Origin of the sequence: Alistipes ihumii AP11 (assembly GCF_025144665.1) — a bacterium.
Lineage (GTDB): Bacteria > Bacteroidota > Bacteroidia > Bacteroidales > Rikenellaceae > Alistipes_A > Alistipes_A ihumii.
In genome coordinates this window covers 807402-1730147 of the sequence record NZ_CP102294.1, presented here as the reverse complement: position 1 = coordinate 1730147, position 922746 = coordinate 807402, and the positions used below count along the sequence as shown (strand labels likewise).

Here is a 922746-nt window from a genome sequence, read left to right as displayed (position 1 = left end):
TATATTTGCGCAAAATTGAGCGAAGGGAAAAATCAATAGGAATTTCCAAAATCTTACTTACGAAGATGGCACAGAAAAAATTCATTACTTGTGACGGAAACTACGCGGCGGCCCACATCGCATACATGTTCAGCGAAGTGGCTGCGATCTATCCGATCACACCGTCGTCCACCATGGCGGAGTACGTCGACGAGTGGGCGGCCAGCGGCCGCAAGAACATTTTCGGCGAAACGGTCAAGGTTGTCGAAATGCAGTCGGAGGCCGGAGCCGCCGGAGCGGTGCACGGCTCGCTGCAGAGCGGCGCGCTGACTACGACGTTCACGGCCTCGCAGGGACTGCTGCTGATGATTCCGAACATGTACAAGATATCCGGCGAGCTGCTGCCGGGCGTGTTCCACGTTTCGGCCCGCGCACTGGCCGCGCAGTCGCTGTCGATCTTCGGCGACCATCAGGACGTGATGGCCACCCGCCAGACCGGTTTCGCCATGCTGGCGACGAGCAGCGTACAGGAAGTGATGGACCTGGCCGGCGTCGCCCATCTGGTGGCGATCCGCTCGCGCGTTCCGTTCCTGCACTTCTTCGACGGATTCCGCACCTCGCACGAAATTCAGAAAATCGAGATGATCGACGAGCAAGCGCTCGCTGGCCTGCTCGACCGTAAAGCGCTGGACGCTTTCCGCAAGCGCGCGCTCAATCCGGAGAACCCCGTCACGCGCGGCACGGCTCAGAACTCCGACATCTACTTCCAGACCCGCGAGGCCTCGAACAAGTTCTACAACGCCATACCCGACATGGTGGCCGACGCGATGAAGCAGATCAGCGCGATCACCGGACGCGAGTACAAGCCGTTCACCTACTACGGCGACCCGGATGCCGAAAACGTCATCGTAGCCATGGGCTCCGTGAACGAAACGATCAAGGAAACGATCGATTACATGCGCAGCAAGGGCGAAAAGGCAGGTCTCGTCACCGTTCACCTCTACCGTCCGTTCTCGCCGAAGTACCTGTTCGACGTGCTGCCCGCTTCGGTCAAGAGAATCTGCGTGCTCGACCGCACGAAAGAACCCGGAGCCAACGGCGAGCCGCTGTATCTGGATATCAAGGAGGTATTCTACGGCCGCGAAAACGCTCCGCTGATCGTCGGCGGACGCTACGGCCTTTCGTCGAAGGACACGACCCCGGCCCAGATGCTGGCCGTCTACGAGAACCTGAAGGCCAACGAGCCGAAGGACCACTTCACGGTGGGCATCGTCGACGACGTGACTTTCACCTCTCTGCCCGTAGGACCGGAGCTGCATCTCGACAACGCCGGCACGTTCGAGGCCCGCTTCATCGGCTTGGGCGCCGACGGCACGGTGGGCGCCAACAAGAACTCGATCAAGATCATCGGCAACACGACCGACAAATACTGCCAGGCCTACTTCGCGTACGACTCGAAGAAGTCGGGCGGCTACACGGCCTCGCACTTGCGCTTCGGCGACAAGCCGATCCGCTCGCCCTATCTGGTCAACACGCCCGACTTCGTGGCCTGCCACGTTCCGTCGTATCTGGGCAAGTACGACCTGCTCAAGGGGCTCAAGGACGGAGGCACGTTCCTGCTCAACAGCGTGTGGGACGCCGAGACGACCAAGGAGCATCTGCCCGATGCGATGAAGAAATATATGGCCGAGCACCATATCAACTTCTACATCATCAACGCGACGAAGATCGCCGCCGAGATCGGACTCGGCAGCCGGACCAATACGATCATGCAGAGCGCTTTCTTCAAGGTGACCGGCGTGATTCCGTACGAGACGGCCAAGGAAGAGATGAAGAAGGCGATCTACAAGTCCTACGGCAAGAAGGGCGAAGAGATCGTCAACATGAACTACGCCGCCGTCGAAAAGGGCGGCGACGTAACCAAGGTGGAAGTCCCGCAGCAGTGGGCCTCGCTGAACCCGGCTCCGGCCGTCGGACGCGACGTGCCGGAATTCGTCCGCAACATCGTCGAGCCGATCGAGGCCCTGCGGGGCGACGACCTGCCCGTCAGCGCGTTCGACGGCCGTGAGGACGGTACGTGGGACGCCGGCACTTCGCAATACGAGAAGCGGGGTGTCGCGGTGAACGTTCCCGAATGGCAGGCCGAGAACTGTATCCAGTGCAACCAATGCGCCTACGTCTGCCCGCATGCCGCGATCCGTCCGTTCCTGCTCACCGAGGAGGAAGCCGCCGCCGCGCCGGCAGGCACCGAAACCAAACAAGGCGTCGGAGCGACGAAAGCCTATCGGTTCAAGATTCAGGTATCGCCGCTCGACTGTACGGGCTGCGGCAACTGCGCGAACGTCTGCCCGGCCCCGACCAAGGCTCTGCTGATGAAGCCGCTCGAAAGCCAGCTCGACAAGGGCGAGGCCGAGCGCTGGGAATACATGCACAACCAGGTCGGCTACAAGGATACCGTGGTCGACAAAACGAAAACCGTCAAGAACAGCCAGTTCTCCCGGCCGCTGTTCGAGTTCTCCGGAGCGTGCGCCGGCTGCGGCGAAACGCCATACATCAAGGCGATCACGCAGCTCTACGGCGACCGCATGGTGATCGCCAACGCGACGGGCTGCTCGTCGATCTACGGCGGATCGGCTCCCTCGTCGCCCTACTGCGCCAACGAGAAAGGCTTCGGGCCGGCATGGGCCAACTCGCTGTTCGAGGACAACGCCGAGTTCGGCTTGGGCATTCACGTCGGCATCGAGAAACTGCGCGAACGACTGATCGTGCTGATGAAGGAAGCCATCGAAGGCAATACCGGATGTTCCGACGAGCTGAAAGGCGTAATGCGGGAATGGCTCGACAAGATGAACGACGCCGAGGCGACCAAGGAGGTAGCATCCCGCCTGATCCCGATGATGGAAGCCTGCGGTTGCGACGTCTGCAAGCAGATCCTCGCAATGAAGCACTACCTGATCAAAAAATCGACTTGGATCTTCGGAGGCGACGGCTGGGCGTACGACATCGGTTTCGGCGGTCTGGACCATGTGATCGCATCGGGGATGAATGTCAATATCCTCGTACTGGATACGGAGGTCTACTCGAATACGGGCGGACAGTCGTCCAAGAGCACGCCGATCGGCGCGGTCGCCAAGTTCGCATCGGCCGGCAAGCGCGTCCGCAAGAAAGATCTCGGCGCAATGGCAATGACCTACGGCTACGTCTACGTCGCACAGGTGGCGATGGGGGCCAACCACAACCAGTACCTCAACGCGATCAAGGAGGCCGAGGCTTATGACGGTCCGTCGCTGATCATCGCCTACGCTCCGTGTATCAATCACGGCATCAAGGGCGGCATGGGCAAATCCCAGCTGACCGAGAAGGAAGCCGTCGAATGCGGTTACTGGCACTTGTGGCGCTTCAATCCGGCACTGGAGGCTCAGGGCAAGAATCCGTTCTCGCTCGACTCGAAAGAGCCCGACTGGAGCAAGTTCCAGCAGTTCATCCACAGCGAAGTACGCTACACTTCCCTGCTCAAGTCGTTCCCCGACGAGGCCAAAGAGCTGTTCGCCGCTTCGGAAAAGAACGCGCAGTGGCGCTACGAGACTTACAAGCGCTACGCCGCGATGGACTACTCGGATACGGTCGAGGAGAAGTAGTCCGAACGACGATTTTATTCCTGCCGGGGCGCGTCCGAAAACGACGCGCCCCGGTTTCGTTTCCGGCGGAGGAAACGGTCTCTCCGGATTCCCGCCGATCGCGCTCCCGGAGACCGACACGTCAGCCGGTTTTCCTCCCATACAACCGATTCCGTCGTCCGAGAGCGTTCTCAGGGAACGTATTCTCCACCCGAATCATACTGCAACATAAAAATTTTGAATCCCAACGTGACACGACCGGAAGCTCCGGCCCCGAAGTCCGGAGCGGGCGACCGCCGGACGGGATTCCCGTCTTGCCGAACCGACCAAAAGACAGGCGGCCCGCGCCAAGCGGAATTTTTTTGCCGGTTCATTGCACCAGTCGATTAAAAGACATATATTTATGGAACCGAATCGACCCCAACGCATATTCATTACCCGTCCCCTATGACCCGGACATCCATACTTTCCGTTATCCCGACTCTCGAGTCCGGACCCGGTTCGCAGCGGCTCCGCAGTCCGAATTGCGTTCCGGGGGCGGACCGGTCGCCCGCCCCCGGAAGAGTCGCGGAACGGAGTACGGCGGTCCCGACCGCACGCAGCGGGCGGAAAGCTTCCGAAACGACGGGGAAATCCTGCCGCTGTACCGATACGCGACAAAGCACCCGGAGAGATCGAGCCGTCCGACTCGGACGGAGGGTCCGGTCCCGGCGGGCCGCACCCGTCCCTGCCTGACGGCATCCGAAAACACGAACCCGAAACCTAAAATACCGCATCATGAAACATCTGCTTCTTCTGCTCGCGTTGCTGTGCCTCGCCCAACGCAGTGCGGCGCAAGGCGGCAAAATCTACCGAAGCCTGGACGACTACCGGAACGACCGGTACGAAACCGTGCCCGACCTGTATCTGAAACCGCCCGTCGACGAAGCCGTATTCGGACGCTTCGGATACAAGCTCGCCTGCACGGACCGGGAAACGAAAAAAACGCTCAAGGAAACGGTGTTCGCCGTCGTCGGCGATACGCTCTACGTGAGCCTGACCTATTTGAATGACAAGATAATTCGAAGCAGTCCCTTTGAATGTATTCCGGCAGAACGGGTTGGCGAATACATATTATTTCGGAATTTTTCTAATGAACAGAAAATTACGGTCGGTTTCAACTGGGCCATGTTCGGCTTGGCAGGAGCCGCAGCCTCTTACGACAGACAGCGGGATAAAGTACCCTACTTTTGCTTGGACCTGCAAACCGGAAAAGTAGAACTGATCGACCGCGAGGTCATGACCCGAATTATCGGCGGCTATCCGGACCTGCTGAAAAGCTATCTGAGCCTGCAGGAGCCCGAATCCCGTGCGACGATAGACGATTATCTGAACCTTTACAGGTATCGGAAGCTCCGGGGCGAGCCGGAACTTCCGATACCTGAGCGGCCGATCGCAACGGCCGGCCATACGGAAGACTCAATTCCCTCCATGACCGATTTTTCGGTCATTTATGCGACGGCCGAAGACTATCTGTGTAAGCGCGGCGAGATCGCTCCGGACATTCGCTTCGAACCGTTCGAAAGTCTGCATACGCGCGACGTGCGGAGCCTTTTGCTCTGGCCCGTACCGGTGACCGAGGACTTCGACCTGATCGCCAAACTGAAAAACAAAACGTTACTCATCGAACGGAACGACTCGCTCTATGTCAACTGTCGCCGCTTTCCGGCCCGCGGCTCGGGCTATGCTCCGGGACAGCGTATCGGCGACAGGATATTCTGCCGGTTGATACCCAGCTACTTGGCCAAGCTGCCCGAAGAGACGATTCGCGCCGAAAACGGCACGGCGTCGAACGAACTGCCGGACGAGAATTTGCCTTACTGGTTCCATATGGACCTGCGGACCGGCGAAGTCCGGGCGCTCGACAGCGGCTGCCTGTACGACCTGCTGGAGGAATATCCCGACCTATACGAGAACTACCTGGCCGAACCGGAGCCGAACAGGAAAGAAACGCTCGACGGTTATTTCGACGCCTATCTCGGACGGACGAGCGGACGGCCTTGATTTTCGTCCGGCAACCGAAGCCCGGGCGATCTTTTCGAGAAACAGTCTTTTCGGAAAAGGGACTGAGATCAAATAACCCCTGCCTCGGCATGCCGTATTCCGCCCACAGCCATTATTGCTTCCAAGCATCTGACGAGGACGAGCCGGCCACCCGTGCGCAAAGGCTCCCCGAACGGTCGAGCGAACGGACCGACAATCGAGGGGGACGGGCTTCCGAAGCGGAAATCGCAGAAGCGACATACCACACGAAACGTTATGAAAAAGCTCATCGTACTGATACTTTGCCTTACGGCATGCCGGACCGCCGACGCGCAGTCCGTCCGGTTCTTCGCCACGGCCGACGATTATCTGAACGGACGCTTCGACACGCTTCCCCGGTCGAGCCCGAAGATACGACAACTGTTCGTTTCCATAAACAAAACCGGCTTATCCGACAACGAACTGCGCGACAAACTGAAAACGAACGAGCTCCATCTTCTTGTCTTCGAAGACTCCTTATACGCTAATCTTTCGACGACAAGCATAGGAAAACCGAGCAATCGGTTCCGACGGGTCGAGCGATTCGGCGATCGGATATTTTTTTGGACATGGCCGGCTAATCACATGCTGTACGTAGGAATAGAGGGAGGTATCGGAGGCGGATTTTTCGGAGGTTTTCTCGCCAGTATGATGGCCTCCGGGTTGGCAAAGCCCTATTGTTGCTACTGGAATCTGCAAACCGGCGAATTCAGGCTTCTCGACAGCGGTTGCCTGTACGATCTGCTGGAGAAATATCCCGATTTATATGAGAATTATCTGGCCGAGCCAAAACCGAACAAGAGGGGAACACGCGAGGATTATTTCATCGAATATTTGGAACGGGAAAAACCGGAATTGCTGAAATCCGTTCCCCGCAAGACAGGTTCCGGTTACAATAGCCGCAACCATGCGAACGACCGGACAGGCGCCGAAACCAAAACGAAACGGACTACAACAGGTAGCGGACAACGAATGAAAACGAAATAAACGCCTTCCTATCGGGAAGGCAAACCGGAATACCCACCCCCGTTTTAGGAAATCGCTGTCATCCGCACCCCGGACCGTATCGGCAAATCCCTTCACCGCGCCGTCCGAACCGGATCGTACGATTCGACGAAATCGGGAAACCCGGTCCTTCGTATCATCATGGCAAAGCGCAGAAACTCCTGTAAAGACATACGGGAACCGGCCCATTCCTATCCGGCTTTCCTTTCCCACAGCTTGGCGACCGTGGCGAACTTATAGAATGCGTTCAGCACGGCATAGGCGAATCCTGCCTTGCCATCGCGGAAACCGCCTTTGACCATGTAAAAGCGCACGAAGCGCCATGTGCACTTGAGCCAGGCCGAGCCGACCGAGAAATCCTGCCCCTCACGGCGAATCATCTCCTTGTCGGTATACTGATTCGTCTTGGCGATCCGCGCGGCGACGCTTTCGTTGGCCAGGTGCTCCATAGCCAGCTCACGGCGACGGGCGGGAATCGTGAAGACACGGCCCTCGATGACCGGACGGGCATGAATCCGTTCGGGCCAGAAAGTCTTCGAACGGCGGATCAGACGGATGATATAGTCGGGGTAGTCGCCGTGCATGAAACGGCCCATGAAGTAGTTCTTCCGCGCCATTTTGAGCGCCGCGTATCCCCGGGCCTCGGCCGTCTCGGCAAAGCGATAGAGATAGTCTTTCAGCGCGGCGGGGATCACCTCGTCCGAATCGAGCACGAGCACCCACTCGTTGGCGGCCTGCGAAATCGCATAGTTGCGCGCCGGCTCGACAAAGCCGGTCCGCTCGTGATAGACGATCCGGCAACCGTGACGTTCGGCGATCGAGATTGTGGAATCGGTGCTGTGCATATCGCATAGCACGATCTCGTCGAAACCGTCGACCGAGCTCAGGCACCGATCCAGAAAACGCTCCGAATTGAACGTATTGACGACAACGGAAATCTTCATAGAAGCCGGGTATTTAGGAAAGTACAATAGTAGTAAAAATCCTTCAAAAATCCTCTTTCCGGAACAAAGATCCGGACGCAGGAACGGCCCCGGCCACAACGCGACGATAAAAGGCGGTCCCGGCCCGCAGCCCCCGGCGCTTCCCGCCGGAACACCCGGTCCGGCCTGCGGCCTCGGCGCTTTGTCTTCAAAAGCCTGCCCCGAGTCTGGTCAGCGGGGATGTCTTCGTAGCTTTCCGAACGTTGCGACGACTCGGTCCGCGCTCCGCATCCGACGACCCGGCCTGCAAGCTTCATAAAAAACGGATGCCGGCGCAAATACGGAAACGACCGGGCAGGGACTTGCCGCCCCCTCAAGAAATATCCGACGAAAAGACAGGGAAACGACCGACGGAGCAAAACGGTTGCCTGACCGGGCAGGGAGACGCCCTACCGGGAGGCGCCTCGCTCGGGCCCGTCGCAGGAAGCGGCCGTGCAGGACAAGCAGCTTCCGCCGGAGCACGCCCCGTCGTCCGCCGAGGAATCGCCGCGCAACGCGGCCTCCTCCTCGCGCAGTTGCTGCGAAGCGCAACGGATGCCGCGCGCTTTCATGTGCCGGTTCTCGCCGATCTCGGACTCCATGTAATGTCCCTTGAAAATAATCGTCAGAGACATCCCTACAACGAAAAAGGCGACGACCCCGACGGCGATCAGAAATATGAGCCAGCCCGATGACATGGTCGATTTGCGGTTTACAAAGGTTTTTCGCAAATTTCGTACAAAATTCCGGTAAAGCCAACGATATTCCGCCGGCGGTCACGAAAAGAGATTTTATCTTATATTTGTGAATCGGATTTTCACTCCGTTACGGTCACAAAATGGAAAAGACGACAAAACTCGCCCGGGCGGTTCCGCCGGCCACCGCGTTGTGCGTACTCTGCGCCTATGCCGCCGTAGCGAACGATTCCGCCGTCCCGATCGCCGGGAAACGGAACCGCAAGCCCGGCTCCGGCAGCATAAGCGCCGAAGGGAAGCGACCCGGGCTGCAGTTGCCCGAAACGGCCGTGCCGAACCGCGCGCCGTCGAATCCTCGTCCGGCCGAACAAGCGGCCGGATACGACGAGCGGAACCGCAAGTCGGGTTCGGTTTTTGAGAAAAAAACGGCAAAACGGCCTGCCTGCGCGGGAAGTTCCGACATCGGCGCGGAAAGCCGGCTTGCCGCGTGGCGGATACAAGGCGCGTCGCCGGACCGCGCGGCGAGCGAGCGGCCCGATCTTCCGGTCCGGATCGCCTGCATGGGAGAGGGAGCGCATGCCGGTTTCCGAAAACGAAAACTAACGTACAAGACATGAAAATCGTAATTGCCGGAGCGGGCGAGGTGGGCAGCCATCTGGCCAAGATGCTGAGCGGGGAATATCACGACATCACGGTCGTGGACGACGACCCCAAGCGGCTCGAGTCGATCGCCGGCATGGCCGACGTAATCGTCATCGAGGGAGACTGCACGACGTTCTCGGTACTGAAGAAAGCCTCGGTACGCAAGGCGGATCTGTTCATCGCCGTGCGGCCCGAGGAGACGTCGAACATCATCTCGGCCATACTGGCCAAGCAGCTCGGCGCGCGTAAGTCGATCGCCCGGATCGACAACAACGAGTATCTGGAACCGAACAACAAGGAGATGTTCATCGACATGGGCATCGACTACCTGTTCTACCCCGAGCAGGTGGCGGCCGACGAGGTGATCAACCTGCTCGGCCACACGAGCACGACCGAATACGTCGACTTCTCGGGCGGCAAGCTGTCGCTCGTCGTGTTCAAGATCGACGCCTCGTCGCCGCTGGTCAACAAGACGCTGCTCGAAATTACCGACGACCGCGAGTCGCAGCCCTACCGCACGGTCGCCATCTCGCGCGACGGAGAAACGATCATCCCGCGCGGCAGCGACCAGTTCAAGGTCGGCGACAACATCTACGTGATCGCGAACCAGCATGCGGTCAAAGACGTCATGGTATTCTCGGGCAAGGCCAATATCGACATCAAGAACATGATGATTCTGGGCGGCAGCCGCATCGGCGCGCGCGTGGCGGCCGAACTGCAGGACGAAGTCAATATCAAGCTGGTCGACTATACGCCCGAAAAGGCCTACAAACTGGCCGAGCAGCTCGAAAAAACACTGATTATCAACGAAGACGGGCGCAATACCGAAGCGATGATCGAAGAGGGACTGAGCAATATGGACGCCTTCGTGGCCGTGACGGGCCGCGCCGAGACGAACATTCTGGCCGCGATGCTGGCCAAACGGCTCGGCGTGAAGAAAGTGATCGCCGAGGTCGAGAACCTGAACTTCATCAACCTGGCCGAGAGCATGGGCATCGACACGATCGTCAACAAGAAGCTGATCACGGCGAGCAACATCTTCCGCTTCACGATGTCGACCGACGTACAGGCGATCAAGTGCCTGACGGGCTGCGACGCCGAGGTGCTCGAATTCATCGTCAAGCCCAACTCGCCGGCCACGAAAGTCAAGATACGCGACCTGAACTTCCCGCACGACGCGACGATCGGCGGCATCGTACGCGGCGACAGGACGTTCATCGCCGTAGGCAATACCGAGATCAACGCCTACGACCGGGTCGTCGTCTTCTCGCTCCCGTCGGCCATTTCGAAAATCGGAAAATTCTTCAATTAGTTTCCCGGAACCTTCGCCCCGAAGGCCCCGGCCGTAACACGACAAGCCTATGGCGCTCAAGACACGACTGATCCGCTTACTCTCCGCTCCCCGCCTGCGCGAGATCGACCGCTTTATGAAGCATCCGGCTCAGGTGCAGCAGAGACAGCTCCGCCGGCTGCTGGACCGGGCCGCTCCGACGCTTTTCGGCACGGAGCACGGCTTTCACGCGATCCGGACCGCGGAGCAATTCGCCTCGCGGGTACCGGTAACCGACTACGACGGTTTCACGCCGTACATCGAGCGGATGCGCCGGGGCGAAGCGGACGTCTGCTGGCCCGGCGAGGTCCGCTGGTTCGCCAAATCGTCGGGCACGACCTCGGCCAAGAGCAAGTTTATCCCGGTGAGCCGCGAAGGATTGCGCGGATGCCACATGCGGGGCCCGCTCGACATCGTCTGCCTGACCGGCTCGCTATGGCCCGACACGGACGTATTCTCGGGCAAAACGCTGACGCTCGGAGGCAGCCGGCGTCTCGAAACGACCGGAGGCCGCGCTCAGGAAGGCGACCTGTCGGCCATTCTGATCGAAAACACGCCCCGGCTGGCCGGCCGGATGCGCGTTCCGAAGCCCGAGACGGCGCTGATTCCCGATTTCGAGAAGAAAGTCGAGGCGATTTGCCGCGAGACGGTCGGACAGAACGTAACGGCTTTCGCCGGGGTTCCGTCGTGGAATCTGGTCATGCTGCGCAAGGTGCTCGAATTTACGGGCAAAAGCAACCTGCTCGAAGTGTGGCCCCGCCTGGAGCTGTTCACGCACGGCGGCATGAACTTCAAGCCCTACCGGGAGCAGTACCGGCAGCTCATTCCGTCCGACAGGATGAAATACATGGAAACCTACAACGCATCGGAGGGCTTCTTCGCCATACAGAACGATCCGGCGTCGGACGACCTGCTGCTGATGCTCGACTACGGCGTGTACTACGAGTTCCTGCCGGTGCGCGATCTGGACGATCCGTCCCGGGCAGTGCCGCTCGAGGGGGTCGCCAAGGGGATCAACTACGCGATGATCATCACGACCTGCAACGGCCTGTGGCGCTACCAGATCGGCGACACGGTCGAGTTCACGTCGCTCGCTCCGTACAAGATCCGGATCACCGGGCGCACGCGCCACTATATCAACGCCTTCGGCGAGGAGGTCATCGTCGATAACGCCGAAACGGCGCTCAAGGCCGCCTGCGACGCGACCGGCGCGCGCATCAGCGACTACACGGCCGGCCCCGTCTACATGAACGGACGAAGCAAAGGATCGCATCAGTGGGTCGTCGAATTCGACACGCCGCCCGACGATGCGGAGCGCTTCACCGACACGCTGGACCGCGCGCTGCAAAGCGTCAACTCCGACTACGAGGCCAAGCGCTTCAAGGATACGACGCTGATGCGCCCGACGCTGACCGTCGTGCCGCCGGGCACGTTCTACCGCTGGATGAAAAGCCGCGGCAAGGCGGGCGGGCAGAACAAGGTTCCCCGCCTGTTCAACGACCGTACCTACATCGACCAACTGACCGCCGACGAACGTTCAAACGACCCGAAATGAAAAGACCGACGAATGCCGTGCTGCTCGGCCCCGCCCACCCGTACCGGGGAGGACTGGCCGACTTCGACCATCTGCTGGCCCGCACGCTGAACCGGGCGGGAATACCCTGCCGGCTCTATACGTTCACGCTGCAATACCCGTCCTTCCTGTTTCCGGGCAAGAGCCAGTTTACCGACGCGCCCGCCCCGGAAGGGCTCGACATCACGCGCGTGCTGAACTCGGTGAATCCGCTGAACTGGATCCGTACCGGCCTGCGCATCCGGCGCGAGCAGCCCGACCTGCTGATCGTCCGCTACTGGATTCCTCAGATGGCCCCGGCGCTGGGAACCGTCTGCCGGATCGCCCGGCGCGGAGGCACCCGGACGGTGGGGATCATGGACAACGTGCTCCCGCACGAGAGCCGCCCGATGGACCGGCTGCTGACGCGCTACATGACCGGCTCGCTCGACGGCTTCGTCTACATGTCGCGCGAGATACGGGCCCAGCTCGACCTCTTCGACCGCACCAAACCGTCGGTCTTCTCGCCCCATCCGATGTATACAGGCTACGGCGATCCTCTGCCCCGAGAACAGGCGTGCGGCGAACTGGGACTCGACCCGTCGTGCCGCTACGCGATGTTCTTCGGCTACATACGCGACTACAAGGGACTCGACCTGCTGCTCGACGCATGGGCCCTGCTCCGCCGTCGCGGAGGGCTCGACGGGCGGCACAAGCTGATCGTAGCCGGAGAGTATTACAGCGGCCGCGAGCGCTATGCCGAACAGATCGACCGGCTCGGCATCCGCGACAGCCTGGTGATGATGGATCGTTTCATCGCCGAGGACGAAGTGGGCAAACTGTTTTCGGCCAGCGACCTGATCGTTCAGCCTTACCGCAGCGCGACGCAGAGCGGAGTCACGCAGATCGCCTACTGGTTCGACGTGCCGACTCTGGTCACGGATGTCGGAGGTTTGGGCGAGATCGTTCCCGACGGCGAGACCGGTCTGGTCGTCCGGCCCGACGCGGAGGCGATCGCGGAAGCGATCGGCCGTTTTTTCAGCGACGGGCTTTTGGAACGTTTCCGCACGAATATCCGCGAGTACAAGAAGCGATTCACATGGGAGCGGATGGTCGAAAACCTCGGAACGCTTTACGGACGGATCGAAGCGGGAAAGAACGAAGCGAACCGCTGAGCATCATCCGTATCTTCCGCCCGCCAGCCAAACGGACAATCGAAAGAAGCGAACGCCGCACAAAGGCGTCCGCGTCGTCTTGGCATGTCGCCGGCACGAATCCGCGCTCGGATCGGGCGGCCCGAAAACGCCCGTTCCGTCCCGGTCGGAACGATGCTTCCCGGGTTACCTCTCCGACGGGAACGACCTTACGCCGGACCCGGGGAAAAAACGGAGGCGGCCGCCTCTCCGAAACAAACCGTTCGCGCAAGCCGTAACCGAGACGCCCGCTGCCGGCAGACACGGCCACACAATTGCCCGTCGGACGAAATGCCGATCGGACAGTCATCGGAAAGCGGGAAGACTGCATGGAATCCCGTATCGGGCCATACTCCGGAACTTGCTCTTTTTCAAGACGGGAATCGCCGGTGCGCTTTCTGCGAAGCGGACGGAAACGGGCGCCCCGAACGCTCCGCAAAACGCCGGACGAACGGTTCGGACAATAGGCCGGAAAGACCCGAATTGATATTATCCGGAAAAAGCGCTAAATTTGTATTCACCCTATCCGTCGCGGCGATCGCTTTTCGCCGGGCGGGTCCAAAAACTATCGACATGTATATCGCCATAGCCGGAAATATCGGAAGCGGGAAGACCTCGCTCACGGGCATCCTGTCTCAGAGGACGGGCGCCAAAGCCTATTTCGAGGAGAGCGACAATCCCTATATCGGCGATTTCTACGACGATATGAACCGCTGGTCGTTCAACCTGCAGATTTACTTTCTCGGCCAGCGCATCCGGCAGGCTACCGAAATCCTGTCGACGGGCAGCGACCTGATTCAGGACCGCACGATTTACGAGGACGCCCATATCTTTGCGACGAACCTGCACGAAACGGGCCTGATGTCGACGCGCGATTTCGACACCTACATGAAGATTTTCGATCTGGCGACCGGGCTCACGCAGGCGCCCGATCTGCTGATCTATCTGAAGGCGAGCGTGCCGACGCTCGTGTCGCAGATCAAGAAGCGGGGGAGAGCCTACGAAATGAGCATACAGGAGGAATACCTCGAGCGGCTCAACCGCAAGTACGACGAATGGATCAGCCGAATCTACCGGGGCGAGGTGATAACCATCGACGTCGACCGCGTCGATTTCGTCGACGACCCGTCGTCGCTGGACGATGTCGTGGGACGGATCGAGTCTTTGAAAAAGTCGGGCCTGTAATGGACGGCGAATCCTTTTTCCCCGAAGCGTTCGCGCGTCGGATCGAGGAACAGCTCGGAACGCGGCAGGCTCGCCTGCTGCTCGACGCGCTGGACGGAGACCCGGTCGTCAGTGTCCGGTACAATCCTTACAAAACGGCATCGAAGCCTGCTCTCGAGCCTGTCCCGTGGAGCCGGTACGGCTTTTATCTGCCCGAGCGGCCCTCATTTACGCTCGACCCGTCGCTGCACGGCGGAGCTTACTACGTGCAGGAGGCGAGCTCGATGTTTCTGGAGGCTGTTTTCGGTGCCGTAGCCGACTCCGGAGCGCCTTTGCGGATACTCGACCTGTGCGCGGCTCCCGGAGGCAAGACGACGCTTCTTTCGAGCCTGGCCGGTCCCGAGAGCCTGATCGTCGCGAACGAGCCGGTCCGCGCCCGGGCGGCGGTCCTGTCCGACAACGTCCGGCGGTGGGGGATCGGGAATGTCGTCGTAACGAGCGCCGATCCGGCCCGTTTCGCTCCGTTCGGGCACTACTTCGACCTGATTCTGGTCGACGCGCCCTGCTCGGGCGAGGGCATGTTCCGCAAGGACCGCGAGTCGAGACGGCAATGGAGCGAATCGGGAGCCGAGCTGTGCGCGGCCCGGCAACGGCGCATTCTGGGTGAGGCATGGGACGCGCTCCGTCCCGGAGGCGCGCTGATATACAGCACCTGCACGTTCAACCCGGCCGAGAACGAGCAGAACGTCCGCTGGCTCGCCTCGCAATACGACTGCGAAGGGACGATCGACGTCGGGACGGCTCCGGAGTGGGGCATCGAGCGAGGAGAGACGGACGGCATCGGCACATTCCGCTTCTATCCGCACCGGACACGCGGCGAGGGCTTTTTCGCTGCCGTCGTGCGCAAAGCCGACGGCAGACGGCGCCTGCAGGTCCCGAAACCGCGTAAGAGCATATTCTCCGAACTGCCGAAATCGTCGGTGCGGGAGGTCGCGCGTTGGGTGGGACAGCCCGAACTCATGCGCTTCGCAACGGTCGACGACACGGTTTACGGTTATTACGGACGCGCTTTCGCAGCCGTCCGGGAAATCGCGGAGAATCTGCCCGTCGTCCGCTCGGGCATTCGGATGGGTCAGCTTTTCGGAGGCCGGCTGAAGCCGGACCACGCGCTGGCCATGTTCCACGACCTGAACCCCGAAGCCGCTCCGACCGCCGTTCTCGACCGAGAGCAGGCGCTCGACTATCTGCGCAAAAGAGAGACCGACCCGACTCTGCTGAGCGAGGGGATCAACCGGATCGCCTGCGACGGCCTGACGCTCGGATGGATCAAGCGAATCGGGAACCGGTCGAACAATCTTTACCCGAAGGAACTGCGCATCGCGACGCTCTGATTCCGCACCGACGATTTCGGCAGTTCGGAGAATACGCTCTTACGCAGTTTCAGGTACCGAATACGGGGAATCCCGGCCATACGGCCCGTTTGAACGCTCCGGTACGCTATCGTACCGGCTTTTCAAATCTCTTTTCTTTCGAAGAGCTTCCGGGAAACGGACATCGCAAGGCACTTACCGCGTTCTTGAAAATCCGAAGGCCCGGGAATCCGCCGCGCCGGATACCGACCGCCCCCCGCAACGGGCAGGCCGGAACCGGGGAAACGAAACGGGAAACCGGTCGTCGCAATACGAAAACGGATTTTTCTTTCGCCATAACGGAAAATCGAAGCCGAAAAATGTAAAACGAGTCCGGAATGAACGCAATCACCGTTCAAAGAATGCCCGATAGCGCCCGACGGCCTGTTCGACAAGCGCCGGATCGGCAGGTCCGAACGAATCGAAAAACGAGACTTCGGCTATCGGCCGTCCCTCCCGGCGAGCCGCGGACCAGTTTCCGGCCACCCGGCCGGCCGCAAGAACGACAGGATAGAAAATCCCCCACCGGTTATGCGCCGCCGGAGCGTGCTCGGCCCGAAGTACCGGTTCGCGGTCGCGGTAACCGATCAGGTACTCGTCGTAGGGAGGCAGCAGGTGCAACGCCGGGGCCGGAGCGGGAAAATCCGTCCAAGAGCGATGTATCAACCGCTCCCGATCCCCGAGCCGCAGCGTTTCCAACTCGTCCCGAATCGATCCGATCGCCGCGCGAACGTCCGATGCGGACAAGCCCGACCACCAGGCGAAATCGGACGCCGTCGCCGGACTGTGGCTGCGAAAATAAGCGCGGGCCAACCGGCCCAACGACTCGTCGCGCGTCAGCTCGGGAACCGGCGCGACCCGCTCCTCGAGCAGCGCATAGGTGAACTGCCCGGCCCGGTCGGGACCGCTGCAGACGATCCCGTCGGCCTCGGCCCGCATCAGGTAGCGCGTCATGAAATGCGTGTCGGCGGCAATGCCTGCCGCCTGGAAACGGTCGGCGATCTGTCGCTTGGTCAGGCAGAGGTTTCCTCTCAACATTTTTTCGATCAGGCGATTGCTGCGGGAGTACATTCCGTCGTCGATCCCCAGTCCCCGGCTGCGGGCCAGCGAGCTGTTGGCCGACCGGATGCGCCGGGCCGAGAGCCGCAGCATCCATCGAATATCCTCGGCCGCAACCAAATGCCACGTAGGCCGCATCACATGCGTCCGAAGAATCTCGCCCCGCTCCAGCGCCCGGTCGACGGCGCGCAGCGAGGCGGTGCGCAACCGGATTCCGACAGCCCAGCGGACCGCCTTGTAGTCCTGTGCCTGAACGGCTCCCATCCATCGCACGAGCGCACGCGGATCGTCGAAGCGCGGATCGGACAGCTGCTGGGCCGACAGACGGACAGCGATCAAACGATTTTCCATATCGTGAAAGGTTGCTCGGTTTCGAAAACGAATCTTCGACGGCATCCGATTCGCCGAATTTATCATGTATGCATGCGCGGCCGAATTCTGAAAAAATCCCGCTATGAAATCGGCAGAAAAAGCGCTAAGGATAAGGTAGTTGTCGATACTCCTCGTCCGAATCATCGCAGAAGTTCCCGTTTCGGAATCGGCCGGACAAACGGGAAACCGGATCGATCTTTCCGCTTGCCGGATCGACCGTCACCGAGGACCGTCCGTTCCGCCGACAAACCGACAGACGGGAATTTCCTCATTATTCGATATGAACCGCCATATCAAAGCCAGTCGGGCTCCTGAAAATATCCGAGGCCGGATCCCGGAATTTTCCGACAGTTCTCACGGGACCGTTTCGCATGCGTAGGATACTGTCGGGAACAAAAAGCGGCAACAAGGCCCGGCCGCCGTATCCGCATCCGCAAGCCCCGGCCCGGCGCACCGAAAACGGCCGCCGGGAACGCGGTCCCGCGTCAGACCAGCTCGATGCCGGCTTCCGAGCACTCGCGGCGCATCGACTCGGGCCAGATACTGCTCTGAATCTCGCCGATATGGGCCTTGCGAAGCAGGAACATGCACAGCCGCGACTGCCCGATACCGCCTCCGATCGTGCAGGGCAGCTCGCCGGCAAGCAATTTCCGGTGAAAATAGAGGCTCTCTTTGTCGCGCTCCCCGCGCAGTTCCAGCTGACGGGCGAGCGAACGCTCGTCGACCCGGATTCCCATGCTCGACACCTCGAAAGCGCTTTCGAGCAATGGGTTCCACAGCAGGATGTCGCCGTTCAGCCCCGGATACCCGTCCTCTCCCGGCGTACTCCAGTCGTCGTAATCGGCCGCGCGGCCGTCGTGAGGCCGTCCGTCCGACAGCGGAGCGCCGATGCCCATGACGAACACGGCCCCGTAGCGACGGACGATCTCGTTCTCGCGCTCCTTCGGCGTCTTGTCGGGATAGAGGTCGAGCAACCGTTGGGCGTGAATGAAGCGAATCTCCTCGGGCAGCATCGGCACGATCTGCGGGAACTCGACGTAGAGCCGGTTCTCGGTCACCTTGATCGCCTCGTAAATCCGACGGACGGTCTGCTTCAGGAAAGAGACGGTGCGCTGCTCGCGCGTAATGACCTTTTCCCAGTCCCACTGGTCGACGTAAAGCGAGTGAATGTTGTCGAGCTCCTCGTCGGGCCGCAGCGCGTTCATGTCGGTATAAATGCCCCGGCCCGGCGCGACGGCCATCTCGGCGAGCTTCAGCCGCTTCCATTTGGCCAGCGAATGAACCACCTCGGCCCGGCGCTCGCCCATGTCGCGGATAGGGAACGAAACGGGCCGCTCGACGCTGTTCAGATCGTCGTTGATACCCGTGCCGGAAAGCACGACCATCGGGGCGGTCACGCGCAGCAGCGCGAGCTGAGCCGACAGGTTCTGCTGGAACATGTCCTTGACGAGCTTGATCGCCTTCTCGGTATTCTCGACGTTGTCGAGCAGGTTGCGGTAGCCCGCCGGCTTGACAAGAGGCATGGCGCAGGGGGTTAATCGGTAACGACGATCAGGTAATAGTTCTTTTTGCCCTTCTGCACGAGCAGGTACCGGCCCGATAACAGATCGGCGGAGCCTACCATGCAATCGACGGCGGCGATCTTCCGCTTGTTCAGCGAAACGCCGCCGCCCTGAATCAGCTTGCGGGCCTCGCCTTTGGACGGAAAGACGGCGGCATGCTCGGTACACAGGGCCAAAAAACCGACGCCCCCCTCGATCAGCGGGCGCGATATTTCGAAACGGGGCACGCCTTCGAACACCTGCAGGAACGTCTGCTCGTCGATGCCGCGCAGCGCCTCGGCCGTCGCGCCGCCGAACAGGATTTCCGAAGCCTCGACGGCCCGGCGGTACTCCTCCTCGCCGTGCACCATGCAAGTCACCTCGCGGGCCAGCGCCTTCTGCAATCCGCGCAGATGCGGCGCCTCGCGGTGAGCGGCGACGAGACCCTCGATCGTCTCGCGGTCGAGCATCGTGAATATCTTGACGTAGCGCTCGGCGTCCTCATCGCTCACGTTGAGCCAGAACTGGTAGAACTTGTACGGAGACGTATAGCGCGGATCGAGCCAGACGTTGCCCGACTCGGTCTTGCCGAACTTCGTGCCGTCGGCCTTCTTGATCAGCGGGCACGTCAGCGCAAAAGCCTCGCCGCCCGTCTTGCGGCGGATCAGCTCGGTCCCGGTCGTGATGTTGCCCCACTGGTCGGACCCGCCCATCTGGAGCTTGCAGTTCTTATGCTGGTATAGATGCAGGAAGTCGGTCCCCTGAACGAGCTGGTAGGTGAACTCGGTGAACGACATGCCCTCGCCCTCGCCGTTGAAGCGCTTCTTGACCGAGTCTTTGGCCATCATGTAATTGACCGTAATGCACTTGCCGATATCGCGGATGAACTCCAGAAACGAGAACTCCTTCATCCAGTCGTAGTTATTGACCAGCTCGGCCGCGTTCGGTTCGTCGGACGAGAAGTCGACCAGCCGCTCGAGCTGCCTGCGGATACCCTCCTGATTGCGGCGCAACGTCTGCTCGTCGAGCAGGTTGCGCTCGAGCGACTTGCCGGAAGGGTCGCCGATCATGCCCGTCGCTCCGCCGACCAGAAAGATCGGCTTATGGCCGCAACGCTGGAAATGCTTCAGGATCATCACGCTGACCAGATGCCCGATATGCAGCGAGTCGGCCGTCGGATCGATCCCGACATAGGCGGTCGTCATCTCCTTGGCCAACTGTTCTTCGGTGCCCGGCATGATGTCGTGAATCATGCCTCTCCACCGGAGTTCCTCAACAAAATTCATCGTCTTGCGATTTTCGTTTGAACGGTTAACGGATTCGACGGCAAAGGTAGTCAATTTCCTGCGAAAAGCCTACCGGCGTGCAGATTTGATCATTTTCGGGAAATCATAGGGAAAATCGAACGCCCGAAGCCCCGGGTCGCGTCCGCTCCGTCCGGCACCATTCGCCGGAAAAGGTCGTAACCGGCCCGGACAGACCCGGCCGGTCCCTCGCATGGCAGGAATGCACGAGGAAAGCGCGGAACGGTAAAAAGACCGAAAGACCCCCGCTCCGGACCATACCGGATACCCCGGACGTCATGCGGCCGGAAAGCTATCAGGGAGCTCGCGCGCGCTGAACCGCACGCTACTCGATGTCCAGGTCGAGCGCCTGACGCAACTTGCCGATCAACGGATTCTTTTGCGAGAGATAACGCAGACGGTCCTCGACCTTGACCGGCTTGAGCCCCTCGCGGCTGGCCTCGATCACGACCTCGAAATCGACCGGAGTCCGTACGCCCGAAAGCTCGCCGAGCCGCTTGCGGATATCGGTCAGGTTGTTCATCACCTCGTCGTAAAGCGACTCGTTGGGCACCTTGAGCAGCACCTTTCCTCCGACGACCGACGCATCCTGAAACACGACGCTCAGGCGGGGCCGCTGCTTGGCCAGCTCGGCGGTCAGTAGCGCGCATCCTCTCTCGATCCTGTCGGGCGAAATATTTTCCTCAACCTCGTCTTCGGCATCTCCGTCCGGCTCGTCCGGCCCGTTGTCGGAAGCGAGCGAATCGTCGTCCGGACGGCTGCCGAGCAAAGAGAGGATCGAGCGGCCCGACAGAGAAACGGAAGGCTCCGGGCCGGCGGAAGCGGAAGCCGCCGTACCGCCGGAAAATCGGCCGGCGACGGAAACGGGAGAAACGGTCGGCGAGGAAACAGGCGAATTAGTCGGTGCGGGAGCAGGCGTCGCAACCTCAGGAGTTTGTCGTCCGGACGGCGCAGCCGACACCGGAGGGACGGAACCGGCGGAGGCAATCCTGCTCTCGCTTCGAGACAAGGAAACGGGTTCGCCCTGCATCTGACCCGAAAGGCTCTGAGCCCCGCCGGACACAGGACCGCGTCCGGCAACGGAACGGGCCGCGGTTTCCGCCGGCGCGGATGCCGGCGGAGGCGAAACCGGCGGAATCGTTCCGGAAGAAGCCTCTCCGACGGAAGTCGAAGAGACAGCCGACGGAGAAACGATTCCCTCGGCCGAAGGCTTCGGCGGCGCGGCAGGAGCCGTCGGAACGGAGCGGGACGACGAAAGTTCGGGCAGGGACGGGCTCAGCGCGCCGTCATTTTTTTTTTGACCGAGCCCGCAGAGTTTCATCAGACTCAGTTCGACGCGAAGCCGCTGGTTCACGGCCGTCCGCAGCGACTGTTCGACGGCCGTCAGCAGGTCGATTCCCTCGAACAGCAAAGGCACGGGGCACTCGGCGGCCTGCGACCGGTAGCGTTCGGCCACGCTGCCGGTCACCTCGAGCAGGGACAGCGTTTGGGGATTCTTGCACATCAGCAGGTCGCGGAAATGGCCGTTCAGCCCGGCGGCGAACGTCTGGGCCGAAAAACCTTTGCGCAATACCTCGTCGAACATCATCAGCGCCGCGGGATAATCGCCCGCGAGAATCCGCGAAGTCATGCCGAAGTAGGTATCGTAATCGAGCACGTTCAGCGTCGCGGCCACTTCGGCAGCCGTCAGTCTCTGGCCGCAGAACGAGACGACCTTGTCGAACATCGACAGCGCGTCGCGCATGCCTCCATCGGCTTTCTGAGCGATAATATGCAGCGATTCGTCGTCATAGGCAACGCCCTCCTGCGAGGCGATGTATTTCAGGTAACCCACGCCGTCCTCGACACGGATCCGGTTGAAATCGTAAATCTGGCAGCGGGACAGAATCGTCGGGATGATCTTGTGCTTCTCGGTCGTCGCCAGAATGAACACGGCATGCGCGGGCGGCTCCTCGAGCGTCTTGAGGAAAGCGTTGAAGGCCTGAAGCGAAAGCATATGGACCTCGTCGATGATGTAGACGCTGTAACGGCCTATTTGCGGCGGGATACGGACCTGTTCGGTCAGCGTACGAATATCGTCCACCGAGTTGTTCGATGCGGCGTCCAGCTCGTGGATATTGAACGAGCGGCCCTCGTTGAACGCCCGGCACGACTCGCACTCGTTGCAGGCCTCGCCGTCGGCGGCCGGATCGAGGCAGTTGATCGCCTTGGCGAAAATGCGCGCGCAGGTCGTTTTGCCGACGCCGCGCGGACCGCAGAACAGGTAAGCGTGGGCCAACTGCCGGCGCGCGATCGCGTTGCGCAGCGTCGATGTGATATGCGACTGCCCGACGACCGACGCGAATGTCGCGGGACGGTACTTGCGGGCGGAAACGATGAAATTATCCATGACTTTTCTTATCTTACAAAGATACGCAAATTCGGACGGAATCCGCAAGCGGCGCGAAAAATCCCGGACAGGGAACAAAGACACCTCCGCCTCCTCCAGACACAGGGCCGGACGACGGATACCTCCATGTGCCGAGGCCGCAATAGCCGCAACGGACCGGGAAGCTGCGTCGATTCCGCGCGATGCCGTCGAGCGCACCTCGGCTTCCGCCGGACCGGCGGTTTGTTCCGGACCGACACGCATTTGGGAGCGAACGGCATTCGCCAAAGATCAAAAACGCATGCTCACGTCCGACATGCCGTTACGCGCCGAACGCCCCGGCACGCCGCTTCCCGAAAGCATGCGCGGGGTGCTATTCTGTCATCCGGATTGCCAAGACGTCACCGGCCGGCAGCTTCGCCGCGACAATTCATCACATGCGCGCCGCCGGTCTGTCCGAACGAACTGACAAATTGCCCGATAAGCGTCTCTGGCAGCCGATTTGCAGGGTTTTCGACACAAAATCGGAAAACGAACGAAAGGAGACGAAAATATGAACATCAACAATCTGACCATCAAAGCGCAGGAAGTCCTGCAAAGCGCGATGAACCTCGCGCGATCGGACCGCAATCAGGCCGTCGAGCCGCTGCATATGCTCGATGCGATCGTCGCCGAGGACGACAGCGTGGGCGTTTTCCTGCTGCAAAAGCTGGGCGTCAACGTCGGCGCGCTACGCAGCGTGCTGCGGCAGCAGGTCGAGCGACTGCCCAAAGTCGAGGGCGGCGAGGTCTACTTCTCGCGCGAAAGCTCCGAGGCGATCCAAAAAGCGGGCGACTTCACGAAGACGTTCGGCGACAAGTACGCTTCGGTCGAGCATCTGTTGCTCGGCATACTGACCGAACGCAGCGAGGCGAGCCGGCTGCTGAAGGATGCCGGAGCGACCGAAAAGGAGCTGGTCGCCGCAATCAAAGAGCTGCGCAAAGGCGCGACGGTCGACAGCCAGACCAGCGAGCAGGAGTACGACGCGCTGGGCAAGTACGCGATCAACCTGAACGAGCAGGCGCGCAAAGGCAAGCTCGACCCGGTAATCGGGCGCGACGAAGAGATACGCCGCGTATTGCAGATACTTTCCCGCCGGACGAAAAACAACCCGATTCTGGTCGGCGAGCCTGGCGTCGGCAAAACGGCCATCGCCGAAGGCATCGCGCACCGGATCGTCGACGGCGACGTGCCGGAAAACCTGCGCAGCAAGCAGGTCTACTCGCTCGACATGGGTGCGCTGATCGCCGGAGCGAAGTACAAAGGCGAGTTCGAGGAGCGTCTGAAAGCGGTCGTCAAGGAGGTCATTTCGGCCGAAGGCGAAATTCTGCTGTTCATCGACGAGATCCACACGCTGGTCGGCGCCGGCAAGGGCGACGGCGCGATGGACGCCGCGAACATCCTGAAGCCGGCTCTGGCGCGAGGCGAGTTGCGCGCGATCGGCGCGACGACGCTCGACGAGTTCCAGAAATATTTCGAGCAGGACAAGGCGCTCGAGCGAAGGTTCCAGAAAGTCATGGTCGACGAGCCGTCGACCGTAGACGCGATCTCGATCCTGCGGGGTCTGAAAGAACGTTACGAGAACCACCACAAGGTGCGGATCAAGGACGAGGCGATCGTCGCGTCGGTCGAACTGTCGAACCGCTACATCACATCGCGCTTCCTGCCCGATAAGGCGATCGATCTGATCGACGAGGCGGCGGCCAAGCTGCGGCTCGAGATGAACTCGGTTCCCGAGGAGATCGACGAGCTGGACCGCAAGGTCCGGCAACTCGAGATCGAGCGCGAGGCGATCCGCCGCGAGAAGGATCAGGGCCGGATCGAGGAGCTGACGCGCGAGATCGACGAGTTGAATGCCAAGCGGACGACGCTTCGGGCCAAATGGCAGGGCGAACGCGACGTGCTCGAGAAGATACAGAAGAACAAGCAGGCGCTCGACGACCTGAAAGTGCAGGCGGCCGAGGCCGAGCGCAACGGCGATTACGGACGCGTGGCCGAAATCCGCTACGGCAAGATGCGGGAAACCGAGAACGAAATCGCCGGCCTGCAGGCCGAAGTATCGAAGAACGCCGAGGCCGGCGCGATGATCAAGGAAGAGGTCGACGCCGAAGACATCGCCGAGGTCGTGGCCCGCTGGACGGGCATACCGGTCAGCCGGATGCTGCAGAGCGAACGCGAGAAGCTGCTCAAGATGGAGAGCGAACTGCACGACCGTGTCGTCGGTCAGGATCAGGCGATCGAGGCCATATCGAACGCCGTGCGCCGCTCGCGGGCCGGACTTCAGGACCCGCGCCGTCCGATCGGATCGTTCATCTTCCTCGGCACGACGGGCGTCGGCAAGACCGAGCTCGCCAAGGCGCTGGCCGAGTACCTGTTCAACGACGACACGATGATGACCCGTATCGACATGAGCGAGTATCAGGAACGCCACAGCGTCTCGCGGCTGATCGGAGCGCCTCCGGGATACGTCGGCTACGACGAGGGCGGCCAGCTCACCGAGGCCGTGCGCCGCAAGCCCTATTCGGTCGTGCTGCTCGACGAGATCGAGAAGGCGCACCCGGACGTGTTCAATATCCTGCTTCAGGTGCTCGACGACGGCCGGCTGACCGACAACAAGGGCCGGACGGTGGACTTCCGCAACACGATCATCATCATGACGTCGAACATCGGCTCGCACATCATCATGGATAAGCTGTCGAAGTTTACCGAAACGAACGACTCCGTGCCGCAGAGCGCGCTCGACGAGACGAAAAAGGAGGTCTTCGACCTGATGAAACAGACGATCCGACCCGAGTTCCTGAACCGGATCGACGAAATCGTGATGTTCACGCCGCTGACGAAGGACGACGTACGGCAGATCGTCGTGATGCAGATCAGGCAGATCAACGAGATGCTCGCCCAGAACAACGTCTCGCTGTCGGTCACCGACGGAGCCGTCGACTGGCTGGCCGAGCAGGGCTACGACCCGATGTTCGGCGCGCGGCCGATCAAGCGGACGCTGCAACACTATCTGGTCAACGAACTGTCGAAGGAGATCCTCGCCGGCCGGATCGACCGGGGCAGCGTCATTACGGTCGACGCAGGAAAGGATGGACTGAAATTCGGCAACTGAACATAGCGGTAAGAGCGTTGCTGCACTCTGAAACCGAAGGCTTGCATGCCCCGGGGCGAATGCCTCGGGGCATGTTCGTTTTTCGGAACATGCCGATCGACGCGCGCGGCCGCTCCTTCCGCAGCAAAGAACCGGAAAACCGGGTTTCGGACCGAGCCGAAGCCCGACTTCCTTTCCCGACAGACTCCGTTCCGGACGACCTTTCCGTCAGCGGCCGCATGCGGTCGGACAGACATCGCCGGCCGAAAAGCGGGTCGACGGTCAGCTCCGGCTACCGGCGCACGACGGACCGACAGATCCGGACCCGATTCGCCATGTCTGCCGCCCGTACCGCCATAAGGGAACGATTCCCGCGACCCGCAACGTCCTTTACGGAAATCGGAGGCGCACGTTCCGGAAGCCGCGAAAGCGGACCCCTGCCGATAAAATGTGGATAACTTCCGGGACGCTTGCCGTTTTCGTACCGCCGTTTTCCATTTCTTTGTAAACGATATCGCACCTTAACAAACCCGCAAATCATGTCACTGACCGTCATCGAATTGGAAAACATGGAGTTTCAGGCGTTTCACGGCTGCTACGAACTGGAGCGGCAGGTGGGAAACCGCTTTCAGGTCAGCGTGCGGATCGAAGCCGAGCTCGGCGAAGCCGCCGACAGCGATCGGATCGAGCGGACGATCAACTACCTCGACGTATTCGAGACCGTCCGCGAGCAGATGGACATTCCGTCGCACATTCTCGAACACGTCGCAGGAAGGATCGCCGGCCGCATCCGCGAGCGGTTTCCGCAAAGCGTCCGGGTTCGGGTCAAGGTCTCGAAAATGGCCCCTCCTCTGGGCGGGAAAATCGAGAAAGTCTCGGTAACTCTCGAAAAACAAAGGGAGGAGAAAGGGTGTTGATAACTTCTTGATAAGATTCCCTGACGAAATTTCAACATCCGCCAAAGTGTTCGTAATCTTGTAACGCATTGTGCGCCGGAGCGCATATCTGCCGAAACGTCATAAATTCTTAAAATACAAGCAACACTGTCATGTCCACGGAACGAAACAAAGAGCAAGCCGGCGCGCTGAAGCAGTACGAGTACACCGACGCGGTGGAAACGGCCAAAGCCTATTTCAAGGGCGACGACCTGGCGGCCACGGTCTGGGTCAGCAAGTACGCGCTGAAAGACTCCATGGGAAAAATCTACGAGAACTCGCCCGAGCAGATGCATCGCCGCATCGCCCGGGAAATCGAGCGCATCGAGAAACGCTATCCGAATCCGATGTCCGAAAGCGAGGTATACGACCTGCTGAAGGATTTCCGCTATCTGATTCCGCAAGGAGGCCCGATGACCGGAATCGGCAACAACCTGCAGATCGCCTCGTTGTCGAACTGCTTCGTGATCGGTCACCGCAAGCCGGCCGACTCCTACGGCGGAATCATCCGTATCGACGAGGAGCAGGTGCAGCTGATGAAGCGGCGCGGGGGGGTAGGACATGACCTCTCGCACATCCGCCCCACCGGCAGTCCGGTGCTGAACAGCGCGCTGACCTCGACGGGCATCGTGCCTTTCATGGAGCGCTATTCGAACTCGACGCGCGAAGTGGCTCAGGACGGCCGGCGCGGCGCGCTGATGCTGTCGCTGTCGATCAAGCACCCCGACGCGGAAAACTTCATCGACGCAAAAGTCGAAACGGGCAAGGTGACCGGTGCCAACGTGTCAATCAAGATCGACGACGAGTTCATGCGCGCGGTGACCGAAAGCCGCAAATACCACCAGCAGTTCCCGATCGATTCGGACAAGCCGATGTACGAGAAGGACATCGACGCGCGCGCACTGTGGAACAAGATCGTCCACAACGCATGGAAGTCGGCCGAACCCGGCATTCTGTTCTGGGACACGATCCTGCGCGAGTCCGTTCCCGACTGCTACGCCGATCTGGGCTTCAGGACGGTCTCGACGAATCCCTGCGGCGAAATTCCGCTCTGCCCTTATGACAGCTGCCGCCTGTTGGCGATCAATCTGTACAGCTATGTCGACAAGCCGTTCTCGAAAGAGGCGTCGTTCGACTTCGGCAAGTTCAGGAGCCACGTCGCGGCCGCGATGCGCATCATGGACGATATCGTCGATCTGGAGCTCGAGAAGATCGAGGCCATCATCGAAAAGATATCCAAGGACCCCGAGGAAGAGGACATCCGTCACGTCGAACACAGCCTGTGGGAAAAAATCCGCGAAAAGGCGCTCAAGGGCCGCCGCACGGGTCTCGGCATCACGGCCGAAGGCGACATGCTGGCCGCGCTGGGCTTGCGCTACGGGACCGACGAGGCGATCGACTTCGCCGTCGAGATACAGAAAACGCTCGCGCTGGAAGCTTACCGGGCCTCGGTCGTCATGGCCGAGGAACGCGGCAAGTTCCCGATGTACGATCCCGAACGCGAGAAGGACAACCCGATGATCGCCCGCATCCGCGAGGCCGATCCGGCTCTCTACGAGGAGATGACCCGACACGGCCGCCGCAACATCGCGATGCTGACGATCGCCCCGACGGGTACGACGAGCCTGATGTCGCAGACGACTTCGGGCATCGAACCGGTGTTCCGGCCGGTCTACACGCGTCGTCGCAAGGTCAACCCGAGCGACAAGGACGTGAAGATCACCTTCGTCGACGAAGTGGGCGACTCGTGGGAAGAATACAACGTGTTCCACCACAAGTTCCTCGTCTGGCTCGAAACCAGCGGGTACGACCTGAACGAAGTGAAAAGCATGTCCGCCGCCGAGATCGAGAAGCTCGTCGCGCTGTCTCCCTATTACAAGGCGACGGCCAACGATATCGACTGGGTTAGCAAGGTCCGGATGCAGGGCGCGATCCAGAAATGGGTCGACCACTCGATCTCCGTGACGGTCAACCTGCCCAACGAGGTCACCGAGGAACTGGTCGGGAAAGTCTATATGACAGCGTGGGAGCACGGCTGCAAGGGCGTCACCGTCTACCGGGACGGCTCGCGCGCCGGCGTGCTCGTCGAGTCGAAAAAGAAGAAAAAGGGAACCGCCAAAGTCGAAGAGGGCGAAGCGGCCGAAGGAGGTTACCGGCCGCCCCGCAAGCGTCCGATCGAGCTCACGGCCGATATCGTCCGCTTCAAGAACGGCGAGGAAGACTGGATCGCATTCGTCGGCATCTACAACGGGCGGCCCTACGAAATCTTCACCGGCAAGATCGAGGAGGATGCGATGTTCATCCCGAAGAAGATCAAGAAAGGGGTGATTCTCAAGGTCGTGGACAGCGACGGTCGCAAACGGTACGACTTCCAGTACAAAGACAAGTACGGCTACACGAATACGATCGGAGGCATCTCCCGACTGTTCGACAAGCAATTCTGGAATTATGCCAAGCTGATCTCGGGCGTGCTGCGCAACGGGATGCCGATCCTGGACGTCGTGACGCTGATCGAGTCGCTCCAACTGGACAGCGAGAGCATCAATACATGGAAGAATGGCGTGGCCCGCGCGTTGAAGCAGTATATCGCCAACGGCACGAAAGTCAAGGAAAAGTGTCCGAACTGCGGACAGGAGACGCTCGTCTACCAGAACAGCTGTCCGGTCTGCATGAGCTGCGGCTACTCCAAGTGCGGATAGCCCGCCTTTGTTCTCCGGAAGAGACGAAAAGCGCTGCGGCCGGTTGCCGTAGCGCTTTTACAATTCACACCGGGATCGGGAAATCGGTCTCGCATTCCGACCTGCGCTGCCAGACAACGTGATTATTCCGCCTGCAACCGGCAGGCTGCTTCCCGATAGAATACGAGTCGCGGAAACGCACCGTAACGACGGAACGGCCTGTAACGAAGCCGGCCGCCCGTAAGCGGGCGAAAGCTATCGTCCCCACAAAACTTTCCTTCCGATGTTTCCCCTGACGGGAAAACGACCGGATGAAAACTCCCCGCCCGAGCGACCGAATTAGAGAAAGCGCGCGGACGGGACGGTCTTCCGCCCGAACCAAAAGCCGGCTCCGGAAGGCCGAACAAACCGCAAACGAAAGCCGGGCCTCGGAAAAGTTCGCGACACGCCGCCCGAAGCAGCGTCGAGGCAATCAACCCCGTCCGATCGGGCCGACAGACCGGAAATGTTAATAAATATCCGATAATTTGCCGCAACGAGCCGAAAACCGCCTCGACGAAAACACTATTTTTACCGGAAATCACAGTAGGGTATACGGCATATGGTGAAAAACGAACTTTCCAAAGGAATCGACATCGAACTCGGCGAGGAGATGGCCGAGGGCCAATACGCCAACATGGTCGTCATCGCGCACTCGACCTCGGAATTCGTGCTCGACTTCGTGCGGATCATGCCCGGCCTGCCCAAGGCCCGGGTCAAGAGTAGGATCGTGCTGGCTCCCGAACATGCCAAACGGCTTCTGCTCTCGCTCCACGAAAACATCGCCCGCTACGAAAACTCGATCGGCCCGATCCCGATCCCCAGCTCGTCTGCCGACGAAATAAAACAAGCCATGAGCTTCCCGGGAGGAGAGGCCTGACACGGCGAACGGTTCCGGAACGCCGGAAACGAACGGCAGCAATCCGCCGAAGACTCCGTCGTCCGAGTCGAAAGAAAGCCATGTTCCGGCCGCGGGCGGTTGCCAAACGTCTCCCGGGCGGTTTTTCGTCCGCTGCCGAAATACGGCGACACATCAATGGAACGGTAAGCACATAGGGAAACCGGCCCGGAAGATTCGTCCGTCGCACGGTCCCTGAGTCACGAGCCGACGGAGACCGACGATTCGGCCCGCTTTATCGCGCGGTCGTCGGACCGAGCCGGAACGGCGAATACGGATGCCGCGACGAAACGATAAGCCCGCCTTACGGGTTTTTCATGCCATCCCCGAACACATCGGACGGACGCGACGCAACAAAAAGCGGGTAAAATTGCAGGAACGGCATCCAGGCCATCCCAAGACGAAAGAAATTTCCGACACGCCCGAAACGATTCCGGACGGAGTTTCGATCTGCCCCGGACCGAAAACCGCGCGAGCGGAAAGCATCAGAACAGCGTCCGCTCGGATGCCGGAGGAACGAGCCCCAAATGCGTATAGGCCAATTCGGTGGCTTCGCGTCCGCGAGGGGTACGCTTCAGAAAGCCCTCCTTGATCAGGAACGGCTCGTACACTTCCTCTATCGTCCCCGTATCCTCGCTGACGGCCGTCGCGATCGTACCCAGCCCGACCGGGCCGCCGCCGAACTTGTCGATGATCGTGCGCAGAATCTTGTTATCCATACGGTCGAGCCCGCGGGAATCGATATTCAGCGCATTCAGCGCATAGCGGGTAATTTCCAGATCGATCCGGCCGCCACCCTTGACCATCGCGAAGTCGCGCACGCGGCGCAGCAGCGCGTTGGCGATCCGAGGCGTGCCCCGACTGCGGAGAGCCACCTCGCGGGCCGCCTCGTCGTCGATCGGAATACTCAGGATCGAGGCCGAACGGCGGACGATGCCGCTCAGTACGCGGCTGTCGTAGTACTCCAGATGACACTGTATGCCGAAACGGGCCCTGAGCGGGCTGGTCAGCAACCCGCTGCGCGTCGTGGCCCCGATCAGCGTGAACGGATTCAGCTCGATCTGGATCGAGCGGGCGCTCGGCCCCTTGTCGAGCACGATATCGATCTTGTAGTCCTCCATGGCCGAGTACAGATACTCCTCCACGATCGGGCTGAGCCGGTGAATCTCGTCGATGAACAGCACGTCGCCGCTGCCGAGGTTCGTCAGCAGACCGGCCAGATCGCCCGGCTTGTCGAGTACCGGGCCCGAGGTCATCTTCAGCGAAGCCCCCATCTCGTTGCTGATGATGTTCGCGAGCGTCGTCTTGCCCAGTCCCGGGGGGCCGTGCAGCAGCACATGGTCGAGCGCCTCGCCCCGCATCAGCGCGGCCTGAATGAACACATGCAGGTTATCGACGATCTTGTCCTGTCCGCTGAACGCTTCGAGCTGCTGCGGACGGATCTTGTTCTCGAAATCGAGGTCGGTCTCTATGTTGCGGATATCTTTCATCGAACGGACGGGGCGGAGGCTCCCCGCAAAGCAAAGATAAGCATTATTCGCCGAATTCCGAGCCCGGCGAAGCCTGTCCCCACTCGTAACGCGGCACTTCGACGCCGAGCAAGCCGGCCACGCGATCGACGATCGTACCGCACAGCTCCTCGATCGTGCCGGGACGGCTGTAGAACGAAGGAGAGGCGGGACAGATCACCGCGCCGCATTCCGACAGGGCGGTCATGTTGCGCAGGTGAACCGTGCCGAGCGGAGCCTCGCGCGTGACGAGCACCAGCCGCCGACGCTCCTTGAGCATTACGTCCGCCGCACGGCTCGCCAGCGAGTCGGACACGCCCGAGGCGATGCGCCCCGCCATGCCCATCGAGCAAGGCACGACGGCCATAGCGTCGTAACGGGCCGAGCCCGAGGCCGGGGCTCCGAACAGGTCGCTGTCGTCGTACAGCGTATAGCGCGGATCGTCCATCCAGTCGGTACGGTCCTCGTAGGCGGCGACCCGCCGCCCGTTCCCGGTCACGATCAGCGCGATCTCGCCGACCGCTTCGGAAGCGGCCAGCCGCCCGCACAGCAGACGCGCGTAAAGCGAGCCGCTCGCCCCGGTCACGGCCACGACGATGCGGCGTTTCGGATTCGTTTTCCTCATAATCCTTACAATTCGATCACGGAGCACTTGAGCCCCCTTTCATACAGGAAATCGAGCGTGCGGGGCAGCGCGTACCGCAAATTGCGGAACGACTTGACCGAGTCGTGAAACACGACGATCGACCCGCCCTTGACATGCTTCGTCACATTGTGCAGGCAGGTGCGGGGCGAAATCAGATGACTGTAGTCGCGGCTCAGCACATCCCACATTACGATATGATACCGCTCGCTCAGCCGGTGCGCCTGCGACGGCTTGATCCGTCCGTAAGGCGGACGGAACAGATCGGTCTGCAACAGCCCGTTGGCGAAGTCGACATCCTCCAGATAGCGCTCCAGACTCATCCGCCAGCCTTTCTGGTGACTGTAGGTATGATTGCCTATGCGGTGTCCCCCGTCGACCAGCATCCGGAACAGATGGGGATGCTGCTCGGCGTTCTTGCCCAGACAGAAGAACGTGGCCTTGGCGTCGTAACGGGCCAGCTGATCGACGATCCACTCGGTCACGCCGGGCGTCGGGCCGTCGTCGAAGGTCAGGTAGACCCGGTCCGTTTCCGGCATCGTCCAGATCAGCGACGGAAATATGCGGCGAATAAAGTTCGGCGGACTGATATACATAGCTCGTTCTGTTCATCTCGGGCGGGAAAGAAAACGTTGCGACGACTCCCGAGGCTCCCGGCTCGATCCGGCTTCGTCCGGCGGCGGAAGTCCGTCCGGCAGGACACCTCGAGGCATAGCGCGAATCCGGCCATCGGCGAACCGCCCGAAAAACTTCCGCAAAGTAAACGCTTTCGGACGAATTGTCAAAACGGCGGCGACGCGCAGGAACGGCCTCAGCCGTCCAATCCCCGCATCGACAGGCCGATGCGTCCCCGGCGCCGGTCGACCGACACGACGCGCACGCGGACCTGCTGACGGAGCCTCACCGCGTCGGAAGGCGACGCGACGTAGCGGTCCGACAGCTCGGAAACGTGCACCAGCCCGTCCTGCTTGACGCCGATATCGACAAAGGCGCCGAAAGCGGCGACGTTCGTCACGATACCCGGCAGTACCATGCCCTCGCGCAGGCCGTCGATCGAATGCACGTCGGCGAACTCGAAAATCCGGGCCTCGCCGCGCGGATCGAGTCCGGGACGGGCCAGCTCGGAAAGAATGTCCCTCAGCGTCGGCAGCCCCGTCCGCTCCGTAACGTAGCGCTGCAAGTCTATCTTAGCGCGAAGCTCCGCGCTCGACAGCAGATCGGCGACGCGCACCCCCAGATCGGAAGCCATTCGCCCGACGACCGGGTAGGACTCGGGGTGCACGGCGCTCGCGTCGAGCGGATCGGACGCTCCCGGAATGCGCAGGAAGCCCGCGCACTGCTCGAATGCCTTCGCTCCGAGCCGGGGCACTTTCAGCAGGTCGCGCCGGGAGCGGAACTCGCCGTTCGCAGCCCGATACTCGACCACCGAGCGGGCCAGCGCGGGCCCCAGCCCCGACACATAGGCCAGCAAATGGCGCGAAGCGGTATTCAGGTTGACGCCCACGCGGTTCACGCAGCTTTCGACCGTTTCGTCGAGGCTGCGCCGCAGCTTGCCCTGATCGACGTCGTGCTGATATTGCCCGACGCCGATCGACTTCGGATCGATCTTGACGAGCTCCGACAGCGGATCGATCAGCCGCCGGCCGATCGAAACGGCCCCGCGCACCGTCGCGTCACGGTCGGGAAACTCCTCGCGGCCGACCTCGGAAGCCGAATAGACCGACGCCCCGTCCTCGCTGACCATATACACCGGCACTTCCCGGCCGAACCGGATGCCGCGCACGAACCGTTCGGTCTCGCGTCCGGCCGTTCCGTCGCCGATGGCGACCGCCTCGATCCGGTAGGTTCCGACAAGCGCCGAAAGCCTCCGGACCGCCTCGTCGGCCTGCGGCCGGGGCGGATGAGGATAAATCGTCTCGTAATGCAGCAAGGCCCCCTGCTCGTCCAGACAAACCGTCTTGCAGCCGGTCCTGAAACCGGGGTCGATCGCCAGCACGCGCCGGCGGCCGAGCGGGGCCGACAGCAGCAATTGCCGCAGATTGTCGGCGAAAACCCGGATCGCCTCGTCGTCGGCCCTCTGTTTGGCCGTCGCAAAGCACTCGTTTTCGATCGACGGCACGATCAGCCGCCGGAAAGAGTCGCGCACGGCCGATTCGACCAGTCGCCGCGCAGGGGAATCGCCCCGGACGAACATCCGTACGAGCCGCGCTACCGGCGCCTCGGGGTCGGAGAGAGAAAGCGACAGTTTCAGAAATCCCTCGCGCTCTCCGCGAAACAGGGCCAGCAACCGGTGCGAGGGCATCCGCCGGAGCGGAAAGCTGCGGCCGAAATAGTCGGAATACTTAGCGCCCTCGTCCTCCCTGCCGGCGACAGCCCGCGACGAGAGGACCGCCGCACGGGCATACTCCGCGCGGACCGCTTCCCGGGCCCGGGCGTTTTCCGCGACCCACTCGGCCACGATGTCGCAGGCTCCGGCAAGCGCTTGTTCCCGGTCGGCGACCTCGCCCCGGACGAAACGGTCGGCCAGCCGCTCGGGCTGGCTGCCGTCCTGACGCATCAGCAGCGCAGCCAACGGCTCCAACCCTTTTTCGCGGGCCGCCGCGGCCCGGGTACGCCGCTTGGGCTTGTAAGGCAGATAGAGATCTTCCAATTTGTCGCCGTCCCAGCAATCGTCGAGCTGCGCGCTCAGCGCGCCGGTCATCTTTCCCGCCGCCTCGATCGCCGAGCGGACGGTCCGCTTGCGCGCTTCGAGCGCGTTCAGACGTTCGAGCCGGTCGCGGACCGCTCCCACCTGCACTTCGTCGAGCCCACCGGTCGCCTCCTTACGGTAGCGGGTGATGAACGGGATCGTCGCCCCTCCCTGCAACAAGGTCACGGTCCGCTCGACCCGAGACTCGGGCAGCGAACACAACCGGGCAATCTCCCGGATCATTCGTTCGTCGGTATCGGTCATCGTTCCGTTATGAATACAGAAAAGACAAAGGAATAAAATATTTCGGAAAAGCCGAACACGAAAGCTGCCCGTCTCGCTCTACCCGAAGAGAACAGACTACGGATCGCCGGGATCAAGCCGTAAAACCTCCGATCCCTGCACCGGCCGCCTCCCGACGAAACGGGGGCCGGAAACGACAAAAAGGAATGATTTCCAAAATCCCGGACAACCCGTTTCCCCCGCATCGGTCAAAATATTCGATCGTGCCTTAGAGCAACGGATCCGATACGGCGCGGGTCGGCATATACGGCAGGAAGCGGAGCCGTCGTCGATGCGCGGCTTTGCTCCGCAAAACGACCGCACGAACATTTCATATCCGGCCGGCGCGCGGTTAATTATGTCGAATCGCTTCGGATTCCCCCGAAAAAAGCTTACTTTTGGAGACGCATCGCCGATTTCCGCGGGCCTTCCGCCCCGAACGGCGCGAACAGACAAGAATCTAATAAAAAACCATACGCATCATGTTCCGCAAAGAAACATACGTCCGCCGCCGGAGCGAGCTCCGAAAGAGGATCGAGGGCGGCCTCGTGCTGCTGCCGGGCAACGGAGAGTCGCCGGCCAACTATCCGAGCAATCAGTTCCGCTTCCGTCAGGACAGCACCTTCCTATACTTCTTCGGCCTGAACCGTCCCGACTACGTAGGGCTGATGGATATCGACTCGGGCGAGGAAACGCTCTACGGCGACGACTACACGATCGACGACATCATCTGGATGGGTCCGCAACCGACCCTCGACGAGCAGGCCCGGGAGGTCGGCATCGGCAAGACGCTGCCGCTGTCGCAGCTCGGCAAGCGGATCGAAGCGGCCGTCGCCAAGGGGCGCAAGGTCCATTTCCTGCCTCCTTACCGGGGCGAAACGACGCTGCAGATCGCCCGGCTGCTCGGTCTCGCGCCCGAGCGGGTTCCGCTTTACGCCTCGGTCGAGCTGGCCAAGGCGGTCGTAGCGCTGCGCGAGATCAAGGACGCCGACGAAATCGACCAGATCGAAAAGGCCTGCGAGATCGGCAGCAAGATGCACCGCATGGCTATGAAAATGTGCCGTCCGGGCGTCGTCGAGCGCGAGATCGCCGGAGCGATCGAGAGCATCGCGCTGCAGCACGGAGCCGGCGTCTCGTTCTTCTCGATCGTCAGCCAACACGGCGAGACGTTGCACAACCACTGCCACGAGGGCACGCTGCTCAGCGGGCGTCTGATGCTCGTCGACGCGGGAGCCGAGACGACGATGAACTACTGCAGCGACTTCACGCGCACGTTTCCCGTCAGCGGCCGGTTCACGCAGAAACAGAAGGACGTGTACGACATCGTGCTGGCGGCCAACGACCGCACGTTCTCGCTGGCCGGTCCCGATTCGTACTACTATCGGATGCACAACGAGGCGTCGCTCGTGATCGCCGAAGGCCTCAAGTCGCTCGGCCTGATGCGGGGCGACATGCAGGAGGCAGTAGCCGTCGGCGCTCAGGCGTTGTTCATGCCGCACGGTTTGGGCCACCAAATGGGGCTCGACGTGCACGACATGGAGAACATCGGCGAAAAATACGTCGGCTACGACGAACAGACGCTCCGCAGCTCGACGCCGGGCTTGTCGTCGCTGCGCATGGGCAAGCGGCTGCGCGAGGGCATGGTCATCACCGTCGAGCCGGGCATCTATTTCATCCCCGCGCTGATCGAGAAGTGGGAGCGCGAAGGATTGGGCGGCGGCTTTATCGACTTCGCCAAAGTACGCGAATATCTCGACTTCGGCGGTATCCGGATCGAGGACGACATGCTGATCACCTCTTTCGGCAACCGGCTGCTCGGCGGCAACCGTCCGCCGGTCACGACGGCCCAGATCGAAGAATATATGAACGACTGACGGAAAACCGTCAGAAAAAGCAGGTCCCCGGAACGGATAGGGACGGGCGAAACGCCCGCGCGACGGTCCGTCCGAAACGAACGGGCAGGGCCACGGGCCGAACGGTCGATCGCCGGTTTCCGTCAAAGCGGATAAGCGGAAAACACGGCCGGGCCGAACGGGAACGCCATACCGTTTCCGCGACGACGGTCGCACCCCGCCATAGACGCTCGTACAAGCTGAAAAACAAGGAGGACACGAATCGAACGACGAGCGGGATCACGGTCGACTCCGGTCCGAAAACGAACCGATCGCGGCGGTACGAGCCGTACCGGTCGGACATAAAAACACAAGGCCCATGAAAACGAAATGGCTTTCCGTCGTCTGTTGCCTGCCGCTGATCTGCGGCTGTAGCGCACTGAGCATAGCTCCTACCGCCAACAGCCGGTTTACGAGCGAGACGGTTCGTCTCGGCATGACCAAGGAACAATTCGTCGAACAGTTCGGTCGGCCGTTCAAAGAGAGCTTTTTCCGCGACGAACACGGCGTGTTGCATGAAACGCTTTACTACAAGGAATTTATGGGATCGTGGTATGCCGTCAACACGCTCTTCCGGTTCGAGGATTCGGTACTCGTGGCTCAGGAGCAGGGCGACGAGGAACGCCTGTACTCAAGCGGCCGCCTCGAAGATTGACCGGGACCGGGCGATTCCCTTCCGCATCGGCAGCTTTCGGGCCGTCCCGCATCAAAACCGATCTTTCCGCAAGGACGGGGAAAAGGGTCCGGACTTCCGCCATGTCGCGCATCCGCGCGGTAACACCCAACGGGGTCAGGACCATGTCGGCGCCCCTGAGCTTCCGCCTGGAAAACGCAAGAAAAAAGGCTGTCCGGAAAATTCCGGGCAGCCCTTATTCCGAGCGTTCTATCTGCAATCCCCGTAACGGGGAGGCAGAGTCTATCAATACTCGACGGTAGCGAACAGCAGCTTTCCGCTGTAGCTGGCCTTCACCTGATGGCCGTATCCGTCCTTGAACGTAGCGTTGATCGTATAGAAATCGAGGCCTTCGTTCTCGATCTCGACGGTTCCCTCTTTCATAGCCGACTCGATGTGCTTGCCGGTCGAGTAGTACCATGTGCCGTAATAGCCGCCATATTCGTAAAGTCCGGCGATGGCCGTTTCGGGCTCGAGGTCGTCGACCTCGTTCATGTCAACGATCGTATAAGTCCCCGTCGGAATACCGTCGTTCGAACCCGGCGTTACATTGACCGAAATCTGAAGCGCGTCGGCCTGACCGAAGTTGGTTTCCAGGTCGTAGTCTTCGCCCGCCAGAATCACCATGTAAAGGTCGGAGGTCGTGGTAAACGCCTCGGGCTCGTACAGAGCCATGCCCTGAGTCAGACCGCTGATCTCGACGTTGTCCGTCAGGTTGCTCATCTCGCCCTCGCCGGCACGGTTATAGAACGGAATCGGACCGACATAGGTGAACTCGTACTCCTCCTCGCTCTCCGTCGTCATTTTGCATTCGATCGTATAGATGCCGTCTTCGTAGGCGATCTCCATCGTACCCGCCGTAAAGCTCGTCTCGGTCACGTTTCCGTTCGCGTCGTACCGGTTCAGGTACGTATCGTAGGAATCGGAGTTGATCGAGAAGGCGGGATAGTCGGCGCTCTCGCCGATCGTATAGGAGCCTGACTGGGGAACGGCCAGATCGGGGTTGGACGCCAGCACGGAATTGAAGTCGACGCACAGAATGAAGCCGGGACCGTAGTAGGTATCCTCCTCGTTGTCATACTCCATATCCTCGCTTACGAAATTGATCCAGTAGTTGCCCGTCCCTTTTTCGTATGCGTCGCCTTTGTAATAGCCTTCGGCAGAAATGCCTTCGGTCAGCTCGGGAGTCGAAGGACCCCCGCCTTCGCCCTCACCGCCGCCGCCTTCGCCGCCGCCGGGACCACCTCCGCCCGGTTCGTCGTCGGAACAAGCCACCGCCCCGATCATCATCAAGCACACGGCGAATCGGCTCAGCGTCTTCAGTGTGTTTTTCATCATCATTTCCTCTGGATTTTAAGTTTATATTAAAAATCGCTCAAATATAATTCCTGGATAAATAAATCGCAAATACTGCCGCACGAATCGCACTCGTTTTGGCCACGAATCCCTCGGCTTACATTTCCTCGTTCCCCCCGAAAATTCCATGTCTTTCCATTCTTTCATCGGTCTAACCCTGCCTTGCACCGAAACGAGTCGGTCCCGTCGAAATTCTATTTCCGGGACGGAGCGGCGCGCAGGATTTCCCGCCACGGCACGGGCAACGTGCCTCCGAAAAACGATGTTCGAAGACGAAGCCGAGCCGAAAGGAACATCCCGCCGGATCAAGACCGCTTTTCGGCAACCGGATGGACGGCAAAATCGGGGGAAAAAGAGAAAACCGTTTCCCGTTCACCAACGAGAAAGCGCGCCCGGACTATCGGACGCGCTTCTCGGATATGGCCCGGCAGAGCCGGCAAGCCTCGTTATTCCTTGATTCGCTCGCTGTACTCGCGAGTGCGGCTGTCAACGCGAATCTTTTCGCCGGTCTGGATGAACAGCGGCACGCGGATCGTCGCGCCGGTATCGACCGTCGCGGGCTTCAGCGAGTTCGTCGAGGCGGTATCGCCCTTGACGCCGGGTTCGGTATAGGTCACCTCCATGTCGATGATCGGAGGCAGCTCGGCCGACAGTACGGTTTCTTTCTCGGTATGGAACATGACCTCGACGATCTGCCCCTCGCGCATCAGATCCGAGTTCTCGATCAGGTTGCGGTCGATGTGTATTTGCTCGAACGTCTCGGTATGCATGAAATTGCAGCCCAGATCGTCCTCGTAGAGATACTGGTAGGGACGGCGCTCGACGCGGACCGGCTCGATCCGCTCGCCGGCCGAAAAGGTCTTGTCCAGAATACGGCCGTTCTCGAGGTTCTTCAGTTTGGTGCGGACGAAAGCCGGACCTTTGCCGGGCTTCACGTGCAGGAATTCGACGACCGAAAACGTCTTGCCGTTCAGCTCGATGCACATCCCGTTCTTGATATCAGCTGTGGTTGCCATTGTATTAGATAGTTTTAGTTTGCAAAAATAATTCTTTTTCTCCAAAAACGAAAACCGCGCTTTCCGGACGCGGGCCGCCGAAAGGACGAAACAGCCGGGCGCTCGCGACCCGCAACGGTCGAAACAATCCGGAGTTCCGAAACAAAAGGGCAGAAAACACCTTGCCAGCTAAGGTACAGGGCTCTCAGAACGGCCGTTAATTCTGTACCTATCGGTAAAATGTCGCTCTTTGTTCCAAGAGACAGCGGAATCACAGAACCATCGTAGTCGAGAGATTCCGATCCCAACCATGCGCCCGATCCCTTTCCGACGGAATACCCCGGAACCGCCTGAGCAAAAATCGATACGCAACCGCTATTTTCCCGATGCTCCAGCCCTTCGCCTCACCGGAAAAGACGCCCGGACAAGATCGCCGTCTACGGTTCCGGAATGTCCCGCCGCCCGGAAAACCCGCTCCCGGTCAGGGAAAGGATACCGCCCGCCATCAATAAAACAACCCGTTGCGATTGAAAATCGTGAAGCCGAAATTGAACGTCAGGAACCAGTTGTCGCGGTTCGTCGCGTCGTACTTGGAAACCGTCAGGCTGACCGGCCCGACCGGCGTCTGGTAGACCAGCGACGAGTTGTAGATGAAGCGCACCCGCTTGCGAATGTTCTCCTTCACTTCGTTGTGGTCGTTGGGCAGAAACAGGTAAAAACTGTTCTTCAGATAGAACTTCGGGCCGAACTCGAACGTAGGCATAAGACCCAGCCCGATGAACGAGCTGCTGCGGAAATCCTTGATATAAACGAACTTGCTGTGCGGAGTCGGCGTGAAGGCCGGCGAGGTGATATTCGTCGCGTACTCGTTCGTGAACGTCGGGTGATTCGTCAGTACGGCCTGAAGCAAATAGCCGAACGAGAACCATTTGCACACGGGATAATAGTGCTCGCGCAGGAACTGAGCTCCGAACCAGTGACGCGAATCGCCTCCCCGGGACGTATAGGTCACTCCGTCGGGCGGCCGCGTGCCGGGCCGGAACATCTCGTTGCCCGTGATGAAGATAGCCGAGATCGACTGCCTGATGCCGCGTGTCGGATAGAGCAGGTAGTTCAGCCCGTTGCGGTCTACCTCGAACTTCAGTCCGAAAAACGGGAAGCGCGTCTGGTCCATGTAGTCGTCGTCCTCGTAATCGGTCGTCTGAAAATAGCGGTAAGTGTCCCATCCTCCGTTCGCGCGCAGCGACAGCACCGTATAGCGCCCGATAGGCATCGTCAGCGCCGCCGTAGCATAAGTGTCGAAATACTTGGAATAGGTCAGGTCGTTGCGGCGCCCGATCGCACCGAAATTGCTCTTGAAATAGTTGTAGTAATTGAAGTTGAATCCGTAATCGAGCGACAGCAGCGAGCGAGCGAAAAAGTCGGTGCGGCCGCGTACCGACAGCGAAGTGTAGAGCGGACTGAAATAGCCGTCGAAATTGTAGGTCTGCGAACTCTTGCCGATCCGGCGATACTCGAGACCGACGTAGGCCTGATTCATCGACGTGGACGAAATGTTGCCGCCGAACATGACCCGAAAACTGGGTTTGGTGCGCATCTCCAGATCGAGCCCGAACAGGCCCGTCGAATCGTTGAACCGCACATCGGGATAGCTACCCTCGATGTCGTCGTCCGACAGCACCTTGAAATAACCCGACTTGAAGCGTTCGAAGTCGAAAACCGAATCGTTGCGGCTCTTTTTCAGCGGCAGGTCCAGCCGCATCAGCCGCTCGACGTATTTCGTCTGATTGCCGTTCAGACCCGAAATCTCGTACCTGTCGAACAGCAGCGGCGGAAGCGACGCCCGATAGGCCACGCGCCGGGCGGCCAGCGAGTCGGCGTCGACCCGGCGGCCGATCCGCTCCTTGATCTTCGGCATCGCGTCGATCGCGTCGCTATAGCCGCGGTTGATGATATAGTCCACCTTCGAAAAATCGAGCGTCGACACGTCCTCGAACGCATGCTCGATCAGCACGTCGCGCTCCGACGGCAGGTCGTAGTCGGTATTCATCATCGTCAGCGACAGAATCTGCTCGACCACGTCGTCCTCGTCGGGCTTGCTGTTGCCGGCCGTACACTTGCTTCCGATCAGCACGTCGGGATGAAAATCTTCCTGCAGGACCTGCCACGGAAAGTTATTGTACAGTCCTCCGTCGTAAAGCAGCGTCGAGTCTTGCTTGATAGGCTTGAAAACCAACGGTATGGTCATCGAAGCGCGGATCGCCTTGCCCAGATCGCCGCTGCGGTAGACGACCTCCTTGCGGGCGGCCGCATCGGTCGCAATGCAGCGGAACGGCACGAAAAGCCGGTCGAAATCGCCGCCGCACGCGGCGTTGGCCGCCGAGAAGAATTCGACGAAAGCCATGTCGATCTGGCCGGAGGGAATCAGGTTGGTCGGCAACCGGGCTACCTTCTTCGGATTGCGGAAGTCGAAGCGCAGCGTCACCATCGCCGCGCTGGGCCGCCTCTGCTTGAAGTAGTAGAGATACTCGGATTCGATCCGCCCCGACATCCAGTACGAGATCCGGTCCGACTTGAACAGCTCGGCCATCTGGTCCGGCGTATAGCCGATCGCGTACAGCCCGGCGATGATCGAGCCCATGGAGGTCCCCGACACGTAGTCGATCGGAATGCCGTTCTCCTCCAAAGCCTTCATAACCCCGATGTGATAGAGCCCCTTGGCTCCGCCGCCGCTCATCACGAGTCCTACCTTCTGAGCCCCGGCAGAAAGAGCGGAAAACAGCGTCAGCAGGGTAAAAAAGCTTTTAATGCGCGTCATTTACAAATTATTCTTAACTTTGTCTGTTAATCCACTTCGTAAAAGTAGAGATAAAAATATAAACCACCAACGATGATTGACAAAATAAACAGCCTGTTGAAACGGGTCGAGGAGTTCCGGCCGAAAGCCGAGGCGGAAATCGAGGAATTCAGAGTCCGCATGCTCGGCCGCAAAGGCGAGATGAACGAGCTTTTCGAGGAATTCAAGCAAGTGGCTCCCGAACTGAAAAAGGAACTCGGCCAGAGGATCAATGCGTTGAAAAACACGATCGCCGAAACGATAACGCGCTACAAGACCGAAATGGAGAACCGCCCGGAAGCCGCCGGAGCCGGTATCGACATGACCCGTCCCGGCACGGCCGACCGCATCGGCAGCCGACATCCGATCTCGCTGGTGCGAAATCAGATCGTCGACATATTCACGCGGCTGGGCTATACGGTGGCCGAGGGACCCGAGATCGAGGACGACTGGCATGTCTTCTCGGCGCTCAACTTTCCGCCCGAGCATCCGGCCCGCGACATGCAGGACACGTTTTTCATATCGAAGAGTCCCGACATCCTGCTACGCACGCACACCAGCTCGATCCAAGTCCGCACGATGGAGCGCAGCAAGCCGCCCATCCGCGTGATCTGCCCGGGCCGCGTGTTCCGCAACGAGGCGATCTCGTACCGCGCCCACTGCATATTCCATCAGGTCGAGGGGCTGTTCATCGACGAGAACGTCTCGTTCGCCGATCTGAAGCAGAGCATTCTCTATTTCGCCAAGGAGATGTTCGGCGAGAAGGCCCGCATCCGGATGCGCCCCTCCTATTTCCCGTTCACCGAACCGTCGGCCGAGGTCGACGTATCGTGCAACCTGTGCGGAGGCAGGGGATGCAACGTCTGCAAGCATACCGGCTGGCTCGAGATCATGGGCTGCGGCATGGTGGACCCGAACGTGCTGGAAGCCTCCGGCATCGACTCGGGCAAATACTCGGGCTTCGCTTTCGGCATGGGAGTTGAGCGTATCTCGATGCTCAAGTACGGCGTCAAGGATCTGCGTCTCTATTTCGAAAACGACGTGCGCTTCCTGCGCCAGTTCGATTCGGTGTTGTGAGCGGGAAACGCCGGGCAACCTAACGACCGAACCGTATGAACTTCAAAAGCCTTTTCCGCGTTTGCGTCCTTGCCGCCATGCTGCTTCCGATCGAGGCGGCCTGCTCGTTGTCGGCGCGTCCGAAAGGAAAACCGGCGGCGGATCGGGAATACGATCCTCAGACGACCGCTTCGTTCTTTTACACGGAGGGAATCAAGAACAACGTGATGGAGGGCGACACGGCCCGCTCGATCCGGCTGTTCGAGAAAGTGCTGGCGATCGACTCGACGCACGCCCCGTCGCTCTACGAGCTTGCCATCCTCTACGCCGGAGCCGGCGCGCCGGAAAAAGCCCTGCAATACTGCCTACGGGCCAACCGGCTCGACACGGGCAATCTTTGGTACCGGGGACAGCTCGGACGGCTGCTGATCGCCACGAACCGGCTCGACTCGGCGATGACCGTCTACCGTTCGTTGCTCAGAGCCGATCCGGATAACCCCGACAACTACCGCCTCACGGCCGCCCTGTACGATCAGAAGGGAGAATACGAGCAAGCGCTGGCGGTACTCGACTCGGCTCAAAGCCGGTTAGGGAGAATCGAGATTCTCTCGTCTTTCCGCCGTCAGATGCTGATGAGCATGGGAAAGTACGAGCAGGCGGTCGAAGAGGCGAAAGCGACGGTCGAGGACTTTCCCTACGAGGAACAGAACTATGTCGCGCTCGCCGAGCTGTACGCCATGCTCGGACTCGACTCCCTCGCCCAAAGGACTTACGACGAGGCGCTGGCGCTCAATCCGGGCAGCACGCCTACGATCATCTCGCTGAACGAGTTCTACAAGCAGCGCAAGGATAACGTCCGTTTTCTGGCGACGGCCGAGCTGCTTTTCCGCGCGCCCGAGCTGCCGCTCGAAACCAAGCTGAAATTCTACGACGACCTGATCCGGACGCCCTCGTTCTACCGGGACAACTACTTTCAGATAGGCAAGCTGGCCTCGGCGCTGGCGATCGCCTACCCGCACGACCGCCGGACGAGGGAGCTCTATGCCCGGCACTTGATCGCGGGCGGCAATCTGGAGGAGGCTCTCAAACTGTACAAGGCAGGAATCGACGATCCGGAAGGACGGCGCGAGGCGCTGAACAACGTGCTCGACATCGAAGCCTACCTGAACCGGCCCGACTCGGTAGCCAAGTACGCCGCCGAGGCGACCCGCTACTACCCATCCGATCCCGAGCTTTATCTGCGCAAAGGAGGCGTCACGGCCTTTTTCCTGAAGGACTACGCGGCAGCCGAGGCCGATTATAAGCAGGCGCTCAAGTACGCCCGCAGCGATTCGCTGCGCAGCGTGATCTACGGATCGCTCGGCGACAACTGCCAGAACCGGGGCGACTACAAGAACTGCTTCAAATACTACGACAAGGGCTTGCGCCTCGACACGACGAACGCCGTGATATACAATAACTACGCCTATTTCCTGAGTCTCCGGGAAGAACGGCTGGACGACGCGCTCGAAATGGCCCGGAAAGCCAACCGGCTGTCGCCGAACAATCCCACTTACCTCGACACCTACGCATGGGTTCTCTACATGCTGGGGCGCTACGAGGAAGCGCGCGAGCCGATGCGCCTGGCCGTCTCGCTCGACCGGACCGACAGCAAGGAGCTGCTGATCCACTACGGCGACATACTCTACAAGCTGAACGACCGCTTCATGGCCTCGATCTACTGGAAAAAGGCCTTGGAGAAAGGATACGATCCCGAAGAAATCGAGAAACGACTCAAACTGATCGAATAGAATGGCGACCGGACGACGACTGCTCATCATCTGCCTGCTGGCCTTTCTCGCACGGGAAGCGTCCTGCCAGACGCTGGAATCGTTGCGGGAAGACATCAAGCGGGCCGAGCGGGAAATCAGCATAACGAACGACCTGCTTTCCAAGACGCGCAAGAACCAGCAATCGGCCGACAAGGAGCTGAAGCTGATCCGCAACAAGATCCGCAACCGCCGCAACATCATATCCAACCTCGAGCAACAGGCCGGTCTGCTCAACCGGAACATCGACGAGAAGGGCTCGACGATCGCTTCGCTCGAACAAGACCTGGCCCGTCTGCGCAAGGAATACGGCGAGATGGTTTACAGCGCCTACAAAAACTACAAGCTGAACAGCTTCCTCGTTTTCCTGTTTTCTTCCAAGGATTTCAACGACGCGACACGGAGGATAGCCTACATGCGCCGCTACAACCGCATGCGCGAACAGAAAGCCGCCCGGATCGACTCGACGGCCGCATCGCTCGGACGCGAAGTCACCGACCTGCAGAACAAGAAAAGCGAGCTCGACAAGGTGTATCAAAGCCGCAACCGGGAACTCGCATCGCTCGGCAAAGACGAAACGCAGTACAAGGCTTCGTCGGAAAAATTCCGCAACGAGGCGAGCCGGCTCGCCTCGACGATCAAGCAGAACAAGAAAAAGATCGAACAGCTCCAGCAACGGATACAACGCCTGATCGAGGCCGAGTCGCGCAAGCATAAGGCCCAGCCCCGTTCGGCCGCCCAGAACGAGTACATAGCCAAGCTGTCGGGCCAGTTCGACCAGAACCGGGGCAAGCTGCCCTATCCGGTGCGGGGCGTTATCGTCGACGGCTACGGAAAGCATGCGCACGCCGTCCGTCAGAGCGTGACGGTCAACAATACGGGAATCAATATCGCGGCCGAGGCGGGCGCGCCGGTAAAAGCCGTGTTCGAAGGCGAGGTCAGCGTGGTGTTCTTCGTGCCCGGCATGAACAACGCGGTCATGATCCGGCACGGCGACTATGTGACCGTCTATGCCAATCTGGAAGCCGTCGGGGTGAAGACCGGCGACCGGGTCGCGCTGAACCAGACCATCGGCAAACTGCCGGCCGACGACGCCTTCCTGCATTTCGAGATATGGAAAGACCAGCAGAATCTGAATCCGGAGCTCTGGCTGCGCAAATAGGAAACACTAACTTGAAAGGGATATGTCCGTAAACTACTGCAACCAATCGTGCGAGTTCGCTTTCCGGGGCAAGCGCAAGACCTCCGCATGGATTCGCCGGACGGCAGCCGCCGAGGGATGGGAGACCGGAGCCGTGTCCGTCGTTTTCTGCTCCGACGAGGCGCTTCTGGAGATCAACAGGCGCTATCTGAAGCACGATTACTACACCGACATCATCACATTCGACTACAGTGATCCCGACAAGCGGACGATCGCGGGCGATCTGATGATCTCGGTCGACACCGTGCGGGACAATGCCCGGGAACTGGGCGTTCCGTTCGAAAACGAGCTGCAACGGGTCATTATTCACGGGATACTCCACCTGTGCGGTTACGGCGACAAGCAGCCCGGAGAGCAGCAACGGATGAGAAAGCTGGAGGACCGGTACCTGAAACTGTTTTACGAACAAACGAACTGACGGCGCGCGTGCGCCGGACCTTATAACGGCAGCGGCGGCGCCGGACTGCAATATGGAATTCGAATTCGACATTATCGTGATAGGAGGCGGGCACGCCGGATGCGAGGCGGCGGCGGCGGCGGCCAATATGGGTTGCCGGACGCTGCTGGTGACGATGGATATGACCAAGTTCGCGCAAATGTCGTGCAACCCGGCCATAGGCGGAGTAGCCAAGGGACAGATTGTCCGCGAAATCGACGCGATGGGCGGATACACGGGTATCGTGACCGATCGCTCGACGATCCAGTTCCGGATGCTGAACCGCTCGAAAGGACCCGCCATGTGGAGCCCGCGCGCCCAGTGCGACAAGGCCCGATTTTCGCAGCTCTGGCGCCGGACGCTCGAGCAGACACCCAACCTCAGCCTGTGGCAGGACAGCGTAACGGGCCTTTTGACGGACGATCGGCATGTGACCGGGGTAAGGACCCGCATGGGCGTCGTATTCAAGTCAAAAGCCGTCATTTTGACCGCGGGAACCTTTTTGGAGGGTCTGATGCACGTCGGGCGCTCGCAAGCCGAGGGAGGCCGGGCCGGCGATTCCGCGTCGCACGGCCTGAGCGCGCAACTCGCGGAGCTCGGCTTCGAAATCGGTCGCATGAAAACCGGCACGCCGGCACGCATCGACGGACGCAGCGTCGATTTCAGCCGACTCGAAGAGCAGAAAGGCGACGAAAACCCGGGTAAATTTTCGTATTCGAATGATACAGAGCCTGTTAAAAATCAATTGCCGTGCTATCTGGCTTACACGTCCGAGGCCGTGCACGACCTGCTCCGGACCGGCTTCGCCGATTCGCCCCTGTTCAACGGAACGATCAAGGGGATCGGCCCGCGCTATTGCCCGAGTATCGAAGACAAGCTCCGCACGTTCGCCGGCAAGGAGTCGCACCAACTGTTTCTGGAGCCCGAAGGAACCGATACGAACGAATATTATCTGAACGGATTCTCCTCGTCGCTGCCATGGGAAGTACAGATCGCCGCACTGCAGAAGATCGAAGGGTTTGAAAATGTCCGGATATTCCGTCCCGGCTATGCGATCGAATACGACTATTTCCCGCCGACACAACTCTATCATTCGCTGGAAACCAAGCAGATAGACGGTCTCTATTTCGCCGGGCAGGTGAACGGAACGACCGGATACGAAGAGGCCGCGGCTCAGGGACTGATGGCAGGAATCAACGCTTCGCTGAAGCTTCGCGGCGACGAACCTCTCGTGCTGAGGCGGGACGAGTCTTATATCGGCGTGTTGATCGACGACTTGGTGACCAAAGGAGTCGACGAGCCTTACCGCATGTTCACGAGCAGAGCCGAATATCGGATTCTGCTCCGTCAGGACAATGCCGACATCCGACTGACCCCCGTTTCGCATAAAATCGGTCTGGCCAACGATGAAAGATACCGGAATACGATGCAAAAAAAATCGTCCGTAGAATCGCTTATTTCTTTCGCCCGAAGACAGAGTGTCGCTCCGGCCGAAATCGAGAGCTATTTGAAATCGGTCGATTCGACGCCGCTGACACAAAGCCGAAAGATATACGACGTGCTTTTAAGAAATAAAATCACGTTTTCGGGGCTGATCGATCATCTGACATCGCTAAAAAATTATATCGAGGAAAACCGCTGCACTCCTGAAGCGATCGAGGAAGCCGAAATACAAATCAAATATCACGGTTACATCGAACGCGAAAGGCATATCGCCGACAAAATGGCTCGATTGGAAAATATTCCGATTCGACCCGATTTCAACTACCATCAACTAAACTCGTTATCGATCGAATCGCGCCAGAAACTCACTCGTATCAGACCTGCGACGATAGGGCAGGCATCGCGCATACCGGGAGTCAGTCCGGCCGATATCAACGTATTATTGGTATATTTCGGACGATAAAACAACAATGTTCCACGTGGAACATTGCAAACACAAACAATAAAGTCAAATTTGTTCCACGTGGAACAGTAACAATATGAAACGAATGGAAAATATTTTCGATCTTTCAAAAAACGGAGCGAAAAAAGTCTATATAGACGGAGAATTATTTCCGATTCGAGTCGGAATGAGGGAAATTTCATTGCAAAACGGAGAAAAAGTGCTCGTATACGATACGAGCGGTCCGTATACGGAGGAAAATCATACGATCGATATTCAAAGAGGTATCCGGAAAGTACGTGAAAACTGGACGCGCGAGCGATTCGACAAGCAGAATTTCCACACGCAGTTATGGTACGCGCGGCAAGGAATCGTCACCCCTGAAATGGAATATGTAGCCATCCGTGAAAATCAAGGTGTTACGGGCGAAAATCGGATCACTCCCGAAATCGTGAGAGAAGAAATAGCCGCAGGCAGGGCCATACTTCCTTCGAACTATCGTCATCCCGAAGCAGAACCCATGATTATCGGCAGCAAGTTCCTCGTCAAGATCAATGCCAATATCGGCAACTCGGCGCTCGGCTCCTCCATAGAAGAGGAAGTGGAAAAAGCCATGTGGGCGATCAAGTGGGGGGCCGATACCGTAATGGACCTATCGACCGGCAAGAACATTCATAAAACCCGCGAGGCCATTCTGCGGAATACGCCTGTTCCGGTCGGAACGGTCCCCATGTATCAGGCGCTGGAGAAAGTGCATGGCAAAATCGAGGACCTGACATGGGAAGTCTATTACGATACGCTCGTCGAGCAATGCGAACAAGGGGTAGACTATTTTACGATTCACGCCGGAATCCTTCAGGAACATTTGCCCGCCGCCTTGAAACGCGTCACCGGTATCGTCTCGCGCGGCGGATCGATCCTCGCCAAATGGATGAACATCAATAAGAAACAGAATTTCCTGTATACGCACTTCGAAGAAATCTGCGAATTGCTCAAAAAATACGACATCGCTTTCTCGCTCGGCGACGGCTTGCGCCCGGGCAGCATTGCCGACGCAAACGACGAGGCGCAGTTCGGCGAACTGAAAGTGCTCGGCGAACTGGCTAAAATCGCTTGGAAGCACGACGTTCAGGTGATTATCGAAGGTCCGGGACATGTTCCGATGAACAAAATTCGGGAAAACATGGATCGTCAGATCGTCGATTGCGCCGGAGCGCCGTTCTACACGCTCGGCCCGCTGGTAAGCGACATCGGAGCCGGATACGACCACATCACTTCGGCGATCGGCGCGGCGATGATCGGTTGGATGGGGACTTCGATGCTTTGCTATGTCACGACGAAAGAACACCTGGCCCTGCCCAATAAGGACGACGTACGCGAAGGGGTAGTGACTTACAAGCTGGCCGCCCATGCCGCCGACATCGCCAAAGGACATCCCGGAGCCGCCGAACGCGACCTTCAGATGAGCAAGGCACGGTACGAAATGCGCTGGTACGATCAGTTCAACCTGTCGCTCGATCCCGAACGAGCCAGGCGCATGCACTTCGAAATGATCAAGGAAGGAGCCGACCATTGCTCGATGTGCGGACCCGATTTCTGCGCAATGAAGATCACCAAGTCCATACTCTAAAATTCTAATTCTTGGCTTGTTTGTGAACGAAGCAAAATCGTAAGTGAACACAACGAAATAAATATCAGAATGGGAAAATAGTAATATAAAATTTGAATACAGGACATAACAACCTGATTTAAAACAAATTGACTATTTTTCACGATTTTCAAGATTCGTGCTTACGTCGAAAACTATAATTGGAAAATACGATAATCCTCTGAGCGGATCAAGAATGTTAGATGATCGTATCCGATGAAATTTTGTCGACAAAGCAAAATTCGCAACGTAAATAAATATACGATAATAACTTTTTACACAAACAGAGAAAAGACTTGAGACCGAATTCGGGATAACGAACAAAAAAGCGATAAAAATTCGAATCCGAACGAGAGAAAGAAAAAAGTCGCTATGAACGGAGAAATGTATCAAATTTGTTGTATTGTCGCAGCGGGTAAAAGAGCCTTGCAATACGGCGAGCCGATCCAATATACGCCGGCGCAATACGAAAATGCAATCACCTTTTCATGCCTACCCGGAAAACTCTTTTCGGAGACAAAAAGATGCATCGCACCGAGAATAGAAACGTGGTTTGAATTCCTCCAGAGCAAAGGACTGCAAGATATCGCATTGGCTTGTCCGACTGACGTAACGGACAAGACGATACTCGGTTTTTCGAACACGACGGAAAGCTCGGTTCTTTGCTTTTATCAAAGCGGCGAAACATCTTATTTCGCCCCAAATTGGCAGTTCGATCCCGAAAAGCGACTATGGAACACAGAGTATTCGGAATATCGCTGTCCCGATTCTCCATCGGAAAAACCCCGTTTCGAAAACAACACCGACTCTTTTCGACAAGCGTTGTCCGATATCGAAAAATTGGCTATTCAAATCCGGTGTGAAGGTTTTGCCCATATTTTCCATTCTGCGAAAAATCTTCTGGACGGTATCGGAGAATATCCGGATAAAAAATACGGATTGCAATTGCCGCCGATATCGCATGAAAAACTTCAAATCTTCGAGGCAGCCAGTCTGGCCGATGTATTCGGCGGAATGGGATCGTGGAACGATGACCCGCTCTGCGCGGCACAAGACATGGGATTGGATCAAGAATATCAAACCCTTTCCGACCGGTTGTTGAAGAACATAAGGCTTGCCATTCTATACGCCATCAATGAATGAAATGAATATCGATATTCCCAATCATACTCTTATACTGTACCGACTTTCGAGTTCCCGATATTTCCGGTTTTCCTATAGGAAGTCTTTTCCGACGGAGAAAACTTCATGGCAAGGGCAATCGGATACGCAACAGGTGGCCGCAAATCGCGGCTAACAGAAATAGAAATTCCGGACGCGAACATGTAAATATATGATTTCCATTCGGCATAACATGAGTAAAGTAAAGCCGTTAATTTCCGGCCTACGGACCAGAGTCTGAAACAATTTTCGCATATCAAAAACACCCTAATAGGGAACAAGAAGAGGAAACACGATCTGAAATCTGTAAGAAAAAGTGAAAAATTTCGGCCGAAAGTTCGAACAAATCCGGGCTGTGAGTCATTCCGAAACATGAAAATACTTAAAACCTTTTTGAAAAACTATAAAAAAATTCGACAAGCCGTGATTCGGCTTGTCGAATAACCCCGTAAGACGAATTCGTCCGGAAAGACTAATTCGATGGCTCCTCCTGCGTAGCATCGATATACTGCACCTTCCCGCTATAACTTCCGGAAAGCTCCGTCCGATCTCCCGACATTTCGACTCCGTCGAAAGAAATCGTGTAACTCTCCTGGTCGCGCGTAATGGTCACTTCGCCCCCGGTCAGCTTGCAGACGGCAGGAATCCCGCTGAAATACTCCGTAAGGAACGAGGTACAGTCGGCTCCCTCGCCGCCCCATATGCCTTCGCCGCTGCGGGAAGCCTGAACGGGGAAAGTACCTTCGGGCAAACCGTCGGTATAGAGATGGTCCGAGCCGGTCAGCAAATCGAAACGCAGAATGTTGCCGTAATAGTAATTGCCCACAGCATCGGCCGTCGTCAGATAACCGTTGTCGACCAAGGTAATGTACCAGTTATTATAGGTCGTCCCTTCTTTGGCGCCATACCATACCGCATAAGCCTCGACAGGTCCGACGGAACTTTTCTCGGTTACGTTCTCGTAATAGAACTCTCCTTCGAAATCGGCCCTGAAAGGCTCGCCGTATTCGTCCGTCGCATCCACGACGACCGTGTACCGGTCGCCGTCGCGGCTCACATCGACCGTACCCGACTCCAGAAAAATCATCGAAAGATCGGCCTCCATATCGTCGTAAGTCGGCCAAGTGATCGTACCGGGCTCGTCGTCTTCCGCAATGACATACCGTCCCGCAGGAATTCCCTCCTCGAAAGCGATGCCCGGATCGGCATTGATCGACATGAAACCGAGATGTTTCGTGAAATTTTCGTTATCGAAATCGATCGCCCAGGTCGTATATCCCTCTTCCTGCGAGTAGCCGCTGACGCCGGCATACACATAAGTCGCCGCAGGCTCTTCCGATCCGGAACCCGGAAGCGAAACAGTCAGGTCACCGCTGAATTTCCCGTTCACCGAATAGGCCGGCGACTGATCGTCATAAGCCGTGAACGAAACCTGATAATAGGTATTTCCCGGTTTTTTGCCCAGCACTTTGGTCAGATCGAGCAGCCCGCTGCAAAGGGGAGCCTCTACGACGGTCTGTCCGCTCGCATCGACGTACCAGCTATGCACTCGCTGCTCCTCGCTGTCGAGAGCGCCGGGCACGCAAGGTTCGCCGCCGTCCCCGATCAGATAACGACCGAACGGCGAGCCGCCCTTATCCACGCTCAGCTCGAACCGAACGCCCCGACCGGTCCGGAGCGAAGCATCGAATCCGGAAACGGACAAAGTCAGAAAATAGGTATCCGTCCGGGCCGTACTGAGTTCGGGCCGATAATCCAGCCGCGCCGACTCAATTTCCGGCAACGCCACGTTACCATTCAGATTACTGAGCGCCGTCTCCGGCGGGGGCGGGGGAGGCGTCTCTCCGCCCTTATCGTCCTCGCAACCGGTCCATAAAGCGGCTACGAATGCCATAGCCGTCATCCATAAGAAACATTTTTTCATAAACAATCGATTATTGATACGTTTTCCGGTCGGGCCTTCATTCCGTTGTTCTCCCCGACACCCGAACAGTACAAAGGTAGATTTTTCCTGGAAAATACCTCGCCGAAGGATCAGCAGCAACGGAATGATCCGATACTACTGCCCGTCTCCGAAAATACGGAAACCGCAATCCGCTTTTCCGATCCGATTCTTCATCGGGCGGAAAACATTTCGATCTCTCGAATGTCCGCCGAAATTCAAAGCCCGACAAGATACTGAACGACCGAACCCGAAAAAAGCCCTTCTCAAGCCATCCGTCGATCGAAATACGACCCTTTTATCGTCCGACTGCCGAAAAGCTGTCAAAAAGGCTTAAAACAAGCAAAAAAGGAGAAATCGGTCCGAACTTCTCCTGCACGAAAATTAGCCGCGGCTCCGCTTGCGATACAAAGCTTTTTTACTCGCTGCACCGGCGGCCAGACCATCAAAGCCTCTCCCGTACGGTAACGCAGAAATTCCGTCGAAGTCGCCATAGGCGAAGCGCCCTCATCCGAATGCGTTCTTCAGTAAATCAATAAAACGGCCGCCAGAAAATTCCGGCGGCCTTACGACCTATCACCTAATTTCTCTACCGCGTCAGTACGAACCTCAACTGGCATACCGTGCGGAACGGCACGCCGTCCTTCTTGGCCGGCTGCCACCCTCTGACAGCTATGTCGTACAGTTTGTCGATGAATATCTGAGAATATTGCCGGAGCGCCCCGTTCAGCTCGACTATCTTGTGTACGTTGCCCTGCTCGTCGATATCGGCTTCGAGCAGGAATACGTTCGGCTTGCCCTCTTCGAGCAGGCTGCGGTTTTCGATCAATCTCTCGATTTGCGGCTGCCATGCTTCGGAGAGCTTCTCGACCGTAAGGCCCTTGAAACTGGGAGCTTCGTAGCGAACGCCCTCGTGCTCGATATAATTGAATCCTATCCCCTTGAACTGCCGCCGGTTCCGGTCGTACGTCAGGCGTGCGACCGGCGATTGGGAAGTGATCGAAAAGACGAAATCCTTTCTTCCGATATGCAGCTTGAGCCGTTTGCAACCTTCCGAAAGAGTCGCATAATCCACCGTCACGCCTTCGATCTTGAAATCGCTGGCCATCTGCGCGGCAAACTCCTCCGGCGCATAACGGTATATGGAACCGTACCCGGGCGTCGTAATGATAATCCGGCAATCGGACTGGCCGAAAACCGCGGCCGAAGAGAAAAGACAAGTCAATAAGACGAGCGACAGCCGGAAAACCGGATCGGCCGCCCGGTTCATGCGAAACATTCTACGTTCGTTCATCGGGTCAGTATACTTTTGCGCTCGCTGCGCCGACAACTCATCGACGGCCCCGAGCGTTTCCGTCGGCGAAAAATGCTTTCGGTTTCCGCCTGTTCGGCCGAATCTCCGGAAAGTCGCACCGAGCTTTTACTTATCGGCTATTTTGGCCCAACTGTCTTTCAGCGTGACGGTCCGGTTGAAAACCGGCCTGCCGGGAGCCGAATCGCGGTCCATGCAGAAATAGCCCGTCCGTTCGAACTGAAACTTGTCGCCCACGGAAGCCTCGGCGAGCGACGGCTCCAGATAGCCGGTTACCTTGCGCAGCGACTCGGGGTTCAAGTAATCCAAAAAGGTCTTGCCCTCCTCCGGATCGTCGAGACTCGCGCGCGTGAACAGCCGGTCGAACAAACGGACCTCGGCCCGAACCGCATGCGCTGCCGAAACCCAATGAATCACGCCTTTCACCCGCCGGCCGTCGGACGACTTTCCGCCGGCCGACTCCGGATCGTACGTGCACCGGAGCTCCGTCACGCGGCCTTCCGCGTCGCGGATCACCTCGTCGCACCGGATCAGATAGGCATAGCGCAGGCGAACCTCGCCGCCCGGCGACAAGCGATAGTACTTTTTCGGAGGATTCTCCATGAAATCGCTCCGCTCGATCCATATCTCGCGGCCGAAAGGCACCCCGCGGCGTCCGGCCGACTCGTCCTCGGGATTATTGACGCATTCGACGGTTTCCTGCTTGTCCTCGGGATAGTTCGTGATGACTACTTTCAGCGGATCGAGCACCGCCATGCGCCGTTCGGCGCGCTTGTTCAGGTCCTCGCGCACGCAGAACTCGAGCAGCCCCAGATCGATCACGTTGTCGCGCTTGGCTACGCCCACCTTGTCGGCGAACATACGAATGCTCTCGGGGGTATAGCCCCGACGGCGGAGCGCGCTGATCGTCGGCATCCGGGGATCGTCCCAGCCCGTCACGATACCTTCCTGCACCAACTGAAGCAGCTTGCGCTTGCTCATCATCGTATAGGTCAGATTCAGCCGCGCGAACTCGTACTGGTGGCTCGGAAAAATCCCGAGTTTCTCGATAAACCAGTCGTATAGCGGACGGTGCACGTCGAACTCGAGCGTGCAGATCGAGTGCGTGATCCGCTCGATCGAGTCGCTTTCGCCATGGGCGTAGTCGTACATCGGATAGATGCACCACTTGTTCCCCGTACGGTGATGCTCGGAATGCAGAATGCGGTACATGATCGGATCGCGCAACAGCATGTTCGGATGCGCCATGTCGATCTTAGCCCGAAGCACTTTCTCCCCGTCGCCGAACTCGCCCGCGCGCATCCGCTCGAACAGATCGAGATTCTCTTCGACGGACCGGTTCCGCCACGGGCTTTCCGTACCCGGCACGGTCACCGTGCCGCGAGTCTGGCGAATCTGCTCCTGCGTCTGATCGTCCACATAGGCGAGTCCTTTTTTTATCAGCTCCTTGGCCCACTCGTACAACTGATCGAAATAGTCCGACGCATAGTGTTCGCCGGCCCACTCGAATCCGAGCCAGCGCACGTCCTCCTTGATCGAATCGACGTACTCGACGTCCTCCTTGACCGGATTCGTATCGTCGAAGCGCAGATTGCACAGGCCGCCGTATTTCTTGGCCAAGCCGAAGTTCAGGCAAATACTCTTGGCATGCCCTATGTGCAGATAGCCGTTGGGCTCCGGCGGAAAGCGAGTCTGGACACGCTTGTCGCCGCGCGCGATACTTTCCTCGATAATCTCTTCCAGAAAATTCAGGGGCCTCTCCACCGATGCCGCCGTTTCGTTCGGATTGCTCATGGTTCGATCAAATAGGGTTTCAGCCGCAAAGTGAACGACAAGGGTCCCGGACATGCCCGGCGCCAATACCTCCCGTCTTTTCCCAAAAGCAGCTACGTCGCAAAATTAATGTTATTTTCCAAAAAAACGCACGATCGGAAAATCCGGAGCCGCGCCTTTCCGAACGCCGGGCGAAAAAGACAAAACGGGAAAAAACCCACAAAGCCTGTTTTGGATTTTCAATCCGCAACACACGCCACGCCTCGGCACGGTCCGAACGAGTTCGACTCTGCGCCCGGCCCGCAGTCCGTTTTTACAAAGCCGGAAAACCCGAAACCGGCCGGTACGGACCCGCCGCCGAGCCTCTTTCCAAGATCGGAACCTATCGGATTCCCTACGCCCGCAACAGAAAACAGAAGAAGACAGTCAAGGAAAAGCGAACCTTCCGGAAAACAACGAAGGTACGGAAATGGTTCCGTACCTTCGTCTTTCATAAAGCGCCCGTCGTCCGGCACCGGTTTTCTCATTAGCGGACGATCGTCATTTCGTCGATCAGCCGAGTAGCGCCGGCATACTTGTCGATAATGAAAAGCACGTAACGTATATCGACGCTGATCGTTCGCTGCAACGCGGGCTCGAACGCTATGTCGCCGCTCATGGCCTCCCAGTTTCCGTCGAAAGCCAAACCGATCAGCTGACCTTTGGCGTTCATCACCGGACTGCCCGAATTGCCGCCCGTAATGTCGTTGTTGCTGATAAACCCGACGTGCAATACGCCCTTCTCGGCATACGGTCCGTAATCCTTCGTCCGGTACAGCTCCTTGAGCTTTTCGGGCACGGAAAATTCATAGGCATTCTCCGGATCTTCCTTGGCGATCACGCCGTCGAGCGTCGTGAAATAGTTATAGCTGACAGCGTCCTGGGGCTCGTAGGGCAGTACCTGCCCGTAGGTCAGCCGCATCGTGAAGTTCGCATCCGGGTAGAACACCTTGTCGGCATCCATCTCCATCAGCCCGGCGACATACAACCGGTGACCCCGTGCGAAGTCCTCGCTGAACGAATTGATCGGATCGATCAGCGCGTTATAGGTCTTCACTACCTCGCGACGCATTTTATAGGCCGGATCGTTGAGCAGCGCCTCGACGGTCGGAGAAGCGAGCAGCGCCTCGGCACGGCTCCGGTCGGCGAACGCCGAGTTGTCGTAAACATAGTCCACATAGGCATCCGCGTCGCCGCCGAACTGCTCCTCGATCACGACGAAGCTGCTGGGCAAATGCTCGGGCGCGATGCTGTCGCGCAGAATTCCGAACATCCGCTTGGCGATCTTGCGGTCGGTCGAAGGACTGTAATCCTTATAAAAGGCCTCCAGCTTTTTCTTCACGCTTTCGAGCTTCGACGAGTCGAGCCGGTTATCCTTGCCGACCAAAGGCCGGGCGATGCCTGCGGCCTGAATGATCTCGGTGCCGCGCAGCAGCGTTTCGGAGAAATACTGCAAACGGTCCATATACGGAGCCCGGCCCTCGACGGCCTTCCTGATCAGCGGCAGCGCCTCGCCGTACTTCTCCTTACGGGCGGGATCGGCGTTGACCCACTCGGTGAAACGCTTCTCGGTAGCGAGCTTCGTATCGCGCACCTTCAGCTTTTTCAGTCCGCGGCTCTCGCCGATCGAGTTTTTCCAGTAATTCGACGACATGGCATACTTCGACGCATACTGGATGCGAACCTCGTCGCTGGCCAGCATGTCCTCCATCATCAGTTTCTGACGCTCGCCGCGAATGAAAATGCGGTTCGGATTGTCCGTGCCCAACGTGTAGTCGATCTCATAGGAAGTCTTATAGCGCTCGGTCGATCCCGGAAAGCCGATGATCATCGCGAAGCTCCCCGGCTTGTACCCTTTCAGCGAAACGGTCAGATGGGCCGGAGCGGCGTAAGGCACGTTATCCTTGCTGTATTCGGCCGGTTGCCCGTCACGGTCCGAATAGACGCGGAAAACCGAAAAGTCGCCCGTATGGCGCGGCCACATCCAGTTGTCGGTATCGCCGCCGAACTTACCGATCGAGGAAGGAGGAGCTCCCACCAGACGAACGTCCTTGAATATCTCCTTGACGAACATCAGATACTGGTTTCCGCCGAAAAAGTCCTGAATCTCCACTTCCTGATGCTCGTTGTCGAGCTCGGTCTCTTTCTTGATCCGCTCGACGATCTCCGCCACCTTCGCTTCGCGGTCCTTCTCCGACAGCGTGTCGCTCAACTGAGGCAGAATACGATCCGAAACGTCGCTGATCCGGCGAATGAACGTCACGGTCAGACCCGGCGTAGGAATCTCCTCCTGATCGGACATCGCCCAGAAACCGTTCTTCAGGTAGTCGTGCTCGACGCTGCTGTGGCTCTGGATCGCATCGAATCCGCAATGGTGGTTCGTCAGCAGCAGTCCCCGGTCCGAAACGATCTCGCCGGTGCAGCCGTTCCCGAAAATTACGATCGCATCTTTGATCGCGTCTCCGTTCAAGTTGTAAATGTCCTTGGCCGACAGCTTGAAACCCTTGGCCTTCATGTCCCTGATGTTCAGTTTCTCGAGATACGGCAGCAGCCACATCCCCTCGTCCGCTTTCAGCGAAGGCGCGCCGAGCGCCAGCAGCAGACAGGCAATCAACAATTTTTTCATATTTAAGTTTTTAGATGAGTTGTGTCATATACGGTTGATCTTCTTCCGCGCCGCTTACTTGCCGATCTCGAGCATACGTCGGATCGAGCCCTCGGCCTTCCGCCGGATCTCCTCGTCGAGAACGACTTCGGGCGACTCGTCGAGCAACGCACGGTATATCTTGTCGAGCGTGACCATTTTCATGAACGCGCAGTTGTTGCATCCGCAGGAAGCGTCTTCGGGAGGAGCCGGAATGAAAGTCTTCCCGGGATTCTCCTTTCGCATCTGGTACAATATGCCCGCTTCCGTCACGACGATGAACGTATCGGCCGGATCGGTCGAAGCGAACCGCAGGAGCGCGGCCGTGCTGCCGATGTAGTCGGCCGCGAGCAGCACCGTCTTCTTGCACTCGGGATGAGCGAGCACCTTGGCTTCGGGATACTTTTTTTTCAGTTCGAGAATCTTTTCCAGCGAAAATTCCTCGTGCACGCCGCAGGCACCGTCCCAGACGACCATATCGCGGCCGGTCACGCCGCGGATGTAGTTGCCCAGATTGCGGTCGGGCGCAAAAACGATCTTCGCGTCGGAAGGCAGGCTGCGGATCACGTCCACCGCGTTGCTCGACGTACAGCAGATATCGGTCAGCGCCTTGACCCCGACCGACGTATTGACGTACGACACGACCGTATGTCCCGGATAGCTTTTCAGGAACTCGGCGAAATCCTCCGCCCGGCACGAATCGGCCAGCGAGCATCCCGCGGCAGGTTCGGGCAAAAGCACCTTCTTGTCCGGAGACAATATCTTAGCGGTCTCGGCCATAAAGTGCACGCCGGCGAACAGGATGATCCGCGCATCGGTCCGGGCGGCCTGTTGCGACAGCGCCAGGCTGTCGCCCGTGAAATCGGCTATGCGCTGCACTTCGGGCAGCGTATAGTAGTGCGCCAGAATTACCGCGCCTTTCTCTTTCTTCAGCCGGACGATCCGGGCGGCCAATTCGGTTTCCGGCGACGGAAGCTTGTTGTCGACAGTCATTTTTCTTTTTCTTTCGTTTTAATTCAATAAAAAGGAAAAATAAGAGTAATAATAGACGTTCATATTGTTCGTAACTTTTTTCCTTTGAACCGTAAAATTCGTAATTAAACTTCTAAAAACAATCGATTAACATTTATTTTCAGGTATATCGATTGATTTTCAATCTTTTTTATCGCTCGATCGACAGATGTAGACAATATTTGTCAACAGATCGGACACGTTGCCGAAAGGGGCGGATTATTGTATTCCGGCTTTCGATAAGCTGTCCGGAAAACGGAACGGATTTCCCTTGCTTTTCCGAAAAATTCTCTTCTATATTTTTTTCGCCGGAACGTCCAACTTTCGGCGGCCGGAAAAGAATCAATTCGGCGAACAGCTTGCCCGGGCCGAATGAACAGTTTATCAACTTTCCGACGTAAGAAAGAAACGCCTTGTGCGCAGCGAATTGTCATCGTAAAGGGAAAAAGTTATCGTCAGCGACTGCTTTCGCAGAGTTCGGCGACGACACCTTCGGCCAAAAGGTCGTAGAATTTTCCGTCCGGCAAGTTTTCTGAGGTGACGGGCCGTCCGCTGTCCGCCGCTTCCGACACGCTGCGAATCAGAGGTATGCTGGCCAGTAGGGGCAGCTTTTCTTGTTCGGCGATCCGGGCGGCTTCTCCTTCTCCGAAAATATAGTAACGATTGTCGGGCAGCTCGGCGGGAGTGAACCAGGCCATGTTCTCGACCAGTCCCAGGATCGGAATGTTCACTTTCTCGTTGCGGAACATATGTACCCCCCGTACGACATCGGCCAAAGCCACCCGTTGGGGAGTCGTGACGATCAGGGCTCCGTCCACCTTCATTTCCGAAATGACGGACAAGTGTACGTCGCCCGTTCCCGGGGGAAGGTCCAGCAACAGAAAATCGAGCGGACCCCACAGCGTCTGGTGGATCATTTGCCGGAGCGCATTGGTCGCCATGGGACCGCGCCACATCAGCGCGTCGCCCGGCGGGATGAAGAAGCCGATCGACATGACCTTGACGCCGTAGGCCTCGGCGGGAACGATCCACTCTTTCCCTTCGATGTTCTCTCCTTCCGGACGATAGTCTTCCACGCCGAACATCATCGGCTGTGAAGGGCCGTAAATGTCGGCGTCGAGCACTCCCGTCCGGTAACCCGCTTTGGCCAAGGCGACGGCCAGATTGGCCGTGACGGTGCTTTTCCCTACGCCTCCCTTGGCCGAACTGACGGCCACGATCCGGCGGATGCGGTCGTCGGCGCCCAGCGGGACCGTCTGCCTTTCGTTTTTTTTCTTAGGTGGGGCCTCCTTGACGAACACCGATATTTTTCCGGCGTATTGCGGGTAGCGGGAGGCGACGGCTTCCTCGCTGCGCTTGCGGATCGCTTGAGCGAACGGGTCGCGCGCCCGGGCGAAGACGATCGTGATGCGGATGCCTTCCTCGTCGATACGGACACCGTCGACCATACCGAGCGACACGATGTCCGACTGCAGTTCGGGATGCTGCACGCCGTGCAGCACGTCCAGTATTTCGTTTTCTGTCATATACTCTCCGGCTGTTGCATTATTCTTGCTGCAAAGATAACGTTAATGGAAATAATTCGTAAATTTACGCGCAAATATCCGGCCGATAGGCCGTTATCGCGAATAACAAACAATCGATAAATAGATGAACCAGTTTATTAAGACGTTTCTGGCCTGCCTGCTCGCTTTCGTGGTGGCCAATATTCTGATCGGGGTATTTTTCGTCATGGTGCTGGCCGGCATCGGGTCGCTTTTCAGCGAGAAGGCGGTTTCCGTCGAGCCGGGCTCCGTGCTGCGGATCGATCTTTCGGAGAGGATAGTCGATTCTCCCTCCTCGAATCCGTTCTCGGCTCTGGGAATGGAGGAGCTGTTGTCGATGGAAGTTTCGCGCAGCCTGGCGCTGATTGACGTGCTCGGCGCGATCGAGCGGGCCGAGACGGACGACCGGATCGAGGGAATCTACCTGAACGTGGCTCCTACGATGAGCCTCGGCATGGCGTCGCTCGAGGAGATACGCGACGCCGTGCTGCGTTTCCGGCAGTCGGGCAAATGGGTGATCGGGTATTCCGACTATTATACGCAGGCATCCTATTATATGTCTACGGCGGCCGAAAAGGTTTACCTGAACCCGGAAGGGGGGGTCGAATGGGTCGGCCTGGCTTCCGGCGTATTGTTTTACAAAGGTCTGCTCGACAAGATGGACCTGCAGCCCGAAGTGATCCGGCACGGAGAGTTCAAGGCGGCCGTCGAGCCGTTTATCACCGACCGCATGAGTCCGGCCAACCGACTTCAGATGGAACGTCTGCTCGGGTCGATATGGGGACATGTCGTGCAGAACGTCGCTTCGGCCCGGGGAATCGATTCGACGGACTTGCAGCGGTATGCGTCCGAGCTGACGCTCGCCGACGGCGAAAGCGCCGTGCGGACGAAAATGGTCGATTCGCTGGCCTATGCCGCCGACATGGAGCGGATGCTGTGCGAGCGGACGGGAGCGGACGACGAGCCGCGGTACGTATCTCTCGCGGAGTACGTCGATCAGCCTAAGGAGCCTATCAAGAAGCTTTCTAAGAATCATATAGCCGTCGTTTATGCCGAAGGGCAGATCGTGGACGGAAAGAGCAGGGAAGGCTTGGTCGGAGGAAACTCGCTGGCGGCCCGTCTGGCCGATGTGCGCCGCGACGACCGGGTGAAGGCCGTCGTGCTACGCGTGAACAGTCCGGGCGGCAGCGCGCTGGCTTCCGAAGTGATCTGGCACGAGATCGAGCAGATCCGCCAGGAGCGCCCGGTGATCGTTTCGATGGGAAATGTGGCGGCTTCGGGCGGATATTACATTTCGTGTCCCGCCGATGCCATCATGGCTTCGCCGGTCACGCTGACCGGGTCGATCGGCGTGTTCGGACTGATGTTCAACGGCGAGCAGACGCTCCGCAACAAGCTGGGCATTACGGTCGACGTAGCCAAGACCAATCCGTCGGCCGATCTGGGCATGACCGTATTCGGGGCCGTCGGGGTGCGGCCGCTCAGTTCCGCCGAACGGCAGTTCATGCAGAACGGCGTCGAGCGCGTGTATGAGACTTTCGTGGGCCATGTGGCCGAGGGACGCAATATGAGCGTCGCGGCGGTGGACAGTATCGGGGGAGGTCGTGTGTGGTCCGGGATCGATGCGGCCCGGATAGGTCTGGTAGACGGTTTCGGAGGACTGAGAGAGGCGATCGCGCTGGCGGCCGACCGGGCCGGAGTGGCCGGCGACTTCCGGATCGTGACGCCGGCCGACGAGCTCGATCCCCTGTCGCAGGTTCTGAGAATGATGTCGGCCGAGAGCCGCGCCGAGTTGTTCAAGGGCGAGTTCGGAGAGATCTACTCGCAGTACGAAATGCTGCAAAACATACTGGGGGCCGGCGGAGTGCAGGCCATTATGCCTTACGATGTCCGGATGCGCTGAGGCGCGGGACTTTCGCAGGGAACGCGGGTTGTCGGGCGGAGCGCTCCGCCCGACAATTATTTGCATAAAGTTTGATTTCCAATCTTTTTGAGTTATTTTTGAAAGTTGGAAGTTGTTCGCTATGAAGTTACCCGCTCTGATAGCGGCCCCGTTGGCCTGGATATACGGTCTGATAATCAACGTCAGGCACAAGCTGTTCGATCTGAAGATTCTCCGGAGCGAGGAGTTCGACATTCCGGTCGTGTGCGTGGGCAATCTGACTGTCGGCGGTACGGGCAAGACGCCGGTGACCGAATTTCTGATCGAGCGTCTTTCGGGCGAGCGGCGAGTGGCCGTACTTTCTCGCGGGTATCGCCGCAGGACCAAAGGGTTCGTGCTCTCTACTCCGCGCTCGTCGGTTAAGAGCATAGGCGACGAACCCAAGCAGATGAAGATGAAGTATCCCGACGTTCCGATGGCGGTTTGCGAAAAAAGGGCCGAGGGAATCCGCCGGCTGAGGGAAATTCACCCCGAGATCGAACTGGTTATTCTCGACGACGCTTTTCAGCACCGGTATGTCGAGCCTTGGGTCAATATCCTGCTGATGGACTACAATCGTCCGGTTTACCGCGACCGGCTGTTGCCGTGGGGCCGGTTGCGCGACACGCGAGGACAGATCGACCGGGCCAATTTCGTGCTGGTCACCAAGTGTCCCGAGGACCTCAACCCGCTCGACATGCGCATCGTGCGCAACTCGTTGGGACTCTATCCTTACCAATCGCTCTATTTCTCGAGAATGGAGCAGGGCGAGGCGCTGCCGCTGTTCGCCGACCGGACCGAGAGACGGGTTCGCCGGGGCGACCGGGTGATCGTCATGGCGGGAATAGCCGATCCCGGTCCGCTGCTTCATGAGACCGGATCCCGGTACGATGTCGTCGATACGCTGATTTTCAACGATCATCATACCTATCGCGTGAGCGACATCCGGAAAGTGGAGCAATTGCTCGGTCTGTACGAGGATGCTGTGATCGTCACCACCGAGAAGGATGCGGTCAAGCTGACCAACCGCAGCCGCATACCCGAGACGGTGCAGCGCAAGCTGTACTACGTGCCCGTGCAAGTTTCATTCGTGGGGGATTCCGAAGCCGAGTTCCTCCGTCAAATCGAGCTATATGTTAGAACGAATCAAAAGTACAGCGTCCTTCATCCGGAGTAAGGTCGATTTCGATCCGCAAGTAGGTATCATCCTCGGAACGGGCCTCGGCGGTCTCGTGAATCACATCGACATAGCCGCGACGCTCGATTACCGGGATATTCCCGATTTTCCCGTATCGACCGTCGAAGGGCATGCCGGACGCTTCATTTTCGGCTCGCTGGGCGGCAAGAGGGTCGTAGCGATGCAGGGAAGGTTCCATTATTACGAGGGCTATACGCCGCAGCAGGTCGTCTTTCCGGTGCGGGTGATGAAGTTTCTGGGCATCCGCTGCCTGTTCGTGTCGAACGCCAGCGGCGGAGTCAACCCGATGTTCAGGACCGGCGACCTGATGGTCATTACGGATCACATCAACCTGATTCCGAACCCTCTGATCGGTCCGAACATCGACGAGCTGGGGACCCGATTTCCGGACATGAGCGAGCCGTACAGCCGCAAGCTGATCGCCCTCTCCGACGAGGTGGCCCGCAAAGCGGGCATCCCGCTTCAGCACGGATGCTATATAGGCGTGACCGGCCCCACGTTCGAGACGCAGAAGGAATACTCGTTCTACCGGACGGCCGGCGCCGACACGGTAGGCATGTCGACGACGCCCGAGGTGATCGCGGCACGACATATGGGGTTGCCCGTATTCGCCGTTTCCATCATTACGAATATGGGACTTGCGGGACTCAAGTCGACGCACGAGGAAGTGCAGGCCGAGGGAGCCAAGGCCGAGGTCCGGATGACGAAGCTATTCACGGGTTTGCTCGAAGAGCTCTGATCTTCGATGTTTTTCCCGGAAGAACGTTTATAGGACGGGGCGCGGTGTCGCGACCGGCTGGAGGCGGCGGGAATCGGAGACGATACCGGAGGATCCGAGCGAGGGAGAAAGACCGTTCGTGTCTTTCGGGCTCGGGACCGCGGGCGAGAATTTCAAGGAACCAATAGAGACGATTATGGTAAACAAAGTCATTTTGATAGGAAACGTGGGCATGGACCCCGAAGTGCGCGCCCTCGAGGGCGGAGCCAAGGTGGCGCGGCTCAGGATCGCCACGACCGAGCGGATCTACAACCGCCAGACGCAGGAAACCAAGGAGCATACCGAGTGGCATACGGTGACCCTGTGGAGAGGATTGGCCGACGTGGCCGACCGGTATGTCCGCAAGGGCAGCCAGGTCTATATCGAAGGCAGCCTGCGCACGCGGGAATGGACCGATAAGGACAACAACAAGCGCTATACGACCGAAATCGTAGCCAATGACATGAAGATGCTGGGCCGACGCGCCGAAGGGACCGGCGCGCCGATGGACGGAACTACCTACGGCACGCCGGCCCGTCCTGCGGCCGCGGCGCCGCAGCCGTCTTACGGTACGCCCGCTCCGTCCTACGGCGGAGGAGAGATTCCGGCTGCCGCGCAGGACGAAGTCGACGACCTGCCTTTCTGATTTGCAGGACAGGCGATCGGCTTATAGGTTGCAGGCCGCACGCGAGACACGGCCGCGGCATGACTTTTCCGGAAGCCCGGATGCTCCGCAGGATGCCTTTGCGACAGGGAAGGTGCGCACGGTTTTTGACGGGGCGGATTCACAAAGCAGAAGAGCGATGAGCGATAACGATTGGAAAAGCCGGTTAGGTACGGTCTATTCGACCGATCCCGACTTCCGGTATCGGACAAAAGAGGAGCCCGAACCCGAGACGCTGCCTCCGCCGAGCCAGAACCTGCGTGTATGGATAGACCGCAAGCGGCGGGCAGGCAAGCAGGTAACGCTCGTGACGGGATTCGTCGGCAGCGAGGACGATCTCAGGGAACTGGGTCGCATGCTGAAGGGCAAGTGCGGAGTCGGGGGTACGGCCAAGGACGGCGAGATCGTCATACAGGGCGATCACCGCGACCGAGTGGTCGAGCTGCTGGCCGGTGCGGGTTACCGGGTCAAAAAGGCGGGAGGATAGCCTATGGCTCGTATGCTCGCGCGAGTCGTTCTGCTGTTTTGCGCCTTGTTGCCATCCGTCGCTTCGGGACAATACTACGACTGGGGTCGGTCGCCTCAGGGGATGCGCTGGATGCAGGCCAAGCTGCCGTCGGGAAAAGTCGTTTTCCCCGACTATTATTCGGACAATGCCGCGCGCGTGGCCCGCTACCTCGATACGATCCGTCCGTCGATTTCCTACGGTTTCGAGTACGCTCCGCTGAAGATGCCGGTCGTGCTCCATACGGAGAATTTCGTCGCCAACGGCATGGCGATGTGGGCGCCCAAGCGCATCGAGCTCGAGATGATTCCCGACGCCCAGCCTTTCGCCGAGCCCTGGCTCAAGCATCTGGTGACGCACGAGTACCGCCATGCCGTACAGTACGGCAATCTGTACCGCCGTTTTATGAAGGGGCTCGGGTACGTGCTCGGACAACAGGCCGGTTTCGTCAGTTCGGTGCTCGTTCCGGTCTGGTTTCTCGAGGGCGACGCCGTGATGGCCGAAACTCAGATGTCGTCGTTCGGGCGCGCGCTTCAGCCGTCGTTTACGGTCGAGTACCGGGCCTATCTGACCGAGGGGAAGCAGCGGTTTCCGCTCGACAAGTGGTTCTGCGGGTCGTACAGGAACTATATTCCCGACCATTACCAGTTCGGCTATCAGCTGGTGGCCTGGTCGAGGGAGCGATACGGCGACGACATGTGGTCGCGCGTGGCCGATTACGGGGCGCGGCGTCCGTATACGATCCTGACGACCAAATGGGCGCTGCGCAAGTATTACCGGACCTCGGTGAACCGGATCGCCCGCTCGACGCTGGACGACCTGACCCGCTTCTGGCGCTCGCAGCCCGTCGAGCCGAACAGCGCCTCGATTCTGCCGACGCCCCTGACGAGCTATACCGTCTACAGGTCGCCCATGCGGCTCGACGGCTCGACGCTGCTCGCGCTCAAAAAGGACATGGACCGTCCGAACCGTCTGGTGGCCGTCGATCTGGCGACTGGCCGGGAGCGGCGGATCGCATGGACCGGAAGCGTCAACACGCCTCCGGTGCTGGGCGACAGCGTGATCTACTGGAGCGAGTACCGCAGCAGTACGCTGTGGGAACAACGGGTGTTTTCGGTGGCTTGCCGATACGATCTGCGCACCGGGCGGCGCAAGACGCTGCGCAAGAGAGGGAACGCTCTCTATCCGACGCCGCTTCCGGGAGGCCGGCTGGTTACGGTCGGTTACGACTATACGGGGCAGTATCTGCTCGACCGAGGAGACGGGAGGCGATTCCCTTTTCCCCGCACGATGTCGGTACACGGTCTCGCTTACGACAGCCTGACCCGGACGCTCGCTTTTATCGGGCTGGACGACGAGGGAATGTCGATCGGAGCGATCGATCCCGAGAGCGGAGCGATCCGCACGCTTCTGAAGCCTTCCTACGTCAGTATCTATAATCTGCGCGCCGGGGCGGGCCTGCTTTCGTTCAACTCGATCCAGTCGGGCAAGGACGAGATCCATCTGTACGACCTGCGCGCCGGCCGGCAGTACCGGCTCAGCCGCTCCCGTTACGGCTCGCTGTCGCCGTCGGCTCCCGAGGCCGACAGTTTGTACTATTTCACGACCTATACGCTCGACGGCTACCGGCTCTCGACCCAGCGGGCTACGGCCGATTCGCTCGTCGAGGTCGAGTATTCGGAGCTTCCGGTCAACCGGGTCAATCCGCCGCGACGCAAATGGGACGTGATGAACATCGACACGGTGGACGTGTCGTTCGAGTTTGCCGAGGGTACGCCTGTCAAGCGGTTCCGTAAGGGGACGCACCTGTTCAACGTGCACAGTTGGGCTCCGTGGGACTTCGATCCGGTCAAGGTTACGAGCGAGACCCGCTTCAACGTTGGAGTCGGCGCGACCGTCATGTCGCAGGACCTGTTGAGCAGTACGACCGCCTACTTGGCTTACGGATACGTGGGAGGCGGTACGAGCCAGCTCCGGGGTGCGCTGAACTATTACGGTCTGGCGCCGAAGTTCGAGCTCGGTTTCAACTACGGCGGAGGGCGGCAGTCGCTGTACGGCTTCCTCAGCGAGGAGCAGGTGCCGAGACGGAAAAAGTATTTCGACCTGAGCCTGAAGGTCTCCCTGCCGATGACTCTGTCGTCGGGTTATCACACGCGGACGCTGACTCCCTATGCCGAGCTCCGCCACATCAACGCGCTGATTTGGGAGAACGATCGCTCGGAGACGGGCTATCAGCGCCTCGTGGCCGGGCTGTTGTTCTCCGACAACGTGCGGATGGCCACGCGCGACTTTCTGCCCCGCTGGGGCTATGCGCTGCGCTTTTCGACGGTGTCGGCTCCTTTCCGGGGCGGTTTCGGGCGCATCCTCTCGCTGTACGGCCGCGTTTACCTGCCCGGACTGATGCCGCATCACTCGCTGATGCTGCGCGGTAATTTACAACGCCAGACCGCTTCGGATTACATGTTCTATTACAAGGAGCTCTATCCCCGGGGAGCCGGATACGACTATGTGGCGTCGCGCTACGCCTCTGTGACGGCCGACTATCAGTTCCCCGTATGGTGTCCCGACGGCGGAATCAACAGCATCGTCTATTTCACGCGCATCCGGATGAATCTCTATTTCGACTACGCACGCTATCAGGAGAAGCGGGCGGCGATGGCGGGGCCGTACTATCCGATGCGGTCGGTCAACTCCTATGGAGGAGAGATTCTGTTCGACATGCATCCGTTGAGGATTCCTGCGAAGGAAGCCACACTCGGCGTCTATGTTTACAAGCCGGGAGACCGCAGCGGCGTGGTGACGGGAATCCATTTCTCGCTTCCGCTCTGACGGGGGCGCGGGCCGGCTGTCTCTCGGCTGCATTCGGGGGGAGCTCGCTTGCCGCAATGTTCCCGATGCGTGCTGATGGTCTTTTGCAGGGGCTGTGTTCTTTCGGGTCGGTTCGTTCCTTATGGGCGGCGGCCGATCCCTGTCGGCCCGGGTCTCCGCAGGCCGCCTTTCGATGCGTTTGTCGTCCGTTATGACCTTGTCCGGCGTGAGTTCTCGTACGTCCGCTCCGACCGCTGTGCGCCCGATCGCCAAAATAAGCGGGGAGGCGGATGCGTTCTTACTGGAAATAGCGATTAAAATCGTACCTTTGTTCCGTTAAGTTCGCATCGTTATGGATAAAAAGAAGATACTCGAGCGGCTTCAGACGCCGAAAGCCGTCAGGTGGTTCTGGATCATTCTGTGCGCGCCCGTCGCACTGATCCTCTTGCTGCTTCTGCTCACTCGTCTGGGGGTGTTCGGCAAATTGCCCACGTTCGAGGAACTCGAGAATCCGAAAAGCAATCTGGCTACCGAAATCTATTCCGACGACGGAGAGATGATAGGCAGCTTCTTTATCCAGAACCGGTCTTACGTCGATTACAACGAGCTTTCTCCCGCGCTGGTGGCCGCGCTGATATCGACCGAGGACATGCGCTTCTATTCCCATTCGGGAATCGATTTCATCTCGCTGGCCCGGGTGGCCGTCAAGACGCTCGCGCTGGGCAACCGGAGGCAAGGGGGAGGCAGTACGATCACGCAGCAGCTGGCCAAAAACCTGTATCCGCGCGATACGGCCGTCTATAACAATCCGATCTCGAAAGGTTCCAAACTCGTCATATCCAAGCTCAAGGAGTGGATTACGGCCGTCATGCTCGAGTATAACTATACGAAAGAGGAGATCATCACGATGTACCTCAATACGGTTCCTTACGGCAGCAATGCCTACGGGATCAAGTCCGCTGCGAGGACTTTTTTCAACAAGTTGCCTTCGGAGCTGAACGTGCAGGAGGCGGCGATGCTCGTGGGCGTCGTCAATGCGCCGACGCGGTACAGCCCGCGCAGCAATCCCGACCGGGCGCTCGCAAGGCGCAACACGGTCATCAGCCGCATGAGGGAGAAAGGCTATCTGACCCGCGCGCAGCGCGACTCGATTCAGGCGCTGCCCATCGAGCTGGACTTCCGCCCGATTTCCCACAACGCGGGTACGGGAACCTATTTCCGCGAAATGCTGCGCATGGTGATGACTTCCGGCAAGCCGTCGCGCGAGAGCTTCGGACCGGGCGCGGCCGGCGACTGGGACTACCGTCAGGCCGTCGAGCAGTGGGAAAGCAACCCGCTTTACGGCTGGTGCGACAAGAACGTGAAGGCCAACGGACAGCCTTACGACCTGTACCGCGACGGACTGAAGATTTATACGACGGTCAATGCGACGATGCAGCGATATGCCGAGCAAGCCGTCTGGGAACAGATGGGGGAAACCGTGCAGCCTATGATGGACCGGGTTACGAAGGCGCGGGGCTCCGTTTTCTCGGATATCAGCAAGGACGAGCGCGAAGCGATCATGAGGCGCGCGAAAAAGAACTCGGACCGTTACCGACAGATGAAGCGCGCCGGAGCTACCGACGCCGAGATCGACAAGGCGTTCGCTACGCCCGTGCCGATGCGCGTGTTCAGCTACAAGGGCGACCGCGATACGGTGATGTCTCCCGACGACTCGCTGATGTACTATAAGAAGTTCCTGCGGGCCTCGTTCATGGCAGTCGATCCGTCGAACGGCTATGTGAAGGCCTACGTCGGAGGAACGTCCTACCGCTATTTCAAATACGACATGGCCAAGCAGGGCCGGCGTCAGGTCGGCTCGACGATCAAGCCGTTCGTATACACGTTCGCGATCGAGCAGCTCGATCTGACGCCTTGCACGCAGGTTCCGAACCTGCCTGTGACGATCGAGACCGACAACGAGCCCTGGTCTCCGCGCGAGGCGAGCAAGGTCGTATACGACGGCGAGTGGAAGCCGTTGCGCTGGGGGCTGGCCAACAGCCGTAACAACTATTCGGCCTGGATCATGAAGCAGGCGCGGCAGCCGCAGGCTGTGGCCGACTTCATCCATAAGTTCGGTATCCGCAGCTACATCGATCCGGTTTATGCGCTCTGTCTGGGGACTTCCGACTTCTCGCTGTTCGAGCTGGTAGGGGCCTACGGTACGTTCGCGAACCGGGGCGTGCATGTCGATCCGATTTTCGTCACGCGAATCGAGGATCGCCACGGGAACGTGCTCGCGAACTTCACGTCGCCGTCGCAGGACGCCATTTCGGAGCAGTCGGCCTATACGATGCTCGGTATGCTCAAGCGCGTCGTGAACGCCGGTACGGCCGGCCGCATACGGGCTTTGGGGCTGAAGGCCGACATGGGCGGCAAGACGGGAACCTCGCAGAAGAACTCCGACGCATGGTTCGTCGGCGTGACGCCGAAGCTCGTGGCGGGGGCCTGGGTCGGCGGCGAGGACCGGAGCATCCATCTGTCGTCCGGCGGCGAGGGATCGCGGATCGCGCTGCCCATTTTCGCCAATTTCATGAAAAAGGTTTACGGCGATTCGAAGCTCGGCATAACGGAAAAGGATCAGTTCCCGATTCCGGTCAATGCCGTGTCGTACGACTGCGACGAGTCGGCTGAGCCGGCGGCGGCGCTGCCCTCTTCGGGAGGAGGAGACGAATTCTTCGATTGATGATGTGTCCGGTGGAATGATAAAATCTGTTTGTAAATAAACAAATTGAATAAAAATAAAACAATTCGTATTTTTATTCTCGATTTCGATTACCTTTGTCCGAAAATAAATCCTGTCGTTTTTCCAGTCGGTTCGGATTCCGGACCGCTGGAGCCGGGAGGGTTTCAAACTAAAAAGCTGAGTTATGAAAGTTGCGATTGTCGGAGCGAGCGGAGCTGTCGGTCAGGAGTTGCTGAAAGTGCTCGAGCAGCGGAATTTTCCTACGGACGAGCTGTTGCTGTTCGGCTCCGAGCGGAGCGCGGGACGCGTCTATCCGTTCCGGGGAAAACAGATCGGGGTGCGCCTGCTGGCTCATAACGACGATTTCAAGGGCGTAGACGTAGCCTTCGTCTCGGCCGGGGCAAGCACTTCCAAGGAGTTTGCCGAGACGATTACGAAGCACGGCGCGCTGATGATCGACAATTCGAGCGCGTTTCGCATGGACCCGGACGTTCCGCTGGTCGTGCCCGAAGTGAATCCGGAAGACGGAATCGATCCTCCGCGCCGGATCATTGCCAACCCGAACTGCACGACGATTCAGATGGTCGTTGCGCTGAAGGCTATCGAGAACCTGTCGCATATCCGCCGCGTCCGCGTTTCGACCTATCAGTCGGCGAGCGGGGCCGGAGCGGCCGCTATGGCCGAGCTGGAACGGCAGCACGCCCAGTTGGTGCGCGGCGAGGAGCCGACCGTGTCCAAGTTCGTTTACCAACTGGCCTATAACGTGATTCCGCAGGTCGACGTGTTTACCGAGAACGGCTATACGAAGGAGGAAATGAAGATGTTCAACGAGACGCGCAAGATCATGCATTCCGACGTCCGCGTCAGCGCTACGTGCGTCCGGGTTCCGGTCATGCGCGCCCATTCCGAGGCGGTTTGGGTCGAGACCGAGCGTCCCGTATCGGTCGAGGAGGCGCGCGAGGCTTTCGCATCGGCGGAAGGGGTCGTGCTGATGGACGAGCCTGCCGAGAAAAGCTATCCGATGCCGCTGCCTTTGGCCGGAGTCGACGCCGTATACGTGGGTCGTATCCGTAGCGATCTGGCCGATCCGAACTCGCTGACGTTCTGGTGTGTCAGCGACCAGATCCGCAAAGGGGCCGCGCTGAATGCCGTGCAGATCGCCGAGTATCTGCTCCGAAACGGACATTTGGGCTGATCGTTCCGTCGAATCGATATCGAAGGCCGCCTGACATGTGCAGGCGGCCTTTTCGTTGCCCGTTTGCCAAAGCGGATTCCGTATCGCGCTGGCGGACGGGAACGGGCTTTTTATCGTATCGGCCTGCCTTTTCGGGGTATTTTCCTGTTGCTTTTGTCCTGAAAATGAAATATATTTGTCATAAAGGCGGATTGCGGAAACGGAGCATTATTCCCGGATATAAATAGGGCGTCGAATATGTTTTTCTCAGGAGAGGGCATGCAGATGCCGAGTTTCCGTCGGTTCGGCATGGCGCCGGTCTCTCCGCATCGGACCGCGCAAAGCGAGGCGAATGCTTGTCGGAACGGATGCGGCCGTCCCGATCTCGAACGAAGCGGCCGTGTCCGGAATACGGAGCTGCGCTTGTTTGTCTGTTCCGGAGTAACGGGCGTGAGCGGTATATAAGTTATGCACGATCGAATCATCAATCCCAATCGATATGAAAAAGATTCTGTTTCTTCCGCTTCTCTTTCTGATGATCGCCTCGTTTTCCGATCTGGCGGCTCAGCGTTCCCGCTATCAGGGCGAAATTCAGGTGGGTTTCGGCGCCGGTGTGGGAAGCAATCCCTTTCTGCGCCAGAACCGTGTGACGGTGGATATGGTGAACGGAATACGCGTCAATTCCTATTTCTCGATAGGTCTGGGGCTCGGCTACCATACTTATCTGGGCCGGACGATCGAAGGTATCGATTTCACGGACGAGCATATCGTGCCGGTCTATGCGAACTTGAAGGGCTATATGCCTGCCGGACGCAGCATGTTTCGTGGATTCGTGTCGCTGGACGCGGGTTACGGGTTCTCGATGGAGTCCGATATCGGAGGTTTCCTGATCACGCCGGCACTGGGAGCCTGCATCGGACGAAATGTCACTTTTTCGGTCGGCTATCAGTCGCAAAACATTTCTTCCGGGGGACTGTCTGTGTCTTTCGGTGCCGTATTGATGCGCATAGGCGTGATGTTCTGACGTTCTTTCGTCCCGGGCGGCTTTGGTCGCTATCCGGCTCTTTTCGCTCGTGCGGTGGCGGATAGCTGCTGCGCTCTCCGGGTCGTGGATCGCATGCGGACGAAAGATGGAGTCCGGTCGCGTTTGTCGGAAAATCCGATTCGCCGTCGGTTCGAGGTACGGCATAGGGCGTGAGACGACGGAAGCCCCGTGGCCTGCCCATGTCTCTTGCGGCACGGTTTTGTCCGTGCGCGGAATGACGGAAAACGGCAGCGGCTTTCTTTCCGGGGAATGTCCGCTCGGAGCCTTCTGAAAGCGGCGGGCGGCGAGGAATCGTGCGAGGTGCGAAACAAAGGCGCGGAATCCCGGTGTCGTCTTTCGTGTCGGTTTCGGGGTCACGGACCCGGAATCCGGTCGGGATGCGATCGCATCTTCGGTCCGGAGCGGAAAGGAGACGTTTTTTCACGCTCCGAAAACGGCGCGAGCCATTTCCTCGATCTTGTTGACGTACGCGATCCGGATGCCTCCGGGCGGCTTCGGCAGGCTTTTGCGCAGATAGCCCGATACGACGATGCGCCCGAATCCGAGCCGGGCCGCCTCGCTGATGCGCTGCTCGCTGCGCGGCGCGGGCCGGATTTCGCCCGACAGGCCGATCTCGCCGGCGAAACAGGTGTCTTCTCCGACCGGGCGGTCGAAATAGGACGACAGCACGGCGGCCACGACGCTCAGATCGAGGCCGGTGTCGCTGATGCGGAATCCGCCCGCGAAGTTCAGGAAAACGTCCTTCTGGTACATTTTCAGCCCGGCCCTCTTTTCGAGCACGGCCAGCAGCATGTTGAGCCGCCGCGAGTCGAATCCGGTGGCCGAGCGCTGGGGCGTGCCGTAGGCGGCCGTGCTGACGAGCGCCTGCGTCTCGATCAGGTACGAGCGCGCGCCGTCGACGGCCGCGCCGACAGCGATGCCGCTCAGCGGCTCGTCGTAGTGCGACAGCAGGATTTCCGACGGGTTATTTACCTCGACCAGCCCTTCGGCCCGCATTTCGAATACGCCGATCTCGAACGTCGCGCCGAAGCGGTTCTTGATGCTGCGCAGCAGGCGGTACGCATTGTTGTTGTCGCCTTCGAACTGGAGCACGACGTCCACGATGTGCTCCAGAATCTTCGGCCCGGCGATCACGCCGTCCTTGGTGATATGGCCGATCACGACGACCGACGTGTCGGTCTGCTTGGCGTATTTCTGCAACAGGGCGGCGCATTCGCGGATCTGCGAGACGCTGCCCGGCGACGAGTCGATCGTGTCGGTATAGATCGTCTGGATCGAGTCGATGACAACCAGGTCGGGAGCCTGCTCGTCGATCTGGCGCAGGATGTTCTCCATGTTCGTCTCGCTGTATATGTAGCACTCGTCGTTGCCGACGCCGAGCCGCTCCGCCCGCATCTTGATTTGCTGGGGCGATTCCTCGCCCGAAACGTACAGCGTTTTCAGGCCGTTTGCGCGCAGCGCGATCTGCAAGCTCAACGTCGATTTGCCGATGCCCGGCTCGCCGCCCAGCAGGATCATCGAGCCCCGGATCAGTCCCCCGCCGAGCACCCGGTTCACCTCGGTGCAGGAGAGGTCGAACCGCCTTTGCTCGCTTTGCTCTATTTCCCGGACGCGCTGGGGTTTCGACCGGGGCCTGTTGCCTGTCAGAGCGGTTACGGGCGAGGCGTTCTCGCGGGCGATCACTTCCTCCGTGAAGGAGTTCCATGCTCCGCACGACGGGCAGTGCCCGAGCCATTTCGGAGCCTCGAATCCGCACTCCTTGCAGAAATATGCCTTTTTGATTTTGGCCATGTCGTTTCAGTTGTCGGTTAAAGATAGCGATTCTCGGGGAATCGTTCCGCCGAAGGCGAAATTCTTTCTTTCTCCGGTTCGGTTCCGTGCGGTTGCATGGCGACTCGTTCGGGGCGGACCGACCGATCGTTTGCCGGTTCGTGCGCCGGACTGCGCCCGGTCCGTCTCCGAAGCAGAATGCGCCCGGTATCCGGGATGCGTCCTGCACGGATCGTCCGCAAACCGTGCGTATCTCCGCGCGCGGCCCTCAGGTTCGCAGTCGGCCATGCTCGGAAGACTTGCGAGTCTCCGGCGCCCGGCTATTTGATGAAAAACCGGTAAATGTCGTTCCCGTTGGCGAAGATCAGCAGCGCGAGCAGGATCATCAGTCCCGCCATTTGGGCCCGCTCGAGGAACTTGTCGCTCGGCCGGCGTCCGGTGACGACCTCGACGAGCAGGAACAGCACGTGTCCGCCGTCGAGCGCCGGGATCGGCAGGATATTCATGATCGCCAGCACGATCGACAGAAAGGCCGTGATGTGCCAGAACTGAATCCAGCTCCAGTGGTCGGGGAATATGCTTCCGATCGCGATCAGTCCTCCCAGCGATTTGTAGGCTTCGGTTTCGGGCGTGAACATCAGCTTGATCTGCTTGGCGTAGCTGCCGATTTCCTCGCCGGTGCGCCTCACTCCGGCGGGTATCGCCTGCCAGAACGTGTAGTTGCGGGTGCTCAGGCTGAGCAGACGGTCCGGCGGAGTCAGCTCCACGCCGATCAGGCCGTCGTCGGAAACTCGTACGGGCAATGTCAGCAGCTTCGTGATTCCTGCCGAGTCGCGCATGACGCTAACATGGACGGTATCGCTTTTGAATTGGCCGAACGCGCGGCGATACTGGTCGAAATACCGCATCGGCTCGCCGTTCAGCGAAACGAGCGTGTCGCCCGCCACGAGGCCGGCCTTGGCCGCCTCTCCGCCTTCGACCGCCCGGCCTACGACGAACGGGATACGGGGTTCGGCAAAGTCGGCGCAGTTGAGCAGCTCGGCCATCGCCTCGGCGGGAATTCCGATACGCTCCTGTTTCCCGTCTCGCTCGACGGTCACGTATTCCGCCTGGTCGAAAACGATCGTCGGGAGCAGCTTGGCCGCGTCGTCGAGCGGTTTGCCGTTTATGTCCACGATCCGGTCGCCGTCGCGGAACCCGATCCGCTTGGCCAGCTCGCCGTAGGCGTAGCCGTACTTGACGTTCCGGTTATCGAGATAGGTCTTGCCCCACGCCCAGCTCATGCCGATGTATATCAGCAGGGCGAGCACGATATTCATCACGACGCCTCCGACCATAATCAGCAGCCGCTGCCAGGCCGGCTTGGCCCGGAACTCGTAGGGTTGTACGGGCTGCTTCATCTGGTCGGTGTCCATCGATTCGTCGATCATGCCCGATATTTTGACGTATCCGCCGAACGGAATCCAGCCGATGCCGTACTCGGTCTCTCCCTTGCGGAACTTGAACAGCGAGAACCACGGGTTGAAGAACAGGTAGAACTTTTCGACCCGCGTCTTGAAAATCCGGGCGAACAGGAAATGTCCGAACTCGTGGACGATGACCAGCAGGGAAAGGCTGAGAATGAATTGGAGAAGTTTGATCAGGATATCCATCGGTGTTTTGTTTTTCGTTTGTCAGATCAGCGAGAGCGCCGTCTCGCGTGCCGCAGCGTCCGTTTCGCGGTACTGTTCGAGCGTCGAGCACCGTCCTTGAGGCATTCTCGAGAGCGTCTGCTCGTTGATGCGGGCGATGTCCGTGAAGCGGATCTTTCCGTCCAAAAAGGCCGCTACGCCGACCTCGTTGGCCGCGTTGAGCACCGCGCCCGCGCAGCCTCCCCGGCGCAGGCATTCGTAAGCGAGCGCCAGGTTCGGGAAGCGGTCGGTATCGGGACGGCGGAACTCGAGGGTCCCGAGCTCGCAAAAGTCGAGCCGCCTGCCTTCGAGCGGCAGGCGCTGCGGGTAGGTGAGCGCATACTGGATCGGCAGGTGCATGTCGGGCGTACCGATCTGGGCCTTGACGGCTCCGTCCCGGAACTGGACCATCGAATGCACGACCGAACCGGGATGGATCACCACGTCGATCCGGCCGGCATCCACTCCGAAAAGCCAGCGCGCCTCGATCACCTCGAAGCCCTTGTTCATCAGCGAGGCCGAGTCGATGGTCACTTTGGCTCCCATGCACCAGCTCGGGTGAGCCAGCGCCTCGGCGACCGTCACGTGGCGGAGCTCGTCGGCCGAGCGGTTCAGAAAAGGTCCGCCCGATGCGGTCAGGATCACTTTCTCGACTTCCGACCGCTCGCCGCTCAGGCACTGGAAAATGGCCGAGTGCTCCGAATCCACCGGGATGATCGGAGCCCGGTGGCGCTCCGACAGCTCGGTAATCAGTTCTCCGGCCACGACCAGACACTCCTTGTTCGCCAGCGCGACCTTTTTGCCGCAGCGTAGCGCGCTGGCCGTCGGGAACAGTCCGCTGTAGCCGACGAGAGCCATGACGACCGTATCGACCTGTTCGGAACGGACGACCTGTTCCAGCGCGTCGTTTCCGGCGTAAACCTTGACGGGACGGTCGGCGAGCGCGTCGCGCACGGCCGGATAATACGTTTCGTCGGCGATCACCACGTTGTCGGGCGAAAATTCGATTGCCTGAGCTACCAGCGCCTCCCATCGGGAGCGGGCCGTCAGGGTAGTCACTTCGAACAGGTCGCCGTACCGGCGGACGATATCGAGGGTCTGGGTGCCGATCGATCCGGTGGAGCCGAGAATCGCCAGCCGCTGTTTCTTGTGTGTCATAATTCGTTTCGGGGCGGTAAGCGTTATCCGCCGGATGTCGTGTTTTCGCGGGTTCGGGTAATTCAGAAAACGATATATCCCTGCGGGTCGACAGGGGTGCCGTTGTGCCACAGCTCGAATTCGAACAGGTTCTTGTCTTGGCCCGGCGCGTTTTCGCCGCCGGTGTAGCCGATGATCTCGCCGCTCGAGACCCGGTCTCCCGCTTTTTTCAGCACGCTGACGTTATGGCGGTAGACCGAAATCATATTATTGGCGTGCTGCACGTACAGCACGAACCCGTCTTCGGGAGTCCATGGCGCCGAGATGACCGTTCCGTCCATCACGGCCATCACCTGCTGGTTGGACGTCGTGGCCAGCGATACGCCGAACCGGTTGTCGATCGGGCTGAACCGGGCCGTCACGACGCCTTTGACCGGCGCGAAGAGCTCCATGGCGCTGCGCAGATTCTTTCGGGCCGCGTCGGGATCGTACAGGCTGTACGGGCTGCCGGGGGTTTCCATCTGCGCCCTGAGCAGCGAGTCCTCGGCGATGGCGGCCACCGTAGCGCCTTTTTTCGCCGAGAGCGAGTCGGCTGCCTGCATGTCGTTGCGCGTGACCGGGTTGCGCCCGGCCATGATCAGCGCGATATTTTCGCTGTATACCTGCATGTTGCGGAGTTCCTGCTCGAGCGAGTCGAGACGCATGATGTTCTCGACGAGCATCGTCCGCGACTTTTTGCCGGGGTAGCCCGGGAGCAGGTCCAGCACAGGGGTATAGGCCACCGTGGAGGCAATGAGAATGAACAGGATCAGTATCAGAGCCAGCAATCCGGCCAACAGGTTCAGCGGACTGATATGCATGTACCAGATTTCCCGGTCGGTATGCTGGTTGCGGACGCTGAGCCGGTGCTTCTCGCGCAGGTGGCGTATGAAGTAGGCTATATTCTGACGGAAATTCATAGGTTTCAGCGCTGCTTTTAACTGACAAAAGTAACAATTTCCCCGTGCCGATCGCAAAAACGGCGAATATTTCCCCCGAAATATTTCGCGACGTTTTATCCGATCGCATTTTGAAAATGAGTTATAAAGTGTAAATTTGCGTAACGCTTCCGGGATATGAACGCGCTTCGGTCCCGTTTTATTCTGCGGGTATTGCCGTGCCGCGCCGTCTCTTCGGGAGGCGGTCGCGGAACAGGTCTCGCTCGGACGGCGAACGGATAAAATCATGATGAAAAAACCGACACTTTTGGTATTGGCGGCGGGCATGGGTTCCCGCTACGGATCGCTCAAGCAGATGGACGGCGTGGGGCCGAACGGCGAGGCGATCATCGATTACTCGATCTACGACGCGATCCGGGCCGGGTTCGGCCGCGTGGTATTCGTGATCAGACATCTGTTCGAGAAAGAATTCCGCGAAATTTTCACGCCCGAGCGCTTCGGAGGGAAAATAGCCGTCGATTTCGTTTTTCAGGAACTGGACAAGCTGCCCGCGGGGTTCGAGGTTCCGGCCGACCGGACGAAACCTTGGGGAACGAACCATGCCGTGATGATGGCTTCCGGCACGATCCGCGAGGAGCCGTTCGCAGTCATCAATGCCGACGACTTCTACGGCGAGGACGCCTACCGGACGATCGCCGACTATCTGCGCAGCGTGGCCGGCCAGAAAAACCACTATTGCATGGTCGGCTACGAGATACGCAATACGCTGTCGGATTTCGGCGCCGTTTCGCGGGGCGTGTGCGGCGTGGACCACAGTGGCAACCTGACTTCGATGGTCGAGCGTACGCGCATCGAGCGACGTATGGGCCGCATCGTCTATGAGGACGACCGGGGCGGGCTGGTGGAGCTGGCCGAGGACACGCCCGTGTCGATGAACATGTTCGGCTTCACGCCCGACTATTTCAAGTATTCGGAGGACTATTTCGCCACCTATCTGAAAGATAATATCGACAATCCGAAGTCGGAGTTCTACATACCGACGATGGTCAACAAGCTGGTGGCCGAAGGACGCGCCCAGCTCCGTGTGCTGCGCAGTTCGGCCCAGTGGTTCGGCGTGACCTACAAGGAGGACCGTCCCGCCGTCGTCGAACGAATACGCAAGCTGATCGACGAGGGCGTGTATCCCGCTAAGCTTTGGCCTTAGGCGGCCGTGTTGCGGCGAGCCCGGAGGGCCCGCGTCGGGAGGCGTTCTGAGCAGGAAGCCTGCGGACCGTCGCCGCTGCCGGTTCGGCGGGGCGAGACCGGCTGAGGCCCCGGAAAAACCGGTCCGCGATGTCCGGGAGGCTGCGGGGCCGTATGAGATGAATTAACGATGCGAAGATGGACATAGAGCAGAACATTTGGGGATTCACGCCCGAAGGCGAGGCCGTGATCCTCTATACGATGACCAACGGCGCGGGGGCGCAGGTGCGGTTGAGCAATATCGGCGCCGGGATCGTTTCGATCGTCGTGCCCGACCGCGAAGGCCGCATGGCCGATGTGGCGCTCGGATACGACGATTTCAAAAGCTATTTCAACGACGGGCCCTGCATGGGCAAGACGCCCGGCCGGTTCGCGAACCGTATCGGCTTCGCCCGCTTTACGCTCGACGGCAAGGAGTATCGCCTGACGCGGAATTGCAACGGACGACACCATCTGCACGGCGGGGATGCCGGTTTTGCCAACAAGCTGTGGGACAGTCGGGTCGAAACCGACAGGGTCGTCTTCTCGCTGCTGAGCCCCGACGGCGACCAAGGTTATCCGGGCGATCTGGATGCCGAGGTCGTTTACGACTGGAACGACGACTGCGAACTCGAAATCACGCTTTATGCCCGCACCTCCGCCCCGACGGTGGTCAACCTGACCAACCATGCCTATTTCAACCTGCGCGGCGAGGCCGAGGGCGGCGCCCTCGAGAATGTGTTGAAACTCAACGCATCGTGCTTTTTGGAGACCGACGCGGACCAGATCACGACCGGTCGCAGGACGCCGGTCGAGGGGACGCCGATGGATTTCCGCGAACCGAAGCCGCTCGGACGCGATATAAACGCCGACTACGAGCCGCTGCGGTTCGGCTACGGGTACGATCATTGTTGGGCGATCGACGGGTGGGAACCCGGCCGGCTGACCGATTTCGGATTTCTGTACGATCCGCAGAGCGGCCGGCGGATGACGATCCGCTCGACTCAGCCCGGAGTACAGATATACACCGGGAACTGGCTCGAGGGGTGCCCGAGAAGTATCAGCGGACACGAGTACCGGAACCGCGACGGCGTGGCGATCGAGTGCCAGGCCTTTCCCGACAGTCCGAACAAGCCCGAGTTTCCGTCGGTCGTGCTCCGTCCCGGGGAAATTTACGAGCAGAGGATCGTCTATCGCTTCGATACGTTGTAGCGCGCTGGACGGAATTCCGGCGCCGGAGCGTGACGGAAGCCCCGGTAGCCGGAGCCCGCATGCCGGACGGCGATTCCGGAAATGTCCGGGCGCGGCCGGTTCGGCAAGCGGAGACGGGAACCTACGATTACGCATGCACTCAAACCAAATAACCTAAAAAAACGAACTATGACCAATTCACAGAAACCGAACTACACGTTCGCGTTGACCGTCATGGTCGTGCTGATGTTCCTGCTGGGATTCATCACGACGATGAACAACTCGATGATCGCCTTCTGCAACAAGGCGTTCAGCCCGCTCGACGACGTCGAGCTGCAATTGATCAACACGGCTTTCTACGGAGCGTATATCCTGTCGATTCCGATCGCATGGCTGCTGGGCAAGATCGGATACAAGACGGCGCTGGTCGCGGGCGTGATCGTGATCGGGCTCGGCATGGCGCTGAATTATCTCGGCGTCGAGGCCGGCTTCTACGGTTTCCTCGGCTGCATGTTTCTCGTGGCCGTCGGCATCGTGCTGCTTCAGGTGGCGCTGAATCCATACGTGCTGGTACTCGGACCGCCCGAAACGGCCGCGACGCGCCTGACGGTCAACCAGACGTTCAATTCGCTGGCCACGTTCATCGCGCCGCTGTTCGTGTCGATGATCATCGTATCGAACGGTACCTACAACGTTTCGCAGATTCAGGTTCCCTTCCTCGGGCTGGGCATTTTCGCTATCGTCCTCGGCGTGATCGTCATGCTGCTCAAGCTGCCGGCGATCAAGGACGAAGAGCCTGCGGGCGATCAGGTCGCCGAGGACGGCAAGAGCTACAAGTCGAGCGCGTTCAAGTATCCGCACGTGATGCTCGGTGCGCTGGCGATCTTTACCTATCTGGGCGTCGAGGTGGGTATTCCGAGCTTCTTCCCCGCCAAATTCGAGTCGCTGGGACTCAGCGTGACCGACCCGACGTCGCTGCTGTCGCTCTATTGGGGCGGGCTGCTCGTGGGGCGTGCCTTCGGCTCGGCCATTCTGCGCAAGTTCAGCGCCCGCAAGGTGCTCTCGGGCGCTCTGCTGCTGTCGTCGCTCTGCCTGCTGCTTTCGCTGCTGACCTCGGGCTGGACGTCGCTCTACCTCTATATCGGGACCGGTCTGTTCCACTCGATCATGTGGAGCTGCATCTTCTCGCTGGCTACGGTCGATCTGGGGCCCAACATCAAGCAGGCTTCGGGGATCATCTGCACCGGCGTGATCGGAGCGGCCGTGCTGATGCCGATCATGGGAGGCGTGCAGGAAGGGTTCGGGCTCGTTCCGGCCTTGTGCTGTCTGTTCGTGTTCTACGCTTACATGGGCTGGTTCGCGCTGAAGGGATCGAAAATCCGCACGGCTTAAGTCCGTGTCGCAGTTTTTTACGGCGGCCGTCTCCTGCGAGACGGCCGCCGTCGTTGTCTGTTTTCGGGGGATGTTTCGGAACAGTTCTTGCGTAGAAGGGGCGTATCAATACGCAAGCGACATGAGAAAAAGAATACTGGTTACCGGCGGGGCCGGCTTCATCGGCAGTCACCTGTGCGAGCGCCTGCTCGCCGACGGGAACGAGGTGATCGCGCTGGACAACTATTACTCGGGCGACAAGCGCAATGTGGAGCATCTGATGGCCAATCCGCTGTTCCGACTCGTGCGTCACGACGTCACGTTTCCGTATTTCGAGGAGGTGGACCAGATTTACAATCTGGCCTGCCCGTCGGCGCCGGCCGACTACATGCACGATCCGGTGATGACGCTCAAGACGTCGCTGATCGGAGCGGTCAACATGCTCGAAGTGGCCCGACGCATGGGGGCGCGCATTTTGCAGGCCTCGTCGGGAAAAGTCTACGGCAAGGCGCAAGTGCCGTCGATTCCCGAACAGTATCGCGGAAACGTCAGCCCGGTCGGCGAGCGAAGCGCCTACGAGGAGGGAAAGCGGGCCGCCGAGTCGATTTTTACCGCCTATCATCATCAGTACGGGGTCGATATCCGTATCCCGAGACTGTTCAATGTCTACGGACCGCGCATGCCGCTCGGGAACGGACGCGTGATCTCCGCTTTCATCAAGAGCGCGCTTTCGGGAGAGAGCATATCGATCCGGGGCAACGGGATGCAGACCCGCTGTTTTCTCTATATCGACGACGCGGTCGAGGCGCTCGTGCGGATGATGAATTCGACCGGCAAGCTGTCCGAACCGGTCAATATCGGAGGCGTGGACCCGGTTCGGATCGATGCCTTGGCCGAGGACGTGGTTCATTTGACGGGAAGTCCGTCGAGAATCGTGCTGCTGAACCTGCCTACGGACAGTTCGCAGAACACGGTGCCCGACATCGAACTGGCTCGCCGCAAGCTCGACTGGGAACCTCGGATCCCGATCGAGGAAGGGCTCACGCGCACGCTCCGCTATTTCGAGGAGCGGATGCGCATGGAGAACCGCGCCTATCCGTTCATGAGCTGGGTCGAGATTATGTAAAGCGCGAATCCGACCGGCTCGGCTCGGACGGCGGTCGCGGTACGATCGTCTGCCGGCGTGCTCGGCCGAGGCGGGATTTTTCTCAGGAAGGCTGTCTGTGCGGAGTTTGCGGTTCGCATGAGGCGTGCGTCTGCATGCGGCCGGATGACACGCGCGAAAATTGCGGATTCCGTATCGTCAATGGCTTGCGCTTCGGACGATGCGAGCCGTGCGGCGCGTTTTCTGGACCAGAAAGACCCCTTCCGCTTCGGCATATCTGTCATAGGTTATCTGATCGTAGCCCCGAATCGTCAGCAATTCCATGTCGCGGTTGTACACGACGCGGAATTCGGTTTGGAGCGCATCGACGACTCGCTCCAAATAGCGCGAATCGTCGACGCACAGGCTCAGATTGACGGCCGAGCTCTGGATCAGGTTGATTTTCTGTCGGTATTGGCCGAATACCGAAAAAATATCGGCGAGCCGTTCTTCCAGCACGAACGAAAAATCCTTGGGACGGATCGAAATCAGGACCTGACGGCCTTTGAGAATGCGGACGGGCACGCCCGGCGGGACCGGGGGCGACGCACAGATCACGCTGCCCGGCTTCGTCGGATCGCCGAACGGACGGACGTAGAGCGGAATATTCTTGTTCTGGAGCGGCTTGATCGTTTTCGGGTGGATCACCTGTGCCCCGGCGTAGGCCAGCTCGATCGCGTCGAGATACGACAGTTCGGGAATCAGCATCGTGTCCGCGAACAGCCGGGGGTCGGCGCTCAGGATGCCGTCGACGTCCTTCCAGATCGTTACGCTCCCGGCATCGAGCAGATAGCCGGCCATGGCGGCCGAGTAGTCCGATCCTTCGCGGCCGAGCGTCGTCGGGCGGCCCGCCGGCGTCGCGCCGATGAATCCCTGTCCGACCAGTACGCGTTCGGGGGCTGCGTCGACGGCCCGGCGCAGAGCTCGAGCCGACCGGTCGACGTTGATGGTCGCCTCGCGGTAGCGGCTGTCGGTCACGAAAAGCCCGCGCATGTCGAGCCACCGGTTCGGCGTGCCTTGTGCGGCGAGGTATTCCGAGACGATGACGGTCGAGAGCAGTTCGCCGTAGCTTACGATCCGGTCGTACCAGCGATCGTAATCCTCCCGGCAGGTTTCGCTGCGAAGCAGTTCCCGAACCTCCGAGGCGAGTTTTTCGGTGCGTGCCTCGACGGAAGAGGGATCGGCGAACAGCGAGCGGACGATCTGCCGATGGTATCGTTCGATCTCCGCGAACCGTTCGATCGCTTCGTCCGAGCGGTTGCGCATGAACCGGTCGAGCACTTCCTCCAGCGCATTGGTCGTCTTGCCCATAGCCGAGACGATAACCAGTAGTCGTGCGGGTTCGGCGGCGACGATTCGCGCCAAATTCTCGACTCCTTCGGCCGAGCGGACCGAAGCGCCTCCGAACTTGTATATTTTGATGGGCGGCATGTCTTTCGTGTTTTCGTTTTCCGTGCGGAGCGCTTGCTGCCGGTCCGTTACCCGTTTCGGAGGGAGCCGGATTTTCCGCTTCGCCCGGTTTTGTCGTCCGGCAGAGGTATACAAAACAGATTGTCCGGCGCAAGGAGAAGGAATGAGCGACGGATGCCGCCGTCCCTGTCCGACTCCTGCCGGAAGCGGGAGCCGGGGGAGAAGCATCGCTTCGGAGAATTTTTGGCAGAAAATCTCCGTAAAGGCAATGCGGATATTGATCGGTGCGGCGTCGTCACCCGGGAACGTGGTCGTCCGAAATGACGGTTACCCGGAATTCAGGACAAAGCAGTGCCGGTCTTCCTTTCGCTCGTCGGCCGGGCAGGACTCCGGACCGATGCCGGAGCTCGCCGCATGGCCTTCGTTCTTTATTTATTCCACTTCCGTGCCGGTATTCCATAGCATGAACGACAGTACGTCGGTCATTTCGTCGATACGCTTCGACGTCGGCTTGCCGGCTCCGTGGCCCGCTTTCGTCTCGATGCGGATCAGCACCGGGTTGTCGCAGCCCTGAGCGGCCTGGAGCGTCGCGGCGAACTTGAACGAGTGGGCCGGCACGACGCGGTCGTCGTGGTCGGCCGTCGTGACGAGCGTAGCCGGATAGCAGGCGCCCGCATGAATGTTGTGCAGAGGCGAATACTTATAGATGTAGCCGAACTGCTCCTCGTTGTCGCTGCTGCCGTACTCCACGGCCCAGCCCCAGCCGCAGGTGAACAGGTGGTAGCGCAGCATGTCCATCACGCCTACGGCCGGCAATGCTACCGCGTACAGGTCGGGCCGCTGGGTCATGCAGGCTCCGACGAGCAGGCCGCCGTTCGATCCGCCGGCGATCGCCAGCTTCTCCTTCGACGTGTATTTGTTGTCGATCAGGTACTCGGCCGCCGCGATGAAGTCGTCGAATACGTTCTGCTTGTTGGCGAGCATGCCGGCCCGGTGCCACTTTTCGCCGTATTCGCCGCCACCTCGAAGGTTCACCATGGCATAGATGCCGCCCTGTTCCATCAACAGCACGCTCAGCGGCGTGAAGCCGGGCGTCAGGCTGATGTTGAATCCGCCGTAGCCGTACAGGTAGGTCGGATTGTTGCCGTCGAGCTTCATATCCTTGCGGTGTACCAGAAACATCGAGACGGGCGTGCCGTCCTTGCTGTCGAAGAAGACCTGTTCGGCTGTGAACCGGTCAGGATCGAACTTCAGATCGGGAGTTTTGAACATGCTCGACTCGCCCGTAGCGATGTCGTACCGGTAGATCGAGGCCGGACGAGTGAACTCCGAGAACGAGTAGAATGTGAATGGCTCCTGGTCGTTGTCCGCGAATCCGGCCGCCGCGCCGATTCCCGGCAGCTTCAAATCGCGCAACTTTTTGCCCGAGAGGTCGTATTGCGATACGGCGCTCTGGGCCTTGTCGAGGTAGAGCGCGAACAGCGATCCGCCGGCCACCGACGCCCCTTCGAGCAGCAGCTCCGACTCGGGCAGCAGCTCGCTCAGGACCGGTTCGGCTCCGTTGAGGTCCGCCTGCACCAGCCGGTAGCGAGGAGCGCCCTCGTTCGTGTAGAAGACGGCGCGGCCGTCGCGCGCGTGAACCAGTGCATAGTCGTTAGCGAAGCCGGGGAACAGTACCTCGAATTCGGGCGCGCCCTTCGACAGGTCGGCCCACAGCACCTCGTTGCCGCTCGTGCCCTCGGTCGCGAAAACGAACAGATGCCGGTCGTCCTTGCTGACTTCGGCGCTCACGTATCGCAGCGGGTGGGCGCGGTCCTCGTAGATCAGGCGGTCGGCGCTCTGCTCGGTCCCGAGCTTGTGGAAAAAGATTTTCTGGAAGCGGTTCTGCGCGACGAGCGCCTCGGACTGCTTCGGCTCGTCGTAGCCGCTGTAATAGAAGCCGTCCCGGGTCCAGACGGCGCCCGAGAACTTGACCCAGCGGATCACGTCGGGCAGCAGTTCGCGCGTGGCCACGTCCATCACGCGGATCTCGACCCAGTCCGAACCGGACGAGGCGGCCGCATAGGCGCAATACTTGCCGTCCTTCGAGAACGATATGTCGCTCAGCGCGACCGTACCGTCGTCCGACAGCTTGTTCGGGTCGAGGAATACCTCGGCCGGACCGTCGAGGCTTTTCTGGCGGTAGAGCACGCTCTGGTTTTGCAGCCCGTCGTTCTCGAAAAAGAAAAAGTAGTCGCCGTGCTTGCTCGGCACGCCGTATTTCGGATAGTTCCAGAGCTCGGTCAACCGGTTGCGGATCTTGTCGCGGAACGGGATTTGCGACAGGTAGTTCTGCGTGACTTCGTTTTCGGCCGTCACCCAGGCGGCCGTCTCGGCCGAGTTGTCGTCCTCCAGCCAGCGGTACGGATCGGGCACTTTCGTTCCGAAGTAGTCGTCGACCGTGCTGTCCATGCGGGCGACGGGATAAGGCAGTGTCGAGATTTTCATTTTCGTTTTACAGTTCGTGCACAAAACGCCTGCCGCGATCAGCAGTGCGGCGGGAAGCAAAGCATGTTTCATGGGTCTATCGATTTTACGTGTTTTCATTCTGCTGCAAGTTCCTCTGTTCCCTCTTCGCATGACGTCGGGAAGATTTCTCGCGGAAAACTCCGCAACCGGCCGGGCTTTCCGCTTCGCGTGCGCCGAAGACGTTTCCCCTGTTGCGAAGTCCGGGAGCCCGGTTAAATTTCGTTCTTTCGCGGGGCTTTTCCGTGAAAATTTCCGCAAGGTACGAAAGTCCGGGCTGTTTCTCAAATAATTCCGGCATAAATTTCGTAACTTCGCCGACGTAAAACCATGTGGAATAGCTTTATGTACGAAAATCTGAAAACGACCGTCGAGCGGGCGTGGAACGACCGCGAACTGCTCCGCGACGAGGCGGTCAAAAGCGCGATACGCGAGACGGTCGATCTGCTCGACCGTGGAGAGCTCCGCACGGCCGAACCGCTGGGCGACAGCCGGTGGCAGGTCAACGAATGGGTCAAGAAGGCCGTGATCCTCTATTTCCCCATTTGCGGGATGCGGGTGACCGAAGCCGGCCCGATGGAATTTTACGACAAGCTGGACTTGAAGACCGGGTACGAGAAGCTCGGCGTCCGCGTCGTGCCGCACGCTGCGGCCCGTTACGGCGCCTATCTGGCTCCGGGCGTGATCCTGATGCCGTCCTATGTGAACATCGGCGCCTATGTCGACGAGGGGACGATGGTCGACACATGGGCGACGGTCGGCTCGTGCGCCCAGATCGGCAAGCACGTCCATTTGAGCGGAGGCGTCGGCATAGGCGGCGTGCTCGAGCCGGTACAGGCGGCGCCGGTGATCGTCGAGGACGGCTGTTTCGTCGGGAGCCGGTGCATCGTCGTCGAGGGAGCGCACGTCTGCCGCGAGGCGGTGCTCGGCGCCGGGACGGTCATCACAGGCTCGACGAGGATCATCGACGTGTCGGGGCCGGAGCCCAAGGAGTACAAGGGATACGTGCCGCCCCGCTCGGTCGTGATACCCGGCTCGCGCGCGAAGCGGTTCCCGGCCGGCGAGTATCAGGTTCCCTGCGCGCTGATCATCGGGCAGCGTAAGGCTTCGACCGATACGAAAACGTCGCTGAACGACGCGCTGCGCGAATTCGATGTGCCGGTATAGGCGTCTTGCGAAAATTATCCCTAATTTTGGCGGAGCGCCTCCGGCTACTGCGGCCGGGGACGCTCCGCCGAGTCGTTCGGTGAAATCTAAGTACGCGTAGTGGATACCGCCGCCCTCATAGTCACGGTTCTCGGATCGGTCTGCCTGTTCCTTTTCGGCATGAAATGGATGGGCTCGGCCTTGCAGCGGCTTTCCGGCGGCCCGTTGCGGCGGGCGCTCCGCTCGATGACGCTTTCGCCCGGCCGGAGCGTGCTGTCGGGCACGCTGATTACGGCCGTCGTGCAGTCGTCGAGCGTCGTGACGGTCATGATCGTGAGTTTCGTTCATGCCCGGCTGCTGGGGTTGCGGCAGGCCGTCGCGATGATTCTGGGGGCTAATGTGGGTACGACGGTAACGGCTTGGCTCGTCGTGTTGCTGGGATTCGGATTCGATTCGACGTCGGTCGCTATGGCTTTGTTGATTCCCGCTTTCGGGATGTCGGCGCTGGGGCGGAAACGCACGCGGGATGCGGGGCGTATGCTCTGCGGCCTGGCGCTGCTGTTGCTCGCGATCGGGATTTTCGGCAGCAACGTGGCCTCGCTGACCGGTCGTCCTGCCGTAACCGACTGGTTGGCCGGACTGAGCGGCCGGGGTGCGGGGACGGCTCTGCTGTTCGCTTTGGCCGGCGCTCTGCTGACGGCTCTCGTGCAGTCGTCGAGCGCTATGACCGCTTTCACAATCGTATTGTGCGGCGGCGGACTGATTCCGTTCGAGTACGCGCTGGCCATGGTGTTGGGCGAGAACGTGGGTACGACGGCGACGGCCAATTTGGCCGCGGTCGTCACGTCGGCCGATGCGCGCCGGGCGGCCCTTTCCCATTTTCTGATCAATCTGTTCGGCGTGCTGTGGGCTCTGCCTCTGCTGCCGTGGCTTGCGCTCGGCATAGCGGACCTGATCGTCTGGGCAGGCGGGGTTTCTCCGCTGACGTCGGCCGTTTCCCAGCCCGTAGGACTCGCGCTTTTCCATACGCTGTTCAATGCGGTCAATGCGATGCTGCTGTTTCTGCTGGTTCCTCGGCTCGCCGGACTGACACGCCGGTTGATTCGGGGAAAAGGGCGCGCGCGTCAGGCCGGTTCGGGAGCGGTCCGCGTTCCGAGAATTCCCGAGGGCGAGTTGTCGGCCTATCCGCTGAGGGTATTGCTGGCGAAGCGTGTCCGCGCTGTGTACGGGATGTTTTCGGATGTTCGCGGTTATTTCGGGGAGACCGATCCGCAAAGGGCCGGGGAACGTGCGCGCGATTTCGAGGAACATAGGCGGCAAAGCGCGGAGGCGAGTCGGGAGGCCGAGGGAATGCTGTCCGCCTTCGGGGAGCTGGGCAAGGCGCTGGCCGGGGCTTTCGGTGCGGCCGATGCCTGCGCCGCCGCTTGCGGCGACGTGCTGGATGTGCTTTGCTCCAAACGGTCGGAAGGGATATGGTTCGCACCCGGTCAGCGGGCAGCGGCGCAGGAGAGGATGGAGCGCATAGACCGGGCGCTTTTGCGTGCCGTGCGGCGGGCGGAACGGCTTGCCGATCCGATCGCCGAACCTGAGGAAGAGCAGGCGGTCGGTATTCCGGTCGAGCCGTCCGAGGCATGGCCGGCCTGGGAAGAGGAGGAGGCTCCGCCTCGGTCCGAGGCCGTTCTGGAGAAGCTGCTGGCCCGGACGGAGCGCTTATCCGAAACCGTGGTCCGGCTCCTTGCGGGCTTGGACGGTATCTGAACGAGTTGCGGTATGAATGACAAGAATCGGAAAAGAGTCGTGAGACGACGATTGGAGGAATTTGCGAGCCGGACGGGCTTTGCCTTGGGCTTTTTCGATGAGCTCGCTTCGACGAATAACGAGGCGCGCGACGCGCGTTACACGAACGGGGCGGTCGTGATCGCCGAGCGGCAGAGCCGCGGACGCGGACAACGGGGCAATTCATGGAGCAGCGCGGAAGGGATGAATCTGACCTTTTCGGCCGTGCTCTGCCCTGCCGGCTTGCGGGCCGAGAGCCAGTTCTATCTGTCGAAGGCCGTCGCGCTGTCCGTTTCGGATACGGTCGATTCGTTCGGAATCGAGTCGAGGATCAAGTGGCCGAACGACATTTATGTCGGAGACGGCAAGGTGGCCGGCATTCTGATCGAGAACGACCTGATGGGTGCCTGCGTATCGCGCTCGATCGCCGGAATCGGGCTCAATGTCAACCAGACCGCGTTCGATCCGGCCCTGCCTAATCCGACCTCGCTGGCCTTGCAGAAGGGCGCGGAGTTCGACCGATCCGAGGTTTTCGAGCGTTTTTACGGTTTTCTGACAGTGCGTTGCAGGCAGCTGGACGGCGGCGATTACGGAAAGCTGGACGAGGATTATATCGCCCGGCTGTACCGCTTCGGAGAGCGGCATCCCTTTGTCGACGGTCTGACCGGCGAGCGTTTCCGGGGAACGATCCGGGACGTGCTTTACGGAGGGGAACTGCGAGTCGAAAAGGAAACGGGGGAGATTTGCGATTATCTGTTCAAGGAGATCGAGTACGTGCACGATCGGGACGGGGAAGTTTCGGCAAAATGATGTAACTTTACCCCTGCATTATGCGTTATAGTGTCAAATCCCGGACTTAATGACCGTTGCCGAGTACGATAAATGTGTCAGTCAATATTCCGATAACCTTTACCGTTTCGCCCTGAAGTCGCTTCGAAGCGACGACGAGGCGAAGGACATCGTACAGGAGAGCTTTCTGAGGCTGTGGGAGAACCGGGAAGCCGTGCTCGGCGGTAAGGAAAAATCGTACCTGTTTACGGTGGCTTACCGGCTGATCGTGGATAGAGTTCGCATGGGAAAGCGCTATACGGGGGACGAGTCGGTGCTGCGTACGAGTCCGGCTCCGGGGCGACCTGACTACAACGGCATTTCGGAGCTGATAGACCGTTTTCTGGACGAGTTGCCCCCGTTGCAGAAGTCGCTGATCATGCTGAGGGACTACGAGGGCTACTCGTATCGCGAAATGGCCGAAATGACGCGGTTGTCGGAGACTCAGGTGAAAGTGTACATATTCAGGGCACGAACCGCGCTCAGGAGGATCATAGGGGATATAAACAACATACTGTAATGAGAATCAGCATAGAGGATTACGAATCGCGGGCTCTCGATTACGTCGAGGGAAACCTGCCGGCGGACGAGCTTCCGGCTTTCGAGGCTTTCTTGTCCGAACATCCCGACTTGGGGCGAGAGATCCGTTCGATGCGCGGGAGCGTGCCGGTGCTCCCGGCGGAGAAATGGGTCTATCCCGATAAGAAAGCGTTGTTGCGGGGAGGCATAGGGGTGTCGGTGTGGCTGAACAGGGCCGGGTCGTTTCTGGGCGGCATGGCGGCGGCCTGCCTGTTGATCGGGGTGTTCGTGCTGGTCGACCGGCACGACTCGTCGCGCGACGACGCGCTGCTGGCCCGGGGTATTCCGGCCGGGCAGCCGGACGTCGGGCGGCGGCAGGAAAGTGCTTCGGCCTTGGTCTCGAAAGAGCCCGTTGAGGCTGACGTAACGGAACAGGCCGTGTCGCAGAAGCCCTCCGTGTATGTCCGCGTTGCGTCGGCTTCGCCCGTACAGGTCCCTCCTGTTCCGGAAAGCGCCGCCATGCGTGCCGCATTCGTCCACGAACGGATCGATCCGGTGCTCTCGGGAGAAATGGCCCGCGCCTGCCGGGAGCGGGTCGCTCCGGCCGATCTGAAAGACAGGCCGATTGCCGAGACGATCCGCAGCGTTCCCGTTGCGCTCGGAAGCCCCGATCCGCAGCCGGACATGTGGCGGTATGACGATTCCCGTTCGATGCCCGCCGCCTCGTTCCGCGACGGGAGGGCTTCGGAGGAGACCGCTACGGGAGGGATGCGCGTCCTGACATCGATTCTGGCTCCGCTCGACCGCATCATACCGATTAGGACTTACCGTACCGAAAACGAAAGCGGCGTAGAAATTATCTCGCTGATCCGCATTGGCAACAAGAATCCGAAAAACAATCCATAGAGTCGAAATGAAAAGAATTCTGTCGATCGTCCTGCTTCTGCCGCTCGTCGCGCCCGCCCGGGCCCAGTCGTCTTCCGATACCGTCGCGCAGAAGCGCGAAGTTTTCGTCGAGGACCGTTACCGCGATCCGGACCGACGTGCCGGAGGCGAAAACCAAAGCAAGTTCGTGCTGCGCATCAACGATTTCTCGAAAAAACGCGCCGGAGAACGCCACAACAAGCTTTTCTGGAACGACGGACACTGGGCCGGCATAGGAATCCATTACAGCGGGCTGATTACGAACCTCGGCAAGCTGAAGTTGCCCGATCATCTGCAATGTCTTTCGCAGAGCGCCAAGTCGATCGGCGTCACGTTGAATCCGGTCGATCTGACACTGCTCAAGAGCCGCCGTTTCGGTCTGATCACGGGTCTGGGTTTCGAGTTCAACAATTTCCGGTTCGAGAACAACATCGCGTTGAAATACGAGCACGGCGTGACGGTGCCCGACTTTCAGTACGAAGAGCAGCGGATCCGGCTGCAGAAGTCGAAGCTGTTCACCTGTTATCTGAACGTGCCGCTTCTGGTCGAGTTCCAGATGGGGCGGCACAATCTGTTCTATGTCAATGCGGGCGTCGTCGGCGGATGGCGCATGGGCTCCCATACGAAAATCAAGGCGAACGATCCGAACCTCAACGGCAAGTTCAAGGAGCATGGCAGCATGGGGCTGCGCAATTTTCACTACGGCTATACGATCAATATCGGCTACGACCATTTCGCCCTCTCGGCGACTTACTACCGGCCTACGATATTCAAGGAAAAGCACGGTCCGCAGGTCCAGCAGATAAATATCGGCCTGACGCTGATGCTTTAGCCGAGGACGGCCGGATGCGCGGTCGATGCGGGGCGGGTGCGGAAAGGCATCCGCTCCGCGTCGTTTTGTGCGATTATTTTGCGGCGCGGCGCGGGAACGACCTCTAAATTGACTATATTTGCAGGGAAACCCTTTCGTTAAATCCCGTCGGCTATGGAATACAGCAATACCCTGACCAAGTTCGGAGCCGCTCCTGCGGATGCCGAGATACGAGCGATTCTGGCGGACGTGCAGGCGCGCCTGCGGACGAACGGCAACGAAGAGGTATACCGGCGGTGTTTCCGCAGCATCGACCTGACTTCGCTCGGGGCGACCGACTCGCACGAGCATATCGAGCGGTTCGTGGCCAAGGCCGTTCGTTTTCCCGGGCATTATCCGGACATAGAGAACGTGGCCTCGGTATGCGTCTATCCCGTTTTCGTCGAGACGGCGGGGCTGGTCATAGCCGACAGCGGTATGACGATCACGAGCGTAGCGGGCGGTTTCCCGTCTTCGCAGACCTATCTGGAGGTGAAGATGCTCGAAACGGCGATGGCCGTCGAGAACGGCGCGGACGAGATCGACGTGGTTATCAGCCTCGGCGAGATGCTCAGCGGGGAGTACGACCTGATGGGAAACGAGATCGAGACGCTCCGCAACGAGGTGGGCGACGACGTCGTGCTGAAGGTGATTCTCGAATCGGGCGTGCTGGCCCGGCCCGAGCTGATTCACCGGGCAGCCGTGATAGCGATGGAGGCCGGAGCCGATTTCATCAAGACCTCGACCGGCAAGGCGGCCGTGTCGGCGACGCCCGAGGCGGCTGTCGTGATGTGCCTGGCGATCCGCGAGTTCGCCGAGCGGACGGGACGACGGGTCGGGTTCAAGGCGGCCGGAGGCATTTCGACGCCTCAGGACGCCGTGCTTTATTATACGATCGTCGAGCGGATTCTCGGCCCGCAGTGGCTGACTCCCGCTCTTTTCCGCATCGGAGCGAGCTCGCTGGCTGGCAATCTGCTGAATGCGATCGTCGGCCGCGAGGAGAACTATTTCTGATTTCCGCTTTTATCCGCAAGCCGTTGGCGTCGGAATCCGGAACTGCAAAGCGCCGGAGGGTCCGTTGTCCGAGGCGATGACATAAATATTTGGGACGAAATAATGAAGAAGATCGAAGTGGACGGATCGGGTAGACTGAACGTGCCCGATACGGTGGAGATTCCCTTTATCGAGGGAGACGGAGTCGGCGCCGAAATCACGCCGGTCATGCAGAGTGTCGTGGACGCGGCGGTAGGGAAAGCCTACGGCGGCCGCCGGCAGATCGAGTGGAAAGAGGTGCTGGCCGGCGAGAAAGCCCACAAGATAACGGGCAGTTGGTTGCCGGAGGAGACGATGCAGGCTTTCAGAGATTATCGGGTCGGCATCAAAGGGCCGCTGACCACGCCCGTCGGAGGCGGTATCCGCTCGTTGAACGTCGCGCTGCGGCAGGAGCTGGACTTGTACGTTTGCCTGCGCCCGGTGCGTTGGTTCCGGGGAGTGGTCTCTCCGGTCAAGGAGCCGCAGAAAGTCGATATGCATATTTTCCGCGAGAATACCGAGGATATTTATGCGGGCATCGAATGGATGGCCGGTACGCCCGAGGCGGAGAAATTCCTGAAATTCCTGACCGAACAGATGGGCGTGACGAAGGTGCGTTTCCCGGAGAGCTCGTCGTTCGGCGTGAAGCCCGTTTCAAAGGAGGGATCGCAGCGGCTGGTACGCTCCGCCATCGAGTATGCGCTCGAGCGGAAGTTGCCCTCGGTGACGCTCGTCCATAAAGGCAATATCATGAAATTTACGGAAGGCGGATTCAAGAACTGGGGCTACGACGTGGCCGAAAGCGAGTTCGGCGACCGGACCTTCACGATGCGCGCATACGAGGCGATCAAGAAGGAGAGCGGATCCGGAGCTGCCGACGAGGCGCTGAGCTCGGCCGTAGCGGCCGGGCGGCTGGTCGTCAAGGACGTGATCGCCGATGCCTTTCTGCAGAATACGCTGCTCGTGCCGCAGGAGTATTCGGTCATCGCGACGCTGAACCTGAACGGCGACTATATTTCCGACCAGTTGGCCGCCATGGTCGGCGGAATCGGCATCGCGCCCGGAGCCAACATCAATTTCCGGACGGGACACGCCATTTTCGAGGCAACGCACGGCACGGCGCCGAACATTGCCGGGCGTAACGTCGTGAATCCGTCCTCGATCCTGCTGTCGGCCGTCATGATGCTCGAGTACATGGGATGGACCGAGGCTGCCGCCATGATAACCGCCGCGATGGAACGGGCGTTCGAGAGCGGGCGCGCGACAAGCGACCTGGCTCGTTTCATGGAGAGGGGAACGCCGCTCGGCACGGTCGAGTTCGGCCGGGAAGTGACAGGTAATTTATAACATTTTGTAAAAAATCGCAAAGTTTTGTATATTGCGCTGTCGCAAAGTTAAAATAGGAGGAAAGATGAAGAGAGAGTACATCATTTACAAGTTGTCGGAGTCGATCAAGTCGACGAGCCATATCGAGGCGGATCTTTTCGTGAAATACAACGTCAAGCGGGGGTTGCGCAACGAGGACCATTCCGGCGTGCTGGTCGGGCTGACGCAGATCGGCAACGTCGTCGGATACGAACGGCAGCCCGAAGGCCAGATGAAGGCGATTCCTGGCAAGTTGATCTACCGGGGTATCAGCGTCGAAGACTTGGTAAGGGGTATTCAGGCCGAGAAACGGTTCGGTTTCGAGGAGACCGTCTTTCTTCTTTTGTCGGGCTACCTGCCCGACCGGGAGGAGCTGACGGCTTTCTGTTCGCTGATTCACGATTTCATGCCGCTGCATCACAAGACGAAGATGAACATTCTCGACATGGAGGGGCAGAACGTCATGAATATTCTGGCCCGCAGCGTGCTCGGCATGTACACCTTCGACGATAATCCGGACGATACCTCGCGCGATAACCTGATGCGGCAGTCGATCGATCTGATCGCGAAGTTTCCCACGATCATCGCCTATGCGTACAACATCGTGCGTCACAGCAATCAGGGGCGCTCGCTGCATATCCGCTTTCCGAAGGAGGAGCTTTCGATAGCGGAGAATTTCCTCTATATGCTCAAGGGCAGCTATACGGAGCTCGACGCGCGCACGCTCGATCTGGCGCTGATGTTGCATGCCGAGCACGGCGGCGGCAACAACTCGACGTTCACGGTCCGCGTGACCAGTTCGTCGGGAACCGATACCTATTCGTCGATCGCGGCGGGAATAGGATCGCTCAAGGGACCGCTTCACGGCGGAGCCAATCTGGCCGTCGTCGACCAGTTCGAGCATCTCAAGGAGAACATACGCGACTGGACCAGCAAGGAAGAGATCGATTCCTATCTGATCAGAATGCTGCGCAAGGAGGTGTATGACAAGTGCGGGCTGATCTACGGTATCGGACATGCGGTCTATACGATTTCCGATCCGCGGACCGTGCTGCTGCGCGAAATGGCCCGCGATTTGGCCAAGGAGAAAGGACGCGAGCGGGAGTTCGCCTTTCTGGAGCTGCTCGAAGAGCGGGCCGTGGAGACGTTCATGAACTTCAAGGGTCATAAGGTCAACAAGCGGGTCTGCGCGAACGTGGACTTCTATTCGGGATTCGTGTACGATCTGATCGGCCTGCCCCGCGAGGTGTTCACGCCGCTGTTCGCGATGAGCCGCATCGCCGGATGGACCGCCCACCGGATCGAAGAGCTGAATTTCGACAGCAAGCGGATCATTCGTCCCGCCTACCGGAACGTGTCGGGCGAGAAGGAGTTCGTTCCGCTCGACCAGCGAATCAAGTAAAGCGGGCTGCACCGGATTCCGGCGGGGACTGAAAAGGAAAACCGACGGAATGCGGAAAACTCGCAGTGCCGGAAAACCGGCGGAGCGATCGCTTCGGCCGGCTTTATTATTTCTCGTGTGCGGCGGGACCGGGACTTTTTCGCCGGATGGACCGCCGTTTGCAGGCCTTTTCGTTCCTGCGTTCTGTGCTGTTCGTTTCGGAAACGGCCGCGGGCAGGGTGCTTTGCCCGATATAATTTATTAATTTCGCCCCGGTACAGATACGAAGAACATGGACGAGCAACGCAATTATACGGGCAGCGCTTTCTGGATCACGCTGATCGTCGTCGTCATGACGGTCGGCATGTCGTTGATACCCGGTTTTCAGGTGGGCCGGGCGAGCGTGAAGAGGGTCAATATCCTGTCCGACCTGATCCGGCAGGAGGAGCATCCCCGGCTGGAGGAAGCCGATCTCTATTTCGATACCACGTTTTTGGCCGAAGGCCGGGCGATCGAGGCGGCTGCCGCTGCCGATTCGCTGGCTGCCGACTCGGCCGGAGGACGGCAAGCCGCCGAACCGGAAATACGGGAGTTGGTATGGGATCTGCCGGGATACCGGCCGATGCCCGGGCACGATCGCTCCGGGAACGAGGGAACGGGAATCGATTCGGCGGCGCTCGTTGCGATCGAGGATTTCGGCGGCGAGGTTCCGGCCATGGAGCATTTCTACCGTACGATGCTCGAAAAGGACCGCCGGCGGCCCGTCCGGATCGCCGTTCTCGGTGACTCGTTCATCGAGGGCGATATCGTGACGGCCGATGTGCGCGAGCGGATGCAGGATCTATACGGCGGCTGCGGCGTCGGCTTCGTACCTTTCTCGTCTCCGATCGCGCTGTACAGGGCTACGGTGCGGCATACGTTCGACGGTTGGAAAACCTACGACGTCAAGGCGTTCCGGAAAGTGCCCGAGGACGTACGGGACAAGTTTTTCGTGTCGGGCAACGTCTGCATTCCCCAGCAGGGCGCGACGGCGCGCATGGAGGGCGTGACTTTCCGTAGGCATATCGATGCGGCGCGCGTGGCGCGGATTCTGTTTATCAATCGGGGCAACACCTCGCTGCACGTCGTGGTCAACGACTCGCTCGAGCGCGATTTCCGGCCCGACCCGAGTCCTCTGGCGCAGCAGATCGTAATCAACGGTCCGGTCCGCACGATCGCCGTCACGTTGAGCGATCCCGAGGGATTCGTCGGGTATGGAATCGAGCTGGAGTGTCCGGATGGCGTAACGGTCGACAATTTCTCGATCCGGGGCAACAGCGGGCTGGCGCTGTTCGGGACCAATCCCGGAGTCAATGCGAGGATCGGCGAACTGCTCGGCTACGATCTGGTCGTGTTGCAGTACGGGCTGAACGTGATGTCTCCCGAGGTGATGCGCTACGGCTCCTATGCGAAGAATTTCGTCCGGGTAATCAACTACATGAAACAATGCTTTCCCGGCAGCAGCGTGCTGGTGATGGGCATATGCGACCGCAGTATGCAGCGAGACGGGGAGTTCGAGACGATGCCCTCGGTTCCGGGCATGATCGCCGCGCAGCGTTCGGCCGCCGAGCAGGCGGGCGTAGCGTTCTGGAATACGTTCGACGCGATGGGAGGGCATAACAGCATGGTCCGCTTCGTCGAGAAGCATTGGGCGGCCAAGGACTACACGCATATCGGTTATACGGGCGGCAAGTATGTGGCCGACCGTCTCGTCGATGCGCTGATAACCGGCGTGGACAGCATGCGGCGCGAAATCGAGTTGCGCGAGCGGATCGATCGATTGCTGAAGTACGACTCGGCTGCGATCGATTTCAGGGTTCCCGACACGGCTTTGCCCCTGCAGCCTTCCCTTTGACAGGAAGCCCGATACTCGGATCGCCTTTTGCCGGTCGAGAGCATGTTGCAGAAACGGGACCGGTCCGGACCGATTCGCACGTTTCGTCCGCATAGAAAAGATGCGCCGGAAAAGAAACTCCGCATGAGAACGGTCTGCCCGTAGCGGTTTCGTCCTGCTTATTGCATTCGCGGAATCTGAGCCGGTCGATGGGATCGGGCCGGGGCCGCCGCGAGACGATTTGTCCGGAACGGAACGCCGGGCCGGTCGGCCGCGCTCCGATTTTTTGGGACTTGAAGTAGCGTCCGCATAGGTTGATATCCGGTAGCGAAAGCATCGACAGCGGAAGGGCGAGCCGCTGTACGAGGGCGGAACGGGGCGGCTCGCCGGTGCTGTCCGGTTCTTAAGGGGAAAGACGGTACGGCGATCGGCCGGCGAGAGATAACGTTCGTGCGGAGCGTGCGAATGCGCCGCCGGTATTTTTTATTTTCAGGAATTTTCGTACCTTGCGGCACGTTTGGTCCCCCGAGGCGCGAGTCTGCCGGAGGGGTCTGTCAGGGAAAAGTGTCCGAGCGGTCGAAGGAGCACGCCTGGAAAGTGTGTATACCTCAAAAGGGTATCGCGGGTTCGAATCCCGCCTTTTCCGCCAGATATCCGAGCGATCCGTTAAAAGCCCCGCCGAATTTCGGCGGGGCTTTTCGTTTGTATGCGTCCGGCGAACGGAGTGAATCCTCGCAGGCGGTGTATCCTGCGGCGCGAATCTTACGGTCGCCGCGCCGGGCCGCGGAGAGATCCGGCCGCGCGCGGTTCGGTCCGGCCGATTCCGGATCATACGTCGGCCGCCGGTCCGGCAGCGGGAACCCGCGTCGAATCGATCCATACATTCTTTCGACTTGCCTTTCAGGTCTTCCTGAGGACGGGAGCTGACCGCGTCCGCCCGGAACCGTTCATGCCGGACAATCGGTTCGAATCCCCGTTTTTCCGATACGTGCAGAAAAAGGGATTTTCTCCTGCCGCGCGTTTTACAAGATTCAGGCTCAATATTTGAATGTTTCCGCATCGGACCGGGAAAAAATCTCCCGAGACTTTCGGCGAAAGCTCCGGGCGGCGTGTAAGTGTCGCGTTATGACGGATTTGTGATATAAAAGGGACAAGATGCCGCGCTTCCGGCCGGTCCCGGAGGCTCCGGCCCGGATGTTGCATGGGACGCAATTTCCGTGACGGAAACAAGAATAGATCGAGAACGAAGTGAAAAAAGGCATCCTAACCCGTATTTTCGGCGGCGGCCGGCTGGCTGTGCCGCTCGCGCTCGCCGTCGTGTCGTCGGCTGCGCAGACTCCGCTCGAGCGGGAGCTGCTCTCGTCGGGATTCGAGAATGTCAGGCAGTTGAAGGGCGAGACCGGGAGCTATGTTTTTCTCGAACCGGTCCCTTTCCGGTCCATGCGGGACGCCGTCGATGCGGTGACGGGACGGATCGGGGCGGCCGGAGACTCGGCAGGCGGGCCGATGACCGTCGTATGGACGGAGGACCGCATTCCGAAGTTCGTGCTCGAGACCGGAGGCTATCCCGATTCGGTACGGTGGAGGCTGGATTTCGATACGCGGGATGCGCGAGAGGCATGGAAACGTTCTTTGACAAGTCGTCCGGGAGCGAAAAGGTTCCTGAGGAGTTCGGCCGGGAGGGTCGATCTGATCCTGTATCCCCAGTTCCGGTTCCGCAATTCGCGGCTCGACGTGATGTACGAGGTGCAGATCAATCTGAATCCGACGCTGGAGGTCAACCTTTGGAGAGGCTCCAAGCTGACGGCGCAGCTGATCGTTCCGATCCTGAACGAGTTTTACAAGGAGGAAAGCCGGGTGAGGCCGGGCTACCTGACGCTGTCCCAACGCTTCCGCCTGCCCGCGAACGTGCTGGCGAAGGCTACCTTCGGAAATTTCAGTATGAACCGTTGGGGAGCCGACCTGAAGCTGTTCAAGCCTGTCGGCCGGCATTTCGGAATCTATGCCGAAGCCGGGCTGACGGGGATTTCGTATCTCTACTTCGACGGTTGGTCGTATGCCCCGATGAGCAAATGGACCTGGATGGCGGGCGGAAATTACCTGTGGAACCGGTTCGATCTGATGTTCGATGTAAGTGCGGCCCGGTATTTGGGGGACGACATCGGTGCGACGGCCAAGGTAACCCGGTATTTTCGCCGAGCCGCCGTAGGATTTTATGTGCAGAAGACGCAGAAGGTCGACTACAACGGCGGATTTTATTTCGCTTTGGCGCTTCCTCCGTACAGGATCAAGCGCCGCCGGCCTGTGCGGGTCGCGCCGTCGAGGTATTTCGAGATGGTGTACAATGCCAAAGCCTATCTGCATTACGGCCGGAACTACGAAACCTCGCCCGACGACAATTGCGCGGAGAATTTTTTCAACGCGACGCGATACAACCAGATAATTAACAATTATACCAATCATTAATTCAATCGTTATGGAAAAAAATCAACCCCGTATCGCCAAACTGTTCAAAACGGCTTTGCTCGGTTTGGCAACAGTTGTTCTGGCTACCGCCTGCAACAAGACGACCGAACCTCCCATTCGTCCCGACGAGACTGCGAAGTACAACATTTCGGGTCAGGTGCTGGGCAACAATCTGGAGAATTCCGATCTGACCGCTTTGGCCGGCGTGACCGTTTCGTATAAGTTCGGATCGGTTTCGGACGAGACGACGACCGACGCGAACGGCTACTTCTCGTTCGAGGGGCTCGTTTCGGCCGGGCGCTACGATCTGACGTTCTCGCTGGGCGGGTACAACACGACCTATTACAGTCTCGAGTTCCCGACGCTGCGCGGCACGATCATCGATTATCAACTCAAGATCACGATGGTCAAGCTTCCGGCGGGTATGACGACCGTCGATCCGGCGGCCGGCGGCACGGTTCCCGTGACCGGCGCGGTGACGGCTCAGCTGACGGTCAATCCGAGTACGACGGTCAAGGATGCGTCGGGCAAGGACGTGGCCGGGGAAATCAATATCACGGCCACTCCCGTGAACGACATCGTGACCGGACAGGCCGAATCGACGACCGGACTGGCCGTACTGCAATTCCTGCCGGAAGGCTACCGGTTCTCGCCGGCCCTGAATCTGGCGGTTCAGAACCCGATGACGAACCACTATTTCGGCAATACGTTCCTGCAGTATTACGATGCCGGAACCGGTATGTGGAACACGATGTCGCAACCCGTGACGTTCGCCAACGGCGCGTATAATACGACGATCGACCATTTCTCGATCTACAAGATCGGTTTCTCCAACGGCCGCAGCGAGGTGAGCAGCGAGTCGCGCAGCATCGACGTGATCGACGGCGTGATCGACAATACCGGCAAACTCGAGCCCGTTCCGGTGATCTTCGCGAAGGTTCAGCGTTTGACCGGCTACGTCTATACGACTCCGATCGCCGATGCGCTTCAGGCCGCAGGTATCACGAGCGACGTGGACGAGCTGACCGCCGAGATACAGAAGGTGATCAAGGCCTCCAACCAAGGCGTGGACGCTGTCGATCAGATGACTACGGTCGAGTCGGAAATTCCTGTGAATATTTCGGTTCCGGCCAACACGAAGCTGACGATGACCGCCCAGCAGGTAGTGACGACCGTGGCCTATACGTTCAACATCATGAGCACCTCCGGCTCTTCGTACAGCGTGGTTGTCAATACGCTCGTCCCGGCCAATTCGGTATCGGTCACGACCGACTTCACGCCCGGCGACACGCATACGGTTCCCGGCGGCGACGGTACGGGCGGCGGCGGAAGCAACTGATCGAGAACGACCGTAACCCGACTACGAACCCGATAGTTTCGACCGCATGATGATTGGGCCCGAATGGATCGTAAGGAGTGCCGTATCGATCGTTCTGCTCGGATGTATGTCCGTTGCATCGAAACTGTCGGCGCAGTCGACGCTGGGTGTCACCGGCTTGCTGAACAGTCCGTCGGCGGAAATGGCCGCCGACGGCACTGTCCGCATCGGAGCCAATTTCCTCAACGACCGGTTGACGCCGGCTACCTTCGACTACCACACGTTCAATTACTATCTGAACGTAACGTTCTTGCCTTTTCTGGAAGTCGCGCTGACCTCGACGGCGTTCATGAACGAACGTCGCACGGCCTTCGTCAACGAGGACCGTTCGGTTTCGGTCCGCGTGCGGCTGCTCGGGGAACGCAGAGTGCGGCCTGCGATCGCGGTCGGCTCGAACGACCTCTTCACGTCGTCGGACGGCGGACGGTTCTCGACCTCCGGCGGCGAGGGCAACCAGTATTTCGGCTCGACGTATGTCGCGCTCTCCAAGCATTTCGTCTTTTCGGGCCACCGCTTCGGAGTGCATCTGGCATATAACGTGTCGATGAACGACCGGTTTCGGATCGACAGTCCCGTCTCGGGCGGCGTCTCCTTCTCGCCTCGCTTCTGCAGGCAGATGAACTTGATCGCCGAGTACGACACGCGCTGTTTCAATCTCGGGGCCAATGCTTTGATAGCAAGGCATATTTTCGTTCAGGTGTTGCTTCAGAAACTCCGCTATCCGTCCTGCGGACTGTGTTTCGAGTTCGGGTTGTGGGGGGCCGGAAAAGCGGATCGGAACCGCAGGGGTCGTAGCTTAGCCGGAAAAGTTTCGGGCGGGTCGGCAAGCGAAGGTCCTTTGAAAAAAGCAAAGTATTAAAAACCATTGACGAATATGAAAAACAATTGTACAATCAGCGTGAAATCTTTGATCGTCGCGCTTGTCATGATTTCGGGATCGTCCGCGGCCTTCGCGCAGCATCACCGGCCGAAGGAGAACCCGTTCAAATCATACGAAAATTCCTACCTGACCAACCGGTTCTTCGATAACTGGTACATCGGAGTAGGCGCCGGCGGACAGGTGTTCGAGGGACAGGACAATTCCCGAGGCGCATTCCGCAAGCGGATCACGTCGGCTTTCGAGGTCTACCTCGGCAAATGGTTCACTCCGGCCGTCGGTATGCGGTTCAAGATGTACGGAACCCGCCCGCACGGGTTCTCGTACTCGAACAGCCCGTATATCTACGGGATGCCGGACCGCAACGGCCTTTACCGTGAGAAGTTCAACATGTGGAACCTGCACGGCGACTTCATGGTGAACTTCTCGGCAGCCGTTTTCGGCTACAAAGAGAACCGCGTGTACGAGATTCTTCCCTATATAGGCATAGGCTTCGCTCATGCCTGGTACAAGAGCGCTCCGACACGCAACGACATGACGGCCAACTTCGGTATCGTACAGAAATTCTGCGTCTCGCCGGCTATCGACATCAATCTGGAAGTGTCTCAGATGCTTGTCAACGATGCGTTCGACGGCGTGGATGAAAACGGAATCATCGACGGCTCGTCCGTTATCAGCGTGGGTATCACGTACAAGTTCAAGAAGCGCGGATTCGACCGGGGCATTCCGGCCGCGGTCGCGTTTGACGCTCTGTTGGCGCAACAGGCCGATTACGACGCGCAGATAAGCCAGTACGTCGCCGAGCGCGACGCCGCGCTGGCAGCCGCCGCCGTAGCCGCCGAGCAGGCCGCGATCGCCGAGAGCACGGAGCCCGATACCGTTACGCGTACGGTCGTCCGCGCGCAGCCGCTGGCCGTATTCTTTACCATTGGCCAGACGAATATCACGGACAAGGAGATGGTGAATCTGAAGTACGCCGCTCAGGTGATCAAGGATTCCCCGGGCCATGTGTACAAGATTACCGGCTATGCCGATACGCAGACGGGTACTCCGCAGCGTAACGAATACCTGAGCAACCAGCGCGCCCAGAATGTCTACGATGCGCTCGTGAACAAGTTCGGCGTCAGCCCGAAGAGCCTGAAGATCGTTCCCCGCAAGGGCCAGAGCGTGCCTTTCGACAACGCGGTGCTCGACCGGGTATCGATCGTCGAGTAGTCGTCGGTCCGAATCCTTTTGCAAGCGGTTGCCCGGTTTCCGGACAACCGCTTTTTTACGCGCGGTCGGAAAGCCGGGTTTTCTCCGCCGCGCGCGGTGTTTCGCTGTACGGGTTCTGCGGTCGGTTCTTCCTGTTGACCGTCACAAAGCTTGCCGACATGACGATGAATATCCGTTCGAAGGCAAACAGTTTGACATAGTGATTCTCATTCAGCATTCCGTGCGCCGACACGAACGATACGAGAAACGGTAGAGCTCGATTAAAGTAATGGAATTTCATACAAAAGTACCGTCCGTAATTTATGTAGCTCCAATACTTGTAGCTCCAATACTTATTGGGTCGGGTATGCAGATTGATTTACCCGATACATCCGAAAATTCCCGGATGAGCCCGTCGGCCGGTATCCGGGAAATTTCAGTATTCAGCAGCGATATCTCAAAGTCACCCCGAAGTATTCAATCGGGATGAATGATATGCATTCTTTTTACTTTAGGCTTTTCTTTCTTTTCTTTTTTTTCGTCTGTTTAGCACGTCTACTATTCCTACGGCTATGGCGGAAGGTACTACGACATTCCAAAAGTTATACGGATTGTTCGTAAAAAATTTGAATAAAAAACTGACCAACGAGCCTGCAGCAATGGCCGTGATATATAGCACGATATATGGGAAAGATTCCTTTGTTTTCATTTTGCTTCTTATTATTTAATTAAGCCATTTGTCAATAGTTTCAGAGATTGACCCCGAAGCGCCATTGCTCAATCCTCTTACGACGGCCCCCGGCCCAGCCCCTACGCCTCCTATACCCGAACCTAATATTGCTCTTCCTATCGTTCCTGCAAGAGCATCTCCTGCATCAGCGGTAAGGCTGCCGATTACAATAGACAAATTTTTCATAAGAACATAATTTAAGTAAACATTTGTGGACAAGATTTGTTAGCATAAACATATAAATAAATTAGGAAATCGAACGAATAATATTTCGATTTTTTCCGGATAGATAGTGCGTGACGAGACGTCGTCTGATCGGAGAATTTTCGCCATAATTTTCCGATGCGATAAAATTGGGAGTAGAATCCGGTCGCGGACTTTGTTACGACTGGTTTTATGACCGGCGAAAGCCGGGAGCGGCGGGCCCGTTCCTGCTCGCATGTTATGAAAAAACAGCTATCTTTGTCGCTTGTCCGTGCCGTTGCGGCAGCGGAGATAGACCATGGAGGATTTCTGTTCATACGTCGGTCAGGCGATCGATCTTTTCCGCTACGATCCGCGTAGCCCGATGCTTTTTTCGAGCGGCTTGTTCCTGTTCGTTTTTCTCGGGTTCTCGCTGATCTACGGCTTGCTGAAACGGCGTCTCACGCTGCGGATCGTCTATGTCACTCTGTTCTCGCTCTATTTCTACTACAAGACGAGCGGGCTGTTCTTCCTGCTGCTCGTCGGGCTGTCGCTGTCGGACTTCGCGATCGGAAGGCTGATGCACCGCTCCCGGCGTTCCGGAGCGCGAAAGAGCCTGCTCGTGCTGAGCCTGCTGATCAATCTGGGCCTGCTGTGCTATTTCAAGTATGCCGACCTGATCGTCTCGGCCGTAGCCGGGCTGATCGACCGGACGCTGACGCTGCCGGACATTTTCCTGCCTGTCGGCATCTCGTTCTTCACGTTCCAGTCGATGAGCTACGTGATCGACCTGTACCGCCGGCAGATCGAGCCCGTGCGGCGCTGGATCGACTACCTGTTCTACCTGTCGTTCTTTCCGCAGCTCGTGGCGGGTCCGATCGTCCGGGCCCGGGACTTTCTGCCGCAGATTTACCGGAATCCCGTTTTCGTTTCACGCGACATGTTCGGACGGGGAGTCTTTCTGATCCTGTCGGGCCTGTTCAAGAAAGCGATCATCTCGGACTATATCAGCCTGAACTTCGTCGACCGGGTATTCGATAACCCCATGCTGTACAGCGGCTTCGAGAACCTGATGGGGGTTTACGGATACGCCCTGCAGATTTACTGCGACTTCTCGGGATACTCCGATATGGCGATCGGGTTGGCCCTGCTGCTCGGGTTCCGGTTCCCGATCAACTTCGATTCGCCCTACCAGTCGGCTACGATCACCGAGTTCTGGCGGCGCTGGCATATCTCGCTGTCGAGCTGGCTGAAGGACTACCTTTACATTTCGCTGGGCGGGAACCGCAAGGGGCGAGCGAGGACGTATGCGAACCTGATGCTGACGATGCTGCTGGGCGGGCTGTGGCACGGAGCGGCCGTCCGATTCATCCTGTGGGGGGCGCTGCACGGAGCCGCGCTGGCCGTTCATAAGGCGCTGATGCACGCTTTCCCCTCGGTGTTCAAAGCTTCCGGAGAGCAGATGAGGCCGTGGCGGCGGGTTTTGGGCGTGCTGGTCACGTTCCATGTGGTCTGTCTGGGCTGGATTCTGTTCCGGGCTCCGGACATGCAGACGGGCGAGCGGATTCTTTCGCAGATTTTCGGCCATTTCCAATGGAGACTGATTCCTCAGGTCGTTTCCGGCTACGGGGCCGTCATGGCCTTGATGGCTGCGGGCTACCTGCTGCATATGCTGCCGCGCCGGGCCGAGGCGTGGGGCGAGCGGACCGTCGCGGGCGCTCCGCTCGTTGTCAAGGCACTGATGCTGACCGTGCTGATATGGTGCGTCATGCAGATCAAGTCGTCCGAAATCCAGCCGTTCATCTATTTCCAGTTCTGACCGGGATAGCGTCAGAGAATCTTCTGCGGTCCGATGCTTTTCGTCGCTCGCATCCGTTTGTATTTGATCGCGATGGCCGAGGCGACTCGTATTCGTGCCGTTTCGGCTGAGGACGCGATATGATGCCGAAAGCCCGACGGATTCGCGGCGCGTGGGGGCGGATAGGAGCATTTGACTTATTGTGAGGACAAGGTCTCTGTCTTGCCGGGCCTTGTTCCGATTCCGCTCGGGCCTGCATACGGAGTGCCGTGCGAGCCGGATTGTTCTTCGGTCAGGCCGGCGGCACGGACGGCACGGAGGACGGGGCCTTCTCCGTATGCGGACGGATAGTTGGCGATCCGCTTTTTTCGTCGTATTTTTGAGACCGAACGAAAAACACCGCTATGTGGCAATCGCTTCTCGATCTCGACCGGGAGCTCCTGCTCGCCCTGAACGGCGACGGAGGCGCTTTCTGGGACGCTTTCTTCTATTTCGTGACGGCCCGGCTCACTTGGATTCCGTTGTATGCCGTGCTGCTGTATGCCGTGTGGAGGCGGTTCGGAACGCGCGGTCTGCTGTGGGTCGTGCTGTTTCTGGGTGCGACGGTCATAGCGGACGACCAGATATGCAACTTCTTCAAGCATAACGTGCCGAAGCTGCGTCCGACCCATACGCCCGGCGTCGAATCGCTGGTGCATACGGTCCGGGACTACCGGGGCGGGCTGTACGGCACGGTTTCCGCCCATGCGGCCATCAGCTTCTCGATCGCGCTGTTCACTTCCGTGCTGTTCCGCCGGAGGTGGTATGCCATAGCCATTTTCGTATGGGCGGCCCTGCTGGCGTACAGCCGGATCTATCTGGGCGTGCACTATCCGATGGATATTCTGTTCGGTCTGCTGCTCGGCCTGTCGCTGGCGGCCGTCTCGGTCAGGCTTTGCCTGAGGCGGATGCGACGGACGGAGGAGGTTTCCCCGGGATCATCTGAAAAAGACGCTCTATGACACTTTCGCAAAGTTACTCGGCTCTCTCTCGAAAACTTTACGCTCTTCGCGGACGGCTGTCGCTGTGGCTGCTTCCCGCCAGTGTCGCCGCCTTGCTGGTGACGACGCCGTTCCGGATCGCCGACGGATGGATTCTGCTGGCGGTATGCGCGCTTCTGCTCGGCTCGGGATTCGCCCTGCGTGTCCGCTCGACGGCCGTCATGCTCTACAGGACCCGGCTTCGGGCTTCGGGGAATCCGCCCGCGATGCCTTTCCCGACGGAGGGAATTTATGCGCGGATGCGCTATCCGCTCTATGCCGGCAATTTCCTGATTTGGTCCGGAATCGTGCTTTACACGGGAACGGACTGGTTCGTAATCGGCGCGACCGCGCTTTATGCCGCTTGCTACCTGACGATTCTCGGCAGAGAGGAGCGGCTCATGCTTGGGAAATACGGAGCCGACTATCGCGCGCGCTGCCGGGAGGTTCCGGCCCTGTGGCCGTCGCGCCGGAGCCGGGGAGGCGCTGCCGTGCCGGTTTCCGCGACCGTTTCGGCCGTGCGCCGGGAGTTCCGGTTGCTGGCGGGAGCCGTGTTGGTTTTGCTGCTGCTGGGTATCGTCAAGTTCAGGGTCGTGTATCTGACTTGGGGGATTCCTTTCTATTGGCTGGTCGCGACCGGCACGGCGCTGGCGCTGTTTCTCGCGGGTTGGCTGCTGCGCCGCCGCCGTCGGGGGAAAGTCGCTGCGGAATGCGTCGTTCGACAGAGCCCGGAGGAAAAATAGCCCGATCGCGGGTCGCCCCTCGGGATGAATCGGAGTATGTTGCCTGCGGAGGGCGAGACGGAGGATTCTCTGGGTTCGGGCGTAATCCGCGAAAGCCGTGCACCATGGAAAAGGGGCTGTCTCGTAATCCGAGACAGCCCCTTTTCGTCGAGGCCTGAAGCGGAATTGAACCGCTGTAAGAGGTTTTGCAGACCTCTGCCTAACCACTCGGCCATCAGGCCCTGTATGGGACGGCAAATATAGAAATTATTTCCGAACCGTCAAAATTCACGGACATTTTCGTCCTTTTCCGAGGGGACGAGTTCGGGCCGGACTCGGCCCGATGCCGTATTCGAAAGTACGGGGTCGGTCCGAATGGGAACGGGCTTCGTGTCCGAAAAACATCCGGAGGAGCTGTTCGACGCTTGCATTGAAGAGGCGTGCAAGCGATATGGAATGGGTGTTTGTTCCGGGGCCTCGTCCTCGTTCGGGACGAATCGCCGTCGGCCGGGACCGTATTGTCCGGCGATTTTATTTCTCCTGCGCGGGAATAGGTTCGTGCCGATAATTTTCTATCTTTACGCAGCGGACGGCGCCGGGCGCCGCCCCGGACCGAGAGAACCGTTTCCCGAAATGACTGTCGACGACATAGCCCTTACGATGCACCCGGAGATAGGAAGCCGTACGGCCATTCATTTGGTCGAGTGCTTCGGCTCGGCCGAGCGGCTGTTCGCCGCGACGCAGCAGGAGATCGTGCTCCGATCCGGACTGAAACCCGAGCTGGCGCGGAGTATCAGCCGCCGCGAGTATCACGGGGCGGCGGAACGGGAGCTCGCTTTCGTCGAGAGGCACCGGATCCGGGCGATCGATGCGTGCTCGGCGGACTATCCCCGCCGGCTCAAGGAGTGCCCCGATTATCCGCATGTGATCTACGTGAGCGGCGGAACCGATCTGAACTCGCCCCGCTGGCTGTCGGTGGTCGGCACGAGGCGCATGACTCCTTACGGGGCGATGCTTTGCGAGCGCCTGATCGGGGAGCTGGCCGCGCTGGTTCCCGACGCGGTGATCGTCAGCGGGCTGGCCTACGGAGTCGATATCGAGGCTCACCGGGCAGCGATGAATGCCGGTCTGCGGACGGTCGGGGTCGTCGCGCATCCGCTGACGCGCATCTATCCGTCGCGCCATACCGAGAGCGCGCGCCGCATGGTGCAGCAGGGCGGAGCGATCGTGAGCGAGTTTCACAGCGGTTGCCGGTGCGACCGTTCGAGCTTCGTGCAGCGCAACCGGATCATCGCCGGACTGAGCGAAGGGACGCTGGTGATCGAGTCGGCGGCGAAGGGCGGATCGCTGATTACGGCCGAAATGGCCGACGGATACGAGCGGACGGTCATGGCCGCGCCCGGGCGGATCGACGACGACCGGTCGCAGGGAACGAACCGGCTGATCTGCAGCCTGAAAGCTCAGATGGTTTGCTCGGGGCGGGATATAGCCGATTGCCTCGGCTGGGAGCCGGTTCCGGAGGCGAGGCCGGCGGAGGGAGACTTGTTCGGCGGTTCGGAGCGGGCGCTTCCGGCCGGGCAGGCCGATCTGCTGAAATGGATCGACGGGGTAACGCCCCGTTCGGTCGAGGAGCTCGAGCTGCTGAGCGGACTGGAGCCGGGCCGGCTCAGCGAACTGTTGATGGAGCTGGAACTGGCCGGCATAGTCCGGGCGGTTGCCGGCGATTCGTATATCAAGATTTCGAAGTCATGCTGATCGATACGCATTCGCACATTTACGACGAGGTTTTCGACGGCGATCGGGACGCGGTCGTCGCCCGGGCCCGAGAGGCGGGAGTAGGCCGCATCTTGCTGCCGGCTGTGGACGGACACTCCTACGGGGCTATGTTCGAGACGGCGCGGCGCTATGCCGGCTATTGCTTTCCGATGATGGGGCTTCATCCGACCTCGGTCAACGACAATCCCCGTTACAGGGACGATCTGGAGAGGGTGGCCCGCTTGCTGGAGGCGCCGCCTGACGGCATCCGTTTCTGCGGCGTGGGCGAGGTGGGCCTCGACCTGTACTGGAGCCGCGATTTCGCGGACGAACAGCTGGAGGCGCTACGGTTTCAGATCGAGCTGGCTTTGCGGTACGGACTGCCGCTGGTGATTCACACGCGCGATGCTTGGGACGAGATGTGCGGCGTGCTGGAGGAGTACCGGGGCCGGGGCGTGCGCGGCGTCATGCACAGCTTTTGCGGGACGCGGGAGCACTACCGGCGGATTCTCGGATGCGGCGACTTCCTGTTCGGCGTAGGCGGCGTCGTGACGTTCAAGCGGTCGGCGATCGCGGGCCTGCTGCCGGAGATCGGAATCGAGCGGGCGGTGCTGGAGACCGACGCGCCTTACCTGACGCCCGTGCCTTTCCGGGGCAAGCGCAACGAGAGCGCTTACGTCCGCTATGTGTGCGCCAAGGTGGCCGAACTGTGCGGTACGGACGAGCGACGCGTGGAGGAAGCGACCGAACGCAATGTGCGGGCGATGTTCGGCGACTCGATTTTTTGCTAATTTTGCCGTAGAACCGCTCGCGTCCGATTCGGAGGCGGCATCATAACCGTTCGCTATGGCCGAGACATTCAGGGCTTCGATTCTGCTGATCTACACGGGCGGAACGATCGGCATGAAAACCAATCCCGAGACGGGGGCCCTTTCTCCGTTCGATTTCAACGACATGTACGAGGAGTTTCCCTATCTGAAGATGCTGAACGTCGATATCAGCGTGCTTCATTTCAAGCCGATCGACTCGTCGAACGTGACCCCCGCGCTGTGGATCGAGCTCGCTCGGCTGATCCGCGACAGCTATGCGTCGTTCGACGGCTTCGTCGTGCTGCACGGAACCGATACGATGGCCTATTCTGCCTCGGCGCTCAGCTTCATGATCGAGAATCTGGGCAAGCCGGTCGTCTTCACGGGCAGTCAGATTCCGATCGGCGTGCTGCGGACCGACGGGCGGGAGAACCTGATTACCGCGATCGAGATCGCCGCGGCGAAAGAGGGAGGGCGCGCCGTCGTTCCGGAAGTCTGCATCTATTTTCAGAACAAGCTGTTCCGTGCGAACCGCACGACGAAACACAGCGCCGAGCTGCTCAATGCCTTCCGTTCGGACAACTATCCGGCGCTGGCCGACGTCGGGGTGAATATCCATTACAACGAGCCTTTTATCCGCCGGGCGAAGGAGGATTCCGCCCCGTTGCGTATTGCGACCGCTCTGGAAACGGGAATCGAGATCGTCAAGATTTTTCCCGGTATGCGTCCCGAGACGCTTGGGGCGATGCTCCGCATTCCCGGCGTTCGCGGCGTCGTGCTGGAGACCTACGGGGCGGGAAACGCGCCGACGGCCGACTGGTTCGTGCGGGCGGTAGGCCGTGCGGTCGAGCGGGGAACGGTCGTACTGAACGTGACGCAATGTCAGGGCGGCAGCGTGTCGATGGATATGTACGAGACCGGCAGGCGCCTTCAGGAGTGCGGCGTAGTCAGCGGCCGGGACATTACGACCGAAAGCGCCGTTACGAAGCTGATGTATCTGCTGGGGCAGAACTGGGACGGCGATCGGGTCCGCGACATGCTGGGCCGCTCGATCCGGGGCGAGATCACGGTCTGACGGCAGCCTTTTCCGGTTCGGACCGGCGCCATCGTGCGAAAGGGGACGTGGCGGTTCGTCAGCACTGTTTCTGGCTTGCGACTCCATTCTACGGGCTTACGGGTCCGGCGCTTATTTCGTTCTTTCGGGCGTTTGGCCGTGCGGCTGTTTGCCCGAGGACGGTCATCCCGGTCGGGGATGCCGGAAAGCGGCTTGTTCATGCTTTTCGGACGTTTTTGTACGGGATTCCGATAATATGCGGCGGGAATGTCCGGTTTTCGTCCGTGCGAAGCGAAGCGTTGTCCCGTACCTGACGGCAGGTAGGCCGGGCTTCAATGCGGCCGTTGCAACGGAAACGGCCGGGAAAGCGTCTTCGTTATATGGCGGTTCGCAGAATCCGGCACGATTTTGCGGCGTTCGAACCGGACGGTTTTGCGGTTCGGACGGATTCGCCGGCGGTCGGCAGAACGGCAGGGAGAGCTGCGACCGGCTTTTCGTGATGCGAACGGATAATTTGCGCGCCGCCGTCGCCGTTATATTATTGGATTTTCAATCGTTGAAGAATGTTGCGCCTCGGCATAATCCGAACGAGTTCGGCTCTGCATTCGGCCTACGGTTTGTTTTTAAAAGTCGACCGGCTATGAAAAAGATTTTATTGATGGTCGCGCTCGCATCGCTCTGTGCGAGCGTCTCGGCCCAAAAGTCCGCGGACCGCAAGGCGGCCCGTGCGGCTCAGAAAGAGTATTACCGGGCATTGGATGCCCGCATGCACGATTCGGCCATGAAGGCGTTGCAGGATAGCGCGTTCATTCTGAAAGCCGATAAAGTGACGTTCCGGCGGGGCCGGATAGCCTATGTCAGCTCGACGACCAATTTCGTCTCGATGGAGGGCGAGCGTGCCGTGATCCAGCTTGCGTTCCCCAATTTGCCATGGCCCGGCGCCAACGGATTGGGCGGCATCACCGTCGACGGAATCGTGACCAACGTGTCGGTGAAAACCGACAAAAAAGGTTTCGTGCGCTACCAGATGAGCGTCGTGGGTTCGGGAACTTCGTCGTGGATGGCCGAAATCGTGCTCAATCCGTTGGACAACAAGGCCTCCGTAACGGTGTATCCCACGTACAGCAGCAATCGGGTGACGCTCAGCGGCGAGCTGGTGCCTTACGACCGGCGCAGCGTGTACAAAGGCCGCTCGCTGTTTTAAGGCGGCGGAGCGGGACGGCTCTTCTCGATTGTCGCCCGGAAGCGTTGGCCGGACTTATGTCCGGAAGTTGTTATTGCAAATTGAAACCGGTCGACCCGCTCCGACCGGTTCTTTATGTTTGCGCCGCTCCGTCCGTGAAGCCGATGAAGCGAGAACCGGAGACCGGGCGACCGGGGCTCTTGGGCAAATCGGAGCGGAGACGGATCGGCGGATTGCCCGGACCGGTACGGCGCGGGCAATCAGTAAGTCGAGATATTCCGAAGCACCTCGGCATCGGCCGCCGGTACGATGACGCCTTCGAGCGTGACGCCCCGGCCTCCCCGGAGCGAACGGACCGTTGCGGTCGCCTCGTTGCTGTCGGGGTACAGCGTCAGATATACGGTCGAAGAAGTCATCACGATGCCCGAGAGGTCTATTCTGCACCGGACGAAGCCTTTTTTGTCGGTCCTGATCCGCATGCGGGACACCTCGCCTCCCGTCTTGAGGACGGGATTGGCCGCGATGCCGCTCATCTGAATGCTGAAATGGCCGCCCTCCATCGAGACGAAGTTCCGATGAAAGTCGACCAGCTCTCTCGGGTAGTTCTCCAGAAGCACGGCGTTCGCCTGCAAAACGAACGCGCTGTCGAGGATCGCGTCCAGCGCCTGCTGGTGCCTTGCGCGGTCGATCGATTGCCTGAGCTCTTTTTTCTCCTTGCGTGCGGCTTTCTTGTCTGCGGCCTGAGCCGTTGCCTTTTCGGCCGTTCCGAGCAGGGCAAGCGCGAACAGGACGAGCATTTTGGTTTTCATGGCATTCGGAATTAAGTGAACGATATGCGGACGATTCGCTTCGTACTGCAAGATAATCATTATCGGGATATATTCAAGCCCGGTTTCGGCGAAAACCCGCGGTCCGGCTGCCGTGCGAAAGACCTTCCGAATGACGGCTTGCCGATCGGCGATCCGAAAACCATTTTCAAAAAACATCCTTACCTTTGTCGAAATTTCTGTCGCTATGTCGAAGGAACGTTTGGTCACATCGAGTTATTGCTATATCCTGTCCGCCAATTTCCTGCTTTTTTTCGGTTTTTACCTGCTGATGCCGGTCCTGCCGTTCTATCTGACGGAGGAGTTCGGCACGGGCAGCGGCATGGCGGGGGCCGTGCTGTCGTGCTATACGATCGCAGCGCTGTCGGTCAGGCCGTTTTCGGGTTATCTGCTCGATACGTTCGCGCGCAAGCCGCTCTATCTGCTGGCTTTTTTCGTCTTCACTTCCGTCTTCGCGGGCTATCTGCTGGCGGGGACGCTCACGTTGTTCACCATACTGCGCGTCGTGCACGGCTTCTCGTTCGGCATGGTTACGGTGGCCGGCAACACGGTCGTGATCGATATCATGCCCTCTTCGCGCCGGGGCGAGGGACTGGGGTACTACGGACTGGCCAACAACATAGCGATGTCGGTCGGTCCGATGGTGGGACTGTTCCTGCACGACGCTTACTCGTTCGAGGTGATTTTCGTTTGCTCGCTGATCTCTTGCTCGCTGGGCTTCGCAATGGCCTCGCTGGTCAAGGCGCCCGTCAAGGCACCCGTCAAGCGGGAGCCTGTCTCGCTCGACCGCTTCATCCTCGTCAAGGGGATTCCTGCGGGGATCGATTTGCTGATGCTGTCGATTCCTTACGGCATGACGACGACTTACGTGGCGATGTATGCGCGCCAGATCGGCATTACGCACGGCATGGGCGTCTTCTTCACGCTGATGGCCGTCGGCATGGCCATCTCGCGCATATTCTCGGGCCGTCAGGTCGATAAGGGGCGCGTGACGAGGGTCATTGCGTGGGGGATGTATCTGGTCTGCCTCTGCTTTTTCGCACTGTCGTCCTGCGCGATGCTGATGCGCCTGAACGAGACGCTCAGCCTGTGGATCTTTTTCGGCGTAGCCCTGTTTCTGGGCGTGGGTTTCGGGACGATGTTCCCCGCCTTCAACACGCTGTTCGTCAATCTGGCTCCGAATAACCAGCGGGGGACGGCCACGTCGACCTACCTGACCTCGTGGGACGTAGGCATAGGGATCGGGTTGCTGCTCGGGGGCTATATCGCCCAGATCAGCACGTTCGACAAGGCCTATTTGTTCGGCGCCTGCCTGACGGTCGCGTCGATCGTTTATTTCCAGTGGAAGGTGGCTCCGCATTTCGAGCGGAACAAGCTGCGCTGATTCTGCTTCGGCCGTTTTTCGCCGGGCGCGGCAGATCGACTTGCACCGGAACTTCGTCTCGATGAAAGGCGACCGTTTCGGTATTCGGATGAGCGGTATCGCGGCCGATCCCGTCCTCAAGACGGGAGGCGAGATGTCCCGCATGCGGATCGGGGTCGACAAGATCGGCAGGCCGGAGACGAAAAATATCGCCGGGAAAGTCCGAAGCGTTGCCGTGCCGGAATCGGACCGGATTTCGGCGATTCCTCGACGGCCCGATTCGTGTACTGAGCAGAAACGGCCTGCGATCGCTCGGACCGGACGAGTCCTTTCCGTGCCGGATCGGGGAGCCTTCCCGCGCGGATTGCGCGCTGTCGGGATATATGCGGCCCGAATCGTGCGGCCGACTGAAATTTGAAATCAAAGGATTATGGAAAAGGCGATCGATGAAATCATAACCCTTCAGCGGAAATTCTTTGCCGACGGCGCGACACGCGCTACGGCATTCCGGCTCGATGCGCTGACGAAGCTGAGAAAAGCCGTCCGGGAACGCACGGACGCGCTGAGCGAGGCGTTGCGCGAAGATCTGAACAAGTCGGCCGGCGAGAGCTATCTGACCGAGATCGGCCTCGTGATGCAGGAATTGGAGTGCCATATCCGGCACCTGAAGCGCTGGTCCCGATCCCGACGGGTATCTACGCCTCTGACGCTATGGCCGTCGCGGAGCCGGATACGGCCCGAACCGCTCGGCGTGGCGCTGATCGTCGCGCCGTGGAATTATCCGGTTCAGTTGCTGTTGTGTCCGCTCGTCGGCGCGATCTCGGCCGGGAACTGCGTCCTGCTGAAGTCTTCGCCTCTGGTTCCTCATGTCGAGGCGGCGCTGCGCGATCTGATCGCCGAAACGTTCGGGCCGGAATACGTGGCTTTCGTCGAAGGAGGAGGCGACGTGCTCGACGAATTGTTGAAGCGGCGCTTCGATTCGATCTTTTTTACGGGCGGGTCGAAATACGGGCGGGTCGTGATGGAGGCGGCCGCGAAGAACCTGACGCCCGTGACGCTCGAGCTGGGCGGCAAGAGCCCCTGCATCGTCGGGCGCAGCGCGAATATTCGGCTGGCGGCACGGCGGATCATGTGGGGCAAGCTGCTGGCTGCGGGCCAGACCTGCGTCGCGCCGGATTATCTGCTCGTTCATCGGGACCTGAAGGAAGGGCTGTGCCGGGAAATGAAGCATGCGGTCGGGGAGTTTTTCGGCGACTACCCGCTTCGAAGTCCGGCTTATCCGCGTATCGTTTCGGAGCGGGCGACCGCCCGGCTGGCCGGAATGATCGGCGCTTCGGGACGCGTGCTGTGGGGAGGCGAATTCGATGTGCGGCAGCGGTATGTCGCTCCGACGCTGATCGACGATCCGGACGACGACAGCCCGGCAATGACAGAGGAGATCTTCGGTCCGCTGCTGCCGGTCAAGACGTTTCGGCATATCGACGAGGCGATCGGCTATGTGAATCGCCGTGACAAGCCGCTGGCCCTTTACTATTTCGGCGATCGTCGAGAGGCGGAGCGGGTCTTGGACCGGACGTCGTCGGGCGGAGCCTGCGTCAACGATACGATCGTCCATCTGGCCAACGGCCGCTTGCCGTTCGGGGGCGTCGGCGAGAGCGGGTTCGGGAAGTATCACGGGCGGTCGAGCTTCGACCTTTTCAGCCATATGCGCCCGGTTGTCCGTTCGTCGAGGCTGATCGACCTGCCGTTGAAATACGCTCCGTACCGGCGTTTGAAACTGTACCGGAAGCTGTTCCGGTGAACGGCCTCCGTTCCGTCGAACCCGTCCTTGTCCGTCGCGAGAATCCGTGTCTCGCATCCGGTCCGAAGACGACTTGGGGGAACAGTGGCGCGTACCGTCGAGCATATTCGGGGCGGTCGACCGGGACTGCCGATCTATTTGTCGGCGCTCCGGGGGAGCGGCAAAAAGGCGGAATCGTGTGAAAAGACGCCGGCCGGGGAGCCGTTTCGTTACGCTATTCTCTTGCCGTACTCGATCGTCGGACGTTCGACGTCTCCGGCTTCCCTGTGCGGAAACTCGTCCGCCGAGGGGAAGGGACTTCGGACAGAATCGGGATCGGTTGCTCGGCCTGCGATTGCGCGTACCGGATGTATGAATTCCGAATGCGGGCCTTCGATACATCGAAAATCTGTCATTTATCTGTGCAGTACGCCTCAAGTGCAAATACGAGACGTTCCGCGCCGCCATATTTTCCCGGCGGCATGGCCGGGACGAGAGATGATTTTTCGTCCGTCAGCTCTTTCCGAAGATTCGCTGACGGGTACTGTACGAAACATTTCGGATGAATTCGGTCGGAATGTCCGGCGAAAAGCCGTTTCTTATCGGAGCGGGGCGGATTCCCGGTCCTGCGGCCGGACGGCTATTCGGATTCTCCATTATCGGAAGTCCGGACGGGGCAAGTCGTCATACGAATCGGTTCCGACGCACGGGATCACTTGCGAAAGACGCGGTCCATCTCGCGGCGGGCATCCTTTTCCTTGATGTACTCGCGCTTGTCGTAGCTTTTGCGTCCCTTGGCCAGTCCGATCTGCAGCTTGGCCAGCCCCCGTTCGTTGATGAACAGCTTCAGTCCGACGACGGTCAGCCCCTTGTCCTGCAACGAGCGCCCGAGCTTTTCGAGCTCCTTGCGCTGCAATAGCAGCTTGCGGTCGCGCTTGGGAGCATGGTTGTTGTAGCTGCCCCAGTGGTATTCGGCTATGTTCATGCCCCGGACGAAAAGCTCGCCGTTGTGGAAATAGCAGTAACAGTCGGTGAGCGAAGCCTTGCCCAGACGCAGCGACTTGATTTCGGTACCGGACAGAACGATCCCGGCGACGTACGTGTCGAGAATCTCGTAATCGTATGTCGCCCGTTTGTTGCGGATCGATATGTTTTTCTGTTCGTTCATGAGCGTTTTTGCATCGGGGAGTGCAAAGTTAGCAATAAAAAACGCAATCCCGTGCAGGTTCGGCCCGGGCGGACCTGCGAAAGACACGCCGCCCGGATTCTTCCCGGCGGCCGGGGATGTCCGGGATGGGGTAAGGCGCGCTGTCCGGCGCTATTTGTGCAATGCCTTGCCGATGCGCCGCTTGTTGCCCTGTTTGTTCGAATAGTTGTTCGCTTTGGAGCCGGAATGGCCGCCGGCCGAATAATTCTTCCGCTGGCGGTTGTTCATATAGGGCTGTTTATAGTCGTTTTTGAGATTGTTCAGGGCAACTTCGTCCAGAACGATCCGGTTATCGGACATCGAGCGTATGTCTTTCATGATAACCTCGTTGTTGGGATGCTCCTGATTGTACTCAAAGGATTTGGCGCGCATGAATTTGGCTATGTTGCCGGCGATCTGCGTCTTGGCTTCCTCGTCGTCGATCTCCTTCAGCGCGGCGAGCATGTTCTCGATATTCTTTCCGTAGTGCTTGCGGGCGATCTGGTGCTTCGGGTACTCGATGCGGTCGGGCTTGGGATAGAGGCTCTTGGCCGTCGGGATCGGATAGGGCGAGTCGACGTCCAGATCGAAGTCCGACATGATGAACAGATGGTCCCACAGCTTGTGCTTGAAGTCGGCCGACTCGCGCAGAATGGGATTCAGGTTGCCCATCACCTCGATGACGGCGCGCGCCTGCTGGTTGCGCAGGTCGCGGTCGTGGATCGTCTTCAGGTAGTCGACCATCTGATGCACATGACGCCCGTACTCGGGAAGCATCAGCTTCTTTCTCTCGAAATTATAGTTTTTATCCATAAGGATCAGGATGCGAACCGCGAAATCGGACCTCGGCCGCGAATCGTCCGAACGGGCGACTTCATCGATTCAAAAGGTTTACCGTAATGGTCGTTTCAGATTTGAAATTCCCTTGCCGGCCGCCGGAGAGCGCAGCCGCGTTGCTGTTTTTTAAAGCGGGAGGAATTCTTAACTTTGGGACAAAGCTACTCGGTTTTTTCGGAATAACCAAAAACCGTGCGCAAAAATATGAAGTTTACCATTATTCAATATTCATATAAAATATCAAAGTTATGACAAACGTATTGGTAGTAGACAGCGAACGCAGCATTCGCAATACGCTCAAGGAGCGTCTCGAATATGAAGGCTACCGGGTCGAAACGGCCGAAACCGGAGGCGAGGCCGCCGATAAAACCGAGCATTCCCGCTTCGACGTCGTGCTCTGCGATATGGCCGTACCCGATATCCGGGCGATCGATCTGCTCACTTCTTTGCACGGAAGCGGCAAATCTACGCCTTTTATCATGCTTTCGGCGCTCAAAGGTCTCGATCCCGCGATCGACAGCATCCGTCACGGAGCGTTCGATTACATTCCCAAACCGATTGATCTGAACAAGTTACTCCGCTCGATCCGCTCGGCTGTGGAGGATAAAAGCCAAAACCGTGCCACAGTCGAAACCCCTTCGGGTAAAAAGAGTTCCGCGGTGCGCACGGGAGACTCGGCGCGGGTTGTCGCCAAGGCTTCCTGCGCCCCGACCGAGATCGTTGGGACCTCGGTCGGTATCGAGCATATGAAGCAGCTGATCGAAAAGGTGGCTCCTTCCGACGCGCGCGTGCTGATTACGGGCGACAACGGAACGGGCAAGGAGCTGGTCGCCCACCGGCTGCACGAGCTGAGTCACCGGGCCGACCGGCCTTTCGTGGAGGTCAATTGCGCGGCCATTCCGTCGGAGCTGATCGAGAGCGAGCTGTTCGGGCACGAGAAGGGCTCGTTCACGTCGGCCATCCGGATGCGGAAGGGAAAGTTCGAGCAGGCCGACGGCGGCACGCTGTTTCTGGACGAGATCGGCGACATGAGCCTGGCCGCTCAGGCCAAGGTGCTGCGGGCTTTGCAGGAGAACCGGATCAGCCGTGTGGGCAGCGACAAGGACATCGAGGTGGACGTGCGCGTCGTGGCGGCTACGAACAAGAACTTGCGCCGGGAGATCGAGGCGGGCCGTTTCCGCGAGGACTTGTATCATCGTCTCAGCGTGATCGTCATTCGGGTGCCTGCGCTCCGCGAACGTGCCGGGGACATTCCGCTGTTGGTCGATTACTTCATCGGGAAGATCTGCGAGGAGTACGGCATAAAGCCCAAGGCGATCGAGCCCGGGGCGATCGAAGAGCTCGGGAAGATGGAATGGAGCGGTAATGTCCGCGAGTTGCGCAACGTGGTGGAACGGCTGATTATTCTCAGCGGGCAAACCATTTCTCTCGAGGATGTGCGGGCCTATGCGGCGGGTGCGCTGTAAGGCGGAGTTCATATATATTTTATAAACATACAAATATTTATTTTAATAAAATATATTGTGATCCGAGTGCAGGGCCAACTTGTTCGGACTATGTCGAGGGACCGCGTTTGTTGCAGGTTGAAAGCCTATATGGCAGGTGTGCCGACGTCGGACGGATCGTTCAGGCCGGTTGAGGGAATCGTTGCGATAAGGATGTCGAAAGGCATCCTTATTTTTTGCCGGAGTCGCGGTACGGAACCTCCTTAAAATAAGGATAGAGCGGTATGGTATGATCGCACGGTGATAGTCTTCGGGCGATTCCGAACGTTTTAAACTATTCTCCGGAATGCGCCGTATAAAATGTAATGAAATAGTGATTTGTCTGAAAATGCGCCATCCTGTATTTTTGAAAATCTTCCTAATCCGGATGGCATGAGAGTGTCTTTCGGGCGAGGTGCCGGGGCAGGGCGTATCGGCGGAGCCGTAAACCGGTCGCGCGAAACGTTTGTCCGGACGGTGCGGGCCGGGAAAGCGCGGCCGTCGCCGGGATTCGGGTCGCCCGTTCCGGAAACGCTTTGGGTGGCGAACGGTGCGGCCGCTTCTAAGCGGGTCGCCGCGCGTCGATTTTGCACGGGGGAAAAGCGCAGGGCGTTTCGTATTTGGAAATTAGTTCGTATTTTTGTACGCCGCTTCGCGCCTCGCCGTGTGCCGGGCTGCGGCGGTTTCCGGAAAAGATAACTTTGAAAGGCGCTGCCGCGTCGTTTTCGCTACTCGCTTTTGAAGAGCAGGGGTGCGCAGGCCGATAATCCGCAGGAGAATATGTTTGAAAATTTGACGGACAAGCTCGAACGGTCGTTCAAGGTCCTCAAGGGCGAGGGCCGGATCACCGAGATCAATGTGGCCGAGAGCCTGAAGGAGATCCGCCGCGCGCTGATCGACGCCGACGTGAACTACAAGGTAGCCAAGACATTCACCGACGAGGTGAAGGCCAAGGCGCTCGGACAGGACGTGCTCCGCTCGGTCAAGCCCGGCCAGATGATGACCAAGATCGTCCGCGACGAGCTGGCGGCGCTGATGGGCGGCACGATGACCGACATCCGTTTGGAAGGAAGTCCGGCCGTCGTGCTGATCGCGGGTCTGCAGGGTTCCGGCAAGACGACTTTTTCGGGCAAGCTGGCCAATCTGATCAAAAGCAAGAAAGGACGGCAGGTGCTGCTCGTGGCGGGGGACGTCTATCGTCCGGCGGCCATCGACCAGCTGAAGATTTTGGGGCAGCAGGTCGGTGTCGAGGTCTATACCGAGGAAGGAAACCGCAATCCGGTGCAGATCGCCGAGAACGCGGTCCGCTATGCCCGGGCGAACCATATCAATACGGTGATCGTCGATACGGCGGGCCGTTTGGCCGTCGACGAGCAGATGATGCAGGAGATCGAGGCGATCAAGCGGGCCGTTTCGCCGAGCGAGACGCTGTTTGTCGTCGACTCGATGACCGGTCAGGACGCCGTCAACACGGCCAAACAGTTCAACGACCGGCTCGACTTCGACGGCGTCGTGCTGACGAAGCTCGACGGCGATACGCGGGGCGGTGCGGCTATCTCGATCCGCGCGGTGGTCAACAAGCCGCTGAAGTTCATCAGCTCGGGCGAGAAGATGGACGCGCTGCAGGTGTTCCACCCCGAGCGCATGGCCGACCGGATTCTCGGCATGGGCGACATCGTGTCTCTCGTCGAGAGGGCGCAGGAGCAGTACGACGAACAGGAGGCGCGCCGGCTGAAGAAGAAACTGGTCAGGGACCAGTTCAACTTCAACGACTTTTTGAGCCAGATCGCGCAAATCAAGAAAATGGGCAACCTGAAGGACCTGGCCTCGATGATTCCGGGCGTCGGCAAGGCGCTCAAGAACGTCGAGATCAGCGACGACGTGTTCAAGCAGACCGAGGCGATCATCCAGTCGATGACTCCCGCCGAGCGCGAGAATCCGTCGATTCTGAACGGCAGCCGCAAGCAGCGCATCGCTGCGGGCAGCGGTACGACGATTCAGGAAGTCAACCGGCTGCTCAAACAGTTCGAGGACACGCGCAAGATGATGAAGACGGTGGCCGGCGGCATGCCGAAAATGATGCGCCACGGCAAAAGGCGTTGATTCCGGCCGGAAAGTTCCGACGCTCGTTGACCGGAATTTTTCAGGCCGTGCGGTCTGAAATCCGCAGGCTGGGTTTCCCCCTTCGCGGCGGCGTTGTGACGGATAGCGGGCGCGGCCGATGCCGAAACGGAGCCCCGTGTCCCGTCGGACGTAGCCGAAACTTTTCCGGAGTTCCGGTCGTAAGCGGATAGAACGTGCTGCCGGGTTGCGGGCCGGAACGTAAGTGTCTGCCGGGAAAGTTGCAGGACGGATTTCGGACGGTTCGGGCCGGCGGGTTGCCGGGGAGTCCGGGAGCGATGCGACGAGCCGCTCCGGCGGAAAGATGCGCGGGCCGGGTCGCGGAAGAACCGGCGGAAAACTCGGTTTCCTCGGGCAGGGGCGGAGGACGCTTTCACGTATCCGAATATTGTTTGAAAATTTTAAGATAGCGAGCTATGCAGATTATGGACGGGAAGGAGGTCGCAGCCAGCCTCCGCAAGCAAATCGCCTCCGAGGTGGAGGCTCTCGTGGCCGCCGGAAACAGGCCGCCGCATCTGGCGGCCGTTCTGGTCGGGAACGACGGCGCGAGCCAGACGTATGTCGGACATAAGGAGAAATGCTGCGGCGAGGTGGGCTTCCGCTCGACCGTGCTTCGCCTGCCCGAGGAGACGACCGAAGAGGCTCTGCTTGCCGAGATCGCCCGGCTGAACGCCGATCTGGACGTCGACGGCTTCATCGTGCAGCTTCCGTTGCCGAAGCACATCTCGGAGCAGAAGGTGATCGAGGCGATCGATCCGCGCAAGGACGTGGACGGGTTTCATCCGGTCAATACGGGGCGGATGATTTCGGGCCTGCCCGCCTATCTGCCCGCTACGCCCGACGGGATTCTGGAGTTGCTCGGGTACTACAAGATCGAAACCGCCGGAAAGCACTGCGTCGTGATCGGCCGCAGCAACATCGTAGGCCGTCCGATCGCCAATCTGCTGTCGCAGAAGGGCTGGGATTGCACGGTAACGCTCTGTCACAGCCGGACGAAGAATCTCGCGGAGGTCGTTCGCGGCGGCGACATCGTAATCGCCGCGCTGGGCAAGGCCGAGTTCGTCACGGCCGACATGATCAAGCCGGGCGCGGTAGTCGTCGACGTGGGTATCACGCGCGTGCCGAGCGACCGGACCAAGTCGGGGTGGAAATTGCTGGGCGACGTCAAGTTCGACGAGGTGGCTCCCAAGTGCAGTTACATAACGCCGGTCCCGGGCGGAGTCGGGCCGATGACGATCATCTCGCTGATGAAAAATACACTGAAAGCGGGTCGCGGGGAAGTGTACGGAAAGTGACGCTCCCGGGAGCCTGGCACGGGGAGGAATAAACGCTCCGGCCGGGTTCTTCGCGGTCTTGTGCGATCTTGCCCCTGTCGCGTCGGTGCGGCGGGGGCGAGTCGTTTCCGGGGAAGCGGCCGGCACTTCTTCCGTTTGCGGATGCCTTGGCCGTTGAGGGCCGAATGTCAGGTGCTGCCGGAGGCGGTTTAGCATGTTTGGAAACGGTGCTTGTCCGCATGATGCCGGAAGCGTCAAGACGCGCGGAGTCACGGTGCGGCCGGCCCGGCGTGGAATGCAGCGCCCGGAACCTTGCGGCGGCGAGCGGCTTCGGCCGTCGACAAGCGGTTTCGTCGCGTCGGACCGGCTCGGTCGTGCGCACGTAACTTGTTGCGCTACGCCCGCCGTTGTCGTGCGCGCGCTTTTCATGTAGGACCGCTGCCGCACGGTTGCAGTCCGGAGGCGCGGGCAGTCCGAGGATTCTCCCGGATCGGGCATGCGGGATGGCGGGGCCCGAGCGGAAACGGCAGGCCGGCGGTGATGCGAAGTCCGGAAGCTCGGAACCGGACGAGGCCCCGCCGCGCGATAAATTTCGGCGCGTAACGGTGTCCGGCACAAGAATCTCGACAATTTTTCGTTACTTTGCAGATCACTATCGATTAACCGGTCCCTATGGAGAACAAGCGCAATATCCGACGGTGGCTTCCCGTGGCGGCGGCTCTGGCCGTTTTCGTTCTGATCAACCTGTTCTATTTCGCTCCGCAGTTCAGCGGACAGACGCTGCTCCAAGGCGATGTTCAGCAGTACAAGGGCTCGTCGGAGGATATCATGCAGCACCGCGAGAAATACGGCGAGGACCCGCAGTGGGAAGGCAACATGTTCGGGGGTATGCCGGCTTACTTGATCAACGTGCAGTACAAGGGGACCGTCATCAAGACGCTGTCGAAAGCCTTCTACTTTCTCGGCCAGCCCGCCGCGCTGATCTTCATCGCCATGGCGGCTTTCTTTTTCATGCTGCTGTGCATGCGGTTCAACCCGTGGATCGGGATCGTTCCGTCGCTGGCCTACGGCTTTTCGACCTATTTCTTCATTATCATAGGGGCGGGGCATGTGACCAAGATGATGGCGCTGGCTTTCGCTCCGATGCTGTTCGGGGGAGTGTGGTACGCGTTCCGGCGCAACATGTGGGTCGGCGCGGCGCTGACGGGCGTCTTCGCGTCGATCGAGATCGGCGTGAACCATCCGCAGATCACCTACTATTTCCTGTTCATACTGGCCGCGTTCTGGATCAACGAGCTCGTGTCGGCCGCGCGTGCGAAAGCGCTGCCCCGGTTCGCCAAGACGACCGGACTGCTGGCCCTGGCCGCCGTATTGGCTGTCGGCAGCAATGCAGGCATGCTCTACTACATCAATTCCCATTCGGCCGAGACGATGCGCGGAGGCAGCGAGCTGCGCGAAGCCCGTACGGGCGAGAAGCAGCAGGGGCTCGACATCGAGTATGCGACGGCCTGGAGCTACGGGCCCGGCGAGACGTTCAATCTGCTTATTCCCAATCTGTACGGCGGCTCGTCCGAGGGCGGATTTTCCGAGGACGGAGCGGTGGCCGACGCGCTCGGCAAGTACAATGCGCGGCAAGTAGCAGCGCATCTGCCCGGTTATTGGGGCCCCCAGCCCGGAACGTCCGGTCCGGTCTATGTGGGCGCTGCGGCGTTGCTGCTCGCCGTGCTGGGACTGTTCGTGCTGCGCGGTCGGTCGAAATGGTGGGTGGCCGCGGTCGCGCTGCTCGCCGTGCTGCTGTCGTGGGGCAACCATTTCATGGGGCTGACCGAGCTGTTCTTCCGTCATTTCCCGATGTACAATAAGTTCCGTACCGTGTCGATGATTCTCGTGATCGTCGAGTGGTGCGTGCCGTTTCTCGCGGCCGTCGTGCTGCAGCGCATCTGGTGCGGCCGGATCGGGCACGCCAGACTGATGAAGGGGCTGAAATACTCCGTGTTGACGGTCGGCGGCATCTCGTTGCTGTTTCTGCTGTTCGGCGGCGCGTTGCTGTCGTTCTCGGGCGGAGCCGATTCGCAGATGCAGTTGCCGGACGACGTGCTTGCCGCGATGCGCGACGAGCGGGCGTCGATGATGCGTGCCGATGCGCTGCGCTCGCTGGTGTTCGCGTTGCTGGCGGCCGGAGCGGTGTGGTTGTTCGCGACCGACAGAATCAAGCGGGGCGCGCTGGCGGCGGCGCTGGCCGTGATCGTGACGGCCGATATGGTACCGGTCAACCTGCGCTATCTGGGACGCGAACGTTTCGTGCCCGAAAGCGCCGTACGGATCAGGCCGACGGAAGCCGACCTGCAGATACTGGCCGATACGGCCGGCGAACCCGGATACCGCGTGCTGAATCTGACCGTCAGCCCGTTCAACGATGCGTCGACTTCGTATTTTCACCGCTCGGTGGGCGGGTACCACGGGGCGAAGCTGCATCGCTACCAAGACCTGATCGAGCATCATCTGTCGAAGATGAACTGGAACGTGTACGACATGCTCAACACGCGCTACGTGATCGCTCCGTCGGACGACGGCCGAGGCGCTTCGGTGCAGCGCAACGACGGGGCCAACGGGGCCGCTTGGTTCGTGGACGAGGTGAGGATCGTGGCCGATCCGGACGAGGAGATCGATGCGCTCGACTCGGTCGATACGAAGCGTGTGGCGGTGGTGGACAAGCGATTCGCCGGGATGCTGGAGGGCGTTTCCGTTACGGCGGACAGTTCGGCCTCGATCCGGATGACCGAGTATCGCGTGAATCGCCACACGTACGAGTATTCCGCTGCGGCGGAAGGGGTGGCCGTATTTTCCGAGATTTATTATCCGCACGGGTGGACGGCCTATGTCGACGGGCAGGAGGCTCCCTATTTCCGGGCCGATTACGTGCTGCGGGCGATGAAGTTGCCTGCCGGCGACCATGTCGTCGAGTTCCGCTTCCGCGCGCCGCATTACGAGACGCTGACGGTCGTCACGCTCGTCTGCTCGCTGCTGCTCCTGCTGTCGCTGGCCGCGGCCGTCGGCGTGGCCGCCGTGCGCAAGCGCAAAACCGAACAAACCGCTACTGAGAATGGCTGTGGACAAGAATAAGAGAATCAAGCGCCGGGTGCGCAACGCCTACATCGTTTCGACGGTCAGCATCGCGCTGGTGCTGTTCCTGCTCGGAGCCGTGGGATATCTGATCATGGGCGCGCTGAACGCGACCGAACGGCTGAAGGAGAACGTGACCGTGTACGTGATGCTCCGCGACGACATAACGGCCGAGCAGAGCGCCGCGCTGAAGGGAAGAATCGAGAAGCACGAGGGCGTGCGCGAGGTGAAGTATACGTCCAAGGACGAGGCGGCGGCTGAGTTTCAGGCCTATCTGGGCGACGATTTCGTCGGCTTTCTGCAGGAAAATCCGCTTCCGGACATGTATGAGGTGAAGGTGGCTTCGACTTCGGCGGAAAAAGAAGCTCTCTCGGCGCTCGAGAGGCAGCTGCTGTCGTGGGAGGGAGTCGACGAGGTGGTGTATCAGCGCAGCGTGATCGATCAGATTACGTCGAACATCAACAAGTTCAACCTGATTCTGCTGCTTTTCGGCGCGACGCTGCTCGTCATTTCGCTGATTCTGCTCAACAATACGATTCGGGTGACGATCTTCTCGAAGCGCTATATCATCCATACGATGAAGCTGGTCGGCGCCACGCGCTGGTTCATCATGAAGCCTTTTCTGGTGACCAGCGTCCTGCAGGGAATTTATGCCGGGCTGATCTCTTGGGCGATGCTCGCGGTGATGATCGTGGGGCTCAGCGAGGGGCTGCCCGAGGTGAACTTCGTAGGCGAGCATGCCTATATCGCGGCGATCTGCGGCGTGCTGATGGTCGGAGGCATTCTGATCTCGCTCGTTTTCACGAGCTTCGCCGTGCGCAAGTTCCTGCGGATGAATACGAGTAATGCGAATCTGTATTGACTGTATTTTAGACGCGTATGCTGTTTGGCGAACGTTTGAAAAAACAGGGCGGCCGGCTTTCCCGGTTCCGGGAAGTCCTGCCGCTGGTCGTACGCGCTTTGCTAGTCTCCTTTTTTGGGCTGGCCGTCCGGGTCCGTACGGCGGGACATACGCCGGACCGGACTTCGGACCGCCGCACGGCGGAAGGACAGGTGGCCGACGAACCGAATACGACGGGAATCTATTCGGTGATGCGCAACCCGTTGTATGTCGGCGATCTTTTCAAGTGGCCGGGTATCGCGCTGCTGTCGATTTTCAGCCTGTTCGACTGCGCCGGCGAGTGGTTCGAAGGAGAGGGACCCCAATACGGTTGGCTGTGGGCCGCCGCAGGCTTGAGCGCTATCGTGTACGCCGTTCCGAAATATCTCAAGTGCCGGACTGCCCGGTTCGACGGGTCTTCCGTACAGGCGCGCGTGCCTGCGGGCAGCGTCCGTAAAAGACAAACCGTTTTATGACGATAAGATGAAAAAGAATGCGAAACCGTCCGCTCCGGCGGATAAGCAGCGCGAGATGCCGCTGACTTTTACGAACTACAAGCTGATGCTTATCGGGCTGGCGATCATCGTGCTCGGCTTCGTTCTGATGGCGGGGGGCGGCAGCGACGATCCGAACGTGTTCAACGAAGAGATGTTCAGTTTCCGCCGGATCACGCTCGCTCCGCTGCTCGTTCTGTTCGGCTTTGCCTTCGAGATTTACGCGATCATGAAGAAACCCGAAAAACGGCAGTAGGCGATGGAGTTCTGGGAAGCGATCGTTCTGGGAATCGTGCAGGGCCTGACCGAGTTCCTCCCGGTGAGCAGCTCGGGCCATCTGCAAATCTTCAATACGCTGTTCGGACTGCAAGGCGAGGAGAATCTGACGTTCGCCGTGGCGGTGCATGCTGCGACCGTGTGCAGTACGATTGTCGTTTTCCGTGCGGAGCTGGGACGGCTCATCGTCGGTTTTTTCCGGTTCCGCCGGAATGCGGAGACGGTGTACGTGGGTAAGATTCTGCTGTCGATGATTCCCGTGGCCGTAGTAGGGCTGCTGTTCAAGGAGCAGGTCGAGGCGCTGTTCGCGTCGGGACTGCTCGTCGTGGGAGTCTCCCTGATTCTGACCGCCGCATTGCTGACGTTCGCCTATTATGCCCGGCCGAGGCGCCGGAGCGATATTTCGTTCCGGGACGCTTTCGTGATCGGCATCGCTCAGGCGTTCGCCGCCGTACTGCCGGGACTGTCGCGCTCGGGCTCGACGATAGCGACCGGACTGCTGCTGGGCGACCGCAAGGAGGATGTCGCCAAGTTCTCGTTTCTGATGGTGCTGATCCCGATTTTGGGAGAGGCGTTTCTCGATGCGCTGAAAGGCGGTTTCGCTCCGGCCGAAAGCGGTATCTCGGCGGCTGCGCTGACGGGCGGATTCATCGCCGCTTTCGTCTCGGGCTTTCTGGCCTGCAACTGGATGATCGGTCTGGTCAAGCGCGGGAAATTGATCTATTTCGCCGTGTACTGTCTGGCGGTGGGAATCGCCTCGATCCTCTATTCTCTGATTTAAAACGCTGATATTTTGAGACAACCGCTTTCTACGGATTTGCCTTTCGCGGAAGGTTACGTGCTGCCTGTCGACAAGCCGCTCGGGTGGACTTCGTCCGACGTGGTGCGCAAGGTCAAGGTACTGCTTCGCAGGCTGGGGCACCGCAAGATCAAGATCGGTCATGCAGGGACGCTCGATCCTCTGGCTACGGGCGTGCTGCTCGTTTGCATCGGCCGCGCGACGAAACGGGCCGAGGAGCTGCAAGCCGAGCAGAAGGAATATCTCGCCGGATTGGAACTGGGAGCTACGACGCCGAGCTTCGATAGGGAGCACCCGGTCGACCGGACCTATCCTTTCGAACATATCACGCGCGAGAGCGTCGAAGAGGCGCTGCGAGGCATGGAGGGCGAGCAGTGGCAGCTGCCTCCCGTCTATTCGGCCAAGATGATCGACGGCAAGCGGGCCTATGAGTACGCCCGCCGCGGCGACGAGGTACAGATGCGGCGCGCGCTGGTCCGTATCTATGAAATGCGGATCGAGGAGTTCGAGCCGCCGCGGCTCGCGATTCGCATTCGGTGCAGCAAGGGGACCTACATCCGCTCGATCGCGCGGGATTTGGGCGAGCGGCTCGGCAGCGGAGCCTATCTGACCTCCCTGCGCCGGACCCGGAGCGGGGCCTGCTCGCTGGAAGACACCTATTCGCTCGCGGAAATCGAGCGGATACTCGGAAATCGCCCGGGCGTCGGAAACGATGACGCACCGGCCGGTTGACTCCCGGTCCTTCGCTTTTCGTCTCTTCCGGTGCGAAAAACGGAGGGAAAAGACGGCAAAATGAAACAAAACGGTTCGATTTGCGTATAAATATTACTGTGTTTATTCCGAATCAAGAACTAAAGATCGTCCGATCATGAAACTATCCCAGTACAATTACAGCTTTTCGCCCGATATGCTCGCGAAATACCCGGCCGAAAGCCGCGACGAGTCGCGGCTGATGGTGCTGAACCGCCGCACAGGCAAGATCGAGCATAAGGTATTCAAGGAAATGATCGATTATTTCAGGCAGGGCGACGTGTTGGTATTCAACGATACGAAAGTGTTTCCGGCCCGCTTGTACGGCAACAAGGAGAAGACGGGAGCCGAGATCGAAATTTTCCTGTTGCGCGAGCTGAACCGCGACCTGCGCCTGTGGGACGTGCTGGTCGATCCGGCGCGCAAGATACGTATCGGCAACAAGCTCTATTTCGGCGACGACGACCTGATGGTGGCCGAGGTGATCGACAACACGACCTCGCGCGGGCGGACGCTTCGTTTCCTGTTCGACGGCGATTACGACGAGTTCAAGGCGGCGCTGTACAAACTCGGCGAGACGCCGCTGCCCAAGTGGATACGCCCGAAAGTCGAACCGATCGACGAGGAGCGCTATCAGACGATTTACGCGAAGAACGAGGGAGCCGTCGCCGCGCCGACGGCCGGACTGCATTTCAGCAAGCACCTGATGAAAAGGCTCGAGATCAAGGGCGTCGACATGGCCTTTCTGACGCTGCACGTGGGATTGGGTAATTTCAGGACCGTCGACGTCGAGGACCTGACCAAGCATAAGATGGATTCCGAGCAGGTCGTCATTCCCGAGCGGACGGCCGAGGCCGTGAACCGGGTCAAGAGGGCCGGTGGCAAGGTGTGCGCCGTCGGCACGACCGTGATGCGCTCGGTCGAGAGTTCCGTGTCGACCGAGGGATTGCTGAAGCCTTTCGACGGGTGGACGAACAAGTTCATATTTTCTCCCTACGAGTTCAGCGTGGCCAACTGCATGATCACCAACTTCCATCTGCCGTACTCCACCCAGCTGATGATGGTGGCCGCCTTCGCCGGCTACGACGCGCTGATGAGCGCCTACGACGTGGCCAAGAAGGAAAAGTACCGTTTCGGCACTTACGGCGACGCGATGCTGATTCTCTGAGACGGCGCAATCGGAGGCCGGGTTGCGCGAATGGCTAAAAATTAGTACCTTTGTCTTCGGGTCGTAGCCCCTAATCCTGTAAAATTCCTTGGAAATGAGTCACTGCAAAATTCTTTATGTCTGTCAGGAAATCACGCCTTATCTTCCTGAATCCGATATGTCCGTATTGTGCAGGGCGCTTTCTCAGGGGATGCAGGAAAGAGGAAACGAGATTCGGACCTTCATGCCCCGTTACGGGCTGATCAACGAGCGCCGCAACCAGCTGCACGAGGTGATCCGCCTCTCGGGAATGAATCTGATCATCGACAACAACGATCATCAGCTGATTATCAAGGTCGCGTCGATTCCGTCGGCCCGCGTGCAGATTTACTTCATCGACAACGAGGACTATTTTCACCGCAAGGCCATGATCCGGGACGAAGACGGAGCGTTTTTTGCGGATAACGACGAGCGGGCGATCTTCTTTGCCCGGGGCGTGCTCGAAACGGTCAAGAAGCTCCGCTGGAGCCCGGATATCGTGCATTGCCACGGTTGGTTCTCGGCCATCGTTCCGGTATACCTGCGCAATGCGTTTGCCGACGATCCGGTCTTCAAGCACACGAAGATCGTACTGTCGGTTTACGACGATGCGTTCGAGGGGGAACTGGACCCGGGTTTCAAAAGCAAGATTCAGGGGGAGGGCGTCGGCAGGAAATATCTGAGCCATTTGGACAAGCCCACATACGAAAACCTGATGAAGTTCGTTATTAACTACACCGATGGCGTGATTTTCGAGACTCCGGAGCCTCCCGAAGCGATCCGGGATTTGCTCGTCGAGAAAAAGAAACGCTTTCTGGAGTATCAGGATAAGTCAACACCGGAATATCTGGACCAGTATCAGGCATTCTACAACAAAGTGCTCGCAAATGAATAGACGAGGTAGGCTTAGGGCCGGGGCGGCGGCGCTGCTCTTTCTGTCGGCGCTCGCGTCGTGTACCGAAGTGGATAACCGGCTCGGGGAAAGCCTGATTCCCGACGATCAGCAGATGAAAATAAAGGTGGATACGGTATACGGTATCGATACCTATCTGGCGAAGACCGATTCGTTTCCGAGCGAGAGACTGTCGTACATGTATCTCGGCTCGGCCGTAGACCCTGTTTTCGGACGCACCGCGGCTTCCGCGTCGAGCCAATACGTGCTCAGTTACTACTCCTCGTCGTACGACGACGGGGATATTTTCGGCACGGCGCCCGTGTTCGATTCGCTCGTATTGCTGTTCACGCTCGATTCGTCCTATCTGGGCGATACGACCAAGACGCAGAAGTTCAACGTATACGAGTTGGTGAACGATCTGGACGATTCGGTATATTATTCCAATTTCGACCAGTCGACCGTCCTCGGAGATCAGCCGCTGTTCGATTTCGAACTGACCGGGGTTCCGACTTCCCAGCGCCGGGTAAGGCTCGAGGGGCCGGCCGTCGCGGAATTCGCCCGCAAGCTGATGGACACGACCGGCGGGGCCTATACTTCCGACTCGCTTTTCTACGACAGGTTCAAGGGATTCGGTTTCGTGCCCGATCCGTCTTCTCCGGAAGACGCTTGCGTCTACCGGATAGGCTACTCGTCGATGGAAATGATGCTTTACCTCCACAATTATATCGACGAATCGGCGACGACCCGGCGGGATACCGTCAGCGTCTATTACTCGTTCGCCAACGGTTCGACGATATATAACAACAACAGCGTCAGCACGATCCGGCACGACTATACGGAGACCTCGATGGAGCATATCAACGATACGCTGTCCGGATCTCCGGTCGCGCAATTAGGGTACGTGCAGTCCTTGGGCGGGGTTTCGACCTATGTGCGTTTCACGGACCGGTTCGTCGACGAGCTGTTGGCCAAGGTGGAGGAACCCTATAACTCGATGGTGATCAACCGGGCCGATCTGGTATGGGAGATCGACGATCCGACCGCCGGAATTTTCGACCGGGCGCCGCAGAGACTCGGGTCCTATGCCGGCTACAGCGTTTCCTTCCCCGGTATTCCCGATTATAACTATGTATACGAAAGTTCCGCCAGCATCACCCTGCAATACGGCGGCAATCTGAACCGTACGCACGGCAACTATGCGACGGATATATCCAGTTTTCTGCAAAAACTGGTCAATTCGCCCTCCGAGGCTCCCCGTACGATGATGCTGGGGCCTGCCTACGACGAGCTGTACGATTTCAAGCAAGTCGTGCTCAAGACCGGGGTGAGCGATCCTCCGTTGAGGGTCATTCTCACCTATACGTTGATCAAATGACCGAGTAGCCGATACGCAGAAACCTAAAGCGGACACTTTAGGTTTTCTCGTTTTTTGGAGAATCCTCCGCAGCAGGGCTGTCCGGGTGCGCGAAAGGTCTGCCGGCCGGGAACGAAGCCGGCCGGAGAACGAAATAAAGAAATAGAGTTATGCAAGACAATCTGGTGATCGTAGAGTCTCCCGCCAAGGCCAAGACGATCGAAAAGTTTTTGGGCAAGGGATATGTCGTCAAGTCGAGTTTCGGTCATATCCGGGATTTGGCGAAAAAGGGACTGGGCATCGATATCGCCAACGACTTCGCTCCTCATTACGAAATTTCCGCCGACAAGAAAAAGACGGTGGCCGAGCTCGAAAAGCTCGCGAAAGAGGCCAAGACGGTTTGGCTCGCTTCCGATGAAGACCGCGAAGGGGAGGCCATCGCGTGGCACCTGTATCAGGTGCTCGGACTCAAAGACGACAATACGAAGCGGATCGTTTTTCACGAAATTACGAAGAACGCGATTCTGCATGCGATCGGAAATCCGCGCGGGATCGACCTGAATCTGGTCAACGCCCAGCAGGCGCGCCGTATTCTCGACCGGCTGGTCGGCTTCGAGCTGTCGCCCGTGCTGTGGAAGAAGATCAAGCCGTCGCTGTCGGCCGGCCGCGTGCAGAGCGTGGCCGTCCGGCTGATCGTCGAGCGGGAGCGGGAGATCATGGCTTTCGAGTCGAAGGCCTATTATCGGGTCGTGGCCGACTTTTTCGTCACGGACGCCGACGGCAAACAGGCCGTTTTCAAGGCCGAGCTCAGCAGGCGTCTCGATACGGAGCAGCAGGCGCTCGATCTGCTCGAGAAATGCAAGGCGACGACTTTCACCGTGCTCGGGGTCGAGCGCAAGCCCTCGAAAAAGTCGCCTGCCGCACCTTTCACGACTTCGACGTTGCAGCAGGAGGCGGGCCGCAAACTGGGTATGTCGGTGAGTCAGACGATGTCGGTCGCCCAGCGGTTATACGAAGCCGGATATATTACCTACATGCGTACCGATTCGGTGAACCTCTCTTCGCAGGCGATCGCCGCGGCGAAAGCCGAGATCGTGCAACTGTTCGGGGAACGGTATTCCGAGGCGCGCAACTATAAGACCAAGTCGAAAGGGGCTCAGGAGGCCCACGAGGCGATCCGTCCGGCCTACATGGACCGGACCGGCATCGAAGGTTCGCCGGCCGAGAAACGGCTGTACGACCTGATCTGGAAACGGACGATCGCCTCGCAGATGGCTTCGGCCCAAACCGAGCGGACCGTAGTCGACATCGCGGTCGACGGAACCGAGGAGCGATTCGTCGCGACCGGCGAGGTGGTCCTGTTCGACGGTTTCCTGCGACTCTATTCCGAATCGACCGAAGACGAACCCGCCGACGGCGAGGAGGCTCTGTTGCCGCCTCTGAAGAAAGGCGACAGACCGCAGGCCCGGAGCATTACGGCTTCGCAACGTTTCACGCAGAGTCCTCCCCGCTACAGCGAGGCATCGCTCGTCAAGAGGCTCGAGGAGCTCGGCATCGGCCGGCCGTCGACCTATGCCCCGACGATTTCGACGATCATCGCCCGGGGATACGTGGTCAAGGAGAACAGGGAGGGCGTCAAGCGGGAGTACGTGCAACTGAGACTGGAGAAGGGCTCCATCGCGCGCAAAACGCTTTCCGAGAACGTCGGCCGGGAAAAGAACAAGCTGTCGCCCACCGATATAGGAATGATCGTGACCGACTATTTGGACACGCAGTTCGGCGATATCATGGACTATAATTTCACGGCGCTCGTCGAGAAGGAGTTCGACGAGATCGCCGAAGGCGAGAAAAGCTGGGTGGACATGATCCGTGCTTTTTACGGCCGCTTCCATACGACGGTGGACCGAGCGTTGGAGCAGGAGCCCGTGCGGAGCGGTCAGGCCCATCTGCTCGGAACCGATCCGGCGAGCGGAAAGCCGGTTTACGTGAAAATCGGCCGTTTCGGCCCGGTGGCGCAGATCGGCGGAGACGACGGGGAAAAGCCCCGCTATGCCAGTCTGAAGAAGGGACAACTGATCGCGAACATCACGTTGGAGGAGGCGCTCGATCTGTTTACGCTGCCGCGCACGGTCGGAGAGTTCGAGGGCAAGGAGGTCGTGATCGGGATCGGTCGTTTCGGTCCCTATGTCCGTCATGACGGCAAGTTCGTGTCGCTGGCCAAGACGGACGACCCCTATACGGTCGGGCTGGACCGGGCCGTGGAGCTGATCTCTCAGAAGAGGGAAAAAGACGCCAAGGCCAAGGTGCCGATCCGCAGTTTCCCCGAGGAGCCGGGACTGGCGGTGCTGAACGGCCGATACGGTCCCTATATCGCTTTCGACGGGAAGAACTACCGCATTCCCAAAGGGTATGTGCCCGAGGAGCTGACGCTCGAACAGTGCCGCGAGATCATGGCGAAGTCCAAGAAGAAGTAAAATTGTACACGAATCGAAGTCATCCGATGAAAGAAAGGAAAGCCGAAAACAGGCCGGTCGTTCGTCCCGGCGCGGTGGGATGGATTCTGGAGGGCGCGGCGTTGCTGGTGCTGCTTGCCGATTTTTCGTTTACCGCGTGGGGAACGTTCGCGCTGCCGGAAATGCCGCCCGAGTTCTTCGAATTTCGCGGCGGCGGAAGCATGGCCTCGCTGCGTGCCGGATTGTGGGTCTTGCCTGCCGTCGCGCTGCTGAGCTATCTGCTGCTGACGTGGCTGACGAGTATTCCGCATCGGCTTCCCTATCCGAGACCGGTCACGGACGACAACCGGCAGAGACTGTATACGACGGCGACCCGCATGCTTCGGGTGCTGAAACTACTGGTCGTCGTATTGTACGCTTATGCGAGCTACAACCGGATCGCTTCGGCTTTCGGTCTGCCGGTCATGGATATCTATACGTTGTATGCGCTGGCGCTGGCTGTCGTGGTGATTCCGGTCGCCGCGATTATCAAGATGGCTGTCGGCCGGTAAGGATCGCGGCCGTCGCCGGTATGCGCTCGGCCGAAGGACGTATGAAAGAGATGCGGGAGGCAGGGCTTCCCGCATCTCTTTTATCTGCCATCGGACTTTCGTTTCTCTTCCGCTGGTTTTCCGATGCAGTCCGGCAAGCGGATTCCGTTTTCGGAAACCGGGAGAGACGATTCCATCCGGTGCCGGGTTGCCGTATCGGGCTAATCGGGTACGCTCTTTCTCTTTGTCGGGACGGGAGCGAGTCGGCTTCCGCGCTGAACCCGGAGTTTCCGTTCCGTCTCCCGGTCAGAGACGCAGGATATGCGGCAGGCAGCGCCGCTCGCGGACGGCTTGCTGTCGCGATCTGCGGATTCTCCCGTTTCGGAGACCGGAAGCGGTGCGGGGCCGGAAATGCGGATACAGACTGTTTCCGATCCGGAGGACCGGTCTGCGAGGACGCGGAAGCGTTCCGTTGTTCCAGTCGGCGACCGTGTGCCGAACTCCGTTTCCGGGGGGAACTTTGTCTGCCGGGCAGGGTCTTTGCTATGGGGTTTCCCTGTAAACCAGCGCGACGGCATGAGCCTCGACTCCCTCTTCCCGGCCGACGAATCCGAGCCGTTCGGTCGTCGTGGCCTTGACCGAAACACGCTCAGGATCGATTCCCATCGTCTCGGCCAGCGTTTCTCGCATGGCGGCGATATAAGGCTTTATCTTCGGGCGTTGCAGGCAAAGCGTGCAATCGACGTTGCCTATGCGGTAGCCTTTGTCGCGGAGCATTTCGACGGTATGCCGCAGCAGGATCCGGCTGTCGATACCCTTGAACCGTTCGGAAGTGTCCGGAAAATGAAGCCCGATGTCGCCCATGGCCGCCGCTCCGAGCAGCGCGTCGCACAGCGCGTGGATCAGCGCGTCGCCGTCGGAATGCGCGACGCAGCCGCGCGGATGTTCGATCAGGACGCCTCCCAGTCGGAGGGGGAGGCCGTCGGCGAGCGCGTGCACATCGTAGCCGTGCCCGATTCTGAAGTCGTTCATAGCATGGAGTTTGTTGACAAAGTAACGAATTTATCGCTATATTTACACGTAAAAACCAAATGAAAAGCCTATGTCGGATATAGTCAATCTGAAGCCTGAGGCCGTGTGGCGCTTCTTCGACGAGATTACGCGGATTCCCCGTCCGTCGAAAAAAGAGGAGAAGATCGTGGCCTATCTGATCGATTTTGCCAAAAGCCGCTCGCTGGAGTACCGCAAGGATTCGACGGGGAACGTCGTGATCCGCAAGGGAGCGTCGCCGGGTATGGAAAACCGCCCTGTGGTCGTTCTGCAGAGCCATGTGGATATGGTTTGCGAGAAGAGGGGCGACGTGAATTTCCATTTCGATACGGACCCGATACGGACCCGCGTCGAAGACGGTTGGGTGCGTGCCGAGGGTACGACGCTGGGTGCCGACTGCGGAATCGGCATGGCGGCCGAGCTGGCCGTGCTGGATGCCGACGATCTGGCACACGGTCCGGTCGAGTGTCTTTTCACCGTCGACGAGGAGACCGGTCTGACCGGCGCTTTCGGCCTTGGCGAGGGCATGCTGAGCGGGAAATATCTGATCAATCTCGACTCGGAGGACGAGGGCCAGCTTTTCATCGGCTGCGCCGGAGGAATCGACACGGTAGCGACGATGCGCTATCGTCAGGAGGAGGCGCCGAAGAACTACGATTTTTTCCGCATCGACATCGGCGGCCTTTTGGGCGGTCACTCGGGCGACGACATCGACAAGGGACGGGCCAACTCGAACAAACTGCTCGCCCGTTTCCTGTGGCTGGCGGCGCGGCAGACGGAAATGAGGCTGGTATACCTCGACGGCGGAAATCTCCGCAACGCGATTCCCCGCGAGGCTTTCGCCGTATTCGGCGTACCGTCGCGCGACGCCAAGCGCCTTCGGGAGCTTTTCGAGGAATACGTCCGAGGCGTCGGACAGGAGTTCGCTCCGGTCGAGAAGTCGATGGAAATCACGCTGTCCGAGATGCCGGAGCCCGATACGGTGATCGATGCCGATGCCCAGCGGTATTTGCTGTATGCCCTGTGCGGGCTGCCGAACGGGGTACTGGCGATGAGCCCGACGATGCCGGGCATGGTCGAGACCTCGACCAATCTGGCGTCGGTCAAGTTCGTCGGCGACCGTCTGATCGAGATAACGACCTCGCAGCGCTCGTCGATCGAAAGCGCGCGCGACGCAGCGGCCGCGTCGGTCGAGTCGGTCCTGCTGCTCGGAGGCGGAGACGTGACGCATTCGGACGGTTATCCGGGCTGGGCGCCCGACCCCGAGTCGCATTTGCTTGCGGTGACGATCGAGGCCTATGAGAAGCTGTTCGGCAACAAGCCGCTCGTGCGGTCGATCCATGCCGGGCTCGAGTGCGGGCTTTTCCTGAGGAAATACCCTTGGCTCGAAATGGTATCGTTCGGTCCGACGCTTCGCGGCGTTCACTCGCCCGACGAGCGTCTGGAGATCGCTTCGGTCGATAAGTTCTGGAAGCTGCTGACCGAGACGCTGAAGATGCTGGAGTAGTCGGAATGATCCGTATAAGCCGCAGCCCGTCGGAAGACGGGCTGCGGCTTTTTGACGAGGATCGGCCTTATGGAAGCGGTCCGTCCGTTTTCCGATAAGGCGCGTACCTCCTGTCCCCTATTTTGTCTCGGCTTTTGCCCTCCTGCACAGAATGTTACGGAATAGCGGTTTCTTTCCCGGGGCGTTGCCTGTTTCCGCGAAAAGCATCCGAGGCGGTCGACGAGTAAAAATCGGCGGGCAGCCGATGTCGCGCGAACGATCTTGTGGGTCCGGGAGCGCTCCGGCGCTACCGCTCGGCGCGGCCGGTCGGGGGAGTTTTCTGCTCGGGGGCCAGATAGTCCCGGCGCTCGACGTGTTCGTAATACTGTTGCAGGCGCGCTTTGAGCTGTCGCTCGGCCTCTTCGAGCAGCGGCGTGCGGCGGTCGGAAACGTCTTGCCGCTGCAGCGTGTCGTTGCGCAGATAAGCCGAGGTCGTGCGCTCCCCGTCGAAGAACAGCACGAGCGAATCGGTGATTCCCTGATAGATATCCCCCGCCGAGTTGGTCGCCATGGCCATCCGTCCGGTTTCGTGCAACACGTCCCGTCCGAACGCGAAGTAGGGCTTGTCGTAGCCGAGCAGGCCGAGCAGCGTCGGCATCAGATCGATCTGCTGTACCACGCCCTCGTGACGGCCGCGCACCGATCCGTCGGGCGTGTAGATCAGGCAGACGATCCGGGTATTCCCCGTAGGGGTCAGCGTTTTCGGAGCGAACGTCTCGGACGAGACGTGATCGGCTACGAAGACGAAAATCGTGCGGCGGAACCAAGGCTTCTTCGACGACGTTTCCATAAATTTCTTCAGCGCCATGTCGGTATAGGCGACGCCCTGATGCACTTTCGTTTTTCCTTTCGGCAGAGTGTCGGCGTAACGCTCGGGCACGACGAACGGGTGGTGCGAAGTGAGCGTGAAGGCCGACGCGAAGAAAGGTTCGGGCGTTTCGGACAGCGTACGGCTCATATATTGTAGAAACGGTTCGTCCCAGATGCCCCAGTATCCGTCGAAATCGCCCGTGCCGCAAACCTTTTCGTAGTCTTCCCTGCTGTAATAGCGTTGGACGCCCGCCAGCGTGGCATAGGCTCCGAATCCCATCGATCCCCGGCCCGATCCGTTGAAGAACGAGGTCGAGTATCCCTCGTCGGCGAGCAAGGCGGGCAGCGCTTTGGTTTCGGCCAGCGCCTGTGGCATCAGTACGAACGGCGTGCGGTAGGAAGGGATGGACGACAGAACCGAAGGCAGCGCCTCGATCGACTTGTGCCCGTTCGCGAAAGCGTTCGGAAAACAGTACCCTTCGCGCATCAGCGAGTCGAGGAAAGGCGTGAAGCCCCGTCCGTCGGGATAGAGATCCGGATTCAGCAGGGCCGAATGCTCGCTGCTGAAGCTCTCGAGCACGAAAATCACGATGTTGCGCGGCCCGAGCGCGGTCGTATCGGGCTTCGGATCGTGATAGGGAGAGTAGAGCGAGTCGAGCGTTTCGGAATCGAAGAAACGGGTATAGCTCAGCGAGCGGTTTCCGAGCGTGCGCAGCAGGCAGAACGGGTTGCTCAGAATCAGGTTCGCCTTGCGGTCCGACGAGGTGTAGAGCGTCGCGTTGCTCAGCGTGATCGGGCGGGTCTGGCGGCTGAATCCGCCCCGGATGCCTCCGAGCGTCAGCGCGACTCCGGCGGCCAGTACGCCCAGATTGACCAGAAAATACCGCCTGCCTTCCCGTCGCGCCGGAGCGAAGCGAATCCGCCGGTAGCACCGGACCAGACCGAAGATCAGCGCGGTGGCCAGCAGCACGACGTACCAGTTCTCGGCCATGGCTTTCAGCACGACCGTGCCCGTGTTGTCGTTGTTGCCCAGGTACGACAGCTCGTCGGCGGTGAAACGCTTTCGGGCATAGTGGAAATAGATGCCGTCCGAGAGGTTGATCGCAAGCGCGATACCGTTGACCGTCGAGTAGAGCCACAGCAGCATGCGCTGGTAGCCCTTCCGTTCGCGGAATCGGAACGGCAGCAGCGACAGCAGGATGAACGGCGCGTTGACGTACAGGATCGACGCGGTGTCGAACGCGAGGCTTCCCCACAGCAGGTGCGGCAGCTCGTTCAGGCCGACCGGTCCGATTATGGAGGCGTTCATCAGATAGAAAATCACGCGGCACACGGCCCATGCCGCATAGAGCAGCAGCATGCGCCGGACGAAAGCCCACAGCAGGCCGTATCGCGGGGCCGGGCGCGTTTCGCGAATTCGGTTCATGGGCGGGTCACTTTCCTTTGATGATGATTTCGGGCTTGTGGTAGACGGTCGAATGGGGCGGTACCGATTCGGTCAGCCAGACGTTTCCGCCGATCACCGTGTCGTGGCCGACGACCGTGTCTCCGCCGAGAATCGTGCTGCCGGCGTAAATGATGACGTTGTCCTCGATGGTCGGATGCCGCTTGACGCCCGTGAGTTCCTTCTCGACGAACCGCGCGCCGAGCGTGACGCCCTGATAAAGCTTCACGTTCCGGCCGATGACGGTCGTCTCGCCGATGACGATGCCCGTTCCGTGGTCGATGTAGAATCGCGGACCGATCGTGGCGCCCGGGTGAATGTCGATGCCGGTCTGGCTGTGGGCGTATTCCGATACGACGCGCGGCAGCACCGGAATGTTCAGCCGGTGCATCACGTGCGAGAGCCGGTATATCATAACGGCGTAGAAGCCCGGATAGCACAGGATCACTTCCTCGGTGCAATAGGCGGCCGGGTCGCAGCTCTTGTAAAGGTTCGCGTCTTTCATCAGCCCCGCGTAGATCAGCGGAATCTCGGCGAAGAACCGGGCCGTCAGCCGTTCGCAGCAGCAGTCCATGCCGGAGCAGAGCGGCGTGATGATATGCAGGAAATCCTGCTGCAGGTTCTCCCAGCGCAGGTCCATCTCCTTGAGCGACATGCCCCGCCGGTCGCGGACCGGGAAAAGCAGGTTCGCGAGCGAGTCGACGAATCGGCGCGCGGCGACCTGCGAAGGCACTTCGCGGTAAAATACCTGCGTCATTCGGTGCAGGCGGTTCGGGAAATTCTTGATCGTGTCGGTCATGGCGTTTGCGTGTTTCGGGAAAAGTCGGGATATCGCCTGCGGCTTCCCTGCGTCAGCTTGCTGACGTACCGTTCGATATCCTGCCGGAGTTTCCGGTACAGGAAACAGTCTTTGTACTGTTCGTTGTCGAGCAGCACTTCGCGCACGTTGCGCAGCGAGTTGTTGTAGTTGCTCAGTTCGTTTTTCAGCGAGATGCCCTGTTTCGTTCCGGCTGCAATGCGGTCGATGTTCATGTCGCGGAGCTTGTCGCAGACGGTGTGCAGCAGGATCAGTACGACATTATCCATCAGCGTGTGCCCTTGCATGAACAGATGCACGTTGTTCGGCTCGACTCCTCGGTTGCGGATGTGCTGTCCGAACGCTTCCACCTCGGCGGCCCATTGCGGGTTGTGCGTCTCGAGCATCCGGACGCGCTTGGAGACCTGCCGCTCGAGCCATTCGAGAGTCTGCTGCCCGTCTTCGCGGATGTCGAGGTAGTTGAGCCGGACGCTGCTGCGGAAATCGACCAGCGTGAACGCTTTCTCGCTTTTGCGGCGGGCGGAGTAGGCATACCACAGGAACAGCGGATAGATCGCTCGGGAGTAGCGACCCATGAAGCGCTCGAAATCGAAGATCATCGTATCGTTCTTGGTCGCCTTGACGCAGACCTTGTGCAGCGAAGCGGGCCAGCAGAGATAGTTTTCCGTCGCATAGGCATAGGTGTGGAACAGGTAAGGCGTCCGGTTGACTTGGCGCGACTGCTCGTTGAAGTCCTCGAACAGGTAGTCGAAGTCGCTGTCCACGCAAAGAATGCGGTCGTCGCAGCACTCGCCGATCATGCCTAACAGCACTTTCTTGCCCTTGGCCAGGTCTTGCCTCGGCGGAACGCTGATCTCGAATTTCAGCCACTCGGTCTCGTAGTCGTCGAAAATGCCGCGCCAGAACGCCACGTCGTCGTAGCCTTCTACGAATACTTGCACGAGTCGGTACTCTCCTGTCGAATACCGCGAGGGCATCGGCAGGGATTTCGGCGACGATTCCGCCGGCTGGATCGCGTACCGGTTTTTCTTGCGCTTGCTCATGGTTTTTCGGTTCGGTCTTTTTCGCCCGGGCAGGTCAGCGGGCCGGGGGAAGGGTTACTTTCTCCACCTCGATGCCGACGCGGCGCAGCAGCTCGATGCCGTCGCTGCTGTGATAGTCGTCGCAGAACACGACGCGGCGGATGCCGCTCTGAATGATCAGTTTCGCGCACTCGATGCAGGGCGATGAGGTGACGTAGAGCGTCGCTCCCTCGCTGCTGTTGCTCGACTTGGCGACTTTCGTGATCGCGTTGGCCTCGGCGTGCAGCACGTAGGGCTTGGTGCGGCCGGCTTCGTCCTCGCAGACGTTCTCGAAGCCCGACGGCGTGCCGTTGTAGCCGTCGGAGATAATCATCTTGTTCTTGACGATCAGCGCGCCGACCTGCCGTCGCACGCAATACGAGTTCTCGGCCCAGACGGTCGCCATCTTCAGGTAGCGGATATCCAGTTGCCGCTGTTTTTCTTCTTGGTATCCCATACGTTTGGCGTCGATAGAGTCAGTCTATGTAGATTTCGAGCAGCTTTCCCCGGCCTTCCAGCCCGATCTCCTCGATGCAGGCGGGTAGCAGTACGGTTTCGCCCCGGTCGACCGTTTCGGTCCCCTTGTCCCACGAGAGGGTCATCCGCCCGTCGAGCATCATGTAAACGGCGAACGAGTCGCGCCCGACGTGGTTGCGCTCGATCCGTCCGTCGAGCAGCAGCAGGTTCGTTGTGAAATAAGGGCATTTTTTCAGCGTGACGAACCGGTTTCGCTCCGGCGCGGCCGTGACATCGAACGACGTCCCGGAAGCGAAGTCGATCGCGTTGGCGGCCAGATCGGTCTGCAGTTCCCGCTTTCGCCCGTCCGGCCCGACCCGGTCCCAGTCGTATATCCGATAGGTGATGTCGGAGGCCTGCTGAATTTCGGCGATCAGCACGCTGCCTTCGATCGTGTGGACCGTGCCGGCCGGGACGAAGAACGTATCCCCCGGATGTACGCGGGCTTTTGCCAGAAGTTCGGGAAGCGTGCCCCGCTCGACGTGTTCGGCGTACTGTTCCCGGGTGACGGGCCCGTCGAATCCGACGCGGAGCGCGGCGTCGGGGCCGCAGTCGACCACGTACCACATTTCGGTTTTGCCGTAGGAGCCGTGCCGCTCGGCGGCCAGATCGTCGTTCGGATGCACTTGGACCGACAGGGGCTGCTGTACGTCGAGGTACTTGATGAGCAACGGAAACTGAAGGCCGAAACGTTCGTATACGCGGTCGCCGACCAGCTCGCCCATGTAGACCTCGATCAGTTCCTCCAGATCGTTGCCCTTCAGCGGACCGTTGCGGACGACCGACCGGTTGCCGTCGAGGCCGGAGAGCTCCCAGCTTTCGCCGACGGCGCGTCCTGCGGGAAGCCTTTTGCCCAGCTTCTCGCCGAGCCGGCGGCCTCCCCATATCTTTTCCTTGAGAATCGGTTTGAATTTCAGCGGATAAAGCATCTTATTCGGGATTTGCCCCGTCGTCCGCCGGTTCTCGGTGCGGAACCGGCGGACGGACCCCGGTGCGAGCGGTGCGGAGCGGGTTTAAAAATAAATACAAATCTAAGCATTTATGGCGAGATTTGCATACCTTTGTCCGCAGTGGACGATAAATAATAGCGCATGGATTTACTATGTGTCGAGCACGTGACGAAGCGGTATGCGACGCATACCGCGCTGCACGACGTGTCGCTCGCGATTCCCCGGGGGGCCGTTTACGGCTTGCTCGGTCCCAACGGCGCCGGCAAGACGACGCTGATCCGTATCATCAACCGCATCACGGCTCCGGACGAAGGCCGCGTTCTGCTCGGCGGCCGCTGTCTCGCGCCGGAGGACGTCCGCCGCATCGGCTATCTGCCCGAGGAACGGGGGTTGTACAAGAAGATGAAGGTCGGCGAGCAGGCGCTCTATTTCGCCCAGCTCAAGGGGCTTTCCAAGCGCGAGGCCACGCTCCGGCTGAAGCGGTGGTTCGAGAAGTTCGGCATTGCCGGCTGGTGGGACAAGAAGGTCGAGGAACTGAGCAAGGGGATGGCCCAGAAGGTACAGTTCATCGTCACGGTGCTGCACGAGCCCGAATTGCTGATTTTCGACGAGCCGTTCAGCGGTTTCGATCCGGTCAATGCCAATCTGCTCAAGAACGAGATACTCGCGCTGCGCGATGCGGGCGCGACGATCGTTTTCTCGACCCACAACATGTCGTCGGTCGAGGAGATATGCGACCATATCACGCTGATCGACCGCTCGCGGAACGTTCTGAGCGGTCCGGTCGACGAAGTGCGGCGCCGGCACGGCGGCAACGTTTTCCGCATCGACTTCGCGGGCGACCTCTCGGCGCTCGATCTGCAGGCGCTGGAGCGGGTGGCCCGTGTCGTGGCGGAGCCGAGACCGGAGGGCCGGTTGCTGACGATGCGGCTCCGGTTGCCTTCGGCCGATTCGGTCCGTAGCGCGCTCTCGCTGCTCAACGAGCGGGTCGAGATTCGCGGTTTCGAGGAGATCATTCCGAGTATGAACGATATTTTTATCCGTGCCGTCGGCGGCGAGCTGTAACGCGGACGTAACGAAAAGAGTTGACCTTATGAGCAAGATAGGACTGATCGTGAGCCGCGAGTTCAATCAGCGCGTGCGCAAAAAAAGCTTCATTCTGACGACGATTCTCACGCCTCTGCTGCTGGTCGGGCTGATGGTCGCTCCGGCGCTCGTCATGCAGCTTCGCAGCGATCAGGTGAAGCGGATCGCCGTCGTGGATCGCAGCGGAATCGTCGGCGACAAGCTGCAGGGCGACCGGGAGACGGTTTTCGTACCGGCCGATCGGAGCGAGGAACGGCTGAGGGAAGATAAGGACGAGTTTTACGGCTATCTGGTGATAGGACCCGACGTGCTGGCCGATCCCTCGGATGTCCGCCTGTATACGCACGAGGCTTCGACGCTCGATCTGGAGGGCGCGATCGCCGAGCGGATCGGGCAGATTCTGGAAGCGGAAAAGCTGAAGGCTTACGCTATCGACGATCTGCCGCAGATCATGCAGAGCGTCAAGACGGACGTGACGCTGCAAGCCTTCCGGATCGACGAGGCGGGAGGGGACCGGGCCAGCTCGAGCGTGTTGTCGATGGTGTCGGCCTATGTGTTCGGCTTTCTGATCTACATGTTCGTGTTCATGTACGGGGCGATGGTCATGCAGGGCGTGGTGGAGGAGAAAAGCTCCAAGGTGCTCGAGATCATCGTGTCGTCGGTCAAGCCTTTCGAGCTGATGCTCGGCAAGATTCTGGGCATCGCTTCGGTGGCGGTCGTGCAGTTTCTGATCTGGGTGGCGGTCGTGCTGGTGCTCGGGACTGCCGCCGTGCAGGTGCTGGCCGGCGACGCGCTGGCCCAAAGTGCCGCGCTGGCCGGACAGATGCCCTCGGGAATGGATGCCGATACGCTGTCGGCGCTCAGGGGAGTGACCGACTTCGGGTTTCTTGCCCGGATGTTCGGCGGTTTCCTCGTCTATTTCGTCGGCGGTTATCTGCTCTATGCGGCGATGTTCGCGGCGATCGGCAGCGCGGTCGACAACGTACAGGACACCCAGCAACTGCAATTGCCCGTGACCATTCCGATGATATTCGCGCTGATCGTGATGATGAACGTCATGCGCGAGCCCAACAGCTCGCTGGCCGTCTGGTGCAGCATCATCCCGCTGACCTCGCCGATCATCATGATGGCGCGCATGCCCTACGGGGTGCCTCTCTGGCAGATCGTCCTTTCGGTCGGATTGCTCTATGCGAGTTTCGTCGCGATGGTGTGGACGGCCGGCAAGATTTACCGGGTGGGCATATTCATGTACGGCAAGAAACCGGGTTTCAAGGAGCTTTACAAATGGATGAGATACAAGTAGCCGCATTCCGCTGGCCCGGTCCCGAGGGGCATCCGACGCCGGGAAAAAAGGACCGTGTCTGCCGGACGGTCGTTCGCCGGTTGGCCTGTCTGTTGAACTTCATCCTGTCTGCCGTTCCGGCTTTGACGGCTCAGTCGTTCGACGAGCGTTTCTCAGACTGTTTTTCCAAGGGCGATACGGCTGCCGCTCGGCGAGTGTTGCGGCAATGGGAGGCGTCTGCCGAGCGTCCGGCGGAGTTTTTTGTCGCCGGGCTGAACTATTGTTTCCGCATGGCCCGGCAGAGTCTGATCGTGTTGGGGGATGGTCCCGGGAACGGGCCGACTCTTGAAACGGTCGATCCGGCCGGCTCCTGCCGGGAACTTTCTCTGTCCGAGGCGGTGCGTTATGATACGGCGCTCGTCCGGCGGGGAATAGCGTATATCGATCGAGGAATCGAAGCGTACCCTTTGCGTCTCGACATGCGTTTCGGCAAAATCCATGCACTGGGCGAGATCGGAGACTACGGCCGCTACGTCGATGCGATCGTCGATGCGGTCGCAGCGTCGGCCGATAACGCGTGCCGCTGGCTTTGGAGCGATGACCGCCCGCTGGAGGACGGTCGGGAGTTCATGCTGTCGGCCGTTCAGGACTATGTGAATCGCCTTTATGAGCTGGGGACCGACGAGGGGCTCGACGGCATGGATCGGATCGCTTCGACCGTGCTGGGAATCTATCCCGATCATGTGGAGAGTCTGGATAATGCGGCTATCGTGCGGATCGTCCGCGGCCGTTACGACGAGGCGAAGCCTCTGTTGATGCGGGCCGAGCGGCTGGCTCCGCGCGATATGACGATACTGGCCAATCTGGCCGAGTTGCACGTTCGGCAGGGAGACCGTCCGGCCGCGGCGACTTATTATCGCAGAATGGCGGACTGCGCGGAAGGTTCCGACCGGGATTACGCTTTGCGGCGGCTCCGCGAGTTGGAGGAGAAAGAGTGATATTTCGCGGATACGGATACGGTCGCTGCGCGGGCGGTTTTGCGCGGAATGCCTTTCGGAGTCGTGGAAAATCGGCGGGAATCGTTCGATGGGCGAGCGAATTTTATAAGAACAGAACGGAACGTTAAAAAAGACTTATTATAATGAAAGAATGTGTATTGGTTGCCGGGGGGGCCGGCTATATCGGAACTCATACGGCCGTGGAGCTGATCGAGGCGGGATACGATGTCGTGATCGTCGACAATCTGTCGAATTCCGAAATGAAGGCGGTCGAGGGCGTTCGGGAAATCACCGGGCGGAACGTGCCCTTCGAGCGTGTCGATTGTGATGACAGGCAGGCGCTGGCGGACGTGTTCGGCCGCTACCGGTTCGGCGCGGTTATCCATTTCGCCGCGTCGAAGGCTGTCGGCGAGTCGGTCGAGAAGCCGCTGCTCTATTACCGCAACAATATCCTGTCGCTGCTCAACGTGCTCGACCTGATGCGGGAGAAAGGGGTACGCAATCTTGTCTTCTCGTCGTCGTGCACCGTGTACGGCCAGCCCGAAGCGTTGCCCGTCACCGAGCAGACGCCGAGGCAGCCGGCCACGTCGCCTTACGGCAACACGAAGCAGATATGCGAGGATATTCTGCGCGATACGGTGGCGGCTTATCCCGAGCTGTGCGGCATAGCGCTCCGCTACTTCAATCCGATCGGAGCGCACCCCTCGGCATTGATCGGCGAGCTTCCCAAGGGCGTACCGGGCAATCTGGTCCCGTTCATCACGCAGACGGCGGCCGGTATCCGCGAGTGCCTGAGCGTATTCGGCGACGACTACGACACGCCGGACGGATCGGCGATCCGCGACTATATCGACGTAGTCGATCTGGCCAAGGCCCACGTCGTGGCCGTAGGCCGGATGATCGACGGGAAGGGCAAGAACCGCTACGAATACTTCAATATCGGTACGGGTCGCGGCCGTTCGGTGCTGGAACTCGTCTCGCTGTTCGAACGGGCTACCGGCGTGCGTGTGCCGCACAAGATCGTCGGCCGCCGGGCCGGCGACATCGAGAAGATCTGGGCCGATACCTCGTATGCGAACCGAGAGCTCGGATGGAAGGCCGAGCGGCCGATCGAGGATACGCTTCGTTCGGCCTGGGCTTGGGAGAAACGGCTGCGCGGAATCGAATAGGCGGGAAACCGGTCCGCGGAGAAGATGCCGGTCTTTTTTCGGTGTGCCCGTGTGCGAACGCGTTGTGCTGCACCGACTTTCCGTGCGGAAACGATCCTGCCGTCGGGCAGTCGCAGTCTTCGGTAGCGTGCATGACGGTCGCAGGTTCGGGAAGCGAAAGCAAGGGATTTTAGATAAATTGTCCCGGAGGGGATTGCGTATGCGCAGGAAGGCGGATGCGGATAATTCCCGGATAGGGGCTTCGGTCCGGTTGCTGCCGACTTTTATCGTTAGATTTTTTCGCTTGTTCCTGTGCTTTTGTCGAAAGCACGGACGGGGATTCGGCGGAATATGCGGTCCGGTCGAATTTCGGCGGTCTTTTTCCTTCCGTCCGCTGTTGTGGAAAGTATATAAAAACGATTCGGGAACCGCTCTAAAGCGGTTCCCGAATCGTTTTTCGCTTTTGCGCGGGAAAATCGTCAGGGCTTCGGATGCGACGGATTGCGGGCAACGCCGAGTTTCCCGGTCGTCCATTCGATGCTTTCGTCGGGGCGGTCGTCGCTTGCGACGATCAGCGTTATCGGATCGTTCTCCCAATATGATTTGACGGTCTTTCCGCCCATAGCTTGCTCGGGTTTCGCGTCGTCGGGATTGACCAGTATTCTCAGGCCGACCGACTCGTGCATCATCTCCATGTCTCCGCGCGAGTTGCCGCCTACGATCAGCGGACGGGCCTTGATGAACGTGTGGATGACTTCGGCCTTGCCTGCGTCTTGGGGGATCGGACGCACGACCTCGTCGGTCACGATGCCGTCGCGGATGCACGACTTGACGCCCAGAATGCGGTCGACCGGAATGCCGAGCTGCTCGTGGACGAACCGCTGATAGAGCAGCTCCGTCGAGGCCGTTACGATCCATATCTCGAAGCCGTATTCCTCCAGATTGGCCAGCAGCTCCTTCATTTCGGGATAGAACTTGCCCGCGAACTTGTTTTGGTAGCAGACCCAGCCGGCATTACTCAGTTCGTCGGGCGTCAGTCCGGCGAAGAAGTCGATGCACCGCTGCGTGTAGGAGACGGCCACGTTATCGCCTGCGGCCAGTTCTTCGCAGATTTTCCATTTTTCTTTCGACAGCTTGTCCTGACGGTCCTGGTAGTTCGCTACGGCGAAGTCGTACATCGATTCCTCGCTCAGGTAGTGGGGCACTTGGCCGATCAGCGTGCCGTCGCAGTCGAATACGGCGACCTTCCGCTCCTTCATGGCGAGCGTCGAGTTCAGAAACGATTCGATTCGCCGGTTCGTCTCGTCCGGCCAGCCGGTTATGTGGCGGTAAGTCTGGCCGAAAGTCGCGGGCTGGCAGAGCAGCAGCGCGATGACGGCCGTTGCGATTTTTCTGAAAAAGTCGGTTCTTTTCATGAGTAATAGCTCGAATTTGACATGGTACAAAGTTAACGGATTATTCGGGAAAGCGAATGCCGTTCGCCTGCCGTTCGGCCGAGGAGTCGGTCCGCGTTCTTCGTTTTGTCGCTGCAGTACGTCTCGGCCTTTCCGGTCGTCTTGCGATTTCCGGCCGTCTTCGTCCGTGTCCGGTCGGGCGGTCCGCGGCTGTTGTTCGGCTGTTCGGGAGGGGGTCTTGCCGCTTGATACCCGGCCCGGATGATTGTCCGACGGACCGTGGAATGCTGAGCGGGATTTGCGCGAAAGATGCGGTATTCAAGGGAAGGGCCTTATCGCGCGGCGTCAGAAAACTTCGCGCAGGATCGAGATCGAGCGGACCGAGTGGATCGAATCGAAATGGTAGCCGAAAAAGGACAGCATCGCTTCCATGAATTCCGTACGCCGTGCGCGGGAAAGCGGGATCTCGGCCAAAGCGTCGGCTTCGCACTCCATCAGGGTGCCCAATAGCCGGGCGCACGCCTCGTTCATGCCGATGCGGTGGGCGGGCATCGACGGCGTGAAAAGCCCGCCCCGGATGTCGAAGCAGCCGTTTTCGATATACTCGTTGCCGGGATAGAAGCCCAGATAGGCGGACAACCGTACGAGGAACCAGAGGTGGTAGTTAGCGATTCCCTCCCGCATCGCGTCGAGCTTCAGCACGGCCTCGCAGAGAAAGTCGAACAGGGGCTCGTTGGCCTCGACCTCGCGGATCAGCCGGTACAGCACCTCGGCCATGAACATCGAGATCGTGCTTTTGCGCACATCGAACGGGACCGACATCAGCGGGCGGAGACTGCGCATTTCCCGGATGCGGTGCATTTGCGCGTGCGGCTGTTCGACGCCCTCGAATTCGACGAGAAACATCGGCTGGAGAAGCGCCGCCTTGTTGCCCCGGCCCCGCTTGCTGCGGATGCCCTGCACCATGTAGCTCATTCGGCCCAGCACGTCCGTGAACAGATAGGCGATCGCCGAACTGTCGCCGTATTTGATCGTATGGAGTACGATGCCGCGCGCTTTGTAGGTGCGCATCAGGGACGGCTGTTGAGGAAGGCGGCCAGCTTTGCGACGGCGCGTCCCCGGTGACTGATCGCGTTCTTGGCTTCGTCGCTCATTTCGGCGAAAGTTTCCGCATACCCGTCGGGAACGAAGATCGGATCGTATCCGAAGCCGTTCGTGCCGCGGGGAACCGTCAGCAATACGCCTCCGACGATTCCTTCGAAAAGATGCTCTTCTCCGTCGAGAATCAGCGAAATGACGGTGCGGAAGCGGGCCCTCCGGTCCGTTATGCCTTCCATATTGCGCAGCAGAAGCTCCATGTTGCGCTCCGAATCGTGTCCCGGTCCCGCATAGCGTGCCGAGCGAACTCCCGGCTCCCCGCCGAGCGCCTCGACCTCGAGGCCCGTGTCGTCGGCAAAGCAGTCGGCTCCCCCCGTGCACTCGTACAGGTAGTGCGATTTCTGGGAAGCGTTGCCTTCGATCGTAGGGCGGTCTTCCGGAATTTCCTCGGTAATACCCAGCTCGTAGGGCGTGACAAGCCGGTAGCCGTCGCCCAATACGGCCTGAACTTCCTTTAGCTTGTGTTTATTGTTGGTGGCAAAAATAATTTTCATAGTTTGGTAAAATAAATTTTTTCACTTCGTGTAATGACCTATGAATCCGATCAGTACGACCGCAATGAACAGGACGATGAATACCCCGAGCAGTATCCGCCGGTTGCGTTTCAGTTCCTCGTGCTCGGTCATGGCTCGGTCTTTCTGTAGAATTTGCTGAGCCGGTCGTCCGCATGGATCTTGTCGATGATCGTGCGCACCAGCGTGTCGATCTCCTTGTCGGGGCTGTAGTCCGCCGCGCAGATGTAGCTCACGCGGTTGTCGCGGATCAGCTGTTCCATCGTCTGCCTTTTTTGCCGCGAGCGCGGGTTGTATACCGCGATCGAGTGGCCCCCCTGTTGCTTGACGAGCTTCATGCACGGGATGTCGGTAGTCCCGTCGCCGAAGTAGATCATGTGGCGGAACTGGACGGGCCTTTTCTCCTCTTCGATGAACTCGTTGATACGTTCGCTGTCGTAGACGCTTTCGATACCCTTGTTGATCTTGAAGATGAACTGCGTCTTGTTCGTGTAGTTGACCGCCACGGCCGGCCAGTAGGCCACTCCGTCGACATCGTAGAAGAAGGAGCTGGCATAGATTTTCTTGAATTGCCGCGCGATCGGCGTGCCTTCGATCATTTCGCGCAGTCCGGACGAGTTGATATAGTGGTGCAGCTGAATGCCTTTCGCTGCGGCGTAGGCGTTGATGCGCGGGAACCATTCGCGGACCCCCTCGTACAGCCGGATGTTCTGTCCCGAGCGGGCGAACGATTCGCGCCGCAGCGAGATACCCGAATTCTTGGCTTCGTGCAGCATCCGGTACATGTAGGCGAGGATCGGGTCCCCGTCCTGCTCCATGGCCGTCTGGTTGCTCTCTTCCCAGAACTCGCGGTTGCTTTTTCCGACGGCCGGAATGAAGTCGTATTCCTGCATGTTGCCCGGAGAGAGCGTGCCGTCGAAGTCGTAGATCAGCGCTACGGTCAGTTTCTTCGCCATTGGATCGCCTTTTTGTTTTGCAGTAAAGATACGAAAAAAACGCGGAAAAAGGCGGGTGCTGCCGGAAGCGCCCGTACGTCATGGGTTTCTGTGCCGGCGTCTGCGGAGATCGGGAGTATGCGAGAGGAAACGGCCTGGCTGCGGGCGACGCTTCACGCAGCGGGACCGGATCGGTACGGCCGGCGGTTCGGCCCAATGCGGTCGGCGGTTCGGTCCGCCGGCTCGTGCGCTTGCCGGCCGCGATATCCGCGCCGGAGCCTTGTCGTTCCGGGGGCGCATGCGGAATAGGGGATTCCGTTGCGTTCTTTCGGGGAACGTGTTGCAACGACTTCCCGCACGGACTCCGTTCGGTGGAGAATTTGTCGAAAGGCGGTTCTCCCGGGGTTCGGCGACTCGCTGCCGGAATCTCGACCGGAATGCGGGTCGTAGGGGTAACCGTCGGTTTTCACGTTTCGGCTGACGGTTACCGGTCGGGGTTTTCGGGCGCGCGGCTTCTCGGGGCTGGCCTGCATGTTTTCATGTCGGGCACGGACATATTCCGCTTCGGGCGCTCGGGCTGAGAGCGGGGACCTCCGGCCTCGCTCAGCCGGCGACAGATTTTCCGGCCCCGGCTGCATAAGCCGGGAGAACCGTTGCAATCCATCAGATGACGGATCGTGTCGCCGAGCTGCTCGCCGATCCAAGGCCGCTTGTCGGCCAGCCGGGCCAGAATTTCCATGGCCCAGACTTTGACCGCTACCGGGACGGAGCGGTCGATCATCCGGTCGAACGTGACTTCGATCGTCCGGTCCAGCCGCCGGTCGTCCAGCCGCAGGGATTTCCGTCGAAGCAGGAGCGCAAGGATTTTCGAGAAATGCCGCTGCGCGCCATGACAGCTTACTTCCGCGTAGCGGTCGACGAACGCGCTCAGATGCGGTTCCATTCGTTTCGGGTCTGCCGCGAACGCGTATTCCAGAGCGTAAGACGCGCGGAAAGCGATTCTCGGGTCGGGATCGGTGCCCAAATCGATCGTCTCGGCGAGCAGGCCCTCACGAGCGATCAATCGGCCTATCCGCTCCCCGAAGCGGGACGTCGCTCGGACGGACAGGATCTTTCGCAACTGTTCGCTTGTCATAAGTGTAGCGGTTGAACGACGGACAGTACGGACGCCCGGCTACCTGCCGTACCGGCCGTCGGATTTCCGATGCTTCCGGTTTTACGGCTCGGAGTTTCCTTCGTCGGAAAAAATTCGGGCAGGCTCCGAATCGGACACGCAGTCTGCGTCTGCAAACCGCACCCGACGGATATGGAAATTCGCGCGCTGGCACATTGAAGTATATAATTGCCTGCGACTATTCGTCCGCGCATATCCGTTTCCCGACCGAGGGAAACGGAATACCTGCCAAACGAGCCGAGCGAATGTCTTACGGTTCGAGATAAGAGAATCGTGGCAGGAGGACCGGCGGACGAACGATATGCTGCACGAACTAACCCGTTCGGCCAGACCGAACAGATTGCACGTCCTGCATGCACGTTTCCGGCGAAACGGTCGCGCTTTCTCCGCCCGACCGTTACAATACGGTCATCCAGCCGTGGGTGTCCGGTTCCTCGCCGTACTGGATCGCGCGCAGTTTGTGGTAGAGTTTCTCGCACCAAGGACCCGGCTTGCCGTCGTTGTAGGCGAACGTGCGTCCGTTCTCGGGATCGTAGATGCTCCCGATCGGCGAGATCACGGCGGCCGTGCCGCACGAGCCCGCCTCGTCGAACGTGCCGAGCTCGTCGTAGTCGACCACGCGCTGCTCGACCTGCAAGCCCATTTCCGCGGCCAGCGTCATCAGGCTCATGTTCGTGATCGAGGGCAGTACCGAGTGCGATTTGGGCGTGATGTAACGGCCGTCGCGGATCGCGAAGAAGTTCGCGGCGCCGCACTCGTCGATATGCTTTTTCTCTTTCGCGTCGAGGTACAGCACGCTCGGATAGCCTTTCTCGTGTCCGATCTCGGCCGAAGTCAGGCTCGCCCCGTAATTGCCTCCGGCCTTGATGTGTCCGGTGCCGAGCGGCGCGGCGCGGTCGTGGTCCCGGTCGATGATGACCCGAATCGGGTTGAATCCCTCTTTATAGTAAGGGCCTACGGGCGTTACGAAAACGATCAGCAGATATTCGGAGGCGGGCTTCACGCCGACTTGCGGGCCGGTCCCGAACAATACGGGCCGGATGTAGAGCGATGCTCCGGTCCCGTAGGGAGGCACGAAGCGTTCGTTGGCGCGGACGACCTGCCGCACCATGTCGGTGAACAGCTCGACGGGCGGCATGGCCATCTTCAGGTAGTCGGCCGACGCGCGCAGCCGTTTCGCGTTCTCGTCGATGCGGAAGACGCGGATTTTCCCGTCCGCCCCCCGGAATGCCTTCTGCCCCTCGAACGCCTCCTGTCCGTAATGGAGGGCGGTGGCCGCCATGTGCATCGTCACGGTCTCGTCGGATGTCAGCTCCGGCTTCGTCCATGCTCCGTCGCGGAAATAGCTCCGTATGTTGAAATCCGTCCGGATATAGCCGAACGAAAGGTTTTTCCAATCCAAATTCGTGTCCGTCATATGCTTCGTTTTTAAGTCTTCAAAACTTTGTCCGGCATGGGCGCGGTTCCGGCTGTCGGACGGACCGGAGTTTTTGGAAGCCTTTACCCGATCGTCGCGCCGTTATCGACCCGATCTGCCGGCGACAGCAGCACGAGCTTACCGGACGAGTCCTGAGCCATCAGGATCATTCCCTGCGAAAGCACGCCGCGCAGCTCTCTCGGCTCGAGGTTCACGAGCACGAGCACCTGTCGCCCGACGAGTTCCTCGGGTGTGTAATGCTCGGCTATGCCCGACACGATCGTCCGCCGGTCGATGCCGGTGTCGATCACGAGCTTGAGCAGCTTTTTCGTCTTGGCGATCTTTTCGGCCTCGAGAATCGTCGCCGCGCGAATGTCCATTTTCTCGAAGTCGTCGAACGATATGCTTTCTTTCTGCGGTTCGGTCCGGCCTCCCGCCTCGCGGGCCATGTTGGCCTTTTTCGTGTCGGCGAGCTTCCGCAGCTGGGCTTCGATCACGCTGTCGTCGATCTTCTCGAACAGCAGCACGGGTTCGCCGATCCGGTGTCCGGCCTCGAGCAGCGACGTGTCGCCGAGCTGCTCCCAGCCCAGCTTGCCGATCTGCAGCAGGCCAAGAATCTTTGCGGCCGTGAACGGCATGAACGGCTCGATGGCGATCGCGATTGACGCGGTGATCTGCAGCGAGACGTTCAGGATCGTCTTCACGCGTTCGGGATCGGTCTTGGCCAGCTTCCACGGCTCGGTATCGGCCAGATACTTGTTGCCCAGCCGGGCGATGTTCATCGCTTCCTTGAGTGCCTCGCGGAAACGGTAGTTCTCGATATTCTCCTCCAGGTTCCTCTTGATCTGGGGCAGCTCGCCGAGTATGTCGCGGTCGTAGTCCGTCAGTTCGCCTCGCTCGGGCACGCTGCCGTCGTAATACTTGTGCGTCAGCACGAGCGCCCGGTTGACGAAGTTGCCGAGCACGGCGACCAGCTCGTTGTTGTTGCGGGCCTGAAAGTCCTTCCACGTGAAGTCGTTGTCCTTCGTTTCCGGAGCGTTCGCGCACAGCACGTAGCGGAGCACGTCCTCCTTGCCGGGGAAGTCGGCCAGGTATTCGTGCAGCCAGACGGCCCAGTTGCGCGAGGTCGAGATCTTGTCGCCCTCGAGGTTCAGGAACTCGTTGGCCGGCACGTTCTCGGGCAGGATGTATCCGCCGTGGGCGCGCAGCATCGCCGGGAAGACGATACAGTGGAAAACGATGTTGTCCTTGCCGATGAAGTGCACCATTTTCGTCTCCTCGTCTTTCCAGTACTTTTCCCAGTCGGGCGTCAGCTCCTTCGTGGCCGAGATGTAGCCGATCGGCGCATCGAACCAGACGTACAGCACTTTGCCCTCGGCTCCCTCGACCGGAACGGGAATCCCCCAGTCCAGATCGCGGCTCACGGCGCGGGGCTGGAGCCCCAGATCGAGCCAGCTCTTGCACTGGCCGTACACGTTGACTTTCCACTCCTTGTGCCCTTCGAGAATCCACTTGCGCAGGAAAGCTTCGTGCTTGTCGAGCGGCAGGAACCAGTGCGTCGTCTCGCGCAGCACCGGAACCGAACCGGTGATCGCGCTGCGCGGGTCGATCAGGTCGGTGGCGTTCAGCGTGCTGCCGCACTTCTCGCACTGGTCGCCGTAGGCGCGATCGTTGCGGCAGTGGGGGCAGGTCCCGACGATGTAGCGGTCGGCCAGAAACTGTCCGGCCTCCTCGTCGTAATACTGCATCGTCGTCTTCTCGGTGAACTCGCCCTTGTCGTACAGCGTGCGGAAAAAGTCCGAGGCCGTCTTGTGATGCACGGGCGACGTGGTGCGCGAGTAGATGTCGAACGATATGCCGAGCCCTTTGAACGCGTTCTTGATGATATTATGGTATTTGTCGACGATATCCTGCGGAGTGACCCCTTCCTGACGGGCCTTGATCGTGATCGGAACGCCGTGTTCGTCCGACCCGCAGACCGAGACGACGTCCTCGCCCCGGAGGCGCAGGTAGCGCACGTAGATGTCCGACGGAATGTAGACGCCTGCGAGGTGGCCGATATGGACCGGTCCGTTGGCGTACGGCAGGGCCGAGGTGACAAGATAGCGTTTGAATTTTTTCATGTGTTCGGAGTGATGTGTCGATTCCCGACAAAGTTAGGAATTTTTCGGCAAACATGGCTCGCCTGCACTCCATATTCGTGTTTCAACCGATTGGGTCCCGCGTTCTTCGCGGTCGCTTCGGCACGGCACCGGATGCCGGAAGTATCCCGTCGGGCGTATGCGCTTCCGTGGCATTCGGATACCGCGCGGTTCCGGTCGATTCGGGACGGTTTTCCGTGCGGCCGTTCGGACGGGGAGTCCGCAGCGGGCGAATCGGGCCTGCACGTTTACCCGGACTGGCGGGATGCCGGTCTTCCGCGGTCGTTTTCGGCTCTGCCCGGACGGGATACGAAAAAGTCCGGCAATCGGACCGGTAATGCGGCGGTGAGCGAATAATCGCTATCTTTGACCCGTTCGGAACGAACCGGACGAAAAACGGACTTTTGCTATGAAAACGAAAATGCTGCGGTGGATCGCGCCGGCCGTGCTGTCGCTGGCACTCGCTGCCTGCTCGGACGACGATGCGCCTTCCGATCCCGCCGGAACGGTGACGCTCAACATGCTCGATGCGGAAAACGGAAAGACCTATCTGGGAAGCACGGGATTCTATATCAACGAGGCCGACAATTTTTACGGTACCGGACCGTTCTGGATCGCCGACGTCGGTCCGGTACGCGGGATCGGCTCGCTCGGCGGTCCCTCGACGAGCGGGCTGACCGATGAGGCGGCCGTAATGCCCGGTAACGGCTACATGATCTTCGCCGACGATGCGCTGCTTGTCTTCCCTTCGGGGACGACGGCTGCAGTCGTCGGGTCCGAGTATTGCAAGGTCTACGTCGACTCGTGGCTCGCCGAGGACAAGGGAGCCGTCGTGAAGTATCTGTCCGACCGGGTCTCCGCGGACGGATTGCCCGGATACGACGATCCGGTCGGCATAATCGACTGGTCGACCGAGTCGCTCGAGATCGAGCTCGCATCTTCCGACTTCGAGGCTGTCTGCGAGCCGGGGCAGGAGGCGTTCGATCTGGAGGCTTCGGGCCGCGTGCTGAAGATCAGGCCCGCGACGATGTCCGTATCTTCCGGCGATTACGGTATCTATCTGCGCATCGGCGACCGCTACACCCGTATTCGCGTCGAGGTGCGGTGGTGATCCGATGCCGTGCGGTTCTCGTCATTTACGGTACAGCTCCGGGATTTCGGGTCGTCCGACGCCGACGGTCACGTTCGTGTGCCAGTCGAGGTTGTTGACGTACAGGTGGCGGAAGTCGAACGGCTGGGGGATCCATGTGCGGAACAGGTTGCCTTCCTGCCATGAGTTGCCCGCCGAGGCGTAGTCGCACATCGGCAGCAGATGCCGTCCGCCCGCTTCGTCGAGGCAGGGAACGTCGAACGTCATGGCGACTCCGGAGACGGGACTTTCCGTCGGCATCGCGTCGATGTATCCGTCGGCATCGCAGTCGAACTCGTAGCGATACATGGGCGGCTCGCTCACGCCGTCGCGCCGCGGTATCAGGCGCGTGTCGAACGCCAGCACGACCGGTCCGCGGACGATCGCCCGGTCGCCCGATCCCGACGGAGCGTCGACGACCCGGGCGCGCATGTCCAGGTCGAGCTCGATCCGGTCGCCCTCGTTCCATGTCCGCTCGATCGAAGCATAGGTTCCCGGAATCAGATAGCCGTCGTAGGGGGCGCCGTTGATTCGCAGCGAGGTCCGTTCGCTCCACTGCGGGATGCGCAGGCGGAGCGCGAAAGCCTCGCTTTTAGGCAGGCCGACGGCTATCCGTACGCGGCCGTCGGCCGGGTAGACCGTCTGCATATCGATTTTCAGCGATTGCCCGTCCGGCGTGGCGACCTCGGCCTGCAGCGGGGCGTACAGGTTCAGCGCTACGCCGTCCGGGCCGGTCATGGCGGCCCATGAGGGCGTGATCATCAGTCCGCGAGGACCGTTGGCCACGCAGCAGCTCATCACCACGTCGGGGAACTGCTGGTGGCTGTGCACCCGCTCGCCCATCAGGCCGCTGTAATAGGCCCACCACTCGCCGCGGGGCGACATGGCCCCGAGCAACGCGTTGTACAGGCTCGTCTCGAGCCGGTCGGCGCAACGGCTGTCGCCGGTGAGGCGCAGCATCTGATACATCAGTTTCATCCACGTTGCCGTGACGCAGGTCTCCATGCCCTGATAGAACGGCTCGCTCTGACGCACGGCGCCGTGACACCAGATTTCGGCTACCGAGCCCGACCCGGCGATCATGATCTCGTCGCGGACGAGCGCGTCGACCAGCCGCTGCACGGCTTCCAGATAGAGCGGCTCTGCGGTGACGCGGTACAGTTCGCACAGTCCCTCGAAACAGGACATCATTTCGTAGGCTTTCGGTGCCCCGCTCATCTTCCACGGTGCCGTTTCGCCGATAGCCTCCTGAATCAGGCGGAGGCCCGCCGGTGCCAGTCGGTTCGGCTCGTCCCACGAGCGGACGATATGCCGTGCGAAATCGAGGTAACGTTTCTCTCCGGTCCGTTGATAAAGAAGCGCTATGGGTTCGAGTACGGAGCAGGAGGCCAGTCCTTTCCAACCGATCCAGCCTGTCGCGGCGATGTTCGTCCCGCTCCCGGGGCCCGCCTCGGCGATCAGGTGGTCGGCCACGCGCCGGGCCGCTTCGAGCGCGGCGGTCTCTTTCGTCTGGTCGTAGTAGGCCAGCAGGCCGAGCAGCACGTACTTGCGGCCCCAGATGTCCCAGTCGCCCAGATGACAGCTGTCGGGATAGGTGCCGATGTAGCCGTCGGCGCTTTGCGTGGCCATCAGTTCGCGGACGGCCCGGTCGACCGTCGCTCGGTGCTCGGCGCTCGGCGCGTAGCCGTAGCCCATCATCGCGGCGGTGAACCACTTGCCCCAGAATTCGGAACGGAAACCCCAGTTGCCGTCGGGCTTGTCGCGGAAAGGTTGCACGAGACGCTCGATATCCTGAGCCATCAGCCGGTTATCGATGCACAAGTCGAGCTTTTCGCCCAGATAGCCGCCGATACGGACGGCTCCGTAAGGAGCGGGGAAGAGCGCATCGTGGACGCGGAGCGTCGCGGGTTCGTTCGCGGGAACGCGCCGGGAGGATTTGCCTTCGGCGCAAAGCGCCAGCATCAATATGCCGGCGAGCAGCAGAATGGTCGGTTTCATAAAAATCGGTTCGGGGTGGTTGAGGACAAGATACGGATTTTCGGCGGATTTTCCTCGTCCGGGGTCGGGAAGCCGTCTGTCGGCGGAATTTTTCGGGCACGGCGGCGACGTGCGTCCGGACCCGGATACTGTCGCGGCGGCGTTGGAAAAGCGAAGTCGAGATCGCCCGACGGCAGGGAACGAGGTCCGATCGGATGAGAGGGAGCTGCGCGGACGAGCCTTGAGGAACGGGTTGTCGCTGAAAGGGCCGTTTGCCCGGTTATGCGCCGCTGTCCGTTTGGCCGGCCGGTTCGGCATCGGGCGTTTTGTGCCTGCGGTAGATGCGGTCGACGATCAGCGCGATCGCGCCGTCCCCGGTGACGTTGCCGGCCGTCCCGAAACTGTCCATGGCGATGTAGAGGGCGATCATCAGTCCCTGAAGCGTCTCATCGAAGCCGAGCATCGACTGCAGCGGGCCGAGCGCGGCCATGATGGCGCCGCCCGGAACGCCCGGGGCGGCGATCATCGTAACGCCCAGCATGGCGATGAACCCGGCGTACTGACCCGTATGGATCGGCATGCCCGTCATCCACATGATCGCCAGCGCGCATGCGACGATTTTCAGAATGCTGCCCGAGAGATGAATCGTCGCGTTGAGCGGGATGACGAATCCGGCCAGCTCGGGATTCACGCCGTTGCGGATCGTCCGCTCCAGCGTGACGGGAATGGTCGCCGCCGACGATTGCGTCCCCAGCGCCGTCATGTAGGCGGGCAGCATCGTGCGAAGCAGTTTCAGCGGGTTGCGGCGCGAGACGATGCCCGCCAGACCGTATTGGAAAAGCAGCAACAGCAGATGCATCGCAAAAATGAGCGCGATGATTTTCAGAAAAAGCGACAGAATGCCGGCCACCTGGCCCTCGGCCCCCATTTTCAGGAAAATGCCGAAGATATAGAGCGGCAGCAACGGAACGATCGCCCGCTCGATGATCCGCCCGATCACGTCGCGAAACTCCGACAACCCTTTTTTCAGCGTATTCCCGCCGCCGCGCGCAGTACCCAGACCGAGCACGAAAGAGAGCAGCAGCGCGCTCGTCACGTCTGCGATCGGAGGCATCTCGACCGTAAAGTACGGGGCCAGCCGGGATACTCCGGCCGTCTCGAGCGAGCCGAGAGAAGCCTCGGAACCGAGAATCGGCGGGTAGCACCACAGGCATACGAAATAGGCGAAGAATCCGGCCAGCAGCGTCGATCCGTAGGCCAGCAGCGTCGTGATTCCCAGCAGCCGGCCTGCGCCGGTCCCCAGTTCGGCTATCCCCGAGGCGACCAGACCGAAAACGATCAGCGGAATGGCGAAACCCAGAAAGTTGCCGAACAGTTCGTTGAATGTGGCGAATACCCTTGACAGGGAGGACGGCATCCAAAAGGCGCACAAGATTCCCAACGCGATCGCCAGCGCGACGCGCGGCAACAGACCTATCTTTTTGATTCGTAACATTTCTCTGTCCGGTCGGAGGCATCGCTTGCGCTGCGGCGGACGACAGCTTGCCTCCGGCAGCCGGGTCTGCCGCAGCCCGCCGCTTTTTTGCACCGTCCGCCCGTTGCGGAATTTTCCTTTTCGGGGGGGCGGAGAGACGTAGTTTCCGTGAGGTGAAACTTACCCGCGACGCGGCTCGTTCCGGCGGAGGAACCGATTCGGGACCAAGGCGTTCCGATCTGAGCCGGCTTTCTTCTTCCCCCCGCCGGGAGGGAATGCATGTCGGCCTTTGTTCCGCTCGGGTCTTTGCAAGCCCGATGCCGCGCTTTGCCGCGCCGGGAAAGGACAGGTCGGTTCGCTTTTCTCGCTGTCGGCTCTTCCGGAAATCGTTCGGCAGTCCTCGCACCCTGTGTCGGCGGACGGATTCCGGAGGCTATTTTTTCAGCGCCTCGAATCCGAGGCCGTATACGCCCATGACGCTGCCGAAAGTCATGAAGGCATGCGGATCGACCTCCTTGATCACGCGGAACAGGATGCCGGTCTCGTTTTTCCGGCAGACGACCATGACTACCTTCGTCGGCGTTTTCGTGTACCAGCCCTCGCCGTCGAGCAGCGTGACGCCGCGGTGCATCTCGCTGAAGATGCGTTCGGCGATCTGATCGTACTTCGGCGAGACGATCAGTATCTGCGCCGACTGCCGGTTGCCGGCCATCACCGCGTCGATCGTGTAGCCGAACACGGCGACCATTACGTAGCCGTAAATGACCGAGGTAATGTTCTTGAAAATGAACAGCGAGCAGCCGATGATAATCAAGTCACACAGCATCAGTACTTTGCCATAGCTTACGGTCTTGTACTTGTTGATGATCAGCGCGATGATGTCGGTTCCGCCGGTGCTGCCGCCCTGAGTGAAGCAGATGCTGATGCCGGCTCCCGCCAGCGCGCCGCCCAGAATGGCCGACAGCAGCTTGTCGTCGGCCAGTCCGAGCACGTTGCCGGGAACGGCCTGCTGCATGACGGCCATCGCGACGGAGATAAAGCCGATCGCGTAGATCGTCTTGGCTCCGAACTTCAGGCTGATCAGCAGCGATGCGACTCCGACCAGCACGGCGTTCAGCACCAGAAAGGTCACGCCCAGCGGAATCCCGCCGTCGGTTCCCCCGGTCGCGTAGTAGATCAACAGGCCGATTCCGTTCAGCCCGCCGCCCATGACGCCGGCGGGGATCAGGATGCTGGTCCACGCGAACGAGTACATCAGTCCGCCGATCGAGATCAGCCCGTACTCCTTGAAAATCTTCAACAGGTCGGTTTTTGAGAAATTTCCTTTCATCTGGCTTCGTCGGATTGCTCCCGGCCGCTGTCGCGGTCCGGCGGGAAACGGCTCGCCCGGGACATTCCCCGCTGCTGCGGTTTTCCTATTCAAATATCGTCAACATTTTTCAATCCGCCAACACTTTTCTCTCTTTTCCGGCTTCCTCGCCCGCCGTCGAAAAAACGGACGGAGGCGCCGCGCCGATTCAAAAACGTCTATCTTTGCAGAATCAGTTCAGACATGCGACCATGAGCGATTCCGTACCAGACGAGCGGCTGTATGCCGATGTGATTCTTCCGCTGGCCACTCCGGCGATGACTTTCTCTGTCCCGGAGCATTTGGCAGGGGAGTTGGCCGAGGGGAGTTGCGTGATCGTCCAGCTCGGGGCTCGCAAGTATTATACCGGCGTGGTCCGCCGGATACACGGCGACCGTCCTGTCGCCGCGAAGGTCAAGCCGGTCGAACGGACGGTCGGAGACCGTCCTGCGGCGACGTCCGTGCAGTTAAGGCTGTGGGACTGGCTGGCCTCTTATTATATGTGTCCGCTCGGGCTGGTGATGCGAGCGGCCGTGCCTGCGGTGCTCAAGTCCGGAGGACTCTCGGTTCAGGAGGCGGTCGACGGGAGCTACTCGCCTCCGCAGGAGACTTTCGTCGCGTTGCATCCGTCGGTCCGCAACGAGGCGGATTTGCATGCCGCTCTCGATTCGCTGTCGAGGGCCCGGGGGCAGTACCGGGCGATGACCGAGTATCTGGAGCGGACCGGCCCGCCCGATTTCGACGACCCGAAATTCGTGCCGCGTCGTTTGCTGACGGCTTCTCCGGCCGTACTGAGGGCTTTGACGGATAAGTGCCTGCTCCGGTCCGTCCGTCGGGAGGCCGTCGGCAAGGAAGGCGACGCGGTCCGGTTCCGCCTGCCCGAACTGACTCCGGCGCAGCAACGTTGTTTCGAGCGGATCGGCGAGCTGTTCGCCGAGAAGGACGTCGTGTTGCTGCACGGCGTGACGGGCAGCGGCAAGACCGAGATATACATCCGGCTGATCGCCGAAGAACTGCGTGCGGGCCGCAACGTGCTGTACATGTTGCCCGAGATCGCGCTGACCGCCCAGCTGATCGGGCGGATGAGGGATCATTTCGGCGATGCGGTGATCGTGTACCATTCCCGGCTGACCGACAACCGTCGGGCGGACGTTTACCGCCGCCTGATCGGAGGAAGCGGCGGCCGGCTCGTCGTGGGCGTTCGCTCATCGGTGCTGCTGCCGCTCCCCCTCCTGTCGTTGGTGATTGTCGACGAGGAGCACGAGAACAGTTTCAAGCAGGCCGATTCGGCTCCCCGGTATCACGGGCGAGATACGGCCGTCATGCTCGCGGCGCTCTGCGGCGCCAAGACGCTGCTGGGCAGCGCGACGCCTTCGGTCGAGTCCTATTTTAACGCCGCGACCGGAAAATACGGGCTCGTAACGCTTGCCGAGCGGTACGGCGGCGCCGTGCTGCCCAGCGTGATCGTTTCGGATACGCTGCGGGCGGCCAAGCGGGGCGAAAAACGCTCGCACTTCAACAAAGTCCTGCTCGACCGGATCGGCGAGGCGTTGCAGGCCGGCAGTCAGGCGATCCTGTTCCAGAACCGGCGGGGCTTTTCGCCTTACGTCGAGTGCGGTCACTGCGGCTGGACCGCCAACTGCCCCGACTGCAACGTGTCGCTGACTTATCATAAGAGCGACGGCTCGCTCCGCTGCCACTATTGCGGCTACCGGATCCCCGTGCCTGCCGTATGCCCGTCGTGCGGGACGGGAAGCCTGCTGCCGCGCGGGTTCGGAACCGAGAAAATAGAGCAGGAACTCGCCGCCATTTTCCCCGAAGCCGCGATCGATCGGCTCGACGCCGATACGTCGCAGTCGGCGGGCGGATACCGCCGGATCGTGGAGGCGTTCGAGCAGGGACGGACCGACATTCTGATCGGCACGCAGATCGTTACGAAAGGATTCGATTTCGGAGGCGTGTCCCTCGTAGGCATTCTGAATGCGGACAACTTGCTGAACTACCCCGATTTCCGGGCCGGCGAACGGGCGTTCCAGCTGATGACGCAGGTCGGAGGCCGCGCCGGCCGCCGCAGCGAGCCGGGAACGGTGGTCATCCAGACCGCCCAGCCGCAGCATCCGGTGATCGAACAGGTCCTCCGCGGCGACTACGGGGCGATGGTCCGATCGCAGCTGGCCGAGCGGCGTGCCTTTTTCTATCCTCCCTACTGCCGCCTGATCGCCGTCGTGATGCGACACCGCGACAAAGAGCTGCTATGGCGGGCCGCCGGGGCGTTCGCCGAATCGGCTCGCGAGGTGTTCGGCCGTCGGCTGCTGGGTCCCGAGGCTCCGCCCGTGGACCGTATCCGGGGCCGCTTCCTGGTTCGTTTCCTGCTGAAAATCGAGCGCCGGAGCCCGTCGGCCGAGGCCAAGCGGCTGCTACAGGAGCTTTTCGGCCGGTTGCATGCCCGGGCCGAGTTCCGGAGCGTCGAGGTCGCGGCCGATGTCGATCCGATGTAACGCGCTTGCCGCCGGTCGTCCGGTTTTGCCCCGTCGCTCCGTTCGGACTGAACGATGCCTGCGGAACGGAGCCGGAATGTTTGCGGAACCGGGTTTTCCGGACCGTATGAGCGGTCGGGAGGCGCATGGATCGTGAAAAGCGTTAGCGGTTCGAGGACCGCTCCGGAAAAAATCGACGACATCCGAGCCTTTGCAGGGCGGAAGCTGAAAAACGGCGGATCGCTGACATCTTATTTTTTCGTATTTTTATTCCGAATCAATAAGGATTTTCGGAATGAGAACGGATGATAGATTCCGTCCGAAAGGGCGCGGGCGCAACCGGTGGAGGATCGCCTTTTGGATTTATCTCGCTTCGACGGCGCTTCTGTTTCTGTGGAAGAGTTACGTCGTGATCGATCAGGGGGTAACGATAGCTTATCTGGAGGAATCGTATGCGGATACGGACGCCGATCTGAGAACCGTCGCCGAGATAATCAACCGGGCCTGCCGGAGTAAGGCCGAAGTAGAACGGCTGCTTAGTCGGCACCGGCTGTACGGATATATGGATTTCGAAACCGACACGATCGGTCTCGAAAAAATGGTCCTGATTTTCGAGAACGATACGCTGAAGGCGGTTGCCGAATATCGATAAGTCCGTCTTTTACTTGAAATGTCGGCTTATGAATTATGCTTACGAAATATTCCGCCTGTTCTATCCCGAGCGTTGCGCGGCCTGCGGCCGCTCGCTCCCGGAGGGAGCCCGGCTGCTGTGCCCGCGCTGTCGCTGGGATATGCCGCTGACGGGTTACAGCGCCGAGCACGACAATCCGGTAGCGCGGAAGTTCTGGGGACTTGTGCCGGTGCAAGAGGCCTGCTCGATGATCTTCTTTACGCAGGGGAATGCCTATCGTTCGATGATTCACGGATTCAAGTACCGGGGGCAGTGGCGGACGGCGCTCCGGCTCGGCCGGTGGTTCGGGACCGAGCTGCGCGAAAGCGGGCTCTATGGGGATGTCGACGTGGTCGTGCCGGTTCCGCTGCACTACCGGCGCTTGCTGAGCCGGGGATACAATCAGGCCGAATACTTCGGGCGCGGAATCGCCGAGGCGCTGGGAGTTCCGCTCGACGCGCGCAGCGTCGTCCGAAGCGGGTACAACCGCTCGCAGGCCAAAACGGCCGATCGCAGCGAGCGCTGGGATAACGTGAAGGGCATTTTCTCGGTTCGTCGCCCCGCATCGCTCGAAGGCCGGCATCTCTTGCTCGTGGACGACGTGCTGACTACCGGAGCTACGCTCGCGGCCTGCGCCGAAGCGATCGTCGGGGCCGCTCCGGCCTGCCGTGTCAGCATGGCGACGCTGGCCGTTTCGGCTTACGAGCTTTTCGGCGGGAAAGGCAAGGGCGGCTTGTAGGCGTTTCGCGCATCGGGATTTCGTCGGGCGCTCGGCCGGCGGTTTCCTGTTTTTCCGACGCCGTTCCCGGCCGACGGAACATATGTCGGAGGGGACGGCGGCGCGATGTCGTGCAACGGGGCGGCGGCGCATACCGCTTATTCGCTCAGCCGGTAGGCTTTCGGCGTCATTCCGGTATGCTTCTTGAAAAAACGGCCGAAAAAGGAGGGGTTCGGGAAATTCAGGTAGTTGGCTATCTGCTGGACGGTCATCTGCGAGGTACGCAGCTGGGTCTTGGCATCGAGAATCACCGCCTCGGCTATCCATTCGGCCACGCTCCGGTTGCTGATCTTCTTGACCACCGAGGCGAGGTACTTCGGTGTCAGACACAGTTCCCGGGCATAGAAAGCCGTTGCCCGTTGTTCCCGGTAGTGGCGCATGATAAGCTGCATGAGCCGTTTGAAGATTTCCTCGTTGCGGGTCAGCCTGCGGTTGTCCTTCGGATGTTTGGCCTGATACAGCGCGCTGATCTCGAAAAACATCGACAGCAGCAATTGCAGCGTGATCTCGCGGGTATAGAGATGATTCTGCCGCGTTGCCTTTTCGCGCAGCCGGTCGAAGTAGTCCGCCAGCATGTCGGCGTCTTCGTGCGACAGCAGGAGGACCGGATTGTGGAACATATAAGGGTAGAGCGGGACGACCGATTGCGGAACGCCCTTCAGAAAGTCGGTCGAAAATCCCGCGGCGCGCAGGCTCAGATCGTCGCTTCGCTGCGATACGTGGACAATCGAGCCGGAAAACAGCACGATCAGGTCGTTTTCGACGATCTCGTAGATTTTCAGGTTGATCGAAATGCGGCATCGGCCGCCGGCGCACAGCACGAGCGCTCCTCCCCCGAGCCGGACGGGGCGGTCGAACGGTTCCAGCCCGTTCCATCCGTCGTCCGAGACGGCGAGATTGGCAGCCAGGTAGCCCCCGCTCTCGTGCCGGGCGAGCTGGGCGATGCGGACTGTGGGAAGCGCTGTTTTTTTTGCCATCGGGGGAACTTTTGTTAAATTGGAAACGAACCGGAACAAAGGTAGTCATACCGTAGCGGAGTTGCAAGCGAAACGAAAGCCCGAAAACGACTTTTAGGTCATCAATTAGGCGTGTCAGGACTTTTTTGTCCCGTTCAACTCCGTACCTTTGAACGTGTTTTAAACAGGATATAGAGTATGGAATCGGAAAAAATAGCAGGCGCTGCCGGCGGTCGTAAAATCACGGGACATATCTCGCAGATCATCGGCCCGGTCGTGGACGTGGCGTTCGAGGGACCGGAGAACGAGATCGTGCTGCCGAGCATCCATGACGCGATGGACATCCGCCGCGACGACGGCCGGACGCTGATCGTCGAGGTGCAGCAGCACATCGGCGAGAATACGGTTCGTACCGTGGCGATGGACAGTACCGACGGGTTGCGCCGCGGTATGGAGGCCGTCTCGTATTTCCGGCCGATCACGATGCCCGTGGGCGAGCAGATCAAGGGCCGCCTGATGAACGTCGTGGGCGAGGCGATCGACGGCATGAAGCCGCTCGACGGAAAGGGCGCCTACCCCATTCACCGCGAGCCGCCGAAGTTCGACGAACTGACGACGGTGCAGGAGGTGCTTTACACCGGAATCAAGGTGATAGACCTGTTGGAGCCGTACTCCAAGGGAGGAAAGATCGGCCTGTTCGGCGGGGCGGGCGTCGGCAAGACCGTGCTGATCATGGAGCTGATCAACAACATCGCCAAAAGACACCACGGCTTTTCGGTGTTCGCGGGCGTCGGCGAACGTACTCGCGAGGGCAACGACCTGTTGCGCGAGATGCTCGAGTCGGGCGTCATCCGTTACGGCGAGGCTTTCAAAGAAAGCATGGAGAAGGGCGAGTGGGACTTGTCGAAGGTCGATTACGCCGAGGTCGAGAAATCGCAGGCGACGCTCGTGTTCGGCCAGATGAACGAGCCTCCCGGAGCCCGGAGCTCGGTGGCTCTGTCGGGGCTGACGGTGGCCGAATCGTTCCGCGATGCCGGTACGGGGACCAAGGACATTCTGTTCTTTATCGATAACATATTCCGTTTCACGCAGGCCGGATCGGAGGTGTCGGCCCTGCTGGGCCGCATGCCGTCGGCCGTCGGCTACCAGCCGACGCTGGCTACCGAAATGGGCGCGATGCAGGAGCGGATCACCTCGACCAAGAAAGGGTCCATTACCTCCGTGCAGGCGGTCTACGTGCCGGCCGACGACTTGACCGACCCGGCTCCGGCCACGACGTTCACCCATCTGGACGCCACGACGGTGCTGAGCCGCAAGATCACCGAGCTGGGCATTTACCCGGCGGTCGATCCGTTGGAGTCCACCTCGCGCATTCTCGATCCGCTGGTCGTGGGCGAGGAGCACTATCGGACCGCACAGCGCGTGAAGCAGATTCTGCAGCGCAACAAGGAGCTGCAGGACATTATCTCGATTCTGGGCATGGAGGAGCTTTCGGACGAAGACCGCCTGACGGTCAACCGGGCGCGCCGCGTGCAGCGTTTCCTGTCGCAGCCGTTCACGGTCGCCGAGCAGTTTACCGGCGTGCCGGGCGTGATGGTCGGAATCGAGGATACGATCAAGGGATTCAAAATGATTCTCGACGGCGAGGTCGACGACCTGCCCGAACCGGCTTTCCTGAACGTGGGCACGATCGAGGAGGCTATCGAGAAGGGTAAGAAACTCAAAGCGCAGGCTGCCGTATGACGCTCGAGATACTCTCCCCCGAAAAGACGCTTTTCCGCGGCGAGGCGGAGCGCGTGACGCTGCCCGGCGCATCGGGGGAGTTCACCGTGTTGCGCAACCATGCCCCGATCATTTCGGCGCTCGTGCGTGGGAATGTGAAGTACGTCGAGAAGGGAGGCGAGGAGAAATCGCTCTCGGTCGAGGGCGGTTTCGTCGAGGTGAAAAAGAACAGGGTGACGGTTTGCGTCGGGTAGCGGCGCGGTTTTTGGCCATAGTCGGAAAGAGCGATGAACGATTCGGAACACAGATTCGCAAGGCGGTTCGTCATCGGGGTGACGATCCTCACGCTGGCGGCCGGATGGGGCGGCGCCGCGCTGATCCGGTCGGCTTTTCCGGGGCATTACCTGAGCGTCTTTCCGTACATTCCGTTGGGTTTTCTGCTGTGGGAGCTGCTGTTCATTACGCTGCTGGACCGCAACCGGGGACGCAAGCGTTTCATTTGGCTCTACATGGGCATGAAAGTCGCCAAGCTGTTGTTGGCGATCGTCGCCATCGGCGTCTATACGCTGGGCGTCGGCGTGCAGAACACGGATTTCGTGCTGACGCTCATGGGATATTATCTGATTTACCTGATCTATGAAACGGTGCTTTTCGGCAAGTACGGAAAGAAACCGGAAACAGGACGAGAAAACGATGACTAAGTTACGCTACATACTGATTTGCGCCTGCCTGCTCGTTTTCGGGACTCTGCCCGCAGCGGCCGCCCAAGGCGGGTCGGGCGAGACGGTCGATGTGAAAGGGATCGTCTTCGGACATATCGGCGACTCGTACGAGTGGCATATCACGTCGTGGAACGGACGCGAGCTGAGCGTGCCGCTTCCGGTGATTCTGCGAAGCGAGACGGGGCGCTGGGATGTCTTCATGTCGTCGCGTCTGGCTCACGGGGCCGAGTACGGCGGCTACCGGATTGCGGCGGAGGGACCTTACGAGGGCAAGATCGTCGAACGGATCGACGGAGAAGATGTCAGACCGCTCGATCTGTCGATCACGAAAACGGCTTTCGCGCTGATGCTCAACAGTCTGATTCTGATCTGCATCGTGCTCGGCGTAGCGAGATGGTACAAGAAGCGGACGGTCGAGAAGGCCGTGCCGAAAGGATTCGTCGGCGCGGTGGAGATGTTTGTGATGATGGTCCACGACGATCTGATCAAGAGTTGCGTCGGCCGGGATTACAAACGGTTCGCGCCCTATCTGCTGACGGTGTTCTTCTTCATTTTCGTCAACAACCTGATGGGGCTGATCCCGTTCTTCCCGGGCGGGGCGAACGTATCGGGCAACATCGCCGTGACGCTGGTGCTTGCGCTGTGTACGTTCCTTGCCGTGAACCTGTTCGGAACGCGGGAGTACTGGAAGGAGATTTTCTGGCCCGAAGTACCCGCATGGCTCAAGGTTCCCGTGCCGATGATGCCGGCGATCGAGCTGGTCGGGATTTTCACGAAGCCGTTCGCGCTGATGATCCGTCTGTTCGCCAACATGATGGCCGGACATGCGGTGATTCTGAGCCTGACGTGCGTGATCTTCGTGACGGTCAGCATGGGGGCGGCCGTGAATGCGTCGATGACGTTCGTGTCGGTGCTGTTCAGCATATTCATGAATCTGTTGGAACTGCTGGTGGCGTTCCTGCAGGCTTATGTCTTCACGATGCTGTCGGCCGTGTTCATCGGACTGGCGCGGGTTCGGCACGAGCCGCACGAGGAGGCGGAAATCTGACGTTTCGCACCGGAACGGAGGCCCGAGGCCGACGGCGGATCGAGGTAACGGAGGATTTCCTGAAAATGAGGAACGATGAGATAGGACGATTACTAATTCGAAACAATAACATTTAAAACAAAGAAGCTATGTTACTGACAATTTTGTTGCAAGTTGCTGCGGAGTTAAGTTTGGGTAAGCTGGGAGCGGCTCTCGGAGCGGGTCTGGCGGCGATCGGAGCCGGCATCGGCATCGGCAAGATCGGCGGATCGGCCATGGAGGCCATTGCGCGTCAGCCCGAGGCATCGAACGATATCCGGACGAACATGATCATCATCGCGGCTCTGGTCGAAGGCGTCGCCCTGTTCGCCGTGGTGGTTTGTTTCCTCGCGCTTTAACGGAAAGGATAAGCTATGGGACTCTTACAACCCGAGTCGGGCCTGCTGTTCTGGATGGTGATCTCTTTCGGGGTCGTCTTCGTGCTTCTGGCGAAGTTCGGCTTCCCCGTGATTACCCGGATGGTGGAGGAGCGGAGGGTTTACGTCGAAAAGTCTCTGGAAGCGGCCAAGCAGGCGAACGAGCAGTTGGCCGGCATCAAGTCCGAGAGCGAGGCTCTGCTTCAGAAGGCTCGCGAGGAGCAGATGCGTATCCTGAACGAGGCCGCCGCCGCCAAACAGCGGATCATCGAGGAGGCGAAGGCTCAGGCTCAGAACGAAGGCCAGAAGCAACTGGAAGAGGCGAAGCGCCAGATACGGCTCGAAAAGGAGGCGGCCATCCGCGAGGTGCGCGGACAGATCGCCATGCTGTCGGTCGACATCGCCGAGAAAGTGATCCGGGGCAAGCTCGACAGCTCGCCCGCTCAGATGACGATGATCGAGCGGATGCTGGACGAAATGCCCTCCATGAAACAATAGCGTTATGAATACAGGAATGATTCCGGTGCGGTACGCCAAGGCGCTGTTCGAATTTGCTGCCGAGAAAGGCTGCGACGAACGGGTCTACGGACAGATGGGAAAGCTGGCCGCCGCTTTCGTGCGCGAGCCGGAGTTGCGGCGCGCGCTGGACAATCCCGTGCTGCCGGAGTCCGAGAAGCTCAAGCTGGTCTACGCGGCTTGCGGAGGCGATCCGGGCGAGGTGCTCGAGTGTTTCGCGCAACTGGTGCTGCATAACCGTCGAGAGCGTTTCCTGCAATGGATCGCGCTGATGTATCGGGAACAGTATCGCAAGGCGCACGGGATCAGCACGGGCAAGTTGGAGACGGCCGTCCCGGTGGCGCCCGATACCGAGCGCCGCCTGAAGGAGCTGATCGAGGCGCAGACGCGCGGGAAGCTCGAGCTGGAGGCTTCCGTGAAGCCGGACCTGATCGGCGGATTCGTCTTCGAGATGAACTGCGAGCGGCTGGACGCCAGCGTTGCGACGCAGCTGCGCAGCATCAAGCGGCAGTTCGCCGAGAAGAACCGGCGGATCGTCTGAGCGGCAGCGGCCGGAAATGTTAACGAAAAAAATTGAAAGGTATGTCTGAAAGTATAAAGGCAAGCGAGGTGTCGGACGTGCTGCGGATGCAGCTCGAGGGGATCGATACGAAACTTCGTTTCGACGAGGTGGGCACGGTGCTCCAGGTCAGCGACGGCGTGGTCCGCATCTACGGCTTGCAGAACGCGGAGGCCAACGAGCTGCTGGAGTTCGAGAACGGCATCCGGGCTGTCGTGATGAACCTCGAGGAGGACAATGTCGGGGCCGTGCTGCTCGGTCCGACCGACCAGATCAGGGAGGGCGACACGGTCAAGCGGACGCGCCGCATCGCGTCGATCAACGTCAGCGAGGGAATGCTCGGCCGCGTGATCGACCCGCTGGGCGAGCCCCTCGACGGGCTCGGCCTGATCGGAGGGGAGACCACCGAGATGCCTTTGGAGCGTAAGGCGCCGGGCGTGATTTTCCGGCAACCGGTGAATCAGCCGCTGCAGACCGGCCTGAAGGCCGTCGACGCGATGATTCCGATCGGACGCGGCCAGCGCGAGCTGATTATCGGCGACCGTCAGACCGGCAAGACGGCCATTGCGATCGATACGATACTCAATCAGCGCAGCAACTACGAGGCCGGCGATCCGATCTATTGCATCTACGTGGCGATCGGGCAGAAAGGTTCGACGGTGGCGACGATCGTCAACACGCTGCGCGAGCGGGGCGCGATGGACTATACGGTCGTCGTGGCCGCTACGGCGTCCGATCCGGCCGCGATGCAATACTTCGCGCCGTTCGCCGGTGCCGCTATCGGCGAGTATTTCCGCGATACGGGGCGGCATGCGCTGGTCGTATACGACGACCTGTCGAAACAGGCGGTCGCCTATCGGGAGGTATCGCTGATTCTGCGTCGTCCGTCGGGACGCGAGGCCTATCCGGGCGATATTTTCTACCTGCACTCCCGTCTGTTGGAGCGCGCGGCCAAGATTATCGGCCAGCAGGAAGTGGCCGAGAAGATGAACGACCTGCCCGAAACGCTCAAGGGGAAAGTCAAAGGCGGCGGATCGCTGACGGCCCTGCCGATCATCGAGACGCAGGCGGGCGACGTGTCGGCCTATATCCCGACGAACGTGATCTCGATCACCGACGGGCAGATCTTCCTCGACACGAATCTTTTCAATCAGGGCAACCGGCCGGCGATCGACGTCGGTATCTCGGTGTCGCGCGTCGGCGGCAATGCGCAGATCAAGGCGATGAAGAAGGTGGCCGGTACGCTGAAAATCGATCAGGCGCAGTACCGCGAGCTGGAGGCTTTCACGAAGTTCGGCGGCGATATGGATCCCGTGACCGCGCTGACGATCGACAAAGGACAGAAGAACACGCGCCTGCTCGTTCAGCCTCAGTACTCGCCCATGCCTGTCGAGCAGCAGATCGCCGTGCTGTACTGCGGTACGCACGGATTGCTCAAGGATGTGCCGTTGGACAAGGTGCAGGAATTCGAGAAGGCGTTGATCAACAACCTGCAGCAGACGGACGTGTTCCCGACGCTGAAAAAAGGCATCATCGACGACGCGGTGAGCGCGAAGATCGAGGAGGTCGCCGCCGCTGTCGCGTCCGTGTATAAAAAATCGTAGGCTATGGCGTCGCTCAAGGAGGTCAAGGCAAGAATCGCGTCGGTCAACAGCACGCTGAAAATCACGTCGGCCATGAAAATGGTCGCGTCGGCGAAACTGCACCGAGCTCAGGCGGCTATCGAGAACATGCTGCCGTACGAGAGAAAGTTGCACGAGATACTCGAAGGCTTCCTTTCGTCCGAGGGCGCCGTCGCTTCGGCCTATGCCGAGAAACACAACGCGGTAGAGCGCGTGGCCGTGGTCGCCGTGTCGTCCAACTCGTCGCTTTGCGGCGCGTTCAACGCCAACGTAGCCCGGAAGCTCGGCGAGACGCTGACCGAATACCGGTCGCTCGGCAAAGAGAGGGTGTTGGTTTTTCCGATCGGGAAGAAAATTGCCGAGGCGGTCCGCAAGGCAGGCTATGTCCCGCAGGGAGACTACCAGTCGCTGGCCGAGCGTCCGACCTACCGGGAGGCGTCTCAACTGGCCGAGAGGCTGATGAGAATGTATGCCGAGCGCGAGATCGACCGTGTCGAGTTGGTCTATAATCATTTCAAGAGCACGGCCTCGCAGGTTCTCCGTCGCGAAGAGTATCTGCCGTTGCAGGTCGAGCCCGCCAAGACGAAAGGGGTGGCCGCCGACTACATCGTCGAACCGTCGCGCGAGGAGGTGATCCGGACGCTGGTCCCGCAGGTGCTGAGTCTGAAGATATTCACGATGCTGCTCGACTCGAACGCTGCCGAGCACGCCGCGCGGACGATCGCGATGCAGATGGCTACCGACAACGCGACCGAGCTGTTGCAGGAACTGACGGTACAGTACAACAAGTCGCGCCAGCAGATGATTACCAGCGAGTTGCTCGATATGATGGGTGCCGAGATCGGCAATGGCTGACCTTTCGGCGCGGAGAATTGGCAGCGGGGCTGCGACCGGAGGGTCGCGGCCCCGTTTTCGTCGGAGCAAGCCGGGCATCGTTATGTGCGGACAAGAATTTGCGGGAAAGGGGCGGCGACGAACGCTCTGTTTTGCGGAACTTCTTCGGTTGCTTTCCCGTCGTATTGCTTTGTGGCGGGCTCGCGGTTTCGGTCTTGTCGTGACGGCGGCGGGCGAGATGCGGATACGGAACGGCGTTTTCGGGAACGGCCGAGGTATGGGATGCTTCGGTTCGTCGTCGGCGAAAGCTCGGGTACAATGGGAGGCTGAACGATGCCTCTCGATTGCCGGGGGACGGCCCGGAGGTCTTTTCTGTCGCAGAGAACATCGGTCTTTCGGAAGATATTTTGTCCTTTCCGTGATATATTCCGTGATATTTTTCGTAAGTTTGTATCAAGATCGGGATTCTTTCCGTTTTTGTAAAAGCAACGAAAGTCGGTTTCGCGCATGTTATTTTTTAAACCCAAACGAAGAAAAGGAAAAATCCGCGATGAAGGCAGGAAGAGACGGTTTCTGCCGTGGGTCGCGTTAGCTGCTTTCGCCGTCGGCGTGAGCGTTACGATTGCTCTGAATCGCGTGTATGTGCATAGCTCGACCGACGAGTCGTGCCAGTCGTGCCATATTCATCCCGGCGCCGACCAGAGCTGGAAGCTGTCGGTCCATCACAACAGCCGCAGCGGCGCGGTTACCGGCTGCGCCGAGTGTCATCTCCCGCCCCGGGGGTCGCTCGAGTATTTCATGGCCAAGGCTACGACCGGGCTTCGGGACGTGTGGTCCTATCTGACCAAGGATAGCGCGTCGTTCGACTGGGAGAGCAAGGGACAGCTGGAACATGCTGTGAAGATCGTCTACAACGAGTCGTGCAAGGAGTGCCACAAGCAGTTGTATCCGTCGCGGATCAGTCAGGACGGCATCACGGCCCACCTTTATTACGAGGAAAACGAGCAGAAGCTCGACCTGCAGTGCATCAGCTGTCATCTGGACGTGGGCCATTACGACCCGAACTACAAGCACGAGCGGATGAAGGGCGTGCCTCAGCAGGCCGCCCGGCGCGGCGAACCGTATGCGGCTCCGGCCGAAGTCGTCGCGTTCGAGAATTTCACCGAGACCGTTCCGGGAACGACCGTGTCGTTCGACATGAAGGCCATACCGGGAGGTACGTTCTCGATGGGCAGTCCCGAGGACGAACCGTTCCGCCGCGACGACGAGGGACCTGTGCGCCAAGTGACCGTCTCGCCGTTTTTCATGGGCGAGACCGAGGTGACATGGGACATGTACTGGGCTTTCTATTCCGAGACGATGACCGAAGGCAGGACGCCGCCCGAGGTCGTCTATGCGAATAATTCCGATCCGGACGTCGATGCCGTGAGCGGTCCCACGCCTCCTTTCGGAGCGCCCGATCAGGGTTGGGGAAGCGGCGAGAGGCCGGCTATCACGATGACGCACTATGCGGCCGAGACGTTCTGCCAGTGGCTGTCGAAGAAAACGGGAAAGAAATACCGCCTGCCTACCGAGGCCGAATGGGAATACGCCGCACGCGGCGGTACGTCGACGCCCTATTTCTTCGAGGGGAGTCCGAAGGATTTCTCCGACCGCGGATTCTGGCGCAAGTTTTTCGATGCCGATACGGCCGGGATCAACCGCTATGTCGTGTATGCGAAGAACAGCCCGAACCGCACGCAGGAGCCTTCGGCCGTGCTGCCCAATCCGTTCGGACTGAAAAATATGCTCGGGAACGTCATGGAGTACTGCTCCGACTGGTACGCTCCCGACGCCTACTCGAAAATGCAGGACGGGGCCGTCGATCCGAAAGGACCCGAGACCGGTACCGAGCATGTCGTTCGGGGCGGGCAGTTCTCGGACGATGCGGCCGATCTGCGTTCGGCGGCTCGGGGTCAGACCGAGCACGACGCCTGGCTGAAGACCGATCCGCAAGATCCCAAGAGTATCTGGTGGTACTCCGATATCCGGAGCGTCGGTTTCCGTGTCGTATGCGAGCCGCCCGAGGGCACGGTCCGTTAGCTGCTCGTGTCTGAGACGGAGAAATTTTGAACGAGACTCAACCTAAAATAAACCGATATGAAGAAGAATGCAATGACTCGGAGGGAGTTCCTTTCCTACTCGGCCATGGCCGGCGTCGTAGGCGCGATAGGAGTATCCCCGATCCTCTCGGCCTGTGCGGGAGGCAAGAAGAAAAACGCTTACGAGCCGCTGAGGGCCGAGGGCGAGTACTATGTTCCGGATCTGCCCGACAAGGCCGTTGCGGGACGGGAACTGAAGGCCGGCGTGATCGGCTGCGGCGGGCGCGGCTCGGGAGCCGCCGAGAATTTTCTGGCTGCTGCCGACGGCGTGACGATTACGGCGATCGGCGATGTCTTCCCCGACCGGGTCCAGAGCCTCAAGCAGATGCTCCACGACAAGTATCAGGTCGATCTGGCCGACGAGAACTGCTTTACCGGTTTCGATGCGTATAAGAACGTGATCGATTCGGGCGTCGATGTCGTGATCATAGCCACGCCGCCGTTCTTCCGTCCCGAGCATTTCAAGTATGCGACGGAAAAAGGGGTGCACAGCTTCCTCGAAAAGCCGATCTGCGTGGATGCGGAGGGTTACCGGACGGTCATGGCCGCCGCCAAGCAGGCCAAGGCCAAGGGGCTGTGCGTGCTGACCGGCACGCAGCGCCATCATCAGCGAGCTTATGTCGAGTCGTTCAAGCGGATTCAGCAGGGCATGATCGGCGAGATCACGGGCGGCAACGTTTACTGGAATCAGCCGATGCTGTGGTATCGCTCGCGCGAGAAGGGCTGGTCCGACATGGAGTGGATGCTCCGCGACTGGGTGAACTGGAAGTGGCTTTCGGGCGATCATATCGTCGAGCAGCATGTGCATAACATCGATGTGTTCAACTGGTTCTTCGGCTATAAGCAGCCGATCAGCGCGACGGCTTTCGGCAGCCGCCAGCGTCGCGTGACGGGAGACCAGTACGATAATTTCAGCGTCGATTTCGAATACGAGAACGGCGTGCACGTGCACAGCATGAGCCGCCAGATCGACGGTTGCGACACGAATATCAGCGAGTTCATCCATGGTACGAAAGGCACATGGGAGAGCGGTCCGATGGTGAGCGGTGCCTGCGTGATCAAGGATCTGGACGGCAATGTGCTCTGGAGCTACGATCTGGAGGCGGAAAAAACCGAGCATCAGCAGAACGATCCCTATACGCTCGAGCATGTGAATTGGATCAGCAGCATCCGTAACAACACGCCTTTCGTACAAGCCGAGGAGACCGCCCTGTCGAATATGTGCGGCATCATGGGACGCGAGTCGGCCTATACCGGCAAGACGATCACATGGGAGCAGATGACGGCTTCGCCTTTGAGCTACGCTCCGGCCAAGCTCGAGCTCGGTCCGATGGATATGAGCGCTTATACCGTGCCCGTTCCGGGTACCGGCAAGTAAATCCGTTCGCGCAACGGGACGGGAACGAGGCGGGTATATCCCATACCCGCCTCGCCTGTCTTCCCGGGATGCGCTTTCGTCCCGTTACGCAAATAGGGGGCATAGCGCTATGAATCCGACGAATCATGCAAAAGGACGCGATGAATGAAATGGTATTGATCGACGACGATCTGCTCGATCGAACATCCGAAAAGGCACTCCGCGCTCCCCGTCTGCGAATGAATCATAACTTTCATACGCGGGAGGACGAGCCGGTCAATCGGTTGCTGAATGCCATGGAACCGGGAACTTATCTGCCGGTGCATCGACATACGGCTCCGCCCAAGAGCGAGTCGATCGTCGTGCTCAGAGGGCGCCTCGCCGCGTTCGTTTTCGACGACCGGGGACGAATCGCGCAACGGGCGGTCGTCGATCCGTCGCTCGGCGTGTATGGGTTCGACATCGCTCCGGGCGTATGGCACGGGTCGCTCGTGCTCGAGCCGGGAACGGTCGTTTTCGAGGTCAAGCCGGGCCCGTATGTGCCGGTCGGAGCGGTCGATCTGGCGCCGTGGACGCCGGCGGCGGACGATGCCGAGGCGGTCGGGCGCTTCCTCGCGTGGCTTCGCGAGCAAGTGCCGCCGTCGGAATGAACCATGTAAATCGTATTATATGAAAAGAAGAGAGTTTTTGAAGGCATCGCTGCTGGGCGCAGCGGTGGCGGCGGTCGCTCCGCTCGATCTGCTGGGCGGGACCAAAGGCCGTCCGAAAAAAGGAGGGGCCGAACTGAAAATCTCGTTGCAAGAGGGCGTTACGCCCGGCGAGACGCTGAAGGAGAAGCTCGACTTCATGGAAAATCATGGGGTTGTCGGCCTCGAGCCCAATGGGGCGGGTCTGGCGGGGCGCGTCGGCGAGTTGAAAGAGGCGCTCCGGGGTCGCGAAGTGAAAATCAGCGCGATATGCGCCGGATTCGGCGGATTTATCCTGTCGGAGGATCAGGCCGTACGCGACGAGTTCGACCGGACGATGCGGGAAATTATCGCCGCGGCCGGAGAGCTCGGCTCGACGGGCGTGATCATGGTGCCTGCGTTCAATTCGCAAGTGCCCGTCATGCCGCATACGCAATCTACGCGGGATTACCTGATCGAGCGTTTGCGTCTGCTGGGCGATTATGCCCGGCAATGCGGCACGACCGTTATTCTCGAGCCGTTGAATCGCAAGGAGGCTTTCTATCTGCGTCAGGTGGCCGACGCCGCGTCGATCTGCCGCGATGCGAAGAACGAAGGCGTGAAGTGCATGGGCGATTTCTGGCATATGACTTCCGAAGACCCTTCCGACTCGGGGGCCTTCCTGTCCGCCGGACCTTACTTGCAGCATGTGCATATCGCCAGCCGCGCCACGCGCAACATGCCCGGCGAGGACGGAGCCGTCGACAATTACGTGGACGGTTTCCGGACGCTCAAGCAAATGGGCTATGCGAATTACGTGAGCTTCGAGTGCGGCAGCAAGGGCGACCGCATGCAGACCGTTCCGGCGGCGCTGGAGCTGGTGCGCAGCCAGTGGAAAGAGGCCTGACCCGAGTCCGGAGATCGTAACGGGTCGGATCGTGCAGCGGTCCGAATGCCGGGATATGAGTTCCGGCGACCGGAAAATAATCTGAATAAAAAAGCGTTGACAATCATTGCATTGTCGGCGCTTTTTTCGGTTTTTCCGATATTTGTCGTAAAATAATGGTACTTTGTATTGCAAAGTATAAATTTTATTACATATATTTGCAATACAATTAAACGGGAACCGACAATTCATAATTCCGATCGATATGAAAAAAACAATCCATGTAAACATCGGGGGCATGCCTTTCGTTCTGGACGAGGATGCCTACGACGTGCTCAAGCGCTATCTTTCCGAAATCGAGATTCGCCTGGACGGAGTGGACGATCAGGAGACGATGCAGGACATCGAGACTCGCATCGCGGACATTTTCAGCGGCGCGATCTCCCCCCGCATGCAGGTGGTGGACACGGCGCTCGTCAAACGGGCCATGGCTGTGATAGGCCCTGCCCAGGAGTTCGGCGAGCCGCGTCGGAGCATGCCCGGACGCGAACAGACATGCGTCCGGAACGACGAGAAGCATCTGTACCGCAGCCGCCGCGACCGCGTCGTCGGCGGCGTATGCGGCGGCATAGCCGAATACTCGAGTCTCGACGCGACATTGCTGCGGGTGCTGATGGCGCTGTTCATCGTTTTCGGGGTCGGCCTGCTGGTTTATCTGGTCATGTGGATCGTCATTCCGAACGAGCCGCGCTCGGACGAGTCAAACGAATGGGGGAGGAAGTGATATGGGCGAGATGAATATCGACAACATCAAGGCGCAGATGCGCAAGGGCATTCTGGAATATTGCATCCTTTCGATCATCTCGCGCAACGACGCTTATGCGTCGTCGATCATTGCCGAGCTGAAAGAGGCCGAGATGATCGTCGTGGAGGGAACGCTTTACCCGCTGCTGACGCGGCAGAAAAACCAGGGACTGCTCGCCTATCGCTGGGAGGAGTCGCCGCAGGGCCCTCCCCGTAAGTATTATTCGATTACCGAGAAGGGGCGCCAGTGTCTCGAGCAGCTCGACATGGCGTGGACCGAGCTGATCTCGCAGATCCGCACGATCCGGGAGGGCGCTCCCCGTCCGGACGCTTCGCAGGAGGCTTCCGCCGAATGACACGGGCTTGTTCACAGGATTAAAGCATATGACGATGAACCATACGATAAACGTGAGCATTGCGGGCGTGGCCTTCGTGCTCGACAGCGAGGGTTACGAGCTTCTGAAGGACTATCTGGTCCGGATCGAGGTGGCATACAAGGACGATCCCGACGGCGCGGAGATTCTTTCGGATATCGAGGCGCGCGTGAGCGAGCTGATTCTGAACCGTCAGAGCTCCGATATGATCGTGTCGCCAGAGCTGATCCGCGAGATTATAGGACAGCTCGGGTGGCCGGACGGAGTGACCGCTCAGGGACCCGCCGGGGGAGCCGAAATACCTGAGAACGGCGCGGACAATGCCATATCCCGCCGGCTCTACAGGAATCCGGACGGCGCGAAGCTCGGCGGCGTCTGCAACGGGTTGGCCACTTATTTCCGCGTCGATCCGACGCTGGTGCGCCTGCTGTTCTGTTCGCCTCTGCTGATTCTGGTAGTTATCAGCGTGATTCCGGTGGTCAACGCGCTGTGCGGGTTTTTCGGCTCGCTGATCGGCGTGAGCTCTCTGCTCTACCTGATTCTTTGGTTTGCGATTCCGAAAGCGCGCACGCCCCGCCAGCGGCTCGAGATGACGGGCGAGCGGATCACCGCCTCGTCGATTCGGCGCAATATCAGCGCCGACCTGAACGATGCGAGGCCCTCGCCGCGCAACGAGCGGACGGCTTCCGTATTCTCCGAACTGCTGTATGTGACCGGCCGCGTGCTGCTGTTTTGCATCAAGGCGTTCTTGCTGCTGATCGGCGCCGTGCTCGGGCTCGTCGTGCTCGGACTCGTCGTGGGGCTCGTCGCCGTGTTGGTCGGGGGAGCGGCCGTAGGATTTCCTTTCGCTCTGGCAGGCGGATCGCTGCTGATTCCGGTGCTGATCGTACTGGGGATCGTGCTGCCGCTCGGGATCGTCGTATATTTGCTGCTGAAGCTCGTATTCAACCTGCGAAGCCGCCGTACGACGTTGTCGGTGCTGTTCGGCATCTGGGTTCTGATCCTGATCTTTCTGGGCGTCTACCTCGTGAAGAACTACGAGCGCATCGAGGAGGCGTTCGACCGGGGCGATGTCGAGTGGTATTTCAACAAGACTTCCGGTTGGCACGGCGCCGGCGTTCCGGACGATATTCCGATCCGGTACGACACCGTCCGCGTCGAGACGGTCACGCTGGGCGACTCGACGCTGCGGGATACCGTTCGGATCGAGTATTATACCGAATAGCCGGTCGCCGTTCCGGCAAAAGCGGAACGGGCGACTCGCCTTTCCGTCGGAACCGAACGAAAGACGATTATGTGCTTCGATATACCGAGCATGTTCGCACCCGGAAGAATCATTATGCCTGTTGCGGTCCCGGGTTTCGTATCCGGTCAGGTCCCTACTGTGAAGTCGCCTCTGTCGGAAGGGACTGCGTGCGGAGAAACCGGAACATCGGGAACTCGGAAACCGGTGCGGCAAAGTATGTGATTGGGATAGATAATGTACGACAATGGAAATAATGGATGACGACAAGCTGCGGCGTGACGAGCACGCCTCGGTGATGCGGTCGAGAAATCTGTTTCTCGGCGTCACGCTGATCGTGGTCGGCGTATTGTGGATGATGAATAATCTGGAACTGCTTTCGGACAGCCTGTTCGACGTGGTGTTCTCGTGGCAGATGCTGCTGGTGCTGATCGGAGGTTATTTGCTGGCGTTGCGCAAGTGGCTCGCGGGCGGTATCGTGGCGGCCGTCGGGCTGTGCCTGCTGCTGATCGATCAGCTCGATTGGCATATTCCTCTAGACAAGATCGCCGTTCCGACGATTCTGATCGCGGTCGGATTGTCGGTCGTGTTCAGTCGCAGGAAGTACGAATGAGAAAGCGTGCTGGGGCCGGCCTGCCGCTGCGACTGCAGCGGCAGGCCGGTTTGTGTCGTGTTCGGTTCGGGAGAAAGGCCGGATAGGAGTCCCTGTACGGGACGGTCGTGGTGACCGGGGGCGGCATCTCCGGCCGTCGGAGGACGGACGGTATTTCCTTGAGCGCGTTATCGCTGCGGATCGGGAGGGGCGCAGCGGTCCGGACTGCGAAAAATCGGGCATCGGATATGCGGTACGATAATTATTGCTACTTTTGCGGTGTCCGGAAGCCGATCCGAAATAGGCGTTTCGGACGGTTCCGGCCGCCGGTGGGCGGATACGGAAACGGCTAATAACAGGAGGAACGATTATGGAAGCAAACAAATGCGTGGGCATCTTGACGTCGGGCGGCGATGCGCCCGGCATGAACGCCGCGATTCGCGCGGTAACGCGGGCTGCGATTTACAACGGGTTCGAGGTGAAGGGAATCATGCGGGGATACAGAGGCCTGATTACCGACGAGATCATTCCGTTTCAGACGCAGAACGTCAGTAACATCATACAGCAGGGCGGCACGATCCTCAAGACGGCGCGCTGCGAGGAGTTCCGTACGCCCGAGGGACGCAAGACGGCTTACGACAACATCGTCAAGCACGGCATCACGTCGCTCGTGGTGATCGGCGGCGACGGCTCGCTGACCGGCGCGCGCATATTCGCCGAGGAGTACAATTTCCCGATCGTGGGCCTTCCCGGCACGATCGACAACGACCTGTACGGCACGGACACGACGATAGGCTACGACACGGCGCTCAACACGATCATGCAGTCGGTCGACAAGATCCGCGATACGGCGACTTCGCACGAGCGGCTGTTTTTCATCGAGGTCATGGGCCGCGAAGCGGGCTTTCTGGCCCTGAACGGCGCGATCGCGTCGGGAGCCGAAGCGGCGATCATTCCGGAAATCGCCATGGAGGTCGACCAGCTCGACCAGCTGATCGAGAACGGATTCCGCAAGTCGAAGAACAGCAGCATCGTGCTCGTGGCCGAGAGCGAGCTGACCGGCGGAGCGATGGGACTGGCCGAGCGTGTCAAAAACGAGTATCCTCAGTATGACGTGCGCGTGACCATCCTCGGTCACATCCAGCGCGGCGGATCGCCTACGGCGAGCGACCGGATTATGGCCAGCCGGATGGGCGAGGCCGCGATCAACGCGCTGCTCGAGGACCAGCGCAACGTGATGATCGGCATACAGAACGACGAGCTCGTGTACATACCGTTCAGCCGGGCGATCAAGTGTCAGAAGCCGATCAACCGTCAGTTGCTTACGACGCTGCGGGTGCTTTCCATTTAGCGGTAGGGCATTACTACCGCTTGTCCTGAAGCGTTCGGCAGATACGGCAGCCGGTCCGGCGTGATTGTCACGCCGGACCGGCTGCCGTATATTGTTCGGGAAGCGCTCGCCGTTGCCTTCGGATTCGGAGCGCCTGTCCCGTCGGGAGCCCGAACGGCGGAGTGGGTCGATTTCCTTTTCAGTGCATTGCGATTTCAGGCCGTGCGGATCGATGTTCCGGGTTCCGCTTCCGCATCTTTATGCCGGGACTGTCAGCCTTCGCGCCGCTCGTGTTGCGTTTCGGGCTTCTGCCGCGCAAATACCGTTCAGGGTAGGAAGCCACGCTTCGCGCCCACGGCCTCGGTGAAGAACAACTGCTCGGAAGCGGCTGTATGCAGGGCACGGTGCTTCTCAGCGGGTGCCGGAACTGTCCTCTTTCGCGCCGTCCGAGGCGCGTTTCGGGTTTCTGCCGCAATCGTGCCTTCAGGATCGGAGAGCCTGTTTGTGGCGCATAGCCTCGGTAAAAAACAGCCGCTCGGAAGCGGCTGTTGCAGGATGCGGCGCTTGTCGGCGCGTGCCGGGTCACCGTCCGATCGTGCGGCCCGGGTATACCTTGAGCGCCTCCTCGAGGCATTTGGCTGCGGCGAGCAGATCGTGGCGGTTGATTACGTAGGCGATGCGGATCTCGTCGTGTCCCAGATAGCACGAGGCATAGAAGCCCGTAGCCGGGGCGACCATGACCGTCTGTCCCTCGTACTCGAACTCCTCGAGCAGCCACTGCGCGAAGCGCTCGCTGCTGTCGATCGGCAGCTTGACGATCGAGTAGAACGATCCTTTCGGCATCGGCGTGTAGACCCCCTCGATCTTGTTCAGCGCCTCGATGATGCAGTTGCGCCGTGCGGCGTATTCGTCGTGTACCTCCTCGAAATAGCTGCGGGGCGCGCCGAGCGCGGCCTCGGCCGCCACTTGGGCCAGATAAGGGGGACATAGCCGGGCCTGCCCCATTTTCAGCGCGGCATCGATGATCCGGCGATTCCGCGATACGAGGGTGCCCAAACGCACGCCGCACATGCTGTAGCGTTTCGATACCGAGTCGATCATCACGACGTTCTGCTCAACTCCCTTGAGATTCATGACCGAGATGCACTTCGTACCGTCGTAACAGAATTCCCGGTACACTTCGTCGGCCATCAGATAGAGGTCGTGTTTCAGCACGATGTTTTTCAGTTGCTCGTACTCTTGCTCGGAGTAGACATAACCGGTCGGGTTGTTCGGGTTACAGATCAGGATCGCCTTGGTGCGCGTGGTGATCAGCCGCTCGAACTCCTCCATCGGAGGCAGCGCGAAATCGTTGGCGATCGTCGACGAGATCGGCTTGATGTTGACGCCCGCCTCCATGGCGAAGCCGTTGTAGTTGGCATAGAACGGCTCGGGCACCAGCACCTCGTCGCCCGGGTTGAGGCAGATGGTCATCGCCATGAAGATCGCTTCCGATCCTCCGACCGTGATCACCATGTCGTCGGTCGTCACGTCGATGCCGACGCCCCGGTAGTAATCGGCCAGTTTGCGGCGATAGCTCTCGTTTCCGGCCGAGTGCCCGTACTCGAACACTTGGTCGTGTATGTTTTTCACGGCGTCGACGGCGACCTGAGGGGTCCGGATGTCGGGTTGGCCGATGTTGAGGTGGTATACCTTGATTCCCCGGCGCTTCGCCGCCTCGGCGAACGGCACCAGCTTGCGGATCGGGGAGGGGGGCAGATAGATTCCCTTGTCGGACAAGTTAGGCATGATACGATATTTTGAACCTCGCAAAGCTACTAAATTATTTTGTCGTACCTTTGCGTCCGATGAAAATATTCGCCATTCCAAGAAAAACGGCCGTTGCGGTCGTCGTCGTATGGACGGTGCTCGGAGCGCTTCTGGGACACGACTATCCGACGGCAGGTCTGGTCGTGTCGCTCGGCTCGATCGGATATTACCTGTTGCTGGTGGGCCGCCGCCGGATTGGGTATCTGCTCAACCTGGACCGTACGACGGAGCGGCAGCGGCTGCTGGTCGCCACGGCCGCCTGCATGCTGTATGTCCTGATCCGGGCCGTTCTGACGGGCTCGGTCTCCTATTTTCTGCTGCTGGTCGTGCTGGCGGCGGATTATTTCGTCTACGACCGGCACGAGCGGGCCGGCAAGGGCTGATTCGCTTCCGCCGGTTACGGGAAGCAGGCGGGGACAGGCGTTTTTTGAAGTAAAAATTTGCAGGTTATTACTTTTTGATTACCTTTGCACCGCTGAATCTGCCAAAAGATGAGGCTATGGCCCATTCGTCTATCGGTTAGGACGCAAGATTTTCATTCTTGAAAGAGGAGTTCGATTCTCCTATGGGCTACCATCGAAATGTAAGTTATCATATAAAGTTACGGAAATGGCAAATCATAAGTCATCGAAGAAGAGAATACGCCAGACCGAGGTGCGGAAGATTCGGAACAAATATTACCACAAGACGGCTCGTAACGCCGTGAAGGCGCTGCGCAACACGACCGAGAAGGAGGCCGCTCTGGTATTGCTTCCGAAAGTGACCGCCATGCTCGACAAGCTCGCCAAGGTGAATATCATTCACAAGAACAAGGCGGCCAACCTCAAGAGCAGCGTACAGCTTCACGTCAACGCGCTGTAGCGGGTCGGGCGACCGTGCTTACGAAGCCGTTCCTTCCGGTGGGACGGCTTTTCTGTTATGTACCGATACGAAATCCTCCTTGTCGTTTTGCGGCAAGGAGGATTTCGTATCGGGCCGGCATGTTCCGCGAGGGTATCACGCCGCCATTTCCGTGCTTTCCTGTCGCGGGCGCATGAAGCCGCGCTTTTTTTGGCTCTGCGTTTCGCTCTGCCGGGCGAATCGGTAGTCAACCGGCAGGGTCGCTCGGTCGTTTCCGCAGAAAAGAATTGCGAAGTTTGTCGACGTGCTGAAATCGGGTCCGAGTCCGGTTTTGGATGCGGAACGGAGATCGGCGGATCGCCGGAAACGAAAAAAGGGGCACGGACTCGAAAAATCTTCCCCTTTTTTACCTAATCGGGAAGCCCAACTCTTCCCGTTTCGGCGGTCCGTGCCCCGATATGTAGACATAGGCCGCTCCCGCTGTTCGAAAAGCTCGGCGCCGCCCGCAAAGGGTGCTTCCCGGATCGTCCGTGCACTGTGTCGCAGACGGGCGGCAGACGATTCCCGTGCGCGGGAAACAGGGACTGGGCAGGTCCGCTTTTCCGACGTTTTGGCTGCGAACGGCACGGAAAAACGGATTCCGTGCGACTCCAGGCCGGATCGATTGTTCGGCGAGATAGCTAAAGAAAGAAGACGTGGGCGTCGCGCATTATCTACCGTGAGGCCCTAGGAAGCCTTGTCCGAATAAAGCACGAACAGCCCACGCCTTGAAGCATGCGCATAATACAGAATTGTAGCACGTTCCGTGCCGGAGCGTTCCGACCGAGATTCACCCACACTCGCCGGGCGGCATCCGTCATGCGGTGCCTCCCGACGCGGGCTCGTGCTTTAGCTCTGGACAACGAAATTTCCTAGGTTTCACAGTAGAGCTAAGACACGTCGTCTTTCGACGTATGTCGGAAGCAAATGTAAGAAGAAATATCCGATATGCAACGAATCCGAATAGAAAATCGATATAATTTTGCATTCGGCGATTCTTTTTGCGATATTTTTACGAATGTTTTGTTGTTGTGCGGGTATTTTGCAATATGTGTCGTTTGTAATTAATGCGAGGTTAGTCTGCTTGCGCTGTATATTCAATATTTTATTGAGATGCCGTTTCGTCGGTTTTCGTTGCATCGGCCGTTCCGAATGACGGAAATCCGCCTCTCCGGCCTGTTTTTGTCTCTCGATCGCCGTTCTTTGCCTCCGTTTCTTGCTCGTCTCCTCTCCTCTTTGCGTAGGTCTCCGTCCTTTAGAATTATATCCGAGGGGGAACGGACTCCGTGCCCTTGGAGTTTTTGTCTTGGATGGTCCGAGATCGGTCGCCGGCCGTGTTTATTTCCGGCCCTTTCTACGAGTGCCGTCGTCCTGACTCGCCGGCTGTTCGGGTTATCGGAAATACCCGGCTTGCGGATACGGGCTTCCCCGGTTCGTCGGCGGGATGTCTTGCCTTCTCGTTCATGCCGTTTGCCGGAGCGAGGACGTTTCGTGCTATCGGGCCGAGGAATCGCTTGAATCGAATGCAGGCGTTATTTCCTGTCCTCCGTGCCGGCCGATGAACGACCGGATAATTCGCTCCGAAGCTTCGGGTTCCTCCCAGAAGCCCATGTGGCCGGAATGTTCGAGCCATGCCACTTCGGCCTGCGGGTGTGCGGCTGCCAGCCGCTCGGCCGTCTCGACGGAAATGAATCCGTCCATGCGGCCGAAGATGAACAGTTGGGGTACTTGCAGCGCGTGCAGCATGTCGTTCATGTCGCGGCGTTCGATCATGCCTCGCAGCAAGGCGACGATGCCGTCGTCGTCGGTCGCGGCCGTCAGTTCTTCGAGCTGTCCGATCCGGTCCCGCAGACGCCGGCGGTTCTCCTCGGCGAAGCCTTTCGGAGCGAACTGCGAAGCGAGAAGCTCCTTTTTGTCGGCTCGGATCAGCTCGATCTCGCGCAGCCGGTCCGCCTTTTTCTGCTCGGTGTCGGCGTTCGGCGTCGAGTGGAACAGGATCAGTCCCTGAAGCATGTCGGAATGACGTTCGGCAAAAGCCTCTGCGGCATAGCCGCCCATCGAGTGTCCCGCCAGAAAGCAGCGACGGACGCCGAGCTTTTCGAGCACGGCCTGCAGCGTGTCGGCCACGAAGTCCATTGTGTGGACTTCGCCCCGAACCTGCGAGATTCCGTGCCCGGGAATGTCGATCGCGACGATCCGGTAATAGGGAGCGAGCCGTTTGGCGAGATCCTCCCACACTTCGAGCGACTCGAGATAGCCGTGCAGCAGCGCAAGCGTCGTTTCGCCCCGGCCGCTGTCGCTGATCCGCAGGGCCGTGTCGTTGGCCATGATGAACTTTTCCATAATTCGGATAGAGATATACGGGACGCTTTCCCTGTTCGAAAGGCAAAGATAATACACGCCGGGGACACGGTCAAGCGGAAAGGCTGTGCCGGTCCGGGGCTTGTCGGGAGGCAGGGGGGCGGGAACCTTGCAGAGCCGTCCCTCTGTCCGGTCCGGCGAAGTTCCGGAGGGCGCCCTGTGTCCGGGCAAACCGATCCGGTGTTCGCGGCGGACTCCGCAGCGGATCGAAAGCCCGACGTCGGCGCATGCGGCTATCCGTCTGCCCGAAGGGCCGTTCCACTTCCGGGACGATCCGCGCGGGAGACGCTTCGGACGGCAAGCGGCGGTTCCGGCTGTCGGCAAGGTCCGCTTGCCGTCCGGAGAGTTGGGGCGCATGGTCCGGAAGATGCCGGCTCTACCTTTCCTGCTCGTCGTCGAAGTAGTCGAGTACCGATTCTTGCTTGCGAAGCGCCAGCAACTCGGCATCCGCCTCGTCGTCGTCCATCTGGCTGTAAATGGTCCGCTTGTCCTTTCCGCTTTTCTTGATCGGGCTGAGCTTGGCCGCCCGCCTTAACAAATCCTCCGACCCGCCGTCGCTGGCTTTGTGCCGGAAACCCCGATTCGATTTCATGATGCGAGAAAACGTGATGAAGTTAACGATTGTTCTGTATTGGATTCTGCACAATTTGCGGGCCGCTTCGGCCTCCTCGTGCCATGTTAGGATTTTTTTTGGAATTCCGGCTCTCCGTCGCGCCGAAAATCGTTCGCGAACTCGCCTTCGAACACTTTCCGGGCCGGGCCGGTCAGCTCGATCCGCGTGAAGCCTCCCTTTCCGTCCGGTTCGAACGCGACGCGGAGCGTGCCTCCCTCGACGTCGACCCGGTAATCCCGGCACGGGCTGCCCGTGCGTACGGCCGCAGCGATAGCCGAGGCGGTCGCTCCCGTTCCGCAGGCGAGCGTCTCGGCCTCGACGCCCCGCTCGAAAGTCCTTATGCGGATATGGCCGTCGGAAACGATCTCGACGAAGTTGACGTTCGTACCTCCGCGGGCGGCGAAGGCGGCGCTGTGGCGTATCGCCGCGCCGCGCCCTGCGACGTCGACTCCCCGGACGCTCTCGACGAACTCGACGTAATGCGGCGAGCCGGTGTCGAGAAACAGATATTCGGGGTGCACCTCCACTCGCCGCACGTCGATCATCCCGAGGCGTATCTCGCCCTCGGGACCCTCGACCCGCAGCAGTTCGGCCGTATGGGGGCCGTCTACGCCGATGAAGCGCTTCCGCATTCCGCCGATGCCCAGATGGTGGGCGAACAGCGCGATGCACCGGCCGCCGTTCCCGCACATGGTCGCTTCGCCGCCGTCGGCGTTGAAATAGCGCATGCGGAATTCCTCCGCCGGGTCGCTCTCGAGGATCATCAGGCCGTCGGCTCCGATGCCGGTTCGGCGCCGGCACAAGGCGGCCACCCGCTCGGGCGTGGCGTCGAAAGGCTCCGTGCGGCCGTCGATCATGACGAAGTCGTTTCCGGCTCCGTGATATTTGCTGAATTTCCTTCCCATGCGTCTCGTGCCCGGCCGATAAGCGCCGCGCTTACTGCAAATATGGCAATTTTTCGGAGAAAGCCTTCCTGCTTTGGAAAAAATAACGGATATTTGTAAAAGGCGTCCGTCGTGCGTTCGCAATGCGGCGGAAGGGCCATAAATCACGAAAAACATGATCGAAACGATTTTCCGGCACCGCTCGGTGCGAAGTTATAAGTCCGACCCGGTCGACGAGCGGCTGCTGGAGCGGATTCTCGAGGCCGGAGTCCGAGCCTCGAATACGGGTAATATGCAGGTGTACAGCATCGTCGTGACGACCGATCCGGCGATTCGGCAGGAGTTGTCGCCTTGCCACTTCGGTCAGCCGATGGTGACCGGCGCGCCGGTCGTGCTGACCTTCTGCGTCGATGTGCGCCGTTTCTCGCTTTGGTGCCGTCAGAGAGGAGCCGAGCCCGGCTATGACAATTTCGTTTGGTTCCTGAGCGGAGCGATCGACGCGATGCTGGCGGCGCAGAACATTTGTTTGGCCGCCGAGTCGGAAGGGTTGGGCGTTTGCTTTCTGGGCACGACGATCTACAATGCCGACCGGATCGCCGAGGTGCTGCGCCTGCCCGAAGGCGTGCTGCCCGTGACGACCGTGACGTTGGGCTGGCCCGAGGAGATGCCTCCGCTGACGGACCGGTTGCCTCTGGAAGGGGTTGTCCACCGCGAACGGTACGAGGATTATACGCCCGAGACGATCGACCGTATCTGGGCGGAGCGGGAAGCCTCGCCCGAGACGGCCGAATTGCTTCGCGCGAACGGACTGCCCAATCTGGCCCGCATCTTCACGGAGCGGCGGTACACGGCCGAGGATAACCGGCTGTTCTCGCGCAAGTACTTCAACATGCTGAAAAAGCAGGGCTTTTTCAATCAATAGGGTCCGGCTGCCCGCCGCAGCGGGCGTTTCCCGGCCGGTCCGCGACGGACGGACCGGCGGCGGACCGCAAACCGACAAAACGAGATTGCTTATGGAAAGGATCATTCAGAAAGCCAGCGAATTGCTGAAACGTTGCCAGGCCGTTACGTTCGCTACGGTCAACGGAGAGGGGTTCCCGCGTCCCGTTCCGGTAAAGACGCTCCGGACGGACGATGCGCTGACGATATGGTTCGCTACGGGAATCGATTCGGAGAAAGTCGCTCACATCCGGCGCAATATGCGGACGGGAGCCTCGTTCTACGATCGAGACGACAGCGTTTCCCTGATCGGACACGCCGAGGTGGTGACCGATCCCGAGACGCTGTGCGACATGTGGCAGCCGTGGTTGGAGGCGCATTTCCCCGGCGGGCCGTCCGATGCGAATTATTGTCTGATCAAGTTTACTCCGGGCGAGGGTGCGTTCTACCTCGGAGGCGAATTCGTCAAGTTCCGTCTGGCATAGGCGGTCGGAAGGGCTCCGGAACTGGAAATGATTTTTCAGGGGAGCCGTTCCCGGCGCAAAGTCTTATCTTTGCGCCGGAATAGTACGCCGTATCGGGCAGGGGACGGCGAGACGCGGTTTTGTCAAAATGAAGCGATACGATGGAAGAGTCCAAGGCGAGCGTCCATAACAAGGAGGAGTATCCGCCCATGCATACGGCCGAGCACCTGATCGGCGGAGCGGTCGTCCGCATGCTCGGCTGCGCGCGCGCGTTCACGACCCATATCGAAAGGAAGAAGTCGAAATGCGACTTTCGCTGCGAGCGCGGCCTGACGCCCGACGAACTGGAACGAATCGAGCGGACGGTCAACGAACAGATCGCCTCGGGCGCGGACGTGCGTGCCGAAATCGTTCCGGTCGATGAGGCGCGGAAGCGTTACGACCTGTCGCGGCTGCCCGAAGGGGCGACCGAAGTCCGGATCGTCCATATCGGTTCTTTCGACAGCTGTCCCTGCATCGGAAAACACGTAAGCAACACGAGCGAGATTCCGCCCGTGGCGATCGTTTCGAGCGACTGGGCCGACGGCGTGTTGCGGATCAGGTTCAAGCTGGCGAAATAAATCGGAGGAAGAAAGGCGTGCCGGAACCACAGGAAAGAATATATCGGGGAGCGAGGCGATGCGCGAGGTTCGCCGCGGCGGTCGTATGCTGCTGGCTCGCGGGGGCATGCAGCGTGACGAAGCACGTCCCGCAGGGGAGCTACCTGTTGACCCGCAACGACATCCGGATCGAGCGCAACCGCGAGCTTTCCAAGCAGGAACGCGTCACGAAGGCCGATCTGGAGGAGTTCGTTCGCCAGCATCCCACGCAACGCCTGTTAGGAACGAACTTTTACCTTTGGGCGTATAACTCCTCCAACCCGAAACGGAAGAACACATGGTGGAACCGCTTCAAGCGCAAGATCGGGAAAGCGCCCGTACTGCTCGACTCGTCGCTGACGGCCCGTTCCTCTCAGGCGATGAAGATCTACATGGACGGCAAGGGTTTTCTGCAGTCCGAGGCATGGTTCCGTGTCGACACGGCCGGCAAGCGGGCCCGCGTCACCTACTTCGCCCGTCAGGGCGATCCGTACCGGATCGGAAAGATCGGCTATCGCTTCCGCGACCGGTCGCTGCGGCCGGTCGTCCTGAGCGATACGGCTTCCTCGCTGCTCCGTACCGGCGGCATTTTCGACGGCAACGTGCTCAACGACGAACGGTCGCGCATCGCGTCGTTCCTGAAGAACCGGGGATACTACAACTTCTCGATCAACAACATCGAGTATGTCGCCGATTCGACCGCCGGTGACCGCACGATCGACCTGACGATGGTCGTCAAGCCCTATATGGCAGGCTATACGCCCGAGGGGGAGCCGATCGTTGAGGAGAATCGAGTGTACCGCCTGCGCGATATCTATGTCTTTCCGGGATACGACCCGGCGAAGGCGGTGAGCGACAGCCTGTACAATTCGCGGCTCGACACGACTCTCTACAGGGGATTGAAAATCGTTTACGACGCCCGTCCGAAAGTCCGCTCCTCGATTCTCCGCCGTACCGTGAATCTTTATCCGAATGCGCTGTACAACGAGAGCGACGTCAAGAGAACTTATGAGAATATCATGCGGCTGGGATACTACAAAAGCGCCAGCGTGCTCTTTTCGGAAGCGTCCGACTCGGCCGGCCGGGACAGTCCGGTCACTTATATCGGCGGCCCCGGCGCCGCGACCGACACTTCGGCCGTCGCCTATTCCTCGGAACGGTATCTCGACTGCAACATCCTCTGCACGCCTGCGCTGAGGCAAAGCTACTCGGTCGAGCTGGAGGGAACCACCTCGTCGGACTACTTCGGGCTGACCGCGACGCTCGGCTACCAGAACCGCAATCTGTTCCGAGGCGTGGAGCTGTTCGACGTAAGCGTGCGCGGCGGGTATGAGTTCACGCGCGTGAAAACCAAGCGCAACTCGTTCGAGCTGGGCGTCACGACCTCCTTCTCGTTCCCGCGCCTGATTACTCCGCTGCGGGTGAATCGCTATAACCGGGCTGTCGATCCGCGTACGAAAGTCGAGGTTTCGTACAGCGTGCAGCGCCGCCCCTACTATCATCGGGCGCTGGCCAGCGCCGTCTGGGGCTACTCGTGGGGCAAGGGGCGCAACAGCTCGTTCGTGCTGCGTCCGGCCGACATCAGCGTCGTGAAGCTCCGTCAGGTCGACTCGGCCTTTCTGAACAGCCTGAAAAACCCCTATCTGCGCAACAGCTATACCTCGCAGCTGATCGCCGGGCTCTCCGGATCGTATATTTTCAACAATCAGAGCCGTCGCGTCGACCGGAGCTCGCTGATGATGCGCTTCAACTTCGAGACGAACGGCAACCTGATCGACGGTCTGAGCCGGCTGTTCGGCTCGAAAGAGAGGCTTGCGGACGGCGAGCCCTACCATCGCCTGTTCGGCATCCGATACGCCCAGTATTTCCGTATCGACGCGAACATCGCCAAGAAATTCGTGCTGGCTCCCAAGGTAAGCATCGTATACCGGTTCTACGGCGGATGGGGCTACGCCTACGGCAATTCGAGCTCGATCCCGTTCGAGCGGCTGTTCTATTGCGGCGGCAGCAACAGCATGCGCGGCTGGCTGGCCCGCACGCTCGGTCCCGGCGGCGACCCGAAGCGCGACTTCTCGGACTATCCGAGCCAGCTGGCCAATTTCAAGCTCGAGACCAACCTCGAGGCCCGTTTCCCGGTTTGGGGCATTCTGCAGGGTGCGCTGTTCTTCGATCTGGGCAACATCTGGTTCATGAATCAGGGCGGCACGGAAGAGACCCGGTTCAAAATCGACCGGTTCTACAAACAGCTCGGATTCAATACCGGTCTCGGCGCGCGCTTCGATTTCGGTTTCTTCGTCTTCCGTCTCGACTGGGGCATCAAGCTCCACAATCCGAACGAACCGGCCGGGGAGCGTTGGATTCAGCATTTCCGACTGAAGAATACGACGCTCAATTTCGGCGTGGGCTATCCGTTCTGAGAATGCGCCGCTTTTTCGGATAAGACAGATATTTCGAGTTTCGGATGCCATTCTTCCGAAAATATGCTATCTTTGCGGCTCGGGACGGCATGCGCCGGACCGTTTGTGGAAAGATTTGGCCGCTTGCAACCACGGAAAAAAATGCTAAAAACAGTATTTCTCCTATCCGACAGCTGAGTTTTTCCCATTGTTTAAAGTCATACGCTAAAATTTTAAAAAATGGGATTTTTGTTTACGTCCGAGTCGGTGTCCGAGGGACATCCCGACAAGGTATCGGACCAGATTTCCGATGCGATTCTCGACGAGTTTCTTCGTCATGACAATCATTCGAAGGTAGCCTGCGAAACGCTCTGTACGACGGGACTGGTCGTCGTGGCGGGCGAGGTGCGCTCGGAGGCCTATGTCGACGTACAGGAGGTGGCCCGGCGCGTGATCAACCGGATCGGCTACACGAAAAGCGACTACAAGTTCGACGGCAGCTCGTGCGGCGTGCTGTCGGCCATTCACGAGCAGTCGCCCGACATCAATCAGGGCGTCGTGCGAGAGAGCGAGGAGCTGCAGGGAGCCGGCGATCAGGGCATCATGTTCGGGTACGCCTGCTCCGAGACCCGTGAGCTGATGCCGGCTTCGCTGATTCTCTCGCATGTGCTGATGAAAGAACTGGCCGCCATTCGGCGCGAGGGCCGGGTGATGACCTATCTGCGGCCCGACTCGAAAAGCCAGGTGACGATCGAGTACGGCGATGACAATCGTCCGAAGCGCGTGCATACGATCGTCGTTTCGACGCAACACGACGAGTTCGTCACGCCGGAGCAGGCCGGAGGCGAGAAGGCGGCGGAGAAGGCCATGTGCGACAAGATCCGCGAGGACGTGCGAACCATCCTGATTCCGCGAACCAAGGCGCGGCTGGAGCGCGCCGGCGACCGCCTGAGCGAGCTGATAGGCGACGACTACATCCTGCACGTGAACCCGACCGGCAAGTTCGTGATCGGGGGGCCTCACGGCGATACGGGCGTGACGGGCCGCAAGATCATCGTCGACAGCTACGGCGGCCGGGGCGCGCACGGCGGCGGGGCCTTCTCGGGCAAGGACAGTTCGAAGGTCGATCGCAGCGCGGCCTATGCGGCGCGGCATATCGCCAAGAACATGGTCGCTGCCGGCGTCGCCGACGAGGTGCTCGTTCAGCTGGCCTATGCGATCGGGATCGCCGAGCCGCTGAGCGTGTACGTCGAAACGCGCGGTACGGGCAAGCTGGGACTTTCCGACGGCGAGATCGCAAGCCGCGTAGCGAAATTGTTCGACCTGCGCCCGGCCAAGATCGTCGAGCGGTTCGGCCTGCGTAATCCGATTTTCGAGGCCACGGCCTCGTACGGCCATTTCGGCAACCGTCCTTATAAAAAGGTGGAGACCGTTTACGAGGGCGGCAAGCCGGTGCAGAAGGAGATCGAGTTCTTCGGCTGGGAGAAGCTCGACGCCGTCGACGCGATCCGCAAGGAGTTCGGGCTGAAATAGCCTACGGCCATAGAAGCGCATGATCAGGAGCCGTTCCCGAGCAGGGGCGGCTCTTGTCGTCGCCCGTTCGGCCGGATCGGTTCAGACGGCCCGATGCGGGCGCCGCGCTCTTTCCGGGAGGCCGCTCCTTTAATTTATTAGGTTAGGACCGTCGCTGCCGTCATTGTGGCGGGGGGAGTCCGGACATTTTCTTGGGCGGCTCGGTATTGCCTCGGAGGACCGGAAGCGGTTTTCTGTCACGGAGGGCGGGGGCTGAAAACGGTAAAAAAACGAGATGATACACAATACGGGCGGCTCTTTCGGAGTTTGTATTGTGTCCCGGAAATTTTCCTTGCCGAGTCTGGTATGGATTCTGCGGGCCGGAAAAAAGACGGGGGCGGCTGGCCCGAACGTATGTCGAAACGGGAAAGCCGCCTGCCGGAAAACGAAAATTCGAACCGAAATGAATTGATTTTACCTTTTTTATTTTAATAATTTTAACACTTATTTCTATGAGAAAGGTTCTGTTATTTGCAGGCATGCTGGCCGCCTCGATGGCCGCCGGCGCAGCGACTGCCTACAGCGTGGCCCGGGCGACCGAGAAGGGCGAGGCCTATGCCGCTCCTTCGACCGAGTTCGCTTCGAACGTGGGTACGCATTTCACTTCTTACGAGCCGGGGAGCTATCCCGATCTGACGTATGCCGCCGAGAATGCGGTGAAAGGCGTCGTCAATATCGTCAATACGCAGGAGGTCGAGAACGACTATTACAGCGGGGGAGGCGGATTCGAGCAGTTTTTCGAGTTCTTCGGCATGCCCCGGGGGTATCAGCAGCAGCCCCAGCAGCCGCGCGAGCGCAAGAGCGGCGGGTCGGGCGTGATCATCAGCCCCGACGGATACATCGTCACGAATAACCATGTCGTGGAAAACGCCACGAAACTGCGCGTGACGCTGAACGACAACCGTTCGTTCGACGCGAAGGTGATCGGGACCGACCCGACGACCGACGTGGCGCTCATTAAGATCGACGCGACGGACCTGCCTACGATCCCGATGGGCGACTCGGACGACCTGCGTCTGGGCGAGTGGGTGCTCGCCATCGGCAGCCCGTTCGACCTGCGCAGCACGATTACGGCCGGCATCGTGAGCGCCAAAGGCCGTAGCCTGAAGGCGCTGCCGAGCCAGTTCAGCCTCGAGTCGTTCATCCAGACCGACGCGGCGGTCAATCCGGGCAACAGCGGCGGCGCGCTGGTCAACGCGAAAGGCGAGCTGGTCGGCATCAATACGCTGATCCAGTCGCGCAGCGGCACTTACATCGGCTATGCGTTCGCCGTTCCGACGTCGATCGTCAAGAAAGTGGTCGTCGACCTGAAGGAGCACGGAGTCGTGCAGCGCGCGATGCTCGGCATTCAGTATATTCCGCTGACCGAAGAGTTCCTCGAGACGGAGGAGGGTAAGAAAACCGGCATTCGGGAGCCGGGCGGAATCTATGTCGCCGAAGTCGATCCGGAAGGGGCGGCCCATGCGGCCGGCATTCGCTCGGGCGACGTGATCGTCGAGATCAACGGCATCAAAATAGACGGTTCGGCTCAGCTTTCCGAGGAGATCGCCAAGCATCGGCCCAACGATAAGGTGACGGTCGGAGTAAAAAAAGGCTCGGACGTGAAACAAATCGAGGTCGTCCTGCGTAATAAGGCAGGCAACACCGAGGTAATCACCAAGGATATCGTTTCGGCATACGACGCGCTGGGAGGTCAGTTCGCCGAGGTGTCCGAGCGGACCAAGAAGGCGCTGAAGATCGGCGGAGGCGTGCAAGTGGTAGGTATCGAGCCGGGCGGCATACTCGAAAGCGCGCGGATTCGCAAAGGCTATATCATCACGAACATCAACGATCGTCCCGTTCGCTCGATCGGCGATCTGAACCGGATCACGTCGAAGATCGAATACATCGAGGGCGTATATCCCGACGGTCGTGTGGTGGCCTACTCGCCTACCGTCAAGTAAGCGGCCGAAGTCATCCCCGGTGATTGCCCTGCGAGGGGTTGTCCGGCCTCCGGAATAAGGAGGCCGGACAATCTTTCCTCTCGAAGGCGGAAGACACGTAACAACGAAAGGGATAACATGAGACAATTAAAAATCACCAAATCCATTACCAATCGCGAGAGCGCGTCGCTGGACAAGTATCTGCAGGAGATCGGTAAGGAGGATTTGATCACCGTGGAGGAAGAGGTCGATCTGGCGCAGCGGATCAAGAAGGGCGACAAGGAAGCGCTCGAAAAACTGACACGCGCCAACCTGCGGTTCGTCGTTTCTGTTGCGAAACAGTATCAGAACCAAGGCCTGTCGTTGCCCGATCTGATCAACGAGGGAAATCTCGGGCTGATCAAGGCCGCCGAGAAGTTCGACGAGACGAGGGGATTCAAGTTCATTTCGTACGCCGTATGGTGGATACGCCAGTCGATCCTTCAGGCGCTGGCCGAACAGAGCCGGATCGTGCGGTTGCCGCTGAACCAGGTGGGGTCGCTGAACAAAATCAACAAGGCCTTCGCCCGTTTCGAGCAGGAGCACGAACGCACGCCCTCGCCCGAGGAACTGGCCGACGAGCTCGATCTGCCGAAGGAGAAAGTGACCGACACGCTGCGCGTATCGGGCCGTCACGTCTCGGTCGACGCGCCTTTCTCGGACGGGGAGGACAACAGTCTGCTCGACGTGCTGGTCAACAGCGATTCGCCGATCGCCGACCGGGGACTGATCAACGAGTCGCTCGGCACGGAAGTCGAGCGCGCCCTGTCGACGCTGACCGACCGCGAGCGGGATATCATCAAATACTTTTTCGGAATCGGATGTTCCGAGATGACGCTCGAGGAGATCGGCGAGAAGTTCGGCCTTACCCGCGAGCGGGTACGCCAGATCAAGGAAAAGGCGATCCGCCGGTTGCGTCACAGTACGCGGAGCAAGCTGCTCAAGTCCTATCTCGGATAATTCGGGCGGACTGCCGCCGGGTATGTCGTCATGCAGAATGACCCGGGCTTGCCTCGTTCGTTCTTAAGATTTATGACAGGTTGAGCGATCGATTTGTTGACGATCTTGGGAACGAACGAGGCAAGTCCGGGTCATTTATTGTCCGGCGTCAACGGTCTGCCGCATCGGCTGTCGACTGCGTATTCGAGGACGCGGGACGCATGGGAGGAAAAGTCTCGGGGGAGAGGTTGCGCGTCGGAGCGGGGTAGTTCGGGCTGTCGAGGAAAATAGGCGTTTGGCCGGACCGGTTTCGCCCACCGGCCGGCCCGATGTCCCAGATTCGGTTTTCTGCCGCGCGGACAGATGCGGCAGGAACCCGAGAGGTTTACTGTGCCGGCTCGATCCGAAGCCGGTCTGCGAAGGCGCGGTCGCGGATGACGGAATCGGGGCTATCCTGTCGATGGCACGGCGTACCGGACGGCTTTGGCGATGTAGTGCGGGGAAGGGAGCGCCCGGCCGGCGACCCGATTGTTCGGCAATTTCCGAGACGAGAGTTTGCGTCCCGAAGGCGCGGCTGGAGGCGGGTGATAGGGCCTCGTCTGCCCGCGCGATAAAAAATCGGAATGCCGAGAGCAGAAAGGCTCGATTATTGAATAGACTGTTCCGTAGGGATTCCCGATGGCGGCGCGTTCGTCTGCGGAATTTGGCCATACGAGCCCCGTGCGCACACATTCACCGAGGGTCCGGACTTCTCTCATCCGAGCTCTGGAACCTCGAGCAGCACGGGGCTTCGTGTGTCCGGACGAGACGTTGCCGTCGTAACCGGGTAAAGGCTCTCCGAGTTGATATCCTGCGAATCGGGTCGTACTTCCGCATCGGGAATAGAGACGTTTGGCCGCTTTCCCGATTCTCTCCGGAACGGTAAACCGCATAACGGCCGATGGCCGCTATGCGGTTTACCTATGAGCGGCCTTCGAGCGGCCGACGGTGCGATCAGTATACCGTGTTCTGCGGATCGAAGTTGGTCCATCCGTCCATCCAGTTCTCTCCGGTTCCGAAAGCGCCGGCGAAACCGTTGCCCGAGGCGTCGAAGCCTGAAGGAACCGTGTACGAAGCGTTCACGGCAGCGCTGCCGGCGCCTGGCCGGGGATCGAAGCCCGAGCGCGTGCTGACGGGTTGCGCCAGTCCCACGCCGTCGATCGCGTCGTAGAACTTGTTGGCATAGCTTTCCCGGAGCAAGATGCCGTCCGTGAAGCCGTTCCCCTTGAACCATGTCTTGTTTTGGTCGGACGAAAGAATCCCGACGACCGGATCGATTGCCGTGTTGTCGAACGATTCGAGTGCTTTGTCGTACCCCGAGAAGTGGACGTTACTGATTTCGAACAGGCCTGCTGTGGCCGCCGCGGGCGAATCGCCCTTGTCCTTTTCGATCATCAGCGCGACGGGCCATCCCGTTACGATCGAATTGTATAGACTGATGCGCGAGTTGCGCCGGATTTGCACGCCTGCCTGAAACTGGCCGAGGCCCGAGCCGTTGTTCGGGAACATTTCGCCCGCGTTGATGTAGGCTCCGGGATTTTCGGTCGAAGCCGACTGGTTATAGAATGCGGCGTCCTGACCCATCGGGCCGATCAGCGTCACGTTGCAGAAACGGGCCGTCGTGTAAGGCTCCTCGTCCGAACCGTCGGAGTTGTTGTCCGACTCGAAGCCGTTCGACAGCGATTTATCCGCGATGCGCGGATCGCGCACGCCGAGCAAAAACTGCAAGTTGCCCGAGAAGCCGTTGTCGGTGTCGAAATCGTCGTCCCAACCGTGATAAGCTACCAGGTATTTGCAACCGACCGAGCCGCCGAACCATTCGAACGAGTCGTCGTTCGAGTAGGATACTTGCAGGTGGTCGACCGTCGTTCCGCTGCCGACCGAGCCGAACGTGATGCCGTTGATCTCCTTGTCGGTTTGGAACGGGAAGCCGGCGAACTCGACGCGCACGTAGCTCAGCACGCCCGAGTTGTCGGTGTCGACCGGGTTGCTGCCTCCGCCGTGATACGAGCGGGGACCGCCCTCGATCTGCTGCTCGCCCTTATTGTTGCTGGCGCGGCCGCAGAGGATCAGTCCGCCCCAGTCGCCCGGCCGACGGTTGCCGGGAGCCTCTTCCGACGTGAAGACGATCGGCTTGGAAGCGGTCCCCCGGGCGAAGATCTGGCCGCCCCGCTCGATAATCAGCGCTGCCTGAGTCTGCTTGTCGCCCCGGATGACGGTACCGGCCGGAATCGTGATCGTCGATCCGTCCTCGATGTAAACCCAGCCGCGCAGTTTGTACTTGCGCGAGGCGTTCAGCACGTAGTCGCCTTTCGGTGCGGGAAAGTGCTTGTCGCCGTTGCCTATGTAGTAAACCGAGTCCGATCCTTCCTTTTCGCCGAATACGAGCCCCGTTTCGTAGACGCCCGAGGGGGCCGGACCGGGACCGGGATTTCCGCTGCCGTTGTCATCGTCCGAACAGGCCGCCAGTATGGCGACCGAGGCCATCATGGCCAGAATCATCTGTTTTTTCATCGTGTAGATAGTTTAAGGAATGAATGGTGTTTCCGAAGACGTGAGATTTACTCGTTTTTCGTATGCCGCGAGGGTCAGAACGTGGCCGTCAGCGACAGCGAGAAGCTGCGGCCCGGATAATAGCGCTTGGTTGTTTGGGAGCGTTCGTGCACGACGCCCTCCGAGTCCCTGAAGCGCGGAAACTGCATGAAGCGGACCGCGTCGCCGAGCAGGTCGCGCGCGGCGGCCTTCGCTTCGAGCCATTTGCAGAGGCGTTGGCCGACCGTCAGATCGAGCGAGTTGCGCGGCATCTCGTACATGTCCGGGATATTGCTGTTGAACGTGTCGCCTCCGCTCGTGCTGACCCGGCCGATGCCGACGATTCGTTTGCCGATGCGGTTGTAGAGAATGCCGGCCGCGAAGCCGATCCGGCCGTTCTGGTAAAACAGTCCGGCGTTGACCAGATAGGGCGACTGTCCCTGCATCGGCCGGTCGTGTTCGCGGCTTTGCTCGCCGAACAGAACCTTGCTTTCGATCCATGCGGCGTTCAACGTCAGCATGAAATTGTTCATGCCGATGAACGCAAGGCTTTTCCTGAGATCGATCTCGACGCCGTAGTTGCGGGCCGAGCGGGCGTTCTCGAACGAAAACTGGTAGGAGCCGCCGGCATCGACATAGTTCCATTCGATCGGATTCTTGAAATGCTTGTAGAAGACGGCGACCGAAATCGTTTCGCCGGCGGCCGGATAGAGTTCGTAGCGCAGGTCGACGTTCTGCACGACGGCCTGCCGGAGGTCCGGATTGCCGGTAATCGTGCTGAACATGTCGAAATCGTAGTAAGTCGACGGCGACAGCTCGCGGAACTCCTGCCGGTTGACGCTCATGCCGTATGCCAGCCGGACGAGCATCCGGGGCGTCAGGTTATACGTGGCGTTGAGCGACGGCAGCGCGTTGTTGTATCGGTAGGTGTTCGTCCGGGTCCGGAAATTGGTTTCCGACGGATAGCTTTCGAGCGAAGAGCGGTAGCTTTCGAAACGGACGCCGGCGTAGACGTTGAAGCGCCCGAGCGACATGTTCAGCGCCGCGTAGGCGGCCAGCACGTCGCTGTGGGCCGAGTAGTCGTCCGTGTTGTGCGTTTCGTCCTGAACGTGCAGCTTGTCGGGTGCGCCCAGATTTTCCGGTGCGAAGATCTGCTCGGCGGGCAGCGAGCCGAAACCGGCGGGCAGCTTGTTCTGATAGGCATTCCACTTGTAGAGGAAGTTGCGGGTAGCGTAGCGGCGCGTTTTGTATTCGCCGTATAGTCCGGTGCGTAACTCGGGGCGGAGCATCCCGTCGGGAAAGAGCGGCAGGCTCAGGTTCGCTCCGGCCGAAACGACGTGCTCGTCGAGCGAGGTAAAGTAGCGCGATACGCTGCCCTGATCGATCGAGTATTCGTAAATGCCGTTTTCGGGATTTTTCTCGCGCTCGACGATCCGGCGGTCGGGCTGGCGGCGGTTCGAGTAGGAGTAGGCTGCGTTCCAGTCGAACTTCGCGCCGCTGCGGATCCAGTCGTGACTGCCTGCGAACTGGCCCGTGTAGGCGCTACGGCTCACGTACAAGTATTCGTCCTGCTGCTGCTCGTAATATCCGCTGACGTTGCGCCATCCTTCGCGGTCGGTGAAACGGTTGCGTCCCAATTGGTTGAATATGTTGCGGAATTCGTAACGGCTTACGCACGAGCGCTTGTCGGCTGCCGGAACGTAAGAGAGATTCAGCATAGCGCCGAGCTTCACGTCGTTCGTGTATTGGTTGTCGGTGTATTTGAAGTTGTACAGAGGTTCGTCTTCGGTGTAGTTGTAGATGCCGAACTGCGAGTTTTCCATGCGCAGCAGGCTTTTGTTCGTGTTCGAGTAGTTCAATGCCGCGACCAGCCCGACCGCGTCGCGGCGGGCGGTCACGAAGCGACGGTTCAGCGCTATGTTCAGTTTCTGGTCGATTGTCGGGCGGCGGCTCAGCACTCTCCAGTCGTTGTTGAAGCCGGTGCGGGTCACGCGGTCGACCGTCGTGACGTCGTCGTTGTCCACGCGATGCGGAACGTTTTTCAGCGAGCGCATGCCGTTGTCGAAGCCGAGCCAGTCGGTTGCGCTGCCCGGGGCATAGCGGAAATCGTTCGAGTGCGTGACGCTGTTGAATCCTGTGCCGTAGCTGATCGTCAGCGAGTTTTCCTCGGGTACGACTTTCGTACGGATTCGGATGAAACCGCCCGAGAAGTCGGCCGGCAGTTCCGGTGCGGGCGACTTGACGATTAGCAGGTTGTCGATCTGCGAACTGGGCAGGACGTCGAACGAGAACGCGCGCGTGTCGGCTTCGGAGCTCGGCACGGCCGCCCCGTTGATCCATACGTTGTTGTAGCGTTGGGCCAGTCCGCGGACGATGACGAACTTGTCGTCGATGACCGAAATGCCCGGGACGCGGCGGATTACTTCCGAAGCGTCCTTGTCCTGAGTGCGGGCGATCGTCTGGGCCGATATGCCGCTGGCGACGTAGCGGGCCGATCGCATCTGCGCGATCAGTCCCGCGTCGCTGTCGACCTTGCGCGTCGCGACGACCACGGCTCCGTCGAGCTGCGACGATTCGGGCTCGAGCGTTACGCTCAACTCGCAAGATTCGTCCCTGCGCAGTTCGAGCGGTTCGCTGCGGAATCGTTTGTAGCCGATGAACGACACCGTGACAACGGCCGTTCCGGGTTCGGCGCCGAGAATCAGAAATTTGCCTTCGGAGTCGGTGATCGCTCCGAGCGTCGTTCCTTCGATGGCGACCGTCGCTCCGACGATCGGGGCGCTCGATACATCGACAACGGTGCCGTGCACGACGGCCGAAGCGGCTTGGGCGTCGGCCCGTGCCGGAAAGGAAAGCATGCTCAGCATGAAAAAGAACGATGTCAGTCGGGTCATGAGTTGATAGAGGCGTATTGGTTTTCGATGCCGCAAAGTTACCGGTCCCTGCGGTACGGCTGGTTAACGTACCGAGACCAAACCGTGAAGTTTAAGTTACGAACCGGGCTTCACGTAAAAAGAATGTTAAGAGGGAAAAGACCGGCGCGTGCTCGGTTTTTCCTGCGAAGCAAAGGATGAATCCGAAAAAAATCGTTAATTTGGGCTTCCATTGAACGATTTAAACGAGGAAAGCATGAATCGCAAACACATCCTGATCATTCTGTCGATCCTGCTGCTGCTCCCTTGGGGCGGATACGGGGCGAAGGCGAAAAAGGCGGTATTTATCATCGTGGACGGTGTTCCGGCCGATATGATCGAGCGGCTGAAACCGCCTGCAATCGGCCGGATCGCGGCCGAGGGCGGCTATTCGAGGGCCTACTGCGGCGGGATCGCCGGCACGTACTGCGAAACGCCGACCATTTCGGCTGTCGGGTACAACTGCATCCTGACCTCCGCATGGGCCAACAAACACAACGTATGGGACAATTCTCCGAAGCCCGATTACAGCTACTGGTCGATTTTCCGGATCGCCAAGGAGCAGAAGCGGGACGTGACGACGGCTCTCTATTCGAGCTGGACCGACAACCGCACCGTGTTGCTCGGCGAAGGGTTGCCCGAGACGGGAGACCTGAGGATCGACTATGTCGTCGACGGTTTCGATCTCGACCAGAAGAACTATCCCAAGGAGAAGGACGATCTGCAAGTCTATCGCATCGACGATACGGTGTCGAGGGCTGCGGCGGCCGGTATCCGCGAGCAGGCGCCGGACCTGAGCTGGGTCTATCTGTGGTATACCGACGATGCCGGGCATATCTACGGCAACGGCGATTATTTCGACGAGTACGTGATGAAGGCCGACCGTCAGATCGAACGCATTTGGGAAGCGGTCGAATACCGCGAGAAATATTTCGACGAGGAGTGGATGGTCGTCGTGACGACCGACCACGGCCGGGGCGACGACGGTCATCATCACGGCGGACAGTCCGCGCGCGAGCGGACCTCGTGGATCGCGACGAACGTTCGGGGAAATGCCCGCTTCGCCGAACCATGGCTGTCGATCGTCGACATCGCTCCGTCGCTCGCTCGCTTTTTGGATTTCGACGTGCCTCAGGAGGTGTTGTGGGAACAGGACGGAGCGCCTTTCATCGGGGAAGCCGATATCTGCGCTCTCGAGGCCGTGCGCGGCAACCGGACGATCGAGCTGACGTGGGAAAGTCTCGACGACCGGGCGCCGGCTACCGTTTACGTTTCGAGGACCAACGATTTCAAAAACGGACAGTGCGACCAGTGGACGAAAGCCGGCCGCGTGAAAGCGGGAGAGCGGCGCTTCGTGTTCGATACGGGCGACGATCCGAACGGTTTCTACAAGTTCGTCGTCGTGACGCCCGGCAATCATCTGAACTGCTGGGTTCCGGAGAAAAAGTAGTTTGCCGGAGCTGGTTGCACGGATTCCGGTGCGATCATAAGCTGGTCGCATCGCTCCGTCAAGTGTTTTTACGCTTCGGCGGGACGGCAAGAACTCGGTTCTCGCTTTTCCGGTCACGGATAGAGCCGTTTCCGGTCTGCCTCGCCGGGATGATTCTCGGCGGGTCGGTTTGCGGAATCGGACAAGAGGGAGGGAACCCGGATGCTTTTTCGCTTGCGGGGGCGTTTTCGGGTGTTTGTTCCGTTTTTATCGCGATACCCGTCTCGGGCCGGTTGCGGAGTGGATCGGATCGGATGCTTTTTAGGCGGGGCGACGGTTCTTTCCTGCCCGGGGCATGCTTTGATGGAGGAGATCGGAACGAGTGCGCCCGTCGGACATACCGCTGTATTCGGACGAAACGAATCGCCCGACGGAGCCGGTCGGTTCCGTGAGGCGCGGGGAACGCCGGTTGTCGTCGGAATAGAAAAAGAGCGCCTCGAATCTTCGAGGCGCTCTTTCGTAAACAGAATCAGGTGGCGGTTATTTGCCCGGTTCCAGACGTACTTTGACCCACTTGGTCGTTTCGCCGTAGCCGTATTTCACCGTAGCGGGGATGAAGACGTTGCAGGCTTCTTCGACGCCGGCTCCTGCGCTGTTGTTTGTGAATACGAGCTTGGAGTCTTTGGCCGTGATCGAGGCTCCGGCATAGACATCGGCAAGCGGCATGCTTTGCTCGGCTGTCAGCTGGTCGTCGGGCTTGATGCTGCCTCCCTCCCGTTTCATGCCGATCTTGGCGTTGTCGGTGTCCCATACCACGCTTTCGACTTCATAGTATTTCCAGAGCGCAGCGGCGTACTTCTCTTTCTCCTCCGCGTCGACGATGTCGCTTTCGGCTACGATATAGCCGTTAAAGTCGGTCATCGTGAAAGCGTTCGAGCAGTCGATCTCCGAGCCTCCGATCACGTGATCCCGGAACGAAGCGTTTTCCAGTTCGGCGTTGATCGTCAGCGGGGCGATGATGTTCGCGTTGAATTCGGCCACCTGCATCTTGTTGTATCCGTTCAGGTCGGCCCATACTTTCAACGTAACCTGCTTGGGCGTATCGCTGTCGATCAGGTTCTTGCCCGCGTCGTTTTTCTCGATCGAGAAGCTGACGGCGTTCGCGTCCGGATGTCTCGGCGCATACCAGTTGTCGACTCCGTCGGCGAAGGTCAGCTCAGCGGCCGTTTCCCCGCCTTTGAGCAGCGAGTAGCCCGCGTCATCGGCCGCTCCGGCCGGTTCGACGGAGAGGTTCGGAGCGTATCCCGTTACGGGTTGAGTCAGGGCGAACTGCAAATCCCATTTCCCGCACGGCGTAAGCACGTCTTTCACGATATCCGCGCCCGGCGTAAAGAGCTGCATCAGGTCGTAGTTGTAGACGCAGGTCGTTCCTGCCGGCATCACGTTCGTATCCGGGTTGTACTGAACCGGATAGATGTTGACCAGCTTGCCCGGAGTGAGCCAGTAATGGTCGTAGTAGCCGCTGATCGACGGCAGAGTGACGTTGACGGTGCACTTCAGCGAGAAGGTCACATCGCCCGCAACGCCTTTCGGATCGGTATAGGTGATCAGGATGCTGTACTCTTTCGACGTGGCCGGTACGATCTTGCCGATCGCCTCGGCGTCGAGCGTCCATTTCAGGGCTACGGCGTCCTCGGATACGTCCGAAGTCTGCTCGGTAATTACGCCGTCGCCTTCGCCGAAGGTACCCTCGCCGTTGACTTTCAGTTTGTAGATAGCTTCGAATTCGTCTTTCGACATGCCGCCTTCCTTCACCTTAGCATAGACGTACTGCGTCATGTCTTTCCAGAGGAAGTCGTTTTCGATGGCGGAGCAGCTCAGATTCTGGACATAAGTCTTGATCTCGCCCAGTTCGATCGGGTCGGGGCTGACGGAATTTTCTACCCACTTGATTTTGAAGTAGGCCACGTCGACTATCTGATTCTCGTTCGTCGTGTCGACCAGCGTTACCCGCACGATGGGCTCCTTGTCGATAGCCGCACGGTTGTTGGCCTCGCCGCCCGGAACCTGTGACGTGATCGTCGTTCCGTCGATGCGGGCGAATTGCTGCTGATCGGTCTGGTTGGGTCCCAGCTTGTAAGCATCGGGTGCCAGCTCGAAACGGAACTTCAGACCGTAGCCCTCGAGTTTGTCTGCGGTCATTTCATTGGCGTTCGCCCCGTCGTCGTAGCAACCCGTCACCATGCCGGCCAGGTCGAACGGCTCGTTGTACTTGATGCTCTTGGAGATTTTTTCGGCCTGTGCCGCACCGTAGATCGTAGCGTAGTCCGAAAAATGATGATGCGCGCCGTGAGCGCAATCGAAATCGGTAATCTGCTGCGAATTATCGAACTGCGCGGCGATAACGGGCGTTACGGTCGACTCTTCGAGCCGGACGTATTCGGAGTAGACATAAGCCTCGGTCTCGTTCTCGAACAGACAGTCGTCCGCTACGGGCACTTTCAGCGCGACGGTATAGATCTTGTTGCCGTCGAGCTTCAGCGACTCGGTCGAGGTCTTGGCCGCATTGACGGTCAGGATGCCGTTTTCGATGTCGTGGCCGACGACTTTCACAGGCGTATTTTCTCCCGTTTCGGCGGCTCGGGTCACGGCCGTCGTCGAAACGAACGAGGGCGTTCCGATATCCTCCTTCTGTACTCCGGTAGGATTCAGGCGATAATCGGCCGTTGTCGACTCGTCGGAGACGATCGTGGCTTTCGCGGCTTTCTTCGTGCTACCGTCCGGATTGATCGTCAGGGCATTGTACGATACGGACAGGAACTCGATCGTGGGGATTCCGTCGACATAGAGGCCGGGAACCAGCGTCACGCTCGTCAGCCGGGACGAAAGTACGCCGCTGAGCGAGGAAAGCTGTTCTCCCACTTTTTTCATGATCTCGGCGTTCAGGTCCTTCACGGCCTTTTCGAGGGTTGCCTGGTCGATCGCACTCTTGCGGATGTTTTCGATCAGTCCCGACAGTTTCTGATCGAGCGCCGTCAGATCGGCCGAGGAGGCCTTGTCGCCGAGCTCGTCGGCGTACTTCTCCAGCGCTTTCTGCTGTACTTCCAGCGCTTTCTCGAATTTCTGCATGTCGTCGATCGTGGCATAGTCCTTCAGCGTTTGCGACAGGTTTTTCTCGATACCTTCGATCTGGCTGGCCAGCTCGTCGAGCGCGCTTTGGTCGGCCTTGTCCGAAATCAGAGACTGGCATTGAGAAATAGCCTCCCGAATGGCCTCCGTCTTGGCATCGGCGACGGCTTTCTGAGCTGCCGCAGCCGTTTCGGCGGCCTCATCGGCGGCTTCCTTGGCTGCTGCGGCTTTCTGTGTCGCGGCAGCCGCCTCGTTCTGAGCTCCGGTCAGGGCCGTCTGCAAGGCACCCAGCTGCTCTTGCAGCGCGGCAGCCGTCTCGCTCAGTTCGGTCTGCACGTTCCCGATGTCGTCGTCGTAGTCCTTGCAGCCGGCGTAAGTCAGCGTCGCCCCGATCAGGAGAAACGCCAAAACTCGGTTGATAAAAATTCGCTTCATAGTCTTTTGGTTAAATTGTTTGAGTTGAACAAAATAGTGTCTGAGTGTGTCTCTCCCCCTCCATGATTTCGGCCTTTCGCGAATGAAAAATTGTTGAGTAAAAATTAATTGAAAATGTATATCTTTATCCGATTTATAGCCACGAGCGAACAGGGCCGGATTTTTGCGTGTCCAGCTTCGCCGACGAATAAAAACGGATGTAAAAGCACTGCAATAATACGAAGGATTTCGCCATTATGCAAGAAAAACGACGAAATATTTCGCCAGTTAAGGATAGAATTTTATATTATATTGAAAATCTGTCTATTAGCAAGCGAGAATTTTACAGTAAAACCGGTATATCCCGGGGGACCTTGGAGAGTCCGACCGGGATTACCGAGGATACTTTGGCGAAATTTATCGCCACATATCCGGAAGTTTCTCTGGAATGGCTGATACGGGGCGAGGGCGAAATCGTACGGCCGAACGGACCCGAAGAGGCTCCGGCCGACCTGCTGGAAATGGCCCGTCGCGTGATCGAAGCCAAAGACGAAATCATCGAATTGCAGAAAAACAGGATTGACTGGCTGACCGCACGCTTGTCGGAGAAGGGGTAAGGCCCGTTCCAGGCCGTTGGCGCGTGAAAAGCGCGCGCCTGAAACTCGAAATGGATGGGATTCTCCGTCGAACGGCGCCGTGCCGCGGTCCGGGTTGCCGTCGTTTCCCGCCGTGTCGTGCGGCGTTTTTGCGGACGGCTGTTTATTCGCGGAAGTTATGCCGCTTTTTTGAGGCCATTATACTCCTTATGTACCATACGTTCGCAACCGGAATTTTTTCATCGGCCGGTCGCGGTCAGCAACCGCCCGCAGGCCGTGCGTCCGATCGGGTCCTTATCCTGAATCCTCTCCGGCGGAGGGATGCCGGGGTGTCGGAAACATGGAGAACCCGAGGGAGGGTACAGGAGAACATATGAGTGGTTTTTCGTACGAGAACGACCATCGGTCGCGGCCATAGACCGTGACAGGCTGTCGGATAGAAAAAGCCGCTCCGCGCACAGCGCGGAGCGGCTTTTTCGCTTATTTGCCGGTCGTTATTCGGCGAGCAGGATTTCGAGTATCTTGATCGCGGCGGTCGCAATCGGAGTTCCGGGGCCGAAGATCGCGGCGGCGCCGGCCTTGTACAGGTCGTCGTAGTCCTGATGAGGAATCACTCCTCCGACGATCACGACGATGTCCTCGCGACCGAGCTTCTTGAGTTCGGCGACGATCTGCGGCACGAGCGTCTTGTGTCCGGCCGCGAGCGACGAGACGCCGACGACGTGCACGTCGTTCTCGACGGCCTGCTTGGCCGCCTCGGCCGGGGTTTGGAACAGCGGTCCCATATCGACGTCGAAGCCGATGTCGGCATAGCCGGTGGCGACTACTTTGGCCCCCCGGTCATGGCCGTCCTGACCCAGCTTGGCGATCATGATGCGCGGCTGGCGGCCTTCCTTCTTGGCGAACTGCTCGGCCATAGCCTTGGCTTGTTCGAAGTTCTTGTCGTTTTTCACTTCTGCTGAGTATACGCCGGAGATGGAGCGGATCACGGCCTTGTAGCGCCCGACGACCGCCTCGCAGGCGTCGGAAATCTCGCCCAGCGACGCGCGGGCCTTCGCAGCCTCGACGGCCAGCTCCAGCAGGTTTCCTTTTTTCGTTTTGACGCACTCGGTAATGGCCGCCAGCGCAGAGCGGACTTTCGCCTCGTCGCGGTTCGCCCGCAGCTCCTTCAGGCGTTTGATCTGAGCTTCCCGCACGGCCGTGTTGTCGACGGCGAGGATGTCGATCGGGTCTTCCTTCTCCAGACGGTAGCGGTTGATGCCGACGATCGTGTCGTTGCCCGAGTCGATACGGGCCTGTTTGCGGGCGGCCGCTTCCTCGATGCGCATCTTCGGAATGCCGGTCTCGATCGCTTTGGCCATGCCGCCGAGCTTTTCGACCTCTTGGATCAGTTCCCATGCCTTGTGCACGATCTCGTTGGTCAGCGACTCCACGTAGTAGGAGCCGGCCCACGGGTCGACGCTGCGCGTGACGTAGGTCTCCTCCTGAATGTAGATCTGGGTGTTGCGGGCGATGCGGGCCGAGAAGTCGGTCGGCAGGGCGATCGCCTCGTCGAGCGCGTTCGTGTGCAGGCTCTGCGTGTGGCCGAGCGCGGCGCCCATCGCCTCGATGGCCGTACGGGCCACGTTGTTGAACGGGTCTTGCTCGGTGAGCGACCAGCCCGACGTCTGCGAATGCGTGCGCAGGGCGAGCGACTTGGGATTTTTCGGGTCGAACTGCTTCACGATCTTGGCCCAGAGCAGGCGGGCGGCCCGCATCTTGGCGATTTCCATGAAGTGGTTCATGCCGATAGCCCAGAAGAACGACAGCCGGGGCGCGAACGTGTCGACGCTCATGCCTGCGTTCACTCCCGTACGCAGATACTCCAGTCCGTCGGCCAGCGTGTACGCCAACTCGATGTCGGCCGTCGCGCCGGCTTCCTGCATATGGTAGCCCGAAATGGAGATCGAGTTGAATTTCGGCATGTTCTTCGACGTGTATTCGAAGATGTCGGCGATGATCTTCATCGAGAATTCGGGCGGGTAGATATAGGTGTTGCGGACCATGAACTCCTTGAGGATGTCGTTCTGGATCGTGCCGCTCAGCTGCTCGAGCGTGCAACCCTGCTCCAGCCCCGCCACGATGTAGAACGCCAGTACGGGCAGCACGGCGCCGTTCATCGTCATCGAGACGGACATCTTGTCGAGCGGAATGCCGTCGAACAGCACTTTCATATCCTCGACCGAGCAGATCGACACGCCCGCTTTGCCCACGTCGCCCACGACGCGCGGATGGTCGGCGTCGTAGCCGCGGTGCGTGGCCAGGTCGAACGCTACGGACAGTCCCTTCTGTCCCGAAGCGAGGTTGCGGCGGTAAAACGCGTTCGACTCCTCGGCGGTCGAGAAACCGGCGTACTGACGGATCGTCCACGGGCGCATCACGTACATCGTGCTGTACGGGCCGCGCAGGAACGGAGCGATGCCGGCGGCGTAGTTCAGGTGTTCCATGCCCTCGAGGTCCGAGGCGGTGTAGGTCCCCTTCACGGCGATGTGCTCGGGGGTCATCCAAGGCTGCGCTTCGGCGCCCTCCTTCGCGTCGCAGGACTTTCCGGCGGCGCTGTTCGTATATGTCAGGTCTGAAAATTTGGCTCTCATGATTAATCCCTGTTTAGATGCCCAGCTCCTTCAGGTAGTAGTGAAGGGTTTCGAGCACGTTGTCGCGGATGCTGATGAAATTCTTGATGCCCTGCGCCTCGAGCTCCTCCTTGCAGGCGGGCGCTCCGGCCACGACGAAGATGGCCCGGCCGTCGAGCAGCTTGTAGGCTTCGGGGGCGAGCGTCGCGTAGTCGTCGTCCGACGCGCAGATCACGACGATGTCGGCTTTCGCCTCGACGGCGGCGCGTATCCCTTCCTCGACGCTGTGGAAATAAGTGTTGTCCTGCACGCGGATGCCGGCGCAGGCGAAGAAGTTGCACGAGAACTGGGCCCGGGCCCGGGCGAACGCGAGCGCTCCGACTGTCACCATGAAAGCCTTCGGGCTCTTTCCGCTCCGGTCGACCTTCAGACGCATCTGCTCGAAAGCCATCGCGCCGCGATAGGGCTTCAGCGTGCGGACGCCCTCGGGCGCCTGAGACGAGCAGCCGCAACGGCACGAGCTCTTGCCCGTAACGACCTCTTCGGTGATTTCGTCGCCGGCCACCTCGCTGAAGTTCGGGAACTGATTCGTTCCGAGCAGCGTCTCGCGCCGCTTGGCGATGTTCAGGTCCTTCTTGGCGGCCGAGGCTTCGACCTGATCCTGAATGAATCCGGCCTCGAACGCGGCGATGTAGCCTCCTTTTTCTTCGACTTGCTTGAACAGGCTCCACGCCTGCTCGGCAATCGAGGCGGTCAGGTTCTCGATGTAGTACGATCCGCCGGCCGCGTCGCATACCTGATTGAAATGCGACTCTTCCTTGAGCAGCAACTGCACGTTACGCGCGATGCGGGCCGAGAAGTCGGTCGGCTTCTCGTAGGCCGCGTCGAACGGCAGCACCTCGATCGAGTGAACGCCGGCAATCGCCGCGCTCATCGCTTCGGTCGTGCCGCGCAACATGTTGACGTAGGGGTCGTAGACGGTCATGTTCCACCGCGAGGTCACGGCATGCGCGAACATTTTGGCGGCGCACTCGCATGAGGGCTCGTACTGCGCTACGATATTGGCCCACAACATCCGCGCGGCGCGGAACTTGGCGATCTCCATGAAGTAGTTCGAGCTGACGGCCATCGAGAAGCGGATCGAGCGGGCCGCCTTTTCGACCGGCACGCCGAGCTCCGTGAGCCGCACGAGGTATTCGTGTCCGGCCGCCAGCGTGAAGGCCAGCTCCTGCACGATCGTCGAGCCGCTGTTGTGGAATGTCTCGCCGGAGACGGAGACCGTCCGCAGCTTTTTGTATTTGGCTCCCGCTCCGATCAGCGAGGCGAGGTTCTCGAAACCTTTGCACTGCCCGCTTTTGCATGCCATCGTGCCTTTGAGGGTCAGCTTCTTGACGATCGGATCGAGAACGAAGTTCGCCCGCGCGTCGTCGGGCCCTGCGTTTTCGCGGTCGAGTTTCTCTATGAAAAGTCTGGCGACCTTTTTCGTCGCGCAGCCGCTGAAAGTCAGCTCGGTGTTACGCAGCGAGACGCCGCCGAGCAGCGTGTCCAGATCGTCCGCCGAGAATTCCTTGTTGCCGATCACGAGCCCGATGGATTCGACTCCCTTGGTCAGCAGCGCGTGAATGCGGGCGTTGGCCTCGCGCGGGCACTCGACTTCGATCGTTTGCAGGATCAGCCAGTCGTTGTTTTTCTTGGTTCCCCGGACGTAAGGGAACTCGCCGCACTGCGAGCCGAGGAACCGGAGCCCCTCGAGATTCTCGGCGCGGTAGTACGGGCGGACGTTGAACCCTTCCGCCGTTTTCCATACCAGCTTTTTCTCGTAGTCGGCTCCCTTGAGGTCCGCTTTGATCGCCTCCTCCCACCGCTCGGTCGTGACCGGGGGAAATTCGGCGAAAAGCTTTTGCTCTTTATTTGCCATAGTGTTTTTGATTAGATAGTTTTTGGTTTTCCCTGTGTACCGAAAAGTACAAATGCTTACAAAGTTATAAAATTTTATCGACTCGAGACAAATCGGACGGAGATATAAACGAATGTTCCGGCATGTGAGTCTGCGGGAGGAAGGCGTTCGGGCGGCGGGGCTTTCTTCCCGCGGGATACAGGAATCCGGCAGCCCCGCCATCGTCCGGTTCGTCGCCCTTTTGATCCGGACCGTGCTCGGACGCGGCCAGCGCGGGCTGTGGCGGGAGCCCGGCCGGTTGAAATCGTAGCGCTCGTTACGGTTGCTTTTCTATGTTCGGGGCCATGGCGGTCCGGAAAATCGCGGATGCCCGGGGCGATGCGAACCGGTTTGCCTGTCCGGGCCGGACGGCATGACCGGACCGTACGGTGGAAGCGGTCCGGCGTTTATGGCGGTTCGGATCGCGGGCGGACTCCGGGCGCAAAGGCGCGGGTGCCGGATTCGATCGTCGGAGACCGGACGGCCGGTACGCGCCGTGTCGGACGGTCCGTTGCAGCAGTCGGAGCATCCGGCCGGCCGGAGGGTCTGCCTTGTGTTGCCGGCCGAATGAAGGCGAGGTATTCGGAATTTTGACAAAAAAAATTACTTTTGTACTGTTCACTACCGATTATGAAACCAAAACATCAATCTATGAAAGCCTTGTTCTGGCCGGTCTTCTGTGCCGGTTTCCTGTCGCTTTGTTCCTGCGGGCCGCGTGTTGCGCGGGTCGAATCGGTCGATATCGTGCCCCGTCCCGTGACGGTCGAAGCCTCCGACGGGGCGTTCGATCTGACCCGGTCGACGAAGATATGCCTGTTGTCCGACGACACGATGCTGTTGCGCAGCGCCGATTTCTTCAACGGATTGCTGCAACCTTCGCTCGGCCGCGCGCTGAAAGTCGAAACGGGAGCTTGCGCCGATTCCGACGCGATCCGCGTCGAGCTGGGCGATCTGGCGCCCGAAGCCTATGAGATCAGCATCCGTCCCGAGGGCGTGCGGATCGTCGGGGGCAGTCCCGCCGGCGTCTATTATGCGTTCCAGACGATACGCCAGCTGTTGCCCGAGCCCGTGCTCCGGGGCGAGAAAGCCGGCGTTGTCGAGCTGCCCGTCGTCGAAATCGCCGACCAGCCTTATTTCGCTTACCGCGGAGGTATGCTCGACGTGGGCCGGCACTTTTTCTCGGTGGACGACGTCAAGGAGTTCATCGACATTCTGGCCATGCACAAGATCAATCGCTTTCACTGGCATCTGACCGAAGACCACGGCTGGCGGATCGAGATCAAGAAATATCCGGAGCTGACACGCGTGGGCGCGTTCCGCGACCGTTGCGATCTGGACCCGGCCGCGCCGCTCGATTCGGTGCCTTACGGAGGATTTTATACGCAGGACGAAGTGAAAGAGATCGTGCGCTATGCGACCGATCGCTTCATTACGGTGATTCCCGAAATCGAAATGCCGGGTCATTCGACCGCTGCACTGGCTTCCTATCCTTATCTCGGATGCCGGGGCGAGGATTATAAGGTCTCGTCTGTCTGGGGCGTCAAGGAAGACGTGTATTGCGCGGGCAACGATTCGACGTTCGCTTTTCTTGAGGGCGTGCTGACCGAAGTGGTCGATCTGTTCCCCTCCGAGTACATCCATATCGGCGGGGACGAGTGTCCGAAGGTCCGCTGGAAAGCCTGCCCGAAATGCCAGAAACGGATTCGGGACGAAAAGCTCAAAGACGAGTTCGAACTGCAGAGCTATTTCGTGCAGCGTATGGAGAAATTCCTGAACGGCAAAGGTCGGAAGATCGTCGGTTGGGACGAGATCATGGAAGGAGGGCTGTCCAAGACGGCTACCGTCATGTCGTGGCGCGGCGCGGCCGGCGGCATCGAAGCGGCCAAGAGCGGCAACCATGTGATCATGGCTCCCAACACGCACTGCTATCTGGACTACTATCCGACGCGCGACATCGAGAACGAGCCCCGGGGAATCGGCGGATTCCTGCCCATCGAAATGGTTTATGCGCTCGATCCGTACGAGGGTCTCAACGCGCATGAGCGGGAGTATATCCTCGGCGTTCAGGGCAATCTGTGGACCGAATTCATTGCCGAGCTCGATCATGCCGAGTACATGTTGCTGCCTCGCTTGGCCGCGATTGCCGAAGTAGGCTGGTCGTACGACCGGAAGGACTATCCCGATTTTTACCGGCGTATGGCCTCGCTGCGCAAGCAATACGATATTAACGGGTACGACTACGGCAAGCACATGTTCGCCGCCGACAGCGCGGCGACGGCTCCTGCCGGTCGATAACGTACACGGGAAGCTGGCCTTTGTGTTCCGGAAAGCCTTGCGGACCGTCCGCAGGGCTTTCCGGTTCGTTCGGCCCGGGGGCGGGATGTTCTCGGGTTCAGGCTCGCACAGGTTTTCAGGATTTGTGCCGGCGTCGGACCGATACGCGCGGAACTTCGCAGGCAATACCGGAAAGGCGTCGGAAAATGGCCGGTACGCCGCCGGGCCGACCGACCGTCGGCCGAACGTTGCTCGATTATGAAAAAATGGATTTGGATATGGGCTGCCGCCGCGCTGGTGGGCTGCGGCCGGCATCTCGAGAGGGTCGGGTCGGTCGATATCGTTCCCGAGCCTTCGGATGTCCGTGTCGGCGAAGGCGTCTTTTCGCTGACCCGACGGACCGAGATCCGTCTTTCGGACGGGGACTCCGCGCTGGTCCGTACGGCCGAGCTTTTCGGCGGGCTGGCCGGAAAGTCGCTGGGCAGGCCGCTTGCGGTCGTCCGGGGCGGCGGACAGGAATCGGGAGCGATCTGCGTCGCATTGGGCGATCTGCCGGCCGAGGCTTATGTGCTGAGCGTGCGCTCCGACCGGATCGATCTGACGGGGGGCTCGCCGGCGGGCGTATTCTACGGTTTTCAGACGCTCCGACAGATGTTGCCGGAGTCCGCCCTGAGGGGAGAAAAGGCCCGGGCGATCGATCTGCCCGTGGTCGAAATCCGCGATGAGCCCCGCATCGGTTACCGGGCGTTGTTGCTCGACGTGGGACGGCACTTTTTCGGTCCCGAGGAGGTCAAGTCGGTTATCGACCTGATGGCGATGCACAAGCTGAATCGCCTGCAATGGCATCTGACCGAGGATCAGGGGTGGCGGATCGAAATCCGGAAGTATCCGGAACTGACCCGCCGGGGTGCCTGGCGCGACCGCTCCGACCTGCGGCCGGCCGAGGACGGGCGTCCCGAGAAGGACCCGCAGCCTTACGGAGGGTATTACACCCGGCAACAGGTGCGCGAAATCGTTCGTTACGCGGCCGACCGGTTTATCGAGATCGTGCCCGAAATCGAAATGCCCGGACATGCGATGGCCGCGCTGGCGTCCTATCCTTGGCTCGGCTGTCTCGGCGAAGGCTACGAGGTCCCCTCGCTGTGGGGCGTAAAGGAGGACGTGTACTGCGCGGGCAAGGACTCGACCTTCGTCTTTCTGGAGGATGTGCTGACGGAGGTGACCGATCTGTTCCCTTACGGGCTTGTTCACATAGGCGGCGACGAGTGTCCGAAGGCCCGTTGGAAAGAGTGTCCCCGCTGCCAGAGACGCATGCGGGACGAGGGCTTGGGCAGCGAGGAGGAGTTGCAGAGTTATTTCGTGCGCCGGATCGAGCGCTTTCTGGCCTCGAGGAATCGGCGGATGGTCGGCTGGGACGAGATTCGTCAGGGCGGACTGTCGGAGACGGCCATCGTGCTGTCGCGCAAGCGCGAGCAGGGGCTTCGCTCGGCGCTCGAAAACGGCAACGATGTGATTATGACGCCCTATATGAATTCCTATTTCGATTATTATCAGGGCAGTCGCGAGACCGAGCCGCTGGCTTTCGGCGGCTTTCTGCCGTTGCGGACGGCTTACGATCTGGACCCGTTCGAGGGCTTGAACGCAGAGCAGTCGCGCCGGATTCTGGGCGTGCAGTGCAACCTGTGGACCGAATTCGTTGCGACGCTCGACCATGCCGAGTATATGTTGCTGCCCCGACTGGCGGCTTTCGCCGAACGGGCTTGGACGGGAGGCGAAGGGAACTATCCCGATTTCCTGAGGCGTTTGGAGTCGCTGTCGCGGCTGTACGACGCGCAGGGATACGAGTATCGGGATTTCCGGCCGGAAGCCGATAGCCTGAGGGCATCGCTGGGATCGTAGGAACGTCGCTGCGTGTCGGTTTTGCCGGAACGCCGGTGCCGGACGGAACGGAGCCGATCCGGAAAAGATGCCCGAGCATTGCGTTCTGAGGCCGGTCGTCCGGTCGTCGCCTGTCGTGCGTGAGGCTGTCGGGAATGGTTTGCCGGGATGCGCATTCCGGCGGAGCGTAACTCGGGCGGGCCGGCTTTCGGATAGCGGGCGCCGTTTGGCCGTCCCGTCGCTCGGGCGGGCACGAGCGGGAAATAGGGATGTGTGCGGAGGAGTATTCCGGTCCTGTATGGCAATGCGTGAGAAATGAACATATCGAGTCGTGTATAGGAATCTTTGGGAATATGTCGCCGCGCTGGAGCGCGCCGGCGAGCTGGTGAGAGTCGCCGCCGAGGTCGATCCGGTGCTGGAGATCGCCGAGTTGACCGACCGCGAGTCGAAACGTCCGGGAGGCGGTCGGGCGCTGCTGTTCGAGCGGACGGGCACGTCTTTCCCCGTCCTGACGAACATGATGGGCTCCGACCGCCGGATCGCCCTGGCGCTGGGCGTGGAAAGTCTCGACGACCTGACCCGGCGGATCGAGAGCCTGTTTTCGGAGCTGACCGCTCCGAAAACGTCGTTGTCCGACAAGCTCCGCATGCTGCCGCTGCTGGAGCGGATGTCGCGCTGGCTGCCCCGGAATCGCCGGGGACGCGGGGCGTGCCAGCAGGTGGTCCGCACGGGCGACGAGGTCCGGCTCTCGGAGCTTCCGGTTCTGAAGTGCTGGCCGTTCGACGGCGGACGCTTCGTCACTTTCCCGCTGGTCCACACGGTCGATCCGGAAAGCGGCGTCCGCAACGTGGGCATGTACCGGATGCAGGTCTTCTCGGAGCGTTCGACCGGAATGCACTGGCATGTGCACAAAACCGGCGAGAGACATTACCGGGCTTACCGTCGGCTCGGCCGTCGGATGCCCGTGGCGGTCTGTCTGGGCGGCGATCCCGCCTACGCTTACGCCGCGACGGCTCCGATGCCGGACGATCTGGACGAGTATCTGCTGGCCGGGTTTCTGCGCGGCCGTCCGGTCGAGCTGGTGCGATGTCTGACCTGCGATCTGAGGGTTCCGGCCGACTGCGACTTCGTGATCGAGGGATACGTCGATCCGTCCGAGGAGAAGGCGGTCGAGGGTCCGTTCGGCGACCATACGGGCTTTTACTCGCTCGAAGACCTTTATCCTGTTTTCCACGTTACGGCGATTACCCGCCGCCGCGATGCCGTCTATCCTGCTACGATCGTGGGGGTTCCCCCTCAGGAGGACGCCTACATAGCGAAGGCGACCGAGCGGATTTTTCTGGCGCCGATCCGCCGGGCGATGTTGCCCGAGGCGGACGATCTGTGGATGCCCTGGCAAGGCGTGGCCCATAACATAGCCGTCGCGAATATCCGGACGGCCTATCCGGGACAGGGATTGAAGACGGCTTCGTCGCTGTGGGGGGCGGGACAGATGATGTTCAACAAGTTTTTGCTCGTGGTTTCGACGCCGGACGACGTCCGGCAAGCCGGCGTACTGGCTTCGCTTCTGCGGCGCGTCCGCCTGCCGGAGCAGGCGCTGCTGTCGCGCGGTCCCCTCGACGTACTCGACCATGCCTCGCCGCAGGCCGGACTGGGCGGAAAGATGGCCGTCGACCTGACCGGAGTCTCGCCGGAGGATGTCCCTGCCGAGATTCGGCTGCCCGACCGCTGGGAGTTTTGCTGCGGCGTGACGTCGGTCGATTGCTCGCTGGCCGAAATTTGGGGAGCTCTGGTGCTTTTCGCCGGCCGTTCGGCCGAAGTCGATGCCGAAAGGTTCGTCCTGCGGAACGAAGTGCAGGGGGTGAGCTGGGTCGTCGTTATGGACGCCGCCGCCGAGGAGTTTCCGTTTTCCGACCGGCTGTGGCTGGCCGCGGCGGCCTGCGATCCGTCGCGCGACGTGCGGCTGAGCGGCGGTATGGCTTTTTTCGACGCGAGGACCAAGGCCGGCGGGGTCGGGGGATTCGCCCGTCGCTGGCCGAATGTGGTGGCATCCTCTCCCGAGACGATCGCCCGGGTCGACGACCGGTGGGCCGAGTATGACCTGGGAGAATTCGTCGAGTCGCCCTCGCTGCGATACCTGAAATTGCAGGAACGCCCTGGCGCTGAATTCTGAGCGTTCCGGCAAAGGGCGGTCCGTAAACGCTCGGCGGGGTCGGAACGCGGCGGAAGATTTTCCGAGTGTCGCGGAGCGGTTCGTTCCGGGCTTCCGGAGCGTCGGGCGCGGGACCGGGCGAATACCGGCGAGGGTCGGAAGACGGAATGGAATGTGTTTATCCAATCATTTAAAAATATTCAGAGGAACTTAAATCTCAAATAAGAGAGAATAGAGTTTCATACTTTGCCATACCGAATCTCGAGAAACGAAACCTTTATATTAAATTCGGACATAATGTTCGGATTCCTAAAGTTATATTGACAGAAAAGGCCGAATAAAAAATTCTGGGATTTGTCGCTGTCAGATTATTTTATTACCTTAATCTCAGTTGTTCGGGACTGTGAATCCGGATGCAAAACACGGGAAAGAGAACCGTTGCCTTTTCGTTACTTCGTCTTATTTTAAAGAATGTAATAGCCCGATTAGCAGGATGTTGCATTAATTTAAAGGAATTCTGATATAAATTTCTTTTGTAATGAATGACGCGGAGCGGATGAAAGAGCGTGTACGGGATTTGTTACGGTCGCTCGCGGCCTTTTCCGACCGGGAGGGGCGGCGGATTCTGCTGTTCGTACCGTTGCTCGTCGCCCTGTCGCTGCTGTTTTTGTGGCTGGGCAAGCCGAGATTCGAGCGTAGCTTCGCCCTGTGGGCCGACGCTGCGGCCGATTCGGCCCGTCGGGTGCGGTGCGAGGAGTTCCGGAAAGCGGATGCCGCCGGAGGGAGATCGCGTGCGTCTTCCGCCTCCGATTCCCTGTTCGCGTTCGATCCCAATACGGTCCGCGAGGACGAGTTGATCCGTCTGGGCTTCACGTCCCGTCAGGCGGCGGGCATACTGCATTACCGGGAGGCGGGCGCCGTTTTTCGCCGGGCCGAGGACTTCTCGCGCTGCTATACCGTTTCCGACGAGATGTACCGGCGGCTGGAACCCTATATCGAAATCGGCGCGCCGTACCGAGATAAGCGGACGGAGTTCCGCTCCCGGCCCGAAAAACGAGGAAAGGGTCTGCCTGCCCGTGGGGTTTCCGTTCCGTTCGCCGTGCGGTCCGACTCGGCGGAGCTTTCGCCGGAAGCGGGCTCGGCGGCGGATGTTTCGGAACGACCGGGAAAGGACTCCCTTGCTTCCGACTCCCTATTCGCGTTCGATCCCAATACGGTCCGCGAGGACGAACTGATCCGTTTGGGCTTCACGCCGCGTCAGGCGGCGGGCATACTGCATTACCGGGAAGCGGGCGCCGTTTTTCGCCGGGCCGAGGACTTCTCGCGCTGCTATACCGTTTCCGACGAGATGTACCGGCGACTGGAACCCTATATCCGGATCGGGGCGGATGTCCGCTCCCGCAATGCCGGGGTGGCCGGATCGTCTCTTCGTCCGGAGACGGCGGCCCCGCTCGAACTGAATTCGGCGGATTCGGCCGTGCTGGTCGCGTTGCGCGGGATCGGGCCGCTGACGGCCGGTCGGATCGTGCGTTATCGGGAACGGCTCGGAGGCTATGCTTGCGTCGAGCAGTTGCAAGAGATCGAGGGTATGACCGACAGGAATTATCGGCTGATTGAGCAACAAATTTTCGTCGACAGTAGTAAAATTAAAAAAATTGATATTAACTTTGCGCTCCCGAATCGGATGAAAGGTCATCCCTACATCGGGAACAAGTTGTTGGACCGGATACTGAAATACCGGCAATTGAAAGGAGGTTGGCGTAGTATAGAGGATTTGACAGAGCAACATATTCTGACCGCGGAGCAGGCCGAGAGGCTGCTGCCGTATCTCTGTTTCAGAACGAAATGACTACGCGCGGTACGCGCATACATACGATCGAACGAATTTCAATTACCAGTTTAAACCGAAAAGCAAAATGATTATCATGCCGATCAAAGAGGGCGAGAACATCGAGCGCGCTCTGAAGAAGTTCAAAAGAAAATACGAAAGAACCGGCGTTCTGAAGGAACTCCGCCGTCGCCAGTATTTCACCAAGCCGTCCGTCGTGGCGCGCGAGAACAAGCTGCACGCGATCTACGTGGAACACATGGATCGCGACGACGAGTAGCCTTCGGCCGGCCCCGGAAAGGGGGCTCCGAGCATAGGAAGCCGTCCGGAAGCAATTTCCGGACGGCTTTTCGATTTGAAATTCCTATCTTTCGACATTGTTTCAGCCCTGTGTTCGAAGACTATCTGACATATCTGCTCGCCGAGAAGCGCTACTCGCCGCTGACGGTCCGCGCCTATGGCGACGACATCCGGCAGTTCGCGCTTTTCTGCCTGCGCGCAGGCGATCCGGAGACCTGTTCTGCCGAGGATTCCGGCAGCGAGGGCGCGGCGGAAACCCCTCTGGCCGGACCCCGGCTCGTCTGTCCGTTACCCGAAGGGTTCGATCCGGCTCGGGTGAGGGGCGACGATCTGAGGGCTTGGATCATGTATCTGACCGGAGAGAAAAAGCTGTCGGCCCGCAGCGTGAATCGGAAGATCTCGTCCGTCAAGTCGTTCTATCGCTTTCTTCGCAAGCGCAAGATCGTCGACAGAGACTTGTTCGCCCGCATTACGGCGCTGAAAACGCCGAGCAGGCTACCTTCCTTCGTCGAGGAAAGCCGGATGAATAGTCTGGTCGACGAGCTGCTGGATCCGTCGGACGACTTTCTGGCGCAGCGCGACGCGCTCGTGATCTTGCTGCTCTACGCTACTGGCATACGTCTTGCGGAATTGCTCTCTTTGCGGATCGATGATTTTTCCGACGATTTCGATATTTTGAAAATCAAGGGAAAGGGAGATAAGGAACGGATCGTTCCGGTGGTCGGGCCGGTGGCGGCGCTCGTGCGGCGGCATTTAGAGCTGATTCGTGCGGAGAATGTTTGCGAATCCGGGAATAATTGCCTATTTTTAACTCGTGACGGCAAGCCTATGAGCCGCACCGAGGCCTACCGCGTCGTGCACGGCGTGCTGCGCGAGGCCGGAGTGCAGGGCAAGAGCAGTCCGCACGTGCTGAGACATACGTTCGCGACGCATCTGCTGAACCGGGGGACCGACATCCGCGTGATTCAGGAACTGTTGGGCCATGCGAGTCTCGAGGCGACGCAGATCTATACGCACAACAGCATCGAGGCGCTCAAACAGGCGTACAAACAGGCCCACCCGAGGGCCAAAAAGAGATAAGGAGGACAAGCTATGAACGTGAAGATTCAATCCGTAAAGTTCGACGCCGACAAGCGGCTGGTCGATTTCATTCAGGCCAAGATGGACAAGATGGACCGTTTCGTCGAGCGTGCGATCGGGGCTCAGGTTACGCTGCGTATCGACAAGGACGACGAGCAGGGCAACAAGGTGGCTATCGTCAAGATCGACGTAGCGGGAGACGAGTTGCTGGCCGAGCGCCGCTGCAAGACGTTCGAGGAGGCGATCGACCTGTGTCTGGACGCGATCAAGAAGCAGATCGACAAGTATAAGGAAAAGCGCCGGTAGGCGGTGTACGGAAATGGAGTGCCGTTCTCCTCGCCGGGGAACGGCATTTTTCGTGCGGATTCCTTTCGGGCGGTATCCGGTAATCGCGGGCGTCCACGTTCTCTCCATCGACACGTAGCCTACATCGTCGAATGACATTTTGCTGTATTTGACTTTTCGGCGGACGATAGCAAGCCGATCGCGCGGGGCGTCATGCGAAGTCCGGAGCTCTTTTTCTGCCGTTCGACCCGATTTGCGCCGCTATCCGTAGTCGGGACCCCGAAATCTTTTCGGGCTTTAAACGCCGCGCCGGACGGCGGACCCTTTCCGTGCCTTCGGGAGGGCAGGAAAACGGGATGGAGAATGTACGTCCGGTTTCCGAAGTGAAATGGCGACGGACAGGTTGGTCTCCTACGATATTTTCGCTATTTTTATGGCAGCGCGAAAAAACGTTCCCGGTTTCCGGGCGGGACGAAAGGTTTCGATTGTCGCGAGGCGGTCCGCTCCGTTCGGATGCCGGGAATGTTACGAATCTTTTCGCGCGAACCGATGACCGAATGGACCCGAACCGAATATGACGACTTTCCGACATGCATTGATTCTTGTCCCGGCGGCGCTGCTGCTGACCGGGGCCAAGCCCGCCGACTCGCTGCGGGCGACTTTCGCCGATCCCGGCGCCGAATACCGTCCGGTGCCTTTCTGGCATCTGAACGGACGGTTGAGCTCCGACGAGATCGTCCGGCAAATCGAAGACGCGAAAAATCTGGCCGGCTTCGGCGGCGTGACCGTGCTGCCCGTTTCGCCCGGAGCGCAGCATCCGACCGGCAAGCCCTGCCCGGGCATGGAGCCGGCTTATTTGAGCCGGGAGTATTTCGACCGGTACGAGGAGATGCTCCGGACCTCGGAGAGACTCGGACAGAAGCTGATCGTGTACGACGACATCGATTTCCCGAGCGGTACGGCCGGCGGCCGGCTGTTGCGGGAATATCCCCGGTATACGCGCAAACTGCTCGAAATGCAGGAGTTCGAAGTATGCGGTCCGGCCCGTTTCGAGTATCCGTTGGCCGTCTCCGATACGTTGCGTTGCATGGCCGTTTCGGCCATGGAGACCGCCTCGCGCCGGATCGTCGATCTGGGTGCCGCCGTCCGCCGGGATACGCTGGCGTGGGACGTCCCGGACGGAGTGTGGAAAATCATGTTCTTCAATTGCCGGTATGCGGTCCATCCGCTGGTCGATTACATGGAGCCGGAGGCCGTCGGGTGCTGCATTTCGATGACTTACGACCAGTATGCGAAGCGTTTCGGACGCTATTTCGGCGGCGTGGTCGATAAAGTGTTTTTCGACGATGTGGGCTACGTGTCGATGGAGAGGACGTGGACGCCCGCGATTACCGGGCTGTTCGAGAGTCGGTACGGCCGCCCGGCCGCGCTCTACTATCCGGCGCTGTTCTACGACATCGGGCCGGAAACGGCCGCCGCCCGCGTGGCGTTCTACGATCTGAGGGCGGAGCTGATGGCCGAGGGCTATCCCCGTCAGGTCGCGCAGTGGTGCGCCTCGCACGGCCTGAGCAGCATCGGGCATCCGCCGGGCAACTATTGCACGAATCCGACCGATATGCACGGCGATATCCTGAAATTCTACCGGCATACGCAGATTCCGCTGACGGACTATATATTCTATTACGGGCACGGCCGCGACGGCTTCAAGCAGGTCGGTTCGGCGGCCGACCTGTACGACCGGCCGCTGGTCGGGGCGGAGCTGTGCGGAGCTTTCGACGCCGCGATGGACTCGCTGATGCTCTACCGCGTGACGCTCGATCTGTTCGCGCGCGGCGTCAACTATCTGGTGCCGCACGGAATGTGGTACGACCCCGCGCCGGAGCATGTGCGGATACCGCCTCTGATTTCGCCCTACAATCCGACGCTGGCTCCGGCGCTGAAGCGGTACAGCGATTTCGCCGCGCGTTCGTGCGCGATGCTGCAGGGCGGGCGGCGCGTGGCCGATGTCGCGGTACTTTACCCGATTGCGGCGGCTCAGGCCGGATTCCGTTTCGGCGGCGGGGACGAATGGGGCGAGAGCGCGCCTCCGGAGCTGGACTACCAGAGGGTAGGCGCCTTGCTGACCACCGTGTTGCACCGGGACTATACGCTGGTGCATCCCGAAATGCTGACCGACGGTCGCGTGCGGCCTGAGGGCCGGACGATGCTGCTCGACAACCGGGTGAATCGCCAGCGGTACGACGTGCTGATCCTGCCCGGCGGGAAGGTTTTCTCCGCCGAGGCGCTCGGCCGGGTCCGCGAATTCTACGAGCGTGGCGGCCGGGTGATCGCCACGAGCTGTCTGCCCGAGCGTTCGGCCGAGTTCGGCATGGACGACGCGCTTCGCAGCGAGGTAGAGGCTCTTTTCGGTTCTCCGTCCGAGCGGCGGGCGGGAACGATTCGCCGCAACGGGGCCGGGGGAGCGGCCGTCTTCGTGCCTGAGCCCGACGCCCGGTCGCTGGAGCGGGCCTTTGCCGCTTTGGAGGCCGATCCGGATGTCGTGATTGCCGATACGGCGCGGCATGCCGGCTCGGGGACCTCGTTCGGCTATCTGACGAAAATGGTCGCTTCGGAGCAGGAAGCCTCCGCCTCCGATCCGACCGGCGGAAACGGAGCCTCTTTCTGCTATATCCACAAGCAGAAAGACGGGCGGGATATTTACTTCTTTACGAACTCGTCGAACGATTCGATCTCGACGCTGGTTTCGCTGCGCGGCAGGCTGAAGCTGCAGCGGTGGGACCCGTTCACGGGCGAGACGACCGGGCTCGCCTCGCGCAGGGAGCGCCGCAGCGGCGGAACCTATACGCATTTCGAGCTCGATCTGCCTCCCGTGTCGGGCGTTTTCGTCGTGGGCGAGCGCCGCGAATAAGGAGCGGGATCCGCCCCTGCCGGGATTCCCGTGCAGGCGTCGGCACGGAGAATCGCCCTGCGCCGGACCGGATGCCGACGACCCGGCAGACGGCCGTCGGTACGGTCGGGCGTGTTCCGGAATTGCGGGCGGACCGTTCCGAATTTCCGATTACTTAACGCCCTGCGGGACGTAATCCGAACTATTTGCGTAACTTTGCTGCGATTAAGAGAGAGATTTATGGTTAAGAAAGAAAAAAAGTCCCCGAGGGGGGACAAGCGGCGGAAAGACGCCCCGGCTCTGATTGCGGAGCTGTTCCGCTCGCTGCCGGATAAGCGTTATTCGGTAAAGAGCCTGATGGCGGCGGTCGGCGCGACGACCCGGGACGAGAAGGAACGGGTGCGCGGAATCGTTCGCGATCTGGCGGCGGAGGGCGTGATCGAGCAGGTTTCGGAAGGAAAATACCGACTGAGTCACTCCGAGCGGGAGACGGTCGAGGGAACGGTCGACATGACTTCCTCGGGCGCGCTGTACGTGATCGTGGAGGGTATGGACAAGGATATTTACGTGAATGCCTCGCGAACGAGCCATGCGTTGCACGGCGACCGGGTGCGCGTGGCCATCACCCGCAAGGGCCGTACCGGCAATCCCGAAGGCGAGGTCGTCGAGATCGTCGAGCGGTCGAAGAAGAACTACGTCGGCGTCGTCGAGATGTCCGAGGGCGACGCCTTCGCGTTCGTTCGCGTCGACAGCCGCAAGATGGCGACGGATATTTTCGTGCCGGCGCGCGCCTTGCATGGCGCGAAAGGCGGCGAAAAGGTGCTCGTAAAGATCACGGGTTGGCCCGATACGATGCGCAGCCCCGAAGGAGAGATCGTCGACGTGTTCGGCGAGCCGGGCGACAACAATGCCGAGATGCATGCGATTCTCGCCGAATTCGATCTGCCGTACGGCTATCCCGAGGAGGTCGAGAAAGAAGCTGAGAAAATTCCCGAAACGATCACCGACGAGGAGATCGCCGCGCGACGCGACATGCGCGGCGTGGCGACGTTCACGATCGATCCGGCCGATGCGAAGGATTTCGACGACGCGCTCTCGATCCGCCGGCTGGAAAACGGGAACTACGAGGTCGGCGTACATATCGCCGACGTAACGCATTACGTGCATCCGGGCGACCTGATCGATACCGAGGGGCAGAACCGGGCCACGTCGGTCTATCTGGTCGACCGGACGATTCCGATGCTGCCGGAGCGGCTGTCGAACGGGCTCTGCTCGCTGCGGCCTCACGAAGAGAAGCTGTGCTTCTCGGCCGTGTTCGAGCTCGACGAGCAGGCGCAGGTGCTCGGAGAGTGGTTCGGCCGCACGGTGATCTATTCCGATCGCCGCTTCACGTATCAGGAGGCTCAGGAGGTGATCGAAACCGGTCGGGGAGATTTCGCCGACGAGATACTGAAACTGAACGGGCTGGCCCAGACGCTGCGCAAGGAGCGTTTCCGCAACGGATCGATCAGCTTCGAACGCGAGGAGGCCAAGTTCGATCTGGACGAGAACGGCAAGCCGCTGCGGGTCTATTTCAAGGAGATGAAGGAGTCGAACCAGCTGATCGAGGAGTTCATGCTGCTGGCCAACCGCAGGGTGGCCGAATTCGTCGGCCGTAAGCGCAAGGGCGCGCAAAACGCCGAGCGGACGTTCGTCTACCGAGTGCACGACAAGCCCAATTCCGACAAAATGGCCCAGTTCCGCAGTTTCGTGCTCCGTTTCGGCTACCAGATGAAAGCTGAAGGGAACAAGGCCGTGGCGAAAGAGATCAACCGGCTGATGAAGAAAATTCACGGCAAGAAGGAGGAAAACATCATATCGACGCTGGCGATCCGTTCGATGGCCAAGGCGACCTATACGACCGACAACATCGGCCATTACGGGTTGGCGTTCGACTACTACACCCATTTCACGTCGCCGATCCGCCGTTATCCCGACATGATGGTGCACCGGCTGCTGGCCCACTATCTGGCAGGCGGCAAGTCGGAGGATAAGGAGTACTACGAGCGGCTGTGCGAGCACTGTTCGGCGATGGAGGTCCGCGCGGCGGATGCCGAGCGCGCGTCGATCAAGTACAAGATGGTCGAGTTCATGCTCGACAAGCTCAACGAGGAGTTCGACGGCCATATCTCGGGCATCACCGAGTGGGGCATCTATGTCGAGCTGGAGGATACCAAGATCGAGGGCATGGTGGCGCTCCGCGACATGACCGACGATTTCTATCTGTTCGACGAAGAGAACTACTCGGTCAAAGGGCGCGAGCACGGGCGCACGTTCACGCTCGGCGACGAGGTGCGCATCCGCGTCGTAAGGGCCGACTTGCAGCGCAAACAGCTCGATTTCGATCTGGTCGCCTCGTACGACTTCGATACGAAGGAGGCGACGCCGGTCGAGTAGCGCCCGGGCGGAGACCGTCCGACGAATGAAAAGAGGGCGTGTCAGAACTGAAATGACCGCTCTCTCCAAAGTTGCAGATTGTAGCTACGAAATAGGGAAGAGTCGTATCATTGCTCGGAACAGAGCTTGATACGACTCTTCTTTTCCTTTTTAGAGATGTTCAGATTTCAAATCGAAAACCCATTTTGGCTAAAATGAGTTTTGACACACCCTCTCGTTCCGGAGCCGTTCGTTCCGGCGCTCAGCGACGCCAGAAGCGGGAGGTGATGTCCGTCATTCGGAAGAGGGATTCGGCGGGGCGGGCGGCCGTTCCGCCGTTCGGAGAACGGTCGTCCGGGGAGCCGTACCCGTCGGAATGGCTGCCGGTCCGGACGATCCGGTACAGCCGTTGGTTCGTCGTCCGGCAGTTCAGGCCGCCAAGCTTCTCCCGGTAGGGACCGAGCTTGACATAGTCGAACGCGAGCGGGTCGAACTCCGGCGGCAGCGCCGGCCGGCCCGAGTACCAGCCTGTGCGGATCGTGCCCCCGGTCGTGCGCGCGATGTGCCGCGCCAACGCGGCGACTTCGCCGGGCGCCGCGTCGCCGCCCATGAAGCAGACGCAGGTGATCTCGCGGCCGTACCGCTCCAGCAGTCGCTCCAGCGCGCCCGGGGTCAGCGCCTCTCCCTCGTCCCGTTGCAGATGGGGACTGTGGCACCCGGGGCATCCGTTCGGGCAGCCCGACAGGTTCAGCGCGAGTGTCACCTCGTCGGGAATTTCCTGAAAAACGATATCGTATCCGGCGTATTTCAGCATGATGTCGGGGTGGTTTCGGTTACGGCGGCCGGAGCGGTTTCCGTCTCTGCGGCAGCATGGTTGTAATGGCGTGCGGCGGCCTCTTTCTGACGCGGCTTCGAGAAGTTGCTCACGCGCTTCAGGTAGCCGATCACGCGCGTCAGATAGTCCGTGTTGCGGCTGTGGCAGACGGGGCATTCTTTCAGGTAGCGCTTGTCGATGTGGCCGCAGTCGTTGCAGACGGTGTTCGGAATATTGAACGTGAAATAGTTCGTCCCCTCGCGGGCAGCGACGCGCAGCAGCTGGCGGTACTGCGCTTTCGACAGATGCTCGTCGAGATTCATGTGCAGGGCCGAGCCGCCGGTCAGGTGCTCGACGTAGCGCCGTCCGTGCAGCCGGAACTTGTCGAGCACGTTCAGGGACGGGTCCTCGACCGCATAGAAGTAGCTGTTGTAACAGTCGCGCGGGACGACGTAGCCGTCCTCGCGGTCCCATTTGGCATGCTTGACGCCCACGTTCTCGGCGGGGATCATCTCGCAGTTGAACAGCACGTCGGCCGTCCGGTACTGTTTGTTGTACTTCTCGACGATTCCGAGCACGTCCTGCACGAAGGCGGCGTACTGCGGGTTGTCGCTGATCTCGATGCCGAGGAACTCGGCCGCCTCGACAAGTCCGTTGACGCCGATGGTCAGATACTGGCGGCCCATGGTGATGTATCCCGCGTCGAACAGCGGCAGCATGCCTTTCGACTGCAGATGCTTCAGGTTCTCGTTATAGGCGAGCTGGAATTTGTGCATGCGGTCGACGACGTCTTCCAGAAACTCGGTGTAAGGCCGTCCGTTGCGTACGGCGTATTGGATGCAGCGATTCAGATTGACCGTCAGCACGCTTTTCGACCCGGTCGATACGCCGCCCGCCCCGAGCGTGTAGCTGAAACCGTTGTCCTGAATCTCGTTGCGCAGCCGGCAACAGCTGCTCAGCGAGTCGGCATTGTCGCTCATGTAGGTGAAGAACGAGTGGCCCGCCGCATACATCTCGGCCGTCAGCTCGCCGTATTCCTTGTCCTTTACGTCGCCGTTCTCGGACAGCAGGGCCATCGTCTCGACGGGAAAGGTGAGCACCGTCTTGGTCCGCTCGTCGTTGAACCAGCGCATGAAGCGGCGCTGCAGCCAGTCGAGCGAATCCCAGTCGGGCCGCGATCCGTCGGGGAAGAAAAAGTTGCCGAACAGGCTCTCGAAATAGTAGCGGTCGTAGTAGGCGATGTTCCAGAAAACGGCTTGGAAATTCCGCGCGCCGGTCGGCTGGTTGATCGAGTAGACGACTTGCTCGAAGCAATCGGTGATGACCTTGTCGAGCGTACGGCGCTTGAGCGACAGGTCGACGACGCGATCCGGATCGCGGTAATAGTCCGGGCCGTACTCCTGCCCGATGAAGTAGTTCAGGTACATCAGGAACTCGGGCGTCGCGCAAGCGCCGCTGAGCATGCTGCTGACGATGAAGACCATGTTGACGAATCCTCCGCAGAACGATTTCAGGTTCGTCGGCTTGGTCGAGTTGCCGCCGATCGAGATCGTCCCGCCGACGAGCCAAGGGTACATCGTGATGCTGGCGCAGTAGTTGGCCATGCTCGTCTCGTCGTTCTTGTAGATGAAATGCCGGTCGAGCAGCTCGATGTAACTGTCGGCCATCTCGCGGCCGTACATCTCTTTGATCCGGTCGCACAGCAGCCGGCGGTTCAGCCGGATGAAGTTGCGCTTGGGGAGCTCGCCGATCAGCGTGGCGATGTTCTTGTTCTCGACGTTCGCGTTCGCGTCGTACTTGCTGCCCGTAGCCGGATTCTCGGCGTTGCAGTAGTCGACCAGAAAGGCGAGCTTGTCGCGTACCTCGCGGTCCTCGAAATGCTGCTGCCGGTAGATGATGAAGGACTTGGCGACGCCGTAGTAGCCGTGGCTCATCAGCGTCAGCTCGACCTGATTCTGGATTTCCTCCACGCTCGTCCCCTCGTGGATGTAAAGGCAGGAGGTCAGCTTGCCGAGCGTTTCCGCGGTCGGTGTCTGGCCCACGGAGCGGAATGCCTTTTCGATGGCCGCCGTGATTTTGTCCATCGAAAAAGGTTCGTGCTTGCCGTCCCGTTTGACGATGTTGAAACTGGTTCCGTTCATTGCAGTATCGTTTTTGTTCGTTGCATGTCGTTTGCCGGGGGCCAAGCCCGCGACCGAAAAACGGAAATCTGCCTTGCGGAAAAACTGGGGAGGAGGGGGAGGCGCGTCTGCGCGCGAGCAGACCGCACCGGTCCGCGTCGGTGTCTCCTTGCCTTAACTCCCGAAGGCGGAAATTCGTTTCTCGTGTCCGGCAGGTCTTCTGACTGATCCCTTCCCTTGGGCGCCTTCCCGCAAACGGATTTGCAGTGGCCTGTTGCCCTCGGTTCGGCGGGAATCACAGCAGCGGGTACTGTCGCCGAATTTCACGGCGTTCCCTCTTTCGGGCGCGAAGCGTCGCGCCGCCGAAACAATGTAAAGGTAGGCACAAATCCGGCCCGGCTCCGGTCAGGTCCGTGCAAAGTATCGACTTTTTATCAACAATTACGGGATTCGTCTTTCAATTTTTCGATAAACGGATGATTGCGTACGGTTTTGTGCCGGTCGGCGGACCGGGACCTGCAAAAATGTCCGGGCTGCGGCCGGGCTCGCTGTTTCGGCGGGCGAACACGGCGTTCCCGTGCCTTGCCGGAGCCGGGAGAGCTTCGGAAGTCCGCTGGCTCGGAGGCGGTCCCTGCCTCGAACGAACCGCCCTTTCGGCATGTCCGGGCGAGAGATTTCAGATCGCCGGCCGGTTTCCTGCTACCGGATAAAATTTGCCGATGAAAATAAAATAACTTGCTTCTCTCGCCTTTGTAAATTGATAAAGGGATATTCGACAGCGGGCTGACCGCTAAGGAAAATCTGTTTGCCGAAGGATTTTTACGGGTCCTGAGATCATGGCTTTCGAGAGTGCCAGAGGTGTCCGACACATCGTGCTTCCGCACCGGCTCGACGGAAGACCGGCGGATTCACTCGTGCCATAACCTTTGACCGGGAAGCTTTTCGAGAAACGCAATGTATTGTGAATTGGAAAAAAAACAAATTTACCTGAAAACGTCGATCCGATATTTATTCGGATTGTAACAGGACAAGTGCTTATGCGTTCTGTCAGCCAACGACCGTGGCGACGATCCTGCGTGCGCCGCCGTGATTGCGGAACTCGCACAGGTAGATGCCCTGCCACAGACCGAGATTCGGCCGGCCGGCCGTAATCGGGATCGTCAGCGATACGCCGGCGAGCGTCGATTTGGCGTGCGCCGGCATGTCGTCGTCGCCTTCGAGCGTGTGAGCGTAATAGGGCTCGCGTTCGCGGATCAGGCGGTCGAACACGGAGGCCATGTCGGAGCGCACGTCCGGGTCGGCGTTTTCGTTGATCGTCAGGGCGGCGGAAGTGTGCTGCAGGAACAGGTGGAGCAACCCCGCGCGGGGCAGCGGAGGCAGTTGCGCGAGAATTTCGTCGGTTACCAGATGGCAACCGCGCGGACGGGGGCGCAACGAGAACTCGGTTTGCGATACCATAGGGCAAGAAAGGTTTATGATCGTATTTTCCCGAGGGCGGAGGAGTGCCGTTTTTGCCGGCTGTCTTCCTGCGCGGGAGGGAAATTTCTGTCGGAGCGTTATGCAAATGTTTCTCCCGACGGAAACCTTTCTGCAAAATTAACGCTTTATTCCGGGAATGCGGCGGGACTCCGGGGCTTTCGGTCGCGATTGCGTCGCAATCCGTGCGGGAAATGTGGATAAAATGTTACAATTTTGATTCCGCAGCGCGTGTTTTGTATGAAAAATTTCGTTATTCCAAAAATCCGTTGTATATTTGAAGCCGATTTGCGCTCAGTAATTGCGCGATTATCCGGTGAGGCGAAGGGAATTTAGCCGAGACGGTTAAATTTTTAGTGCATTCCGTTTGTGCATTAAGAAATTATTCGTACTTTTGCCAACCCTAAAATGCTGTGAACTGCCGATGTAGCTCAGTTGGCCAGAGCAGCTGATTTGTAATCAGCTGGTCGGGGGTTCGAATCCCTCCATCGGCTCGGTGGCGACGACGTCTTTCCGGGCCGCGAGAGGGGAGCGGAAAGAGTCGGCGGAAACAAGTTCTTGAAATTCGAGTATCGGGCGGATACCAGAGTGGCCAAATGGGGCAGACTGTAAATCTGCTGTCTTTCGACTTCGGTGGTTCGAATCCATCTCCGCCCACACGGTCCGCCGGGCCGTCGCCTCCTCCCGAAAGGACGGAAGCGGAGCCCTGCGGAGAAACGAAAATTGCGGAAGTAGCTCAGTCGGTAGAGCATTAGCCTTCCAAGCTAAGGGTCGCGGGTTCGAACCTCGTCTTCCGCTCATGCTGCAACGACGGTTGCCCGGTTCAGGGAACGGACCGGCTGTCGACGGGTGCGGACGACGACTTAAGGATATTGAGGGACAATTATTCCTAAAATAGATTACAGATATGGCAAAAGAAAAATTTGACAGGTCCAAACCGCATGTGAACATCGGTACGATCGGACACGTAGACCACGGTAAAACTACTCTTACCGCTGCAATTACCACGGTTCTTGCAAAGAAGGGTCTTTCTGAACTCCGCTCTTTCGACTCGATCGACAACGCTCCCGAGGAGAAGGAACGCGGTATCACCATCAACACCTCTCACGTGGAGTACCAGACGGCTAACCGTCACTACGCTCATGTGGACTGCCCGGGCCACGCCGACTATGTGAAGAACATGGTGACGGGCGCCGCTCAGATGGACGGTGCGATTCTGGTCGTAGCCGCCACCGACGGTCCGATGCCTCAGACCAACGAGCACGTGCTGCTGGCGCGTCAGGTGAACGTTCCGAGAATCGTCGTTTTCCTGAACAAGTGCGATATGGTGGACGATCCCGAGATGCTCGACCTCGTCGAGCTCGAGGTGCGCGACCTGCTGAGCAAGTACGATTTCGACGGCGACAACGCTCCGATCATCCGCGGTTCCGCTCTGGGCGCTCTTAACGGCGAAGCCAAGTGGGAAGACAAGGTCATGGAGCTGATGGATGCCGTGGACAGCTACATTCCGCTGCCCCAGCGCGATAACGAAAAGCCTTTCCTGATGCCTGTCGAGGACGTGTTCTCGATCACCGGCCGCGGTACCGTGCTGACGGGCCGTATCGAAACCGGAGTCATCAAGGTGGGCGATCCGGTGGAGATCATCGGTCTGGCCGAGAAGTCGCTGACTTCGACCTGCACCGGCGTGGAGATGTTCCGTAAGCTGCTCGACGAGGGCGAGGCCGGCGACAACGTGGGCCTGCTGATGCGCGGTATCGACAAGAAGGAGGTAAAGCGCGGTATGGTCGTTGCCAAGCCGGGCTCGATCACTCCGCACACGAAGTTCGAGGCCGAGGTCTATATCCTGAAGAAAGAGGAAGGCGGCCGTCACACTCCGTTCCACCACAAGTACCGTCCGCAGTTCTATCTCCGTACGCTCGACGTGACGGGCGAGGTAGAGCTTCCGGAAGGCGTTGAGATGGTGATGCCGGGCGACAACGTGTCGATCACCGTGACGCTGATCTATCCGGTGGCCTTGAACGTCGGTCTGCGCTTCGCTATCCGCGAGGGCGGCCGTACGGTCGGCGCAGGCCAGATCACGAAGATCATCGAATAATATCGATACGGTTCTTTCCGAGGGCGGTTCCGACCGCCCTCATCTTACGAGTGTAGTTCAAGGGTAGAATAGCGGTCTCCAAAACCGTTGATGGGAGTTCGAATCTCTCCACTCGTGCCAAAAATCTACTGCAATGAGATTTATAAACTACGTTAAGAACGCCTATGCCGAGCTGGTTCAGAAAGTGTCCTGGCCGTCATGGAGCCAATTGTCGAACTCGGCGGTAATTGTTATGACAGCTTCCCTGTTATTCGCCGTGGTCGTGCTCGTGATGGACCAGGCGTTCGAGAACCTGATGAAGGCCATATATAGTATTCTTTATTAACCCTTTGTCGAAAGGAGAAGTAAAGATGAGCGAAAAAGAGCAGAAGCAGTGGTACGTGATCCGTGCCATTGGAGGCAAGGAGAAGAAGGTAAAGGAATACATCGAGACGGAAGTCCACAACAATCATCTCGAAGACTTTATTTCTCAGGTCCTGATTCCGACCGAGAAGGTTTACCAGATCAAGAACGGTAAAAAGATCAGTCGGGAGAAAGTCTCTTATCCGGGCTATGTACTGGTCGAAGCGGCTCTCGTAGGCGAGATCCCGTTTATGCTTCGCAATACTCCCAACGTTCTGGGCTTCCTCGGAGACACGAAGGCATCCACGATGGAGGCGACCCCTCTGCGCCCCCAAGAAGTGAGCCGTATCTTAGGCCGTGTCGACGAACTGAGCGTAGGGGAGGAGGAAAACGAGGTTCCTTTCTTCGTCGGCGAAACCGTCAAAGTGACCGATGGCCCGTTCTCGAGCTTTTCGGGTACGATCGAGGCGGTGGACAACGACCGGAAGAAACTGACGGTTTCCGTGAAGATATTCGGACGCAAGACTCCTATGGAGTTGAGCTTTATGCAAGTGGAAAAAGAATAATTAACCAAGGAAAATTATGGCAAAAGAGGTTGCTGCGTTTATTAAACTGCAGATCAAGGGTGGTGCCGCGAATCCTTCGCCTCCGGTAGGTCCCGCATTGGGCTCGAAGGGAGTCAATATCATGGACTTCTGCAAGCAGTTCAATGCGAGAACTCAGGATAAGGCGGGGAAGGTGCTTCCTGTCATTATCACCGTATATGGCGATAAGTCTTTCGACTTTGTCATCAAGCAGCCGCCGGTAGCCGTACAGCTGAAGGAAGCCGCGAAGATCCAGTCGGGGTCTGCCGAGCCGAACCGCAAGAAGGTCGCCAAGGTATCTTGGGACCAGATCCGCGAGATCGCTCAGGACAAGATGACGGATATGAACTGCTTCACGCTGGAGGCTGCCATGCGCATGGTAGCCGGTACGGCGCGCAGCATGGGCATCGATGTCGATGGTGAATTTCCTAACGCGTAATGGCTAAAAATTACAGACAATGAGTAAGCTGACCAAAAATAGAAAACTGGTGCTTTCCAAGATTGAGCCGAACAAGGTGTACAAGCTTGGCGAGGCGGCCGCTCTTCTAAAGGAGATTACCTTTACGAAATTTGATGCTTCCGTCGATCTGGACGTGCGGTTGGGTGTCGATCCCCGCAAATCCAACCAGATGGTGCGCGGCGTCGTGACGCTGCCCCACGGAACGGGCAAGTCGGTCCGCGTGTTGGTTCTCTGTACTCCCGACAAGGAGAAGGAGGCGACCGAGGCCGGCGCCGACTACGTAGGTCTGGACGAGTACGTCGAGAAGATCAAGGGCGGCTGGACCGATGTGGACGTGATTATCACGACTCCCAACGTGATGGCGAAGGTCGGAGCGCTCGGACGTATTCTGGGCCCCCGCGGCCTGATGCCTAACCCCAAGACGGGTACCGTGACGATGGAAGTCGGCAAGGCCGTCAAGGAGGTGAAGGCCGGCAAGATCGACTTCAAGGTCGACAAGTTCGGTATCGTTCACTCGTCGGTCGGCAAGATCGCGTTCTCTGCGGAGCAGATCGCCGACAATGCCAGCGAGTTCATGAATACGATTCTGAAACTCAAACCGACGACCGCGAAAGGCACTTACGTGAAAAGCATATTCCTCTCTACGACGATGAGTCCAGGCTTGCAGATAGATCCCAAATCGGTTGAAACTAAATAATTGAAAACAGATGAACAGGGAAGAAAAGAAAGTCATTATCGACAGTCTGGCCGAGAAACTGAAGGAATATTCTCACTTCTATATCACCGATACCTCCGAGTTGAATGCCGAGCAGACGGCCGCTTTGCGGAAGATGTGCTTCGAGCAGCAGGTAAAGCTGGTAGTCGTTAAGAATACGCTTTTCATCAAAGCGCTCGAGCAAGTCGAGAAAGCCGAGGCGGAGCTGATGCCGACGCTCAAGGGCGAGACGGCCGTCATGTTCTGCAATACGGGCAAGGGGCCTGCGAAGCTGATCAAGGAGTTCCGCAAGGCGAATCCGAAGCCGGTGCTGAAGGCCGCTTACGTGGAGCAGTGCGTTTATCTGGGCGAGGGCGCTCTCGAGGAACTGGTCAACATCAAGTCCCGCGAGGAGCTTATCGGCGATATCGTCGCTCTGCTGCAGTCTCCCGCCAAGAACGTCATCTCGGCTCTGCAGGGATCTGCCGGACAGAAAATCGCTGGGTTGGTCAAAACCCTCGAGGCAAGGGGCTAAGCGTGTTGCCTGACCGGATCGGCCCGACGGCTCGTCCGGAGCGGGGAAGGCGCGCCGCCTGAAAAAACAACAAAAACATCAATCATTTTAACGTAAAACATTTTAAAAACTTTATACTACGATGGCCGATATCAAGAAATTAGCTGAGGAGTTGGTAAACTTGACAGTTAAAGAAGTTAACGAACTTGCTAGTGTTCTGAAGGAAGAATACGGAATTGAGCCCGCTGCTGCTGCTGTTGCTGTTGCCGCTGCTCCTGCCGCCGAAGGCGGTGCCGCCGCTGCCGAGAAGACGTCGTTCGACGTGATCCTCGCCAATGCCGGACAGGCTAAGCTTCAGGTTGTGAAAGCCGTGAAGGACATCACCGGTCTGGGACTGAAGGAGGCTAAGGATTTGGTCGACGGTGCTCCGAAGGCAATCAAGGAAGGCGTTTCCAAGGAAGAGGCAGAACAGATCAAATCTCAGCTCGAAGAGGCTGGCGCTGAAGTTGAAGTTAAGTAGTAACTGCTTAGTTCTCAGAACATATCAGGTGTAGAGTCTATGAAGGTAGACTCTATACCTTTTCTCGTTTAACACGTAGGGGAGCCGTCCCGGCATCTCCTTTAGAGAGGGATGTTTTGTGTGGCGCGGCGCGCTATGACGAGCGTCGGCGCATGCGGAATCGCCGGATTTTGTTCCTTGCAAAGTCCGGGCCGCCATGGAAAACGAAGCGGATTCGCATTTCAGGTCAGTTTCTTATCTTCAACTTTAATTATTGGATACAATGTCTTTAAAATCAGATAATCAGCGTATTAGCTTTTCCTCGGTGAAAAATCGGATGCATTACCCCGATTTTTTGGAGGTGCAGCTCAAATCATTTCAAGACTTTTTCCAATTAGATACCACAGCCGAGAACCGCAAGAACGAAGGGCTGTACAAGGTGTTCATGGAGAACTTCCCGATTACCGATACGCGGAATAATTTCGTATTGGAGTTCATCGACTACTATGTCGATCCGCCCCGTTACAGCATGGACGAGTGCCTCGAGCGCGGACTCACGTACAGCGTACCGCTGAAGGCGAAACTGAAATTGTATTGTACCGATCCCGAACACGAGGATTTCGACACGGTGATTCAAGACGTGTACTTCGGCACGATTCCGTATATGACTCCGCGCGGCACGTTCATCATCAACGGGGCCGAGCGCGTGATCGTATCGCAGCTGCACCGTTCGCCGGGCGTGTTTTTCGGACAGAGTATCCACACGAACGGGACGAAGCTCTATTCGGCCCGTATCATTCCCTTCAAGGGTTCATGGATCGAGTTCGCGACGGACATCAACAACGTGATGTACGCGTACATCGACCGGAAAAAGAAGCTGCCCGTCACGACCCTGCTCCGTGCGATCGGGTTCGAGAGCGACCGGCAGATCTTAGAGATATTCGACCTGGCGGAGGACGTCAAGGTCACCAAGACCAACCTGAAGAAAGCCGTAGGCCAGAAACTGGCCGCCCGCGTGCTGAAGACGTGGGTCGAGGACTTCGTGGACGAGGACACGGGCGAGGTGGTTTCGATCGAGCGTAACGAGATCATCATCGACCGCGAGACCGTTCTCGAGGAGAGGCACATAGACGATATCATCGAATCGGGAGCCAAAAGCATTCTGATCCATAAGGAGGCTCAGAACGGAACCGATTTCTCCATAGTGTACAATACGTTGCAGAAAGATCCCTGCAACTCCGAGAAAGAGGCGGTCGTTTACATCTATCGCCAGCTTCGCAACTCGGAGCCGCCCGACGAGGCGACGGCGCGCGACGTGATCGAGAAGCTGTTCTTCTCGGACAAGCGCTACGATCTGGGCGACGTAGGACGTTTCAGAATCAACAAGAAGCTCAGTTTGGATATTTCGCCCGAGGTCCGCATCCTGACCAAGGAGGATATGATCGCGATCATCCGTTATCTGATCTCGCTGATCAACTCGAAGACGGATGTCGACGACATCGACCACCTGAGCAACCGTCGGGTGCGTACCGTAGGCGAGCAGCTGGCCAACCAGTTCAGCGTCGGTTTCGTCCGGATGGCCCGTACGATCCGCGAGCGGATGAACGTGCGCGACAACGAGGTGTTCACTCCGGTGGACCTGATCAATGCGAAGACGCTGTCTTCGGTCATCAACTCGTTCTTCGGGACCAACCAGCTTTCGCAGTTCATGGATCAGACGAACCCGCTGGCCGAGATGACGCATAAGCGCCGCCTGTCGGCTCTTGGACCGGGCGGCCTGTCGCGCGAACGGGCCGGTTTCGAGGTGCGCGACGTGCACTACACCCATTACGGTCGCCTCTGTCCGATCGAGACGCCGGAAGGTCCGAATATCGGTCTGATCTCGTCGCTTTGCGTGTACGCCAAGATCAGCGACATGGGCTTTATCGAAACGCCCTACCGCAAGGTATCCGACGGCAAGGTAGACCTGAACGATGCCGGCATTCAGTATTTCAGCGCCGAAGAGGAGGAGGGCCTCGTGATCGCTCAGGCCAACGCGCCGCTGAGCGACGAGGGCGAGTTCCTGCAGCCCGACAAGATCAAGGCGCGCTACGACGGCGACTTCCCGGTCGTGCCGGCTTCGGAAGTGAACTTGATGGACGTGGCGCCGAACCAGATTTCGTCGATCGCCGCCAGCCTAATTCCGTTCTTGGAGCATGACGACGCGAACCGTGCGCTGATGGGATCGAACATGATGCGTCAGGCCGTGCCCCTGGTGATGCCGGAGGCCCCGATCGTCGGAACCGGCCTGGAGAAGGACATGATCGCCGACAGCCGCATTCAGATCGTGGCGGAGGGCAACGGCGAGGTCGTTTTCTCGGACGCTACGCAGATACAGGTGAAGTACGAGCGCTCGGAGGACGAGAAGATCGTTTCGTTCGATCCGGAAGTGACGACTTATATGTTGCCGCGCTACCGCAAAACGAACCAGAGTACGTCGATGACGCTCAAGCCGATCGTCCGCAAGGGTGAGAAGGTCGTGCCGGGTCAGATTCTGACCGAAGGCTATTCGACTCAGAACGGCGAGCTGGCTCTCGGACGGAACCTGAAGGTGGCGTTCATGCCGTGGAAAGGGTATAATTTCGAGGATGCCATCGTGATTTCGGAGCGCATGATGCGCGACGATATTTTCACGTCGGTGCATGTCGACGAGTATATCATGGAGGTCCGCGATACGAAGCGCGGCGTCGAGGAGCTGACTTCGGACATTCCGAACGTCAGCGAGGAGGCGACGAAGGATTTGGACGAGAACGGCATCATTCGCATCGGCGCGAACGTGCATCCGGGCGACATCCTGATCGGAAAGATCACGCCCAAGGGCGAGAGCGATCCGTCGCCGGAGGAGAAGCTGCTTCGCGCGATTTTCGGCGACAAGGCCGGCGACGTGAAGGATGCTTCGCTGAAGGCTCAGCCGTCGCTGCATGGCGTCGTGATCGACAAGAAGCTGTTCAGCCGCGCGAACAAGGACGGCAAGAAGAGCAAGGCCGCCGAGAAGGCGCAGCTCGACAAGATGGACGCCGAGTTCGCCGTACAGGCCGACGCGTTGAAGCAGAAGCTGGTCGAGAAGCTGTGGGTTCTGCTCAAGGACAAGACTACGGCCGGCATTCACGACTATTTCGGCGTCGAAGTCGTTGCCAAGGGCACCCGTTTCACGCAGAAGATGCTCGGCGAGCTCGACTACCTGAACATCGGAGCCGACAAATGGACCGGGGACGCGCACCGCGACCATCTGGTCGAGCTGACGATCAACAACTATACGATCAAATACAAGGAACTGGACGCGATGCTCAAGCGCGAGAAGTACAACCTGACGAACGGGGACGAGCTTCCGACGGGCATCATCCAGCTCGCGAAGGTCTATATCGCCAAAAAGCGCAAGCTGCGCGTGGGCGACAAGATGGCCGGCCGCCACGGCAACAAGGGTATCGTGGCGAAGGTCGTGCGCGACGAGGACATGCCGTTCTTGGAAGACGGTACGATCGTCGACATCGTACTCAACCCGCTGGGCGTGCCTTCGCGTATGAACCTCGGGCAGATTTACGAGACCGTGCTCGGCTGGGCCGGCCGTGAGCTGGGGTTGAAGTTCGCCACGCCGATCTTCGACGGGGCCTCGCTCGACCAGATCAACGAATATACGGCGCAGGCCGGCGTTCCGCGTAGCGGTCGCACCTACCTGTACAACGGCGAGACGGGCGAGAAGTTCGACCAGCCGGCTACCGTGGGCGTGATCTACATGCTGAAGCTGGGCCATATGGTTGACGACAAGATGCATGCCCGTTCGATCGGTCCCTACTCGCTCATTACGCAACAGCCCTTGGGCGGTAAGGCGCAGTTCGGCGGTCAGCGTTTCGGCGAAATGGAGGTCTGGGCGCTCGAGGCGTTCGGCGCCGCGAACATCCTGCAGGAGATTCTGACGATCAAGTCCGACGACGTGATGGGGCGGGCGAAGGCCTACGAGGCGATTGTCAAGGGCGACAACATGCCGCCCGCCGGTATCCCCGAATCGCTGAACGTGCTGCTGCACGAGCTGCGGGGACTGGCCATCAGCGTCAAGCTCGACTAAGGATTGCGGCGGTTCGCAGGCGGGCTTCCGGGTGGCTGGCGATGCCTTCCGCCCTGTCAGGCTCCGCCCGTCGGGCCGGAAACGGATGAAAAAATAAATTGATTAAGAATATGTCATTCAAGAAAGACAACAAGGCACAGAGCGGCTTCTCCAAGATTTCGATCGGTTTGGCCTCGCCCGAGGAGATTCTGGAAAACTCGAGCGGAGAAGTGCTGAAGCCCGAGACAATAAACTATCGTACGTACAAGCCCGAGCGCGACGGTCTTTTCTGCGAGCGGATTTTCGGTCCGGTCAAAGACTACGAGTGCCATTGCGGCAAATACAAACGGATCCGTTACAAGGGCATCGTCTGCGACCGTTGCGGCGTCGAGGTGACCGAAAAGAAAGTGCGCCGCGAGCGGATGGGACATATCTCGCTGGTCGTTCCGGTAGCTCATATCTGGTATTTCCGTTCGTTGCCCTCGAAAATCGGCTATCTGCTCGGCATTCCGTCCAAAAAGCTGGAGACGATCATCTATTACGAGCGCTACGTGGTGATTCAGGCCGGAGCGGCCGCAGCCAACGGCATCAACGATCTGGACCTGCTGGCCGAGAAGGAGTATCTCGACATCCTGAACGCGCTTCCGAAAGGCAATCAGCAGCTGGACGACAGCGATCCGAACAAGTTCATCGCGCAGATGGGCGCCGAGGCGATCTATACGCTGTTGCAGCGCGTGGATTTGGACGAGTTGTCCTATTCGCTCCGCCACAAGGCCGGAACGGAGACTTCCCAACAGCGTAAGGCCGAGGCGCTGAAGCGGTTGCACGTCGTCGAGGCGTTCCGCGAGTCGCGCGAGATCAACAAGCCCGAGTGGATGATTCTGAAAGTGATTCCGGTCATCCCGCCCGAGCTGCGTCCGCTCGTGCCGCTGGACGGCGGTCGTTTCGCCACTTCGGACCTGAACGACCTGTATCGACGCGTGATTATCCGCAACAACCGTCTGAAGCGCCTGATCGAAATCAAGGCGCCGGAGGTGATCCTGCGTAACGAGAAGCGTATGCTGCAAGAGGCCGTCGACTCGCTGTTCGACAACTCGCGCAAGAGCAATGCCGTCAAAACCGAGTCGAACCGACCGCTCAAGTCGTTGTCCGACAGCCTGAAGGGTAAGCAGGGACGTTTCCGCCAGAATTTGCTCGGTAAGCGTGTCGACTATTCGGCCCGCTCGGTAATCGTCGTCGGCCCGGAACTGAAGATGCACGAGATGGGTATTCCGAAGGACATGGCCGCCGAGCTGTACAAACCCTTCGTGATCCGCAAGCTGATCGAGCGCGGCATCGTCAAGACGGTCAAGTCGGCCAAGAAAATCATCGACCGCAAGGACCCGGTGATCTGGGATATTCTCGAAAATGTCATCAAGGGGCATCCAGTGCTGATGAACCGCGCTCCGACGCTGCACCGTCTCGGTATTCAGGCATTCCAGCCCAAGCTGATCGAGGGCAAGGCGCTGCAACTGCATCCGCTGGCTTGTACGGCGTTCAACGCCGACTTCGACGGCGACCAGATGGCCGTGCACTTGCCGCTGGGCAATGCCGCCATTCTGGAGGCGCAGATTTTGATGCTCGGTTCGCACAATATCCTGAACCCGGCCAACGGAGCGCCGATCACGGTGCCTTCGCAGGACATGGTGCTCGGACTTTATTATATCACCAAGGAGCGTCCCGGTTCGCTGGGAGAGGGTCTGAGCTTCTACGGCCCCGAAGAGGCGATCATCGCCTACAACGAGAAGCGCGCCGATCTGCATGCGAAGGTGAAAGTGATGGTCGATACGGTCGACGAGAACGACGTTCCGGTGCGCAAGATCGTCGACACGACGGTCGGCCGCGTGCTGTTCAACCAAGTCGTGCCTAAGGAAGTGGGCTATCTGAACGAAGTGCTGACGAAACGTTCGCTGCGCGACATCATCGGTCTGGTAATGAAAAAATCCGGTGCGGCACGCACTTCGCAGTTTCTGGACGACATCAAGGCGCTCGGCTACCGGATGGCATTCCAAGGCGGCCTGTCGTTCAACCTCGACGCGGTGATTATCCCCGAGGAGAAAGAGTCGCTCGTCAACGAGGGCTACGAGCGCGTCGAGGAGGTGATGGAGAGCTATAACATGGGTCTGATCACGAACAACGAGCGTTACAACCAGATCATCGACATCTGGACGAATATCAACATGAAGCTGACCAAGACGGTGCTCGACCACCTGACCAACGACCAGCAAGGGTTCAACCCGGTATACATGATGCTGGACTCGGGAGCCCGCGGTTCGAAGGAGCAGATCCGTCAGCTCTCGGGTATGCGAGGCCTGATGGCCAAGCCCCAGAAGTCGGGAGCCGAGGGCGGTCAGGTCATCGAGAACCCGATTCTGTCGAACTTCAAGGAGGGATTGTCTGTGCTCGAGTACTTCATTTCGACGCACGGCGCCCGTAAAGGTTTGGCCGATACGGCCTTGAAAACGGCCGACGCCGGTTATCTGACGCGCCGTCTGGTGGACGTGGCTCAGGACGTAATCATTACCGAGGAGGACTGCGGCACGCTGCGCGGACTGACCGCCACGGCGATCAAGCGTAACGAGGACGTCGTGCAGACGCTCAAGGAACGTATTCTGGGCCGGACGACGGTACACGACGTGTACAATCCGCACACGGGCGAGATGATCGTTGCCGCCGGGGAGGAGATCACCGAATCGGTGGCCGACGCGATCGACGCGGCCGGAATCGAGTCGGTCGAAATCCGCTCGGTACTGACCTGCGAGTCTCGCAACGGCGTCTGCGCCAAGTGCTACGGCCGCAATCTGGCGACCGGCCGCATGGTGCAGAAGGGCGAGGTGGTCGGCGTGATCGCCGCCCAGTCGATCGGCGAGCCGGGTACTCAGCTGACGCTGCGTACTTTCCACGTCGGCGGTGTGGCCGGCGGCGTAGCGACCGACAACAGCATCGTGTCACGCTACGAGGGCCGTATCGAGATCGACGAGCTGCGCGTCGTCAAGAGCAAAAGCGACGACGGCAAGGAGATCAACATGGTCATCAGCCGTCTGGCCGAGTTGCGCATCGTCGACGAGCGTACCGGCATCGTGCTTTATACGCATAACCTGCCTTACGGCTCGATGCTCTACATGAACGACGGCGACACGGTCAAGAAAGGCGATCTGATCTGCGAGTGGGATCCGTACAATGCCGTGATCATTTCGGAGTACGACGGTAAGGTGGCTTTCGAGAACGTGATCGAAGGCGTGACCTACCGTGACGAGTTCGACGAGCAGACCGGTTTCCGCGAAATCGTGATCACCGAGTCGAGGGACAAGACCAAGAACCCGGTCATCAGGATTCTGAACAAACAGGGCGAGGAGCAGAAGCAATACAATCTGCCTGTAGGAGCGCATATCGTCGTGAAGGAGAACGCATCGGTCAAGGCCGGAGAAATTCTGATCAAGATTCCTCGGGCCGTCGGCAAAGCCGGCGACATCACGGGCGGTCTGCCGCGCGTGACGGAGCTGTTCGAGGCGCGCAACCCGTCGAATCCGGCCGTCGTATCGGAAATCGACGGAGAGGTCTCCTTCGGCAAGATCAAGCGCGGTAACCGCGAAATCGTCATCACCTCCAAGCTGGGCGACGTGAAGCGTTATCTGGTTCCGCTGTCGCGCCAGATTCTGGTGCAGGAGAACGACTATGTCCGTGCGGGCATGCCGCTGTCGGACGGCGCCGTGACTCCGAGCGATATTCTGGCTATTCAGGGTCCGACGAAGGTGCAGGAGTACATCGTCAACGAGGTTCAGGAAGTGTACCGCATGCAGGGCGTGAAGATCAACGACAAGCACTTCGAGGTGATCGTCCGTCAGATGATGAACAAGGTGCAGATCGAGGACCCGGGTGACACCCGTTTCTTGGAGGAGCAGATCGTCGACAAATGGGACTTCATGGCCGTCAACGACGAGCTGTACGACAAGGTGGTCGTGACCGACGCCGGCGATTCGGAGACGATGAAGCCGGGTATGATGATCACGCTGCGCAAGCTGCGCGACGAGAACTCGATGCTCAAGCGCAAGGACCTGAAGCCCGTCGAGGTACGCGATGTGATTCCGGCTACGTCGAATCAGGTGCTGCAAGGTATTACGCGCGCCGCATTGCAGACGAGCAGCTTCATGTCGGCCGCTTCGTTCCAAGAGACGACCAAGGTACTCAACGAGGCCGCCATTCTGGGCAAGGTCGATCCGTTGGAGAAGCTGAAGGAGAACGTGATCTGCGGCCATCTGATTCCGGCCGGTACGGGATTGCGCGACTACGACAACATCGTTGTCGGTTCTCAGGCGGAATACGACAACTTGGTGGCAGGAGCCGAAAAATAGCGATAGCTGACAATAAGATTTTTGAGCGAGAAAAGCGGGAATCTAGATTCCCGCTTTTCTCGTATTGTTTTTCGTCGTATATCGGCCTAGCGGCGACGAGCAGAAGAGTCGGCAGAACAACCCGGTATGTATGGGCGGAGTATCATGCCGGCAATTCGGCCAACAAAACCGTTGTTTCCGTACATGTTGACTTGCGAGGCAAGCGAGAGACTCCGTATCGGTGATATAGCGCTCCGGCAGAATGGATTCTTTCGATACTTTTCCTCGGTAGGAGACAATTCTATGATCCAGACAAGAAAGTCCGAATATTTGTGAGGGCGTTCATATGAGAGGCGTTCGTATCGGTGCGGATTTTTGGAATCGCGAGGGACAGGCTGATATTCAGTCTCTGTGGATAAAGCGAGAAGCACATATATTATATTTTAGTAAAATATAAATATTTATATTGTTAAAATAATATGATATTCCATACATTCCTCTTTGTTGTCGCCGTTCTTCTGTCTTATGTCCGGAACGGTTTCGGCATCATTCCGGTTATGCTCGATTGCTGTGCCGTTTTCAAAATACGGTTTGCGATAGTTTTTTGTCCGAACCGGCTGAAGACAGTTTCGGTTGCCGTACGGAATCCGCTTTCCCGGCTCTCGGGCGTGAGACCGTTCTTCGTTTCGGATACCGGCCGTTCCGGATATGCGATGCCTTCGGGTTTCGCGCCGCTTTCGCCGGCTTTCCCGGAGAAGCCCGAGTACGAGGGTCGCGATTGACCGTCATGCTGCCTCGTTTCCCGATTCTTTGTTGCGGTCGCTTCCATCCGTGTGGAAGATGTCGTGCCGGCCTTATCCCCAAAGGTCTTTTCCCCAGATGAACAATAAGGCCCAGCATACGAAGCGGGCGCCTTTCCCGACCAGCATCAAGACGGTCGATTTTCTGAAATTCACTCGATAGAATCCGAGCGCGACGGCGAACACGTCGCCGACAAAGGGCAACCATGTAAGCAGGGCGAGCCATGCGCCGAAGCGATCGACTTTGCTTTTATGGCGTTCCAGCGTCTCGTGTTTGACGCGCAGGTATTTCTCGATCCATTCCCATCGGCCGATCCAGCCGATCCAGTACGAAGTCAGTCCGCCCGCCCAGTTGCCGACCGTGGCGACCAGCACGCTGAGCCAGACGTTTCCTCCGGCGGCCAGCATGCCTACGAGCAGCACGTCGGAGCTGAACGGAACGACCGTCGCCGCGACGAACGAGCCGACGAAAAGACCGATGTATCCCCAGTCGAGCAATGCTTCCATGATGTTCTTACGTTTGTCAGCCGTCGCTTATACGCGCGGGAGCGCTTCGTTTCCGGGAACCGTACGAATCCGTGTCCCCGCCGTTTTTTCGCGACGAACGATTCGCCCGAACCCGGGGCGCGGTTTTCGCTCCCGGCCGAAGATTCGGCATGCGTCTGCGACTCTTTTCGTCTCGATTGCCCGTCGGGACCCGGGTTTCCCGTTTGTCCGGCGCTCGTGGATAGGGTTTCCGTTCTCCTTACGTCCCGGGTGTTCGGACCGGTTCCGTGGAGTTTCTCGCGCAGACTCGGGGCTCGTTCGTGCCGAAGGCCGTTTTCTGCCGATCGCTGCGGGCGACCGGTTGCGTGGCGTGAGGCTCGTAAATTTTGTCTGAGGCGTTCCGATGCTTTGGCAGCAGTGCCGGAGTCCTTGTCCGTCAGGTGTCAGGGATATCGTTCCGTAATTTCCCGGGGGAACGGAACGGCGAGCCGTGCGGACCACAGCGTCAGAACAGATAGCCGCCTGCTTCGACCCGGCGGATCAGTCGGTCGATTTCGGTCCATGTCTCGTCCGCGAGCGTCGTGCCGGTCACTTCGATTACGCGGCCTGCCGCGATCGCGCCGATCGTGCCGCACTGGACCATCGACAAGCCTCGGGTCAGTCCGACGAGAAAACCTGCCGCGTAAAAATCGCCGGCTCCGGTCGTATCGACCCGCTTGGCCTCGGCCATGATGCCCACATGGTCGACCTTGCCGCGGTGCTTGATATAGGCGCCTTGCATGCCGACCTTAACGACGGCGAGCGGACACTTGCGGGAAATCTTGTCGAGCGCCTCGAGCGGATTCCGCTCGCCGGTGAACGAGAATGCCTCCTGCTCGTTGGCGAACAGCACGTCGACGTAGCCGTCGGTCAGCTCGTTCAGAAAACCGAGGTTCTCGTCTACGATGTTGAAGCTGGCCAGATCGAGGGCCACTGTCAGGCCGCAGGCCTTGGCGAGCCGGACGGCCCGCCCGATCAGTTCGTGGTCCTGGACCAGGTAGCCTTCGATGTAGAGGCAGTCGTAGCCGTCGAACAGCGATTCGTTCAGTTCGTCGCCCCGCATCTCGAGCGCGGCGCCGAGAAAAGTGCACATCGTCCGCTCGCCGTCGGCCGAGACGAGCGAGACGCAGCGGCCCGACCGCTCGTTTCCGCGCAGGATATGGGGTTCGATGCCGAGGTTGACGAGGGCCTGCTCGAAGAAGTCTCCCGTCGTGTCCCGTCCCACCTTGCCGACATAGCCGGTACGGACGCCCATGCGGGCCATGGCCCGGATCGTATTCGATGCCGATCCGCCGAGCGACAGCGTGCGCGGCATGCCGGCTACGTATTCTCCGATTCGGCGTTGCCGGTCGCTGTCGACCAGATTCATGCTGCCTCGGGGCAGCGAGAACCGCTCGAGGACTTCGTCGGTTTTCAGGTTGATCAGAATATCCGTCAGGGCATTGCCCATTCCGATGACGCTTTTCATCTTCCGTCGGTTTAGGTCGTGTTTTCGGTTCGTCTCGCGGGTATAGGCTGTGGCGCGAGTAGTGCAAAGGTGCCTTTTTTTCGTCGGAATCGCAAATTCCCGGCGATCTGTGAAGCCGTTTCCCGATCGCTCGTGCGTATAATGCGTACCTGTCCGGAGACGGATTATCCGTCTGTGCCCGTTCGGTATCCGGGCCGTTCTTTGTTCGGCTCTGCATAGCGGCATGTTTCATGGGTCGTGTCTATTAGTCCGGCGGAAACCGTCGAGCCTAAATCGTCGAACGGAGCCGTATCGGTGCGGTTTACCCCCGTTGTTTTGGCGCGAAGCCGTCGCCTTCCGTATCGAACGGTGCGGGATTGTCCTTTCCGGCTGTCGTGAGAGGGATAGCGCGGCCGTTGGACGGGGCGCTTTCGTCATGGCTCGGCGACGGCCCGTCTGTCCCGTGGGCAACGGAAAGCTCTCCGGCTTTGCTGTAATATCGGATCACCTCGGCTGCGCGCTGCCGCCCGATCAGTCCGGACAACTCCTCCTCGCTCGCGCGACGGATGTTGGAGACGGTCCGATAATGGCGCAGCAGCTTGTCGACCGAGCGCGGACCGAGCGTCGGGATGCTCTCCAACTCGCTGCGAATAAAGGCCAGCGAGCGTTTTTTGCGGTGAAACGTGATGCCGAAACGGTGCGCCTCGTCGCGGATGTGCATCAGCACTTTGAGCGCCTCGCTGTTGCGGTCGATGTAGTAGGGCAGCGGGTCGTGCGGGAAATAGACCTCCTCGATGCGCTTGGCCAGACCGACGATCGCTATTTTGTGTTCCAGTCCGAGCCGTTGCAGCGTCTCGTAGGCGAATCGGAGCTGTCCCTTGCCGCCGTCGACGACGATCAGCTCGGGAAGCTCGGCGCCCTCGGCGAGCAGCCGGCTGTAGCGGCGGCCGATCACCTCTTCCATCGAGGCGAAGTCGTTCGCTCCGACGACCGTCTTGATGTTGAAATGTCGGTATTCCTTTCGCGACGGCTTGCCGTCGCGGAACACGACGCAGGAGGCCACCGGATTGGTCCCTTGCAGGTTCGAGTTGTCGAAACATTCGATATGGCGGGGCGGCATGCTCAGGCGGAGCTCCCGTTGCAGCGTCGAGAGAATACGGTTCGTGTGGCGGGCGGGGTCTTTGATCTCGATCTGCTTGAGCTTCTCGAGCCGGTACAGCCGGGCGTTGCGCTCCGACAGTTCCAGAAGACGCAGCTTGTCGCCCCGTTGAGGCACGGTGAACGCGACGTTTTCCCACAGGCTTCCCGATGGGGGGAACGGGACGATTACCTCGCGCGAGAGCTTGCCCGACAGCCGCTCGGCGATCGTCCCGATCGCATAGGTCAGCACGTCGCGCGGCGTGTCTTCGAGTCCCGGTTTCAGCTCGACCGTGAACGAGTTGACGACCGCCCCGTCGGCTATGCGCATGAAGTTGCAGAAGGCGGCGTCCTCGTCCGTGACCAGCGAGAACACGTCCATGTTCGTCAGCGTGTTGCTCACTACGACCGACTTGCTTTGGTAGGAGGTCAGGATCTCGATCCGTTTCTTGTACTGCGCGGCCTCCTCGAAGCGCATCGCCTCGGAGGCCTCGCTCATTTTCTCTTTCAGGTAGCGCATCGTGTCGCGGGTATCGCCGCGCAGCAGCGAAGCGACCATGCCGACGCTGCGGCGGTAGTCCTCCTCGCCCTGCAATCCGACGCACGGGCCCTTGCAGTTGCCGATATGGTACTGGAGGCAGACGCTGTAACGGTTCTTGGCGATTGCCTCGGGGGACAGGTTCAGCGAGCAGGTGCGCAGGCTATGGATACTGTGTGCCATGTCCAGAACGGCCTTTTGGACGTAGACCGACGCGTAAGGCCCGAAATACTGCGATCCGTCGCGCACGAGCCGCCGGGTCGACTGCACGCGCGGGAACGGCTCGTTGCGGATCACGATCCACGGGTAGGTCTTGTCGTCCTTGAGCAGGATGTTGTAGCGCGGCTGGAGGCTCTTGATCATGTTGTTCTCGAGCAGGAACGCCTCGCTCTCGCTGGAGACGACCGTGTGGCGCAGGTCGGCGATCCGGGAGACCATGACCCGCACTTTCGGGCTCTCGTTCGCTTTCGACGTGAAGTAGGAGTAGACCCGCCGGTGCAGGTTTTTCGCCTTGCCCACGTAGATCACCTGTCCGTCGGAGCCCAGAAACTGGTAGACGCCGGGCGACTGGGGCAGCAGGGCGACCTTCTCCTTGAGCTCCTCGATGCGCTTGGATGGTTTCATGGAGTTTAAATGGATGTTAACCGGCTTAAAAGTATCAAAAATTATTCTACATTTGTGTCGGAGCCTCCGGCAATCTTTTTGCAAAGGTAAGGTCCGAACGCAGAAAAGCGGCCTCGCATGCGGAAAGCCGTCACTCCGAAAACTATGGAACTGATCAAGTCGAGCGACTTATATTTCGGCCGGAAGGGCTTGTGGGCCCGGTGGCGGGCCCGGGCCATCATGAAGCTGGCCGCTCTGGACCGAATCAACAGGCTGTACAGCGACGCGCTCGCTTATGAGGGTCCCTATCCGGAAGGGCTGTTGCACGCTATGGACGTGCGCACCGAAGTCGATCCGCGGGAGGCGGACCGGATTCCGCCCGAAGGACCGGCCATCGTGATCGCGAATCATCCCACCGGCGCTCTCGACGGCATCGTGCTGATCGACTGGCTGTCGAAACGGCGTCCCGACGCGCGTTTCATGGGTAATTACCTGCTTTCGAGGATCGGTCCGCTGAAGCGCTATTTCATCAGCGTGGACCCGTTCGACGCGAAAGCCGCAGGGAACGTCTCCGGCATGCGCGAGGCGATGCGGCATCTGTCGCGGGGCGGACTGCTCGTGATCTTCCCTGCGGGCGAAGTAGCGACCTGGCGCAAAGGATTCCGCGACATAGGCGACCGCGAGTGGCCCCGGGGGGTGATGCGGTTTATCCGTCGGGCGGAGGTTCCGGTGATTCCCCTTTACATCGATGCGCGCAACAGCCCTCTGTTCCGTCTGGCCGGCAAGCTGCATCCGATGCTTCGGACGGCCCTGCTGCCGCGCGAGCTGCTCAACAAGAAGGGAGTCGGAGTGGAGCTGAGAATCGGATCGGCCGTTCTGCCGCGAAAGACCGCTTCGCTGACGGAAACCGACTATAACGGCTATCTGAGGGCTTCCGTCGAGTATTTCAAGCCGTTGGACGGCCGCCGTCGGCCGCCCCGAGCGGCCCGGCGGGCCGCTCGGAAGGTGCCCGACGAGGTGCTGGGCGCCGTGGACGTGCCGCTGCTCGAAGCCGAGTTGGACTCGCTGCGTGGCGGTCACCGGCTTTTCGAGTATGGAAGTTACGAGGTGTACCTGGCTCCTCCCGATAGAATTCCGCATATGATGATCGAAATCGGCAGTCTCCGCGAGCGGACGTTTCGGGAGATCGGGGAGGGAACCAAGAACGCGATCGATACGGATCGTTTCGACTCGTACTACTATCAGCTGTTCGTCTGGGACCGGGAGGCCCGGCGTCTGGTGGGCGCTTACCGGCTCGGCATGGGCGACCGGATCATGGAACGCTACGGTCTGAAGGGCTTTTATACGAATACGTTGTTCCGGATGAAGCCTGCGATGGGAGAGGTGATGGGCAAGACGATCGAGCTGGGGCGCTCGTTCATCGTCAGGGACTATCAGCGCAAGCCCGTTTCGCTGATGCTGTTGTGGAAAGGCATTCTGTACGTGCTGCTGCGCAACGGGCAGTTCCGCTATCTGCTCGGGCCGGTAACGATATCGGGCGGGTTCCAAAGCGCCTCGAAGCTGATCATCGCCTCCCATATCCGCGATTTCTATCTCGACCGCGAGAAGGCGGGGTGGATTCGTCCGCGCACCGGAATCGATATTCGGGTCCGGATCGACGAGAACCTGATCGCGGGTATCCGTTCGATCGATCTGATCAACAGGCTTGTCTGCGACATCGAGAAAAACGCCTATTCGATCCCGGTGCTCATTCGCAAGTATCTGCAACTCAACAGCAGCGTGCTGGGATTCAATACCGATCACGAATTTTGCGACTCGCTCGACGCGCTGATGCTGCTCGACCTGAAGAAGGTTCCCGAGGAGACGATTCTGATGCTGTCCAAGGAACTGGCCGACATCGACGTACTGGGTCGATTCAAGCATATCGTCGACTGAACCTTCCGCTCAAGCGAAGGCGATCGTGCCTCGGTATGCCGAACGTTCGAGGCCGAAACTTTTGCATTCGTTTGTTACGACTCGCGTTCGCAGGCCGCGCGTCCCGGTTTGATTTTGTTCCGAATCTCTCCGTCGGAGAAAATTTCGAGACGGAAATCCGAAGGCATTGAAAATGCGATGACTGCTATATGGTAAAATTGGTGGGGCTGGTCGTGCTGCACCTGATCGCCTCCAGCGGCGGAACGGTCACGGCCAACAACCTTCGCGAAAAACTCCGGATCGAGGCGATCGGCATGGTCGGGCACATGGCGGGAGAAGCGGACGGTAGGAAAAGCGGTGTACCGTCGTACTGCGGGCGTACCGGGAATCCGGGCGATTCGTTCCGATATGCCGGCGGGAGGCTTTTCGCATGCGGTCGGGGGGGCGTCGGGGCGACCGGGGAATGCGGTTTTACTTGACGGTTCGGCGCGGAAATCGGACATGGTGCTTTTCAGGCGGGCTCGCTTCTCAGACTGTCTCGCTGAGAAAGGCGTCGGCGTCGGTGACCTCGATTTCGAGCCCGTCGCGCAGAATGCGTTCCGATCCGGTCTCCGTTACGATCGTTCCCTTACGCAGGCCCGTCGCGCGCAGTGCGAACAGCAAACCGTCGATCTTGTCCTGCATCCGGTCGGAATCGTCTTCCCGACAGGCTTGGACGCAACGGATCGCACCCTCGGAGTCCGTTGCGACGAAATCGCATCCTCCCTGTTCGGTCGTATAGCGAATCAACGAACAGCTTCTTCGCAAATGATTGAAGATCATCGTTTCGAACAATCGGTCGCGGTCGGGCTGCGGCTCCGGCGAGAGCGCCGCGATCATGGCCGTATCGGCCGCATAGACTTTTCTCGGATTGATGGCTTGCCGGGCCGGGTTGTCGGTGAGGATCGGGACGAAAGCGACGAGTCCCGCCCGTTCGGCCAACGCCATGTGCTCGGCGGCCGTGCTGACCGCCTTGATCCGGAGTTTTTCGCGAAGGTTGTTGGCCGTGACCGTTCCGCCGCTGGAGGCGATCAGGTGCAGTACGACCCGCTGGAGCGTTTGCCTGTCGCGGATACCCCCGGCGACGATCAGGTCGCGGCAGACGATCCGGTCGTACAGCCGCAGCATCGTCCCGGGCCGGCTTGCCTGAACGGCTTCGGGCAGCGCGCCGCGCGCCATGTAGTCGGCGACGGCCTGAGAACTTCCTTTTTTGTGCGTGAATCCGAGAAACTCGTTGTAGGAGAGAGGTTCGAGCCGTCGCGTGACGAAGAGGCCGGATATCCTGTTCGACCGCATGTCTTGCTCGACGCCGAGCAGGGAGGGCAGCGAGACGGTGGCGATGACCTTGATGCCCTGCGCGGGCTTTTCGCTCAGGAAAGGCAGCCAGCCGGCCGCGCAGTCCACTTTGTTCAACAGCAGGATGCCTTTGCCCGAGTCGCGGATCAGGCGGTCGAGCTTGGCGAAATCCGATTCGTCGAATCCGGCCAGTCTCGGATCGTCAAAATCGGTGTACCATGCTTCCGGGTACTCGTCTTTCAGCATTCGGCCGAGGAGCGTCGCTCGACCGCTTCCCCGCATGCCGCCGATCAGCAGGGGACGGTCGGAAAGATAGGGGAGCGAGCCGGATATTTCCCGGGGGTGGCCCGCCGGCATGTCGTAGAGCGCCTTGCGCTGTTTCGCTACGATGTGTTCGATGGAGGCTTTCGGAAGCATCGGCTTTTCTTTTCGGCGAAGGTACGAATTTATATTTTAAAAACAAAAATTAGTTTTTTTTACTAAAATATATGACTAAAAACGTATTTGAGGAGTGCGGGTTAAGCGATAATTTTGCTCCGATGAACGGCGGAACGGAGCGTTTCGCCCGGTCGTAAACGAGTGAAAAACTTAGAAATATGAAGAAGACAATCGGAGGTTTGTTGCTGCTGCTGGCGGCGGGAGCGGCTTCGGCCCAGCCGGAAGAGGAGCGGTCCCGAACGGCGCAGGCGGAGACGCCGGTCTCGTACGTGCCGAAGATCGACGGGGCGATCAAGGCGAAGATGGAAATAGACCTGAACAGGGGCGAGTATCGGTTCAACGTGCGCAATTCGCGTTTCGGAGTGAGGGGAAACGTGAGCCGGAACATGTCCTATCGTCTGCAGGTCGATTTCAGTAACGAGGGGAAAGTGTCGATCCTCGATTCTTACGTGGCTTATAAAACTCACGGATTCGAGGCGATCATCGGTCAGCAGCAGTACCATTTCAGTACCGATCTGGACCGGGGGCCGTCGACTAACATGTTTGCGAACCGCTCCTTTCTGGCCAAATATCTGACCGGCTATTACGGCAGCGAGGTATCGGACGGGAAGGCGGTCGATTTCGTCCGGACGCTCGGGTCCCGCGATCTGGGCGCGATGTTCACTTACTCGTTCCGGGCGGGCGTTCCGATGAAGGTTTATGCCGGGTTGTTCAACGGCGCCGGGTCGAACAATCCGGAATGGGGCAAGAAGGTGAATGTCGTCGGGCGTTTGGAGGCCGGCGGCGAGGAAGGCTTGCGCGCGGCCGTTGCCTACTACGACGGTTTTGCCCCCTTGCATACGAAAGTCAAGGAAGAAAACGGCGAGCTGAAAAGCGAGGAGTTCGAGCAGAAGATGCGCATGGTGGGGGCCGAGCTGCGCTATGTCAAAGGCGGTTTTTTCGTCGAAGGCGAGTATGCGCGCCGGTATCTCGGCGTGGGCGCGGCCCGCGAAGTGATGACGACCGCGCTGATTCACGGCTATTATAAGATCGATCTGCCGGAGAATTCGTTCGCCGATCATCTGGCGCCGATCGTCCGTTGGGACGTGGGCAACGATGTCGATTATCTGAATACGGACGCCCGACGGCGCGAGGTTTTCGATGCGAACCGCATCACGGTCGGGCTCAACGTCGGCTTCGGCAAGAAGCTGATTCGATCCGAGATACGCTTCAACTACGAAAAGTACCTGCCGAGCCGGAAACCGTCGGATTTTGCTCGTAACAAGCTGTTGCACGACAAGTTTACGATCGAGGTCGTTGCGGCGTTTTAGCTGTGGCGAACGAATTTGGGGCGATCGGTTTCCGTGCGATTCCCGTCGTATGCGCTTCCGGCTCCGGAAATCGGTCGGACGGGATGCGTTCGGCCGGAGGATTTCCGTGCGGCTGCGGTCCGGTGCGGGCGAAAGGTAGGACCGAAAAGCTGGCCGGCGTCCGTGTTTCTGTCTTGGCGGAGCCGTCCCGGTGCGGCTCCGCGCATCTGCTTCATGCGTGGGTGTCGTCGTAGGGCTCGAGTCTTCGGGAAACGGCGGCGGTCGGTCTACTCGTATCTCAGTCCGATCATCTGCGTGCCGCCCCACCGGTTTACGCGGAAAGTGCGACGGTCGATCAGCGTGTCGTTTTTCCAGACCGAAAGCTCGAGCTTGAAGGCCGGCCACTCCGATACGAGGTCCGAAGCCGGGCCGTCGGCAGGAACGGCATAGAACGAGACGGAGGCAGCGGCGGCCGGTTCGGTCGCCGCTGCTTTGTATACCGTGCCGGCGACCGCGGGGACGGCGTCGGAGTGCGCCATTGCGGTTTGCCTGCCTTCCGCGTCGAAGGTAGCGACGCTCAGATGCAGGTTCATTTTTTCGACGGCCGCGTCGCGGCAGGTCAGCTCTGCTCGGAAAATATCGGTTTCTTTCACGCCCGCTCGTGTTTCTTGCGACAAAAATACGACAAAATAGCGGATCGCAAAAAGTCTGCCGGGCGCTTTGATATGCTTGTTGTTTTAGATGTTAATGATTTGATAATCATCAGTATATATTTATGTAAAATAAATGTGTTTATATTATTTCTATAATTATAAAAATTACTGATTATTCGTATGCTCTGAAAATGACTCGAACAGCATGAAAAACGCGGATTATCAGCTGAAAAAGATGCCGAAATGTTGCGGTTTCAAATTTTATTGGTATCTTTGCAGTCCGTTTTGTGATAAATGGAACAAGTTTAACCAAAAAAGTAAAGGAAAAAAGTAACCGAAATGCCAACCATTCAACAGTTAGTACGTAAGGGAAGGCTGAAGCCGAGCTTCAACAGCAAGGCGCCCGCTTTGGACGCATGTCCTCAGCGTCGCGGCGTGTGCGTGCGCGTGTACACGACCACTCCCAAGAAGCCGAATTCGGCTATGCGAAAAGTAGCCCGTGTGAGATTGACCAACGGGAAAGAAGTGAACGCCTACATTCCGGGCGAAGGCCACAACCTGCAGGAGCACTCGATCGTCCTCGTTCGCGGGGGCCGTGTGAAGGACCTGCCGGGCGTCCGCTATCACTTGGTTCGCGGCGCGATGGATGCCGCAGGGGTAGACGGTCGCAAGCAGCGCCGCTCGAAGTACGGAGCCAAGAGACCGAAGGCCGGCGCGCCCGCCAAGAAGTAAACGCAACGACAACCAAAACACAACAAAGACTTTTTGAACAATGAGAAAAGCGAAGCCTAAAAAGCGAATTCTACTTCCAGATCCCAAGTTCGGTGACGTGCTTGTGACCAGGTTCGTCAACAACCTCATGCTGGATGGTAAGAAGAGTATTGCCTATTCCATCTTCTACGATGCGATGGAAATTCTGGGCGAGAAGATGAAGGATGCGGACAAGGCTCCTCTTGATATCTGGAAGAAAGCCCTCGAGAACATTACGCCTCAGGTGGAGGTGAAGTCGCGTCGAGTGGGCGGAGCCACTTTCCAGGTACCGACCGAGGTGAGACCTGAGCGTAAAGTTTCATTAGCAATGCGGAACCTGATCCTTTACTCTAAAAAACGCGCGGGTCGATCGATGGCGGAAAAAATGGCTGCCGAAATTCAAGCTGCGTACAACGAGGAAGGCGCCGCCTTCAAGCGCAAGGAAGAGATGCACCGCATGGCCGATGCGAACAAGGCCTTTGCGCACTTCAGATTCTAATTTAGTGGAGAGAGGACAGACGTATGGCAAGAGATTTAAGATTTACGAGAAATATCGGCATCATGGCGCACATCGATGCCGGTAAGACGACGACCTCGGAACGTATTCTTTTCTACACTGGCAAGACTCACAAGATCGGCGAGGTGCACGAAGGCGCCGCGACGATGGACTGGATGGTTCAGGAGCAGGAGCGCGGCATCACGATCACGTCGGCCGCGACGACCGCTTTCTGGCACTACAAGGACCAGACCTACCAGATCAATATTATCGATACCCCGGGCCACGTCGACTTCACGGCCGAGGTGGAGCGCTCGCTGCGCGTGCTGGACGGAGCGGTGGCTACGTTCTGCGCCGTGGGCGGCGTCGAGCCCCAGTCGGAGACCGTATGGCGTCAGGCCGACAAGTACCGCGTACCCCGTCTGGGCTATGTCAACAAGATGGACCGTACGGGCGCCGACTTCCTGAACGTTTGCGCTCAGGTCAAGGAGCGTCTCGGAGCCAACGCGCTGCCGGTGGTTCTGCCGATCGGCGCCGAGGACAAGTTTGCCGGGCTGGTAGACCTTATATATAATAGGGCTATTCTGTACGACGATGCGAAGAAGGCCGAGCTGGTCAACTACACCTACGGCGAAATTCCGGAAAACATGAAGGCCGAGGCGGCCGAATGGCGCGCGAAGCTGATCGAGGAAGTCGCGTCGACCGACGATGCGCTGATGGAGAAGTTCTTCGAGGATCCCGATTCGATCACTCCCGACGAGCTGATCGCCGCGATCCGCAAAGCGACCATCTCGATGACGATCGTGCCGATGCTCTGCGGCTCGTCCTTCAAGAACAAGGGCGTGCAGTTGCTGCTCGATTATGTGATGGCTTTCCTGCCCTCTCCGGTCGACATCGACGCCGTGATCGGCACCGATCCCCGTACGGGCGAGGAGACCTCGCGCAAGCCGACCGAGAGCGATCCGTTCTGCGGTTTGGCTTTCAAGATCGCTACGGACCCGTTCGTAGGCCGTCTGGCGTTCGTCCGGGTTTATTCGGGCAAGCTCGAGGCCGGCACGTATGTGCACAACAGCCGTTCGGGCAAGAAGGAGCGTATCAGCCGTATTTACCAGATGCACGCCAACAAGCAGAACCCGATGGAAGTAATCGGCGCCGGCGATATCTGCGCCGCCGTCGGCTTCAAGGATATCCGCACGGGCGACACGCTTTGCGACGAACAGCACCCGATCGTACTCGAATCGATGACGTTCCCCGAACCGGTGATCGGTCTGGCTATCGAGCCGAAGACCCAGAAGGATCTCGACAAGCTTGGTATCGCTTTGGGCAAACTGTCCGAAGAAGACCCGACGTTCACCGTCAAGACCGACGAGGACAGCGGCCAGACCGTGATCAGCGGCATGGGCGAGCTGCACTTGGAGATCATCGTCGACCGTCTGCGCCGCGAGTTCGGCGTCGAGATCAGTCAGGGCGCTCCTCAGGTCAACTACAAGGAATCGCTCAAGTCGACCGTTCAGCACCGCGAGGTGTTCAAGAAACAGACCGGCGGTCGCGGTAAGTTCGCCGACATCGTCTTCGAGATCGGTCCCGCCGAGGAAGGCAAGATGGGGCTCGAGTTCGTCGACGTCGTGAAGGGCGGTAACATTCCGAAGGAGTATATGCCGGCTATCCAGAAAGGATTCGAGTCGTCGATGACCAACGGCCCGCTGGCAGGCTTCCCGCTCGACAGTATGAAGGTGACCGTTCTGGACGGCTCGTTCCACCCTGTCGACTCTGATGCTCTCTCATTTGAAATCTGTGCCCGTAACGGTTTCCGTGAAGCGGCAAAGAAAGCTTCTCCCGTAATTCTCGAGCCGATCATGAAGGTCGAGGTGGTAACTCCCGAAGAAAACATGGGCGATATCATCGGCGACCTGAACAAGCGTCGCGGCCAGATCGCCGGCATGGAGTCGCGCGGCAATGCCCGCGTGGTGGATGCCAAGGTGCCGCTGTCGGAAATGTTCGGTTACGTTACGGTACTGCGTACGATTTCTTCCGGCCGTGCGACCTCTTCGATGGAGTTCTCCCATTTCGAGGAAGTGCCTGCGAACCTCGCCAAGGAGATCGTCGAAAAGTCAAATGGTAAAAAGGAATAGTAGAATATCAGGATTATGAGCCAAAAAATAAGAATCAAACTGAAATCGTACGATCACAACCTCGTCGATAAGTCGGCCGAGAAGATCGTGAAGACCGTGAAGGGCACGGGCGCAGTGGTCAGCGGGCCGGTTCCGCTTCCCACGCAGAAGAAGATCTTTACCGTCAACCGCTCGACTTTCGTCAACAAGAAAGCGCGCGAGCAGTTCCAGCTGTGCACGTTCAAGCGGATTCTCGATATCTACAGCTCGACTCCGAAGACGATCGACGCCCTGATGAAGCTCGAGCTGCCCAGCGGCGTGGAAGTGGAGATCAAAGTGTGATGGAAGGCTCCGGAGCGTCTCGTGTCCGGGGCGTTTCCGGGAGCACGGATGAACGACCGAAACGAACAAACATACTTTTAACAAAGGGTAGAGGCTTGAAAGGACGGTTGCGGCCGGATACGGTCCGCGACCGGAGCCTTTCCAGTGGACTCTCCTCGATTATCAAACAATCAAGACAAAATGTCAGGACTAATTGGAAAAAAAATCGGAATGACTTCCGTTTTCAGTGCCGAGGGTAAGAATATACCATGCACTGTGATTGAAGCTGGTCCCTGTGTTGTTACGCAAGTGAAGACTCCCGAGAAGGACGGCTACGCGGCCGTGCAGCTTGCCTATGACGAGGTTTCGGAAAAGAATACCAGCAATCCGTTGATGGGCCATTTCAAGAAGGCCAACACCACTCCCAAGCGTAAGCTGGTCGAATTCACCAGCTTCGAAAAGGAACTGAATCTGGGCGACGTGGTTACCGTCGATATTTTCGAGGACGACGACTGGGTCGACGTCACGGGGATTTCGAAGGGCAAGGGATTCCAAGGCGTTGTGAAACGTCACGGTTTCGGCGGCGTCGGCGGCCAGACCCACGGTCAGCATAACCGGCAGCGCAAACCCGGTTCGCTGGGCGCGTCCTCGTATCCGTCGCGCGTGTTCAAGGGCAAGCGCCTTCCGGGCCGTACCGGCGGAGATCGGGTGAAGGTTCTCAATCTCCGGATTCTCAAGAAACTTCCCGAAAACAACCTGCTTCTGGTGAAAGGTTCGATTCCGGGCGCCAAAGGTTCATACTTAATCATCGAAGACTAACCATGGAAATAGCGATTTACAATATTTCAGGCCAAGAGACCGGCAAGAAGGCCGTTCTGAAAGACGAGATTTTCGGTATCGAGCCCAACAACCACGCGATCTACCTCGATGTGAAGCAGTATCTGGCCAATCGTCGTCAGGGCACGCACAAGTCGAAGCAGCGTAACGAGGTGGCCGGTTCGACCCGCAAGCTGAAGAAGCAGAAGGGTACCGGCGGGGCCCGTGCGGGCAGCATCCTCTCCCCGCTGTTCCCGGGAGGCGGCCGCGTGTTCGGTCCCGTGCCCCGCGACTACAGCTTCAAGCTGAACAAGAAGCTCAAGCAATTGGCCCGCAAGAGCGCGCTGACCTACAAGGCGAAGGAAGACGCCGTGAAGGTGGTGGAGGACTTCTCGATGGAAGCTCCGAAAACCAAAGAGTTCTTGGCCGTCACCAAAAACCTGAGCCTCGAAGGCCAGAAGATTCTGCTGGTGCTTCCCGAGACGAACCCGAACGTGGCTCTGTCGGCCCGCAACCTTCAGAACGTGAAGGTCGTGCTCGCCTCGAACCTGAACACCTACGACGTGATGAACGCGGGCAAGCTCGTGTTGTCGGAGGGCTCGGTCAACGTAATCAACCAAATGTTTGGACAGTAGCGATTTCTGCCGGGATATCCGACTCCCTGAAAGCCGCGAGGGCCGGGGGAGCGCCGGAAACCGGACATAAAAATTAGCATTACAGCAATGGACATATTAATTAAGCCAATTTTAACCGAGAAAATGACGGCTCAGGGCGAAAAGCTGAACCGTTACGGTTTCATCGTCGATCCGAGGGCGAACAAGCTGCAGATTAAAAGCGCCGTCGAGGCAATGTACAACGTGGTGGTCATGGACGTGAACACCATCAACTACATGGGGAAACTCAAGAGCCGCTACACCAAGCACGGGCTCTTGGTCGGACGCGCCGACAACTACAAGAAGGCGATCGTCACCCTGAAGGACGGAGATAAGATTGATTTTTACAGTAATATCTAAAAGCGATGGCAGTAAAGAAGTTCAAACCCATGACCCCGGGTACCCGTCACAAAGTGATCGGCACCTTCGACGATATTACTTCGTCTACACCTGAGAAGTCGCTGCTTACCCCTCTGAAAAGCACGGGCGGCCGCAACAACAGCGGCAAGATGACCGTCCGCTACATCGGAGGCGGTCACAAGAAAATGTACCGTATCGTCGACTTCAAGCGAAATAAGGACAACATGAGCGGAACGGTCAAGACCATCGAGTACGACCCGAACCGTTCGGCCCGTATCGCCTTGATTACCTATGCCGACGGCGAGAAGCGCTATATCCTTGCTCCGAACGGCCTGCAGGTCGGTCAGGTCGTTTCGACCGGCGCCGGCGCCGCTCCCGAAGTGGGCAACACGCTGTTCCTGTCGGATATTCCGCTGGGTACGGTGATTCACAACATCGAACTCTACCCCGGTCAGGGAGCCGTGATGGCCCGCAGTGCCGGTACCTACGCGCAGCTTCTGGCCCGCGAAGGCAAATATGCTATTATCAAGCTTCCCTCGGGCGAAACCCGCATGGTGCTCGTTACCTGCCGTGCTACGATCGGCGTCGTGTCGAATCCCGACCACAGCCTCGAGTCGCACGGTAAGGCGGGCCGCAAGCGCTGGCTCGGACGCCGTCCGCGCAACCGGGGCGTTTCGATGAACCCTGTCGATCACCCGATGGGCGGTGGCGAGGGACGTTCCTCGGGAGGTCACCCGCGCTCGCGCAAGGGTCTTCTGGCCAAGGGCTATAAAACCCGCGATCCGAAGAAGACCACTTCGAAGTTCATCGTATCCAGAAGGAAAAAATAATCTAAAAATAGTAGCATAATGAGCCGATCATTAAAAAAAGGACCATACATCGAACCCAAGCTGGAGGCGAGAGTGATCGCCCAGAACGAGGGAGGCAAGAAGTCTGTCATCAAGACTTGGTCGCGTGCCAGCATGATCTCGCCCGACTTCGTCGGACAGACGATCGCTGTGCACAACGGGAACAAGTTCATCCCGGTATATGTAACGGAGAACATGGTAGGTCACAAGCTGGGCGAGTTCGCTCCGACGCGTAACTTCCGTGGTCACTCAGGTAATAAGAAAAAATAGCAGGTAAAATGGGTGCAAGAAAAAGCATAAGAGCCGAAAAACTGAAGGCCGAAAAGAAGCAGAAGGCGATCGCCGTGCTGAACGACTGCCCGACCTCTCCGCTGAAGATGCGCATTGTCGCCGACCTGATCCGGGGAGTCGAAATCAACAAGGCGCTGGGTATCCTTCGCTACAGCAAGAAGCAGGCTTCGATCCGACTGGAGAAGCTGCTGCGCTCCGCCATCGCCAACTGGGAGAAGAAAAACGAGGGCGAGCGTCTGGAGGACAACCGCCTGATCGTAAAGGAAATCTTCGTGAACGGAGGCAAGATGCTCAAGCGCGTGCAGCCGGCGCCTCGGGGGCGCGCTCACCGCATTCGCAAGCGTTCGAACCATGTGACGATCGTCGTGGATAAAATGGAAGTAAAAGAAGCTAAAAAATAAGACAGATGGGACAGAAAGTTAATCCGATAGCAAACCGATTGGGTATCATCCGCGGTTGGGACTCCAACTGGTACGGCGGGAAGGACTTCTCCAGCAAGCTCGTCGAGGACGCCAAGATCCGCAAGTACCTGAGCGCCCGTCTGGCCAAGGCAAGCATTTCCAAGATCATCATCGAGCGCACGCTGAAGCTCGTGACCGTTACGATCTCCACGGCACGTCCCGGCATCATCATCGGCAAGGGCGGTCAGGAAGTCGACAAGCTGAAGGAAGAGCTTCGCAAGCTGACCGGCAAGGAGGTGCAGATCAACATTTTCGAAGTGAAGCGTCCTGAGATCGACGCCGTGATCGTAGGCAACAACATCGCGCGCCAGCTCGAAGGCCGCATTTCGTATCGCCGCGCCGTCAAGACGGCCATCGCATCGACGATGCGCATGGGCGCCGAGGGCATCAAGATTCAGATCTCGGGCCGCGTCGGCGGAGCCGAAATGGCCCGCAGCGAGACGTATAAGGAAGGTCGTATTCCGCTGCATACGTTCCGCGCCGACGTGGATTACGCGCTGTGCGAAGCGCTCACGAAGGTGGGTCTGCTGGGCATCAAGGTGTGGATATGCAACGGGGAGGTCTACAACAAGCGCGACCTGTTCCAGATTTCGGGCGTCAACGCGCAGACTTCCGCCGGTCAGGGCGGCTATCACGGCGACAAGCCCCGGGGCGGCCGCGACAAAAAGAGAAAAAACAACAAATAGGGACTTCTTAAAGCGATAATATCATGTTACAGCCAAAAAGAACCAAATTCAGAAGAATGCAGAAGGGCCGCATGAAGGGCAACGCCCAGCGCGGAGCTCAGCTCGCTTTCGGCTCGTTCGGCATCAAGGCAATGGAATCTACTTGGATAACCGGTCGCCAGATAGAAGCCGCACGTCAGGCAATCGTGCGTTGCATGAAGCGTGAAGGTCAGATATGGATCCGTATTTTCCCGGACAAGCCCATTACGAAGAAGCCTGCCGAAGTGCGTATGGGTAAGGGTAAGGGCTCGCCGGAAGGATTCGTCGCTCCGGTGACGCCGGGCCGCATCCTGATCGAGGCCGAGGGCGTGCCCTTGGCAGTGGCTCAGGAGGCTCTCCGTCTGGGAGCTCAGAAGCTGCCGATCACGACTAAGTTTATTGTCAGACGCGATTACACCGAAAATTCGATTTAGAGATGAAGACTGCTGAAATAAGAGAACTTACCGTGGCCGAAATCGCGGAAAGGATCGAAACGGAGAAGGCCAACCTGCTCCGGGCGAAACTCAATCATGCCGTTTCCCCGGTGGAGAATCCGACCACATTGAAGAAGGCGCGTAGGGATATCGCCCGCATGATGACGATCCTGGCCCAAAAGCAAAACGTAAAAAGTTAGTACCCATGGAAAGAAATCTCAGAAAGGAAAGAATCGGGGTCGTGGTCAGCAATAAAATGGACAAGTCCATCACGGTTGCGATCAAGCGCAAGGAGAAGCATCCGATCTACGGCAAGTTCGTGAACAAGACGACCAAGTTCGTGGCTCACGACGAGACCAACACCTGCAACCCCGGAGATACCGTGCGGATTGCCGAGACCAGACCGCTCAGCAAGACGAAGCGTTGGAGATTAGTAGAAATCATTGAAAGAGCTAAATAGTCATGATACAGCAAGAAAGCAGACTAACGGTCGCCGATAACAGCGGTGCGAAGGAGGTCCTTTGCATCCGCGTGTTGGGCGGGACAGGAAAACGCTACGCGACGATCGGCGATAAGATTGTGGTGACCGTGAAAAGCGCGACCCCTTCCGGAGACATTAAGAAGGGGACCGTGTCGAAGGCGGTCGTTGTCCGCACCAAGAAGGAGATCAGGCGCACCAACGGGTCCTACATCCGTTTCGACGACAACGCCGTCGTGCTTCTGAACAACCAAGGCGAAATGAGGGGAACGCGTATTTTCGGTCCGGTGGCCCGCGAGCTGCGCGACTCCTACATGAAGATCATTTCCCTCGCTCCCGAAGTATTGTAACCTTTAAAAGGATGTTAAGATGTCAGTGAAATTGCATATCAAGAAAGGGGACACGGTGATCGTGAACGCCGGCGAGAGCAAGGGGCAGCAGGGTAAGGTCCTCGAAGTGCTGGTCGGCAAGGAGCGCGCCATCGTCGAGGGCGTGAACATGGTCAGCAAGCACACCAAGCCCAATGCCAAGAACCCCCAAGGCGGTATCGTGAAGAAGGAGGCTCCGATTCACATATCGAACCTGCAGCCGGTAGACCCGAAGAGCGGCAAGGCGACGCGCGTCGGACGCCGGGTGAACGCAGACGGTAAATTAGTACGTTACTCTAAAAAGTCAGGGGAGGAATTGAAATAATGGCTTACGTTCCCACACTCAAGAAAATGTACAAGGAGCAGGTGGTGCCCGCCCTTGTCAAGCAGTTCGGTTACAGCAGCGTGATGCAGGTCCCCGTACTGGAGAAGATCGTCATCAATCAGGGACTCGGTCAGGCCGTAGGCGATAAGAAGATTATCGAGACGGCGATCGAGGAGCTGACGAAGATCACCGGTCAGAAAGCCGTTATGACCCGTTCCAAGAAGGATATCTCGAACTTCAAGCTGCGCAAGGGCATGCCTATCGGCGCGCGCGTGACGCTGCGTCACAACAAGATGTATGAGTTCCTCGAAAGGCTCGTGGCGGTGGCTCTGCCCCGTATCCGCGACTTCAAGGGTATCAACGACAAGTTCGACGGTCAGGGCAACTACACGCTCGGCGTCGCCGAGCAGATCATCTTCCCGGAAATCGACATCGACAAGATCACGAAGATTCTGGGCATGGAGATCACGTTCGTAACGACGGCGGCCAACGACGAGGAGGCATACGCGCTGCTCAAGGAGTTCGGCCTCCCATTCAAGAACATTAAAAAGAACTAAGGCGATATGGCAAAGGAATCAATGAAGGCCCGCGAGGTAAAGCGCCTCAAGCTGGTCGAGCGATATGCCGCTAAGCGCGCCGCGCTGAAGGAAGCGGGAGACCAGGAAGGACTCGCGAAGCTGCCGCGCAACTCCAACCCCGTGCGCTTGCACAACCGCTGCAAGATCACCGGTCGGCCCAAAGGCTACATGAGACTGTTCGGCATCAGCCGTATTCAGTTCCGCGAGATGGCTTCCAAGGGGCTGATCCCGGGCGTGAAGAAGGCGAGCTGGTAGATACGCTGCAAATGCAAATTAAAAATTGGGATGTGAAACTTACGAATATTATTCGTATCTTTAACGCCTGATTTTTAATTTGTATATTGCATTTTTCAGAACTTTTCACTTCAAACATTCAAACATGACTGATCCTATTGCGGATTTTCTGACGCGAGTCAGAAACGCGGTGAAAGCCAACCACAAGGTGGTTGAAGCTCCCGGCTCGAAGATGAAACAGGCGATCACGAAGATTCTGTTCGAACAGGGCTATATCCTGGCCTACAAGTTCGAGGCGGACTCCAAGGGACACCCGATCATCAAAATCGCTCTGAAGTACCATCCGGAGACGAAAACCAATGCGATCAAGGGCCTCAAGCGGGTAAGCCGTCCGGGTCTGCGCCGCTACGCGAGCGCTGCGGACATGCCCCGCGTGCTGAACGGCCTGGGCATCGCGATCGTATCGACCTCCAAGGGTATCATGACCGACAAGAAGGCGCGTCAGGAGAACGTGGGCGGCGAGGTGCTCTGCTACGTCTATTAATCGCGGGACGTAACCGCAGCAACCGGCGTCTGTATGCCGCGGGCCGTTCCCGATCGGGAGGCTCCCGGCCGAAAGACCAGTAATCAAAACATTAAAATTGCAGCAATGTCAAGAATTGGAAAATTACCTGTAGACCTGCCCGCCGGGGTGACGGTTACCGTCGGCCCCGGGAACGTGGTAAGCGTGAAAGGACCTCTGGGACAGCTCAGCCAAAAGGTTGACTCGGATATTACCGTGACCGTAGAGGGAAATCAACTGACCGTAACCCGCCCGACCGACCAGCCCCGCCATCGCTCGATGCACGGGCTGTATCGCGCCCTGATTCACAATATGGTCGTGGGCGTATCGAAAGGATACGAAATCAAGCAGGAACTCGTCGGCGTCGGTTTCAAGGCCGAGGCCAAGGGACAGATTCTGGAGCTCTCCTTGGGCTATTCCCACGATATTTTCGTACAGCTTCCTCCCGAGATCAAGGTCGAGGCCGTAACCGAGAAGAAAGGAAACCCGATCGTCACCCTCAAGAGCATCGACAAGCAGCTGATCGGTCAGGTCGCTGCCAAGATCCGCTCGCTGCGCAAGCCCGAGCCTTACAAGGGCAAAGGTATCAAGTTCGTGGGCGAACAGCTTCGCCGCAAGGCTGGCAAGTCTGCTAATGCTAAATAGTAAAATCGTAGAATTATGTCATTGACTAAGGTAGAAAGAAGAGCGAGAATCAAGATGCGTATCCGCAAGATCGTGAGCGGAACCGCCGAGAAGCCTCGCATGTCTGTGTTCAGAAGTAACAAGCAGATTTCAGTACAGCTTATCGACGACCTTCGCGGTGTTACGTTGGCAGCAGCCTCGTCGCTCGACAAGGAAGTGGCCGAAAAGGCCGCAGGCCTCACCAAGAGCCAGATCGCCGCACTGGTCGGCAAGCTGGCCGCCGAGCGCTGCGCGCAGAAGGGTATCGCCGAAGTGGCTTTCGACCGCAACGGATACTTGTACCACGGTAGAGTTAAAATGTTAGCAGATGCCGCCAGAGAGGGTGGTCTTAAATTCTAAGCGATATGTCAAACACCAACATAAAGAAGGTAAGAACGAGCGATCTGGAATTGAAGGACCGGCTCGTCAGCATCCAGCGCGTGACGAAGGTGACCAAGGGTGGCCGTACGTTCAGTTTTTCGGCGATCGTCGTGGTCGGTAACGAGAACGGCGTCGTGGGCTACGGTCTGGGCAAGGCCAGCGAAGTGACCTCGGCCATCGCCAAGGGCGTGGAGGATGCCAAGAAGAACCTCGTGAAGATTCCGGTGCTCAAAGGCACGATCCCTCACAAGCAAGAGGCTCGTTACAGCGGTTCCTTGGTGATGATCCGCCCGGCCGCTCCCGGTACCGGCGTTATCGCCGGCGGCGCCATGCGTGCCGTGCTCGAAAGCGTGGGCATCCGCAACGTGCTCGCCAAGAGCAAGGGCTCCTCGAATCCGCACAACCTCGTGAAGGCTACCGTCGCCGCTCTGCTCGAGCTGCGCGACGCCCGCAGCGTGGCTCAGGTGAGAGGCGTTTCGCTCGATACAGTGTTCAACGGATAATTCGGCAAAGAAATGGCTAAATTGAAAATAACGCAGATCAAGAGTCGGATCGGCTCGTCGGCTCTTCAGAAGAAGAACCTCGACGCGCTGGGGCTCCGCAAGATCAATCAGACCGTCGAGCACGACGATTCGGCGATCATATTGGGTATGGTCGAGAAGGTGAAGCACCTGGTCCGGATCGAAGAAGTAAAATAGTTATCAACTTATCCCGGGCGGGCTTCCGCCGTGCGAACGGCCGGCGCCCGCTCAGGGAACAACGTCAGAATAAGGATGAATCTCAGTAATTTGAAACCCGCAGAAGGGTCAACCAAGAAAGAGAAGCGGATCGGCCGCGGTCAGGGTTCCGGACGTGGAGGCACTTCGACGCGCGGACATAAGGGCGCCAAATCGCGTTCGGGCTACTCGTCGAAGATCGGCTTCGAGGGCGGCCAGATGCCTTTGCAGAGACGCCTGCCCAAGTACGGCTTTACCAATCTCAAGCGCGTGGAGTACAAGGGGATCAACCTCGGAGCCCTCGAGGCGCTCGCCGCCAAGAAGTCGCTCAAGGCAATCGATATCGACACGTTGGTCGAGGCCGGTTTCGCCTCGAAGAACGACCGCGTGAAGATCCTCGGCGGCGGAACGCTCTCGATGCCGCTCGAGGTGACGGCTCACGCCTTCTCGAAATCGGCCGTCGCAGCGATCGAGGCGCAGCAGGGCAAGGTTGTGAAACTTTAATTTTTCAGTAATGAAAAGGCTAATCGAAACCATCAAGAACATATTCAAGATCGAGGAGCTGCGCAAGCGTATTCTCTTTACGCTCTCCCTGATTCTTGTCTATCGCTTCGGTAGTTTTGTCGTGATCCCGGGGATCAACCCGGAAGCCCTCACGGACCTGCAGAGCCAGGTCAGCGGCAACGGACTGCTCGGCCTGCTGAACATCTTCTCCGGAGGAGCGTTCTCCAACGCCTCGATCTTCGCGCTCGGCATCATGCCCTACATTTCGGCCTCGATCGTGATCCAGCTGCTGGGCATCGTGGTTCCCTACTTCCAGAAACTGCAGAAGGAGGGAGAGAGCGGCCGTCGCAAGATCAACCAGTGGACGCGCTACCTGACGATTATCGTGCTGTTGTTGCAGGCTCCGGCTTATCTGGCCAACCTGCACGGAACGCTGCAACCCTATGCCTTCGTGCTGGGGCCGTCGAGCGTACTGTTTACCGTCAGCGCGACGATCGTCCTGATCGCCGGAACGATGTTCGTGATGTGGCTCGGCGAGAAGATCACCGACAAGGGAATCGGCAACGGCGTGTCGCTGATTATCATGGTGGGTATCATCGCCCGGCTGCCGCACGCGCTGATCGCGGAGTTCAATACGCGCTTCACGGAAGCCACCGGTGGTTTCGTGATGCTGGTCGTCGAGCTGGCGCTGCTGTTTTTGGTATTCGCGGCGACGATCGCTCTGGTGCAGGCTACGCGCAAGATTCCCGTGCAGTACGCCAAGCGGATCGTAGGCAACAAGCAGTACGGCGGAGTCCGTCAGTATATTCCGCTCAAGATCAATGCCGCCGGGGTCATGCCGATCATCTTCGCTCAGGCGCTGATGTTTATCCCGATGTTCTTCAGCCGTTTCGAGGCGACGAGCGCTATCGGCACCGCGTTCTCGGACTACCGCGGCTTCTGGTATAATCTGGTGTTCGGGCTACTGGTCGTGGCGTTCACCTATTTCTATACAGCAATTACCGTGAATCCCAACATGATGGCCGAGGATATGAAGCGTAACGGCGGGTTCATCCCCGGCGTGAAGCCCGGCAAGAAGACGGTCGAGTACCTCGATACCATCATGACAAGAATCACGCTTCCGGGTTCCATTTTCCTCGCGATCGTGGCGATTCTACCCGCTTTTGCCATGATTATCGGAATCAACGATCAGTTCGCGCTGTTCTATGGCGGTACGTCGCTGCTGATCTTGGTGGGCGTTGTTCTTGACACTCTCCAGCAGATTGAAAGCTACCTGCTCCTGCGTCACTACGACGGCCTGATGAAGACCGGACGGATCAAGGGCAGAACCGCTTAAGCGTTCGAAAGCGAGATGATATACTTTAAAACGGCGGAAGAGATCGAGTTGCTCCGTGAGAACAACCGGCTGGTCAGCGCTACGCTGGCCGAGCTGGCCAAGCACGTTCGCGCGGGAGTGACGACCCTCGAGCTGGACCGGATCGCCGAGGACTTCATCCGAAGCCACGGAGCCGTTCCGGGGTTTCTGGGGTACAACGGTTTCCCGAACACGCTCTGCATATCGGTCAACGAGCAGGTCGTGCACGGGATTCCCTCTTCCAAGGTCGTCCTGAAGGACGGAGACGTGGTTTCGGTAGACTGCGGCACGTTTATGAAGGGGTTTTATGGCGATTCCGCGTATACGTTCGCGGTTGGGGAGATCGCTCCCGAGGCGGAGCGGCTTCTCAGAGTAACCAAAGAAGCTCTTTATAAAGGGGTCGCACAGGCACAGCCCGGACATCGCATCGGCGACATCGGGTACGCTGTGCAGGAGCATGCCGAAAAGCACGGTTATTCCGTAGTGAGGGAAATGGTCGGACACGGCCTGGGCCGCAAGATGCACGAGGATCCTCAGGTCCCCAACTACGGAGCGCGAGGCAGAGGCCCGCTGCTCAAGGCGGGCATGGTGATCTGCATCGAGCCCATGGTCAACATGGGGTCGCGCGAGATCGTCTTCGAGAGGGACGGCTGGACGGTGCGGACCCGCGACCGCAAGCCGGCGGCTCATTTCGAGTTCGCCGTAGCGATCACGAAGGACGGGCCCGACGTACTGACCGATTTTGGAGTAATCGAAAAGGCACTTAACAACAATTAGGCTCTATGGCAAAACAAGCTGCTATCGAAAAGGACGGAACCATCATCGAGGCCCTGTCGAACGCGATGTTCCGCGTCGAGCTGGACAACGGCCACGTGATTACCGCCCATATCTCGGGAAAGATGAGAATGCACTACATCAAAATCTTGCCGGGAGACAAAGTGAAAGTGGAGATGTCTCCTTACGATCTGAGTAAGGGGCGGATCTCGTTCCGCTACAAATAGGTAGCCGGACTGCGCGCCGGAGTCGTCCGCACGGGGCGGAAAGCGGCTGCGGCAGGTTTTACAACACACAATTTTAAGATGTCTGAAAAATGAAAGTTAGAACATCCATCAAAAAAAGAAGCGAGGATTGCAAGATCGTGAAGCGCAAAGGCCGCCTGTATGTGATCTGCAAGAAAAATCCTAAGTTGAAAATGCGCCAAGGATAGTTTTGAAACCTAAAAGAGATTAGAATTTTATGGCACGTATAGTCGGTGTAGATTTACCCAAAAATAAACGAGGCGAGATAGGGCTGACCTATATCTACGGAATCGGGAGAAGTACCGCTCGCGCAATTCTTGAGAAGGCTCAGATCAGCTACGACGTGAAGGTGAAGGATTGGAGCGACGAGAACGTCGCCGCGATCCGTAACGTGATCGCCAGCGAGGGCTACAAGGTGGAAGGCGAGCTCCGCTCGACCGTTCAGCTCAACATCAAGCGCCTGATGGACATCGGTTGCTACCGGGGCATCCGCCACCGCTTGGGGCTGCCTGTCCGCGGGCAGAGCACGAAGAACAACGCCCGTACCCGCAAAGGTCGGAAGAAAACTGTGGCCAACAAGAAAAAAGCAACTAAGTAATCGTAGAGAGTTATGGCAAAAAAGACTGGAACAGTTAAGAAGAAGGTTGTCAAGGTGGAGGCTCAGGGCATGGCTCACGTGCACTCGACTTTCAACAACGTGATCATCACGCTGACCAACGCTCAGGGACAGGTCATCAGCTGGAGCTCGGCCGGTAAGATGGGATTCAGAGGTTCTAAGAAAAATACTCCCTACGCAGCCCAAACCGCAGCGACCGACTGCGCGAAAGTAGCGTACGATATGGGTCTGCGCAAGGTGAAGGTATATGTCAAGGGGCCGGGCGCGGGCCGCGAGTCGGCCATCCGCACGATCCACGGGGCCGGCATCGAGGTGATCGAGATCATCGACGTGACGCCGCTTCCTCACAACGGATGCCGTCCGCCCAACCGTCGTCGCGTGTAAGGGTGAAGCCGCGCAGCGGTCCGTTTCCCACGGGAAAAGGACCGGCGGTTTTCGTGCGCGCCTGAGCGCATAGGCTCGGCGACAATTTGACAACATCAGAAAAATTTCTACAAATGGGAAGATACATAGGACCAAAATCAAAAATCGCCAGAAAGTTCGGCGAAGCCATTTTCGGGACGGATAAGTCACTGGAGAAGAAGAACTATCCCCCGGGACAACACGGACTTGCCCGTAAGCGCAAGAAGGTCTCGGAGTACGGGACCCAGCTGCTCGAGAAGCAGAAGGCCAAAGCCATCTACGGAGTACAGGAGAAGCAGTTCTACAGGACCTACGAGGCGGCCGCCCGTCTGGGAGGCATCACGGGCGAGAACCTGCTCAAGTTGCTTGAGTGCCGTCTGGACAACGTGGTATACCGTCTGGGCATCGCTCCGACGCGCGCCGCGGCCCGGCAGCTCGTTTCGCATCGCCACATCGTCGTGAACGGACAGGTCGTGAACATTCCGTCCTACCGGCTCAAGGAAGGCGATACGGTCGGCGTGCGCGAGAAGTCGAAGGCGCTCGAGGTGATCGTGGATTCGCTCGGCAGCGGCCGTCGCAGCCGCTATGCATGGCTCGAATGGGAAGGCAGCCAGATGACCGGCAAATTCCTGTCGAAGCCCGACCGGGCCGATATCCCGGAGAACATCCGCGAGCAACTGATCGTTGAACTGTACTCTAAGTAGTAAATTAATCGAGGAGCAAAAATTATGGCAATATTAGCATTTCAAAAGCCTGAAAAGGTAATCATGCTCGAGTCCACCTCCTCCTTCGGACGGTTTGAGTTTCGTCCGTTGGAGCCGGGATTCGGAATGACCGTCGGCAACGCGCTGCGTCGTATCCTGCTGAGTTCGCTCGAGGGGTATGCCATCACGACCGTGAAAGTGTCTGGCGTAGACCATGAGTTTGCTGCTATCCCCGGTGTAATGGAAGGAATGCTCGAGATCATTCTGAATCTCAAGCAAGTGCGTTTCATTAGGACCGTCGAGAACGTCGACAGCGAGAAGGTGACGGTCAACGTGGCCGGGCAGACGGAGCTGACGGCCGGCTATATCTCGAACTTCCTTACGAATTTCAAGGTGCTGAATCCCGAGTTGGTGATCTGCCGGCTGGACCCCGACGTAAAGGTCCAGATGGAGCTCACGATCAACAAGGGACGCGGATACGTGCCTGCCGACGAGAATCGGCCCGCCGATGCAGAGTTCGGCTTGCTCCCCATCGATTCGATCCATACTCCGATCAAGAACGTCAAGTACTCGGTCGAGAACTACCGCGTGGAACAGAAAACGGACTACGAAAAGCTCAATATCGAGGTGACTACGGACGGCTCGATCCATCCGAAGGATGCGCTGAAGGAAGCCGCCAAGATACTGATCCACCATTTCATGCTCTTTTCGGACGAGAAGATCACGCTGAACATGGAGGAGAACAGCGCGACCGAGGAATTCGACGAGGACGTGCTCCACATGCGTCAGTTGCTGAAGACCAAGCTTTCCGATCAGGACCTTTCGGTGCGCGCGCTGAACTGCCTGAAGGCGGCCGAGGTGGAGACGGTGGGCGATTTGGTCCGTTTCAACCGGAACGATCTGCTCAAGTTCCGCAATTTCGGCAAGAAGTCGCTTTCCGAGCTGGACGATCTGCTCGCCACGCTGAACCTGCATTTCGGGATGGACGTTTCCATTTACAAGCTGGACAAAGACTAATGCCCGGGAGGGACCGGTCTGCGCTCCAAGAGTATCGACGCAAAAATTTAAGAACACGCAATTATGAGACACAATAAGAAAATCAACCACCTGGGTCGGCAGGCCGCTCATCGCAAGGCGCTGCTGTCCAATCTGGCCAGCTCGCTGATTCTGCACAAGCGGATCGAGACGACCGTCGCCAAGGCGAAGGCTCTGAGGATGTATGTGGAGCCTCTGATTACCAAATCGAAGCAGGACACCACCCACTCCCGTCGTGTCGTTTTCAGCTATCTGAAAAGCAAGGAGGCCGTGGCCGAACTGTTCCGCGAAGTGGCTCCGAAGATCGCCGACCGTCCGGGCGGATACTGCCGTATCCTGAAGACCGGTTTTCGTCTGGGCGACGCTGCCGAGATGTGCCTGATCGAGTTGGTTGACTTCAACGAGACCTACACGAAGGAGGTGAAGGCCGCTGAGAAGCCCAAAACTCGCCGCAGCCGCTCGGGTGCGAAGAAGAGTGCCGCTGCCGGAACCGCTGCCGCCGAGACCGTAGCTGCCGCCGAAACCGCCGCTGCGGAGCAGGAGGCCGCTCCGGCCGAGAAGAAGGCTCCGGCCAAGAAGGCCGCTGCCAAGAAAAGCGCCGCCGAGCCCGCCGAAACGGCCGAGCCCGCCGCCGAGCAATCCGCAGAATAATTTGCGTTTTACACGGCAATATATTACCTTTGGGGAGTTTTTGCGAACTCCCCTTTTTTATTGTCTTCTTGAACGTTGCGGGGGAGAGGCGGGCGTTCCGGACGGACCGGCAGCCGGCACGAAAACGACGCTATCGAAAGAAAAGAACATAAGGTTTAACAATTAAAAGGAAGAATCATGGGACAGATTATCAGTGTTCATGGCAGGGAGATCCTCGACTCGCGGGGCAATCCGACGATCGAAGTGGAAGTAACGACTGCAAGCGGCGCATTCGGTCGCGCGGCCGTTCCCTCGGGAGCGTCCACCGGCGAGAACGAAGCGCTCGAGCTGCGTGACGGCGACAAGGGCCGTTACGGCGGAAAGGGCGTGCTGAAGGCCGTGCAGAACGTCAACGATATCATTGCGAAGGAAATTATCGGCATGCAGGTAACCGATCAGGTCGGCATCGACAAGACGATGATCGCTTTGGACGGCACGCCGACGAAGAGCAATCTGGGAGCCAACGCTATTCTGGGCGTTTCGCTGGCGTGCGCGCGGGCTGCCGCCAATCTGCTCGGCATGCCTCTGTACCGCTATATCGGCGGTACGAATGCCAAGACGCTGCCCGTCCCGATGATGAATATTATCAACGGCGGTTCGCATTCCGACGCTCCGATCGCTTTTCAGGAATTCATGATCCGTCCCGTCGGCGCTTCGTCGTTCAAGGAGGGTCTCCGTATGGGTGCCGAGGTGTTCCATGCGCTGAAGAAGGTGCTGCACGACCGCGGACTGAGCACGGCCGTCGGTGACGAGGGCGGATTCGCTCCGGCGCTGAACGGAACCGAGGATGCGCTCGAATCGATCATCGAGGCGATCAAGAAGGCCGGCTACAAGCCGGGCCGCAAGTGCGAGGGCGGCGATGTGGCCATCGGAATGGACTGCGCCTCGTCCGAGTTCTACAAAGACGGCGTTTACGACTATACGAAGTTCGAGGGCGCCAAGGGTGCCAAGCGCACTTCGGCCGAGCAGGTGGCTTACCTCGAGGGGCTGATCTCGAAGTATCCGATTGACTCGATCGAGGACGGTATGAGCGAAAACGACTGGGAAGGCTGGAAAGTGCTGACCGAGAAGATCGGCGATCGCTGCCAGCTGGTCGGCGACGACCTGTTCGTAACGAATGTCGAGTTCCTGAAAAAAGGCATCGAAATGGGCTGCGGCAACTCGATCCTGATCAAGGTGAACCAGATCGGTTCGCTGACCGAGACGCTCGACGCGATCGAGATGGCGCACCGTGCCGGTTATACTTCGGTTACGTCGCACCGTTCGGGCGAGACCGAGGACTCGACGATCGCCGACATCGCCGTAGCTACGAACTCGGGTCAGATCAAGACCGGTTCGATGAGCCGTTCCGACCGGATGGCCAAGTACAATCAGCTGCTCCGTATCGAGGAGGAGCTCGGCGACGAGGCGATTTACGGCTATACGAAGATTTACAGAAAATAGTTCGATACGGCGGAGCGCGGATCGGTCCGTCGCTTCGTGACATATGGACCCGGACGGCCGCCTTCAAGAAAGGCGGCCGTCTTGCTTTCGGGGAAAAATGTGCGGGAAAATTCGCATATTCGGTCCGAATGTCGTACTTTCGTACTATCTTTATTTAATGTCTAAAGCAATGGAAAATTTCAGACCAACTCTTTTGCGCCGTCAGGCTCTCGATGCGCTTCGGGGACGGTGGACTCCGGCCGCGATCGCCGGTTTGGCGATGTTCGTTACGGTAGCCGTTTGCAGCGGAATCGCCCAGATTCCGTATGTCGGGTTCGTGGGCAATCTGCTGAACCTTTTCGTCGGGTCTTTTATCTGCATGGGGGGATATTTCCTGTTCTGGGATATGCTTCGGGGAGAAGATGCCGATATGAAGAAGCTCGGCGAGCCGTTCGGCGACTATGCGAGGTATCTGATCGGTATCGTTCTTTTGGTTATCTATACGTTTCTGTGGAGCCTTCTTCTGTTTATTCCAGGAATTATCAAAGGCATCTCCTATTCGATGACCTACTATATCATGCGGGAGAATCCCGGCATGTCGGGCGAGCAGGCCATCCAACGGAGCATGGCGATGATGCGAGGGCACAAGATGCAGTATTTCCTGCTGTTCCTGAGCTTTATCGGCTGGGCTATTCTGGCTTTGATTCCGGCCGGTCTCGGGTTTATCTGGCTGATACCTTACATGTATACGGCTCAGGCCGCATTTTATGAGGAGCTGAAAAAGGATTACGAGGCTCGGGAGGCTGCTTAGCCTGCGCCGGAAGGCATACCGTCGCTTCCCTTTCGAGACGACGGGTGTGGAAAGTCGGCTGGACGCGCAATGTGTCCGGCCGACTGCGTTTTCGGGAAACGGCTCGGCTATTCCGCTTCAGGCGCATGGCGGAGTCGGTTATTTGTTTTATATTTGGTAGCGAGAAGCCGAGTCCGTCCGTGCGGGACGGACGATTCTGTACCCAACGTTCGTCGTTGCGCAGGAAAGGAACGACTGGAAGGCGATTTCTCCCAAAAAACACGATCAGATGATGAAAAAACGGCTGTTTTCCCTTTGGCTGTCGTTGTCGCTGGCGACGGTTCATGCGCAAGGTCCGGTCGAGGGTCCCGTTTCGACGGGCTATTACCGGGTGACCCGCTTCGACCGGATCGAGACGGACAGAGACCGGACCGTAGCGGAAGTGACGTTCCGGTATTTCCCGAACTATTGGATCAGGTTCGATTCGCTGAAATGCTTCCTGCGCGACGGCGACGGTGGCAGGACTTACAGGCTGCTGGCCGCCGAAGGGTTCGAGCTGAACAGGGAGGTGTACATGCCGGAGTCGGGCGAAGTTTCGGCCCGGCTGATTTTCGAGCCGGTGGACGCCGATGTCCGCAGCCTCGACTTTATCGATCCGGCCGAAGCGCCCGAGAGCAATACGTACGGCATTCGCCCGGTCGGAGCTGAGGCTGCGGCGGTTCCGAAGTGGGCCGAAGGAAACTGGAGGGCGTCCGACGGCTCGAATCGCTGGGTGTGCGGGTTTCTGCCGACGACGGTGCTATACGACAGGGATTTTTGGAGCTATGACCGGATCGCTCGCAAGGGAAAGACGTTGGAGGTGCGGCTCGGGAAGCCGGGCGACGAGCGGACGTTGTGGCTGAGAGAGGGTAAGGGCGGCCGGATGCTGCTGAGCACCGACGGCCGGACGTTCGATACGCTCGGGCGCGATATGATCGGCGGCCGCGGCTGCTCCGAAGGGTGGCGCTACGATCCGCAAAGGTATCGTGAGAGCATGTATCGGCCGGGCCGGGTCGTATTGAGAGGCTACCTGTGTGGATATACGCCCAAGGTAGGATTCGCGACCTGTATGCTCGGTATGGAGGATGTCGCGCTGAGAAAGGAGATCAACCATGTGATCGAGATCGCTCCCGACGGCCGTTTCGAGATCGAGGTACCGGTCGATCATCCTTCGACGCTGTCGCTGAGCATAGGTCCCCGTATGTGGGACTATGTGTACGTGGAGCCCGGCGATACGTTGCTTTGCTGCTACGATCTCGCTGAGGCGGCCGACCCGAGGCGTGCCAGATATTGTCGCGATGCCCGCTTCATGGGACATGCGGCTCCTTACAACGCTTACGTCCGCCTGCTGGCGGATCGGTTGCCGGACGAGTCGTCCGCGGACGCCCGGCTGAGCGGGTATGTCGATCGGGGCGAGGTGCCGCAGTTCTGTGCGTGGATGGATACGCTCGGCGGGCGGATGAGCGACTCGCTCTCGATGCTGCTCGACCGCTATGCGATGGATGACCGGACACGGGATATGCTGTGTACGTATGTCGATCAGCGTCTGTTGTATTGCCGGCTGGATTTCGCAAGCCGGTACGAATCCAAGGAGAAACTGTTTACGCGTAACGAAGACGGTACGTACCGCGTGGAAGACAATCCCGATTACCGGCCGTTGCCCGATTCGTTCTACGATTTTCTGACGACGGACAGGCTCGACAATCCGCTGATGATCGTGAACGAAAATTTCTGGGCCGTCGTCAATCGGTTGGAGTACCGGCCTGTCGTGTCGTGTTTTCGGCCGAACGGACTGCAGAGGCAAATCGCCGTCCGGGCGGCCGATCGCGTCGGCAGCCGGTACGGTTCGCTGACGGATCGGCAGAGCCGGACGCTCGACAGTCTGCGGTTGGGGCGGCCGTTCGATTCGACCGGGTGCGATCCGGAGGTTGCGGAAACTTTCGCCTGGATCCGGGACGATATGCTCGAGTATGTCAGGCGCTACCCGAAGCGTACGAACGACGAAGTGTTCGCAGGGTTGCGGAAGCGCGGACTCGACCGGTGCCTGGCTGTGGATTACGTGCTGTCGCGCGATTTCGCGACGGAGCGATATGATGGCGACAGCGCTCGGCTGGCGGGACTGGAACGGCGGATCGCAGGAATTTCTACGCCCTATGTGTGCGGAAAGATGATTCGGTTCCATATCGACAACTCGACCATGCCTCGGCCGGATACCGTGGCGGAACGGACGCCTGACGACGAAGCGTTCGACGAACTGATCGCTCCCTATGCGGGCCATGTGCTGTTCATCGACTTCTGGGGGATCGGCTGCGGGCCGTGCCGTACCGGCATGCTGGCGGCGCGGAAGACGGTCGAGGAGCTCGGAGATCGGCGGATCAGGTTCCTGTATGTCAGTTGCGAGACCGATTGCACGAAAGAGGCTCACGACAGATTTCTGAGTGAAAACTCGATCCGGGGCGAGCATCTGCGCGTCGGTCGGGATGTTTGGAACCGGTTGAGCGCCAAGCTGTCGATAGGCGGCATTCCGCACTATGCGGTTGTCGACAAGCAAGGCCGCATTGTCGACAATAACGGGTGGTGCATGCACGGTCCTGAAGCCTGCAAGGAGAAGCTGATCGAACTGGAGAAACGATGAGAAGGAGTAACGGCAGCACGGCGTAACGAAAGACGGAGAAGCGTATTTCCCGCTTTTGTTACGCGATGCCTCCCGGTTGCGTAGCCGTCGAAAGGCACCGGATGGATGTCCGGGCGCTGTGTCTGACGGAGACGGAACCCTGCGGCGCGTTCCCCGGGGTCGTATCGGCGGTTTCCATACTTCCGTTTGATGCCTGATGTTCGTTGTTGCGGAAAAGCAGGCGATGGCCTAAAAAAAAACTATAAAAATAGTTTGTAAACTAAAAATATAGTTTTATATTTGTATCGAACCAACCGATCAACCGATGAAAAGACTGAAGACCGAGCCGGAAAAGGAATTGACGAAAGCCGAGCTGGAGGTAATGCAGATCTTGTGGAAACTGAAGAAGGCATTCGTCGGCGATATACTCGACCGGATGGTCGAGCCCAAGCCCGCCTACAATACCGTATCGACCGTCGTACGTCTGCTCGAGAAGAAGGGGGTCGTCGGGCACGAGTCGTTCGGAAAGAGCCACCGCTATTATCCGCTCGTCGACAAGGAGACCTATGCGGATAGCTATGTGCGGCGGGTTATGGGCAACTTTTTCGACGGCTCGCTCTCGAATCTGGTTTCGTTTTTTACCGAGCGGGAGGATTTGTCGCTGGCCGAGTCCGAGCGGGTGATCCGGCTCGCCGAGGAGGCGATCAGGAAAAGGAAAGACGCCGGGAAATAGTTTCGGGAGACGTTTCGTATTTCTTGTGATCAGATAAAGTATCGACCGGTATGCTCGATTTACCTTATATCGTCGAAGTGCAGATTGGCTTGGCCGTGCTGTGGACCGGTTACCGGACTTTTCTGAGCGGGCAGAGCTTCTTTGCACGGAACAGGGCTTTTCTGTTGGGCTCTTCCGTTGCGGCATGGATTTTTCCGCTGTTGTCGATTCCCGTTTGGACACCGGAGACGTCCGTGCAGGACGTGACACTCGGCGCGGCAGCCGTTGCGGATGCTCTGCCGTCCGGTGCCGAGACGGACGGCTTGCGAAAGCTTGCGCTCTATATCCTGTGGTTCGCGGGAGCGGGGTTCGTTTTGGGACGGTTCGTATGCTCGGGGGTGAAACTGTGGAGGACGGTTCGGCGGGCCGAAGTGGAACGTCACGGGAATATCCGCTTTTTCAGGCCCTCCGTGCCGGTCGGGTCGTTTTCGTTCTTTCATCGGATCTGGATCGAGGAACCGGCCGGCGATCGGGGACGGCTTTCCGAGATCATAGCGCACGAGCGGGGGCATGTGTCATCGGGACATAGCTGGGACCGGCTTTGGGCCGCCGCGCTGTGCGCCGTGCTGTGGTGGAGTCCGTTCGTATGGATGTGGAGTCGTTCGCTGAGGGAAGTGCACGAGTACCAGGCCGATCGGGCGGCGCTTGATCGAGGCTTTGATTCAAGGCAATATATCATCCTTATGCTGAGGCAATCTACGGACTTGCATCCGGAGCTCGTCAGTGGATTCGGCCATTCGCTCATTAAAAAACGTTTAGTTATGATTTCGAGATTTTCCCCGCGGCGGGCGAAATTCAGAATTTTGCTGTCGCTGCCGCTTGTCGCCTTGCTCATGGCGCTCGTATCGTTTACCGCAGCCCCGACTGACGGTGCGGATCGTTCCTCCGAGTCCGGCCATTCGGTCGCCGGACCCGGGTCCGAACGCTCCGATCGGGTCTACGAGCGGCCCGAGGTAATGCCCGAATTCCCCGGCGATGCTCCGAATGCTCTGATGTTGTGGATCGCCGGCCATCTGAAATATCCGGCCGAGGCGGCCGAGAAGGGTATTTCGGGAACGGTCGTCTGCCGGTTCGTCGTCTCGAAGACCGGTCGGGTCCTACAGCCCGAAATCATCGAGAGTCCCGACCGGTCGCTCAGCGAGGAAGTGCTGCGTCTGTTCGGACTGATGCCCGACTGGAAGCCCGGGAGTCAGGACGGTGTGCCTGTCGACGTTTCCCTGACCTTGCCCGTAAGGTTCTCGCTATAGGCGGTGTGTCGAAGGAAAATTTCTACCGGCCCGTAAACAGGCAGGCCGGGGTCGTATGAATGCAAGAACCGCGTACCGCTCCCGGCAAGGGGGCGGTATTTTTTACGATGCCTACTCCTCGCTGATGGCGATCAGTTGCTCGCGGTAGGCGGCCAAGATGCGCGATTTGGAGATGAAGCCGACGTATTTGTTCTCTTTCGTCACGACGGGCAGCATCCATGCTTTCGATTCCTCGAACGCTTTCAGCACGCTGCCGATCTGCTCGTTCGGGTAGATCTGCTCGGGCGGCGGGATCATGTAGTTGTCGATCGTCGTGCCGTACTTGCCCGTGTCGAACATGTCGGCGCGCAGGTCGTCGAGCTGCACGACGCCGAGCAGCGTGCCGTCGCGGCTGACGACCGGGAAAATGTTGCGCCGTACGGAGGAGATCAGCTTCACCACGTCGCCGAGCGTCGTGTTCATCGTAATCGGATGGAAGTCGGTCTCGACGAGCGATTTCAGGTCGAGGAAAACGAGCACCGAGCGGTCCTTGTTGTGCGTCAGCAGCTCGCCGCTTTGCGACAGTTTTTTCGTGTAGATCGAGTAAGGCTCCAGATAGTATCCTACGGCGAACGACAGGGCCGAGACGAGCATCAGCGGCACGAACAGCGCGTATCCGCTCGTCAGTTCGGCGATCAGGAAGATCGATGTCAGCGGAGCTTTCATCACGCCCGACATCACGCCGGCCATGCCGACGAGCGTGAACGGGATGATCGGCAGCTCGAGGCCGAGCAGGGCGTTCAGCATGTAGACCATCGTCGCGCCGGTAAACGCGCCGACGAACAGCGAGGGGGCGAACGAGCCGCCGACGCCGCCCGCTCCGTTGGTGGCCGACATCGCGACGACTTTCAGAAAAAGCGTCGCCAGCAGGTACAGCATCACGACCCAGCTGATACTCCGGTAACGGAAGAAAAGCGAGTTGTTGAAAAGCGCGTCGACGTTGCCGTGCATCAGGTCGACCAACGACTCGTAGCCTTCGCCGTAAAGCGGAGGGAACAGGAAGATCAGCGTACCGATCAGCAGTCCGCCGACGATCCATTTGCGGTACATGCCCCGGATGCGGGCGAACCGGGCCGCGATGCGCCCGTTGATCTGCGTGAAGTAGTACGACATCAGTCCGCAGATCAGTCCCAGCAGGGCGTAATAGGGCAGGTTGCGCAACTGGAACGCGTACTTGACGTCGAGGTTGAACACCGGCTCGAAACCGTTCAGAAAGAACATCAGCGTCGTGGCCGTGACCGTCGAGATCAGCAGCGGGATGATCGACGCGACGGTGATGTCGAGCATCAGGATTTCGAGCACGAAGACGACGCCCGTGATCGGAGCCTTGAAGACGGCCGACAGCGCGGCGGCCGCGCCGCAGCACAGCAGCAGCGTGCTGTTTTTGTAGTTCATCCGCATGAACCGGCCGATGTTCGACCCGATGGCCGAACCGGTCAGCACGATCGGAGCCTCGGGCCCGACGGAACCGCCGAAGCCGATCGTCGCCGAGCTGGCGATGATCGACGAGTAGCAGTTGTGAGGCTTGATGCGCGAGCCTTTCTTGCTCATCGCGTACAGCACGCGCGTGACGCCCTCGCTGATGTCGTCGCGGACGACGTACCGCACGAACAGTGTCGCGATGACGATGCCGACGACCGGGTAGAAAAAGTAGAGCACGCTCGCCTTGTCGATATCGAACCAGCTCGTCAGCGAAAAGCGAAAAAACTCGAGCGTATGCTGGAACACGTATGTCGCCAGCCCGGCCGCCAGTCCGACGACGATCGCGAGCAGAATCATCAGCTGGCGGTCGGTCAGCCGCTTGGTGGCGATAATCAGGTAGCGGTAGAGCAGCTCGGCTCGATGCTTGGTTCGGGACATGGCACAGTACCGGTCGCCCGGCTGAAAAATCGGTTTATGGGCCGCGCCGGCAGCGAGCTGCCGGGCACGGGCGTTCCTTGTCGTGTGTTATCGAACGTTTCCGGATTGCCTACGACCGTTTCCCGAAAGCAGAACCGCTTCCGGAAGCGTCTACGCTGTCGGGGGCTGCGGGCGGACCGGTCGCGGAAGTCAGAACGGCTTGATGCCCATGATCCGCCGCACGTCGGCCACGGTAGCCGAGGCGCTCGCACGGGCTTTCTCGGCTCCCTGTTTCACGACGCGGGCCAGATAGGCCTCGTCGGCGGCGATGTCGCGGATCCGCTCGCGGATCGGCGCGACGACCCGGATGATGTCCTCGGCCAGTTGCTTTTTCAGGTCGCCGTAGCGGATTTCGCAGCGGTTCCACTTGTCGGTGAAGAACTGCACCGTGTCGGGCGACGAGACGACTTTGAGCAGCGTGAAGAGGTTCGCGATCACTTCGGGCATCGGGCTGTCGGGAGCCGTAGGACCCGAGTCCGTGACGGCCTTCATGACTTTCTTGCGGATCGCCTCGTCCGTATCCGACAGGTAGATGCCGTTGCCTTCCGACTTGCCCATCTTGCCCGACCCGTCGAGTCCCGGTATCTTCACCAGCTCGCCTCCGAACCGATAGGGCTGGCACTCCGGGAAATAATCGACCCCGTAGAGCTGGTTGAACCGCCGGGCGAACCGCCGGGTCAGCTCCAGATGCTGCTCCTGATCCTTGCCTACCGGGACGCGAGTGGCGCGATGCTGCAGAATGTCGGCCGCCATCAGCACGGGATAGCTCAGCAGGCCGATGTTGACGTTGTCGGGGTGCTTGCGGATCTTTTCCTTGAACGAAGCCGTGCGCTCGAGCTCGCCGACGAAGGCGTGCATGCCGAGCAGCAGCGACAGTTCGGCCACCTCGGGCACGTCGCTCTGCACGTAGATCGTCGCCACGTCGGGGTCGAGCCCGGCGGCGAGATACTCGCAGAGCACGCTCTTCACGTTGACGTGCAGCATTCCGGGGTCGGGATGAGTCGTCAGCGAGTGATAGTCCGCTATGAAGAAGAAGCAGCGTTCGTCGTGCTGCATCCGAACGAAGTTTTTCAACGCTCCGAAGTAGTTGCCGAGATGCAGGTTCCCGGTCGACCGTATTCCGCTCAGTACAGTTTCCATTCGTCCTTGTTTGGTTCGAATGGCAAATCTACTAATTTTACGGCGAAATCGGACGGCCGCGCCGGAAATATAAGCCTGTATGTCGAAAAATTGGATTACTTTTGTCCGCATAATCCAACCCATACCGACCGAATGAATACCTACTGGAGACTGCTCGGGTTCGCCAAGCCCATCGAGAAATACGCCATCCCCTACTTTTTCTACACGCTTTTCTACGCGGCGTTCAATACGTTCAACTTCGTGCTCGTGATGCCGATCCTCGACACGCTGTTCCAGCAGGATACCGTCGAGGCGGTGCGGCAGATGCCCGCGTTCGCGCTGAACATGGACTATTTTCGCGGGGTGATCAATTTTCTGCTGTACAAGACGTTCGGGGCCGATTACTCGAAGATGGACGTGCTGGTTTTTCTGGGGCTGTTCATCATCACGTCGTCGATGCTGAGCAATTTTTTCCGCTACATGGGGCAGCGCACGATCGAGACGATGCGCATACGCACGCTCGAAAAGCTGCGCAACAGCGTGTACGACAATGTGATGGGTATGCACGCCGGCTACTTCAGCAACGAGCGTAAAGGCGACATCATCTCGAAAATATCGTCGGACGTGCAGGTCGTGCAGTTCTGCATCACGAACACGCTGCAAGTGGCTTTCCGCGATCCGTTCCTGATTATCGGCTACATGGTCGCGCTGGTGATGATCTCGTGGAAGCTGACGATCTTCTCGGCGCTGTTCCTGCCGCTGACCGCCCTGGTGATCGGGTCGATCGTCAAGCGGCTGCGGCGCTCGGCCACCGAGGCGCAGGAGCGCTTCGCCGACATGGTGAGCCTGATGGACGAGTCGCTCTCGGGCATCAAGATATTGAAAAGCTACAATGCGACGGGCTATACCACCGATAAGTTCCATCGGCTGAACGGTTTGTTCTCGCGCATATCGCTCGGCATGGCGCGCCGGCAACAACTGGCCTCGCCGGCTAGCGAGTTCCTCGGCATTTCGGCGGCGGCCGTGCTTCTGGTTTACGGCGGCAGCCTCGTGCTGAGCGGCCAGCTCGACGCCAGCGGGTTTATCGCCTATCTGGCGATGTTCACGCAGATTACGCGTCCGCTGCGCTCGTTCACGGACGCTTTCGCGAATATCAATCAGGGCATTGCGGCCGGCGAGCGGGTGCTGGCGCTTCTGGACGAGCGCAGCGAGATCGCCGATGCGCCCGGCGCGGTCGAGATGACCGGACTGAGAGACCGGATCGAGTTCCGCGACGTGCGCTTCTCGTACGAGAACAAGGAGGTGATCCGGGGTGTCAGCTTCACGATCCGCAAGGGCGAGACTGTCGCGCTGGTGGGCCCTTCGGGCGGCGGCAAGTCGACGCTTTCGGACCTGATTCCCCGGTTCTACGACGTGCAGGGCGGCGAGATACTGATCGACGGGGTCGATCTGCGCCGATACCGGATCGACAGCCTGCGCGCCCATATGGGCGTCGTGTCGCAGGACACGATCCTGTTCAACGACACGATCGAGAACAACCTGCGTTTGGGCAAGCAGGAGGCGACCGAGGAGGAGATTCGCACGGCGGCCAAGGTGGCCAACGCCCACGACTTCATCATGGAGACGGAGGACGGCTACCGGACCAACATCGGCGACCGGGGAATGAAGCTCTCCGGCGGACAGCGGCAGCGGCTGAGCATCGCGCGGGCCGTGCTCAAGAATCCGGAGATACTGATTCTCGACGAGGCGACCTCGGCGCTCGATACCGAGTCGGAAATGCTCGTTCAGGAGGCGCTCAACTCGCTGCTCAAGGGACGCACGTCGCTCGTGATCGCCCACCGGCTCAGCACGATTCACAACGCCGATCGGATCATCGTAATCGATCAGGGCCGGATTGCCGAGCAGGGAACGCATCAGGAACTGATGGCGCGTCACGGCATCTATGCTCGCCTGATCGAAATGCAGCAGGTCGAGGAATAGCTTTCGCCGCGCCGGAGAGTACCCGAGTCCCGGTTTCGGAAAGCATAAGCGGCTCGGCTCCCAAGGGGCGATAGCGTAGTCTCTTGCCGGGGCCGTTATCTATTGTCGTGTCCGAAAGAGTTTTACATGCTGTTTTTTGCGGTTTCGGGCCGCGTTCGGAACTGTGTTTCGGACGGATTGTCGGAGCGGTTCGGTTTTGCGGCGTCTCGTTCCGGAGCCGGGGCTGTTGTAGTCGGGGGACGAACCGGCGGTCCGGCGCTTCGTTTTCCCGCCCGGGGCTTTTCTCTGTATCGGTCGCCGAATGTAAAAAATCAGGTGCGGGCATTTTTCGCGATCCGCCGGCGCATGGAAATGTATGGTTACCGTCCGGAATCTCTGCGATCGCTTGTACGGAAACTGTTGGGCTAACCGGTACTATGTCCGAATGACGGAGACGAACGGCTGCCGTTTCCGTCCGTTCCGCCATAATCCCGTTTGCCGGCACTCCGCGTGTCCTGCGTAATTCAGACCGTATCGGGCTCCCGCCAGTCGCCGCAGCGGCGGATCAGTTCTACCAGCGCGTCGAGCGCCCGCTCCTGAGGAATGTTGCGCTCCATGATTTCCCTGCCTTTGTACAGCGTGATGCGGCCGGGACCCGACCCGACATAGCCGTAGTCGGCGTCGGCCATTTCGCCGGGTCCGTTGACGATGCAGCCCATCACGCCGATCCGGATGCCTCGCAGGTGGGACGTGCGGGCCTTGATCGCCGAGAGGGTCCGCTCGATGTCGTAGAGCGTGCGCCCGCAGCTCGGACAGGCGATGTACTCGGCTTTCGACACTCTCACGCGGGCGGCTTGCAGGATCGCGAGGCTCGTCGCGTCGATCTCGTCCTGCGCGACGGCTCCGTTGCGGTTTTCGATCCAGATGCCGTCGCCGAAGCCGTCGAGCAGCAGCGGTCCCAAGTCTGCGGCGGCCTTGACTTGCAGCGCTTCGGCATCGTGCTCGTCGTACGTGCGGCGGATCACGACGGGATTCGTCTTGCCTTTTTCGATCATTTTCAGAAAGAACGCCCGCTGCTCGGCCACGCCGTTGAGGTTGTCGGTCGAGAGCAGCACGACCCGTCCGTCGGGAATCGAGTCGATATCGGCGACGCGGGCCTCGAATAGCCGGGAGCGGACCACCCCGGGTATCTCGCTCGCAATGACGGGCGGAAGGTTGCCTCCGATGCCGTCCGTCTCGGCCGACATGCGGCGGCGGTACTCGTAGGGGCTGTACAGCGACTCGTCCACATCGGGGATCGGCGCGTGGTTCTCGCGGCCGGCGAAGTAGCCGGCCAGCGTCCGGGCGACCGGAATTTCCCGCTCGGGAGCCTCGGTGAGCGAGACGCGGATCGTGTCTCCGATGCCGTCGCAGAGCAGCGCTCCGATGCCGACGGCCGACTTGACGCGTCCCTCGCGGTCGTCGCCCGCCTCGGTAACGCCCAGATGCAGCGGATAGCGCATTCCCTCGCGACGCATCGCGGCGACCAGCATCCGATAGGCCTGCACCATCACGCGCACGTTGCTCGACTTGATCGAGACGACGACCTGTCCGAACGACGCCTCGCGGCAGCGGCGCAAATACTCCATGGCCGAGGCGACCATGCCTTCGACCGTGTCGCCGTAGCGTTCCATGATCGAAGGCGACAGCGAACCGTGGTTGACGCCTATGCGCAGCGCGACTCCGCGCCGGCGGCATGTCGACAACAGCTCGTCGAACTCGCCGCCCCGCTCGTTCCAGTTGCCGGGATTGATCCGTACCTTCTCGACCTGTTCGGCCGCCACGAGGGCGGCGGCGGGCAGAAAATGGATGTCGGCCACGAGCGGCACGCGGCATCCCCGGTTGTCGAGCAACGCGCGGATACGGCCCAGATTGGCGGCTTCGCGACGCCCCTGAGCCGTCAGCCGGACGATTTCGCCTCCGGCCGCCGCAATGCGTTCGACCTGGGCGACAGAAGCCTCCGTGTCGTTCGTATCCGTGTTGGTCATCGACTGGAGCCGGATCGGGTTGTCGCCCCCGACGCCGACCGTCCCGATCCGGACCTCGTCCGTCGGACGGCGCGAAAAACGGGTCAGCGAGTCGCAAAACTTGTCCATAAACGTTCGTATTTGCTGCAAAGTTACGAAACGTTGGCGGAAGATTCGGTATATTTGCGTTAAATTGCAGAAGCGCGGTGGGCTACATTCTCGACAATGACATCCAGTTTCTCAGCGGCGTCGGAGAACGCCGGGCACGGTTGCTGCGCTCGGAGCTCGGCATCCGGACGCTGGGCGATCTGCTCTACCATTTCCCGTTCCGCTACATCGACCGCAGCCGTATCTGGCGGATCAGCGAGCTGCGGGACGACTCGCTGACCTATGTGCAGCTACAGGTCCGCATCACGGGCTTCCGGCATGTCGGGGCGGGCGCCAAGAAGCGTTTCGTCGCGACGGTCGCCGACGCGACGGGTACGGCCGAGCTGGTGTGGTTCAAGGGAATCGGCTGGATCGAGAAGCGGCTCGAGCAGGGACGCGAGTACATCGTGTTCGGCCGTCCGGCCTTTTTCGGCGGGGTGCTCAGCCTGGTGCATCCCGAGGTCGAGTCGGTGCTCGACCAGAAAAACCGATTCCACTCGTCCGTGCAAGGCGTGTACAGCACGACCGAAAAACTGAGCAACGCGCAGTTGGGTACGAAGGCGATTCATTCGCTGATGTGCAATTTGTGGCCGCAGGTCGACGGACGGCTGCGCGAGACCTTGCCCGACGAGGTGATCCGCGAGTACGGTCTCGTTCCGCTGCGCGACGCGCTCTATAATATCCATTTTCCGACTTCGCAGCAGGCGCTGCGCGACGCCGAGCTGCGTCTCAAGTTCGACGAGCTGCTCGGCATCCAGCTCAATATTCTGCAACAGCGACATGCCCGCACCTCGCGGGAGGACGGATTCCTGTTCCCGACCGTGGGCAGGCTTTTCAATACGTTTTATAACGAGCGGCTGCCGTTTCCTCTGACCGGGGCGCAGAAGCGCGTGATCCGCGAAATCCGTCAGGACACCGTGACCGGGCATCAGATGAACCGCTTGCTGCAGGGCGACGTGGGCAGCGGCAAGACGCTCGTCGCATTGATGAGCATGTTGCTGGCTTGCGACAACGGCTTTCAGGCCTGCCTGATGGCTCCGACGGAGATTCTCGCGTCGCAGCATTATGCGTCGATCGTGCGGATGACCGAGGGGATCGGCCTGCGCGTCGGCTTGCTGACCGGCTCGACGAAGAAGAAGGAGCGCGCGGAACTCTCCGAAGGCCTGCTCTCGGGCGAGATCGACATACTGATCGGAACGCATGCGCTGATCGAGAACGGAGTCCGTTTCCGTAATCTCGGCTTCGTCGTGATCGACGAGCAGCACCGTTTCGGCGTCGAGCAGCGGGCACGGCTGTGGAGCAAGAATCCGCAGGCGGCTCCCCATGTGCTCGTGATGACCGCCACCCCGATTCCGCGAACGCTGGCGATGACGCTCTACGGCGATCTGGACGTGTCGGTGATCGACGAGCTGCCGCCGGGCCGCAAGCCGGTGAAAACCGTTCATTACCGCGATTCGCACCGGCTCCGGGTATTCGGATTCATCCGCGACGAGATCAAGCGGGGACGGCAGGTCTACGTCGTCTACCCGCTGATCAAGGAGTCCGAAAAAATGGACTATAAGGACCTGGAGGACGGCTATGCCGGCATCGTACAGGCATTTCCGCCGCCGGAGTACGTGACCGTCGTCGTGCACGGCAAGATGAAGGCCGCCGACAAGGAGTACGGCATGGACCTGTTCAAACGCGGCGTCGCGCACATCATGGTCGCCACGTCCGTGATCGAGGTCGGCGTCGACGTGCCGAACGCGTCGATCATCGTGATCGAGAGCGCCGAGCGCTTCGGACTCTCGCAACTTCACCAGCTTCGGGGCCGCGTGGGGCGCGGGGCCGAGCAGTCGTACTGCATCCTGATGAGCGGCGACAAGCTCTCGGCCGAGTCTCGCAAGCGTCTGGGTGCGATGGTGCAGACGACCGACGGTTTCCGGCTTGCCGAGATGGACCTTCAGCTTCGCGGTCCGGGCGATCTGAGCGGAACGCTTCAGAGCGGTTTGGCCTTTGATTTGAAGATAGCCAGTCTCGGCCGCGACGGACAGATTCTCTCGCTCGCCCGGAGCGCGGCCGAGCGGATTCTGGAGCAGGACCCGCACCTGGAACGGAATGCCATGCTGAAGGAATTGTCCGATAAATATAATTCGGCTGAGAACGCTGATTTCAGCATGATTTCATAACTTTACGCCGTTTCCCCCGTTATATTGACGAGGGAGGATGCGGCTTCCCGCCGCAAGGGGCGGGTGTCGCATAAAAAAGCTTTCTATGACACGATCGATTCTTACGGTGCTATCGGCGATGGCGGTTTGTTCCTCGGCGGCACAGATTGGCGGCACGGTTCCCGTGGAACACGCTTTCGCGCATGGCGAGGAGCTCGAGTATGCCGTAAGCTACAAAGTGAGCTTCGTCAATACCGACGTGGCCGGCGTGACGTTCCGAACGACGCTGGGCGACTACGGCGGCCGCCGGGCCTATACGGTCGATGCGCACGGCGTGGTGTATCCGTTTTACAAGTGGTTCTTCGATCTGAACGACCAGTATGTCAGCACGCTCGATTCCGCCACGCTGCGGCCGCTGGAGCTGCGCAGCGAAATCCGCGAAGGCAAGTACCGCTATTCGACGCGCTTCGTCTACGACTGGGACAGCCGCGTGGTCAATAACACGTTCCGCAACCACAAGAATCCGGACAGCAATCACAAGAGGCTCGATCTGTCGGACGGCAGCTACGACGCGCTGGCCTCGTTTTTCAATCTGCGTTGCGCTGACCTGACCGGTATCGAGCGCTCCGGATCGTCGCTGATGAATCTGGTGCTGGAGGATACGATCCGCCCGATCCGTTACCGCTTTCTCGGCCGGGAGGTCAAGAACATACGCGGAACGGGCAAGTTCCGCACGCTGAAGTTCCGTTGCGAGCTGGCTACCTCTACCGGCGAATCGTTCGAGGACGGCAGCGAGTTCACGATATGGATATCGGACGACCGGAACCGGATTCCGCTCTACGTCGAGTCGCCGATCCGCGTCGGGTCGATCCGCGCGCGACTGATAAGCTGGAAAAACCTGAAGTATCCGCTGGATAGCAAAATCAAATAAAATTTCTATATTTGTCCTGTGTAACCTTACGGCTTATGGAAGACTACAGCAATCAGAACGGCCATTCCGGCTACGACCCGAAGTACAATCCCCAAAACTACGGTCCGAACTACGACTATGGTTCCTACGGCAACGATCCGTACGGCGAGGGAGGTCCCAACAAGTCGGTGAAGGGTCTGAAGATCATGATCGTCATCATGGCGCTGATTCTGGCGGCCTTGTCGGCGATCTACTTCCTGCAGGTCAAGCAGATGAAGGACGATTTCGCGATCGAGCGCGATACGCTGACCCGCCAGCTTACTTCGCTGATGAACGACTACGATACGCTCAAGACGATGAACGATACGCTGGCCGTCCACTACGAGGGCGTCAAGCATCAGGCCGACTCGCTGCTCGACAAGCTGCAGAAGGAGCGGCGGCTGAGCTATTCCAAGATACGCAACTACGAGAAACAGATGAGCTACATGCGTACCGTGATGGAAGGATACATCCGTCAGATCGACTCGCTCGACCGGATCAACAAGAAGCTCGTCAACGAGAATACGACGATCCGCAAAATGATCACCACCTACAAGCTGCGGGCCGAGACGGCCGAGGAAAAGTCGCAGGAACTCTCGACGAAGGTGCGTCAGGGCGCCGTGATACGGGCGCGCGATATCCGTCTGCTGGCGCTGAGCAAGTCCGACCGCGAAGTGTCGCGCGCGAGCCGCGCGGAACGCCTGAGAGTCGATCTGGTGCTGGTCGGCAACGAACTGGCCGAGCCCGGCGAGCGGACGGTGTACGTGCAGATCATCGGTCCGGACGGCTATGTGCTGGCCAACGCGAGCAACGCGCTGTTCGACTTCGAGGGCGATAAGATCACCTTCTCGGCCGCCCGTCAGGTCGACTATCAGAACAACGATTTGAGCGTGAGTCTGTTTTATAACGGATCGGGCATTACCAGCGGAAAGTACCGCGTCAAAATCTATACGGACGGAAACCTGATCGGGTCCAACGAGATCATTCTCCGCTGATCGGAGTTCCGAATATACCGGCGAAGGGCCGCTTCCGGCAACGGGAGCGGCCCTGCCGTTTCATTCTCCGGCGTATCCTCGTCCGGTGCCGGCTAACGGCGTGGCGGCAGGCCGTACCGGGCCGGTCCTTTCCCTTTCGGGTAGGTTCTTGAGAAGCGGCCGGAGCCGGTTCCGCAGGCGGTAATCGATTCCGGAATGCCCGGGCGCGGCCGGCCGGTTCGGAGACCGGGACCGGCCGGGATACGGTTCGCTTTTCTTTCCGGGGCGACCGGCGTCCCCGAGTTCGGCCTGACCGCTTCCGGAACCGTGCGGCGTAGTTTCCGCCCTTTGGTCAGCTCCCATATGAAATAGGTGACGGGACCGAACAGGGGCATACAATAGATGACGACGACCCAGAGGACCCGGTCGGACCCGCTGATTCCGACATGGCGGGCCATGCGCAGAATCGCCAGCATGGGGAAAATCACCAGCAGGAAGAAAACGAACAGGAAACCGATCGTTTGTCCGATCAGAAAGGCGGTCGAGTCGGTGGCAGGCAGCATGGAATCGTTGTGGATTTAGGCGTCGGAACCGCTTCTCCGGCTGGGAAAGGGGAGAGGGGGATTCGACATGGCTAAGTTAGTAATAAATGCGGAAAATCCGGTGACGTCTTGCGACTGTTGAGAGAGATTGTCGGGACGGGAAGCGGGTGGAACGGTGTCGGGAACGCGTTTCTCTTTTTCATAAGGAACTTTCGTGTGCAAGGCATTCGGGAGGGGGACGGCGGGGTGCGGCGCGTCGGTCGGAAATGGAGTTTCGATGCTCCGAGAAGACCGGGCTCTCAATGGTTCGCACGGTCCGGATTCTGCTGCTACCGGTCGGAAAGCGGCGGGAATCGTGTCTGTGTGCGGTCTAACGAATAACGAGTCGGGCGCTTCCGCCCCTGTGTCTTCCGGCGGGTCGTTCAGCTTCGTAACGGCGTTGCTGTCTGTACGCCGAATTCAGAACCGGCGACGAACGGCGAGATAAGCCTCGCCTTCGGCCGGTAAAAACGGATTCCCCGAGCCGCAACGGCTCGGGGAATCGCGGTTTTGTTCGTTATGCGGAGTCTTATCGCCCGAGCGTTGCGATACGCTCTTTCAGCGCTTTGATCTTGGCCTCGGCGTCGTTCTGTTTGGCTCGCTCGTTCTCTACCACTTGTGCCGGGGCATTCTGCACGAAGCGCTCGTTGCCGAGCTTTTTCCGTACGGAAGCCAGAAAACCTTCGTAGTAGGCGAGGTCGTGCTGCAGCTTTTTGAGCTCTTCCTCAACATCGATCTTTCCGTCCAGCGGTACGAAATACTGCGTCGTCTTGACGATGAACGAGGCGGCGTCGGCCGGCTTTTCCGCGACGGTCTCGACGTCCGTCAGGTTTGCCGTCTTGCGCAGCAGCGCGCCGAGTTCCGGATGATAGTTCTCGTCGGCAATCACTCGGAGTTCCAGCGGCTCCTTGGCGGGCAGGTTGCGCTGCTTGCGAACGTTGCGCACGGCCGTGACGGTCTCCTTGAGCAGTTCGACCTGTTCGAGCAGCGTTTCGTCGCAGGGGGCGGGTTCGGGCATCGGTGCGAGCGAGACGCTCTCGCCGTCGCGCCGCGGCGCGATGTCCTGCCAGATTTCTTCCGTGACGAAAGGCATGAACGGATGCAGCATCCGCATCAGTTTGTCGAAAAATCCGATCGTGGCGTCGAGCGTCGGCCGGTCGATAGGCTGTCCGTAGGCCGGCTTGACCATCTCGAGATACCAGCCCGAAAATTCGTCCCAGAACAGCTTGTATATCAGCATCAGCGCTTCGGAAATGCGGTATTCGGCGAAATGCTCCTCGACCTGACGCAGCGTCTTCTCGAGCATCGAGTCGAACCAGCGGACTGCCGCGGCGTTGCATTCGCTCTGCGCGAGGCTTTCGTCGACCGGCCAGCCGCTTACCAAACGGTAAGCGTTCCATATTTTGTTGCCGAAGTTGCGGCCCTGCTCGCAGAGCGAATCGTCGAACAGCAGGTCGTTGCCTGCGGCCGAGCACAGCAACATGGCCATGCGTACGCCGTCGGCCCCGTACTGCGCGATCAGGTCGAGCGGGTCGGGCGAGTTGCCGAGCGATTTGCTCATCTTGCGGCGCAGCTTGTCGCGGACGATTCCCGTCAGGTAGACGTTGCGGAACGGGCGTTCGCCCCGGTATTCGTACCCGGCGATGATCATCCGCGCCACCCAGAAGAACAGGATGTCGGGAGCCGTGACCAGGTCGTTGGTCGGATAGTAGTACTTGATTTCCTCGTTATCGGGGCGGTTGATGCCGTCGAATACCGAGATCGGCCACAGCCACGACGAGAACCACGTGTCGAGCACGTCCGGATCCTGCCGCAGCTCGTGCAGGCTCAGGTCCGGGTTGCCGCTTTTCGCGCGGGCCAGCTCCAGCGCCTGCTCGGGCGTTTCGGCCACGACGTAGCCTCCCGTCGGGAGATAGTAGGCCGGAATCTGCTGACCCCACCACAGCTGGCGCGAGATGCACCAGTCGCGCACGTTCTCCATCCAGTGCCGGTAGACGTTCTTGAACTTCGAGGGAACCAGACGCACCGTGTCGTCCATAACGGCCTGCAATGCGGGTTTGGACAGCTCGTCCATCTTCAGGAACCACTGCATCGACAGCTTCGGCTCGATGGCGACGCTGGTCCGCTCGGAGTAGCCCACGTTGTTCGTATAGGCCTCGACCTTCTCGAGCAGGCCGGCCGAGGCCAGATCGCGCTCGATCTGCTCGCGCACGGCGAAACGGTCCATGCCCGCGTAGCGGCCGCCGTGCTCGTTCAGCGTGCCGTCGTCGTTGAAGATGTCGATCGTCTCGAGGTTGTACTTCTCGCCCAGCATGTAGTCGTTCACGTCGTGGGCCGGGGTTACCTTCAGCGCGCCGGTTCCGAACTCGATGTCGACGTAGCTGTCGCGGATGACCGGAATCGAGCGGCCGACCAGCGGCACGACGACGCGGGCGTCCTGCGGCAGGTCTTTGTACCGCTCGTCGTCGGGGTTGACGCATAGCGCCGTGTCTCCCAGAATGGTTTCGGGGCGTGTCGTCGCGACGATCAGATAGCGGTCCGTCCCCTCGAGTCGGTAGCGCAGGTAGTAGAGCTTGCCCTGAGACTCGCGGTAGACCACTTCTTCGTCCGACAGCGCCGTCTGCGCGGCCGGGTCCCAGTTGACCATCCGGACGCCGCGGTATATCTTTCCCTTGTTATAGAGGTCGACGAACACTTTGATCACGCTGCGGCTCATCTCCGGGTCCATCGTGAACTTCGTGCGGGCCCAGTCGCACGAGGCCCCGAGTTTACGCAACTGGCTCAGGATGATGCCTCCGTGCTTTTCCTTCCACTCCCACGCATGGCGGAGGAACTCTTCGCGCGTGAGCGAGCTCTTGTCGATGCCCTCGGCCTTGAGCTTTTGGACGACCTTGGCCTCCGTGGCGATCGACGCATGGTCGGTTCCCGGCACCCAGCAGGCGTTCTTGCCCTGCATCCGGGCGCGGCGCACGAGCACGTCCTGAATCGTCTCGTTGAGCATGTGCCCCATGTGCAGCATGCCGGTCACGTTCGGCGGCGGGATGACCACCGTATAGGGCTCCCGCTCGTCGGGCTCCGAGTGGAACATGTCGTGCCGCATCCAGTAGTCGTACCATTTCGGCTCGATCTGCTGCGGAGCGTATTTGTCGTCGATTTTCATGGCTTGTCAGAAATGTTTAGCGTTTATCCTCGCAAAAATAGCAAATTTATCGGACATTTACAGGTTCGCCTCGGCCCATGCCGTGATCAGCCGGTTTTCATCCGATTCCCATGCCTGCCGGTATAGTCGCCGGACGACGTCGAGCCACTCGATGCGGCGATCCTTGTCGCTGTCGCCCACCCGTTCCGTGCCGCCGCCGGCGCGATACTGCTCGCGCGTCGTGCTGGCGATCCGGGCGTAGCGGCCGGTGTAGGGTTTCAGGTCCGCATCGGTCAGCCTCAGGTAGAATTCGAGCTGCTCGTCCGTGCAGTGTCCGTCGGCAGGCATCCGGTTCGGATCGGCCACATAAACCGTCACGCCGTCCTTGAACACATAGGGATCGTAGCGTCCCGGCTCGTACATGGCCTCGTAGACGACGCCCCGCACGGGAAACTGGCCGCCCGACTGGCTGCGGATCCATCGCAGCAGTTTGTCGGTGTAGCGGTACTCGAGGCTGCCGCGCGCCTTCCAGCAGGCGGTGGCGATCCAGCGGGCCAGCTTTTCGGGCGACGGATTCAGCAGATAGACCTTCCCTTTTTTCGGCTGCCCGGTCCGGATGTCGGGTCCCGTACGGTATTCGTACAGCCTGACGGGCAGTCCTTCCCAGCCTGGCAGCGAGTCGGTCTCGCCGACCAGGCTGTCGGCCATGTAGGCCGTCTCGAGCAGTTGCCGGCATCGCTCGGCGAGCACGGGCAGGCTGTCGCGCACGTACTCCTTCGGCAGGGGTTTTGCGGATAGGCGGAAAGCTCCCGGCAAAAGGAGCAGGAGCAACAGGAAGTGTCGAGTCATGGCAGTCACGGTGTGAATGGAAACCGTAAAGATAATCATTTGCAATAATAGTGGTTTCGGTTCCGTTTATATTCCGGAACTTCCGCCGGAACGGCCGGCGGATTCGGCCCGATCTCCCGCCGTGCTTCGCCGGATGTCGGGCGGCTTGTTTTTTAATTCCGGTAAATTGCACTATATTTGCCGATTAAACGAAAGGAAAAGATGAATAAAAAATATAGCAAGAAAGAAGAGGAGTTTTCGGGCATATCGGATATGCTCGAAGGCCGTCACCATGTGATTCCGATCATGTCCAACGACGACGAGGAAGCTGCCGAGAAAGTGGATATACCCCAGATATTGCCTATTCTGACGCTTCGCAGCTCGGTGCTTTTCCCGGGCTCGATCACGCCGATTACGGTCGGGCGCGAGAAGTCGATGAAGCTCGTGCGCGAGGTCGAGGGCGTCGGGGGAATCCTCGGCGCCGTGCTGCAGAAGGAGCCGGAGGTCGAGCAGCCCGGGCCGGACGACCTGTATCGTATCGGCACGGCCGCCCGTATTCTGAAAGTGCTCGAAATGCCGAACGGCAACCTGACGGTCATCCTGCACGGGCTCGAAAAGGTCGAGATCAGCGAGTTCGTCGTGTCGGAACCCTATTTCAAAGCGTCGGTAGCGACGCTGAAGGATTCGACGCCCGACCCGAGCAACATCGAGTTCGAGGCGCTCGTCGATTCGATCAAGGACGTCGCGCTGAATATCATCAACGTGTCGCCGCAGATGCCCAAGGAGGCCACGTTCGCGATCAAGAACATCGACAACAAGCGCGGCATCATCAATTTCATCTGCTCGAATCTCGATCTGCCCGACAGCGACCGCCAGCGCCTGCTGGAAGCTCCGGGACTGCTGGCCCGCGCGCGACGTCTGCTCGAGATTCTGGTCCGCGAGCAGCAACTGGCCGAGCTGAAGAACGAGATACAGAGCAAGGTCAAGCAGGACATCGACCAGCAGCAGCGCGAGTATTTCCTGCAGCAGCAGATACGCACGATTCAGGACGAGCTGGGCGGCGATCCGGCCGACAAGGACATCGACGAGCTGCACAAGCGGGCTGCCAAAAAGCGTTGGAAAGCCGAGACGAAGGAGCTGTTTTTCAAGGAGCTCTCGAAGCTGGAGCGGATGAATCCGGCCGTAGCCGAGTATTCCGTGCAGCTCAACTACCTGCAGCTGATGCTCGACCTGCCGTGGGAAAGCTATACGAAAGACAATCTGGACCTGAACCATGCCAAGAAGCGGCTCGACAACGACCACTTCGGGCTGGACGAGGTGAAGGACCGCATCCTGGAGCATCTGGCCGTCATCAAGCTCAAGGGCGATCTGAAGTCGCCTATCCTGTGCCTGTACGGTCCTCCGGGCGTCGGCAAGACGTCGCTCGGCAAATCGGTGGCCGGGGCGCTCAAGCGTAAGTTCGGACGCATCGCGCTGGGCGGTCTGCACGACGAGGCCGAGATTCGCGGACACCGCAAGACCTACATCGGCGCGATGCCGGGCCGGATCATCCAGACGATCAAGCGCTGCGGCTCGTCGAATCCGGTCGTGATACTGGACGAGATCGACAAGATCACCGTCAGCAACCATGGCGACCCGTCGTCGGCCCTGCTCGAAGTGCTCGATCCGGAGCAGAACACGACCTTCCACGACAATTACCTCGATACCGAGTACGACCTGTCGAAGGTGCTGTTCATCGCTACGGCCAACAACATCGCCAATATCAATCCGGCCCTGAGGGACCGTATGGAGATGATCAACATACCGGGATACATTCTCGAAGACAAGGTGCAGATCGCCCGCAAGCATCTGATCCCGAAGCAGCTCGAGGCGCACGGCGTTTCGGCCAAGCAGTTGAGGATCGCGCCGAAGACCATCGAGAAGATCATCGCCGAGTATACGCGTGAGTCGGGCGTGCGGACGCTCGACAAGCGGATCGCGAAGATCGTCCGCACGCGAGCCAAGAATATCGGCTTCGACGAAGAATTCCGGCCCGAGGTGACGGCCGAGGACGTCGAGAAAATTCTCGGCGTGCCCCGCTATCAGAACGAGTCGTACGAGATCGCCGGGATGGTCGGCGTCGTGACGGGGCTGGCATGGACGGAGGTCGGCGGCGACATTCTCTATATCGAGTCCATCCTGACGCCCGGCAAGGGCGGTCTGACGATGACGGGCAATCTGGGCGACGTGATGAAGGAGTCGGCGACGATCGCGCTCGAGTGGGTCAAGGCGCACGGCGAAGAGCTGGGCATCGACCGCGAGAAGTTCGAGAAGTTCGACGTGAATATCCATGTGCCCGAAGGAGCCATTCCGAAGGACGGGCCGAGCGCCGGTATCACGATGGTGACCTCGCTCGTGTCGACGTTCACGGGGCGTCCGGTGCGGGACCGCGTGGCGATGACCGGCGAGACGACGCTGCGCGGACGCGTGATGCCCGTAGGCGGGATCAAGGAGAAGATACTGGCAGCCAAACGGGCCGGTATCAACGAGATTATCCTGAGCGAGGACAATCGCAAGGACATTTCGGAGATCAAGCCCGAGTATCTCGAGGGTCTGACGTTCGATTACGTGCGGACCAACGACGACGTGCTTCGCTTGGCGTTGTCGGACCGTTGAGTTTTTTCTGAAAATCCGGGGAACGCGGGGAAGCGGCTTTTCGCCCTGCCCGCGGCCCCGGATCGTCCGTTCTAATAACCCGAACCTGTGATTCTACCGTGAAAAGAGTCGTGGTGGGCCTCTCCGGAGGCGTCGATTCGAGCGTGGCCGCCTATCTGCTCAAGGAGCAGGGCTACGACGTGGTGGGCCTGTTCATGCGGAACTGGAAGGATACGACCGGCACGCTGGAGGGCGACTGCCCGTGGTACGACGACCACCTGTTCGCCGAACTGGTGGCCAAGCGGCTCGACATCCCGTTTCATATGATCGACCTGAGCGACGAGTATCGGCGGCGGGTCGTCGACTACATGTTCGCCGAGTACGCGAGGGGGCGCACGCCCAATCCGGACGTGCTGTGCAACCGCGAGATCAAGTTCGACGCCTTTCTGAATGCGGCTCTCGAGCTGGGCGCCGATTTCGTGGCGACAGGCCACTATTGCCGCCGCGAGGAGATCGGGGCCGAAGGCCGGACGATTCATCGCCTGCTTGCGGGCAGCGACCCGAACAAGGACCAGAGCTATTTCCTCTGCCAGCTTTCGCAGCGACAGCTTTCGCGCGCGCTCTTTCCGATCGGACATCTGCTCAAGCCCGAGGTCCGGCGCATCGCTACGGAACAGCATCTGGCTACGGCTGCCCGCAAGGACTCTCAGGGCATCTGTTTCGTGGGCAAGGTCGATCTGCCCGTTTTCCTGCAGCAGCAGCTCGCAGCCAAGGACGGCGACATCGTCGAGATCCCGTCCGGATGGCCGGGTTATCGTTCGCTGCCTGCGGACGCTCCGCTCGGGCGGCTGGCCGAGCCTTTCCGCTACGAACCTTCGGACGGCGCGCGCGTGGGATGTCACCGGGGCGCTCACTTTTTCACGATCGGACAGCGCAAGGGCCTGAATGTCGGGGGAAAACCCGAGCCCCTGTTCGTGATCGGAACGGACGTGGAGCGAAATATCCTGTACGTGGGACAGGGTCAGCGGCATCCGGGGCTGTATCGCCGGGCGCTGTACATGCTGCCGGACGAGATACACTGGGTGCGCCCCGATCTGGCGCTGAAGACCGGCGAAAGCCGCCGCTATCTGGTCCGTATCCGATACCGCCAGCCGTTGCAGGGAGCCGTGCTGTACCGGACTGCGGAAGGAGGATTCGTCGTATTCGACGAGCCGCAGCGCGGCGTGACGGCCGGGCAGTTCGCGGCATGGTACGACGGAGAGGAACTGATCGGGTCCGGAGTAATTCACCGGTAGAGCGTACGGGAGAGAGCGGCCGGCCGAAGAAGTTTCCGTTCTGCCGAAATGACGGGTCTTGTCGCCGGAAGCTCGCGTTTGTCGGTCGGGACCGGCAGTCCGGCAGCGGCGGTATGGAGAGGCCGTTCTGGAGGGGATGTGCCTGGAACACGGAATTTCCCGCGAACCCGGTAGCTATGCGAGATGCCGGTCGGGCGGCTTGTACGACGGAAATAAATGTATCGGCTTGTCCGATGCGGCTCCGGGAGAGAGAATCTTTCGGGGCCTTTTTATACGATTTTGTCGCTCTCTCCGGCCGCTCGTTCCCTGTCTCTTATTCTGTGCGGACAGTGGATTTTCCGTCTTTGCGGGCTTGGCCGCGATTCCGGTACGATTTTTACGGCGGAGTCCGTGTCGTAAAACCGTTCGCTTATGGTCGAGAGTATCGTCGTGAAAATTCTGGTCGGCATGCTGGGCGTGCTGATCTTTCTGCGCATTTCGGGCAAGACGCAGATGGCCCAGCTGACGCCGCTCGATTCGGTCAATGCCTTCGTGCTCGGGGCGCTGGTCGGCGGGTCGATATACAGTCCGGAAATGTCGGTCTGGTATTTGGTGCTCGCGCTCGGCGTGTGGACCGTTTTCAACATGCTGATTCGCTTCCTGCTGCGCTTCAAGCACCTGAGACGCCTGATCAAGGGCGATACGGTGATGATCGTTCGGGACGGGAAGATCGACCTGAGGGAGTTCCGGCGCAACGGGCTCGAAATGGAGCAGTTCCGGACGATGCTGCGCGAGAACGGTATTTTCTCGATGCTCGAGGTCGACGATGTCCGTTTCGAAACGAACGGACGGCTGACGGTCTCGCGCCGCGGAGACCGCTCGCAGTCTTATCTGCTGGTGAACAACGGCGCGGTGCTGGAGAGCTCGCTCCGGAACGCAGGCAAGAGCGAGCAGTGGCTGAAGGAAAGTCTCGGTAAGTTGGGGTACGACGATCCCGGCGACCTGTTCTGTGTCGAGTGGACTCCGTCGCAGGGATTTTACGTGACGCCGAAAAACGGCGATGCCGCTTCAGGCGATGCGGCCCGCGAGACGGTCGTCAGCAATTGAGTCTTGCCTTGCCGCCGGTTCTGCTTCCCGTTCTCGCCCGGCCTGAACGGAGAGGAAAGCAGCGACGATTCCGGTTCAGAGGCATATTCGTGGGTACGGGCCTTGCCGGTCCTATCGGCGAAATTTTTCGGGCGCACCGGAACCGGGGTAGGTGAAAGCGCACGCGACGGTACGGCCGGAAAGAAGATGAAAGATCCATTCCGGCCTGCTGCGCCGTCGCTCGCCCGGATCGCATGTTTTTCAGCCCAAAAGGGGACGTCGGGATTGCTGTGCGGTCGATTCGGGATGTTTCCTTGCCCGGCCTGTGGTTGGCAATTATATGCTTCCATGTACCAGGCATGTTCGCATCCGGAGTTTCTGTCATCTGTTGGGCCGCGCAGAAATAAAAAAGCGCGGCTAACACATGGCCCGATCGCCACAAAAGCGTTAGCCGCAGCCAATGGGCTGCGGCTTGCGTCCACAGCTTGCGCATCCGATTAGGCTGCTACCGATGAAGTCTCCGTCGGAAGTGATTTCATTCGGGGAAACCGGAAACATCGGGAACTCGAAAACCGGCTGACCTGCCGCCCTGCCCGGTACGGTTGTCCGTTGCGTGTTTGGCGTCGGTTTGCAGCCCGCGAGGCGTTCCCGTTTTGGAAACGCCTCGCGCGATAGGTTCGGCCTGCGGACTATTTGCCTCCGCCCATCAGATAGGCCTTGATGAACTCGTTCAGATCGCCGTCCAGTACGGCCTGCGTGTCGGAAGTCTCGTAGCCGGTGCGATGGTCCTTGACGAGCTTGTAAGGGTGGAGCGTGTAGCTGCGTATCTGCGATCCCCATTCGATCTTCTTTTTCTGACCCTCCAGCTCGTTCTGCAGCTCCATGCGCTTCTCGAGTTCCCGCTGGTAGAGCTTCGATCGAAGGATGCGCAGCGCGTTCTCCTTGTTCATGATCTGCGAACGCGTTTCCGTGTTCTCGACGACGATGCCCGAGGGCAGGTGACGGAGCCGTACGCCGGTCTCGACCTTGTTGACGTTCTGTCCGCCCTTGCCGCCGCTGCGGTAGGTGTCCCACTCGATGTCGGCGGGGTTCACGACGATCTCGATCGTGTCGTCCACCGCCGGCGAAACGAATACCGAGGCGAACGTCGTCTGCCGCTTGTTGTTCGCGTTGAACGGCGACAGGCGCACGAGCCGGTGCACGCCGTTCTCGCTCTTGAGATAGCCGTAGGCGAACTCGCCCACGAACTCGACGGTAACCGACTTGACGCCGACTTCGTCGCCTTCCTGCAGGTCGGCGATGCGTACCTGATAGCCGTTCGCTTCGCCCCAGCGCATGTACATACGCAGCAGCATCGCGGCCCAGTCGAGGCTTTCAGTGCCGCCGGCTCCGGAGTTGATCTCCATGATCGCGCCCAAATGGTCCTCCTCGCCCCCGAGCATGTTGCGCATTTCGAGCGCTTCGATCATGCCGAGCGTCTTGCGGTACTGCTCGTCGAGCTCGTCCGCCGACGCGAGTCCCTCCTTGACGAAATCGGGCATCAGCTGCAGGTCGTCGGCCGACTTCGAGATTTCGTCGTAGGCCGTGATCCAGTACTTGATCGACGCGACCTTCTTCAGTTGCTTTTCGGCCCGCTCGCGGTCGTCCCAGAAATCGGGCGCCTGCGTCTTGGATTCTTCTTCTTCCAGTTCGATACGTCGGTTGGCGACGTCAAAGATGCCTCCCCAGCGAATCCAGTCGCCTTACAATCTCTTTAATTTGGTCCGTGGTAATCATTTTTTCGCTATTTGGTTCGTAATCGTTCAAACGGGCTTTCGGTTCTCCGGCTCGCAGGCGGCTCGTCCGGCCGTCCCGGAGCGGGTTTCCCGGCTGTGTCCCGCCCGGAGCCTTCGGGCTCGGCGCGACCGTTTTTCTCCGGTCGTTCCGTCATGCCGGGGAATCGACGCAATTTACAATAAATTCTTGCAGCGGCGAAATTTCAGCCGCAAATTTTTCCGTCGGCCGGTCTACCTGCCGGTTCGCCGAGGAAGTCGGGCCCTTCGGTCGGTCGCAGGAAAGTCACGTAAATCATTCTCAGCCAAGTAAACGTAAAGCAGTAGATGTTCAGTTGCACGGTGTCGCACAGAAAGCGCATGACGGGCGACGGGCAGATCAGATCGACCGGGACGAACACCAGCAGCACGAGGTTGGCCCAGAACAGCGTCCGGTCGAGCCAGCCTTTGCGGGCTTGTACCCAATACCACATCAGATAGCCTGCCAGCGCGATCACGTAAGTGTGCTTCTCGGTCGATAGGCTGAACAGGATAACCCAGCCCATCAGGATGCCGAGCGATCCGAGCCGAAAGTCGAACCGGCCGAATTTACGGTAGTTGAGCACGAACAGCACGGCCAGCGCCAAGATCGATCCGATCTGGACCTGCGTCATGACCGGAGTCAGCAGGTCATGGATCGGGTAGAGGTTGAAGACGGCGTAGAACTGGAACTGGTCGACGTGGCCGGACAGCACTTCGGCCCATCGCTCGTAATGCGGTATCAGTCCGCCGAAGCCGAGATTCACCGCCGGCAGGACCAGCAGGACGGCGGCCAAAACGATCGTGAAGCCCAGATTGCGCCAAAACTTCGGATAGCAGAGCAGCAGGGCCAGCTCGAAGATTCCGTATATTTTGCAGAAGCCCGACACGAGAATCAGCAGAATGGCCGGGTAGGGCTTATCCCGCTCGAGCAGCGAGAATGCGAACAGAAACAGATAGGCCACCACCGGGTTGAACTGGATCGACATCTGCGTCGTGGCCAGAATCAGAGCCGTGTAGAGATAGGTCTTGCATTTCTGGACCTCGGTTATCCTGGGCACGGAGAAAATCGCGTAGAAGAACAGAGTGAAGTTCATCAGGTTCCACACGAACGGCCCGACGGTCGAACCCATGTAGGCGAACGGCGCGAACAGGATCGAGAACAGCGGGCCGTACAGGAAGTCGTAGGGCTTGCCGTAGGGAGACTCGCCGCTCCAGAAATCGATCGTCGACTGCTGGAACGTGAAAAAGTTGTGTTGCTTGCCGTGCGCCACCTCGAGCAGGGTCAGCACGAAAGTCAGGACGAACCCGATGACGAAGAGGTTTCTGCGGTTCAGAAAGAAGCGGCCGATCCGGCCGACGAATGCGTTCATATTCGATGTATTTGGGTATTCGGGCGTGTTATCCGGCCACCGAGCAGGGGATGCCGAGGCGCTCGACCCGTTCGGCGATCCGGCGGAGCTCCTCGACGGACACTTTGTGCAGGTCGTCGGCCGGGGTGTCGCGGTCGATCGTGTAAACCATCACGCTGCTAGGGGCGATTTCCTCGATCAGTGAGAGCCAGGCCGCCACCTCCCGCTCGGTCGTGTTGTCTACCTGCCGCCCTTCGAGCGTGCCGCGCAGGAACATCGTCTGCACGATCAGTCTGCCGTCGAAGAGTTTCATCGCTTCGACCGTTTGCCGGACCGAGTACGCTCCTTTCGGACGATCGACGAGGCGGACCGTTTCGTCGAAGGCCGAGTCGAGTTTCAGTATGTTGTTGTCCGCTTTCAGCAACGCCTCGCGAACGGTCTCGCGGCCGATCATCGTCGCGTTGCTCAGTACCGAAATCTTGGCCGACGGACACAATTCGTCCCGGACGGCGATCGTGTCGTCGATCACTCCTCCGAACTCCGGGTGCATCGTCGGTTCGCCGTTGCCGGCGAACGTAATGACGTCGGGGGGCGTGCCTGCGGCGACCATTTCGGTCAGCTTCTCGCGGAGCAGTCTGCGGACCGTTTCCCGGGAATTGAACCGGGGCTTGGCTCCAGGCTTGCCCCATCCGCACTCGCAGTAGATGCAGTCGAAACTGCACAGCTTGTCGTGCAGCGGCAGCAGGTTGACGCCGAGCGACAGGCCCAGCCGGCGGCTGCGAACCGGTCCGAAAATGACGCTTTCGTACAAGGCGGTACTCATAGTCCGAGGTTTGAGGAAGCAAAGATAGGCATTCGGAGCGGAATGTGCAAAGGAGGCTCTCCGGTCCGGCGCGGCATTCCGACGGCGGCGAGGCGAAACGAGAGAAGGGAGGCCGATGCTTGGCGGACCAGTCCGGTCCGCAGGGTCGGATCGGGTACGGGGCTTCCCGAGGATACTGTTGGGAAAGTTTGTCGTCGGGCGGGCCGTACGATTCCCGCCGCGTCCAGCCGCATGGACCGGCGTCGAGCGGCTTATCTCGGAGTGCGGAGAGGAGACCGTCGTTTCGGAATGCGGAGCCAGATGCTTTTCGGGCGGACAGGCGCGGAAAACCTGTCCGCCGGAATACCGTAGACCGGGCGGAGGGCGTCCGTCCCGACTCGATTTTTTCTCTCCCGGTAGGCTTCCCTTTCCGTCGACTGTTATGGGCATGGGTGGAGTCGTCTTCGCTGCATGGGAAGCGGCAGCCGGACCCGTGTCCGTGCCGTGCGGCGGAAGGAACTGCCGTACGGCGTAGGGACGTATTTTGCTGCCGAATCGAGGTCCGGCAGCGACGGCGGGGCAGAAGCGTCGGAAATCGGAATCTCGGTCTGCGCGTCCTCTCCGGCAAGAATCCGACCGCCCTGCCGGAGAGGACGCGCAAACGGCAGAAAGCCGGGGTGCGGGCCCGTCGTTTCGGATCGGCTTCCCGGACAGAAAGATCGCTCTATTCGGTTTCGGCTACGACCCGGACCATAGCCCGGGCGAGCGTTTCCAGCTCCTGATCCTTGATAATATAAGGAGGCATCGCGTAGACGAGCCGGCCGAACGGCCTGACCCAGACGCCCTCGTCGACGAATCGTTGTTGCAGCGTGGCCATATCGACGCTGCGGTGCAGCTCGATCACGCCGATGGCCCCGAGCGTGCGCACGTCGGCTACCTGAGGCAGGGCCGCTGCCGGAGCCAGTTCGCGTCGCAGGATGCCCTCGATCTCGCCGATGCGGGGCAGCGGAGAGTTTTCCGAGAGCAGGTCGAGCGAGGCGCATGCGATCGAGCAGGCCAGCGGGTTGCCCATGAAGGTCGGTCCGTGCATGAATTCGGGAGGGGAGCCCGACGAGATCACCTCGGCCACTTTCTCCGTCGCCAGAACGGCGGCGAAGCTCATATAGCCTCCGGTCAGCGCCTTCCCGACGCACAGAATGTCGGGCGTTATGCCGGCCCATTCCGAGGCGAACATCCGTCCGGTTCGGCCGAAACCGGTCGCGATCTCGTCGGCGATCAGCAGCACGTCGTACCGCGAGCAGGTTTCGCGCAGGCGCCGCAGGTATTCGGGGTGGTAAAACCACATGCCGCCGGCTCCCTGAACGACCGGTTCGAGAATCACGGCGGCGAGCCGGTCGTGCTCCCGCTCGATCAGCTCGCCCATCGGAGCGAAGCAGCGCTCGTCCCACTCGTCGCCGAAACGGATCTCGGGTCTCGGCGCGAAGTGCTGGAGGGGCAGCCGTCCGGTAAAGATCGAGTGCATGCCGGTCACGGGGTCGCAGACCGACATGGCGTGCCATGTGTCGCCGTGATAGCCGCTACGGATCGTCGCCAGCGTGTTTTTTGCGGGCGTCCCTTGCGCGTGCATGTATTGCAGGGCCATCTTAACGGCCACTTCGACGGCTACCGAGCCTGAGTCGCAATAGAATATCTTGTCGAGACCTTCGGGCGCTATCCTTACCAGCCGGCGGGCCAGTTCGACGGCCGGCGTATGCGTCAGGCCGCCGAACATGACGTGCGCCATTCGCTGGAGCTGCTTCTCGGCCGCTTCGTTCAGCTTCGGATGATTGTAGCCGTGAACGGCCGACCACCACGACGACATGCCGTCGATCAGCTGTCGTCCGTCGGCGAGCTCGATGCGTACGCCTTCGGCCCGGACCGCATGGAATACTCTGAGCGGGTCGCTCATCGACGTGTAAGGGTGCCACAGATGCTTCCTGTCGTAGGAAAGAATCTCTTTTGTCTGCCTTTCTTTCATTTGAGGCGTGATCTTTGCTGTAAAAGTAGGAAAAAATTACGGACAAAGGTCCGCTAACTGTTTCGTTCCACTCCGGACCGTTTCGGAAAACATACTTTAAAATCGTATGTAATATTTTTTGCCGCAAGTATTTAAATAGATAAAATTGAAACAATTAAATTTTTTCTTGCAAATTTTAGTAAAATAAATTGCATTTATGGGATCTGTATTGTATGTTTGTGATCTGCTATCGGGTATGACCCGTAAAGGAAATATCCAAATATCTATTCAACATAAACGATTTGTTATAAACTGTTAAAATTCGAAAAACTATGTCACGATCAAATCCGACATCGACCGCTCAGCAACCCATGATTGTCAAGTACGTTCAACCGGACCGCAGCGGAATCCAAGCCCACAATTTTACCCGTCACAGCATCGGCTACGTCGTGCGCGGCAAGAAATGCGTATACTACGGCGACGTCTGTCACGAGATTCCTCAGGGAACGCTTTTCTACATGGGTATGGGAAACCACTATACCGAGGACGTTCCCGAACAGGGAAAGAACTTCGAGCAGATCGTCTTCTACTATACCTCCGATCAGCTGTCGAGGATACTCAACCACCTGAGCGTCGGCTATCAGCTTAACATTACGAACGACCATAGCTGTCCCAACTGCGAGAATCAAAGCCATGTGAGCTATCCCGCGTCGAACATCATGAAGAATTTCTTCGGAACGGTCAACCAGTATCTCAAGGACGATGCTTTCTCGCAGGACAATACGGCGGAAACGATCAAGATGACCGAGCTGATCTATCTGATCCTGGCTCAGAAGGATTGTTGTCTCAAAAGCAAAATACTGAGCAATATGGACCTGATGAAGGAGAATTTCGAGCAAACGGTTCAGAGCTATATCTTCGACGATATTTCGGTCGAGGAGCTGGCCGGCAAGTGCAACCGGAGCCTGACCTCGTTCAAGAAAGAGTTCCGCAAGCACTTTTTCGAACCTCCCCACAAGTGGTTCATCCGTCAGCGACTGATGCACTCGCGCCTGCTGCTGATTTCGACGAACAAATCGATCTCTGAGATCGGGAACGACTGCAATTTCCCGAATACGTCCCATTTTATCAAGCTGTTCAAGAAGGAGTACGGCATGACTCCGGCCAGCTATCGTCACCGGCACGCTGCGGGCGGGGAGTCCGAGCCGGTTTTGTCCGCGAAGGCTTATTCCGCCCGCGATCAGCAGATGTCGACCGCGTCCCGTATGTAAGCGAAGCGGACGCGTTTTGGATCCCGGACAAGGATGCGAGGCACCGGTCGACCGGTGGAGAATCCGCATTATATAAGAAATTATGAAAGCATTTATGGAAAAATGTCAGTTCCTGCTCGATAGAAAAACAATCGAATATGTCTACGATGCTTTCTCCCCTTCGATTTCGCATACTTTGTCCGGTTTTCCTTGTTCGTCTCTGATCGACGGCCGTCGTAAGACGGAGAGCGATTTTTTTACCCGATCGCTTGATTATTCGGGAAAATGTTCGTATATTTACATTACCTAATCGATCAAGACTAACTAACCTTTTGTGAACAGCCGGCATTTTCGGAAGAAAATGCCGGCTGTTTGCGTCGGTTCTCGGTCTGCCTTTTGGCGGGCTTATCCGCTGAATCCGACCGCCCGGATACATTTTCCCGGTCCGGCGGACTCGGTCTCGACGATGCCTGTCAGAACGTCGGGCGCGTCGTCGCGCCGGTTCGAGCGGAAAAGCCGGCGGAACGAGACCACGTCTCCGTAAAATTCGCTCCAGCGACGATGCCAGTCTTCGGGCATCCGGATGCGTGCCGCCACTTCGGTCGCATTCGACAGCACGCGCGCTTCCTTGTTCCGGTACTGGTGGAACCACTCGATGCGCGTCTGCGGACACAGTTTGGCGACGGCCCGCGCGAAACCCCGCCCTCCGTTGTTGCTTTCAATGCGCGCCGTGCGGGTGCCGTTGCGTTGCAGCATGGCGGCGACGAGCGGTTCGGTCGCTTCCATGCCGAGCGGCGTATAAAGTACGTCCGTTATGTAAATGGTGTCGTCTGTCCCTGTTTCGTAGCAGACCGAGCACAGGTAGTCCTCTCCCGAGTCCGCCGTATCGGTGTAGTTCCCCTTTTTTATCGTCCGTTCGGGCAGTTTGTCGTAGGTGGCAAAACGGTCTCCGTAGAGCACGCCCTCGGCCGAAGAGGGATTTCCCTGATACATCGTTTCGAATAGCATGGGATCGAGCCGGCGCTTCTGCTCCAGCAGTTCGGACGAGTGCCGGGCCGGCCAGAGCGGCTCGCCCTGTCGGCGCGGGTCGGCGCTCGTGGACGGGCCCTGTTTGACAGCCTCGAAATTGAGTCGGAGCCACGAGGACGGCCCGGCCGGTCGCTGCCCGACTTCGTTTATGTCCGTTATGGGCTCCCGGGCGGCGATCCGGCCGATCAGGTCGTCCTCGTGCCAGCGCGTGAAGACGAGCAGTTCCTGCGAGTCGTTGTGCAGCCGGGTTTTGACGACGGCGTTGTACCAGTCCCACGCGTGGTCGCGGACGAGCGGCGAGTTGGCCTCCTGCGCATTTTTGTACAGGTCGTCCAGGATGAATACGTCGACCGGCCGGCCGGTCAGCGCTCCGTCGCGGCCGACGCTCAGCAGCCCGCCTCGGGAGCCGACCAGTTCGAACTCCTCGGCCGTGCGCAGAGTGCCGCGATCCTTGGCGGAAGAGCGTTTGAGGCGGGTTCGGGGGAAAACGCTCCGGTAAGCGGATGCGTCCATGAGCCGCTGAATCTGCCGGTTGAACCGTGAGGCCAGACGCAGGTTGTAGGAAGCCAGCGCGATCCGGCGGTCGGGCTGCCGGCCGAGCAGGTAGGCGGGCAGCAGGACCGACGAACCGAGCGATTTTCCGTGTTGGGGCGGAATCGACACGATCAGCCGGCGGATTTCTCCCCGGGCGAACCGGTCGAGCGTGTCGTAATAGCTTCGGTGGAACGGGGTCAGGTCGAGCGCGGGAATCATCGTTCGCGCGAAGTCGCTCAGCGAGCGGCGGGCGAGTTCCTCGGCCGCCTGGCGGGGAGTAGGTATGGGCATGGGCAAAGCGGGTCGTTGACGGGGTTGCGGAGCTTGCGGTCCGAAAAAGTTGGCGCTGCCGCTTCTTCGTTCCGATATGTGCCGGCTTTTGAAGACGGCGTATGGTAGCGAGCTATGGCAGTACCTGCCGGATAGACGGGCTGATCGTTCGTATGGAATGTGCAGGGGGAGGCCGGGCGTCGTATCGGTTCGCGGAATATTTTCGGATTCGGGTCGTATCGGTCCGGTATTTCGTGTGGAGATGCTCGTTACATGGGCGTTCGGCGGTTGGCCCGGTTTCGGGCTTCCCGGCCGACGGGCATCGGACCGGATTTTCAGCGAAGGTTTTCTGCCGGGGCATAATCTGACTGCGGGTCGGCGAGCGTTCTCTACGGGTCTTGCGAAGCCGGCCAAGGTGGACTGGCACGGCGGGCGGTGCCGACTGCGGGCGGAGGTGCGACTGCGCGCAGTGGCGTCGGTTTCGGAGCCGAAAAACGCAGGGGATCAAGGAGTTCCCGTTCCGGTGATTTCGCGCAGGGCCTCGTCGCTCCAGTCGCTCCAGTCGGTCGGGGAGGCGTCGGCTCCGGTTTCCGGCTTGGCCCGCCAATGCTGCGGATCGAGATTGGTCAGCGCGAAAGTAATGGCCGCCAGGTCGGGGCCGACCTGCTTCCGGATGACCGTTTCGCTTTTGATGCGCCGGGTTCCGTCCGGATCGTATTCGTAGATCGTCTTGATCTCCTTTTGCGTATAGCCGGTCATGCGGCGGGCCAGACTCTTCAGCGCTTTGTCGTGCAGACTGCGGATCGGGACGGCGGGTGTTTTGCCGACGGCGGTTTCGGGTTTCGGCCGTGCGGGCGTATCGGAGGCTGTGGGCATGGCGGTTCGTGTCGGGGAGTTCGGGGTTTTGGTCGGAGCGGCAGGAATCGAACCTGCATGATAACCGGCAGGATGGCGAAAACCGGCGCGGTTTCCGGCGGACGTCTCCGCGAGGGAAATCGGAAAAACCGCATAAGAGGGCGGCGGAAGCGTCCTTCCGCGAAGTGACGGCCGCCCGGTGCGTCGCCTCGACGCAATTCGCTCCGTCGTATGGAAATCGTCGTGATCCATCGTCGTTCGGTTTCGGTGCTCGCGCATGTCCCGGTGCGTCGGCCGGCTTGCCCGAATGCAGCGTCAAGCGGCCTGTGTCCGTGTCGGGTTACGGCGAAGTCAGAATTTTCGCTCGAGAAATCGGTTCAGTTCGTTCCAGCTGAAGTCGGTCGTCTGTTCCCCCTCGGCCTGAAACAGGCTGAAATCCCACCATACGGGCAGGACCGACAGAATGCGTCCGTTTTCCTGGTCGCGGCAGACGATCAGCGTGCAGACCAGCGACGAGTAGAATTCGTCCGTATCGTATTCGATCGTTCCGTTGAAAAAGTGAGTTTCTTCGATTCTCCGTAGCAGCAAGTCGGCGATTTTTTCGTACATTCGGTCGTTGATAGTAATCATGGGTCGATTCGTTTTGTGTAAAAGTAGGCCGGGTGCCGCCTCGAAGGGTTATACAATTTTTGAATGGTCGGGCTTTCGATAAGGATTCGGAGCTTCTTTTTTGGATTGTCTTGTAAAATTGTTTAACTTTGTTTCGCAAATATAAGTTCAAATTTTGAATATTATAACGATCGGATAGAAGTTTTTTTAAACTTTTTTCATCATCTATGATAAACAGCCGGTTACGTTCGATCCGCAAGGAACTGTCGTTGACACAGGAAAATCTGGCCCGTGTGCTGGGTATCGGAAAGAGCGCTCTTTCGATGATTGAGACGGGGAAAGCTTCCTTGTCGGAGCGGAATAAGAATATATTGGTTCAGGAATTGAATGTCAATCCGGACTGGCTCGAGACCGGCGAGGGGCCGATGTTTCTCGAAGTCCGGCCTGCGGCCGTCTTTGCGGGACGCTCCGATCGGACGCTTCCCTCGCAGAGCGTTCCTCTGTACAATATCGAGGGTACGGCAGGGCTGGTTCCGCTGTTTCTGGACAAGCGCTCGCTCGCGCCGGTGGACTACATTCACATTCCGAACCTGCCTCGCTGCGACGGGGCGATCTACGTGGTCGGCGACAGCATGTACCCGCTGCTCAAGAGCGGCGATATCGTACTTTATAAGCAGATAGGCGACGTAAACGATATTTTCTGGGGCGACATGTATTTGCTGTCGATCGACATCGACGGCGAGGAGTACGTGACCGTCAAATATATCCAAAAATCCGAGAAACCCGGCTGCGTCAAACTCGTCAGCCAGAATCCCCATCATGCGGATAAGGATATCGAAATCGGAAGAATTCGGGCGCTGGCATTCGTCAAAGCCAGTATCCGGATGAATTCCATCCGATGAAAGTACCTTAAAAAGCGATCGATATGGATGTCAAGATTTCTCCCAAATGGAAAGAGTGGATAGGCCGGGAGTTCGACAAGCCCTATTTCGGGCAACTGGTCGATTTCGTCAAGCAGGAATACGCCCAGAGGCGGGTTTTCCCGCCCGGACGCAATATTTTCCGGGCTTTCGATATGTGCGATCCCGATAATCTGAAAGTGGTCATCATCGGACAGGACCCGTATCACGGGCCGGGGCAGGCCAACGGACTGTGCTTTTCGGTCGGCGACGGCGTGCCTTTCCCTCCCTCGCTGGTCAACATATTCAAGGAGGTGCACGACGATACGGGCGCGCCCGTTCCCGCTTCGGGCAATCTCGACCGCTGGGCCGAACAGGGCGTGCTGCTGCTCAACGCCGTACTGACCGTGCGCGCGCACGAGGCGGCGTCGCATGCCGGGCACGGATGGGAACGGTTCACCGACGAGGTCGTGAAGGCTATCGCTCTTCGCAAGCAGGGGGTCGTTTACATGCTATGGGGCTCGTATGCGCAGCGCAAGGCTTCGGTTGTCGATCCGCAGCGCAACTGCATTCTCAAGGCGGTCCACCCGTCGCCCCTGTCGGCCTATCGGGGATTTTTCGGCTGCCGCCATTTCAGCCGCGCGAACGAGTATCTGCAAAGCATCGGCCGGGAGCCGATCCGATGGTAAGAATACGGGGCGGGGAGAAACTCTGCGTGTGCCGGGCGCATTTTGCCGGGGCCCGGGTCGCTCGGCGGTGACTTCGGCTCGGGGCGGAGGATTCTTTCGTTTCTCCGGATTCCCGATCTTTTCTTGCGCGGGCGGTTCTCTGCACTGACGGCGAAGGCGCAGTGGAAGGGGGCGCTGCTTGTCGGCTGTACGCGCGTATCGCGGAGCTGTGCGTGCGTCTTTGGCGATTCCCGGTCGGCGAGGATCGGTCAGGCGGCGGCATTCCTGTGCCGGACGGCGTTCGGCCGGGACGGAGTGGGGGGACGGCTCTCTGGAGCGGGGCAGACGAAGCCTTCGTGTCCGATAAGTAAAGCCTCGCCGGGATCATCGTTCGATCCCGGCGAGGCTTTTCGTACGGCAGCGGCTCCTCCTTCTCCGGTCGGAGCGCGGGACGGACCGTGGCTCAGTACCGGTAGAAATCGGCCTTGTAAGGACCTTCGACCGGGACGCCGATGTAGTCGGCCTGCTTGGGGGTCAGCTTCGTCAGTCGGACGCCCAGATTGTCCAGGTGAAGCCGGGCGACCTCCTCGTCTAGATGCTTCGGCAGCCGGTAGACGTCGACGTCCATCTTCCGGGTCCACAGTTCGATCTGAGCGAGGGTCTGGTTCGTGAACGAGTTGCTCATCACGAACGACGGGTGTCCCGTCGCGCAACCCAGGTTTACCAGACGGCCCTCGGCCAAAATGAAAATCGAGTGGCCGTCGGGGAACGTGTACTTGTCGACCTGCGGCTTGATTTCGGTCCGGACGATGCCGGGGTAGATTTCCAGTTCGGCCATCTGAATCTCGTTGTCGAAGTGGCCGATATTGCAGACGATCGCCTGATCGCGCATCCGCTCCATGTGATCGATGCGGATGATGTCGCAGTTGCCGGTCGTCGTGACGTAGATGTTGCCTTCGTCGAGCGCGTCCTCGACCGTCTTGACCTCGAATCCCTCCATGGCGGCCTGCAACGCGCAGATCGGGTCGATCTCGGTGACGATCACGCGGGCGCCGTACGAGCGCATGCTCCGCGCGCAGCCCTTGCCCACGTCGCCGTAGCCGCAGACGACCACGACCTTGCCGGCGATCATCACGTCCGTCGCGCGCTTGATGCCGTCGGCCAGCGACTCGCGGCAACCGTACAGGTTGTCGAACTTGCTTTTGGTCACCGAGTCGTTCACATTGATGGCCGGGAACAGCAGCTCGCCCCGCGCTTGCATCTGGTAGAGCCGGTGAACGCCCGTCGTGGTCTCCTCCGACACGCCGCGCAGTTCGGTCACCGTGCGGTGCCATTTGCCGGGGTCCTCCGACAGCAGCTCGCGGATCGTGTTCAGGATGACGGCTTCCTCGTGGCTTGCCGGTTCGTGCTCGATCGACCGGGCATCGTTTTCGGCCGCATATCCCTTGTGTACGAGCAGCGTCGCGTCGCCCCCGTCGTCGACGATCAGGTTCGGGCCCTTGCCGCCGGGGAAGCTCAGCGCCATAGCCGTGCACCACCAGTAGTCCTCGAGCGTCTCGCCCTTCCATGCGAAAACGGGCACGCCGGCCTTGGCGATCGCGGCGGCCGCGTGGTCCTGCGTCGAGAAGATGTTGCAGCTGCACCAGCGAACCTCGGCGCCCAGCTCGACGAGCGTCTCGATCAGCACGGCGGTTTGGATCGTCATGTGCAGCGAGCCCATGATCCGGGCCCCCCGAAGCGGTTTTTCGGCGCTGTATTTTCTGCGCACGGCCATCAGGCCCGGCATCTCCTTCTCGGCGATCTCGATTTCCTTGCGGCCCCAGTCCGACAGCGAGATGTCGGCTACCTTGTAGGGCAAGTCTTGGTTGATGAACATATTCGAAAATTTAAAGAGTGTTTCGTTGCACGGCCTCCCTCAGAGGTCCGAGTCCCGGCGGAGGCGTTCGCGCGCCCGCTTCTTGTCGGCTTCGATCTGGCGGGACAGCTCTTCGGTCGATCCGAAGCGTTGTTCCTCGCGCAGAAACTCCAATAGCTCGACTTCGATCGTTTGTCCGTACAGGTCGCCCTCGAAATCGAGCAAGTGAGCCTCGAGCACGCGGTCCGGTCCGTTGCCGACGGTCGGCCTGTGTCCGACGTTGACGACCGCTTCGTGCTCCGTGCCGTCGATCCGGACCCGGGCGGCATAGACTCCGTTGCGTACCGGATCGTCCTCTTTCAGCGGAATGTTGGCCGTCGGGAAGCCGAGCGTCCGTCCGAGCCTGTTGCCTCCCGCGACTTTGCCTTTGACGAGCGGATTCATCGTTTTTCGGATTCGTGTCGCGCGCTCGGGCTGCCGTCCGGGCCGGGTTCTGGACCGTCCCGGGGCGAGCGGCGGCGCTTGCGCGTTTTTGCTTGGTAATATTTTCTATTTTTGCAGCCCAAAGGTAGGAAGAATAATCCGGATTCCGAATATTCCGCCCGCATCATCTCCGGTGCAGGGGGCCGAGACTGCGCGAAGGTTGGGATTCCGGTTTGTTTTTTGTACCTTGCCGCTGAAAGCTATCTATTCCGAATGACGACGAGCGAGCGTAAAAGTCGCAAGATATATTATACGATGGGCGAGGTGTCGGAGATGTTCGACGTCAATCCTTCGCTGATCCGCTTCTGGGAGCAAAAGTTCGATATCCTGAAGCCCGACAAGAACAAGAAGGGGAACCGGCTGTTCACGCCGAAGGATGTCGAGAATCTGAAACTGATCTATCATCTGGTCAAAGAAAACGGCATGACGTTGGCCGGGGCGGCCAAGCGGCTGAGACAGAACCGCGAGGGAGTCAGCCGCGATCTGGAGATCATCGAGAAGCTGCAGCGGGTCCGCTCGCTGTTGCTGGACGTGCGCGAGGTGCTGAAGGCGGACGATGACGGACGCGAAGTGTTCGTCGATCCGGCCCCGGCCGACTGGGACGATACCCCGGTCTTGGAATACGGGGCGGGAAGCGACGGGGAACCGGCCGGCAGCCGGTTGCCGGGAGAATCGTCGCCCGGCGCAGAGACGATCGGCGACAGGGCTCGGTCCGTTACGGATACGGCCTTTCGGCACGAGGCCGATGATCCGACATCCGGTTCCGGCGAAGGGCAGGGGACCGTCCTGATGCGTGAGCCGCGTTGCGCGGAAGTGCCGGAAGGATTGGCGGAACTGGTCGCCGTGGCGACCGACAACGGATGCGAAGCCGGGCCGGCAGCGCCGTATTTTATCCAGCGCGAGATTCCCGTACCGCCTCAGCCTTTCCCGGAGCGGCTCTCGCATACGGAAGGACCCGGTGAGGATGCCGAAGAGCCGAAGCCGGAGCCACCCAAGGCGGCTGCGTGCTCGGTCGTCGAGCAGACGTTGTTTTAGCCGTCCGTTCTGTTCCGCCGGATTCGGCGGCGCGACAGGCGCACGGTGTCATAATCTTATACGGAAAATGAAAGTGAGAGAAGTGGCCGGAGCGATCGAGGAGTTCGCTCCGCTCGGTTTGCAGGAAAGCTACGACAACAGCGGCCTGAATGTCGGTTCGCCCGATGCGGAGGTGAGCGGCGTGCTGATATGCGTCGACGTGACCGACGAAGTCGTGGACGAGGCGCTGGCCGTCGGAGCGAATCTCGTCGTGTCGCATCATCCGTTGCTGTTTCACCCGCTGCGCCGGCTGGTGGGCGGCGATCCGGCGCAGCGCATCGCCGCCCGGTGCATGATCGCCGGCATCAGTCTCTATGCCGCCCATACCAACTTGGACAGCGCCGACGGCGGGATGAGCCATGCGCTCGGGCGCCGGCTGGGACTTCGCGACATGCGGCTGCTCTGTCCGCATGCGCCCGGCGGGCATACCGGCTACGGAGTGGTCGGCGAACTGGCCGAGGCCGTGCCGATCCTTCGCTTCCTGAGCGAGGTCAAGCGTTCGCTTCGTTGCGGCGCGATACGTTACAGTCCGCTTTGCCGCAATACGGTTTCCCGAGTCGCTCTGTCGACCGGGGCGGGGGCCTCGCTGATCGAGGCCGCGGCCGGAGCGAAAGCCGACGTCTATCTGTCGGCCGACTTCAAATACAACGATTTTTTCGGGCCCGACGGGCGTTTGGTAGTGGCCGACGTGGGGCATTTCGAGAGCGAATATTGCGCAATCGACCTTTTGTATGATATAATTACGAAAAAAATCGCTAATTTTGCAGTTCGCAAGAGCGAACGTTCCGTTAACCCGATCAATTACTTGGTTTAAGAAACACACACGAATATGGCGACATCGAGCAAAAAGAGCGGCGAGTCGAACGACTTTTCCGTCGAGGAAAAGATCGTTGCGCTGTACGAATTACAGAAAATCGATTCGAAGATCGACGAGATCAACAAGATCAAGGGAGAGCTTCCGCTGGAGGTTCAGGACCTCGAGGACGAGATCGCCGGTCTGGAGACCCGCATGGCCAATATCACTTCCGAAGTGGAGGGGCTGACTGCCTCGACCAAGCAGCGCAAGGAGGAGATCGAGCAAGCCAAGGTTCTGATAGCCAAATACGAACAGCAGCAGGATAACGTCCGAAACAACCGCGAGTTCGACTCGTTGTCGAAAGAAATCGAGTATCAGAAACTCGAGATCGAACTGTGCGAGAAGAAAATCAAGGAATACGCCGCCGATATCAAGATCAAGAAGAAAATGATCGAGGATGCTCAGGCCGTCGTTGCCGACCGCAAGATCGATCTGGCTGCCAAAAAGCAGGAGCTCGAGGGAATCGATCAGGAGACGGCCAAGGAGATGGAAAGCCTGACGGAGCAGTCGAATGCGGCCGAGGCGAAGATCGACGCCCGGCTTTTGGCGGCTTATAAGAGAATACGAGGGAATGTCCGCAACGGGCTGGCCGTCGTGACGGTCAAGCGCGACGCCTGCGGAGGATGCTACAACCGCATTCCTCCCCAGAGGCAGCTCGACATCCGGATGAGCAAGAAAATCATCGTCTGCGAATATTGCGGCCGCATTTTGGTGTCGGACCAGCTGGACGAAGAAGCCGCTGAGCAGTAGCGGTTCGCTGTTCCGGTCGCTTGCGGAACGGAAACGTACCGAATGGGGAAAGTAGTGCTTTCCCCATGTTTTTCTTTGATAGTATCAATTTTTTTTATACTTTTGCAAAAACGGTACGCGATTTGTATGAAGTCGGGCGAGTCCGCATCGGACGTGAAAATTTGCGGATTCGGGAAATATAGCGTATATTGCAAAAATTATTGTCTAACCGTTAAAGGGATTGCCTATCGAGAATATCTACTCTGAACTAATAATGAGTAGTATATGGATCTGAATCTTAAGAAATTAAGCGATAACCAATTGCTTAATGCTTATCTGTCAGGCAATGAGAACGCTATAACCGCGCTTGTAAACCGTCACCGCCGGAGGATTTTCGATTACGTCCATATGATGGTCAAGGATCGCGACGTGGCCGACGATATCTTTCAGGAGACGCTGATCCGCGTGTTGCGGTTCGTCAACGACGGTCGCTATACCGAGAACGGCAAATTCCTCTCTTGGGTGTTGCGCATCGCCCATAATCAGGTAATCGACCATTTCCGCCAGAAGAAGCAGCAGAACAACGTCTCGGAGGGCGAGGCTGGCTACGATCTGCTCAACAACAAGAAGTTCTCCGATACGACCGTCGAGGAGAAAATGGTGTCGGCGCAGATCGAGGCGGATGTCCGCAAATTGCTGGATTATTTGCCCAAGGAACAGAAGGAAGTCGTGATGATGCGCTATTACATGGGGTTGAGTTTCAAGGAGATCGCCGAACAGACCGAGGTAAGCATCAATACCGCGCTGGGACGCATGCGTTATGCGCTGATCAATCTGCGGAAGCTGATCGACGAAAAGCAGCTGATCCTGAACTGATCGGGCAATATTTCCCGGAGGCTGTCGTTATATAGGTAACAATCAAAACAGTTGCCTATGAACGATCAGTACGAAGAATGCGGATGGACTTCCGAGAAGCTTGCCGACGAGGAGCTTTTCATCAGAGAGGTGATACGCGAGGATACCGATCTGATGTTGGTGGATTGCTTGCTCAGAGAGGCTTTCAGAAGGTAAGTCCGTCGGATTGAAACGGAAGGCGCTCCCCAGGACGGGAGGCGCCTTCCGCATTTATTTCGTATCTGCGAAGCCGGCGATGTCCGATTCGTTTCCGGGAAACGGGCATCTGAAACGGATCGTGTCGGCATGGGATTCTGTCCCGTAGAGATTCAGAACTGCTCGTCCTCGTCTTCGGAATAGAGCTCGCCCATCAGCGAGTCGATCTCGCGGCGCTCGCGCTTCGTGGGCCTGCCGCTACCCCGGTCGCGCTGGACGAAAATGCTCAGCTTCGGGATGTTCAGCTTGTCGAGCTCCTCTTGCGGCGTGACGTTCTCGGCGTAGCGGGGGACTTCTTTGGCCGGCTGCCGCGACGAAACGAGCTCCACGACGCGGAACGAGTAGGTGACCGGCATCTTTTTGACGGTTATCGCATCTCCGGGCTTGACCTCGCGCGAGGGCTTGGCGTAGGAGCCGTTGACGAGCACCTTGTTCGTCCGGCATGCGTCGGCCGCGTCGCTGCGCGTCTTGTAAATCCGCACGGCCCACAGCCATTTGTCGAGTCTGACCGATTTGTCTTCCATTGCCCGAGTTCTATTTGCGGTTGAATCCGTTCATCGTGCGCTCCAGCCCCGCCGTGCCGAACGAGAGGACGGCCTCGGCGGCCGTTCCGATTCGCCCGGGCAGCGCCGCCCGCTCGTCGGGCGTCCATTCGCCGAGCACGTAGTCTACCTGAAAGCCTTTGGGAAAGTCGCCCCCGATACCGAAGCGCAGCCGCGCATAGTCGCTGTTGCCGAGCAGCTCGGCGATGCTTTTGAGCCCGTTGTGTCCGCCGTCGCTGCCTTTGGCCCGGATGCGGATCGTGCCGAACGGCAGCGCGATGTCGTCGACGACGACCAGCAGGTTCTCCTGCGGGATCTTTTCGGCTTTCAGCCAGTAGCTGACCGCCTTGCCGCTCAGGTTCATGTAGGTCGACGGCTTCAGCAGCACGAACGTCCGTCCCTTGTGCCTGAACTCGGCGACCGAGCCGTAGCGGCCCGTTGCAAAGACGGCGCCCGCCTCGGCTGCCAGTGCGTCGGCCACTTTGAATCCTATGTTATGCCGGGTTTCGGCGTACTCGGCGCCGATATTGCCCAGCCCGACGATCAGGTATTTCAATTTCGCATCTGTTTAAGGTGAAAATATCTTGCTGCATTCCCCGGAGGTTCCGCAGCAAGATATTTGTAAGAAAACCGGTGTGGCTCCGGACTATTTCTTGGCCGCGGCGGCCGCTTCGGCTGCAGCGGCCGCGCCACGGGCGGCGCGCGTCATCTTCACGGCGCAGATAGCCGTCGTGGCAGGCGTCAGAATCGTGATGTGGTCGTACTTCAGGTCCCCGACGAAAATGCTCTTGCCCAGGCCGAGCGTCGTCACGTCTACGACGATCTCGTCGGGCAGATTTTCCATCGTCGCGCTGATGCGTACTTTCCGCTTGCTGAGGATCAGCTTGCCGCCCTGCTTCACGCCTTCCGAGTTGCCGGTCAGCTTGACGGGCACGTCGATCGAGATCGGCTTGCCGGGAATCACATGGAAGAAGTCGGCGTGCAGTACCTGGTCCGTCACCGGATGGTACTGAACCTCGCGCATGACGCCCACTTCCTTTTTGCCTTCGATGTCGAACTCGATCAGGAATGACTGGGGCGTGTAGATCAGCGGTTTCAGGGAGCGGGCGTCCACCGAGAAGTGAACGGTCTCGCCGTTGCCGTAGATCACGCAGGGAACCTGCCCCTGCTTGCGAATGCTCTTGCTCTCTTTTTTGCCGAACGCTTCACGCTTTACGCCGGCGATTTTGATCGTTTCCATAACAGTTGATTGGTTTTGGTTCAGGCCCGCTACTCAGAGGCAGGGGAGAGATGAAACCCTGCCGCCCCATGGCGGACCGCATATTAGCGGTGCAAAGATAGGATTAATTGACGGTAAACGAAAAAAAACGATAAAAATATGCTCGAATATTTTGCGTTATCTTAATTTTGGTTACCTTTGCACCACTTTCCGGGGGATTCCGGGGAAGGCGTTCTTTCAAGCTGTCCGGCAAGGTCGGGAAATCCCGATTTTTTTGGAGAGTCGTAAATTTGTTCTATCTTTGCAACGAAGTTTTAGGTTCATTTTAGGTTAGTAGGTTTTAGGTTGAGTAGAAGGATAGCCGGCAGAATCGGAGACGCAAGTTCTCTTTCTGTAGCTTTCCTTTGAATTTTGAAGCCCGCGCCGCAACGTTCCCGTTGCCGATAAGATATAGGCCCAGATGGTGAAATTGGTAGACACGCTACTTTGAGGGGGTAGTGTCGGTTTACGACGTGCAAGTTCGAGTCTTGTTCTGGGCACGTTGAGTAACCTTCGGGTTCGATCGTTTTTTTGACATGTTGGACTGCCCAGGTGGCGAAATGGTAGACGCGCTAGTTTCAGGTACTAGTGTCAGTGATGATGTGAAGGTTCGAGTCCTTTCCTGGGCACCGCGAAGGAGCGGCGATGAAAATCGCCGCTCCTTTTTCTTTTATTCGGCATGTAAATCGCTTGAATTCATTCTGTTGTCTTGCCATGCGTTGCCGTGGTCCCTTAGGGAGGGCGAGGCAGACCGTTTCCCGGTCGATCGGGCGGGGCGCGCCGTTTTCTGAGTGAGGATCGGGGCGGGATCTGACGGCGAGGATCGTTGCTTGTTTTCGGTGTTCGCCGGCTTTCCTGCCGTTCGGGGAATGCGGTTTTACGGATCGTCGGACCAGGCTGCCGCCGAGTGCCGGTCGTTTCTCAGATACGGGGCTTTCGGATTCGCGGCGTGAAGCGGTTTTGTCCGGAACGGGGGAAGCGGTTTCGGGGTGCCGGTCGAGGCCGCCACGACGTATGCGGCGTATGCGAAAGGCGCGATAAGGCTCTCGGTGAGGCTTCGGCTTGACGGTATTGCCGACTTCGTTCGTGCATGGGACCGGGTTTTGCCCGGGAAATTCAGTTCGGGCTTCTATGATAGCGAACGGGAAAGGGGAAGAGCGCAGTCTTCCCCTTTCCCGTTCGCTTCTTATGTTTCAGGAATCGATTTGCGGATTGTCGCCCTTGATTTCCTGAATCAGCCATTTGAGCATGCCCAGATAGGAGTGCGGGTCCGACTCCGGTCCGACCGGCCGCTTGGCTCCATGCGCATGGGGAAATGCGTTGAGGTAATAGTGCATGTTCGGATGGTGTTTCGGGAGTCCCTCTTTCCAGAACCGGTACAGCCAGTCGCGCTCGATGAAATCCGTGTACTGGTCGAACTCCTTGTAGACGAACGGCCCGTAGTAGAAGATGTATTCCAGCCCCTGATCCAGCGTCCACCGGGCGCCCTTGACCAGTTGCTCCGGCCGGGTCCAACCGGTTTCGTAAGGCCAGTGCCGGTTGAACTGGTGCGATTCGTAGGCGATGCCATCCATCGTCTTGACGATTTTCACGGCTTCGGGGATCTCCATGAACGCGGAGGCATGCGTAACCATCTGGATCAGCTTGTAGTTCTTGTGTTTGGTCAGTCCCTGCTTGTAAGCCAGCTTGAACAGTTTCCGGTAGTCGTCTACGTCGCGCTGATAGAGAATGCGACTGTCTTCCTTGAACGGGCCCCATTTCCCGCGTCCCAGCAACTCGGCTTCGCGGCATATCAGAATGTGCTCTACTTCCATACCGATCTTTTCGCGGCTGCGTATTTTCAGGATCAGCGGATTGGTCTCCGGATTCATGTCGATCCAGTCGCGGTCCAGAGGCAGATAATGCTCGAAGAAACATTTGCGGGTGGCGAAAGCGCCGCGATAATCCTTGATGACGTCCGTGTATTTGGCGGTGAAGTCGTCCGGACGGAGTAGGGAGTCGTAATAGCCGATTCCCGACATCCAGTCGATCTTCGACTCGCCGGCCGAGCGGGGTAGCGGGCGGATTCCTACATAGCCCGACGTGCGTTCGGGACTTTTGGCAGAGGATGCCGATACGGTCAGTAACAGGCATGCGGCGCTCCAGAGCATGGAGCGGAGGATTGGGTTCTTCATGTGACCAATGTTTTGGGTTAGTAATACGCGTTCGGCTGACTGCCGATGCACAAGCGCCAAAAGCAAATTTAGCGCATTGCGTTAAGTTTTGCAACAAAAAATGAGGCTGCATGTGCCGAAAGGGCCTCCGGTAGGCTTGTATCTTTGTAGAATCGTTTGTATATTTGACAGATAAGCGGAAACGGACCGGAACGGATGCGGCTTTCCGGCCGGATAGATCGGCGGTGCGATGAAGTATTTCTCATATCTTTTGCTTTTGCAGACGGTGTTCTGGGCCGGGTGCGAAAAGTCTGACGGGGAGAACGGTCCGGCGGCCCGGGCTTTTCCCGACCCGGCTTTCCGGCAATGCGTGCTGGAGTATTTCGATTTCGACGGAGACGGCATGGTCTCCGACGACGAGGCGGCGCATGTAACGGTCATATTTTGTCAGGAGGCGGGCATCGTCTCGCTGAAAGGAATCGAGCGGTTCCCGAATCTGAGGGTGCTCAATTGTATCCGGAATCATATTTCCTCGCTGGACTTGTCGGCCAATCGCGCGCTGGAGACTCTCTGGTGTCACGACAACCCGCTGGTCGAACTCGATGTGAGCGGGTGCGAGGGACTGACGGAGCTCGATTGCCGGGGTTGGGGCCTGCGCCGTCTCGATGCGAGCGGATGCTCGTCGCTGGAGGCGCTCGATTGCGGCGATAACGCGCTGACTTCGCTCGATTTGGAGGGATGCCGTTCCCTGCGTCGCCTCAGTTGCGGAAAAAACGGCATGAGCGGACTCGTTTTGAAAGGAATGGCCGGGCTCGAATACCTCGACTGCCTGTCGTTGCCGCTCGACACGCTCGATCTGAGCGAGTGTCCCCGGCTGAGGGAGGCGTATATCGGAGGCGCGCGTCTGACGGCTCTCGATCTGAGAGGAAATCCCTCTCTGGAGCGATTGTTCTGTACGGACTGCGGTCTGAGGTCTTTGGGCGTGAGCGGCTGCTCCGCGCTTACGGCGCTGAACTGTTCCGGTAACCGGCTCGGCAGCCTGACGGTGGGACGACTGCCGGCCTTGGAGGCGCTCAATTGCAGTTTCAACGATCTCGTCTCGCTCGACTTGAGCGGCTGCCCGGTTCTCGACGAACTGGACTGTCGCGGGAATCCCCTGCTGGAATCGGTCGTGCTCGCGCCGGGGCGCGAGCCGGCCTTACTATATAAGGATCCGGGTGCCGAGGTAGTTTACTGAAGGCCGACTTTGTCTCCGTTCCCATTATGCGGATAATCTCTGTTTTGCTATGAAAAATCTGCTGTCGCTCTCCCTGCTTCTTTGCTCGCTGATATGGGGCGGGTGTTCGAAAGACGACGTGCCCGCGCCGTCTTACGACGCCGATGTCGTTATCCCGGACGAAGTATTCCGTCGGTTCTGTCTCGAAAACTACGATACGGACGGGGACGGACGGCTTTCCGCCGCCGAGGCCCGGGCGGTCAGAGAAATGTACTGCCATGATCCCGGTATCGGTTCTATGGAGGGAATCGAGCGTTTCACCCGTCTCGAGGTATTCGACTGCACGTACAGCTATGGCCTTCGCGGGCTCGATTTGAGCGGCAACGGAAATCTGGTGTCGGTCAGTTGCAAGGATTGCTGGAATCTGTCGAGTCTGAATGTTTCGCAGTGCGGAGCTCTGCGGAAATTGAACTGCGACGGGTGTAGTCTGTCGTGGCTCGATGTGACGCGAAATCCCGTTCTGGAACGCTTGTCGTGCAGGGGCAACGGTTTGTCGATGATCAATCTGAGCCGAAATCCCGAGCTGCGTGTTGTGGATCTGTATGGGAATCGTCTCGGAACGCTGAATATCAGCCGGAACTTCCGGCTGGAGGAATTGAACTGCGGTGAAAATTTGCTCACGCTGCTCGACGTCAGCATGTGTCTCGAGCTGGACAGGTTGAATGCAGGCTGGGTGCCGACGCTTTATTTGAATCGGAATCAGCATATAAGCTCTTTGATTCATTACGGAGAAATCGTCTACCGCGACTGACGGTACGGAAAGACCCTCGATGAATGCCGCCGCTAAATTCCTGACACTTCGGTGCGATGAATTTTATTATTAAATATTCTTAAAAATAATTTGTTTTTTCCGTTTCGATTCCTACCTTTGCAGTGAAGTTTTAGGTTCATTTAGATAAGTAGTTTTAGGTTAGTAGGGAGGGAAAAGCCGCAAGGTAGAGAGCGATCTCTATCTTGAAGCTTTTTCTTTTTTTTATGTTCTTTTCAGTCAGTCTGTTCGTGTGAAAATCCGGATGCGGAGTCCCGTTTCTTCGGGGCATCCGCGGGAGCGTTTCTTCTATTCGCCCGCTTCGAAAATCCAGTGAAAAAGGCTTTTCTCCCTGCTTTTGACAGTCAGCCGGTTGGATTTCGAGATCGCAATCTACACAAAAAAAATAGAGAATTTTATTAAAAATATTTAAGAAATTTGGAGTTTACCGATATTTATGCTTATCTTTGCAGACGAAGTTTTAGGTTAGTAGTTTTTAGGTTAGTAGGGAGGAAAAGCGGTAGACAAGAGCCTCGGGCTCTTTCTGCTGGCTTTTCTTTGTTTTTGTACCGTATCTTTTCGACCTCGACGAATAAAATAAAGGGAGGGCGCACACGGTTTGTCGTGCGCCCTCCCTGTCGTTTGCCCGAGGCCGTTACGGAATAATGAGCCGGCTGTCGGGGGCGTCCGGCTATTGAGGGCGTTTCGTCCGTCCTCGGGGGCCGTAGCGGATAATCAGCCATACGCCGGTTGCCAGCAAGGCCGTGTAGAAAATGTACTTCCATCGGCCCGTCGGGCGGACGGGAACGATGTTCTCGGTCCGTTGCTCGCTGATCGTCGTTCCGGCGCTATGCTCCGTTGCCAGTGCGATCGTCCGGTTCTGTTGCCGTTGGCGCTGTTCGTTTCGGCGGATCGTCGTCACGCTTTTCACGGCGGGCTGCGAGCCGCTGCCGTTGAGGCTGTCGGGAAGAGGGTAGTAGTCGGTTCGGACGATTTCCCAATTCCGGATCCGTTCGTCTTTCAGCGACCTTTCCGTTTCCTCGAGCGACCGGTCGATCGAGGCGCTGTCCGTGCGGATGACCGTCTGGCGCTGCGCTTTCCGCGCGCTCCGGCATCCGGTCGCGAGAGACAGCCCGAGTACGGTCCAGACGAGGACCTTGCACTTAAAAGAGAATGGAACGGAATTCATCGGGAAAGAGCTTGGGAAGCCGTCGGCGGAATTCGCCGGCGGTGATGCGGCCGTCCCGGTCGGTGTCGAACGCCGGATTCTGCCGGGCGATCCGCTCGGCGGACAGCTTCCGCGTTTGCAGCACATAGTCGTCTTCCTTGCCGATGGCCGCCGGGAAAAAACAGGCCATATAGAAATCGCCGAACGTACGGCAACGCGGGGCGTACGGGCGGAAAAAACGTTCGACGTAGTCGAGCTGATCCAAGGCGCTCATTTCCCGCAGCGCCTCGCAGCTGGTTCCGAGTCCTGCGGCGGTGGCCGGCATGAACTGAATCAGTCCGGTGGCTCCGCCTTCGGGGTTCGTGGCTGCCGGGTCGAGCCGGCTTTCGCTCCACATGACGGCCATCAGATAGTCGGGCGGCACGCCGAGACGCGAGGCGATCTGCCGGACCTTGGCCGCGAACGGAGAGGATACTTGGTTTTCGAGAATCATGGTTCGGGATGGTTTAGCTGGTTGTCGATCTTTTGTTTCATCAGTTTCTGAAGCCCGCGGAACAACGGATGATCGGACAGTTCGGCCGCGTTTTCCAGATAGCTCCACAGCTCGACGCCGCATACGAATCCGGTGAACAGATTGGCCAGATGCAGCTCTGCGAACGGCAGTACGAAGCGGTCGATCAGCCAAGTCAGCGCGATGCCGACCGTCACGAGCACGATCTTGTAGACGGTCCGCCATGCCTTCGCGCTTTCGAAGGCCCAGCGAGCCTGCTGCCTTCGGGCGCGGACGCGGCTCGCTACGACGCCGGTCACGAAATCGATGCAGACGAAGGCCAGCGCGCAGCAGACGAGCGTCTGGACCGGGGCGAGCAGACCGGCCAATGCGGTGAGCAGAACGGTAAGCTGCTTCATGGCCGGTCGTCGGGTAGGATGAGACCTCCTTTGAACAGGACCCGGCGGCGGATACCGAGGTCCGGATCGTACTCGGGAAAGTCTTCCGGATGCCGTTCGACGAATTCGATCGCTTCTTCGAGAAGCGTTTCCGCATCCCGGAGAGCCTGCCGGCGCAATCGCCCGGCCGCCTCGGCCGGGGCCGCTTCCGTGTATTGCGTACGTGCCTGCACGATACCCGAGGGACCGACGGCGGCCGCCCGCGCGTCGATCACCAGAGCGCGCACATAGCAGGCCAAAGCCGGCTTGACGTATCGTTCGACGAAGGCTTCGTAGCGCGGTTCGTTCAGGCAGTCGTACAGCGGGCCGAATGCCGGTTTCAGATAACGGAGCTGGGCCGTCTCGATCGTCACGGCCGGGATCAGCTCCTCGCGCTGGAACTCGGCCGGAGTGAATGCGAGCGACAATGCCTCGGCGGAAGAGATCAGCAGTGTATTCATGGCGTGAAGGTTTTAGTCGATGCTGCGCATCGCGTATTTGGTGATTTGGGCCAGATAGAGATTCTGCTCGGGGTCCTGCGGGTCGTAACTCAGTCCGTCGCACTTGCGCGCTTCCCACACTTTCATGTAGAGCGGCTTCGAGCGGGTCGGCGGCCGGTTGACGATCTGCAGTGACGAAGCGTCGCAACCGAGCCGCGTTTCGATAAGACGCCGAACAGGTTCCAGCAGTTCTTGCTGCTCGCCGAGAATCAGCGTGTTGAGCGCGATTTCGTACTCGTGCAGGATACGTTCGGCGCTGAATCCCGTCGAATAGTCGAGTCCGCTGAGCGAGCGGAACCACGAGTGAGCGACGACGATATCGGAGGTGGCCTGCTCGTGCAGCAGCTTCCAGTCGCCCTCGTTGGCCGACTCGATCGGGACGAATTTCGAATGGTCGGATTCGTCCGTGTTCTTGACCATGAACATCACCTGTCCGGGCTTGCCGGCGAACCGTTTCTCGGCGGCTTTGACGATCCGGTAGGCTTCCTGTTCGTTGTCGACCTCGCCGTCGAGCACCATGACGCCCGATAGCTGGAACGAATTGTCGAGCCGGCTGATGTTCCAGCGGTCGGTCTTGTAGGCGATCGCCGATACGTTCATTCCGGCGATGTAGGAGGGGAGGCCGTAGTGTTCGAACATCGGCTCGTAGTCCTTGTAGTGGATCAGGCTGCGCAGCGTGCCGTCTTCGGTGGGCTCGAACAGCGGGTAGAGCGGTAGCTGCCGGGCCCGTCGGGCGTCGTAGGCCGCCCAGTCGTGGTGCAGGATCGCATGCCGGTCGTCCCTTGCGACGCGGCAGCGCGAGGCGTCCTGATGGAACAGCGCGAGGAAGGAGCCCTGCGCGTCGGTCGCCGCTTCCAGAAAGGCGTTGCCGAACAGCGCCTTGTCGAAAGCCACTTTGTTGAATACCTGCCGCAGCGACTCGCCGCAGCCGTTGGCCCGCTCGACGAGTCCGATCAGAGCCGGATTTTCCCGGTCGCAGACGAATCCCTTGCCTGAAATGTAGTCGGCTTTGTCGTTGATAATCCGGCGGTGTGTCGTCGAGAGACGGGACATCGCCGCCAGCGCGTTGGGAAACAGGTTGTCCGATCCCCAGTGCCAGTATCCCGTTTCTCGCCGGGCCGGGCGCTCCGGGAACGACCCGGACAGCGGGCCGAGGGGAGAGCGATTCGTTTCAGTCTTTGTTTTCATAGGCGTGAAGTTATGACGGAGGGCGTGCCGTTAGCCGGCCGCCCTCCGTGCCCGGACGACTGACGGGGGATACCGTGCGGAAGAGTCCGCCGCGGCGGTTCCGCCTGCCGGTCGTCGCGTTCGGCCGAAAGACCGTCAGATTTTCGAGAACAGGTTGTTCAGGTCGTCCAGCAGCGGTCGGGCCTTCGAGACGTCTTCGCTCCGGAGCGTGACCGTCTCGCTCGTGGTTTCCGACAGCAGGCGGCCGGTGGTGGCCTGAGCCGATGCGATCCGCAGCGGGCGCTCCTTGCCGAATTCCTGCGAGTAGCCGAGCAGCAAGGCGTCTCCGTTGATCGTGACGACGACGGCGATCAGGCCGCTGCGCGATGCTTCGATGATCGCCTCGATCGCGGTTGCCGTGTCGGCGTCCATACGCTCGAGCGTGAAGGTCAGTTCGTGCGCTACGGTCGGAGCGCCGTCCTTCGCCGCGATCGTTTCGCGGTATTCGGCTCCGTCTTCCAGAAACTCGAATTTCGACAGGGAGGCTCCCTCGTCGAGCGTCAGCTCGGTAAATCCCTTGTCCAGCTCGCTGTACGTCGCGGAGACGACTTCCCGCTGGTCGATCAGGCCCAACAGGCGGATTCCGCCGTTTCGCCGGCGATGCTTTTTCGTGAAGTTGACCAATGTCATGTCGTGTCGTTTTAGTCGTGGGTCAGACAGTGTACTCGAGCGAGGCGCCGTTTTGGAGTTCGATCGTCAGCCGGACCCGGTCGATCGCCGTTCCCGCGAGCGTTCCGCCGTACGTGCCCTTTTCGCCGCTCAGCACGACCGGCTCGCCGTCCGTCTTCCCGTCCGCTTTCACCCCCTGAGCCGTCACCTGCCCGATGAACGAATAGCCCGGAATCCGGACGCTGAGCGTCCCGCCGGACGCGCCGACCGGCTCCGAGACGAGTTCCGGATCGAAGCCGCCTGCAGCCATCGAGACGAGCTCCGGAAGCAGGTAGTCGCATCCGGCCATAAAGACGGCCCGCTGACGATTTTCCATTTGGTCCGGGTTGTACCACATGCGCACTTCCGTACCCGGGAAGTCGGCGGTATTGACCGCCAAGGCCAGGTTGCGCCGGTCCGTGAGCAGCACGAACGACTGCGGAAGCTCGGGACAGGACCGGAGATAGGGAGCCACCTGAATGTCGATCACCGGAATGCCCCGGAACGACAGGCCCTCGCGTCCGTTCTGCTTGGCCAGATAGGCCGCTTCGAGTGCGACGCCGTCGAGCTCCTCTTCGTAGCGGGCGTATATGTCCGACGTGACCAGATAGACCAGCTCGCCCTGAGGCTTGAATGCCCTGAGTACGTCCGGGGCCTCGTCCCACAGCCGCTTGAGCAGCTTTTCGGCCGTTTCGCCGGCCGGATCGAATCCTGTGCAGCGAACGTCGTTTTCCGTGTCACCCGTATCGGCGAGCAGCCGCTTGAGGAAGCCGTCGAAAGTCGACAGCGCTCCTTCCCTTTCCGTGTCGCCGAGCCACATCGTCGCCCGGATGCTTTCGGCTATGGCTTCCTTGAACAGCGCGGTTTCGGCCGCTTCGAGCTCGGTTCCCGTCAGATCGTCCAGATTGACGTCCGGCCGTCCGGTAATCAGCTCATATACCATGTTGAAGTAGTCTTCCGCCGAGTAGCCGGCCTCGGCCTTGACTTTCGACAGCGCGATCTGCTTGCTGTACTTCGTCGCGGCGTCGCCTCCTTTCCAGCCCGCCGCCGTGTATTTCTGTAGGATGTCGCCCGCGCGCTTCCAGAATTGGAGCGTCGTGGGAACCGGTGTGTTGTACATTACCTTGATACCGAGGGCTCGGGCATCGGGGCCGCTGAGCATCGGGCGGAAGAAAATCGTCTCCAGATCGCGTCCGCTGTAGTTTTTGGGATTTTCGATTTTTGCCATGTTGCGATGAGTTTGGTTGATGTCGTTGTCTCGTTAACGAAAGTTACGCAGGTCGTCCTCGTAGGCTTTGGCGTTGGCCGACAGCGTCGCCTCGGCCGGAGAGGGGTCCTCGCGGGGCTCGGTCCGGGTGGCTCGCGCCGTTTCCCGGAGGTCGTTCGCCTCCGGATGCCCCTGTACGGCGGGATCCGTCTTTTTCGGGAGGTCGAGGCTTCCGTCGGCCGGTTCCGAGCTTGTGCTCGGATCGGAGCCGAGAGCCTCGTTCAGCCTTTCGACTTGCGCCGGCTCGACGCGGCATGCGTCGGAACCCGGCAGGCCGAGCCGTTCGAGCAGCGCCTGCCATTGTCGTCTGATCGTCATAGTTAGGATGGATTGTGTTTGTAGGATTAGGTGGATTTCCGGCCGGAAATCGTACGGCGAAGATCGCTCCTCGCCCGTTCGGATTTTTTCTACGGAATCCGACGGCCGTTCAGCCGATGTTCATATCGGTGTAGTAGTACATGCATTTGCGTACGTACTCGTAGGAGCAGGCGAACCGTTCGGTCGCCAGCCACATCGCGTCGGTCTTGCGGATTCCCGTCTCCATGATGCCGCGAACGTATTCGCGCACGGCTAGTACCTTGCACAGCGTGCTGTCGATCACGCCGAGGGCGACCAGCTTTTCGACCGTCTGTCCGGTCGTGAGCTCTCCGCAGCGCGTCCGCAGAATGCGGATCAGTTCCTTTTCGTAAATGGTCAGAGGCATGTTCCGGAAATCAGAAAGAGGCTTGTTCGACAACGGTTTTGACGGATCGCTGCGCGTCGGTGATATCCGATTCGAGCACGTAGACTCTCAGCGAGTTCAGCCGCGAGTCGATCATCTCGCCGATCTGTTGCCGGTCGAGACCTTGTCGCGCCTCGTGCTGTCCGTCGGCTTTTGCCTGCCGGTCGTTTCCGACGGAGCCGAGCGGGGATCGCCCGGCAAGGGGCCGGGCCGGGTAGATGCTTTCTTGCGGAGCATGTCTTTCGGCGTAGCCCGGGGGTATTGCGGGCGACGGGCTTCCGAATCCGGCTTGCATCAGCCGTTCCGGGGCATAGGTCCGATACCGGTCCGCGTCGGCAGGTTCGGCCGGATGAGACGCGGTGGGAGAGGCGATTGCTTGCGACGGCCGTTGCTCGGTCGTTTCGGACCGGACGAAGCCGGAGCCCGTTTTATCGGCCGAGCCGCGAGTAGTCTTGTCTGCCGGCATGTCCGGAGCGCCGGACGTCGGAGGCATGCCGTTCGACTGTTGCCGCTCGGCTGCCGGTCCGGCGTGGTTCCGGCCTGCCGCGTCCGGTGCTCGGTTTTCCGACGGCTGTGCATCGTGCCGGGGCGGGTCGTCTTCCCAGACGATCCGGTAAGTTTTTCTTTTCATATGCGATGAATTTGGATTGGATGATCCTTATGTCGTGCTCTGCGCGGTTGTTCCGGAACCGGTCGTCGAGAGGACAACGCGTGGACCGCAGCGTCCGGCGAGGGGCCGGTCGCGTCCGGTTTCGCTTCGGAAAATTTTGTTCGGCGGGTGCGCGGACGGACCGCTATGTTTCTTTGAGAAAGACGCACCGGGTCGATCCGGCCGACGGGTTGTAATCGCTGATCTCCTCCAGCCGGCACATGACCGTCTCGCCTTCGATCGCCAGCTTGAACAGGGCGCGGAAGTCGCGCCGAAGCCCGTTCGGGGAGATCAGCGGCTCGATGTCCTCCGGGTTGAGGCGCAGATAGAGCGTGATGCGTCGCCCGCTGTTGTACTGCTCGATGCTTCGGTCGTATCCGCCGTGCAGTCCGGTCGCGCCGTCCCTGTCTTCGAAGCAGAGGGTGAACGGCTCGTCGCCCGACGGATCGTGGAACGCGATTTCCGGATACTCGTTCCCGTAGCCGGGCCAACCCCAGCGTTGCGTGTCGGGTAAGGTCCGGACTCCGAGAAAGCGAACGATCTTCGGCGGAAAGTTCAGGTTTTCCGTGTCGGCCGGTACGCCCGTGCGGTCCCGGTCGCCTACTTGCGCGAGCGAGGCGTCCGGCGCATCGGGGTAGACTCCGGTTCGGTTCAGCGTGGGCGTGAAAAGGGGATTGGCGTAGACTCGCTCGCCCTCCGAGGCGAAACGGTTGAGAATCGGCGTACTCCATCGGCCCAGAATTTGCTTGTTGCGCTCGTCCCAGCGCGCGACCGTCCCGTCACCTTCCTGATAGCGGAGCGTAAAGAGTTTCGACAGGTCCGCTCCGAGCTCTTCGACCGTGACCGGCCGGCTGCGATCGATCCGGTCGTTCCAGTCGATGACCGTGTCGTCGCGATAGAAATCGTCGCGCGGCTCGATGTAGAGCGTGCCGGTCAGCGCGTCGCTGTAGAAGCAGAGATTGAACATTTGCTTCAGCGCGCCGATCAGGTCGATCTGGCGTACCCTATGCGCGGCCACGTCGGCGAAGCGGACGGTCGATCCTTCGCAAGGGTGGGGCAGGAAAATCGGCTTGAGCGTCGTGCGACGGCCGAGCGTCAGGTTCATTCCTTGGTCGGCTCCGCCGAAATAGACCCGGTCGAAGTAACGGGGCGACGACGGGGCGATCTCCCGGGCCGCGCTGCGGATCGTCAGGCGGATGTCGATCTGTCCCGTCTCGGCCACATAGCCGTCGTACAGCGCCCAGTCTCCCTCGTAAGGGATATATGTGCCGTTCGACAGGAACTCGAGCGACGCTTCGGTCGCCTGCTCGTCTGCGGGTACGTCGATCAGTACGCTCCGCTGCGAGAACGTCTTGAGACGGACGGTCTCGTAGTCGCCCGGTTGCAGGTCGGCGGTATCCGCTGCCGGGTTCGCGATGCGCCGGTACGAGAAACGGTATTCGGTTCCCGGTTGGTGCCCGAAAACGATCAGTCGGTACTGCCAGCCGCCGTGAAAGACCGTCCGCCTGTCTTCGTGCCGGTTCACGACGCGGAAGCGCCGTTCCACATCGTCGTCGAGAAGGACCCGGTCGAAGCATTTGAGCTCTTCCCTGCTGGCGATCCGGTAGTCCGTCCGGTAGGCGAGCGAGTATTCGAATCCGGCCGTTACTTCCTCGACCGGACAGTAGGCTATGCGCTGCCCGTCTTCCCGGAAGCAGTCGTTGCGGTTGTAGACCCCGGCGACCGTCGCGCCGTCCTGCGTCCGGTCCGGGTCGGCCGTATCCACGAGATTGCCGACCGACGAGACGGCGGTCAGCGGATCGGCATAGACCCGTCCGAACCGGTCGGCCGAGGCCGTAGCGTCGCCGAAGCGCCCGGCCAAGAAGCCCATTCGCTCCTTGAACGGCTCGGTCTGCTGCTCCGGATAACGGCCGCTCATGTAGAGCGATCGGAACGGCGCGCCGTCCATAAAGTCGGAGCGGATCGTATACCCTCCTGCGGCCGCGATCGCGTCGACGAGCGTGCGGACGTGCAGGAAAGGATGGTAGTCCGTGAAGGTCAGCATCCGTACGGTCGGCTCGATGCTGCCCGACGACACGCGGAACGTGTCCCGCAGTACCGGAAAGAAGCGCACCGGCTTCTCCCATGTCCAACTGTCGCGCACCATGCTTTCGGAAACCGTCTCCTCGAACGGAATGTCGATTTCGTTGAACATGTTCTCGCATGCCAGGCTCACCCATTGCTTGCCGGGTCCGATGATCTGCAACAGATAGGAGCCGCCTCCGGCCTCGCTCTCGTATCGGACCAGGCGGGGCGATCCCTCGATGACGGTGAATCCGTCCGCTTCGATGCGAGCCGTATGCGGCTGCTGGTTGAACAGCTCGGGAGCGTGGATCCGGTCCGCGTCGCCCAGCAGCGACCGGTTGCGGGCGGTCGCCGGGAGACGGACCGTTTTGCAGTAGCCGGTGCGGTTCGTCTCGATTTTCGTGATCGACGAAACGGCCAGCGTGATCGAGACGGCCGCATGCTGGTCCGTGTCCGCCTCGCGGTTGTCGATAAAGATGCGTATCATCGCTACCGGTTTTGAAAGGTTTCGGGTTGCGCCTCGCGCAGAACCATGTCGATTCTCGACAGCTCGTCCGACGCGACGACGGCCTCTGCGGTCAGCACGTCCGCTTCGACGAACCGGCTGTCTTCCGCGATCCATACTTTCGGCGCATTGAGCAGCCCGCACAGCCAGCGCATCGTCTTTTCGTTTTCGTAGTCCGACACGAGCCGCAGTCGGCTCTCGCGGCGGCTGGCCGTCACGGCGTATCCTTCGGCCGTCAGTACGCGCTCCTTCCCGATCGCGAAGCCTTCGGCCAGCGGCCTGCGCATCGTGTAGTAGTCGATCTGTCCGAACGTGTTCCACCAGCAAAGCCGGACGTCGCCCGCGTAGTGCGGAACGAACCTGTATTCGCGTGCCAGCACGGTCTCGTCGCCTGACGTGATGCGGATTTCCATTGAGCCGTACCGGTCCAACGAGTCGTTCCCGTCGTTTTCGACCTGAGCTTTCAGATCGCTCATCTTCAGGCAGAAAACGCTCAGATCGTCGGTCGGGGCCTGAGAGGCCAGCTCGATGCTTCGCTGAGTGCTTCCCCGGAGCACGGCTTGGGCGGTCAGCGCGCTGCCTCCGGGTAATACGGCGATCTCGTCGGATTCGTTCGGGGCGATTTTCACGGTCGTCGGCGCGGCCGACAGCGCGTCCCACTCGAACAGCGTGCGCGTCCCGGCGCAGAGCGGCGCCGAGGCTTGCGCCTCTGCCGAACGGACGGTCGTGCGGACGATCCGTCCCGCCGGCTTCGCGAACGTGCACTCTACCGCATAGAGCGGCAGGACGTCGAATTGGCTCCGGGCGTATCCGGCCACGTTGACGTCGTAGGAAGTCTGTCCCTTGAACCTCCGTCGTCCGACGATCCGCTGGTCGGCGTGGTCGTAAATATCCAGCTCGACGAGCTCTTGGGCTCCTGCCGTCACTCGGAACAGCGCGTCGCGGTACGCCGACGCATACGGAGCGGGAGTTTTCGTGATTTTCATGGCTTATCGTCCGGTTCGTTGGGGAAATACAGACGGGCGTCGAATTCGGCCTTCATCGACAGTTCGCCCTGCCGGGTCAGCGAGAATTCGGCGGGCGTCAGCGCGATGTTTCCGGTGCAGAAAATTCCCTGCAGCTTTCCGATCCGGCCGATCATAGCCAGCGCGTCGCGTTCCATCTCGGCCCATTGTCTTTCCTTGGCTTGCTCGTCGTATCGGCGGTCGAGCCGCATCAGATGCAGCGTTGCGCGATAGACGATCTCTCCCTCTTCGCGTCCTTCGACGCGTACGACGTGCGGGGGTACGAGCCAGACGGCCGGGAATCGGATCGGGACTTCGCCCATCCGGTACTCGAACCCTCGGCGGAAGCCGTACCCGAGTTCTTGTGCAGCGCTCTCGACGGCTGCGGATAGTTGGTTTCTGAGCATGATTTGAATCGTGTTGATTGGTTTCGGTATCCGGCGCCGGCTGTCACCGTCGTGCCCGTCGGAAAGGCGGGGCGCACGGCTGCGCTGTCGGCTGGCGGACGGTTCGTCGGCGCAGGCCGCAGGTCGGTTCCGGCATCCGATCCGCCGCGCTTGATCGGTTCTTGCATCCGCTCCGCGCTTTCGGGCCGGTCCTGACGGCCTCTACTGTCATACGAATAGCGGGGAACGACAGATCGCTTTCCGAACCGTTCGCATGACCGGAAGCGTCGTTGCATCGATTCGGCTTGTTTGGACTTGACCGTTTTGCCGGGCTATGTTCGCCTTGTCCGGATTGCCGGACCGATACGGTCCCGCTTGCATAGCCGGCAGCGCGTTTGACAGCGTATCCCGCTCGAACGGTGCGGATCTCGGTGCAGAACCGGTTCCGAGGCTTGATCGTGTTTCCGGACTTTCGGACAGAGAAGGGGCTGCGGTCTGATTGCCGAACCGTTCGGCCGTACGGATAGAGGCGTTCGCCGCTTGGATCCGAGCGTTTCCCCTCTGCCGTACTTTCCCCTGCCGCGCGATCCGGACAACGGCCCGGTCCGTAGTCGGGCGTTCGACTGTGCTATCCGTGCATTTTCAGTCTGCTGTGTACCAAGTCCATGAAATCCGGACATTTCATCTGACCCGTCCGTTCGATTTCCCCTGCGACATAGTGCCCGGTCCATGCCAGCAGGTCGCACCACGTAATTTGTTCCGTATCGTGGCCGGCCGGCCGGTGCGACGGCTTGAAGTAACAGAGCGGATAGGCTTTGCGGAACAGCCGGTGGGCCCGTTCGATCCGGGCGAAGCAGGCTGCGAAAAACGCCAGCGGTTTCCGCTTCAGAGTCTCGGCCTTGCGACGGATTCTTCGGTCGCAGTCGTTTCCCGCTACCGGCCAGAGCAGGGCCGCAATCAGCGGCGCGTACCGCCATTTGTCGTGTAAATAAAGGTCCGAGGCCCGGCACCAGGCCGAGGCCGTTATCCGGGACATCGGTATCGGGCTTCCCTCCCAATCCGTTTCGTCCTCGGGCGGCAGGCGGTTATCGTCCCGATTCGCTTTTTGACCGAGGTTTCGCGTCTCGTCGGACGGCCTGTTTTCGAGCCGTCGCAACTCGCAGGGAAGATACGAGACGAGGCACTCCGCGACGAGTATCCGGTCGTCCGGGTCGGTGCGGCGTGCCAGCGAGCGTCGGACACCCGCGATTTTCGTCAGCAGTTCTGCAGTCAGCCGGTCCACGCTTTGTCTGTCGCTTCGGCGCCTCTGCTCGTCGTAGCGGAGAATTGCGTGCAGCTTGTCCCAGTTCATGAGTTCCCAAGGTTCGCAGTTGTAGCGCCGGTTGTTGATAAGCAGCGTACTCATTTGTTGATAACCGTCTTTAGACTGTTGGCAGTTTGTCGATAATCCGGTCGATTCTCACTGCGGGCGAGCACTTTCTCCAGTTCTCGGAGTTCGCGCGCGACCCCGTTGGCCCGATTGCTCGACTGTTTGTACTGTTGCTGAACTTCGGCCAGCCGGACGACCGAGCGGACGGCCTGACGGATCTTTTCCAACGTGCGCTCGAGGTGCTCGTGCGGCTCGTCGCGCCGGTTTTCGGCATTCGGTTCGGACGGTGCGTCTGGATTCCGGTAGGCCGTTGCCGCAGCCGGAATGCCCATAGAAGGGTACTTTTTCATAGAAACGGGATTTGAAAAGCGAAGCGGTTTATGCACGGTTGTGCAAAAGCCCGCGAACGAAATGTTCATAACTCCGTTTTTGCACGAACGGAATATCGGGCGAACCGTGACGGAAATGTGGATAACTCGGTAGGGTGATCGGGAAACGGCGGAGAATCGGATCGTCGGCGACCGTGCCGTTTCCGGAACAAATATACGATGCGGAATACCCCTTTGTCAAGAGGTATTCCGCTATTTTTTTCGATGCCGATGTCCGAAGACCGTCCTGGATGCTTGTAAGATCAGTTCGGCTTGTATTTTTTCTCGGTTTGAAAGTTTTCGCCTTTCCGGTTTTTCGGCGGATCGCCGTTCCGCTCGTCCATTCGTCGGACAGACAGCCGCGTCCGTCGGGGTGTCGGACTTCTTCTGTCAGGGCTTCGTTGCTTGCTCCCGATCGCCGAACAGATCCGGCTGGGCGAAATGGCAGCTGAAGGATAGCCTGTGGTAGGGTGAGAGCCCGTACCGCATAACGGCCTCGCGGTGCTCGCGGGTCGGATAGCCCTTGTTCTTTTTCCAGTTATAGACCGGATATTCCTCCGCAATCCGGTTCATGTAGTCGTCCCGGTAAGTTTTTGCCAGAACCGAGGCGGCGGCGATCGAAACGAATGTCGCGTCGCCCTTGACGATGCACTCGTACGGAATGTCGAGCGACGTGCGGAACCGATTTCCGTCGATGAGCAGCATCTGCGGTACGACCTTCAGCCGGGTGACGGCCCGCGACATGGCGGCGAACGAGGCATTGAGGATATTGATCCGGTCGATCTCCTCGGGCGATACCATTTCGACGGCCCAGGCCACGGCTTCCCGCTCGATCGTCTCCCGAAGCAGATAGCGGTTTTTTTCGCTCATCTTTTTCGAGTCGTTCAGCAGCGGGTGGTTCCATCCCTCGGGCAGGATGACGGCCGCCGCCGCGACGGGACCGGCCAGCGGTCCGCGACCGGCTTCGTCGCACCCGGCTTCGATCCGGCCGGCCTGAAGACAAGTTCTTAACATGTGTCTTGGCATGGGTTTTATCCGCGACCGGCAGCCGCTTCCGCATATGTGCGGGAGAAGGACGGCTGCCGGTGGTCGGTAAGTCGTGCGCTCGGCATTTATTGATCGGTCAGTCCGATCGACTGGAAGTATTGATCGAGTCGCTCGATCTGTTCCTGCTGCCCGAAGTCGGCGGCAGTCTGATGAAGCTCGAGCAGATTCTGCAAATTGTCGTACAGTTGAGGCTCGACGAGTTCTTTGGTTTTTCCGGTGAAACGCAGGTAGTGGTCGATGTACTGCTCCAGATTCTGGGCGTAGTCTTCCAGTATCGCGTTGCCCTTATCGAAGGCTCCGGCCTTGTAGTACGACTCGATCAGCGGAATCGTCGTCAGATAGTCGTGCCGGATCTGGCTGAACGGAATTCTTCGCACGACGGAGTCGAGCACCTCGACGGCCCGCGTCGTGTCGCCTTCGGCGAGCAGCTGGTCGGCCAGTTGGGCGTACAGGCCTCTGGTGAACGTCGCCCGGAAGTTCGTCTGAATCGTATGGTCGGCGTAAACTCTCGGATCGTCGATATTGCCGTACCGAAACTGGTTCATCAGCTTGTCGTACAGATACTCGCTGTCGATGCGGCCGACCTTCAGGTAGTCGCTGGTCTTTTTAGCTGGCGCGCTGGGCGTCCGGATCGGCACGAAACGGTATGCGAAGCCGTCGAGTTGCAGATAATCCTTCAGACCGAGCGACGCGGGGGAGGAGAATTGCGTGAAGTAGATCGGCCGCTTCCAGTCGAAATTGGCCAGCAAGTCGATCAGCATCAGCTCGTCCCGCGTCAGATAGTGCTTGTTCGGGTTGATGTTCAGATAAACCGTGTCGACCATCAGGTGAGCGTCCTCGGGTTTGACGATACCGCTTTCGATCGCGTTCTGCTTATTGACCGGGATCGCGATCTGGCGAGAGGGCAGAAAGTCCATCTTCTCGCCGCTTGTCATCGGAAGCATGGTTCTCGGGTCTTCCGACGCGATCCACTCGATGAGCTGTTTGGCCGGAATGGGCCTGTTGAACAGCTCCTGAATGAGTACCGTTTCGTTCCGATAAGTGTACTTGGACCTCGGCAGCGAGAACGGAAGCGGGTCCGAGTCGTTGCTCTTGATGCGCATCTGATCGATGTACCACTCGGCGCCCAGGTAGCTCATGTTCATCACCCGCACGTCCTTGCGGACTCCTTCCACCTCTTGGGCGTACCACAGCGGGAACGTGTCGTTGTCGCCGTAATTCATGATGATGGCGTTCGGCAGCGTGGAGTTCAGGTAGTTTTCTCCGAAATCGCGCGCCACATAGCGGTGCGACCGGTCGTGGTCGTCCCAGTTCTGGGCGGCCAGTATCGTCGGTACGACGGCTCCGATGAGCGTGGCGGCGACGGCCGTCGCCGCTCCGTCCTTCTTGAACCAGCGCTTGAACGCCTCGTAGAGGGCAGGCACTCCGAATCCGATCCACATCGCGAAAGCGTAGAACGAGCCGGCGAACACGTAGTCCCTCTCGCGCGGCTCGGCCGGCGGCGAGTTCAGGTAGACGGCGATCGCGACGCCGGTCATGATGAAGAAGGCCATCACGACCGAGAAGTTACGGCCGTCCCGGTTGAGCTGGTAGATCAGTCCGATGATTCCCAGAATGAACGGCAGGAAGTAGTACGTGTTGCGTCCTTTGTTCGAAGCCTGTTCCTGCGGCAGATTATCCTGCGGCCCGAGGAAAATCCGGTCTACGGCGTTGATTCCCGACAGCCAGTTGCCGTCCGTGATCTCGCCGGTGGACTGTATGTCGCTCTGGCGTCCGACGAAGTTCCACAGAAAGTAGCGCCAGTACATGAAGTTCAGTTGGTAGGCGAAGAAGAATTTCAGGTTCTCGGCGAACGTCGGGACGGTCACCGTCTCGTCGTCGTACGGGATCTGGCGCCCTTCGATATCGACCCAGTTCTTGTAGGCTTTGATATCCGATTCCTTGTCCGAGTACATGCGGGGAAAGAAGAATTCGAATCGGGGATCGTATTCCCGCGCAGTAACCGTCTTGGCCGCCTTGTACTTTCCTTCGTCTTCGTAATATACCGTGCTCTCCTTGATTCCCGCCACAGGCGACGAGTAGTAAGGACCCTTGAACAGCGGCCGGGCGCCGTACTGGTCGCGGTTCAGCAGCGACAGCAGTCCGTACGGGTTACTCGGGGCGTTGCTATTCATCGGAGGGTTCGCCGCCGAGCGGATGATGACCGACGCGTACGAACCGTATCCGACGATAATGACTGCCGTGCATAAAAGAATCGTGTTGGCAAGCACTTTGCCCCGCTTGTGCGTCCAGTAGACGCCCCATCCGAGAGCCGCCAGCAGCGCGAGGGCGAAGAACGTGATGCCCGAGTTGACCGGCAGGCCGAGTCCGTTGACGAACATGCGGTCGAAGAAAGCGCCCAGATTGACCGTGCCCGCGATGATGAATTTCATCACGAAGATCAGCACGGCGGCCGAAACGAGCAGGGACTTGACGACGCCCCATTTCGTCACGCGGGGATACTTGCGGAAGTAATATATCAGCGCGATCGGCGGAATGATCAGCAGGTTCAGCAGGTGAACGCCGATGGCGAGTCCCGTCAGATAGGCGATCAGTACGATCCAGCGGTTCGCGTGCGGCTCGTCGGCCACGTTCTCCCATTTGAGGATCGCCCAGAAAACGAGTGCCGTGAACATCGACGACAGCGCGTATACCTCTCCCTCGACGGCCGAGAACCAGAACGTATCGGTGAACGTGTAGGCTCCCGCTCCGATGAGTCCGGCTCCGAGTACCGCGATCGTCTGCGGCAGAGTCAGCTCGTCGCCGCTTTTGCGCATCGCGCGCCGGGCCAGATGCGTGATCGTCCAAAACAGGAACATGACCGTCGCCCCGCTCGCCAGCGCCGACATCGAGTTGACGAGCACGGCCGCCTGTCCGGGGCCTCCGAACATCGTGAAGAAGCGCGAGATCATCATGAAGAGCGGCGCTCCGGGAGGGTGTCCTACCTCGAGCTTGTACGACGTCGCGATAAACTCGCTGCAATCCCAGAAGCTGGCCGTGGGCTCCATCGTCAGAAGGTAAACCGTCGACGCGAGGACGAAGCTGAGCCAGCCGACGATCAGGTTGAGTTTCTTGAAACTGTACTGCATGCTGTTGTTTTGCGTTATGTGAAATTCCGGAGAGCGTTCCGGCCGTATCGGCCGGAACGCCGGCGCATAATCCCTGCAAAATTAGAAAAATAACGGCATAATCCGCATTTTAGTCTGAACATACCGGGAAAGTTTGTAATTTTACGCCTCGTATCAAAGTTCGCCGAACCATGAAGTCCACGCTTTCCTTATACAATACGCTTTCGCGCCGCAAAGAGCGCTTCGAACCGCTCGAGCCGCCTTTCGTCGGTCTGTACGTCTGCGGTCCCACCGTTTACGGCGATCCGCATTTGGGACATGCGCGTCCGGCCGTTACGTTCGACCTGTTGTTTCGCTATCTGAAAGCGACGGGCTATAAGGTGCGCTACGTGCGCAACATCACCGACGTCGGCCACCTCGAGCACGATGCCGACGAGGGCGAGGACAAGATCGCCAAGAAAGCCCGTCTCGAGCAGCTCGAGCCGATGGAGGTCGCGCAGTATTATACCGACCGTTACCACGATGCGATGCGCGCCCTGAACGTGCTTCCGCCGAGTATCGAACCCCGCGCTTCGGGTCATATCATCGAGCAGATCGAGATGACGAAGGCCATTCTCGAGAAGGGCTTCGCCTATGTGAGCAACGGTTCGGTCTATTTCGACGTCGAGGCTTACGACCGCAAGTACCGCTATGGCAAGTTGTCGGGCCGCGTGCTCGACGAGATGCAGGCCAACACGCGAACGCTCGACGGTCAGGGCGACAAGCGGGGACCGTTCGATTTCGCGCTGTGGAAAAAAGCCTCGAAAGAGCATATCATGCGCTGGCCGTCTCCGTGGAGCGACGGATTCCCCGGTTGGCATATGGAGTGCTCCGCGATGAGTACGCGCTACTTGGGCGAGACGTTCGACATACACGGGGGAGGCATGGACCTGATGTTCCCGCATCACGAGTGCGAGATCGCGCAGAGCACGGCCGCTTGCGGCCACGACTCGGCCCGTTACTGGATGCACAATAACATGATTACGATCAACGGCCAGAAAATGGGCAAGTCGCTCGGCAACTTCATTACGCTCGAGGAACTCACGACCGGCCGGCACAAGCTGCTTGAGCAGGCCTATTCGCCGATGACAATCCGATTTTTCATCCTGCAGGCCCATTATCGCGGCACGCTCGACTTTTCGAACGAGGCGCTTCAGGCTGCCGAGAAAGGCTACGAGCGGCTGATGAAAGCCGTCGCTACGCTTCCGAAGCTGAAACCTTCCGCCGTCTCCACCGTCGACGTGTCGGACGTCGAACGGCGCTGCGTGGCTGCGATGGACGACGATCTGAATACGCCGGTGGTGATTTCCGTGCTGTTCGACTGCGTGCGGACGATCAACCAGATTTACGACGGTCACCGGACGATCTCGGAGGCCGATCTGAAAGAGCTCGCGCGCGTCGTGCGGCTGTTCGTGTTCGACATTCTGGGGCTGAGGGACGATTTGGCGGGCGACAACTCGCAGATGCTCGCCTCGGTCGTCGATATGGTGCTCGATATCCGCCAGCAGGCCAAAGCGGCCAAGGATTGGGCGACGTCCGACCGGATCCGCGACGGGCTTGCCTCGGTCGGCATCCGGGTCAAGGATCGCAAGGACGGGTACGACTGGGAAACCGAATAGTTTTGGGACCGACCGATAAAGCCCTTGCCGCCGGAAGCGTGCAAGGGCTTTTTTATCGGGGGATTGTCGGTTTGGCGTCGGGCGGATTTCGGGTTTGGACGGTCGGGAGGTAGGAATGTCGCTTTACTCGCGGCTGTCGTAGCTGCGCAGCCGGCTGCCCGGCATTTCCACGATCAATAGTTCCTTGTTGAAATTGCCGGGCGACGTGGCGATTCGGCCGTATTTGCCTGCAAAGGGCCTCCAGCGTACCTTGCCGATCGAATAATTCAGATTGATGTTTTTGTAAAATACTTTATATCCTTTCTCTTCCAGAGAGTTGCGGTATGCTTTCTCATCTTGGTAGGACAGGTGCGTCACGGATTCTACGCAGTACCGGTATTCGTCCGGACGGCAACGCTCGAATTCGTACGAGATCTTGCCCGTTCTGATCAGACGGTATCCTTCATGCGACATGGCGTTGAGCCACTTTTGCTGTCTGGCGGTGCGGTTGCCGAAAAAGCGATAACATTTCTTGATCATCCGTTTGCTTCCCTGCGGAATTACTTTTTCGGCAAAACCTGCCGGTTGTCCGATACGGGGCGGTTTGCCGTGGCCGGTCGTCGGTCATCTTCCCATCGTTTCATCCGCTCGAGCTGGCAGTAGTTGGTCAGGTCGACTTGGATCGGCACGATCGACACGTAGCCGTGATCGAGCGCCCACTCGTCGGTATCCTGCGCTCCGGGCTCCGTGTTGTGAAAATAGCCCGTGAGCCAGTAATAGTCCTGTCCCCTCGGGTCCTGCCTGCGTTCGAACTCCTCGCGCCAGAAGCCCCGGTTCTGCCGGCACGCCTTGATTCCCTTGATTCGGTCTGCCGGCAGGTTCGGAACGTTGACGTTCAGGCAGAGCGGCCGTCCCAGCGCGTCCGAGTTCATCGCCCGCTCTATGATCGGGCGCACGTACGAGAGGGCCGCGCTGAAGTCGGCGTCCTCGTCATGGTCGAGCAGCGAGAAGCCGATCGACGGAATGTCGTAGAAGCCGCCTTCGATCGCTGCGCCCATCGTGCCCGAGTAGAGTACGTTGATCGCCGAGTTCGAGCCGTGGTTGATGCCCGAGACGACCAGCGACGGCATCTCCTTGCCTAGCATCATGCAGTCGAAGGCGATTTTCACGCAGTCGACCGGCGTGCCGTTGCAGGCATACACGCTCAGGCCCGGCTCGTCGGTTACCTTTTTCAGATACAGCGGCCGCGTCAGCGTAATGGCGTGTCCCATGCCGCTTTGCGCCTGCTCGGGGGCGACGACCAGCAAGCGGGCCTCCTGGCGCAGCGTTTCGATCAGCATGCGCAGTCCCTTCGCGTTCACCCCGTCGTCGTTGGTCAGAAATATCAGCGGCTTGTTCGCCGTCTTCTCGCTCGTCTTTTTCATAGGCAGCAAAGATAGTAAAAAATCGGCGGCCGACCGCGCCGGTCGGTCAAACGACGGCCGCCTGCAATAGTCCGGTCCGGTTGCTTCTTCCTTCGGTTTTAGGGCGGCTTCGCTTGCCTGCGGATTGTCGGCCGGCTGCTTCCTCCGCTCTCCGAAAACGGCGGAAGCGGCTCGGCTTGCGATGCGGATCGGGGCCAGTGTCTTTTCCCCGTTCGTGTCGTACACGATCTATGTGTCGGCCGTTTCGGCCGCGTCCGGAACGCATAGGCGGGAAGCGGAACGGAAATCGAACGACGTGACGGCAAATATTCCTATATTTGCATAAAACGGGTGTTATGGAAAATAAATTGCTGGAGCTTATCAAAACGCGGCGCAGTTGCCGCCGCTATCGTCCGGTGCAAATCGAAGACCGCGAGCTCGCCGCCGTACTCGAGGCCGGTACGTTCGCGCCGACGAGTATGGGGCGGCAGGACCCGTGGATCGTGGCCGTGCAACGGCCCGATCTGCTCGACCGTCTGGCGCGCATGAATGCCGAAATCATGGGATCGAAGGGCAATCCGTATTACGATGCGCCTACCGTCGTGCTCGTTTTTGCTCCGGCCGACAGCCGGAATGCGGTTCAGGATGCCTCGTGCGTGCTGGAAAACATGATGTTGGCGGCTCACGCCTTGGGATTGGGCTCATGCTGGATCAACCGCGAGATCGAGATGTTCCGTACATCCGAAGGTCATGACCTGATGGTCCGTGAGCTGGGTTTGCCCGAGGGACTGACGGGTGTCGGCGCCATATCGCTGGGTTACCCCGACGGCGCGGTTTCGCCCTGCAAGCCGCGCAAGGAGGGATATGTCCGAATAGTCAGATAGGCGGTCTTTGCGCTTTGTCCGAGGGCGCAGGATGGGCCGTACGCCTGGCGGGCGGAGGGGTGTTCTCCGTCCGCGATGGCTGAACGGCCGCTTGATTTTTTCGGGGCCGGGTTCCGGCGTAGCGGTCGTTTCCTGCTTGTTTTGATCAAGTCTGTCGTGACGGGCCGTATCGCCTGACGTGCAGATTGCGGGCGCGCAACCTGTACGGAATATGCCGGCTGTCCCGGTCCGGGGGCGTCCGTTTTTTCGGTAAAGAATTGTTTTTTCGGCGAAAAGCGCTATCTTTGCACTCCGAAAGTGCAGGAATCTCTTATGAGGACGTAGGGGCCCGTAATATTCCCACTGTAAATTAAACGTTTATCGAAATGGATAATTTGATCAAGATCGCCCAAGACTCCATGTGGGTGAAGCCGGACGTCCCCTCGTTCAAGAGCGGCGACACGATTACCGTGACGTACAGGATCGTCGAGGGCAGCAAGGAGCGTCTGCAGAGTTTCCGCGGCACCGTAATTCAGATCAAGGGCAGCGGTATTACCAAAATGTTCACGATCCGTAAGATTTCCGACGGCATCGGCGTGGAACGTATCTTCCCGCTCTATTCGCCCCACATCGACCATATCGAGGTCAACAAGGTAGGCGTCGTGCGCCGGGCCCGCATCTACTATCTGCGCGGTCTGACCGGCAAGAAAGCCCGTATCAAGGAAAAGAAGAGAGTGTTTTCGAAATAGTCTCAGGGACTGTACCGTTTTCGGGGCAGGCGGTCGTACGACCGCCTGCCTTCGTTTTGCGCCGATTTGGCAATCCGCGCGTTTTTTGTTTTTTTTGTATGTCGGAAGCGCCGGCGATCGGACCGCACCGTGCGCGTCGTAGAGGCCGGGCCATGAAATTCGGAGCGGCGGTCGGGCCGGCGTCATGAGAAAGGGCTTATGGTTATCGAAATTCTGCTGATCATTTCCGTCGTACTGCAAATCGTGGCCGCCATCGTCGCGATCGGCCTGATACGCCGGACCAAGTACAATCTTTCGTGGATGCTGTTCACGGTGGCTCTTACGTGCATGGCGTTTATGCGCTTGGCCGAATACGTCCAGATCACGAGCCTGAAGACGATCCTGCGCCTGCCGCCTGAGTTTTTCGTGTGGATGGGCGTCGTCACGTCGCTCTGCGTCGCGCTCGGCATGCTGCTCGTCAAGCGGATTTTCAACTACATCGCCAGTACCGAGAACCAGCGCCGGATCAGCGAGCGCCGCATACTGAATACCGTGTTGCGCACCGAGGAAAAAGAGAGGCTGCGCTTCTCGAAGGATCTGCACGACGGGCTGGGGCCTTTGCTCTCGTCGGCCAAGATGTCCGTTTCGGCGCTGGCGGCCGATAAGACCGACGAGCGCAGCCGCGAGATTCTGCGAAACGCCAGCTACGTAATCGACGAGGCCATCCGCAGTCTGCGCGAGATTTCGGTCAATCTGAGCCCGCATATTCTGAAAGACTTCGGACTGGCTCGCGCCGTGTCCAATTTTATCGGCAGGCTGCCGCACAGCGGCATGCGGATTCATTTTTCGACCAATCTGCATGCCGAGCGTTTCGATGCCGACATCGAGGTGATTCTCTATCGGGTCATCTGCGAGTTGATAAACAACAGCATCAAGCATTCGGGCGCAGCCGAGGCCTCGGTGTCGCTGATCCGCATCGACAGCCTGATCCGGCTCGACTACCGGGATAACGGATGCGGTTTCGAAACCGGCGGGGTCGAGCAGCAGGAGGGTATGGGCATTGCCAATATTCGCTCCCGCATCAGTTCGCTCAAAGGCGACTTCACCCTGTCGAGCTCGCCCGGTCGGGGCATGAAAGCGCTGGTCGAAGTTCACATATGATAATCCGGAAATTATGAGCGTACCCTGTAAAATCGTATTGGCCGACGATCACACGCTGTTCCGCAACGGGCTTCGTACCCTGCTCGGCGGCATCGAGGGATTCGAGGTCGTCGCCGAGGCCTCCAACGGCCTCGAGTTACTGGAACTGTTGGAAAGAAGCCTGCCCGACGTCGTGCTCCTCGATATCGAGATGCCCAAGATGAACGGCATCGCGGCTGCCGAAGAGGCGCTCAGACGGTGGCCCGGCCTGAAGATCATCACGTTGTCCATGTACGGCGACGAGGACTACTATTTCCGCATGGTGTCGCTCGGCGTCAAGGGATTCATCCTGAAAAACTCCGATATCAAGGATGTCGTGGCCGCCATCGAGGCCGTCGTCGAGGGAGGGAGCTTCTTCTCGCAAGAGCTTCTTTTCAATCTGGTCAGCAACCTGAAGTCGGCGCCTTCGGCCGTTCCGGACGACAGTGCCGAGCAGCTGTCGCAGCGCGAGTCCGAGATTCTGCTGCATATCTGCCGGGGCGAGTCGAACAACGAGATCGCCGACGCGCTGTTCATTTCCAAGCGGACGGTCGACAAGCATCGCTCGAACATTCTGGCCAAGACGGGTTGTAAGAATACGGCCAATCTGGTCGTTTACGCGATCAAAAACAATCTGGTCGAGATCTGATCCGCCGGCTTTGCATTCCGTTTCCGGGGAAGCGTTCTCCGTTCGGCTCGTTTCAGCCCGCTCCTGCTTCGCATGGAGAAGGCGTGGAATTTTGATTTTTCTTGCTCTCCGCGTATGACTCTCGAGGAACCGGATGTCGTGGTCGTCATCGAGGTCGTCGGAAAGGAGCCGGAGCATCGTATGGGACTACAGTGGTTTTATAAGCATAATAATCAGATCGGCCGGAGCGCGTAGCGCCCCGGCCGATCTGTCGAATCGGGCGACGACGGGTCAGAACCTGACGCCTACCGACATCGTGATCGTGTTACGGCTCTGCTTCGTTTCCACGTTGCCCGGATTGACCACGTAGTCCGGATCGCCGTAATAGAACATCGTGTACGGCGCGTATTTATATTCGGTATAGATATAGGCCAGATCGACATACATGTTTTGGAACCGGAAGCCCAGACCGGCCGAGTAGTTTTCGTACGAGTTGATGCTCGACATGTTGTTGAACGCGTCTCTGGTCGCGATACACTCCCCGTAGTTGGCGTATCCTGCCCGGATGTAGAAATTCTGGGCAGGCGTGGCCTCGATGCCGACACGGAAATTGTTCGCCGGCTGGTAGAAGCTCGAGACCTCGTTGTTGATCGTCTGCTGGAAATCCCAGTTCTCGGTTCCCATGTTGCGCAGCTTCATCCGGTTGTACCAGACCCGCTCGTAGTCCGCCGTGATCAGTCCTACGCCCGGCAGCGTGTAGGAGATGCCCGTCAGGAGTCGGGTCGGGGTGTTGATATCGTACTCGTTCAGCGAGCGAGGACTGTCCAGCAGTTCGCCGCGCGCCGTGTTCTTGTAGTCGGCCGACATCCACTCGATGTATTCTTCGTTGATGCTGACCAGCGTCGGCGTATGCACGGCTACGCCGATGCGCAGGTTTTCGACGGGTCGGACGACGGCGCCGAACTTGAAGTTGACGCCCGTGCCGTCGAGGTGCAGCGAGCGGATATAGTTCATTCCGTTGAGCGGAAGCGGGTTGTTGTCGTATGTTTCCGCATAGTAGTTGTCGTTGCGGTAGAGAATGTCCTGAATGCCGATGGTGAATCCCAGATAGAGGATGTTCTGGATGTTGAAGCCTCCCGATATGCTGTACTCGTCGATGCTTCCCTTGTTGACGTTGCGCATCGACGGATTGATCCGCGAGCCGGTGGCCAGATTGTTCGCTACGGTATATTGCTTATTGTCCTGCGCGTCGCTCATCGGGTCGAGTATCCCCGTCTGGTATGCCAGAATGCCGCCCCACAGGCCGACGTCCGCGCGTCGGAAAGGCTGGTAGGGATCGTTGTCGGGGTGGCCCAGCGACGAGAGGGGGACGCCGTTCATGTATTCGGCCAGCACGTCCGTGATCGATTTGTCGATCCCCTGTCCGTAGGCGGCCGAAGTCGTGTTGAAGTCGGCCAGTTTCGAGTAGCCCACGCCGAGCGTGAAGCTCGTCAGCGTTCCGCTGCCCTGGTACAGGTTGAACGCCATGCCCAGATTGCCCAGCGTGAAGCGCGTTCTCGAGTAATCGCTTTTCGTGCCCAGATAGGTGCTTTGCATGTTGTTCCATGTCAGCGACGGGCTGATCCCGAAATCGGAGCTCATGTACATGCCCAGCCCGGCCGGATTGATGCTCATCGACGACAGGTCGGCGCCGAGCGACGTGAATGCGCCTCCCAGCGCGGCGCTGCGTGCCGTCGAGAACGAATAGTTGTATTGCGACAGCGCGAGCAGGTCTCCTGCCGCCTGAGCCGAGGCGCTCGTGCTCAACAGGCAGGCTGCGGCGCCGAACATAACGGATTTTGAAAGTTTCATGAATTCGGTCGTTTATATTTTCTGCTTCAGTTTAGCTGGAAATCGGTGAAGAACGGGGCCGGACGCACGTCCGCTTTGTCCGGACACTTATCTCCTGTAACCTCCTCCGCCACCCGAGGAGCCTCCCGTCGAGCGGCCTCCGCCTCCGCTATAGCCTCCGCCGCCGAAGCTTCCGCCCCCGCGGTTATAGCTGCTTCCCGACGAGATGCCGCTGTTTCCGCCTGTCGTGCTGCCGCGGCGATAGCTTCCCGACGAGCCGTTGCCCGGCATATAGCCGCTTTGGCTGTTGCCGATCGACGAACTGCCGCTTCCTCGACGGTACGAGGTGCCGCTGTTCCCCGACGAATTGCCTGACGAGATGCCGCCGGTAACTCTCGTACCGGAGGATCCCCGGCGATAGCCTGTGCCGCTCGACGAGCCGATGCCGGTCGACGAACCTCTCGACGGGCCGTAGGTCGCGGTGCCGCCCCGGCGGTATCCCGTCCGTCCCATGCTTCCCGTGACGGACGAGACGGTGCCGCCCGATCCGGTCCGGGGTCTTCCGTAGACCGTATTTCTGTGGTTATATCCGTAGTGAGGACCTCCTCCTCCCCAATGGTGGTGCGGATAATAGCCGCCCCATCCCCAGCCGTAGTAATAGGGGTAACCCCAACCCCATCCCCAGCTGGCATAATAGGGGTATCCCCATCCGTAATAGGGACCCCAACCCCAGCGGGCGTACCATGAGTAGGGGGCCCAGTTCCACCCCCAGCTCCATGACGGTCCTCCCCAGCCCCACAGGCCGAGGTTCACCGTTACGCTGCTGCCCCATGTGCCGTAGAGCGACGAGACGTACTTGGGCTCGACCCATACCTGATCGCCGATGACCGTTACGTTGAAATAGGCCGGGTCGTATGCCGAGACATAGACTGTCTTGGGGGCCGGTTCCTCGTCTTCCGACGGAGTGAAGCCGCGCAGCCGTTTCTCGTACGAGTCCGCATAGCCGTCCGACAGAATCCCGTCGTATTGCGCGTCTTCCGATTCCCTGTACTCGGCCAGTTGGCGTGCCGCTTCTTCCCGCTGGGCTTCGGCGGCCGCTCTGGCGGCCTTTTCCGCCGCGATCTCCTGAGCCCGTCTTTCGATTTCCGCCTCCATCAGCGCCTTGCGGTCGTGGGTGGCATACAGGTCGTCGCCGGCGACCGGGGAGGACGAGCTGTACATGCTCGAACTGCAGCCTGCCGTCGCGACGGCTGCCGCCATGATGCCCAGCATGTTGAGTATTCTTCTCCTTTTCATGATCGTATGCATTGATCGTTCGTTGTTCGGTTGCGCCGTTTTTGCCCGTGCGGCGGAACTCATCCCTTATTTCTGAATATAACGAAAATCATACCCGAAAAGTTATGCTTCCGTCCGGTTTTTTTATCGGCCCGGGGCTTTTCGTGTAAGATTCCTCCGCCCCTTGCGGCGTTGCACGGACCGTTTGTTTCTTACTCTTCCGGTCGAAAGAATCCGTATTCAAAGGTAGCTAATTTTTACGAAAAAGGTAAATTTAGCTTACCTTTGCAAGGTTGGAGCGGGCCGATCGCCGAATCCGGCCTTCGATTGCCGGCTTCCGGGCCGGCCCGACGGGATTTGCGGAAACAAACCAAGATTGACAGAATATGGCAAAGGAGCTCAAGGAACTGACTTCGCGGGAGGAAAACTACTCCCAATGGTATAACGATCTGGTCGTGAAGGCCGGCTTGGCCGAGAATTCGGCCGTGCGCGGCTGCATGGTCATCAAGCCGTACGGCTATGCGATCTGGGAGAAAATGCAGCGGGCGCTCGACCAGATGTTCAAGGATACCGGTCACGAGAACGCCTATTTCCCGCTGTTCATACCCAAGTCGTTTTTCAGCAAGGAGGCCCACCACGTAGAGGGCTTCGCCAAGGAGTGCGCGGTGGTGACGCACTATCGCCTGAAGAACGATCCCGAGGGAAAAGGCGTGATCGTCGACCCGGACGCGAAGCTCGAGGAGGAGCTGATCGTTCGTCCCACTTCCGAGACGATCATTTGGAATACATATAAGAACTGGATTCAGTCATACCGCGATCTGCCGATTCTGTGCAACCAGTGGGCCAACGTGGTGCGCTGGGAGATGCGCACGCGGCTTTTCCTGCGCACGGCCGAATTTCTGTGGCAGGAGGGGCACACGGCCCACGAAACCAAGGAGGAGGCGTTGGCCGAGGCGAAAAAAATGATCGGCGTGTATGCGGAGTTCGCCGAAAAGTGGATGAGCCTGCCGGTGATCGTCGGTCACAAGAGCGACAGCGAGCGTTTCGCGGGAGCCGAGGACACGCTGACGATCGAGGCGCTGATGCAGGACGGTAAGGCGCTTCAGAGCGGAACCTCCCATTTCCTTGCGCAGAACTTCGCCAAGGCGTTCGACGTGCAGTTCACCAGCCGGGAAGGCAAGCTCGAATACGTTTGGGCGACTTCGTGGGGCGTTTCCACCCGTCTGATGGGCGCGCTCATTATGGCGCACTCCGATAACAACGGCTTGGTGCTTCCGCCCAAGCTGGCTCCGATCCAGGTCGCGATGATTCCTATCTATAAAGGAACCGAGGAGCTGGAGCGGATCGCCGGGCAGCTTGAAGGCCTGGCTGCCGAATTGAAAAAGCGAGGAATCAGCGTCAAGATCGATACGCGCGATAACGTGCGCACGGGCTTCAAGTTCGCCGAATACGAGCTCAAGGGCGTTCCGGTTCGTTTGGCGATGGGACCGCGCGATCTGGCGGGCGGCACGATCGAGCTGTTCCGTCGCGATACGCTGAGCAAGGAGACCGTTTCGCAAGAGGGCCTGGCCGACCGGGTGGAAGGATTGCTCGACGAGATTCAGGCCAATATCTATGCGAAGGCCCTGCGTTTCCGCGACAGCATGATTACCCGGGTCGACACGTACGACGAGTTCAAGCGTGTGCTCGACGAGAAGGGCGGTTTCATTCTGGCGCATTGGGACGGGACGCCCGAGACCGAGGAGTTGATCAAAGCCGAAACCAAGGCTACGATCCGTTGCATTCCTGTCGATGCTCCGGCCGAAGAAGGCGTCTGCATCGTCAGCGGCAAGCCGTCCCACCGCCGGGTGCTGTTCGCCCGGTCCTATTGATTGAGCGGCTGATTGCCTCTCTTGATGTTTCCACGGTACGGATCGGAGAACCGATCCGTACCGTGTCTTTTTATAGCTTCTGTGTCGGGCGCCCTCTTCGTCTGCGACTTCTTCGTGATATTCCGGTTTGCCGATTCGGAAAAGGACACGTCTCCGCCGGTCGGTATGAGCGCGTCGTATTCGGGTGCGGGCCGATCCTTTGAGCTTTGTCCGATCCGCGGTTTTCGGGCCGTTTTTGTTTCCGTTTCCGGATAACGTAAAGCGATCTTTCGTATAGAGCGGGTCGATTCCGGACATTTTCTCCTCGCTTTTCGTGGATTCGGCCCGTCGGTCCACTCCGTTTTCGGAGTCTCGATAAGAAGCGTTCGCCGAATTTTTTGTAAACGGGGTCTTTGTTTGTTTTCGGGGGCAGGTTTTGCGCAGGATATGAGATTTGGTGGTTTCTATCTGTTAATCAGTGATTTGTTTGGGGTCGTGCGCAGGGACTTGTAGTATGAGAACGGGAAAAATGCACGAAAATCGCAAAAAAAGTTCCCGAAAATTTGGAGAGTCCGAAAAAGTCCCTACATTTGCACCCGCTAAACGAAAGCAACACGGTTTAGCGGGCAAGTTCTTAAAATGAGGTTCGCGAATTTTTCTCTGAAAAATTTGGAAGTTAAGATAACTTCTCTTATCTTTGCAGTCCGATTCGCTCAGAATTCCGAGCGATTTTTTTAGCGACTTTTGCGAACGTTTTAGAACGCGAAATAGGTTCTTTGAATTACTGGTATTGTTTGAGAAAAACAAGTAAAGTGCAGTATTTATCAATTCCTTTAAAGGAAATTTAAGTAGTCAGGACTCTAAAATCTTTATAATTTTTTTACAATGGAGAGTTTGATCCTGGCTCAGGATAAACGCTAGCGGCAGGCCTAACACATGCAAGTCGAGGGGCATCGGATAGAGTACTTCGGTACTCTTGCCGGCGACCGGCGGACGGGTGCGTAACGCGTATGCAACCTACCTTCAACAGGGGGATAATCCGAAGAAATTTGGTCTAATACCCCATAATATTCCGACAGGCATCTGTCGGAGTTGAAAGCTTCGGTGGTTGGAGATGGGCATGCGTTGTATTAGCTAGATGGTGAGGTAACGGCTCACCATGGCGATGATACATAGGGGGACTGAGAGGTTTTCCCCCCACACTGGTACTGAGACACGGACCAGACTCCTACGGGAGGCAGCAGTGAGGAATATTGGTCAATGGACGGAAGTCTGAACCAGCCATGCCGCGTGCAGGATGAATGTGCTATGCATTGTAAACTGCTTTTGTACGAGGGTAAACCCAGATACGCGTATCTGCTTGAAAGTATCGTACGAATAAGGATCGGCTAACTCCGTGCCAGCAGCCGCGGTAATACGGAGGATCCGAGCGTTATCCGGATTTATTGGGTTTAAAGGGTGCGTAGGCTGTTTTTTAAGTTAGAGGTGAAAGCTCGACGCTCAACGTCGAAATTGCCTCTGATACTGAGAGACTAGAGTGTAGTTGCGGAAGGCGGAATGTGTGGTGTAGCGGTGAAATGCTTAGATATCACACAGAACACCGATTGCGAAGGCAGCTTTCCAAGCTATTACTGACGCTGAGGCACGAAAGCGTGGGGAGCGAACAGGATTAGATACCCTGGTAGTCCACGCAGTAAACGATGATAACTCGTTGCCGGCGATACACAGTCGGTGACTTAGCGAAAGCGTTAAGTTATCCACCTGGGGAGTACGTTCGCAAGAATGAAACTCAAAGGAATTGACGGGGGCCCGCACAAGCGGAGGAACATGTGGTTTAATTCGATGATACGCGAGGAACCTTACCCGGGCTTGAAAGTTAGCGACGGATCGAGAAATCGGTCTTCCCTACGGGGCGCGAAACTAGGTGCTGCATGGTTGTCGTCAGCTCGTGCCGTGAGGTGTCGGGTTAAGTCCCATAACGAGCGCAACCCCTACCGTTAGTTGCCATCAGGTCAAGCTGGGCACTCTAGCGGGACTGCCGGTGTAAGCCGAGAGGAAGGTGGGGATGACGTCAAATCAGCACGGCCCTTACGTCCGGGGCGACACACGTGTTACAATGGCCGGTACAGAGGGTAGCTACTTGGTGACAGGATGCCAATCTCGAAAGCCGGTCTCAGTTCGGATTGGAGGCTGAAACTCGCCTCCATGAAGTTGGATTCGCTAGTAATCGCGCATCAGCCATGGCGCGGTGAATACGTTCCCGGGCCTTGTACACACCGCCCGTCAAGCCATGGGAGTTGGGGGTGCCTGAAGTACGTGACCGCAAGGAGCGTCCTAGGGCAAAACCGATGACTGGGGCTAAGTCGTAACAAGGTAGCCGTACCGGAAGGTGCGGCTGGAACACCTCCTTTCTGGAGAGTACGATTACTTAAAGATGAATACGAATCTTTACTGTTTTTCTCGATACCAGTTTTTTATGATATGTAAGTCCCACGATACACAACCAGTCCCGTAGCTCAGTTGGTTAGAGCACTACACTGATAATGTAGGGGTCAGCGGTTCAAGTCCGCTCGGGACTACCATAAAAGAGATTGGGGAATTAGCTCAGTTGGCTAGAGCACCTGCTTTGCAAGCAGGGGGTCAAGGGTTCGACTCCCTTATTCTCCACGAAATCCGACCGAGGATGCGGTTTCGACCGCATTTTTGGGAGAGGGTTGAAGTTCTTTGACAGATTTAAGGATGAGAAAGGGGCTCCTGTCCTGTAAGGGATAGGAGGCGTAAAGAAAGTAAGCAAGGGCGTACGGGGGATGCCTAGGCTCTTGGAGGCGAAGAAGGACGTGTTAAGCTGCGAAAAGCTGCGGGGATTTGCAAAAGAGAGTTGATCCGCAGATATCCGAATGGGGCAACCCGGCAGATAGGAGATCTGTCACATCGAGAGATGAGCGAACCCTATGAACTGAAACATCTAAGTAATAGGAGGAGGAGAAAGAAACATCGATTTCCCGAGTAGTGGCGAGCGAAAAGGAAATAGCCCAAACCGGTGTTGTTACGGCAACGTCGGGGTTGTAGGACTGCGAAATCTTAATACGAACGAACGAGAACATGCTGGAAAGCGTGACCATAGAGGGTGAAAGTCCCGTACCGGTAAGTTGTGTAAGCGGAAGCAGTATCCTGAGTATGGCGGGACACGAGGAATCCTGTCAGAACCCGCGGGGACCACCCCGCAAGGCTAAATACTCCCAAGAGACCGATAGTGGACCAGTACCGTGAGGGAAAGGTGAAAAGTACCCCGAACAGGGGAGTGAAAAAGAACCTGAAACCGTACGCTTACAACCTGTCGGAGCGGCTTAGTGCCGTGACGGCGTGCCTTTTGCATAATGAGCCTACGAGTTACTAATCACTAGCGAGGTTAAGGGCTATAAGGTCCGGAGCCGAAGCGAAAGCGAGTCTGAATAGGGCGCAAAGTTAGTGGTTGTAGACGCGAAACCTTGCGATCTACCCATGAGCAGGATGAAAGTTGGGTAAAACCACCTGGAGGTCCGCACCGGTAAACGTTGAAAAGTTTTCGGATGACTTGTGGGTAGGGGTGAAAGGCTAATCAAGCTGGGAAATAGCTCGTACTCCCCGAAATGCTTTTAGGAGCAGCGTTGCAATAGTATACTGGAGGTAGAGCTACTGATTGGATGCGGGGGCTTCACCGCCTACCAAATCCTGACAAACTCCGAATGCCAGTATTATGTTTTGCAGCAGTGAGCCGCCGGGTGCTAATGTCCGGCGACAAAAGAGGAACAACTCAGACCATCATCTAAGGCCCCGAAGAATACACTAAGTTGAACTAACGATGTGCGACTGCAGCGACAGCTAGGATGTTAGCTTGGAAGCAGCTATTCATTTAAAGAGTGCGTAACAGCTCACTAGTCGAGCGGTTGTGCGTGGATAATAAACGGGCATCAAGTGTATCGCCGAAGCTATGGACTCTACGGAGTGGTAGGGGAGCATTCCATCGACGTTGAAGCCGTGTCGTAAGGCATGGTGGAGTTTATGGAAAAGCAAATGTAGGCATAAGTAACGATAAGGCGGGAGAGAAACCCGCCCACCGCAAGACCAAGGTTTCCTGATCAACGCTAATCGGATCAGGGTTAGTCGGGTCCTAAGGGTAAGCCGTCAGGTGATCTCGATGGACAATCGGTTAATATTCCGATACCGATGCATACTGCGACGGAGGGACGGAGAAGCGTAAGCTGCGCCAACATACGGAATTGTTGGTTAAAGAGCGTAGGTATAGGACGACGTTAATAGCGACGTTTTGCTGAAACTCGACAGTACCGAGCGGCTACGGCCAATCGGATAGTCAGCCCAAGCAAGCTTCCGAGAAAAACTTCTAAGCTTCAGGTATGCATCGCCCGTACCGTAAACCGACACAGGTGGTCGAGGAGAGTATCCTCAGGTGCTTGAGTGAATCACGGATAAGGAACTAGGCAAATTGACCCCGTAACTTAGGGATAAGGGGTCCCCACGTGAGTGGGGCGCAGCGAAAAGGTCCAGGCAACTGTTTAACAAAAACATAGGGCTATGCTAATTCGAGAGAAGACGTATATGGCCTGACACCTGCCCGGTGCTGGAAGGTTAAGAGGGGATGTTAGCGCAAGCGAAGCATTGAATCGAAGCCCCAGTAAACGGCGGCCGTAACTATAACGGTCCTAAGGTAGCGAAATTCCTTGTCGGGTAAGTTCCGACCTGCACGAATGGTGTAATGATCTGGACACTGTCTCGTCCGTGAGCTCAGTGAAATTGTAGTCCCGGTGAAGATGCCGGGTACCCGCAACGGGACGAAAAGACCCCGTGAACCTTTACTGCAGCTTAACGCTGAATTTGGGTGCATGATGTGTAGGATAGGCAGGAGACTGCGAAGCGGTACCGCCAGGTATCGTGGAGTCGCCGTTGAAATACTGCCCTTTGTGTATTTGAATTCTAACCCTGTTCAGGGGACACCGTTTGGTGGGTAGTTTGACTGGGGTGGTCGCCTCCAAAAGCGTAACGGAGGCTTCCCAAGGTACCCTCAGCACGAATGGTAACCGTGCGCAGAGTGCAATGGCACAAGGGTGCTTGACTGCGAGACTCACAAGTCGACCAGGTGCGAAAGCAGGGCATAGTGATCCGGTGGTTCTGTGTGGACTGGCCATCGCTCAAAGGATAAAAGGTACTCCGGGGATAACAGGCTGATCGCCGCCAAGAGCTCATATCGACGCGGCGGTTTGGCACCTCGATGTCGGCTCGTCACATCCTGGGGCTGGAGAAGGTCCCAAGGGTTCGGCTGTTCGCCGATTAAAGTGGCACGCGAGCTGGGTTCAGAACGTCGTGAGACAGTTCGGTCTCTATCTGTTGCGGGCGTAGGAAATTTGAGGGGTCCTGACCTTAGTACGAGAGGACCGGGTTGGACGAACCTCTGGTGTATGAGTTGTGCCGCCAGGTGCATTGCTCAGTAGCCATGTTCGGACAGGATAAGTGCTGAAAGCATCTAAGCACGAAGCCTTCCCCAAGATAAGATTTCCCTTGAAGGCCGTAGGAGACTACTACGTTGATAGGCCGCAGGTGTAAAGGCAGCGATGTCAAAGCCGAGCGGTACTAATAGCCTGAGCACTTTCTGAAGAGGGCCCTTTTCTCATCCTGAATCGTCAAATGTTCCGCACGGGACGTTTGAGTCGAGGAACTTTACGACACAGGCCGCAGATGCGGTAGAGTTTTAGGTGGTTATAGCAGTGGGGTCCCACCTCTTCCCATTCCGAACAGAGAAGTTAAGCCCGCTTACGCCGATGGTACTGCAGTCACATGTGGGAGAGTAGGTAGCCGCCTCCTTAAGGAGCCTTGCAGCGATGCAGGGCTCCTTTTTTGTTCGTATTCGTCGTATTCTTCGAGGGCGGTTCGTTCCCGCGACCGGTCCGGCCGCTTCCCCTTCTCCGTTTCGTTACGGCGTCGGGACATAATCCCCGCCGCGCTCGGGCCGTTCCGGGTTTTGTTCCGGAACGGCTGCAGGTCCGGTTGTCCCGAGGGAAATGCTTGCAACAGCATACGTCCGAACATGCGTGAATCCTGCATTGCGATCGCCCTCGGCGGAATGTTCCGGACGTTCCGCCGGTTGTCCCGGAATCGGAATCTTTCGGGATCTGTTCCAGAGGGGCTGTTTATGGGACCCCCTTCGTTTTTTTTCGGCGGCTCGTTCGCTTCGGAGCGCAGTATCCGAGTGTCTGTGCCCGGTGCGCGGTCTGTCGGGTGTATGAGGCGTACTCCTGAATGTCCGTCGATCCTGCCTGTATCTTCCCGGAGTCCTGACAGGACGGACCCTAAGACGCATGCAAGGAGAAAATCTCGGACAAAAATGCAATAAATAATGCAAAATTGTTCATGCTGTCGTTGTCTTATCGGCGGGAGGGAGCCGTCGTTTCTGAAAGTGACGGAAGGTGAAGCTTTTGTCTTTTTCCTTTGTTGCAGGTGTGACGGTATGGTCGGAGCTTGGCCGGGCTGAGGCGGACAATTCGATAAGATCGATGAAAAAAACCGGGGTCGAAAACCCCGGTTTTTCATTGCTTTAAAGAAGCCCGCTATTATTTTGCCCTGACGGGAAAATCATTGCTCAGCGGATGACGGGGAGAGGAAGCCGGCAGTTTGAGCCTTGCGTCTTTTGAAGGAGCGGGCGCTATGCGCACGGAGTGTTCTTTCTGGCTACCGTTACCTTGCATGGCGGCTTTGCCGTTTGCAAAGGATTCGAGCGGCATGGGAGCTCCGTACATGGTGTAATCCGTTATCGGGAACGATCCGCTGTATGTGCAATGGAATGTTTCCTCGCGCAGCGTTTCGGCATCGAGCGTCAGCTGATAGCCGTCGCCCTGTTGCTCTATGACGATCGTTCCTTCGACGAACGACACGTTGGTTCGGTTTCCGGAAGCGTCGTATATGCGTCCTTCTGCACCCGTATTCCAAGTCCCGGCCTGTTTGCTGTCGCTCATTGTGAACGTGCCGACCGGCAGCCGCAGGTCGGATACGTCTCCGGGCGTGTCGGTATAGATGTCGAACAGGATGCAATGCCCCGCCTCCGTGTTGGCCGGATAGATTCCGCTCATGGTACCTTCCATCTCGATGTCGCTGAACGTCAGGTAATACCTGTAGGAGCCGTTTTGCAGTCCGTAGTAATATGCGTTGGGGACGTAGTTGGCTTGGAAGCTGATATTGCCTACTTCGGGACCGAGCAGCGTATTCTCCAATTCGATCTTTCCGTGGAAAGTACCTTCTACCGTGAAATTGTCGCTGGTCGTCGCGTTGACCCGGATGTCGTACGTTTCGTCCGCTTCGTTGTACGTGAAACTGATCGTACCGGCGGTGATGAAACTGTATGCGGATACTTCCCCGTTGACTTTCCGGCCTACGGTCGTCCCGGACAGATACGATCCGTAAAGCAGATGGCCCGGAGTGAAAGTCCCCGTTTCATAGCTGTCGGGAACGCCCGCGCCGTAATTGCCGTCCGGAATGACGGGATAGCGCAGGTTGGTCGCCGTTTGGGCATTGAGGTCGATATTGATGAACGTGCTCTGAGCCTCGTCGGTGTAGAGGTGGAGCGTGTAGTTGTCGTTGCCTACCGAGTTGTAGTCGCCCAAGTATTCGCCCTTGGCGATCGTGAAGGTCTCGTTCACGTTGCCGATCAGCGGCTCGGCCAGATTCTCGAAATCGATGGGTCCTTCGTACACGAAGTCGACGCTGTTTCCGTCTTCCAGTACGAAATGTCCCGTGAGCTTATAGCCTCCCGCGACATGCTCGACCTGAACCGATGCGTCCGAATAATCGAATTCGGCCATTTCCGGCGTCTTGCCCGTCAGATAGTAGTGCATGATGCGGGTTTCCTCGTAATTGATCGTTCTCGCTGCGTGCGTATCGGCCAGATCGTAGGTTCCCTCGGGCAATATGGCGTTGTCGTCGTCGGCCGATTTCTGATCCCAGAAGTCGAGTATCACCTGCCAGCCGGAGCTGGTCGTCGTGAAAGGATCGTCCGGATCGACCGTCACCGTACCTACCGAGAGGTAATAGTTGCCCGTATTGGCGTGATCCAGATCGCCGTAGTAGCGTGCCAGCAGCAGACTGGGATTCTCGATGGTCTGGTTGCTGCCCGTTCCGCCCGTTTTGTTGGCGATGACCATGGGACCCTCGTAGGATACTTTGTAAGTATGGCCTTCCTCGTCGGTCAGGTAGCCTACCACGCTATATCCGTCCTCGTTCGTTTTGACGGTGAGCGATCCGCCTGTGATGTAGAGGCCGTATCCTATGGGATACCCCTGATCGTCGGTCTGATAGATGTTGCTGTAGCTTTTTTGGAATGTGAAATGGGTGTAGCTGTCCTCTGCGTCGAACTGATAGGTACCTTGCGGAATGGTCGGATTCATGACGTCGTCGGTAAGGGAGCCGTAGAGGTCCAGCACGATCTTATAGCCTGCGCTTTGAGCCTCGCCGTATTCATCGAATTCGATGTCGGAGAACTGTACCATGTAATTTCCCGTAGGCTCCGCAGCCCATGAAATCGTGTTGTATTGCCCCATGCCGGAGGTGGCTTGCACCCATGTCTCGTAGTCGGGTTCGGGCAGCAATCCCGTTTCCATGCGCAGGGTGGTTACTTCGCTGAGCACGGAACCGTTCGAGGCGGCGGCGAAAACGATATAGGTACTTTCCGGATCCAGTGGCGACAAAGTGACCGGAGTGGCTTGTTCGGCGCTGACCTGCACGCCGTCTTTCAGAACGGTTTCGGCCGAGGGCTGCTCTACCTGTGCGTTCTCTTCCACTTTGGAGTAGAGGTAGGCGCATTTCTCGGCTTCGTCCGGCGTTACGGTAAAGGTGATCGAGGTGGTTGTGGAGGTTCCTTCTGTCAAGCTTACCTTGGGTTTTGGCGGCTCGGTACCCGGGTCGTCGTCCTTGCACGATGCCACGCCCGCGCAGATGAGCAAAGCGAGTAGAATTTTTTTCATAATCGTTCGATTTTATGGAGCTGTACCCGCCGTGCTCCTGGGTTGAAAGTAGATTTATCGGGCGTCTCGAAAAAGATACGGGCACCGAACCTCCGGCTGGCGAAGACTCTTATCTCGAAAAAACGCCGGATAAAGGTAGTTAATGTGAACCGAAATATCAAGAAAATAAGTCGAAATAGGAGATCGTATCGTCCGTCCGCATTGCGGCAGTCCTGCATACAAAACATAATAGTATAGGGATATCGTATTGTTTATATGCCGCTGAACGGATTTGTTCGCAGACGAATTCGGGCCGGTCGAGCCTGCACGGTATGACCCGAAACGCTCGTTTTCTGCGAATCGGTTTTCGGGAGGGGCTTTGCTTGGGGGAAGTCCGTGCCGGTTTGCGATTTTTTTGCTACCTTTGAAAAACGTCATATGAGGCATTTGTTATGGGAAGACTTGACCGGACAATACGTGTTGCGGTATGGGCCCTGGTTATGGGCTGGCCGGCCGTCGCATGCGGCTGGGGAAGGATAGGCCACGATGCGGTGGCCTACATCGCGGAGTGCAATCTGAGTCCGAAAGCTCAGAGAATAGCGGAAAAGTATCTCGGACATTCGATCGTATACTTTTCCTCATGGATGGACGATTATCGCCGCTCGCCCGGCTACGAGCATACGACTTATTGGCATATGGCGCCGGTCGACGAGCGTATGTACTATACGGACGAGGTGCGCAGCTCCCGGGGCGATGCCGTTTGCGAACTGGAGAACGCCATCGGGCTGTTGAAGAATTACAGACAGCTCGACGATTCGACGGTTGCGGCCAATCTTCGTTACGTGATTCATCTGGTCGGAGACATGCATTGTCCCGCCCATGTCGATTACCCCGGCGTCGAGCTGTGGTACGACGTTTCGTTCAACGGGAAAAAGCGCAGCTACCATAGCGTATGGGATTCGGGAATCATCGAGGCGAGCAGGAAATGGCATTATGTCGAGTGGCAGCAGCAGTTGGACCGTTGTACGAGACGGCAGAAACGCGAGATCATGGCCGGCACGCCGCGCGACTGGTTCCACCAGACGGCGGTCGAGTGCCGCGACATTTATGCGTTGGCTCCTCCGGGGTGCGAGCTCGGGCGCGATTTTATCAATGCCGCTTCTCCCCGTGTCGAACGTCAGATTCTCAGGGCCGGATATCGTTTGGCCAAAGTGCTGAACGACCTTTTCAAATAGACGGAGGGAGCAAGGCGCCCCCGGGCTGTATGGCGTGGCTGTCTGGACGCGATTTGCGGTGGAGTTTCGTACTCTGGAATCCGTGTCGGCGATGGCCTTCGCGCTCGTTCAGGGGCTTGAGCGCAGGGGCGGTCCGGAATCTGTCGGCGGCGAGGTGACGAATCTGCCTCGATCGGAGCGGCCGGGTGCAGGCAGGGGCGTGTCTCAGAGCTCGGCTACCTCTTTTTTACTAGGAGTTCGGGCAGTTCGGATATAGGGGAATCGTTTTTTGAATCGGAACGCGATTTCCGGTGCGGGCCGGTCCGTGCGAATATTCTTCGGCCGGACGATGGCCGTTCTGTAAAAAATCATACCTTTGCACAGTTTGTTGCTTAATCTTTTTATCCGATGCCGAACGAAATGGTCGAAACACCCCGATTCATCCCGACCGCCGAGAACACTTATGTGATCTCCTATCCGTCTCACGGTTCCGATTACCCGTACGATTTCGCGGCCATTCTGGCGCAGTCCCGTCGCTGCGAGCGCGAGGGCGATGTCGAGCGGGCGTGCAATCTGCGGTACGACGGGATTAAGAAGCTGATCGATCTGATTCCGGACGAGGACGAAATCTGGCTCGATTGGGAGGATCGGGGCAATCAGGCCGTACTGGAGTTGCTCAAAGGTTCCGCGATAGACCATTTTCTCGTCGGCGATTTCGAGATGGCGGCCGGTCTGTTCGAAATGGAACTCGACATGGATCCGGAGGATCATCTCGAAGCGACCAAACCGTTGGCTTATTGTTATGTGGCTTTGGGCGAATACGAGTCGTTCGACGAGATCGTCGACGATATCAGCGACAAGTATCCCGAGAAGGAGATTCTGAAGCTGTGGAGCGAGTTTCGCCGGACGGGCCGCCTGCCGTCGGGCGAGATGATCCATTTCAGGAAGAGCTTCCCTGTCTTTTATGCCGAGTTCACGTCGGACAAGCACGAAATCACGCCCGACTATTTGGCCGACATCGAGAGCGAGAGACCCTCGCGCGAAGCGCAGGCCCGTGAGCTGTGGCTGCAGACCGAGCACCTTTGGACGCAGTTCCCGGGATTTGTCGAGGCGTTGAAAAAGCAATGATTCCGGTCCGGCCGGTATTCCTTCGAGTGCGATGGCTTATCCTTGGGGCGACGACAGGCGCTATAACAGCTATTCCGGCTATTTCCGCCGTTTGTTCGGCTTTCGCGTGCAGAAGTTGTCCGTACATGCCGGGTTCACTTGTCCCAATCGCGACGGCACGCTCTCCTCGGGCGGTTGCACGTTCTGCGACAACGCGGCTTTCTCTCCTTCCTACTGCACTCCGGACAAGAGCGTCCGCCGACAGCTCGAGGAAGGGATCGAGTTCCATCGCCGTCGCTATCGTTCTGCCGAAAGGTATTTGGCCTATTTCCAGTCTTTTTCGAATACGTATGCTCCGCTGGAGAGGCTGAAAGAGGTTTTCTCGCAGGCTTTCGAACTGCCCGAGGTGGCGGGGATCGTCGTCGGAACGCGTCCCGACTGCATCGACGGGCCGAAGCTCGACTATTTCGCCCGGTTGGCCGAAACCCGTTACGTGGCGATCGAGTACGGAATCGAGTCGTGCTACGATGCGACGCTCCGCTCGGTCAATCGCGGACACGATTTCGCCTGCGCCCGCCGGGCCGTCGAGATGACTTCCGAACGCGGAATCCGTACGGGCGCCCATTTCATTCTGGGTCTGCCCGGCGAGACGCCCGCCATGATGGAGGCGTCGGTCGATGCGATCAACTCGCTGGCGCTCGATACGGTCAAGTTTCATCAGTTGCAGCTGTTTCGCGGCACGACGATGGCGGCCCAGTATGCGGCCGACCCGGGGCGTTTCCGCTTTTTCTCGAGGGACGAGTACGTCGATTTCTTTATCGGCCTGCTCGAGCGCTTGCGACCGGATCTGGTCGTCGAGCGGTTCGCCAGCGAGGCGCCGCCGCGCTTTCAAGCCGGTCCTACGTGGGGGCTCGTGCGCAACGAGCAACTCTGGTCGTTGCTCGAACGGAGGCTCGAGCAGCGCGGCACATGGCAGGGACGTTTGTACGTATAGCGGTCCGGAGGTAACGGCGAACGGCGTTGTCCGGGGCTGAACTTGCCTGTTCGGGCTGCGACCGGCGGCGATTCGTCAAAAAAAATGCGGCGGAAATTCGGTTATATAGTATTTTTTGATGACCTTTGTATTGCCATATAGTTTTTTGCAATATGACGATCGTACAATTGGAATATTTGCTGGCGGTAGCCAATTGCGGCAGTTTCTCGCTTGCCTCCGAAAAATGTTTCGTTACCCAGCCCTCGCTGAGCATGCAGATCAAGAATCTGGAGGAGGAGCTCGGCGTGGTGCTGCTCGACCGTAGCCGCAAACCCGTCATCGCTACCGATGCGGGCGAGGTCGTGATCCGGCAGGCCCGCGAGGCGATCAAGTCGTTCAAAATGGTGCGCGAGTCGGTGGCCGATCTGCGGGGGGAGATATCGGGCGTGCTTCGTCTGGGCGTGATTCCGACGATCGCGCCTTACCTGTTGCACCGTTTCGTGCCCGGTTTCGCCCGCGACTACCCGAACGTCGAGTTGCAGATTCGCGAGCTGATGACGGCCGACATCATCCGCGCGCTCGGCCGCGACATGCTCGACGCGGCGATTCTGGCGGGCGGGACCTCGCCCGACGGCATTCAGGAGGAGGAGCTCTTCAACGACCGCTTTTATGCTTACGTGTCGACCGGCCATCCGCTTTTCGAGCGGAGCAACATCCGCATCGAGGATATCGACGTGCGGCGCCTGCTGCTGCTTTCCGAGGGGAACTGTCTGAGGGATCAGGTGCTGGAGCTGTGTCAGGCTCAGAAAGGCGTGCAACGGCAATATTCGTTCGAGAGCGGCTCGCTCGAGACGCTGATACGGATCGTGGACAACTCTTCCAACATGATGACGATCGTCCCCGAAATGGTCGCCGACTTCATCGACGAAAGCCACAAGCCCCAGCTCAAGACGCTGGCCAAAGGCGCTACGTCGCGCAAGATCACGATTGCCGTACGGCGCACCTATGTAAAGCGTTCGCTGGTGGCTGCGCTCAAAGAATCGATTCTGGCCGCATGCCGTCCCGACCGTCATGTTTAGCAGGATATTTGCTGAAACTCCCGCCTCGGGGAGATTCCCGGTTCGCGGTTTCGGTGCCATTGCGTTCCGGAGCGAAAGGCGGGTCCGTATCCTGCCCGGTTTCCTATTTGTCAACTTTTTACTATCTTTACCCACTTGAAACGAAGCGATACGATTTATGAATGAATTGATCGACACGATTGTCAGTGCGATACAGGATAAGAAAGGCAAACGCATCCTGTCGCTCGACCTGAGCGGGTTCGACGGGGCGATATGCTCCGCCTTCGTCGTTTGCAGCGCCGATTCGACGACTCAGGTAGAGGCCATCGCCGGCGGAGTCGAGCAGAAAGTCCTCGAAAAGCTGGGCGAGAAGGTCTGGCGCGTCGAGGGGCTCGGCAACAGCGTCTGGGTGGTGATGGACTACGGCGACGTGATGGTGCATGTCTTCCAGACCGAGACGCGCGACTTCTACAAGCTCGAGCAGCTTTGGGCCGACGCTCCCGTCCGCGAATACGCGGAGGAGCAGTAGAGTTCATACTACGGCCCCGTTCCGTTGCGTTATGAGGTGTGGATGAGTAATTGAAATCAAGAAACAGCCAATGAAGCTAAATACCGGTAACGAAATGCCTCCCCAGTTGGGGGGCAAGCGTCCTAAGTTCAATATTTACTGGGTGTGGGCGGCCGTGGCCGTCGTCATTCTGTCATGGGGGCTGCTCGGCAGCGGCGAAGTGACGCATCCCACCGATTGGGACAGCGTCAAGACGATGATCGAGCAGGGCGACGTGCAGAAGATCGTCGTCGTCAACAAGGAGACCGCCGAGGTTTACCTGAAGCCCGACAAGGTAGCCGAGTACGCGGGGCAGAAGGACTACAAGGGCCTTTCGGCCCAAGGGCCCCAGTTCGCGTTCAATATCGGCTCGCTGGACTATTTCCAGCACAACCTCGAGAATACGCTGAGCGAGCGCGATCTTTCCGTTCCGCTGACGTTCGAGACGCGGCGCAATATGTGGAGCGACGCGTTCACGCTGATTTTCCCGATCCTGATCTTTTTCGCGATCTGGTGGTTCCTGTGGCGCGGCATGTCGCGCGGCGGGGGCGGCGGTTCGGGCAGCGGCATATTCAACGTGGGCAAAGCCAAGGCCCAGATGTTCGACAAGGACTCGAACGTGACGATCACGTTCAAGGACGTGGCCGGACTGGAGGAGGCCAAGGTCGAGATCATGGAGATCGTCGATTTTCTGAAGAATCCCGGCAAGTACCGCGATCTGGGAGGCAAGATTCCTAAGGGCGCGCTGCTGGTGGGCCCTCCGGGAACCGGCAAGACGTTGCTCGCCAAAGCGGTAGCCGGCGAAGCGAATGTGCCTTTCTTCTCGATCAGCGGATCGGACTTCGTCGAAATGTTCGTCGGAGTCGGGGCTTCGCGCGTGCGCGACCTGTTCCGTCAGGCCAAGGAAAAGGCGCCCTGCATCGTTTTCATCGACGAGATCGACGCGATCGGCCGGGCGAGGAGCAAGAACGCCGGATTCTCGTCGAACGACGAGCGCGAGAACACGCTGAACCAGTTGCTGACCGAGATGGACGGCTTCGGCACGAATGCCGGCGTGATCGTGCTGGCCGCGACGAACCGGGCCGACATACTCGACAAGGCGCTGCTGCGCGCCGGGCGCTTCGATCGTCAGATCAACGTCGAGCTGCCCGATCTGAAGGAGCGGCGCGAGATATTCGACGTGCACCTGAAGAATCTGAAGCTCGATCCGCATCTCGACCGCGACTTTTTGGCCAAGCAGACGCCGGGTTTCTCGGGAGCCGATATCGCCAATGTCTGCAACGAGGCAGCCTTGATCGCCGCGCGGGGTAACAAGAGTCAGGTCGAGAAGGACGACTTCCTCAATGCGATCGACCGTATTATCGGTGGTTTGGAGCGTAAGAACAAGATTATTACGCCTCAGGAGAAGAAGACGATTGCCTACCACGAGGCGGGACATGCGACCGTGAGCTGGGTGCTCGAACATGCGAATCCGCTGATCAAGGTAACGATTATTCCGCGAGGGAAGGCGCTCGGCGCGGCATGGTATCTGCCCGAGGAACGCCAGATCACGACCAAGGAACAGATGCTCGACGAGATGGCCTCCATTCTGGGCGGCCGTGCATCGGAGCTGATGAATTTCGGCATGGTGTCGACCGGTGCGCTGAACGATCTGGAGCGTGTGACCAAGCAGGCCTATGCGATGGTGGCCTATTACGGCATGAGCGAGCAGCTGGGCAACCGCAGCTTCTACGATTCGACCGGTCAGGCCGACATGGCGCTGACCAAGCCGTACAGCGAGATGACCGCGCAACAGATCGACGACGAAGTGAAAAAGCTGATCGACGGAGCTTTCGCGCGGGCCCTCGAAACGCTTGAGAAGCACCGCGACGGCCTGACTCAGCTTGCCGAGCTGCTGCTCGAGCGCGAAGTGATTTTCGCCGAGGATCTCGAGAAGATTTTCGGCAAGCGTCGCGGGGAAATTCGTGAAGAAACCGAAGTCAAAGTCGAAGAACCTTTGGACGGTGAGTTCGCTGCTGAATAAGAATTTTCTGGTCCGCACGCTCAGCGGGGCGGGCCTGCTCGTCATCGTGCTCGGAGCCGTGCTGTGGTCTCCGTTCTCTATGCTCGTTCTGATGGCCGTTCTGATGGCCGGGTCGCTCACGGAGTTCTTCCGCATCGCCCGGCTCAAGGGGGCCCGGCCGCTCGTAGCGTATCCCGTCGTAATCGGGCTGAGCGCTTTGACGCTGGCCTTCGCCGTGCAGACCGGGCGGTGTCCTGCGCCGGCTTTCGCGCTGCTGCTGCCGATGATCTTCGCGCTGTTCGTCGCGGAGTTGTACCGCCGGCATGAGAATCCGCTCGGCAATGTCTGCTGGGAGCTGGGAGGGTTGGTCTATATCGCTTTGCCTTTCGCGCTGCTTGCGACGATTCCGTTGCGTGGAGCTTGTTCCGCCGGTTCGTCCTATGTTCCGGGAGATATGCTTGCGATCATATTCATCGTCTGGGCCAACGATGTGGGGGCCTATCTGGCGGGTTCGCTGTTCGGCCGGCACAGGCTGTTCGAGCGGATTTCCCCTAAAAAGTCTTGGGAAGGCTTCGCCGGGGGCGTTCTGTGCGCTGTGGCCGTCGGGTGGCTGTACGGCCTGTACGCCGGGCCGGGCGATACGGCTCACGGGTTGCTGTGGAGCGGGGCGGGTCTCGTGGTGGCTGTCGTCGGCGTACTGGGCGATTTGGTCGAGTCGATGCTCAAGCGCTCGGCCGGCCTGAAGGATTCGGGAAACAGCATCCCCGGTCACGGCGGATTTCTCGACCGTTTCGACGCGCTGATTCTGGCCGTACCTTTCGTTTATGCGTATTTCGCTATATTTGCCTATATTTGTGTGCTGAGCGGCGGCCCGGTCGGAGCCGTTGCCGGCTGAACCAAACGATAACCCATGAGAATCCATAAGGAAGGAGCCTCTATCATACTGATTACCGCGGTTTTTGCGGCCGTCGTCATGGTTTCTGCGGCCTATCTGCTGCCGTCGGCCGTCGCATGGGCCGTTGCGGTTGCGGCGCTTGCCTGCGTCGTGTTCGTCACCTCGTTCTTCCGCTGTCCGAGCCGTCCTCCGGTGCGGGACGAGAACGGGGTCTACTCGCCGGCCGACGGGACCGTCGTGGCGCTCGAGGAGGTCGAGGAGAACGAGTACTTCCACGACACGCGGATCGTCGTTTCGGTTTTCATGTCGATTTGGAACGTGCACGTCAACTGGTTTCCCGTATCCGGAACGGTCGATTATTTCCGGCATCACCACGGGATGTTCATGGTCGCGTGGCATCCCAAGTCGTCCGAGGACAACGAGCGCACGACGACCGTGATCGACATGGGCGGGCAGAAGATTCTGTTCCGCCAGATCGCGGGGCTGGTCGCGCGGCGAATCGTTTCGTATGCCCGGGTAGGGGGCCGGGCCGAGCAGAACACTCAGTGCGGTTTCATCAAGTTCGGCTCGCGGGTCGATCTGTTCCTTCCGACGGACGCCGACGTGCAGGTGCGTTTGGGCGACAAGGTCGTCGGCACGCAGACGCTGATCGCGCGGCTGAAAAAGAAAGAGTAACTGACCCGGCCCGGACGTATTCGGGCGATTCCAGCGGAAAACCGAGCGGAACTCATGTCCAAGCTATACCGATATCTCGTTGCAGGCGCTATCACGGCAGTGGTTCTCTTTCTGGTGTGGTATTTCAGCAACGTGGTCGCCTATATTCTGGTGTCGGCCGTTCTGGCGATTATCGGCAAGCCGCTGACCGACCTGCTTTCGGGGCTGCATGTCCGGCGGACGCGGTTCCCTCGCTCGTTGGCCGCCTTGTGCACGCTGCTCGCGATCTGGGTCGTCGTCGTGGGAGTCTTCTGGCTTTTCGTGCCGATCGTTTTCCAGAAAATCCGCGAGTTCTCCTCGCTCGACGTTCCGCAGATCATCCAGTCGTTCCAAGAGCCGCTGATGTCGCTCGAGAGTTTCATCCGGCGCGTTTTCTCGATCAGCGAGAGCGAGTTCTCGCTGGTCGATGCGATTTCCGAACAAATCAAGCCGCTGCTCGACATCGGCGTGATCAATAACCTGCTCTCGTCGATCGTTACGACGGTCGGCGATACGGTGATCGCGGCTTTCTCCATTTCGTTCATTACCTTTTTCTTCTTGAAAGAAAGTCACCTGTTTACGGATATGGTCGTCATCATGTTCCCGAAAAAGTACGAGCCCAACATCACCCGGGCGCTCGACTCGGTGACCCATCTGCTGATCCGCTATTTCACCGGCATCGTCGCCGAGTCGTCGATCATGACGCTGATCGTTTCGCTCGGCTTGCTCATGCTCGGTTTTTCGGTTCATAACGCGCTCGTGATCGGGCTGATCGTCGGCGTGCTGAACGTGATTCCCTATCTGGGACCGTGGATCGGCGCGGCAGCGGGTATTTTCATCGGTGTGGCCGGAACTGCGGGGGGCGACGTGTCGACGGCCGGGCTTGCGATGCGCGTGGCCGGAACGATTCTGGTCGCTCAGGGTATCGACAACTTCGTTCTGCAACCGGTGCTCTACTCCAATCGGGCGAAAGCCCATCCGCTCGAAATTTTTCTGGTAATTCTGATCGCCGGATCGCTGGCCGGCGTGCTCGGTATGTTGCTGGCCATTCCGGCCTATAACGTGATCCGGGTTTTCGCCAAGGAATTTTTCAACAATTTCCGCGTCGTACAGAAACTGACCGAGAAAATATAGCGGAGTCCCGGAAAATTTCGTACTTTTGACTATCGGTCGTCGCTCCGTGCTGTCCGGTTTCGTCCGGATGCGCCGAGATAGCCGTTTCCCGTATGCGGCTCCGGACTTTACCTTACGAATGAAGAAAACAATGAAAAAACTGCTTGTTCTTGTATGGGGCCTGCTCGCAGCGGGACCGATCTTTTCCAAGGTGAAGCTGCCCTCGGTGCTGGGCAGCAACATGGTGCTCCAGCGCGAATGCGACGCCAATCTCTGGGGCTGGGCCTCGCCGTCGAAGAAAGTCACGGTCACGACCTCATGGGACGGTCGCAAATATGCGACTCGGGCCGACGCCGACGGCAACTGGTTGCTGAAGGTGGCGACTCCTGCCGCCGGAGGGCCCTATACGATCCGTATCAGCGACGGCGAGCCTGTCGTGCTCGAGAACGTAATGGTCGGCGAGGTGTGGATTTGTTCCGGCCAGTCGAACATGGGGATGCCCGTCTGCGGTTATCCGGGCGATCCGACCGAGCGGATGAACGAGCTGATGCTCGAGGCTGGGAAATACCCTTCCCTGAGACTGTTCCATGTCCGTCCGGAAGCCGCTTCCGAGCCGAAGGACGACTGCGACGGCATGGGAGGCTGGCAGGTTTCCTCGGCGCACAGCGTGCCCGGATTTACCGCGACGGGTTATATCTTCGGACGAAAGCTGTGCGAGACGCTGAATGTTCCGGTCGGTATGATCCAGTCCGATTGGGGCGGGACGCGGATCGAGGCGTGGATGACCGTTTCGGCCGCCCAGAAAGTATTGCCGAACATCTTGGAATCCGATCCCGCCTACGACGAGCAGAACAGAACCGCCCGGCTGTACAATGCGATGATCTGCCCGCTGACGAATTTCACGGCCCGGGGCTTCCTGTGGTATCAGGGCGAGGCGAACCGCGGTTTCGACGGCTATGCGCGCTACATGCAGGAGCTTGCGTCGCTTTGGCGCGGACGGTGGGGCGATGCCGAGATGCCTTTCTATTTCGTACAGCTCGCTCCCTATACCTATGACGATGCCGAGGGCCTTTCGCTGCCGCTGACCGTCGAACAGCAGACGCAGGCGCTCGACCTGATCCCGTTTTCGGGCATGGCTTCGACGACCGATGCAGGCTCTGAACACACCATTCATCCTCCTTACAAGATACGGGTCGGCGAGCGTTTGGCCTTGCTGGCGCTGAAGCGGACCTACGGCTACGGCGCGCTGATAGCTCAGAGTCCCCGTTACGAGTCGGTTCGCTTCGAGGCAGGTCGGGCGATCGTTCGCTTCCGGACCGACGGGATAATGGGACCGCAATGGAAAGGCCCGATCGAAGGTTTCGAGATCGCCGGGGCCGACCGGGTTTTCGTGCCGGCCGAGGCCGAGTATGTTCCGGGCGCACCGGAAGTGACGGTGCATTCCGACCGGGTTCCTGAGCCTGTAGCCGTCCGTTATGCGTTCCGCAACATGCCCCGGGCCGCGACGCTGGTCAATTCCGGCGATCTGCCCGCCTATCCGTTTCGGACGGACGACTGGAACGACGTACGCTGATCGATTGCGACTGATACAGAACTGCTAACAATAAAACGAAACACGCTATGAAAAAAATTCTGCTTGTCGGCCTGTCATTGCTGATGGCTTGCCCGACTTTCGCCAAGATCAAGCTGCCGGCGCTGGTCGGCAGCAACATGGTGCTCCAGCGGGAGCGCGAGGTGAACCTGTGGGGGGAGGCTTCTCCGTCGAAAAAGGTGACGGTCACGACCTCGTGGGACGGCCGCAAATATGCGACGCAGTCCGACTCCGACGGCAAGTGGTTGCTGAAAGTTTCCACTCCTGCTGCCGGCGGTCCTTATACGATCCGTATCAGCGACGGCGATCCCGTTACGCTGGAGAACGTGATGATCGGCGAAGTGTGGGTCTGCTCCGGGCAGTCGAACATGCAGATGTCGATGACCGGTAATTTGGGCGAGCCGGTCGACGGCGGGGTCGAGGCGCTGATCGAGGCTCCCAAGTACAAGGACATTCGTCTGTTCTACACCCCGATGGTGACCAGTCCGCAGCCGGTGGACACCTGCGGGGGCGAATGGAAGGTTTCGTCCTCCGAGTCGGTGGCTCCGTTCAGCGCGGCGGCCTATTTCTTCGCGCGCGATCTGAACGACGCGCTCGGCGTGCCGGTCGGTTTGATTCAGACGGCATGGGGCGGCACGCGCATCGAGGCATGGATGCCCGAGGCCACTGCCCGCGAAGTCGAGGCCGATATCGTACAGACGAACGACCGCTTCGAGAATCCGAACAAGGTCGGCTATCTGTACAATGCGATGATCCGTCCGCTGCTTAATATGACGGCGCGGGGCTTTATCTGGTATCAGGGCGAGTCGAACGTTCACACGAACAATTACCCCCACTACGCGCATTATATGGAGAAGCTGGTTTCGCAGTGGCGCGGCGACTGGGGCGATCCCGACATGCCGTTCTATTTCGTACAGCTCGTTCCGCATATCTACGAGGGGGGAACCGACGGTATCGTCCTGCCGCTGATGATCGAGCAGCAGTTGGCGGCGGCGGACCGGATTCCGAACTGCGCGATGATCGGTACGTCCGACATGGCCAATGCCGGCACGATCCACCCTTCCGAGAAAGACCAGATCGGTCGCCGGCTGGCTCTGCTGGCCCTTACCAAGACCTACGGTCTCCAAGGGCTGATCGCCGAGAGTCCTCGCTTCGAGTCGGTTCGTTTCGAGGGCGGCAAGGCGATTCTGCAATTCAAGACCGAGGGAACGCTCGGCCCGAACTATAAGGGGCGTATCAAGGGCTTCGAGATCGCCGGGGCGGACAAGGTCTTCATCCCGGCACGCGCCGAATACGTTTGGGGACAGCCTTACACGGTGGTCGTCTCCTCGGAATTGGTTTCCGAGCCTGTGGCCGTTCGCTATGCGTTCCGCAACGTGCCGGCTGCCGCCACGCTGACCAACACCGGCGGACTTCCCGCTTTTCCGTTCCGGACCGACGACTGGAATGACGTGAAATAGTCCGTCCGAAAACGATATGACGATCGAGAGGCTCCGGTTACGTATGTGCCGGAGCCTTTCCCGTTAGTTGAAATGCTATGAAAAAAATTCTGCTTGTCGGCCTGTCATTGCTGATGGCTTGCCCGACTTTCGCCAAGATCAAACTGCCGGCGCTGGTCGGCAGCAACATGGTGCTCCAGCGGGAGCGCGAGGTGAACCTGTGGGGGGAGGCTTCTCCGTCGAAAAAGGTGACGGTCACGACCTCGTGGGACGGCCGCAAATATGCGACGCAGTCCGACTCCGACGGCAAGTGGCTGCTGAAAGTTTCCACTCCCGCTGCCGGCGGTCCTTATACGATCCGTATCAGCGACGGCGATCCCGTTACGCTGGAGAACGTGATGATCGGCGAAGTGTGGGTTTGCTCCGGGCAGTCGAACATGCAGATGCCGGTCGAGGGCTTGCCCGGCCAGCCGACCGAGGGTGCGAACGAAGCGATGCTGCGTTCGCGTCTCTATCGCGACGTGCGTCTGTTCGGCGTTCCCCGGACAGCGTCGGCCGAACCTCGGGACAGCTGCGGAGGCGCATGGTCCGTGTCGTCTTCGCAGAGCGTTGCATCGTTCAGTGCGGCCGGTTATTTTTTCGGTTGCAGTTTGCACGATGCGCTCGGCGTGCCGGTCGGTCTGATCGAGGCCGATTGGGGCGGTACGCGCATCGAGACATGGATGACCGCTTCGGCTGCTTGCCGGGTCGATCCGCAGATACTGGAGACGGATGCGGCTTTCGACGATTACAATAAGACCTCCTTTCTGTTCAATGCGATGATCTATCCGTTGCGTCGCTTGACGGCCCGCGGTTTCATCTGGTATCAGGGCGAGTCGAATATCGACACGGGCAACTACCCGCTTTATGCCCGTTTCATGGAGGAGATGGTTGCCGAATGGCGCTCGTTGTGGGGCGATTCGTCCATGTCGTTCTATTATGTCCAGCTCGCTCCGGAACACTATCGGGATGTGAACGATATCGTTCTGCCGCTGATGGTCGAGCAGCAGCTCGCGGCTATGGACCGCATCCCGAACTGCGGCATGATTTCGACGACCGATGTCGGTCATGCCGTGGCGGTCCATCCGGCTCCGAAGCGCGAGATCGGAGAGCGGCTCGCCCTGTGGGCGCTGAGCCGGACTTACGGGCTCAAGGGACTGGTTGTGCAAAGTCCCCGGTATGAGTCTGTCCGCTTCGGAAACGGAGAGGCCGTCGTGCGCTTCCGGACCGACGGTACGCTGGGCCCGGTGTACGGAGGAAGGATCGAGGGTTTCGAGATCGCCGGGGCCGACCGGGTGTTCGTTCCGGCCGAAGCCGAATACCTGCCGGGCGGCTGCGAGGTCGTCGTCCGTTCCGTTCGGGTCCCCGAACCGGTGGCCGTTCGCTATGCGTTCCGCAACGTGCCGCGAGCTGCCACGCTGACCAATACGGGGGGATTGCCCGCTTACCCGTTCCGGACCGACAATTGGAACGATGTGAAATAAGGCGGCAGGGCGTGCAATGGCCGAAATGACCGTGCAGTGTCGGTGGCTCTGCTTCGGTTCATGCGGCAGGTTCTGGCATGCGTTCCCCCTTTCTGCGGACGGATGCGGAAAATCGCCGGACAGGGCAGGAGCCTCGACCGTGAAACGCTTGTCGAAAGCCGGACCTTTTTGTCAGGGAGCATATTGGCCGCGGTATGAGATTATGCGGTTTCCTGTATCCATGGTGGAAATGAGGTTCAGATACAGGAATGCAGGGACGTATGATATTCTGCGATAGCTTACCGGAACTCGAAAATGCAGGGCGTAGAAGGTGCAAAAAACAAAGCCCTCCGCCCTGAGCACGGCGAGGGTATTGCTTTTGTCGCGGCATGTGCCGCCGTTTACAGCTTCGCCCTAAAAATGCAGGATACCTGCCCGAAGCCGAATTTTTCGAAAAAACGGTGGGCGGAGTGGTTGTCTACTCCCGATTCGAGATAGCAGTCGGCGATTCCCTTTTCGCGGAGCGCGTCGAGGGCCGTTCGCACCAGCAGGCTGCCCGTACCCCGGGACCGGTGCCGGGGTAGGAGGCCCACGTCGTAAATCATGCCGTAGGGGGCGGCTCCGTCGCGATTGATTCCGTAGATGACGAACCCCGTCGGAGTTCCGTCCTGTTCGGCCAGCATGATCTCGGTTTCGGGATCGGCCGTCTGACGGTCCAAGTAGCGGAGCCACGCGTTCCGGAAATCGGGAGCGAGCTCGCCCCGGTCCGTTGCGATGCCCATTTGCAACTCTCCGTGCGAGATATATTCCTTGTGATTCTCGATCAGTTCGGCGAACAGGTCGCACAGTTTCTGCCTGTCCTGCGGCGCGTAGGGTCTTATTGTCATGATTCCTTGTCGAATAGGCGGTTCATTCTTTGCTCGTTGCGCTTGCGGCGGATGTATTGGCGCGTGGTTTTGCCGAATGTCCTCAGGGCGATCAGGATGACGGCGAAAGTAAATACTTCCAGTATGATGGCCGATCCTACGCCGAACCGGTAGGAAAGCAGCGACAGGATGGGCACGTCCTCGCTTTGGAGCAGAACCCCGAACAGCGAGGCGATCGATATGAACAGCAGGATGTACTTCGTGTCGTCGGCATGGCGGATCTCCATCATGTTGTTCACGTTCTCGAGCGACTTGTCCACCTGTTGCATCACTTCCTGCAACTGCCGCGAGTCCTCTTCCACGCGCAGATTCCGCTGCGTCAGCTCGAACATGTGCTTGTGCGACATGTAGCGCAAATAGCGTACCGAGTTCAGCCTCATCAGGATACCCGAAAGTTCGACCGTGAGCTGGGCGTTCTGCTCGATCATGTCGTGCACGTTCGAGCGGATCGCGCGGCGCGAGTTGTCGATGTAAAGGTTCAGCACGTAATTGATCGTCTGTTTCTTGGCCAGCACGATCTCGAGCAGCACGAGGTATTCCGGCCAACTGACGTGGTAGCGGTCGCGGCGGGCCAGATGTTCCTTCCAGTCGGTGGGGCTCCCTTTGCCCCGGCGTCCGTAGGTTCCGAACACGACGCTCATGTTCTGGTTCGCCAGCACCAGATCGTCCGTATCGATCGCGATATTTCGTCCGCACACGTCCTCGTAGCTCGAATCCATGCGGTAGGGCCATTCCATCGGATAGAGCGTCATCAGTCCGACCAGTTCCGCCCGGTGGGCCGTTTCGATGTGCTCGATGATTTCGTCCTCGGCCATTTTCCCGAAGTCCGTGTCGCCCGTATGGGCGATATCCTCCCAGACGTCGATATAGATATAGCGGTGATCCGGGGCCCGGAATTCCGCTTGCGGGGTCTTGTCGAAATAGTTGCGGTATCTGCGCTGCACCTCGTCGAAGGTCAGGTTTCCTTCGCCGGTGCCTTCCGGACGGAATACGGAGTCTTTGTCGAGCTTGAAGTCGCTGATCTCCACCTTGTCCAGCGAACCGTCGATCTCTTGCCGGTCCAGTTTCTCGTTATAGACCCAATGCTCTACGTGCTGTGCGATACCCGCCACCGAGATCAGCTGGTCGGTGTCGAACGGATGGTCCGTCGTGCAGAATTCCGCAGGGTCCAGTCCGTCGTACCGCTCGTCGGCCCGTCCCGGCTCGTCCGACTCGTTTCTCGGGATTTTCGGTACGATGAAGCGGTAGGAAATCTGAACGGTCCGGTTGAAAAAGACGGCGGCCCACACGTGTACCCGACCCTCGAGCAGTGCCGTGGTGGGCGGCGATTCGCGGTCCTCGCCCGCGCGGTAGCATACCTCGATGCGGATGCGGAAGTCTCCGAGCCGGTAACGGCAGATGTTATGCGTATAATGGGCGAACAGTTGCTCGTCGATGTTCCCTTCCGCGATTCTTTCGATGAACCGGTCCGGGCCGGTCTCGTGCCGGTTTGCTTTTTTCTCCTTGTCGGAAACGGACGAATGCGTATTTTGGATCGGAACGGATTCGAGGGGTATGAGATGCTCGGTGCAGAACGTCTGAAGCTGAATGATCGAAAAGCTATTGTACAGCAGCTTGCCTTCGCATTGTCCGTGGTTTCTCATCGTGGGCGCTCTTTGAATTCAAAGATAAGCCAAATCCGCCGAAATTCGAGCGAAACGGAACAAAAAGGCTCGTACGCTCGGGAAGAGTACCGTGCGGGGAAAGTCCGGCCGGCGAGTTTTCTGACGGCCATGGGAAATGTCGGGACCGTACGTTACGAGTCGTTGCCGGCGGTCTTCAGACGGACGGAGAGGCCCGGAGCTGTTTCCGTGCGTGGCGGCCGATGTCTTTCGTCGCAGCGGAGCATGCCGTCGCTCCGCTTGAGGGAGCGGGCGCCCGGACTGCGTTTCGTCGATTCCGTCCCGGCCGTTTCGTGGCGGAGACATGCGGTCCTCGGAGGGGACGGCGAAAGCGGAAGCCCGGCCCGGGTTGTCAGGGACGTTCTTCGCCGAGGAGGCTTTGCAGCGCGCGGGTCAGCTCGATCGGGTAATCCGACTCGATCACGTCCGGCAGGATGTCCCGGTCGCTCAGATAACCCTCCCGGCGCTGTTCGGGCGTTTCCCTGCGGTCGTAAGTCGGCGCCAGCGAGATCATGCAGCGGACGCCCTTGGCCCTCAGCCGCTCGTACAGCTCCCGGTTTTCGGGCAGCATGCGCGGGCCGACGTAGGCCATCACGTTCCGCCAGTCGATCGGGGTTTTCTCGAATGCCTCCAGTTGCTCGAGGCTCTTGATGTGGATCGAGAACATCGTCTTCCGGCTGAGCGCATAGTAGTATTCGGCCTGCTCGGGCGTATGGATCGTCAGCATCACATGGGGCGGGAATCCGAGGCGCTCGAGCAACGGGCCGAGCACCTCCTTGGGCGTGTAGACGTCCAAGTTGACGACCGTTTTGCCGGCGCTCCAGCGGATCGCTTCTTCCAGCGTGGGAATCCGCTCGTCGGTTACGTTTCCGTGCACGTCTTTCAGTCTCAGCTCCCGTAGTTCCGCCCACGTATGTTCCGATACCGGGCCGTGACCGGTCGTCGTGCGGTCGAGCGTCGGGTCGTGCATCAGCACGACCACGCTGTCGCGGGTCATGCGCGGGTCGATCTCGAAAAAGGCGGGGACCCGACGCAACGTATGTTCGAATGCCCGGATGCTGTTTTCGGGACAGCCGTCCTCGCGGCATCCGCGATGCCCGCTGACTATGGGCATGTCCGACGGACCCCGGTAGCGGAAATATTCGCGCACGGCGCGGATGCTGTTGACCGGCAGCGTACACAGCCGGGCATCGGGTGACTTTCCCGCCGCTTCGGTAGGAAGACCGGCGGCGAGGACCGCCGCTAAAACGATTCCGAGAATCGGTCCGAGGGGAGATTTCATGTTTCGATCGTTTGGGTTCGAAATAAAAAGTAGATTCCTGATTCTTGCCGGAGTATCGCGGAGCCGGAGAACGCAGCGGAGTCCATGTTGTCAGGCTTCGGCCGGTCCCGGGATCGGGTAGGGCCCGTCCGATAACTGCCGGAGATGCTTCGCTCGGAAAGTCCGGGCCGTTCGATACGGATGTCCCGGCGAAGCCTTTTGTCGCGGAAGCGGTCGGGATGTCGGGACATTCATTCTCCGATCTCGCTCAGTTCGAGCCACCGCATGCTCAGCTCGTCGATCCGTCCGATCAGCTCCGACACTTCCACCGAGCGGCGGGTCAGCTCGTCGATCGGCAGAGTCCCGCTGCAAAGCGACTGCTCCAGTTCGGCCTTGCGCGCCTCCAGTTCGGGAATTTCCTTCTCCAGCCGCTCGAGCTCGCGCTTTTCGTTGAACGAGAGGCGGCGCTTGTCGTTGCGGGCGGGCCGTTTCTGGACCGGGACCGTCCCGCTTTCCGCGTCGTGCCGCGTCCGGAGCTCGGCGTCGCGCAGCTGTTTCCATTCGAGGTATTCGTCGTAGTTCCCGGGAAAGTCTCTGATCCTTCCTTCGCCTTCGAATACCAGCAGATGATCCACGACTTTGTTCATGAAATAGCGGTCGTGTGAGACGACGATCAGGCAGCCGCCGAATCCTTGAAGGTATTCTTCGAGCACCTGCAGCGTCACGATATCCAGATCGTTCGTCGGCTCGTCCAGCACCAGGAAGTTCGGATTGCGCATCAGTACCGTGCACAGGTAGAGCCTGCGCCGTTCCCCGCCGCTGAGCTTCCCCACGAAGTCGTGCTGCGCCTGAGGCGGGAAAAGAAAATGCTGCAGGAACTGCGACGCGCTGAGGCGCCTTCCGTCCCCGAGCTCGATCTGCTCGGCGATCTCACTGACGACATCGATCACTTTCGCGTTCTCGTCGAACGAGAGTCCTTGTTGCGCATAATAGCCGAAGCGGACCGTCTCGCCGATGTCGATCGTTCCCGCGTCGGGCGGCTCCAGCCCCAGCAGCATCCGGATGAAAGTCGACTTGCCCGTGCCGTTGTCGCCGATGATGCCCATTTTCTCGTAGCGAGCGAAACGGTAGTCCAGTCCGTTGAGGATGATCCGGTCGCCGAACCGCTTGCGTAGCCCGCTGATCTCGAATATTTTCTTACCGATATAGGTTGCTTTCGTGTCGAGGCGGACGTTTCCGCTCTCCCGGCGCTTGCGCAGCCGCTCTTCGAGCTCGCGGAACGACTCGATCCGCGAACGGGCTTTCGTGCCTCGTGCCTGCGGTTGCCGTCGCATCCAGTCGAGCTCCTTGCGATAGAGGTTCGCGTCGCGCTCGCGTCGGGCGTCCGCCGCGTCGAGCCGCTGTTGCCGCTTTTCCAGATAGAGGCTGTAATTGCCCTTGTAGGAGTAGGTCGTGCGGTCGTCGAGCTCGACGATATCGGTGCATACGCGATCCAGAAAGTAGCGGTCGTGCGTGACCATCAGCAGGCTCATCCGCGAGCGGGAGAGGTAATCCTCGAGCCATCCGGTCGTCTCGAGGTCGAGGTGGTTCGTCGGTTCGTCCAGAATCAGCAGCTCCGGCTCGCGAATCAGCGCGCCTGCAAGCGCCACGCGCTTGACTTGTCCGCCCGACAGCTGCTCGGTCGGCTGGGCGTAGTCGGTGATACGCAGCCGGGTGAGAATCTGCTTGACCTGCGATTCGTAGTTCCATGCCTGCCGGGCATCCATTTCGGCCATGGCCCGGTGCAGACTCTCCTCGTCGCCCGAGCCGAGCGCCAGTTCGTAGGCCGCGATCGCGCGCAGGGCCGGCGAGTCGCCCGTGAGGCAGGCGTCGAGCACGGTCTTGCCCGCCGGAAGCTTCGGGTCCTGCTCCAAATAGGCGATTTTCAGGTCGCGTCTCCGCGTAATGCGCCCCGCCTCGTAGTCTTCTTTTCCGGCGAGAATGTTCAGCAGCGTCGTCTTGCCCGTTCCGTTTTTCGCGATCAGCCCGATGCGCTGGCCCTCGCCGACGGCGAGCGAAAGGTTCTCGAAAAGCACCCGTTCTCCGAACGACTTGGTGAGCCCCTCGGCCTGCAGATAACTTGTCATAGTCCGGTCGTTTGTCCTTACAAAGTTAACGATCCGCATCCAAACGGCCAAGCGGCGGAGTGCGGATCGGCCGTTTGGATGTTCTTCGGATGCAGGGGCGGTTGGGGGGCGGACTCGCGCTTTTGTCCTATCTTTGCCTTCGGTCGAGGTCCTGAAGCGTCGCCCGGACGGGATCCTGTCCGGGAATATTCGCGGCATGACCTCGCATAAAGTATCTATCGGAATGGAAATAGGGAAAGAGTCGTTGCTCTATTCGGAATGCTCGCGATGGGACTATGTCGATCGCTACCGGTTCGCGGTGGCGGATCCCGGCGACCGGATCGGGCTGTCCGATCTGGCGGAAGCGTTCGTCGGGCCGGGCCCTCGCTGGGTCGAGGGGCTGTTCGCGCTGCGAAACCGAATCGTGTCGGTTTTCGGGTTCAAGACTCCGGCGGCGCGAGGAAAGAATGCTGCCGGGCACGGTGGGGAATGGGAGTCGGGAGAACGGGTCGGGATATTCGAGGTACTTGCCCGCTCGACGGATGAGATCGTGCTCGGCGACAACGACCGGCACCTCGATCTGAGGGTTTCGCTGCTCGTGGAGCGGGGCGGCCGCGACGGGCGGGAAAAGACGCTGAGCGTGACGACCGCCGTCCGGCTGAACGACCGGCTGGGGCGGTGCTATTTCTGCTTTATCAAGCCGTTTCACCGGATGATCGTTCCCGCCGTCGTAAAGCGGAGCCTGCACCGGCTGGAATCGGAGGTTCGCGCCGGAAGCGCCGACGGATAACGAATGGCGACGACGGACCCGGTCGATCCGCTATCCGATCCGCGACCGTTCGGCCGCTTGCCGCGCGGAAACGAAGCTCCCGGTTCGGGAGGAACGGTTTTTCGGACCGGCCGGAGAAAAATCGATCCGCCCCGCACTATCGCGGGACGGATCGTATCGTCCGGCGCCGGTCGCGGTTATTTCAGCGTGCCGTCCTGCGCTTGCTGGATCATCTGGTCGTTGGCCGTGATGAGTATCTCCACGCGCCGGTTCTGCGCGCGGCCTTCCTCGGTCGAGTTGTCGGCTATCGGCGAGTCGTAGGCCAGACCCCGGGTCGTGATCCGCACGGGATCGACCTTCTGTCCGATCAGATAGTTCGCTACGGCCTGCGCGCGCTCTTCGCTGAGCTTCTGATTGACCGCGCGACTGCCCGTGTTGTCGGTGTGCCCGTAGATGGCTATGTCCGTCTCGGGCGACTGGGCGAGCGAGGCGGCGAACTTGCCCAGCGCGCTCCGCGAGGCGTCGCTCAGGTCGCTCTTGCCGGTGGCGAACAGGATCTTGTCGTTGAACGTGACTTTGATCGCCTGCAGGTCGTTTTCGTCCGTGACGGTTTCCACCTGCGCGCCCTCGATTTTCTCGAGCTCGGCTTTCTGCTTGTCCATCCGGCGGCCGATCAGCGCGCCTACTCCGGCTCCGAGACCCGCGCCGACCGCTGTTCCGATGGCCGCGCCCTTGCCGCCTCCGGCCATCGCGCCGATAGCCGCGCCGGCTACGGCGCCTCCGCCTCCGCCGATCGTGGCGCCCTGTCCCGTTTTGCTCATGTTCTGGAACGCCGCGCATCCGGTCGTCAGCAGCGCGGCCGCCATCATGGCTGCCATGGATCCTTTGGTCGTTCTCATCGTCGTATCGTTTTGTTTTACCTGACAATCGTTTCTTCGCGGTCGGGACCTACCGAAATAATCTTGACCGGCACGCCCGTCTCCCGCTCGATGAATTCGACGTACTCTTTGAGCTGACGGGGGAACTCGTCGTAGCTGCGCATCGAGTTGATGTCGCATTTCCACCCTTCGAACTCCCTGTACTCCGGAACTATTTCCCCGGCGGTCTCAAACGGGAACTCGGTCGTCCGCTCCCCGTTCACGCGGTAGGCTACGGCCACTTTCAGCCGGTCGAAATCGTTCAGCACGTCGGCTTTCATCATGATCAGCGACGTGACTCCGTTCATCATGACCGAGTACTTCAGCGCGACCATGTCGAGCCAGCCGCAGCGGCGGGGCCTGCCGGTCGTCGCTCCGAATTCCATGCCAATCTGGCGCATCCGCTCGCCGTCTTCGTCGAAAAGTTCGGTCGGGAACGGTCCGCTGCCCACCCGCGTGCAATAGGCCTTGAAGATGCCGTACACGTTGCCGATGCGCGACGGAGCTACGCCCAGACCGGTACAAACGCCGGCGCAGAGCGTGTTCGACGACGTGACGAAGGGATAAGTGCCGAAATCGATGTCCAGCATCGAACCCTGCGCTCCTTCGGCCAGCATCGTGTTATCCTCGTCGAGCAGGCGGTTCACCGCATGCTCGCTGTCGATCAGCCGGAAACGCTTGAGATTCTCGATTCCCTCGAACCACTTCTTCTCGTAGTCGGTCAGGTCGACCGGATAGTCGTATTGGCGGAGCAGTCCGAGGTGTTTTTCCTTCAGCCGCCCGTATCGTTCTCCGAATTCCGGCGATACGATATCTCCTATTCTCAGTCCGTTGCGTCCCGTCTTGTCCATATAGGTGGGACCGATGCCCTTGAGCGTCGATCCGATTTTGGTCTTTCCCTTGGCCGCTTCCGACGCCGCGTCGATCGCGCGGTGCGTGGGCAGGATCAGATGCGCTTTCTTCGAGATCAGCAGCTTGCCCTGTACGTCGATTCCGTCGGCTTCCAGGCCGGCGATCTCTTCGGAGAGGATGACCGGGTCGATCACCACGCCGTTGCCGATGACGTTGACCGAGCCGTCCCGGAAAATGCCCGAGGGAATCGTGTGCAGCACGTACTTCTTGCCCTCGAAGTGGAGGGAGTGCCCTGCGTTCGGGCCGCCTTGGAACCGGGCGATCACCCGGTAGGCGGGAGTGAGCACGTCTACGACTTTCCCTTTTCCCTCGTCGCCCCATTGCAAGCCTAAAACAACATCTACTTTTTTCATGCGAGTGTTCAAAAACAGGTTAAAGCGCAAAATTGCAGTCAAAGGTACGTAACTTTTTATTAACAGGAAACAAGTCGGCTCCGAATTTCGTCCGTGCGCCGTCCGTTCCGGGGAGAATCATACTAAGCGGGGCGGCGGAACGTTATTTTTGACGGATTCCGAGCGGAATTTCGGACCAAAAGTGTTAACTTAGCACCCTAAACCGTGTCGCGCATGCGTAAAATCTTCCTGCTCCTGCTCGTGCTGGCGGCTTGGCTGCCGGGGTATCGCGCGCAGGCTCAGCTCAACAAGGCTTATTTTTTCTACGCAGGGAGGAGTTTCCTGATCGAAAGCAAGTACCGGGACGCCATCGAGGTGCTCAACATCCTGCTGAGGGCCGACTCTACCGCCTACGAGGGCTATTTCCTGAGGGGCATTGCGAAGTACAACCTCGACGATCTGATCGGCGCCGATCAGGATTTCAGCGAAGCGATCCGGAAGAATCCCGTTTTCACCACCGCGTTCCAGTACCGGGCCATCACGCGGATGCGCATGGGCAATTACGACGACGCGCTGCGCGATTTTCAGGAAGCGATCGACCTGCGTCCCGATCTGCCGGGGCCCTATTACAGCCGGGGCGTCACCTACCTGCTGAGCCAGCAGTTCGAGAAGGCGATCGAGGATTTCGACACGTTTATCCGCTATGACAACAAGGTCTCGGACGCCTATATCAACCGGGGTACGAGCTACCTTTATTTGAAAGACACGACCCGCGCTCTGGAGGACTACAATACGGCGATCCGGACGAATTATTTCGATCCGGCGGGCTACAACCGCCGGGGTGCGCTCTACATGGCGCAGAAGAAGTACGACCTGGCTCTGGCCGATTTCGACAAGGCGGTCGGCTACGATTCGACTTACGTTCCCTCCTATTTCCACCGGGCTATGGTCTACTCGAGCACGAAGCGTCCGGTGCAGGCGATCGAGGACTTTTCGCGGGCCATCGCGCTCGACTCGACCAATGCGCTGACCTATTTCAACCGGGCGATCCTGCGCACGCAGATCGGCGACTATAATCGGGCGCTCGACGACTACAACCGGGTAGCGTTCTACTCGCCGAACAACGTGCTGGTTTATTATAACCGGGCCGCGCTCTACGCTCAGCTGGGCGACTACGAGGCCGCGATCCGCGACTACTCGCGCGCGATCGAGCTCTATCCCGACTTCGCGAACGCCTATCTGGGGCGCTCGTCGCTGCGCTATATGACCAACGATCTGGAGGGGTCCCGCTCGGACAAGCAGACGGCCGAGCGCAAGATTGCCGAGTATCGCTCGAAACTCAACGACAGCACCTTCTCGATCTATGCCGATACGAGCCGTCGCTTCAATCAGTTGCTGTCGTTCGAGAGCGAGTTCGCCGGCAACCGGTACGAGAGCCTGAACGCCAAGACCGGCAACATCGCGCTGCTGCCGATGTTCAAGTTCTCGCTGATGACTGCCGACACGCTTCCGCGTCCCAATCTCCCGGGACAGTATTACGTCGAGCAGTCCGAGCGGTTCCTCCGCGACGTCGGCGACCGGGGGCTGCGCTGGGTCAACCGCGACAGCGATCTGCCCGCCGACACGCTGTTCGTGATCGACGCCGCTTTCGTCGACCGGCTGCGCGGCGGCGACGACTCGTGGCAGGCCTATTTCCTGCGCGGCGTCTCGCAGTCGCTGATCCGTCAGTACACGAGCTCCATCGCGAACTATACGGCGGCGATCGACCGCAATCCGTCGAACCCGTTCCTGTATGTCAACCGCAGTACGACGCAGAGTGAGATGATCGATTTCATTTCGTCGATCGACAACGGCTACCAGCGGATCGCCGTCGACAGCGATCCGAGCAGCCGGCTGAAGACTCGCTCCGATCGCGTATACGATTACGACGAAGCGATCGCCGACCTGAACAAGGCGGCCAAGCTGCTGCCCGACTTTGCCTATATCTACTACAACCGGGGCAATTTGCTCTGCCTTTCGGGCCGGATGCCCGAGGCGATCGAGGACTATACGCGGGCGATCGAGCTGAATCCGTCGTTCGGCGAGGCCTACTATAACCGGGGGCTGATCCAGATATATTTGAAGGATACCCGCAAGGGATGTCTCGACATGAGCAAGGCCGGCGAGCTGGGCGTGGCCGACGCGTACAAGGTGCTGAGGATTTACGGCCAGCCGCCGGGCCGGACCCGATAGGAACGAAGCAACGACGGACCCAGTGCGCCTCTGCTCGGGCGCGGGCGGTGCGTCCGATGACGAATTATTAACTCAAACGAATCGAATGGTAGAATATTTACGCAAGAAGATCGCCGACTCGGCCGCCGCCCGCTGGACGGTGCTGGGGTTGGTATCGTTCACGATGCTGACGGGCTATGTCATGACCGACGCGATGGCTCCGCTCAAGACGATGCTCGAGCAGCAGCTCGGCTGGGACAGTACCGACTACGGCGTTTTTACCAGCGGTTACGGCTGGTTCAACATTTTCCTGCTGATGCTTATTTTCGGCGGGATGATCCTCGACAAGAAAGGCCCCCGCTTCACGGGAGTGCTTTCGGTCGGGCTGATGATCGCGGGCTCGCTGCTCAAGTATTGGGCCGTTTCGACCGATTTCGGAGGGGCGGTGACGTCGCTGAGCATCGGCTCGTGGCAGGTATTTTCGCTCAAATCGCAGGTGCTGTACGCGACGCTCGGCTTTGCGATATTCGGCGTCGGCATCGAAATGGTCGGCATTACGGCCAACAAGGTCGTCGTCAAGTGGTTCCGGGGGAAGGCCCTGGCGTTGGCCTTGGGGCTGAACGTCGCTGCGGGGCGTATCGGGACGGCGATCGCGATGTTCGGCTCGCTTCCGTTCGCCCGGGCGATGGGCAGTCCGAGCGCTCCGCTGCTGGTCTGCCTGATCATGTTCTGCATCGGGCTGCTGTCGTTCCTGGTGTTCTGCGTGATGGACCGTCGCTACGACCGCGAAACGGAAACGGAGCGTCCGCTCGACAACGAGAAGACCGACGAGGAGGAGTTCCGTTTTTCCGATATTTTCCGGATCGCCCGCATCAAGGCGTTTTGGTATATTACGATTCTCTGCGTACTCTTCTATTCGGCCGTGTTCCCTTTCCTGAAGTACGCTACCGAACTGATGATCCAGAAGTTCCATGTTTCGCCCGAGTTCGCCGGCTCGATCCCGGCGTTGCTGCCGTTCGGCAACGTACTGCTGACGCCGCTGTTCGGCAGCATCTACGATCGCAAAGGACGTGGCGCGACGATCATGCTGATCGGCTCGGCGCTGCTGGTGATCGTGCATGTGCTTTTCTCGATTCCGATGCTTACGAGCAGTTGGATCGCCGTCGTGCTGATCGTCCTGCTCGGCGCTGCGTTCTCGCTGGTTCCTTCGGCCATGTGGCCTTCGGTGCCCAAGATCATCCCGTACCGGATGCTGGGTACTTCGTACTCGATGATCTTCTGGATACAGAACTGGGGCCTGTCGTTCGTTCCGATGCTGATCGGCTACGTGCTCGACCGTTATTGCGTCAGCGGGACGATGCTGATCGACGGGATCGAGTCCACGAGCTACGACTATACGCTGCCGATGATGATCTTCGCGGGCTTCGGCGTGCTGTCGATCGTGTTCGCGCTGCTGCTCCGCCGCGAGGACCGCATCAAGGGGTACGGGCTCGAGCGGCCCAATATCGAAGAGCGTTCCGCGAGTTGATCCGAAACCTATTAATCTAAAACGATAAGCGATATGAAAAGACGAGATTTTTTGCGCGTCACGCTGCTCGGGGGCGCCGTCGCGACCGTTTTCCCGGCTGCTTTGTCGGGCAAGGGCAGGGGAACGGGAAAAGGAAAGCCGGGCTTCACGTTGTGGCAGCTTCCGTCGCAGGTCGATACGATCGGCAATTCCTACGTGCTGCAGACCGACGGGGGGCGTCTGGTCGTAATGGACGGAGGCATGAAGGACGAGACGCTTTTCCTGAAAGGGTTTCTCGCCGCGCTGGGCAACGAGGTGGAGGCATGGTTTGTTTCCCATCCCCACAACGACCATATGGGCGCTCTGACGGAAATTCTGAAGAAGCCCGGCGATCTGAAGATCAGAAAGATCTATCACTCCCGGTTTTCCGACTCGCTGCTTTCCGCCGAGCATCCCTACGATTCGTACGCCCGCGAGTTCTATGCCGAGCTCGACCGGCTCGACCCGGCCGCGACCGAGGTGGTCGATCTGCGCGAGCCGGGATTGGCGCTGAAGATCGACGGGCTGAACCTGAAAGTGCTGGGCGTGACCAACGAGGAGTTCCGAACCAATCCCTACAACAATTCGAGTACGATCATCCGGGCTTGGGACCGCGACAAGTCGGTCGTTTTCCTCGGTGATGCGGGTGTCGAGTGCGGCGACAAGGTGCTCGCCGGACCGTACCGGGACGATCTGAACTGCGATTACCTGCAGATGGCCCATCACGGCCAGCAGGGATGCAGCGAGGAGTTTTATAAGTCGATCCGTTTCCGCGCCTGCCTGTGGCCCACGCCGACCTGGGTCTGGAACAACGATAACGGGACGGGCATCAATACGCACAACCTCAAAACGTTCGACACCCGCCGCTGGATGGACGAGATCGGCATAACCGAGCATCATATCAGTTGGCAGGGGCTGACCCGGATCGGATAGTTCGTGCCTTTCGGCCGGAAATATTCCGGGGCGGTCGTCGCATGGCGGCCGCTCCGTTTTGTTTTACGGGGATATTTCGCGTGTTTATTGGTTCGGTATGCGTTTCTGAAAACTCGTCTTGCGATGGGGAAAGCCTGGTTGCTTGGCATGGCACGTCGGGGCGTCCTTTGTCTCCGGAGGTCAGGCACCGTTGAGGATTGTCTGCGAACGGGCCGACGGCCCGTGGAACGAGGTGCTCGGATTTCGGAGCGTGCGCATTTGCGTGTCTGCTGAGCGGCAATATCGGTGGGAAAAGCCGCGGCATGGCCGAGGGCTCCTGCCGCGGCGGGAAGTTCGTCTCGTGCGATCAGCTGTCGTTGCTCGGTACGGTGCGACTTTCCGATGCGGACACGTCGTTGAGGATCGCCTTCCTGTTGCGGGCCGTCGGTACCGACAGCGTGGATATAGGCATCCGGTTGTCGTCCTGTGCGGTCCGCAGCGGGTTTTCGTACGAGGCCGGAACCGGATTCTTCCTGTTGCTTGAGCCGGCGGCGCTGGCCGGATGCGATCCGCAACCGTCCGTACGATTCCCGTGACGCCAGTACGACCGGGATGCCCAGAGTCGGCGAATTCGGCGGGGAAAAACTGAACTCCGGCATTTCGACTTCCGCTCTATGCGCGACGATTCGGCGCATCCCCGCGGCTGGTACGATAAGTACGGTATCCGGCATTGCGTTCGGCGCGAGGTCCGGCTGGCCGATTGATCCGCTTGACTGCCGCGGCTGACGTTCGCAGAGCTCGATTCCCGTGCGGATCGCGCCGAAGGCGGATCGTTCGCCGGGTTCGTCCGGTTCGGCTTCGCAGAGAGTGTTCCGGAACATTTTTCTTTTTGCTATCTTTGCCTTAGTTTCCGTTCGAAACGTTTTGTCCGATGAGCGCTGCCGATCTGCATAACGAAGTCCGATACCTGATCTCGACCGAGGAGGACGAGCTCTGGGGACTGACCGTGACCGGCGTCGGATGTCAGACCATTTCGGCCGAGCAGAGCTATCCGCCCGAGGGGCATCCGCAGGGCTACCGCTTCGACGTCGACGAAGGTCGCGTGCTGAGCGAGTATCAGTTGCTGTACATTACCGACGGCGAGGGCATTTTCACCTACGGCGAGGACCGCGAGTCGCAGCTGATCACCGAAGGCAAGATGTTTTTCCTGTTTCCCGGCGTGTGGCATACCTACAAGCCGTTCGCCAACTGCGGGTGGAAGGAGTATTGGATCGGTTTCAAGGGCGCCACGATCGACCGCATCGTCGCCGAAGGCTTTTTCCTGAATCAGGCGCCGGTGTTCAGCATCGGGCTCAACGAGCGTATCGTCGACCTCTATATCAAAGCCGTCGAGATCGCCGACGAGGAGCGCTCCGGCTTTCAGCAGGCGTTGTCGGGTATCGTGATGCACATGCTCGGGCTGATGTACTACCGTCACCGCACCCGCGAATTCGTCGACGAGAATGTGATCGGCCGGATCAACAAGGCGAAAGTCATCATGCGCGAGGGCATATACGACAACCTGTCGGCCAAGGACGTGGCCGACAAGTTGCATACGGGCTACTCGGGATTCCGGAAAGCGTTCAAGGAGTTTACCGGGACGTCTCCCGCCCAATACATGCAGGAGCTGAAGCTCAACGAGGCCAAGAGGCTGCTGACGACCACGTCGCGTCCGATCAAAGAGATTTCGTTCAGCCTCAAGTACGACAATCCGGAGTACTTCTCGATCTTTTTCAAGCGGCGTACGTCGATGACTCCGGTCGAGTACCGCCTGCTGGCGCGTCGCGGCAAGGACGATCCGTCGCAGGAGTAGGCGACGGCTGTTCTGCGCAGACCCGTTTCCCCTTCCGTGGCGGAGGACCCGAGCGGGACTTGCTCTTGTCCGCTCGGTCTCGGCCGTTTCAGAAAAGCGTTCGGCCGGTGTCTCGCTCGTCGCGGGGATCGCGTTGTCGGGAAACCGCTCGGCAGGCGTTTGACCGGCATGGAGGACCGGCTGCCGTGCGGGAGCGGCGTTTTTCTTGCGTGGAGCGTCGGCAATTGCCGAAAAGTTTGATAACTTTGCAAGTATTGTAACCGAAACGGCGGGCGGCTTGCGAGAGACGCTCGCAGGCGCAGAACCGAAAGGCATGGAAAACGACGACATCGAAGTTATTCAGATCAATATTCACGGCGAGGACAAGCCCGGCCTCACCTCCTCGCTGACCGACATTCTCGCGCGCTACGACGCGGCGATTCTGGATATCGGTCAGGCCAATATCCACCAGACCCTCTCGATGGGCATTCTGTTCAAGACCGACTCGATCCGCTCGGGCGATATCATGAAGGATCTGCTGTTCAAGGCTTACGAGCTCGGCATTCAGATACGCTTTCAGCCGATCACCGTCGAGCAGTACGAACAGTGGGTCGGCATGCAGGGCAAGAACCGTTATATCATTACCATGCTCGGTCGTAAGCTGACGGCCCAGCAGATCGCCGCCGTGACGCGCGTCGTGGCCGAGCAGGGACTCAATATCGACTCGATTCTTCGCCTGACGGGACGCGTTTCGCTCGACGAGAACGCGCGGGCCCCTAAGTCGTGCATCGAGCTGTCGGTGCGGGGGAATCCTCACGACAAGGAGGGTATGCAGTCGCGTTTTCTGCAACTGTCCACCGAGCTGGGCATGGACATTTCGTTCCAGAAGGACGACATGTTCCGCCGTTCGCGCCGGCTTATCTGTTTCGATATGGACTCGACGCTGATCGAAACCGAAGTGATCGACGAGCTGGCCGAGCGTGCCGGCGTCGGAGCCGAGGTGCGCGCGATCACCGAAAGCGCGATGCGCGGCGAAATCGACTTCGCGGAGAGCTTCCGCCGCCGCGTGGCGATGCTCAAGGGGCTCGACGAGTCGGTCATGGCCGACATTGCCGAGCACCTGCCGTTTACCGAGGGGCTCGACCGGCTGATGCACGTGCTCAAGCGTCTCGGGTTCAAGACGGCCATTCTGTCGGGCGGTTTCACCTATTTCGGAAATTATCTGCGCCGCAAGTACGGTTTCGACTACGTCTATGCCAACGAACTGGAGATCGAGGACGGCAAGCTGACGGGCCGCTATCTGGGCGACATCGTCGACGGCAAACGCAAGGCCGAGCTGCTGAAGCTCATCTCGCAGGTCGAGAACGTCGACATCGCGCAGACGATCGCCGTCGGGGACGGGGCCAACGACCTGCCGATGCTGAGCGTCGCCGGCCTGGGAATCGCATTCCACGCCAAACCGAAAGTCAAGGCGACGGCCGGCCAGTCGCTCTCGACGGTCGGGCTCGACGGAATTCTCTATTTCCTCGGCTACAAGGATTCGTATATCGATGACAAGCAATTCAAACTCTAAGATTTCGCAAAACCTAATCTGAACTGAATAGAATGAAGAACAATTCCGCAGCCAGAAGCATCTACGTGATAGGTGCGCTCTTTTTCGTTTTCGGTTTCGTCACGTGGATCAACAGCGTGCTGATTCCCTTTCTGAAACAAATATGCGAACTCACCGATTTCCAAGCCTATTTCGTGACGTTCGCTTTTTACATTTCCTATTTCGTCATGGCCATTCCGTCGTCGTGGGTGCTGCGTCGCAGCGGGTTCGTCCGGGGCATGTCTTACGGGCTGCTGGCTATGGCCGTCGGTTCGATTCTGTTCATTCCAGCCGCATTGGACCGCAGCTATGCGCTGTTCCTGCTCGGACTGTTCCTGCAGGGGACCGGGCTCGCGCTGTTGCAGACCGCCTCGAATCCGTATGTGACGATTCTCGGCCCGATCGAGAGCGCTGCGCAGCGCATCAGTATCATGGGCGTCTGCAACAAGATTGCCGGCATGACCGGTATTTTCCTGCTGAGCCGTTTCCTGTTCTCGGACATCGAGGGAATATCGGCCAAGATCGCCGGTCTGACCGGCGCCGATAAGATTGCCGAGCTGCATGTGCTTGCCGAGAAGATCATCGTGCCCTATGTCTGCATCACGGTCGTGCTGATTCTGCTCGCGCTGGTGATCCGGTTCGCGGCGAAGCTGCCCGAGATCGATGTCGAGTCGAATTGCGAGGAGGCCGGTCATGAGCGCCGCTCGCTGCTGGACTATCCCTATTTCTGGCTCGGGGCGGTCAGCCTGTTCCTGTATGTGGGCGCCGAGGTCGTCGCGATCGATACGCTGCCGCTTTACGGCGAGTCTCAGGGGCTGTCGGGCGACGTGGCGACGAAGCTGGGCATATGTAGTTTGGTGGCTACGACGATCGGCTATCTGATCGGTATCGTGCTCGTTCCGAAATACGTGCCCCAGCGCAAGGCGTTCATCGCATGCCTGACGCTCGCGCTGCTGTTTCTGGCAGGAGCGCTGCTCACGTCGGGTATTACGTCGATCGTTTTCATCGTGCTGATGAGCTTCGCGCATTCGCTGATGTGGCCGAGCCTGTGGCCGCTGGCCATCGAGAATTTGGGCAAGTATACCCAGCTCGCTTCGGCTATCCTGATTATGGGTATCGCAGGCGGGGCCATCATGCCGATGCTTTACGGGGCATGGGCCGACGCGATCGGCAACCGTCACCTGCCGTACCTGATTCTCGCTCCGGGGTATCTGTTTATGATCTATTTCGCTGTTCGCGGCTATAAGGTCGGGCGCTCGTTGCCCAAGTAGGACGTTTTTATGAAGGTCGCGGTCGGGTCCCGACGTTTCGTCGGGACCCGACCGCGGAAATTCTTCTTATCGCCCCGACGGGTGTTTGGAATGGCCGGGCCGGTGCGGAGGCGGACTCGGTGCGGCCGGAACGCCGGCTATTCTCAGAATCCGGGCGACGGTTCCTGCGCTGAACCGTCGCCCGGATTCTGCGTTTGCTCCCACTGGACCGGGCGTTCGCGCGCTTTTCGCATCGGGACGGGAAAAGCTTCCGATCCGGGCTTGCCGGGACAGATGTGCGCTCCTTTCCCGTTCCGCTGTCCTGCGAGAGGGGGGCCGGAGCGGCGGAATAGCCCGGCTTTTCGGCCGATTTTAAATGGCGGCCGCGTTTGAAATTCGCCCCGAAACGCTATCTTTGCGCAAAAATCTGACTGTATGAGCGGCTTTTTCGGTTGTGTCTCGAAGCGGGACTGCGTGGCTGACGTCTTCTACGGCACCGATTATCACTCGCATCTGGGCACCAAGCGCGGCGGCATGGCTTTTTACGACGGAAAGGATTTCGTACGGACCATCCATTCGCTGGAGAACGCCTATTTCCGCAACAAGTTCGAGGACGATCTGCCCCGTTTCGAGGGCTCGCGGCAGGGGATCGGCATCATCAGCGACATGGAGTCGCAGCCTATCACGCTCACCTCGCATCTGGGCCGCTTTTCGCTGGTGGCCATCGGGCGTATCGACAATCTCGAAGAGCTGACGCGGGAGCTGCTCGGTCGCCGGCTGAACTTCGCCGAGCTGTCCGCCTCGCGGATCAACCCGACCGAGCTGGTCGCTACGCTCGTATCGCTGGGCGACTCCTTTCGCGAGGGAATCGAGCTGGTGCAGAGCAAGGTGAAAGGGTCGTGCTCGATGCTGATCCTGACGCCGGAGGGCATTTATGCTTCGCGCGACAAGTACGGCCGCACGCCGGTGGTTGTCGGCCGGGGAGGCGACGGCTATGCGATAGCCACGGAGAGCTCGGCTTTCGCTAACCTCGATTACCGTGTCGAAACCGAGTTGAAGCCGGCGCAGACGCTGTTCATAACGGCCGACGGCATACGCGAGATCACGCCGGGGGGCAAGCGCAAGCAGATATGTTCGTTCATGTGGGTCTATTACGGCTACCCTTCGTCGTGCTACGAGGGCGTGAACGTCGAGGATGCCCGCTATCGCTGCGGTTGCGCGCTGGCCCGCCGCGACGAGGACGTGCGCGATGTCGATTTGGTGGCCGGCGTGCCCGACTCGGGCGTCGGCCATGCGATCGGCTATTCCAACAGTCGTCGCCTGCCCTACAAACGGGCATTCGTCAAGTATACGCCGACATGGCCCCGCAGTTTCATGCCCCAGAACCAGAAAATGCGCGATCTGGTAGCGAAGATGAAGCTGCTCCCGAACGAAGCTTTCATCCGAGGTTCCCGCATGGTGTTGCTCGACGACTCGATCGTGCGGGGCACCCAGCTCAAGGACAACATCGTCAAGCTGACCGAGGTGGGCGCCCGGGCGCTGCATATCCGAATCGCCTGTCCGCCGCTGATTTATCCGTGCGTATTTCTCAACTTCTCCACTTCGCGCTCGACGTTCGACCTGTTCACGCGCCGCGTGATCAAGGAATTGGAGGGAACCGAAGAGTTTTCCGAGGAGCTGCTGCGTCAATATGCCGACCCGGACAGCCCGAAGCACGCCGCGATGGTGGAGGTCATGCGCCGGCGGATCGGAGCCGACACGCTTCGCTTCCAGCGTTTGGAAGATCTGGTCCGGGCGATCGGCCTGCCCAAGGAGGAGTTGTGCACTCATTGCTGGGACAATTCCAGTTATCTGTAGGTTCCCGAAAGCCGTTTCCGTTGCTTGCAAATACCGGGCAGGGGGCGCACGAGAGAAAACTTCAAAACTTTTTTCGTTTTTTCAGTTTTCTCCCTATCTTTGCAGCGGAGTATAACGACTGTATCATGCTTTCAAAAGATAGGATCATAGCGGAATCGACCGATCTGTTCGTACGCTACGGGGTCAAGTCGGTTCGCATGGACGACATCGCATCCCGGCTGGGCGTTTCCAAACGGACGATCTACGAGCTGTTCGGCGACCGCGAGTCGCTGATCCGGACTTGTGTCGAGTACTTTTACAACCGGCAGGAACGCAGGTATGAGGCGCGGATGGCTTCGGCTCGCAACGTCATCGAGGAGTTCATGCTTCTGCTCGAGGACTGGGAGAACTCGGTTACGGTCAATATGAACTTCATGAGCGATCTGGAGCGTTTCTATCCGGAAATTTACAGACGCATCTCTTCCGAGCGCCATCGCCAGGGGGCCGAGCGACTGAAGCAGAAACTTCGGCAGGGCGTTGCCGACGGTCTTTTCTTTCCCGATATCAACGTCGAGTTCTCCGCTGCGATCCTGATCGCATCCGTTTCGACGATCTTCACTTCGCCCTCGACCTATCACTCGGCCGAGATCTCGATGTCCGAGGCGTTCCGCTACATTATGATGTGCTTTTTTAGGGGCATATCCACTGCCGAGGGGTTGCACGTGATCGACGAAATGTTCGGAAAGTATTTCCCGCGACAGAACGGCGCTCGCTGACGGCGTTCTGAAGACTTTCGGCCGGTTCCGGTCGTTTCGTTTGCGTTTCCCGCGCGATGGACGGCGGTTCCGGCATACGATTTCCGGCGAATTCGCGTTCATATGCCAAACCTCTCTCTATGAAAGCCCTATTGTTTGCATTGTCTTTTTTTCTGCTCGCTTTTCGTTCGCCGGCACAGGTGCAGGGATTGAAGGAGCAGGCGCTCGAGAGTTTCCGCCGGGAACGGTACGACGAGGCGGTCGCGCTGATGGAGCGTGCCGCGGAAGCCGATCCGACCGATGCCGAAAGCTGGTATTACCTCGGTTTCTTCAACCATTACCGGGCCTACGACAGCCGCCCGCTCAAAGGATACGATTTCTCGTACTCCGAGCGTGTCTTCTCTTATCTGGACCGGGCGCTGGAGCTCGATCCGTCGTTGGGCGACGCCCGCTATTTCTACGGAGCCGAATGTAGCGCGAACGCGTTCCATGCGATGCGCGAGCGCGATCTGGAGCGGTTGAGGCACTTCTATGAGAAGGCGTTCCTCAAGGGGGCCTATCCGCCCTGGCTGCTCGAACTGGGGCGCAACATGCTCGACGGCTGCGACCGCGATGCGATCCTGTTCGCCGGCGGAAACGGCGATTTCGACGTCTGTTCCTACTTGCAGTTGCACGAAGGCTATCGGAGGGATGTTTCGGTTCTGCCGGTCGGCTATACTGACCGTCCGTGGTATGCCGGCTATCTGCGCGACGGGCTCGAAGGGGCGCAGCGTCCTCTTGCTCTTTCGCTGTCGGACGAGCAGATTCTCGAGATGCGCCCGTTCAAATGGGATACGCTCGAGGTCCGCATACCTGTGTCGGAAGCTCTGCGCGAGGAGTTTTCCTTGCCCGAGGATGCCGTTCTGGCATGGACCGTCGCGCCCGATTTCGCTTCCGAGCGGCTGAACGGCAAACTCAATGACGAAAAGGCCCGGCCGAGGACCTACCTGAGCCCGCAGCGGGCGGTCATGCTGCAGATCGTCGAGGATAATTACGCCTCGCGCCCGATTTTTTTCTCCCGTATGGGCAATCCGTTCTTTTTCGCCGGGCTCGACCGTTTCTTCAGCCATGGCGGCCTCGTGTCGCGCCTGCTGCCTTTCCCCACGGCGGGCACGGCGCATGAAACCGATGTGCCCCGGCTCGAAAGATTGTTGCGGGCCGACCGTCTGAAAGAGGTGCGGTCCGTCGCGACGACCGATATTCCCCGGATTTCGGGTTGTCTGTTCGTTTATACGGAAGCTTTGGCCCGGTTGGCGGCGTACTACCGGAAAGCCGGGCGGAAGGAGGATCTCCGCGCGTTGGCCGGATTGTATCGCCGTTACCTGATGCCGGTGCTTTCGTCCGGCAGGGAGGATGCTTTGTTGGAAGAGTTGGAGCAAGCATCCGGTTCTTGAGAGGACAGGCAAGCGCAAAGTCTTGAAGAACGGTCTCGGAGAGGTTCCTGTCGCATGTCGGGGATCTTCCCGAAGCGCTCGAATGCCCGCCGGGGCATGCCGGAAGGCGTTGCACGGGGTTCGTTTACCGGTACGTTCTGATGTCGGTCCGGTTGATCCGCTCGCTGAGCCGGACGGCCGCCGTGTTGAAATAGCGGCGGTCGCGGTAGCCCAGAACGGGAACGATTCCCTGTACGTCGACCGTCAGCGCCTCGTCGCAGCGGAGCAGCATCTGCCGCGTGAGCGGGTATTCCGTGACGGTCAAGCCTTCCTCGCGGCAAGCCGACAGCACGAGCCGGCGCATCGCCGAGTCGGTCGCTCCGGCCGACAGCGGCGTGGTGAGCGCCTGCCGTCCCGAGACGATGAGCAGCGGCTCGCCTCCGACGCCGAGCAGCACGCCGTCGCGGCTCTCTCTCGCGGCCAGCTCGCCTCCCCGCCGGCGGACCGTCCGTTCCGCATAGCGGTCGCAAAGCAGCGCGGCGGCGGTCGGATATCCTTCGTGAGGAGCATCGCACCGGACCGTGTCGAGCATCATGCGCTTGTGCCACAGTACGAAATGCGGATAAAGCAGGGGACGGTCGGTCTCGATCAGGTATTCGCATCGGTCGGAGCCTTCGTCGATTCCTTCGGGAAACAGCCGAAGCGTCACGCAGGCGCTTTGTCGCGGAAACCGGTTGATTTCGAGCAGTCGGGCGATCCGGTCGGCGATCCGGCTCTCGGACAGGTCGGTTTGCATGCCGTACAAACGGTCGAGGGCGCGGGTCAGGATTTCGAGGTGTACGGAAAGAAACGGAGCCGTGCCTCCGAACGTATGAATGCGTTGAAAGAGGTGATTCCTCTCCAGCATCGACAGCGGATCGGCCAGCTTGGCCGGCTCGACGAACGTTCCGTTGAGGCAGACGCTTTTCATGGGAGCCGTCAGAATTGAGTCAGGTTGCGGATGAACGCATGCCACAGCGAAGGCTCGAGCAGCAGGGGAAAGACAAAGCCGTACAGCGCGCCCCACAGATGGGCGTTGTGGTTGACGTTGTCTCCTCCCCGCTGGCTCAGGTACTGTTCGTACCCGACGTATAGCGCTCCGAAAAGGATGCCCGGTATGGGCAGTATGCCGAAAAAGTAGATTTTGCTCCACGGATTGAAGAAGATCGATGCGAACACGACGGCCGACACGGCTCCCGAGGCGCCGATCGATACGTAGCGCGGATCGTTGCGGTGGCGTGCCATGTCCGATGCGACCGATGCGATCAGCCCTCCGAAATACAGCAGCCCGTAAGCGAGGTAGCCGCTGGCTATCGTCCCTGCATGCTCGTAGGCCCGGAACAGCCGCTCGAGGTACTGTCCGAACGATAGCAGGACGAACATGTTGACGATCAGGTGCATGTAGTCGGCGTGGACGAATCCGTAAGTGACGGCCCTGTACCATTGCCGATCGTGCGCCACCCGGTAAGGAATCATCGCCAGCGAGTCGAACCACCGCCGGTTGCCGAAGCAGACGACCGAAACGACGGCCGTCAGGAAGATCAGAATGAAAGTCATCGCAGAACGAATATTTTCAGAAGCAGTTCCTTCAGAAGCTCGCCGTCGGTCGCTTGTCCCGAGTCGATCCCCTTGCTTTTGAGATCGTATTCGCGGATCAGCCCCATGATGGCGAATACCCGACTGTTCGGATAGAGCGAAGCCGCTTGCTGGTACTCCTTCAAAAAGAAGGCCGAGGATAGTTTCAGCATCCGCGCCAGTTCCGCATCGGGCGGCATGGGGGTTCCCTTGCGCCGGCAGAGCCATCGCTGGTAATTGACGATGAATATCCGCTGAAAATGCGTGAACAGCGTGCCGAGCGTTACCAGCAGCGGATTCTCCTTCGGGTTGCGGGCGAAGTGGTCGGCGATTCGCAGAGCCCGGGCCATGTCTTTCTCGGACAGCGCGCGTGTCAGTTCGAAATTGTTGAAATCCTTGCTGATGCCGATGTTCTGCTCGATGTGCTCGGCCGTGATGCGCGAGGTCCCTTCGGGCAGGAAAGTCATCAGCTTGTCGATTTCGTTGGCGATCTTCGCAATGTCGGCTCCCAGGTGGTCCACGAGCATCGACACCGACTTGGCGTCGATCGTGCAGTTCCGGCTCCGGATGTATTCCGCGAGCCACCCGGCGATTTCGTAGTCGCGCGGGCGCACCGACTCGAAGACGACGCCCCGTCCGGCGATCTGCTTGTAGAGCTGGGAGCGCTTGTCCATGTTGCGCTCTTTGTGACACAGTACCAGAATCGTCGTCGCGCAGGGCGAGGCCGTGTAAAGGGATAGCTGCTCGAGTCTGCGCAGGCTCTGCGCTTCGCGGACGATCACCACCTGGCGCGTCCCGGTCATCGGCATCTGGCGGCACAGGTTGATGACGGCTCCGGCGTCGGTGTCTTTGCCGTAGACGACCGTCTGGTTGAACGCGCGTTCGTCGGGCGGCAGGATGGCGTCGGCGAGCCGGGCGGTCAGCGAATCGATGAAATAGGGCTCGTCGCCCATCAGCAGGTAGAGCGGCTCGAAGCGGCGCTCCGCGATGCGCGCCGCCAGCGCGGCGTAGTCCGCCGCGCTTTCCCTGAACGTTTTTTTGCCGCTTTTGGCCATCGAAAGAATCGTTTGCACAAAGGTAGCGATTGTTGAGCGGCTTTGCAATGCCTCTCGCTGCGCGGATCGACCGGGTCGCCCGGCCGCCGCCGGCCGCCCCGCTTGCATGGGCGGAGTGTTCGCCCGGTCGTTTCCGGCGATTGCTCCGTTTCCCTTGCGTCGGATTCTTTTGCCGCTCGGGGCGTTTCTGTCCGACCAGCGGATGCAGCGGAAACTGCGGCGGGCCGCCCCGATGATGTCGGGGCTTGATCGCTTTGTACGGGTTTCGGCGTCGGCGCCGGTCGGAATCTCCGTTTCCGGCGGCCCGTCTCGCCGTATGCCGGGGCGGGCCCGCATCCTGCGGAAGAATGCTGCCGGACTGCCTCGCGTGCCGTTAAGGCTCGTTCTGGTGCTGCGGCCGGAGCAGGTCGTTGACGATCTTGACGGGGGCGAAGGTCGATATCGGCACTTCGACGAACACGGTATTCCATCGCGCCATCGCGCCGTTCCACAGGCCCGGCAGCTCCATGGCCCGCAGCGGTCTGCCCTGCTGCGACTTCTCCGAGACGAATCCCGTCTGCGGATCGGTCCATTGCCGCAAATCGAAGCGGCGTCCGAGGTAGTTTTTCAGGCCGCATGCGACGTCGACGGGGTTGAAGTGCGTGGCCCGGGCCGTCAGTTCTTTCTGTCCGGGGGCGATCTGCGACGACTCGACAATTTGGAGCGACTCGCCTCCGTCGGGCTCGGAAACCCAGAACGGTCCCCCGCCCGGTTCGCCTTCGTTGCGGACCATGCCGCAGACGCGGATCGGCCGGTCGAGCATGTCGCGCAGGTATCGCGTCTTCCGCTCGGCCGTCATATCGCGGAACGAGGCCGGGAGTTTCCGGCACAGCTTCTCGGTGACGAACGCCGCGATCTCGTCCGGATTCTCGGCGACTCGCCCGTCCGTTTCTCGTAAGTATTCGAAAGCCTGTTCCTGAAGCGAGAGCAACAGTCCGCCCAGCGTCTCCTTGCTGGCGACCGTATCGGCCTTGAGCCGGTCTGGAACGACGTTATCGACGGTCTTGACGAAGACCAGATCGGCATCGATTTCGTTCAGGTTTTCGATCAGCGCTCCGTGTCCGGCGGGCCGGAACAGCAGCCGTCCTCCCTCGCGGAACGGCGTATTGTCGGGATTGACGGCGATCGTATCGGTCGAGGGTTTCTGCTGCGAATAGCCGATGTCGTAGCGGACCCCGAAGCGTGCTTCGTACTCGGGCTTCACGCGCTCGACGAGCCGCTCGAACAGCGGCATGTGTTCCGGCGAGACGGTCAGGTGGATGTGTACGCTCCGCCCGGCGCCGACGGCGTACATCGCTCCCTCGGCCAGGTGTTCCTCGAGCGCCGTACGGCTGCCTTCGGGATATTTATGGAACAGGATCAGCGCCTTGGGCAGGCGGCCGTATCCGAGCCCGTCGCGCACGATTCCCTCGATCAGCCGGCGGGGCGAGCTGCTCCCTTCGGTCAGCCTGTGCAGCTCGTCGGCGAAGGCGAACCGGTTTATCCGCTCGATCACTTCGCGGACTTCCGGCCCGGCCTGTCCCGTTTCGAGATAGCCGAACAGGCTTTTGAACATGCGCGTGGCTGCGCCGGAGGCCGGGACGAACTTGACGATGCGCCGTTCGTCGCGCCGGCTGCGGTACAGTGCCCGGCAACGTTCGGCCTCGCTCGCGTCCATGCGGACGATTCCGTCGCCCGCGACGGCGGCGCGGGCCAGGTCCAGATAAGGGAAGCCTGTCCGGAACCTTTCCATCTGGCGTTCGATCTGTTCGGGACTCAGCCCGTGTTCTTCGATCTGTCGAATATCCTGTGGTGTAAGCATGCGTGCGTTTGTTGAAAGAACAAGTAAAGTTAGCGAATTTTCTGCAAAAACGGTTCCGTTCGCACGCGAACGGAACCGTTTCCGATCGTCCGGCCCCGGGCGGAGTCCGATTTGGCAAATCTTGTTTTAATGCGTAAGTTTGTCATTCGTATGATGGAAGTGCGGGAAAATATTTCGCTGCTCGGAATGAACAGCTTCGGGTTCGACGTTTCGGCCCGTCGGCTGGTCGAGTTCGCCTCGGCGGAGGATTTGCGGCAGGCGTTCGCTTCGATGCCCTCCGGCGAGCCGTGGTATGTGCTCGGCGGCGGAAACAATGTGCTTTTCACTGCCGATTACGGCGGCACGCTGCTCCATCCTCTCGACCGGAGCGTGACGCTTGAGGGCGGCGATGGCGAGCGGGCGCTGGTCCGTGTGGGAGCCGGAGCCGAGTGGGACGATTTCGTCGGCTGGGCTGTCGGGCAGGGACTGGGCGGCATCGAGAACCTGTCGCTGATACCGGGCTGCGCCGGAGCCGCTCCGGTCCAGAACATCGGCGCTTACGGCGTCGAGGCGAAGGATACGATCGAGAGTGTCGAGTGCTATCTTCCGGACGAGGACCGGGTTGTCGCGCTTTCGAATGCCGAGTGCCGTTTCGGCTACCGCGACAGCGTTTTCAAGCGTGAGTTGCGCTCTCGGGCGGTGATCCTGTCCGTGCTGTTCGGTCTGTCGCGCCGTCCCGAGTTCCGCTTGCGCTACGGAGACGTCTCGCGCCGGGTCGACGAGCTCGGGGGACCGTCGCTGAAAAACATCCGCGAGGCGGTGGTCGCGATTCGCCGCGCGAAGCTGCCCGACCCGAAGGTGCTGGGCAATGCCGGCAGCTTTTTCAAGAATCCCGTCGTATCGGAGGAGCAGGCCGCGAAGCTGTTGGCCCGTTGGCCCGACATGCCGCGCTACGGGGCGGGCGAGGGATTCGTCAAGCTGGCCGCCGGCTGGCTGATCGATCGCTGCGGCTGGAAAGGCCGTCGTATGGGTCCCGTGGGGGTCCACGACCGTCAGGCCCTCGTGCTGGTTCACTACGGCGGAGGAACCGGGGCCGACGTGATGCGGCTTGCCCGGGCCGTGCAGCGCGACGTGGCCGAGCAGTTCGGCGTCCGGATCGATATGGAAGTCAACTTGTTGTAGGATATGTTACAGGAGAAGTTCAGCAGCTATGTGCGCGAGCGGTCGCTCTGTACGGCCGACGAGCGGATTCTGCTGGCCGTCAGCGGAGGGGTCGACTCGATGGTGATGCTCTCTCTTTTCGTGCGCTGCGGCTACCGCGTCGGCGTGGCTCATTGCAATTTTCAGCTCCGCGGCAGGGAGGCCGACGAGGACGATGTGCTCGTCGAACAGCAGGCGGCCCGTTACGGAGTACCCTATTTCGGGGCTCGCTTCGATACGCTGGCTGAGGTCGCGGCGACCGGCGATTCGGTCGAAATGGCCGCCCGTCGGCTCCGCTACGGTTGGTTCGACAAGCTGTGCGACGAGCACGGATACGACAAGATCGCCATCGCTCACCACGCCGACGACTCGGTCGAGACCTTTTTCATCAACCTGATTCGCGGAACCGGGCTGCGCGGACTGACCGGCATCCATGTGGCTAACGGCCGGCTGATCCGTCCGCTGCTTTTCTCGACGCGCCGCGAGATCGTCGATTATGCCCTGGCCAATAAAATTCCCTATCGGGAAGACTCGTCGAACGCTTCGACCAAATACCTGCGCAACAAGTTCCGGCTCGGCATCGTTCCGAGGATCAAGGAAATATCCCCTCAGTTCACCGAAACGATGACCTCGAACGTCGAGCGGCTGACTTCGGCCCAGAGCTTCATCGACCGGGGGATCGAACTGATTCGCCAGCATGCTGTCCGCACCGAGGGCGACCGGACGGTGATCGAAATGAGTCTGATCGATCCGTTGCTGCCGCTGCATTTCGTCATCTTCGAGCTGATGAGAGGCATGGGATTCAACGGCGAGGTGATCGACAGTCTGGGGCGCGCGTTCGCCGAGGGGCACGGCTCGGGCAAGCGCTTCTTTTCCAAAGACAGCGTAGCCTATATCGACCGGGGCAGGATCATCGTCACGCCGATTCCCGACGACGAGAGTTGCGAGAGTCTGGTGACTCCCCGGACGGAGCGCATTCCCTGCGGCGGGGGCACGCTTTGGTTCGAGCATGCGGACGTCGACGATATCGACGAGCTGCGTCAGCCTCCGACCGTCGCGCTGCTCGACGAAGCCAAGCTTTCCTATCCGCTGAAGGTCCGGCGCTGGAGCGAGGGCGACGCTTTCGTGCCGTTCGGCATGGGAGGGCGGCGGAAAAAGGTCAGCGACATGCTGATCGACGACAAAGTTTCGCTGCCCGATAAGCGGCGGCAGTTCGTTGTCGTTTCGGGCGGGGATATCGTTTGGCTCGTCGGGCGGAGGATCGACGAGCGGTACGCCGTGGGTTCCGGAACCGAAAACGTGTTGCGTATCCGGATCCTGCCGGACGACGATCTGTAGGCGGTCCGGCGCCCGTCCGTGCGGCCGGCGGGAGGGACGGGCTTGCCGGCCGGGATATTTCCGGTGGCGGCGCTTCCTTTCGATCCGTACCGTGCATCCGTTCGTTTGTCTCGGGGCGTTTATGTGCCGGTACGGTCTCGGCAGGGACCTTTCCTCTTGGAATATTTGCCTGTTTCGCGCGCCGGAACCGTTTTTTCGGGGCGAATGTCTTGAAAAACTGGGCGAGCGGAGTCGAGTCTGCCGGTAAAGCCGGGCTTTCCCCCGATTTGCTCTCCATGGTCCGCGACGTTTCCCGGACGCTTGTTGCCGCCGGCTCGGGCGACCGCAGACGGGCGATCCCTGCCGTTCGGCTCAGTATCCGATCGTGAAGCGCTCGCGGTGATGGACCGGCTTTTCCAGTTCGTCGATCATCGCGGCGGCGTAGTCTTCGACCGAGATGCTGCTTTTTCCCGAGGCGTCCCGGATCAGCTCGTCTTTCCCGATTCGGAATTTTCCGGTCCGCTTGCCCGGGACGAGCTCCGCTGCCGGGGAAAAGAACACCCAATCCAGCTCGTTCTCGGGTTTGAGCACCGTTTCGTAAACTTCGGCCAGCGCTTTGACGCCCGGCAGCAGGCGCTCCGGGATACGGCCGCTGTCGAGCAGCCTCATGCCGGGCCCGACGTACAGGCTGCCGGCTCCTCCGACGACCAGCAGCCGTTTTATGCCGGCCAGCTTGACTGCCTCGACGATGCGCGGATAGACGCTCAGCGTCTGTTCGTAAATGTCGGGATTGTTCCGGCCCGGGTTGTAGGCGCTGATTACCGCGTCGTGGTTGCGGACGGCTTCCCTCAGGGTCGTCGGGTCGGCTGCGTCGGCCGTCCGCGTTTCGAGATTCAGGCTCCGCAGTGCGATGCTTTCCGGTCGGCGCACGATAGCCGTCACTTGCAGGTCCCGGTACAACGCTTCCTTCAGAATGGCCGAGCCGACGAATCCGCTCGCGCCGATCAAGGCGATTGTTTTCATATTTCGGTCGACTGACGATTTGTATTCTGCGGACGGCCGTGCGCCGTCCCGTCCGTCCCCAATGCCAATTTGCTGCCAAAACGGACGAAAACGCTCCGTTTTCGGTCCGTTCTGTCCGGGTCGCCTGCGGGCCGCTGTCCGGCGAGGCGCCGTCGCAGGCTCTGTTCTGCATTGGCCGGATTTGCGGCACGGAGGCGATACCCGGAGCGGAACGCCTCGGAACGAGGAGATTATTTGCAGAGTCGTTTTTTTTATCTATATTTGTTTCAATGTATCGATGCTCCGGCACGAAGTTCTAAATCATTCATTCCAAAACAAATAACTTACTGATCTTCAAATGAAAGACTTAACAACAAAGGCTGCGGACAATATCCGGATTCTCGCAGCGTCGATGGTGGAGAAAGCCAAGTCGGGCCATCCCGGCGGAGCGATGGGCGGAGCCGATTTCGTGAACATTCTCTACTCCGAGTTCCTGCGGTACAATCCCGACGACTCGCGCTATCCGTTCCGCGACCGCTTCTTCCTCGATCCCGGCCATATGTCGCCGATGCTCTATTCCGTACTGGCTTTGGCCGGCTATTTCAATATGGATGAGTTGGCGGCGTTCCGGCAGTGGGGCAGCCCGACGCCGGGTCATCCCGAGGTCGATCTCGACCGCGGAATCGAGAATACCTCGGGCCCGCTGGGGCAGGGCCATGCGATGGCTTTGGGTGCGGCGATCGCCGAGCGTTTTCTCGTAGCTCGCTTCGGCGACTGGATGGCGCACAAGACCTACGCGTTCATCTCCGACGGCGGTATTCAGGAAGAGGTTTCTCAGGGCGTCGGCCGCATCGCCGGGCATCTCGGGTTGAGCAACCTGATCATGTTCTACGACTCGAACAATATCCAGCTTTCGACCAAGGTCGAGGAGGTTTCGACCGAGGATATCGTGGCCAAGTACGAGGCTTGGGGCTGGAGCGTCATCAGTATCGACGGCAACGATCCCGCCGAAATCCGTCAGGCTCTCTCCCGCGCGGTGGCGGAGACCGAAAAGCCTACGCTGATCGTCGGCCATACGCTGATGGGCAAGGGCGCCGTCGGCAAGGAGGGCGAGGATTTCTCGAACAAGGTTTCCACGCATGGACAGCCTCTGTCGGCCGCGGGCGGCGACATTGCCAAGACGGTGGCCGCGCTGGGCGGCGATCCGGAGAATCCGTTCGTGATTTTCGACGACGTGAAGGAACTGTATGCGCGTCGCCGCGAGGAACTGAAAAAATGGTACGCGCTGCGCCGCGAGGAAGAGTCGATCTGGCGCGCTGCCAATAAGGAGCAGGCCGCCGAGCTCGACCTGTTCCTGTCGGGCAAGACGCCGGCGATCGACTACTCGCAGATCAATTGCGGCGACAACGTGGCTACGCGCGCCGCTTCGGCCGCCGTGCTCTCTTATTTGGCCGAGCATGTGCAGAACATGGTCGTCGCTTCGGCCGACCTGAGCAACTCGGACAAGACCGACGGTTTCCTGAAGAAGACCCATGCGATGCGCAAGGGCGATTTCACCGGCCGCTTCCTGCAGCCGGGCGTGGCCGAGTTCACGATGGCCTGCATCATGAACGGAATGGCGCTTCACGGAGGCGTGATTCCGGCTTGCGGGACTTTCTTCGTCTTCTCCGATTACATGAAGCCCGTACTGCGTCTGGCTGCTTTGCAGCGTCTGCCGGTCAAGTACGTCTGGACGCACGACTCGTTCCGCGTGGGCGAGGACGGTCCGACGCATCAGCCGATCGAACACGAGGCTCAGCTTCGCCTGATGGAGCAGTTGCGCAACCATCGCGGCGAGCGTTCGGTCGTCGTGCTGCGTCCTGCCGATAGCTACGAGACGGTAGCCGCATGGAAGGTCGCTATGGAAAACGAGCGTCCGACGGCTCTCGTACTGTCGCGTCAGAATATCAAGAACCTGCCGGCCGCCAGCGGCGACCGCCGCAAGGAGGCGATGCAGCTCGTCAAAGGAGCTTATGTCGTTATGGATTGCGAGGGTACTCCCGACGTGATCCTGCTTGCAAGCGGCTCGGAAGTGGCGACGCTTGTGGACGGTGCCGAAAAGCTGAAGGCCGACGGCGTGAAAGTCCGCGTCGTGTCGGTTCCGTCGGAAGGTCTGTTCCGCGACCAGAGCAAGGAATACCAGCAGAGCGTGCTGCCCTGCGGCGTACCCAAGTTCGGTCTGACCTCGGGCCTGCCCGTGACGCTGGCCGGTCTGGTCGGCTGCGACGGCGAGATCGCCGGACTCGACCATTTCGGATACTCGGCTCCGGCCGGCGTGCTCGACAAGGAGTTCGGTTTCTCGGGCGAGAAGGTATACGAGAAAGTGAAGGCCATGCTGGCCAAGAAATAGCGGTTCGCCGCGAGATGTCTGCCGGAGGCCGGCCCTTTCAAGGGCCGGCCTCCGGTCGTTTCGGACATAAGGGCCGGAAGCTGCCGGCGGGTCGCTGCGCGTGTCTTGCTTCCGTGCTGTCCGGAGCCGGAGTTTGTCTTGCCGTATGGCAATATATATACTTCAGTCGTACCTGCTTTCGAGTTCCCGATGTTTCCGGTTTTCGCATGAAGTCTTTTCCGACGGAAGGGGTTTATGGTAGGGGCCTCAGTAGGATACGCGACCTGCGAACACAAGCCGCGACTGACAGATATGGAGATTCCGTGTGTAACCAACCTGGTACGTTGAAATATATGATTGCCTCTGTGTCCGTATTCGCCGGAATCGGGAAGAGGCGATGCAGGGCCGATTCCGGGGGGCGGAGGTCGCTCGCACTTCCGTAGGTCTGTGCCGGGCATTTGTCGTTCGGCCGGCAGATTTTCCGCCGGGGCTTGAGCCGCGACCCTAAGCGCTTTCACGTAGAGGCTGTATGAGGGAAACGGGAATCTTTGTACCGCGTTTGGCTTTGCGCTGTTCTCGGTCCGAGACGGTTCCGCCGTAATAGGGAACGTATGGAAGACGAGGCGGGGATACCGGAGCGATTTCATGCGATCTTGCGTAACTATCGGCAGGGCGTAGCACGGCAACCGGGCGCTCGCCGCGATGGTTGCGCAATTGCTCTATCGGAGGCGGCACGGCATGCGCCGTCGCCGTACCGCATGTACGATAAGGACGGAGCTGACAATGTTCGCGGAAATGAGGATCGTGAGCGGTCCGGTCGCGCAGGCTGCCGAACGGGCTTTCCTGCTTGCGACTACAACTTCTCGGCGATCTTTTCCAGACGATTCGCGCGCGAGCCTTTGACGAGTACGAGCCGGTTACGGATCGGATGCTCGTCCAAATATCGGGCGAGCGCTTCCGTGTCGGCAAAAGTCCGGTAACGGCTTCCCCGGGCCGCTTCGGCGAAATGTCCGCCGACCAAATAGGCTTCCTCGATCCCGCCCTGCTCGAGTCGCTCGACGACGGTCCTGTGCTCGACGGCGGCATAGGGACCCAACTCGCCCATGTCGCCCAGTACGACCGCTTTGGGGCGCGGATCCGCCTCGCACAGGAAGTTGTCCAGCGCGGCCTGCATGCTCGAGGGGTTGGCGTTGTAGCAGTCCGAGATCAGCGTGTTGAATGCGGTTTGCCGCTTCTGCGACCGGTTGTTGTCCGGATCGTAGCTCTCGATGGCCGAGACGATCTCGGCACGCCCGATCCCGAAATAAAGGCCGACCGCTATGGCGGCCGCGATGTTGCTGCGGTTGTAGTCTCCGACCAAACGAGTGCGGACGGGCAGGCCGTCCCATCGCGCTTCGACGAAGGGTTCTGTTCCGATCGCCTCGGGCGCAGAGTAGGAAATAGCCCGCAGTCCGGGGCGCGATTCGACCATCGTTTTCAGACGGTCGCTGTCGTTCAGCCAAAAGGCGGTCCCTCCGTTTGCAACCAGGAAGTCGAGCAGCTCGCCCTTGCCCCGCATCACGCCCTCGATGCCCCCGAAGCCTTCCAGATGCGCCTTGCCTATGTTCGTAATCAGCCCGTAATCGGGCCGGGCGATCGAGCAGAGCAGCGCGATCTCGCCGGGGTGGCTCGCTCCCATCTCGACGACGCCTATCTCGACCGAGCGGTCCATGGCGAGCAGCGTCAGCGGCACGCCGATATGGTTGTTCAGATTGCCTTGCGTGACGGCCGTGCGGAACTTGCGCGAGAGTACCCGACCGACGAGCTCTTTGGTCGTGGTCTTGCCGTTGCTGCCCGTGATGGCGAGGATCGGAATGCCGAGCTCGCGGCGATGCCGGGCGGCCAGTTCCTGCAGGGCGGCCAGCGTGTCGGGGACCTCCGCGCAACGGTCCGGCCAATGTTGCCGGAGGGTTTCCGCTACGGACGGGTCGTCCACGACGGCTGCCGCAGCCCCGGCTTTCAGCGCGTTTTCCGCATAGCTGTTACCGTCGAAACGCTCGCCGTGCAGGGCGAAAAACAACGAATCCGGGACGATGTGCCGGCTGTCGGTCGAAATCCGGGAATGCCGGCGGAAAAGTTCGTATAGTTCCATGTCGAGTGTGAAGCGAATTGTCGTCGAGTTCGGTGTGCAAGCGGAATCGTCGCTCGGCATCCTTGCCGGGCGTCTCGTCCGAAAGCCGCACGTCCTCGCGTCGGGGGTCAGATGAAGCGGTCCCCGATCTTGAACTTGACGTCGTCGATGAATTTCTTGATGTTCTGTTCGCCCGATTTGGGACAGATCATCAGCACGTCGCCGCTGTCGACCACGATATAGTCCTCGAGGCCCTCGATCACGGCCAGTTTGCCTGCCGGAACCTTGACGATGCAGCCTTTCGTGTCGTAGAGCATGTTTTCGGCCGGAGCGACGTTCCCGTCGGCGTCCTTGGCCGAATGCTGGTAGAGCGAACCCCACGTTCCGACGTCCGACCAGCCGAAATCGCTGCAGCGTACGTAGACGTCGCCGGCTTTCTCCATAATGCCGAAGTCGATCGAGATGTTCCGGCACTCGGGATAGATCCTTTCGATGCTTTGCTGTTCCTGCGGAGTGCCGTAACTCGGAGCGATCGATGCGAACATCTGGTGCATGTCGGGCAGCAGTCGCTCGAAGTTTTCCATGATCGCATCGACTTTCCAGATGAATATGCCCGAGTTCCAGAAGAATTCGCCGCTCTCGACGAACGAGCGCGCCAGCTCCAGGTTGGGCTTCTCGGTGAACGTCTTGACCTTGTACACGTCTTTTTGCTCCAGCCTGACCTGATTGTCGACCTGTATGTAGCCGTAGCCGGTGGCCGGACGGTCCGGGCGGATGCCGATGGTCATCAGGGCGCGTTGCCGCTCGGCGAACTCCGCGCTTTCGACGATCGCCCGCCGGAACTCGTCCTCGTCGAGGATCAGGTGGTCCGACGGCGTGACGATCATCGTCGCGTCGGAGGCGGCCACGCGGAGCCGCCAGGCTGCATAAGCGATACAGGGCGCCGTATTGCGTCCGACCGGTTCCGAGAGAATCTGATCTTCGTCGATTTCGGGGATATGTTCCAGTACCAGCGGCTTATAGCTGCCGTTGGTGACGACCAGAAAGTTTTCGGGCGGGACGATTTTGGCGAAGCGCTCGTAGGTGTGCCTGATGAAGCTTTTGCCTGTCCCCAGCATGTCGAGAAACTGTTTGGGCATCGTGCGGCGGCTGATCGGCCAGAACCGGCTTCCGATCCCGCCGGCCATGATGATGCAGTAGCGGTTGTTGTCCATAAAAGTCGAAGGCGAGATTTATTATTACAATGATAAGGCATTTTCTCCGGATTGCCAAACCTTTCGGCGTCCTCCGGCCTCATGGGAAAAAAGGCGTTGAGGCGGACGAGCGCCCGCGAGTCCTCGCTTTTCGGCAGCACGGGGCGGCCCGCTGCGTTCGGCGCGGCGAAACGGATTGGATTTTGAAATTTAATTTCTATCTTCGCATATTCGCCCTGAGGAACTTCCGTCCGGAAACTGTCCGCGAGCTGCGCGGTTTGCTCGGCGAGCTTCGCTCCTCCGTTTCGGGACCGGTCTGCGGACGCTAACATCGGATGACCGTATGAAATTGAGACTGTTTACTTTCCCCAATATTCTGACCCTTTGCAATCTGCTTTCGGGTTGCGCGGCCGTGATCTTCGCTCTCTGCATCAACGACCTCGAGCAGGCTTTCTGGTGCGTGCTGGTCGCTGCCGTATTCGATTTTCTGGACGGATTCGCCGCCCGCCTGATGGAGGTTTCGTCGCCGGTCGGCAAGGAACTCGATTCGCTGGCCGACATGATCAGTTTCGGTCTGGCGCCCGCCAGCATTCTCTATTCGATTTATGTGGCGACGGGAGGAGACGAGCTGTCGGGCTTTGCCGTGTTCATTCTGGTCGCTTTTTCGGCTCTGCGGCTGGCGAAGTTCAATCTCGACGAGCGTCAGGCTACCGAGTTCATCGGACTTCCTACGCCGGCTTGCGCGATGTTTTTCGCTTCGGTGGGGTACATCATGCAGCAGAACGCTGCCGCGGCGCCTCCGGTCGCAGCTATTGTCGCCTCCGTCGTTTTCTCGCTGCTGCTGATCAGTCCGATACCTATGTTCGCTCTGAAGTTCAAGCATTTCGATTTCGCGGGCAACGAGCTCCGCTATATCTTTCTGGGTATTTCGCTCGTGTTGCTGGGACTCTATCAGGTCCGTGCCCTGCCGTTCATCATTCTCGCCTATATTCTGGTTTCGATCGTACGCTTTCTGATCCGTCGCGGTAAAAGTCCTAAAATCAGCGCATAGCGGCTCTGTCTGTTGCATGTGTAATATTTTTGCTACCTTTGCCGTTACTTTGTGAAATTGCCGTAGCTGATGTCCCTGAGTTTGAGAAGGCGGGTCGTGAAATGGTCGTTCGGAACGATTCTTGTTCTGAGTGCCTCTGTCGTATCCGCCCAAAGGCCTCTCAATATGAACGACTACGATCTCAGGAACCAGTACGGGACCATGCCGGGTCTGAACGACCGGAATCCTAATCAGATACAGTACGGAAACATAGGAGGAGTGGTCGATAACAACGCTCCTCAGGAGGCCGATACGACCCAGAAGCCGCCGAAGATACGCAAGCCGCTGGAGTCCTATTTCTTCGACGATTCGACTCGCTCGCGACAGAGCTTCGCATGGAGGGTCAATCTCGAACGGAACGACGTCGCGATCATCGAGGTCGACACGGCGCTCAACGGTTTCCAGAACGATTATCCGTTTTTGCAGAACAACGTGGGCTCGGCCATGCTGGGCAATATGGGCGGCGCTTCGGTTCCGCTCGATTTCTTTCTGAGACCCCAATATAGCGACTTTACGTTCGCTCAGGCTTTCGACGCTTATCTGATGACCCCCGAGCGGGCGCGGTTCTTCAATGTCAAAAAGCCGTTCACCCACCTTTCCTATTTCATGTCGGGCGCTACGCAGCATCTGGAAGAGGGCCTGTGGGTCACGCATGCCCAGAACGTTTCGCCCTCGACGGGTTTCAATCTGGACTACAAGAGCCGGGGAACGCGCGGCCAGTACGAATGGCAGGGCGCGAGGGAGAAAAATCTTTCGCTCGCCTTTTCGCATACGGGCAAGAAATACAGCGTTCATGCGGGTTACATCTATAACATGGGAAACCTGAAGGAGAACGGAGGTATCCTGCGCGACCGCGATATAACCGATACGGTATTCGAGCGTCCCGAGTTGCTCGACGTTCGGCTCAACGATGCCCGGAATCTGTTCAAGAACAATGCGTTCTATGTCGTCCAGTCGTATGGCGTGCCGCTGCGCCAACTGACCGACGAGGATTTCTCGATCGCCCGGAATTCGACGATCTTCTTCGGTTATTCGTTCCTGTACAGTCGCTTTTATAAAAGGTATACCGATACGAAAGCGGAAAGCGGCGATTTCTACGAAAACTGGTATGTCAGTCCCGAACGGTCGTACGACTCGATTTTCGAGAGCCTGCTTTCCAACCGCTTGTTCGTGCAGATTCAGCCGTGGGACCGGGACGGAGCCGTCGGCGTGATCAACGCCGGGATCGGGAACGACGCCCACCATTACTACCAGTTTCGCTTGCAGGACTACATGGGTTCGAACGAGGGAGTGAATCGCAACAGCACCTATGTCTACGGTTCTATAGAGGGAAACGTGAAAAGATATCTGGATTGGAACGCCGACGTGAAATTCCACCTGTTCGGCTACCGGAGGCAGGACCTTTCGGTGGGAGGCGACGTGGCGTTCAAGGTATATGTGAGAGGACGACCCATGACGCTGAAAGGTAGTCTCAGGCACGAAATTCGTACGCCGGGCTACTGGACGGAAAGTTATTTCTCTAACCACTTCGTGTGGAGCAACTCTTTCTCCAAAGAGTCTGAAACCCGTTTTTCGGTCACGTTCTCGGCTCCTCAGATCGGGCTCGAGCTCGGCGGCTACCAAAGCCTGCTGGGCGACCGTATCTATTACGGCGCCGATCAGTTGCCGGCCCAGTACGGCGGAACCGTGACCGTTTCGGGCTTGTATGCGCAAAAGGATTTCCGCTTCGGCGGACTCCACCTGAATCACAGGGTATTGTATCAGTATAGTTCAGCCGAGGAGGTTGTGCCTGTGCCTGCGATCAGTGCGTATCTCAGTTATTACTTCGAGTTCAACGTCGTGAAGAACGTGTTGCGGCTCCAGCTCGGGCTGGACGGCCGCTACAACACGTCGTACTATGCCTTCGGGTATAATCCGGCGACGGCGCAGTTCTACAACCAGCGCGAGAAGAAACTGGGAAACTATCCGATGATCGACGTGTTTGCCGCGGCCAAGTGGAAACGCATGCGGATACTGATCAAGATGCAGCATCTCAACGAGAACATGTTCGGGGACCGGAACTACTTCACGGTTCTCCACTACCCGCAGAATCCGCGGATGTTCAAGCTGGGGATCTCCTGGAGCTTCTACGACTGATCGGGAAAGCTGCCCGCGAACTTCAATCGTATGATCCAAAATCATTGTGTATCGATCAAACAAGCAACCGTTCTTTTTTTCAGTTCGTTTCTTTTGGCCGCCTGCGGCGAGCCGCAGCTCCGGACGAGCGTCCGCGAGAAGGGCCGGCTGACCGTCGTCATGGATGAGCCTTTGCCGGGGTATTTCGTGTTCGGCGGCGAAAGCTACGGCTATCAGTACGACCTGTTCAAGGCCTATGCCGATCATCTGGGCGTCGAGCTGCAGGTCGTGCGGAGCGAGCGCCCTTCCGAGTACGACGCCATGCTGGCCGACGGTCGGGCGGATATCGTGACCGCGCTTTCGGACCATGCGGCGGAGATCGCCTCGGCCTCGGCCGTTCCCATTTATCATACGTCCTATGTTCTGCTCGCGGGCAAGAGGAAAGCGGACGAGATTCGGAAGAAGAAGCGTTTCGAGCTGATTCCTTGCATCCGCGAGGGAAAAGTATTGATTTCTTCCGGCTTCAAGAGCACCCGGGCGTACAGCATGCTGCTCGACTCGCTTTCCCGCACGGCCGAAGTATACGTTTCGTCGCGCAATAGCTTCGAGTTGATCGGCGCGCTGGGCGACGGCCGATACGACTATCTGATCTGCGAAATGAGCGAGGCGCAACTCGGTTGCGCGTTTCAGAAAAACGTCGCGCAAATCTACCGGTTTGCCGAGCCGGTGGCGCTCAGTGCCGTCGTATCGCCGCAGGATACTTCGCTGCGGAGCGATTTCGAGGCATGGCTCTCGCATTTCCGCAACAGCGGGGAGTATGCGATGCTCAACTATCTTTATTTCGAGAAAGGGATCGTCCGTCAGATGCTGGGGCGCGGTCTGAGCGCCGCCCGGGGCGGAGGAATATCCGTGTACGACGAGCTTTTCAAGGAGGTGTGCGAGCGGGAGGGATACGACTGGCGTCTGATGTCCGCCATCGCTTACAGCGAGTCCCGGTTCAATCCGATGCTCGTCTCGAGCAAGGGGGCCTGCGGACTGATGCAGGTGATGCCCCGCGTCGCCCGTCAGCTCGGCTTCAAGGGCAGCGTGATGGACCCTGCCAGCAATATCCTGCTGGCGGCCAAGGTGCTCGGCAAGATCGAGAAATCGCTCGACTTCGGCCCTTCCGCTTCGGAGATGGACCGTCTTCGGATCGTACTGGCATGCTATAACGGCGGAATCGGTCACGTGATCGACGCCCGGAATCTCGCCCGGAAGTACGGGGGCGACCCCGACTCGTGGACCGACGTCTCGCATTACCTGACGCTGAAGTCCGATCCGGCCTATGCCGAGGACGAGATCGTCCGTCACGGGCGGTTCGTAGGGCGCCAGACGCTGGCCTTCGTCGACGGCGTGATCGATCGTTACAAAACTTATTGTTCGAGTGTCGGACGATAAGAGTGTCCGGCTGTGGATATGGAGAGCGCCGTGCCCGGTAGCGGGTGCGGCGCTCTTGCTTTACGCCCGGGGAGAGTTCGTGCGGGCAGGGGCGGAATCTTCTTCCCGGTGCGGGCGGCAGGGGGGCGTTCGGCGCTGTCTTCTCCGCTCGTCTTGTTCCGACTGCAGGTCTGCGTGCGGGTCTTTGGAAATTTCGGGGCTGGCTACTCCTTCGCCTTTCCCGTTCCGTAGACGTACCAGTAAAGCCCTCCGACGAAGACGGCTCCTCCCGCGACGTTGCCGAGCGTGGCCGGAATCAGGTTCCTCCCGATGAACTCGCCCCAGCCGACTTCGGCCCCCTGCATCATGCCCAGCGGAATGAAGAACATGTTGGCGATGCTGTGTTCGTAGCCGATCGCGACGAAGCACATGACGGGAAACCACAGGCCGAGAATCTTGCCGGCCGCGCCGCGCGAGCACATGCCGAGCCACACGGCCAGACATACGAGCCAGTTTGCGCCGATGCCTTTCAGCAGTACGACGTGCCACGGCATGGATACTTTGGCCAGAGCGATGTTCCGGATCGCTTCGTTCCACGGCTCCGAGGCCGCGACTCCGGTCAGGTAGACGAAAAAGTAGGCGAACAGCAGCGCGCCGGCGAAATTGCCGAGATAGACGAGCGCCCAGTTGCGTGCGACGGCTTTCCACGGATACCGGCGGCCGAGCGCTCCCGGAATCAGGACGGCGTTGTTGCCCGTGAACAGCTCCGCTCCGGCCAGAACGACCAGAATCAGCCCGAGCGGAAACATGGCGCCCGAGAGCAGCTTTTGTAAACCCGGATTGCCGGCGGCCGCTTGTGCGAAGCCGTAGCCGACGAGCAGCGACAGCGTGCCGCCTATGGCGATGTAGGCTCCGGCTAGCGCGGCCAGTACGAGCGTTTTGCGCGTTCCGAGCTTCGTTTTGGTCAGGGCGGCCTGTTCGGCGGCGGCCAGTGTTTCGGCAGAAGACAAGGTTTCCTTCATGATTGGGTGGCGATTGGTATATATGTGCCGGGCCCGATGCCCGTCATGCAAAAGTAGTCGTTCGGGGCTTTCGGAGGGTCGTTCCGGTCCGCCAGTTATCAACAACTTGCCGTCAAAGACGGGCGTCGGCCGCTCGACGGGACGAAGCCGGGGCGGCCTCCCTTCTGAGGCAGGGAATGTTCCGTCGATTCAGGCAGGGCCGACGGCCCGTTCGAACGCGAAACGTCTGTCCGAGAAGAAAAAAGACGATCCGCGCTTTGTTAAATCGCCAAAAAGAACTATTTTTGCACCCTGCTTACGCTATTGTAGGTTGTGTATAACTTTAAATTTTTTCAAAATGCCTGTAAAAATCAGATTAGCACGTCGCGGTAAGAAGGGCTATCCTTTCTACCATATCGTCGTTGCAGACAGCAGGGCGCCACGAGATGGTAAGTTCATCGAGAACATCGGGTCGTATAACCCGAACACCAATCCTGCCACAATCAACCTGGACTTCGAGAAAGCCCTGGACTGGTTGCAGAAAGGCGCTCAACCTACCGACACCTGTCGGGCCATCCTTTCCTATAAAGGGGTGCTGATGAAGAAACACCTGCTCGGCGGGGTAAGCAAGGGCGCTTTCACGCAGGAAGCCGCCGAAGCGAAGTTCGCCCAGTGGCTCGAGCAGAAGGCCGGCAAGATTTCCGCCAAGGAGTCGAAGCTTTCGAGCGACAAGGCCGCTGCCGTTAAGGCCCGTTTGGAGGAAGAGAAGAAAGTGAAGGAGGCTAAGGAGAAGGCTCTCGAGGCCAAGCGGGCCGAAGCCGCTGCCGCGCAGGCCGCCGCCGAGGCCGAGGCTGCTGCCGAGGAAGCCGCTTCGCAGGAGGAGGCCCCTGCTGCGGAGGAGCCCGCCGCCGAGGCTTAGTCCGACCCGAGGCCATGTCGGGAAATGCCAGCGTAGCCGTCGCCCGCGTGTCGAAGTCTTTCGGCTCGGAAGGGGAGTTGCTGGTAAGCCTTTTCGATACGTTTCCCGACGATTTTGATTTGAGGGAGCCGCTGTTCGTCGAGATCGACCGACTGGCGGTCCCTCTTTTTTGCGACCGTTTCGAGCGTCGCGGGCGCAACGGAGCGCTGGTCGTCTTCGCCGATTTTTACAGCGAGCGCCGCACGGCCGAGCTGATCGGCCGGGAGCTTTTCCTATGCGGCGGACGATTGGCGGACGGCGAGGAACCGCCCGGCGACGGGCTCGTCTATCTGGAGGACCTCGTAGGACTCGAGGCTTCGGTCGGCGATGCGTACGGCGGAGTCATCGAAGAGTTCATCGACGGCGAGAATCCGCTGTTTCTGCTCCGGATCGACGGCCGGGAAATCTATGTGCCGGCCGTCGACGAGTTTATCGTGGAGACCGATCTGGAAAACGGAGTGATCCGTTTCGACCTGCCCGACGGGCTGATCGATCTGAACGATTGACCGCTTGGGACTGTTCGATGTTTCCGGGTTCGGCGATATGCCGTAGCAGGGATGTGCGGCGCTTGTCTGTCGGTCTGCGTCGAAATTTTTAGATACCCCCTTGACTTTTCAGGGCTTATGTTTTTGAAAAATGGATAATTCGGGGGATACCCCCTTCCTTGGAATACCTTGTGTCGTTTTTTTGCGGATAAAAAGAGCTAAGAATCGGACGAATAACCGTATCCTGGAATATTTTTTCGGATAAAAAATTAACAATTCCGTAAATTATTGTTACCTTGCGCAGGATCGCAGAATATGTTGATTGATAATTTGTTAGGAAAACGTCTCGGAATGTGATAAATGTTCTGCGATGTGGGCGTTGTTGCTGTCGAATCGTAATGATCGGCGGAGTTTTTCGGACGGAATTATAATCCTGGCAGGACTTGCTGCCGGGATATCCGTGCCGGAAAAAGGCGGTAACAGAAGAGGGGAGGTTATTCTGGGAGGGAGATTGAGGTAAAAAATGGAAGGAAAATACTATTGGTTCTAAACAATTAATTTATGAAAAAATCTTTACTGTTATTAATCGTTTTTAGTTTTAGCTTCTGTGCCCTTTGGGCCCAGACTAAGATTAGCGGTATCGTGACCGACGCGGGGAACGGGGCGCCCATAGGCTATGCTACCGTTGCCGTGAAGGGAACGGCGGTCGGCGTCACGACCGATGCGAAAGGCGCATATACGATTCCCATTCCGAAAGGGACGCAGAACGCTACGCTGACGTTCAGCTTCGTCGGCTACGACCCGCAGGAGGTCGTCGTGGGCAATCGCACGAAAATCGACATAGCGTTAAAGAGCTCATCCGTAGATATCGACGAGGTCGTCGTCACCGGTTATCAGAACCTCAAGAAGCAGACCTTTACCGGTTCGTCGGTCAAGCTGAACGCGTCCGACCTGAACGTGGCCGGTACGTCGGACATCAGCCGTATGCTGGAAGGCAAGGCGGCCGGCGTATCGGTGCAGAACGTGTCGGGTACGTTCGGTGCCGCGCCCAAGGTGCGTATTCGCGGCGTCGCGTCGATCACCGGCGACAACAAGCCGCTGTGGGTCGTCGACGGTGTGGTGCTGGAGGATATGGTGAACGTGTCGAACGACCAGCTCTCGAGCGGCGACCCGACGACGTTGCTGGGCTCTTCGGTGGCCGGTATCAATGCCGAGGACATCGAGACGTTCGACATTCTGAAGGATGCCGCCGCTACGGCCATGTACGGCGCCCGCGCGATGAACGGCGTGATCGTCATCACGACCAAGCGGGGCAAGAGTACGCAGCTCGGCGAGCCGATCGTCCGCTACCACGGCGACTTCACGATCCGCACGAAGCCCTCGTACGATCAGTACAATATCATGAACTCGTTCGACCAGATGTCCGTCAATGCCGAAATGGAACGCAAGGGGTTGCTCACCTCGCAGATCGTCAATCAGTCTTCGTCCGGTATGTACGGCATCATGTGGAATTTGATCCATTCTTATGATGAATCGAAAGGTCAGTTCGGTTTGGAAAATACGAAAAACGCCCGCGAGGCATTCCTTTATAAATATGCTTTCGCCAATACGGACTGGTTCGACCTGCTGTTCCGCAATTCGCTGATCCAGAACCACAGCGTCAGCATCTCGGCCGGTACGGAGAAGTCGAAGACCTATGCTTCGGTAGGCTTCATGAACGATGCGGGCTGGACGGTGGCCAACGATAAGGTGGACCGCTACACGATGTCGTTCCGCAACGACTACACGATCAGCAAGAAGGTTTCGACCGCCTTCGCCGTCAACGGAATGTACCGCAGTCAGGATACTCCCGGTACGTTCGGCCGTCAGACCGACGTCGTGACCGGCGAGTACAACCGCGATTTCGATATCAACCCGTTCAGTTATGCGCTCAACACGAGCCGCGCGCTGCGTCCTTACGACGAGAACGGCAACCTGGAGTACACGACACTGAACTACGCTCCGTTCAATATCTTCGACGAGCTGAAGTACAACCGCATCCACATCGACGTAGCCGACCTGAGGTTGCAGGGCGAGCTGAACTATCAAATCATCAAGGGGTTGAAGTATAGCTTTATCGGAGCTTTGCGTTACGTGAAGACCGATACCGAACACCGGGTGCACGAGAAGTCCAATGCGGCCAATGCCTATCGGGCCGCCGGCAACTCGACGATCCGCGAAATGAATCCCTACCTGTACCGCGACCCGAACGATCCGTCGGCCGAGCCGGTGGTCGTGTTGCCCTACGGCGGTTTCTACAACCGCGACGAAATGTCGATGAGGGCCTATGACGTGCGTAACTCGCTTTCGTACAACAAGGTGTTCGACAACGGCGTCCGGACGCAGGAGCTCAATGTGCTGGGCGGCGTGCAGGCCAAGTTCGCCGACCGCCACTTCAACTCGAACAGCGGTTACGGCTATCAGTACGATTACGGCGGAGTGGTAGCGATCGATCCGAAGCTGTTCGAGATGCTGATCGCTCGTCAGTTCCCTTATTATAGTATGACGCAGACATACGACCGTCAGGCCGCCTTTTATGCGAATGCCGACTATACCTACGACCGTCGCTATTCGGTTTCGGCTACGTTCCGTTACGACGGAAACAACGGCCTGGGAAGTTCGAGCTCGGCCCGCTGGTTGCCTACGTGGAACCTGGGAGCCCGCTGGAACATCGCTAACGAGAAGTTCATGGAGAATGCCGAGAAGGTGGACGTGATGGGCCTGCGCCTGAGCTACGGTCTGTCGGCCAATACGGGTCTGGCGACCAACTCGAGCGTCGTGTATCGCTACAACGAGGTGTACCGCCCGGGAAATACCGAGAACGGCATGGTGATCGAGGAGCTCGAGAACAAGGACCTGACGTGGGAGAAGAACTATCAGTTCAACGTCGGCTACGACCTGACGATGTTCGACGGTCGGCTGAATTTCAGCTTGGACTACTATAACCGTCAGAGTTTCGACCTGATCAACCTGATCAAGGTGTCGGGTATCGGCGGCAACATGTGGAAATACGCCAACTATTGCGACCTGAGCGCTTACGGCTTCGACGTGACGTTGGGCGGTACGATCATCCGGACCAAGGACTGGAGCTGGACGGCCAACCTGACTTTCGGTTATTCGCACAACGAGATCAAGAACGCGAAGAACGAACCTCAGGTCTGGGATATGGTACGTCAGGAGGGCGGCAACAAGAACGGCTATCCGGTGCACAGCCTCTTCTCGATTCCGTTCGCCGGGCTCGATCCCGACAGCGGTATCCCGATGTTCTACGACCAGGACGGCAATCTGACGACCGACGTTTACATGCAAGGTACTGAAACCGACTTCCTGAAGTACGAGGGTACGGTCGATCCGAAGTACACCGGCGGTCTGAATACCACGGTCCGGTGGAAGAACCTGTCGATGAACCTGTTCTTCAGCTTCGCCGCAGGCAACGTGGTTCGTCTCGACCCGGTTTTCCGCGATACGTACAGCGACATCAACGCCCTTCCGAACGACTTCAAGAACCGGTGGGTGAAATCTGGAGACGAGTTGAAGACGAATGTTCCGTCGATTGCCGACCTGCTGACCGCGTCGATGGAACTGGGCAACGCCTATCCGTATAACAACTACAACTACTCGGACGTCCGGGTGGCCAAGGGCGATTTCATCCGCCTGAAGTCCATCTCGTTCGCCTATGACGTGCCGTCGAGCTGGATCCGCAAAAGCCATTTCTTCAAGAGCGCCTCGATCCGCGTGACGGGCAAAGACCTTTGGCTGCTTTACTCCGACAAGAAGCTGCACGGTCAGGACCCCGAGTTCTACAACTCCGGCGGCGTGGCCATGCCTATTCAGCCTCAGGTCGTATTCTCGCTCGATCTCGGGTTCTGATCTCGAATGGAATTATTAATATAGAATAAAAAAAGAACCATATATGAAAAGGATTTTCAAACTCGCTTCGATTTTGGGTCTGGGAGGGCTCGTCGCCGGTTGCAACAGTTTCCTCGACAAGGAGCCGGACAACCGCGCGTCGATCGACAACCTGGACAAGGTGAGCGCCCTGCTCGTCTCGGCCTATCCCAATCGGACGAACATGTCGCTGCTCGATCCGCGTTGCGACTATATCGTCGACATGGGCGCAACGCTCGACGGCTCGCAGCCTTCTTCTTCTTTCGATTTCGTCGTCAGCGGTTTCATGTGGGACGAGTACACCCGTTCGGAATCGAGCAACGATACCTACGAGCAATACTGGACGTCCGTTTACGAGGCCATTTCGGCGGCCAACCATGCGCTGGCGGCTATCGAGACGCTTCCTACCTCCGAACAGGCGAACGCAGGCAAGCAGCGCGCCGAAGCCCTGATGACCCGGGCATACAATCATTTCACGCTGCTGACGATGTATGCCAACATGTTCGACTCGAAGTTCGCGGACGTGAACACCAATATGAATCCGGGCGTTCCGTACGTGACCGAGCCCGAGGACGTCGTGATCAAGTATTACGACCGTGGCACGGTGGCCGGCACGCTGGAGAAAATCAAGAACGATTTCAATCAGGCCATCCGGGATATCGGCGGGAGCGCCGACTACGCTCAGCCCAAATATCACTTTACTCTGGATGCGGCCAACGCGTTCGGGGCCCGTATGGCGCTTTATACGGGCGACTACGGGGCGGTGATCGCCTATGCTAATGCGCTCGGACTGCCTACGGCCTCGAAGCTGAACGAAATGACCGAGGACGGAGAGCCGGTCAAGAATGACGACGGGACTCCCGTGCTTTACGTAGCCGAGGACGATGCGGCCAACATGTATTGCCTGAACAATATGAACGACTGGAATACGATTGCCGCTACGGGCTCTGCCGACGGCATGCGGATGGGCTTCTCTGGGACCAGCGCGCCGGGCAATCTGCTGATTTCCGAATGCGTGACCGTTATCGTGCGCGGAACCGCGGGTACGGCTTACGCGCGTCACGGCGTCAACCGGGCGACGATGATCGAGATGCTGTACGGCTCGCCGACGGGAGTCTATCTGAATCAGCCCGCTTTCAGCTATTCGGGCGACGATACGTTCATTATCCCCAAGTTCTACGAGGACTTCAAGATGGATAACGTGCAGGCTCAGACAGGGCTTCCGTATGCGAAGATTCCGCTGCTTCGCCGCGAGGAGGTGCTTCTGGCCCGTGCCGAGGCGTTCGCTCTGACGGGCCGCTATCAGGATGCGCTGAACGACCTGAATATCTGGACGGCCCTTCGTGCCGATGCGACGGAGTACGTATACGGAAAGCATGTCCTCTACAAGGATCTGCTGCTTTCGCATTACAGTGCGGACCTGGCCAATGAGGACCATTTCATCAACAGCCGTTACAATGCGTCCAAGTTCACTGCTACCGGCGACGAGCTGCGTTTCCAGAAGGCGTTGATACTCGCCATCCTGGATGCCCGGAAGCTGGAATTCCTGCGCGAAGGCATCCGTCATTTCGATATTCTGCGCTGGTTCATTCCTGTTTATCATGCGACAGCCGACGGGCAGCGCAGCGAGCTGACTCCGGAGGACGACCGTCGGGTGATTCAGTTGCCTCAGGTCGTGTCGCTTTCGGGAGTCGAGCAGAATCCGTGGAGCAACGTAGGTGCATGGTATTAAACAATCAATGAAAACAGATCGTTTTATGAAAAATATGAGAATAGCATTGTTGCTGATGGCCGTCGGTCTGATGTCCGTCTCCTGCGAGGAGGAGAAGCTGGATACTTCCATGAGGATTCCGGGCTTGGGCGGCGAAGAATACATTCCCAACGAAATCGACGAGTGGCTGTACGACAATTTTACGGCTCCGTACAATATTGAAGTGATCTATCGTTGGGACGCGTCGCAGGTGCAGTCGTCGTGGCTTCGCCCGATCGTTCCGGTCGAGGAGGATTCCGTCGTGACTTTCATGACGGCGATCCGGGACGTTTGGTTCGAGCCCTACGAGCGGGCCGTGGGCGATGTGTTTCTGAAGAAGATGACGCCCAAACAGGTCGTGCTGGGCGGTAGCGGCGAGTACCAGTTCGGCGCGATCAAGCTAGGTCAGGCCGAAGGCGGTCTGAAGATTCTGCTGCTGAACGTCAATAATTTCGATCGTAGCACGGATATTTCCGATCCGGAGCAGGAAACGTCGCCCGAGGGCGCCAACTGCATCCGTCAGTTCCTGCATACGATCGAGCACGAGTTCGCCCATATCCTGCATCAGACGACGATGTTCGACAAGACGTACGAGTCGATCAGCGCCGGCAAGTACAATCCGACGGGTTGGACCGACGTCGAATACGCCGAGGCTCAGTCTTTGGGCTTCATTACGCCTTATGCCATGTCGGGCAAGGACGAGGACTTCGTCGAAATGATCTCGGTCATCATGGTGTACGGCCGGGAGTGGTATGACGATATGGTGCAGAAGACCTGCTTCCAGAACGGCAAATTGGTCAACGAAACGGCCTACGACGCTTTCACCCGGAAAGAAGCGATCGTCGTCGACTATATGAAAAACGTCTGGGGTATCAAGTTCTATGACGACGCCGAGGGCAAGGGTATCGTTACTTACGTGCAGGAGGCGATCGAGCAGCAACTCGACTAATCGGAACCTTATGGACAATTTAAATGAGATCAAATATGAAAAGAATTATATATCTGCTGATTCCGGTATTGATTGCCCTGACCGTACTCTCCTGTAAAAGGGATTACGACGACGATTACATGGGCAATGTCGATGAACGGCTGAACGCGACGCTGACCGCCTATCAGAACGAACTGACGTCGGCCGAGCACGGTTGGATGGCCAACATTTCCACCAGCGAGGGTATCTATCGCTTCTGGATGAAGTTTTACGTCAACAATGGCGAGGTGATGAACGACCTGAAAGGAAATCGGGTCACGATGATCACCGACAATATGAATTACGATTACAGCGGAGTGAACGGGGGGACGGCGGTTCCGGGAACCTCTTCCTTCCGTCTGAAGGCGTTGCAGCGTCCTACGCTGATATTCGACACGTACAGCTATCTGGCCGTGCTCTGCGATCCGGACGACAGTGTCAGCCACGGGTCGGGCAATCAGGGGCTCCAGACCGACTTCGAGTACGAGATCGCCTCGTATGAGGACAGCGTTTTCACGCTGCGCGGCCGCACGCACCGCGCTAATGCGACGCTGGTCAAAGCGACCGCAGAGGAAGAACGGGCCGCCAGTCAGGCGGGTATGGTGAGGTCGATCGAAGCGCTGTCGAGATTCATCGCTGCCCAGAATTATTCCTACATCGAAACCCAGAAGTACGGGCCTGTGCTGTTCAATTTCAATCTGCGCTCGATGAGTACTTCCTACGAGGCCGCCGACGGGAAATCGCTGGTCCATTCCGACGTGACGGACTCTTATGTCGATTTCGATCAGAACATCATTCTGCCCGAACCGATCGAGGTGGCCGATCAGGTGGTCGTTACCCGTTTGAACTGGAATTCCAGAACCTCGAAATACGAAGTCGTACTGGCCGACGGCTCGACGACTCCGCTTCTCAGTGCCACTTATTCTCCGATTCCTCTGTCGGTGTGGATCGGTCCCGAGTACAATCGGGAGTATAACATGACCGGTATTCCGATCAGTTGGGTGGACGTGATTTATCAGAACTATCCGTTGATGGGGCAATATCTCGCCCTCTATGCCGATCAACTGATGGATTTCGGGCTGGAGCTGGCTCAGGTGAACCTGTATTTCCGTCAGAAATCGGACGGAAGCATGTACATGGAGCTGATGCCGTTATTCTTTCTTCCTAACGATGACTTGTACGGCGCCAGCTACAACTTCGACATGGCCATGCCCGAGCCGGGCGTACTGAGGTTGGGTAACTATACCTGCCCGTTCGACGCCAACGGCTTTAACACGACTTTCTTGGAAGCCGGCGCCGGCAAGGAATTGCTCGATGCACTGGCAGGCCAGACTTTCGAAATGGACTGGTTCGGTACGTTGAGCTCTACGTCCGGCGAGAAGATTCCGTTGATCTATTGGGAATGCAAATCGAATCCTTCGTTGGTCATCGTGGGCTATCCGGAGGTTGACAGATAGACAATCTGAATATCGTTGAGATACGGAGGGACGGCCGCAGGCCGTCCCTCCGTTTTTATGAATAACTTACGGCCGGAACAGAAAAGCCGTTTTTAATATGCGTAAGCCGCCGGTATAGGCATGCGATATCCGCGCCGGGTCCGATTCTGTAAAAGAAGGAGCTTTTCCTCTTATCGCTTTGCGGCGGAGTTTCTGTCCTGTACGGGAATAGGTTTTTCGTTCGGACGATAAACGGTGCAGCGATACGTTTATCTCAAAGAAAGATTAGATGGCGTCTTATGAGAGCATTCGGCGGCGAGGCGGAACGCGAGGTACGGACCTTCCTGAAAACGGAAATAATTTTGCTATTTTTGTTAAAACGGCTTGACAGATGAAAAGCATTTTATGGTTGTTTGTCGCTTTGATCGGATATGTACGGCTTCAGGGGAAGGAAATGACCGTTACGACGACCGACAGCGTCCGGCTTTATGTGAAAGTGAAGGGGCAGGGACCGTACTTGCTTTATGTTCACGGAGGGCCCGGATCGGGTTCCTATTGGCTCGAAAAGTTCTCCGGCGATTTTCTTGAACGACATTTTACGATGGTCTATCTGGACCAGAGGGGAACCGGACGTTCGACCGGTCCGGCCGACGGGGACTACTCGATGGAAAGAATGGTCGAAGACTTTGAGCAGGTGCGCAGCGTCCTGCATATCGACCGATGGCTTACGCTGGGGCACTCGTTCGGGGGAATCCTGCAAATGGGGTATGTGGAGCGAGTTCCCGATGCGATCGAAGGAATGATCATGCTGAACTGTACGCTATGTATCGAGGATAGCTTTGAAAACGGCTGGTTTCACAGAACGAGGGAACTGCTGGGGAAAAGCCGGTGCGCGTTCCTGAAAAACGATTCCCTTTCCGATATGGAAAAATTAGCGATAGCCGCCGGCAAGCTCGAGGAGAAGGAACTGCGATGGAAGATATTTTATGCTTCGCCGGAAAGCGATGCGGAGATGAACCGGTCGTTTCAGGAAATTCCCGATTTCAATAACGATTTCAGCGGCGAGTTCCGGTCGTTTCCGGAATATTTCCGGGACTACCGTCCGGCCACGGCCGGGGTTGAGATACCCGTCCTGTTTTTTTACGGTAAGACCGACTGGAGCGTCGGCCCGCGACATTACCGGAAAGTGCGTTTCCCGAATATGATTCTGTGGGGAAGCGACGTCGGACATATGCCGTTTCTCGAAAACGGGGAGGACATGCAAAAAGCCATACTCGCTTTTCTGGAAAAGAACGGTTTGTCCGATAGGAGGTAACCGTTAGGACATTTCCCGTTCGACCGGCCGACGAATATGCATTGTCCGAAGCCGCTTTCCGCATAAAGGCGGCATCGGATTTCGCGTCCGGAACGAGCGTAGCGAACGGTGCGTTTCAATATCGCCTGAACTTGTCCTGTTTGAACGGATTGTGAACCGAAACGTGTACATAAGGTGCAGATGCGTCTTTCCCGAAAGATGGCGACCGTTGTTTATCGGCATTATAAGGCTATGGGTTTGATGGAAGGCCGGCCCTTGAATTCTTCCGTTGAATCTTCTTTTAGAATGCTTGACTTGGAAGTTGTGTGGGCGGAAATTTGAAGCCGCCGATCAATACCGATAGTTCGATACGTTATCCCGATCGGGGGCATTCTGCTCATTGGGAACGAGCGGACATCATACGGATAAGATGGCTTAGCTTCCTGAAAGCGAGTCGGCCGCTGAATCTTCGCAATGCGCACGGAATGGCACTAATAGAATAGGCGGGTTTGCGAGCGGGGCGTCCGAACGATCGATGACGCGCCCGGAGCATGTCTGCCGGTTGTGTTGTCCGTCATCTTTTTCGGGTTTCTGTTTCTCAGAATATGCCGAAATCCGCGAAAGATCCGGTAAACGTCGATTTTTAGTCGTATATGAGAACTCTTGCGATGGTCTTGCTTCTGGCGAGTCTGTTTGCCGCGGGCTGCGGAACTTCCGTGCCTCCGTCGGACGGGGAAATGATACGGTTGTTCCGCACGCACGAGGCAGCGTTCAACCATGTGTATGAAATCATTTCGGAGAAAACGGAAGGCAGCCATTACTATCCGCCGTCCGAGTTCGATTCCATATTTATACGGGAACTTGCAGCCGCCGAGGGCCTGTCCTGCGGACTTCAGGGGCTTTACGGGGAGGATTCCTCGTATTTGCACGGGTTGTTCCCTCCGGACCGGGCGCTGCTCGATTCTTTGCTGGCGGTGACAGGCTGCGAGCTCGTCCGCTTTTATAGGCGGGAGTGCGGGGAGGACTCGGTCGAACTTAGCCTGACTATGGTGCATTACTCTCATGGACTTTCCGTTTCGGGAACGGCCAAATGTTTTGTTTGCGACCCCGGCTTGAGAAATTGTCCGTAGGTACGTATCGCAGAGCAGGGCGACTTGAACGAAATCTACCGCAGGACGTTCTGCGATACCACGCTATGCGAACCGATCGAGGGAAATTGGTACATTGAGCCGGATCATGAGAACTGGCGATGGCAATAAGCGGAGAATGGAACGGTTGTCGGCCCGTATGTTTAGGCTCTGCCTATGCGATTCCGGTCTGAACCTATCTCCCTCCGCGATGCAAATACGGACGGTACGATGTCGGGCGCTCGCTTATTTCGCTTTCATGAATTGAATAAGGGCGGCCCGGTCGGGCCGCCCTTTCTTCTGTCTGGCATGAAGTCGTTTCTTACTTCTCCCCGCCTTGTTTCAGCACCGCATGCGCCGCTGCAAGACGCGCGATAGGCACGCGGAACGGAGAGCAGGAGACGTAGTTCAGTCCGGCATAGTGGCAGAACTCGACCGAGCTCGGTTCGCCGCCGTGCTCGCCGCAGATGCCGCACTTGAGTTCGGGCTTTACACCGCGGCCCTTGAATACGGCCTCGCGCACGAGCTGACCCACGCCGTCCTGATCGAGTACCTGGAACGGGTCGTGTTTCAGGATGCCCTTTTCGAGATAGACGGGCAGGAACTTGGCTACGTCGTCGCGCGAGAAGCCGAGCGTCATCTGCGTCAGGTCGTTCGTACCGAACGAGAAGAATTCGGCCTCTTCGGCGATCTCGTTGGCCGTGACGGCTGCGCGCGGGATTTCGATCATCGTGCCGATCATGTAGTCGATCCGGTCGTTGCGTTCGGCGAATACGGCCTCGGCGGTGTTCTTGATGACTTCTTTCTGGTTGCGGAGTTCCTTCACGTTGCCCACGAGCGGCACCATGATTTCGACGTGCACGTCGATGCCCTTGTTCTTGCGCGTATTCAGCGCAGCCTCGAGAATGGCGCGAGCCTGCATCTCGGTGATCTCGGGATAGGTGATTCCCAGACGGCAGCCGCGATGACCGAGCATCGGGTTCGCCTCGGCCAGCGATTCGACCTTGTTCTTGATCGTTTCATAGGGAACGTTCAGGTCGGCGGCCAGCTCTTTCTGTTCCTTCTCGAAGTGGGGCACGAACTCGTGCAAGGGCGGATCGAGCAGGCGAACCGTCACGGGCAGGCCGTTCATCGCTTCGAACAGGCCCTCGAAGTCGCCCCGCTGGATCGGGAGCAGCTTGGCGAGCGCCTTGCGGCGTCCGGCCTCGTCGTCGGCGAGGATCATCTCGCGGACGGCCTTGATGCGGTCGCCTTCGAAGAACATGTGCTCGGTACGGCACAGCCCGATACCCTGCGCTCCGAAACGGAAGGCCGTTTTCGCGTCGCGCGGCGTGTCGGCGTTAGCGCGGACCTTCAAGTGTGCGTACTCGTCGGTCAGTTCCATCAGCTTGGCGAAGTCGCCGCTCACTTCGGCGTCCTTCGTAGCCACCTTGCCCTCGTAGATGATGCCCGTCGAGCCGTCGAGCGAAATCCAGTCGCCTTCCTTGTAGGTCTTGTTGCCTACGGCGATCGTGCGGGCCTTGTAGTCGATCTGCAGGTCGCCGGCGCCCGATACGCAGCATTTGCCCATGCCGCGGGCTACGACGGCTGCGTGCGAGGTCATGCCTCCGCGCGCGGTCAGGATACCGTTGGCCGAGTTCATGCCCTTGAGGTCTTCGGGCGAGGTTTCGATGCGGACGAGGATCGTCTGCTTGCCCTCGGCGGCCCATTTTTCGGCCTCGTCGGCGAAAAAGACGATCTGGCCCGTAGCGGCTCCCGGGGAAGCGGGCAGACCCTTGGCGATGATGTTGGCCTTTTTGATCGCGTTCTTGTCGAATACCGGGTGCAGCAGCTCGTCGAGCTTCTCGGGCTCTACGCGCAGTACGGCGGTCGGAGCGTCGATCACGCCCTGACGGAGCATCTCCATCGCGATGCGGACCATTGCGGCGCCGGTACGCTTGCCGTTACGCGTCTGGAGCATCCACAGCTTGCCGTTCTGGATCGTGAACTCGAGGTCCTGCATATCCTTGAAGTAATCTTCGAGATGCTGCTGGATTTCGTTCAGCTCCTTGTAGGCGGCAGGCATCACCTCTTCGAGCGACGGGTACTTGAGCGCCCGTTCGCTCTCGGAAATGCCTTGCAGTTCGGCCCAGCGGCGCGAGCCCTCGATGGTGATTTCCTGCGGCGTGCGGATACCGGCTACCACGTCTTCTCCCTGAGCGTTGACGAGGTATTCGCCGTTGAAAATGTCTTCGCCCGTAGCGGCGTCGCGCGTGAAGGCCACGCCCGTAGCCGACGTCTCGCCCATGTTACCGAACACCATCGCCTGTACGTTCACGGCCGTTCCCCATTCGGCGGGGATGTTGTTCAGCTTGCGGTACAGGATGGCGCGCTCGTTCATCCAGCTGCTGAATACGGCGCAGATAGCGCCCCAGAGCTGTTCCCACGGATTGGTCGGGAAGTCCTTGCCCGTGTTTTTCTTGATCGCGGCCTTGAAGCGTATGACCAGTTCCTTCAGGTCGTCGGTCGTCAGTTCGGTATCGTTCTTGACTTTCTTCTCTTCCTTGATCGCGTCGATGATCTCCTCGAACGGATCGACGTCCTCCTTGCTCTGCGGCTTCATGTCCAGCACGACGTCCCCGTACATCTGCACGAAACGGCGGTACGAGTCCCATGCGAAGCGCGCGTTGCCGGTTTTCTTGGCCAATCCTTCGACGGCCTCGTCGTTCAGTCCGAGGTTCAGGATCGTGTCCATCATGCCCGGCATCGACGCGCGGGCTCCCGAGCGGACCGACAGAAGAAGCGGGTTGCTGCTGCTGCCAAACTCCATGCCCATGTTCTTCTCGACGCCTTTCATGGCGGCCTCGACCTCGGGCTTGATCATCTTGATGATCTCTTCCTTGCCGTGCTGATAATATTCGGTGCAGACTTCGGTGGTGATCGTAAATCCCGGAGGAACAGGTATTCCCACCAGGTTCATTTCCGCGAGGTTGGCTCCCTTTCCGCCGAGCAGCTCCCTCATCTTTCCGTTACCTTCCGCCTGCTTGTTGCCGAAGGTATAGACTCTTTTAACGTTTGGCATCTTTTCCTGAATTAAGAATGATGTGTGATTAATAAATATTTTTAACAACCAATGTTCTCTTACTAAATTCTTTACGGGTCGTTTGAAAGTCCACAAAAGTACGTTTTTTTTTTAGAACATGCAAGGGGCTCCGCACGTTGTCTTCCGGCCTCCGCCTTATTCCGGTTCCGATGCTTCCAGCTCGACGTATACGGGCAGATGGTCGCTGTAGCCGCCGAGGTATTCGCGCGAGCGAAAAGTGCGCAGCGGATACCCTTTGAACGGGCCGGAGGAATGAAGCATCCAGTCGCGCACGAAGACTCCGCCGTGACTTAGCCGCAGTCCGGGACCGCGCGTCGCGGCCGGACTTGCCGCGATCCAGTCGTATAGGAAGCGCCTGTCGCGGTAGGCGTAGCTGCCGAAGCCTCGGCGGCTCGGCCCGAGCAGCGGGGTGTAGAGCGGAACGCGTCTGTACGTTCCCTCTCGGACGGTGTCGGCCGGATCGCGTATGCCCAGTTCCCGGACGGCCTCCGCCGATTGGGGCGTGCAGTTCATGTCGCCCATTACCAGCAATTTGCGGTCGGGATCGCGGCGCAAGATCGAATCGACGGCTTTCCGGAGCGTTCCGAGCGCCCGAAGCCGATACGAAGCGCGGTTCAGTTGCGAGGGCAGGTGGGCGCCGATCAGCGTCAGCGGTTCTCCGTCGAGCAGTCCGTCGACGACGAGCAGCTCGCGGGGAAGTCCCGGCCCGGCGATCTGACGGACGCGCCCGGGGAAAAACAGACTTCCGCGGTACAGCAGCGCGATGTCCATACCGCGCCTATCGGACGTGTGCCGGTGAATGTAGTTGTAGTCGGAGGAAGTTGCGAGCATCAGGTCCCTGAGGACGCTCTCGTTCTCGATTTCGGTCAGCAACAGCAGGTCGGCGTCCAGTTCGTCGATCACCCGGGCGATGTGTCCGATTTTGAGCCGGTAGCGCTCGCCGTTCCATTGCCGGGCGCCTCGCGGCGTGTAGTCGCCGTCGTCGATCAGCCGGTCGGGGATCGTGTCGTGCAGCGACTCGGCATTGTAGCACGCGATGCGGATGCCGGGACCGGCGGCATGCAACCAAGCGAGCGGGCAGAGCATCCATATCAATAGGAAATATTTCATCGCGGGAGCGGAGCTTGTCCGATAAAGTTAGCGAATTTTTCCTTCGGACCATTCGTTTTTCGGCCGTTTTTCAGCCGAATAAAGGACTGTTTCCCGTTTTGTCCCGGCTTGTGCCGGAAGCGGATCGCGCAAAATGGCGTTAAAACGCGTTTTCAGGGGGTAATTTTGCGGTTAGCCAAAAAAAGAGTAAATTAGCGGACCGTTTGGAGCGGCTCGTTTTACCGGGAAACGACCGAAATGCTGATAAAGCGGTCTTTCCCGTCTCTTCGGAAAGAATTTCCGCGGGACGGTCCGCACGGATGACAAAAGTTGAATTATGGCAGAAGCATCAGAAGAAGGAAGAATCATTCAGATCAATATCGAGGAGGAGATGAAAACCGCCTACATCGATTATTCGATGTCGGTGATCGTCTCCCGCGCGCTGCCCGACGTGAGGGACGGCCTCAAGCCGGTGCATCGCCGGATCCTCTACGACATGAGCAACGAGCTGAACCTCTATTCCGACAAGCCTCACCGCAAGTCGGCCCGTATCGTCGGCGACGTGCTCGGTAAGTTCCACCCGCACGGCGATTCGTCCGTATACGAGGCCATGGTGCGCATGGCTCAGGAGTGGAGCCTGCGCTATCAGCTGGTGGACGGGCAGGGCAACTTCGGCTCGGTCGACGGAGACGGTCCTGCCGCCATGCGTTACACCGAGGCCCGTATGCGCAAGATCGCCGACGAGGTGATGGCCGACATCGACAAGGATACGGTCGATTTCCGTCCGAATTTCGACGAGACGATTCCCGAGCCTACGGTCCTGCCGACGAAGATTCCGCTGTTGCTGGTCAACGGCGCGTCGGGTATTGCCGTCGGCATGGCGACCAACATGCCGCCGCACAATCTTTCGGAAGTGATCGACGCTACGTGCGCCTATATCGACGACCGTCAGGTCGAGACGTCCGAGCTGCTCAAGTACGTAAAGGCGCCCGACTTTCCGACCGGAGGCATCATCTACGGCTACGAGGGAGTGCGAGAGGCTTACGAGACGGGCCGCGGACGCATCGTGATGCGCGCCAAGACCGAGATCGAACATACGTCCACGGGGCGCGAGTGCATCGTCGTGACCGAGATTCCCTATATGGTCAACAAGGCCGAGATGATCCGCAAGATCGCCGACCTGATCAACGACAAGAAGATCGAGGGCATCGCCTATATCAACGACGAGAGCGACCGCAGCGGCATGCGTATCGTAATGATCCTCAAGCATGACGCGGTGGCCAGCGTCGTGCTGAACAATCTGTTCAAGCTGACCCCGATGCAGACCTCCTTCCCGGTCAACAACATCGCGTTGGTCGACGGCCGTCCGATGCTGCTGACGCTGCGCGACCTGATCCGCCATTTCGTCGAGCATCGCCACGACGTGGTCGTGCGGCGCACGCGCTACGATCTGGCTCAGGCCGAGAAGCGGGCCCATATTCTGGAGGGACTGCTCATCGCGGTCGATCATATCGACGAGGTGATCCGCATCATCCGCGGCTCGCAGAGTCCCGACGCGGCCAAGATCGCGCTGATCGAGCGTTTCTCGCTGACCGAAGTGCAGGCCGCTGCGATCATCGACATGCGCCTGAGGGCCCTGACCGGACTCGAGCGCGACAAGCTGAAGAACGAGTACGACGAGCTGTGCAAGCAGATCGCCTATTATAAAGAGGTGCTTGAGAGCGAGCCGTTGCAGATGAAGATTATCAAGGACGAGCTGCTGGAGATCAAGCAGAAGTACGGCGACGAGCGCCGTACCGAGATCGTATTGAGCGCCGAGGAGTTCAACCCGGAAGATTTTTACGCCGACGACGAAATGGTGATCACCATTTCGCATATGGGTTATATCAAGCGGACGCCGCTCACCGAGTACCGCACGCAGAATCGCGGAGGCGTCGGAATGAAGGGCTGCTCGACGCGAGACGAAGATTTCATCGAGCACATCTATGTGACGACGATGCACAATACGATGCTTTTCTTCACCGAAAAGGGCCGTTGTTACTGGCTGAAGGTGTACGCGATCCCGGAAGGAACGCGCGCCTCGAAGGGACGCGCGATCCAGAACGTGATCCAGATCGAACCCGACGACGCGGTCCGCGCCTATATCAACGTGCGCCGTCTGGACGACAGGGAGTACGTGACGAGCAATTACATCATCATGTGCACGAAGGCCGGTATCGTCAAGAAGACGTTGCTCGAGGCCTACTCGCGTCCGCGTCAGAACGGCGTCAACGCGATCACGATCAAGGAGGGCGACCAGCTGATCGAGGCCAAGCTGACCAGCGGCGACAGCGAGGTGCTGCTGGCGGCCAAGGAGGGCAAGGCGATCCGCTTCAACGAAAAGGCGGTCCGTCCGATCGGACGGACGGGCGCCGGAGTCAAGGGCATCACGATCGACGGAGACGACGAGGTCGTCGGCATGATCTGTGTTGAAAAGGACCGCAAAGAGGACATTCTGGTGGTTTCCGAGCACGGCTACGGCAAGCGGACCGATTTGGACGATTACCGGATCACGAATCGCGGCGGCAAGGGCGTCAAGACGCTTCAAATTACCGAAAAGACCGGTAAGCTAATCGCTATCAAGGCCGTGACCGACGAGAACGACCTGATGATCATCAATCGCTCGGGACTGACGATCCGCATTCCGGTGGGGGACATCCGTTTGGCCGGCCGCGCGACGCAGGGCGTCAAGGTGATCAACCTGCGCGGGGGCGATTCGATCGCCTCGGTGATCGAGGTTCCCAAGAGCGAAGAGCCCGAGTCGGAAACGCCCGAAGCGGAAGGCGGAAGTGTCGATGCCCCGGACGGACAAACGTCCGGAACCGAAAATATGAACGAATAATACCTTAAAATCATTGAATTATGAAACGTCTGTTATTGTCATTAACCCTTGCGCTGTTCGCGTTCTCCGGTTCCGTAAACGCTCAGGAGACCCGATTCAACGAGGAGGCCCTTATGAAGAAGCTTGCCAAGCTGGAGGCCGACAGCAAGGATGCGAAGAAAGGAGCCAAGGCCGCTACGTGGCTCGAGTTGGGAAAAGTTTACGAGAATGCTGCGACGGGCTTGACCAACGGTCTGTACGTAGGTTTGGACAGCATGACGACCGAGCTCGTCTTCCCGAAGCCCGAGAGAGGTGTGGAGACGATCAACGGAGTTACCTATTCCAAATGGTCGTATCCCGATTTCGATGTTTATCTGGAAAACGGCGTCGTTTCGTTCTGGTCCGTCAAGAAAGTCGTCGTAGAGGACGCGCTGGCGAAAGCTGCCGCTGCCTACAACAAGGCCTATGAGCTGGATAACAGCACGGCCGAGAAGGTCGCCGAGGGTCTGGGCAAGGTAGTGGACGGTTATAAGCAGGATGCCTCGAACTTCTTCGAGCTGCGCCAGTTCATTCCCACCGCCGAGGCTTTTGCCGCCGCTTTCGATCTGCAGCGTCACCCGACGCTCAACCGGATGGATACGGCCAGTTGCTATTATGCCGGTTATATCTATACGCTGGGTAAGAAATTCGATCTGGGCGAGAAATACCTCAAGGAGGCGATCGACAACGGCTATGAGAGCGAGGGCGACGCCTACTATTATCTGTTCCACAGCTACTACGGACAGAAGAAAATGGACGAGGCCAAGCAGATTCTGCTGGCCGGCGTGACCAAATATCCCAAGAACTCGCAGATACTCGAAATGCTGATCAGCCTGTACGCGGAAACGGGCGAGGATCCTCACGATATCATTCCTTACGTGCAGAAGGGTATCGAGAACGATCCGAACAATCCGGAGCTGTGGTCCGGCCTGGGTCGCGTGTACGACAAGCTGGGCGATAACCAGAAAGCGCTGGAGGCTTTCGGCAAGGCGGTAGGACTGACTCCGGACGACTTCAACGCGAATTTCAACTATGCCTTGATGGTGGTCCGCAGCGCCGACAACATGACGACCGAGTTCAACGGCAAGTCCTTTACGAGCCGCGAGGAGCGCGATGCCGAGATGGCGAAGCTGAACGCGGAATATGCCAAGGCGCTCGCGCCTCTCGAAAAGGCGCACTCGATCAATCCCGAGGAGCCCATTACCGTCGAGCTGCTCAAGAGCCTTTATTTCCGCCTGCGCGACGAGTCTCCCGAGATGATGGACAATTTCAACAAGTACAACGAATTGTTCAAGAGCATGCAGCAATAACCTGTCTGCCGACAGGACCGAAGGACCGTCCCATGGACGGTCCTTTTTATTTTGGACAAAATTTTGCAGTATAGACGGCGAAAGATTACCTTTGCGGGTAATGCGGCCGAATCCCGCTTGTCCGGACCGGAGGATCGTACCGCCGGGTTTTCGGTATCGTAACCGCAGGTTTCGCACATGGAGAGAAAAGACGACATACTGGACGAGGTCACGAGCGGCGAGTACAAGTACGGCTTCGTGACCGACATCGATACGGAGACGTTTCCCAAGGGGCTCAGCGAGGAGGTCGTCCGGCGGATCTCGCGGATCAAGGGCGAGCCCGGGTGGATGACCGACTATCGTCTGAAGGCTTACCGTCACTGGCTGACGCTTACCATGCCGCGTTGGCCGCATCTGGATCTTCCGGAGATCGACTTTCAGGACATCAGCTACTATGCCGCTCCGAAAAAGAAGCCTCGGCTGGCGAGCATGGACGAGGTCGATCCGGAGCTGAAGGCGACGTTCGACAAGCTCGGCGTGCCGCTCGAGGAGCAGATGCTGCTTTCAGGCGTGGCCGTCGATGCGGTCATGGACTCCGTTTCGGTGAAGACCACGTTTCGCGATACGCTGGCCGAGAAGGGGATCGTTTTCTGCTCGTTCTCCGAGGCGCTGAGGGAGCACCCCGATCTAGTGCGCCGATACATGGGCAGCGTAGTACCCTATACCGATAACTTTTTCGCGGCGCTGAACGCGGCCGTTTTCTCGGACGGGTCGTTTTGCTATATTCCCAAGGGGGTGCACTGCCCGATGGAGCTGAGCACTTATTTCCGGATCAATGCGGCCGGGACGGGCCAGTTCGAGCGTACGCTGATCGTTGCCGACGAAGGCGCCTATGTCAGCTACATGGAGGGGTGCACGGCTCCGATGCGCGACGAGAACCAGCTGCATGCCGCCGTCGTCGAGATCGTCGTGATGAAGGATGCCGAGGTGAAATACTCGACCGTTCAGAACTGGTATCCGGGCGATAAGGACGGCAACGGGGGGATCTACAACTTCGTCACCAAGCGGGGAATCTGCCGGGGCGAGAACGCGCGGCTGTCGTGGACGCAGATCGAGACCGGTTCGGCGCTGACGTGGAAGTATCCGAGCTGTATTCTCGCGGGCGACCGCTCGGTCGGGGAGTTCTATTCGGTAGCCGTGACGAATAACCATCAGCAGGCCGATACGGGGACGAAGATGATTCATCTGGGCCGCGATACGCGCAGCCGGATCGTCAGCAAGGGTATTTCGGCCGGCGTCAGCCAGAACAGCTACCGGGGACTGGTCAAGGTGTCGCCGAAGGCCGAGGGGGCGCGCAACTACTCGCAGTGCGACTCGCTGCTTATCGGCGACCGGTGCGGGGCGCACACGTTTCCCTATATCGAGGTGGGCAACCGCTCGGCCGTTGTCGAGCACGAGGCGACCACGTCGAAGATCGGGGAGGATCAGCTCTTTTATTGCAATCAGCGAGGGCTTTCGACCGAGGATGCCGTCGGGCTGATCGTCAACGGCTATGCGAAGGAGGTGCTCAACAAGCTGCCGATGGAATTTGCCGTCGAGGCTCAGAAGCTGTTGTCGATCAGTCTGGAAGGTAGCGTCGGGTAGGGCCTCGCGCATGGAGCCGGGCCGTCGGGTCCGCAGTCGTGCGGAGTTGTGTGAAAAATAGCGTTCCGACCGGGGAAATTTACCGGATTTCGCGGTATGGACGGGCGGGACGACAGGGCGTATTCGTCGCTCGGGAAGAGAATTAACGGGCCTCCGGCTTACGCGCAAGCGCAGGTCGTGCAGGCCGCATGAGATAGATGCTATGTTGGAAGTGAAAAATCTGCATGCCGCTGTCGACGGCAAGGAGATATTGAAGGGAATCGATCTGACGGTTCGTGCCGGCGAGGTCCATGCGATCATGGGGCCGAACGGCTCGGGCAAGAGCACGCTGGCCTCGGTGCTGGCGGGCAACGAGCGCTTCGAGGTGACCGAGGGCGAGGTTCTTTTCGAGGGGCGCGATCTGCTCGGCATGCCGGTCGAGGAGAGGGCCCGCGCCGGGCTGTTCCTCGGCTTTCAGTATCCGGTCGAGATTCCCGGCGTCAGCATGGCCAACTTCATGAAGTACGCCGTTAACGAGAAGCGCAAGTATCAGGGGCTCGAGCCGCTTACGTCGGCCGAATTCCTGCGGATGATGCGCGAGCGGGCCGCCGTCGTCGAACTCGACAGCAAGCTGACTGGCCGGGCCGTGAACGAAGGGTTCTCGGGCGGCGAGAAAAAGAAGAACGAGATTTTCCAGATGGCGATGCTCGAGCCGAAGCTCGCCGTGCTCGACGAGACCGACAGCGGCCTCGATATCGATGCGCTGCGGATCGTGGCCACCGGCGTGGCCAAGCTCAAGCGTCCCGATAACGCGACGATCGTCATCACGCACTACCAGCGCCTGCTGGATTATATCGTGCCCGATGTCGTTCATGTGCTTTACGACGGACGGATCATTCACTCGGCCGGCAAGGAACTGGCCCTGAAACTCGAGGATCAGGGCTACGACTGGCTGATTAACCAATATAAGTAGGCGCGATGGACGGTTCGTTGGAAAAAAGGCTGGGCGATCTGTACTGGTCGAACGCCGACATCATCTCCGAGAGCGCGCCCGTGTTGAACGCGCCTCGGGCCGACGCGCTGGTGGCGTTCAACCTGACGGGAGTTCCCGCGCGCGGCTCGGCCGGCGGCGACCGCTATCACTATACCGGGCTGAGGGAAGCGTTCGGTGCGGAGTACGAGTCGTATTTCACGCCTTCCTATGCGTCGGCTTCCGTTCGGCATCTCGACCTCGAAGGAGGGCGCGCAGGCTTTATGAACGGTTTTCATTCGGGAGCCGAGCCGCTGACCGAGACGCCCGAAGGGGTCTTGTACGGATCGTTGGCGGCGGCGGCCGTTCGCTATCCCGATTTGATCGGCCGCTATTACAACCGGCTGAGCGGGGAGCACGGCGATGCGTTGTCGGCTCTCAATACCGTGTTCGCGCAGGACGGAGCATTCGTTTATGTGCCGCGCGGCGTTCGGGTCGCCCGTCCGTTGCTGGTCACGTTCGCTCATTACAGCGAGGACGAGGCTTTGCGCTGCTTTGCCCGAAGTCTGTTCGTATTCGAGCGGGATAGCGAGGCCCAGCTCGTGATCGACGACCGTTCGGAAGGCGACGGAGCGGCGCTCGACTGCCAGGTCCGCGAGCTGTTCGTCGGCAGCGGCGCCCGTGTCGAGTTGGTCGAGCTGCTGAGACTCGGCGATCGCTCGACGCTCGTGTCGAGCAGCTTTGTCGAACAATGGGAGTCGAGCCGACTGCACACGCTTTCGGTCGCTCTCGACGGCCGGCTCGTGCGGAGCAATCAGCAGGTCCGCCTGCTCGGCAGCGGGGCCGAGAACCATACCAACGCGCTGATGCTCTGCGGGGCGGGCGAACATATCGATTTCAATACGAGCTTGGAGCACGCAGCGGCCGACTGCACGAGCTACGAGCTGGTCAAGGCCATTGCGGCGGACGGCGGCACGGGCGTGTTCGGCGGCCGCATTTACGTGGCGCAGGACGCCCAGCGGACGCAGGCTTACCAGCAGAACAACAATCTGCTGCTCGGCGATGCGGCGCATGTCTATTCGAAGCCTCAGCTCGAAATTTATGCCGATAACGTCAAGTGCAGCCATGGGGCGACGGTCGGCCGGCTGAGCGCCGAAGCCCTTTACTATATGCGGCAGCGGGGCCTGTCCGACCGCGATGCGCGCCGTCTGCAAATGTTCGGCTTCGCCAATCAGGTGATCGAGAAAATTCCTGTCGAGGGACTGACCGGAACGATCGAGGAATTGGCCGCCGCCAAAATAGACCGTATGTGATGGCTTTCGACGTAGAGAAAATACGGGCCGACTTTCCGGTCCTTTCCTGCGAGGTCTACGGCCGTCCGTTGGCGTACCTCGATAGCGGGGCGACGGCTCAGAAGCCGCGCGCGGTGATCGACAAGGTCGACTGGCTGCATCGCCGGATGAATGCCAACGTGCACCGGGGACTGCACTACATGAGCGAGACCTGCACCGACGAGTACGAGGCCGCACGCGAGGCCGTCCGCCGGTTCATAGGCGCCGGCTCGACGCGCGAGATCGTCTTCACGTCGGGGGCGACCGCCTCGATCAATCTGGTCGCGTACAGCTTCGGCGGGCGTTTCGTCCGGGAGGGCGATAACGTGATTACGACCGAGATGGAGCACCATTCGAACATCGTTCCGTGGCAGATGCTCTGCGAGCGCAAGGGGGCGGAGCTGAGAGTGCTTCCGTTCGACGATGCCGGAGCGCTCGAAACCGGCCGGCTCGACGAACTGATCGATTCCCGCACGCGCATCGTATGCGTTACGCAAGCGTCGAACGTGCTCGGGACGCGGCCCGACCTGCGCGCGGTCGTCGATGCGGCGCACCGCAAGGGCGTGCCGGTACTCGTCGACGGTTGTCAGGGGATCGTGCACGGCGGAGTCGACGTGACGGCGCTCGATTGCGACTTCTATGCCTTTTCCGGTCACAAGCTTTACGGTCCGACGGGGATCGGCGTGCTGTACGGTAAGGAACGGTGGCTGGAACGGATGCCTCCGTTCATGGGCGGGGGCGACATGGTGGCGACGGTCTCTTTCGCCGGAACGACCTATGCCGAGCTTCCGCTCAAGTTCGAGGCCGGCACGGCCAACTACATCGGCGCGATCGGGCTCGGCGAGGCGATCCGCTACGTGGAAGGCGTGGACCGCGAGGCTGCGGCTCGTTACGAGAGCGGGTTGACGGCCTATGCGACCGAGAAGCTCTCGGCCGTGGAGGGTCTGCGTATCTACGGCTCGCAGCCCGACAAGTGCAGTATCCTGTCGTTTACGATCGACGGGACGCATCCGTACGATGTCGGGATGATCCTCGACAAGCTGGGAATCGCCGTGCGGACCGGCACGCACTGCGCCGAGCCGGTGATGGCCCATTACGGCATCACGTCGATGGTGCGAGCGTCGCTGGCCATGTACAATACCTTCGGCGAGATCGATATGCTTGCCGAGGGCCTGAAGCGGGCGGCACGCATGCTGCGCTCCTGAGGCGGGGCCCGTCGTCCGCTTCGTTCCGGCCGGCGGGGAAGAGCGCGCTCCGGATAGCGCGAGTCGTTATGAGAACCGTTCGTTGTGCTCGAATGGATATGACCGTCCCGCTTGGCGACGAGCGCTTGCGGCGGCCCCGCACAGGAAGCTGAAAACGAAGGAAGAAAGCTGAAAACGACGGGCGACGGCCTACACCCTGCCCGGATAACTCGATTTGAAATACGGAAGAAATGCCCTTGCTTGTTTTGGAAGGCCTCGACGGGGCCGGAAAGTCCACCCAGATTCACCGTTTGCAACAAATGCTCGCCGCGCGGGGCATCGGGTACGAATACCTTCACTTCCCGCGTTTCGACGCGCCCGTGTACGGAGAGTTGATCGCCCGCTTCCTGCGGGGCGAGCTCGGCGGAGTCGACCGGGTCGATCCCTATATCGTGGCGCTGCTGTACGCCGGCGACCGGGCCGATGCGGCTGCGGCGATCCGGGGCTGGCTGGCGGAGGGAAAAAGCGTAATACTGGACCGGTATGTCTATTCCAACGTGGCCTACCAGTGCGCCAAGGTCGCCGATCCGCAGGCCCGGCGGAAACTGCGCGACTGGATCGTCGATCTGGAATACTGTCATCATGCGATTCCCGTTCCTGATCTGTCCCTGTTTCTCGACGTGCCGTTCGGCTTTACCAAAAGGAAGCTCGAGGAGGTCCGCGAGGGCGACGACCGCGAGTATTTGCAGGGCAAGAGGGATATTCACGAGTCCTCGCTCATCCTGCAACAGCGCGTCCGGGAGGTCTATCTCGAGCAGGAAGCGCTCGACGACCGGTTCCGGGTAATCGACTGTTCGGCTCCCGACGGCTCGATGCTCGATCCCGATTCGATTTTCGAGCGGATCGCCCGGCAGGTGGATCGGATGCTCCCATTACCCGAAGGGAAACGATAGCCCGAGACGCAGAAGTCGGCCTCGCGTGTCGCCGGCGCGCGGTGGGAGCACCGTCGCTCTGCGGCGGGTCGTTTCGCATGTCTTGTCCGGTTCTTACCGCATGCGTGTTTAATTTTTTACCCGGTTCCGATTTTTGTCGCGAGGAGGATTCTGTCCGATAATCGGCTGTCGCCTGCCGTGTAGGGAGAATCTTTGGGCACGGCGAGTCCGGGAGTTCCGCACCGTTTCCTGCAAATATGCTGCGGCGCTTTTTGTCGGGCGGTATCTTTCGGGCGGCCCGACGATCGGCCGGTTCCGGACAGCGCTTTTCTGCCGTGTCCCGTTATGCGAGGAACGCCGGAGTTCACTCTTGCGACCGAGGCGGTTCCATCGCGAGAAAATCTCCGGTCGTCGGTAAGCCGTTCGGAGCGATCTGCCCGCCTCGCGTACCGTCCGTGAATGGCTGCCGTCGCATGGACTACGCGCCGGGATGCTCGGTTGTCGGTGATGCGGGACTTCGCCTTATAAACTTTGTCGGGCGGAATTTTAAGCAAAGTTTTCCTGCGTGACCATACGCTCGGCGTGTGAGCGGTCTTCTGCGGCGGCATACGGTACGCGACCGTTGCGACTGCGTGAGCCGGTCGGTCTTCTGCGCGTCTCACTATTCTTCGGGGCTCTCGTTCGTTCGGTCCCGAATTCTTTCGACAGGGACCGATACGCGAAGATACGGATGCGGCTGCGCCGGCGGGCGAAGGAAAGGGCATGTTTCATTCTTCGAATAAATTGCATACATTTGCATGAACGACTGAAAGAGAATACGATATGAAAAAGCATGCCCTTTGGCCGGCCCTGTCGCGGTGGATCGTCGCTCTGGTGTTCATTTTTTCGGGATTCGTCAAGGGCGTCGATCCGTGGGGAACGGCGATCAAGCTCGGCGAGTACCTTAGGGCCTTTTCCATGGACTGGCTCGTCGGAGCTCAGTTCGCGCTGTCGATTCTGCTTTCGGCTACGGAGATGACCATCGGTCTCTGCCTGCTTTTCAGGGTCAGGGAGCGCGGCGCGGCGCGGCTGGCTTTGCTCTTTATGGGCTTCTTCACGGTGCTGACGCTCGTTCTCGCGCTGTGGAATCCGGTCGCGGACTGCGGTTGCTTCGGCGATGCGGTGAAGCTGACCAACTGGCAGACGTTCTACAAGAATGTTCTCTTGTCGGCTTTCGCGTTGCTGCTTTGGCGGGGCGTTCGCCATGAGCGTCACGGTCACGACCGGCAGCGCTCGATCGTGGAAAACAGCATGGTTTTCTTCTTTCTGCTTTTTTCGTCGGGCATAGGGATCTATTCGATGCGCCATCTTCCCCTCGTCGATTTTCTGCCGTTCAAGGTCGGCGCGAACATTCCCGCCCAGTTGGCTTCTGCCGGAGGGGACGTGACGACGACGTTGGTTTACAGGGACCGCCTGAGCGGAGAACTGCGCGAATTCGCGTTGCAGGATACCTCGTGGTACGATACGCTGCGCTGGGAATACGTCGATACCCGGATCGAGGAACGAATGCCGTCCCGTCGTCCCGCCATCGCCGATTTTTCCGTTTTCGATTCGGACGGCGACCATGCGACGGCTCTGCTCGCCTCGCCTCGCGAAGTCTTTCTGATCGTTATGACGCGGACCGAGGACGGGTTGAGGGACGGTTGCCGCGAGCGCATGGAGGAAGTCGTCCGGTATGCGGCGCATCACGGCTATCCGGCCGTATGCGTCACGACCTCGCCCTTGCCGGAAGGGGGCCTGATCGCGCTCGGCGAACGGGGCGTCCCCGTCTATAATATCGACCCTACGACGCTTAAGACGATGATCCGGGCCCGGACCGGCTTGGTGCTGCTCAAGGAGGGGATCGTTCTGGGGAAATGGAATTGCCGCGACATACCCCGCTTCGACAGCCTGTACGGCGACCGGACCGTGCTTGAGGCGGTCGTCGAGCGCGGTGCGGAGAACGGCCGGGCCTGGCTGCTGGGAACGCTGCTGGTTGCGCTGGCGTTGGCATACGTCGTATTTACGGCGCACAGAAGAAAGCGGTGACATCCGTTGACTCCTGCATATGGCTACGCCGGCAAACCGGCATGGTTCCCGTCTGAGTTTCCGGCCATCCTGTTCCGATTTCCTGCCTCCGAGTCGACCGGAGGAATAGAATCGTCGCTGCGTGCGGCTTGGCGGACGGTTCGGTTTTCGTGGCTTTGGCCTATCCGAATTCGTCGTCTGCATGTCTTTCCCGTTACAATCGCTTTTAACGCTTTTCTTTTTTTGAGGTATTCCGTCGGCGTTTCGCCGCCTTGCGTTTCTGGCAGGGGGAATCGGGCCCGGCATTGTCGTTCCCGGTAGGACCTGCGGTCTCGTGTGGCATGATTTTGGCTTATAATCAGGCTGTCAAAGAACGAGGTTTTCCGCTATGAGATACAGATTTCTGTTGCTCCTTGCCGGAGCCGCCGCGATGTGCGGCTGCGGGGATCCGGCGCCGAGGCAGGCGCCGGGCGCGGCAGCCAGACCCATCAAGACTTTCACGACCGAATCGCTCGGCGCCATAAACAAGAATTTCGCTGGCATGTCGACGGCCGACGACATTTCGAACCTGGCTTTCCGGGAGCCGGGCCAGATCGTCAAAATGAACGTTTCGGAAGGCCAGAGCGTCAAGAAAGGCACCGTCATCGCCGAGATCAATCCCCGCGAGTACATGCTGCAAATGGAGGCCGACAAGGCTACCTATCTGACGGCCCAGTCGCAGCTCGAGCGCAACAAGCGGCTGATCGAACGGCAGGCGATTTCGCGTCAGGACTACGAGACGGCCGAAGCCGCCTACGTCCGGGCGCGCACGGCTTACGACAACTCGAAAAGCATTCTGGCCGACACGAAGCTGGTCGCGCCGTTCTCGGGTGCCGTCGAGAAAGTCTATGCCGACAACTACCAGCGGGTTCAGGCGGGCGAGCCGGTTGTCCGGCTTGTCAATCCGCAGACGCGTTCGGTCAAGTTCACGATGCCCGAAAGCGGACTGCAAACCCTCAAACTGTCCGGCCTCGCGTTTACCGTCCGGTTCGACAACTATCCGAACGTCGTATTCGATGCCCTCCTCAAAGAGTATGTCCAGAGCTCGACGCAGGCTGCCGGCATTACCGTCGCGCTGACGCTCGACGGGCAGAACGTCGGGAAGTACGACATCGCGCCCGGCATGGCCTGCACGGTCAACCTGAGGGTGGACATCCCGGACCGGCGCGACATGACCGGCGTTCCGCTGACGGCCGTGTTCGACCGGGACGGCAAGGAGTATGTCTGGGTGGTAAGCGACCGCGCCGAGGCGGAGTTGCGCGAGGTGACTCTCGGTGATCTGTACGGCAGCGACATGGTCATGGTGACTCGGGGGCTCGTCCCCGGAGAGACGGTCGTGACGGCGGGCGTCTACCGGATCGAGCAGGGCGAGCGAGTCAAAATCCTGAAATAAGATGAAGATGAATCTGCCGCGATACTCGCTCGACAATCCGAAGGTGATCTGGTTCTTTCTGGCCGTGCTTTTCATCGGCGGTCTCGTCGCGTTCGGCCATCTCGGAAAGAAGGAAGACGCGCCGTTCGTGATCAAGAGCGCGTCGATCGTTACCCGCTATCCCGGCGCTACGCCCGAGGAGGTCGAGCAGTTGATTACCGAACCGATCGAGCGCGAGATTCAGTCGATGCGCCGGGTCTATAAAATCACCTCCGAGTCGTTCTACGGCATGTCGAAAATCATGATCGAGCTGTTGCCCTCGACTCCGGCCGACGAAATGCCGCAGATGTGGGACGAGCTTCGGCGGAAGATTCTCACCGTGCAGGCCGTCTTGCCCGAGGGGGCCTCGCCGATCTCGGTCGGGGACGATTACGGCGACGTGTTCGGCATCTACTACGGTCTGTCGGCCGATCCGGGTTTCACGTACGAGGAGATGCGCGACTGGGCGCAGCGGATCAAGACCGAGCTGGTGCCGGTCGACGGCGTGCAGAAAGTGACGCTTTTCGGCGAGCAGCAGGACGTGGTGAACGTCCGGGTCAGCATGGCGGCGCTCGCCAGCCTGTTCATCGCGCCCGACGAGATCATCCGGATTCTCGGCTCGCAGAACGCGCTGGTCGGAAGCAGCGAGAAGCTGGCCGGCGACATGCAGATACGGATCATCGAAACGGGAACCTATAAGAGTCTCGACGACATCCGGAACCAGCTGCTGACCTCCTCCCAAGGACTTCAGGTCCGCTTGGGCGACATCGCCCGGGTCGAGACGGGCTACGCGGAGCCTCCCTCGACGCTGATGCGCGTGAACGGGCAGCGGGCTATAGGCATCGGCATTTCGACCGATCCGGAGAAGGATGTCGTGCGCACGGGCAGGCTGATCGAGCGGAAGCTGGCGACGATCACGCCGATGATGCCGCTCGGCATCGCGCTTCAGACGCTCTATCCCGAAAACCGGATCGCCGCCGAGGCGAACCGCGCGTTCGTCATGAACCTGCTTGAGTCGGTCGCGATCGTGATCCTGCTGATCATGGCGATCATGGGATTCCGCGCCGGCCTGCTGATCGGCAGCTCGCTGCTTTTCACTATCGGAGGCACGCTGCTGATCATGCAAGGGCTGGATGTCGGGCTGAACCGGACTTCGCTGGCCGGGTTCATCATTGCGATGGGCATGCTCGTCGATAATGCGATCGTCGTGACGGACAACGCGCAGAACGCGATGTTGCGCGGCGTACCGAGAGATCGGGCCCTGATCGGGGGGGCGACCGTGCCCCAATGGGGCCTGTTCGGCGCGACGCTGATCGCCGTCTTTTCGTTCCTGCCGCTCTATCTGGCGCCGTCGGCCGTGGCCGAGATCGTCAAGCCGCTGTTCGTCGTGCTCGCCATCTCGCTGACACTGAGCTGGGTGCTCGCGCTGTCGCAGACGCCGCTGTTCGGTAGCTACATCCTCCGGGACCGCTCGGGAGCCGTTCCGCGCGACCCGTATGCCGGGAGATTCTACCGCCGCTTCGACCGTCTGCTCGGAGCGTTGATCCGTTGGCGCTATGCGGTGGCGGCCGTCGTGCTGGCGCTGTTCGCCGGCGCGTTGTACGCGATGAGCGTCATGCCCCAGAACTTTTTTCCCAACCTCGACAAGCCCTATTTCCGCGCCGACTGCTTTCTGCCCGACGGCTATAATATCCGCGACATGGAGCGTCAGACGGCCCGGCTCGATCGGTGGCTCCGCGACCAGCCCTCGGTCCGGACCGTCTCGGTTACGATGGGCAGCTCGCCTCCCCGCTACTATTTGGCCAGTCCGTCGTTCGGACCGAAGCCGAATTTCGCGAACGTGCTGGTCGAACTGTCGAGCAAGGACTCGACGGCCGCCGTCGAGCAGCGGTTCGACCGTTATGTCCGGGAGAATTGTCCCGATCTGCTCGTCCGCTCGTCGCTGTTCAAACTCTCGCCTGCCGTCGAGGCGGCTATCGAGATCGGCTTCATCGGTCCCGACATCGATACGCTGGCCGAGCTGACCGAGCAGGCGCAGCGTATCATGGCCTCGATTCCCGAAGTGGGGGATATTCGCAACAGCTGGGGAAACGCGGTTCCTATATGGACTCCCGTCTACTCGCAGGAGAAGGGGCCCCGGCTGGGCATTACCCGCTCGGCGATGGCTCAGCAGATGAACATCGCCACGAGCGGGTACCGGCTCGGGGAGTTCCGCTACAAGGATCGTCTCATGCCGATTCTGCTCGTCGACGAGAATCTGACCGACTTCAGTCTGGACAATCTGCGCTCGATCCCGATCTACTCGCCGAGCGGCAAGGTGTATCCGCTGGAGCAGGTGACCGAGCGCTTCGATTTCGATTACCGGTACGGGGTCGTGAAGCGCTACAATCGCGAGAGGGTCATGATGGCGCAGTGCGACCCGGTTCGGGGGGCCAATACGAAACGGGCTTTCGCGGAGGTCTTTTCCCGAATCGAGTCTGAAGTCCGGCTGCCCGAGGGCTATACGATGAAGGTTTTCGGAGAGCAGCAGAGTCAGGAGGACTCGAACGCCGCCTTGGCCGAGGGTATGCCGCTCACGCTGCTGCTGATCTTTGCGACGCTGCTGCTGCTGTTCCGGTCCTACAAGAAGCCGGTCGTCATTCTGCTGATGGTGCCTCTGATATTCATCGGGGTCGTGCTCGGCCTTTGGGTTACCGGCAAGCAGTTCGACTTTTTCGCGATGCTCGGGCTGCTCGGACTGGTGGGCATGAATGTCAAGAATGCGATCGTGCTCGTCGACCGGATCGGAGGCGAGTCGGCAGGGGGGAAGTCGCCTTACGAGGCGGTCGTGTCGGCCACGCGGTCGAGAATCGTTCCCGTGCTGATGGCTTCCGGGACGACGATTCTGGGCATGCTGCCGTTGCTGTTCGACTCGATGTTCGGCGGCATGGCGGCAACGATCATGGGCGGGCTGCTCGTCGCATCGCTGCTTACGATTCTCGTCCTGCCGGTCGCTTACTGCATATTCTTCCGCATACGGTCCCCGAGAGCGGCCGGACTGCAGGTGTCCGGTCCGGATACCGTCGATTCCTAAACGAATGAAATCATGAAAACTTTTGTCATGCTTTTGACGGCGACTTGCTGCATCGGGCCGTGCCTGCGTGCGCAGACTACCGTAACGCTTCAGGATTACCGGCGTCAGGTGCTCGAGTACAGTTACCGGCTGAAACAGGCGGCCGAGAACGCGGAAGCGGCCTACCAGTCCGCACGCGGTCTGCATACGGGTTTTCTGCCGCAGCTGAGCGCCGACGGCGACTTCTCGATCCATTTCAAGAACCGTTACGGTACGCAGGACGGGCAGGAAAAGCTGTTGAGGCCCTATTCGTTCAGCCTGCAGCCCGCCGTCGTCCAGCAGATATACGGCGGGGGAAGCGTTCGTAACGGTTACCGGCAGGCATTGGTCGGATACGATATGGCGACCCTCGAACAGCAGCTCACGGAACTGGACGTGACCTATCTGGCCGAGTACAACTACTGGAATCTGGCGTCGAACGCCGCGTTGTTAGAGGCCACGGTCCGCTATGAGCAGATCGTCCGGACGATGTACGATGTGATTCGCACGCGCTTCGAGGACGGGTATGTGGCCAAGAACGATCTGCTGATGATCCGGACGCGGCTCCGAAGCGCCGAGTTCTACCGGATTCAGGTCGAGAATCTCTACCGGGTGGCATTGCAGAACTTCAACGTTCTGTCGGGCGTCGAGCCGGACATGCCCCGGCGCATCGCCGATTCGATCACGGAGCCGAGCCCGCTGCCCCAGCCGGTCGATCTGGAGAGGGCGCTCGGAGAGCATCCCGACTACCTGATCGCCTCGCGCCGGATCGAATACGAGCGCTACGGCGTCAAGCTGGCTTCGGCTCGCTTCATGCCCCGTCTGTCGGCCGGCGTGCAGGGCGTCTGGAACAGCCTGTCGCCTAATTTCAATGGAGAGACCGAGGTGGACGGGCTGACCTTTCTCCGGCTGAGCGTCCCGATTTTCCATTGGGGGGAGCGTCGTCGGGCGGTGGCGGTGTCGCAGGCCGCTTTCCGCTCGGCCCAGTATGCCGAGCGACAGAAGGTCGACGACCTGACGCTGGCTATCTCGTCGGCATGGACCAACATCACCGAGGCGGCTATTCAGATCGAGATCGCGCAGGCCAACCTGGACGTCGCCGGCGAAAACCTGTCGCTCAATACGTTCAGCTACAATGAAGGACAGTTGGCCGTCCTCGATGTGATCTCTTCCCAGATATCGTGGATTCAAGCTTATACGAACGTCATCACGGCTCACTTTAACGAGAAGGTCGCTATTTCGGCCTATCGCAAGGCGGCCAATATCCGGCCCTGACGGGATAGGACGTATGGCGGAATCCTCCGTTTCCGGGCAGGGCCCGCTTTCGGGCGACGGCGTTCCGCGCCGGGTCGTTTTTCCGGAGAGAATGTCTTTTTGGAGGACCATATGCCTTGTATTCCCCCTTCTGAAATGCGGACAGATAAAGAAGACATGGACCCCGATTCTTGTCCCTGTTTATTCCTGTTGAAATAAACGGCGATCATAATCGACAGGCCCATGCCGGTAACGGACAAAAACCGTTATCGCTTCGCACCGAGAGAAGCGGTTCCCGGAAATAAATGCCCGTATTCCTACCTTATTGTCAGGTAAATAACATTCTTCTGAAACAAATATAGTAAAAAAATGTTCATCGGAATATATTGACAGAGATTATTTGCAGTAAAACCTTTCGGTCGGTTGTCTTATCAATACGTTTCATGATTTTGTCCCGTTTTTTCGCTCGTTTCCGGCGCTTTTCATGGATTAGAAACATGGACAAAATGGTCGGCCGATGTGTCGCCGTCTCTTTCCTTGAATGCCGGCGTACCGCTTTGCGGGAAAAGCGCCGGCCCTCCGATCGGACCGGCATGCGGGCGACGATCGGAGGGCCGGGAAAGGACGGCGCCCCTCGGGATCAGGCGCGTTGTCGGCGCTTGATCCAGCGCGACAGCTCGCCGGCCCACATGACGAGCGAGGTTCCCCCGACGATGATCGCCCAGTCGCGCAGCGTAATCGGAACCGTGCGGAATACTTCGCCGCCCCAAGTGACGATCGCGATCTGTCCGACGAGGATCAGCAGCAACACTCCGTAGAAGGCCGAGCATCCCTTCATATGGGTGCATACGGTCGATCGGCTCCCGAAGCCTTTGGCGTTGAACATGTTCCAAAATTGCAGCATGACGAAGACGGTGAAGAATACCGAGAGCTCGTACGGCGTAATGCCTTGCCCGAACCAGGCGAGCATGCCCAGAAGCGCGGCGACGAATACGATGCCCACGCCCACAATGGAGCGTATCATCGGTCGCGTGATGATGAAATCGCTGTTCTTGCGCGGCTTTTCGCGCATGACGCTGCGGCTCGGCGGCAGCGAAGCCAGCGCCAGCGCGGCGAACGTGTCCATGATCAGGTTGACCCACAGCATCTGCGTGACGGTCAGCGGCAGCTGGCTGCCGAAGATCGATCCGAGCAGCACGATGACGATTGCGACGAAGTTGATCGTCAGCTGGAACAGGACGAAGCGCTGAATGTTCTTGTACAGCGAGCGGCCCCACATGACGGCCGTCGCGATGCTGCTGAACGAGTCGTCCATCAGCGTGATGTCGCTCGCCTCCTTCGCAACCGACGTGCCCGAGCCCATGGACAGGCCGACCTGTGCGAAATTCAGCGCCGGAGCGTCGTTCGTCCCGTCGCCCGTCACGGCCACGACCTCGCCCCGCTGCTGAAGCAGGCGGACAAGCCGCTGCTTGTCGAGCGGCCGGGCGCGCGACATGATCTTGAGCGCCTGTACGCGACCGAGCAGCTCTTCGTCGCTCATGGCGGCGAATTCGGTGCCGGTCAGATGATTGTAGTCGGTGTCCTCGGCCGTCCACAGGCCGATCTGCCGTCCGATTTCCTTGGCCGTGGCCGGCGTGTCGCCCGTGACGATCTTCACGGCTATACCCGCGTCGAGGCATTCGCCGACGGCTGCCGGCACGTCGTCGCGTACCGGGTCCGAAATGGCCGCGATGCCGATGAAGGTCAGCGGGCCTTCGGAGAGCGCCTGCTCGCAAGTATCGGCCTCGGTTTTGCGATAGGCAAGCCCCAGCGTTCGCATGGCCATGTTCTGATAAGCCGTCAGTTGTCGTACGACTTCCTCTTTGTCGCCGAAGCCGCTGCACCGGTCGAGTACGATCTCCGGCGCTCCTTTCACATACAGCACGCGCCCTTCGGTCGGCGATTCGACGAGCGTGGCCATGAATTTGCGCTCGGTCGTGAACGTGAGCTGGTCGACGACCCGGGCCGCATCGCGCAGCGGGGCGTAGTCGACGCCCCGGTCGCGCAGCCAGAGCAGCAGGGCTCCCTCAGTCGGGTTGCCGATCACGCGGGCGTCGGCGTCCAGAAAAGCCGTCGAGTTGGCCGCGATGCCCTCGTCGACGATCGCGTCGGGCGTATCGCCGTAGAGCTTCGTTTCGAAGACGCGCATCTGGTTGCGCGTCAGCGTGCCGGTCTTGTCCGTGCAGATGACCGTGATAGCTCCCATCGTCTCGCTCGCGTGCATTTTGCGCACCAGGTTGTTCGTGCGCAGCATCCGGCGCATGTTGACGGCCAGCGACAGCGTGACGCTCATCGGAAGGCCTTCGGGTACGGCCACGACGATCAGCGTGACGGCTACCATGAAGTACTGCAATACCTCGGTGGCGATCGTCAGCCAATCGGAGCGGAGCAGATCGCCGATGATCATGCCCTTTACGAGCAGCGCGACGAACGTAACGATCGCCAGCGAGATACCTACCCGTCCGATCAGTTTCGACAACTTCTGCAATTGCAGGTTCAGCGGGGTTTGCTCCTCGCTTTCGACCGTGGCCTGTTCGGCTACGTGGCCGAACTCGGTCGCGTTGCCGACGGCCGTGACCGTCATCGTGCCGTGTCCTTCGATTACCGTCGTGCCGCGCATCGCATGATCCGACGGATAGGTAGCCTCGGGATCGAAGTGGGCCGGGTCGGTCGTCTTGTCGATCTGCGGTTCGCCGGTCAGCGTCGACTCGTTGATCTTCAGCGAGACGGCTTCCGTCAGTCGTCCGTCGGCTGGTACTTCCTCGCCGCTTTGCAGGATCACCGTGTCGCCGACTACGACGTCGCGCTTGGGTATTTCGGTCACGTGGCCGTCGCGGACGACCTTGACCGGCGTGTCGTCGTTGGTGCTGTTCAGCACGTCGAATTTTTTCATCGCGTCGTACTCGAACCAGAAGGCGACGCCCGTGGCGAGGAAGATTGCGCAGAAGATGCCGATCGCCTCGGCGAACTCGTTGTGGATGAATCCTATGCCGAGCGAAAGCAGGGCGGCGACCAGCAGGATGCGGATCACCGGATCGTTGAACTTCTCGAAAAAGAGCCTCCACAGCGACTTGCGTTTGGGAGGGGTCAGCACGTTGGCTCCGTACCGTTGCCGGCTCTGCTCGACTTCGGCTCCGGTGAGCCCTTTCGGGTGGTTTGACATGACTGTTTTACGTTTAAATGATGCGATAGCTTGGCCCGGGCCGTGTGTGCGGACCGGTCTTATGACCGAAGCTGTTCGATTCGGAGCGGACGGCATACGGATTTCAGCTCCGTTTTCCTTCGTTTCCGCACCCGGGCAAAGGTACAAAAATAGTGCAGGTGAAAAAAGAACGGTCGTCTTCAGAAAAACGGGCGTATACGGTCGCGAGCGAAAGATCGAAAAAAGCCTCGTGCCGCGTCCGGACGGAAAACCGTTCGTTTACGGAGTCTTTCCGATACGGTCGATCATCCATCGGGCCCGTTCGCCGGGCGGCAGGAAAGGTACAGTTATGGTGCGGTAGCCGAGCCTCTCATAGGTGTCCTTCAGAATTCGGCAGGTCTCTCGGGCTTCGTCCGGGCTCTGTTTCCTTTCGGAGTCGTTGACATAGATTTCTTCCCAAAAGGGGAAGAGGAAAACCCTTTCGTTGTATAGACACTTCTCGGCCGCGTTTTTCAGTTCCCGAAATACCGGCAGTCCGATCAGCCGGCAATAGCCCCAAACGTCGACTATCCCCCGGTCGAAAAAGCAGGGTTCGCCGAGGTCCGCGTGCTTTTTCGGGATTGGAGCGACATCAGGCGGGCATACCGGGCCGTGTCGGCCCACGGAACGGCATTCCCGCCGGTTTCGGCCTGACTGCGGATGATTTTCCTGCCCGCTTCGCGGACCGTATGGTATCCCATTCCGTCCAATATGTCGAGCACGGTCGACTTGCCTCCTCCGGGCCCTCCCGTGAGGACGTAAAGATTTCGGTTTCGCATACGGGTGTTGCGGTGTTCGTGAATCATATCGACAGCTCCCGCTTCGCCGCGTCGAGGCGGACGGCTACGAACAGCAGGACCGTGAACGCGATCAGCGACGAGCCGCCGTAGCTGAAGAAAGGCAGAGGTATGCCGATCACCGGCATGATCCCGATCGTCATGCCGATGTTGACCGCGACGTGGAACAGGAAGATCGACGCTACGCAATAGCAGTAGATCCTTCCGAACGGTTCCATCTGGCGCTCGCCCATGCGGATCAGACGCAGGATCAGGATCGCGAACAGCACGACGACGGTCAGGCTGCCCAGAAAGCCCCATTCCTCGCCGACGGTGCAGAAGATGAAGTCGGTGCTCTGCTCGGGCACGAAATTGAACTTAGTCTGCGTCCCCTCCAGAAAGCCCTTGCCGCTGAAGCCGCCCGAGCCTATAGCTATTTTCGACTGATTCACGTTGTATCCCCAGTGCTTGAGGTCCGACTCGAGACCCAGCAAGTCGAGAATGCGCTTCTGCTGGTGAATCTGCATCACGTTATGGAACACGTAGTCGATCGTGCGGGTAAAGACGAGCGAACCGAAAAACAGCAGTACGAAAGTCAGCGTATTGCGTATCTTGTATCGGTAGGCGTAGACGGCGACGGCCGCGGAGGACAGCACGACGGCCGACAGGATGGCCGCGTACCAGCCGATCGGAACTCCCGCCAGCGAAGCTCCGGCATAAATCAGGATCGCTCCGAGGGCGAGTCCCGCCAGATAGATCGCCTTGCTGCGCCACAGTCCGTTGGTTGCCGCTTCGCCCGCGACACAGACCAGAATCAGCACGATCAGCAGCATCGTGGGCTCGAGCAGGAACGACAGCACGAACAGGGAGATGACCAGGAACAGCGCGACGTAGACCCAACCGTTGAATCCCTCCCGGAAAAGCATGAATAGGAACGAGCCGTACACGAGGGCCGATCCGGTGTCGTTTTGCAGCATGACGATCGCGACCGGCAGTCCGAGGATAGCCCCTACGCGGAGCAGATCCCCGAACCGGTGTATGTCGAACGTGTAGGAACTCATGTATCGCGCCAGCGCCAGCGCCGTCGTGAACTTGACGAACTCGGTCGGCTGGAGCGCCACCGGGCCGATCTCGATCCACGACTTGGCCCCGTGGACCTCTTTGCCGAAAAACAGTACGCCGATCAGCAGCAGCAATGACAGCCAGTAGAGCGGGTAAGCCAGCACATGGTAATACTTGTCGTCGATCAGCAGGATCGACAGGGCGATGAAGGCCGAGATGCCGATCCATACCATCTGCATGCCGTAGCGCTGGCCGATGTCGAATATGCTCGCGTGCGCATCGTCGTAGACGGCGGCGTATATGTTGAGCCAGCCCATCAGCACGAGCGCCGCGTATACCGCGACGGTCACCCAATCGACGCGCCCGAGCGCGAGGCTATTTTCCCTTTCGCTGCTTCTCATAGTAAGGATAGGCGATCTGCATGTTCTTGACGTAATCGACCAGCGCCGGCCGCGTGATCGTGTCGGTCAGATAGAGTTCCGTGAGCAGGCTGGCGATCGGCGCGGCGATCGTCGCGCCGAAGCGGCCGTTCTCGACATAGACCGAGACGGCGATTTTCGGGTCGTTGCGGGGCGCGAAGCAGAAAAAGGTGCTGTGATCCGCTCCGTGCGGGTTCTGCGCCGTTCCGGTCTTGCCGCAGATGTCGAGGCCCGGCACCATCGCGATGCGCCCCGTGCCGCCTTCGTTGACGGCCTTGTACATGCCCTCGACGATCGGGTCGAAGTGGCGCGCGTCGACTTTCGTGTAATGGTCCTCGTAGAAACGCGCGTCGATCGAATCCCGGTCGTGGATGCGCTTGACGACGTGCGGAATACGGTAATGGCCCCGGTTGGCCACGGTGGCCACCATGTTGGCCATCTGAAGCGGCGTGCAGCCCAGTTCGCCCTGTCCGATCGACAGCGAGATGACGGTCAGTCCGTTCCACCTTCCCCGGTAGGCTTTGTCATAAAAAGCCGCTTCGGGCACGTTGCCGTTCAGCTCGCCCGTGAAGTCCGAGCCGAGCTTGCGGCCGTATCCGAAGCTGCGGACGTAGTCCGCCCACAGGTCGAACCCTTCGTCTATGTCGCCGTATTTCTTGTTTTCGATGACGTTGCGGAACACGTAGCAGAAATAAGCGTTGCACGAGTTTTGGATCGCTCCCTCCAGGTCGAGCGGAGAGTAGTGCTCATGGCATGCCATGCCTCGGCCGTACGGGTATCCGCCGTGACACGGATAAGTCTGCTCGGGGACGAGCACGCCTTCCTGCAATCCGATCAGGCCCTGCACGACCTTGAACGTCGAACCGGGCGGATAGGACGACATGACGGCCCGGTTGAACAGCGGCCGGCGCGGGTCGTCGAGCAGCTTCATGTAGTTGTTTCCCCGCTCGCGTCCGACCAGTTCGTCGGGATCGTAAGTGGGGCTGCTGGCCATAACCAGTATTTCTCCCGTAGCGGGCTCGATCGCGACGACGCTGCCTACCTTGCCCTGCATCAGCTCCTCGGCGAACGCCTGCAATCGGCCGTCGATCGTGCAGGTGATCGCGACGCCCGGCGAGGGCAGCGTGTCGTAAATGCCGTTCGCATAGGAGCCTTTGGGGATACCGTGTACGTCGACCATTTCGATCTTGACGCCCTTTTCTCCGCGAAGCACTTCTTCGTAAGCCTGCTCGATACCGCTCATGCCGATGTAGTCGCCGCTGCGGTAGTACGGGTTGCGCTCGAGGATGCGGTCGTTGACCTCGCCCACGTAGCCCAACAGGTTGCCTGCCATTTTGGTCGGGTAGGAGCGCACTGTGCGGTAGACGGTGAAGAAACCCGGAAAGCCGTGCTCCTCGAAGCGCAGCTTGACCTCCTTGGGTAGCTGTTTGAAAATGACCGAGGCTCTCCGGCGCGAGAAGTTGCTCGCTTTACGGAGCTCCTTGCGGATCTGTTCGACGCTGACGCCCAGTATGCGGCTCATCGCCGCTGTGTCGAACGGTCTGATCTCGCGCGGGATGGCCATCAGATCGTAGGCTTCCTTGCTCTGCACCAGAAAGCGGCCGTTGCGGTCGTACACTTCGCCTCGCGGCGGATATTGCACCGTGTAGCGCAGCACGTTGTTCGCCGCGTTCGATTTGTAACTGTCGTCGATGACCTGAATGTAGAAAAGCCTCAGCAGAAGCACGATCGCTACTGCGACAACGCTGATTTGTAGTGTCTTGACTCGCTTGAGACTGTCCACGGCTCAGATCTTTTGACGGTTGACCGAAAAAAGCTTCTGGCAGAAATAGACCAGCGGAAGCGTGACGGCCGAACTCAGCGCGATGCGAAGCGCCGTCCGGTAGAAGAAGCTCCACGAGAGGGCCTCCAACAGGAAAAAGGCCGTGCTGTGGATGAGGATCATCGCCGATGCGTAGCGGACGAACTTCTTGGCGCCGATCCGGTTGACGTTCGGCACGCCCCCGTCCTTGACTTCGTCTTTACCTACGAGCACGTTCAGCAGTGCCGGGCGGCAGAAAGCGGCCAACAGCGCCGCGACCGTATGGATGCCCGCCGTGGCCATGAAAAAGTCCAACGTGACGCCCAGCAGCAGCCCCAGTCCGAGCAGCGCCAACGGAGCGATCTCCATCGGCAGCAGGACGATGAACGCGATGCAGACCAGCGGATGGACGTACACGCTGATACCGATCCGGCTGAACAGGAAGATCTGCAGGATCACCATTACGATGAAAAGAATCGCGTATTGCAGCGTGCGGTGCATGGCTTCGTTGCGTTTTTATAAAAGTTGCGCTTGCGCGCCGGTTCGTCCGGCTTCCGTGTTTTTCCCGACGCTCGATGACGCGAGACTCGGGACCGCTTGAGGCCGGTGTATGTTTGCCCGCTTGCCGGTTTCGGCTTTGCGTCTGTTTCCCGCCGTCGTTTTCTCGTCCGGAAGACACCCTTGCATTCCGGCCCGTTGCGGTCGGGCGAGGTTCCGCCGCGACGCTTCCCGGTATCTTTTCCCCGCCCCGGGCTTGTTGCTTCCGGGAAAGCCGCTTGCCAGAGTGAGCGAACGGAGAGGGGAACGGAACGGCTTTCGTTCGTTCCTATTCGGCCTCCGGCGCGACGACGCTCTGCTCCAAAGCTCCGCGCTCGTCGGCGTCGATATAACGCACGGCCAATACGTTGTTCAGCGCCGCGATGTCGGTGTGCAGCCTCACTTTCACGTCGTAGTAGGTCGCATTGTTCAGCTCGAAACTCTCGACCGTGCCGATCGTCAGATCGGGCGGGAAAATCGACGAGTGGGCCGTCGTGACGATCGTGTCGCCCGCATGAATCTGCGCATATTTCGGAATTTCCGAAAGCGTCAGATGCCGGTAGCTCGTTCCGTCCCAATAGACCGAGCCGAAATAGTCGCCGCCCTTGATCTTTCCGCTGGTCCTGAAATTGCGGTTCAGCACCGACAGGCAGACCGAGAAACGGTCGGAGCATCCTACGATATATCCTGCGATCCCACCTTCGGCGACGAGCGCCATGTCGGGCCGCATGCCGTCGTCGGCGCCCCGGTCGATCGTGATGTAGTTTTCCTGCCGCGTGATCGAGTTGTTGACGACCTTCGCCGGATAGTATTCGTATTTCCGTCTCCCGGCCGTATCCGTCAGCGCGGCGGAGTCGGCGGGGCTCAGCACGGAATCGCGCGCCGTGGACGGAAGCAGTCCGTCGAGCCGGTTGCGCAGTGCGGCCAGTTCGGCGTTCAGCGCGGCGTTTTCCCTTTTGAGGCGGAAATAGCTGCCGATGCCCGACAGTTGAGAGTAAATGCCGCCCACCACGTAGTTGGAGGCGGTGATCAGCTTGGCTTTCGTGTAGCTCGTGCTGTTGGCGTAGTAGTGCAGCGCGAACGCCTCGAGCACGACGAACGCGAGAACGAAGTGAATCTTTTTTATGAACAGGAAGAACTTGATCATTCCATGTTTCTCGGACGGCCGTCTATCTCATCAGGAACGAGAAGCGGCCGATATTTTTCAGCGCGATGCCCGTTCCGCGCGCGACGGCCCGCAGCGGGTCTTCGGCGATGTGGAACGGAATGTTGGTCTTTTCCGACAGACGGCGGTCGAGCCCCTTGAGCAGCGCGCCGCCTCCGGCCAGATAGATGCCGTTGCGGGCGATGTCGGCGTACAGCTCGGGCGGGACCATCTCGAGCACCTTCATGATCGCCGCGTCGATCTTGACGAGCGACTTCTCGAGCGCGTAGGCGATCTCGTTGTACGAGACGGTCAGCACCGACGGCAGCGAGGTGAGGATGTTCGGGCCCGTCACGACGAAGTCCTCGGGCTCCTCGACCAGTTCGGGCAGCGCGGCGCCGACGGCGATCTTGATATCCTCGGCTGTACGCTCGCCGATGCGCATGTTGTGCTGCTGGCGGATGTAGGTCTGGATATCCTCGGTGAACACGTCGCCCGCGACGTTGATGCTCTCGCTGCAGACGATCCCTCCGAGCGAGATACAGGCGATTTCGGTCGTACCGCCTCCGATGTCGACGACCATGTTGCCTTCCGGAGCCTCGACGTCGAGCCCCGCTCCGAGCGCGGCGGCCATCGGCTCGTAGATCATGTATACTTCTCGGCCTCCGGCGTGCTCGGCCGAGTCGCGCACGGCGCGGATTTCGACGTTCGTCGAGCCGGAGGGGATGCAGATGACCATCTTCAGCGACGGGCTGAACAGCCGCCCGTTGGTCTTGACCATCTTGATCAGTCCGCGCAGCATGATTTCGGCCGCGTTGAAGTCGGCGATCACGCCGTCCTTCAGCGGGCGGATCGTCTTGATGTTCTGATGCGTCTTGCCGTGCATCTGGCGGGCTTTCTTGCCGATGGCCATCGGCTTGCCGGTATGCTGGTCGAGCGCGACGATCGACGGCTCGTCGACGACGATCTTGCCGTTGTTGATTATGATCGTGTTGGCTGTGCCGAGGTCGATGGCCAACTCCTGTGTCAGAGAGAATAAACCCATGTCGCTTAGTGTTTGTTCGTATTTATTGGGAAAACGCGGCGGAGCCGCCCTGCGGACGGCCGGAGCGGCTCGCCCCGTCAGTGCTTGAAATGGCGGAGCCCGGTGAACAGCATCGCCATGCCATGGGCGTTGCAGTAGTCGATGCTCTCGTGGTCGCGGACCGAACCGCCCGGCTGGATCACCGCGTCGACGCCCTCCTTATGGGCGATCTCGACGCAGTCGCCGAACGGGAAGTAGGCGTCCGAGGCCATGACGGCTCCCTTCAGGTCGAACCCGAAGCCCTTGGCCTTGGCGATCGCCTGCTTGAGCGCGTCCACGCGCGAGGTTTGTCCGATGCCGCTCGAAAGCAACATGCCGTTCTTGGCCAGTACGATCGCGTTGCTTTTCGAGTGCTTGACGATCTTGTTCGCGAAAATCAGGTCCGCCGTCTGCTCGGCCGAAGCGTGCTTCTCGGTCGCGTAGTGCGGCTCTCCGTCTACGCCGCCCACCTTCGCGTCGCGGTCCTGTACGGCGACGCCGTTCAGCAGCGAGCGGAACAGTTGCGGGGCGCGCTCCGTCTGCTTGAGGCGCAGGATGATGCGGTTTTTCTTGCTGCGGAGCGTCTCGAGCGCCGCCTCGCTGTAAGAGGGTGCGAGAATCACCTCGAAGAACAGCTTGTTGATCTCGTCGGCCGTTGCGGCGTCCACCTCGCGGTTGGTGATCAGCACGCCGCCGAAAGCCGAGACCGGATCGCCCGCCAAGGCGTCCTTCCATGCTTCCAGTACGGTCGGCCTGCTGGCGACGCCGCAGGCGTTGTTGTGCTTCATGATGACGAACGTGGGCTCCGTGAACTCGCCGATCAGACCCACGGCCGCGTCGATGTCGAGGAGGTTGTTGTACGAGATTTCCTTGCCGTTGAGCTTCTCGAACAGCCCGTCCAGATCGCCGTAGAACGTGGCGGCCTGATGCGGGTTCTCACCGTAGCGCAGCGTCGTGCCCCGGGTCAGACTCAGCTTGAACGAGTCGATCTTCTCCTGACGGTTGAAATAACTGAAGATGGCCGTGTCGTAGTGCGAGCTGACGTTGAACGCATGAGCCGCGAAACGGCGGCGCTGCTCGAGCGTCGTAGAGCTATGCTGCGCGTCGATGATTTCGAAGAATTCGGCGTACTGGTCGACCGAAGGTACGATCACGACGTCCTTGAAATTTTTCGCTGCGGCGCGGATCAGCGAGATGCCTCCGATGTCGATCTTCTCGATGACGTCCTGCTCGGGCGCGCCCGAAGCGACGGTCTGCTCGAACGGATAGAGGTCGACGATCACCGCGTCGATCTCGGGTATTTCGTACTGCGCCGCCTGTTCGGAGTCTTTCGGGTTGTCGCGGCGGGCGAGGATGCCGCCGAAAACTTTCGGGTGGAGCGTCTTGACGCGTCCGCCGAGGATCGACGGATAGCCCGTCAGGCTTTCGACCGAGGTGGCCTTCAGACCCAGCGACTCGATGAACGAGAGGGTCCCTCCGGTGGAGTATATCGCAACGCCGTCCTCGGCGAGCTTTCTGACGATCCGTTCCAATCCGTCCTTGTAGTAAACCGAAATGAGAGCGCTTTTTATCTTTTTCACGATCGTTTGAGTTTTGTTGTTCGTTAGTCGGACAAAGATAGGAAAAAAGAGCCGGACTCCCGACAGCGAGGCGGGAGTTTTTTTAGCCCGCGGCCGGGAAGCGTCCGTTCCGTTGCGTAATATAACGCGAAAAGCGCGCCGCGCGTTGCGTTTCCGTCCGGGAAATCGGCTTTCCGGGCGGAGGCGCGTTCTTTCCTCCGGTCTGCTTTCTGTCGGCAGACGACGGAATTAGCGAATAAGTTCGTACATTTGCCGGACGCGAAACTTTTTGGCATGGCTTTCAGAATCGACAGGCAGTCCCGCTGCGCCGTGATCGGATACGGCAGCTGGGCGACCGCTCTGGTCAAAATATTGCTCGAGAACGAGACATCCGTAGGCTGGTACATCCGCAACCGCGAGGTGCTGGAGTCCGTTCGCCGCAACGAGACCAATCCGCGCTATCTGCGCGACGTGCATTTCGACACCGGTCGTCTGAGGACCTCCGACGATCTGAACGAGACGGTCCGCTCTGCCGAGGTGATCGTGCTGGCCGTTCCGTCGGTCTACCTGAAGACGACGCTCGAGCCGCTCGCCGAGCCGCTTTCGGACAAGTTCGTGATTTCGGCCATCAAAGGGATCGTGCCCGGCGAGCTGGTGACCGTCGCCGAGTACGTCAACCGCCGCTACGGCGTGCCGTTCTGCCAGCTCGGCATCGTGTCGGGGCCGTGTCACGCCGAGGAGGTAGCCCTCGAACGGCTTTCCTATCTGACGGCCGTATGCAAGGAGCCCGAAAACGCGCGAGCGCTCGGCGAGAAGATCGGAACGCCCTATATCAGCGTCAGCTATTCGACCGACATCTACGGCATAGAATATGCGTCCGTGCTCAAGAACATCTACGCGATGGCCGTCGGCATCGCGCTCGGGCTGGGCTACGGCGACAACTTCGTCGCCGTGCTGATCAGCAACGCGGCGATGGAGATGTCGCGCTTTATGGCCGAGACCTATCCTGCGCAGCGCGATACGTTCGCATCGGCCTATCTCGGGGACCTGCTCGTCACTTCCTATTCGCAGTTCAGCCGCAACCGCCGGTTCGGGCTGATGATCGGCAAGGGCTACTCGGTCGAGGCGGCCCGCGTGGAGATGAGTATGGTGGCCGAAGGGTATTACGCGGCCGAATGCGTGATGAGGATCAACGAGCGCTACGGCGTCGAGATGCCGATCGCGCGGGCCGTCTATGGCATCCTCTACGAGGGAGAGTCTCCGGCGGCCAGCCTGAAGCTTCTGACCGGGAAACTGATATGAATCCAAATAACTTACTGTCATGGGTATTATCAATGTGAATATCGACAAGATCTACGGCCGCGCTTCGCAGGCCGAGGTCGATGCGCTGAAAGGCGAGATCGAGGCGGCCAACCGGATGCTGTACGACGGCAGCGGCAAGGGCGGCGATTTTCTGGGCTGGGTTTCCCTGCCGGGCCGGATCGGCTCCGAGGAGCTCGAAGCCGTCGAGGCGTGCGCCCGCTCGCTCGCATCGCTCGCCGATGTGATCGTCGTGATCGGGATCGGGGGATCGTACCTCGGGACGAAAGCCGTGTACGAAGCGATGAACGACTCCTTCCAGTTGTTGCGCAAGAAGCAGGACAGGCCGCTGCTGCTGTTCGCGGGGCAGAACCTGAGCGAGGACTATCTCTCGGAGCTCTTGGCCGCCGTGAAGCCCTATCGGATCGCTGCGATCGTCATTTCCAAGTCGGGCACGACGACCGAGCCGGCCGTCGCGTTCCGCCTGATCAAAGAGGAGATCGAGTCGCGCTACGGCAAGGCCGAGGCGTCCAAGCGGATCGTCGCCGTGACCGACGCCAAGCGCGGAGCCCTGCGGACACTTGCGACGCAAGAAGGCTATGCCACGTTCGTGATTCCCGATAATGTCGGCGGACGCTATTCGGTGCTGACGCCCGTCGGCCTGCTGCCGCTGGCCGCCGCCGGCGTCCGGATCGGCGAGTTGGTCCGCGGCGCGCAGGATATGGAGAAGGCCACCGGAACGGACGTGCCCTTCGAGCGGAATCCGTCGGCTCTTTACGCTGCCGCGCGGACGGCGCTCTATCGCAAGGGCTGCAAGATCGAGATTCTGGGCAGCTACGATCCGAAGCTGCTTTATGTGGCCGAGTGGTGGAAGCAGCTCTACGGCGAGAGCGAAGGCAAGGAGGGCAAAGGAATTTTCCCGGCCAGCGTGACGCTGACGGCCGACCTGCACTCGATGGGGCAGTACATTCAGCAGGGCGAGCGGACGCTGATGGAAACGATCGTCAGCATCGGTCATCCGAAGCATACGCTGAAGATCGCGTCCGATGCGGACAATCTGGACGGCCTGAACTATCTGGCGGGCAAGCGCATCGGCGAGGTGAACCGCATGGCCGAGATGGGAACGATGCTGGCCCATGTCGACGGGGGCGTGCCCAATATCCGGATCGAGCTGCCCGAGCTCGACGAGTATTATCTGGGAGCGTTGCTCTATTTCTTCGAGAAGGCCTGCGGCATGAGCGGTTATGCGCTCGGGGTCAATCCGTTCGATCAGCCCGGCGTGGAAGCCTACAAGAAGAATATGTTCGCGTTGCTCGGCAAGCCTGGCTACGAGGAGCAGGGCGAAGAGCTGCGCAAGCGGTTGTAGTTTGGGGGACGCCGACTGTCTTGTCCGGCGCATGACACGCATGGGAGGATGTCGGATCGGTTCCGGCATCCTCTCTTATATTCTGACGGCGAGGCCGGACGAGGGAGCCGGACGGCGGAGTTTTCGGTCGTTTGGCGTTTGGAACGCTCGCATGGTCGGGGGGGCGGGTAATCGTCGTCCGCCGTAGAAAGACGGGGGATTTCCGGCTATCGCTTTTGTGGCCGGGAGATCGATCGAAGGGCGGACGGTTCGGTCCGTTCCGCTATCGGAGCGGAACCGGGAAAGACCGTTCCGGATTTTGCTCGGGCCGGGCGATTGTCCGCCCCGGATACCGGCAGACGGAGCCTTGCACGGATGACGGATCGGACATGACCGAGCCCCGTTCGCTCCGAGCTCGGCGCGGCTTGCCGTCGTTTCGCGGCGAAATGAATTTTAAATAATTTTATGAAACCCTTCGCAATGCGACGAAATTTCGCTAAATTTGGGCCGCGAGGGAAATCCGGCCGCCTGTCGGCGGAAAAGCCCGGGACGGCTTCGGAAGGGCTTCGGCGACGGGTGTCGGGCGAAAGTTGCCGCGAGAGGACGAGTTACGCATTTACTAACATAAAACGAATCAGTTATGGTTAACTACAAGGATTTGGGTCTGGTGAACACCCGCGAGATGTTCAAGAAGGCCATCGCAGGGCAGTATGCGATCGCTGCGTTCAACTTCAACAACATGGAGCAGATGCAGGCCATCATTCAGGCTGCGGTCGAGACCAAGTCGCCCGTCATCCTGCAGGTGTCGAGCGGCGCGCGCAAGTACGCCAATCAGACGCTGCTGCGCTATATGGCTCAGGGGGCCGTCGAGTACGCCAAGGAGCTGGGCTGCGCCCATCCGCAGATCGTGCTGCACCTCGATCACGGCGACTCGTTCGAGCTTTGCAAATCGTGCATCGACATGGGCTTCTCGTCGGTGATGATCGACGGCTCGCACTTCCCCTACGAGGAAAATATCGCGTTGACGAAGAAAGTGGTCGACTACGCTCATCAGTTCGACGTGACGGTCGAAGGCGAGCTCGGCGTGCTGGCCGGCATCGAGGATGACGTGAAGGCCGAACATCATACCTATACGCAGCCCGAGGAGGTCATCGACTTCGTATCGCGCACCGGCGTCGACTCGCTGGCCATCTCGATCGGCACCTCGCACGGTGCCAACAAGTTCACGCCCGAGCAGTGCACCCGCGACGCGAACGGCGTTTTGGTTCCGCCCCCCTTGCGTTTCGATATCCTGAAGGAGATCGAGAAGAAGATCCCCGGATTCCCGATCGTGCTGCACGGCTCGTCGTCGGTGCCTCAGGATCTGGTAGCCATCATCAACAAGTATGGCGGCGCGCTGAAGGATGCCATCGGCATTCCCGAGGACCAGCTCCGCGAGGCTGCCAAGTCGGCCGTCTGCAAAATCAATATCGACTCCGACGGCCGCCTGGCCATGACGGCTGCCGTTCGCGAGGTGATGGCTACGAAGCCTGCCGAATTCGACCCGCGCAAGTACCTCGGTCCGGCTCGCGACTGGCTGCGCGAGCTTTATAAAAAGAAGCTGATCAACGTGTTGGGGTCGGCCGGTAAGATGGAATGCTAATCTGTAATTTCCGATAGGAAGGGGAGAGGGTCGCCGTCGGGCGGCTCTTTCTTTTTATACGGTTGATCCGCTTGAGACGATTGCGCAGCGGGATGGTCCGGGACGCGTTCTGCCTGTGATGCCCCGGATCGGCTTACGTCGTCGGTTCGTTTTCTGCGGGGATCGTTCCGGCCGGTCGCTCGGTCCGATGAGGATCGTGCCGGGGCCGACCGTTGATTCCGGTCTGCCGTACCGGATGGCTCGGGCCGGGAGCGTGCGTTTCGCGGAAAAGCGAGACTCGCTTCGTTGCTGTCCGTCCATTGAAATTCATTCGCTATTGGAAGGTACTCGTCGTTCCGGTCTTACGGTTCGGAATGCCGGATTTCGCTTCCTGCCTGCGGACGGACTGCTTTGTATGTGCAGGACCGGATCTTGCGAGTGCGTAGAGATACGTTCCTGCTCCTTCGCTTTGCTCGGAAAAACGGGGACGGACGCCGTCCTTAGCTGCTTTCGCTCTGTTTCTCGTCGACTGTCTTTGCGGCGATTGTCGGGAGCGGCCGTTTCCGGGCGTTCGGCAGACCTCTTGTCCGGAATCCGTTCGGGGATGAGCCGTGCGTGCAGGGATGCTCGCTCTTTCGGTCCGTCGTTCCGTTCGGCTCTCGTCGGAATCAGCCGCTTGGGACACGACCGCAGGAAAGTTCCGCTTTTCGTTCGTCAGGGGAAGCGCGGGGAAATTATCTTTCGTCCGTTTCGGAAATTCCCGAACAGGCGCGACCGGCCGAAACTCGGCCGGTCGCATGCTGATCGGGCTCATCGGAGCGGCTTTCTCCGGTATGCCGCCGGTTTTCGTCAGATCGAGATATCCAGGATTTCGAGGCGAAGCATGCCCGAGGGAACCTTTACGTCCACCTCTTCGCCCTTTTTCTTTCCGAGCAGCGCCTGCGCGATCGGGGTGCCGATCGCCAGCTTGCCTTCCTTGAGGTTGGCCTCGTTTTCCGAGACCAGCGTATATTCTACGATCTTGCCGGTCGTCATATTTTTCATTTTTACTCGGTTCAGGATCTGTACGGTGTTCGTGTCGATGCGCGACTCGTCGATCACGCGGGCATTGGCCACCGTGTCTTCCAGCTTGGCGATGCGCATTTCCAGCATGCCCTGAGCCTCTTTGGCCGCGTCGTACTCGGCGTTCTCCGACAAATCTCCCTTGTCGCGCGCCTCGGCGATGGCTGCCGAGATGGCGGGACGCTCTACCGAACGGAGGTGATCCAGTTCGTCCTTGAGTTTTTGCAGACCCGCCTCGGTCAGATAAACAATGTTCGATGCCATAATGTGATAAGATTAAATGTTTCGTGAAAAATTCCTTCGGCCGCTCAGTCCCTCAGGTCGATCATCTGGCGGATTACCTGAAAGAACGTTACCGAGCAGGCCAGAAAGATCAGCGCCGTCAGATAGTTCTTGGGCTGCCTGTCGATCATGCAGACTACCAGCGTGCCTCCGAGACATAATACCGAGAGCAGCAGGAACGTCACGCATATGTAAAATCGAGTCTTCGGTTTCATGTCAGGGGTTTATCGTATAAAAAAAGAAAAAATCCCGACCCCTTGCGAGGGTCAGAACTCTTTCGATAAGGCAAATGTAAGCAAACATTTCCGAATTTCCAACTTTCCTGTCGATTTCGGACGGGAATATTCCGGCATCCGATTTGATGAGCCGTCGGAGAGCCGGACGGATTGTTCCGGACAATCAGCGGATTGTTTTCCCGTCGCGCTCCGGATTCCGGAGTGGGCCGCTCTGCGAATGCCGGAGAAATGCGAACCTTCTGACTTTTAGTACGGAATATGGCCAAATTTTTCGTCGGGTTTATTATCTTTGCGTATTCCCCCATACGGAATCCGGATATGCAGGAGGTGATGCTGACCATAGGCTGGGCCGACCTGAAGTCATTTCTGAGCGTCGGCTATATTCTGTTCGTGATCGTTACGATCGCCGTGATCATCCACGACAAGCGCGAGCCGGTCAAGGCGCTGTCGTGGATCATCGTGATCTCGCTGCTGCCGGTCGTGGGATTCGTCTTCTACATCGTGTTCGGCCGCAATCACCGCAAGCAGAAACTGTTCAACCGCAAGGAGCTGCACGATCTGGAGCAGATCGATGCGCTGAGCCGGCAACAGATATACGAGATCAATCATCCGTCGCTGCTGCACAAGTCCGAGATCAGCGATCACCGCGATACCATTACGCTGCTGCTCAACAGCAACAAGGCGTTGCTGACCGTGCACAACCGCGTCCGGGTGCTGAACGACGGGGCGGAGACGTTCGACGAGATACGCCGGGCGCTGCGGCAGGCCCGCGAGTCGATCCATATGGAATACTATATCATCGAGGACGACGAGCTGGGCCGCGAGATCGCCGACATCCTGATCGCCAAGGCCGCCGAGGGCGTCGAGGTGCGGCTGATCTACGACGACGTAGGGAGCTGGGGGCTCGGGCGCAAGTATCTCGGGCGGTTGCGCCGGGCGGGCGTCGAGGTGCGCTGCTTCATGCCGGTCGTTTTCCCTTGGCTCACGAGCCATGTCAACTACCGCAACCACCGCAAGATTCTGGTCGTCGACGGCAGGATAGGCTTTACGGGAGGAATCAATATCGCGCAGCGTTACGTTACCGGTACGAAGCTCGGGCCGTGGCGCGACACTCATCTGAGGCTCGAGGGCGAAGCCGTCGGGATGCTTCAGATCGTTTTCATTACGGACTGGTTTTTCGTCACCAAGAAGCTGCTCGCCGATTACGACAAGTATCTGCCCAAGACGCATGTGCGGGACGAGACGATGATCCAGATCGTCACGTCGGGGCCCGATTCGGACTGGGCGTCGATCATGCAGGCCTTTTTCTCGGCGATTTCCCACGCTCAGCATCACATCTACATATCCTCGCCCTATTTCCTGCCCAACGAGGCGATCCTGACGGCGGTCAAGGTCGCGTCGCTGAGCGGCATCGACGTGCGGATCATGATTCCGAGCCGGTCCGACTCGAAGATCGTCTACTGGGCCTCGCGCTCATACATCGGCGAACTGATCGAGGCCAACGTGAAGGTCTATCTTTACCGCAAGGGCTTCAACCATTCCAAGCTGATCATGATCGACGGCCGGTTCGCCTCGGTCGGGACGGCCAATATGGACATCCGCAGCTTCGAGGACAATTTCGAGGTGTCGGCCATTTTGTACGACCGTGCGATTACCGAGAGCCTCGAGGCCGATTTCCTGCGCGATCTGGAGCGGAGCCGTCTGGTCACGCGCGAGTATTGGGAGAGCCGTCCCCTGCTGCACAATATGTATGAGGCGATGTCGAGACTCTTCAGCCCGCTGCTCTGAACGAAGGAAAAACCGTTGCTCGGCGGGATTTTTGCCGTTCGCGGAACAGCCGGGCGGTTCAGGTGAATATTTTTTAGTATCTTTGAGAGGTTAAATCAAACGTAACGGGAATTGTGGGTATGACAACAAAACGATGGACAGCGTGGGCGGCGGCAGCCGTCGTGTTCTGCTGCGCGGCCGGCAGCCTGTCCGCCAAGGGGCCGATCGTCTTCGGCGTGCGCGCCGGTCTGCAGACGCAGGGGCTCAATCCGTCGACGGGCGCCGATCTGGGAATCGCGAACGCCGATAAGGATTTCGGATACCAGCTGGGCTTTCTGGCCCGGTTCAACTTGCCGATCCTGTATATTCAGCCGGAGCTGATGTATACCTCCCACCGGTTCACGATGAATCTGGAAGGGGACGCCTCGGCCAAGGTGTCGATGAAGAATCTGGAACTGCCGGTGATGGTGGGTATGAAGATCGCTTTCCTGCGCGTTATGGCCGGGCCGGTATTCAACCTGATGAACGATACGAAGAACAAGCTCAAGAAAACGTCCATGGCCGTTACCGCCGACATTACGCGGCCTTTGGTCTCCTATCAGCTGGGCGCGGGCATCGAGCTCGGGCATATCGGGTTCGACGTGCGCTACGGGGGGCAGTTCAAGCGGGCCGACATGACGGTGGTCAAGGGCGAGAACCCTGCCTCGTCGGGCAAACTGGGCATGAATCAGTGGCAGTTCACGCTCAGTTATCTGTTCTGACGGCCGTTTGGCGAAAGAAGCTTTAACGATCGATGGAACGCATGACGGAAAAGGTGATACGCATCGAGGGAATCGATCCGGCCGAGCTGTACGGCGTGGCCGGATCGAACATCGACCGCATCGGCGGCAAGTTCCCCAAACTGAAAATGGTCGCCCGGGGCTCGTCGATCAAGGTGACCGGCGAGGCGGGCGAGATCGAGCGTTTCGACCGCAAGCTGTCGCAGCTGATCGAGTATTACGGCCGCTACGGCCATGTTTCGCCTCAGGTGATCGATCAGGTGTACGACGGCGGCATGCCGACGGGCGACGGCGATCTGCCGGAACCGCAGGATGTGATCGTGCACGGCAACGCCGGTCTCGTCGTCCGGGCCCGGACGGTCAATCAGCAGCGGCTGCTGAGGCTCTCCGAGCGGAACGACCTGCTTTTCGCCGTCGGGCCGGCCGGCTCGGGCAAGACGTATACGGCCATCGCGCTGGCCGTCCGCGCGCTGCGCAACCGGGAGGTCAAGCGTATTATTCTGACGCGCCCGGCCGTCGAGGCCGGCGAGAAGCTGGGCTTCCTGCCCGGCGACATGAAGGAGAAACTCGATCCTTATTTGCAGCCGTTGTACGACGCGCTGAACGATATGATCCCCGCCGCGAAGCTCGGCCGCTTCATGGAGGACGGGACGGTGCAGATCGCTCCGCTCGCGTTCATGCGCGGCCGCACGCTCGACAACGCCTTCGTGATTCTGGACGAAGCGCAGAACACGACCGTCTCGCAGCTCAAGATGTTCCTTACGCGTATGGGGCGCAACGCGCGCTTCATCGTGACGGGCGACGTGACGCAGATCGACCTGCCGCGTCGTGAAGATTCGGGTCTGGTGCCCGTGATCGACATGCTGCGCGGCATCGACGGCATCGGGATCGTCGGATTCGACAACCGGGACATTATCCGCCATCGGCTGGTCAAGCATATCGTCGAGGCTTTCGAGAAGCGCGGCGGCACCGAGGAAAAACCGTAAACTTAAATATTAAAATGGCAAAAGCGATTCTCAAGACAAATTTTCATTTCGACGGCCAGAAAAGCCTGTACGAGGGCAAGGTCCGCGACGTGTACAATATCGACGACCGCTATCTGGCGATGGTGGTTTCCGACCGCATTTCGGCGTTCGACGTGGTGCTTCCCAAAGGTATTCCGTTCAAGGGGCAGGTGCTGAACCAGATCGCGTCGAAGTTTCTCGATGCGACGGCCGACATCTGTCCGAACTGGAAGATCGCCTCTCCCGACCCGATGGTGACCGTCGGCTACCGGTGCGAGTCGTTCCCGGTCGAGATGATCGTCCGTGGCTATCTGACCGGCAGCTCGTGGCGCGATTATCAGGCGGGGGCCCGGTCGATCTGCGGCGTGCCCCTGCCCGACGGCATGCGCGAGCACCAGCGCTTCGACCGTCCGATCGTCACGCCGACGACCAAAGCCGAAATCGGCGCGCACGACCAGAACATCTCCAAGGAGGAGATCGTCGCGCAGGGTCTCGTGTCGAAAGAAGATTACGAAAAGCTCGAAGGCTATGCGCTGGCCTTGTTCGGCCGGGGAACGAAAATGGCCGCCGAGCGGGGCCTGATCCTCGTCGATACGAAGTACGAATTCGGCAAGCGCGACGGCGAGATCTACCTGATCGACGAGATTCATACGCCCGACAGCTCGCGTTACTTCTACGCCGACGGCTACGAGGAGCGTTTCGCGAAAGGCGAGCCGCAGCGTCAGCTTTCCAAGGAGTTCGTCCGCGAGTGGCTGATGGAGCACGGCTTCAGCGGCAAGCCCGGGCAGCAGGTGCCCGAGATGACCGACGAGTTCGTCGATAGCGTCAGCGACCGCTACATCGAGCTGTACGAGAAGATCACCGGCGAACGGTTCGTGAGAGACGAGGCTCCCGACGTGCTTGCGCGCATCGAGAGCAACGTGCGCAATATGCTCGCGCGCCTGCATTGATCCGAAGCGGCCGGACATGCCGGCGGGGTTGCCTGCCGTTCGTTCGGATCCGCTCGCGAAAGCGCCGGTTGCGGGAGCGAGTCTCGGAACCGTTTCCCTGCCCGGCGTTTGCGGTATTTCACTTGATTTTGATATACAGGGCCTACGCTTTCTGCGCCGCTTCGACTCTCCGGCTTTCCTGTGCCGGTCTGCGAAAGTCCTGTCGGAGCGGACGAGCGGCTTGTCCGGGCGGTCCGGGGAGATGCGGGCCGGAATGGCACGGCGAAGTACGGGAGGGCCCATCTTAAACAGCGATTATGGAAAAGAATCTGAAGGAGCTTTCGCCCCGCCGGGTGTGGGAGAAGTTTTACGAGATAACCCGCGTGCCGCGTCCGTCGCATCACGAGGATGCGATTCGCGAGTATCTGCTCGCCGAGGCGCACACGCACGGCATCGAGGCCGAGGCCGACGCGGCGGGCAACGTGATCATGCGCAAGGCGGCGACCCCGGGCATGGAGTCCCGCAAGGGAATCGTCCTGCAGGCGCATATGGACATGGTTCCGCAGAAGAACGGCGACAAGGCGTTCGATTTCGTCCGCGATCCGATCGAAGCTTATGTCGACGGCGAATGGGTGAAGGCCGACGGTACGACGCTCGGCGCCGACAACGGCATGGGCATGGCCGCCATACTGGCCGTGCTGGAATCGGACGATATCGAGCACGGTCCGATCGAGGCGCTGATCACCGCCACCGAGGAGACCGGCATGGTCGGCGCGAACGGTCTGAAAGGCGGAATGCTGCGGGGCGACATACTGGTCAATCTCGACTCGGAGACCGAGGGCGAGCTGTACGTGGGCTGCGCCGGAGGGCTCGATGCGTCGATGACTTTTTCCTATGAAGAAGAATCCGTACCCGCTTCCTCGACGGCTTTCCTCGTCGAGGTGAAGGGGCTTAAGGGCGGCCATTCCGGCATCGAGATCGTGCTGGAGCGGGGCAATGCGAACCTCGTTCTGTTCCGCTTGCTCAAAATGGCCGAGAAGGCATTCGGCCTGCGCCTGTCGAGCGTCGACGGAGGCGGGCTGCGCAATGCGATCCCGCGCGAGGCCCGGGCCGTCGTGACGGTGCCGGCTGCCGAAGCCGGGGCGTTCCGCGAGGCCGTGCGCGATTTCGAACGGACCGTGCGCGAGGAGCTCCGGAGCGTCGACGAAGGCGTGAGCGTGACGGCCGAAGAAACGGCCCTGCCCGCTTCGCTGATCGATACGGATACGCAGCGACGGCTGATCCGTGCCGTGCACGGATGTCCGAACGGCGTCGTGCGAATGAGCCCGTCGATGAAGGGGCTCGTGCAGACGTCCACGAACCTGGCCCGCGTCGTCTCGTCCGGCGGCCGGATCGCGGTACAGTGCCTGTTGCGCAGCTCGGTCGGCAGCGAGAAGCGCGATTTGGGCGAGCGCATCGCCTCGGTGTTCGAGCTCGCCGGGGCCGAAGTCGTCCTGAGCGGGGCTTACGACGGCTGGAATCCCGACATGGATTCCCCGATTCTGGCGGCGATGGTCGCGTCCTACGAACGCCTTTTCGGTCGCCGGCCGGCCGTGACGGCCATTCACGCCGGGCTCGAGTGCGGCATCATCCGTACGAACTATCCGCATCTGGACATGATCTCGTTCGGCCCGACGATCTGTTATCCGCACTCGCCCGACGAGAAGGTCAGCATTCCGTCGGTCGAGCGCTTTTGGAACTATCTGCTCGAAACGCTGCGCAGCGCGCCCGAAAAATAGAGACTCATGGAGATTGCCGACAAATGGTTCGCGATCGTCAACCCGGTGGCCGGCAGCGGCCGGGGGCTGACCGACTGGCCGCTGATCAGCCGGCTGCTGCGCGAGCGTCATATCGTGCCCGAGTATGTATTTACCGAGCGGAAGTACCATGCGATCGAACTGGCCGTCGAGGCCGTCAACAACGGTTTCCGCAAGATTATCGTAGTCGGCGGCGACGGTACGATCCACGAGGTCGTCAACGGGCTGTTCATTCAGAAGACCGTTCCGACGACCGATGTGTTGCTGAGCGTGATCGCCGTCGGAACGGGCAACGACTGGATCCGGATGTTCGGCATCCCGCGCAAGTATTCGGAGGCGATCCGCGCGATCGCCGACGGACACTCGTTCCTTCAGGACGTGGGCGTCATATCGTACTACAAGGCCAGCTACAAGCAGAGCCGCTACATGGCCAATGTGGCGGGCGTCGGCTTCGACGCTTTCGTGAACCGGAAGTACAATCACCTCAAGGAGGAGGGCAAGAAAGGCAAGTGGCTCTATCTGTGGAGCACGCTGAAAGCCGTGCTGCGTTATTCTTCGACGGGCGTCAAGGTGTACGTCGACGACGAGCTGGTCGTCAACGATCTGGTATACAGCGCGACGATCGGAATCGGTCGCTACAACGGAGGCGGCATGCTTCAGACGCCCGAGGCGGTAGCCGACGACGGTCTGTTCGACCTGACGGTGATCCGTAAGATGAGCCGGCTGGCGGTGCTCCTTCATTTCAAAGTGCTGTTCAACGGACGCATATACAAACTGCGTAAAACCAGTCTCAATCGCGGACGCCGCATTCGCATCGAGTCCTCGCCCGAGATCGCCGTCGAGGTCGACGGCGAGGCGCTGGGCTATTCTCCGTTCGAGTTCGAAATCATCGACCGGGCCGTGCGCGTCGTCGTAGCCGAGCGCTTCCTCTCGGAGTCGGCCGGAGCCTCCTCCGGCTCGCCCGCCCCGGAAACCAACAGACCAAGTACCAACTAACCTTCAAATTATTACACTTATGAAAAAACTACATTTGCTGATGCTGTGTCTCGCCGCGCTCGCTTTCTGCCGCTGCGACGACAAACGGGTGACCGTCGGCGACCTGACGGTCGAGATGCTCGAAAACCCGGTGGGACTGGACGAGCGGACTCCCCGTTTCGGGTGGCAGCTCCGCAGCGATCTGCGCGACGTAGCGCAGACTTCCTACCGGATCGTCGTGGCCGGTAGCGAGAACGATCTGAAAAAGGAACAGAATCTGATCTGGGATAGCGGCGAGGTTCCTTCCGGGGAGTCGGTATGGGTCGAGTACGGAGGTCCGCAACTCGAGTCCCGCAAGGATTATTTCTGGAAAGTGCACGTGACGACCAATACGGGCGACGAAACGTGGAGCGAGCCGGCCCGCTGGTCGATGGCCCTGCTCGACGATTCGGACTGGCAGGCCGGCTGGGTCGGCATCGACAGCGCGCTCAATGCGACCGACCGCATGGAGGGCGACAGCCGGCTGGCGGCCCGCTATCTGCGCAAACCTTTCGACGTCGAGGGCAAGGTCAAGAACGCACGGCTCTATATTTCGGGGCTCGGCCTGTACGAGTGCTACATCAACGGAAAGCGGGTAGGCGAGAGCGTGCTGGCTCCGACGGCTACCGACTATAGCACGAACGTCCCGTATAATACGTTCGATGTGAGCGAGTTTGTCAAGGACAAGCAGAACGCGATCGGCGTGACGCTCGGCAACGGCCGCTTTTTCGCGATGCGTCTGGGCGATCCGTCGGCCGGACTGCTCGGCTCGCTGAGGCAGTTCGGTTTTCCGAAGCTGCTGGCTCAGCTCGAGATCGAGTACGAGAACGGCGAGCGGCAGGTGGTGGTGACCGACACGACCTGGCGCCTGACGACCGACGGCCCGATCATTGCCAACAACGAGTTCGACGGCGAAGAGTACGACGCGAGCAAGGAGCTCGGCAAATGGTCCGAGGCCGGTTACGACGACTCGGCCTGGATGAACGCCCGTTCCGTCGGAGCTCCCGAGGGAGCGCTGCATGCGCAGCGCAATCCGAACATCCGGGTGATGGAGGAGATCGATCCGGTGGCGATCAGCCAGCTGAACGACTCGACCTATATTCTCGATATGGGACAGAATATGGTGGGTTGGCTGAACGTGACGCTCAAGGGCGAGAAAGGCGAGCCGGTCCGTCTGCGCTTCGCCGAGACGCTGAAGCCCGACGGCAGTCTCTATATGGACAATCTGAGGGGAGCGAAAGTGACCGACGTCTATATTCCGGCCGGAGACGACGTCTTCTCGTGGGAGCCTCGCTTCACCTACCACGGCTTCCGCTTCGTCGAGATCACGGGCCTGAAATACAAGCCCGAGCTGAAAAGCTTCGTCGGCAAGGTAGTCTACGACGATATGAAAACGATCGGCCGTTTCGAGACTTCCGATCCGACGATCAATCAGGTGTTCAAGAATGCCTATTGGGGCATTCGCGGCAATTACCGCAGCATGCCGACCGACTGTCCTCAGCGAGACGAGCGCATGGGTTGGCTCGGCGACCGTGCTACGGGCTGTATCGGCGAAAGCTTCGTGTTCGGCAATACGCTGCTCTACGAGAAGTGGCTGCGCGACATCGAAGCGATGCAGGATAGCGCGGGCTGCGTGCCCGATGTGGCTCCGGCCCATTGGACCTTCGACCAGCATTCGGGCAACGTGACTTGGCCGGCGGCCTATCTCTGCGTGGCCGACATGCTCTATAACCAGCGCGGCGACGTGCGGCCCGTCGAGCGCCACTACGCCTCGATGAAGAAGTGGATCGAATACATCCGCGACCGACAAATGAAGGACGGGCTGGTCATCAACGACGTCTACGGCGACTGGTGCATGCCGCCCGAAAGCCAGGAACTGATCCACTCTCAGGACCCCGCCCGCAAGACGGACGGCCGTCTGCTGGGCACCAGTTTCTATTACCGCCTGCTGAACATGATGGCCCGCTTCGCCGCCGTGAGCGGTCACGAGGCCGATACGGCCGAGTATCTCGACCTGGCCGCCCGGGTCAAGGACGCCTATAACAAGCAGTTCCTGAACGCGGAGACAGGCCAGTATGCCAACAATACCGTAACGGCCAACATCATTTCGCTGATGCAGGGCCTCGTGCCCGACTCGCTCGAGCAGAAAGTGTTCGCCAACGTCGTCGAAAAGACGAAAGGGGAATTCGACAGCCATGTCAGCACGGGGCTGATCGGCATCCAGTTCCTGATGCGCGGCCTGACGCAGCACGGAGCGGGCGATCTGGCCTATACGATCGCGACGAACCGCACCTATCCGAGTTGGGGCTACATGATCGACAAGGGCGCGACGACGATCTGGGAGCTGTGGAACGGAGACACGGCCGATCCGGCGATGAACTCCGGCAACCATGTGATGCTGTTGGGCGATCTGCTCACTTGGTATTACGAGAATCTGGCCGGCATCAAGTCCGATCCGGCGGCTCCGGGATTCAAGCATGTCGTCATGGCGCCTTATTTCCCCGACGGGCTCGACTGGGTGGATGCCGCGACCGAGTCTCCCTACGGCCCGATCGCAAGCCGCTGGAGCCGCGACGGGCAGGGCTTGTCGTGGAAAGTGGAGATACCCGCCAACTCGACGGCCAGCGTCCGGATTCCGGCTTCGTCGGCCGGGCAGGTGACCGAGGGCGGCAAGCCGCTCTCCGAGAATCCGGCCGTCAAGTCGGTGACGGAAGCCGACGGCTTCGTGACCGTCGAGATCGGTTCGGGCAAGTACGATTTCTTCGCTGCGGAGTAGGGCGGCGCATCGGATACGGAGGACCCCGGCCATTCGGCCGGGGTCCTCTTCGTTTTCCGGCGGCGGCCCCGGTGAACCTTTATCCTTTCGGGTGCGGATTCGGGCGATCCCGTGTCGGCAACGAATCCTGCATGGAGCAGGGGCTCTCGCGGTTGAAACGGCCGTCGGATTCCTTATGCTTTCTCGGGACGCCCGTCGCGATAGGCCGGCGCTCGGGCAGGGCATTCGGCTATTCGGTCGGAGCGGTACTTTTCATAGCGGAGTCGGGAGCGGCCGGCCGGTTCCGGCGAGTACGCATACCGGGTTATCGTGTCCGGGTCTGTCGGAGACCGCTCGTCGCTTCGACCGTCCGGTCGCATCCCGGTTCCGGAGCGCCGGCGCGAGGTCGGCACGGATGAAACGCGTTCGGTCGATGTCCTGCTCTCAGATTGCCGAGGCGGTCGGGGAAAGGACGGAACCTCCGTACCGGGGGCGAGGCTCGCTCTCGTTGCTCTCAGGGCAGGACCGTTCGCTTGTGGACAAGGCGATTGCGTCCGTCGAGGGTAAAATTTCGGCCGGCCGTACAACAAAACCCCGTTTTTTGTGTTATATTTGCAAAGTACGGAGATTGTCCCTTGATATAAGGCGGTGAGAATTTCCTCTCTTCGTGCGGAATTGTTGTAGAAAACTTAAACGATCATAAATTATGTCGAGCTTACCTTTGTTGATTTTGTTGGGAATGATAGGCGGATGGCAGTGGGTTATCATTATCGCATTGATTCTGGTGCTTTTCGGCGGCAAGAAGATTCCCGAGCTGATGCGCGGCATGGGCCGGGGTATCAAGGAGTTCAAGGACGCCGTGAGCAAGGATTACACGGCCGAAACGCCGGCCAAGTCGAACGAGACGACCAAACCGACCGACGAGACGACCAAATAGTTTCCCTCGCTCGTTTCCCGAGCGGCGTCCCGTCCGGTATGGGGCGCGTTCGTTTAATTGCCCGAATCTATGACCGATAAACTGGAAAAGTCATCCGATAACGAGATGACTTTTTTTGAGCACGTCGCGGCGTTGCGGCCTCATCTGCTGCGCGGAGGGCTGGCTTTGTTCGTCATTATGATCGCGGCTTTTTTGAGCAAGCGGTTCATTATCGACGTGCTGCTGATGGGACCGCAGTCGCCCGATTTCCCGACCAACCGCATCCTGTGCCATATCTCGCACCGGCTGCTGGGCGACGCGACGCTCTGCATCAATTCGATCAAGCTGAACATGATCAACACGGCGCTGGGCGGGCAGTTCAATCTGCATATGCAGATATCGATGGTAACCGGCGTCGTGCTGGCGGTTCCCTATCTGCTGTGGGAGTTGTGGCGTTTCGTCGCGCCTGCGCTGACCGACTACGAGCGCTACAAGAGCCGGATGTTCGTGTTTTACGTTTCGCTCTGCTTTTTTACCGGCCTGCTGTTCGGCTATTTTCTGATCGTCCCGCTGTCGATCAACTTTCTGGCCGGCTATCAGGCCAGTCCCGACATTGCGAACATGATCGACGTCAAGTCCTATCTTTCGACGGTGCTGACCGTGTCGGTCTCCTGCGCGATCGTATTTCAGCTTCCGCTGCTGATCTATTTCCTTGCCCGCATGGGACTCGTAACGGCCGCGTTTCTGCGTAAGAACCGCCGATATGCGATCGTCATTCTGACTATTATCTCCGCCGTGATTACGCCTCCCGACGTGTTCAGCCTGTTTCTGGTCATCGTACCGCTCTATTCGCTGTACGAAGTGAGCATTCTGCTGGCAGCCCGCGTCGAGCGCGCGAAAGCCCGGGAGGAGGCCGAAGCATAGGGATTGGCGTCCGGACGGGTCGGATTGCAACGGACGTTTCGGGTTCCGGTGATGCGGCTGTTCAGGCGGTTGCGAAGCATTCGCGGTTCGAGTTTGTTCCCGTTGTAGACGACGTTTCCCTCGGCCGATGGATGAAAGAATCGGAACATGTTTGCTTATGCGAATGCACGCTGATATTCCCGGATATGATGGTCGGAACCGCAGGCGAAGACGGGCGATTCTCTTATCGTCCGACATGCGGAGGGCGGGCGGTCCGTTTTCGGAAAGCGTTTCGATGAACCGTTTCGGATACCGCCTCATTTGTCGTTGCGGGATGCTGCTGTTCGTCTTCATTCTTTTTTCTTGTGCGGGGACGGATAGGACGATTGCCGGCGCGGAGCGCGGTGATTCCTCGGGGAGGACCGGGACGGTCGGAGACGGATCGACGCAGGACAGTACGGGTATCGAGAAGTATCGCAATCTTTGGGAGCGGCAGACGCGGGAAAAAGTGTATGACGAGGTCATCCGTAGCGCGCGATTTGCATTCGAGAAAGGAGAAAGCGACGGCAACCGTTCGCTGTCGGTCTATGCGACGGCCTATCTGGCCCAATCTTACATGTTGAAAGACGACGACGATAGCACTTGTTATTGGCTGGCCGAGTCTTTCGAGAGGATCGGGAAACTGCCGAGAGAAGACCTTTTCATCGTCGGTACGGTGAATAATATCGCCGGAATCCGGGCCATGAAGTCCGAATCCGACTATTCTTCGGCCCTGCGCTATTTCAAAGCGGCTCTGTCGGCCGTCGAAAAAGCGGGCGATACGCTCAATCAGGGAGCTATATTGCAGAATATCGCGCATATCTATCAGGTGCGGGAAGACGTGTCGGGATTCGATTACGCTCTGCGTTCCTACGAATTGGTTGCCGCCAGGGGAGGAGTCAATGCGCGGAGCACGGCCGCAGTGGTGCTTTCGTCGATGTATGTGCTGAAAGGGGATTATGCGCAGGCCCTCCGCTATGCGGATATATCCGTCGCCCGGATCGACGACAGCAGCTATTGGGATGCCAATAAAGCCTACGTATGGTATAACTACGGCGACGTATGCGCTTCTGCGGGCGACGATGCCCGGGCCGAAGCTTCTTATCGCAAGGCATTGGAATATGTACCGTCGGCCGGTACCGCGATCGGTATCCGGGCCTATGTATCTTTCGGAAACTTCTGTCTGAAACGGAAAAAATACCGGGGGGCGGTCGAGATGTACTGCCGGGCCGAGGAATTGCTCGGCAGCGGTAACGTGGAGTGCAGAGCTCCGGTTTATTCGGGACTCGCGCGTGCCTACGATGCCTCGGGCGACGGGGCGAAAGCGCTGGAGTATTACCGGAAGTACTTCGGAACCTGTTCGACGACGGTCAGCTCCGCCAAGGAACATGCTTTCAACGAGCTGCTGATGAGGTACGAACAGTCGGAACATCAGCGGGCCATGGGACTCAAAGAGATGGAACTGCTCCGGAAAGACCGCAATATCATGGCCGCCGTTTTCGCGATGCTGCTCGTAATCGGTTTTTTCCTTTATGCCTGTTTGCTTTATCGGCGGAAGAACGCGATGTACCGGGAACTCGTGCGGCAGAATCTCAATTATCGGGAACGTCTGAACGAATGCGAACGGCTCGAGGGTGTTCGGAAAGCGAACGCGCAGCAGGCGCAGTTGAAAATTTACGAACGGTTGGAGGCGTTGATGCGGAACGAGAAGATTTACCGCAGAAAGGACCTGACGCTCCAGATGCTGGCGGAAACGCTGGGCACCAATACGACGTACATGTCCCATATCGTCAACAGTTTCTCGGGTAAGTCCTTCCCTAATTATCTGAACGCTTATCGCATCGAGGAAGTGCTGGACGCTCTTTCCGATCCGTCCGACGACGAACCGATCCATGCCGTTTTCGAGAGAGTCGGATATACGTCCCGTTCCACTTATCTTCGGATTTTCCGGAAGGAGGTGGGGTGCGCTCCTTCGAAGTATCGTCAGGAGATACGGAAAATCCGTGCCGAGCGAAAGAATGTACGGATTTAAAAAATATGCGAAATGACACATCGGCCGAAGGGTACATTCTGATGGCGGCGAGTATCTTTGCCTGCAATCATATTGTTAATTGTAAACTTCATTGCCATGAAATCGAAAAATCGTATCTTCTTCCCGTCCGTGCGTGCCGCGCTGATCGCGCTTGCGGCTTCGGCGATGTTCGCCTGCTCCGACGACGACGAGGGTTTCGCCGATCTGGCCGTCGATTCTCCGTCGCTCGAGATTCAGGCCGGACAGACCGGTCTGGTTCGCATTCTCGCCGGAAGCGGAGAATATGCCTGTACGGGAAACGACCCGCAGATCGCAGACGTGCAACTTGCGGAGCAGACGATCTCAGTCCGGGGACTTGCCTCGGGGAGTACCTCCTTTGCCGTGGAGGATACCCGGACCGGACAGTCGGTGTCGGTCGACGTGACCGTGTCTCCGGTGCCGTTGGCACTGTCCTATACGGACGTGGCGCAGTGGTTCGCCGGCGAGCAGCCCGAGGGGGCCGGGTTCGCCCGATGGAAAGCGGATATGGTCGAAGGAATCGAGAGAACCGGCTTTTATCGCGTAGGGTTCGCAGAGGTGGCTGCGCAGTTGGAAGCGACCTCGCTGAATGAGAAAAACTGGATTTTTTCGGTGACTGCGACCGAATCGGCAGACGATGCGACGATGTTCGAAGAAGCGTTGACGGCCTATCTGAACGACGACGAATACACTTTCAGCGTCGGGCAATACAGCAACGAAGAAATTTTGGCCGAACACGGACGGCCGCAGAGCGTTTCGCTCGACGAGTTGCAGAGTGTCTTGGAGCGTGCGGATTTCAGTAAAGAAGCGTTGCGCGTAGGTTTTGGGACCGATGCGGTGGCCGTGGAAATTTCGATTTCGTACGGTGAGGCGGCGCTGATCGTCCGTCCGCTTTCTTTCGGGGATAATTGGATGTGGTATGCCGAAAACTTCATCGGTCGGGATTTCGACGAGTTGCTGACGGAATACTATTTCTCGGTCAAATCCGCGGGGATGATACCTCCTATTTATCAGTTGATGATTTTCGCCGGCGCTGATCGGAACGATATTCCGTTCAATCTGGTGTTGTTCGCCCAACCCGGTATGCCGGTCGAAAAGATCGAGGCGGCCTATACGCTGGACGAGGCGCAGATGAAAGCGTATTGGATCGCCATGTTGGAATCTCCGGATGCGGAAACGGAGATGGGCGTTTTCGAGCAGACGATCGTTTTTTATTCCGACAGTGCGCGGGAACCGATGATTCTGCGTTCGATCGCGGAAACCGTCGAGTGGATCCGCGACGACGACTTCGCCGGCGTGGAAAGTGTCATGCCGATTTTCCGAGTTTCGGACGAACGGGTGATTATCCCGCAAGTGAGCAGCGACGGTAGCGGACAGAAAAACCTGACGGTAACGATGGCGGTTCTTGCGGCGGAGGGAGCGTCCGCCGTCATGGCGCAGGGACTGACGAAGTGAGAAGTTGCCGTTTGCTTCGGAGAAAAAGGATAGCCGAAGGGCCGGATCGGGACGAAAACGATCCGGCCCTTCGGCGTTCTCGGGAGACCGGTTTTCGGCGCGGTGCCGCCGGACTCGCCGCAGTTCCGGGACGTCCGGCCGGAAATCAACGGTCGAATCGGAAATGCCGCTGCGATTTCTTCGGATATATGTCGCTGATCGTGATCAGGATGCCTGTTTCCTCGACATAGCCGAAATCGGGGTTGACGACCGTTCCGAATACCTTCATCGACGGGGAAAGGCTCATATAGGAGTTGATCAGAGGCGGAATGTTCTCGCGGTACTTGCGGATTTCCCGGATCAGGATCTTGTAGTCCTCCGCGTAGCTGCCGCCGCAGAACATCCGCTCGAAGCGCTCCTCGTCGAAGTGCAGCTCGATCGGATGAATCGACTCGACCAGATGCTCGCGGTCGGGGAAATATTTGCGGAGGAAGTACAGCAGGATGTTGCGCGCCTCCTTGTCGTAGCTGCCGTACATCGTGACCTTGCCGAAAAAGTAGCGCATGTCGGGGTTGTTCACCACCAGCGCGCCGAGTCCGTCCCACAGGTTGTCGAGCGAGAAAAGTCCTTTCGGATTGGCTCGCGATCCCTGATAGTGGGGCTGCACGAACGAACGTCCGAGCTCGATCGTGTAGGGAAGGTACTCGTTGCGGAACCGTTCGGTGAAGCGGAAGTAGTGCTCGGTCGAGAGGCATTTCGGATGCGTGCTCCGCGAGATGATGTAACGGTAGCCTCCGACGATCTCTTTCGCCTTGGGGTCCCAGACGAAAAGCTGCTCGTACCCTTCCGGGTCCAGGTCCAGCTCGTCGATGTCAACGTCGGCGCCGGTGCCGCCGCCGCCGTCGCGGAAAGAAAGCTCGCGCAGCCGTCCGATCTCCCTCATCAGGTTCGGACACTCTTGCGCGCGCATGACATAAATCTCGTTGCCTCCGTTGTTAGTACGCCGCAGAAGGCGCTCGGGCGTCAGTTCGTTTTCTATCAGATCGGCAGCTACCGGATCGATTACAGGCTTCATCCCCCAGTGTCTCAATTTGGGGCAAATTTATAAAAACAATTCCAAAATCCGCCGGACGCCAAGGATTTTTGACTATTCGCTCTCCAGCCCGTATACCATGTCGCGTATCCGTCCGGCCCAGACTTTGGCCGGCGCGTCGCGAAGGCTCTGCCACCGGACGGGCTCGCCGAACCGGATATCGAAGTGCCGGCCTTTCTGGCGGAACATTTCGTCGGGCAGGTAGAGCATCTCGATATTGGCCCGGATACCGAGGACCGAGCGCAGGTTCGACAGGTTGTAGAAAAACGACGACAGCTCGCCGTCGAAGCGGACCGGCACGATGTCGCGGCGGCTCTCGAGGGCGTTTTTGACGAAACTGTGCTTCCAGCGCGGATCGGCTACCCGTCCGTGATGTCTTCTCGAGCAGAGACCGGCCGGAAACGTGGCGATTTGGGCATTGCTCTCCAAGGTGTCGCGCAGCGTCTGCGCGTAGCGGGCGTTCTGCCGGCCGTGCTTGTTGACCGGGACGAACAGCGGCGCGAGGGGCCGGAGGTTCATCAGCAGGTCGTTGACGATGATCCGCACCTCGCTGAAACGAGTGCTCAGCTCGGCGCACAGCATCATGCCGTCCATGCCGCCGAACGGGTGGTTCGACACGAACAGGTAGCGGCCGTCGGCGGGCAGGCGGTCGAGCCCCTGCGAACGGTAACCGATCCGCATGTCCGCGAGCGTGGCCCGGACGAAGCCGATCGGGTCGAGGTGCGAATAGCTTTTCAGGATGCGGTTGATCTCGTCTTGGTGGATCGTCCGCTTCAGGTACGAAAGCAGCGGTCGCGGCAGCCAGCGGGCCAGCGACGGATTCTTGTCGCGAATGACCCGTTCCAGATCGACCTGCAGGCAATTTTCTTCGGTCATATCGAGGACGGTTTGTACGGCAAAGGTAGCAATTCGCGCGTTTTCCCGTGCATTTGCCCTAAAAGTTCGTACATTTGGGCCGTGTCGCCACTTGTTCGCTTATGGAAACCTATCATGTACCGGTAATGCTCGATGAGAGCATCGAATTGCTCGATATCCGTCCCGGCGGGACTTATGTCGACGTGACTTTCGGCGGCGGAGGCCATTCGCGGGGCATTCTCGAGCGGCTTTCCGACAGCGGGCGCCTGTTTGCCTTCGATCAGGACCGCGATGCGCGGCGGAACCTGCCCGACGATCCGAGACTCGTTTTCGTCGAGTCCAATTTCCGCTTCATGCGAGGATGGCTGCGTTGTCACGGCGTCGAGCGGGTGGACGGTATTTTGGCCGATCTGGGCGTGTCGTCCCACCATTTCGATACGCGGGAGCGGGGGTTCTCGTTCCGTTTCGACGCTCCGCTCGACATGCGGATGAATCAGCGGGCCGCCCTGACGGCGGCCGACGTCGTGAACAAGTACGATCATGCGGCGCTGACGCGCATCCTGCGCGATTACGGCGAGTTGGACGCGCCGCACCGGGCTGCGGCCTGCATCGTCCGCAGCCGCGAGCAGCATCCGTTGCGGACGATCGACGAGCTGGTCGCCTGCGTCGCGCCGGTCACTCCCCGGGGGGCCGAGAGCAAGTTCCTCTCGAAGCTGTTTCAGGCGCTGCGTATCGAGGTGAACGGCGAGATGGAGGCTTTGCGGATGATGCTCGAGCAGTCGGAGCGCGTACTTCGTCCGGGCGGGCGTCTGGTCGTGATCGCCTATCATTCGCTGGAAGACCGGACGGTGAAGAATTTCATGCGCAGCGGCCGTTTCGACGGGCTTCCCGAGAAGGATTTCTATGGCCGGGTCCGCTCGTGCTGGCAGGTGCTGACGCGCAAGGCCCTTACGCCCTCCGCCGGCGAGGTGGAGCGCAATCCGCGTTCCCGCAGCGCCAAGCTGCGCGCTGCCGTCCGGCTCGATGAGAGATAGCGGCCGAACTATTTGGGCACGGCGCGGAGCGGATCGATAAATTTTACTAACTTTGCTCGTTCGATAATCTGAATCGTTATGAGAAAGAAATCCTTGTGGGTCGCAGCTTGCCTGTGCTTTTGCCTGTGCGCTGTCCGTCAGGCCGCCGCGTCCTCCGCAAACCCTGAGTCCCATTACGACCGGGGCGTGTCCCTGTACGAGAAGCAGCGGTATGCGGCGGCTCAGGCCGAGTTCGAGAAAGCGGCCCGGGAAGCAGGGCAGGGCGATGCCGCCCTCCTCGAGAAGACGTCTTGCTACCGGGCCTTGTGCGCTTCGCAGATGCGGCAGACCAATGCCGAGGAGCTGCTCGGGCGTTTTCTGGACGACTATCCGTATTCGATCCGTGCCAACGACGTCCGCTTTGCGCTGGGCACGCTCTATCACGAGCAGGGAGATTACGGCAGGGCATACGACGAGTATCGGACGGTCGATCCCTACGAGCTCGACTTTTCCGATTACGACCAATATAATTTCCGGACGGGCTATGCCGCTTATATGTGCGGCGACACGGAGGCCGCCTACGGCTATTTCAAGAATTGCTCGTCCGATCCCCGATATCTGCCTCACGCGACTTACTATATAGCCTATATCGATTATGCGAGGGGCGATTTGGACGCGGCCAAGCGGGGGTTCTCGGCCCTGGCCGCCGATCCTTCCTATGAGCCGGTCGTTCCCTTCTATCTGTTGCAGATCGAGTTTCAGCAGGGCAACTACCCCTATGTCATCGAACACGGGATTCCGCTGCTCGCCAAGTCGACCGAGAGCCGGCAGCGCGAGATTTCGCGTATCGTGAGCGAGGCGTACTTCCATCAGGGCGATTATCCGCACGCGCTCGCTTATATGGATAACTACGAAAAGCTGGGCGGCCCGATGGGCCGCGAGGAGCTCTATCTGGCCGGTTATTGCTATTATGCGGACCGGGAGTACGACCGGGCGGTCGAGCGTTTGTCGCAGGTCGCCTCGGGGAGCGACGCGCTGGCCCAGAACGCTTGTTTCCATCTGGCCGACTGCTATTTGCAGACGGGCGACCGCGCGAAGGCGATGAGCGCTTTCGGTCTCGCTTCGGCCGCCGATTACGATCCCGAAATCAAGGAGGAAGCGATGTTCGACTACGGCAAGCTGCAGTACGAGCAGGGCGGCGGGGTTTTCGACGGTGCGATCGCCGTGCTCAACAACTACATCGAGTCGTTTCCTTCGTCGCCCCGCGTGGGGGAGGCGCGCGAGCTGCTGCTGGCCGCCTATTTCAATTCCCGCAACTACGACGCGGCCTACGAGGCGATCAAGCTGGTTCCCGATCCCGACAACAACGTGAAAATGGCCTTGCAAAAAATCGCCTATTTTCGCGCGCTGGAGTATTTCGAGGCGGGCGACTACGACCGGGCGCTCGAGCTGTTCGACGTGGCCGATGCGAACCGGTACACGGCCAAGTATACCGCGCTGACGAAATTCTGGCGTGCCGAAACGCTCGTCAAGAAGGGCGATTACCGGCAGGCCGAGCCGCTGTACCGTTCTTACGTGTCGCTGTCGCCCCGCGGCGAGCGCGAGAATCTGATGGCTCAGTACAACGTGGGCTATTGCCGCTTCAATGCGAAGGATTGGGGCGAGGCCGCCTCGTGGTTCAATCGTTTCGTCTCGGCTTATACGACCAAGGATGCCCTGAGGGCCGATGCGTTCAACCGGTTGGGCGACATTGCGTTCGCGCAAAGAGAGTATTACAAGGCGATCGAGAACTACGACAAGGCGATCTCGATCGGCGCTTCGGGCAAGGACTATGCGCGCTTCCAGCGCGCCGTGATGCTCGGGCTGGTCGACAAGTACGACCGCAAGGTCGAGTCGCTGATCGATATCATCGGGGGCGGCGACAGCGAGTACGTCGACGACGCAATGTACGAGCTGGGACGCACCTATGTACGCCACGAGCGGTTCAACGAAGGCGCGAACGTGCTCAAGAGGCTGGTCGCCGGCTACCCGCAGTCGCCTTACTGCGTCAGCGCGCTGTCCGAGTTGGGGCTGATCTACCGGAATCTGGGCAACGATGCCGAGGCGTTGCGTTACTATAAGCAGGTCGTCACGCAGTATCCGTCGTCGCCCCGGGCCAAGGACGCGATGCTCGGCATCAAGAACATATACGTGGACAACAACGACGTCGATTCCTATTTCGCTTTCGCGAAGCAGAGCGGCGTCGAGACGAACGTGACGGTCGTCGAGCGCGACTCGCTGTCGTTCGCGGCTGCCGACCGCGTTTACCAGAGCGGGCAGTATGCCAAGGCGCTGCCGCTGATGGACGGTTATCTGCGGCAGTATCCCAAGGGAGCTTATCGGGCCGATGCGCTGTATGCGCTGGGCGACTGCTCGCTGCGGGAAGGAAACCGTGCGGGCGCGCTGGCCGCTTTCGAGGAGGTGGCGGCCATGCCGAGCAACCGGTATCAGTCCGTCGCGCTGCGTAAGGCCGCCTCGATGCGAATGGAGGACAAGGACTACGCCGGGGCCGCCGAGCTTTACAGAAAGCTCGCTTCGACGGCTGTTCAGCGCAACGTGGCCGTCGAGGGACTGGACGGCTATCTGAAGGCCGTGACGCTGACTTCCGATATGGAGGCGCTCGGCCGGGCAGCCGACGAGGTGCTCGCTTCGCCCTATGCGGCGGACGATCTGGCTGCCGCCGCCCATTTCGCGAAGGCTCGTTCGCTCGATGCGGCCGGGCAGTCGGGCGATGCGCTCGGTCATTACCGTAAGGCGACGGAAGCCCGCACCCGCGAGGCGGCCGAGGCTCACTACCGCATCGCGTCGATTCTGTTCGGACAAGGCGATCTGGCCGGGGCCGAGAAGGAAGTTTACGCCCTTTCCGACAAGAAGCTGCCGTTCCAATACTGGACGGGTAAGGCATTCCTGTTGCTGGGGGATATCTATGTCAAGAAGAACGATGCGTTTCAGGCGAGGGCGACCTACCAGAGCATAGTCGACGGCTATGCCGATCGGACGGACGGCATAGTCGAGGAGGCCCGGCAAAAAATCGATGCGCTGAAATAATGACACTCAACCGAAATAAGTGAGATGAAAACGAACAAAGCGATCCTGTGCGCGGCTGTTGCGCTGGCTTTCCTGCCGGCCCGCGCCCAGAAACCCGAAGGCGACCTGAACCGAGAGATGGAGGTGACGCGCGAGTACGAGCCGTCGGTGGATGCCGCCTCGAAGCTGGGTGTCAAGCCCAATATGGTCGATACGGTCGCGCTGCGTCCCGAGGTCGATTTCTCGGTGACGCCACGGCCGGTCACCCAAGGGTTCGGCGTGACGCCGATCAAGCCCGTGCAGGTCAATCTGGATGACTATCGGACCTTCGGTCCGCTGTACGTCAAGGCCGGCGTAGGCGCTCCGCTGCAGAGCGTGCTCGATGCCTATTTCTCCTCGACGCAGAAACGCGACGGCAAGTGGGGGGTGTACGTCAACCATTACGGGAGCTGGAGCGACATCAAGAACGTCAACGGCATCAAGACGCCCGCCTCGCAGACGTTCAACAGCGTGGGAGCCTACGGCGAGCATCGCTTCGGCCGTTTCGGGATTTCCGGCGAGATAGGCTACGACTACGACAAGATCAGTCGCTACGGGTACGATACGACGTTTCTCGTCGAGGACCCGGACTACGATCCGGAGCTCTGGCCGCTCGACCGTTCCGCCTCGGGACTGAGACAGAATTTTTCGACCGTGCGCGGGCGCCTCGTGCTGGGGCATGCCTTCGAGGACCTTTCCTATTTCAATATCCGCTTCGGGGCCGAAGGGGCCTATTTTCAGGACCGTTTCGATAAAAAAGAAGGCGACGTAAAGGCTTTCCTCGATCTGGGCAAGCGTTTCGGCGGCCGTCACGAGGTGACGCTGCATGTCGGTTACGATTATTACAAGGGGGCAGGAAGTCTGAAAGCTCAATATTTCGAAGAGGTTCCGGAAACCGTGCCGATGTATGAGGACCGGATTCTGACGATAGCTCCCCTTTACCGGCTGCGCTCGGGCCGGGCCGAAATCGCGCTCGGTGTGACTTATGTGCTCGACAACGACGGTTTCCGCAACGAGAGCGCGCTGTTTCCGCAGGTCGAGTTTCTTTGGAATCCGGCCGGAGGCGGTTTCGTGCCTTATCTGAGAGTGGACGGGCGGTACCGCAACAACGGCTATCGGGCGACGGTAGCGAACAATCCGTACGTTTTCCAAGGCCGTTACGGAAAGAATACGGCCGAGTACAACGGCCGCCTCGGCATCCGGGGAGGCGTCGCTTCGTCGTTCGCTTATCATGTATGGGGCGGCTACTCCCGTTACCGGAACATGAATTTCTACGCGAACCGGTGCGAGGGGCTGGGTGCTTTGCATGCGGCAGGCAATACGTTCGACGTGCTGCATGCCGATGTGTCGATGTGGACCCTCGGGGGCGAGATCGAGGCCCGTTTTTCGAGTTCGTTCGGGGCCTTGCTATCGGTGCAGTATCGTTGGTACGACACGAAAGACCGCTTCCGCGACTCGCCCGATTCTCCGGGGCTCGCCTATTATCTGGGTCTGCCGGACCTGACGGCCGGCCTGACGCTCGAGTACCGGTACAGGGACAAGTTTCTGCTGAAGGCCGGAGCGGACGTACTGGGACCGCGCGACTTTACCGACTGGGTGAACGGCTCGCAGCCTTTTGTCCGTCAGCATGTGGACATGCAGGTCGACGTGCATCTGGAGGCCGAGTATAATCTGTCGAAGGCGATCGGCATTTTCGTCGAGGGACGCAATTTGGCCAATCAGAAAATGTTCTATTACAATATGTATCCCGCGCTGGGAGTGCACGCGCTCTTCGGCGTGAAGTTGCAGTTCTGACGCGAAAACGGGGGAAGAATTCGTCCGGCTCCGACTGCAAGTATGGAATGGCAGAAGGGCGGCGCAGCTCATAAATAGGGAGGGGGCGCTCTGACAAGTCCTGAAGCGGGGTCGTATGTAAAACGCCCGGTTCCTTGCGCCGGTTCGCGTAGAAATCCATGTTCCGGTAGGTGGCGGGAAGCAGCCGTCCCGTAGCGCATCGCAACCGTCGGAAAGTCGGAAACAAGCGGATAATTCGTATATTTGTCGGAAATATTGTTCGGAGAGTATGGGGAAAAAGCGGATCGGACTGATCGTCGCGGCGCTTTGGGCGGTGACGGGGCTCAGCGCCCAGAATTATCAATGCGCGGTCGGCGTGCGCGGCGGAGTTACTGCAACGGGGCTGAGCGTGCGCTATCATTTCGATCCGGTCAATGCGCTGGAGGGCATGCTCGACTTCGCGCAGGGGTTCAACATATACGCTCTGTACGAGCGTACGATTCCGGTCATCGGCGAGGGCTTCGAGTTCTATTACGGGGCGGGTGCTAACTTGGGCTCGTGGGATTACGACGACGGCGAATTCACGTTCGGCGTGAACGGGATCATCGGGCTGGAGTACAAGATTCGGGAGCTTCCTCTGGCATTTTCTTTGGACTACAAACCGAATCTGAACGTGATCGGAAAGACCGGTTTCCATGCGGCCGATTTCGGTCTGGGCATACGGGTGGCGTTCTGACGCCGGCCGGAGCCTCGACCTGCGACATAGACTTAATTGCTTTACGGTGATGAGAAAAATTTTACACTTGATGCTACTTGTGGGGCTGTTGGCCTCGTGCGGACGCTCGTCCGAGAACGGCTCGTCCGCGAAGCGGAACGACTCGCTCGAGCGGGTCGTCGCGCAGAAAGATTCCGTGATCAACGATGTGTTCGCGTCGATGAACGCCGTAGCGGAGAACCTGAGCGCGATCAAGCTGCGGGAGAACATTATCAACGCCAGCCTCGACAGCGGCGAGATTCCGAAGCAGTCGGCCGTCAAGATCAACGAGGATATCGCGGCGATCGACCGGTTGCTGCAGGAGAACCGCCGCACGATCAACCGGCTCCAGCAGTCGGCCGACCAGCTTAAGAAGGCCAATGTGCGGGTCGCGAGCCTCGAGAAGCTGATCGCTCAGTTGCAGTCGCAGGTCGAGTCGAAAGATCAGGAGATCGTCGTGCTCCGCAAAAATCTCGAGAATATGAACGTGCAGGTGGCTCAGCTCAGCGAGCAAGTGACAGGGCTTCATACGCAGGTAAGCGACCTCTCGGAGGAGAAGGCTTCGCTCGAGGGCGATCTCAAAACGCAGAGCGACATACTGAATACGGGTTACTACATGGTCGGACCCGAGAAGGAACTGCTTCAGAAAGAGATCGTCTATAAGAGCGGCTTCATAGGCCGTACTTTGAAAATCAACGAGAACCGCAGCCTCGAAAGCTTCACTCAGATCGATATCCGGAATTTCGACGGTCTGAAGATAGGTCACCGCAAGGCCGTGCTCGTCAGCTCGCATCCGGCCGGCTCGTACGAGTTCGTGATGAACGCAGACGGCGTGTTCGAAGAGTTGCAGATCAAGGACAAGACCAAGTTCTGGGAATATTCGAAGGTGCTGGTCGTCAGCTATAAGCCTTAGTCCGGCCGGCCGGACGACAAATTCTTCCGGGAATTTTGGAAAACCGCATTTGTTTATTACCTTTGCAGCCTCGCATCGCATTTACAGGAGTATTCATATATTTTAAAACAAACACCATGAAAAAGGGGATTCATCCGGACAACTACCGCGTTGTGGCTTTCAAGGATATGTCGAACGATCATGTGTTTTTGTGCAGGTCCGCCGTCCAGACAAAAGAGACCATCGAAGTGGACGGCGAAACCTATCCCGTGTATAAGATGGAAATTTCCAACACGTCTCATCCGTTCTACACCGGTAAGATGAAGTTGGTTGACACCGCAGGACGCGTAGATAAGTTTATGAGCCGCTATCAAAAACATTACGATAAGAAGGCTGCCAACAAATAACGACGGTACGAACGTACGCCGGGCGGGCACTCGCGGAGTGCCCGCCTTTTTTTGATGCCCGTTCCGTTCGGTCCGAACGGAACGGGCGAGCCGGCCGGGAATGTCTTTAGGTCGCATGCTTCGGGGCGGAGCGTGCGCAAGGAGTTTCCGGGCGGCTTTTTTCGTGATGCGGACGTTTGATTTTCCGGAAAAAAGCTTAATTTTGTGCAATTACGGCTGTATTTTCCGGCGACGGAAAGAACGAAAAATACCAAATAAATTCCATGATGAAGAAAACGTTGAAAATAGTTGTGCTGGCCAAGCAGGTGCCCGATACCCGCAACGTGGGCAAGGACGCTATGAAGGCCGACGGCACGGTCAATCGGGCGGCGCTCGCCGCTATCTTCAATCCCGAGGACCTCAATGCGCTGGAGCAGGCGCTCGTGCTCAAGGACATGTTTCCGGGCAGCCGGGTCGAGATCCTGACGATGGGGCCCGGCCGCGCTGCGGAGATTATCCGCGAGGGGATGTTCCGCGGTGCCGACGGGGGCGTGCTGCTGACCGACCGTAAGTTCGCGGGCTCCGATACGCTGGCTACCTCCTATGCGCTGTCGCGCGCGGCGCTCAAGATGAATCCCGACATCATCGTCGCCGGCCGTCAGGCCATCGACGGCGATACGGCTCAGGTCGGACCGCAGGTCGCCGAGAAGCTGAACTGGCCTCAGGTGACCTACGCCGAGGAGATCGTCGGCATCGAGGGCGACGAGCTGCTGATCCGCCGCCGGCTGGAGCATGGCGTCGAGACGGTCGCTTGCCGCCTGCCGCTGGTGATGACCGTCAACGGAACGGCTCCCGAGTGCCGTCCGCGCCATGCGAAGCTCGTGATGAAGTACAAGCATGCGATCACGCCGAGCGAGTGCCAGCTCGACCAGGTCGGCTGCTACGCACAGCTGCGCGAGTCGCGCCCTTATCTGAACATTACCGAATGGGGCGTGGCGGATGTCGATGCCGACGATACGCAACTCGGGCTTTCGGGCTCGCCGACGAAAGTCAAGAAGATCGAGAACGTCGTGTTCGCCGCCAAGGAGGCCAAGCGCCTGAGTGCCGACGACGCCGATATCGACTCGCTGATCAAGGAACTGATCGCCAGCCATACTTTGGGATAAGAGATCGTACAACGCTTAAATACGGGAATATCGATGAACAACATATTCGTTTATTGTGAGATAGAGGGCGGCAAAGTGGCCGACGTGTCGCTCGAACTGCTGACCAAGGGCCGCGCGCTGGCCGATACGCTGGGCTGCGAGCTCGAGGCGCTCGCGCTCGGACAAGGACTCGCCGGCGTCGAAAAGCAATTGGCCGAGTACGGCGCCGACATCGTGCACGTAGCCGACTGCGAGTGTCTCGCGCCCTACCGCACGCTGCCGCATGCTGCGGTCGTCTGCGGTATTTTCAAGGAGGAACAGCCTCAGATCGCGCTGTTCGGAGCCACGCCGATAGGCCGCGACCTCGGTCCGAGGGTTTCGTCGGCGCTGCACAGCGGTCTGACGGCCGACTGCACGAGCCTCGAAATCGGCCCGCATACCGAGAATAAGACGGGTAAGGTCTACGAGAATCTGCTCTATCAGATCCGTCCCGCTTTCGGCGGCAACATCATCGCGACGATCATCAATCCCGATCACCGTCCGCAGATGGCGACCGTCCGCGAGGGCGTGATGAAGAAAGAGAAAGCCCGCACGCCCGGCAAAGGCGTCGTCCGTCAGGTCGATGCGAAGAAGTACCTGAGCGACGCCGATTTCGCCGTCCGCATCATCGACCGCCAGATCGAGGAGCGCAAGATCGACATCAAGGGCGCTCCGGTCATCGTGGCCGGCGGTTACGGGATGGGCAGCAAGGAGAATTTCGATCTGCTGTTCGAGCTGGCCGGCGTGCTCGGGGCCGAGGTAGGCGCCTCGCGCGCGGCGGTCGATGCCGGCATGGCCGACCATGCGCGCCAGATCGGACAAACGGGCGTCACCGTGCGGCCGAAGCTCTACATAGCCTGCGGCATTTCGGGCCAGATCCAGCATACGGCCGGCATGGACGGTTCGGCGATGGTCATCTCGATCAACACCGACCCGGACGCTCCGATCAACAAGATAGCCGACTATGCCATTACGGGCGACGTGATGGAGGTGATTCCGAAGATGATCAAGTATTATAAGCAGAATTCGAAGTAGCGGCCGCGTTCTGTAACCGATATAAAATCCGATAAATTACTATGGCTAATTTCTTTTTGGACAACAAGGATCTCCAGTTCCACATGAATCATCCGCTGATGAAGAAGATCGTGGAGCTCAAGGAGAAAGGATATGCCGACAAGGACGCGTACGACTACGCGCCTGTCGATTTCGAGGACGCTCAGGACAGCTACCGCCGCGTGATGGAAATCGTCGGCGAAGTGTGCGGCGACGTGATCGCCCCGAACGCCGAGGGAGTCGATCACGACGGTCCCAAGGTCGTGAACGATCACGTGGAGTACGCTCCGGGCACGGCCCGCAATATCGAGGCGCTGCGTCAGGCCGGCCTGTTCGGGCTGACGCTGCCGCGCAAGTACGAGGGGCTGAACTTCCCGCTCGTCTATTTCGTGATGGCGAATGAGATGGTCGCACGCGCCGACGCCGGCTTCGAGAACATCTGGGGCTTGCAGGACTGCGCCGAGACGCTGAACGAGTTCGCGTCCGAGGAGCTCAAGGCCAAGTATCTGCCCCGGGTATCGCGCGGCGAGACCTGCGCGATGGACCTGACCGAGCCCGACGCCGGCAGCGACTTGCAGGCCGTGATGCTGAAGGCCCATTGGGACGAGGCGAAGGGGACATGGCTCCTGAACGGCGTCAAGCGCTTCATTACCAACGGCGACGGCCATATCTCGCTGGTGCTGGCCCGCTCCGAGGAAGGCACGACCGACGCCCGGGGGCTGTCGATGTTCGTGTACGACCGCAGTCACATGGCGGTCAAGGTGCGCCGCATCGAGAACAAGCTCGGCATCAAGGGGTCGCCTACTTGCGAGCTCGTGTTCACGAACGCGCCGGCCGAGTTGGTCGGCGACCGCAAGATGGGGCTCATTAAGTACGTGATGTCGCTGATGAACGCTGCCCGTCTGGGTATCGGTGCCCAGTCGACCGGTCTTTCGGAGGCCGCTTACCGCGAAGCGCTCAAGTATGCGCAGGAGCGCATGCAGTTCGGCAAGCCGATCATCGAGTTCCCGGCCGTGGCCGAGATGCTGTCGAACATGAAAGCCAAACTCTACGGTTCGCGTGCGATGCTGTACGAGACGACGCGTTTCGTCGAGATATACAAGGATTATACTCACCTGAGCCATGACCGCAAGCTGACGCCCGAGGAGCGCGCCGAGATGAAGACATACACCCGGCTGGCCGACGCGTTCACGCCGATGCTGAAGCTGATGAGCAGCGAGTACTGCAACCAGCTGGCCTACGACGCGATTCAGGTTTTCGGAGGCTCGGGCTACATGAAGGACTACCCGATCGAGCGCATTTACCGCGACGCCCGCATCACGAACATTTACGAGGGGACCTCGCAGTTGCAGGTCGTTGCGGCGATCCGTCACGTCACTACGGGCACTTACCTGAACCAAATCCGCGAGTACGAGGCGCAGACTTACGCGGCCGATTTGGGCCATGTGCACCAGAAGCTGATCGCGATGCGCGAGCTGTACGAGCGTGCCGTCGAAAAGGTGACCGCCGCGGGGAGCAACGAGTTCATCGACTTCCATGCCCGTCGGATGGTCGAGATGGCCGCTCATATCATCATCGGCTACCTGTTGTTGCGTCAGGCGAGCGAGGTCGAGGAATACCGCGTTTCCGCCCAGCTTTACGTCAAGCACGGGGAGGCTCAGAACGCCGCCGCCGCCGAATACATCGCCCAGTCGTCGTCCGACGATCTGGACCTGATTACCGCCGTCCGGCAGGCCGAATAGTCTGAAGACGGGAAATTTCCGATACAAGGGGGAACGCTATGAGGCGTTTCCCTTTGTTTTTCTTTTCCGCTGAAGGCGGTCGGAGGTTCCGGTGGGTTGGCTTGATAGAACCTGAAGGCAAGAAATCGTCCATCAGGGAGGGGCGCCTCGCAACGTTTCTCTTTGTCTTTTCCGGTAGAAAAGGTCGGAACCTTCGGTCGGGGCGGGTCTGAGCGTTTTGTTCCCGGTCGGAAACGAGCGGTTTGCAGTTTCCATGCAGGACGGGACTTCGGCGTGTGTCCTGGTCGTTTCGGTCGTTTCGGTCGTTTCGGTCGTTTCGGTCGTTTCGGTCGTTTCGGTCGTTTCGGTCGTTTCGGTCGTTTCGGTCGTTTCGGTCGTTTCGGTCGTTTCGGTCGTTTCGGTCGTTTCGGTCGTTTCGGTCGTTTCGGTCGTTTCGGTCGTTTCGGTCGTTTCGGTCGTTTCGGTCGTTTCGGTCGTTTCGGTCGTTTCGGTCGTTTCGGTCGTTTCGGCGGATTCAGGTGATTCGGTAGCGGACGGTCCGGTTGCCGTACTTCGGACACAGGGCGACAGGGCCGGTGTCCCGGTGGATTCTTACCGGCCATCCGCATTTTGTCGTCGTTTGCGGTGCGGCGTTCGTTGCGGCATTGCGGCGGGAATCGATGTCGTTGATGTCAGGCGCGGTATATTTGTATGCCGAGCTGGTTGCGACAGTTCGGGGAAGCCGTCGGCCGTTCCGAGACTCCGGCTTATGCGGGGAAAGGATGCGCCGGCCGGTTCTTTCGGCGGCTGGTGAAAAGGTAGGTGTCGGGGCGGGGAGGATGCGCCGTGTCGTTTCGTCCGACCGGAACCTGAGCTTTCGTCAGTCGGAGCGGAGCGTTCATTTAGCCTGTCGGGTCCGTTTGATCTGTTGGAGCCTGTTGTTCGGACCGTCTCGTCCGACCGGAACCGGAGCGGGGTTTTCGTCGGTCGGGATGGAATCTTCGCCTGACTTGTCCGGTACGTTTTGTCCGGTCGGGATGATCGTTTGGATTGCTTTGTCGGTTTGGTGTCGAGGCAGGTCCGCCGTCTGATTTGTCCGGTTTGTTTGCCCTTGTCGGAAATGTCGTTCGGATCGTCTTGTCCCCGGGTCGTCGGTTTCTTTTTTGCGTGAAAAGCGGTATCTTCGCCTGACGAACGTTGAACCAAACGACCGATCCGATGTATATCGCACAAAGCAAGCGCAAGGAAAATATCGCCGAGTACATCCTCTACCTCTGGCAGCTGGAGGACCTGCTCCGCGCGTTGCAGTTCAGCCCCGAGGCCGTCTATTCCCAGCTCGTGCAGAAGCAGGAGCGCCTGAGCGAGCAGCAAAAGCAGCAGGCGCTGGTCTGGTATATGGAGCTCGCCGGCCTGTTGCGCGAGGAGGGAAAAGAGCAGAGCGGACATTTGGAGCACACGATGCACCTGATTGCCGATTTGGACAACCTGCACCGCCAGTTGCTGACGCTTCCCGCCGGCGAGAACTACCGCCGGCTCTACGGGGCAGTCGCGCCCGAACTGCCGGGACTCAAGAGCAAGCTCGGCAAGCCCGGCATGTCGGATGTCGAACTGTTCTTCCGCGCGCTTTATGCCGTGATGCTGTACCGCATCAAGGGCGACCGGAGCAAGCAGGGCTACATCGACGATGTGATCGGCCTGATCTCGCCGGTCGTGGCCGAGCTCGCCACGATGTTCCGGCGCATCGAGCGCGGCGAGGTCGACCTGTTCGGCGATAAGAAGGAGTAGCGCGGGGCCCGGTTTCCCTGAAGCAGGGGAGGCGGGGCCTGCCTCACGGTGGCCGATATGCTGCCGGCCGGGTATTGGCCGGCCCGGTTTTCCGTTCCGTTTCTCGGAGCCTCTCGTCGATTGGGCGGTAGAAAGCTCGTTTCCGTTCCGCACTCCGGACCTTGCGCGCGGATGCAGCGGAGGGAGCGGACATGGGGCCGACGGGATACCGTCGGGTCTCGGTTTTCGCCCGTTTCGTCCGCGAATCGTCGTCGGAATCGGGTATTTTTTCGCCCGGAACGTAGCTGTGGCCGGTCTTGTTCCCAGAGGAGAGTCGGTGCCGGCAGAAGAGAGCGGAACCGGAGCGGATGCGGAGGTATCCCGGGAGGAAAGCGTGAAGGAATTACGGAATCGAGAAAGAAACCTTAACATAGCCGGAAATTATGAGTGATCGAATCGGGACGGTACGTGCCGTCAGTTTCAGCCCGACGGGTTCGACCCGCCGGGTGTTGAGAAGCATCGCGGCGGGTATCGGAGCCGCGCGTGTGCAGGAGGATTCGCTCGACCGTCCCGCATGGCGCGAGGCCGGCGTGCAGGTCGGGGACGACGAGTTGCTTCTGGTCGGCATGCCGGTGTATGCGGGCCGCGTGCCGGGACTGTTTCACGGCGGCTTGCCGGTTCGGGGAACGGGCGATGCCGTCTGCGTGGTCAGCTATGGCAACCGGGCGTATGAAGACGCGCTATCGGAACTGGTCGGGTTGACGCGCCGGGCCGGATTCCGCGTGGTCGCGGCCGGAGCGTTCGTGACCGAACATTCGCTGAACGGGCGGATCGCCGCCGGGCGTCCCGACGAGGCCGATACGGCCCTTATGGAGGCGTTCGGCCGACAGGTCGCCGCCAAGCTGCGCGACCGGGCCGCATGCGAAGTTCCGATCCGGGTCCCGGGACACGAGCCTTACAAGGCTTACGCTCCGATTCCGCTGGTTCCGGAGCTCGATCCGGAGCGCTGCGAGCGTTGCGGCCGCTGCGCGCTGGTGTGTCCCGTGCAGACGATCGATCCGGGAAACTATCGCGTGACCGACCCCTCGCGGTGTATCGCTTGTTTCGCCTGCGTGCGTTACTGCCGTGCCGGAGCGAGATCGCTGGCCGAGCCCGCGAGGTCCGCTTTCGAGCGGAAAATGGAAGCGCTCCGCGAGGCTTGCCAAGCGAGGCGCGAGCCCGAGATATTTCTGTGACCGCGCGGTCTGCGGACGGCCGCGGACGTTTCGGGCGGATCGCTTTTCCCGTACCGTGGACGATGGGTCCCCGGCCTGAGGAAAGGACGGCGGTGCGGAGGGTTTCGGCTCGCAGGCGGCGGAGCGTCTGTCCGCTTGCCGTGCACGGTCTCTGTCCGGCGCAGCCTCCGTTCTTTGTTACGAATGCTACGGTCATCCCGACGGATGCCGGAACTTAAAAACGATTTGTACAGTGATTCTTTCTACCGCCTATCTCGGAAACGTGCAGTACTATACGAAGCTGCTGAGCGGCCGGGCGCAGATCGACCTGCACGAGCACTACCAAAAGCAGAGCTGCCGCAACCGCTGCGACATTCTGTCGGCCGGCGGGCCCACGACGCTCGTCGTTCCGGTGTGCCGGCCCTCGGGCGAGCGCGTTCCGGTCCGGGACATCCGGATCGACCGCACGAAAAAGTGGCGGCATCAGCATTTTCAGGCGCTCGTGTCGGCCTACCGCCGCTCGCCCTATTTCGGCTATTACGAGGAGCGGTTCGCCGTCGTTTACCGGAAGCGGCACGATTTTCTGGTCGATCTGAACGAGGAGCTCCAGTCGCTCGTGCTCGAGCTGCTGCGCGCCGATCCGCCGGTCGGGCATACCGAGCGTTATGCCGAGCATGTGCCCGAGGGGGAGGACTTCCGCCGTTGCATCTCGCGCAAGCCCCGGCTGTCGCGCCCCGATCCCGACTTCGCGCCGCAGCCTTATTATCAGGTGTTTTCGGAGCGGATGCCGTTCGTCCCGAACCTGTCGATCGTCGATCTGCTTTTCTGCGAGGGACCCTCGGCCGCCGGCGTGCTGGCCGCTTCGGTTCCGTCCGCCGGCGTGCATCCGTCGCTTGCTCGCTGACGGAGGGCGGGACATAGCCGGACGACCCTCGGTTAGATAAAGTCAGGCGTAGGGGAGATTCCTTTATGTAAGGGCTGTGGAAGGCCGGATTTGGGGAATTGAACCTGCGCCTTTCTTTTTTACCGGTGCAGCGTTCGGAAATATAAATCACCCGGCCATGTTACGGTTCCCGCTCCGCACATACCGTTCGCTACTCGTTCCGGCGCGCGGGATTGTCGGTTTTCGGTTGTTTTTCTCAAGACTATGGATGTCGTGTCCGGTATTTCTTGGTTTTTGATGCCGTCGAAAAAGTCTTTTCAATATACTTGAATATCGGTATCTATCAATACTTGCAATTGAGAAACGCCTTTTTTCTTCCGGAACTCCCTGAGTCTGATTACAATTTCTTGCAACAGCATTTCGTCTCGTATTTCTTTCCGCATTAGTGTGAATCCCTATAACTAATACACATTGCAAGGGCGTTTATTTATGTTTTTTATGATTGTAGCTTGTCTCGCCAATAGGCATATCCTTGAAAAATTCTTCAAGAGTCAAGCCGTAATAGGTGCAAAGATCGGCAAGCGTCGACAGCGATATGTTCGTGGGGTTGTTTTCCAGTCTACCGACATGAACTTCCGTATCGACGAGGACCGATAATTGAGTGACTCCTTTTTCTTGCCGGATTTTCTTCAATTTCTCGGCTACGTTCTTCAGTAATATGTCGTTGCGTCTTACTTTTCTCATGATACAAATGTTGGAAAAATAGTTACAAAAAGAAATTACTAATTGGCTGATTCTTATTTGTATAGTATATTGGTAATACTAATTAGATGTGTTTATTTGTATTTGCGGAAGACTTTTCTTATTTTTGGACCAAAGCAAATTTTCAACCGACTTAATATTTTTGAAAAAGATGTTACTTTTGTACTGTTACATACAACAGTAGAGCCGTAACATATTTGGTTTAGGCATTTTTCGCAAAGTCCAACTTCCACATTATTGATTCAAAGGCGAAATCTGTCCGAAACCTGAGCTTTGCCCTATTTTTGATAGGGCAAGTTCGGGCGTAGGGGATAATTCTTTTGAATGGCTGTGGAAGGCCGGACTTGGAATTTGAACCTGCGCCTTTCTTTTTTCCTCGGGCGCGGTGTTCGGAAATATAAATCACCCGGCCATGTTACGGTTCCCGTTCCGCACATACCGTTCGCTACTCGTTCCGGCGCGATGCAGTCGCCGGACGGTCGGGCATTTCCCTTTATCGATTCATACGGACCGTGCGCTGCGGCGCTTTCTCTGCGTCCTGCGTCGGGTCCCTCTGCCGTTTCGCTTGCGGCAAATGCCGGGCGGACGACTGCCGGCCGCTTCTCTGTCTGGCCGGAACTTTCATGGTCCGTATCCGCTTGGGTCGGTCCGGCGTCCGTTGCCGGAGCGCGGCGGTCCGGCGGGTTCGGGACGGCAGAAAAATCGGACCGGACCGACCGTTCCCGCTCGTTGGTTCGCAATGCCGTGTGTCGGGAAGGCCGGTCTCCGGTCCGAAAGTCAGAATGTGCAAAAGCTCCGCGAGGCCCTAGGATTGCCTGGAGTAAGCGCGGGTCGTCCGTACGGCACCGAGCCGCTCCTGCGCGGCGACGGACGACCTGCGCTTTCCGTTTCGCTTTTTTAGGTAGCTAAGTTATGACATAATTTATAGAGTTATTTCGCAAAATATGAAATTTTGATAAAACGGTATGGCCTTCGGGCGAATGAGGCCATTCCCGAATGGCCGGGACTCCCTCACCCGGTTCCGGCCATTTAAAAATTCCGCTACCGCATGATCCGACAGACCGACCATACGATGCCTGCCTGCGACCCATCTTCCTGCGCCGGGACCGTTCCGGCCCGGGACCGGCTGAGGATCGTCCTGCAATATTCGGGCGAGCGCTCCTACAACGCTTTGGCCCTACGTCTCGGCCTCAAGCGCAGCGAAAACCTCTACCGGATACGGAAAGGCTACAACGGCATCAGCATGGATCTGGCCCTGCGTATCCGGAACATCTGTCCGTCGCTGAGCCTGAGCTGGCTTCTCGGAGGGGAGGGGGACCCCGAGGCTCCCGACCGGACTTCTGCCGAGGCCGCTTCCGCCGAGGTGCTCTACCTTCCGCTCTATCCCGACCTGCTCTCTTTGGACCGGGACTTTCGGCCTGGGGAAGATCGGCGAATTCCGTTTCCTTCCTGGCTGTGTCGCGAGGCCGAGGCGGCCGTTTCCTGCAGCAGCGACGCGCTGTCGCCCCGTCTCCTGTCCGGCGATTGCATGCTTCTCGCCCGGACGCCGGCCGAGTCCGTCGTGTTCGGCCGAGCTTATGTCGTCGTTGTCGGGGAGGCCCGGCTGTGCCGGATTATCCGCAAGGACGAGTCGCCGGAGCGCGTCCGGCTCGTTTCGCTGAAACCGGACAAGTACGACGAAATCGCCGTCCCGAGAACGGAGATCGACGGCCTTTACCGGATATGCGGTACTTTCCGGTACTGGGCCGATTAAGCGGGTGAGCGGGTGAATGAGCGGGTGAGGGTGAATGGGCGGAACGGGTGAGCGGCGGTTTTGCGACTCCGTCGGGCCGGTGGCCGAGGGGGACGATACCGGCGGCCCGGGTCCCATGCGCTTTGGGGCTCGACCGTTTTTGCGCCGTTTCCGTCGCCGGCCGTTCTCGCGTCGCCTCCGTTTCCTTATTGAGTTTGCGGCTCCTTCGTTTCTCCGGCCGGGCTGCCGCTACCGGATGTAAACGGTCGCTTCGTCCTCGCCGGCGTTCGTGCGGGCTTGCAACCGGTTGGCTCCGCGCCGCATCTCGACGCCTTCCCATACGAACGTGCCGTTCGTGCCGGTCTTCGCGCCCAGCGAGGCGCCGTTGAGCCACAGCTCGACCTGATCGGCGTTCGAGTAGACGCGTACGGTCTGCGTCGTCCGGGGCCGGCGGTTCCAGCGTTTCTCGGCGATCCATACCGTCGGTTCGGTACGGTTCCAGTTGGCCTTGTAGAAGTAGAAGGCGTCCTTGCGGTACTTGCGGTCGAAGGTGACCAACCCCCGGTCGTCGACGCCCGTGCCCTCGCCCCAGTTGCGGCCCGCGGCGCCGTAGTCGAACATGTTGGCGACGAACCAGCCCCACAGGAAAGGCGAACCGTCGATGTAGGGATAATACTGCTCGTGCAGGTAGGTCTGCCAGCGCTCGGGGTGCCAGTTGCCCAGATAGTCGGGGCGGTAGAGCGAGTCGTCCTGATGATAGATCGACGCTCCGGCTCCGTAGCTGATGCCCGAGCAGAGGCTGCCCCAGTTGGTCCGCAACTGGTCGAGCCATACCTTGATATCCGACGGCAGCCCTTCCTTCCATCCGTAGTTGTGGTCCCATACGACCAGATCGGTTACGAAATTGATCTTGCCGTCCTGGTTGCTCGTGGCGCTGGTCAGGCGCGAGGGGTCTTCCAACATGGCCAGCGAGTTCAGCTCCTTGACGTACGCGGTCGGGTCGTCGCCCCGGGGCGTCTGGTCGAAGAAGATGCCCCAAACCGCTACGGACGGATGGTTGAACTGCTGGAATATCATTTCGCGCAGCTGGTCGCGGCCGTTGTCGCGGAATGCCTCGGTGTTGATATAGCCCCTGTCGGTCATGTAAGCCGGGCCGATCAGCGGCAGCTCGCTCAGTACGACGAGGCCCCGGCGGTCGCATTCGTCATAGAAGCTCTCGTTATGCGGATAAGCCGCCGCGCGGACCGCATTGGCGCCCATTTCGGCGATCAGGTCCAGGTCCTCGGCGATCTGATACGGCGTCAATGCGTTGCCCACCGACGCCCGGTCCTCGTAGTGCGATACGCCCCGCAGCCGGTATGGCGATCCGTTGAGCAGGAAGCCTTGTTTCGGATCGACGCTGAAGTAGCGGAGCCCGAGCGGAACGGTCACCTCGTCGCATAGCAGACTGTCGTCCATAAGCCGGACGATCACGTCGTACATGAACGGATCGGCCGTGCCGTTCCACAGTCTCGGATTGTCCATCGCGATCGGTACGGAGACCGATCCCCGTCCCTCGGCCGGAACCCGGAAACGGGCGTGCTCCGAGGCCACCGTGTCGCGCATGGGCGTGACGACGGTCGCCGTGACGCTCAGCAAACGGTCCCGAAGGCCGTCGATGCGGACGACCGCCTCGAGCTCGGCTCGCTCGCGGGATACGCTTTTCTGATGCACGTACACGCCCTGCGAGCCGTAATGGTTGACCGCGATGTGCGAGGGCTCGGTGACGATCAGATCGACGTCGCGGTACAGTCCGCCGTAGATGTTGATGTCGCCCGCCGTCGGAAGCACGTCGAGCCGGGGCGCGTTGTTGACGATCGCCCACAGCAGGTTCTGTTCGCCGTAGCGCAGGTAGCCGGTCAGCTCGAACGTGAAAGCCCCGAACCCGCCGCGATGTTCCCCGACGTGACAGCCGTTGACGATCAGGTCGGTAACCGTCCCGGCGCCCGAGAAGCGGATGAAGACGCGCTTGTTGCGCCACTCGAGCGGCACTTGGATGTCCTTCATGTAGTTGCCCACGCCTCGGAAGTAGTCGTTCTTGCCGCCGAGCGCATCGTTGTTCCATGTGTGGGGCAGGTTCACGTTCTGGGCCCGGTCGCTGCTTCCCTCGCTGTAGCTGAAGAACCGCCAGTCGCGGTTGAGGTTGATGACTTCGCGCGCCGGCAGCCCGAGGCACGCGGTCAGCAGCACGAGGAGAATTCCCGCTTTTTTCATGTCGTTCGATTTACGGACAAAATTAATACAAAACCCGAAAAACCGTCCTCTGATCTCGTAAGTATTCTATTGTGTCTTCGATTAGGAATTCGAGAATATGCTATCGACGGCAAAAATATCGTCCATACCGCAACAGGCATTAGGTCCTGAATTTCCGTCGTCTCCGGCGGCGGGCGTGCCGCCGTACGGTTTCTCACAGGTGCGATGGGACCGTGTCCGGTCCTTTCCCGTCATGGCAGGGACGGCCCGCGGGGCCGGAAAGCGCGCCGAGCCGGTCCTGTGCGGCTGTCGTTTTTTCCCGCCTGAGGCCCGGACCGATACTTTATTCCCCGTATTCCTCGGCTTTCGGAGCGGAACGGGGCCGATTTTTCGCCCGGCCGTTTTGCTTTCACGCATAGTTGCGGTATCTTCGTACCGGGTATCGGTTTTTAAGGGGATGTCCCGTGCGTCCGGCCGGGACGCTCCGTACCCGCCAAGTAAAGAACGGAGAAATGCACGCTTTCGATATAATCGTCGGCATTCCGCTGGCTTATGCGGCGTACAGGGGATTCCGGAGCGGGATCGTCGCACAGTCTTGCGGCTTGTTGGGACTCGTCGCGGGGGTCTGGCTGGCTTCCCGGTACGGGGAGGCGGCCGGATTGTGGATGCGCGTCGATCCGTCGGCTGCCCGCGTGGCCGGATTCGTGGCGATCCTGCTGCTCACGCTGCTCGGGATCGCGCTGCTGGGGCATTTGCTGAAGGGCCTGTTCCGACTGGCCGGCCTCGGCCCGATAGACGCCGTGGGCGGACTGCTGCTCGGCGTCGTCAAAATGGCTCTGATCCTGAGCCTGCTGCTCGGCGCGTTCGAGACCGTGAACCGCAGCGCGGGCTGGGTGGGCGAGCAAAGTTATGCGCGGGCCGTTCTTTATAAGCCCGTCCGCGAGGTGTCGCGGTGGGTTTTCCCTTACCTGAGCCGGGCGGCGGAGAAGCTCGCCGACCGGGAAAACACGAGCGAATGAGCATGGAGAAGCGATCGACGGCATTGGTTATCAAGAGCACCGGCAGCTGGTACGCGCTCCGCGACGTCCGCAGCGGGCGCCCGCTTGCCGGACGGATTCGGGGCAGCTTGCGTTTGCGGGGCAGCCGCTCCACCAATCCGGTGGTGGTCGGCGATCGGGTCGAGTACGAGACGACCGACGACGGTACGGCCGCGATCGTCGGCGTCTGTCCCCGCAGCAACTACATCATTCGCCGCTCCCCGAACCTGTCGAAAGAGTCGCATATCATCGCGGCGAACGTCGATCAGGCTTTCCTGGTCGTGTCGCTGTACCGCCCGGCCACGAACAACGAGTTCATCGACCGCTTTCTGGTGACGGCCGAGGCGTATCGCGTACCGGCGACGCTCGTGCTCAATAAGTGCGATCTGTATGTGACCGACGAGCTGCGCGAGATCCGGGCCTCCTTCCTGCACGCGTATTCGCTGGCCGGCTACGAGGTGTTGGAGACGAGCGCCGAGCGGGGCGACGGAGTGGAAGCGCTGAAAGCGCGTCTGACGGGGAAAGTCTCGCTGCTGTCCGGCAATTCGGGCGTCGGCAAGTCGTCGCTGATCCGGGCGGTCGATCCCTCGCTGGACGTCCGCACGGGCGAGGTCTCGGCGAGCAGCCGCCGGGGGAAGCATACGACGACTTTCTCGGAGATGTATCCGCTCGAGGAGGGCGGCTATCTGATCGATACGCCGGGCATCAAGGGCTTCGGCCTGATCGACATCGCCGACGACGAAGCGTGCCGCTATTTTCCCGATCTGCTCCGCCATGCGTCGGGCTGCGCATACTACAACTGCACGCATACGCACGAGCCTTCGTGCGCGGTCAAGGAGGCCGTCGCGCAGGGCCTGATCGCTCCGTCGCGCTACGAAAGCTATCTCAAACTGCTCGAGGATGACAAGAAATACCGAAAATGACGACTCGCGGCGGACCGCGCGAATGATCGAATACCTGTCCGGGTTCATGCTGCCCGGACGCGAGAAGGTGCTCAGGGAAACGCTGGCGAACCGTACGCGCTACATGACGATCTGTCTCGAGAATACCTACCATCCGCAGAACGCCAGCGCGCTGGTGCGCAACTGCGAGGCGTTCGGCATACAGGATATTCATACGGTCGAGACGGTTTGCCGCTTCACGCCCAACGCGAATATCGTGCGCGGGACCGACAAGTGGGTCGATATACGCAAGCATCCCGATACGCCTTCGCTCGTGGGCGACCTGCGGGCACGGGGCTACCGCATCGTAGCCACCTCGCCGCATGCCGGCGACCGGACGCCCGAGACGTTCGACGTCGAGGCCGGGCCGTTCGCGCTGTTCTTCGGTACGGAGCATGCCGGGATCAGCGAGGAGGTCGTCGCGGCGGCCGACGAGTTCGTCCGCATTCCGATGTGCGGTTTCGTCGAGAGCCTGAACGTGTCGGCCTCGGCGGCCATCCTGCTTTACCTGCTCTCGTCGCGGTTGAGGGCGAGCGGCGTGCCGTGGCGCATTCCGGAGACCGAGCGCGACGAAATCCTGCTGCGCTGGATGCGCTCGACCGTGCGCGATTCCGAACGCATTCTCCGGCGGGGAGGATTTTAGACAGGCTTTCCGTTGCCCGCGCGCCTCTTTCGATATGGGGCGGCTCCGGTTCGGGGCGGAGTTTGGAAGCGTTGCGTGTCCGGTCCGTATCGCTCGTTCCTCGATCCCGAACTTTTTCGGATCGAAAGGCCCGCCGATACTTGCGTCCGGGGATCGTGCTCTGGCTGCCGGTCGCGGGGATTCCCGCGCGATGTTTCCGGGGACCGGTCGCTGTTGCGTGCCGCTCTCCGTTTCCCGTTGCGGGGCACGCTTCATGCAAGCGCTTTTCGACGGGACGGAGCGAAAAAAAGCCCCGAAAAATGGGTTATTCGCAATTTTTGGCTACCTTCGCAACACGGAAATGCGGCTCGTCGCCGAGGTAGCCTTCGCCCGACAGCCCGGCTCTGCGCGTTTGCGGAAGACCGGATATGGTTTAACGAACGTTTGATGCTGTATGGATGATGATGCGGAACAGAATAGCTGCGGTATCCTACCTGAATACCATCCCCTTTATCTACGGTATCGAACATGCCGGCGCGGGCCTGCATGCGGAGTTGCTGCTTTCTCCTCCGCGAGGCTGCGCCGAGGCACTGCGCGACGGTAAGGCCGATCTGGCGCTGATACCCGTCGCCGCCATTCCGGGGATTTCTGACCTGCGTATCGTGACGCCTTACTGCATCGGAGCCAGCGGCCCGGTGCGGACGGTCGTGCTCGCAAGCGCCGATCCGTTGGAGAACGTCGATACGGTCTATCTCGACAGCCATTCGCTCACTTCGGTCCGTTTGGTCCGCTTGCTGGCCGCCAAGCTGTGGAAAAGGGAGTTCCGCTGGCGCGAGCTCGACGATTTCTCGGTGTTGGACGATCCGAAGCCCCGCACCGGATACGTAATCATCGGCGATAAGGTGTTCGCCCGCGAGGCCGCTTTCCGCTATCGCTACGACCTGGCCGAGCAGTGGCGACTGCTGACCGGCCTGCCTTTCGTGTTCGCCGCATGGGTCGCGCGCGGCGGCGTGCCGGAGGTTACGGTCGACTCGCTGACCGAAGCGCTGGCTTACGGCACGGCCCATATCGACGAAGCGATCCGCCGCTACGGGTACGGCGACCGTCCGTATGCGCGCGATTATCTGACCCGGAATATCGATTTCGTTTTCGACGAGCAGAAGCGTCGGGCGATGGAGCTCTACTGGGAGGAGGGACTCCGCATAGAGCCTCCGATCAATCCCGGCTGAACTTCCCGCTGAAGGCTCGTGCGGGAAAGGGAAAGACCTCTCCGATTGCTCACTTCTAACGACCGAAAACATGATTACGATATACCTCAAGCAATATAACAAGATCGTACGCAACGCCGACGTCAGGCTGTTCGACGATCTGGGCTACGACGACATCCTCTGGATCGATCTGCTCTCGCCGACGATCAAGGAGCAGAAGGCCGTCGAGAATTTCATGGAGATCAATCTCCAGACCCGGCAGCAGGTCGAGGAGATCGAAAGTTCGTCGAAGTATTCCGAAACCGAGAACGCGATCATCTGCAACTCGAACTTTTTCATGCCGACCGGCGACTCGTTCAGCATCGAGCCCGTGTCGTTCATCATCGCCGAGGGCGTGCTCGTGTCGGTGCGCTTCAACGAATTCCGGACCTTCACCGAGAGTGCCAAGCGGCTGCAGATGAACTATCGGGCTTTCCCGACGGGCTATCATCTGCTGATTTCGATTCTGGAGGTCCGTATCGACTTCGATGCCGACCTGGTCGAGGCGCTGGCGAAGAACATCGCGGCGCTGAGCAAGGAGATCAGTCTGAGCGACTCGGTCGACAAGCAGATGCTTACGCGCATCAGCCATTTGCAGGAGAACACGATGCTGATCCGAGAGAACATCTTCGACCGCCAGCGCATCCTGTCCGGCATCCTGCGCAGCGAACGCTTCCCGAACGACATTTATCCGAAGCTGCAGCTGATGATCAAGGACGTCAACTCGCTGATCAACCATGCCGATTTCAGCTTCGAGCGGCTCGACTACATGCAGGACACGGCGCTGGGTCTGATCAGCATCGAGCAGAGCAACGTGACGAAGATCTTTACCGTCGCGTCGCTGTTCTTCCTGCCTCCGACGATGATCGCCAGCATCTACGGCATGAACTTCGTGGGCATTCAGGAGCTGCACTGGAAGTACGGCTACCCGTTCGCGCTCGGACTGATGGTGCTGGCCAGCGCGCTGACCTATCTGTTCTTCCGCTGGAAAAAATGGCTGTAAGCCGAATCGCCGCTGCGGGCCGCAATGCCTCGCAGCCGCTCGTAACGATAACCGCCATGAAAAGAAAATTCCTGTCGTTGCTGCTCGCGCTGTGCGCGGTCGCGGCGCTCCGCGCGGGGGACTCCTCTTCCCGTCCGTTGATCTATACGTTCCCGATCCGGGAGCCGATCATGCCTTCGGTCGAGCGTCTGACCGCCAAGTGTCTTGCCGAGGCACGGGAAATGGGCGCCGATGCGGTGCTGATTCAAATGAATACGTACGGCGGTCTGGTCGACGCGGCCGACTCGGTGCGCACGGCGTTGCTCGGAAGCCCGATCCCGGTTTGGGTCTGGATCGACAATCAGGCCGCTTCGGCCGGAGCGTTGATCGCGCTGGCTGCCGACAGCATTTACATGCGTCCCGGCGCATCGATCGGGGCCGCCTCGGTCGTGGACCAGTCGGGCAGGCCGATGCCCGACAAGTTCCAAAGCTTCATGCGGGCTACGATGCGTGCGACGGCCGAGTCCCACGGGAAGGTGATCGAGCGGATCGACGGAGGGGATACCGTCTGGCGCTGGCACCGCGATCCGCTCGTGGCCGAGGCGATGGTGGGCCGGAGCGCGGGCGACAGCACGACGCTCCGCGTGTTGACGCTGACGGCCGACGAAGCCGTGCAGAGGCATTTCAGCGAGGGCAGCGCCTCGTCGGTGGCCGAGGTGTTGCAGCGGGCCGGCGTCGAGGACTATACGCTCTACGTGTACGAGCCCACGACGCTCGACCGCGTGCTGGGCTGGCTGATGAATCCGGTGGCTCAGGGCATTTTCATCATGCTGATCATCGGGGGCATTTATTTCGAGCTGCAGACGCCCGGCATCGGTTTTCCTTTGGTGGTCGCCGTGCTCGGGGCGGTGCTCTATTTTGCGCCGCTCTATCTCGAAGGAGTAGCGCAGAACTGGGAGTTGCTGCTGTTCGTCGTCGGACTGCTGCTGCTCGCCGTCGAAATATTCGTGTTGCCGGGCTTCGGCATCGCGGGCGTCGCCGGAATCGCCGCCGTCGTCACGGGTCTGGCCTTTGCGGCGATCGACAACGAACTGTTCCGTCACGTTACCTCGGGCGAGGTGTCGGTCGCATGGGTCGTCCGGCCGTTCGCCGTAGTGATCGTCAGCTCGGTGACGGCTTTCGTGGCCGCGCTGTGGCTCGGACGCCGTTTCTTGACCGGCTCCTCGCCTCTCCGCGAGCGGATCGTTCTTACTACCCGCATGACGCCCGAACAGGGCTATGTCGGTCAGCAGCCGTCGCTGCCGGATCTGATAGGGCGGACCGGTACGGTCACGGCCGTGCTGAGGCCCTCGGGCAAGGTGCTTGTCGACGGGACCTATTACGAGGCGGTCGCCGAGGACGGACTCTACATCGAGCGCGGCGCCGTCGTGGAAATCGTTCGTGCCGAGGGCGGGCTGCTCTATTGCCGGCGGGCCGCAGGGCAGGCTTGACCGGGTGGCTTCCGATAGAGGCCGATCGTCAAAAAATATGCTTTTCTTGGACTATGTTGTTGGTTGCTTGATAAAAAAACGTTAGATTTGCAGTCGCTTTGAGAAGACTCTTCCTGAGGAAAGGAGTAGCCAAGGCGACGATAAAACTTTTAATTTCATTACAATGGGTTATTTGAATGCAGACAAAAAGCAGGAGCTTTTTGCGAACTACGGGAAGTCTAATACCGATACCGGCTCGCCCGAGAGCCAGGTGGCGCTATTTTCCTACCGTATCAACCACCTCACCGCACATCTGAAGAAGAATAAGAAGGACTTCGGCACGCAGCGCTCGCTGTTGCGTCTGGTCGGTAAGCGCCGCCAGTTGCTCGAATACCTTAAGAAGGTTGATATAGAGAGATATAGAGCTATAGTAAAGGCTTTGGAGCTCCGGAAATAGCCGGGTGTTCCCATGCGGAATGGAGCTGCCCTCCGGGGCAGCTTTATTCTCTTTTTAAGACGGTTTTCCCGCCGATGGCCCGTCCGCGTCGAAGGTGCGCACAATCAACGAAGTAACAGGACACTAAGAGAATTGAAATAATGTATTACAACGCAACACGAAAGGTGATTCCATTGAGCGGGGACCGCGAGATAATCATCGAAACCGGAAAACTGGCCAAGCAGGCCGACGGTTCGGTCGTCGTGAAGCAGGGCAACACGATGCTGCTCGCCACGGTGACCGCCGCCAAAGAACCCAAGGACGACTGCGACTTCATGCCGCTGTCGGTCGAGTACAAGGAGAAATACGCTTCCTGCGGACGCTTCCCGGGCGGCTTCCTCAAACGCGAGGCCCGTCCGTCGGACTACGAGATTCTCGTGTCGCGTCTGATCGACCGCGCTTTGCGTCCGCTGTTTCCCTCGGATTTCCATGCCGAGGTTTTCGTGACGGTCAATTTGATTTCGGCCGACAAGGATATTATGCCCGACGCGTTGGCCGGCCTGGCCGCGTCGGCGGCGCTGGCCGTGTCGGACGTGCCGTTCGGCGGCCCGATTTCCGAGGTGAGGGTGGCCCGCATCAACGGCGAGTTCGTGATCAATCCTACCTTCTCGCAGAACGTCGATTCCGATCTCGACATCATGGTCGGGGCGACGATCGACAACATCCTGATGGTCGAAGGCGAGATGAAAGAGGTTTCCGAGGCCGTGATGCTCGATGCGATCAAGTTCGCCCACGAGGAGATCAAGAAACACTGCGCCGCTCAGATCGAACTGAGCAAGGAGCTCGGCAAGGATGTCAAGCGCGTTTACTGCCATGAGACCAACGACGAGGAGCTGCGTCGTCAGGTAATCGAGGCTACTTACGACAAGGCTTACGAGATCGCCAAGGCCATGACCTCCAAGCACGAGCGAATGGACCGTTTCGACGCGTTGGAAGCCGAGTTCGAGGCTCGTTTCAGCGAAGAAGAGCTCGCCGAGAAGAAAATGCTGATCAAGCGCTATTTCCACGACGACGTGCTGAAAAAGGCGATGCGCAACATGATCCTCGACGAGGGAATTCGTCTCGACGGCCGTCGTACGGACGAAATTCGCCCGATCTGGTGCGAGATCGATTATCTGCCGGGAGCTCACGGTTCGGCGATTTTCACCCGGGGCGAAACGCAGTCGCTGACGACCGTAACGCTCGGCACGAAAATGGACGAAAAGCAGATCGACGACGTGCTGGTTCAGGGAACCGAGCAGTTCGTGCTGCACTATAACTTCCCTCCGTTCTCGACCGGAGAGGCGCGTCCCGCGCGCGGGCTTTCGCGCCGCGAGATCGGTCATGGCAACCTGGCTTGGCGCGCGCTCAAGCCGATGGTCCCCGTCGGAGAGGAGAACCCCTATGCCGTCCGCGTGGTATCGGACATTCTCGAGTCGAACGGCTCGTCGTCGATGGCTACCGTTTGCGCCGGCACGCTGGCGCTGATGGATGCCGGCGTAAAGCTCAAGAAGCCCGTTTCGGGCATAGCGATGGGGCTGATTACCGATACGAAGACGGGCAAGTACGCCGTGCTCTCCGATATTCTGGGCGACGAAGATCATCTGGGCGACATGGACTTCAAGGTGACCGGAACCAAGGACGGTATTACCGCGACCCAGATGGACATCAAGGTCGACGGCTTGTCGTACGAGGTGCTTGCCAAGGCGCTCGAGCAGGCCAAGCAGGGCCGCTTACATATTCTTGGCAAGATACTTGAGACGATTCCTGCTCCGAGGCCGGAGTTCAAACCGCATGTGCCGCGCATCGAGCAGATCATCATTCCGCAGGATTTCATCGGCGCGGTGATCGGTCCGGGCGGCAAGGTGATTCAGGAAATTCAGAAGAGCACCGGTACGACGATTACGATCACCGAGAAGGACAACAAGGGCTTCGTCGATATTTTCGGCGAGAACAAGGATGCGCTGGAGGCTGCCTTGGCTCGTATCAAGGGAATCGTGGCGATGCCCGAGGTCGGCGAGGTATACAAAGGTAAGATCCGCTCGATCGTGGCTTTCGGCGCGTTCGTCGAGATTCTGCCGGGAAAAGACGGGCTGCTGCACATATCCGAAATTGCCAACAGGCGTTTCGAGACGATGGAGCAGACCGGGCTTAAAGAGGGCGATATGATCGAGGTCAAACTGATCGGTCTCGATCCGAAAAACGGAAAGTTGAAACTCTCTCGCAAAGCGTTGTTGAACGGCAAGAAAGAGTAGACAGTCCGAGAAGAAGGGAGCAAGCCGAGTCCGCAAAAGGGGAAGTGCCAAAAATAAATTATTTTTCTATTGTAATTTAAAATATATTCTTATTTTTGTGAGACTCAACTATGCCTTTGAAAACGAACGAATTAAAAAGTAGGAATAAAACTAATTAACTTTAAAGCATTGATTATGAAAAGGTTTGTAAAAAGTTTCATGCTCGCTTCTTTAGCAGTTCTGCTTGCCAGCTGTAACTGCTACAACAAGATGTTGAAAAAAGTGGACAGAATCGATGTTTCCGCTACGCCTGCCGTTGTTACTCTCAAGGGCAATAACGCCGTGACGGACATCAAAGTAAACTTCCCCGCCAAATATTTCAACAAACGGGCCGTACTGAAGATCACGCCGGTACTCGTATTCGAGGGCGGCGAAATCGCCGGTACTCCGAAGTTCGTTCAGGGCGAGAAGGTGAAGGACAACTACGAGGTGATCTCGTACAAGCAGGGAGGTTCGTACACCCAGAGCGTATCGATTCCCTATGACAAGCGTGCGAAGATTTCGACGCTGGAGTTGCGCATCGAGTCCAAGTGCTCGAAGAACTGCGGCAAGAAACGCAAACAGTTCCTGCCGTTCGCTGCCATTCCCGTTGCCGAGGGCGTTAGCACCGTGCAGCTGCTGGCCGACAACGCCGCTTACCTGACGATCATGCCCGACAACTTCAAGCGCGTGACGACGATCACCAAGGATGCCGATATCATGTATCAGATCAACCGTTCCAACGTGCGTCCGGGCGAGCTGACCAAAGAGCAGGTCAAGATGTTCGAGGACTTCGTGAAAGAGTATTCCAACAAGGATCGCGCAACGCTGGGCAACGTATATGCCAAGGGTTATGCATCGCCCGACGGTCCGGTGAAGTTCAACGACGAGCTCTCGAAGAAGCGTAGCGAGAGCGGTCAGGAAGCGATCGCCAAGAAGCTCTCGAGCGTTAACCCGAAATACGACATCGCCGCTTACGGTGAGGACTGGGAAGGCTTCAAGGAACTGGTTTCCGCATCGGACATCGAAGACAAGGATCTGATTCTTCAGGTGCTGGCTATGCAGGACAACCCTGTAAAGCGCGACGAGGAGATCAAGAGCATGACGGCTGTGTTCGAAGTGCTGGCTAAGGAGATTCTGCCTCAGCTGCGCCGTACGAAGCTGATCGCCGACGTGGATATCGAAGGTCGCACCGACGCCGAAATCAAGGAGGCCGCTGCCAAGAATATCGACGTTCTGAGCGAGGAGGAGATGCTGTATGCCGCTACGCTGACCGACGACAACGCCGCCAAGCTGAAAGCATACGAGGCTGCCGCCAGCAAGTATAACAGCGTTCGCGGTTACAACAATGCCGGCGTGATCCTCGCCAAGGAAGGCAAGCTGGCACAGGCTAAGGCTCAGCTCGACAAGGCTGCCGCCATGAGCAAGGATGCCGCTATCACGAACAATCTGGGCGTAGTGGCGCTGATGAACGGTGATCTGGCTACCGCACAGAAGTACCTGTCGGCTCTGAACACCGCCGATTCGAAAGCCAACATGGGTCTGGTAAATCTGGCCGAGGGCAACTATGCCGAGGCTGCCAAGACGCTGTCGGGCTACGATCTGGCCGTGGCCGAAGTGCTGAACGGCAACTTGTCCAAGGCCAAGTCGATTCTGGCCGGCGAGAACTCGGCCGATGCCGATTATCTGAAGGCTGTCATCGCTATGCGCGAGGGTAACTCGAGCGCTGCCATGTCGAACCTCAAGAGCGCCGTAGCCAAGGATCCCTCGATGAAGGATCAGGCCGTGAACGATGTCGAATTTGCCAAGCTGTTCGGAACGAGCGAATTCCTCGCTTTGTAAGACAGACATAGCATAGAATATTTTCGAAAAAGTCCGCCCCGGTGGCGGACTTTTTCGTGTTGTTTTCGTCGCTATGACAGGAGGAAGAAACTGTTTTTCAGGACGGTTTTTGCCGGGGAGAGCAGGATTTGTTATGGACCGGAGAACCGATGACCGGAACCAATCTTGCTGGCAGAGCGTTCGGATTATATGGAATGTGCGAGGGCGCGCCATCCCTGTGCATGTGCGGGGATAGCGCGGGCTCTGACTGTCGAATCCGAAGGAAACTTCGGGAACTAAATAGCTGCAGAGTATGGAGCCTTATAGCTGCGGGGAGGAAATTGACAACTCGAACAGAATGCGGTCTTCGGACGATACTCGCTCCGGTCTGTTGTTATGTCCGGTATCCGGGTGAGGCGCCTTTTCTGAGTGGAGCCATCCGTTTTGTCGCGGTTGTGCTGCGGATCGTCCGAATGGCGAGGATGAGGGTTGACTATTTCGTTTTATCGAACTGCTTCGGGGCGGTTCGTTTTATCCCGGCAAATGAGGGCATCGATTCGGTGCGTATTCCGTTCTATTCGAAAACAATTCCAACAGAAGCTCCGAGCGGAAAGAGGGTAGTGATGCCCAGTCCTTGCCCGTAATCAGGATATAGTGGTAGCATAAGGCTGAGTGTGCAGTTGTTATGGAATTTCCCGAGTAGAAAGAGGGTCGGAACGGAGGTTTTCTCTTGTCCCGAGAATTTCGTGCCGGAGATAAGAACGGCCGGTAAACGGGTGCGGCCGACGGATGACGCTTGGGGAAAATAGGCTTGTATGAAAAGCGACGCGCTAACGCGTCGCTTAATCATGTTTTCGTTTTTTTGATCACATTTCTTTGCCCGATTATATACTTTGCCATACCGACTTTCGAGTTCTCCGTTTCCGGTTTTTACGCCTGAAATCCTTCTCCGGGGAATTTTGTAGTAGAGACCTAATCGGATACGCGACCTGCGGCTAACAGTGGAAGCTTCGGGTGCGAGTATCCGGGTACGTTGAAGTATATAGTCGCCTTTCTTTAGGCCGGACAACCGGAATGCGGCGTGCCGGTTGTTCCAAACCTTGCTCAGGCTTTGACGTTCAGGGCCGATCCGGCCTTGAACCATCCTATTTGCTGCTCGTTGTACGTGTGCGCGGCCTCGAAGCTTTCGCTCGTGCCGTCGCTGTGGAGCAGCGTGACGGTCATGCGGCTGCCCGGAGCGAACGAGCGCAGGCCCGTGATCGAGATGCGGTCGTCTTCGCGGATACGGTCGTAATCGGACGGATCGACGAACGTCAGCGCGAGCATGCCTTGCTTTTTCAGGTTCGTTTCGTGAATGCGGGCGAACGACTTGACCAGCACGGCCCGGACGTTCAGGAAGCGGGGTTCCAAGGCCGCGTGCTCGCGCGACGAGCCTTCGCCGTAGTTTTCCTCGGCCACGACGATCGAACCGATGCCCTGTTCCTTGTATCCTTTGGCTACCGACGAGACGCTCGCGTAGCTGCCGTCGAGCGTATTGAGCACCGAGTTCGTCCGTCCGTTGAAACGGTTGACGGCTCCCATCAGCAGGTTGTCCGAAATGTTTTCGAGATGGCCTCGGAACCGGAGCCACGGGCCGGCCATCGAGATGTGGTCCGTCGTGCATTTGCCCGAGGCCTGAATCAGCAGGCGTAGCCCTTCGAGCTCCCGGCCGTCCCAAGGGGCGAACGGGGCGAGGCGCTGCAGGCGCTGCGAGCCGGGCGCTATGACGACTTCCGTCGCCAGCGACGGGTCGGGCGCGGCATAACCGTTGTCTTTCACTTCGAACCCTGCCGCAGGCAGTTCGTCGCCCCGGGGCTCGTCGAGCCTGACGGGCCGGCCCGACTCGTTTATCAGCTCGTCGCGCAACGGGTTGAACGTCAGGTCGCCGGCGATCGTCAGCGCGACGACCAGCTCGGGCGATGCGACGAAAGCATGCGTGTTCGGATTGCCGTCGGCCCGCTTGGCGAAGTTGCGGTTGAACGACGTGACGATCGAGTTCGGACGCTCGTTGTCTTCCGCATGGCGGTCCCACTGGCCGATGCACGGCCCGCAGGCATTGGTCATCACCGTGCCGCCGATCGCCAGCAGATCGTCCAGCAACCCGTCGCGCTCGGCCGTTTGGCGGACCTGCTCCGATCCGGGATTGATAATCAGCTTGGCTTTTGCCTTCAACCCTTTCGCTTTGGCTTGCCGGGCGACGCTGGCCGCGCGGCTCAGGTCCTGATAGGAAGAGTTCGTGCACGAGCCGATCAGTCCCACTTCCATTTGCCGGGGATAGCCCTTTTCGCGCACGACCGCTCCGAAATCGGAGATCGTGTGCGCTGCGTCGGGCGTGAACGGCCCGTTGATATGAGGCTCGAGCGCCGACAGGTCGATGTCGATCACCCGGTCGTAATATTTCGCGGCGTCGGCTGCCGTTTCGGCATCCGGGATCAGGTCGGAGGCGATCCGATCGGCCAGCGAGGCTACCTCCTCGCGCCCGGTGGCGCGCAGGTAGCGGGCCATCGCCTCGTCGTAAGGAAACAGCGAGGTCGTTGCCCCGACCTCGGCGCCCATGTTACAGATCGTCGCCTTGCCCGTAGCCGAAAGCGAGGCCGTTCCTTCGCCGAAGTACTCGATCACGGCATTCGTACCGCCCTTGACGGTCAGCAGGCCGGCGAGCTTCAGGATCACGTCCTTGGGCGAGGCCCAACCGCTCAGCTTGCCCGAAAGACGTACGCCGATGATCTTCGGCATCTTCAGTTCCCAAGGCATGCCGGCCATCACGTCCACGGCGTCGGCTCCGCCGACGCCGATCGCGATCATGCCCAGTCCTCCGGCATTCGGCGTGTGCGAATCGGTCCCGATCATCATGCCGCCCGGGAAAGCGTAATTTTCGAGCACGACTTGGTGGATGATGCCCGCTCCCGGGCGCCAGAATCCGAGTCCGTAGCGGTTCGCCACGCTGCGAAGGAAGTCGTACACCTCGCGATTCGACTCGTTGGCCGCCCGCAGGTCGTCCGATGCGCCCCGGTCGGCCAGAATCAGGTGGTCGCAATGGACCGAGGCGGGAACCGCCGAACGGTCGCGGCCGGCGTTCATGAATTGCAGCAGAGCCATTTGGGCCGTAGCGTCCTGCATGGCGACCCGGTCGGGGCGGAAGTCCACATAGTCCTCGCCTCGGCGGAACGGTCTGGCCGACGAGGGGTCGAACAGGTGGGCGTACAGGATTTTTTCGGCCAGTGTCAGCGGAGCGCCTTTGGCGGCGCGCGCGCGTTTCACCTTTTCGCTGAACGAGCCGTAGACGGCCCGGATCAATTCGATGTCAAACTGCATGATATTACGGGGTTTAAGATTTTGAAGCCCGGTATTCCGGTTCGCCGGAGAAGCGACTCCTCCGGACGGCTGCCGCGAAACGCCGGCGTGCTCCGCAATGCGGATGTTGACAATGCAAAGATAAACATTCTGTTAAAAAACATTCTCTCCGCCCGGTATTTTTCCCGTATGGCGGAGGATCTCGGCTCTCTTGCGGTCGCGTGCCTCGATGACGAGCGTGATCAGCTCGTCGGCCTGTTCGCAACTGATGATGAAAGTGTCTTCGTAAATGTCTTCGATCAGTACCAGATTCTTGCGCTCGGAGGCGTAGACCTTGTACAGGTTCCACTCCCGGAAGCTGAAATAGTAGCCGAAGTAGCCCCAGAATCCGTAGCTGCCCAACAGCGGCCATAGTCGGCGGAATTCGTCCGGTTCGATGCGGCGGATCAGCTCGACGTCCTCCAGATGGATGCGGGTCAGATCGACGATGCAATGGATGTCGATCGACGTGTCGTCCAGCGATACGTAGCGCGGGATCGACAAAATATAGAGCAGGACGACGCAGAGCAGCAGAAAGAGCATCCAGGCCGGCAGGTAGTTCGCGCCCCAGACGAAGTGGAATGCGACGAACGCCGTGACGAGGAGAGTCGTCACGACGGCCGTGATGCGCCGGCCGCGCCGGTCGAGGCGGTATCGGTATTTCTTCTGCATGGCGTTCGCGGCCGTTTACGGTTTTCGGTCGAGCCGGTTTCTCCGTTCCTCTCTTTCGCGCTTCCAGCGTTCGTCGCGCATTTCGCTGCGGTGGTCGACCATCGCCAGAAAGATCGTGAACACGGCGGCGGCCACGCCCGACTCGACGAGTATCGAGCCGACGGGTTTTCCCCTGTGGAAAACCCAGGTCTCGCCTCCGTACAGGATGCCGAAGACCAGTGCGAACAGCAAGACGGCGTACAATGCGAAAAGGGCTGCTTTTTTCATGGCGTTTCGGTTTGGTGGCGGGCAGGCTTTTCTCGCGCGCCCTCGGTTTTAGTAACGGGAAAAACGGGCCCGGATTGTGCGGCCGGTCGCAGACCGCTCAGGCTCCGAAGTATTCCCTCAGGTATTTCCTGAAGTTCTCCAGCGTTTCGTTCATCGGAACGTACGATTTGCCTCCGGCCGCGTTGCGGTGCCCCCCGCCGTCGAAATAGCGCCGGGCGAACACGTTGACGTCGACCTCGCCTCTCGAACGGAGCGAGACGCGGATGCTGTGCTTGGTCTGTATGAACATGGCCGACATCCGGATGCCCCGGATCGAGAGCGGATAGTTGACGAATCCCTCGCTGTCGCCCTGTATGAAGTCGAAACGCCGCATCTCCTCTTCGGTCAGCGACACGTAGGCTACCCCGAACTCGTAGTCGGTAACCATCTTGTCGTTGAGCATGTATCCCAGCAGCCGCATCCGGCCCTCGGAAAAATTATTGTATACCGAGCTGTTGACGTAAGGTACGTTGACCCCCTTGTCGATCAGCACGGCGACGGCCCGGAACAGGTCCGAGGTCAGGCTGCTGAACGAGAAATTGCCCGTGTCGGTCATGATGCCCACGTACAGCGACTCGGCCATCGCCTGATCGATCGCATCGGTCCCGGCCAGCGCTTCGAGCAACTGGTATACGATGTAGGATGTCGAGCAGGCGTGCGTGTCCGAGAACTGGACGGCATAACCGTCCACCGGCGGATGCAGGTGATGATCGATCAGTACGCGGACGGCCGTCGTGTTGGCCGTTACCGTGTCGGTTACCCGGTCGAGCCGGTTGATCTGGTTGAAGTCCATGCAGAAGATCACGTCGGCTTCGCCGATGAAGCGGGCCATCGCGCCGTCGTGATCCTCCTTGAATACTCCGATGTGTCCGATGTCGGTCATCCATTCGAGGAAATACGGGTAGCGGTTCGGCGCGATGCAGCATGTCGTGTGTCCCAGCCGCTCCAAATAAGAGCGCCAGGCCAACGCGGCTCCGATCGTGTCTCCGTCGGGATTCGTATGCGACAGCAAAGCGATCTTCTTGGGCGCTCCGCCTATGATTTGTCTCAGCAGATTCAGTTTCTCTTCGGTTATGCTCATCCTTAATTTTCCTTTCGATGTCGTTTAATTCTGCGCTTCGTTTCCCGCGATCGCGCCCTGCACTCGGTTCAAATGCGAAGGAGCGTCGGCTACGGGGCCGAACGGTCCGGCGGACGAGCCGGCGACTGCCTTCGAGGCGGCGCTCTCGCTTCCGACGATCTCGGCCAGCGCTTGGCTCAGCAGGTATTCCTCGGGATCTCCCAGTTCGCGCATCTGGTCCTGATTCGCGTCGTCGTTCAGATAGATGTCGGGCATGAATCCTGCCGCATAGTCCGTCCAATGCTCTTTGTTGAGCAGTTGGAGCGTGATCGGGTGCAGCGTCAGGGCATACGTATCCGAGCGGATTTCGTACGAGCCCACGTTCTTGCCTTCGGTCCGGGTGCCGATCAGCCGCAGGGGCATGTAAGGCTTCAGCGCGCTGATCAGCAGCTCGCTGGCCGATGCCGTCCACGGACCGGTCAGCACGTAAAGTCTTTGCAGGTCGACGGTCGCTCCGCCGACCTCGTTCCGGCCCAGAAATTTCAGCTCGGTTTCCTGCCCCGTATTATACCGATAGTAACAAAAACTCTCGCCGAGACGGCTCTCGCCCGCGATCAGGCTGCTGAGCAGCTGACAGCACGAAATATAGCCGCCCGGATTGTATCGCAGATCGAGCACCAGCTCGTCGATCCGGTTGCGTGCGAATTCCGCGAAGACCGCTTTCAGCGCTTCGTCGTAGGCGTGGTCGCCGGCCGACGGGCCCTGCGGCCCGGTATCGAAGGAAGTGTAGGCCAGATAGCCGATCCGGTGCGCGCCGCGCACGATGACCGTATCGGTCAGAACCGGGTTGTAGGCGACCGGCTCGGCTGCATCTACGACGACCTCTTTTTCCCATGTGACATCGTAAACGAGGCCCGGTACGGAGTAGGCTATGCGTTGCACGAGCATGCGGGTCTTCCCGCCGCTGGTCAGCGCGCTCGTTCCGCCGACGGGAATATCGCTCCCGTTCACCTGCCTGATCCAGTCTCCCCGGCGGATGCCCGCCCGGTCTGCCGGAGAGCCCTCGACCACGTACATGACGCGGGCCGCGCCGTAGCTCTCGTTATCGGGATAGACGTACAGCTTGAACTCGATGCCGTAGGAGTCGCCGCCGAAACTGGCCGCTTTCGACGTATTGCTGCGCTCCATCGTCGAGTAGAAATAGTCGCGCCCCTCGGTATGTTTGCCGTCGTTGTCGTCGGGCGACGACGAGAGCAGGCTGAGGAAGAAACTTTCGCAGCTCTGTTCGTAAGACTGGGTCGTGATCCGAAGCCGGGCGATGTGGTCGTTGTAGAGGTACTGATCCTTCATCTGAGAATGGATCCAGCGGTTGGCTGCCGCATCGGCATGCTTGCCCGGCGCGGGCAGCGAATCCTCGGCCGGTCCTTTGGCGCAGCCGGCGATCCCTACCGCCCAGATCGCGACCCACAGCGTTTGACGAATGTTCATGGTAAGCGGTTCGGTTGAAGACCGGAACAGGGTTCGGTCGCGGTTACTCTACAAAGGTAAGCAATTTATTGCGATTGGCGCTGCGGCCGGCTACTTTTTGCCTCGGACCGCGCGAAGTAGCGACACCACGGTTTCAGTCCGCATGCCTCGCAGTGCGGCTTGCGGGCCGTGCAGACGTAGCGACCGTGCAGAATCAGCCAGTGGTGGGCCGCAGGCAGGTCCTCGGCGGGTATTCGTGCCGTGAGCTGCATTTCGGTCTGCAGCGGCGTTTTCGCGCCGGTGGTGAGTCCCAGCCGGTCCGATACGCGGAATACGTGCGTGTCGACGGGCATGGCCGACTGATGGAACGCGACGATCGCGACGACGTTGGCCGTCTTGCGCCCGACTCCGGGCAGACGCTGCAGCCGGTCGATGTCGGAGGGGACCTGGCCGCCGAACTCCGATACGAGCATTCGAGCCATGCCGCTGAGGTTCTTGGCCTTGTTGTTCGGGTAGGAGATGCTCTTGATGTAGGGGTATATCTCCTCGGGGTCGGCCTCGGCCATGTGCTGCGGAGTGGGGAAGCGGTCGAACAGAGCCGGCGTGGTCATGTTCACCCGCTTGTCGGTGCATTGGGCCGACAGGATCACGGCGACCAGCAATTGGTAGGGATTGTCGTACCGGAGCTCGCTCTCGGCCGAGGGCATGTGCTGCCGGAACCAGTCCAGAATGTGGGCGTAACGTTCTTCTATGCGCATAATGTCCGGATTTTGAAGTTTAAACGGGCGCAGGCCCGGTTTCGGTATGCGGGTGAGCGTTTCGTTCAGATGATTTTTTCGAGGATCGGAACCAGTACGGCCGTGGCGACGCCCATCAGGCCGATCGCCAGTCCGCTGATCGCTCCCTCGACGGCGCCGAGTTCCATTGCGCGGGCCGTGCCCATCGCGTGCGCGGCGGCTCCCATCGCCAGTCCCTTGGCGATCCGGCTCTCGACGCCTACTTTGCGCAGAACCCAAGGTCCTACGATGCCGCCGAATACGCCGACGACGATCACGACGACGGACGTCAGTGCCGGAATGCCGCCCGAGTTGGCCGACAGCGACAGCGCGATGGCCGTCGTGACCGATTTGGGCTCGAGCGACGCGACGACGGCCGGCTCGGCTCCCATCCAGCGCGCGATCAGCGCGACGCTCAGGATGCCGACGGCGCTGCCCGTGACGATCGCGATGACGATCGAGAGCACGTTGCCCCGAATGTTGTAGATCTGATCGTGCAGCACGTAGCCGAGCGCGACGACCGACAGACCGAGCAGAAAGTCGATGATCTGCGTCTGGCGCATGTAGTGTTCGTAGGGCATGCCGGTCAGCTTGACGAACGCGATCAGCGCGGCTACCGACACGAGGATCGGATGCAGCAGCGCGCAGTTGACCCGGCGGCGCAACTGCACCGCGCCCAGATAGACGCCTACGGTCAGCGTCAGCAGAAAAATCTGCGAATAGATGATCTCGTTCATCGCTTCTCCTCCCGTCTGCGTTTGGACTCGAGTTTCTGTTCGACGAGGCCGACCGCCGCGATCACGAGCACCGTGCTGACGAGCGAGGCGACGATGATGGCCGTCATGTAGCGGCTCAGCAGCGTGTAGGACGTGATCAGTCCTACGCCGACCGGGATGAAAAACAACATCATGTGATCGATCAGAAACGTCGAGACCTTTTTCACGTGTCCGGGCCGGACCCACTTGAGCGACAGCGCGCCGAAAAGCAGAATCATCCCGATCACGCTTCCCGGGATGAAGTTGTCGAGCAGAGCCGATACGAGACAGCCCAGCAGATAGAACAGCAAGATCAAAAACAGTCCGTACATAATGGTTAACGGTTATCTATAAATCGGTCGTTTCGAGTCATCCGTTTCGTATCGCCGCTCGGCGGCGGCCGTTTCGCGCGCAGGATTTTCCCTCCGCCCGCCGTTCCCCCGAGGGCCCGGCCGTGCCCGCTTTGTCGGGAGTCCCGGAGCCGTTCGGCCGAACTCGGGTTTTTCTCCGGTTTCCTTTCGGTCTTTCTCCGCTTTTCCGTACAGCCTCAGCGGTGGTACCCCGCTTTGTTTCGGACCTGCCTCGGAAGCCTCGGAGTATCCGGAGGGGGAGACGGACGGTCCGGCTTCGTTTCCCGGTTCCCTCTTTCCTCCCGTCCCGAAATGCCTCGCCGCGCTTATTTTTTCAGCACCGTCAGCTTGGCGAACTTGCGCAGCAGCGTCTTGCGTCCCGCGCCGCCGAACTCGACGGTGATCTTCTGGTCGCCCGACCACTCTTCGACGGCCGTGACCGTGCCGACGCCGAACTTGGCATGCTCGACGAGCATCCCCTCGGCATAGTCTCCGTCGAACGGCACGGCTGCCGCACGCTCCGCTCCGCCGGTCTCTGCGGCCGGACGGCTGCCCATGCTGCGGAAGCGCCCTCCCGGCGCCGGTACGGGCCGGGGCGTCGGGCGCTCCTGCGTCTTGGGCGGATAGTACGTGCGGGTCTCTCCGCCGTATGCGTCCGGCCGCTGCCCGTAACCGCCGGGGCGCCGTCCGTATTCTCCGCGCTGCGTTTCGGCGTTCCGTCCGCGTTCGGCGAAGCGGGTCCGGACCTGCCTCTGCGGCGTCGGGTCCTCGTTCTGACCGCCCTCGCCGAGGTCGAATTGCAGGTCGAGGTATTTCGGATCGATTTCGCTCAGAAAACGGCTCGGTCGGCAGAAAGTCATCTCGCCCCACTTGAAGCGCGACTCGGCGAACGACAGTACGGCGCTGCGCTTGGCTCGCGTCAGCGCGACGTAGAACAGCCTGCGCTCCTCCTCGAGTCCCTCGGGCGTGCCGAGGCTCATCATGCTCGGGAACAGGTTCTCCTCCAGCCCGGCCACGTAGACGTGCTCGAACTCGAGCCCTTTGGCGCCGTGGACCGTCATCAGCGTCACGCGGTCGCGGTCTTCGGACTTCTCGTTGTCCATGTCCGTCAGCAGCGCGATGTTCTGCAGCCACTCGTCGATCGTCACGTGCGACGTGCCGGTCTCCCCTTCGCCTTCCTCGCTCGCGGCGATCTGGCGCTGCTCGTCGGTATAGGCGCGGATCGAATTGAGCAACTCCTCGATGTTTTCGAGCGCGCTGACCGCTTCGGGCACCTGCTGCATCTTGTAGGTTCCCAGAATGCCCGACCGGGTGGCGATTTCGAGCCCCAGATCGTAAGCCTCGGCCGTCGCGCGCATGGCCGACAGGTCGGCGATCATGCCGGCGAACTCCTTGATCTTCTTCGCCGCCGCACCCTTGAGTTCCATGCTTTCGGGCGTCATCGTGCTGGCCGCCTCCCACAGGCTCGTTCCGGCCGCTTGGGCGGCTGCAGCGATCCGGCCGACCGTCACGTCGCCGATCCCGCGCGAGGGCGTGTTGACGATGCGGCGGAACGCCTCGTCGTCCTTCGGGTTGACGACCAGCCGCACGTAGGCGAGCAGGTCCTTGATCTCCTTGCGCTGATAGAACGACACGCCGCCGTATATCTTGTAGGGTATGTTCCGGTTGCGCAGCGCCTCCTCCAGCGCCCGCGACTGCGCGTTGGTGCGATACAGCACGGCCGTCTCGCTGTAGGGCACGCCTCCGCCGCGCACGGCGGCGTACAGGTCCGAGGCGATCAGCGAGGCTTCCTCCTTGTCGGTGTAGGCCTTGATGACCTTGATCTTCTCGCCCTGATCGCCCGACGAGAACGACTTCTTGCGGATCTGCTTCGTGTTCTTCTCGATGATGCTGTTCGCGGCGTTCACGATGTTCTGCGTCGAGCGGTAGTTCTGCTCGAGCTTGAAGACCTTCGCGTCGGGGAAGTCGTTCTGGAAGCGCAGGATGTTCTCGATCTTCGCGCCTCGGAACGAATAGATGCTCTGCGCGTCGTCGCCCACGACGCAGACGTTCGCATGGTTCTGGGCCAGGCGGCGGATGATCGCGTACTGCGCGAAGTTCGTGTCCTGATACTCGTCGACCAGAATGTAGCCGAACTGGTTCTGGTATTTTTCCAGCGCGTCGGGGAAGTCCCGGAACAGGATATTGACGTTCAGCAGCAGGTCGTCGAAGTCCATCGCCCCGTTTTCGCGGCATTTGCGAGCATAGAGCTTGTAGATGTCCAGAAACTGGGGCCGCCTCCGCTCGCGGTCTTCGGCCTGCAGGGAGGCGTTCGCCTCGTAGGCGGAAGGCGTGATCAGGTTGTTCTTGGCCAGCGAGATGCGGGCCGCGATGTCGCCGGGCTTGTAGGTTTCGTCGCTCAGGTTCAGCTCTCGGATCGCGGTCTTGACCATGTTCTTCGCGTCGGACGAGTCGTAGATCGTGTACGAGCGGGGGTATCCGAGCCGGTCGGACTCGTCCCGGAGAATGCGGGCGAAGATCGAGTGGAAAGTCCCCATCCACAGCCCGCGCGTCATCGCGGGGGAGAGCAGTTGCCCGATCCGCTCGCGCATCTCCCGCGCGGCCTTGTTCGTGAAGGTCAGCGCCAGCACCGACTGCGGCGGTACGCCCTGCTCGAGCATGTAGGCGATGCGGCAGGTGAGCACCCGGGTCTTTCCCGAGCCGGCCCCGGCCACGATCAGCGAGGGGAAGCGGTAGTTGACGACGGCCTCGCGCTGCACGTCGTTGAGCTTTTCGATGTATTCGGACACTTCGCTACGTCTTATGATACGGCCGCAAAGGTAGCGAATTGTAACCGAAATCGGATAGGACGGCGTCTTCTCCGGCGAAGTTTTCCGGGTACGGCCGCCTCCGCCGGGCCGATATTTTCCCTGCCCGGGGACGGAAATTGAATTTTTTACAATAAATTTGCGACTCAGCCGTTTAAAAAGCGCTTCGCCTCTTTCGGGAGGCGCCCAATGTGCGGAGAAACGTAACTTATCATCGAAATATGAGCGAGGTAATCAACATCAAGGAACTCAACGAGCGGATCGAGCGCGAGAGCGTCTTCATCGACACGCTGAATCTGGAAATGGGCAAGGTGATCGTCGGGCAGAAGCATCTGGTCGACACGCTGCTGATCGGGCTGCTGTCGAACGGGCATATTTTGCTCGAGGGCGTTCCGGGACTGGCCAAGACGCTGGCCATCACGACGCTGGCTCAGGCCGTCGACGCCCGTTTCAGCCGGATTCAGTTCACGCCCGACCTGCTGCCGGCCGACTTGCTCGGTACGCTGATATACAGTCAGAAGACCGAGGAGTTCTCGGTCAGAAAAGGACCGATTTTCGCGAACTTCATTCTCGCCGACGAGATCAACCGCTCGCCCGCGAAAGTGCAGAGCGCGCTGCTCGAGGCGATGCAGGAACGGCAGGTCACTCTGGGCGACACGACCTACCGGCTTCCCGAGCCGTTTCTGGTGCTCGCTACGCAGAACCCGCTCGAGCAGGAGGGCACTTACCCGCTGCCCGAGGCGCAGGTCGACCGTTTCATGCTCAAGGCGCGTATCACCTATCCCAAAAAGCAGGAGGAGCGCGATATCATGCGTCTGAATCTGGCCGGCGGCGGGCTGCCGAAGCCCAACCGGGTGATTTCGCCCGAGGACATCGTGAAGGCCCGCGAGGTGGTGAGCGACGTCTACATGGACGAGAAGATCGAGAAGTACATCGTCGACATCATCTTCGCCACGCGCGAGCCGTCCGAGTACAAGTTGCCGAATCTCGTTTCGCTGATCGCCTACGGCGGATCGCCCCGCGCGAGCATCTCGCTGGCGAAGGCGGCCAAGAGCTACGCGTTCATCAAGCGGCGCGGCTACGTGATTCCCGAGGACGTGCGGGCCGTCTGCCACGACGTGCTGCGCCACCGCATCGGTCTCACGTACGAAGCCGAGGCCGAGAACATCACTTCGGAGGAGATCATTACCGAGATACTGAACAACGTGGAGGTACCTTAGTCTGAACGGAGGATCGAGAGATGACGGACAGAGCGACGGAAAGCAGCAGCGAGATCCTGCGGCAGGTGCGGCGGATCGAGATCAAGACGCGCGGGCTGAGCAACGACATTTTCGCGGGCAAGTACCACAGCGCCTTCAAGGGCCGGGGCATGGCCTTCAGCGAGGTGCGCGAGTACCGCATGGGCGACGATGTCCGCGACATCGACTGGAACGTGACCGCCCGCAGCATGAAACCTCATATCAAGGTCTACGAGGAGGAACGCGAACTGACGATGATGCTGCTGGTGGACGTCAGCGGTTCGCGCATGTTCGGTACGACCGACCGTCTCAAGAAAAATACGATCACCGAAATCGCCGCCGTGCTGGCTTTCTCGGCCGCGCAGAACAACGACAAGGTAGGGTGCATCTTTTTCAGCGACAGGGTCGAGAAGTTCATCCCGCCGAAAAAAGGACGCTCGCATGTGCTGACGATCATCAAGGAGCTGATAGGGTTCCGCCCCGAGAGCGGAGGGACCGACCTCGCGGAAGGGCTGCGCTGCCTGACCAACGTTCTTAAGAAACGCTCGACGGCGTTCGTGCTGTCCGATTTTCTCGATACGACGGGCGACCGGGCCGATTTCGAGGATGCGCTGAAGATCGCTTCCGGCAAGCACGATCTGGTCGGCATCCGGGTTTACGACCGGCGCGAGGCCGAGATGCCCGACGTGGGGATCGTCGAGCTGCGCGATGCCGAAACCGGCGAGCGGGTGTGGGTCGACACGTCGTCCAAGACCGTGCGCGACCATTACGCGTCGAGCTGGCGGCACACCGAGTCGGTCGTCGAGGCGGCGCTGCGGCGCAGCCGGGTCGACAGCGTGGCGGTCGCTACCGGCGAGGATTACGTCGCTTCGCTGATGAAGCTTTTCAGACGGCGGTAGCGTCCGTCCGATTTCTGTTTTTGAAAAACGTTACGCGAGTTTATGCTGCATATGCTTAAAATAGGAGCTCTCGCCGCGCTGACGCTCGGCGCTGCCGCCGTCCGGGCGGCCGATCCGGTCGTCTCGGCCCGTTTTTCGGCCGACTCGGTAATGATCGGCGACCAGTTCAGTCTGGACATACGGGTGGACAAGGACGTGATGGAGGTCGTCGACTTTCCCGTGTTCAACGGCTTTCTGAGCGATTCGGCCGACATCGAGATTCTGGCCGAGAGTCCCGTGGACACGCTGAAAGCCGAAGGAAGGCGGATCACTCTCGGCAAGAGCTATCTGCTGGCCGGTTTCGACGAGGGACGCTACCGCATGGGACGCTTCCCCGTGCTGCGGGTCGATAAGAACCTGATCGACACGGTCTGGTCGCGCGATTCGCTGGCGATCGATATTCATACGCTGCCGGTCGATACGCTGACGCAAACGATCCACGACGTGAAGCCCCCGCTGCGGACGCCTTTGCGTTTCGCCGAGATACGGGGATGGCTGATACTGGGCTGGCTGGCGGCTGTGGCCGTCATTGCGGCCGTATTGCTCGTTCGGCGCCGGATGGAGCTCCGGGCCCTTCCCGGCGGCCGGCGGCCCGGCGAGCCGCCCCATGTGTGCGCGATCCGTCAGCTTGAGACGCTGCACAACCAGAAGCTGTGGCAGAGCGGCAAGCAGAAGCAGTATTATACGGGCATTACCGACATTTTGCGTCGCTACATAGGCGACCGCTATCGCGTCAAAGCGATGGAGCTGACCTCGCAGGAGATTCTCGACGAGATGGAGCGGCAGCGGTTGAGCGGCGAGGCCGCCGACCGGCTGAAGAACATCCTGCTGACGGCCGACTTTGTCAAGTTCGCCAAGTTCGTCGCCGATGCCGAGCGGAACGAGGAAGTGTACAGCGATGCCTACTATTTCGTCGAACAGACCAAGGAGACGGAAGTAGAGCACACGCCGGCCGAGCTGGAGCCGGTGCAAAAGCAGGAGGAGGAGAAGCCATGATACGAAGAACGATTTTGACCGTATTGCTGCTCGTCTTCTGCGGCGCGGCTGCGGCTCAGAAATATCCCGAGCGCCGCGCGATCCGCTCGGGCAACCGGCAGTACGAGAAGGGGGCCTATCCCGAGGCCGAAACGGCCTATCGACGGGCTTTGGAGAAGACGCCCGACTCGCCCGAGGCGACGTTCAATCTGTCCGATGCGCTCTATAAGCAGGAACGTTACGACGAGGCGGGCAAGCTCGCCGCCTCCGCCGCGCAGCAGCTGGCAGCCGACCCGTCCCGGCGCGAGGAAGCCGCTCAGGCATTTTTCAATCAGGGAAACGCGCTGTTCAAGCAGCGCAAGTTGCAGGAAGCCCTCGAGGCTTACAAAAATTCGCTGAAGCTGAACCCCGGCGATATGGAGGCCAAGTTCAACTACGCCTACACGAAAAAACTGCTCGATCGGGATCAGAACAACCAGAACGATCAGAACAACCAGAATAACCAGAACGATCAGAATAATCAAAACAATCAGGATAATCGGGATAATCAGAATAACCAGAACGACCGGAAGAACGATAACGATCGGAACAACCGAAACGACGACCCGAATCGGGACCCGAACAAGGACCCGAACCGGAATCCGGACGGCGATCCGAACGATCCGAACGATCCGAACGATCCGAGCGATCCGAGCGACAAGCCCCGTCCGGATTCGGGCAAGCAGCCGCAAGACGGCGGCATGAGCCGCGAGGAGGCCGAACGTCTGCTCGATGCCGTGCAGGGCAGCGAGGACAAGACCAAAGAGAAGGTCGACGCGAAGAAGGCGAAAGTCGTCGGACGGTCGGGCAAAAACTGGTAGTTCGGCCGGGGGGAACCTGTTCCGTGCGACAGAAAAAGGACGCTTTCTCTGAGGACGAAATATCGGGACGGGACGGAGCCGCTTCGGACTCGGGCGGGCGTTTCCCGCAGGGCGCTCGGCGGAGCGGAAAGTCCGGGAAAGGCAGAACCGCGCTGTCGGGAAAAACGGATAGTAATGAACGGGAATAAATCGGAAAGTAAGTGGATATAGTGAGATTTGCCAATCCGAAGCTGCTGTGGCTGCTGACGCTGGTCGTCCCGATGACGGCCTATTACGTTTACCGTTTGCGGCAGGGGCGCGCGACGATGCGCATCTCGACCGTGTCGGGGCTTCGGGGCGTGCCGCGCGGAGCGCGCTATTATCTGAGGCATATGCCTTTCGTGTTGCGCTGCGGAGCCGTTGCGCTGTTGGTCGTTGCGTTGGCCCGTCCGCAGAGTTCCCAGAGCGATTCGAGTCGGACGACCGAGGGAATCGACATCGTGCTGTCGCTCGACATTTCGGGCAGCATGCTCGCCCGCGATTTCCAGCCCGACCGGATTTCGGCCGCCAAGGAGGTGGCCGCGAGCTTCATCGCCGACCGGCCGAACGACCGGATCGGTCTGGTCGTTTTCGCCGGGGAAAGTTTCACGCAAAGCCCGCTGACGACTGATAAGGCTTCGCTGCTCAATATTTTGGGCACGGTCCGCAGCGGCATGATCGACGACGGCACGGCCATAGGAAACGGGCTGGCCACGGCCGTGAACAGGCTGCGCGAAAGTCAGGCCAAGAGCAAGGTCGTGATCCTGCTGACCGACGGCGTCAACAACAGCGGCCAGATCGCTCCGCTGACGGCGGCCGACATCGCTTCTACGCTCGGCATCCGCGTCTATACGATAGGAGTCGGCAGCGAGGGACAGGCTCCCTATCCGGCCCTCGACATGTGGGGAAACCTCAGTTTCGTCCCGATGAAGGTCGAGATCGACGAGAAGATACTCTCCGATATAGCCGAGAAGACCGGAGGGCGCTATTTCCGCGCTACCGATAACGAGAAGCTCCGCGAAATCTACAAGGAGATCAACCGTTTGGAGAAAAGCCGGGTCGAGGTCGAGAGTCAGACGCGTTACGACGAGCGTTTCGCCCCTTTCGTTCTCGGCGCGTTGCTGCTGCTTGCGGCCGGATTCGCCATGCGCCGGCTGTGGTTCCGCCAGATTCCTTAAAAACAGAGATTGTCATGTTCCGATTTGCAACTCCCGAATATTTCTATCTGCTGCTGATTCTGCCTCTTTTGTGGGGCGTACACTTGCTTTCGGCCCGGGCCCGGCGGCGGGCGATCGAGCGCTTCGGCGATCCGGCGACCGTTTCGGAATTGATGCCCGAGGCTTCGACGGCGCGGCCGCGCTACAAGTTCGTGCTATTCTCGGCGGCCGTGCTGCTGCTGGTCGTCGCGCTGGCCCGTCCGCAGTTCGGTTCGAAACTCAAGGAGGTGACTCGCACCGGGATCGAGATGATGCTGGCGGTCGATGTGTCGAACAGCATGCTGGCTCAGGATTTCGAACCGAGCCGTTTGGAGCGGACCAAGTTCGCGATCGACAGGCTGACTCAGCAGCTCGAGCAGGACCGTATCGGGCTGATCGTGTTCGCCGGTGACGCCTACATGCAGCTTCCCATTACGTCCGACTATGTGGCCGCGCGCAGCTTCGCCGCCCAGATATCGCCTACGATGGTGTCCAAGCAGGGTACGGCGATCGGCGCGGCGATCGATCTGGCCGCCAGCTCGTTTTCGTCCGGCAGCGAGGGTAGCCGCGTGATCGTCGTCATTTCCGACGGCGAGAACCACGAGGACGACGCGCTCGCGGCGGCGAAGGCGGCAGCTGAGAAGGGCATCAGAATCTACACGATCGGCATAGGCACGCCCGAGGGCGCTCCGATTTCGATCGACGGCGAGTTCATCAAGGACGAGCAGGGCGACATGGTCGTGTCGAAGCTCGACGAACAGATGCTCGAACAGATCGCGCTGACGACCGGCGGAGCCTATATCCGGGCTACGAACCGCAGTTTGGGGTTAGACGAGATCGTGCAGAAAATCAACGAGGTCGAGAAAAAAGAGCTCACGTCGACCGTGTTCGAGGATTTCAACGAGCAGTACCAGTATCTGATCGGTCTGGCGCTCGCCTTGCTGTTGCTTGAGTTCGCGATGCTCGAGCGTCGGAGCCGCCTGCTGGCCCGTTTCAATATTTTCAGAAAACGCTGAAATATGCGGACGAACCCCGTACTTTTGGGGATCGTTGTCCGTTCCGATTCCATTGTCGTATGTTGGACCGTTTTACGGATCGACCTGTCGGGACGAGCTCCGTATACCTGCGACGGATAACAACCGGGAGCCGGTCGGGACGAACATCGGAAAAGCGGAATCGTTGTCCCGGAATATGATCCGGGCGGTTTCCCCGTTCAGACTCGACGGCCGGGCGTGCTTGGTTCCATGTATGGAAATTTCGTGTGGATGGGACCGCTCGTTGGATAGGGAACGGGAAATCGCGTCCCCGCTTGTCCGGACAGATCGATCCGGATGGGATTCGGAAGAATAGCCATGCGGATCGTCTCTTTTCCCGTTTCGTTTTCGTTCGCGAGCTTGCCGGGCGGCTGCGGTGATGAAGCTATGATTTTTGAGACGCTCCGGCGGAAATTAGCCGAAAATCACGTACATTTGTACCGTATGGGCGCTGGCCGTCCGTGCGTGAACGAATTTGGAAGAAGCCATGACCGGAGACGAGAGGGAATTCGAGACCTTGCAGGTCCATGCGGGCTATACGCCCGATGCGACGCACTCGCGCGTGACGCCGCTGTATCAGACCACCGCTTATACTTTCGACAGTGCGGAGCACGGAGCCGACCTGTTCGCACTGCGCGAGTCGGGCAATATCTATACCCGTTTGCAGAATCCGACGACCGATATGCTCGAGAAGCGCGTGGCCGCGCTCGAGGGCGGACCGGCCGCATTGGCCGTTTCGTCGGGGCATTCGGCTCAGCTCGTCGCGCTGACGAGCATATTGAGCCCGGGCGACAATTTCGTCAGCTCGCCCTATCTGTACGGGGGCACGCACAACCAGTTCAAGATCGTGCTGCGCAATTTCGGGCTCGAGTGCCGCTTCGCGCCGGACAACGATCCGCAGCATATGGAGTCGCTGATCGACCCGCGCACGCGGGCGATCTATGTCGAGACGATCGGCAATCCGAGCTTCGCCGTGCCCGATTTCGGCGCGCTTGCCGCGCTTGCACGGCGCTACGACCTTCCGCTGATCGTCGACAATACGTTCGGAGCCGGCGGCTACCTGTGCCGTCCGATCGAGTACGGCGCTGCCGTCGTCGTCGAGTCGGCGACCAAGTGGCTCGGCGGGCACGGCACGTCGATGGGCGGCGTGATCGTCGAGGGCGGAACCTACGATTGGAACAACGGCAAATATCCGATGCTGTCCGAGCCTTCGGAGAGCTATCACGGTCTGCGTTTTACGGAGGCCTTCGGACAGTTGGCTTTCATCGCCAAGTGCCGGGCCGAGGGAGTGCGCGATTTGGGGTGCTGCATCTCGCCGTTCAACTCCTTCATGATCATGCAGGGCATCGAGACGCTGTCGCTGCGCGTGCAGCGCGAGGCGGACAACGCGCTGGCGCTGGCACGCTACTTCAAGGCTCATCCGCTCGTCGAGCAGGTGTTCTATCCCGGGCTGGAGGACGATCCGCACCACGAGCTGGCCGCCCGCTATCTGCGTCATGGCTTCGGCTGCGTGCTGTCGGTCGTGCTCAAGGGCGACAAGCGGCAGACCGAGTCGCTGGTGGACCATTTGCGGCTCGTGTCGCATCTGGCCAACGTGGGCGACAACCGCACGCTGATTATCCAGCCGGCGGCGACGACCCATTCGCAGCTTTCCGAGGAGGAGCAGCGCGCGGCCGGCGTCCTGCCGACGCTGTTGCGTATCTCGGCCGGTATCGAGCATATCGACGACCTGATTCGCGATTTCGAGCAAGCCTTTTTTTACGTGAAAGCCTGACGGACGGAAATGCCGGTACGTTACTACAAATACGACAAGCCTTTCGTGCTCGAGAACGGGGAGCGGCTCCCCGAGCTGCAGATCGCCTATCATACCTACGGCAAGTTCAAGGGAAACAATGCGATTTGGGTCTGCCACGCGCTGACGGCTAATTCGGACGTGGCCGACTGGTGGCCGCGGACCGTCGAGCAGGGGCGCTTTCTCGATCCGCGTCGGTACTATGTCGTATGCGCGAACGTCATCGGGTCGCATTACGGCTCGACGGGGCCGCTGAGCTTGAATCCGGCGACCGGAAAGCCCTATTACGGGTCGTTCCCGTTCATCACCGTGCGCGATATGGTGAACGCGCATCTGCTGTTGGCCGACCATTTGGGGGTCGGGTCGGTCCGGGCCGTGATCGGCAGCTCGATCGGAGGGTTTCAGGCGCTCGAGATGGCGCTCGCGAGGCCCGGTTTCGCCGAGCGCCTCGCTCTGATCGCTACGGCCGCACGCAGTCAGCCGTGGACGATCGCCTTCAACGAGTCGCAGCGAATGGCCATCGAGGCCGACGGAACGTTCGGCGCCGAAGACGGCGAGGCCGGGAAGCGCGGCATGCGCGTCTCCCGCTCGGTCGGACTGCTGAGCTACCGGGGCTCGTCGGCCTACAACGCGACGCAGCAGGAAAACGACAACCTGTACAAGGTGGCCGGCTTCCGGGCCACCACCTATCAGCAGTATCAGGGCGACAAGCTTTGTCGCCGCTTCGACGCCTATTCCTACTACCGGCTGACGCAGGCTTTCGACTCGCACAACGTGGGCCGCTACCGGGGCGGCGTCGAGAGCGCGCTCTCGACGATCCGGTGTCCGGCGATGATCGTCGGCATCTCGTCCGACATGCTGTTTCCCGTGTCGGAGCAGGTGTTCCTGTATCGGCACATTCCGAACAGCCGGCTCCGGCTGATCGATTCTCCGTTCGGACACGACGGCTTTCTGGTCGAGTACGATAAGCTGAATGCGATCCTGAAGCCGTTCGTGAACGGCTCGATATAGCGCGGCGCGGCAAGTCCGGCGGCAACGGAATTTTCGGACAGGCGGCGGACCCGGCGGGGCGGAAACGGCCCGCTGCGGGACAGGATAGATAACCCGACAGTGTGCGGAAAACGACGATAGAATAATACGAATAACCCACTAAACCTAAAGCTTATGACACCGAAACCATTCTTCCGTTCTGCGGGACCGCTTGCGACTGCCCGGCGCATTCTTTTCGCCGGAGTGTCGCTGCTATGCGTGGTTCCCGCCTTTTCCCAGAAAGTGCACGATGCGATCCGTCCGCTCCCGGCCGGGGCCGTGCGTCTCGACGGATTTTTCGAGAACGACATCCGGAACTCGATCGACCATTGGAACAAGGGCGTCGTGCCCTATGCCGCCATGGTCGACTTTTTTCGCAACGGACGCAGCCAGTTCGCGCTGGGCGAGATGTGGGGCAAGGCGGTCCGTTCGGGCTGCATGTTCTACCGCTACACGGCCGATCCGGAGCTCAAGGAGATTCTCTCGCAGACCGTGAAGGACCTGCTGAGCACGGTGCGGCCGAACGGCAGCATCAGTTGCGTGCCTCCCGAGAAGCAGCCCGACGGGCCCGGCGGCGATCTGTGGGAACGGAAGTACGTGTTGCTCGGCTTGGACCGCTATTACGATCTGGTCGAGGCCGATCCGGCCGTGCTGCGGGCGATGACCGATCAGGCCGATTGCATCATCGAGCAAGTGGGCGAGCCGCCCAAAGTGCCGATCACGTCGCTGGGCTGGAGTCCGAACCATATCGAGTCGAGCACGCTGCTCGAACCGTTCATGCGTCTTTACAACCGCACGGGCGAAAAGCGCTACCTCGATTTCGCCCGCTATATCGTCTCGACCGGCGGCTCCGAAGGATACGATATTTTCCGTCAGGCATATGACAACGTGCCTCCCCATGAAATGGGCGGTCCCTATCCGAAGGCCTACGAGATGATGTCGATGTTCGAGGGGGCGGTGGAGTATTACCGCGTGACGGGCGACGAGTACGTCCGTCGTTCGTTCATGAATCTGTACGACAATATCCGCCGCAACGAAATCACGATCGTCGGCAACGGCGGAGGCGACCAGCCCTATCATCCGGCCGTGATGGGCGAGGGGTGGGACCATACGGCCGTCGAGCAGACCAATCCCGACATCACGCGCATGATGGAGACCTGCGTCGGCGTGACGTGGATGAAATTCTGCAGCCAGATTCTGCGCCTTACGGGCGACCCGTCGGCCGTCGACGAGATCGAGAAGTATATCTACAACGGGTTGCTTGGCGCGATGAAGCCGTCGGGCGACGGCTTCAGCTACGTCAACCTGTTCAATGGCGAGAAGGTCACCAATTACGGTTGGGGGACGACGTTCGGCTCGCTGCCGGTTACGTGCTGCAACCTGAACGGTCCGATGGGTCTGGCCTATATTCCGTTCGTGGCCGTCATGGAGTCGGATCGCGGCCCGGTCGTGAACTTGTACAATGCCGCGCGTGCCGAGCTCTCGACGCCGCAGGGCGACTCGCTGAGTCTTCGCATCGAGACCGACTTTCCTCTTTCCGATCGGGTGCTCGTGCGGGTCGATCCGCATGCCGCGTCCCTTTTCACGCTGTCGCTGCGCATTCCGTCGTGGAGCGAACGGACCGTCGTCAAAGTCAACGGCAAAAAGGTCCGGAGCGTCGAGCCGGGCGCTTACCTCTCCCTCGAACGGACTTGGGAGCCGGGCGACCGCGTCGAGCTCGCGTTCGACATGCGCTGCCGGCTGCTGGACGCTCCGCGCGGCAGCAACCGGGCCGGAGACTCGTTTCAGGCTTTGGTCTGGGGGCCGATCGTGCTGGCCCGCGACGAGAACATCGATCCGGACTACGATGAACCGGTGCGCGTCGTGGCCGGCAAGGACCGTGTCGTTCGCGTGAAGCGCGTCGCTCCGACGCTTGCCTCGACGCGGCTGGAGTTCGAGGTCCCGACGGACGACGGGCCGATCCGGATGACCGACTACGCCTCGGTGAACGGATGGGAGGGAGCTCATATCTGTACATGGCTGCCGGTGAAGTAGCCCCGGACCGGAGCGGCGGATAGGTTGCCGGAGCGGTCTCCTCGTTCGGCAACCATGCCGGAAAGCCCTTCGCGGGACGGGAGCCGCCGATGTCCATATTTTGTTTACTTTTTTCGATCGAATCCGCGAAAGTACGGATGAATCTGCTTATTTTTGCAACGCTGTTTTTTCGTATCTTTAACCTCGTGCGACTGGACGTCAGCGTTCGGGCGTCGGGGCAGGGGCCGCCGCGAAGGCGTTCGTGGCGTCGGCTCCGAGCGAGACAGCCTGTATGAATTTAAAGGATAAAGGATAACGATGAGACTACCCGAATCAGCCAATGTTCTCTTGCTGGGCTCCGGAGGGCGCGAGCACGCCTTCGCATGGAAGATCGCACAGAGCAAGCGCCTGGCGCGCCTGTTCATCGCTCCGGGCAATGCCGGAACGGCCCTTTGCGGCACGAATGTCGATATCAATCCGACCAATTTCGGCTCGGTCAAGCAGTTCGTGCTGTCGAACAACATCAACATGGTCGTCGTGGGGCCCGAGGAGCCGCTGGTGCGCGGGATATACGACTTTTTCCGGGAGGACAGCCAGATCAGCAACATCCCGGTGATCGGGCCGTCCGCGCTCGGCGCGCGTTTGGAGGGTAGCAAGGAGTTCGCCAAGGATTTCATGACGCGGCACGGAATTCCGACGGCCCGTTATCGCAGTTTCACCAAAAAGAACGTCGAGGAGGCGTACGCGTTTCTGGAGACCCTGCAGGCTCCCTATGTGCTGAAGGCCGACGGTCTGGCCGCCGGCAAGGGCGTGCTGATCGTGCCTTCGCTCGAAGAGGCGAAGAGGGAGCTCGGAGAGATGCTGTCGGGCCGTTTCGGCCATGCCGGCGATACGGTCGTGATCGAGGAATACCTTTCGGGTATCGAGTGTTCCGTTTTCGTCGCGACGGACGGCAAGAGCTATCGTGTATTGCCCGTAGCCAAGGACTATAAGCGCGTAGGCGAGGGAGATACCGGACCCAATACGGGCGGCATGGGCGCCGTGTCGCCGGTCCCGTTCGCCGACGAGGCGTTCATGGGCGAGGTGGTCCGGACGATCGTCGAGCCGACCGTCGAGGGACTGCGCAAGGACGGGATCGACTACAAGGGATTCATCTTCATCGGTCTGATGAACGTGGGCGGCAAGCCTTACGTGATCGAGTACAATGTCCGCATGGGCGATCCCGAAACCGAGGTCGTGTTTCCGCGTATCGAGTCGGACCTGATCGATTTGTTCGAGGCGATCGCTTTCGGCCGGCTCGACCGGCATGAGCTGGTCGTTTCGCCCCGCACGGCCGTGACGGTCGTCTGCGTATCGGGCGGCTATCCGGGAGAGTATGCCAAGGGAATGGAAATATCCGGACTGGGAAAGCCTTCCGACAGCATCGTTTTCCACGCCGGCACGTCGGCCAAGGGGGCTAAGGTGCTGACTGCCGGAGGACGCGTGTTGGCCGTCACCTCTTTCGGGGACGGTATCGAACAGGCCGCCGCCGCATCGTATCGGACGATCGAGACCATCGACTATCAGGGGAAATACTGCCGCACCGATATAGGCCGGGACCTTTTATAGCGTGCGGCCATGGGCTACGACGTGACCCGGCAGGGATTGGGGTGGACCCTGTTCTTCTTCGCTTTGCTGCTGTTGCTGTTCTGGAAGCATTCTCTCGCGGAGCCCGTGCCTTTCGATCCGCTTTCGGCCGGCGACATGCCTCTCGGCGCTGTGCTGGCCGGCGTAGCCCGGCGTCTGCCGGTCTTTTCGGGAATTCTGTCGGCCCTACTGGCGTTCGCAGGAGGAGTCGTGCTCACGCGCATCGTCTCGCGGAACATGATCCTGCTCGAGCGGACTTACATGCCGATTCTGTTGTATCCTGCCGTCGGATGCAGCGCCTATTTCGGTCCCGAGTCGCTGCCTGCGCTCGCTGCCTCTTTTTTGACGATCGTTTCGTTCGATACGATGCTCGTGTCGTTCCGTCGGACGGCCCGTTTCGGCAGTCTGTTCAACGCGACGATTCTGGCAGGGGCGGCGCTGTTGGTCTGGTCTCATACGATTGTGTACGTGCTGTTGCTGCCTTTTGCGCTGGCCGTATTCAAGCGAAGCGGCCGCGAGTGGATCGTGGCCTGGGTCGGGATGCTGTTGCCCCTGGCGATTTGCTCGTATATCGAGTGGGGAACGGGACGGTCGTTTCTCGGGCCCGTTTCGAGACTGTGGGAAGGCGTGAGGGGGGCTTTCGCCGGTCCGGGGTTCGATCTTCCGACGATCCGTCCGGCCCTTTGGGTGTTCTGGAGCATGTGCCTGACGGTGACCGTGCTGTCGCTCGTGGCGCTTTGGCGGCGCAGCGGCACGATGCGGACGCGCGCCTACAAATCCTCCGTCTATTTTCTGTGGATTCTGTTCTTCTCCCTCTTGCCGTTGGCCGCGCCCGGACGCGCGATGACGGACCTCGTGCTGCCGGCCGCTCCGCTCGCCGTCGTGATGCCCGCCTATTTCAGCCGCCGCAGCGGCTGGATTCCCGATGCGGTCTATCTGCTGTTGTTCGGCAGCGTCATTTGTTACGGCCTACTCTCTTGGGCGGGATATTGAGGCCATTGTTCGTCCCTCGCCAATGGCCGGACGATTCTTTGGACTTGCCGTGCGGCCGTTGAATACGAAAAAAGTCAGCGACGCTTCCTCGTAGGTGCCTCTTTTCTTTCGGTAGGGAGCGGATGTTGCCGCTGCACTGCGCGCGGTGTGTCGGCGTTGGGAGAATCCGTGGCTTGGCCTGTCGGCCGGGCGCCCGTCGATCTTCGAGGCAGTAAAGTGTGCGAGGTCTGTACCGGAGCCTCTATTTCTTCGGCTTCTTTTGAGGGCAGATCACGCGCAGGGCTCCCGGTTCGCACGCGATGCGCACCGGAAACCGGGGACCCGGCTGCCCGTCGATGTCGGTCGTTTCCTCGTTGTAGGAGTGCAGCAGGATGTCGCGGCTCTTGAAGTGGACGATTCCGGCCGGATAATCCTTCGTGTTGCGCTTGATGAAATGAAAGATCGTCCGGACCGTCTCGATCGGCCGGTCGCCCTTGATGACGATCACGTCGAGCAGCCCGTCGTCGATTTCGGACAGATAGGCGAAACGCATCTGGCCTGCCGTGCGGCCGTTGAACACGAAGAAAATCAGCGACGGTCCCTCGTAGTTGCCTCCGTCGGACTCGATCGAAATGTGCATCTTCCGGAAGTTGGGCAGTTCGCCGAGCCCTCCGAAATAGTAGGCCAGCTTGCCGAAGGTGTTCTTGAGTATCGTCGGCGTCTTTTGCGAGACGTCGGTAAAAAGCCCGCAACTGAATACGTTGACGAAATACTCGTCGTTGGCCCGGCCCAGATCGACGCGTCTGATCTCTCCGCCGAGAATTCTCCGGCAGGCCTTCTCGATGTCCGACGGGACGCCCAGCGTGTTCGCGAAGTCGTTGGCCGTCCCGGTCGGCAGCACGGCTACGGGCAGATCGAGGTTCCGCCGTTTGAGCAGGTTGACCACGTAGTTGACCGTGCCGTCCCCGCCGGCGACGAGGATATGGTGGTAGCTGCCGTCGATGTCGTCCAGCAGGTCGGTCTCCTCGGTTTCGGTGAACGCCAAACGGTAGGGCATGATCGAGTACCCTCCTCGCTGGTAGATGTCGATGATGTTGTCGAGCCAGTCGGTGATTACCGTCTCGCCCGCTTTCGGATTGTACGCGAAACGGACTTTTTGCATCTGTTTTTGCTTTTTGCGTGCGGGAATGCGAATTTCCTGCCGGATTACCGGGCGATCGTTCGGCCGAGTTCCGGGGTGACGTATGTTTGGAAACGTCCCTGCTCGTCCGAGTAGATCAGATAGGCCTGTATCTCGGGATGGGCGGCGAGAAATTCCTTGCCGCGCTCGAGTCCCATGACCATCAGAGCCGTGCCGTAGGCGTCGGCCTCCGCCGAAGTTTCCGCGACGACCGTGGCCGAAAGCAGGTCGCTGGTTACGGGCTGCCCCGTTCTCGGATCGACCGTATGGACGATCTTTCGGCCGCTCGAGTCGGTGCGGAACTTGCGGTAGTTGCCCGATGTGGCGAGTCCTTTCCCGCTCAGCGAGATTTTGACCTGCAGGTCGGCTCCCGGCGTGAAGTTGCCTTCTTTCGGCCGGTCGATCCCGACGACCCATGGCTTGCCCTTGGCGTTGAGGCCCCGGCAGAAAATCTCTCCTCCGACCTCGATCATGTATTCCTCGATTCCCAGTTTTTCGAAATAGGCTGCGATATAGTCCGACGTAGCCCCCTGCGCGATCGAGTTCAGGTCGATCTGCATGCGGGGATCGGCTTTCCGCAGGCGGCCGTTCTCGACGGCGATCTTGTCGTATCCGACCAGCTTGAGCAGCGAATCGACGTCGGGGTTTTGTACCGGTACGTCGCCCGTGAAGCCATAGGCTGCGGTGAGCGGCTTGACGGTGATGTCGTAGGCTCCGTCCGACTGTTCGCTGATACGCCGGGCGGTCCGGATACATTCGGCGATGAAGCCGTCTGCCGAATCCGTTTCGTTGCGGTTCAGCCGGCTGAGCAGCGATTGCGGGTTGTAGAGCGACATCGAGTTGTCCACCTCGGTCAGCAGGCTGTCGATCTCTTTTTCCATGTGTAGGGGCCCGTCGCTTTTTACCAATATATGATAGGTCGTTCCCTGCGTGAAGCCGTCGAAGCGGCTGACGGTCGGGCCGTCTCCTGTTTTCCGTCCGCACGATACGGCGAGCAGGGCGGTCATGATGTATAGTGTCGTTCTGATATTCATTGCGGTTTCGGGATATGAGGATTCTTCGTTCGCGTCGGTGCGCGCGTTGCTCTTGCGGAGCGCTACGAATTTTTACAAATTTATGGTTTTTATGCGATATGCAAATTATTTTTCGTTACTTTGCTGCAGACAAATTTGTAAGGAAGGAAGACGGGGGTGCCGTGCGGCGCCGCGCCGCGACCCGGAGGGACACGCCGTTCGAGGCGGATGTCCGGCCGAGCGGCGGCGGGCGGGAAGAAGCGGCTGAGATCAAACCCCAAGACCTGATACGGTTAATACCGTCGGAGGGAGTTTTTCCGGTACGTTCCGCGCGTCATGGCCGCCGCTTCCCTTTCTCATAGACGATCTTTTCAGATGGAAGTGTTTTTGAACGGGACGAAGATCCCGACCGAGGCGGCTACCCTTTCCCAATTGATCGAGCAGCAGCGGATTCCCGTGGCCGGCATTGCCGTGGCCTTGGGCAGCCGCGTCGTCCGCCGCGAACAGTGGGAAACTACGCCGCTCGAGGAGGGCTGCGAGATTACGGTGATCCGCGCCACGCAAGGAGGATAGGCATGACGACGACGGATCGATTGACGGACGCGCCGCTGCTCGTTACGCTGCCGCGCGTGCTGAAAAGCGAGGCGGAAACGCTCGCGGCGCTGTGCCGCGCGGGCGCGGGACCGATTCATATCCGCAAACCCGAGTCCTCGGCCGCCGAAGTGGAAGGGCTGCTGCGCGATTTGTGCGCGGCGGGAGCGGACATGGATTGTTTCACGCTGCATTACGACGAGCCTCTGGCCCGGCGCTACGGGTTGGGCGGAGTGCATTTGCGCGGCGAGCGGATCGCGGCGGGAGCCGGCAAAGGTCTCCGGCGCAGTTGCTCGACGCACGGCTGGGACGAGGTCGAGCGCTACGGCCCGGTAGCCGATTACGTTTTCCTCAGCCCGTTGTTCGACTCCATATCCAAGGCAGGATATCGCAGCGCCGTTTCGCTGGAAGAGGCCCGCTCGCGGTTGCCGCTGAGCGAGGGGCGCGTCGTCGCGCTGGGCGGAGTCTGCGCGGAAAATATCGCATGGGCCCGCTTGGCCGGTTTCGACGGAGCCGCGTCGCTCGGCGCCGTCTGGGTCACGGAGGGCGACCGGCTCGATGCGCAGGCTACCGTGCTCCGGTTTCTGAAGCTGCGCCGCAAGTGGCGGGCTGCCGGGGGATGTCTTCAGCTCATATCGGACGGGAACATGTCTGTTGCCGAAGCGTTTCTGCGCGGCGGCGGGCGCTGGGTGCAGCTTCGCATGAAGGATACGCCTGCCGGGCAGATCGTCGGCCGGGGCCGCGAATTGCTCGCGTTGTGCCGGGCATGGGGCGCTCTGCTGATCGTCAACGACGCGCCGGAACTCTCTGCCGAGATCGGGGCCGACGGCGTGCATCTCGGACAGGGCGATATGGCGCCCGCCGAGGCTCGCCGTATCGTCGGCGAAGGAGCGATTGTCGGTTCGACGGCCAATACGTTCGAGCAGATCGCCGGGCGCTGCGACGGGCAGACCGACTATATCGGCCTCGGTCCGTTCCGCTATACGACGACCAAAAAAAATCTGGCTCCCGTGTTGGGGGCCGAGGGATACCGGTCGATTCTGGAACGGATGCGGCGGGAAGGGATCGCGCTGCCGGTCGTTGCGATCGGGGGCATTTTGCCCGAGGACGTGCCCGGGCTGATGCCTTCGGGAGTGATGGGCATAGCCGTGAGCGGAGCCCTCTCGCGGGCCGCCGATGCCGAACGGCAGACCGTCCGTTTCGTCGAGTCGCTGCGGGCCGGTGTCCGCGGTCGGAAAATCGGTCCGGAGAAAAAGAGCGGACAATAATGAATCGAGTTTTAATTTAGAAGAATAGATGGAAAAATTGCAAATTGCCGACAAGAGCTTCTCGTCGAGGCTGTTCGTCGGAACCGGCAAATTCTCGTCGAGCGCTCTGATGAGCGAGGCCGTCCGGGCCAGCGGGAGCGAGCTGGTGACCGTCGCGCTGAAGCGCGTCGAGCTGGAGAATCCTCAGGACGATATCTTGAGTCATTTGGATACCGGGCGCGTGGGTCTGCTGCCCAATACCTCGGGCGTGCGCAATGCCCGCGAGGCGGTTTTTGCCGCTCAGCTGGCCCGCGAGGCGCTCGGAACGAACTGGATGAAGCTGGAGATACATCCCGATCCGCGCTATCTGTTTCCCGATCCGGTCGAGACGCTGAAGGCCGCCGAGGAGCTCGTCAAGGACGGCTTCGTCGTGATGCCCTACGTTCATGCCGACCCGGTGCTGTGCCGGCGGCTGGAGGACGTCGGCGTCGCGTGCGTGATGCCGCTCGGCGCGCCGATCGGGTCGAACCGCGGGCTGCGGACCCGCGACCTGCTGAGGATCATCATCGAGCAAAGCACGGTTCCCGTCGTCGTGGATGCCGGCATCGGAGCCCCGTCGCACGCTGCCGAAGCGATGGAGATGGGAGCCGACGCGGTGCTCGTCAACACGGCGATCGCCGTGGCGGCCGATCCCGTCGCCATGGCCGGAGCGTTCCGCATGGCCGTCGAGGCCGGACGCACGGCTTTCGAGGCGCAGCTCGCGCCGGAACGTGCGGGCGCGTCGGCCACGAGCCCGCTGAACCCGTTTTTGGACAGTATCAAAGAGTTGGAGCAATGACGTACTACGATCTGATTCTCAAATACGACTGGGAAACGACGCGGCGCAAGATCTACGCCTCGACCGATGCCGACGTGGAGCGGGCGCTCGCTCACGATCGGCCTTCGATGGATGATTTCGCCGCGCTCGTTTCGCCGGCGGCCGACAAATATCTCGACGCGATGGCGGCCGAGAGCTACCGCATTACCCGCCGCCGGTTCGGCAACGTGATGCAGCTCTATATTCCGCTCTATCTGGCCAATATATGTCAGAACCACTGCGTCTACTGCGGTTTCAACTGCACGAACAAGATTCATCGGGCCATCCTGACACCCGACGAGATTCATGAGGAGTGCCGCGCGATCAAGAAAGACCCGTTCCAACATATTCTGCTCGTGACGGGCGAGGCTCCCCGCTCGTCGAGCGTACGGTACATGGCCGACTCGATGGAGATCGTCAAGCAGTACTTCCAGCAGATTTCGCTCGAGGTGCAGCCGCTCGAGACCGACGAGTACCGCCTGCTGATGGATCACGGGCTGCACTCGGTCTACGTCTATCAGGAAACGTACAACCGCGAGCGCTATCCGGTCTATCACCTGCGCGGCCGCAAGGCCGACTACCGCTACCGGCTCGAGACGCCCGACCGCTTGTGCGAGGCCGGCGTCTACAAGGTCGGCGTGGGCAACCTGATCGGGCTGGAGGACTGGCGCACCGAGGCGTTCTTCACGGCGCTGCACGTCCGCTATTTGGAGAACCGGTACTGGCGCACGAAGTATTCGATCGCCTTCCCGCGCCTGCGGCCTTATTACGGCGAGGACGGGTTCAATCCCGAGCATCCGACCACCGAGCGCAACCTGCTGCAGCTGATCTGCGCCTACCGCTTGCTGAGCGAGGACGTCGAGCTCTCCATATCGACCCGCGAGAGCGCCGCTTGCCGCGACACGGTGATGCCGTTCGGCGTGACGGTCATGAGCGCCGGATCGAAGACGACTCCGGGGGGATACGCGCATCCGATCGACGAGCTGGAGCAGTGGGCCGTCAACGACTCCCGGACGCCCGCCGAGGTGTTCGACGCCGTCCGGGCCAAAGGGTTCGAGCCCGTGTGGAAGGATTGGTCGCTTTTCATGCAGGAAGCGAATATTCCCGCGTAAATTTTGCTATATTTGTCACAGTCGAGCCAAGCTGCGGACAGTATTCCGGCGGGGATGGACCTTATCTCACCCATCGATTCCCCGAAGCGGGCTGTCCGCAGTTTTTCGGGGCGGCGGACCAAGGGAAGGAACATGCGAATACTGATTCAGCGCGTACGGCGCGCATCGGTCGGGATCGGGGGAAGCGTCCGATCCTCGATCGGACGGGGATTGTTGGTTTTGGTCGGAATCGGACCGGACGACGGCGAGGACGATGTCCGCTATCTGTGCGAGAAGCTCGTGAAGCTCCGCATTTTCGACGATGAGGCCGGCGTGATGAACCGCTCGGTCGTGGACGCGGGGGGCGATGTGTTGGTTGTCAGTCAGTTCACGCTGTATGCCTCGACGCGCAAGGGCAACCGTCCCTCTTATGTCCGAGCGGCCGGGCCCGAGGCGGCCGTGCCGCTTTACGAGCGTTTCGTCGCCGTGACGGGGAAGCTGCTCGGACGGCCCGTGCAGACGGGCGTGTTCGGAGCCGATATGCAGGTCGAACTGGTGAACGACGGGCCGGTAACGATCTGGATCGATTCGAAACGGAAAGAATATTGACAACGTACAAAGGCGGTAGGATATGACGATCAAGGAGGCGCAGGAACTGGTAGACGCATGGGGCGACAAGCATGCGATCCGTCACAACGAACTGGCGAACATGGCCTTGCTGACCGAGGAGATCGGTAAGCTGGCGCGCGTGATGGTCCGCCGCTACGGCGAGCACGCGGCCGATCCCCGTTTCCGGGGCGAGGTGACCGACGAGATCGGGGATATTCTGTGGGCTCTGATCGGCGTGGCCAACCAGACGGGCGTCGATCTGACCGCCGCGCTGATCCGCGCGCTGGAGCGCAAGAGCGAGGAGTCGGAGGCTCCCTCGGGCCGGAAGGCGTGATTTCGGGCGAACGTTGCGAGGTGGTTGCGGCTTTTCTGCCGATTCTGGTGCGGATCGGAAGGATTGTCGCTTGCTCGGGCGAATGAAAATGAATCGGACAGTTGCATACTTTGAGGTGCCAAGGTTCGTACGCGGATTTCCATATCTGTTGGCTGCGGCCTTGCGGTCGCGGATTGCGTATCCGATTGGGTCTCTATCATGAAGTTTCTTTTATAGATTAAAGGGTTTTCATACGAGGAAACCGGAAACGTCGGGAGCTCGGGAACTCGCGGAGGTGTCGGGGACGTCGGCGAAGCTTTCGAGGTCTGTTGTTTCTTTCGAAGCAAAGACCCGAGAGCGGGGAAGGGCGGAAAACATTGGACGGCAAGGATTTTTCTCGTGCGGCTCCGAAGCGGCGGGACGGCACTCGCTGCCGGTCGGGAGCGGCCCGTTCGTTGCCATGCGGTTGGCGGTTTCGGAACGCTTCGCCGGGTCGGTCGCGCATGGAGGAAAGGTGCCGGATTCCGATAGCGCGGCCGAGCGACGGTATGCTTCGTGCCGGACGGGGAATATGCTGCGGGGCGGACGACGGTTCGCTCCGATTCGCTATCTTTGCAGTCGAAGAAAACGAACCGTGCTATGACGACCAATCTCAGACAACTCTTTCTGGAACATGTGGGCCAGACTTCCGACAACCCGATGATGCTCGAAGTGGAGCGCGCCGAGGGCGTGTACCTGTACGGCCCGGACGGACGGCGGTGGATCGATCTGATCTCCGGCGTGTCGGTCAGCGCCGTCGGGCACGGCAACCGCCGGGTGATCGACGCGATCTGCGCTCAGGCGCGCGATTACCTTCATCTGATGGTCTACGGCGAGGCGGTCGAGTCGCCGCAGGTGCGCTATGCCGAGCGGATCGCTTCGCTGCTGCCCGATCCGCTCGACACGGTCTACTTCGTCAATTCGGGCAGCGAGGCCGTCGAAGGGGCGCTCAAACTGGCCAAGCGCTATACCGGCCGTACCGAGCTGGTCTACTACCGGAATGCCTATCACGGCAGTACGGCCGGTTCGCTGAGCGTCATGGGAGGAGAAGAGTACCGCAATTCCTATCGTCCGCTGCTGCCCGACACGCGTTGCATTCGCTTCAACGAGCCCGGCGACCTGAAATACATTACCTCGCGGACGGCCTGCGTAATCATCGAGCCCGTTCAGGGCGAGGGGGGGATCGTCCTTTCGGAAAAGGGCTATCTGGAAGCGTTGCGCCGCCGTTGCGACGAGACCGGCGCGCTGCTCGTTTTCGACGAGATACAGACCGGGCTGGGCCGGACCGGCACGCTCTATTTTTTTCAGCAGTACGGCGTCGTGCCCGATATACTATGTACGGCCAAGGCGTTCGGAGGAGGCATGCCGCTCGGAGCCTTCATCGCTCCGAACCGGATCATGTCGTCGCTGAAGACCAATCCGGTGCTCGGGCACATCACGACTTTCGGCGGTCATCCGGTCTGCTGCGCCGCCGGCTTGGCGGCCCTCGAGTTCATCCTGTCGGAGGGGCTCATGGAGCAGGCCGACGCGAAGGGGGCGCAGTACGAGCGTCGTTTGGTCGGGCATCCGGCCGTGCGTGAGATTCGGCGCACAGGTCTGCTGATGGGCGTCGAGTTCGGCGATCCGGCCCTGACGCAGCGCATCGTGCTGCGCGCGGTCGAGCGCGGTCTGATGACCGAGTGGTTTCTGTTCCGCGATACGGCCATGCGGATCGCTCCGCCGCTGACGATCACCCCTGCCGAGATCGACGAGTCGTGCGACATCCTGCTCGACGTGCTGCGCGAGGTGACGGGTTCTTGACGGTGCCGACTCGATACGTACGCTACGGTATAACGGCCTCTCCGAAAGAGTCGAGAAATGAAGTTTTCATAAACTCATGTATGGCGAACGAGTCCGTACGGATAGTTCGGATTCCGTTCCGTGGCGGGGCGATACGGTCGTGTCGGGATTTTCCGATGAACGGTTTGCGCTCGGAACGTTCGTACCGGCAGCGATTTTCGTATATTTGATTTTCCGAAAATTGAAAATTCGTCGTTATATGGGCCGATATGTGAATAAAAAGCTCAAGATATCTTGGAATGAGGAGCTGGCCGAGCATTATGGGATCGTATTGAGTAAAGCCGGTTATCAAGTGGAAAAGTACGGAGACGATGGGTCGGACGAGGGTTCGTTGGACTTCGGTTGCGAAATTACCCCGGTGGAAGGTAAGACCATAAAACAGGATATCGTTTTGTATGGTGTGGTTTTGGATTCGAAGGGAAGAATAATATGCAGGAGCGATTCTTGCCGTTTGTATGCGGAGAATTTCTATGTTGAAAAGCTTTGGTCCACGGGTATGTGCGTTAATCTGAAGAAACTGAGCGAAATAAAAGTCTACATCGAAGCTCTTTAGGATCGCATGGCTTCAGTGTATGGCGATATGAAATGATGAATCGGTAGGATTCGCATGGTGTCCGTGGCTTGCAATGGGTTTTGCCGCCAATTGAAAATAGAAGAGATTTTCCTGACGATATATCGTATGGTCCGTTACCGTCTTACGGATTGAAGAACGATTTCACCTCTTCGGAATCTGGCTGTCGACAGGCTTCGACATGAATTTCGGTAGAGACGATGCGCCGTTTTTGTCGGAGTTTGCCGGGTGCCGAGCAGGCGATCGGGGGTGAGTCCGTATTCCGGAGCCCGCTGTCGTTCGTTTGCCTTGTCGTATTTGCTGTCGGATGCGTGTGGCCGGTCCCGTGCATCGCCGGCTCGTGCTACCGGAAATAGCTGCCATTATTGAGAAAAAGAGAAACCGAACGCTGCGGCGAGGAACACTCTTCGCCGCAGCGTTCGGTCTTACCGGTTCGCCCGAACGGAAGTCGGGCCTCTCATATTACCTGTTGGGGATAAAGGGCAGCTTGACGATCCGGGCGGCTACCGGCTTTTCGCGGATGACGACCGCTATCGGCGTGCCCGGCTCGGCATAGGCCGTTTCGACGTAACCCATGCCGATGCCTTTTTTGAGCGTGGGCGACATCGTGCCCGACGTGACGGAGCCGATCGCGCGTCCCTCGGCGTCGGAGAGCCGGTAGCCATGGCGCGGCACGCCGCGCTCGGTCAGCTCGAAACCGACCAGCCGGCGGCTCACGCCCTCGCGCTTCTGCCGTTCGAGCAGCGGGCGGTCGATGAAGTCGCGGTCGCCGCCGGTCTTGGTGATCCAGCCCAAACCGGCCTCGACGGGCGACGTCGTATCGTCGATGTCGTTGCCGTAAAGGCAGTAGCCCATTTCGAGCCGCAGCGTGTCGCGCGCGCCGAGCCCGATATTCTGCAGCCCGTCTCTCTCGCCGGCTTGCCACAGCGCTTCCCACAGGCGCGGAGCGTCCTCGTTCGCTACGTAGATTTCGCATCCGCCCGCTCCGGTGTAGCCCGTTACCGATACGATAGCGTCGGCGATGCCGGCGACCTCGGTCTTGACGAACGTATAATAGGCGAGTTTTCCGAGGTCGGCGGCAGGGCACAGGCGCTGGACGATCCGCATCGCCAGCGGTCCCTGAACGGCCAGCTGGGCGATCTCGTCCGATGCGTTGTAGAGTTCGCGTCCGGGCCGGAGACCGAAACGTTCGCCGGCGGCGACCAGATGGTTCCAGTCTTTCTCGACGTTGGCCGCGTTGACGACGAGCAGGTAGGTCTCGGCGTCGATCCGGTAGACCAGAATGTCGTCGACGATGCCGCCCCGGCCGTTCGGCAGGCAGGAATACTGTATCTTGCCGTCGTACAGCGAGGCCGCGTCGTTGCTGCCGACGTAGCGCAGCAGGTCGAGCGCCCGAGGCCCCTTGACCCAGATCTCGCCCATGTGGCTCACGTCGAACACGCCGGCACGGGCGCGCACGGCCGTGTGCTCGTCGTTGATCCCGGTGAATTCGATCGGCATGTCGTAGCTGGCGAACTCGGCCATCCGCGCGCCGTTTCGGATATGATACGGAGTAAAGGGAGTCGTTTTCATAGAGAAAAGGTTTTGATTTTTCGCGAAATTACGTGTTTTTATTCTAATTTTATACCCGATTCGATGAAAAACCGATGTTGTTGAAAATTTTGCTCATAGCGCTGATCGTCTACGTGATCGTCGTCACGCGGGCTCGCGTACGGCTGCCTCATCCGGGGCTTCAGGCGACCGTCGACGTGCTGCAGGCCGCCACGCTGCGCGACGAGCACGTCGTGGCGACGGCCCGCCGGTTCGTCGAGTACGCCGACGCGCAGCAGCCGGCTCTTCCCGCGGGCGATCCGTATGCCGAACGGCTCGAGCGGCTGACTTCGCGCTATGCGGCCGTGAACGGCGTGCCGCTGAATTTCCGCGTCTACCGGACGCCGCAGGTCAATGCGTTCGCGACGGCCGACGGCAGCATACGCATCTACTCGGGTCTGATGGACCGCATGAGCGACGACGAGCTGATGGCGATCGTCGGCCATGAAATGGGACACATCCGCAACAGCGACTCGCTCGGCGCGATGCGCAAAGCCTGTCTGACCTCGGCGATCCGCAACACGCTGGGGGCCGCCGGAGGCGTGATCGGCGCGCTCAGTTCGTCGCAATGGGGCGCGCTGGCCGAGCGGCTGACCTCGGCCGGTTTTTCCCGGAAGCAGGAGTATGCGGCCGACGACTTCGCCTTCGGTTTTTTGCTGCGTAACGGCTACGACCCGTATGCAATGGCTACGGCTCTCGACAAGCTGGCGCGGCTCGCCTCTGCGGAACAAGGCGCCGGCAAGGAGCTTCTGCAGCTTTTCTCGACTCATCCCGACAGCGCGGAGCGTGCCCGGCGAATGCGCGAAAAGGCCGATGCCGCGCGCTCCGGTACGGCAGGCTGAGGCGCTTGCGGCGCCGATCCATCGGATTCGCCGGAGCTTTCTGGCGAAGAGGGCCGCGCACGGGGCACGCTTCAGGAACGGAGGCTTTCAGGAACGTGTTATGAAGAACTTTATTATTACTGTCGTTTTTATTGTAACGACATCCATTTCATTTGCCCAAAGTGAACCCGAAACAGCAGGACCTTTGACAGATATGGAAATTGTTCGTAAAGTAGCGTTCCTTGATATTGAAAGAAAAAGTTATGAGAATGTTGTGATATCCTTTAAATCGGTAACTCCCGATTATCTTATATCTGATTAAATATAGAGTGAAAGTTAAGGTCCTTGATGAAAACGGTAAATCGATCTATAAAAAAAACATTTAGGAATGTCTTTTTGTATGTATTCTCAGATGGGCAAGTGCAGGTAGGGCAACCGACGGGTAAAAAAAAGAGTTTTAACCAAATAATCATTACTAAATCAGCATCGTCAGATGATTATGTTGGCATGATCAGAGAAAAGGAAGGTATTTACTAATTGATTTTTTACTATATTACAACCTCATGGTTACATGGTAAGCATTCCCTCCCTGCCCCGGGTGGGAGAGGGCTTGCCTCGTGCCGAAAACAGTCCGTCGTTGCCCGGACGAATCTTCCGACGCGCTGTCGGATGCGGCCGGCCTCTTGACGGGACCTGCGCCGGCTGGCCCGTTTCTTGCACGCGCTCCGATGCAACCGTTTTATTCCGTGAGCAGTATGAGCAACGTCGTCAAAGCCCATCTGGGCCTGATCCTGTCGTATGTGATCTGGGCCTTCAACTACCCGCTGTACAAAATCGTCATGCCGCATTACATATCGCCCTATGCGATGACGATGCTGGCCGTAGGCGTCGCGGCGTTGCTGGCTTTCGGGTCGATGCTTTTCGTGCCGATCGAGCCGGTCCGCAGGCAGGATATCCTGAAACTGGTCGCGGCGGCCGCGCTGATGGGGATCGCCAAAAAACTGTTCCTGATGGTCGGCATCCAGCATACCAGCCCGATCGACGCGTCGATCATCGCTACGCTGGGGCCGATTCTGGTGCTCGTCATTTCGGTGATGTTTCTCGTCGACCGCTTTACGCCGATGAAGGTGCTGGGCATGGCGCTCGGTCTTGCGGGCGCGCTCGTAGTGATTCTCAGCGGAAGCGGGATGCAGGCGCCGTCGGACAAGCTGGGGGGCGATGCGGTCGTACTGCTGGCTATCGTCGCCTCCTCGTTCTCGATGGTGTGGCTCAAGGAACTGATCATGCGCTATAAGCCGGTCACGCTGCTGCGCTGGATCTATCCGGTGGCGGCCGTGATGATGCTTCCCATCGGGCTTGGCCCGTTGCTGCGTACCGATTTCTCGGCCATGCCGGCTCATGTCGCGTGGATCGTAGCCTATGTTGCCGTCGTACCTACGTTCGGGCCGAATTACCTCCTGATTTACAGCCTGCACTACGTGAAGCCCACGATCAGCAGCATCTATTTCTATCTGGAGCCCGTCATCGCGACGGCGATTTCCGTGGCGATGCATATGGACACGCTGTCGTGGGACCGCGCGCTGGCCTCTCTGGCGGTATTCGCCGGCGTTCTGCTCGTCGTGCTTTCCTATAAGAATCGTCCCTCGACGCCGCGCCATGCCGGGGAGTAGCCCGGTGCTTCGGGCTGTGGCTTTCCTGCGGGTCGGCGAGCGGCCGTCCGTCCGGGCGTCGGGATGCGTCGCCGGCGCGATCGGTCGGAGTCCGAATTGATAATCTGCCGAAAAATATCTAATTTTGCATTTTCATGAGCAAACGAGGATATTTCAGTTATGGGCAGTTCTAAATTCAAGGAATACAAAGGGCTCGACCTCCCGGCCGTCAACAGCGAGGTGCTGGAGCGGTGGGACGCCGTCGACGCGTTCGGCAAAAGCATCTCGACCCGCGAAGGGCATCCGACGTTCGTGTTTTACGAGGGACCTCCCTCGGCCAACGGCATGCCGGGTATCCACCATGTGATGGCCCGCACGATCAAGGACGTCGTCTGCCGCTACAAGACCCAGCGGGGCTTTTTGGTCCATCGCAAGGCCGGATGGGATACGCACGGACTGCCCGTCGAGCTGGGCGTCGAGAAGAAGCTCGGCATCACGAAGGAGGATATCGGGACGAAAATATCGATCGAGGAGTACAACCGCATCTGCCGCAAGGAAGTGATGACCTATACCGACGCATGGGAGCGGCTGACGCGCCGGATGGGCTACTGGATCGACATGAAGGACCCGTACATCACCTATGACAACAAGTATATCGAGACGCTGTGGCATCTGCTTGCCGAACTGTACAAGAAGGGGCTTCTTTACAAAGGCTATACGATTCAGCCGTACTCGCCGGCGGCCGGTACGGGCCTCAGCAATCACGAGCTGAACCAGCCCGGCTGTTACCGCGACGTGAAGGACACGACCTGCACGGCCCTGTTCCGCATCGTGCGCGACCAGCAGAGCGAACGGTTGTTCGACGGGGCCGACGGCGACGTGTACTTCATGGCATGGACGACGACGCCGTGGACGCTGCCTTCGAACACGGCGCTGGCCGTGGGGCCCGCTATCCGCTACGTGCGCGTGCGGTCGTTCAATCCCTATACGGGCACTCCGCTTACCGTCTTTTTGGCCAAAGACCTGTGCCCGGCCTATTTCCCGAAGAAGAACGAAGACCTTCCGATGGACGGCTACGAGGCCGGCGGCAAAAACGTACCGTTCCGTGTCGAGGGCGAGTACGTGGGCAAGGACCTGGCAGGCATCCGCTACGAGCCGTTGCTCCCTTGGATCGCGCCCGACGGCGATGCGTTCCGCGTCATCACCGGCGACTACGTGACGACCGAGGACGGTACCGGCATCGTGCATATCGCGCCGACGTTCGGCGCCGACGACGACCGGGTGGCCAAGCAGAGCGGCATCCCGCCGCTGGTGGTCGTCGATCGCGCGGGCAAGCGTCAGCCGATGGTCGACCGCACGGGCAAGTTCTTCCGTCTGGAGGACCTCGATCCCGAGTTCGTCCGCACGCACGTCGATGCGGCGGCCTACGGCGAGTTCGCGGGGCGGTTCGTCAAGAATGCCTACGACCCGGCGCTGAGCGAGGCCGATCCGACGCTCGACGTCGATCTCTGCATGAAGCTCAAGTTCGAGGGCAAGGCGTTCCGCATCGAGAAGCATACGCACAACTATCCCCATTGCTGGCGTACCGACAAGCCTGTGCTGTACTATCCGCTCGACTCGTGGTTCATCCGCACGACGGCCGTCAAGGACCGCCTGATCGCGCTGAACCGTACGATCGACTGGAAGCCCGAAAGTACCGGCTCGGGCCGCTTCGGCAAGTGGCTCGAAAACCTCGTCGACTGGAACCTTTCGCGCTCGCGCTACTGGGGAACTCCGCTGCCGATCTGGGCTACGGAGGATCACGGCGAGCTGAAGTGCATCGGGTCGGTCGCCGAGCTGAAAGCCGAGATCGACCGTTCGGTCGAGGCCGGCTTCATGTCCGAGAATCCGCTGAAGGATTTCGCCGAGGGCGATTTCAGCAAGGAAAATTACGCTAAATTCGACCTGCACCGTCCGTATGTCGATCAGATCGTGCTCGTGTCGAGTCGGGGCGAGCGCATGATGCGCGAGCCGGACCTGATCGACGTGTGGTTCGACTCGGGAGCCATGCCCTACGCGCAGGCGCATTATCCGTTCGAAATCGACGGAGAGGAGTTCCGTCGGGTTTACCCGGCCGATTTCGTGGCCGAGGGCGTCGATCAGACGCGGGGCTGGTTCTTCACGCTGCATGCGCTGGCCACGATGCTGTTCGACAGCGTCGCTTTCCGGCATATCATCTCGAACGGACTGGTGCTCGACAAGAACGGCAACAAGATGAGCAAGCGGTTGGGCAATGCCGTCGACCCGTTCGAAGTGATCGAGAAGTACGGCTCGGATGCCGTGCGCTGGTACATGATCTCGAATTCCCAGCCGTGGGACAATCTTAAGTTCGACGTCGAGGGCGTGGACGAAGTGCGCCGCAAGTTCTTCGGCACGCTTTACAATACGTACAGCTTTTTCGCGCTTTATGCCAACATCGACTCCTTCACCGGGGCGGAGCCCGAAGTGCCTGTGGCGGAGCGTCCCGAGATCGACCGTTGGATCATCTCGCTGCTTCATACGCTCGTGCGCACGGTGACCGATTCGCTCGAGTCCTACGATCCGACTCCCGCCGCCCGCGCGATTCAGGAGTTCGTCTGCGAGAACCTGTCGAACTGGTACGTGCGGCTGAACCGCAAACGGTTCTGGGGCGGCGGACTGACGCGCGACAAGCTGGCGGCCTATCAGACGCTGTACGCCTGCCTCGAGACCGTAGCGCAATTGGCCGCTCCGTTCGCGCCGTTCATTACGGATCGGATATTTACGGACCTGAATGCCGTCAGCGGCCGTCACGGCGACGCGTCGGTCCACCTGAGCGACTTCCCGTCGAGCGACCCGTCGCTGGTCGATGCCGATCTGGAAGAGAAGATGTCGCTGGCTCAGAAGGTTTCGTCGATGGTGCTCGCCCTGAGGCGCAAAGTGGGTATCAAAGTGCGTCAGCCGCTGTCGAGAATCGTCGTTCCGGTGCTCGACCCGGCGCTCAAGGAGCATATCGCGGCGGTCGAGAGCCTGATCCTGAGCGAGGTGAACGTCAAGCGGCTCGAGTTCATCGAGGATACGACGGGCGTTATCACCAAGCGCATCAAGCCGAACTTCAAGACGCTGGGGCCCCGCTACGGGAAGCAGATGAAGCGGATCTCGGCTTTGGTCGCCGCTTTCTCGCAGGCCGACATCGCGCAACTGGAGCGTACGGACCGTTGGACGGCCGATGTCGACGGCGTGCGGGTCGAGGCTACCGCAGCCGATTTCGACATCACGTCGGAGGATATGCCGGGATGGCTGGTGGCTACGGAGGGCAAACTGACCGTCGCTATGGATATCACTGTGACAGAGGAACTGCGGCGCGAAGGTGTGGCACGGGAATTGGTGAACCGCATCCAGAACATTCGCAAGGAGAGCGGCTTCGACGTGACGGACAAGATCCGCGTGACGATCGGGCGCCACGAGGCGCTTGCCGGGGCGGTCGAATCGTTCGGCGACTACATTGCCGCGCAGACGTTGGCCGTTTCGGTCGCTATGGCCGATGCGTCGGCGATGCCCGGGGCGCAGGAGATCGAGATCGACGATCTGAAAGTCGGTTTGTCGGTCGAAAAGGCATAGCCTGTCCGGCATTATTCGCGGAGCCGTGCGAAATAGTTTGTTTATTCATAAAATAGCGCTATTTTTATCACCGAACAACTAAAATGCAAGGCCATGTCTGAGAATGAAAAAACGCGGTATTCTGACGAGGAGCTCCAAGAGTTCAAGCAGATCATACTGGAGAAGCTGGCGAAGGCAAAGGCTGACTACGATTTGCTACGTTCCACGATTACGCACACTTCCAGCAATGACATAGAGGATACCTCTCCTACGTTCAAGGTATTGGAGGAAGGGGCCGCTACGTTGTCCAAGGAGGAATCGGGAAGGCTGGCGCAAAGGCAATTGAAATTTATCCAGCATCTGGAGGCGGCGCTCGTCCGCGTCGAGAACAAGACATACGGGATTTGTCGCGAAACGGGCAAGCTGATTCCCAAGGAGCGTCTGCGGATCGTGCCGCACGCCACGCTCTGCATCGAGGCGAAAGGCGAGTCGCACAAGTAGCGCGTCCGCAGGCCGCCAGATTCGTATTCTTTATAAAAGGAGGGTTCGAGAACCCTCTTTTTTATGTCGAAAGCAGATTATGTCGAAAATAACGATGTATACCGACGGCTCGTCGCTCGGAAATCCCGGTCCCGGGGGATTCGGGATCGTGCTGATGAGCGGGCCGTACCGCAAGGAGCTCAGCGCCGGTTTCCGGCTGACGACGAACAACCGTATGGAACTGATGGCCGTGATCGTCGGTCTGGAAACCCTCAAGAACGACGGTTGCGAGGTGACCGTGTACAGCGACTCGCAGTATGTGGTCAACGCAGTCGAGAAAGGCTGGGTGTTCGGCTGGGAGAAAAAAGGGTTCAAGGATAAGAAGAATCCCGACCTGTGGCAGCGCTTCCTACGCGTCTATCGGCGTCACAGCGTGCGTTTTGTTTGGGTCAAGGGACATGCCGACATTCCCGAGAACGAACGTTGCGATCGTCTGGCCGTTGCCGCTTCGCAGTCGCCGAACTTGTTCGAGGATCGCGGATACCGTCCGGGAGACGAGGCGTAGGCAGTTCGTTTCCGGACCGCTTTCCGCGTGCGGGACTTTTCCCGCCCGTGTCTTACCGAAGGGAGGGTGCTCGGCTCGTCGCTCGGCAATGCCGGTCCGGGGATTCGGAATCGTGCTGATGAGCGGACCGTACCGCAAGGAGCTCAGCGCCGATTTCCGGTTGACGACGAATGACCGCGTGGAACTGATGACCGTGATCGTCGGTCTGGAAACGCTCGAGAACAACGGTTCGGAGCGGTCGATGCCGCGATCGGCATACTGCCGTGACGTGTCGATCCGCCGATGCCGGGCGAAAAGGTGCCGCGAGAGGGTCTCGTCTCTATTTGGAACATGATTTTTTTGGTTTAACGAAAAAACTGGTTATCTTTGCACCACCGAAAAAAACGGAGAATCAGTAGCTCAGCTGGTAGAGCACAACACTTTTAATGTTGGGGTCCCGGGTTCGAGCCCCGGCTGGTTCACAAGAATGGCGTACAAAAGTACGCCTTTTTTGTTTTTTCGTTGAAAAACAGTCTTTTGCCGGTCGTTTTGCATGGCCGGAAAAACGGAATCGAGTCCGAAAATCCGATATTAAGTACACATTTTGTTCCCGTTTGGGAACGTTTTGTCTTGTCGGATGCGTTTTCACGCGTCCGATTGCATCCTGTTTCCCGCTAATCCCGAGCCGGAGGCGCGCGTTGTTCTATGAGGGAGGCTGCCGGGCGCGGGTCATTGACGGATACGGCCCGTTGGCGGGCGAAAATTTCCGGCGGATCCATGCCGGGGACGTAAATTGCCGGTCGAACATAGCCTCGCGCCGCAGGATGTGAATATGGAAGGCGTTAGGATAAGCGGAAGTTCCGATATTATTTTATGTAATTTGTTTCAACCGGTTGAAAAGGATGCAACGTTCGGATTTATCCGAACATCTATTTATTCGGAATTCCAAGACAGTCGACTGCTTAACTGTAATTGTATTTTAATTTAAGGTATAAGAAAAATTCTTATGAATACGAAAATTCAAGCCAGCAGTTTGCTCGCGGGCAGCCTTGCTCGTGGTCGGAACAGTAGGATTCGCATCGTGCGATGATGATAACGGAGGCGGAGGAACGCTTCCCTCTGCCAGCGATATGTACGGGAATTATGTCGGTACCGTGCGGACGGCGGAGGTCACCCACAACGAGAAAACGGAGAGCAGCGAAGGCGGAACCTCCGAAGGAGCCGAGGTGAGTGTCAAAGTGGACAGGGATACGATTTATTTCGATGCTTTCCCCGTGAAGGACATCATTGTTTCTCTCTATGGAGAGGAGGAGGCGCCGGCGATTGTCGAAATGCTGGGCGACATAAAATACAGCGTAGGCTATACTCCGGCGCTCAGCGAGGCTCAGGATAGCGTTTCTTTCAGAATGGCTCCCGAACCGTTGAAAGCCACGGTGCCCGTTCCGTCGGAAAGTCCGGATGCGGAGCCTGCCGTACTGAATATCGAAAGCCGGATCTCAGCGGAGGATGTCGGAGATTATGAACTCGAGACCTCTAATCTGAAGTTCACGCTGACGGTAATGCGGATTTCCGTCCAGGACGAGGAGGGAGCGGACGTGTCTATTCCGAATTTCGAGCCGATGTCTATGGAATTTAGCATGGCGAAAGCGCAATAACTCCGGCTTATCTTCGAGCCGTTTCGGACAGAAAGCCGTAGCGATAAGCTACGGCTTTTATTGTTTCGCTGCAATCCGGGCTTGGCGCGTGACGAAAGGGAGGCGTTTCCTCGCGTCGTTTGGCGCGGAGGCTCGGAAGCTATCGGTGATTTTCGCACGGCGCTTTGTGGCTTTGTTCGGCCGGCATCGGTACGGTCTTACGGTCCGGGGAGCGGCTGCCGGCTGTTCGGTTCGGCCGCAAGGGGGCGGTCCCGGCTTCGGTCGGATGGAAGAAGCCGCGCGGACGGCGGGCGTGTCTTGTCCGTCGGGTAAAGCCGGCGGCGAGTCTCGTATCGGAAATAGAAGCCAGTCGTACTCTTGCCTCCTGCGGTTCCGCTATAGGACGGTTCCTGCCGTCTCGGCCGTCGGAGCGTGAGGCAGGCCGCCGCCGGATCTGGTCAGACCTTGCCGGACAGAAACGGTGTTGAGGCGTGATAAGGCTGCCTCGCTACCATATCGGTTTCGTCGGCAATTCGGGGCGATGAGGGCCGGGGCTTACGCCGATTTTCCCGAGGCGTATTGCCGTGTCCGGTGACCGCGCATCTCTCGTCATACCGAAGTCGTTGCCGAAAGCGGGCTGCTGACAAAAAGGGGCTCTGAAAGGATAAGGACCGGAAACGACGGGCGCGGGAGTATCTGCCGAATCGTTGCCTGCGATTCGGACCGCTTTTCGGCCGATATGGTCCTTTAGTGAGCGTATGCGGAGATTCGGTACCAGCAGTGAATACTACCGAATGACAATCAGTGAGAAAGATCTTGCGTAAGCGCGGTTGCAACTCGAGCGGCTGCTCGAATTGTCCTGCCGTTTTTGTCGTCCCCGTGTTTTCTGGGTCCGTTTCTATGGCTGCTTTCCCGCGCAGGCCGACGATGTGTCCGCCGGGTTTCGCCGTATTGTATAGGCACGGGTCTATGGGGCCTATACGACTGTCGTGGCGAGGGCGCGTTTCCCCCGTGACGGACCGTCCGTAGCAGATATTCCGAACCGCTTTATACGACGAATCCCCGCTCTTTACGAGAGCGGGGATTGCATTCGGTCGCTACCGGCAAGTCGCGATCAGTATTCGAGGCGGATCGAGGCTTCGCCGTCGAAGTCGTCGATGAGGACCGACTCCGTCGTCTCGTCATACCGGCCGCCGGTTACCCGGACGGGTTTTTTGCCCTGAGGATGCGGCAGGCGAACCGCCAACCGCGACGGTTTCCGCTTCGGGTCGCACGTGACGGTCGCCTCGATGTATCCCTCGCCGACATGGGAGCGAACCCGGGCGTCGATCCGTCCGAAATAACTCCGGACGCCTTCGAGGTCGATCCGCTCGCCGTCGGCGAACCAGGCCCGGGGAGCGACCCGGAACAAATGCAGCGTGTCGGCATCCTCCATGTAGAGCATCCAGCGGGTTTCCATCAGGAAGTTGGCCTCCTCGTGGGTCTTGTGGGCCGACAGCTTGTACATGTGTTCCCAGAACGTATAGGTCTGCCGGTCGGCATGGGGGGCTACCGTGTGGTAATATGTGCTCAGGAACGGTTTGACCATGTCCGTTTTGGCCTGATACCAGTTGTGGCGGCTGTAATAGGGTTGGCTGAAGGCCGAGTTTTCCTGAAACATCAGCTCGCTGTGGTAGTCGAGCAACATGCGCGCCGCCGGCTCGTCGGGTTCGATCACCTCGCAGAATACCAGATACATCGGGCCGAGCAGTCCGTCGGGGACGGTGAAGGTTCCGTGCGAGCGGAACTTCTCGTTTTTCAGGAACAGCAGGCGGGGGCCCGGGGCCTCTGCCCATGGAGCGGCGGTGGGGCACCATGTGCCGTCGCCCAGCGGTACGACGGGCGACCGGGCCAGCGACTGGAAAAACGACTCCCTGACGTCCTGTCTCCATGCCTCGGCCTCGCGGCGGAGACTGTCGCCGCAGGCGGGGTCGATGGCACCCAGCGTTTCGGCCATCCGGCTCAGTCCCAGATAGCCGTATCCGTTGAGCATGAACTGGTGGAAAGGATCTTCCGGGTCGGCCACCTTGCCGTCGATCATGCCGTAGCCCTTGCCGCGCAGCTTTTCGTCGAAACTTTTGGCCCGCCAGCGCATCAGGTAGTCGCAGGCTTTGAGTAGCTTGGGGCGTATCTGCTCGATCCATGCCCGGTCGCGCGTGTAGCGGAAATATTCGCCGACTGACCACAGCGCCGCTCCCGTTTCGACCGTGTAGCCGTTATAGTTTTCGATGTTCCCGTCGGGCTGCTGGGTGTCCAGAAAGTAGTTCAGCGCCCGTTTGGCCTGCTGCTCCAGTCCCATCGAAGCGTAGAACTGAATGATCGGGGCGCTTTCGGTGCCGATGGGCGAGTATACGCCCACGTTCGCGGCCAGCGTTCCGTCGGGTTCCGTCCCGAACGTAATCAGGTCGAGATGGAGCAGGCCGGCCCGGAGCATCTCGTCGATTCGCTTTTCGGGCAGCCGGATGCGGGCGGCCCGGCCGAGTTTTTTCTGCCAGTAGGCCTTGCATTCGACTTGCCGGTCGGAAAAGTTCTCCCGGGTCAGCGCATCGGCCGTTTCGGCCGAAACCGGCTCGTGCGGGATGAGAAAATCGATTTCTATCCGTTGGCCGGGCCGGAGCAGTATGGCGGTTTCTTCTTCATGCAGGGCTTTCCCGTCCACTTTGGATATGCAGCTTATGCGGTTTTCCGAAAAGCCGGTGTAGCCCCGCCCGCTGTCGAAGCGGTAGGCGGCCGACGGACGCGGCGCCTTGAACCATGCGTAACGCGGGACGGAGCCCGTGTTTTCCGCGATCGTCCGGATATACAGCGCTACGAGCGGTTTGGCGGCCGTGTCTTGCCGTTGTACTTGCTCCAGTTGCTTCGACTGTTCGTCGGTGAATACCCGGCCGGCGGAGTGCCGGTCGGAAATCAGGTAGTGCGTGCCCCGCACCGTCCGCTCGTTCAGAGGCGTTCCGGCGAGCGACACGAACGACGTGCTGCGGTAGACGATGTCGTCGTCGGTCATTTCCGAGTGATAGATCGGCAGCACTCCGTCCTCGAGTCTTCGGCGGATATTGTCCATGACGCCCACGCCGCGCCCCAGCGCGTAGCGGTATTCGATATGGGTCGGAGACGTTTCGGGCAATACGACGGCCGAAGAGGAGTTCATCGGCTTGATCACTTTCTCGTCCAGATAGGTGTCCTCGAGTTCCTCGGCGATCTCGAACATCCGCATGTCGCGGCTCAGTCCCAGCCAGATCGGGACGTTGGAGCGGCGTGTCCGGGCCGAGGCCGACGCGAAGGACGTTTCCGGCTCGCGCTCGATCCGTTGGATCTTGGTCAGATTTTTTCTCGACAGGATGTCGTTTTCCGCTTCGTCGTAGCTTCGGTCGTCTCCTCCGGGCAGTACGATCGTGCCGTAGGCCGGGATGTAGATCGGGTTCTCGGAGCCGACGTCCCGCAGGAAGAAGGAGAACGAGCTGCTGCCGGCCCGGACGTGAATCAGCGTCGATTCGGGGCCGGCTTGCGTTCGCGCGCTGTCGATCCGGCAGGCGACGGCGGCTTCGGCGCCCGGCGCGAAGCGGAGCGCGTCCTTTCGACGGGTCGCCTGTCCCCGGACGGCGCGGACGGAGCCTATCCGGCCGTTTTCGGCTTGCAGGGAGACCTCGGCCGGAGCATTTTTCCACAAGACGGTGATCGTTCGTTCCGGAGCGTCGCCTCCGGTCAGAAGGGCCGGAAATGCGCACAGTCCGGCGAAGATCAGGGCGAAAAGTTTTCGGTTCATTCGTTTTGGGGTTAGTTCTACGGTACAAAAATAACATATTTCCTCGCTTGGGCAAACGGCGGCCCAACTGCGATGTGCCGTTCTTGCGGACCGTTGTTCGGGGAAAATTTGCTAACTTTGCGTAAAACGATCAATAACGAAGATGCCATGAGTCTCGAAAAACAGATCAACGATGAAATCAAGGCCGCTATGCTCGCCAAGGAAAAAGTGCGCCTGACCGCGCTGCGGGCCGTCAAGTCCGAAATCCTGCTGGCCAAGACGGCCGACGGCTCCGAAACGATAGCCGACGGCGCCGTGCTGAAAATCGTCCAGAAGCTGGTCAAGCAGCGCCGCGAGTCGGCCGCCGTCTATACCGAAAGCGGTCGTCCCGAACTGGCCGAGAACGAACTGGCCGAAGCCGCCGAACTCGAAGGTTTCCTGCCTGCTCAGATGAGCGGGGTCGAGCTGGAGAGCGCTCTGAAAGCCATTATCGAACAGGTGGGAGCCAAAGCGCCGTCCGACATGGGTAAGGTGATGGGCGTCGCTACGAAGCAGTTGGCCGGCCGTGCCGACGGCCGCGCGATTTCCGAAGCGGTGAAGAAGTTGCTCCAGCAGTAGAAACATCGGAGCCTCCGGAATATGCGGTTTGGCTGGAGCGGGGTTCGCTTTGGAACACGGGTTTCGGAGATGTCCGGAAAGGGACGCAACAAGACGATACGTCCGCTTTCGGTATAGAGGGCAGAAGGGAACGTGGAGTAGCCGGTGTGAAAGTCTTTTCCCCGATTGTCGGATGACGATTATGTAACTTCCATGTGCCGAGTATGTTAGCATCCGGAATTTCCGTATCTGCTGGCTGTGGCTTGCGCCCGCAGGTTGCGTATCCGGTCGGGCCGCTGCCAATGAAAAGTCTCTTCCGTCGGGAGCGGTTTCATACGAAGAAACCGGAAACATATGGAACTCGAAAACCGGTACGATAAGGTATGCAATCGGTTGTCGGATATGCCGGAACGCCGGCGGGCGGAAGTCGCGGGGATGTCCGAGCTTGCGGCGGATGCCGCGAGAGAATCGCCGGAGGCCCGGTGCGGACCGAATCGGAGCGAAGGGTCCGCGTTTTTTCGGGTACGGTGCCCGATGTACGGTTTTTTTCGAGAAAAACGGGAACCGTTGCGAATCGGAACGGTTGACGAAGACGGGCGGATCATGCCGGAATAATAAAAAGCGGGACGCAGCGCGTCCCGCTTTTTTATTTGTCGTTTTGCGGCCGGCCGCTAATAGTAGCTGATGTTGCGTCGGTCGCGGAAAGTAAAGGTATCGCCGAATAGGACGGTCGTTTCCGTGCGGTCGTACCAGTTGTTCCGCTCGTCGCGCTGCATCGTGAAGTCGCTGACCAGCATATCGCTCTCGATGTGGATATACTCCCCGAAGTCGTCGTAGGTGTAGACCGTGTTGCCCTCGCGGGCGATCGTGTTGAACAGGTCGTCGTTATACAGGTTCTGAGTCCGGCTCGTCGAGGTCGTGTTATCCTCGAAGGTTTTGACCACCTCGTCCTGGTACGAGAGCAGGTTGCCGTTCTCGGCGTTAAACTGGAACGTCTCGGTCGCTACGGCCGTGTAGCTGACTTTGACGTATTGCCCGTCCTCCTTGACATAGTTTCCCTCGTCGTCCGTCTTGTATTCCTCGCCGCTGTACTCGGTCACCCGCTGCGCGGGAAACTCGCCTGCATAGGTCGTCTCGGACCAGACCGTGCCGTCGGGGGCCTTGACCGTCATCCGGTCGCCGCTGACCTCGAACCCGAATTCGAGCCGCTGGCCTTGGGCATTGATGACGACGGACGTCAGGTTTTTCAGGAACCGGGGCTGGAAAACGTACAGGTAGTCGAGCTGGTTGTATTCGAAAATATCCTGCTCGACCTCGATGTACTTGCCGTGATCGCCGTACAGGAACGTGACCGTCATTTGGTCGCTCGTGATCGACGTAACGAGGCTGTCGGCATTGTACGTGCATTGGAAAGCGTATTCCACCGGGTTGTTCGCGGCGTCGTACCCTTTGATCTTGTACGAGGTAATATAGCCGTTGCGGTCGAACAGGGCCGTGTTGACGCCGTCGAACAGCGTGTCCACTTTCTGCACCTCGCCGAACAGCTTGGCGAAATGGAGGCTGTTGCTGTCCCATACGGTCGTTTTCTCGGTCGGCACGGGCGGATTGGGATCGCCTCCCTCTCCGCCTCCGTTGCCTCCGCCGTTTCCGTTGTCATCCTTGCCGCACGAGAGCAGCAGCAGGGCAGCGGAAAGGACCAGAACCGGCGCGAAATATTTCTTTATGGTCGTCATATGTTTAAAATTGAATTGGTTGCGCATTCTTTCGAATGCGTCGTCCGGTTAAATAAAGCTGCCCTGCATTCGCATGCAGGGCGGCTGAGTATTTCCTGCGAAAAGGATTAGTAGGTGACGGTTCTGTCGAGCACCTCGCCGTTGTGCGAGCCGCCGGAATAGGTGGCCTTGATCCAGTTCTGGTGCTCGTCGTATTCGTATGCGATGTCGAAATTCTTGCTTGCGTCGTCTATGTCTTCGACTCTCGTCATATCCAGATTTTCGTTGTAGACGGCTTTCTGCTGGATGTTGCCTCCGCTCAGCTCCGAAATTGAGTTGATCCGGTCGTCGTTGTATTTACGGTCCATAGGGCCGAAGAAATCTGTGATATGGTGGACCAAAAGATTCCCGTTTTCCGGGTTGACGGTGAAGGTTTCCGTGGTGGCATAGTCGCCTGCGCCCTGATATTCCGACATGAACTCGCCGGAGAAAGCGATGGGCGTGGCGCTTCCCTCGTTCCCGTCATAGACGATATTGCCCTGATCGCCCGATACGTTGATGGCGATCGAGGTGCTGTATCCGGCATCCGCAGCCGTGATACTCGACAGGTTTTTGATGAAACGGGGCAGCCATACGCTGAAATCCGTGATGAACATATTATAGCTGAGGTTGGTGAATATGTTGTCCGTGCTGACGTATTTCCCGTGATCGGCGTAGCCCAAATCGATGGCGAACTCGTCCGTCGCGATCTTCGTCAGGCGGTTCTCTCCGTCGTAGGTGAGCGTGAAGTGGACCGTCTTCGAGCCGTTCATTCTGTCGTAGGACGAGAGCATGCCGTTATCGTCGAATGTCAGGTTGTAGATGAACGTGTCGTCCAGATGGTTGCCGAAAACGGATACCGTTTTCACGTCGCCTTGGAGATTCATCCGCGAGCGCGAGCTTCTGTCCCAGATAATGGCCGGTTCGGTAATCGCGGGCTCGCCGGCATCCTGGGTAACGGTGATCGTTACGTCGTCGACTCCCTCGGCCTTGATGACGATCGTGGCGTTCTGCGGGTCGGTCGTCGTATTGCTCTGTGCTTCGACCGTGATCGTGCCGTCGGCCGTGCCTTCCGCGTTTTTGAGAGTCAGCCAGCCCGCCTCGGTCGTCGCTTTCCAGCTGACGTTCTCGGCCTTGACATCGATCGTCTTGGGGGTGTCGGGAGTCGCCGTGAAAGTCAGGGTTCCCGGAGTGGCGCTCAGCGAGCGTACCGGCGCTTCATCGTCGTCGTCGCACGAGACGGTGCCCAGAGCCAGCAGGCTGGCGCATGCGAAATAGAACAGTTTTTTCATAGAAAATGTTATTTAAGATAATGATAAGGAAATAACAGACCTCGGATTTCGACTTTATGTTCGATACATGAATTTTTCTCAACGACCGGAACTCCTGGGTGAATCCGATTTGACCGAATTGAATCGGAATCGCACGGTGCGTTGATTCTACATGCAAAGATAATTAAAAAATTGTAACGGACGGCCGATGTGCGTATTTCGGTCGGAACGTATCGTAGGTCCGGAAGGTCCGTTCGATACTTTTAGAAATAAATCGACCTTGTCGGGTGATATTTCGTAATATTTTCAGTGATTTTTCTTGCGAATCAAAAGGCGATTCTTCGGACGAATTTTATGCCCGTTCGTCGTCGCGGGTAGAATTGTTGCGGTTTTCGGATGCGCGGTCTCCGGAAAACCGACATTCCGGTCTCGGTCGGCGACGTAATCGGGGATGGGATTTTTACGTTGATTTCTTGCTTGTTAGCCTGTTTTTGCTATATTTGTACAAAACGAAAAAGGAGCGTTTGCTTGTTGCGGGGAAAGCCGGGTCCGCGTCCGGCATACGCCGGACATCCGGTGCGGAATACGGGCGCAGGCCGGCGGGTTTCCGTCCGGGCAGGGAGCGTTCCCGATCACGAATCACCCGACAAATGAAAACGATCCTGTCGCTTGTCGCGCTGCTGGCCGCGACGGCCGGCCTTCGCGGTCAGGGCGGCGCCTCGGCCGACGATTCGGGACCGGCGCCCGACGCGTTGCGCGAGTGGAGCGTCGAAGAGACCGATGCCTTGCTCAGCGGACTATTGGCCGCATACGACGATTCATGGGAGGCCTTGTCCCGTTTCCGTTTTTCTTTCGTACGCTATGCACCGCGCGGTTACGACCGTAGCCGCAGTCGCTTTCTGCTTGCCGGGGTCGATCTGGCCGATCCTGCGACGGGGGCGGTGCGTTGGGGCGCGATGACGGCTCTCCGGGAGGCGCGCGTGTCCGGCTCGGTGTGGGGCGGCGTGCTTCCCGGTACTTTCGCACTCGGCGCCGAAGCGGGACTCGGCGAGTTCGAGGCCGATCCTGCGGCCGACGTGCGGGGCGGGCGCTTCGGGTGGATGTTTGCCGAACGCAGGTTTCGCTACGGCCTGCGTGTCGGCGGAAGCACCGGGCTCATGCGCGGAGGCTGGGCCGTTTCTACGGCCGTGTCGCGCCGTTGGGGACACGACGCCCGCATCCGGGGCGTCTATTCCGACGATTGGACCGTCTATGCGGCGGTCGCCAAACGTTGGGGCGAGCGTCATTCGCTGACGGCGTCGTTCGTCGAGGCTCCTTCCGAGCGGGGGCTTCGCAGTGCGACGGTAGCCGAGGCCTTCTCGCTGACGGGCGATCCGCTTTACAACCCGGCATGGGGCGTACAGCGCGGTCGGACGCGCTCCTCGCGCGTGAGCGTCGACCGTTGTCCGCTGGCTCTGCTCACATGGCGGTTCGATCCGCCGGACTCGCCCTGGCGGCTGACGACGACGCTCGCCGGCGCGTGGGGACATTCGTCGCTCAGCTCGTCCGACTGGTACGACGCTTCCAGTCCGCAGCCGGATTATTACCGCTATCTCCCCGGCTTCCTCGACAATCCGGAAGCGGCCGAAACGGTGCGCGAGGCATGGACCGGCGGAGATCCGCTCGTGACGCAGATCGATTGGGAGGAACTTTATCGGGCCAATGACCTGCGGGGCGATTCGTCGGCCGCCTATGTCGTGGCCAGCGACGTCAGCCGCCGCAAGAGCGTGCAGCTCGTGTCCAGTTTTGCTTACGATCCGTCGACATGGGTGAGCCTGACGGGCGGACTGCGGGGGCATGCGGGCCGGACGACCTGCTTTCGCCGGCTCGACGATCTGCTCGGCGCGGCCTATCTGACCGACATCGATCCCTATCTGATCGACGACCGCTATTTCGGCGACCGTTTGCAAAACGATCTGCGTCGTCCCGGCCGCCGGGTCGCCGAAGGCGAGGCTTACGGCTATTTTTACGATCTCGATTACATGCGCTTGGAGTGCTGGCTGCTCGTACGGCTGCGCCGCCGTAACCGGCCCCGCTGGAGCGGATACGCCGGTTTGCAGGCGGCCCGGATCGGATTCTCGCGCAACGGGCGCTATGAAAAGGAGCTGTATGCCGGGCGGGCTTCGTTCGGCCGCTCCGAGCCGTTGCGCTTCACCGACTGGACGGTCAAGGCGGGCGTCGGATACCGTTTTTCGCCCCGGCATGGTCTGGCGCTCGATCTGGCCTGCGGCCGGCGGGCGCCGCTGGCCGGCGACGCGTTCGTGTCGCCCCGCTATCGCAACGAGACGGTTCCCGGGGTCGGTCAGGAACGTTTCCTGAGCGGCGAACTCGGCTACCGGCTCGACGCAGGGAGCGTGTCGCTGACGCTGAGCCTGTACGGAACGTTGTGCTCGGACGGGACGCAGGTCAGGCGCTATTACGACGATCTGGCCTCGGTTTACTCGGATATGATGCTATCTGAGATCGGACGGCTTTACGCCGGGGCGGAACTCGGCGCCGAGTTCCGGCTCGCTTCGCGGCTGGCGCTCCGTGTGGCGGCGGCCGAGTCGCGAGCCGTTTATCGCAGCGATCCGGTCGTTGTGATCCGCTCCGACAAGGATGGGCACGTAATCTCGGATCGCTCGCGCACGCTGCTCCGGGGGCTCGATTTGGGCGGTTCGCCGCGTCGCGTGGCTGCGGCCGAGCTGCGCTACGAGGGTGCGGGGATGTGGACTCTTTCCGCCTCGGCGGCTTATGCGGGAGAGCATTACGTGTCGCCGAGCCCGCTGTACCGGATGCGGCGCGTGTGGGACCGGGCGGCCTCGCCCGAGGCGGTCGGGACGCTGACGGGGCAGGAGCGTTTTCCCGGGGCCGCGACGGTCGGACTGTTCGCCAGCAAGACGTTCCGTCTCGGGGCCCGCTATCTGTCGCTGAGCGGATCGGTGGACAACCTTTTCGATGACCGCCGGATCGTTCACAGCGGCTACGAGTCGATGCGCCTGCGCAAGATCGGCTCGGGTGCGGGCGCGGGAGTCGAGCCTTTCGGATCGAAATATCTGTACGCTTATGGCCGCACCTGTTATCTGACCCTTAATTTCCGTTTCTGATGAGATTCTTGTTCGGTTGGTTTCTTCGTTTTGTCCGGCTGTCGTCCCGCTGTGCCGGGGAGAGGGGGCCGGCGGGTCGCGATCTCCCGTCCTGCGGGTCCGCGAGCCGGTTTCCTGCGGCGGGAGCGATTCCCGGTTGCCTCGTTTCTCCGGAGCTTTCGGGCGATGGGAAACCTGTGCGACATTCCGGCCGGCTCCGGGGGAGCGGGAAAAACTCGTCTCCGTTGCCGGAACGGCCGATTGTCCGCAAAATGACCTGCGTAAAACGGGTTCCGACGGTATTGTGCGATCGACCGTCGCCGTTTCCGGAACGAAGAAAAGCTCGCAATCCGGGTATATCGTTCTCCGTCTTGCCTCCGGCGGCCCGAAGTTTTTGCTTCGCAGGGCCGTTGCCGCCGATTTCCTGTTGTCGTGCCGACTGTTTTCTACCTCAGGAAGCGGATATGCCGGGGACGGGGAGCCGGGCCGATGTCGCAGAACGCGCTCTCCGTGGCCGGGCGGTCGGTTTCGTGTCGCCTGTCCTGTATGCCGGGCAGTGCGGGTCCGTGCGGCTCGCGACGGGGCGGTCTTCTTCTCCCTCGGTCCGGGTATCGGTAAGAACGGTCCGTGCGCAGGAGCCGCTGTCCGTGTTCTGCCGCCTCGACGCGTTCGTCGGCCGGGTTTTCTGGCGCGTGCGGCGGTCCGAATTTTCGGAGCCTGCGCGACGGATACTTCCGAAAGCGCTTCCCGTCTTCGGAGCCGCCCTGCTCGGGGCGTGCGGTTACAACGAGTTCGGGCCGCCGGGAGACGGGCGGCCCGCCGCGCCGCTTCCGAACATGACGGTCTCGTCGCTCCGCTCGCTCTGCGCCGACGGTCCGATACGTATCGAGGGAAGCGGGGCCGTGCTGACCGGCTATGTGACAACCTCCGACCGGGCGAACAATTTTTACCGCAGCTTTTTCGTCGAGGATCGGACCGGAGCGCTCGAGGTGCGGGCCGGACTGTACGACCTGCACAATATGTACGGCCTCGGGGAACAGGTCGCGCTGCGCTTGGACGGACTGTCGGCGGCGCTCGACGACGGCCTGCTCCGCATCGGGTTGCGGGGGACGGATTACGAGCCTGTGCTGGATATGGAGAGCCGGGTCGTTGTCGCAAGGCATGTCGTTCGTACCGGCCGGACGATCGATCCCGCACCGATGCCGCTCGCTCCGAGCCGGTTCGCCGAGGCGAAGCTCGGATCGCTTGTCCGGGTGGCCGGTTTGCGCATGGAACCGGTGCGCGATACGACTTGGGCCGTGCCGGCGCGTCTGTCGGCGGACGGAACGCCCCGGACGGCCCTGTTGAAGTTCTTTACGGACGGGGGCGATTCGCTTTATGTCTCGACGAGCGGCTACGCCTCGTTCGCCGGCGATACCGTTCCGCGCGGGCGGCTGGAACTGACCGGTATTCTGCTTCGGGGCAAGGTCGGCGGCAAGATAGTTTACGAACTCAAAATGAGGGATCGGTATGACATACAGAGCGATTGAGTGGAGTCTGGCGGCGCTGGCGCTGGCCGGTTGCGTGGAGAAGCATGCGTTCGTGGCGGACGACGGGCCGTTGCCTGTCCCGCCCGGGACGACCGGGGTGAGCGTTGCCCGGCTGCTTTCCGAATATCGGGGATATCCTTCGGAAGTGAAAGACGATTGGCAGCTGGACGTCGTCGTGACGGCCAACGACCGCTTCGGGAGCTTCCGGAACGCCCTGTGGGTTCGGGACTCGACGGGAGGGATTCAGATCAAGGTTTCGGGCGACGAGTTGTTTCTCGATTTCCCGGTCGGGCAGCCGCTGCGGGTCCGATGTCAGGGGCTGGTGCTGGGCGACTATGCCGGAGAGGTGTCGCTCGGTGCGACCTCGGACGATCTGGCCTATCCGAACGGGTTCATCGCTCGGGACGACCGAACCTATTATCTGAAACCTTACGGCGAACCCGGAGAGGCGTTGCCCGATACGGCGACTTTTGCCGGGCTCGACGACCGGCGTCTCGGCTCGTTAGTCGCTTTCGAGCGCGTGCAGTTCGTCGACGAGGAGCTTTCGCTCGCGTGGTGCGATCCGGACGCCGACACGAACAGGCATCTGGTCGACTGCCGGGGCGACACGCTCGTCGTGCGAACGTCCTGCCGGGCCGATTTCGCGTATCGGCTGCTGCCTGCCGGCAGCGGCTACGTCGAGGGTATTCTGAGCCGGTTCAATCGGACTTATCAACTGAAAGTCTATACGGACCGGAACGTCGTCATGGATTCGCCGAGGTTCGTGCCGGTTTTCCGGTCCGAAGCCGGTCGTGTCGCTCCGTGACGACGAGGAGTCCGTTTCGGAACGGGTTTGCGAGGGACCGGTGCGAGCTTCCCCGCCGAAGCCGGCAAGCGATGGCCGAGGTATCGTGCGAGAGGCCGTGAGATTTTCTGCGGCGGGCAAGAGTGCCCGCAGTCTGAACGGGTACGTTCGGCGGAGCGGTCGGAGGATCGATCCCGCTCAGGCGTTCTCCTTTTGGAGGGCTTCCCACAGCATGTCTTTCAGCGTCTGGAGATTGTATCCGCTGACGGCCGAGATGAAAACGGACGGAACGTCCGGCAGTTCGGAGCGGATTGCCTCGGTCAGCTCTTCGTCGAGCAGATCGCTCTTGGTGACGGCCAGCAGACGCTGCTTGTCGAGCAGCTCGGGATTGTACTGTTCCAGTTCGCCGAGCAGGATGCGGTACTCCTCGCGCACGTCTTTCGAGTCGGCCGGAATCATGAACAGCAGAATCGAGTTGCGCTCGATATGTCTCAGAAAGCGGGTGCCGAGTCCCTTGCCCGTGTGAGCCCCTTCGATGATTCCGGGAATGTCGGCCATGACGAACGATCGGTGGTCGCGGTATTCGACGATACCCAGGTTGGGTTCGAGCGTCGTAAAGGCGTAGTTCGCTATTTTCGGCTTGGCGGCCGACAGGGCCGCCAGCAGCGTCGATTTGCCTGCGTTCGGGAAACCGACCAGTCCGACGTCGGCCAACAGCTTCAGTTCCAGAATGAACCAGCCTTCGGTGCAGTCTTCGCCGGGCTGGGCGTAGCGCGGCGCCTGATTGGTCGCCGTCTTGAAGTGCCAGTTGCCCAGACCGCCCCGTCCGCCCTTGAGCAGTACGGCCCGCTGTCCCTGCTCGGTCACTTCGCAGACGATCTCTCCGGTCTCGGCGTCGCGCGCGATCGTTCCGAGCGGGACGTCGATCACCACGTCGGCGCCGTTCTTGCCCGTGCTGCGCGCGCCGCTGCCGCTTTCTCCGTCGCCGGCGAAGATGTGGCGCTGGTACTTGAGGTGTATCAGCGTCCAGTATTGGCTGTTGCCGCGTAGGACGATGCTGCCTCCGTTGCCCCCGTCGCCCCCGTCGGGACCGCCGAACTCGACGAACTTCTCCCGGCGGAAATGGCGCGAGCCGGCGCCGCCCTTGCCCGAGCGGCCGAATATTTTCACGTAGTCTACGAAGTTGGACGATGCCATGTTCGATGCGTTTTGGTGCGGTTCGTACGGGGGCCGGCGCAAATACCGTTCCTCCCCTGCGGCGGTGGGTGCGTTCCTCGGCGCGCCGTGCAAAGATACGTTTTTTTTTCGGACTGTGCTTTCGGAATGCAGGCTCGTCCGGAGCGGCTGAGGCTTTCCGGTTCTGCCGTGCGCACGGTCAGGTCCCTTTGCCGGGAAGGCACGGGTTTGCCAGGGCAGCCTGATGTTCCCGTCGCCTGCGGTTTCGACCCGTCCGGCGGTCGCAGCCGCTTTCCCGGTTTGCGCGGACTTCGCGGCTTTCGGGATGATTCCGGAATTTGCTACCTTTGTCTCGATATGTATTCCTATGCGAAAGCCCCCGCCGATCAGACTCTCTAAGAAGGTCCACCGAAAGCTGATTTTCTCGCTGCTGCTCCTGCTGGCTGCGGCCGTCGTCGTTTTCCGCTGCATGGTTTCGCGCACGGGAGGCGCCGTGTCGGTCGTGCCCGTGTTGCCTCCGGCGGAGAAGGCGGACGGGATGCCGTCCGTCCCGGGGCGGATGCCTGATCCGCAAAGACCGTGCGCCGGACTGGAGCTGCCGGCTTGTTCGCGCGGCGAGTTTCTGATCCGTAACGAGGCGGGACGCTATACCCTGCTGTACGATACGGCCTATCGCCAGGCGGCATGGGTCGCTTATCTGTTGACGAGGGAAGACGTGCGCAGGCGTGGTGCGAAGCGGCGGAACGCGTTCTGCAGCGATCCGGAAGTCGTCGCGCGCGGCTGGCCGACAGCCGTCGACCGCGACTATGCGGGCAGCGGTTTCGACCGGGGACATTTGCTTCCTTCGGCGGACCGCGACGACAGTCGGGCCGAAAACGACGCTACGTTCTATTTGTCGAACGTATCGCCCCAGTATCCGAAGCTGAACAGGAATCAGTGGCGGCTGCTCGAGGAGCAGGTTCGCCGCTGGGCCGACCGCTACGATTCGATCTATGTGGTGACCGGCGGCGAGCTGGAGCCGGGACTGAGGCGCATCCGGGGCGGGACGGGGATCCCTCGGCATTATTTCAAGGCGCTTCTGGCGCGAGCCGAAAAGGGTTGGCGTGCGATTGCCTTCAGGCTTCCGAACGTCGCCTCGCCGGAAGGAAGCTGGACCGACTATTCGCTGAGCGTCGACCGCTTGGAGGAACTGACCGGAATCGACTTTTTTCCGGCGCTGCCCGACAGCATCGAGCGCCACGTAGAGAGTCGGGTCGATGCCGGGTTTTGGAAATAGGCACGGGCGTTTTCTTTCATCGGCGCGCTTCGCTTAGCCGGGAGCATTTTCGGTATTCGATGAGGCTCGGATCGGTCCGGGTCGATATGAATTTAGCCGGGCGGGTTTCCGCCCGATTCGTTGCTGCCGCTCGGGGCGCACCGTGTTTCCCGGCGAGGTTGCGTCAAACGTTCGCGGGGCCCGGAAGGCGTTTCGCGCGCGGAATTTTCCGGTTCACGGTTTTCCCGGCTCGTACGGAGGGTTACGGAGCTATTTTTGCAATTACGGTATAAAAAACTGAAGGTATGAAAAGCATCGTAAGAATGGCCGTCGCGGCAGCCGTACTGCTGTTCTCGGCGGGGAGCCTTGCGGCTCAGGGTCCTGACAGACAAAAAATGACTCCCGAGCAGCGGGCCGAGAGAATGACTCAGCGCATGACCGAGCAACTGTCGCTTTCGGACGAGCAAGCCCGGCAGATCGAGCGGATTTTGCTCGATCGTTTCAAGGAAATGCCTCAGGCGCCGCGGCGTCCCGCCGGCGAGCCGTCGGCTCGGCCTTCGGACAGGCGTTTCGGTCCCGGCGCCGAGCAGCGGCAGGAAATGGACGAGCAGATCAAGTCCGTGCTGACCGATGCCCAATACCAAAAATGGACCGAGATGTGCTCCGCAATGAGGACCCGGCACGGTCATCGGCGAGGGTACGGGCCGGGGCAGGGAAAGCGAAGCCGGCCGATTTGCGATTCGGTCTGTCCCTGTGCGGAGGCCGTTTCGGACTGATCGTTTCGTGCGGCCGCTTGTCCGTTTCCGGATCGGAGGTGCGGTCCCCCCTGCGGCAGGGGCGGAAAACAGTCGGCATTCCTGCATGATAGAGCAAAGAAGTCCTGTCGAGAAAGGTTTTCGAGGCATGTACGTCCTTGGCTCCTTGCGCCAGTTGCGGTCGTTTGGGCCTCGTTCCGGGAGTCTCCGTTTACGAATGTCAGCTTTTAGGCCGTATCGCCGATGACGGCGTTGAGAACCGTACGGATAAAGATGTCCGATCCGCATTGGCCTGTTCTTCACTCCGGTCGTTAGGGCGGCGTAGCCGTCGTTCTTTTAAGGGCCGGCAAGACGAACGTCGGTTGGGCTCGGGACGAGCGATGAATATATCGTGGCTGTCGAAACTGCCGGCAGCGTGCGAATACGGAATTCCGTCCGGTTCGCGCATATAATTATTGTAAATCAGATGATCGGTCCGGTCAGATTTGTCAATATGTAATAATTGAATACACATAAAAGATTGAGTATATATCTTTTAGTCTTTTGATTCAGACAACAGACTGTAAATTTCATTTTTTAACAATTTGGATTTTTTATAACCCGCATTTTTCTCTAAAGATTTATCAATCCAACTTTGTGCTTCCTGAAAAGCTCCCAATCGAAAATATCCCAAGGCGATATAATAAAAAACATCGCACAAAGGATACAGTCTGTACGATTCATTATAATTCGACAGGTATTTTTGCAGAAAAGTTATACCTTTTTCATTATTAAATTCGCTCTCGATATTGAACCTTCCTCTTTTGAAATATAAATCAAAATCTCCGGGCATTGAACTCATAGCCTTTTCGTAGATCAGGTCCACGTTAGACGACGGTTCTTTCTTCTCTACATATAATTGAATCAGTCCGTCATAAGCGTTGTTCATGAAATTCCTCGCCCCTTCTTTTATATATAAATCAATAGCTTGATTGAAATACGCTTCAGCTTTATCATAACATTTTAAATTCAAGTACTCGAAAGCGATTATTTCATGGTGATTCCCATTAGTTGCCGGTAAATGTTCCAGAACCGTTTCAAATTCTTCTACAGAACAAGGTTTGGACAATTCCAGAAGGTCTAATATGGTCCTTGCATCATTTCTCAATTTACAATGATAAAAGGCATTGAAGGAACACAATGTCTCATAATTTTCTACAATGCTTTTCTTCCTGTTGATAAATTCGGACATATTATCTTTGTTCACCAAATCCTTGTATAGGTAGTTGATGCCAGAAGTAAGTGCTACGGGAATAATTGACATATGGGTAGCAGTGTTGAAAATCTGCATCTTTACGTTCGTATTGTCGGCAACCCTTTTTACAGCCGTCGATAGATGTCGGGAGAACTTGACTCTCCTTTTGGCATCTTGATTTCCAATAGCAATATAGATTCGTTTATCGGCAACATCGCTTTTCTCAAAAATAGGTACCATGCCACTTTCAGGAGCCAAAAGCAAATACGAATCGAACATTTCAGACTTATTCTTCATCAAAAAACAGCCATAATCAGCCAAATAGGAGTGTCCGAAAAAAATGTTGTAACATGAAGAACATTTTATGATGTCCTGTACTGCCGGGAAAACGTCATCCTGCATATAATGCAAAAACGATTCACCCGTAGAATCCAGCGTCATGTTGTCTTGATTCAATCCGACGCATGCCCGGCCTCTTTGTCCCGGGTAATAAACGCCGACAACACAAACAGGGGGTATCGTGCGGCACATATTGAAAAGATAATTGACATGAGACGCGACTATGTCGAAACAATAATCCGCATCAAAAACATATAACACATTTGTTATTGTATCCCGTTCTGTCGTATGAGGAATCCATACCCTGACAGTAGCGGTTTCGTTTCCCGTTTTGATATTTCGTTCAACAACCGTTTGGGACAATACGAACTCAGGGGATAAGCAAATGAATAAAAAACAGAGAAAATACTTATTCATAAAAACGGTTGGTGAAATTGAAAAGTTAAAGGACTTATGTCTGACGGATCGTGTAGATTGTTGGTGTTAATGAATTGGATGAATTGCAATTCATCATATGTACTCTTACATGCGATATTTGCAAAAAAAATCGGCATTTGCAAACAAATGGCAGGAAACCGGTCAATGAACATGACAATATGCCACGTTGTAAGGTCGTCCCAAAATTCTCCGATTTGGAAATTATCGCATTGAATATGATATCCGAAGCGAATGGAAGCCAACATTCTCTCGCTTTGCCAAAGCAAGAAAAAGGATAGAGATTCTATTCTCGCAGCTGTGCGACCGGTTCATGATTGTACGCAATTATGCAAAAGATACATAAGGGTTTTGTTCACTCGAATCGTCGGAAAGATTAGCGTGTTGACAATCTTTCAATACCTTAACTGCAAAAATGAGCAACCGATCGGAAGAATCAAATATGCGCTAATTTAATTCTGCAAACAGGGCGTATACGCTTTTATCATAAATTTATTTTTGGCAATTATATACTTCAACATACCGAGCATGTTCGCACCCGGAAAAGTCATTATGTCTGTTAGCTGCGGCATGCGGCCCCTGGTTTCGTGTCCGGTTAGGTTCCTGCCGTGAAGTCTCCTCCGTCGGAGGAGATTGCGTACGTGGAGCCGGTTATATGATTGGAATGTCGATTGTCGGAGCCGTGGCCGTTATTTGCCGCATTCGATCGCCACTTTGATTACTCCGTCCTGCCGGTTTTCGAAAAGGCGATAAGCCTCGTCGATACGGCTCAGTGGAAAACGGTGCGTAATAAGCGGCACGGTGTCGATCCGGCCCTGTTCGATCAGGCGTAGAATCTCGGCGCAGTCGCAGCCGTCCACGCCGCCGGTCTTGAACGTGAGATTCTTGCCGTACATGTCCGGCAGAGGCAGTGTTTGAGGCCGGTCGTAGAGCGCCACTACGGTAACGACGGCATGGGGACGGGCGCACTCCCATGCCAGACGGAACGTATCGTCCGCTCCCGCCACTTCGAGCACTCTGTCGGCTCCGCCGTGATCGCTGTGGCGGGATACGAAATGCCGGCATTCCTCGGGCCCGCAGACCAGCACTTCGGGATAATGCTCTTGCACGAAACGGATTCGTTCGGGCGACTTTTCGCAGACGATAATGCGTTTCGGATGCCGGAGCATGACGCAGAGCAGGGTACAGATGCCCGTAGGCCCGGCGCCGATAATAAGCACCGTGTCTTCTTCGGCGATTTCCGAGATCCGGGCGGCCCAGAAACCCGTGGCCAGAATGTCGCCTACGAAAAGCGCCTGTTCGTCGCCGACCGTGTCGGGAATACGGTTCAATCCCTGATCGGCATGGGGCACGCGCATGTACTCGGCCTGGCCGCCGTCGATACGGCAGCCTAACGCCCAGCCGCCGACCGGATCGGCACAGTTGTTCACATACCCGCGCTTGCAGAAAAAGCACTCGCCGCAGAAAGTTTCGACATTGACCGTTACCCGGTCGCCGGGCTTGGTCGAAGTGACGGCCGGGCCGACTCGTTCTACGATACCCACCATTTCGTGGCCGACCGTAACGCCCGGTACGGCGCGAGGCACGCTGCCGTGCTTGATATGCAGGTCGCTGGTGCAGATACTGCCCAGCGTTACGCGCACAATGGCATCGCGCGGATCTTCCAACTCCGGCTTCGGTTTGTCCAGCAGCTCGAACTTTCCTCGTTCGATATAAGTATAGGCTCGCACGGGTAAAAACGTTTTTCTCCACGAATTTAAACAATTTTTCGACGATATATCGAAAAAAGACGCGCTCTGTTGTTTTTCACGGTACCGGATCGTATCGTTCGGACGGTCCGTCAGGTTGCCCGTCTGTGTCGGTGAGGATCGTCGGTCCGTATTCTCCGACGGCGTGCGGTCGGAAAAATCCGATGTACGGCGGAAGGGATTCAAACCGGGGAGATGCGAAAATCGGGACCGATTCGGAAATAAACGCAGTGAATTTTCGCACGGTGATTGGGCGGGCTTTTCGCTCCCGAGATCGCAAGGACGTTCCGAACGGGGCGCGGAGGTCTCAGTGCGGCGGTCCGGCCGTGGCCTCTCCTGTACGTTTCGGTCGTGCGGCGAAAGAGAATTCGGGCGCCTTTTCGGTAGAGGTCGTACGGCGTCCGCTATGACGGCGTATATGGTGCCGACGGGCGACGGCAGGGCTTTCGCACGTTGTTTTCCGGTGCGGTCTGTTCGGCCTTTCCGATAGGCCGTTCCGTCCGATCGATGGATGCCGACATGCGAGGAACTGTGCCGGAAAGGCAGGAATACGCCGTTTCGGCCGCACGGCGGTCTGCCGTATCCGGTTGGTCGTTCTGTCGTTGTGCCTTTTCTGCCGCCCGGCTGCGACATGCGGGAAGCGCTGCGGAGCGTGGCGACGCCGATTTTCGCATCCCGCAAATAAAACCTATCTTTGGGCTAAAAATACGGCTATGCATAGATCAGGTTTCGTCAACATCATAGGCAATCCGAACGTGGGCAAGTCGACGCTGATGAACGCGCTGGTCGGCGAGCGGCTGTCGATCATCACCTCGAAGGCCCAGACCACGCGCCACCGGATACTGGGCATCGTCAACGGCGACGATTTCCAGATCGTCTATTCCGATACGCCGGGCATCCTGAAGCCCAGCTATAAGCTTCAGGAATCGATGATGCGCTTCGTGCAGGGGGCGCTCAAGGACGCCGACGTCATCCTGTACGTGACCGACGTGGTCGAAGGGACCGACCGCCGCAGCGAGATTTTCGACCGTATCGCGCGCAGCGGTATCCGGACGATTCTGGTTATCAACAAGATCGATCTGACGACGCCCGAGCGGCTCGAGGAGCTGGTCGGGCAGTGGCGCGGGATTCTGCCCGACGCCGAGATCGTTCCGGTCTCGGTCCTGAACGATTTCAATATCGGCGGGCTGTTCGACCGGATTCTGGCCGCTTTGCCCGAGGGCGAGCCGTTCTATCCGAAGGATGCGCTGACGGACAAGACGCTGCGCTTCTTCGCTTCGGAGATCATCCGCGAGAAGATATTCCTGAACTATGAGAAGGAGATTCCCTATTCGGTCGAGATAGCGATCGAGGAGTATAAGGAGGAGCCGTCGATCGACCGCATATCGGCCACGATCTACGTGGCGCGAGAGAGCCAGAAAGGCATCGTGATCGGTCATCGGGGCGAGCGCCTGAAACGGGTCGGAACGCAGGCCCGCGAGGAGCTGGAACAATTTCTGGGCAAGAAGGTTTTCCTTCAGCTGTTCGTCAAGGTCAACGACAACTGGCGCAACGACGACCGTCAGCTCCGCCGGTTCGGCTATATCGAACAGTAGGTACGGGGCGTTGCGTGGCGAGCGGGGCCGCGCGCTGGCGGCCGGGGCGGCATGTGGGGGAGGCGTCGGTCCGCTGTATCGTTCGGGCCGGTTCGCTTGCCGTAACCGTCTCCGTATTCGTCCCGTTCGTCGCGATCCTGAATTTCCGGTAATTATAATGCCTCTTTGCAGCCGTTCCGGACGGTCCGACCGCTCCGGACCGCTCATGGAAAAGAGTCCTGTGGTTCGGTAGCGTATCGATAGTCTGATTGAGATTATGAAAGTTGCGACAACAGGGTGTGGGAAGCGGCAGGGCAGAATATGTATGTGATCGGTCGGAATCGTCGCTCCCGATGCTTTTTCATTCAGTACGGTCTTTATGAATCGCGCGGGCAGATCGTCTTCTCGTCCCGGGGCGTCTGCAACCCGAGTTCGAAGTGTTAAGAGTGCGGAAGCACCCGCCGCCGGCCGACAAAGATCGAAAGTGATATGATCGGGGGACGATCGGTCGTTATACGTTGTTTCGATTCGTATCGGAGCTCGGGCCGGACAGGACTGCGTCCTCCGTACCGGAGCGTTTCCTCGCTTCTTGTCGACCCGTTGCCGGAGGCGGCCGGCGACCGAGAATTTTTTACCGATTGTCCGTTTAAATTGCTACCTTTGTGACTCTTGAAACCTTAATCAGCAAATAAAAAATGGAAAAGGGACCTGTTTCACAGTTTATCACGCATCACTACCGCCATTTCAACGCGGCGGCCCTGATCGACGCCGCGAAAGGATACGAAGCCCATATCGACGCCGGCGGCAAGATGATGATCACGCTGGGCGGCGCGATGAGCACGGCCGAGCTGGGCATCTCGCTCGCCGAGATGATCCGCCGGGACAAGGTGCAGATCATCACCTGCACGGGCGCCAATCTGGAGGAAGATATCATGAATCTGGTGGCTCATTCGCACTATAAGCGCGTACCGCATTACCGCGACCTGACGCCTCAGGACGAGTGGAACCTGCTCGAGAATCATATGAACCGCGTGACGGATACCTGCATTCCGGAGGAAGAGGCGTTCCGCCGCCTGCAGGGGCATATCTTCAAGATATGGAAGGATGCCGACGACAAGGGCGAGCGCTATCTGCCCTACGAGTTCATGTACAAGCTGCTGCGCAGCGGCGAGCTGGAGCAGTATTACGAGATCGATCCGAAGAACAGCTGGATGCTGGCCGCCTGCGAGAAAAACATCCCGATCATCGTTCCGGGCTGGGAGGACAGCACGATGGGCAACATCTTCACTTCTTATGTCATCAAGGGCGAGCTGAAAGCCTCGACGGTCAAGGGCGGTATCGAGACGATGATCTTCCTGACGGAGTGGTATCGCGCCAACAGCGGCGGGAAAGGCGTCGGCTTCTTCCAGATTGCCGGGGGCATTTCGGGCGACTTCCCGATCTGCGTCGTGCCGATGATGTATCAGGATCTGGAGTGGGAGGACACTCCGTGCTGGGCCTATTTCTGCCAGATTTCGGACTCGACCACTTCGTACGGTTCCTATTCGGGCGCCGTACCCAACGAGAAAATCACCTGGGGCAAGCTGCTGCCCGATACGCCGAAATTCATCGTCGAGTCGGACGCCACGATCGTCGCCCCGCTGATCTTCGCCTATGTGCTCGGCTGGTAGCTTGCCCGTAAGCCGGGCGGACCGGGTGTAGAGACAGACCGGTTTTCTGGAGACGGGATATGGATAGGCAGCGGCGTCTTATGCGGACGCCGCTGTTTTTTTCGTAGGTTTGGTTCTGTATTTTATCAGGTGTTCGGCAAATAACGGAGAGGGTTGGATGGATGTAGCGCGGTTCGGTCTCTGCTGTGCGGACCGTTTTTTTTCCGTGATGCGGGATATAGTCGGTCTTGTACAGGGACGCAGGGGCATAAATTAAGGAAAAGCGGGGATAACCGGGGATAACCGTGTGCCGTAGGATACTCCGGGTCGTGCCGGGGCAGGCGTTGGGGTTTCGGCACTGCCGGCGGGGCGTCGTCCTTGTTTTGTTTGGCGAAATACGGGCCGTTTCGGGTCGGAATCGGCGGCATGGAAGGCGAGGACGTCAGCGTGTCGTTTCTTTGGCGGGATGTCGCGTGCATGTCGTCTCTTTCGGGGAAAGGCTCGGCGGTGTCGGTCTGTCGCGGCATACGGTTAGTCCCGCTTTTTATCTTGAGGTCGAGAGATCGCCCGCTCGTTCGGTAGGTCGCGGATGCCTTTTCCCTGCAAGCCGTCCGGGGGCGGCAGAATATCCGTGATCCTTTGCCGCACGCTCCCGGGCATGCCAGTTCTTTCGACCGGACGGTTGTAACGGCGCGTTGGGAAAAAGCAAATGGATTTTGTCCCTCCGACTGTCGTGCGGTACGTAGCCGTCACCGGCCCGGAACCGGCGGCCTTGCCGGGCGGGTAGGGGAGCTCTGGTCGGGGCCGGTAAAGGCGCGTTTGCTCAGGGCTTCTTGCGCCGTTTGGCGCTCTCCGTGTCGAATTCTTCCTGATCGAATCCGGCAGCAAGGATCTCCTCGGCCTTCGCGGCATCGGCCTCGTTGACCACGAGACGGATTTTCGACAGGTCGCCCGGAATCGGCAGAATGTCCGAGATGCCTTCGTTGAGCAGTTCGCACCGGATGCCGTTGCTCTCGAGCAGGCTCTGATAGATCGAGGCCTCGCCCGCCGATGAAAAGGTTTTCAGAACCGATAATTTCGAGTTGTCCATGGCTTTGCGTATTGAGGGTTTGTTCGGTCGGGGACCGCGCGGATCCGGATGCCGGATTTCGGTCCCTTTCCCGATACAATGTACGAAATATTGTTGATAAAATGCACTTTCCGTGCCCGGTATTTCCGTTTATTTTTCGTTACTTTTGTATCGAGGCATAATATATGGGAAACAATGGGGCAGTTCACTCATCTTCATGTACATACGCAATATTCGATTCTGGACGGCGCGGCGGCTATCAAGCCGCTGCTCAAGCGAGCCAAGGAACTCGGCATGACCGCGCTGGCGATCACCGACCACGGCAATATGTACGGGGTCAAGGAGTTTCACGACGCGGCCGAAAAGGAGGGGATCAAGCCGATTCTCGGCTGCGAGGTCTACGTGGCCGGAGGCAGCCGCTTCGACAAGAGCGGCAAGGACGACCGGGGCGACCACTTGATTCTGCTGGCCAAGAATCTGGAGGGGTACCACAATCTTTCCAAAATCGTGTCGTATGCCTTTACCGAGGGGTTCTACTACCGTCCCCGGGTCGACAAGGAACTGCTGCGCCTCTATCACGACGGGATTATCTGTTGCTCGGCCTGCCTGGGCGGCGAACTGCCGCAGGCTATCATGAGGGGCGACATGCAGGAGGCGCGCCGCGTCGTCGAGGAGTTCGTCTCCATTTTCGGCGAGGATTACTACCTCGAGCTGCAGCTTCATCAGAGCGGTATTCCGCGTATCGACGAGCAGGTGTACGAGAATCAGAAGAAGGTGAACGCCGCGCTGTTGCAGCTTGCCGCCGAGTACGGCGTGAAATATATCTGCTCGAACGACGTGCACTTCATCATGGCCGACGACGCGCCGGCCCACGACCGGCTGATCTGCCTCAATACGGGCCGCGATCTGGACGATCCGAACCGTATGCGCTATACGTGGCAGGAGTACCTCAAGAGCGAGGAGGAGATGGCCGCGCTGTTCCCCGATCATCCGGAGGCTCTGGCCACGACGGCCGAGATCGCCGGGAAGGTCGAGGAATACTCGCTCGAGCATAAACCTCTGATGCCGAACTTCCCGATTCCGGACGACTTCGACGTACCGCTGGATCAGCTCAAGGAAACGTTCCGCAAGAAGATCAAGGACGAGGCCGTGCTCGCCGAGATAGACCGATGTACGGATTCGCTCGACGAGGTGGTCGGGCGGCATCCCGAGCTGTCGGACCAGCTGACGATCGCCAAGCAGTTCCGCTATCTGGAGCATCTGACCTACAAGGGGGCCGAGAGACGCTACGGCACGCTGTCGGACGCTGTCCGCAAGCGTATCGAGTACGAACTGTCGACGATCGAGTGGATGGGTTTCCCGGGGTACTTCCTGATCGTGTGGGACTTTATTCGCGCCGCCCGGGAAATGGGCGTCTCGGTGGGGCCGGGCCGGGGCTCGGCGGCCGGGTCGGTCGTCGCCTACTCGCTGACGATCACCAATATCGACCCGATGAAGTACGACCTGCTGTTCGAGCGCTTCCTGAATCCCGACCGGATTTCGCTTCCGGACGTGGACGTCGATTTCGACGAGGACGGCCGCGCCGACGTGCTGCACTACGTGGTCGAGAAGTACGGCAGCAAGCGCGTCGCGCAGATCGTCACGTTCGGCACGATGGCGCCGAAGGCCGCGATCAAGGACGTCGCCCGCGTACAGAGGCTGCCCCTCTCGGAGAGCAACCGCATCTCGAAACTGGTACCCGAAAAGCCCGGGACCACTTTCGCCAAGGCCTACAAGGAAGTTCCCGAGCTGGTAAAGGAAAAGGAGTCGGACAATCCGCTGATCCGCGACACGATGAAGTACGCAGAGAAACTCGAGGGCTCCGTGCGCCAGACCGGCGTGCACGCCTGCGGCGTGATTATCGGACAGGACGATCTGGAGAAGTTCGCTCCGATGGCCATAGCGAAGGACGCCGAGTTGAACGTCGTGCAGTACGAGGGCAAGCTGGTCGAGAGCGTCGGGCTGATCAAGATGGACTTTCTGGGTCTCAAGACGCTGTCGATCATCAAGGATGCGCTCGAGAACATCGAGTCGACGACCGGCAGCCGGCCCGACATCGACGCGATCCCCCTCGACGATCCGCTGACTTACGACCTCTACAGCCGGGGAGAGACGACGGGGCTGTTCCAGTTCGAGTCGCCCGGCATGAAAAAACATCTGCGCAACCTGAAACCGAACCGTTTCGAGGACCTGATCGCGATGAACGCGCTGTACCGGCCCGGTCCGATGGAATATATTCCGAACTTCATCGCCCGCAAGCACGGTCTGGAGCCCGTCACGTACGAGATACCCGACATGGAGGAGTATCTGAAGGACACGTACGGCATTACGGTCTATCAGGAGCAGGTCATGCTGCTGTCGCAGAAGCTGGCCGGCTTTACCGGGGGAGAGGCCGACACGCTGCGCAAGGCGATGGGAAAGAAGAAGCGCGACGTGCTGGACAAGATGAAGCCCAAGTTCATCGAGGGCGCGAAGAAGAACGGGCACGACCCGAAAATCTGCGAGAAGATATGGGGGGACTGGGAGGCGTTCGCGTCGTACGCGTTCAACAAGTCGCACTCGACCTGCTACGCTTACGTTTCCTATCAGACGGCCTATCTGAAGGCCCACTATCCGGCCGAGTTCATGGCCGCACTGCTGAGCCGCAACCTGTCGGATATCAAGAAGATCAGCTTCTTCATGGACGAGTGCAAGCGGATGGGCCTCTCGGTGCTGGGGCCCGATGTCAATCACAGCAAGATCCGCTTCTCGGTCGACGAGGGGGGCAATGTCCGTTTCGGTTTGGCCGCTATCAAGGGCGTGGGCGAGTCGGCCGTGCAGAATATCATCGACACGCGCAAGGAAGGAGGGCCTTTCAAGTCCGTGTACGATTTCGTAGAGCGGGTCAATCTGCAGACCGTCAATAAGAAAACGTTGGAAAATTTGGTGCTCGGAGGCGCGTTCGACGCGATCAGCGACCTGCCGCGCAGCGCCTATCTGGCGCGGGACGAGCACGACGGTACGCTGCTGGATGCGCTGGTACGGTACGGAAACCGCGTGCAGAGCGAGAAGAACAACGTGCAGCAGAGCCTGTTCGGCGGCATTACCGAGGAGTCGTCGGTGCAGAAGCCCGAGCCGCCGCAATATACGCCTTGGACGAAACTCGAGACGCTGAACCGCGAGCGCGACGTGATCGGGATCTACCTGTCGTCGCATCCGTTGGATGACTTTTCGTTGATTATCAAACATTACTGTACCTGCTCGCTGGGCGATCTGGCCGATCTGCCGTCGATGAACGGGAGAGATTTCGTCGCGGCGGGCATGGTCACCTCGGTCATGCACCTGACCACGAAGACGGGCAAGCCCTACGGACGCTTCACGATCGAGGATTACAACGGCTCGCACGAATTCGTGCTGTTCTCGAAGGATTACGAGAATTTCCGCCGCTTCCTGTTCGAGGGTTACTATCTGCTTATCAAGGGGAAGGTCGCTCCGCGCATATACAATCCCAACGAGCTGGAGACGCGCATTACGTCGATCATGATGTTGGCCGAAGCGCAGGAGACGCTGATGAAGGAGGTGACCGTGTCGGTTCCCGTCGACGAACTGACCGAGGAATTGGTCGGCAGGCTGTCGGCCGCCGCGAAGGAGAACCGGGGCCAGGTGATCCTGCGTTTCAAGGTGTACGACCCGGCAGCCGAAGTGGCAGTGAATTTGTATTCGAAGAGCGTCAAGGTCGCGCTGACCGGCGACCTGATCCGGACTTTCGACGATTACTCGCTTCGATATACGTTGATGTAGAGCGTATCTCGCTGAAGTTCGGCGCGATGCGGAAAACGTAAATAACTTGTTGACCGTTTTGTCCGCCGCGATGCGTTTTTTTCGGAAGGAATTGTCAACTTTGCGACAGACAAATCATTTAAAATTCACCGATATGGCACTTGCTATCACCTCTGAAAATCTGAAAACCCTGATGGATTCGGGCAAACCGCTGGTCGTCGATTTCTGGGCCGAATGGTGCGGACCCTGCCGGACGATCGCTCCGATTATCGACGAACTGGCCGCCGAGTATGAAGGCCGCGTAGCGATCGGCAAATGCGACGTGGACGACAACAATGCCGTCGCCACGCAGTTCAGCGTTCGCAACATCCCGACGATTCTTTTTATCAAGGGCGGTCAGGTGGTCGATAAGCAGGTCGGCGCCTGTCCGAAGAGCGTGCTCGAGGAGAAAATAACCAAGCTGTTGTAAGGAGGTTCCGCCGCTTCCCGTTTTCGGGAAGGGAGGGGCGGACGCGCCGAGCGTTTTCCGATCGAATGTCCGGATGGCGACGAGCTGTCCGGACATTTCTCGTTTGGAGAGGACCGGTCCGTTCGAGCGTTTCCGGCGGGCCCGTAGGCCGGAAAGCGCCCGGCTTTTTCCGTTTGCGCAAGGCGTTCGTTGAGGTTTCGGCCGTTATTGCGAGAGTTGGGCGGAGAACGCGGCGGAGACGTATTCGCGGGAACCGGTCCGCAACGTGCTTTCGCCCGGCGGCGCGGCTTCCCGTTGAAAACGGGGTTTTTCCGTTATGCGGACCGGCGCGGATGCCCGTTTCCTCCTGTCGTGTGGCGGCGGATACGTGGCGGTGGAAGCAGCGGATAGCCGGGTTGCCGGTCCCGTTCCGCGGTCGCGTCCGTCGCTTCCTTCCGTTTTCGCCCGGGCGTTGCGCAACTATGGAACGGAGCGTCCGGCCTGTTTTTCGCCGATCTCTTCGAGCCAGCGTCCTAGCGAGGCGGTCAGTTCGTCATGATATCTGAACGACGGGTTCCAGCCCCATCCGTGCTTGCCGCGAGGGTAGGCGTGCAGCTCGGCCGGGACGCCGTGCCTTTTCAGCGCCGTATAGTAGCAGATGCTGTTGCTGGGCAGCACGTTGTCGTCGTCGTCGCTCATGGCGAGGAAGGCGGGCGGCGTCCGGGCGGTCACTTCCTTCTCGCAGGAGTAAAGCGCGGAATCCGCCGGCACGTCGGCTCCGAACAGGTTGCCCATCGTCTCGCGGTCGATCATCCTCTCGTCGCGCGAGATAGCGGCGTACATCAGTACCGTGAAGTCGGGCCGGTCGTCCGTTCCCGTGAATCGGGTCGATGCGGCCGCCGCCAGATGTCCTCCGGCCGAGAAGCCCATGATGCCTATGCGGTGCGGATCGACATGCCACAGCCGCGCCTTTTCCCGGACCATTCGTATGGCCGCCAGCGCGTCTTCGACCGGAATGTCGGGATGTCCGTTCGGCATCCGGTAGCGCAGCACGACGGCCGTGATACCCCGCTCGTTCAGCCACCGGGCGACCTGTATCCCTTCGTGGTCGAAACAGACGGCCGCGTAGCCTCCTCCCGGACAGATCACGACGGCTTGGCCTGTGGCCCGGTCCGCATCGGCCGGGTAGGCCAGGTAGTCGGCCTCCGTAGCGCCGAAAACGATGTCCTGCGTCGTGCGTACGTTTTCGGGCGGCAGCCCGTTGCTGTCGGGTGCTCCTTGAGGGTAGAGCGGCCGGGCTCGAGGCGTCTGGGCTTGCAGGTGGCAGAGGCTCAGCAGACAGGCTGTCGCCAGAATCGGTCGGATGCGATATTTTCTCATGGCGTTCGATATTGGTCTGTTTTCCCCGGAGCAATCGGCAGCCGTGCGGTCCGGCCTCGGAGTTTTTTTCTGGCTCGTCCGCCGTCGCGTCTGCGGTCCGGTCGTCCGTTTATGCGGATAACGCTTGGGGCTCCTCGGTCGTTACGACCGAAATTTCTCGCCTCGCCGGAACGGGTCGGAATGCAGGGAGGGCCGGCGGAACTTCGCGCGCTTTGCCGAGCGCCGGCCGAGTCGAAGCAAGGACGGCGCACTTCCGCTCGCAGTGCGACGATCGGAATGCAGCGCATCGTCCGAGACACGATATGCGATTTGTTTGGAACGATTCCGCCCGCCGGTTCGCGAACCGGCCGTCCGACCGGTCTTATCCCGTCCGTGCGGTGTGTCCGGCGCGAGGCGCTGCGACTGAGACTGCGACTGAGAACTGAGACTGAGACTGAGACTGAGACCGGACTACTTCCGTATCTCTTTCAGCCAGCGGTCGAGCGATGTCCGCAGCTCGTCGTGGTACTTGAAGGTTTCGAGCCAGCCCCAGCCGTGGCCTCCCGACGGGTAGACGTGCAGCTCCGCCGGTACGCCGTGGGCCTTCAGCGCTTCGTAGTACATCGTACTGTTGACCGGGGGCACTCCTCCGTCGTCATCGCTCAGCGCCAGAAACGTGACGGGCGTGCGGTCCGACACCTGCTTCTCGTTCGAGTATCGGTCCACGAGCTCGATCGGAGCGTCCCGGCCGATCAGTTCCTCGCGCGATACCTTATGCGTGTAGCGCTCGTCCATCGTGATGACCGGGTAGATCAGGATCGAGAAATCGGGGCGCTGCGAGTCGTTCTCGAAATGGGTCGAGACCGTCGAGGCCAGATGCCCTCCGGCCGAGAAGCCCATGATGCCGACCTGATGCGGGTCGATCCCCCATTCGGCGGCGTGATCCCTCAGCAGCGCGATCGCCGTCCGGGCGTCGTGCAGCGGAATGTCGTGATGTCCGTTCGGCATCCGGTAACGGAGCATCAGCGCCGTGATCCCGCGCTCGTTCATCCATTGGGCGACCTGAATGCCCTCATGGGTGTAGGCTACGCCCAAGTAAGCCCCTCCCGGACAGATGACGACGGCCTGGCCCGTTGCCTTGGACGGATCGGCCCGAAACAGCATGTAGTCGGCCTCGGCGATCTTCTCCGCATGGCTTTCGGCATAAACGGCCTTGTCTGCGGGCAGTCCGTTGTTGTCCGGCGCGCCTTGCGGGTAGAGCGGCTGCGCTTCGGGAATCTGAGCTGTCGCCGGAAAAATCCAGAACAGGGCGCCGGCGAACAGCGATAAGGTCTTTTTCATAGGTATCTCTCGTTTGAATTGATCGATAAATGTAGGAAATTCCGGGCGATTTCGCAAGGGCGGCACAGCTTGCGTCCGCATCGGAGCGCTCGGTCGCTCCGATGGGGGGGGACAGGGGCGGCCCTTAGAGCATAGAATACGGCCTAAATGTGATATGCCGATCGGTCGGAAATAGAGCGGGAACATCCGTATTTTTCGGTCGTTTGATGACAATTTTTACACGGAAACCGCTTACGCACCGTTTTTTATCATTAATTTTGTTCTTCACAGACCGGGGAATAATAAATTGATTGGCAAAATGATATGGGACGAAATCGGATTTTCGCGTTTGCACTGGCTTTGACGGGTTTTCTGGCGTCCTGCGGAAAATTCAACGACCGGATGGGAGGAATTCTCTCGAGGGCCGAATCCGTGATGGACTCGTGTCCGGACAGCGCCGTCCTGACATTGGGCGAGATTACCAACCCGAGGTGGCTCAGCCGGCCGAACCGGGCTCTCTATTGTTTGCTTAGCATACAAGCAGCCGACAAAGCCGGACTGCCTCTTCCTTCCGACTCGCTGATAGACGTTGCCGTGAACTATTATTCGAGGCATCTGAAAGATTCCCATGCGGTTATGGCGTATTATTACCAGAGCAAGGCTCTGAATTCCGATGAGACGGCTCGGCTGGAGGCATTGTTAAGCGCGGAGGCGTTGATTCCTGAATGCCGGAATGACGGAGCGGCCGGTACGATATACTATTATTTGGGTGAGGCTTATGAAAAGCAATACGTTGATAGCGTAGCAAGACGTTATTATGAAAAAGCTCTCCTACATTATAGAAGGTCGGGACAGGCGAAAAACGAATTCTACGCATTGCATAGTTTGGGATGGTCGTATTTGTACGTGAAGAACTTTGTCGAAGCGGAAAAGAATTTTAGGGCGGCTTTGGCTATCGCCGAAGATATGCGTGACACGTCATGTCTGAACAAAATTTTCAGGTCTTTAAGCAACTTGTATAATTGGTTGGATGAATATGACAAAGCGAAAGAATGTATTATCAAGTGCACCGAATTCAATAAGGAGAACACGAACCATCATTATGTTTCTTTAGGTGATGTCTACTTCAGGCAAGGTCTGTTGGATTCGGCGAAGTTCTTTTATAACTATTATCTATCGAATAGGCCCCTCGATACGGCGAAGGTTGCGAGCGTTTTATATAGTTTATACCGGTTGGAAAGTCAGCAATATGCTTTCCAAGAGGCATTAAAGACTTTCGAGGAATACCATAAGATGTATCTGGCAATAAACGACAGAAACGAGCGGAACTCCATTATTGAGATTCGGCAGAAATATGACAGCGAGAGATTGAACTCGCAAAGGCAGCAGCTGATTATCCGTAACAGAACCTTGTTGATCGGTTTTCTGGTCATGCTTCTGATCGCGGTGGCTTCGGTCAGCACTTACAAGGTCGTTGTCGCGAAAAAGAACAAGCGGATCAGCGACGATATGGTCAAGCTGCGGGAGGCGGAAATCGCGAATCAGCAAAAGACGATCGACAATCAGCAACTGGAAATGAAAATCGACAAGCTGAATCTGCTGAAGTCGAGCGCGAAGACGCTGATCGAGTCCAAGCTGAGAATCATTCAGAAAATGAACGATATCCTGAAGCTGTGGAGCGACGACCGACGCGACAATCGGCGCTTTGCGCTGGCGGCCAAGGAGTTTTTCGACGACTATAAATTCACGCAGGACAGTTGGAAGGATATATACGAAATATCGAATCATATCGTCAGCGAAGATTTTCTGCACCGTCTGCGCGCGACGGAGTTGAAGCTGTCCGAGGACGATCTGAAGCTCTGTTGCATGGTCCTCGTCGAGATCAAGACGAACCAGATCGCCGATATTTTAGGCATTCAGCCGGCTTCCGTATCGAAAAAACGGAACCGTTTGAAAAAGAAAATCGACGGAAACTCCGACAAGACGCTCAAAAAGCTACTGTCCGCTTGGATTTGATTTAGGATAAATTATTGATATATAGTATATTTATGCGTATTCCGATTTGTCCGCATATGAAATTACAGGCAAATTTCAGCCTGTTTTAATTGTCTGATAATTAGGATATAAATTTTTCGAAAAATTCCGTTTTTTCGTATTTGTCATATGTCCGGTATCGTGTGTTCGGGTATCAACACTGAAAAAATTGGATATGTTTGCAACGGGTTTCGGTTCTGCTGTATGACGATGTCGTTTCTTTTTCGACTATCCGTTAAGAGTCTGCGACCCGGAAATTTTTTCAGGATGAGATTATGAAAATGCGAGTTTTGTTTTTGGCCATCGCGGCGGTATTGGCCGGCGCTTTGTCGGCGGGGGCCGAGGTCCCCGATACTCCTGTGACGAGAGGTCCTACCGATGAAAGAATAGAAATGGGGGGTAGGAAACCTGACGATGGGGAGGGTCCCAAACCGAGCGGAATTCCTGTCATAACGATTCGAGACGGCGAGTTCTTAGGATGGTATTACGATGGGTCCGCCAACGCGATCTACGTTACTTTCTCCGAACCCGTGAAATATGCGGAAGTGGTGTTCAAAAAAGGGCTCAGCCCCATAGGCTCGTTCAAAATGCTCTATCCGTCGCAGGGACTTTACGGGAAGATAAGTACCAATGGTTTGGGCTCGGGTAAAATGACGGTTCATTTCTATCCGATCGATATGAACGGCGAGCCCGTCGGGAGTTTCTACGGAGAGTTTACGAACAGATAGGAGTTTTATTTAGAGGTTTGCATAGATAAAATTAGGGGGCACAAAGGAAGGGTATATGTAATGGGTGAGCGTATCCCTTCCGCCCCCTAATCTTTTCAGTCTGTCGGTCGAGCGTTTCGTCCGCTTTTTTTGTTTGAACAAGGCCGGTAGGGAGGGTATCGGCCATATAAGGGATGGATTTCATGGAAGACAATCCCTGGATAGCGGATTGAAACCGCATTTGAATCCAGGAAAGAAACGATATTCATATCTTTCTGTGACTTTGCATGTAAAATGATGTATCAAGTCGTTAATATGGAAAATCTCCGGTCGGGTGAGTTGTACGTGTTTTCTGACAACGAGTTTTTCAATCCTCCCTCTTATGCGGTCGTGAGCGGCTGGGCATGCGACGGGATTTCTCTGAGCGTGCTGATGACCGAGTCTCCGTTGCCCGAACCGAGCATGAGAATCGATTGGGACTGCCGTTTGCCTCACGGACTCTCGTATTCCCGTTTGCCGACCGATGCGGAACGCGACAGGTTTTTCCGCATGCTCAAAGTATGCGATAGTCAGCAGAAACTGGTCGAGCATTGTTTCGCCGATCACGGCGATCGTTGCGAGATACGGTTTAAGAGAGTTTTTCTGCGTCCTGCGACTTTGGGGGAATCGGGCGACTGTTGAGATTCGTCCGGATTGCCGCGCAGGACCTCCTTATTTTTGCAGCATCCGAAATCGTTATGTTCTCGACCGGGGCATGGTCGGACGGTTGCCGTTGAAGCGAATGTCGCGGCGGTCGGTCGGGAAATCGGCGGACGACAAAAGGGACCGGCCGTGCCGGTTCGTTTCATTGCCGTTGCAAGCAGTTCGCCGGGGGGAGGGCCTTGCGCAAATGCCGCGATTCGATTCCGGGGCGATAGATCGGGCGGCTTTAGGCAACGGCATAGTCTTTTTTTTATATAGGGCGCGTTTCAGACGGGCAGATAGGCTTGTAAACCTTGGCTGTCGGATTCGAGGTTTCCGAACGGTCTGTCGTACGGATGTATCCTGCTTTCGGCAAGCGAGTTTGGCCCGTTTCGCTTTCGTTCCGAATAATAATTTCCATTGGAAATTTGTTTTATTGGAAAATAGTCGTATATTTGTCATGTGGTTTCCGATGGAAATTATTGATGTGGGAAATTTTCGAGCCGAGAGCTTCAAGCTTAAACGTGGAAAAGATGGAGATAGCATGTCTTATGCGCGATATATTGAAGGCGCTGAACGATTTCGAACGGGATTTCGAGCGGACGCACGGCGTCTGCCTGAATGAAGCGGCCGTACTCTGCTCGTTGAAGTCGGGGCGGCTTTCCGCTTCGGACATCGCGGCTAAAGTCGGACTCACTCCGTCCCATGCGTCGAAGGTTATTCGCAGCATCGAGCGCAAGGGACTCGTCGAGCGCGTGCTGGGCCAGCAGGACCGCCGGCAGATGTATTTCGACCTGACGCCCTGCGGACGCGAGCGTCTGGACGGAATGCGCTGCGGCAGCGTGGAGGTTCCGCAGTTGCTCAGGCCCGTGTTCGAGAAGCGTTGCGGCGCGTCGGAAAAATGAGAAAGAGATGAGAAAGAGAATGGAGAAATACGGCTTGACGCTGATCGGCGTAGTCCTTGGGGCTCTCGCCGGATATTTTTATTACCGGCAGGTCGGATGTGTGGACGGGAGTTGCCCGATTACTTCGTCGCCTTGGCTGAGTTCGGTATGGGGTGCGGCGTTCGGCGGCTTGCTGGCGAGTATGTTCAAAAGAAAGCCGAAAGAGGATGAGAACGGCCGTTGATGTGAAAAGGCAGAACGGCCTGCGGAAGCAGCGGTTCTATCGTGCGGGGCAGGAGTTCGGTCCGAAGGGCTGCGGCGCGGGAACCGGTCTTCCATGCGGGCGTGTCGTAATCGGTTACGTCGGCGAGGCCGGTCCGGAAATGCCGGTTACCCGTTTGCAACGGTCGGGATACGAAGCTTCGGTCGGGTCGGGAACGATAATTGAAAACAGTAAATCATAGTGTAATGAAAAATCTTTGGATCGCCGCTTTGGCCGCCGTACTGCTTGTCTCGTGCGGGGGCCGCGAATCGCAAAACCGAAACAAGCAAACAACTAAAACAGAGAAGAAAATGGGAGTACAGCATTTGACCAAAGCCGAGTTTTTGACCAAAGTGGCTAATTACGAGGCGTCCCCGAAAGAGTGGAAGTTCTTGGGCGACAAGCCCTGTATCGTCGATTTCTATGCGAGCTGGTGCGGCCCGTGCAAGATGATCGCGCCGATTCTGGAAGAACTGGCGAAAGAGTATGACGGGAAGATCGACATTTACAAGGTCGATACCGAGAAAGAGCAGGAATTGGCGGCCGTTTTCGGCATCCGTTCGATTCCCACGCTGCTGTTCTGTCCGACGGACGGACGGCCTCAGGTCGCTCAGGGAGCGATGAGCAAGGCCGATTTTGAAAAGGCGATCGACGAGTTGCTGCTCAAAAAGCAGTAAGAGCGGCTTGTGTCTCGCCGGAGAGAGCGACCGCCGGTCCCGTAAAACGGGACCGGCGGTTTCGTTCGGCATAGCGAGGGACGATTCGGCCGTCGTTCGATTCCGTTTGTATTTTCGCCGGCTCGGGCTTCGGACATAGAGGTACGTTACGATGCGAGACAGGATTGAACGGGATGCAGGATCGCCGTTTCCTCCGGAGCCGGCGGCCGGGTATGCTTTTCTCGGAACAGCGGCGGACAAGGAGCTTTCAGGGGCGGCGTCGGTTCTGGCATGGAACTCGCGGGCCGATGCGGCCGCTCGGACGAGACCGAAGCCTCGGGAGACAATGAGGATTTTTCGTACCGGCTACATGCCTTTCTTGATTCCGTGCCGGATCAGCCATGCGTTGACCGGGTAGGAAAATGCGAATCCCCAGCCCATGGCGATCTGCATCATGAACCAGAAGGTCCATGAGGTCCTTGGCAACGGGTGATCGGCAAAAAACGCGAAATGCACCAGAGCCATCCAGCCGTACATGCCTATTTGCCATGCCGTAAGCGACAGCGCATCGGCTTTAGCTGCCCGGCCGAGAGCTTCCCTGACGCCGACGGGCTCCATCTCTCGTATGGCGGCATATTGGAATCCGATGCCGATAACCAGGGCCAGCGCATAGTCCAGCACCCAGCTTCCGGCCAGCAGGCTACCTCCGAGCGAGACGGGCACGAGCCATGCGAAGCATTCGCCGATCAGGTCGGCCAACGTGCAGCCGGCTCCGCAGTGGAGGGTCGAGAGCACCGTCCGTTGCCATGAAGAGCGCTTTCCTTCGACAGTCATTTTCATGCCCTTCATGCCGGCCATGCCTGGCATGATCGCGTCCTCCATCGGACTCGCGCCCTCGGGCCCGACCGTTTTCGGCATCGGGGCATGGCTGAGGGAATTATCGCTCTTTTGTTGGCCGTTCCGTATGGAGCGTGCGTGCTCGACCGGTATGGCTGGCATGGCCGTTTGGGGCCGTTGTCCGGCCGGTGCGTTGCCGGAGGCCGTTTCGCAGAGGCCGCCGAGATGTTCCGTTCGGCTTGCGTCGTCCGGGTATGTCGTGCGTTCCCTTTCGGCTGACGCGGCGGTCGGCCCAGCACTCGGTTCGGTCTCTCTGAGCTTCGGGCCGCAGTCGGTCTGCGGCCGGATGGGGTAGGGAGCCGGCCTCGGTCCGGACCGGCCGTCGGAGGTTGCCGGACCGGAGCGGCCGAACGAAAAGTAGGCCCATAGGGCGGCCGCTCCGGCCCATAGGCCCGTCAGAATCCAGACCGGATTCATGATTCGCATCGGCTGGCGGCGGCGAGTCAGGTCGAGACCGATGATCAGCGCGGCGATCAGAGCCGAGACGACGATCAGAACCGAGATGATTTGCAGTAGGATCATGGCTGAAAGTATAGAGTGCATGGCATAAACCGTTCGGCAAAATATCCCCGGGACTTCGGTTCGGTCCGGCTTCGGACGCGGAAAACCGTCGGAGCGAACCTTCCCGGGCATTCGTCCGGTTCCGCTGTTTGCCTCCTAAGGCCGTGTCAGGCGACCAGCAATACGATGACCACGCCCCAGATAATCAGCAGCGTATTGCCTATGGCGTAGGTGATCGTATAGCCCATCGCGGGCACGTTGCTCTCGAGGGTTTCCTCGACGGCGCCGAGAGCGGCCGTCGTCGTGCGCGAGCCCGATACGCAGCCGAGTACGATGGCCTCGTTGAAGCGGAACAGGTATTTCCCGATGAAAATGCCCGCCACCAGCGGAATCGTCGTGGCGACGGCTCCGACCAGAAACAGGCTCCAGCCCACTTCCTGAAACCCTCGGACGAAGCTCGGACCGGTCGTGATGCCGACGATGGCGATGAATACGTTCAGGCCTACGTTGTTCATGAACCAGACGGCCGGTTCGGGCACGCCTCCCAGCGTCGGACGCTTGGCCCGCAGCCAGCCGCAGATCAGCCCGGCGATCAACACGCCCCCGCTGACGGTCAGGCTCAGCGGTACGTTGCCGATCCGGGTGACGAACGCCCATCCGAAAATCAGCCCGCCGAGGAAGATTCCCATTCCCACGAGCGTCATGCTGCTTTTCTCGGTCGGCGCGTCGCTGAATCCGATCTCTTCGGCCGCCCGCTCGACGTCCTGCCGCAGTCCGACCAGCTCGATCCGGTCGCCGGCGTCGAGCTTGCCGCCGCCCAGCACGGGTATCTGCACGTTCGCCCGACGGATCGAGCGGATCGATACGCCGTGCATGTATTTTTCTTTCAGCAGGGCGCGGACGGTCTTGCCCGCTACCCCTTTTTTATTGACGACGACCGGCAGCGTTTCGACCGAGAAGTTGACCAGTTCCTTGTCCTCGACCTCGCGTCCGATCCATGTTTCCTCTTCGATGACGAACCGGCGGCGCCCGCTGACGACGATTTCGTCGCCCCGGCGGATGACGGTTTTCGGGGAGGGATCCTTGACCGATCCCTGCTGTCGGAGGCGCTCGACGAAAATCCTCTTCTGCTGCCCGGCCATGTATTGCTCGAACTCGCGTACCGTCCGCCCCGGCTCGAACCACTCGTTGTCGGCGCTGAAGGCGCGGAAAACGATCGTACGCGCCGCCGGGTCGAATCCCGGACTGAGGCTCATGTCGTCCCCCATTTGCGATTCCATCTGCTTGGCCGCCTGCTTTACTTTCGCGACGCCGCCGAGTAGCCTCGGGCCGAGGGTGCCGAGTACCCAGGCCGATCCGGCCGTGCCGTAGATGTAGGTGACCGCGTAGCAGACCGGCATCACGCTCAGGTCCGTGTCGCGTCCGCCGGGCAGCTCGTGAATCGTATCGGTGGCGGCTCCGATGACGGCCGACATCGTCTGCGAGCCGGCCAGCAGGCCGGCCGCCTGCGCCGCGTCGTAGCCCATGACGATCGCGCAGCCCCATACCGAGAGCAGACACATCACGCAGACGACTACCGCGAAGCCGACCTGCGGGAGACCGTCTTTTCTGAGCCCCCTGAAGAATTGGGGCCCTACCGAGTAGCCGATCGAGAATAGAAACATCAGAAAGAAAAGCGTCTTGGCCGGCTCCGGTATCCGGATGTTCATTTGTCCGACGACGACGCCTACGAGCAGTACGCTGGTTACGATGCCGAGCGAGAAGTTTCCGAAGCGGAACTTGCCGATCCAGAAGCCGATCGCTACGGTCAGAAAGACGGCCAGCGCGGAATTCTCTTGAAAGAATTTGACGATATCGGTTCCCGTAAACATATTTCGTAGGGTATTTGGTTGCGTTCCATGCGGCGGAGCGAGCGCTCCGTCCCGGACTTCTGAACAATCCGTGTGCCGGAATGGGCTGCTGTGTCCGCAAGTCGCTAAAGCGAGACCTTATACGGTAACCGGGCTGGGAAATATAAGAATGTGCTTTGTGCGTCTTTCATACGGTGAGTCCGGCGACGAGCGTACGTTTATAGAAATTTTCGGATTATATGTTAGGAAGGAAAGCGAAATGAGATGGAGCAACGGTATTGTATGACGAATTCGTTCTTGGGTTTAGCAGACATAGTCTCGGAACGAAAACCGTTTCGACGGTTAAGGTAAATATTGCCCGATTTTTAATAGGTCGGGATTCGTTTCTTGCGACCGGTTCCCCCCGAAAACCGTTCTTGTCAATTTTTCGCTGGGGAGCACCGTGCTTTCAAACGCATAAATGGTATACGTTGAAAATAAAAAAGCAGTTGTTTCCAACTGCTTCTGAGCGGAAAACGAGACTTTAACCTCGTTCTTGCATTTATCTTATTTCCAGCTCTTTATGGATTGTGTTTCTATCTAAACAAGCCAAGTGGTACGATTTGGGATACTAAATTTTGACGCACTCAACCTTTCTTTAGAACGATATTGTAAAATTAGTAAATATTTTTTTATTTCAAAAGCTTATGACATAAAATCGAATATATTTATCACTTGCCACCATATCCGTTAATGGGAATGGTGATAAATTATTCTTTGCATCGTACTTATTACAATGACGGTGTGAAACGTGATTTGCAAAAGCCATATCAGTATACATTTTATAATTGTTTCGGTTTGTACCGTCTCCTTTAGTTCGATCAGGTGATATTTGGTAATCATAAATATTGTTGCGTAATTTGTGTAACGATAAATGAGTAACAAATAAAACGTAATGATATGAAGCCGAACAATCCTTTTCTGGTGACCGGATACCACAGCCCGGAATATTTCTGCGACAGGCGGCAGGAGACTGAAACCATGATCCGGGCGTTGTACAACGGCAGGAACGTGACGCTGATCGCTCCGCGCCGTATGGGAAAAACGGGCCTGGTCAAAAATGTTTTCTACAAACTCCGTGAACAGGAACCGGATATCGTGACGTTCTATATGGATATTTATTCGACACAGTCATTGGGCGATTTCATCCGGCTTTTCGCCGGTACCGTACTCGGTAAGCTGGACTCTGTTCCGCAAAAGGCGCTCGGTCGCGTGGGCAAGTTCATCAAAAGCTGCCGCCCGGTATTTACGTTCGACGAGCTGACCGGACAGCCGAAAGTCACCATCGACATTGTTCCTTCATCCGAGGAAGCCACGCTCAGGGAGATATTCGACTATCTGCGATCGTCCGAGAAGCGGTGCTATATCGCTATCGACGAATTCCAGCAGATCGCGGAATATCCGGAGAAAGGGGCCGAGGCTCTGTTACGCTCGTACATCCAGTTCGTCCCGAATATCAATTTCATATTCGCCGGCAGCAAGCAGCATATCATGCAGCAGATGTTCCATTCGGCCAAACGTCCTTTCTACCAGAGTACGCAAACGCAGGTCATCGACCGGATAACCAGAGAAGAATATTATCGTTTCGCAGCCGAATTTTTCACCCGGCAGGGCAGGAAACTGGCCGAAGAGACGTTCGGGTATCTTTACGACGCTTTCGACGGGCATACATGGTATATCCAGGTCTTGCTCAACCGGCTTTACGGATATACCGAAAACCCGGATATCGGAATGACAGACTATGCCATTGGGGAGGTGGTCGCCGAATCGACCTATACGTACGAGAACCTGCTGGCGGCTTATCCGGCGAGCAATATTCGATTGCTTAAGGCCATCGCCAAAGCCGGATGCGTCAGGGAGATCAATTCCGGGGATTTCATTACAGAATACAGACTCCGGGCGGCCAGCAGCGTGAACAGCGCCCTCAAAAGGCTGATCGACCGGGAAATGGTCTACAAAACGGCGGACGGTTATATCGTCTACGACCGCTTTATGGCTATATGGTTGCGGCAGCAACCGTTCTGAAACAGTGTCGGGGAATTGCATCGCATTAAGATGCCGGATATACATACCATGAAGGTAATTACCCCACAGTATATTTTACCGGGCATAATCAATAATGAGGGGAAAACAATACCCTAAAGGATACAATTAAAATATTTGTATTGATTTTATCACCTAAATGGTACAATACAAAACGCTTATGTAATCTGTCTGCTACGGTGAAATGTTGCGAAAGCAGTATAATTCGACACGAGAGGGATTTTCATTGAAATCCGGTGCATAAATACGTATTGTTCGTAACCTTTAACCAGAAAAGGAATCATTTCGTATGGTAATACATCGGAAAGTATAACCCTCTCCTTTTTATATTTCAACCGTATCCGCTTTTTTCTGTATTTCATACTACCATATTTTCTTTATCTCTATTAATTCCTTGGCGGTGTAATTATGAAATCTTTTTTGCTTAAATCCGTTATAAAAATCGAAACGACGAACAATCTGCTTTTTCAATTTATTAACATCAAAACTATATTCACAATGGGGCTTGAGATTAGTATATACCATTCTCATTAGAAAACAATTCAGTGCCTTTAAGCTACTCAAATTTGATTCCTCAAGAAGACTGTTTGAGTAGTATACGCCTACTTTTATCCCTTCTTTACTGTTTAATAGTTTGGTGTTTCCACATAAAAAACGTAAGCGATCAAAAAGGAGTTTACGTGCTCTTCTTTCGTTGTATTTGCTCTGTATTATAGCAATCAAAAGCTTTGATTATTCGGTCTTTATACTTTTCTGTCTTACTGCGAGTTAAATTGATTGTTAGCTTACATTGATTAAGCACAAAAGAGTATCCAAGATAATCTATAGAGATTTGCTTCGGTGTAGTCTCCATAACTTTAACCACTTTAGTTTTGGCTACTTTCATTGTAAGGCCAAATTTTGTACAAATATCTTCAACAGGTTTCTGATAGTCTGTATCATCCGTTTTCGAGGGCGGTGTTATTATAATAAAGATATCATCCACATAGCGAGCATAGAATGTCACGTAGGCAATTGATTTAAGGTCTCGATCAAAATCACTCATGTATAACTCTGACAAATATGCACTGATTCCCACCCCGCGTGGCACTCCGTATCCAGAGCGTTCCAGACTCTTATCTTTTAGTTTTTCATACTCCGTGATAATGTTGGAAATGAACTGCTTTGATTTGTGGGTTAATAAAGTGCTGTCCAGAACTTTGTTTAGCAACTTATTTTTGAGGAATACTTTCGTAAAAAGATTCGATATCAGTTCTAATAACTATTTTGGGAAAACCATCAGACAGCAAGAGTTTGATCTGTTTTAGAATTCGATATCGGTCTGCTTGTTTGACTTTAAATGTTTTTCGTATGTTGTATTGCAACTGTTTAATTGCATAAAATTGAGCAACATTATTCCCAATTTCGTATGTAGGTTTCCCGTTATGGTCGCCAACGTTAAAATCAAATCGAAACTTCGATGAATTAACTTCCTCGCTGATCTTCTTCAAATTTTCATATAGAATGGTTTCTTTTTCTGACTGAAGCTTTTTAATCTTGTCATTCTGAGCATCCCTCTCCTTCAGAAAGTCATCTTTAGAGATCTCTTCGCGTCTATATTTATCTCGCAACTCGTTGATATTTTCTCTTATTTCTTTTATCCGAACAAGCAGAGTAATATACTCCGTAGGTAGAGTATCTTTATTAATATTACCTTTGCGATTCTCAATATTAAATATCTTTTCGAAATTCTCGGCAGAGAAAGATTGGTCGATCATAATTGTCAATATTAGTCATTACCCTCCTGGTATCGTTAAAATCGTGATTATGCCATGATAATATGGCAACAGCGTTGCCAAAAATTGTTGCAGGACCGGGCTGTAGATATACTCGGGTGCCACCCTATCGTAAGTTATTTCTGTATCATTTTGAATATTCATTTTCAAGAACTTTCCGTCATTAGAAATAATACTTCCCAAACCGTTCAACAGGTAGCGACACATAAGGTTGATCCTATTGACTATACCCAATATCGCCCAGGCCATCAGAATATCATTCCTTATGTCTTTACTTATGAAGGCAAGGAACATCGATTTTATATTCCGGAAAAAGTACTTGACTGTTTCAATGACGAATTTGATTACAGGTTTATTGCCAACTGTCAGGAACTTACCGATATGGCTGTAGCTATATTTGTCGGACTGATAGATACCCCCGACGTAACAACCGGTGGAGGCTCACAAAGCGACCTTCCGTGGAGAGACAAGGACGAAGACGATTTGCAATGGGCTCGCAGATGCGCTCGTGCCGCCAGCCGTTCGTTAGGGAAGAAACCGAAAACAGGACTAAAACGATAAGCCATGAAGGAGAAATTTGATTTCACAGCTGAAATGAATGAAGCGGAAACCATAAAAGCCACTCCCAAGAATGAATATCTGGAAGAAGAAAAACGGCTACTCGATGTAAATGCCAAGGTACTTGCCAGCCTGAATGACAATGTATATAAGCTGAGAACAGAAGTTGAAAATCTGTCCGGCTCTATACGAGAGTGTAAACCTATCATTTCTGAAGAAATGCAGAAGATGGCAGTTGAATTTGGAGCAAGGCTTCTATGTGATTTTCTCAGTCAGATTGAGAGCAAATGCAAGGAAGCCGAGCGAAGAATGAAGAAAGCCGACAATGCCATCCCCATTCCAGATACGGCATTCTACATTTTGATTATCATTGTAGTCGCTCTATCTTCCTTTTTCGTGTGCATGATAGTGGCTAATGCAGAGATTTTGCATTCCAGATTGATTTGGAAGGCTGTTATTGGTTGTATTCTGGAGATTGGTATAGCGTTAATAGTACAGAAGTTTTTGGATAGAGGTAAATAAACGAAAAGTCTCAATCGGATAGGGATTGCTATCGGTTGAGACTTTATTCTGTATTGTGTCAAAAGCTAACTTTTACTCCCCTTGCTCTAACACCCCTTTGATTTGCTTATCAAAATCAGAATCAATCGGTTGAGTAAGATTAAAAATATCATATTCCTGTTCCGCCTTGGCTTTTGCCTGAACAGCAGAAATACGTCCTTTATCTGGCAAAATCTGATAATCCATAAATGAGAGGAACTTAGCTACACTTTCAGAGAATTGCTCCATACTGAAAGTGTTCCGACGTCTAATAAGGTTTTCAATATATTCGAAGAATGCTGATACAGCAAGTTCCAATTCCTTTATCTTTTTCTCTGGCAGATAGTTCTTTGCAACAGTAACATCCGATTTTAAGATGCGTCCATTGGGAGAGTTCTTCCAAGTAGTCAAACCCATATGCTCTTTGGTATGATCTGCATTGTGATACACAATTTCGGCTGCCGTCTACCCTGTAATTGCATAATGAAACCGATTCTGAATCATCGCATAGAAATCGTGTGTAGTTGGCGAGTCTTTGTCATAGTCAATGCTTCAATATCCGTAATCTTCTGCCATATCCTACGCTCACTGGCACGGATGGAACGTATCCGTTCAAGCAACTCCTGAAAATAATCCTGCCCAAACACCGTTTCACCTTGCTTCAAACGGTCTTCATTAAGAACAACCCCTTTTTTAATGTATTCATTCAGGATTTTCGTAGTCCATTGACGGAAACGAGTAGCTTGTAGTGAATTTACACGATACCCAACCGAGATAACAGCATCAAGGTTATAAAATTGGGTGTTATATATCTTGCCATCCTCGGCAGTATGTGCAAATTTTGCACATACTGAATCCTGCTGCAACTCAGACGACTCGAATATATTTTTGAGATGCTTGGAAACAACTGTCCTATCCACGCCGAAAAGTTGAGCCATCGCCTTTGGGGTACACCAAAGGGTTTCATCCCTGATGATTACCTGCACCTTACCTTCCTTTTCAGGAAGATTGTATAATATGAATTGAATTTCATTCGGCATAAATACTGATTTATCATGTATAGTTTATGCGATTGTTTGCATAAAATCTACATCTCTTTAATAAGAGTAATAAATTCTTCTTTAGAAGATACCTTCTCTTTGAGTTTGACAAGCCCATAAATCATTAAAATTCTCACATATCTATAAGGTGTAGCACAGTTGGGATATATTTCTCTTACAACGGTGGCAATCTTGCCATCAGGGTCAATTCCACCAGCACTATAATTTGAGCCATTATTATTATAAATATCCGACTGCACCTTGCTCGCAATAAGAGACTCTATATCTATTTCATCACGACAATATTTTAGGGCATAAGCCATCCCTAACTTTGCAACATCTTGATTATCATCAAAAAAATATTCTTCTGCAAAATCATTAGCGATTTCTGTGGCTATAGAAGAAAGCCTAAATTGTACTAAATCTTCCATGGTTACTTTATTTCTGTTTCAAACTCAGATTTTTGTTCAAGATGAATATCTTTCAAGTATTTTCCCGACAACAACTCTTTGGCATCACTCTGAGTAACCTCATTCGGATATGCAAGCACGATGATTTGTTCCCCAAGGACAGGTAACGATCTCAATGTATTATTCCTATGCCTCGGATCAATTCTCTGGAATGTAGAATCCATAACAATGGGACCTGAGATAGGTGCATTCTTATGCAAAGCTCCTACAAGGGAAAGGGCCACAACCTGTTCATATCCAGCTGAACGATTGGGGACAACCCGTCCATTGCTTGTCACAATCTCAAGTCCATAGTTATCGTTTATTTTCAACCCCGTATAGGCTGGCATGTGGGATATCTTTGTAAATATATCTTCAGCATCAGCTTGCACTCGAGATTTCAAATCCTCTCTAAACTTCGACACGGCCTTTTCAAATATTTCTTGAACGGCCTTACAAAGTGCAAGATCTTCAGAAGCCTTTTTGCCATCAGCATTTGACTGTTTTAAAATCTTAGCATTTAATTTATCAATTGAAGCCTGATTTTCTGAAATCTCCGCCTCTTGCTTAGCTATGCCCTCCTCCAACAAAGTCAATTCTTGGAGTTTTTTCTTATACATTGGCTGTATCTCCAAAATTTCTTTATCCGTAGATAAGTTATGAAAACTTGCTTTTTTCTTTTTAATCTCAGCTAAATCAACCTCATCCAAACTTATCGCAGATTGTTTAGAATTAACATTATCTAATAATTTTATGAGGGATTCTTTATCAACATTCCTTTTGAAGCCACTAAATCTGTCTATAATTTGCTTGGCATACATTATTTCCTCAGAATTCTTTGATTTAATAGTGCTCTTTAGAATTGCCAAGTTTTCACGCAAGCTAGATAAATCTTCAATAGTTAGATTATTATTACATATCGGACACGATGAAACTTCTCCATTAACAATTCTGTCCAATATTGAAACAATAACCTCTTTCGTCTTAATATCTCCAATGTGGGACAATAGAGAATTTAATTCTTCATTCTTTGTATCAATAATCTCTTGAATAACTTTATCAAAAATAACAGCCCAGGCAAATTTCATTTTCGCCTTAAGATCTTTTACGTCATTCTCCAAAAGCAGACGATTTGTCTCAATGTGAGATCTTTTTTCTCTTTCTTGAACAAGTAATTCAGCATACCTCTGATTGGCAGCAAAAGCATCCTCAAGTTCAGAAATTTCTCCTTGAAGTCTCTTTTTTTGCTCTTTCATCTCGTTTAGAGATTTCTTAAGTTCTTCATCATGTAATAAGAACCCGGACAGAGCAGATGAATCATTTTTTGTTCTCTCGTTCGCTGCTGAAACCTTCGTGTATGCCTGCTGGTATATCGTAGTTATACTAATAAGGTTTTTATTTGCCCCTTCAAGAATGGGAAGACCTAAAATATTTTCGATAGAAGTCTTGATAACATCACTTGATGATGAATCATCAAGAAGATTCTCATACTGTCTTAATAATTCGCCATCAAACAAATAAAAACGAGATATTTTTTCTGGCAAAACTGTGTTAAGGAAGTGTTCTGCTTCATCTTGGCTCATCATAGAACCAAAATGTTTTAGATATAACTTATGCTCATAATCCGAATCATTTTTCCCAGAAGTGCCTGGCAGCCTTTTAAGCATACGGGTAAGTTCATACTCTTCATTATCATATGTCATAAAAAGCTTAACACTCATATTCTTTTGAGCCTCAACAGCGTCAATATTTACGAATTTTGCTAATTGGCACTCCTCGTAATTTCTATTGTATACGATTCCCCATAAGGCAAAACGAATACAATTAAGTAGCGAAGTCTTTCCCACACCATTTTCGCCCCAAACAAATGTAACACCATCACCGATAGGTAACTCCAAAATCTGCTTATTTTGGTATGGGCCAAAGTTGTCGATGATAAGTTTATTAATTCGTAACATTATGACTTCGATTTAATAGCGTTATCTATAACTATTCGAATAGTATTTTGTGATTTAGAACTATCATCCATATTCTCAATCTGAGCATTGAGAACAGCCTCAATAAGTTGTAAAGGAATGCCAGGATGTTCATTCGACCGGATTTCTTCTAAGATATCCCTGATCTTATTTAATTCGTCACTCATTTTCATATCCAATATCAATTAGTAATGTGTCATCTATGTTATGTTGTAATGCAATAATTCTTAATTGAGTAATACAAGACGGATCTTTTGACCACATTCCAAACTGTATACATCTAGCCAACTCTATCACGACCATACTATTCCGTCTAATTTCATCATCCCCATCTGAAAAGTCAGGGACAACAACCGCATCATACAACCAAGAATAATACTTCCCTGCATATTTCCTCAAAATTCGACCTCTTCGTTGAATGAACTCTCTCGGATTCTGTGAGGAGGCCAAAATTATGGCATGTGTAGCAGCGGGAATATCAACTCCTTCATCCAAACATTTTATAGAAACAATTACTCCACCACAATCATTAAAATAGTTCAATGTTGCACTCCTATCCCCTGGCATATCTGCATAATATTCATATGCATCTATATCTGGGATTGTTGATATTTCTTTTAATACATCATGTAATTGATCCTTGTCTTCACAATATATAATCCACCTCTGACCACCACTATATTCTTTCTCAAGTATTTGCTTTGCCAATGCGACTTTTCCACTTGCCTTTTTGATAATACGACATCTTTTTAATAAAAGAGATTGCATATACTGATCATTGGACAAAGAATATGATGTATCATGGGCACACCTCGCATATCGTATACCTATTTCCTCCGTAAGTTCATTCCATGCTTGCTGCTCAAATGAGGACAATTGCACAACCTTAGGCCGATAATAATAAGGAGTTAACACCTGATCATCAATGGCATTTTTTAAAGTATATGGCGGTTCGATTATTTTTCCAAAGTACTTTATAATAGCTTGAGTTCCTACAGGATCACCATATCTACGAGGAGTTGCAGAAAGCCCCAAGCGGCAACCAGCATCTATTACGAAAAAATTTCGTCTATTTAAGCTACCCATTCTATGGACTTCATCAGCAACAACAAACAAATGCGCCCCTTGTTTTATTCGTTGTATGAATCTTGGCATAACAGCCGTATCCATTGTTGATACGACAATCGTATTGCTTTTATCATTTTTTTGCGTTGCTGCCTCTAACACACCTTCTTTATCCCATGCATTATGACCATCTCCACATAAAATAATTCGGAGGTCAACATCCGACAAAGCAAGTCTTATTTCTTTATCCCACTGCGATAATAAATCAGTTGATGGAACTAAAACAATAATGCTCTTATGTTCTTCTAAAGCTTTCCTTACTGCACAAATTGCAGTATATGTCTTACCACTACCAGTCGCATGTTCAAAAATACCACGATGCTCTTGTTTTACCCATTTTTCCAACGCATCGATTTGATGCTTTCTTGGCAACCTCTTGAATGACTTATCGGCAGACCAATATCGCGCCAAATCGACTTTAACCTTAATCTCTTCGACTAATGTTTCCCAATGTACTTTAGCAATTTTGTCTTTAAACTGAATTTTAATATCCTCCGGCAATGGGGTTATCTCTATCCTTGGAGCTTTATTGTTCCAAAGCATTTCAAAATAATCTTGAGTATCTACAACTCTTTCTCGGTCATTGCTTTCTTGCCAATTAGTGAATACATCTATTGATTCAAAATTTCCATCATCAGAAAGGCCCTTAAACGTTTCATTTAATGAACCTCTAAACATTATAGCATTATCACCTTGATAGAATATACCTGCTTTATCATGGAAAAGCCGTTTAATATCACCTTCTCCTTCTCCATACGCAATTTTTATTTCAATCACATTCATAGCAATTAGGCACGCAAGGACTTGACTTGGTTTTTCTAAATCGCTACTAGCAAAAAGAGAGTCTATTTCCTCTACTAACGCACGATGCAAGATTTCATCTTTTTTTGCTAACTCTCCTGTTTTAATCGCTTTAATATCTTCATCAGATAAGCATGGAGAACAAATAATACGCATTTTACCTCCATTATGGACAAAATCCTTAAGAGCATTCCATGCAATTATATAAATTGTACTACCAAAATAACCTGATAGACGATCATATGAGGTTGCAGCAGACATACAGGGGATATAAAACACCTCTGCAATATTATCATTTACCTTGTTATATGTCCTCTTTAAAACAAGGTCCTCATATTTGATCATCTTGTTCATTCTCCAATTAATCTTGCTTTAATAGCCTCAGATAAATACTCTGCCCGTGCAGCATACAACACCTCTCCATTTGTTTTAATGCCCCTAGCAACTTTCTCTTGCATGGCGTGAAGGATTAAATCATCTTTACACTGGACATTAGCATTATAAGAAAAGTTCTTGTGTTTTTCCGCATCATATAAGACAAATACGTCATAATCTTCAACATACGAGACTAACAGAGTATATGCAGAAGAATCAAAATTACCTTTTTGTCCTTTTTCTTGATTGGGAACATTCAAATTAAATTTATACTCATGAATACTCCGTCCTCCTGGTGGATTCGTTGCAGGAAATGCATAAATAAGCAATTCGATTGGGATTGGTTTCGAAAGCTTAAGTCTTAAAGGTCTTTCATTAAGAGCACTATGTTCCACAACTGCAATTCCCAAAGCCTGAACAAACTTCCGCTGAATGGACTCCCTTTGTTTGGATATTTTGCTTACCATAGCCAATTCCTCCGATAAGATATCTAATGAATGACTCGAATATTCAACATACTCCTTGCTAATGTCATATCCGGCAAAACGTCGTCCAAGTTTCAAACACTCATACCCAGTAGTTCCGGATCCAAGCCATGGATCAACCACCAAATCTCCTTCCTTCGTACATGCTTTAATATATTTAGCAGGAAGATACCCTGGTTGCACAGCCTGATGCTCTGATTGTTTTGATGACACACTTCCCTTTATAACATTAAGAGGAAGCGCCCCTTTGGGATTCGGTTTTATATGTTTGGCTTTCCTTACATAAGAAAGCCCATTAGCACGAGGTTTAAATTCATTATGAGCATACGCCTTTAATGTCTCTGCATCATATTCTCTTCGAATATCATCAATATTTATTTTCCATTGTGGGCTAACAGAAAACCATAGATTCTGTTCATAGGCATCTTGACAAGCTACACGGAGACCCGTAGGGACAGGATTATCTTTAATCCATATTTCAATGTCCACACAATATAGATGCCATCTTTCCTCCAATTCAATCGCCAATTTTTCGACAATAAGGGACCGAGTACTATTTATTCCTTTGCGCGGTTTTTCTCTATTGGCTTTAACATTGATAACCAAGAAACCATCGTCACGGAGCTTAGCACAAGCAGCATCAATAAAAGGCGATATTTTATCTATATACTCCGCAGAAGACCAATTACCGTAATTACGATCGGCATTGGGGTATGGAGGCGACCCATAAACCAATTTGATAGATTTCGCAGGAAGAGACAAAATTCCTTTTGCTCCATCTACACATTCAACAATATATTCTTTATTATTCCCTTTCATTCTCCTCACGCTCAATTCTTAATGTTGCGAGTTCACAATAATCATTATTAGCATCAATTCCTATCCAACGTCTATTATACAGTTTTGCAACTAAACAAGTTGTTCCTGAACCAGAGAAAGGATCCAAAACGATATCGCCTTCATTGGTTCCAGCAAGAATAAAGAATGCCGCTAGCTTTTCTGGAAATCTTGCCGGATGACTCACTCCTCTTTCTTTACAAAGTTTAAAGAATAAATCATTACTATTCGTATTGCCAATAGAAATTACACTTCCGGGATCAGACCCTCCGTTATTTTTCCATTTTACTCCACAATTAAAATTATGGGTACTGGGGCGAGTATTCTCAGTTCTCCCCCCTTTCCCTTTACCGTCAAGAAACTTCTGCATATCCTTGCTATAAGGTTTCCGAATCGGATCCATATTAAAAGTCCACTTCATAGATTTACTAAACCAAAAACAATATTCATGAGATTTTTTTGTTCTCCCATATTTCCCCGTAGAATAAATATTGGGCGGAGTTGCCGGGTTATACCAAATATAATCGCGTACTAAATGAAAATGGAGTTCTCTACAAAGATATACAACCAATTCAAAAACATATATTTGCTGAATGCCATTTACTACCTTATCACTAATATTCAAAACAAAACTTCCATTGTTTTTTAAAACACGATGAATCTCTTTTGCCATTGGCTTAAACCAATCAAGATATTCTGCAGGAGATGAAGAAGTATTTTCAATAGCGTAATCTCTTTTATCAGCATATGGCGGGGATGTTAGAATGAAATCAATACTATCATCATCAAGATCTTTTAATACCTCTTCACATCTTCCGTTTATTATCCTATTTTGAATCTCCTCTGGCCTCATATTTATCTAATATATCAATCAATTTATGGTTGCAACTCTGATTATACAGTAAATCAATCAAACATTATCTCATCAACTCAATTATATATTTCGGCAACATCGTATTCCCAGCATCATCTTTCGGAGCGTTCTTAAGGAACAGCACTGGAACGACGGTGTAGTTCTTGGCAAACGGCAGCAGATTAGCTTTGCGGAGAAGTTCGGCTGTCAGTTGTTTGCCGTTCTCTTGGGTTGTCCATTTGCATTCACCGACCAAAAGATACTTTTTATCAAGCGATTCTGCCATCACATCAAATTCAACTTGTTCCGGCTTTTTGTCCTCATTGAGAACAGAACCCCACCAACGTTTTGCCTTGCCATAAACTATTCCGTTAACAAGATTTCCTGTTACGGCATCCCGACACAGTTTTTCCCACTGCATACTCACATACTCAGAGAAATGAGCAGTCAAAGCCTGTTCTATGGGCAAACGACGTCCAAACTCGATAAACGAGCGATTAGGAACAACAAACTGATAGTAGAATGCCATAAACGGATCGGCTATCTTGTAGAGGCTCTTTTTCGCATTCTTCTCATCAATACCGAACGGAACATCTTTTTCCAAGAATCCGAGATCGATAAGTTTCTTCAACGGACGCGACAGATTGGTTGCCGGCTCATTGCATCGTGCTGCAATCTCAGAAAGCCGGTTTGCACCAGTCCCGATATAAGACATGATCGTTGAAGTCTTGACAATATCCTTGACATCATCCTGAAACAGTTTTATAGGCTCTTCATAAAGAGTTCCATTTACAGAAAGGATATTGCGCCACAGGGCATCATCAAGCGAACTTCTGTTTTCCCTCAATTCCCAATAACGTGGTACACCGCCCCATACGGCATACTCTTCAATGGCATTCATCGCATTAAGAAGCAAAGCCTCTTGAATATACGGCAAACGTATCGGTGCAAGCCTCATTATTTCATCAGCACGCCCATATAGAGGTGCAGTAGAATCAAGGAACAACCCATACATCATATTTTGTGATGAACCGCAAAGTACCAGGTTATACTTCAACTGCTTCTCATCAACAAGTTTCTGCAATACAGACGGCAGCTCTGGTGATTGCTCTACAAGATACGGAAATTCATCCAAACATAGAGTAAAACGCTTGTCTGTTCGATAATTGACCGCACGAAATATAGATTCCCAATCTGGATATGTCAATTTGTCGAAATCTGGAAACACCTGTGCTATCACTTTTGCAAGCAATATCCTTTGGTGTTGGCCTTCAGAACGATCGGCAAGGAAATAAACATCCGTATCCGACAACACCCTTTTGATAAGCGTTGACTTACCCAACCGTCTGCGACCGTACATCACGACTAATGAGGACTTCTCTCTTGCAAGAGCATCCTTTAATCGTGCAGCTTCATCTATTCTATCAACGAATTTCATATATATTATTTATTATGCAATTCAAACATAATGCTTTTGTTGCATAACACAAAATTTTGAGCCATATTTTTTTATTCCAACAGAGCAAATTGCAGCTTATGTATAGGAGGACATACGCCCTATTCCTTTTTTGAAGCTCGTTTCCTTGTCTTCAAACTCAAATCCTGCAAAGCTTTTCCCAATTTGTCTTCTCTGGCTAACCACAGAATATCATCGTCAAGCTGCAAAGCATACAACACTCGCAAGTAAATTCCGATTGCTACTGTTGGTATACCTTTCTCTATTCGGGACACGGTCAACGGAGAGCAAGTAGCACGTTCTGCAATCTGAACCACACTCAAATTCCTGCGCAAACGAGCTAGTTTAATCTGCTCTCCTACAATCGACATCTTCTGCACCAATTTTCGAGGCAGTTTGGTTCCCATTGTATTCTTTGTCATAGTCAACTCATCATATAATATACAAAGATATTAGATTTTATCTATTTAATGATTATTAAAAGGGAAAATCTCAAAACTAGAAGAGATGGCTAAAACAAGTACAATATAACGGTTCTACACTTTTTCAAGCGAATAAATCTTGTTCGCGACACTTTTTCAAACGAATCACAACCATTATACAATATTTTTCCAAGCGAATCCAATGTCTTTGCAGCCGATTCCGAGAAGCATTTTTGGAAAAGTGCGAAAGACAAGGTGATTTTGCTTTGAAAAAATGTAAATGCCATCATATTGTTTGTAAGTGCCAATACACCCATATAACAACAATATATTATTCGTTACATAAACACAAATCTCAAGATTAGATTGGCTATTCAAAATGAAAACCAACTTTACTTTATCCTCGTATTCATATATACGTGCATTAAAGTAAAGCTAACAGAGGGAGAAAAAGAAATGGCTTCGCCAAAGCCGAACCGAACGATATCTGCCGACTTTCTTTTTTTGGCTGCAAAAGACACAGAAATCCTGCTCACAAAACAGACATGATTCGAGCCCTTGTCAAGACACAAGAGCCAACCCCAAAATCCGTAAAACCATCTCTGATTTTGCAACTCGAATCGGAGAAATAATCACCGATATGCCTTATCTTTGCGAACCGGAGGTTTCGGAGCAAAAGAGAGCCATTTTTCTCTTTTTCCCTTCGTTTGAAGATAAATTAAGGTTAAAAGTGTTAAATCTTCGATTTTTCTCGAAAAAACAAGTAAATTTTCGAGCAGTTTATCTTTTAGGCTGTAAACTATTGATAGTCAATTAGCATAATATGCTGATTACGGAATTCTTTATTGGCCGATGTTGGGATAAGGTCAACTGCATGGAGTTCCATATTCCCATAGCGTCCGGTTCTGAGGGCAACAGATTGTCCAATACCCGATAAATTTTCTCCGGATGTTTTTTGTGCTGTGATTCGCCGGTAATGTAACGGATGTCGTTTATACCATGCGATATGGCTTTGGCTTTTGCTATCATTCTTCTTCGGATTTTGGGTTAGACGGAATTTTGTTCTTCTCTTTTACCGCATTCAGGAACTGACAGACACTTTCGGCCACATTGCCAAGTTCCTTGAGCCAGCCGACCATGAACGGAATCTGATTGAACATTGCCATGCGTTGTTTTGTGGACATTCCGTGCAGTGCCGAGGTGTACTTTACGAGGTCAGACCGACAATCGTCCAGATTCTGTAACAGGGCCGCCTCTTCTTTCGTGAGCCTTGCTTTGGGCTTGAAGTTATAGGCACACGACAATAGGTAATCGCTTACGGTCATACCGCATTTTGCAGCCAGTGATTTTATATGCTCCTTCTGAGTAGGAGTTACTTTTGCCCCGATGAAGACGTTTCTTGTCTCTTTCGAGGAGTCCGATGTATTGAAAATATCTTCTTTCATTTGAATCGTTTTATAATGGTTGAATAGGTGCGAGCTTGCGAGTACCGCACTGGCGAGGGAACTGAGCAGGCGAGAGTGCCAATGTACAACCGTAACGCAGTGAGGTTATACCTTGGCATATCTCGTAACAGTTACCTGTTGATGTTTCCCGACACGCCATATAGGATGCGTATAGTGAACTGGCACTCGGATAGGAAACATAGGATGATACTAGCCTCTAAAAGAGGGGAGAATATGAATATCTCACATGATGTCTTCCTCCGACTTTGCTTTATTCTTATATATACGCCCCGACAATAAAGTAAAGTTGAAATCAATAATGATATTCTGGATTGAAGGCATAATCTTTCCCTTCTTTTATAACCATTTGTTTGTCGCTGAGCAATGTTGCGACCTTTACCGCCTTGTTATAACCGAGTTTTATACCCTGCAATCCGTAACCCTCTTTCAAGCGTTCTATATAATCATCGTAATTGCTGATGTTGCCATTGGCAAAAACGGTATCCAATGCTGGACGATGTACATTCTTTGGAATCTCCTTGTCCGGATCGAACGGTCCTTTGGTTGGTCGTCCAGTCTTCTTCTCTTTGGGCAGATAGAACTCTACCGGTTCGGGCATGGCTTCCTCGTTTATGCGGAAGGCGAAAGGCTCAAACTCACGGTCACGGATATGGACGGCTTCGACCACGCTTACAGTCTTGTCCTCTTTGTCCACTTCGACCTGCATGATGGTTTCCGCTTTATTGTTGAGTTCCGTGCCGATGTGACCACGGGCATGTTCATCATTCTTGTTCTGATGCAAGACAGTATGGATATGGATTTGCCTGTCATCTGTCCACTGCATGAATTTGGAGATGATGTCGGTAGATTCACCGGGAGAATTGATGTCATACAGGAAATCACGGATGCCATCAATTACCACCAATCCCAAATCTGGTATCGTGCCAATGGCCTGTTCGACTATCGCCAGACGTAGTTTAGGGGAAAACTTGCGCAGAGCCAGCATAATCAGATTATCCGGATTCTTGTATTCCGGCAAGTCGGCCAAACGGTAAGATGCGTTTCAATACCTGCTGACAATGATACCGCCCCTGCTCTGTGTCTATGTATAGAATCTTCCGCTTATTTTCGGGAAATGTAGACCGATAATGAAGTACGGTACTGCCACTCAATGCCGATGCGACAATGGCTGAAACGTTGAAAGTTTTCTTGCTTTTGGCTTTTCCGATGGAAGCACTGAAGTTTCCCAATGTTCCGATAATGGTATCGTCCACCATCAGAACCACCGGGAGTGTTCGTAATCAGAAAATATTGTGTTGTGGTATATTGTTGACATTCAATTTATTGTGATGATTAAAAATATGCTGAGGGACGAACTGGGGGCGGAATTTTGCTGGCCAAAAGAAAAAAGATCAAATATAAAATAGCTTTTACCCCATATCGGAGGTTGTGTCTCCCAAAGACATGAAAGATAAATGTAATCCGCACAAAAGGTCAATCATAGGAATTTAGTCTGGTTTGTTGTATATCTATTCAAGTTCTAAACTAAACGTTCTTCATAACGTCGAAATGGCGGACATTGGTAGCAAGAACGCTCATCTCTTTTTCTTTTGGCCAGCAGCTTTTGTCATTTTGTTTTTAGTAAGTAGTTATTGATGCTAGACAGATTGATTTAGAAAAAAGGTTGTATCATTACAACCTTTTAGGTGTTTTTTGTATCTTTGTACTGTTTGTTGATAAATATGAATATGAAGTATCTTAATATAAAGAAAGCGTTGACTGCATGGCAGAATTTGCAGCCGCTGTCGGAGAAGGATAGGGAAAGGCTCAGTCGCCGTTTTACTGTGGATTTCAATTACAACAGTAATCATATTGAGGGTAATACGTTGACTTATGGCCAGACGGAAATATTGCTACTTTTCGGCAAGGTGATTGGGGAGGCAGACGTGCGTGACGTACAAGAAATGACCGCGAGCAACGTAGGCCTGCGAATGATGACGGAAGAGGCTACGGTGAAGGGAGTGCCATTAACACAGAATTTTATCCGGACATTGCATAAAACCATATTACGAGAAGATTATACTGTTTATCGAGATTTGCCTGGTGGTATGCAGACGAGTTATGTAATTCATGCCGGCCAGTATAAGACTCGGCCTAACAGTGTTATCACCCGATATGGGGACAGATTCGAATATGCCTCACCTGAGGAGACACCCGGACTGATGGGAGACTTAGTGGACTGGTATAATACAGCAGAACAAGAAGGGAAACTATCTCCAGTAGAGTTGGCCGCACTGTTTCACTACCGTTATATACGCATTCATCCTTTCGAGGACGGTAACGGTCGAATTGCCCGGCTGTTGGTCAATTACATCCTAACGCGCCACGACTATCCAATGATTGTGGTTCGTAGTCGTAAAAAGAGCGAATATCTGGAAGCTTTACATCAGGCTGATCTTGAAGTAGGTCCTGTTCCTAGTGATGGAGCCCATGCAGGGATCAAGGATATCCGTCCTTTTTTGAAATATTTCAATGACTTGGTGGCTACAGAAGTGTATAATGATGTGCTGTTTGTGAGCGAGAGGAGTGAGAATGTGTGGTGGTATGATGGGGAACGGATTGCATTCCGAACGCCCAATTATACAAAAATTCTGAACGCTATGCGAACACAACCCACTCTGACGTTTGCAGACATGAAAGAGGAAACAGGTATCAGTGTTGCGGCCATTCAGAAGTTGTTGGATCAATTGATTTCAAAAAAGTATGTGGAGCGAGGCGAGAAGGAAGGGAGCTGGAGAGTGTTTGTGTCGCAATAATTCCAAATTAAATAGACTTGAGTTTATAACTTTTTGAGGCGAATTTCTCTTGCCCAAGTTATCGATTACGTTACTTGCATGATTCGGCTGTAGACTTTGATACTGATGTCTACCTATCTGTAGAATAAACAAAAAATAGATTACAATGTATCTTTCCATTCTTAGACTCTGGAATTTCAGGAAATATTGCGCTGGTGCAGATAACAAACCGGGACTAGAAATTCATTTTCAGAAAGGCGTAAATGTGTTGATTGGTGAAAATGATTCCGGGAAAACAGCCATAGTAGATGCCATACGTTATGTACTGAGAACTCAAAGTGGAGAATTTATTCAATTTGAAGACAAAGATTTCTATCAAGATTCTGATGGAAACAGAAAAGATGAATTTAAAATAGAATGTGTATTTGACGGGTTAAATGAGCAGGATGCTGGTTTATTCTGGGAATGGTTGTCGTGGAGTGAAGACAAGACAAAATATTTATTAAAAGTATGGCTATACGTTAAGCGAAAAGATAACGTAATAATGCCTACTTTCTCCGCAGGAACCGAAGGACAAACTGATAGGATGGATTCTGAAGCAAGGGAACTTCTAAAAGTAGTATATTTTAAGCCACTTAGAGATGCGCTCACAGACATGACTCACGGTTACAAGTCAAGGCTGGCACAAATCCTTGGTGCACACGAACTTTTCAAAACGAAGAAAGACGCCCACGGCAGCATCACAAAACATAAACTTGAAACAGATTACGAACATCTGAAAAGAGAAATAGAGAACTATTTCAAGGTTGGTGGTAATGGCCAAAGTATCACAGACGAAATCAATAGTTTTTTAAAAGATCATTTTCTGCTGAATGGTGACGCACGGAAAGCTGAAGTCAAGCTAACTGGAGGGGAATTGACAGAAATATTGAGACTGCTCGATCTGATTATGGAAGGTAATAAATCGGGGCTTGGTACACTTAACTTACTATGTATAGCAGCAGAAATGCTACTCTTTAATAATCAGAAGAAAGGATTGAAGTTGGCGCTTGTAGAAGAATTAGAGGCACATCTTCATCCTCAGTATCAATTGAGGCTGATTGAATACATTTCTTCTCAGCAGAAAAATGGACAATTTATTCTTTCCACTCATAGCATTACATTGGCCTCAAAAATGAAGATTGCAAATTTGATTGTGCTGAAAGGGAAGGAAGCATTGCCAATGTCGTCGGAATATACGTTGATGAGGCCTGCTGACTACAAATTTTTAGAACGATTCCTTGATGCTACAAAGGCCAACTTGTTTTTTGCCAAAGGGCTAATCATGGTAGAGGGGGATACTGAAAATCTACTAATACCTGCTATAGCTCAATTGATTGGTAAAAATCTTTATCAATACGGTGTATCTGTTGTGAATGTGGGAAGTACAGCGTATAAGAGATATGTTAGTATATTCAAACGCAAGGATGATAAATCATTTGGGATGCCTATAGCCGTTGTTTCTGATCTTGATGTCAGAGCTCTTGAATATTACGATGACAATAGTAAAGATCGAAGAACGCCGAAATATTGGTTGAGAGATACTCTGAGGCCTGAGTTGGAGAAGATCTCTGCCGAAGTGAATTATGATGCTATGGCAACTATTTTCGGAAGTAAATCTGCTTTTGAGAAAGAAGTTAAATTGCACAAAACAGAAAATTTCAGGCCTGTTGTTGAAACAATGAATCGCATGAAAGTTGTCTTGACAGATGATAAAAAGACTGTCTTGGATGAAGAAATGTTGGCGCAGATCAGGAAAGAAAAGACAAAACGGTTAGAGAGTGACATCAATGCGGATAGGATAAAAATATTTCTGCCCCAAGCATGGACATTGGAGTATGAACTTGCTGGTAGTGGTTTGTATAGGTTGCTGGCAACAGCGATAAAAGCTGCCCAAAAAGAAGAAATCGACCCGGAGCAGGAAGTAACTGACGATATCTTAAAGGGTATCTGGAATGAGGTTATAACCGATTATCCGGAAGGACATACACCAACCAAAGAAGAGGCATATAAGATTTTTAAACCCTTAAATGAAGGGACTGTCAGCAAAGCCATTACTTCGCAGTATTTATCGGGAATGCTTGCTGGAGAATTACCTCCCACTAGTGTTGGAACAGTAGATACTAATGAGGTAAAACGCATCGTTAAAACTGACGAGAAACTTAAATATCTGGTGGATGCGATCAAACATGTTACAGAATAACTCTATAGAGAATATTTATGCCATTTGCTACTGACGAAGAAATAAAAATCGCACACGATATTCTATTGAAAGGCAAGAAACAGTTCGATATCTCTAGGGTAAATATTATCAAGGAGGATCGCAGTTGCTATGTCCAGGCAAGTCCTGGAAGTGGCAAAACAACGGTATTGTTGGCCAAGTTGATTATTCTTGCCAATAAAATGCCTCTGCCTGAAGGAAAGGGCGTATGTGTGTTGACACATACTAATGTTGCCATTGATGAAATAAAGGCAAAGCTGGGACAAAAAGCCGATGTACTTTTCAGCTACCCTAATTTTTTTGGAACCATACAAGCCTTTCTTCATAAATACATTGCAGCAGCCGCACTTCATTATTTTTATGGTAGTCAAATAGCATATGTGGACGATGATGTGGCCAATGCTGTGTTTCTAAAGAAATATAGCAAATTACCCTTCCGTGAAAGTAAACTTAGGAGACAGGTATTTGCGCAAATCGTTTCAAAGGAGCATATTATTGATGCTGCTGAAATAGAAGCGTTAGGTGGCGTGGATAGGTTGATGGCTGCCAACGTGATTAAAAAGAAGGGAAAGAGAATTGTTAAATACGATTTTCAATTAGCAGGATATAATTTGGATAATATTCCACATGAATACAAATCTTTGATTCGAGCAAAGAAAGATAAGATTCTAAATAGTCAAGGAAAAGAAATCGTTCTCTCGTTTAAAATTGATTGGGATAATCGCCAGATAAAGACTAATTCTCGCCCAATTGCAATGACTTCTGGCGCAGGCTCTGAATATATGAAGATAAAAGAGGAAATGTTCGGCGAAGGCATTTTATCCTTTCAAGATGCTTATGATTTGGCATTTCGGTATATTCGGGAGAAGAGTCTCAATTTCAGTAGGTTTTCAGACAAAAGATTTAAATATTTGTTTATAGACGAAGTTCAGGACTGTGACAATCAGCAAGTAGCCCTCATACAAAAGATATTTGATGAAAATAAAGTAGTCATTCAGCGTTTTGGAGATTACTGCCAAGCTATTTATGAGAGAGATGAAAGTAGCGGACCTGAAAATGATAGGTTGAAAGATGAGCAAGTATTATATATACGCAACAGCAACCGCTTCGGAGAAAAAATTGCCAAACCGTTGCGGACATTATGTATTGAGGATAATCATCAACTTATAGGAAATGAAGAAGTTCCATCTATAAAACCCATTATTATTGCTTATGAGGATCCCTTGTCTGTCCTTCCCAAATATGCAGAATTGCTCAACTCTATATTAATCCCAGAGATGGACAATCGTTCTGTTTTGGAAATCGCGAATAAAGAGAGACAAGAAGACCCATTGCATAGAGTAAATGTTAAAGCTTGTGGATGGGTAGGTAAAAAAGGTGCTAATGATCAAAAAAGATTTATAGAATCGTACTTCCCAGCATTTGAAAGGAAAAATGCAAGACTCAGAACGGAAGGTGATTCTTTCAATGATTTTATACTCAAAAAAGAACATAGATATGTTAAAGATTATGTCATATCCATCATTCAGGGTATATTAAAGTTTTTGGATTTATGCGATATAAGAAATGGTAACCGGCGTTACACCAAGGCATCTTTATTAGAATTCTTGTCAGCGAATAATATTGAGCAGAAAGAGAACTTTCTAAAAGATGTCATGAATTGGGCTTTACTTATAATAAATAGTAATAGCGACAATGATATACAATCCTTAAAAGAAGCTATTTATCAGTACATGACAACAACTATACTGCCTTTGTATGGAAAAAGCGTAACACGTGATGCCCGCAACTTCTTTAATGTTATAGGAGAAGGGATTCACGAAGCACCTGTTGCTGAGCATGGGAATATTTACCACGGGGATAAGATAGATATAGAGGTGGCTACAGTCCATTCTGTAAAAGGAGAAACTCATGCTGCAACGCTCTACTTAGAAACATTTTATGATAGACATCATGAATCAGATCGTTTATCTGAACAATTTAAAGGTATAGCATATACAAGAGCCGATAAGAAAGTACTCAGCAGTTTAAGAGTTATTTATGTCGGCATGAGCCGTCCTCGTTATCTGTTGTGCGTTGCCATACAGAAGGATAGATTTGATAATATGGATTGTCGTGAACTGAGAGAGATTTGGGACGTGGTTAAAGTTTGAAGTATATATTTTAATGTGGTAATATCAGGGCATGAAACTGTAAACTAAGAGTGAAGAGGTCTTTATTGCAGACTTTTCTACTTCAAATATATCAATGTATTTAGTTCAATATAAAATCGGCAATAAATTTATTTTATTGCCGATTTTATATTTGTTTATAAATAATAAGGACATACTTTAGTTGTCAATATTTACCATTCAAAAGCTTAGTTACTAATTAATAGATGTACATAATATGTTAAACTTGCGTTTTTACAAGTCTTCTGAGTCGTTTAGAAGCAATCATAAAGGAATATGTGGCATGATAGATATATGATTTCCATCATCTCGGTTAAACCTTACATCTTGTGTTCTTGTAAGTTCATGCCACAAAGTTGAGTTAAATTTTGATTGTCTTAAAACTTCAATCTACCAGCATTTTTAATAACAGATAATATTCTTTCTTATATCTTTCCATCTTCGCTAAGTCTTTGTCTGTCGGGTGTAGAATGCGGGTAATATCCATATTGTGCTGAAGGTCATTTAATTTGACTTTGATGGCCAAACGATGTCCGCGGAAACGCTCGATATATGTTTCACGATTGGTAGTTGTGCGGAAGTCCATCAGATCAGAGCCTCTTCAATCTCGTCCCATTCTTACTTTGTTAATTTGTGGTATTTTTGATCCTACGATATCTTCAAATTCATAAATCCAGTCATATTTTTCCTTGTTCTGCTCCCAGTCATCCAGTATCGCTTTCAGTTTTCTAATGATCTCTTTTACGGTATGACCTGTATCTTCAACTGCATCGTGTAGAAATCCCACAGTTTTTTCTTTCCAGTCGAAACCGTTTCGTCTGACAGACGATAAATGTCCTTCAAAGTAATCTTTACCTGCTTGATCTACCTGTCCTTTGTGCAATTCTTTGGCCAATCGTGCCGCTGCGTATGCTACATGTATCTTATATCCCATGATATCTTCATAGGCATCTTTTGTTTTTTTGCAGCTTGAAGGTTAAACGTTCCCAAGTATTTGATATATTTCATATAAGTCCGTTCTCCCGCACCTGATAGCCCTGGCATAGTGTCAAGTGGCTGGTCTGCAATTCGATACAATACATTAATATCTTGGATATTGTTGCGCATTGCTTCATTCAGCCGTTTTCCCGCCTGTTTCGCCATTCGTTGTTCCAATGCGACGCTCTGCTTGCAGAATGCTATAAAATCTGCGTCAAGTTCCATACTTTCACACGCTTCTTAATAATTCCTCTTGTTTTTAATTATGTAACTAATTATAGCATATTTGGCAGACTATCATTGTCTGCCAAATATGTTGCTAATAATTATGGGATTATATCCCGTTTTTGTTGATGTTTACTTTTTCTATTTCATCCCATTCTGCCAGAGAGATGATTTCATGGTATTGTTCCAATGATAAAACATTCTCTTCGCTATTCATACATTCGTACTCCCATGGAAGTTGATAAACGGTTCCTTCTTCATGATGGCCCATGTAATCGTGGAATGTGTACGGAATCAATTTCACATGATCCTCCTCCTTGAGTATTCGCAAAAGTTTGCCAGCGTCGTGTATTTCCAAAGGAACGCCAGATTTGTATAGTGCAGTGGCGACTTCTACCGCAACATCCACATACGCCGAGTAGCTGTTGGAAACAATGATTCTCCATCCGGGGCTGTCAAAATCCGATGCGAGTACGTTCAGCCGCGACAATCCCAGTTCCCCATAATGGTCCGAGGCGAATTTGTTGAAATCCGTTTCACTGTCGAGATCGTATTTATCCTGCAAATCACAGAATTTAACCATGTTGTAATATGCGACATCCTGTAATTCCAATGGTACTCCATTCGGAAGGGTACGCTTCTTTCGTGTAGTATCAAACTTTTCAAAATACCGGTCATAGGCTTCATGAGCGATCCGATAGTATTTGCAATACGAACGTATCGTCATTGTATCTAACGGCCGCCCGAAATTTTTGCAGACGGAATCCTCCAGTGCTTTTATTGCCGTCGTCTCGTCTTCGACCTCAATTTTAAATCTCGGTTCGATTCTGTTGAACTCCTTTCTCGCAATTTTCCCGTCTCGCTGCTGATAAGGAAGATGATTCGCCACATAATCATTGAACCCTTTCGGATCTTGTATGATAGCATCGATTAGTTTATGAAAATATAAGGCCAACTTTGCCAAGAAATCCCTTTGCCATTCATTGGGAAAATTGTTGCCTACTCGGTTTATATATCGAGAATAATTCGCAATAGTAAAATACGAGTGTTTCCTATCCGTGAATTGTATGGTGCGATTTTCTCTGTACATGGCGGAGCTGACATGATACCATACCGTTTTTCTGGGATTTGACAATTCCCAATCCCGGAGGTATTCTTCCTTACTCTCATATTCTCCGTCTGCAATCGACGCTTCGCAATCTCCCCATTCTTCCGGAGTAGGGCGGAGCAATTCGATATAAAATCCTCTGTATTCGTCGTCACCCATTTTTTCCAGTTGGGCAAATTGCTCTTGAAGTTTAACTAACATCTTCAATGTATCGTTATCAACCACGATTTCTGTATCGCGCCCGCTTCCAAGCTGTTCGAATATCGTAGCATTCAAACCGTATTCCTTTGCCAAGTCTATGAAAAAATGCCTGGTAAAGTTTGTCTTCTTAATATGTTCTTTCTTGTCAAATGGTTAAAAATTTCCCCGGATCAAATCCGTTGATTACATGTTCGTTTTCAAATACATATCCCATCTGGTTGCTAATCACTTTTGTACTCCCGATTTCCGTGTCGATATTGGTATGTGAATGACCGTAAATCCATGCATCGATCCTACTGCTGGCTATCAGTTCTTCATATTCAGTAGCAAATGCACTGTTCAATACGGAACCTTTATGCTGAGAAGCAACAGCCTGCAAAGTAGGCAGGTGGTGAGTCACGACCACTATATGTTTTGCCGTACTTTCGGCAAGACTTTTTTTGATATGACCTAAACAGAAGTCATGCATCTGATTATATGCTTCCGTTTGGAGCAGTTTCCCTTTATACAAGGTCTGACGGAAATCGTTAAGTCCTTTCCAAACAAAATATTCGTCTGCCGGTTCGATATGCGACCAGAGTGTGCTCATTATGAAATCGGTATCGTCTATTCTCAATACCTGATTTTGATAATAACCGACATTCTCTTTGAACATCCATCGCCATTGTAACCCCCGTTCCATCACATCACAATAATTGTAATACTCGTGGTTCCCGGGAACAATAAGAACCTGCCTATAGTTTTTAGAAGCCCATTTCCAGAAATTCCCCAAAGGAGCCACTCTGTCTTTCAGATAGAAAATGTCTCCGGCCAATACGAGTATATCGCCCGTTACCGGGAATTCGTTATGTTTTATGTATCTGCTGTTCTCCCGGAACTCAAAATGCAGATCGCTCATGTATTGTATTTTCATATTACTGTTTTTTATTTGATTGTTCAATCTGCTTTTGGATTATCCTTTTTACCTGCGCGAATGAGACCGGAGTAAAGTCATTATTATCCACTCCCACATCATATTGCGTCGGAAAGAGCATATCCAGTCGTGAAGCGTCTTTTCCCGTGTTATATTTGCTCGTATGCACGTGCCCGAACAGTTGCCACGTATTCCCGTAAGCACCTCCATAACAGAGGAGCGGACAGTGGTTCAGGTAGATTTTCTGCTTATCGACTTCTATGTGCATTTGCATGCTTGTCAATTCAAACCTGCTGGTGTATCCTTGCCTGATATTTTTTAGATCATGATTACCGAGAACAAGATAGATTTTCCCATTCAGTCTGTTAAGAATCTTGGTCCATTCATGGGATCCTCCCATGCAAAAATCCCCCAGATGAAACACGATATCATCTTGACCAACTACCCGGTTCCAATTTTCGATCAGTGTTTCATTCATATCTTCTACATTCTTGAATGGCCTCTTGCAAAAGCCAATGATATTCGAATGATAAAAGTGCGTGTCCGATGTAAAATAGACCTTGCTTCCGTCAAATTTGTAATTCATTTTGCTCTCTTTTGTGCACATCGCTGTGCGGTTAATTAAAATTGCTTGTTCTTGCGCTCATTGGACGGAAATGACGGGAGAGGAATTGCACGGAGCAAACAGTCACCAATGGGCATAAAACAAAATAGTTGGAAAGTTCGGTAAGGACTCTCCAACTATTCTGCTGTTTATTCTAAGATCAAGATGCGAACATCTATCGCATCTTATCCCCTATATGTGTTCGCTGGAAAGTATTTATGAAATTTGCAGACGTTTCAATGCTCCAAACATGAAGAACATACGACCGAACTCCGAAACATTTGTTGCCTCGAATTGTCGTTTGGGATAATATGTCTCTATTTTGCAGCATTGTAAATTTTCAAAAGTGGCGCAAATGTACAGAATAATTTCGCAATACTCCAAATATTTTTTATTGAATTCTTTAAATTACCCTATAAAAATCGCTGTGAGACTTAAGAGGATGTTCAATATGCTATGATTCGAATACTTGCGAATAATGGTTGGGAATATTTATCAAATGTATTATATGAAATCTCATTGGTGATGATTTCTGCTGTTATATTCAAATATGTCAATCGCTTGATTATCAGAATCTATTTTGGCTGAAAAAACAATTCAGTTCTATTCGAATATTATCTGTAACTTGGATAAGTTTAAGAGGTACTGATAAAATTTGCCTATTTTACCTCCGTTAAATTGTATGAGGGACAGAATTTGTCCCTTGTATCCGTTCAGGGAACAAACGGGGGACAAAATCAGGAAAAATTGATACAATACTTTATTATTTCTGTGTGTTTAATGTGTTGATTATCAATATTATCTAAGTTGGATTGTTCCTTCTTTTGTTTTTTATTGTTTATTGTGCAATATATTGATAATCAATTAATTACATGCAGTTATTTGCCAATGCAAAACGTGAAATTAAATCATTATATTGCTGTATTTGAACGTGTTGTTTTACTCTGTAAAATCTGTGAGCAACAAACCAGCAACAGAATTGAAAGCCTTGCTATTGAAAGCGGTTGCATTAGGGAATAAAGATAGCAATTTCAAAGTTACTTGTATAACGTTCGTGATTATTTCACCGATTGTTTCTCTCCAATGTCGGATGCAGACACGAAAAAGGGCGGTCGCCGCCGCCCATAGTTTTATTTGTAACTTGTCTTCTTGTCTGCCGTAAATAGGTTTTTATAAACGTCAAAAGCAACTTCAAAATAGCAACTTTCGATGAGTTCTGACATAGCGTGAGGATATAATAGGAACCGGACAACATCACGCCCGTCAGACCCGACTACACGTTTTAATACGATAAAGTATAGCAGGGGATATTCCGATTTCCAATAACGCTCTGCATAATCCTCGCCATTGGTTCGTGCGTATGATTTATACATTGTTTCAGATGACGAGCAAAGGGTTTCGCCGAGCGATAGGAAAAACGGGAATGAATATTCGGCATGGCCTTTGAACATTTTATGATAGAATCGAGGTGTGATTGTAATTACCTGTCCGGGTTCAATATTGCTCATGCTGCTATAATCGGCTTCGGATAAAAGAGCAGCCATTATCATTCGTGATACAATCCATTCCGTTTGTAAAACAGGGTAACGCCAGCTGTATTCTTTGAAATCACAAAAAAGGTATCGTCGTCCTGCATACTCTCCGATGAATAGGCTGTTGAAATTATCGACAGCAACACCCTCGCCAAGATAAACGAGTGTCGTGTTTTTGCGGCTTTCCCATTTCCCTGTTTTTCGGTCTTGCTGCCAATATAAGGCCGATTTTATTTCCTTTGATTTTGTCGCCAGTTGTGCCGGAGCTGCATTGTTTCTATCCTGCGCCATACAGTTTGTAGAGAATGCAATTACGGCCAAAATAATTATGGACAGTTGTTTCATATTATATACCTGATTTTAAGATTAAATATTCGACTTTTCTCAACCGGTCGAGGTATTCCATTTCCGCAGGGAATACCTCTAACGCCCTTATAATTACTCGCCTTTCGTTGTGGTAATCTTTCTGTTTCCGGTATAATATCATCAATCGTTTGTATGCGTGGTGGGCTGTATAACCGATGGATATATTGATTTCATACGTGGCTATGGCATCTTCTATTTTCCCCATTTTTTCATAGGCAATACCCCTGTTGTTGAGTTCTACACAATGTTGGAGAGCTGTTCCACGCTTGCGGTTCTCTGCTTGAATATGGGATAATTGTTCCCGTGTGATTGAACCTCCGAGGCTAAATTTTTTGTTTAGAGGAGGTGGGGATTGACGCTTTGAGTTGTGGATGCCTTGCAACACGCCGCCGATAACGGCGACAACCAACCCGAATAATATGAAATAGAAGAATGCGCCCATATTTTGTCGTTTTGGCGATACTATCGCCTTGACAGAGCGCACGCAAAAGAAGCGTGGGCATTCCTGTTGGTTTAGAGGTATCGCCAAACACCAGAAGCCCTAACAAGGAAAATGCCCACGCATATACGCAGGCATCTACCATTGCTTTTAAGGGCTTCGATGAAATTGGCGATTTCCTAAACCTCAAAACAATAGCAAACGCTATATTACAATATTTTGCCCCAAATATAAACAAAGTTTTTGATATGGACAGGGGTTCCGGTTTAGAATATTGTTTGTTGTTCAATCAGATAAATCGCCGGACAACGGCAAAAATCTTTTTCCGATACACGACCACAATAATTGCCAGCACAATCCAAAAGCCTCTCATCTGTGTTTGTTGCCACCATGTCAATTCTCGTTCGACCGGTACGGCCTTTTCTACAATTTTGTCCCTATACACAAGACTATCTCGGTAGACTACCTCTTTTTCGGTCGGTACGGGCTTTTTCTGCGGCTTGTTTGCCAGCGAGTGGAACAATGCCCCGTCGGGAGTTATTCGAGCGTCAGAAACGGCGTATGACGTTTCCAAATGGCTCGTTGTATCTCGGACTGTCTGACGCTCGCTTTCAATCGGAACCTCGACAAACACCGTGTCAGGGATATACTCGGTACGGACAACTGTTTCCACCCGCACGCTGTCTTGTGTAGAGGAGGTAAGGTGGCGGGTCGGGCAACAGCCGACTACCGCCAGCAGGATTATAAAAAATACTATAATTTGAAGTCGTTTCATGTTTGTTTGTTATTTTTGTGTCATTATGGAAACAAAGGAGTTTTATCAGTCGCTTATGGCTGTAATCGAATACATTGCGGCGGGGCATTCGGAAGTTACTTGCGAAAAAGGCGAGGAACTATCCGGGGAGTATTGGCCTCGTATATACCGGCTGTTCTCGAATGAGCATGTCGGGGTCGGAATCAGCGGTGGCGATTTCCATATTACTCAGCCCCAATACCTCAGTCCTATTTACGCCGATTGCGGCCATGCCCTCGAAGAAATCGGAAAGAGGGAAGCGGACAGGCAACTTGATAATAGGGTGAAAGAATCCAATATCAAATATGCCCGTCGAGCCTTTTGGATTTCAGTAGGGGCACTCATAGTGGCTGCGACCTCGCTTGTTTGGCAACTCATCCAAGCGACAGCATGAACGATAGGAAAGCCAATGCTAATGCTGTCAAAGCTATGATATATGCCCTATCTACAATCTGTTCGTAGGTCGGTTTCTTTTTCTTCACGTTTCTCATACGATTTCGATTTTGATAGGCTCCCCTCTGTCGGAGGCTGCTTTGAGTATCTCGTACACCTTACGGAACGTGGCCGTCGAGTTCAGTACCTTGCCGACCTCTTTGTTTTCGCCGACCAAGATGCATCCTGCGCTGTCCTTTGCCGTGTTCCCGATGTGGATTAGGATGCCGTCGAAATGGGGAACGTCAAGCAGTCTCGGCAAGTATCCGTCGCAGAACTTGTACTGCGCCTTGTCTTTGTACTTCGGCGACTGTACTTTCAGCGTGATGTCGTATGTCCCGTATGGGATAGCGGTTTCGGCGTACACTTTCTTTTCCCCGTTGTCAAAGACCCCGTTTTTGTTCAGGTCTCGCACGGTGTCCTCAATAGTGTCGCATACTTTCTGCCCGTCGATATATAAATGGCCGATAGTGTAGGCCGGTTTCAGGGCAATTCGTTTGAGTGTAAGTTTCATATCTTAGATAGTTAGTTGGATAGTAATGTTGCGATTTGAACTCCGCACTTTCGGATAGTTTTCCCTACGGCAGATGCGTCCATTTGTTTATCTCCGCAGAATGATATTCCCAATACGCCGAGCGGTTTATCACCTTGATATAAGGCAAGTAAGGCTATCTCGTTTACGTCGTTGGACTTGAATTTGTAATAAAGCCGTTCGTCAAATTCACGCATTGATTCTATATGTCCGTAGAAATATCCGTCCTCGAAAATTTTAGCTATAAAAGGGTACTTTGATAAACTGAAATCGGTATATTCTTCATCTACATTCAGCACACCGTCGGAAACCGCTTCAATACGCATATCGCCGTACAGGAATGGCAATCCCGTAGTGAGATTTTTCGCTCCGTTGTGTAGTTCGATGAGCCAGACCCGGTCAGCATCGAGCGTTGGTAGTATGCGGTTAAATATCATCCGTATATTTGCATCGGCACTCATACGGCGTGATACAGCGTCGTTGTGTTGCTCTGTTTGCACCTGTTCCATTTTGTCGAGCAGGTAACGAGGATTCAGGGCAAAAAATACGACATATCCCGTGATTAGTAGGATAAATAAACTTTTCAAAATGGAGAAGAAGCCGAACTTCTCTTGCAAGTGGAGTAGCTTTTGAAGCCACCCGATACCCTTTTCGATTTTTTCCTGCATATCGTTTTGTTTTTAATGATAAGGCAAAGGTAAATAAAGTGATTGTATTATAATCATTATTGCGCAAAAATTAAAGCACGAGCCAATCATTAAGGTTGATGATTTGAAACATGAATGAACCGTCATTGGCGGAGGAATCATTGCTGACCTCTGCGATAAAATACGACGTTCCAGCTTCGAGTAAAGTAGCTTTCATCAGACCGCTGCCATATCCGGTCATCATCACGATATAACTCCCGGTTATCAGCCCCCAATTTGACGGAAAATTTACTCGGTATTTCCCTGTTCCTTGACGGCTTACGCTCAATGTACTTGCATTGTCGTATGACTTGTAGCTAATAGATGCTCCCGATGAATATCCGGTTACAATACCTTGGGCAAGCACGTTCAATTTTCTGCCGTATTTTGATGTGGTCATCAAATTGATTCGGTTCAATACAATCCAGCCATAAAACTGCGTCGATGTACCATATCCCATCAACTCTACACACTCACGAGATAGCGATATGGCCTTTTTTTGTGTTCCGTCTTCATAGAAATACTTGCCACTTGGAGCCGAATATTCTATCGATCCCGTTGTAATTTCACTGCCCCACCTATAATTGGCGATGCACATACGCCTACCGCTTTGTTCTACTCCCCATTCCAAAGTACCAACTGTAACCCAACCGCCGCCGGAGGCAATCGGCACTACGTTGTCGTGAGTGGATTGTTTGCCTATCACGATAGAATCAGTTTCCCTGACAAACGGTGAGCGGAGAGAACCTTGTATCAGTATGTCTGTAAATGTTCCTCCGTTGGCTTTGATGTTTCCAGCAGAATCCCATGTGATGTTCCCTTTGGCGAGTTGGCCGGAACCGTCCACGCCGCTGAAATAAATCATCGTTTGCCCTGCGGTGTTTGCAATCTGTATGGTCGCATTTTTCATCGACAGCACATTGGCGACTGAGGCGTTCCAATCTATGTAGGTCTTGTCATTGCCGATGCGGAACGCATTGTTCAGAAAATCCATGAAATTCTTGCCGTTGGCCGATGCCACTTTGTTCGTTATGACTTGCCCCGGCAATACCTCCGTAAAACCGTATAGAGAAACGTAGCTGCGCTCTCCGTCATACTCGCTGTTCAGTACGCCCATGAGCAAGTGATAATATCCGGCCACGCCCTCCATTGCGATAGCCTGTTCGCTGATGTAAAACGTGCCGGTCTTGGCCGTTTTGCTGACTTTTGCGTAGAGGTAGTATTTTTTTGTTCCGTCGGTCAGCGTCGGCGTGGTAAAGGCGGGGAGCGACCAAAACTTATACTCGTCGGCTGCATGGCTTGACGATATGGTGTCGATGCCGAGCGTGTAGTGCTGGATGATACCGGCAGGAACAGACAGCACCTTTGTCGCCTGATTGTACGTTACGTTATGGACAACGGGGGACGGGTTCGTCATGCTATTGACGAACTCAAATTGCAGGCTCTTGTCGCCGATAAGCATAGCCATAGTTTTTACGGCTATGGGGTTTATGGAGTTCGAAAAATTATCGAGCAAGGCATCGCCTAACATTTCGATAGTTTCCATAGAATCCCGATACCGGCGTTTGGTGAACTGCAAAGCCTCTTTGTGGAGGGTATCCATAACCACCTCGTTACTTTCGATTTTCCGCAGATCACTCGATACCGTTCGCCCGACGGTAGAGTTTGACAATTCTATTTCGGGGCTGTGGGGATTATTGATGTAATCCTTTATCCCGATAATCCTGACAAGCACTCCCTCCGGCTGGAACCGCTCGTCGGAGAATTGAACGAACCCGCCCAACTTTATCATACCGCCGATATTGAGCCAATCTTTCTTCGCCCATATCCCGTCCAATTCGCCCGTGAACGTGAATTTCTGTTCTTCGTTATCGTACAGGTATTTCACCCCCTGCCGGAACATGTCCCACGATGCTCCGGTTTTTGTGGCGTTGTCGCAGATGTACGCTGCAGGCAGCATACAATGAAATACGGCGTATGTATCTCCGACTTGGGGGATATAATTTCCGCCTGGCATCGTTTGTCCGTCTATATCCTGCGGGACGATTTCAAACCGGCGGGCGGCTTTCCCTTCTTTGGCATTGTGGATATACTTTGCCTCGAATTCCTTTCCGGCCAACATTCCCGTCTGTGGAATAATTGTCAGCGTTTCGCCCTCAATCAGACAGTCCTCGAAATTCAGCGATGCCGGTATGCTGCTATCTACAATGTCGTAAAAATGCTTGCTGGCATCAACCACCGTAACGGCACTTATTGTCCCCACACGGGAGGGGTATATTTCCGAACAATCGAGGCTATCTTCTGCCTGTGAGGATAACGGTTTATCGGCACGGCGTATGGAGAACCCGTCCGCATCCGTTTGATAGGTTCGAGCCTTACTGCTGTCAAATCCCTGTTCGCCTTCGAAGTGTTCACCGTCGAACCGGATTGTTTGGCTTTTGGGCAACAGCAATTCGGAACTTCCGTATTGGCTGGCGTCGATGTTTTGTTCCCCGCCCTGAATATATAGAATTTCGATAGGCGTAGAATCTTCGTAGTTGGAGCGTCCGATGCCGGGCTTAAATCCGTTCCCTTTACCATACGATAACGGCAGCGGGTTGTCCCTGTTGTACTCGACTTTCCACAACGACACCTGCTTACCGACAAATTCGTACTCCGTTTCCCATTCATCAGCCATTTGGGATAGTGCGTCGATGCAATACGCATGATTGTACGATATGGTCTTTTCGGGAGCGTCAATGCACCGTCCGATAGTCCAACCGCTGTCCCGCTGGTTCATATTATCCACGAACATTTGCAGGTGTTCGATAGGTTTGGCCGTCAGCGGGAATTTCAGCCGTCTATCTACGGGGTTCCTGAATTTCCACTTGCCCGCCTTTGCCTGCGGTGAATCGAATACGACGGTGTACTCGAAATAGCGGCTGTGCTTCATCGTCAGGCTCTCGGGCTTTTCGAGCGTGTAGGTCTCGTTCTCATAGACACAATACGCCCCGACAGGTATTTCGACGTGTTCCGCCAGCGAGAAATAGAGCGTCAGATTATGGTCGCCCTTTATAGCCCGATAGCGGTAGCTGCTGTCATCGACCTGTATGTTGAGTATTTCGATGTTGTTATGGAGAATTTTCATCACGTAAATTGGTATATCTTCCCGTTGCCACACTTGGTGCAGCGGATTGTGGTTATAAACGGAAATTCCTCTTTAGGAATTTGATCGAGAACACTTTTAATGGCGGATGAGTTTGTGAAAAACTTACCCTCCGTACCGTTCTGCGTGAACTTAATGAGATACCGACCTTCCCCGTGTTGTGTTTTCATTCCGGGGATAAAGTCGATAACTTCTATTTCGCTGTTCAGAACGTCCGTGATAGACACCTGTTGGCAGTTGAAAATCTTGCGGTCGTCCTGCTGCTTGATACCGAGTTCGCTGAAACGCTTTGCCATATTACTGGATATTTAGGGTTGCACAATCGTCGTCGATTTGACGTTTGATAGCTGCCCGCTCGGATAAAAAGGCTTTGTATGCAGCGATTTTCGGCTGGGCATCGGTACTCGATTTAGCCCCGTATATCCCCATTGTCGCAGCGTTGTACTCGTTGATAAGTTTCTGCTCGTAATCCCTCGGCCATAAATGGTTGATTACGGCCTCGGTCAGTTTGTCGCTCGTTACCGTACCCCACACGACAACCTCCTGACACTCCCATTTCGTTGTGGTTTCCTCCGTGTCAGCTCCGGCGGGTATTTCGACTTCTTTAATGTCCCAACGGTAGGTGTAAGAACCGTCCCCGTTTGCCTCGTAGATAGAGGGCTTTTTGTCATAGATTGCCATAGAAACTCGGTTTAATTATGGTTTTCAATAAATGTTTGGAATTGCTGTGTTTTGCCCAGCCGAGCCAACTGCACACTCCCTGTTTGTAGTCTTTGGCAGATAGGTTGGGCTGCTTGTTAAGCCGGGCAACGGCACGGCAAAAATTCTTCTTGATGCTCTTGCGGATTAGCTTGTGTTCGTGGTAGAAAACGAACCCGACGAAATCCAGCCCCCGCCCGTGCTTATCGCTGCGATTTTTAGCGATAGGGAATACCTGGTAATTTGCCTTTATCGTCAAATGCAGGTTGTCACGGAGATAGGCATCTATCTGTGTGAGTAAATCATGCAGGAACGCCTTGTCCTTGTGCAGAAAAACCATGTCGTCGGCATACCTGAAATAATATTTGACACCGACCTCCTCTTTTATCCAATGGTCAAAGTATGCGAGGAACAGGTTGGCGAAATATTGCGACAGGTAATTGCCGATAGGGACACCGGCGGCACTATCTATGATTTGGTCGAGTAGAGCCAGCGTGTCCGGGCATTTGATTTTACGGCGCACGATTTGTTTCAGCACATCATGGTCGATACTCGGATAGAATTTCTTAACGTCGATTTTCAGGCAATATCGGGTGTTCTCCACGTCTTTCAACGCTTTATCTACTTTCAGCATACACCCGTTTATACCCCTATTTTTGATGCAAGAAAACGTGTCCGTCGTGAACACCGAAACCCATATTGGTTCGAGAATGTTCATTATAGCGTGATGAACGATTCTGTCGGGGAAATACGGCAGCCGATATATCTCCCGCTCTTTGGGGTCTTTGATGATAAATGTTTCGTACTTTGATGTTTTGAACGTCTTATTTTTGAGTGCTTCGTGCAAAGCGAGGGTATTGGCTTCCCTGTTTTTGTCGTGGCGACGTACCCCGTAAGAACGCAGTTTTCCCCGTCTCGCTTTTTGGTCGGCGAGTTGGAGGTTTTCTACTGCGATAATCCTTTCGTATAAATTCCCTATCCGTTTCATTGCTTTGCTTTTCATACTTGGAGCCGTCGGTTTCCCTACCAGCACCTTTTTGTGGTTCGTGTTTTTTTGCCAAGAGGCACGGTCGTCGTTCTATATTTTGTTTCTTATTAACCTATGAAAATCAGAGGTGAGAGCCGATGTTCGCATTCGTATTCGAGGGGGTGTTATTCGAATTCGCATAGCTGAAGCCTGCATTCGCACCGTTATTCGCATTACCGCTGAACAGGACACCACGAAGAACGACCAACCTTTTCTATCTTACGTCATAACTATCTATTATTAAATTATTTACAAATTGGGTATAAAGCAAAGGCGAGAGCCGACGAGCGCAGTCGCAGCCGAGGGGGCGTAATACGAACTCGCACAGCCGAAGCCCGCATACGCACCGTCAGCCGCACTACCGCCGAACCGGACACCACGAAGAACTGTACCCGATGCAGGAATGTTGGTATAGTGGTAGTCCGCCCAATAGGTTGTTGAACCGCCGCCCACCACCGCTGGCATGATGTCGCCGAACTCACCGAAGACAAGTTCTTTGACGTATGCTTCGGTTCGGGCTTCTTCTCCTCGCAGAGTGTAGCCGTTGTAGTTGCTGTCGTTGTAGTTTGTGGGGTCGTCAGCAACATATACTTTTGATGTCCCGCCGTCAGCAGCCGAGGCGATTTGAATATTGATGCCGTCCGTCCATTTCCAAATGTGTCCGAACGGATTTTCAATACCTCGGTAGCGAGGAACATATACCGTTCCGTGTGTACCTCCCTCGGCGTTCTGCATGACGTATGCAACCTCGCCCGAAGCGTTGCCGAGTTCATCGGTATAACCGCAAGGGACAAACGGATAATAACCGTTAAATCCGTTCCAATCCGGGGTGTTGGTTACTCCGTTGCCGAGGCCGCCTTGTGCAAAGCCGTTTGTGTCCTTTTGGGCGTTGAATGCCGTCTGACAGTTACGGTTGGCGTACTCCACATAGTAAAGCCAAAATACGGCCTTGTATGCGTTGTAGTCAAGGCAATTCCATTCGTTCGTCGCCGATGCGTTACGGAGGCGGGCTGCATTGCGGAAAGCCGTGCGGCTCTTGACTGTAACCGGACGCCCAAGAACAGAACGATACGTTCCGTCCCAATCCGCCTGATTGTTTCCACCCCTGTAATCTGTTCCCATATTGACGACAGAACAGAGTTTGCCCGTGCTGCGTTCCATAGCGGCCTCATACGCCGAAATATACATTTTGGGAACGGCGTGATAGCCCGGCAACGGGTATTCCGATAGTTTGCACCGGCGTATTGTTCCCTCTGTCTCGAACTTGCGATAATGTGCTGGGATTTCGACCATGACCTGACCTTTGGAGCCGTCGAGGGTATGCGCCCTCCAATTTGTCGGGTTCAGGTACTCAACGACCGTTCCGTTATCGCTCAACAAGCAACCCCGCATCCGGTTTTGAATGGGGAGGCTTTTATGGAGAGCGATACTGCCGATACGGGTACACGTCGGCGTCGATACGGTCGTGTCCCATTGGATGCCGTAGGCGCATTGATCTTCGAGGTATGGGAGCATGGTTGCGAGTTTAGCTTGTTTGCTCTCTCCGTCCGTGTCCATAACCTCTACGATGAGTTCGAGAGGATTTACCTCCCCGATATGGGGGAGTTCATTCAACCGCTTCCCGTTATCGAAAGCTGTGATAATTTGAAGCACTTTTGCTTCCTGTTCAGGTGTTAATGCCATAATTGTCTTGTTATTAAGTTAATCTAAAACTACCGTTGCCCATGAGCCGCAATGAGTTTGATTTTACTCGTCGAAGTTCCGGTTCCGCCACCGTAATTTGTATGGTTCGGTAAATTGACGTATTCTCGGTCGGGATAACGTGGATTTTGCTGATACCTGTCCGATTGACTGTGAGGCTTCCGTCGGGTTGAACCGAAACGGCATTATCATCGCCGAGAAACAGCACATTGCGTCCCGTGTTCGTCGGGAGCAGTTCGTATGTTATACGTCTCGGCACGGTGTTTCGGAATGTTATGCGAGGCGGATAGTCGAGGTTCATGCCTGTCGGAATCATTTTGTACTGCCCGACGAGCGATTCTTCCAATTCCTCCAACCTTACGATTGTGGCTCGTGCTTCCTCTGCGGTCTCCCCGGCGAGATTTGCGGCGTTGTCGGCGGCTGTGGCCTTTTGGTCTGCGAGGGCGGCTTTGGAATTGGCGGTGTTCGCTGCTGTCGTTGCTGCCCCGGCAGCTTTGTCCGCTGCATCGGCTTTTGTGTTCGCATTTTTGGCTGCCGTGTCTGCTGCTGTTGCTTTATCCGTAGCATTTTTAGCGGCTGTATTGGCCGCCTCCGTTGCGGTATTGGCATTTTTTGTGGCTGTTTTTGCCGCTTCTGTCGCCGTCTCTGCGGCTGTTTTGGCTTTGTTGGCCGCCGTAGCAGCGTCGTTGGCCTTATCCGCTGCGGTTTTCAGAAACTCCAAACTCACTTTGACGCTCTTATTCAGGGCGTTTACCCCTATGGTATATAATCCGACAAGGGTATCGGCCAAAGGCAATGCGCTGATTTTTATTTTCTTGACACCCATATTGTTATTGTTTTATTTCTGTTAAATCAATCGCAAAATCACCCTCCTCCGTTATAATCCATTCTCCGGATTCGGCTGCGAGGAGGTAATGTTCATCTTCAACTCGGAACGACGTAAAGACCAGCGTAATGGTAAATTTCAGCCAAATTTTCCCTGACGCATAGAACTCCGAAACTGAACCGCTTTTGTAATGACACGGATATTCCAACCCTGTCGCATCGACGTATAACAACCGTTCGTCGGGGCGTGCCAAGTCGTACAGGAAAGCGTCATAATTGCGCCATAATTCGGTTTGTGTAGCCGCCCGCATGAGGCAAGTTACCTTGACCTCTTTTGTCTTGAATGTAACACGTTCCCCGTCGTATATTGCGCCGCCTTGTGTCCCTATGTTGCGGAGCAAGTTTTGTTTCACGGCGGGAGATTTCTCTATCTCGGATAGCGTTCCCTCCAAAACACGTATGCCATAATCCGTCAACTTACGCCCGTCGAGTTCATAATCTCCGTAGGGAGGAACCGTGCTTGCCGGAGCGGTATAGGTGTAGCCGTCCAACGGAAAATCATCAGCGAGGCGAAGCGTAACAAAACCGAGGAACAGAGCGGTATCGAGATTCGTATGTGATACCATGCGGAGGCGGTAAGTACGCCCGATTTCCTTGAAATTGAACGTGTGGTAGGCTTTGTCGGACAACAATTCTATAAAGCCCCCGAAGCGGTAATTATCACCTGTAAATACGAACTTCATGGAAAATTCTTTGGTGTCCAATACCGGAGCGGATAAGTCTGCCTCGATGCCGTCCTCCTCCTGCCAATCATTGCTCTTGACGGATTTCAATGACGGAAAGGCCACAAGCTCGTTGTAGCCGTCCTCCTGCACGAAAACACCGTATTCCGTGAAAGCGTCTTTCCCGTCTATGTAAAACCTATCCGTCATAAAATCATCGCCCTGTCTGTTGCTTTTTTGATAACTTGACACCCGTGTTCGCCTGATACGAAAACCACAGCCCACGCCGAGGCCTGAATCGAGGCTTGCGCTCCGTGCATTAAAATCACCTCGTGGCGGCCTTTGCTGTCGTATGACAGGCAGGCCGAGGTTTTCCCGATAAGCACTACCGTCCGCTCGTTTTCGAGCCGTATATGCCCTGCATCAATGTAAATCCCGTAGCGTTCCACGTCGTACTGCTTGAACCGCCGGAGAGTGGTTATGTCGGGGAAGTGGTATTTCTGACAAAATTCTACTCCCTGCGGAGAAGTGAACAGCCGGATGATTTGTTCGAGGTCTTCCGTCCCTTTGAACATGGTGCAAGCACGATATTTCTCTGCCATGTTGAACAAAGCACGGTTTTCGCATTCCTGCTGTGCCCGTTGCTTGGCAGATTTCCATTGTGCATATATTTCATTGAGTAGTGTCCGTTCCATACGTGTCATTCACTATTTTTTCAGTTTTATTCCTTTCAGGGCAATGTCGTTTACCGTGTTTTTGACGGCCTGCATATCGCCCTCAATGCTTTCCAACTTCGACAGGTGCTTCGTGTTATCTTCGATGCCTGCGAGGTGATCGAGTATTCGTGCGCTGTTGGCAACAAGGAGTTTGGCACTTTCCATTAGGGAGTATGTATGCCCCTGTATGGCTGTCGCCCGCCCGTTTAGTTCATCGACGCTCTCCTGTGAAGCGGTGGCAATACCTTTCTCCGAAGCCTCACGGGTGGATTCAATATCACCCAGCAATATTTCTTTTAATTCATCGGGGAGGGCATCCATACCCGCTTGGAAGTTGTTTACATACCCGTTTAATCTTGCGGCAAATTCGACCATACTATCATTGACAGCACCAAAGCCTGCAAATGTTCCGTCCTTGCTGAACCATTTATCTTTGTATTCATTGAAAAGGTCGCCAAGAGGTTCTTCGAGTAACTTTTGGACGAGCATTTGTTTGACGATATTGGCAACAATATCATCTACCTTTTCGCCCCACGCCTCGGCTGCATCTTCTCCTGCTCTGAAAGCGTCGATAAAGGCATCGCCCAATTCATTTGCAATGTCTGTTGAACTACCCCCAATTATGCTCTCGACGAGTTCGTTTATTATTGCGCCTGCTTCCGCTCCAAGTTCCTGTATTTGCCGTTCCCAATCTGCTATCTTCCCGTGATCGGTGTCCTTTTTGTTGTTCTCGTTTCGGATTTGCTCTTGCAGGAGCAACTGTTGTTCTGCGAGGTTTTTGAGTTGTTCTTTCGCTTCATCATATTTCGCATAGCCAAGTGCCTTATCCGCAGTATATTCGATGCTTGCGTAAGCCTCTGCCAATTTCTCCGCCGACTTCTGCATTATCTCGTTTTGATAAACAACCCGCCCGATAATCTGAAACAATGAGTTGGCATATCGGTTCGTGGTAGCATGGAGACGGAGTACCTCTTGTGTCGTTTCGGCGTACACCTGCTTGACCTTTTCCAGTACATTGAACGTATTGTTCTGCAACCGCACCACATCGGCATTGTCGAGTTCCCATTGGAGTTGGTCAATACGGTCTTGCAACCTTTCGATTTCCTCCTGATATTTGTCGTCATTGTTGAACAGCCCGATAATCGCCGTAGCAATAGACATCGCCGCAGAAATAATCGTCAGGATTACGCTGGCTTTCTCTACCGTCTGAATGGCTTTTGAAGATGCCAACGCCGCAGTCTGCATACCTGTTGTAGATGCAGTTGTGAGCGAAACAATGCTATTTATCATGCTCAACGTCGAGGTAAGAACCGTCCCTGCCGTGTCGATTATCTTACCCGCCGTTCCATCAACAGTGTCGCCGATGCTTTCAAATTCCCGTTCTGCCTCCTGCAATGTCTTGTAGAGGTCTTCCCACTCTTTGATAGAGCGTTTCCCCGGCGACACCTCATTTTCGGCCTGCGCCTGCGTTACCTTTTTACGGGCGGTGTTCACTTTCGCCCGAGCGGTTGCCATTTGTTTGCTGTCAGCGGTTCCCGACGTTTCAAGAGCTGCTAACTCCCGCTCGGCCTGCGCTAAAACTTGCTCCAACTGCCGCAACGTCATATTGGCTATGGCGTTCATCCATGCCTGATAAGTTTCCTCCCGTGATGCGAATTGTTCATCAACGGCTTTCAACGCCTCTTGCTCGTTGCGGTTGAGTTCATCAACATTACCCTGCGTAACCCCTTGCCGCAGCGTACCGTCCTCATTATACAGGGCTTTCCGCTGCCGCTCGTATTCCTCCGTGATTTTATTCCGTTGCTGTTCGTAGGTCATAAAATCCGCCAGCATTTGTTCGAGCGAGGTTTTATTTGCCTTATTGCGTATCTCCTCGGCCACTTTGTAATACTCGGCAATTTGCGCTTGCTGTTCCGGTGAAAGGTCAGCAGCGGTAACGGTTGAGCGGTCGAACGTCTCTCCCTTTGCTTTCGCTTGTGGATTTTTGTTCTCCCATTCGAGTTCACGGGCATCACGTAACGCCTCGACCATTTCTGCCTCCCGCTGCTGGTTGGCGAAAATCAGTCGTTGGTAGGCAAGTTCAATTTGGGCTTGCTCTTTGGCAAATCCCTCCTCCATAGCATCAATACGGGATTGGGAAATATCCAACTCCGCCTGCTTTATCTGCTTTTTGACACTCTCCTCGTACTCCTGTATCTTCTGATTCCGCTCGGCAGTTTCTCGCTTTATCCTTGCGGCTTCATTTTCCGCCTTGCTGGTCTGTCCCGCAGTTTGAGGCAACTTTGTTTTCAAAGCATCTATACGGGTTTGCAATGCCTTGTATTCGGGGTCGTCTTTGCCGTAGCCGAGTTGCTCTTTCTCCAACGCCTCGATTTGTTCTTTCACGTCCCGAATGACCGACAATTCCTTTTCACGAGCGAGGGTTTGGTCTTTTATCAGTTGTATTTCCCGCTCTTTGGCTGCAATAGCCGCAGCATCGGGAGTGTCGGCCTTTTTTAAGGCGGCGAGGGCATCCTGCGCTTTCGGTAGCTGTTCCATGAGTTGTTGCAGGGATGCGGTCATCGCATCGAACTGCTTTGCTTCGCCGTCGGTCGCAGCCGGGGCAGAGCCGAATTTTTCCGTTGCCTCTTTGACGCTTTGTTCGGCAGCCGCCCGTACTTTGGCAAGGGATGACAGTTCTTCCCTGAGGGCATTTGCCGTGTAGGTGTATGAACCTATCCCCGTCATTGGGTCGCCCGGTATGTATCGAGTTCTGTCGAACTGTTTGATAATAGCTTCGATGTCGGACGTGATTTCAGCCCCGCCCATTATGACGGGTTTCAATTTGATAAGATATTCATCGGCAAGGTCAATTTTCCCGTCAGAACCTTTTTGCCCTTTGAACTCTTTTCCCAACATCTTCTTTACCTCGTCATATACGTCGCTCTGCTTTTCTGAAACGATGTTGCCGGCTTCCTGCGTTACCTGCTGTATCGCCCTTGCATTGGCTGCTTTGGTGGCTTCCTCTGTTATCAGGGAGTAAGCCGCAGCAATATCGTTCAGAGCCGTTTTTTCGTCTCCGAGTTTTTTCAGATACTCTCCGTACTGGCTGATAATCGCCTGTTTCGCATCTTTATATTCGTCCGTGCCCTCTTTGGCTGCTTTCAACCGTGCGAACATCAAATTGATTTGGTAGAGTTCCGATTGTAGAGACTTATCGGCCTCTTTTATCGTCTCGTTCAATTTGCTTTGAGCCTTTTCCGCCTCGGTCTGATAGGTTACGAGTTTATACAGTCCATAACCGAGTGCAATGGCGGCGGCAGCAGCCAACGCATAAGGGTTCGCCATAATTACGGCGTTCAATTTGGCGGCAACAGCCATAAGGCGAGTTTTGGCAACAGTCAGGAATCCCGTTGCCGTAACATTGGCCGTCTGTGCTGCGGTATTGACCGCTGTTGCGGTCGTGTTGGCTGTGCGGGCAGCTGTTTCCACCGCCGTTTTCTTGGCGTTGAAATCACGGGCGGCGGACTGATAGGCAAGGGCGGCGGTTTCCCGTTGGGTTTCGGCGGTTGCCAATTTCCTTTGAGCCGTTTCTATCTGTTTGGCTGTGCCGGTTGCACCAATGTGCATAAGTTCAGCCAACCGCTGCTGCTCCATTTGTTTGGCTGCAACATATTCCGCCCGTCGAGCTGCGACGGCTTGGCTGGCCGCAGTAACGTCGGCACGGGCTTTCGTCAATGCACTTTGGGCAGCCTGTACGTTCGCTGCGGTTTCGGCTTTTACAAGGGCGTAATATTCGGCAGAAGTTTTCGCCAATCCTTGCTTGGCTATCTGCGCCTGCTGCTCCACCGTGAGGAGTTTATACAATTCGGCAGCCTCCTCTGTATGCTTTACGGTGGCAACCGAATTCTGTATAGCGGCAGTTGCAATAAGAGCAGCTCGATATGTGCCATAGGTTGCAACGAGGGCGGCAAGGGTTTCTCCAACTTCCTGATAATTCTCAATCAGGTACGATGCCCCTGAAATAGCACCGCTTATGACATCCTCATTCGCACTTCCGATGTCATTGAGCATCATATCGAAATTATCTTTCAAGTTCGATATTTGCCCCGTGATGGTCTTGCTCTGTTCTTGCATGAGGTTGTAGAACTTACCACCCTCGGACGTCATATTTTTGAACGCCTGCTCGACTTCGGGAAATCCGACCTTACCGGCGGATATGTACTTATTTACCTCGCTGACGGATACGCCGAGGACTTTGGCGAGTTCTTCGTAGATAGGTACACCACGTCCGGCGAACTGACGAATATCGACCAGCATAGCCCTGCCTTGCGATTTCAGCGTACCGTATAGGTACACCATGTCACCCAACGGGACGGACAGCCCCGCCGAAACATTGCCCAGCATTTCTACCGTTTCAATGGCATCTTCGGCGGCGGTTCCGTATGCGAGCAGTTGTTTGATTCCGTCAGCTACACCCAGTAAATCGTATGGTGTTTTTGCTGCGAAATTTACCGCCTGCGACAGGAGGGCATCTGACTTTGCCTTTGAATTGAGCATCGTGGTAAATGCAACGTCGAGTTGCTGCATTTCCCCTGTTACCTGAACGATTGAACGAGCAAAGGCAGTTGCTTGCTGGGCGGAAAATGCAACAGCGAGAGCAGCACCTATCCTGTGGGATATGCTGTCAATACGATTCCCTTCCGAAACAGCCGTGTCGCCGATACCTTTGATGATGTTGCGAGATTCGGCGGCGTCTGCTCGCAGTTGGTTATTATCCAACCCCAAACCGTAGTATAATTTGCCTTTGTCGTTATTCATTACTCACCGAATAAAATTGCGTGAACTTTATCCCTGTTGCGGGGGTCGCTTGCGTTTATTATTTCCTCCTCTTTGCTCTCTTTTTTACCGTCTTTGGGCTTTTTATAGCTTGGCAGAACTGCCCCGTACATAATCATATTGGCATAGCTCATATCGTACAGGACATATTCCAGCGGAAGATTAAACCCTTTGACAGTCCCTGCGATTACTGCCCAGATGCTGTCGTTTCCACCTCCCTCGTCTGTCGCAGCAGATTTATCTCGGTCAGGAAAGTGGTAAGCCCGAAAAAATCGGCAACCTGCGACCTTTGTAACAGCCGTGCGGCCAGGTTGTGGAGTTCTCTCGGCGTAATATCTTCCAACAGCGATTTTGCGAGGGCTGTTTTATGGTCTATGACTTCCTCGACCTCCACCTGCTCGGCTTCCTTGATAAGTCCCCAAAAACGGCGTTTTTCAACCGTTTTGACGGTCTTTCGTGTCTCGGTTAATCCTTTTGCGCCGAGTATCATAATGGCGACGATTTCGCCCATAGGACGGCAATCTTTACCGATTGCCAATACCTCGTCCACGATTCGTTCCGTGTTGAGTTGAATTTTAGGCATCCGAGCAACGGCTTCCGATGCCAAAATCAGAGTTGCGGCACTCGGCGGGGCTGCTTTATATACTTTATCGCCAACGGTGATTTCCTCCGGCTGTTGGAGAATTGTTTGGGCGACTTTGGTTTCAATATTTTCCGGCATAACTGTATTTTATTTATGGCGAATTCGCCGTATTTTGTTTGTAGCGGGAGTTGGATTTGCACCAACGACCTCCAACCTATGAAATTGGCGAGCTGCTATCTGCTCTATCCCGCTATGTGCGGAGGTTTAACCCCCTCCGCATAGGGTTTACGCCGACTTGGTGTACGGTTTGAGGGTTTTACCCGTTTCCGGCTTTTTTGCGTCGAACGTGTATTTCCACAACTTACCGTCAGCCGAAGACCACGATTCCGTTACCGATACCGTTGCATTCTCGATAAGGAAGCCCTCGCATGCCTCATCCTCCGGCGTCAGGCGGACGGCATAGTTATCGACGATAACACCGTCCTCGTCCTCGATAGGCTTCTCATCGCCTTTCTTGACGAAAATCTCCAACTCGAAGACGTACTTGTTTTTACCCCTGCGGGTATCGACGACATCGCCGCCCTCCTCGGTCGCTTCCTTTTTCGTTCCCTCGGTTGTCGTCAGTTTGGCCGTGTCTTCCTTGATTTCGGGAAATGCCGTCCATGTGGGCGTCGGTTCCGTCGGAACTGCGCCATTTACACTTTTGGTAAACTCTACCGTCGGTTTACCCCAGCTTAATACAGACATATTCTTAATGTTTTAATGGTTTGTTAGTCAATGTATTCGTACTGCAATTTAACCACGACGAAATGCTGATGTATCTCAGGCTCTTCCTCCGTGTAAATTGTCTGCTGCAACTTGAACTTGTAATTCGATACGGCAGCCGTCAGGCTATCCACCCAATCCGCTGCGGCTTTTTCGAGCGTTTCGCAGCGTTGGCCGTCCTCCACGAGAACTCCGTTTTCGTAAGGGTCGATATCGGGACAATAGATATTTATGGTTACGACGCCTGTTTGTATTTGGCCGGGGAGGCCGGTCGTGAAAATCACGATAGCGTCCTCGGCTTTTGAATCCCTCGGGCGACAACCCTTGCGATATACTTTCCCCGATATGATTGAGGGGAGGGTGCTGCTTTTCAGCAACGCCAGCACATCGCTTTGTATCTGTTTCCCTGTCTTTGCCATTACCGTTTTGTAAATCCAAGTTGTTTCATAAGGCTCGGTACGAGTTGTTCTGCCAACAGTTCTGCGCTATCCAACACGTTATATCCCCTTGCCGATACATGGGCAGCATAGTTCATCCCTGCCACCACAATCAAGACAATGCCGGACGGGAACTCTTTGACGAGTTGGCGGGCAAATGCCGCCCCGCCTTGCGTTCCCTCTCGTCCATTTTTGACGGTAGTAAAATCGCTCATTTGAACAATCTTGCCGTCTTTGACTATCACGTAGCCGATAGAACTTCGGAGGTTTCCCGTTTGGTCTTTGTAGGAGTTGGTCGAACGGGCTTCGTTCAAGCAGCGTTCACCGACGTAGGACAGATTGTAGATGGTTTGTTGCTCAATCCTCTGTATCTGTTCTTCGAGGTACGCATCGACCTCGGACATCGGTGTTATCTGTTTTGCTCCCATATCAGACCAAAATCCGGATTTGACATACTCCCTGTAACGGCTCGACTTCGATGACGGAGAATTCTCCGAGGATTTTCCCGCTGATGTCCCGCAACCGCAGCATTTCAGCATTGTAGGGCTGTTCGTCTATGAGGATTTCATAGGAGGCGATTGTAAATGCTTCGCCGTTTGCCTTGCCTTTGTTGCTGTATTTATTTGCTCGGTATTGGCACTCGATAGGGTTGCCCCAAGAAACAGACGGGGCGATAGGATAGTCTGTATCAGGGTCTATCCCTCCGCCTGTCTTTATCTTCGTTTCGATTGTGCCGTTTGCAATAATCATAGTCTTGAACCTTTGTACCCGTAAATGGATTTCGGTTTGTTGCTCTCCTCCTGACATTCCCCGTACAGCCGATTTGCCCTGTTGCGGAACTGTATCCGCTGCTCGTCCGTGAAGCTGTATGACTGCCCGCCCTGCGTGACATCGGGAGCGAGTGAAAGCCATAACAGGAGGTCGGCTTGGGCGAGTTTATATTTCGCCGTTTGCATAATCTCCTGCGAGACTTCTACCGTCATATCAAGCCCACGATATTCCGCTGCGTCCACGAGGGTACGCAACGGAATAGGGTAAGCGTTGATGCCTTTCAGCGATTCGAGAACTGTTGCCATGATGATTACTCTCCTGTGGCCTGCGTTACCGTCACTTCGGCGGAGTTGTTCTCCTTGTCAGTTACGGTAATTTTGGCCGTTCGTTCTGCGGTTGAGTTGGCCGTTACTTTGACCGATACTTTATCGCCCTCGACGGTGGCTGTCGCCCATTCTTGGCTGGACTGCACCGTTACGTCGCTGTCGCTATGCACGGTGAACGTCTTGGTCGATGCCGATTTCGGGAATGACAACGACGTGGGTTCGACACTCAGTTTGCCGGTGGAGTTGGCATGCAGAATGTAGATGCCATCCACACCGTCGATAACCGGTAAGGCCAAAGCCTGTGCGGTCGTGAACTCTTTGAGCGGGTCGGTCTTCGAGTACTTCGCCACGAGGATATGTGAGCCCGATTTCTGATAGTTTACTCCGGCAACGGGGTTGGTTTCCTCGGCCAGCGTACCGTACACGAGGCGGCCTACGTTTTCGCCGGGCAAACCTACAATATTGGCCTCTGCCCACGGCTTCACGGACGTATAAGAGCCGTCCGGCTTTTCGATTCTGAACGAGGAATCGACGATGCGGAACGTTGCGCCGTATTCGTCGGCCAACGCTTCCAGCATGGTTTCCCTTGACGGAACCGGCAGCAAGGATTCGTCCGTGATGACCTGCTTGTTGTAGTTCGCAGCGAGCAACTTGCCCTGCTTTGAGTTACGGAACAGGTTGAAATACTTTTTCGACAGCATAACGAGGGTGATAGAGTTCCCGTCTTCCTGTGCCTTGTCGAAAAGCTGCTGCACGTCGTCCTGCGGAACTGCGTCGGCCTCGCCCCATTTGGCTTTGGTTACGTGGAATGTGTTTTCGGCCTTGTAACCGAAATCTGCCCGGATGCCCGTACCGACGTTTTCATCGTCGGGGACGAGAGTTACGCCGGTGGACAGAGCCTCTTGGAACATAATTTCCTTACGGACATCCACACCCTTGATTGCTTTCGGAGCGTCGTCGAAGATTTTGCCCACGACGGTTGTTTCGTCGGCTCCTCTTGCTCGCATTACGTTGATGTCGGAGATGGCTTTCTCGCCCTTGCTGAACTTGATACCGATTTTCGGGATAACGCCACTTGCGTTGCTGATTTTATCCCGCTTTTTCAGGGGCAGCGAGCTGTCCATAGCCACGACATCAGCGGCAACGACGGAGGTGTTCAGCTCGGTCGAACCCCAAGTGAGGTCTGCGGAGTATTCCTCCGTGAGCATCGTTTTGTGCAGTAGCTGCTCCTCCGTTTTCTTGCCGTTGATTTTCTCGGTAATCTTCCCGATTACGAGACGGAAGTACTTGTCGATGTACTCGATGAATAATGACGGATTCATAATTTATTCTCCTTTCTGTTTTAGGCGTTAAGGAACTCGATGCGGGGCAATCCCGTTTTGATTGCCGCCGTTACGGGGTACGGACTTGCTGCGGCATTGACCTGACCGATAGTCAGGATTGCTGCCCTCGGGTCTTTCTTCAGCACGGAGGCTTTCAGCACACCGAGGTACGAATGTCCTTCGGGCAGCGTATCATACGCCTCGGAGGTTACTCCGAGAGGCTTTACAGCTTTCGTCGTGTCGTTCTGAATCAGGATATGCCCCGACCTGATGACCTCGACATCAGTTGCCAGCCCCGATACGTCAAGGGTACGTCCGCCGGGAACATCGCCCAAGTCATTCACAATGACGATGGCATCCAGCCCGTCATTTACCTCAATAGAGGCTCTTTTCAAATCTGCGGTAGGCATTGTCTTTGAATTTTAGTGGTTTAACCTATGTTCATCCCGTCCACGACACGCTGCGCCTCCTCGTCCGTCGCCTCTTTGACGCCGTTCGTTGTGGTTTTTGTTGCGCCGCCTGTGGCCGGTCTGCCGAAAACAGCACCTCTCGCATTTGCAGTCTTGGCGAGTTCCTCTACCTCCGTACCGACTTCGGACAAAAGGGTGTCGAACTCCTCGTCCGAAATGCTTTTGATGTCCGTGCGGGCATAAGGCTTACGGAGGTCTTCCGGTAGCTTGCCAATGATTGCATCGAATTTCTGTTTCCGGCTGGCGGTAACTTTGTCGCCCTCGATTGCGGCAAGGCGGTCGGAAAGACTTTTCTGCCCGTCGATAATTGCCTTTGCCCACGCAGGAGTATCGTTGTCTCCGTTACCGTGTTGATTGTCGGGTTCGTCGTTGTGTTCAGCAGATGCGCCCCCTTTGACCTGCTTGCCGTCTTTCAGACCGTGTTTCTTCTCGTAATTCGATACTGCGGTCTGCTGGGCTTCCGTCGCTCGGCTGTCGCCATAGCTTTCGAGAACCTGCTGGAACGTTACCCCCTCTACTGCGGTTGCAACCTGTTCCGCTGTTGTCGCAGTCTTCGCCAACTTGTCGGCTATCCTGCCCAAGATTGCGTCGCTGACCCCCGTAAATTTGGCTTTCAGCGCATCCAAAATCTCTTTTCTCATACTGTTCAAAAATTAACTGATTAGTTTGCTTGCGACAAATATACTCAAAAATCGAATAGTGATTATAAAACAATCATAAATTTTATTTCAAATGATTGGTTGTGAGTATTAATCCCATAACAAATAGGGAAATATAAATAACCTTTTCAGTTAAAAATTCTCCGTGAAAAATTTGTTATAGCAAATATACTTCACTTACTTTGCAATATGATTATAAAACAATCATATTTGAACAACCCCAAAATAGCAGAGATATGAAACAGTACACAGTTTATTTCAGCGAACCGGTTTGCCACAAGTACATCGGCGATAAGTTCAATAAAGAACTCAAAAAATGGGAGTATGATGTTGAATGCGAAGAATGGAACGATACATTCACTTTCTACTCGTTGAAGCCTGCAAAGGATTTAATCAAAGCTAATATCAACAAGTACAAAGGTTCTTGCATCACCAAAACATGGGCAAATGGAGATTGGGAGAATCTCGGTGAAATCAAACTTGCCGGCTCCAATAAAACCTTTGTAGCCAATACCAAACAGCGAGTAGCAAACTATTAAAGCTATAATTATGGCACAGATAATTGAAGCGGCATATATGGCAGGGTTCGAGCCAAGCTCGGACAACCTGCCCGCCGAGGAACTCTACAATGAAGCCCTCGCATATCTTACGGATTTAACAATCAATTAAAACATACCGAAATGAACAGCGAAAGAAGAAAACGTCTCGCCAAAATATGCGAGCAGCTTGAAGAGATCCAAGTCGAAATTCAAGCTATTGCAGATGAGGAACAAGAGTGTTACGATAATCTGCCTGAATCTCTCCAATATGCAGAACGAGGAGAGCGCATGAGTGAAATAGTCGATACGCTCAATGATGCCGCAAATGACATGGAAAGCATCACTGAGAATTTGCGGGAAACACAAGAGTAGTTACAAATATCTAAATAACAGGATTATGGAAACAGCAATGACAACGCAGCAAGGATTGAACGAAGTTGTAATCAACAAGGTTCAGCGCATGATTGAAAACAAGGCCGTCGGCGTACAGGCCACAATGGAACGCTTGGTAAACGAGGGGAAAATCGCACAGGATTATATCGCCCCTATCGGAGTAGAACTGCGCCGCAACGATCACTCCCCGATAATCACGTTCAGCGAAAACGGGCACGTCCTGATGAATATGCAGAGCGGGCAATACACTCTCCACGGCAACGCTATCGGACAGTTGGCCGACAAAATGGGCATCCCCTCTCGCTATCTACGGCAGCTCGCCTCTGGCGACGAATGGCAACGACAACTCGCCGCAACGGTTCTGAACGAGCATAGCGGCTGGACGCAGCGCACACGGGTTCTTATCCGCACGGTCGGCCAGCAGGTTCGAGGTGTGTTGAGCGACAGTTACCGCCGGTTGAACAGCGTTGAAATCCTGACCGCTTTCGTACAGGAGGCGAGCCAGCAGGGAGCAGTTATCGCCGATGCCTATATGAGCGACACGAAAGTATGGGCGGAAACGATACTGCCGCAGCCTATCGTGGTTCCGACAGTAAAGAACGGCGAGGTGGTGATTTTCGCAGGGGCGAGGTTCAGTACTTCCGATTATGGCGACGGGGCAGTTGATATGCGGGCATTTTTGCTCAACGGGGCTTGCCTCAATGGTATGGTTCGGGAGAGCGTGATGAAACAAGTACACCTCGGCTCCCGCCTCCCTGACAATCTGCAACTCTCCAACCGCACCTACGAACTCGACACCCGCACGACGGTTTCCGCAGTTCGAGACCTGACGAGGGGATTGTTCAGCAAGGACAATATCATGCAAAAGGCCATCGAGATTCAAGGAGCGGCCGAAATCGACGTAGATTTCGACCAAGAACTGAAACGGCTGGTAAAGGCTGGTTCGCTGCTGAAATCGGAGGGCGAGAGTGTTGAAAAAATCCTCATGCGTAATGACCCCGACGACGGAGTACAGGGCGGAGCAACCCTTTGGAAGCTGACGCAGGCTATCACGGCACACGCACGGGAACTTGAACCCCGCCGCAGCCGAGAGTTACACGAGATTTCGGGGGCTTTGCTCAATCGGGTAAAAGTAACCGCATAAACATCAACCGCCCGTGAATCCGCCCGAAAAGCGGGTTTGCGGGCTTAAACTCAATACAAGATGAAAAGGACAGATTTGAAATTTATCGGCATCGACGGCTGGGACAGGCCGGTTTACCAAGACCCCAACGGGTTGTTGTGGAAAGATACCACGCTGGGAAGTGATACGCCCTCTTTCGCTTCCGCCTGTAATAACGAGTTCGAGGGAGAACCGGATATGCCTATCGAAATGACATATCCCGATTTCGAGTAGTTATGGCACGCCGAAACCCTGCCATAATACACTAATTGATGAATTACGGCGGAGTTTCGGCGTTTCAATACCCCATAGTAGAGTAAAGGAGAGTATAGTATAGGAAAGTATATAATAATACCCTTACGGGTATTTGTCAAACCGCCTGCGATTGTCAGGCAATAAAACCTGAAATTATGAGCGACAAAAAGAGAATTTATACCGTCCCTGTTCGGTACGTGTTCAGGGGCGAGTTCAAAATCCAAGCCGCCAGCAAAGCGCAGGCAGAAGAATATGCCGAGAAACATTGCGGGCTGGTTCTCGGAGGCGACATTCATTCATCGTTGCCTGATGAAATGGTTAATTGGGATTTTCCCGTACACCCCGAAAAAATCGTAGGACATGGCAAGGTTGAACATTGAGCGACAGGAGCGGCTGGAACCGGAGCGCATAGCCCATGCAGTCAGGCGAATTGAGCAGCTTGGCTACACAATCACGCTGCGGGATAACAAGAAAATACAGTTCACTCACAAGGGCAAGACCGTTACGTTCTTCCCGTACAGCGGGTGGGCAACCGGCAAAACGATACAGGACGGACGAGGGCTTGATAAACTGATAAAACAGTTAAAAAATGAAGACGATTTTAGAACGAGCGAAAGAAGCCGTAATTGACCCTTTTGACCCTGACGAAATGCTTCCGGTCAGGATGGGATATTTATCTATGCTGGAAAGACGTGGATTTGTTGCAGGTGCTATGAGTGAACTGAACGAACTGCTCCGTTGGCATAAGATTCAGTCAGACAAATCGGGATTTGCTACTGATGAAGCCCTTGATGAGATTTTTCGGGAACTGCCACGTCTTGTCAAAGACAAGCGGGACGGGTGCATCGAACTCATCGACTATGATAATGCCGCTGAATGGCGAGGCGATTTGGAACGCAAACCGAGCCTATACCAATGGCGGCCTATTCACGAAATAGAACAGATGACATGAGAACGAAAACACTATACAAAGCGGACGGAGACCGTCTGAAAATCGACCGGTTCCCCTGTTTCCACATAACCGGCAGCATCGCAGGAATGAAACGAATGTTCTATGGCAAGGATGCCTTGCTGGTACGTTGTGGAAGTTGGATTTACAACGTGTCGAAAGAACCGAGGATTTATCATATAGCACATTAGTTATGAAACGAAGTCATAAAGCTGAATTTCAGCGTTGGAGAGCCGAATTGGAAGCAAAACACGGCATGATGATTTACGACCGCCTTTCGGACGTGATAGACACAAACGACGATTTAACCGTCGGGGATATGGTTCTGTTTACCAACGATTATGGGGTAACATTTGGTCCCCATGAAATATTGGGATTCTGTAAGCCGGATAGTTTTCTATGCCCGCACCGTTACCCCAAAGACGAGGATTGTGGCATTGTCTTTTTAGACAGCGACGCATATTGGTTCCCCGACCGGCTCAACCAACTGACGCTGGTATCGAAAGGAGGGCAGCAATGAGTGAGTTGGAGTTTATCTATCGTGTGGCATTCAATGAGCCTCCCCTTGAAAACGACGACAGTTGGGAGTTTTACTTTACCTCCTTGTCAGCAATATACGAGAAGTTCACGCCCGAACAGGTGGGCTGCAAGGTGTCTCGCCTGTGGAATCTGAAAATCACTCCCGATAAACCATACAATGGTCGGCGGTGTCGTATCACGAAAGAACCCGTACTGCGAAAAAAGCGGAGAAAATAGGCACATTTCTTGTGAAAGATTTGTATAAGTGTAACTAATTAGTTACTTTTGCAGTGTAGAAATAACGATAAGAATGAAACGAAATTTGATATTTTCGCCGGAATACATTGAGTTTGAACAGAGTTCGAACCCTCGCACTCGTGAAAAACTACGCTATGCGGTAGCGATTTTGGAAACCGTACAGCCGATACCGACCAAGTTCGTGAAGAAACTGACGAACACCGATTTTTACGAGCTGCGAGTTTCGGTCGATAACGAGGTTCGGGTTATCCTGTTTTCGGCGGACAATGAAAATATCAATCTTGCATCGAGCGTTATCCTATTGAACGGCTTTGTGAAGAAAAGCACAAAGGATTACGATAAGGAAATTACAAAGGCTATCAATATTCTAAGAAAATTGCTATGAGTACGACAAACAACCGATTAACAGCAGAAGAATTGCAGAAACTCCGGCAGACGGATTTCAGCAAGAAGCCGGGGTTCGTAAAGGCCGAAACGGTACTTGCCAAAGAGGTTGGCGAGGTCGGCACTCCGGAACGGGCAGAGTTCGACGCAAAGGCTCGTGCCTGGTATTATGGCGAAATGTTGCGGGAGCGGCGCAAAGAACTTGGTATGACGCAAAAGGAACTTGCCGAGCGTGTCGGGCGGGAACGCACCTACATCAATCGTATCGAGAAAGGCGAGACCGATTTGCAACTCTCCTCGTTTATCCGTATCGCCGAGGCTTTGGGAATTATGCTTCGCCTTGATGTGAACTTGGCGTGAGGTAGAATCTGAAAAAATGAGGGCGGTCGATTTGTCCGCCCTTGTTTTGTGCTATGCTGCGTATTGTCTGTTGTCTTTCAGGAAATAAGGCAGCGTCCCATTCTTGGTTGCCTTTTGAATCCTGTCGTGATTCCTGATTCTCCACTCCTTGAAATTAGGCGGTACGTCGGACACCTTGTTTGCGCTTTCCCCGTTCAGCGGTTGTCCGAGCATTATCCGCTCGTTGTCGGCTTTGATTTCCTCCAATGTTTTTAGTATTACTACTGCGTGGCAACGACAATACGGATGCCAGCCCGTGAACTTGAAATTCTTGGGGTAGCGTCCGGCCAACTCATCGCAAATGTCGGTAAACGCTCGTCCATTGAGGGTGTGGTTATTCGATAACCTGATTTCGATGCCTACCACAAAATCGAGTTGCTGCCAACGTGTGTAATCCGATGTACGGTAAGCGATGTTCGTTTCTGTGGCAGCCAAACGGTGGGCGTTCTTGTACGACGAGCGATAAACTCCTTGGCCGGGATGATACACCGCCGCCCGTTGCGACAGGTGCAGTTGCCCGTGCTGGTCTCGTACACGGCGGAACAGTTTATCGGGGTGTTGGAGGTATTGTCGAAGTGTCCGGCTCATTTCATCGGCTGAAAGCCCGTCCCGCAGGCCGAGGTCGATGCCCATTTCTATCTCCGTTTTGAATTGCTCCGTGTACCGCCATACCCTGTCAGACAATTTCAGTCCACCGATTTTGCGTTCCGTGAACGCTTTGCAGGCTTTGTCGTTGGTGTTGTAATACTTGCGAGCCTGTTCCGGTGATAATTTCGTGGCGTATTCCCCGAATACGACGTTGCACAGTTCGTTGTTTTTGTTGTTCGCCAACGTCCATTCGGCCTCGATGCCGTTCAGAATAACCGTCGATATGCCCGTTTTTAGCGTTTGTAGCAACTTTTCGATGCGAGCCTTTGTGCTTGGGTAGTTGGCGAACGAAAAGGGCTTGTTGGGGTTGAAATTGGGTATTGTCGCCCCGATAGCGGCAGCCTCACGCACGGCAGACTGATAAATAGCTTCAATCTGCCGTGCATAACGCTCCACGTCTTTCAGGTGCTTACTCTCCCATTTGTCCAACCGTGCCATTGTTTCTCAATTCAAATACGTTGCATTGCGGGTCGTCCAAGAATTTCGAGAACTTCCCCTCTTTGTAGTGCGGGCAGCGGCACATAAACAGTTCGCCCCGCCAATTCTTTTCGTGCCAATCGTAACTATGGATGCAGTCCCGACACGAGTATTTCGGTCGTTCCCGCTGTTGCTTTTTCCTCGCTGCGGCCATTGTTATTCCTCCTCTATGCGGTCGGGAGCGGGCATTTCCTCCAACCGTATCGCTTTTATGGTTTCACGTCCCTCCAAAATCGCTTTACATAGGCGGTGATAGCCGTCGGCAATCTGCCCGCAATCGTCGAGGATAATAGGATAGTTCAGCGAGCAGTCCTGCACCCGCTTACATTGGAAGATGAACTGCGAGAGGTTATCCGCAGGGAACGGATGGTCGGTTAAATCTACCGCCCACAGCGGGAGGTCTCGGACTTCGTAGCCTTTGGCCTGTGCGAACAGGTATAGCGATTCAGCCCTCCAAACCTTGTTGCCTCTGACAAATTCGCTTTCCCCGAATGTCATTTGTGATATGCGTACTTTCGTCATGGGGCTATTCGGTTAAATGGAACGCATCGACGGTTTTTTCTTCGCCGAGTTCTTGCATCGTTTTATCAACGTCATTGCTCCAGCCGAGCATTTCGACGCTTTGCCGCTGTGAAATGATAGGTTTGCCGCCGTTGGCCGTCGTGAGGTTCGCAATGGTGTCCTTATCGTCTGTAATCGTGAACGGCGTTATCTCCATTTCCACTTGCAGGCTGTCCACGTCTTTCCATTGCTTTTCGGGCAACATCGTTTTGAGGAACGCTTTGACGACGTTCATTTCACGGTCGAGGAATTCAATCAGTCGCCCGCTCTCGTCCTTGACTTTGAGTTGGGCGTCGATGAATAGCTGCTTGCGGCTTTCGCCCGACATAGGGTTGGATTTCATACTCTCGTAACTCCAATCCGGCAGTTGCAACTGCGTGAAGAACGATTGCCGGAGTTCGGTAACAAAGAATTTCAGATTTTCAACCGCCTGCTCCCATGTGACATACCCCGCAGAAGAACCTTTCGGATATTGGAGGATGCTTTTGAACTCCTTGTTTTCGGGTTGTTCCTCGCCGAATTGTATTTCTTCGTCCGCAAACACGCAGAATACCGGTTTACTGTTCTTGCGGAGGTAATTACCGTTGCGGCTCAACGCCCATTCAATCTCGAACACGATTTTCGAGGTGTCCTCCCAAATGGGGGTCGGGCGGAACATATACACCCCGGGGATTTTGCCGAGGGTAATATCCTCGTCCTCGATGAGCTGCCAGCCGTTGTTCTCGTTCGACCATTTCAGGTGCTTGCTGTCGGTATAGGTGTCGAAGTACGAAACGGTTTTGCCGAGTTTCTTTCGGGTATAGCCCACCGATAGAGCAATCATATCGCCGTACTCATCGAACAACGGGTACAGTTCGTCCCCATGCATCGGCGAATAGTTTTTGCATCGCAGTTTCAGCGGGCAATTGAATCCGTAAAGGTCGTGCCGTTGCTCGACAGCGTACCACAGCGTCATAACCTCGCAACCGGCGAACAGCATATTACTCCGTTCGATGTTCACGCTGTCGATGCGGTTCCGCTCGTAGATTGCCTCCAACATTTTGGCGACTTTCTGCTCCCCGTCGTTATTGGGTTTATAGATGCGCTTGACAGGTATGCCGAAGCATAGTTCCGTCATACGTTTTACAGCCAATCGTTGCAGGTCGTATGTGATACGGGTAACGTAGTCGATAGAGCCGTCCTCGTTCACAATGTCGGGGTATTTGGCTTTGTTCATCACAGGATGTCGCTTGGGGTCGTATTCGTGTATCAATCCCCAGCGTCCTGTCCACGGCTGCACGTAAACGGCCTTTTCTTTCAGGTCGGAAATAATCTCTGTTACCGGTCTGTTCTTGTCGATGATTTCTTGAATTGTTGCCATAAATGTTTGTATTATAATCATTTTGTTTGCAAAAAAATTAGTACACAGCCTGTGCGATACGTTTTTTGTCCACCGGACGCTTGATGACAATCGGATAGAACGTGTTGGCCAGCGCATCGAATTTGTCGGTAGAGCGTCCGAGCCGCTTTTTGATGTCCTCTTTTGGTTCGATGACTATTTTGCCGTCGGAGCGAAATGACCACCGAATTTCGGTTGCCTCCTCTGAAAATTCTTCGTCCGGAGGTAACATGGCTCCCGTGTTATTTTTCGGATTGAGCCAATCTCGTATGCACCAAAACAGGTATGCCCGCATATTGAGGAACTTGTATTGCCCCGTAATGTCGGTTAGTTCTTTATCACGGGCTTTTGCTCCCTCGCTGTATTTGCAGCTGATGATATACGGGCTGTCGTCAATCTCGTGTGCCCGTGCATAGACACCCGCACCCTCGCCGATTGTGTCGATGCTAACGAACGATGTAGGGTGTTGGCGGCGGTGATTGATGATGTCGCCCGCAACCCGCATGTGGTCTGCCGTGCCGCCCGAATTGTGCTTTTTGAACGGCGCAACCCAATTCTCGATGCGGTTGCAATAGACCGTTGCGTCCCGTCCCATTCCAGCCACATCGACACCGAGCCAATTTGTTCCCGTGCGTTCCCCCTTGTATTTCCGCCAGCGTTCCTGCGCTGCTTCAATCCATTGCATCGGGATAAGCACATCATCGGCCACTTTCGGAAATTTGCCGAGAACCTTTTTGCGGAACAGGTCTTCGGGGCGATACCATTTTCCCTCGAAGCAGAAGTCGTCGAGTTCTTCCTGCACCTCCGATTTGTCGATACGGGTACACCATTGTTCGAGTTTATCGACAACCCATTCGTAATCGACCTGTCCGGGGATGATGATTTTATGTTCAATGACGTTCGGAGCGGTCAGGCTGTTCAGCCGGAATTTCGTCCAGCGTTCCCCTCGTTGGCTGCGGGCAGCATATCCGATAGGAGTGTTGGGGTTGAATACCAGCAAGACACGGCTGTTGCCTTGTAGGTTTCCCTCAATCGCTTCAAATGTGTTGTCGCTGATACCGGACGCCTCCGTGATGACGAACATCGTATTTACAGCGTGAAAGCCCGACCACGCCTCGTGGTTGTTCTCGTCGGCCTTGAATCCTGTCAAGAACCATTCATCGCTGTCCGTGCGAATGTCATAGGCGTTCAATCTGCCGGGCAGCACGATGCCTCGTGATTTCGCCCTGTTGTAGAGCCGTGAAATTTCCGGCATCATAATGTTCTTTACCTGCCTATCGGTCGGTGCGGTGAGGGCGACTTTCGTGTTCTCTATGAGTTGGCGTTGGGTGTTCCAACGTGGTGTCAGGTACAGAAACGATATGGCGGCGCAGGCAGCGACGAAATCTTTACCACGAGCCGTGCCGGAGGCAACAGACGTGCGGGGATTGAATTGGACACTGGATAAAATCTCCTGCTGCTCCCTGTCAAGGGTAACGCCGAGACCGTCCCGGACAAATCGGTTCCAATCCTCTCTCCACGAACGCATCAGGTCGATGCCCCGCCGCCGCAATATGTCATTATTTCTGCTCATTGTCGTCCACGATGCCACTCTCTATCAGGAACGCCGCAAAACTCATATCGCCCGAAATATCTTTCTTTTCAGGGGCGTACAGGCCGAGCAACTTCCGGCGTTCTGCAAGCTGCTGTCTGATTTCCGCAATGTACGACGGGTCGCCGAGGCGTGTTACCTCGGTTTCCGTCCGCTCGGTTTGATAGGTGCGGATAGATGTCGCCCCCGTTTGGCTGTCCCGTGTCGGCGAACCTTTCTGTTTGCGGGCGGTCTTGGTGTAGTCAGTTTTCGACTTTTCCCATTGTTCCCACAACTCCCTGCACGTTTCGTCGATACGCTCCAATTCGAGTTGTAAGGCCAAATCCATGTTCTCCAAGCGGCTTTCCCGCCACTCTTTGAGGAGGGTTTGGATGTCCCTGTTCACGGTGGCCGTCGAATAGGTTTCCAGCCCGAGACGTTTCATTACCTCGGACTGGATTTTCCGTATGCTGTAACCCCGTTTGTAGAGTTGCGCCACGATTTCGAGGCGGGATAGTTTCAACTGCCGACGCTTTCTCTGTTGTGCCTCGCTCATTTTACAACTCCTTTGTCATTTCCAAAAAACGCTGGTAATATTCGAGGTTGCAACTCGACAACTCGATATACGTCTTGCCATACTCAGGGAACGTGTGTACGGCAAAATGGCTTTCCGAGAGCAGCCACAGGGCAGTATATCCCTGCGGTTTGAAATTATGCGCCGTAAAGCGGAGGATATTGAACCCCGCTTTGCGTAACAGCGCATCGAAATGTTCCCTAATCTTCTGCGGGTTCGTCTCCGCTATCCACTCTGAAAAGTTCCAAATCTTCGCTTGCATATTCAATTTTTTTGTAGTTGTTCTTGATTTCCTTTGTGTTGCCTTTGTAGAATACGAGGATATTTTGGTGCATCTTGGCAACCTTGCGGCTCTCCATATAACGGGCGGCACGGAGGGCTGTGCTGGCTCCCGTCTCAATGAGGATGAGTTCGTTATACAGGGCGGCTCCGTTTTCTTTGAAGATGCGTTTCATATCGTCGATGAAATTGTAGTAGAAGCCAGTTTTCTTATCCCGAACGTCTCCGACAACAATAACCGCAAACCGGTTTTCTTTCAGACAGCCGAGGGCGGATTTGAAAGCGTTCGTCAGAATCGTAAGGAACTCCTCGTATGTTCCCTGATTGGACGCATCGTTTTCGAGGTCGGAATATTTTTCGAGGTCATAGTACGGCGGACAGCTAAACAGCAAATCCATACTGTTCGGCTCAATGTGTTGCCCGACGTTTTGCCCGTCATCGCAGATGTAGCGGGCGGCCATACCCTCCACCCGTTCATTGTTGAGTTGAGCCTGTTCCGGCCGGAGTTCGATGCCGGTAAATTCATTGCCGAGATAGGCCGATACATATCCGAATACGCTATCGCCAGCGAAACAGTCGAACGTCTTGCATTTTTCCAACCCGAACCAACGGCAAATGAGTTCAGCCATAACAGGGTCGAGCAATGATACGCCCGCCGACAGCACTTTGGCCGCCTCCCGCTCTTTGACCTCCTCCGGCACATATTTGTCGAGGTATTCTTTGAACGACAGGCCGAGCGATTCTCGATGCTCCCGTGTCTTTTGGTAGATGTCCTTGTACTTGATTTCGGGGCTTGTTATTAACGTGTCGTTGCGGCTTTCGCCCATGTCCCCGATAAGTTCCCTCCAAACCTTTTTTCGGGCTTGCCAATAGCCTTTGCGGGTGTCGAGAATTGAGAACGGAGGGATAACGAAGCGGTCGGCCAAAGAGCCGTTGGCTGGTTTGCTGCTTTCGCCTGCACTGTCGCCGCCGTCGTTGTTGTCGGACTGCCATACGTCCAGCCCCCAATCTTCGAGGTCTTCTGCCTCCCAATCATTCGCCAGCATATCGTAGTCCCATTCGCCATAGCCCACGTTGTCCTTGATGATAAACTCCTTTTGTTCTTCATCCGATAAGTCGGCAGCACGGATAATGGGAGCGGTCGGGTTATCCTGCCAACGTTCCCAATGTTCAACCAAAGCCTCTTTCTCGGCTTCGGTTTTTTTCTGAAAACCTCGAATATCGCACAGTCGAGATTTCAGGTCGTCAATAGGCATCTCGGCTATGAAAGTCAATGCCCGGTAACGCATATTTCCGCCCAAGCAAACGAGTGTATCGTCCACCACAATCGGGCGAAGTTCCAGCATCTTCGGAAAATCGAGAATCGAGTTTACCAACTTGGCAAACTTGTCGTCTTTGATGATACGAGGGTTTGCCCCGTTCACCCGTATTTGAGAGAGTTTTACGAGTTCCGTTTTCATAGTCCTATTCCCATACTTTGTCTTGTTGATATTCGCCGAACAGCCCCCAGCGGCACATAGACGCATAAATCGGGGTGTTCAACTTGAACTCCTTGCATATCTCCTGTGGATTGATGTCCATTGTCCCCTCGGCCAACGTGTTTTCCGCCGTGTCTTGAACGATGAAATCCACCGCCTGTTTGCCGATGCAGCAGGCGAGGGCGGTCGTTACGTCCGTTTTGTATTTCATCGAGTAGTTGATAGCGAGGCGGCGGGCGGCGAGGTTCAGCGTGAGGTCAGCCTTGCTTGCATCTTTCGTCCAAGGGGAACCGCCGCCGAGTTTACTGTTGCCTCCATAGAAATCCACCGCCAATTTGCGACCGGTTGTACCGCAGTCTGCGATAGACGAGTGTTTGACGTATCGGCCTGTGCCGTTGATGATGAGCTGATACCGGCCTTTGATACGTGAGCGCACAAAGTGTTTCACGGTCTTTTTGCTCGTGTCATCGAGCAGCGGGATTGCAACGATGACCTTTTCGACCTTATCATTGCGGGTAATGACCTGCGTTTTGATGTCGAGGCCTCCGATGCCACTCTCGAACAGGTCTTTGCATAATCTTTTGGCGAGGGTATGGTCGAGAGGCATTCCGCAGGTATCGGGACGGTACTCACAATAACCGAAGAAAATGCCTTGGTCGCCCCAGCCGGACAACCCTTGTGCAATGTCGTTGCTCTGTTGGCAGATATAGATAGCCACGTCGAGCAGGTCGCCACAAATGGTATTGTCAGCACCCCATTTCTGCTGATATTCTCGTGTGTACCCGATTTCGTTTACAGATGCACGGACAAAATCCCGTATCTCCTGTGCTGAAAAATGGTGCTTACTTGATACCTCGCCGCCGAGCGTTACCTGGTAGCCCTTGATTTGCACTTCAACCGCATAACGGGTTTGCGGGTCGTGTTCGATGTACCGGTCGAGGAGATATTGCGAAATATAGTCCGCAATCTTATCAGGGTGGCCGAGCGATACGAATTCTGAAAATTTTATCATCCTTTGAATTTGTTAGTTTCGACAAAATTAGCCAATATGATTGTATTATAATCACTTTTTGGGCAAAAAAATGAGTTTTCAGACGGAAATAGCCTGTTTTATCAATTCCAGCGTCTTCAACCTGCATAAGTCGTCGGGCGTTACTCTGAATATCCGCCAGCCGAGCAATGTTCCGGCATTGTACTTTTCGATGTCGCTGAGAAACCCTTGCGGGCGGGTATGACGTCCACCTGTCCACACACCACCCTCGACTTCGAGGGCTATTTTATGGTCGGGTATGGCATAGTCGAACCTCCATTTGCGGGTGGGGTGGAATAGGTATTCTTTGACGACCTCTATTTTTAGGTCGCTTTTGCATATAGCCGTGAACATATCCATTTTTGGCTGTTTCTGCGGCTTCTGTGCTTTTCTTTTTGGCTTGTCGGGTGTTTGCTTATCTGTTGTCATATCGTTTGAATTTGGGGCTGAATTCGGGCAAGACGACAAAACGGGGATTGCTCCCCGAATTGTGCCGTGCTTTTGTTCGCCGAATGTCAGAACGGGAGGTCGTCAGGGTCTTCGACTGCCTCTGCTGCGTTGGTAGTCTGCGTTACTTCCATTTGCCGCTGTTGGCTTTCGATAGGTTTCAACGCCCCGAATATGGGCTGTGCCATGCGTTCCTCTTCGCTCATGGCTTGGTACACCTCTTTTGCGAGGCTTTGTTTGAGGACGTGCGTATCGCCGTAACGCTGTTCCCGCATTTCAACGGCTGTGAGGTTCAGATACACCCCTTTCTCGCCGAGGTAAACTCCGCTGTCGTCGATAGGGATAACCAAGCAGCGTTTCGTGGCAGCCTTGCCTTTGAGGTTGGTTACGAAACTGTTTTTCAGTTTCAGGAGGTCGATTTTAATTCCAAAGTTTCCCATAATTGTTGTATTATTTGTTGTTGGGGATTATGTCGTCGATGTCGATAATTATACCCTCGCAGTAAGGTTCTCCGTCCTCCTTGATTGTGAACGAGGCGTAGGGAATATTGGAGGATATACGCCAACTCAAAGCCGGTTGGTCGTCGGGACACCACTCGGCTCGAATGAGGCGGGGATTGTCGTCGTTGTCGCACTCGTCCGAAATGGGAAGAACCTCGTTGCCTATGGCCTTGTGGTAGGTGTTTTCTTCCTCGCCGTCGGCATACAGTTCGCCGTCCAATGCCAGCGCATACTCTCCGCCGTCATAGGCTCCGACTTCATCACGGATAGCCCCTCGCATTTCGAGCAGGTCATCCGATGCACCGAACAGCACCAGCAGATTGTTTTGCTTGGCAGCCTGTTCCTGTTCCTTTGTCATTTCATCACGGTACTCATTACCGTTCAGCAGCTCCGCAAGCTGCTCTTTCGTCATTGTTTTCATTTTTTACGTTTTTGTTTTGTGAGTTTTTTGATTATCCTATTGAGATAGGCGTTTTCGTGTTCCAAATCCTTTATTTCCGCCCGCAGAGCCTTGACGGTTTCATTGTACCGTTCCCGCTCGAAAGCCGCAAAGGTCTTTTCAGTGCGGCAGGTGCATTGCGACATATCCCCCGAAAGAACTACCGGCCAACAGTATGGGATAAGCACCTTTTCGCCGTTTTCGGTGTATATGTAGTGGCATTTCATTTGGGGCTTTTCTTGTCGAGTTTGATTTTCAGCCGTTGGAAGTTTCGCAGTTCACGAATAGCCCCGTCAATAGCTATCCCCAATTCTTTGGGGTTGGGCATCGGGAGGTCAGCCCCTCGCCGCCACTTTTGGTAGTTGTGCAGATACTTGATGATTTCTTTCACTTTCATAATTCGATGATTTATAGTGCGTTTTTTTTATTTGCGTTTCGTTTTGGCTATGCAGCCGCCCGAATCGGCTTGATGTCCTCCTCAATCAGTCGAGCGCAAAGAGCCTCGCAGAGAACCCGTGCCATATTGACTTCCACGGCGTTACCGATGAATTTCTTTTGGTCGGCCTGTGTCCCGACGAGAACATAGTCGGAGGGGAAACCCATAATCCGTTTCAATTCCGGTATGCGGAGCATTCGCATTTTGATGTCGATAATGCCGTACAATGCCATAAATTGTTTGATTTTTACCATTGCGGGGCTGTCGTCCGGTTCGATAACGATAGCCATTTCGCCCTGTTCTGTCTGAATGAGGTACGGAGGCATTTTATCCATACGAGCGATGAGCGTAAAACATGGGCTATCGACTGAACCTCCTGCGGATTGGAATTGCGGGTTCATCAGGTAGTGCCATTTCCGGTTTGCCGTTACTGTCTGTGCCGGTTCGTCGATGCTGCTCCCTGTGTTTTTGAAACTCGTGTTCATTATCCACGGTTTGCAGGTAACGAGTTGGTGTTTGGGGTTGGTGGTAACGGTCGGAGCGGGTGTTTCGATGTCGCAGGGTGTCCCGTTCCCGTACTGCATATCAACAAATGCGAGCCGGTCTTTCGTCGTCAGTGTCGGAGCGGGTTCGTCGATGCTGTGGTTGTGCCCGTTGCCATAGTAGGCCGTGATGAACGAGTGGTGGTCTCTTGTGGTTATTGCTCCTGCCGGTTCCTCTACCGATACACTCTTGCCCTCCGGACTACCGCCATAATACTTGGAAAGGAAACTCACCTGTGCCACGCCGAGCCGACTTTGCGTTGCAACAGTCGGACACGGCTCGTCAATGCCCGGAGCATGGTATTTACCTGCTCGGCTCATGCTGTTCCATTTTACCATGAATGCCTCCTTGCCGCCCGCAACGAACTTTATCAGTCCCGCATATATCCGTTCCAGCGTCGCATCGACGAGCGGTTTTTTGCGTCCGAAGATGCTTTCTCCCTCGTCCGAAAAGTCCAACACCTCCCGCACGGGTTTCCAGCGGTGTAATCGGCCGAACAGCCCAGCCGCTCCCTCTTTGCTGTGCGTCGGTTCGGGAAACACAATCGGGAGGCTCCCTTTTGCGAAGATGCCGAAGAACCGGCGACGGGAGGTGTACGCCCCATAGTCGGCAGAGTTGAGTATGCGATGAACAAACCGGTAACCATACCCGCAGACGTTCGCCACCCATTGTTGGTACAATCGCCCTGCGTCCTTGCTTATCGGTTTGCCGTTTTCGTCGAGGTCGCCCCAGCTCATAAACTCCTCGACGTTCTCAATCTGAATGTAGTCGGGATTGATAGCCTCGATATAGCGGAACAGGTGTTCGGCCAGCGTCCGGCTGTCGGCATCACGGGGCTGCCCACCTTTGGCCTTGCTGAAATTCGTACATTCGAGGCTCGCCCATAATACAACGAATGCGTCGGGATAGAGTTTCCGCATTTTGGCAATATGGGCTATCAACGGGGAGAGTTCCAGCGTCCGAATATCCTCCGTGAAGTGCATAGCGTCGGGGTGGTTGGCGGCGTGTGAGGCTATGGCGTTGGCGTCATGGTTTACGCATCCGATGACCTTTGCACATTGCCGGCCTTCGTACCGAGCGTTCTCAACGCCAGTAGAGGTTCCGCCCGCCCCGCAGAATAAGTCGATATAGAGCAGTTTCATGGGCGTCATTTTTTAGGGTTAAAACCGAGTCCGGTCATTTCGTCGAAAACAGCCGCCACAACGTCGTGAACCATTGTACTCAAATGGAGCCGCCAATAGCTCGGCTCAATGAGCGTGAGGGGAAGTGTCGTATCTTTTTTGTAAACTTGTTGCTGCGTATCGAGAACTATTATTCCGACATTCAACATGGTGTCAGATACGCCGATAAACAGGAGTATGGTTTTCGATAGATATTTGCTGTACTGATGAATAGAGCCGTCGAAATCTTCCTCTCGGAGTTTGAAATTGTGGTCTTTGCAGTACTGAATTATATGTTCTTTTGTCGTTGCCATAGTCTATTGTTTTTTTATCCAAATTCCGCTCTGTTTTTTCTCGTATCCTTGTAAGCGCATAACCTCGGCATGCTTGCTCGACAGCAAATGATATACGCCCTTGTAATCCTGCTTTTCATACAACTCAACGAGCGTTTCCCAACTGTCTATAATGGGCTTGTACCAAGGAAAAATTTCACAAATGCGGGGCAGGTCATAAGCCGGTGAAACCTCTGCAAATGTTACGAGGTCATAGCAGCGTGAGAAGTCGTCGGCATCGTGAGGTATGTCGAATCTTCCAGCCGAACCGGAACCAACACCCATCAATCCGCACCACATTGTTCTCGATGAAATGCCGACATTGTGAGTGCCTATCCATTCAATCATTTTTTGTGTGTTCATATCAGTAGCGGAATTTGGTGAAGTGGATGATTGCCATAGGCTGTGCGAGGTCGTAGTTTTTGAACCAATTCTCCCAATCCTCGAACGATAAACCGTCGTTCAGAGCAATTTCGTTTTTTCGCTGATACACAATTCCGATACGAGGCAGCCCGAGTTTGCCGTTCACAAATTCCAGCCGTTGGATTCCCACGCCGTCCTCCTTTGTCAGCCGGGCAATTTCAACCTGTTTGCTGCGATAAGGTTTACCCGTCCATTGCCGGATTGATAGGCAAGCCTCACCCCGTTCAACCTCGGCGATACGTTTCTTCCAAAGTGGGTAGTTCGCACGTATCGTGTGGATTTTTGGAATCGTAGTTTCCCAAAAATCTCGGTAAATGCACGAGTAGTTATCTCGGCCTTTAATGAATTTTTCCCAAAAATGTGTTGGCTCGCCAGCCCGATTATGTCCGGTTGGGAACCGCTTTGAAAGTGTAATTACATACGTTTTCATACTGTTATTGAGGTTAAATGAATAATCCGAGTTCTTTTTTCAGTCGTTTGTCGGCGATTTGTATGTATTCGGGATTCAACTCGAACCCGATGTATTTGCGGTTGAATTTTCGGGCGACTATGCCCGTCGTTCCGGAACCCATAAATGGGTCGAGGACGATTCCATTTTCAGGGCATCCGGCCAAAATGCAGTCAGCCACCAATTTTTCGGGGAACGTCGCAAAATGCGCTTCTTGCAGGGGTTGTGTCGGGATTGTCCATACGTCTCTTTTGTTCCGAAATTCCCTGTCGATATATGCGTTGCCGCTTTTTGTCCGGTAAAACTTTTCGGGGGTAGCCGTGTATTTGTTACCGCCGTAGCGAGGTGCATTTGTCGGGATTGTGCCGCTTGTTACGGCTTTTTCATGGATAGCCTCACAGTCGAAGTAATATTTCGGGGATTTGGTGAGCAAGAAGATATATTCATGGGATTTCGTACACCGGTCTTTCATACTTTCCGGCATGGGGTTAGGCTTTGCCCAAATAATATCCTGCCGCAGAAACCAGCCGTCCGCCCGTAACGCAAAGGCCAGCATCCAAGGTATGCCGATGAGGTCTTTGCTCTTGTAGCCATCGAATTTCTTGACTATGGCCGAACGCCCGACAGTCCCTCGATTTGTCCCCTGTTTGTATTTCATGGCATTGTCGGGATAGTTTGCTGCCCCTTTTCCGCTGCCAGCATAGCAATCCCCGATATTTACCCATAATGTTCCCGCAGGGGCTAATACCCGCCTTACCTCGTGGAATACGCCGACCAGCTTTTGAATGTATTGTTCAGGCGTATCCTCTAACCCGATCTGACCGCTCACTCCATAATCCCGCAGGTTGAAATACGGCGGGGAGGTAACACAACAATCTATGCTATCGTCGGGCAGATTGCGTAACCCCGTAAGGCAGTCAATGTTATATATTATATTCGCTTCCATATTGTTAGAATGGGCAATCGTCGTCCGGCATATCGTCGTCTCGGAAATCAAACACGCTGCTGCGGTATGCCTCCTCCAACAGCTCTTGTTGGTGTTGTTGCAGGTGGTTGGTATTGTCCCATGCAATAGCGTCGAAACTTGCGCCGTCGAACGGTGTGTACCGCCCGTTGTTGATGTTGTACTTGAATAGGCAAGTCCCGCACTCTCCGAGGTGTCGGAACTTGACTTTCTGAACGTGAACCTCGACCGTATTTTCAAGGCGGTTCCGGTGAACCACGATGCCGAAATCTGCTTTGTTGTAGAAGTTGGCCGAGCCGCTGATGTCATACAGCGTCGGGGCTTCAATTACTCCGTCTTTGTTCTTCGGCTGCTTGGTCGGGTGCGCCATCAGAATTATGAGGATGTCATTGATTTGAGCGAAATTCGTCAGCTTGTCGAGCAGTTCGCTGATGTACTGCGTTTCATTCCGGTTTCCCTGTTGGCTCTCCAATCGGTTGTATGGGTCAATTACGAGGGCTTTAATGCCCCGCCGCCGGACGAGGAATTTGGCTTTTTCGAGGATTGTATCTACTCGGAAATTATCTGCTGGGCTGATGAAGTAAAAGTTATCTTCGAGGTGTTCTTTTACCAGCCGATATTCCCCGAATTTAAGCGTTTCCTTGCTGAATTTCTTGCCGGTAAACTTCTCTATCAACTTGGATGCGTGATAGGCGAGCGGGGCGTTTTCGGGGCTGAAATATGCGAATCTCCACCCGTACCGCATATTGAGCCGTTCGGCAATTTCGTCGATGAACTCCGATTTACCGCTGCCCGGAATACCTGTTACGATGCAGAGGCGTTTGGTCTCGAATGAACACAACCGGTCGAAATTGTCGTGCCCGATTGTTACGCCCTTTTGCAAGCCGTGTTCAAAAATGGCGTCCAGCGATTGCTCAAAGTCCGAAACCGTAAAAATACCCTCTACCTTTACCTCCGGCGCATCGTCGAGGCATTTCAGCAGGCTATCCCGTCCGAACTTCATCAAATGCTCGTTGGCGTCCTTGCATCCCTCCCCATATTCGAGAATGCGACAGCGGTCAGCTCCGAAACGCCGTAACAACTCGTCCCGTAAGATAACGCCTTTGGTGTCGGTGTCCGATGCGATGAAAATCGTATCTTTGTCGTCGAAATACTCCTCGATATAATCGTCCATGTAAGAGAGGTTGGCATTTGCCCCGTTCGGAACGCTTACAACGTCGGTACGGCCACACTCAATGAACGAAAGGGCATCCATTTCGCCCTCCGTTATGATACACTCTTTTTGCCCTTTGATAGCGTCGATATTGTATGGCAGCAATTCTGCCCCCGATACCATTTTGAAACACTTGTCGCCCGTGCGGAACTTCGTGTTTACCAATTCGCCCCTGCGGTAGTAGTTGAATTGGATTGTGTTGGCCTGACCGTTTTTCTGTGGCATCCATTCCATACCCTCCGTAACCCGCATTTGTTCGAGCGTCTTTTTGCTGATACCCCGCCCTGCAAACCAAGCAATGGCCTTGCTGCTCATAGCAGTATTGCCTGTCTGTTTGGGTTTTTTGTATTCGGGCTTCTGTCGAGCCAGCGGGCGAGGGTTGTAAAACGGTTTGTCCCACCGCTGCTCTTTTTCGACGGCGCAGCCTGCCCACCCGCAGTAGTGGCAGTTGAATACACCTGTCGCCAAGTCCACCGATAGGCTTTTATCCCGTTTGTTGTGGCGGCTGTCCCTACATTGAGGGCAGTAGGTCTTGATGTTGCCGCTCGTGCGATTGTACGGGATTTCTATTCCCAACTCTCTCCACCGCATCATAACAGCACCCATTTTTGCGTTGAACTATCCCAAGCGTATTTATCGCCCGGACGGGGAGGAGCGTTCATCGGGATTGTAACCTTTCCCGACCCATACGTCCGGCGTCCGTTCTCGATGCGCTCATCACAGCCGAGGGTGGTGGAACCGGTTTTGTGTTGCTGGCCTTTGTTGGTGTAGTTGCCCTCCATGACCTTAACCCAGTTCGTGCCGTTGCTGAACAGCCAATCGAACGTCGCTTGCCAATTCGATTTGTTTTCGCCCCGCAAGAAACTGGATGCCTCGACTGCCTCAAACAAAGCCTCGCAGGTCGGCATCCAACTTTCGGGCTTGCCGAACTCGTTGAGCCGGGCTTTTATCTTAGCCCGACGAGGGTCTGATAACTTCGATATTTTCGGTAGGCTCTTGCATATCGAATTCCACAGGTCGGCAATATCCTGATAAGGATATTTTATTTCTCCTTTCTTTTCCTCTCCTTTGCTCTCCTCTCCTTTACTATGTTGTTTCGGGTTGCCGCTTGCATCAGTTTCATCAGTTTTTACGGGGTTTTGGCTCGCCATAACTCCGCCATTATTCGGCATACTTGCGTTTTGCCCCTCTGAAATGCGCTTCCGTTCACGGTTTGCGAGCAAAGAGGAGAACCGTTGCTGGTGGGCTTTGGAAATGAGTTTATTCCCAGCCCGCTGCAACAACCCGATTTTTACGCAGTATTCAACAATTTCGGTCAGCTCGCTAACCGATACGTCATAATCCGCCGCAAGGAGTTCGATGTTTATTTCCTCCCACTCAACCTCGAAAAAATCGCTGTCGGTGAGTGTTTCCAACAGGTAATTCCATACGGCATACCCTGTGTGGGAAAATTTACGGCGGAGAGCCTTTATTTTCACGTCATTCCGCATATCAGCGTCATGCGTGAAATACTCTGCATTATTTTTCTTGGGTCTTGCCATATCCTTAATTTTTAAGTGTAGCTAAGAGTGATTGCCGGAGGTTTTCGTTGTGGGCTTTCCACTCGAAATTTGCCAAACACCATTGTCGATAGCTGGCCGGAATGTCGGCGATGCGCTCGCCTTTATACTTGCCGAAAGGCATGACCTCGATAACGGCTTTCCGCCCGGCATCCATTGCGTCCACGTCCTGTTTCGTTACCCGTCCGATGTCGCTGATAGGTATGCCGCTCAACAGCTTCCCGCCGCTGCCGAACATTCTCCATATCTTCCCCCGTTCAAATGTGATGTCCTCGACCTTGCCGAAACGGGCTACATTGCCGCCGAGGTCGATAATGAGGGCGTCCTGTTTGCCCTCGTCGATACGTGTAGCACGCCCGATGATTTGGTAATACAGGGCGATTGAGGCCGTTGAAATGCCGAGAACAATACAATCTATCCCCGTGTAGTCGAAACCCGTTGAAAGCACCCGCACGTTGAAAATTACCCGTATGCGTCCGGCTCGGAACTCCGATATGACGAAATCCCGTTGCCGCTTATCCATATCGCCGTATATCACGGCTGAATTTTCATACCGTTGCGATAGGTCGATAGCGTCCTGTACGCTTGGAACAAACACGAGGATATGCTTGCGGTCTTTGTTGCTGTTGAGTGCGTCGATTATGCCGCCTGCGCCGTTGTTGGCATTGTATGCTTGTTGAACGCTGTATTCCGTGTATTCGGATTTGGAGGAGTTGAACACGAGCATACTGTCGTCAAAATCGGCAGCCTGATACACGAGTTTGCTCCAAAATCCGAGTTCTACCATTTCCCGAACTTGCCCGACGTGGATAATGTCCTTGAAAAAATTGCCTTTCTTGCTGCGGGAGGTCAGCATCACAAGTTTGGAAAAGGTGTTGCCGTCGAGGTCTCGGTTGGTCTGTAATTTGACAGGCGTGGCCGTTATGCCGAGAACGTGTGTGATCCCGCTTTCTTCGAGGAACTTGCCGAGCATACTATCGGATTCACGGGGATATAGATGCGCCTCGTCAATGAGCATTTTGGTAAAGCCCATTTGTTTGAATGTCGCTCCGAGCGACTTTATGCTGCCGATAGTGGCGTAGGTAATTTGTGCGATGTCCTTTCGACCGAATGATGCGGAGTAGATACCGGCGTTGGTTACGAACCCGCATAGCGATAGGTATTTTTTGTAGTTCTGCTCCAACAGCTCCTTTGAGGGCTGTAAAACGAGCAATTTATCCGTGCAGTTCTTCGCAACGAAAGCAGTAAGGATTGATTTTCCCCACGCTGTGGGGAGTACTATCAAACTCGGTTTCGGCTTCTTTTCGTTGAAGAATGCAATCGCCTTGTTTATCGGCTCTGATTGATTGGAACGTAACGTAATCATAGCCGTATAGTGTTAAAAAGCACCGTATTTAGGGCTACCACGCATAACAGGAGCGTAGGGAGGCCTTTCGGCCACTCCCACCCATATACAGTGCTATGTTCTTTCTTATTCATACTCTGTTACTTTTGGTTTTGCGAAAATAATAAAATGATTATAATACAATCATATTTTGAGCGAAGAAAATTTAACTGTTCAGTTTATACTCCCATAATTGCCCTAAAAAATCATTTGGTGTCATTGTCTATCTGCTTTTTATTGTTCAACTTCCTTGTCAGTATGACCGCTCGGCGTTTGATATTGATAGTCTTGGTATCTTTGTCGGGCAGGTCTTGTAAAGCAGCGAGAAGTTTGATAATTTCCTCTCGCTGCTGGTTTGATATTGCATACATTCCCTCTATTTTAGGATAAATCGGCGTGTGCCCGGTACTATCTTCGTGAACTCTTGTGCAAGGTCGGGGTGGACTTTCCCGAAAGCCTTGCTATCGAATTTTGCGCTGTCTTTGGACGTTTTCCACGTTGCGAGGGTTTGGCCTCCGTAACTGATGGCTTCTGCATCCCCGAAGCCCATTTTGATTTTCGATTCGAGTTCTTCTTTGGTGGCTTCGAGTTTGGCAAGTTCTGCTTTTACCACTTTCAGTTGATTGCAGGCCGAGAGGATGTCATCGCTAACCTCAATGATTTTTCCCTCCGTATGGCGGGCGTATTTCGTGATAACGTCCGTAACGGTAGTCGCATCCGGTTCCACGTTTCCGATGATGTTATCAACCCAAAAGCGTTCAACCTCCTCAATCATCCATCCGAAGAAGTCCGGAACAAATGCGATGTCCTTGTACCCGAATTCTCGGCCGGAACAGAGCCAAGCCAGCGAACCTTGCTTAAATTCCGAAACTCCGAGCAGGTATTGAACCTGGCAGAACCAATGCTTCGGCAGGTCGTCGGGGTCGATTGACATTTGGGTTGTTTTACACTCCAATATCCCTTTGTTGTTCGGGTTTCGGTGGCCGTCCAGCCAATAAGTACGGTCGGGGGAGGCTTGCAAGAACCCTTTTTCGTTGTTCTTGAACAACCAATCTCCGGCTGAACTTTTGATGACCTCTCGGCCTGTTGCGTCAGCCCAAAACTGCGATACGGCATCTTCGAGATAATGCCCGGCTTTCATCGCAAAGGTTTCGTCTTTGGGGGCGTCCAGCCCTTTTTTGCGTCTCCATAGCTGGTAAGGAGTTTCCCACGGATTGAGGCCGAGGATTGTCGCTACTTCGGAACTACCGATACCGTCTTTGCGGTATTCGAGCCATTCGGCTCGGTCTTTGGGTCGTATTACTGTATTGCTCATACTAATTTACGTCTTTAATGGTTTGGGAAATTGTATCTATTGCCGCAACTTTTGTGGCCTTACGGAGTAGGTCGATGAAATCGGAGTGTTGGGTAATGGCATTTGCAAGGGAGGGCACGAGCATCCCTTCTGAACCAACAACCCCTATGAGAGATGCGCTGGTGCGTTTACCCCCCCCCCTCGGATTTTGCGATACATTCAGAGGTAATAATGATTACGCTCCGGTTTTCTTTGTTTTCCTCCTGCCACTTTTGCAGGTCTTTTACGATGTTTTGAATATCCATTTCTGTTAATTTTGAGGTTTTGAAAATAGGGAGGGTGAAAATCCCTCCCTGATATTTTTATTTGCGGGTTAAGTTGAAATCAGCCCATAATTTGATGAACTGCTTTCCGCAGTAAATGGCGAGGTCGCTGCTCCGCAAGCAAAGGCGAGAGCCGAAGGCCGCATACGTAAACGAGGGGGCGTCATTCGAATACGCATAGCCGAAGCCCGCATATTCAGTTACATAGTCAGCGGTGTCAATCATTCGCCGCTCCTGCTTTTCCCCGTTGCCCATGTCGTCGAGTTCCGCCTGTGTGTAGAGGTAAAACCAAGGATAATACCGCCACTCATCCTCTGTAAACTGTGGTTCCCAGCCCTCGTTTAAGGCAGCGCAGATGATGCGGAGTTTGAGATACGCCAGCATATCAGGGCTGATGTTGTCGGATTGGGCGCAAAACGCTCGGGAATCGCATACAAATGGGTGGTTGCTGTCGAGTGCAGCCATTGCGTCCTCGAACGTCTTGATACGCTCCGTTACTGGGCGGTCGTCTTTGGTTGTTACCGCATCGCCGAACAATGTGGCGAGCAGTTTTTTCGTGTTGTCGTCAGCTTGTTTGTACGCTGCTTCGAGATTCGATTTTTTGATTTCTACGTTATCCATTGTTATATTGAATTATGCTCTTTCGAGCGGTTATTTTTTTGTTACTTCGCCTGTTTCGGGATTCACGGCCTCCGATGTTTCGGAGGGTTGTCCGCCACCTTGTGTTGCAGCCGTAGCTGCGGCGGCAGCCTCTGCCACCTTGCGGCGTTTGGCCTCGGCTTGTTTTCGGGCGTCCTCGGCCAACTTCTCTGCGTCGGCGGTGTTCTGCTTGAATGTTTCGGCTACGGTCGTTGTGCCCTCCTTTATGGCGTTTTTCAAGCCGCTCAACTCGAACACCATTTCGCTGGTGATTTCCTCGATACGTTTCACGCCGCAGTAGGTGAGGATGTCCGTCTGCGATACACCCAGTTTGCCGAAGTAGGCAATCATATTCTGCCTGCGGGTTTCGAGGTCTATGGCTTTGCCGAGCGCAACCTGTTTGATTTCGTCGATGACCCGTTTTGTTACGGCTTTGGGAACTACTTTCAGAACTGCATTTCGGAAAGCGATTGCCGATGCTGCGTTGCCGGTTGTAACCTGCATATCTTCCGAGTAGGTTTTGCCGCTTTTGTCCGTGATACGGCGTTTCACTTCGACCGAAACGGCAAGATTGGTTTCAAGGTCATGGCATACGCCCTGTGCCGTGATCGTCTTGCCGTCGTTGCCGATGATACGGGTTTGTACCCGCATATTTCCCCACGCTCCGGCGATAATCTCTGCGAGGCGTACCGATACGCCCTCGATGAGTGTCCCCTGTCGGCGCAGGGCATAGAAACAATCTTCTGCCGTCGAATTGTCGAGCGTGGCGATTGTCTTGATGTTGTTCAATGCCCCGTAAATATCACGAGGGTACTGCTTTGCGGTGGCGATTTGGGTATCTACCTCCGCCCGGTTGATTGCTTGCAGCATCTCAGCCTGTTTGATTTCGATGATGTCACTCATAATTGCTGATTTTTTTTGCCCTCTTACAGCTTCGGGCTTTGCTTGCGCTGGGGGCAGGGTTCGAACCTGCGAAATAGAGGTGGCGAAGTCCGTGAGCGCACTTAAATCACCACCTTAGCGTAATGCCGCCTCGCCTCCCCAGCCGGTTTATAATTGCAGTTTGGATTGCCCCAATTCATTCATGCGTGTCCCTTTCTGCGGCAGCGGGTATTGGTGGTAGTAGGTTTTCCAACGCCGCCCGTCCTTTTCGTTCCAATAGCTTTGTATGTCGAATCCCTCGCTTTTGAGGAGCGATACAATTTTGCGGAAATCGACGGTTTTGCCGATGCGGTTTCCCTGTGCCGTTGTCATCCTGATTCCGGATTCAAAGGCTGCCCGGATGCGGGCTTTCGCTGTATTGAGGCTATCGTCCATAACTCACTTTTTTTTGTTGATTGCTGTGTAGGTGGTGGCTGCACTTTCAATCTCGGTGTTTGTTTGTATCTTGTTTTGCAGCATCCAATCTTCGATTTCCTCTTTCTTGAAATAGAGAGTACGTCCGTTGGGCTTGTAGTGCGGGATTTTTTGCCCGCTTGTCAGGCGATATATGTGCCCTTTCGTGAACCCTGTTATTAGGGCAACATCATCTATCGTCAGGACGTTTTTTGCCCCCAATAGGGCTATTTTTTCGAGCCGGTCTATTTTGGAGGTTAGTTCTTGAAATTCCTCCGAGCGGTGTTGTTTGTCTTTATCATTCATTGCGTTAGTCATAATCAAGTCCGTAAATATCTTCTATGCTACCTGCCCCGTAGCATTCTTCGCAACTTTCAACCTCTCTTGCATCGGCGGGCAGCAGGGCGTATTCTTCCTCGGAGATTCGGTCTCCGTTCTCGTTGTAGTAGATTTCGCCCGTTCCGTTGCAGGCAGGGCAGGTTATCATTCGAGGTTCCGGTGTGCAACTTGGGCAACCGGGGTATCCGTTACATACCGGGCAACTCATATCTCACAATCATTTTCATCGTCCATATCAGGCAGCAGTCCTGCTTTATCGAGCCTTTTTCCTACGAGGCAGCATAACCCCAGCGATGCCAGCCCAATTCCTTTCAGCAAGCAGAATTTTCCCAAAGCCATATCGTCTATTGGTTCGCCGGAAAGCCAAATGATGGATAGGATTCCCCATAAGCCTATTGCATACAGGCGGGTATATTTTGCGATTGTCTGTTTGTTCTTTTTCATAAAGCCGCAACCGTTGATTGAGCGATAATTTTCTGATAGTTATGCAAAAGCCTCACGAGCCGTCGATTTTCGCTGTTGAGTGTTTTGTTCGAGGCTTCGAGAGCCGTGATGTACCGTTGGTCGTCCATACCATTGCGGGAAACCGAAACCGGTTCCGTCTGTATCTGTTGTTGGGCAGCAGCCCGTTTTGACGCAGCTTTTTTCTCCCAATACCGTTGCTGGTATTTCTTGTTGTACTCGTACTTGGCTCGTGCAGCTTCGGGGCTTAACTTTGTACTCATAATTTTCCCTCCCTTTTAAGCCGTTTTTCGGCTCTTTTACGCATAACCCAAATAGTTGATGAAGAATGGATGTTGTACTTCTGCATCAAATGTTGGGTTACGCCTGTTGCACTTTGTCCGGGAACGGACATTAACTCGTTCCATTCGTTGTAGATAGCCATATCTTTGGCTTCCTGTTCCTCTTGATAGGCCGTTTTGAAAACCTTTTGTTCCATTATTTTTGCATTTACTGTTTGGTTTATTTTCGATTTCAAATTTTTCTTCATATTTTTGAATGCGGTTTTATTAAAACCCGTGTGCAAATATAAACTTTGTTTCGATTTCAAACAAAATTTTCGACACAAAGTTGCGATTTAATTTTAAGTTAGTTTGCAAATGACAGAAACACAAAGGGTTAAAAAGGTGATAAATTGGCTCGTTTTTATGGAATACGCCGAAAACGAGCGAGAATTAGCCGAGAAGTTAGGCTATACAAAGTCATCATTCTCACAGATAGTAAATGGAAAAGTGCCTTTGTCGGAAAGATTTGTGCAGAAATTGGCGTCTGTCGATAGAAATATAAACGAAGTTTGGATAATGACAGGCGAGGGCAATATGCTGAACTCCGTGGAGGCGGGAACAAGTGTCGTAACTATTCCGGCAAATGTTTGGGAGGTGATACAAACGCAGGCCGAAAGCCTGAAAAGCAAGGACAAGCAGATAGACGAGTTGGTTGCCTTGTTGAAACAGCAAATTGCGGAAGGCAAAAAAATGCCTGCCCAGCAGGGAGGCAATGCCACCTCTGCCGTTGCAGGATAATAGAGTTCGGACAAATCCGATATAAAGTACCGTTATATTGAAATTTATGAACACAAGGTTACTCGAAATAATCAAATATAAAACAGGCGGGCGACAACGGGAGTTTGCTGATTTGTTGGGCTGGACGCCTCAATATCTTGCCAAGTTGCTAAAAGGGGAAAATTTCGGTATCACGCCGGTAATGACAATCGTATCGAAGTTGCCTGACATCAACGCCCGTTGGTTTTTGACCGGCGAGGGGGATATGATTGAAGAACCCAAGTATGCGGACATTCGGAAAACAATGCTCGAAAATATGCTTGCATTGCTCGACATTGAGAAATATATGCCTGTAATGACCCCCGAAGAGTTGCGAGACTACGAGTTGATAGTTATCGGACACAAAAAGCCCGATTTCAGCCCCGAATTGGTTGCAAAATGGCAAAGATTATTACAGGAGCGAGAAAATAAAATAGACGCAAAATTCAAGGCCGCAAACGCCCATTCAGAAAAGATATGCATCAAAGCGAAAACGAAAAAATAACAGCCCGATTTTTCGAGGCTTTATACGCCCTGAAAGCAAAGGGGGTGATACGAGGGAAAAAGACGTTTACCGACCGATATAATATCAACCGGTGGAACCTGAATGCCCTCGAAGCGAAAAATCCCAATACCACGCAGAATAGCGCACAATTACCGTGGTTGGTGTACCTTGTCAGAGATTACGGCGTGTCCGCCCATTGGTTGCTAACGGGGCAGGGAGAAATGTTCAGGAAAACGCCGTAGCCGCTATTCTTTGTCGGTTTCTTCCGGCAATATGTTCGGTATCATCGACACGGCCTCTTGCTTCTTTTTGTCGAGAATCTTGGCGTATATTTGGGTGGTCTGAATCTCTTTGTGTCCGAGTAATTTTTGCAGGGTATAAATTTCTGCTCCGAGGTCGAGCATCAAAACGGCGAAAGTGTGCCGGCCTGAATGAAAGGTTATATCCTTTGTTATACCAGCACGAACTGCCCACATTCTTAACTCCGTTATCATATAGGAACTATATTTGAAGCCGACAAACACTCTGTCGTCGGGCTTACCTCGCTCGCCCAAGTAGGAGGCTGCCTGTGGATTGATGTCGAGATATTCTTGCCCGCCCGTTTTCTTCTGCTTGAAAATAATACGGGTGAACTCCCCGTGCTGTTGGACTTCTTTCCACCGCATTTTTTCGATGTCGCTCTTACGGATTCCTGTCAGGCAACTGAACATAAACGCCTTTTTCAAAGCAGGGTATTTGCAATGCGCCGCAGCCATAGCCTTTACTTCGTCGAGGGTGAGGTAGCATCGTTCCGATTCCCCCGCTTTGAACCCCTCGATACCCCGCAGGGGGTTATGGGGCATAATGCGGTCGTCGAACGCTTGATTTATACATGCCCGCAGTTTGTTGAAATAACTTACTTTGGAATTTTGCGACAACGGCTTTGAAATCTCGTCCGTTACTATCTTCTTGCGCTTATCCCTGCAACGGGCGGTTTTATCCAAATACTCCCGAAAGCCCTCTATCCATTCCGGCGTAATGTCCTTGAACGTGGTGTTCGGTTTGCAATATCGTTCGAGGTGTTTCAGGCAGCTATGCCAATTTCCCCAATTCCCGTTGCTGTCTGTGCTCCCGTGTCGTTTTTCGCACATTGCCCGGTAATAATCGAGAAAATTGGTTTCGAGTTTGTACGCTGCATTGAACCCAAATTCGCCGTTCTGTAATTCGACAATCCGTTTCGCTTTGACGGCTTCGGCCAGCTGCAAAGTCTGCCGGTTCTTCTCTTTGTCGGCTTTTGTCTTTTCGGGGACGAGATACATTTTCAGGTATTCATACGACCGCTTGCCGTTCAAATATATGTCCAGGTATAACGACACATTGCCTGTCGGCGTCGTCCGCTTCCGGAGGCGGATAGGTTCTTTTGCTGCTCCCATATTTGTTGCTTTTGTTGCTCAAATTATTTCGAGCAACAAATTAACAACAAAAAATCGACAAATCAAATACAACGTATGTAAAAAGAAACGCCCCTTAATAGGAGGCGTTAATCGTTCATTAATAGATGTTTATTTGACTTTATTAGCGGTTTATTTGTGCATTGTTTGACATTTGATTTCCTCGCTTCATTTGCCAATGCAAAAGTATTAAAAAATATTAGAGAAGATAGAAAAATTATTGAGGTTTTTATCGCTAATCAGAATGCACAAGCAGATGAGAACGCTAAAAGACTTTCTGGCATGAGATTCTTAGAGAAATACATGTATTTAGGAACCTGTAATTTATTTTTTGCCGATAAAATAATTATGGTTGAGGGAATAACAGAAAAAATCATATTACCTCAGTTATTGAAAAAAATACGATATATTCAACTAAACATGGTGTGAAAGGAACTGAGTTTGACAACGTTTTAGTTATTGTTGATGATAGTGCATGGAGAAATTTCAATGACAATGACGCGTTTAGCAACAACAAGCACAATATCAATCGTTATGACAGATCGCGCAATTTATTGTATGTGTGTTGTTCACGTCCTAAAAAGAGGCTAGCCCTCTATTCGATTACTCCAATGAGCACCGATGCTCAAAAGACAATAAGTAGTTGGTTCGGATCGGATAATGTGTATAAATAATGGAAATATAATTATACGCTTTTACCCCCAGAAATAAATCTTCAAGATTGCCGACAGAATGACTGCACTCCTGCTGAAGCAGATGGTTTTTCGTGCTAAACGTTTCAGATGAGTCCGAATCGTTAAATTATGTCGTTCGATATGATTGGTCCCGTATAATGATGTCCGATGGATCTTTGTCTCGATCAGAGAACGGTAATTTCTTAGCCTATCGGTATAAACTCGTTTGGCATCGGATAGACGGAGTGTTTCGAGAACTACGTTAAGGGTGGCGTTTGTCCGTGGACCGATATTGTAACTAACGACTTGTTTGGATTTTCTGTCCAGGGCATATGCTATCCAGATGTGTTTGGACTTTCTTCGTACAAAACTCTTTATTTCATCTACTTCATAGGTTCTTTGATTGATGACCGGAGGACGCGAGATCGTATGGGCAATCTGAACAATTCTGCTGAGTAGGGTTGTAGGAGAGATATTCAGTATTCGTGCTGTGCTACGGATACCGACTCCTTCTTTGGTCAGTGTTACAATCTCATCGTTGATTCCTTTCTGGTAGGCGTTGTAGCTATATAGAGCCTGTTGTTTCCGATGACACGATTTGCACTTATAGCGTTGCCTGCCGTTGTTCTGCCTTCCGTCTTTTACGCATGTGCCTCCGCAATATTTGCATTCCATTTTTGCTATCCCCTAATTTGAAACATGAAGGTTGAATTATCCGTTTTGAAAACTCGTTTTCGAAGGATTTAAGGGTGCAAAAATACAAAAAGCGACTGTAATAGTCGCTTTTATTTTACTAGCTAAAAATAAAAATATCTTAAAATTCAGCGTGTTAATTATTGGATTTTGCCCATCCCCTAATTTAAAACACTACCCTTTTTCGAGGGGTTTGGAGCGGAAAACGGGACTCGGACCCGCGACCTCAACCTTGGCAAGGTTGCGCTCTACCAACTGAGCTATTTCCGCGTTGCACCTTTAAATTGAAAGGCGGTTATTTCTTAGTTCGTGGACCCGTAGGACTTGCTTCCTCCCGTGTCCCTCGCTTTTGGTGATGCAAATGTACGATGAAAATTTAATTTTCCAAATTCTTTCCGGAAAAATATTTCGTTTCTTGGAATTTTATTGTGTGGCGGAATAGGTTTTGTCGCTGTATATCTGTATTCTATGATGCAATGCGGCAGACGACTCCGAAACGAAATACGGTACGATAGATGCTCGCTTTACCGGAATGAAACGGATTGCCCGAGCGAATCCGCTTTCGCTGAGCTCTTATCATACGGGAAGCGCTTCCGCCTCGGCGATCCAGAGCTGGGCCGTAGCGTCGCTAGGCATGCGCCAATCGCCGCGGGGGGAGAGGCTGATCGAGCCGACTTTCGGGCCGTCGGGCAGGGCGGACCGCTTGAATTGCTGGGAAAAGAAGCGTCGCAGGAACGTGACGAGCCACTTTTTGACTGTCGCGCGGTCATACCGGCCGTCGAAGGCCCGGCAGGCCATGAAAAACAGTTTGGCCGGAGAGAATCCGTAGCGAATGAAGTGATACAGGAAAAAGTCGTGCAGTTCGTACGGCCCCACCGTGTCCTCGGTACGCTGGGCGATCTCGTCACCGTCGCCGGCCGGCAGCAGTTCGGGACTGATCGGCGTGTCGATGATGTCGAGCAGATAGGGACGGGCGTCGGCTTCCGTACCGTTGTCGGCCGCCCAGCGGACGAGATACCGAACCAGCGTTTTGGGAATACCGCAGTTGACGCCGTACATCGACATGTGATCGCCGTTGTAGGTGGCCCAGCCCAAAGCCAGTTCCGACAGGTCGCCCGTCCCGACGACCAGACCGCCGGTCCGGTTGGCGAAGTCCATCAGAATCTGGGTTCGCTCGCGGGCCTGTGCGTTCTCGTAAGTCGTGCTGCGGTCGGAAGGGTCGAGGCCTATGTCGTTGAAATGCTGTTCGCATGCGGCCTTGATTCCGATCTCGCGCATGTCGACGCCCAACGTTCGCATCAGGTTCAGCGCGTTGCCGTAGGTGCGGCCGGTAGTTCCGAATCCGGGCATCGTGATGCCGGTGATACGGCGGCGCGGGATGTCCAGCTTGTCGAAGGTGCGCACCGTCACGAGCAGCGCCAGCGTCGAATCGAGTCCTCCCGATATGCCGATGACGGCCGAGCGCGCCCCGGTGTGGCGTATTCGCTGGGCCAGACCGCTGACTTGGATGTTGAATATTTCGCGGCAGCGCTCGTCGCGGCGCGAATCGTCGGACGGGACGAACGGATGCGGGTCGAACGTGCGGAGCAAAGTGTCGGATCCGGCATACCGGGGCCATTCCACCGCGATGCGCCGGAAGGAGGGGGCGCTGCCTTTCAGCCCGAATGTGTTGGTTCTGCGCCGCACGGCCTGCAACCGTTCGATGTCTACTTCGCGAATGAGCAGCTGTTCGTCGAACGAGAAGCGTTCCGATTCGCCCAGCATGGTTCCGTTTTCGGCGATGAGCGCATTGCCGGCGAAGACCATATCGGTCGTCGACTCGCCGAATCCGGCCGAGCAGTACAGGTAGGCCGACATAGCGCGAGCCGATTGCTGTTCGACGAGCGAGCGCAGGTAGGCGTGCTTGCCGGCCATTTCGTCGCTGGCCGACAGGTTGACGATCAGATGCGCGCCGGCCGCGGCCTGAAGCGACGAGGGAGGTACGGGCACCCAAAGGTCTTCGCACAGCTCAATGCCGAAGCAGAGAGCGTCATCTCCGAAAAGCAGTCCCGTCGACATCGGAACCCGCTGCCCGCATAGCGTCGCGCTGTCTCCGTCGAGGTCGGCTCCCGAGGCGAACCAACGACTCTCGTAAAACTCGCCGTAGTTGGGAAGATAGGTTTTCGGTACGATTCCGAGCACGCGTCCCCGGCAGAAGACGACGGCCGTATTGTAGAGTCGGTTGCCCGCGGCCACAGGCATGCCTGCAATGCAGACCGTCGGGCAGTCGGAGGTCGATTTCAGCAGATCGGCCAATGCGCTTTCCGCTCCGTCGAGCAGCGCGCGTTGGGTGAAAAGGTCTCCGCAAGTATATCCCGTTACGGCGAGCTCCGGGAAAGCGACGAGCGCTGCCTGTCGTTCGGCGGCCTGGCGGATCAGCTTTTCGATGCGTGAGACGTTATGACGGCATCCGGCGATTTGGACCGAAGGTATGGCGGCGGCGATTCTCAGAAATCCGAAATCCATGGCTTTGGCAATTGTTTGACAGGACAAAATTACGAAAATAGCGGAATATCGCGTACGCTTTTAAACTTCTCGGCTGTAATGTAGGTTGCGTTTGTCCCGTTCTCAAATCGTAGGGCGAAGTGCCGGTGTCTTCGTTATTTCTGTTTTTGCGGTCGGAAAGAGAGTCCGCTATTGGTAAGATCGTTGCGAGGAAGGTTTTCGCGATGCAGGGGCGGGACGTTTCGGGCGATTTCTGTCCGCTCCTGCCGTGTGAGAAAAGAGAATGATTCGGATACGAATCCGGTTTTCGTAACGACGGCTTTGCCCTGGGTTGTGGCGGAAACATCTGATTACGGTAGCTTCCTGTCGGCATTTCTCCTTTCCTTCGCTTGGTCGGCGAATTCAGTAAGCCCAGGAATCTACATGCTCAAAGAAAAAACAATCGTTCCGATGAAAATCGCTATGAAAAGGATCGTTATCAGAATCTTGCTTTTGTTGTCAGATTGAGCTGGTGTCGATTTTTTGGGATCCATCGTTTTGTATTTTGCCGATAGGGGGGCGTCGTTCTTACTTATAAGATGCTCCGTTCGGCTTATTTGTTGCAAGTCATTGAAAATGATTTTCCGTTTGCTTATCTGTTCCTGTTCCGGCGGCGTCGTGTGCGAGTGTGACCGTACCGGTCGCCGGATGATGAAAATAACTCGTTTTACGGAGTGTTCGCTTTCGGAACCGTTATTTCCGCAATGGCTCGGGCGATTTTCCGGTAGCCCCGTTCGTTGGGATGCAATCCATCCATAAAAAGCCTGTCGTCGAGGCGTCCCGTTCGGGGATCGAGCAGATAAATGCCGACGTCCTGAAAGCAGGCAATTCCCTGATTTCCGATCTCCTGCTCGATCCGGTCGTTGATTTCGGCGATCCGTTCCTGCTGGCCGGCGGCGGGCAAAATGCCGATCACCTTGATGCGGGCTTTCGGCTGTCGGGAGCGAACGGCTTCGACCATGCGGGCGATGCCTGCGGCGATTTGGGCGGGCGCGTCTCGGCCGACGTTGTTCGTACCTGCCATCAGCACGATCCGGTCGATCGTACCGCAGTCCAATTCGTCGTGGTAGATTCGCCACAGCATGTTCTCGATCCGGTCCCATCCGCAGCCCATGTTGCGAAAACCGGCCGGCGCCATGATTCTTTGCCAACTGCGGGAGCCGTTCTCCGGATAGCGTCCGCCGGTACCTCCCCAGTAATGGGTAATCGAGTTGCCGATCAGTACGGCATGCGGTTTCTGCTTGCGGTTTGCGCGGATCAACTCCCGATGCCGCTCTTGCCAATCGTATCCGGCTGCTTCGCGCCGCTGCGTGACGGCCCGGGTGGTCGGGTAGTCTCCCCGAGGTTCTTTCAGTATTTCGCGTAGCTTCGTTTCGTAGGCCGTCGCGATGATTTCCATGCCCCAGTCCGTAGGATGAATTCCGTCCACGGTGGCGTCTTCCGGCAGAGCGATCCGTTCCGCGCTCAGGTAGTGAATGTTTCTCGTGTTTTCGGCGATCAGTTTTTCATAACAGGACTTCAACAGCCGGTTCTTGCGCAAAGTGGCCTGATCGGCGTAACCCGTCGATGCCGTGGCGCTCTCGACCAGCAGGATCGGCGCCTCGCTGCGGTTGCGGATCAGCCGCACGCCTTCGAGATAGCGGGCTTCGAACAACGAGTCCTCGAGATGGTTCATGTTGGGTACGCAGTCGATGATCCATGCTTTCGCGTCGTTTTCGGCGATCAGCTCCACCGTTTCCCGTTCCATCCTTCCGCTGCCCGAGAATCCGAAATTCATGACGGTCCGGTCGATCTTTCTCGACAGGATGTTGGTCCATGCCATGCCGGGACGCGAGGCGCATCCGCCTTGCAGAATGGAGGTGCCGTATGCCACGACGGGCCGTTCTTCCCTTAGGGGCAGCCATTCGAACCGAGCAGCCGAATCGATGCCCACTTCGATCCATTCGACTTCGTTGTAGAGCGGAAGGTAGAGCCGGAATTCGTATCCCAGCCGATCGTATCCTTCGCCCGGCACCGGGCAGAACCGATAACTCACCGTGTCGGAGAATGTCTCGTCGATCAGGCGCGGAACGAACAGCCATGTTCCGTCGTTGTCTATTTGGTACAGGTCGATGCCCGATACGCCCGTAGCGGGCATATGGCTCATGTCCACGGGGCCTTGCACCCCGTAACGTACGCGGATCTCGGGCGAGTTCGTGACGAAATGGAGGGCCTCTCCGGCCGAGTGAGCGGATAGTTTCCATACGGCCGGCGGTACGAGAACCTCGGCCCGGTCGGGCAATCTCCGGTAGCTTCCGCCCAGTTCCCGAGTCCATCCCTGTCCTTGAACGACAGGGAATTCGGCCTGTTCGGGCCGTTCCCATTCCGGCGGGTTTCCTGCGGACAGGCCGGTTGCGGCGGAAAGAAGGACGACCAGGGTCGTCAGCGTGCGTATCATGGTCGGACGGTTTGATATCAAAGTTAGCCAATTCCGGTTGAAATGCAAAGCCGACGGCAAAGATAAGGCATGACTTCCCCTCCCGGCCTATCGCTTCTGTGACAGCCGGCCCGGACCTTTTTTGTTCTGTAATTTCGAGGCTCGGCGGGGCGTTCGTGCGCGAAACCGGCAGAACGATTGGTTGGGCTACCGTGCCGCGCTCGTTCTTTTCCGTTCGTTGCGATGACGGGCAGAGGACCCTTCGGCAAGGAGGAAGTCGTTTCTTTCCGAATGGCCCGAAAGTTTTCCCTGTCTTGAATTCCGTTCAGGCCGTACTGGGCCTTGCCCGAACGAAAGGGAAAAATCCGCGAAAGCGACTCGGCAGATCGATCCGAAGAATCGATCTGCCGATAAGTAGGATTCGTCACTCATCTACATGAACAGTGCAACAAGTTATCGTAACTTGTTGCACTGTTCGACCGCTTTCCCGGAAGGAGCGGTTTGGGATATGTAGAAACGATGCTATTTGTTCCTTTCGGGACGCAGGCTGCGCACCGTAGCGCCGGCCTGCCACATTTCGCTCTCGCGCATTTCCTTGAGCTCCTCGTTCAACTTCTCGCGATAGTCGGGTTTGCTGTTCGAGTCGATCGAACGCTGAGCCTCGTTGCCTGCGGCCACTTCGGCATAGAGCTTCTTGAATACCGGCAGCGTCGCATCGCGGAAAGGCTTCCACCAGTCGAGCGCGCCCCGCTGAGCCGTCGTCGAGCAGTTGGCGTACATCCAGTCCATACCGTTCTCGCCGACCAGCGGCATCAGACTTTGGGTCAGTTCCTCGACCGTCTCGTTGAAGGCTTCCGACGGCGTATGGCCGTTCTCGCGCAGCACCTGGTACTGTGCGGCGAAAATACCCTGAATAGCGCCCATCAGCGTGCCCCGTTCGCCGGTCAGGTCGGAATATACCTCGCGCTTGAACGTCGTCTCGAACAGATAGCCCGATCCTACGCCGATGCCCAGCGCGATCACGCGGTCCATCGCCCGTCCCGTAGCGTCCTGCATTACGGCGTAGCTCGAGTTCAGTCCCCGTCCCTCGAGGAACAGTCGGCGCAGCGAGGTGCCCGAGCCCTTGGGGGCGATCATGATTACGTCGATGTCTTTGGGCGGCACGATGCCCGTGCGGTCCGAATAGGTGGCGCCGAAACCGTGCGAGAAATAGAGCGCCTTGCCCGGGGTCAGGTGTTTCTTGACCGAAGGCCATACGGCGATCTGGGCGGCGTCGGAGAGCAGATATTGGATGATCGTCGCGCGCTCGCACGCCTCCTCGATCTCGAACAGCGTCTTGCCCGGGACCCAGCCGTCGGCTACGGCCTTGTCCCATGTCTTGGAGTTCTTGCGCTGGCCGACGATCACGTTGAACCCGTTATCCTTCAGGTTCAGCGACTGGCCGGGGCCCTGCACGCCGTATCCGATGACGGCTATCGTTTCGTCTTTGAGGGTTTCGAGCGCTTTGCTCAGGGGGAATTCTTCGCGCGTGATCACGTTCTCGATGACTCCTCCGAAATTCATTTTTGCCATGATTCTCTGGTTTTAAATCCGATATTCGTGTTTCGTTGTTGTTTCCGTTACAGATTGGCCTGCAGCTTGTCTTCGACCGAGTCGCGGTGCAGCACGACGGTTCCCGAGCGGGTGAACTCGGTGAGCAGCTGCTGTTGCTCCAGCTCGGAGCGCATCGCGTCGATGTCTTCCCGGGTTCCGGTTTTCTCGACGACGACGTATTGCGGGTTCATCTCGATGATGCGGGCGTTCCACTCGCGGACGATCCGGTCGACCGTGCCGCTCTCGCGGAAAATCTTCGACGTGATCTTGTACAGCGCGATTTCCTGCGTGATCAGTTCTTCGTTCGAGTAATACTCGACCTGAATCACGTCGATGATGTTGCGAAGCTGTTTGACGAGCTTGTCGATCGTCTCGCGGGTCGTGAAGGCCGAGATGACGAACATGCTGATACCCCGGATCGAAGATTCGGACACTTTCAGGCTTTCGATGTTGATTTTCCGCCTCAGATAGAGGGCCGTGATGCGGTTGAGCACTCCGATCTGGTTTTCGGTGAAGGCGATGACGATATATTCCTTGGTCATAGTCGGTTCGTTTTTAGTCCGTGCAAATGATGTCCGACAGCGAGGCGCCGGCCGGTACCATCGGGAATACGTTCTCCTCGGGGAGCACGGCCACCTCGAGCAGGTAGGCTCCCGGCGCGGCGGCCAGTTCCTCGATGGCCTCCCTGAGTTGTCCGGGCTCGGTGACCCGGCGGTTCGGGATGCCGTAGGCTGCGGCGATCAGCGTCAGGTCGGGGCTTTCGATATGCGTGAACGAGTAACGCTTCCCGAAAAAGAGTTGCTGCCATTGGCGCACCATGCCCAGATACGAGTTGTTCAGCACGATCATCTTGACGCCGATGCGGTTCTGCATGATCGTGCCCAGCTCCTGCATCGTCATCTGGAAACCTCCGTCGCCCATCACGCAGACGACCTCGCGGTCGGGCACGCCGAGCTTGGCCCCCAGCGCGGCCGGCAGGCCGAAGCCCATCGTGCCGAGCCCTCCGGAGGTGATGAAACTGCGTGTCGAGTTGAATTTCGAGTAGCGGGCGCTGAACATCTGATTCTGGCCGACGTCCGTGACGATCACCGCGTCGCCCTTCTCGACCTCGGCCAGCGTGCTGATCGCGTCGTACATCGAGATAAACCGTCCCTGCGGGTCGCTGCTCGGGCGGACGACTTCCTCGTACTCGCGCCGGTCGCAGCCTTTGGCCACGTCGATCCACGCTGAGCGGTCCTTGTGCCGGATGCCCGATTTCATCGCCTCGAGCGCTTCGCCCGCGTCGGCATGGATCGGCAGCTCGACGGGCAGATTCTTGCCCAGCTCGGCCGAGTCGATGTCGATGTGGATGATCTTCGCGTGCGGGGCGTAGTTTTTCACGTCGCCCGTCACACGGTCGCTGAAGCGCATGCCGACGGCCAGAATCAGGTCGCTCTGCTGTGTCATCTCGTTCGCGGCGATGTTGCCGTGCATGCCCAAATTGCCGACGAACAGCGGGTGCCCGCTCGGCACGGCCGAAATGCCCATCAGCGTTGAGGCCATCGGCGCGCCGGCCGCCTCGGCCAGCTCGACGAGCCGGCGCTCGGCTCCGGCGAGCTTGACGCCCTGTCCGACCAGAATCAGCGGCTTTTCCGACGCATTGAGCATTTCGACGGCCCGGGCGACGGCTTGCTTGTCCAGTTCCGGTTTCGGATGATAGCTGCGCAGGTAGATGCACGGTTTGTAGCTGAAGTCGAACTCTTCGACCTGAGCGTTTTTCGAGATATCGATCACGACGGGGCCCGGCCGGCCGGTCCGTGCGATGTAATAAGCCCGCGCGATCGCTCTCGGAATCTCGGAAGCCTTGGTGACCTGATAGTTCCATTTCGAAATGGGCATCGTCATGCTGATCGTGTCGGCCTCCTGAAACGCGTCCGTGCCGAGCAGTGCGGCGGGAACCTGCCCCGTGATGCAGACGATCGGCGTCGAGTCGAGCATCGCGTCGGCTATTCCGGTGACGAGATTCGTCGCGCCGGGACCGGAGGTGGCCAGACAGACGCCCACCTTGCCTGTCGCACGGGCGTAGCCTTGCGCCGCGTGTACGGCGCCCTGTTCGTGACGCGTCAGGATGTGGTGCAGCCGGTCGGTATGATGGTACAGATGATCGTAGATCGGAATGACCTGTCCGCCGGGATAACCGAAGATCGTATCGGTTCCCTCGGCGATGAGCGACAGCAGCAGCGCTTCCGCTCCCTTTATTTTTTGCTTGTTAGCCATAAGTCAATCGGTTTTGACGGCGTCGGACGTCCGCCCGCTGGCGGAGCCGTCGGGGACGGCGGTCGTCCTCGGATGTCCGGCGCTCGGATAGAACGTGGAATGGTCCTTTGTCAGATGTCTTCGCGCACTCCGCCCCGGTCGGCCGACGTGACCATCGACGCATAGGCCTTCAGGGCCCGGCTGACGACTCGGTTGCGCCCGACGGGTTCGAAGCGGACGATCGCCTCGCGGCGGCGGTCCAGTTCGCCTTCGGGCAGCACGACGTCGATCGTGCGGTTCGGTATGTCGATGACGATCCGGTCGTCGTCCCGTACCAGCGCGATGTCGCCTCCGGCCGCCGCTTCGGGCGATACGTGTCCGATCGACAGTCCGGACGTGCCGCCCGAGAATCGTCCGTCGGTCACCAGCGCGCAGGCCTTGTCGAGCCGGACGCTTTTCAGATACGAGGTCGGGTAGAGCATTTCCTGCATGCCGGGACCGCCCTTGGGGCCCTCGTAGCGGATGATGACGACGTCTCCGGCGTTTACCTTTCCGCCCAGAATGCCGGCGCAGGCGGATTCCTGCGACTCGAACACGCGGGCTTTCCCCTCGAAGCGGAGGATCGACTCGTCGACGCCTGCCGTCTTGACGATGCAGCCGTTGCGGGCGATATTGCCGAACAGCACGGCCAGACCGCCGTCCTTCAGGTAAGGATGCTCCAAGTCGCGTATGCAGCCTTTTTCCCGGTCCAGATCGGCCGACGGATAGGTGGCGTTCTGCGAGCCGAGCTTCAGGTTATGCTTTTCGGCCGGCGCGACCCGTGCGCGGACTTTCGCTTCGACGGACACGTCGGGACTTCGCAGGTCGTTCAGTCGGATCGCTTCGGCGAGCGTCGCGCAGTCCACTCGTCCGACCGCCGTGTCGATCAGTCCCCCCCGGTTCAGTTCGCCCAAGATGGAGAGAATGCCTCCGGCCCGGTTGACGTCCTGTATGTGGTAATGCGAGTTGGGCGCTACCTTGCAGATGACGGGGATGCGGCGCGACAGGCGGTCGATGTCGCTCATCGTGAAGTCCACGCCCGCCTCCTGAGCGACGGCCAGCAGGTGCAGCACCGTGTTCGACGAGCCGCCCATGGCGATGTCCATCGACATGGCGTTCAGAAAGGCCGCCCGCGTGGCGATCGAGCGCGGCAGCACCGCGTCGTTGTCGTCGAAATAGTATTCCCGCGCGTTTTTCACGATCAGCTTGGCCGCCTTGCGGAACAGCTCCGTGCGCGCCTCGTGCGTCGCCAAGACCGTGCCGTTGCCCGGCAGCGACAGCCCGAGCGCTTCGGTCAGGCAGTTCATCGAGTTGGCCGTGAACATACCCGAGCACGACCCGCAGGTAGGGCAGGCCGCATGCTCCAGCGCGTCGAGCTCCTTGTCCGGATAGCTCGCGTCGGCTCCCTTGACCATCACGTCGATCAGGTCGTAGCTGCTCTCGCCCATGCGTCCCGCCTCCATCGGCCCGCCCGAGACGAAAACGGTCGGTATGTTCAGCCGCATGGCGGCCATCAGCATGCCCGGCGTGATCTTGTCGCAGTTCGATATGCAGACCATCGCGTCCACCTTGTGCGCGTTGCACATGTACTCGACGCTGTCGGCGATCAGGTCGCGCGACGGCAGCGAGTAGAGCATGCCGTCGTGACCCATGGCGATGCCGTCGTCGATGGCGATCGTGTTGAATTCGGCGGCGAAGCAGCCTTCGCGTTCGATCCATTGCTTGACTTGCTGCCCGATCTCGTGAAGGTGCACATGCCCGGGCACGAACTGCGTAAACGAGTTGACGACGGCGATCACCGGCTGGCCTATCTGCTCGTCTTTCATTCCGTTCGCTCGCCATAGGCTTCTTGCCCCGGCCATTTTGCGCCCCTGCGTCGTAGTGCCGCTTCTGAGATCTTTCATGATTTTCGTTTTTTCTTCGTGCTCCTCTTCGATTTTCGCAAAATAAGCAAATGTTTTCGTTTTTGAACGCCTTTTGCCGTGCGCCCTATGACGCTCAATCCTGCATTGGACGCATCATTTGTATGATATACAGTCGCTTACTTGCAAAAAGAACACTACGACTAACCTTCCGGAAATGTCGTCGTGTTAATTTTATACGGCAAAGGTAGAAATTTTTACAAAAAAGCGTAAAAATTTTGCTTCCTTTTTTCTCCGTCCGGCGTACTGTCGCGGCGAAATCCGCGGTTTTTTGTAACTTTGCGACATTCGTATGCACGAACGGTAAAAATTGAAAAGAAAGTATGAAACCGGAGTATATACCTTTTACGAACGATCTGATCGAACTGGCTATCCGCGAGGATATAGGCGACGGAGACCATTCGTCGCTTGCGTGCATCCCTCCCGACGAGCGGGGACGTATGAAGCTGCTTGTCAAGCAGGAGGGCGTTCTGGCCGGAGTCGAGGTGGCCGAGATGGTGCTCCGCCGGCTCGATCCGGACGTGGCGTTCGACAAGCGGATCGAGGACGGCGCGCATGTGCGGCCGGGCGATGTCGCCTTTTATGTCGAGGGACGCGTGGTCTCGCTGTTGCAGGCCGAGCGCATTCTGCTCAACATCATGCAGCGCATGAGCGGCGTGGCGACGCAAACCGCGCGCTACGTGAAAGAGCTGGAGGGCCTGAAGACTCGCGTTCTGGATACGCGCAAGACGACGCCCGGCATGCGCGTACTGGACAAAATGGCGGTCAAGCTGGGCGGGGGCGAGAATCACCGCATGGGCCTGTTCGACATGGTGATTCTGAAAGACAACCACATCGATTTCGCGGGCGGCATCACGGCTGCCGTCGAACAGACGAAGGCCTACCTCGAAGCCAAGGGCAAGCGGATTCCGATCGAGGTCGAGGTCCGCTCGCTGGACGATGTCCGCGAGGTGCTCCGCCTCGACGGCGTCGACCGCATCATGCTCGACAATTTCACGCCCGAACTCACGCGCGAGGCCGTCGATCTGATCGCGGGCCGCTGCGAGATCGAGTCCTCGGGCGGCATCACGCTCGACAACCTGCGCGAGTACGCCGCCTGCGGCGTCGACTATATTTCGGTCGGTGCGTTGACGCATCAGATCAAGAGTTTGGACTTGAGTCTGAAAGCCTGCTGAGCGATTGTCGCCGGCCGAACCTGCATAATATTATGAAGATACCATGCGGAATTTACTGACCGTTTTTTTTGCACTCTGCACCTTGAATACGATAACCGTTTCGGCGCGACCCGCCTTCGATTACTCCGCCCTGCGCGACGGGACGTTCGAGCAGAAGACCGTGAGCGGCGTGCGCAGCCTCTCCGACGGCGAGCGCTACACGACGATGAGCGACGGCCGCGTGCTATGCTTCTTGTACCGCACCGGCGAGCCGGCGGGCGTCCTGTTCGACGCTTCGGCCGCCGAGCCCCGGATCGAGTTTACGGATTACGTCCTGAGCGCGGACGAAAGACGGTTGCTGCTGACCACGGACGTCGAGCCGATTTACCGGCATTCGTTTACCGCCGAGTACTGGATTTACGACAGGCAGGACGGATCGCTGCGGCGGCTTTCGCAGGGCGGGCCGCAGCAGCAGGCGCAGTTTTCGCCCGACGGCAGCCGGGTGGCTTTCGTGCGCGGAGGCAACCTGTTCGTCGCCGATCCGGCGGCCGGATCGGAGCGGCAGCTGACTTTCGACGGTCGGTTCAACCATATTATCAACGGCCTGCCCGATTGGGTCTACGAGGAAGAATTTTCGTTCGCGCGGGCGTTCGCCTGGTCGCCCGACGGCAGGAAGATAGCCTACCTGCGGTTCGACGAGAGCCGCGTGAAGCAGTATAACATGAACCGCTTCGCCGGCGGGCTCTATCCCGAGAACTATACGTTCAAATATCCGAAGGCCGGCGAGCAGAATTCGGTCGTGGAGCTTTATTGCTGCGATGCGGCGGACGGGAGTACGGTACGGATGGATACGGGGGAGCAGACCGACCAGTACATTCCCCGTCTGTTCTGGACCCCGACGGGGCAGTTGGGCTTTTATCGGCTGAACCGTCTGCAGAACCATTTCGAAGTGTTGTTGTGCGATTCGTCGGGAGCGTCCCGCGTCGTGTACGACGAGCGCAACGACCGCTATGTCGAACGGGTAGACGGGCGGACCGTGACTTTCCTTCCCGACGGCGACCGCTTCGTCGTCCGCAGCGAGCGGGACGGATTCATGCATCTTTACTTATACAGCGTTTCGGAAGGGCTGCTCGACCGGATCACGTCGGGCGAGTGGGAAGTGACCGAGCTGCTCGGCATCGAGGGCGACCGGGTATATTATCTCTCCACCGAGACGTCGCCGCTGCGGCGCGACCTGTATACCGTCCGGCTCGACGGCCGCGGCAAGCGGCGGCTGACCGGCGGCGACGGGACGTACCGGATCGCCCCTTCGCGCGGATTCCGCTATTTTATCAGCTATTTCTCGAACGTGCGGACGCCCAACCGGGTGACGCTGCACCGCTCGGACGGGCGTTTGGTGCGTACGCTGGAGGACAATGCGGCGCTGCGGACCAAGCTCGACGAGTTGCAGGTGCCCGTCAAGGAGTTTTTCCGGTTCGCTACTTCCGAGGGTGTGGAGCTGAACGGTTACATGGTCCGCCCGAACGGCTTCGACTCGTCGCGCCGGTATCCGGTGCTGATGACTCAGTACAGCGGCCCCGGCTCGCAGCAGGCGGCCGACCGCTGGACGATCGGCTGGGAAGACGTGCTCGTGCAGCAGGGATATATCGTAGCCTGCGTCGACGGACGCGGAACGGGTTTCCGCGGCGAGGAGTTCAAGAAGTGCACCTACGGCGAGTTGGGAAAATACGAGACGGTCGACCAGATCGAGGCCGCCCGCTACCTTGCCTCGCTGCCTTACGTCGATCCGGACCGCATCGGTATCTACGGCTGGAGCTACGGCGGCTTCATGGCGCTGAACTGCATTCTGAAGGGCAACGACGTGTTCCGTGCCGCGATCGCCGTCGCTCCCGTCACGTCATGGAGGTTCTACGATACGATTTACACCGAGATCTACAACGGCCTGCCTCAGGATAACCCGTCGGGATACGACGACAACTCGCCGATTCATTTCGCCGACCGCCTGAAGGGCAAGCTGCTGATCGCGCACGGTACGGGCGACGACAATGTGCATATTCAAAATACGTACGAGATGATTACCAGACTCGTCGAGTACGACAAGCCCTTCGAGCTCTACGTCTATCCCGACCGGAATCACGGAATGGGTCCGTCGCGCCATCACCTGATGGAGCGCTGCATCGAGTTCGTGCAAAGGAATCTGTAGCGCGCCCGGCTTGTTTCGTCCGTGCTCGCCGTTTTCCCCTTCGGCCGGCGCCCTTTTCAGACCGGCCGGAATAGAAAGCGGGAGCGTTTTGGATGTCGGTCCGTCGTTTCCCGGTTTGCAGCGGTCGCTACGGCGTCGGAAGTCCGGGATATAATCGGGCCGGGCCGGCTCCACCGGCTGTTGGCGCCGGCATTTGTCGGAAGTCCTCCGTCGCCGCGTGGGCGCGAGCGGTCCGCAGGACGGTTTTCGGAAAGACCGGGCCGTCCGCAGACGGCCCGGTTTCTGTATGAGAACATTAAAACGACTGAAAAATGATGGAGTTTCTGATCGAGTACCGCCTGCTGGGCTTGTTTATAGGTGTCTGTACGTTTTTGATTATCGGCCTGTTCCACCCCGTCGTCGTCAAGGCGGAGTATTACTGGGGAACGCGATGCTGGTGGGTTTTTCTGTTGCTCGGCTTGGGCGGCATGGCCGTTTCGCTGCTGACCGACAACGTGCTTCTGGCCGCGTTGGCGGGGGTATTCGCCTTTTCGTCGTTATGGACGATCAAGGAACTGTTCGAGCAGCGCGAGCGGGTGGCCAAGGGCTGGTTTCCCGCCAATCCGAAAAGGAAGGGAAAGAAATCGTAAACGCCGGGGGCGCTACGGGGATGCCTGTCTATGGCTTTCCCTTTTTGCGACGGGTATCGTCGGCTGCAAGCGCTTGTCATCTCCGGTCTGCGAAGGAATTGTCTTGTCGGGGCGCATGGATTCCGCTGCGTGCGGGTTTCGGTCGCTTGCGGGCGGAAGCGGCCCGTGTGGCAACTCACGGTTCGGAACGGTTCCTCGGCTTATGCGTATTGTGCGTACGGGGAAGGTTCGGTGCACGGTTCCGTTCTGTTCCGGCGGACGAATTATGCTGCGGTTGTCGCTCTTTTTGCGAAAATTATTGATGTGCAATATGTTAATCGGTCGAATCGTCGGGTCTTGGAATCCGGTGTCGGGAACGTTCAGTCCGATCCGATCGGCCGTCCCGTTCCCGTTTCCCGCTTGATCGGACCGCGGCGTTTCTTCTTTTCCGATTGGTTGAGAAAAGTCCGGCCGCCGTTTGTAAAAAGCAGAAATCCGCCCCCGATCAACGTTCCGCCGACGATCAGGAACCAGACCCATGCCGGCGTCGGGGATTCTTCCGCGCCTTTCCCCGTGTCCCCGTCGATCAGGCCGAGCGCATAGTTCAGTATGGCGTCCCCGTTGCGGTAGTTGAGTTCGTCCAGCGTGAGCGGAACGATATGATCGGGTATCACGCCCCGTCCGTAAGGGATTCTTTCGGTAACGGCCGTATCGAATCCCAGCTCGATCAATGGCGTTTTGATCTTGATTTGCGAATGCGGCAAAAGCGTTTCCGCGAACTTCTCGGCTGTCATGTGATGATAGCCCGTACGGGTTTCTCGGCCGATGATCGTTCCGCGGCCTTCTTTCATAACCAGCGCCGCGATCGAGGCGGCCGCCGAAGCCGAACGTTCGTTGACCAGTACGTACACCCTGCCCTTGTAGTTGGTCGCCGAATCCGGCACGATCAGCCGTCCTTCCGCCGAGCGGTTGTAATAGCCCTCTTTCCCTTCGACCGGTTCGAAATCGGGAAACAGTTCGGTCATTCCTGCGTAGTTCGTCGAGAATTGCAGGGTTTTCATCTCCTTCGTCTTTTTCGCTTTTTCATACGCGCTGACTACGACCGGCTTGTTCGCGATAAACGAATAGATCTTCTCGGTCACGTCGCCCAGTCCTCCGTCGTTGTTGCGCACGTCGATAATCAGGTTGGGTTTGTCCGCGATCGACCGGATGAAAGCAGCGATCTCCTCTTGCTGGGGCGCTCCCTGCGAAAGGTTGGTAAAGCCGATATAGGCCGTCGAATCGTTCAGGATACGCAACGTATAGGATTTAGGATGCGTATTTGTATAGAAAAACCGATCGCCGTACACATAGGCGGGAGTTCCGTTTCTCGTATCGTGCCCCTTGATTTCGACCGTTTCGCCGTCCGAAAACCTGACGTTCATATCGAATGTTCCGTCTCCAACGGGCTTCTCGAAGAGTATGCGGTCGGCTTCCGTCGCCAGTATGAAATTCTTATACTCTGCCGCCTGCATGTCGTAGCCGCCGATCCGGGCGGCCGCTGCGGCTTTCATCGAATCGGCCGACAGACCGTTGACCGATGCGACGGGCTTTCCGATCAACCGCTGGTAACGGAGAGTCGCGTTCGTGCAGATCAACGTATCGCCGATCCAGCCGAGACGGATTGCAGGCAGGTGCGAAGGTCCCGTTTGTGCGGTAGTCGGAGGGAACATGTAGATATGGCTGTCGTGAATCTTGGCTACGGCTTCCCGCATCAGGTCGCGGAACTCGCCGATCGGCCATTTGCCCGGACGGGCGTCGATCCGGGCGACCGTCGCATCGACATACCGGTCGAGTTCTTCGGGGGTAATAACGTTGTAGAGACCGGGAAACAGTTCTTTCAACACCCCGATGTGAAGCAGGAAATCCTCTTTGGCCTGCTTGCTTGTCACTTCCGTGACCGGCGGCGTAGTTTTCGGAGGAATGAAACTGCTCTTCAGCCCGAATGGCGTCATCGGATCGGAGGATTTGTCGTTGTGCCCGATACTCAAGCGGATGGACGGTCTCTTGATTTTATGATAGCTGTAGGCGACCTCGCCGATCGGATCGCCCTTGCCGATCCGCTGGCCCTTCTTGAAGGCTATATCTCCGTTTAGTCCCTCTATGTAGATTTTGATTCCGTTACCGACGCTTATCGTTATGTCGCCGCACAAGTATCGGGGATCGAGCGACCGGTCGAGATAGGGTTTTACTTCTTTTATCTTTTCATCGAAATTCGGTTTATCCGATTTATAGCCAATCGATTGATATAGGGTTGTGTGATATCCGACGCCGAAATCCGTAATGACGCCGCCGGTCGGGGCCAGAACTGTCGTTCCTTCCTCGGCGCCGATGAACAGATAGTCGAAGTTGAATTCATCGCCGATATATCCCTGCGGAGCACAGATGATATTCTCTCCTGCTTCGGCCCCTTTGATCGGCCAGAGGTAATTGCTCGTTTGGTTCTCTGCGTCGCATATGCCTGCGGATATCAGGAGCCATGTCCCGAATAGGAAGCGTTTCATACTGTTATAGGTTAGTTCGTCTTGGAAAAGGGAAATCGTTCGATGGACCGGAAAGATAAAATCATGCCATGTGTGTAATTTTCTTGTTTATAGTCGTTTGTGTAATTTGGAACGACATGCGATTGTCTGATTTCTTTACAAGAATGTCTAATTGTTTGACACGAACGGATCGTACCCGTTCCGTTCCGGATGCGAGGGGACGTCTGTTGCCTTCGGAGCGGACGGAATGTGGCGGACGGGAAAGCGACCGAAAGCCATGTAACGCTTCTTCGATGCGGAAGGCGGCTTGCGAAACCGGAAAAGACGCGGCCCGGCGCAACTGCGCCGGGCCGCTGTGTCTCGGTTGGCCGGGATTCTATTTTGCGAACCGTTCTTCGACTGTTTTCCAGTCGATCAGGTCCCAGAAGTTTTTCAGGAACTCGGCCCGCCGGTTCCGGTAGTCGATGTAGTAGGCATGTTCCCACACGTCGACGGTCAGCAGCGGCGTCAGTCCGTCGCGCAGCGGATTGCCCGCATTGGGCATCGGCCGGATCGACAGCTTCCCGTCCCGGTCTTTGACGAGCCATGTCCAGCCCGAGCCGAACAGCGCGGCGGCGGCCGACGTGAACTGCTCTTTGAAAGCGTCGAGAGAACCGAAATCTCGGTCGATCGCCTCGGCCAGCGGACCGCTTGGCATCGATTTTGGAGTGGGTGATAGCGTGAAAAAGAAAAACGTATGATTCCAGTCTTGAGCCGCATTGTTGAAAATCGGACCGTCGGCACGGACGATAATCTCCTCCAGCGACATGTTTTCGTAAGGCGTGCCGACAATCAGCTTGTTCAGGTTGTCCACGTAAGTACGCTGGTGCTTGCCGTGGTGGTACTCGATGGTCTCCTTGCTCATCCTCGGAGCCAGCGCGTCTTCCGCATAGGGAAGCTGTGGTAAGGTGTGTGTCATGATCAGTAAAATGTTAATAAGTGACGTCATGGGTGAATGCTTGAATGGTTTCGGGAAACCCAAACAAATTTAATACCAATTGCAGGGTTTGCCAATATAAATAATTTTTAATCAAATTCTTGACTGACTATGGAAAAAAACGATCTGAAGGGGAGCCTGACCGAGCAAAATCTGCTGAAAGCCTTTGCCGGCGAGTCTCAGGCTGCCGCCCGCTATCGCATGTACGCCAAACAGGCGCGCAAGGACGGATTCGAGAAAGTAGCCTGCTTTTTCGACGAGACGGTGCATAACGAGCTGAGGCACGGGAAAATCTATTTCGAGTTTCTGCAGGGCGGCATGGTGGAGATCACGGCATCGTATCCCGCCGGCGTGATCGGTACGACGCTCGAGAATCTCGACGAGGCCGCTCAGGGCGAGTACGACGAGTGGCAGAATCTCTATCCGGCCTATAGCGAAGTCGCCAAGCAGGAAGGATTTTCCGAGATCGCGAGACAGTTCGCTATGATCGCCGAGATCGAGCGCACGCACATGGAACGGTTTCGCGGCCTGTACGACACGATGAAGGACGGGCACATTTTCGTCAAGGAGGAAGACACCGTTTGGCGCTGCATGGAATGCGGGCACATATATATAGGTAAGAAAGCGCCTAACCGGTGTCCGGTCTGCCAGCATCCTCAGGCGCTTTTCGAAATCAAGTGCGACAGGTATTAGCCGGATTCGTTCCGTGAATCCGTGAAAGGGAAGGCTTTCGGGCCTTCCCTTCGCTTTTCCCGCCGCTATATATACGGGCATTCGCCGCTTGTCCGGGGAATCGTGTTCCCGTTTCCCGCGAAGTCGTATCTCGGGGGAGTCGGATGCGGCGCGCCGGATATGTTCCTGCCCAGATGGATTCGACTGGACGGTAAAGGAGTCGGGGATGCCGCGCGCGTTAAAAAATTATTTTCCTGTTATTTTTATCCGCTTCCGGTCTTTTTTTAATACTTTTGCAGATTGTAATCCATTGGAAAAAGGCGGCCGGATACCGCCGCTAATTTGTCGTTTAAATTTTTAGCTGGTGAAATGACAATCGATGATTTTGATGTTTTGGTAGCCACGGAGGAGCACACCCGCTTCGCTCAGGCTATCTGCGACGAAATGGCCGAGTCGGCCAAGGCGCGCGGTACGGGTATTGCCAAGCGCACGGCCGATTACGTGTCGCGCAAGATGCGCGAGGGGAAGGCCGTAATCGCTTTCCACAAGGACGGGACCTGGGCCGGATTCAGCTACATCGAGTCGTGGGGACACGGCGGGTATGTGGCCAACTCGGGTCTGATCATCAACCCGAAGTTCCGCAAGCTGGGGCTTGCGAAAGCGATCAAGACCAAGACGTTCTTCCTGTCGCTGAAGAAGTTCCCGGGCTCGAAACTGTTCGGCCTGACGACCGGTCTGGCGGTGATGAAGATCAACTCCGAGCTGGGCTACCGGCCCGTCACCTATTCGGAGCTGACCGACGACGACCAGTTTTGGGTCGGCTGCCAGAGCTGCGTCAACTACCCGATCCTGCAGAGCAAGCAGCGTAAGAACTGCCTCTGTACGGCCATGCTGTTCGATCCCGAGCACGATACGGTGAAAGTGCCCATCGACAAGGGCCTGCTCGAGAAGTAGACGAGTTTCGGAAAGAGAAGAAATATTCAGGTGCTCCTCCTTCGGTTTAATCAAACAAAAACGAAAAAGAGAAAATGAAAAAAGTAGTATTGGCCTTTAGCGGCGGTCTCGACACCTCTTACTGCGCTATCTATCTGGCTAAAGAAATGGGACTCGAGGTTCACGCGGCTTTGGCGAACACCGGCGGCTTCTCGGCCGAGGAGCTGGCCCGGATCGAAAAGCGGGCGTACGCCTTGGGCGTCAAGAGCTACGTCGCGCTCGACGTAACGCAGGATTATTACCAGCACGCGATCAAGTACATGATCTTCGGCAATGTGCTCAAGAACTCGACCTATCCGATTTCGGTCAGTTCCGAGCGGATCTCTCAGGCGACGGCTATCGCCCGCTATGCCCGCGAGATCGGAGCCGACTACCTGTGCCACGGCAGCACCGGGGCAGGTAACGATCAGGTGCGCTTCGACATGATATTCAATATCGTAGCGCCCGAAATCGAAGTGATTGCGTTAATCCGCGAGAAGCGCCTGAGCCGCGAGGAGGAAATCGAGTACCTGCGCAGTCACGGAGTCGATTTCGATTTCAAGAAGGCCGAATACTCGATCAATCAGGGTATCTGGGGTACGTCCGTAGGCGGCAAGGAGACGCTTACCTCCGGCGAGACGCTGCCCGAGGAGGCCTATCCGTCGCAACTGAAAGAGACCGAACCCCGTCGTGTGACGCTGACTTTCGAGCGGGGTGAATTCGTCGCGCTGGACGGTAAGCGTTACGACGACCGGATCGCCGCGATTCAGGCGTTGCAAGCCGTTGCTTCGCGCTATGCGGTCGGCCGCGACATGCACGTAGGCGATACGATCATCGGCATCAAGGGACGCGTCGGCTTCGAAGCGGCCGCCCCGATGGTCATCATCAAGGCGCACCATATGCTCGAAAAGCATACGCTGACGAAATGGCAGCTTTTCTGGAAGGACCAGATTTCGGCCTTCTACGGCAATCATCTGCACGAAGGACAGTATTACGATCCGGTCATGCGCGACATGGAGGCCATGCTCGAGAGCAGCCAGCGGACCGTCAGCGGCGACGTGTACGTCGATCTGCACCCCTACCGCTTCGTAGTCGTCGGTATCGACAGCCCGCACGATCTGATGAGCAACCGCTTCGGCGCCTACGGCGAGACGATGAGCGACTGGACGAGCGAGGACGTGAAGGGCTTCGGCCGGATTTTCGGCAACCAGAATAAGATTTACTATCAGGTCAACAAGGAGAAGCTGTAGCATGAAGTGGGTCTATCTGTTGATCGCGATCCTGACGGAAGTCGTGGCGACCGGCGCGCTCAAGGCGTCGCACTCGTTCACGCGGCTCGGGCCGTCGCTGCTGACCGTCGCGGGTTACCTCGTCGCGTTCTACTGTCTGAGCCTGACGCTCCGCGAGATGCCGGTGGGCGTTGCGTATGCGATCTGGTGCGGCATGGGTATCGTGCTCGTGTCGCTGGCCGCCGCGCTGCTGTTCGGGCAGAGGCTCGATATGGGGGCGATCGTCGGCATGGCGCTGATCATAGCCGGCGTAATCGTGATCAACGTATTCTCCAAAACCGTCGAAAATCATTGATATGGTAAGAGTTGGCATTATCGGAGGCGCGGGATACACGGGCGGCGAGGCCATCCGTATCCTGCTGAACCATCCTGAAGCCGAGTTGGTATTCGTTCACAGCAACAGCAACGCGGGCAATCGCCTGTGCGACGTGCATGTCGATCTGCTCGGCGAAACGGATATGCGCTTCACGGGCGAGCTGCGTACCGACGTGGACGCGCTGCTGCTGTGCGTCGGGCACGGGGACGCGCGTAAGTTTCTGGAGGCGACGCCGCTTCCCGATTCGGTGCGCGTGATCGATCTGAGTCAGGATTTCCGCTTGTCGGCCTCGTCGTCCATCGGCGGCCGTCGGTTCGTTTACGGCCTGCCCGAGATGAACCGCGAGCGGATACGCTCGGCGCGCAATATCGCCAATCCGGGCTGTTTCGCGACCTGCCTGCAATTGGGCATGCTGCCGCTGGCTGCGGCCGGGCTGCTCCGTTCGGACGTGCATGTGACGGCCCTGACCGGTTCGACCGGAGCGGGGCAGAAACTCGCTCCGACCTCGCATTTCAGCCAGCGGGTCAACAATCTGTCCGTGTACAAGGCGTTCACGCACCAGCATCTGAACGAGATAGGCGAGAGCGTCCGCAGTCTGATGCCCTCGTTCTCGGGCGAGATCGATTTCGTACCGTATCGGGGCGACTTCGCGCGCGGCATCATCGCGTCGATCTACACCGACTGCGATCTGTCGGAGGAGCGGGCCCGCAAGCTGTACGAGGATTACTATGCCGATGCCGCGCTGACTTTCGTCAGCGACCGGTCCGTCTGCCTCAAGCAGGTCGTCAATACGTCCAAGTGCGTGCTCTCGGTCGAGAAGCATGGGGACAAGCTGCTTGTCGTCAGCGCGATCGACAACTTGCTCAAGGGCGCTTCGGGACAGGCCGTGCAGAACATGAACCTGATGTTCGGCCTCGACGAGCGCGCGGGACTGCGTCTGAAGCCGGTGGCGTTCTGAGGCATGCCTGTTCGGAGTTTGGAAGGTTGGGCGCCTGCCGGCAGCGGAGAATCGCCTCGGACGGAAGTCGCAAGTAGTCCGGGCTGCGCGGGTTTGCGAATCTCCGTGCGAAGGACGTTTCTTTCGTGCGGGTAAGAGCGATTCGGAAGCGGCGAAGGGCTTGCGTTTGCGGCCGGACGGCGAAAGCCGGGGCCGGTCTGCGGGCCCGGTTTGGCAGGGAATCCCTGCGACGGGCTTCCGACGCGTCGGAGCTTTCTCCTGCGGACGGATGTGAATCAAGGAAAAACGGCCGGCCCGTTCGCGGAAGGCCGGGGCCGCGCTTGCGGCCGCAAAGGAGTCGAACCGGGCGCGAGACCGCCCGAAAAAATGTCAGTTATGGATTTGTTCAAAGTTTACCCGTTGTGGGATATCGATATCGTCCGGGCCGAGGGCTCGTACGTGTGGGACGACAAGGGAACCCGTTATCTCGATATGTACGGCGGACATGCCGTCATCTCGATCGGCCATACCCATCCGCACTACGTGGAAAAAGTGGTCGACCAGTTGAAGCATATCGGTTTCTATTCCAATTCGGTCATCATCGATCAGCAGCGCGAGCTGGCCTCGAAGCTGGGCGAACTGTCCGGCAAGCGGGATTACCAGCTTTTCCTGTGCAATTCGGGAGCCGAGGCCAACGAAAATGCGATGAAGCTCGCTTCCTTCGTCACAGGCAAAAGCAAGGTGATCGCGATGAAAGGCGCTTTTCACGGCCGCACCTCGCTGGCCGTCGCGGCGACCGACAATCCGTCGATCGTGGCCCCGGTCAACCGGACGGACCATGTCGTGTTCGTTCCGCTCAACGACGAGGCGGCGCTCGAGGCCGCTTTCGAGGGCGGGGACGTTTCGTCGGTGATTATCGAGAATATTCAGGGCGTAGGAGGCGTTCGGATGGCCGGCGAAGGGTTCGTTCGCAAGATCCGCTCGCTGTGCGACCGCTACGGCGCTCTGTACGTCGCCGACGAGGTCCAGTGCGGTTGCGGACGTAGCGGCAAGTACTACGCCGCCGACTGGGCCGGCGTGGACGCCGATATCTATACGATGGCCAAAGGCCTCGGCAACGGTTTCCCGATCGGCGCCATATCGATCGCGCCGCACATCGCTCCGAAGTTCGGCATGCTCGGCACGACGTTCGGCGGCAATCATCTGGCCTGCGCGGCCGCGATCGCCGTGGCCGACGTGATGGCTGCCGACCGGCTGGTCGATCATGCCCGCGAGCTGGGAGACTACCTGATCGGAGAGTTGAAAAAGCTGCCCCGTGTCAAGGAAGTACGCGGCCGGGGGCTGATGATCGGCGTCGAGTTGTTCGAGGATGCGGCTCCGTTGCGTCGCAAGCTGCTGTTCGACGAGAAGATTTTCGTCGGCTCGTCGGGCGATAAGAATACGTTCCGCCTGCTTCCGGCGCTCAATATCGGACGCGAGCATGCCGACCGGCTGCTCGAGGCGTTGAGAAAGTTGTTGACGACAAGCTGTTGAAAAAATGTTGAAAGTTGTTAAAATAGGCGGCAACGTTGTCGATAACCCCGAAAAGCTCGATGCTTTCCTGCGCGATTTCGCCTTGCTGGACGGACCGAAGATACTGGTTCACGGCGGGGGAAAAATCGCTACGAGCATCGGTCGTGCGCTCGGTATCGAGGCCCGGATGATCGAAGGACGCCGTGTGACGGATGCCGAGACGCTGAAGGTCGTGACGATGGTCTATGCCGGACTTGTCAACAAGACGATCGTCGACAAGTTACGAACGGCCGGCTGCCGGCCGTTCGGCCTGTGCGGCGCCGACGGGGGGCTGATCCTGTCGCGGCGGCGCAGTCCGGAGCCGGTCGATTACGGTTTTGTCGGCGATCCGCTGCCCGACCGGTTCGGGCTCGATGCGGCCCGCATGCTGATCGACGCCGGCTATACGCCGGTCGTCGCGCCGATTACGGCCGATGCCGAAGGCGAAGGCCTGCTCAATACGAATGCCGACACGGTGGCGCAAACCGTAGCCGTCGGCATGTCGGCCGTTTACGAGACGGAACTGGTTTATTGCTTCGAGAAGCGGGGCGTGCTGCTCGACGTGAACGACGACGACAGCGTGATCGCCGAAATCACGCCGGATCGCTTCGCCGAGCTCCGGACCCGGGGCATCGTGGCCGACGGCATGCTACCCAAGCTGGAGAACGCCTTTCGGGCGATCGACAGCGGCGTGCGCTCGGTCGCGATCTGCTCGGCCGACCGGATCGCGTCGCCGGGCTACGGGGGAACGACGCTGCGGAAGTGAGTAGTCGGGTCGCGTGAGTCTGAGACTTTCGCGGGGATGCGGCTGCGGACGGTTTCCCGGAGGCTGACGATCGGTGAAGACTCGGTCGCATGGCGCATGTCGGAGACTGAGGCCGAGGCGCGTTCGTTTTCGGTTCGGGGGATTTTCGGGGGAGCGCTTGTTCGGTCTTCTTCGATGGACCGAAACCGAAAAGAGCGGTCGGTTGCCGGAACGTTCTGCCGCACGGATTGTGCCGGGATCGGGAAAACCGGCGCTCGGAGCGGGGAGGCGACATACCGGATAGTTAGGGATATATAATGCTAATGATAGGAAAAATATGGAACTGAAGATTGCACTTTTGCCCGGGGACGGTATCGGTCCCGAGATCGTGGGCGAGGCGGTGAAGGTCCTGGACCGGGTGGCCGCGAAGTACGGACATGTTTTCAAGTATGAGAAAGCGCTGGTCGGCGCCTGCGCGATCGATGCGACGGGCGACCCGTATCCGGCCGAGACGCACGCCGTCTGTCTGCGTTCCGACGCCGTGTTGTTCGGCGCGATCGGCGACCCGAAGTACGACAACGACCCGTCGGCCAAGGTGCGGCCCGAGCAGGGACTGCTCCGGATGCGCAAGTCGCTCGGACTGTACGCCAACCTGCGCCCGCTGGCCGTGTTCGACTCGCTGGCCGGCCGCTCGCCGCTGAAGACCGAGATCGTGCGCGGAGCCGACTTCCTGTGCGTGCGCGAGCTGACCGGAGGCATGTACTTCGGCCGTCCTCAGGGACGCAGCGAGGACGGGAACACCGCTTACGATACTTGCGTTTACACGCGCGAGGAGATCGAGCGGATTCTGCGTCTGGCCTTCGAACTGGCCCGCAAGCGGCGCAAACATCTGACCGTCGTCGACAAGGCCAACGTGATCGCCACCTCGCGGCTGTGGCGTCAGATCGCGGGCGAAATGGCGCCGCGATATGCCGATGTGCAACTCGAGTTCATGTTCGTCGACAATGCGGCGATGCAGATCATCCAGCGGCCGACCCATTTCGACGTGATCGTGACCGAAAACCTGTTCGGCGATATCCTGACCGACGAGGCCAGCGTCATCAGCGGCTCGCTCGGCATGCTCCCCTCGGCTTCGGTCGGCGCGGAGGTGGCGCTGTTCGAGCCGATTCACGGAAGCTATCCTCAGGCCGCGGGCAAGAACATCGCCAATCCGATGGCGACGATCCTTTCGGCCGCCATGCTGCTCGAGCACGTGGGGCTCGAAAAGGAGGGAAAGACCGTCCGCGAGGCGGTCAACCGGGCGATCGAGTCGGGCGTCGTGACCGAGGATCTGGTCAGCGACGGCGGCAAGGCTTATTCGACGACCGCCGTAGGCGATTTCATCGCTGCGGCTGTCTGAACGTCGTTCCGATCGGCAGGGTCGGTCCGGAACGGAGATTTTGAGATAGACAGAGGGCTGTCGGGCAATCGCTGACAGCCCTCTGTTTGCGTATTCTTTCCGGGCTGCGCGGCTCGGTTTCGGCGGAGCGATAGCGGCGGTCGGCTTCTCGTGCTTGTGCGGTTATGCCGCCGGGGGACGTGCCCGTTCCGTTCTGTCCGTCGAAAATATGTCCGAATGACCTTTCCGAGCGGATTGACAGGCGGCGGCCCGATCGAAACCGCGCGCTTTACCCTCGCAGGTCGAATTCTTATGCCGGCGGCTTTCCCTTTCGCGGAAAATCCGCATGTGTACGGCAGATTTTCTCTGCCGTGTCATCCGTAATCTCCCCGTTCCGGTTGTGCGGATAACGCTTTTCGGAACCCGGTTATATACTTTTCCGTACCGGTTCTCGGGTTTTCGATGGTTCCGGTTTTCCCGTATGAAATTTTTCTCTCGGCGCAAGGGTTTTATGGTAGGAGCTCATTGTATGCGCGTTCCGTAGCCGCAGCCGGACTCGGCGAATGTGAAAATTCCGGGAGCGAAGACGTTCGGTAATCGAAATATGTAATTTCCTTTCGGAAGAATGTCCCCCCGTTCCTCGATTCTTGTTCCCCGAGCAATAATTGTCAGGTGTTTGCGTTTTGATAATTAGGGATAAGCGAGGGTTCTGTTCGCTCCCGCTCGTCGTATTCCCGTATGCCGGTTATGGCCGCAGTTGAGCGAATATCCGGCGCGATGCCGCACCGGATTTGGGAAATCGTGACGATAAGTTTCTCATCGTCACGATTCCTGCCGGGGAAATGCTTGCCATGATATGATCTTGAGGGACGATAGTAGGCTCCTCAAAAAAATAGGAATTTATGTACACCCAAAGAATCGAACCCTTGCAAAGTAGAATTCTGATAGCCCTTCTGTTATTTGCGGTATTTCCGATCTGCGGATTCAGCAAGAAAAAGAATGTTCAACCGCCCGTTATGGACAGCATACAAGCTGCCCGGTTTATGGATTCGATTCACCGTTTGTATTTGAACGAGGTCGATTTTATTATCGACCGCATAGAGAATACCTATATATCCGGCCGCCGGGGCATGAGCGACGAGGAGTGGAACCGACGTGTGAAAATTGCTCGAAGTAAGGCCGTACAGTCCAACAATAAACGGGAGTATCTTTATAACTGGAGCTATCTTGGCGCTTTGATACAAGACAAGCATTTTGATTTTCCCGACGGAGGAGTGTACAATCGGTACCGTATATTCATCGAAAACGATTCGATCCTCCCGCTTTGGGTTCAGACATGGAAAGACGGAAGGGTATATAATGTGAAAGACTATACGGGGGTGATTCCGGCTCATGCCCAGATTCTGAGCGTCAACGGTCTTGATGCACAGGAAACCGCCCTGAAAAAACGGATGATGTTCCCGGGCGAAGAAGCCTATGCCATGGCATGGATGAATGCCGACGAAGAAACCGATCCACGCGGCTGGAATGCTTTCGCCAACTTTTTCTTGATGCACGGGCACCAACCTCCTTTCAAAGTGGTCTACAAGGCTCAGGGCAGCGACCGTCCCGATACCGTTGTCTTGAACGGAATGGCACGGGGCGACATATATAAGGAGTTCAAAAAATCGGGAGATAAACATCGCGCACGCATCCGTATAGGTAGTCACCTCCGTCCCATAAAATACCGGAATATGAAGGACGGTATCGGTGTGCTATCGATCAATAGTATGTGGGGGAAAAGATACGCTCCACTGATTCTGTTCCAACGCGATTGGCGCTACCCCCGTATGCTTCGGCGTGTGATGCGCCGCATCGACCGGGACAAGATCGAAAATCTGATTATCGACTTGAGTATCTGTCCGGGAGGCATGATTGAGAATGTCTATAAGACATTGGACTATTTCACGGACCGTCCGGTCGATCGGACGGAAATCTACCGGGTGACGGACGACAACCGCGAGATCGTGCAGGCCCTTATGTCCAATGATCTTCTTACCCCCAAGGCCGACCGTCGCCGACTGTCGGATTTAGTCGGAGGTATGAAGTCCGGAACGCTCTTTCGTACGGATTCTCTTTTCTCTATGCAGTACCAGCCCCGACCTCGAAAACATAGCTATCGTGGAAATGTGTATATCTTGACGGGACATCCGACCTATTCTGCCGCACAGATACTGGTACAATACTTCCAACATCTCGGCATCGGTCGGGTAGCCGGTCAACATTGCGGAGGCTTCACGGAAGTGACTTCTGGTAGTGCACCTAATATTCCTCTACCCCGGAACTCGGATATGCCGTTTTGGGTTCCGGTAGGCAAATTAGCGCTGTTCTCGGGCAGGGAGGATTCGTATCGCTATCCTCCGGTAGACATTCCGATCGACCATCCGTTCGAGGAGTGGCTGAAGCGGGAGAACCGCAGTCTGGACCGACTGATCGGGATGATCCGGAACGGAACGGCCGCCGCTTCGGCTTCCGGAACTGAAGTGACCGAATAGTGAGGGCGTCTTCCCGATTGTCGGGTGAGCCTGATGTCCGGTTGGGTTATGAGGTGGGTGAAACGTAGGTCCGGCTTCTTTCGCTGTTTTGAATACAGAGTTTTATTTTTATCTTTAGAATTGTTGTGCAGTCTTTTTTGTTCTTATGATGTCGAAGTCGACGAGTCCGGAATTAGGATAATTGCTGATAGGATAGGTTCGTAGAGAGAAATGTGTTTGTGTCCTATGGACGTGAAATGCCGGAATACTGAATATGAAGTTCACTTTCTGCGGGGGGCGGAAAGATGCAGAAGTGAAAAATACGGAGAATCCCATTATTTGTGCGCAGCATATAAAGATAAAGACATTTTCAACAAGTATCTGGATTTACATTATGAAATCAAAAAAAATCACGTGCATAATCTTTAAAAAGAGTAAAAGATTATGCTTTCTGTTGTCGATTACAATTTTTCTGCCTCTATTGGGGCATGCAGGGAGCGCATACAGTAACTATTCGGATTCAGTCAAGTACATATGTAACGATGAAATAGCATTTATTATCGATCATATCGAAAACACATATATATCCGGTCGGAGAGGTATTGAGGACGAAGAATGGAACAATAACAAAAGCATCGTCTATAACCGATTGCAAAACTTTTTGGATGAAAAAATAGATGGGTATTACGTTTATGTTTGGCGCTATTTGAACCTGCTTAAAGACGATGCCCATTTCAAATTCCCCGACGACGGTATGTTCAATCGATGGGAATATTTCAAAAAGGACGATTACTTGTTTCCTTTGTGGGTTCAGACTTGGAAAGACGGATCGATTTACAACGTAAAGGATTACAATGGCATTATTCCCCGTTTCGCTCAAATTCTCAGCATCAACGGTCGCTCTGCTAAGGAAATGGCGCTGATGAACAGGGCTATTGGACCCGGCGAGGAAGCCAATGCGATGGCTATGATGAATGCTAAGTACGAGACGGACCCGGCATACTGGCCGAACTTCGCCAATTTTCTATTCATGGAAGGTATTCGTGCACCGTTCGAGGTCGTTTATATCCGACCTGACAATAACCGACAAGACACCGTTATATTAGGGAACATATCTCGTGAAGAAATGTATCGTCAATTTAAAAAATCGGGCGACAAACGTAAAGTCAAATCCGAAATCGGCTTTGGGAAAAAACCAATCGTTTATGAAAATCTCGGCGATGGAATCGGAGTACTTTCGATCAATTCCTTCTGGGGAAAACGTTGGTCGTCCATGTTGCTGTTCGGCAAAGACTGGCGCTACAAACGCTTGCTTCGTCGAGCCATGCGCCGTATCGATCGGGACAATATAAAAGATCTGATTATCGATGTAAGCCTGAACTGCGGCGGAATGACAGAAAACGTATATTATACGCTAAATTATTTTACGGATAAGCCGATCGATATAAACGCCAAATACCGTGTAATCGACGAAGGCAGAGAAAAATTGCAAACGAACATAGAGAGAAGCCCGTATATAAAAGAAAGCGATCGGGAGCGTTTGATTGAATACATCGGAACACTGAAAGACGGAACCGTTTTTTGCACGGATACGGTCTGCGATCTGCAATACGTTCTAGATCATCCGAAACACGGTTTTAGAGGAAACGTATATGTCCTGACCGGCCCTCTTACTTACTCGGCGAGTCAGATGTTCGCCCGTTACTGTCAGACATTGGGAATCGGTCTGACGGCCGGACAACATTGCGGTGGGTATACGGAAATTTCTACGGGAAATACGGCTAAAATCACATTACCTCAGTTAAAACAATTAGAGTTCGAAGTTCCGTTCGGCGTTACCCGGATATGCAAGGAGGACGATCCCTATGATTATCCGCCGGTAGACATTCCGATCGACCATCCGTTCGAGGAGTGGCTGAAGCGGGAGAACCGCAGTCTGGACCGACTGATCGGGATGATCCGGAACGGAACGGCCGCCGCTTCGGCTTCCGGGCCCGCTTCGCCCAAATAGCGAGGGTGCTTTCCCCGTCGTCGGGTGTGTCCGAACGTGCCGTTTCGCGACGAAAAGGCAGGGTATTATTCTGTGCGCATAGTTGCCGAATGACAGTTTGCGATAACGATTCGCTCGATTTCAGACTCGAAAAATTGATATCCGAAAGTAAAATGCGGGTTTGCTCTTGTTGTTTGTAAAGTGTTGTTTGGTAGTCTGTTCCGTTCGGAAAATGAAAATAGTTTGAAAAAAGTTGCCGAAATATTTGGAAAGAACAAGCGAATGTCTCTATATTTGCACCCGCTAAACGGAAGAGACGGTTAGCGGGACGTTCTGAAAAGGTTGAAAAGTTTTCGAAAAAGATTTTGTCGTTTCCGAAACAATATCTATCTTTGCGCTCCGTTAGCTTGTACGATCGAGTATAGCGATCAGTTCTTAAAAAAGTTTCTCGAAGTTTTTCGCAAAAGATTTGGCGGTTTGAAAAATAGCTTTTATCTTTGCAGCCCGAAACCTCTGAAAAGAGGGCGGGTGATGAAAGACCCGAGAGGTTTATTGAAAGAAAAGTTCTTTGAAGTAATTAAGCAGCTAAAGTTTATTCTTACTCGTTTCGAAAGAAACGGTAATAATTTTCAAAATACCTTTGAGTATAGCCAAGATATTTAACGAAACATTTTTTACAATGGAGAGTTTGATCCTGGCTCAGGATAAACGCTAGCGGCAGGCCTAACACATGCAAGTCGAGGGGCAGCGGATGGAGTGCTTCGGTACTCCTGCCGGCGACCGGCGGACGGGTGCGTAACGCGTATGCAACCTGCCTTCAACAGGGGGATAATCCGAAGAAATTTGGTCTAATACCCCATAATATTCCGACAGGCATCTGTCGGAGTTGAAAGCTTCGGTGGTTGGAGATGGGCATGCGTTGTATTAGCTAGATGGTGAGGTAACGGCTCACCATGGCGATGATACATAGGGGGACTGAGAGGTTTTCCCCCCACACTGGTACTGAGACACGGACCAGACTCCTACGGGAGGCAGCAGTGAGGAATATTGGTCAATGGACGGAAGTCTGAACCAGCCATGCCGCGTGCAGGATGAATGTGCTATGCATTGTAAACTGCTTTTGTACGAGGGTAAACCCAGATACGCGTATCTGCTTGAAAGTATCGTACGAATAAGGATCGGCTAACTCCGTGCCAGCAGCCGCGGTAATACGGAGGATCCGAGCGTTATCCGGATTTATTGGGTTTAAAGGGTGCGTAGGCTGTTTTTTAAGTTAGAGGTGAAAGCTCGACGCTCAACGTCGAAATTGCCTCTGATACTGAGAGACTAGAGTGTAGTTGCGGAAGGCGGAATGTGTGGTGTAGCGGTGAAATGCTTAGATATCACACAGAACACCGATTGCGAAGGCAGCTTTCCAAGCTATTACTGACGCTGAGGCACGAAAGCGTGGGGAGCGAACAGGATTAGATACCCTGGTAGTCCACGCAGTAAACGATGATAACTCGTTGCCGGCGATACACAGTCGGTGACTTAGCGAAAGCGTTAAGTTATCCACCTGGGGAGTACGTTCGCAAGAATGAAACTCAAAGGAATTGACGGGGGCCCGCACAAGCGGAGGAACATGTGGTTTAATTCGATGATACGCGAGGAACCTTACCCGGGCTTGAAAGTTAGCGACGGACCGAGAAATCGGTCTTCCCTACGGGGCGCGAAACTAGGTGCTGCATGGTTGTCGTCAGCTCGTGCCGTGAGGTGTCGGGTTAAGTCCCATAACGAGCGCAACCCCTACCGTTAGTTGCCATCAGGTCAAGCTGGGCACTCTAGCGGGACTGCCGGTGTAAGCCGAGAGGAAGGTGGGGATGACGTCAAATCAGCACGGCCCTTACGTCCGGGGCGACACACGTGTTACAATGGCCGGTACAGAGGGTAGCTACCTGGTGACAGGATGCCAATCTCGAAAGCCGGTCTCAGTTCGGATTGGAGGCTGAAACTCGCCTCCATGAAGTTGGATTCGCTAGTAATCGCGCATCAGCCATGGCGCGGTGAATACGTTCCCGGGCCTTGTACACACCGCCCGTCAAGCCATGGGAGTTGGGGGTGCCTGAAGTACGTGACCGCAAGGAGCGTCCTAGGGCAAAACCGATGACTGGGGCTAAGTCGTAACAAGGTAGCCGTACCGGAAGGTGCGGCTGGAACACCTCCTTTCTGGAGCTAATTCAAAGGTATTGGCTGCTTTTTACTTCAAAGACTATTATAACAGTATCCGATTCCAAGTCGGTGGCGGAGCGAAACCGCAATACTGTACGATCCGCGAGGCATGTCCGGCGACGGGCTGCCGAGAGGAAAAGTTCTTTGACAGATTTAAGGATGAGAAAGGGGCTCCTGTCCTGTAGAGGGATAGGAGGCGTAAAGAAAGTAAGCAAGGGCGTACGGGGGATGCCTAGGCTCTTGGAGGCGAAGAAGGACGTGTTAAGCTGCGAAAAGCTGCGGGGATTTGCAAAAGAGAGTTGATCCGCAGATATCCGAATGGGGCAACCCGGCAGATAGGAGATCTGTCACATCGAGAGATGAGCGAACCCTATGAACTGAAACATCTAAGTAATAGGAGGAGGAGAAAGAAACATCGATTTCCCGAGTAGTGGCGAGCGAAAAGGAAATAGCCCAAACCGGTGTTGTTACGGCAACGTCGGGGTTGTAGGACTGCGAAATCTTAATACGAACGAACGGGAACATGCTGGAAAGCGTGACCATAGAGGGTGAAAGTCCCGTACCGGTAAGTTGTGTAAGCGGAAGCAGTATCCTGAGTATGGCGGGACACGAGGAATCCTGTCAGAACCCGCGGGGACCACCCCGCAAGGCTAAATACTCCCAAGAGACCGATAGTGGACCAGTACCGTGAGGGAAAGGTGAAAAGTACCCCGAACAGGGGAGTGAAAAAGAACCTGAAACCGTACGCTTACAACCTGTCGGAGCGGCTTAGTGCCGTGACGGCGTGCCTTTTGCATAATGAGCCTACGAGTTACTAATCACTAGCGAGGTTAAGGGCTATAAGGTCCGGAGCCGAAGCGAAAGCGAGTCTGAATAGGGCGCAAAGTTAGTGGTTGTAGACGCGAAACCTTGCGATCTACCCATGAGCAGGATGAAAGTTGGGTAAAACCACCTGGAGGTCCGCACCGGTAAACGTTGAAAAGTTTTCGGATGACTTGTGGGTAGGGGTGAAAGGCTAATCAAGCTGGGAAATAGCTCGTACTCCCCGAAATGCTTTTAGGAGCAGCGTTGCAATAGTATACTGGAGGTAGAGCTACTGATTGGATGCGGGGGCTTCACCGCCTACCAAATCCTGACAAACTCCGAATGCCAGTATTATGTTTTGCAGCAGTGAGCCGCCGGGTGCTAATGTCCGGCGACAAAAGAGGAACAACTCAGACCATCATCTAAGGCCCCGAAGAATACACTAAGTTGAACTAACGATGTGCGACTGCAGCGACAGCTAGGATGTTAGCTTGGAAGCAGCTATTCATTTAAAGAGTGCGTAACAGCTCACTAGTCGAGCGGTTGTGCGTGGATAATAAACGGGCATCAAGTGTATCGCCGAAGCTATGGACTCTACGGAGTGGTAGGGGAGCATTCCATCGACGTTGAAGCCGTGTCGTAAGGCATGGTGGAGTTTATGGAAAAGCAAATGTAGGCATAAGTAACGATAAGGCGGGAGAGAAACCCGCCCACCGCAAGACCAAGGTTTCCTGATCAACGCTAATCGGATCAGGGTTAGTCGGGTCCTAAGGGTAAGCCGTCAGGTGATCTCGATGGACAATCGGTTAATATTCCGATACCGATGCATACTGCGACGGAGGGACGGAGAAGCGTAAGCTGCGCCAACATACGGAATTGTTGGTTAAAGAGCGTAGGTATAGGACGACGTTAATAGCGACGTTTTGCTGAAACTCGACAGTACCGAGCGGCTACGGCCAATCGGATAGTCAGCCCAAGCAAGCTTCCGAGAAAAACTTCTAAGCTTCAGGTATGCATCGCCCGTACCGTAAACCGACACAGGTGGTCGAGGAGAGTATCCTCAGGTGCTTGAGTGAATCACGGATAAGGAACTAGGCAAATTGACCCCGTAACTTAGGGATAAGGGGTCCCCACGTGAGTGGGGCGCAGCGAAAAGGTCCAGGCAACTGTTTAACAAAAACATAGGGCTATGCTAATTCGAGAGAAGACGTATATGGCCTGACACCTGCCCGGTGCTGGAAGGTTAAGAGGGGATGTTAGCGCAAGCGAAGCATTGAATCGAAGCCCCAGTAAACGGCGGCCGTAACTATAACGGTCCTAAGGTAGCGAAATTCCTTGTCGGGTAAGTTCCGACCTGCACGAATGGTGTAATGATCTGGACACTGTCTCGTCCGTGAGCTCAGTGAAATTGTAGTCCCGGTGAAGATGCCGGGTACCCGCAACGGGACGAAAAGACCCCGTGAACCTTTACTGCAGCTTAACGCTGAATTTGGGTGCATGATGTGTAGGATAGGCAGGAGACTGCGAAGCGGTACCGCCAGGTATCGTGGAGTCGCCGTTGAAATACTGCCCTTTGTGTATTTGAATTCTAACCCTGTTCAGGGGACACCGTTTGGTGGGTAGTTTGACTGGGGTGGTCGCCTCCAAAAGCGTAACGGAGGCTTCCCAAGGTACCCTCAGCACGAATGGTAACCGTGCGCAGAGTGCAATGGCACAAGGGTGCTTGACTGCGAGACTCACAAGTCGACCAGGTGCGAAAGCAGGGCATAGTGATCCGGTGGTTCTGTGTGGACTGGCCATCGCTCAAAGGATAAAAGGTACTCCGGGGATAACAGGCTGATCGCCGCCAAGAGCTCATATCGACGCGGCGGTTTGGCACCTCGATGTCGGCTCGTCACATCCTGGGGCTGGAGAAGGTCCCAAGGGTTCGGCTGTTCGCCGATTAAAGTGGCACGCGAGCTGGGTTCAGAACGTCGTGAGACAGTTCGGTCTCTATCTGTTGCGGGCGTAGGAAATTTGAGGGGTCCTGACCTTAGTACGAGAGGACCGGGTTGGACGAACCTCTGGTGTATGAGTTGTGCCGCCAGGTGCATTGCTCAGTAGCCATGTTCGGACAGGATAAGTGCTGAAAGCATCTAAGCACGAAGCCTTCCCCAAGATAAGATTTCCCTTGAAGGCCGTAGGAGACTACTACGTTGATAGGCCGCAGGTGTAAAGGCAGCGATGTCAAAGCCGAGCGGTACTAATAGCCTGAGCACTTTCTGAAGAGGGCCCTTTTCTCATCCTGAATCGTCAAATGTTCCGCACGGGACGTTTGAGTCGAGGAACTTTACGACACAGGCCGCAGATGCGGTAGAGTTTTAGGTGGTTATAGCAGTGGGGTCCCACCTCTTCCCATTCCGAACAGAGAAGTTAAGCCCGCTTACGCCGATGGTACTGCAGTCACATGTGGGAGAGTAGGTAGCCGCCTCCTTAAGGAGCCTTGCAGCGATGCAGGGCTCCTTTTTTGTTCGTATTCGTCGTATTCTTCGAGGGCGGTTCGTTCCCGCGACCGGTCCGGCCGCTTCCCCTTCTCCGTTTCGTTACGGCGTCGGGACATAATCCCCGCCGCGCTCGGGCCGTTCCGGGTTTTGTTCCGGAACGGCTGCAGGTCCGGTTGTCCCGAGGGAAATGCTTGCAACAGCATACGTCCGAACATGCGTGAATCCTGCATTGCGATCGCCCTCGGCGGAATGTTCCGGACGTTCCGCCGGTTGTCCCGGAATCGGAATCTTTCGGGATCTGTTCCAGAGGGGCTGTTTATGGGACCCCCTTCGTTTTTTTTCGGCGGCTCGTTCGCTTCGGAGCGCAGTATCCGAGTGTCTGTGCCCGGTGCGCGGTCTGTCGGGTGTATGAGGCGTACTCCTGAATGTCCGTCGATCCTGCCTGTATCTTCCCGGAGTCCTGACAGGACGGACCCTAAGACGCATGCAAGGAGAAAATCTCGGACAAAAATGCAATAAATAATGCAAAATGACCTGTCAATATTGATATGATTGCCTTAATCGTGGCGAGAAAATCCTCGTGTTGTATTGTCCGTAAGGCGATAGCCTCTTTCGTCGTTCAATCGGATGACATGTCCTTTGAATTCTCAGAGGCGAATTGGCGTATTTGACGGATAAATCATATGTTCGTATAGTGTGTTTGTTCCGTAAAAATGAGGAGAACCGGTTATGTGTTTTGCTATCGGCTCTTTAGTCTTCTGTGTTTCCGGTTTCGAAACGTCGAGCGGCGGTTCGTCCCGGATACGGTTTGCCTGCATGGTGTTTCCCATCGTAATCTGTCGGGCTGTGGAAGGTACGATATCCAGACGACCTGCGCTTGGATCATGCGTGAGAACGTTTGGACGAATATTTTTGTCCGACTGCCCATGATGGACGCAAATTTGCATCGCTGAGCAGAAGCGTCGCTTGGGGCGCGGGATCAATTCATTCGGGAAATGATGGAAAAGCGAAAGACCGATACGAGGTGGGGAAAAATAGCATGGATCGTCGCCTGTTGCGCGCTGGGGGTGCTGGTGGTCAAGGTGGGCGTCGAGGTCTGGCTCGGCAGCAAGATTCGCCGAACGATCGTTTCGAAAGTTTCCGAAGCGAGCGACGGAGCCTACCGGGCCGAGGTGGGCGGTGTCAGAGTCGGCCTGTTCAATCGTGCCGTGCGCGTCGAAAATTTTACGCTTCATTCCGACAGCGCGCGGTTACGGCTAAAAGGCTCGCCGCTCGCCGGGCTCAATGTGCGGGTCGCGCAACTGTCCCTCGGCGGAATCCGCTGGGACAGGAAGGGTGCGTCGATGCGGATCTCGGCCGATGAGTTGGAAATCATTTCGCCGCGTATCGTGCTGAGTCGGAGTCCCGATGCAGAGGCCGACACGTCCGCCGGCTCGCGCAGGTCATGGCGCGACCGGCTCGATTCGACGGGGATCTTGGCCGAGATCGGACGTTTCGATATCCGGAACGCCCGGGTCGAGGTGTGCGACTACCGGAACGGCCGGAGGGTCTGCCATCGCATCGAGGGACTGAGCCTCGGCTCGGATGACCTTTGCTTCGACATGTCGGCCGATTCGCTGTCGAGACCATGGTTTTGTAGCGACATGGAGCTGGCAGTCGACAGGCTCGACTACCGGATCGACGAAGGGGCGGTACTGCTCGAAGTCGATACGCTTCGATTCGGCGCGGGCGACGGCTCGCTTTACGTTGCGGCCGTTCGTCTGGAACCGCAGTATCCCAAGGATATGTTTGCCCGGCGGGCACCCGGACATATCGACTGGACCCGCGTTTCGGTTCGGAGCATCGGATGCACCGGTATCGATTGGGCCGCATGGACGGACGGCGGAGGACTTCGTATCGACAGTTTGAGCATTCCGCAGGCGGAAGTCGAAAGTTACAAGAATCGTCAGGTACCCCGGCCGCAACGTGTGAAACAACTGTTTTACCGCTCGTTGCAGCGGCTGCCGTTCGCTGTCGACGTGCGCCGTATCACTCTGGGCAACGTGCGGGCCCGTTACGACGAGCTGTCGGAAAACGGAACGGAGCCCGGAATCGTGCAATTCGACAGCCTGAGCGGCGAGTTTTACGGTCTGACCAATCGGGGCGGAGCGGACGACTTTTTCCGGTTGGAGGCCCGGGGAAAGTTGTACGGGGCGGGTCTGCTGAAAGCGAGCTTCCGGTTTCCGTCCGACTCGTTGAACCGCCGTTTTGAAATCGACGGCTCCCTCGGGCCGATGAGCCTGCCGTTGTTGAATCGCGTCGTGACGCCGCTTGCCGGTATTCAGATCGATTCCGGACGGCTCGAGCGGATCGAATTCCGCGTGACGGGAAACGATGCGCGGTCGGAAGTTCAAATGACGATGCTATACGACGGGCTCGACGTGGAGATGGTCAAGCGGCAGCCGGACGGTCGGCTCAAGGAGCGGCGCCTGATGACGTTTGTCGTCGACAAGATGCTGATCCGGCCGAGCAATCCGGACGGTCGAGGCACGCGTACGGCGGACGGCAGCGCGGAACGCGACCCGTACCGCTCGCAATTCAACTATTGGTGGAAATCGTTGCTGCCCGGTATTAAGAATACCGTTTTGGGCAAGGATTCGTACAGGTAGTGGGCCGAGCGAAAAGAGCCCGGATCGGTTGTGTAATACATGGTTTCATCGTATGGACCAGGGGACCGTTCCCCGAATCTTTACGATTTCGGGACGACAACGGACATACATATCCACACCGCTACATGCCCGGCCAATAGACCGTTATTTCCTTTGCCCGTCTTCATAAGACCCATTCACTTCATTGTTCACGGGGTGAGCGGGACGTCCTTGTGATATGTCGCTCACGTTTCTGTCGCGCCATTTTTTATCAAATGCGCTTTTTCTTGTTCTCGCATAAAATTTTTGAGCCGTTCACCGGAATCGGTCCATTTCAACGGCAGGTTATAACGTGAATCGGGAACATTCCGTAAACGACAGATCCCATGGCAAGCATTTGCGGCGAAAGACGGGCCGGGCAGGCTTGGAACGCGGGAGCGGATCGTCCGCAGCGGGGGAGCGATTCCGCACAGGTTTTCGGTGCGGACTTGGAGCGTTCGCAAAGATCGGATTGGGCGAACGATTACTCCCGACCGCACCGGGTCTCGGCGGCGTTCTCTCGAGCCTGCGCTTCCTGCGGCAGCAAGTCGTATTCCTTATAGTAGATTTTCATCAGCAGCAGGAAGCCCGAGATCAGCAGAGGGCCGAAGATAATGCCCCAGAACCCGAATAGCGGGATACCGAGTATCACGCCGAAAATGACGATCAGCGGGTGCGTATCCGCCACTTTGTTCATCAGGATCATCCGGCAGAGGTTGTCTACGTTGGCGATGACCAGCACGCCGAGCGCGATCATCAGGATGCCCTGCCACAGCTCGCCGCTATAGATCATATATGCGCCGAGCGGCACGCTGACGATGACCGTGCCGACCATCGGGATCAGTCCGCATACGGCGGTGACGAATGCCCAGAAAACGATGTTGTTCATGCCCAGCAGCCAGTAGATCAGGCAGGCCGCGAGCGCCTGCGACAGCATGACGATCGGGATGCCGAGCGCGTTGCTGAAGATGATCGTCTTGACTTCCTGCTTGAGCAGGCAGAGGCTCTTGCCCTTGAAGGGCACGTAGGAGTTGATGTGCCTCTCCATCTTGCGACCCTTGAGCAGCATGAAGTAGAGGATGACGAGCATCATGAATACGTTTGCCGCGAAGCTGTAGGTCGTGTTGATCAGCGACGATACCATTTTCGTCAGGAAAGCTCCCGAGTTCTCGAGCAGATCCTTGGGGATGGCTTCGAAACCGATCAGTTCGTTCAGCCGGATCACCTGCTTTTCGAAAAAGCCGACGATTTTCGACGTGTCGACGTTGGGAATCTCGGCCGCAATCACTTCGTAGATCAGAAAGCCGAGTCCCAGCAGCAGGACCGTCGTGCATAGCACAAGCAGGGCCGCCGCGAGCCATGATCTCCAGCTGTGTCGCTCGGTCAGCCGGAAAAGCAGCGAGCGCAGTACGACGTAGAGCGTCGAAGCGCCCAGAAAGGCTCCGACGAAGAAGCCCAATTGCTTGAGAATGACCAGTCCGATCGTAATCAGGATACCCAGAAAAAGCAACTGCCGGAAAAAAAGATTGTTCTTTTGCAGCGTATCGGTCGGGAGGTCGGGTCGGTTCATAGGACGGGCGGTTATTGGTTCCGACGCTCGTTCTGCAAAAATTTCTCCAAGTTTCGCGCGCCGCGCCGGAAGAGTCCCGGTTTGCCATATACGGAGCCATCGGGCGCGTGTCTCCCTGCCGCTTGCAACATATGTCCTATATTATTATGGACCCGATTGTATGCTTTATAATGTCCCCGCTTCGGTTCGTCGGATTTCCGGGGAGTTTCTTTTCTCCGAGTTTCCGAGTGACGGCTCATCCGGTTGCCGTTCTTTCTATGGGGCTGTTTCAAGCCTGCCGGAAACATATCGATCGCTTCTGTGAGCGCGATTCATCGAATTGTATTGATTTGTGTAATTACGAGGTGCTTTTATGGAGGCTTTGTATCGGATGGAAAGTCTGTGCTCGGCGGCTTTTTTCGGACGTTGCAGGCGGCTTGTTCGTTTTATTGCGTTATTTCGATCGGTTTTCCGTGCAGGAACGGTCATACCGTTCTTAGACAATATGGAATCGTTTGCCGGAACGATTCTTTTTTGCCAAATTTGTCCTTTGACGGTACGGCCGTCACCGATGCCCGATGAAACCGAACAACCCGACCGAAAAGCCGCTCGCCGTGCGGACTTACGCTTTCGCTTCGCTTCTTGTCGAAGAGTATATCCGCCGTTATCGCGACGCGGAGCGGTTCGCCGACTTGTGCCGCCGGTGCGGCCGGTACGGACGTTGTTGGGCGTGCCCGCCTTTCTCGTTCGATGCGGAGGAGTATTTATCGGGTTTCGGGACGGCTCATCTGATCGCTGCGCGAATCGAACCGGGCAAGCGGTTACGCGCGCTTTGCGCCGATGCAGGGCAAAGCGAGAAACAGGGACGCGCTTTGTTGAATGAAGCCCGTTGCGAGCTGGACGCGCGATTGCTTGCCTTGGAAGAGGCATGGCCGGACAGCCGTGCCTTTTTTGCCGGTACATGCTTCGATTGTCCTGAGGGAACCTGTACCAGACCGTCGGACCTGCCTTGCGTGCGGCCCGGGAAAATACGCCCGTCGCTCGAGGCGCTTGGCTTCGATCTGGGGCGGACGGCTTCGGAATTGCTCGGCATCGAGTTGCGCTGGAGCGTCGACGGGAGGTTACCGGAATATTTCACGCTGATCAGCGGATTTTTCACCAATCATTCGATCGATTCACTGTCATGGTAGAGCAGAGGCGACGGGCGGTTTTCAACTGGAGCGGAGGAAAGGATTCCGCGCTGGCGTTGCAGACGGTGCTGCGGGAGGACCGTTACGAGGTCGTCTCGCTGCTTACGACGGTCGATGCGTCGAATGACCGCTCGTCGATGCACGGCATTCCGGCCGAGCTGCTCCGGATGCAGGCCGACAGCATCGGGCTGCCGATCCGTATTGTCCCGACAGGGAAGGGGATCGAGGACTACGAGCGGGCGATGGCTGAGGCCGTCGGCGATTTCGTCGCCCGGGGAGCCGAACATTTTATCTTCGGGGATATTTTTTTGCAGGACGTGCGCGCGTACCGGGAGCGTCAGTTGGAGCCGTATGGCGTGACGGTGGTCGAGCCGCTGTGGGGACAGGGGCCGGAACGGATTATGGCCGCTTTTCTCGCCTCGGGACTCGAAACGGTCGTTGTAACGACCGATGCTTCCTGCCTCGGTGCCGATTGGATCGGGCGGACGATCGACGGAACGTTTCGAGACGATTTGCCCGACGGTGTCGATCCGTGCGGCGAGAACGGCGAATATCATACGTTCTGCCATGCGGGCGGAATGTTCCGCTATCCGATTCCGTTCCGTTTGGGCGGGCCTGTCCGCCGGAGCTACACGGTGACGCTCGAAGACGGTGCGGTGAAGTCCTACGCCTACTGGTTCGCCGCTCTGACGACTCCTTAGACCGGTCGATTTTCCTGTCGGTTAGGTGAAGATGTGCGCTGTATGGCAAAGGAATGCCCCGATTTGCCGGTCGGCTGTCCGTTCTGTTATTGTGCGGACCGTGCCCGGGGCTTCCGTCGGAACGATTTCACGGAGGCGGAATGAAGCTGGCGGCTGGCATTTCCCATGACTTCTCGCGGAGAGGGCTCCGGTCTTGCCGGCTTTGTCCTGCCGGATCGCGGACCGAGCCGCTCGAAACCGGATTTCGTGTCTTCGGGCATCCGCCCCGGCCTGCGATTCGCCGCGCGGTCCTTGAAAAGAATTTCGTTCGTCGGAAAGCCCGCATGAAAAAAGCGCCGTTGCTATACGGCGCCTTTCTCCGGCATGTCTTACGACGGCGTAGACGTGCCTATTGTTGCTGTTGCCGGATCAGCTCCTCGGCCCGCGCTCGCATCCGCTCGGCGCGTTTCTGGTTGTCGGGATGCGACGAGAACATTCTTTGCAGTCCCGACGACTGGGAGCCTTGCGACAGTTCGGCCAGTTTTTCGAGGGCCGAGGCCATCGAATAAGGGTCCAGACCGTTCTGGACGCAGAAATCGAATCCGAAGTCGTCTGCGGCCGACTCCTGTTTTTGGGAGAATTGCGCGTTCGAGAAAGCCTGCACGAGGTCGCCCAGTTGCGAGTCGGTCAGTTTGGCCAGCGTACCTCCGGCCGAGCCGGCCGCATTGCGTGCGGCCGAGGCCATGTATGCGTTCTTCATCGCATCCTTCGTGTCGGCATGCACGACGTGTCCTATCTCGTGCCCGATCACGCCCATCAGCTGCCGGTCGTCCATCAGATCCATCAGCGAACTGAATACGCGCACGCTTCCGTCCCCGCAGGCGAACGCGTTGACGTCGGCCACTTCGTAAACTTTGAAGTTCAGTTCCAATCCGTCGACTTTGACATTCTCGGTCAGCCTCTTGAGCCGTTGGCTGTAGGCCGAAGTGTCGGGTGACACGGGATTGTTGTTATCCATCCATTCGACCGCCTCGCGGCTGAGGGCCGCGATGTCGGCATCGGAAAGCGTGACGGCTTTTATCATGTCGGCGCCCGCTTGGACGAGTTTCTGCGCGTTCAGCGTTTTACCGCCCAGCTTGATCTGGGCCTGTGCCTCCGTCGCGCAGAGCGTGCAGACGGTCAGCGCCAGCATTGTCATCTTCTTGATCATGGTCTTTTGCTGCGTTTCGGTTATTTTTTGTTCGGCGACCGGACTTTTCTCCGCCCATATCCGGAATAGAACGCAAATATATGCATTGTACGGTTATCATGTCCTTTATGGCGGAAAATAGGGACGGATTTTTCTGATCGATAGGGTAAGATCGTGCATGGGCAGTGCGGTTTTCGGGCGTATGATTCGCCAAAGCAGGTGCGGACGCAAGGATATTTTTTGTCCGTATGATTTTTTTATGTCGTCGGTTTGAATCTTAAGTCTTTGCAATACAGGATGTCGCTTTTGTTCATGGGCGTTTTTGCGATGCCGTCCGGCGATGTAGGACGGTCGACGGCCGGTTCCGGGAAGTCTTCTGCGAATTTTGCGGCGAAACCGGAAAACTATTTTTGTTTTATCAGTTTTCTTGTTACTTTTGCTCCGTAATTTGTCATGAGAAACCTATGCCAGGTTATTTTAACGTATTCATTTTGATTTCGATACAATTTTTTTTATGAGTTTACGTTAATGCAAGCGTATGGGGATCGGCGTGGATGAAAGCGCCACGAGGACAAATTGCCTGAATTATTTGTATTTTTGCAGCTTGCCGGCGAGCGGTTTTCGTGCCGGGAAACGACGTGATGTTTGAAAAGGAGTATAATTTAACGGATAAGAGAATATGAACAACAGGAACAGAATGAGAGTCGTAGGAACTCTGTGTAAGGGGCTGACATTTTTGTTGTCGGGCGTTGCCGCCGTTTCGTGCGGTAATTCGAATGCAGGCCAGAACATGGCAGGAGGCGTTCCCGAGTTTGCGGTAGAGACGCTGGAGCCTGTCTCGGTCGATCTGAAAACGACTATTCCGGCCACGATCCGCGGGTTGCAGGACGTAGAGATCCGTCCGCGTGTCAGCGGCTTCATCACGAAGCTGTGCGTGGACGAAGGGGCCGTAGTGAAAAAAGGTCAGCCTTTGTTCCTGATCGACAAGGTGCAGTACGAGGCGGCCCGGAATGCGGCGGAGGCAGCCGTGAAGGTAGCCGAGGCCAACGTAGCTACGAATCGCCTGACGGTAAAGAACAAGACCGATCTGCAGGCGCAGAATATCATCAGCGAGTACGATCTGGAAATGGCTCAGAACACGCTGAAGACTGCCGAGGCCCAGCTCGCGCAGGCGAAAGCCCAGCTGGTGTCGGCCGAACAGGATTTGGCCTATACGACCGTAACGAGTCCTTCCGACGGCGTCGTCGGGTCGATTCCGTTCCGTGTGGGCAGCTTGGTCAGCTCGTCTTCGGCCGAGCCGCTGACCGTCGTGTCGGATATCTCGAAAATGTACGTTTACTTCACGATGAACGAGAAGCAGTTGCTGGAGATGACGCGCCGCGACGGAGCCTCGCTCGGCAAGATGGTCGGCAACATGCCCGAGGTCGAGCTGATGCTGGCCGACGGAAGCGTCTATCCCCAGAAAGGGCGGATCGAGACGCTGACCGGCGTGATCGATACGAAGACCGGCTCGTTCACGCTCCGGGCATTGTTCCCCAATACCGATTATGTGCTTCGCAGCGGCGGAACGGGCAATGTATTGATTCCGAGCCAGCTCGATTCGGCCCTGATGGTGCCGCAGAAAGCCACTTCCGAAATTCAGGACAAAAAGTTCGTTTACGTGCTTCAACCCGATTCGACGGTCAAGAATACGCCCGTCGAAGTGTTCAACCTCGACGACGGTAAGAACTATGTCGTGACATCGGGGCTTCGTGCCGGCGACCGGATCGTCGTAGAGGGCGTGGCGACGCTGAAGGACGGCGCCAAGATCAAGGCCATTACGCCCGCCGAGGCGGCCGCGCGGCTGAATGCCCTTTCGGGTGCGGCCGGAGCCGCTCAGCAGCAGGCCAGACAATAATTCATACATGGACAGAATAAGGTGTAAGAGATATGAAGCTAGATAGATTTATCAATCGCCCGGTGCTTTCGACGGTCATCTCGGTCGTCATCGTCATTCTGGGTTTGCTGGGCTTGGTTTCGCTGCCCGTTACGCAATACCCCGATATCGCGCCGCCGACCGTCCGGGTGAACACGAGTTATCAGGGAGCCAATGCGCAGGCCGTGCTCAACAGCGTGATCGCTCCGCTCGAGGAGCAGATCAACGGTGTCGAGAACATGATGTACATGACTTCGACGGCGACCAATACCGGCGATGCCTCGATCGAGGTGTATTTCAAGCAGGGAACCGATCCCGACATGGCAGCCGTCAATGTGCAGAACCGTGTCTCGAAGGCGCTGGGGCTGTTGCCTTCGGAAGTGACTCAGGTCGGCGTGACGGCCGAGAAGCGGCAGACGAGTATGTTGCTCGGTTTCGCGTTCTTCAGCCCCGACGACCGTTATGATATCAAGTTCCTCGAGAACTATGCCAACATCAATATCATTCCCGAGATCAAGCGTATCCCCGGCGTGGGCGACGCGATGGTGATGGGTGCCGACTACTCGATGCGTATTTGGCTGAAGCCCGATGTGATGGCTCAGTACGGCCTGATGCCGACGGACGTAGCTGCCGCGCTGGCCGAACAGAATATCGAGGCCGCTCCCGGACAGTTCGGCGAGTCGGGCGACCAGTCGTTCCAGTATATCATGCGCTACAAGGGGCGTCTGCAGACCGAGGAGGAGTTCGGCGACATCGTCGTGCGCGCCACCTCCGACGGCGAGGTACTGCGACTCAAGGATATCGCCAATATCGAGCTGGGACGTCTGACCTATGGCTTCAGTAACCATGTGAACGGCCATGCGGGCGTGACTTCGCTGATCTTTCAGACGGCCGGATCGAATGCGACGCAGATCATCAATGAAATCAAGAGTTATTTGGAGCGAATCGAGCCGACGCTGCCTCCGGGCATGGACTATGCGGTTCTGCTCGATACGAACGAATTCCTGTTCGCTTCGATCCACGAAGTGATCAAGACGTTGATCGAGGCGTTCATTCTCGTGTTCTTGGTCGTTTACATTTTCCTGCAGGATTTCCGTTCGACGCTGATTCCGGCGATCGCCATTCCTGTCGCGCTTGTCGGTACGTTCTTCGTGCTGTACCTGATCGGGTTCAGCGTTAACTTGCTGACGTTGTCGGCTATGGTGCTTGCGATCGCAATCGTCGTCGATGACGCGATCGTCGTCGTGGAGGGAGTCCACGCCAAACTCGATCAGGGGTACACTTCCGCCCGCAAGGCGTCGATCGACGCGATGAGCGAGCTGAGCGGAGCGATCGTATCGATCACGCTCGTGATGATGGCCGTGTTCATTCCGGTGAGCTTCATGACCGGAACCTCGGGTACGTTCTACCGCCAGTTCGGTCTGACGATGGCGATCGCTATCGGCTTCTCGGCCGTGAACGCCCTGACGCTGAGTCCTGCCCTTTGCGCCGTGTTCCTGAAGCCTCATCGCGAGGAAGGCGAAAAGAAGATGAGCCTGATCGATCGTTTCCACGCATCGTTCAATGCCGCTTATGACGTAACGCTGAAAAAATACAAGAAGAGCGTGCTGTTCTTCATCCACAAGCGGGTATTGTCGTTCCTGATCGTCGCAGGCAGCATCGTGGCGCTTTTCCTGCTGATGAAGATCACTCCGACGGGTATGGTGCCCAACGAGGATACGGGTACCGTCTTCGCTGCCGTCAATCTGACCCCCGGAACGTCCAAGGAACGTACCGAGGCCGTGATGCAGCAGATTGACAGCCTGGTCGCTGCGCATCCGGCCGTCAAGTCGCGTACGTCGATCACCGGCTACAGCTTTATGGGCGGACAGGGTAACAGCTACGGTACGTCCATCATCAAGCTGAAGGACTGGAGCGAGCGACAGGGCGAGGGTCTGTCGTCCGACGATGTCGTCGGAGCGTTGACGATGCAGACCCGGCAGCTGGTCAAGGACGGGCAGGTCATGCTGTTCGCGCCGCCTATGATTACCGGTTACGGTGCGTCCAACGGTTTCGAATTCAACCTGCAGGATAAGACGGGAGGCGATCTGGACCGTTTCTTCGAAGTGGCGCAGCAGTTCCTCGGCGCGCTGAATCAGCGTCCCGAGATCATGTACGCCATGACTACGTTCAATCCGAACTTCCCGCAGTATATGGTTGACATCGATGCTGCGAAATGCAAGCAGGCGGGCCTGAGTCCGAAAGATATTCTGACGACGCTCCAAGGATACTTCGGCGGTCTGTACGCATCGAACTTCAACCGCTTCGGTAAGCTGTATCGCGTGATGATCCAAGCCGATCCGGAGGCCCGCATAAGTCCCGAATCGCTCAACGGCATCATGGTCCGTAACGGGACCGAGATGGCTCCGATCACGCAGTTCATGTCGCTCAGAAAGGTGTACGGTCCGGATAATATCAACCGTTTCAATATGTATACCTCGATGAAGGTCAGCGGCATGCCGAAGCCGGGCGTCAGCTCGGGCGAAGCGATCAAGGCGATCGAGGAGGTGGCGAGCCAGATGCTCCCGACCGGTTACGGATTCGAGTTCTCGAGCCTGAGCCGCGAGGAGCAGAGTACGGGTACCAGTACCACGGCCATGATCTTCTTGCTCTGCTTGGTATTCGTCTACCTGTTGCTGAGCGCCCAGTACGAGAGCTATATCCTTCCGCTGGCCGTGATTCTCTCGATTCCGTTCGGTTTGCTGGGGACGTTCATCTTCGCGCAGATTATGGGCGTCGAAAATAATATCTACTTGCAGATCGCGCTGATCATGCTGATCGGTCTGCTGGCCAAGAACGCGATCCTGATCGTGCAGTTCGCGCTGGCCCGCCGTGAGAGCGGCATGTCGATCGCTTCGGCGGCCGTTTCCGGTGCCGCCGCCCGTCTGCGACCGATTCTGATGACCTCGTTCGCGATGATCATCGGCCTGTTGCCGCTGATGTTCGCTTCGGGCGTAGGTGCCAACGGTAACCGTTCGCTGGGAGCCGGCTCGGTCGGCGGCATGCTTATCGGTATGATTCTGCAGCTGTTCGTCGTGCCCGCGCTGTTTGTCGCATTCCAAGCGCTGCAGGAGAAATTCAAGCCGATCCAGTGGAAGGATCCCGACTCGAGCGAGCTGGATGCCGAGATGCAAGATTTGATTAAGTAAAGCGTTTAACTAAAGAGCAATGATGATGAAACGAAAATATAGCGCGTTGCTGGCCGTGGCGGGTGCGGCGGTGATGCTGGGCGGCTGCAATATTTACCGTCCCTACAGCCGGCCTCAGATGGAGACGGCCGGACTGTACCGCGACACGGTTTCCGTCACCGACACGCTTTCGGGCGATACGGTCAACTTCGGGAACAGGCCGTGGCAGGAGGTGTTCACCGATCCGAAGCTGCAGTCGCTGATCGAACAGGGGTTGTCCAGCAATATCGACTTGTTGTCGGCAGCGTTGGTCGTGCAGGAATATCAGGCGCAGCTGACTGCGGCTCGTCTGGCCTACGTTCCTTCGTTTACGCTGGCGCCGAGCGGCGAGCTGTCGTGGGTTCAGCACGGGTCGCTGCAGAAGACCTATACGCTTCCGCTGTCGGCCAGCTGGGAAGTCGATCTGTTCGGCAAACTGCTCAATTCGAAGCGGGGAGCCAAGGCCGCATGGCTTCAGAGCGAGGCGACGCTGAGAGCCGTTCGCACGCAGGTGATTTCGGGCATAGCTACCGGCTATTATACGTTGCTGATGCTCGACCGTCAGTTGGAAATCACCGAGCAGACGATCGAGAACTGGAGCCTGACCGTCCGGATGATGAAAGCGATGAAGCTGGCCGGCAATGTCAATGAGGCGGCCGTTGTCCAAAGCGAGGCCAATTACTATGCCGTGTGCGCGTCGAAGACCGATCTGTTGCGTTCGATTCGCGAGACGGAAAACGCTCTCTCGTTGCTGCTGGGACAGCCCGGGCAGCATATCGACCGGGGCGCGTGGGACGAGCAGCAGCTTCCGGACGATTTCTCGGCGGGCGTTCCCGTTCAGCTTTTGTCGAACCGCCCCGACGTGCAGGCAGCCGAGATGGCCTTGGTCGCTGCAACGGCCAATACGAACGTAGCCCGTTCGGCGTTCTATCCGCAGTTGTCCATAGGCGCTAACGGCGGATGGACCAATAATTTGGGCGCGATGATCGTCAATCCGGCTCAGGCGATTTTCAACGCGACGGGCAATCTGGTGGCTCCGTTGTTCGCCCGGGGCCAGAACCGGGCGCGTCTGAAAACGGCCAAGGCGCAGCAAGAGGAGGCTCGGCTGGCTTTTCAGAAAAGCCTGTTGAGTGCCGGCAACGAAGTGAGCGATGCGCTGTTCCAGTATAACAGTGCTGCCGAGAAAGAAGCCTTCCGCAAAGAACAGATCGCTTCGCTCGAGCGTTCGGTCAGCTATTCCGAGCAGTTGCTCTATTTGGGGACCTCGACCTATCTGGAAGTCATCACCGCACAGCAATCGCTGCTGAGTGCTCAGCTTTCGGGCGTACAGGACCGGTTCGAGCAGATGCAGGCTGTCGTCTATCTCTATCAGGCATTGGGCGGCGGCAGATAAGGACCGTCTGACAAAGCAGGGGAAGAGCCGCATTCGTTTCGATGCGGCTCTCCTTGTTGTTTACAGCTTGGATAAGCTGTAAATATTTATCGGTTTTTTGTTTTGTTCTGCGGCTTTTTTACGTATTTTTGAAGCCGGGTCTATATCGTTCCGGACCGTTTTTTGCCGGACGAAACTCTAAATTATCGGAGTTATGGAAGATTCGAGGATTCGTTTGGCCGGTTCGGCCATGCTGGCCGTAGGGGTGATCGTAGCCGGTTGGTTGTTGAGCGGAGGTATCCGCCATTTCAAGGACAGTGAGCGCGTTGTAACTGTCAAGGGCCTTGCCGAAAGGGAAGTAAAGGCCGACCGGGTTATTTGGCCTCTGTCTTATAAGGAGGTGGGAAACGACATGCTCGCGCTGTACAATGCGATGGAAAGCGCGAACGCGAAGATCGTCGGTTTCTTGAAATCCAACGGGATCGCCGAATCCGAGATTTCGGTGGCTCCCGCCGAAATCGTCGACATGCAGGCCGAGCGCTATGTCCCCGAAGGCGTGCGTTATCGCTATAATGTGACCGGTGTCGTGACGGTAACGACGACCAACGTCGAGCAGGTGCTGAAGCTGATGTCGCGGCAGAGCGACCTGCTCAAGCAAGGCGTGGCGATCGCAAGCGGCGATTACCGTTATACCCCTCGCTTTATCTATACTTCCGACGCGCTGAATGCGCTGAAGCCGGCGATGATCGAGGAGGCTACTCGGAATGCCCGTGCGGCCGCCGACAAGTTCGCGCACGACTCCAATAGCGAGCTGGGCAAGATCAAGTCGGCCAGCCAAGGTCTGTTCTCGATTTCCGACCGCGATGACAATACGCCGAGCATCAAGACGATACGGGTCGTTACGACGGTCGAGTATTATCTGAAGGACTGATTTTTTACGGGGGTGCCGCACGATTTCCCTGCGAAAAGCGTTTGTCTGAAGAAATATACTATCCAAACTTATTGACATATAAATAAAAGTTAACCTGTTATGAAGAGAAGGGAATTCCTGAAAACGTTCGCCGGCATGGCCGCGCTGACCGTCGTCCCGCGTCATGTTCTGGGCGGCGTCGGTTACACGGCTCCGAGCGACCAGCTGACTAAAGGTATCATCGGCGTAGGCGGCATGGGCCGAGGCCATTACGGATACGCGGGTACGCGTCTGGTCGCGATCTGCGACGTCGACAAGAATCATTTGGAGGCCGGACGGCAGTTGGCCGGCGAGAAAGTGGCAACCTATTCCGACTATCGTCAGCTGATCGCCGATCCGAACGTCGATATCGTACATATCGCTACGCCGCCGCACTGGCACGGCATCATGTCGGTGGAGGCCGCCGCGGCCGGTAAGGATATCTGGTGCGAGAAACCGATGACGCGCACCATCGGCGAGGGCAAGCGGGTTAAGGAGGCCGTGGAGCGTAACGGCAATATTTTCCGTTTGAATACTTGGTTCCGCTTCACCGATACGTTTTACGGCATGAACACGACTGTCGACAAGATCAAGAAGCTCGTCGACAGCGGCATGCTCGGTTGGCCGCTGAAGGTGACCATCAGCAAGCATACCGGTTTCGACTGGAAGTTCTTCTGGGTGGGGCAGCCCCAGCTCGAAGAGATGAAGGTCCCCGCCGAGCTCGACTACGACATGTGGCTCGGTCCGGCTCCCTACAAACCCTACAATCCGCATCGAGTTCACGGGACGTTCCGCGGATACTGGGATTACGATGCGGGCGGACTGGGAGACATGGGGCAACATTACATCGACCCGGTTCAGTATCTGCTGGGCAAGGACGATACGAGCCCCGTCTCGGTCGAGATCGACGCTCCCCAGCAGCATCCCGATGCCGTGGGCACTTGGCGCAAGATCGAGTATACCTACGACGACGGCTGCAAGATCGTTCTCTGGGGCGAGGACAACGGTGATCCGAACGACGCTTATATCGAAGGACCGAACGGGAAGCTTTACCGCAATTTCCGGTGCGACATACCCGATTGGGAAGCCAAGCTGGCCGAATATCCCGATCCGATGCCCCAGCAGACCGATTTTCTGGACTGTGTGCGTACGCGCCGGAAGTTTGCGCTCAACGAGCAGAACGGATTCCGCTCGGCGACGATCGTCAACATGGGCGCCGTGGCTCTCCGGCTGGGACGGTCGTTGCGGTTCGATCCCGAGAAGCTGCAGTTTATCGACGACGATGCGGCCAACCGGCTGATCGACCAGCCGATGCGCGCGCCTTGGACCATTTAACCCAACCTTAAACCGATGAAAAGAAAATGAGAAAGATAGTTTTGATACTGGCCTGCGTGGCGATGGCCGTTCAGGCGATGGGGCAGGCGGCGCCGAACCGCACATGGAAAACCAAAGTGTCCGACGCGCTCGGACTGATGCCCGCTCCCGACCCGGCCGAGTATAACCGACTGATGGGCGATCTGCTTTCGACGGGTTCGCAGGGCGTCGACATGCTCGTGTCGATGTTCGACGGAACGAATAATGTACCGGTCGCTTATGCGCTCTCGGGCTGGGCTGCGTTCGTCAGTTCGGGACATGAAGCCGACCGGAAGGTATTCGCCGAGGGAATCGTTCGCGGGCTCGACGGGAGCGACGATCCGGAAATAGCCGCTTTCTATATCCGCCTGCTTCAGCAGGCAGGTGGCGACGAGAGCGTCGACGCACTGGCCGCGCGGGTGTCCGATAAGCGTTTGGGCTCGCCTGCGCTCGTAGCGCTCGCTTCGATCGGCACGCCGAAAGCGAAACAGGCGATTGCCGGGGCCGTGAAGACCGGCGAGGGCGATCGCGTGGCCTTGGCGCATGCCGTTGGCGACGCTGCGGTGGCTTCGCCTGAAATCGAACAAGTCTTGCTTTCCTGGCTCGGCAGCGACGACACGCTCGATAAAGAGGCGTATTACGCTTTGTCGAAGATAGGTACGTCCGCTTCGCTGCCTGCCTTGCGTGCAGCGGCCGAGAAGGCGCAGTATACGGGCGAGCCGACCAATGCGACGGAGGCCTATTCGCAGCTGATAGCGAAACTGTATGCCGACGGCCGGACGAAGGAAGCCGGCGCGGAAGCTAACCGACTGCTCAAAAAGGCGACGGCGGCCGGTGCCGAGCAGAGCAGGATCGCGGCTGCGCGCATTCTGGCTTCGCAGCCCGGAAAGACGACGACCGCATTTGTCGTCAAGGCAATGAAGGATACGAACAGAGCTTATCGCAATGCCGTGCTCGATGCGACCCGCCCGTATGCCGATGCGGCGTTGTACGAGGCGTTGATCCCGGTTCTGACCAAGTCGAAAGATGCGGCCGCTCAGACCGATCTGATCGCTTATTTCGGATGCCGAAAAGCCGCTCAGGCGCTTCCTGCGGTACTGGATCGTTTCAATGATGCGGATGCCGAGTTGAGCGCGGCCGCGATGTGGGCCGCTACGAGGATCGGAGGCATGGAGGTTCCGGCTGCGCTGGCTGCCGTGCTGGGTGGTGAGGATGCCGCCCGGATTGCTGTGGCGGAAGCTTGTCTTGCCTCCTATAAAGGCAATATAGATGCCGTTGTCGCTCCGGTTGCCGAGAACGGCAGCGTACAGGGACGGGTCGCTGCGCTCGAGCTGCTGGGCCGTCGCGGGGCGACTTCCCGGGCGGGTGGCGTGCTCAAGGCTGCCGGGGACCTGAATCCGACTGTGGCGAAGGCCGCCTCCGACGCGCTGGCAGGCGTGGTGACGGATAAGGACCTGCCTGCGCTGTACTCGCTGCTCGAGGGCATGAGTTCGGCGTCGGACGCCAATGCCGCTGCCGTGCAGCATGCCGTAGCCGTGGCGATGAAGAATATGCCGGTCTCGGACAAAGCCGCAGCCATCGCGTCGCGCATGAAGACGAACGAGTCCAAAAAGTCTCTGTATTACAGCGTGCTGGCCGAAGCAGGCGTTCCCGAGGCCGTCGATATCATTTCCGAGGGCTTCTCGGACGGAACGCCTTCCCAGAAAGACGATGCGTTCCGCGCGCTGCTGAACGTGCAGGGAATGGCTGCCGCCGATCGGCTGCTGGGGATCGCTTCCGGATCGGAGGCACGCTATGCCGTCGATGCGCTCGGCCGTTACATCGAGTTGGCGGCACAGTCCGGCGCTACGGCGGAGAATAAGGTGCTGATGCTCTCCGGCGCGTTGGACGTTTTGGCCTCGAATCCGGCGATCGGGCCCGAAATGGCGGCCCGACTGAGGGCGATCGTTCTGGGTAAGGTGGAGCAGAACAAAACGTTCCAAGGCCTGATTTTGGCTGGCAGGTATCTCGACGATCCGGACGGAGCGGTCCGTCAGGCTGCCGCAATGGCCGTTCAGAATACGGCGCTCGCTCATACCGAGTATTACGGCCCGGTGGTGGAGAATCTGCTGAAAAAGGCCTGCGATGCCGATCAGAGCGCCGACAGCGGCTATCATCGGGAGGCGGTGAACAAGCACCTTGCCTCGCTGCCTAAGAACGGCGGGTATGTGTCGATGTTCAACGGCAAGGATCTCAGCGGCTGGAAAGGTCTGGTCGAAGACCCGATCGCGCGTGCGAAGATGAAGCCTGCCGAGCTGGCGAAAAAACAGGCTGTGTCCGACGAGGCGATGCACCGCGACTGGAAGGTCGATAACGGCATGCTCGTGTACGTCGGGCAAGGCTTCGACAATATCTGTACGGAGAAGCTCTACCGTGATTTCGAGATGTACGTCGACTGGAAGCTCGACGCCGAGGGGCAGGAGGGCGACGCAGGCATTTATCTGCGCGGCACGCCTCAGGTGCAGATATGGGACACTTCGCGCCGCAACGTAGGCGCCGAGGTCGGCTCGGGCGGTCTTTACAACAACACGGAGAACCCGAGCAAGCCGACGAGCGTGGCCGACAACAAGCTGGGCGATTGGAATACGTTCTACATCAAGATGGTCGGCGACCGCGTGACTGTCGTTCTGAACGGGCAGAAAGTCGTCGATAACGTGATGCTCGAGAATTTCTGGGACCGCAGCCAGCCGATTTTCCCGATCGAACAGATCGAGTTGCAGGCTCACGGGACGAAAGTCTACTTCCGCAACCTGTATATCAACGAACTTCCGCAGATCGAACCGACGAAGCTGTCGGCCGAGGAGCAGAAAGAGGGCTTCCGATTGCTGTACGACGGTACGAACATGCACGGCTGGATCGGAAACACGCGCGACTACGTGTCCGAGAACGGAGCGATCGCGCTCTATCCGGGCAACGGCGGCGGCGGAAACCTCTATACGAAGGAGGAGTTCGGCGACTTCGTGCTGCGGTTCGAGTTCCAGCTGACCGAGGGGGCCAACAACGGAATCGGTATCCGTACCCCGCTCGAGGGCGACGCGGCCTATGTGGGTATGGAAATTCAGGTTCTCGATAACGAAGCTCCGATTTACAGCCAGCTCGAGAAGTACCAGTATCACGGGTCGGTTTACGGAGTGATCGCGGCCAAACGCGGTTTCCTGAAGCCGGTCGGCGAGTGGAACACTCAGGAGATATGGATCAAGGGCGACGACATTCGCGTGACGCTCAACGGTACGGTCATCACCGAGGGCAATATCGCCGAGGCGAGCAAGAACGGCACGCTCGACCACCGCGATCATCCGGGCCTTCAGAACAAGAAAGGCCATATCGGATTCCTCGGTCACGGTTCGGAAGTGCGTTTCCGCAATATCCGAATCAAAGAGTTGAAGTAAACCCTGTCTTTTTCCGATTGTCAGATTCCTGCCGGACGCCAAGAGCGCCCGGCAGGATTTTTTCGATACCTTCGGCAAAGGAGCGTGGAGGTAGTCGGATACTTTAGTATGCCGAGTGTTCGCGTCCGGAATTAGGCAATTATATGCTTCCGTGGCCGTATGCTCGTCTTTGGATTTCCGATATCTGTTAGTCGCGATTTGCGACCGCAGGTTGCGTATCCGATTAGGCTGCATGGAGTCCCTTGCGTCGTAGGGGACTCCATACGGGAAAACCGGACATGTCGGGAACGCGAAGGCCGGTACGGACAGTAAAGCATAAACCGGGCGGAATTCTTACATCCGCCGATCATGCCCGTGACTACCTGTCGCGCATTCCGAGTCGATCCTGCCTCGCGTTTTCCGCGCCGTAGGAGATTTCGCTTCGGAAAGCCGAATGTGTTGATAATCATACGGCCGGTACGGCGAAGTCCTTTGGATACGTACTTCCCCGTTGGGCTTTACCCATGTTTCCGCGACCGGTACGCGCTTGTCGGAGCCTCGCGGGCAGGCTTGGGACCGGAGAGAGCGGAGGGGCGTTCGGTCCGGGCCCGGTCCGGAGTCCCGATTTCGCCGGAAGTTTCGAAAAAATCCTGCCGGGCGCTCGTGGCGTCCGGCAGGAATCTGACAATCGGAAAAAGACAGGGTTTACTTCAACTCTTTGATTCGGATATTGCGGCCGGCGGCCGGAGAACGGTTGCAGTCCGGATGGAATCCTGATTGAGCGGCTTGTCGCGCGCATCGGTGAAGTTTTGCATGTCCGGTCGTAGCTGCCCGGCGCGGGGCGGATGCGATCTCGGACATTTGGTTCGGGCGCGCGGGCGGCTTGCTTTTCGGGGGCCTCATCCGATTGCGCCGATGAATTCGGCTTCTTGCCGTCGCTTTGCCGGAAGCGGAACCTCTGCAGTGTTGCGACAACGGCCTGCTCGCACGATATGCGGGAACGTGCCCGAAACGAGTCACTCGTTGCCGGAAAGGTCGCTCGTCAGCGTGCGGATTCGTCCGAGCAATTCCTCCCCTGTCCGGTCGTGTCGTCCGCCGGTCGACCGGTTGCCGACAGCATGCGGATCGTTGCAGATGCCGACGAGTCTGCCGAGCGCCGAGGCGGGTTCGGGCGACCATGTTTCGCCGACGGCCGTTTTCCCCTCGTTGTCCGTGCTTGCGAAAAAGTGGGTCGTTCCGTTCAATCCCCGGTGCGCTTCATCAGGGGAGGGTTCTTCGATCTGTCGGATCAAAAGCCGGAACAGTTCGCGCAGGGAGACGGCCATGCTTTCCGAAATGTGTTTTTTGCTGACCTGGGCCTTTACGCTCTTCCGCCGCGTTGCATACCGATAGTTGGCCGTGAGAGTGGTCGAGACGATGCGGTATCCCTTTTTGTCCTTCTCCAACGAAAAAGCGTATTCTTCGGTGAAAGACGGCAGCGAAGCGTACCTTGCTTCGGGCTTTTCGGAGAAGCCGCCGAAAAGCAGCGCGAACACGTTGTCGTAATAGGTCTTGCAGGCGCTCGGCGAGGACTGCGCGATGTCTTCGGCCGGCTCCAGCCGGCATTGTCCGGCCGCGACCGACGCTACGACCGAAAAAAGGAGTCCGAATACGATACGTTTCATAGCCGTTCCGTTTTAGGTCTCGTTCAAAAATAGCGTTTGGGGGCGATAACGGACCTGACGGTCGGATATTTTCGACCGATGGAATGATGGAGGATCGGTCCGACGGTATCTTAAGGTTGCGAAATGCGGTTGTGTCTCAGGCAGCTTTCGGCACGTGCATCCGATCCGTTCGCCGATAAAAACGGCCCGGCATGAGAGATTTGCCGGGCCGGTCCCCGAAGGGGACGACAGAGTGTAAGTTTGGGTTGGTGGTTGGGTAGGAATGCAGTTAGTTTTTCGTTGAGGTATGTTGATTCGATCGGATTTTCTCTACCAGAAACAGCGAGCGGTTCGGTTCGATACGCAGTCGGACTTCCGTCGTGCGGTCCCGGCTCGTGCGGCCGGGCTCGGAATCGGCCGAGGCGATCTCGCCCGTATGCGGGTCCCATATCTCGAGCCGTTTTTTCCCGCGTAGCGCGACGGTCGAGTCGAAAACCGAGTCCGACAGGTTGGCCAGATAGTAAATGTCCCTTCCGTCGAGCACCTTGTGCATGCAGCGAAGCGGGACGGCTCCGGCGGCGAAGCCGATGTCCGGGGCCTCGCCGGGTATTTCCAGCGCCTCGGCCAGCGCTTCGACCGACGGCGAAGGAATGAAGCGGACCGTGCCTCCCTGCCGATTGCGGCGGACGATCGAGCCGTCCGGTTGCCGCGACGCCTCGGGCAGCATCCGGCCGATTCTCTCCGCCACTTCGGCATCGCGCCCCGGTTCGGACGAGCGGGCTGGGAGCCGCGTTGTGAAGATTACTTGCCCGCCGGCGTCGAAGAACGCCTCGATCTTTGCGAGTCCTTCGGCGCTGACTACCTCCGACGACGGCACGACCAGCGTGCGCAGCGACTGGGGCTGATGCTCGCCTTCCAGCAGAAGGCGCCGCTTCGCGACGCTCGTCCGCTTGCTCGCGAGCACTTCGGGGTGCAGATAGATGAAGTCGCGCCCGAGCCGGTCGGTCAGCCGGCAACCTACTTGCACGTAATCCATGTCCGGCACGCGGACTCCGCCTTCGTAGGCGGCCAGCGGGCCGTCGAACCGGTGGCCGGCCTGCATCGTCTCGATCGGATAGAGTACGGCGATGTCCGTCGCCAGCCGCGCGTCGTTTTGCAGCAGGACGTTCAGCCGGCCGAGAAACGTGTTGAACTCGTACAGCCCGTCGCGGTACAGCGGGTTACGGTGCGACAGCTCGGGCAGGAACGTCACGTTCCGGTCGTCGTACCAGACGGCGTGCGGGATCAGCATGTTGATTCCCTTGGCGTACTGGTCCTGCGCGATGCGGTAGATCGTGTCCCAAGGGATGTTGCCCATGGCTCCGTAGGTTTCCGACATCGCGAGCGAGCGGTCCCAGTTGACGGCCGCCGAACTGACTACCTTGTAGAACCGCTCGGCCGGCCGGTCGCCGCCGATCTTGTCGATGCCGGGAATGTCTTGGTATTTGAAACACTTCATCAGGTCGGCCGACGTGCCGACCGGATTCTCGCGCTCCTCGTTGTCCTGATGTCCGGTGGCCAGCGTTCCGTGCGACCGGCTCCACTCGCTGACGAGCTTGGGATAGGCCGCCGCGTACAGCTCGGCCCGCAGCGAGAACATCGCGTTCCGGGCCGAAGCCGTTTCGGGACCGATATCGTACCACAGGGCGGGGTAGAGCAGCGTCGGGCTGCTGCCGTACGCGCGGACGAAGTCGTCGTTGAACGAAGGAGTCCAGCAGCGTCCTTCGGCACGATATAGCGTCGGCTCGTCGAAGAACGTGCCGGTGATCGTCGTCCCGAACTCCTCGGGCATCCGTCCGTAGTAGGCTTCGTGCGTCATTTCGATGTAGGCCCGCGCCGCATCCGCGCTCAGATAGTCCATGTTTCGGTCCGGGTCTTCGACGCAGACGAACTGCATCACTTTCCAGCGTCCGTCCGGGACTTGCCAGACGATCCGTCCGTCGGCGATCCGGTCCGACAGGTCGATCCGACGTTTGTCGGAGGTCTCCATCGCGACGACGGCCATCAGCGTGCCCGCGTCGCTGAGAGGACGGTCGTAGACCGCGCCGCCGTCCAGCTCCTCCTCGATCTTGTCGAGCCGCTTGAGCGTCAGATCGGGGTATCGGTTCGCAAAGCGCGGAACGCCGTCGGCGTTGACCCACCCGCCGCTGCCGCTCGGAAATCCGTATTCGTCATACAACGACAGCGTGACGCCCAGTTCGGCGGCCTTCCGGGCGGTATGCCGGTACAGTTCGAAATAGTCGCCGCTCAGGTATTCGGGGGCGAGCCGGGGCCCGAAAGGCAGGATCGAGAAACCTCCGTAGCCGCACCGGCGTACGAAGCCGGCCATCTGTTCGTCGATGCCCTCGCGCGTGATGCGCGTATCGTTCCAGAACCAGAGCGGCTTGGGCCGGTAGTGGGCGGAGGGGTTTCGGAACTCTTGTCTGTCCTGCGCGGCGAGCGATAGCGTCAGACAGAGTGTGAACCCCGTCAGCGAGATCGGTTTCATGGTCGATGAATTTGCTTTTAACAAAAAAACGAAAAGGAATCCGTTCCATGTTCCGATTTATGACCGGATCGTTCCGATTTTTGTTGCGTCTTCTTCGGCGGAAGACGGATCGGTCTCCGCAAAGCGGCACGGCGGACAGGGGCACCCTGTCCGCCTTTCTCCGGTCCATCGGACCGTTTTCTGTCGCGGGCGGAGAAGACCGCCCGTTGGTTCTGCGGCCTCGGTCGGGTTGCGTTCGGGGTCGATCGGCAGACCCGCTCATGGCGGCACGATGCGGGAAAGCCTGTTTCTGGCGTCGGAAACCGGTACGGCCGAAAGCGCGGCCGGAATCCGGCCCGGCGACGGGTTTTTTATTTCGCCGCGAAACGCTACCTTTACGGGCCGCATGCCGAGGCGGACCTTAAACCGATATGCCATGTCCCCTAAAAGTTTTCGCGTCAGCAGAGAGAGCCCGTTGCTGCCGTTTCTGCTCGAGGCTTGCCGTTCCTGCAGCCGGACGACCGTCAAATCGTATCTGTCTCACAATCAGGTGGAGGTGAACGGTCGGATCGTTGCCCGGTTCGATCATGCGCTTTCGCCGGGGGACGAGGTGGCCGTTTTCCCGGGGCGGCGGGTCGAGCCGCTGCGGCATCCGATGCTGCGGATCGTTTACGAGGACGAGTGGCTGATCGTGGCCGACAAGCGGAGCGGCTTGCTGTCGGTCGGTACGCAGCGCGAACGGACCCGTACGGCCTACTATATCCTGAGCGAGCACGTCAAGCGGAGCGACCCGGCCAACCGGATATTCGTCGTCCACCGGCTGGACCGCGCCACGTCGGGCCTGTTGGTGTTCGCCAAAAGCGAGCGGGTCCAGTCGCTCATGCAGAGGACATGGAGCGAAACGGTCCGTCGCCGCACTTACGTGGCCGTCGTGGAGGGCGCGTTCGACAAGAAGAGCGGAACCGTATCGACTTATTTGGCCGAAAGCAAGGGATATAAGGTGTTTGTGACCAAGGACCGCTCGGCCGGGGAGCGGGCCGTTACGCGCTATCGGGTGCTCCGTTTCCGGGACGGCTTTTCGCTGGTGGAGCTGGAGCTCGAGACGGGCAAGAAAAACCAGATACGAGCGCACATGGAATACATAGGGCATCCGGTGGCGGGCGACCGCAAGTACGGAGCGCACGGCGATCCGGCGGGTCGGGTGGCGCTGCATGCGAGCAGGCTCTGTTTCGTGCATCCGGTGACGGGGCGCGAGCTCGATTTTTCGTCGCCCGTTCCGGCCGCTTTCGGGCGGATCGTGAAGTGAAACGCTTTCCGGACCGTGTTTATGAGGAACGACGAGTTGCGCCCGATTGCGGAATTTTTGAAAATCGTTCCGGTCGGATGAAAAAAATGGAGCGATTTTTTGGATTATTCGAAATAATGTCTACCTTTGCACCGAATTCATGCTGCATTCGTCTAACGGTTAGGACGGTAGATTCTCAGTCTACAAATACTGGTTCGATTCCTGTATGCAGTACGGTGAGCCGACGCAAAACGCGTCGGCTTTTTCGTTTGTCCCCGGGACGTACGAGGCGACCGGTCTGCCATGGAAAGCGAAAACTTCGATGAAGATGCGTGGAAAGGCGGTGCCGGGCCGATCGGGTATCTGTCCGCCACGATAGGATTCCTGTTGTCCGTTGCCGGCTGCCGGAGACTTCCTCGCCGGACGGACCTTTCTTGCGCGGTGCGCCGGTTTTTGCTGCGAGGTTCGGCTTGGCTGCCGCATTTGTTTCGCCGATGCCGTCGGACCTGTCTGTCGGGCGGTTCGCTGCCGGACGAGGTTCCGTTCGGCGCTTCGGTTCTCGGCAGGAGACTCTTGTTGATATATCTTATCGCTCGGCCGGATGGGGGGCGGTTATTTGAAAATCGTTCTGACGCGAGCGGATTCCGTGCGGGCGGACCGAGGGCGACCGTCGGGCGACGGCCGGCCGGATGTCCGTGCGAAGGTCGCTGCCGTCTGCCTCGGGCAATGACGCTTCGAGCGAATTTTCGGGCGGGACAGCGTTCGCGACGCATTCGGCTTCTTGTCTTATCCCTGTGTTCGACGACGGGCGCGGAGTATCCGAACGGGTCGTATTCGGCCGCTATCCGGCCGCCGCGTCGGATGCCTTGTGTCCGACATCGGTGACAATGCCTGAATGGGCGATCCGCGGGCGGAAATCCGTTCGGCCCCGATACCCGCTCGCTCACGGCCGGCTCCGGTTTCTTTTTGCGCGAGTCGGACCGGAGCTTGCCGTCGCTTTTCGTCGCGAAATCCTGACGCTTCGGCCGTCCGGGGCCGGACTTCTTCCGTTTAGGGATCGTACCCTCGCCAGAGGACTGTTTCAGAGGGCGGAGCGATTGGATATTCCGGCCCGATTTTTTACATTTGCACGATAAGCGGATATCATATGATCGGAGGCATGTTTTGGGATTTCGCATGGCGGCTGTTGCTGGCCGGCGTTTTGGGCGCCGTCATCGGACTCGACCGCGAGTACCGGGCCAAAGAGGCCGGTTTCCGCACGCATTTTCTGGTCGCGCTGGGCAGCGCGCTGTTTATGATCGTTTCTCAATACGGATTCTCCGGCGTGCTTGCGGGAGCCGACGTGAAGCTCGATCCGAGCCGCGTAGCGGCTCAGGTCGTCAGCGGCATAGGCTTTCTGGGGGCGGGAACCATCATTTTCCAGAAGCAGGTCGTCCGGGGACTGACGACGGCGGCCGGCCTTTGGGCTACGGCTGGCATCGGGCTGGCCGTAGGCGGGGGTATGTACTGGGTAAGCGTTTGCGCGACCGTGCTGACGCTTTTCGGGCTGGAGATCCTGACGCTGCTTTTCAAAAGCGTCGGGATTCGCAACGCGCTGTTCGCGTTTTCCACCGCCTCGCGCGAGGAGCTGAAGAAGATTTCCGGAGAGGTACTCCGGCGGGGGCATCGCGTAATCAGCTACACGACCCGGGAAGAGGAGCGCGACGGACATACGCTCTATCGGGTCACGCTGGTGGTCCGCATCCGCAAGCAGAGCGACGAGCGATCGTTGTTCGAGTTTATCCAGTCGTTGCCGGACACGATGCTGGAATTGATGGAGTAGGCTGCTCCTTCGGGGCGAATGGGCGAAGATTTTGCCTGAGGGCGCTCCGTGAAAACTCCGCCGGAAAGTCGGCCGGCGAGTTCCGGACCGCCGTCGGGATACGCTCGTCGGACGAATGCGGGACATGCCGTTCGCCGCTATCCGTGCAATCCGTTCTTTTAACAATCGTTTATGAATCGTTGGATCGGGCGGTTTCTCGACCGCCGCAGGCATCATCCCGTCTCGGGCGGGTTGGAAATATTCAAATATATCGGGCCGGGATTGCTCGTGACCGTCGGTTTCATCGATCCCGGCAACTGGGCGTCGAATCTGGCCGCCGGGGCCGAGTACGGTTACGCGCTGCTGTGGATGGTCACGCTGTCGACGGTCATGCTGATCGTATTGCAGCATAACGTAGCCCACTTGGGTATCGCGACAGGACTTTGCCTGGCCGAGGCGGCCTCGGTCCATCTGCGTCCCCGCTATTCGAAGCCGATTCTGCTGACGGCCATGCTGGCTTCGGTCTCGACGTCGCTGGCCGAGCTGCTGGGCGGAGCTATCGCGTTGCAGATGCTGTTCGGAGTTCCGGTCCGGATCGGGGCGGCGCTGGTGCTCGCCTTCGTGCTGATCATGCTTTTTACGAACAGCTACCGACTGATCGAAAAGTGGATCATCGCCTTCGTCTCGATTATCGGGCTGTCGTTCATCTACGAGCTGTCGCTCGTGACGATCGACTGGCCTGCGGCGGCGGTCGCATGGGTGACGCCGTCGTTCCCCGAAGGCTCTATGGTAATCGTCATGAGCGTGCTCGGGGCCGTCGTGATGCCGCACAATCTGTTCCTGCATTCCGAGGTGATTCAGAGCCGGAAATGGAATCTGAGCGACGAGCGTACGATCCGCAGACAGTTGCGTTACGAGTACGTCGATACGATTTTTTCGATGCTCGTCGGCTGGGCGATCAACAGCGCGATGATCCTGCTCGCGGCCGCGACGTTTTTCGTCTCGCGGACTCCGGTTTCGGAATTGCAGCAGGCCGACTCGTTGCTGCGTCCGCTGCTCGGTAGTCATGCGACGGTCGTTTTCGCCGTAGCGTTGCTTTTGGCCGGTATCGCCTCGACGATCACTTCGGGCATGGCCGCCGGAACGATCTTCGCCGGAATGTTTCGGGAGCCCTATGACAGGAAGGACCCGCACTCGCGCTTCGGCGTAGCGCTCTCGCTGGTGGCGGCTTTCGTCGTCATCATCGTGATTTCCGATCCGTTCAAAGGACTGATCTATTCTCAGATGGCGCTCAGCATTCAGCTCCCGTTCACCGTTTTCCTGCAGGTTCGCCTGACTTCCTCGGAGAAGGTGATGGGAAAATTCCGCAATTCGCGCTCGACCAAGTGGTTGCTTTACGCCGTCGGCGCTCTCGTGACATGGCTGAACGTCATGCTGTTCGTTAGCTTTTTCTGATTTTCGGAGGTTTTCGTGCTGGAATAAGATTTCTGCGCGCCCGTTTCCCCGGCTTGTCCCGCGATAGTTCGCCGAGGGACTTTGCGTCATGCTTCGGCCGGAAGCCGTCGGGTCCTGCTTGGTCCGATGCGCGTCGGACGAAAGTCGTTCCGTGCCGTTCCGGCCAGACCGGAATCGGTATCCGCCGCGCGGCTCGCCCGAGGCGGTCTCTGTGCTTCGTCGCCGGGATAATAGGCGAGAGCGTCTGCGGGCCGGCTTATGCAGCCGTTCCGCAGACACGCTCGGATACCGTCGACGACCGTGATGGCGCGATGAGCGGTTGTCGACGGCGGAATGGTCAAGACGACTTGCGGCTGTTTCTGCCCTTTCTCCGCCGGGTTGACGGATCGGGAGCCTGCGCCCGTCTGTTGAGCGGGATGCGCTCTTTCGCAGGAGCCGAAAGTCTGTACCGGTCCGGGGTAAATGTCTGTCGCATACCTCGCTGTGCAATCGCGGCATGAATTGTGCTGACAGTCTGGCGGCGGGCTTCGGCCCGTCTTCTAACCGATTCTCCGCGTATGAAAAGAACGATTATCTGGATCGTGTCGCTGTGTGCCGCGACATCCGCCGCAGCTCAGGAAATATCCGACACGACATGGACGGGCAAGGGCGTCGCCGGCCTCAATCTTTCGCAGGTGAGCCTGAGCAACTGGGCTGCCGGCGGCGACGGAAGCGTCGCGTTCGACGTATTGCTGAATTACGATCTCGTGTACAGGCGCGAGCGCCATCTGTGGCAGAACCGGCTCGAGCTGGCCTACGGGCTCAACAACACCTCCTCGAACGGGATGCGCAAGACGAACGACAAGATTTATCTCTCGTCGGTTTACGGCTACCGGATCGCCCGGGCGTGGTATGCCAGCGCTCTGCTGAATTTCAACACGCAGTTCGCCAACGGCTACGACTACAACTCCGACCCGCGCGACTACATCTCGCGTTTCATGGCGCCGGGCTATCTGATGATCGGCGCGGGCGTGACGTGGATGCCGAAGAAATGGTTCACGATGACGTTCACTCCGGCCACATGGCGCGGAACGTTCGTCACCAGTTCGCGGCTGTCGGCCGAGGGGGCCTACGGCGTCGATCCCGGCAAAAGGCTGCTGTCCGAGTTCGGCGGCAATCTGAAGCTGGAATTCAATTACGAGTTCCTGCCGAACATGACGCTCTATTCGCGGGTCGATTTCTACTCGAACTATCTCGACAAGCCGCAGAACGTCGACGTACGCTGGGATACGCAGATCAACATGAAGATCAATAAGTGGTTCGCGGCCAATCTGAATCTGAACCTGATCTACGACGACGATACGAAGATACTTCAGAAAGACGGGCGCCAGGGCGCTCGCATCCAGTTCAAGGAGGCGCTCGGCATCGGTCTTCAGGCGGCTTTCTGAGTCCGGCGCTCGCGGTGGCGTTCCGTTTCCGGGGCTCGGCCCCGGGTTGAGTGCCGGTTAGTCCCTGCATAGCCCTTGCCGGATCGGGGCCCCATGCTTCGGGTCGTTCGCTTCGGCTTTCGGCCTCGGCCGTTTCCGGAGGGGGAAAGTCGTTTCCGGTCCGCCGGCGGTCCGCGCCGGTCGCTGCAAGGAAAGCGGAGTGCGTCGGTATCTATCCGAAGCGGTCTATCTCTTCGGCCGGCAGAAAGGCCATGCCGGCGTTGCGGGCGAACTGCCGGTCCGATTCGCTGTCGCCGATCATCAGCGAGCGGGCGAAATCGATGTCGGGAAAGTCGATGCGGGCCTGCTGCGCCATGCCCGTCTGCGGCTTGCGGTTCGGATCGTCGGGCGAGAGAGCCGTGCAGAAGTAGACGCGGTCTATCCTGCCGCCGTGGTGCTCGATTTCTTCGATCATCCGGTCGTGTATGCGATTCAGATCGTCGAGGCTCATGATTCCCTTGCCGACGCCCCGCTGGTTCGTGACGACCAGAATGCGCCGGAACCGTCCGCTCCAGCGGGCCAGACGGTCGAGCATGCCCGGCATGAACTCGAACTCCTCCCAGTTTTTGACGTAATCGTTCGGCCGAAGACGGTTGATGACTCCGTCCCGGTCCAGAAACAGCGTGTCGAACGCTTCGTCGTCGAATCTTCCCATTGTCAGAATAGCTTGCACAATTCCCGGTTGGCCCGCTCGTAGTCTTCGGGAACTCCGATATCGATGAAATAGCCGTTGTCCGTGTAGCCGTGGACGAGTCCCCGGCCGGCGAGCGGCTGGAGCACGTCCGTCTCGAACGAGAACCGCTCGGGGAGGCCGTCGAGCACTCCGCTGTCTCGGCGGAGCAGATAGCATCCCGCGCTGATCGTCCCTTCGGCGCAATGCCGCTTTTCCTCGAACGCTTCGACGCGTCCGTCCGCATCGAGCCGGACGTTGCCGTAGCGGTCGAAGTCGCGCATCGGCTTGAGCGCGATGCTCATCGGAGTGCCGGCCGACGCATGCGACGCCAGAAACGCGTCGGTGTTCATGTCGAAGAAAGTATCGCCGTTGAGGATCAGCGCCTGAGGGGTCCGCACGCGGGTCATGGCCAGCGCGATAGCGCCTCCTGTGCCCAGCGGCTGACGCTCGACCGAGAAATCGAAGTCGAAGTCCGGTTTCTCCCTTTCGACCCATGTCTCGACCTGCTCGTGCAGGTAGCCCAGCGACAATACGATTTTCCGGAATCCGTTCCGGTGGAGGCGGCGCAGCAGATAATCGAGGAAAGGCCGGCCGCATACGGGGGCCATACATTTGGGGACGGGACCTATCGTATCCCGCAGGCGTGTTCCGAGGCCGCCGGCCAGAACGATGCAGGTCGTATCTGCGACGGTTGCCGGGCGGGCGTTTGCGTGTGTGTCGTTCATGCGTTCGTAAATGGTTCGTGCGTCCGGTCGCTGCGGGAAAGGCGCGCTTCGGTTCGGCTTATAGACTCCATGTGCAGAGGCCCTCCTCGACGAAGTCGTACGAGTGAAAAACGCCTCCGAAATGTTTCAGTCGGTCCATGACGTCGTAGCGCTTGACGTCGGGGCAGTAGAAAGCCATGAATCCGCCTCCTCCCGCGCCGAGGATCTTCCCTCCGATCGCTCCGGCCCGGAGCGCCGTGTCGTATATTTCGTCGATCAGCGGGTTCGAAATGGCCGAGGCGAGTCGCTTCTTGTAGACGAACCCTTCGTGGAGCAGTTCGCCGATCCGGTTCAGGCGGCCGGTCAGCAGCGCTTCCTTCATTTGCGCCGCCTGCTGCTTGATGACGTGCATGGCCTCGACCGAGGAGCGGTTGTCGCTGAGGACGTTCTGCTGCTGCTGCTCGATGATTTCCGCCGACACGCGGCTTTTGGAGGTATAGTACAGCAGCAGGTTGTTCTCCAGCTCGTTGATATACTCCCGCTTGATGCGCAGCGGATTGACGATCACGCGGTCGTCGTAGAACTCCATGTAGTTGAATCCTCCGAAAGTGGCGGCGTATTGGTCCTGCTTGCCTCCGGCCATGCCCAGCTCGTCGCGCTCGATCCGATAGGCCCGCTGCGCGACGTCGTAACTTCCGAGCGGCAGCCTCAGCCACTGGGCGAACGCTCCGAGTATCGCGACGACGAGCGTCGACGACGAGCCGAGTCCCGAGCCGGCCGGCGCGTCCACGAACGTGTTGAGCGAGAAGCCGCTTTCGATCGGGCCGAACTGCGACACGACATGGTTGTATATTCCCTTGTGCAGGTCGAGCACCCCGTCGATCGGCAGCTCGGATTGCAGCTCGTAGCGCAGCGTCTGGTTGCGGTCCAGAGCCCGCAACACGATCTGCGGCTCGTCCGTCGGCTCGATCGTGGCATGGGCGTACAGCGAGACCGTCGCGTTGAGAATGGCCCCTCCGTACAGGTCCGAGTAGGGACTGACGTCCGTTCCCCCTCCGGCCAGACCGATTCGAAGCGGGGCTTTGCTTCTGTAAATCATGGCTATGCTTTTGGGCCGGGGACGGACCTGCGGCCGGCCGGGCCGCGCCGCAAGTGTCGCCGGCGGGATAAAGATAGCGATTGCACCCGGTTTTTCCAACCCTCCCGGCTCCCCGCTTCTCTGCCCGGAAGACGATGCTTTGCCGGAACGAACCGTCCGCGCTTTGCCGGAATGAACCGTCCGCCCGTCGGGAAAGAGATGCGTCGCGGCACGAATGGGGCCGTACTTCTCTCTTGTGCGGGAAAGTTTCCCGGATCGAAATCGAAATTTGTTGCAACGCATGAATGCTCGATGTTTCCGAGATAAGAACCGGTTTTGGGAAAATCCGGGTTCTTGAATGGGCGGACGGGGGGCCGAAATCCTCGCAAGGATCGAGAGTGCCCGAAGATCGAGGAGGGCGAGCGGTTTTGTCGTTTGGGATCGGTCGGACCGGAAACCGGTGCCGGTCGCGCGTATCTTCCCCTTCGGCCGATGCGAAAAATGCGAATTTCGGACCCGAAATTTGCTGTTTTGCGAAAAAAAGTTTACTTTTATCGTTAATTTAACCGGTTAAGCAGTCCGTTTCGGTATTCCCGGAAGACTGGACCGCTTCCGTTTGTCAAGTTGTGCCGAACGTATGGGGACTTCGCTCAAGGACATAGCCGAGACGCTGAATCTGTCGAAGACGACGGTTTCGTGGGTGCTGTCGGGCCGCGCGGACGAAAAGGGGATCAGCGCCGCCACGCAGCAGCGGGTTTCGCGCTGCGCCCAGCGACTCAACTATCGCCCGAACCTGCTGGCCCGCAGCCTGAATACGGGCGAGTCGGGCATGATCGGCCTGATCCTGCCTTCGATTTCCGATTCGTTTTACTCGCAGGTGGCGCGCGAGGTCGAGATGGAAGTGGAAGAGCACGGCTATTCGCTGATGATTTGCAGTTCCGAGTCGGAGCCCGAGCGGGAGAACCGGATGATCCGCCTGTTCCGCGCCAAGCAGGTCGACGGGCTGATCATAGCGCCGACCGTCCGTTCCGGCGAGGAGATCCGTCGTCTGGTCGACGAGTCGTTTCCTTTCGTCGTGTTCGACCGCCGCTTCCCGAAGCTCGATACGCATTGCGTGCTGATCGATAACGAGCGCAGCAGCTATGCGCTGGTCCGTCGCCTGACCGAGGACGGATTCCGCCGGATCGCCGTAATTACGACCAATCCGCACTTGGAGACGATGGATGCTCGCCGTGCCGGCTACGGGCGCGCCTTGGCCGATTCGGGTATCGCCTTCGACGAGAGTCTGTACGGGGAGGTGGAGTTCGCCGGATACGAGCGGAACTTGCCCGGCGTGCTCGACCGCATTTTCGCGCGGGACGAGGGCGTGGACGGGTTTTTCTTTACGACTCATATTCTGGCGCTGGAGGCTTTCCGCTACTTCCATGACCGGGGGGTCGACATCAACGACGGCTACGGACTGGCCTGTATTCACGAGGTTCCTTTCATGTCGGTGCTCGCGCCCGGCATGCATGTGGCCCGGATGCCGGTCGGACGGATCGGACGCGAGTCGGTCCGTATGCTGCTTGAGGATATGCGCCGCCGCAAGTCGGCGGGCGAGGTTCCCCCGGCCGAGACGGTCGAGCTGGAGTGCGAGCTGTGCTTCAGGGGCTGACGACAGGCAAGGAATTTTATATGAAAACACTTAAATAAATGAGCTTATGAACTATGGTACTTTCCGATCGATGACCGTCTTGCTGGGTGCGGCGGCATTGTGGGGAACCGGCTGCTCGGACAGCGGCTCCGCGCAGATCGAAGACATGCGGTGCGAGTACATGCGCTCGCCCGTGGGGATCGGCCTCGACATGCCGCCCCGTTTCACATGGACCTATGCGGGCGACGAGGATTTCGTGCAAGGCAAGTGCCGCGTGCGGATCGCTTCGACCAAAGAGGCGCTCGCCGACTCGCTGGCTCCGGGCGACGTATGGACCTCGCCCGAGATCGTTTCGGGGAACGGCTTCGTAGAGTGCGACGCCGCTCTGGCGCTGGAGCCCCGCACGCGCTACTACTGGAGCGCGACGGCATGGGACGAGGCCGGACGGATCGTCTGCTCGCCGGTCGACAGCTTCGAGACGGCGATGGCCGACGGTGGCTGGACGGCGAAATGGATCACCGACCGTCACGATAAGAACTTCGCTCCCTCGCCGATGCTGCGCAAGTCGTTTACTGTGAAGGACGGCGTCCGCGAGGCGCGGCTGTATATGAGCGCCGCGGCCTACGGCAAGATGACGGTCAACGGCGAGCCTGTGACCGAGAACAAGCTCGAACCCGGCTACACGCATTACGACAAGCGCAACCTGTATGCGACCTACGACGTGACGAAGCTGTTGCGTCCGGGCGAGAACGTCGTGGCCGCCGTGCTCGGCAACGGCTTCTACAACGAGATAGCGCCCGTGGCGACATGGGATTTCGAGGACGCCCGCTGGCGCGACCGCGCGCGGATGATCTGCGAGCTGTATATCGTCTACGGAGACGGCACGAGCGAGGTGATCGCTTCGGACGGGTCGTGGAAGACGGCTACGGGTCCCTATCTGCAGAACAACATTTACAGCGGCGACACCTACGACGCCCGTCTGGAGATTCCGGGCTGGGACCGTCCGGGCTTCGACGACCGGGCATGGAAGCCGGCCCTCGAGGTAGCGGCTCCCTCGCCCGTTCTGACGGCGCAGACGATGCCCGGCATCCGTCCCACGCGCGAGATCAAACCCGTCGGGGTGCGTTCGTTCGGCGATACGGTCTATGTGTTCGACTTCGGCGAGAATATGTCGGGATTGTGCCGGCTGAAAATTTCGGGCGAGCGGGGCACGAAGGTCGAGATGCAGCACGGCGAACTGCTCAAGGACAACGGCCGCGTCGAGATGCGCAACATCGACATCTATTACGATCCGATGCCGGGACTGGGCTTCCAGACCGACTACTATACGCTCAAGGGCGACGGCGAGGAGACCTTCACGCCCGATTTCAACTATCACGGCTTCCGGTGGGTCGAGGTGCGCTCCGACCGCCCGATGAAGCTCGACGAGAACAGCCTCACGGCGCTTTGCATGCATACGGCCGTCGAGCCGGTGGGCGAGTTCCGCTGCTCGAACGACATGCTGAACGAGGTGTGGAAAGCCACGCGCCGCGCCTATCTGGCGAACCTGATGAGCATTCCGACCGACTGTCCGCAGCGCGAGAAGAACGGCTGGACGGCCGACGCGGCGCTGGCGATCGATCTGGCGCTGCTCAACTACGACGGTATCCTGTTCTATGAGAAGTGGTTCGACGATGTCGCCGACAATATCCGCGAGGACGGTCGGATCGCCGGCATCATCCCGACCTCGAGCTGGGGGTACGACGACTGGATCGGTCCGGTCTGGGACGCCTCGATACTGATTATCCCGAACGCGATATACAACTATTACGGCGACAAGCGCACGATCGAGAAGATCTATCCGACGGTCGAGAAGTACCTGACCTATTTGAAGACCCGCGAGGATTCGACGGGGCTGGTAACTTACGGTATCGGCGACTGGGTGTTCTACAAGACGCAGACGCCTACGGCCTATACGTCGAGCTGCTTCTACTACCTCGACTATGCGCTGATGAGCCGTTTCGCGGAACTGACCGGCCGCGACGCCGCTCCGTTCAGGGAGAAAGCCGAGCGTATCCGCGAGGCGGTCAACCGAATCTACTTCGACTCGACCGCCGCGTCGTACGCCAATGGCTCGCAGGCCGCGCTGGCCGTCGCGCTGGGACTCGGCATCGTGCCCGAGGGCTACGAGCAGCGTGTGGCCGACAATCTGGCCAAGGCGATCGAAGACAACGATTTCCATCTCGACTTCGGCACGCTCGGCAGCAAGTACGCCTTGCGCATGCTGACGCGCTACGGTCACGGCGACGTAGCCTACAAGATGGCCTCGCAGAAGGACTGCCCCTCTTGGGGATGGTGGATCGAGCAGGGCTTCACGACGCTGGCCGAGACGTGGGCCCTGTCGCCCGAGTTCCGCGACGCGTCGGTCAACCATGTTTTTCTGGGCGACGTCAGCGCCTGGATGGTCAGCGACATCGCGGGCATCAACTTCGATCCCGAACGGCCCGGCTACCGCCACATCGTGTTCCGCCCGCATTTCTTCGACGGGCTCGACTGGGCCGAGGCCGAGTATCGTTCGGTCAGCGGTCCGATCCGTTCGCGTTGGGAACGCAAAGGCGACCGCGTCGTGCTGACGGTGACCGTTCCGGTCAACTCGACCGCGACGGTCGAGGCCGGCGGCAAGACGGTCGAGGTCGGAGCCGGGACGCACGATTTCAAGTTTTAGCGCCGGATGCGGCTTCGCTTCGGACATTCATAGCATTAACCGATAAAACGCAATAAGAAAAAACGATGAAAAGAAATCCGATAATCCGATGGTGCCTGAGCCTGCTGCTCGGGCTGGCGTTCGCTCCGGCGTGGAGCGGGCCGGTCTCGCTGAACGGGACGTGGGAACTCTCCTACTGGAAACAGCCTGCCGAGGCCATTACCGATCCGGCTGAACTGAAAGGGGTCGAGGTAAAGACGATTCCCGCCCAGGTTCCGGGCAATGTCGAGCTCGACTTGCTCGCCGCCGGCCTGATCGACGACCCGATGATCGGGGCCAATGTCAATAAGCTGCGCGCGTGGGAAGGACATCAGTGGTGCTACGCGCGCCGCTTCACTGCTCCTAAACTTTCGGAGGGACAGCGTGCCGAGTTGTGGTTCGGCGGCATCGACTGCCTGGCCGACATCTGGGTCAACGGCAAGCACGCCGGCAGCTCGGCCGACATGCTGATCGAGCGCCGCTTCGACGTCACGGACCTGATCGAGCAGGGAGGCGAAAATACGGTGCAGGTGATCATCCGCCCGGTCGTGCCTGCGTCGCAGGACCATCTGCTCGGCATGTTCAGCCTGGGTAATTTCGCGACCGAGGAATCGGTCTATATCCGCAAGGCGCCGCACATGTACGGATGGGACATCATGCCCCGTCTGGTGAGCGCAGGGCTGTGGCGCGGCGTCGAGCTGCGCGTGCTCGAGCCCGCCCGCTTCACGGACGTTACGTGGGTGACCACGCATATCGATACGGCTACGCGCAACGTGAGCCTGTTCGTCGATTTCCAGACCAAGCTGCCTTTCGATCTGTACGACAAGGCGAAGCTCCGCTTCACGCTGACGCGCAACGGCAAGGAGGCATGGCGGGGCGAGCAGATCGCATTCATGCACGCGGGCCGCATCGTGGCGAATCTCGAGAAGGCCGACCTGTGGTGGCCGCGCGGCTATGGCGAGCCGGCTCTCTACGAGGCCAAGAGCGAGCTGATCGGTCCCGACGGCAAAGTGCTCGACACGGACGTCAAGCGTATCGGCCTGCGGATCGTGAAGCTCGACATTTCCGACATTCATCTGCCCGACGAGCGCGGCAAGTTCTGCTTCGTGGTCAACGGCGAGAAGATTTTCGTGCGCGGTACGAACTGGGTGCCTCTCGACGCGCTCCACAGCCGCGATGCGGCGCAATACGAGAGCGCGATCAAACTCGTGACGGACGCTAACTGCAACATGATCCGCTGCTGGGGCGGCAACGTCTACGAGGATACCCGTTTCTTCGACCTGTGCGACGAGAACGGCATCATGGTATGGCAGGACTTCGCGATGGGATGCGCTTTCTATCCGCAGCGCGACGATTTTCTGGACCAGTTCCGCGAGGAGGTCACCTCGGTCGTGCTGAAGCTGCGCAACCACGCGTCGCTCGCGCTGTGGGCCGGCAACAACGAGGACGACGCCAATCTGTTCTGGAGCCGTCTCCAGCCGTTCCACCTCGATCCCAACCGCGATCAGGTTTCGCGTCACGTGATTCCCGAGGTGCTCTATGAGTTCGACGGCACGCGTCCCTATCTGCCCAGCTCGCCCTATTACAGCGAGGCCGTATGGGAAAAGGGCAGCCTCGAGCAGTATCTGCCCGAAAACCACCTGTGGGGCCCGCGCGGATACTATAAGGACAAGTTCTACACGACGGCTCCCTGCACTTTCGTCAGCGAGATCGGCTATCACGGCTGTCCGAACCGCAGTAGTTTGGAGAAGATGATGACCGCCGAGGGGCTCTATCCGTGGACCGAGGGCCGTCAGTGGAACGACGAGTGGATCACCAAGTCGACGCGCCGCTTCGTGGCTTGGGGTCCGACGATGGATCGCAACAATCTGATGCTGAATCAGGTGAATATCCTGTTCGGCTCGGTTCCCGACGATCTGGACGAGTTTATCTTCGCTTCGCAGTCGGTTCAGGCCGAGGCAATGAAATACTTCGTCGAGATGTGGCGCGGCCGCAAGTTCGAGCGGACGGGCATCATCTGGTGGAACGTGCGCGACGGATGGCCGATCATTTCGGACGCCGTGGTCGACTACTACGGCTCGAAAAAGCTGGCGTACTATTTCCTGTCGAACGTGCAGAAGAACGTCTGCGTGTTCGTCAACGATCCGGTCGACGGAGCCTATCCGCTCGTGGCGGTGAACGATACGCGCCATCCGGCCGAGGGAACCGTGACGGTGACCGATGTGGCGACCGGGCGCGAGGTGTTCAAGGGAAGCTACCGCGTGGGCGCCAATGGCCGCGAGACGATCGCCCGGTTGCCCGTGCTGGAAGGGCAGGGTATGCTGCAGATCCGCTACGAGGCCGACGGCGAGCGTTTCGGGAACCACTATTTGTACGGAGAGCCTCCCTACGATCTGAAAGAGTACCGGAACTGGCTCGACAAGACGAAACTCTACGCGAACAAGGACAAATAGCATGAAAATGAAGAAAAATATCTTGGGCGTCGACATAGGCGGAACCAAATGCGCCGTGATCTACGGACAGAAAGAGGGCGATACGCTGCATCTGGTCGAAAAGGTGAAGTTTCCCACGACGAGCGTCGACGAGACGATCGCCAACATCTGTTCCGAGATCGAGCAGATGATGGGCCGGCACGGCCTCGACTCGTCGAACACGGGCGCGATCGGGATCAGTTGCGGCGGGCCGCTCGACAGCAAGCGAGGCGTGGTCATGTCGCCGCCTAACCTGCCCGGGTGGAACGATATTCCGATCGTCCGGATGCTCGAGGAACGTTTCGGGATCAGGACGGGAATCCATAACGACGCGAACGCGTGCGCGCTGGCCGAGTGGAAGTTCGGCGCCGGCGTCGGGACTCAGAACATGGTGTTTCTGACGTTCGGCACCGGACTCGGCGCCGGGCTGATTCTCGACGGCAAGCTCTACGCCGGGACGAACGACAACGCCGGCGAGCTGGGGCATATCCGCCTGTCGGAGTTCGGTCCGGTGGGATACGGCAAGTGCGGTTCGTTCGAAGGGTTCGCCAGCGGCGGCGGCATCGCCCAGCTGGCCCGTTTCAAGGTGAGCGAGAAGCAGCAGATGGGCGAGAGCGTCGCCTGGTGCCCGCCGGGACAGCTCGACTCGATCAGCGCGCATACGGTCGCGCTGGCCGCTGCCTCGGGCGATCCGCTGGCGCTCGAAATCTACCGGATTTCGGCGACTTACCTCGGACGGGGACTGGCGATGGTCATCGACCTGCTGAACCCCGAGGTGATCGTCATCGGCAGCATCTATGTCCGCAACCGCGAGCTGATGGAGCCCTTCGTGCTGCAGGAGATCGAGCGCGAGGCGCTTTCGCACGCGCGCCGGGTGTGCTCGGTGCGGCCCGCCAAACTGGGCGAGCAGATCGGCGACTACGCTGCGCTGTCCGTAGCGGCCAACCTGATTTAGTCGAACTTTATGGATGAATAGAGCAATGGAAGATATTATCAGCAAGAGCCTCAAGCAGGCGCAGGATGTGCTGCAGGCGTTCGTTTCGAATCCGGACACGGTGAGCCGGATGCGTCAGGCGGTCGATATGCTCGCGGCCGCTTTGGAAAACGGAAACAAGATTCTCAGCTGCGGCAACGGCGGGTCGCTGTGCGACGCGGCGCATTTCGCCGAGGAGCTGACCGGCCGTTTCCGCCGCGACCGCCGGCCGCTGCCGGCCATGGCGATCAACGACGCGGCTTATATGACCTGCGTGGGCAACGATTTCAGTTTCGATCAGATTTTCGCGCGCTGGGTCGAGGCTTTCGGACGTCCGGGCGACGTGCTGCTCGCGATCAGTACGAGCGGCAACTCGGGCAATGTCGTGATGGCCGTCGAAAAAGCGCGCGAGGCCGGTATGAAAGTGCTGGCGCTGACCCGAGAGGGGACCAACAAACTGTCCGAAATGGCCGACGTGGCGATTTGCGCGCCGACCGCGCCGTATTCCGACCGGATTCAGGAGATCCATATCAAGGTGATCCACATCCTGATCGAAGCGCTCGAGGCCGCGGTGATATACAAAGACGGAACGGGGGAGCGGTAGACTTTCCGGGTGGGGCGCTGTCTCTTTCGGGTTTTCCCGAATCCGGGTCCGGCGAATCGAATCCGGACCGGGGGGATGGCGCGGATGACCGCATGAAGACCGCAGGAGACGATTCCTGCGGCTTCGTCGGTTTTCCGCAGTTCCCTTTCGCTGTATTGAAATTCAACCAATAACTTAAATAGAACCGATTGATGAAACCGTTTTTCAGAACCTTTTTCAGCCTCGTGCTGCTGGCATTGGCTCCCGTCCTTGCAGGGGCTCAGGTTACGGTCCGGATGAGCGACGATCCCGTCGACGTCGCCCGCTGGATCGAGACCCGATTCGGCAAAGGACAGATTCCTCCTTTCTCGTTCGTCTACGGGGGAAAGCACTCTTCGGCACTGTTGCCGCGCTGGAGCTATTCGTCGACGAAGCTCGAAAGCGACGATCCCGATCGTATCGAGTATCTTTACGCTTACACCGACCGCTCGACCGGCCTGAAAGTGGAATGCCGCGTGAAAGGCTATCCGTCGTTCCATGCCGTCGAGTGGGTACTGAACTTCACGCAGACCGGTAAGAAAGACACGCCGATTCTGGAGGACGTTCGCGTAACCGATTTCCGGATGACCTATCCGCACAGCGGCGAGGTCATCGTGCACCATGCCGAAGGCAATCACATAACCAAGAACGACTTCGCGCCGCACTCGACTCCGCTCGTAGCGGGCGAGACGTTCGCTATGATGCCCGAAGGCGGTCGCTCGTCGCAGGGACAGTTCCTGCCTTTCTTCAACATTCAGACGCCGGGAGGTCAGGGCGTCGTCGTGGCGATCGGCTGGACCGGTACTTGGTTCGCCGATATCGACAAGGTGGGCGACCGGGGTTTTGCGCTCCGTAGCGGAATGAAGACGATGCGCCTGTATCTGCATCCCGACGAGTCGATCCGCACGCCGAGCATAGGCCTGCTTTTCTGGCAGGGGGACGACCGCATGGTAGGAAATAACGCGTTCCGCCGTTTCGTGCGGGTTCATCAGGCGCGCAAGGTCGATGGCAAACCGGCCACGTATCCGCTCTCGTTCAGCTTCAATTACCGCGATCCCGCGCCTTGTACCGAGTATTCGTGCCTCACGGCCGACTGGGCCATCGCGATGGTCAACCGCTACAAGCGGTTCGAATTGGTGCCCGATGTCTTCTGGCTCGATGCGGGTTGGACGGCGGGTGCTTCCGACTACCGTAACGGCAAGTCGTGGGCGAACACGAACGGCAACTGGACGATCGACTCGACCCGCTTCCCGGAGGGGCTCAGGCCGGTGGCCGATGCGGTGCATAAGGCAGGGGCCAAGTTCATGGTCTGGTTCGAGCCCGAGCGCGTCGTAAAGGGCACGCAGTGGGCTGTGGACTATCCCCAATGGATGCTCGACAAGGAGTTGCCCGCTACGGATAAGTCCGAGTCCCGTGACTGGCTGTTGTTCGACATGGGCAATACCGAGGCTCGCGAATGGTTGCAGGAGTATATCGGCGACATGATCGAGCAAAACGGTATCGACTACTACCGTCAGGACTTCAATATGGAGCCCGATAAGTATTGGGCCCGTTACGACGAACCCGACCGCATCGGTATGAAGGAGATCCGTCATATCGAGGGACTCTACGCGTTCTGGGACTATCTGCTCGAGCGCTTCCCGGGTCTGTTGATCGACAACTGCGCGAGCGGCGGCCGACGGCTCGACCTGGAGACGATCAAGCGCAGCGCTCCGTTGTGGCGCAGCGACTATTACCACTACGACGATCCGGACGGCTATCAGTGCCATAACTTCGGACTGAGCTTCTTCCTCCCTTTCCACGGTACGGGTATTCTGCAGACCGATCCCTATTCGTTCCGGTCGAGCATGTCCAGCGCGCTGATCTGCAACTGGAAGATTACCGAGCCTAACGTTTCGTTCTTCGACATGCAGGCTCGAATCGACGAGTACCGCCGGGTGCGCGACTATTTCCTCGAGGACTATTATCCGCTCACCGAGCTGGAGGGCACTACGCGCGACGATATCTGGCTGGCCTATCAGTACGACCGTCCCTCGGACGGCACGGGAATCGTCGTGGCATTCCGCCGCGCGGCTTGTCCCGACCCGGCGCTGACTGTCAGACTGTCCGGGATCGATGCCTCGCGCAACTACTCGGTATACAATTTCGATACGGGCGAGAGCGTGACCGTTCCGGGAGCCGAGCTCGCGAGCGGCTACGTGCTGACGCTTCCCGAGCCGCGCGGCTCGATGCTGCTTCGATACAAGCTCGCCGAATAACCTCTTTCACGACGAAAACAAAATGAAGAAAACGATGATATATCAGATCAAAAAAAGCGGAGCGGTCCTCCTCGGCTGGGCGCTTTCGCTCGTGCTGCTGACTATGATTCCGCTCGCGGCCTCGGCCCAGTCGAGCTGCACGCTTTCCGATACGCCGACGGACGTGAGCCGCTGGATCGAGTCCCGTTTCGCGAAAGGGAAGGTACCGCCCTTCTCGTTTGTCTATGACGGCAAACCTTCGGCCGGACTGCTGCGCAAGTGGAAATACACGGCTCAGCGTGTCGAAAATTCCGAACCGGGCGTGCGCGAGTATCTGTACTCGTATCAGGACCGCCGCAGCGGCCTGAAGGTCGAATGCCGCGTGAAAGGGTTCGCCGATTTCGGAGCGGTCGAATGGGTGCTGAGCTTCAAGAACCTGTCGGATGCCAATTCGGCGACGATCGAGCAGGTCAAGGTCGTCGATCTGAACTTGACGTCGCCCGGCGAGGGCAGCTTCACCGTACATTATGCCGATGGCAGCCATGTGTCGAAAGCCGATTTCCATCAGCGGACGAAAGTGCTGGCTCCCGGCGATTCGCTCTATATGGCTCCCGAGGGCGGACGCTCGTCGCAGAACGCCTTCCCGTTTTTCAACATCGAGGCTCCCGACGGCCGGGGCGCGATGGTAGCCGTCGGCTGGTCCGGGACATGGTTCGCCGATGTGGCGGCCGGCTCGAAGGGAGGCGTCGCGCTGAGCGCCGGGCAGAAAAATCTGTCCGCCTATCTCTATCCCTCGGAGGCGATCCGCACCCCGAGCGTCTGCCTGCTTTTCTGGCAGGGCGAGGACCGCTTCGCCGGGCATAACGCTTTCCGTCGGTTCATTTTGGCGCATCATACGCGCAAGATCGACGGCAAGCCGGCCCGCTATCCGGTCAGCACGAGCTTCAACTACGGCGATCCGGCACCCTGCAACGAGTATACCTGCCTGACGACCGACTATGCGATCGCGCTGATCCGTCGCTACGAGCAGTTCGACATCGTCCCGGAGGTATTCTGGCTCGATGCCGGCTGGTACGAGCAGGCCGCCGACTATAAGAATCAGAAGAACTGGGCCAATACGGTCGGCAACTGGAAGGTCGATCGGGAGCGCTTCCCCGACGGACTGAAGCCGGTCGCCGACGAGGTCCATCGCGTCGGAGCGAAGTTCATGGTCTGGTTCGAGCCCGAGCGCGTGGTCAAGGGCTCGCAATGGGCCGTTGAGCATCCCGAGTGGATGGTCGACGTGGGAGCCGGCGAATACCTGTTCGATCTGGGCAATCCCGAAGCCCGCGAATGGATGTGCGACTACATCGGCGACTTCATAGAACAGAGCGGCATCGACTACTACCGTCAGGACTTCAACATGGAGCCTGCTTGGTTCTGGGCCAAAAACGACGAGCCGGGCCGCGCGGGTATCCGCGAAATCCGCCATATCGAAGGGCTCTACGCGTTCTGGGACTATCTGCTCGAGCGCTTCCCGAACCTGCTGATCGACAATTGCGCGAGCGGCGGCCGGCGGATCGATTTGGAGAGCGTTTCGCGCTCCGCTCCGCTGTGGCGTACCGACTACAACTACGGGGAACCGGTCGGCTACCAGTGCCATACTTATGGGCTGGAGCTCTATCTGCCGCTGCACGGAACGGGCGTGCAGAATACCGACAAGTTCACGTTCCGCTCGAGCCTCGGCACGTCGATCGTGTTCAACTGGAAGATTTCCAATGCTTCGATGTCGTTCTACGATATCCAGAACTGCATGGCCGAGTTCGAGGAGGTGCGTCCTTATTTCTATGAGGACTATTATCCGCTGACCGGAGCCGGCGACATCACGGCCGACAATATCTGGATGGCCTACCAGCTGTTGCGCCCGTCGGATCAGAGCGGCTATATCGTCGCTTTCCGTCGCGAGGCTTGTCCCAGCGGCAGCGTGACGGTGAAACTGATGGGGCTCGATCCGTCGCGCAACTACCGGATCACGAACAAGGACAACGGCGAAAGCATTGTCAAGAGCGGGGCCGAGCTGGCTTCGGGTTTCGATCTGCGTTCGGATCAGCCGCGCAGCTCGCTGTTGCTGAAGTATCAGGCCGAATAGCCGACAGGCGGTCGGAACTGTTCTTATGGCGTAAAGCCGCAGACCTCGGATTTTCCGGGTTTGCGGCTTTTCGCGTTTCGTCGGCTGAACTGCCGATCAAAGGACGAAACGGTGTTTGCGAGCGGTTTTTCGTAAAGGACCCTGGCGGCGGAAAACGTACCGGCCTCGGCGTAAAGCGCCGTTTCGGCTCGGGCCGTCCGATAATTCCGCGACAAGGGTTGCCTACCGGAACGCTTGCCCCTTTCCGGCCGTCTTGTCTGGACGGTCACGGCGCCTTTCGGTCCGGAAGCGGTCGAATAGTCGACAGGGCATCTTCGTTTTAAATTTTATTTTTCTATCTTTGTTTTCGCTGTCCGTCGGGAAAGGCGGGCGGGGTGTTTGTGCCGAAAAACGAAATCTGGTAAATTTTGAGACCGGCAAGCACCGCATACCGTTCGGAGCATACGGCTCCGGAGCGGTCGTGCGATTGTTTCCATGCATCAGGCGTGGGCAATGTGCTTGTACGGTCTCGGGGTTTTACCAGTGCCTGTTTTTCGTATGAGTCGCAGAGCTCACGTCTTTCTTTGGGCAGGGAATAATTTTGTCGAATTTTAAGAAACTTAATCCAATGATGCTATCTTTGTAAAACGATTCGTCGGATGGACGAGTTGCCGTTTTGCCACAACCGAATCTAGCAAATTCAGCGACAGGCAAAGCACAATGAGGCCCGATGGTCGGAAGCTCACGCTTTCCGGCATAGGGTATGCTCCGTATACTCATGCTCAGGCGTGGGCTATTGTGCTTATCTGTTGCGAGGTCTTGCTAGAACCTGGTTGTGATAAGTGGCAGTGGTTCCACGCCTTTTTTTGCTCCGGACGATTCTTGACGACTGCTTCAAAAGGGTTTTTATTTGCCGAAAACGGAGTCGGCGCGTGCCGGAAACGGTCCCGGACATAGTCCGAAAGACAGCCCCCGGGCCGGAAATCGGCCGTCGGAGCGTTTCAGAGAGAAGGCTCGCCACGGCTCGGACACGCTTAAGCGGTTGTCCGGACGCGCTTTGCGGCAATAAAGGGCTTCATGCGGTCCGAATAAAGTCGCCCGCATCATCCGCGAAGACATATATATGCGCGATTCGGTTCCATATAACCGAAACTTGCGTTATATTTGCAGTAGATTAATGCGGCGAATGTCGTATATCGTACAATGAAAGGATTCGCATCCTTTGTATCGAGATACTAAATCTTGCGACCTCTCCCGACGAGGGGAGGTGATTTACGAGTGGTACAAGGCTTGCCGGTTCTGAGTCATACCCTTGGCCGAAAGGTCAGGGAGGACTTGGACGTAGGGCAGTTTCTCACTCGTTGGTTCGCAAGGCCGTGTGTCCGGGAGATTGTTCCTACGTCCTTTTTTATCTGTTCCCTTGTTGTAACGCTAATCTCTCAATTCCTTGGACGTGTATCACTCGTTTCCTCATACGGATTGGCAGCGTATCGAGCGGATTGTTCGGGAGTGCCGTACCTCGGTGCTTTCCTTGGCCTTGAGTTTGGGTTTCAAGCGGCCCGATCCGCTCTACCGGATCAAAAGTAACGAACGTAAGATTACGCTGGCTCTGGCGGTCAGAATACTTCGCAACTGGCCTCAGTTCAATCTCGGCTGGCTGCTTACCGGGCAGGGTCCGGTTCGATTGGAAGTCGGTTCCGCTTCGGGGGAGGGAAATCTTTCCGCGCTTTCCGGCGACGCAGTCAGGCCGCAAAGAAAGTTCGGCGCGCCGCCGACGGCCGAGTCGATTGTCGGTCGGTGGGAATTGACTCACGCGTTCTCTCTTGTGGACGAGTGGCAGTCCGACGGGCAACCCGATGCCACGTTTGCCTGCAACGAGATCGTGTGGGATTTCGGCCCTGACCGGATTGTCGTTCAGTACGAATGGGGCGTAGAGGTAGCCCGGGAGGGTTACCTCTACGATCCGGTTTCCGGACAGCTTTTCGTCGAACACAGCGTGATGCAGATCGTCCGGCTGAATGCCGAGACGCTCGAGTTCCTCGACCGCTCCGATAGCGAGAAAGGCTCTGCGGCGGTTTTCGTTTTTCGTTGCGTTCGGTAACTCCGGTCGTACGGTATGCCGCTATGTTGCTCTGTGCGTCGGTACGACGCGGGTTCATTTTTGTCGTACATCCTGGAATAAGGGGCGTCGAGACCTTTTCTGCTCCAGACGTTCTTCCAGTTCCGAGGTATCCGTATGCAAGTAGCGCAGGAATGTGTGATAGTTGATCCCGAATTCTTCCTCTACATGATGCTTCCAAACGGCACGCAGGCATTTGGCACGGCACTCTTTTTCATAATGTTGGGTTACGGTTTCCTGAATCTTTCGGGCGCGTGCCAGCAGACTTAGTTGTTTCATTTTATCGTTTTTTTGATTGGGTTTCCTCGCTTGTTAGCGGGAGACAAGGAGGGGAATGCCTTGTCTTTCGCGTTTTCATTCTGCAAAGGTTATCGATAATTCATATCTGTCAAACCGTATTGCCAGGGTTTAAAAAAATCATAAACATGCCCTTTTTCTTCATATTTGTACGTGGCGTTGTGAAATCTGAGTGTGAAATTATACATAAAGATACGAATTATTCGGAGTAAATCAATGTAAAAGGGTTGTTATTTTTTTTATTTTGCTAATTATATGTCTGAATGTATGGGGACTATGAATAGTAAATCTTGGGGAGGGCCGCGATTTTTCTGACGGTTATTCGATTCCGACCGCATCGCGCAATATCCTTTCCGAAAGAGGTTTAGAGAGTGTGATTGAGAATGATCGCCATGCCTTTGCCGATAAAGTTTGGCGCACTATATATAAATCGGGTCTGTTTTAATATGTCTTGCGGCTACCATGGCGCCCGTGCGTAAGGCCCGTTGTGGAAAGACCGAATTGCGGCGGAAATCCCGATGCGCGGCTCGCGGTGAAAAGTTTTGGATAAAATCTTGTTCCGGAAAGGCTTCTTTTCTGACGGAACAGGATTTTTCCGTCTTCGGTTCGGACATGCGTATGGGAGATCTTCCGCCGGTAATACGTTCTGTCCAAAGATCGTTTGTCTGTCGCTCCGCTATGGTTTTCTACCGTGCCGGGAGGGTGGGGAGGCCCGTCGCTGGAACGGCATTTGCCGAGCTTCCCGGTAAAATTAACCAATTAAAACCATTCGTTATGAAAAAAATTATTCTTGTTCTCGCATGCGCTTTCGGAGCGCTGGCGCTTAACGCTCAGACCGAGAAAGTGGTTTTCGGCAAGATGCCCAAGAGTGCGCAGGAGTTCGTACAGACTTATTTTGCCAAGGAGAACGTGCAGGATGTCGAGCTGAATCGTGACGACAAGTCCGAGAAGTACACCGTATCGTTCGCCAACGGCAATCAGGTCGTTTTCGACAATAGCGGCGACTGGACGGAGATCAACATGAAAGTGGGACCGGTGCCTGCCAATGTCGTCCCCGCCAATATCAAGGCTCATGTGTCGAACAACTACTCGAAATACCAGATCGTGCAGATGATGCAGAACGATAAGGGGTATCAGGTGAAGCTCTCCAACGGAACCGATCTGTATTACGACAAGGATGGCAATATTCTGAAGACAAGCGACTAAATCGTTTGTAGCGATGATTCAAAGGGCGGTCTTCCTCTTGGGGAAGACCGCCCTTCGCATAGTTGGCTGCGCATGGAGCCGGGGAATGGCTCCTGCGAGACCGGGATTATTCGATTTTGACGATACCCTGCCAGCTCGGATAGTGCTCCTCGATACCGATCTCGTCCATCCAGCGTCGGGTGTCGATGGTTTTCATCCATGCGGTGTTGAAGCCCTCGCCGACATCGTTGTTCCAGACCCACAGCGGGGTAGGCCACAGGCAGGCGCGGAAACGGATCGATCGGTAGAAGCGCTCGTCGCATCCTTGCTGGCCGTGGTGGGCCATTTGCAGATAGTCGCAGTCGAGCAGGGGCTTGTAGGGACTTTCGAGCAGGCGCTCGCCGCTTTCGACTCCCGTGTCTCCCAGAAAGACCATCGATTTGGTCTTGTCCCAGACCCGGAGCACGATGCTCGCGTTGTTATAGGCGTTGGTCAGAATGTCGGGATGGGCGACGCCGATCACTTGCATGTTCATTCCGTCGATTTTCATCTTCAGTCCCGGCTCCGTCAGGTTTACGACCGGCAGGCCCGAGCTGTCGAGCGCGTGGAAATAGGCGTCGGCCAGTTTCTTGCGGTTCATGTCGGTGCGGAGCTGCTCGTCCGTCATGGGCGACTGGTAGACCGTGTCGATGGTCATTTGCTGCGGCGCTTTCAGTATCTCGGTCAGCGCGCCCATATGGTCCGCATGGGGATGGCTGACGATCCACTTGTCCACATGATTCCCGAGCGCCGCGATGAATCCTCTCAGGAAAGGCGCGTCGTCGGCCGTCCCGCCGTCGAGAACCACCACACGGCCTTTGTCGGTTACGAATACGTAGGAGTTCATTTGAGACGGGCCTTGCGGGCTCAGTTGCCAAAGGGCGAATCCCGGTTTCTTGGCCGAAGCCTGACAAACCAGCAGCAGCCCCGTAAAAAATAAAAGAATGGTTTTTTTCATCATTCGTGTAAGTTTGGTATGTTTTGACGGCTCTCGGCCGGGGGCCGGAACAGACCCGCGTAAAGTTAGCGATTATCCGGCAAAAAAGAATATCCGGCACACGGACATTCTGCTCGGAACGTCAATCCGGACGATTCCGCCGGATCGGAAGGGATTCTTCCGCTGCGGGGCCGGAGCGGCACGGAGGATTTCGGACCGACAGCGCTCTGAGATGTCGGTTCTCTCAGGCCGGCATTTTGCCGGAACATGGTGAAAACAGAGGACTTTTATAGGGTTGTCCGGGGGCCGTCTCCGCCCGGTAGAAATCGCAGCCGGCCGCTCGTGCAGCCGGTGACGGTTCGGCCGGCCGTTCGCAGTCCGTCAGTTGCAGACCAGAATGTATGCGTTCAGATAGGTGGCGAAAAGCAGCCAGAGAACGTAAGGGGCGAACAGGGCCGAGGCCGCCTTGCTCGCCCGGCGGCTTTGAACGACGTAGGCCGCAACGAGCGCATCGAGGATCAGGATGTCGACGAGTCCTGCCAACGGGCTGCGGAAATAGAAAAAGGCGACGCTCCATGCGAAGTTGAAAAGAAGTTGGACGCAGAACAGAGCGATCAGTCGTTTTTTCCGGGGCGAGTCGCCGCTGAGGATCAGTCCGGCCGAAATGCCGATGCACAGATAAATGACCGACCATGCGATCGGGAACACGATGTTCGGCGGTGTCAGGGCCGGCTTGTCGAGCAGCGGGTACCAGTTCTCGATGGCGTCCGACTGGATTCTGCCGGCGATGAACCCCAGCAGGAAGCAGACCAGTACGGGAATCAGGTAGTACGGCGTTTTTTTCATTTTCGGGTTCCTTTTTGCCGCTTATGTGCAACAATCGTGCGCAAAGGCTCGGTTTTTCCGGTAGGACGGGCATGCGCTCGCATATGTCCCGGGCGTAACGAAAGCGGTCCGATGCTTGTCGTTGCGATACCGTGCGAAAGCGTAGGGGAGACGCCGGGCCGCTCGCCCGGGCCGTCCTATGGCAGAGCGGACGTCCGGTAGCGGAGGCATTCCCGGACGGATATCCCGCCTGCGGATGCGGAAGCGCTCAGAACTCGACCGTGACCCCGAGCGCCGGGACCAGCGTGCCGCTCTCCTGTTTGATGTACTTCATCCGGTAGCGCTGCTCGGAAGCCGGAGCCGACGGGTTCTCGACGGTGCCGGTGCTCATCAGCACGTCGGGTTGCCGCAGCTTGCTGCCCGTGACGTTCTGCAGGTCCACGTAGATTCCGAGCGTGCAGCGGCGGAAGTAGAACGCCTTGTCGATCCTCAGGTCGATCTGGACGAAAGCCGGCAGACGCCCCTCGTTGTACCGCGAATAGTCGTAGTAGGGGCGCCCTCGGGCGTCCCATGCCTCCTTGAGCGACGACTTTTCGGTGTCGTAGGGCGTGTAGGGCGCTCCGCCTATCGCGCTCAGTTTCGCGCCGATGCTCCATGCCTTGGGCAGTTCGTAAGTTCCGCTCAGGTTCAGCACGAAGCGGTTGTCCCAGGCCGAGGCGATATACCGGGCCCGTCGTCCGCTGCGGTACTCGCTGCGGTAGACCGTGACGGAGCCCACGACATGCAGCTTGTCCGGGATCTGCCATCTGACCATCGCCTCGATGCCGTAGGCCCGCCCTTCGGCTGTCGGGGCGAGCGGCTCGTCGCCGACCGTGCCGTAATCGTTGCCCTGACAGGTCAGCGGAATGCTGTCGGCGAGCGAGAGCGGGACGCCGGTGTAGAACTTGTGAAATCCCTCGATCGATACGGTCAGCCGGTCGCGCAGCCTCCAGTCGAAACCGGCCGAGGTCTCGGCCACGCGCATGTATTTCAGTCCGCGGTTGACCCTTTCCCCCTGCCCGTTTTCGAATCCGAGCGCGGTGAAGGGAGGCAGTTGATAGTACAGTCCGGCGCTGGCGGCGACCGTCCATCGCTCGCTCAGAGCGTAGCGGACCGATGCCCTCGGCGAAAGCTGATGCCATGGCCGGGCGGTTTCCGCCGAGAAGTCGCTCCCGTCGGCCCGGATTCCTGCCGATACGGTCAGCCGGTCGTCGGCCGAGGCATAGTCGGCTGCGACGAACGCTCCCCAGCCGGTCAGTCCGAGCCGCGTGCGGTAGTTCAGCGTGCCGGCCTGTTCGGCGAAGAAGCGTCGGAAAGTACGGTTCGTGTAATGCGAGTAGCTCAGCTCGACGCCCTCGCGCAGCGTCCAGCGTCCGAGGTGCGAGCGGTTCTCGGCCCGCAGCGACGTTTTCTGCTCGACGGCCCGCAGGCGCAGGGTCAGATTGTCCTCCGACGACTCGTCGTTGCCGAGGTATTTCGTGTTCCGGTTATTGAGATAGGAGTGGCTCAGCGTGACGGTCTGCGCGTGCCGCCCGGCATAATGCCGGTACGACGCGCCGACGGTGAAGGTTTCCTGCCGCAGCCGGGGCAGATAGCTTAGCAGGTATTCGGTCTCCTCTCCCTTTTCGTCCGTATTGAGCCGCATATTGTCGATGCCTGCCAGCGCCAGCACGGTCAGCTCGTCGCGTTGCGAGAAGCGGATTCTGACTTTCGCCTGAGCGTCGATGTAGTTCGGCAGGAAGGGTAGGCCCAGCAGCTTGAACAGCATCTGAAGGTAGGATTGCCGGGCCGAAAAGAGAAAGGTCGCTTTCTTGCCTATGTGGCCGCTGCCGCTCAGGCCGACCTCCGAGGCGCCGAGCGTCGCCTTGAACCGCTGACGGTCGGGATCGCCGTCGCGGAGCCGGAAGTCCAGTACCGAGCTCAGCGCTCCGGCCCGGTCGGCGGGGAAGGCTCCCGTATAGAAGTCGATTTCGCGGATCAGATCCGAGTTGACGAGGCTCACCGGGCCTCCGGAGGCTCCCTGAGTCGCGAAGTGATTGATGTTGGGTATCTCGATTCCGTCCATGAAGAAGCGGTTCTCCGACGGCCCGCCTCCGCGCACGATCAGGTCGTTGCGGTAGCCTACGGGCGAAAACGAGACTCCGGGATAGGAGCGTACGATGCGGGCGATGTCGCGGTTCGAACCCGGGCTTTTCTCGATTTCGCGTAACCCGATCGTTCGGACGCTGACCGGACTTTCCGCCGTGCGGCGGACGGGAAAGGGCATGACCGTGACCGTTTCGATTCCCTGCGCTTCTTTTTCGAGCTCTATTTCGATGAACGGCGTGCCGGCCGAAACGATGTATTCCGGAGTGAGCGCGCTCCGATAGCCCAGCATCGACGCCGACAGCCGGTATATGCCGGGCTTCACCTGAGCGATCGTGAATTTGCCTGCCGAGTCTGCCATCGCCCCCTTGCCCGGCTGTCCGGAGATGACGACGGCGGCGAACGGCACGGGCTGCCGTGTCAGCCGGTCGATCACCCGGCCGCTGACCGGATAGCTTTCCGTCGCGCCGTACAGCCGGCATACGGCCGCGAGCGTTAGCAGAATCGGAACGAGGAGCTTGTGCATGATTCGTCGGTTTTGCTTTGGTAAAAGTACGAATTAACTCCCGATTTACGGCCGGCGCACGGCGGTCCGGGCCTTTCCCTGCAGATTTAGAGCTTCCGTACGTATCGTTCGCGCCTCGGGCCGGCATGTATGGAACTGACGCATCGAACGGTTTCCCGGCCGTGCCCTGCTGCAATTTGAAATGATCTGATTTTGATAAATACGTTCAAGATGCATTGGAAATATAATTTATTTGTTCGTAGCGCCTTGAAATAATCTTTTAAAGCGATTATTGGTTGCTGTACTCTGAAGTTTAAGTGTTATGAAAATACTGAAATTCAGATTTGAAAGCGTGAGTCCGTTATTGCAACATGATGACAAGATGGCCAACCCGTTTAACGACTACACGAAACGAATGAAAGCCATCTCGTCTAAAAGGAAGAAAACGGATGATGATCTGATGGAAATGGCCAGGATCGAGTGGATGGCAAGTCTGTACCACACCGAGAGAAAAGGCTATTACATGAAAGCCGAATGTATCGAAGCCGCCATGTTGGCTGCGGCAAAGGATAAGAAACTGGGTAAAGCGTTTCAGGCGGCCGTAAGCGTTCCGGACGATCCGGTCTTTCATTTCGAGCATGAATCGTTGCCTCCGGAAGAACTTTTCCGAATGGACGCATACAGGGATTTCAGGACTGTGAAGGTTCAGCGTGCCAAGATTTTGCGTTGTCGGCCGATATTCTGCGACTAGCATTGCGATGTGGATATATGGTATGAAGAGAGCCGCCGGAACGAGCGGGAACTGAAAGATGTCGTGGATTTTGCAGGACGGTATGTCGGTATTTGCGATTACAGGCCTAAATTCGGCAGATTCAAAGCCATCGAAATAAAACAATGAATCGGTGGTTATCTGTTTGGGACCGCCGGTATTACCATAGGTGAAAACTTGTCCGCAGGCCGATGATTCCTTCGCGTCGGAATTTTTGATCTTATCATACTTATGGTATGGCGGGGCTGGGTCCGGTTAGGCGTGGCGAAGAGAGGCAAGGTTTGACACGTTCGGGCTGGGTGCGGTACGGCTGGATATGGTCAGGCACAGTCAGGCGGGGCGAGGCTTGGTTTGGAGTGTTGAGGTTCGGTCCGGCATGGCATGGTAGGGCTCCGCGGCATATGGAGTGGCTTTAAAAGATAGCTTGGAGCATGCGGGGGTTCGATTCCCCTGCTATCTGCGGAGATGCAAAATCAACGATTTATGGAACGGATGGAGATCGGATCGGCCGAACGGACGCGACTCAAAGAGACGATCGTGTGGAAATTTATACCGGGGCAGCTCATAAAACACGAATGGCTATGGACAGCGTTTCGGTTGGAAGATTTCAGCAGAGCGGAGTTCGGGGATTATGAAAAACCGGCCGATTTGATCGCGGCGGTAAGGAAAGCGGATATGGACTATATGGACTTCGTGTCGGAACTGCGACATGAGTTGCAGGTGGAACGGAAAGGACTTTTGGTCAACATATTCGGTAAGGGATACAGTATGTTGCCTGCCGACGAACAGGTCGGGCATGCGTTCGATAAGTTTGTCGGTATGGTTAACCGGCTGATCCGAAAGACCCGGTTTATCATGAATCACGTTCTTCCGGTTTCGGCAGAACAGAGTAAGATAGACCGCGACCTCAAAGCGAAGTTTTCTCTGCATGAACAGATGTTCGCCGGAATGAAAAAATAATTGTCGACGCTGAGGCATAAGGCCTACACGACAGTTACGAGAGCTTATGTCTGCTTTATAGGTCTGATTCGGAAAGAGATAACGGTAGATGCCGAATATTTGTTTAAAAGACGAGGGAGGATAGGTTTTTATTAAAAGAATTTTTGCCCTGTCTCTTACTCGGCCCGGCAATAAGGTCTTTCTTTTCGGAGTTTCGTTATGACATAAGTCGTTACATGCGACCTTGTTGCCGTCAATAGGTAATTTGAAGTTGTTTTCACATAGCGCAAATTGTATATGGTTGTCAAAATGTTTTCGGCGAGACGGGCCGTTCGGGGTAATTCGGAAACGTTTTTCAATAAGAATTATGTTGCGGATGTTGTACCCCTTATCTTTGCAGTTTCTCCTCCCGTTTCGGCATACGGTGGCCGGTTATAACGTTTCCGGAATCGGAGCGGGATTTGCCGGGCGAATCTTCCGAGGAAGACGTTCGTACGGTTCCGTTTGAACGTCAGCGAAATTTGGTGCCGGCTTAACGATTCCAAGAGGTTGCAGCGCCTGTTTCTTTCTTGTTTTTATCCGTTCGGCAGGGGGCGACCCGTCGTTCGCCGGGCGAAAAACGTCTGCTTCCCGTGCATGGTTCGGACGACTCGTCCGAGCGTTTTCGCCATTTTTTTGCAAGAACCTTTGGGAGAATGAATATTTTGATATATATTTGCACTCGCAAAACGGAGATGCGGCAGAGTCGTTCTCGAAGCATTCCGCAGAATATTCCTCAATAGCTCAGTTGGTTAGAGCACCTGACTGTTAATCAGGGGGTCCTAGGTTCAAGTCCTAGTTGAGGAGCAAACCGAATAAAGTAAATCAGTGAAAAACCCGATAAATCAGCGATTTATCGGGTTTCTTATTTGATCTCCCCGAGGGAAAAAATGCAATTTTATGTATTGCAACGGGGGCTAAATCGGGTACAATTCAAGTGACCGAAAAAATGTACCCGATTTGGCTGTTAGGTTGCGAATTAACAGATATTTGCATCTTTCTCAACGGCCTTCGATGTTGTCTTTTCACTCGCAAAATACCTGCGGATCATTGAGAGCCGAGGTGGTCGTTCGATGTTTGAATTTTGTGTCGGCGAGTTGGCAGTTCGCTTATTACCTTGAGAGAAAAGATTCCATGCTTTCTTGTAAAACGGAACAATTGGCTGCGTAATACGAACGGAGCAGTAAGGTACATCGATTGACCGATGACCAAAGGGGAAATAGGCGTCGAATAAATTATTGTCGCAAACTGGCTTGCAGCAAAAGACGGCCCTTACCGCTTCTCGTCGGCCGCGTCCGGGGCTTCTTGCAGTCATAGGAGTTCCGTTCGCTCTCCAACGTTTCTGCATCTGGACGCAGGCGATAAATCGTTGGTTTTCACGGCCGAAGTTAAAAATAATGCCGATAATTTACAAAAAAATCCTAAAATATTATGGAACAGCCGATTGTATCCTGGCGTGATGTGCGTGTTCCGCTTCCGCTGCGCTTTCTGTACTATGCTTTTTTAACGAACGTATAAAAAGCAATTTTTCTATGTATTTATTATATAATCAGTTGATTATGTCGTTGTTGCCGGTTGTGTCCGTCGGTTTGCAGAACCGGCTGAAAAGAAGATTTGGATGCTGCGAAAGACGGAAGGTCTCAAAATATTGCATCGATTATGAAGATTTCCAGTGACAAACCCGGTCCTGTCCGCCTCATTGAGGCGTTTCTGTGCGCATTGTTCGTTTTCTCGTTCTCTCTTGCCGAGGGGATGATGGTGCCTCCCGAAACGGGATCGCCGTTTTCGGTCTCCGACTCTACGTACCGCCGTGTGATTCGGGATGGTGCTCGGAGCATGAGTTGCTACCTGAATTATCCTCAGGGTAGTGCCAAGGTGCAGCCCGACTATCGTAGCAATGGAGAGGAGTTGGACAAGCTCGACCGATTTATCCGTCAGGTTTTCCGCGACAGTCTGATCTATGTGGATTCGATCTGTCTGAGCGGTTATTGCTCGATCGAGGGAGCGTTCGATGTGAACGACCGCCTGGCAAGGAATAGGGCGACCGGATTCGGGAAATACCTCGATGACCGGTACGGGCTGTCCTCGCGCTATCCTGTCCGGATCACTTGGGTGGCCGAAGACTGGGACGGATTAAGAGGGGCCGTCGAGGCTTCGCGCATGAATTACCGGGACGAAGTGCTTTTTCTGATCGATCAAACCGGAGTGTTCGAGGGAAGGGAGAAAAAACTGATGGACTTGGGCGGCGGCGAACCTTACGCTTATATGCTGAAAGAGTTTTTTCCGGGGCTCAGGCGGGTCGAGATTACCGTCAGCTACGATCTGCGTCGGATTATGGAGGAAAAGCTGCATCGTAAGCTTGACGAGGCGGAGTTTGAAACCGCTTTGAGCAAGGAAAGAGCTGCGGCCGAGGCCGAGGAAAGGAGACTGGCTGAACTGGAACGCCAGAAACAGCAAGCGCAGCAGGCTGCGGAGCAAGCAGCCCGTATGGCGGCCGAACGAGCGGCTTTGGCAGAGCGGCAGCGTCAGCGGGAAGCCGAGCAAGCGCGTATGGAAGCGCAGCGTCAGGCGGCTGAGGCCGCCCGACTGCAAGCCGAGCGAGAGGCGGCCGAGGCTGCCCGGCTACAACGGCAGGAGGAGCGCAAGCTTTATCCGTTGGCCGGCGTAAAAACCAATCTGCTTGCATGGACCGGATTACTTCCCGATTTCAAAACGGCTGCGTTCATGCCTAATCTCGAAGCGGAGTTCTATTTTGCCGGCCGGTGGTCGGTTTCCGCCTCGGCTCTCTATGCTGATTGGGAATACGGCGGGGGCAAACAGTTCTGGGGAATATCCTCTTATAGCATGGAACCGCGTTTCTGGTTTCGCGACGACGGCTTGTTTCGGGGCTTCTTCGTCGGCGTATACGGAGAGGCGGGAGATTTCAACGATCAGAAAGATCGCCGCGACGACGCTGCGACCGCGACCAACTACACGGGAACGTTTTGGAGCGCCGGCGTATCGGCCGGGTATCTGCTTCCTTTGTCGCGGCATTGGGGTCTCGAGTTAAGCCTGAGGGTCGGATATCGCGGCGCCAAGTACGACGTCTATGATCGTGAGTTGCCTTATCTCTATTACAATTACTCGGACAAGGAAAACAAATTTACGCTGACCGGTCTCAGACTGAATGTCGTGTACCGTTTCGGACACGGCCGCCCTTGAGACGAGGCCCGGCCTTCCCGGGACGGGAGTGGAAAAGGACCGTTCCGGAACGAAGGCGGCCGGGAGGCTGTCGTCCGTTTTGAAAAGCGAATGAAACCAATATTTTGCCGGTTATGGGAAAACGATTGACATATGTGCTGAGCGGCTGCATGCTTTTGATCATGTGGGCGGAGAGCGGCTGCACGAAGCAAAGCCTGGACCACCGCAAGCGGGAAGGGCACGTTCATATAGCCTTGCAATGGGACAAAGGTTATACGCCGGCTGGCAGCCGCTTCTATTTTTATCCCGAGGACGGAAGCGAGGCGATCGTGCGCGATTGTCCGAAGGAGGGCTTCAGCGGAACGCTGCCGGAGGGCAGCTATCGGGTCATTGTGCTGAACAGCGATGCCCGGAATATCGCGCTGCGCAACGAACAGCAGCATCAGACCGCAGAAATCTACGTCTTGCCCGAAGAGGAGGGCTTGTCGGCAGTCCCGTGCATTTGTCAGCCCGGCAATCTGCTGCTGGCTGGTGGCATCAACGAGGCGGACAAGCTGGAGGTTCCTTATCGGGATACCGTCAGTGTATCGGCATCGCCTCATTCCCGTGTCAAGAAGATCCGCTTCTTTTTCAAGCTCGAGAACTTCGTGCCGGTCGTCCTGTGCAGCGGGACGCTTTCCGGAGTTTCCTCGTCGATCTTTTGCGCTACCGGTGCCTGTTCGGACGCTTCGGCAAACGTTCGTTTCGCCGCTTCGCCAGCCGAGGGGGAGTACGATTTCTCGGCCGATGTCTCTGTTCTTGATCTGGCGCGTCCCGAAGAAGCCGGCCGAACTCATTTGTTGGATCTGACCTTACAAGGAGAGGACGGGACGCTTTATCCGGTAATCCTCGATCTGACGGACACGATCGCTCGCCTGATCGGCGAATCGGGAGGGACGGTTCCTGTCGAGATACCGTTGGATATCACCTTGGCTTTGATCGACAATACGCTCCATGCTTCCGTACGGATCTGGGATATGGGGGGCTCGGGGTCCGGAGAGTTGTAATCCTGCGGAATGCAGCGCTGAATCGAACATACGTAAACCAAAAGAAAATCATAATAGAGCATGCGAACACTCATACTGCTTTCGATGGCGGCCTTCTGTCTGCTCGGAGGATGTTCCCGGACGGAAGGGGAACGGAACTCTCAAACCGAAATCCGTCTCGGGACCAAGGGCGTTACCCGGGCTGTCAATACGCTCGGCGACCTGTCCGATGTCGGCGACCGGATCGGTATTTACGGCGTTCGGATTGCCGGTACTTCGGCCGGCGCTTCTGGAAAAGAGAGCTGGGGCAACGAACTGGTCATGGATAACGTGCGTACCAGCGACGTCGATCCTTCGACGGGAAGCATCGGCTGGGCTGGGCATTACTATTATCCGCTGGAGGAAGATCGTTCCGTCGAATTCTGCGCCTATCATCCCTATGCCGCAGCCGGTTCCGACGGAGATTGTTTCGTGGAGGCGTCGGCGCCGGGGAAAGCTCCCGCGCTGCATTTCACCTTGAGTGGGCAGGAGGATGTCATGTGTGCCGAGCCCGTCATAGGCAGCCGCAGCCGAGTACCCGGTCCGCTCGAGTTCCGGCACGTCCTCACCCAGTTGCGTTTTAGGCTGGTCGATCCCGAAGGTGCGTTCGCGGGGGAGACTCTCGACGAGATCGCCTTGCTGGATGTGAATACGACGGGAGTCATGGATATCGAGACGGGAGCGCTGGGCGCATGGGGCGATCCGGCCGAGCTGGCGGTACCCGGGATCGAAACCGTGCCGATTACCGGCTCGGAGGAGCTTCCGCAGGAAGTTGGCGGCGAGGTCATGCTGCAACCCGGTTTGTCCTCTTTCGTCATTCGGGTCGTCACCTCGCGCGGGAGCTATGATCGTGTCGTCATTCGTCCGACCTCCGTGATGGGGGAGACTGTCGAAACCTCGTTCGCCGCCGGTCGCTCATATTTGATTACGCTGACTTTCCGGCCTCTGACCGGTATTTCGCTGAGCGCTACGGTCGTCCCGTGGCAAATGGGCGGAACCGGTTCCGGTGTCGTGCAGTAGGCGTCGTCTGAGTCTACCCTTTGAGATCGATATTTTGATGGTTCACTTAACTTTTATTAGCAATCCTTAAAAATTTTCCGAAATGAAAAAGGTATTTCTTTCCGCGCTTGCCATAGCCGCTATGGCAAGTTGCTCGAAAACCGAGTTGTCGAACACTCCGGACGGCTCGGTCGAGATCAAGGCGAAATCGACGGCTTTGAGCATTTCTACCAAAAGCCCCTACGAAGGTACGATTTCTTCTGGGAACCCGCTTACGGCTCAGGTGTTGGTTTCTAAAACCGACGGCAACTACACCTCACGGTATTGCAACGGCGAGATGACATTCTCGGACGACGGCACGACCGAAGCGTCGTTCGCTACGCCGCAGTATTATCCGGCAGATGGTAGCGTCCTCTACCTTTGCGGACTCTATCCTTCCGATTTGGGCGGTTGGGGCACTGTAACCGAAAGCGCTTCCCGCACGTTCGATGGCAAAACCGACATCATGGCTGCCGCTCAGCAGCAGTCATCCAAAAGCGAGGCCCAGGCGGGCACTTATCCCACGATGCAGTTTAAGCATCTGTTGACCAAGCTGGTCGTCAAGCTGGTTGCTGAAGACGACGCGGCCGTTACCGCATGGGGCAATGTGACCGATATCAGTTTGGTCGGGGTCAACGGCTCGCAGAAGCCCTATTCCAAGGTGGAGGTTACTTTGCAGGATGGCACGGCCGTGACCGGCTCGGCTTTCTCGACTACCGTGGAAAATTTTTCGTTTTACACGATGACGGAGAACGCGTACAATGATGTGGCTTTTTCTGCTCAGACGCTTGCGTTGACCAAGACTGCGGCCAATGCCGCTTATTCGCTGGTAGCGCCTATTACTGCTACGGGCACCGGGGATTTCAAACTGAAGATTACCACGCAGAAGGATGCCGAGTCGCCTCTTGTCAATGAAGTGGCCGTCGACCTGAAAGGTACGTCGAGCTCGACTTTCACTGGCGACACGCAGGGCAAGGCTTTCGAGATCACGCTGACTTTTAAGGCTACCAAGATTCAGGCCAAGGCTTCCGTAAAGGAATGGGAAAAGGCCGGTACGGCTACGGGTGAGATCAAATAGCCGCAACCTCTTTGTCCCGGGCGGAGCTTTTCCCCGGACTCCGGGACATGCCAAGGGCGGAAGGGGTTGGAGCTCCCCTTCCGTTCGCGATGAACAACAACCAAATCGATTGTTATGAATGCACATGCAGGAAAATGGATCCCTTGGATCTGGGGATTGCTGGCCGTGGCTTTGCTGGGCGGCTGTTCAAAGGATGAGTCTTTGAAGTCGGAGCCGGGTCCTATGCCCGGTCTGGACAGAATCGAGATTCGTTTGAGCGGCGGAATCGCCCTTTCCGATGCCGGGTCCAAAGCTCTCGCTTCGCTGCCGGCCACCCGCGCGGTCGTCGATGCGAATCATGAGGCCGATCTGCGGGTTTCTTTCGCCCGCATCGATCAGAACGGGGCGGACGGCGGTTGGCCGTCTTACACGACGGCTTCCGTGCTTGGCGCGACTTGCAAAGGGAATGCGGCCGGCGTGACCGGAACTACGTCGATCGTGTTCGACGTGCCTCAGTATTACCTTGTCCGCGAGACTGACAACGGCACGAAGCTGGTCGGTTGGTATCCGCAGGCGGAGGCAGCCGGCGGAGTCGTCGCTTGGACGATCGACGGCGTGAGCGACGTCATGCTGACCGATGAGTTGGAAGGCAACAAGAATGCCGACGCCCGGTTCGGAACTGCCGGCAAGATTTTCGAGTTCGCTCATTGCTTGACCCAGTTGAAGGTTTGGGCCTATGCGGTCGACGAGGCGGCCAAGAATGTCTGGGGAACGATTCCCGAGGGCGGGATCGTGCTGAAAAGCCAGTTCCCTACGTGCAAGGTCGAGTTGCCTGCGACGGTGACTTTCGAGGGTATTCCCGCCGATCTCGCGCTTCCGGCCAAGAAGGCGGCCGACGACGGCGCGATCGGCTATCCGCTCGCACTTCCTGTGGCTGCCTCTTTCGATGAGGCCGACGCGGCGGCGTGCGGTTACGCTTTGGTGGCTCCGATCGCTGTCGGCGGGACGCTGACTTTGTCGGTCGCCACCTCGGAAGGCGGTACGCGCGATGTGCCGCTGACGCTTCCTGCGGCGGGATTCGGGGCCGGCAAGGCTTACGATGTGGTGCTGAAATTCACTTCGACTCAGATTACGCCCCAAGCCACGATCTCTCCATGGGAGGAAGCCGGCGACCGAATCGAGGTGATTCTTTAGGACTCTCTTGCGATCGGGACGGTCCGATAACGGAAAATGTCTCCTTCTCCGTCCGGCGGAAACGGTCGGGGGGAGGAGAGTGCGGGGGACGAAAACCCGAAACAAAAAAAGTAGAAAACACGTCATGAAAAAAGCGTTCATCATATGGTTGGCGTTGGCCGTCGCGAGCGGATGCAGCAAGGCGGACGGTCCTGCGCCGGATACGGGTGGTACGGAGGTCGGCTTCAGTCTGGCCGGCGTGAGCGCCGAGGTCTCGTCGTCCGGCGCCGTGTCCTCGGTCTCCCGGGCGGGGGCGTCCGGTCTTTCGTCCGGCGGTGCGACGCGCGCTATGCCGGAAAATCTGGCGCCCGGCAGCACCGTGCGCGTGCTGGCTTATACGCGCCGTGCCGCGGGGGCGGCTGCCGACATAGAACGGGATACCTATGTGGCCGAAGCCACTTATCGGGTGAAAGACGATTATTCGCTCGAACCTTGCGTGGTGGATGGGATGACCGGCGTCGCGACGGGCACGGCCGGAGCTTCTCCGATGCGGCTGCGGGCGGGAGCATATGATTTTTATGCGCTCACTCCGGCTTTGTCGCTTACCGGGCACAAGGAGGCGAGCGTCGCTCACGGGACGGACTACGCCTGCTCGCTGACCGCCGCCTGCGCCGTGGTGACGCGGCAGGACGTTTCGACCCAGACCGTCGTGCTGGCTACGCTCGAACGGAAGTGCAGCCGGCTGGCTTTTTCGATCACGCGCAAGGCCGAGAACGTCGCCAAGGCGGTTATCAATTCGGTCGAGTTGTCGGGCATCGCCCGTTCGCCCGCTGCGGCGCTTCTTTGCGAGAACTTGCCGACCGGAACCAACGACGGCGGCTATGAGTTTCCGCAGGGGACCTTCGTGCAAGGGGCGGAACCTTATCAATATTCGGGTACGGACGAAGTGCTGCCCAAGAGCGATGCGGTTTTCGATCTGCAAATGAGCGTGACCTTCAACGAGGCGGATCGGGCGACCGACTTGCAGGCGACCGTGCCGGCCATGGCCTTCGATCCCGGTAAGCGCTATAATTTCGACCTTTCGCTGCAAGGCGGCTTCATTGTGCTGACTCTTCAGGTCACCCCTTGGAACGTCGATCCCGTGTGGGATACCTCCGTGGGCGAGCCGCCCTATGCCAGCGTCGTGGTCGGCAGTTGGGAGATCAGGGAGTGGAGCGGCGAGATCGGGGGGAATTTCGTCCCGGTGCTCGATCCCGGCAGCTGGTCGGAGAATCCTCAGTGGGATTCGGAGATCGGTGGCTGAGCCGCAGCGGCGGCTCAGTCGCAAGCGATAAGCGAATGAAACGAACGAATCATAAACGAAAACAGTGAAGATCATGAAAACTTTCAGGGAAACGGCGCTGCTCCTTTCCGCCGCCTTGTTTTTGACCGCCTGCGGCAAGGAGGCGGTGCAGGAGACCGGGCCGTCCGGTTCGGTCAGCGGCAGGAAAGTCGAGATGACTTTCGGGCTGTCCGCTTCGGGCATGACGAGCCCGGCTGCATTCATCCCCGTGACGGCTAAGGCGGCCGGCGCGGACGAGGCTCTCGTTCTGGAGACCGGCGCGCAGGAGCCTCTCACGCGCGGCGCCTCGCTGAGCGGCGATGAGGAAGGCAAGCTGCACGGGTTGTGGGTGTTGCAGTTCGACAATACGACGTCTGCCGGCAAGCTGGTCTTGCGCGAATACCATGCGGCCGGAGAAATTCAGAATGACAAGTTGAGCGTCGCGCTTTACGATGCCGCTGCGACGAAGGTCTACTTCGTGGCCAACGTGGCCGACGACAAATTTTCGTCGCTTCCGCTCAATACCACGACGCTCGGCGCGTTCGAGACCTCCGTGCTCGACTTCGCCGACGAGGCTGCGGCAGGCAGCAGCGGCAACGGCCTGCCCATGGCGGGAGTCTACGAAGGCGCCGCTTCGGCCGCTACGGCGGATATCTCCCTTCGCCGCATGGTCGCCAAGATATCGTTCACCTGCAAGGTCGATCTGGCTATGAGTTCGGAATCTTTCGTATTGAAGAAGATCGGTCTGAAAAGCGTGTCGAATCGGACGAGCTATAAGGACCAGACCGTTCCCGGCGGGACGACGGGTCTCTATCCTGCCGCCGAGGCCGGTAATTTCGCCGATTACGCCGAGGTGGACGTGACGGCTCAGGGCTCCGATCCGACGGCCATGGCGACGACGGGCGTTACGCAGGTATGGTATGTGCCGGAGAACCTGCGGGGTGTCGTCGCCGGACTGACCGAGAAGCAGAAGGGAAGCCGGAACGCTCCGGAGTACAGTACTTTCATCGAGATGTCGGGCGACTATACGCAGGGCGGCGAGACATTCGAGGTGACGTACCGGATTTACCCCGGGGAAAACGCCTCGACCGACTTCAATGTGGTGCGCAACTACCGGTACGCGATCGCTACGACCATCAAGGGCATCAACGAGAACGACAGTCGTGTGACGGTCAACAAGGGCGAGGATCTGAGCAAGGACGGCGAGACGGCCAATTGCTACCTCGCACACAAGGCGGGTACGGTCTATAAGTTCGACGCCACCGTCAAGGGCAACGGGGCCGTGACCGCGGCTTACAACGCCAATGGCCAGAACGCACCGGCCATCGACGGGACTCAGACTCTCAGCCCGGTTTCGGCCAAGGTGCTGTGGGAAACCGGCAGCAAGGGGAGCGTCATCGCGGACGGTTCGTTGAAAGTCGATAACAAGGGATACGTCTATTTCACGACGGCTGGCGACAAGGGGAGCGACATCGCCGAAGGCAACGCGCTGATCGGTGTCTTCTCCGGTGCCGACGGCAGCGGGACGCTGCTTTGGAGCTGGCACGTCTGGGCGACCCGTTACGATCCGGAGACCGACAACGATACCTATGTTACCCGGGCCTTGGCAGCTTCGGGTTCGGGGAACGGCAGTATTGTCACGACATCTTCCCGCAGCTATACCGTGATGCGGTTCAATCTGGGAGCCGACGCCTCTTCGGCCGAGGGAACCGTCGGTCGCTACGGCCTGTTGTACCAGTGGGGCCGCAAGGACCCGTTCGTCGGTGCGGCTGCGTTGAATAGCACGGGAACGAGCTATGCCGCGACGTCCAATGCGACGGGATACGAATGGAAGAACAGAAAGAACAGCGAGGCGGTCGCTGCCGCTACTGCCGATGCCAGCATCGGTTATGCGGTTCAGCATCCGACGGAGTTCCTGTTTTATAGCGGGTCGCCCTATGATTGGTTGAACGTCTCGGCCAATTCGGATCAGCGCGACAATCTGTGGGGCAATCCCAACACGGCGGTTACCCGCCCCAATGCTTCGCAGGGCAGCAAGTCGATCTACGATCCCTGTCCTCCCGGCTGGCGCGTGGCTCCGCAGGATACTTGGACCGCTTTTGCCAAGAACGGGACCGGAGGGAGCAGCCAGCAGAATGTCTATCCGGATACTTTCAGTGCGGGTTATTCGTTCTATTACGATGCCAATGACGCCTCTTTGGGAAAAACCGCGTTTTTCCCTGCTGCGGGCCTGCGTAGCGACAGTAGCGGCGAGTTGGCCAACACGAGCTCCATCGGCTACTATTGGTCCTCGTCGCCGTACTACGGAGGCAGCAACTACGCGGGCAACCTCTACTTCACCTCGGGCTACGTCAGCCCGCTGGGCTACAACAATCGCGCCTACGGCTTCAGCGTGCGTTGCGTCCAAGGAAAGTAGCGAGCGAGCGTTAGCGAGACGAGCGTATTCGATTGATTCGATTATTTGGCCGGAGCGCTGGAGCGCTCCGGCCTTTTTTACCGCCGAAGGCGGTAATTTTTTTTTGATTTTTTTTACCGTTTGGGAAAAAACATTTTTGCCGGCAAATCGCTCGGAAAATTCAATAAAATCGAGAAAAATTCTACTTTTACATTATAAAATTTGCTGCCAGATGAGGATTTTTGAAGAGATCGCCTCCAGGGAGGATGCTAACCGGGCGGAGATCGCGCTTTACCCGGAAGGACTTTTCTACAAGGCCTACGAGAGGTCGGCCTTCGCTTTCGTCACTCGGATCTCGGCGTTCAAACCTTCCAAGAAACGGATCAAGTACCTCGGCCGCGACATCGTGTCGATCGGCTTTCCGGCCGGTTATCTGACTCGTTATTTCCCGGCTCCGCCGCAAGCTCTTTCCGACGGGCGGCTGGTCATTCCGCTGGACGAGGCGATCGACGCGGCCGCTTTCGAGGCTTGGAAGAGCTCGCTGCCGCTCAAGGAACCCAAGGCCCGGACCGTCCCGGCAGCAGAAGCCGGTCTCGCTGAGCTGCATGGAGCCCCTTGTCCGGTCGCCGGGTCGCCGCAGTCGCTGCAGGTCGGACTGCCGAAAGGTGCGGGGGAGGCCTCGGCGGAGCGGATCGTCCGGATGATCCGCGATTTCCGGCTCGAATCGGCTACTCCGGTGCAGTGCGTTATGTTCATTGCCGAGCTAAAGCAGAGAATCGATGGCGATTTATGATAACCTGCCAGTCTTCAAGCAGGCTTACGACCTGCTGCTGCAAATTCTCCGCTTCACCTCCTCCGTGCAGCGCGATTTTCGTTATACGGTGGGCGAGACGCTCAAGAAGGATGTGATCGAGCTGTGTCTGTGCATCTACCGGGCCAATGCGTCGGTCGAGAAGCTGCCGCAGATCGAGGCGGCACGCGAGCGGATGGTATCGATCAAACTGATGGTGCGCGTGCTCCACGACATGAAGCAGATTTCGACCAAGCAGTTCGCGCTGACCTGCGAGCGGATGGAGTCTGTCTCCAAACAGCTGGCGGCATGGCAGAAGTACATGGCTAAGGACAAGAGCGCGGGGGGCCGGCGGGAAAAGCCTGCCGAAGTCTCTCTGATAAAATGAATATGGACAGAATGATTATGGTGAACGTCGAGGACGGTTCCGATGGACCCGGAGTGCCGGCGGGTCAAGGCTCCCGGCAGAGCGGTTCGTAGATCCAGCAATCCGCTGGCGGCGTAAGGACGCACCAGGAATATTACCGGCGTGCGGTGCCGTCAGTTATCCATTCCAGTCTGTCCCGGGGTCGGGTCGTTGCCCCCCTCCGGGCCATTCATCCCAGCGATTGCTGAGGTTTCCCTGCTGCGGGCCTGCGTAACAACAATAGCGGCGAGTTGGCCAACACGAGCTCCAACGGCTACTATTGGTCCTCGTCGCCGAACTACGGAGGCAACAACAACGCGGGCAACCTCAACTTCAACTCGGGCAACGTCAACCCGCTGAACAACAACAATCGCGCCAACGGCTTCAGCGTGCGTTGCGTCCAAGCATCTGCAAGACCGTCCTTGCGTTCACCTATTTTACCCGACATGCCCGACGAAAAACTGCTGGCGGACGTTTTCTCCGCCTATTACGATGCCCGGCGCAACAAGCGGAACACTTATAGCCAGCTCCGCTTCGAAATGAACCTCGAGGAGAATCTCGTCGAGCTCTACCGCGAGATCGACGAGAGACGCTATCGGGTGGGGCGCAGCATGTGCTTCATTACCGACATCCCGGTCAAGCGCGAGATTTTCGCCGCCGACTTCCGCGACCGGGTAGTGCATCACCTGCTGTTCAACTATATAGCTCCGATGCTCGAGCGCACCTTTATCGCCGACAGCTACTCCTGCCGCAAGGGCATGGGGACCCTTTACGGCATCCGGCGGCTGGAGAGGCACATCCGCTCGTGCTCGGACAACTTTCGCAGGGAGTGCTACGTGCTCAAGCTCGACATTCGGGGCTATTTCATGAATATCGACAGGCGGAAGCTCTACGGGATGCTCGTGGACACGTTCGCGCGCTTCGCGCGAAGACCGGCCCGGGACGGCAAGACGTGGGAGCAGTTGCTCGACTACGGTCTGATCCGCTACCTGACGCGCGAAATCGTTTTCAACGATCCGACGTGCAACTGTTACGTCCGGGGTCGACGCAGCCAGTGGGAAGGGCTGCCTCCCTCGAAAAGCCTGTTTCACACGCCGGAAGGGTGCGGGCTGCCGATCGGCAACCTGACTTCGCAGCTGTTCAGCAACGTCTACCTTTCCAAGCTGGACGATTTCGTCAAGCGCTCGCTGGGCGAAAGACACTACGGCCGCTATGTGGACGATTTCTTCATAGTCGGCAACGACAGGCTTCGCCTGCTGCGACTGATACCCGTCATCCGGGACTTTCTCAAGAACGAACTGGGACTTTCGCTGCATCCCGACAAGATGCACTTGCAGGAGGCCGTCAAGGGAATCAACTTTCTGGGCGCGGTGGTCAAGCCCTACCGCCGCTATTTGCTCGACAAGACCAAACGCCGCGTCAACCTTCAGGTGCGTTGCGCGGTGTGTCAGCCCGTGCGGCAAATGACCTCTACGCTCAACTCCTACCTCGGCTACATGCGCCATCTCAACTGCAGAAATTTCACCCGGAAACTGGTCGAACGCAATCCCGGTCTCTGCGAACGGGGACGTTTCGCTGCGGACTATCTGAAATTTATCCCTTATAAGCGCTCGCCGGGCGATGACAGGCGCGGAGAGGTGGCTGGGGCCGAATCCCGAGGCGGACTGCAGGGGCGGGACGCGAACCCGACGGAAGTCGGCATACCGGTCTCCGCCGGCTTCCCCTGAGACCGGGGGCGGATTATTCTTCTGTCCGCTCGTAGACGAACTTGGGTATCGCCGCAGCTTCGCGGACCCGTGCGGCAGGTTTCGGCACGACGAGATCCATGCGCGGGACGCGGGTGAAACATTGTGATGCTTGCGGGTTTTCCCGCGTCGGTATCCCGTTGGCGCGGGTTGAGACGGTAAGGACGGCAGTCCGCCGTGAACTCGGCCTCGTGCTCGTCGTCCGTGCGGGAGCGGTCGATTTGATGCGATATTTCGTAAAATTATATGCTGTCCGTGTCGGTTTGATAATCTTTGCCGGAATATGGTTGCGATTTCGTGACTCGCACTGGTCTGGATTATACTCGTTGGACCTTGTTGATTTCTTAATAGACAAATCTGAGAACGGCAATCGTTTCCGACGACCTTTTCAAAACGCGAAATGTCGCGAAAATGGCTTTTATATATCCTGTGCTGAATATTAGGCGGATATGTTTTGTCCGTTTCAAATTTTCCGTAGGAAAATCCTTGTCCCGACCCGAAGGAGTATGACGGTCTCACACAATAGGAATGACCGTCCGAGAGGTGTTTTTCTCCTATAAGGTGAACGGGGTATTTATTCCGATATCTCCTCTATGTCCTGTTCTTGTTCCCGTTAAGATTGGGCCTGTATGTTCTGAATGGTTGCCAAAGTATTTTTGGACCGCCGCCGTTTTTCACAAGAATGAATACCGGCCGTGTAAGCGCAACTTGTTTTTTGTCGTGGCCTCTCCGAAACGAAGCGATCTAGCCGAGGCATTCGAAAATACGGGCTGGGGATCGTATCCGGATCGGCGCGGGGTCCGGTCCCGGTCGCAAGCGGGCTCGTTCGGCGGACGATATGGGGGCGGAAGCTCGCCGATCAACGGGAATGCGGGATAAGGTCAGTCGATATAGGTCAGATCGACGAATTTGCCGCGCTGCCTGCGCTCCTCGATCAGTCGCTTCAATTGTTTCTGACGTTTCGGAGCGATCCAGCGGCGCGCGAAAATATTCGGAATGGCGACCCCGACAGCGATGCAGAGAATAATGAGAGAAGCCTGAATGGCATTGTTCATCGCGATGGTCACTTCGCCTACGACACCGCTCATGTCGATGAAGGCGAAGAGCGCCCGATACATCAGCACGCCCGGAATCATCGGAATGACGCTCGGAATCGAGAGGCAGTGATGGGGAGTATGGAACCAGTGAACGGCCCTCGTAACGATTATGCTGATCAGGGCGGAACCGACCAGAGACCCGATTACCGGCCCCCAGTCCAGACCGATGTTATGATTGCTGGGCCCGAGATTGACGAAGTTCCGGGTACAGACGGCGATGATGCCTCCGACGGCTACGACCCAGAGCAGGCGGCGCGGAATATTGAAGATCATGGAGAATCCGACGGCCGATATGGCCGCGGCGACAGCGAACTCGAGATAGGTGTGATGGGGCGTCATACTCAGGTCTTTCACGAAGTTGTCGATTCCGCAGACATGGATGGCCAAGGCGATGCCGAACGCCATGGCGACGACGATCAGCAGCGTATTGACGGCTCTCGTAATGCCTATCTGTACATAGCTGTCGAGCATGTCGCTGACGAAGTTGATCAGCGGGACTCCCGGCACGATGAAAAGGGCGCAGGCCATCAACGGATGCCACGGCGTGTCGGAGTGGAACAGCGTATGAAGAGGGGCGGGCAGATCGAGCGTCGAGATAAAGGCGGAAGCCCATGCCAGCAAAGTGGAAACGAATGCGGCGACGGCGATGTTCATATAATGATTGGAACCCAGTTCGTTGAGTACGGCCCGCAGGCGGAATCCGAGAATGGCTGCAATGGAAGCATAGAGGAATGCCGGCCAGTCGCAACCGAACTGGATGCAGAATCCGCCGCAGGCAAACCCGGCACCGACCGCTACTTGCCAAGAGGTGTAATTGCGTTTCCTGCTCCGGATGTTTTCCAGCTCTTCCTCGTATCTTTCCAGCGAATAGTCTTCCCGGATCGCCCGCCATGAAAGTTTGCTGACGGCCGAAATGGCCGTCATGTTGATCCCGTGTTTCTCGCAGCGCTGGAACTTGGAGAACGAATGCTCGCTGTCGCTCAGGTTGACCATGAGCATATTGTAGTTGATGTAAATGTGCAGATGCTCGTCCGGCAGCCCCAGGTAGGCGGCCGTGCGTTTCATATTGCGCATGATGCGGCTCGTGTCCGCTGCGCTTTCCATCAGCAATTTACCCGTGCGCAGCAGCAGATCGAGCTTCCGTAACAGAAGTTTTTCCGAGTGTTGCGTCTTCTCCATAGTCGTTGTTTCCATTGAGAGTGAGCAAAAAACGTATGTCGGTCCGTGACGGTCGGCCGTCGGCGAGAGGCCATGCCTCGGAAAGCGGCGTCGTGCGGCGGCGAACCTCTCCGCGGTCTGTTCCTTTCGCGGACTTCCCGTTTTTTATCGAACTAAAAAACGGTCGCATGCCGTTCCCCTCCTATGCCTTCGGGCGAGAACGGCCTTTCGGTGAATCGGCAGGTTTTCCGGCCGGACTCTTTTCTCGAAGCCTTCCCTGTCTCGGGGCCGGCGGCAATCCGATTGATCTCGAGACATTGAACGGAACTTCGCGGCGGCGGGACTTTCCGGGACTTCCTCCGCCGATGCCCTTTTCATCCGGACGACGGAGAAATGTTCCTGAAACCGATCCGGCCGCAAAGATATTAAGATTCGGATTATTCGCATCCGGGTTAGGGTAAAATCTTATACTTCGACAGACGACTGCCTGCCTGTCGGGTTTCCGGTAGTAAGAACGTTTGATCGGACGGCGAATACGGGTGAAAATATCCGATGATTTCAGTCCGGGCGATAGAGATCGACCTGTATTGCTGCAATACTTACATGATATTTCGATTTTCTGTAGCCCTCGTATCTCCCTGAATCCGGAAAAGTGACTTCTTCTCTTTGAAAAGCAGGCCTCCGCTTCGGAGCCCTTAAAAAAACAGGACAGGAACAATAGAGTATAAAACGCACGCCGATAATGTTTTAGCGATATTGCACCGGAGGTAAGCGAGCGGTTTGACCGCACGAAAAGGCATAGTTCGGAAAGAGTTGCGTTACAAATCGTTACCGCGACTTTTTTTTGGGGGGGGCTTTGTTTTTAATGTGTTGATTTTCAGTTTATTGCATCGGTTTTCACGACAACAAATAAGTCTGACTAACGTATTATTACTAAAAGTTTTAGAGTTATGGCAAGAAGCACGTTTGGAGGTCCGCTTTTCTATAATTCAGACGCAAAAGGTAGCTTAGGGGTCGTTTTTCCTTCTCACCACCCCCGCCCCTCCTTTCTCCGTCTTGACGAGCTCGTATCGGTCGAGCCTCTCGTACAGCTCTCCGAGCGTTTTGCGGCCGTAGCGCTTGATGCGGTACTTGGGCATCAGCTTCTTGAGCGCCGTTCCGACCTGCGAGAACGGCGCCTCGTCTTTCCCTGCGGCGGCCGTCTCGAACGCCTTCTCGAACAGAGGCATGTCTCGGCGGATAAAGTGCTCCGGCGTGCTCGGCAGCAGCTCCGGCTCGACTCCTTGCTGCTGCCCGGCATAGCGGCACTCCCGGCACGAGGCGACCGGCACTTCCGGCGTCTTGCCCTCTCCGAAGCCGAGCACCGTGAGCCCGGCCTCGCGTATACGCTGGGCCAGCATCGTGTAGTCCCCGTCGCCGGCGGCAATACAAAAACAGTCTATTTTCCCCTCGTGCAGAATATCCATCGCGTCGATGACAAACGCCATCTCGGTCGTGTTCTTGTCCGCCGTGTGCACGAGCCTTCACCGGTCGGAACGAGTGCGCTTGGGCTTCCTCTTCCCGTTGGGCTCGCGTCCGTCGGGTCCAAAGCCTTGGCTATCCTGCGCTCGGTTATCGTATGATAAGGGGGATTCCATTACGGGATGCCGCAGCTATTCCGTTCCGCATCATCGTCCATCCCGCATCGCGATTGAAATGTTCCGCACCTTGAATGGAATATGAAAGGACGAAAGCTCTAAACGCTCTATGTCAATGGAATATCTGATTTTGCAGCGATCGCGGCGTTTCATTGCTTTTGCGACGGCCGCCCGGAAAATGCAATGTGCCGAGCCCTGCTCGTCGCCTGTTCGAGAAAATATCCGACCCGCGGCCCGTATGAAAATGCCCGTCCTGTTTAAGACGCTTCTTTCCCGCTCAGGGACGGTCGGGGCCGATCAACTCGTAGCGGTCGTTGACCTCGAGCCATCGCGCGGCAGGGAAGCGGTCGGCGAGATAGGCTTTCAGATAGGTCCGGGTGTCGCGGACGATCGGCTCGGGAGCGGGCGGGTACAGGTTGTACGCGACCGCCGCCACTTCGATGTTCCGGTTGCGGCAGGCTTCGAGGCTCAGCAGCGTGTGGTTGATGCTGCCCAGCCGGGGCGAGGTGACCAGAACGACCGGCAGGCCGTGCTCGGCGACGTAATCGATCGTCCGGTATGCTTCCGACAGCGGAACGTACAGCCCGCCGGCGCCTTCGATCAGTACCGTGTCGTATTTTTGCAACAGCTTTTCCGTGCTCCGGCCGATCAGCGTCAGGTCGATGTCGCGTCCGTCGATCGCCGCTGCCAGATGCGGCGAGGCCGGATAGGTGAACACGATCGGGCAGGTCGTGCCGTCCTCGTCCTCCGGGAGCAGGCCGATACCCATGATCCGGCGGTGGGTTTCGATATCCTCCGACAGGCCGTCGCAGCCCGTCTGGATGAATTTCTGCGTGATCACGCGTTCTCCGCGCGCACTCAGGGCTCGGGCCAGCACGCCTGTGACGATGCTCTTACCTGCGTCCGTGTCGATCCCTGTGACGAAATAGGCTCTTTTCATATTTCCCGGCGAACGTTATTCGGTCCAAAAATAGTACCTTTGCCGGTAGGATGCAAATATACGCGGACATGGATAGGATCGACCGGATCGAAAGCGATATGGCGAACGGCCTGAAGCCGGGCTACGAGCAGGTGTCGGAGTGGATGGAGACGCTCGGGGACGAACGGCTGTACGAGTTGGCGCGCCGGATCAGGATGCGCCGGGACGGACGCCGGATCGACATGTGCTCGATCATGAACGCCCGCAGCGGCCGTTGCAGCGAGGACTGCAAGTGGTGCGCGCAGTCGAGGTTCCACAAGACCGACATAGAGGTCTATCCGCTGGTGGGCGAACAGGAGGCCCTGCGCGAGGCGGCTCACAATGCGGCCAAAGGGGTGGGGCGCTTCTCGCTGGTGACCAGCGGAAAGGCCCTGAGCGACGGAGAGACCGACCGCGTCTGCGGCATTTACCGCCGGATCGGCTCCGAGGTGGACATTTCGCTGTGCGCTTCGCTCGGGCTGTTGTCGAAAGAGCAGCTCGTCCGGCTGCGGCAGAGCGGCGTCAGGCGCTATCATTGCAATTTGGAGACGGCCCCTTCGTATTTCGGAGAGCTTTGCACGACGCATACGCAGCAGCAGAAACTGCAGACGATCGCATGGGCCCGCGAGGCGGGGCTGGAAATCTGCTGCGGGGGTATCATCGGCATGGGCGAGAGCGAGCGGCAGCGCATCGAGTTCGCGTTGGCGATCCGCGACACGGGAGCCGTGTCCGTGCCGATGAACGTGCTCAATCCGATTCCCGGCACGAGGCTTGAAAAGGCATTGCCGCTGTCGGACCGCGACGTGCTGCGTGCCGCCGCGCTGATGCAGATCGTCAATCCGGACGCCTCGGTCCGGCTGGCCGGAGGCCGGAGCCGGATCAAGCATCTGGAGCCCGAGCTGTTCCGCTGCGGCGTCAGCGCCTCGATCGTCGGCGACCTGCTGACGACTTCCGGATCGGATATCGATACGGACAAGGCGATGTTCAAAAAGTGGGGGTTCGGCATATGATTCGTTAAAAAAACGTCTCGCACGCCTGAATCGACGGCGAATGTATAATTTTGCAACGGAAAATGGGTCGGAGTATGGGAAGGATATGGACGATCGGAATGATTCTGTGCGGCATGCTTTGTTCGGAAGCGAGCGCTCAGAACTCTCCGCTGAAATTCGCGCAGCAGTCGTGGGATTTCGGTCGGATCAAGGAAGACGGGGGGAAGGTCTCCCATGCCTTCGAGTTCGTCAACGCGTCGTCCGCTCCGGCCGTGATCGAGCAGGTGACCGTGTCGTGCGGTTGCACGAAGCCCGAATACAGCCGCGCGCCGGTCAAGCCTTCGGAGAAAGGGACGCTCGTGATCAGCTACGATCCCGAGGGGCGGCCCGGGGCATTCCGCCGCGATATCGTCGTGCAGAGCGGGGGCGCGACGGGCAAGACCGTGCTGACGATTACCGGCGAGGTTTTGCCCGCCGAGAAAAGCTTCGGCGAGATGTATCCGGTACGCGCGGGCGACCTGATGCTTGCGTGGCGGAACGTGAATTTGGGGTATGTGCCCCGGGGGGGCGTCAAATCGACGGCGATCGAGTATTACAACCCGACGCGGCAGCCGCTGACGCTCTCGCCCGTGTACCGCGACCGGAAGCCTTATTTCGATATCGCTCTGTCGAAACAGCGGCTCGCTCCGGGCGAAAAGGGCGTGATGACGCTGAGCTATGATCTGCGCGACAACGACGTGTGGGGCATGCTCAAGGACAGCTTTTCGCTGATCGTGAACGACATTCCGGTCGATGTGCTGTTCAGCGCCTCGGGCGTTGCCTGCGAGGATTTTTCGGGGATGACGCCCGATGAGAAGGAGCGGGCTCCGAAAGCGGTCTTTTCGTCGCAGTATCACGGTTTCGGGACGATGAAGGCCGGCGGCGAGCCGAAACGGGAGTTCACGATAACCAACCAAGGGAAAGAGCCGCTGCGTATCCGCGACATGAAGCTGGGGGACCGGATGTCGACGACGCTCGATCCGGACCGGGCGATCGCTCCGGGCGAGACGGTGTCGTTCGTCGCGATGCTCTCTACCAAGAATGCGCCCGCCGGACGGTTGATGGATCATATCGTTCTGATACTGAACGATCCGTCCCGTCCGTTGCGCGAAATACGGCTTGCGGCTACGATCGTGCCTTAGGACAAGGCGGGGCGAGATCGCCGGGACGACGGAGCCGGAAAACAGGAAAAGACTAAACCAAACAGATAGCATGTACAAGATTGTCAAGAAAGAACTGCTGGCGCCCAACATCTACCTGATGAACATCGAGGCTCCGCGCGTGGCCCGCTCGGCCCGGCCGGGACAGTTCGTCATCGTCCGGCTGGACGAGCACGGAGAACGCGTTCCGCTGACTATTTCCGATTACGATGCCGAGCAGGGGTGGGTGACGATCGTCACGCAGACGGTCGGCTATTCCACCTCGAAGCTGTGCGCGATGAGCGAGGGCGACTCGCTGGCCGATTTCGCCGGTCCGCTGGGCTGCCCTTCCGAGTTCGTGCACGAGGAGCCCGAGGCGTTGCGCCGCCGCAGGATCCTTTTCGTGGCCGGCGGCGTCGGGACCGCTCCGGTCTATCCGCAGGTCAAGTGGCTGTCGGAGCGCGGCGTGAAGGCCGACGTCATCATCGGGGCGAAGAACAAGGATACGCTGATCCTTACCGATAAGATGCGCGCCGTGGCGGGCGAGGTATTCATCGCTACGGACGACGGCAGCGCCGGATTTCACGGTATGGTGACCGATCTGATGCGCGATTTGATCGACCGGCAGGGCAAGCGTTACGACGAAGTGATCGCGATCGGCCCGATGATCATGATGAAGTTCGTCGCCCGGACGACGAAGGAGTACGGCATCCGGACGATCGTCAGCCTCAATACGCTGATGGTCGACGGAACGGGCATGTGCGGAGCCTGCCGCGTGACGGTCGGCGGCCGCACGCGCTTTACGTGCGTCGAGGGCCCCGAGTTCGACGGTCATGAGGTCGATTTCGACGAGGCCATGCGCCGTCAGGGCATGTACAAGACGATCGAGAGCCGCAAGGCCCGTATGGCGCAGGAGCGGGCCGAGGGCCACGCCTGCCGCATCGGACTCGATCGATGACGTAAAACCCGCGCCGGACCCGTCGCTGCGGGCCGGCTTTCGCTTACCCGAAACAAAGTAAAGAAGATGGCAAACAAGATACCCCGCGTTCCCGTCAGGGAACAGGACCCGAAGGTAAGGGTCACCAATTTCGAGGAGGTCTGCTACGGGTACGACCTCGACGAGGCCCGGCTCGAGGCGAGCCGTTGTCTGGGCTGCAAGAAGCCGCGCTGCGTCGAGCATTGTCCCGTGTCGCTGCAGATTCCTCAGTTCATCGCGCAGTTGCGCGACGGAAACCTCGCCGAAGCAGCCCGGATCATCGCGCAGGACAGTTCGCTGCCGTCGGTCTGCGGACGGGTCTGCCCGCAGGAGACCCAATGCGAGGGATCGTGCATTCTCGGCGTCAAGGGCGAGAGCGTCGCGATCGGCAAGCTCGAGCGCTTCGTGGGCGACTGGAGCATCGAGCATGGCGCGGAAGCGACCGCCCCGGCCCCGTCCAACGGGCGCAAGGTAGCCGTTGTCGGCAGCGGTCCGGCCGGTCTGGCCTGCGCGGCCGATCTGGCCAAAATGGGTTACGAGGTGAAGATTTTCGAGGCGCTGCATAAGGCCGGCGGCGTGCTTCAGTACGGTATTCCGGAGTTCCGCCTTCCGAAGGACAAGGTCGTCGCCCGGGAGATCGAGAACGTGCTGAGGCTCGGCGTGCGGATCGAGACCGACGTGATCGTCGGCCATACCGTGACGGTCGACTCGCTGCTCGACGAAGAGGGCTACTCGGCCGTGTTCATCGGCTCGGGAGCCGGACTGCCCCGGTTCATGGGCATTCCGGGCGAGAATCTGAACGGCGTGGTGTCGGCCAATGAGTTCCTGACCCGCGCCAATCTGATGAAGGCTTACGACGACACCTACGATACGCCGATTTATGTCGGTCGTCGCGTTGTCGTGGTCGGCGGCGGCAATGTGGCGATGGATGCCGTGCGGACGGCCGCCCGTCTGGGTGCCGAAGCGCATATCGTCTACCGCCGCAGCGAGGCCGAGCTCCCGGCCCGGGCCGAGGAGGTGCACCACGCCAAACAGGAAGGCATCGAGTTCCGGATGCTGACCAATCCGGTCGAAGTGTTAGGCGACGAGAAAGGTTGGGTCCGGGGCCTGCGCTGCGTACGTATGGAACTCGGTGAGCCCGACGCGTCGGGACGCCGCTCGCCCGTCGCGGTCGAGGGGTCGGAGTTCGAGATCGGGTGCGACGTCGTGATCATGGCGCTCGGCACGTCGCCCAATCCGCTGATCGCCTCGACGACGCGCGGTCTGGAGACCAACCGCCGGGGCTGTCTGGTGGCCGACGAGGAGCACGGGCAGACCTCCCGCGAGGGTATCTTCGCCGGAGGAGACGCGGTGACCGGTGCGGCCACGGTGATTCTCGCCATGGGAGCCGGACGCCGTGCGGCCCGTGCGATCGACGAATATGTCCGCGCCAAGTCCGGAATGAATTAGTCGAGTAAAGAGGGCGGCGGGCGGTGTTCCGCTCTCCTCTGAAGAAGAAGGCACGGCGGTCCGGTTTCGGAGACTACCGTGCCTTTAAATTTTCGGTATATGCGATGACGAACGAATTTTTCCCCGATCTGCGGACGGTGCGGCTCGACGAGCCGGGCGGAGCCGTCGTTATTCTGGACCAGACCCGGCTGCCCGGGGAGGAGACTTATGTGGAGCTGCGGACCCCGGAGCAGATATGGGAAGCCATCCGCGAGCTGAAGGTGCGGGGCGCGCCGGCTATCGGCGTGACGGCCGCCTACGGCATTTACGTGTGTTGTCGGCGGGCCGGCGGTTCTTGTTTCGACGACCTTTGCGAGACATTCGACCGGACAGCCGCCTATCTTGCCTCTTCGCGGCCGACGGCGGTCAACCTGTCGGCCGCGCTGGAGCGCATGAGAAATTGCCTGTTGGCGCACCGCGACGAACCGGCGGCCGGAATATGGGACCGCTTGCGCGACGAGGCCGAGGCGATTCGGCGAGAGGATGCCACTGCCTGTCGGCAGATCGGCGAGTACGGCCTGTCGCTGCTCGAGCCCGGAGCGGGGATTCTGACGCATTGCAACGCCGGACATCTGGCGACGTCGGAGTACGGGACCGCGCTGGCTCCCCTCTATCTGGGGCAGGAGCGGGGCTACGGCTTTCGGGTCTATGCCGATGAGACGCGTCCTCTGCTGCAAGGAGCCCGGCTGACGTCCTACGAGCTGATGAGGGCCGGGATCGACGTGACGCTGATCTGCGACAACATGGCTTCGCTCGTGATGAGCGAGGGCCGGGTGCAGGCCGTGCTGGTCGGCTGCGACCGTATCGCAGCGAACGGCGACGCGGCCAACAAGATCGGCACGTCGGGCGTCGCCGTGCTGGCCCGCCATTACGGCATCCCGTTCTATGTGCTCGGGCCGACGTCGACGATCGATGCGGACTGTCCGACCGGCGCCTCCATCCCGATCGAGCAGCGCGATCCGGCCGAAGTGACCGAGGCCCATTATGCGCAGCGCATGGCGCCCCGTAACGTCAAAGTATACAATCCGGCTTTCGACGTGACGCCTTGCGATCTGATTACCGCCATAGTGACCGAGCGCGGCATCGCCCGGCCGCCTTTCGACGATGCGCTGCGCGCATGGAGCCTTCCGGGCAGGGCAGGGCGATAAGACGCGGTTGCGTGTGCCGGGCCGTGATTCGAGGGTCGTTCCGGCGGGCGCGGTTTGTCGCGGATCGGGCCGGGCCCGCCGGAAAATACGCATGCGCTTGGTTAACCGGAAAATTGTCGTTATCTTGACTCGTCTAACCTTAAAAAATATCGAGTTATGGAAGTTCTGGACAATCGATCCGCCGCGGACGCCGCCGTCCGCGATTCTCGGCAGCAGCCCGTCGCTCCGGTCATGTCGGTCGGGGAATGGATGCTGACGCTGTTGATTCTGGCTCTGCCGCTGGTGAACATCATCATGCTGTTCGTCTGGGCGTTCGGAGGAGGCACGAATCCGACGAAAGCCAACTATTGCAAGGCGTCGCTGATCTGGATCGCGATCGTTATCGTGCTTTATGTGTGCTTCTTCTCGTTGATTATGGGATTGTTCGCAGCGATCCGGTAGCCGACGGACGACAGGCCCGGAAGACCGCATGTTTCCGGGGGCTTGTCTTCCTCGTTTTCGGTCGTGGGTACGGGTACGAGCGCGCGTGACGATGACCGGCGGGAACGGTTCTACGGTACGGGGCGGCAATCGTTGCGATCTCCGCTCGAGAAATGTCGAGGGGGCCGTTTAAACGTCGGCCTCCTCGAGCCGTTTCAGCGTGACGAGCACCTTGTCGATCCGCGCTCCGTCCATGTCGACGATCTCGAAGTCGAAGTTGCGCCACGACAATTTCTCTCCCGTATGGGGGATATGTTCCAGCTTTTCGAGGATCAGACCGCTGAGCGTGTTGTAGTTGTAGTCGTTGTAGAGGTCCTCCATGTCGAAATGGGCCAGAAAATCGTAGAACGAGAGCTGGCCGTCGATCAGCAGGCTGCCGTCCTCGCGCGTGACGATTTCCTGTTCCTCGCCCGCTTCGGGCATCGAGCCGAGCAGTGCCTTGATGATGTCCTTGAGCGTGACGATACCTTCGATGCTGCCGAACTCGTCGGTCACCAGGCCGTACCGGCCGCCGGTGCGGCGCATCAGGTCGAGCGCGTTGTACACGCTCAGGTTCTCGGGTATGTACTGCGCGGGGCGCATCACCTGCGACAGCGTGAATCCGGGTTCGTCGAGCCGGCCGAACAGGTCCTTGAGGTGGACTACTCCGACGATCGAGTCGAGGTTGCCGTCGGCTACGGGGTAGGTGTTGAACAGATTATTCTTGACGATATCCTCGACCTGGTCGCAGGTGGCGTTCGTGTCGAGCCATACCATGTCGCTGCGGTGGGTCATGATCGATCCGACGTTGCGGTCGCTCAGGTTGAACACGCGCTCGACGATGTCCTGCTCGACCTCTTCGATCTCGCCTTCGGCGGCGCCTTCCTGAATGATCGCCTTGATCTCTTCCTCGGTTACCCTGTTTCCGTCGACCGTATTGATACCCAGTATGCGAAGCATGCCGGCCGTGCTTTTCGACAGCAGCCAGACGAACGGCAGCGCGATCTTCGACAGCAGGCTCATCGGCCGCGCCACGATCTTGGCTACGCGTTCCGAGGAGCTCATGCCGATTCGCTTGGGAACCAGCTCGCCCAGAATCAGCGTCAGATAAGTGACCGTGACTACGATGATTACCTGAGCGATCGCCACCGAATGCGCCTCGAGCGCTGGAATTCGCGCGAGCACTTTCCCGAAGCTCTGGGCCAGCATGTCGCCCGAGTAGATACCCGTCAGGATACCGATCAGCGTGATTCCGATCTGAATCGTGGAGAGAAAAACGTCCGGATTGCCCGAGAGTTTCAGCGCGGTCTTGGCGGCCCGGCTTCCGCGCTTGGCGTCGGCTTCGAGCCTCGGCTTGCGGGCCGAGACCATCGCGATTTCCGACATCGACAGGATTCCGTTGAGCAGAATCAGCCCGATGATGATGAAAACTTCCATGTATGGCGTTTGGTTTGGCGACTAAGATAATCAAGTTACGGAATATTATCAAAAAATATTCCGGCGGCGGTCCGTTCCGGTACGAAAACGGTTTTTCCGGTCTCGGAATATACAGGATATTTTATTATATTTGTTAGCGACTGTTTGTTACCGGGTTAACGACCCGAAACCATCTGCCAACCTAAAACCGAATCGTTATGGAAAACAAGTATTCGATCATTCTGGGCAATCTGGGCAACACCTGCGACCGTTTCTGTAAAAGCTACAAGACGAATCCTTCGTCCGAGCGGATGCTCGAACTGGCTGCCGAGAACATGCCCTATATCGGCGGCGTCGAGCTCGTCGGTACGTGGGACATCCGTCCCGACAATGCGAAGGAGATGAAAAAGCGCCTCGACGGCTACGGTCTGGAGTGCGCGTCGATCATCCCCGATACGTTCGGCGACAGCGATTACGGCAAAGGCTCCGTCTCGAGCACCGATCCGGCCGTGCGGCGCAAGGCGCTCGACTATCTGAGAAGCATGTGCGAAGTGGCGTTGCAGGTCGACTGCCGGATCGTCAATCTGTGGATGGCTCAGGACGGCTACGACTATCTGCTGACGGCCGATTACGACCGCGAGCGGGAGTGGATGACCGAGGCGATCCGGGCGCTGGCTTCCGAGTTCCCGTCGCTGAAGATCGCGTTGGAGTACAAGCCCAAGGAACCGCGCAACTTCTCGTACCATGCGCGCATGGCCGATACGATTCTGGCTGCTCAGGAAACCGGCTGCCGGAACGTGGGCGTGACGATCGACACGGGGCACGGCTTCGTCGGCGGCGAGAACGTGGCCGAATCCATCGTGCTGGCCAAACGGGCGGGCGACAGGCTGTTCCATATGCACTTCAACGACAATCACGGCTGCTGGGACGACGACATGATCGTCAGCAGCGTGCATATGACCACCTATATCGAAATGATGTTCTGGCTTCGCAAGACCGGTTACGACGGCTGGCTGTCGATGGACCAGTATCCCTACCGCGAGGATGCGATCGGCGCTATTTCCGAAAGTCTGCACTGGATCAAGAAATACGAGACGATCGTCGACGAGCGCTACGACGAAATCGAACGCCTGATCGGGTTGAACGACGCGGTCGAGACGTCGCGTTTCCTGCGCTCGTTGCTGAAATAGCGGACCTCGGCCCTCTGTTCTGCTGTCGTCCGGACCGGACGGCAACGGACCGATCGATAATCCAAACCGAAAGCCTGTTATCATGATGAAAAAAACTACTTTGTTTTCGCTGCTCGTGCCGGCTGCGCTGCTGGTCGGATGTCACGAGCGTTCTGCCGTGAACGGCCTGACCGTCGAGATGCTCGACTGCCCGCTGGGCGTCGCGGCCGAGCATCCCCGCCTGTCGTGGCGGATCGAATCCGCCCTGCCGGCTACGGTGCAGACCGGCTACCGGATCCTTGTCTCGACCGATCCCGGGGATCTGGAAACCGGAGAGAACCTGATCTGGGATTCGGGCGACGTTCCGTCCGACCGCTCCGTGCTGGTGCCCTACGAAGGGCCCGAGCTCGAATCCCGACGCGACTATTACTGGAAAGTGCGCGTGGCGACCAATCACGGCGACACGTTGTGGAGCGAGCCGTCCCGCTGGTCGATGGCGCTGCTCGACGACTCGGACTGGCAGGCCCGGTGGATCGGGTACGACAGCTGCCTGAACCGGACCGACACGCTCGGCGTATTTTCTCGCCTGGCCGCGCGCTATCTGCGCAAGGAGTTCGATGCGGGGCGCGATATCGCGCAGGCGCGGCTCTACATCAGCGGGCTTGGCCTCTACGAATGCTATCTGAACGGTTGCCGCGTAGGCGAGGACGTGTTGGCGCCGACGGCTACCGACTATACGAAAACCGTTTGTTACAATGTGTATGACGTGACCGACCTGCTCGACGAAGGAGTCAATACGATCGGCGTGATTCTGGGCAACGGCCGCTTTTTCTCGATGCGTACGGTCACTTATACGATTCCGTTCACGCAGGTCACGATTCCCGGAGTCCGCAACTACGGCTATCCGAAGCTGCTGGCCCAGCTCGAAATTACGGACAGCGAGGGTAACCGGACGGTCGTCGCGAGCGACGAAAGCTGGAAGCTCACGACCGACGGCCCGATCGTCGCCAACAACGAGTACGACGGCGAGACGTACGACGCCCGTCTCGAAATGCCGGGCTGGAGCCGCAACGGCTACGACGACTCGTCGTGGCGCGATGCCCGAAGCGTCGCGGCTCCCGAAGGCCGGCTGACTGCTCAGGCGAATCCGAATATCCGGGTTATGGATACGGTCGAGCCGGTTTCGATCGCCGCGCTGAACGACTCGACATGGATCGTCGACATGGGACAGAACATGGTCGGCTGGCTCGCCGTCGAGCTCGAGGGGAGGAAGGACCGACCCGTGCGGCTGCGCTTCGCCGAGACGCTGCAGGACGACGGGAACCTCTATGTCGACAACCTGCGCGGGGCGAAGGCGACCGATCTGTACACGCCCGCCGAGGACGGAACTTTCTCGTGGACGCCGCGTTTCACCTATCACGGTTTCCGTTACGTCGAGATCGCCGGAGCCGCCGCGAAGCCCGACTTGGAGAAGCTGAAAGGAGAAGTCGTCTACGACGCGATGCCCACGACGGGACGTTTCGAGACGTCCGACTCGACGATCAATCAGGTGTACCGGAACGCCTACTGGGGCCTGAGAGGCAACTACCGCAGCATGCCGACCGACTGTCCGCAGCGCGACGAGCGCATGGGCTGGCTCGGCGACCGCGCGATGGAGTGCATCGGCGAGAGCTTCATGTTCCGTCAGGCGCTGCTTTACGAGAAATGGGCTCGCGACATTCGCGACTCGCAGCTTCCCGACGGAATGATTCCCGACCTGTCGCCGACTTACTGGCCGTTCTACAGCGAGAACGTTACGTATCCGGCGGCCTACCTGTGCGTCGTCGATATGCTGTACAACCAGTACGGCGACGAAGAGGCGGTCCGCGAGCACTATCCGGCGATGAAGAAGTGGATCGACTATGCCAACGAGCGTCTGGTCGAGAACGACATCGTCGTCAAGGACGTTTACGGCGACTGGTGCATGCCGCCCGAGAGTCCCGAAATGATCCACTCGCAGGACCCTGCCCGCGTGACGGACGGACGGCTCGTCGGGACGAGCTTTTTCTATCGTTTGCTGAACATGATGGCGCGCTTCGCCGCGGTGGCCGGCCATGAGGAGGACATTCCGGCCTATCTGGAGCAGGCTGCGAGGGTTAAGGATGCCTATAATAGAATGTTCCTGAATCCCGAGACGGGACAGTACGCCAACAATACCGTATCGGCCGGCCTGCTCTCGCTCGTGCAGGGACTGGTGCCCGACACGCTGAAGCAGAAAGTGTTCGACGAACTGGTCCGCCGGACCGAGGTCGATTTCGACAGCCACGTCAGCACGGGCATGATCGGCATGCAGTTCATGATGCGGGGCCTGAGCCGCTACGGACGGCCCGATCTGGCGCTGACGCTCGCGACGAACCGTACCTATCCGAGCTGGGGTTATATGATCGACCGCGGCGCGACGACGATCTGGGAGCTATGGAACGGCGATACGGCCGATCCGGCGATGAACTCGGGCAATCACCTGATGCAGTTGGGCGACCTGATCGCATGGGACTGGGAAAACCTGGCCGGTATCCAGGCCGACCCGGCGGCTCCGGGCTTCAAACACATTCTGATGAAGCCCGACTTCCCGCAGGGGCTCGAGTGGGTCGATGCGTCCTATGAGTCGATGTACGGCATGATCGGCAGCCATTGGAAACGGACCGGCGGCGGTCTGTCGTGGTCGGTCGAGATACCGGCCAATACGACGGCCACGCTCCGCGTTCCGGCATCCGACGTTTCGCAAGTCGAAGCCGACGGCAAACCCCTTGCCGAGAATCCGGCCCTGACCGACGTCCGCGCGTCGGACGGCTTCGTGACTTTCGAGGCCGGATCGGGTTCGTACCGCTTCCTCGTCGGAAAATAGAACGGAACGATGCGACGGGAAGACTTCGCGCACGAGCGAAGCCTTCCCGTCCGCATGACGAACGAATACACCGGAAAGCGATGAATGGAAAAATCGAGAAACTGGTCTTCTGCCTTTTCCTGCTGATACCCTGTTCGGGATTCACTCAAAGAGTCATGACTCTTTCCGAGTTGATGACCGACATGCAAAATCGCAGGGAGCACTATATCGACAGCATGACCATTCTGATTGAGAATTCATGGAAAGTGAGATGGAAATATTCGCGTTCCCAAACGAGAGAATTGGTACGCGATGCGGATTTTCTGTTCATTCCGAGCATGGAAATCAAAGAAGAAGACTCGGTCGAGCGCGATTATACCCGTTTGGATCAATTACTCTCTTCGTTAGAGTTTCAGAACGATTTTTTCCCTGTTTATAATATTTTACTGTTTAAAAATGATCGTTATTTCAGCAGTTATTTCGATTCTGGTATAAGGATTATCGGCGCTCGAATTCCAATACGTCCGTACCCAATACCGATAACGCCTGAATTAAAGCGAGAGGCTGAATTGATCTGGAGCCTGAAACCCGTAATGTGTTTTGGTATCGACGTATTCCCCGGATCGATACTATGGATAAAAACCGAAGATAACCGATGGCTCGTGGTAAATCAGAAAACCGAGCAAGTATCCGATGCTCAAACCTATTTGGATTCTTTAGATGCCGACAAACTTAAGAAAGAGATTGAGCAAAAGAACGCTATACCTATACAGAATCGTTATTTATGGGATTATTGTAAAATTGGACCGGATGGGAAGGTAATAGAATGGACAAAAAGGTTTTATTGGCGTTAAAATGCAGGACAGGCGGAATAATTTCCGCCTGTCTTTTTTAGATATTGCATCCTTACAATCTTTCTAATTCTTTTTCCTTCTCACCATCCCCGCCACCCCTTTCTCCGTCTTGACGAGCTCGTACCGGTCGAGCCTCTCGTACAGCTCTCCGAGCGTTTTGCAGCCGTATCGCTTGATACGGTACTTGGGCGTCAGCTTCTTGAGCGCCGTTCCGAACTGCGAGAGCGAAATTTGTATTGATCTGAAAAACAGGCGTTGGGGTTGGTTTCACCTTCCCTAATGGGTATTTGCAGGAGACGAGGAAGTTTCCTACATTTACAGTGCTACGGGCGAGAAACTCGCGTAGTAATATGAGATTTTTTCATTCCGAAAATATGGGATAAGTGATCGGATGATTATGACCAGAAAAGAATTGGAGCGAAAACTTGAACAATTAGGATGTTTAGATTGGTATTCTTTAGATGGTTCTCTTTGTTCTGATCGTCGTATTTTGACCGAAAATACTCCATCCTATAAGGACTAAGTTTTGAAGTTTGTGCTTCATCAATATCGTCCCGCCAATCAAAAATGATTTAAGATGGAACGGAAATTTACTTTCATGATTTGTCTTTTTATGTTCATGATTTCTTCCGCGATAGGACAATCATGTGAACAAAAGTTCATTGATGAATTACAAAAAGAATATGCAACGCTTGTTCCGTACTATGTAAAGGGTATTAAAAAGGCAAAAATGAAATATCCCCTAGATATTCCGGATAAATGGCATGAAATTGAAATTCCTGATGAACTCATTGTGAATCAAAACACTTTTTTTATCCTTTATGTTTATAGTCCTATCGATTCAACAAAAACAGGAGAATCTTTATGGTGTTATTTAGACCCCTTGCTTATTAATAATTTAGGTGGATATTTTGCTTATGTCCTTATCGGTGATTCTATATATGGGGTACGTGAGTCAGGCGGATGGGGTAGAGGGTTGTTTAAGAGGATATGGTATGATCTCTATCAAGCCAATGATTCGGCGGATCGCAGATTAGTCCATGCTATGCGAACTTATCAACCGAATGTAGTTTTCCACGTAGAGGATGCGACTATCAAAGATAAATATGTATATTTTTTGAAAAACAATAAACTTCAGATATTCAATATCGAAACGGAATGTTTTGAAGAGATCCATCCAGATCATCCTTATGTGCAACGGTCTTTGAATTTTTATCAATATTTTCAACGTTTAAAACCAGTATCTCCTGATTTAACGGTTGACCGTCAATTTTTTCGGTCTCATGCCAATTTTTAGAAGCAGAAAGCGGTTTTTCGGTGACATCATTCAATCTTTAAAGTCAATATGACAAGAAAAGAATTAGAGCGAAAACTTAAACAATTAGGTTATCTTGACTTATACTCTTTAGATGGATCGGTTGGGCCAGATCGTGTAGTCCTTTATAAAAATTATGCTGTATGGGAAGTTTTTTATATTGACGAAAGAGGGAATCGCACAGTGCCGAAATTATTTTCTTCCGAAGAAGAAGCATATGATTATCTATATAAAGAGGCTGTTGACATGTATGAACTTCTCCATAAAGACTATGGTACGCCTCAAGGTGAAATACAACCATCTATCACCGTACAAGGAGATAATTTCGAAATGACCTGTACAAGGCCGACGTCTGAAACATCCGAAAAGAAAGATTGAAGAACGACAGAACGAGTCGGTGTTCTTTGAAGTGGGGACCTTGATCTTGCAGTGAATATTTTTGAAGTTGAGGTTGTTGGGGGACATGAAAGGATTTGGAAAAGATGCTGAACTCTTGTTAAACGACACAATCATATGGCAATCCGATTGATGGCTCCGTTGGCTTTTGGGTATAAGATCTTACAGAACATTGTGAATCAGGTATAAAATAGAGTCGGATTCTGTGTCGATAGAATCCGACCGTTAACGAAAGTCTTTTGGAATTATTCCGAATTCTTTGATCTATCATATAAAATACTCCAAACAGAATAAAGAGGACAGACGAGTTAAAAAATGAAATACGATGAAAAAGGGAATGCTGTATTTTTTGCGGTACCGTTCATTATGATACTGGTAGCGTTTACATGTACAAAGGATGAAGGACCTGATTGCCACAAGCGGATTACGGTGAAAAATGCGTCGGAGATACCGTTGTATGTTGTCCATGAGTTATTTTACAATTGGACCTCGGTACCAACATATCCCGGCAGATATGTTTTGCTAGATATTTCGGATACGGTCACGAGAAAACAATATCTTGTTCCTCCTTTGACATTAGACAGTGACGTTGTATCAACAGAAGGTATTTGTTACGAACAGAGAATTAGGGAAAGTCCGGGCGGTGCCTGTTTGAAAATTTTTTTATCGATGCCCGGATGGTCGATTCATTGAACACCTTGGATAAATTGATAGAGCATAACAAGGAGATCTGTTTGGGTACTCGAACATTCCGAACGATGGATGAAATGAGAGAAGCGAATTTTACGGTAACCTATCAGTAGTAGAACGATGTTCTTGTTAAGAGACGACATTTAAGACATGAAAACAATGAAATGGATTAGCTGTTTTGGTCTGTTATTATATTGCTGCACCTCATGTGAGGGGATTAGCGATATATTGTATGTTCGTAACGATTCTGATGAGGCCATATATGTTTACTGCATCTGTGGAGATAAGGATTCTTTGCCCTCGCATCCGAAATTAGAATTATTCCATTTTTCATCTGCTGACATGAAAGATGCTTATGGTAATTCTGTCGAACCTCGATTTGCTTCGCCTTCTTATAGGATAAACGCCTATGATATTGGCTCATTAAAGGGCGGATTGGAAGGAAGATTATGGAACACCTCCTCCCAAAAACGACTCTCATGTAAAGAAAATAAAATGACGCTTTTTTTTATTACAGAAAAAACAATGCGTAATTATGACTGGGGAGATATTTACAGGAATCAATTATATGTAAAAAAAATAACATTAACAGAGGATGAGTTAGTGAAAACCAATTGGTTGTATGTTTATAAACCTTAATAAGGTTATAAGAAGACAAGCAAGAAGAATTCCGCCTGTCTTCTATAATTAGATATTGTATTATTACAATTCCCCTAATTCTCTTTCCCTTCTCACCATCTCCGCCCCCCCCTTTCTCCGTCTTGACGAGCTCGTACCGGTCGAACTGCTCGTACAGCTCTCCGAGCGTTTTGCGGCCGTAGCGCTTGATACGGTACTTGGGCATCAGCTTTTTGAGCGCCGTTCCGACCTGCGAGAGCGAAATTTGTATTGATCTGAAAGGTAGGCACTTGTGTTAGTTAAGCCTTCCCCGACGGATATTTGCAGGAGACGAAGAAGTTTCCTACATTTACAGTGCTACGGGCGAGAAGCTCGCCAAGAAGGCAGGGGGTTCTTTCACATATTACCGTGGAGTCATGGTGTATCCCAGCAATACTACGTTGCTGTATATGCAACATCCCGAAGGCACAGTAAGCATGGCTTCCGACGGATACACCTACAATTATTTCAAAACAGACCATACAGGCAGTACCCGTGTATTACTCAGCGCAGTAAACGGATCCTTGCAGCAGCAGACGACGGATTATTATCCGTTCGGGCTTGCATGGGAATATAACAACTTGAATAAGAATAAGTATTTATTCTCGGGCAAGGAATTGCAAGACGATGATATCGGCACTTCGGGGCTGCTCGGGTTATACGATTTCGGAGCCCGTTATTACAACCCGGTTCTCGGACGTTGGTTCAATGTCGATCCGGCCTCTCAGGTAGCCAATTCTTATCTATTTTGCGGTAACAGTCCGGCGGTATACGTCGATAAAGACGGTCGGGTCTTCGCAATCATACCGGCTATCGCTATGGGAGCAGCTATCGGTGCGGTTTCCTATACTCTGGATGTTGCTTTCAGCGACGGCGGTTTTCGTAATTGGAACTTTGGTAAATTCATAAAGTCTATGGCCCTAAGTGCCGTGTCTGGAATAGCGACTGCCGGAGTAGGAGAAATATTTGGCCCTACCGGTGGTTTTTGGAATGAAGCAGGTCGAGGTCTGGCACATGGTATAGCTCAAGGTGGATTATCGGCTATAGACGGAGGGAATTTTTTGAGTGGCTTTACTGCCGGCGCCCTCAGTTCTTGGGGTGTTTCGGGTTTCCAAGAATGGAAAGGTGTCGGAAATACCATAGCAGGAATGTATATTTTCGGCGGCATATCGGGAGGGATAGGTTCCGCAGTCTCCGGTGGAAACTTTTGGGAAGGAATGGCCAGAGGTTTAACGATTACAGCACTGAATCATGCTCACGCAGCATGGGAAACAGTAGCCGCACTTAAAGGCGAATTGCCCGTCTATTCGGGTAAAGCAATGGAAAATGGAGATATGGGAGGATGTACATACGCTGTATTAAAATCAAATGCTGAGTATTCGGGAAAGGAATTACCTGCTAATTTTCAAATAGAAGCAGACGGTGCCGATTATAACCAACTCGCAAATAAAAATGGTTTACAAACCGACAACATAAAAGTAGATGAAATTGAGGCTACATTAAAGCAAGATCGTCCCATTGCCGTTTCTTACACTGTACAGGGAAGAGGACATACGGTCGGTATCCAAGAGTTTCAACAGAAAACATTGCCCAGTGGGAAAACTCGACAAAGATTCAAAGTCATGGATCCGGATGTAGGGAGTATCGTATTTAAATCAGACATCATAGTCAAGCTTTATAATCCTTTTGTATTGCGTATTCTAAAATAATTTATTATCATGAAAAGAAACTTGTGGATCGTTTTGTTCTTGTGTCTTCTTCATGAGACGCATGCCCAATCCGTCTCGTATCCTTGTTTTGACCAGTTGCAGCAAGAGCGGTCTTTTCTACAGGAATTCGCCCGCAAGGAAATCGTTCGAGCATGGAAGGTTTATTATGATTACAGTAAGCGTTATAGTGAATCCATTTTGGATACGATCGATGTATTGTGTATCCCTACGCTCCACATCAATATTTACCAATATCCGGAGAGGGATTTCACGGTAATGGATTCCTTGTTTTCTTCTTTGTTATTTTCCAAAAAAAAGCGTCACCCCGGTTGTGTGTATAAAGAAATTATGTGGTATAAGGATACCTTGTGTTTAGGGAACTTCGAAGGAATTTATATCCGTGCCACCAATGCATTCGATTCTTTGGCTCATATCCGGTGGGCTGGTCGGACCGGAAATGAAATAGCATTCCGGGCAATTCGGAAAATCAAATACAAATTGATTTTTGCTATTGAATGGTTCAATGCATGGTGGCTGTTATTGCCGGATAATTCGTTATTAGTTTATAACAGGAAAGATAATCATTTTTATCAGCCACAAGAATATTTGGATAAATATGCACAACGCGTACATGACCCATATTTTAGGGATTTTACACGTTGGGATCAAGGAATGTGTTGCAAATGGAGAAAATACAGAAATAAAGCCAACCGACACGACTGAAATCGAAACGCTGGGTGATATTTTATAATGGTAGAAAACAATTAAATGCACATTTGACCTGAAAAAATAAAATGATCCCAAGCATAATTCTCTTTATAAAAAGGGACTGTCTAAGATTTGTTAGACAGTTCCTTTTTAAGAATGCTAATTACGAAATCAAACAGGTCGTTGCAGGCAATCAAAGTTTAGCTATATTTATAGCGCATCGGGCGAAAAACTGGCCTGCGATGCGAACAGTTCTTTAACCTATTACTGTTCCGTAATGATCTCCGGCAGCGACGACAAGTTGCCGTACATGCTCACTCCGGAAGAGACTGTATCGGAGATCGTAATGACGAAATTAGATTATCTGGAGGATTCTCATTCCGTAAATTTTCTTCTCACCATCCCCGCCACTCCTTTCTCCGTCTTGACGAGCTCGTACCGATCGAGCCTCTCGTACAGCTCTCCGAGCGTTTTGCACCCGTAGCGCTTGATGCGGTACTTGGGCATCAGCTTCTTGAGCGCCGTTCCGACCTGCGAGAGCGGCACTGTCGTATGGAGTTCCGGAGAACCGGATTCGGGAAAACGGCGGAAAAGATTACCCGGAAAAACGGACTGGGCGTCCTGACCTGCTTGTCTCTCCGCCTGTGTCCGTGCCGGAGCCTTTATTCCCCGAGAATCCGTCGGGCTCTTTCCAGCGCCGCATTGATGTTCGGGCAGATGTTGTCGGGGCCCAGCAGTTCGTAGAAGCCCGAGCGCTGCAAGGCGGCGTGTACCGTGTCGTTGACGCCCGACAGTACGACCTCGATCTTCTCGCGGCGCGACATCACGCACAGGTTCGTCAGGTTGTGGATGCCCGTCGAGTCGATGAACGGAACCTTCCGCATCCGGATCACGCGCACCTTGGGCCGGTCGCCGAGTTGGGCCATCAGCTCCTCGAACTTCGTTGCGATGCCGAAGAAGTACGGGCCGTTGATCTCGTATACCTCGACTCCCCGGGGGACGGTCAGGTGTTCCTCGTGTACGGCGACGTCCAGGCCGGAGCCCGGGTCGATCTCGTCGCGGATTACGGAGATTTCGGTCGTTTCCATTACGCGCTTCATAAACAGCACGCAGGCGATCAGCAGACCGACTTCGATAGCGACGGTCAGGTCGAACAGCACGGTCAGCGAGAAAGTGAGCAGAAGCACCGTCACGTCCGCGCGCGGATTGCTGAGCAGCGCCCGGAACGTCCGCCAGCCGCTCATGTTGTACGACACGACGATCAGTACGCCGGCCAGACAGGCCATCGGGGTGTACTGCGCCAACGGCATCAGGAACAGCAGGATCAGCAGCAGCACGACCGCGTGGACGATTCCGGCTACCGGCGTCCGTCCCCCGTTGTTGATGTTGGTCATCGTGCGGGCGATCGCTCCCGTTGCGGGAATACCGCCGAACAGCGGCGTTACCAGATTGGCCGCTCCCTGCGCGATCAGTTCGGTATTCGAGTCGTGGCGGTCGCCTGTTACGCCGTCGGCTACGGTGGCCGACAGCAACGACTCGATGGCGCCCAGCACGGCGATCGTCACGGCTACCGGAAACAGGTTCTTGATCGCTTCCCAGTTCAGTTCGGGCACGGCGGCGCCCGGCAGGCTCGATCGGATCGTGAAGCGGTCGCCGATCGTGTCGATGCCTTCGATGCCGCCGTACCGCTTCAGAAAGTAGACGCCGACGGTCACGACGACGATGGCGATCAGCGATCCCGGTATTTTCTTCGAGAATTTCGGACTCAACGCGATAATCAGCACGCTCAGCACGCTGATGGCGGCGTTCCACCAGTCGACCGTGCCGAAGTGGCGGAAATAGAGCAGCCACTTGCCGACGAAGTCGCCCGGAACCTTCTCGCCTCCGAAGTCCAGACCGAACACGTCGGCGATCTGCGTCGTGAAGATCGTCACGGCGATGCCGCTCGTGAAGCCGACGACGACGGGGTAGGGGATGAACTTGATGACGGCTCCGAGCCGGAAGACGCCCATCAGCACGAGCAGCACGCCGGCCATCAGCGTGGCGACGATCAGGCCCGCCTCGCCGTATTGCTGGATGATGCCGTATATGATGACGATGAATGCGCCCGTAGGCCCTCCGATCTGTACGCGGCTTCCTCCCAGTAGCGAGACGACCAGTCCGGCGAGGATGGCCGTGACGATGCCCTTCTCGGGCGATACGCCCGAGGCGATGCCGAACGCGATAGCCAGCGGCAGCGCGACGATGCCGACGATGATGCCGGCCATCAGGTCGGAAGCGAACGTGCGTTTCGAATAGTTTTTCAGACAGTCGAACAGTTTGGGTCTGAACTCCAAAAGTTTCATGATGCGTTTGAATCGATTTTCCGTGATAGTTCGGTAAAGAGGCTGCAAAAGTACGCAAAAAATCGGAAGATGCGTACCGTTTCGCACGTCGTTCCTCGTGTTTATTCTTTCTTCGTCAGGGCGGGAGGCGTCCGCCTGATTGCCGGGCGGGACGGAGCGGGCCGCAGCCGTGCGGCGAATGTCTTTTCATGCGGTCTGCGGACCGTAGGGCAAAGGAGTGTCGTGCGGGAGCGGATGCGCCGTTGTCTGTCGGAGTAAAGGGCGCCGGATCTTGTCATTGCAAGGAAGGGGCACGGTCCGGTTGCCGGCATCGTCGTGCAACCGTGGCCGGGCTACTGCCGAGCGACCGTTGAGGATTCCGTGTCCGGCCCGGATCGTTGCAGGGGGCGGGACCGTGTCCGGCCGGAGTCCGTACCGACGGATTCCGCGGCGGGGAGGCGATTCGGATACGAGGAGAATCGGTTTCGCTTCCGAAATATAAAAAGGCGGCCGAATGCGTCGATGTACCAAGTATGCCTGCCCTCGGATTTCTATATTCGCCAGTCGCGGCTCGCGACCGCAGAATGCGCGTCGGATTTGGCTTCTGCCGAATCTTCTCCGGCAGAGGAAATTTCGGGCGGAGAATCCGGAAGTGTCGAAAATACGAGAATGGGTACTGTTGAGTGTAAACAATAAAGAAAGGCCGGCCCCCATCGGGTTCCGGCCTTATGCGGTAAATCGAACGGCTTACTTGAATGCCTTGCCGATCGCGATGAAGTCGTCGGCCACGAGCGCCGCGCCTCCGATCAGGCCGCCGTCGACGTCCTCTTTCGAGAAAAGCTCGGGAGCGTTGCCCGGCTTCGCGCTGCCTCCGTAGAGGATAACGGTCTGGTCGGCTGCGTTGCCGAACTTCTCGGCGAGCACCTGACGGATGAAGGCGTGCATCTCCTGTGCCTGATCGGCCGTAGCCGTCTTGCCCGTACCGATGGCCCATACCGGTTCGTATGCGACGATCAGTTTCGAGAACTGCTCGGGCGTCAGGTTGTAGACCACTTCTTCGATCTGGGCACGTACGACGTCGAAGTGTTTGCCGGCCTCGCGGTCCTCGAGCTTCTCGCCCACGCAGTAGATCGGTGCGAGGTTGTTCTCGTAAGCCTGAGCCATTTTCTTGTTCAGCGTTTGGCTCGTCTCGCCGTAGTATTCGCGGCGCTCGCTGTGGCCGAGGATCACATATTCGACGCCCAGCGAGGCGATCATCTTGGCCGATACCTCTCCGGTATAGGCGCCCTTGGCTTCGGCTGCGCAGTTCTGGGCCGACACGGCGATGCCCGTTCCTCGGGCGGCCTTGACGATCTCCGAAAGGTGGGTGAACGGAGGAGCCACGATGAAGTTCACGCATGAGCAAACCTCGCCCTTCTGGGCGGCTACTCCCTTGAACAGTTCGACACCCTCCGCCGGAGTGGTGTTCATTTTCCAGTTTCCTGCGACAATTTTCTTTCTCATAATGATATATCGGTTAAATGCAATGTCTTTTTTGTTCTCTGCCGTCCGTGCCTGCTCACGCTCGCTTGCGGATGTCTATGTAGTTGCCCGTCGCCTGCTCGACCGCCACCTTGCCCGTCCCGTTGCACTGGGGACAGCGCACCTTCCCCTCGTAGAGTTCGTGTTCGCAAACGCCTTTGAATACCCAAGATTTGACGTATACGTCGTTCCGGGCTACTGCTCGGGCGATCCTCTCGCGCAGAGCGTTGTCGCTCGTTTGGGCATAGAGCCCGTCCGCTACCCGGACGTATGAGGACAGGTCGCGGACCCCCATGGCCTGCAAGTAGCGGACCGGATGGATTCCGACATCGCCCCATATCTGCTTGCGACACAGAAAACCCTTCCCCTCGCATCCGAGCGCATAACTCCCGTAATCCCTGTAATCGCACGGACTCGGCAGCATGGCCGTCTCGGGTACGATAAATCCCCGGTCGCCGCAATGGGGACATACCCGGGCGTTCACGGACATCTTCCCCCCGCAAGTGGGGCACAAAACGAGATAAGACATATCGGGTCGTTTTTATGTAACGTATTGCGAAGTGTTTCTTTTCCGCTTTCCGCATGTTGCTCGCGGGACAGCCCGGCGACCGTGCGGAGACGGCCGGGCGCTCGCTTATCCGGCCGTCCAGCCTTTCACTTCGTCGAGCGTCGGATTCTGCAGTCCGAGCTTGTTCTTCTTGTTGTAACCGCACAGGTCGTTGTGCAGCTTGCCCGGCGCGAGCTTCTTCAGCGCTTCGACCGTCAGAAAGCCCATTTTATGCAGCACGGGGACCCATTGCTCGGGAATGCCTGCGGCGGCGTATTTCTCGGGACCGTCCTTCTGGGCGGCCTTTTCGGGACGCATCTGCGGGAAGAACAACACGTCCTGAATCGTCGTCTGGCCCGTCATGAACATCGTGAGCCGGTCGATGCCGATGCCCATGCCCGAACAAGTCGGCATGCCGTACTCCAGCGCGCGGACGAAGTCCATGTCGATGAACATCGCCTCGTCGTCGCCTTTCTCGCTCAGGCGCAGCTGTTCCTGAAAGCGCTCCAGCTGGTCGATCGGGTCGTTCAGCTCGGAATAGGCGTTGCACAGCTCCTTGCCGGTCACGAACAGCTCGAACCGCTCGGTCAGGTCGGGATTGCTGCGGTGGCGCTTGCACAGCGGCGACATCTCGATCGGGTAGTCCGTGACGAACGTCGGCTGGATCAGATCCTGCTCGCAATAGGCGCCGAAAATCGCGTCGATCAGCTTGCCCTTGCCCATGGTCTCGTCGGTCTCGACGTTCAGCTTGGCGCAGGCTTCGCGCAGTTCCCGTTCGCTTTTGCCGGTGATGTCGAAGCCGGTCTTCTCGCGGATCGCGTCGGTCATCGTCACGCGGCGGAACGGGCCGGCGAAATCGACCGTGTGCTCGCCGATGCGCACTTTCGTCGTGCCGTGCAGCGCCAGTGCCACCCGTTCGAGCATCTGCTCGACGAACTCCATCATCCAGATGTAATCCTTGTAGGCGACGTATATTTCCATGACCGTGAACTCGGGATTGTGCGTGCGGTCCATGCCCTCGTTGCGGAAGTCCTTGCCGAACTCGTATACGCCGTCGAACCCGCCTACGATCAGCTTCTTGAGGTACAACTCGTTGGCGATCCGCAGGTAGAGCGGAATGTCGAGCGCATTGTGATGCGTGACGAACGGGCGGGCCGACGCTCCGCCGGGAATCGACTGCAGGATCGGCGTTTCGACCTCGACGTAGCCCCGTTCGTTGAAAAAGCGGCGCATCGTGTCGATGATCTTCGTGCGCTGCAGGAATACCTGACGCACCTGCGGATTGACGATCAGATCGACGTAGCGCTGGCGGTAGCGCAGCTCGGGATCGCTGAACGCGTCGTACACTTTGCCGTCTTTCTCCTTGACGATCGGCAGCGGCCGCAGCGACTTGCTCAGCAGTTTCAGCTCCTTGCAGTGGACCGACAGCTCGCCGGTTTTGGTGACGAACGCGAATCCGCGCACGCCGACGATGTCGCCTATGTCGAGCAGCTTCTTGAAGACCTTGTTGTAGAGCGTCGCTTCGGGATCGTCTCCGCACACTTCGTCGCGCTTGATGTAGACCTGTATCTTGCCCGTATGGTCCTGCAGCTCGAAAAACGACGCGCTGCCCATGATACGGCGCGAGAGGATGCGCCCCGCGATCGATATGTCGGAGAAGTTCTGCTTTTCGGGCGAGTACTCCGCGGCGATCTGCGCGGCCGTGGCGGTCACCTCGTACCGGGCGGCCGGATAGGGGTCGATTCCCAACTCGCGCAGCTGCGCGAGCGAGTTGCGGCGGATCTGTTCCTGTTCACTGAGTTCTGCGATGCTCATGGCGGTTTCTTTCAGAATTTAATACCGGCGCAAATGTACGAAAATTCTCAGAGTTTTTTGCCGCCGGCGGGCCGAAAACGCGCATTTTCGGCCTGCCGGCGGCTCCGGTCCGCTACGGCTTGGCCTTCAGCTTGCCCGTCTTGTTGAACTTGTATCCGATGCCGATCGTCCAGTAGCGTCCGAACATGCGCGACCAGTTGTTGGTCACGTAGTCCGACATCATGCTCGAGGTGAAGCTCTCGTTACGGTTCAGAATGTCGTATACCGTCAGGCTGATGTCGCCCGAGCGGTTCTTGAACAGCTTGATTCCGAGCGAGAGGTTCCACGTATGCGTGTCGACGTCGCCGCCGGCATACGAGAAGCTGTGGTAAAGGTAATAGGCGTAGTTCGTTTCGAAATAGGCGTGCTTGAGGAAGTTGACGCGCACTTGGGCTCCGGTCTGCTGCGTGATCGTGCTGTTGTCGTCGCGGAGCGAGTTGGAGGAGTGGTTGTACGAAAGGTTCGCGCTGAGCGAGAACTGGCAGACGGTCGATTGGTTGCCTGTCAGATGCACTCCTATCCGGGGCGACAGCGAGTTCGTGTAGTCGAGCTCTTCTCCGATATACGAGGGCCGGCGGCTGTATCCGATGCCGGCCGTGCAGTTCAGAACCGACTTCAGCGGCTTGAGCGGAGTCGAGAAGTTCCCGTTGGCCTGAACCGATCCCGAGCCGTTCACGTTGACCGGCGTCGTCAGCGTCGAGCCTTTCGGCGCGACGTAGCCTCCGTATTGCTCGAGCGGGGTATCCTCGGCGAAAAAACGCTGGCGGGTGGCGATGTCGCGCACGGTCAGGTCGGCCGACAGGTTGAATCCCACCGAGCGCGAGCTCTTCGTGTCGGTATGGTAGTAGCCGAGCGAGACCGAGTGGGTGTAGCTCTGTCTGAGACCGGGGGTTCCGCCTGTGAGGCTCAGTCGGTTGCGCGTGTCCAGCTCGGCACGGAGCTGCTCGACCGAGGGCTGCCGGGCCGAGCCGCTGTAATTGAAGTACAGATTGCGGGTCTGTCCGATCGAATAGTGGAACGACAGCGACGGCTGCAGGCTGCGGAACGTGCGTCGGTCGTCGTGCGTTTCGGGGAAGGTCTCGTCCCGGTTTTGCCGGGCCGACTGGTAGCCCATGCGCACGAACAGGTAGCAAGTCTGACTGTATCGGTTGAATCCGAGTTCGGCGGTCTGAGTCGTGTAGTTGCGCGTGTAGTCGTAGGTCGAGGTCGTGTCGATCAGTCCGGTGAAGCGGTCGACGGCCATCCGCTTCGAGTGGCTGTTGTCGACCGAAATGCCGTAGCCGGCCGTTACCGAGCTTTTTTCGCCCACAGGCTCCGTGTAGCTGAAGTTTCCTCCCAGCGACCGGCTCCATCCGCCGGCAGTCGTCTCCAAAAAGGTCCGGTCGTTGTCGGTCGAGAGCGAGTCGATCCGCCAGCCCGATGCGTCGTCGCGACTCGTGGAGCCTTGGACGTTCATGTGGATCGCCCGCTTCGGATTGCTTTTGAACGAGTGGGCCCAGATCAGCATGCCGGACAGGTTACGACTCTTCTCGCGGTTGCGCTCCGTCGCGCCGACGCGGTTGGTCGTTTCGCCGTCGAGCTCGTTGCGGGCTCCCCGATAGCTGTGCGAGAGGTCGTCGGAGTATTGGACACTGGTCGCGAAGACGAGGTAGTCGTTCTTCGGGTTATAGCGCAGATCGAGATTGGCCGAGTGTTGCCTGCCGAGGCGCGAGGCTCGGGTCGTGTCGGTGTAGCTGCGCGACCGGTAGGCTTCCGACGGGAAATAGATCTGTTGCGTGATCCGCTGCGTTTCCGACCGCTCGTTGGCGAAGCGGTAGTTTCCCGACAGGGTCAGATGCTTGCCGTAGCGGTGCGTCAGGCTGGCGCCGAGCGTCGTGCTGCGGCGGTCTCCGTCTCCGCCGCCCGCGTATGAGGCGAACCTGTCCCGGATGCGGTTGGACGACTGATTGTTGTTGTTGCTGTTCGCCTCGACCGAGTAAATGCGCCGTTCCGAGAAATAGTTGTACGAAGCGCCGGCTCCGTAGCGTCCCTTGCGGTGTCCGTCGGGGCCCCGGTCGATGTCGGCTCCGTAGCCGGCCAGCGCCTCGACGTTGACGCTTTTCTCGGGCTTGCTGCGCGTAACGAGGTTCATTACCGTGCGTTTCTTGCCGTTCTTGTTGCCCTTGAGCCGCTCCTCCTCGGGCAGTTCGTCGTAGACCTGAATGTCGACTACGTCGTTGGCCGCCAGAAAGTCGAGGGCCGAGCGGGCGTTCTCTCCGAACAGCGGACGGCCGTCGACGTAGGTCCGCTCGATCGTTTTGCCCATGAAGCGGACTTCCCCTTCCTTGAGCTCCATGCCGGGCAGGCCCCGGACGATCTGAAGCGCCTCGTCGCCGGGCAGCACGCGGACGTTCTCCGCATGGTAGACGATCGTGTCTCCGCGTTCGCTCATCAGCGGGCGCCGTCCCTGCACGACGATCTCGCCCAGGCTGATCGGAATCTCTCCGAGAAAAACAGTATCTATCCGGTTCGTTCCGGCTGTCATGCTTACGTTTCGGGTCGTGCCGCGATAGCCGAGGTAGCCGATGCGGAGACGGACCGACGAGTCGCGCACGCTTTCGAATCGGAAGGCTCCCCGGCTGTCGGTTATTCTCAGCAGCGTATCGCCCGGGGTCATCAGCAGTACGGACGCTCCGACGAGCGGGCCGCTGCCGGCCGAGTCGGCGACGACTCCCTCCAGCGAACGGACGGGCGGACGGCCTTGCAGGTCGGTTTGCGCCCACAAGGCCGCGAGAGCCCATAGCATCAGGTATCGGAACATAGTCGGTCTGCGTTGAGGTCCCCAAGGTACGAATTTTTGCCGGATCGGTCGCGCGGCCGGGCATCGCTCCTTCCGGTCTTTTCCTGCATGACCGTCCTGCGCGGCCCGTTCGGCCGTGCAGGCTTGCGGACTTACGGCGGGTTGAGAGGACGGATATTTGCGGACCCGATCCGTTTTGCCGGCTCGTGCATGATGCGCCGGATGAGTGCGTTCGTTCCGGAATAGTCGGTCCTTGGGAACCGTTCCGAAGAAAGCGCGGCTTCCGTCGATTCGGAAGCCGCGCGGTTTTCTGCGCATATGCGCTATTCGACCGGGTCCGGACGGTCGAGCACGGCGTTGCGGATTCGGGCGTCGGGGCCTTTTATGCCGAGGTAGTACGTGTCGTCGGCGACGGCGTCGATCACGATCCGCCGGGGGGTCCATTCGTCCGTGTCGAAGGCGAGGCTTTCGACCGTTTGCCCGTTCGTCGCGTTCTCGACGAACAGTTCGCCTTTCGAACGGACGTCGGCCGTGAAGACGTGCCGGCCCTTTTTCAGGTATAGTCCTTCGTAGAGGCGTCCCTCGCCTCGGGCGTATCCCGAGCCGTCCTGCTCGCCGGCATCGCCCTCCATCGTCCAGTAGGTGTGGCCGTGCGCGAAGTCGCCGTTACGGAACGTCTCGCTGCTGTGCAGCCCGCAGTCGGTGATAAAGTTGGTCGGCCTGATGCTCAGCAGGTCGCACGGGCTCAGGTACTCGTTGTTCACGATACGGAAGTTCTTGACCGGGGCGTAGTCGTTCTCCTCCGTGTTGTCGAAAGGCTTGCCGTCGAACGGATTGTCGCACCATGTGCCGACGGAGTATCCTCCCATGAGCACGTTGTCGTAGACGTTCACGTTATCGGTTTCCTGCTTCTGCTGGTCGGGGTTCGTCGAGCCCCAAGGAATCAGCGCGATGGCCTTGCCGCCGCCCGAGTTGATATAACTGTGGCACACCTCGACGTTGCGCACCGAGCGGTCCCAGTCGTTGTCGCCCCACCACCAGACGCCTCCGCGCGGATCGGCGTAGCTGCTGGTCATTACGATGCCGTCGTCGTTCGACTCGAGGAAGATGCGGGCCACCTTCACGTCGTGCGTGCCGATGCTCAGGCCGATGCCGTCGCCGCTGACGCATTTCACCTCGTGCATCTTCACGTTGCCTATGAACAGGTTCTCGCAATAGTAGAACGACGTGTGGTAGTTGTTGGTGCGGACGATCTCGACGTCGCTCAGCTCGATGTTGCGCACTTTCCAGAATCCGATCGGGATCACGTGGATACGGTCCGTGCAGACGCGGGCGTAGTGGTCGAGCCTCGGATCGACGCTGTACGTGTCGAGCGAGCGGATTTTGCCCTGTCCGGTGATCTTGACGTTCTCGATGTCCTTGCCTTGGATCAGCGGCAGGTTCACGTACAGACTGTGCGTCCACGGAACGCGCGGTATCACGACGTCGTGGCCGTAGGCCGGAGCGTAGGAGTAGTCGCTTTCGTCCTGCGACTGCCACAGGATCGCGCCCTTTTCGATGTGCAGGTCGACGTTGCTGCGCATCATCAGATGCGTGGCAACGTAGCGCCGTTCGTACAGGGATCCGCTGTCTCCGGGCAGCACGACCCGGCCGCCACCTCGAGACGAAACGTCGTCGATGGCCGCCTGAATGCTCCGCGTGTCGTCGGTGAACGCATCGCCTTTCGCGCCGTAGTCCAGCACGCTGACGCTCAGCTCGGGCAGTTCGAACGAGTAGGGGTTGTCCGTAAAGTCGCGCCAGTTCTCGATATAGAAGTAGGGCGCGATTTTCAGGTAATCGTCCGGCCCGTTCAGCGCGACGGCCAGCAGCCGGCTGCTCAGGTGCGTCATTTTCTCGTTCCGTTTCGTCGGAATGTCGTCGATGACGAACTGCCGGTCGAGCGGACCCTCGTAGAGCTTTTTCAGTTTTTCGATACCCCGGTCGCCTTTGTACATCGGCGCTTCATAGACGGCGATGCGGGCGTATTTCGATGCGTATTCGGGCGAAATCGTGCCCCGGATTTCGATCCGCTCGGGCGTAGCCGTACAGCGGTCGATGCTGCCTGCGAAAGGTTCCAAGACGGTTTCCTGCTCGAACGTAATGCGGTCGATCGACAGTTCGCCCGCACCTCCGAGCGGTTCGATGCGGAAACCGGTCAGAGCGCCTTCGGCCTGCGGCAGATCGGAAAAATTGAAGAAATATCCCTTTTGGGGCGAGTTCGGGTCGATATCGAAAATTTTCGATTTTTCGTCGTTATAGACGGAGTCTTTCGCCGTGACGAAGCGAATGCGGAGCCGGTCGGCCGGACTGCGGTTCTCCATGACGAAGAACATCGTGTTGCGGTCCTCGAGCTTCGGATTGTAGATGCCGTTGCGGCTTCCGGCGAGCGACGGCGTACTGAGCGAACCTCCCTCGTCGAACGCGAACTCCAGCGTTCCGTCGCCCTGAGAAACGGCGCCCCCCTCGGCCGTGAACAGCTCGGTCGAACCTTTGAGCCCGAACGACAGGTCGATCGGTTTGCCGGCCTCGAATCCGTCCAGCTGGTAGAGCGCGTTTTCCCATACCGAGTCGCTGGCGTTGCAGAGCGCGAACTCGACCCGGTCGATCCGGTCCGCGAACGGGCACTCGCTCAGATCGAAGATAGTCACGTTCCACTCCTTGGGCGTCACTTTGGCCATGCTTTCGAATTTCCGTCCGCCGCGGCCGACCGTCAGCCGGACGTAGTAGTCGGCCCCGTAAGCTCCGCCTTCGGTATGGACGGCGAACGACACGAAAGGCGTATCGCTCAGGTCGAGTCCTTCGGGATATTCCCGGAAGACCGTTCTCCAGCGGTTGGCGGGCATGTCGGGACCGCTCACCTGCAGGCAGTGCGATCCTTCGTGCAGGCGTCCCGACCAGGTCGGTGCCGAGGCGATCAGTTGGAGCGAGTCGGCGTTCTCGCCGCAGACGAATCCGTCCGCGCCGTCGTTGAATCCGGCCAGAGGGCGCGTCTCGGTCAGCGAGCATTTTTTGGAGCAGTTGTTCGGCGTGGCTCCGGTCTTTTCTTCGGACCGGCAGGCCGACAAGACGGCGAGAGCCGCTACGGCGAGGGCGGCGGCGCGCCCCGTTCGGGTGGAGAAAGTCATGGGTAGAGAGTTTGGTTAGTATTCGACCGTCCGCATATCGTGCGGCGGTTCTCCGACGAAGTTAAGCATTTTGATCGGAAAATGAAAATCGCCGCGATACCGTGCCCGGCGACAAGAAACCGAACGCCCGCGATCTTTCGGCCATCCTTCCGTCGGAGCCATGTCCGAAGGGGAAACCTTATGCCGTCGGGCGGACGGAACCGGCGCCGTCCGTACGGTTCTGAAATCAAGGATTCCCGGTTTACCGTACCGGCCGTCGGGTTTTCGACGCTTCCGGTTTTACGGCACGAAGTTCCCTCCGCCGAAGGGAACTTCGCGGTAGGGTCTGGCCGGATGCGCGGCCTATGGCTGCAAGCCGCGGCTGCTGGCGAATATGAATGTACCGGGAGCGAGCGCTCCCGGTACATTGGAAAATATGGGTTCTCTGATTGTTTTGCCGTCGGCGCGGCCGAGCGGCTTCTCGGTATTCCCGGGCGCTCGAAACGGTCCGGGCGCTCCGGATACCTGCCGCCTCCCGGAAACGGTTCCTGCGGCTCCGGTCAGAATTCGCTGGTGAAGTGGAACCGGATGCCGGGAAACTTTTCCTGAGCGAGCGACAGCGCGTAGGACGTGTCGGCCAGAAAGACCTCGCGGCCGTGCTTGTCGAACGCCATACTGTTGAACTTGCGCTTGCGGAAGTCGTTCATCTGCTCCTCGTCGTCGGACTCGACCCAGCATGCCTTATGAATTTGGATCGGCTCGTAGCGGCACTTGGCGCCGTATTCGTGCTGCAAACGGTACTCGATGACCTCGAATTGCAGGGCTCCGACCGTGCCGATGATCTTGCGCCCGTTCATCCGGCTCGTGAACAGCTGCGCGACGCCTTCGTCCATCAGCTGGTCGATACCCTTGGCCAGTTGCTTGAACTTCATCGGATCGGCGTTCTCGATGTAGCGGAACAGCTCGGGCGAGAAGCTCGGAATGCCGGTGAATCGCAGCGTCTCGCCTTCGGTGAAGGTGTCGCCGATCTTGAAGTTACCCGTGTCGTGCAGCCCGACGATGTCGCCGGGGTATGCCTCGTCGATCACCGATTTTTTCTCGGCCATGAAGGCCGTGGGCGACGCGAACTTGATCGTTTTGCCCGAAGGCACGTGCAAGTAGGGCTTGTTGCGCTCGAAGCGACCCGAGCAGATTTTCAGAAACGCGATCCGGTCGCGGTGGTTCGGGTCCATGTTCGCATGAATCTTGAACACGAATCCGGTCAGTTTCTCCTCGTAGGGCGACACGTCGCGCTGGAGCGTATGCGACTTGCCGGGCGACGGCGCGATGCGGACGAAGCAGTCGAGCAGCTCGCGGACTCCGAAATTGTTCAGCGCGCTGCCGAAAAAGACCGGCGCGACCTCGCCCTTGCGGTAGCTGTCGAGGTCGAACGGAGGATAGACGCCTTCGACGAGCTCCAGGTCGTCGCGCAGGTGCTGCGTGAACGGATTGATGTACTCGTCGATCGCCGGGTCGTCGAGCTTTATGTCGAGCGTCTGTCCTTCGGCCGTCTGCCTGTCTTCGGCGAAGAACAGCGAAAGCCGGTCGGCGTACAGGTCGTACACGCCCTTGAACGTCGGACCCGTGCTGATCGGCCAGGCCAGCGGCCGGACCTGAATCTTCAGCTCGCGCTCGATCTCGTCGAGCAGGTCGAACGGGTCCTTGCACGGGCGGTCGAGCTTGTTGACGAAGACCATGACCGGCGTGTTGCGCATCCGGCATACTTCCATCAGCTTGCGCGTCTGCGTCTCGACGCCCTTAGCGCCGTCGATCACGATGATCACGCTGTCGACGGCCGTCAGCGTCCGGTAGGTGTCCTCGGCGAAGTCCTCGTGGCCGGGGGTGTCGAGGATGTTGATCTTGACGTCTCCGTACTCGAAGCCCATGACCGACGTGGCGACTGAGATGCCGCGCTGCCGCTCGATTTCCATGAAGTCGGACGTGGCTCCCCGCTTGATCTTGTTCGACTTGACGGCTCCCGCCACATGGATCGCGCCGCCGAAGAGCAGCAGCTTTTCGGTCAGCGTCGTCTTGCCCGCGTCCGGGTGGCTGATGATGGCGAAGGTTCGCCTACGCTCTATTTCCTGTTTCAGTTCCATCGTTTTTCTTTGTCGTTTGCCGGTTTACGGCGTTTGCCGCGCCGCGATTCTGCCGCTGCGCTCCGGACGACGATCCGACCGTGTGTCGCCCGATTCCTTTTGTTCTCTGTCGCTCGGCGGGAAAAGGGGCCCGTTTTGTTTCGCCGGCCTTATCGTCGGTCTCGACCGCCCGGAAGAGATTCTGCCGCAGTCGGCCCGCAGGCGGACGGCCGTTCCCCGACGGGATTGTCAGACGGCCGCCTCGTTCCGGCTCGGCGGTTTCGTAATGCCGTACCGTCACTCGGCCGTTTCTGTATCGCGCGCTTGGCCGGCCATGATCCAGCGGAGCCCGCCGAGCACCTGCTCGCGGTAGAGCGTATCGGCATAGTCGGACGGGCGGTGTCCTGCGGCGGTGTACCAGATCCGGCCGCCGTCGAACTCGCTGCACCAGACGGCCGGCAGGCTCGGCGACATCACTTCGGGCTTCGGCCCCGAGCCCCAGTCTACCCCGGCCGTTTCCCACACGGCCAGTACGCGGGCCTGCGGGTCGAGCCGCTTGAAACAGTACAGCTCGTCCTCGGTTGTCAGCGTATCGGGAAGCATCGAAGCGGAGGGGTGGGTCCGGTCGACGACTTTCATCGTCAGACGCTGGAGCGGGGGATGAAAGTCGAAGCGACCGCCGATCATCCGCGTGAACCAGGTCCAGTCGTTGTCGGTGCAGGTCGCTGCGTGCAACCCGGCGAATCCTCCTCCGCGCCGGATGAAGCGCTCGAAGGCCGACCGCTGCGCGGAGTCGAGCCCGACGTAGCTGGCGTTCGCGTAAACGATCGCATCGTAGCGTTCGAGCGAGTCGTCGCAGAAGACGCGCTTGTCCGATGTCGTGTCGGCTGCGAAGTCTTCCTGCGCGGCCAGCTCGAGTATCATGGCGGCCGAGGCCGCGATATTTTCGTGCACGTAGCCTTCGCCGTGACCGGTGAAGACGAGTACGCGCTTGCCTCGCAGGTCGGCGGTCCGGTTGTCGGGGCCTTGTGCGGAGCAGCCTGCCAGCAGGCAGAGCGAGGCGATCAGAGCGAATCGGGTTTTCATTGGATCGTCGGTTGAGATGGTCAGATTTCGACCGGTTTGGCCGGATAGTCGATCGAGTAGTGCAGGCCTACGCTCTCGTGGCGCGCCTCGGCCTGCTTGATGATCAGGTAGCCTACGGCGATCATGTTGCGCAGCTCGCACAGATGCTGGCTCAGCGTGGACTTCAGGTATAGCTCCTCGGTCTCCTTGAAGATGATCTCGAGCCGCCGCTTGGCCCGCTCGAGGCGGACGTCCGAGCGGACGATGCCCACGTAGTTGGTCATGATCTGCTGCATTTCCTTGTAGTCCTGCGTGATCAGGGCCATCTCCTCGGGTACGGCCGTACCTTCGTAGTCCCATGCCGGGATATCGCGCTGAAGCTCGATCGAGTCGATGACCGAAATGGCGTGACGGGCCGCCGCGTCGGCGTAGACGGCCGCCTCCATCATCGAGTTCGACGCGAGCCGGTTGCCTCCGTGCAGTCCGGTCGACGAGGCTTCGCCCAGCGCATACAGGCGACGGATCGACGATTCGCCGTTGAGGTTTACCTTGATACCCCCGCAGCAGTAGTGCGCGGCCGGGACGACGGGGATCATGTCTTTGGTCAGGTCGATGCCGATCGACAGGCACTTCTTGTAAATATTCGGGAAATGGCTCATCACCTCTTTGGGGTCCTTGTGCGTGATGTCGAGGTAAACGAACTCCTCGCCCGAGATCTTGAGCTCGTGGTCGATGCTGCGGGCTACCACGTCGCGCGGAGCGAGCGATCCCATCGGGTGGTACTTCTGCATGAACTCCTTGCCGTTCTGCAGTCTCAGCAGGCCTCCGAAGCCCCGCATCGCCTCGGTGATCAGGAACGACGGGCGCTCGCCGGGATTGTAGAGCGAGGTGGGGTGGAACTGGATGAACTCCATGTTCTCGATCACGCCCTTGGCCCGGTGCACCATCGCCACGCCGTCGCCCGTGGCTACGGACGGGTTGGTCGTCGTGTGGTAGATATTGCCCACGCCGCCGGTCGCCATGACGGTCACTTTGGCCAGCACGGTGTATATTTCGTGTTTCTTGAGGTTCAGCACGTAGGCTCCGAAGCAGGTGATGTCGGGCGTGCTCTTTTTGACGAGCCGGCCCAGGTGGTGCTGCGTGAGGATGTCGACGGCGAAATGGTGCTCGTAGATGTCGATGTTGTGGTGGCGTTTGACGCGTTTCATCAGGGCGCGCTCGATCTCGTGACCGGTCAGGTCGTCGTGGTGCAGGATGCGGTGCTCGCTGTGCCCGCCCTCGCGGTTCAGATCGTACCGTCCCGACGCGTCCTTGTCGAACTTGGTCCCCCACTGGATCAGCTGTTTGATGACCGAAGGGGCGCGCGTGACGACCTGCTCGACGGCCGCCGGGTCGCAGATGCCGGCCCCGCAGACCATCGTGTCGCGGATGTGTTTCTCGAACGTGTCGGGCTCGTACATGACCGAGGCGATGCCGCCCTGCGCATAGTCGGTGTTGCACTCGCCCAGCTCGCCCTTGGTGACGATCGTGACCCGGCCGTATTCGGCCGCTTTCAGCGCAAAGCTCAGTCCGGCGATGCCGCTGCCGATAACCAGAAAATCCGTTTCGATGTTCATATGCCTTTATAAAATCAGCTTCTTGAATTCCTGCTCGCTTCCGGCAAAAACGTTCCGGTCGACCTTTCCCCGGATGCCCGGCAGCGAGTGCGAGTCGGTATGCTGCCATATCCGCCATTTTATCCGCGGACAGCCCCGGTAGTCGGCGATCCACAGCGTGTACCGGTCGGGGCTGAACTCTTTTTTCAGATAAGTCTCGTAGAAGTGGGTCGAGCAGTAGATGATCGGGTCGGCGCCGTAGTACCGGCGGATTTCGTCGCAGAACGCCTTCGCCTCGCGTACGGAGCGTTTCGGGTCGGTCATGAAGCGGTGCTGCTCGATATCGAGCACCGGGAGCAGGTTGCCTTTTTCGAGGCGGGCCGTGCGGATGAAGTTGCGGGCCTGCTCGCGGCCCGGCGTGCGGTGCCCGAAAAAGTGGTAGGCGCCCCATGTAACGTCCGTCCTTTCAAGCTCGCGGCGGTGCCGGTCGTAGGTCGGATCGACGATCAGCGTGCCTTCCGTAGCCTTGATGAATACGAACCATGGCTTTTCGTGCTCGACGACTTTCTCCCAGTCGACGTTCTGCTGGTGGCGCGAGACGTCCAGTCCCCAGACGGGAAAGTCGTCCGCGGTTTTCTCGCGGCATGACGCGAGCGCCGATAGCAGCAGCAGGAAAAAGAGACCCCTGACGTTTCGCATGGACAAGTGAAATTACACCAAAATGCAAAGTTACAAAACAGTTTCGGTTTTTACGTTTCGTCGCGTCGTTTTTCTCCCGAAACGACCGAGATGCCGCTGCGCGGAATGCCGTGCGCATGTCCGGAATCAATGTTTCCGCGGGCCCGGCGCTCGTTCGGCTTTGCGGAATTTATCGGACGGAATGCGGCCCGGCCGGCCCGGTGCCGTCGTATTTCCGGGTCGGGCGCGCATATGGAGAGCGGTATCGAAAGCGCGACCGCCGACCGCGATGCGCTTCCCGTATTGACCCGGATTGTCCCGGCGGAGGTTTTTTCGGTCCGTTATAGTTATTTTTACCGATAAAAAAGGTAGCTTTGCAGTCCGGGCGTTTCATAGGCGTCCGGGCCGGTATTTCGACCTGCGTTTAAACTAACGATCCCGTAGATGATGAGAAAGTTCGTGTTTTGTTTGGCCGTGTGTTCGGTATGGGTTACGCAGGGAGTGTGCGGCAGCGGCGTCGAAATGCCCGCATTGTCCGACGACAGCCTGACCGTCGACATGAACGAGGTGGTGGTCACGGCGACGCGGACGCCCTTGCCGCTGAAGAATACGCCGGTCATCACCCGGGTCATCACTTCCCGCGACATCGAGCGCAGCGGGGCCGTTACGCTTCAGCAGGCGCTCGAACGGGAGCTGGCCGGCGTGGAGTTCCATCAGGCGGGCTACGGCTCGTCGCTGTCGTTTCAGGGGCTCGATTCGCGCTACGTGCTTTTCCTGCTCGACGGCGAGCGGATCGCCGGAGAGACCTACGGCAATATCGACTATTCGCGCATTCCGCTTTCGATCGTGTCGCGCATCGAGGTGGTGCGCGGTGCCTCGTCGGTCCTGTACGGATCGAATGCGATGGGGGCGGTCGTCAATGTCATAACCAAAGAGCCCCGCCATAAATACGAGGTCACGGCTTCGCTGCGATACGGCACGCCCTACCAGCGCAACGGCGGCGATTCGCTGGCGGGAAACGCGTCGGCGAGGGACTCGCGCGAGTATCGCAACAAGCTCGATCTGCCGAACCTGAATGCCGACATGACGTTCGGGGTCAATCTGGGCAAGTTCCGTTCGCTGACCGCCGTGGCCTATCGGACGAGCGACGCCTACAGACTGGTCGGCACGCGCGACGAGGTGCGCCATTACAAGGAGCTGAATATCATGCGGCCGAAGATGAACGGCTCGCGTCCGGAGATGGACCCTTCGACCGGCATGCCCGTATTCGTCGTCGGGCGGACCGTCGCCGATACGACGATCAGCGTGGGACCCGATTCCCGGGGACTGAGCGTCAGCGGCTGGCGCGACCTGAACCTCAGCCAGCGGTTCGACTACGAGCTGTCCGACCAGTTCCGGTTCCAGCTTTCGGGAAGCTATTTCGGCAAGAAACGGTTCGATTTCAACGGCAGCATTCTCGACGAGAATCCGCTGGCGAATAACAGCAAGCCGTGGACCTACGAATCCTACAGCGGGTATAACGTCAAGGCGCTGATGGAACACTCGCCCGACGAGCGCAACAAGATTTACCTCTCCTACGTCCGGGACGAGTATTTCCGCGATCTGGACAGTCTGTCGGGCGTCACGGTCCCCAAACAGCGTCACACCTACAACGTGCCCCGGCTGCTGTGGACGCTCGACGCGGGCAGCGCGAACCGGCTGACTACGGGGGTAGAGTGGGTCAACGAGCAGCTTCGGTTCGACATGAACCCGTCCGGTTACGACGACCGCAAAAGCATGAATACCGGTTCGCTCTACGTACAGGACGAGATTCTGAGCGGCCGGCCGCTCAGTTTCGTCGTCGGCGTGAGGGGCGATTACAACAATCATTTCGGCTGGAGCGTAACTCCGAAGCTCTCGGCCAAGTACGCTTATCGCGATTTCTCGCTTCGGGCCAACTACGCCAGAGGTTACAGGACTCCCTCGCTCAAGGAGATGTACATGGATTTCACCGTTCCGATTCCGGGTCAGACCTCCGTCATCCGGGGCAACGACCGGCTGCGCAGCGAGAGCAACCATTACGTTTCGCTGACGGCCGAGTACAACCGCAGCGGACTGAACCTGTCGGCTACGGTCTACAACAGCTATTTCCGCAACAAGATCGACGTGCGCGGGCATATGGAAGGGACGACGACCGTCCTGCAGTACGAGAATATCCGGCGCAGCGAGTTCAGCGGTCTCGAGCTGATGGGCACGCTGCGGGTGACGACCGGCCTCTTCGTGAGAGCCAACTATAACTATGTCTACCAGAGCGACGATGCGCCAGAAAGCTCGACTCAATACATATTCCCGAGTCCTCATACGGCCGTGTTTCAGGTCGACTACGGCTTCGACGTGCGCAAGTGCCGTATCGGCATCGACGCGACGGTCCGCTACGTGGGGGCCAAGACTTACGAAGACTTCATGCCGATCGTGAATCTCGACTTCCAGTCGATGCAGAACATGAAGTATTGGAGCGGAACCTATACGGCCCGTCATAAGGGATACGCCGTGTGCAACGCGGCGGTCAATGCGTCGCTGCCCGAGGGCATGACGCTGACCCTCGGCGTGGACAATATCTTCGATCGCCGTCCCTCGGTCGTCAACTTCAATTCCGATATCACGGCCCGCCGCAATCTGTTCGTCCGGCTCGCCTACGCGTTCGGATGCGATTGACCGCTCGGCGACATGGGGCGGAAACGGGCGGAGTCTTTCCGCTCCGCGTCTGCGCATTCGATCCGGTCTTGCTCAGGGTGCCGGATCGTTTGGCATGGCGTGACACGGTCGGCCGTTCTATTGTCGGATCGCTTGTCGCGGCGTTTTTGTCTGTAATTTCTCTCCGAAGAGCCGGAACAGCCCGTCTGCCGACGATACCGGCGCGATAGAAGACGGTATGCTCTCGGTCGGAGCGCGATCTGCCGGAACCCGACGACACCCTGCCGGGAAACGTCCGCCGGCGGTCGGATTACGCATCGTTGCTCGCTCGCGGGGGAGGGTTTGGGGTATGCTGGTAGTGTCGCTCCGTCTTTCCTTGTTTTGGACTTTTATGTTTTCTTTTTATCCCCTTGTTTCATAGAGATCGTTTGCGCCGATTTCCGTGCCTCGGTGCATATGTTTTACGTCCCGGTCCTCGATTTTCGATGCTTCCGGTTTTTCCGCATGAAGTTCTCTCCGGCGTAGGGGATTTACGGTAGGGGGCCGATCGGACACGCGGCCTGAGGTTGCAAGCCGCGAACCGCGGATATGAAGATTCCGGTTGCGAATGCGCTTGATACATCGAGATATATAATTGCCTCCCGGAAAAAATTGTTCCGGCGGGCTGTCCGGAGTACGGCTCGGAACGGAATCCGGCTCTGCCGGGGCGGGTCTCCTTTCTCCGTCGGTTCGGGCTGCCGGATCGGGCCGGACAGGGCGAAAAGCGAAGCGTGCGATGCGAAACGGGCACTTTTTTTGCTCGCTTCACCGCGTCACTCAAAATCCGGCTTATGAACGATTCGGCTTCGCTTCCTCACTCTTCTTCCCCGGCCTCCGTTTCGTCCGTCCCGGCGGACGACCCGCGCCGGCACGGGCTGCGACGGGACATAAAGAGTATTCTGAACGTGCTGGTGCTCTTAGGCAGCATCGTCGTGATCGTCAGCCTTTCGCTCGAGGTGTTTCACGGTGCGGCCGAGAGCTATTACCGGCTTTACATGCGCGTGCAGTTTTGGGTCTGCATCGTGTTTCTGGTCGATTTCTTCTACCGTTTTTTCCTGAGCCGCCGCAAGTGGAGGTTTTTTTTCGGCAACCTGATTTTTCTGCTCGTGTCGATACCTTATTTGAATATCGTCGACGCGTTTCATCTGAGCCTCTCGGCCGAGGCGTATTATCTGATCCGTCTGATGCCGCTGGTGCGGGGCGGGTACGGACTGGCCATCATGGTCGGGTGGATCGCCCGGAACCGGGTGACCAGCCTGCTGATTTCTTACGTGCTGATGATTTTCGCGCTGAGTTATTTCGCCAGCCTGGTATTCTACTCGCTCGAGCATACGATCAATCCCATGGTCACATCCTATGGGAAGGCCCTTTGGTGGGCGTTCATGAACGTGACGACCGTCGGGTCGAACATCGTGCCCAAAACCGCGACGGGCGAGGTACTCTGCGTCGTGCTCGCTGCGGCGGGCATGATGCTTTTCCCGATTTTTACGGCTTACATCACGGCCCGTTTCCAGCCTCACAGGCAGAAAAAGCAGGACGACGACGCGCCGGCCGCATGAGTCGGGGGCCACGGAATACGCACGTCGTCCACACTCCCGCCCCTGTAAACGGAGCTGAAAACGGCTGTTGTAGGTGAGGGCGACGGCTCGAGACCGTTCCCCGGGCGACCGAGGGACTACGCTTTCAGCGCGCGGATTTGCTGCGGGCCGATTTGGGTGAAATCGTCGATCAGCAGGTCGTAGTCCGACAGATCCTCGCGGCGGAACGTCGTGGCGACGCCGATCACGGACATGCCGGCCCTGCGGGCCGCCTCGATGCCGACCGGGGCGTCCTCGGCCACGATGCACTCGGCCGGAGCGAGACCCAGCTTGCGAGCGGCGAGCAGGTACACCTCCGGGTCGGGCTTGCCCCGGCTGATCATGTCGCCGTTGGCGATCGCGTCGAAATACTTTGCGATACCGCAGCGCTCGAGCACGAAGTTGACGTTCGGAGTGTTGCCCGACGAGCCGAGACCGACCAGAAAGCCGTCCGCCTTCAGGGCGCGGAGAAAATCCACCAGTCCTCGGGTCGGGGCGATCGTCCTCTCGAAGATCTCGCGGTAGGTCTCCTCCTTCTCGCGGGCGATCTGCCGCCAGTCGGTCCGGCGGATCACCTCGGGCATCAGCCGTTCGAGGATCAGGTCGTTGGTCATGCCGAACGACGGCATGAATTTCTCCCGGTCGAACGGAACGCCGTACTTCCGGCAAATGATTTCGAACGCTTCGATGTGCGCGTCCCGATTGTCGACGAGCACGCCGTCCATGTCGAAGATAACTCCCTTTATCATGGCTTTTCCTGTTTTTTCGCCGCAAAGATAGCCGTTTTCGGCGATTTCGGACAATCGTTCCGGCCGCCCTGCCGCAGGATGGTTGCGTGTCCGCGGCGAATTGGCTATCTTTGCATGACCCATACCACAGAAGTGCGCCATGAACGCGATACCGGAAAAAACGATCGAACGCCTGAGCGAGTACCGCCGTACGCTGCTCGAGTGCCACGCCCAAGGCATCCAACATATATTCTCGCATGTGCTGGCCGGCATACACGGCATTACGGCCGTGCAGGTGCGGCGCGATTTGATGCTGATCGGTTTTCAGAGCGACACGAAAAAAGGATACGACGTCGAGGTGCTGATCGAGTTCATCAGTTCGATTCTCGACGGGAAAAACGTCGTGAACGTCGGCGTAATCGGGATGGGAAACCTGGGACAGGCGCTGACCAAATATTTCAACGGACGTCGCTCGAAGCTGCGCATCGTCGCGTCGTTCGACGTCGATCCTCAGAAAGCCGGACATCGCATCGACGGGATTCCGTGCTATCCGATGGCCGATTTCGAAGAGCTGGTGCAGAAGCACGACATCAAGATCGTGATCCTGTCGTCGCCTACGTCGATCGCCTCGCAACTCGTCGTACCGATCATCAATGCAGGGATCAAGGGCGTACTGAACTTCACGTCGATGCCGCTGAACTTCCCTCGCGGGATTTTCGTCGAGAACTACGACATCACGACGTTGCTCGAAAAAGTGGCCTATTTCGTCAAGGAGGCCGAGGAAAATTCCGATTCGTCGTCCGAATAGCCAGAGACCATGCTGATTCACCGCAATTTCGACAGCCTGCCCCCGATTCGCCGTCCCGCCGCTACGATCGGTTCCTACGACGGGGTGCATGCGGGGCATCGGGCCATTCTGGGCCGGATCGCGGACATCGCGCGCGAGCGGGGAGGGGAGAGCGTCGTGGTGACGTTCGATCCGCATCCGCGTTCGGTGGTGGGAAGCGCGCCCGTCATGCTGCTCAATACGTTGCCCGAGAAGCTGGCGCTGCTCGCCGGTACGGGGATCGACCATGCGGTCGTCGTCGATTTTACGCCCGAATTCAGCCGTCTCTCGACGGAGGAGTTCGTGGAGCGCGATTTGGTGGGGCGCTTGCACGTCGATACGCTGCTGGTAGGGTACAATCATCATCTGGGACGCGACAAACGGGGCGATTTCGACTCGCTGTCGGAACTCGGCCGACGCTCGGGCTTCGATGTGCGGATGATGCCTCGGCAGGATGTGGATGCGCACAAGGTCAGCTCGACGGTGATCCGGGGGCTGGTGGCAGGAGGCAACCTCCGCGACGCGGCCCGCTGTCTGGGCGCGCCCTATTTTCTGAGCGGCCGCCTTGCCGCCGACGGGACGGTACTCGGCGTGGAATCCGGCAAGCTGTTGCCTCCGGCGGGGGAATACGCCGTGCGGGTGGGCCGGGATTTTTCCGATGAGGGAGCGGATGCCCGGCTTACGATCGGACCCGGCCGCGCTCTTCGCTTGCACGGCGGCGAGGAATGCCTCGTCCCGGGAAACGCGGTCGTGACGTTCCTGTGACCGCGTGACGCGGCGACAAGACGGCCGAGGAAGCTCCGCTCCGTTCGGGCGGCGGTTCGCAAGCCGGGCCGGATAACGGGCATGGTGCGTTGCGGATCGGCCGGTTTTCGAGAACGGATGTTGAAATCTCGGTAAAATGACAGGACGGGCGTTGTAATTCGTCGGAATTTTGTTAATTTTGCCCAAATTTTAATATCCCAAAACCATGTCGTTCCTTGAAGATAAAATTCAGACCGAGGGCCTGACTTTCGATGACGTACTTCTGATCCCCGCCTACTCCGAAGTGCTGCCGCGCGAGGTCAGCATCATTTCCCGCTTTTCCCGCAACGTTCAGATCAACACGCCGATCGCTTCGGCGGCCATGGATACGGTGACCGAGGCCGAAATGGCGATCGCCATCGCTCGTGCCGGGGGTATCGGGGTGATTCACAAGAATATGACGATCGCCGAGCAGGCGGCCCAAGTCCGCAAGGTGAAGCGCGCCGAGAACGGCATGATCTACGACCCGGTCACCATAGGCAAGGACAATACGGTCGGCGACGCGTTGCAGCTGATGAAGGAGAATCGCATCGGCGGCATTCCGGTCGTTACGCCGGAAGGCGTGCTGATCGGTATCGTGACCAACCGCGACCTGCGTTTCCAGCGCGACATGTCGCGCCGCATCGAGGAGGTGATGACCAAGGAGAATCTGATCACGACGCATAATCCCGACCTTCAGACCGCTTCCGATATCCTGCTGCAGAACAAGATCGAGAAGTTGCCGGTGGTGGATGCCGGGGGCCGTTTGGTCGGCCTGCTGACTTACAAGGACATCACGAAAGTGCAGGCCAATCCGAATGCCGCCAAGGACGACAAAGGGCGCTTGCGGGTGGCCGCCGGGGTCGGCGTGACGTATAATACGATGGAGCGCGTCGGCGCGCTTGCGGAGGCTCAGGCCGACGTGATCGTGATCGACACGGCTCACGGCCATTCCAAAGGCGTGATCGACATGCTGCGCCGCGTGAAGAAGGAGTATCCCGATCTGGAGGTAGTCGTCGGCAACATCGCTACGGGCGAGGCCGCCAAGATGCTCGTAGCTGCCGGGGCCGACGGAGTGAAAGTAGGCATCGGTCCGGGGTCGATCTGCACGACGCGCGTGATCGCCGGCGTCGGCGTGCCCCAGCTTTCGGCCATTTACGACGTGGCCAAGTCGGTCGCCGGTTCGGGCGTTCCCGTGATCGCCGACGGCGGACTGCGCTATTCGGGCGATATCGTCAAGGCGATCGCCGCCGGAGCCGACGCGGTGATGGCCGGGTCGCTGCTGGCCGGCGTCGAGGAGTCGCCCGGCGAGACGATCATCTACAACGGCCGCAAGTTCAAGTCCTATCGGGGCATGGGCTCGCTCGAGGCGATGCAGCACGGCTCGAAGGACCGCTATTTTCAGGATATGGAGGACGATGTCAAAAAGCTCGTCCCCGAGGGAATCGCCGCCCGCGTGCCTTACAAGGGTACGTTGGCCGAGGTCGTCTACCAGATGGTCGGCGGCCTGCGGGCCGGTATGGGCTATTGCGGCGCGAAGGATATCGAGGCGCTGAAGAAGGCCCGGTTCATCCGGATCACCAATTCGGGTATGCTCGAAAGCCATCCCCACGACGTGAGCATCACGCGCGAGGCACCGAATTACAGCCGGGGCGAGTAGCCGGAACGCGGTCCGCGACCCGGGATTGGAGGGAACGCATGGCGGCCGGTCGCCGGATTGCCTGCGGTTGCCGGCGCGGCAGAGGACCGGGCCGTTGCCGTTTCGGTCGACGGGCGCGACTTCCTGGCAGACCGGCTTCCCGGGACCGAGACAGGCCGCGACGAGGGATTTGCGGACCGATTCTGTTCGACTGGAGCGCGCAGCGTTCACGGGACAGTCGTTCCGGATGCAAGGAGAAGCGGCTGGTTATGACCGGTATGGATGCTGTCCATCCGGCAGCGGTCTATGTCCGGCCGGTCGAATTTTTGGTTATGAAAAACGATAACCGATATGGATAACCGGGAGTCGTCGACAGGCGGCTCCCTTTTTGCTTATAAACGATGATTACCCGAGACATTCCGATCCGCGTGCGCTATTACGAAACCGACTGTATGGGTTTCGTCCATCATTCCAACTATGTGCGCTATTACGAGACGGCCCGTACCGAGATGCTCCGCGAGTTGGGTATGACCTATCCCGAGCTGGAGGCGCAGGGAATCATGCTGCCCGTGATCGATGTGCAGAGCCGCTACGTGTCGCCGGCTTTCGACGACGATCTGCTGACGGTCCGGGTGACGTTGACCGAGATGCCGAAAGTGAAGATGCGCTTCGATTACGAGGTTTTCCGCGAGAACGGGGAACGGATCAATACGGGCTCGGTGACGCTGGCGTTCATGAATGCCGCGACGAAACGGGCCTGCCGGGCTCCCGGCTCGTTTCTGGAGCGGTTGAAGCCCTATTTTTAGCGGAAACTTTCCGTGCAATACCTACCGTAAAGCAGGATGGGAAGCGGAGCTACGGCCGGTCCTTTCCGTCCTTGTTTATGCGGCAGACCCCCGGAGGTCCGGTCGACGCCGCGATGGTCGGAAGCGGCTTCCTCTTTTATCCGTCGGATGCCGTTTCTACCGCATACCGGCCCGAGCGGCCTCGTATGCCGGTTCCTCCGTTCGCATGCCGCCGGCCGGTCGAGTCGGGCTGTCGGCGGTTATAGTTCCATTCTGAGCCGAACCATGTCCCGGCACTCGATTCCGTTTTCGTAGATCGGCTCCGGGTAATGCCTGACGAAATAGTCCTTTTCGATCGACTCGATCGAAAAGCCGCAACGCTGGTAAAGCGCCAGTTGGCCGATCCCTGCGTTGCCTGTTCCCACTTCGAGTATACGGCACTCCGCCGCGCGCGCCCTTTCTGCGGCATGGGCGATCAGCCGGGTGGCGATGCCTTGCCTCCGGTACGGTTCCGCGACGCAGAGATTGACCAGTTCCATGGTGAAAGGACGGGTTCGCAGCAGAACCGATACTCCGACGGTACGGCCTTCGATCCGGGCTATGTAGCATGAACCCCGTGCGATGTAGTCGGCGACGGCTTCGCGCGAGGGGTCGGCCTCGTACAGCAACTCGTAAGGGATCGCTTCATGCGGGCCGGTCTGTTCGATCGTCAGGTCGATTTCCATGTTCGCTCCGTTTTCCGCGAAGATAGCCATTTTTGCCGAGTTCGATACTCGAAGCCGGTCTTTGCATGCTTACGGAGGATTCTCCGGCGAGCTCGCCTTTTCCGCGTGGAAGCGCATGCCGGCACGACCCTCCTGCCTGAGCGGTTTTTCGTCCCGTCCCGGCGTGCGAAAGCCTGCCGACGCTCCGGCAGGGATCACTCCTTGCCGGAGTCTTTCTTGCCGGTCGGTTGCTTGCCGGGATCGGAAGCGGGGTCGGCTTCGGCCCCTGCCCCTGCCTCGACAGACTCTCCGGCAGAGGCGTTTTCTCCGGCGGGCGAGGCCAGCCTCCTGATTTCGCGGATGCGGCGGATCAGTTCCTCCTGCATCGGGACGATGTACTGACGCGCTTGCATCATCCCGACGAACAGAGCCGACCACGAGGCGAGCACCTCGATGACCTGACGGCGCTCTTTCTGCGGCACGTCGTTTTTCATCAGAAAATAGCCGCAGGCCCGGTGTATCGTGGTTACCTGATCGAATGCCGCGTGTTCGTTGAGCGTCGTGAACAACCTGCTCATTCTCTGGCTCGTCGTATGGAGCTTCCACAGCCATGCGTTCTCGCTTTCGGGATTCTCGGGAGGCGAGCAAAGCCGGTGGGCCAGCTCGAGATAGAATTTTTTCAGATTGTCGTCGGCTACCGCCTGTTTTTTCGAGGAGACGGCGGAAGCTTTTTTTGCAGTACTCATGATTGCTGGGTGATTTACGGTTATAATTTTATAGTAGGATGTTGTTTCGTGCTGAACGGGCCGGCTTTCTCGTTCCGGAGGCCGGAGATCGCTTCCCTTCTCCGATACGAAAGGAAGCATACGCACTTTAAAAATATGGAAAAAAGTCGAAATAAAAAAATATCTTGCTGAAAACTCGGAAATTGCATCCTGTCGGGACGCGGGATAGCGTTCCTTCCGTTGCGGATGAGGTTTCGGCGGCGGGGAGAGCGCGCCGCTTTCCGCCGCCGGCCGTGTCAGTCGGCTGAAAGCCTTTGTATGTCAGTTTGTCAGCTTCCGGTGCAGTGGCACATTAATTGTTCTGGCAAAGTCATGTTGAAAATTAATTCGTAAAAGCACATACAGTCATGCAAAACGGCAAAATTGGCGTAACGACCGAAAACATCTTTCCGGTCATTAAGAAATTCCTCTATTCGGACCAAGAGATTTTCCTGCGCGAGCTGATCTCCAACTCGGTGGACGCGACGCAGAAGCTCAAGACGCTCTCCTCGACGGGCGAGTTCAAGGGCGAGCTGGGCGATCTGACGATTCGCGTGAAGCTCGATCCGGACAAGCGCGTGCTGACCGTGTCGGACGAGGGAATCGGCATGACGGCCGAGGAGATCGACAAGTATATCAACCAGATCGCTTTTTCGGGGGCGGAGGAGTTTCTCGAGAAGTATAAGAACCACGCGATCATCGGGCATTTCGGCCTCGGATTCTATTCGGCTTTCATGGTGGCCGACAAGGTGGAGATCGTCACCCGCTCCTATAAGGAGGGCTCGAAGACGATGCGCTGGACGTGCGACGGCTCGCCCGAGTACGCGATGGAGGAGGCGTCCGAGGAGCGAGGCCGAGGTACGGACGTGATCCTGCACCTGAGCGAGGAGAGCAAGGAATTCGCCGACAAGGGCCGCATCCGGGAGATACTGAAAAAATATTGCAGCTTCCTGCCCGTGCCGATCGCGTTCGGCAAGAAGGAGGAGTGGAAGGACGGCAAGTACGTCGAGACGGGCGAGGACTACATCGTCAACGCCACCGATCCGCTATGGACCAAGAAGCCGACGGACATTACGCTGGAGGAGTACATGGAGTTCTACCGCACGCTCTATCCGATGGCCGAGGACCCGTTGTTCTATATTCACCTGAACATCGACTATCCGTTCAATCTGACAGGCATTCTCTATTTCCCGAAGATACGGAACAACTTCGAGATACAGAAGAACAAGATCCAGCTCTATTCGAACCAAGTGTTCGTGACCGATTCGGTCGAAGGCATCGTGCCCGAGTTCCTGACGCTGCTGCACGGCGTGATCGACTCGCCCGACATCCCGCTGAACGTGTCGCGCAGCTATTTGCAGAGCGACTCGAACGTCAAGAAGATTTCGGGCTACATCACCCGCAAGGTAGCCGACCGGCTGAGCGAGCTGTTCACGCAGCACCGCGACGAGTTCGAGAAAAAGTGGGACGATCTGAAGATTTTCATCGAGTACGGCATCATCACCGACGAAAAGTTCGCCGAGAAGGCCGCCGACTTCACGCTCGTGAAGAATACCGACGGCAAGTATTTCACGCTCGCCGAGTACAATGCGCTGGTCAAGGAAAACCAGACGGACCGTCACGGCAACGTGGTCTGCCTGTATACGACCGATCCGGTCACGCAGAACGCATTCGTCGAGGCGGCTCGCGGCAAAGGGTACGACGTGCTGACGATGGACGGCCAGCTCGACGGTCATTTCATCAGCTGGTTCGAGAACAAGAATGCCGGTACGCGTTTCGTGCGTGTCGACGCCGATGTCGTCGAGCGGCTGATCGACAAGGAGAGCGATCTGAAAATGGCGCTCAGCACGGCTCAGCAGGACCTGCTCCGTCCGGTGTTCGAGTCTCAGCTTCCTCCCGAGGAGAAGGTCCGTTACACCGTCGCTTTCGAGCCGATGGACGAGAGCCGTCCGCCGGTAGTCATCACCCAGAACGAGTTCATGCGTCGGATGAAAGACATGGCGGCGATGGGTGGCGGCGGCATGCAGTTCTACGGGCAGATGCCCGATAACTTCAATGTGGTGGTCAACGGCAACCATCCGCTCGTGGCCGAGATTCTCGGCGAGGTCGAGAAGAGCTACGGGGACCGTCTGAAGACGATGAACAAGAAGCTCGACGCGGCCTTGTCGGAGCAGAATGCCATAGAGGAGAAGCTCAAGGACAAGAAGCCCGACCAGCTGACCGACGAGGAAAAGAAATCGCGCGAGGAATCCTCGGCCAAGGTGGATAAGCTGCGCGGCGAGCGGACGGCCCGCCTGACCGAAATCGGCAAGGAGAACAAGCTCGTCAAACAGGTGATCGATCTGGCCTTGCTGTCGAACGGTATGCTCAAGGGCGAGAACTTGACGAACTTTATCCGTCGCAGCATCGAGCTGATCGAAAAATAGCCGTCGATCTGCTGCCGGAACGGCGGGGCGGGGCATTCGACCGAATGCCCCGCTCTCGTTGTTTTTATCTGTCCGCTCGGTGTTCGTCCGGGCGCTGCCGCTCGGGTGTTATTCGCTCCGTTACGGCCGTGTATCGGACGGGGTTCCGCTATCCTCGGGCCGTTATCCATGCGAAGGTGCGGCTGTCCGACAGGCGACGGACCGGGCGATCCCGTTGCCGGGGTATCCTCGGCGGAGGTCGATGTCTTTTCGCCGGATAAGAAATGGGGCGGTCTCGTACACTTCGTGCGGTCAAGGCTGCAAAAAAGCGAGCTGGATTCTCTCGAAAAAGAATCCGGCTCGCATCCGGCTGTACGGAATGCCGCTAACGCGACCGGCAGCGGATACGGATGGCATGCGCTGACCGCGCCGCAAGAAAGAATCCCGGTTCCGGTAGCGGCTTTTAATCCAGCGTGAAGGAGAAATGGTCGTAGGGTTCCGTGCGGAGCGATATGCCGACCGTCGAGGGAATGATGCCCAGCAGCGGAGAGAACGTGTGTACGGTGACCGTCCGCCCGTCGGGATGAAACTCGAGCACGCGCAGCCAGCCGTCGCCTCCGTTTCCTTCCCAGCCTCCTCCTTCGGCCTGGGCGTTGAACATCATCTGGTGCACGTTGCGTCCCGCGCGGTTCTTGTCAGTGCGGAAACCTACGTGTCCCCGGTGGCTCATGTCGTCCACGACATGGCCGCACAATACCATCGACGAGTTAGCCGAGGGCTCGATCAGTTCCCGCCACAGCGCGTCGCCGAGCGTGACGTCGGTCAGGGTGGGGTAATCGTTCTGCGAGATCAGGCTGTTGCCGAGCACTTCCGAGTTCATGTAGCCGTGAGTGAGCCAGATGACCCGGTGATCGCGGTACTCGGGACGCGCGACCAGTTCGCGGGCGGCCTCTACGATCGCGCGGCGCGGCTGAAACTCGAGCGATACGATCAGATAGTTCTCGCCCGTCGGCGCCTTGAACTCGTACCATGCGTTCTCGATCGTCTTGACGCCCGCCGCATTCTCGAACATGCCGGTCAGCAGCTCGGCGTACCGGCTATCGCGGTTGGGCGGGAAATAGGAGTTCAGCTGGCTGTACCGGTTCTCGGAGCTTTTGTAGCCGTAATCGTGGTTGCCGGTGCACAGAATGTAGGGAATCGTGTCGTCGAGCATGCCGAACGAGCGCGAGACGGACTCCCACTGCTCGGTCGACGGCTGGTCGCCGGGCCAGCCGTCGCCTCCCGACACGGTCCGGAAATTCTCCTCGACCATGTCGCCCGTGCAGAGTACCAGACGGATATTCAGCCGCTCGACGTTATACCGGATCCAGCGCGTCATCACTTCCAGCAGCGGCTGGTTGTAGCCGTACTTGACATAGGATTGCGGGTCCGGTAGCAGCACCATGCTCCACGAGGCGCTGTCCTCGAGCATCAGCGGTTCGACTTTCTGGGCCCGAGCCGTCAGGCACGGACCGCTCAGCAGGGCAAGAAGCAGGAGAATTCGGATAGGTTTCATTCGTATCGTGTTTTTAAGGTAATCGTTTCGGTTTTGTCATGGGTCGGGCCCTGCCGGTCTCTGTGCGGTTTTGTCGGGAAGCGGTATTCTTCCGTAGGAAAGAGGTACCCTCGCTGTCGGCCTGTCGGTCGCGGGGAGAGGATGTCTTCCCGGTGGACATTCGGCTCCGCGACCGTATCGGAACGCTTGCCGGAGCCTTGGGTGAGCAGGGTCGGGCGACCGTCTGCCTGAGACAAGAGAAGCGCCGGATTTTTGCGATGCCGGCCGTTCATTTTGAGTCTGCACGGCGGTTCGCGGCTCCGCGGGAACTACCTGACTTCGATCGTATAGTTGTTATTGTAGCATACCAATGCCCATTCGCCGTTCTCGAACTTACGGCCGGGAGCTTTCTGCACGAAGCGGTAAGGGGTCTGCAACAGCGGTAGCTCGGCTTCGTTCAGATACCGTACGAAATCCGATCCGTGCAGCTTGACCGTCCCGACGAAAAGCTTCGTCACGTCGTATCCCCGGTATGCGTAAAGGCTCGGAATCGAGCCGAAGTCGGCAATGTAACGGCGGTCGAAGTTCAGAACTCGCTGATTGCCCCGGTCGGCGTGGTACGAGGTGACGTAACGCAGGTTCAGTTTGAAAAAGAGGTTTTTCTCGATGTTGCGGAACCGGGCCCAGCGCGACGAACCGACGACGCGGATCGAAGGGTTGAGGGCGCTGCGCGCGATCAGACTGTTCTGGATCGAGCTGATATAAGCCAGAATGGCGTCGGTCGTCGTTTCGTCCGATGACAGCACGACGATCACGTTCTCCTTGTCGCCGCTCAAGACGTTTTCCAGCGCGCTTCCTCCCATGCCCTTGGCGTAGTGCAGCCGGTGGGCGGTTCCGGGCAGCAAAGGCAGTATTTCCTGTTGGAACTCCGTGTCGTTTTGGGCGGCCGATATGACGACCACGTTGTTCGTGTCCGAGAACAGTCCCCTGAGTTTGTCGTACTTCGATGCCGCATCGGGAGCCGCTTGGAACAGCAGCGAATGATCGGCGCTCTCGATCGCGCCGAGCGGAGATACGGCCGGGATGCCGTACCGGGCGGCGAAATCGGCTACCGGCGTGAAAGTCTCGTCGTAGACGGGGCCGACGATCAGGTCGGCCTCCCTGAGTTCGGGACGTTGCAGCAGGGTTTGCGTTTCGGTTACCGAACGGCCCGTGTCGAACAGGTCGAGCCGGGCGGATACGCCGTTGCCTTTCAGATCGCTCAGCGCGAGCAGAGCCCCTTGGTAGAATTCGAGAAACTGTCTGTTCGGAGTCCCGTCGGCCTGCAGCGGCAGCAGCATGGCGACGCGTACCGGCGCATTCGCATCGAATCGCTTGACCGGCCGCTCGCCCGCCGTGGCGTCCGGCAGGGGCGGCGTATCGGTCGGGAAGACCGGTCCCGTACCGGGAATGCCCGCATGTGGGTCGCTCTCGCTCGGATATTCGGACTGCGGAGCGACGGGTATGCGCAGGATGGAGCCTACCTTGAGCCCGTCCCGGAGGTTTGCCTCGTTGTACCGGACGATCGAGTCGACGGGCAGTCCGTATCGCTTGCCGAGCGAGTAGAGCGTTTCCCCGCGTGCGACCATGTGGTGCGTGAAACGATCCGAAACGCTGTTGAGCGCGTCCTTGTACGATTCGATCTGCTCCTTGATCTCGGCGTGGTCGCTCGACCCGACGCTCGATTTGCGGATGTTGATCTGCTGGCCGATCGACAGGTGCGTGGGGTCGAAGCCCTCGTTGTCTTCCATCAGCACATCGAGTCCCACGCCGTACCGCTTCGAGATGGAGTAGGCCGTCTCTCCCTGATTGACCGTATGTATCTCGAACAGTCGCTTTTTCTTCCGTTCCGAAAGGGGCTTCTGAGGCTCCTGCCGCACGACGGGAATCTTGAGTACCTGTCCCGTTTTCAGGCCTTCGGCCGTGTGCGGGTTGTTGCGGCGGATCGCTTGCTCGTCCGTGCCGTAGGCTTTACCGAGCGAGTAGAGCGTTTCCCCGGGCTCGACCGTGTGCACGTAGTAGCTTTCGCCTGCGATCGTGACCATGCTCTCCGACTTCCGGGTTTGCGCGCGGGCCCACGAAAAGCCCAATAGAATGCAAAGCAGCAACCAAGCTGTTTTTTTCATTTTCGGTTCTATTTTCTGCAAATATAGGAAAAAGTCACGATCGTTCGTCTTGCCGGGTGCGCGCCTTTCTTCGCACTTATCGGGCTGCGCCCGCCTGATGCCCGATGCGAATTTTGCGGGCGCTTGTTTTGCGGAAAGGCCTGTTTCCCGCGTTGCGGCCGTGCGTCCGGGAGAAATACCGTTTCCGGAGCGAGCCCGGCGGCATATCTGTCCTCTGTTCGGCAGAGTTATGACGCACCTTTCCCTAAGTCGTTCGAAGGACCGTTCTTTCCTACCTCGCGGGATATGTCCTGCTTAGGCGAATCGGTGATCCGGTTATCTACTTTCCTGTACCAGCCATCGAACTCTCCGTGTCTCCGGTTTCCCGGTATGAAACTCCCTCCGCCGGAGGAAATTTGGAATAAGGGGCCTGACCGGATGTACGGCTGTGTACCGACCGCGCCCGGCGGATAGAAAAACTCCGGCTGCGGGCGCGTTGGCATATGGAAGTATGGGATTGCCTTCGGTGGCGGAAGGTCTTACTCTTTGTTGTTGAGTTCGCGCAGGCGAATCGCGGTGATGACTTTTTTCGTGTAAAGAGGGAAGTCGCCGTTCATCATCCATGCATAGTAACTCGGTTCGGTTCGGAATACCTCGGCTACCGGGCGTCCCTTGTGCTTGCCGAAGCTGAACACTTCGACCCCTTTCTCGTCGAAGACGATTCTGCCCGCGTAGTCGGCGCACTTGCCGCGCGACGAGAATTCGGCCAGATAATCCACCTCGTTTTTCAGCTCGGGGTAACGGTCCAGCTGCGCGAGCAGCACTTCGTAGGTGGCCAGCGTGTCGGCTTCGGCCGAGTGGGCCTCGTCGAGCTCTTTCCCGCAATAGAATTTGTAAGCGGCCACGAGCGTGCGCTGCTCCATCTTGTGGAAGATATTCTGCACGTCGATGAAACGGCTTTTGTGCAGGTCTACGTCGAGTCCGGCACGCAGAAACTCTTCGACGAGTACCGGAATGTCGAATTTGTTCGAGTTGTAGCCTCCGAAGTCGCATCCTTCGATGTAAGCCCACAGCGATTTGGCGATCTCGCGGAAAGTGGGGCAGTCGGCGACATCCTTGTCGTAGATGTGGTGGACGGCCGAGGCGGCCTCCGGAATGTGCATCTGCGGGTTGATCCGGCGCGTCTTGACTTCCTTGCTGCCGTCGGGCATTACTTTGACGAGCGATATTTCGACGATGCGGTCTTTGCACGGATCGACGCCGGTGGTTTCCAGATCGAGAAAGACGATCGGATTTTTCAGGTTCAGTTTCATTCGTTTTTCTATTGCGGGTCGCCCCGTTGGATTCAAGCCGGAGACCGACGACACCCGGCCCGGTGCCGAAAGGCTGGGCCCGAAGCTTTGCCTTTTGCTGCCGGCTTTCCTGTTTCGTTCCGTTCGACGGCCCGGCACCGGAATTCGTCCGGTCCGGCGGTTACGGTCGGACGTGCAGTCGCGCCGGCGCTTTTCGGGAATCCTCGGCTACCGGGCGGAAGTCCCGGCAAAAGCGCTGCGGTCCGCTGCCTGCGACGGGTCTTGGACGGACTTTATGCGTTGATCATCATCGGCATGAGCAGCATCAGCGTCTCGGTGTCCGGAGCCTCGTCGTAGACGGGCTTGAACACGCCGGCGCGCGTCGAGTCGGCCAGCTCGACCGATACGTTCTGCGTCTCGATGTTCGAGAGTATCTCGACAAGGAAGGTCGACCGGAAGCCGATCTCGATCGCCTCGCCCTCGTAGTCGCACGTGAGCGACTCCTGAGCCGACACCGAGAAATCGAGGTCCTGAGCGGTCAGGTTGATCGTATTGGGCTCGATCTCGAACTTGATCAGGTTCGTGGCCTGATTCGAGCAGACGGCCACGCGGCGGATACCGTTCAGGAGCTCCGTGCGGTCCACGAGCACCTTGTTCGGGTTGTTGGCCGGAATCACGGCGTTGTAATTGGGATAGTTGCCCTCGATCAGCCGGCAGACGAGCGTATGGTTTTTCAGGTGGAAGACGACGTTTTTGTCGTCGAATTCCATCCGGATGTCGGCGTCTTCCTTCCCCAGTACGCCCCGGAGCAGGTTAGCCGGCTTTTTGGGCAGGATGAAAGAGGCGGTCGTACCGGTTTCGACCGAGGCGGCGTACTTGACCAGCTTGTGGGCGTCGGTCGCCACGAAGGTGATCGCCTGCGGTTCGATGTTGACGTACACGCCGTTCATCACCGGGCGGAGCTCGTCGTCGGCCGTCGCGAAAATCGTTTTGTTGATGCCCGTAAGCAGCAGGTTCGTGTCGACGGAGATTTCCTGTTTCGTCTCTTCGTCGAGCGCGGGCTGCGTCGGGTAGCTCAGTCCGGAAGTGCCGGGAATGGCCAGCTTGCCCGTTTTCCAGCTGATCTGGATTTCCCACGTCGACTCGTTGGCCTCGATCGTCAGCGGTTGCTCCGAGAACTCTTTCAGCGAATCGATCATCAGTTTGACCGGAGCGGCGATCACGCCTTCCTGCTCCATGCTGTCGACTTTCAGCGTGCCGATCATCGTGGTCTCGAGGTCCGAAGCGGTGATCTTCAGCACGCCGTCCTTGAGCTCGAACAGGAAGTTGTCGAGAATGGGCAGCGTGTTCTTGTTGCTGACCACCTTGTTGGAGGTCTGCAGCACGTTCAGCAGTGCGGTGGAGGATACGACGAATTTCATATGTTATGCGCTTTAATGGTTTGACAATGAATGTGTCGGGAACGCGGTTCCGGCCGGTCGCGCGAAACCGCGCTTTCCTCCGGCGAACGGAGAGTCGCCGAACGGAAATCCAACTTCAAAGATAGTCCAAATTTTCAGATTCCGGCCAACTTTTCCAAGCACGTTGCTATCATCTTATCAACAAACGGCCGATAGTCGGTGTCGGATTCGAGCGCGACCCGTTGGGCGATCACCGTGCAGATCGTGACGGCATCGTGCCCCATCAGACGAGAGAGTCCGGCCAGCGCGGAGCCTTCCATCTCGAAATTCGTGAAGCGGTGGCCGCCGTACTCGAACGACTCGATTTTCTCGTTCAGGCGCCTGTCGGCCGGCGCCAGCCTCAGGTAGCGTCCTTGCGGGGCATAGAATCCCGGCGCCGAGGCGGTCATGCCCTCGACGGTATCCGGCGCGAACAGCTCGGCGAGATAGTCCGAGCAACGGACGAAATAGGGGGTGGCGAGCCGCGAGTTCCAACCGGTATGTTCGACGAACGCCCGTTCCATTTCCCGGTCGCAGACCGCTTCGCTTCCCTCGTAGAAGTTCAGCAGGCCGTCCAGCCCGACCGATATGCGCGAGAGAATCCGGTCGCCCAGCTGCAGCTCGGGCCGGATCGCGCCGCAGGTCCCCAGCCGGACCAGCGTGAGCCGGGTTTTCTCCTCTTTTTCCGTGCGGGTCCTCAGGTCGATGTTCACGAGCGCGTCGAGCTCGTTGACGACGATGTCGATGTTGTCGGTTCCGATGCCTGTCGACAGCACGGTCATGCGCTTGCCCGCATAATATCCGGTGGCGGTCACGAATTCGCGGTTCGCTGCCCGGTGCTCGATTCGGTCGAACCGGGAGGCGACCTGCTCGACCCGTCCGGGGTCTCCGACCAGTATGACGGTCCGAGCCAGCTGCTCGGGGCGCAGGTGCAGATGAAAGACCGAACCGTCGGAGTTGACGATCAGTTCGGAAGGGGCTATCATTCTTGTCATGTTTTTTATGGTGTTTCGGACCGGTTCCGGATCGTTCCGGCCGGCCGGTTGTCGTTGTTTTCTCGATCCGCCGTTTCCGTGCGGGTCCGGACGACGGACCGGCTTCGTCGCTGCGGTTCTGCGTGCGGTGTCGTTTCCTTTTTCGGATCGGTTTCCCGTGCTCGGGCATCGGAACGACCGCTTTGCGCGTGCGGGTTCCCTCCGCCTTGGCTCGCTGTCGCTTTCGTGCGGCCGGGCTTCCCAAGGCGTATCAAAGATAAGCTAAGAACCGGTAACAAGCAAGGAACGGGCCGGGAAATCGTTTCCCGAATCCGCACCGGCGGCCCGCAGGAAAAGCCGGGACGACATCCGGCCTGTCGTGCGTAGGTTTTCGGGGGACGGAGGGCCGCTTGGCTCTTTGCCGGACCTCTTCGGCGGAGACGCTTCCGGCCGGCGTGCCGGCGATATGCGTTCCGGAACTGTCAACCGGGAGCCGGAAATTGTCAGGGCGATGCGGCTGGCGTTCGTGCCGGGTCGGCGTGCCGGATCGTCTCGATATGGATTTCGTTGCAGCCTTGGATATGCCTCTTTCGGCGGGGGCGCTTTCCTCGTTTGCGGGTCCTGTCGAAACGGTCGGAAGCGACCTTTCCCGGGACGATTTCTCGACGGATTCGCCGGCGCTTCTCCTCGTGTCCCGGTCGGCATTCGGCGGGATGCCGCGCCCTGCCGATTGGGTCGGCGGAGCGGCGGCGACCGGTTGCTCCGAGCGTGTCGGTGGGCATTCCGGGGCCCGGCGGTGCGGTTCCGGTTCTTATGGCCTGCGGTCGTGATACGGTGCGGACCGGATGCTGTGCGGTATTTATTTTCTTTATTCGTTTTGTCGATGTATAGGTTTGTGTAATAAGTGGCCGTTATTCGTCCGAAACCGTTTTCTTTGTAAAAATTATTTAAGTAGGGAGAAAGCATGACACTGATAAAATCCATTTCGGGTATCCGGGGTACGATCGGCGGAGCGCCCGGCGAAAATCTGACGCCGCTCGACCTGGTCAAGTTCACGTCGGCTTACGGCCGGTGGTTGCGGGAGAACAACGGGGCGGGCCGGCGCCTGCGGGTCGTCGTCGGACGCGACGCTCGCCTGTCGGGCGAGATGGCCGCCTCGATCGTGACGGGTACGCTGTGCGGCTGCGGGATCGACGTGATCGATATCGGGCTGGCCACGACGCCGACGGTCGAGATGGCCGTGACGGGCAAAGGAGCCGACGGAGGGATCATTCTGACGGCCAGCCACAATCCCGGGCAGTGGAATGCGCTGAAGCTGCTCGGATCGCGCGGCGAGTTCCTCAGCGACGCCGAGGGCAAACGGGTGTTGGCTATTGCGGCGGACGACGCCTACGATTACCCCGGGGTGGACGCGCTGGGGCATGTCGTCTTTCGCGGCAGTTACGACCGCGAGCATATCGACCGCGTGCTGGCCCTGCCGCTGGTCGACCGTGAGGCGGTTCGTCGGGCCGGGTTCCGCGTCGTCGTCGATGCGGTCAACTCGGTGGGAGGAGTCGTGATGCCCGTACTGCTCCGGGAACTGGGGTGCGAGGTGGTCGAGATGAACTGCACGCCCGACGGGAGGTTCGCCCATACGCCCGAGCCGATCCCCGAGAACCTGACCGATATCGCGGCACGGGTCCCCTCCGAGCGAGCCGATTTGGGCGTGGTGGTCGATCCGGACGTGGACCGGCTGGCTTTGGTCTGCGAGGACGGTACGATGTTCGGCGAGGAGTATACGCTTGTCGCGGTGGCCGATTACGTGCTCTCTCATACGAAAGGGCCGGCCGTGTCGAACCTGAGCTCGTCCCGCGCGCTGCGCGACGTGGCTGAGCGTCACGGCTGCCCGTATTGTGCGGCGGCGGTGGGCGAGGTGAACGTCGTGGCGAAGATGCGCGAGGTCGGAGCCGTAATCGGAGGCGAGGGTAACGGAGGGGTGATCTATCCGGAACTTCACTACGGCCGCGATGCGCTGGTCGGCGTAGCGCTGTTTCTGACTCATCTGGCCCGGACGGGACTGAGCGCCTCGGCGCTGCGGGCCACGTATCCCCCGTACTTTATTTCCAAGAACAAGATCGAGCTGACGCCCGATATCGACGTGGACGGCGTGCTGTCCGCGATCAAGGCCAAGTACGCCGGCGAGCGCGTGACCGACATCGACGGCGTGAAGATCGACTTTCCGGCCGAGTGGGTTCATTTGCGTAAGTCCAACACCGAGCCGATCATCCGCATTTACAGCGAAAGCCGCGACGAGGCTTCGGCCGAGGCGCTCGCGCGCCGGATCATGGCCGATATCCGCGAGGCGACCGGACGATAGCCGGATAAATAGGGCGCGCACGATCCGGGCGGACAGGTTCGGAGAGGATTGACCGGAATTTAATCGGACGGCCGGTCCGGGCGGGGGAGTCCGGGAGCGACGGGCGGCCCGGTTCTTTGCACCGGCAGTGTGGTACGAGCCTATTCCGGACCGTTATTGTACTGTTTCCCGTGCGGGGATGCTCGGTATCGGCCGGCGTTTTTTATCGGCGCGTCTTGTGTCTCATACTCGCCGGTTCTCCCGGGCGGATGCCGCTGTCCGCAGGTAGACGCAGTCGGCTTCGCGACTGCTGTCGCGTGTGCCGGACGGCAGGCGATGGGGCCGGGACGGCCGGTTTCGCCCGGAGCTTGGTTTTGTTCGGCGATATCGTAACTTCATACCTAATACTTTTGCCGCATGATCACCGATTTCCGACTCAGGGTATTCCGAACGGCTGCCGAGAAGCTGAGCTTCACGCGCGCCGCCTCCGAGCTTTTCATTACGCAGCCCGCCGTTACGAAGCACGTCGGCGAGCTGGAAAGGCAGCTCGGCGTGGCGCTGTTTCTGCGCCGGGGAGGAACGATTTCTCTGACTCCGGAAGGCGAACGGCTGCTGGGCTATGCCCGCCGGATCCTGTCGCTTTACGGAGAGCTGAACGAGGCTTTTGCGCCGGACGGAGCCGTGCCCGGCGGAGAGATAGCCCTCGGCGCGAGTACGACGCTGTCGCAGTACGTGCTCCCTGCCGTATTGTCGCGTTTCAGGAAACGCTATGCCGACATCCGCGTGACCGTGGCCGACGGTAACACGGAGCGGATCGAGCGTCTGGTCGCCGACGAGCGGATCGATGTCGGCCTGATCGAGGGACAGGCCGCCCGTCCTTCGCTTCGCTACGAGACTTTCATGCAGGACGAGCTGGTGCTCGTGACTTCCGCCGGCAATCGCGCGCTGGGCCGCGACGGGATGTGCGCGGCCGATCTGACCTCGGTTCCGCTCGTAATCCGCGAGACGGGCTCGGGCACGCTCGATGTCGTCGAGCGCGCTTTGGCGGCCAAGGGCCTTTCGCTGCGGTCGCTGAACATCGAAATGCAGCTCGGCAGCACCGAGAGCATCAAGCATTATCTGTACGACTCCGGAGCGGCGGCCTTTCTCTCCGTGCAGGCCATTCGGGAAGAGCTGCGTCATGGATTGCTGCGCGTAATCGGTCTGTCCGACTTGTCCGTTACGCGCTGTTTCAGCTTCGTTTCCCTGCGCGGCCGCCGCAGTCGTCTGGTCGATTTGTTCGAGCGCTTCTGCGTCCTTCATACCCGTTCGGGAAACTGACGCCCCGTTCGTGTCGGGCATGGGATTCAGACAAGGCTTTTGCCGGCGATCTCGGAAGCATGTCCGGCAAGATTCTGCCGGAACCGTAACCGTGTCCGTTCGGGAAACGTGTCGGAGACCGCAGGTGTCCTTGTCTTCGGTTGCCGCCCGTGACAAATATGTAAAATTGCCGCCGCTGCGCGAAGATCGTCCGCTGTGCGGATGCCGGGATCGGTTTGGTCCGAGCGGCATGGCGACCCGGCAGGATCTTGCGCCGGAAACGGCGGGCGGCGGCTTCTTTTTGCCGGAACCGCTTGTGTTTCACCCGTCGGTTCGTTATCTTTATCGCCTGACCAAAACCGAATCTGTTATGGAAAAAGTAAAACGATACATCGACGAGCATCGGGAGCGTTTCGTCGAAGAGCTTTTCTCGCTGCTGCGCATCCCGTCGATCAGCGCCGACAGCGCGCATCGGGGCGATATGGTCCGTTGCGCCGAGCATCTGCGCGACGCGCTTCTTTCCGCCGGCGCCGACCGCGCCGAGGTGATGCCGACCGACGGCAATCCGATCGTTTACGGCGAGAAGATCGTCGATTCGGCTGCGCCGACCGTGCTCGTGTACGGTCATTACGACGTGATGCCGGTCGATCCGCTCGACGAGTGGAAGACCGATCCGTTCGAGCCGGTTTTGCGCGACGGACGTATCTGGGGGCGCGGGGCCGACGACGACAAGGGACAGTCGTTCATGCACGTCAAAGCGCTGGAGGCGATGATTTCGGCCGGCGAGCTGCCGTGCAACGTCAAGTTCATGATCGAGGGAGAGGAAGAGATCGGCTCGGCGAGCATTACGACATGGTGCGCCCGGCACAAGGAGCTCCTTCGTTCCGATGTGATTCTCGTTTCGGACACCAGCATGCTCGGCTGGGACGTGCCGTCGATCACCTGCGGTCTGCGGGGCTTGTGCTATGTGCAGGTGACCGTTACGGGACCCGACCGCGATCTGCATTCGGGTCTGTACGGCGGAGCGGTGGCCGATCCGGCCGTCGTGCTCTCGAAGATGATCGCGTCGTTGACCGATGCCGACGGCCGCGTGACCGTCCCCGGATTCTACGACCGGGTGCGGGAGCTCTCGCCGGCGGAGCGGACGGATTTCGGCCGGGCTCCGTTCTGCGAGGCCGCTTTTTGCAAGAGCATCGGCGTGCGGGAAACGGCGGGCGAGAAGGGGTACTCGACCATGGAGCGCATCGGCGTGCGGCCGTCGCTTGACGTAAACGGCATTTGGGGCGGATATACCGGCGAAGGCGCCAAGACGATCATTCCGTCGAAGGCTCACGCGAAAATTTCGATGCGCCTGGTACCCGATCAGGACTATCGCGAGATCGGCCGTCTGTTCGCCGAGCATTTCCGTTCGATCGCTCCCCGCAGCGTCCGTGTCGACGTAGAGGTGCTGCACGGGGGCTTTCCGTACGTGTGTCCGACCGATCTGCCCGCCTATCGCGCCGCTGCCCGGGCCGTCGAGCGGACGTTCGGCCGGAAGCCTCTGCCGTACTATTCGGGCGGCAGCATCCCGATCATCAGCACGTTCGAGAAGGAGCTGGGCGTCAAGTCGGTTCTGCTCGGATTCGGGCTCGACCGCGACGCGATCCACTCGCCGAACGAGAGCTACGGACTTGAGAACTTCCTGCGCGGCATCGAGACGATCGTCTGGTTCTACCGCGAGTTCGCGGCAGGCAGGTGAACGCTGTCGCGCCGGTTTACAAGTCTGGTCATGAAGTTTTGTGAATAAGTTTCGGTCGATCTTTTTCCCGATTTTTCTGTTCGCAGGGATACGGATATGTGATAAATTATTAAAGTGTGGCTAAATAAAAAGCTATGTTTTGTTGTGAGGGTAAATTCTATTTGGTATATTTATTCCATGCTCTTATCCCGATCTCGTTAGGCGGTTGCCGGAACGATGGATTTATTCTATCGGAGCGAGAGGAGCGACCGGGATGGCGCATGGATGCGATCGAATGATTCATTGACACTTTTTGTAGTGAGGCGAATAGCAGCGATGCCATTGATTGCGAACCCCCGTTGTATAGCTTTCATGAAAGGCGCGTTGGTTGGGGGAAAGAAACGGGCTATTGTCCGATGTTCGATTGCCGATGGTCAATCCATCCCGAAATAATACGGACAAAGGGATATGGATTTGTTTGGGTGTCGGGAGCGGGAAATGCCATGAAGTTTAACGAGAAGATGCAAGAAACATAAGAGAGGAGGACCATGCCGGAAATCGGACAGACGGACGTCCTGCCTGAAAACGAGATCGAATATCATTGGTCCGGTTAAAATCTTTTTTATGAAAAGTGTGCGAATCGTGTTAGTGCTGGTTCTTGCTGTCATGCTTGGAGGATGCTCGGGGCAGTCAGGCAGCGATTGTTCAAGTCGGGAGCAAACTTTGGCGGAATTCGCGTTCTGTCCTCAGGCGCTCGACAAGTGTATCTACTTTGAAATGGATGCGACGGCCGTAGATGCGGCAGAACCCGACTTGGTCGTATGGATTGTTAGCAGGGAGAGTCAGATATCCGATTCGGCCGGTTGGGAAAGACTCGGCTCGGTATGCACTCCCGAGAAGCTGCTCGACCTGTATGAAAATAAGGCGGCCGGTTGCGGCGCTAAGGGATTTCAGATGAATATCGATGCCGCCGACGAGCAGGGATGTCGGCAAGTTTTTCTTCGGGTGTCCGCTGAATAATCTCGAAGGGAAAGTGCCGGAAGTGGATTCGCCTGTCGGAATCATGTTGCGATGCCCGGTTTAGCCGGATCGATCTTTCTGCGGAAGGTTTCTGTTCATCGTTGGAGCGTCGATCGTCGCCGAACGTATGGCGGCTGCGGACGATGCGCTCCAAGCGGTCGGTCCGCAAATCGGGATGCCGGTGTCGGTCGCATGCGTATCGAAAAACGGAATACGATCATTCTGGAGGCAGCCGCCGTCGTCACGACGGCGGCTGCTATCGTTCGGACGGAACAGACGGAACAGACCGTTTGAAGTCGGAGAGAATCTTTCCGATGCTTATTTCTCCGGTTGGCCGCTTTCTTTATTTCTGTTTTTAGTAAGTTCATTCGAATATCGAATAGCTGTCGTAGACGATTCGATATTCGGGTTTGGAGATGGGGTTACTGTCGGATCGACGGGTTCGGGAAAACCGGAAAACGCGTAGAGTCGGCAGTGAAAATGTGTCTTAGTCGTCCTGTCGCTCTGTCTCGGATTGGATTTTATGATAAGGCAAGTCGGAAAAACGGGCGTTAGAACCGGTTCGAGGATTGCTCGAAAAAACGGTGAAGTTCCGAATACGAAACCGACAAGTTGATTCATTAGATTGCGGGGGCGGATGCCCGTTCCTATGGAGACTCGGGTCGCGATGTTGGCCGGGCCTAACAACCGATCATCGCACGATGTCAGGGTAATTCGTTTGCCATGGCAGATTTCTGTAATGAAAAACTCGGATGATTTTCCCGGCGGTCCCGATCGGGAAAATTCTCTTTCACATGCGGCAAAGATCAGACTTTCGGTAACTGACACGCGAGTGTAGGGCGTTTAAAAGACACGCTGGCCCGAAATTACTCGGGCCAGCGTATGGTTGCGGATTCAGGAGTGTCTATTACTCGAACAGCGCCTCGACCTTCTCTGCGACTTCTTTGGGGTCGGGGTCGATATCGAACACGTGCGACGGCTTCAGGAAAAACAGCTCCTTGCCTTCCATGAAACGCTTCTCTCCGCCTCCGGTCACGTTCAGCATGACGTATTCCTCGGGAGCGATCCTTCCGTCGCGGACGGATTGGATCAGCGTAGCCAGCGCTACGGCCGGAGCCGAGTAGATGTCGACGCCTTCCAGTTCGGCGAACAGCTTTTTGGCCGCACGGGCTTCGTCGTTCGTCGCGACGAGTATGTCTCCGCCCGTGTCGAGCAGCGCGTCGAACAGGCCGCCCTTGATTCCGTAGGGGGGCTTGCGGTTCGAGAGTACCTTCGCGTCGATTTCCTCGACGTCGAGCCGGGCCTGATCGTCGTCGTAAGGGAGCATTTCGCGCGAGCGCGCTTTCCATGCGTCGTACATCGGAACGAAGGGCGCATTCTGGGATACCATGAGCTTCATCTTGTGATTGCCGAACCGCCCGTCCTCAATCAGCCTCAGGTTGGCTTCCCATGCGGCGATCGCGCCCGTGCCGCTGCCGACGGCCTGAAAGTAATAGTCCGGAATGCGCCCGATGTGCGTGACGGCCGACAGCACGGTCGTCGCCATTCCGTCGCGTCGCGCGACGTTCTTGGCGCCTCCCTCGGCGAAGAATTTGTCCGACTGCAGCGCCATGTCGCTCAGCTTGATCGCGTCGTAATAGTCGGCTCCGTGCCGGGGCGAGATCAGCTTGACGCAGTCGTCGAGCGGAGCCTCGAACCACAGCGCGTCGATATTTTCCTCGGGTACGCTGAGCAGCAGCGGAATATGGTTGTCCGAGCACACCTTGGCGAACGCGCGGGCCGTGTTTCCGGCCGACGCCACGACGAGTACCTTGTCCTTGTGTTTGCCGTTCAGCCGGCCGCAGACCGAGTAGGCCTCCGTCTCTTTGAACGAGCAGGTCGTCATGCGCGCCCCGATTTCGGGAAAATATCCGTTGAAAGTGATATACAGGTTCTTGAGTCCCAAATGCTCGGCGAGCTTGCGGCTGCGGTAGGTGACCGGAGCGCACGATCCGCTGAGCGTCCGTTTGACCGGCAGCCAGTCGGCAAAGCGGTAGATGCCGTGTTCCTCGCCTTTGGGGCGTATCTGTTTCGACTCGTAGACGGCCCGGATCAGCGAGGGGACGTGGCTCTGCTTATCTTCGAGCGTCCAGCCTTCGTCGTCGAAGACGCGCTCCGTAGCGATGTTTTTCAGCTTGTACCGTGTGGCGTTGAAATCTTTCATTGGTTCGGTTCGTGTAGCCGGCGGTCCGTTCCGGGTTGTCCGGGGACCTCCTTACTCATGCAAAAGTAGGACAATTTTCGCTCGCTGACAATACGAAAGGCTCCGTATCGGGCTCGCAACGACCGTTCGGAGCGTAAAATACGACTTTATACTTATCGCCCTTCCGGATCGTTCCCGCTTCCTTTCCTCGTTTGCGGAACGGTTGTTGCCGCAGACGAAATTTAAAGTTCGCGCTACCTCGTTTTCGCCTTAAAAAGCGTATCTTGCGAACGATCAATTCCACGGCAGCAGACCATGAAAACACCGAAGACCCTGGATCGCGACCTGAGCTGGATCTATTTCAATCATCGAATTTTGCAGGAGGCGCAGCGCGCGAACGTGCCGCTCTTGGAGCGGCTGTCGTTTCTGGGCATTTACAGCAACAATCTGGACGAGTTCTTTCGCGTGCGCGTCTCAACGATGAAACGCGTCGCCGAGTACGAGAGCGGCCGCAGTCCCGGCGCACGCAGGGAGCTGCGCGAGATCAACCGGCTGATCCATGCCTATTCCGAGGAGTTCGAGCAGACGTTCGCCGGCATTCTGGCCGAGCTGGAGAAAGAGCGTATCGCGCTGCTGGACGAAAGCCGCCTTTCCGACGCTCAGGCCGCCTATGTCCGCGCGGTCTATCGCAACGAGCTGGACAGCGCGACTTATCCGCTGATCCTGACACGGGGAGCGCAGTTCGGCGAGCTGACCGACTCGGGCGTTTACCTGGCCGTCCGTTTGCTGAGGCGTACGCGTACGGGACGCGTGGCCCGGGATTATGCGCTGATCGAGTTGCCGGTCAAGGATTTCGGCCGGTTTCTCGTGCTGCCTTCGAACGACGGGAGAACCTGTCTGATCTTTCTCGACGACGTCGTGCGGTTCTGTCTGCCGTTCATTTTCGCCGGTCTCGGCTACGAGTCGTTCGAGGCTTATGCCGTGAAGTTCACGCGCGATGCCGAGATGGAACTCCGCGGCGATGCCGGCGAGGGCCTCGTCGAGAAGGTGGCCCGGGGCGTGAAAAGCCGCAAGCGGGGCGAACCCGTGCGTTTTGTCTACGACCGGCGGATGCCCGACGAGATGCTGCGATATTTCAAGCGCAGGTTCGGCATCGATCGGTACGATATCTGCGTCGGCGGTTCGCGTTACCACAACATGAAAGACCTGATGCGCTTCCCCGACGTCGGACGCGGAGACCTGCGCTTCGAACCGTGGCCGCCTGCGCCGGTCCCCGACTTCGATACGGCCGACAGTACGCTCGACCGGGTGCGGCGGGGCGACGTGCTGTTCCACTATCCCTATCAGAGCTTCTCGAACTATCTGCGTCTGCTGCGCGAGGCGGCCCTGAGCCGCGACGTGCGTACGATCCGGACGACCGTCTACCGACTGGCCAGAAACTCCAAAGTCGTCAAGGCGCTGATCTGCGCCGCGCGGCACGGCAAGCAGGTGACCGCCGTCGTCGAGTTGATGGCGCGTTTCGACGAGGCGTCGAACATCGACTGGGCGAAGAAGATGCAGGAAGCCGGCATTCGGGTGATTTTCGGCGTCGAGGGACTCAAGGTGCACGCCAAGCTGACGCACATCGGATCGTCGAGGGGCGACATCGCCTGCGTGAGCACGGGCAACTTCCACGAAGGCAACGCCCGAACCTATACCGACGTCGCGCTGCTGACGGCCGACCGGCGGCTGACGCGCGAGGTCGAGCGCGTGTTCGAGTTCATCCGCCAGCCGGCCCGGCCGTTCGCCTTCGACCATCTGGTCGTATCGCCTCGGGACATGCGCCGTAAGCTCAATGCGCTGATCGCCGACGAGGTGCGCCGCGCCCGGCAGGGCGAGGAAGCCTATATTCTGGCGAAAGTGAACCATATTACCGACGCGAAGCTGATCCGTCGACTCTATGCCGCCGCCGCCGTTGGCGTCCGGCTGCGCCTGCTGGTGCGCGGCAACTGCTCGATCGTGGCTTCTGCGCACGATCGCGGGCGGATCGAAATACGCGGCATCATCGACCGTTACCTGGAGCATTCGCGCATTCTGATCTTCGGTCACGGCGGCGACGAGCGGATCTATATCGGTTCGGCCGACTGGATGACGCGCAATCTGGATAACCGCGTCGAGGCGTATGCGCCGGTTTACGACGAAGCGGTCCGCCGGGAGCTGCGCCGGATCGTGGACGAAGGATTGGCCGACAACGTGGCCGCGCGGGTGGTCGACGGCACGGGCGACAACCTGCTTTACGACGACGGGCGGCCTCCCCGGCGCTCGCAGCAGCGACTTTACGAGCATTACCGTGCCGAATCCGGAGAAAAATAGCTATCTTGTCTTCTCTGATTGCATAGACATGTTGAATAAGAAACTCAATTTCGCCGCGATCGACATCGGGTCGAACGCCGTGCGATTCCTGATCAAGAGCGTCGCGGAGGGCGAGCCTCCCTCGGCGATGACCAAAACGGTCCTGATCCGCATTCCGCTGCGGTTGGGCGAGGACTCGTTCCGCCGGGGCGTCATCACGACCTTCAAGGAGAAACAGCTCATGCGCACGGTCAAGGCGTTCCGTCTGCTGATGAAAGTATACGGGGTGACGGCCTACCGGGCTTGCGCGACCTCGGCCATGCGCGACGCGTCGAACGGTGAGCGAATCGCCCGTAAGATTCACAACAAGACCGGCATCCGCCTCGAGATCATCGACGGACAACAGGAGGCCCGTATTGTGTACGACAGTCATGTGGCCGATCTGCTCGACCGGGAGGGTACGTATCTCTATGTCGACGTCGGCGGCGGCAGTACCGAAATCAGCCTGATCGCCGACGGAAAGCTCGTCGATTCGCATTCTTTCGACATCGGCACGGTCCGTCAGCTGACCGGCACGGTCCGTCCCGACGACTGGCAGGCGCTCGACCGCGAACTGAAAGTGTGGGCCGGTCGCTACGGGAACTTGCAGATCATCGGCTCGGGCGGAAACATCAACAAACTGTACCGCATGGCCCGCGCCTCGCATGACAACCGTCTGGAGATCGGGCGGCTTCGCGCCTTGTACGACGAACTGAAGGACAAGACCGTCGAGCAGCGCATGGAACAATATTCGCTCAACGGCGACCGGGCCGACGTGATCGTTCCCGCTGCCGAGATTTTCCTGCGGATCGCGTCCGTGACCGGCGATCGCCCGATCATCGTGCCTACGATCGGCATCATCGACGGTATCGTGCACAGCCTTTACGTGCGGCATCTGGAGCAGGAGGCGCAGGACTTGTAACACGGGGCGGAAGGAACGGGCGAGCGGGTTTCCGCCTGCATGTTTGCGTCGCGGACGGTGTCTCGGCGGAGCGATCGGCTTTCGGGGCTTTCCCGTACGCTGTGGCCGGCAATCGTTTGCCGGGCTGAGGTCGCGGATACCGGCGAAAAGAGACTTTCGGACTTCTTTTGTTGGGCTTCCCTCGTGTTTACGGTCGGCTTGAGGCTTTTTGCTTCAAAATTGTGCTCGCCGGTTTTCGATGCGCACTTTTCGGAGCATTTTCCGGTTGCCTGCCGCCTGCCCGATCTTCTCTCCCGGACATCAGGTTACCCGCTTATTTAGGCGGCGTTATCGGACGGTACAATGGAACTTTGCGGCGAGGAAGCGGACGCCGGGGAGTGTCGGTACGATGCTCGTCCGTGCCCGAGGCGTTACGGTCCGCGTTATGCGCTTCGTCGGCCCGTTCTGGCAGAGCCGCTTGGGGCTGCGGGCGGAACGGGCGCGGACGGTTGCGGAACAATATTTGAAATACCGTGTGGCGAACGGTATCGAAAACATCGATTCTATGCGTCGCTTCTTATTTTGGATTCTTTTGTCGGCGCTGCCGGCGGGTCCGCTAACGGCACAGAGCATGAAACCGCTTACACAGGAAGAAAAAAGGGTGATCGTCGACAAGGGCACCGAGCGGCCCTTCTCCGGCAAGTATTACGACCACAATGAGCCGGGCGTCTACCGCTGCCGGCAGTGCGGCGAGCCGCTTTACCGCTCTGCGGACAAGTTCGATTCGGGCTGCGGCTGGCCCAGTTTCGATGACGAGATCGAGGGAGCGGTCCGGCGCGTTCCCGACGCCGACGGACGCCGGACCGAGATCGTCTGCGCGAAATGCGGAGGACATTTGGGCCATGTGTTCGCCGGCGAGGGATTCACGCCCAAGAATGTCCGCCATTGCGTCAACTCCGTTTCGCTCGATTTCGAGAGGACGGCCGGCGAAGAGCGCGCCGCGACCGATACGGCCGTTTTCGCAGGAGGCTGCTTTTGGGGCGTCGAACATCTGATGCAGCGGGCTCCGGGCGTTCTGTCGGTCGAGTCGGGCTATACCGGCGGCCGGACCGAACGTCCTACCTACGAGCAGGTTTGCAGTCACGAGACCGGCCATGCCGAAGCCGTCCGCGTCGTGTTCGATCCGTCGAAAACGTCGTACGAGGCGTTGACGAAACTTTTTCTGGAGATTCACGATCCGACGCAGGTCGATCGTCAGGGCCCCGACATAGGCGACCAGTACCGCTCCGAGATATTCTATCGGACGCCGGAACAGAAAGCGGTCGCCGAGCGGCTGCTCGATACGTTGCGCGCCAAGGGTTACCGCATCGCGACGAGGGTTACCCCGGCCGGAACGTTCTGGCCCGCCGAGGCCTATCATCAGGACTATTACGAGCGCAAGGGCACGCAGCCTTATTGTCACGGCTATACGAAGCGTTTCTGACGGGTATTCTCCCCTTCGCGCCGATCCGGACGTTTTTGTCCGGACCTTTCCCGTTTCGCGTTGTTCCCGGAAAGGCAGGCATGTCCCGGAGAATTCATCCGTTGGCGAGACCGGAACGCCGCGCGCCTCGTGTCAGGTGGCATTTTTTTTGCGCTGGCATCGCGGAAAAATTACGTATGAAGCAGTGGCAGGTCCGGCTGCAGAAGAGCCGGAGTTACAAATGGTGGGTACTCGCCGTGATCATGGTGGGTACGTTCATGGCGGTGCTTGACGTGACGGTCGTCAACGTAGGACTTCCCACGATCATGAATGTCTTTCACATCGGCCTTTCGACGGCCGAGTGGGTCGTCACGGCCTATATGATTACGATGACGATCATGTTGCCTACGGCCGGCTGGCTGGCCGACCGCTACGGCAACAAGCGGATATACGTGCTCGGCATGATTCTGTTTACGTTCGGATCGTGGTGTTGCGGCCGGGCCACCGTCGACGAGTTCCTGATTTTTTCCCGGGCATTGCAAGGGGTGGGCAGCGGCATTATCCAGTCGCTGGGACTGGCCATCGTTTCGCGCGAATTTCCCGCCAAGCAGCTCAGCACGGCGCTCGGTCTGTGGGCGGTCGCTGCTGCGGCGTCCATCTCCTTCGGACCTCTGGTGGGCGGTTTTCTGGTGGACGATTACAGTTGGCATCTGATTTTCGATGTGAACGTGCCGATCGGCATACTGGGCATTGCCGCCTCGCTGCTGATTCAGAAAGAGTGGAGGAATCCCGACATAGGCCGGTTCGACTGGATCGGCTTCGTGAGCGTCGCTCTTTTCATGCCGTTGGTCATCTACGGGCTGGCCCGGGGCAATGCGTCGGGCAACCCGCACGGCTGGACGGCCTGGGACGTGGCCGGCTCGTTCGCCGTGGCGGCCGTCGCGCTGGCCGTGTTCATCGTCCGCGAGCTGCGGACGGACCATCCGCTGCTCGACATCCGCCTGTTGGGCGACCGTCATTTCGGCGTCTCGATGCTCGTGTTGATTATCTTCGGCATCGGCATGTTCGGCGGCACTTATCTGCTGCCGCTTTACATGCAGAACGGGCTGGGCTATACGGCGCTGATGGCAGGTATGGTTTTCCTGCCGGTAGGACTGATTCAGGGAGTTCTGTCGACCGCTTCGGGCATTCTTACTCGCTATGTCGGCGCGCTGCCGCTCGTGTTCGCCGGCATCGCCGTGATGGCGCTGAGCTTTTTTCTAGCCAGCCGGTTTACGGTTCGCACGCCCCATTCCGCTATCATGGCCGTCGTCTATCTGCGGGGATTCGGCATGGGGCTGACCTTCGCGCCGCTGAACGCTTTCTCGCTTCGGAACCTGAATCAGAACCAGATGGCTGCTGCAGCGGGCATATCTAACAGTATCAAGCAGTTGGTCGGAAGTATCAGCATCGCGCTGCTCACGGCGGTCATGACCTCGCGCATCGCCTACCATACGGCCCGCGATGCGGGCGACCGGACCGAAGCCTACGTTTCGGGAGTGACCGACGATTTTACGATCGTCGTGATGCTGACGCTTGCCTCGGCGCTTCCTTTTCTGCTCCTGCTGCGCAGACGTCATAAAGGAACGGATTCGGGTTCCGGGCTGTTTTGACGGATATCCGCCCGCGCCGTTGCGGAAAATTTCCCGCTCTCAGCGGGGAAGAAGGTCTTCGGAATCGGTCGAACAAGGTGTTCGGGAATAGGTTGGATATTCGGAAATAATTCTTATCTTTCGCTCGATGTCTAAAATCTTTACCGTTATGAAACGAAGCTTGCTCGGTCTGTCGTTGCTGCTCTTTTCGCTGATGTCGTTCTTTCCCGCCGAGGCCAAGAAGCCGGTGACGGATCCCCGTCAGGCGGCGATCGTCGAGAAAATGCTGGATAGCAGGGATTACTGGATAGCGGTCTCGAGCGTCTATCCGCTCAAGCAGAGGAGTTTTACCGTCAGCGGCTATACGATTCATGTCTGCGGGGATACGCTGCAGACGGTTCTTCCCTATGTCGGTCAAAGCTACCGGGCTCCGTTGGGAGCCGACGAGGGCATGAGCTTCAACGATGCGCCGATTACCAACTACCGAGTGAAAAAAATGAAGCGGGGCAATTGGGTGATTACCTTTTCCGCCCGGACGAGTACCGAGTCGTGCTCGTTCACGTTCCGCATCGAACCGAACGGCCTGACGAGCGTTTCCCTCGTTCCCGAGAGCTGCGAGAGCATCACTTACAAAGGCGCTCTATCTGCCCGAAACGCAGCGGGTTTCTGATAGCGAGGGGATTTCCGGGGTGCGGCATCGTCTTTGTCGCTCGGCCGCACGCCGGGTCATACCGTCGGTTTGGAGCCGCATTTCCCGTTTCGCTTGCTTGCCGGCGAGCGAATCGTTCCGTTTTCCGGTTATGTGCTTTGCTGTACCGGCCCTCGAGTTCTCGGTGTTTCCGAGCATGAAATCCCCTCCGGCGGCAGAGGCTAATCGGACGGTGCCCGGTTGATGGTAGTTAACCGAGACAGGGCGGATATAAAAACTCCGGTTGCGAATGCGCTTGGTACGTTGAGGCATCGTATCATTGCCTTCCCCTTTTTCGAGCCGTTTTTGTCGCATATCGTCGGGCTTGTCGTTTCTCGGGGCGTTCGGAAGCGTTGCGGTTTCGTGCTCGCGGTGCTTCGCTTCGGCTATGGCTGCATGGGCCCGAGGCGCCTGAGTACTCGGATCTATTGCCTCTTTTTTCGGCTTCGGGCCGTGTCGAGCAATGTCGGAGCGCTTGCCGGGATTCGTCTGCGGTCCTTCGGTCCGAGCGGTTCGGGGCGGCGGAATCCGGCCGGATGCGATCCGGGCGGAGCAGAGGTGCGACAAGCGTCGTCGGACAACCGTCGCTCGGCAGGGGAGAGCGCTCGTTATCTGTTTTATCCGTACGCTAAATGACGACAGGGGCCGCGAAAGCGGCCCCTGTCGTCGGTCTGCGCCCGATTCGGTCAAATGTCGATATTCGCGTATTTGGCGTGCCGCTCGATGAATTCGCGTCGGGGCGGCACGTCGTCGCCCATCAGCATCGAGAAAATCCGGTCCGCCTCGGCGGCGCTCTCGATGTTCACTTTGCGCAGAATGCGCGTCTTAGGCGACATGGTCGTTTCCCACAGCTGTTCGGGATTCATCTCTCCCAGACCTTTGTACCGCTGTACGTGAGCGCCCTTGGCTCCGAACTCCTCGAGCGCGGCCTCGCGTTCCTCCTCGGTCCAGCAGTAGCGGCTGTTCTTGCCTTTCTTGACCTGATAGAGAGGAGGCGTCGCGATATAGACGTGTCCGTTCTTGATCAGGTTGTTCATGTAACGGAAGAAGAACGTCAGCATCAGCGTGGCGATGTGGCTGCCGTCGACATCGGCATCGGTCATGATGATGACCCGCCCGTAGCGCAGCTTCTCCAGATTCAGCGCCTTGCTGTCTTCTTCGGTGCCTATGGTCACGCCGAGCGCGGTGAAGATGTTGCGGATTTCCTCGTTCTCGAAAATCCGGTGCTCCATGGCTTTCTCGACGTTCAGTATCTTGCCCCGCAGCGGCATGATCGCCTGAAAATTCCTGTCGCGGCCCTGCTTGGCCGATCCGCCGGCCGAGTCTCCCTCGACGAAGAAGATTTCGGCCTGATCGCGGTCGCGCGACGAGCAGTCGGCCAGCTTGCCCGGCAGGCCCGAGCCCGACAGTACGGTCTTGCGCTGCACCAGCTCGCGGGCCTTGCGCGCCGCGTGGCGTGCCGTGGCGGCGAGGATCACTTTCGATACGATCGCTCGGGCGTCCTTCGGGTTCTCCTCCAGATAGTGCGTCAGCGCGCCCGATATGGCCTGATCGACGGCTCCGGCCACCTCGCTGTTGCCCAGTTTCGTCTTGGTCTGTCCCTCAAACTGGGGCTCGGCCACCTTGACCGATACGATGGCCGTCAGTCCCTCGCGGAAGTCGTCGCCGTTGATCTCGAACTTCAGCTTGGCGAGCAGGCCCGAGTCCTCGGCGTATTTCTTCAGCGTGCGCGTCAGCGCGCGGCGGAAGCCCGTCAGGTGCGTGCCGCCTTCGATCGTATTGATGTTGTTGACATACGAGTGGACGTTCTCCGAGAAGCTCGTGTTGTATTGCATCGCCACTTCGACCGGTACGCCGTCCTTCTCGGTGTCGATGTAGATCGGCGTTTCGGTCAGCGGCTCGCGGCTCGCGTCGAGGAACTGGACGAACTCCTTGAGCCCCTCGGTCGAATAGAACGAGTCGTGCACGAACTCTCCCTGCTCGTTGCGGTTGCGCCGGTCGGTGATGTTCAGCCGCACGCCCTTGTTCAGGTATGCCAGTTCGCGCATGCGCGACGAGAGCGTCTCGTAGTCGTATTCGGTGACCGAGAAAATCGTGTCGTCGGGCTTGAACGTGATGATCGTTCCGTGATCCTCCTCCGAGGTTTCGCCGATCACTTCCATCGGAGCCAGCGGAGTGCCCTTGCTGAATTGCTGGCGGAAAATGCGGCCCTGCCGGTGCACCTCGGCCGTGAGCAGCGTCGAGAGCGCGTTGACGCACGATACGCCCACGCCGTGCAGACCGCCCGAGACCTTGTAGCTGTCCTTGTTGAACTTTCCTCCGGCGTGCAGTACGGTCAGCACGACCTCCAGCGCCGAACGTCCCTCCTTTTCATGGAAGTCGGTCGGAATGCCCCGGCCGTTGTCGCGCACGGTGATCGAGTCGTCCTCGTTGATCGTGACGTCTATGTCGGTGCAGTATCCGGCCAGCGCCTCGTCGATCGAGTTGTCGACCACCTCGTAGACCAGGTGGTGCAGTCCTCTCACCCCGATGTCCCCGATGTACATGGCGGGACGTTTGCGCACCGCCTCGAGCCCTTCGAGAACCTGAATGCTGGATGCCGAATACTCTTCCGGCTGATGAACCTGATTTTTTTCCTCTGTGCTCATAGGATGTGGTTAATAATCTTCAAAAGGTTGAAATGCAATGAACTGCATGTCCGCGCGACGGTTCGGAAAAAACGGCCCGGCCGTTTCGGCCGACGGCGCGGAACAATTCAAGCAAAGATAACGATTTTTTCGCTAAATGCCAAGAATCGACTGCATGTCGATCTCCTCGACGCGGCCCTGATTGAACCGTAGCGTGCGGGACGGATATTGCTGGATGTTGCTGATGTTGTGAGTGGACATCAGTACGGCGCAGCCTCGCGATACGATCCATCGGAGCAGTTGCATCAGCCCGTCGGCGGCGGCAGGGTCGAGGTTGCCGGTCGGTTCGTCGGCCAGGATCACCTGCGGGTCGTTGAGCAGCGCCCGCGCAATGGCCAGGCGCTGCTGTTCGCCGCCCGAGAGCTCGTAGGGCATCTTGTACTCCTTGTTGTGGAGACTGACCATGTCGAGCACCTCGGCGATCTTGCTGCGGATCTGCAATTCGTTGCGCCAGCCGGTGGCCCTGAGCACGAAGTGCAGGTTCATAAAGACGTTGCGGTCCGTCAGCAGGCGGTAGTCCTGAAACACGATGCCCATGCGGCGGCGCAGATAGGGCACGTCCTTGCGCCGGATCCGGCGCAGGTCGAAACCGACGACGCTGCCGTACCCTTCCCGCAGCGGCAGCTCGGCGTACAGCGTTTTCAGAAGCGAACTCTTGCCCGATCCGACCCGGCCGATCAGATAGACCATTTCGCCCGGGTAGACCGACAGGTTCACGTCGGAAAGGATCAGGTTCTGCACGCCTTTGTGTCCTTTGAATGAAGCCTCGCGGAACGCGTCGTTGGCATGATAGATCGCCGCGTCCCGCAGCTCGACAACCGTGTTCGGATTCATCGTGTTCGTCATTTTGCATCCCAAAGATAAGCAAATGTTCCGAAACCTCCGCGCGGCCCGGGAAAGAGAGCGGGCCTATTCGCCGGCTCCTTTTTTCAATGGGTTGATCCTTAACGGGTAATCGTTCGATCCGATGCCCGTTTCGGGGAGACGGCGCGAAGTCCGTCGTGCAAAATTTCCTGCGTGGAGGATGTAGCGGAGGATTTCGTCGAGCGGAACGAGGGAGGGCTTCCGCTGCCCTTTTTCTCTGCCGGCCGCTGTGAGATGCGGCTCGCGTCGGGAGGCGAATCCTGCTCTCGGCTTGTCCCGGCTAGATACGGAAAACGGTCGCTGTTTCTTTTTTGACCGAAAGCGGGAGATTCTTGACAAACAAGCGGCCGCGCCGCCGGTTCCGGAAATTTTCTTGTTATCTTTGGAATACTGACTCCAAACTCTGCTTGCCATGTTTTTCTTTTCCGTTTCGTCTCGTTTTTTGGTCCGATTCTGGACCGTCGTATTGCCGATGTCTTTATATTGCGGCGCTGTTTTTGCCGCCGAGCCTTCGTCGCCCGAGCGCGGCGGCTGGTTCGAGATGCCGCTGGAAGCCTCGGCGGAGCCGCGCGACGGAGGCGACCTCTATCTGGTCGGAGGCTACAATTCGATCGATGCGGGTACGGTTCCTTGGGGCGGGATCGTCGAATCCGAGAACCTGTATGTCGGCGACCGGGCCGGCGAGGTGGTTATCGTCTACGAGGACGGCTCCCAGGACGAGGTCCCGCTCGTTTTCGGCTGTACGATGTGGTTCCGCGCCCATTGGCTCGACGGCGGCGCGCCCTTCAAGACCGACCGGGCCGAACCCGAGATGACCGCCTGCCTTCGGGAGGCTCTTTGCCTGAAGGGCGCTTTCGAGGGCGAGCCGCAGTGCGTGCTGAAAATTCGCCTGCGGAACGAACCGGTCAGGGAGATATTCGTCCGGGACAATCCCGACAAGCGGGGCGAGCCTGTTTTCACGGGCGGTTATCTGGTTCCCGCGGGGACTCGCGGGACGCTTTCGGGCGGCGTTCCGGTACGGGCCGACGATCCCTTTTTCGATATGCATGCGGTCGACAGCCGGCGCCCCGACCTGCGGACCGACTGCTTGGAACGTATCGTCCGCCGTCTCTATACGTTCGGCGACGACTGCCGCCGCGTGCCGCCTTTCGTCTATCCCGAGGAGTATGCTCTGGCGAGAATCGAGTTTACGGGAGACAGCTACGCGAATATCCTGACCCGTGTCTTCCACGACAACGTGGAAGATATCGTCCGCAACAAAATGCTTCCCGACGGCATGATCTGCGAGTCGTCGCGCGGGGCCGACTCGTGGCGCTACGACGGGTTCGGCACGTGGGTTCCCCGGGCGGAGAGCTACACGAGTTGCATGTACTCGCGCAACCGTCCGCTGGTTCTGCTTTCGATGCTGGGGCTCGGGGCCGAGGCGCTCCGCACGGCCGATTTCCTGAACCGCTGGCTGATGTACTATCCCGAGCAGGAGCTCTATTTCGGCGAGGTAGCCATCCCCGGGCATTGGAGCGTGATTCCGAACAAGCCGCTCGAGTACTCCCGGGTACTCGTCGGGGTTGGATGGCCCACTCGCTATACGAAGGAGCGTTTCGGCGAGGATTTCCAGAATTACGGCAATGCCGAGCCCGACGGTCACGGCATGACGATGATGAGCGTGGCCAACGCCTGGCTCTGCGGCGGAGCTTCGGCCGCGTGGGTGCGCGATAACTGGAAGTACGTGCGCGAAGCCGTCCGGTGGATCGACTGGACGATGGCGCACCCCGATCTGTCGTTCAACGAGCACGGGCTGATGTACGGCGAGACCGAAGGCGGTATGATGGAGTTCACGATGTTCAACAACATGTCCTGTTTTCTGGGCCTCCGCATGTACGCCGCAATGGCCGAGAAGGCGGGCCGTTCGATCGAGGCGGGCCGCTGGAATGCGCTCGCCGACAGTCTGGGCGAGGCGATCCTGCGCTACTGCGTCCGGGACGGAAAGTGGAATACGGAAAAGTTCGGCTTCTTTCACGATCCCTCGCTGACGACATGGGCCGAGTACGTCGGCTGGGATGTCGGATCGGACGTGCCCGAGCGCTGGTACGAGCTCAGTCGCGACACCTACCGCGATGACCTCGCGCGCTACGTCGGCGATACCTACATGGGGCCCCGGGGACTCGGCTACGATCATAACCTGATCTCGCAGAACGCGCTGTTGCTCGATCGGAGCGCCGATTACGACCGCTTCCTGCGGAATCTGGCCCGGCTGTGCTATGCGCCGCGTCTGCCGAAGCCGTTCATCGTGCCCGAGTGCGCGTCGTACAGCCGCGAGAAAGACATGATCCGGCGGCAGGGCGATCTGGGCAATTTCGTGCAGCAGAACGAGACGCTGCGAACCGTGATGATCGCGGCCGGAGCGTCGAAGGCTGCGGACGGCGTTGTCAAGGTGATGCCCCGTCTTCCCCGGGGCTGGAATGTCCATGTGAGCGGTCTGCATGTATGGGGCGGCGACGGCGCCACGATCGACTATCGGGTCGATTATCCGCGGGGAAGCCGCCAGCGGGCCGTGTTCCGCGTGACGGACAGGGGCGATCTGCGTGCGCTGAAATTCCGGGCCGGTCCGTTCGACTGCGAAACGGTCACGGTGAACGGCCAGAAGTGCCCGACCGAACTGTCGGGCGACGCCCGCTGGGCATGGGTCACGATCGATGCTCTCGAGGACGGCCGCGAGTATACGGTGGACATCCGTTGACGGGAAGCATGGGCCCGGTCGTTCGGCCGGACGACCGAGGTTCGCGATTCTTCGTTTCTGCGGTCTGTATCGGACGTTCTTCCCTTGTCGCTTCGTCCGCTCGTGCTATGCCGTCGGAAGACCGGTGCCGGCAGATCTTAGGCAATAGCCGTACGGCGCGGTGTGTGCCCCGTTCTGGCTTTGTGCGGCAGGGCGCGTCTTTCCCGAAGGGAATGTCTCGCGCCCGTCATGCCGGCGCATGGCTCGCCGTGCGGACGACCGTTGCTCGGGGAGCCGGCGTCCGGCCCGTTTCGGCGCTCGGGGCCGGGCCGGCGTGTCCGCTCATTCGATGCGCAGCGCCATGATGTAGTCGTTCATGTAGTAGCCGTTGCCGATCGGAAAATCTCCCTGCCGGACCTTTTTCATGCCCATATGCTCGTAGAATCCCAGCGCCGGATTGTCGCGGTTTACGTTCAACTCCATCGTGCAGGGGCCGCAAGCGAATTCCCGGACAACGGAGACCGCGTGCTCGAACAGCTTGCGCCCCAGCCTGCATTTCTGAAAGGCGGGCAACACGTAGATTTTTTGCAGATGGAACAGCCCGGGACCCTGTCGCTGGACGGAGACATAGCCGGCCGGCTCGTTGTCCTCGCAGGCGATGTAGTAGACGTGCCCCTGCCGTTCCATCTGGTCGCGCAGGCTTTCGGGCGAGTACATCCATTCCATCATGTAGTCCGTCTGCTCCCGGCTCAGAATCTCGCTGTACGTGGCCGGAAAAGTCTTCCATGCCATTTCGCGAATCAGGGGTATGTCGGACGGCGTCGCTTTTCGTATCGTGGTCATTGCGGTAAGTATTGAGGACCTCCGATTGCAAAAATAGCCTATTTTTTCGAGTCGCGCTTTCGGTCGGATCGCGTCTTACTCGGCAGGAACTCGGAGGTCTTTTCCCGGTCCTCTGCCGCTTTTCTCGCAATTTTTCCTCCGCAGGCGCCGTTTGTCGGGAAAAATACGTTATCTTTGCATCAAGCTTTGTGTGCCGTCTTATGGAAAGACGGTCCGCAGGGCGATCAGGGACTGACCGGTTTTGACAGCAGGCAGAGTCTGATGGTAAGCACGCCGAGCGTTGTGTGGGCTCTCGTAAAACTGAATGCTCGAATTACAAATGGCAATAATAGCTACGCACTCGCTGCTTAATTTTACAGAGTAAAATGGCTTAATTCCGCGGTCCGATGAGTCCGTGGAACGAGTACCCCGCCGAGCGCTCCGTCCCGTAGCGCGAGGAATCCGGGGTATCATCGAAACGGGAATGGCGGTTGCGACGCCTATAAGCGGCCGCGAGATTTCATAGGCTGCGGCTGCGACTGGGTCGCCTTCGGCCAGGTCGCGGCAAGAGGATCAATCGAAGGATAAGCGTGTAGAAAGCCCTCGGGTTCCTTGTTTGGACGAGGGTTCGACTCCCTCCAGTTCCACCGATATGCGGGCACAGGACCGACCGGTCCTGTGCCCGTTTTCGTACGGGCTGTCGCCGGTCGCCGATCCGCTCCGGCCGGCAGCCGCGGGCTTTCCCATTGCCGGTTTATCCGACAGAACGGTCTTCGGGTCTTTCCGTGCCTGTTGCCGGCAGGTCCGGCGGGACGACTTTCGGTTTTTTTCGTTCTTTGTCGCCGTTTTGGTAGACGGGACGGCTTTGGGGCCGCCCGGTCCGAAGGGGCCGCCTGCGTGTATCGTCGCTTCGTGCCGTCATTTTCTTCCTGAGCGTCGTTTTTAGGAAAGGGCGGTTCATGGCGTTCCTTTCCGTTTCCCGATCGTTATCGGATAGGACCGGGCATTTTCGGAATGCGCTCCGTTTCTCCCGTTCCTTCCGGTTCGTGTTCGGTCGCTTGCCTCGTCCGGTCTTTCTGCGGCTCGGGAGGGGGCGAGGTGGCATCGGCATGCGCCGATTCGAGTCGGCTTGGGATGTTTTCGGGATACCGATTGTATACTTTCCTCTACAGACCTTCGAGTTCCCGATGTTTCCGGTTTCCCGGTATCAGGCTCCCTACGGCTGAGCGGTTTGGGGCAGAGGCCTGATCGGATGCGCGGCTTGTGGTTGCCGACCGTGGCCGGCAGATGTAAAAGCTCCGGTTGCGAATGCGCTTGGCACATGGAAGATAATCGCTTTTTTACGTTCGGAAAGTCCTCGCTAATGCTCGGTCCTCGAGCGCCGCACTGTTTTTCGACACGGCCCGAAAAGTCGGCAGGCAGGTCGGGCCGCTTGTCCATGTCCGGAGAAGATGCGGGCGGGATGCCCTGACGTGCAGGCCGGAGCCTGTGCCGCTCCGCATCCGGATGCCGTTTTTTACGTTCGGCTCCATAAGCGGCGACTATTCGGAGCGATTATGAACTATCTTTGTCTTCCGACTAATACGATATGCCTATGAAAACGGAGAAACCCGGCGTGTTCCGGGCTTGGGTGCTCGCCTCGCGTCCCAAAACGCTGGCTGCGGCCGCCGTTCCCGTGCTGGTCGGGTGCGCGCTGGCCTATTCCGACGGCTGTTTTCGCTGGCCGGAGGCACTGCTGTGCACGCTGTTCGCTTTTCTGATGCAGATCGACGCGAACCTGATCAACGACCTGTTCGACTATCTGAAAGGCAGCGACCGGGGGGACCGGTTGGGGCCGCGAAGAGCCTGCGCGGAAGGGTGGATCGCTCCCCGCGCGATGAAGCGAGGCATATTCTGCACGACCCTTGCCGCCTGCGTGGCGGGACTCGGACTGCTCCGTTACGGCGGACCGGAACTGATCGCCGTCGGGGCCGTGTGCGTATTGTTCGCGTTTCTTTATACGGCGGGTCCCTATCCGTTGGCGTATCACGGGTGGGGCGATCTGCTGGTCGTCCTCTTTTTCGGCTTCGTTCCGGTAGGCTGCATCTATTACATAATGTGCCACAGTTGGACGGCTGACGCGGCGGTTGCCTCTTTGGCCTGCGGTTTGGCGATCGACACGCTGCTGATGCTGAACAATTACCGCGACCGCGAGCAGGACGCGCTGAGCGGCAAGCGCACGCTGGTCGTGCGCTTCGGAGCCCGTGCCGGCCGGATTCTCTATCTGGCGGCGGGCTCGGCGGCCGTGCTGCTTTGTCTGTGGTTCGTGCCTCGGGGGCGACTGTGGGCCGGTCTCCTTCCGTTGCTTTATCTGCCGTTCCATGCGGCGAGTTGGCGCCGGATGACGCGCATAGGCAGCGGCAAGGCGCTCAACGGCGTGCTGGGCGAGACGTCGCGCAATATGTTGCTGTGGGCCGCGCTGCTTTCGCTCGGACTGATACTCGGCTGAATCGTAGAGACTGCCGTTTCCTGCCGATCCGGGTATTCGGGCTATCCGGTTTTTCTCTGAAAATGAATGGATTCGTCCGATGAAAGAGAGTATGAGCGGTAAAGTCGGAGTATCCGGCTTTCTGTGATGTATGTCAATGGTCTTCGTTCCGTTCACTGGTTGCGCAAATGGTAGCAACAACAAAAGGAAATGGGGCATTGCGTCTTTGATCCAAGACCATACGAGAAAGGGAAAAAGGAAAAAAATCGTTTGCCGGGTGTTTCATAAATTCCGAATTAGAGACTATTTTTGAATCATAGCGTTTCTAATTGCTCCGGTTATGAAAAGCAAATTATCGATTGCTGCATTGTGCTGTTTCGTTTCGGTTATTTGTCTGTGCTACGGGCAAGAAAGGAAAGCCGATATTCCGGTGGTAATCGACACGAAAAAGGATTATGGTCAGGGAAAATCGCGCATTTGTCTGAGTTATCCCGGTATTGAAGATACGTTAATTGTTCGTCCGTATATTAGGGTTGATTTCGAATATCCATTGAGTGATGTATCGAAACCGATAGTTGTTCGGTCTGTTATTTTAATGGGTTTGAGGATATATACAAAAGAAATGGATCACATCATGAATTTATTTTATTTCGATCATAAAGGAAACGAAAAACTTTGGGATCTTTTCGATGCGAAAGTAGCCGTATGGTATAGAAATCAACCCTATGAAGATATTGCTGCAAGACCTGATGATATTTCAATTTTCTGTGGCCCCCGTATCTACCTGGCTCCAGAAAAGTGACTTCTTATCTTTAAAAAGCAGGCCTCCAAACGAGGCCTGTTTTTCTACATTCAGACGCAAATGGTAGCTTAGTAGTCGTTTTTCCTTCTCACCATCCCCGCCACCCCTTTCTCCGTCTTGACGAGCTCGTACCGATCGAGCCTCTCGTACAGCTCTCCGAGCGTTTTGCACCCGTAGCGCTTGATGCGGTACTTGGGCATCAGCTTCTTGAGCGCCGTTCCGACCTGCGAGAGCGGCACTTCGTCTTTTTTTTGACTATGTTCATTGAGTCATACCATCGACGATTGTTCTATGAGTACGAAGGGAATCAGTTGAGTTATCTGACCGAGCGTGCCACGGCTTCCATGGCAACGAACGACGTGTACGTTCCCGGTCCTACTGCGCGGATGGGTTATAGCTACGACTCGAACGGCAACATGACGAACGATTACAGAAAAGGACTGAAATTCCAATATAATTTTGTAAATTTGGTTCGGAGGGTGCAGGACGACGGCGGATCGACGCTTGTGGAGTACACCTATTCGGTCGACGGTCGGAAGCGTCAGGCGGTCGGAGGCGACGGAAAAGGCTTCCGCTATCGCGGCGATTTGGTCTACACCGTCGAAGGAGGTTCTTTGTCATTGGAGAGCGCCGCATTCGGCGAGGGACGTATAGCGAAGACGAGCGGGAGCTATTCCCCGTTGTATTTCGTTACGGATCATCTGGGGAGCGTCCGCGTAGTGGAGGATCAGTCCGGAACGGTCTGCGAGTCGAACGACTATTACCCTTCGGGAAGTCGCTGGAAGGACCCGACGAGCAAAGTGTCGACGAACCGTTACCGTTTCAGCGGCAAGGAGGAGCAGACGCTCGGAGATCTGGGGTATCTCGATTTCGGAGCCAGAATGTACGACCCGGCGCTGGGAAGATGGTTCACGCAGGACCCGATGGCGGAAAAGCACTTTTATCTTTCACCCTATAACTATTGCGCTGGAAATCCGGTTTCTTTGATTGATCCCGATGGTAAAGAGTTTGTGGATCATAATGGTGTCAAAATTGTTATCACATACAATAGAAACGGTACATTGAGTTTTTCAAAGAATGCAACAATAGATGTGATGAGAGCTGCCAAAGCATTGTATGGAACACCTACAGGAAGAACCCAATTGAGGAGGATGGACCAGTCCGACATTAAAGTAAAATTGAGTATTAGCCCTGAATCAAAAACGGGGAGAACAGTGGACGGAAAACTTACCCAGATTTATGGGAAAGCTGTTCAAGGAAATTTTAACGAAAGTGATAATTACGCTCGAAAGGTGAATTCAGATGGCACATATGGCATTACGGAAGCTTCCATAATCATTTACGAAGGCACCATAAAAGGACAGCTCGAACAAGGGCAGGGAAAACATCAAGGTTTGACTTTAGAGCAAGCAATCGGTGCAGTCGTCGCTCATGAAGGAGTCCATGCAACGGATAAGTCTGAAATACATAAGGATATAAAGGAGGAAATGACAAAGTACCAAGTTAGGGAAGACAGGGAGGTCAAGCCGAATGCGGTTGAGCGGCAAATTATGAAGGAGTATAAAATTTTAAATAAATCACGATGGTGGATAGATTTTTAATGTTGATTTTCTTTACTTTGTGCATATGCAATACATATGCGCAGAACGGGAAAGATAATCCTTTTCCGAGAGTTATCGTTCCCGACAGTATCGCTGTAAAACTAAGGGAAGCATATAAATCGACGACTACAACTCGATGCAATGCAGAAGCTAATGTTTATAATTACATCGATCCTACCGATTATGATTTTAAAAACGGAATCTATTCTTTTAAGGGAATGGGACCGCATTTTCCAAGGAGGATATTTATATTCAATGATGGACGATTATTTATCTTTGACAATGCAGGTTTCGATGCTCCCAAAGAAGTTATACATGAATTTACACGAGCGATGGATTCACTGCATTTGTCATCGGATCAAGTCGTTCAGTATGTGAAAGCAATTAGTGAATATTTAGAATTGGAATCCGATCGAACATATGGAAGAGAAATAATAGAATAACTTTTAGGACAAAAGCAAAGGAGGCTGACTAACGTTTAAGATGTTAGTCAGCCTCTATTTTTATCCGATTATAATTATTTCCTTCTCGCCATTCCCGCCACCCTTTTCTCCGTCTTGACGAGCTCGTACCGGTCGAGCCTCTCGTACAGCTCTCCGAGCGTTTTGCACCCGTAGCGCTTGATACGGTATTTGGGCATCAGCTTCTTGAGCGCCGTTCCGACCTGCGAGAGCGGCATTTCGTCTTTATTGACACGGCCTTGGGATGAGCCTGTCGTAAACGGGCGAACGGAAACGTTCCGGCGCCTTCCTCGTTTGAGATATATGCGAATTCGCGACGCTCCGATGCGCTTCGCCGATCTGACCGAAGGGAATGGACGGACCCGTAAACGGAAAGGGACAGGCGGGAGCGGAAAAGACGGAGGTTCCGGAGTATCCGGCCGGGTCGTCTCAGCGTGACCGTCGTCGGGCGCTCCTCTCTTTTCGGTTCGGGGCTCCGATTCCGCGTTTTTCCGGCGGAGCTTGCGTGCCGACGATGAAGATCGCCGGTCGCTTGTGTATGTCGGGCGCGTGGCCGCGCCACTGGCGGACCGGGGCCGTGCGGATCAGCTCGTCGGGTTGCAGGATGTCGGCCGCTACGGTCAGCAGCGTGTCGTCGGCGCACAGGCTCGTCAACTCGTCGAACAACCTCAGGTTTCGGTACGGAGTCTCGATGAACAGTTGCGACTGTCCCTCGGTCCGGGCCCGCTGCTCGAGGCGGCGGATCGCCTGTCCCCGCTCGGGGTGCTTGACAGGCAGATAGCCGTTGAATGCGAACGACTGCCCGTTGAGGCCCGAAGCCATCAGCGCGAGCAGGATCGACGACGGGCCGACCAGCGGCGTTACGCGGATTCCGTGCCGGTGGGCCAGCGCCGTCAGGTCGGCTCCCGGATCGGCCACGCCCGGCAGACCCGCCTCCGACAGTACGCCCGCATCGGCGCCGCCGAGTACGGGAGCCAGCAGTTCCGCTACCTGTTCCGGCGTCGTGTGCTCGTTCAACTCGGCTATCCGCAGACCGTCTATCGGCTTGCCGATGCCTGCCCGACTCAGGAAACGGCGGGCCGTGCGCTCGTTTTCGACGATGAAATAGTCGAGCCGCGCCATGACGGCACGGTTGTATTCCGGCAGGACGTCGTAGACCGGCCGGTCGCCGATCGGGGTCGGCAGCATGTAGATCGTTCCGTAAGGCATGCCTTTGCTGTTTTGTCGTTTTCCGTGTTTCCGGGGCCGTCCCGTCCGCCTGTCGCTCCGGCGCATACGGACGGGGAAGTCCGTTTCCTGCCGTTCCGGGACCTATTCTCTTTTCTGCCGGCGAAAAACGGACGTCTTTTGCGACGGAGCGAGGCCGGATGCGGCATGACGCTTTTTCGCCGTAAACGGTCGTTTCGTCGAGGTTTTACGCGTCCGTGTGCCGGCCGGCGCACAGCGGAGACGCTTCGCTTGAGCGGACAGGCGGATGCGGATATCGTGCGCGCCGAAACGTCCGGTCCGTTTATTCCTTGGTGTAGACGCGTTTGACGCGGGTCGATACGCTCGTCATGATTTCATAGGGTATCGTCCCCAGCGCTTCGGCCATTTCGATGACAGTGGCTCCGTCGCCGAAAATCGTTACCGTATCTCCCTCCCGAGCGTCGATGCCGGTGATGTCGATCATGCAGGTGTCCATGCAGATGTTGCCGAAGATCGGAGCCTTGCGTCCGTTCACGATGAAGCTCCATCGGCCGCAGCTCAGGCGGCGGTTCAGTCCGTCGGCATAGCCGATCGGGACGGTCGCGGTCCGTACGGGACGGTCTTTCGCCACGCCGTGGCGTCCGTATCCGACCGTGTCGCCGACGGGAATCTCCTTGATCTGCACGATCCGGCTGCGTAGCGTGCTGACGGGCAGCAGGTTTTCCTGATGCACGAAGCCGATTCCGTACAGCCCGATGCCGAGCCGGACCATGTCGAACTGCGCTTCCGGAAAGCGCTCGATGCCCGCGCTGTTATCGATGTGACGCAGAATGTGCAGTTCGGGAAAAGCGGCTGCGATCCGGTCGCTCAGCTCGCGGAACAGCGCGATCTGCGAGCGCGTGAAATCGTCGTGGCGCACCTCGTCGCTGCCCGCCAGATGCGTGAAGACCGTCCGGACATACACTTCGGGGGTCTCGCGCAACGTGTCGATCAGCGGTTCGATGTCGGCACGCTCGAATCCGAGCCGGTGCATGCCCGTGTCGAGCTTGATATGGATCGGACTGCGGCCGGCTCCGTGACGGCGGACCGCCTCGGTGAACGAGCGCAGCGACGAGCGGCTGTATATCTCGGGCTCGAGCCGGTAGTCGAGCATCAGGTCGAAACTGTCCGAATCGGCGTTCAGCACGACGATCGGCATCGTGATGCCCGCCTCGCGCAGCGTGACGCCCTCGTCGGCGAAAGCGACGGCCAGAAAGTCGACGCCTTGCCGCTCGAGCAGGTTCGCCACCTCGAACGTGCCGCTGCCGTATCCTGCGGCCTTGACCATGGCCATCATCCGTTCGCCGGGACGCAGCAGTCCCCTGAAATAGTTCAGGTTGTGCTGCATGCGGTCGAGATCGACTTCCAGCACGGTCGTGTGAATCTTGTTCTCGAGCACGCGGCCGATCCGCTCGAACCGGAACCGTCGTCCGCCCTTGAGCAGAATGCTTTTTCGGACGAAGCGCGCCCGCTCGCCGGCCTTCAGGAAATTGTCGGTCGACAGATAGAATTCCTTCCGGCAGTCGAACAACGCGGCATGGCGGAATATCTCTTCGCCGATGCCGATCAGCTCCGATATGCCGTTCGCGCGAACGAGCTCCGCCACGCGGGCATACAGCTCGTCCGACGGCAGTCCGCTCTGGTCGATGTCCGAGAGGATCAGTACCTTATCGCGGTTTCCGCTCGTTGCCGACAGGTATTGCAGCGCGATTTCGAGCGAGTTGATATCCGAGTTGTACGTGTCGTTGACGATTTTGCAACCGTTTATGCCGTCCTTGAGCTCGAGCCGCATGGCGACGCTTTGCAGCCGGGGCAGCCGCTTCCGGATCGGCTCCGTGTCGAAGCCCAGCGCGCCGTACAGCGCGAGCGCGAGCGCGGCGTTCGCGCGCGAGGCCGGATCGTCGAACGGTAGTCCGTCCAGCTCGCGTTCTGCCGGCTCGACGCCGATCAGCTTCCGGTCATCGTAGCGTTCCGGGACGAGGCGGGCGAGCAGCGGGTCGGCCGCGTTGTAGACGATCGTCGGCGTATGCTCGAACAGCGTTAGCTTCTCGTCGGCCTTCTGCCGGGGCGAGTCGAAATTTTCCTGATGCGCGTCGCCTATGTTCGTGACGATGCCCAGATCGGGGCGGATCATCCGTTCGAGCCGCGCCATTTCGCCCCGCTGCGAGATACCCGCCTCGATCAGCACGATCCGGTCGTCCGGCTCGGCCATTAGCAGCGACAGCGCGACGCCGATCTGCGAGTTGTAGCTTTTCGGACTGCGGAACAGCCTGATCTGCGGCGGACAGAGCTGGGCGATCCATTCTTTCACGACGGTCTTGCCGTTGCTTCCCGTGATGGCGACGACCGTTCCTTTCAGGCTGGTCCGGTGATCGGCGGCCAGCCTTTGCAGCGCTTCGAGCGAGTCGGCGCAGCGGACGAATCCCGCCAGCGGGTAGGCTTTCGCATCGACCGGCGAGTCGGTCAGAAAGGCGCGTACGCCCCGACGGTACAGTTCCGCTATGTATCGGTTTCCGTCGCGGCGGGCGCTCCGTAACGCGACGAACAGCGTGCCGTCCGGTTCCGACAGCGTTCGGCTGTCGGTCGATACGCGCATGACGGTCGCGTCGGTGCCAAGAAGTTCGCCGCCGCAGAGCGAGGCGAGCTCTTTCAATCGGTATTTCATTTTTTCGAGCTAAATAGGATACAAAGTAAGCGAATTTTTCGCAAAGGTATTTCGCAGCCGTTTGCGGACCGGCGAAATTCGGAATCGCTTTGTTCCGATGCGATGTCTTGTCCGGCGGATTCGGCCGGTCTGAGGCCGGCCGGTACGGAAGGCTTTCCTCGCCGCTCCGTCGTGCCGCGTGCCGGAGGCGAACCGTTCTGTGCGGACGTTCGGGGAGCTTCCGTTCGGAGCGTTCGGACGTTTCTCGGAGAAGGCTTTCCCCCGGATTTTCGCCGGCCAGGTCTTTTGCGCTTGGAAATGGGCTGTATAAACCTTATATTTATCGTTCGGCTCGGCTAAACCCGGCTGCGCTTCTGAACAGAAATAGCATGAAGAACTTGTTTGCGCTGGCAGCGGCTTGTATGTTGTCGGCTTTCGTCTCTTTGTCCGGGCAGCCCGGATCGCCGACCGTCTTACTGTATCGCTGCGAGTGGAAAGATACGTCCTCCTTGGCCGACTTCTCGTTCGAAGGCGTCGAGCCCGTGCTTTCGTCCGATGGACTCCGGATCGTCGAACCGGGCGGTTTGATCCGGCTGAACCGCTACTATTCGCTTGCCGAGCGCACGGTGCGCTACCATGTGCGTCTCGACTCGGGCTGCAGGGCTGTTTTCCGGAGCGATCAGGGCGACTTCAAAGCCTATGTGGATATGGCCTCGAAGAGCGTTTCGATGGCTACCGATCCCGTCGTCGAGACCGTCGCCGGGTTTTTGACTCCCGGTCACGAATACCTCGTCGAGATCGAACGAGACTATCAGACCGTCCGGTTGCGGGTTGCGGATCTTCATACCGGCGAATCGGCCCGTCTCGAGGCTACGATGGACGGCTCCGGCGGTTGCGGAACCGGGGCGGTTCAGCCTGTAGGCTTTTTCGTCGGACGTCAGTACGACTATTATTGTTTCGGTCTGGAGAGAGGCTCCGGCATGCTCGTGCGCAGTATCGTCGTGACGGCCGCTGCTTGCGACCTGACGTTGCTGCTCTATGGCGATTCGATCACCGAGCCCGAGGGCTACTATCCGGCCCGGGACTTTTCTCGAAGCTGGGTACAGCTGATCCTGGCCCGGATCGGCGGTCGTGCCATGTCCAGCGGGCGGGGCGGAACGACGATCGACGAGCTGCTCGAGCGCATCCGCAACGAACTGCCGTACGTGCGCGCGAAGTACGTCATGGTGACGATCGGCACCAACGGCGGCAATACGGAGCGGAAGCTGTGCGAGTTGGTCGAGTACATTCGTTCGCAAGGAGCCGTGCCGATTCTGAACAATATACCGTGCAACGAGCATGGCACGCAGGTCGAAACAAACGAATTGATCGAGCGGGTGCGCCGCCGTTACGCGATCCGGGGCTGCCGCTTCGATCTGGCCACGTCGGTGGATCGCGACGGTTTGCAGGTCGATACGTCGACGATGTGGCGCGAGGACTATGGGGGCGGCCATGTTTATTATCATCATCCGAACGTTCGGGGATCGCGCTTGATGTATCTTCGGACGCTGCTCGACGTTCCCGAGATTTACGAATGAGAGGCCGGCCTGTTGCCGTAGCCCGGTCGGTCGTTTGGGGTACGATTCTGCCGAACATCCGGAAAGTGGCTGCTATTTGTGTCGGCCGGGCGTTTCGAGCAGGGGCCGGCCAGAAGCGCGAAAGGGAAACGGACCGAATGAAGTGCCGGTGCGCCGGAAGGAATCCGGGTTTCGGCTCTGCCGGTTCGATCGGGGAGAGCGCGCATGATTGTACGGGCGAATTCCGTGCAGGAGAGACGGGTTCTTGCAATCCGGCCGGCGCCTTTGTCGGTCGGTATGTTCGCATGGCTGTTTTTGTTCCCTGTTTCCGGGCGACGGTTCTTCCGGTCATTTGACGGGCCGAAGCGCGCGACGGGTCGGTTTCGTGGCAGGGCACAGGAGCCTCAAATGTCCAGCTTGACGACCGTGATGCCCGCTCCGCCCATTTCCTCGTGCTCGTCTTTCGCGCTGCGGACGAGCGGTACGGTCCGCAGGTAGCTGCGTATCTCCTCCTTCAGCGCGCCGGTTCCCTTGCCGTGCAGGATGCGGATTTCGGAGAACCCGAGCATGATCGCCTCGTCGACGAAGTCCTGCACCGTTTCGACTGCCTCGGCTACGCGCATGCCGCGCACGTCGATCTGTTCGTGAAACTGGAGCCTCCGCTCGGCCGTACTGAAATTCGTCGGCGGAGCCGCGGGGCGCAGCTCGCGGGTCGCCTTTTTGTATTCCGCGTTCGATATGGGCTCCAATCGGTTCAGGTCGATCGTCGTCAGGATCTGTCCGAAACCGACCGTTGCGCGCTTACCGCTCAGGCCGATCACCTCCCCGACGGCGTCCTGCCCCTTGATCCGTACCTTGGCGCCCGGTTCTACCGCGCGCGGCTTTTGGGCCTCTTTCGGCTGTTCTGCCTGCTTTCCGGCCGTTTTCGCATTTTTGCGTTCGGAGCGGCGCTCTTCGCGGCGGCGGAGCTGTTCTATCTTGCGGTCGATCAGCGAACTGTCGGCCTCCTGCTGTTCGAGCCGTTCGCGGAAATCGTCCATTTTACGGCGGACGAGCAGGGTTTTTTCCTTATCGGCCTGCGACTCGCGGATCGTGCGGATCGTCTGCTCGATCTGCCTGTTGGCCTCCGAGGTGATCTGCTTGGCCTCGCTCTTCGCTTCCTTGATCAGGCGGTTCCGCTCGGCCTGGATCGCTTCCAGTTCCGAGCGGTATTTTTCGGCCAGCTCGTCCACACGTTTCTCGGTCTGTCGTATTTTGTCGCGCTTCTGCTCCCAATAGCGCCGGTCGCGCGCGATCTCGCGCAGCTGCCGCTCGATATTGACGTGGTCGCTGCCGGCCTTGTCCGCCGCATTGCGGATGATCTCCTCGGGCAGCCCGATCTTCCGGGCGATTTCGATCGCGAACGAGCTTCCCGGCTTGCCCGTTTCGAGCCGGAACAGCGGCCGGATGTTCTGCACGTCGAACGTCATCGCGCCGTTGAGGATGCCCTCGGCGTTGCTGGCGTAATATTTCAGGTTCGAGTAGTGGGTCGTGATGACTCCGAAGCAGCGCTTCTGCTCCAGCTTTTCCAGTACCGCCTCGGCGATCGCGCCTCCGATGACCGGCTCGGTTCCGGTTCCGAATTCGTCGATCAGCACCAGCGAGCGGCCGGTCGCGCCGCGCAGGATGTTCTTCATGTTCAGCAGGTGCGAGCTGTACGTGCTCAGGTCGTTGTCGATCGACTGCTCGTCTCCTATGTCGATGAACAGGTCGTCGAACAGGCCCATTTCCGAGTTCTCGGAGGCCGAGATCAGAAATCCTTTCTGCATCATGTACTGGAGCAGCCCGACCGTTTTCAGGCAAACGGACTTGCCTCCCGCGTTCGGGCCCGAAATGACCAGAATGTGCTTCTGAGGCGTCAGCGTCAGCTCGAGCGGAACGATCGGCTTGCCTTCCCGCCTCAGGGTTTGCGCGAGCAGCGTATGCCGGGCGTTTTTCAGACCGATCTGCGGCGCGCGCTCGACGATCGGCATCGTGCAGTCGTTCGCCAGCGCGAAGCGAGCCTTGGCGCGGATGAAGTCCATCGTCGTCAGGAAGTCGCCCGAGCGGCGAATGTCCGGCAGGTCGGGCCGGATCGCGTCCGTGAACCGCGTGAGAATGCGCACGATCTCGCGCCTCTCCTCGTATTGCAGCTCCTTGAGCTCGTTATTGATTTCGACGACCTCGACCGGCTCGATGTAAACCGTCTTGCCGGTAGCCGACTCGTCGTGGACGAACCCTTTGATCTTTCGCTTGTTGGCGGCCGAGACCGGAATCACGGCCCGTCCGTCGCGGACCGAGACCGAGGCGTCGGCGTCGACCAGACCGGAAGCCTGCGCCGCACCCATGATCTGCAGCAGCCGGCGGGATGCCTGTCCCTCCCGCTCGCGGATCGTGCGACGGACCGCGAACAGCTCGGCCGAGGCGTTGTCCCGGATACGTCCGAACTTGTCGACGATCGAGTCGATGTGGTTGATGATCGCCGGAAATCCGCTCACGTCCCGGCACAATTCCCGGAGCCGGGGGTACTTTCCGTCTTCCCGGCCGCCGAAAAAGGCGACGAGCGCGTGGACCGTCGAGAGTCCCTTGCGCAGCGCGACGATTTCCTCCACGTCCAGAAATGCGCCTATAACGGCGGCCTTTTTCAGGAAAGGCTCCGTATCGACGAAGCTGCCGTCCGGGAATCCGCTTTCGAGCATCAGCGCGGTCCGCATCTCGTAGGTTTGCTCGAGTCTGCGCACGACCGTGTCGTAGTCGTTGCTGAATTCGGCTTCGGAGAGCTTGTCGGCCGCGCCCTGCGTGACGCAGAGCGCCTTGATCTGGCTTTTGATGCGGTCGAAACCTATCTTGCTTTCGAAATTGTCGGGGTAAATCACGTTTTTATGAACCAAAGGTGAATGAACGGCCCTTTCTGAGAACGGGCCGTCAGTTCCGGTCGCGCCGTCCGAACACCGAGAAATGGACGTAGCGGCCCGGGTGCTGCTTCAGGTCGAGAAGCAGTGCCGACAGGTTCGACGAGGCCTGAACGAGCGAGTCGTACAGCGCTTGGTCGTTGACGAACTTGCCGACCGTCCCGTCCCCGTCGTTGACTTTCGCGAGCGTACGGTTCAGTTCCGCGAGCGTGCCGTTCATTTGGGCGACGAGCGTCGGAATTCGCGACTGGCTCAGCGAGTCGCTGAAGCGTTCCACGTTCGTGAAGATCCGGTCGATCTGTCCCGTCTTGTCCCGCAGCGTGCGCGACAGGTCGTTGACGTTGGAGATCGTTTCGCGCAGCGAGCCTTTCTCATCCGCGACGACGGACCGCAGGTCCCCCGTGATGGCGGCTACGTTGCCGATCGTGGCGTTCAGGTTCGCGCTGTTGTCCGAGAGCAGCTTGTTGATGCCGCGGAGAGTGACGATCATCTCGCTGATCACGTCGTTGGCCCGCTGCTTGAGAAACTCGAACTCGCTTCCGGCCACTTCCAGAAAATCCTTGTTGATTTCCGAGAACAGCGTGTCGCCTTCGTGCAGATATGCGTCCGAACGGCCAAGCTCCAGCTCGATCGATTTGCCGCTCATGATGCCGTCGCTGAAGATACGGGCCTTCGTGTCTTTCGGAATCTTGAACTTCGACTTGATCGCGAATTCGACGACCACGTTGTTCGAGCGCTGCGGATCGTAGCTGATGTCGCTGATCGTGCCGACCTTATAGCCTTTGATGACCACCGCGGCCGACGGCTGCAGACCGTTCACCTGATCGTAGGCCGCGTAATAGTGTACGCTCGACGTGAACAGGTCGGTTCCCTTGAGGAAATTGACGCCCCAGTAAAGCGCTGCGATCATCAGTATTCCGAAAAAACCTATCTTGAATTCTCTGCTCAGTTTCAGTTTCATGCCGTTCTGTTTTGCGAGTTAAGCGTTCGTTCTGCCGTTGTCCGTCCTATCGTTCCGAGCGCCGGGCCTCGTCCATCGGGATCGGCTCGTTTCCCCGGAACGGAACGAGAAACGCTCCTTTGACGTGGCGGCGGACTTCGGACTGTAAAGATAGGGCTTCTTTGTAAGAAGCCGCCTCTCCGACGTAATATTTGTACAGGTTTTTTATGACCATTTCCTTTGCCTCGCCCCGGTACGGGCCGAACGACGAGGAGTTTCTGGGCAGTTTGCGCGACGAGCTGGCGATCTGCACCCGGTATACGACCGGCTCGTCGGAAGACGCTCCTCGCTTGTCCGCCTGTCCGGATTCCTCCTGCCGCGACGTCGCGCCGCCCGCTTCGCCCCGGTCCTCGTCGCCGGATCCGCCCGGATTCTCGCTGTCAAGAACAATCAGTGTGCCACGGCCCTCGCTCCGGACCTTGTACTGACTGAAAGCGTTGAACAGGCTCCGCGCGTAGGTCTCCCGTCCCTTTTTCGATCCGATGAACTTTTCCTCGGTCGGGTTCGAAATGAATCCGAACTCGCACAGGATGCTCGGCATCGCGGCGCGCCACAGCACCAGAAAGCCCGCTTGGCGGACGCCTCGGTCCTGCATTTGCGTGTTACTGACGAATTGCTTCTGCACCATGTCGGCCAGCAGGCAGCTTTGGGTCTGGTACGCGTACTGCATCAGCGAGAACATGATCAGCGACTCGGTCGACCCCGGCTTGTAGCCCTGATACCGGGTCGAGTAGTCCTCCTCGTAGGTGATCACGTCGTTTTCCTTCATGGCTACGTCCATGTTCTTGCTCGCCTTGTCGACGCCCATGACGTAGACCGAGACTCCGGAGGGCGACGAGGACTTGTTGCTGTTGATGTGGATCGAGATGAACAGGTCGGCCTTGGCCCGGTTGGCGATGTCGCCGCGCTCGGCGAGCGGAATCAGCACGTCCGTCTTGCGGGTATAGATCACCTGCACGTCCGGATAGTGCTCGCTGATCATCCGTCCGAACCGGAGCGCGACGTCCAGATTGATGTCCTTTTCCTTGTACAGCCTGCCGACGGCTCCGGCGTCGGGACCGCCGTGTCCCGCATCGATTACGACGGTGTTTATACCGATTTTCCTATTTTGCGCGTTTGATGTGACGGAAGCGGCTAAAAACAACGTAAAAAAAACGGAAGTCTTTAAAATACAGTGTTTTAAAACTTTCATTACGCCAAACGTTAGGAACTCTTTTTTTTTAACTATTTTTGCGAACGTAAACGGTAACTTCGCAAAGTTAAATATTTGTGGTGAATTGCGGCTAAAAAAAACGAAATATATCTTGCTCCTGCTGTCCCTTTCCCTGTTCGGACAAATGGTATTTAGCCGCGGTGTGGTCTTCGGAGGGTTCTCCGCCGGAGTGCGTCACGACACGCTGCCGGGCGTGTCCGTTCCCGATTCGTCCGCGGGCGTCGGCTCGTTGCCGCGTCCCGACTCCGTCCCGGCCCGGGAAAAAGCCGCGCGCGATTCCTCGGGCCTTCCCGACTCCGCCGGCCTGTCCGTCGGCGGTCCGCTTGCCCTCGGCGCCGATTCGTCGGCGTTCTCCGGTTTGGGCTCGCCGTTGTTTCCGGCCGATTCGCTGGCGGCGGACAGTGTGGAGCGCAAGCCGTTTCTCGACGATGTGATTTCTGGCAATAACGAAGACTCGCTGATCTACGATCCGCGCCGCAAGCTCGTCTATATTTACGAGAAAGGCGACGTGAAGTATCAGGACAAGAACCTGAAGGCCGACTTCATGAAGATCGATATGGAGAGCAAGGAGATTTTCGCGCACGGACGGATGGACACGGTGGCGGGCAAGCCCACGAGGCCCGAATTTCTGGACGGCTCGTCGAGCTACGAGATGGATACGATCACCTACAACATCGAGACCGAGAAAGCCCGGATCAAGGAGGTGTCGACGCAGGACGGAGAAGGCTATCTGCTCGGAGCCCGGGTCAAGAAGATGAAGGACAATACGGTCAATATAGCCGGAGGAAAGTTCACCACCTGCGACGCCGATCATCCTCACTTCTATCTGGCCATGACCAAAGCCAAGATGATTCCCGGCAAGAAGGTGATCGTGGGTCCTTCTTATCTGGTCATGGAGGACGTGCCGATTTATCCGCTGATGTTGCCCTTCGGCTTTTTCCCGACGACGAGCGGGCGGCAGTCCGGCTTCATCGTGCCTTCGTGGGGCGAGGAGAACCAGAAAGGTTTTTTCCTGCGCGACGCCGGATATTATTTCGCTTTCAATGATTATATCGATCTGACCGTGCTCGGCGGTATCTATACGTTCGGGTCGTGGGAGGCCAGCGTGGCTTCGCGTTACACGAAACGCTACAAGTATTCCGGCTCGTTCAACGTCCGCTTCTCGAAGGATATCATCGGCGAAAAAGGCGACCAGAACTACATGAACATGAACAACTACAACGTAGTCTGGACGCATCAGCAGGACCCCAAGTTCCGTCCGAACTCCTCGTTCTCGGCCAGCGTGAACTTCTCGTCGAGCGGCTACTCCAAATACGGCTCGCAGACCATCGGCGAGTACCTCAATACGCAGACCAACTCGAGTATCGCCTACTCCAAGTCGTGGGCCGGCACTCCGTTCTCGCTGTCGACGAACTTCTCTCACTCGCAGAACTCGCAGGACTCGACCGTTTCGCTGAGCTTCCCGAACGTGGTGTTCAACGTCGCTCGCATCTATCCGTTCCGGCGCAAAAACGCGTCGGGCAAGCAGCGCTGGTACGAGAAAATCTCGCTGAGCTATACCGGTACTTTAGGCAACAACGTGACGGTCAAGGAGAGGGACCTGTTCACGTCGGCGATGTTCAAGAAGATGAAGAACGGTGTCAATCACCAGATTCCTATCTCCACTTCGTTCAATCTGTTCAACTATCTGAACATCAGTCCGTCGGCCAACTATCAGGAGCGTTGGTACTTCCGTAAGATCGACCGTGTGTGGGACCCGGTCGCCAAAACGGATGTGCCCGGAGATACGACGACGGGCTTCTACCGCCTGTACGACTATCGTTTCTCGGTCAGCGGTTCGACCAAGATCTACGGCATGTTCCAGTTCAAGAAGAAGGACGGCCTGATCCGGGCGATCCGCCACATGCTGACGCCTACCGTGAGCTTCAACTACACGCCCGACTTCTCCGATCCCAAGTACGGCTATTACAAGTGGGTGCAGAGCGATACGCTCGGAAACATGAAACAGTACTCGCCCTTTTCCGACGGACTTTACGGCGTGCCGGGATCGGGACGGAGCATGGCGATCTCGTTCGGCCTCTCCCAGACGCTCGAGATGAAGGTGAGGGACAACCGCGATACTTCCGGAGTACGGAAAATCAAGGTGATCGACAACCTGAGCATCAGCTCCTCGTACAATTTTCTGGCCGACTCGATGAATCTCGCTCCCTTTTCGATCTCGCTGCGCACGACCCTCATCAAGAACCTGGGGCTCAACATCAGCGCCACGCTCGACCCGTACGATCTGGACGCCAACGGGCGACGTATCAACCGCTTCATGCTCCGGCGCGGCAAATTGGGGCGGCTGACGAGCGTCAGCACTTCGTTCGGTTACTCGTTCAACTCGCCCGGGAACGGCAGTTCGTCGTCGCAGCCCGCGATGAACGACATCAACAGCGGGGGCGCTCCGCCTCCCGAGTACGCCGACATGTTCGCCCAACCGGGCTTCAACGATCTGGACCCCAATACCCGGCGGCAGATGATGTCGTCGAGCTATTACGACTTCAATATCCCGTGGAACATCGGGTTCAACTACAGCTTCAGCTATTCCAAGCCGGGGCTGACGGCCACGGTGGTTCAGACGCTCGGCTTCAACGGCAGCGTGAACCTGACGCCCAAGTGGGGCGTTACCTTCAACGCCGGATACGATTTCAAGGATAAGAAACTTACGCCGGGTACTTTCACGCTGACGCGCGACCTGCATTGCTGGCAGATGCACTTCAACTGGGTACCTATCGGTTTCCGCAAGAGCTGGAGCTTCACGATCAACGTCAAGTCGGCCATGCTCAAGGACCTCAAGTACGACAAGAACAGCAGCTTCTACGACAATCTTTACGACCGGTAAGGCCGTGCGCGAAATTCGTAAACTATTAAACCCTTAAGCACATGATAAGAACGTTAATAATCAGTTGTATGGCAACATCCCTGACGCTCGGCGCGTCCGGCGCGGACGTCAATCCGCTGCTCGTCGAGTCGACGGCTCCCCACGGAGCTCCGCAATTCACGCAGATCACGAACGAGCATTACAAGCCGGCTTTCGAGCAGGCCGTGCGCGAGGCTCGCGCCGACATCGCCGCGATCGTCGGCAACGCCCAAGCTCCGACATTCGCCAATACGATCGAGGCGCTCGAGTTCAGCGGCCGTCGTCTGGACCGCATCTCCAATATTTTCTTCAACCTGAACGAGGCGCATACGAACGATACGATGCAGGCTCTCGCGCTGGAGCTTTCGCCCATGCTGACCGAGTTCAGCAACGACGTAAGCCTCGATCCGAAGCTGTTCGCCCGGGTCAAGGCGGTTTACGATCGGCGGGAGTCGCTGGGGCTGAACGCCGAACAGAGGCGATTGCTCGAAAAGACCTACAAGGGGTTCGCCCGCAGCGGCGCGGCCCTTTCCGACGAAGACAAGAAGATATACCGCGAACTGACCGCCCGTCTCTCGGAGCTGAGCCTTCAGTTCAACCAAAACTCGCTGGCGGCCACGAATGCCTTTACGCTTCATGTGACCGATCCGGCCGTCGTCGGGGAGTTGCCCGACTTCGTCCGCGAGGGCATGGCGGCCGAGGCCAAGGAGCGCGGGCTCGACGGATGGGTCGTCACGCTGCAGATTCCCAGTATGGTCCCGTTTATGACTTATTCGTCGAATCGCGCCCTGAAAGAGAAACTCTGGCGAGCTTATAACACCCGCTGCGTGGGCGGCGAGTTCGACAACTCCGCCATTGTCGAGGAAATTGCCGACAAGCGTCTGCAGCTTGCCGGTCTGCTTGGATACGAGACATATGCCGACTACGTGCTGGAAGAGCGTATGGCCGAGAGCTCCCCGACGGTCAACGCCTTTCTGGCGGAACTGCTCGACCGGGCGGTCGAGGCTGCGCGCCGCGATGTGGAAACCGTGGCCGGCTACGCCCGCGCTCAGGGCTTCGACGCCGAGCTGATGCCTTGGGACTTCGGCTACTACTCCGAGAAGCTCAAGCACGAGCGCTACGAACTGAGCGAAGAGCTGACGAAGCCCTATTTCCAGTTGGAGAACGTACGGCGGGGCATGTTCGAGCTGGCGAACCGTCTGTACGGGATCACGCTGCGCGAAAATCCGGAGATTCCGGTCTATCATCCCGACGTGAAAGCCTACGAGGTGTTCGATGCCGACGGGAGTTTTCTGGCCGTTCTGTATATGGACTTCTTCCCCCGCGCCTCGAAACGCGGCGGAGCATGGATGACCGAGTTCCGCCAGCAGGGAGTCGAGAACGGCGTCGAGACGAGGCCGCTGATCTCGGTGGTCTACAACTTTACGAAGCCGACCGACAGCCTGCCGTCGCTGCTCACGTTCGACGAGGTGACGACGATGCTGCACGAGTTCGGCCATGCGTTGCACGGCATTTTCGCCGCCGGAACCTATCCGAGCCTGACCGGAACGGCCGTCTACCGCGATTTCGTCGAATTGCCGTCGCAGATCATGGAGAACTGGGCCTACGAGAAGGAATTTCTCGACCTGTTCGCGGTCGATTACCGTACGGGCGAGAAGATGCCCGCCGAGCTGATCCGGCGGATACTCGACGCGAAAAACTATCTGGCCGCCTACTCGCATATCCGGCAGGTGGCCTACGGCCTTTGCGATATGGCTTGGCACAGCATCTCCGAGCCGGTGAAGATGCCGGTCGTCGATTTCGAGAAGAAAGCGATAGCCCGGGCTCAGGTACTTCCTTACGTCGACGGGCAGTGTACCTCGACCTCGTTCGGCCATATCTTTTCGGGCGGCTATGCGGCCGGGTACTACAGCTACAAGTGGGCCGAGGTGCTCGAGGCGGACGCTTTCTCGCTGTTCAAGGAGAAGGGCATTTTCGACCGTGAGACGGCTGCCTCGTTCCGGGAGAACATTCTCTCCAAGGGCGGAAGCGAGCATCCGATGAAGCTCTATGTCCGCTTCCGCGGCCATAAGCCCGACACGCAAGCGCTGTTCGACAAAATGGGTATCGAGTAGCCGAGGCCGGTTTCGAAAAACCGAACGAACGGATAAGAATGCCTCGAAAAAGGCATTCTTATTGTTTTTATATCGGATGTCCGGCCGGCGGCACGGCACATGGAATTGTACGTTTCTGCGAATCCGGCCGTCGGATGATCCGGCCGCCGAGACGATAGATAAGAGATTGACTATGAATATCCGATTATGGAGCCTGACGGTCGCCTGGCTGCTTTTCGCAGCTTGCTCGGACCGCAACGCGGAGCTCGCTCCCGACTATTTCTCCGGCGAGATCGCCGGTACGTCCGACTCCCTCGTCTTTCGGGACTGCGCGACTTCGGTCGATTATCTGTTGAGCGAAAAGGGAGCCTATCGGGACGTGACCGCACGGTACGGCCGTCTGGCGGGTCCACGCCGCCGGGTGTATCTTGCCTGCCGGGCGCATGTCGATTCCGATACCGTCCCGGACGGTTCCGCCGTCCGGCGCTTGGTGATCGACCGTCTGATCGCGTTCGGCGAGGCGGGCGGATGCGACTGGCAGTATCAGCTGTCGGGCGTGTACGAGTCCGACGATCCTCGGCACAGACAGGTGCTGCGCCTTCGTCCCGACCGGACTTTCCTGCTGACCCGTTTCGGCGACGGGACCGAATCGCACACGACCGGCTCTTGGGGACTGGCCTCGGAGCTGGTACTGCTGCTCGACTGCGAGGCAGGTAGTCGGATGTCTTTCCAATTGATTCCGGACCGGCAGGCGTTGCTGAGCGACGACCGGACGCTCTCTTTTACGAAAGTGTATCTCTGATTCGGGCGCGGCTGTCTTTCCGCTTGCCGTCGGCGCCGCTCGGCTCGCCGGTTTGCTTTCGGTACGTGTCGTTACGGCTGTTCCGCGATTTGTTGCCGATGAGATTCCGCTCCGGCGGGTCTTGTCGTTGGGGCGAGAGCGGATCGTCGGCCGTGCTGCGTGGCGGATTTTTCGATTCGTAAGTCTGTTTTCGGTGTGTGTGTTTGCAGTTGTCTCTCGGGGATTTCCGGCGGGTTCCTGCTGTCGGAACGAGAACGTGTTGCCGGCAGCGTCGCGGGCGGGCTTTCGTATTCCGGCCGCAGGCGATCGGCGATTCGTCGGTCTGTTCGGCGGCCTGCTCGCGTTTATCCGTTTCTTTTTGCCGAAAGTGTTGCGTTGCCGGTTGACAGACGGTTTCCGGTCGTGGAATTGCGGACAGGCGATGCACTTGCCCTATGCGAGGCGCGGAAACGACGGGCGACGGCGGGTTTTGAGCAGGAACCGGCCACGGCTGTTTTGCGCGATGGCCGGACTCGCTCCCTGTCTTTTCTCGGTCCGAGATCGACTTGTCCGGACTTGTCCCCGGAGCGTAGCGGACGACGGAGCCGGATGCCTCGGCATCTTTCGTTTACGTCGTTCGCCGGGACGGCTTGACGGCGAAACCGTCGAGCGTCCGGCCGGCAGTGCTCGCATTGCTTCGTCTCATGATGGGGCCGGGCCGGAGAGGGCAATGGACAGTTATATACTTCAGCGTACCGAGCATGTTCGCATCCGGAATTTCAAACGACCGTTGGCCGCGATTTGCGGTCATAAGCTGCCTATTCGATTAGGCTTCTATTGGGCGGGTCCCCTCCGTCGAAAGGGGGCTGCATACGGGAAGGCCGGAAACATCGGGAACTCGAAAACCGGTACAATACAGCATATAATCGGGGAAAAAACGAAAATCGCCGGCCACTCATGTGGCCGGCGACTCTTATTTTCGTAGCGACGGAGATTACAGCTTGTACCCGTCTCTGTACTGGTAGTGCGTCAGCTTGTCGGCTTCCGGGTCGTGCATGAACTTTTCGACGATCGGGTTCCAGACGACAGGCCGCCCCAGCTCGTTGGCGATGTTGCCCAGAATGCACATCGTGTTCGAGCTGTGTCCCACTTCGACCGGCACGTTCGGGTCGATGCGCGAGCGGATCGAATTGATGAAGGTCTGATAGTGCCCCACTTGCGTTTCGTAGGGTACGTCGCTCTCTTTTTTCTTCGTCTCGGGCATGAATTTCGGGTCCGAGGCAAGGAACTCGCCGCGGCACACCTGTATCCACTCTCCGTTCTCGCCGTAGATCTTGACGCCCTGCTTGCCTCCGTCGAACTCCTGCTCGGTCACCCGGGTGCCGTTGTCGTAGAAATAGGTCAGATGCTCGTAGGGACCGTACCCGGCGGGTATGATTTTGACGGGACCGTTGCGGTCCTTGCCCATGGCCCATTGCGCGATGTCGAACATGTGGGCTCCCCAGTCGGTCATCAGGCCGCCGCCCATGCCCTTGTACCAGCGCCATGCGCCCCAAAGCTGCTCGTTCTGCTCCGGCTCGAGCGTGATGACCGGGTTCAGGTCCGAATTGTAATATATCGTTTCGGGCAGCGGGCCGAGCCATTTGTCCCAGTTCAGCCCGGCGGGAACTTCCTGTCGGGGCAGGGTATAGGGGGTGGGGGAGCCTCCCACGTGCACCTTGATCAGCTCGATGCGCCCCAGCTCGCCTTCGCGGACCAGGTTGGCCGCATGGATGAATTCGGCATCGGACCGCTGCTGGCTTCCCACCTGCAGTATCCGGCAGTGTTCGCGCACGGCCTTGCGCAGTTGCTGTCCCTCGTATATGGTCAGCGTCAGCGGCTTTTCGAGGTAGACGTCCTTGCCGGCCCGGCAGGCTGCGATCGCGATCAGCGCGTGCTGGTGGTCGGGTGTCGCGATCACGACGGCGTCGATGTCGTCCCGCGCGAGCAGGTCCTGATAGTCCTCGTACAGGTCGACCTTGCATTTCTGCCCGTGCTCGGCGTAATATTTCTTCACGCGCTTTTCGAAGCGGGCTCTTTTGACGTCGTAGACGTCGCATCCTGCCAGCACGCGGACGCCGTCGATCGTAAGGAAGCCCGCCAGCAGGTGCATCGCCTGTTGACCGAGACCGATGAAGCCGATGCCGATCGTATCGTTGGCCGAGCTTTTCTTTTTCGCGGATTTCGGGGCGGCAGCCAGAGCCGACGGCATCAGTACGGCTCCTGCGGCTCCCAGCGCCGAGACTTTCAGAAAGTCGCGGCGGGTCAGTTTGGATTTCTCATTCATATCGTTCAGATTGGTATAACGGTTTTATCCGCCCAAGTTAGCAATTCGGACCGAGAATTCAAAATGATTTCGCCGCCGGGGGGCGGCTTGTTGCATGAGTGCTTTCTCTTTGCTATCTTTATCCGAAGTATCGGGCGAGGATTTTCCCTGTGCGGCGCGGTGACGGGCTTTTCTCTTGCACGGGGACGTCGGGCTCTGCCGGAAAGCACGGTCCGGAATCTCGATCGTCGGTCCGCGGGGATCGGAGTTCCTGTGCGGCGGCGGAGCAACGGCGATGCGCTTGCCCGGTATTATGTGAACCGAAAAACTCAACTCTATGAAAAAACTGCTTTGCATGTTGATGGCAGCCGCCGCCTGCGCGGCGTGCGCTCCGAAGGAGCCGCCCGTTTCTTTGATTTTCGATACCGACATGGCTCCCGATTACGACGACGTAGGCGCGCTGGCCGTGCTGCACGCGCTGGCCGATTCGGGCGAGGCGCGTATCCTCGCTACGGTTTCGTCGAACAGGCTCGAGACGACCGTACCCTGCATCGATGTGATCAATACTTATTTCGGCCGGGAGGAAATTCCGTTGGGGGCGCCCAAGGGCGAGGCCGTCAGTCAGGATACGTGGCACAAGGGCCTGCGGTGGACCTCCGAGTTGCCGGCCCGGTTTCCGCATCGCACGGGAAGCGCCTCGCAGGCCGAGGATGCGGTGGCGGTATACCGCCGTGCGCTGGCCGGCGAGCCCGATACGAGCGTGGTCGTCGTGACGGTCGGATTCTTCACCAATCTGCGCGACCTGTTGCTTTCGGGGCCCGATTCGCTCAGCGAGCTCACGGGCCGCGAGCTGGTGGAACGGAAGGTGAAACGTTTGGTCTCGATGGCCGGCCATTTCCCGGAAGGGCTCGAGTTCAACGTGATGATGGATGCTCCGGCCGCGGCCTATGTCATGGAGCATTGGCCTTCGCCGGTGATACTGAGCGGTTTCGAGATAGGCGAGAAGATCATCACCGGCCGCCGTACCGCTGCCGAGGGACCTGCCGACAGCCCCGTGGCCGAGGCGTACAGGATGTCGCTTCCGCAGGATAACCCGGCCGGTCGCAACAGTTGGGACCAGTCGGCCGTACTGGTGGCCGTTCGGGGACCGGAGCCCGGATTCGGGCTCGAGCACGGCACGCTGACGGTCGATCCTTCGGACAGCACGGACCGCTGGACGCCCGATCCCTCGGGCCGTCATGCCCGGCTGACGTTCCGTCAGTCGCCCGAACAGATCGCCGAACAGATCGAGTCGCTGATGATGCACCGACCCGTGTGCGGTCGGTAGCTCCCCGGCCGAGTCGGCATCAGGGAGATTCTGCAAAACGGAGGCTCCGGGTACGCGAGGGCTTTCGGGAAGGCTTCCCCGGACCGGACCGTCGAGATCGCCCGGTCCGAGAGCGGGGCATATCTCTGTTTCCGGAGCAACGGCCTGAGCGGGACTGTCCGGCAGCGGGCATGGATTTGTCCGGAGAGCGGAAACGGCCGCGACCGTATTTGCCCGGACCGGGTCCGGCGGTTTCCCTTGTAACTTTCGGAGCGAGGAAAACGTTCCATTAGTAACGATTCAAATCGGTTGATGCGATGAAAAAATGGTTGATTCTGCTCGTCTGCCTGTCGTCGGGCGCTTATGCTCCGGCGGCGCCGGACGGTCCCTTCGAGGACGATTATTACGCCGAATACATGGACGGCGATTACGACGACTTGTATAAGTACGGTTTCCGGATGAACAATTATGCGTCCGTCTACAGCGACCGTTTCGTCGTGTCGCTTGCCCGCGAGTACGGGATGCCGCGGGCCGATCTGCGTTATTATCTCCGTAAGGGCTATTCTCCGAGCGACCTGTTGTTCGGTCTCGAGCTGTCGCGGCGGGCAGGCCGTTCGTTGCGCCGGATCATGGAGCTTTATTACGGCAGTCCGGACCGTAACTGGACGGTCGTTTCCATCCGGTTAGGCTTAGGGCCCGGTTCTCCGGCTTTCGGTCTGATACTCGACCGTTTCCGTTCCCAATGTCGTTTTTGGGAGGATTATTATGTCCGGCGGAATCCGCATCGTCATCCTCCCTTGTATAAGCACTCATGGTCGTATTTCCGGCCTCACGCGCCGCATGGCCGTCCCGCACGGCCTCATTTAGGGCCGTTTCATCCGGGGCCGGTCCGGATGCCCCGCGGCGAACAGGCGTCTCCGCCCGTTCCGGGGAAAGTCCGTCGCGATAACGGACGTAAACCCCGCACGCCGGATTACAGGCGTGGCGGAACGGTCTCTCCCGAAAAGCGGCGACCCATCGCCGAACCCGCGAGGGGGACCCGCCCGTTGTCGCCGCCCCGTCCGTCGCGTGCGGCGGACGATCCTTCCGTTTCCCGTCCCGGACCGCGCGGCGCGAGGCCTGCGGCCGACCGCTCGAAAAGGGACGGTTATCGTCGCGGCGGATCATCCGGAGCCCGCCATGTTCCTGCGTCCGAAGCGAAAGGCTCTGCTGCCGAGACGAACAAGCCTGATCGCCGTTCTTACCGCCGATAGGGGAGCGATAGCCGGACAGCGCGGTCTGTGGCGCCGGCCGGGACGGTTGCGCAGTGCAGGCGTTCCGGCCTTTCGGAACGTCGCGCCTCGCATGTCGACCGACGACAGTTGCGCCCGGCTATTCGGATGGCCGGTATGCGACAGAGTTTCCTGTTTCCGGTCGGGCCGTTGCGATAGGTTGTGCGATCTCGCAACGGGAGCCGGATTTGGCCGAGATAGGCTGCGTTTCGTACGACCCGTCGTTCCGACTTGAAAACGAGCGGCCGTCGGATCGGGCTACTCGACGATCCGGATACTCAGGTTGCGGATTTGCAGTCCGGCGTCGAAAGTGCCGGGGACTTCCCACCCGAAGTTCATGCCCGTCAGCTCCAGATCCTCCGGCATGGTATGGACGAACTGTCCTTTGGCCTGCATGGCGGCGACGCCGCGCCGGATCAGCGGCAGCAGATCGAGCCGGGCGCTGTGCCACTCCCGGTCGTGGAACGAGACGTCGCCCCAGATGCTGCGGGGCGGAATCGCATAGATGTAGGTCGCCGTGCCGATGTCCCATTGCACGTACTCTTCGTCGCTCAACCGTTCGTAACGGTAGTCGAACGACGGCACGCCGACCCAGAGCGACAGCCCGTAGTCGGGCGACCGGGGATTCGTGTTGCGCATGAAAAAGTAGAAAGGCGACTGGGCCGTATGCAGGCTCTCGTCGTATTGCTCGTCGCTCATCCTCCGCTCGCAGTGCTCGATGCGCAGGTCCATGGCGAAATAGAGATGCCTGATGCGCCCGATGTTAGGCCGGTGCGTGAAATCCTGCTGGATCAGCAAGTGAGGCCATGCGCCGTCGGCGGTCCGGGGGCTCCGGTACTCGGTGCTGGTCGTGATATCGAGCGTCAGCGTTCCGTCCGCCGAGCGGACGATCCGCTTCCCTTCGTTGGCATACGCGACGCTTCCGTCCGCCTGCCGGACCGGAGGAGTGCCTCCCAGATCGTACCGGCTGGCCCATTGGGCCATTTGCCAGACGGGTTTTCCGCTCCTGCGTCCGAAACGGATCGTGTCCGTGTTGGTCTTTTCGAATCCGCCGTTGTTTTGCACGATCGCGGGCCAAAGCGGCGAGATCGCCATGCCCCTTCGGAACTGCGGGTCGCCCAGCACTTCTCTCCCTTTCGTTTTTCTTTCGTTCGTTCCGCGGCCGCGCGGGTCGGATTCCGGTTCGTTGCCGTTTGCCGCCGTCAGGCAGGAAAAGGCCGCTATGGCGGCCCATAACATTTTGTTTCGGATCGTCATCGTCTTGCGTAGTTCGGGTTGGATCGGGCGTTCTCCTCGCTCTCGCGTATAAAGTGGAGAGCGAGAAGAAACAGCACGGTAAATATAACGATTCGGTTCGGAATATCCGCTCCGCAGACTCGTGTTTTTCGAGTCGGCGTTTTTTGTCTGTCGTGATACGGGGAGCGCTTGCCGATGCCCTCGTCTTTTGCGCTTATTGTTTCGGCGCGTCGGGAGTCGGACCGGCCGCGCGACCCGCCCTTCCGCCGTCCGGCCGTTCGTCCGCTTGCGGATTGCTCGCCGGAGGCGTCTCGTCGGATGCCGTTGTCCCGTCAGTCTGCTCGTCCGTGTCCGTCCCGCTTGCGGCGGCCCTGTCCGTTGCATTCGCGTCGGCCGACCGGACGGTCTCCGGCGCGGGCTGCGGCTGCATCCATCGTTGCAGGTCGGTTCCGGCCGGGCTTTGGAACAGAACCAGATCGAAATCGGGAACTACGGCGATCACATGGTCGAACAGGTCGGCCTGCACGCCCTCGTAGGCCACCCATTCCTTGATCGAGGAGAAGCAGTAGATTTCGATCGGAATTCCGGTCGGTGTCGGTTGCAGGTGCCGTACCATGCAGGTGAGTTCCTGGTTGACGACCGAAAGGGCTTTCAGATAGTTATTCAGATAGGCCCTGAACAGGGTCAGATTGGTCAGCCGATACAAACCGGCCTGTCGCGCGCCGTCCGGCCCGGTCCGGGCGGACGTTTCGGCTTTTTTCTCATGTTCGGCGATGAAGTCGCTCACCAGCGGGATTTTCCTGTACCGCTCGATCGCTTCGGGCGTGCAAAAGCGCACGCTGCTCATGTCGATGCTGATAGAGCGCATGATGCGTCTTCCGCCGGACTCTTCCATCCACCGCCAGTTCTTGAACGAGTCGCCGGTCAGCACGAACGGGGGGATCGTAGTGATCGTGTTGTCGAAGTTCTCGATCTTCACCGTGTTCAGCGTCACTTCCAGCACCGTCCCGTCCACGTTGTACTTCGGCATGCTGATCCAGTCGCCCGGCTTGAGCATCTTATTGGCCGAAAGCATGATGCCCGATACGAACCCGAGGATCGAGTCCTTGAAGATCAGCATCAGGATGGCGGCCGATGCGCCCAGCCCGGCCAGCAGGTGCAGCGGGGACCGTCCGACGATAAGGCCGATGATGACGATGCCTCCGACGAAAAACAGGCTGACCTGCAGGATCTGAAGCATTCCCTTGAGAGGCCGGTCGTGCATTTCGTCGCGTCGGTTCAGGAAAGCGAACGTCACCTTGAGCAGGGCGTTGAGAAGCATGATGATGATGATGATAACGTAGACCAGACAGATCGTCTGTAGCACCGCGGGCGTGTGCGAGCGGGCCGGGAAGGCCAGCGGAATCAGCAGATAGACCAGTATGACCGGGATCAGATCGGAAAACTTGCGCAGCACCGACCGTTCGACCAGCACTCCTTTCCATTTCTTGTCCGCCTGTGCGGCGATCCGCTTCCCGACGCCGAGAATCAGAAACCGGCAGACCAGGTCCGCAGCCCATGCGATCAGTACGATCAGCAGCAGAATGATCGCCTGATCCAGCAGGTCGGCGGTTTCGGGGCGTATGCCCGCTTCGGTCAGCATTTCGTGCGCCCACTGGGTGAGGCGGCTGTCTTCGTTCATAGGATGCCTGTTTCGGCCGTTCGGCCCGTAATTGCCGATGCAAATACTTTGCCGTGAACGATTTTCGCATCGGGTCCGTACCGAAACAAGAATTTTGGTCAAAATTGCCTGTCGGACGGGAAGATTTTCCAGCCTCTTTTTGTATTTTTGCCAGTAAGGACAATACTACCCAAACTTCGTTTCGATGAGGAAAAGAATCAAATGGCTGATTACCGCCGCCGTGCTGCTCGTGGCTGCCGGGGCGGGTTGTTACAATCTGCTGCGGACCCCTGCCGCCGAAGAGGGGGCGGGGGGAGCGGGTCCCGCTGCCAAGGGCGGCGTGCTTCATGTCAACGCGCTCGTGATCCGTCCGCAGCATCTGACCGACGACATTTTCACGACCAGTACCCTGCTGCCCGACGAGGAGGTCGATCTTTCGTTCGAGACCTCGGGCAAGATCGTCTCGATCGATTTCGAGGAGGGCACTCCCGTAAAAAAAGGACAATTGCTGGCTAAGGTCAACGACAAGCCGCTGCAGGCCCAGCTCTCCAAGTACAAGGCTCAGGTCAAGCTGGCCGAGGATCGGGTTTACCGTCAGAGCACGTTGCTCGAAAAGGATGCCGTGAGTCAGGAGGCTTACGAGCAGGCGCGGACCGAGCTGGCTACGCTGAACGCCGACATCGAGCTGTGCGAGGCCAACATCGCGTTGACCGAGTTGCGCGCTCCGTTCGACGGGATCATCGGTCTGCGCCGCGTCAGCGAGGGGGCCTATGCGTCGCCTACGGTCGTGGTTGCCAAGCTGACGCGCATCGCTCCGCTCAAGATCGAGTTCGGCGTGCCCGAGCGCTATGCGTCCGAGATCAGGCCGGGAACACCGCTCTCCTTTACCGTCGAGGGGAGTCTCGAGACGTTCCGCGCCAAGGTGTACGCCGTCGATCCGAATGTCGACGAGCAGTCGCGCACGCTTTCCGTGCGCGCGCTCTATCCCAACGACGGGCAGCATTTGTTCCCGGGACGTTTCGCCAGCATTCGCATACAGGTCAGCGATATACCCGAGGCGATCGCCGTTCCGACCGAGGCCGTCGTGCCCGAGATGGGCGTCGACAAGGTCTTCCTTTATAAAGGCGGCACGGCGCGTCCGGTCGAAATCAAGACCGGCATCCGGACCGACTCGGTGATTCAGGTTGTGCGCGGCCTCTCGCCCGGCGACACGCTGATTACTTCCGGTACGCTCCAGTTGCGCACCGGTTTGAAAGTCAAGCTCGACAATCTTCGATAAACCGGCTGCCCTATGAACATTTCCGAACTGAGCATCCGGCGGCCCGTCATGGCGACGGTGCTGACGCTGATTATCCTGCTTTTCGGCCTGATAGGCTACACCTCGCTCGGCGTGCGCGAGTATCCGAGTGTCGACAACCCGATCATTTCGGTCAGTTGTTCCTATCCGGGGGCCAATGCCGACGTGATCGAGAACCAGATTACCGAGCCGCTCGAGCAGAATATCAACGGTATTCCGGGCATTCGCTCGCTGTCGAGCGTCAGCCGGCAGGGCTCGAGCCGCATCACGGTCGAGTTCGAGCTTTCGGTCGATCTGGAGACGGCGGCCAACGACGTGCGCGACAAGGTGTCGCGCGCGCAGCGCTATCTGCCGCGCGACTGCGATCCTCCCACCGTGTCGAAGGCCGACGCCGACGCGTCGCCTATTCTGATGGTGACCATCCAGAGCGACAAGCGGTCGCTGCTCGAGCTGAGCGAGATCGCCGATCTGACGGTCAAGGAGCAGTTGCAGACGATCAGCGACGTGAGCAGCGTCGAGATATGGGGCGAGAAGCGTTACTCGATGCGCTTGTGGCTCGATCCCGTCAAGATGGCCGGCTACGGCATCACGCCCGTCGACGTGAAAAACGCGCTCGACCGCGAGAACGTCGAGCTTCCCTCGGGCAGCATCGAGGGCAATACGACCGAGCTGACGATCCGTACGTTGGGCCTGATGCATACGGCTCAGGAGTTCAATGATTTGATTGTCAGTGAGGAAAATGGCCGGATCATCCGTTTCAGCGACATAGGCCGGGCCGAACTCGGTCCGCAGGACATGCGCAGTTACATGAAGATGGACGGCATTCCGATGGTCGGCGTCGTCGTGATTCCGCAGCCGGGAGCCAACCATATCGACATTGCCGACGCCGTCTACGAGCGGTTGAGAACGATGAGCAAGGATTTGCCCGAAGACGTCGTCACGCGCTTCGGATTCGACAATACGAAGTTCATCCGCGCCTCGATCGACGAGGTGAAGGAGACGGTCTACGTCGCCTTTTTGCTCGTGATCGTGATTATTTTCCTGTTCCTGCGCGACTGGCGCGTGACGCTGATTCCGTGCGTCGTGATCCCGGTATCGCTCGTCGGGGCGTTTTTCGTCATGTACGTAGCCGGCTTCTCGATCAACGTGCTGTCGATGCTGGCCGTCGTGCTGGCCGTCGGTCTCGTCGTCGACGACGCGATCGTGATGACCGAGAACATCTATATCCGTATCGAGCGGGGAATGACGCCCAAAGAGGCGGGAATCGAGGGATCGAAGGAAATTTTCTTCGCGGTCATTTCGACGACGATCACGCTCGTGGCCGTCTTTTTCCCGATCGTTTTCATGCAGGGTACGACCGGCCGCCTGTTCCGCGAGTTCAGTCTGGTCGTGACGGGCGCCGTGCTCATTTCGGCTTTCGCGGCGCTGACCTTCACTCCGATGCTGGCTACCAAGATGCTCGTGCGGAAAGAGCGGCAGAGCTGGTTCTACCGGGCGACCGAGCCTTTCTTCGACGGGATGAACCGCCTCTATGCCCGGACGCTGGCGGCATTCATGCGCCGGAGGGTCGTGGCCATACCGGTCGTGCTGCTGACCGTGGGGATGATCTGGGTGCTCTGGAGCCGTATCCCGTCCGAGATGGCTCCGCTCGAGGACCGCTCGTCCATATCGATCAACACGCGCGGGGCCGAGGGGATCACCTACGAGTACATGCGCGACTATACCGAGGACATCAACCGTCTGGTCGACTCGCTCGTCCCCGAGGCCGAGGCCATTACGGCCCGCGTGTCGAGCGGGAGCGGCAACGTCCGGATTTCGCTTCGGGATATTGCCGACCGCGACCGCTCGCAGATGGAGATCGCCGAGGAGTTGTCGAAAGCCGTCCGATCCAAGACGATGGCCCGTGCTTTCGTGCAGCAGCAGAGTACGTTCGGAGGCCGCCGTGGCCAGATGCCCGTGCAGTACGTGCTGCAGGCGACCAATCTCGAGAAGCTCCAGCAGGTACTGCCCGGATTTATGGCGAAGGTCTACGAGAGCCCCGTTTTCCAGATGGCCGACGTCGATCTGAAGTTCAGCAAGCCCGAGGCCCGCATCACGATCAACCGCGACAAGGCCGGTCTGATGGGAGTCAGCACGCGTGACATCGCCCAGACGTTGCAATACGGCCTCAGCGGCCAGCGCATGGGCTATTTCTATATGAACGGCAAGCAGTACGAGATTTTGGGCGAGATCAATCGTCAGCAGCGCAACAAGCCGACCGACCTCAAGTCGATCTACGTGCGCAGCGAGGCCGGCGAGATGGTGCAGCTCGATAACCTCGTGTCGCTGCAGGAAGCCGTCGCACCGCCGCAGCTCTATCGCTACAACCGTTTCGTTTCGGCTACCGTATCGGCCGGACTGGCCGAGGGGAAGACGATCGGGCAGGGCCTCGACGAGATGGACCGCATCGCGCGCGAGACGCTCGACGACACGTTCCGCACGGCGCTGGCCGGCGATTCGAAGGAGTTCCGCGAGAGCTCGTCGAGCCTGATGTTCGCTTTCGTGCTGGCCATCGTGCTGATCTATCTGATCCTCGCCGCGCAGTTCGAGAGCTTCAAGGACCCGCTGGTGATCATGCTCACCGTACCGCTGGCGGTGGCCGGGGCGCTCGTGTTCATGTATGCGGGCGGGCAGACGATGAACATATTCAGCCAGATCGGCATCATCATGCTGATCGGGCTGGTGGCCAAGAACGGTATCCTGATCGTCGAGTTCGCGAATCAGAAGCAGGAGTCGGGTCTTGCCCGCGGGGAGGCGATCGAGCAGGCCGCGTTGCAGCGCCTGCGCCCGATTCTGATGACCAGCGCCTCGACCGTGCTGGGACTGATTCCGTTAGCCGTGGCTACCGGCGAGGGAGCTGCCGGCCGCGTGGCGATGGGTGTGGCCGTCGTCGGCGGCATGCTCGTCTCGACCCTGCTGACGCTTTACATCGTTCCGGCCATGTACAGCTATATTTCCACCGACAGACACAAGAAGAAAGCATGAGAAGATTCCTGTCGCTGACTTGGGCGCTGTGCGGCTTGTCCGTCTTGTCCGCGCAGACCCCTTATACGCTGAAGTCCTGTCTGGAGACGGGCTTGGAGCGCAATTACTCGATTCGCATCGCCCGCAACGAAGAGCGGATCAGTTCGTCGAATGCGACCCGGGCGGCAGCCGGGGCTCTGCCGACGCTCGATCTTTCGGCAGGCTACGACGGAGCGCTGTCCGATAGCCGCACCCGTCCGCGAGCCGGAGAGACGTCCTCCGAAAACGGGGCGTACGACCAGACCGTGTCGGCGGGGCTCGACCTCGAGTGGACGATTTTCGAGGGTTTCCGCATACGGACCGATTATCGCCGCCTGCAGGAGCTCAAGGCTCAGGGCGAGCTGGAGACGCGCATAGCGATCGAGGATTTCGTCGCTTCGCTGGCGGCCGAGTACTACAATTTCGTCCAGCAGAAAATCCGGCTCAAGAACTTCCGCTACGCCGTGTCGCTTTCCAAAGAGCGGCTGCGCATCGTCGAGGCGCGTTACCGGATCGGCAGCTTCTCTCGTCTGGACCTGTTGCAGGCACGGGTCGACTTCAATGCCGATAGCTCGCAGTACATCACGCAGCAGGAGCTCGTTTTCGCTTCGCGTATCCGGCTCAACGAGCTGATGGCCGTCGATAGCGTCGACAGGCACATTCTGGTGCTCGACTCGCTGATTCGGGTCGATGAGACGCTCGACCGCCGGGAACTCGAGGATCAGATGCTGCGCGCGAACTCCTCGCTACTTCGCTCGGCCCGCGAGCAGACGCTGGCCGAACTCGATCTGCAGACGCTTCGCTCGCGCAATTATCCCTATCTGAAGCTCGGCGCGGGATACGGCTACTCGCTGAATCGCTACGGCAGCGGCTCGACGCTTCAGCGCCGCACGCTGGGTCCCGATGCCGGCCTGACGCTCGGCATGACGATTTTCGACGGCAACCGCCGCCGCGAGCAGCGCAATGCCCGGATCGAGATCGACAACGCCCGGTTGCGGACCGAACAGCTCGAGCTGTCGCTGGAGGCCGACTTCTCGAATTTCTGGCAGGCTTACCGCAACAACGTGGAGCTGCTCAAGCTCGAGGAGGAGAACCTCGTCGCCGCGAACGAGAATTACGAGATCGCCATGGAGCGCTATCTGCTCGGCGACCTGTCGGGCATCGAGATGCGCGAGGCCCAGAAAAGCCTGCTCGATGCCGAGGAGCGGATTCTCTCGGCCCAGTACAATACGAAGCTTTGCGAGATTTCGCTGCTCCAGATCAGCGGCGGCATACTGCACTACCTCGATTGATCCTTTTTCGCAGGTACTGATCCGGTTGTTTTCGCATCCGACTTGCGTTTGTGACCGCATGGCAGCGAAAGCGCCGGGTAGGCAGTCCGAGGTTTGGCTGCAGATGGCTCGGCGCAGCGGGACGCTCCGGCGGTTCTGCCGCTCGGCATCCGGCGGCGAGTATCTTCTCTTGTTCGTTTTCTCGGGCGTTCTTTGTTCGCCCGGCAACTCCGGCTTATTTGTCGGTTGCGCGGCGAACAGTCCCGCGACTGTCCGAAAATCCGGGCCGATTCGCGGCCTTGGACCGTGAATGGCCGTTGTGCAAGGAAAACCTCTGCGCGGGGCGTTTCCTGTACGGGCCGAACCGTGCCGCGAACCGTCGGGCAGAAAGGGGAGCGGCGCGGGCGTTTCCCGTTTGGTATCCGAGTTGCAGGATTCCGGCCGATGCAAACGGAAAAAGTCATGAAGGCATACGAACTGTTCGACAACGCTCCGCGTAAGCGTTACGAGTTCCGTATCGACGGGCTGACTCCCATGATAGAGTATGCGAAGCCCGCGGACGGCGTGATCGTTCTGACCCATACCGAAGTTCCCCGCGAACTGGCCGGACGAGGCATCGGGAGCCGACTGGTCGAAAAGGCGCTCGCCGACATCGACCGGCAGGGCCTGAGGCTGATTCCCCGGTGCTCGTTCGTGGCCGGGTACATTCGGAAGAATCCCCGGTGGGAACGGATCGTCGCGCGGGAGTGACGGCAGGTCGGCGCATTTGCCTTCTTATGGATGAATTTGAGCGATCATGGAAATAGTCAGGGAATATACCAACGGCGAGCTGACCGTGATCTGGAAGCCCGGTCTCTGCACTCACGCCGGAGTCTGTGTCCGGATGCTTCCTCAGGTTTACAGGCCCCGCTTGCGGCCGTGGGTCGATCCGACCCGGGCGACGACGCGGCAGCTGATCGAACAGATCGAACGCTGTCCGTCCGGCGCCTTGAGCTACCGGCTCGGGTGCGGTTCGTCCGGTCGCTGAACGGTCGGGCTTGCGGCGGGTTCCGTGTTTTTTGCCGGAAAGTTTCGGGTCGGGCGGCGTTTGTCGTCCGATCTCGCTATCTTTGCCCGATGAGCCATCAAATCCGTCGAGCTATGAGAATCGTTTTCCTCTCCGTTATCCTTTCGTGCGCTGCTCTCGGCGCCGGATCGTCGGGCGTCGTCGCACCGGACGACGCATGTTCCCTCGTTGCGGAGTATGCCGGGTTTTCCCGGCCGAGCCGAGGCCGCTCGTATGCGAAGGACGCATGGAACGTCTATTACAGGGGGTGGAAGGTGGACGGCGCCTCTGCCTCGTCGTTCGAGGATTTGGGAGGCGGCTACGGCAAGGATGCGTGGAGCGTCTTTTTCGAGGGAGTGAAAGTGGACGGCGCCTCCGCCTCGTCGTTCGAGGGTCTGGGCGGAGGGTACGCGAAAGACGACTGGAACGTGTTTTACCGGGGCAAAAAGGTGAAGGACGCTTCCGCTTCGTCGTTCGGGAGCCTCGGTGGCGGCTACGGCAAAGACGACTGGACGGTTTTCTTCCGGGGAGGCAAGGTGCGGGAAGCCTCGGCATCCTCATTCGAGTGTCTGGGCGGCGGTTACGGCAAGGATGCGTGGAATGTATTCTACATGGGGCGCAAGCTGGAGGGAGTTTCTCCGTCCGCGTTCCGGATGCCGGGCCGAAGATAGCGCGCCGTTGAGCCGTGCGGAAATAAAAAAGCGCGGCTAACACATGGCTCAATCGCCACAAAAGCGATTAGCCACATCCCGGTAAAATTATTGTCCGTTCTTCTGTCGCGTGCAGGCCGGTTCAGCGCGCTGTCCCATAGAGGCTTGTATATAGCCGCGAACGGGCGTTCCGACGTCCGGGATCGGAGACGGCGGCGTTTTTTTTGCCGAACATGGTGCGAACGGGAAAATAATCCTTACCTTTGAGCAGTAAACAACGCGAGTTCATTCTGATCCTTATCTTCCTTGCATTTCCCGGGCGCGTTCCTGCTCCGGTTCTTTCATCGTTGAAATCGACCTTTATAAGCTTTCCTTGTTTCGGCAGTAAACGGCCAGAGTAAGTCTCACGGCGGAGACCGAAGACGGCTTATGTCCAATTCAACGATGCAACGCGAATGAAATCATTCTTTGCCGGCGAGCGCAAGCCCGGCTTCACGTCTCTTGTTTCTGAAGGCTCTTGTCTTTCCGGCCGGGCGAAAGGCGTCCTGCCGGGTCGGGGAAGCCGGAAACAATCTCTCCATTTTTATCGGGTCGCCTCGGGCGGCCGATCACTAAAAACGTCCGCGAATGCGGACCCGAAATCATTATGACATTTAACGAACTGAACATGGCGGAGCCTATTTTGAAGGCTGTCCGCGAAAAAGGATACGACGAGCTCACGCCCATTCAGCAGCGGGCTATTCCGATCGCCCTGCGGGGCGCGGATATTCTCGGAATCGCCCAGACGGGCACGGGCAAGACGGCGGCGTTCGCCCTGCCCCTCTTGCAGAGACTGGTCGAGGAACGATCCCTCGAACGGGAACCGTCGGCCGTCGCGGGAGAGACCGTTCCGCTCCGGCGCGAGCGGAGGGGAAGGTCGCACGGGAAAAGCGGCCGCCGTGCTATTCGGTCCCTCGTTCTGACCCCCACGCGGGAGCTCGCCCTTCAGATCGGCGAGTCGTTCGCCGATTACGGAAAGTATACGGGCCTGAAGCACGCGACGATTTTCGGGGGAGTCAAGCAGGGGCCTCAGACGGACAGGCTCCGCCGGGGCGTCGATATTCTGATCGCCACTCCCGGACGTCTGCTCGACCTGATCGCTCAGGGAGAGGTCGAACTCGGGAACCTGTCGCATTTCGTGCTGGACGAGGCGGACCGGATGCTCGACATGGGCTTTATCGCCGATATCAGGCGCTTGTTGCCGTTGCTTCCGGTCCGGCGCCAGACGCTTCTTTTCTCGGCCACCATGCCCCGGGATATCGTGGCTCTGTCGGGCTCCGTCTTGCGCGATCCGGTACGGGTCGAGGTAACGCCCGCTTCTTCCACCGTCGATAGGGTGGACCAGCGCGTCTACTTTGTCGAGAGACCGGAAAAAAAGAGCCTGCTGGTATCGGTGCTCAGAAAGCAGGCGGACAAGTCGGTGCTCGTTTTCTCGCGCACGAAGCACGGTGCGGACAATATCGCCCGCATGCTGAAAAAGGCCGGTATCCGCAGCGAAGCGATCCACGGAAACAAGTCGCAGGGGCAACGCCAGAGGGCCTTGGGCGATTTCAAGTCGGGAAAGGTGAAGGTCATGGTGGCCACCGACATTGCCGCACGGGGCATCGACGTCAGCGAGCTCCATACCGTTATCAACTACGATCTGCCCGATGCGGCCGAGACCTATGTCCATCGTATCGGCCGAACCGGCCGGGCGGGCCGCTCAGGCGTAGCGCTCACGTTCTGTTCGCAGGACGAGCACGCGAAGGTCAGGGATATCCAGAAGCTGACCGGCAGAAAACTCGAGACGGTGTCTTGCACCGCCTGATCATTTTATCCATTCAAAACTTTTCTATGGCAGGATCACAATCGTTCGGAAAAAGAGAGAACGAAAAAAAGAAGCGGGCCAGGCGCCTCGAAAAACAAAAGCGGAGGGAGGAACGGCAGGCCGGCGGTCCCAGTTCGTTCGAGGAGATGATCGCCTATGTCGACGAAAACGGGCGGATAGCCGATACCCTGCCCGAAAAAAGCGGTAGGGAGGAGGTCAGGCCGGAAGACGTGCCGATCGCTACGCCCAAAAGGGAAAGTTCTGTTCCGGAGATGCTTACGGGCCGGGTCGAGCATTTCAACGAGAGCAGGGGATACGGTTTTATCAAGGATATGGAATCTTCCGAGAAATATTTCTTTCACGTTTCGTCGGCTCCCCCGGACATTGCCGAGGGCCATATCGTCGCTTTCGGAACGGAAAGAGGAACCCGGGGGATGAATGCGGTGAGCATAACGAGAACGAAATAGAATAACAAGTTACGGATTTAAAAAACGAAAAAATGAACATTTACATTTCCAACCTGAATTTCGCCACGAAAGACGAAAGTTTGCGAAACTTATTCGCGGGATACGGCGACGTGTCGTCCGCTAACATCATTACGGACCGCGAAACCGGTCGTTCGCGAGGATTCGGCTTCGTCGAGATGCCCGACGAAACTCAGGGCCGGTCGGCTATCGACGCTTTGAACGAGACCGAATTCGAAGGCAAGGTCATCACGGTCAACGTGGCCCGTCCGAAAACGGAGCGGAACGACCGGGGCGGATTCGGCAACAACGGAGGCTACGGCAGAAGACGGTATTGATCCGTCCGGTCCTCCGGATTTTCGAGCGGTATGTCTTTCATCGAAGGACATACCGCTTTTGGTATTGTTTCTGCCTGGTAAGCGTGGGGGCGCACGGCAAATCCGTGCGTTGCCGGTTCGGGGGAGATAGATGTC

General features: G+C 57.9%; 717 protein-coding genes, 16 tRNA genes, 6 rRNA genes, 1 other RNA gene, 12 pseudogenes and 2 riboswitches. Of the genes and pseudogenes, 459 read left to right on the top strand and 293 right to left on the bottom strand.

The annotated features are described in order from the left end of the window. Positions 1–65 precede the first annotated feature (65 nt). The 3 genes from nifJ (at position 66) to NQ491_RS06995 (ending at position 6644) form a co-directional block, all read left to right on the top strand. Positions 66–3617 (top strand): pyruvate:ferredoxin (flavodoxin) oxidoreductase, encoded by a 3552-nt coding sequence (nifJ, locus tag NQ491_RS07005; RefSeq protein ID WP_019246220.1) that lies wholly within the window; start codon positions 66–68, stop codon positions 3615–3617. Positions 3618–4373: 756 nt separating this feature from the next. Beyond that, positions 4374–5639: a DUF6563 family protein gene (locus tag NQ491_RS07000; protein ID WP_019246219.1), complete on the top strand. Its 1266-nt coding sequence runs from the start codon at positions 4374–4376 to the stop codon at positions 5637–5639. A 255-nt stretch (positions 5640–5894) separates the two neighbouring features. Next, positions 5895–6644 (top strand): DUF6563 family protein, encoded by a 750-nt coding sequence (locus NQ491_RS06995; protein WP_019246218.1) that lies wholly within the window; start codon positions 5895–5897, stop codon positions 6642–6644. 209 nt (positions 6645–6853) lie between these two features. On the opposite strand, the gene NQ491_RS06990 is transcribed toward NQ491_RS06995, so the two are convergent. Both NQ491_RS06990 and NQ491_RS06985 read right to left on the bottom strand, forming a co-directional pair. Further along, positions 6854–7606, bottom strand: coding sequence for a glycosyltransferase family 2 protein (locus NQ491_RS06990; protein WP_019246217.1), 753 nt, complete (start codon positions 7604–7606; stop codon positions 6854–6856). A 428-nt stretch (positions 7607–8034) separates the two neighbouring features. Continuing rightward, positions 8035–8322, bottom strand: coding sequence for a hypothetical protein (locus NQ491_RS06985; protein ID WP_019246216.1), 288 nt, complete (start codon positions 8320–8322; stop codon positions 8035–8037). A 140-nt stretch (positions 8323–8462) separates the two neighbouring features. On the opposite strand from NQ491_RS06985, the gene NQ491_RS06980 reads away from it, so the two are divergent. The 6 genes from NQ491_RS06980 (at position 8463) to NQ491_RS06955 (ending at position 15591) form a co-directional block, all read left to right on the top strand. After that, positions 8463–8936, top strand: a complete 474-nt coding sequence (locus NQ491_RS06980; RefSeq protein WP_019246215.1) for a hypothetical protein — start codon at positions 8463–8465, stop codon at positions 8934–8936. Beyond that, on the top strand, positions 8933–10273 hold the full coding sequence (trkA, locus tag NQ491_RS06975) for a Trk system potassium transporter TrkA (protein ID WP_019246214.1): 1341 nt from the start codon (positions 8933–8935) through the stop codon (positions 10271–10273). The genes NQ491_RS06980 and trkA overlap by 4 nt, the downstream gene beginning before the upstream one ends. 49 nt (positions 10274–10322) lie before the next feature. Then, a complete protein-coding gene (locus tag NQ491_RS06970; RefSeq protein WP_019246213.1) occupies positions 10323–11846 on the top strand; it encodes a GH3 auxin-responsive promoter family protein in 1524 nt (507 codons plus the stop codon). Beyond that, complete coding sequence (locus NQ491_RS06965; protein WP_019246212.1) at positions 11843–13018, top strand: glycosyltransferase; 1176 nt, start codon at positions 11843–11845, stop codon at positions 13016–13018. Before NQ491_RS06970 ends, NQ491_RS06965 begins: the two co-directional genes overlap by 4 nt. A gap of 591 nt (positions 13019–13609) precedes the next feature. After that, positions 13610–14221, top strand: coding sequence for a deoxynucleoside kinase (locus NQ491_RS06960; RefSeq protein WP_019246211.1), 612 nt, complete (start codon positions 13610–13612; stop codon positions 14219–14221). Next, on the top strand, positions 14221–15591 hold the full coding sequence (locus NQ491_RS06955) for a methyltransferase RsmF C-terminal domain-like protein (RefSeq protein ID WP_019246210.1): 1371 nt from the start codon (positions 14221–14223) through the stop codon (positions 15589–15591). Before NQ491_RS06960 ends, NQ491_RS06955 begins: the two co-directional genes overlap by 1 nt. Positions 15592–15957: 366 nt before the next feature. Here NQ491_RS06955 and NQ491_RS06950 read toward each other — a convergent pair whose 3' ends face one another. From NQ491_RS06950 to dnaX, 4 genes are all read right to left on the bottom strand, one after another. Further along, positions 15958–17019: a winged helix DNA-binding domain-containing protein gene (locus NQ491_RS06950; RefSeq protein ID WP_034283170.1), complete on the bottom strand. Its 1062-nt coding sequence runs from the start codon at positions 17017–17019 to the stop codon at positions 15958–15960. A gap of 506 nt (positions 17020–17525) precedes the next feature. Next, positions 17526–18563, bottom strand: coding sequence for an aspartate--ammonia ligase (gene asnA / locus NQ491_RS06945; RefSeq protein ID WP_019246207.1), 1038 nt, complete (start codon positions 18561–18563; stop codon positions 17526–17528). An 11-nt stretch (positions 18564–18574) separates the two neighbouring features. Next, on the bottom strand, positions 18575–19867 hold the full coding sequence (gene tyrS, locus NQ491_RS06940) for a tyrosine--tRNA ligase (protein WP_026089694.1): 1293 nt from the start codon (positions 19865–19867) through the stop codon (positions 18575–18577). A 343-nt stretch (positions 19868–20210) separates the two neighbouring features. Continuing rightward, on the bottom strand, positions 20211–22274 hold the full coding sequence (gene dnaX, locus NQ491_RS06935; protein WP_074431124.1) for a DNA polymerase III subunit gamma/tau: 2064 nt from the start codon (positions 22272–22274) through the stop codon (positions 20211–20213). Positions 22275–22806: 532 nt separating this feature from the next. Between dnaX and clpB the strand changes: the two genes are divergently transcribed. The 4 genes from clpB to NQ491_RS06915 all read left to right on the top strand — a co-directional run bounded on the left by clpB (position 22807) and on the right by NQ491_RS06915 (position 29915). Beyond that, complete coding sequence (gene clpB / locus NQ491_RS06930; RefSeq protein ID WP_019246204.1) at positions 22807–25404, top strand: ATP-dependent chaperone ClpB; 2598 nt, start codon at positions 22807–22809, stop codon at positions 25402–25404. 518 nt (positions 25405–25922) lie between these two features. Further along, a complete protein-coding gene (folB, locus tag NQ491_RS06925; protein ID WP_019246202.1) occupies positions 25923–26300 on the top strand; it encodes a dihydroneopterin aldolase in 378 nt (125 codons plus the stop codon). A gap of 131 nt (positions 26301–26431) precedes the next feature. Then, positions 26432–29017, top strand: a complete 2586-nt coding sequence (locus tag NQ491_RS06920) for an adenosylcobalamin-dependent ribonucleoside-diphosphate reductase (RefSeq protein WP_019246201.1) — start codon at positions 26432–26434, stop codon at positions 29015–29017. Positions 29018–29597: 580 nt separating this feature from the next. After that, positions 29598–29915, top strand: a complete 318-nt coding sequence (locus NQ491_RS06915; RefSeq protein WP_019246200.1) for a DUF3467 domain-containing protein — start codon at positions 29598–29600, stop codon at positions 29913–29915. 503 nt (positions 29916–30418) lie between these two features. On the opposite strand, the gene ruvB is transcribed toward NQ491_RS06915, so the two are convergent. The 4 genes from ruvB to NQ491_RS06895 form a co-directional block, all read right to left on the bottom strand. Further along, on the bottom strand, positions 30419–31423 hold the full coding sequence (ruvB, locus tag NQ491_RS06910) for a Holliday junction branch migration DNA helicase RuvB (RefSeq protein WP_019246199.1): 1005 nt from the start codon (positions 31421–31423) through the stop codon (positions 30419–30421). 43 nt (positions 31424–31466) lie between these two features. Beyond that, complete coding sequence (locus NQ491_RS06905; RefSeq protein ID WP_019246198.1) at positions 31467–32066, bottom strand: UbiX family flavin prenyltransferase; 600 nt, start codon at positions 32064–32066, stop codon at positions 31467–31469. Positions 32067–32071: 5 nt separating this feature from the next. Then, complete coding sequence (locus tag NQ491_RS06900) at positions 32072–32680, bottom strand: polysaccharide deacetylase family protein (protein WP_019246197.1); 609 nt, start codon at positions 32678–32680, stop codon at positions 32072–32074. Positions 32681–32895: 215 nt separating this feature from the next. Then, positions 32896–35037, bottom strand: a complete 2142-nt coding sequence (locus tag NQ491_RS06895) for a Tex family protein (protein ID WP_019246196.1) — start codon at positions 35035–35037, stop codon at positions 32896–32898. Between the two features lie 500 nt (positions 35038–35537). Here NQ491_RS06895 and NQ491_RS06890 point away from each other — a divergent pair, with 500 nt between their 5' ends. Both NQ491_RS06890 and NQ491_RS06885 read left to right on the top strand, forming a co-directional pair. Then, positions 35538–36929, top strand: coding sequence for an aminopeptidase P family protein (locus NQ491_RS06890; RefSeq protein ID WP_019246195.1), 1392 nt, complete (start codon positions 35538–35540; stop codon positions 36927–36929). A gap of 337 nt (positions 36930–37266) precedes the next feature. Beyond that, entirely contained in the window at positions 37267–37602 is a 336-nt protein-coding gene (locus tag NQ491_RS06885) for a hypothetical protein (protein WP_019246193.1), read from the top strand. A gap of 264 nt (positions 37603–37866) precedes the next feature. Here NQ491_RS06885 and NQ491_RS06880 read toward each other — a convergent pair whose 3' ends face one another. The 3 genes from NQ491_RS06880 to NQ491_RS06870 all read right to left on the bottom strand — a co-directional run bounded on the left by NQ491_RS06880 (position 37867) and on the right by NQ491_RS06870 (position 42789). Then, positions 37867–38961 carry a hypothetical protein gene (locus tag NQ491_RS06880; RefSeq protein ID WP_019246192.1) on the bottom strand — a complete coding sequence of 365 codons (1095 nt, stop codon included), beginning with the start codon at positions 38959–38961 and terminating at the stop codon, positions 37867–37869. Between the two features lie 461 nt (positions 38962–39422). Next, positions 39423–39992, bottom strand: a complete 570-nt coding sequence (gene efp / locus NQ491_RS06875; protein ID WP_026089691.1) for an elongation factor P — start codon at positions 39990–39992, stop codon at positions 39423–39425. 484 nt (positions 39993–40476) lie between these two features. Next, a complete protein-coding gene (locus tag NQ491_RS06870) occupies positions 40477–42789 on the bottom strand; it encodes a patatin-like phospholipase family protein (protein ID WP_019246190.1) in 2313 nt (770 codons plus the stop codon). Positions 42790–42861: 72 nt separating this feature from the next. Here NQ491_RS06870 and pheS point away from each other — a divergent pair, with 72 nt between their 5' ends. The 7 genes from pheS (at position 42862) to NQ491_RS06835 (ending at position 51984) form a co-directional block, all read left to right on the top strand. After that, on the top strand, positions 42862–43884 hold the full coding sequence (gene pheS, locus NQ491_RS06865) for a phenylalanine--tRNA ligase subunit alpha (protein ID WP_019246189.1): 1023 nt from the start codon (positions 42862–42864) through the stop codon (positions 43882–43884). A 35-nt stretch (positions 43885–43919) separates the two neighbouring features. Further along, a complete protein-coding gene (locus NQ491_RS06860; protein ID WP_019246188.1) occupies positions 43920–45653 on the top strand; it encodes a tetratricopeptide repeat protein in 1734 nt (577 codons plus the stop codon). Between the two features lies 1 nt (position 45654). After that, positions 45655–46833 carry a murein hydrolase activator EnvC family protein gene (locus NQ491_RS06855; protein WP_019246187.1) on the top strand — a complete coding sequence of 393 codons (1179 nt, stop codon included), beginning with the start codon at positions 45655–45657 and terminating at the stop codon, positions 46831–46833. Between the two features lie 22 nt (positions 46834–46855). Then, the gene (gene ybeY / locus NQ491_RS06850; RefSeq protein WP_019246186.1) at positions 46856–47290 is read left to right on the top strand and encodes an rRNA maturation RNase YbeY; all 435 of its coding nucleotides are present in this window, start codon (positions 46856–46858) and stop codon (positions 47288–47290) included. 52 nt (positions 47291–47342) lie between these two features. Next, positions 47343–49214: a tRNA uridine-5-carboxymethylaminomethyl(34) synthesis enzyme MnmG gene (gene mnmG / locus NQ491_RS06845; RefSeq protein ID WP_019246185.1), complete on the top strand. Its 1872-nt coding sequence runs from the start codon at positions 47343–47345 to the stop codon at positions 49212–49214. 85 nt (positions 49215–49299) lie between these two features. Beyond that, positions 49300–50823: a phosphomethylpyrimidine synthase ThiC gene (gene thiC / locus NQ491_RS06840; RefSeq protein ID WP_019246184.1), complete on the top strand. Its 1524-nt coding sequence runs from the start codon at positions 49300–49302 to the stop codon at positions 50821–50823. Positions 50824–51213: 390 nt separating this feature from the next. Then, the gene (locus tag NQ491_RS06835) at positions 51214–51984 is read left to right on the top strand and encodes a hypothetical protein (RefSeq protein ID WP_019246183.1); all 771 of its coding nucleotides are present in this window, start codon (positions 51214–51216) and stop codon (positions 51982–51984) included. 490 nt (positions 51985–52474) lie between these two features. On the opposite strand, the gene NQ491_RS06830 is transcribed toward NQ491_RS06835, so the two are convergent. The 6 genes from NQ491_RS06830 to NQ491_RS06805 form a co-directional block, all read right to left on the bottom strand. Next, positions 52475–53926, bottom strand: a complete 1452-nt coding sequence (locus NQ491_RS06830; protein ID WP_019246182.1) for a hypothetical protein — start codon at positions 53924–53926, stop codon at positions 52475–52477. A gap of 607 nt (positions 53927–54533) precedes the next feature. Further along, on the bottom strand, positions 54534–55238 hold the full coding sequence (locus NQ491_RS06825; RefSeq protein WP_147524805.1) for a hypothetical protein: 705 nt from the start codon (positions 55236–55238) through the stop codon (positions 54534–54536). Positions 55239–55364: 126 nt separating this feature from the next. Then, entirely contained in the window at positions 55365–57050 is a 1686-nt protein-coding gene (locus NQ491_RS06820) for a glutamine--tRNA ligase/YqeY domain fusion protein (protein WP_019246180.1), read from the bottom strand. Positions 57051–57555: 505 nt separating this feature from the next. Beyond that, the gene (locus tag NQ491_RS06815) at positions 57556–59694 is read right to left on the bottom strand and encodes a S46 family peptidase (RefSeq protein ID WP_019246179.1); all 2139 of its coding nucleotides are present in this window, start codon (positions 59692–59694) and stop codon (positions 57556–57558) included. Positions 59695–59748: 54 nt separating this feature from the next. After that, the gene (gene nadA / locus NQ491_RS06810) at positions 59749–60705 is read right to left on the bottom strand and encodes a quinolinate synthase NadA (RefSeq protein WP_019246178.1); all 957 of its coding nucleotides are present in this window, start codon (positions 60703–60705) and stop codon (positions 59749–59751) included. 473 nt (positions 60706–61178) lie between these two features. Then, the gene (locus NQ491_RS06805) at positions 61179–62249 is read right to left on the bottom strand and encodes an Mrp/NBP35 family ATP-binding protein (RefSeq protein ID WP_259800476.1); all 1071 of its coding nucleotides are present in this window, start codon (positions 62247–62249) and stop codon (positions 61179–61181) included. A gap of 124 nt (positions 62250–62373) precedes the next feature. Between NQ491_RS06805 and sppA the strand changes: the two genes are divergently transcribed. From sppA to NQ491_RS06760, 9 genes are all read left to right on the top strand, one after another. Then, complete coding sequence (gene sppA, locus NQ491_RS06800) at positions 62374–64170, top strand: signal peptide peptidase SppA (protein ID WP_019246175.1); 1797 nt, start codon at positions 62374–62376, stop codon at positions 64168–64170. Between the two features lie 121 nt (positions 64171–64291). Then, the gene (lpxK, locus tag NQ491_RS06795; RefSeq protein WP_019246174.1) at positions 64292–65365 is read left to right on the top strand and encodes a tetraacyldisaccharide 4'-kinase; all 1074 of its coding nucleotides are present in this window, start codon (positions 64292–64294) and stop codon (positions 65363–65365) included. Then, positions 65322–66125, top strand: a complete 804-nt coding sequence (locus NQ491_RS06790) for a purine-nucleoside phosphorylase (RefSeq protein ID WP_019246173.1) — start codon at positions 65322–65324, stop codon at positions 66123–66125. Before lpxK ends, NQ491_RS06790 begins: the two co-directional genes overlap by 44 nt. Positions 66126–66300: 175 nt before the next feature. After that, positions 66301–66789, top strand: a complete 489-nt coding sequence (locus tag NQ491_RS06785) for a single-stranded DNA-binding protein (RefSeq protein ID WP_026089689.1) — start codon at positions 66301–66303, stop codon at positions 66787–66789. A gap of 157 nt (positions 66790–66946) precedes the next feature. Continuing rightward, positions 66947–67294 carry a translation initiation factor gene (locus NQ491_RS06780; protein WP_019246171.1) on the top strand — a complete coding sequence of 116 codons (348 nt, stop codon included), beginning with the start codon at positions 66947–66949 and terminating at the stop codon, positions 67292–67294. A 3-nt stretch (positions 67295–67297) separates the two neighbouring features. Beyond that, positions 67298–70141 (top strand): hypothetical protein, encoded by a 2844-nt coding sequence (locus NQ491_RS06775; RefSeq protein WP_026089688.1) that lies wholly within the window; start codon positions 67298–67300, stop codon positions 70139–70141. 331 nt (positions 70142–70472) lie between these two features. Beyond that, positions 70473–72845, top strand: coding sequence for a transglycosylase domain-containing protein (locus tag NQ491_RS06770; RefSeq protein ID WP_019246169.1), 2373 nt, complete (start codon positions 70473–70475; stop codon positions 72843–72845). 184 nt (positions 72846–73029) lie between these two features. Beyond that, positions 73030–74040, top strand: a complete 1011-nt coding sequence (locus tag NQ491_RS06765) for an aspartate-semialdehyde dehydrogenase (RefSeq protein ID WP_019246168.1) — start codon at positions 73030–73032, stop codon at positions 74038–74040. 478 nt (positions 74041–74518) lie between these two features. Further along, the gene (locus NQ491_RS06760) at positions 74519–75043 is read left to right on the top strand and encodes a hypothetical protein (RefSeq protein ID WP_019246166.1); all 525 of its coding nucleotides are present in this window, start codon (positions 74519–74521) and stop codon (positions 75041–75043) included. 441 nt (positions 75044–75484) lie between these two features. Here the strand turns inward: NQ491_RS06760 and radA are convergent, their stop codons facing one another. From radA to NQ491_RS06740, 4 genes are all read right to left on the bottom strand, one after another. Further along, on the bottom strand, positions 75485–76855 hold the full coding sequence (radA, locus tag NQ491_RS06755; RefSeq protein WP_019246165.1) for a DNA repair protein RadA: 1371 nt from the start codon (positions 76853–76855) through the stop codon (positions 75485–75487). 299 nt (positions 76856–77154) lie between these two features. Then, positions 77155–78486, bottom strand: a complete 1332-nt coding sequence (rseP, locus tag NQ491_RS06750; RefSeq protein ID WP_019246164.1) for an RIP metalloprotease RseP — start codon at positions 78484–78486, stop codon at positions 77155–77157. A gap of 21 nt (positions 78487–78507) precedes the next feature. Continuing rightward, positions 78508–79662 carry a 1-deoxy-D-xylulose-5-phosphate reductoisomerase gene (locus NQ491_RS06745; RefSeq protein WP_019246163.1) on the bottom strand — a complete coding sequence of 385 codons (1155 nt, stop codon included), beginning with the start codon at positions 79660–79662 and terminating at the stop codon, positions 78508–78510. Between the two features lie 62 nt (positions 79663–79724). After that, positions 79725–80600 (bottom strand): murein hydrolase activator EnvC family protein, encoded by an 876-nt coding sequence (locus tag NQ491_RS06740; RefSeq protein WP_019246162.1) that lies wholly within the window; start codon positions 80598–80600, stop codon positions 79725–79727. 268 nt (positions 80601–80868) lie between these two features. Between NQ491_RS06740 and NQ491_RS06735 the strand changes: the two genes are divergently transcribed. The 4 genes from NQ491_RS06735 (at position 80869) to NQ491_RS06720 (ending at position 85488) form a co-directional block, all read left to right on the top strand. Next, entirely contained in the window at positions 80869–81783 is a 915-nt protein-coding gene (locus NQ491_RS06735; RefSeq protein ID WP_026089687.1) for a nucleotidyltransferase family protein, read from the top strand. Positions 81784–81959: 176 nt separating this feature from the next. Further along, positions 81960–83012 (top strand): aldose epimerase family protein, encoded by a 1053-nt coding sequence (locus NQ491_RS06730; RefSeq protein WP_019246160.1) that lies wholly within the window; start codon positions 81960–81962, stop codon positions 83010–83012. 168 nt (positions 83013–83180) lie between these two features. Further along, on the top strand, positions 83181–84383 hold the full coding sequence (gene gluP / locus NQ491_RS06725) for a glucose/galactose MFS transporter (protein ID WP_019246159.1): 1203 nt from the start codon (positions 83181–83183) through the stop codon (positions 84381–84383). A gap of 121 nt (positions 84384–84504) precedes the next feature. Further along, the gene (locus NQ491_RS06720) at positions 84505–85488 is read left to right on the top strand and encodes an NAD-dependent epimerase/dehydratase family protein (RefSeq protein WP_051012996.1); all 984 of its coding nucleotides are present in this window, start codon (positions 84505–84507) and stop codon (positions 85486–85488) included. Between the two features lie 177 nt (positions 85489–85665). Here the strand turns inward: NQ491_RS06720 and NQ491_RS06715 are convergent, their stop codons facing one another. After that, on the bottom strand, positions 85666–86928 hold the full coding sequence (locus NQ491_RS06715; protein WP_026089686.1) for an aspartate kinase: 1263 nt from the start codon (positions 86926–86928) through the stop codon (positions 85666–85668). A 420-nt stretch (positions 86929–87348) separates the two neighbouring features. After that, positions 87349–89475 (bottom strand): prolyl oligopeptidase family serine peptidase, encoded by a 2127-nt coding sequence (locus tag NQ491_RS06710; RefSeq protein ID WP_019246156.1) that lies wholly within the window; start codon positions 89473–89475, stop codon positions 87349–87351. A 291-nt stretch (positions 89476–89766) separates the two neighbouring features. On the opposite strand from NQ491_RS06710, the gene NQ491_RS06705 reads away from it, so the two are divergent. From NQ491_RS06705 to NQ491_RS06635, 15 genes are all read left to right on the top strand, one after another. Then, positions 89767–90588: a 2,3,4,5-tetrahydropyridine-2,6-dicarboxylate N-succinyltransferase gene (locus NQ491_RS06705; RefSeq protein WP_019246154.1), complete on the top strand. Its 822-nt coding sequence runs from the start codon at positions 89767–89769 to the stop codon at positions 90586–90588. A 99-nt stretch (positions 90589–90687) separates the two neighbouring features. After that, the gene (locus NQ491_RS06700) at positions 90688–92325 is read left to right on the top strand and encodes a Na/Pi cotransporter family protein (protein WP_019246153.1); all 1638 of its coding nucleotides are present in this window, start codon (positions 90688–90690) and stop codon (positions 92323–92325) included. Positions 92326–92337: 12 nt separating this feature from the next. Then, complete coding sequence (locus tag NQ491_RS06695; protein ID WP_081587420.1) at positions 92338–93153, top strand: biotin--[acetyl-CoA-carboxylase] ligase; 816 nt, start codon at positions 92338–92340, stop codon at positions 93151–93153. Positions 93154–93202: 49 nt separating this feature from the next. After that, positions 93203–93691: an RNA polymerase sigma factor gene (locus tag NQ491_RS06690; protein ID WP_019246151.1), complete on the top strand. Its 489-nt coding sequence runs from the start codon at positions 93203–93205 to the stop codon at positions 93689–93691. Continuing rightward, positions 93691–94596, top strand: coding sequence for a hypothetical protein (locus tag NQ491_RS06685; RefSeq protein WP_019246150.1), 906 nt, complete (start codon positions 93691–93693; stop codon positions 94594–94596). The genes NQ491_RS06690 and NQ491_RS06685 overlap by 1 nt, the downstream gene beginning before the upstream one ends. A 7-nt stretch (positions 94597–94603) precedes the next feature. Then, positions 94604–95446: an outer membrane beta-barrel protein gene (locus NQ491_RS06680; RefSeq protein WP_019246149.1), complete on the top strand. Its 843-nt coding sequence runs from the start codon at positions 94604–94606 to the stop codon at positions 95444–95446. Between the two features lie 153 nt (positions 95447–95599). Continuing rightward, positions 95600–96478, top strand: coding sequence for a deoxyribose-phosphate aldolase (gene deoC, locus NQ491_RS06675; RefSeq protein ID WP_019246148.1), 879 nt, complete (start codon positions 95600–95602; stop codon positions 96476–96478). Positions 96479–96580: 102 nt separating this feature from the next. Then, positions 96581–97843 carry an NADP-dependent isocitrate dehydrogenase gene (gene icd / locus NQ491_RS06670; protein ID WP_019246147.1) on the top strand — a complete coding sequence of 421 codons (1263 nt, stop codon included), beginning with the start codon at positions 96581–96583 and terminating at the stop codon, positions 97841–97843. 64 nt (positions 97844–97907) lie between these two features. Further along, positions 97908–99263, top strand: a complete 1356-nt coding sequence (locus NQ491_RS06665) for a citrate/2-methylcitrate synthase (protein WP_019246146.1) — start codon at positions 97908–97910, stop codon at positions 99261–99263. A 271-nt stretch (positions 99264–99534) separates the two neighbouring features. Next, entirely contained in the window at positions 99535–101136 is a 1602-nt protein-coding gene (locus tag NQ491_RS06660; protein WP_019246144.1) for an SGNH/GDSL hydrolase family protein, read from the top strand. A 537-nt stretch (positions 101137–101673) separates the two neighbouring features. Continuing rightward, positions 101674–101764 (top strand) — tRNA-Ser (locus NQ491_RS06655). Between the two features lie 599 nt (positions 101765–102363). Further along, entirely contained in the window at positions 102364–103581 is a 1218-nt protein-coding gene (locus NQ491_RS06650) for a YjbH domain-containing protein (RefSeq protein WP_019246141.1), read from the top strand. A 10-nt stretch (positions 103582–103591) separates the two neighbouring features. Next, on the top strand, positions 103592–104920 hold the full coding sequence (locus NQ491_RS06645; protein ID WP_019246140.1) for a carboxypeptidase-like regulatory domain-containing protein: 1329 nt from the start codon (positions 103592–103594) through the stop codon (positions 104918–104920). A gap of 46 nt (positions 104921–104966) precedes the next feature. Beyond that, entirely contained in the window at positions 104967–105818 is an 852-nt protein-coding gene (locus tag NQ491_RS06640) for a YjbH domain-containing protein (protein ID WP_019246139.1), read from the top strand. 15 nt (positions 105819–105833) lie between these two features. Next, positions 105834–107051 (top strand): OmpA family protein, encoded by a 1218-nt coding sequence (locus NQ491_RS06635; RefSeq protein ID WP_019246138.1) that lies wholly within the window; start codon positions 105834–105836, stop codon positions 107049–107051. A gap of 55 nt (positions 107052–107106) precedes the next feature. On the opposite strand, the gene NQ491_RS06630 is transcribed toward NQ491_RS06635, so the two are convergent. After that, the gene (locus NQ491_RS06630) at positions 107107–107331 is read right to left on the bottom strand and encodes a hypothetical protein (protein WP_019246137.1); all 225 of its coding nucleotides are present in this window, start codon (positions 107329–107331) and stop codon (positions 107107–107109) included. Positions 107332–108262: 931 nt separating this feature from the next. Between NQ491_RS06630 and NQ491_RS06625 the strand changes: the two genes are divergently transcribed. The 3 genes from NQ491_RS06625 (at position 108263) to NQ491_RS06615 (ending at position 111503) form a co-directional block, all read left to right on the top strand. Then, on the top strand, positions 108263–109762 hold the full coding sequence (locus NQ491_RS06625) for an MBOAT family O-acyltransferase (RefSeq protein ID WP_019246135.1): 1500 nt from the start codon (positions 108263–108265) through the stop codon (positions 109760–109762). 383 nt (positions 109763–110145) lie between these two features. Continuing rightward, positions 110146–110742: a phosphatase PAP2 family protein gene (locus NQ491_RS06620; protein WP_019246133.1), complete on the top strand. Its 597-nt coding sequence runs from the start codon at positions 110146–110148 to the stop codon at positions 110740–110742. Next, complete coding sequence (locus tag NQ491_RS06615; RefSeq protein ID WP_019246132.1) at positions 110739–111503, top strand: methyltransferase family protein; 765 nt, start codon at positions 110739–110741, stop codon at positions 111501–111503. Before NQ491_RS06620 ends, NQ491_RS06615 begins: the two co-directional genes overlap by 4 nt. 150 nt (positions 111504–111653) lie before the next feature. Here NQ491_RS06615 and NQ491_RS06610 read toward each other — a convergent pair. Next, a tRNA-Cys gene (locus tag NQ491_RS06610) sits at positions 111654–111724 on the bottom strand. Between the two features lie 391 nt (positions 111725–112115). On the opposite strand from NQ491_RS06610, the gene dprA reads away from it, so the two are divergent. From dprA to NQ491_RS06590, 4 genes are all read left to right on the top strand, one after another. Then, complete coding sequence (dprA, locus tag NQ491_RS06605; protein WP_026089684.1) at positions 112116–113237, top strand: DNA-processing protein DprA; 1122 nt, start codon at positions 112116–112118, stop codon at positions 113235–113237. After that, positions 113231–114028 carry a TatD family hydrolase gene (locus tag NQ491_RS06600; protein ID WP_019246130.1) on the top strand — a complete coding sequence of 266 codons (798 nt, stop codon included), beginning with the start codon at positions 113231–113233 and terminating at the stop codon, positions 114026–114028. Before dprA ends, NQ491_RS06600 begins: the two co-directional genes overlap by 7 nt. 55 nt (positions 114029–114083) lie before the next feature. After that, positions 114084–115121 carry an asparaginase gene (locus NQ491_RS06595; protein ID WP_019246129.1) on the top strand — a complete coding sequence of 346 codons (1038 nt, stop codon included), beginning with the start codon at positions 114084–114086 and terminating at the stop codon, positions 115119–115121. 619 nt (positions 115122–115740) lie between these two features. Then, the gene (locus NQ491_RS06590) at positions 115741–116304 is read left to right on the top strand and encodes a DUF4251 domain-containing protein (protein WP_019246128.1); all 564 of its coding nucleotides are present in this window, start codon (positions 115741–115743) and stop codon (positions 116302–116304) included. Between the two features lie 239 nt (positions 116305–116543). On the opposite strand, the gene NQ491_RS06585 is transcribed toward NQ491_RS06590, so the two are convergent. Continuing rightward, positions 116544–117092 carry a DUF4251 domain-containing protein gene (locus tag NQ491_RS06585; RefSeq protein WP_157365671.1) on the bottom strand — a complete coding sequence of 183 codons (549 nt, stop codon included), beginning with the start codon at positions 117090–117092 and terminating at the stop codon, positions 116544–116546. Between the two features lie 205 nt (positions 117093–117297). On the opposite strand from NQ491_RS06585, the gene NQ491_RS06580 reads away from it, so the two are divergent. Beyond that, complete coding sequence (locus NQ491_RS06580; protein ID WP_019246126.1) at positions 117298–118494, top strand: MFS transporter; 1197 nt, start codon at positions 117298–117300, stop codon at positions 118492–118494. Positions 118495–118903: 409 nt separating this feature from the next. Further along, positions 118904–120274 (top strand): aldehyde dehydrogenase, encoded by a 1371-nt coding sequence (locus tag NQ491_RS06575; RefSeq protein WP_019246124.1) that lies wholly within the window; start codon positions 118904–118906, stop codon positions 120272–120274. 691 nt (positions 120275–120965) lie between these two features. On the opposite strand, the gene smpB is transcribed toward NQ491_RS06575, so the two are convergent. Together smpB and NQ491_RS06565 are read right to left on the bottom strand one after the other, a co-directional pair. Further along, positions 120966–121421, bottom strand: coding sequence for an SsrA-binding protein SmpB (smpB, locus tag NQ491_RS06570; protein ID WP_019246122.1), 456 nt, complete (start codon positions 121419–121421; stop codon positions 120966–120968). 150 nt (positions 121422–121571) lie between these two features. After that, a complete protein-coding gene (locus NQ491_RS06565) occupies positions 121572–122252 on the bottom strand; it encodes a DUF4290 domain-containing protein (RefSeq protein ID WP_019246121.1) in 681 nt (226 codons plus the stop codon). 272 nt (positions 122253–122524) lie between these two features. Here NQ491_RS06565 and NQ491_RS06560 point away from each other — a divergent pair, with 272 nt between their 5' ends. From NQ491_RS06560 to NQ491_RS06495, 14 genes are all read left to right on the top strand, one after another. Beyond that, positions 122525–123742 carry a sigma-54-dependent transcriptional regulator gene (locus tag NQ491_RS06560; RefSeq protein WP_026089683.1) on the top strand — a complete coding sequence of 406 codons (1218 nt, stop codon included), beginning with the start codon at positions 122525–122527 and terminating at the stop codon, positions 123740–123742. Between the two features lie 798 nt (positions 123743–124540). Then, on the top strand, positions 124541–125863 hold the full coding sequence (gene ffh, locus NQ491_RS06555; RefSeq protein ID WP_026089682.1) for a signal recognition particle protein: 1323 nt from the start codon (positions 124541–124543) through the stop codon (positions 125861–125863). 434 nt (positions 125864–126297) lie between these two features. Further along, positions 126298–127176, top strand: coding sequence for a bifunctional 5,10-methylenetetrahydrofolate dehydrogenase/5,10-methenyltetrahydrofolate cyclohydrolase (locus NQ491_RS06550; protein ID WP_019246117.1), 879 nt, complete (start codon positions 126298–126300; stop codon positions 127174–127176). Between the two features lie 651 nt (positions 127177–127827). Beyond that, a complete protein-coding gene (locus NQ491_RS06545; RefSeq protein ID WP_019246116.1) occupies positions 127828–130278 on the top strand; it encodes a YfhO family protein in 2451 nt (816 codons plus the stop codon). Beyond that, positions 130259–131140: a cell division protein FtsX gene (locus NQ491_RS06540; protein WP_019246115.1), complete on the top strand. Its 882-nt coding sequence runs from the start codon at positions 130259–130261 to the stop codon at positions 131138–131140. Before NQ491_RS06545 ends, NQ491_RS06540 begins: the two co-directional genes overlap by 20 nt. Before the next feature lie 17 nt (positions 131141–131157). Next, positions 131158–131634: a methyltransferase gene (locus tag NQ491_RS06535; protein WP_019246114.1), complete on the top strand. Its 477-nt coding sequence runs from the start codon at positions 131158–131160 to the stop codon at positions 131632–131634. A 7-nt stretch (positions 131635–131641) separates the two neighbouring features. Then, complete coding sequence (locus NQ491_RS06530; RefSeq protein WP_019246113.1) at positions 131642–131908, top strand: DUF3098 domain-containing protein; 267 nt, start codon at positions 131642–131644, stop codon at positions 131906–131908. Positions 131909–131911: 3 nt separating this feature from the next. Continuing rightward, a complete protein-coding gene (locus NQ491_RS06525) occupies positions 131912–132709 on the top strand; it encodes an undecaprenyl-diphosphate phosphatase (protein WP_019246112.1) in 798 nt (265 codons plus the stop codon). Positions 132710–132718: 9 nt separating this feature from the next. Continuing rightward, complete coding sequence (gene truB / locus NQ491_RS06520) at positions 132719–133459, top strand: tRNA pseudouridine(55) synthase TruB (protein ID WP_187119345.1); 741 nt, start codon at positions 132719–132721, stop codon at positions 133457–133459. 136 nt (positions 133460–133595) lie between these two features. Continuing rightward, a complete protein-coding gene (gene queA, locus NQ491_RS06515) occupies positions 133596–134645 on the top strand; it encodes a tRNA preQ1(34) S-adenosylmethionine ribosyltransferase-isomerase QueA (RefSeq protein ID WP_019246110.1) in 1050 nt (349 codons plus the stop codon). A gap of 94 nt (positions 134646–134739) precedes the next feature. Further along, a complete protein-coding gene (locus NQ491_RS06510; protein WP_026089681.1) occupies positions 134740–135558 on the top strand; it encodes a glycogen/starch synthase in 819 nt (272 codons plus the stop codon). Next, a complete protein-coding gene (locus tag NQ491_RS06505) occupies positions 135551–136933 on the top strand; it encodes a DUF4270 family protein (RefSeq protein ID WP_081587418.1) in 1383 nt (460 codons plus the stop codon). The genes NQ491_RS06510 and NQ491_RS06505 overlap by 8 nt, the downstream gene beginning before the upstream one ends. A gap of 149 nt (positions 136934–137082) precedes the next feature. Next, on the top strand, positions 137083–139386 hold the full coding sequence (gene topA / locus NQ491_RS06500) for a type I DNA topoisomerase (protein ID WP_019246107.1): 2304 nt from the start codon (positions 137083–137085) through the stop codon (positions 139384–139386). 26 nt (positions 139387–139412) lie between these two features. Further along, complete coding sequence (locus NQ491_RS06495) at positions 139413–139916, top strand: hypothetical protein (RefSeq protein WP_019246106.1); 504 nt, start codon at positions 139413–139415, stop codon at positions 139914–139916. A gap of 522 nt (positions 139917–140438) precedes the next feature. Here NQ491_RS06495 and ispF read toward each other — a convergent pair. After that, positions 140439–140927: a 2-C-methyl-D-erythritol 2,4-cyclodiphosphate synthase gene (gene ispF / locus NQ491_RS06490; protein WP_019246105.1), complete on the bottom strand. Its 489-nt coding sequence runs from the start codon at positions 140925–140927 to the stop codon at positions 140439–140441. Between the two features lie 70 nt (positions 140928–140997). On the opposite strand from ispF, the gene NQ491_RS06485 reads away from it, so the two are divergent. Continuing rightward, positions 140998–142452 carry an aminoacyl-histidine dipeptidase gene (locus NQ491_RS06485; protein ID WP_019246104.1) on the top strand — a complete coding sequence of 485 codons (1455 nt, stop codon included), beginning with the start codon at positions 140998–141000 and terminating at the stop codon, positions 142450–142452. 286 nt (positions 142453–142738) lie between these two features. Here NQ491_RS06485 and NQ491_RS06480 read toward each other — a convergent pair whose 3' ends face one another. From NQ491_RS06480 to NQ491_RS06460, 5 genes are read right to left on the bottom strand one after another with little or no spacing between them, the layout of a single operon-like run. Beyond that, complete coding sequence (locus tag NQ491_RS06480; protein ID WP_019246103.1) at positions 142739–144727, bottom strand: LTA synthase family protein; 1989 nt, start codon at positions 144725–144727, stop codon at positions 142739–142741. A gap of 7 nt (positions 144728–144734) precedes the next feature. Further along, complete coding sequence (gene epsC, locus NQ491_RS06475; protein ID WP_019246102.1) at positions 144735–145544, bottom strand: serine O-acetyltransferase EpsC; 810 nt, start codon at positions 145542–145544, stop codon at positions 144735–144737. Continuing rightward, positions 145541–146605: a DUF4435 domain-containing protein gene (locus NQ491_RS06470; protein ID WP_019246101.1), complete on the bottom strand. Its 1065-nt coding sequence runs from the start codon at positions 146603–146605 to the stop codon at positions 145541–145543. The genes epsC and NQ491_RS06470 overlap by 4 nt, the downstream gene beginning before the upstream one ends. A gap of 34 nt (positions 146606–146639) precedes the next feature. After that, a complete protein-coding gene (locus NQ491_RS06465) occupies positions 146640–147080 on the bottom strand; it encodes a deoxycytidylate deaminase (RefSeq protein ID WP_019246100.1) in 441 nt (146 codons plus the stop codon). 19 nt (positions 147081–147099) lie between these two features. Further along, on the bottom strand, positions 147100–148068 hold the full coding sequence (locus NQ491_RS06460; RefSeq protein WP_019246099.1) for a type I phosphomannose isomerase catalytic subunit: 969 nt from the start codon (positions 148066–148068) through the stop codon (positions 147100–147102). A 162-nt stretch (positions 148069–148230) separates the two neighbouring features. On the opposite strand from NQ491_RS06460, the gene NQ491_RS06455 reads away from it, so the two are divergent. From NQ491_RS06455 to galE, 4 genes are all read left to right on the top strand, one after another. Beyond that, on the top strand, positions 148231–149154 hold the full coding sequence (locus NQ491_RS06455) for an ABC transporter ATP-binding protein (RefSeq protein ID WP_019246098.1): 924 nt from the start codon (positions 148231–148233) through the stop codon (positions 149152–149154). 28 nt (positions 149155–149182) lie between these two features. Next, complete coding sequence (locus NQ491_RS06450; protein ID WP_019246097.1) at positions 149183–150478, top strand: ABC transporter permease; 1296 nt, start codon at positions 149183–149185, stop codon at positions 150476–150478. After that, positions 150460–151455, top strand: coding sequence for a tetratricopeptide repeat protein (locus tag NQ491_RS06445; RefSeq protein WP_019246096.1), 996 nt, complete (start codon positions 150460–150462; stop codon positions 151453–151455). Before NQ491_RS06450 ends, NQ491_RS06445 begins: the two co-directional genes overlap by 19 nt. A gap of 143 nt (positions 151456–151598) precedes the next feature. Further along, entirely contained in the window at positions 151599–152624 is a 1026-nt protein-coding gene (gene galE / locus NQ491_RS06440) for a UDP-glucose 4-epimerase GalE (protein ID WP_019246095.1), read from the top strand. Between the two features lie 458 nt (positions 152625–153082). Here the strand turns inward: galE and NQ491_RS06435 are convergent, their stop codons facing one another. The 7 genes from NQ491_RS06435 to metG form a co-directional block, all read right to left on the bottom strand. Continuing rightward, complete coding sequence (locus NQ491_RS06435) at positions 153083–154018, bottom strand: HAD family hydrolase (protein WP_019246094.1); 936 nt, start codon at positions 154016–154018, stop codon at positions 153083–153085. Positions 154019–154342: 324 nt separating this feature from the next. After that, positions 154343–155068: a DNA repair protein RecO gene (recO, locus tag NQ491_RS06430; RefSeq protein ID WP_019246092.1), complete on the bottom strand. Its 726-nt coding sequence runs from the start codon at positions 155066–155068 to the stop codon at positions 154343–154345. Then, complete coding sequence (gene rdgB / locus NQ491_RS06425) at positions 155068–155649, bottom strand: RdgB/HAM1 family non-canonical purine NTP pyrophosphatase (RefSeq protein ID WP_019246091.1); 582 nt, start codon at positions 155647–155649, stop codon at positions 155068–155070. Before rdgB ends, recO begins: the two co-directional genes overlap by 1 nt. Positions 155650–155777: 128 nt before the next feature. Further along, positions 155778–156623, bottom strand: coding sequence for an HAD family hydrolase (locus NQ491_RS06420; protein ID WP_019246089.1), 846 nt, complete (start codon positions 156621–156623; stop codon positions 155778–155780). A 463-nt stretch (positions 156624–157086) separates the two neighbouring features. After that, positions 157087–157737, bottom strand: a complete 651-nt coding sequence (locus tag NQ491_RS06415; protein ID WP_019246088.1) for a hypothetical protein — start codon at positions 157735–157737, stop codon at positions 157087–157089. Positions 157738–158173: 436 nt separating this feature from the next. Then, a complete protein-coding gene (locus tag NQ491_RS06410) occupies positions 158174–159193 on the bottom strand; it encodes a branched-chain amino acid aminotransferase (RefSeq protein ID WP_019246087.1) in 1020 nt (339 codons plus the stop codon). A gap of 83 nt (positions 159194–159276) precedes the next feature. Next, positions 159277–161316: a methionine--tRNA ligase gene (gene metG / locus NQ491_RS06405; protein ID WP_019246086.1), complete on the bottom strand. Its 2040-nt coding sequence runs from the start codon at positions 161314–161316 to the stop codon at positions 159277–159279. Between the two features lie 427 nt (positions 161317–161743). Here metG and NQ491_RS06400 point away from each other — a divergent pair, with 427 nt between their 5' ends. After that, on the top strand, positions 161744–162445 hold the full coding sequence (locus tag NQ491_RS06400) for a DUF5036 family protein (RefSeq protein WP_019246084.1): 702 nt from the start codon (positions 161744–161746) through the stop codon (positions 162443–162445). Between the two features lie 21 nt (positions 162446–162466). Here the strand turns inward: NQ491_RS06400 and NQ491_RS06395 are convergent, their stop codons facing one another. The 3 genes from NQ491_RS06395 to NQ491_RS06385 all read right to left on the bottom strand — a co-directional run bounded on the left by NQ491_RS06395 (position 162467) and on the right by NQ491_RS06385 (position 167244). Next, a complete protein-coding gene (locus NQ491_RS06395; protein WP_019246083.1) occupies positions 162467–164461 on the bottom strand; it encodes a glycoside hydrolase family 127 protein in 1995 nt (664 codons plus the stop codon). A gap of 259 nt (positions 164462–164720) precedes the next feature. Continuing rightward, on the bottom strand, positions 164721–165935 hold the full coding sequence (locus NQ491_RS06390) for a dicarboxylate/amino acid:cation symporter (protein WP_019246082.1): 1215 nt from the start codon (positions 165933–165935) through the stop codon (positions 164721–164723). 412 nt (positions 165936–166347) lie between these two features. Further along, on the bottom strand, positions 166348–167244 hold the full coding sequence (locus tag NQ491_RS06385) for a YitT family protein (protein ID WP_019246081.1): 897 nt from the start codon (positions 167242–167244) through the stop codon (positions 166348–166350). Between the two features lie 203 nt (positions 167245–167447). Here NQ491_RS06385 and priA point away from each other — a divergent pair, with 203 nt between their 5' ends. The 3 genes from priA (at position 167448) to NQ491_RS06370 (ending at position 171148) form a co-directional block, all read left to right on the top strand. Next, entirely contained in the window at positions 167448–169760 is a 2313-nt protein-coding gene (priA, locus tag NQ491_RS06380; RefSeq protein WP_232423200.1) for a replication restart helicase PriA, read from the top strand. A 274-nt stretch (positions 169761–170034) separates the two neighbouring features. After that, entirely contained in the window at positions 170035–170391 is a 357-nt protein-coding gene (locus tag NQ491_RS06375) for a hypothetical protein (RefSeq protein WP_019246078.1), read from the top strand. Positions 170392–170419: 28 nt separating this feature from the next. Then, a complete protein-coding gene (locus NQ491_RS06370; protein ID WP_019246077.1) occupies positions 170420–171148 on the top strand; it encodes a ComF family protein in 729 nt (242 codons plus the stop codon). Between the two features lie 137 nt (positions 171149–171285). Here the strand turns inward: NQ491_RS06370 and NQ491_RS06365 are convergent, their stop codons facing one another. Continuing rightward, positions 171286–172164 carry an AraC family transcriptional regulator gene (locus NQ491_RS06365; RefSeq protein ID WP_019246076.1) on the bottom strand — a complete coding sequence of 293 codons (879 nt, stop codon included), beginning with the start codon at positions 172162–172164 and terminating at the stop codon, positions 171286–171288. Between the two features lie 177 nt (positions 172165–172341). On the opposite strand from NQ491_RS06365, the gene atpD reads away from it, so the two are divergent. The 18 genes from atpD to pfkA all read left to right on the top strand — a co-directional run bounded on the left by atpD (position 172342) and on the right by pfkA (position 188974). Then, positions 172342–173886 (top strand): F0F1 ATP synthase subunit beta, encoded by a 1545-nt coding sequence (atpD, locus tag NQ491_RS06360; RefSeq protein WP_019246075.1) that lies wholly within the window; start codon positions 172342–172344, stop codon positions 173884–173886. After that, entirely contained in the window at positions 173883–174119 is a 237-nt protein-coding gene (gene atpC / locus NQ491_RS06355) for an ATP synthase F1 subunit epsilon (RefSeq protein ID WP_019246074.1), read from the top strand. Before atpD ends, atpC begins: the two co-directional genes overlap by 4 nt. A gap of 33 nt (positions 174120–174152) precedes the next feature. Further along, complete coding sequence (locus NQ491_RS06350) at positions 174153–174566, top strand: hypothetical protein (protein ID WP_019246073.1); 414 nt, start codon at positions 174153–174155, stop codon at positions 174564–174566. Beyond that, positions 174559–175635: a F0F1 ATP synthase subunit A gene (gene atpB, locus NQ491_RS06345; RefSeq protein WP_019246072.1), complete on the top strand. Its 1077-nt coding sequence runs from the start codon at positions 174559–174561 to the stop codon at positions 175633–175635. The genes NQ491_RS06350 and atpB overlap by 8 nt, the downstream gene beginning before the upstream one ends. A 128-nt stretch (positions 175636–175763) precedes the next feature. Further along, a complete protein-coding gene (gene atpE, locus NQ491_RS06340) occupies positions 175764–176012 on the top strand; it encodes an ATP synthase F0 subunit C (RefSeq protein ID WP_026089679.1) in 249 nt (82 codons plus the stop codon). A gap of 15 nt (positions 176013–176027) precedes the next feature. Next, positions 176028–176528, top strand: a complete 501-nt coding sequence (gene atpF / locus NQ491_RS06335; protein ID WP_019246070.1) for a F0F1 ATP synthase subunit B — start codon at positions 176028–176030, stop codon at positions 176526–176528. A gap of 4 nt (positions 176529–176532) precedes the next feature. Next, entirely contained in the window at positions 176533–177087 is a 555-nt protein-coding gene (locus NQ491_RS06330; protein ID WP_019246069.1) for a F0F1 ATP synthase subunit delta, read from the top strand. Between the two features lie 41 nt (positions 177088–177128). Beyond that, complete coding sequence (gene atpA / locus NQ491_RS06325; RefSeq protein ID WP_019246068.1) at positions 177129–178709, top strand: F0F1 ATP synthase subunit alpha; 1581 nt, start codon at positions 177129–177131, stop codon at positions 178707–178709. 3 nt (positions 178710–178712) lie between these two features. Continuing rightward, entirely contained in the window at positions 178713–179582 is an 870-nt protein-coding gene (locus NQ491_RS06320) for a F0F1 ATP synthase subunit gamma (RefSeq protein ID WP_019246067.1), read from the top strand. 486 nt (positions 179583–180068) lie between these two features. Continuing rightward, positions 180069–181643 carry an SUMF1/EgtB/PvdO family nonheme iron enzyme gene (locus tag NQ491_RS06315; protein WP_019246066.1) on the top strand — a complete coding sequence of 525 codons (1575 nt, stop codon included), beginning with the start codon at positions 180069–180071 and terminating at the stop codon, positions 181641–181643. Between the two features lie 57 nt (positions 181644–181700). After that, positions 181701–183080 (top strand): Gfo/Idh/MocA family protein, encoded by a 1380-nt coding sequence (locus tag NQ491_RS06310; RefSeq protein ID WP_019246065.1) that lies wholly within the window; start codon positions 181701–181703, stop codon positions 183078–183080. A 140-nt stretch (positions 183081–183220) separates the two neighbouring features. Then, positions 183221–183709 carry a WbuC family cupin fold metalloprotein gene (locus NQ491_RS06305; RefSeq protein ID WP_371415466.1) on the top strand — a complete coding sequence of 163 codons (489 nt, stop codon included), beginning with the start codon at positions 183221–183223 and terminating at the stop codon, positions 183707–183709. A gap of 19 nt (positions 183710–183728) precedes the next feature. Then, positions 183729–184631 (top strand): sugar phosphate isomerase/epimerase family protein, encoded by a 903-nt coding sequence (locus tag NQ491_RS06300; protein ID WP_019246063.1) that lies wholly within the window; start codon positions 183729–183731, stop codon positions 184629–184631. Between the two features lie 244 nt (positions 184632–184875). After that, positions 184876–185394 (top strand): PspC domain-containing protein, encoded by a 519-nt coding sequence (locus NQ491_RS06295; protein WP_019246062.1) that lies wholly within the window; start codon positions 184876–184878, stop codon positions 185392–185394. Position 185395: 1 nt separating this feature from the next. Continuing rightward, positions 185396–185770: a PadR family transcriptional regulator gene (locus NQ491_RS06290; RefSeq protein ID WP_019246061.1), complete on the top strand. Its 375-nt coding sequence runs from the start codon at positions 185396–185398 to the stop codon at positions 185768–185770. Positions 185771–185804: 34 nt separating this feature from the next. Further along, positions 185805–187013 carry a PspC domain-containing protein gene (locus tag NQ491_RS06285; RefSeq protein ID WP_187119342.1) on the top strand — a complete coding sequence of 403 codons (1209 nt, stop codon included), beginning with the start codon at positions 185805–185807 and terminating at the stop codon, positions 187011–187013. 265 nt (positions 187014–187278) lie between these two features. Next, the gene (locus NQ491_RS06280) at positions 187279–187644 is read left to right on the top strand and encodes a LiaF transmembrane domain-containing protein (RefSeq protein ID WP_019246058.1); all 366 of its coding nucleotides are present in this window, start codon (positions 187279–187281) and stop codon (positions 187642–187644) included. A 349-nt stretch (positions 187645–187993) separates the two neighbouring features. Continuing rightward, on the top strand, positions 187994–188974 hold the full coding sequence (pfkA, locus tag NQ491_RS06275; RefSeq protein ID WP_019246057.1) for a 6-phosphofructokinase: 981 nt from the start codon (positions 187994–187996) through the stop codon (positions 188972–188974). A gap of 561 nt (positions 188975–189535) precedes the next feature. On the opposite strand, the gene NQ491_RS06270 is transcribed toward pfkA, so the two are convergent. Next, positions 189536–190741: a pyridoxal phosphate-dependent aminotransferase gene (locus NQ491_RS06270; protein ID WP_019246056.1), complete on the bottom strand. Its 1206-nt coding sequence runs from the start codon at positions 190739–190741 to the stop codon at positions 189536–189538. Between the two features lie 59 nt (positions 190742–190800). On the opposite strand from NQ491_RS06270, the gene NQ491_RS06265 reads away from it, so the two are divergent. From NQ491_RS06265 to rpsT, 3 genes are all read left to right on the top strand, one after another. Then, positions 190801–191145 carry a hypothetical protein gene (locus NQ491_RS06265; RefSeq protein WP_019246055.1) on the top strand — a complete coding sequence of 115 codons (345 nt, stop codon included), beginning with the start codon at positions 190801–190803 and terminating at the stop codon, positions 191143–191145. A 118-nt stretch (positions 191146–191263) separates the two neighbouring features. Next, a tRNA-Glu gene (locus NQ491_RS06260) sits at positions 191264–191338 on the top strand. Between the two features lie 33 nt (positions 191339–191371). Further along, the gene (rpsT, locus tag NQ491_RS06255) at positions 191372–191623 is read left to right on the top strand and encodes a 30S ribosomal protein S20 (protein ID WP_026089676.1); all 252 of its coding nucleotides are present in this window, start codon (positions 191372–191374) and stop codon (positions 191621–191623) included. Positions 191624–193135: 1512 nt separating this feature from the next. Here the strand turns inward: rpsT and NQ491_RS06250 are convergent. From NQ491_RS06250 to dapF, 3 genes are all read right to left on the bottom strand, one after another. Further along, positions 193136–193984, bottom strand: a complete 849-nt coding sequence (locus tag NQ491_RS06250; RefSeq protein ID WP_074431122.1) for an alpha/beta fold hydrolase — start codon at positions 193982–193984, stop codon at positions 193136–193138. 394 nt (positions 193985–194378) lie between these two features. Beyond that, positions 194379–194594: a hypothetical protein gene (locus NQ491_RS06245; protein ID WP_019246051.1), complete on the bottom strand. Its 216-nt coding sequence runs from the start codon at positions 194592–194594 to the stop codon at positions 194379–194381. Positions 194595–194680: 86 nt separating this feature from the next. Then, entirely contained in the window at positions 194681–195520 is an 840-nt protein-coding gene (dapF, locus tag NQ491_RS06240; protein ID WP_019246050.1) for a diaminopimelate epimerase, read from the bottom strand. Between the two features lie 154 nt (positions 195521–195674). On the opposite strand from dapF, the gene NQ491_RS06235 reads away from it, so the two are divergent. The 7 genes from NQ491_RS06235 to NQ491_RS06205 all read left to right on the top strand — a co-directional run bounded on the left by NQ491_RS06235 (position 195675) and on the right by NQ491_RS06205 (position 204429). Beyond that, positions 195675–196421, top strand: coding sequence for a nitroreductase family protein (locus NQ491_RS06235; RefSeq protein ID WP_019246049.1), 747 nt, complete (start codon positions 195675–195677; stop codon positions 196419–196421). A gap of 91 nt (positions 196422–196512) precedes the next feature. After that, complete coding sequence (locus tag NQ491_RS06230) at positions 196513–196923, top strand: pyridoxamine 5'-phosphate oxidase family protein (RefSeq protein WP_019246048.1); 411 nt, start codon at positions 196513–196515, stop codon at positions 196921–196923. Positions 196924–197063: 140 nt separating this feature from the next. After that, positions 197064–197522 (top strand): alanyl-tRNA editing protein, encoded by a 459-nt coding sequence (locus NQ491_RS06225; RefSeq protein ID WP_019246047.1) that lies wholly within the window; start codon positions 197064–197066, stop codon positions 197520–197522. Positions 197523–197635: 113 nt separating this feature from the next. Continuing rightward, complete coding sequence (gene tamL, locus NQ491_RS06220) at positions 197636–199957, top strand: translocation and assembly module lipoprotein TamL (protein WP_019246046.1); 2322 nt, start codon at positions 197636–197638, stop codon at positions 199955–199957. Positions 199958–200176: 219 nt separating this feature from the next. After that, positions 200177–201469, top strand: coding sequence for a methionine adenosyltransferase (gene metK, locus NQ491_RS06215; protein ID WP_019246045.1), 1293 nt, complete (start codon positions 200177–200179; stop codon positions 201467–201469). A gap of 491 nt (positions 201470–201960) precedes the next feature. After that, a complete protein-coding gene (locus NQ491_RS06210; protein WP_034283051.1) occupies positions 201961–203451 on the top strand; it encodes a trypsin-like peptidase domain-containing protein in 1491 nt (496 codons plus the stop codon). A gap of 117 nt (positions 203452–203568) precedes the next feature. Beyond that, positions 203569–204429 carry a sigma-70 family RNA polymerase sigma factor gene (locus NQ491_RS06205; protein WP_019246043.1) on the top strand — a complete coding sequence of 287 codons (861 nt, stop codon included), beginning with the start codon at positions 203569–203571 and terminating at the stop codon, positions 204427–204429. A gap of 972 nt (positions 204430–205401) precedes the next feature. Here the strand turns inward: NQ491_RS06205 and NQ491_RS06200 are convergent. Beyond that, complete coding sequence (locus tag NQ491_RS06200; RefSeq protein WP_019246042.1) at positions 205402–206961, bottom strand: hypothetical protein; 1560 nt, start codon at positions 206959–206961, stop codon at positions 205402–205404. Positions 206962–207035: 74 nt separating this feature from the next. Further along, positions 207036–209873: a TonB-dependent receptor gene (locus NQ491_RS06195; RefSeq protein WP_019246041.1), complete on the bottom strand. Its 2838-nt coding sequence runs from the start codon at positions 209871–209873 to the stop codon at positions 207036–207038. Positions 209874–210108: 235 nt separating this feature from the next. Between NQ491_RS06195 and NQ491_RS06190 the strand changes: the two genes are divergently transcribed. Continuing rightward, positions 210109–211341 (top strand): alkaline phosphatase family protein, encoded by a 1233-nt coding sequence (locus NQ491_RS06190; protein ID WP_026089674.1) that lies wholly within the window; start codon positions 210109–210111, stop codon positions 211339–211341. A gap of 519 nt (positions 211342–211860) precedes the next feature. Here NQ491_RS06190 and NQ491_RS06185 read toward each other — a convergent pair. Next, complete coding sequence (locus tag NQ491_RS06185; protein WP_019246039.1) at positions 211861–214884, bottom strand: hypothetical protein; 3024 nt, start codon at positions 214882–214884, stop codon at positions 211861–211863. Between the two features lie 386 nt (positions 214885–215270). On the opposite strand from NQ491_RS06185, the gene NQ491_RS06180 reads away from it, so the two are divergent. After that, positions 215271–215480, top strand: a complete 210-nt coding sequence (locus NQ491_RS06180) for a hypothetical protein (RefSeq protein ID WP_147524803.1) — start codon at positions 215271–215273, stop codon at positions 215478–215480. 473 nt (positions 215481–215953) lie between these two features. Here the strand turns inward: NQ491_RS06180 and scpA are convergent, their stop codons facing one another. Next, on the bottom strand, positions 215954–218092 hold the full coding sequence (gene scpA / locus NQ491_RS06175; protein ID WP_019246037.1) for a methylmalonyl-CoA mutase: 2139 nt from the start codon (positions 218090–218092) through the stop codon (positions 215954–215956). Between the two features lie 13 nt (positions 218093–218105). Further along, a complete protein-coding gene (locus tag NQ491_RS06170; RefSeq protein WP_019246036.1) occupies positions 218106–219989 on the bottom strand; it encodes a methylmalonyl-CoA mutase family protein in 1884 nt (627 codons plus the stop codon). A 669-nt stretch (positions 219990–220658) separates the two neighbouring features. Here NQ491_RS06170 and NQ491_RS06165 point away from each other — a divergent pair. From NQ491_RS06165 to rnr, 9 genes are all read left to right on the top strand, one after another. Continuing rightward, complete coding sequence (locus tag NQ491_RS06165; RefSeq protein ID WP_019246033.1) at positions 220659–222302, top strand: beta-N-acetylhexosaminidase; 1644 nt, start codon at positions 220659–220661, stop codon at positions 222300–222302. Positions 222303–222539: 237 nt separating this feature from the next. Continuing rightward, the gene (locus NQ491_RS06160) at positions 222540–224180 is read left to right on the top strand and encodes a beta-N-acetylhexosaminidase (protein ID WP_019246032.1); all 1641 of its coding nucleotides are present in this window, start codon (positions 222540–222542) and stop codon (positions 224178–224180) included. 310 nt (positions 224181–224490) lie between these two features. Then, positions 224491–226332 (top strand): menaquinone biosynthesis decarboxylase, encoded by a 1842-nt coding sequence (locus tag NQ491_RS06155; RefSeq protein WP_019246031.1) that lies wholly within the window; start codon positions 224491–224493, stop codon positions 226330–226332. Between the two features lie 517 nt (positions 226333–226849). Next, on the top strand, positions 226850–228160 hold the full coding sequence (locus NQ491_RS06150) for a ComEA family DNA-binding protein (RefSeq protein ID WP_051012990.1): 1311 nt from the start codon (positions 226850–226852) through the stop codon (positions 228158–228160). 67 nt (positions 228161–228227) lie between these two features. Beyond that, positions 228228–228419 (top strand): 30S ribosomal protein S21, encoded by a 192-nt coding sequence (gene rpsU / locus NQ491_RS06145; RefSeq protein WP_019246029.1) that lies wholly within the window; start codon positions 228228–228230, stop codon positions 228417–228419. Positions 228420–228529: 110 nt separating this feature from the next. Beyond that, positions 228530–229519 (top strand): tyrosine-type recombinase/integrase, encoded by a 990-nt coding sequence (locus tag NQ491_RS06140; RefSeq protein WP_019246028.1) that lies wholly within the window; start codon positions 228530–228532, stop codon positions 229517–229519. Positions 229520–229531: 12 nt separating this feature from the next. Then, positions 229532–229825 carry a ribosome hibernation-promoting factor, HPF/YfiA family gene (hpf, locus tag NQ491_RS06135; RefSeq protein WP_019246027.1) on the top strand — a complete coding sequence of 98 codons (294 nt, stop codon included), beginning with the start codon at positions 229532–229534 and terminating at the stop codon, positions 229823–229825. A 553-nt stretch (positions 229826–230378) separates the two neighbouring features. Further along, positions 230379–232712 carry a glycosyl hydrolase gene (locus NQ491_RS06130; RefSeq protein ID WP_026089673.1) on the top strand — a complete coding sequence of 778 codons (2334 nt, stop codon included), beginning with the start codon at positions 230379–230381 and terminating at the stop codon, positions 232710–232712. Positions 232713–232931: 219 nt separating this feature from the next. Continuing rightward, positions 232932–235127 carry a ribonuclease R gene (rnr, locus tag NQ491_RS06125; RefSeq protein WP_019246023.1) on the top strand — a complete coding sequence of 732 codons (2196 nt, stop codon included), beginning with the start codon at positions 232932–232934 and terminating at the stop codon, positions 235125–235127. A gap of 241 nt (positions 235128–235368) precedes the next feature. Here rnr and NQ491_RS06120 read toward each other — a convergent pair whose 3' ends face one another. From NQ491_RS06120 to NQ491_RS06110, 3 genes are all read right to left on the bottom strand, one after another. Beyond that, positions 235369–235920, bottom strand: coding sequence for a radical SAM family protein (locus tag NQ491_RS06120; RefSeq protein ID WP_019246022.1), 552 nt, complete (start codon positions 235918–235920; stop codon positions 235369–235371). Then, positions 235914–238061 (bottom strand): anaerobic ribonucleoside-triphosphate reductase, encoded by a 2148-nt coding sequence (gene nrdD / locus NQ491_RS06115; RefSeq protein ID WP_019246021.1) that lies wholly within the window; start codon positions 238059–238061, stop codon positions 235914–235916. The genes NQ491_RS06120 and nrdD overlap by 7 nt, the downstream gene beginning before the upstream one ends. A 172-nt stretch (positions 238062–238233) precedes the next feature. Then, positions 238234–238422, bottom strand: a riboswitch (cobalamin riboswitch). A 665-nt stretch (positions 238423–239087) separates the two neighbouring features. Further along, positions 239088–239498, bottom strand: coding sequence for a secondary thiamine-phosphate synthase enzyme YjbQ (locus NQ491_RS06110; RefSeq protein WP_019246019.1), 411 nt, complete (start codon positions 239496–239498; stop codon positions 239088–239090). Positions 239499–239936: 438 nt separating this feature from the next. Between NQ491_RS06110 and NQ491_RS06105 the strand changes: the two genes are divergently transcribed. The 13 genes from NQ491_RS06105 (at position 239937) to rpoC (ending at position 253176) form a co-directional block, all read left to right on the top strand. Next, a tRNA-Thr gene (locus NQ491_RS06105) sits at positions 239937–240010 on the top strand. Positions 240011–240090: 80 nt separating this feature from the next. Then, positions 240091–240173 (top strand) — tRNA-Tyr (locus NQ491_RS06100). 68 nt (positions 240174–240241) lie between these two features. Continuing rightward, a tRNA-Gly gene (locus tag NQ491_RS06095) sits at positions 240242–240314 on the top strand. Between the two features lie 109 nt (positions 240315–240423). After that, positions 240424–241611 carry an elongation factor Tu gene (gene tuf / locus NQ491_RS06090; RefSeq protein ID WP_026089672.1) on the top strand — a complete coding sequence of 396 codons (1188 nt, stop codon included), beginning with the start codon at positions 240424–240426 and terminating at the stop codon, positions 241609–241611. A gap of 46 nt (positions 241612–241657) precedes the next feature. Further along, positions 241658–241731: transfer RNA gene (locus tag NQ491_RS06085), tRNA-Trp, on the top strand. 13 nt (positions 241732–241744) lie between these two features. Then, positions 241745–241936 carry a preprotein translocase subunit SecE gene (gene secE / locus NQ491_RS06080; RefSeq protein ID WP_019246017.1) on the top strand — a complete coding sequence of 64 codons (192 nt, stop codon included), beginning with the start codon at positions 241745–241747 and terminating at the stop codon, positions 241934–241936. A gap of 25 nt (positions 241937–241961) precedes the next feature. After that, positions 241962–242519 carry a transcription termination/antitermination protein NusG gene (gene nusG / locus NQ491_RS06075; protein ID WP_019246016.1) on the top strand — a complete coding sequence of 186 codons (558 nt, stop codon included), beginning with the start codon at positions 241962–241964 and terminating at the stop codon, positions 242517–242519. 16 nt (positions 242520–242535) lie between these two features. After that, positions 242536–242976, top strand: a complete 441-nt coding sequence (gene rplK / locus NQ491_RS06070; protein WP_019246015.1) for a 50S ribosomal protein L11 — start codon at positions 242536–242538, stop codon at positions 242974–242976. A 19-nt stretch (positions 242977–242995) separates the two neighbouring features. Then, positions 242996–243694, top strand: a complete 699-nt coding sequence (gene rplA / locus NQ491_RS06065; protein WP_026089671.1) for a 50S ribosomal protein L1 — start codon at positions 242996–242998, stop codon at positions 243692–243694. A gap of 10 nt (positions 243695–243704) precedes the next feature. Beyond that, a complete protein-coding gene (gene rplJ, locus NQ491_RS06060; protein ID WP_019246013.1) occupies positions 243705–244226 on the top strand; it encodes a 50S ribosomal protein L10 in 522 nt (173 codons plus the stop codon). 121 nt (positions 244227–244347) lie between these two features. Then, positions 244348–244725: a 50S ribosomal protein L7/L12 gene (rplL, locus tag NQ491_RS06055; protein ID WP_019246012.1), complete on the top strand. Its 378-nt coding sequence runs from the start codon at positions 244348–244350 to the stop codon at positions 244723–244725. Between the two features lie 262 nt (positions 244726–244987). Continuing rightward, positions 244988–248806, top strand: a complete 3819-nt coding sequence (gene rpoB / locus NQ491_RS06050; protein WP_026089670.1) for a DNA-directed RNA polymerase subunit beta — start codon at positions 244988–244990, stop codon at positions 248804–248806. A 110-nt stretch (positions 248807–248916) separates the two neighbouring features. Continuing rightward, the gene (rpoC, locus tag NQ491_RS06045; protein WP_019246010.1) at positions 248917–253176 is read left to right on the top strand and encodes a DNA-directed RNA polymerase subunit beta'; all 4260 of its coding nucleotides are present in this window, start codon (positions 248917–248919) and stop codon (positions 253174–253176) included. An 833-nt stretch (positions 253177–254009) separates the two neighbouring features. On the opposite strand, the gene NQ491_RS06040 is transcribed toward rpoC, so the two are convergent. The 3 genes from NQ491_RS06040 to uvrC form a co-directional block, all read right to left on the bottom strand. Further along, positions 254010–254462 carry a YqaA family protein gene (locus NQ491_RS06040; protein WP_019246008.1) on the bottom strand — a complete coding sequence of 151 codons (453 nt, stop codon included), beginning with the start codon at positions 254460–254462 and terminating at the stop codon, positions 254010–254012. A 484-nt stretch (positions 254463–254946) separates the two neighbouring features. Further along, positions 254947–255948 carry an adenosine kinase gene (locus NQ491_RS06035; protein ID WP_019246007.1) on the bottom strand — a complete coding sequence of 334 codons (1002 nt, stop codon included), beginning with the start codon at positions 255946–255948 and terminating at the stop codon, positions 254947–254949. A 301-nt stretch (positions 255949–256249) separates the two neighbouring features. Continuing rightward, complete coding sequence (gene uvrC, locus NQ491_RS06030; RefSeq protein ID WP_019246006.1) at positions 256250–258226, bottom strand: excinuclease ABC subunit UvrC; 1977 nt, start codon at positions 258224–258226, stop codon at positions 256250–256252. A gap of 144 nt (positions 258227–258370) precedes the next feature. Between uvrC and NQ491_RS06025 the strand changes: the two genes are divergently transcribed. Both NQ491_RS06025 and NQ491_RS06020 read left to right on the top strand, forming a co-directional pair. Continuing rightward, the gene (locus NQ491_RS06025) at positions 258371–260140 is read left to right on the top strand and encodes a lysophospholipid acyltransferase family protein (protein WP_147524801.1); all 1770 of its coding nucleotides are present in this window, start codon (positions 258371–258373) and stop codon (positions 260138–260140) included. A gap of 188 nt (positions 260141–260328) precedes the next feature. Further along, positions 260329–260598: a hypothetical protein gene (locus tag NQ491_RS06020; protein ID WP_019246003.1), complete on the top strand. Its 270-nt coding sequence runs from the start codon at positions 260329–260331 to the stop codon at positions 260596–260598. Between the two features lie 49 nt (positions 260599–260647). On the opposite strand, the gene NQ491_RS06015 is transcribed toward NQ491_RS06020, so the two are convergent. Continuing rightward, on the bottom strand, positions 260648–261871 hold the full coding sequence (locus NQ491_RS06015; protein WP_019246002.1) for an ATP-binding protein: 1224 nt from the start codon (positions 261869–261871) through the stop codon (positions 260648–260650). 179 nt (positions 261872–262050) lie between these two features. Here NQ491_RS06015 and NQ491_RS06010 point away from each other — a divergent pair, with 179 nt between their 5' ends. Next, a complete protein-coding gene (locus NQ491_RS06010; protein ID WP_019246001.1) occupies positions 262051–263202 on the top strand; it encodes a porin in 1152 nt (383 codons plus the stop codon). 266 nt (positions 263203–263468) lie between these two features. Here NQ491_RS06010 and NQ491_RS06005 read toward each other — a convergent pair whose 3' ends face one another. Next, positions 263469–263834, bottom strand: coding sequence for a hypothetical protein (locus tag NQ491_RS06005; RefSeq protein WP_019245999.1), 366 nt, complete (start codon positions 263832–263834; stop codon positions 263469–263471). A gap of 339 nt (positions 263835–264173) precedes the next feature. Between NQ491_RS06005 and rpsL the strand changes: the two genes are divergently transcribed. From rpsL to NQ491_RS05815, 38 genes are all read left to right on the top strand, one after another. Beyond that, the gene (rpsL, locus tag NQ491_RS06000) at positions 264174–264566 is read left to right on the top strand and encodes a 30S ribosomal protein S12 (protein ID WP_026089667.1); all 393 of its coding nucleotides are present in this window, start codon (positions 264174–264176) and stop codon (positions 264564–264566) included. A 40-nt stretch (positions 264567–264606) separates the two neighbouring features. After that, positions 264607–265083 (top strand): 30S ribosomal protein S7, encoded by a 477-nt coding sequence (gene rpsG / locus NQ491_RS05995; RefSeq protein WP_019245997.1) that lies wholly within the window; start codon positions 264607–264609, stop codon positions 265081–265083. Between the two features lie 62 nt (positions 265084–265145). Beyond that, entirely contained in the window at positions 265146–267212 is a 2067-nt protein-coding gene (gene fusA, locus NQ491_RS05990) for an elongation factor G (protein WP_019245996.1), read from the top strand. A gap of 15 nt (positions 267213–267227) precedes the next feature. After that, positions 267228–267533 (top strand): 30S ribosomal protein S10, encoded by a 306-nt coding sequence (gene rpsJ / locus NQ491_RS05985; RefSeq protein ID WP_019245995.1) that lies wholly within the window; start codon positions 267228–267230, stop codon positions 267531–267533. Between the two features lie 180 nt (positions 267534–267713). Beyond that, positions 267714–268331, top strand: coding sequence for a 50S ribosomal protein L3 (gene rplC / locus NQ491_RS05980; RefSeq protein ID WP_026089665.1), 618 nt, complete (start codon positions 267714–267716; stop codon positions 268329–268331). A gap of 2 nt (positions 268332–268333) precedes the next feature. After that, a complete protein-coding gene (rplD, locus tag NQ491_RS05975; protein WP_019245993.1) occupies positions 268334–268963 on the top strand; it encodes a 50S ribosomal protein L4 in 630 nt (209 codons plus the stop codon). An 87-nt stretch (positions 268964–269050) separates the two neighbouring features. Next, the gene (rplW, locus tag NQ491_RS05970; protein WP_026089664.1) at positions 269051–269341 is read left to right on the top strand and encodes a 50S ribosomal protein L23; all 291 of its coding nucleotides are present in this window, start codon (positions 269051–269053) and stop codon (positions 269339–269341) included. Positions 269342–269346: 5 nt separating this feature from the next. Beyond that, positions 269347–270171, top strand: a complete 825-nt coding sequence (rplB, locus tag NQ491_RS05965) for a 50S ribosomal protein L2 (RefSeq protein ID WP_026089663.1) — start codon at positions 269347–269349, stop codon at positions 270169–270171. Between the two features lie 18 nt (positions 270172–270189). After that, entirely contained in the window at positions 270190–270459 is a 270-nt protein-coding gene (rpsS, locus tag NQ491_RS05960) for a 30S ribosomal protein S19 (RefSeq protein WP_026089662.1), read from the top strand. A gap of 8 nt (positions 270460–270467) precedes the next feature. Then, positions 270468–270881 carry a 50S ribosomal protein L22 gene (gene rplV / locus NQ491_RS05955; RefSeq protein WP_019245989.1) on the top strand — a complete coding sequence of 138 codons (414 nt, stop codon included), beginning with the start codon at positions 270468–270470 and terminating at the stop codon, positions 270879–270881. Positions 270882–270886: 5 nt separating this feature from the next. After that, positions 270887–271627 (top strand): 30S ribosomal protein S3, encoded by a 741-nt coding sequence (gene rpsC / locus NQ491_RS05950; RefSeq protein WP_026089661.1) that lies wholly within the window; start codon positions 270887–270889, stop codon positions 271625–271627. 23 nt (positions 271628–271650) lie between these two features. Further along, positions 271651–272079 (top strand): 50S ribosomal protein L16, encoded by a 429-nt coding sequence (rplP, locus tag NQ491_RS05945; RefSeq protein WP_026089660.1) that lies wholly within the window; start codon positions 271651–271653, stop codon positions 272077–272079. Positions 272080–272081: 2 nt separating this feature from the next. Continuing rightward, the gene (gene rpmC / locus NQ491_RS05940) at positions 272082–272279 is read left to right on the top strand and encodes a 50S ribosomal protein L29 (RefSeq protein ID WP_019245986.1); all 198 of its coding nucleotides are present in this window, start codon (positions 272082–272084) and stop codon (positions 272277–272279) included. Positions 272280–272284: 5 nt separating this feature from the next. Then, a complete protein-coding gene (gene rpsQ / locus NQ491_RS05935) occupies positions 272285–272539 on the top strand; it encodes a 30S ribosomal protein S17 (RefSeq protein WP_019245985.1) in 255 nt (84 codons plus the stop codon). 2 nt (positions 272540–272541) lie between these two features. Next, positions 272542–272907, top strand: coding sequence for a 50S ribosomal protein L14 (rplN, locus tag NQ491_RS05930; RefSeq protein ID WP_019245984.1), 366 nt, complete (start codon positions 272542–272544; stop codon positions 272905–272907). Between the two features lie 19 nt (positions 272908–272926). Then, on the top strand, positions 272927–273250 hold the full coding sequence (gene rplX / locus NQ491_RS05925) for a 50S ribosomal protein L24 (protein WP_019245983.1): 324 nt from the start codon (positions 272927–272929) through the stop codon (positions 273248–273250). After that, positions 273250–273807: a 50S ribosomal protein L5 gene (gene rplE / locus NQ491_RS05920; RefSeq protein WP_019245982.1), complete on the top strand. Its 558-nt coding sequence runs from the start codon at positions 273250–273252 to the stop codon at positions 273805–273807. The genes rplX and rplE overlap by 1 nt, the downstream gene beginning before the upstream one ends. A gap of 6 nt (positions 273808–273813) precedes the next feature. After that, positions 273814–274083: a 30S ribosomal protein S14 gene (rpsN, locus tag NQ491_RS05915; protein WP_026089659.1), complete on the top strand. Its 270-nt coding sequence runs from the start codon at positions 273814–273816 to the stop codon at positions 274081–274083. A 124-nt stretch (positions 274084–274207) separates the two neighbouring features. Next, the gene (rpsH, locus tag NQ491_RS05910; protein WP_026089658.1) at positions 274208–274606 is read left to right on the top strand and encodes a 30S ribosomal protein S8; all 399 of its coding nucleotides are present in this window, start codon (positions 274208–274210) and stop codon (positions 274604–274606) included. A gap of 105 nt (positions 274607–274711) precedes the next feature. Continuing rightward, positions 274712–275269 carry a 50S ribosomal protein L6 gene (rplF, locus tag NQ491_RS05905; RefSeq protein WP_026089657.1) on the top strand — a complete coding sequence of 186 codons (558 nt, stop codon included), beginning with the start codon at positions 274712–274714 and terminating at the stop codon, positions 275267–275269. Between the two features lie 15 nt (positions 275270–275284). Further along, the gene (gene rplR, locus NQ491_RS05900; RefSeq protein WP_019245978.1) at positions 275285–275647 is read left to right on the top strand and encodes a 50S ribosomal protein L18; all 363 of its coding nucleotides are present in this window, start codon (positions 275285–275287) and stop codon (positions 275645–275647) included. Positions 275648–275652: 5 nt separating this feature from the next. Then, positions 275653–276171, top strand: a complete 519-nt coding sequence (gene rpsE / locus NQ491_RS05895; RefSeq protein WP_019245977.1) for a 30S ribosomal protein S5 — start codon at positions 275653–275655, stop codon at positions 276169–276171. A gap of 12 nt (positions 276172–276183) precedes the next feature. Then, positions 276184–276366 carry a 50S ribosomal protein L30 gene (gene rpmD / locus NQ491_RS05890; RefSeq protein WP_019245976.1) on the top strand — a complete coding sequence of 61 codons (183 nt, stop codon included), beginning with the start codon at positions 276184–276186 and terminating at the stop codon, positions 276364–276366. Positions 276367–276441: 75 nt separating this feature from the next. Next, positions 276442–276888, top strand: coding sequence for a 50S ribosomal protein L15 (gene rplO, locus NQ491_RS05885; RefSeq protein WP_019245975.1), 447 nt, complete (start codon positions 276442–276444; stop codon positions 276886–276888). Between the two features lie 10 nt (positions 276889–276898). Beyond that, a complete protein-coding gene (gene secY / locus NQ491_RS05880; RefSeq protein WP_019245974.1) occupies positions 276899–278224 on the top strand; it encodes a preprotein translocase subunit SecY in 1326 nt (441 codons plus the stop codon). Positions 278225–278239: 15 nt separating this feature from the next. Beyond that, the gene (gene map / locus NQ491_RS05875) at positions 278240–279019 is read left to right on the top strand and encodes a type I methionyl aminopeptidase (protein WP_019245973.1); all 780 of its coding nucleotides are present in this window, start codon (positions 278240–278242) and stop codon (positions 279017–279019) included. A gap of 5 nt (positions 279020–279024) precedes the next feature. After that, entirely contained in the window at positions 279025–279243 is a 219-nt protein-coding gene (gene infA / locus NQ491_RS05870) for a translation initiation factor IF-1 (RefSeq protein ID WP_009132883.1), read from the top strand. 89 nt (positions 279244–279332) lie between these two features. Then, positions 279333–279449: a 50S ribosomal protein L36 gene (gene rpmJ, locus NQ491_RS05865; protein WP_009132884.1), complete on the top strand. Its 117-nt coding sequence runs from the start codon at positions 279333–279335 to the stop codon at positions 279447–279449. A 29-nt stretch (positions 279450–279478) separates the two neighbouring features. Next, the gene (gene rpsM / locus NQ491_RS05860; protein ID WP_019245972.1) at positions 279479–279859 is read left to right on the top strand and encodes a 30S ribosomal protein S13; all 381 of its coding nucleotides are present in this window, start codon (positions 279479–279481) and stop codon (positions 279857–279859) included. 12 nt (positions 279860–279871) lie between these two features. Then, positions 279872–280261 (top strand): 30S ribosomal protein S11, encoded by a 390-nt coding sequence (gene rpsK / locus NQ491_RS05855; RefSeq protein ID WP_026089656.1) that lies wholly within the window; start codon positions 279872–279874, stop codon positions 280259–280261. Between the two features lie 113 nt (positions 280262–280374). Then, positions 280375–280983, top strand: coding sequence for a 30S ribosomal protein S4 (rpsD, locus tag NQ491_RS05850; RefSeq protein WP_019245970.1), 609 nt, complete (start codon positions 280375–280377; stop codon positions 280981–280983). Positions 280984–281007: 24 nt separating this feature from the next. After that, a complete protein-coding gene (locus NQ491_RS05845) occupies positions 281008–282000 on the top strand; it encodes a DNA-directed RNA polymerase subunit alpha (protein WP_026089655.1) in 993 nt (330 codons plus the stop codon). A gap of 63 nt (positions 282001–282063) precedes the next feature. Further along, positions 282064–282669, top strand: a complete 606-nt coding sequence (gene rplQ, locus NQ491_RS05840) for a 50S ribosomal protein L17 (protein ID WP_019245968.1) — start codon at positions 282064–282066, stop codon at positions 282667–282669. A 177-nt stretch (positions 282670–282846) separates the two neighbouring features. Continuing rightward, on the top strand, positions 282847–284151 hold the full coding sequence (gene eno, locus NQ491_RS05835; protein ID WP_019245967.1) for a phosphopyruvate hydratase: 1305 nt from the start codon (positions 282847–282849) through the stop codon (positions 284149–284151). A gap of 169 nt (positions 284152–284320) precedes the next feature. Further along, positions 284321–284941 carry a DUF975 family protein gene (locus tag NQ491_RS05830; RefSeq protein ID WP_034283044.1) on the top strand — a complete coding sequence of 207 codons (621 nt, stop codon included), beginning with the start codon at positions 284321–284323 and terminating at the stop codon, positions 284939–284941. Positions 284942–285209: 268 nt separating this feature from the next. Then, the gene (locus NQ491_RS05825) at positions 285210–287594 is read left to right on the top strand and encodes a TlpA family protein disulfide reductase (RefSeq protein ID WP_019245965.1); all 2385 of its coding nucleotides are present in this window, start codon (positions 285210–285212) and stop codon (positions 287592–287594) included. Positions 287595–287898: 304 nt separating this feature from the next. Next, positions 287899–288306 (top strand): BlaI/MecI/CopY family transcriptional regulator, encoded by a 408-nt coding sequence (locus tag NQ491_RS05820; protein WP_019245964.1) that lies wholly within the window; start codon positions 287899–287901, stop codon positions 288304–288306. A gap of 50 nt (positions 288307–288356) precedes the next feature. After that, positions 288357–289592, top strand: coding sequence for a M56 family metallopeptidase (locus NQ491_RS05815; RefSeq protein WP_019245963.1), 1236 nt, complete (start codon positions 288357–288359; stop codon positions 289590–289592). 111 nt (positions 289593–289703) lie between these two features. Here the strand turns inward: NQ491_RS05815 and NQ491_RS05810 are convergent, their stop codons facing one another. Then, complete coding sequence (locus tag NQ491_RS05810) at positions 289704–291491, bottom strand: chloride channel protein (RefSeq protein WP_019245962.1); 1788 nt, start codon at positions 291489–291491, stop codon at positions 289704–289706. 189 nt (positions 291492–291680) lie between these two features. Next, positions 291681–292670, bottom strand: coding sequence for a tryptophan--tRNA ligase (gene trpS / locus NQ491_RS05805; protein ID WP_019245961.1), 990 nt, complete (start codon positions 292668–292670; stop codon positions 291681–291683). A 132-nt stretch (positions 292671–292802) separates the two neighbouring features. Between trpS and NQ491_RS05800 the strand changes: the two genes are divergently transcribed. Then, on the top strand, positions 292803–294629 hold the full coding sequence (locus tag NQ491_RS05800; RefSeq protein ID WP_019245960.1) for an ABC transporter ATP-binding protein: 1827 nt from the start codon (positions 292803–292805) through the stop codon (positions 294627–294629). 503 nt (positions 294630–295132) lie between these two features. Here the strand turns inward: NQ491_RS05800 and ispG are convergent. After that, positions 295133–296743 carry a (E)-4-hydroxy-3-methylbut-2-enyl-diphosphate synthase gene (ispG, locus tag NQ491_RS05795; protein WP_019245958.1) on the bottom strand — a complete coding sequence of 537 codons (1611 nt, stop codon included), beginning with the start codon at positions 296741–296743 and terminating at the stop codon, positions 295133–295135. Between the two features lie 77 nt (positions 296744–296820). On the opposite strand from ispG, the gene recG reads away from it, so the two are divergent. From recG to NQ491_RS05780, 3 genes are all read left to right on the top strand, one after another. Further along, positions 296821–298929 (top strand): ATP-dependent DNA helicase RecG, encoded by a 2109-nt coding sequence (gene recG, locus NQ491_RS05790; protein ID WP_019245957.1) that lies wholly within the window; start codon positions 296821–296823, stop codon positions 298927–298929. A gap of 85 nt (positions 298930–299014) precedes the next feature. Further along, a complete protein-coding gene (locus tag NQ491_RS05785) occupies positions 299015–299839 on the top strand; it encodes a DUF3108 domain-containing protein (protein ID WP_026089654.1) in 825 nt (274 codons plus the stop codon). 35 nt (positions 299840–299874) lie between these two features. Next, positions 299875–300852, top strand: a complete 978-nt coding sequence (locus tag NQ491_RS05780; protein ID WP_019245955.1) for a hypothetical protein — start codon at positions 299875–299877, stop codon at positions 300850–300852. Between the two features lie 92 nt (positions 300853–300944). On the opposite strand, the gene NQ491_RS05775 is transcribed toward NQ491_RS05780, so the two are convergent. The 3 genes from NQ491_RS05775 to NQ491_RS05765 all read right to left on the bottom strand — a co-directional run bounded on the left by NQ491_RS05775 (position 300945) and on the right by NQ491_RS05765 (position 305439). Further along, positions 300945–301394, bottom strand: coding sequence for a PLD nuclease N-terminal domain-containing protein (locus NQ491_RS05775; RefSeq protein WP_019245954.1), 450 nt, complete (start codon positions 301392–301394; stop codon positions 300945–300947). 547 nt (positions 301395–301941) lie between these two features. Next, positions 301942–304572, bottom strand: a complete 2631-nt coding sequence (locus NQ491_RS05770; RefSeq protein WP_019245953.1) for a valine--tRNA ligase — start codon at positions 304570–304572, stop codon at positions 301942–301944. Between the two features lie 57 nt (positions 304573–304629). After that, a complete protein-coding gene (locus NQ491_RS05765) occupies positions 304630–305439 on the bottom strand; it encodes a hypothetical protein (RefSeq protein ID WP_019245952.1) in 810 nt (269 codons plus the stop codon). Between the two features lie 162 nt (positions 305440–305601). Here NQ491_RS05765 and lon point away from each other — a divergent pair, with 162 nt between their 5' ends. The 3 genes from lon (at position 305602) to NQ491_RS05750 (ending at position 310394) form a co-directional block, all read left to right on the top strand. Continuing rightward, complete coding sequence (lon, locus tag NQ491_RS05760; RefSeq protein WP_019245951.1) at positions 305602–308034, top strand: endopeptidase La; 2433 nt, start codon at positions 305602–305604, stop codon at positions 308032–308034. 98 nt (positions 308035–308132) lie between these two features. Continuing rightward, the gene (gene mnmA, locus NQ491_RS05755; RefSeq protein WP_026089653.1) at positions 308133–309308 is read left to right on the top strand and encodes a tRNA 2-thiouridine(34) synthase MnmA; all 1176 of its coding nucleotides are present in this window, start codon (positions 308133–308135) and stop codon (positions 309306–309308) included. 411 nt (positions 309309–309719) lie between these two features. Next, positions 309720–310394 (top strand): DUF421 domain-containing protein, encoded by a 675-nt coding sequence (locus NQ491_RS05750; protein ID WP_019245949.1) that lies wholly within the window; start codon positions 309720–309722, stop codon positions 310392–310394. Between the two features lie 668 nt (positions 310395–311062). On the opposite strand, the gene prfB is transcribed toward NQ491_RS05750, so the two are convergent. The 4 genes from prfB to bioA form a co-directional block, all read right to left on the bottom strand. Continuing rightward, a protein-coding gene (prfB, locus tag NQ491_RS05745) for a peptide chain release factor 2 (protein WP_147524800.1) occupies positions 311063–312149 on the bottom strand; the annotation gives its coding sequence in 2 pieces (ribosomal slippage) (positions 311063–312085 and positions 312087–312149; 1086 coding nt in all). 202 nt (positions 312150–312351) lie between these two features. Further along, on the bottom strand, positions 312352–313536 hold the full coding sequence (locus tag NQ491_RS05740; protein ID WP_019245947.1) for a glycosyltransferase family 87 protein: 1185 nt from the start codon (positions 313534–313536) through the stop codon (positions 312352–312354). A 28-nt stretch (positions 313537–313564) separates the two neighbouring features. Further along, the gene (locus NQ491_RS05735) at positions 313565–314338 is read right to left on the bottom strand and encodes a radical SAM protein (protein WP_019245946.1); all 774 of its coding nucleotides are present in this window, start codon (positions 314336–314338) and stop codon (positions 313565–313567) included. 703 nt (positions 314339–315041) lie between these two features. Further along, entirely contained in the window at positions 315042–316334 is a 1293-nt protein-coding gene (bioA, locus tag NQ491_RS05730; protein WP_034283040.1) for an adenosylmethionine--8-amino-7-oxononanoate transaminase, read from the bottom strand. A 311-nt stretch (positions 316335–316645) separates the two neighbouring features. Here bioA and NQ491_RS05725 point away from each other — a divergent pair, with 311 nt between their 5' ends. Continuing rightward, complete coding sequence (locus NQ491_RS05725) at positions 316646–317584, top strand: helix-turn-helix transcriptional regulator (protein ID WP_034283038.1); 939 nt, start codon at positions 316646–316648, stop codon at positions 317582–317584. Between the two features lie 384 nt (positions 317585–317968). Here NQ491_RS05725 and terL read toward each other — a convergent pair whose 3' ends face one another. The 3 genes from terL to NQ491_RS05710 form a co-directional block, all read right to left on the bottom strand. Next, on the bottom strand, positions 317969–319417 hold the full coding sequence (gene terL / locus NQ491_RS05720) for a phage terminase large subunit (RefSeq protein WP_019245942.1): 1449 nt from the start codon (positions 319415–319417) through the stop codon (positions 317969–317971). 483 nt (positions 319418–319900) lie between these two features. After that, entirely contained in the window at positions 319901–320272 is a 372-nt protein-coding gene (locus tag NQ491_RS05715) for a hypothetical protein (protein WP_051012989.1), read from the bottom strand. Between the two features lie 330 nt (positions 320273–320602). After that, a complete protein-coding gene (locus NQ491_RS05710; protein ID WP_019245940.1) occupies positions 320603–320881 on the bottom strand; it encodes a hypothetical protein in 279 nt (92 codons plus the stop codon). Between the two features lie 206 nt (positions 320882–321087). On the opposite strand from NQ491_RS05710, the gene NQ491_RS05705 reads away from it, so the two are divergent. Both NQ491_RS05705 and ung read left to right on the top strand, forming a co-directional pair. After that, a complete protein-coding gene (locus tag NQ491_RS05705) occupies positions 321088–321762 on the top strand; it encodes an XRE family transcriptional regulator (protein ID WP_019245939.1) in 675 nt (224 codons plus the stop codon). Positions 321763–321785: 23 nt separating this feature from the next. Further along, entirely contained in the window at positions 321786–322448 is a 663-nt protein-coding gene (ung, locus tag NQ491_RS05700) for a uracil-DNA glycosylase (RefSeq protein ID WP_019245938.1), read from the top strand. A 442-nt stretch (positions 322449–322890) separates the two neighbouring features. Here the strand turns inward: ung and ahcY are convergent, their stop codons facing one another. Both ahcY and NQ491_RS05690 read right to left on the bottom strand, forming a co-directional pair. Further along, positions 322891–324303 (bottom strand): adenosylhomocysteinase, encoded by a 1413-nt coding sequence (gene ahcY, locus NQ491_RS05695; RefSeq protein ID WP_019245937.1) that lies wholly within the window; start codon positions 324301–324303, stop codon positions 322891–322893. A gap of 39 nt (positions 324304–324342) precedes the next feature. Then, on the bottom strand, positions 324343–324726 hold the full coding sequence (locus tag NQ491_RS05690) for a riboflavin kinase (protein WP_019245936.1): 384 nt from the start codon (positions 324724–324726) through the stop codon (positions 324343–324345). A gap of 252 nt (positions 324727–324978) precedes the next feature. On the opposite strand from NQ491_RS05690, the gene NQ491_RS11265 reads away from it, so the two are divergent. From NQ491_RS11265 to NQ491_RS05665, 5 genes are all read left to right on the top strand, one after another. Further along, positions 324979–325800 (top strand): MerR family transcriptional regulator, encoded by an 822-nt coding sequence (locus NQ491_RS11265; RefSeq protein WP_019245935.1) that lies wholly within the window; start codon positions 324979–324981, stop codon positions 325798–325800. Between the two features lie 67 nt (positions 325801–325867). Beyond that, positions 325868–326653, top strand: coding sequence for a Nif3-like dinuclear metal center hexameric protein (locus tag NQ491_RS05680; RefSeq protein WP_019245934.1), 786 nt, complete (start codon positions 325868–325870; stop codon positions 326651–326653). A 15-nt stretch (positions 326654–326668) separates the two neighbouring features. Beyond that, entirely contained in the window at positions 326669–327445 is a 777-nt protein-coding gene (locus NQ491_RS05675) for a zinc ribbon domain-containing protein (RefSeq protein ID WP_019245933.1), read from the top strand. 270 nt (positions 327446–327715) lie between these two features. Continuing rightward, on the top strand, positions 327716–328300 hold the full coding sequence (locus NQ491_RS05670; RefSeq protein ID WP_026089649.1) for an RNA polymerase sigma factor: 585 nt from the start codon (positions 327716–327718) through the stop codon (positions 328298–328300). 57 nt (positions 328301–328357) lie between these two features. Then, positions 328358–328495 carry a hypothetical protein gene (locus NQ491_RS05665; RefSeq protein ID WP_019245931.1) on the top strand — a complete coding sequence of 46 codons (138 nt, stop codon included), beginning with the start codon at positions 328358–328360 and terminating at the stop codon, positions 328493–328495. 152 nt (positions 328496–328647) lie between these two features. Here the strand turns inward: NQ491_RS05665 and NQ491_RS05660 are convergent, their stop codons facing one another. The 3 genes from NQ491_RS05660 to NQ491_RS05650 all read right to left on the bottom strand — a co-directional run bounded on the left by NQ491_RS05660 (position 328648) and on the right by NQ491_RS05650 (position 330316). Continuing rightward, positions 328648–329058: an RNA-binding S4 domain-containing protein gene (locus tag NQ491_RS05660; protein WP_019245929.1), complete on the bottom strand. Its 411-nt coding sequence runs from the start codon at positions 329056–329058 to the stop codon at positions 328648–328650. A 10-nt stretch (positions 329059–329068) separates the two neighbouring features. Further along, positions 329069–329632 carry an aminoacyl-tRNA hydrolase gene (gene pth / locus NQ491_RS05655; protein ID WP_019245928.1) on the bottom strand — a complete coding sequence of 188 codons (564 nt, stop codon included), beginning with the start codon at positions 329630–329632 and terminating at the stop codon, positions 329069–329071. A 90-nt stretch (positions 329633–329722) separates the two neighbouring features. Continuing rightward, on the bottom strand, positions 329723–330316 hold the full coding sequence (locus tag NQ491_RS05650) for a 50S ribosomal protein L25/general stress protein Ctc (RefSeq protein ID WP_019245927.1): 594 nt from the start codon (positions 330314–330316) through the stop codon (positions 329723–329725). A gap of 433 nt (positions 330317–330749) precedes the next feature. On the opposite strand from NQ491_RS05650, the gene NQ491_RS05645 reads away from it, so the two are divergent. Together NQ491_RS05645 and NQ491_RS05640 are read left to right on the top strand one after the other, a co-directional pair. Beyond that, positions 330750–330834: transfer RNA gene (locus NQ491_RS05645), tRNA-Leu, on the top strand. 46 nt (positions 330835–330880) lie between these two features. Next, positions 330881–330963 (top strand) — tRNA-Leu (locus tag NQ491_RS05640). Positions 330964–331527: 564 nt separating this feature from the next. On the opposite strand, the gene NQ491_RS05635 is transcribed toward NQ491_RS05640, so the two are convergent. Then, positions 331528–332508 carry a hypothetical protein gene (locus NQ491_RS05635; RefSeq protein ID WP_147524799.1) on the bottom strand — a complete coding sequence of 327 codons (981 nt, stop codon included), beginning with the start codon at positions 332506–332508 and terminating at the stop codon, positions 331528–331530. 229 nt (positions 332509–332737) lie between these two features. Here NQ491_RS05635 and NQ491_RS05630 point away from each other — a divergent pair, with 229 nt between their 5' ends. After that, positions 332738–333724, top strand: a complete 987-nt coding sequence (locus tag NQ491_RS05630) for a leucine-rich repeat domain-containing protein (RefSeq protein ID WP_026089648.1) — start codon at positions 332738–332740, stop codon at positions 333722–333724. 49 nt (positions 333725–333773) lie between these two features. Beyond that, positions 333774–334514, top strand: a complete 741-nt coding sequence (locus NQ491_RS05625) for a leucine-rich repeat domain-containing protein (protein WP_019245924.1) — start codon at positions 333774–333776, stop codon at positions 334512–334514. A gap of 688 nt (positions 334515–335202) precedes the next feature. On the opposite strand, the gene NQ491_RS05620 is transcribed toward NQ491_RS05625, so the two are convergent. The 17 genes from NQ491_RS05620 to NQ491_RS05540 form a co-directional block, all read right to left on the bottom strand. Then, positions 335203–335700: a hypothetical protein gene (locus NQ491_RS05620; RefSeq protein ID WP_019245923.1), complete on the bottom strand. Its 498-nt coding sequence runs from the start codon at positions 335698–335700 to the stop codon at positions 335203–335205. Then, on the bottom strand, positions 335675–336172 hold the full coding sequence (locus tag NQ491_RS05615) for a transglycosylase SLT domain-containing protein (RefSeq protein WP_019245922.1): 498 nt from the start codon (positions 336170–336172) through the stop codon (positions 335675–335677). Before NQ491_RS05615 ends, NQ491_RS05620 begins: the two co-directional genes overlap by 26 nt. Next, the gene (locus NQ491_RS05610; RefSeq protein WP_019245921.1) at positions 336169–336588 is read right to left on the bottom strand and encodes a phage holin family protein; all 420 of its coding nucleotides are present in this window, start codon (positions 336586–336588) and stop codon (positions 336169–336171) included. The genes NQ491_RS05615 and NQ491_RS05610 overlap by 4 nt, the downstream gene beginning before the upstream one ends. Beyond that, entirely contained in the window at positions 336585–337067 is a 483-nt protein-coding gene (locus NQ491_RS05605) for a DUF6712 family protein (RefSeq protein ID WP_019245920.1), read from the bottom strand. Before NQ491_RS05605 ends, NQ491_RS05610 begins: the two co-directional genes overlap by 4 nt. Positions 337068–337079: 12 nt before the next feature. Continuing rightward, a complete protein-coding gene (locus tag NQ491_RS05600; RefSeq protein ID WP_019245919.1) occupies positions 337080–338294 on the bottom strand; it encodes a phage portal family protein in 1215 nt (404 codons plus the stop codon). Positions 338295–338429: 135 nt separating this feature from the next. Next, a complete protein-coding gene (locus NQ491_RS05595; protein WP_019245918.1) occupies positions 338430–338963 on the bottom strand; it encodes a hypothetical protein in 534 nt (177 codons plus the stop codon). Between the two features lie 22 nt (positions 338964–338985). Then, positions 338986–340209, bottom strand: coding sequence for a hypothetical protein (locus tag NQ491_RS05590; RefSeq protein WP_019245917.1), 1224 nt, complete (start codon positions 340207–340209; stop codon positions 338986–338988). 33 nt (positions 340210–340242) lie between these two features. Further along, positions 340243–340566 (bottom strand): hypothetical protein, encoded by a 324-nt coding sequence (locus NQ491_RS05585; RefSeq protein ID WP_019245916.1) that lies wholly within the window; start codon positions 340564–340566, stop codon positions 340243–340245. 109 nt (positions 340567–340675) lie between these two features. Further along, a complete protein-coding gene (locus NQ491_RS05580; protein ID WP_019245915.1) occupies positions 340676–340951 on the bottom strand; it encodes a hypothetical protein in 276 nt (91 codons plus the stop codon). A 10-nt stretch (positions 340952–340961) separates the two neighbouring features. Next, positions 340962–341600 carry a hypothetical protein gene (locus tag NQ491_RS05575; protein WP_019245914.1) on the bottom strand — a complete coding sequence of 213 codons (639 nt, stop codon included), beginning with the start codon at positions 341598–341600 and terminating at the stop codon, positions 340962–340964. Positions 341601–341763: 163 nt separating this feature from the next. Then, complete coding sequence (locus NQ491_RS05570; protein ID WP_019245913.1) at positions 341764–344169, bottom strand: hypothetical protein; 2406 nt, start codon at positions 344167–344169, stop codon at positions 341764–341766. A 2-nt stretch (positions 344170–344171) separates the two neighbouring features. After that, a complete protein-coding gene (locus NQ491_RS05565; RefSeq protein ID WP_019245912.1) occupies positions 344172–345173 on the bottom strand; it encodes a hypothetical protein in 1002 nt (333 codons plus the stop codon). Next, positions 345170–345598, bottom strand: coding sequence for a hypothetical protein (locus NQ491_RS05560; RefSeq protein WP_019245911.1), 429 nt, complete (start codon positions 345596–345598; stop codon positions 345170–345172). The genes NQ491_RS05565 and NQ491_RS05560 overlap by 4 nt, the downstream gene beginning before the upstream one ends. 607 nt (positions 345599–346205) lie before the next feature. After that, entirely contained in the window at positions 346206–346982 is a 777-nt protein-coding gene (locus NQ491_RS05555) for a hypothetical protein (protein ID WP_019245910.1), read from the bottom strand. Next, on the bottom strand, positions 346979–347296 hold the full coding sequence (locus NQ491_RS05550; protein ID WP_147524797.1) for a hypothetical protein: 318 nt from the start codon (positions 347294–347296) through the stop codon (positions 346979–346981). The genes NQ491_RS05555 and NQ491_RS05550 overlap by 4 nt, the downstream gene beginning before the upstream one ends. Before the next feature lie 408 nt (positions 347297–347704). Next, complete coding sequence (locus NQ491_RS05545; protein WP_019245908.1) at positions 347705–348328, bottom strand: ribonuclease HII; 624 nt, start codon at positions 348326–348328, stop codon at positions 347705–347707. A 98-nt stretch (positions 348329–348426) separates the two neighbouring features. Next, a complete protein-coding gene (locus NQ491_RS05540) occupies positions 348427–351489 on the bottom strand; it encodes a glycosyltransferase family 117 protein (RefSeq protein WP_019245907.1) in 3063 nt (1020 codons plus the stop codon). Positions 351490–351659: 170 nt separating this feature from the next. Between NQ491_RS05540 and cysS the strand changes: the two genes are divergently transcribed. Then, on the top strand, positions 351660–353126 hold the full coding sequence (cysS, locus tag NQ491_RS05535; RefSeq protein WP_019245906.1) for a cysteine--tRNA ligase: 1467 nt from the start codon (positions 351660–351662) through the stop codon (positions 353124–353126). A gap of 123 nt (positions 353127–353249) precedes the next feature. Here the strand turns inward: cysS and NQ491_RS05530 are convergent, their stop codons facing one another. Both NQ491_RS05530 and surE read right to left on the bottom strand, forming a co-directional pair. After that, a complete protein-coding gene (locus tag NQ491_RS05530; RefSeq protein WP_019245905.1) occupies positions 353250–353645 on the bottom strand; it encodes a DUF2812 domain-containing protein in 396 nt (131 codons plus the stop codon). A 20-nt stretch (positions 353646–353665) separates the two neighbouring features. After that, positions 353666–354529 (bottom strand): 5'/3'-nucleotidase SurE, encoded by an 864-nt coding sequence (surE, locus tag NQ491_RS05525; protein WP_074431121.1) that lies wholly within the window; start codon positions 354527–354529, stop codon positions 353666–353668. A gap of 335 nt (positions 354530–354864) precedes the next feature. On the opposite strand from surE, the gene NQ491_RS05520 reads away from it, so the two are divergent. The 4 genes from NQ491_RS05520 (at position 354865) to NQ491_RS05505 (ending at position 357927) form a co-directional block, all read left to right on the top strand. Then, positions 354865–355392, top strand: coding sequence for a nitroreductase family protein (locus NQ491_RS05520; RefSeq protein WP_019245903.1), 528 nt, complete (start codon positions 354865–354867; stop codon positions 355390–355392). A gap of 365 nt (positions 355393–355757) precedes the next feature. After that, on the top strand, positions 355758–356120 hold the full coding sequence (gene rplS, locus NQ491_RS05515; protein ID WP_019245902.1) for a 50S ribosomal protein L19: 363 nt from the start codon (positions 355758–355760) through the stop codon (positions 356118–356120). Positions 356121–356318: 198 nt separating this feature from the next. Continuing rightward, a complete protein-coding gene (locus NQ491_RS05510; RefSeq protein WP_019245901.1) occupies positions 356319–357260 on the top strand; it encodes a sensor histidine kinase in 942 nt (313 codons plus the stop codon). A gap of 13 nt (positions 357261–357273) precedes the next feature. Then, complete coding sequence (locus tag NQ491_RS05505) at positions 357274–357927, top strand: response regulator transcription factor (protein ID WP_019245900.1); 654 nt, start codon at positions 357274–357276, stop codon at positions 357925–357927. Positions 357928–358197: 270 nt separating this feature from the next. On the opposite strand, the gene NQ491_RS05500 is transcribed toward NQ491_RS05505, so the two are convergent. Together NQ491_RS05500 and NQ491_RS05495 are read right to left on the bottom strand one after the other, a co-directional pair. Beyond that, positions 358198–359757, bottom strand: a complete 1560-nt coding sequence (locus NQ491_RS05500) for an OmpP1/FadL family transporter (protein ID WP_147524796.1) — start codon at positions 359755–359757, stop codon at positions 358198–358200. Positions 359758–359844: 87 nt separating this feature from the next. Then, a complete protein-coding gene (locus NQ491_RS05495; RefSeq protein WP_026089647.1) occupies positions 359845–361032 on the bottom strand; it encodes a hypothetical protein in 1188 nt (395 codons plus the stop codon). A gap of 365 nt (positions 361033–361397) precedes the next feature. Between NQ491_RS05495 and proS the strand changes: the two genes are divergently transcribed. The 6 genes from proS (at position 361398) to rrf (NQ491_RS05465) (ending at position 368717) form a co-directional block, all read left to right on the top strand. Then, entirely contained in the window at positions 361398–362882 is a 1485-nt protein-coding gene (gene proS, locus NQ491_RS05490) for a proline--tRNA ligase (RefSeq protein ID WP_019245896.1), read from the top strand. Between the two features lie 861 nt (positions 362883–363743). Beyond that, a 16S ribosomal RNA gene (locus NQ491_RS05485) occupies positions 363744–365272 on the top strand. Positions 365273–365366: 94 nt separating this feature from the next. Beyond that, positions 365367–365443: transfer RNA gene (locus NQ491_RS05480), tRNA-Ile, on the top strand. Positions 365444–365454: 11 nt separating this feature from the next. Next, positions 365455–365528 (top strand) — tRNA-Ala (locus NQ491_RS05475). A gap of 113 nt (positions 365529–365641) precedes the next feature. After that, positions 365642–368510, top strand: a 23S ribosomal RNA gene (locus tag NQ491_RS05470). Positions 368511–368604: 94 nt separating this feature from the next. Further along, positions 368605–368717, top strand: a 5S ribosomal RNA gene (rrf, locus tag NQ491_RS05465). Together the 16S, 23S and 5S rRNA genes with 2 tRNA genes alongside form the textbook arrangement of a ribosomal RNA operon. Positions 368718–369463: 746 nt before the next feature. On the opposite strand, the gene NQ491_RS05460 is transcribed toward rrf (NQ491_RS05465), so the two are convergent. Then, the gene (locus NQ491_RS05460) at positions 369464–371866 is read right to left on the bottom strand and encodes a hypothetical protein (protein WP_019246599.1); all 2403 of its coding nucleotides are present in this window, start codon (positions 371864–371866) and stop codon (positions 369464–369466) included. Between the two features lie 479 nt (positions 371867–372345). Between NQ491_RS05460 and NQ491_RS05455 the strand changes: the two genes are divergently transcribed. The 12 genes from NQ491_RS05455 (at position 372346) to NQ491_RS05400 (ending at position 386000) form a co-directional block, all read left to right on the top strand. Beyond that, a complete protein-coding gene (locus tag NQ491_RS05455; protein ID WP_019246597.1) occupies positions 372346–373080 on the top strand; it encodes a S1/P1 nuclease in 735 nt (244 codons plus the stop codon). A 387-nt stretch (positions 373081–373467) separates the two neighbouring features. Next, complete coding sequence (locus NQ491_RS05450) at positions 373468–374187, top strand: tetratricopeptide repeat protein (protein WP_232423210.1); 720 nt, start codon at positions 373468–373470, stop codon at positions 374185–374187. A 31-nt stretch (positions 374188–374218) separates the two neighbouring features. Continuing rightward, positions 374219–375160: a TIGR01212 family radical SAM protein gene (locus tag NQ491_RS05445; RefSeq protein WP_019246595.1), complete on the top strand. Its 942-nt coding sequence runs from the start codon at positions 374219–374221 to the stop codon at positions 375158–375160. Positions 375161–375312: 152 nt separating this feature from the next. Further along, on the top strand, positions 375313–376218 hold the full coding sequence (locus NQ491_RS05440) for a hydrogen peroxide-inducible genes activator (RefSeq protein WP_019246594.1): 906 nt from the start codon (positions 375313–375315) through the stop codon (positions 376216–376218). Between the two features lie 157 nt (positions 376219–376375). Then, positions 376376–376726: a ribosome silencing factor gene (rsfS, locus tag NQ491_RS05435; RefSeq protein WP_019246593.1), complete on the top strand. Its 351-nt coding sequence runs from the start codon at positions 376376–376378 to the stop codon at positions 376724–376726. A gap of 70 nt (positions 376727–376796) precedes the next feature. Next, the gene (gene ftsH, locus NQ491_RS05430) at positions 376797–378767 is read left to right on the top strand and encodes an ATP-dependent zinc metalloprotease FtsH (protein ID WP_147524780.1); all 1971 of its coding nucleotides are present in this window, start codon (positions 376797–376799) and stop codon (positions 378765–378767) included. Beyond that, the gene (locus NQ491_RS05425) at positions 378748–379641 is read left to right on the top strand and encodes a phosphatidate cytidylyltransferase (RefSeq protein WP_019246591.1); all 894 of its coding nucleotides are present in this window, start codon (positions 378748–378750) and stop codon (positions 379639–379641) included. Before ftsH ends, NQ491_RS05425 begins: the two co-directional genes overlap by 20 nt. Positions 379642–379656: 15 nt before the next feature. Beyond that, the gene (locus tag NQ491_RS05420) at positions 379657–380316 is read left to right on the top strand and encodes a phosphatidylserine decarboxylase family protein (RefSeq protein ID WP_019246590.1); all 660 of its coding nucleotides are present in this window, start codon (positions 379657–379659) and stop codon (positions 380314–380316) included. Positions 380317–380370: 54 nt separating this feature from the next. Continuing rightward, the gene (locus NQ491_RS05415) at positions 380371–381468 is read left to right on the top strand and encodes an AI-2E family transporter (protein ID WP_026089762.1); all 1098 of its coding nucleotides are present in this window, start codon (positions 380371–380373) and stop codon (positions 381466–381468) included. A gap of 130 nt (positions 381469–381598) precedes the next feature. After that, a complete protein-coding gene (locus tag NQ491_RS05410) occupies positions 381599–383020 on the top strand; it encodes a sialate O-acetylesterase (RefSeq protein ID WP_019246588.1) in 1422 nt (473 codons plus the stop codon). A 47-nt stretch (positions 383021–383067) separates the two neighbouring features. Then, positions 383068–384498, top strand: coding sequence for a sialate O-acetylesterase (locus NQ491_RS05405; RefSeq protein ID WP_019246587.1), 1431 nt, complete (start codon positions 383068–383070; stop codon positions 384496–384498). 77 nt (positions 384499–384575) lie between these two features. Beyond that, positions 384576–386000 (top strand): sialate O-acetylesterase, encoded by a 1425-nt coding sequence (locus NQ491_RS05400; RefSeq protein ID WP_019246586.1) that lies wholly within the window; start codon positions 384576–384578, stop codon positions 385998–386000. Between the two features lie 380 nt (positions 386001–386380). Here NQ491_RS05400 and NQ491_RS05395 read toward each other — a convergent pair whose 3' ends face one another. From NQ491_RS05395 to NQ491_RS05380, 4 genes are all read right to left on the bottom strand, one after another. Continuing rightward, positions 386381–386866 (bottom strand): GNAT family N-acetyltransferase, encoded by a 486-nt coding sequence (locus tag NQ491_RS05395; protein WP_019246585.1) that lies wholly within the window; start codon positions 386864–386866, stop codon positions 386381–386383. Further along, entirely contained in the window at positions 386863–388548 is a 1686-nt protein-coding gene (locus NQ491_RS05390) for a hypothetical protein (protein WP_019246584.1), read from the bottom strand. Before NQ491_RS05390 ends, NQ491_RS05395 begins: the two co-directional genes overlap by 4 nt. A 370-nt stretch (positions 388549–388918) precedes the next feature. Beyond that, on the bottom strand, positions 388919–389848 hold the full coding sequence (locus tag NQ491_RS05385) for a glycerophosphodiester phosphodiesterase family protein (protein ID WP_019246583.1): 930 nt from the start codon (positions 389846–389848) through the stop codon (positions 388919–388921). Positions 389849–390078: 230 nt separating this feature from the next. After that, positions 390079–391953, bottom strand: coding sequence for an ABC-F family ATP-binding cassette domain-containing protein (locus NQ491_RS05380; RefSeq protein WP_019246582.1), 1875 nt, complete (start codon positions 391951–391953; stop codon positions 390079–390081). A gap of 223 nt (positions 391954–392176) precedes the next feature. On the opposite strand from NQ491_RS05380, the gene NQ491_RS05375 reads away from it, so the two are divergent. Then, entirely contained in the window at positions 392177–392722 is a 546-nt protein-coding gene (locus NQ491_RS05375) for a DUF2867 domain-containing protein (RefSeq protein WP_019246581.1), read from the top strand. A gap of 176 nt (positions 392723–392898) precedes the next feature. On the opposite strand, the gene NQ491_RS05370 is transcribed toward NQ491_RS05375, so the two are convergent. Beyond that, on the bottom strand, positions 392899–393600 hold the full coding sequence (locus NQ491_RS05370; protein ID WP_026089761.1) for an OmpA family protein: 702 nt from the start codon (positions 393598–393600) through the stop codon (positions 392899–392901). A 17-nt stretch (positions 393601–393617) separates the two neighbouring features. After that, complete coding sequence (locus NQ491_RS05365; protein ID WP_026089760.1) at positions 393618–394883, bottom strand: adenylosuccinate synthase; 1266 nt, start codon at positions 394881–394883, stop codon at positions 393618–393620. A 213-nt stretch (positions 394884–395096) separates the two neighbouring features. Between NQ491_RS05365 and NQ491_RS05360 the strand changes: the two genes are divergently transcribed. The 10 genes from NQ491_RS05360 to NQ491_RS05315 all read left to right on the top strand — a co-directional run bounded on the left by NQ491_RS05360 (position 395097) and on the right by NQ491_RS05315 (position 408227). Next, the gene (locus NQ491_RS05360) at positions 395097–397094 is read left to right on the top strand and encodes a tetratricopeptide repeat protein (RefSeq protein WP_026089759.1); all 1998 of its coding nucleotides are present in this window, start codon (positions 395097–395099) and stop codon (positions 397092–397094) included. 85 nt (positions 397095–397179) lie between these two features. Then, positions 397180–398601 carry an MFS transporter gene (locus NQ491_RS05355; protein WP_019246577.1) on the top strand — a complete coding sequence of 474 codons (1422 nt, stop codon included), beginning with the start codon at positions 397180–397182 and terminating at the stop codon, positions 398599–398601. A 33-nt stretch (positions 398602–398634) separates the two neighbouring features. After that, positions 398635–399552 (top strand): ComEC/Rec2 family competence protein, encoded by a 918-nt coding sequence (locus NQ491_RS05350; RefSeq protein WP_019246576.1) that lies wholly within the window; start codon positions 398635–398637, stop codon positions 399550–399552. A 302-nt stretch (positions 399553–399854) separates the two neighbouring features. Then, complete coding sequence (locus NQ491_RS05345) at positions 399855–400127, top strand: hypothetical protein (protein WP_019246575.1); 273 nt, start codon at positions 399855–399857, stop codon at positions 400125–400127. 335 nt (positions 400128–400462) lie between these two features. Continuing rightward, complete coding sequence (locus NQ491_RS05340; protein ID WP_019246573.1) at positions 400463–401383, top strand: AraC family transcriptional regulator; 921 nt, start codon at positions 400463–400465, stop codon at positions 401381–401383. Positions 401384–401696: 313 nt separating this feature from the next. Then, on the top strand, positions 401697–402935 hold the full coding sequence (gene serB / locus NQ491_RS05335; protein ID WP_019246572.1) for a phosphoserine phosphatase SerB: 1239 nt from the start codon (positions 401697–401699) through the stop codon (positions 402933–402935). A gap of 32 nt (positions 402936–402967) precedes the next feature. Further along, the gene (locus NQ491_RS05330) at positions 402968–404224 is read left to right on the top strand and encodes a sugar MFS transporter (RefSeq protein WP_019246571.1); all 1257 of its coding nucleotides are present in this window, start codon (positions 402968–402970) and stop codon (positions 404222–404224) included. Between the two features lie 414 nt (positions 404225–404638). Further along, positions 404639–406060: an amidophosphoribosyltransferase gene (locus tag NQ491_RS05325; RefSeq protein ID WP_019246570.1), complete on the top strand. Its 1422-nt coding sequence runs from the start codon at positions 404639–404641 to the stop codon at positions 406058–406060. A 125-nt stretch (positions 406061–406185) separates the two neighbouring features. After that, positions 406186–406815 carry a TetR/AcrR family transcriptional regulator gene (locus NQ491_RS05320; RefSeq protein WP_019246569.1) on the top strand — a complete coding sequence of 210 codons (630 nt, stop codon included), beginning with the start codon at positions 406186–406188 and terminating at the stop codon, positions 406813–406815. 119 nt (positions 406816–406934) lie between these two features. Further along, positions 406935–408227, top strand: a complete 1293-nt coding sequence (locus NQ491_RS05315; RefSeq protein ID WP_147524778.1) for a tetratricopeptide repeat protein — start codon at positions 406935–406937, stop codon at positions 408225–408227. A 124-nt stretch (positions 408228–408351) separates the two neighbouring features. Here NQ491_RS05315 and NQ491_RS05310 read toward each other — a convergent pair whose 3' ends face one another. The 4 genes from NQ491_RS05310 to NQ491_RS05295 all read right to left on the bottom strand — a co-directional run bounded on the left by NQ491_RS05310 (position 408352) and on the right by NQ491_RS05295 (position 412715). Next, positions 408352–409176, bottom strand: coding sequence for an aminotransferase class IV (locus NQ491_RS05310; protein WP_019246567.1), 825 nt, complete (start codon positions 409174–409176; stop codon positions 408352–408354). Positions 409177–409184: 8 nt separating this feature from the next. Beyond that, complete coding sequence (locus tag NQ491_RS05305) at positions 409185–409802, bottom strand: rhomboid family intramembrane serine protease (RefSeq protein ID WP_019246566.1); 618 nt, start codon at positions 409800–409802, stop codon at positions 409185–409187. Continuing rightward, complete coding sequence (gene holA, locus NQ491_RS05300; RefSeq protein WP_232423209.1) at positions 409799–410893, bottom strand: DNA polymerase III subunit delta; 1095 nt, start codon at positions 410891–410893, stop codon at positions 409799–409801. Before holA ends, NQ491_RS05305 begins: the two co-directional genes overlap by 4 nt. Positions 410894–411248: 355 nt before the next feature. After that, positions 411249–412715, bottom strand: coding sequence for a DUF4301 family protein (locus NQ491_RS05295; RefSeq protein ID WP_026089756.1), 1467 nt, complete (start codon positions 412713–412715; stop codon positions 411249–411251). Positions 412716–412844: 129 nt separating this feature from the next. Here NQ491_RS05295 and murB point away from each other — a divergent pair, with 129 nt between their 5' ends. Together murB and tilS are read left to right on the top strand one after the other, a co-directional pair. Continuing rightward, on the top strand, positions 412845–413876 hold the full coding sequence (gene murB, locus NQ491_RS05290; RefSeq protein WP_232423208.1) for a UDP-N-acetylmuramate dehydrogenase: 1032 nt from the start codon (positions 412845–412847) through the stop codon (positions 413874–413876). Positions 413877–413879: 3 nt separating this feature from the next. Next, positions 413880–415232: a tRNA lysidine(34) synthetase TilS gene (gene tilS / locus NQ491_RS05285; RefSeq protein ID WP_019246562.1), complete on the top strand. Its 1353-nt coding sequence runs from the start codon at positions 413880–413882 to the stop codon at positions 415230–415232. A 351-nt stretch (positions 415233–415583) separates the two neighbouring features. Here tilS and NQ491_RS05280 read toward each other — a convergent pair whose 3' ends face one another. Then, positions 415584–416234: an NAD(P)-dependent oxidoreductase gene (locus tag NQ491_RS05280; protein ID WP_019246561.1), complete on the bottom strand. Its 651-nt coding sequence runs from the start codon at positions 416232–416234 to the stop codon at positions 415584–415586. 337 nt (positions 416235–416571) lie between these two features. Between NQ491_RS05280 and NQ491_RS05275 the strand changes: the two genes are divergently transcribed. Beyond that, the gene (locus NQ491_RS05275; protein WP_026089754.1) at positions 416572–418602 is read left to right on the top strand and encodes a transketolase family protein; all 2031 of its coding nucleotides are present in this window, start codon (positions 416572–416574) and stop codon (positions 418600–418602) included. An 832-nt stretch (positions 418603–419434) separates the two neighbouring features. Here the strand turns inward: NQ491_RS05275 and NQ491_RS05270 are convergent. Then, on the bottom strand, positions 419435–420712 hold the full coding sequence (locus NQ491_RS05270; RefSeq protein WP_019246559.1) for a UDP-N-acetylmuramoyl-tripeptide--D-alanyl-D-alanine ligase: 1278 nt from the start codon (positions 420710–420712) through the stop codon (positions 419435–419437). Positions 420713–420819: 107 nt separating this feature from the next. Continuing rightward, positions 420820–421905 carry a mannose-1-phosphate guanylyltransferase gene (locus tag NQ491_RS05265; RefSeq protein ID WP_019246558.1) on the bottom strand — a complete coding sequence of 362 codons (1086 nt, stop codon included), beginning with the start codon at positions 421903–421905 and terminating at the stop codon, positions 420820–420822. Positions 421906–422227: 322 nt separating this feature from the next. On the opposite strand from NQ491_RS05265, the gene pssA reads away from it, so the two are divergent. The 3 genes from pssA (at position 422228) to NQ491_RS05250 (ending at position 426526) form a co-directional block, all read left to right on the top strand. Further along, entirely contained in the window at positions 422228–422935 is a 708-nt protein-coding gene (pssA, locus tag NQ491_RS05260; RefSeq protein WP_019246556.1) for a CDP-diacylglycerol--serine O-phosphatidyltransferase, read from the top strand. A gap of 165 nt (positions 422936–423100) precedes the next feature. Further along, on the top strand, positions 423101–425110 hold the full coding sequence (locus NQ491_RS05255) for a putative porin (RefSeq protein WP_019246555.1): 2010 nt from the start codon (positions 423101–423103) through the stop codon (positions 425108–425110). A 30-nt stretch (positions 425111–425140) separates the two neighbouring features. Next, a complete protein-coding gene (locus NQ491_RS05250) occupies positions 425141–426526 on the top strand; it encodes an MltF family protein (protein WP_019246554.1) in 1386 nt (461 codons plus the stop codon). Positions 426527–426729: 203 nt separating this feature from the next. On the opposite strand, the gene NQ491_RS05245 is transcribed toward NQ491_RS05250, so the two are convergent. Beyond that, the gene (locus tag NQ491_RS05245) at positions 426730–427527 is read right to left on the bottom strand and encodes a formate/nitrite transporter family protein (protein WP_019246553.1); all 798 of its coding nucleotides are present in this window, start codon (positions 427525–427527) and stop codon (positions 426730–426732) included. Between the two features lie 337 nt (positions 427528–427864). Between NQ491_RS05245 and NQ491_RS05240 the strand changes: the two genes are divergently transcribed. From NQ491_RS05240 to NQ491_RS05205, 8 genes and pseudogenes are all read left to right on the top strand, one after another. Then, positions 427865–428425 carry a 30S ribosomal protein S16 gene (locus NQ491_RS05240; RefSeq protein ID WP_019246552.1) on the top strand — a complete coding sequence of 187 codons (561 nt, stop codon included), beginning with the start codon at positions 427865–427867 and terminating at the stop codon, positions 428423–428425. A 14-nt stretch (positions 428426–428439) separates the two neighbouring features. Next, positions 428440–428970, top strand: a complete 531-nt coding sequence (locus tag NQ491_RS05235; RefSeq protein WP_019246551.1) for a ribosome maturation factor RimM — start codon at positions 428440–428442, stop codon at positions 428968–428970. Between the two features lie 540 nt (positions 428971–429510). Beyond that, the gene (locus NQ491_RS05230) at positions 429511–432858 is read left to right on the top strand and encodes a SusC/RagA family TonB-linked outer membrane protein (protein ID WP_051013001.1); all 3348 of its coding nucleotides are present in this window, start codon (positions 429511–429513) and stop codon (positions 432856–432858) included. 43 nt (positions 432859–432901) lie between these two features. Beyond that, positions 432902–434608, top strand: a complete 1707-nt coding sequence (locus tag NQ491_RS05225) for a RagB/SusD family nutrient uptake outer membrane protein (RefSeq protein WP_019246549.1) — start codon at positions 432902–432904, stop codon at positions 434606–434608. A 25-nt stretch (positions 434609–434633) separates the two neighbouring features. Next, positions 434634–435575, top strand: a complete 942-nt coding sequence (locus NQ491_RS05220) for a substrate import-associated zinc metallohydrolase lipoprotein (protein ID WP_019246548.1) — start codon at positions 434634–434636, stop codon at positions 435573–435575. Positions 435576–435610: 35 nt separating this feature from the next. Continuing rightward, entirely contained in the window at positions 435611–437050 is a 1440-nt protein-coding gene (locus NQ491_RS05215) for a DUF4302 domain-containing protein (protein WP_019246547.1), read from the top strand. Positions 437051–437420: 370 nt separating this feature from the next. Continuing rightward, positions 437421–438344, top strand: coding sequence for an alpha/beta fold hydrolase (locus tag NQ491_RS05210; protein ID WP_019246546.1), 924 nt, complete (start codon positions 437421–437423; stop codon positions 438342–438344). 632 nt (positions 438345–438976) lie between these two features. Next, positions 438977–439582 (top strand): annotated as a pseudogene (locus NQ491_RS05205) (DUF4948 family protein). A 190-nt stretch (positions 439583–439772) separates the two neighbouring features. On the opposite strand, the gene ppdK reads toward NQ491_RS05205, so the two are convergent. Beyond that, on the bottom strand, positions 439773–442511 hold the full coding sequence (ppdK, locus tag NQ491_RS05200) for a pyruvate, phosphate dikinase (protein ID WP_026089751.1): 2739 nt from the start codon (positions 442509–442511) through the stop codon (positions 439773–439775). A 156-nt stretch (positions 442512–442667) separates the two neighbouring features. Next, positions 442668–443642 (bottom strand): endonuclease/exonuclease/phosphatase family protein, encoded by a 975-nt coding sequence (locus NQ491_RS05195; RefSeq protein ID WP_019246543.1) that lies wholly within the window; start codon positions 443640–443642, stop codon positions 442668–442670. Positions 443643–443958: 316 nt separating this feature from the next. Here NQ491_RS05195 and gyrA point away from each other — a divergent pair, with 316 nt between their 5' ends. From gyrA to NQ491_RS05140, 11 genes are all read left to right on the top strand, one after another. After that, a complete protein-coding gene (gene gyrA / locus NQ491_RS05190; protein ID WP_019246542.1) occupies positions 443959–446502 on the top strand; it encodes a DNA gyrase subunit A in 2544 nt (847 codons plus the stop codon). 20 nt (positions 446503–446522) lie between these two features. Continuing rightward, positions 446523–447830 (top strand): tetratricopeptide repeat protein, encoded by a 1308-nt coding sequence (locus NQ491_RS05185; protein WP_026089750.1) that lies wholly within the window; start codon positions 446523–446525, stop codon positions 447828–447830. 177 nt (positions 447831–448007) lie between these two features. Then, positions 448008–449453, top strand: coding sequence for a Fe-S cluster assembly protein SufB (gene sufB, locus NQ491_RS05180; protein WP_019246540.1), 1446 nt, complete (start codon positions 448008–448010; stop codon positions 449451–449453). 202 nt (positions 449454–449655) lie between these two features. Further along, positions 449656–450405, top strand: coding sequence for a Fe-S cluster assembly ATPase SufC (sufC, locus tag NQ491_RS05175; RefSeq protein WP_019246539.1), 750 nt, complete (start codon positions 449656–449658; stop codon positions 450403–450405). A 5-nt stretch (positions 450406–450410) separates the two neighbouring features. Next, positions 450411–451715, top strand: a complete 1305-nt coding sequence (gene sufD / locus NQ491_RS05170) for a Fe-S cluster assembly protein SufD (protein WP_019246538.1) — start codon at positions 450411–450413, stop codon at positions 451713–451715. Next, positions 451715–452938, top strand: a complete 1224-nt coding sequence (locus NQ491_RS05165) for an aminotransferase class V-fold PLP-dependent enzyme (RefSeq protein ID WP_019246537.1) — start codon at positions 451715–451717, stop codon at positions 452936–452938. The genes sufD and NQ491_RS05165 overlap by 1 nt, the downstream gene beginning before the upstream one ends. A 230-nt stretch (positions 452939–453168) precedes the next feature. Continuing rightward, positions 453169–453870 carry a dTMP kinase gene (locus NQ491_RS05160; RefSeq protein WP_026089749.1) on the top strand — a complete coding sequence of 234 codons (702 nt, stop codon included), beginning with the start codon at positions 453169–453171 and terminating at the stop codon, positions 453868–453870. A gap of 801 nt (positions 453871–454671) precedes the next feature. Beyond that, a complete protein-coding gene (locus NQ491_RS05155; RefSeq protein ID WP_019246535.1) occupies positions 454672–455916 on the top strand; it encodes a BT_3928 family protein in 1245 nt (414 codons plus the stop codon). 367 nt (positions 455917–456283) lie between these two features. After that, entirely contained in the window at positions 456284–457327 is a 1044-nt protein-coding gene (locus tag NQ491_RS05150) for an efflux RND transporter periplasmic adaptor subunit (protein ID WP_026089748.1), read from the top strand. Positions 457328–457334: 7 nt separating this feature from the next. After that, positions 457335–460418, top strand: coding sequence for an efflux RND transporter permease subunit (locus NQ491_RS05145; protein WP_034283341.1), 3084 nt, complete (start codon positions 457335–457337; stop codon positions 460416–460418). Between the two features lie 12 nt (positions 460419–460430). Beyond that, a complete protein-coding gene (locus NQ491_RS05140; protein ID WP_019246531.1) occupies positions 460431–461711 on the top strand; it encodes a TolC family protein in 1281 nt (426 codons plus the stop codon). Between the two features lie 619 nt (positions 461712–462330). Here the strand turns inward: NQ491_RS05140 and NQ491_RS05135 are convergent. The 9 genes from NQ491_RS05135 to purH all read right to left on the bottom strand — a co-directional run bounded on the left by NQ491_RS05135 (position 462331) and on the right by purH (position 473292). Next, on the bottom strand, positions 462331–464892 hold the full coding sequence (locus NQ491_RS05135; protein ID WP_019246530.1) for a calcium-translocating P-type ATPase, PMCA-type: 2562 nt from the start codon (positions 464890–464892) through the stop codon (positions 462331–462333). 258 nt (positions 464893–465150) lie between these two features. Then, positions 465151–465534, bottom strand: a complete 384-nt coding sequence (locus NQ491_RS11260) for an AAA family ATPase (protein WP_326929311.1) — start codon at positions 465532–465534, stop codon at positions 465151–465153. Next, positions 465438–465689, bottom strand: a complete 252-nt coding sequence (locus NQ491_RS05130) for an AAA family ATPase (protein ID WP_232423207.1) — start codon at positions 465687–465689, stop codon at positions 465438–465440. The genes NQ491_RS11260 and NQ491_RS05130 overlap by 97 nt, the downstream gene beginning before the upstream one ends. 23 nt (positions 465690–465712) lie before the next feature. Further along, positions 465713–467149, bottom strand: a complete 1437-nt coding sequence (gene rodA, locus NQ491_RS05125; RefSeq protein ID WP_019246528.1) for a rod shape-determining protein RodA — start codon at positions 467147–467149, stop codon at positions 465713–465715. After that, positions 467124–468950: a penicillin-binding protein 2 gene (gene mrdA / locus NQ491_RS05120; RefSeq protein ID WP_026089747.1), complete on the bottom strand. Its 1827-nt coding sequence runs from the start codon at positions 468948–468950 to the stop codon at positions 467124–467126. The genes rodA and mrdA overlap by 26 nt, the downstream gene beginning before the upstream one ends. A 3-nt stretch (positions 468951–468953) precedes the next feature. Next, complete coding sequence (locus NQ491_RS05115) at positions 468954–469469, bottom strand: hypothetical protein (RefSeq protein WP_019246526.1); 516 nt, start codon at positions 469467–469469, stop codon at positions 468954–468956. A gap of 325 nt (positions 469470–469794) precedes the next feature. After that, positions 469795–470652 (bottom strand): rod shape-determining protein MreC, encoded by an 858-nt coding sequence (gene mreC, locus NQ491_RS05110; RefSeq protein ID WP_019246525.1) that lies wholly within the window; start codon positions 470650–470652, stop codon positions 469795–469797. Between the two features lie 22 nt (positions 470653–470674). Further along, positions 470675–471694, bottom strand: a complete 1020-nt coding sequence (locus NQ491_RS05105) for a rod shape-determining protein (RefSeq protein ID WP_019246524.1) — start codon at positions 471692–471694, stop codon at positions 470675–470677. Positions 471695–471771: 77 nt separating this feature from the next. Continuing rightward, entirely contained in the window at positions 471772–473292 is a 1521-nt protein-coding gene (gene purH / locus NQ491_RS05100) for a bifunctional phosphoribosylaminoimidazolecarboxamide formyltransferase/IMP cyclohydrolase (protein ID WP_019246523.1), read from the bottom strand. A gap of 273 nt (positions 473293–473565) precedes the next feature. Here purH and NQ491_RS05095 point away from each other — a divergent pair, with 273 nt between their 5' ends. From NQ491_RS05095 to NQ491_RS05085, 3 genes are all read left to right on the top strand, one after another. After that, positions 473566–474573, top strand: coding sequence for an NAD(P)H-dependent glycerol-3-phosphate dehydrogenase (locus NQ491_RS05095; RefSeq protein WP_019246522.1), 1008 nt, complete (start codon positions 473566–473568; stop codon positions 474571–474573). A gap of 19 nt (positions 474574–474592) precedes the next feature. Further along, positions 474593–475936 (top strand): glucose-6-phosphate isomerase, encoded by a 1344-nt coding sequence (locus NQ491_RS05090; protein WP_019246521.1) that lies wholly within the window; start codon positions 474593–474595, stop codon positions 475934–475936. Between the two features lie 619 nt (positions 475937–476555). Next, positions 476556–477557, top strand: a complete 1002-nt coding sequence (locus tag NQ491_RS05085) for a class II fructose-bisphosphate aldolase (RefSeq protein ID WP_019246519.1) — start codon at positions 476556–476558, stop codon at positions 477555–477557. 828 nt (positions 477558–478385) lie between these two features. On the opposite strand, the gene greA is transcribed toward NQ491_RS05085, so the two are convergent. Beyond that, positions 478386–478862, bottom strand: a complete 477-nt coding sequence (gene greA / locus NQ491_RS05080; RefSeq protein WP_019246517.1) for a transcription elongation factor GreA — start codon at positions 478860–478862, stop codon at positions 478386–478388. A gap of 44 nt (positions 478863–478906) precedes the next feature. Then, positions 478907–479095, bottom strand: a complete 189-nt coding sequence (locus tag NQ491_RS05075; protein ID WP_019246516.1) for a hypothetical protein — start codon at positions 479093–479095, stop codon at positions 478907–478909. A gap of 339 nt (positions 479096–479434) precedes the next feature. Between NQ491_RS05075 and cls the strand changes: the two genes are divergently transcribed. The 11 genes from cls to NQ491_RS05020 all read left to right on the top strand — a co-directional run bounded on the left by cls (position 479435) and on the right by NQ491_RS05020 (position 494523). Beyond that, positions 479435–480904 carry a cardiolipin synthase gene (cls, locus tag NQ491_RS05070; RefSeq protein ID WP_034283339.1) on the top strand — a complete coding sequence of 490 codons (1470 nt, stop codon included), beginning with the start codon at positions 479435–479437 and terminating at the stop codon, positions 480902–480904. A 119-nt stretch (positions 480905–481023) separates the two neighbouring features. Beyond that, positions 481024–481644, top strand: coding sequence for a porin family protein (locus NQ491_RS05065; RefSeq protein WP_074431137.1), 621 nt, complete (start codon positions 481024–481026; stop codon positions 481642–481644). Between the two features lie 41 nt (positions 481645–481685). Then, on the top strand, positions 481686–482648 hold the full coding sequence (locus NQ491_RS05060; protein WP_026089745.1) for a PhoH family protein: 963 nt from the start codon (positions 481686–481688) through the stop codon (positions 482646–482648). 14 nt (positions 482649–482662) lie between these two features. Beyond that, entirely contained in the window at positions 482663–483616 is a 954-nt protein-coding gene (locus tag NQ491_RS05055; protein WP_019246512.1) for a phosphoribosylaminoimidazolesuccinocarboxamide synthase, read from the top strand. 296 nt (positions 483617–483912) lie between these two features. Then, the gene (locus tag NQ491_RS05050; protein ID WP_019246511.1) at positions 483913–485373 is read left to right on the top strand and encodes an aminoacyl-histidine dipeptidase; all 1461 of its coding nucleotides are present in this window, start codon (positions 483913–483915) and stop codon (positions 485371–485373) included. Positions 485374–485379: 6 nt separating this feature from the next. After that, a complete protein-coding gene (locus tag NQ491_RS05045) occupies positions 485380–486387 on the top strand; it encodes a diacylglycerol/lipid kinase family protein (RefSeq protein WP_019246510.1) in 1008 nt (335 codons plus the stop codon). 19 nt (positions 486388–486406) lie between these two features. Next, positions 486407–489181 carry a glycoside hydrolase family 78 protein gene (locus tag NQ491_RS05040; protein ID WP_019246509.1) on the top strand — a complete coding sequence of 925 codons (2775 nt, stop codon included), beginning with the start codon at positions 486407–486409 and terminating at the stop codon, positions 489179–489181. Positions 489182–489866: 685 nt separating this feature from the next. Then, positions 489867–490097, top strand: coding sequence for a Sec-independent protein translocase subunit TatA/TatB (locus tag NQ491_RS05035; RefSeq protein ID WP_026089744.1), 231 nt, complete (start codon positions 489867–489869; stop codon positions 490095–490097). Between the two features lie 69 nt (positions 490098–490166). After that, complete coding sequence (gene tatC / locus NQ491_RS05030; protein ID WP_019246506.1) at positions 490167–491000, top strand: twin-arginine translocase subunit TatC; 834 nt, start codon at positions 490167–490169, stop codon at positions 490998–491000. A gap of 274 nt (positions 491001–491274) precedes the next feature. After that, entirely contained in the window at positions 491275–493050 is a 1776-nt protein-coding gene (locus NQ491_RS05025) for a helix-turn-helix domain-containing protein (RefSeq protein WP_187119340.1), read from the top strand. Positions 493051–493146: 96 nt separating this feature from the next. Then, complete coding sequence (locus tag NQ491_RS05020; RefSeq protein WP_026089743.1) at positions 493147–494523, top strand: hypothetical protein; 1377 nt, start codon at positions 493147–493149, stop codon at positions 494521–494523. Positions 494524–494668: 145 nt separating this feature from the next. Here the strand turns inward: NQ491_RS05020 and NQ491_RS05015 are convergent, their stop codons facing one another. Together NQ491_RS05015 and NQ491_RS05010 are read right to left on the bottom strand one after the other, a co-directional pair. After that, entirely contained in the window at positions 494669–495577 is a 909-nt protein-coding gene (locus tag NQ491_RS05015) for a GNAT family N-acetyltransferase (RefSeq protein ID WP_019246503.1), read from the bottom strand. A 72-nt stretch (positions 495578–495649) separates the two neighbouring features. Next, entirely contained in the window at positions 495650–496471 is an 822-nt protein-coding gene (locus NQ491_RS05010; protein WP_019246502.1) for a 1-acyl-sn-glycerol-3-phosphate acyltransferase, read from the bottom strand. A 101-nt stretch (positions 496472–496572) separates the two neighbouring features. Here NQ491_RS05010 and rsmH point away from each other — a divergent pair, with 101 nt between their 5' ends. The 13 genes from rsmH to NQ491_RS04945 all read left to right on the top strand — a co-directional run bounded on the left by rsmH (position 496573) and on the right by NQ491_RS04945 (position 512213). Beyond that, positions 496573–497484, top strand: a complete 912-nt coding sequence (gene rsmH / locus NQ491_RS05005; protein WP_019246501.1) for a 16S rRNA (cytosine(1402)-N(4))-methyltransferase RsmH — start codon at positions 496573–496575, stop codon at positions 497482–497484. Positions 497485–497562: 78 nt separating this feature from the next. After that, a complete protein-coding gene (locus tag NQ491_RS05000) occupies positions 497563–500550 on the top strand; it encodes a tetratricopeptide repeat protein (RefSeq protein ID WP_026089742.1) in 2988 nt (995 codons plus the stop codon). Between the two features lie 24 nt (positions 500551–500574). Next, positions 500575–502362, top strand: coding sequence for a TonB-dependent receptor (locus NQ491_RS04995; protein ID WP_019246499.1), 1788 nt, complete (start codon positions 500575–500577; stop codon positions 502360–502362). Positions 502363–502630: 268 nt separating this feature from the next. Next, positions 502631–503077: a hypothetical protein gene (locus NQ491_RS04990; protein ID WP_019246498.1), complete on the top strand. Its 447-nt coding sequence runs from the start codon at positions 502631–502633 to the stop codon at positions 503075–503077. 49 nt (positions 503078–503126) lie between these two features. After that, entirely contained in the window at positions 503127–504008 is an 882-nt protein-coding gene (locus NQ491_RS04985) for a Cbp1 family collagen-binding glycoprotein adhesin (RefSeq protein WP_034283298.1), read from the top strand. Positions 504009–504124: 116 nt separating this feature from the next. Beyond that, positions 504125–504394, top strand: a complete 270-nt coding sequence (locus NQ491_RS04980) for a type B 50S ribosomal protein L31 (protein WP_019246496.1) — start codon at positions 504125–504127, stop codon at positions 504392–504394. A 266-nt stretch (positions 504395–504660) separates the two neighbouring features. Further along, a complete protein-coding gene (locus NQ491_RS04975; RefSeq protein ID WP_026089741.1) occupies positions 504661–505539 on the top strand; it encodes an electron transfer flavoprotein subunit beta/FixA family protein in 879 nt (292 codons plus the stop codon). A 33-nt stretch (positions 505540–505572) separates the two neighbouring features. Then, positions 505573–506592 (top strand): electron transfer flavoprotein subunit alpha/FixB family protein, encoded by a 1020-nt coding sequence (locus NQ491_RS04970; protein ID WP_019246494.1) that lies wholly within the window; start codon positions 505573–505575, stop codon positions 506590–506592. 41 nt (positions 506593–506633) lie between these two features. Beyond that, positions 506634–508352 (top strand): acyl-CoA dehydrogenase family protein, encoded by a 1719-nt coding sequence (locus NQ491_RS04965; RefSeq protein WP_019246493.1) that lies wholly within the window; start codon positions 506634–506636, stop codon positions 508350–508352. 273 nt (positions 508353–508625) lie between these two features. Next, entirely contained in the window at positions 508626–508874 is a 249-nt protein-coding gene (locus tag NQ491_RS04960) for a hypothetical protein (protein ID WP_157365676.1), read from the top strand. 675 nt (positions 508875–509549) lie between these two features. Then, on the top strand, positions 509550–510116 hold the full coding sequence (locus tag NQ491_RS04955) for a DUF4924 family protein (RefSeq protein WP_019246491.1): 567 nt from the start codon (positions 509550–509552) through the stop codon (positions 510114–510116). A 422-nt stretch (positions 510117–510538) separates the two neighbouring features. Continuing rightward, positions 510539–511330, top strand: coding sequence for a 4Fe-4S binding protein (locus NQ491_RS04950; RefSeq protein WP_019246489.1), 792 nt, complete (start codon positions 510539–510541; stop codon positions 511328–511330). A gap of 232 nt (positions 511331–511562) precedes the next feature. Beyond that, positions 511563–512213, top strand: a complete 651-nt coding sequence (locus NQ491_RS04945; RefSeq protein ID WP_019246488.1) for a WbqC family protein — start codon at positions 511563–511565, stop codon at positions 512211–512213. Positions 512214–512675: 462 nt separating this feature from the next. Here the strand turns inward: NQ491_RS04945 and NQ491_RS04940 are convergent, their stop codons facing one another. Next, positions 512676–512936: a helix-turn-helix domain-containing protein gene (locus tag NQ491_RS04940; RefSeq protein ID WP_019246487.1), complete on the bottom strand. Its 261-nt coding sequence runs from the start codon at positions 512934–512936 to the stop codon at positions 512676–512678. A gap of 1066 nt (positions 512937–514002) precedes the next feature. Between NQ491_RS04940 and NQ491_RS04935 the strand changes: the two genes are divergently transcribed. Next, a complete protein-coding gene (locus NQ491_RS04935) occupies positions 514003–514707 on the top strand; it encodes a hypothetical protein (RefSeq protein WP_019246486.1) in 705 nt (234 codons plus the stop codon). Positions 514708–514935: 228 nt separating this feature from the next. Here NQ491_RS04935 and NQ491_RS04930 read toward each other — a convergent pair whose 3' ends face one another. Then, on the bottom strand, positions 514936–516939 hold the full coding sequence (locus tag NQ491_RS04930; protein WP_019246485.1) for a glycoside hydrolase family 2 protein: 2004 nt from the start codon (positions 516937–516939) through the stop codon (positions 514936–514938). Between the two features lie 491 nt (positions 516940–517430). Between NQ491_RS04930 and NQ491_RS04925 the strand changes: the two genes are divergently transcribed. The 9 genes from NQ491_RS04925 (at position 517431) to NQ491_RS04885 (ending at position 527806) form a co-directional block, all read left to right on the top strand. Continuing rightward, positions 517431–517937 carry a CvpA family protein gene (locus NQ491_RS04925; RefSeq protein WP_019246484.1) on the top strand — a complete coding sequence of 169 codons (507 nt, stop codon included), beginning with the start codon at positions 517431–517433 and terminating at the stop codon, positions 517935–517937. A gap of 2 nt (positions 517938–517939) precedes the next feature. After that, positions 517940–518878 carry a ribosome small subunit-dependent GTPase A gene (gene rsgA / locus NQ491_RS04920; RefSeq protein ID WP_019246483.1) on the top strand — a complete coding sequence of 313 codons (939 nt, stop codon included), beginning with the start codon at positions 517940–517942 and terminating at the stop codon, positions 518876–518878. Further along, positions 518856–519539, top strand: a complete 684-nt coding sequence (locus NQ491_RS04915; protein WP_026089739.1) for a TrmH family RNA methyltransferase — start codon at positions 518856–518858, stop codon at positions 519537–519539. Before rsgA ends, NQ491_RS04915 begins: the two co-directional genes overlap by 23 nt. 440 nt (positions 519540–519979) lie before the next feature. Beyond that, a complete protein-coding gene (locus NQ491_RS04910; protein WP_315968568.1) occupies positions 519980–520747 on the top strand; it encodes a menaquinone biosynthetic enzyme MqnA/MqnD family protein in 768 nt (255 codons plus the stop codon). 70 nt (positions 520748–520817) lie between these two features. Further along, positions 520818–521768: a magnesium transporter CorA family protein gene (locus NQ491_RS04905; RefSeq protein ID WP_019246479.1), complete on the top strand. Its 951-nt coding sequence runs from the start codon at positions 520818–520820 to the stop codon at positions 521766–521768. A 56-nt stretch (positions 521769–521824) separates the two neighbouring features. Next, a complete protein-coding gene (locus NQ491_RS04900; RefSeq protein WP_026089738.1) occupies positions 521825–523237 on the top strand; it encodes an NfeD family protein in 1413 nt (470 codons plus the stop codon). Positions 523238–523400: 163 nt separating this feature from the next. Then, positions 523401–523673, top strand: coding sequence for a 30S ribosomal protein S15 (gene rpsO, locus NQ491_RS04895; protein ID WP_019246477.1), 273 nt, complete (start codon positions 523401–523403; stop codon positions 523671–523673). A 140-nt stretch (positions 523674–523813) separates the two neighbouring features. Then, complete coding sequence (pnp, locus tag NQ491_RS04890; protein ID WP_019246476.1) at positions 523814–525946, top strand: polyribonucleotide nucleotidyltransferase; 2133 nt, start codon at positions 523814–523816, stop codon at positions 525944–525946. Positions 525947–526120: 174 nt separating this feature from the next. Then, positions 526121–527806 (top strand): hypothetical protein, encoded by a 1686-nt coding sequence (locus NQ491_RS04885; protein ID WP_026089737.1) that lies wholly within the window; start codon positions 526121–526123, stop codon positions 527804–527806. A gap of 1083 nt (positions 527807–528889) precedes the next feature. On the opposite strand, the gene NQ491_RS04880 is transcribed toward NQ491_RS04885, so the two are convergent. From NQ491_RS04880 to NQ491_RS04840, 9 genes are all read right to left on the bottom strand, one after another. Beyond that, on the bottom strand, positions 528890–531139 hold the full coding sequence (locus NQ491_RS04880; protein WP_026089736.1) for an aconitate hydratase: 2250 nt from the start codon (positions 531137–531139) through the stop codon (positions 528890–528892). A 132-nt stretch (positions 531140–531271) separates the two neighbouring features. After that, complete coding sequence (locus NQ491_RS04875; RefSeq protein ID WP_019246472.1) at positions 531272–531829, bottom strand: PH domain-containing protein; 558 nt, start codon at positions 531827–531829, stop codon at positions 531272–531274. A 15-nt stretch (positions 531830–531844) separates the two neighbouring features. Beyond that, complete coding sequence (locus NQ491_RS04870) at positions 531845–532096, bottom strand: hypothetical protein (RefSeq protein WP_019246471.1); 252 nt, start codon at positions 532094–532096, stop codon at positions 531845–531847. Positions 532097–532193: 97 nt separating this feature from the next. Continuing rightward, complete coding sequence (locus tag NQ491_RS04865; protein WP_019246470.1) at positions 532194–533216, bottom strand: DHH family phosphoesterase; 1023 nt, start codon at positions 533214–533216, stop codon at positions 532194–532196. Between the two features lie 24 nt (positions 533217–533240). Beyond that, positions 533241–534683 carry a S41 family peptidase gene (locus tag NQ491_RS04860; protein ID WP_019246469.1) on the bottom strand — a complete coding sequence of 481 codons (1443 nt, stop codon included), beginning with the start codon at positions 534681–534683 and terminating at the stop codon, positions 533241–533243. A gap of 65 nt (positions 534684–534748) precedes the next feature. Further along, entirely contained in the window at positions 534749–535420 is a 672-nt protein-coding gene (gene nth / locus NQ491_RS04855; protein WP_019246468.1) for an endonuclease III, read from the bottom strand. Positions 535421–535485: 65 nt separating this feature from the next. Then, a complete protein-coding gene (locus tag NQ491_RS04850; protein ID WP_019246467.1) occupies positions 535486–536175 on the bottom strand; it encodes an LrgB family protein in 690 nt (229 codons plus the stop codon). Next, on the bottom strand, positions 536172–536525 hold the full coding sequence (locus tag NQ491_RS04845; protein WP_019246466.1) for a CidA/LrgA family protein: 354 nt from the start codon (positions 536523–536525) through the stop codon (positions 536172–536174). Before NQ491_RS04845 ends, NQ491_RS04850 begins: the two co-directional genes overlap by 4 nt. A gap of 344 nt (positions 536526–536869) precedes the next feature. After that, a complete protein-coding gene (locus NQ491_RS04840; RefSeq protein WP_019246465.1) occupies positions 536870–539332 on the bottom strand; it encodes an ATP-dependent helicase in 2463 nt (820 codons plus the stop codon). Positions 539333–539571: 239 nt separating this feature from the next. Here NQ491_RS04840 and NQ491_RS04835 point away from each other — a divergent pair, with 239 nt between their 5' ends. The 11 genes from NQ491_RS04835 (at position 539572) to NQ491_RS04785 (ending at position 553062) form a co-directional block, all read left to right on the top strand. Further along, a complete protein-coding gene (locus NQ491_RS04835) occupies positions 539572–540570 on the top strand; it encodes an AAA family ATPase (protein WP_019246464.1) in 999 nt (332 codons plus the stop codon). A gap of 20 nt (positions 540571–540590) precedes the next feature. Then, the gene (locus NQ491_RS04830; RefSeq protein ID WP_019246463.1) at positions 540591–541487 is read left to right on the top strand and encodes a DUF58 domain-containing protein; all 897 of its coding nucleotides are present in this window, start codon (positions 540591–540593) and stop codon (positions 541485–541487) included. 42 nt (positions 541488–541529) lie between these two features. Continuing rightward, positions 541530–542522, top strand: coding sequence for a hypothetical protein (locus NQ491_RS04825; RefSeq protein ID WP_019246462.1), 993 nt, complete (start codon positions 541530–541532; stop codon positions 542520–542522). Further along, the gene (locus NQ491_RS04820; RefSeq protein WP_051013000.1) at positions 542519–543361 is read left to right on the top strand and encodes a tetratricopeptide repeat protein; all 843 of its coding nucleotides are present in this window, start codon (positions 542519–542521) and stop codon (positions 543359–543361) included. Before NQ491_RS04825 ends, NQ491_RS04820 begins: the two co-directional genes overlap by 4 nt. 209 nt (positions 543362–543570) lie before the next feature. Continuing rightward, a complete protein-coding gene (locus NQ491_RS04815; protein ID WP_026089733.1) occupies positions 543571–544557 on the top strand; it encodes a vWA domain-containing protein in 987 nt (328 codons plus the stop codon). Positions 544558–544571: 14 nt separating this feature from the next. Next, positions 544572–545591 (top strand): VWA domain-containing protein, encoded by a 1020-nt coding sequence (locus NQ491_RS04810; protein WP_019246459.1) that lies wholly within the window; start codon positions 544572–544574, stop codon positions 545589–545591. Positions 545592–546096: 505 nt separating this feature from the next. Beyond that, complete coding sequence (locus NQ491_RS04805) at positions 546097–547383, top strand: O-acetylhomoserine aminocarboxypropyltransferase/cysteine synthase family protein (RefSeq protein WP_019246458.1); 1287 nt, start codon at positions 546097–546099, stop codon at positions 547381–547383. Between the two features lie 9 nt (positions 547384–547392). After that, the gene (locus NQ491_RS04800; RefSeq protein WP_019246457.1) at positions 547393–548412 is read left to right on the top strand and encodes a homoserine O-acetyltransferase family protein; all 1020 of its coding nucleotides are present in this window, start codon (positions 547393–547395) and stop codon (positions 548410–548412) included. Between the two features lie 153 nt (positions 548413–548565). Continuing rightward, positions 548566–550464 (top strand): beta-L-arabinofuranosidase domain-containing protein, encoded by a 1899-nt coding sequence (locus NQ491_RS04795; RefSeq protein ID WP_019246456.1) that lies wholly within the window; start codon positions 548566–548568, stop codon positions 550462–550464. Positions 550465–550761: 297 nt separating this feature from the next. After that, positions 550762–552051 carry a phosphoribosylamine--glycine ligase gene (gene purD, locus NQ491_RS04790; RefSeq protein ID WP_034283292.1) on the top strand — a complete coding sequence of 430 codons (1290 nt, stop codon included), beginning with the start codon at positions 550762–550764 and terminating at the stop codon, positions 552049–552051. Between the two features lie 9 nt (positions 552052–552060). Continuing rightward, the gene (locus NQ491_RS04785) at positions 552061–553062 is read left to right on the top strand and encodes a hypothetical protein (RefSeq protein ID WP_019246454.1); all 1002 of its coding nucleotides are present in this window, start codon (positions 552061–552063) and stop codon (positions 553060–553062) included. Between the two features lie 241 nt (positions 553063–553303). Here the strand turns inward: NQ491_RS04785 and NQ491_RS04780 are convergent, their stop codons facing one another. After that, positions 553304–554203: a YegS/Rv2252/BmrU family lipid kinase gene (locus NQ491_RS04780; protein ID WP_019246453.1), complete on the bottom strand. Its 900-nt coding sequence runs from the start codon at positions 554201–554203 to the stop codon at positions 553304–553306. A 44-nt stretch (positions 554204–554247) separates the two neighbouring features. Beyond that, positions 554248–555255: an FAD:protein FMN transferase gene (locus NQ491_RS04775; RefSeq protein ID WP_019246452.1), complete on the bottom strand. Its 1008-nt coding sequence runs from the start codon at positions 555253–555255 to the stop codon at positions 554248–554250. Positions 555256–555609: 354 nt separating this feature from the next. On the opposite strand from NQ491_RS04775, the gene thiS reads away from it, so the two are divergent. The 8 genes from thiS (at position 555610) to NQ491_RS04735 (ending at position 562372) form a co-directional block, all read left to right on the top strand. Then, positions 555610–555807 carry a sulfur carrier protein ThiS gene (thiS, locus tag NQ491_RS04770; protein WP_019246450.1) on the top strand — a complete coding sequence of 66 codons (198 nt, stop codon included), beginning with the start codon at positions 555610–555612 and terminating at the stop codon, positions 555805–555807. A gap of 2 nt (positions 555808–555809) precedes the next feature. After that, positions 555810–557093 carry a thiamine phosphate synthase gene (gene thiE / locus NQ491_RS04765; protein WP_019246449.1) on the top strand — a complete coding sequence of 428 codons (1284 nt, stop codon included), beginning with the start codon at positions 555810–555812 and terminating at the stop codon, positions 557091–557093. A 28-nt stretch (positions 557094–557121) separates the two neighbouring features. Continuing rightward, positions 557122–557910 (top strand): thiazole synthase, encoded by a 789-nt coding sequence (locus NQ491_RS04760; protein WP_019246448.1) that lies wholly within the window; start codon positions 557122–557124, stop codon positions 557908–557910. Beyond that, on the top strand, positions 557907–559040 hold the full coding sequence (gene thiH / locus NQ491_RS04755; protein ID WP_019246447.1) for a 2-iminoacetate synthase ThiH: 1134 nt from the start codon (positions 557907–557909) through the stop codon (positions 559038–559040). The genes NQ491_RS04760 and thiH overlap by 4 nt, the downstream gene beginning before the upstream one ends. Before the next feature lie 132 nt (positions 559041–559172). Beyond that, positions 559173–559628 (top strand): D-aminoacyl-tRNA deacylase, encoded by a 456-nt coding sequence (dtd, locus tag NQ491_RS04750; RefSeq protein WP_019246446.1) that lies wholly within the window; start codon positions 559173–559175, stop codon positions 559626–559628. 22 nt (positions 559629–559650) lie between these two features. After that, a complete protein-coding gene (locus tag NQ491_RS04745; protein WP_019246445.1) occupies positions 559651–559962 on the top strand; it encodes a MazG nucleotide pyrophosphohydrolase domain-containing protein in 312 nt (103 codons plus the stop codon). Positions 559963–560580: 618 nt separating this feature from the next. Next, complete coding sequence (locus NQ491_RS04740) at positions 560581–561780, top strand: aspartate aminotransferase family protein (protein ID WP_019246443.1); 1200 nt, start codon at positions 560581–560583, stop codon at positions 561778–561780. A 76-nt stretch (positions 561781–561856) separates the two neighbouring features. After that, positions 561857–562372, top strand: coding sequence for a hypothetical protein (locus tag NQ491_RS04735; RefSeq protein ID WP_019246442.1), 516 nt, complete (start codon positions 561857–561859; stop codon positions 562370–562372). 480 nt (positions 562373–562852) lie between these two features. Here NQ491_RS04735 and gcvT read toward each other — a convergent pair whose 3' ends face one another. Next, the gene (gene gcvT / locus NQ491_RS04730; protein WP_026089732.1) at positions 562853–563962 is read right to left on the bottom strand and encodes a glycine cleavage system aminomethyltransferase GcvT; all 1110 of its coding nucleotides are present in this window, start codon (positions 563960–563962) and stop codon (positions 562853–562855) included. A 74-nt stretch (positions 563963–564036) separates the two neighbouring features. Here gcvT and NQ491_RS04725 point away from each other — a divergent pair, with 74 nt between their 5' ends. From NQ491_RS04725 to NQ491_RS04685, 8 genes are all read left to right on the top strand, one after another. Next, the gene (locus NQ491_RS04725; RefSeq protein ID WP_019246440.1) at positions 564037–564822 is read left to right on the top strand and encodes a M48 family metallopeptidase; all 786 of its coding nucleotides are present in this window, start codon (positions 564037–564039) and stop codon (positions 564820–564822) included. Positions 564823–564922: 100 nt separating this feature from the next. Beyond that, on the top strand, positions 564923–565123 hold the full coding sequence (locus NQ491_RS04720) for a hypothetical protein (RefSeq protein ID WP_259800787.1): 201 nt from the start codon (positions 564923–564925) through the stop codon (positions 565121–565123). A 433-nt stretch (positions 565124–565556) separates the two neighbouring features. Continuing rightward, complete coding sequence (locus NQ491_RS04715; RefSeq protein ID WP_019246438.1) at positions 565557–566471, top strand: DMT family transporter; 915 nt, start codon at positions 565557–565559, stop codon at positions 566469–566471. A 159-nt stretch (positions 566472–566630) separates the two neighbouring features. Beyond that, positions 566631–570068 carry an isoleucine--tRNA ligase gene (gene ileS / locus NQ491_RS04710; RefSeq protein WP_019246437.1) on the top strand — a complete coding sequence of 1146 codons (3438 nt, stop codon included), beginning with the start codon at positions 566631–566633 and terminating at the stop codon, positions 570066–570068. A gap of 93 nt (positions 570069–570161) precedes the next feature. Continuing rightward, positions 570162–570548, top strand: a complete 387-nt coding sequence (locus tag NQ491_RS04705; RefSeq protein WP_019246436.1) for a TraR/DksA family transcriptional regulator — start codon at positions 570162–570164, stop codon at positions 570546–570548. A 79-nt stretch (positions 570549–570627) separates the two neighbouring features. Beyond that, a complete protein-coding gene (gene rnhA, locus NQ491_RS04700; protein WP_019246435.1) occupies positions 570628–571092 on the top strand; it encodes a ribonuclease HI in 465 nt (154 codons plus the stop codon). Between the two features lie 388 nt (positions 571093–571480). Continuing rightward, positions 571481–571553 (top strand) — tRNA-Lys (locus NQ491_RS04690). A gap of 648 nt (positions 571554–572201) precedes the next feature. After that, positions 572202–572726 (top strand): DUF4840 domain-containing protein, encoded by a 525-nt coding sequence (locus NQ491_RS04685; protein WP_019246433.1) that lies wholly within the window; start codon positions 572202–572204, stop codon positions 572724–572726. A 1093-nt stretch (positions 572727–573819) separates the two neighbouring features. Here the strand turns inward: NQ491_RS04685 and NQ491_RS04680 are convergent. Beyond that, positions 573820–576507 carry a glucosidase family protein gene (locus NQ491_RS04680; RefSeq protein WP_020424320.1) on the bottom strand — a complete coding sequence of 896 codons (2688 nt, stop codon included), beginning with the start codon at positions 576505–576507 and terminating at the stop codon, positions 573820–573822. A gap of 147 nt (positions 576508–576654) precedes the next feature. Here NQ491_RS04680 and NQ491_RS04675 point away from each other — a divergent pair, with 147 nt between their 5' ends. Beyond that, positions 576655–577104 carry a GatB/YqeY domain-containing protein gene (locus NQ491_RS04675; RefSeq protein WP_019246432.1) on the top strand — a complete coding sequence of 150 codons (450 nt, stop codon included), beginning with the start codon at positions 576655–576657 and terminating at the stop codon, positions 577102–577104. Between the two features lie 650 nt (positions 577105–577754). Here NQ491_RS04675 and NQ491_RS04670 read toward each other — a convergent pair. Both NQ491_RS04670 and NQ491_RS04665 read right to left on the bottom strand, forming a co-directional pair. After that, positions 577755–578816 (bottom strand): hypothetical protein, encoded by a 1062-nt coding sequence (locus tag NQ491_RS04670; protein ID WP_147524775.1) that lies wholly within the window; start codon positions 578814–578816, stop codon positions 577755–577757. Positions 578817–578923: 107 nt separating this feature from the next. After that, positions 578924–580126 (bottom strand): BACON domain-containing protein, encoded by a 1203-nt coding sequence (locus tag NQ491_RS04665; RefSeq protein ID WP_019246429.1) that lies wholly within the window; start codon positions 580124–580126, stop codon positions 578924–578926. A gap of 629 nt (positions 580127–580755) precedes the next feature. Here NQ491_RS04665 and NQ491_RS04660 point away from each other — a divergent pair. From NQ491_RS04660 to NQ491_RS04650, 3 genes are all read left to right on the top strand, one after another. Further along, positions 580756–583230 carry a TonB-dependent receptor gene (locus NQ491_RS04660; RefSeq protein WP_019246428.1) on the top strand — a complete coding sequence of 825 codons (2475 nt, stop codon included), beginning with the start codon at positions 580756–580758 and terminating at the stop codon, positions 583228–583230. A gap of 443 nt (positions 583231–583673) precedes the next feature. Beyond that, entirely contained in the window at positions 583674–584738 is a 1065-nt protein-coding gene (locus tag NQ491_RS04655) for a DUF5689 domain-containing protein (RefSeq protein ID WP_019246427.1), read from the top strand. Then, positions 584719–585543, top strand: a complete 825-nt coding sequence (locus NQ491_RS04650) for a DUF5689 domain-containing protein (RefSeq protein ID WP_019246426.1) — start codon at positions 584719–584721, stop codon at positions 585541–585543. The genes NQ491_RS04655 and NQ491_RS04650 overlap by 20 nt, the downstream gene beginning before the upstream one ends. A 177-nt stretch (positions 585544–585720) precedes the next feature. Here the strand turns inward: NQ491_RS04650 and obgE are convergent, their stop codons facing one another. Then, the gene (obgE, locus tag NQ491_RS04645; RefSeq protein ID WP_019246425.1) at positions 585721–586719 is read right to left on the bottom strand and encodes a GTPase ObgE; all 999 of its coding nucleotides are present in this window, start codon (positions 586717–586719) and stop codon (positions 585721–585723) included. 346 nt (positions 586720–587065) lie between these two features. Between obgE and NQ491_RS04640 the strand changes: the two genes are divergently transcribed. Together NQ491_RS04640 and NQ491_RS04635 are read left to right on the top strand one after the other, a co-directional pair. Beyond that, on the top strand, positions 587066–587974 hold the full coding sequence (locus NQ491_RS04640) for a DNA/RNA non-specific endonuclease (RefSeq protein WP_019246423.1): 909 nt from the start codon (positions 587066–587068) through the stop codon (positions 587972–587974). Positions 587975–588258: 284 nt separating this feature from the next. Next, complete coding sequence (locus tag NQ491_RS04635; protein ID WP_019246422.1) at positions 588259–588729, top strand: DUF4890 domain-containing protein; 471 nt, start codon at positions 588259–588261, stop codon at positions 588727–588729. Between the two features lie 514 nt (positions 588730–589243). Here NQ491_RS04635 and NQ491_RS04630 read toward each other — a convergent pair. Then, the gene (locus NQ491_RS04630) at positions 589244–590698 is read right to left on the bottom strand and encodes a hypothetical protein (RefSeq protein WP_259800779.1); all 1455 of its coding nucleotides are present in this window, start codon (positions 590696–590698) and stop codon (positions 589244–589246) included. A gap of 247 nt (positions 590699–590945) precedes the next feature. On the opposite strand from NQ491_RS04630, the pseudogene NQ491_RS04625 reads away from it, so the two are divergent. Next, positions 590946–591172 (top strand): annotated as a pseudogene (locus NQ491_RS04625) (IS982 family transposase); the annotation flags it as partial. A gap of 233 nt (positions 591173–591405) precedes the next feature. Here NQ491_RS04625 and NQ491_RS04620 read toward each other — a convergent pair. Continuing rightward, positions 591406–592446: an alcohol dehydrogenase gene (locus NQ491_RS04620; RefSeq protein ID WP_026089730.1), complete on the bottom strand. Its 1041-nt coding sequence runs from the start codon at positions 592444–592446 to the stop codon at positions 591406–591408. A 731-nt stretch (positions 592447–593177) separates the two neighbouring features. Between NQ491_RS04620 and era the strand changes: the two genes are divergently transcribed. Beyond that, positions 593178–594059, top strand: a complete 882-nt coding sequence (era, locus tag NQ491_RS04615) for a GTPase Era (RefSeq protein WP_026089729.1) — start codon at positions 593178–593180, stop codon at positions 594057–594059. Positions 594060–594733: 674 nt separating this feature from the next. Further along, the gene (locus NQ491_RS04610) at positions 594734–595708 is read left to right on the top strand and encodes a deoxyhypusine synthase family protein (RefSeq protein ID WP_019246416.1); all 975 of its coding nucleotides are present in this window, start codon (positions 594734–594736) and stop codon (positions 595706–595708) included. An 802-nt stretch (positions 595709–596510) separates the two neighbouring features. Here the strand turns inward: NQ491_RS04610 and NQ491_RS04605 are convergent. Then, positions 596511–596777: a putative signal transducing protein gene (locus NQ491_RS04605; protein WP_019246415.1), complete on the bottom strand. Its 267-nt coding sequence runs from the start codon at positions 596775–596777 to the stop codon at positions 596511–596513. Positions 596778–596951: 174 nt separating this feature from the next. On the opposite strand from NQ491_RS04605, the gene dnaE reads away from it, so the two are divergent. Further along, positions 596952–600575 (top strand): DNA polymerase III subunit alpha, encoded by a 3624-nt coding sequence (dnaE, locus tag NQ491_RS04600; protein WP_019246414.1) that lies wholly within the window; start codon positions 596952–596954, stop codon positions 600573–600575. A gap of 133 nt (positions 600576–600708) precedes the next feature. After that, positions 600709–601023 (top strand): thioredoxin, encoded by a 315-nt coding sequence (trxA, locus tag NQ491_RS04595; RefSeq protein WP_026089728.1) that lies wholly within the window; start codon positions 600709–600711, stop codon positions 601021–601023. A 459-nt stretch (positions 601024–601482) separates the two neighbouring features. Here trxA (NQ491_RS04595) and NQ491_RS04590 read toward each other — a convergent pair whose 3' ends face one another. Both NQ491_RS04590 and NQ491_RS04585 read right to left on the bottom strand, forming a co-directional pair. After that, positions 601483–602382, bottom strand: a complete 900-nt coding sequence (locus tag NQ491_RS04590) for an alpha/beta hydrolase (protein ID WP_019246412.1) — start codon at positions 602380–602382, stop codon at positions 601483–601485. A 450-nt stretch (positions 602383–602832) separates the two neighbouring features. Beyond that, positions 602833–603702, bottom strand: coding sequence for an alpha/beta hydrolase (locus NQ491_RS04585; RefSeq protein ID WP_019246411.1), 870 nt, complete (start codon positions 603700–603702; stop codon positions 602833–602835). A gap of 1272 nt (positions 603703–604974) precedes the next feature. On the opposite strand from NQ491_RS04585, the gene NQ491_RS04580 reads away from it, so the two are divergent. The 6 genes from NQ491_RS04580 to trxA (NQ491_RS04555) all read left to right on the top strand — a co-directional run bounded on the left by NQ491_RS04580 (position 604975) and on the right by trxA (NQ491_RS04555) (position 608926). Further along, positions 604975–605697: a helix-turn-helix transcriptional regulator gene (locus NQ491_RS04580; protein WP_147524785.1), complete on the top strand. Its 723-nt coding sequence runs from the start codon at positions 604975–604977 to the stop codon at positions 605695–605697. 563 nt (positions 605698–606260) lie between these two features. Further along, positions 606261–606443: a hypothetical protein gene (locus NQ491_RS04575; protein WP_157365675.1), complete on the top strand. Its 183-nt coding sequence runs from the start codon at positions 606261–606263 to the stop codon at positions 606441–606443. Positions 606444–606737: 294 nt separating this feature from the next. Then, on the top strand, positions 606738–607103 hold the full coding sequence (locus tag NQ491_RS04570; RefSeq protein WP_147524783.1) for a hypothetical protein: 366 nt from the start codon (positions 606738–606740) through the stop codon (positions 607101–607103). A 533-nt stretch (positions 607104–607636) separates the two neighbouring features. Further along, a complete protein-coding gene (locus NQ491_RS04565; protein ID WP_026089726.1) occupies positions 607637–608008 on the top strand; it encodes a MarR family winged helix-turn-helix transcriptional regulator in 372 nt (123 codons plus the stop codon). Positions 608009–608015: 7 nt separating this feature from the next. Next, complete coding sequence (locus NQ491_RS04560) at positions 608016–608231, top strand: DUF6132 family protein (RefSeq protein WP_074431135.1); 216 nt, start codon at positions 608016–608018, stop codon at positions 608229–608231. Positions 608232–608455: 224 nt separating this feature from the next. Further along, positions 608456–608926, top strand: a complete 471-nt coding sequence (gene trxA, locus NQ491_RS04555; protein WP_019246405.1) for a thioredoxin — start codon at positions 608456–608458, stop codon at positions 608924–608926. A gap of 345 nt (positions 608927–609271) precedes the next feature. Here trxA (NQ491_RS04555) and NQ491_RS11285 read toward each other — a convergent pair whose 3' ends face one another. Continuing rightward, positions 609272–610324: a DUF4396 domain-containing protein gene (locus tag NQ491_RS11285; protein WP_019246404.1), complete on the bottom strand. Its 1053-nt coding sequence runs from the start codon at positions 610322–610324 to the stop codon at positions 609272–609274. A 146-nt stretch (positions 610325–610470) separates the two neighbouring features. Further along, complete coding sequence (gene aspT, locus NQ491_RS04545; RefSeq protein WP_019246403.1) at positions 610471–612174, bottom strand: aspartate-alanine antiporter; 1704 nt, start codon at positions 612172–612174, stop codon at positions 610471–610473. 918 nt (positions 612175–613092) lie between these two features. Here aspT and NQ491_RS04540 point away from each other — a divergent pair. Then, the gene (locus NQ491_RS04540) at positions 613093–614217 is read left to right on the top strand and encodes an AAA family ATPase (RefSeq protein ID WP_019246402.1); all 1125 of its coding nucleotides are present in this window, start codon (positions 613093–613095) and stop codon (positions 614215–614217) included. 694 nt (positions 614218–614911) lie between these two features. On the opposite strand, the gene NQ491_RS04535 is transcribed toward NQ491_RS04540, so the two are convergent. Then, on the bottom strand, positions 614912–615445 hold the full coding sequence (locus NQ491_RS04535; protein ID WP_026089725.1) for a reverse transcriptase domain-containing protein: 534 nt from the start codon (positions 615443–615445) through the stop codon (positions 614912–614914). A 1-nt stretch (position 615446) separates the two neighbouring features. Continuing rightward, positions 615447–615992 carry a hypothetical protein gene (locus NQ491_RS04530; protein ID WP_026089724.1) on the bottom strand — a complete coding sequence of 182 codons (546 nt, stop codon included), beginning with the start codon at positions 615990–615992 and terminating at the stop codon, positions 615447–615449. Positions 615993–616148: 156 nt separating this feature from the next. Here NQ491_RS04530 and NQ491_RS04525 point away from each other — a divergent pair. Together NQ491_RS04525 and NQ491_RS04520 are read left to right on the top strand one after the other, a co-directional pair. Next, a pseudogene (locus NQ491_RS04525) lies at positions 616149–616571 on the top strand (relaxase); the annotation flags it as partial. 3 nt (positions 616572–616574) lie between these two features. Next, positions 616575–617090, top strand: a complete 516-nt coding sequence (locus NQ491_RS04520; protein WP_019246400.1) for a hypothetical protein — start codon at positions 616575–616577, stop codon at positions 617088–617090. 72 nt (positions 617091–617162) lie between these two features. Here NQ491_RS04520 and NQ491_RS04515 read toward each other — a convergent pair. From NQ491_RS04515 to NQ491_RS04460, 12 genes and pseudogenes are all read right to left on the bottom strand, one after another. Continuing rightward, positions 617163–618148: pseudogene (locus NQ491_RS04515) on the bottom strand (virulence RhuM family protein). A gap of 47 nt (positions 618149–618195) precedes the next feature. Then, positions 618196–618579, bottom strand: a complete 384-nt coding sequence (locus tag NQ491_RS04510) for a hypothetical protein (protein ID WP_019246399.1) — start codon at positions 618577–618579, stop codon at positions 618196–618198. 2 nt (positions 618580–618581) lie between these two features. Continuing rightward, positions 618582–620555 (bottom strand): AAA family ATPase, encoded by a 1974-nt coding sequence (locus NQ491_RS04505; protein ID WP_019246398.1) that lies wholly within the window; start codon positions 620553–620555, stop codon positions 618582–618584. Then, positions 620555–620746 (bottom strand): hypothetical protein, encoded by a 192-nt coding sequence (locus NQ491_RS04500; protein ID WP_019246397.1) that lies wholly within the window; start codon positions 620744–620746, stop codon positions 620555–620557. Before NQ491_RS04500 ends, NQ491_RS04505 begins: the two co-directional genes overlap by 1 nt. Then, positions 620733–622853, bottom strand: a complete 2121-nt coding sequence (locus NQ491_RS04495; RefSeq protein WP_074431133.1) for a DEAD/DEAH box helicase family protein — start codon at positions 622851–622853, stop codon at positions 620733–620735. Before NQ491_RS04495 ends, NQ491_RS04500 begins: the two co-directional genes overlap by 14 nt. After that, on the bottom strand, positions 622850–624178 hold the full coding sequence (locus NQ491_RS04490; protein ID WP_081587427.1) for a site-specific DNA-methyltransferase: 1329 nt from the start codon (positions 624176–624178) through the stop codon (positions 622850–622852). Before NQ491_RS04490 ends, NQ491_RS04495 begins: the two co-directional genes overlap by 4 nt. Further along, positions 624165–625049, bottom strand: a complete 885-nt coding sequence (locus NQ491_RS04485) for a DNA-methyltransferase (RefSeq protein ID WP_074431132.1) — start codon at positions 625047–625049, stop codon at positions 624165–624167. The genes NQ491_RS04490 and NQ491_RS04485 overlap by 14 nt, the downstream gene beginning before the upstream one ends. A gap of 64 nt (positions 625050–625113) precedes the next feature. Then, positions 625114–626487 carry an ATP-binding protein gene (locus NQ491_RS04480; protein WP_019246393.1) on the bottom strand — a complete coding sequence of 458 codons (1374 nt, stop codon included), beginning with the start codon at positions 626485–626487 and terminating at the stop codon, positions 625114–625116. A 119-nt stretch (positions 626488–626606) separates the two neighbouring features. Then, positions 626607–626927, bottom strand: coding sequence for a helix-turn-helix domain-containing protein (locus NQ491_RS04475; protein WP_074431131.1), 321 nt, complete (start codon positions 626925–626927; stop codon positions 626607–626609). An 822-nt stretch (positions 626928–627749) separates the two neighbouring features. Next, a pseudogene (locus tag NQ491_RS04470) lies at positions 627750–627956 on the bottom strand (relaxase); the annotation flags it as partial. Next, on the bottom strand, positions 627953–628372 hold the full coding sequence (locus NQ491_RS04465) for a plasmid mobilization protein (protein ID WP_019246391.1): 420 nt from the start codon (positions 628370–628372) through the stop codon (positions 627953–627955). The gene NQ491_RS04465 and the pseudogene NQ491_RS04470, both read right to left, overlap by 4 nt. Positions 628373–628685: 313 nt before the next feature. Further along, positions 628686–629661: pseudogene (locus NQ491_RS04460) on the bottom strand (AAA family ATPase); the annotation flags it as partial. Positions 629662–630120: 459 nt separating this feature from the next. Between NQ491_RS04460 and NQ491_RS04455 the strand changes: the two are divergent. From NQ491_RS04455 to NQ491_RS04445, 3 genes are all read left to right on the top strand, one after another. Next, positions 630121–631188: a Fic family protein gene (locus tag NQ491_RS04455; protein WP_019246389.1), complete on the top strand. Its 1068-nt coding sequence runs from the start codon at positions 630121–630123 to the stop codon at positions 631186–631188. A 145-nt stretch (positions 631189–631333) separates the two neighbouring features. Continuing rightward, positions 631334–633409, top strand: coding sequence for an ATP-dependent nuclease (locus tag NQ491_RS04450; protein WP_019246388.1), 2076 nt, complete (start codon positions 631334–631336; stop codon positions 633407–633409). Between the two features lie 17 nt (positions 633410–633426). Next, positions 633427–635580 carry a UvrD-helicase domain-containing protein gene (locus tag NQ491_RS04445; protein ID WP_019246387.1) on the top strand — a complete coding sequence of 718 codons (2154 nt, stop codon included), beginning with the start codon at positions 633427–633429 and terminating at the stop codon, positions 635578–635580. Between the two features lie 619 nt (positions 635581–636199). Here the strand turns inward: NQ491_RS04445 and NQ491_RS04440 are convergent. The 8 genes from NQ491_RS04440 to NQ491_RS04405 all read right to left on the bottom strand — a co-directional run bounded on the left by NQ491_RS04440 (position 636200) and on the right by NQ491_RS04405 (position 642739). Beyond that, positions 636200–636493, bottom strand: a complete 294-nt coding sequence (locus tag NQ491_RS04440; RefSeq protein WP_019246385.1) for a hypothetical protein — start codon at positions 636491–636493, stop codon at positions 636200–636202. A gap of 17 nt (positions 636494–636510) precedes the next feature. Continuing rightward, the gene (locus tag NQ491_RS04435) at positions 636511–636801 is read right to left on the bottom strand and encodes a hypothetical protein (RefSeq protein WP_019246384.1); all 291 of its coding nucleotides are present in this window, start codon (positions 636799–636801) and stop codon (positions 636511–636513) included. Between the two features lie 109 nt (positions 636802–636910). Further along, a complete protein-coding gene (locus NQ491_RS04430; protein ID WP_019246383.1) occupies positions 636911–638185 on the bottom strand; it encodes a hypothetical protein in 1275 nt (424 codons plus the stop codon). A 70-nt stretch (positions 638186–638255) separates the two neighbouring features. Continuing rightward, positions 638256–639023 carry a metallophosphoesterase gene (locus tag NQ491_RS04425; protein ID WP_019246382.1) on the bottom strand — a complete coding sequence of 256 codons (768 nt, stop codon included), beginning with the start codon at positions 639021–639023 and terminating at the stop codon, positions 638256–638258. A 1-nt stretch (position 639024) separates the two neighbouring features. Beyond that, a complete protein-coding gene (locus tag NQ491_RS04420; protein WP_026089718.1) occupies positions 639025–639609 on the bottom strand; it encodes a metallophosphoesterase in 585 nt (194 codons plus the stop codon). Positions 639610–640757: 1148 nt separating this feature from the next. Beyond that, the gene (locus NQ491_RS04415; RefSeq protein WP_019246380.1) at positions 640758–641504 is read right to left on the bottom strand and encodes a hypothetical protein; all 747 of its coding nucleotides are present in this window, start codon (positions 641502–641504) and stop codon (positions 640758–640760) included. 1 nt (position 641505) lies between these two features. After that, positions 641506–641967: a tetratricopeptide repeat protein gene (locus NQ491_RS04410; RefSeq protein WP_019246379.1), complete on the bottom strand. Its 462-nt coding sequence runs from the start codon at positions 641965–641967 to the stop codon at positions 641506–641508. A gap of 286 nt (positions 641968–642253) precedes the next feature. Beyond that, on the bottom strand, positions 642254–642739 hold the full coding sequence (locus NQ491_RS04405) for a hypothetical protein (RefSeq protein WP_019246378.1): 486 nt from the start codon (positions 642737–642739) through the stop codon (positions 642254–642256). A gap of 25 nt (positions 642740–642764) precedes the next feature. On the opposite strand from NQ491_RS04405, the gene NQ491_RS04400 reads away from it, so the two are divergent. Then, entirely contained in the window at positions 642765–643151 is a 387-nt protein-coding gene (locus NQ491_RS04400; protein ID WP_147524791.1) for a hypothetical protein, read from the top strand. Between the two features lie 93 nt (positions 643152–643244). On the opposite strand, the gene NQ491_RS04395 is transcribed toward NQ491_RS04400, so the two are convergent. The 22 genes from NQ491_RS04395 to NQ491_RS04290 form a co-directional block, all read right to left on the bottom strand. After that, the gene (locus tag NQ491_RS04395) at positions 643245–643703 is read right to left on the bottom strand and encodes a DUF5675 family protein (protein WP_019246376.1); all 459 of its coding nucleotides are present in this window, start codon (positions 643701–643703) and stop codon (positions 643245–643247) included. A gap of 11 nt (positions 643704–643714) precedes the next feature. After that, entirely contained in the window at positions 643715–644389 is a 675-nt protein-coding gene (locus tag NQ491_RS04390; RefSeq protein WP_019246375.1) for a hypothetical protein, read from the bottom strand. Between the two features lie 70 nt (positions 644390–644459). Next, positions 644460–647534 (bottom strand): hypothetical protein, encoded by a 3075-nt coding sequence (locus tag NQ491_RS04385; protein ID WP_019246374.1) that lies wholly within the window; start codon positions 647532–647534, stop codon positions 644460–644462. Continuing rightward, entirely contained in the window at positions 647534–647848 is a 315-nt protein-coding gene (locus tag NQ491_RS04380; protein ID WP_019246373.1) for a hypothetical protein, read from the bottom strand. Before NQ491_RS04380 ends, NQ491_RS04385 begins: the two co-directional genes overlap by 1 nt. Before the next feature lies 1 nt (position 647849). Then, positions 647850–648233, bottom strand: a complete 384-nt coding sequence (locus NQ491_RS04375; protein ID WP_019246372.1) for a hypothetical protein — start codon at positions 648231–648233, stop codon at positions 647850–647852. After that, complete coding sequence (locus NQ491_RS04370; protein WP_019246371.1) at positions 648220–649254, bottom strand: RNA-directed DNA polymerase; 1035 nt, start codon at positions 649252–649254, stop codon at positions 648220–648222. Before NQ491_RS04370 ends, NQ491_RS04375 begins: the two co-directional genes overlap by 14 nt. Positions 649255–649527: 273 nt before the next feature. Then, positions 649528–650961, bottom strand: coding sequence for a hypothetical protein (locus NQ491_RS04365; RefSeq protein WP_019246370.1), 1434 nt, complete (start codon positions 650959–650961; stop codon positions 649528–649530). 13 nt (positions 650962–650974) lie between these two features. Further along, positions 650975–651805, bottom strand: a complete 831-nt coding sequence (locus NQ491_RS04360; protein WP_019246369.1) for a hypothetical protein — start codon at positions 651803–651805, stop codon at positions 650975–650977. A gap of 4 nt (positions 651806–651809) precedes the next feature. Next, the gene (locus NQ491_RS04355; RefSeq protein WP_019246368.1) at positions 651810–652736 is read right to left on the bottom strand and encodes a hypothetical protein; all 927 of its coding nucleotides are present in this window, start codon (positions 652734–652736) and stop codon (positions 651810–651812) included. Further along, positions 652733–653221 carry a hypothetical protein gene (locus NQ491_RS04350; protein ID WP_019246367.1) on the bottom strand — a complete coding sequence of 163 codons (489 nt, stop codon included), beginning with the start codon at positions 653219–653221 and terminating at the stop codon, positions 652733–652735. Before NQ491_RS04350 ends, NQ491_RS04355 begins: the two co-directional genes overlap by 4 nt. Positions 653222–653233: 12 nt before the next feature. Beyond that, positions 653234–658042 carry a tape measure protein gene (locus NQ491_RS04345; protein WP_019246366.1) on the bottom strand — a complete coding sequence of 1603 codons (4809 nt, stop codon included), beginning with the start codon at positions 658040–658042 and terminating at the stop codon, positions 653234–653236. Beyond that, positions 658042–658194, bottom strand: coding sequence for a hypothetical protein (locus NQ491_RS04340; protein WP_019246365.1), 153 nt, complete (start codon positions 658192–658194; stop codon positions 658042–658044). The genes NQ491_RS04345 and NQ491_RS04340 overlap by 1 nt, the downstream gene beginning before the upstream one ends. A gap of 53 nt (positions 658195–658247) precedes the next feature. Next, entirely contained in the window at positions 658248–658781 is a 534-nt protein-coding gene (locus NQ491_RS04335; RefSeq protein ID WP_019246364.1) for a hypothetical protein, read from the bottom strand. Positions 658782–658822: 41 nt separating this feature from the next. Then, positions 658823–658895: transfer RNA gene (locus tag NQ491_RS04330), tRNA-Met, on the bottom strand. 33 nt (positions 658896–658928) lie between these two features. Then, entirely contained in the window at positions 658929–659390 is a 462-nt protein-coding gene (locus NQ491_RS04325; protein WP_019246363.1) for a hypothetical protein, read from the bottom strand. Between the two features lie 23 nt (positions 659391–659413). Continuing rightward, on the bottom strand, positions 659414–659827 hold the full coding sequence (locus tag NQ491_RS04320) for a hypothetical protein (protein ID WP_019246362.1): 414 nt from the start codon (positions 659825–659827) through the stop codon (positions 659414–659416). Further along, positions 659827–660273, bottom strand: a complete 447-nt coding sequence (locus tag NQ491_RS04315; protein WP_019246361.1) for a hypothetical protein — start codon at positions 660271–660273, stop codon at positions 659827–659829. Before NQ491_RS04315 ends, NQ491_RS04320 begins: the two co-directional genes overlap by 1 nt. A gap of 1 nt (position 660274) precedes the next feature. Further along, on the bottom strand, positions 660275–660595 hold the full coding sequence (locus NQ491_RS04310; protein WP_019246360.1) for a hypothetical protein: 321 nt from the start codon (positions 660593–660595) through the stop codon (positions 660275–660277). Continuing rightward, positions 660592–660921, bottom strand: a complete 330-nt coding sequence (locus NQ491_RS04305; protein ID WP_019246359.1) for a hypothetical protein — start codon at positions 660919–660921, stop codon at positions 660592–660594. Before NQ491_RS04305 ends, NQ491_RS04310 begins: the two co-directional genes overlap by 4 nt. Before the next feature lie 5 nt (positions 660922–660926). Next, complete coding sequence (locus NQ491_RS04300; protein WP_019246358.1) at positions 660927–662264, bottom strand: major capsid protein; 1338 nt, start codon at positions 662262–662264, stop codon at positions 660927–660929. Positions 662265–662284: 20 nt separating this feature from the next. Next, entirely contained in the window at positions 662285–662674 is a 390-nt protein-coding gene (locus NQ491_RS04295; RefSeq protein WP_026089716.1) for a hypothetical protein, read from the bottom strand. Between the two features lie 20 nt (positions 662675–662694). After that, positions 662695–663375, bottom strand: coding sequence for a hypothetical protein (locus NQ491_RS04290; protein ID WP_019246356.1), 681 nt, complete (start codon positions 663373–663375; stop codon positions 662695–662697). A 254-nt stretch (positions 663376–663629) separates the two neighbouring features. Between NQ491_RS04290 and NQ491_RS04285 the strand changes: the two genes are divergently transcribed. From NQ491_RS04285 to NQ491_RS04235, 11 genes and pseudogenes are all read left to right on the top strand, one after another. Then, positions 663630–663932 (top strand): hypothetical protein, encoded by a 303-nt coding sequence (locus NQ491_RS04285; RefSeq protein ID WP_019246355.1) that lies wholly within the window; start codon positions 663630–663632, stop codon positions 663930–663932. 141 nt (positions 663933–664073) lie between these two features. Continuing rightward, entirely contained in the window at positions 664074–664304 is a 231-nt protein-coding gene (locus NQ491_RS04280) for a hypothetical protein (protein WP_019246353.1), read from the top strand. Positions 664305–664329: 25 nt separating this feature from the next. Next, the gene (locus NQ491_RS04275; RefSeq protein ID WP_026089715.1) at positions 664330–665469 is read left to right on the top strand and encodes a hypothetical protein; all 1140 of its coding nucleotides are present in this window, start codon (positions 664330–664332) and stop codon (positions 665467–665469) included. 60 nt (positions 665470–665529) lie between these two features. Continuing rightward, positions 665530–665721 carry a hypothetical protein gene (locus NQ491_RS04270; RefSeq protein ID WP_019246351.1) on the top strand — a complete coding sequence of 64 codons (192 nt, stop codon included), beginning with the start codon at positions 665530–665532 and terminating at the stop codon, positions 665719–665721. 176 nt (positions 665722–665897) lie between these two features. Continuing rightward, positions 665898–666122 carry a hypothetical protein gene (locus NQ491_RS04265; RefSeq protein ID WP_019246350.1) on the top strand — a complete coding sequence of 75 codons (225 nt, stop codon included), beginning with the start codon at positions 665898–665900 and terminating at the stop codon, positions 666120–666122. Then, a complete protein-coding gene (locus NQ491_RS04260; protein WP_019246349.1) occupies positions 666103–666372 on the top strand; it encodes a hypothetical protein in 270 nt (89 codons plus the stop codon). The genes NQ491_RS04265 and NQ491_RS04260 overlap by 20 nt, the downstream gene beginning before the upstream one ends. Next, positions 666332–666694, top strand: a complete 363-nt coding sequence (locus NQ491_RS04255) for a hypothetical protein (RefSeq protein WP_147524790.1) — start codon at positions 666332–666334, stop codon at positions 666692–666694. The genes NQ491_RS04260 and NQ491_RS04255 overlap by 41 nt, the downstream gene beginning before the upstream one ends. Further along, positions 666691–666882: a hypothetical protein gene (locus NQ491_RS04250; RefSeq protein ID WP_034283227.1), complete on the top strand. Its 192-nt coding sequence runs from the start codon at positions 666691–666693 to the stop codon at positions 666880–666882. The genes NQ491_RS04255 and NQ491_RS04250 overlap by 4 nt, the downstream gene beginning before the upstream one ends. 8 nt (positions 666883–666890) lie before the next feature. After that, positions 666891–667211: pseudogene (locus NQ491_RS04245) on the top strand (hypothetical protein); the annotation flags it as partial. Positions 667212–667520: 309 nt separating this feature from the next. Beyond that, on the top strand, positions 667521–667853 hold the full coding sequence (locus NQ491_RS04240) for a type II toxin-antitoxin system RelE/ParE family toxin (protein ID WP_019246345.1): 333 nt from the start codon (positions 667521–667523) through the stop codon (positions 667851–667853). Beyond that, a complete protein-coding gene (locus NQ491_RS04235) occupies positions 667850–668212 on the top strand; it encodes a helix-turn-helix domain-containing protein (RefSeq protein ID WP_051012998.1) in 363 nt (120 codons plus the stop codon). Before NQ491_RS04240 ends, NQ491_RS04235 begins: the two co-directional genes overlap by 4 nt. A 51-nt stretch (positions 668213–668263) precedes the next feature. Here NQ491_RS04235 and NQ491_RS04230 read toward each other — a convergent pair whose 3' ends face one another. The 29 genes from NQ491_RS04230 to NQ491_RS04090 all read right to left on the bottom strand — a co-directional run bounded on the left by NQ491_RS04230 (position 668264) and on the right by NQ491_RS04090 (position 691015). Continuing rightward, a complete protein-coding gene (locus tag NQ491_RS04230) occupies positions 668264–669337 on the bottom strand; it encodes a hypothetical protein (RefSeq protein ID WP_019246343.1) in 1074 nt (357 codons plus the stop codon). A gap of 195 nt (positions 669338–669532) precedes the next feature. After that, on the bottom strand, positions 669533–669898 hold the full coding sequence (locus NQ491_RS04225; protein WP_147524789.1) for a hypothetical protein: 366 nt from the start codon (positions 669896–669898) through the stop codon (positions 669533–669535). Positions 669899–669902: 4 nt separating this feature from the next. After that, the gene (locus tag NQ491_RS04220) at positions 669903–671297 is read right to left on the bottom strand and encodes a phage portal protein (protein ID WP_019246341.1); all 1395 of its coding nucleotides are present in this window, start codon (positions 671295–671297) and stop codon (positions 669903–669905) included. Between the two features lie 37 nt (positions 671298–671334). After that, on the bottom strand, positions 671335–672888 hold the full coding sequence (locus NQ491_RS04215) for a hypothetical protein (protein WP_147524788.1): 1554 nt from the start codon (positions 672886–672888) through the stop codon (positions 671335–671337). Then, on the bottom strand, positions 672875–673441 hold the full coding sequence (locus NQ491_RS04210; protein WP_019246339.1) for a hypothetical protein: 567 nt from the start codon (positions 673439–673441) through the stop codon (positions 672875–672877). Before NQ491_RS04210 ends, NQ491_RS04215 begins: the two co-directional genes overlap by 14 nt. 1 nt (position 673442) lies before the next feature. After that, a complete protein-coding gene (locus NQ491_RS04205; protein WP_026089712.1) occupies positions 673443–673721 on the bottom strand; it encodes an S-adenosylmethionine decarboxylase family protein in 279 nt (92 codons plus the stop codon). Beyond that, positions 673660–675198: a DNA methyltransferase gene (locus NQ491_RS04200; RefSeq protein ID WP_019246338.1), complete on the bottom strand. Its 1539-nt coding sequence runs from the start codon at positions 675196–675198 to the stop codon at positions 673660–673662. The genes NQ491_RS04205 and NQ491_RS04200 overlap by 62 nt, the downstream gene beginning before the upstream one ends. 4 nt (positions 675199–675202) lie before the next feature. Then, entirely contained in the window at positions 675203–676228 is a 1026-nt protein-coding gene (locus NQ491_RS04195) for a methionine adenosyltransferase domain-containing protein (RefSeq protein WP_019246337.1), read from the bottom strand. Between the two features lie 78 nt (positions 676229–676306). Then, positions 676307–676675, bottom strand: coding sequence for a hypothetical protein (locus tag NQ491_RS04190; RefSeq protein ID WP_019246336.1), 369 nt, complete (start codon positions 676673–676675; stop codon positions 676307–676309). Positions 676676–676761: 86 nt separating this feature from the next. After that, positions 676762–677133: a hypothetical protein gene (locus tag NQ491_RS04185; protein WP_019246335.1), complete on the bottom strand. Its 372-nt coding sequence runs from the start codon at positions 677131–677133 to the stop codon at positions 676762–676764. A 10-nt stretch (positions 677134–677143) separates the two neighbouring features. Continuing rightward, on the bottom strand, positions 677144–677614 hold the full coding sequence (locus NQ491_RS04180) for a hypothetical protein (protein WP_019246334.1): 471 nt from the start codon (positions 677612–677614) through the stop codon (positions 677144–677146). Further along, on the bottom strand, positions 677611–677859 hold the full coding sequence (locus NQ491_RS04175) for a hypothetical protein (protein ID WP_019246333.1): 249 nt from the start codon (positions 677857–677859) through the stop codon (positions 677611–677613). The genes NQ491_RS04180 and NQ491_RS04175 overlap by 4 nt, the downstream gene beginning before the upstream one ends. After that, positions 677856–678029 carry a hypothetical protein gene (locus NQ491_RS04170; protein ID WP_019246332.1) on the bottom strand — a complete coding sequence of 58 codons (174 nt, stop codon included), beginning with the start codon at positions 678027–678029 and terminating at the stop codon, positions 677856–677858. The genes NQ491_RS04175 and NQ491_RS04170 overlap by 4 nt, the downstream gene beginning before the upstream one ends. Positions 678030–678076: 47 nt before the next feature. Continuing rightward, on the bottom strand, positions 678077–679762 hold the full coding sequence (locus NQ491_RS04165; RefSeq protein ID WP_019246331.1) for a DNA cytosine methyltransferase: 1686 nt from the start codon (positions 679760–679762) through the stop codon (positions 678077–678079). Beyond that, on the bottom strand, positions 679759–680085 hold the full coding sequence (locus tag NQ491_RS04160; protein ID WP_019246330.1) for a hypothetical protein: 327 nt from the start codon (positions 680083–680085) through the stop codon (positions 679759–679761). Before NQ491_RS04160 ends, NQ491_RS04165 begins: the two co-directional genes overlap by 4 nt. Before the next feature lie 3 nt (positions 680086–680088). Next, entirely contained in the window at positions 680089–680466 is a 378-nt protein-coding gene (locus NQ491_RS04155; RefSeq protein ID WP_034283224.1) for a hypothetical protein, read from the bottom strand. 1 nt (position 680467) lies between these two features. Next, on the bottom strand, positions 680468–680956 hold the full coding sequence (locus NQ491_RS04150; RefSeq protein WP_019246328.1) for a hypothetical protein: 489 nt from the start codon (positions 680954–680956) through the stop codon (positions 680468–680470). A gap of 13 nt (positions 680957–680969) precedes the next feature. Beyond that, positions 680970–681920, bottom strand: a complete 951-nt coding sequence (locus tag NQ491_RS04145) for a DNA-methyltransferase (protein WP_019246327.1) — start codon at positions 681918–681920, stop codon at positions 680970–680972. A gap of 4 nt (positions 681921–681924) precedes the next feature. Beyond that, positions 681925–683745 (bottom strand): DnaB-like helicase C-terminal domain-containing protein, encoded by a 1821-nt coding sequence (locus NQ491_RS04140; RefSeq protein ID WP_034283249.1) that lies wholly within the window; start codon positions 683743–683745, stop codon positions 681925–681927. Further along, positions 683742–684692, bottom strand: coding sequence for a DUF4373 domain-containing protein (locus NQ491_RS04135; RefSeq protein ID WP_019246325.1), 951 nt, complete (start codon positions 684690–684692; stop codon positions 683742–683744). The genes NQ491_RS04140 and NQ491_RS04135 overlap by 4 nt, the downstream gene beginning before the upstream one ends. A gap of 4 nt (positions 684693–684696) precedes the next feature. After that, positions 684697–686076 carry a putative quorum-sensing-regulated virulence factor gene (locus tag NQ491_RS04130; RefSeq protein ID WP_019246324.1) on the bottom strand — a complete coding sequence of 460 codons (1380 nt, stop codon included), beginning with the start codon at positions 686074–686076 and terminating at the stop codon, positions 684697–684699. Positions 686077–686470: 394 nt separating this feature from the next. Beyond that, on the bottom strand, positions 686471–687409 hold the full coding sequence (locus tag NQ491_RS04125; protein WP_019246322.1) for a YqaJ viral recombinase family nuclease: 939 nt from the start codon (positions 687407–687409) through the stop codon (positions 686471–686473). A 341-nt stretch (positions 687410–687750) separates the two neighbouring features. Further along, positions 687751–688332 (bottom strand): hypothetical protein, encoded by a 582-nt coding sequence (locus tag NQ491_RS04120; protein ID WP_019246321.1) that lies wholly within the window; start codon positions 688330–688332, stop codon positions 687751–687753. A gap of 30 nt (positions 688333–688362) precedes the next feature. Then, the gene (locus NQ491_RS04115) at positions 688363–689253 is read right to left on the bottom strand and encodes a hypothetical protein (RefSeq protein WP_019246320.1); all 891 of its coding nucleotides are present in this window, start codon (positions 689251–689253) and stop codon (positions 688363–688365) included. 147 nt (positions 689254–689400) lie between these two features. After that, a complete protein-coding gene (locus tag NQ491_RS04110; RefSeq protein ID WP_147524787.1) occupies positions 689401–689667 on the bottom strand; it encodes a hypothetical protein in 267 nt (88 codons plus the stop codon). A 3-nt stretch (positions 689668–689670) separates the two neighbouring features. After that, on the bottom strand, positions 689671–690003 hold the full coding sequence (locus NQ491_RS04105; protein ID WP_019246318.1) for a helix-turn-helix domain-containing protein: 333 nt from the start codon (positions 690001–690003) through the stop codon (positions 689671–689673). Positions 690004–690228: 225 nt separating this feature from the next. Further along, on the bottom strand, positions 690229–690468 hold the full coding sequence (locus tag NQ491_RS04100) for a hypothetical protein (protein WP_019246316.1): 240 nt from the start codon (positions 690466–690468) through the stop codon (positions 690229–690231). Next, entirely contained in the window at positions 690465–690749 is a 285-nt protein-coding gene (locus tag NQ491_RS04095; protein WP_019246315.1) for a hypothetical protein, read from the bottom strand. Before NQ491_RS04095 ends, NQ491_RS04100 begins: the two co-directional genes overlap by 4 nt. Then, positions 690746–691015, bottom strand: a complete 270-nt coding sequence (locus NQ491_RS04090; protein WP_147524786.1) for a hypothetical protein — start codon at positions 691013–691015, stop codon at positions 690746–690748. Before NQ491_RS04090 ends, NQ491_RS04095 begins: the two co-directional genes overlap by 4 nt. 157 nt (positions 691016–691172) lie before the next feature. Here NQ491_RS04090 and NQ491_RS04085 point away from each other — a divergent pair, with 157 nt between their 5' ends. Next, positions 691173–691547: a helix-turn-helix domain-containing protein gene (locus NQ491_RS04085; RefSeq protein WP_229028831.1), complete on the top strand. Its 375-nt coding sequence runs from the start codon at positions 691173–691175 to the stop codon at positions 691545–691547. Between the two features lie 46 nt (positions 691548–691593). Continuing rightward, positions 691594–692070, top strand: a complete 477-nt coding sequence (locus NQ491_RS04080) for a hypothetical protein (RefSeq protein ID WP_019246312.1) — start codon at positions 691594–691596, stop codon at positions 692068–692070. Positions 692071–692315: 245 nt separating this feature from the next. Here the strand turns inward: NQ491_RS04080 and NQ491_RS04075 are convergent, their stop codons facing one another. Continuing rightward, on the bottom strand, positions 692316–693482 hold the full coding sequence (locus NQ491_RS04075; protein WP_019246311.1) for a site-specific integrase: 1167 nt from the start codon (positions 693480–693482) through the stop codon (positions 692316–692318). 165 nt (positions 693483–693647) lie between these two features. Here NQ491_RS04075 and NQ491_RS04070 point away from each other — a divergent pair, with 165 nt between their 5' ends. Further along, on the top strand, positions 693648–693929 hold the full coding sequence (locus tag NQ491_RS04070) for a TOPRIM nucleotidyl transferase/hydrolase domain-containing protein (RefSeq protein ID WP_019246310.1): 282 nt from the start codon (positions 693648–693650) through the stop codon (positions 693927–693929). Positions 693930–694195: 266 nt separating this feature from the next. Here NQ491_RS04070 and NQ491_RS04065 read toward each other — a convergent pair whose 3' ends face one another. The 8 genes from NQ491_RS04065 to ilvD all read right to left on the bottom strand — a co-directional run bounded on the left by NQ491_RS04065 (position 694196) and on the right by ilvD (position 705577). Beyond that, positions 694196–694849 carry an IS1 family transposase gene (locus NQ491_RS04065; protein ID WP_259800749.1) on the bottom strand — a complete coding sequence of 218 codons (654 nt, stop codon included), beginning with the start codon at positions 694847–694849 and terminating at the stop codon, positions 694196–694198. Between the two features lie 212 nt (positions 694850–695061). Beyond that, positions 695062–695137: transfer RNA gene (locus NQ491_RS04060), tRNA-Gly, on the bottom strand. Positions 695138–695443: 306 nt separating this feature from the next. Beyond that, positions 695444–697372 carry an NAD(+) synthase gene (locus NQ491_RS04055; RefSeq protein WP_019246309.1) on the bottom strand — a complete coding sequence of 643 codons (1929 nt, stop codon included), beginning with the start codon at positions 697370–697372 and terminating at the stop codon, positions 695444–695446. A gap of 685 nt (positions 697373–698057) precedes the next feature. Beyond that, positions 698058–699827 (bottom strand): SGNH/GDSL hydrolase family protein, encoded by a 1770-nt coding sequence (locus NQ491_RS04050; RefSeq protein WP_019246307.1) that lies wholly within the window; start codon positions 699825–699827, stop codon positions 698058–698060. Positions 699828–700328: 501 nt separating this feature from the next. Further along, positions 700329–701378, bottom strand: coding sequence for a ketol-acid reductoisomerase (gene ilvC, locus NQ491_RS04045; protein ID WP_019246306.1), 1050 nt, complete (start codon positions 701376–701378; stop codon positions 700329–700331). 47 nt (positions 701379–701425) lie between these two features. Next, complete coding sequence (gene ilvN, locus NQ491_RS04040; RefSeq protein ID WP_019246305.1) at positions 701426–701941, bottom strand: acetolactate synthase small subunit; 516 nt, start codon at positions 701939–701941, stop codon at positions 701426–701428. Between the two features lie 13 nt (positions 701942–701954). Then, positions 701955–703655, bottom strand: a complete 1701-nt coding sequence (gene ilvB / locus NQ491_RS04035) for a biosynthetic-type acetolactate synthase large subunit (protein ID WP_019246304.1) — start codon at positions 703653–703655, stop codon at positions 701955–701957. 110 nt (positions 703656–703765) lie between these two features. Continuing rightward, a complete protein-coding gene (ilvD, locus tag NQ491_RS04030) occupies positions 703766–705577 on the bottom strand; it encodes a dihydroxy-acid dehydratase (protein ID WP_074431126.1) in 1812 nt (603 codons plus the stop codon). 341 nt (positions 705578–705918) lie between these two features. Here ilvD and nadC point away from each other — a divergent pair, with 341 nt between their 5' ends. From nadC to NQ491_RS04015, 3 genes are all read left to right on the top strand, one after another. Beyond that, on the top strand, positions 705919–706770 hold the full coding sequence (nadC, locus tag NQ491_RS04025) for a carboxylating nicotinate-nucleotide diphosphorylase (RefSeq protein WP_019246302.1): 852 nt from the start codon (positions 705919–705921) through the stop codon (positions 706768–706770). A gap of 43 nt (positions 706771–706813) precedes the next feature. Continuing rightward, entirely contained in the window at positions 706814–708952 is a 2139-nt protein-coding gene (locus NQ491_RS04020; protein WP_019246301.1) for a S9 family peptidase, read from the top strand. A gap of 314 nt (positions 708953–709266) precedes the next feature. After that, on the top strand, positions 709267–709581 hold the full coding sequence (locus NQ491_RS04015) for a DUF4491 family protein (RefSeq protein WP_026089709.1): 315 nt from the start codon (positions 709267–709269) through the stop codon (positions 709579–709581). 359 nt (positions 709582–709940) lie between these two features. Here the strand turns inward: NQ491_RS04015 and NQ491_RS04010 are convergent, their stop codons facing one another. Further along, entirely contained in the window at positions 709941–712103 is a 2163-nt protein-coding gene (locus tag NQ491_RS04010; protein ID WP_019246299.1) for a S41 family peptidase, read from the bottom strand. 355 nt (positions 712104–712458) lie between these two features. After that, positions 712459–713040: a superoxide dismutase gene (locus NQ491_RS04005; RefSeq protein WP_034283218.1), complete on the bottom strand. Its 582-nt coding sequence runs from the start codon at positions 713038–713040 to the stop codon at positions 712459–712461. A 129-nt stretch (positions 713041–713169) separates the two neighbouring features. On the opposite strand from NQ491_RS04005, the gene rbr reads away from it, so the two are divergent. The 14 genes from rbr (at position 713170) to NQ491_RS03935 (ending at position 733564) form a co-directional block, all read left to right on the top strand. Next, positions 713170–713751: a rubrerythrin gene (rbr, locus tag NQ491_RS04000; protein ID WP_019246297.1), complete on the top strand. Its 582-nt coding sequence runs from the start codon at positions 713170–713172 to the stop codon at positions 713749–713751. 348 nt (positions 713752–714099) lie between these two features. Next, complete coding sequence (locus NQ491_RS03995; protein ID WP_034283215.1) at positions 714100–714684, top strand: N-acetyltransferase; 585 nt, start codon at positions 714100–714102, stop codon at positions 714682–714684. Between the two features lie 74 nt (positions 714685–714758). Continuing rightward, complete coding sequence (locus NQ491_RS03990; RefSeq protein ID WP_019246294.1) at positions 714759–715952, top strand: argininosuccinate synthase; 1194 nt, start codon at positions 714759–714761, stop codon at positions 715950–715952. 1 nt (position 715953) lies between these two features. Continuing rightward, positions 715954–716286 (top strand): DMT family transporter, encoded by a 333-nt coding sequence (locus tag NQ491_RS03985; RefSeq protein WP_019246293.1) that lies wholly within the window; start codon positions 715954–715956, stop codon positions 716284–716286. A 1-nt stretch (position 716287) separates the two neighbouring features. Continuing rightward, positions 716288–717265, top strand: a complete 978-nt coding sequence (argC, locus tag NQ491_RS03980) for an N-acetyl-gamma-glutamyl-phosphate reductase (protein ID WP_019246292.1) — start codon at positions 716288–716290, stop codon at positions 717263–717265. Between the two features lie 375 nt (positions 717266–717640). Next, a complete protein-coding gene (locus NQ491_RS03975; RefSeq protein WP_026089707.1) occupies positions 717641–718777 on the top strand; it encodes an aspartate aminotransferase family protein in 1137 nt (378 codons plus the stop codon). 4 nt (positions 718778–718781) lie between these two features. After that, positions 718782–719561, top strand: coding sequence for an acetylglutamate kinase (gene argB, locus NQ491_RS03970; RefSeq protein WP_019246290.1), 780 nt, complete (start codon positions 718782–718784; stop codon positions 719559–719561). Between the two features lie 316 nt (positions 719562–719877). Beyond that, positions 719878–720939 carry a 3-isopropylmalate dehydrogenase gene (leuB, locus tag NQ491_RS03965; protein WP_019246289.1) on the top strand — a complete coding sequence of 354 codons (1062 nt, stop codon included), beginning with the start codon at positions 719878–719880 and terminating at the stop codon, positions 720937–720939. A gap of 881 nt (positions 720940–721820) precedes the next feature. After that, positions 721821–723452: a S41 family peptidase gene (locus NQ491_RS03960; protein ID WP_147524793.1), complete on the top strand. Its 1632-nt coding sequence runs from the start codon at positions 721821–721823 to the stop codon at positions 723450–723452. A 253-nt stretch (positions 723453–723705) separates the two neighbouring features. Continuing rightward, complete coding sequence (locus NQ491_RS03955) at positions 723706–725442, top strand: S41 family peptidase (RefSeq protein WP_019246286.1); 1737 nt, start codon at positions 723706–723708, stop codon at positions 725440–725442. A gap of 655 nt (positions 725443–726097) precedes the next feature. Then, positions 726098–727626 (top strand): 16S ribosomal RNA (locus NQ491_RS03950). A gap of 204 nt (positions 727627–727830) precedes the next feature. Then, positions 727831–730699 (top strand): 23S ribosomal RNA (locus tag NQ491_RS03945). A gap of 94 nt (positions 730700–730793) precedes the next feature. Further along, positions 730794–730906: ribosomal RNA gene (rrf, locus tag NQ491_RS03940) — 5S ribosomal RNA — on the top strand. 1005 nt (positions 730907–731911) lie between these two features. Then, positions 731912–733564 (top strand): AsmA family protein, encoded by a 1653-nt coding sequence (locus tag NQ491_RS03935; protein ID WP_019244613.1) that lies wholly within the window; start codon positions 731912–731914, stop codon positions 733562–733564. Positions 733565–734066: 502 nt separating this feature from the next. Here NQ491_RS03935 and NQ491_RS03930 read toward each other — a convergent pair. After that, the gene (locus NQ491_RS03930) at positions 734067–735152 is read right to left on the bottom strand and encodes an AI-2E family transporter (protein ID WP_019244614.1); all 1086 of its coding nucleotides are present in this window, start codon (positions 735150–735152) and stop codon (positions 734067–734069) included. A gap of 557 nt (positions 735153–735709) precedes the next feature. On the opposite strand from NQ491_RS03930, the gene NQ491_RS03925 reads away from it, so the two are divergent. Together NQ491_RS03925 and NQ491_RS03920 are read left to right on the top strand one after the other, a co-directional pair. Then, entirely contained in the window at positions 735710–736321 is a 612-nt protein-coding gene (locus tag NQ491_RS03925; protein WP_019244615.1) for a DUF2284 domain-containing protein, read from the top strand. Further along, positions 736315–737022, top strand: coding sequence for a Dph6-related ATP pyrophosphatase (locus NQ491_RS03920; RefSeq protein WP_019244616.1), 708 nt, complete (start codon positions 736315–736317; stop codon positions 737020–737022). Before NQ491_RS03925 ends, NQ491_RS03920 begins: the two co-directional genes overlap by 7 nt. 388 nt (positions 737023–737410) lie before the next feature. On the opposite strand, the gene NQ491_RS03915 is transcribed toward NQ491_RS03920, so the two are convergent. Next, a complete protein-coding gene (locus NQ491_RS03915; protein WP_019244617.1) occupies positions 737411–738211 on the bottom strand; it encodes a M48 family metallopeptidase in 801 nt (266 codons plus the stop codon). A 676-nt stretch (positions 738212–738887) separates the two neighbouring features. Here NQ491_RS03915 and NQ491_RS03910 point away from each other — a divergent pair. The 6 genes from NQ491_RS03910 (at position 738888) to NQ491_RS03885 (ending at position 750413) form a co-directional block, all read left to right on the top strand. Beyond that, positions 738888–740087 carry an efflux RND transporter periplasmic adaptor subunit gene (locus NQ491_RS03910; RefSeq protein WP_147524918.1) on the top strand — a complete coding sequence of 400 codons (1200 nt, stop codon included), beginning with the start codon at positions 738888–738890 and terminating at the stop codon, positions 740085–740087. Positions 740088–740119: 32 nt separating this feature from the next. Next, on the top strand, positions 740120–743293 hold the full coding sequence (locus NQ491_RS03905; RefSeq protein WP_026089453.1) for an efflux RND transporter permease subunit: 3174 nt from the start codon (positions 740120–740122) through the stop codon (positions 743291–743293). Between the two features lie 25 nt (positions 743294–743318). Further along, positions 743319–744704 (top strand): TolC family protein, encoded by a 1386-nt coding sequence (locus NQ491_RS03900; protein WP_026089454.1) that lies wholly within the window; start codon positions 743319–743321, stop codon positions 744702–744704. Positions 744705–744897: 193 nt separating this feature from the next. Next, positions 744898–745614, top strand: coding sequence for an SIMPL domain-containing protein (locus NQ491_RS03895; RefSeq protein WP_019244621.1), 717 nt, complete (start codon positions 744898–744900; stop codon positions 745612–745614). Between the two features lie 99 nt (positions 745615–745713). Next, positions 745714–746967, top strand: coding sequence for a Gfo/Idh/MocA family oxidoreductase (locus NQ491_RS03890; protein WP_019244622.1), 1254 nt, complete (start codon positions 745714–745716; stop codon positions 746965–746967). A 26-nt stretch (positions 746968–746993) separates the two neighbouring features. Then, the gene (locus tag NQ491_RS03885; RefSeq protein WP_019244623.1) at positions 746994–750413 is read left to right on the top strand and encodes a family 16 glycoside hydrolase; all 3420 of its coding nucleotides are present in this window, start codon (positions 746994–746996) and stop codon (positions 750411–750413) included. 995 nt (positions 750414–751408) lie between these two features. On the opposite strand, the gene NQ491_RS03880 is transcribed toward NQ491_RS03885, so the two are convergent. Both NQ491_RS03880 and NQ491_RS03875 read right to left on the bottom strand, forming a co-directional pair. Continuing rightward, positions 751409–752056 carry a hypothetical protein gene (locus tag NQ491_RS03880; RefSeq protein ID WP_019244624.1) on the bottom strand — a complete coding sequence of 216 codons (648 nt, stop codon included), beginning with the start codon at positions 752054–752056 and terminating at the stop codon, positions 751409–751411. Between the two features lie 268 nt (positions 752057–752324). Next, a complete protein-coding gene (locus NQ491_RS03875; RefSeq protein ID WP_019244625.1) occupies positions 752325–754562 on the bottom strand; it encodes a glycosyl hydrolase in 2238 nt (745 codons plus the stop codon). 415 nt (positions 754563–754977) lie between these two features. On the opposite strand from NQ491_RS03875, the gene NQ491_RS03870 reads away from it, so the two are divergent. The 5 genes from NQ491_RS03870 (at position 754978) to NQ491_RS03850 (ending at position 760509) form a co-directional block, all read left to right on the top strand. Then, the gene (locus NQ491_RS03870) at positions 754978–755847 is read left to right on the top strand and encodes an RluA family pseudouridine synthase (RefSeq protein ID WP_232423170.1); all 870 of its coding nucleotides are present in this window, start codon (positions 754978–754980) and stop codon (positions 755845–755847) included. 141 nt (positions 755848–755988) lie between these two features. After that, positions 755989–756060, top strand: a tRNA-Glu gene (locus tag NQ491_RS03865). Between the two features lie 913 nt (positions 756061–756973). Beyond that, positions 756974–757648 carry an MgtC/SapB family protein gene (locus tag NQ491_RS03860; protein ID WP_019244627.1) on the top strand — a complete coding sequence of 225 codons (675 nt, stop codon included), beginning with the start codon at positions 756974–756976 and terminating at the stop codon, positions 757646–757648. 171 nt (positions 757649–757819) lie between these two features. Further along, positions 757820–759082 (top strand): Nramp family divalent metal transporter, encoded by a 1263-nt coding sequence (locus tag NQ491_RS03855; RefSeq protein WP_019244628.1) that lies wholly within the window; start codon positions 757820–757822, stop codon positions 759080–759082. Positions 759083–759639: 557 nt separating this feature from the next. Beyond that, a complete protein-coding gene (locus NQ491_RS03850) occupies positions 759640–760509 on the top strand; it encodes a DUF3078 domain-containing protein (RefSeq protein WP_019244629.1) in 870 nt (289 codons plus the stop codon). Between the two features lie 211 nt (positions 760510–760720). Here the strand turns inward: NQ491_RS03850 and NQ491_RS03845 are convergent, their stop codons facing one another. The 3 genes from NQ491_RS03845 to NQ491_RS03835 are packed head-to-tail and all read right to left on the bottom strand — an operon-like array spanning position 760721 to position 763024. Then, positions 760721–761203, bottom strand: a complete 483-nt coding sequence (locus NQ491_RS03845; RefSeq protein ID WP_019244630.1) for a D-glycero-alpha-D-manno-heptose-1,7-bisphosphate 7-phosphatase — start codon at positions 761201–761203, stop codon at positions 760721–760723. Between the two features lie 2 nt (positions 761204–761205). Further along, a complete protein-coding gene (locus NQ491_RS03840) occupies positions 761206–761946 on the bottom strand; it encodes a nucleotidyltransferase family protein (RefSeq protein ID WP_019244631.1) in 741 nt (246 codons plus the stop codon). 58 nt (positions 761947–762004) lie between these two features. Then, a complete protein-coding gene (locus NQ491_RS03835) occupies positions 762005–763024 on the bottom strand; it encodes a GHMP family kinase ATP-binding protein (RefSeq protein ID WP_019244632.1) in 1020 nt (339 codons plus the stop codon). Positions 763025–763640: 616 nt separating this feature from the next. On the opposite strand from NQ491_RS03835, the gene NQ491_RS03830 reads away from it, so the two are divergent. The 8 genes from NQ491_RS03830 (at position 763641) to NQ491_RS03795 (ending at position 777869) form a co-directional block, all read left to right on the top strand. Beyond that, positions 763641–764657, top strand: coding sequence for a LacI family DNA-binding transcriptional regulator (locus NQ491_RS03830; protein ID WP_019244633.1), 1017 nt, complete (start codon positions 763641–763643; stop codon positions 764655–764657). Between the two features lie 46 nt (positions 764658–764703). After that, positions 764704–767340, top strand: coding sequence for a family 78 glycoside hydrolase catalytic domain (locus NQ491_RS03825; protein WP_034282406.1), 2637 nt, complete (start codon positions 764704–764706; stop codon positions 767338–767340). 65 nt (positions 767341–767405) lie between these two features. Further along, complete coding sequence (locus tag NQ491_RS03820; protein WP_019244635.1) at positions 767406–769811, top strand: glycoside hydrolase family 2 protein; 2406 nt, start codon at positions 767406–767408, stop codon at positions 769809–769811. A 7-nt stretch (positions 769812–769818) separates the two neighbouring features. Further along, positions 769819–770784: an ROK family protein gene (locus tag NQ491_RS03815; RefSeq protein WP_026089459.1), complete on the top strand. Its 966-nt coding sequence runs from the start codon at positions 769819–769821 to the stop codon at positions 770782–770784. A 25-nt stretch (positions 770785–770809) separates the two neighbouring features. Further along, positions 770810–771406, top strand: coding sequence for an SIS domain-containing protein (locus NQ491_RS03810; protein ID WP_019244637.1), 597 nt, complete (start codon positions 770810–770812; stop codon positions 771404–771406). Positions 771407–771597: 191 nt separating this feature from the next. Continuing rightward, positions 771598–773682: a glycoside hydrolase family 36 protein gene (locus NQ491_RS03805; RefSeq protein ID WP_019244638.1), complete on the top strand. Its 2085-nt coding sequence runs from the start codon at positions 771598–771600 to the stop codon at positions 773680–773682. 34 nt (positions 773683–773716) lie between these two features. After that, positions 773717–775789 carry a glycoside hydrolase family 36 protein gene (locus NQ491_RS03800; RefSeq protein WP_051012955.1) on the top strand — a complete coding sequence of 691 codons (2073 nt, stop codon included), beginning with the start codon at positions 773717–773719 and terminating at the stop codon, positions 775787–775789. Positions 775790–777215: 1426 nt separating this feature from the next. After that, the gene (locus NQ491_RS03795; RefSeq protein WP_019244641.1) at positions 777216–777869 is read left to right on the top strand and encodes a hypothetical protein; all 654 of its coding nucleotides are present in this window, start codon (positions 777216–777218) and stop codon (positions 777867–777869) included. Positions 777870–777923: 54 nt separating this feature from the next. Here the strand turns inward: NQ491_RS03795 and NQ491_RS03790 are convergent, their stop codons facing one another. Continuing rightward, positions 777924–778166: a hypothetical protein gene (locus NQ491_RS03790; RefSeq protein ID WP_147524915.1), complete on the bottom strand. Its 243-nt coding sequence runs from the start codon at positions 778164–778166 to the stop codon at positions 777924–777926. Positions 778167–778958: 792 nt separating this feature from the next. Between NQ491_RS03790 and NQ491_RS03785 the strand changes: the two genes are divergently transcribed. Continuing rightward, on the top strand, positions 778959–779390 hold the full coding sequence (locus NQ491_RS03785; RefSeq protein ID WP_019244643.1) for a PepSY-like domain-containing protein: 432 nt from the start codon (positions 778959–778961) through the stop codon (positions 779388–779390). A 106-nt stretch (positions 779391–779496) separates the two neighbouring features. Here NQ491_RS03785 and NQ491_RS03780 read toward each other — a convergent pair whose 3' ends face one another. The 3 genes from NQ491_RS03780 to NQ491_RS03770 form a co-directional block, all read right to left on the bottom strand. Beyond that, positions 779497–780369 carry a ComEC/Rec2 family competence protein gene (locus NQ491_RS03780; protein ID WP_026089462.1) on the bottom strand — a complete coding sequence of 291 codons (873 nt, stop codon included), beginning with the start codon at positions 780367–780369 and terminating at the stop codon, positions 779497–779499. Between the two features lie 357 nt (positions 780370–780726). Then, positions 780727–781191 carry a TspO/MBR family protein gene (locus tag NQ491_RS03775; RefSeq protein WP_019244645.1) on the bottom strand — a complete coding sequence of 155 codons (465 nt, stop codon included), beginning with the start codon at positions 781189–781191 and terminating at the stop codon, positions 780727–780729. A 247-nt stretch (positions 781192–781438) separates the two neighbouring features. After that, positions 781439–783820, bottom strand: a complete 2382-nt coding sequence (locus NQ491_RS03770) for a TonB-dependent receptor (protein WP_019244646.1) — start codon at positions 783818–783820, stop codon at positions 781439–781441. A 301-nt stretch (positions 783821–784121) separates the two neighbouring features. Between NQ491_RS03770 and NQ491_RS03765 the strand changes: the two genes are divergently transcribed. The 13 genes from NQ491_RS03765 to NQ491_RS03705 all read left to right on the top strand — a co-directional run bounded on the left by NQ491_RS03765 (position 784122) and on the right by NQ491_RS03705 (position 799697). Continuing rightward, positions 784122–784550, top strand: a complete 429-nt coding sequence (locus NQ491_RS03765; protein ID WP_019244647.1) for a hypothetical protein — start codon at positions 784122–784124, stop codon at positions 784548–784550. 501 nt (positions 784551–785051) lie between these two features. Beyond that, a complete protein-coding gene (locus NQ491_RS03760) occupies positions 785052–785528 on the top strand; it encodes a hypothetical protein (protein ID WP_147524916.1) in 477 nt (158 codons plus the stop codon). A 751-nt stretch (positions 785529–786279) separates the two neighbouring features. Next, positions 786280–786353 (top strand) — tRNA-Asn (locus tag NQ491_RS03755). Between the two features lie 852 nt (positions 786354–787205). After that, a complete protein-coding gene (locus NQ491_RS03750; protein WP_232423172.1) occupies positions 787206–788747 on the top strand; it encodes a DUF3575 domain-containing protein in 1542 nt (513 codons plus the stop codon). A gap of 113 nt (positions 788748–788860) precedes the next feature. Continuing rightward, the gene (locus tag NQ491_RS03745; RefSeq protein WP_019244650.1) at positions 788861–789772 is read left to right on the top strand and encodes a DUF5119 domain-containing protein; all 912 of its coding nucleotides are present in this window, start codon (positions 788861–788863) and stop codon (positions 789770–789772) included. Between the two features lie 60 nt (positions 789773–789832). Next, the gene (locus NQ491_RS03740; protein ID WP_019244651.1) at positions 789833–790810 is read left to right on the top strand and encodes a fimbrillin family protein; all 978 of its coding nucleotides are present in this window, start codon (positions 789833–789835) and stop codon (positions 790808–790810) included. Between the two features lie 82 nt (positions 790811–790892). Then, complete coding sequence (locus NQ491_RS03735; protein WP_019244652.1) at positions 790893–791906, top strand: fimbrillin family protein; 1014 nt, start codon at positions 790893–790895, stop codon at positions 791904–791906. 114 nt (positions 791907–792020) lie between these two features. Next, a complete protein-coding gene (locus NQ491_RS03730; protein ID WP_019244653.1) occupies positions 792021–793079 on the top strand; it encodes a fimbrillin family protein in 1059 nt (352 codons plus the stop codon). A 124-nt stretch (positions 793080–793203) separates the two neighbouring features. Continuing rightward, on the top strand, positions 793204–794361 hold the full coding sequence (locus NQ491_RS03725) for a fimbrillin family protein (RefSeq protein ID WP_019244654.1): 1158 nt from the start codon (positions 793204–793206) through the stop codon (positions 794359–794361). Between the two features lie 73 nt (positions 794362–794434). Next, positions 794435–796795 carry a DUF4906 domain-containing protein gene (locus NQ491_RS03720; protein ID WP_259800738.1) on the top strand — a complete coding sequence of 787 codons (2361 nt, stop codon included), beginning with the start codon at positions 794435–794437 and terminating at the stop codon, positions 796793–796795. A 211-nt stretch (positions 796796–797006) separates the two neighbouring features. Beyond that, positions 797007–797567 (top strand): hypothetical protein, encoded by a 561-nt coding sequence (locus NQ491_RS03715; RefSeq protein ID WP_019244656.1) that lies wholly within the window; start codon positions 797007–797009, stop codon positions 797565–797567. Then, the gene (locus NQ491_RS03710; protein ID WP_019244657.1) at positions 797554–797952 is read left to right on the top strand and encodes a four helix bundle protein; all 399 of its coding nucleotides are present in this window, start codon (positions 797554–797556) and stop codon (positions 797950–797952) included. The genes NQ491_RS03715 and NQ491_RS03710 overlap by 14 nt, the downstream gene beginning before the upstream one ends. Before the next feature lie 269 nt (positions 797953–798221). After that, the gene (locus tag NQ491_RS03705) at positions 798222–799697 is read left to right on the top strand and encodes an RNA-directed DNA polymerase (RefSeq protein WP_019244658.1); all 1476 of its coding nucleotides are present in this window, start codon (positions 798222–798224) and stop codon (positions 799695–799697) included. 899 nt (positions 799698–800596) lie between these two features. Here NQ491_RS03705 and NQ491_RS03700 read toward each other — a convergent pair. The 3 genes from NQ491_RS03700 to bioD all read right to left on the bottom strand — a co-directional run bounded on the left by NQ491_RS03700 (position 800597) and on the right by bioD (position 804547). After that, the gene (locus tag NQ491_RS03700; protein ID WP_019244659.1) at positions 800597–801991 is read right to left on the bottom strand and encodes a threonine/serine exporter family protein; all 1395 of its coding nucleotides are present in this window, start codon (positions 801989–801991) and stop codon (positions 800597–800599) included. 200 nt (positions 801992–802191) lie between these two features. Then, positions 802192–802395, bottom strand: a riboswitch (cobalamin riboswitch). Positions 802396–802977: 582 nt separating this feature from the next. Next, positions 802978–803457, bottom strand: coding sequence for an NYN domain-containing protein (locus tag NQ491_RS03695; protein ID WP_232423173.1), 480 nt, complete (start codon positions 803455–803457; stop codon positions 802978–802980). Between the two features lie 427 nt (positions 803458–803884). Then, complete coding sequence (bioD, locus tag NQ491_RS03690) at positions 803885–804547, bottom strand: dethiobiotin synthase (protein ID WP_019244662.1); 663 nt, start codon at positions 804545–804547, stop codon at positions 803885–803887. Positions 804548–804615: 68 nt separating this feature from the next. Between bioD and bioB the strand changes: the two genes are divergently transcribed. The 6 genes from bioB (at position 804616) to NQ491_RS03660 (ending at position 810785) form a co-directional block, all read left to right on the top strand. After that, a complete protein-coding gene (gene bioB / locus NQ491_RS03685) occupies positions 804616–805575 on the top strand; it encodes a biotin synthase BioB (protein ID WP_147524912.1) in 960 nt (319 codons plus the stop codon). A 74-nt stretch (positions 805576–805649) separates the two neighbouring features. Further along, the gene (locus NQ491_RS03680; RefSeq protein ID WP_259800735.1) at positions 805650–806735 is read left to right on the top strand and encodes a DUF1573 domain-containing protein; all 1086 of its coding nucleotides are present in this window, start codon (positions 805650–805652) and stop codon (positions 806733–806735) included. A gap of 70 nt (positions 806736–806805) precedes the next feature. Beyond that, positions 806806–807690, top strand: coding sequence for a sulfide/dihydroorotate dehydrogenase-like FAD/NAD-binding protein (locus NQ491_RS03675; RefSeq protein ID WP_019244665.1), 885 nt, complete (start codon positions 806806–806808; stop codon positions 807688–807690). 66 nt (positions 807691–807756) lie between these two features. Further along, the gene (gene gltA, locus NQ491_RS03670) at positions 807757–809157 is read left to right on the top strand and encodes an NADPH-dependent glutamate synthase (protein WP_019244666.1); all 1401 of its coding nucleotides are present in this window, start codon (positions 807757–807759) and stop codon (positions 809155–809157) included. 104 nt (positions 809158–809261) lie between these two features. After that, positions 809262–810344 carry an S-methyl-5-thioribose-1-phosphate isomerase gene (gene mtnA / locus NQ491_RS03665; RefSeq protein ID WP_051012957.1) on the top strand — a complete coding sequence of 361 codons (1083 nt, stop codon included), beginning with the start codon at positions 809262–809264 and terminating at the stop codon, positions 810342–810344. 156 nt (positions 810345–810500) lie between these two features. Next, on the top strand, positions 810501–810785 hold the full coding sequence (locus NQ491_RS03660; protein WP_019244668.1) for a hypothetical protein: 285 nt from the start codon (positions 810501–810503) through the stop codon (positions 810783–810785). 168 nt (positions 810786–810953) lie between these two features. On the opposite strand, the gene NQ491_RS03655 is transcribed toward NQ491_RS03660, so the two are convergent. Further along, on the bottom strand, positions 810954–812240 hold the full coding sequence (locus tag NQ491_RS03655; RefSeq protein WP_019244669.1) for a hemolysin family protein: 1287 nt from the start codon (positions 812238–812240) through the stop codon (positions 810954–810956). A gap of 197 nt (positions 812241–812437) precedes the next feature. On the opposite strand from NQ491_RS03655, the gene NQ491_RS03650 reads away from it, so the two are divergent. From NQ491_RS03650 to NQ491_RS03640, 3 genes are all read left to right on the top strand, one after another. Next, entirely contained in the window at positions 812438–813409 is a 972-nt protein-coding gene (locus NQ491_RS03650) for a sugar phosphate isomerase/epimerase family protein (protein WP_019244670.1), read from the top strand. 85 nt (positions 813410–813494) lie between these two features. After that, positions 813495–816272, top strand: a complete 2778-nt coding sequence (locus tag NQ491_RS03645; protein ID WP_026089465.1) for a glycoside hydrolase family 78 protein — start codon at positions 813495–813497, stop codon at positions 816270–816272. A gap of 80 nt (positions 816273–816352) precedes the next feature. Next, positions 816353–817105, top strand: coding sequence for a hypothetical protein (locus NQ491_RS03640; protein WP_019244672.1), 753 nt, complete (start codon positions 816353–816355; stop codon positions 817103–817105). A gap of 63 nt (positions 817106–817168) precedes the next feature. Here NQ491_RS03640 and NQ491_RS03635 read toward each other — a convergent pair. Next, a pseudogene (locus NQ491_RS03635) lies at positions 817169–817339 on the bottom strand (OST-HTH/LOTUS domain-containing protein); the annotation flags it as partial. Positions 817340–817682: 343 nt separating this feature from the next. Between NQ491_RS03635 and NQ491_RS03630 the strand changes: the two are divergent. The 4 genes from NQ491_RS03630 to NQ491_RS03615 all read left to right on the top strand — a co-directional run bounded on the left by NQ491_RS03630 (position 817683) and on the right by NQ491_RS03615 (position 820145). After that, complete coding sequence (locus NQ491_RS03630; RefSeq protein WP_147524895.1) at positions 817683–818402, top strand: hypothetical protein; 720 nt, start codon at positions 817683–817685, stop codon at positions 818400–818402. A gap of 48 nt (positions 818403–818450) precedes the next feature. Continuing rightward, a complete protein-coding gene (locus NQ491_RS03625) occupies positions 818451–818798 on the top strand; it encodes a hypothetical protein (RefSeq protein ID WP_187119361.1) in 348 nt (115 codons plus the stop codon). Positions 818799–819131: 333 nt separating this feature from the next. Further along, positions 819132–819509: a hypothetical protein gene (locus NQ491_RS03620; protein WP_147524896.1), complete on the top strand. Its 378-nt coding sequence runs from the start codon at positions 819132–819134 to the stop codon at positions 819507–819509. A 156-nt stretch (positions 819510–819665) separates the two neighbouring features. After that, complete coding sequence (locus tag NQ491_RS03615; protein ID WP_147524897.1) at positions 819666–820145, top strand: hypothetical protein; 480 nt, start codon at positions 819666–819668, stop codon at positions 820143–820145. Between the two features lie 109 nt (positions 820146–820254). On the opposite strand, the pseudogene NQ491_RS11335 reads toward NQ491_RS03615, so the two are convergent. Next, positions 820255–820383 (bottom strand): annotated as a pseudogene (locus NQ491_RS11335) (OST-HTH/LOTUS domain-containing protein); the annotation flags it as partial. A 190-nt stretch (positions 820384–820573) separates the two neighbouring features. On the opposite strand from NQ491_RS11335, the gene NQ491_RS03605 reads away from it, so the two are divergent. Both NQ491_RS03605 and NQ491_RS03600 read left to right on the top strand, forming a co-directional pair. Then, positions 820574–821872: an RHS repeat-associated core domain-containing protein gene (locus NQ491_RS03605; protein ID WP_157365644.1), complete on the top strand. Its 1299-nt coding sequence runs from the start codon at positions 820574–820576 to the stop codon at positions 821870–821872. Positions 821873–821881: 9 nt separating this feature from the next. Then, positions 821882–822595 (top strand): hypothetical protein, encoded by a 714-nt coding sequence (locus NQ491_RS03600; RefSeq protein ID WP_019244677.1) that lies wholly within the window; start codon positions 821882–821884, stop codon positions 822593–822595. 360 nt (positions 822596–822955) lie between these two features. Here the strand turns inward: NQ491_RS03600 and NQ491_RS03595 are convergent. From NQ491_RS03595 to NQ491_RS03545, 11 genes and pseudogenes are all read right to left on the bottom strand, one after another. Beyond that, positions 822956–823126: pseudogene (locus NQ491_RS03595) on the bottom strand (OST-HTH/LOTUS domain-containing protein); the annotation flags it as partial. Positions 823127–823242: 116 nt separating this feature from the next. Further along, positions 823243–824925 carry a SulP family inorganic anion transporter gene (locus NQ491_RS03590; protein WP_019244679.1) on the bottom strand — a complete coding sequence of 561 codons (1683 nt, stop codon included), beginning with the start codon at positions 824923–824925 and terminating at the stop codon, positions 823243–823245. 726 nt (positions 824926–825651) lie between these two features. Continuing rightward, positions 825652–826407 carry a triose-phosphate isomerase gene (gene tpiA, locus NQ491_RS03585; protein ID WP_019244680.1) on the bottom strand — a complete coding sequence of 252 codons (756 nt, stop codon included), beginning with the start codon at positions 826405–826407 and terminating at the stop codon, positions 825652–825654. A 55-nt stretch (positions 826408–826462) separates the two neighbouring features. Continuing rightward, positions 826463–826954 (bottom strand): hypothetical protein, encoded by a 492-nt coding sequence (locus NQ491_RS03580; RefSeq protein ID WP_147524898.1) that lies wholly within the window; start codon positions 826952–826954, stop codon positions 826463–826465. A 105-nt stretch (positions 826955–827059) separates the two neighbouring features. Further along, positions 827060–828787 carry a lysine--tRNA ligase gene (gene lysS / locus NQ491_RS03575; RefSeq protein WP_019244682.1) on the bottom strand — a complete coding sequence of 576 codons (1728 nt, stop codon included), beginning with the start codon at positions 828785–828787 and terminating at the stop codon, positions 827060–827062. Between the two features lie 112 nt (positions 828788–828899). Continuing rightward, positions 828900–831626, bottom strand: a complete 2727-nt coding sequence (locus tag NQ491_RS03570) for an outer membrane beta-barrel protein (protein WP_187119362.1) — start codon at positions 831624–831626, stop codon at positions 828900–828902. A gap of 302 nt (positions 831627–831928) precedes the next feature. Continuing rightward, the gene (locus NQ491_RS03565) at positions 831929–834769 is read right to left on the bottom strand and encodes a glycoside hydrolase family protein (protein WP_019244684.1); all 2841 of its coding nucleotides are present in this window, start codon (positions 834767–834769) and stop codon (positions 831929–831931) included. Positions 834770–835308: 539 nt separating this feature from the next. Then, entirely contained in the window at positions 835309–836886 is a 1578-nt protein-coding gene (locus tag NQ491_RS03560; RefSeq protein WP_019244686.1) for a peptide chain release factor 3, read from the bottom strand. A gap of 276 nt (positions 836887–837162) precedes the next feature. Next, positions 837163–837951, bottom strand: a complete 789-nt coding sequence (locus NQ491_RS03555; RefSeq protein WP_019244687.1) for a ThuA domain-containing protein — start codon at positions 837949–837951, stop codon at positions 837163–837165. 20 nt (positions 837952–837971) lie between these two features. Further along, positions 837972–839546, bottom strand: a complete 1575-nt coding sequence (nadB, locus tag NQ491_RS03550; RefSeq protein WP_019244688.1) for an L-aspartate oxidase — start codon at positions 839544–839546, stop codon at positions 837972–837974. A gap of 6 nt (positions 839547–839552) precedes the next feature. Next, the gene (locus tag NQ491_RS03545; RefSeq protein WP_019244689.1) at positions 839553–840224 is read right to left on the bottom strand and encodes a glycoside hydrolase family 25 protein; all 672 of its coding nucleotides are present in this window, start codon (positions 840222–840224) and stop codon (positions 839553–839555) included. A 423-nt stretch (positions 840225–840647) separates the two neighbouring features. Between NQ491_RS03545 and NQ491_RS03540 the strand changes: the two genes are divergently transcribed. After that, entirely contained in the window at positions 840648–842897 is a 2250-nt protein-coding gene (locus tag NQ491_RS03540; protein WP_019244691.1) for a TonB-dependent receptor plug domain-containing protein, read from the top strand. Positions 842898–843706: 809 nt separating this feature from the next. Beyond that, positions 843707–844474 (top strand): potassium channel family protein, encoded by a 768-nt coding sequence (locus NQ491_RS03535; RefSeq protein ID WP_019244692.1) that lies wholly within the window; start codon positions 843707–843709, stop codon positions 844472–844474. A 116-nt stretch (positions 844475–844590) separates the two neighbouring features. Here NQ491_RS03535 and NQ491_RS03530 read toward each other — a convergent pair whose 3' ends face one another. Beyond that, positions 844591–845241: an HAD family hydrolase gene (locus NQ491_RS03530; protein WP_026089469.1), complete on the bottom strand. Its 651-nt coding sequence runs from the start codon at positions 845239–845241 to the stop codon at positions 844591–844593. A 139-nt stretch (positions 845242–845380) separates the two neighbouring features. Between NQ491_RS03530 and NQ491_RS03525 the strand changes: the two genes are divergently transcribed. The 4 genes from NQ491_RS03525 (at position 845381) to NQ491_RS03510 (ending at position 849274) form a co-directional block, all read left to right on the top strand. Continuing rightward, positions 845381–846028, top strand: coding sequence for a redox-sensing transcriptional repressor Rex (locus tag NQ491_RS03525; RefSeq protein WP_019244694.1), 648 nt, complete (start codon positions 845381–845383; stop codon positions 846026–846028). Between the two features lie 9 nt (positions 846029–846037). Continuing rightward, on the top strand, positions 846038–846811 hold the full coding sequence (locus NQ491_RS03520) for a hypothetical protein (protein WP_019244695.1): 774 nt from the start codon (positions 846038–846040) through the stop codon (positions 846809–846811). Between the two features lie 205 nt (positions 846812–847016). Continuing rightward, complete coding sequence (gene guaB, locus NQ491_RS03515; RefSeq protein ID WP_019244696.1) at positions 847017–848489, top strand: IMP dehydrogenase; 1473 nt, start codon at positions 847017–847019, stop codon at positions 848487–848489. A 380-nt stretch (positions 848490–848869) separates the two neighbouring features. Then, positions 848870–849274: an acyl-CoA thioesterase gene (locus tag NQ491_RS03510; protein WP_019244697.1), complete on the top strand. Its 405-nt coding sequence runs from the start codon at positions 848870–848872 to the stop codon at positions 849272–849274. Between the two features lie 239 nt (positions 849275–849513). On the opposite strand, the gene NQ491_RS03505 is transcribed toward NQ491_RS03510, so the two are convergent. Then, positions 849514–849978 carry a GNAT family N-acetyltransferase gene (locus NQ491_RS03505; RefSeq protein ID WP_026089470.1) on the bottom strand — a complete coding sequence of 155 codons (465 nt, stop codon included), beginning with the start codon at positions 849976–849978 and terminating at the stop codon, positions 849514–849516. A gap of 194 nt (positions 849979–850172) precedes the next feature. Further along, entirely contained in the window at positions 850173–850703 is a 531-nt protein-coding gene (locus NQ491_RS03500) for a hypothetical protein (protein WP_019244700.1), read from the bottom strand. A 386-nt stretch (positions 850704–851089) separates the two neighbouring features. On the opposite strand from NQ491_RS03500, the gene htpG reads away from it, so the two are divergent. Next, positions 851090–853147 (top strand): molecular chaperone HtpG, encoded by a 2058-nt coding sequence (htpG, locus tag NQ491_RS03495; protein ID WP_019244701.1) that lies wholly within the window; start codon positions 851090–851092, stop codon positions 853145–853147. A 442-nt stretch (positions 853148–853589) separates the two neighbouring features. On the opposite strand, the gene NQ491_RS03490 is transcribed toward htpG, so the two are convergent. The 5 genes from NQ491_RS03490 to NQ491_RS03470 form a co-directional block, all read right to left on the bottom strand. Continuing rightward, a complete protein-coding gene (locus NQ491_RS03490; protein ID WP_019244703.1) occupies positions 853590–854681 on the bottom strand; it encodes a metallophosphoesterase in 1092 nt (363 codons plus the stop codon). A gap of 308 nt (positions 854682–854989) precedes the next feature. Beyond that, on the bottom strand, positions 854990–856825 hold the full coding sequence (locus tag NQ491_RS03485) for a LysM peptidoglycan-binding domain-containing protein (RefSeq protein WP_019244704.1): 1836 nt from the start codon (positions 856823–856825) through the stop codon (positions 854990–854992). A gap of 518 nt (positions 856826–857343) precedes the next feature. After that, positions 857344–858117: a 3'-5' exonuclease gene (locus NQ491_RS03480; protein ID WP_019244707.1), complete on the bottom strand. Its 774-nt coding sequence runs from the start codon at positions 858115–858117 to the stop codon at positions 857344–857346. Positions 858118–858389: 272 nt separating this feature from the next. Beyond that, on the bottom strand, positions 858390–859517 hold the full coding sequence (gene dnaN / locus NQ491_RS03475; RefSeq protein ID WP_019244708.1) for a DNA polymerase III subunit beta: 1128 nt from the start codon (positions 859515–859517) through the stop codon (positions 858390–858392). A gap of 134 nt (positions 859518–859651) precedes the next feature. After that, positions 859652–860530 carry a nucleoside phosphorylase gene (locus NQ491_RS03470; protein WP_034282445.1) on the bottom strand — a complete coding sequence of 293 codons (879 nt, stop codon included), beginning with the start codon at positions 860528–860530 and terminating at the stop codon, positions 859652–859654. Between the two features lie 943 nt (positions 860531–861473). On the opposite strand from NQ491_RS03470, the gene glmM reads away from it, so the two are divergent. The 4 genes from glmM to NQ491_RS03450 all read left to right on the top strand — a co-directional run bounded on the left by glmM (position 861474) and on the right by NQ491_RS03450 (position 866880). After that, positions 861474–862865, top strand: a complete 1392-nt coding sequence (gene glmM, locus NQ491_RS03465) for a phosphoglucosamine mutase (protein ID WP_019244711.1) — start codon at positions 861474–861476, stop codon at positions 862863–862865. Positions 862866–863261: 396 nt separating this feature from the next. Continuing rightward, on the top strand, positions 863262–864164 hold the full coding sequence (locus tag NQ491_RS03460; RefSeq protein ID WP_019244712.1) for a LysR family transcriptional regulator: 903 nt from the start codon (positions 863262–863264) through the stop codon (positions 864162–864164). Between the two features lie 349 nt (positions 864165–864513). Continuing rightward, on the top strand, positions 864514–865881 hold the full coding sequence (locus NQ491_RS03455) for a dipeptidase (protein ID WP_019244713.1): 1368 nt from the start codon (positions 864514–864516) through the stop codon (positions 865879–865881). 603 nt (positions 865882–866484) lie between these two features. After that, a complete protein-coding gene (locus tag NQ491_RS03450; protein ID WP_019244714.1) occupies positions 866485–866880 on the top strand; it encodes a hypothetical protein in 396 nt (131 codons plus the stop codon). 907 nt (positions 866881–867787) lie between these two features. Here NQ491_RS03450 and NQ491_RS03445 read toward each other — a convergent pair. Beyond that, a complete protein-coding gene (locus NQ491_RS03445; protein WP_019244716.1) occupies positions 867788–869083 on the bottom strand; it encodes a cysteate synthase in 1296 nt (431 codons plus the stop codon). Between the two features lie 294 nt (positions 869084–869377). On the opposite strand from NQ491_RS03445, the gene NQ491_RS03440 reads away from it, so the two are divergent. The 5 genes from NQ491_RS03440 to NQ491_RS03420 all read left to right on the top strand — a co-directional run bounded on the left by NQ491_RS03440 (position 869378) and on the right by NQ491_RS03420 (position 876096). Then, a complete protein-coding gene (locus NQ491_RS03440; protein WP_019244717.1) occupies positions 869378–871414 on the top strand; it encodes an RNA degradosome polyphosphate kinase in 2037 nt (678 codons plus the stop codon). A 28-nt stretch (positions 871415–871442) separates the two neighbouring features. Further along, a complete protein-coding gene (locus tag NQ491_RS03435) occupies positions 871443–872354 on the top strand; it encodes a Ppx/GppA phosphatase family protein (RefSeq protein WP_019244718.1) in 912 nt (303 codons plus the stop codon). Between the two features lie 610 nt (positions 872355–872964). Beyond that, a complete protein-coding gene (locus NQ491_RS03430) occupies positions 872965–873816 on the top strand; it encodes a bifunctional methionine sulfoxide reductase B/A protein (protein WP_034282480.1) in 852 nt (283 codons plus the stop codon). A gap of 176 nt (positions 873817–873992) precedes the next feature. Beyond that, positions 873993–875447 carry a DHA2 family efflux MFS transporter permease subunit gene (locus tag NQ491_RS03425; RefSeq protein ID WP_019244720.1) on the top strand — a complete coding sequence of 485 codons (1455 nt, stop codon included), beginning with the start codon at positions 873993–873995 and terminating at the stop codon, positions 875445–875447. Positions 875448–875595: 148 nt separating this feature from the next. Then, the gene (locus NQ491_RS03420) at positions 875596–876096 is read left to right on the top strand and encodes a DUF4251 domain-containing protein (protein ID WP_157365645.1); all 501 of its coding nucleotides are present in this window, start codon (positions 875596–875598) and stop codon (positions 876094–876096) included. Between the two features lie 704 nt (positions 876097–876800). Here the strand turns inward: NQ491_RS03420 and gyrB are convergent. Together gyrB and NQ491_RS03410 are read right to left on the bottom strand one after the other, a co-directional pair. Beyond that, positions 876801–878762: a DNA topoisomerase (ATP-hydrolyzing) subunit B gene (gene gyrB / locus NQ491_RS03415; RefSeq protein WP_019244723.1), complete on the bottom strand. Its 1962-nt coding sequence runs from the start codon at positions 878760–878762 to the stop codon at positions 876801–876803. Between the two features lie 132 nt (positions 878763–878894). Next, positions 878895–879635: a cell division ATP-binding protein FtsE gene (locus tag NQ491_RS03410; protein WP_026089474.1), complete on the bottom strand. Its 741-nt coding sequence runs from the start codon at positions 879633–879635 to the stop codon at positions 878895–878897. 502 nt (positions 879636–880137) lie between these two features. Between NQ491_RS03410 and NQ491_RS03405 the strand changes: the two genes are divergently transcribed. Beyond that, complete coding sequence (locus NQ491_RS03405; RefSeq protein ID WP_034282450.1) at positions 880138–882402, top strand: hypothetical protein; 2265 nt, start codon at positions 880138–880140, stop codon at positions 882400–882402. Positions 882403–882723: 321 nt separating this feature from the next. On the opposite strand, the gene NQ491_RS03400 is transcribed toward NQ491_RS03405, so the two are convergent. After that, positions 882724–883224, bottom strand: coding sequence for a GNAT family N-acetyltransferase (locus NQ491_RS03400; RefSeq protein WP_019244726.1), 501 nt, complete (start codon positions 883222–883224; stop codon positions 882724–882726). 227 nt (positions 883225–883451) lie between these two features. On the opposite strand from NQ491_RS03400, the gene ssrA reads away from it, so the two are divergent. The 3 genes from ssrA (at position 883452) to NQ491_RS03385 (ending at position 886472) form a co-directional block, all read left to right on the top strand. After that, positions 883452–883853, top strand: a transfer-messenger RNA (tmRNA) gene (gene ssrA / locus NQ491_RS03395). A gap of 944 nt (positions 883854–884797) precedes the next feature. Further along, on the top strand, positions 884798–885691 hold the full coding sequence (locus tag NQ491_RS03390) for a 1,4-dihydroxy-2-naphthoate polyprenyltransferase (RefSeq protein ID WP_019244727.1): 894 nt from the start codon (positions 884798–884800) through the stop codon (positions 885689–885691). Positions 885692–886010: 319 nt separating this feature from the next. Further along, a complete protein-coding gene (locus tag NQ491_RS03385) occupies positions 886011–886472 on the top strand; it encodes a hypothetical protein (RefSeq protein ID WP_147524899.1) in 462 nt (153 codons plus the stop codon). A gap of 68 nt (positions 886473–886540) precedes the next feature. Here the strand turns inward: NQ491_RS03385 and NQ491_RS03380 are convergent. After that, positions 886541–886720: pseudogene (locus tag NQ491_RS03380) on the bottom strand (OST-HTH/LOTUS domain-containing protein); the annotation flags it as partial. A 63-nt stretch (positions 886721–886783) separates the two neighbouring features. Here NQ491_RS03380 and NQ491_RS03375 point away from each other — a divergent pair. Next, a complete protein-coding gene (locus tag NQ491_RS03375) occupies positions 886784–888073 on the top strand; it encodes an RHS repeat domain-containing protein (protein ID WP_157365646.1) in 1290 nt (429 codons plus the stop codon). Then, entirely contained in the window at positions 888055–888516 is a 462-nt protein-coding gene (locus NQ491_RS03370; RefSeq protein WP_147524900.1) for a hypothetical protein, read from the top strand. Before NQ491_RS03375 ends, NQ491_RS03370 begins: the two co-directional genes overlap by 19 nt. A gap of 74 nt (positions 888517–888590) precedes the next feature. Here the strand turns inward: NQ491_RS03370 and NQ491_RS03365 are convergent. The 3 genes and pseudogenes from NQ491_RS03365 to alr form a co-directional block, all read right to left on the bottom strand. After that, a pseudogene (locus NQ491_RS03365) lies at positions 888591–888761 on the bottom strand (OST-HTH/LOTUS domain-containing protein); the annotation flags it as partial. Positions 888762–888963: 202 nt separating this feature from the next. Then, complete coding sequence (locus tag NQ491_RS03360) at positions 888964–889743, bottom strand: SAM-dependent methyltransferase (protein WP_147524901.1); 780 nt, start codon at positions 889741–889743, stop codon at positions 888964–888966. A 301-nt stretch (positions 889744–890044) separates the two neighbouring features. Next, positions 890045–892426, bottom strand: a complete 2382-nt coding sequence (gene alr / locus NQ491_RS03355) for an alanine racemase (RefSeq protein WP_019244734.1) — start codon at positions 892424–892426, stop codon at positions 890045–890047. A 368-nt stretch (positions 892427–892794) separates the two neighbouring features. On the opposite strand from alr, the gene NQ491_RS03350 reads away from it, so the two are divergent. After that, positions 892795–893982, top strand: a complete 1188-nt coding sequence (locus NQ491_RS03350) for an SGNH/GDSL hydrolase family protein (RefSeq protein ID WP_019244736.1) — start codon at positions 892795–892797, stop codon at positions 893980–893982. Between the two features lie 383 nt (positions 893983–894365). Here the strand turns inward: NQ491_RS03350 and NQ491_RS03345 are convergent, their stop codons facing one another. Genes NQ491_RS03345 through NQ491_RS03335 form a run of 3 tightly spaced genes read right to left on the bottom strand, consistent with a single transcriptional unit; the run spans position 894366 to position 899083 of the window. After that, on the bottom strand, positions 894366–896855 hold the full coding sequence (locus NQ491_RS03345) for an endonuclease MutS2 (protein WP_026089475.1): 2490 nt from the start codon (positions 896853–896855) through the stop codon (positions 894366–894368). A gap of 49 nt (positions 896856–896904) precedes the next feature. Then, positions 896905–897852: an MlaD family protein gene (locus NQ491_RS03340; protein ID WP_019244739.1), complete on the bottom strand. Its 948-nt coding sequence runs from the start codon at positions 897850–897852 to the stop codon at positions 896905–896907. Between the two features lie 46 nt (positions 897853–897898). After that, entirely contained in the window at positions 897899–899083 is a 1185-nt protein-coding gene (locus tag NQ491_RS03335; protein ID WP_034282454.1) for an N-acetylmuramoyl-L-alanine amidase family protein, read from the bottom strand. 145 nt (positions 899084–899228) lie between these two features. On the opposite strand from NQ491_RS03335, the gene NQ491_RS03330 reads away from it, so the two are divergent. The 3 genes from NQ491_RS03330 to NQ491_RS03320 all read left to right on the top strand — a co-directional run bounded on the left by NQ491_RS03330 (position 899229) and on the right by NQ491_RS03320 (position 904901). After that, complete coding sequence (locus NQ491_RS03330; RefSeq protein WP_074431098.1) at positions 899229–901988, top strand: putative LPS assembly protein LptD; 2760 nt, start codon at positions 899229–899231, stop codon at positions 901986–901988. Between the two features lie 68 nt (positions 901989–902056). After that, complete coding sequence (locus NQ491_RS03325) at positions 902057–904120, top strand: M3 family metallopeptidase (RefSeq protein WP_019244742.1); 2064 nt, start codon at positions 902057–902059, stop codon at positions 904118–904120. A gap of 172 nt (positions 904121–904292) precedes the next feature. Beyond that, on the top strand, positions 904293–904901 hold the full coding sequence (locus NQ491_RS03320) for a hypothetical protein (protein WP_147524903.1): 609 nt from the start codon (positions 904293–904295) through the stop codon (positions 904899–904901). Between the two features lie 973 nt (positions 904902–905874). On the opposite strand, the gene NQ491_RS03315 is transcribed toward NQ491_RS03320, so the two are convergent. Further along, entirely contained in the window at positions 905875–907206 is a 1332-nt protein-coding gene (locus tag NQ491_RS03315; protein WP_019244744.1) for a Gfo/Idh/MocA family oxidoreductase, read from the bottom strand. A 316-nt stretch (positions 907207–907522) separates the two neighbouring features. On the opposite strand from NQ491_RS03315, the gene NQ491_RS03310 reads away from it, so the two are divergent. Together NQ491_RS03310 and NQ491_RS03305 are read left to right on the top strand one after the other, a co-directional pair. Next, on the top strand, positions 907523–908512 hold the full coding sequence (locus tag NQ491_RS03310; protein WP_019244745.1) for a nucleoside hydrolase: 990 nt from the start codon (positions 907523–907525) through the stop codon (positions 908510–908512). 296 nt (positions 908513–908808) lie between these two features. Continuing rightward, positions 908809–909744, top strand: coding sequence for a chromosomal replication initiator protein DnaA (locus tag NQ491_RS03305; protein WP_019244746.1), 936 nt, complete (start codon positions 908809–908811; stop codon positions 909742–909744). 276 nt (positions 909745–910020) lie between these two features. On the opposite strand, the gene NQ491_RS03300 is transcribed toward NQ491_RS03305, so the two are convergent. Both NQ491_RS03300 and NQ491_RS03295 read right to left on the bottom strand, forming a co-directional pair. Next, a complete protein-coding gene (locus NQ491_RS03300; protein WP_019244747.1) occupies positions 910021–911019 on the bottom strand; it encodes a hypothetical protein in 999 nt (332 codons plus the stop codon). 193 nt (positions 911020–911212) lie between these two features. Next, complete coding sequence (locus NQ491_RS03295; RefSeq protein ID WP_019244748.1) at positions 911213–912679, bottom strand: mechanosensitive ion channel family protein; 1467 nt, start codon at positions 912677–912679, stop codon at positions 911213–911215. Positions 912680–912863: 184 nt separating this feature from the next. On the opposite strand from NQ491_RS03295, the gene NQ491_RS03290 reads away from it, so the two are divergent. The 9 genes from NQ491_RS03290 (at position 912864) to NQ491_RS03250 (ending at position 922611) form a co-directional block, all read left to right on the top strand. Then, on the top strand, positions 912864–913937 hold the full coding sequence (locus tag NQ491_RS03290) for an efflux RND transporter periplasmic adaptor subunit (RefSeq protein ID WP_019244749.1): 1074 nt from the start codon (positions 912864–912866) through the stop codon (positions 913935–913937). A 12-nt stretch (positions 913938–913949) separates the two neighbouring features. Beyond that, a complete protein-coding gene (locus NQ491_RS03285) occupies positions 913950–916979 on the top strand; it encodes an efflux RND transporter permease subunit (RefSeq protein WP_019244750.1) in 3030 nt (1009 codons plus the stop codon). Continuing rightward, positions 916976–918289 (top strand): TolC family protein, encoded by a 1314-nt coding sequence (locus NQ491_RS03280; protein WP_019244751.1) that lies wholly within the window; start codon positions 916976–916978, stop codon positions 918287–918289. The genes NQ491_RS03285 and NQ491_RS03280 overlap by 4 nt, the downstream gene beginning before the upstream one ends. Before the next feature lie 441 nt (positions 918290–918730). Beyond that, the gene (locus NQ491_RS03275; protein WP_026089479.1) at positions 918731–919018 is read left to right on the top strand and encodes a GNAT family N-acetyltransferase; all 288 of its coding nucleotides are present in this window, start codon (positions 918731–918733) and stop codon (positions 919016–919018) included. Between the two features lie 46 nt (positions 919019–919064). After that, on the top strand, positions 919065–919295 hold the full coding sequence (locus NQ491_RS03270; protein ID WP_019244753.1) for a (4Fe-4S)-binding protein: 231 nt from the start codon (positions 919065–919067) through the stop codon (positions 919293–919295). A gap of 113 nt (positions 919296–919408) precedes the next feature. After that, positions 919409–919984, top strand: a complete 576-nt coding sequence (locus NQ491_RS03265; RefSeq protein ID WP_019244754.1) for a DKNYY domain-containing protein — start codon at positions 919409–919411, stop codon at positions 919982–919984. A gap of 625 nt (positions 919985–920609) precedes the next feature. After that, on the top strand, positions 920610–921809 hold the full coding sequence (locus NQ491_RS03260; protein ID WP_026089480.1) for a DEAD/DEAH box helicase: 1200 nt from the start codon (positions 920610–920612) through the stop codon (positions 921807–921809). 26 nt (positions 921810–921835) lie between these two features. After that, positions 921836–922276 (top strand): cold shock domain-containing protein, encoded by a 441-nt coding sequence (locus tag NQ491_RS03255; RefSeq protein ID WP_019244756.1) that lies wholly within the window; start codon positions 921836–921838, stop codon positions 922274–922276. A gap of 32 nt (positions 922277–922308) precedes the next feature. Next, complete coding sequence (locus NQ491_RS03250; protein ID WP_019244757.1) at positions 922309–922611, top strand: RNA recognition motif domain-containing protein; 303 nt, start codon at positions 922309–922311, stop codon at positions 922609–922611. Positions 922612–922746 lie beyond the last annotated feature (135 nt).

Coding starts and splice junctions, on each gene's coding strand:
- rplF (WP_026089657.1), top strand. CDS start 274,712: ATGTCAAGAATTGGAAAATTACCTGTAGACCTGCCCGCCGGGGTGACG.
- metK (WP_019246045.1), top strand. CDS start 200,177: ATGGGATTTTTGTTTACGTCCGAGTCGGTGTCCGAGGGACATCCCGAC.
- NQ491_RS03410 (WP_026089474.1), bottom strand. CDS start 879,635: ATGAATCCGAACACGGTTGTCGAGCTGCGGGACGCGGCGATCTATCAT.
- NQ491_RS04825 (WP_019246462.1), top strand. CDS start 541,530: ATGCTGCATATGCTTAAAATAGGAGCTCTCGCCGCGCTGACGCTCGGC.
- NQ491_RS05650 (WP_019245927.1), bottom strand. CDS start 330,316: ATGGAAACGATCAAAATCGCCGGCGTAAAGCGTGAAGCGTTCGGCAAA.
- NQ491_RS03760 (WP_147524916.1), top strand. CDS start 785,052: ATGGAACGGATGGAGATCGGATCGGCCGAACGGACGCGACTCAAAGAG.
- NQ491_RS06625 (WP_019246135.1), top strand. CDS start 108,263: ATGGAGGATTTCTGTTCATACGTCGGTCAGGCGATCGATCTTTTCCGC.
- rpsO (WP_019246477.1), top strand. CDS start 523,401: ATGGGTTATTTGAATGCAGACAAAAAGCAGGAGCTTTTTGCGAACTAC.
- pheS (WP_019246189.1), top strand. CDS start 42,862: ATGATTGACAAAATAAACAGCCTGTTGAAACGGGTCGAGGAGTTCCGG.
- NQ491_RS04285 (WP_019246355.1), top strand. CDS start 663,630: ATGAAACAGTACACAGTTTATTTCAGCGAACCGGTTTGCCACAAGTAC.
- NQ491_RS04080 (WP_019246312.1), top strand. CDS start 691,594: ATGAACACAAGGTTACTCGAAATAATCAAATATAAAACAGGCGGGCGA.
- rpmJ (WP_009132884.1), top strand. CDS start 279,333: ATGAAAGTTAGAACATCCATCAAAAAAAGAAGCGAGGATTGCAAGATC.
- leuB (WP_019246289.1), top strand. CDS start 719,878: ATGGAACTGAAGATTGCACTTTTGCCCGGGGACGGTATCGGTCCCGAG.
- NQ491_RS05210 (WP_019246546.1), top strand. CDS start 437,421: ATGAAAAGCATTTTATGGTTGTTTGTCGCTTTGATCGGATATGTACGG.
- NQ491_RS04480 (WP_019246393.1), bottom strand. CDS start 626,487: ATGAAATTCGTTGATAGAATAGATGAAGCTGCACGATTAAAGGATGCT.
- NQ491_RS05665 (WP_019245931.1), top strand. CDS start 328,358: ATGAACGATCAGTACGAAGAATGCGGATGGACTTCCGAGAAGCTTGCC.
- NQ491_RS05325 (WP_019246570.1), top strand. CDS start 404,639: ATGAGCGGCTTTTTCGGTTGTGTCTCGAAGCGGGACTGCGTGGCTGAC.
- NQ491_RS05225 (WP_019246549.1), top strand. CDS start 432,902: ATGAAAAGGATTTTCAAACTCGCTTCGATTTTGGGTCTGGGAGGGCTC.
- NQ491_RS04410 (WP_019246379.1), bottom strand. CDS start 641,967: ATGGGCGCATTCTTCTATTTCATATTATTCGGGTTGGTTGTCGCCGTT.
- NQ491_RS03545 (WP_019244689.1), bottom strand. CDS start 840,224: ATGCGAAACGTCAGGGGTCTCTTTTTCCTGCTGCTGCTATCGGCGCTC.
- NQ491_RS03765 (WP_019244647.1), top strand. CDS start 784,122: ATGAAAATACTGAAATTCAGATTTGAAAGCGTGAGTCCGTTATTGCAA.
- uvrC (WP_019246006.1), bottom strand. CDS start 258,226: ATGAAACCATCCAAGCGCATCGAGGAGCTCAAGGAGAAGGTCGCCCTG.
- NQ491_RS06210 (WP_034283051.1), top strand. CDS start 201,961: ATGAGAAAGGTTCTGTTATTTGCAGGCATGCTGGCCGCCTCGATGGCC.
- NQ491_RS04095 (WP_019246315.1), bottom strand. CDS start 690,749: ATGAGTACAAAGTTAAGCCCCGAAGCTGCACGAGCCAAGTACGAGTAC.
- nadB (WP_019244688.1), bottom strand. CDS start 839,546: ATGAACATCGAAACGGATTTTCTGGTTATCGGCAGCGGCATCGCCGGA.
- NQ491_RS05360 (WP_026089759.1), top strand. CDS start 395,097: ATGCGTAAAATCTTCCTGCTCCTGCTCGTGCTGGCGGCTTGGCTGCCG.
- rplL (WP_019246012.1), top strand. CDS start 244,348: ATGGCCGATATCAAGAAATTAGCTGAGGAGTTGGTAAACTTGACAGTT.
- NQ491_RS03650 (WP_019244670.1), top strand. CDS start 812,438: ATGGAAAACAAGTATTCGATCATTCTGGGCAATCTGGGCAACACCTGC.
- NQ491_RS05410 (WP_019246588.1), top strand. CDS start 381,599: ATGAAAAAACTGCTTGTTCTTGTATGGGGCCTGCTCGCAGCGGGACCG.
- NQ491_RS06385 (WP_019246081.1), bottom strand. CDS start 167,244: ATGAAAGGAAATTTCTCAAAAACCGACCTGTTGAAGATTTTCAAGGAG.
- NQ491_RS03490 (WP_019244703.1), bottom strand. CDS start 854,681: ATGAAACCTATCCGAATTCTCCTGCTTCTTGCCCTGCTGAGCGGTCCG.
- rplD (WP_019245993.1), top strand. CDS start 268,334: ATGGAAATAGCGATTTACAATATTTCAGGCCAAGAGACCGGCAAGAAG.
- NQ491_RS04215 (WP_147524788.1), bottom strand. CDS start 672,888: ATGAGCAGAAATAATGACATATTGCGGCGGCGGGGCATCGACCTGATG.
- NQ491_RS05775 (WP_019245954.1), bottom strand. CDS start 301,394: ATGCTGCCTGCCACCGACTCGACCGCCTTTCTGATCGGACAAACGATC.
- ruvB (WP_019246199.1), bottom strand. CDS start 31,423: ATGAAAGATATCCGCAACATAGAGACCGACCTCGATTTCGAGAACAAG.
- NQ491_RS04110 (WP_147524787.1), bottom strand. CDS start 689,667: ATGGACGATAGCCTCAATACAGCGAAAGCCCGCATCCGGGCAGCCTTT.
- rplR (WP_019245978.1), top strand. CDS start 275,285: ATGTCATTGACTAAGGTAGAAAGAAGAGCGAGAATCAAGATGCGTATC.
- terL (WP_019245942.1), bottom strand. CDS start 319,417: ATGCCCATACCTACTCCCCGCCAGGCGGCCGAGGAACTCGCCCGCCGC.
- NQ491_RS06410 (WP_019246087.1), bottom strand. CDS start 159,193: ATGACGGACACGAATTTGGATTGGAAAAACCTTTCGTTCGGCTATATC.
- NQ491_RS05780 (WP_019245955.1), top strand. CDS start 299,875: ATGGAAGACTACAGCAATCAGAACGGCCATTCCGGCTACGACCCGAAG.
- NQ491_RS05330 (WP_019246571.1), top strand. CDS start 402,968: ATGAAGAACAATTCCGCAGCCAGAAGCATCTACGTGATAGGTGCGCTC.
- infA (WP_009132883.1), top strand. CDS start 279,025: ATGGCAAAACAAGCTGCTATCGAAAAGGACGGAACCATCATCGAGGCC.
- rplX (WP_019245983.1), top strand. CDS start 272,927: ATGTCAGTGAAATTGCATATCAAGAAAGGGGACACGGTGATCGTGAAC.
- NQ491_RS06270 (WP_019246056.1), bottom strand. CDS start 190,741: ATGCCTAACTTGTCCGACAAGGGAATCTATCTGCCCCCCTCCCCGATC.
- NQ491_RS03340 (WP_019244739.1), bottom strand. CDS start 897,852: ATGAAACTGAAACTGAGCAGAGAATTCAAGATAGGTTTTTTCGGAATA.
- NQ491_RS03535 (WP_019244692.1), top strand. CDS start 843,707: ATGAACGATTCGGCTTCGCTTCCTCACTCTTCTTCCCCGGCCTCCGTT.
- NQ491_RS05540 (WP_019245907.1), bottom strand. CDS start 351,489: ATGCAGTACAGTTTCAAGAAACTCAACCTGATCGTCGGCTGGCTCAGC.
- glmM (WP_019244711.1), top strand. CDS start 861,474: ATGACACTGATAAAATCCATTTCGGGTATCCGGGGTACGATCGGCGGA.
- NQ491_RS06615 (WP_019246132.1), top strand. CDS start 110,739: ATGACACTTTCGCAAAGTTACTCGGCTCTCTCTCGAAAACTTTACGCT.
- NQ491_RS04605 (WP_019246415.1), bottom strand. CDS start 596,777: ATGGACAACTCGAAATTATCGGTTCTGAAAACCTTTTCATCGGCGGGC.
- NQ491_RS05065 (WP_074431137.1), top strand. CDS start 481,024: ATGACAACAAAACGATGGACAGCGTGGGCGGCGGCAGCCGTCGTGTTC.
- NQ491_RS03530 (WP_026089469.1), bottom strand. CDS start 845,241: ATGATAAAGGGAGTTATCTTCGACATGGACGGCGTGCTCGTCGACAAT.
- epsC (WP_019246102.1), bottom strand. CDS start 145,544: ATGACCGACACGATCAAGAATTTCCCGAACCGCCTGCACCGAATGACG.
- NQ491_RS04955 (WP_019246491.1), top strand. CDS start 509,550: ATGTATATCGCACAAAGCAAGCGCAAGGAAAATATCGCCGAGTACATC.
- NQ491_RS06305 (WP_371415466.1), top strand. CDS start 183,221: ATGAATGAAATGGTATTGATCGACGACGATCTGCTCGATCGAACATCC.
- thiE (WP_019246449.1), top strand. CDS start 555,810: ATGACGACGACGGATCGATTGACGGACGCGCCGCTGCTCGTTACGCTG.
- NQ491_RS04500 (WP_019246397.1), bottom strand. CDS start 620,746: ATGAAAATGAGTGACGAATTAAATAAGATCAGGGATATCTTAGAAGAA.
- NQ491_RS06170 (WP_019246036.1), bottom strand. CDS start 219,989: ATGGCAAATAAAGAGCAAAAGCTTTTCGCCGAATTTCCCCCGGTCACG.
- NQ491_RS03780 (WP_026089462.1), bottom strand. CDS start 780,369: ATGATGAAAAAAACCATTCTTTTATTTTTTACGGGGCTGCTGCTGGTT.
- NQ491_RS03305 (WP_019244746.1), top strand. CDS start 908,809: ATGAAAAAATGGTTGATTCTGCTCGTCTGCCTGTCGTCGGGCGCTTAT.
- NQ491_RS03390 (WP_019244727.1), top strand. CDS start 884,798: ATGAAAACGGAGAAACCCGGCGTGTTCCGGGCTTGGGTGCTCGCCTCG.
- NQ491_RS05075 (WP_019246516.1), bottom strand. CDS start 479,095: ATGAAACCGAAGACTCGATTTTACATATGCGTGACGTTCCTGCTGCTC.
- NQ491_RS06265 (WP_019246055.1), top strand. CDS start 190,801: ATGAAAATATTCGCCATTCCAAGAAAAACGGCCGTTGCGGTCGTCGTC.
- NQ491_RS06450 (WP_019246097.1), top strand. CDS start 149,183: ATGAGCAAGATAGGACTGATCGTGAGCCGCGAGTTCAATCAGCGCGTG.
- ffh (WP_026089682.1), top strand. CDS start 124,541: ATGTTTGAAAATTTGACGGACAAGCTCGAACGGTCGTTCAAGGTCCTC.
- rplB (WP_026089663.1), top strand. CDS start 269,347: ATGGCAGTAAAGAAGTTCAAACCCATGACCCCGGGTACCCGTCACAAA.
- ilvB (WP_019246304.1), bottom strand. CDS start 703,655: ATGGCTAACAAGCAAAAAATAAAGGGAGCGGAAGCGCTGCTGCTGTCG.
- NQ491_RS05630 (WP_026089648.1), top strand. CDS start 332,738: ATGAAGTATTTCTCATATCTTTTGCTTTTGCAGACGGTGTTCTGGGCC.
- NQ491_RS05370 (WP_026089761.1), bottom strand. CDS start 393,600: ATGAGAACGACCAAAGGATCCATGGCAGCCATGATGGCGGCCGCGCTG.
- NQ491_RS03430 (WP_034282480.1), top strand. CDS start 872,965: ATGAAACCGCTTACACAGGAAGAAAAAAGGGTGATCGTCGACAAGGGC.
- NQ491_RS04865 (WP_019246470.1), bottom strand. CDS start 533,216: ATGAGCATAACCGAAGAGAAACTGAATCTGCTGAGACAAATCATAGGC.
- NQ491_RS04100 (WP_019246316.1), bottom strand. CDS start 690,468: ATGAAAAAGAACAAACAGACAATCGCAAAATATACCCGCCTGTATGCA.
- NQ491_RS04250 (WP_034283227.1), top strand. CDS start 666,691: ATGAGAACGAAAACACTATACAAAGCGGACGGAGACCGTCTGAAAATC.
- NQ491_RS05580 (WP_019245915.1), bottom strand. CDS start 340,951: ATGCCTCTGACCATTTACGAAAAGGAACTGATCCGCATTCTGCGGACG.
- NQ491_RS05380 (WP_019246582.1), bottom strand. CDS start 391,953: ATGACAAGTTATCTGCAGGCCGAGGGGCTCACCAAGTCGTTCGGAGAA.
- NQ491_RS03815 (WP_026089459.1), top strand. CDS start 769,819: ATGAAGAAAAATATCTTGGGCGTCGACATAGGCGGAACCAAATGCGCC.
- NQ491_RS04055 (WP_019246309.1), bottom strand. CDS start 697,372: ATGGATTTCGGATTTCTGAGAATCGCCGCCGCCATACCTTCGGTCCAA.
- NQ491_RS04655 (WP_019246427.1), top strand. CDS start 583,674: ATGCCGGGGACGGGGAGCCGGGCCGATGTCGCAGAACGCGCTCTCCGT.
- NQ491_RS06200 (WP_019246042.1), bottom strand. CDS start 206,961: ATGAAAAAACAGATGATTCTGGCCATGATGGCCTCGGTCGCCATACTG.
- NQ491_RS06815 (WP_019246179.1), bottom strand. CDS start 59,694: ATGAAAAAATTGTTGATTGCCTGTCTGCTGCTGGCGCTCGGCGCGCCT.
- NQ491_RS03990 (WP_019246294.1), top strand. CDS start 714,759: ATGAAAAAAGTAGTATTGGCCTTTAGCGGCGGTCTCGACACCTCTTAC.
- NQ491_RS05215 (WP_019246547.1), top strand. CDS start 435,611: ATGAAAAGAATTATATATCTGCTGATTCCGGTATTGATTGCCCTGACC.
- NQ491_RS06285 (WP_187119342.1), top strand. CDS start 185,805: ATGAACCATACGATAAACGTGAGCATTGCGGGCGTGGCCTTCGTGCTC.
- NQ491_RS03435 (WP_019244718.1), top strand. CDS start 871,443: ATGTTGAATAAGAAACTCAATTTCGCCGCGATCGACATCGGGTCGAAC.
- NQ491_RS04725 (WP_019246440.1), top strand. CDS start 564,037: ATGTTGTTGAAAATTTTGCTCATAGCGCTGATCGTCTACGTGATCGTC.
- NQ491_RS05555 (WP_019245910.1), bottom strand. CDS start 346,982: ATGAGTACGCTGCTTATCAACAACCGGCGCTACAACTGCGAACCTTGG.
- pnp (WP_019246476.1), top strand. CDS start 523,814: ATGTATTACAACGCAACACGAAAGGTGATTCCATTGAGCGGGGACCGC.
- thiC (WP_019246184.1), top strand. CDS start 49,300: ATGGAAAATATTTTCGATCTTTCAAAAAACGGAGCGAAAAAAGTCTAT.
- NQ491_RS04405 (WP_019246378.1), bottom strand. CDS start 642,739: ATGAAACGACTTCAAATTATAGTATTTTTTATAATCCTGCTGGCGGTA.
- NQ491_RS03445 (WP_019244716.1), bottom strand. CDS start 869,083: ATGAAAGATTTCAACGCCACACGGTACAAGCTGAAAAACATCGCTACG.
- topA (WP_019246107.1), top strand. CDS start 137,083: ATGCAAGACAATCTGGTGATCGTAGAGTCTCCCGCCAAGGCCAAGACG.
- NQ491_RS05355 (WP_019246577.1), top strand. CDS start 397,180: ATGGTAGAATATTTACGCAAGAAGATCGCCGACTCGGCCGCCGCCCGC.
- NQ491_RS04085 (WP_229028831.1), top strand. CDS start 691,173: ATGGAATACGCCGAAAACGAGCGAGAATTAGCCGAGAAGTTAGGCTAT.
- tpiA (WP_019244680.1), bottom strand. CDS start 826,407: ATGAGAAAGAAAATTGTCGCAGGAAACTGGAAAATGAACACCACTCCG.
- NQ491_RS04965 (WP_019246493.1), top strand. CDS start 506,634: ATGGCTAATTTCTTTTTGGACAACAAGGATCTCCAGTTCCACATGAAT.
- NQ491_RS06015 (WP_019246002.1), bottom strand. CDS start 261,871: ATGCTTCCGAAAGCCTCCATCGAACACATCGTAGCGAAACAGCGCAAG.
- NQ491_RS05395 (WP_019246585.1), bottom strand. CDS start 386,866: ATGACAATAAGACCCTACGCGCCGCAGGACAGGCAGAAACTGTGCGAC.
- NQ491_RS03930 (WP_019244614.1), bottom strand. CDS start 735,152: ATGAACCGACCCGACCTCCCGACCGATACGCTGCAAAAGAACAATCTT.
- NQ491_RS05340 (WP_019246573.1), top strand. CDS start 400,463: ATGAGCGCTGCCGATCTGCATAACGAAGTCCGATACCTGATCTCGACC.
- rpoC (WP_019246010.1), top strand. CDS start 248,917: ATGTCATTCAAGAAAGACAACAAGGCACAGAGCGGCTTCTCCAAGATT.
- NQ491_RS05660 (WP_019245929.1), bottom strand. CDS start 329,058: ATGGAAGACAAATCGGTCAGACTCGACAAATGGCTGTGGGCCGTGCGG.
- rplO (WP_019245975.1), top strand. CDS start 276,442: ATGAATCTCAGTAATTTGAAACCCGCAGAAGGGTCAACCAAGAAAGAG.
- rplA (WP_026089671.1), top strand. CDS start 242,996: ATGAGTAAGCTGACCAAAAATAGAAAACTGGTGCTTTCCAAGATTGAG.
- NQ491_RS06905 (WP_019246198.1), bottom strand. CDS start 32,066: ATGAGGAAAACGAATCCGAAACGCCGCATCGTCGTGGCCGTGACCGGG.
- NQ491_RS03325 (WP_019244742.1), top strand. CDS start 902,057: ATGGCAACATCCCTGACGCTCGGCGCGTCCGGCGCGGACGTCAATCCG.
- NQ491_RS04880 (WP_026089736.1), bottom strand. CDS start 531,139: ATGCAGTTTGACATCGAATTGATCCGGGCCGTCTACGGCTCGTTCAGC.
- NQ491_RS06280 (WP_019246058.1), top strand. CDS start 187,279: ATGGAAATAATGGATGACGACAAGCTGCGGCGTGACGAGCACGCCTCG.
- NQ491_RS05520 (WP_019245903.1), top strand. CDS start 354,865: ATGGAAAATAAATTGCTGGAGCTTATCAAAACGCGGCGCAGTTGCCGC.
- NQ491_RS05145 (WP_034283341.1), top strand. CDS start 457,335: ATGAATCTGCCGCGATACTCGCTCGACAATCCGAAGGTGATCTGGTTC.
- NQ491_RS04660 (WP_019246428.1), top strand. CDS start 580,756: ATGAAAACGATCCTGTCGCTTGTCGCGCTGCTGGCCGCGACGGCCGGC.
- NQ491_RS06855 (WP_019246187.1), top strand. CDS start 45,655: ATGGCGACCGGACGACGACTGCTCATCATCTGCCTGCTGGCCTTTCTC.
- NQ491_RS04520 (WP_019246400.1), top strand. CDS start 616,575: ATGAAGGAGAAATTTGATTTCACAGCTGAAATGAATGAAGCGGAAACC.
- rpsH (WP_026089658.1), top strand. CDS start 274,208: ATGACTGATCCTATTGCGGATTTTCTGACGCGAGTCAGAAACGCGGTG.
- NQ491_RS03830 (WP_019244633.1), top strand. CDS start 763,641: ATGGGGACTTCGCTCAAGGACATAGCCGAGACGCTGAATCTGTCGAAG.
- NQ491_RS04565 (WP_026089726.1), top strand. CDS start 607,637: ATGGAGATAGCATGTCTTATGCGCGATATATTGAAGGCGCTGAACGAT.
- rpsC (WP_026089661.1), top strand. CDS start 270,887: ATGGGACAGAAAGTTAATCCGATAGCAAACCGATTGGGTATCATCCGC.
- NQ491_RS03915 (WP_019244617.1), bottom strand. CDS start 738,211: ATGATCAAGAAGATGACAATGCTGGCGCTGACCGTCTGCACGCTCTGC.
- NQ491_RS06020 (WP_019246003.1), top strand. CDS start 260,329: ATGGTAAAATTGGTGGGGCTGGTCGTGCTGCACCTGATCGCCTCCAGC.
- NQ491_RS04780 (WP_019246453.1), bottom strand. CDS start 554,203: ATGCAAAAAGTCCGTTTCGCGTACAATCCGAAAGCGGGCGAGACGGTA.
- serB (WP_019246572.1), top strand. CDS start 401,697: ATGGAAAACGACGACATCGAAGTTATTCAGATCAATATTCACGGCGAG.
- NQ491_RS05350 (WP_019246576.1), top strand. CDS start 398,635: ATGAAAAGACGAGATTTTTTGCGCGTCACGCTGCTCGGGGGCGCCGTC.
- asnA (WP_019246207.1), bottom strand. CDS start 18,563: ATGCCTCTTGTCAAGCCGGCGGGCTACCGCAACCTGCTCGACAACGTC.
- NQ491_RS05575 (WP_019245914.1), bottom strand. CDS start 341,600: ATGAAAAGAAAAACTTACCGGATCGTCTGGGAAGACGACCCGCCCCGG.
- NQ491_RS04900 (WP_026089738.1), top strand. CDS start 521,825: ATGAAAAGAAAATTCCTGTCGTTGCTGCTCGCGCTGTGCGCGGTCGCG.
- sppA (WP_019246175.1), top strand. CDS start 62,374: ATGAACCAGTTTATTAAGACGTTTCTGGCCTGCCTGCTCGCTTTCGTG.
- NQ491_RS03420 (WP_157365645.1), top strand. CDS start 875,596: ATGAAACGAAGCTTGCTCGGTCTGTCGTTGCTGCTCTTTTCGCTGATG.
- NQ491_RS06965 (WP_019246212.1), top strand. CDS start 11,843: ATGAAAAGACCGACGAATGCCGTGCTGCTCGGCCCCGCCCACCCGTAC.
- NQ491_RS06540 (WP_019246115.1), top strand. CDS start 130,259: ATGGCTGTGGACAAGAATAAGAGAATCAAGCGCCGGGTGCGCAACGCC.
- NQ491_RS05725 (WP_034283038.1), top strand. CDS start 316,646: ATGTCACGATCAAATCCGACATCGACCGCTCAGCAACCCATGATTGTC.
- rpsS (WP_026089662.1), top strand. CDS start 270,190: ATGAGCCGATCATTAAAAAAAGGACCATACATCGAACCCAAGCTGGAG.
- NQ491_RS05500 (WP_147524796.1), bottom strand. CDS start 359,757: ATGAAACTTTCAAAATCCGTTATGTTCGGCGCCGCAGCCTGCCTGTTG.
- NQ491_RS06825 (WP_147524805.1), bottom strand. CDS start 55,238: ATGAACGAACGTAGAATGTTTCGCATGAACCGGGCGGCCGATCCGGTT.
- NQ491_RS03500 (WP_019244700.1), bottom strand. CDS start 850,703: ATGAGTACTGCAAAAAAAGCTTCCGCCGTCTCCTCGAAAAAACAGGCG.
- NQ491_RS05130 (WP_232423207.1), bottom strand. CDS start 465,689: ATGCGAAACCGAAATCTTTACGTCCTCACGGGAGGGCCCGGAGGAGGC.
- NQ491_RS04315 (WP_019246361.1), bottom strand. CDS start 660,273: ATGGGAGCAAAACAGATAACACCGATGTCCGAGGTCGATGCGTACCTC.
- trpS (WP_019245961.1), bottom strand. CDS start 292,670: ATGGAAACTGTACTGAGCGGAATACGGTCGACCGGGAACCTGCATCTC.
- NQ491_RS06870 (WP_019246190.1), bottom strand. CDS start 42,789: ATGACGCGCATTAAAAGCTTTTTTACCCTGCTGACGCTGTTTTCCGCT.
- NQ491_RS04270 (WP_019246351.1), top strand. CDS start 665,530: ATGAAAAGGACAGATTTGAAATTTATCGGCATCGACGGCTGGGACAGG.
- NQ491_RS04375 (WP_019246372.1), bottom strand. CDS start 648,233: ATGGCAATCTATGACAAAAAGCCCTCTATCTACGAGGCAAACGGGGAC.
- NQ491_RS06730 (WP_019246160.1), top strand. CDS start 81,960: ATGGACATAGAGCAGAACATTTGGGGATTCACGCCCGAAGGCGAGGCC.
- NQ491_RS06290 (WP_019246061.1), top strand. CDS start 185,396: ATGGGCGAGATGAATATCGACAACATCAAGGCGCAGATGCGCAAGGGC.
- NQ491_RS06665 (WP_019246146.1), top strand. CDS start 97,908: ATGAAGAGAGAGTACATCATTTACAAGTTGTCGGAGTCGATCAAGTCG.
- NQ491_RS04205 (WP_026089712.1), bottom strand. CDS start 673,721: ATGCAAGCGAAGATTTGGAACTTTTCAGAGTGGATAGCGGAGACGAAC.
- rpmC (WP_019245986.1), top strand. CDS start 272,082: ATGAAGACTGCTGAAATAAGAGAACTTACCGTGGCCGAAATCGCGGAA.
- argB (WP_019246290.1), top strand. CDS start 718,782: ATGTTGAAAGTTGTTAAAATAGGCGGCAACGTTGTCGATAACCCCGAA.
- NQ491_RS04350 (WP_019246367.1), bottom strand. CDS start 653,221: ATGGAACGGACACTACTCAATGAAATATATGCACAATGGAAATCTGCC.
- NQ491_RS03820 (WP_019244635.1), top strand. CDS start 767,406: ATGAAAAGAAATCCGATAATCCGATGGTGCCTGAGCCTGCTGCTCGGG.
- NQ491_RS06920 (WP_019246201.1), top strand. CDS start 26,432: ATGTCCACGGAACGAAACAAAGAGCAAGCCGGCGCGCTGAAGCAGTAC.
- NQ491_RS03520 (WP_019244695.1), top strand. CDS start 846,038: ATGCTGATTCACCGCAATTTCGACAGCCTGCCCCCGATTCGCCGTCCC.
- lpxK (WP_019246174.1), top strand. CDS start 64,292: ATGAAGTTACCCGCTCTGATAGCGGCCCCGTTGGCCTGGATATACGGT.
- NQ491_RS04745 (WP_019246445.1), top strand. CDS start 559,651: ATGACGATCAAGGAGGCGCAGGAACTGGTAGACGCATGGGGCGACAAG.
- NQ491_RS05610 (WP_019245921.1), bottom strand. CDS start 336,588: ATGAAGCAGCTTACCGTTCTGCTCACCGCATTGGCCGGTCTGCTCGCC.
- NQ491_RS04685 (WP_019246433.1), top strand. CDS start 572,202: ATGTACGGGAATTATGTCGGTACCGTGCGGACGGCGGAGGTCACCCAC.
- rpsT (WP_026089676.1), top strand. CDS start 191,372: ATGGCAAATCATAAGTCATCGAAGAAGAGAATACGCCAGACCGAGGTG.
- NQ491_RS06830 (WP_019246182.1), bottom strand. CDS start 53,926: ATGAAAAAATGTTTCTTATGGATGACGGCTATGGCATTCGTAGCCGCT.
- NQ491_RS05265 (WP_019246558.1), bottom strand. CDS start 421,905: ATGGACAACAACCGCTACTGCATCATCATGGCCGGCGGGATCGGAAGC.
- NQ491_RS06760 (WP_019246166.1), top strand. CDS start 74,519: ATGAAAAAGATTCTGTTTCTTCCGCTTCTCTTTCTGATGATCGCCTCG.
- NQ491_RS06720 (WP_051012996.1), top strand. CDS start 84,505: ATGAGAAAAAGAATACTGGTTACCGGCGGGGCCGGCTTCATCGGCAGT.
- NQ491_RS03855 (WP_019244628.1), top strand. CDS start 757,820: ATGAATCGTTGGATCGGGCGGTTTCTCGACCGCCGCAGGCATCATCCC.
- NQ491_RS06415 (WP_019246088.1), bottom strand. CDS start 157,737: ATGACAAGCGAACAGTTGCGAAAGATCCTGTCCGTCCGAGCGACGTCC.
- NQ491_RS03270 (WP_019244753.1), top strand. CDS start 919,065: ATGGAAATAGTCAGGGAATATACCAACGGCGAGCTGACCGTGATCTGG.
- NQ491_RS05800 (WP_019245960.1), top strand. CDS start 292,803: ATGAATACCTACTGGAGACTGCTCGGGTTCGCCAAGCCCATCGAGAAA.
- NQ491_RS03655 (WP_019244669.1), bottom strand. CDS start 812,240: ATGGAAGTTTTCATCATCATCGGGCTGATTCTGCTCAACGGAATCCTG.
- NQ491_RS06980 (WP_019246215.1), top strand. CDS start 8,463: ATGGAAAAGACGACAAAACTCGCCCGGGCGGTTCCGCCGGCCACCGCG.
- NQ491_RS03460 (WP_019244712.1), top strand. CDS start 863,262: ATGATCACCGATTTCCGACTCAGGGTATTCCGAACGGCTGCCGAGAAG.
- NQ491_RS04395 (WP_019246376.1), bottom strand. CDS start 643,703: ATGAAACTTACACTCAAACGAATTGCCCTGAAACCGGCCTACACTATC.
- NQ491_RS03910 (WP_147524918.1), top strand. CDS start 738,888: ATGAGAGTCGTAGGAACTCTGTGTAAGGGGCTGACATTTTTGTTGTCG.
- NQ491_RS04585 (WP_019246411.1), bottom strand. CDS start 603,702: ATGAAAAAGACCTTATCGCTGTTCGCCGGCGCCCTGTTCTGGATTTTT.
- galE (WP_019246095.1), top strand. CDS start 151,599: ATGAAAGAATGTGTATTGGTTGCCGGGGGGGCCGGCTATATCGGAACT.
- era (WP_026089729.1), top strand. CDS start 593,178: ATGCATAGATCAGGTTTCGTCAACATCATAGGCAATCCGAACGTGGGC.
- rpsD (WP_019245970.1), top strand. CDS start 280,375: ATGGGAAGATACATAGGACCAAAATCAAAAATCGCCAGAAAGTTCGGC.
- nrdD (WP_019246021.1), bottom strand. CDS start 238,061: ATGAACGGAACCAGTTTCAACATCGTCAAACGGGACGGCAAGCACGAA.
- NQ491_RS06790 (WP_019246173.1), top strand. CDS start 65,322: ATGTTAGAACGAATCAAAAGTACAGCGTCCTTCATCCGGAGTAAGGTC.
- NQ491_RS06640 (WP_019246139.1), top strand. CDS start 104,967: ATGATGATTGGGCCCGAATGGATCGTAAGGAGTGCCGTATCGATCGTT.
- rplJ (WP_019246013.1), top strand. CDS start 243,705: ATGAACAGGGAAGAAAAGAAAGTCATTATCGACAGTCTGGCCGAGAAA.
- NQ491_RS05015 (WP_019246503.1), bottom strand. CDS start 495,577: ATGAAGCCTGTAATCGATCCGGTAGCTGCCGATCTGATAGAAAACGAA.
- NQ491_RS05060 (WP_026089745.1), top strand. CDS start 481,686: ATGACGGAAAAGGTGATACGCATCGAGGGAATCGATCCGGCCGAGCTG.
- NQ491_RS11265 (WP_019245935.1), top strand. CDS start 324,979: ATGACGACGAGCGAGCGTAAAAGTCGCAAGATATATTATACGATGGGC.
- NQ491_RS05495 (WP_026089647.1), bottom strand. CDS start 361,032: ATGAAAAGGAGAAGAATACTCAACATGCTGGGCATCATGGCGGCAGCC.
- NQ491_RS04905 (WP_019246479.1), top strand. CDS start 520,818: ATGATTACGATATACCTCAAGCAATATAACAAGATCGTACGCAACGCC.
- NQ491_RS03315 (WP_019244744.1), bottom strand. CDS start 907,206: ATGAATGAGAAATCCAAACTGACCCGCCGCGACTTTCTGAAAGTCTCG.
- rplC (WP_026089665.1), top strand. CDS start 267,714: ATGTCAGGACTAATTGGAAAAAAAATCGGAATGACTTCCGTTTTCAGT.
- lysS (WP_019244682.1), bottom strand. CDS start 828,787: ATGAGCATCGCAGAACTCAGTGAACAGGAACAGATCCGCCGCAACTCG.
- NQ491_RS05375 (WP_019246581.1), top strand. CDS start 392,177: ATGGAAATAGGGAAAGAGTCGTTGCTCTATTCGGAATGCTCGCGATGG.
- NQ491_RS05135 (WP_019246530.1), bottom strand. CDS start 464,892: ATGTCAAACCACCCGAAAGGGCTCACCGGAGCCGAAGTCGAGCAGAGC.
- NQ491_RS03320 (WP_147524903.1), top strand. CDS start 904,293: ATGAATATCCGATTATGGAGCCTGACGGTCGCCTGGCTGCTTTTCGCA.
- NQ491_RS04190 (WP_019246336.1), bottom strand. CDS start 676,675: ATGACAACAGATAAGCAAACACCCGACAAGCCAAAAAGAAAAGCACAG.
- ung (WP_019245938.1), top strand. CDS start 321,786: ATGGATGTCAAGATTTCTCCCAAATGGAAAGAGTGGATAGGCCGGGAG.
- mnmG (WP_019246185.1), top strand. CDS start 47,343: ATGGAATTCGAATTCGACATTATCGTGATAGGAGGCGGGCACGCCGGA.
- rsfS (WP_019246593.1), top strand. CDS start 376,376: ATGAATGAATTGATCGACACGATTGTCAGTGCGATACAGGATAAGAAA.
- NQ491_RS05000 (WP_026089742.1), top strand. CDS start 497,563: ATGAGAAAGAAATCCTTGTGGGTCGCAGCTTGCCTGTGCTTTTGCCTG.
- NQ491_RS04985 (WP_034283298.1), top strand. CDS start 503,127: ATGAGAAAAATTTTACACTTGATGCTACTTGTGGGGCTGTTGGCCTCG.
- NQ491_RS03845 (WP_019244630.1), bottom strand. CDS start 761,203: ATGGGAAGATTCGACGACGAAGCGTTCGACACGCTGTTTCTGGACCGG.
- NQ491_RS06495 (WP_019246106.1), top strand. CDS start 139,413: ATGAAAGAAAGGAAAGCCGAAAACAGGCCGGTCGTTCGTCCCGGCGCG.
- rseP (WP_019246164.1), bottom strand. CDS start 78,486: ATGGATATCCTGATCAAACTTCTCCAATTCATTCTCAGCCTTTCCCTG.
- folB (WP_019246202.1), top strand. CDS start 25,923: ATGTCACTGACCGTCATCGAATTGGAAAACATGGAGTTTCAGGCGTTT.
- NQ491_RS03260 (WP_026089480.1), top strand. CDS start 920,610: ATGACATTTAACGAACTGAACATGGCGGAGCCTATTTTGAAGGCTGTC.
- NQ491_RS05595 (WP_019245918.1), bottom strand. CDS start 338,963: ATGACATTGGTCAACTTCACGAAAAAGCATCGCCGGCGAAACGGCGGA.
- NQ491_RS04255 (WP_147524790.1), top strand. CDS start 666,332: ATGAAGACGATTTTAGAACGAGCGAAAGAAGCCGTAATTGACCCTTTT.
- NQ491_RS04230 (WP_019246343.1), bottom strand. CDS start 669,337: ATGGCACGGTTGGACAAATGGGAGAGTAAGCACCTGAAAGACGTGGAG.
- NQ491_RS06735 (WP_026089687.1), top strand. CDS start 80,869: ATGAAAAAACCGACACTTTTGGTATTGGCGGCGGGCATGGGTTCCCGC.
- NQ491_RS04155 (WP_034283224.1), bottom strand. CDS start 680,466: ATGAACACACAAAAAATGATTGAATGGATAGGCACTCACAATGTCGGC.
- NQ491_RS06395 (WP_019246083.1), bottom strand. CDS start 164,461: ATGAAACCGACCATTCTGCTGCTCGCCGGCATATTGATGCTGGCGCTT.
- NQ491_RS06230 (WP_019246048.1), top strand. CDS start 196,513: ATGGAAAGGATCATTCAGAAAGCCAGCGAATTGCTGAAACGTTGCCAG.
- NQ491_RS04120 (WP_019246321.1), bottom strand. CDS start 688,332: ATGGATAACGTAGAAATCAAAAAATCGAATCTCGAAGCAGCGTACAAA.
- NQ491_RS05770 (WP_019245953.1), bottom strand. CDS start 304,572: ATGAAAATCGACGACAAATACGCTCCGCAGCAGATCGAGCCGAAATGG.
- NQ491_RS05150 (WP_026089748.1), top strand. CDS start 456,284: ATGAGATACAGATTTCTGTTGCTCCTTGCCGGAGCCGCCGCGATGTGC.
- NQ491_RS03745 (WP_019244650.1), top strand. CDS start 788,861: ATGGGAAAACGATTGACATATGTGCTGAGCGGCTGCATGCTTTTGATC.
- NQ491_RS05565 (WP_019245912.1), bottom strand. CDS start 345,173: ATGAAAATCACGAAAACTCCCGCTCCGTATGCGTCGGCGTACCGCGAC.
- NQ491_RS03640 (WP_019244672.1), top strand. CDS start 816,353: ATGAATGGAAAAATCGAGAAACTGGTCTTCTGCCTTTTCCTGCTGATA.
- NQ491_RS04150 (WP_019246328.1), bottom strand. CDS start 680,956: ATGAAAACGTATGTAATTACACTTTCAAAGCGGTTCCCAACCGGACAT.
- NQ491_RS06745 (WP_019246163.1), bottom strand. CDS start 79,662: ATGACACACAAGAAACAGCGGCTGGCGATTCTCGGCTCCACCGGATCG.
- NQ491_RS03280 (WP_019244751.1), top strand. CDS start 916,976: ATGAGAAGATTCCTGTCGCTGACTTGGGCGCTGTGCGGCTTGTCCGTC.
- NQ491_RS04180 (WP_019246334.1), bottom strand. CDS start 677,614: ATGAAAACAATGACGAAAGAGCAGCTTGCGGAGCTGCTGAACGGTAAT.
- NQ491_RS04065 (WP_259800749.1), bottom strand. CDS start 694,849: ATGGAATGCAAATATTGCGGAGGCACATGCGTAAAAGACGGAAGGCAG.
- NQ491_RS06580 (WP_019246126.1), top strand. CDS start 117,298: ATGTCGAAGGAACGTTTGGTCACATCGAGTTATTGCTATATCCTGTCC.
- NQ491_RS06040 (WP_019246008.1), bottom strand. CDS start 254,462: ATGGAAGCATTGCTCGACTGGGGATACATCGGTCTTTTCGTCGGCTCG.
- NQ491_RS05810 (WP_019245962.1), bottom strand. CDS start 291,491: ATGTCCCGAACCAAGCATCGAGCCGAGCTGCTCTACCGCTACCTGATT.
- NQ491_RS03790 (WP_147524915.1), bottom strand. CDS start 778,166: ATGAAACAACTAAGTCTGCTGGCACGCGCCCGAAAGATTCAGGAAACC.
- NQ491_RS04915 (WP_026089739.1), top strand. CDS start 518,856: ATGACAAGAAATACCGAAAATGACGACTCGCGGCGGACCGCGCGAATG.
- NQ491_RS05715 (WP_051012989.1), bottom strand. CDS start 320,272: ATGCCCACAGCCTCCGATACGCCCGCACGGCCGAAACCCGAAACCGCC.
- NQ491_RS03735 (WP_019244652.1), top strand. CDS start 790,893: ATGAAAAAGGTATTTCTTTCCGCGCTTGCCATAGCCGCTATGGCAAGT.
- NQ491_RS06770 (WP_019246169.1), top strand. CDS start 70,473: ATGGATAAAAAGAAGATACTCGAGCGGCTTCAGACGCCGAAAGCCGTC.
- rplS (WP_019245902.1), top strand. CDS start 355,758: ATGGATAATTTGATCAAGATCGCCCAAGACTCCATGTGGGTGAAGCCG.
- NQ491_RS05270 (WP_019246559.1), bottom strand. CDS start 420,712: ATGGAACTATACGAACTTTTCCGCCGGCATTCCCGGATTTCGACCGAC.
- NQ491_RS06505 (WP_081587418.1), top strand. CDS start 135,551: ATGAATAGACGAGGTAGGCTTAGGGCCGGGGCGGCGGCGCTGCTCTTT.
- NQ491_RS06195 (WP_019246041.1), bottom strand. CDS start 209,873: ATGACCCGACTGACATCGTTCTTTTTCATGCTGAGCATGCTTTCCTTT.
- NQ491_RS05585 (WP_019245916.1), bottom strand. CDS start 340,566: ATGACGATCAGACGACAATGGCAGGCGCTGCTCGAACGGCTCGGCCTG.
- NQ491_RS04295 (WP_026089716.1), bottom strand. CDS start 662,674: ATGCCTACCGCAGATTTGAAAAGAGCCTCTATTGAGGTAAATGACGGG.
- NQ491_RS04325 (WP_019246363.1), bottom strand. CDS start 659,390: ATGTCTGTATTAAGCTGGGGTAAACCGACGGTAGAGTTTACCAAAAGT.
- NQ491_RS05445 (WP_019246595.1), top strand. CDS start 374,219: ATGGCTTATCCTTGGGGCGACGACAGGCGCTATAACAGCTATTCCGGC.
- NQ491_RS04665 (WP_019246429.1), bottom strand. CDS start 580,126: ATGAAAAAACTGTTCTATTTCGCATGCGCCAGCCTGCTGGCTCTGGGC.
- NQ491_RS03935 (WP_019244613.1), top strand. CDS start 731,912: ATGATGGAAAAGCGAAAGACCGATACGAGGTGGGGAAAAATAGCATGG.
- rpsL (WP_026089667.1), top strand. CDS start 264,174: ATGCCAACCATTCAACAGTTAGTACGTAAGGGAAGGCTGAAGCCGAGC.
- NQ491_RS04355 (WP_019246368.1), bottom strand. CDS start 652,736: ATGACGGATAGGTTTTACATAGACGGGAAAGACGCTTTCACGGAATAC.
- NQ491_RS03710 (WP_019244657.1), top strand. CDS start 797,554: ATGGCGATTTATGATAACCTGCCAGTCTTCAAGCAGGCTTACGACCTG.
- NQ491_RS05095 (WP_019246522.1), top strand. CDS start 473,566: ATGGCTTTCAGAATCGACAGGCAGTCCCGCTGCGCCGTGATCGGATAC.
- NQ491_RS03450 (WP_019244714.1), top strand. CDS start 866,485: ATGAAAAGTGTGCGAATCGTGTTAGTGCTGGTTCTTGCTGTCATGCTT.
- NQ491_RS06585 (WP_157365671.1), bottom strand. CDS start 117,092: ATGAAAACCAAAATGCTCGTCCTGTTCGCGCTTGCCCTGCTCGGAACG.
- NQ491_RS05710 (WP_019245940.1), bottom strand. CDS start 320,881: ATGATTACTATCAACGACCGAATGTACGAAAAAATCGCCGACTTGCTG.
- tuf (WP_026089672.1), top strand. CDS start 240,424: ATGGCAAAAGAAAAATTTGACAGGTCCAAACCGCATGTGAACATCGGT.
- NQ491_RS03605 (WP_157365644.1), top strand. CDS start 820,574: ATGCAACATCCCGAAGGCACAGTAAGCATGGCTTCCGACGGATACACC.
- NQ491_RS04580 (WP_147524785.1), top strand. CDS start 604,975: ATGTATCTGGCAATAAACGACAGAAACGAGCGGAACTCCATTATTGAG.
- NQ491_RS03810 (WP_019244637.1), top strand. CDS start 770,810: ATGGAAGATATTATCAGCAAGAGCCTCAAGCAGGCGCAGGATGTGCTG.
- NQ491_RS03570 (WP_187119362.1), bottom strand. CDS start 831,626: ATGTTCCGATACCTGATGCTATGGGCTCTCGCGGCCTTGTGGGCGCAA.
- NQ491_RS04455 (WP_019246389.1), top strand. CDS start 630,121: ATGAAGTATCTTAATATAAAGAAAGCGTTGACTGCATGGCAGAATTTG.
- rsmH (WP_019246501.1), top strand. CDS start 496,573: ATGGAAACCTATCATGTACCGGTAATGCTCGATGAGAGCATCGAATTG.
- nifJ (WP_019246220.1), top strand. CDS start 66: ATGGCACAGAAAAAATTCATTACTTGTGACGGAAACTACGCGGCGGCC.
- NQ491_RS03405 (WP_034282450.1), top strand. CDS start 880,138: ATGTCTTTATATTGCGGCGCTGTTTTTGCCGCCGAGCCTTCGTCGCCC.
- icd (WP_019246147.1), top strand. CDS start 96,581: ATGAAGAAGATCGAAGTGGACGGATCGGGTAGACTGAACGTGCCCGAT.
- NQ491_RS05815 (WP_019245963.1), top strand. CDS start 288,357: ATGCTCGATTTACCTTATATCGTCGAAGTGCAGATTGGCTTGGCCGTG.
- NQ491_RS06955 (WP_019246210.1), top strand. CDS start 14,221: ATGGACGGCGAATCCTTTTTCCCCGAAGCGTTCGCGCGTCGGATCGAG.
- NQ491_RS06630 (WP_019246137.1), bottom strand. CDS start 107,331: ATGAAATTCCATTACTTTAATCGAGCTCTACCGTTTCTCGTATCGTTC.
- NQ491_RS06480 (WP_019246103.1), bottom strand. CDS start 144,727: ATGAACCGAATTCGCGAAACGCGCCCGGCCCCGCGATACGGCCTGCTG.
- NQ491_RS04760 (WP_019246448.1), top strand. CDS start 557,122: ATGGAAAAATTGCAAATTGCCGACAAGAGCTTCTCGTCGAGGCTGTTC.
- NQ491_RS05240 (WP_019246552.1), top strand. CDS start 427,865: ATGCCTGTAAAAATCAGATTAGCACGTCGCGGTAAGAAGGGCTATCCT.
- NQ491_RS03675 (WP_019244665.1), top strand. CDS start 806,806: ATGTACAAGATTGTCAAGAAAGAACTGCTGGCGCCCAACATCTACCTG.
- NQ491_RS05255 (WP_019246555.1), top strand. CDS start 423,101: ATGAACGACTACGATCTCAGGAACCAGTACGGGACCATGCCGGGTCTG.
- NQ491_RS05420 (WP_019246590.1), top strand. CDS start 379,657: ATGAGAATCCATAAGGAAGGAGCCTCTATCATACTGATTACCGCGGTT.
- NQ491_RS06950 (WP_034283170.1), bottom strand. CDS start 17,019: ATGGAAAATCGTTTGATCGCTGTCCGTCTGTCGGCCCAGCAGCTGTCC.
- NQ491_RS03645 (WP_026089465.1), top strand. CDS start 813,495: ATGAAAAAAACTACTTTGTTTTCGCTGCTCGTGCCGGCTGCGCTGCTG.
- NQ491_RS04390 (WP_019246375.1), bottom strand. CDS start 644,389: ATGCAGGAAAAAATCGAAAAGGGTATCGGGTGGCTTCAAAAGCTACTC.
- NQ491_RS04125 (WP_019246322.1), bottom strand. CDS start 687,409: ATGAGCAATACAGTAATACGACCCAAAGACCGAGCCGAATGGCTCGAA.
- NQ491_RS03825 (WP_034282406.1), top strand. CDS start 764,704: ATGAACTATGGTACTTTCCGATCGATGACCGTCTTGCTGGGTGCGGCG.
- NQ491_RS03625 (WP_187119361.1), top strand. CDS start 818,451: ATGACAAGAAAAGAATTAGAGCGAAAACTTAAACAATTAGGTTATCTT.
- NQ491_RS04135 (WP_019246325.1), bottom strand. CDS start 684,692: ATGGCAAGACCCAAGAAAAATAATGCAGAGTATTTCACGCATGACGCT.
- NQ491_RS04505 (WP_019246398.1), bottom strand. CDS start 620,555: ATGTTACGAATTAATAAACTTATCATCGACAACTTTGGCCCATACCAA.
- NQ491_RS06300 (WP_019246063.1), top strand. CDS start 183,729: ATGAAAAGAAGAGAGTTTTTGAAGGCATCGCTGCTGGGCGCAGCGGTG.
- NQ491_RS04810 (WP_019246459.1), top strand. CDS start 544,572: ATGTTCCGATTTGCAACTCCCGAATATTTCTATCTGCTGCTGATTCTG.
- NQ491_RS05740 (WP_019245947.1), bottom strand. CDS start 313,536: ATGAACGCATTCGTCGGCCGGATCGGCCGCTTCTTTCTGAACCGCAGA.
- NQ491_RS03835 (WP_019244632.1), bottom strand. CDS start 763,024: ATGATTTACAGAAGCAAAGCCCCGCTTCGAATCGGTCTGGCCGGAGGG.
- NQ491_RS04345 (WP_019246366.1), bottom strand. CDS start 658,042: ATGAATAACGACAAAGGCAAATTATACTACGGTTTGGGGTTGGATAAT.
- NQ491_RS03590 (WP_019244679.1), bottom strand. CDS start 824,925: ATGAAACTTTTGGAGTTCAGACCCAAACTGTTCGACTGTCTGAAAAAC.
- NQ491_RS04775 (WP_019246452.1), bottom strand. CDS start 555,255: ATGAATATCAGAACGACACTATACATCATGACCGCCCTGCTCGCCGTA.
- NQ491_RS04115 (WP_019246320.1), bottom strand. CDS start 689,253: ATGAGTGACATCATCGAAATCAAACAGGCTGAGATGCTGCAAGCAATC.
- NQ491_RS05280 (WP_019246561.1), bottom strand. CDS start 416,234: ATGAAAACAATCGCCTTGATCGGCGCGAGCGGATTCGTCGGCTCGGCC.
- NQ491_RS06695 (WP_081587420.1), top strand. CDS start 92,338: ATGAATGACAAGAATCGGAAAAGAGTCGTGAGACGACGATTGGAGGAA.
- NQ491_RS06110 (WP_019246019.1), bottom strand. CDS start 239,498: ATGGTATCGCAAACCGAGTTCTCGTTGCGCCCCCGTCCGCGCGGTTGC.
- NQ491_RS03615 (WP_147524897.1), top strand. CDS start 819,666: ATGAAATGGATTAGCTGTTTTGGTCTGTTATTATATTGCTGCACCTCA.
- NQ491_RS06235 (WP_019246049.1), top strand. CDS start 195,675: ATGATCGAAACGATTTTCCGGCACCGCTCGGTGCGAAGTTATAAGTCC.
- NQ491_RS05025 (WP_187119340.1), top strand. CDS start 491,275: ATGAACCGTTTCGGATACCGCCTCATTTGTCGTTGCGGGATGCTGCTG.
- dnaX (WP_074431124.1), bottom strand. CDS start 22,274: ATGGATAATTTCATCGTTTCCGCCCGCAAGTACCGTCCCGCGACATTC.
- NQ491_RS06765 (WP_019246168.1), top strand. CDS start 73,030: ATGAAAGTTGCGATTGTCGGAGCGAGCGGAGCTGTCGGTCAGGAGTTG.
- NQ491_RS05400 (WP_019246586.1), top strand. CDS start 384,576: ATGAAAAAAATTCTGCTTGTCGGCCTGTCATTGCTGATGGCTTGCCCG.
- NQ491_RS03275 (WP_026089479.1), top strand. CDS start 918,731: ATGAAGGCATACGAACTGTTCGACAACGCTCCGCGTAAGCGTTACGAG.
- rnhA (WP_019246435.1), top strand. CDS start 570,628: ATGTCGAAAATAACGATGTATACCGACGGCTCGTCGCTCGGAAATCCC.
- NQ491_RS03350 (WP_019244736.1), top strand. CDS start 892,795: ATGAAGAACTTGTTTGCGCTGGCAGCGGCTTGTATGTTGTCGGCTTTC.
- bioB (WP_147524912.1), top strand. CDS start 804,616: ATGGATAGGATCGACCGGATCGAAAGCGATATGGCGAACGGCCTGAAG.
- NQ491_RS04175 (WP_019246333.1), bottom strand. CDS start 677,859: ATGAAATGCCACTACATATACACCGAAAACGGCGAAAAGGTGCTTATC.
- rsgA (WP_019246483.1), top strand. CDS start 517,940: ATGGAGAAGCGATCGACGGCATTGGTTATCAAGAGCACCGGCAGCTGG.
- NQ491_RS04970 (WP_019246494.1), top strand. CDS start 505,573: ATGAACAACATATTCGTTTATTGTGAGATAGAGGGCGGCAAAGTGGCC.
- atpD (WP_019246075.1), top strand. CDS start 172,342: ATGGAATCGGAAAAAATAGCAGGCGCTGCCGGCGGTCGTAAAATCACG.
- NQ491_RS05705 (WP_019245939.1), top strand. CDS start 321,088: ATGATAAACAGCCGGTTACGTTCGATCCGCAAGGAACTGTCGTTGACA.
- NQ491_RS06185 (WP_019246039.1), bottom strand. CDS start 214,884: ATGAAGCGAATTTTTATCAACCGAGTTTTGGCGTTTCTCCTGATCGGG.
- hpf (WP_019246027.1), top strand. CDS start 229,532: ATGAACGTGAAGATTCAATCCGTAAAGTTCGACGCCGACAAGCGGCTG.
- NQ491_RS06165 (WP_019246033.1), top strand. CDS start 220,659: ATGAAAGCCTTGTTCTGGCCGGTCTTCTGTGCCGGTTTCCTGTCGCTT.
- NQ491_RS06455 (WP_019246098.1), top strand. CDS start 148,231: ATGGATTTACTATGTGTCGAGCACGTGACGAAGCGGTATGCGACGCAT.
- surE (WP_074431121.1), bottom strand. CDS start 354,529: ATGAAAAAGACGAGCGAGAAGACGGCGAACAAGCCGCTGATATTTCTG.
- NQ491_RS06295 (WP_019246062.1), top strand. CDS start 184,876: ATGAAAAAAACAATCCATGTAAACATCGGGGGCATGCCTTTCGTTCTG.
- NQ491_RS03335 (WP_034282454.1), bottom strand. CDS start 899,083: ATGAAAGTTTTAAAACACTGTATTTTAAAGACTTCCGTTTTTTTTACG.
- NQ491_RS04280 (WP_019246353.1), top strand. CDS start 664,074: ATGAACAGCGAAAGAAGAAAACGTCTCGCCAAAATATGCGAGCAGCTT.
- NQ491_RS05405 (WP_019246587.1), top strand. CDS start 383,068: ATGAAAAAAATTCTGCTTGTCGGCCTGTCATTGCTGATGGCTTGCCCG.
- sufB (WP_019246540.1), top strand. CDS start 448,008: ATGGAGAGAAAAGACGACATACTGGACGAGGTCACGAGCGGCGAGTAC.
- NQ491_RS03455 (WP_019244713.1), top strand. CDS start 864,514: ATGGAAAAAGTAAAACGATACATCGACGAGCATCGGGAGCGTTTCGTC.
- NQ491_RS03700 (WP_019244659.1), bottom strand. CDS start 801,991: ATGGAGAAGACGCAACACTCGGAAAAACTTCTGTTACGGAAGCTCGAT.
- NQ491_RS06885 (WP_019246193.1), top strand. CDS start 37,267: ATGAAAACGAAATGGCTTTCCGTCGTCTGTTGCCTGCCGCTGATCTGC.
- NQ491_RS03955 (WP_019246286.1), top strand. CDS start 723,706: ATGAAGTTCACTTTCTGCGGGGGGCGGAAAGATGCAGAAGTGAAAAAT.
- NQ491_RS04670 (WP_147524775.1), bottom strand. CDS start 578,816: ATGACGACCATAAAGAAATATTTCGCGCCGGTTCTGGTCCTTTCCGCT.
- NQ491_RS04260 (WP_019246349.1), top strand. CDS start 666,103: ATGGCAAGGTTGAACATTGAGCGACAGGAGCGGCTGGAACCGGAGCGC.
- NQ491_RS03800 (WP_051012955.1), top strand. CDS start 773,717: ATGATATATCAGATCAAAAAAAGCGGAGCGGTCCTCCTCGGCTGGGCG.
- NQ491_RS03870 (WP_232423170.1), top strand. CDS start 754,978: ATGTCCCCTAAAAGTTTTCGCGTCAGCAGAGAGAGCCCGTTGCTGCCG.
- NQ491_RS04160 (WP_019246330.1), bottom strand. CDS start 680,085: ATGGCAACGACAAAAGAACATATAATTCAGTACTGCAAAGACCACAAT.
- NQ491_RS05680 (WP_019245934.1), top strand. CDS start 325,868: ATGAAAGTGAGAGAAGTGGCCGGAGCGATCGAGGAGTTCGCTCCGCTC.
- NQ491_RS04720 (WP_259800787.1), top strand. CDS start 564,923: ATGAAGAACTTTATTATTACTGTCGTTTTTATTGTAACGACATCCATT.
- NQ491_RS05530 (WP_019245905.1), bottom strand. CDS start 353,645: ATGATCAAGAAATGTTATCGCTTTTTCGGCAACCGCACCGCCAGACAG.
- NQ491_RS06740 (WP_019246162.1), bottom strand. CDS start 80,600: ATGAATTTCCGTCAGAATATAGCCTACTTCATACGCCACCTGCGCGAG.
- NQ491_RS06835 (WP_019246183.1), top strand. CDS start 51,214: ATGAACGGAGAAATGTATCAAATTTGTTGTATTGTCGCAGCGGGTAAA.
- NQ491_RS04265 (WP_019246350.1), top strand. CDS start 665,898: ATGAGCGACAAAAAGAGAATTTATACCGTCCCTGTTCGGTACGTGTTC.
- atpC (WP_019246074.1), top strand. CDS start 173,883: ATGACGCTCGAGATACTCTCCCCCGAAAAGACGCTTTTCCGCGGCGAG.
- NQ491_RS04340 (WP_019246365.1), bottom strand. CDS start 658,194: ATGAGCTATGCCAATATGATTATGTACGGGGCAGTTCTGCCAAGCTAT.
- NQ491_RS06225 (WP_019246047.1), top strand. CDS start 197,064: ATGGAAGAGTCCAAGGCGAGCGTCCATAACAAGGAGGAGTATCCGCCC.
- NQ491_RS04235 (WP_051012998.1), top strand. CDS start 667,850: ATGAGTACGACAAACAACCGATTAACAGCAGAAGAATTGCAGAAACTC.
- ftsH (WP_147524780.1), top strand. CDS start 376,797: ATGAAGCTAAATACCGGTAACGAAATGCCTCCCCAGTTGGGGGGCAAG.
- NQ491_RS05185 (WP_026089750.1), top strand. CDS start 446,523: ATGAAACGTCTGTTATTGTCATTAACCCTTGCGCTGTTCGCGTTCTCC.
- secY (WP_019245974.1), top strand. CDS start 276,899: ATGAAAAGGCTAATCGAAACCATCAAGAACATATTCAAGATCGAGGAG.
- NQ491_RS03850 (WP_019244629.1), top strand. CDS start 759,640: ATGAAAAGAACGATTATCTGGATCGTGTCGCTGTGTGCCGCGACATCC.
- NQ491_RS06820 (WP_019246180.1), bottom strand. CDS start 57,050: ATGAGCAATCCGAACGAAACGGCGGCATCGGTGGAGAGGCCCCTGAAT.
- NQ491_RS04415 (WP_019246380.1), bottom strand. CDS start 641,504: ATGAAACAACTGTCCATAATTATTTTGGCCGTAATTGCATTCTCTACA.
- fusA (WP_019245996.1), top strand. CDS start 265,146: ATGGCGCACATCGATGCCGGTAAGACGACGACCTCGGAACGTATTCTT.
- NQ491_RS06350 (WP_019246073.1), top strand. CDS start 174,153: ATGAACGATTCGGAACACAGATTCGCAAGGCGGTTCGTCATCGGGGTG.
- NQ491_RS04475 (WP_074431131.1), bottom strand. CDS start 626,927: ATGACAAAGAATACAATGGGAACCAAACTGCCTCGAAAATTGGTGCAG.
- ilvN (WP_019246305.1), bottom strand. CDS start 701,941: ATGACCAAGGAATATATCGTCATCGCCTTCACCGAAAACCAGATCGGA.
- NQ491_RS04010 (WP_019246299.1), bottom strand. CDS start 712,103: ATGAAACGCTTCCTATTCGGGACATGGCTCCTGATATCCGCAGGCATA.
- NQ491_RS03290 (WP_019244749.1), top strand. CDS start 912,864: ATGAGGAAAAGAATCAAATGGCTGATTACCGCCGCCGTGCTGCTCGTG.
- NQ491_RS05295 (WP_026089756.1), bottom strand. CDS start 412,715: ATGCTTACACCACAGGATATTCGACAGATCGAAGAACACGGGCTGAGT.
- ilvC (WP_019246306.1), bottom strand. CDS start 701,378: ATGGCAAAAATGAATTTCGGAGGAGTCATCGAGAACGTGATCACGCGC.
- NQ491_RS03920 (WP_019244616.1), top strand. CDS start 736,315: ATGGTAGAGCAGAGGCGACGGGCGGTTTTCAACTGGAGCGGAGGAAAG.
- NQ491_RS04975 (WP_026089741.1), top strand. CDS start 504,661: ATGAAGAAAACGTTGAAAATAGTTGTGCTGGCCAAGCAGGTGCCCGAT.
- NQ491_RS05345 (WP_019246575.1), top strand. CDS start 399,855: ATGGCCGAGGGCTCCTGCCGCGGCGGGAAGTTCGTCTCGTGCGATCAG.
- NQ491_RS06530 (WP_019246113.1), top strand. CDS start 131,642: ATGAAAAAGAATGCGAAACCGTCCGCTCCGGCGGATAAGCAGCGCGAG.
- proS (WP_019245896.1), top strand. CDS start 361,398: ATGGCAAAGGAGCTCAAGGAACTGACTTCGCGGGAGGAAAACTACTCC.
- NQ491_RS03925 (WP_019244615.1), top strand. CDS start 735,710: ATGAAACCGAACAACCCGACCGAAAAGCCGCTCGCCGTGCGGACTTAC.
- NQ491_RS04075 (WP_019246311.1), bottom strand. CDS start 693,482: ATGGGAGCAGCAAAAGAACCTATCCGCCTCCGGAAGCGGACGACGCCG.
- efp (WP_026089691.1), bottom strand. CDS start 39,992: ATGGCAACCACAGCTGATATCAAGAACGGGATGTGCATCGAGCTGAAC.
- NQ491_RS04930 (WP_019246485.1), bottom strand. CDS start 516,939: ATGAAAAAAGCGGGAATTCTCCTCGTGCTGCTGACCGCGTGCCTCGGG.
- NQ491_RS05455 (WP_019246597.1), top strand. CDS start 372,346: ATGGGCTGGCCGGCCGTCGCATGCGGCTGGGGAAGGATAGGCCACGAT.
- NQ491_RS06160 (WP_019246032.1), top strand. CDS start 222,540: ATGAAAAAATGGATTTGGATATGGGCTGCCGCCGCGCTGGTGGGCTGC.
- NQ491_RS03470 (WP_034282445.1), bottom strand. CDS start 860,530: ATGACAAGAATGATAGCCCCTTCCGAACTGATCGTCAACTCCGACGGT.
- alr (WP_019244734.1), bottom strand. CDS start 892,426: ATGAAATACCGATTGAAAGAGCTCGCCTCGCTCTGCGGCGGCGAACTT.
- NQ491_RS04805 (WP_019246458.1), top strand. CDS start 546,097: ATGACCGGAGACGAGAGGGAATTCGAGACCTTGCAGGTCCATGCGGGC.
- NQ491_RS06600 (WP_019246130.1), top strand. CDS start 113,231: ATGCTGATCGATACGCATTCGCACATTTACGACGAGGTTTTCGACGGC.
- NQ491_RS03875 (WP_019244625.1), bottom strand. CDS start 754,562: ATGAAACCGATCTCGCTGACGGGGTTCACACTCTGTCTGACGCTATCG.
- NQ491_RS06470 (WP_019246101.1), bottom strand. CDS start 146,605: ATGAGCAAGCGCAAGAAAAACCGGTACGCGATCCAGCCGGCGGAATCG.
- NQ491_RS04510 (WP_019246399.1), bottom strand. CDS start 618,579: ATGGAAGATTTAGTACAATTTAGGCTTTCTTCTATAGCCACAGAAATC.
- tyrS (WP_026089694.1), bottom strand. CDS start 19,867: ATGAATTTTGTTGAGGAACTCCGGTGGAGAGGCATGATTCACGACATC.
- obgE (WP_019246425.1), bottom strand. CDS start 586,719: ATGGCATCGTCCAACTTCGTAGACTACGTGAAAATATTCGGCCGCTCG.
- NQ491_RS05035 (WP_026089744.1), top strand. CDS start 489,867: ATGTCGAGCTTACCTTTGTTGATTTTGTTGGGAATGATAGGCGGATGG.
- rodA (WP_019246528.1), bottom strand. CDS start 467,149: ATGAGAAGCAGCGAAAGGGAAAATAGCCTCGCGCTCGGGCGCGTCGAT.
- NQ491_RS06590 (WP_019246128.1), top strand. CDS start 115,741: ATGAAAAAGATTTTATTGATGGTCGCGCTCGCATCGCTCTGTGCGAGC.
- secE (WP_019246017.1), top strand. CDS start 241,745: ATGAGATTTATAAACTACGTTAAGAACGCCTATGCCGAGCTGGTTCAG.
- radA (WP_019246165.1), bottom strand. CDS start 76,855: ATGGCCAAAATCAAAAAGGCATATTTCTGCAAGGAGTGCGGATTCGAG.
- NQ491_RS06130 (WP_026089673.1), top strand. CDS start 230,379: ATGACGACTTTCCGACATGCATTGATTCTTGTCCCGGCGGCGCTGCTG.
- NQ491_RS05460 (WP_019246599.1), bottom strand. CDS start 371,866: ATGAAAAAAATTCTACTCGCTTTGCTCATCTGCGCGGGCGTGGCATCG.
- NQ491_RS04935 (WP_019246486.1), top strand. CDS start 514,003: ATGATCCGACAGACCGACCATACGATGCCTGCCTGCGACCCATCTTCC.
- NQ491_RS04785 (WP_019246454.1), top strand. CDS start 552,061: ATGGGCTACGACGTGACCCGGCAGGGATTGGGGTGGACCCTGTTCTTC.
- NQ491_RS04005 (WP_034283218.1), bottom strand. CDS start 713,040: ATGACACACACCTTACCACAGCTTCCCTATGCGGAAGACGCGCTGGCT.
- ispF (WP_019246105.1), bottom strand. CDS start 140,927: ATGAACGACTTCAGAATCGGGCACGGCTACGATGTGCACGCGCTCGCC.
- NQ491_RS06370 (WP_019246077.1), top strand. CDS start 170,420: ATGAATTATGCTTACGAAATATTCCGCCTGTTCTATCCCGAGCGTTGC.
- NQ491_RS04090 (WP_147524786.1), bottom strand. CDS start 691,015: ATGAAGAAAAATTTGAAATCGAAAATAAACCAAACAGTAAATGCAAAA.
- clpB (WP_019246204.1), top strand. CDS start 22,807: ATGAACATCAACAATCTGACCATCAAAGCGCAGGAAGTCCTGCAAAGC.
- NQ491_RS04020 (WP_019246301.1), top strand. CDS start 706,814: ATGCGGAATTTACTGACCGTTTTTTTTGCACTCTGCACCTTGAATACG.
- NQ491_RS04385 (WP_019246374.1), bottom strand. CDS start 647,534: ATGAAAATTCTCCATAACAACATCGAAATACTCAACATACAGGTCGAT.
- NQ491_RS03555 (WP_019244687.1), bottom strand. CDS start 837,951: ATGAAAACCCGATTCGCTCTGATCGCCTCGCTCTGCCTGCTGGCAGGC.
- NQ491_RS03995 (WP_034283215.1), top strand. CDS start 714,100: ATGACAATCGATGATTTTGATGTTTTGGTAGCCACGGAGGAGCACACC.
- NQ491_RS03370 (WP_147524900.1), top strand. CDS start 888,055: ATGGTGGATAGATTTTTAATGTTGATTTTCTTTACTTTGTGCATATGC.
- NQ491_RS05390 (WP_019246584.1), bottom strand. CDS start 388,548: ATGAGAAACCACGGACAATGCGAAGGCAAGCTGCTGTACAATAGCTTT.
- NQ491_RS06620 (WP_019246133.1), top strand. CDS start 110,146: ATGTGGCAATCGCTTCTCGATCTCGACCGGGAGCTCCTGCTCGCCCTG.
- NQ491_RS04610 (WP_019246416.1), top strand. CDS start 594,734: ATGGAAAAGGGACCTGTTTCACAGTTTATCACGCATCACTACCGCCAT.
- NQ491_RS06310 (WP_019246065.1), top strand. CDS start 181,701: ATGAAGAAGAATGCAATGACTCGGAGGGAGTTCCTTTCCTACTCGGCC.
- NQ491_RS04200 (WP_019246338.1), bottom strand. CDS start 675,198: ATGAAAACGGAACTCGTAAAACTCTCTCAAATACGGGTGAACGGGGCA.
- NQ491_RS04950 (WP_019246489.1), top strand. CDS start 510,539: ATGAGTGATCGAATCGGGACGGTACGTGCCGTCAGTTTCAGCCCGACG.
- nadC (WP_019246302.1), top strand. CDS start 705,919: ATGAAACCGGAGTATATACCTTTTACGAACGATCTGATCGAACTGGCT.
- NQ491_RS04980 (WP_019246496.1), top strand. CDS start 504,125: ATGAAAAAGGGGATTCATCCGGACAACTACCGCGTTGTGGCTTTCAAG.
- rpsK (WP_026089656.1), top strand. CDS start 279,872: ATGGCAAAAAAGACTGGAACAGTTAAGAAGAAGGTTGTCAAGGTGGAG.
- ybeY (WP_019246186.1), top strand. CDS start 46,856: ATGTCCGTAAACTACTGCAACCAATCGTGCGAGTTCGCTTTCCGGGGC.
- NQ491_RS03840 (WP_019244631.1), bottom strand. CDS start 761,946: ATGAACGACACACACGCAAACGCCCGCCCGGCAACCGTCGCAGATACG.
- NQ491_RS03285 (WP_019244750.1), top strand. CDS start 913,950: ATGAACATTTCCGAACTGAGCATCCGGCGGCCCGTCATGGCGACGGTG.
- NQ491_RS05570 (WP_019245913.1), bottom strand. CDS start 344,169: ATGATACGCATCTTTATCGACAACCGCGAGGCGGACACGGACCAGCAT.
- NQ491_RS05505 (WP_019245900.1), top strand. CDS start 357,274: ATGAGCGTACCCTGTAAAATCGTATTGGCCGACGATCACACGCTGTTC.
- NQ491_RS05315 (WP_147524778.1), top strand. CDS start 406,935: ATGAAAGCCCTATTGTTTGCATTGTCTTTTTTTCTGCTCGCTTTTCGT.
- NQ491_RS04225 (WP_147524789.1), bottom strand. CDS start 669,898: ATGACGAAAGTACGCATATCACAAATGACATTCGGGGAAAGCGAATTT.
- NQ491_RS06985 (WP_019246216.1), bottom strand. CDS start 8,322: ATGTCATCGGGCTGGCTCATATTTCTGATCGCCGTCGGGGTCGTCGCC.
- NQ491_RS05735 (WP_019245946.1), bottom strand. CDS start 314,338: ATGAGTACCGCCTTGTACGAAAGCGTCATTTTCGGACCGGTTCGCAGC.
- NQ491_RS06035 (WP_019246007.1), bottom strand. CDS start 255,948: ATGAAAAGCGTCATCGGAATGGGCAATGCCCTGACGGATATTCTGATC.
- NQ491_RS05675 (WP_019245933.1), top strand. CDS start 326,669: ATGGCGACATCGAGCAAAAAGAGCGGCGAGTCGAACGACTTTTCCGTC.
- NQ491_RS04220 (WP_019246341.1), bottom strand. CDS start 671,297: ATGGCAACAATTCAAGAAATCATCGACAAGAACAGACCGGTAACAGAG.
- NQ491_RS03560 (WP_019244686.1), bottom strand. CDS start 836,886: ATGGAACTGAAACAGGAAATAGAGCGTAGGCGAACCTTCGCCATCATC.
- NQ491_RS03255 (WP_019244756.1), top strand. CDS start 921,836: ATGGCAGGATCACAATCGTTCGGAAAAAGAGAGAACGAAAAAAAGAAG.
- NQ491_RS06710 (WP_019246156.1), bottom strand. CDS start 89,475: ATGAAACATGCTTTGCTTCCCGCCGCACTGCTGATCGCGGCAGGCGTT.
- NQ491_RS05160 (WP_026089749.1), top strand. CDS start 453,169: ATGCCCTTGCTTGTTTTGGAAGGCCTCGACGGGGCCGGAAAGTCCACC.
- NQ491_RS03300 (WP_019244747.1), bottom strand. CDS start 911,019: ATGACGATCCGAAACAAAATGTTATGGGCCGCCATAGCGGCCTTTTCC.
- mreC (WP_019246525.1), bottom strand. CDS start 470,652: ATGATCAAGTTCTTCCTGTTCATAAAAAAGATTCACTTCGTTCTCGCG.
- NQ491_RS03480 (WP_019244707.1), bottom strand. CDS start 858,117: ATGAAACTGAACCTGAAAAATCCGATCGTCTTTCTCGATCTGGAAACC.
- NQ491_RS06645 (WP_019246140.1), top strand. CDS start 103,592: ATGGAAAAAAATCAACCCCGTATCGCCAAACTGTTCAAAACGGCTTTG.
- rpsM (WP_019245972.1), top strand. CDS start 279,479: ATGGCACGTATAGTCGGTGTAGATTTACCCAAAAATAAACGAGGCGAG.
- atpE (WP_026089679.1), top strand. CDS start 175,764: ATGTTACTGACAATTTTGTTGCAAGTTGCTGCGGAGTTAAGTTTGGGT.
- NQ491_RS06010 (WP_019246001.1), top strand. CDS start 262,051: ATGAAGAAGACAATCGGAGGTTTGTTGCTGCTGCTGGCGGCGGGAGCG.
- NQ491_RS04450 (WP_019246388.1), top strand. CDS start 631,334: ATGTATCTTTCCATTCTTAGACTCTGGAATTTCAGGAAATATTGCGCT.
- NQ491_RS03960 (WP_147524793.1), top strand. CDS start 721,821: ATGTACACCCAAAGAATCGAACCCTTGCAAAGTAGAATTCTGATAGCC.
- NQ491_RS03660 (WP_019244668.1), top strand. CDS start 810,501: ATGGAAGTTCTGGACAATCGATCCGCCGCGGACGCCGCCGTCCGCGAT.
- NQ491_RS03265 (WP_019244754.1), top strand. CDS start 919,409: ATGAGAATCGTTTTCCTCTCCGTTATCCTTTCGTGCGCTGCTCTCGGC.
- NQ491_RS04800 (WP_019246457.1), top strand. CDS start 547,393: ATGCCGGTACGTTACTACAAATACGACAAGCCTTTCGTGCTCGAGAAC.
- metG (WP_019246086.1), bottom strand. CDS start 161,316: ATGAAAAAATTCAAACGCTATCTTGTCACCTCGGCCCTGCCGTACGCC.
- NQ491_RS05040 (WP_019246509.1), top strand. CDS start 486,407: ATGAAAAAACTACATTTGCTGATGCTGTGTCTCGCCGCGCTCGCTTTC.
- NQ491_RS04130 (WP_019246324.1), bottom strand. CDS start 686,076: ATGATTACGTTACGTTCCAATCAATCAGAGCCGATAAACAAGGCGATT.
- NQ491_RS06485 (WP_019246104.1), top strand. CDS start 140,998: ATGTCGGATATAGTCAATCTGAAGCCTGAGGCCGTGTGGCGCTTCTTC.
- htpG (WP_019244701.1), top strand. CDS start 851,090: ATGCAAAACGGCAAAATTGGCGTAACGACCGAAAACATCTTTCCGGTC.
- rplE (WP_019245982.1), top strand. CDS start 273,250: ATGGCTTACGTTCCCACACTCAAGAAAATGTACAAGGAGCAGGTGGTG.
- rpsE (WP_019245977.1), top strand. CDS start 275,653: ATGTCAAACACCAACATAAAGAAGGTAAGAACGAGCGATCTGGAATTG.
- NQ491_RS06690 (WP_019246151.1), top strand. CDS start 93,203: ATGACCGTTGCCGAGTACGATAAATGTGTCAGTCAATATTCCGATAAC.
- NQ491_RS04530 (WP_026089724.1), bottom strand. CDS start 615,992: ATGATCGACCAATCTTTCTCTGCCGAGAATTTCGAAAAGATATTTAAT.
- gcvT (WP_026089732.1), bottom strand. CDS start 563,962: ATGAAAACGACTCCCTTTACTCCGTATCATATCCGAAACGGCGCGCGG.
- NQ491_RS06880 (WP_019246192.1), bottom strand. CDS start 38,961: ATGATGATGAAAAACACACTGAAGACGCTGAGCCGATTCGCCGTGTGC.
- trkA (WP_019246214.1), top strand. CDS start 8,933: ATGAAAATCGTAATTGCCGGAGCGGGCGAGGTGGGCAGCCATCTGGCC.
- NQ491_RS06320 (WP_019246067.1), top strand. CDS start 178,713: ATGGCGTCGCTCAAGGAGGTCAAGGCAAGAATCGCGTCGGTCAACAGC.
- NQ491_RS04590 (WP_019246412.1), bottom strand. CDS start 602,382: ATGAGAAAATATCGCATCCGACCGATTCTGGCGACAGCCTGTCTGCTG.
- NQ491_RS06860 (WP_019246188.1), top strand. CDS start 43,920: ATGAACTTCAAAAGCCTTTTCCGCGTTTGCGTCCTTGCCGCCATGCTG.
- NQ491_RS06915 (WP_019246200.1), top strand. CDS start 29,598: ATGGTGAAAAACGAACTTTCCAAAGGAATCGACATCGAACTCGGCGAG.
- NQ491_RS05195 (WP_019246543.1), bottom strand. CDS start 443,642: ATGAAATATTTCCTATTGATATGGATGCTCTGCCCGCTCGCTTGGTTG.
- NQ491_RS04795 (WP_019246456.1), top strand. CDS start 548,566: ATGACACCGAAACCATTCTTCCGTTCTGCGGGACCGCTTGCGACTGCC.
- NQ491_RS06635 (WP_019246138.1), top strand. CDS start 105,834: ATGAAAAACAATTGTACAATCAGCGTGAAATCTTTGATCGTCGCGCTT.
- NQ491_RS04195 (WP_019246337.1), bottom strand. CDS start 676,228: ATGATAAAATTTTCAGAATTCGTATCGCTCGGCCACCCTGATAAGATT.
- NQ491_RS06970 (WP_019246213.1), top strand. CDS start 10,323: ATGGCGCTCAAGACACGACTGATCCGCTTACTCTCCGCTCCCCGCCTG.
- NQ491_RS06685 (WP_019246150.1), top strand. CDS start 93,691: ATGAGAATCAGCATAGAGGATTACGAATCGCGGGCTCTCGATTACGTC.
- NQ491_RS03580 (WP_147524898.1), bottom strand. CDS start 826,954: ATGTCTTATCTCGTTTTGTGCCCCACTTGCGGGGGGAAGATGTCCGTG.
- thiH (WP_019246447.1), top strand. CDS start 557,907: ATGACGTACTACGATCTGATTCTCAAATACGACTGGGAAACGACGCGG.
- NQ491_RS03975 (WP_026089707.1), top strand. CDS start 717,641: ATGGATTTGTTCAAAGTTTACCCGTTGTGGGATATCGATATCGTCCGG.
- gyrB (WP_019244723.1), bottom strand. CDS start 878,762: ATGAGCACAGAGGAAAAAAATCAGGTTCATCAGCCGGAAGAGTATTCG.
- NQ491_RS04210 (WP_019246339.1), bottom strand. CDS start 673,441: ATGAGCGAGGCACAACAGAGAAAGCGTCGGCAGTTGAAACTATCCCGC.
- NQ491_RS05010 (WP_019246502.1), bottom strand. CDS start 496,471: ATGACCGAAGAAAATTGCCTGCAGGTCGATCTGGAACGGGTCATTCGC.
- NQ491_RS06435 (WP_019246094.1), bottom strand. CDS start 154,018: ATGAAAAGAACCGACTTTTTCAGAAAAATCGCAACGGCCGTCATCGCG.
- bioA (WP_034283040.1), bottom strand. CDS start 316,334: ATGAAAGAAAGGCAGACAAAAGAGATTCTTTCCTACGACAGGAAGCAT.
- NQ491_RS04735 (WP_019246442.1), top strand. CDS start 561,857: ATGTATGGCGAACGAGTCCGTACGGATAGTTCGGATTCCGTTCCGTGG.
- murB (WP_232423208.1), top strand. CDS start 412,845: ATGCGTAAGTTTGTCATTCGTATGATGGAAGTGCGGGAAAATATTTCG.
- ileS (WP_019246437.1), top strand. CDS start 566,631: ATGGGCAGTTCTAAATTCAAGGAATACAAAGGGCTCGACCTCCCGGCC.
- NQ491_RS06250 (WP_074431122.1), bottom strand. CDS start 193,984: ATGGAAAAGTTCATCATGGCCAACGACACGGCCCTGCGGATCAGCGAC.
- thiS (WP_019246450.1), top strand. CDS start 555,610: ATGGAAGTGTTTTTGAACGGGACGAAGATCCCGACCGAGGCGGCTACC.
- NQ491_RS03505 (WP_026089470.1), bottom strand. CDS start 849,978: ATGGAAATCGACCTGACGATCGAACAGACCGGCCCGCATGAAGCGATC.
- NQ491_RS06560 (WP_026089683.1), top strand. CDS start 122,525: ATGACAAACGTATTGGTAGTAGACAGCGAACGCAGCATTCGCAATACG.
- NQ491_RS03425 (WP_019244720.1), top strand. CDS start 873,993: ATGAAGCAGTGGCAGGTCCGGCTGCAGAAGAGCCGGAGTTACAAATGG.
- NQ491_RS04925 (WP_019246484.1), top strand. CDS start 517,431: ATGCACGCTTTCGATATAATCGTCGGCATTCCGCTGGCTTATGCGGCG.
- map (WP_019245973.1), top strand. CDS start 278,240: ATGATATACTTTAAAACGGCGGAAGAGATCGAGTTGCTCCGTGAGAAC.
- NQ491_RS03905 (WP_026089453.1), top strand. CDS start 740,120: ATGAAGCTAGATAGATTTATCAATCGCCCGGTGCTTTCGACGGTCATC.
- rpsQ (WP_019245985.1), top strand. CDS start 272,285: ATGGAAAGAAATCTCAGAAAGGAAAGAATCGGGGTCGTGGTCAGCAAT.
- NQ491_RS05250 (WP_019246554.1), top strand. CDS start 425,141: ATGATCCAAAATCATTGTGTATCGATCAAACAAGCAACCGTTCTTTTT.
- gltA (WP_019244666.1), top strand. CDS start 807,757: ATGGCAAACAAGATACCCCGCGTTCCCGTCAGGGAACAGGACCCGAAG.
- NQ491_RS05750 (WP_019245949.1), top strand. CDS start 309,720: ATGGTCGAGAGTATCGTCGTGAAAATTCTGGTCGGCATGCTGGGCGTG.
- NQ491_RS04570 (WP_147524783.1), top strand. CDS start 606,738: ATGGAAAATCTCCGGTCGGGTGAGTTGTACGTGTTTTCTGACAACGAG.
- NQ491_RS05510 (WP_019245901.1), top strand. CDS start 356,319: ATGGTTATCGAAATTCTGCTGATCATTTCCGTCGTACTGCAAATCGTG.
- NQ491_RS04360 (WP_019246369.1), bottom strand. CDS start 651,805: ATGGGTGTCAAGAAAATAAAAATCAGCGCATTGCCTTTGGCCGATACC.
- NQ491_RS04365 (WP_019246370.1), bottom strand. CDS start 650,961: ATGGCATTAACACCTGAACAGGAAGCAAAAGTGCTTCAAATTATCACA.
- NQ491_RS04635 (WP_019246422.1), top strand. CDS start 588,259: ATGAAAAGCATCGTAAGAATGGCCGTCGCGGCAGCCGTACTGCTGTTC.
- NQ491_RS05310 (WP_019246567.1), bottom strand. CDS start 409,176: ATGAAAAGCGTCTGCCTCAACGGAACGTTCGTCGAGCCGGCCAAGCTG.
- NQ491_RS03250 (WP_019244757.1), top strand. CDS start 922,309: ATGAACATTTACATTTCCAACCTGAATTTCGCCACGAAAGACGAAAGT.
- NQ491_RS06565 (WP_019246121.1), bottom strand. CDS start 122,252: ATGGATAAAAACTATAATTTCGAGAGAAAGAAGCTGATGCTTCCCGAG.
- NQ491_RS04145 (WP_019246327.1), bottom strand. CDS start 681,920: ATGGAAGCGAATATAATATATAACATTGACTGCCTTACGGGGTTACGC.
- NQ491_RS07000 (WP_019246219.1), top strand. CDS start 4,374: ATGAAACATCTGCTTCTTCTGCTCGCGTTGCTGTGCCTCGCCCAACGC.
- NQ491_RS05600 (WP_019245919.1), bottom strand. CDS start 338,294: ATGAAAACAAAGACTGAAACGAATCGCTCTCCCCTCGGCCCGCTGTCC.
- NQ491_RS03715 (WP_019244656.1), top strand. CDS start 797,007: ATGAGGATTTTTGAAGAGATCGCCTCCAGGGAGGATGCTAACCGGGCG.
- NQ491_RS05415 (WP_026089762.1), top strand. CDS start 380,371: ATGTCCAAGCTATACCGATATCTCGTTGCAGGCGCTATCACGGCAGTG.
- rpsN (WP_026089659.1), top strand. CDS start 273,814: ATGGCAAAGGAATCAATGAAGGCCCGCGAGGTAAAGCGCCTCAAGCTG.
- NQ491_RS03400 (WP_019244726.1), bottom strand. CDS start 883,224: ATGACCACGATACGAAAAGCGACGCCGTCCGACATACCCCTGATTCGC.
- NQ491_RS04335 (WP_019246364.1), bottom strand. CDS start 658,781: ATGCCGGAAAATATTGAAACCAAAGTCGCCCAAACAATTCTCCAACAG.
- NQ491_RS04495 (WP_074431133.1), bottom strand. CDS start 622,853: ATGAACAAGATGATCAAATATGAGGACCTTGTTTTAAAGAGGACATAT.
- NQ491_RS03385 (WP_147524899.1), top strand. CDS start 886,011: ATGAAAAGCAAATTATCGATTGCTGCATTGTGCTGTTTCGTTTCGGTT.
- NQ491_RS06705 (WP_019246154.1), top strand. CDS start 89,767: ATGTACGAAAATCTGAAAACGACCGTCGAGCGGGCGTGGAACGACCGC.
- NQ491_RS06460 (WP_019246099.1), bottom strand. CDS start 148,068: ATGCTTTATCCGCTGAAATTCAAACCGATTCTCAAGGAAAAGATATGG.
- NQ491_RS06780 (WP_019246171.1), top strand. CDS start 66,947: ATGAGCGATAACGATTGGAAAAGCCGGTTAGGTACGGTCTATTCGACC.
- NQ491_RS06895 (WP_019246196.1), bottom strand. CDS start 35,037: ATGACCGATACCGACGAACGAATGATCCGGGAGATTGCCCGGTTGTGT.
- rplW (WP_026089664.1), top strand. CDS start 269,051: ATGGACATATTAATTAAGCCAATTTTAACCGAGAAAATGACGGCTCAG.
- NQ491_RS05765 (WP_019245952.1), bottom strand. CDS start 305,439: ATGATTATCTTTACGGTTTCCATTCACACCGTGACTGCCATGACTCGA.
- deoC (WP_019246148.1), top strand. CDS start 95,600: ATGGAATACAGCAATACCCTGACCAAGTTCGGAGCCGCTCCTGCGGAT.
- NQ491_RS04830 (WP_019246463.1), top strand. CDS start 540,591: ATGACGGACAGAGCGACGGAAAGCAGCAGCGAGATCCTGCGGCAGGTG.
- guaB (WP_019244696.1), top strand. CDS start 847,017: ATGTCGTTCCTTGAAGATAAAATTCAGACCGAGGGCCTGACTTTCGAT.
- NQ491_RS04165 (WP_019246331.1), bottom strand. CDS start 679,762: ATGACGCCCATGAAACTGCTCTATATCGACTTATTCTGCGGGGCGGGC.
- NQ491_RS06420 (WP_019246089.1), bottom strand. CDS start 156,623: ATGGCGAAGAAACTGACCGTAGCGCTGATCTACGACTTCGACGGCACG.
- rplK (WP_019246015.1), top strand. CDS start 242,536: ATGGCAAAAGAGGTTGCTGCGTTTATTAAACTGCAGATCAAGGGTGGT.
- NQ491_RS06900 (WP_019246197.1), bottom strand. CDS start 32,680: ATGTATATCAGTCCGCCGAACTTTATTCGCCGCATATTTCCGTCGCTG.
- NQ491_RS03770 (WP_019244646.1), bottom strand. CDS start 783,820: ATGCACAAGCTCCTCGTTCCGATTCTGCTAACGCTCGCGGCCGTATGC.
- dnaE (WP_019246414.1), top strand. CDS start 596,952: ATGGGGCAGTTCACTCATCTTCATGTACATACGCAATATTCGATTCTG.
- NQ491_RS03805 (WP_019244638.1), top strand. CDS start 771,598: ATGAAACCGTTTTTCAGAACCTTTTTCAGCCTCGTGCTGCTGGCATTG.
- atpA (WP_019246068.1), top strand. CDS start 177,129: ATGTCTGAAAGTATAAAGGCAAGCGAGGTGTCGGACGTGCTGCGGATG.
- NQ491_RS05820 (WP_019245964.1), top strand. CDS start 287,899: ATGAAAAGACTGAAGACCGAGCCGGAAAAGGAATTGACGAAAGCCGAG.
- rpsG (WP_019245997.1), top strand. CDS start 264,607: ATGAGAAAAGCGAAGCCTAAAAAGCGAATTCTACTTCCAGATCCCAAG.
- rplN (WP_019245984.1), top strand. CDS start 272,542: ATGATACAGCAAGAAAGCAGACTAACGGTCGCCGATAACAGCGGTGCG.
- dapF (WP_019246050.1), bottom strand. CDS start 195,520: ATGGGAAGGAAATTCAGCAAATATCACGGAGCCGGAAACGACTTCGTC.
- NQ491_RS03525 (WP_019244694.1), top strand. CDS start 845,381: ATGAACGCGATACCGGAAAAAACGATCGAACGCCTGAGCGAGTACCGC.
- NQ491_RS03620 (WP_147524896.1), top strand. CDS start 819,132: ATGAAATACGATGAAAAAGGGAATGCTGTATTTTTTGCGGTACCGTTC.
- NQ491_RS05045 (WP_019246510.1), top strand. CDS start 485,380: ATGGAGATTGCCGACAAATGGTTCGCGATCGTCAACCCGGTGGCCGGC.
- NQ491_RS06375 (WP_019246078.1), top strand. CDS start 170,035: ATGAGAACGGATGATAGATTCCGTCCGAAAGGGCGCGGGCGCAACCGG.
- NQ491_RS05690 (WP_019245936.1), bottom strand. CDS start 324,726: ATGAATCCGCTCGTCAAAGGCAAAGTCGCGGGAGGCAACAGGCTCGGA.
- NQ491_RS03785 (WP_019244643.1), top strand. CDS start 778,959: ATGAAAAAAATTATTCTTGTTCTCGCATGCGCTTTCGGAGCGCTGGCG.
- NQ491_RS05825 (WP_019245965.1), top strand. CDS start 285,210: ATGATGAAAAAACGGCTGTTTTCCCTTTGGCTGTCGTTGTCGCTGGCG.
- NQ491_RS03565 (WP_019244684.1), bottom strand. CDS start 834,769: ATGACTTTCTCCACCCGAACGGGGCGCGCCGCCGCCCTCGCCGTAGCG.
- NQ491_RS06390 (WP_019246082.1), bottom strand. CDS start 165,935: ATGTTACGAATCAAAAAGATAGGTCTGTTGCCGCGCGTCGCGCTGGCG.
- NQ491_RS03900 (WP_026089454.1), top strand. CDS start 743,319: ATGAAACGAAAATATAGCGCGTTGCTGGCCGTGGCGGGTGCGGCGGTG.
- NQ491_RS05275 (WP_026089754.1), top strand. CDS start 416,572: ATGAAAGACTTAACAACAAAGGCTGCGGACAATATCCGGATTCTCGCA.
- NQ491_RS06150 (WP_051012990.1), top strand. CDS start 226,850: ATGAATGACGCGGAGCGGATGAAAGAGCGTGTACGGGATTTGTTACGG.
- NQ491_RS06510 (WP_026089681.1), top strand. CDS start 134,740: ATGAGTCACTGCAAAATTCTTTATGTCTGTCAGGAAATCACGCCTTAT.
- NQ491_RS06805 (WP_259800476.1), bottom strand. CDS start 62,249: ATGACAGAAAACGAAATACTGGACGTGCTGCACGGCGTGCAGCATCCC.
- NQ491_RS06990 (WP_019246217.1), bottom strand. CDS start 7,606: ATGAAGATTTCCGTTGTCGTCAATACGTTCAATTCGGAGCGTTTTCTG.
- NQ491_RS03985 (WP_019246293.1), top strand. CDS start 715,954: ATGAAGTGGGTCTATCTGTTGATCGCGATCCTGACGGAAGTCGTGGCG.
- NQ491_RS06365 (WP_019246076.1), bottom strand. CDS start 172,164: ATGGCAAAAAAAACAGCGCTTCCCACAGTCCGCATCGCCCAGCTCGCC.
- NQ491_RS06535 (WP_019246114.1), top strand. CDS start 131,158: ATGCTGTTTGGCGAACGTTTGAAAAAACAGGGCGGCCGGCTTTCCCGG.
- NQ491_RS05155 (WP_019246535.1), top strand. CDS start 454,672: ATGAAAAAGCATGCCCTTTGGCCGGCCCTGTCGCGGTGGATCGTCGCT.
- ilvD (WP_074431126.1), bottom strand. CDS start 705,577: ATGAAAGATCTCAGAAGCGGCACTACGACGCAGGGGCGCAAAATGGCC.
- NQ491_RS04860 (WP_019246469.1), bottom strand. CDS start 534,683: ATGAACATTCGTCAAACGCTGTGGGTCGCGATCTGGGCGGTAGGGATC.
- NQ491_RS03725 (WP_019244654.1), top strand. CDS start 793,204: ATGAAAAAAGCGTTCATCATATGGTTGGCGTTGGCCGTCGCGAGCGGA.
- trxA (WP_019246405.1), top strand. CDS start 608,456: ATGAAAAATCTTTGGATCGCCGCTTTGGCCGCCGTACTGCTTGTCTCG.
- NQ491_RS05235 (WP_019246551.1), top strand. CDS start 428,440: ATGTCGGGAAATGCCAGCGTAGCCGTCGCCCGCGTGTCGAAGTCTTTC.
- NQ491_RS03895 (WP_019244621.1), top strand. CDS start 744,898: ATGGAAGATTCGAGGATTCGTTTGGCCGGTTCGGCCATGCTGGCCGTA.
- rpsU (WP_019246029.1), top strand. CDS start 228,228: ATGATTATCATGCCGATCAAAGAGGGCGAGAACATCGAGCGCGCTCTG.
- NQ491_RS05140 (WP_019246531.1), top strand. CDS start 460,431: ATGAAAACTTTTGTCATGCTTTTGACGGCGACTTGCTGCATCGGGCCG.
- NQ491_RS03295 (WP_019244748.1), bottom strand. CDS start 912,679: ATGAACGAAGACAGCCGCCTCACCCAGTGGGCGCACGAAATGCTGACC.
- NQ491_RS04310 (WP_019246360.1), bottom strand. CDS start 660,595: ATGATTATTGCAAACGGCACAATCGAAACGAAGATAAAGACAGGCGGA.
- NQ491_RS03890 (WP_019244622.1), top strand. CDS start 745,714: ATGAAGAGAAGGGAATTCCTGAAAACGTTCGCCGGCATGGCCGCGCTG.
- NQ491_RS04705 (WP_019246436.1), top strand. CDS start 570,162: ATGTCTGAGAATGAAAAAACGCGGTATTCTGACGAGGAGCTCCAAGAG.
- NQ491_RS06445 (WP_019246096.1), top strand. CDS start 150,460: ATGGATGAGATACAAGTAGCCGCATTCCGCTGGCCCGGTCCCGAGGGG.
- NQ491_RS04850 (WP_019246467.1), bottom strand. CDS start 536,175: ATGAACGAGATCATCTATTCGCAGATTTTTCTGCTGACGCTGACCGTA.
- NQ491_RS05090 (WP_019246521.1), top strand. CDS start 474,593: ATGGGTATTATCAATGTGAATATCGACAAGATCTACGGCCGCGCTTCG.
- NQ491_RS04910 (WP_315968568.1), top strand. CDS start 519,980: ATGATGCGGAACAGAATAGCTGCGGTATCCTACCTGAATACCATCCCC.
- rplV (WP_019245989.1), top strand. CDS start 270,468: ATGGGTGCAAGAAAAAGCATAAGAGCCGAAAAACTGAAGGCCGAAAAG.
- NQ491_RS04990 (WP_019246498.1), top strand. CDS start 502,631: ATGGGGAAAAAGCGGATCGGACTGATCGTCGCGGCGCTTTGGGCGGTG.
- NQ491_RS06575 (WP_019246124.1), top strand. CDS start 118,904: ATGGAAAAGGCGATCGATGAAATCATAACCCTTCAGCGGAAATTCTTT.
- NQ491_RS05305 (WP_019246566.1), bottom strand. CDS start 409,802: ATGACTTTCATTCTGATCTTCCTGACGGCCGTCGTTTCGGTCGTCTGC.
- NQ491_RS04560 (WP_074431135.1), top strand. CDS start 608,016: ATGAGAAAGAGAATGGAGAAATACGGCTTGACGCTGATCGGCGTAGTC.
- NQ491_RS04380 (WP_019246373.1), bottom strand. CDS start 647,848: ATGGCAAAGCGTTTCAGCGAACTCGGTATCAAGCAGCAGGACGACCGC.
- rpmD (WP_019245976.1), top strand. CDS start 276,184: ATGGCTAAATTGAAAATAACGCAGATCAAGAGTCGGATCGGCTCGTCG.
- NQ491_RS04740 (WP_019246443.1), top strand. CDS start 560,581: ATGACGACCAATCTCAGACAACTCTTTCTGGAACATGTGGGCCAGACT.
- NQ491_RS05845 (WP_026089655.1), top strand. CDS start 281,008: ATGGCAATATTAGCATTTCAAAAGCCTGAAAAGGTAATCATGCTCGAG.
- NQ491_RS11285 (WP_019246404.1), bottom strand. CDS start 610,324: ATGATCCTACTGCAAATCATCTCGGTTCTGATCGTCGTCTCGGCTCTG.
- recO (WP_019246092.1), bottom strand. CDS start 155,068: ATGCGCACCTACAAAGCGCGCGGCATCGTACTCCATACGATCAAATAC.
- ispG (WP_019245958.1), bottom strand. CDS start 296,743: ATGGACAAGTTTTGCGACTCGCTGACCCGTTTTTCGCGCCGTCCGACG.
- NQ491_RS06465 (WP_019246100.1), bottom strand. CDS start 147,080: ATGGGATACCAAGAAGAAAAACAGCGGCAACTGGATATCCGCTACCTG.
- NQ491_RS03540 (WP_019244691.1), top strand. CDS start 840,648: ATGATGAGAAAGTTCGTGTTTTGTTTGGCCGTGTGTTCGGTATGGGTT.
- NQ491_RS04845 (WP_019246466.1), bottom strand. CDS start 536,525: ATGTACGGACTGTTTTTGATCTTGCTGTTCTATCTGCTGGGCTGTCTC.
- NQ491_RS03885 (WP_019244623.1), top strand. CDS start 746,994: ATGAGAAAGATAGTTTTGATACTGGCCTGCGTGGCGATGGCCGTTCAG.
- trxA (WP_026089728.1), top strand. CDS start 600,709: ATGGCACTTGCTATCACCTCTGAAAATCTGAAAACCCTGATGGATTCG.
- NQ491_RS03330 (WP_074431098.1), top strand. CDS start 899,229: ATGGTATTTAGCCGCGGTGTGGTCTTCGGAGGGTTCTCCGCCGGAGTG.
- NQ491_RS04170 (WP_019246332.1), bottom strand. CDS start 678,029: ATGAAAGTGAAAGAAATCATCAAGTATCTGCACAACTACCAAAAGTGG.
- NQ491_RS04105 (WP_019246318.1), bottom strand. CDS start 690,003: ATGACTAACGCAATGAATGATAAAGACAAACAACACCGCTCGGAGGAA.
- NQ491_RS04630 (WP_259800779.1), bottom strand. CDS start 590,698: ATGAATAAGTATTTTCTCTGTTTTTTATTCATTTGCTTATCCCCTGAG.
- purD (WP_034283292.1), top strand. CDS start 550,762: ATGAGACTACCCGAATCAGCCAATGTTCTCTTGCTGGGCTCCGGAGGG.
- NQ491_RS04715 (WP_019246438.1), top strand. CDS start 565,557: ATGAGCAACGTCGTCAAAGCCCATCTGGGCCTGATCCTGTCGTATGTG.
- NQ491_RS05050 (WP_019246511.1), top strand. CDS start 483,913: ATGGAAAAGAATCTGAAGGAGCTTTCGCCCCGCCGGGTGTGGGAGAAG.
- NQ491_RS05220 (WP_019246548.1), top strand. CDS start 434,634: ATGAAAAATATGAGAATAGCATTGTTGCTGATGGCCGTCGGTCTGATG.
- NQ491_RS04650 (WP_019246426.1), top strand. CDS start 584,719: ATGACATACAGAGCGATTGAGTGGAGTCTGGCGGCGCTGGCGCTGGCC.
- NQ491_RS06525 (WP_019246112.1), top strand. CDS start 131,912: ATGGAGTTCTGGGAAGCGATCGTTCTGGGAATCGTGCAGGGCCTGACC.
- NQ491_RS06960 (WP_019246211.1), top strand. CDS start 13,610: ATGTATATCGCCATAGCCGGAAATATCGGAAGCGGGAAGACCTCGCTC.
- nusG (WP_019246016.1), top strand. CDS start 241,962: ATGAGCGAAAAAGAGCAGAAGCAGTGGTACGTGATCCGTGCCATTGGA.
- NQ491_RS04490 (WP_081587427.1), bottom strand. CDS start 624,178: ATGAAAGGGAATAATAAAGAATATATTGTTGAATGTGTAGATGGAGCA.
- NQ491_RS05545 (WP_019245908.1), bottom strand. CDS start 348,328: ATGTTAAGAACTTGTCTTCAGGCCGGCCGGATCGAAGCCGGGTGCGAC.
- atpF (WP_019246070.1), top strand. CDS start 176,028: ATGGGACTCTTACAACCCGAGTCGGGCCTGCTGTTCTGGATGGTGATC.
- NQ491_RS05550 (WP_147524797.1), bottom strand. CDS start 347,296: ATGAAAAAGTACCCTTCTATGGGCATTCCGGCTGCGGCAACGGCCTAC.
- NQ491_RS05230 (WP_051013001.1), top strand. CDS start 429,511: ATGAAAAAATCTTTACTGTTATTAATCGTTTTTAGTTTTAGCTTCTGT.
- NQ491_RS06775 (WP_026089688.1), top strand. CDS start 67,298: ATGGCTCGTATGCTCGCGCGAGTCGTTCTGCTGTTTTGCGCCTTGTTG.
- rpsJ (WP_019245995.1), top strand. CDS start 267,228: ATGAGCCAAAAAATAAGAATCAAACTGAAATCGTACGATCACAACCTC.
- NQ491_RS05605 (WP_019245920.1), bottom strand. CDS start 337,067: ATGAATACACTGCTGATCTCTTCCGCCGAGGCATTGTCGCTCGCATTC.
- NQ491_RS06785 (WP_026089689.1), top strand. CDS start 66,301: ATGGTAAACAAAGTCATTTTGATAGGAAACGTGGGCATGGACCCCGAA.
- NQ491_RS04400 (WP_147524791.1), top strand. CDS start 642,765: ATGGAAACAAAGGAGTTTTATCAGTCGCTTATGGCTGTAATCGAATAC.
- nadA (WP_019246178.1), bottom strand. CDS start 60,705: ATGACTGTCGACAACAAGCTTCCGTCGCCGGAAACCGAATTGGCCGCC.
- NQ491_RS04300 (WP_019246358.1), bottom strand. CDS start 662,264: ATGAATCCGTCATTATTCATCGAGTACATCGACAAGTACTTCCGTCTC.
- NQ491_RS03730 (WP_019244653.1), top strand. CDS start 792,021: ATGAATGCACATGCAGGAAAATGGATCCCTTGGATCTGGGGATTGCTG.
- NQ491_RS06315 (WP_019246066.1), top strand. CDS start 180,069: ATGTTATTTTTTAAACCCAAACGAAGAAAAGGAAAAATCCGCGATGAA.
- NQ491_RS04320 (WP_019246362.1), bottom strand. CDS start 659,827: ATGGCAAAGACAGGGAAACAGATACAAAGCGATGTGCTGGCGTTGCTG.
- NQ491_RS05105 (WP_019246524.1), bottom strand. CDS start 471,694: ATGGGTTTATTCTCTCTGACACAGGAGTTGGCCATCGACCTCGGCACA.
- cysS (WP_019245906.1), top strand. CDS start 351,660: ATGAAGTCCACGCTTTCCTTATACAATACGCTTTCGCGCCGCAAAGAG.
- NQ491_RS05785 (WP_026089654.1), top strand. CDS start 299,015: ATGACACGATCGATTCTTACGGTGCTATCGGCGATGGCGGTTTGTTCC.
- NQ491_RS05830 (WP_034283044.1), top strand. CDS start 284,321: ATGGAAAATTTCAGACCAACTCTTTTGCGCCGTCAGGCTCTCGATGCG.
- NQ491_RS06680 (WP_019246149.1), top strand. CDS start 94,604: ATGAAAAGAATTCTGTCGATCGTCCTGCTTCTGCCGCTCGTCGCGCCC.
- NQ491_RS05055 (WP_019246512.1), top strand. CDS start 482,663: ATGGCAAAAGCGATTCTCAAGACAAATTTTCATTTCGACGGCCAGAAA.
- NQ491_RS04680 (WP_020424320.1), bottom strand. CDS start 576,507: ATGAACCGAAAACTTTTCGCCCTGATCTTCGCCGGACTGTGCGCATTT.
- NQ491_RS04185 (WP_019246335.1), bottom strand. CDS start 677,133: ATGGGAAACTTTGGAATTAAAATCGACCTCCTGAAACTGAAAAACAGT.
- bioD (WP_019244662.1), bottom strand. CDS start 804,547: ATGAAAAGAGCCTATTTCGTCACAGGGATCGACACGGACGCAGGTAAG.
- NQ491_RS03750 (WP_232423172.1), top strand. CDS start 787,206: ATGAAGATTTCCAGTGACAAACCCGGTCCTGTCCGCCTCATTGAGGCG.
- NQ491_RS04425 (WP_019246382.1), bottom strand. CDS start 639,023: ATGAAAATACAATACATGAGCGATCTGCATTTTGAGTTCCGGGAGAAC.
- queA (WP_019246110.1), top strand. CDS start 133,596: ATGAAACTATCCCAGTACAATTACAGCTTTTCGCCCGATATGCTCGCG.
- NQ491_RS04485 (WP_074431132.1), bottom strand. CDS start 625,049: ATGAGGCCAGAGGAGATTCAAAATAGGATAATAAACGGAAGATGTGAA.
- NQ491_RS05385 (WP_019246583.1), bottom strand. CDS start 389,848: ATGAAATCTCCCCTCGGACCGATTCTCGGAATCGTTTTAGCGGCGGTC.
- NQ491_RS05245 (WP_019246553.1), bottom strand. CDS start 427,527: ATGAAGGAAACCTTGTCTTCTGCCGAAACACTGGCCGCCGCCGAACAG.
- gyrA (WP_019246542.1), top strand. CDS start 443,959: ATGGCAGAAGCATCAGAAGAAGGAAGAATCATTCAGATCAATATCGAG.
- NQ491_RS03510 (WP_019244697.1), top strand. CDS start 848,870: ATGATTACCCGAGACATTCCGATCCGCGTGCGCTATTACGAAACCGAC.
- NQ491_RS06025 (WP_147524801.1), top strand. CDS start 258,371: ATGGAACTGATCAAGTCGAGCGACTTATATTTCGGCCGGAAGGGCTTG.
- NQ491_RS04540 (WP_019246402.1), top strand. CDS start 613,093: ATGAAGCCGAACAATCCTTTTCTGGTGACCGGATACCACAGCCCGGAA.
- NQ491_RS05450 (WP_232423210.1), top strand. CDS start 373,468: ATGCCGAACGAAATGGTCGAAACACCCCGATTCATCCCGACCGCCGAG.
- NQ491_RS04140 (WP_034283249.1), bottom strand. CDS start 683,745: ATGATGCGGTGGAGAGAGTTGGGAATAGAAATCCCGTACAATCGCACG.
- NQ491_RS05020 (WP_026089743.1), top strand. CDS start 493,147: ATGAAATCGAAAAATCGTATCTTCTTCCCGTCCGTGCGTGCCGCGCTG.
- rplQ (WP_019245968.1), top strand. CDS start 282,064: ATGAGACACAATAAGAAAATCAACCACCTGGGTCGGCAGGCCGCTCAT.
- NQ491_RS04835 (WP_019246464.1), top strand. CDS start 539,572: ATGAGCGAGGTAATCAACATCAAGGAACTCAACGAGCGGATCGAGCGC.
- scpA (WP_019246037.1), bottom strand. CDS start 218,092: ATGAGAGCCAAATTTTCAGACCTGACATATACGAACAGCGCCGCCGGA.
- NQ491_RS04240 (WP_019246345.1), top strand. CDS start 667,521: ATGAAACGAAATTTGATATTTTCGCCGGAATACATTGAGTTTGAACAG.
- NQ491_RS06400 (WP_019246084.1), top strand. CDS start 161,744: ATGAAAACGAAAATGCTGCGGTGGATCGCGCCGGCCGTGCTGTCGCTG.
- NQ491_RS06595 (WP_019246129.1), top strand. CDS start 114,084: ATGGCCGAGACATTCAGGGCTTCGATTCTGCTGATCTACACGGGCGGA.
- NQ491_RS04870 (WP_019246471.1), bottom strand. CDS start 532,096: ATGAAAAAAGCAGCCCTTTTCGCATTGTACGCCGTCTTGCTGTTCGCA.
- rplP (WP_026089660.1), top strand. CDS start 271,651: ATGTTACAGCCAAAAAGAACCAAATTCAGAAGAATGCAGAAGGGCCGC.
- NQ491_RS05615 (WP_019245922.1), bottom strand. CDS start 336,172: ATGATTCTCGAAAACCAAGTATCCTCTCCGTTCGCGGCCAAGGTCCGG.
- NQ491_RS04940 (WP_019246487.1), bottom strand. CDS start 512,936: ATGAGAAAAGTAAGACGCAACGACATATTACTGAAGAACGTAGCCGAG.
- NQ491_RS06120 (WP_019246022.1), bottom strand. CDS start 235,920: ATGCTGAAATACGCCGGATACGATATCGTTTTTCAGGAAATTCCCGAC.
- dnaN (WP_019244708.1), bottom strand. CDS start 859,517: ATGAAATTCGTCGTATCCTCCACCGCACTGCTGAACGTGCTGCAGACC.
- NQ491_RS06995 (WP_019246218.1), top strand. CDS start 5,895: ATGAAAAAGCTCATCGTACTGATACTTTGCCTTACGGCATGCCGGACC.
- NQ491_RS05085 (WP_019246519.1), top strand. CDS start 476,556: ATGGTTAACTACAAGGATTTGGGTCTGGTGAACACCCGCGAGATGTTC.
- NQ491_RS04875 (WP_019246472.1), bottom strand. CDS start 531,829: ATGCAGAAGAAATACCGATACCGCCTCGACCGGCGCGGCCGGCGCATC.
- NQ491_RS03740 (WP_019244651.1), top strand. CDS start 789,833: ATGCGAACACTCATACTGCTTTCGATGGCGGCCTTCTGTCTGCTCGGA.
- greA (WP_019246517.1), bottom strand. CDS start 478,862: ATGGCATCGAACATTGTTTATCTGACCGAGGCGGGTCTGCAAAAACTC.
- atpB (WP_019246072.1), top strand. CDS start 174,559: ATGACTAAGTTACGCTACATACTGATTTGCGCCTGCCTGCTCGTTTTC.
- NQ491_RS04820 (WP_051013000.1), top strand. CDS start 542,519: ATGATACGAAGAACGATTTTGACCGTATTGCTGCTCGTCTTCTGCGGC.
- NQ491_RS05165 (WP_019246537.1), top strand. CDS start 451,715: ATGGCTTTCGACGTAGAGAAAATACGGGCCGACTTTCCGGTCCTTTCC.
- NQ491_RS04015 (WP_026089709.1), top strand. CDS start 709,267: ATGGAGTTTCTGATCGAGTACCGCCTGCTGGGCTTGTTTATAGGTGTC.
- NQ491_RS06330 (WP_019246069.1), top strand. CDS start 176,533: ATGAATACAGGAATGATTCCGGTGCGGTACGCCAAGGCGCTGTTCGAA.
- NQ491_RS04995 (WP_019246499.1), top strand. CDS start 500,575: ATGAAAACGAACAAAGCGATCCTGTGCGCGGCTGTTGCGCTGGCTTTC.
- rdgB (WP_019246091.1), bottom strand. CDS start 155,649: ATGAAAATTATTTTTGCCACCAACAATAAACACAAGCTAAAGGAAGTT.
- NQ491_RS06245 (WP_019246051.1), bottom strand. CDS start 194,594: ATGAAATCGAATCGGGGTTTCCGGCACAAAGCCAGCGACGGCGGGTCG.
- NQ491_RS03860 (WP_019244627.1), top strand. CDS start 756,974: ATGATCGGAGGCATGTTTTGGGATTTCGCATGGCGGCTGTTGCTGGCC.
- NQ491_RS04370 (WP_019246371.1), bottom strand. CDS start 649,254: ATGAAAAGCAAAGCAATGAAACGGATAGGGAATTTATACGAAAGGATT.
- sufC (WP_019246539.1), top strand. CDS start 449,656: ATGTTGGAAGTGAAAAATCTGCATGCCGCTGTCGACGGCAAGGAGATA.
- mtnA (WP_051012957.1), top strand. CDS start 809,262: ATGACGAACGAATTTTTCCCCGATCTGCGGACGGTGCGGCTCGACGAG.
- NQ491_RS04465 (WP_019246391.1), bottom strand. CDS start 628,372: ATGAAAGAAGATATTTTCAATACATCGGACTCCTCGAAAGAGACAAGA.
- pfkA (WP_019246057.1), top strand. CDS start 187,994: ATGGAAGCAAACAAATGCGTGGGCATCTTGACGTCGGGCGGCGATGCG.
- NQ491_RS06205 (WP_019246043.1), top strand. CDS start 203,569: ATGAGACAATTAAAAATCACCAAATCCATTACCAATCGCGAGAGCGCG.
- NQ491_RS05320 (WP_019246569.1), top strand. CDS start 406,186: ATGCTTTCAAAAGATAGGATCATAGCGGAATCGACCGATCTGTTCGTA.
- lon (WP_019245951.1), top strand. CDS start 305,602: ATGAATAAAAAATATAGCAAGAAAGAAGAGGAGTTTTCGGGCATATCG.
- NQ491_RS04420 (WP_026089718.1), bottom strand. CDS start 639,609: ATGAATTACAAATTTGACGGAAGCAAGGTCTATTTTACATCGGACACG.
- cls (WP_034283339.1), top strand. CDS start 479,435: ATGCAGGAGGTGATGCTGACCATAGGCTGGGCCGACCTGAAGTCATTT.
- NQ491_RS05440 (WP_019246594.1), top strand. CDS start 375,313: ATGACGATCGTACAATTGGAATATTTGCTGGCGGTAGCCAATTGCGGC.
- NQ491_RS03360 (WP_147524901.1), bottom strand. CDS start 889,743: ATGCCTTACGGAACGATCTACATGCTGCCGACCCCGATCGGCGACCGG.
- tatC (WP_019246506.1), top strand. CDS start 490,167: ATGACCGATAAACTGGAAAAGTCATCCGATAACGAGATGACTTTTTTT.
- aspT (WP_019246403.1), bottom strand. CDS start 612,174: ATGTTTACGGGAACCGATATCGTCAAATTCTTTCAAGAGAATTCCGCG.
- argC (WP_019246292.1), top strand. CDS start 716,288: ATGGTAAGAGTTGGCATTATCGGAGGCGCGGGATACACGGGCGGCGAG.
- NQ491_RS03630 (WP_147524895.1), top strand. CDS start 817,683: ATGGAACGGAAATTTACTTTCATGATTTGTCTTTTTATGTTCATGATT.
- rpoB (WP_026089670.1), top strand. CDS start 244,988: ATGTCTTTAAAATCAGATAATCAGCGTATTAGCTTTTCCTCGGTGAAA.
- eno (WP_019245967.1), top strand. CDS start 282,847: ATGGGACAGATTATCAGTGTTCATGGCAGGGAGATCCTCGACTCGCGG.
- gluP (WP_019246159.1), top strand. CDS start 83,181: ATGACCAATTCACAGAAACCGAACTACACGTTCGCGTTGACCGTCATG.
- NQ491_RS05635 (WP_147524799.1), bottom strand. CDS start 332,508: ATGAAGAACCCAATCCTCCGCTCCATGCTCTGGAGCGCCGCATGCCTG.
- NQ491_RS04050 (WP_019246307.1), bottom strand. CDS start 699,827: ATGATACGCACGCTGACGACCCTGGTCGTCCTTCTTTCCGCCGCAACC.
- NQ491_RS04640 (WP_019246423.1), top strand. CDS start 587,066: ATGCGAAAGCCCCCGCCGATCAGACTCTCTAAGAAGGTCCACCGAAAG.
- sufD (WP_019246538.1), top strand. CDS start 450,411: ATGGACGGTTCGTTGGAAAAAAGGCTGGGCGATCTGTACTGGTCGAAC.
- NQ491_RS03440 (WP_019244717.1), top strand. CDS start 869,378: ATGAAAACACCGAAGACCCTGGATCGCGACCTGAGCTGGATCTATTTC.
- NQ491_RS04275 (WP_026089715.1), top strand. CDS start 664,330: ATGGAAACAGCAATGACAACGCAGCAAGGATTGAACGAAGTTGTAATC.
- ppdK (WP_026089751.1), bottom strand. CDS start 442,511: ATGCCAAACGTTAAAAGAGTCTATACCTTCGGCAACAAGCAGGCGGAA.
- pssA (WP_019246556.1), top strand. CDS start 422,228: ATGAAATTGAGACTGTTTACTTTCCCCAATATTCTGACCCTTTGCAAT.
- NQ491_RS06890 (WP_019246195.1), top strand. CDS start 35,538: ATGTTCCGCAAAGAAACATACGTCCGCCGCCGGAGCGAGCTCCGAAAG.
- NQ491_RS04305 (WP_019246359.1), bottom strand. CDS start 660,921: ATGGCAACAGTTCTCGAATCGCTGAAAGGCATCAACGCTTACCCTATT.
- NQ491_RS04445 (WP_019246387.1), top strand. CDS start 633,427: ATGCCATTTGCTACTGACGAAGAAATAAAAATCGCACACGATATTCTA.
- NQ491_RS03680 (WP_259800735.1), top strand. CDS start 805,650: ATGGGAAGGATATGGACGATCGGAATGATTCTGTGCGGCATGCTTTGT.
- NQ491_RS05365 (WP_026089760.1), bottom strand. CDS start 394,883: ATGAAAAAAGTAGATGTTGTTTTAGGCTTGCAATGGGGCGACGAGGGA.
- NQ491_RS04885 (WP_026089737.1), top strand. CDS start 526,121: ATGAAAAGGTTTGTAAAAAGTTTCATGCTCGCTTCTTTAGCAGTTCTG.
- NQ491_RS04675 (WP_019246432.1), top strand. CDS start 576,655: ATGAGTCTCGAAAAACAGATCAACGATGAAATCAAGGCCGCTATGCTC.
- ahcY (WP_019245937.1), bottom strand. CDS start 324,303: ATGTTCATCAACCAAGACTTGCCCTACAAGGTAGCCGACATCTCGCTG.
- NQ491_RS04290 (WP_019246356.1), bottom strand. CDS start 663,375: ATGAGAAAAGAGATTTTGGATGCGCTGAAAGCCAAATTTACGGGGGTC.
- NQ491_RS03775 (WP_019244645.1), bottom strand. CDS start 781,191: ATGAAAAAAACGCCGTACTACCTGATTCCCGTACTGGTCTGCTTCCTG.
- NQ491_RS03880 (WP_019244624.1), bottom strand. CDS start 752,056: ATGAAACGTATCGTATTCGGACTCCTTTTTTCGGTCGTAGCGTCGGTC.
- NQ491_RS04435 (WP_019246384.1), bottom strand. CDS start 636,801: ATGGAACTTGACGCAGATTTTATAGCATTCTGCAAGCAGAGCGTCGCA.
- rnr (WP_019246023.1), top strand. CDS start 232,932: ATGGTTAAGAAAGAAAAAAAGTCCCCGAGGGGGGACAAGCGGCGGAAA.
- NQ491_RS05560 (WP_019245911.1), bottom strand. CDS start 345,598: ATGCTCAGAAACCAACTATCCGCAGCCGTCGAGAGCGCTGCACAAGAA.
- NQ491_RS03485 (WP_019244704.1), bottom strand. CDS start 856,825: ATGAAAAAAACAGCTTGGTTGCTGCTTTGCATTCTATTGGGCTTTTCG.
- NQ491_RS06550 (WP_019246117.1), top strand. CDS start 126,298: ATGCAGATTATGGACGGGAAGGAGGTCGCAGCCAGCCTCCGCAAGCAA.
- NQ491_RS03600 (WP_019244677.1), top strand. CDS start 821,882: ATGAAAAGAAACTTGTGGATCGTTTTGTTCTTGTGTCTTCTTCATGAG.
- NQ491_RS05590 (WP_019245917.1), bottom strand. CDS start 340,209: ATGGCAAAAATCGAAAATCCCAAAAACTACAGCGGACGCGATCTGGAG.
- NQ491_RS05625 (WP_019245924.1), top strand. CDS start 333,774: ATGAAAAATCTGCTGTCGCTCTCCCTGCTTCTTTGCTCGCTGATATGG.
- NQ491_RS05620 (WP_019245923.1), bottom strand. CDS start 335,700: ATGAATTCCGTTCCATTCTCTTTTAAGTGCAAGGTCCTCGTCTGGACC.
- NQ491_RS06660 (WP_019246144.1), top strand. CDS start 99,535: ATGGACGAGCAACGCAATTATACGGGCAGCGCTTTCTGGATCACGCTG.
- NQ491_RS06545 (WP_019246116.1), top strand. CDS start 127,828: ATGGAGAACAAGCGCAATATCCGACGGTGGCTTCCCGTGGCGGCGGCT.
- NQ491_RS03695 (WP_232423173.1), bottom strand. CDS start 803,457: ATGGCGTTTGTCATCGACGCGATGGATATTCTGCACGAGGGGAAAATA.
- NQ491_RS03720 (WP_259800738.1), top strand. CDS start 794,435: ATGAAAACTTTCAGGGAAACGGCGCTGCTCCTTTCCGCCGCCTTGTTT.
- dprA (WP_026089684.1), top strand. CDS start 112,116: ATGACTGTCGACGACATAGCCCTTACGATGCACCCGGAGATAGGAAGC.
- nth (WP_019246468.1), bottom strand. CDS start 535,420: ATGCGCATAGAAGAACGTTACGCCCACATTCTGGACTGGTTCCGGCAG.
- NQ491_RS03310 (WP_019244745.1), top strand. CDS start 907,523: ATGAAAAAACTGCTTTGCATGTTGATGGCAGCCGCCGCCTGCGCGGCG.
- dtd (WP_019246446.1), top strand. CDS start 559,173: ATGCGAATACTGATTCAGCGCGTACGGCGCGCATCGGTCGGGATCGGG.
- tilS (WP_019246562.1), top strand. CDS start 413,880: ATGTTACAGGAGAAGTTCAGCAGCTATGTGCGCGAGCGGTCGCTCTGT.
- NQ491_RS05115 (WP_019246526.1), bottom strand. CDS start 469,469: ATGCACCGCACGCTGCAATACGCGATTCTTTTCATCGTAATGGTGATC.
- NQ491_RS06190 (WP_026089674.1), top strand. CDS start 210,109: ATGAATCGCAAACACATCCTGATCATTCTGTCGATCCTGCTGCTGCTC.
- smpB (WP_019246122.1), bottom strand. CDS start 121,421: ATGAACGAACAGAAAAACATATCGATCCGCAACAAACGGGCGACATAC.
- rbr (WP_019246297.1), top strand. CDS start 713,170: ATGGAAAAAAACGATCTGAAGGGGAGCCTGACCGAGCAAAATCTGCTG.